716 protein-coding genes, 3 tRNA genes, 8 pseudogenes and 1 riboswitch are annotated in these 765,144 nt (G+C 68.5%); of the genes and pseudogenes, 330 read left to right on the forward strand and 397 right to left on the reverse strand.

The annotated features are described in order from the left end of the window. The 3 genes from ACYVKL_RS05165 to ACYVKL_RS05175 form a co-directional block, all read left to right on the forward strand. The coding region (locus ACYVKL_RS05165) for a beta strand repeat-containing protein (RefSeq protein WP_460771207.1) at window positions 1-2,271 on the forward strand (2,271 nt) is incomplete at its 5' end. A 378-nt stretch (window positions 2,272-2,649) separates the two neighbouring features. Beyond that, entirely contained in the window at window positions 2,650-3,672 is a 1,023-nt protein-coding gene (locus ACYVKL_RS05170) for a hypothetical protein (RefSeq protein ID WP_379166611.1), read from the forward strand. A gap of 121 nt (window positions 3,673-3,793) precedes the next feature. Then, window positions 3,794-3,988 (forward strand): hypothetical protein, encoded by a 195-nt coding sequence (locus ACYVKL_RS05175; protein ID WP_379166613.1) that lies wholly within the window; start codon window positions 3,794-3,796, stop codon window positions 3,986-3,988. Window positions 3,989-4,304: 316 nt separating this feature from the next. Here ACYVKL_RS05175 and ACYVKL_RS05180 read toward each other — a convergent pair whose 3' ends face one another. The 3 genes and pseudogenes from ACYVKL_RS05180 to ACYVKL_RS05190 all read right to left on the reverse strand — a co-directional run bounded on the left by ACYVKL_RS05180 (window position 4,305) and on the right by ACYVKL_RS05190 (window position 4,678). Beyond that, the gene (locus tag ACYVKL_RS05180) at window positions 4,305-4,439 is read right to left on the reverse strand and encodes a hypothetical protein (RefSeq protein ID WP_379166740.1); all 135 of its coding nucleotides are present in this window, start codon (window positions 4,437-4,439) and stop codon (window positions 4,305-4,307) included. Window positions 4,440-4,468: 29 nt separating this feature from the next. After that, a pseudogene (locus tag ACYVKL_RS05185) lies at window positions 4,469-4,537 on the reverse strand (helix-turn-helix domain-containing protein); the annotation flags it as partial. Window positions 4,538-4,540: 3 nt separating this feature from the next. Further along, entirely contained in the window at window positions 4,541-4,678 is a 138-nt protein-coding gene (locus tag ACYVKL_RS05190; RefSeq protein WP_379166616.1) for a hypothetical protein, read from the reverse strand. Between the two features lie 440 nt (window positions 4,679-5,118). Here ACYVKL_RS05190 and ACYVKL_RS05195 point away from each other — a divergent pair, with 440 nt between their 5' ends. Beyond that, window positions 5,119-5,358: a helix-turn-helix domain-containing protein gene (locus tag ACYVKL_RS05195; protein WP_379166618.1), complete on the forward strand. Its 240-nt coding sequence runs from the start codon at window positions 5,119-5,121 to the stop codon at window positions 5,356-5,358. Window positions 5,359-5,716: 358 nt separating this feature from the next. Continuing rightward, entirely contained in the window at window positions 5,717-7,132 is a 1,416-nt protein-coding gene (locus ACYVKL_RS05200) for a tyrosine-type recombinase/integrase (protein ID WP_379166619.1), read from the forward strand. Between the two features lie 201 nt (window positions 7,133-7,333). Here the strand turns inward: ACYVKL_RS05200 and ACYVKL_RS05205 are convergent, their stop codons facing one another. From ACYVKL_RS05205 to ACYVKL_RS05215, 3 genes are read right to left on the reverse strand one after another with little or no spacing between them, the layout of a single operon-like run. Then, window positions 7,334-8,086 (reverse strand): hypothetical protein, encoded by a 753-nt coding sequence (locus ACYVKL_RS05205; RefSeq protein WP_379166621.1) that lies wholly within the window; start codon window positions 8,084-8,086, stop codon window positions 7,334-7,336. Further along, a complete protein-coding gene (locus ACYVKL_RS05210; RefSeq protein WP_379166622.1) occupies window positions 8,083-8,910 on the reverse strand; it encodes an ABC transporter ATP-binding protein in 828 nt (275 codons plus the stop codon). The genes ACYVKL_RS05205 and ACYVKL_RS05210 overlap by 4 nt, the downstream gene beginning before the upstream one ends. Continuing rightward, a complete protein-coding gene (locus tag ACYVKL_RS05215; protein ID WP_379166625.1) occupies window positions 8,903-9,106 on the reverse strand; it encodes a hypothetical protein in 204 nt (67 codons plus the stop codon). Before ACYVKL_RS05215 ends, ACYVKL_RS05210 begins: the two co-directional genes overlap by 8 nt. 239 nt (window positions 9,107-9,345) lie before the next feature. Here ACYVKL_RS05215 and ACYVKL_RS05220 point away from each other — a divergent pair, with 239 nt between their 5' ends. Further along, window positions 9,346-10,122: an O-methyltransferase gene (locus ACYVKL_RS05220; RefSeq protein ID WP_379166627.1), complete on the forward strand. Its 777-nt coding sequence runs from the start codon at window positions 9,346-9,348 to the stop codon at window positions 10,120-10,122. Window positions 10,123-10,161: 39 nt separating this feature from the next. Here ACYVKL_RS05220 and ACYVKL_RS05225 read toward each other — a convergent pair whose 3' ends face one another. After that, complete coding sequence (locus ACYVKL_RS05225; RefSeq protein ID WP_379166629.1) at window positions 10,162-10,950, reverse strand: thioesterase II family protein; 789 nt, start codon at window positions 10,948-10,950, stop codon at window positions 10,162-10,164. Window positions 10,951-11,015: 65 nt separating this feature from the next. Here ACYVKL_RS05225 and ACYVKL_RS05230 point away from each other — a divergent pair, with 65 nt between their 5' ends. After that, the gene (locus ACYVKL_RS05230) at window positions 11,016-12,386 is read left to right on the forward strand and encodes a CoA transferase (RefSeq protein WP_379166631.1); all 1,371 of its coding nucleotides are present in this window, start codon (window positions 11,016-11,018) and stop codon (window positions 12,384-12,386) included. A 156-nt stretch (window positions 12,387-12,542) separates the two neighbouring features. Then, window positions 12,543-14,123, forward strand: coding sequence for an MFS transporter (locus ACYVKL_RS05235; protein WP_379166633.1), 1,581 nt, complete (start codon window positions 12,543-12,545; stop codon window positions 14,121-14,123). Between the two features lie 2 nt (window positions 14,124-14,125). Here ACYVKL_RS05235 and ACYVKL_RS05240 read toward each other — a convergent pair whose 3' ends face one another. Beyond that, the gene (locus ACYVKL_RS05240) at window positions 14,126-14,698 is read right to left on the reverse strand and encodes a TetR/AcrR family transcriptional regulator (RefSeq protein WP_379166635.1); all 573 of its coding nucleotides are present in this window, start codon (window positions 14,696-14,698) and stop codon (window positions 14,126-14,128) included. A gap of 103 nt (window positions 14,699-14,801) precedes the next feature. Here ACYVKL_RS05240 and ACYVKL_RS05245 point away from each other — a divergent pair, with 103 nt between their 5' ends. The 4 genes from ACYVKL_RS05245 to ACYVKL_RS05260 all read left to right on the forward strand — a co-directional run bounded on the left by ACYVKL_RS05245 (window position 14,802) and on the right by ACYVKL_RS05260 (window position 18,425). Further along, window positions 14,802-16,013 carry an FAD-dependent monooxygenase gene (locus ACYVKL_RS05245; protein WP_379166637.1) on the forward strand — a complete coding sequence of 404 codons (1,212 nt, stop codon included), beginning with the start codon at window positions 14,802-14,804 and terminating at the stop codon, window positions 16,011-16,013. A gap of 94 nt (window positions 16,014-16,107) precedes the next feature. Next, the gene (locus ACYVKL_RS05250) at window positions 16,108-17,139 is read left to right on the forward strand and encodes a nucleoside hydrolase (RefSeq protein WP_379166734.1); all 1,032 of its coding nucleotides are present in this window, start codon (window positions 16,108-16,110) and stop codon (window positions 17,137-17,139) included. Beyond that, on the forward strand, window positions 17,136-18,023 hold the full coding sequence (locus tag ACYVKL_RS05255) for an amidohydrolase family protein (protein WP_379166640.1): 888 nt from the start codon (window positions 17,136-17,138) through the stop codon (window positions 18,021-18,023). Before ACYVKL_RS05250 ends, ACYVKL_RS05255 begins: the two co-directional genes overlap by 4 nt. 39 nt (window positions 18,024-18,062) lie before the next feature. After that, window positions 18,063-18,425 carry a DUF1304 domain-containing protein gene (locus ACYVKL_RS05260; protein WP_379166642.1) on the forward strand — a complete coding sequence of 121 codons (363 nt, stop codon included), beginning with the start codon at window positions 18,063-18,065 and terminating at the stop codon, window positions 18,423-18,425. On the opposite strand, the gene ACYVKL_RS05265 is transcribed toward ACYVKL_RS05260, so the two are convergent. Both ACYVKL_RS05265 and ACYVKL_RS05270 read right to left on the reverse strand, forming a co-directional pair. Continuing rightward, window positions 18,411-19,418, reverse strand: a complete 1,008-nt coding sequence (locus ACYVKL_RS05265) for a zinc-binding dehydrogenase (RefSeq protein ID WP_379166644.1) — start codon at window positions 19,416-19,418, stop codon at window positions 18,411-18,413. The genes ACYVKL_RS05260 and ACYVKL_RS05265 overlap by 15 nt on opposite strands. Then, a complete protein-coding gene (locus tag ACYVKL_RS05270) occupies window positions 19,418-19,870 on the reverse strand; it encodes a MarR family winged helix-turn-helix transcriptional regulator (protein WP_357200060.1) in 453 nt (150 codons plus the stop codon). Before ACYVKL_RS05270 ends, ACYVKL_RS05265 begins: the two co-directional genes overlap by 1 nt. 189 nt (window positions 19,871-20,059) lie before the next feature. Here ACYVKL_RS05270 and ACYVKL_RS05275 point away from each other — a divergent pair, with 189 nt between their 5' ends. The 4 genes from ACYVKL_RS05275 to ACYVKL_RS05290 all read left to right on the forward strand — a co-directional run bounded on the left by ACYVKL_RS05275 (window position 20,060) and on the right by ACYVKL_RS05290 (window position 25,449). Then, a complete protein-coding gene (locus tag ACYVKL_RS05275; RefSeq protein ID WP_213555873.1) occupies window positions 20,060-21,244 on the forward strand; it encodes an acyl-CoA dehydrogenase family protein in 1,185 nt (394 codons plus the stop codon). A 174-nt stretch (window positions 21,245-21,418) separates the two neighbouring features. Next, window positions 21,419-22,366 carry an alpha/beta hydrolase gene (locus tag ACYVKL_RS05280; RefSeq protein WP_379166647.1) on the forward strand — a complete coding sequence of 316 codons (948 nt, stop codon included), beginning with the start codon at window positions 21,419-21,421 and terminating at the stop codon, window positions 22,364-22,366. Window positions 22,367-22,464: 98 nt separating this feature from the next. Then, entirely contained in the window at window positions 22,465-23,937 is a 1,473-nt protein-coding gene (locus ACYVKL_RS05285; RefSeq protein WP_460771218.1) for an HNH endonuclease signature motif containing protein, read from the forward strand. Between the two features lie 375 nt (window positions 23,938-24,312). Continuing rightward, window positions 24,313-25,449: an NAD(P)/FAD-dependent oxidoreductase gene (locus ACYVKL_RS05290; protein WP_379174366.1), complete on the forward strand. Its 1,137-nt coding sequence runs from the start codon at window positions 24,313-24,315 to the stop codon at window positions 25,447-25,449. A 32-nt stretch (window positions 25,450-25,481) separates the two neighbouring features. On the opposite strand, the gene ACYVKL_RS05295 is transcribed toward ACYVKL_RS05290, so the two are convergent. The 4 genes from ACYVKL_RS05295 to ACYVKL_RS05310 form a co-directional block, all read right to left on the reverse strand. Further along, window positions 25,482-25,979, reverse strand: coding sequence for a GNAT family N-acetyltransferase (locus ACYVKL_RS05295; RefSeq protein ID WP_379174364.1), 498 nt, complete (start codon window positions 25,977-25,979; stop codon window positions 25,482-25,484). 5 nt (window positions 25,980-25,984) lie between these two features. Beyond that, entirely contained in the window at window positions 25,985-26,983 is a 999-nt protein-coding gene (gene meaB, locus ACYVKL_RS05300) for a methylmalonyl Co-A mutase-associated GTPase MeaB (RefSeq protein WP_379174368.1), read from the reverse strand. A 107-nt stretch (window positions 26,984-27,090) separates the two neighbouring features. Next, window positions 27,091-29,349 (reverse strand): methylmalonyl-CoA mutase, encoded by a 2,259-nt coding sequence (gene scpA / locus ACYVKL_RS05305; protein ID WP_379174362.1) that lies wholly within the window; start codon window positions 29,347-29,349, stop codon window positions 27,091-27,093. Window positions 29,350-29,351: 2 nt separating this feature from the next. Next, window positions 29,352-31,184 (reverse strand): methylmalonyl-CoA mutase family protein, encoded by a 1,833-nt coding sequence (locus ACYVKL_RS05310; protein ID WP_379174361.1) that lies wholly within the window; start codon window positions 31,182-31,184, stop codon window positions 29,352-29,354. A 168-nt stretch (window positions 31,185-31,352) separates the two neighbouring features. Between ACYVKL_RS05310 and ACYVKL_RS05315 the strand changes: the two genes are divergently transcribed. Beyond that, window positions 31,353-32,048, forward strand: a complete 696-nt coding sequence (locus ACYVKL_RS05315) for a TVP38/TMEM64 family protein (protein ID WP_379174360.1) — start codon at window positions 31,353-31,355, stop codon at window positions 32,046-32,048. Between the two features lie 32 nt (window positions 32,049-32,080). Here the strand turns inward: ACYVKL_RS05315 and ACYVKL_RS05320 are convergent, their stop codons facing one another. Then, window positions 32,081-32,716, reverse strand: coding sequence for a TetR/AcrR family transcriptional regulator (locus ACYVKL_RS05320; RefSeq protein WP_379174359.1), 636 nt, complete (start codon window positions 32,714-32,716; stop codon window positions 32,081-32,083). 148 nt (window positions 32,717-32,864) lie between these two features. Here ACYVKL_RS05320 and ACYVKL_RS05325 point away from each other — a divergent pair, with 148 nt between their 5' ends. Together ACYVKL_RS05325 and ACYVKL_RS05330 are read left to right on the forward strand one after the other, a co-directional pair. Continuing rightward, entirely contained in the window at window positions 32,865-33,170 is a 306-nt protein-coding gene (locus ACYVKL_RS05325) for a hypothetical protein (protein WP_379174358.1), read from the forward strand. After that, window positions 33,167-33,964, forward strand: coding sequence for an ABC transporter ATP-binding protein (locus ACYVKL_RS05330; RefSeq protein ID WP_379174357.1), 798 nt, complete (start codon window positions 33,167-33,169; stop codon window positions 33,962-33,964). Before ACYVKL_RS05325 ends, ACYVKL_RS05330 begins: the two co-directional genes overlap by 4 nt. Before the next feature lie 79 nt (window positions 33,965-34,043). Here the strand turns inward: ACYVKL_RS05330 and ACYVKL_RS05335 are convergent, their stop codons facing one another. Continuing rightward, window positions 34,044-34,385, reverse strand: a complete 342-nt coding sequence (locus ACYVKL_RS05335) for a transglycosylase family protein (protein ID WP_379174356.1) — start codon at window positions 34,383-34,385, stop codon at window positions 34,044-34,046. 467 nt (window positions 34,386-34,852) lie between these two features. On the opposite strand from ACYVKL_RS05335, the gene ACYVKL_RS05340 reads away from it, so the two are divergent. The 6 genes from ACYVKL_RS05340 to ACYVKL_RS05365 all read left to right on the forward strand — a co-directional run bounded on the left by ACYVKL_RS05340 (window position 34,853) and on the right by ACYVKL_RS05365 (window position 40,882). Further along, window positions 34,853-35,599: an IclR family transcriptional regulator gene (locus ACYVKL_RS05340; protein ID WP_379174355.1), complete on the forward strand. Its 747-nt coding sequence runs from the start codon at window positions 34,853-34,855 to the stop codon at window positions 35,597-35,599. Window positions 35,600-35,764: 165 nt separating this feature from the next. Further along, window positions 35,765-36,844, forward strand: a complete 1,080-nt coding sequence (locus ACYVKL_RS05345) for an ABC transporter substrate-binding protein (RefSeq protein WP_379174354.1) — start codon at window positions 35,765-35,767, stop codon at window positions 36,842-36,844. Continuing rightward, window positions 36,841-37,677: an ABC transporter ATP-binding protein gene (locus ACYVKL_RS05350; RefSeq protein ID WP_213555884.1), complete on the forward strand. Its 837-nt coding sequence runs from the start codon at window positions 36,841-36,843 to the stop codon at window positions 37,675-37,677. Before ACYVKL_RS05345 ends, ACYVKL_RS05350 begins: the two co-directional genes overlap by 4 nt. Then, entirely contained in the window at window positions 37,670-38,536 is an 867-nt protein-coding gene (locus tag ACYVKL_RS05355; RefSeq protein ID WP_379174353.1) for an ABC transporter permease, read from the forward strand. The genes ACYVKL_RS05350 and ACYVKL_RS05355 overlap by 8 nt, the downstream gene beginning before the upstream one ends. 41 nt (window positions 38,537-38,577) lie before the next feature. After that, complete coding sequence (locus tag ACYVKL_RS05360; protein ID WP_379174352.1) at window positions 38,578-39,924, forward strand: LLM class flavin-dependent oxidoreductase; 1,347 nt, start codon at window positions 38,578-38,580, stop codon at window positions 39,922-39,924. Between the two features lie 19 nt (window positions 39,925-39,943). Next, entirely contained in the window at window positions 39,944-40,882 is a 939-nt protein-coding gene (locus ACYVKL_RS05365; protein WP_379174351.1) for a TauD/TfdA dioxygenase family protein, read from the forward strand. Between the two features lie 120 nt (window positions 40,883-41,002). On the opposite strand, the gene ACYVKL_RS05370 is transcribed toward ACYVKL_RS05365, so the two are convergent. Together ACYVKL_RS05370 and ACYVKL_RS05375 are read right to left on the reverse strand one after the other, a co-directional pair. After that, window positions 41,003-42,232 (reverse strand): SPFH domain-containing protein, encoded by a 1,230-nt coding sequence (locus ACYVKL_RS05370; RefSeq protein WP_379174350.1) that lies wholly within the window; start codon window positions 42,230-42,232, stop codon window positions 41,003-41,005. Beyond that, the gene (locus ACYVKL_RS05375) at window positions 42,232-42,663 is read right to left on the reverse strand and encodes an NfeD family protein (RefSeq protein WP_379174348.1); all 432 of its coding nucleotides are present in this window, start codon (window positions 42,661-42,663) and stop codon (window positions 42,232-42,234) included. The genes ACYVKL_RS05370 and ACYVKL_RS05375 overlap by 1 nt, the downstream gene beginning before the upstream one ends. 183 nt (window positions 42,664-42,846) lie before the next feature. On the opposite strand from ACYVKL_RS05375, the gene ACYVKL_RS05380 reads away from it, so the two are divergent. The 3 genes from ACYVKL_RS05380 to ACYVKL_RS05390 are packed head-to-tail and all read left to right on the forward strand — an operon-like array spanning window position 42,847 to window position 44,947. After that, complete coding sequence (locus tag ACYVKL_RS05380) at window positions 42,847-43,671, forward strand: DUF3097 domain-containing protein (protein WP_379174347.1); 825 nt, start codon at window positions 42,847-42,849, stop codon at window positions 43,669-43,671. A 22-nt stretch (window positions 43,672-43,693) separates the two neighbouring features. Next, on the forward strand, window positions 43,694-44,503 hold the full coding sequence (locus tag ACYVKL_RS05385) for a hypothetical protein (RefSeq protein WP_379174346.1): 810 nt from the start codon (window positions 43,694-43,696) through the stop codon (window positions 44,501-44,503). 51 nt (window positions 44,504-44,554) lie between these two features. Next, window positions 44,555-44,947: a VOC family protein gene (locus tag ACYVKL_RS05390; protein WP_379174345.1), complete on the forward strand. Its 393-nt coding sequence runs from the start codon at window positions 44,555-44,557 to the stop codon at window positions 44,945-44,947. Window positions 44,948-45,345: 398 nt separating this feature from the next. On the opposite strand, the gene ACYVKL_RS05395 is transcribed toward ACYVKL_RS05390, so the two are convergent. From ACYVKL_RS05395 to ACYVKL_RS05405, 3 genes are all read right to left on the reverse strand, one after another. Continuing rightward, window positions 45,346-46,797, reverse strand: a complete 1,452-nt coding sequence (locus ACYVKL_RS05395) for an HNH endonuclease signature motif containing protein (RefSeq protein WP_379173962.1) — start codon at window positions 46,795-46,797, stop codon at window positions 45,346-45,348. An 85-nt stretch (window positions 46,798-46,882) separates the two neighbouring features. Continuing rightward, window positions 46,883-47,590: a helix-turn-helix transcriptional regulator gene (locus tag ACYVKL_RS05400; protein WP_379173964.1), complete on the reverse strand. Its 708-nt coding sequence runs from the start codon at window positions 47,588-47,590 to the stop codon at window positions 46,883-46,885. Window positions 47,591-47,704: 114 nt separating this feature from the next. Next, window positions 47,705-48,220 (reverse strand): pyridoxamine 5'-phosphate oxidase family protein, encoded by a 516-nt coding sequence (locus tag ACYVKL_RS05405; RefSeq protein WP_379173965.1) that lies wholly within the window; start codon window positions 48,218-48,220, stop codon window positions 47,705-47,707. Window positions 48,221-48,292: 72 nt separating this feature from the next. Here ACYVKL_RS05405 and ACYVKL_RS05410 point away from each other — a divergent pair, with 72 nt between their 5' ends. The 4 genes from ACYVKL_RS05410 to ACYVKL_RS05425 all read left to right on the forward strand — a co-directional run bounded on the left by ACYVKL_RS05410 (window position 48,293) and on the right by ACYVKL_RS05425 (window position 53,051). After that, window positions 48,293-49,039, forward strand: coding sequence for a serine protease (locus ACYVKL_RS05410; RefSeq protein WP_379173966.1), 747 nt, complete (start codon window positions 48,293-48,295; stop codon window positions 49,037-49,039). Window positions 49,040-49,393: 354 nt separating this feature from the next. Then, window positions 49,394-51,607 carry a hypothetical protein gene (locus ACYVKL_RS05415; protein ID WP_379173967.1) on the forward strand — a complete coding sequence of 738 codons (2,214 nt, stop codon included), beginning with the start codon at window positions 49,394-49,396 and terminating at the stop codon, window positions 51,605-51,607. A 171-nt stretch (window positions 51,608-51,778) separates the two neighbouring features. Further along, window positions 51,779-52,204 (forward strand): hypothetical protein, encoded by a 426-nt coding sequence (locus tag ACYVKL_RS05420; RefSeq protein WP_379173968.1) that lies wholly within the window; start codon window positions 51,779-51,781, stop codon window positions 52,202-52,204. Next, entirely contained in the window at window positions 52,167-53,051 is an 885-nt protein-coding gene (locus tag ACYVKL_RS05425) for an alpha/beta hydrolase (RefSeq protein WP_379173969.1), read from the forward strand. Before ACYVKL_RS05420 ends, ACYVKL_RS05425 begins: the two co-directional genes overlap by 38 nt. A gap of 3 nt (window positions 53,052-53,054) precedes the next feature. Here ACYVKL_RS05425 and ACYVKL_RS05430 read toward each other — a convergent pair whose 3' ends face one another. Together ACYVKL_RS05430 and ACYVKL_RS05435 are read right to left on the reverse strand one after the other, a co-directional pair. Beyond that, on the reverse strand, window positions 53,055-54,542 hold the full coding sequence (locus ACYVKL_RS05430) for an FAD-binding oxidoreductase (RefSeq protein ID WP_379173970.1): 1,488 nt from the start codon (window positions 54,540-54,542) through the stop codon (window positions 53,055-53,057). A 91-nt stretch (window positions 54,543-54,633) separates the two neighbouring features. Continuing rightward, a complete protein-coding gene (locus tag ACYVKL_RS05435) occupies window positions 54,634-55,230 on the reverse strand; it encodes a TetR/AcrR family transcriptional regulator (protein WP_379173971.1) in 597 nt (198 codons plus the stop codon). A 74-nt stretch (window positions 55,231-55,304) separates the two neighbouring features. On the opposite strand from ACYVKL_RS05435, the gene ACYVKL_RS05440 reads away from it, so the two are divergent. Continuing rightward, complete coding sequence (locus ACYVKL_RS05440) at window positions 55,305-56,447, forward strand: acyl-CoA dehydrogenase family protein (protein WP_379173972.1); 1,143 nt, start codon at window positions 55,305-55,307, stop codon at window positions 56,445-56,447. 69 nt (window positions 56,448-56,516) lie between these two features. Here the strand turns inward: ACYVKL_RS05440 and ACYVKL_RS05445 are convergent, their stop codons facing one another. The 3 genes from ACYVKL_RS05445 to msrB form a co-directional block, all read right to left on the reverse strand. Then, window positions 56,517-56,888: a hypothetical protein gene (locus ACYVKL_RS05445; protein WP_379173973.1), complete on the reverse strand. Its 372-nt coding sequence runs from the start codon at window positions 56,886-56,888 to the stop codon at window positions 56,517-56,519. 249 nt (window positions 56,889-57,137) lie between these two features. Continuing rightward, the gene (gene msrA / locus ACYVKL_RS05450) at window positions 57,138-57,602 is read right to left on the reverse strand and encodes a peptide-methionine (S)-S-oxide reductase MsrA (RefSeq protein ID WP_379174052.1); all 465 of its coding nucleotides are present in this window, start codon (window positions 57,600-57,602) and stop codon (window positions 57,138-57,140) included. Window positions 57,603-57,646: 44 nt separating this feature from the next. Next, window positions 57,647-58,102, reverse strand: coding sequence for a peptide-methionine (R)-S-oxide reductase MsrB (gene msrB, locus ACYVKL_RS05455; RefSeq protein ID WP_379173974.1), 456 nt, complete (start codon window positions 58,100-58,102; stop codon window positions 57,647-57,649). 110 nt (window positions 58,103-58,212) lie between these two features. Between msrB and ACYVKL_RS05460 the strand changes: the two genes are divergently transcribed. Beyond that, window positions 58,213-58,905, forward strand: coding sequence for a hypothetical protein (locus ACYVKL_RS05460; RefSeq protein ID WP_379173975.1), 693 nt, complete (start codon window positions 58,213-58,215; stop codon window positions 58,903-58,905). 12 nt (window positions 58,906-58,917) lie between these two features. Here ACYVKL_RS05460 and ACYVKL_RS05465 read toward each other — a convergent pair whose 3' ends face one another. The 8 genes from ACYVKL_RS05465 to ACYVKL_RS05500 form a co-directional block, all read right to left on the reverse strand. Then, entirely contained in the window at window positions 58,918-59,154 is a 237-nt protein-coding gene (locus ACYVKL_RS05465) for a hypothetical protein (protein ID WP_213555904.1), read from the reverse strand. 10 nt (window positions 59,155-59,164) lie between these two features. Next, the gene (locus ACYVKL_RS05470) at window positions 59,165-60,253 is read right to left on the reverse strand and encodes a ferrochelatase (protein WP_379173977.1); all 1,089 of its coding nucleotides are present in this window, start codon (window positions 60,251-60,253) and stop codon (window positions 59,165-59,167) included. A gap of 34 nt (window positions 60,254-60,287) precedes the next feature. Continuing rightward, entirely contained in the window at window positions 60,288-61,127 is an 840-nt protein-coding gene (gene inhA, locus ACYVKL_RS05475) for an NADH-dependent enoyl-ACP reductase InhA (protein WP_379173978.1), read from the reverse strand. A gap of 67 nt (window positions 61,128-61,194) precedes the next feature. Then, the gene (gene fabG1 / locus ACYVKL_RS05480; RefSeq protein ID WP_379173980.1) at window positions 61,195-61,914 is read right to left on the reverse strand and encodes a 3-oxoacyl-ACP reductase FabG1; all 720 of its coding nucleotides are present in this window, start codon (window positions 61,912-61,914) and stop codon (window positions 61,195-61,197) included. A 49-nt stretch (window positions 61,915-61,963) separates the two neighbouring features. Continuing rightward, window positions 61,964-62,989 carry a VWA domain-containing protein gene (locus ACYVKL_RS05485; RefSeq protein WP_357199944.1) on the reverse strand — a complete coding sequence of 342 codons (1,026 nt, stop codon included), beginning with the start codon at window positions 62,987-62,989 and terminating at the stop codon, window positions 61,964-61,966. Continuing rightward, entirely contained in the window at window positions 62,986-63,960 is a 975-nt protein-coding gene (locus ACYVKL_RS05490; protein WP_357199941.1) for a DUF58 domain-containing protein, read from the reverse strand. The genes ACYVKL_RS05485 and ACYVKL_RS05490 overlap by 4 nt, the downstream gene beginning before the upstream one ends. Before the next feature lie 24 nt (window positions 63,961-63,984). Then, entirely contained in the window at window positions 63,985-65,193 is a 1,209-nt protein-coding gene (locus ACYVKL_RS05495) for an AAA family ATPase (protein WP_379173982.1), read from the reverse strand. A gap of 116 nt (window positions 65,194-65,309) precedes the next feature. Further along, window positions 65,310-65,981: an NAD(P)H-binding protein gene (locus ACYVKL_RS05500; RefSeq protein ID WP_379173983.1), complete on the reverse strand. Its 672-nt coding sequence runs from the start codon at window positions 65,979-65,981 to the stop codon at window positions 65,310-65,312. A gap of 232 nt (window positions 65,982-66,213) precedes the next feature. Between ACYVKL_RS05500 and ACYVKL_RS05505 the strand changes: the two genes are divergently transcribed. Further along, window positions 66,214-66,678: an NUDIX hydrolase gene (locus tag ACYVKL_RS05505; protein ID WP_379173984.1), complete on the forward strand. Its 465-nt coding sequence runs from the start codon at window positions 66,214-66,216 to the stop codon at window positions 66,676-66,678. Here ACYVKL_RS05505 and ACYVKL_RS05510 read toward each other — a convergent pair. Then, window positions 66,669-67,589, reverse strand: coding sequence for a LysR family transcriptional regulator (locus ACYVKL_RS05510; protein WP_379173986.1), 921 nt, complete (start codon window positions 67,587-67,589; stop codon window positions 66,669-66,671). The two genes, ACYVKL_RS05505 and ACYVKL_RS05510, sit on opposite strands and share 10 nt — an antisense overlap. 93 nt (window positions 67,590-67,682) lie before the next feature. Between ACYVKL_RS05510 and mqo the strand changes: the two genes are divergently transcribed. Beyond that, on the forward strand, window positions 67,683-69,155 hold the full coding sequence (gene mqo / locus ACYVKL_RS05515) for a malate dehydrogenase (quinone) (protein ID WP_379173987.1): 1,473 nt from the start codon (window positions 67,683-67,685) through the stop codon (window positions 69,153-69,155). Here the strand turns inward: mqo and ACYVKL_RS05520 are convergent. Further along, window positions 69,092-70,096: a YncE family protein gene (locus ACYVKL_RS05520; RefSeq protein WP_379173988.1), complete on the reverse strand. Its 1,005-nt coding sequence runs from the start codon at window positions 70,094-70,096 to the stop codon at window positions 69,092-69,094. The two genes, mqo and ACYVKL_RS05520, sit on opposite strands and share 64 nt — an antisense overlap. Before the next feature lie 10 nt (window positions 70,097-70,106). Continuing rightward, window positions 70,107-70,985: an alpha/beta hydrolase gene (locus ACYVKL_RS05525; protein ID WP_379173989.1), complete on the reverse strand. Its 879-nt coding sequence runs from the start codon at window positions 70,983-70,985 to the stop codon at window positions 70,107-70,109. Window positions 70,986-71,095: 110 nt separating this feature from the next. On the opposite strand from ACYVKL_RS05525, the gene ACYVKL_RS05530 reads away from it, so the two are divergent. Further along, window positions 71,096-71,422, forward strand: coding sequence for a winged helix-turn-helix transcriptional regulator (locus ACYVKL_RS05530; RefSeq protein WP_379173990.1), 327 nt, complete (start codon window positions 71,096-71,098; stop codon window positions 71,420-71,422). A gap of 731 nt (window positions 71,423-72,153) precedes the next feature. Continuing rightward, a complete protein-coding gene (locus ACYVKL_RS05535) occupies window positions 72,154-90,300 on the forward strand; it encodes an amino acid adenylation domain-containing protein (RefSeq protein ID WP_379173991.1) in 18,147 nt (6,048 codons plus the stop codon). Between the two features lie 9 nt (window positions 90,301-90,309). Here the strand turns inward: ACYVKL_RS05535 and ACYVKL_RS05540 are convergent, their stop codons facing one another. Next, window positions 90,310-90,876 (reverse strand): hypothetical protein, encoded by a 567-nt coding sequence (locus ACYVKL_RS05540; protein WP_379173992.1) that lies wholly within the window; start codon window positions 90,874-90,876, stop codon window positions 90,310-90,312. 454 nt (window positions 90,877-91,330) lie between these two features. Here ACYVKL_RS05540 and ACYVKL_RS05545 point away from each other — a divergent pair, with 454 nt between their 5' ends. Next, entirely contained in the window at window positions 91,331-92,149 is an 819-nt protein-coding gene (locus tag ACYVKL_RS05545; protein ID WP_379173993.1) for an alpha/beta fold hydrolase, read from the forward strand. Here ACYVKL_RS05545 and ACYVKL_RS05550 read toward each other — a convergent pair. The 3 genes from ACYVKL_RS05550 to ACYVKL_RS05560 are packed head-to-tail and all read right to left on the reverse strand — an operon-like array spanning window position 92,107 to window position 95,501. Then, window positions 92,107-93,078, reverse strand: coding sequence for a Gfo/Idh/MocA family protein (locus ACYVKL_RS05550; RefSeq protein WP_379173994.1), 972 nt, complete (start codon window positions 93,076-93,078; stop codon window positions 92,107-92,109). The two genes, ACYVKL_RS05545 and ACYVKL_RS05550, sit on opposite strands and share 43 nt — an antisense overlap. Continuing rightward, window positions 93,075-93,974 (reverse strand): IclR family transcriptional regulator, encoded by a 900-nt coding sequence (locus tag ACYVKL_RS05555; RefSeq protein WP_379173995.1) that lies wholly within the window; start codon window positions 93,972-93,974, stop codon window positions 93,075-93,077. The genes ACYVKL_RS05550 and ACYVKL_RS05555 overlap by 4 nt, the downstream gene beginning before the upstream one ends. Window positions 93,975-94,010: 36 nt before the next feature. Continuing rightward, complete coding sequence (locus tag ACYVKL_RS05560) at window positions 94,011-95,501, reverse strand: SDR family oxidoreductase (RefSeq protein ID WP_379173996.1); 1,491 nt, start codon at window positions 95,499-95,501, stop codon at window positions 94,011-94,013. Here ACYVKL_RS05560 and ACYVKL_RS05565 point away from each other — a divergent pair, their 5' ends adjacent. The 7 genes from ACYVKL_RS05565 (at window position 95,502) to ACYVKL_RS05595 (ending at window position 103,448) form a co-directional block, all read left to right on the forward strand. Further along, the gene (locus tag ACYVKL_RS05565; protein ID WP_379173997.1) at window positions 95,502-96,386 is read left to right on the forward strand and encodes a lipocalin family protein; all 885 of its coding nucleotides are present in this window, start codon (window positions 95,502-95,504) and stop codon (window positions 96,384-96,386) included. It abuts the gene before it with no gap. An 81-nt stretch (window positions 96,387-96,467) separates the two neighbouring features. Next, window positions 96,468-96,962 (forward strand): phage holin family protein, encoded by a 495-nt coding sequence (locus tag ACYVKL_RS05570; protein WP_379173998.1) that lies wholly within the window; start codon window positions 96,468-96,470, stop codon window positions 96,960-96,962. Between the two features lie 142 nt (window positions 96,963-97,104). Next, entirely contained in the window at window positions 97,105-97,986 is an 882-nt protein-coding gene (locus ACYVKL_RS05575; RefSeq protein WP_379173999.1) for a patatin-like phospholipase family protein, read from the forward strand. 190 nt (window positions 97,987-98,176) lie between these two features. Beyond that, window positions 98,177-99,181, forward strand: coding sequence for an AraC family transcriptional regulator ligand-binding domain-containing protein (locus tag ACYVKL_RS05580; protein WP_379174000.1), 1,005 nt, complete (start codon window positions 98,177-98,179; stop codon window positions 99,179-99,181). Between the two features lie 138 nt (window positions 99,182-99,319). Beyond that, complete coding sequence (locus ACYVKL_RS05585) at window positions 99,320-102,583, forward strand: protein kinase domain-containing protein (RefSeq protein ID WP_379174001.1); 3,264 nt, start codon at window positions 99,320-99,322, stop codon at window positions 102,581-102,583. Window positions 102,584-102,714: 131 nt separating this feature from the next. After that, window positions 102,715-103,128, forward strand: coding sequence for a Zn-ribbon domain-containing OB-fold protein (locus ACYVKL_RS05590; protein WP_379174003.1), 414 nt, complete (start codon window positions 102,715-102,717; stop codon window positions 103,126-103,128). Then, a complete protein-coding gene (locus ACYVKL_RS05595; RefSeq protein ID WP_379174005.1) occupies window positions 103,125-103,448 on the forward strand; it encodes a hypothetical protein in 324 nt (107 codons plus the stop codon). Before ACYVKL_RS05590 ends, ACYVKL_RS05595 begins: the two co-directional genes overlap by 4 nt. Before the next feature lie 102 nt (window positions 103,449-103,550). Here ACYVKL_RS05595 and ACYVKL_RS05600 read toward each other — a convergent pair whose 3' ends face one another. Continuing rightward, window positions 103,551-103,979 carry a response regulator transcription factor gene (locus ACYVKL_RS05600; RefSeq protein WP_379174006.1) on the reverse strand — a complete coding sequence of 143 codons (429 nt, stop codon included), beginning with the start codon at window positions 103,977-103,979 and terminating at the stop codon, window positions 103,551-103,553. Between the two features lie 278 nt (window positions 103,980-104,257). Then, window positions 104,258-104,740 carry an adenosine-specific kinase gene (locus ACYVKL_RS05605; protein ID WP_379174007.1) on the reverse strand — a complete coding sequence of 161 codons (483 nt, stop codon included), beginning with the start codon at window positions 104,738-104,740 and terminating at the stop codon, window positions 104,258-104,260. A 208-nt stretch (window positions 104,741-104,948) separates the two neighbouring features. Here ACYVKL_RS05605 and ACYVKL_RS05610 point away from each other — a divergent pair, with 208 nt between their 5' ends. Continuing rightward, window positions 104,949-105,353 carry a DUF4190 domain-containing protein gene (locus ACYVKL_RS05610; protein ID WP_379174008.1) on the forward strand — a complete coding sequence of 135 codons (405 nt, stop codon included), beginning with the start codon at window positions 104,949-104,951 and terminating at the stop codon, window positions 105,351-105,353. A 35-nt stretch (window positions 105,354-105,388) separates the two neighbouring features. Here the strand turns inward: ACYVKL_RS05610 and ACYVKL_RS05615 are convergent, their stop codons facing one another. Next, window positions 105,389-105,724, reverse strand: a complete 336-nt coding sequence (locus ACYVKL_RS05615) for a winged helix-turn-helix transcriptional regulator (protein ID WP_379174009.1) — start codon at window positions 105,722-105,724, stop codon at window positions 105,389-105,391. Between the two features lie 2 nt (window positions 105,725-105,726). Then, the gene (locus ACYVKL_RS05620; protein ID WP_379174010.1) at window positions 105,727-106,110 is read right to left on the reverse strand and encodes a nuclear transport factor 2 family protein; all 384 of its coding nucleotides are present in this window, start codon (window positions 106,108-106,110) and stop codon (window positions 105,727-105,729) included. Between the two features lie 57 nt (window positions 106,111-106,167). Between ACYVKL_RS05620 and ACYVKL_RS05625 the strand changes: the two genes are divergently transcribed. Continuing rightward, window positions 106,168-107,049, forward strand: coding sequence for a class I SAM-dependent methyltransferase (locus ACYVKL_RS05625; RefSeq protein ID WP_379174011.1), 882 nt, complete (start codon window positions 106,168-106,170; stop codon window positions 107,047-107,049). A 13-nt stretch (window positions 107,050-107,062) separates the two neighbouring features. On the opposite strand, the gene ACYVKL_RS05630 is transcribed toward ACYVKL_RS05625, so the two are convergent. Next, window positions 107,063-107,608, reverse strand: a complete 546-nt coding sequence (locus ACYVKL_RS05630) for a hypothetical protein (RefSeq protein ID WP_379174012.1) — start codon at window positions 107,606-107,608, stop codon at window positions 107,063-107,065. Between the two features lie 264 nt (window positions 107,609-107,872). On the opposite strand from ACYVKL_RS05630, the gene ACYVKL_RS05635 reads away from it, so the two are divergent. Both ACYVKL_RS05635 and ACYVKL_RS05640 read left to right on the forward strand, forming a co-directional pair. Beyond that, window positions 107,873-108,535 carry a TetR/AcrR family transcriptional regulator gene (locus tag ACYVKL_RS05635; protein ID WP_379174013.1) on the forward strand — a complete coding sequence of 221 codons (663 nt, stop codon included), beginning with the start codon at window positions 107,873-107,875 and terminating at the stop codon, window positions 108,533-108,535. A gap of 219 nt (window positions 108,536-108,754) precedes the next feature. Then, a complete protein-coding gene (locus tag ACYVKL_RS05640) occupies window positions 108,755-109,087 on the forward strand; it encodes a hypothetical protein (protein WP_379174014.1) in 333 nt (110 codons plus the stop codon). A 1-nt stretch (window position 109,088) separates the two neighbouring features. On the opposite strand, the gene ACYVKL_RS05645 is transcribed toward ACYVKL_RS05640, so the two are convergent. Next, a complete protein-coding gene (locus ACYVKL_RS05645; protein WP_379174015.1) occupies window positions 109,089-109,688 on the reverse strand; it encodes a hypothetical protein in 600 nt (199 codons plus the stop codon). A 114-nt stretch (window positions 109,689-109,802) separates the two neighbouring features. On the opposite strand from ACYVKL_RS05645, the gene ACYVKL_RS05650 reads away from it, so the two are divergent. The 3 genes from ACYVKL_RS05650 (at window position 109,803) to ACYVKL_RS05660 (ending at window position 113,873) form a co-directional block, all read left to right on the forward strand. Continuing rightward, on the forward strand, window positions 109,803-110,219 hold the full coding sequence (locus tag ACYVKL_RS05650) for a hypothetical protein (RefSeq protein ID WP_460771257.1): 417 nt from the start codon (window positions 109,803-109,805) through the stop codon (window positions 110,217-110,219). A gap of 685 nt (window positions 110,220-110,904) precedes the next feature. Then, a complete protein-coding gene (locus tag ACYVKL_RS05655; protein WP_379174017.1) occupies window positions 110,905-111,675 on the forward strand; it encodes a hypothetical protein in 771 nt (256 codons plus the stop codon). A gap of 1,262 nt (window positions 111,676-112,937) precedes the next feature. Further along, on the forward strand, window positions 112,938-113,873 hold the full coding sequence (locus ACYVKL_RS05660; RefSeq protein ID WP_379174018.1) for a hypothetical protein: 936 nt from the start codon (window positions 112,938-112,940) through the stop codon (window positions 113,871-113,873). A gap of 120 nt (window positions 113,874-113,993) precedes the next feature. On the opposite strand, the gene ACYVKL_RS05665 is transcribed toward ACYVKL_RS05660, so the two are convergent. Continuing rightward, a complete protein-coding gene (locus ACYVKL_RS05665) occupies window positions 113,994-114,278 on the reverse strand; it encodes a hypothetical protein (protein WP_379174019.1) in 285 nt (94 codons plus the stop codon). 428 nt (window positions 114,279-114,706) lie between these two features. Here ACYVKL_RS05665 and ACYVKL_RS05670 point away from each other — a divergent pair, with 428 nt between their 5' ends. The 5 genes from ACYVKL_RS05670 (at window position 114,707) to ACYVKL_RS05690 (ending at window position 118,390) form a co-directional block, all read left to right on the forward strand. After that, window positions 114,707-114,931 carry a hypothetical protein gene (locus ACYVKL_RS05670; protein WP_379174020.1) on the forward strand — a complete coding sequence of 75 codons (225 nt, stop codon included), beginning with the start codon at window positions 114,707-114,709 and terminating at the stop codon, window positions 114,929-114,931. Window positions 114,932-115,205: 274 nt separating this feature from the next. Beyond that, window positions 115,206-115,484 (forward strand): hypothetical protein, encoded by a 279-nt coding sequence (locus tag ACYVKL_RS05675; RefSeq protein WP_379174021.1) that lies wholly within the window; start codon window positions 115,206-115,208, stop codon window positions 115,482-115,484. Between the two features lie 52 nt (window positions 115,485-115,536). Next, complete coding sequence (locus ACYVKL_RS05680) at window positions 115,537-115,875, forward strand: hypothetical protein (RefSeq protein WP_460771261.1); 339 nt, start codon at window positions 115,537-115,539, stop codon at window positions 115,873-115,875. A 404-nt stretch (window positions 115,876-116,279) separates the two neighbouring features. Further along, entirely contained in the window at window positions 116,280-117,938 is a 1,659-nt protein-coding gene (locus ACYVKL_RS05685; protein ID WP_379174023.1) for an MFS transporter, read from the forward strand. Then, entirely contained in the window at window positions 117,935-118,390 is a 456-nt protein-coding gene (locus ACYVKL_RS05690) for a DUF2871 domain-containing protein (protein WP_379174024.1), read from the forward strand. Before ACYVKL_RS05685 ends, ACYVKL_RS05690 begins: the two co-directional genes overlap by 4 nt. A gap of 105 nt (window positions 118,391-118,495) precedes the next feature. On the opposite strand, the gene ACYVKL_RS05695 is transcribed toward ACYVKL_RS05690, so the two are convergent. The 4 genes from ACYVKL_RS05695 to ACYVKL_RS05710 all read right to left on the reverse strand — a co-directional run bounded on the left by ACYVKL_RS05695 (window position 118,496) and on the right by ACYVKL_RS05710 (window position 121,199). Beyond that, window positions 118,496-118,990: a nitroreductase/quinone reductase family protein gene (locus ACYVKL_RS05695; protein ID WP_460771265.1), complete on the reverse strand. Its 495-nt coding sequence runs from the start codon at window positions 118,988-118,990 to the stop codon at window positions 118,496-118,498. A 590-nt stretch (window positions 118,991-119,580) separates the two neighbouring features. Then, window positions 119,581-120,414 carry a hypothetical protein gene (locus ACYVKL_RS05700; RefSeq protein ID WP_379174026.1) on the reverse strand — a complete coding sequence of 278 codons (834 nt, stop codon included), beginning with the start codon at window positions 120,412-120,414 and terminating at the stop codon, window positions 119,581-119,583. A 175-nt stretch (window positions 120,415-120,589) separates the two neighbouring features. Continuing rightward, window positions 120,590-120,787 carry an AMP-binding enzyme gene (locus ACYVKL_RS05705; RefSeq protein WP_379174054.1) on the reverse strand — a complete coding sequence of 66 codons (198 nt, stop codon included), beginning with the start codon at window positions 120,785-120,787 and terminating at the stop codon, window positions 120,590-120,592. A 169-nt stretch (window positions 120,788-120,956) separates the two neighbouring features. Further along, a complete protein-coding gene (locus tag ACYVKL_RS05710; protein ID WP_379174027.1) occupies window positions 120,957-121,199 on the reverse strand; it encodes a hypothetical protein in 243 nt (80 codons plus the stop codon). A 969-nt stretch (window positions 121,200-122,168) separates the two neighbouring features. Between ACYVKL_RS05710 and ACYVKL_RS05715 the strand changes: the two genes are divergently transcribed. The 6 genes and pseudogenes from ACYVKL_RS05715 to ACYVKL_RS05740 form a co-directional block, all read left to right on the forward strand. Continuing rightward, complete coding sequence (locus ACYVKL_RS05715) at window positions 122,169-123,155, forward strand: lysophospholipid acyltransferase family protein (RefSeq protein ID WP_417629438.1); 987 nt, start codon at window positions 122,169-122,171, stop codon at window positions 123,153-123,155. Between the two features lie 504 nt (window positions 123,156-123,659). Continuing rightward, complete coding sequence (locus ACYVKL_RS05720; protein ID WP_379174028.1) at window positions 123,660-124,031, forward strand: CU044_2847 family protein; 372 nt, start codon at window positions 123,660-123,662, stop codon at window positions 124,029-124,031. Window positions 124,032-124,074: 43 nt separating this feature from the next. Further along, window positions 124,075-125,619, forward strand: coding sequence for a CHAT domain-containing protein (locus ACYVKL_RS05725; protein ID WP_379174029.1), 1,545 nt, complete (start codon window positions 124,075-124,077; stop codon window positions 125,617-125,619). 96 nt (window positions 125,620-125,715) lie between these two features. Continuing rightward, window positions 125,716-125,895, forward strand: a pseudogene (locus tag ACYVKL_RS05730) (IS481 family transposase); the annotation flags it as partial. Between the two features lie 94 nt (window positions 125,896-125,989). Further along, complete coding sequence (locus tag ACYVKL_RS05735) at window positions 125,990-126,796, forward strand: hypothetical protein (protein ID WP_379174030.1); 807 nt, start codon at window positions 125,990-125,992, stop codon at window positions 126,794-126,796. Window positions 126,797-126,889: 93 nt separating this feature from the next. Continuing rightward, a pseudogene (locus ACYVKL_RS05740) lies at window positions 126,890-127,291 on the forward strand (alcohol dehydrogenase catalytic domain-containing protein); the annotation flags it as partial. 27 nt (window positions 127,292-127,318) lie between these two features. Here the strand turns inward: ACYVKL_RS05740 and ACYVKL_RS05745 are convergent. After that, window positions 127,319-128,725: a wax ester/triacylglycerol synthase domain-containing protein gene (locus tag ACYVKL_RS05745; protein WP_379174031.1), complete on the reverse strand. Its 1,407-nt coding sequence runs from the start codon at window positions 128,723-128,725 to the stop codon at window positions 127,319-127,321. A 290-nt stretch (window positions 128,726-129,015) separates the two neighbouring features. Here ACYVKL_RS05745 and ACYVKL_RS05750 point away from each other — a divergent pair, with 290 nt between their 5' ends. From ACYVKL_RS05750 to ACYVKL_RS05760, 3 genes are all read left to right on the forward strand, one after another. Then, complete coding sequence (locus tag ACYVKL_RS05750; RefSeq protein ID WP_379174032.1) at window positions 129,016-129,336, forward strand: hypothetical protein; 321 nt, start codon at window positions 129,016-129,018, stop codon at window positions 129,334-129,336. An 80-nt stretch (window positions 129,337-129,416) separates the two neighbouring features. After that, complete coding sequence (locus tag ACYVKL_RS05755) at window positions 129,417-129,539, forward strand: hypothetical protein (protein ID WP_379174033.1); 123 nt, start codon at window positions 129,417-129,419, stop codon at window positions 129,537-129,539. 137 nt (window positions 129,540-129,676) lie between these two features. Then, window positions 129,677-130,678 carry an Acg family FMN-binding oxidoreductase gene (locus tag ACYVKL_RS05760; RefSeq protein ID WP_379174034.1) on the forward strand — a complete coding sequence of 334 codons (1,002 nt, stop codon included), beginning with the start codon at window positions 129,677-129,679 and terminating at the stop codon, window positions 130,676-130,678. 43 nt (window positions 130,679-130,721) lie between these two features. Here the strand turns inward: ACYVKL_RS05760 and ACYVKL_RS05765 are convergent. Beyond that, window positions 130,722-130,823 (reverse strand): annotated as a pseudogene (locus tag ACYVKL_RS05765) (universal stress protein); the annotation flags it as partial. A gap of 232 nt (window positions 130,824-131,055) precedes the next feature. Between ACYVKL_RS05765 and ACYVKL_RS05770 the strand changes: the two are divergent. The 7 genes and pseudogenes from ACYVKL_RS05770 (at window position 131,056) to ACYVKL_RS05800 (ending at window position 137,292) form a co-directional block, all read left to right on the forward strand. Next, window positions 131,056-131,934, forward strand: a complete 879-nt coding sequence (locus ACYVKL_RS05770; RefSeq protein ID WP_379174035.1) for a DUF302 domain-containing protein — start codon at window positions 131,056-131,058, stop codon at window positions 131,932-131,934. An 83-nt stretch (window positions 131,935-132,017) separates the two neighbouring features. After that, complete coding sequence (locus tag ACYVKL_RS05775; protein WP_379174036.1) at window positions 132,018-132,572, forward strand: flavodoxin domain-containing protein; 555 nt, start codon at window positions 132,018-132,020, stop codon at window positions 132,570-132,572. Window positions 132,573-132,599: 27 nt separating this feature from the next. Further along, window positions 132,600-133,079 (forward strand): DUF2267 domain-containing protein, encoded by a 480-nt coding sequence (locus ACYVKL_RS05780; RefSeq protein ID WP_379174037.1) that lies wholly within the window; start codon window positions 132,600-132,602, stop codon window positions 133,077-133,079. Then, entirely contained in the window at window positions 133,076-133,252 is a 177-nt protein-coding gene (locus tag ACYVKL_RS05785) for a hypothetical protein (protein WP_379174039.1), read from the forward strand. The genes ACYVKL_RS05780 and ACYVKL_RS05785 overlap by 4 nt, the downstream gene beginning before the upstream one ends. Next, window positions 133,245-135,554: a phosphoenolpyruvate synthase gene (ppsA, locus tag ACYVKL_RS05790; RefSeq protein WP_379174040.1), complete on the forward strand. Its 2,310-nt coding sequence runs from the start codon at window positions 133,245-133,247 to the stop codon at window positions 135,552-135,554. The genes ACYVKL_RS05785 and ppsA overlap by 8 nt, the downstream gene beginning before the upstream one ends. 592 nt (window positions 135,555-136,146) lie before the next feature. After that, a pseudogene (locus tag ACYVKL_RS05795) lies at window positions 136,147-136,889 on the forward strand (sensor histidine kinase); the annotation flags it as partial. Between the two features lie 139 nt (window positions 136,890-137,028). Then, the gene (locus tag ACYVKL_RS05800; RefSeq protein WP_379174045.1) at window positions 137,029-137,292 is read left to right on the forward strand and encodes a hypothetical protein; all 264 of its coding nucleotides are present in this window, start codon (window positions 137,029-137,031) and stop codon (window positions 137,290-137,292) included. Window positions 137,293-137,501: 209 nt separating this feature from the next. Here ACYVKL_RS05800 and ACYVKL_RS05805 read toward each other — a convergent pair whose 3' ends face one another. Then, entirely contained in the window at window positions 137,502-138,425 is a 924-nt protein-coding gene (locus ACYVKL_RS05805) for a universal stress protein (protein WP_379174047.1), read from the reverse strand. Between the two features lie 565 nt (window positions 138,426-138,990). On the opposite strand from ACYVKL_RS05805, the gene ACYVKL_RS05810 reads away from it, so the two are divergent. The 3 genes from ACYVKL_RS05810 (at window position 138,991) to ACYVKL_RS05820 (ending at window position 141,217) form a co-directional block, all read left to right on the forward strand. Continuing rightward, on the forward strand, window positions 138,991-139,116 hold the full coding sequence (locus tag ACYVKL_RS05810; protein ID WP_379174048.1) for a hypothetical protein: 126 nt from the start codon (window positions 138,991-138,993) through the stop codon (window positions 139,114-139,116). 12 nt (window positions 139,117-139,128) lie between these two features. Further along, on the forward strand, window positions 139,129-140,334 hold the full coding sequence (locus ACYVKL_RS05815; RefSeq protein WP_379174049.1) for a site-2 protease family protein: 1,206 nt from the start codon (window positions 139,129-139,131) through the stop codon (window positions 140,332-140,334). A gap of 151 nt (window positions 140,335-140,485) precedes the next feature. Then, entirely contained in the window at window positions 140,486-141,217 is a 732-nt protein-coding gene (locus ACYVKL_RS05820) for a phosphatase PAP2 family protein (RefSeq protein WP_379174051.1), read from the forward strand. A gap of 837 nt (window positions 141,218-142,054) precedes the next feature. On the opposite strand, the gene hsaC is transcribed toward ACYVKL_RS05820, so the two are convergent. Next, window positions 142,055-142,951: an iron-dependent extradiol dioxygenase HsaC gene (gene hsaC / locus ACYVKL_RS05825; RefSeq protein ID WP_460771278.1), complete on the reverse strand. Its 897-nt coding sequence runs from the start codon at window positions 142,949-142,951 to the stop codon at window positions 142,055-142,057. Window positions 142,952-142,995: 44 nt separating this feature from the next. Further along, the gene (hsaA, locus tag ACYVKL_RS05830) at window positions 142,996-144,159 is read right to left on the reverse strand and encodes a 3-hydroxy-9,10-secoandrosta-1,3,5(10)-triene-9,17-dione monooxygenase oxygenase subunit (protein WP_379168919.1); all 1,164 of its coding nucleotides are present in this window, start codon (window positions 144,157-144,159) and stop codon (window positions 142,996-142,998) included. Window positions 144,160-144,368: 209 nt separating this feature from the next. Between hsaA (ACYVKL_RS05830) and ACYVKL_RS05835 the strand changes: the two genes are divergently transcribed. Further along, complete coding sequence (locus tag ACYVKL_RS05835; protein WP_379168921.1) at window positions 144,369-145,571, forward strand: 3-ketosteroid-9-alpha-monooxygenase, oxygenase component; 1,203 nt, start codon at window positions 144,369-144,371, stop codon at window positions 145,569-145,571. A 100-nt stretch (window positions 145,572-145,671) separates the two neighbouring features. Here ACYVKL_RS05835 and ACYVKL_RS05840 read toward each other — a convergent pair whose 3' ends face one another. Continuing rightward, on the reverse strand, window positions 145,672-146,388 hold the full coding sequence (locus ACYVKL_RS05840) for a VIT1/CCC1 transporter family protein (RefSeq protein WP_379169840.1): 717 nt from the start codon (window positions 146,386-146,388) through the stop codon (window positions 145,672-145,674). A 467-nt stretch (window positions 146,389-146,855) separates the two neighbouring features. Next, window positions 146,856-147,027, forward strand: a riboswitch (M-box (ykoK) riboswitch). 323 nt (window positions 147,028-147,350) lie between these two features. On the opposite strand from ACYVKL_RS05840, the gene ACYVKL_RS05845 reads away from it, so the two are divergent. Then, the gene (locus tag ACYVKL_RS05845; RefSeq protein WP_213561482.1) at window positions 147,351-147,536 is read left to right on the forward strand and encodes a hypothetical protein; all 186 of its coding nucleotides are present in this window, start codon (window positions 147,351-147,353) and stop codon (window positions 147,534-147,536) included. A gap of 170 nt (window positions 147,537-147,706) precedes the next feature. Here the strand turns inward: ACYVKL_RS05845 and ACYVKL_RS05850 are convergent, their stop codons facing one another. Together ACYVKL_RS05850 and ACYVKL_RS05855 are read right to left on the reverse strand one after the other, a co-directional pair. Next, window positions 147,707-148,030, reverse strand: coding sequence for a DUF2871 family protein (locus ACYVKL_RS05850; RefSeq protein WP_379168923.1), 324 nt, complete (start codon window positions 148,028-148,030; stop codon window positions 147,707-147,709). A gap of 6 nt (window positions 148,031-148,036) precedes the next feature. Next, window positions 148,037-148,579: a flavodoxin domain-containing protein gene (locus ACYVKL_RS05855; protein WP_379168925.1), complete on the reverse strand. Its 543-nt coding sequence runs from the start codon at window positions 148,577-148,579 to the stop codon at window positions 148,037-148,039. Between the two features lie 253 nt (window positions 148,580-148,832). Between ACYVKL_RS05855 and ctaD the strand changes: the two genes are divergently transcribed. Then, window positions 148,833-150,572 carry an aa3-type cytochrome oxidase subunit I gene (gene ctaD / locus ACYVKL_RS05860; RefSeq protein WP_379168927.1) on the forward strand — a complete coding sequence of 580 codons (1,740 nt, stop codon included), beginning with the start codon at window positions 148,833-148,835 and terminating at the stop codon, window positions 150,570-150,572. 472 nt (window positions 150,573-151,044) lie between these two features. Here the strand turns inward: ctaD and ACYVKL_RS05865 are convergent, their stop codons facing one another. Continuing rightward, window positions 151,045-152,001: an acyl-ACP desaturase gene (locus ACYVKL_RS05865; RefSeq protein WP_379168928.1), complete on the reverse strand. Its 957-nt coding sequence runs from the start codon at window positions 151,999-152,001 to the stop codon at window positions 151,045-151,047. Between the two features lie 169 nt (window positions 152,002-152,170). Continuing rightward, complete coding sequence (locus tag ACYVKL_RS05870; protein WP_379168930.1) at window positions 152,171-152,335, reverse strand: hypothetical protein; 165 nt, start codon at window positions 152,333-152,335, stop codon at window positions 152,171-152,173. Between the two features lie 543 nt (window positions 152,336-152,878). Here ACYVKL_RS05870 and ACYVKL_RS05875 point away from each other — a divergent pair. The 7 genes from ACYVKL_RS05875 (at window position 152,879) to ACYVKL_RS05905 (ending at window position 158,287) form a co-directional block, all read left to right on the forward strand. Continuing rightward, the gene (locus tag ACYVKL_RS05875; RefSeq protein WP_379168932.1) at window positions 152,879-153,172 is read left to right on the forward strand and encodes a DUF1918 domain-containing protein; all 294 of its coding nucleotides are present in this window, start codon (window positions 152,879-152,881) and stop codon (window positions 153,170-153,172) included. 109 nt (window positions 153,173-153,281) lie between these two features. Further along, window positions 153,282-154,427 carry a 4Fe-4S dicluster domain-containing protein gene (locus tag ACYVKL_RS05880; RefSeq protein ID WP_379168934.1) on the forward strand — a complete coding sequence of 382 codons (1,146 nt, stop codon included), beginning with the start codon at window positions 153,282-153,284 and terminating at the stop codon, window positions 154,425-154,427. Further along, on the forward strand, window positions 154,414-154,923 hold the full coding sequence (locus ACYVKL_RS05885; protein WP_379168936.1) for a cyclic nucleotide-binding domain-containing protein: 510 nt from the start codon (window positions 154,414-154,416) through the stop codon (window positions 154,921-154,923). The genes ACYVKL_RS05880 and ACYVKL_RS05885 overlap by 14 nt, the downstream gene beginning before the upstream one ends. Continuing rightward, window positions 154,920-155,768: an FAD/NAD(P)-binding protein gene (locus ACYVKL_RS05890; RefSeq protein ID WP_379168938.1), complete on the forward strand. Its 849-nt coding sequence runs from the start codon at window positions 154,920-154,922 to the stop codon at window positions 155,766-155,768. The genes ACYVKL_RS05885 and ACYVKL_RS05890 overlap by 4 nt, the downstream gene beginning before the upstream one ends. Beyond that, a complete protein-coding gene (locus ACYVKL_RS05895) occupies window positions 155,768-156,541 on the forward strand; it encodes an NADH-quinone oxidoreductase subunit B family protein (protein ID WP_379168940.1) in 774 nt (257 codons plus the stop codon). The genes ACYVKL_RS05890 and ACYVKL_RS05895 overlap by 1 nt, the downstream gene beginning before the upstream one ends. Beyond that, window positions 156,525-157,817, forward strand: coding sequence for a Ni/Fe hydrogenase subunit alpha (locus tag ACYVKL_RS05900; RefSeq protein ID WP_379168942.1), 1,293 nt, complete (start codon window positions 156,525-156,527; stop codon window positions 157,815-157,817). The genes ACYVKL_RS05895 and ACYVKL_RS05900 overlap by 17 nt, the downstream gene beginning before the upstream one ends. Next, on the forward strand, window positions 157,814-158,287 hold the full coding sequence (locus ACYVKL_RS05905; RefSeq protein ID WP_379168944.1) for a hydrogenase maturation protease: 474 nt from the start codon (window positions 157,814-157,816) through the stop codon (window positions 158,285-158,287). Before ACYVKL_RS05900 ends, ACYVKL_RS05905 begins: the two co-directional genes overlap by 4 nt. Before the next feature lie 151 nt (window positions 158,288-158,438). On the opposite strand, the gene ACYVKL_RS05910 is transcribed toward ACYVKL_RS05905, so the two are convergent. Beyond that, complete coding sequence (locus ACYVKL_RS05910) at window positions 158,439-159,887, reverse strand: NlpC/P60 family protein (RefSeq protein ID WP_379168946.1); 1,449 nt, start codon at window positions 159,885-159,887, stop codon at window positions 158,439-158,441. Window positions 159,888-160,198: 311 nt separating this feature from the next. After that, window positions 160,199-160,741, reverse strand: a complete 543-nt coding sequence (locus ACYVKL_RS05915; protein ID WP_379168948.1) for an Rv1476 family membrane protein — start codon at window positions 160,739-160,741, stop codon at window positions 160,199-160,201. Between the two features lie 182 nt (window positions 160,742-160,923). Between ACYVKL_RS05915 and acnA the strand changes: the two genes are divergently transcribed. Together acnA and ACYVKL_RS05925 are read left to right on the forward strand one after the other, a co-directional pair. Next, window positions 160,924-163,716, forward strand: a complete 2,793-nt coding sequence (gene acnA, locus ACYVKL_RS05920; RefSeq protein ID WP_379168950.1) for an aconitate hydratase AcnA — start codon at window positions 160,924-160,926, stop codon at window positions 163,714-163,716. Between the two features lie 202 nt (window positions 163,717-163,918). After that, complete coding sequence (locus ACYVKL_RS05925) at window positions 163,919-164,485, forward strand: TetR/AcrR family transcriptional regulator (protein WP_213555955.1); 567 nt, start codon at window positions 163,919-163,921, stop codon at window positions 164,483-164,485. Window positions 164,486-164,499: 14 nt separating this feature from the next. Here ACYVKL_RS05925 and ACYVKL_RS05930 read toward each other — a convergent pair whose 3' ends face one another. Further along, complete coding sequence (locus tag ACYVKL_RS05930; RefSeq protein WP_379168952.1) at window positions 164,500-165,006, reverse strand: MarR family winged helix-turn-helix transcriptional regulator; 507 nt, start codon at window positions 165,004-165,006, stop codon at window positions 164,500-164,502. Window positions 165,007-165,077: 71 nt separating this feature from the next. Between ACYVKL_RS05930 and ACYVKL_RS05935 the strand changes: the two genes are divergently transcribed. From ACYVKL_RS05935 to ACYVKL_RS05955, 5 genes are all read left to right on the forward strand, one after another. Further along, complete coding sequence (locus ACYVKL_RS05935) at window positions 165,078-165,578, forward strand: cupin domain-containing protein (protein ID WP_379168954.1); 501 nt, start codon at window positions 165,078-165,080, stop codon at window positions 165,576-165,578. Between the two features lie 198 nt (window positions 165,579-165,776). Then, window positions 165,777-166,304, forward strand: a complete 528-nt coding sequence (locus ACYVKL_RS05940) for a multicopper oxidase family protein (protein ID WP_460771291.1) — start codon at window positions 165,777-165,779, stop codon at window positions 166,302-166,304. A gap of 143 nt (window positions 166,305-166,447) precedes the next feature. Continuing rightward, window positions 166,448-166,864 (forward strand): acyl-CoA thioesterase, encoded by a 417-nt coding sequence (locus ACYVKL_RS05945; protein ID WP_379168958.1) that lies wholly within the window; start codon window positions 166,448-166,450, stop codon window positions 166,862-166,864. A 192-nt stretch (window positions 166,865-167,056) separates the two neighbouring features. Then, complete coding sequence (locus ACYVKL_RS05950) at window positions 167,057-167,518, forward strand: hypothetical protein (protein WP_379168960.1); 462 nt, start codon at window positions 167,057-167,059, stop codon at window positions 167,516-167,518. A 25-nt stretch (window positions 167,519-167,543) separates the two neighbouring features. Beyond that, window positions 167,544-168,488, forward strand: a complete 945-nt coding sequence (locus ACYVKL_RS05955; protein WP_379168962.1) for an MvdC/MvdD family ATP grasp protein — start codon at window positions 167,544-167,546, stop codon at window positions 168,486-168,488. 100 nt (window positions 168,489-168,588) lie between these two features. Here ACYVKL_RS05955 and ACYVKL_RS05960 read toward each other — a convergent pair whose 3' ends face one another. Then, the gene (locus tag ACYVKL_RS05960) at window positions 168,589-168,837 is read right to left on the reverse strand and encodes a helix-turn-helix domain-containing protein (RefSeq protein WP_213555962.1); all 249 of its coding nucleotides are present in this window, start codon (window positions 168,835-168,837) and stop codon (window positions 168,589-168,591) included. A gap of 173 nt (window positions 168,838-169,010) precedes the next feature. Then, entirely contained in the window at window positions 169,011-170,642 is a 1,632-nt protein-coding gene (locus tag ACYVKL_RS05965; RefSeq protein WP_357199750.1) for an ABC-F family ATP-binding cassette domain-containing protein, read from the reverse strand. An 825-nt stretch (window positions 170,643-171,467) separates the two neighbouring features. Between ACYVKL_RS05965 and ACYVKL_RS05970 the strand changes: the two genes are divergently transcribed. The 3 genes from ACYVKL_RS05970 to ACYVKL_RS05980 all read left to right on the forward strand — a co-directional run bounded on the left by ACYVKL_RS05970 (window position 171,468) and on the right by ACYVKL_RS05980 (window position 174,533). Beyond that, entirely contained in the window at window positions 171,468-171,767 is a 300-nt protein-coding gene (locus tag ACYVKL_RS05970; protein WP_357199728.1) for a hypothetical protein, read from the forward strand. Window positions 171,768-172,371: 604 nt separating this feature from the next. Beyond that, window positions 172,372-172,998, forward strand: coding sequence for a hypothetical protein (locus ACYVKL_RS05975; RefSeq protein ID WP_213555971.1), 627 nt, complete (start codon window positions 172,372-172,374; stop codon window positions 172,996-172,998). Continuing rightward, a complete protein-coding gene (locus tag ACYVKL_RS05980; protein WP_379168964.1) occupies window positions 172,998-174,533 on the forward strand; it encodes a hypothetical protein in 1,536 nt (511 codons plus the stop codon). Before ACYVKL_RS05975 ends, ACYVKL_RS05980 begins: the two co-directional genes overlap by 1 nt. 22 nt (window positions 174,534-174,555) lie before the next feature. On the opposite strand, the gene ACYVKL_RS05985 is transcribed toward ACYVKL_RS05980, so the two are convergent. Further along, entirely contained in the window at window positions 174,556-175,860 is a 1,305-nt protein-coding gene (locus tag ACYVKL_RS05985; RefSeq protein WP_379168966.1) for a carotenoid oxygenase family protein, read from the reverse strand. Window positions 175,861-175,978: 118 nt separating this feature from the next. Between ACYVKL_RS05985 and ACYVKL_RS05990 the strand changes: the two genes are divergently transcribed. Then, entirely contained in the window at window positions 175,979-176,503 is a 525-nt protein-coding gene (locus ACYVKL_RS05990) for a PadR family transcriptional regulator (protein ID WP_379168967.1), read from the forward strand. A 10-nt stretch (window positions 176,504-176,513) separates the two neighbouring features. Here ACYVKL_RS05990 and ACYVKL_RS05995 read toward each other — a convergent pair whose 3' ends face one another. The 5 genes from ACYVKL_RS05995 to ACYVKL_RS06015 form a co-directional block, all read right to left on the reverse strand. After that, window positions 176,514-177,551, reverse strand: a complete 1,038-nt coding sequence (locus ACYVKL_RS05995) for an alpha/beta hydrolase (RefSeq protein WP_379169842.1) — start codon at window positions 177,549-177,551, stop codon at window positions 176,514-176,516. A 201-nt stretch (window positions 177,552-177,752) separates the two neighbouring features. Further along, the gene (locus ACYVKL_RS06000; protein WP_379168969.1) at window positions 177,753-178,166 is read right to left on the reverse strand and encodes a hypothetical protein; all 414 of its coding nucleotides are present in this window, start codon (window positions 178,164-178,166) and stop codon (window positions 177,753-177,755) included. Between the two features lie 176 nt (window positions 178,167-178,342). Next, window positions 178,343-179,572: a cytochrome P450 family protein gene (locus tag ACYVKL_RS06005; protein ID WP_379168971.1), complete on the reverse strand. Its 1,230-nt coding sequence runs from the start codon at window positions 179,570-179,572 to the stop codon at window positions 178,343-178,345. Between the two features lie 10 nt (window positions 179,573-179,582). Then, window positions 179,583-180,797: a cytochrome P450 family protein gene (locus ACYVKL_RS06010; RefSeq protein ID WP_379168972.1), complete on the reverse strand. Its 1,215-nt coding sequence runs from the start codon at window positions 180,795-180,797 to the stop codon at window positions 179,583-179,585. 222 nt (window positions 180,798-181,019) lie between these two features. After that, window positions 181,020-182,534 carry a serine/threonine-protein kinase gene (locus tag ACYVKL_RS06015; RefSeq protein WP_379168974.1) on the reverse strand — a complete coding sequence of 505 codons (1,515 nt, stop codon included), beginning with the start codon at window positions 182,532-182,534 and terminating at the stop codon, window positions 181,020-181,022. A gap of 158 nt (window positions 182,535-182,692) precedes the next feature. On the opposite strand from ACYVKL_RS06015, the gene ACYVKL_RS06020 reads away from it, so the two are divergent. From ACYVKL_RS06020 to ACYVKL_RS06045, 6 genes are all read left to right on the forward strand, one after another. Continuing rightward, window positions 182,693-183,229, forward strand: a complete 537-nt coding sequence (locus ACYVKL_RS06020) for a gluconokinase (RefSeq protein WP_379168976.1) — start codon at window positions 182,693-182,695, stop codon at window positions 183,227-183,229. A gap of 47 nt (window positions 183,230-183,276) precedes the next feature. Next, window positions 183,277-184,221 (forward strand): extracellular catalytic domain type 1 short-chain-length polyhydroxyalkanoate depolymerase, encoded by a 945-nt coding sequence (locus ACYVKL_RS06025; protein ID WP_379168978.1) that lies wholly within the window; start codon window positions 183,277-183,279, stop codon window positions 184,219-184,221. Between the two features lie 141 nt (window positions 184,222-184,362). Beyond that, window positions 184,363-188,271 (forward strand): Pls/PosA family non-ribosomal peptide synthetase, encoded by a 3,909-nt coding sequence (locus ACYVKL_RS06030; RefSeq protein WP_379169844.1) that lies wholly within the window; start codon window positions 184,363-184,365, stop codon window positions 188,269-188,271. Further along, complete coding sequence (locus ACYVKL_RS06035) at window positions 188,271-189,626, forward strand: M1 family metallopeptidase (protein ID WP_379168979.1); 1,356 nt, start codon at window positions 188,271-188,273, stop codon at window positions 189,624-189,626. Before ACYVKL_RS06030 ends, ACYVKL_RS06035 begins: the two co-directional genes overlap by 1 nt. Before the next feature lie 234 nt (window positions 189,627-189,860). Then, window positions 189,861-191,507 (forward strand): DEAD/DEAH box helicase, encoded by a 1,647-nt coding sequence (locus ACYVKL_RS06040; protein WP_379168981.1) that lies wholly within the window; start codon window positions 189,861-189,863, stop codon window positions 191,505-191,507. A gap of 183 nt (window positions 191,508-191,690) precedes the next feature. Beyond that, the gene (locus tag ACYVKL_RS06045) at window positions 191,691-191,873 is read left to right on the forward strand and encodes a hypothetical protein (RefSeq protein WP_357199686.1); all 183 of its coding nucleotides are present in this window, start codon (window positions 191,691-191,693) and stop codon (window positions 191,871-191,873) included. Here the strand turns inward: ACYVKL_RS06045 and ACYVKL_RS06050 are convergent. Further along, entirely contained in the window at window positions 191,861-192,718 is an 858-nt protein-coding gene (locus tag ACYVKL_RS06050; RefSeq protein WP_379168983.1) for a phytanoyl-CoA dioxygenase family protein, read from the reverse strand. The two genes, ACYVKL_RS06045 and ACYVKL_RS06050, sit on opposite strands and share 13 nt — an antisense overlap. A gap of 42 nt (window positions 192,719-192,760) precedes the next feature. On the opposite strand from ACYVKL_RS06050, the gene ACYVKL_RS06055 reads away from it, so the two are divergent. Beyond that, complete coding sequence (locus ACYVKL_RS06055; RefSeq protein WP_379168985.1) at window positions 192,761-193,336, forward strand: TetR/AcrR family transcriptional regulator; 576 nt, start codon at window positions 192,761-192,763, stop codon at window positions 193,334-193,336. A gap of 21 nt (window positions 193,337-193,357) precedes the next feature. On the opposite strand, the gene ACYVKL_RS06060 is transcribed toward ACYVKL_RS06055, so the two are convergent. From ACYVKL_RS06060 to ACYVKL_RS06080, 5 genes are all read right to left on the reverse strand, one after another. After that, window positions 193,358-194,014: an arsenate reductase ArsC gene (locus ACYVKL_RS06060; RefSeq protein WP_379168987.1), complete on the reverse strand. Its 657-nt coding sequence runs from the start codon at window positions 194,012-194,014 to the stop codon at window positions 193,358-193,360. 303 nt (window positions 194,015-194,317) lie between these two features. Then, window positions 194,318-195,298, reverse strand: coding sequence for an AraC-like ligand-binding domain-containing protein (locus ACYVKL_RS06065; protein ID WP_379168989.1), 981 nt, complete (start codon window positions 195,296-195,298; stop codon window positions 194,318-194,320). A 300-nt stretch (window positions 195,299-195,598) separates the two neighbouring features. Continuing rightward, the gene (locus tag ACYVKL_RS06070; protein WP_379168991.1) at window positions 195,599-195,955 is read right to left on the reverse strand and encodes a hypothetical protein; all 357 of its coding nucleotides are present in this window, start codon (window positions 195,953-195,955) and stop codon (window positions 195,599-195,601) included. A 21-nt stretch (window positions 195,956-195,976) separates the two neighbouring features. Beyond that, window positions 195,977-196,732 (reverse strand): response regulator transcription factor, encoded by a 756-nt coding sequence (locus ACYVKL_RS06075; RefSeq protein ID WP_379169846.1) that lies wholly within the window; start codon window positions 196,730-196,732, stop codon window positions 195,977-195,979. Window positions 196,733-196,765: 33 nt separating this feature from the next. Continuing rightward, a complete protein-coding gene (locus ACYVKL_RS06080) occupies window positions 196,766-198,331 on the reverse strand; it encodes a sensor histidine kinase (RefSeq protein WP_379168993.1) in 1,566 nt (521 codons plus the stop codon). Between the two features lie 325 nt (window positions 198,332-198,656). Between ACYVKL_RS06080 and ACYVKL_RS06085 the strand changes: the two genes are divergently transcribed. Further along, on the forward strand, window positions 198,657-200,714 hold the full coding sequence (locus tag ACYVKL_RS06085; RefSeq protein WP_379168995.1) for an ArnT family glycosyltransferase: 2,058 nt from the start codon (window positions 198,657-198,659) through the stop codon (window positions 200,712-200,714). A 44-nt stretch (window positions 200,715-200,758) separates the two neighbouring features. Here the strand turns inward: ACYVKL_RS06085 and ACYVKL_RS06090 are convergent, their stop codons facing one another. After that, on the reverse strand, window positions 200,759-201,661 hold the full coding sequence (locus ACYVKL_RS06090; RefSeq protein WP_379168997.1) for an oxygenase MpaB family protein: 903 nt from the start codon (window positions 201,659-201,661) through the stop codon (window positions 200,759-200,761). 285 nt (window positions 201,662-201,946) lie between these two features. On the opposite strand from ACYVKL_RS06090, the gene ACYVKL_RS06095 reads away from it, so the two are divergent. Genes ACYVKL_RS06095 through ACYVKL_RS06150 form a run of 12 tightly spaced genes read left to right on the forward strand, consistent with a single transcriptional unit; the run spans window position 201,947 to window position 213,003 of the window. Continuing rightward, window positions 201,947-202,171 carry a hypothetical protein gene (locus ACYVKL_RS06095; protein WP_357199661.1) on the forward strand — a complete coding sequence of 75 codons (225 nt, stop codon included), beginning with the start codon at window positions 201,947-201,949 and terminating at the stop codon, window positions 202,169-202,171. Beyond that, on the forward strand, window positions 202,171-202,359 hold the full coding sequence (locus tag ACYVKL_RS06100; RefSeq protein ID WP_379169848.1) for a hypothetical protein: 189 nt from the start codon (window positions 202,171-202,173) through the stop codon (window positions 202,357-202,359). Before ACYVKL_RS06095 ends, ACYVKL_RS06100 begins: the two co-directional genes overlap by 1 nt. Beyond that, complete coding sequence (locus ACYVKL_RS06105; RefSeq protein ID WP_379168999.1) at window positions 202,359-203,222, forward strand: MlaE family ABC transporter permease; 864 nt, start codon at window positions 202,359-202,361, stop codon at window positions 203,220-203,222. Before ACYVKL_RS06100 ends, ACYVKL_RS06105 begins: the two co-directional genes overlap by 1 nt. A 1-nt stretch (window position 203,223) precedes the next feature. Continuing rightward, complete coding sequence (locus tag ACYVKL_RS06110) at window positions 203,224-204,087, forward strand: ABC transporter permease (protein WP_379169001.1); 864 nt, start codon at window positions 203,224-203,226, stop codon at window positions 204,085-204,087. An 8-nt stretch (window positions 204,088-204,095) separates the two neighbouring features. Further along, a complete protein-coding gene (locus ACYVKL_RS06115; protein WP_379169003.1) occupies window positions 204,096-205,508 on the forward strand; it encodes an MlaD family protein in 1,413 nt (470 codons plus the stop codon). Beyond that, window positions 205,505-206,527 (forward strand): MCE family protein, encoded by a 1,023-nt coding sequence (locus ACYVKL_RS06120; RefSeq protein WP_379169005.1) that lies wholly within the window; start codon window positions 205,505-205,507, stop codon window positions 206,525-206,527. Before ACYVKL_RS06115 ends, ACYVKL_RS06120 begins: the two co-directional genes overlap by 4 nt. Beyond that, the gene (locus tag ACYVKL_RS06125) at window positions 206,524-207,534 is read left to right on the forward strand and encodes an MlaD family protein (protein WP_379169007.1); all 1,011 of its coding nucleotides are present in this window, start codon (window positions 206,524-206,526) and stop codon (window positions 207,532-207,534) included. Before ACYVKL_RS06120 ends, ACYVKL_RS06125 begins: the two co-directional genes overlap by 4 nt. Beyond that, complete coding sequence (locus ACYVKL_RS06130; protein ID WP_379169009.1) at window positions 207,534-208,640, forward strand: MCE family protein; 1,107 nt, start codon at window positions 207,534-207,536, stop codon at window positions 208,638-208,640. The genes ACYVKL_RS06125 and ACYVKL_RS06130 overlap by 1 nt, the downstream gene beginning before the upstream one ends. Then, complete coding sequence (locus tag ACYVKL_RS06135) at window positions 208,637-209,767, forward strand: MCE family protein (RefSeq protein ID WP_379169011.1); 1,131 nt, start codon at window positions 208,637-208,639, stop codon at window positions 209,765-209,767. The genes ACYVKL_RS06130 and ACYVKL_RS06135 overlap by 4 nt, the downstream gene beginning before the upstream one ends. After that, entirely contained in the window at window positions 209,764-210,939 is a 1,176-nt protein-coding gene (locus ACYVKL_RS06140) for an MCE family protein (RefSeq protein WP_379169013.1), read from the forward strand. The genes ACYVKL_RS06135 and ACYVKL_RS06140 overlap by 4 nt, the downstream gene beginning before the upstream one ends. Window positions 210,940-210,967: 28 nt before the next feature. Beyond that, window positions 210,968-211,762, forward strand: coding sequence for a hypothetical protein (locus ACYVKL_RS06145; protein WP_379169015.1), 795 nt, complete (start codon window positions 210,968-210,970; stop codon window positions 211,760-211,762). Beyond that, complete coding sequence (locus ACYVKL_RS06150; RefSeq protein ID WP_379169017.1) at window positions 211,759-213,003, forward strand: TetR/AcrR family transcriptional regulator; 1,245 nt, start codon at window positions 211,759-211,761, stop codon at window positions 213,001-213,003. The genes ACYVKL_RS06145 and ACYVKL_RS06150 overlap by 4 nt, the downstream gene beginning before the upstream one ends. On the opposite strand, the gene ACYVKL_RS06155 is transcribed toward ACYVKL_RS06150, so the two are convergent. Then, window positions 212,990-213,376, reverse strand: a complete 387-nt coding sequence (locus tag ACYVKL_RS06155; RefSeq protein WP_213555996.1) for a VOC family protein — start codon at window positions 213,374-213,376, stop codon at window positions 212,990-212,992. The genes ACYVKL_RS06150 and ACYVKL_RS06155 overlap by 14 nt on opposite strands. A gap of 45 nt (window positions 213,377-213,421) precedes the next feature. Further along, window positions 213,422-213,547, reverse strand: coding sequence for a hypothetical protein (locus ACYVKL_RS06160; protein WP_379169019.1), 126 nt, complete (start codon window positions 213,545-213,547; stop codon window positions 213,422-213,424). Window positions 213,548-213,773: 226 nt separating this feature from the next. Here ACYVKL_RS06160 and ACYVKL_RS06165 point away from each other — a divergent pair, with 226 nt between their 5' ends. The 3 genes from ACYVKL_RS06165 to ACYVKL_RS06175 all read left to right on the forward strand — a co-directional run bounded on the left by ACYVKL_RS06165 (window position 213,774) and on the right by ACYVKL_RS06175 (window position 215,216). Beyond that, window positions 213,774-214,520, forward strand: a complete 747-nt coding sequence (locus tag ACYVKL_RS06165) for a hypothetical protein (protein WP_379169021.1) — start codon at window positions 213,774-213,776, stop codon at window positions 214,518-214,520. Between the two features lie 117 nt (window positions 214,521-214,637). Next, window positions 214,638-215,033, forward strand: a complete 396-nt coding sequence (locus ACYVKL_RS06170) for a carboxymuconolactone decarboxylase family protein (RefSeq protein ID WP_379169023.1) — start codon at window positions 214,638-214,640, stop codon at window positions 215,031-215,033. Window positions 215,034-215,054: 21 nt separating this feature from the next. Next, window positions 215,055-215,216: a hypothetical protein gene (locus tag ACYVKL_RS06175; protein ID WP_379169024.1), complete on the forward strand. Its 162-nt coding sequence runs from the start codon at window positions 215,055-215,057 to the stop codon at window positions 215,214-215,216. Window positions 215,217-215,279: 63 nt separating this feature from the next. Here ACYVKL_RS06175 and ACYVKL_RS06180 read toward each other — a convergent pair whose 3' ends face one another. Beyond that, on the reverse strand, window positions 215,280-215,915 hold the full coding sequence (locus tag ACYVKL_RS06180) for a maleylpyruvate isomerase family mycothiol-dependent enzyme (protein WP_379169026.1): 636 nt from the start codon (window positions 215,913-215,915) through the stop codon (window positions 215,280-215,282). Between the two features lie 77 nt (window positions 215,916-215,992). Here ACYVKL_RS06180 and ACYVKL_RS06185 point away from each other — a divergent pair, with 77 nt between their 5' ends. Then, a complete protein-coding gene (locus tag ACYVKL_RS06185; RefSeq protein ID WP_379169028.1) occupies window positions 215,993-216,430 on the forward strand; it encodes a MarR family winged helix-turn-helix transcriptional regulator in 438 nt (145 codons plus the stop codon). Here ACYVKL_RS06185 and ACYVKL_RS06190 read toward each other — a convergent pair. Further along, a complete protein-coding gene (locus ACYVKL_RS06190; RefSeq protein WP_379169030.1) occupies window positions 216,421-217,215 on the reverse strand; it encodes a helix-turn-helix domain-containing protein in 795 nt (264 codons plus the stop codon). The two genes, ACYVKL_RS06185 and ACYVKL_RS06190, sit on opposite strands and share 10 nt — an antisense overlap. 191 nt (window positions 217,216-217,406) lie before the next feature. Between ACYVKL_RS06190 and ACYVKL_RS06195 the strand changes: the two genes are divergently transcribed. Next, window positions 217,407-218,402, forward strand: coding sequence for a terpene synthase family protein (locus ACYVKL_RS06195; RefSeq protein ID WP_379169032.1), 996 nt, complete (start codon window positions 217,407-217,409; stop codon window positions 218,400-218,402). Here ACYVKL_RS06195 and ACYVKL_RS06200 read toward each other — a convergent pair. Next, a complete protein-coding gene (locus ACYVKL_RS06200; RefSeq protein WP_379169034.1) occupies window positions 218,399-219,406 on the reverse strand; it encodes an AraC family transcriptional regulator in 1,008 nt (335 codons plus the stop codon). The genes ACYVKL_RS06195 and ACYVKL_RS06200 overlap by 4 nt on opposite strands. 239 nt (window positions 219,407-219,645) lie before the next feature. Here ACYVKL_RS06200 and ACYVKL_RS06205 point away from each other — a divergent pair, with 239 nt between their 5' ends. Both ACYVKL_RS06205 and ACYVKL_RS06210 read left to right on the forward strand, forming a co-directional pair. After that, entirely contained in the window at window positions 219,646-220,176 is a 531-nt protein-coding gene (locus ACYVKL_RS06205; RefSeq protein ID WP_379169036.1) for a DUF4442 domain-containing protein, read from the forward strand. A gap of 15 nt (window positions 220,177-220,191) precedes the next feature. Further along, window positions 220,192-221,109 (forward strand): alpha/beta hydrolase family protein, encoded by a 918-nt coding sequence (locus ACYVKL_RS06210; protein WP_379169038.1) that lies wholly within the window; start codon window positions 220,192-220,194, stop codon window positions 221,107-221,109. 81 nt (window positions 221,110-221,190) lie between these two features. Here the strand turns inward: ACYVKL_RS06210 and ACYVKL_RS06215 are convergent, their stop codons facing one another. From ACYVKL_RS06215 to ACYVKL_RS06290, 16 genes are all read right to left on the reverse strand, one after another. Continuing rightward, on the reverse strand, window positions 221,191-222,540 hold the full coding sequence (locus tag ACYVKL_RS06215) for an acetyl-CoA carboxylase biotin carboxylase subunit (RefSeq protein ID WP_379169040.1): 1,350 nt from the start codon (window positions 222,538-222,540) through the stop codon (window positions 221,191-221,193). After that, window positions 222,537-223,070: an acetyl-CoA carboxylase biotin carboxyl carrier protein gene (locus tag ACYVKL_RS06220; protein WP_379169042.1), complete on the reverse strand. Its 534-nt coding sequence runs from the start codon at window positions 223,068-223,070 to the stop codon at window positions 222,537-222,539. Before ACYVKL_RS06220 ends, ACYVKL_RS06215 begins: the two co-directional genes overlap by 4 nt. Continuing rightward, complete coding sequence (accD, locus tag ACYVKL_RS06225) at window positions 223,070-224,794, reverse strand: acetyl-CoA carboxylase, carboxyltransferase subunit beta (protein ID WP_379169044.1); 1,725 nt, start codon at window positions 224,792-224,794, stop codon at window positions 223,070-223,072. The genes ACYVKL_RS06220 and accD overlap by 1 nt, the downstream gene beginning before the upstream one ends. A 2-nt stretch (window positions 224,795-224,796) precedes the next feature. Then, window positions 224,797-226,359, reverse strand: coding sequence for a PfaD family polyunsaturated fatty acid/polyketide biosynthesis protein (locus ACYVKL_RS06230; RefSeq protein ID WP_379169046.1), 1,563 nt, complete (start codon window positions 226,357-226,359; stop codon window positions 224,797-224,799). Next, window positions 226,353-228,434 carry a hotdog family protein gene (locus ACYVKL_RS06235; protein ID WP_379169048.1) on the reverse strand — a complete coding sequence of 694 codons (2,082 nt, stop codon included), beginning with the start codon at window positions 228,432-228,434 and terminating at the stop codon, window positions 226,353-226,355. Before ACYVKL_RS06235 ends, ACYVKL_RS06230 begins: the two co-directional genes overlap by 7 nt. Beyond that, entirely contained in the window at window positions 228,431-234,577 is a 6,147-nt protein-coding gene (locus tag ACYVKL_RS06240) for an SDR family NAD(P)-dependent oxidoreductase (RefSeq protein ID WP_379169050.1), read from the reverse strand. The genes ACYVKL_RS06235 and ACYVKL_RS06240 overlap by 4 nt, the downstream gene beginning before the upstream one ends. A gap of 48 nt (window positions 234,578-234,625) precedes the next feature. Further along, window positions 234,626-235,234: an SGNH/GDSL hydrolase family protein gene (locus tag ACYVKL_RS06245; RefSeq protein WP_357199543.1), complete on the reverse strand. Its 609-nt coding sequence runs from the start codon at window positions 235,232-235,234 to the stop codon at window positions 234,626-234,628. 28 nt (window positions 235,235-235,262) lie between these two features. Beyond that, window positions 235,263-236,501 (reverse strand): NAD(P)/FAD-dependent oxidoreductase, encoded by a 1,239-nt coding sequence (locus tag ACYVKL_RS06250; RefSeq protein ID WP_379169052.1) that lies wholly within the window; start codon window positions 236,499-236,501, stop codon window positions 235,263-235,265. 135 nt (window positions 236,502-236,636) lie between these two features. Further along, entirely contained in the window at window positions 236,637-238,433 is a 1,797-nt protein-coding gene (locus tag ACYVKL_RS06255; protein WP_379169054.1) for an AMP-dependent synthetase/ligase, read from the reverse strand. 45 nt (window positions 238,434-238,478) lie between these two features. Beyond that, entirely contained in the window at window positions 238,479-239,117 is a 639-nt protein-coding gene (locus ACYVKL_RS06260; RefSeq protein ID WP_379169056.1) for an HAD-IA family hydrolase, read from the reverse strand. Window positions 239,118-239,184: 67 nt separating this feature from the next. Then, window positions 239,185-240,117, reverse strand: a complete 933-nt coding sequence (locus ACYVKL_RS06265; protein WP_379169058.1) for a LysR family transcriptional regulator — start codon at window positions 240,115-240,117, stop codon at window positions 239,185-239,187. A gap of 116 nt (window positions 240,118-240,233) precedes the next feature. After that, on the reverse strand, window positions 240,234-241,058 hold the full coding sequence (locus ACYVKL_RS06270) for an MBL fold metallo-hydrolase (RefSeq protein WP_379169059.1): 825 nt from the start codon (window positions 241,056-241,058) through the stop codon (window positions 240,234-240,236). Window positions 241,059-241,151: 93 nt separating this feature from the next. After that, window positions 241,152-241,964 carry a carbohydrate ABC transporter permease gene (locus tag ACYVKL_RS06275; RefSeq protein WP_379169061.1) on the reverse strand — a complete coding sequence of 271 codons (813 nt, stop codon included), beginning with the start codon at window positions 241,962-241,964 and terminating at the stop codon, window positions 241,152-241,154. After that, entirely contained in the window at window positions 241,954-242,901 is a 948-nt protein-coding gene (locus tag ACYVKL_RS06280) for a carbohydrate ABC transporter permease (protein WP_379169850.1), read from the reverse strand. The genes ACYVKL_RS06275 and ACYVKL_RS06280 overlap by 11 nt, the downstream gene beginning before the upstream one ends. After that, the gene (locus ACYVKL_RS06285; protein WP_379169063.1) at window positions 242,901-244,268 is read right to left on the reverse strand and encodes an ABC transporter substrate-binding protein; all 1,368 of its coding nucleotides are present in this window, start codon (window positions 244,266-244,268) and stop codon (window positions 242,901-242,903) included. The genes ACYVKL_RS06280 and ACYVKL_RS06285 overlap by 1 nt, the downstream gene beginning before the upstream one ends. Before the next feature lie 28 nt (window positions 244,269-244,296). Then, on the reverse strand, window positions 244,297-245,463 hold the full coding sequence (locus tag ACYVKL_RS06290) for an ABC transporter ATP-binding protein (RefSeq protein ID WP_379169064.1): 1,167 nt from the start codon (window positions 245,461-245,463) through the stop codon (window positions 244,297-244,299). A gap of 202 nt (window positions 245,464-245,665) precedes the next feature. Here ACYVKL_RS06290 and ACYVKL_RS06295 point away from each other — a divergent pair, with 202 nt between their 5' ends. From ACYVKL_RS06295 to ACYVKL_RS06340, 10 genes are all read left to right on the forward strand, one after another. After that, entirely contained in the window at window positions 245,666-246,601 is a 936-nt protein-coding gene (locus ACYVKL_RS06295) for a PDR/VanB family oxidoreductase (RefSeq protein ID WP_379169066.1), read from the forward strand. Window positions 246,602-246,644: 43 nt separating this feature from the next. Beyond that, entirely contained in the window at window positions 246,645-247,325 is a 681-nt protein-coding gene (locus ACYVKL_RS06300) for a DUF8020 domain-containing protein (RefSeq protein ID WP_379169068.1), read from the forward strand. Between the two features lie 32 nt (window positions 247,326-247,357). Then, window positions 247,358-248,305 carry an acyl-CoA desaturase gene (locus ACYVKL_RS06305; RefSeq protein ID WP_379169070.1) on the forward strand — a complete coding sequence of 316 codons (948 nt, stop codon included), beginning with the start codon at window positions 247,358-247,360 and terminating at the stop codon, window positions 248,303-248,305. Between the two features lie 12 nt (window positions 248,306-248,317). Continuing rightward, window positions 248,318-248,584 carry an acyl carrier protein gene (locus ACYVKL_RS06310; protein WP_379169071.1) on the forward strand — a complete coding sequence of 89 codons (267 nt, stop codon included), beginning with the start codon at window positions 248,318-248,320 and terminating at the stop codon, window positions 248,582-248,584. 30 nt (window positions 248,585-248,614) lie between these two features. Next, window positions 248,615-249,499, forward strand: coding sequence for a class I SAM-dependent methyltransferase (locus ACYVKL_RS06315; RefSeq protein WP_379169073.1), 885 nt, complete (start codon window positions 248,615-248,617; stop codon window positions 249,497-249,499). Continuing rightward, entirely contained in the window at window positions 249,496-250,731 is a 1,236-nt protein-coding gene (locus ACYVKL_RS06320; RefSeq protein ID WP_379169075.1) for a cytochrome P450, read from the forward strand. The genes ACYVKL_RS06315 and ACYVKL_RS06320 overlap by 4 nt, the downstream gene beginning before the upstream one ends. A gap of 9 nt (window positions 250,732-250,740) precedes the next feature. Further along, entirely contained in the window at window positions 250,741-252,447 is a 1,707-nt protein-coding gene (locus tag ACYVKL_RS06325; protein ID WP_379169076.1) for a fatty acyl-AMP ligase, read from the forward strand. A 1-nt stretch (window position 252,448) separates the two neighbouring features. Then, complete coding sequence (locus tag ACYVKL_RS06330; protein ID WP_379169077.1) at window positions 252,449-252,889, forward strand: PaaI family thioesterase; 441 nt, start codon at window positions 252,449-252,451, stop codon at window positions 252,887-252,889. A gap of 146 nt (window positions 252,890-253,035) precedes the next feature. Then, on the forward strand, window positions 253,036-254,037 hold the full coding sequence (locus ACYVKL_RS06335; RefSeq protein WP_379169852.1) for a zinc-binding alcohol dehydrogenase family protein: 1,002 nt from the start codon (window positions 253,036-253,038) through the stop codon (window positions 254,035-254,037). 48 nt (window positions 254,038-254,085) lie between these two features. Then, the gene (locus tag ACYVKL_RS06340) at window positions 254,086-254,517 is read left to right on the forward strand and encodes a hypothetical protein (protein ID WP_379169078.1); all 432 of its coding nucleotides are present in this window, start codon (window positions 254,086-254,088) and stop codon (window positions 254,515-254,517) included. Between the two features lie 25 nt (window positions 254,518-254,542). On the opposite strand, the gene ACYVKL_RS06345 is transcribed toward ACYVKL_RS06340, so the two are convergent. Further along, window positions 254,543-257,779, reverse strand: a complete 3,237-nt coding sequence (locus ACYVKL_RS06345; protein ID WP_379169080.1) for a protein kinase domain-containing protein — start codon at window positions 257,777-257,779, stop codon at window positions 254,543-254,545. Window positions 257,780-257,956: 177 nt separating this feature from the next. On the opposite strand from ACYVKL_RS06345, the gene ACYVKL_RS06350 reads away from it, so the two are divergent. From ACYVKL_RS06350 to ACYVKL_RS06360, 3 genes are all read left to right on the forward strand, one after another. Further along, window positions 257,957-258,463, forward strand: a complete 507-nt coding sequence (locus ACYVKL_RS06350) for a transglycosylase SLT domain-containing protein (RefSeq protein WP_213556042.1) — start codon at window positions 257,957-257,959, stop codon at window positions 258,461-258,463. Window positions 258,464-258,617: 154 nt separating this feature from the next. Continuing rightward, window positions 258,618-258,851, forward strand: coding sequence for a hypothetical protein (locus ACYVKL_RS06355; RefSeq protein ID WP_379169082.1), 234 nt, complete (start codon window positions 258,618-258,620; stop codon window positions 258,849-258,851). 21 nt (window positions 258,852-258,872) lie between these two features. Then, complete coding sequence (locus tag ACYVKL_RS06360; protein ID WP_379169084.1) at window positions 258,873-260,000, forward strand: glutamate--cysteine ligase 2; 1,128 nt, start codon at window positions 258,873-258,875, stop codon at window positions 259,998-260,000. Between the two features lie 35 nt (window positions 260,001-260,035). Here ACYVKL_RS06360 and ACYVKL_RS06365 read toward each other — a convergent pair whose 3' ends face one another. From ACYVKL_RS06365 to hsaA (ACYVKL_RS06380), 4 genes and pseudogenes are all read right to left on the reverse strand, one after another. After that, complete coding sequence (locus tag ACYVKL_RS06365) at window positions 260,036-261,133, reverse strand: alanine racemase (protein ID WP_379169085.1); 1,098 nt, start codon at window positions 261,131-261,133, stop codon at window positions 260,036-260,038. Between the two features lie 149 nt (window positions 261,134-261,282). Next, the gene (locus ACYVKL_RS06370) at window positions 261,283-262,143 is read right to left on the reverse strand and encodes an alpha/beta hydrolase family protein (protein ID WP_379169087.1); all 861 of its coding nucleotides are present in this window, start codon (window positions 262,141-262,143) and stop codon (window positions 261,283-261,285) included. A 201-nt stretch (window positions 262,144-262,344) separates the two neighbouring features. Next, on the reverse strand, window positions 262,345-263,541 hold the full coding sequence (locus tag ACYVKL_RS06375; protein WP_379169089.1) for a PucR family transcriptional regulator: 1,197 nt from the start codon (window positions 263,539-263,541) through the stop codon (window positions 262,345-262,347). Window positions 263,542-263,713: 172 nt separating this feature from the next. After that, a pseudogene (hsaA, locus tag ACYVKL_RS06380) lies at window positions 263,714-264,507 on the reverse strand (3-hydroxy-9,10-secoandrosta-1,3,5(10)-triene-9,17-dione monooxygenase oxygenase subunit); the annotation flags it as partial. A 277-nt stretch (window positions 264,508-264,784) separates the two neighbouring features. On the opposite strand from hsaA (ACYVKL_RS06380), the gene ACYVKL_RS06385 reads away from it, so the two are divergent. The 3 genes from ACYVKL_RS06385 to ACYVKL_RS06395 all read left to right on the forward strand — a co-directional run bounded on the left by ACYVKL_RS06385 (window position 264,785) and on the right by ACYVKL_RS06395 (window position 267,723). Then, complete coding sequence (locus tag ACYVKL_RS06385) at window positions 264,785-266,023, forward strand: 3-ketosteroid-9-alpha-monooxygenase, oxygenase component (protein ID WP_379169091.1); 1,239 nt, start codon at window positions 264,785-264,787, stop codon at window positions 266,021-266,023. Continuing rightward, window positions 266,020-267,003 (forward strand): acyl-ACP desaturase, encoded by a 984-nt coding sequence (locus tag ACYVKL_RS06390; protein WP_379169092.1) that lies wholly within the window; start codon window positions 266,020-266,022, stop codon window positions 267,001-267,003. Before ACYVKL_RS06385 ends, ACYVKL_RS06390 begins: the two co-directional genes overlap by 4 nt. Window positions 267,004-267,324: 321 nt before the next feature. Further along, window positions 267,325-267,723 (forward strand): hypothetical protein, encoded by a 399-nt coding sequence (locus ACYVKL_RS06395; protein WP_379169093.1) that lies wholly within the window; start codon window positions 267,325-267,327, stop codon window positions 267,721-267,723. 202 nt (window positions 267,724-267,925) lie between these two features. Here ACYVKL_RS06395 and ACYVKL_RS06400 read toward each other — a convergent pair whose 3' ends face one another. Then, entirely contained in the window at window positions 267,926-269,167 is a 1,242-nt protein-coding gene (locus tag ACYVKL_RS06400; RefSeq protein ID WP_379169854.1) for a COG4705 family protein, read from the reverse strand. Window positions 269,168-269,365: 198 nt separating this feature from the next. Here ACYVKL_RS06400 and ACYVKL_RS06405 point away from each other — a divergent pair, with 198 nt between their 5' ends. From ACYVKL_RS06405 to ACYVKL_RS06415, 3 genes and pseudogenes are all read left to right on the forward strand, one after another. Continuing rightward, window positions 269,366-269,779 (forward strand): MTB12 C-terminal domain-containing protein, encoded by a 414-nt coding sequence (locus ACYVKL_RS06405; protein WP_379169095.1) that lies wholly within the window; start codon window positions 269,366-269,368, stop codon window positions 269,777-269,779. A gap of 184 nt (window positions 269,780-269,963) precedes the next feature. Then, entirely contained in the window at window positions 269,964-271,493 is a 1,530-nt protein-coding gene (locus ACYVKL_RS06410; protein WP_379169097.1) for a hypothetical protein, read from the forward strand. Window positions 271,494-271,549: 56 nt separating this feature from the next. After that, window positions 271,550-271,639: pseudogene (locus tag ACYVKL_RS06415) on the forward strand (3-oxoacyl-ACP reductase); the annotation flags it as partial. A 391-nt stretch (window positions 271,640-272,030) separates the two neighbouring features. Here ACYVKL_RS06415 and ACYVKL_RS06420 read toward each other — a convergent pair. The 3 genes from ACYVKL_RS06420 to ACYVKL_RS06430 form a co-directional block, all read right to left on the reverse strand. After that, a complete protein-coding gene (locus ACYVKL_RS06420; RefSeq protein ID WP_379169099.1) occupies window positions 272,031-275,327 on the reverse strand; it encodes a protein kinase domain-containing protein in 3,297 nt (1,098 codons plus the stop codon). A 358-nt stretch (window positions 275,328-275,685) separates the two neighbouring features. Beyond that, on the reverse strand, window positions 275,686-275,916 hold the full coding sequence (locus tag ACYVKL_RS06425; protein ID WP_379169101.1) for a hypothetical protein: 231 nt from the start codon (window positions 275,914-275,916) through the stop codon (window positions 275,686-275,688). Further along, window positions 275,913-276,347 (reverse strand): hypothetical protein, encoded by a 435-nt coding sequence (locus tag ACYVKL_RS06430; protein WP_379169102.1) that lies wholly within the window; start codon window positions 276,345-276,347, stop codon window positions 275,913-275,915. Before ACYVKL_RS06430 ends, ACYVKL_RS06425 begins: the two co-directional genes overlap by 4 nt. Window positions 276,348-276,628: 281 nt before the next feature. Between ACYVKL_RS06430 and ACYVKL_RS06435 the strand changes: the two genes are divergently transcribed. Then, the gene (locus tag ACYVKL_RS06435; protein ID WP_379169104.1) at window positions 276,629-279,916 is read left to right on the forward strand and encodes a protein kinase domain-containing protein; all 3,288 of its coding nucleotides are present in this window, start codon (window positions 276,629-276,631) and stop codon (window positions 279,914-279,916) included. Between the two features lie 56 nt (window positions 279,917-279,972). Here the strand turns inward: ACYVKL_RS06435 and ACYVKL_RS06440 are convergent, their stop codons facing one another. After that, window positions 279,973-281,079 (reverse strand): LysR family transcriptional regulator, encoded by a 1,107-nt coding sequence (locus ACYVKL_RS06440; RefSeq protein ID WP_379169106.1) that lies wholly within the window; start codon window positions 281,077-281,079, stop codon window positions 279,973-279,975. Window positions 281,080-281,270: 191 nt separating this feature from the next. Between ACYVKL_RS06440 and ACYVKL_RS06445 the strand changes: the two genes are divergently transcribed. Then, window positions 281,271-282,035 carry an SDR family oxidoreductase gene (locus ACYVKL_RS06445; RefSeq protein WP_379169108.1) on the forward strand — a complete coding sequence of 255 codons (765 nt, stop codon included), beginning with the start codon at window positions 281,271-281,273 and terminating at the stop codon, window positions 282,033-282,035. A 59-nt stretch (window positions 282,036-282,094) separates the two neighbouring features. Here the strand turns inward: ACYVKL_RS06445 and ACYVKL_RS06450 are convergent, their stop codons facing one another. Further along, complete coding sequence (locus ACYVKL_RS06450) at window positions 282,095-283,120, reverse strand: hypothetical protein (RefSeq protein WP_379169110.1); 1,026 nt, start codon at window positions 283,118-283,120, stop codon at window positions 282,095-282,097. A gap of 89 nt (window positions 283,121-283,209) precedes the next feature. Between ACYVKL_RS06450 and ACYVKL_RS06455 the strand changes: the two genes are divergently transcribed. The 3 genes from ACYVKL_RS06455 (at window position 283,210) to ACYVKL_RS06465 (ending at window position 285,567) form a co-directional block, all read left to right on the forward strand. Continuing rightward, the gene (locus tag ACYVKL_RS06455) at window positions 283,210-284,343 is read left to right on the forward strand and encodes a lycopene cyclase family protein (protein WP_379169112.1); all 1,134 of its coding nucleotides are present in this window, start codon (window positions 283,210-283,212) and stop codon (window positions 284,341-284,343) included. 67 nt (window positions 284,344-284,410) lie between these two features. After that, on the forward strand, window positions 284,411-285,181 hold the full coding sequence (locus tag ACYVKL_RS06460) for an SDR family NAD(P)-dependent oxidoreductase (RefSeq protein ID WP_379169113.1): 771 nt from the start codon (window positions 284,411-284,413) through the stop codon (window positions 285,179-285,181). Between the two features lie 173 nt (window positions 285,182-285,354). Then, the gene (locus ACYVKL_RS06465) at window positions 285,355-285,567 is read left to right on the forward strand and encodes a hypothetical protein (protein ID WP_357199395.1); all 213 of its coding nucleotides are present in this window, start codon (window positions 285,355-285,357) and stop codon (window positions 285,565-285,567) included. A gap of 11 nt (window positions 285,568-285,578) precedes the next feature. On the opposite strand, the gene ACYVKL_RS06470 is transcribed toward ACYVKL_RS06465, so the two are convergent. The 12 genes from ACYVKL_RS06470 to uraD all read right to left on the reverse strand — a co-directional run bounded on the left by ACYVKL_RS06470 (window position 285,579) and on the right by uraD (window position 297,823). Beyond that, window positions 285,579-285,788 (reverse strand): DUF397 domain-containing protein, encoded by a 210-nt coding sequence (locus ACYVKL_RS06470; RefSeq protein ID WP_379169115.1) that lies wholly within the window; start codon window positions 285,786-285,788, stop codon window positions 285,579-285,581. Continuing rightward, window positions 285,785-286,675 (reverse strand): helix-turn-helix domain-containing protein, encoded by an 891-nt coding sequence (locus ACYVKL_RS06475; protein WP_379169117.1) that lies wholly within the window; start codon window positions 286,673-286,675, stop codon window positions 285,785-285,787. Before ACYVKL_RS06475 ends, ACYVKL_RS06470 begins: the two co-directional genes overlap by 4 nt. 440 nt (window positions 286,676-287,115) lie before the next feature. Further along, window positions 287,116-288,138 (reverse strand): allantoicase, encoded by a 1,023-nt coding sequence (alc, locus tag ACYVKL_RS06480; RefSeq protein ID WP_379169119.1) that lies wholly within the window; start codon window positions 288,136-288,138, stop codon window positions 287,116-287,118. 154 nt (window positions 288,139-288,292) lie between these two features. Next, entirely contained in the window at window positions 288,293-289,090 is a 798-nt protein-coding gene (locus tag ACYVKL_RS06485; RefSeq protein ID WP_379169121.1) for a hydroxypyruvate isomerase family protein, read from the reverse strand. Next, on the reverse strand, window positions 289,087-289,470 hold the full coding sequence (locus tag ACYVKL_RS06490; protein WP_379169123.1) for an allophanate hydrolase-related protein: 384 nt from the start codon (window positions 289,468-289,470) through the stop codon (window positions 289,087-289,089). The genes ACYVKL_RS06485 and ACYVKL_RS06490 overlap by 4 nt, the downstream gene beginning before the upstream one ends. Window positions 289,471-289,505: 35 nt before the next feature. Beyond that, complete coding sequence (locus tag ACYVKL_RS06495; protein WP_379169125.1) at window positions 289,506-290,621, reverse strand: XdhC family protein; 1,116 nt, start codon at window positions 290,619-290,621, stop codon at window positions 289,506-289,508. Between the two features lie 2 nt (window positions 290,622-290,623). Beyond that, window positions 290,624-292,060, reverse strand: coding sequence for an NCS2 family permease (locus ACYVKL_RS06500; RefSeq protein WP_379169127.1), 1,437 nt, complete (start codon window positions 292,058-292,060; stop codon window positions 290,624-290,626). 129 nt (window positions 292,061-292,189) lie between these two features. After that, on the reverse strand, window positions 292,190-294,523 hold the full coding sequence (locus tag ACYVKL_RS06505) for a xanthine dehydrogenase family protein molybdopterin-binding subunit (RefSeq protein WP_379169129.1): 2,334 nt from the start codon (window positions 294,521-294,523) through the stop codon (window positions 292,190-292,192). Next, entirely contained in the window at window positions 294,520-295,872 is a 1,353-nt protein-coding gene (locus ACYVKL_RS06510) for an 8-oxoguanine deaminase (protein WP_379169131.1), read from the reverse strand. Before ACYVKL_RS06510 ends, ACYVKL_RS06505 begins: the two co-directional genes overlap by 4 nt. Beyond that, window positions 295,869-296,342 carry a (2Fe-2S)-binding protein gene (locus ACYVKL_RS06515; protein ID WP_357199366.1) on the reverse strand — a complete coding sequence of 158 codons (474 nt, stop codon included), beginning with the start codon at window positions 296,340-296,342 and terminating at the stop codon, window positions 295,869-295,871. The genes ACYVKL_RS06510 and ACYVKL_RS06515 overlap by 4 nt, the downstream gene beginning before the upstream one ends. Next, window positions 296,342-297,214: an FAD binding domain-containing protein gene (locus tag ACYVKL_RS06520; RefSeq protein ID WP_379169133.1), complete on the reverse strand. Its 873-nt coding sequence runs from the start codon at window positions 297,212-297,214 to the stop codon at window positions 296,342-296,344. Before ACYVKL_RS06520 ends, ACYVKL_RS06515 begins: the two co-directional genes overlap by 1 nt. Window positions 297,215-297,307: 93 nt before the next feature. Then, a complete protein-coding gene (gene uraD, locus ACYVKL_RS06525) occupies window positions 297,308-297,823 on the reverse strand; it encodes a 2-oxo-4-hydroxy-4-carboxy-5-ureidoimidazoline decarboxylase (protein WP_379169135.1) in 516 nt (171 codons plus the stop codon). Window positions 297,824-297,987: 164 nt separating this feature from the next. Between uraD and ACYVKL_RS06530 the strand changes: the two genes are divergently transcribed. Next, window positions 297,988-299,496, forward strand: coding sequence for a PucR family transcriptional regulator (locus ACYVKL_RS06530; RefSeq protein ID WP_379169137.1), 1,509 nt, complete (start codon window positions 297,988-297,990; stop codon window positions 299,494-299,496). Window positions 299,497-299,502: 6 nt separating this feature from the next. Here ACYVKL_RS06530 and ACYVKL_RS06535 read toward each other — a convergent pair whose 3' ends face one another. The 3 genes from ACYVKL_RS06535 to ACYVKL_RS06545 all read right to left on the reverse strand — a co-directional run bounded on the left by ACYVKL_RS06535 (window position 299,503) and on the right by ACYVKL_RS06545 (window position 302,011). Further along, window positions 299,503-299,859, reverse strand: coding sequence for a 4Fe-4S dicluster domain-containing protein (locus ACYVKL_RS06535; RefSeq protein WP_379169139.1), 357 nt, complete (start codon window positions 299,857-299,859; stop codon window positions 299,503-299,505). Then, window positions 299,856-301,436, reverse strand: a complete 1,581-nt coding sequence (locus ACYVKL_RS06540; protein WP_379169141.1) for an FAD-binding protein — start codon at window positions 301,434-301,436, stop codon at window positions 299,856-299,858. The genes ACYVKL_RS06535 and ACYVKL_RS06540 overlap by 4 nt, the downstream gene beginning before the upstream one ends. Window positions 301,437-301,579: 143 nt before the next feature. After that, window positions 301,580-302,011: a MarR family winged helix-turn-helix transcriptional regulator gene (locus tag ACYVKL_RS06545; protein ID WP_357199348.1), complete on the reverse strand. Its 432-nt coding sequence runs from the start codon at window positions 302,009-302,011 to the stop codon at window positions 301,580-301,582. Window positions 302,012-302,101: 90 nt separating this feature from the next. On the opposite strand from ACYVKL_RS06545, the gene ACYVKL_RS06550 reads away from it, so the two are divergent. Together ACYVKL_RS06550 and ACYVKL_RS06555 are read left to right on the forward strand one after the other, a co-directional pair. Then, entirely contained in the window at window positions 302,102-303,676 is a 1,575-nt protein-coding gene (locus tag ACYVKL_RS06550; RefSeq protein WP_379169143.1) for an MFS transporter, read from the forward strand. Window positions 303,677-303,786: 110 nt separating this feature from the next. Next, window positions 303,787-304,776: an AurF N-oxygenase family protein gene (locus ACYVKL_RS06555; protein ID WP_379169145.1), complete on the forward strand. Its 990-nt coding sequence runs from the start codon at window positions 303,787-303,789 to the stop codon at window positions 304,774-304,776. Window positions 304,777-304,801: 25 nt separating this feature from the next. On the opposite strand, the gene ACYVKL_RS06560 is transcribed toward ACYVKL_RS06555, so the two are convergent. Further along, window positions 304,802-304,993 (reverse strand): hypothetical protein, encoded by a 192-nt coding sequence (locus ACYVKL_RS06560; protein WP_379169147.1) that lies wholly within the window; start codon window positions 304,991-304,993, stop codon window positions 304,802-304,804. Between the two features lie 85 nt (window positions 304,994-305,078). Between ACYVKL_RS06560 and ACYVKL_RS06565 the strand changes: the two genes are divergently transcribed. Then, on the forward strand, window positions 305,079-305,654 hold the full coding sequence (locus ACYVKL_RS06565; RefSeq protein ID WP_379169149.1) for a helix-turn-helix domain-containing protein: 576 nt from the start codon (window positions 305,079-305,081) through the stop codon (window positions 305,652-305,654). A 22-nt stretch (window positions 305,655-305,676) separates the two neighbouring features. Here ACYVKL_RS06565 and ACYVKL_RS06570 read toward each other — a convergent pair whose 3' ends face one another. After that, the gene (locus ACYVKL_RS06570; protein WP_379169151.1) at window positions 305,677-305,916 is read right to left on the reverse strand and encodes a hypothetical protein; all 240 of its coding nucleotides are present in this window, start codon (window positions 305,914-305,916) and stop codon (window positions 305,677-305,679) included. A gap of 570 nt (window positions 305,917-306,486) precedes the next feature. On the opposite strand from ACYVKL_RS06570, the gene ACYVKL_RS06575 reads away from it, so the two are divergent. Further along, window positions 306,487-306,963 (forward strand): hypothetical protein, encoded by a 477-nt coding sequence (locus ACYVKL_RS06575; protein WP_379169153.1) that lies wholly within the window; start codon window positions 306,487-306,489, stop codon window positions 306,961-306,963. A 291-nt stretch (window positions 306,964-307,254) separates the two neighbouring features. On the opposite strand, the gene ACYVKL_RS06580 is transcribed toward ACYVKL_RS06575, so the two are convergent. Beyond that, on the reverse strand, window positions 307,255-308,379 hold the full coding sequence (locus tag ACYVKL_RS06580; protein WP_379169155.1) for a molybdopterin-dependent oxidoreductase: 1,125 nt from the start codon (window positions 308,377-308,379) through the stop codon (window positions 307,255-307,257). A gap of 188 nt (window positions 308,380-308,567) precedes the next feature. On the opposite strand from ACYVKL_RS06580, the gene ACYVKL_RS06585 reads away from it, so the two are divergent. From ACYVKL_RS06585 to ACYVKL_RS06605, 5 genes are all read left to right on the forward strand, one after another. Beyond that, the gene (locus ACYVKL_RS06585; RefSeq protein WP_379169157.1) at window positions 308,568-308,747 is read left to right on the forward strand and encodes a hypothetical protein; all 180 of its coding nucleotides are present in this window, start codon (window positions 308,568-308,570) and stop codon (window positions 308,745-308,747) included. A gap of 100 nt (window positions 308,748-308,847) precedes the next feature. Continuing rightward, window positions 308,848-309,744, forward strand: coding sequence for a non-homologous end joining protein Ku (gene ku, locus ACYVKL_RS06590; RefSeq protein WP_379169159.1), 897 nt, complete (start codon window positions 308,848-308,850; stop codon window positions 309,742-309,744). 32 nt (window positions 309,745-309,776) lie between these two features. Further along, window positions 309,777-310,355 (forward strand): GNAT family N-acetyltransferase, encoded by a 579-nt coding sequence (locus tag ACYVKL_RS06595; protein WP_246597860.1) that lies wholly within the window; start codon window positions 309,777-309,779, stop codon window positions 310,353-310,355. A 30-nt stretch (window positions 310,356-310,385) separates the two neighbouring features. Beyond that, window positions 310,386-310,877, forward strand: coding sequence for a hypothetical protein (locus ACYVKL_RS06600; protein ID WP_213556111.1), 492 nt, complete (start codon window positions 310,386-310,388; stop codon window positions 310,875-310,877). Window positions 310,878-310,984: 107 nt separating this feature from the next. Continuing rightward, window positions 310,985-311,989, forward strand: a complete 1,005-nt coding sequence (locus ACYVKL_RS06605; protein ID WP_379169161.1) for an NHL repeat-containing protein — start codon at window positions 310,985-310,987, stop codon at window positions 311,987-311,989. Between the two features lie 2 nt (window positions 311,990-311,991). On the opposite strand, the gene ACYVKL_RS06610 is transcribed toward ACYVKL_RS06605, so the two are convergent. The 4 genes from ACYVKL_RS06610 to ACYVKL_RS06625 all read right to left on the reverse strand — a co-directional run bounded on the left by ACYVKL_RS06610 (window position 311,992) and on the right by ACYVKL_RS06625 (window position 314,305). Next, window positions 311,992-312,615, reverse strand: a complete 624-nt coding sequence (locus ACYVKL_RS06610) for a hypothetical protein (RefSeq protein ID WP_379169163.1) — start codon at window positions 312,613-312,615, stop codon at window positions 311,992-311,994. A gap of 114 nt (window positions 312,616-312,729) precedes the next feature. After that, entirely contained in the window at window positions 312,730-313,188 is a 459-nt protein-coding gene (locus ACYVKL_RS06615; protein ID WP_213556117.1) for a DUF4189 domain-containing protein, read from the reverse strand. Between the two features lie 52 nt (window positions 313,189-313,240). Further along, window positions 313,241-313,903, reverse strand: a complete 663-nt coding sequence (gene lexA, locus ACYVKL_RS06620; protein WP_379169165.1) for a transcriptional repressor LexA — start codon at window positions 313,901-313,903, stop codon at window positions 313,241-313,243. 60 nt (window positions 313,904-313,963) lie between these two features. After that, complete coding sequence (locus tag ACYVKL_RS06625) at window positions 313,964-314,305, reverse strand: cupin domain-containing protein (protein ID WP_379169167.1); 342 nt, start codon at window positions 314,303-314,305, stop codon at window positions 313,964-313,966. Window positions 314,306-314,350: 45 nt separating this feature from the next. On the opposite strand from ACYVKL_RS06625, the gene ACYVKL_RS06630 reads away from it, so the two are divergent. After that, on the forward strand, window positions 314,351-314,947 hold the full coding sequence (locus ACYVKL_RS06630; RefSeq protein WP_379169169.1) for a TetR/AcrR family transcriptional regulator: 597 nt from the start codon (window positions 314,351-314,353) through the stop codon (window positions 314,945-314,947). Between the two features lie 61 nt (window positions 314,948-315,008). On the opposite strand, the gene ACYVKL_RS06635 is transcribed toward ACYVKL_RS06630, so the two are convergent. From ACYVKL_RS06635 to ACYVKL_RS06665, 7 genes are read right to left on the reverse strand one after another with little or no spacing between them, the layout of a single operon-like run. Further along, window positions 315,009-315,365, reverse strand: coding sequence for a metal-sulfur cluster assembly factor (locus ACYVKL_RS06635; protein WP_213556124.1), 357 nt, complete (start codon window positions 315,363-315,365; stop codon window positions 315,009-315,011). 3 nt (window positions 315,366-315,368) lie between these two features. Further along, on the reverse strand, window positions 315,369-315,842 hold the full coding sequence (sufU, locus tag ACYVKL_RS06640) for a Fe-S cluster assembly sulfur transfer protein SufU (RefSeq protein ID WP_379169171.1): 474 nt from the start codon (window positions 315,840-315,842) through the stop codon (window positions 315,369-315,371). A gap of 3 nt (window positions 315,843-315,845) precedes the next feature. Beyond that, entirely contained in the window at window positions 315,846-317,099 is a 1,254-nt protein-coding gene (locus tag ACYVKL_RS06645) for a cysteine desulfurase (RefSeq protein ID WP_379169173.1), read from the reverse strand. Between the two features lie 10 nt (window positions 317,100-317,109). Then, window positions 317,110-317,877: a Fe-S cluster assembly ATPase SufC gene (gene sufC, locus ACYVKL_RS06650; RefSeq protein ID WP_379169175.1), complete on the reverse strand. Its 768-nt coding sequence runs from the start codon at window positions 317,875-317,877 to the stop codon at window positions 317,110-317,112. 37 nt (window positions 317,878-317,914) lie between these two features. Beyond that, window positions 317,915-319,093 carry a Fe-S cluster assembly protein SufD gene (gene sufD / locus ACYVKL_RS06655; protein ID WP_379169177.1) on the reverse strand — a complete coding sequence of 393 codons (1,179 nt, stop codon included), beginning with the start codon at window positions 319,091-319,093 and terminating at the stop codon, window positions 317,915-317,917. Further along, entirely contained in the window at window positions 319,093-320,529 is a 1,437-nt protein-coding gene (gene sufB, locus ACYVKL_RS06660; RefSeq protein WP_379169179.1) for a Fe-S cluster assembly protein SufB, read from the reverse strand. The genes sufD and sufB overlap by 1 nt, the downstream gene beginning before the upstream one ends. Beyond that, entirely contained in the window at window positions 320,526-321,368 is an 843-nt protein-coding gene (locus ACYVKL_RS06665) for a helix-turn-helix transcriptional regulator (protein ID WP_379169181.1), read from the reverse strand. Before ACYVKL_RS06665 ends, sufB begins: the two co-directional genes overlap by 4 nt. 149 nt (window positions 321,369-321,517) lie before the next feature. Here ACYVKL_RS06665 and ACYVKL_RS06670 point away from each other — a divergent pair, with 149 nt between their 5' ends. Together ACYVKL_RS06670 and ACYVKL_RS06675 are read left to right on the forward strand one after the other, a co-directional pair. After that, the gene (locus tag ACYVKL_RS06670) at window positions 321,518-322,342 is read left to right on the forward strand and encodes an NAD(P)H-binding protein (protein ID WP_379169183.1); all 825 of its coding nucleotides are present in this window, start codon (window positions 321,518-321,520) and stop codon (window positions 322,340-322,342) included. Window positions 322,343-322,479: 137 nt separating this feature from the next. Continuing rightward, a complete protein-coding gene (locus ACYVKL_RS06675) occupies window positions 322,480-323,493 on the forward strand; it encodes an LLM class flavin-dependent oxidoreductase (protein WP_379169185.1) in 1,014 nt (337 codons plus the stop codon). 16 nt (window positions 323,494-323,509) lie between these two features. Here ACYVKL_RS06675 and ACYVKL_RS06680 read toward each other — a convergent pair whose 3' ends face one another. Both ACYVKL_RS06680 and ACYVKL_RS06685 read right to left on the reverse strand, forming a co-directional pair. Further along, window positions 323,510-325,252, reverse strand: coding sequence for a pyruvate dehydrogenase (locus ACYVKL_RS06680; protein WP_379169187.1), 1,743 nt, complete (start codon window positions 325,250-325,252; stop codon window positions 323,510-323,512). Between the two features lie 73 nt (window positions 325,253-325,325). Continuing rightward, window positions 325,326-325,763, reverse strand: coding sequence for a DoxX family protein (locus ACYVKL_RS06685; RefSeq protein ID WP_379169189.1), 438 nt, complete (start codon window positions 325,761-325,763; stop codon window positions 325,326-325,328). 29 nt (window positions 325,764-325,792) lie between these two features. Here ACYVKL_RS06685 and ACYVKL_RS06690 point away from each other — a divergent pair, with 29 nt between their 5' ends. Both ACYVKL_RS06690 and ACYVKL_RS06695 read left to right on the forward strand, forming a co-directional pair. Continuing rightward, window positions 325,793-326,092, forward strand: coding sequence for a sigma factor (locus ACYVKL_RS06690; RefSeq protein WP_379169191.1), 300 nt, complete (start codon window positions 325,793-325,795; stop codon window positions 326,090-326,092). Beyond that, window positions 326,076-326,372: a hypothetical protein gene (locus ACYVKL_RS06695; protein WP_379169193.1), complete on the forward strand. Its 297-nt coding sequence runs from the start codon at window positions 326,076-326,078 to the stop codon at window positions 326,370-326,372. The genes ACYVKL_RS06690 and ACYVKL_RS06695 overlap by 17 nt, the downstream gene beginning before the upstream one ends. Here the strand turns inward: ACYVKL_RS06695 and ACYVKL_RS06700 are convergent. The 5 genes from ACYVKL_RS06700 to ACYVKL_RS06720 all read right to left on the reverse strand — a co-directional run bounded on the left by ACYVKL_RS06700 (window position 326,364) and on the right by ACYVKL_RS06720 (window position 330,240). Further along, a complete protein-coding gene (locus ACYVKL_RS06700; RefSeq protein WP_379169195.1) occupies window positions 326,364-326,957 on the reverse strand; it encodes a TetR/AcrR family transcriptional regulator in 594 nt (197 codons plus the stop codon). The two genes, ACYVKL_RS06695 and ACYVKL_RS06700, sit on opposite strands and share 9 nt — an antisense overlap. An 85-nt stretch (window positions 326,958-327,042) precedes the next feature. Beyond that, entirely contained in the window at window positions 327,043-327,438 is a 396-nt protein-coding gene (locus ACYVKL_RS06705) for a DUF302 domain-containing protein (protein ID WP_379169197.1), read from the reverse strand. Then, window positions 327,435-327,674 carry a YgaP family membrane protein gene (locus ACYVKL_RS06710; RefSeq protein ID WP_379169198.1) on the reverse strand — a complete coding sequence of 80 codons (240 nt, stop codon included), beginning with the start codon at window positions 327,672-327,674 and terminating at the stop codon, window positions 327,435-327,437. The genes ACYVKL_RS06705 and ACYVKL_RS06710 overlap by 4 nt, the downstream gene beginning before the upstream one ends. Before the next feature lie 24 nt (window positions 327,675-327,698). Next, window positions 327,699-327,968: a metal-sensitive transcriptional regulator gene (locus ACYVKL_RS06715; protein WP_213556139.1), complete on the reverse strand. Its 270-nt coding sequence runs from the start codon at window positions 327,966-327,968 to the stop codon at window positions 327,699-327,701. Between the two features lie 118 nt (window positions 327,969-328,086). After that, window positions 328,087-330,240 carry an MMPL family transporter gene (locus ACYVKL_RS06720; RefSeq protein WP_379169200.1) on the reverse strand — a complete coding sequence of 718 codons (2,154 nt, stop codon included), beginning with the start codon at window positions 330,238-330,240 and terminating at the stop codon, window positions 328,087-328,089. Between the two features lie 164 nt (window positions 330,241-330,404). On the opposite strand from ACYVKL_RS06720, the gene mptB reads away from it, so the two are divergent. The 4 genes from mptB to ACYVKL_RS06740 all read left to right on the forward strand — a co-directional run bounded on the left by mptB (window position 330,405) and on the right by ACYVKL_RS06740 (window position 334,847). After that, entirely contained in the window at window positions 330,405-332,087 is a 1,683-nt protein-coding gene (gene mptB / locus ACYVKL_RS06725) for a polyprenol phosphomannose-dependent alpha 1,6 mannosyltransferase MptB (RefSeq protein ID WP_379169202.1), read from the forward strand. Beyond that, window positions 332,084-333,016, forward strand: a complete 933-nt coding sequence (locus ACYVKL_RS06730; RefSeq protein WP_379169204.1) for an ABC transporter ATP-binding protein — start codon at window positions 332,084-332,086, stop codon at window positions 333,014-333,016. The genes mptB and ACYVKL_RS06730 overlap by 4 nt, the downstream gene beginning before the upstream one ends. Continuing rightward, window positions 333,013-333,795, forward strand: a complete 783-nt coding sequence (locus ACYVKL_RS06735) for an ABC transporter permease (protein ID WP_379169206.1) — start codon at window positions 333,013-333,015, stop codon at window positions 333,793-333,795. Before ACYVKL_RS06730 ends, ACYVKL_RS06735 begins: the two co-directional genes overlap by 4 nt. Window positions 333,796-333,869: 74 nt before the next feature. After that, entirely contained in the window at window positions 333,870-334,847 is a 978-nt protein-coding gene (locus tag ACYVKL_RS06740; protein WP_379169208.1) for a COX15/CtaA family protein, read from the forward strand. Between the two features lie 13 nt (window positions 334,848-334,860). Here ACYVKL_RS06740 and ACYVKL_RS06745 read toward each other — a convergent pair whose 3' ends face one another. Then, on the reverse strand, window positions 334,861-335,925 hold the full coding sequence (locus tag ACYVKL_RS06745) for a lipocalin-like domain-containing protein (protein WP_379169210.1): 1,065 nt from the start codon (window positions 335,923-335,925) through the stop codon (window positions 334,861-334,863). Window positions 335,926-335,976: 51 nt separating this feature from the next. Then, the gene (locus ACYVKL_RS06750) at window positions 335,977-337,263 is read right to left on the reverse strand and encodes an oxygenase MpaB family protein (RefSeq protein ID WP_379169212.1); all 1,287 of its coding nucleotides are present in this window, start codon (window positions 337,261-337,263) and stop codon (window positions 335,977-335,979) included. 125 nt (window positions 337,264-337,388) lie between these two features. Between ACYVKL_RS06750 and ACYVKL_RS06755 the strand changes: the two genes are divergently transcribed. The 9 genes from ACYVKL_RS06755 (at window position 337,389) to ACYVKL_RS06795 (ending at window position 343,439) form a co-directional block, all read left to right on the forward strand. Beyond that, window positions 337,389-338,030 carry a TetR/AcrR family transcriptional regulator gene (locus ACYVKL_RS06755; RefSeq protein ID WP_379169214.1) on the forward strand — a complete coding sequence of 214 codons (642 nt, stop codon included), beginning with the start codon at window positions 337,389-337,391 and terminating at the stop codon, window positions 338,028-338,030. Between the two features lie 17 nt (window positions 338,031-338,047). Next, window positions 338,048-338,764 (forward strand): class I SAM-dependent methyltransferase, encoded by a 717-nt coding sequence (locus tag ACYVKL_RS06760; protein ID WP_379169215.1) that lies wholly within the window; start codon window positions 338,048-338,050, stop codon window positions 338,762-338,764. 86 nt (window positions 338,765-338,850) lie between these two features. Further along, window positions 338,851-340,017, forward strand: a complete 1,167-nt coding sequence (locus tag ACYVKL_RS06765; protein WP_379169217.1) for a helix-turn-helix domain-containing protein — start codon at window positions 338,851-338,853, stop codon at window positions 340,015-340,017. A 176-nt stretch (window positions 340,018-340,193) separates the two neighbouring features. Next, window positions 340,194-340,352: a hypothetical protein gene (locus tag ACYVKL_RS06770; RefSeq protein WP_213556151.1), complete on the forward strand. Its 159-nt coding sequence runs from the start codon at window positions 340,194-340,196 to the stop codon at window positions 340,350-340,352. Window positions 340,353-340,354: 2 nt separating this feature from the next. Further along, window positions 340,355-340,678, forward strand: a complete 324-nt coding sequence (locus ACYVKL_RS06775; RefSeq protein WP_379169219.1) for a hypothetical protein — start codon at window positions 340,355-340,357, stop codon at window positions 340,676-340,678. A gap of 333 nt (window positions 340,679-341,011) precedes the next feature. Continuing rightward, a complete protein-coding gene (locus tag ACYVKL_RS06780) occupies window positions 341,012-341,461 on the forward strand; it encodes a hypothetical protein (protein ID WP_379169221.1) in 450 nt (149 codons plus the stop codon). Window positions 341,462-341,468: 7 nt separating this feature from the next. Beyond that, the gene (locus ACYVKL_RS06785; RefSeq protein ID WP_379169223.1) at window positions 341,469-341,762 is read left to right on the forward strand and encodes a hypothetical protein; all 294 of its coding nucleotides are present in this window, start codon (window positions 341,469-341,471) and stop codon (window positions 341,760-341,762) included. A gap of 31 nt (window positions 341,763-341,793) precedes the next feature. Then, window positions 341,794-342,264 carry a GNAT family N-acetyltransferase gene (locus ACYVKL_RS06790; RefSeq protein ID WP_379169225.1) on the forward strand — a complete coding sequence of 157 codons (471 nt, stop codon included), beginning with the start codon at window positions 341,794-341,796 and terminating at the stop codon, window positions 342,262-342,264. A 92-nt stretch (window positions 342,265-342,356) separates the two neighbouring features. Further along, on the forward strand, window positions 342,357-343,439 hold the full coding sequence (locus tag ACYVKL_RS06795; RefSeq protein WP_379169227.1) for a hypothetical protein: 1,083 nt from the start codon (window positions 342,357-342,359) through the stop codon (window positions 343,437-343,439). 4 nt (window positions 343,440-343,443) lie between these two features. On the opposite strand, the gene ACYVKL_RS06800 is transcribed toward ACYVKL_RS06795, so the two are convergent. The 4 genes from ACYVKL_RS06800 to ACYVKL_RS06815 all read right to left on the reverse strand — a co-directional run bounded on the left by ACYVKL_RS06800 (window position 343,444) and on the right by ACYVKL_RS06815 (window position 346,244). Then, complete coding sequence (locus tag ACYVKL_RS06800; protein ID WP_379169229.1) at window positions 343,444-343,791, reverse strand: hypothetical protein; 348 nt, start codon at window positions 343,789-343,791, stop codon at window positions 343,444-343,446. 3 nt (window positions 343,792-343,794) lie between these two features. Next, window positions 343,795-344,448 (reverse strand): hypothetical protein, encoded by a 654-nt coding sequence (locus ACYVKL_RS06805; RefSeq protein ID WP_379169231.1) that lies wholly within the window; start codon window positions 344,446-344,448, stop codon window positions 343,795-343,797. A 10-nt stretch (window positions 344,449-344,458) separates the two neighbouring features. After that, complete coding sequence (locus ACYVKL_RS06810; protein ID WP_379169233.1) at window positions 344,459-345,334, reverse strand: class I SAM-dependent methyltransferase; 876 nt, start codon at window positions 345,332-345,334, stop codon at window positions 344,459-344,461. 85 nt (window positions 345,335-345,419) lie between these two features. Beyond that, a complete protein-coding gene (locus ACYVKL_RS06815) occupies window positions 345,420-346,244 on the reverse strand; it encodes a class I SAM-dependent methyltransferase (RefSeq protein WP_379169235.1) in 825 nt (274 codons plus the stop codon). Between the two features lie 72 nt (window positions 346,245-346,316). On the opposite strand from ACYVKL_RS06815, the gene ACYVKL_RS06820 reads away from it, so the two are divergent. Further along, window positions 346,317-346,907, forward strand: coding sequence for a TetR/AcrR family transcriptional regulator (locus tag ACYVKL_RS06820; RefSeq protein ID WP_379169237.1), 591 nt, complete (start codon window positions 346,317-346,319; stop codon window positions 346,905-346,907). A 139-nt stretch (window positions 346,908-347,046) separates the two neighbouring features. Continuing rightward, window positions 347,047-347,418, forward strand: a complete 372-nt coding sequence (locus ACYVKL_RS06825; RefSeq protein WP_379169855.1) for a limonene-1,2-epoxide hydrolase family protein — start codon at window positions 347,047-347,049, stop codon at window positions 347,416-347,418. 3 nt (window positions 347,419-347,421) lie between these two features. On the opposite strand, the gene nagB is transcribed toward ACYVKL_RS06825, so the two are convergent. Genes nagB through ACYVKL_RS06850 form a run of 5 tightly spaced genes read right to left on the reverse strand, consistent with a single transcriptional unit; the run spans window position 347,422 to window position 352,549 of the window. Beyond that, on the reverse strand, window positions 347,422-348,204 hold the full coding sequence (gene nagB / locus ACYVKL_RS06830; protein ID WP_379169239.1) for a glucosamine-6-phosphate deaminase: 783 nt from the start codon (window positions 348,202-348,204) through the stop codon (window positions 347,422-347,424). Beyond that, entirely contained in the window at window positions 348,192-349,358 is a 1,167-nt protein-coding gene (locus ACYVKL_RS06835; protein ID WP_379169241.1) for an N-acetylglucosamine-6-phosphate deacetylase, read from the reverse strand. The genes nagB and ACYVKL_RS06835 overlap by 13 nt, the downstream gene beginning before the upstream one ends. Then, on the reverse strand, window positions 349,355-351,010 hold the full coding sequence (gene ptsP / locus ACYVKL_RS06840) for a phosphoenolpyruvate--protein phosphotransferase (RefSeq protein WP_379169243.1): 1,656 nt from the start codon (window positions 351,008-351,010) through the stop codon (window positions 349,355-349,357). The genes ACYVKL_RS06835 and ptsP overlap by 4 nt, the downstream gene beginning before the upstream one ends. Beyond that, window positions 351,000-351,263, reverse strand: coding sequence for an HPr family phosphocarrier protein (locus ACYVKL_RS06845; protein ID WP_379169245.1), 264 nt, complete (start codon window positions 351,261-351,263; stop codon window positions 351,000-351,002). The genes ptsP and ACYVKL_RS06845 overlap by 11 nt, the downstream gene beginning before the upstream one ends. Then, entirely contained in the window at window positions 351,260-352,549 is a 1,290-nt protein-coding gene (locus ACYVKL_RS06850; protein ID WP_379169247.1) for a PTS transporter subunit EIIC, read from the reverse strand. Before ACYVKL_RS06850 ends, ACYVKL_RS06845 begins: the two co-directional genes overlap by 4 nt. A gap of 92 nt (window positions 352,550-352,641) precedes the next feature. On the opposite strand from ACYVKL_RS06850, the gene ACYVKL_RS06855 reads away from it, so the two are divergent. Both ACYVKL_RS06855 and ACYVKL_RS06860 read left to right on the forward strand, forming a co-directional pair. After that, a complete protein-coding gene (locus ACYVKL_RS06855; RefSeq protein WP_379169249.1) occupies window positions 352,642-352,872 on the forward strand; it encodes a PTS sugar transporter subunit IIB in 231 nt (76 codons plus the stop codon). Between the two features lie 5 nt (window positions 352,873-352,877). Beyond that, complete coding sequence (locus ACYVKL_RS06860) at window positions 352,878-353,327, forward strand: PTS sugar transporter subunit IIA (RefSeq protein ID WP_379169251.1); 450 nt, start codon at window positions 352,878-352,880, stop codon at window positions 353,325-353,327. Between the two features lie 83 nt (window positions 353,328-353,410). Here the strand turns inward: ACYVKL_RS06860 and ACYVKL_RS06865 are convergent, their stop codons facing one another. Continuing rightward, the gene (locus ACYVKL_RS06865) at window positions 353,411-354,121 is read right to left on the reverse strand and encodes a GntR family transcriptional regulator (RefSeq protein WP_246597869.1); all 711 of its coding nucleotides are present in this window, start codon (window positions 354,119-354,121) and stop codon (window positions 353,411-353,413) included. A 41-nt stretch (window positions 354,122-354,162) separates the two neighbouring features. Further along, a complete protein-coding gene (locus ACYVKL_RS06870; RefSeq protein WP_379169253.1) occupies window positions 354,163-354,513 on the reverse strand; it encodes a hypothetical protein in 351 nt (116 codons plus the stop codon). Window positions 354,514-354,621: 108 nt separating this feature from the next. On the opposite strand from ACYVKL_RS06870, the gene ACYVKL_RS06875 reads away from it, so the two are divergent. Beyond that, window positions 354,622-355,587, forward strand: coding sequence for a quinone oxidoreductase family protein (locus ACYVKL_RS06875; protein WP_379169255.1), 966 nt, complete (start codon window positions 354,622-354,624; stop codon window positions 355,585-355,587). An 8-nt stretch (window positions 355,588-355,595) separates the two neighbouring features. On the opposite strand, the gene ACYVKL_RS06880 is transcribed toward ACYVKL_RS06875, so the two are convergent. Further along, window positions 355,596-356,204 (reverse strand): TetR/AcrR family transcriptional regulator, encoded by a 609-nt coding sequence (locus ACYVKL_RS06880; protein ID WP_379169257.1) that lies wholly within the window; start codon window positions 356,202-356,204, stop codon window positions 355,596-355,598. A gap of 80 nt (window positions 356,205-356,284) precedes the next feature. On the opposite strand from ACYVKL_RS06880, the gene ACYVKL_RS06885 reads away from it, so the two are divergent. Both ACYVKL_RS06885 and ACYVKL_RS06890 read left to right on the forward strand, forming a co-directional pair. Continuing rightward, complete coding sequence (locus ACYVKL_RS06885; RefSeq protein WP_379169259.1) at window positions 356,285-357,793, forward strand: FAD-dependent monooxygenase; 1,509 nt, start codon at window positions 356,285-356,287, stop codon at window positions 357,791-357,793. A gap of 213 nt (window positions 357,794-358,006) precedes the next feature. After that, the gene (locus ACYVKL_RS06890) at window positions 358,007-359,437 is read left to right on the forward strand and encodes a hypothetical protein (RefSeq protein WP_379169261.1); all 1,431 of its coding nucleotides are present in this window, start codon (window positions 358,007-358,009) and stop codon (window positions 359,435-359,437) included. 146 nt (window positions 359,438-359,583) lie between these two features. On the opposite strand, the gene ACYVKL_RS06895 is transcribed toward ACYVKL_RS06890, so the two are convergent. Further along, window positions 359,584-360,594, reverse strand: a complete 1,011-nt coding sequence (locus ACYVKL_RS06895; RefSeq protein WP_379169263.1) for an AraC family transcriptional regulator — start codon at window positions 360,592-360,594, stop codon at window positions 359,584-359,586. Between the two features lie 117 nt (window positions 360,595-360,711). Between ACYVKL_RS06895 and ACYVKL_RS06900 the strand changes: the two genes are divergently transcribed. The 12 genes from ACYVKL_RS06900 to ACYVKL_RS06955 all read left to right on the forward strand — a co-directional run bounded on the left by ACYVKL_RS06900 (window position 360,712) and on the right by ACYVKL_RS06955 (window position 371,858). Next, complete coding sequence (locus ACYVKL_RS06900) at window positions 360,712-361,686, forward strand: quinone oxidoreductase family protein (RefSeq protein WP_379169265.1); 975 nt, start codon at window positions 360,712-360,714, stop codon at window positions 361,684-361,686. A gap of 37 nt (window positions 361,687-361,723) precedes the next feature. Continuing rightward, the gene (locus tag ACYVKL_RS06905; protein WP_379169267.1) at window positions 361,724-362,617 is read left to right on the forward strand and encodes a TauD/TfdA dioxygenase family protein; all 894 of its coding nucleotides are present in this window, start codon (window positions 361,724-361,726) and stop codon (window positions 362,615-362,617) included. Between the two features lie 47 nt (window positions 362,618-362,664). Next, a complete protein-coding gene (locus tag ACYVKL_RS06910; RefSeq protein WP_379098123.1) occupies window positions 362,665-363,717 on the forward strand; it encodes a beta-keto acid cleavage family enzyme in 1,053 nt (350 codons plus the stop codon). 139 nt (window positions 363,718-363,856) lie between these two features. Further along, window positions 363,857-365,194 carry an MFS transporter gene (locus ACYVKL_RS06915; RefSeq protein ID WP_379169269.1) on the forward strand — a complete coding sequence of 446 codons (1,338 nt, stop codon included), beginning with the start codon at window positions 363,857-363,859 and terminating at the stop codon, window positions 365,192-365,194. Window positions 365,195-365,218: 24 nt separating this feature from the next. Further along, entirely contained in the window at window positions 365,219-365,821 is a 603-nt protein-coding gene (locus tag ACYVKL_RS06920; RefSeq protein WP_379169271.1) for an RBBP9/YdeN family alpha/beta hydrolase, read from the forward strand. After that, a complete protein-coding gene (locus tag ACYVKL_RS06925; protein WP_379169273.1) occupies window positions 365,818-366,582 on the forward strand; it encodes a CoA transferase subunit A in 765 nt (254 codons plus the stop codon). The genes ACYVKL_RS06920 and ACYVKL_RS06925 overlap by 4 nt, the downstream gene beginning before the upstream one ends. A gap of 1 nt (window position 366,583) precedes the next feature. Next, window positions 366,584-367,240 carry a 3-oxoacid CoA-transferase subunit B gene (locus tag ACYVKL_RS06930; protein WP_379169275.1) on the forward strand — a complete coding sequence of 219 codons (657 nt, stop codon included), beginning with the start codon at window positions 366,584-366,586 and terminating at the stop codon, window positions 367,238-367,240. Between the two features lie 19 nt (window positions 367,241-367,259). Continuing rightward, on the forward strand, window positions 367,260-368,840 hold the full coding sequence (locus ACYVKL_RS06935; RefSeq protein ID WP_379169277.1) for a long-chain-fatty-acid--CoA ligase: 1,581 nt from the start codon (window positions 367,260-367,262) through the stop codon (window positions 368,838-368,840). Window positions 368,841-368,882: 42 nt separating this feature from the next. Further along, window positions 368,883-369,641: a DUF8020 domain-containing protein gene (locus ACYVKL_RS06940; RefSeq protein ID WP_379169279.1), complete on the forward strand. Its 759-nt coding sequence runs from the start codon at window positions 368,883-368,885 to the stop codon at window positions 369,639-369,641. A 27-nt stretch (window positions 369,642-369,668) separates the two neighbouring features. Beyond that, complete coding sequence (locus ACYVKL_RS06945) at window positions 369,669-370,127, forward strand: COG4315 family predicted lipoprotein (RefSeq protein WP_379169281.1); 459 nt, start codon at window positions 369,669-369,671, stop codon at window positions 370,125-370,127. A gap of 112 nt (window positions 370,128-370,239) precedes the next feature. Then, complete coding sequence (locus tag ACYVKL_RS06950; protein ID WP_379169283.1) at window positions 370,240-371,106, forward strand: alpha/beta fold hydrolase; 867 nt, start codon at window positions 370,240-370,242, stop codon at window positions 371,104-371,106. An 8-nt stretch (window positions 371,107-371,114) separates the two neighbouring features. Then, complete coding sequence (locus ACYVKL_RS06955; protein ID WP_379169285.1) at window positions 371,115-371,858, forward strand: CAP domain-containing protein; 744 nt, start codon at window positions 371,115-371,117, stop codon at window positions 371,856-371,858. A gap of 26 nt (window positions 371,859-371,884) precedes the next feature. Here ACYVKL_RS06955 and ACYVKL_RS06960 read toward each other — a convergent pair whose 3' ends face one another. The 3 genes from ACYVKL_RS06960 to ACYVKL_RS06970 all read right to left on the reverse strand — a co-directional run bounded on the left by ACYVKL_RS06960 (window position 371,885) and on the right by ACYVKL_RS06970 (window position 374,608). Then, complete coding sequence (locus ACYVKL_RS06960; RefSeq protein WP_379169287.1) at window positions 371,885-372,526, reverse strand: dihydrofolate reductase family protein; 642 nt, start codon at window positions 372,524-372,526, stop codon at window positions 371,885-371,887. Window positions 372,527-372,620: 94 nt separating this feature from the next. Further along, entirely contained in the window at window positions 372,621-373,493 is an 873-nt protein-coding gene (locus tag ACYVKL_RS06965) for an alpha/beta fold hydrolase (RefSeq protein ID WP_379169289.1), read from the reverse strand. 104 nt (window positions 373,494-373,597) lie between these two features. Continuing rightward, the gene (locus tag ACYVKL_RS06970; RefSeq protein WP_379169291.1) at window positions 373,598-374,608 is read right to left on the reverse strand and encodes a heme o synthase; all 1,011 of its coding nucleotides are present in this window, start codon (window positions 374,606-374,608) and stop codon (window positions 373,598-373,600) included. Between the two features lie 371 nt (window positions 374,609-374,979). Between ACYVKL_RS06970 and tkt the strand changes: the two genes are divergently transcribed. The 9 genes from tkt to ACYVKL_RS07015 all read left to right on the forward strand — a co-directional run bounded on the left by tkt (window position 374,980) and on the right by ACYVKL_RS07015 (window position 388,314). Beyond that, the gene (tkt, locus tag ACYVKL_RS06975; protein ID WP_379169293.1) at window positions 374,980-377,121 is read left to right on the forward strand and encodes a transketolase; all 2,142 of its coding nucleotides are present in this window, start codon (window positions 374,980-374,982) and stop codon (window positions 377,119-377,121) included. Window positions 377,122-377,126: 5 nt separating this feature from the next. Further along, a complete protein-coding gene (gene tal / locus ACYVKL_RS06980; protein ID WP_379169295.1) occupies window positions 377,127-378,257 on the forward strand; it encodes a transaldolase in 1,131 nt (376 codons plus the stop codon). A 29-nt stretch (window positions 378,258-378,286) separates the two neighbouring features. Next, window positions 378,287-379,822, forward strand: coding sequence for a glucose-6-phosphate dehydrogenase (zwf, locus tag ACYVKL_RS06985; RefSeq protein ID WP_379169857.1), 1,536 nt, complete (start codon window positions 378,287-378,289; stop codon window positions 379,820-379,822). Beyond that, window positions 379,819-380,727, forward strand: coding sequence for a glucose-6-phosphate dehydrogenase assembly protein OpcA (gene opcA / locus ACYVKL_RS06990; RefSeq protein ID WP_213561231.1), 909 nt, complete (start codon window positions 379,819-379,821; stop codon window positions 380,725-380,727). The genes zwf and opcA overlap by 4 nt, the downstream gene beginning before the upstream one ends. Next, a complete protein-coding gene (pgl, locus tag ACYVKL_RS06995; protein WP_357199205.1) occupies window positions 380,720-381,457 on the forward strand; it encodes a 6-phosphogluconolactonase in 738 nt (245 codons plus the stop codon). Before opcA ends, pgl begins: the two co-directional genes overlap by 8 nt. A gap of 181 nt (window positions 381,458-381,638) precedes the next feature. Next, window positions 381,639-382,433 (forward strand): hypothetical protein, encoded by a 795-nt coding sequence (locus tag ACYVKL_RS07000; protein WP_379169297.1) that lies wholly within the window; start codon window positions 381,639-381,641, stop codon window positions 382,431-382,433. A 160-nt stretch (window positions 382,434-382,593) separates the two neighbouring features. Further along, complete coding sequence (locus tag ACYVKL_RS07005; RefSeq protein ID WP_379169299.1) at window positions 382,594-385,500, forward strand: AfsR/SARP family transcriptional regulator; 2,907 nt, start codon at window positions 382,594-382,596, stop codon at window positions 385,498-385,500. Between the two features lie 53 nt (window positions 385,501-385,553). After that, a complete protein-coding gene (locus tag ACYVKL_RS07010) occupies window positions 385,554-386,978 on the forward strand; it encodes an FAD-binding oxidoreductase (protein WP_379169301.1) in 1,425 nt (474 codons plus the stop codon). 172 nt (window positions 386,979-387,150) lie between these two features. Next, on the forward strand, window positions 387,151-388,314 hold the full coding sequence (locus ACYVKL_RS07015) for a lactate 2-monooxygenase (protein WP_379169303.1): 1,164 nt from the start codon (window positions 387,151-387,153) through the stop codon (window positions 388,312-388,314). 91 nt (window positions 388,315-388,405) lie between these two features. Here ACYVKL_RS07015 and ACYVKL_RS07020 read toward each other — a convergent pair whose 3' ends face one another. The 3 genes from ACYVKL_RS07020 to ACYVKL_RS07030 form a co-directional block, all read right to left on the reverse strand. Beyond that, window positions 388,406-389,803, reverse strand: coding sequence for an amidase (locus ACYVKL_RS07020; protein WP_379169305.1), 1,398 nt, complete (start codon window positions 389,801-389,803; stop codon window positions 388,406-388,408). A 149-nt stretch (window positions 389,804-389,952) separates the two neighbouring features. Beyond that, window positions 389,953-390,345, reverse strand: coding sequence for a PaaI family thioesterase (locus ACYVKL_RS07025; RefSeq protein WP_379169306.1), 393 nt, complete (start codon window positions 390,343-390,345; stop codon window positions 389,953-389,955). A gap of 67 nt (window positions 390,346-390,412) precedes the next feature. Next, window positions 390,413-391,384, reverse strand: a complete 972-nt coding sequence (locus ACYVKL_RS07030; protein ID WP_379169308.1) for an alpha/beta fold hydrolase — start codon at window positions 391,382-391,384, stop codon at window positions 390,413-390,415. 53 nt (window positions 391,385-391,437) lie between these two features. On the opposite strand from ACYVKL_RS07030, the gene ACYVKL_RS07035 reads away from it, so the two are divergent. From ACYVKL_RS07035 to fadD8, 3 genes are read left to right on the forward strand one after another with little or no spacing between them, the layout of a single operon-like run. Beyond that, window positions 391,438-392,286: an SDR family NAD(P)-dependent oxidoreductase gene (locus ACYVKL_RS07035; RefSeq protein WP_379169310.1), complete on the forward strand. Its 849-nt coding sequence runs from the start codon at window positions 391,438-391,440 to the stop codon at window positions 392,284-392,286. A gap of 43 nt (window positions 392,287-392,329) precedes the next feature. Then, entirely contained in the window at window positions 392,330-393,523 is a 1,194-nt protein-coding gene (locus ACYVKL_RS07040) for a thiolase C-terminal domain-containing protein (RefSeq protein WP_379169312.1), read from the forward strand. 23 nt (window positions 393,524-393,546) lie between these two features. Next, complete coding sequence (gene fadD8 / locus ACYVKL_RS07045) at window positions 393,547-395,154, forward strand: fatty-acid--CoA ligase FadD8 (protein WP_379169314.1); 1,608 nt, start codon at window positions 393,547-393,549, stop codon at window positions 395,152-395,154. Between the two features lie 19 nt (window positions 395,155-395,173). On the opposite strand, the gene ACYVKL_RS07050 is transcribed toward fadD8, so the two are convergent. Together ACYVKL_RS07050 and ACYVKL_RS07055 are read right to left on the reverse strand one after the other, a co-directional pair. Beyond that, window positions 395,174-395,839 carry a DUF1361 domain-containing protein gene (locus ACYVKL_RS07050; RefSeq protein ID WP_379169316.1) on the reverse strand — a complete coding sequence of 222 codons (666 nt, stop codon included), beginning with the start codon at window positions 395,837-395,839 and terminating at the stop codon, window positions 395,174-395,176. 72 nt (window positions 395,840-395,911) lie between these two features. Beyond that, window positions 395,912-396,703: a hypothetical protein gene (locus ACYVKL_RS07055; protein ID WP_379169318.1), complete on the reverse strand. Its 792-nt coding sequence runs from the start codon at window positions 396,701-396,703 to the stop codon at window positions 395,912-395,914. Between the two features lie 194 nt (window positions 396,704-396,897). Between ACYVKL_RS07055 and ACYVKL_RS07060 the strand changes: the two genes are divergently transcribed. After that, window positions 396,898-397,185, forward strand: a complete 288-nt coding sequence (locus ACYVKL_RS07060; protein WP_379169320.1) for a hypothetical protein — start codon at window positions 396,898-396,900, stop codon at window positions 397,183-397,185. After that, window positions 397,178-397,519, forward strand: a complete 342-nt coding sequence (locus tag ACYVKL_RS07065) for a hypothetical protein (protein ID WP_379169322.1) — start codon at window positions 397,178-397,180, stop codon at window positions 397,517-397,519. The genes ACYVKL_RS07060 and ACYVKL_RS07065 overlap by 8 nt, the downstream gene beginning before the upstream one ends. 56 nt (window positions 397,520-397,575) lie before the next feature. On the opposite strand, the gene secG is transcribed toward ACYVKL_RS07065, so the two are convergent. From secG to ACYVKL_RS07100, 7 genes are all read right to left on the reverse strand, one after another. Beyond that, window positions 397,576-397,809, reverse strand: coding sequence for a preprotein translocase subunit SecG (secG, locus tag ACYVKL_RS07070; RefSeq protein WP_154789531.1), 234 nt, complete (start codon window positions 397,807-397,809; stop codon window positions 397,576-397,578). A 577-nt stretch (window positions 397,810-398,386) separates the two neighbouring features. Then, window positions 398,387-399,100: a cutinase family protein gene (locus ACYVKL_RS07075; protein ID WP_379169324.1), complete on the reverse strand. Its 714-nt coding sequence runs from the start codon at window positions 399,098-399,100 to the stop codon at window positions 398,387-398,389. A 172-nt stretch (window positions 399,101-399,272) separates the two neighbouring features. Further along, entirely contained in the window at window positions 399,273-399,938 is a 666-nt protein-coding gene (locus ACYVKL_RS07080) for a hypothetical protein (protein WP_379169326.1), read from the reverse strand. Between the two features lie 184 nt (window positions 399,939-400,122). Further along, window positions 400,123-401,490 (reverse strand): flavin monoamine oxidase family protein, encoded by a 1,368-nt coding sequence (locus ACYVKL_RS07085; protein WP_379169328.1) that lies wholly within the window; start codon window positions 401,488-401,490, stop codon window positions 400,123-400,125. Between the two features lie 558 nt (window positions 401,491-402,048). After that, window positions 402,049-402,597 (reverse strand): DUF6817 domain-containing protein, encoded by a 549-nt coding sequence (locus ACYVKL_RS07090; RefSeq protein WP_379169330.1) that lies wholly within the window; start codon window positions 402,595-402,597, stop codon window positions 402,049-402,051. 331 nt (window positions 402,598-402,928) lie between these two features. Then, a complete protein-coding gene (locus tag ACYVKL_RS07095; protein ID WP_379169331.1) occupies window positions 402,929-403,486 on the reverse strand; it encodes a hypothetical protein in 558 nt (185 codons plus the stop codon). A gap of 24 nt (window positions 403,487-403,510) precedes the next feature. Further along, window positions 403,511-404,062 carry a hypothetical protein gene (locus ACYVKL_RS07100; RefSeq protein ID WP_379169333.1) on the reverse strand — a complete coding sequence of 184 codons (552 nt, stop codon included), beginning with the start codon at window positions 404,060-404,062 and terminating at the stop codon, window positions 403,511-403,513. A 627-nt stretch (window positions 404,063-404,689) separates the two neighbouring features. On the opposite strand from ACYVKL_RS07100, the gene ACYVKL_RS07105 reads away from it, so the two are divergent. Both ACYVKL_RS07105 and ACYVKL_RS07110 read left to right on the forward strand, forming a co-directional pair. Further along, entirely contained in the window at window positions 404,690-405,526 is an 837-nt protein-coding gene (locus ACYVKL_RS07105) for a hypothetical protein (RefSeq protein WP_379169335.1), read from the forward strand. Window positions 405,527-405,886: 360 nt separating this feature from the next. Then, window positions 405,887-406,132 carry a hypothetical protein gene (locus tag ACYVKL_RS07110; protein ID WP_379169337.1) on the forward strand — a complete coding sequence of 82 codons (246 nt, stop codon included), beginning with the start codon at window positions 405,887-405,889 and terminating at the stop codon, window positions 406,130-406,132. Between the two features lie 312 nt (window positions 406,133-406,444). Here the strand turns inward: ACYVKL_RS07110 and ACYVKL_RS07115 are convergent, their stop codons facing one another. After that, window positions 406,445-406,816, reverse strand: a complete 372-nt coding sequence (locus ACYVKL_RS07115) for a DUF6221 family protein (RefSeq protein ID WP_379169339.1) — start codon at window positions 406,814-406,816, stop codon at window positions 406,445-406,447. After that, window positions 406,813-406,947 (reverse strand): hypothetical protein, encoded by a 135-nt coding sequence (locus ACYVKL_RS07120; protein ID WP_357199130.1) that lies wholly within the window; start codon window positions 406,945-406,947, stop codon window positions 406,813-406,815. The genes ACYVKL_RS07115 and ACYVKL_RS07120 overlap by 4 nt, the downstream gene beginning before the upstream one ends. Before the next feature lie 263 nt (window positions 406,948-407,210). Here ACYVKL_RS07120 and ACYVKL_RS07125 point away from each other — a divergent pair, with 263 nt between their 5' ends. Next, window positions 407,211-407,576 carry an excalibur calcium-binding domain-containing protein gene (locus tag ACYVKL_RS07125; protein WP_460771395.1) on the forward strand — a complete coding sequence of 122 codons (366 nt, stop codon included), beginning with the start codon at window positions 407,211-407,213 and terminating at the stop codon, window positions 407,574-407,576. Window positions 407,577-407,603: 27 nt separating this feature from the next. On the opposite strand, the gene ACYVKL_RS07130 is transcribed toward ACYVKL_RS07125, so the two are convergent. From ACYVKL_RS07130 to ACYVKL_RS07150, 5 genes are all read right to left on the reverse strand, one after another. Then, a tRNA-Glu gene (locus tag ACYVKL_RS07130) sits at window positions 407,604-407,679 on the reverse strand. Between the two features lie 85 nt (window positions 407,680-407,764). Beyond that, window positions 407,765-407,841, reverse strand: a tRNA-Met gene (locus tag ACYVKL_RS07135). A 340-nt stretch (window positions 407,842-408,181) separates the two neighbouring features. Continuing rightward, on the reverse strand, window positions 408,182-408,955 hold the full coding sequence (locus ACYVKL_RS07140) for a MerR family transcriptional regulator (protein WP_379169343.1): 774 nt from the start codon (window positions 408,953-408,955) through the stop codon (window positions 408,182-408,184). Between the two features lie 12 nt (window positions 408,956-408,967). Then, window positions 408,968-409,423, reverse strand: a complete 456-nt coding sequence (locus tag ACYVKL_RS07145; protein WP_379169345.1) for a VOC family protein — start codon at window positions 409,421-409,423, stop codon at window positions 408,968-408,970. A 51-nt stretch (window positions 409,424-409,474) separates the two neighbouring features. Beyond that, window positions 409,475-410,101: a TetR/AcrR family transcriptional regulator gene (locus ACYVKL_RS07150; protein ID WP_379169347.1), complete on the reverse strand. Its 627-nt coding sequence runs from the start codon at window positions 410,099-410,101 to the stop codon at window positions 409,475-409,477. A 167-nt stretch (window positions 410,102-410,268) separates the two neighbouring features. Between ACYVKL_RS07150 and ACYVKL_RS07155 the strand changes: the two genes are divergently transcribed. The 6 genes from ACYVKL_RS07155 to ACYVKL_RS07180 all read left to right on the forward strand — a co-directional run bounded on the left by ACYVKL_RS07155 (window position 410,269) and on the right by ACYVKL_RS07180 (window position 418,385). Further along, window positions 410,269-411,666 carry a lipase family protein gene (locus ACYVKL_RS07155; RefSeq protein WP_379169349.1) on the forward strand — a complete coding sequence of 466 codons (1,398 nt, stop codon included), beginning with the start codon at window positions 410,269-410,271 and terminating at the stop codon, window positions 411,664-411,666. A gap of 19 nt (window positions 411,667-411,685) precedes the next feature. Further along, window positions 411,686-412,465: an META domain-containing protein gene (locus ACYVKL_RS07160; protein WP_379169351.1), complete on the forward strand. Its 780-nt coding sequence runs from the start codon at window positions 411,686-411,688 to the stop codon at window positions 412,463-412,465. 80 nt (window positions 412,466-412,545) lie between these two features. Beyond that, a complete protein-coding gene (locus tag ACYVKL_RS07165) occupies window positions 412,546-413,100 on the forward strand; it encodes a 3'-5' exonuclease (RefSeq protein WP_379169352.1) in 555 nt (184 codons plus the stop codon). 181 nt (window positions 413,101-413,281) lie between these two features. Beyond that, window positions 413,282-414,766, forward strand: a complete 1,485-nt coding sequence (locus ACYVKL_RS07170) for an Ig-like domain-containing protein (RefSeq protein ID WP_379169354.1) — start codon at window positions 413,282-413,284, stop codon at window positions 414,764-414,766. 183 nt (window positions 414,767-414,949) lie between these two features. Beyond that, window positions 414,950-417,148, forward strand: coding sequence for a thiamine pyrophosphate-dependent enzyme (locus tag ACYVKL_RS07175; protein WP_379169859.1), 2,199 nt, complete (start codon window positions 414,950-414,952; stop codon window positions 417,146-417,148). Window positions 417,149-417,443: 295 nt separating this feature from the next. After that, on the forward strand, window positions 417,444-418,385 hold the full coding sequence (locus ACYVKL_RS07180) for a M56 family metallopeptidase (RefSeq protein ID WP_379169356.1): 942 nt from the start codon (window positions 417,444-417,446) through the stop codon (window positions 418,383-418,385). A gap of 28 nt (window positions 418,386-418,413) precedes the next feature. Here ACYVKL_RS07180 and ACYVKL_RS07185 read toward each other — a convergent pair whose 3' ends face one another. The 5 genes from ACYVKL_RS07185 to ACYVKL_RS07205 all read right to left on the reverse strand — a co-directional run bounded on the left by ACYVKL_RS07185 (window position 418,414) and on the right by ACYVKL_RS07205 (window position 422,470). Continuing rightward, a complete protein-coding gene (locus tag ACYVKL_RS07185; RefSeq protein ID WP_379169861.1) occupies window positions 418,414-419,685 on the reverse strand; it encodes an MFS transporter in 1,272 nt (423 codons plus the stop codon). A 47-nt stretch (window positions 419,686-419,732) separates the two neighbouring features. After that, window positions 419,733-420,863, reverse strand: coding sequence for a PLP-dependent cysteine synthase family protein (locus ACYVKL_RS07190; RefSeq protein WP_379169358.1), 1,131 nt, complete (start codon window positions 420,861-420,863; stop codon window positions 419,733-419,735). 100 nt (window positions 420,864-420,963) lie between these two features. After that, the gene (gene lpqS, locus ACYVKL_RS07195) at window positions 420,964-421,350 is read right to left on the reverse strand and encodes a putative copper homeostasis (lipo)protein LpqS (protein WP_379169360.1); all 387 of its coding nucleotides are present in this window, start codon (window positions 421,348-421,350) and stop codon (window positions 420,964-420,966) included. A gap of 291 nt (window positions 421,351-421,641) precedes the next feature. Continuing rightward, window positions 421,642-422,013: a BlaI/MecI/CopY family transcriptional regulator gene (locus ACYVKL_RS07200; protein ID WP_357199094.1), complete on the reverse strand. Its 372-nt coding sequence runs from the start codon at window positions 422,011-422,013 to the stop codon at window positions 421,642-421,644. Between the two features lie 94 nt (window positions 422,014-422,107). Continuing rightward, window positions 422,108-422,470, reverse strand: coding sequence for an ACT domain-containing protein (locus tag ACYVKL_RS07205; RefSeq protein WP_213556235.1), 363 nt, complete (start codon window positions 422,468-422,470; stop codon window positions 422,108-422,110). Between the two features lie 118 nt (window positions 422,471-422,588). Here ACYVKL_RS07205 and ACYVKL_RS07210 point away from each other — a divergent pair, with 118 nt between their 5' ends. Next, the gene (locus ACYVKL_RS07210; protein WP_379169362.1) at window positions 422,589-423,410 is read left to right on the forward strand and encodes a TIGR02452 family protein; all 822 of its coding nucleotides are present in this window, start codon (window positions 422,589-422,591) and stop codon (window positions 423,408-423,410) included. 276 nt (window positions 423,411-423,686) lie between these two features. Here ACYVKL_RS07210 and ACYVKL_RS07215 read toward each other — a convergent pair whose 3' ends face one another. Together ACYVKL_RS07215 and ACYVKL_RS07220 are read right to left on the reverse strand one after the other, a co-directional pair. Then, complete coding sequence (locus tag ACYVKL_RS07215; protein WP_379169363.1) at window positions 423,687-424,463, reverse strand: enoyl-CoA hydratase-related protein; 777 nt, start codon at window positions 424,461-424,463, stop codon at window positions 423,687-423,689. 59 nt (window positions 424,464-424,522) lie between these two features. Beyond that, on the reverse strand, window positions 424,523-426,877 hold the full coding sequence (locus ACYVKL_RS07220; RefSeq protein ID WP_379169365.1) for a galactose oxidase-like domain-containing protein: 2,355 nt from the start codon (window positions 426,875-426,877) through the stop codon (window positions 424,523-424,525). Window positions 426,878-427,031: 154 nt separating this feature from the next. Here ACYVKL_RS07220 and ACYVKL_RS07225 point away from each other — a divergent pair, with 154 nt between their 5' ends. Then, window positions 427,032-427,442, forward strand: a complete 411-nt coding sequence (locus ACYVKL_RS07225) for a hypothetical protein (protein WP_213556238.1) — start codon at window positions 427,032-427,034, stop codon at window positions 427,440-427,442. A gap of 66 nt (window positions 427,443-427,508) precedes the next feature. Here the strand turns inward: ACYVKL_RS07225 and ACYVKL_RS07230 are convergent, their stop codons facing one another. Both ACYVKL_RS07230 and ACYVKL_RS07235 read right to left on the reverse strand, forming a co-directional pair. Next, the gene (locus ACYVKL_RS07230) at window positions 427,509-428,606 is read right to left on the reverse strand and encodes a DUF5685 family protein (RefSeq protein ID WP_379169367.1); all 1,098 of its coding nucleotides are present in this window, start codon (window positions 428,604-428,606) and stop codon (window positions 427,509-427,511) included. A 134-nt stretch (window positions 428,607-428,740) separates the two neighbouring features. Then, window positions 428,741-429,595, reverse strand: coding sequence for a LysR family transcriptional regulator (locus ACYVKL_RS07235; RefSeq protein WP_379169369.1), 855 nt, complete (start codon window positions 429,593-429,595; stop codon window positions 428,741-428,743). 107 nt (window positions 429,596-429,702) lie between these two features. Here ACYVKL_RS07235 and ACYVKL_RS07240 point away from each other — a divergent pair, with 107 nt between their 5' ends. Then, window positions 429,703-430,419, forward strand: coding sequence for an SDR family oxidoreductase (locus ACYVKL_RS07240; RefSeq protein WP_379169371.1), 717 nt, complete (start codon window positions 429,703-429,705; stop codon window positions 430,417-430,419). 4 nt (window positions 430,420-430,423) lie between these two features. Here the strand turns inward: ACYVKL_RS07240 and kstD are convergent, their stop codons facing one another. The 10 genes from kstD to uvrC all read right to left on the reverse strand — a co-directional run bounded on the left by kstD (window position 430,424) and on the right by uvrC (window position 441,949). Further along, window positions 430,424-432,103 carry a 3-oxosteroid 1-dehydrogenase gene (kstD, locus tag ACYVKL_RS07245; protein ID WP_379169373.1) on the reverse strand — a complete coding sequence of 560 codons (1,680 nt, stop codon included), beginning with the start codon at window positions 432,101-432,103 and terminating at the stop codon, window positions 430,424-430,426. 54 nt (window positions 432,104-432,157) lie between these two features. Continuing rightward, the gene (locus ACYVKL_RS07250; RefSeq protein WP_379169375.1) at window positions 432,158-432,751 is read right to left on the reverse strand and encodes a TetR/AcrR family transcriptional regulator; all 594 of its coding nucleotides are present in this window, start codon (window positions 432,749-432,751) and stop codon (window positions 432,158-432,160) included. A 182-nt stretch (window positions 432,752-432,933) separates the two neighbouring features. After that, window positions 432,934-433,362, reverse strand: a complete 429-nt coding sequence (locus tag ACYVKL_RS07255) for a nitroreductase/quinone reductase family protein (protein ID WP_213556242.1) — start codon at window positions 433,360-433,362, stop codon at window positions 432,934-432,936. Between the two features lie 110 nt (window positions 433,363-433,472). Next, window positions 433,473-434,258 carry a triose-phosphate isomerase gene (gene tpiA / locus ACYVKL_RS07260; protein ID WP_379169377.1) on the reverse strand — a complete coding sequence of 262 codons (786 nt, stop codon included), beginning with the start codon at window positions 434,256-434,258 and terminating at the stop codon, window positions 433,473-433,475. 3 nt (window positions 434,259-434,261) lie between these two features. Next, a complete protein-coding gene (locus ACYVKL_RS07265) occupies window positions 434,262-435,488 on the reverse strand; it encodes a phosphoglycerate kinase (protein WP_379169379.1) in 1,227 nt (408 codons plus the stop codon). Between the two features lie 6 nt (window positions 435,489-435,494). After that, window positions 435,495-436,514, reverse strand: coding sequence for a type I glyceraldehyde-3-phosphate dehydrogenase (gene gap / locus ACYVKL_RS07270; protein ID WP_213556243.1), 1,020 nt, complete (start codon window positions 436,512-436,514; stop codon window positions 435,495-435,497). A 213-nt stretch (window positions 436,515-436,727) separates the two neighbouring features. Further along, window positions 436,728-437,711 (reverse strand): DNA-binding protein WhiA, encoded by a 984-nt coding sequence (whiA, locus tag ACYVKL_RS07275; RefSeq protein ID WP_120736392.1) that lies wholly within the window; start codon window positions 437,709-437,711, stop codon window positions 436,728-436,730. Next, window positions 437,702-438,760 (reverse strand): gluconeogenesis factor YvcK family protein, encoded by a 1,059-nt coding sequence (locus tag ACYVKL_RS07280; protein WP_379169381.1) that lies wholly within the window; start codon window positions 438,758-438,760, stop codon window positions 437,702-437,704. The genes whiA and ACYVKL_RS07280 overlap by 10 nt, the downstream gene beginning before the upstream one ends. Continuing rightward, a complete protein-coding gene (rapZ, locus tag ACYVKL_RS07285) occupies window positions 438,757-439,749 on the reverse strand; it encodes an RNase adapter RapZ (RefSeq protein WP_379169383.1) in 993 nt (330 codons plus the stop codon). Before rapZ ends, ACYVKL_RS07280 begins: the two co-directional genes overlap by 4 nt. 202 nt (window positions 439,750-439,951) lie before the next feature. Beyond that, complete coding sequence (gene uvrC / locus ACYVKL_RS07290; RefSeq protein WP_379169385.1) at window positions 439,952-441,949, reverse strand: excinuclease ABC subunit UvrC; 1,998 nt, start codon at window positions 441,947-441,949, stop codon at window positions 439,952-439,954. 119 nt (window positions 441,950-442,068) lie between these two features. On the opposite strand from uvrC, the gene ACYVKL_RS07295 reads away from it, so the two are divergent. Together ACYVKL_RS07295 and ACYVKL_RS07300 are read left to right on the forward strand one after the other, a co-directional pair. Beyond that, complete coding sequence (locus ACYVKL_RS07295) at window positions 442,069-442,281, forward strand: hypothetical protein (RefSeq protein ID WP_379169386.1); 213 nt, start codon at window positions 442,069-442,071, stop codon at window positions 442,279-442,281. A 121-nt stretch (window positions 442,282-442,402) separates the two neighbouring features. Further along, the gene (locus ACYVKL_RS07300) at window positions 442,403-442,750 is read left to right on the forward strand and encodes a hypothetical protein (protein ID WP_379169388.1); all 348 of its coding nucleotides are present in this window, start codon (window positions 442,403-442,405) and stop codon (window positions 442,748-442,750) included. Between the two features lie 28 nt (window positions 442,751-442,778). On the opposite strand, the gene ACYVKL_RS07305 is transcribed toward ACYVKL_RS07300, so the two are convergent. Beyond that, window positions 442,779-444,014, reverse strand: coding sequence for a winged helix-turn-helix domain-containing protein (locus tag ACYVKL_RS07305; RefSeq protein WP_379169390.1), 1,236 nt, complete (start codon window positions 444,012-444,014; stop codon window positions 442,779-442,781). 122 nt (window positions 444,015-444,136) lie between these two features. On the opposite strand from ACYVKL_RS07305, the gene ACYVKL_RS07310 reads away from it, so the two are divergent. Further along, window positions 444,137-445,801 carry an FAD-binding dehydrogenase gene (locus tag ACYVKL_RS07310; protein ID WP_379169392.1) on the forward strand — a complete coding sequence of 555 codons (1,665 nt, stop codon included), beginning with the start codon at window positions 444,137-444,139 and terminating at the stop codon, window positions 445,799-445,801. A 60-nt stretch (window positions 445,802-445,861) separates the two neighbouring features. On the opposite strand, the gene ACYVKL_RS07315 is transcribed toward ACYVKL_RS07310, so the two are convergent. Further along, entirely contained in the window at window positions 445,862-446,359 is a 498-nt protein-coding gene (locus ACYVKL_RS07315; RefSeq protein WP_213556250.1) for a hypothetical protein, read from the reverse strand. 242 nt (window positions 446,360-446,601) lie between these two features. Beyond that, entirely contained in the window at window positions 446,602-448,071 is a 1,470-nt protein-coding gene (locus tag ACYVKL_RS07320; RefSeq protein WP_379169394.1) for an amino acid permease, read from the reverse strand. 229 nt (window positions 448,072-448,300) lie between these two features. Between ACYVKL_RS07320 and ACYVKL_RS07325 the strand changes: the two genes are divergently transcribed. After that, window positions 448,301-450,256: a gamma-glutamyltransferase family protein gene (locus ACYVKL_RS07325; protein ID WP_379169396.1), complete on the forward strand. Its 1,956-nt coding sequence runs from the start codon at window positions 448,301-448,303 to the stop codon at window positions 450,254-450,256. 136 nt (window positions 450,257-450,392) lie between these two features. On the opposite strand, the gene ACYVKL_RS07330 is transcribed toward ACYVKL_RS07325, so the two are convergent. The 4 genes from ACYVKL_RS07330 to ACYVKL_RS07345 form a co-directional block, all read right to left on the reverse strand. After that, complete coding sequence (locus tag ACYVKL_RS07330; RefSeq protein ID WP_379169398.1) at window positions 450,393-451,058, reverse strand: PH domain-containing protein; 666 nt, start codon at window positions 451,056-451,058, stop codon at window positions 450,393-450,395. A 2-nt stretch (window positions 451,059-451,060) separates the two neighbouring features. Next, window positions 451,061-451,534, reverse strand: a complete 474-nt coding sequence (ribH, locus tag ACYVKL_RS07335) for a 6,7-dimethyl-8-ribityllumazine synthase (protein ID WP_213556253.1) — start codon at window positions 451,532-451,534, stop codon at window positions 451,061-451,063. A 28-nt stretch (window positions 451,535-451,562) separates the two neighbouring features. Beyond that, window positions 451,563-452,807, reverse strand: coding sequence for a bifunctional 3,4-dihydroxy-2-butanone-4-phosphate synthase/GTP cyclohydrolase II (locus ACYVKL_RS07340; RefSeq protein WP_379169401.1), 1,245 nt, complete (start codon window positions 452,805-452,807; stop codon window positions 451,563-451,565). Window positions 452,808-452,896: 89 nt separating this feature from the next. Then, the gene (locus ACYVKL_RS07345; protein ID WP_357199034.1) at window positions 452,897-453,523 is read right to left on the reverse strand and encodes a riboflavin synthase; all 627 of its coding nucleotides are present in this window, start codon (window positions 453,521-453,523) and stop codon (window positions 452,897-452,899) included. 525 nt (window positions 453,524-454,048) lie between these two features. On the opposite strand from ACYVKL_RS07345, the gene ACYVKL_RS07350 reads away from it, so the two are divergent. Beyond that, complete coding sequence (locus ACYVKL_RS07350; RefSeq protein WP_379169403.1) at window positions 454,049-454,495, forward strand: hypothetical protein; 447 nt, start codon at window positions 454,049-454,051, stop codon at window positions 454,493-454,495. A gap of 40 nt (window positions 454,496-454,535) precedes the next feature. Here ACYVKL_RS07350 and rpe read toward each other — a convergent pair whose 3' ends face one another. Further along, window positions 454,536-455,201, reverse strand: coding sequence for a ribulose-phosphate 3-epimerase (gene rpe / locus ACYVKL_RS07355; protein WP_379169405.1), 666 nt, complete (start codon window positions 455,199-455,201; stop codon window positions 454,536-454,538). Between the two features lie 126 nt (window positions 455,202-455,327). Here rpe and ACYVKL_RS07360 point away from each other — a divergent pair, with 126 nt between their 5' ends. Next, entirely contained in the window at window positions 455,328-455,750 is a 423-nt protein-coding gene (locus ACYVKL_RS07360; protein ID WP_213556258.1) for an ATP-binding protein, read from the forward strand. Beyond that, complete coding sequence (locus ACYVKL_RS07365) at window positions 455,750-456,661, forward strand: SigB/SigF/SigG family RNA polymerase sigma factor (protein ID WP_379169407.1); 912 nt, start codon at window positions 455,750-455,752, stop codon at window positions 456,659-456,661. The genes ACYVKL_RS07360 and ACYVKL_RS07365 overlap by 1 nt, the downstream gene beginning before the upstream one ends. 105 nt (window positions 456,662-456,766) lie before the next feature. On the opposite strand, the gene ACYVKL_RS07370 is transcribed toward ACYVKL_RS07365, so the two are convergent. The 6 genes from ACYVKL_RS07370 to ACYVKL_RS07395 all read right to left on the reverse strand — a co-directional run bounded on the left by ACYVKL_RS07370 (window position 456,767) and on the right by ACYVKL_RS07395 (window position 463,123). After that, window positions 456,767-458,083, reverse strand: a complete 1,317-nt coding sequence (locus ACYVKL_RS07370) for an RsmB/NOP family class I SAM-dependent RNA methyltransferase (protein WP_379169863.1) — start codon at window positions 458,081-458,083, stop codon at window positions 456,767-456,769. An 881-nt stretch (window positions 458,084-458,964) separates the two neighbouring features. Further along, window positions 458,965-459,888 carry a methionyl-tRNA formyltransferase gene (gene fmt / locus ACYVKL_RS07375; protein ID WP_379169409.1) on the reverse strand — a complete coding sequence of 308 codons (924 nt, stop codon included), beginning with the start codon at window positions 459,886-459,888 and terminating at the stop codon, window positions 458,965-458,967. Between the two features lies 1 nt (window position 459,889). After that, window positions 459,890-460,462 (reverse strand): peptide deformylase, encoded by a 573-nt coding sequence (gene def, locus ACYVKL_RS07380; RefSeq protein WP_213556261.1) that lies wholly within the window; start codon window positions 460,460-460,462, stop codon window positions 459,890-459,892. A gap of 64 nt (window positions 460,463-460,526) precedes the next feature. After that, window positions 460,527-461,552 (reverse strand): esterase/lipase family protein, encoded by a 1,026-nt coding sequence (locus ACYVKL_RS07385; protein WP_379169411.1) that lies wholly within the window; start codon window positions 461,550-461,552, stop codon window positions 460,527-460,529. A 93-nt stretch (window positions 461,553-461,645) separates the two neighbouring features. Then, window positions 461,646-462,326: a PadR family transcriptional regulator gene (locus ACYVKL_RS07390; protein ID WP_357199022.1), complete on the reverse strand. Its 681-nt coding sequence runs from the start codon at window positions 462,324-462,326 to the stop codon at window positions 461,646-461,648. Window positions 462,327-462,433: 107 nt separating this feature from the next. Further along, a complete protein-coding gene (locus ACYVKL_RS07395; protein WP_379169413.1) occupies window positions 462,434-463,123 on the reverse strand; it encodes an HAD family hydrolase in 690 nt (229 codons plus the stop codon). Between the two features lie 86 nt (window positions 463,124-463,209). Here ACYVKL_RS07395 and ACYVKL_RS07400 point away from each other — a divergent pair, with 86 nt between their 5' ends. Then, entirely contained in the window at window positions 463,210-464,007 is a 798-nt protein-coding gene (locus tag ACYVKL_RS07400; RefSeq protein WP_379169415.1) for an ABC transporter ATP-binding protein, read from the forward strand. Between the two features lie 94 nt (window positions 464,008-464,101). Here the strand turns inward: ACYVKL_RS07400 and ACYVKL_RS07405 are convergent, their stop codons facing one another. Then, window positions 464,102-464,683: a TetR/AcrR family transcriptional regulator gene (locus tag ACYVKL_RS07405; protein ID WP_379169417.1), complete on the reverse strand. Its 582-nt coding sequence runs from the start codon at window positions 464,681-464,683 to the stop codon at window positions 464,102-464,104. Between the two features lie 77 nt (window positions 464,684-464,760). Here ACYVKL_RS07405 and ACYVKL_RS07410 point away from each other — a divergent pair, with 77 nt between their 5' ends. Genes ACYVKL_RS07410 through ACYVKL_RS07420 form a run of 3 tightly spaced genes read left to right on the forward strand, consistent with a single transcriptional unit; the run spans window position 464,761 to window position 466,524 of the window. Then, entirely contained in the window at window positions 464,761-465,606 is an 846-nt protein-coding gene (locus ACYVKL_RS07410) for an SDR family oxidoreductase (protein WP_379169419.1), read from the forward strand. Window positions 465,607-465,650: 44 nt separating this feature from the next. Beyond that, window positions 465,651-466,076, forward strand: a complete 426-nt coding sequence (locus ACYVKL_RS07415; protein ID WP_379169421.1) for a hypothetical protein — start codon at window positions 465,651-465,653, stop codon at window positions 466,074-466,076. Between the two features lie 10 nt (window positions 466,077-466,086). Continuing rightward, entirely contained in the window at window positions 466,087-466,524 is a 438-nt protein-coding gene (locus ACYVKL_RS07420) for a MarR family winged helix-turn-helix transcriptional regulator (protein WP_379169423.1), read from the forward strand. A gap of 56 nt (window positions 466,525-466,580) precedes the next feature. Here ACYVKL_RS07420 and ACYVKL_RS07425 read toward each other — a convergent pair whose 3' ends face one another. The 15 genes from ACYVKL_RS07425 to pyrR form a co-directional block, all read right to left on the reverse strand. Continuing rightward, a complete protein-coding gene (locus ACYVKL_RS07425; RefSeq protein WP_379169865.1) occupies window positions 466,581-469,172 on the reverse strand; it encodes a primosomal protein N' in 2,592 nt (863 codons plus the stop codon). 93 nt (window positions 469,173-469,265) lie between these two features. Next, window positions 469,266-470,480 (reverse strand): methionine adenosyltransferase, encoded by a 1,215-nt coding sequence (gene metK / locus ACYVKL_RS07430; protein ID WP_357199001.1) that lies wholly within the window; start codon window positions 470,478-470,480, stop codon window positions 469,266-469,268. Between the two features lie 197 nt (window positions 470,481-470,677). After that, window positions 470,678-471,898, reverse strand: coding sequence for a bifunctional phosphopantothenoylcysteine decarboxylase/phosphopantothenate--cysteine ligase CoaBC (gene coaBC / locus ACYVKL_RS07435; protein ID WP_379169425.1), 1,221 nt, complete (start codon window positions 471,896-471,898; stop codon window positions 470,678-470,680). A 7-nt stretch (window positions 471,899-471,905) separates the two neighbouring features. Then, window positions 471,906-472,184, reverse strand: coding sequence for a DNA-directed RNA polymerase subunit omega (gene rpoZ / locus ACYVKL_RS07440; RefSeq protein WP_213556271.1), 279 nt, complete (start codon window positions 472,182-472,184; stop codon window positions 471,906-471,908). 97 nt (window positions 472,185-472,281) lie between these two features. After that, window positions 472,282-472,866, reverse strand: a complete 585-nt coding sequence (gene gmk, locus ACYVKL_RS07445; RefSeq protein ID WP_379169427.1) for a guanylate kinase — start codon at window positions 472,864-472,866, stop codon at window positions 472,282-472,284. Between the two features lie 7 nt (window positions 472,867-472,873). Then, a complete protein-coding gene (mihF, locus tag ACYVKL_RS07450; protein WP_033086940.1) occupies window positions 472,874-473,197 on the reverse strand; it encodes an integration host factor, actinobacterial type in 324 nt (107 codons plus the stop codon). A 637-nt stretch (window positions 473,198-473,834) separates the two neighbouring features. Further along, complete coding sequence (locus ACYVKL_RS07455) at window positions 473,835-474,263, reverse strand: VOC family protein (protein WP_379169429.1); 429 nt, start codon at window positions 474,261-474,263, stop codon at window positions 473,835-473,837. Between the two features lie 52 nt (window positions 474,264-474,315). Beyond that, window positions 474,316-475,167 (reverse strand): patatin-like phospholipase family protein, encoded by an 852-nt coding sequence (locus tag ACYVKL_RS07460; RefSeq protein ID WP_379169431.1) that lies wholly within the window; start codon window positions 475,165-475,167, stop codon window positions 474,316-474,318. Between the two features lie 104 nt (window positions 475,168-475,271). Next, entirely contained in the window at window positions 475,272-476,096 is an 825-nt protein-coding gene (gene pyrF, locus ACYVKL_RS07465) for an orotidine-5'-phosphate decarboxylase (RefSeq protein WP_379169867.1), read from the reverse strand. Window positions 476,097-476,116: 20 nt separating this feature from the next. After that, window positions 476,117-479,422, reverse strand: a complete 3,306-nt coding sequence (carB, locus tag ACYVKL_RS07470) for a carbamoyl-phosphate synthase large subunit (RefSeq protein WP_379169433.1) — start codon at window positions 479,420-479,422, stop codon at window positions 476,117-476,119. After that, window positions 479,422-480,540 (reverse strand): glutamine-hydrolyzing carbamoyl-phosphate synthase small subunit, encoded by a 1,119-nt coding sequence (gene carA / locus ACYVKL_RS07475; protein ID WP_213556276.1) that lies wholly within the window; start codon window positions 480,538-480,540, stop codon window positions 479,422-479,424. Before carA ends, carB begins: the two co-directional genes overlap by 1 nt. After that, window positions 480,537-481,034, reverse strand: coding sequence for a PH-like domain-containing protein (locus ACYVKL_RS07480; RefSeq protein WP_213556277.1), 498 nt, complete (start codon window positions 481,032-481,034; stop codon window positions 480,537-480,539). Before ACYVKL_RS07480 ends, carA begins: the two co-directional genes overlap by 4 nt. Window positions 481,035-481,063: 29 nt before the next feature. Continuing rightward, window positions 481,064-482,356 carry a dihydroorotase gene (locus tag ACYVKL_RS07485; RefSeq protein WP_379169436.1) on the reverse strand — a complete coding sequence of 431 codons (1,293 nt, stop codon included), beginning with the start codon at window positions 482,354-482,356 and terminating at the stop codon, window positions 481,064-481,066. Further along, window positions 482,353-483,318 (reverse strand): aspartate carbamoyltransferase catalytic subunit, encoded by a 966-nt coding sequence (locus ACYVKL_RS07490; protein ID WP_357198978.1) that lies wholly within the window; start codon window positions 483,316-483,318, stop codon window positions 482,353-482,355. Before ACYVKL_RS07490 ends, ACYVKL_RS07485 begins: the two co-directional genes overlap by 4 nt. After that, entirely contained in the window at window positions 483,315-483,953 is a 639-nt protein-coding gene (gene pyrR, locus ACYVKL_RS07495) for a bifunctional pyr operon transcriptional regulator/uracil phosphoribosyltransferase PyrR (protein ID WP_213556280.1), read from the reverse strand. The genes ACYVKL_RS07490 and pyrR overlap by 4 nt, the downstream gene beginning before the upstream one ends. A 298-nt stretch (window positions 483,954-484,251) precedes the next feature. On the opposite strand from pyrR, the gene ACYVKL_RS07500 reads away from it, so the two are divergent. After that, window positions 484,252-485,142 carry an alpha/beta fold hydrolase gene (locus ACYVKL_RS07500; RefSeq protein WP_379169438.1) on the forward strand — a complete coding sequence of 297 codons (891 nt, stop codon included), beginning with the start codon at window positions 484,252-484,254 and terminating at the stop codon, window positions 485,140-485,142. Between the two features lie 9 nt (window positions 485,143-485,151). On the opposite strand, the gene ACYVKL_RS07505 is transcribed toward ACYVKL_RS07500, so the two are convergent. Beyond that, window positions 485,152-485,745: a TetR/AcrR family transcriptional regulator gene (locus ACYVKL_RS07505; protein ID WP_379169440.1), complete on the reverse strand. Its 594-nt coding sequence runs from the start codon at window positions 485,743-485,745 to the stop codon at window positions 485,152-485,154. 90 nt (window positions 485,746-485,835) lie between these two features. Between ACYVKL_RS07505 and ACYVKL_RS07510 the strand changes: the two genes are divergently transcribed. Next, window positions 485,836-486,738: an alpha/beta fold hydrolase gene (locus ACYVKL_RS07510; protein WP_379169442.1), complete on the forward strand. Its 903-nt coding sequence runs from the start codon at window positions 485,836-485,838 to the stop codon at window positions 486,736-486,738. Here the strand turns inward: ACYVKL_RS07510 and ACYVKL_RS07515 are convergent, their stop codons facing one another. From ACYVKL_RS07515 to ACYVKL_RS07525, 3 genes are read right to left on the reverse strand one after another with little or no spacing between them, the layout of a single operon-like run. Further along, complete coding sequence (locus ACYVKL_RS07515) at window positions 486,739-487,533, reverse strand: HTTM domain-containing protein (RefSeq protein ID WP_379169444.1); 795 nt, start codon at window positions 487,531-487,533, stop codon at window positions 486,739-486,741. Window positions 487,534-487,539: 6 nt separating this feature from the next. Next, on the reverse strand, window positions 487,540-488,109 hold the full coding sequence (locus tag ACYVKL_RS07520; RefSeq protein WP_379169446.1) for a hypothetical protein: 570 nt from the start codon (window positions 488,107-488,109) through the stop codon (window positions 487,540-487,542). 1 nt (window position 488,110) lies between these two features. Next, complete coding sequence (locus tag ACYVKL_RS07525; RefSeq protein ID WP_379169448.1) at window positions 488,111-488,884, reverse strand: hypothetical protein; 774 nt, start codon at window positions 488,882-488,884, stop codon at window positions 488,111-488,113. Window positions 488,885-488,978: 94 nt separating this feature from the next. Here ACYVKL_RS07525 and ACYVKL_RS07530 point away from each other — a divergent pair, with 94 nt between their 5' ends. Further along, window positions 488,979-489,605, forward strand: coding sequence for an alpha-ketoglutarate-dependent dioxygenase AlkB (locus ACYVKL_RS07530; protein ID WP_379169450.1), 627 nt, complete (start codon window positions 488,979-488,981; stop codon window positions 489,603-489,605). A gap of 59 nt (window positions 489,606-489,664) precedes the next feature. Here the strand turns inward: ACYVKL_RS07530 and ACYVKL_RS07535 are convergent, their stop codons facing one another. From ACYVKL_RS07535 to ACYVKL_RS07555, 5 genes are all read right to left on the reverse strand, one after another. After that, window positions 489,665-490,897, reverse strand: a complete 1,233-nt coding sequence (locus ACYVKL_RS07535) for an FAD-dependent oxidoreductase (RefSeq protein ID WP_379169452.1) — start codon at window positions 490,895-490,897, stop codon at window positions 489,665-489,667. A 76-nt stretch (window positions 490,898-490,973) separates the two neighbouring features. Then, window positions 490,974-491,486, reverse strand: coding sequence for a DUF4334 domain-containing protein (locus ACYVKL_RS07540; RefSeq protein WP_379169869.1), 513 nt, complete (start codon window positions 491,484-491,486; stop codon window positions 490,974-490,976). A gap of 201 nt (window positions 491,487-491,687) precedes the next feature. Beyond that, entirely contained in the window at window positions 491,688-492,665 is a 978-nt protein-coding gene (locus ACYVKL_RS07545) for a TolB family protein (RefSeq protein ID WP_379169454.1), read from the reverse strand. Beyond that, the gene (locus ACYVKL_RS07550) at window positions 492,662-493,945 is read right to left on the reverse strand and encodes an MFS transporter (RefSeq protein ID WP_379169456.1); all 1,284 of its coding nucleotides are present in this window, start codon (window positions 493,943-493,945) and stop codon (window positions 492,662-492,664) included. Before ACYVKL_RS07550 ends, ACYVKL_RS07545 begins: the two co-directional genes overlap by 4 nt. Window positions 493,946-494,057: 112 nt before the next feature. After that, window positions 494,058-494,909: an alkaline phosphatase family protein gene (locus ACYVKL_RS07555; protein ID WP_379169458.1), complete on the reverse strand. Its 852-nt coding sequence runs from the start codon at window positions 494,907-494,909 to the stop codon at window positions 494,058-494,060. Window positions 494,910-495,188: 279 nt separating this feature from the next. Between ACYVKL_RS07555 and ACYVKL_RS07560 the strand changes: the two genes are divergently transcribed. The 4 genes from ACYVKL_RS07560 to ACYVKL_RS07575 are packed head-to-tail and all read left to right on the forward strand — an operon-like array spanning window position 495,189 to window position 499,111. Beyond that, window positions 495,189-496,208, forward strand: coding sequence for a protein kinase family protein (locus tag ACYVKL_RS07560; protein WP_379169460.1), 1,020 nt, complete (start codon window positions 495,189-495,191; stop codon window positions 496,206-496,208). Between the two features lie 5 nt (window positions 496,209-496,213). Beyond that, the gene (locus ACYVKL_RS07565) at window positions 496,214-497,194 is read left to right on the forward strand and encodes a hypothetical protein (RefSeq protein ID WP_379169462.1); all 981 of its coding nucleotides are present in this window, start codon (window positions 496,214-496,216) and stop codon (window positions 497,192-497,194) included. Window positions 497,195-497,223: 29 nt separating this feature from the next. Further along, window positions 497,224-498,477, forward strand: a complete 1,254-nt coding sequence (locus ACYVKL_RS07570) for an adenylosuccinate synthetase (RefSeq protein WP_379169464.1) — start codon at window positions 497,224-497,226, stop codon at window positions 498,475-498,477. Window positions 498,478-498,487: 10 nt separating this feature from the next. Then, a complete protein-coding gene (locus tag ACYVKL_RS07575; RefSeq protein ID WP_379169466.1) occupies window positions 498,488-499,111 on the forward strand; it encodes an NUDIX hydrolase in 624 nt (207 codons plus the stop codon). A 28-nt stretch (window positions 499,112-499,139) separates the two neighbouring features. On the opposite strand, the gene ACYVKL_RS07580 is transcribed toward ACYVKL_RS07575, so the two are convergent. Then, the gene (locus ACYVKL_RS07580; protein WP_379169468.1) at window positions 499,140-499,712 is read right to left on the reverse strand and encodes a TetR/AcrR family transcriptional regulator; all 573 of its coding nucleotides are present in this window, start codon (window positions 499,710-499,712) and stop codon (window positions 499,140-499,142) included. Window positions 499,713-499,796: 84 nt separating this feature from the next. Between ACYVKL_RS07580 and ACYVKL_RS07585 the strand changes: the two genes are divergently transcribed. After that, the gene (locus ACYVKL_RS07585) at window positions 499,797-500,768 is read left to right on the forward strand and encodes a quinone oxidoreductase family protein (protein ID WP_379169470.1); all 972 of its coding nucleotides are present in this window, start codon (window positions 499,797-499,799) and stop codon (window positions 500,766-500,768) included. Between the two features lie 2 nt (window positions 500,769-500,770). Here ACYVKL_RS07585 and ACYVKL_RS07590 read toward each other — a convergent pair whose 3' ends face one another. Next, a complete protein-coding gene (locus ACYVKL_RS07590) occupies window positions 500,771-501,313 on the reverse strand; it encodes an LppU/SCO3897 family protein (RefSeq protein WP_357200359.1) in 543 nt (180 codons plus the stop codon). A gap of 163 nt (window positions 501,314-501,476) precedes the next feature. Between ACYVKL_RS07590 and ACYVKL_RS07595 the strand changes: the two genes are divergently transcribed. Next, complete coding sequence (locus ACYVKL_RS07595) at window positions 501,477-504,653, forward strand: helix-turn-helix transcriptional regulator (protein WP_379169472.1); 3,177 nt, start codon at window positions 501,477-501,479, stop codon at window positions 504,651-504,653. A gap of 31 nt (window positions 504,654-504,684) precedes the next feature. Here the strand turns inward: ACYVKL_RS07595 and ACYVKL_RS07600 are convergent, their stop codons facing one another. From ACYVKL_RS07600 to ACYVKL_RS07615, 4 genes are read right to left on the reverse strand one after another with little or no spacing between them, the layout of a single operon-like run. Further along, on the reverse strand, window positions 504,685-504,942 hold the full coding sequence (locus ACYVKL_RS07600) for a YciI family protein (protein ID WP_357198916.1): 258 nt from the start codon (window positions 504,940-504,942) through the stop codon (window positions 504,685-504,687). Window positions 504,943-504,975: 33 nt separating this feature from the next. After that, complete coding sequence (gene nusB / locus ACYVKL_RS07605) at window positions 504,976-505,482, reverse strand: transcription antitermination factor NusB (protein ID WP_213556293.1); 507 nt, start codon at window positions 505,480-505,482, stop codon at window positions 504,976-504,978. A gap of 20 nt (window positions 505,483-505,502) precedes the next feature. Then, window positions 505,503-506,066: an elongation factor P gene (gene efp, locus ACYVKL_RS07610; RefSeq protein ID WP_213556294.1), complete on the reverse strand. Its 564-nt coding sequence runs from the start codon at window positions 506,064-506,066 to the stop codon at window positions 505,503-505,505. Window positions 506,067-506,103: 37 nt separating this feature from the next. Continuing rightward, a complete protein-coding gene (locus tag ACYVKL_RS07615; RefSeq protein WP_379169474.1) occupies window positions 506,104-507,228 on the reverse strand; it encodes a M24 family metallopeptidase in 1,125 nt (374 codons plus the stop codon). A gap of 150 nt (window positions 507,229-507,378) precedes the next feature. On the opposite strand from ACYVKL_RS07615, the gene ACYVKL_RS07620 reads away from it, so the two are divergent. From ACYVKL_RS07620 to aroB, 4 genes and pseudogenes are all read left to right on the forward strand, one after another. Further along, the gene (locus tag ACYVKL_RS07620; protein ID WP_379169476.1) at window positions 507,379-507,987 is read left to right on the forward strand and encodes a prepilin peptidase; all 609 of its coding nucleotides are present in this window, start codon (window positions 507,379-507,381) and stop codon (window positions 507,985-507,987) included. Between the two features lie 62 nt (window positions 507,988-508,049). Then, window positions 508,050-509,255 (forward strand): chorismate synthase, encoded by a 1,206-nt coding sequence (gene aroC, locus ACYVKL_RS07625; protein ID WP_379169871.1) that lies wholly within the window; start codon window positions 508,050-508,052, stop codon window positions 509,253-509,255. 203 nt (window positions 509,256-509,458) lie between these two features. Then, window positions 509,459-509,941 (forward strand): annotated as a pseudogene (locus ACYVKL_RS07630) (shikimate kinase); the annotation flags it as partial. Window positions 509,942-510,797: 856 nt separating this feature from the next. Further along, complete coding sequence (gene aroB, locus ACYVKL_RS07635; protein WP_357198903.1) at window positions 510,798-511,916, forward strand: 3-dehydroquinate synthase; 1,119 nt, start codon at window positions 510,798-510,800, stop codon at window positions 511,914-511,916. 69 nt (window positions 511,917-511,985) lie between these two features. Here aroB and ACYVKL_RS07640 read toward each other — a convergent pair whose 3' ends face one another. From ACYVKL_RS07640 to alaS, 6 genes are all read right to left on the reverse strand, one after another. Continuing rightward, the gene (locus ACYVKL_RS07640; RefSeq protein WP_379169478.1) at window positions 511,986-512,219 is read right to left on the reverse strand and encodes a hypothetical protein; all 234 of its coding nucleotides are present in this window, start codon (window positions 512,217-512,219) and stop codon (window positions 511,986-511,988) included. Between the two features lie 70 nt (window positions 512,220-512,289). Continuing rightward, window positions 512,290-512,760, reverse strand: coding sequence for a B-4DMT family transporter (locus tag ACYVKL_RS07645; RefSeq protein WP_379169480.1), 471 nt, complete (start codon window positions 512,758-512,760; stop codon window positions 512,290-512,292). A 235-nt stretch (window positions 512,761-512,995) separates the two neighbouring features. After that, complete coding sequence (locus ACYVKL_RS07650) at window positions 512,996-513,820, reverse strand: shikimate dehydrogenase (protein ID WP_357198895.1); 825 nt, start codon at window positions 513,818-513,820, stop codon at window positions 512,996-512,998. Next, window positions 513,795-515,291 carry an endolytic transglycosylase MltG gene (locus tag ACYVKL_RS07655; protein WP_379169482.1) on the reverse strand — a complete coding sequence of 499 codons (1,497 nt, stop codon included), beginning with the start codon at window positions 515,289-515,291 and terminating at the stop codon, window positions 513,795-513,797. The genes ACYVKL_RS07650 and ACYVKL_RS07655 overlap by 26 nt, the downstream gene beginning before the upstream one ends. Further along, on the reverse strand, window positions 515,288-515,812 hold the full coding sequence (ruvX, locus tag ACYVKL_RS07660; RefSeq protein ID WP_379169484.1) for a Holliday junction resolvase RuvX: 525 nt from the start codon (window positions 515,810-515,812) through the stop codon (window positions 515,288-515,290). Before ruvX ends, ACYVKL_RS07655 begins: the two co-directional genes overlap by 4 nt. 78 nt (window positions 515,813-515,890) lie before the next feature. Further along, window positions 515,891-518,557 carry an alanine--tRNA ligase gene (gene alaS / locus ACYVKL_RS07665; protein WP_379169486.1) on the reverse strand — a complete coding sequence of 889 codons (2,667 nt, stop codon included), beginning with the start codon at window positions 518,555-518,557 and terminating at the stop codon, window positions 515,891-515,893. Between the two features lie 71 nt (window positions 518,558-518,628). On the opposite strand from alaS, the gene ACYVKL_RS07670 reads away from it, so the two are divergent. Continuing rightward, window positions 518,629-519,288 (forward strand): CatB-related O-acetyltransferase, encoded by a 660-nt coding sequence (locus tag ACYVKL_RS07670; RefSeq protein WP_379169488.1) that lies wholly within the window; start codon window positions 518,629-518,631, stop codon window positions 519,286-519,288. An 89-nt stretch (window positions 519,289-519,377) separates the two neighbouring features. Here ACYVKL_RS07670 and ACYVKL_RS07675 read toward each other — a convergent pair whose 3' ends face one another. Both ACYVKL_RS07675 and ACYVKL_RS07680 read right to left on the reverse strand, forming a co-directional pair. Then, window positions 519,378-520,736: a replication-associated recombination protein A gene (locus ACYVKL_RS07675; RefSeq protein WP_379169490.1), complete on the reverse strand. Its 1,359-nt coding sequence runs from the start codon at window positions 520,734-520,736 to the stop codon at window positions 519,378-519,380. Window positions 520,737-520,978: 242 nt separating this feature from the next. Next, entirely contained in the window at window positions 520,979-522,148 is a 1,170-nt protein-coding gene (locus tag ACYVKL_RS07680; protein WP_379169492.1) for a phosphotransferase family protein, read from the reverse strand. A 322-nt stretch (window positions 522,149-522,470) separates the two neighbouring features. On the opposite strand from ACYVKL_RS07680, the gene ACYVKL_RS07685 reads away from it, so the two are divergent. Then, window positions 522,471-523,400, forward strand: a complete 930-nt coding sequence (locus ACYVKL_RS07685) for a DUF2189 domain-containing protein (RefSeq protein ID WP_379169494.1) — start codon at window positions 522,471-522,473, stop codon at window positions 523,398-523,400. 81 nt (window positions 523,401-523,481) lie between these two features. On the opposite strand, the gene aspS is transcribed toward ACYVKL_RS07685, so the two are convergent. Then, window positions 523,482-525,275, reverse strand: a complete 1,794-nt coding sequence (gene aspS, locus ACYVKL_RS07690) for an aspartate--tRNA ligase (protein ID WP_379169873.1) — start codon at window positions 525,273-525,275, stop codon at window positions 523,482-523,484. Between the two features lie 120 nt (window positions 525,276-525,395). Between aspS and ypfJ the strand changes: the two genes are divergently transcribed. Further along, window positions 525,396-526,316: a KPN_02809 family neutral zinc metallopeptidase gene (gene ypfJ, locus ACYVKL_RS07695; protein WP_379169496.1), complete on the forward strand. Its 921-nt coding sequence runs from the start codon at window positions 525,396-525,398 to the stop codon at window positions 526,314-526,316. A 494-nt stretch (window positions 526,317-526,810) separates the two neighbouring features. Then, a complete protein-coding gene (locus ACYVKL_RS07700; RefSeq protein WP_379169498.1) occupies window positions 526,811-527,353 on the forward strand; it encodes a hypothetical protein in 543 nt (180 codons plus the stop codon). Between the two features lie 9 nt (window positions 527,354-527,362). On the opposite strand, the gene ACYVKL_RS07705 is transcribed toward ACYVKL_RS07700, so the two are convergent. The 4 genes from ACYVKL_RS07705 to ACYVKL_RS07720 all read right to left on the reverse strand — a co-directional run bounded on the left by ACYVKL_RS07705 (window position 527,363) and on the right by ACYVKL_RS07720 (window position 532,562). Further along, window positions 527,363-528,442 (reverse strand): 2-oxoacid:ferredoxin oxidoreductase subunit beta, encoded by a 1,080-nt coding sequence (locus ACYVKL_RS07705; RefSeq protein ID WP_379169500.1) that lies wholly within the window; start codon window positions 528,440-528,442, stop codon window positions 527,363-527,365. Next, entirely contained in the window at window positions 528,442-530,397 is a 1,956-nt protein-coding gene (locus ACYVKL_RS07710; protein ID WP_379169502.1) for a 2-oxoacid:acceptor oxidoreductase subunit alpha, read from the reverse strand. Before ACYVKL_RS07710 ends, ACYVKL_RS07705 begins: the two co-directional genes overlap by 1 nt. Before the next feature lie 130 nt (window positions 530,398-530,527). Continuing rightward, complete coding sequence (locus ACYVKL_RS07715; protein WP_213556301.1) at window positions 530,528-531,544, reverse strand: Rv2578c family radical SAM protein; 1,017 nt, start codon at window positions 531,542-531,544, stop codon at window positions 530,528-530,530. Window positions 531,545-531,575: 31 nt separating this feature from the next. After that, entirely contained in the window at window positions 531,576-532,562 is a 987-nt protein-coding gene (locus tag ACYVKL_RS07720) for an NAD-dependent epimerase/dehydratase family protein (protein WP_357198864.1), read from the reverse strand. Between the two features lie 183 nt (window positions 532,563-532,745). Here ACYVKL_RS07720 and ACYVKL_RS07725 point away from each other — a divergent pair, with 183 nt between their 5' ends. Together ACYVKL_RS07725 and ACYVKL_RS07730 are read left to right on the forward strand one after the other, a co-directional pair. Further along, window positions 532,746-533,075: a type VII secretion target gene (locus tag ACYVKL_RS07725; RefSeq protein ID WP_379169505.1), complete on the forward strand. Its 330-nt coding sequence runs from the start codon at window positions 532,746-532,748 to the stop codon at window positions 533,073-533,075. Next, window positions 533,072-534,280, forward strand: a complete 1,209-nt coding sequence (locus ACYVKL_RS07730) for a hypothetical protein (protein WP_379169507.1) — start codon at window positions 533,072-533,074, stop codon at window positions 534,278-534,280. The genes ACYVKL_RS07725 and ACYVKL_RS07730 overlap by 4 nt, the downstream gene beginning before the upstream one ends. 176 nt (window positions 534,281-534,456) lie before the next feature. Here the strand turns inward: ACYVKL_RS07730 and ACYVKL_RS07735 are convergent, their stop codons facing one another. Beyond that, complete coding sequence (locus ACYVKL_RS07735; protein ID WP_379169509.1) at window positions 534,457-535,206, reverse strand: SDR family oxidoreductase; 750 nt, start codon at window positions 535,204-535,206, stop codon at window positions 534,457-534,459. 131 nt (window positions 535,207-535,337) lie between these two features. Here ACYVKL_RS07735 and ACYVKL_RS07740 point away from each other — a divergent pair, with 131 nt between their 5' ends. After that, window positions 535,338-536,285, forward strand: a complete 948-nt coding sequence (locus tag ACYVKL_RS07740; RefSeq protein ID WP_357198852.1) for a TIGR03619 family F420-dependent LLM class oxidoreductase — start codon at window positions 535,338-535,340, stop codon at window positions 536,283-536,285. A gap of 64 nt (window positions 536,286-536,349) precedes the next feature. Here ACYVKL_RS07740 and ACYVKL_RS07745 read toward each other — a convergent pair whose 3' ends face one another. The 5 genes from ACYVKL_RS07745 to hisS all read right to left on the reverse strand — a co-directional run bounded on the left by ACYVKL_RS07745 (window position 536,350) and on the right by hisS (window position 541,802). Then, the gene (locus tag ACYVKL_RS07745; protein ID WP_379169511.1) at window positions 536,350-537,918 is read right to left on the reverse strand and encodes a TROVE domain-containing protein; all 1,569 of its coding nucleotides are present in this window, start codon (window positions 537,916-537,918) and stop codon (window positions 536,350-536,352) included. A gap of 269 nt (window positions 537,919-538,187) precedes the next feature. Then, a tRNA-Trp gene (locus tag ACYVKL_RS07750) sits at window positions 538,188-538,254 on the reverse strand. A gap of 177 nt (window positions 538,255-538,431) precedes the next feature. Then, entirely contained in the window at window positions 538,432-539,433 is a 1,002-nt protein-coding gene (locus tag ACYVKL_RS07755; protein WP_379169513.1) for a malate dehydrogenase, read from the reverse strand. 221 nt (window positions 539,434-539,654) lie between these two features. Beyond that, on the reverse strand, window positions 539,655-540,299 hold the full coding sequence (locus ACYVKL_RS07760; protein ID WP_379169515.1) for a hypothetical protein: 645 nt from the start codon (window positions 540,297-540,299) through the stop codon (window positions 539,655-539,657). A 222-nt stretch (window positions 540,300-540,521) separates the two neighbouring features. Continuing rightward, window positions 540,522-541,802 (reverse strand): histidine--tRNA ligase, encoded by a 1,281-nt coding sequence (gene hisS, locus ACYVKL_RS07765; RefSeq protein WP_379169875.1) that lies wholly within the window; start codon window positions 541,800-541,802, stop codon window positions 540,522-540,524. 192 nt (window positions 541,803-541,994) lie between these two features. Here hisS and ACYVKL_RS07770 point away from each other — a divergent pair, with 192 nt between their 5' ends. Both ACYVKL_RS07770 and ACYVKL_RS07775 read left to right on the forward strand, forming a co-directional pair. Continuing rightward, complete coding sequence (locus ACYVKL_RS07770; protein WP_213556311.1) at window positions 541,995-542,852, forward strand: peptidylprolyl isomerase; 858 nt, start codon at window positions 541,995-541,997, stop codon at window positions 542,850-542,852. A 403-nt stretch (window positions 542,853-543,255) separates the two neighbouring features. After that, a complete protein-coding gene (locus ACYVKL_RS07775) occupies window positions 543,256-543,819 on the forward strand; it encodes a hypothetical protein (RefSeq protein ID WP_213556312.1) in 564 nt (187 codons plus the stop codon). A gap of 99 nt (window positions 543,820-543,918) precedes the next feature. On the opposite strand, the gene ACYVKL_RS07780 is transcribed toward ACYVKL_RS07775, so the two are convergent. From ACYVKL_RS07780 to ACYVKL_RS07840, 13 genes are all read right to left on the reverse strand, one after another. Further along, complete coding sequence (locus ACYVKL_RS07780; RefSeq protein ID WP_246597890.1) at window positions 543,919-544,356, reverse strand: DUF4913 domain-containing protein; 438 nt, start codon at window positions 544,354-544,356, stop codon at window positions 543,919-543,921. After that, the gene (locus tag ACYVKL_RS07785) at window positions 544,353-546,254 is read right to left on the reverse strand and encodes a type IV secretory system conjugative DNA transfer family protein (protein WP_379169518.1); all 1,902 of its coding nucleotides are present in this window, start codon (window positions 546,252-546,254) and stop codon (window positions 544,353-544,355) included. Before ACYVKL_RS07785 ends, ACYVKL_RS07780 begins: the two co-directional genes overlap by 4 nt. Before the next feature lie 37 nt (window positions 546,255-546,291). Next, window positions 546,292-546,828 carry a hypothetical protein gene (locus ACYVKL_RS07790; protein WP_379169877.1) on the reverse strand — a complete coding sequence of 179 codons (537 nt, stop codon included), beginning with the start codon at window positions 546,826-546,828 and terminating at the stop codon, window positions 546,292-546,294. 167 nt (window positions 546,829-546,995) lie between these two features. Continuing rightward, complete coding sequence (locus tag ACYVKL_RS07795; RefSeq protein WP_357195713.1) at window positions 546,996-547,277, reverse strand: transposase; 282 nt, start codon at window positions 547,275-547,277, stop codon at window positions 546,996-546,998. A gap of 23 nt (window positions 547,278-547,300) precedes the next feature. Next, window positions 547,301-550,759: a hypothetical protein gene (locus ACYVKL_RS07800; RefSeq protein WP_379169520.1), complete on the reverse strand. Its 3,459-nt coding sequence runs from the start codon at window positions 550,757-550,759 to the stop codon at window positions 547,301-547,303. Window positions 550,760-550,765: 6 nt separating this feature from the next. Then, on the reverse strand, window positions 550,766-552,256 hold the full coding sequence (locus ACYVKL_RS07805) for an SCO6880 family protein (protein ID WP_213556315.1): 1,491 nt from the start codon (window positions 552,254-552,256) through the stop codon (window positions 550,766-550,768). Beyond that, window positions 552,253-553,680, reverse strand: a complete 1,428-nt coding sequence (locus ACYVKL_RS07810) for a hypothetical protein (protein WP_460771455.1) — start codon at window positions 553,678-553,680, stop codon at window positions 552,253-552,255. Before ACYVKL_RS07810 ends, ACYVKL_RS07805 begins: the two co-directional genes overlap by 4 nt. Window positions 553,681-553,768: 88 nt before the next feature. Further along, window positions 553,769-554,596, reverse strand: coding sequence for a DUF8175 domain-containg protein (locus ACYVKL_RS07815; protein WP_379169524.1), 828 nt, complete (start codon window positions 554,594-554,596; stop codon window positions 553,769-553,771). A gap of 67 nt (window positions 554,597-554,663) precedes the next feature. Then, on the reverse strand, window positions 554,664-554,975 hold the full coding sequence (locus ACYVKL_RS07820; RefSeq protein ID WP_246597893.1) for a hypothetical protein: 312 nt from the start codon (window positions 554,973-554,975) through the stop codon (window positions 554,664-554,666). Further along, a complete protein-coding gene (locus ACYVKL_RS07825) occupies window positions 554,975-555,265 on the reverse strand; it encodes a hypothetical protein (protein ID WP_213556317.1) in 291 nt (96 codons plus the stop codon). The genes ACYVKL_RS07820 and ACYVKL_RS07825 overlap by 1 nt, the downstream gene beginning before the upstream one ends. Window positions 555,266-555,392: 127 nt before the next feature. After that, window positions 555,393-556,058, reverse strand: coding sequence for a hypothetical protein (locus ACYVKL_RS07830; RefSeq protein WP_379169526.1), 666 nt, complete (start codon window positions 556,056-556,058; stop codon window positions 555,393-555,395). Next, window positions 556,055-556,930, reverse strand: a complete 876-nt coding sequence (locus ACYVKL_RS07835; RefSeq protein WP_213556318.1) for a MinD/ParA family ATP-binding protein — start codon at window positions 556,928-556,930, stop codon at window positions 556,055-556,057. Before ACYVKL_RS07835 ends, ACYVKL_RS07830 begins: the two co-directional genes overlap by 4 nt. Window positions 556,931-556,946: 16 nt before the next feature. Then, a complete protein-coding gene (locus tag ACYVKL_RS07840; protein WP_379169528.1) occupies window positions 556,947-557,615 on the reverse strand; it encodes a hypothetical protein in 669 nt (222 codons plus the stop codon). 303 nt (window positions 557,616-557,918) lie between these two features. Between ACYVKL_RS07840 and ACYVKL_RS07845 the strand changes: the two genes are divergently transcribed. Then, a complete protein-coding gene (locus ACYVKL_RS07845; RefSeq protein ID WP_213556320.1) occupies window positions 557,919-558,680 on the forward strand; it encodes a 3-hydroxyacyl-CoA dehydrogenase in 762 nt (253 codons plus the stop codon). A gap of 88 nt (window positions 558,681-558,768) precedes the next feature. Here ACYVKL_RS07845 and ACYVKL_RS07850 read toward each other — a convergent pair whose 3' ends face one another. Then, window positions 558,769-559,545 carry an ArsR/SmtB family transcription factor gene (locus tag ACYVKL_RS07850; protein WP_379169878.1) on the reverse strand — a complete coding sequence of 259 codons (777 nt, stop codon included), beginning with the start codon at window positions 559,543-559,545 and terminating at the stop codon, window positions 558,769-558,771. 228 nt (window positions 559,546-559,773) lie between these two features. On the opposite strand from ACYVKL_RS07850, the gene ACYVKL_RS07855 reads away from it, so the two are divergent. Together ACYVKL_RS07855 and ACYVKL_RS07860 are read left to right on the forward strand one after the other, a co-directional pair. After that, on the forward strand, window positions 559,774-560,829 hold the full coding sequence (locus tag ACYVKL_RS07855; RefSeq protein WP_379169531.1) for an alpha/beta hydrolase: 1,056 nt from the start codon (window positions 559,774-559,776) through the stop codon (window positions 560,827-560,829). 89 nt (window positions 560,830-560,918) lie between these two features. Continuing rightward, window positions 560,919-561,728, forward strand: coding sequence for an SDR family oxidoreductase (locus ACYVKL_RS07860; RefSeq protein ID WP_379169533.1), 810 nt, complete (start codon window positions 560,919-560,921; stop codon window positions 561,726-561,728). A 6-nt stretch (window positions 561,729-561,734) separates the two neighbouring features. On the opposite strand, the gene ACYVKL_RS07865 is transcribed toward ACYVKL_RS07860, so the two are convergent. The 4 genes from ACYVKL_RS07865 to ACYVKL_RS07880 all read right to left on the reverse strand — a co-directional run bounded on the left by ACYVKL_RS07865 (window position 561,735) and on the right by ACYVKL_RS07880 (window position 566,872). Then, window positions 561,735-562,142 carry a hypothetical protein gene (locus tag ACYVKL_RS07865; RefSeq protein ID WP_379169535.1) on the reverse strand — a complete coding sequence of 136 codons (408 nt, stop codon included), beginning with the start codon at window positions 562,140-562,142 and terminating at the stop codon, window positions 561,735-561,737. Window positions 562,143-562,390: 248 nt separating this feature from the next. Then, on the reverse strand, window positions 562,391-564,259 hold the full coding sequence (locus tag ACYVKL_RS07870; RefSeq protein WP_460771463.1) for a LuxR C-terminal-related transcriptional regulator: 1,869 nt from the start codon (window positions 564,257-564,259) through the stop codon (window positions 562,391-562,393). Between the two features lie 611 nt (window positions 564,260-564,870). Further along, on the reverse strand, window positions 564,871-565,824 hold the full coding sequence (locus ACYVKL_RS07875; RefSeq protein ID WP_379169539.1) for a hypothetical protein: 954 nt from the start codon (window positions 565,822-565,824) through the stop codon (window positions 564,871-564,873). Between the two features lies 1 nt (window position 565,825). Further along, a complete protein-coding gene (locus ACYVKL_RS07880; RefSeq protein ID WP_357195686.1) occupies window positions 565,826-566,872 on the reverse strand; it encodes a 3-oxoacyl-ACP synthase III family protein in 1,047 nt (348 codons plus the stop codon). A gap of 318 nt (window positions 566,873-567,190) precedes the next feature. Here ACYVKL_RS07880 and ACYVKL_RS07885 point away from each other — a divergent pair, with 318 nt between their 5' ends. The 3 genes from ACYVKL_RS07885 to ACYVKL_RS07895 all read left to right on the forward strand — a co-directional run bounded on the left by ACYVKL_RS07885 (window position 567,191) and on the right by ACYVKL_RS07895 (window position 570,869). Then, on the forward strand, window positions 567,191-568,861 hold the full coding sequence (locus tag ACYVKL_RS07885) for a fatty acid CoA ligase family protein (RefSeq protein ID WP_379169541.1): 1,671 nt from the start codon (window positions 567,191-567,193) through the stop codon (window positions 568,859-568,861). Next, window positions 568,858-569,892, forward strand: a complete 1,035-nt coding sequence (locus tag ACYVKL_RS07890; RefSeq protein ID WP_379169543.1) for an NAD-dependent epimerase/dehydratase family protein — start codon at window positions 568,858-568,860, stop codon at window positions 569,890-569,892. The genes ACYVKL_RS07885 and ACYVKL_RS07890 overlap by 4 nt, the downstream gene beginning before the upstream one ends. Before the next feature lie 146 nt (window positions 569,893-570,038). Then, window positions 570,039-570,869: an alpha/beta fold hydrolase gene (locus ACYVKL_RS07895; protein WP_379169545.1), complete on the forward strand. Its 831-nt coding sequence runs from the start codon at window positions 570,039-570,041 to the stop codon at window positions 570,867-570,869. A gap of 24 nt (window positions 570,870-570,893) precedes the next feature. Here ACYVKL_RS07895 and ACYVKL_RS07900 read toward each other — a convergent pair whose 3' ends face one another. After that, window positions 570,894-571,838, reverse strand: a complete 945-nt coding sequence (locus tag ACYVKL_RS07900) for a helix-turn-helix transcriptional regulator (protein WP_379169547.1) — start codon at window positions 571,836-571,838, stop codon at window positions 570,894-570,896. Between the two features lie 63 nt (window positions 571,839-571,901). Between ACYVKL_RS07900 and ACYVKL_RS07905 the strand changes: the two genes are divergently transcribed. Continuing rightward, window positions 571,902-573,050, forward strand: coding sequence for an epoxide hydrolase family protein (locus ACYVKL_RS07905; RefSeq protein WP_213556331.1), 1,149 nt, complete (start codon window positions 571,902-571,904; stop codon window positions 573,048-573,050). 37 nt (window positions 573,051-573,087) lie between these two features. Here the strand turns inward: ACYVKL_RS07905 and ACYVKL_RS07910 are convergent, their stop codons facing one another. The 4 genes from ACYVKL_RS07910 to ACYVKL_RS07925 form a co-directional block, all read right to left on the reverse strand. Continuing rightward, window positions 573,088-573,960 carry an LLM class flavin-dependent oxidoreductase gene (locus ACYVKL_RS07910; protein WP_379169549.1) on the reverse strand — a complete coding sequence of 291 codons (873 nt, stop codon included), beginning with the start codon at window positions 573,958-573,960 and terminating at the stop codon, window positions 573,088-573,090. A gap of 83 nt (window positions 573,961-574,043) precedes the next feature. Then, on the reverse strand, window positions 574,044-574,352 hold the full coding sequence (gene ppnP, locus ACYVKL_RS07915) for a pyrimidine/purine nucleoside phosphorylase (protein WP_357195668.1): 309 nt from the start codon (window positions 574,350-574,352) through the stop codon (window positions 574,044-574,046). A 91-nt stretch (window positions 574,353-574,443) separates the two neighbouring features. Then, on the reverse strand, window positions 574,444-575,361 hold the full coding sequence (locus ACYVKL_RS07920) for a patatin-like phospholipase family protein (protein WP_379169551.1): 918 nt from the start codon (window positions 575,359-575,361) through the stop codon (window positions 574,444-574,446). A 65-nt stretch (window positions 575,362-575,426) separates the two neighbouring features. Then, entirely contained in the window at window positions 575,427-576,725 is a 1,299-nt protein-coding gene (locus tag ACYVKL_RS07925) for a hypothetical protein (protein ID WP_379169553.1), read from the reverse strand. 87 nt (window positions 576,726-576,812) lie between these two features. On the opposite strand from ACYVKL_RS07925, the gene ACYVKL_RS07930 reads away from it, so the two are divergent. Next, the gene (locus ACYVKL_RS07930) at window positions 576,813-577,787 is read left to right on the forward strand and encodes a dimethylarginine dimethylaminohydrolase family protein (RefSeq protein ID WP_379169555.1); all 975 of its coding nucleotides are present in this window, start codon (window positions 576,813-576,815) and stop codon (window positions 577,785-577,787) included. A gap of 34 nt (window positions 577,788-577,821) precedes the next feature. Here the strand turns inward: ACYVKL_RS07930 and ACYVKL_RS07935 are convergent, their stop codons facing one another. The 5 genes from ACYVKL_RS07935 to ACYVKL_RS07955 form a co-directional block, all read right to left on the reverse strand. Then, window positions 577,822-580,197 carry a RelA/SpoT family protein gene (locus ACYVKL_RS07935; RefSeq protein ID WP_379169557.1) on the reverse strand — a complete coding sequence of 792 codons (2,376 nt, stop codon included), beginning with the start codon at window positions 580,195-580,197 and terminating at the stop codon, window positions 577,822-577,824. A gap of 151 nt (window positions 580,198-580,348) precedes the next feature. After that, complete coding sequence (locus ACYVKL_RS07940) at window positions 580,349-581,947, reverse strand: ABC-F family ATP-binding cassette domain-containing protein (RefSeq protein ID WP_379169558.1); 1,599 nt, start codon at window positions 581,945-581,947, stop codon at window positions 580,349-580,351. Between the two features lie 176 nt (window positions 581,948-582,123). Further along, the gene (locus tag ACYVKL_RS07945) at window positions 582,124-583,371 is read right to left on the reverse strand and encodes an MFS transporter (RefSeq protein ID WP_379169559.1); all 1,248 of its coding nucleotides are present in this window, start codon (window positions 583,369-583,371) and stop codon (window positions 582,124-582,126) included. 159 nt (window positions 583,372-583,530) lie between these two features. Continuing rightward, a complete protein-coding gene (locus ACYVKL_RS07950) occupies window positions 583,531-584,010 on the reverse strand; it encodes an RrF2 family transcriptional regulator (protein ID WP_379169561.1) in 480 nt (159 codons plus the stop codon). Window positions 584,011-584,053: 43 nt separating this feature from the next. Next, window positions 584,054-586,033, reverse strand: coding sequence for a peptidoglycan DD-metalloendopeptidase family protein (locus ACYVKL_RS07955; protein WP_379169563.1), 1,980 nt, complete (start codon window positions 586,031-586,033; stop codon window positions 584,054-584,056). A gap of 169 nt (window positions 586,034-586,202) precedes the next feature. On the opposite strand from ACYVKL_RS07955, the gene ACYVKL_RS07960 reads away from it, so the two are divergent. After that, window positions 586,203-586,481: a hypothetical protein gene (locus ACYVKL_RS07960; RefSeq protein WP_379169565.1), complete on the forward strand. Its 279-nt coding sequence runs from the start codon at window positions 586,203-586,205 to the stop codon at window positions 586,479-586,481. 27 nt (window positions 586,482-586,508) lie between these two features. Here ACYVKL_RS07960 and ACYVKL_RS07965 read toward each other — a convergent pair whose 3' ends face one another. The 6 genes from ACYVKL_RS07965 to ACYVKL_RS07990 all read right to left on the reverse strand — a co-directional run bounded on the left by ACYVKL_RS07965 (window position 586,509) and on the right by ACYVKL_RS07990 (window position 593,855). Then, the gene (locus ACYVKL_RS07965) at window positions 586,509-587,081 is read right to left on the reverse strand and encodes an adenine phosphoribosyltransferase (protein ID WP_379169567.1); all 573 of its coding nucleotides are present in this window, start codon (window positions 587,079-587,081) and stop codon (window positions 586,509-586,511) included. Window positions 587,082-587,119: 38 nt separating this feature from the next. Then, window positions 587,120-588,790, reverse strand: coding sequence for an ABC transporter substrate-binding protein (locus ACYVKL_RS07970; protein WP_379169880.1), 1,671 nt, complete (start codon window positions 588,788-588,790; stop codon window positions 587,120-587,122). A gap of 67 nt (window positions 588,791-588,857) precedes the next feature. After that, window positions 588,858-590,057 (reverse strand): protein translocase subunit SecF, encoded by a 1,200-nt coding sequence (gene secF / locus ACYVKL_RS07975; protein ID WP_379169568.1) that lies wholly within the window; start codon window positions 590,055-590,057, stop codon window positions 588,858-588,860. Window positions 590,058-590,059: 2 nt separating this feature from the next. Further along, a complete protein-coding gene (gene secD / locus ACYVKL_RS07980) occupies window positions 590,060-591,733 on the reverse strand; it encodes a protein translocase subunit SecD (RefSeq protein ID WP_213556342.1) in 1,674 nt (557 codons plus the stop codon). Between the two features lie 102 nt (window positions 591,734-591,835). Continuing rightward, window positions 591,836-592,195, reverse strand: coding sequence for a preprotein translocase subunit YajC (gene yajC / locus ACYVKL_RS07985; RefSeq protein WP_379169570.1), 360 nt, complete (start codon window positions 592,193-592,195; stop codon window positions 591,836-591,838). Window positions 592,196-592,364: 169 nt separating this feature from the next. Continuing rightward, window positions 592,365-593,855 carry a flavin-containing monooxygenase gene (locus tag ACYVKL_RS07990; protein WP_379169572.1) on the reverse strand — a complete coding sequence of 497 codons (1,491 nt, stop codon included), beginning with the start codon at window positions 593,853-593,855 and terminating at the stop codon, window positions 592,365-592,367. Window positions 593,856-593,911: 56 nt separating this feature from the next. On the opposite strand from ACYVKL_RS07990, the gene ACYVKL_RS07995 reads away from it, so the two are divergent. Next, window positions 593,912-594,577 (forward strand): TetR/AcrR family transcriptional regulator, encoded by a 666-nt coding sequence (locus ACYVKL_RS07995; protein WP_379169574.1) that lies wholly within the window; start codon window positions 593,912-593,914, stop codon window positions 594,575-594,577. A 96-nt stretch (window positions 594,578-594,673) separates the two neighbouring features. Next, window positions 594,674-595,261, forward strand: coding sequence for a DivIVA domain-containing protein (locus tag ACYVKL_RS08000; RefSeq protein ID WP_379169575.1), 588 nt, complete (start codon window positions 594,674-594,676; stop codon window positions 595,259-595,261). Here the strand turns inward: ACYVKL_RS08000 and ACYVKL_RS08005 are convergent. The 7 genes from ACYVKL_RS08005 to ACYVKL_RS08035 all read right to left on the reverse strand — a co-directional run bounded on the left by ACYVKL_RS08005 (window position 595,240) and on the right by ACYVKL_RS08035 (window position 603,593). Continuing rightward, the gene (locus ACYVKL_RS08005; protein ID WP_379169577.1) at window positions 595,240-596,739 is read right to left on the reverse strand and encodes an amidase; all 1,500 of its coding nucleotides are present in this window, start codon (window positions 596,737-596,739) and stop codon (window positions 595,240-595,242) included. The two genes, ACYVKL_RS08000 and ACYVKL_RS08005, sit on opposite strands and share 22 nt — an antisense overlap. A gap of 9 nt (window positions 596,740-596,748) precedes the next feature. Further along, window positions 596,749-598,035, reverse strand: a complete 1,287-nt coding sequence (locus ACYVKL_RS08010) for a cytosine permease (protein ID WP_379169579.1) — start codon at window positions 598,033-598,035, stop codon at window positions 596,749-596,751. Window positions 598,036-598,049: 14 nt separating this feature from the next. Next, window positions 598,050-599,183: an ABC transporter substrate-binding protein gene (locus ACYVKL_RS08015; RefSeq protein WP_357195627.1), complete on the reverse strand. Its 1,134-nt coding sequence runs from the start codon at window positions 599,181-599,183 to the stop codon at window positions 598,050-598,052. A 92-nt stretch (window positions 599,184-599,275) separates the two neighbouring features. Further along, window positions 599,276-600,307, reverse strand: coding sequence for an ABC transporter permease (locus tag ACYVKL_RS08020; protein ID WP_379169581.1), 1,032 nt, complete (start codon window positions 600,305-600,307; stop codon window positions 599,276-599,278). Continuing rightward, complete coding sequence (locus tag ACYVKL_RS08025) at window positions 600,304-601,149, reverse strand: ABC transporter ATP-binding protein (protein ID WP_379169583.1); 846 nt, start codon at window positions 601,147-601,149, stop codon at window positions 600,304-600,306. Before ACYVKL_RS08025 ends, ACYVKL_RS08020 begins: the two co-directional genes overlap by 4 nt. A 426-nt stretch (window positions 601,150-601,575) precedes the next feature. Further along, entirely contained in the window at window positions 601,576-602,775 is a 1,200-nt protein-coding gene (locus tag ACYVKL_RS08030; protein WP_379169585.1) for an amidohydrolase, read from the reverse strand. A 74-nt stretch (window positions 602,776-602,849) separates the two neighbouring features. Continuing rightward, entirely contained in the window at window positions 602,850-603,593 is a 744-nt protein-coding gene (locus ACYVKL_RS08035) for a sulfite exporter TauE/SafE family protein (protein WP_379169587.1), read from the reverse strand. 209 nt (window positions 603,594-603,802) lie between these two features. Between ACYVKL_RS08035 and ACYVKL_RS08040 the strand changes: the two genes are divergently transcribed. Together ACYVKL_RS08040 and ACYVKL_RS08045 are read left to right on the forward strand one after the other, a co-directional pair. After that, the gene (locus ACYVKL_RS08040) at window positions 603,803-604,489 is read left to right on the forward strand and encodes a GntR family transcriptional regulator (protein WP_379169589.1); all 687 of its coding nucleotides are present in this window, start codon (window positions 603,803-603,805) and stop codon (window positions 604,487-604,489) included. Window positions 604,490-604,571: 82 nt separating this feature from the next. Next, window positions 604,572-605,855, forward strand: a complete 1,284-nt coding sequence (locus ACYVKL_RS08045) for an amidohydrolase family protein (protein WP_379169591.1) — start codon at window positions 604,572-604,574, stop codon at window positions 605,853-605,855. A 384-nt stretch (window positions 605,856-606,239) separates the two neighbouring features. Here the strand turns inward: ACYVKL_RS08045 and ACYVKL_RS08050 are convergent, their stop codons facing one another. Genes ACYVKL_RS08050 through ACYVKL_RS08060 form a run of 3 tightly spaced genes read right to left on the reverse strand, consistent with a single transcriptional unit; the run spans window position 606,240 to window position 610,047 of the window. Further along, a complete protein-coding gene (locus ACYVKL_RS08050) occupies window positions 606,240-607,676 on the reverse strand; it encodes an HNH endonuclease signature motif containing protein (protein ID WP_379169593.1) in 1,437 nt (478 codons plus the stop codon). Window positions 607,677-607,714: 38 nt separating this feature from the next. Continuing rightward, a complete protein-coding gene (locus ACYVKL_RS08055; protein WP_379169595.1) occupies window positions 607,715-608,842 on the reverse strand; it encodes an amidase family protein in 1,128 nt (375 codons plus the stop codon). 59 nt (window positions 608,843-608,901) lie between these two features. Next, window positions 608,902-610,047, reverse strand: a complete 1,146-nt coding sequence (locus ACYVKL_RS08060; protein WP_379169597.1) for an acetamidase/formamidase family protein — start codon at window positions 610,045-610,047, stop codon at window positions 608,902-608,904. A gap of 157 nt (window positions 610,048-610,204) precedes the next feature. On the opposite strand from ACYVKL_RS08060, the gene ACYVKL_RS08065 reads away from it, so the two are divergent. Continuing rightward, window positions 610,205-610,900: a FadR/GntR family transcriptional regulator gene (locus tag ACYVKL_RS08065; RefSeq protein ID WP_379169598.1), complete on the forward strand. Its 696-nt coding sequence runs from the start codon at window positions 610,205-610,207 to the stop codon at window positions 610,898-610,900. Here ACYVKL_RS08065 and ACYVKL_RS08070 read toward each other — a convergent pair. Then, window positions 610,881-611,864, reverse strand: a complete 984-nt coding sequence (locus ACYVKL_RS08070) for a GlxA family transcriptional regulator (protein ID WP_379169600.1) — start codon at window positions 611,862-611,864, stop codon at window positions 610,881-610,883. The genes ACYVKL_RS08065 and ACYVKL_RS08070 overlap by 20 nt on opposite strands. Before the next feature lie 70 nt (window positions 611,865-611,934). Here ACYVKL_RS08070 and ACYVKL_RS08075 point away from each other — a divergent pair, with 70 nt between their 5' ends. Beyond that, window positions 611,935-612,903 carry an NADP-dependent oxidoreductase gene (locus ACYVKL_RS08075; protein ID WP_379169602.1) on the forward strand — a complete coding sequence of 323 codons (969 nt, stop codon included), beginning with the start codon at window positions 611,935-611,937 and terminating at the stop codon, window positions 612,901-612,903. Between the two features lie 58 nt (window positions 612,904-612,961). Here ACYVKL_RS08075 and ruvB read toward each other — a convergent pair whose 3' ends face one another. The 5 genes from ruvB to pdxT all read right to left on the reverse strand — a co-directional run bounded on the left by ruvB (window position 612,962) and on the right by pdxT (window position 616,892). Beyond that, window positions 612,962-614,065 (reverse strand): Holliday junction branch migration DNA helicase RuvB, encoded by a 1,104-nt coding sequence (gene ruvB / locus ACYVKL_RS08080; protein WP_379169604.1) that lies wholly within the window; start codon window positions 614,063-614,065, stop codon window positions 612,962-612,964. Window positions 614,066-614,071: 6 nt separating this feature from the next. Then, window positions 614,072-614,677 carry a Holliday junction branch migration protein RuvA gene (gene ruvA, locus ACYVKL_RS08085; RefSeq protein WP_213556357.1) on the reverse strand — a complete coding sequence of 202 codons (606 nt, stop codon included), beginning with the start codon at window positions 614,675-614,677 and terminating at the stop codon, window positions 614,072-614,074. Further along, entirely contained in the window at window positions 614,674-615,291 is a 618-nt protein-coding gene (gene ruvC, locus ACYVKL_RS08090) for a crossover junction endodeoxyribonuclease RuvC (RefSeq protein ID WP_379169607.1), read from the reverse strand. Before ruvC ends, ruvA begins: the two co-directional genes overlap by 4 nt. 168 nt (window positions 615,292-615,459) lie before the next feature. Continuing rightward, window positions 615,460-616,215 (reverse strand): YebC/PmpR family DNA-binding transcriptional regulator, encoded by a 756-nt coding sequence (locus ACYVKL_RS08095; RefSeq protein ID WP_379169609.1) that lies wholly within the window; start codon window positions 616,213-616,215, stop codon window positions 615,460-615,462. A gap of 53 nt (window positions 616,216-616,268) precedes the next feature. Then, window positions 616,269-616,892 carry a pyridoxal 5'-phosphate synthase glutaminase subunit PdxT gene (gene pdxT, locus ACYVKL_RS08100; protein ID WP_213561261.1) on the reverse strand — a complete coding sequence of 208 codons (624 nt, stop codon included), beginning with the start codon at window positions 616,890-616,892 and terminating at the stop codon, window positions 616,269-616,271. Window positions 616,893-617,216: 324 nt separating this feature from the next. On the opposite strand from pdxT, the gene ACYVKL_RS08105 reads away from it, so the two are divergent. Continuing rightward, entirely contained in the window at window positions 617,217-618,908 is a 1,692-nt protein-coding gene (locus ACYVKL_RS08105; RefSeq protein ID WP_417629434.1) for an APC family permease, read from the forward strand. A gap of 61 nt (window positions 618,909-618,969) precedes the next feature. Here ACYVKL_RS08105 and ACYVKL_RS08110 read toward each other — a convergent pair whose 3' ends face one another. After that, window positions 618,970-619,821: an acyl-CoA thioesterase gene (locus ACYVKL_RS08110; RefSeq protein ID WP_357195586.1), complete on the reverse strand. Its 852-nt coding sequence runs from the start codon at window positions 619,819-619,821 to the stop codon at window positions 618,970-618,972. 89 nt (window positions 619,822-619,910) lie between these two features. On the opposite strand from ACYVKL_RS08110, the gene ACYVKL_RS08115 reads away from it, so the two are divergent. The 4 genes from ACYVKL_RS08115 (at window position 619,911) to ACYVKL_RS08130 (ending at window position 623,847) form a co-directional block, all read left to right on the forward strand. After that, window positions 619,911-620,933 carry an alpha/beta hydrolase family protein gene (locus ACYVKL_RS08115; RefSeq protein ID WP_379169613.1) on the forward strand — a complete coding sequence of 341 codons (1,023 nt, stop codon included), beginning with the start codon at window positions 619,911-619,913 and terminating at the stop codon, window positions 620,931-620,933. 21 nt (window positions 620,934-620,954) lie between these two features. Beyond that, on the forward strand, window positions 620,955-622,154 hold the full coding sequence (locus ACYVKL_RS08120) for a saccharopine dehydrogenase family protein (RefSeq protein WP_379169615.1): 1,200 nt from the start codon (window positions 620,955-620,957) through the stop codon (window positions 622,152-622,154). Between the two features lie 72 nt (window positions 622,155-622,226). Next, on the forward strand, window positions 622,227-623,039 hold the full coding sequence (locus tag ACYVKL_RS08125) for a PaaX family transcriptional regulator C-terminal domain-containing protein (RefSeq protein WP_379169882.1): 813 nt from the start codon (window positions 622,227-622,229) through the stop codon (window positions 623,037-623,039). Between the two features lie 196 nt (window positions 623,040-623,235). Then, window positions 623,236-623,847, forward strand: a complete 612-nt coding sequence (locus ACYVKL_RS08130; protein WP_379169617.1) for a nucleoside/nucleotide kinase family protein — start codon at window positions 623,236-623,238, stop codon at window positions 623,845-623,847. Between the two features lie 102 nt (window positions 623,848-623,949). Here ACYVKL_RS08130 and ACYVKL_RS08135 read toward each other — a convergent pair whose 3' ends face one another. From ACYVKL_RS08135 to ACYVKL_RS08145, 3 genes are all read right to left on the reverse strand, one after another. Next, a complete protein-coding gene (locus ACYVKL_RS08135; RefSeq protein ID WP_379169619.1) occupies window positions 623,950-624,975 on the reverse strand; it encodes a ParB/Srx family N-terminal domain-containing protein in 1,026 nt (341 codons plus the stop codon). Window positions 624,976-625,113: 138 nt separating this feature from the next. Then, window positions 625,114-625,551 carry an SRPBCC family protein gene (locus tag ACYVKL_RS08140; RefSeq protein ID WP_379169620.1) on the reverse strand — a complete coding sequence of 146 codons (438 nt, stop codon included), beginning with the start codon at window positions 625,549-625,551 and terminating at the stop codon, window positions 625,114-625,116. Between the two features lie 98 nt (window positions 625,552-625,649). After that, complete coding sequence (locus ACYVKL_RS08145; RefSeq protein ID WP_379169622.1) at window positions 625,650-626,489, reverse strand: MHYT domain-containing protein; 840 nt, start codon at window positions 626,487-626,489, stop codon at window positions 625,650-625,652. 430 nt (window positions 626,490-626,919) lie between these two features. Between ACYVKL_RS08145 and ACYVKL_RS08150 the strand changes: the two genes are divergently transcribed. Then, window positions 626,920-627,369 (forward strand): MmpS family transport accessory protein, encoded by a 450-nt coding sequence (locus tag ACYVKL_RS08150; protein WP_379169624.1) that lies wholly within the window; start codon window positions 626,920-626,922, stop codon window positions 627,367-627,369. 86 nt (window positions 627,370-627,455) lie between these two features. Here the strand turns inward: ACYVKL_RS08150 and pdxS are convergent, their stop codons facing one another. The 11 genes from pdxS to ACYVKL_RS08205 all read right to left on the reverse strand — a co-directional run bounded on the left by pdxS (window position 627,456) and on the right by ACYVKL_RS08205 (window position 641,976). Further along, the gene (gene pdxS, locus ACYVKL_RS08155) at window positions 627,456-628,358 is read right to left on the reverse strand and encodes a pyridoxal 5'-phosphate synthase lyase subunit PdxS (RefSeq protein ID WP_357195569.1); all 903 of its coding nucleotides are present in this window, start codon (window positions 628,356-628,358) and stop codon (window positions 627,456-627,458) included. 187 nt (window positions 628,359-628,545) lie between these two features. Beyond that, a complete protein-coding gene (locus tag ACYVKL_RS08160; protein ID WP_379169626.1) occupies window positions 628,546-629,214 on the reverse strand; it encodes a hypothetical protein in 669 nt (222 codons plus the stop codon). A gap of 109 nt (window positions 629,215-629,323) precedes the next feature. Continuing rightward, the gene (locus ACYVKL_RS08165; RefSeq protein WP_379169884.1) at window positions 629,324-630,364 is read right to left on the reverse strand and encodes an NUDIX hydrolase; all 1,041 of its coding nucleotides are present in this window, start codon (window positions 630,362-630,364) and stop codon (window positions 629,324-629,326) included. Beyond that, window positions 630,364-631,488 carry a glycosyltransferase family 4 protein gene (locus ACYVKL_RS08170; protein WP_213556370.1) on the reverse strand — a complete coding sequence of 375 codons (1,125 nt, stop codon included), beginning with the start codon at window positions 631,486-631,488 and terminating at the stop codon, window positions 630,364-630,366. The genes ACYVKL_RS08165 and ACYVKL_RS08170 overlap by 1 nt, the downstream gene beginning before the upstream one ends. Continuing rightward, on the reverse strand, window positions 631,485-632,441 hold the full coding sequence (locus ACYVKL_RS08175) for a phosphatidylinositol mannoside acyltransferase (RefSeq protein ID WP_379169886.1): 957 nt from the start codon (window positions 632,439-632,441) through the stop codon (window positions 631,485-631,487). Before ACYVKL_RS08175 ends, ACYVKL_RS08170 begins: the two co-directional genes overlap by 4 nt. A gap of 20 nt (window positions 632,442-632,461) precedes the next feature. Continuing rightward, window positions 632,462-633,133: a phosphatidylinositol phosphate synthase gene (gene pgsA / locus ACYVKL_RS08180; RefSeq protein ID WP_379169628.1), complete on the reverse strand. Its 672-nt coding sequence runs from the start codon at window positions 633,131-633,133 to the stop codon at window positions 632,462-632,464. Window positions 633,134-633,233: 100 nt separating this feature from the next. After that, window positions 633,234-633,845 (reverse strand): ATP adenylyltransferase, encoded by a 612-nt coding sequence (locus ACYVKL_RS08185; protein ID WP_379169630.1) that lies wholly within the window; start codon window positions 633,843-633,845, stop codon window positions 633,234-633,236. Continuing rightward, window positions 633,842-635,899: a threonine--tRNA ligase gene (gene thrS, locus ACYVKL_RS08190; protein ID WP_379169632.1), complete on the reverse strand. Its 2,058-nt coding sequence runs from the start codon at window positions 635,897-635,899 to the stop codon at window positions 633,842-633,844. Before thrS ends, ACYVKL_RS08185 begins: the two co-directional genes overlap by 4 nt. A gap of 409 nt (window positions 635,900-636,308) precedes the next feature. Then, window positions 636,309-636,992, reverse strand: coding sequence for a (2Fe-2S)-binding protein (locus ACYVKL_RS08195; protein WP_379169634.1), 684 nt, complete (start codon window positions 636,990-636,992; stop codon window positions 636,309-636,311). A 348-nt stretch (window positions 636,993-637,340) separates the two neighbouring features. Next, window positions 637,341-639,548: a SulP family inorganic anion transporter gene (locus ACYVKL_RS08200; RefSeq protein WP_379169636.1), complete on the reverse strand. Its 2,208-nt coding sequence runs from the start codon at window positions 639,546-639,548 to the stop codon at window positions 637,341-637,343. 184 nt (window positions 639,549-639,732) lie between these two features. After that, window positions 639,733-641,976: a SulP family inorganic anion transporter gene (locus tag ACYVKL_RS08205; RefSeq protein ID WP_379169638.1), complete on the reverse strand. Its 2,244-nt coding sequence runs from the start codon at window positions 641,974-641,976 to the stop codon at window positions 639,733-639,735. Between the two features lie 361 nt (window positions 641,977-642,337). Here ACYVKL_RS08205 and ACYVKL_RS08210 point away from each other — a divergent pair, with 361 nt between their 5' ends. Further along, window positions 642,338-643,384 (forward strand): extracellular solute-binding protein, encoded by a 1,047-nt coding sequence (locus ACYVKL_RS08210; protein ID WP_379169640.1) that lies wholly within the window; start codon window positions 642,338-642,340, stop codon window positions 643,382-643,384. 9 nt (window positions 643,385-643,393) lie between these two features. On the opposite strand, the gene ACYVKL_RS08215 is transcribed toward ACYVKL_RS08210, so the two are convergent. The 4 genes from ACYVKL_RS08215 to ACYVKL_RS08230 all read right to left on the reverse strand — a co-directional run bounded on the left by ACYVKL_RS08215 (window position 643,394) and on the right by ACYVKL_RS08230 (window position 647,674). Continuing rightward, on the reverse strand, window positions 643,394-643,774 hold the full coding sequence (locus ACYVKL_RS08215; RefSeq protein ID WP_213556378.1) for a DUF5313 family protein: 381 nt from the start codon (window positions 643,772-643,774) through the stop codon (window positions 643,394-643,396). Continuing rightward, window positions 643,774-645,414: a SulP family inorganic anion transporter gene (locus ACYVKL_RS08220; RefSeq protein ID WP_379169642.1), complete on the reverse strand. Its 1,641-nt coding sequence runs from the start codon at window positions 645,412-645,414 to the stop codon at window positions 643,774-643,776. The genes ACYVKL_RS08215 and ACYVKL_RS08220 overlap by 1 nt, the downstream gene beginning before the upstream one ends. Before the next feature lie 2 nt (window positions 645,415-645,416). Next, the gene (locus ACYVKL_RS08225) at window positions 645,417-647,249 is read right to left on the reverse strand and encodes a phosphoenolpyruvate carboxykinase (GTP) (protein ID WP_379169644.1); all 1,833 of its coding nucleotides are present in this window, start codon (window positions 647,247-647,249) and stop codon (window positions 645,417-645,419) included. A gap of 95 nt (window positions 647,250-647,344) precedes the next feature. After that, window positions 647,345-647,674: an ArsR/SmtB family transcription factor gene (locus ACYVKL_RS08230; RefSeq protein ID WP_379169646.1), complete on the reverse strand. Its 330-nt coding sequence runs from the start codon at window positions 647,672-647,674 to the stop codon at window positions 647,345-647,347. A gap of 130 nt (window positions 647,675-647,804) precedes the next feature. Here ACYVKL_RS08230 and ACYVKL_RS08235 point away from each other — a divergent pair, with 130 nt between their 5' ends. Then, window positions 647,805-648,617, forward strand: coding sequence for an alpha/beta fold hydrolase (locus ACYVKL_RS08235; protein WP_379169647.1), 813 nt, complete (start codon window positions 647,805-647,807; stop codon window positions 648,615-648,617). Between the two features lie 44 nt (window positions 648,618-648,661). After that, entirely contained in the window at window positions 648,662-649,006 is a 345-nt protein-coding gene (locus ACYVKL_RS08240; protein ID WP_379169649.1) for a zinc ribbon domain-containing protein YjdM, read from the forward strand. Between the two features lie 8 nt (window positions 649,007-649,014). On the opposite strand, the gene ACYVKL_RS08245 is transcribed toward ACYVKL_RS08240, so the two are convergent. Next, window positions 649,015-650,145 carry an agmatine deiminase family protein gene (locus tag ACYVKL_RS08245; protein ID WP_379169651.1) on the reverse strand — a complete coding sequence of 377 codons (1,131 nt, stop codon included), beginning with the start codon at window positions 650,143-650,145 and terminating at the stop codon, window positions 649,015-649,017. A 159-nt stretch (window positions 650,146-650,304) separates the two neighbouring features. Between ACYVKL_RS08245 and ACYVKL_RS08250 the strand changes: the two genes are divergently transcribed. Then, window positions 650,305-650,775 carry a hypothetical protein gene (locus ACYVKL_RS08250; protein WP_379169653.1) on the forward strand — a complete coding sequence of 157 codons (471 nt, stop codon included), beginning with the start codon at window positions 650,305-650,307 and terminating at the stop codon, window positions 650,773-650,775. Window positions 650,776-650,790: 15 nt separating this feature from the next. Here ACYVKL_RS08250 and ACYVKL_RS08255 read toward each other — a convergent pair whose 3' ends face one another. Further along, window positions 650,791-650,964, reverse strand: coding sequence for a DUF6374 family protein (locus tag ACYVKL_RS08255; RefSeq protein ID WP_213556385.1), 174 nt, complete (start codon window positions 650,962-650,964; stop codon window positions 650,791-650,793). A gap of 158 nt (window positions 650,965-651,122) precedes the next feature. Between ACYVKL_RS08255 and ACYVKL_RS08260 the strand changes: the two genes are divergently transcribed. Next, window positions 651,123-651,572: a GtrA family protein gene (locus tag ACYVKL_RS08260; RefSeq protein WP_379169888.1), complete on the forward strand. Its 450-nt coding sequence runs from the start codon at window positions 651,123-651,125 to the stop codon at window positions 651,570-651,572. A gap of 12 nt (window positions 651,573-651,584) precedes the next feature. Here the strand turns inward: ACYVKL_RS08260 and ACYVKL_RS08265 are convergent, their stop codons facing one another. After that, window positions 651,585-652,091: a nuclear transport factor 2 family protein gene (locus ACYVKL_RS08265; protein ID WP_379169655.1), complete on the reverse strand. Its 507-nt coding sequence runs from the start codon at window positions 652,089-652,091 to the stop codon at window positions 651,585-651,587. Between the two features lie 259 nt (window positions 652,092-652,350). Between ACYVKL_RS08265 and ACYVKL_RS08270 the strand changes: the two genes are divergently transcribed. After that, window positions 652,351-653,238 (forward strand): RNA polymerase sigma-70 factor, encoded by an 888-nt coding sequence (locus tag ACYVKL_RS08270; protein ID WP_379169656.1) that lies wholly within the window; start codon window positions 652,351-652,353, stop codon window positions 653,236-653,238. Between the two features lie 27 nt (window positions 653,239-653,265). Here the strand turns inward: ACYVKL_RS08270 and ACYVKL_RS08275 are convergent, their stop codons facing one another. Beyond that, window positions 653,266-654,018 carry an SDR family oxidoreductase gene (locus ACYVKL_RS08275; RefSeq protein WP_379169658.1) on the reverse strand — a complete coding sequence of 251 codons (753 nt, stop codon included), beginning with the start codon at window positions 654,016-654,018 and terminating at the stop codon, window positions 653,266-653,268. Between the two features lie 18 nt (window positions 654,019-654,036). Continuing rightward, window positions 654,037-654,648, reverse strand: a complete 612-nt coding sequence (locus tag ACYVKL_RS08280) for a TetR/AcrR family transcriptional regulator (RefSeq protein WP_379169660.1) — start codon at window positions 654,646-654,648, stop codon at window positions 654,037-654,039. 66 nt (window positions 654,649-654,714) lie between these two features. On the opposite strand from ACYVKL_RS08280, the gene ACYVKL_RS08285 reads away from it, so the two are divergent. The 6 genes from ACYVKL_RS08285 (at window position 654,715) to glxA (ending at window position 663,826) form a co-directional block, all read left to right on the forward strand. After that, entirely contained in the window at window positions 654,715-656,025 is a 1,311-nt protein-coding gene (locus ACYVKL_RS08285; protein WP_379169662.1) for a DUF2236 domain-containing protein, read from the forward strand. 64 nt (window positions 656,026-656,089) lie between these two features. Continuing rightward, window positions 656,090-657,475, forward strand: coding sequence for an allophanate hydrolase (locus ACYVKL_RS08290; protein ID WP_379169664.1), 1,386 nt, complete (start codon window positions 656,090-656,092; stop codon window positions 657,473-657,475). Further along, entirely contained in the window at window positions 657,472-658,170 is a 699-nt protein-coding gene (locus ACYVKL_RS08295) for a cysteine hydrolase family protein (RefSeq protein WP_379169665.1), read from the forward strand. The genes ACYVKL_RS08290 and ACYVKL_RS08295 overlap by 4 nt, the downstream gene beginning before the upstream one ends. Before the next feature lie 12 nt (window positions 658,171-658,182). After that, window positions 658,183-659,790 carry a regulator gene (locus tag ACYVKL_RS08300; RefSeq protein ID WP_379169667.1) on the forward strand — a complete coding sequence of 536 codons (1,608 nt, stop codon included), beginning with the start codon at window positions 658,183-658,185 and terminating at the stop codon, window positions 659,788-659,790. Window positions 659,791-660,017: 227 nt separating this feature from the next. Beyond that, window positions 660,018-661,874 (forward strand): glycosyltransferase family 2 protein, encoded by a 1,857-nt coding sequence (locus ACYVKL_RS08305; RefSeq protein WP_379169669.1) that lies wholly within the window; start codon window positions 660,018-660,020, stop codon window positions 661,872-661,874. Then, window positions 661,868-663,826 (forward strand): radical copper oxidase GlxA, encoded by a 1,959-nt coding sequence (gene glxA / locus ACYVKL_RS08310; RefSeq protein WP_379169671.1) that lies wholly within the window; start codon window positions 661,868-661,870, stop codon window positions 663,824-663,826. Before ACYVKL_RS08305 ends, glxA begins: the two co-directional genes overlap by 7 nt. A 7-nt stretch (window positions 663,827-663,833) precedes the next feature. Here the strand turns inward: glxA and ACYVKL_RS08315 are convergent, their stop codons facing one another. Beyond that, complete coding sequence (locus tag ACYVKL_RS08315; protein ID WP_379169673.1) at window positions 663,834-664,853, reverse strand: glycoside hydrolase family 6 protein; 1,020 nt, start codon at window positions 664,851-664,853, stop codon at window positions 663,834-663,836. A 118-nt stretch (window positions 664,854-664,971) separates the two neighbouring features. Further along, the gene (locus ACYVKL_RS08320; protein ID WP_379169675.1) at window positions 664,972-665,670 is read right to left on the reverse strand and encodes a TioE family transcriptional regulator; all 699 of its coding nucleotides are present in this window, start codon (window positions 665,668-665,670) and stop codon (window positions 664,972-664,974) included. Window positions 665,671-665,778: 108 nt separating this feature from the next. Here ACYVKL_RS08320 and ACYVKL_RS08325 point away from each other — a divergent pair, with 108 nt between their 5' ends. Both ACYVKL_RS08325 and ACYVKL_RS08330 read left to right on the forward strand, forming a co-directional pair. Next, the gene (locus tag ACYVKL_RS08325; RefSeq protein ID WP_379169677.1) at window positions 665,779-666,993 is read left to right on the forward strand and encodes an erythromycin esterase family protein; all 1,215 of its coding nucleotides are present in this window, start codon (window positions 665,779-665,781) and stop codon (window positions 666,991-666,993) included. Window positions 666,994-667,194: 201 nt separating this feature from the next. Next, window positions 667,195-668,859: a bifunctional 3'-5' exonuclease/DNA polymerase gene (locus ACYVKL_RS08330; protein ID WP_379169678.1), complete on the forward strand. Its 1,665-nt coding sequence runs from the start codon at window positions 667,195-667,197 to the stop codon at window positions 668,857-668,859. Window positions 668,860-668,869: 10 nt separating this feature from the next. On the opposite strand, the gene ACYVKL_RS08335 is transcribed toward ACYVKL_RS08330, so the two are convergent. Continuing rightward, the gene (locus ACYVKL_RS08335; RefSeq protein ID WP_379169680.1) at window positions 668,870-669,694 is read right to left on the reverse strand and encodes an SDR family oxidoreductase; all 825 of its coding nucleotides are present in this window, start codon (window positions 669,692-669,694) and stop codon (window positions 668,870-668,872) included. Between the two features lie 150 nt (window positions 669,695-669,844). Between ACYVKL_RS08335 and ACYVKL_RS08340 the strand changes: the two genes are divergently transcribed. Further along, complete coding sequence (locus tag ACYVKL_RS08340) at window positions 669,845-670,777, forward strand: alpha/beta fold hydrolase (RefSeq protein ID WP_379169682.1); 933 nt, start codon at window positions 669,845-669,847, stop codon at window positions 670,775-670,777. 9 nt (window positions 670,778-670,786) lie between these two features. On the opposite strand, the gene ACYVKL_RS08345 is transcribed toward ACYVKL_RS08340, so the two are convergent. Next, window positions 670,787-671,413 carry a TetR/AcrR family transcriptional regulator gene (locus ACYVKL_RS08345; RefSeq protein WP_213556399.1) on the reverse strand — a complete coding sequence of 209 codons (627 nt, stop codon included), beginning with the start codon at window positions 671,411-671,413 and terminating at the stop codon, window positions 670,787-670,789. Between the two features lie 198 nt (window positions 671,414-671,611). Here ACYVKL_RS08345 and ACYVKL_RS08350 point away from each other — a divergent pair, with 198 nt between their 5' ends. From ACYVKL_RS08350 to ACYVKL_RS08395, 10 genes are all read left to right on the forward strand, one after another. Beyond that, a complete protein-coding gene (locus ACYVKL_RS08350) occupies window positions 671,612-672,067 on the forward strand; it encodes a hypothetical protein (protein WP_379169684.1) in 456 nt (151 codons plus the stop codon). A 106-nt stretch (window positions 672,068-672,173) separates the two neighbouring features. Then, entirely contained in the window at window positions 672,174-673,610 is a 1,437-nt protein-coding gene (locus ACYVKL_RS08355; RefSeq protein WP_379169686.1) for a hypothetical protein, read from the forward strand. After that, on the forward strand, window positions 673,607-674,011 hold the full coding sequence (locus ACYVKL_RS08360; protein ID WP_379169688.1) for a FixH family protein: 405 nt from the start codon (window positions 673,607-673,609) through the stop codon (window positions 674,009-674,011). Before ACYVKL_RS08355 ends, ACYVKL_RS08360 begins: the two co-directional genes overlap by 4 nt. 29 nt (window positions 674,012-674,040) lie before the next feature. Then, window positions 674,041-675,201 carry a hypothetical protein gene (locus tag ACYVKL_RS08365; RefSeq protein ID WP_379169690.1) on the forward strand — a complete coding sequence of 387 codons (1,161 nt, stop codon included), beginning with the start codon at window positions 674,041-674,043 and terminating at the stop codon, window positions 675,199-675,201. Continuing rightward, window positions 675,198-675,746: a hypothetical protein gene (locus ACYVKL_RS08370; RefSeq protein WP_379169692.1), complete on the forward strand. Its 549-nt coding sequence runs from the start codon at window positions 675,198-675,200 to the stop codon at window positions 675,744-675,746. The genes ACYVKL_RS08365 and ACYVKL_RS08370 overlap by 4 nt, the downstream gene beginning before the upstream one ends. Before the next feature lie 115 nt (window positions 675,747-675,861). Further along, on the forward strand, window positions 675,862-677,334 hold the full coding sequence (locus ACYVKL_RS08375; protein WP_379169694.1) for an HNH endonuclease signature motif containing protein: 1,473 nt from the start codon (window positions 675,862-675,864) through the stop codon (window positions 677,332-677,334). A 497-nt stretch (window positions 677,335-677,831) separates the two neighbouring features. Beyond that, window positions 677,832-679,187 carry a glutamine synthetase family protein gene (locus tag ACYVKL_RS08380; RefSeq protein WP_379169696.1) on the forward strand — a complete coding sequence of 452 codons (1,356 nt, stop codon included), beginning with the start codon at window positions 677,832-677,834 and terminating at the stop codon, window positions 679,185-679,187. Continuing rightward, window positions 679,168-679,911: a gamma-glutamyl-gamma-aminobutyrate hydrolase family protein gene (locus ACYVKL_RS08385; RefSeq protein ID WP_379169698.1), complete on the forward strand. Its 744-nt coding sequence runs from the start codon at window positions 679,168-679,170 to the stop codon at window positions 679,909-679,911. Before ACYVKL_RS08380 ends, ACYVKL_RS08385 begins: the two co-directional genes overlap by 20 nt. Then, window positions 679,908-681,269, forward strand: coding sequence for an aldehyde dehydrogenase family protein (locus tag ACYVKL_RS08390; RefSeq protein WP_379169700.1), 1,362 nt, complete (start codon window positions 679,908-679,910; stop codon window positions 681,267-681,269). The genes ACYVKL_RS08385 and ACYVKL_RS08390 overlap by 4 nt, the downstream gene beginning before the upstream one ends. A 24-nt stretch (window positions 681,270-681,293) precedes the next feature. Beyond that, window positions 681,294-682,061, forward strand: a complete 768-nt coding sequence (locus ACYVKL_RS08395; protein WP_357195461.1) for a 3-oxoacyl-ACP reductase — start codon at window positions 681,294-681,296, stop codon at window positions 682,059-682,061. On the opposite strand, the gene ACYVKL_RS08400 is transcribed toward ACYVKL_RS08395, so the two are convergent. After that, a complete protein-coding gene (locus tag ACYVKL_RS08400; RefSeq protein WP_379169702.1) occupies window positions 682,062-683,618 on the reverse strand; it encodes an amino acid permease in 1,557 nt (518 codons plus the stop codon). A gap of 196 nt (window positions 683,619-683,814) precedes the next feature. Between ACYVKL_RS08400 and ACYVKL_RS08405 the strand changes: the two genes are divergently transcribed. Then, complete coding sequence (locus ACYVKL_RS08405; protein ID WP_379169704.1) at window positions 683,815-684,435, forward strand: class I SAM-dependent methyltransferase; 621 nt, start codon at window positions 683,815-683,817, stop codon at window positions 684,433-684,435. An 11-nt stretch (window positions 684,436-684,446) separates the two neighbouring features. Here ACYVKL_RS08405 and ACYVKL_RS08410 read toward each other — a convergent pair whose 3' ends face one another. From ACYVKL_RS08410 to ACYVKL_RS08425, 4 genes are all read right to left on the reverse strand, one after another. Beyond that, window positions 684,447-685,094: a response regulator gene (locus tag ACYVKL_RS08410; protein ID WP_379169706.1), complete on the reverse strand. Its 648-nt coding sequence runs from the start codon at window positions 685,092-685,094 to the stop codon at window positions 684,447-684,449. 90 nt (window positions 685,095-685,184) lie between these two features. Continuing rightward, window positions 685,185-686,324 (reverse strand): sensor histidine kinase, encoded by a 1,140-nt coding sequence (locus tag ACYVKL_RS08415; RefSeq protein WP_379169708.1) that lies wholly within the window; start codon window positions 686,322-686,324, stop codon window positions 685,185-685,187. Between the two features lie 28 nt (window positions 686,325-686,352). Next, window positions 686,353-687,144 (reverse strand): ABC transporter permease, encoded by a 792-nt coding sequence (locus ACYVKL_RS08420; RefSeq protein ID WP_379169710.1) that lies wholly within the window; start codon window positions 687,142-687,144, stop codon window positions 686,353-686,355. A 26-nt stretch (window positions 687,145-687,170) separates the two neighbouring features. Beyond that, window positions 687,171-688,076, reverse strand: coding sequence for an ATP-binding cassette domain-containing protein (locus ACYVKL_RS08425; protein WP_379169712.1), 906 nt, complete (start codon window positions 688,074-688,076; stop codon window positions 687,171-687,173). A 285-nt stretch (window positions 688,077-688,361) separates the two neighbouring features. Here ACYVKL_RS08425 and ACYVKL_RS08430 point away from each other — a divergent pair, with 285 nt between their 5' ends. After that, window positions 688,362-688,850, forward strand: coding sequence for a hypothetical protein (locus ACYVKL_RS08430; protein ID WP_379169714.1), 489 nt, complete (start codon window positions 688,362-688,364; stop codon window positions 688,848-688,850). A 28-nt stretch (window positions 688,851-688,878) separates the two neighbouring features. Here the strand turns inward: ACYVKL_RS08430 and ACYVKL_RS08435 are convergent, their stop codons facing one another. From ACYVKL_RS08435 to ACYVKL_RS08450, 4 genes are all read right to left on the reverse strand, one after another. Further along, window positions 688,879-689,493: a cutinase family protein gene (locus ACYVKL_RS08435; protein WP_379169716.1), complete on the reverse strand. Its 615-nt coding sequence runs from the start codon at window positions 689,491-689,493 to the stop codon at window positions 688,879-688,881. Window positions 689,494-689,654: 161 nt separating this feature from the next. Beyond that, entirely contained in the window at window positions 689,655-690,524 is an 870-nt protein-coding gene (locus tag ACYVKL_RS08440; RefSeq protein WP_379169718.1) for a universal stress protein, read from the reverse strand. Between the two features lie 47 nt (window positions 690,525-690,571). Next, window positions 690,572-691,534, reverse strand: coding sequence for a helix-turn-helix domain-containing protein (locus ACYVKL_RS08445; RefSeq protein WP_379169720.1), 963 nt, complete (start codon window positions 691,532-691,534; stop codon window positions 690,572-690,574). A gap of 411 nt (window positions 691,535-691,945) precedes the next feature. After that, window positions 691,946-694,303 carry an ATP-binding protein gene (locus tag ACYVKL_RS08450; protein WP_379169722.1) on the reverse strand — a complete coding sequence of 786 codons (2,358 nt, stop codon included), beginning with the start codon at window positions 694,301-694,303 and terminating at the stop codon, window positions 691,946-691,948. A 200-nt stretch (window positions 694,304-694,503) separates the two neighbouring features. Here ACYVKL_RS08450 and ACYVKL_RS08455 point away from each other — a divergent pair, with 200 nt between their 5' ends. Continuing rightward, window positions 694,504-694,989 (forward strand): DUF4232 domain-containing protein, encoded by a 486-nt coding sequence (locus tag ACYVKL_RS08455; RefSeq protein WP_213556421.1) that lies wholly within the window; start codon window positions 694,504-694,506, stop codon window positions 694,987-694,989. Between the two features lie 113 nt (window positions 694,990-695,102). Then, window positions 695,103-696,296, forward strand: a complete 1,194-nt coding sequence (locus ACYVKL_RS08460) for a L,D-transpeptidase (protein ID WP_379169724.1) — start codon at window positions 695,103-695,105, stop codon at window positions 696,294-696,296. 25 nt (window positions 696,297-696,321) lie between these two features. Here the strand turns inward: ACYVKL_RS08460 and ACYVKL_RS08465 are convergent, their stop codons facing one another. From ACYVKL_RS08465 to ACYVKL_RS08475, 3 genes are read right to left on the reverse strand one after another with little or no spacing between them, the layout of a single operon-like run. Then, window positions 696,322-696,921 carry a TetR/AcrR family transcriptional regulator gene (locus ACYVKL_RS08465; protein WP_357195425.1) on the reverse strand — a complete coding sequence of 200 codons (600 nt, stop codon included), beginning with the start codon at window positions 696,919-696,921 and terminating at the stop codon, window positions 696,322-696,324. 55 nt (window positions 696,922-696,976) lie between these two features. Then, the gene (locus ACYVKL_RS08470; RefSeq protein ID WP_379169726.1) at window positions 696,977-697,978 is read right to left on the reverse strand and encodes an NADP-dependent oxidoreductase; all 1,002 of its coding nucleotides are present in this window, start codon (window positions 697,976-697,978) and stop codon (window positions 696,977-696,979) included. A gap of 58 nt (window positions 697,979-698,036) precedes the next feature. Further along, on the reverse strand, window positions 698,037-699,266 hold the full coding sequence (locus ACYVKL_RS08475) for an acyl-CoA dehydrogenase family protein (RefSeq protein ID WP_379169728.1): 1,230 nt from the start codon (window positions 699,264-699,266) through the stop codon (window positions 698,037-698,039). A 206-nt stretch (window positions 699,267-699,472) separates the two neighbouring features. Between ACYVKL_RS08475 and ACYVKL_RS08480 the strand changes: the two genes are divergently transcribed. Next, complete coding sequence (locus tag ACYVKL_RS08480) at window positions 699,473-700,627, forward strand: serine hydrolase domain-containing protein (protein WP_379169730.1); 1,155 nt, start codon at window positions 699,473-699,475, stop codon at window positions 700,625-700,627. Window positions 700,628-700,962: 335 nt separating this feature from the next. Here the strand turns inward: ACYVKL_RS08480 and ACYVKL_RS08485 are convergent, their stop codons facing one another. From ACYVKL_RS08485 to ACYVKL_RS08520, 8 genes are all read right to left on the reverse strand, one after another. Next, entirely contained in the window at window positions 700,963-702,006 is a 1,044-nt protein-coding gene (locus tag ACYVKL_RS08485; protein WP_379169732.1) for a phosphotransferase family protein, read from the reverse strand. Further along, on the reverse strand, window positions 702,006-702,458 hold the full coding sequence (locus tag ACYVKL_RS08490; protein WP_379169734.1) for a MaoC family dehydratase: 453 nt from the start codon (window positions 702,456-702,458) through the stop codon (window positions 702,006-702,008). Before ACYVKL_RS08490 ends, ACYVKL_RS08485 begins: the two co-directional genes overlap by 1 nt. 32 nt (window positions 702,459-702,490) lie before the next feature. Beyond that, on the reverse strand, window positions 702,491-703,489 hold the full coding sequence (locus ACYVKL_RS08495) for an NADPH:quinone oxidoreductase family protein (protein ID WP_379169890.1): 999 nt from the start codon (window positions 703,487-703,489) through the stop codon (window positions 702,491-702,493). 9 nt (window positions 703,490-703,498) lie between these two features. Continuing rightward, window positions 703,499-704,251 (reverse strand): SDR family oxidoreductase, encoded by a 753-nt coding sequence (locus tag ACYVKL_RS08500; protein ID WP_379169736.1) that lies wholly within the window; start codon window positions 704,249-704,251, stop codon window positions 703,499-703,501. A 234-nt stretch (window positions 704,252-704,485) separates the two neighbouring features. Continuing rightward, window positions 704,486-705,526, reverse strand: a complete 1,041-nt coding sequence (locus ACYVKL_RS08505; RefSeq protein ID WP_379169738.1) for an AraC family transcriptional regulator ligand-binding domain-containing protein — start codon at window positions 705,524-705,526, stop codon at window positions 704,486-704,488. Window positions 705,527-705,872: 346 nt separating this feature from the next. Next, on the reverse strand, window positions 705,873-707,408 hold the full coding sequence (locus ACYVKL_RS08510) for a multicopper oxidase family protein (RefSeq protein WP_379169740.1): 1,536 nt from the start codon (window positions 707,406-707,408) through the stop codon (window positions 705,873-705,875). A gap of 101 nt (window positions 707,409-707,509) precedes the next feature. Then, the gene (locus ACYVKL_RS08515) at window positions 707,510-707,908 is read right to left on the reverse strand and encodes a DUF6153 family protein (protein WP_379169742.1); all 399 of its coding nucleotides are present in this window, start codon (window positions 707,906-707,908) and stop codon (window positions 707,510-707,512) included. Window positions 707,909-708,030: 122 nt separating this feature from the next. Beyond that, window positions 708,031-709,470, reverse strand: a complete 1,440-nt coding sequence (locus ACYVKL_RS08520) for an MFS transporter (RefSeq protein WP_379169744.1) — start codon at window positions 709,468-709,470, stop codon at window positions 708,031-708,033. Window positions 709,471-709,598: 128 nt separating this feature from the next. On the opposite strand from ACYVKL_RS08520, the gene ACYVKL_RS08525 reads away from it, so the two are divergent. Then, window positions 709,599-710,180, forward strand: a complete 582-nt coding sequence (locus tag ACYVKL_RS08525; RefSeq protein ID WP_379169746.1) for a TetR/AcrR family transcriptional regulator — start codon at window positions 709,599-709,601, stop codon at window positions 710,178-710,180. Between the two features lie 67 nt (window positions 710,181-710,247). Here ACYVKL_RS08525 and ACYVKL_RS08530 read toward each other — a convergent pair whose 3' ends face one another. Then, window positions 710,248-710,871 carry a TetR family transcriptional regulator gene (locus ACYVKL_RS08530; protein ID WP_379169748.1) on the reverse strand — a complete coding sequence of 208 codons (624 nt, stop codon included), beginning with the start codon at window positions 710,869-710,871 and terminating at the stop codon, window positions 710,248-710,250. Between the two features lie 116 nt (window positions 710,872-710,987). Here ACYVKL_RS08530 and ACYVKL_RS08535 point away from each other — a divergent pair, with 116 nt between their 5' ends. Continuing rightward, window positions 710,988-711,770: an SDR family NAD(P)-dependent oxidoreductase gene (locus ACYVKL_RS08535; RefSeq protein ID WP_213556433.1), complete on the forward strand. Its 783-nt coding sequence runs from the start codon at window positions 710,988-710,990 to the stop codon at window positions 711,768-711,770. Between the two features lie 50 nt (window positions 711,771-711,820). On the opposite strand, the gene ACYVKL_RS08540 is transcribed toward ACYVKL_RS08535, so the two are convergent. Next, window positions 711,821-712,198, reverse strand: a complete 378-nt coding sequence (locus tag ACYVKL_RS08540) for a helix-turn-helix domain-containing protein (protein ID WP_379169751.1) — start codon at window positions 712,196-712,198, stop codon at window positions 711,821-711,823. A gap of 318 nt (window positions 712,199-712,516) precedes the next feature. On the opposite strand from ACYVKL_RS08540, the gene ACYVKL_RS08545 reads away from it, so the two are divergent. From ACYVKL_RS08545 to ACYVKL_RS08555, 3 genes are all read left to right on the forward strand, one after another. Next, entirely contained in the window at window positions 712,517-713,911 is a 1,395-nt protein-coding gene (locus ACYVKL_RS08545) for an MFS transporter (RefSeq protein WP_379169753.1), read from the forward strand. Between the two features lie 122 nt (window positions 713,912-714,033). Further along, complete coding sequence (locus ACYVKL_RS08550; RefSeq protein WP_379169754.1) at window positions 714,034-714,342, forward strand: hypothetical protein; 309 nt, start codon at window positions 714,034-714,036, stop codon at window positions 714,340-714,342. Window positions 714,343-714,550: 208 nt separating this feature from the next. Next, the gene (locus tag ACYVKL_RS08555; RefSeq protein WP_379169756.1) at window positions 714,551-715,261 is read left to right on the forward strand and encodes a S1 family peptidase; all 711 of its coding nucleotides are present in this window, start codon (window positions 714,551-714,553) and stop codon (window positions 715,259-715,261) included. A 6-nt stretch (window positions 715,262-715,267) separates the two neighbouring features. On the opposite strand, the gene ACYVKL_RS08560 is transcribed toward ACYVKL_RS08555, so the two are convergent. Further along, window positions 715,268-715,825: an NUDIX domain-containing protein gene (locus ACYVKL_RS08560; protein WP_379169758.1), complete on the reverse strand. Its 558-nt coding sequence runs from the start codon at window positions 715,823-715,825 to the stop codon at window positions 715,268-715,270. A gap of 116 nt (window positions 715,826-715,941) precedes the next feature. Beyond that, window positions 715,942-716,460, reverse strand: a complete 519-nt coding sequence (locus ACYVKL_RS08565; protein WP_379169760.1) for an STM3941 family protein — start codon at window positions 716,458-716,460, stop codon at window positions 715,942-715,944. A gap of 714 nt (window positions 716,461-717,174) precedes the next feature. Between ACYVKL_RS08565 and ACYVKL_RS08570 the strand changes: the two genes are divergently transcribed. Then, window positions 717,175-718,353 carry a cytochrome P450 family protein gene (locus tag ACYVKL_RS08570; protein WP_379169762.1) on the forward strand — a complete coding sequence of 393 codons (1,179 nt, stop codon included), beginning with the start codon at window positions 717,175-717,177 and terminating at the stop codon, window positions 718,351-718,353. A gap of 37 nt (window positions 718,354-718,390) precedes the next feature. Here ACYVKL_RS08570 and ACYVKL_RS08575 read toward each other — a convergent pair whose 3' ends face one another. Then, a complete protein-coding gene (locus ACYVKL_RS08575; protein ID WP_379169764.1) occupies window positions 718,391-718,519 on the reverse strand; it encodes a hypothetical protein in 129 nt (42 codons plus the stop codon). On the opposite strand from ACYVKL_RS08575, the gene ACYVKL_RS08580 reads away from it, so the two are divergent. The 3 genes from ACYVKL_RS08580 (at window position 718,514) to ACYVKL_RS08590 (ending at window position 721,478) form a co-directional block, all read left to right on the forward strand. Beyond that, a complete protein-coding gene (locus ACYVKL_RS08580; RefSeq protein WP_379169766.1) occupies window positions 718,514-719,644 on the forward strand; it encodes an agmatine deiminase family protein in 1,131 nt (376 codons plus the stop codon). The two genes, ACYVKL_RS08575 and ACYVKL_RS08580, sit on opposite strands and share 6 nt — an antisense overlap. A gap of 130 nt (window positions 719,645-719,774) precedes the next feature. Then, window positions 719,775-720,833, forward strand: coding sequence for an agmatine deiminase family protein (locus ACYVKL_RS08585; RefSeq protein ID WP_379169891.1), 1,059 nt, complete (start codon window positions 719,775-719,777; stop codon window positions 720,831-720,833). A 72-nt stretch (window positions 720,834-720,905) separates the two neighbouring features. Further along, entirely contained in the window at window positions 720,906-721,478 is a 573-nt protein-coding gene (locus ACYVKL_RS08590) for a TetR/AcrR family transcriptional regulator (RefSeq protein ID WP_379169768.1), read from the forward strand. Between the two features lie 12 nt (window positions 721,479-721,490). Here ACYVKL_RS08590 and ACYVKL_RS08595 read toward each other — a convergent pair whose 3' ends face one another. After that, window positions 721,491-722,069: a TetR/AcrR family transcriptional regulator gene (locus tag ACYVKL_RS08595; RefSeq protein ID WP_379169770.1), complete on the reverse strand. Its 579-nt coding sequence runs from the start codon at window positions 722,067-722,069 to the stop codon at window positions 721,491-721,493. 5 nt (window positions 722,070-722,074) lie between these two features. Next, window positions 722,075-723,208: an agmatine deiminase family protein gene (locus ACYVKL_RS08600; RefSeq protein WP_379169772.1), complete on the reverse strand. Its 1,134-nt coding sequence runs from the start codon at window positions 723,206-723,208 to the stop codon at window positions 722,075-722,077. Between the two features lie 265 nt (window positions 723,209-723,473). On the opposite strand from ACYVKL_RS08600, the gene ACYVKL_RS08605 reads away from it, so the two are divergent. The 8 genes from ACYVKL_RS08605 to ACYVKL_RS08640 all read left to right on the forward strand — a co-directional run bounded on the left by ACYVKL_RS08605 (window position 723,474) and on the right by ACYVKL_RS08640 (window position 731,719). Next, window positions 723,474-724,184, forward strand: a complete 711-nt coding sequence (locus ACYVKL_RS08605; RefSeq protein ID WP_379169774.1) for a DUF8020 domain-containing protein — start codon at window positions 723,474-723,476, stop codon at window positions 724,182-724,184. A 124-nt stretch (window positions 724,185-724,308) separates the two neighbouring features. After that, complete coding sequence (locus ACYVKL_RS08610; protein ID WP_379169776.1) at window positions 724,309-725,346, forward strand: agmatine deiminase family protein; 1,038 nt, start codon at window positions 724,309-724,311, stop codon at window positions 725,344-725,346. Next, a complete protein-coding gene (locus ACYVKL_RS08615; RefSeq protein WP_379169778.1) occupies window positions 725,343-726,320 on the forward strand; it encodes a nitrilase-related carbon-nitrogen hydrolase in 978 nt (325 codons plus the stop codon). Before ACYVKL_RS08610 ends, ACYVKL_RS08615 begins: the two co-directional genes overlap by 4 nt. Window positions 726,321-726,393: 73 nt before the next feature. Beyond that, window positions 726,394-728,031, forward strand: coding sequence for an ABC transporter substrate-binding protein (locus ACYVKL_RS08620; RefSeq protein ID WP_379169780.1), 1,638 nt, complete (start codon window positions 726,394-726,396; stop codon window positions 728,029-728,031). Between the two features lie 4 nt (window positions 728,032-728,035). Then, window positions 728,036-728,983 (forward strand): ABC transporter permease, encoded by a 948-nt coding sequence (locus ACYVKL_RS08625; protein ID WP_379169782.1) that lies wholly within the window; start codon window positions 728,036-728,038, stop codon window positions 728,981-728,983. Further along, window positions 728,980-729,867, forward strand: coding sequence for an ABC transporter permease (locus tag ACYVKL_RS08630; RefSeq protein ID WP_379169784.1), 888 nt, complete (start codon window positions 728,980-728,982; stop codon window positions 729,865-729,867). Before ACYVKL_RS08625 ends, ACYVKL_RS08630 begins: the two co-directional genes overlap by 4 nt. After that, window positions 729,864-730,913 carry an ABC transporter ATP-binding protein gene (locus ACYVKL_RS08635; RefSeq protein ID WP_379169786.1) on the forward strand — a complete coding sequence of 350 codons (1,050 nt, stop codon included), beginning with the start codon at window positions 729,864-729,866 and terminating at the stop codon, window positions 730,911-730,913. The genes ACYVKL_RS08630 and ACYVKL_RS08635 overlap by 4 nt, the downstream gene beginning before the upstream one ends. Then, complete coding sequence (locus tag ACYVKL_RS08640) at window positions 730,910-731,719, forward strand: ABC transporter ATP-binding protein (protein ID WP_379169788.1); 810 nt, start codon at window positions 730,910-730,912, stop codon at window positions 731,717-731,719. Before ACYVKL_RS08635 ends, ACYVKL_RS08640 begins: the two co-directional genes overlap by 4 nt. A gap of 7 nt (window positions 731,720-731,726) precedes the next feature. Here ACYVKL_RS08640 and ACYVKL_RS08645 read toward each other — a convergent pair whose 3' ends face one another. The 3 genes from ACYVKL_RS08645 to ahpC all read right to left on the reverse strand — a co-directional run bounded on the left by ACYVKL_RS08645 (window position 731,727) and on the right by ahpC (window position 734,535). Further along, the gene (locus ACYVKL_RS08645) at window positions 731,727-732,098 is read right to left on the reverse strand and encodes a DoxX family protein (protein ID WP_379169790.1); all 372 of its coding nucleotides are present in this window, start codon (window positions 732,096-732,098) and stop codon (window positions 731,727-731,729) included. A 245-nt stretch (window positions 732,099-732,343) separates the two neighbouring features. After that, window positions 732,344-733,918, reverse strand: a complete 1,575-nt coding sequence (ahpF, locus tag ACYVKL_RS08650) for an alkyl hydroperoxide reductase subunit F (RefSeq protein ID WP_379169792.1) — start codon at window positions 733,916-733,918, stop codon at window positions 732,344-732,346. Window positions 733,919-733,971: 53 nt separating this feature from the next. Continuing rightward, entirely contained in the window at window positions 733,972-734,535 is a 564-nt protein-coding gene (gene ahpC / locus ACYVKL_RS08655) for an alkyl hydroperoxide reductase subunit C (protein ID WP_379169794.1), read from the reverse strand. Window positions 734,536-734,690: 155 nt separating this feature from the next. Here ahpC and ACYVKL_RS08660 point away from each other — a divergent pair, with 155 nt between their 5' ends. Beyond that, on the forward strand, window positions 734,691-735,566 hold the full coding sequence (locus tag ACYVKL_RS08660) for an amidohydrolase (RefSeq protein WP_379169796.1): 876 nt from the start codon (window positions 734,691-734,693) through the stop codon (window positions 735,564-735,566). A gap of 159 nt (window positions 735,567-735,725) precedes the next feature. Here ACYVKL_RS08660 and ACYVKL_RS08665 read toward each other — a convergent pair whose 3' ends face one another. The 8 genes from ACYVKL_RS08665 to ACYVKL_RS08700 form a co-directional block, all read right to left on the reverse strand. Beyond that, window positions 735,726-736,844 carry a serine/threonine-protein kinase gene (locus ACYVKL_RS08665; RefSeq protein ID WP_379169798.1) on the reverse strand — a complete coding sequence of 373 codons (1,119 nt, stop codon included), beginning with the start codon at window positions 736,842-736,844 and terminating at the stop codon, window positions 735,726-735,728. 113 nt (window positions 736,845-736,957) lie between these two features. Then, window positions 736,958-738,322 carry a flavin monoamine oxidase family protein gene (locus tag ACYVKL_RS08670; RefSeq protein ID WP_379169800.1) on the reverse strand — a complete coding sequence of 455 codons (1,365 nt, stop codon included), beginning with the start codon at window positions 738,320-738,322 and terminating at the stop codon, window positions 736,958-736,960. Between the two features lie 155 nt (window positions 738,323-738,477). After that, window positions 738,478-739,512 (reverse strand): agmatine deiminase family protein, encoded by a 1,035-nt coding sequence (locus ACYVKL_RS08675; RefSeq protein ID WP_379169802.1) that lies wholly within the window; start codon window positions 739,510-739,512, stop codon window positions 738,478-738,480. Further along, window positions 739,512-740,477 carry a nitrilase-related carbon-nitrogen hydrolase gene (locus ACYVKL_RS08680; protein ID WP_379169804.1) on the reverse strand — a complete coding sequence of 322 codons (966 nt, stop codon included), beginning with the start codon at window positions 740,475-740,477 and terminating at the stop codon, window positions 739,512-739,514. The genes ACYVKL_RS08675 and ACYVKL_RS08680 overlap by 1 nt, the downstream gene beginning before the upstream one ends. Window positions 740,478-740,507: 30 nt before the next feature. Beyond that, window positions 740,508-742,085, reverse strand: a complete 1,578-nt coding sequence (locus ACYVKL_RS08685; protein ID WP_379169806.1) for an APC family permease — start codon at window positions 742,083-742,085, stop codon at window positions 740,508-740,510. 149 nt (window positions 742,086-742,234) lie between these two features. Then, window positions 742,235-743,692 carry an NAD-dependent succinate-semialdehyde dehydrogenase gene (locus ACYVKL_RS08690; protein ID WP_379169808.1) on the reverse strand — a complete coding sequence of 486 codons (1,458 nt, stop codon included), beginning with the start codon at window positions 743,690-743,692 and terminating at the stop codon, window positions 742,235-742,237. Window positions 743,693-743,710: 18 nt separating this feature from the next. Beyond that, complete coding sequence (gene gabT / locus ACYVKL_RS08695; RefSeq protein WP_379169810.1) at window positions 743,711-745,051, reverse strand: 4-aminobutyrate--2-oxoglutarate transaminase; 1,341 nt, start codon at window positions 745,049-745,051, stop codon at window positions 743,711-743,713. Between the two features lie 49 nt (window positions 745,052-745,100). Further along, window positions 745,101-746,531 (reverse strand): aminobutyraldehyde dehydrogenase, encoded by a 1,431-nt coding sequence (locus tag ACYVKL_RS08700; protein ID WP_379169812.1) that lies wholly within the window; start codon window positions 746,529-746,531, stop codon window positions 745,101-745,103. 143 nt (window positions 746,532-746,674) lie between these two features. On the opposite strand from ACYVKL_RS08700, the gene ACYVKL_RS08705 reads away from it, so the two are divergent. Beyond that, a complete protein-coding gene (locus ACYVKL_RS08705) occupies window positions 746,675-748,201 on the forward strand; it encodes a PucR family transcriptional regulator (protein WP_379169814.1) in 1,527 nt (508 codons plus the stop codon). Between the two features lie 16 nt (window positions 748,202-748,217). On the opposite strand, the gene ACYVKL_RS08710 is transcribed toward ACYVKL_RS08705, so the two are convergent. The 3 genes from ACYVKL_RS08710 to ACYVKL_RS08720 all read right to left on the reverse strand — a co-directional run bounded on the left by ACYVKL_RS08710 (window position 748,218) and on the right by ACYVKL_RS08720 (window position 752,644). After that, complete coding sequence (locus ACYVKL_RS08710; RefSeq protein WP_379169816.1) at window positions 748,218-751,304, reverse strand: NAD-glutamate dehydrogenase domain-containing protein; 3,087 nt, start codon at window positions 751,302-751,304, stop codon at window positions 748,218-748,220. A gap of 277 nt (window positions 751,305-751,581) precedes the next feature. Further along, a complete protein-coding gene (locus ACYVKL_RS08715) occupies window positions 751,582-752,193 on the reverse strand; it encodes a malonic semialdehyde reductase (RefSeq protein ID WP_379169818.1) in 612 nt (203 codons plus the stop codon). 31 nt (window positions 752,194-752,224) lie between these two features. Further along, the gene (locus ACYVKL_RS08720; protein ID WP_213556485.1) at window positions 752,225-752,644 is read right to left on the reverse strand and encodes a nuclear transport factor 2 family protein; all 420 of its coding nucleotides are present in this window, start codon (window positions 752,642-752,644) and stop codon (window positions 752,225-752,227) included. A 177-nt stretch (window positions 752,645-752,821) separates the two neighbouring features. On the opposite strand from ACYVKL_RS08720, the gene ACYVKL_RS08725 reads away from it, so the two are divergent. After that, entirely contained in the window at window positions 752,822-753,604 is a 783-nt protein-coding gene (locus tag ACYVKL_RS08725) for an SDR family NAD(P)-dependent oxidoreductase (protein ID WP_379169820.1), read from the forward strand. Between the two features lie 93 nt (window positions 753,605-753,697). Here the strand turns inward: ACYVKL_RS08725 and ACYVKL_RS08730 are convergent, their stop codons facing one another. Both ACYVKL_RS08730 and ACYVKL_RS08735 read right to left on the reverse strand, forming a co-directional pair. Beyond that, window positions 753,698-754,081 carry a lipocalin-like domain-containing protein gene (locus ACYVKL_RS08730; protein WP_379169822.1) on the reverse strand — a complete coding sequence of 128 codons (384 nt, stop codon included), beginning with the start codon at window positions 754,079-754,081 and terminating at the stop codon, window positions 753,698-753,700. Between the two features lie 49 nt (window positions 754,082-754,130). Continuing rightward, entirely contained in the window at window positions 754,131-754,622 is a 492-nt protein-coding gene (locus ACYVKL_RS08735; RefSeq protein ID WP_379169824.1) for a luciferase domain-containing protein, read from the reverse strand. A 100-nt stretch (window positions 754,623-754,722) separates the two neighbouring features. On the opposite strand from ACYVKL_RS08735, the gene ACYVKL_RS08740 reads away from it, so the two are divergent. Further along, window positions 754,723-755,091, forward strand: coding sequence for a winged helix-turn-helix transcriptional regulator (locus ACYVKL_RS08740; RefSeq protein WP_379169826.1), 369 nt, complete (start codon window positions 754,723-754,725; stop codon window positions 755,089-755,091). A 1-nt stretch (window position 755,092) separates the two neighbouring features. Here ACYVKL_RS08740 and ACYVKL_RS08745 read toward each other — a convergent pair whose 3' ends face one another. From ACYVKL_RS08745 to ACYVKL_RS08780, 8 genes are all read right to left on the reverse strand, one after another. Further along, entirely contained in the window at window positions 755,093-755,854 is a 762-nt protein-coding gene (locus ACYVKL_RS08745) for an alpha/beta fold hydrolase (protein WP_379169828.1), read from the reverse strand. Beyond that, window positions 755,854-757,098, reverse strand: a complete 1,245-nt coding sequence (locus tag ACYVKL_RS08750; protein ID WP_379169830.1) for an FAD-dependent oxidoreductase — start codon at window positions 757,096-757,098, stop codon at window positions 755,854-755,856. Before ACYVKL_RS08750 ends, ACYVKL_RS08745 begins: the two co-directional genes overlap by 1 nt. Then, window positions 757,095-758,027, reverse strand: a complete 933-nt coding sequence (locus ACYVKL_RS08755; protein WP_379169832.1) for an MBL fold metallo-hydrolase — start codon at window positions 758,025-758,027, stop codon at window positions 757,095-757,097. The genes ACYVKL_RS08750 and ACYVKL_RS08755 overlap by 4 nt, the downstream gene beginning before the upstream one ends. Beyond that, a complete protein-coding gene (locus ACYVKL_RS08760; RefSeq protein WP_379169834.1) occupies window positions 758,024-758,962 on the reverse strand; it encodes an aromatase/cyclase in 939 nt (312 codons plus the stop codon). Before ACYVKL_RS08760 ends, ACYVKL_RS08755 begins: the two co-directional genes overlap by 4 nt. Window positions 758,963-758,973: 11 nt before the next feature. Further along, the gene (locus ACYVKL_RS08765) at window positions 758,974-759,231 is read right to left on the reverse strand and encodes an acyl carrier protein (RefSeq protein WP_213556494.1); all 258 of its coding nucleotides are present in this window, start codon (window positions 759,229-759,231) and stop codon (window positions 758,974-758,976) included. A 51-nt stretch (window positions 759,232-759,282) separates the two neighbouring features. Continuing rightward, complete coding sequence (locus tag ACYVKL_RS08770) at window positions 759,283-760,497, reverse strand: ketosynthase chain-length factor (protein ID WP_379169836.1); 1,215 nt, start codon at window positions 760,495-760,497, stop codon at window positions 759,283-759,285. Next, window positions 760,494-761,762 carry a beta-ketoacyl-[acyl-carrier-protein] synthase family protein gene (locus ACYVKL_RS08775; protein ID WP_281423426.1) on the reverse strand — a complete coding sequence of 423 codons (1,269 nt, stop codon included), beginning with the start codon at window positions 761,760-761,762 and terminating at the stop codon, window positions 760,494-760,496. Before ACYVKL_RS08775 ends, ACYVKL_RS08770 begins: the two co-directional genes overlap by 4 nt. 314 nt (window positions 761,763-762,076) lie before the next feature. Then, window positions 762,077-762,802 carry an AfsR/SARP family transcriptional regulator gene (locus ACYVKL_RS08780; protein WP_379169893.1) on the reverse strand — a complete coding sequence of 242 codons (726 nt, stop codon included), beginning with the start codon at window positions 762,800-762,802 and terminating at the stop codon, window positions 762,077-762,079. 487 nt (window positions 762,803-763,289) lie between these two features. On the opposite strand from ACYVKL_RS08780, the gene ACYVKL_RS08785 reads away from it, so the two are divergent. The 3 genes from ACYVKL_RS08785 to ACYVKL_RS08795 all read left to right on the forward strand — a co-directional run. Beyond that, complete coding sequence (locus ACYVKL_RS08785; protein ID WP_379169838.1) at window positions 763,290-764,834, forward strand: acyl-CoA carboxylase subunit beta; 1,545 nt, start codon at window positions 763,290-763,292, stop codon at window positions 764,832-764,834. A gap of 16 nt (window positions 764,835-764,850) precedes the next feature. After that, on the forward strand, window positions 764,851-765,042 hold the full coding sequence (locus tag ACYVKL_RS08790) for an acyl-CoA carboxylase epsilon subunit (protein WP_364623689.1): 192 nt from the start codon (window positions 764,851-764,853) through the stop codon (window positions 765,040-765,042). Next, window positions 765,039-765,144: biotin carboxylase N-terminal domain-containing protein (locus tag ACYVKL_RS08795; protein WP_460771567.1), on the forward strand; the 106-nt coding region annotated here is incomplete at its 3' end. The genes ACYVKL_RS08790 and ACYVKL_RS08795, both read left to right, overlap by 4 nt.

Consider the following 765,144-nt stretch of genomic DNA (forward strand, 5'->3'; position numbering starts at 1 on the left):
ACCAGCAACGGTGTCGCCTACACCTACGTCGCGGTACCCACGTTGACCACGGTGGTGCCGAGTGCCGGTTCGGTGACGGGCGGAACCACGGTTGTGCTCACCGGCACCGCTCTGACCGGCGCGACGGCGGTGAGTTTCGGTGGCACACCAGCGACTTCGTTCACCGTTGATTCCGCCACCCAGATCACCGCAGTCGCCCCCGCGGGTTCGGTCGGGACGGTGCAGGTGACGGTCACGACCGCGGGCGGTACCAGTAACGGTGTCGCCTACACCTACGTCGCGGTACCCACGCTGACCACGGTGGTGCCGAGTGCCGGTTCGGTGACGGGCGGAACCACGGTTGTGCTCACCGGCACCGCTCTGACCGGCGCCACCTCGGTGAGTTTCGGTGGCACACCAGCGACTTCGTTCACCGTTGATTCCGCTACCCAGATCACCGCGGTCGCCCCCGCCCACGCGGCGGGGACGGTGCAGGTCACCGTCACCACCGTCGGCGGAACCAGCAACGGTGTCGCCTACACCTACGTCGCGGTACCCACGTTGACCACGGTGGTGCCGACCGCGGGACCGGTGGCCGGCGGAACCACCGTCGTGCTGACCGGGACGAACCTGACCGGTGCGACGGCGGTGAGTTTCGGTGGGACACCAGCGACTTCGTTCACCGTTGATTCCGCTACCCAGATCACCGCGGCCGCCCCCGCCCACGCGGTCGGGACGGTGCAGGTCACCGTCACCACCGTCGGCGGAACCAGCAACGGTGTCGCCTACACCTACGTCGCGGTACCCACATTGACCACGGTGGTGCCGAATACCGGTTCGGTGGCAGGCGGAACCACGGTCGTGCTCACCGGTACCGCTCTGACCGGTGCGACGGCGGTGAGTTTCGGTGGCACACCGGCGACCTCGTTCACCGTCAACTCCGCCACCCAGATCACCGCCGTCGCGCCCGCGGGTTCGGCCGGGACGGTGCAGGTTACCGTCACCACCGTCGGCGGTACGAGCAACGGCGTCTCCTACACCTATGTCGCGGTACCCACGTTGACCACGGTGGTGCCGACCGTGGGACCGGTGGCGGGCGGGACGACGGTCGTGCTGACCGGTACCGCTCTGACCGGTGCGACGGCGGTGAGTTTCGGTGGGACACCGGCGACTTCGTTCACGGTCGATTCCGCTACCCAGATCACCGTGGTCGCCCCGGCGGAGGCAGCCGGGACGGTCCTGGTGACCGTCACCACCGCGGGCGGTACGAGCAACGGCGTCTCCTACACCTATATCGCCGTGCCAGCCCTGACCGCCATCGTTCCCAGTTCAGGGCCGGTCGCAGGTGGGACGACCGTCGTGCTCACCGGCACCGCCCTCACCGGCGCCACCGCAGTGGATTTCGGTGGGACACCGGCGACCTCGTTCACGGTCGACTCCGCCACCCAGATCACGGCAGTGACCCCTGCCGAATCGGCGGGGACCGTGCTCGTCACCGTCACCACCGCAGGAGGAACGGTCGACGGTGTCTCCTTCACCTACGCAGCAGTGCCGACACTGACGACGGTGGTGCCCAACGTCGGGCCGGTGACCGGCGGATCCACCGTCACCCTGACCGGAACGGGCCTGGCAGGAGCCACCGGGGTCAGTTTCGGAGGTGTGCCGGCCTCGTTCGCTGTCGACTCCGCGACTCAGATCACCGCAGTTGTCCCACCCGAGACGGCGGGAACCGTGCTGGTCACCGCCACCACCGCCGGCGGAACCAGCAACGGTGTCGCCTACACCTACATCGCGGTACCCACGCTGACCACGGTGGTGCCGAACCTCGGTTCGGTGACGGGCGGAACCACCGTCGTGCTCACCGGGACGAACCTGACCGGCGCGACGGCGGTGAGTTTCGGTGGGACACCGGCGACCTCGTTCACGGTCGACTCCGCCACCCAGATCACGGCAGTGACCCCTGCCGAATCGGCGGGGACCGTGCTCGTCACCGTCACCACCGCAGGAGGAACGGTCGACGGTGTCTCCTTCACCTATGTCGCGGTTCCTACCCTGATCACGTCGGTGCCGAACGTAGGACCGATCACCGGCGGGACGACGGTCGTGCTCGCCGGGACGGACCTGACCGGTACCACGGCCGTGAGTTTCGGTGGGACACCGGCGACCTCGTTCACGGTTGATTCCGCAATCCAGATCACCGCTGTCGCCCCGGCAGAGGCAGCCGGAACAGTACAGATCACCGCCACGACCGGGGGTGGTACCAGCAACGGCATCGCCTTCACCTACATCTGAGAGCGAGTGCGGCTGGACCGTCGGTGGGCCATGGCCCACCGACGGTCCAGCCGCGTCGCGATAAATAGGCCTTCGCTACCCATCAGCACCTGCGGCGCTGGAGACAGCCGACATCTGCCGCGATACACGCGAAATTCCACCGTGTCGGTGCCCCGTGGCACTATTGCCGCGCTGATCCTCGTTCCCGAACTGCGTGTATGTCGGCGGATCAGCGTCGATCGCGCCCACCCTTGGGTTCGACGGCAATGCAGCTTCTCAGGTAACCGCTTTGCCCGGCAGACCGCCCGCGATCGCTGCTTGGCAAATCACTGGCACAGCGGATGTTCACAGCGGACCATGTACGAGGCGATACTCCACGAGACCAGGGAGTTCAGTTCAATGGATGAACCGAATCGCAAGCAGCGCAGGGCGATGGCGGCTGCCGAGCGCAGGGGCACTCGATCGAAGCCGAGCCAGACCCCGCCACAGGGGAAGGTAGCTATTCCTCGTCGGGGCGACATCATGACCTTCGAGTGGGAAGGGATGGCGCTTGGCCTGCGGTGCACCGACGTCGCACCGGATTGGTCCGAAGGCGTCGTCGATGTCCAGTTCACGCCGCTGGAGGACACGATCCATCCTGTGCCGCTCGCCTTCCCTGCACCGCTGACCGAGTTCGCGACCGACGGGGGTCGGGCGATCAGCCATCACTGGGAGAAGTTGACCTACATGTTCGCTCTGCTGGATCCCGCCGATTTTCCGGTTCTCCCTCTTGTGGCCGAGGACCGCGAATCGATGGAGTACTTCATCCGAACTTGCCGCGAGCTGGCCGGCTATTCGGTGATCAACGACGACCACGGGTTGCTGGTGTCCCTCGACGGCGCTGACTGGAAGGTGGAGGCGCAACTTCCGACCAAGGAGACCTTCGCTGGCACCGCTGTCGCCTTTCGCCAGCTGCACTCCGGTCAGGAAGAGGCGTCCTTCGACAAGGTCAAAGGCCGTCTGTTCCAAGCAATCAAGCGCCTGCCAGAGGAAAGCCAGGCCGCGGCACACGAGGTTGTCACACAGTGGGCGCGTGCCCGTGCCGAGCTGATGAATCAGACCCTCAGCACATTGGTCAGCCGCAAAGTCTCCAACGCGTCCCAGGACAACCCGGTGAGCTTCCATGGAGTTCGCCCCGACGAGTTGATCGCCACCTACAACTACGGCGGCACAATCCATTTCGGCAAACAACGCCAGGCCCTGGTCGACCTGACCAAGGATCCGACGCTCTCGGCGTACTACTCGTACGCGTGCATCGCGTCGATCGCCGGCTTGAGCTACCTGTACTTCGGTTTCGCGACATTGCTCGAGGCCGCCCTCGGCATGCAAATCCGGACACAGCTCACAGATGGTCGGAGCATAACGGGAACCCTCGACCGCTGAATACGCGACTCACCACTCCATCGATGCCAATTCGCCAGGTCACCGCACTGAGCCGCTTCTCTGGTGGCCTGGACGGTGAGATTCTAATCTTGGAGGGCGAGTAACAGTAGGAGGTAGTGCGATGTCGAAGTCCAGCGGCAAGAGCGGCGGTAGCCACGCCGGCGGCGGCAAGATGAGCGCCAGCAGGGCCTCCGCGATCCAGAGCGCCGGCGCCCGCAACCCGGTCAGCCGCACAGCCGCAACAGGGTTCGCTAGCCGAGCCCAGTCCGCAGGCGCGACCAACGCCAATGGTGGCAGCGGATCCGGCAAGAAATAGCAACAGCCGCAACCGATCTCGTGATGCCCTGGGTTTACGCCCAGGGCATCATTGCGTTAGAGCCTGATTCCGGTCGGTTGCGCCACTAACCCCTTCCAGCAGCAGGCAGTCGTCTGGCGTAGATGCCGCGGCCCATGCCGGGGCGGCCGAGGAAGCGCTGCTGGATTTCGTGGGTGGGCTCGGCGCGGACCTCATCGGCGGCAGCCTGCCGAAGTTCCTGCCCGATCACGGCCAGCTCGTCGGCCAGATCGGCGGCGCTATTTGGTGGTCTTCTTGCTCATCGAGGTAGTTCTCCTGCTCGTTCTGGGCTGGTCGATCAGCGGTCGAGGTGGTAGGTCAGTAGCCCGGTCAGGGCTTCGTCCACGGTCCTCCACGGCCCGGTGCGCAGGACCGTGTTGTGGGGGTCGAGGGCCTGCCAGCGCCGATCTTCGCCGGCCTGCCCCCGTTCCATTTTGGGTCCAGCGCCGGGAACCCTTTCTCGTTGAAATCGTGGATCACTTGGCGCACATAGCTTTCCGACACCCGCAGCAACCGGCAGATCAACGCCACTGGCTAGCCCTGCGCCGAGGTCAGGACCACGATCGCGCGCCGCACCCGCACCGGTTGCTTGCTGGTGCGGGTGATCTGCTGCAATTTCCGGCCTTCCTCCGGGGTCACCGGCCGGACGAACACACCTGGCTTACGAGCCACGAAACCACCTCCACCGGCAGCATCACCGGCCCGAGCGCCACGATCAACCCGCCACCCCGATTACCGCCTCAACCTTTCCGGACACGGCACTAGTTGCCGAAAGGCAGCTGTAACCGCCCGGGAAGCCGGCCGATTCTCCCTGTCGCGCTGCTGATTCGAACCAGTTCGAACTCGTGAGCGCCCTGACTCGGTGCTGCGACTCCGTTGAGAAGGGTGAAGGGCGCCGGGTGAACTACATGGGGCCGGTGTCGCGAACGGGCATGATGTGATCGCCGCGTGGCAACGCAGGGTGGCTTCGCGAATTCTGCCGAGCGACAACCTTTCCCATCGGCAGCGCAGCAGGTCATACGCCACCGAGGAACCGGACGGTATCCTGAAGGTCGCGAGGGACTGACCGGCAACAAGCCTGTCAGGAGGCTATTATGTCCAAACAACCTCGTATGCAACGCGATACCACCGACACGGGTGTGAGAGAAGCGTTGCGACGTCTGCTGGGCGAGCCGACGATATCGATACCTGACGCGGCCAGACTCCTCGGGATCGGGCGTTCCACCGTCTATGCCGCGGTCAAATCGGGTGAGCTACCCGCGATTCGGGTCGGCCACCGAGTGCGCATTCCGTCCAGATGGATTCGCGTGGCACTACGTTTCGAGGACGAACCGGACATCGGCACACGGTAAGGCTTCCTTGACTGGCCGACGCAGCATTCCACCATCCGCCGCCGCGCTCGTTCACCACGCAGTGCAGATCCCGCGTCTCGATAACGGGAGGGTCTCACTTCCGCTCGGTCGAACGATAGTCCCGCGTACTCATATCTGTCCTCACGGACGGACTGCGAGGCGAAACAACCGCACGCGACCTTGCGTGTTCGGTGCACTCACACTACTACCCCTTCTACGCGTCGTCGATGCCTTCGGGCTCCGAAATGCTTGCAGCCAACCGCAGTTCGCCGATTCCGGATGGTCGTCGCATGGTCGCCAGCCTGAGTCGACACCGCCGATCTATCCCCGCAATCCGCCCGCACAGAGGAGGCCCAGTATGCCCGGCACACAACGGCCGACCAGAAGGAAACGCCGGGCCGAGCCGATCAACAAGCACATCGCGAAGAACGGCACGGTGACCTATCGGTTCCAGGTCGACATCGGAACAAAGCCTGATGGTACTCGCAACCGACAGCAGTCCACCTATCGGACCCTGGCCGAGGCACGGCGCGAATATCGTCGGATCACAACAGAAGTCGCACGCGGAACCTACGCCAAGCTCGTGGACATCACCGTCGACGAAGCGTGCGACCAGTGGCTGGCCGATCGTCGTAGGATCCGGCGGAACTCACTGGAGCGTTGCCGCCAAGACCTGAAGGCCGTACGCCGCCGACTCGGCAGTAAGAAGCTGGCGCAACTCACCAAGAAGGACGGGGACGCCCTCGTGGAGTGGATGCTGACCGAGGGAAGGCGCTCCCCCAGGCAACCTCGGCCCGACAGCCTGGTGTCACAGGTCGCAGCGGTGATCGCACGCCACCCGAATGGCATCTCGACCGCGGAACTCAAGGCCGAGTTCGGCAGGGACGTACATCACTGCCTAGCCGGCCTCGTCCGGGCGGGCCGGGTGACCCGCCCTCGACGGGCTGTCTATGTCCTGGCACCTCCGCCGGTCACCACCGCGGCGCATCGGGGCGTCAAGCCGGTCACGGTCAGGTCGACGCTGACCATCTTCAGCATGATGGTTCAGTCCTATGTCGATCAGGGTGCCCTGCCGCGCAACGTCATTGCGCTGGTGGACCGGCCACTTGACGACATCACCGACAACGATGACGACGAAACGAACGCGAAGTCTTGGACCATAGGCGAGGTCGAAGTCTTCCGAGCCGCGATCGCCGGCGAGCGCCTGGCCGCGTGCTGGCTGATGTCGTGTTACGGGATGCGCCGCTCGGAAGTGCTGGGTGTGCGGTGGCACCGGTTCGATGCCACTGCGTTGCGGGTGCGCCGGGGGCGAGTCGCCATCGGCAGAGAGACCGAGGAGAACTTGCCCAAGTCTCGCCGGAGCCGTCGCGATCTTCCGCCGCCCGCAGATCTAGAGGCCGCGCTGCGCGCGTTGAAGACCCGGCAGAAGGCGGAGTGCCTGGCAATGGGTGCATCCTGGTCCGACGATCGGCTGATCGCGGTGCACGAGAACGGGCACCCGGTGCGGCCCGACTGGTACTCCGCCGAGTTTCAGCGAATTCGCAAGCGCGCCGGACTGCGCCGAATCCCGTTGAAGGGGCTGCGGAACACGTCGGTGTCCCTGATGCTCGCCTCGGGTATCCCGGTACACATCGTCGCAGCGTGGCACGGCCACGATCCAGCCATGTCGTTGAGCATCTACTCCGACGTCCATCCTCGCGATTTGGAGGCGGCCGGAGCCGCTCTCTTCGGACCAGAAGGTGGACCCAGAGCACGGCCGTTTGGCAAGCTCTAGGCAAGCCGGAGCCACAGAGCCCTCCCTCAGAAGCCGAAAGTCACTTCCGACCAGGCGAGATCGACTGGAACAAGGTCATCGATCACTACATCACCGGCGTGCTCTACCCGCGCAGTGCGCTGACCGAGGTGCGGGTGCTCGTGGTGATCTGTGTCGTCGTGTCCTGGGTAGGTCTGTATCTGCTGTCTCGGCGGCGGGCCGTCACGCCGGGGTCTTGATTGCGCGGATCGGCGTCGTCAATGCGGCGGCGAGCGCCAGCCCGGTCGCGATCACCAGGGCCAGTAACGATTTCGCAGCCTCGACCCCGGACCAGCCCGCGGCGTCGATGGCCGGTTGCAGGGCGGTGGTGGGCAGATACGGCTGGATCCTGGGGACAGTCGACAGCAGCAGGCAGAGCACGTACAGCCCGGCGGTGATCGCGGCCGCCATGCCCGCCGACCCGAGCCGGGCCGCCAGCGCCGCCGTGAACATCGCGAACAGCACGATGGCAACGGCCTGCACCGCAAGCGAACCCAACGCCGGGGCCATCGGATAGGACCCGAACAACGCCCAGCACTCGTACAGCGCGACTGCGGCCCCGATCGCCGCGGCCGCCGCGATCACGCCGGCGGCGACCATGATCCGTGGCAAGTACAGCCGGACCGGGGACACCTCACGGCTGAGGTAGAAAATCCCCACCGGGTCCGTGTCGCGGATCGCGCACGCCTGCGCCGCCAGGATCATGGCCACCGCCGCGACGAGCAGTCCGGTGTTCTTGATGTACTGCTGCAACCCGTCCCGCCAGTCCGGCACCCGCAGCAGTTTGATGTCGGCCGAGTTCCCGATCAGGTCGGGCAGATACTTCGCCCCGAACAGTGACACGCAGCCGAAGAGCACGAAGGCCGCGGCCAGCGCCACCAGTCGCCGGGTCCGCACCCAGCGGAACCACTCCACCCGGAGGACGGTGCCGTTCATGGCTTCTCCCCTATCGCGGCGAAGAACGCGTCGGTCAGGGTGGGCCGCGTGATCCGGATGTCGTCGAGTTCGGCGCTACGCGTGGCCGCGTCTGAAAGGGCGGTCGCCCACTGCGCGTGCTCAGCCTCGATGACGCTGCCGCCACGTAGCGCGATGCGTAATGTCGGTGGGGCCGTGTGCTGCTGCAGGAACTCCTCCGTCTCCCCTGTGAAGACGACCAGGCCGCGATGCAGGACCAGCAGCCTGTCGGCCAGATCCTCGACATCGGCGAGCAGGTGGCTGGAGAACACGACGGTCATCCGCTTCCCGAGGTCGCGCATGAGCGCCAGGACGGCCGCGCGGCCTTCCGGATCGAGAGCGCTGGTGGGTTCGTCGAGGATGAGGACCTCCGGTTCGCGAACCAGGGCCGCGGCGATCCCCAACCGCTGCAACATCCCTCGGGAGAATCCGCCCGCTCGCCGGTGGGCGTGCCGTTCCAGATCCACGGCCGCGAGCGCCGCGTCGGCGGACCAGGCGCCGGTGTCGCGGGCCGCGCCGATGGCTCGGGATTGGGCGAGCACTTCCCGCGCGGTCAGCCACGGTTCGAAACCCGGTGTGTCCGGGCAGTATCCGAGCGCGCCGAGCCCGATCGGCACGCGCACCGCGCCCGCGCTGACCTTTTGCAGGCCGAGCACGCTGCGGATGAGGGTGGTCTTGCCGGCCCCGTTGAGCCCGATCAGTCCGATGACGCCGGGACCGTCGACGGTCCAGTCGACGCCGTCCAGTGCCTGGAAGTCTCCGAAGCGCACCGAAACTTCGGTGACCTCGAGCGACGGTTCAGCCACGGGCCGTTGCGCTGTCGCGGCCCACCACCAGGTAGATGATTCCGCCGATCGGAATGCTGATCAGGCAGATGATCGCCCAGGCCCATTTCGGCAGGTACCGCACGCGCGAGCGGGACAGGTCGTACCAGCAGAAGCCGACGAATCCGATCGCGATCACGATCAGCGGCACGAGTGCGGCTACCGGAATCTGGGACACCGTGGTTCCTCTCCCCGAGTGACCCCGCCATTTTTACCAGATCCGAGGCCGGCATCGCCGGAGCCAGGCCGACGTCGACCGGAACAGCGGCTCATGCCTGGCCAACGGCCTCGAATCGGGCCGCGCACGGCGCTCGCCGCACACCGTGGTCATGCCCCACGACCCGGCCGCCCGAAGCGAAAACGCTTCGGGGCGTGCATAATCGCGCTGGTTATCAGTGTGTGAACGAAGGGGTTGTGATGGCTGGCTCATCGATCGGAGCGGCGCTCCGGCAGCGGGTGGTGTATCCGGTGCGCACGGCGATCAGCACCGTGCGGGGTCTCGGGAACTTCACGCGCACCGGTCAATTCGGTGACGGCCGCGAGACCGCGGTGCGCGACCATGTGCTCGCCACCGCCGAACAGGGCAATCCCGAGAGCGTCATGGCCGCCATCGACACCTTCGCCCGCACCCGCAGCAATCTGGTGAACGTGGGCGACGAGAAGGGTCTGCTGCTCGATGCCGCCGTGCGCAAGGCGGATCCGACGCTGCTGCTCGAGCTGGGCACCTATATCGGCTACAGCGCGGTGCGCACGGGGCGCACCATGCCCGAGGGCGCGCGGCTGGTGTCGGTGGAGTTCAGTGCCGCGAACGCCGAGGTGGCGCGTGACATCATCGCCCACGCCGGGCTGGCCGATCGGGTGACGGTCGTGGTGGGCACCATCGGCGACGGCGGCGAGACGCTCCGGCTGCTCGCCGAGGAGCACGGGATCACCGAGGGCACGGTCGATTTCGTCTTCGTCGATCACGACAAGTCCGCGTACCTGGCCGACCTGAAGCACATCCTGGACGCGGGCTGGCTGCACCCGGGCACCATCGTGGTCGCCGACAACATGCGCATCCCGGGCGCGCCGGACTATCTGAGCTACATGCGTGAGGCCGAGGGCAAGTCCTGGCGCACCGTGGAACACGACACCCACATCGAGTACCAGTCCTTCCTCAAGGACCGGGTACTCGAGTCGGAATACCTCGGCTGAGACGCCCCCGATCGGGCCGGGGGCGCTCGGCCCGCTGTCTCAGTTCGAGCGGCCCTGCACCGCCGCCGCCAGCGCGCGGGTGATCACATCGCCTACTGCCGGGACATTTTCGGGCAGGTCGAGGTAGAAGTGACCGCCGCTGAAGGTGGCGAGATCGAATCCGGTGGCGGTGTAGTCGCGCCAGTGCCCGGCCTGCTCGGTGGTGGTGGTCGGATCGGCGTCGCTCACCAGGGCGGTGATCGGCGCGCGCAGCGGTGCGCCGGGCTGGTGGCGGTAGGTCTCGACCGCGCGGTAGTCGGTGCGCACCGCCGGGAGCACCAGTTCGGCCAGGCCCGGCTCGTCGCGCAGGATGCGCACCGACGCCGGATCATTGGACAGCCGTTCGAGTTCGGCGATGAGGTCCTCGTCGGGTCCTTCGTGGATGTGGTCGGTCACCTCGAAGGCCGGTGCGGGACGGCCGGACACGAACAGGTGTGCCACCTCGCGGCCGCCCGCCTCGACCCGCCGGGCGGCCTCGTAGGCGACGGTCGCGCCCATGCTGTGTCCGAAGATGGCCAGCGGCACGTCTTTCGGCCACGCCAGTAGGTCGGTGGCGGCACGTTCGGCGAGTTCGGTGAGTACGGGGACCGGGGTGTCGCCGATGCGGTCCTGCCGTCCCGGGTACTGCACGCCGAATACCGCGGTGCCCTGCCCGAAGCGCTGGGCGAGGACCCGGTAGGCGGTGACGGAGCCACCGCCGGGCGGGAAGCACACCAGCACGGTCGCGGGTGCGGGATCGGACTTCAGCTCACGCAGCCAGGCGGTCCCGGCCAGTCGATGGGCGCTCATCCGGTCGAGTATGCCCCGAGATGTGCGGGCGGGCTCGACCGCGGTGCCGGCGTTAGAGTCGGCTCGTGGCTTCCTATGACGCACTGGTCCGCGATTACGAGACCGGAATCGGGGTCACCGGCACCCCGTTGCCGAAACTCGATCCGGGCGCGAATCTGGCTGCGACACTGCCGGTCTGGGCATTGTCGGGCGGTGCGGTCGCGACCTTCGCGGGTGCTGCCGACCGGTGGCGTGCCACGTGCGGGGTGGCACCGGTGCGCGGTGTCGTCGATCCCGGCCGGGTCGCGGCGGCATTCTCGAGCGACCGCGTGTTGCGGATCGACGGGCAGCAGCCGGAGATGTTCGCGGAGCTGTCAGGCTTCTTCCGGACGGTGGACGGCTGGGTGCGCACGCACGCCAACTATCCGCACCACCGCGCACGCCTGCTGGCGGCACTTGAACTGCCCGACGGGACCGGGCGCGCGGAGTTCGTCGAGCGGGTGGCGACACTGACGGCCGCCGACATCGAACAGCGCGCCGCCGAGGGCGCGGCGATCGCGTTCCGGGTGCGGTCGGAGCAGGAATGGTCGGACAGCCCGCAGGGCAAGGCCGCCGCCTCGGGCCCCTTGGTGGCGATCGAGGCGCGCGGTGACGCGGGCGGTGTCGACTCCCCTACCGCCGCAACGCGTTTGCTGCCATTGCGCGGGGTCCGGGTGCTGGATCTGACCCGGGTGATCGCCGGTCCGGTGGCGACACGGGCATTGGCCCTGCTGGGAGCCGAGGTGTTGCGGATCGACCCGCCGGGGTTGCCGGAGATCGGCTGGCAGTTCCTGGACACATGTCAGGGGAAGTATTCCACTGTAGTCGATTTGCGCACTGAGCTTCCAGTTTTTCGCGAATTGATCAGCAATGCAGACATAATCATCTCGGGTTACCGACCGGGCAGCTTGGAACGACTCGGACTGCGGCCCGGCGATATTCGTCCCGGAATTGTGCACGGCCGAGTTTCGGCATGGGGCGAACACGGGCCGTGGGGAGAACGTCGCGGTTTCGACAGCATCGTGCAGGCCGCATCCGGAATTTCTCTGATCGAAGGCACACGGGATAATTCGCGGGCCGAACCAGTCATGGGCACGCTGCCCGCCCAGGCCCTGGACCACGCGAGCGGCTACTTGCTCGCGGCGGGTGTCCTGGACGCGCTGGGCGCGCGCCGCGCCGACGGTCGCGGACGCGATGTCCGGGTCGCTCTGGCACGCACGGCATCCTGGCTGATCACCGCGCCGGGCCGGACGCCGGATCACGGATCTGCGCAGGCCCCCGATGCGCGCTACGCCGTCACGCACGGCACGGTGACCACCGCGGCCCCGGCATTGAGCGAGTATCCCGACCATCCCTGGCCTGCGCCGGCGTACGGTTCGAGCCCTGCCGAGTGGAAAGCCCGACCGGACGGTTCGTAACTTCGGAGAATGTATACAAGCTGCTGCACGTACACCCGCAAGCACATCCGAAAATTAGCCGAATTGCCTTGCAATGCAGCGTTTTCAACACGCCGCACTTATCCCCCGTACAGCGTTAATAAATGAGACCCTGAAACCGACATCAAAATTGTCGACGTGTGTGTCGACATTCGGATGGAGGACGTCATCGTGGACACACCTGCTCCCTTGCTCACCGCCGGCGGCGACGTCGGCGCTACCTCGGTAGGGAGACGGGAATGGGCCGGACTGGCGGTGCTCGCCCTCGCGTGCCTGGTCTACTCGATGGACCTCACGGTCCTGCACCTGGCGGTGCCGCAGATCAGCGAGGTGTTGCGGCCCACCAGTTCCCAATTGTTGTGGATCATCGACGTCTACGGCTTTCTGGTCGCCGGGTTGCTGCTCACCATGGGCACCATCGGCGATCGGATCGGACGGCGGCGGTTGCTGATAATCGGCGCGGCGGCCTTCGCGGCGATCTCGGTGATCGCGGCCTTCGCGCCGTCGGCGCCGGTGCTGATCGGCTGCCGGGCGCTGCTGGGCGTCGCCGGGGCCACCCTGGCGCCCTCCACACTCTCGTTGATCTTCACCATGTTTCGTGATCCAGGACAGCGGTCGGTCGCGGTCGGGGTCTGGGTGGGGTCGTACTCGGTGGGTGGATCCATCGGCCCGCTGGCCGGCGGGCTGATGCTCGAACACTTCTGGTGGGGTTCGGTGTTCCTGCTAGCGGTGCCGGTGATGCTGCTGCTGATCGTGCTCGCACCCAGAGTGCTGCCCGAATTCCGGGATCCGGACGCGGGACGGCTCGATCCGCTCAGCGCGGCGCTGTGCACGGCGGCGGTGCTGCTGGTGGTGTTCGGCATGAAGAAGGCCGCGCAGGACGGACCCGGCCCGGCCGCGCTCACCGCGCTGAGCGTGGGTGTCGCGATCGGCGTGGTCTTCGTTCGGCGGCAACTCAATACGGCCGATCCGATGCTGGATCTGCGCCTGTTCCGGCTGGGCAGCTTCCGGACCGCCCTGACCATCAATATGGTCGCGATCTTCGTGGCCTTCGGCTACGCGCTGTTCGTGGGCCAGTACTTCCAGCTGGTGCTGGGTATGTCGCCACTGCGCGCGGGGATCGCCACCATCCCGGCGGGCCTGGGATTCATGGTCGGCTCGCAGCTGGGGCCGCGGATCATGAAGGTGGTGCGGCCCGCCTACATGATCGGCGCGGGCATGGCCATGGCCGCGGTCGGACTGCTGCTGCTCACCCGGATCACCGCGACCGGCGGCGTCGAGCTCACCATCGCGGCGTCACTGCTGGTGTCCTTCGGTCTGGCGCCGGTTTTCGGGGTCACCACCGAACTCATCGTCGGCACCGCGCCGCCGGAGCAGGCGGGCGCGGCCTCCGGGCTGTCGGAGACGGGGGCGGAATTCGGCGGTGCGCTGGGCATTTCCATTCTGGGCAGCATCAGCATCGCCATCTACCGCAGTCAGCTCGCCGTCGGACTGCCCTATGGGCTGCCGGAACCCGATGCCCGCGCGGCTCGCGACACACTGGGCGCCGCACTGGAAGTCGCCCGGTCCGTGCCGGGAAAGATGGGCAGCACGGTCGCGGACGCGGCCAAGCACGCGTTTCTGACCGGCATGCACTTGACCGCGGCCATCGCGGCGGGGGCCGCACTGCTGCTGGCCGTCATCGCCGTGACCCGACTACGGAACGTGCCGCCGGGCTGACCTCACTTGTCCCGCATGGCCGCGACCGCCGTCACGAGCGAATCGCCGTCGAGCCAGTCCGCGCCCGGCGCGATCAACATCTGAATGGCCATTCCCTGGAACAGCACGAACAGCAGTTTCGCGACCGCGGCGGCCTGTTCCGGGCTCAGGTTCGGGTGAGCGGAGGCGATGATCTCGGCGATGTCACGATGCGCCGTCGCACTGGCCTCGGCCATGAATACCTGTTGTGCCGGATCGCGGGCGATCTGCAAGCCGTTCTCGGTGCTCAGCAGCAGTCCGTCGTGGTTGCTCTGGATGACGTCGACGAACCCGTTCCAGGTCGCCGCCAACGACTCCCACAGTGTGTGACCCTCCCCCGCATCGCGGATGGCCGCCTCCATGCCGTCACCGAGTTCGGTGCCGATGCCCATGGTGATGGCCTCGGTGACCAACTGGTCTTTGGAGCCGAAGTGGTAGCCGATGGCGGCCAGGCTGACTCCCGCGGCGGCGGCGATGTCGCGCGCGGTCACCTTGGCGAGGCCCCGTTCCAGGACGGCCTTGCGCGCGCCCATCAGCAGGTCTTCTCGATTTCCCATGACCCCACCCTAGCAGCGTCTTAGACATTCGTTCTAGACACCCGTATCAAAGTCTGTTAGACATATGTCTTAGACAGACTTTCAACGAGTTTCGGGAGTTCCGATGAACACCACCTCCACCCCCAAGATCCTGGTCATCGGCGGCGGCATCGCCGGCAATGCCGTTGCCCTGCAACTGCTTCGCGCGGGCATCGCCACCACCGTCGTCGAGCGCGCCACCACTCCCCGACCCGGCGGCCAAGCCGTCGACCTGCGCACCGCCAGCAAGGAGGCCGCCGAGCGCATGGGCCTGCTGCCCGGCATCGGCAAGCTGCGGGTGCACGAACAGGGCTGGGCCTACGTCACCGAGGAGGGCAAGACCTACGCCCGCATCGACGTCGACATGTTCGACGGCGAGGGACCGGCCGCCGAGATCGAGATCGCCCGCGGCGACCTCAACCAGGTGCTGCTGGACCTCATCGCCGAGGTGAACGGCCCGCTCGACTACCGCTACGGCGACTGGATCGAACACCTCACCCAGGACGCCACCGGCGCCGAGGTCACCTTCGCCTCCGGCCGCACCGAACGCTACGACCTGGTCATCGCCGCCGACGGCGTGCACTCGGCCACCCGCCGCCTGGTCTTCGGACCCGACGAGCAGTTCGTCACCCACCTCGGCGGCTACATGGCGTTCTTCACCATGCCCACCCCCGCCGACACCGAAGACGGCTGGCTGACCGGATGCTCGATTCCCAGCGCCTCCTTCGCAATTCGCCCCGACCGCGACCCGGCCACGTCCAAGGCGATCATCACGCTGCGCCAGGACTACGACCCGGCCCTGCGGCGCGACCCCGCCGCACAGCAGGCCCGCATCCGCGAGATGCTCGACGGCGCGGGCTGGAAGGCCCCGCTCATCCTCGACGCCATGGTCGGCAGCGACGACTTCTACTTCGACCAGCTCGCCCGCATCGACGTCCCGCAACTGTCCGCGGGACGGGTCACGCTGCTCGGCGACGCCGGATACTGCGGCTCCCCGCTCACCGGCATGGGCACCGCCATGGCCATCGTCGGGGCGTACCTGCTCGCCGGTGAAATCGCCGCCACCCCGGGCGATCTCGGCGGCGCGCAGGCCCGCTACCAGGAACTCGTCACCCCGTTCCTGGACAAGGCCAAGGAGCTGCCCGGCGGCGGCATCAAGATGATGCTGCCCACCACACGGTTCGGCGCTGCGATGGCCCGGGTCAACTGGCGGCTGATGACCTCCAAGGCCATGCTGCCGCTGACCAAGAAGCTGTTCGCCCCGGGCACCGCCGACTATGTCCTGCCCACCTACTGACACCCGGCTGCCGGCGGCCACGCTCCCCCACGGGCCATCGACGCTCGGCGGCATCCGTCCCGCTACCCTCGAACCCGTGCGGCAGAAGATCCTCATGGACAACGACACCGGCATCGATGACGCCCTGGGCCTGCTCTACCTACTCGCCTCCCCCGAGGCCGAGATCGTCGGAATCGCCTCTACCGCGGGCAATGTGCCCGCGCCACAGGTGGCCGCCAACAATCTCGCGCTGCTGGATCTGGTGCGGGCCCCGGAACTGGAAGTGGCGCAGGGTGCGCTGGCGCCGCTGGCGATTCCGCTACGCACCACCGAGGACACCCACGGGCCGCAGGGCGTGGGGTATGCCGAACTCCCGCCCAGCACCCGGACCGTCTCGAAGCGGTCGGCCGCGCAGATGTGGGTGGATCTGGCCCGCGAACATCCCGGCGAGATCATCGGTTTGTGCACCGGGCCGCTCACCAATCTCGCTCTCGCCCTGCGCATGGAACCGCAACTGCCGCAGCTGCTCCGGCGACTGGTCATCATGGGCGGCGCGTTCAACCATCCCGGCAACACCACCCCCACCAACGAGTGGAACGTGCACGTGGATCCGGAGGCGGCCAAGGAGGTCTTCGACGCCTTCTCCGCCGCACCGACCGACCGCCGCCCGATCGTGTGCGCCCTCGACATCACCGAGACCATCGAGATGAAGCCGCCACACCTGGCGTTGCTGGCCGAACGGGCGGGCAGCACGCCGGTGGAGCTGGTCACCGAAGACGATCCGCCGCACGCCCGCTCGGTGGCGAGCAATCCGCTGGTGCGGTTCCTGACCGACGCGGTCCGCTTCTACTTCGACTTCCACAAGCTCTACGACCAGGGCTATCTGGCGCACATGCACGATCCGTTCGCGGCGGCCGTGGCGCTGGACCCGGACCTGGCCGTCACCAAACCCGCCACGGTCGACGTGGAGCTGACCGGCACCCTCACCCGCGCCACCACCGTGGCCGACTGGGCGGGCATGTGGGGGCGTGAACCGAATGCCGACATCGTGGTGGCCACCAGTCCCGAGCAGTTCTTCGAGCGGCTGATCGGACGCCTCGGCGACTACGCGCTGACAGTGTTCGAGGAAGGAGATGCGGGCCGGTGACCGACACGCACGACATCGACTATGTGACCGGATTCCGCGACCGCCTCGGGCTGCCCGGAATCGTCGACGTCCATACGCATTTCATGCCCGAGCAGGTGCTGCGCAAGGTGTGGGGCTACTTCGACACCGCCGGGCCGCTGGTCGGCAATCGCGAGTGGCCCATCACCTACCGCGACGAGGAGCAGGTGCGGCTGAAGACGCTGCGCGGGTTCGGGGTTCGCGCGTTCACCTCGATGATCTACCCACACAAACCGGACATGGCGGAGTGGCTCAACGGCTGGTCCGCCGATTTCGCCGCGCGGACGCCGGACTGCCTGCACACCTCCACCTTCTATCCGGAGCCGGGCGCGCCCGCGTACGTGCGCGCCGCGCTCGAAAGCGGCACCCGGATCTTCAAGCTGCACATCCAGGTCGGCGACTACGACCCGGGCGATCCGCGGCTCGACGAGGTGTGGGGCCTGGTTCAGGACGCGGGCGTCCCGGTGGTGACACACTGCGGATCCGGGCCCGCCGCAGGGGCATTCACCGGTCCCGGGCCCATCGAGGCACTGCTGCGCCGCTTCCCGCGACTACGGCTGATCATCGCGCACATGGGCATGCCCGAATACAGCGAATTCCTCGATCTCGCCGAGACCTACGACGGCCTGCTGTTCGACACCACGATGAACTTCACCGATTTCACGGAGGCCGGCGAACCGTTCCCCGTCGCGGAGCTGCCCCGGGTGCGCGATCTCGGCGACCGCATCCTGCTCGGCAGCGACTTCCCGAACATCCCCTACCCGTACGGTCACGCCCTGTTCGCGCTCGAGCGTCTGGACCTCGGCGACGACTGGCTGCGCGCGGTCTGTCACGATAACGCGGCACGCGTCTTCGCTCTCGGTTGACACCTCACCCACGGTTGCACCCAGAAAGGCGGGCCGGTCATGCGGTTGGTCGCGGAGATCCTCGTCGGATTGCTCGCCGCGTTGCACGTCTACATCCTGGTCATGGAGATGTTCCTGTGGACCACGCCCCGGGTCCGGGCGAACTTCGGCACCACGGCCGAGTTCGCCGAGGAGACCAAGGTGCTGGCCGGGAATCAGGGCCTCTACAACGGCTTCCTGGCCGCGGGCTTGATCTGGGGTCTGATCGCGTCCGACCCGGTGGGGCAGGCCGCGAAGATCTTCTTCGCGGCCTGCGTCGTGGTGGCCGGACTCTACGGGACGGCCACCGCCAGCCGGCGGATCCTGTTCGCCCAGGCGGTGCCGGGCGCGATCACCCTGGCCGCGGTACTACTGGCCGGATAGCGCCGACGCGCTGAGCGCGATCTTGGCGTTGCGGCCCGGGCGTTCGCTGGCCGCGGCGGCCTCGGCGGCCTCCTCGAGCGGGTAGGCGGTCTCGACGGTCAGGTCCAGCACGCCCCGGGCGGCCAGGGTGACCAGCTCGGTGATGAGACGACGGCGTTCCTCGCCGCCGATCTCCTCGGCCCGCTTGGAGCCCCAGAAGCCCTTCACCACGGCCTGTTTGAAGATGATCGGGCCGGGGTTGAGCAGCATCGGCTGACCCGACAGGGCGCCGAAGGTGACCAGTTCACCGCGCGGGCCCAGCAGGGAGAGCAGATCGTTGGCCGCGGGACCGCTGACCTGGTCGACGGCGCGCACGATGGGCTCGCCGCCGGTGAGCTCGGCGGCGCGCTGCTGCCAGTCGTCGGATTCGGTGTCGAGGACCGGCTCGAAACCCAGTTCCCGCAAGGACTTCGCGGCGGCGGCGCTGCGCACCAGGTTGAGGACGTGCACGCCGCGGGCCCGGGCCAGCAGGTTCAGCAGCCGGCCGACCGCGCCGTTGGCGGCGTTGATCGTGATCCATTGCCCGGCTTCGACATTCAGGTCCTCGAGCAGCATGAGCGCGCTGAGCGGCATGGCCAGCAGCTGGCTCGCGGTCGCGTCGGACACCGAATCCGGGACCGGCACCACGCCGCCCGCCTTGGCGACGAAGTACTCCGCCCACGCGCCCTGCACGCCCGAGACCGTCACGCGCTGACCGACTTCCAGGCCGGTGACGCCGGTTCCGAGGGCGTCGATGCGGCCGACGGCCTCGGTGCCGGGGACGGCGGGCAGCTCGGGCCGATAGCCGTAGATGCCGCGAATGATGGCCAGGTCGTGGTTGTGGATCGGGGCCAGCGTCGTCGCGATGCGCACCTCGCCCGGACCGGGCTCGGGTACCGGCCGTTCCGCGACGGTGAGCACGTCCTTCGGCTCGCCGAACTGTTCGATGACCACCGCACGCATGGGCACGTTCATCAGAGGTTCTCCTTCGATCGGGTATGGGCGGTCAGGGCCGCGGTGAGCCGGCGCAGGGTTTCCCGCAGGTCGGCCAGTTCCTCGGTGGACATGCCGCTGATCTCTTCGGACCGCCCGGGGATGTGGCAGGCCGCGGCGCGCAGTTCGCGCCCGCGGTCGGTGAGGGTGATCTCGACCCGGCGTTCGTCGGACGCCGAGCGAGCGCGGGTCACGAAACCCGCCGATTCGAGTCGCTTGAGCAGTGGCGAGAGCGTGCCCGAATCCAGTTCGAGGGCCGAGCACAGGTCGCCGACGGTGCGTCCGTCCCGCTGCCAGAGCGCGAGCAGGACCAGGTACTGCGGATAGGTGATGCCGAGCGCGTCGAGCTTGGACCGGTACATGCCGGTCATCGCCCGCGACGCCGCGTACAGCGCGAAGCACAGCTGGTTCTCCAGCGCCTGTTCTTCGGTCACGTCCAACAAGGTAGCCAACAATTAGATTGTGCACAATCTATCTCGCCGTCTACTCCATCACACCGCCGGAGTCAAACGGACTGATCGGTACCTACTGGCGCGAAATCCCTTCCCGCACAGGCTTCGTGGCACTAAGTTCTGACTAGAACGCGTTCCACAAGGGGGCACGCCGATGCAGCGGGAGTTGCAATGACGCACGAGGTACTGAGCCGGGTCCAGGAAATGTCTGGGCAGTTCGCGGCGGCCGCCGACGAGACCGAACGACTGGGGAAGCTCTCCGACGAGAGCGTGAAACTGCTCCGCCAGACCGGCGTGATGCGGATGCTGCTGCCGACCGAATACGGCGGCTACGCCGCGCACCCGCGCGACTACGCCGAAACGGTCATGGAGGTAGCCAAGAACTGCGGATCCACCGGCTGGGTGACCGGCGTCGTCGGCGCGCACCCGTGGGAGATGGCGCTGATGGACCGGCGCCTGCAGGACGAGGTGTGGGGCGAGAACCCCGACACCTGGATCGCCTCGCCCTACGCCGTCATGGGCGTCGCGACGGCCGTCGACGGCGGCTTCAAGCTGAGCGGCCGCTGGAGCTTCTCCTCCGGCACCGACCACTGCGAGTGGATCTTCCTGGGCGCCTTGCTCGGTGACGCCACGGGCGCGCCGGTGATGCCGCCGACCGTGATGCACGTGGTGCTGCCGCGCAAGGACTACACCATCGTCGACGACTCCTGGGACGTCATCGGGCTGCAGGGCACCGGGTCCAAGGACATCATCGTCGACGGGGCCTTCATTCCGGCGTACCGCACCATCGAGATGGATGCCGTCGCCGCCGGTGAGCTGGCCGCCGAGCGCGCGGGCCGCACCGAGACCGTCTACAAGCTGCCGTTCTGGTCGATGTTCCCGCTCGGCATCACCGCCGCGGTGATCGGGATCGCCGAGGGTGCGCTCGCGGCCCACCTCGACTACCAGCGCGACCGCGTCACCGCCATGGGCACCCTCATCAAGGACGACCCGATCGTGCTGTCGGCCATCTCCGAGGCCGCCGCCGACATCGCCGCCTCGCGCACCCAGCTGCTCGACGGCATCAGCCGCCTCTACGACCTCGCCGACGCGGGCAAGCCCATCTCCTTCGAGGACCGTTCGATCGTGCGCCGCAACCAGATTCGCTGTGCGTGGCGGGCAGTGGAGGCGGTCGACCAGATCTTCGCGCGTTCCGGCGGCAATGCTGCTCGGCGGCACAACGTCATGCAGCGCTTCTGGCGCGACGCGCACGTGGGCTTGCAGCACGCCATCCACACGCCCGGGTCGCTGTACCACTCAACCGCATTGACCACCATGGGCATCGAACCCGAGGGACCGCTGCGCATGATGATCTGATGGTCCCCGCGCGGTCCGATAGCTGAGAAGATGCGGCTGTCGGACCGCGGGGCTCGTCCCCGGTCTGCGCGGCGGGCACATTCTGGCGATAAACACGCGCGCTGATGCCCGAAGTTGGACGTTGCCAGCGGGATACTCGCTGTCATGCATCGGCTATCACGCACCCTCATTGCCATGATCGCCACATTTGCCGCACTGGTGCCCATGTTGGCAGCCGCCGACCCCGGACCGGATTCCGCCATCCTCGACGTGCGCCCGCTCGGTGGCCGCCAATACGAGGTCACCGTCTATTCGGCGGCGATGAACCGGTCCATCCCGGTCTGGGTGTCGCACCCGGACGAGCCCGCGCCCGCGCTCTACCTGCTCAACGCGGTCGACGGCGGCGAGTCCGGCGGGCCGTGGAGCAACCGCACCGACGTCGCGCAGTTCTTCGCCGACAAGCAGGTCAACGTCATCACCCCGATCGGTGGCCGGGCCAGCTTCTACACCGACTGGATCTCCGACGATCCGACGCTGGGCCGGAACAAGTGGTCCACCTTCCTGATTCACGAACTGCCGCCGCTGCTCGAATCCCGCTTCCAGATGACCGGACGCAACGCCGTCGCCGGCGCGTCGATGTCCGCTACGTCGGCGCTGAACCTTGCGATCGAAGCGCCCGGCATGTACCAGGCCGTCGGGTCCTTCAGCGGCTGCCCGCGCACCACCGACGCGGCCGCGCGCAACTACGTGAGATCCGAGCTCGGCGTGTTCCACGCGAATGCCACCAATATGTGGGGCACGGACGACAATCCGGCATGGGACGCGCACGACCCGGTCATCAACGCGGAGCGGCTGCGCGGGGTGGCGCTGTATATCTCGGCGGGGAACGGCGCGCCGGGGGTGCACGACACCCTCGGCGATCCGACTGTGGCCGGGAATGTGGGCGTGCTGGCGGATCGGATGGCGGTCGGCGGGATCATGGAGACGGTGGTCAAGAACTGCACTGACGCACTGGTCGGTCGGTTGGGGTCGTTGGGGATTCCCGCAGAGGTGGCTTATCGCAACGGGACTCATGCGTGGCCGTATTGGGAGGACGACGTGCATGACTCTTGGCCGCTTATCGCGGGGGCGCTGGGAGTTTAGGAAGAATAGCGAATTGACTGCGGCGGAATGGAGTGAAAATCCTTCTGCCGCAGTTTATTTCGGCCGCGGGGTGGGAGTTGTTGCGGTAGAATTGGTGTATGAATTGGGGCGGTGAGATTCTCGAGCTCGATACCCCGGTGGCTGTTGCCGCCGAGCGGGTGTTCGATGCCGTGGATATCCTGCTCAACAACAGTCTCGATCCGATTTCCGATGACGGTGTCGTGGAATTGATGCGGGATTGGGAAGTCGCGCGGCGGAAGATGGCGGCGTTCGAGCACAAGCTCGTTCGCGAAGCCGAGAACCGGAACCTGCCCGACAAGGCGGGGGTGAAGACGACCGCGAAGTTCCTCGCGCAGACCTTGCGGCTCGGGCACGGGGAAGCTTGTGCGCGGGCGCGTGCCGCGGAGGTGTTGGGGCTGCGGCAGGAAGCCGGGCAGGCGTTGGAGCCGGTGCTGCCGTGGACGGCGACCTATCAGGCGATGGGGTTGGTGTCGGTGGATTCGGCGCGGCGGATCGCGAAGATCATGGACCGGGTGCCGGGCAAGGTCGACCCGGAGTTGCGGGAGCTCGCCGAATTCCAGCTGGCCAGCTTCGCCGCCCAGCCCAGCCCGGACGATCTGCCGAAGGTCGGGGACCGGTTGCTGGGTTACCTCGACCCCGACGGACGGTTGACCGACGACGGTGACCGGCAGCGGCGGCGTGGGCTCACCTTGAGCAAGCAGGGTGTGGACGGCATGTCGACCATGACCGCGGAGCTGACGCCGGCTGCGCGGGCGTTGTTCGATCCGATCTTCGCCAGCCTGGCCCAGCCGGGCATGTGCAACCCTGATGACGCGGAAAGCCCGTGGACGACTGACGGACTCGATGAGGAAGCGCTCGCCGGTTTGGAGCGGGCGGCGCGTCGCGACACCCGCACCGCAGCCCAGCGTAACCACGACGCCATGGTGGCATTCCTGCGCCCCGAGATGGGTCCCGCGAACCTGGGTCAGCACCGTGGGCTGCCCGTGTCGACCATCATCACCATGTCGCTGGCCGAGGTTGAAGCCGCTGCCGGTGTGGCCACCACCGCTTCGGGTGGGACGGTGCCGTTGGAGCAGGCGTTGCAGCTGGCTCAGAAGTCCAAGCCGTTCCTGGCTATCTTCGACCACGCCGGACGACCCCTGCACCTGGGTCGCACCAAGCGCCTGGCGAACTCCGCGCAGCGGCTGGCGTTGATCGCGACCGAGCGTGGCTGCACCCGCCCCGGCTGCAGCGCTCCCGCCACTCTCACTCAGGTGCATCATGTGACCGAGTGGGCCAAGGGTGGGGCCACCGACATCGAAAACCTGACCTTGGCCTGCGACGCCTGCCACGCGCTCATCCATGACGGGCCGGGTGGTTGGAAAACCGTTGCCATGCCAGCGGATTCGGAACACGCGGGCCGGACCGGGTGGATAGCACCACGCCACATCGATCCGACCGGTATGCCCCAAGTCAACGACCGTCACCACGCGGGCGAACTGATGGCCGCGTCACTGGCGCGACTGCGTGATCGCACGCGTCCACCGGTCAAATGGTGGTCACGTCCCTAATACGAGCCCGAGCCTCACCCAAGGTGGGGCCCTTCGGGCTGCGTGCCCCACGAATGCCCATGCCGCAAGCGCGTCCGCAAAACTACACAGAGCGTGGTCGCCTCGCCTGCCCTACCGGACCTGCGCTGACGCCAGGTCGGGAGCCGAATCCGCCGATCCCAGCCCACGGACTGCACGGATCACCTTCTACAGAAAGAACCCAAACCCATCCCCTCGTTTTCCCCGGGATGCTGCGCGGCCGAACCGTGAGTGGGGCTGGTAGGTGAGGGGGCCTCGCAAGCTCGGCCACCCTCTCCCTTATCCAGGCGTCTTTGTCTTTAGTCTTCTTTTTCTTTTGGTCTCTTGGTTCTTAGCCTTCAGGCGCATACTCGAACAATGCACACCGTGCTGATCCTGGGTGCTGGATTCGGGGGGCTCGAACTCGCCTCCTGTCTATCCCGGTCCGTGCCCGACGAAGTCCGGGTGACACTCCTCGACCACGGCGACGGATTCATATTCGGCTTCGCGAAAATGGACGTATTGTTCCGGGGCCAAACGGTGGATGACGTCCGAACTCCATACGACACACTCAACCTTCCGTCCGTCGAGTTCCGACGCGAAACGGTTACCGCGATCGACCCATCCGCCCGAACGGTCACCACCGACCGAGGCAGCTACACACCGGACACACTCGTCGTCGCACTGGGTGCGGATTACGACTGCGACGCCACCCCAGGCTTCGTCGAGGACGGTTACGAGTACTACTCGATCCACGGCGTCCACCGCCTACGTGAACGCCTAGACGCCTTCACCGGCGGCACCATCCTGCTGTCGATCCTCAGCGTCCCGTTCAAGTGCCCACCGGCCCCGTACGAAGGCGCGCTACTGCTCCACGAGGAACTCGTACGACGTAACCTGCGCAGTCGGACCCAGATGCACATGATCACCCCGATGGACTCCCCTATCCCGGTGTCCCCCAGCGCCAACACCGCGATCGTCGACGCCCTCGCGGACCGCGACATCGAGTACACGCCCGGGAAGCGGGTACGAGCTCTGAACCCGGCCACCCACACCGCGTCGACCCGTGACGGCGACCTCCCCTATGACCTGTTCGTGGGCATCCCCCGTCACCGAGTCCCGGATGTCGTGCAGGCCTCCGGACTGACGGAGAACGGGATAGACGGCTGGATCCACGTCGACGCCGCCACCCTTGCGACCCCCTACCTGAGGGTCTACGCGCTGGGCGACTGCGCGGACGCCCCGGTGCCTCGGGCCGGCGTCTTCGCCGAGACGGCGGCACGGACCGTCGCAGCGGACATCATCGCCCACCTGCACGACAGCCCGCACGACGGCAGGTACCTGGGACAAGGCACATGCCACATCGAGTTCGGCGGTGGCCTCGTCGGCAAGGTGGAAGCAGACTTTCTGTCCGGCCCGGCCCCGGTGGCCCCGTTCGTCGGACCGTCCGTCGAATTCGCCAGGGAGAAGGCGGAGTTCGCAGCAGAACGCCGGCGGCGCTGGTTCGGGTCCTGAGACGAACGACCAGCGCGCGGCGACGGTCACCGTCACCAGGTGATTTCCAGCTCCTGAACGTCGAAGCCCTGAGGGAAGTGGGCTGTTCGAGGCGCGCTCGCGAGCCCGCCGTACCGCTCATAGAAGGCGATGGCCGCGGTATTCGCTTCCAGCACTTCCAGATAGACGGGATGCTGCGGGAACTCCGCAGCGGCCCAATCGAAGCCGTGGTGCAGCAGCAGCGTCCCGATGCCGCCTCGTTTGAGAGTCGGGCTGACATGCAGATTGTCGATCAGCACCCGGCCGTCGGGCTGCAGCGCCAGGTAGATGAATCCGCACAGCTCCGAACCGGATTCGGCGACGAACAGGGTCCCGGGCGCGTCCTCCGCGGTGAGCCGGTCGTGCCACATCGTCTTGTGGTCGTCGACCAATGCCCCATCCAGATACGCCGCGGGCACGATCCCCACGTACGCGGTCCGCCAGCTGGCCGTGTGTAGGGCGGCGACCGCGTCCGCGTCGGAATCAGCGCCCGGGCGGATCAGGATGGTCATGGCATTCAGGTCCGTTCGTCGAAGGCCCGCAGAATCTCCTCGGCCGCCAGCGCCGGGGTCATGGTGCCGTCGTGGATCTGTTGCTCCACCGTGGCGCGCAGGGCCTTCACGTTCGGGTTGTCCGAGAGTCGGCGAAGCAGGCTGTCGTGAACCATAGTCCAGGTCCAGTCGACCTGCTGGCGACGACGCTTCTCGGCGAACTCCCCGGCCTCGGTCAGCACGCGGCGGTGGGTGAGGACCGTGTCCCAGAACGTGTCCAGGCCGGTGCCGTTGAGGCCCGACATGGTGAGAACCGGTGGACGCCACAGGGACTCGCGCGGATGCACGAGCCGCATCGCCCCTTGGAGTTCGCGGGCCGCGGCCTTGGCTTCCAGCTCGTAGCGTCCGTCGGCCTTGTTCACGGCCACCAGATCGGCGAGTTCGAGCACGCCCTTCTTGATGCCTTGCAGCTGGTCGCCGGTGCGGGCCAGGGTGAGGAAGCAGAAGGCGTCGACCATGTTGGCGACGGTGACCTCGGACTGGCCGACGCCGACCGTCTCCACGAGGATGACGTCGTATCCGGCGGCTTCCAGCAACACGATGGTCTCGCGGGTCGCCTTCGCCACGCCGCCGAGCGTTCCCGCGGTCGGCGACGGCCGGATGAACGCGTCACGCTGCACCGACAGCCGTTCCATGCGGGTCTTGTCGCCCAGGATCGAGCCGCCGGTCAAAGTCGAGGAAGGGTCCACGGCCAGTACCGCCACCCGATGACCCTGGCCGATCAGGTACATGCCGAGCGCGTCGATGAACGTCGACTTGCCGACGCCCGGAACACCGGTGATGCCCACGCGGTTCGACACCACCACGCCCGGATCGGGTGACACCTTCAGCAGCAGCTGTTGTGCCAGTGCCCGATGGTCGCTGCGAGTCGATTCGACGAGGGTGATGGCGCGGGCCAGTCCGGCCCGCTCCCCCGCCCGCACCTGCGCGGCCAGCTGATCGACGTCGATCACCCGGCGCGCCACCGGAGTGGCGGGCCGGACGCCGGGGCCGGGTCCGGGGACACCGACGCCGGCGGTGGTGCCGAGCCGAGGGTGGTCGCCGCCACCCTCGGTCGCGCGTGCGGCGTCGCTCATTCCGTTGCGCCGGAGCCGATCTCGTGGCCCAGCTGCGCGGCCAGCTTGTTGATCAGGTCGATCGCGGCGTCGGCGATGATGGTGCCGGGGCCGAAGATGCCCGCCGCGCCCGCCGCGTACAGCTCGTCGTAGTCACCGGGCGGGATGACGCCGCCGACGGTGACCATGATGTCGGGACGGCCGACATCGGCCAGTGCCTGCCGCAGAGCGGGCACCAGCGTAAGGTGGCCTGCGGCCAGCGACGAGACACCGACGACGTGCACGTCGTTGTCTGCCGCCTGCTGCGCCACCTCTTCGGGGGTCTGGAAAAGCGGGCCCACATCCACGTCCATGCCGAGGTCGGCGAACGCGGTGGCGATCACCTTCTGGCCGCGGTCGTGGCCGTCCTGACCCATCTTGGCGATCAGGATGCGGGGGCGACGGCCCTCGGCCTCGGCGAACGCCTCGACCAGTTCGATGGCCTTGCTGATGTTGGTCACCTTGCCGGCCTCCTCGCGGTAGACACCGGAGAGCGTGCGGATTTCGGCCTGGTGGCGGCCGTAGACCTTCTCCAACGCATCGGAGATCTCACCGACGGTGGCCTTGGCGCGGGCCGCCGCGATGGCCAGGGCCATCAGGTTGTTCTCCATGCCGCCCTCGGACGAGGCCGCCGCGCGGGTCAGCTCGGCCAGGGCCTGCTCGACCGCAACCGAATCACGTTCGGCGCGCAGCTTTTCCAGTTTGGCGTTCTGCTCGGCGCGCACGCGCGAGTTCTCGACCTTGAGGACCTCGATCGGGGTGTCTTCCTCGACCAGGTACTTGTTGACGCCGATCACCGGCTGCTGGCCGGTGTCGATGCGCGCCTGGGTGCGGGCAGCGGCCTCTTCGATGCGCAGCTTCGGAATTCCTTCCGAAATCGCCTGCGCCATACCGCCGTGCGCCTCGATCTCGGCGATGTGGGCGCGGGCGCGCTCGGCCAGCTGGTGGGTCAGCCATTCCACGTAGTACGAGCCACCCCACGGGTCCGCCGGACGGGTGGTGTTGGACTCCTGCTGGATCAGCAGCTGGGTGTTGCGGGCGATGCGAGCCGAGAAGTCGGTCGGCAGCGCCAGCGCCTCGTCGAGTGCGTTGGTGTGCAGCGACTGGGTGTGGCCCTGGGTGGCGGCCATGGCCTCGACACAGGTGCGCGCGACGTTGTTGAACACGTCCTGCGCGGTCAGCGACCAGCCCGAGGTCTGCGAGTGGGTGCGCAGCGCAAGGGACTTGGAGTTCTTCGGCTCGAACTTGGCGACCAGCTCGTTCCAGAGCAGACGCCCGGCGCGCAGCTTGGCGACCTCCATGAAGAAGTTCATGCCGATGGCCCAGAAGAACGACAGGCGCGGCGCGAACTTGTCGACCTCCATGCCCGCGGCCAGACCGGCCTTGATGTACTCCACGCCGTCGGCGAGGGTGTAGGCCAGCTCCAGGTCGGCGGTCGCGCCGGCTTCCTGGATGTGGTAGCCGGAGATGGAGATCGAGTTGAACTTCGGCATCTTCGCGGAGGTGAAGGCGAAGATGTCGGAGATGATCCGCATCGAGGGCTCGGGCGGGTAGATGTAGGTGTTGCGGACCATGAACTCTTTCAGAATGTCGTTCTGAATGGTTCCGGCCAGCTGCTCGGGCCCGACGCCCTGCTCTTCGGCGGCGACGACGTAGAGCGCCAGGATCGGCAGCACCGCGCCGTTCATGGTCATCGACACCGACACCTGGTCCAGCGGAATCTGATCGAACAGTTCCCGCATGTCGAGGATGGAGTCGATGGCGACACCGGCCATGCCCACGTCGCCGGTGACGCGCGGGTGGTCGGAGTCGTAGCCACGGTGCGTGGCCAGGTCGAAGGCGACCGACAGGCCCTTCTGACCCGACTGCAGGTTGCGGCGGTAGAAGGCGTTGGAGTCCGCGGCGGTGGAGAAGCCCGCGTACTGGCGGATCGTCCACGGCTGGTTCACGTACATGGTCGGGTAGGGACCGCGCAGGAACGGCGCGATGCCCGGGACGCTGTCGAGGGGGTAGCCCTCGGCCACGATGGCGTCACGATCAGCCTTGGTGAACACCGGCGGCACGTCGATGCCTTCGGGGGTCGACCAGGTGAGCTGTTCGGGCGCATAGTGATTGGCGGTCGCGGCTTCCTTGACGAAGTCCTCGACCTGCGCGGCGCCGACCTCGGCGGGGGCGGTGTCGCCCTCGGTCAGCGGTACTTCGGCGAAATTGCCGATCCGGTGCTTGATATCGCTCATCTCTACGCTCCCAGCTTCTCCAGCAGACCGGACAGAGCCGCCACCGCATCCATGCGCGCCGTCACGAAACCGTCCGGACGCTGCGCACCGGTCAGGTCCGCGACGGCCTTCTCCGGTCCGGCCAGCAGCACGGTGGTCACACCGGCCGCCCGCAATTCCTCCACCGCCGCGGCGGCGTCGGTGCCGTAACGCTTGTCGGAGCCACACAGCACGGCGATCGACGGGCCGGCCTCGGTGACCGCCTCGATACCGCCGGAGGCCAGCAGGTTGGTGGAGAAGGTGACACGAACATTGTTCTCCGACACCGGGCCCAGCGGAACCAGTCGCACCTGCGGGCGCGCGCCGTTGGCGGCCAGGTAGGCGTCGGAGCGGTTGCGCAGCGCCTCGAAGGCGGCGCCGTAGCGGGAGGCCCGGTCGGCGCGCGCGGCCTCCGACAGCGGCTTCTCGCCCAGGTTCGGGAATTCGTTGACACCGGTGACGGCCGTCTTGCGGTGCGCCACATCGGAATCGCGCTGCGCCTTGGTCGCGCCGATGCGCTCGGCCAGCAGACCGGACTGCAGGGCTTCCAGGTAGCCGCCGGCGGCCTCGATCTCCTGCATGAACTCCCACGCCTTGGCGGCGAGTTCATCGGTGAGCGACTCCACGTACCAGGAGCCGGCGCCCGGGTCCTGCACGTGGCCGAGGCGGGATTCCTCGAGCAGCAGCAGCTGGGTGTTGCGGGCCATGCGCTCGGAGAACGCCTGCGACACCTCGAGTTCCCCGGCGGGCAGGGCGGCGTCGAAGGGCAGCACGGTGACGATGTCGGCGCCGCCGACGCCCGCGCCGAACGCGGCGAGCGTGGTGCGCAGCATGTTCACCCACGGGTCACGCTGGCTCATCATGGCCGCGGAGGTGACGGCCTGCTGCGGGGCGTTGCCCGCGGCGGGGGCGCCGCACACGTGCGCGACGCGCGCCCAGAGGCGGCGGGCGGCACGGAACTTGGCGACCGTCTCGAACTGGTCGTCGGTGGCGGCGAAGCGGAACTCCAGCTGCCCCAGCGCATCCACGATGTCGGCGCCGGCGTCGGTGAGCGAGCGCAGGTACTCCAGGCCCGCGGCGACGGCCGCACCCAGCTCCTGCGCGTCGGAGGCGCCGGCGTTGTGGAAGGCGATGCCGCACACGGTGATCGCGCGAACCGTCTCCGGCCGGGCCACCGCCTGCTGGGCGAGGGCGACCGCCCCGTCCAGGTCGATCGCCGACGTGCCGGCGAACAGGCTGGTCAGCGGGGTCGCGCCGAGGGAGACGCGAATGTCCTCGCGGTTGGCGAGGGTCTTGGTGTTCGCGGCCGCGTAGGCGTCGAGCACCGAGAACAGCTGGGCGGCGGCCTCATTGGCGGCCGGACCGGCGTCCAGGGTGAGCGGGGCCAGCTCGAACAGCAGACCCTTCAGCGCGGTGGCGAGGCCCTCGACCGGGACGCCGCGCTCGGCGACACCCAGCTGGACGGCGCTGACGCCGTTGTCGAGCGCGAAGAGGATGTCGGCGTTGACGGCCTTGGCGTCGGCGCCGGCGAACTTCTGGCTCACGAACCAGCCGCGGTGCACGTCGCGGGTGGCGTCGCCGCCACGCACGTAGGGGAACTGCCCGGGCAGCGGCTGCTCGGGCAGTTCGTCGCGGCGCGTGTAGAGCGGGTTGACGGTCAGGCCGTCATAGGTCGTGACCGCGAGCAGCTTCTCCGGCTCGTCCGGCAGTTCGCTCGCATCCACCCTGCGGGCCTTCGCCAGCACCCCGGCGACACCCTTGCGCCAGGCGGCATACTCGGGCACCGGATCGGTGTCCGAGTCGGAAGCAATCGGCATAGCTGCGTGTCCTTCTTCCACTCCCTGACCGAATGACCGCTGGACTGGCATTCGCGCAGATCAACGGTCACTTTGGTTAACGAGCATTCCTCGTCTTTCCCCTGATGCTAGCGGCACCCCCGGGATTGCCGTCTCCGGAGTCTCGCTACCAGCGGGTAACCTGGCGCGGTGCCAACAACCGTGCGCTCGCCGCTGGAGCGCGTATCCGGGCTGCTCAGCCGCCTTCGCCAACCCCGCACCCTGGCCTTGCTGATCGGCTGCGGGCTGCTGTTCGCGCTGGCGGCGTTCGCACCGCACCCGGCGCCGCAACAGATCCGGCAGTGGGCCGACTCGGTCGGCCCGACGCTGCCGCTGGTGTTCTTCGCGGTGCACACCCTGGTGTGCGTGGCCCCGTTCCCGCGCACCATATTCACGCTCAGCGCGGGCATGTTGTTCGGCTCCGCGGAGGGTCTGACGCTGGCCGTCACGGCCACGACTCTGTCTGCGGTACTGGCGTTGTGGCTGGTGCGCGCGCTCGATCACGAGCGGGTCCGGGCCCGGCTCACCCACCCCACGGTGCAGGCGGTGGACGCCCGGCTGGAACGGCGCGGCTGGCTGGCGATCGGCTCGCTACGGCTAATCGCGTTCGCGCCGTTCTCGATCGTGAACTATTGCGCCGCACTGTCGTCCATCCGGTTCACACCGTATCTGGCGGCCACTTTCCTCGGCATCATCCCGGGCACGGTGGGGACCGTGCTACTCGGCGACGCACTGACCAACCGCACCTCCCCCGCCCAGGTGATCCTCACCATCGCCTGCCTCGCGGTGGGCGTGATCGGGCTGATGGTGGACGCGCGCATGACGGTCGACCCGGCCCGCGACTGACAACTATTGCTCGACCGCATCCGCGCTGCGGCTCAGTCGTTTACCAGGTGCGCCTTCAAATACATCCGCACCATCTCGGTCATCGCTTCCAGCCGCAACGCGTCGAGCTCCGGCTGCGGGAACGTGCCGGTGTGGATCGCGAAACCGTCGAAGCAGAAGATCACGATCGACCCCAGGGCCACGCTCTGAGCCGGTGGCAGTCCACGGGTTGCGGCCAAGCCGCCGTCGGCCATCATGGCGGCGGCGTATTCGTCGCGCACGACCGAGAGACGCTCGCGCAGTTGCGCATCGGTGCGGGCCGCGATCGTCAGCTCCAGCCACACCGTATTGATCGGATCCCGCGCCGCGTCGAGCCAGATGGCCAGCACCGCATCGATGTCACGCCGGTCGGGCAGCGCCGCCACCTTCGCGACGAAGCCGTCGATCTGGCGGCGGCCGACCTCCGCGGCCGCGGCCGCCACCAGATCGAACAGCGAGTCGAACCGGCCGAACAAGCCGCCGTGCGAGACACCCGCCCGGCGGCACACCTCGTTGACCGTCACCCCGGCGTGGCCCTTCTCGACGATCGCCTGAATCGTGGCCTCGATCAGCGCCTCTCGCGTTTCGGCCCGACGCTGGGCCTGAGTACGCCGTCCGGCCGTCACCACACTGTCCTCCAGGCTGCGCACATCCGATCACCCGATCGTTTTTCTGCGACCACGCTACCAACCTGTCACGACCGAACCACAGACCACCGGCGAACCGGGTCCGGGCGGGACCTACGATCTGGCCGGCGCGCGCACCGAGTTCGTCACGGCCAACCCGCGTTTCCTCGAGGTGTGGACCGCGGCGCAGAACTGGGCCGTCAACCTGATCAACACCGCACCCGACACCGCGGCCACCCACATCGCCGCACAGCTGGGCGTCCCGGTCGCCGATATCCGCAAGCAGCTGGGCGAATACGGCTACCTCGATGCGGCCACCCAGGCCGGACCCGCCTATCTGGGCAAGCAACTGGGCGCGGACCTGAAGTCCTCGGCCGATTTCCTGTTGAGCCAGGGCGAGATCCAGGGCCTGGCGACGCCGGAGGCGTATGCCGCGGCGGTCTACGCGGGGGCGGCCGCCAAGGTCAGCGCGAAATGACCGCGGCGCTCGAGCTGCGCGACCGCGTGGTGCTGACCGGGGTGTCCAAGACCTACGACACCCCGACCGGCAGCACCGTCGCGCTCTCCCCCACCGATCTGGTCATCGAACCCGGTGCGTTCGTGAGCATCGTCGGTCCATCCGGCTGCGGCAAAACCACGCTGCTGCAACTACTCGGCGGCTTCCTCACGCCCAGCGCCGGCACCCTGCTCGTCGGCCACGATCCCATCGACGGGCCGAGCCCCGAACGCGGCGTGGTCTTCCAGGCCCCCACTCTGTACCCGTGGCTCACTGTCCGCGGCAATGTCGAGTTCGGTCCGAAATGTCGTGGTGTGGACAGGAAGACGCGGCGCGCGGCCGCCGAGCGCATGCTCGACCTGGTGGGGCTCGCCGACTTCGGCGGCAAACGGCCCTACGAGTTGTCCGGCGGCATGCAACAGCGGGCGCAGATCGCGCGGGTGCTGGTCAACGATCCGCGCATCATCCTGATGGACGAGCCGTTCGGCGCGCTCGATCAGCTGACCCGGGAGCGCTTGCAGGTCGAGCTGCTGCGACTGTGGCGCGAGGCCGGGAAAACCATTGTGTTCGTGACGCATTCGGTGGAGGAAGCGGTATTCCTGTCCACCCGGGTACTGGTCATGAGCGCCCGCCCGGGACGGATCATCGTGGACCGCGACATCGTCCTGCCGAACGACGACCCCACCGGTGTCCGAGAGTTAGCCGTAACGGCCACACCCGAATTCCAGGCCCTCAAAACAGAATTGGCGAAAGCCATATACGAGGCCCACACGTAACTCCCTGAACAGAACAATGGCCCGTACCGCGTCGTTGCGGTACGGGCCATTGCGCATTCCGACGGTGCCGGAACCTGTCTTACAGGTAGGCGCCACACACGGGCCACGCGCCGCGGCCCTGGCCGGCGAGCACGTTCTCCGCAACGGCGATCTGCTCCTCGCGGCTGGCGTTCGCGGCATTGCCGGCGCCACCGTAGGCGTTCCAGGTGCTCTGGGTGAACTGCAGGCCGCCGTAGAAGCCGTTGCCGGTGTTGGCGGCCCAGTTGCCGCTGCTCTCGCAGTTGGCGACGGCATCCCAGTTGCCCGAGGCGGCCGAGGCGGTCGCCGTCGACAGCGCGAACGGGACGGACACGAGCGCGCCGATGGCCGCGGCGGCGGCAGCGATACGGGTGCGGGTGGTGAGCTTCCGGTTGCGATGCATAAGTTTGTTTCCTCGCCCTGCGCCCGCCGGCCCGCGCTTCACGCTGCGGGTCCCCGTCCCCAGGGGTATCGGTTGCTCTCGAATCGTGGGACGGACTTGCCGGTGTTCGTCGATTCGAGCTGGAGCCCGGGTGAATCCGAGCCGCTAGCGACGGTAACGGAAAGATCACCGCAAATCACGTACCGATCACGATCAGTTGTCGAAACGATTGCGGACGTAGTTTATGCGTTTACGCAGTTCGTCGCGGAGTGTCGCGTAATGACAATTCTGGTATTCACCGCCCGATTTGTGATCGAGGTCACGGGTAAATAGTGACCCCAATCGCGTAATACAAAGCGCAGACAAGACGATCGCGAGCCGCTATTGCCCTCCGACCGGCTCGGATCGCGCTGCGCGCAACCGTTGCCCCAGGTCAGGCCCCTGGCGATAGTTCCTGAAACATCGTTTCGGGTCCCGCAGGAGGAACCATGGCCACCATCGACGAACCCCGATCCGGGGCGCGCGCCGTCGACCGTGCGATAGAGGTGCTGAACTGCTTCGAAGGCGACGATCCGGAACTCTCGGTGAGCGAACTGGCCCAGCGCGCCGGATTACCGATCAGCACCACCCACCGGCTCGCCCGCGCCCTGGTGCGCGGCGGACTGCTGGAACAGGACCCTGGAACCGACCGCTATCGCATCGGCCACGGGCTGGCCGCGCTGGCCCGGCCCGCCCTCGACCGGCTCGGTCTCGACGAGGTCGCGCCCCACCTGTACGCGCTGGCGGCGGGCATCCGCATCACGGTCAGCGTCAGCCTGATCGACGACCACGACGCCGTCACCGTGTTCCAGGCCCGCCCGCCCGTCGCGTTCTGCCACCACCAGGTGCCGCGGGCGCGCCAGTCCCTGCACGCCAGCGCCGCCGGCCACGCCCTGCTGGCCTATGCGCCCACCCGCGCGGCCGCCGACCTCGACCTCGACCGCGTCCGGCGCACCGGGTTCGCCTCCGAGCTGATCGAGACCGAGGATCCGATCCGCGCGCTCGCGGTGCCCATCGTCGGCCCGCACCGGCAGGTGCGGGGCGCGCTCGCGGTGCAGGCCCGCGCGGCCCGGCTCGACAGCGAACTCGTCCGCGCCGTCGTCCCCGCCATGCGCATCGCCGCGGGGCGGATCGCACCGCTGTTCCAAACCACCGGCGGCACAGCGCTTTCCGCCGCCGAATTGCGCTCACGCTGATTTCCACATCGTGAAAAGACGGTTGCCGGGCCCCCGGCGCCGTCGCAGCATGTGAGCACTCCCGATCACCCAGCCCCTCCGGAAAGGGACCCACCATGCGGCTCTGTTGTCGTCCTCGCCTCGAACCCTCCCGTGCGACAGACACATTCACCGAAAGACTCCCCCATGGCATTCCCTCTCCGCCCCGCGCGGCTGCGGCGCACGCTCGCCGCCGCGATCGCCGTCACCAGCGCGGTGGTCCTGCTCACCGGCTGCGCCAAGACCGATGCGGGCACCACCGCCGACGGTAAGACCGTCCTGCGCTATCAAGGCAGCACCGGCCAGGTCTCGGCCTTCGAACTCGCGGCCGACCTCGGCTACTTCACCAAGATCGACCTGCACTGGGAGGGCGACACCACCAGCGGCCCGGCCAATATCCAGGCCGCCGCCACCAAGCAGGTGGAGTTCGGCAGCGCCTTCAACGGCGCGGTCATCAAACTCATCGCGGGCGGCGCACCCGTCACCTCCGTCCTCAGCTCCTACGGCGCCGACGAACTGAACTTCACCGGCTACTTCGTCCGCGACGACGCGCACATCGCCTCGGCCCGCGATCTGATCGGCAAGAAGGTCGGCGTCAACACCCTGGGCGCACACCACGAATTCATCACCCGCCAGTGGCTGCACGATCAAGGGCTCAGTGACGCCGAGATCAAGCAGGTGCAGCTGGTCGTGCTGCCGCCCGCGAACACCGAGGAGGCGCTGCGCAACGGGCAGATCGACGTGGCCGCGCTGGGCGGGGTCTTCCGTGACACCGCCATCGGGCGGGGCGGGGTGCATCCGCTCTACACGGACAAGGACCTGTTCGGCCAGTTCGACTACGGCACCTACGTTTTCCGCAACGACTACCTGAAGTCGCACGCCGACGCGGTGGCCGACTTCGTGCAGGGCACCGCCCGCGCCACCCGCTGGCTGCAGGTCACGCCTCGCGACGAGGTGGTGGCCAGGTTCGCCGACATCATCCACAAGCGCGGGCGCAACGAGAACACCTCGCTGCTGCAGTACTACAAGAGCTCCGGCATCCCGGTCCCCGGCGGCGTGGTCGCCGAACGGGAGTTGCAGATCTGGATCGACTGGCTGGTCCGCAATGGCGAACTGCCCGCGGGCAAGCTCGCCGCCAAGGATCTCTACACCAACAAGGACAATCCCTACGCCAACGGGAAGTACCCGGCGACCGGCGGGCCGAGCGGCGAGGCGGTGGCGAAATGAGTGCCACCGCAGTCAAACTCGCACTGTCGGGGGTCCGCAAGGAGTTCCCCGTCCGCGGCGAGGCGGAGCCCCTCACCGCGCTCTCCGACATCTCCGTCGATGTCCGGGACGGCGAATTCCTGGTCCTGGTCGGGCCCAGCGGTTCGGGCAAGTCCACCCTGCTCGATCTGCTCGGCGGTCTGGACAAGCCGACCGCCGGCCAGATCCTGCTCGACGGTGCACCCGTCACCGGGCCGGGCCTGGATCGCGGCATCGTGTTCCAGCAGTACGCGCTGCTGCCCTGGCGCACGGCCCGGGCCAATATCGAATTCGGCCTGGAGGCCAAGGGCATTCCCCGCCGCGCCCGCCGCGACCTCGCCGAACAGTATCTGGAACTGGTCGGGCTGGCCGGGTTCGGCAACCGCTATCCGCACGAACTGTCCGGCGGCATGAAGCAGCGGGTGGCGATCGCCCGCAGCCTCGCCTTCGATCCGGAGGTGCTGCTGATGGACGAGCCGTTCGCCGCGCTCGACGCCCAGACCCGGGAATCGTTGCAGGACGAGCTGTTACGGATCTGGCGGGCCACCGGCAAGACGGTGCTGTTCATCACCCACGGCATCGACGAAGCCGTCTACCTCGGGCAGCGGGTCGCGGTGCTGACCTCGCGGCCCGGACGGATCAAGGCCGTGGTCGACATCGACCTCGACCGGGCCGCGGACCCGGATGTCCGGTCCAGCGAACGGTTCCGCGAACTGCGCCACCACGTGTGGTCGCTGCTGCACGACGAGGTCGCGCGGGCCCAGGACCTGGAGCAGGCCGCGCTCACCGCCGATCGGAGGAGTTCCCATGTCTAGCGCCGTACAACTGGCCGACGCAGCCATCGACATCCCGTCGCGCACCGCCCAACCCGCGGTGCCGCGAGCACAGCGGCAACCATCGGTGGTGCTTCCCGCGATCGGCAGGCTCGGCTGGCGGATCGGGAAACCGGCACTGGTCATCGCAGCCTTCCTCGCGTTGTGGGAGGCCGCGCCCCGGCTGGGGTTCGTGGACGAGGTCTTCCTGCCGCCGTTCTCCACGGTCGTCCAGGCCGGACTCGAACTCGTGCGCAACGGACAGCTGTGGGAGCACACCTCCACCAGCGTGACCCGCTCGCTCATCGGATTCACCATCGCACTGCTCACCGCGATCCCGGTCGGTGTGGCGATCGCCTGGTACCGGCCGGTCGCGGAGTTTCTGAACCCGGTGCTGGAACTGTTTCGCAATACCGCCGCCCTCGCGCTGCTGCCGGTGTTCATCCTGATCCTCGGCATCGGCGAGACCTCCAAGATCGCGCTGGTGGTGTACGCCGGGTTCTTCCCGATCCTGCTCAACACCATCAGCGGCGTGCGCACAGTGGACCCGCTGCTCATCAAATCGGCTGTCTCACTGGGCTTCTCACCTTTGCGGCTGTTCCAGAAGGTGATCCTGCCCGCCGCGGTGCCGTCCATCTTCACCGGTATCCGGATGGCGGCCTCGGGCTCGATCCTGGTGCTCATCGCCGCGGAGATGTTCGGGGCGCGCGCCGGGCTCGGGTACCTGATCACCGCCGCCCAGCAGAACTTCCAGATTCCGGACATGTACGCGGGGATCGTCGCCATCGCCCTGGTCGGGCTCGCCTACAACGGCGTGCTCGTGGCCATCGAGCGCCGACTGTCCCGCTGGCGCGCGCACTGAGTCGCCGCCGCTTCCGAAAACCGTCGAAGGATCACTCCCCTATGTCCAACCCCCGCAAGACCTTCCACCTCAACGCCTTCCTGATGGGCGTCGGCCACCACGAAGCCGCCTGGCGGCACCCGCGCACCCGCGAACACCAGGTACTCGAAGTCGGGCACTTCCAGGAACTGGGCCGCATTGCCGAACGCGGCAAGCTCGACTCGGTGTTCTTCGCCGACGGGCTCGCGGTGGGACCGCGCATCAAACGCAATGCGCTCACGGTGTTCGAGCCGATCACCCTGCTCGCGGCCATCGCCACCGCCACCGAACACGTGGGCCTCATCGCCACCGCCTCCACCAGCTACAACGAACCGTTCAATCTGGCCCGCAAATTCGCGTCCCTCGACCACATCAGCGGCGGCCGGGCCGGCTGGAACATCGTCACCTCGGGCAGCGAGGACGAGGCGTTCAACTTCGGCTTCGACGCCATCCCCGAACACGCCCGCCGCTACGAGCGGGCCGAGGAGTTCGTCGATCTGGCCGTACAGCTGTGGGACAGCTGGGAATCCGACGCGGTGGTGCTCGACCCGGAGACCGGCGTCTTCGCCGACCCGGACCGGGTGCACACCATCGACTATCGCGGCGAACGATTCCGGGTGCGCGGCCCCCTGAACTCCCCGCGCAGCCCGCAGGGGCGGCCGCTGCTCGTGCAGGCCGGATCCTCGGAGAGCGGAAAGGAATTCGCGGCCCGCCACGCCGAGGCCGTCTTCACCGCCCAGCGCACCCTCGCCGAAGGGCAGGCGTTCTACCGGGAACTGAAGGCGCGGCTGCCCAAGTACGGACGGTCGGCCGACGAGCTGAAAGTGCTGCCGGGCCTGGTGCCGTTCATCGCCGGCACCGAGGCCGAAGCCCGGGCCCTGGAACAGGAATTCACCGACCTCATCTCCCCCGACTACGCATTGCGGCAACTGTCGGGACTGCTCGGCGTCGACCTCACCGAGCACGCCCTCGACGCACCGCTCCCGCCGCTGCCGCCGGAAAGCGAGATCGAAGGCGGCAAGAGCAGATTCACCCTCGTCAAGGAGCTCGCCGAGAAGGAGGAGCTGACCGTGCGCCAGCTCATCGGCAAGCTCGGCGGCGGCCGCGGCCACCGCACCCTCGCTGGGACGCCCGAACAGATCGCCGACGACCTGCAGACCTGGTTCGAGCAGGGCGCGGCCGACGGCTTCAACATCATGCCGCCCTACCTGCCCGGCGGGCTCGAGGACTTCGTCGACCAGGTGGTGCCGATCCTGCAGCAGCGCGGCCTGTTCCGCACCGATTACACCGCCACCACATTGCGCGGCCACTACGGCCTCGCCCCGGTGGAAAGCCAGTTCGCTCCCGTCCGCACCCAGGCCACCGCCTGACCTCAGAAAGGAACCACTCATGACCACCGTCACCGAGAACCCGGTCGCCACCTTCCAGATCACCCCCGTCGCCGGGCACATCGGCGCCGAGATCAGCGGCATCGACCTGCGCGACGACTTCACCTATGAGCAGATCGCGGTCCTCACCGCGGCACTGCACGAATACAAGGTGCTGTTCTTCCGTGAGCAGCGGACCGGGCATGCCGAACAGATCGCCTTCTCGCGGCGCTTCGGCGCGGTCACACCCTCGCACCCGTACGACGACGACGCGCCGACCGAGCACCCCGAGATCCTCGCCGTCGACAGCCGGCTCTACGAAAAGCGTTTCGGGAAGAAGAAATTCAGCTACACCAACCAGTGGCACACCGACATCTCGCCGCTGATCAACCCGCCGGCCGCCTCCCTGCTGCGGGCCGAGATCGCCCCCGAGCGCGGCGGCGACACCCAGTGGACCAATCTCGCGGCCGCCTATGCGGGACTGCCGGATTCGCTGAAGTCGCTGCTCGACGGTCTGCGCGCCGAACACCGGTTCGGCGGCAAGCTGCCCGCATGGGACTCCGACAGCGACTACGCCAAGCGCGTCGCGGCCGCACCACTGGTCACCGAGCATCCGGTGGTCCGGGTGCACCCGGTGACCGGGGAACGCGTGCTGTTCGTGAACCCCGGTTTCACCACCCGCATCGTCGGCCTCAGCCCGCGCCAGAGCGACGCGCTGCTCGAACTGCTCTACGCGGAGCTCGCCGACCCCGCCTATACGGTCCGATTCCGGTGGGAGAAGGACAGTGTCGCGTTCTGGGACAACCGCGCCACCGCACACCTCGCGCCCAGCGACCTCGACCATCTGGATGTGACCCGGGTGCTGTACCGCACCACCCTCGAAGGTGAGGTGCCCGTGGGCGTCGACGGGGCGCCGTCGCGGTCGATCTCCGGGGAACGCTTCGACGGATCGGCGAACTGATCTCGAGCGACGACGCGGCCCTCCCGACAGTGTCGGGAGGGCCGCGTTCTGTCTATGTGGCAACCGGGCTATGTCGCAACCGGGCTTTCCATGCCGCAGCCGGGCTCGGACGGATCTCCGTCACTGACCCAGCGGCCGCGGCGGATTCTGCCAGCGCTGGTCCGGCGGCTCCTGCCGGTACTGCGGCTGCACGGGCGGGGTCGGCCGCTGAGTATGCGGCAACTGCTGCGGTGGGATCGCCGGCGGCAATCCCACCGGATCGACCGGAGCGCGGGCATCAGCCTCCGCCGCGCGCACCGCCTGCTGGGTGGCCGGGTCGGTGGCGGTGTCGAACCAGTCGGCGACCTCGTCCGAATCGTCCTCGGCCGACTCCGACGCGCTGTCCGGCGCCGGTTCGTAGCGGAACACACCGTCCTCGCCCTGCTTGCCGAAGCCGCGCGCGAAGCCCTCCAGGGCCTTGCCGAAATCGCTCGGCACCAGCCACACCTTGTTGGCATCGCCCTTCGCGACCTGCGGCAGGGTCTGCATGTACTGGTAGGCCAGCAGCTCGGGGGTGGGCTTGCCGTTCTTGATCGCCGCGAACACCTTCTCGATGGCCTTCGCCTGACCTTGCGCCTGCAGGTAGGCGGCGGCCCGTTCACCCTGAGCGCGCAGGATGCGGGACTGCCGTTCACCCTCGGCCGACAGGATCATCGACTGCTTGGCGCCCTCGGCGCCCAGGATCTGCGCCTGCTTCTGGCCCTCGGCGGTCTTGATCGAGGCTTCCCGCTGGCCTTCGGCGGTGAGGATGATGGCGCGCTTCTCACGGTCGGCCTTCATCTGCTTCTCCATCGACTCCTGAATCGACGGCGGCGGATCGATGGCCTTCAGTTCCACGCGCGCCACGCGCAGGCCCCAGCGGCCGGTGGCCTCGTCGAGGACGCCGCGCAGTTCACCGTTGATCTGGTCGCGGGAGGTCAGCGTTTCCTCGAGGGTCATGCCGCCGACCACGTTGCGCAGCGTGGTGATCGTCAACTGCTCCACGGCGGCAATGTAATTGGAGATCTCGTAGACCGCGGCCTGCGGACTGGTGACCTGGAAGTAGACCACCGAGTCGATCTGAACGGTCAGGTTGTCCTTGGTGATGACCGGCTGCGGGGGGAACGACACCACCCGCTCGCGTAGGTCCACCTTGGCGCGCACCCGGTCCGCGAACGGCACGAGGAAGGTGAGCTGTCCGGAAACCGTGCGCGAATAGCGGCCCAGCCGCTCGATCACGGCGGCCTCGGCCTGCGGCACCAGCGCCACCGACTTGAAGACCACCACCACGACCAGAAGAATGAGTACGACGGCGACTATCAGTACAGCCATCACGGCCCTTTCATGACGACGGCGTGGGCGCCGTCGATCTTCACGACGTATACGGTCGAACCGACGGGGTAGGACTCCTCCGGGGCATCCGGACGCGCACTCCACACCTCTCCGCCGATTTTCACGCGACCGCCGTGCTCGTCGACCGTTTCGAGCACCTTCGCGGTCCTGCCGGGCAACGCGTCCACCCCGGTCTGATGCGGCGGCGGAATCGCGTAGCGTCGCAACAGGAATGGGCGCACCAACACCAGCAGGGCGATCGAGGTGGCAGCGAACACGACCGCGTCCACCAGCACCGACGAGCCGGTGAGACCATTCACACCCGCGGTGATGAGCGCGGCGACACCCAGCATGATCAGCACGAGACTGCCCGTGAGCATCTCGGCGGCCGCGAGCAAGATCCCCGCGACCAGCCAAACAATTGCGGCCACGCCACAACAGTAACTGTATTTACCGGGCGGGGCTGATATTCGTGATCACTCCGAGCCCGGCGACCGGGCACATCGGACACCCGTTCCCGGAAACCGTGCACAACCTGCCCAGCAAGGGCCCGTACCGCCGGAATGGGCGCGGCGCGAGCGGGATTCCCGCCCGTCGCCGGTAACCTCGACGCGGTGAGCGGGCACCAAAAGTACGGCGACATCCTTTCCGGGCACACACGGAAACAGAAGCGGGAGGTGCCCCGCGTGGTCGCCGAACGCGACCTCGTCGCAGAGGACGCGGCCACCGGATTCTGCGGTGCCGTAGTGGGTTTCGACCGCAGCTATGACGGGGAATTCGTCAAACTCGAGGACCGCAGCGGGCGTGTACGCCTGTTCGCGATGCGGGAAGCAGCGTTCCTCATCGACGGCAACCCGGTGACGCTGGTGAAGCCGACAGCGACCGCACCCGTCCAGCCCACCCGATCCGCCTCCGGCTCCACCCGCGTCGAAGGCCTCAAAGCACGGGTCGCGCGCGCCAGCCGCATCTGGGTGGAAGGCATCCACGACGCGGCGCTCGTCGAACGCGTATGGGGACACGACCTCCGGGTCGAGGGCGTCGTCGTCGAACAACTCGAGGGCCTCGACCACCTCGGCGGGAAACTGGCCGAGTTCCGGCCCGGACCGAACCACCGCGTCGGCGTCCTGGTCGACCACCTGGTCACCGGGTCCAAGGAAACCGGCCTCACCCAGGGCCTCGGCCCGCACGTGCTCGTCACCGGCCACCCCTACATCGACGTGTGGCAGGCCGTCCGGCCCAAGGCGGTCGGCATCGACGCCTGGCCCGACGTGCCGCGCGGCGAGGACTGGAAGACCGGGATCTGCCGGCGACTCGGCTGGGGCACACCGCAGGACGGCTGGCGGCGCGTCTACAACGCCGTCAACTCCTACCGCGACCTGGAGACCCCCCTCATCGGGGCGGTCGAACGACTGATCGATTTCGTCACCGAGCAGGAGTAGCCCGCCAGTTATCCTCGAATACATGAGTTCCCCAAGTGCCTCGCTCACGGTCTGGGCCGGTTCCTGGCTGGCAGGTCGTAGCGCTCCCGACGACGTGCTGGACGAACTGCGCGTGTGGGCAGCGCAGCAGACGGTGGCCGCCGGGGACCCTGTCACCGGCGGGCACACCGGCTTGCCGTGGGCGTCCGACGAGGATCCCGCCGCGGTCACGGGGGCCGGAATCATGGTGCTGCTCAAGCTCATCCGCGAGGCGTACGCCGGGCCGGAAGCACAGGTTCGGCTGGTGCTGCCGATTCCCGGGGACGTGCGCGGCATGCCAGTCGGCACCGAATTCGCGGCGGCCGCAACCGAAGCCGAGGAAGGCATCCTGATCGGGGCCCCGGGAACCATCGGAACCGGGCTGGTTCCGGTGTGGACCGACGACGACGCGTTGCAGTGGCGGGTGTACTCCACGCCTATTCCACTGACCCTCGCGCCGGAGATGCCGTTGGGTGAGGCCGAGTTCACGATGCGGGAAGCCGTGCGGGATGCGGCGGACGCGTTGCAGCAGATGCAGACCACGCGACTGGGGTCCGGCGGCGTGGCGCCCCGGGATCTGGTGGAAGCCGAGCTGGCCGGGCATACCCGGCACAAGTATCCGGATTCGATGCCGTTACGGGCTCGGCGGATTCTCGATACCGCGGATCAGGTGGCGGCGATTCTGACTGTCGCCGAGCGGGAGCCGGCCTCCGCGCCTACCTCGGCTACGGCTGTGGCTGCTCAGGAGGCGTTGTTGCGGCCGTTGTGGAATGCGATTCGTGCGGCTCGGCTGGCGGCCGTCCACGCTCGGTGAGTGTCCGATTCGTTCAAGAGTTCCGGTCGGGTGGGCGCTTAGGGTTCGGTCATGGGTATTCGACTGAATGTGATCGGGATCGTGGTGGCGGATATGGGGGCTTCGCTGGCGTTCTATCGGCGGCTCGGGGTGGAGTTCGCGGAGGGGGCCGAGATGGCGCCGCATGTCGACGCGGAGTTGGGTGGGGGTGTGAAGTTGATGCTCGATACCGAGGAGACTGTGCGATCGTTCCGGCCGGATTGGGTCGCGGTGCCGGGGGCTGGGCGGATCGGGCTGGCTTGTGATTGTGGGGATCCGGGTGGGGTGGATGCCAAGTTCTCGGAGTTGGTCGAGGCTGGGTATCGGGCGGAGTTGAAGCCGTTCGATGCGTTCTGGGGGCAGCGGTATGCGACTGTTTTGGATCCTGATGGGCATGGGGTGGATCTGTACGCGGCTTCTGCGTGAAGGGCGTACGAGCCAAAAGGACCAAGAACAAAGAGGACTAAAAGATAAAAGACGCCTGGAGAAGGGAGAGGGGCTGGCTGGGTCGGGAGGCTCGCTCACCTTCCAGCCCCATTGCGGCTCGGCCGTGGATCGGCCCGGTGTGGGGTACAAGCACTCTGAAGTTGTCGAGGTACACGCACTGTGAGGTGTGCTGGGAGGGAAGGGTTGGGGTCGTCCCGAGCCTTTGAGGCTTTGAGTCTTTGGGCTTGTGTCTCGAGAAGGTGATCCGTGCAGTCCGTGAGCCGGGATCGGCGGGTCACGGCTCCCGGCTCGGCGTCAGCCCAGGTCCGGTAGGCAGGCGAGGCGACCACACTCTATGTAGTTTTGCGCACGCCAGCAGCACACGAGCAGCACTGGTTTCACGCAGCCCGTGAGCGCCACTTTCGGCAACTGGAATCGATGGCAGCGGCGATCGACTGCCCGACATGATGGCGATCGTTCACCCGAGGAGTTCCGGTCGAGTCAACACTCTTCGGAGCAATCCACCCTGTTCGACCCCGATGGGGTGAGTCCTTGCCCATCACAACGGTTTTCCACCCATCAGGCCCGTCATTGATCAACGCGTGGCAGTGATCGCACGCGAGAGTCAGGTTGTTGATGTCGGTGGGTCCGCCTTTTGCCCAATCGTTCACGTGGTGTGCGGCGCACATCGAGGCGGGTTGTTCACAACCCGGGCGGGTACATCCCCTGTCTCGGGCAATCAGTGCCAGGCGTTGGGCGCGGTTCGCGGTGCGGCGCGACCGCTGCAGGTACAGCGGCATCCCGTCGCCGTCGAGGACCGCGATCACCGGGTGGGTGCCTTCGGCCATCTTCAGCGCTTCGTTGATGGAGATCTGAGTACCAGTGTTGGTGGTCGCGACCCCGGTGCCGTTCTCCAGGTCGGTGAGGCTCATGGTGAGCACGACCTCGACGGGCAGGCCCCGGTGCATGCCGAGTGCGCGCATGTTCACGCCCGGCTGCACGAGAGCCATCAGCGCGTCGTGGGTGCGCTGCCCGGCGTCACGCCGATCCCGGCCCGCGGCAGCATCGAGGACGCTGTCGGCGATGAACCCACCACTGGCGGTGGGGCTTTCAGGGTCTTCGAGGTTGCACATGCCGGGCCGCGCGAGTTTGGCGAACACCGCATCCAAGCATGCCCGCAGTTCGGGGGTGATCCAGCCTTCGATGCGGGACATGCCGTCTACGCCGGGGCGGCACAGGGTGATCCCGCGGCGACGGCGACGGTCGGCATCGGAGACAACCTTCCCGTCCGGATCCAGCCGCGCCAGAATGTCCCGGCCGATCTTCGGCAGATCATCCGGCCAGCCCTCACGCGAGTACACGACGAGGATCTCCTCGGCCTCTGCGCGTGCTTCGGTGGGGATGTCGGTGGGGAGGTGGTCCATCACGTCCATGATGTTGCGGACGTGATCCCGGGAAATGTTTCCGGCGGCAAACGCTTCGGCCATTACGGGAAGCACTGCGGGACGCAGGTGTCCGCTCGGTTCGAAGAATTCTCCGCAGTGGTGGGTCACCTTCACCCGCAATGCCGCGTCGTAGCGCGACAGGCCGAGGGTGCGCCGCAGAAAAGGCACCATCTTCCCCGCACCCGAACGCGCATGCAGCGACCGCTCACCAGCTTCGATGATCAGGCGCGTATCCAGTGCGGCCAGTTGCCTTTTGCAGGCTTCCAACTGCTGCATCAACGCCACGACGTCTTCGTCGGAGAACTGCGTCATCGCCGAGTTCTGGATGGTTTCGCTCAGGGTCGAGACCGCGGCCGCCAGTTCAGCGATACCGCAGTCGTCGAGTGTCACCCCATTCGAATCCATGTGCTAATTCTACCGCCGAATCAGAACTATCATGCACGAATTATGAAGTGATATAAGGATATTCAGAACAAAGCGAGTTCCAGACCTACCCAAGCAGCTTCATCGGCGACATCCCTGAATATTCTCGAATATCTCGGCTCATATGCGCTTGGTCCGAATATCCGGCAGCGACCGCCGCATCAGCCAGCCCCATCCCGCCCCGCGCCAATGCCAGCGCCCGCTGCATCCGAAACACCCGCGCCAGAGTCTTGGGCCCATACCCGAACGCCGCTAGGGATATTCGATGCAGCCGGCGCGGCCCCGTCTGCAGTTCCTCGGCCGTCGCCGCGACAGAACTCCCCGACCGGAGCGACTTCACGATAAAGCTGACCACCGGGTCCACTGCATCGACTTCGGCCGCGCGCCACCGCGCGATCGACTCCAGTCCGGCAGCCGGGCTCGATGCCGAACCGATCAGATCGGAAGCGGAACGCAAGTCCGCGGGCGACCATAGGTCGGCGAGATCGACCCTGGCGTCACGGAGTTCGTGTGCGGGCACCCCGAGGAGAGCTGGAGCGGTGCCCGGGTAGAACCGGATCCCGGCGATGCGGTCGGCGAAGCCGGGTTCCGGACGATAGGCGCGAGTGTCCGGACCCGCGACCGACAGTCGGCCGTCGATCCACAACAGGTCCATGCTGCCGTCCGGAAGCACCGGCAGATCGGAGTCCGACACGCCGTCGCGGCACCAGATCACTGCGCCGCCGATACTCGACGGCCGTTCCCGATAGCCTCGTGGCGCATGGATTTCCGTCATCGCACCCGCACCCCAGTACGTCGTGACCTCGAAATTCGTTGAATTACACCGTTGTTCGGCACCTCGTGCACATCAGCACATCGTGCAATCTTGCACTCACTGCAAGATTGCACGTTATGCCGTCGCGGGGTCCGGGCTGTCGGAGACCTCGACGACGTGCTCCTTCTGCCCCGGCTTCCAGACCGTCACTTCCATGCGGCCGTCGACGATCTCCACCGACGACGCCCCCGTCAACTCGACCGCGTAGAACGGCTCGAACTTGCGGCCGCGTAGGTCGAACCCGCTCTCCGCGAACAGGTCCTCCGCCCAGCGGCGCTGTAGCTCCGGGTCCTGCACATCACGGACCGTGCCGAACAGTTTGACGTCGCCGTCGCTGACCTGCGTGTCCACCGTGGCCGTGTGCAGGCAGAAGCGCGGGTCGCGGGCCAGGTCGGCGAACTTCGTGGTGCCCGGCATGCCCACGAGCCACAGTTCGCCCTCGAAAACGCGCGGTTCGAGGGGGCTGATGCGCGGCGACCCGTCCTTGCGCAGTGTGGCGAGCATGCACAGGTTGCCGGTGGCGGCGTGACGACGGGTGAAGATGGTCGCAATACGCGGTGCGGCAGCGGCGAACTCATTCCAAGACGTCATGACCGCGACCGTACGCCGGGGGTCCGACATCTCCGGCCACCGAAACCCGCCCGCTTCTGTTTGAATGGCCCGATGTCGCTCTCCCGCCGGCTGACCGTGCTCGCGACCGCGCTCATCGGCTGCACCCTGCCCGCCGCCGCCCCGGCTCACGCCGTGGTCGGTGGGACCGAAGCCAAGGCCTCCGACCATCCGTGGCTGGCTGCGGTCGGCACCCCGCTGTTCTTCCCCCGCGCCTCCGGCGAGTTCTGCGGTGGCGCGCTCATCGCGGCGGACCGGGTGCTCACCTCCGCGCATTGCGTGCAACTCGCGCAACTGCTGCCGCAGGCGCTCACCGTCACGTTCGATCGCAGCGACCTGACCTCGCACGACGGAACCACGGTCGCCGTCACCGACGTACACCTGCACCCGGACTTCCGCACCGACACCGTCGACGGAGTCGATGTCTACCACCACGATCTGGCCATCCTGACCCTCGCGCACCCGCAGACCCGAGCGACCGTCCCGATCGCCGCACCCCAAGGCGACACCGCCACCGTGCTCGGCTGGGGCGGCACCGCCGACGGTGACCTCTTCAACACCGTGCTGCGGCAGGCCACCGTCCCGATGGTCTCCGACCCCGACTGCGCCTCCGCCTATCCAGGCGCCTTCGACGCCACCGAGATGGTCTGCGCGGGCTCCACCACAGCCGACACCGGCGAATTCGACAGCGGCGGACCACTGCTCATCAACGGCAAGCTGGTCGCCATCACCTCGTGGGCACGTGGCACCGCACTGGCCGGGTATCCAACCGTCTACGCGCGGATACCCGCATCCTTCTGAGCCCTGCGTCCCCGGCCACCGAGCGCGGATACACGGCGGTGGCGTCGTGTCTCGCGATCCGTGCGGGCAGACGCACCTGGCGTCTGGATGCCCTCGCAGAGGCAGCCGTCCGATGGCGATCCCGGCCCGGCGCAGCAGCCACCCAGCGCGCGGCGATCATGCCACGGGCGCCGCGCGGCCGCCGGCCGTCGCCACTGAGTTCGTCGCGCAGCCGTGGACCTCAGCGTCGATCAGGCCGCTCGTGCCTCTGTTGCCGAGCAGGACGTCGGCGGTGGCGTGTCGCGGGGCGGCATTCGCCGTGCATCCACGGCCGCGCGAGAATTCTGTGAGCCGCGTTCCACAACAAGGAGACCCATGAACAGCGCGCACCGGAACACTCGGGTCGCCGAAATCGACTGGCCGGCGCTGGAGCACGCTTACGGCGATGCGAGCGATGTGCCCGGCTGGATCGAGGGGCTGGGCGACGCCGAGAGGGTTGAGGAGTCGCTGTACGAGTTGTGGGGTGCGGTGTTGCATCAAGGCACCCTTTACGACTCGACCGCGCCCGCGATGACATCGATCGCGGCCGCGCTCGGCGGGCGGCAGACCGCGGATGCGGAGAACACGGCTTGGTTGCTGCTGATGTTCGCCGACACGGTACGTGACTACGAACAGGTCGGCCTGGAGGACCCCGAGACGGTCGCCCTTGTCCGGTCGGCTCGCGAATCGTTGATCGGAATAGCGCAACTGGTGCGGCCACTGATCTCCGGCGACGGACCTGAGGCGGCGGCCGCGGCACTGCTGCAAGCCGCTGCATACCCGGCCGATTCCGGCTCGAACACGCCCGATTCCGTTGCGCGTCCGGTCGATGCCGACGCGCTCGACGCCCTCTCGACACGGGCCGGTTCACGGCCTGCGGGGCAAGTAGAGCAGGCCTGTGTCGCCGCGCTCATCACGCTCGGGGCCGATGTCTCACCGGCACTCGCCGACGGGGATCCCGGCCTGGCGATGGCGGCGACGCTGGCGCGGATCGCGGTCGGGGGCAACCAGACCCGCGACCTCGATGCGCTGGTCACAGGGTGGGAGCTCGCGGTCGAGGTCGTGCCGAACATCGCGTTCGGTGTCGGCACACTCCCGGAGTGGTTGAGCGCGGTCAACTCCGGCGCGGCGGCTCACGTACTCGCGGCGTTGCCGGTGCCGGACGCAGCGGCGATCTCCGGGCTCGTCGACGTCGTGATCGGGTCGCGGAGCAATGCGGCAGCGGCGGTTCGCCGTTTGCCGGCTCTCGCGGCGCTGCCGGGCACCGAGCCGGAAACGATGATCGCGGCACTGCGCCAATGCCCGCCGACACCCGAAGTGTGCGACGCGCTCGTCGCCCTCGCCGAGCAGGTGACCGACGGTGGCACCGCAACCATCGGATCGAGCGCCTTCGATACCGATGCTCGCGCGGACGCAGCTTTCGCGCTGCTACGCGCCGGCGACGGACGATGGTCTCGCCCGATGGCTCAGGCCCTGCTCACCAACCCCGCCGCACGCGGCCTCATGGTGGCTACCTCGATGTCGGGGCGATCCGCGCTCGGCCATGCGCTCATCCGTGAGCATGCACCCTCCGCAACCATGCTCGTCGCTGCAATCCTGCAGGCGGTGCGGCGGGATCCGCCCGCCGATCCGTCGCGCGACGGCGCCGGCCATCTCGTCACGCTGCTCGCCTCCTGGCCCGCGGAGGCCGTCGCCGGTGCGCTGCCCGAGGTCCGGGAGCTACTGGAGGTCGCGCCGAAGGCGGTGGCCGACGCGCTCGCGACCTGGGATGACACCGCGAGCATCGACCGCATCCGCGAGGCGAGCAGCAGCGGCGACGCCACCGTGTTGCTCGCGCTCGCACGGTTGACGCAGGACCGCAACGACTTCCATCGCGTCCTGGACGCCGACCTCCGGTACACGGAATCGGCGGTGCTCGAGCACTGGGCCGACCACGCTGATCCCCGCTTCCTCGACTGGTGTCGCACCCTCGTCGGCACCGAACCCGCGACCAGCGTCTACCAGCGAGGCGACCAGCTCACCGCGCTGCGTATCCTCGCCGAGGTCGACTCGGGTACCACCGTGACCGGCTGGCCGGTGCTGCGCAGCCTCATCGACGCCGGAACCGAGCCGATCGAGGACGCCATCCGACTCGCACTCGATTGGCGGGCGCAGCGGATACTTCCGCCCGAAGCGTGCACCGACTTCGAGGCGCTGCTCGCCGACCTGGTCGTCACCGACCGGACGAACTACAGCGGCCCGCTCGTCAAGACCGGCGTTGCCGCCGCGATCGCCCTCCTCGACCTCGGTCTGCCCTTACCGGGCACGCCCGCACGGGTCGCGAAGCTCGTGGCACGTGCCGTCACTGACGAGTGGGCGCGCGACCTCGGCCTCCGGCTCGCCGAACGACTCACGGTCGCACCGGCACCGGTCCGTCGCGCCGTCGCGAAGAAGCTTCGCTCTCTTGTCGACCGCGACGAGCGCTTCGACTCCACCGGCGACATCGCCGTCGAGGATGAACGGGCACTCGCCCGACTGCGCCCGATCCTGCACGACCTGGAGGTCGGCTGAGTCGATCGGCCGTCCGACAGGCAGTGCGGAAATTGGTCGGCACCGCTGTGGGCCCGTTTAGATTGGTGACTTCGATTGCGACGAAACGACCATCACCGAGGCAGGTGCGAGATCACAGCCACATCGGAGGAATCGGCGATACCGGCGACCACACGCCGTCGGCGGCGGGTCGTGCTGGGTGTGGCGGTCATCGTGGTCGGGATCGTGGTGGCGATCGTCCTCGGAGTGCTCGCGACTGGCGCGGTGGCGTACCTCGTGGCCGACCCGGCGCTCTTCCTCGGCGCCGGCCTGGTGGTCGCGGTCGGTGTGTGCTTTTTGCTGAGCAGGTGGGGATTCGGCTTGTCAGGGGTGCGGCGTGCGACGTCGAGTGCGGCCGGGCTGGCCGCCGCGGTCGGCGTGGCGATCGTCGCGCTGGCGGCCATGACGATCCTCGATCCCTTCCCCGTCCAGCCGAAAGCCGATGCGCCGAAGGACGTCCAGTACTGGGAGCTGCCCACCGGGTCCCGCATCGCCTACGTCCATGCGGCCGCCGCAACGGGCCCGGGTGCGGAAGCCGCCGGTGATCTTCGTCCACGGCGGCCCGGGGACCCCGGGTGAGGGAATCCCGACCGGCGGCGCCGAACTCGCGGCCCGCGGATTCGACGTCTACGCCTACGACCAGGTGGGTGCGGGCCGCTCGACCCGGCTCAGCGATGTCACCGAGTACACCGTGCAACGCCAGGTCGAGGATCTCGAAGCCATCCGGAACCAGCTCGGCGCAGAGCAGCTAGTCCTCATCGGACGGTCCTGGGGCGGCTCGCTGACCGCGCAGTACATCGCGGCCCACCCGGATCACGTCGCGAAGGCCGTGTTCGTCGCGCCCGGCGCGATCTGGCCGGAGGCCTTTCCCGACGGGGTCGGTGAGCCGTGGAATGCGATGAATCCGGCGCAGCAGGCCCGCTACGACGAACTGATGGACAACTCGCGCATCCTGGCCCTGTCGTTGCTGATGGGCGTGAACCCCGAAGCCGCGCACGCGTTCGTCCCCGACGCCGAGGCCGACTCGTGGATGCACGAGGTGGCTCTGACCGGCCGCGACGGGGCCTCGTGCTCGCACGACATCACCACGCCGCCGCACGACAACCTCCAGGGCTTCTACGTGAACCAGATGACGACAAAGGATTTCGCGTCCATCACCGATCCCCGGCCTGCGCTGCGGAACGCGCGGGTTCCGGCCCTGGTGATGGCGGCGCAATGCGACTTCCTGCACTGGCCGGTCAGCCGCGAATACCGTGACACCCTGCCCAACGCGACGCTCATCGACATTCAGGGTGCGGGCCATGCGGTCTCGACCGACCAGCCTCAGCTGTTCACGCGCCTCCTCGAGACCTTCCTCGACGATCAGCCGCTTCCCCTGCCCGCCTACACCTCCATGGACCCGCCGCCCGGGCGCTGGACCAACTGAGCCTCAGACCTTCGACGCCGATTGGTCGAAGGTGAAGACGCCCGACGGGTCGTAGTGTTTCGCGATACCGCGCAGACGGGACGCATTGTCGCCGTAATAGGCGCTCGCCCAATCGGACAGGCCGGGATCGATGTAGTTCACGAAGGCCGTATTCCCCGTCAGCTCGCCCAGGCCGTCGCGCATGTCGTTCACCGCCGCCCGCGCTTCCGGAGTCGTGGCGCCGACATAAATCTGCGCGGTGGCCAATGCCCCTCGATACGGGAAGGCCGTGTCTTTCGGGCCGATTCGCGCCGGAGCGCCGGACAGGCTGTCCAGCAGGATATCCATACCGGTTCGCCCCGAGAGCAATGCGGTCAGGCGACTCGGGTCCGACAAAGGCTTCGTCAGTATGCGCGAGGACGCGGTGAACGACTCCCGGCCGAGCACTCCCCCGCCATTCCAATCCGGCCGGCACTGCTCCACCGCATAATTCGCGCAGCCACCGAAATACATCATCGCCGACAGGTAATCCTTGGATAGCGAATACCGGTTGGCCGGTTGCGTCCCGGTGGCCGCGACCAGCTTGTCGACCAGAGCATTCATATTGCTTTCGGATCCGACATAGCAGCCGTTGATCCGGCACGTCGGCGGGCTCCCGGCGGAAATGCCAAGGGTGGACCAGAATTCGTCCGGTGCGGAAGCGGTGAACGACTGCCAGGCGCCGAGCACCTCGGTCAGCGACCCGGCCGGGAAGCGCACCTGGAACACGGCCAGCTGGGGCGCCGCGACAGTCTTGAAGGTGAAGGAGGTGACGATGCCGAAGTTGCCTCCGCCACCACCGCGCAACGCCCAGAACAGGTCGGGCTCGGAGGTCTCCGAGGCCGTGCGCACCGTCCCGTCTGCGGTGACGACCTGCGCCGAAATCAGGTTGTCGCACGTCAATCCGTACTTGCCGGTCAGCACGCCGATGCCGCCGCCGAGGGTCAGGCCGGCGATCCCCACCGTCGGGCAGGAACCCGCGGGCAGGCAGCGACCGGCCTTCGCCAAGGCGGAGTACACATCCATCAGCCGGGCGCCCGCACCGATGATCGCGGTCCCGTCGGGTTTCACCTCGATACCGTTCATCGTCCCGAGGTCGACGACCAGGCCGTTGTCGGGTGTCGAATACCCGCCGTAGCTGTGCCCGCCGCTGCGCGCGGCGACCGGGATCCGCGCGCTCGCCGCCGCATTCACGCAGGCCTGCACATCGGAGGCCTTCGCGGCCTGCACGACAGCGGCGGGCGTGCGGGTGTCGAAGACGGGGTTGTAGGCCAGTTTGGCTGTCCCGTAGCCGGAATCGGCCGGCAGATGCAGCGGCCCCGCGAGCCGTTGCCGTAGCCCTACCCAATCCACCTGCCCCGCGGGTGTTTCAGCGCGAGGCTCGGCCGGCACACAACCGGTGACCGGTCCCAGCGCGGCCAGCCCGAGACCGAGCCCGGTCGCGCGCAACAGATTCCGCCTATCGATCGCCATGACGGCGCACCTCCCCCGAGGTCGCGCCCGACACAGCCGGGCGCACACGAACCACTCAACGGTTCGTTATCGCGCTCCGGAACGGAAGCGTTTACGTCAGCATGCCGTCGGCGAGTCGCGCCCAGTCCGACAGAACCTGCTTGCGACGCAAACGATCTCGACCCACCATCTCGTCGAGAGTCGCGCCGCGGACCAAATTGATGGTGAGCCAGAAGGCGGCTTCGAGACGGTCGCGGGACACGTCGAGGCGGCGGCCGCACGCGGCGAGGAGTTCGGCGGTCAGGTCGTGCTGCACGCGCAGCATGTAGCGGCGCAGTTCCTTGTCGTTGGCGATGCCAACGTACAACTCCACCGCCGCCTTGCCGAGCTTGCCCGCGAACGGCGCGGTCACCAACTCGACCAGGACCGCCCCCGGCGACGACTCCCCCGGCAGCGTCCGCTCCCGCCGCTGCAGCGCCTCGGCCTGCCGCTGCGTCAGGTGTTCGATGGTCTGGGCGAACAATTCCTGCCGGGTGTGGAAGTGGTGCAGTTGCGCGCCGCGGGTCACCCCGGCCCGGGCGGTGATATCGGCGATGGAGGCGCTCGCGTACCCGACCTCGGCCAGGCTGTCGATGGCGGCGTCGAGCAGCAGGGCTCGGGTGCGGAGACTCTTCTCCTGATGCTTGTTCGGGGGTAGACCGGATACCACCTGGTCAGTCTAGCCGCCTGCCGAAATTGCGTGCTGCCTTGCACGCAATTGGGTGTCGGTCGTACTGTGACCTCATGCCCGTCGATCGCCTGCTGCCCACGTCCGAAGCCCGCGACCTCATCGAGCTCACCCGCGACATCGCGGACAAGGTGCTCGAGCCGATCGTCGCCGAGTACGAGAAGCAGGAGCGCTATCCCGACGAAGCGTTCCGGGCGCTCGGCGCGGCGGGGCTGCTGAGCCTGCCGTATCCCGAGGAGTTCGGCGGCGGCGGTCAGCCCTACGAGGTGTACCTCCAGGTGCTCGAGGAACTGGGCGCGCGATGGGCGGCGGTCGCGGTGGCGGTGAGTGTGCACAGCCTGTCGTGCCATCCGCTGTTCGCCTACGGCACCGACGAGCAGAAGCAGCGGTGGCTGCCGGACATGCTGTCGGGCAACCTCATCGGCGCCTACAGCCTCTCGGAATCGCATGCCGGATCCGATGCGGCCGCACTGCGCTGCCGGGCCACCGAGACCGAGGGCGGCTACCGGATCACCGGCACCAAGGCGTGGATCACCAACGGCGGCAAGGCCGACTACTACACGCTGTTCGCCCGCACCGGTGAAGGCTCGCGCGGCATCTCCAGCTTCCTGGTGCCCGCCGACACCGAGGGCCTGACCTTCGGCAAGCCCGAGGAGAAGATGGGCCTGCGCGCGGTCCCCACCACGACCGCCGCCTACGACGACGCGTTCCTGCCCGCCGAACGCCTGATCGGCGCACCGGGCCAGGGCCTTTCGATCGCCTTCAGCGCCCTGGACTCCGGCCGGCTCGGCATCGCGGCCGTGGCCACCGGCATCGCCCAGCGCGCCCTCGACGACGCCGTCGCCTACGCCAAGCAGCGAGAAGCCTTCGGCCGCGCCATCATCGACCATCAGGGCCTGGGCTTCGTCCTCGCCGACATGGCCGCCGCCGTGGACTCCGCCCGCGCCACCTACCTCGACGCCGCCCGCCGCCGCGACGCCGGCCTCCCCTACTCCCGCCAGGCCAGCGTGGCCAAGCTGGTGGCCACCGACGCCGCCATGAAGGTCACCACCGACGCCGTACAGGTCTTCGGCGGCTACGGCTACACCCAGGACTTCCCCGTCGAGCGCTACATGCGCGAAGCCAAGATCACCCAGATCTTCGAGGGCACCAACCAGATTCAGCGGCTGGTCATCGCGCGGTCGCTGGCCACCGACTGACCGTCGCGGGAGCGGCAGACGTCAGCCGTCCCGCGCGGCGAGTGCTGCGTGGGACGGCTGACGAGGTGCTCAGCAACTACCGAATTGACACCACCAGGGCGTCTGTTGACGGTTCTGGTTTCCGTTCCAGTTGTTGTTGTTCCAATTGTTGTTGTTCCAGTTGTTGTCGTAATCGCGATGCCAGCGCCAGTCGTTGTCGCGCCACTCCCAGTGTCCGCCATTGTTGTCGCAGTCGCTGTTCTGCCAGCGGCCCCGCTCCTGCTGCCAGCTCGACCGGCCGGTGTGATCGCAGTCCCGGTACCAGCCGTTGTCGTTGTCCGCCAACGTCAGCGGCTCGGCCAGGGCGGGCCCGGCGAAGCCGATCGGCAGGACGACGAGCGCGCCGAGGACGAACGCCCGGGCCAGCCGGTGTCGTGTGGATGTGTGCTCGGAGATTGTCATGGCCAAACCTCAGTTCGGCACGGCCATAAAGGCGTCAGGAAGGTGCATCCTCGACCGACGTGGCAACCACGCACACTGCGCTCTACTGGCGGATTCGTGACCGTGGCAGAGGATCCGGGGGCGCTGTTCGTGGCCCACGGAAGATCGATGCTCGGTCCGACCTCAGTGCAAACCCGCCGTCCGGCCCGAAAAAGGGCTCGGACAGAGGGTCTCACCGGGACGTATGCCCGATGAGACCCTCCACCGTTCTTACGCCGTGGCCTCGCGCTTGGGCAGCTTCCAGCCCGGGCGCGGGAAGTGGCAGGTGTAACCGGTCGGGTAGCGGACCAGGTAGTCCTGGTGCTCGGGCTCGGCGTCCCAGAACGCGCTCGCCGGGGTCACCTCGGTGACCACCTTGCCCGGCCACAGGCGCGAGGCGTCCACGTCGGCGATGGTGTCCTCGGCGACCCGCTTCTGCTCGTCATCGAGGTAGAAGATGGCGGAGCGGTAGCTCGAGCCGATGTCGTTGCCCTGCCGATCCTTGGTGCTCGGATCGTGGATCTGGAAGAAGAACTCCAGCAGCGCACGGTAATCGGTCTGCGCCGGGTCGTAGACGATCTCGACGGCCTCGGCGTGCCCGGGGTGATTGCGGTAAGTCGGGTTGTCGTTGCGCCCGCCCGTGTAGCCCACCCGGGTGTCGAGCACGCCCGGCTGCCGCCGGATCAGGTCCTGCATGCCCCAGAAACACCCGCCGGCCAGGATTGCCTTCTGCGAGTCGGTCACGCTTCCTCCTTCGTGAACAGTGCCTTGTACTGTCCGTAGCCTTCGGATTCCAGATCGTCGAGGTGCACGAACCGCAGCGACGCCGAGTTGATGCAGTAGCGCAGCCCGCCCGCATCGCGCGGCCCATCGGGAAACACGTGCCCCAGATGGCTGTTGCCGTGCACCGACCGCACCTCGGTGCGAATCATGAAATGGCTGATATCGCGCTTCTCGGCCACATTCGCCGCGTCCAGCGGCTTGGTGAAACTCGGCCACCCCGATCCGCTGTCGAACTTGTCCGTCGACGCGAACAACGGCTCCCCGGACACCACATCCACATAGATACCCGGCTCGTGGTTGTCCCAGTACTCGCCGGTGAACGCGCGCTCGGTGCCGTTCTCCTGGGTGACCGAATACTGCTCGGGCGACAGTGCCGCCACCGCCGCCGGATTCCGGTTGTACTCCCGTGCCACATGACCTCCTTGGTAGGCCTCAGCTACAACCCACCCTGCCTGACGGAAAGTCCGTTCGCGAGCCCGCGTCATACTTCTGTCACCTTTACCCGCCGGGCATACTCACCACCGTGAGCGCACCCGAGAGCGATGCCGATGACGATCAGGTGCCCGCGTGGGCGCGGCGCACGGCCGGGGAATCGCGCTGGGCTGCCACCGCGGCCGTCATCGGGATCTTGCTGGTGCAGTACCTCCTGCCGCCCGAATACTCGGCCGGGCCCAACTGGGTCGTGCCGATCGTCGGGTTCGCACTGCTGATCATCCTGGTGATCGCCAACCCGGTCCGACTCGACCGCGAGGACGAGCGGCTGCGGCGATTCAGCCTGATGTTGATGGCATTGCTCGGCTTCGGCATGGTGTGGTCGGTGTCGCACCTGGTGAAATCGCTGATCAACGGCACGGCCGCGAACGATGCCGCCGGTCTGCTCGGCTCGGGCGCCGCGGTCTGGCTGTCCAACGTGCTCGTGTTCGCGCTCTGGTACTGGGATTTCGACCGGGGCGGTCCCGCGGCGCGCGCCCACGCCCGCAAGCCGTATCCGGATTTCCTGTGGGTCCAGATGCAGAATCCGGCACTCGCCGATCCCGATTGGGAACCGCAATTTCCGGATTATCTGTATCTGTCGTTCACCAACGCGACCGCCTTCAGTCCCACCGACGTGATGCCCATGACCCGCTGGGCCAAGCTCCTCATGATGGTGCAGTCCGGGATCTCGCTCGTCACCGTGAGCCTGGTCGTCGCCCGCGCGGTGAACGTCCTGCACTGACCGGTGAACCGGTCAGCGGTTGAAGAACATGTCGGCGACCAGCATGATCACCGCGATCGCGACGAACGCCGCGGCGAACATGATGGACTGGCCGATGGTGCCGACGATGCCGGCGGCCAGGAAGAGGGTCAGGACGGGGGCCCAGACGAACAGGTCCGGCGGGCCGAAGATGCGCTGCGGCTTGCGGGTGGCGGTGCCGCCGGAGGCGGGCTGACGGCGTTGCGGGGTTCCGCGTCCGGGTGTAGTCACCTGGGGGAGACTACAATTCGGCGGCCGACGGTGCCACCGCGGGGCGACGCGGGGGCAGGGCGCAGCAGCCCACGACGCAGGGCGCGCCGTCGACGGTGCAGCCCAGGCCGGTGATGTCGCTCAGGCGGGCCGGGGCCGCCGCGGACAGGTACTCCTGCACCAGGTCGGCGACCATGCGCGCGAAACGCGGGTCCGGGCCGGGGGTGGCGGCGCGGGCGAAGGCCATACCCAGTTCGGCGGCACGGTCTTTCGCCTCGTTGTCCAGGTCCCAGATGACCTCGAGGTGGTCGGAGACGAAACCGACGGGGCACACCACCACCGAGTCCACGCCCTGCTCGGCGAGCGCGTCGAGGTGGTCGACGATGTCGGGGTCCAGCCACGGCACCTGCGGCGGGCCCGAACGCGACTGCCAGACCAGGTCGTAGGCGTCGAATCCGGTTGCGGCGGCGCACAAGCGGGCCGCCTCGGCGACCTGACGGCTGTACAGGCGCTGCTCGGCGGGCGGGCCGGACGCGATATCGGCCGACACCGGCACCGAATGGGCGGTGAAGACCAGGCGGGCCGAATCACGCTTGTCCTGCGGCAGTTCCGCGACCGCCGCGCGGATCGCGTCCGCGAACGCCGCGATGAACAGCGGATGATCGAAATACTGGCGCAGCTTCACCAATTCGGGGGCATCGGCGACCGCGGCGCGGGCGCGCGTGATGTCCTCCTGGTATTGCAGGCAGCCCGAATATCCGCCCCACGCCGAGGTCGGGAACACCAGCGCCGAGCGAATACCGTCCGCGCGCATCCCCTCGACGGTCGCCTCGACCATGGGATGCCAGTTGCGGTTGCCGAAATACACCGGCAGATCGATTCCGCGCGAAGCGAATTCGGCCTCGATCGCCTTGATGATGTCGAGGTTCAGCGCGTTGATCGGTGAGACCCCGCCGAAGTGCAGGTAATGCTGCGCGACTTCGGCGAGGCGCTCCGGCGGCACGCCCCGGCCCCGAGTGACGTTCTCCAGGAACGGCATCACGTCCTCGGGGCGCTCGGGACCGCCGAAGGACAGCAGTAGCAGGGCGTCCACTTCACGAGCGGTGGGCTCCGCCGACACTGCTCTCCTCCTCAGAAACTCGAACCGCGGGTGATCAGTTGGAGCCGAAACCGGCTTCCGGGAACCAGGTGTTGTGGCTGGCGCCGCCGTCGACGTAGATGATCGAACCGGTGGTACCGGGCAGCCAATCCGAGAGCAGCGCCACGACCGACTTGGCGACCACCGACGGGTCGTCGACGTTCCAGCCGATCGGAGACGCGCCGTCCCAGTACTCGTTGAGCATGTTCAGCTGCTTGGCGTCATCGGTGGCGGTGCCCGCGATGGCCTTGGCCGCGAGGGTCTTGATCGGACCCGCCGCGATCAGGTTGGAGCGGATCTTCTTGGCGGTGCCGACTTCCCGCGCCACATAGCGGTTCACCGACTCCAGCGCCGCCTTGGCGACACCCATCCAGTTGTAGTACGGCATCGCGGTGCGCGGATCGAAGTCCATGCCCACGATCGAGCCGCCCTCGTTCATGGCGGGGAGCACGGCGCGCGCCAGCGAGGCGTAGGACCAGGCCGAGATCTCGAAGGCCTTGGCGGCGTCCGGACCCGGCGCGTCCAGGAAGTTCACCGCGTCCGGACCCATCAGGGTCTTGGGCGCGAACGCGATCGAGTGCAGCACGCCGTCGATGCCCTCCGGCGCCAGCTCACGCAGCTTGGCGGGCAGCTCGGCCAGGTTCTCTTCGCTGGTGACGTCCAGACCGATGGCCGGCGACACCTCCTGCGGCAGCCGCTTGGCGATGCGGTCGATGAGGCGCAGCCGCTCCGGGATACCGGTGATGATCACCTTCGCGCCCTGCTCCTGCGCGACCGCGGCCGCGTGGAAGGCGATCGACGAGTCGGTGATGATGCCGGTGATGAGTACGGTCTTGCCTGCGAGCAATCCAGCCATGGGGTGGTCGGTTCTCCTCGTTAGAAATGCTGGGGGTGAGGGTTGGGGCGGGGTCCGAGCGGAAAGCTCAGTGGCCCATGCCCATGCCGCCGTCGACGGGGATGATCGCGCCGGAGATGTAGGAGGCGTCGTCGGAGACGAGGAAGCTGATCGCCGCGGCGACATCCTCGACCTGCCCCATCCGGCCCGCGGGGATGATCTCGAGGACGTTCTTGCGCATCTCCTCGGTCATATCCTCACGGGTCATGTCGGTGTCGATCAGGCCGGGCGCGACCACGTTCGCGGTGATGTTGCGCTTGCCCACCTCGCGGGTGATGGCGCGAGCCATACCGATCAGACCGGACTTGGACGCCGCGTAGCTGACCTGCGCCGGCGAACCCATCTGGCCGACCACCGAGCCGAGGAAGACGATGCGGCCGAAGCGGTTCTTGAGCATGTTGCGGTTGGCGCGCTGGGCGACTCGCCAGGCACCGGTCAGGTTGGCGTCGATGACCTTGGTGAACGAGTCCTCGCTCATGCGCATGAACAGCGTGTTGTCCACGATGCCGGCGTTGGCGACGACGACCTCGACGGGACCTTGGTGCGCCTCCACCTCGGAGAACGCCCGATCGACCGATTCACCATCGGTCACATCGCATTTCACGCCGAAGAGACCCTCCGGCACACCGGACCCGCGATGGGTGACGGCGACCTTGTGTCCGTCGGCGAGCAGGCGCTGGGCGACCGCGAGCCCGATGCCGCGATTACCGCCGGTCACCAAGACCGACCGGGATGTGATGTTCGACATAGACGCAAACCTATCTGTTCGTGTTCGGGACTCGGCGCGCGGTACCGATTTACGGCAGACGCTGACGATAGAGCAACGCGGCCACCAACCCGGCGGCAGTCACCACCAAACCCAGCAGCAACCACGGGCGGCTGGCGTCGGCGACGGTCATCTCGTACCCGATCTGCTCTTCCAAGTGCGCGTAGACGTTCTTGAGTTCTTCCAGCGTGGAGGCGGTGAAGAATTCGCCGCCGGACAGCTTCGCGATCTCGCGCAGCGAGTCGTCGTCGACGGGCACGCGTACCCGCTGCGAACCCTTGCCGTCCTGGTCGGGGATCTCCACGGTGCCCCACGTGGTGCCGAACGAAATCGTCGACACCGGAATGCCTTTCTCCTTCGCCAGACGCGCGGCGGTGAAGCCGTGGCGAGGATTCTCGACATCCTTGTCGTCCGGGACGGTCTGCTTACCGTCGGACATCAGCACGACCTGCGCCGGCGGCGGCTTCTCCGCTCCCGGCAGCACCGAGGCCAGGGTGTCGATGGACTGCAACGCGGTCAGGATGCCCTCACCGGTCGCGGTGCGCTCGGCCAGTTTCATGGTGTCGATGGCGGCCTTGACCGCCTCCCGATTCGTGGTCGGCGACACCTGCACCGACGCGGTGCCCGCGAACGTCACCAGCCCCAGGTTGATGCCCGGGGTCAGATTGTCGGCGAATTCCTTGGCGGCCTTCTTGGCCACCTGAATTCGGCTGGGCGGCACGTCGGTCGCCTCCATCGACAGCGACACGTCGATCACCAGGATCACCGTGGCGCGGTTGCGGGGCACCTTCTTCGCCGCGGTCGGACCGGCCGCCGCGAACGTGAGGAACATCAGGCCGACCAGCGTCACCGCGACGGGGATATGCCGCCACGGCTTGGGCTGGCGGGGCGCGACCTTCTCCAGCATCTCCATATTGGAGAAGCGCAGCATCTGCTTGCGCCGACGCTGCTGCATCAGGATGTAGATCAACGCCGCCAGCGCGATCACGGCCAGGAAGGCCAGCCAATACTGGTAGGCGAAATGCGAAAGGCTGAAAGTCAGCTCGCCGATAGTCACTGCCGCGGCACCCGTCCGGCATTCGGGGCGCCAAAGGTATGGCGCCGGGTGGACACGAATCTCACCACGTCCGCGATCCAGTCGCCGTCGGTGCGCAGGGTCATCACCGGCGCACCGCAACTGCGCAACGCCTGCTCGACCTGATCCCGATGGCCTTGCGCGGCACGCGCGAAATCGGCGCGGAGCGTGGGGGTCACACTGAATTCCCGGGTCCGTCCGGTCTCCGGGTCGTGCAGGACCACATCGCCCAGATCCGGAAGCTCCAGATCGCGCGGGTCCAGCACCTCGACACCGAGCAGATCGTGGCGGCCGGAAATGGCGCGCAGCGCATGCTGCCAGTCGATATCGCCGAGGAAGTCGGAAATGACCACGGCCAGACCGCGTTTGCGCTGCGGGCGGCGCAGCGCCTCGATGGCCCCGAGCAGATCGCCGCGCACACCGTCGGGCGCGTGCGGAGTGGTCGCGATCTTGCGCAGCATCGCCTGCTCGTGCACCCGGCCGCTGCGGGCCGGAATGCGGATCAGCTCCTGGCCGTTGGCCACCACCGCGCCGATCCGGTTGCCGCCGCCGCTGGTCAGATGCGTGACCGCGGCCGCCGCGGCGACCACCAGATCCCGCTTCTCACACAGCGCGGTACCGAAGTCGAGGCTGGCCGACAGGTCGACCACCAGCCACGTCTCCAGCTCACGGTCGGCAATCATCTGCCGCACGTGCGGATGGGTGGTGCGGGCGGTGACCGACCAATCCATCTGCCGCACATCGTCGCCCGGCTGATACATGCGGGCATCGCCGGGCTCGGAGCCGGGACCGGGGATCAAGCCCAGGTGGTCACCGTGCAGCACACCGTCCAGGCGGCGGCGCACGGTGAGTTCGAGGGTGCGCAGCGCCGCCTTCAACCGCGGGTCGGTCAGCTGCCCCCGCTGGAACGAGGGCGGGGCGTGCGTGGCACCGCTGGGGGATGAGATCGTCACGGGCGCAATCGATTCCGTGGCCGCCTACTTCTGCGGCTGACCGGGGACGGCGGGCATCTGACCGTTCGGGGGCTGCGGAATGCCCTGCTGCTGCGGCGGCTGCGGGATGCCCGGGGCGGGCACACCGGGCTGCGGGATGCCCGGCTGCGGCACGGCGGCGGGCATCGGCGCGGGCGCCCCCGCCGGAGCGTTGGCCTGGGCGGCGACCTGCGGCAGGCCGACGGTCTGCAGCACGCGCTTGATCACGTCGTCGGGGCTGACCTCGTCGGCCATCGCGTCGTAGGACAGCACCAGGCGGTGGCGCAGCACGTCCGGGATCACCTCGACCACGTCCTGCGGGACCACGTAGTCGCGGCCGCGGATCAGGGCCACCGCGCGGGCGGCGGCGATGATGCCCAGCGAAGCACGCGGGGAGGCGCCGTAGGAGATCCAGCCGGCCACGTCCTGCATGCCGAAGTCGGCGGGCTTACGGGTCGCGGCGATCACGCGGACCACGTAGTCGACCAGTGCGTGGTGCACGAAGGTGTTGGCGGCGACGTTCTGCAGCCGCACCAGCTCGGCGGGGTCGAGCACCCGCTTGGCCTCCGGCGGGGTGACACCCATCCGGTAGATGATCTCGCGCTCCTCCTCCACGGAGGGGTAGTCGACGACGACCTTGAACAGGAAGCGGTCGCGCTGCGCCTCGGGCAGCGCGTACACGCCCTCCGATTCGATCGGGTTCTGAGTCGCCATGACCAGGAACGGGTTCGGCATCGGGTAGGTCTTGCCGCCGATGGTCACGTGCCGCTCGGCCATCACCTCGAGCAGCGCCGACTGCACCTTGGCCGGCGCGCGGTTGATCTCGTCGGCGAGCACGAAGTTCGCGACCACCGGGCCCAGCTCGGTGTCGAACTCCTCGCGGCCCTGCCGGTAGATGCGGGTACCGACGAGGTCGGTGGGCACCAGGTCCGGGGTGAACTGCACGCGCGAGAAGCTGCCGCCCACCACCGTCGCGAAGGTCTCCACGGCCAGCGTCTTGGCGATACCGGGCACACCCTCCAGCAGCACGTGGCCCTTGGCGAGGACACCGACCAACAGCCGCTCGACCAGCCGATCCTGGCCGACGATCACGCGTTTGACTTCGTAGATCGCCTTTTCCAGGGTCTGGACATCGCGCTCGAGGGTGCTCGGAGCCGAAGGCACATCCTTCACCGTGCTTACCCCGCTCACACCGTCAGTCGAAGTCACCAACATCCCCGCTTTCGCCTTGGTCCTGTGCGTTCCGCCCCAACTATTCCAGGTATCTCGCGCGATTGCCGCACCCGGATGCGATCGGGGCGCGAATTTCGGCCGCGAAATGTGCCTTTCGGCTATTTCCGGGCCGTCGTGGCCCGCTCCAGGACCAGTTCGACCGCGTCGGCGACCGGGGTGTGACCGCCGGTGAGTTCGATGATCACCCGGTCGAGCGCGGGGCGGTGCAGGGCGACATCGATGAAGGCGGCCACGTCGTCGCGGCAGACATCGCCGTACTCGATCGCGAGTCCGGCTGTGACCAGGCCCTTTCCGGGTTCGTCGCGCAGCGTGCCGGGACGCACGATCAGCCAGTCCAGGTCGGTGGCGACCAGGTACGCGTCGGCGGCCTTCTTCACCCGCATGTAGTGCTCGAAGCCCGGGGTGGTTTCGCGATCGCGGCCCGCGTCGGGAAAGACGGAAACCAGGATCAACCGGGCAACTCCGGCGAAGCGAGCGGCATCTGCGGCCTTCTCCAGTCCCCTGCCGTCGATGAGGGAGGTCTGCTCGAGGCCGGTCCCGTGCGCGCCCGCGGAGAAGACGACCGCGTCGTGACCGTGGAACTTGGCCGCGAGGTCATCGACCGAATCCGTGATCAGATCACCGGACACGGGCGTCGCGCCCGTCGCGGCGATGATCCGCGCCTGATCGGGACCGCGATGCATGCCGGTCACCTCGTCACCGCGGGCGGTCAGCAGCGCCGACAAGCGGCGACCGATGCCTCCGGCCGCACCGATCTGGAACACCTTCACGATCGCTCCTCTCGTTGGCGGGACGGTTCCAGCTTCCCACCCGCGCGGGGCTGTCCGCGGCAGCGGTGGCACGCGGGCATTTCCGGCCAGTGTCGAGAAAGTTTCCGGACCCTGGATCACTACGGTGAAAAGGCGTCTAATCTTGCGAATGTCTCTGCCGCCGACCGTTTCTCCGCCGGTAGCGTTATCCGTATCGGTCGACGGTGTCCGGTGATACGGGATGTGGTGTGCAGTGTGGGATTTCGAGGTTTCGCCCGAGCAATCCATCGGCGGAACGGTGCTGGAAGAACTCCGGGAGCGAGCGATCGCGGACGGGGTCGCGCTACGGGTGGGAGTGGTGGTCGAACACAATGACGCGGTGTTGATGCTCGAGCACGAGGAGCACGTCGAAGGGCGCAGTCCGCTGCACCTGCCCGGAACCGTGGTCCGCCCGGGTGAGTCGCTGGCCGGCGCCGTGGTGCGCGCGGTGCGGGAGGAGACCGGTCTCGTGGTGACCGATATCCTGCGGCACCTCGGCAGCTTCGACTACCTGTCCAGCGCCGGGAAACCGGTGCGCAGAGAGCATTTCGCCGCCGTCGTGGCGAGTGCCGGACCGGTGCGGGTGACCAACTACGCCGAGTACCGATGGGTGCCGCTGACCGGCGACCTGCCGGTAACCTCGTCGATCCGCCGGATCCTGTCGACCTATCAGGAGTAGTCGCGCGCCTGCCCGAGGTAGGCCGGGGCGTGCGCGGCGACGTGATCACGCAGCCGCGCGACGGCCGGGGTCGGGCGGTGCCCGCCCGAGACGAGGCCGATGCTGCGGTCGCGGGCGCCGGTCAGGGTGACGCGGGTGAGGCCCGGGTGTGGTAGCTCCGGGGCCGGGAGCACCGCGATGCCCAGATTCTGGGCGACCAGGGCGCGCAGGGTCTCGAACTCGGTGATCTCGAAGCCCACCCGCGGGGTGAATCCGGCCTCGGCGCACCAGGAGTCGAACAGGCCGCGCAGGTGGTAGGTCGGCGGGTTGGCGATGAACGGCTCGCCCGCCAGATCTGCGAGGTCGACCTCGGTGCGGGATGCGAGCGGGTGGGCGTCGGCGACGTAGAGGTGCAGGCGCTGCACTCCCAGGATGATCGTGGGCAGGTCGTCGGGAGCTGGGATGGTGACGGCCAGATCCAGGCGGCCGTCGCGCACCATCTCCACCAGGGCGCTGCCGTGCGCCTGCACCAGGTGCAGGCGGATGCGGGGCGCGTGCCCGTGGAAGTCGGCCAGCAGCGACGGGACGCTGACCGGGCCGAGGGTGAACGGGAAGCCGAAGCGGACCAGACCACTGTCGGGGTCGGCATCGCTGCGGACCACGTCGACGGCGTCGCCCAGGGCTTGAACCAGCCCGCGCGTGCGGTCGAACAGTTCCTGACCGGCCGCGGTCAGCGCGATTCGACGACCGACCGGTTGGAAGAGTTTCACCCCGACCGCCTGCTCGACCGCCCGCAACCGGCGGCTCAGCGATGACTGCGGCACACCCAGCCGCTGCGCCGCGCGCGTGACATGCCCCTCCGCCGCCACCGCGTCGAACGCCGCCAGCAGCGGAATGAGGGCCTCGACCTGCGGGGACAGCGATTCATCCATATTCGGATCATAAATGCGTGAAATGAACATTGGACGGATCGATGGGCGCGGCGTGACGATGACCGGGTACCCGCAGCCCAGGAGGTCGGCCCCATGGACAAGCACTCCGCACATCCCGAATCCGGCACGGACACAGAGGTTCTCGATGTCGCCCTGATCGGCGGCGGCATCATGTCCGCCACCCTCGGCGCGATGATCGCCGCCCTGCAACCCGAGTGGTCGATGACGCTGCTCGAACGACTCGATCGGGTCGCGGCGGAGAGCTCCGATCCCTGGAACAACGCGGGCACCGGGCATTCCGGGCTGTGCGAGCTCAACTACATGCCCGATCCCGGCGATCCGGACAAGGCAGCGGAGATCGCGGCCATGTTCGCGGTGTCCCGGCAGTTCTGGGCCGGGCTCGCCGACCGGGGCGACCTGACCGGCACCGGATTCCTCACCGCGACACCGCACATGGACGTGGTGTTCGGCGAACGCGACGTCGCCTACCTGCGCCACAGATTCGAGACCCTGCGCGCACTGCCGGCGTTCGCGGCCATGGAGTACAGCGAGGACCACGCCACCATCGCGAGCTGGGCGCCCCTGGTCATGGCCGGCCGCGCCCCGGACCAGCCGGTCGCCGCGACCCGCTACGAGGCAGGCACCGATGTCGACTTCGGCGCGCTCACCGGGCAGTTGGTGGAGGCCATGACGAACGCGGGCACGCAACTGCGGCTGGGTCACGAGGTCACCGGGTTGCGGCGCGCGGCCGACGGCATCTGGACGGTCACCGGACGGGACCGGAACACGAAGCGGCGCTTTGCCATCCGCGCCCGGTTCGTCTTCGTCGGGGCGGGCGGCCACGCGCTCGGGCTCCTGCAGAAGTCCCGCATCCCCGAAGTCCGCGGCTACGGCGTCTTCCCGGTCGGCGCGCAATTCCTGCGCACCGACAACCCGGAGGTCGTCGCCCGGCACGAGGCGAAGGTCTACAGCCAGGCCGCGCTGGGCGCTCCCCCGATGTCCGTGCCACACTTGGACAAACGCAACGTCGAGGGCCGATCGTCACTGCTGTTCGGCCCCTACGCCACCTTCAGCACCCGACTGCTGAAACACGGCAGGCTCACCGACCTGTTCACCACGCTGCGCCTGACGAACATCGTCGTGCTGGTGGCGGCCGGCCTCCGGAATCTGCCCTTGGTGCGCTACCTGATCACCGAGCTGCTCTCCACACGGCGACGCAAGTTCGCACAGCTGCAACGCTTCTACCCCGAAGCCGACCCCGCCGACTGGTATCTGGTGCAGGCCGGTCAGCGCGCCCAGCTCGTCACCCCCGACCTCGATCGGGTGGGCGCACTGAGGATGGGCATCGAACTCGTCACGGGCGCCGACGGCACCATCGCGGGACTGCTGGGCGCGTCCCCCGGCGCTTCGACCGCGCCCGCCATCATGGCCGACCTGTTGGATCGTTGCTTCCCCCAGCACCGTTCGCGGTGGGAACCCACCCTGCGACAGCTGATGCCGGGTCACGCCGTCGGCTCGAACTCCCACAGCACAGGCCCGAACGTGCCCGCCGCGATCGGGAAGTAGCTGTGATGATCGGCTGAATCGACCACCACGATGTGCGCGCCGTCGGCCAGGTGCTCGGCCCCAACGGGTGTGGTGTGCCCGGCGCGGCGTTCGAGCACGCTCACCCAGCCGATCTCGGTCGCCACGTAGACGCGCTGCGCACCCGGATCCCAGGCGAGCACGTCCGGGGTCTCGCCGACTCTGTTGTGGTCGGTGACAGCGCGTTTCGTGAGATCGACGGTGACGAGGGTGGCGTTGTCCTCGCAGCCGGCGTACATGATCTGCGCCGATGCATCGAGCGCCAGTCCGTGCGGGCCCGAGCAGCCGGGCGTCGGAATGCGGTCGGTGACGGTCAAGGTGTCCGGTGCGATCACCGCGAGTTCGTCGTGCCCCTGCACGGCCACGATGATCCGATCGAGGCCGGGGTCGTAGACGACATTGCCGACCTCGCCGCCCAGAGTCACGGTGCCGCGGACGTTTCCGGTGTCGGCGTCGACAACCGTTTCACTGCCCGCGTGTTCGTCGGTGGTCCAGACCGCGTCGCGGATCGGGTCGTAGGCGAGTCCGTCCGGGTATCTCCCGGTGGGCGCGCGGAACAGCACCGACCCGCTGTCCTCGTCGAGGGCGACGACCTGATCGCGCCCGGTCACGGTCGCGTAGACCCGGTGCTTGTCCGGAACGACCAGCACGCCGTGCACGTCCGGCGTGTCGGCGATGGTGCGCACGACGGTGCGCGCGCGGGCATCGACCTCCACGATCTCCCCCGCCCCCATATGCGCCAGGAACAGCAGTCCCCGGCCGGAATCCAGACTCGCGTAATCGAATCGGGACGACCCGCCCGGCAGGGCCACCGCGGCGACCTTGCGCAGCGGCAGCGGACCGCCGGTGGTGGCCGGACCCGATGAGCAGGCCGCGACCAGTGCGGTCCCGGCCAGCGCCCATCCGATGCGTCGCCACCACATCCGGTTCACCTCATGCGATTGCGCAGACGCCACGGAAGAGTTCGGCGGCCGCGTCGGCGGCGGGCTCGATCAGGCGGGGGTCGTCGTAGAAGTCGATCTGGCCGACCGAGTCCAGCCACAGCTCCGATTTCGGGGATGCGACTCCAGCGTAGAACTTGTGCGCCCACGGCGGGACCAGGGCGTTCTCCGAGTGGACCAGCAGGAACGGCACCGACAGGCGGGCCGCAGCCTCCTGTGCGTCGAAACCGGCGGTGTGCTCGAAGGATTCGACGGCGAAACCGTTGGTGTAGTTGGGGACCACGCCGCGCGGGGTGCCGTAGTACTCGAACGCCTCGGTCAGCGGCATGGCCACATCGCCGTTGTCGGCGGCGACGGCGGGGATGGTCTCCACCGCGCCGGTCGCCAGGCGACGCTCGCGGGCCAGGCGGCCGCGCTCGACGACCGCCGGATCGGCCGGGTTGGCGGCGGCGTCGGCGTAGACCCCGGCGACGCCCGCGAAGGCCCGGAGCCGCGGGTCGTCGGCGACGGCGCGAGCCATGTAACCGCCGCCGGCGCAGACGCCGAGCGCGACCACGGGCTTGCCGGTGAAGCGCTCGTCGGCTTCCAGCGCGGATACCGCGGCGCTGATGTCGGCGGCCTTGCCCAGCGGATCCTCCAATTGGCGTGGCTCACCGGCGCTTTCACCGAAGGTGCGGTGGTCGAAGGCCAGGGCCGCGAATCCGCGCCGGGCCAGCGCCTCGGCGTAGACGCCGGCGGCCTGCTCCTTGACCGAGGTCAGCGGGCCGGTGGTGACCACCACGCCGGTGGGTTCGCCCGCCGGCAGGTACAGAGTGCCGACCAGTCGGTCTCCGGACCGGGTGAAGGTGAACGGAACTGTGTTGACAGTCATCTGGTGCTCTCGTCCTCGAAGTCGTCGCATTACGGTGAAACAAGACGGTAGGCGCGGACCACGGCCACCGATAGAAGGCACTTCGAAGTGCCCTTCCGAACGGAGGCGCAATGGAACTGGTGATCCCCGACGTACTCGAGGAATCCTGCACCACCCGCCAGGCCCTCGAACGCCTCGCCGCCAAGTGGCGCATCCTGCTGATCTACGCGCTCCTCGACGGCGCGCAACGCCCGGCCGCCCTGCGCCGCCGCCTGCCCGGCATCACCCAGAAGGTGCTCACGGAAACGTTGCGCGGCATGGAATCCGACGGTCTGGTCGAACGCCACGTCTACAAACAGACTGCCCCGCAACACATCGAGTACTCACTCACCGAACTCGGCAAGTCCCTGCAAACGCCGCTCGCCGCCATTTGCGCCTGGGCCACTGACCATTCGTGACCGATCACCCGAATCCACCTGCGCCCCACAGAAATTGATATCGGCTGCGAAGAACGCGGGCGGGTGAACGACTCGATTCCCACCCCGCGCCCAGATGCTTCCCGATCAGGCGCAAGACTTGGGTTGCACATTATTCGCCAAGTACCATAGAAGTTGCCGGTAGACACCGTCGACAAGGGCGGCTTCCGGCAACCCGGGGGTTCCATCATCGGTCAAATGACCCCAGACATCATCAACAGTGCAGGTCAGATGTGGTGGAAGTTGATCAACCATGCGGACATGCATGACTGATACAGAGATGTTTCCAAATTTTTGTCGGATAAACCAACCGTTTGCGGCGATAGCGAGCAGAATCAACCTGGACAGTCGCTTTTCGAGTAGGGAAGATCGACATGACCTCAGTCGACACTGCGATCGTTGACATATCGGACGGTTTTCCAGCACACCGAGGGGTGATACGGGGGTCGGGGGTTTCTTCATCGGGTAGCGGGCGACCGCGTCCCGATCGGGGGACCGGACGTCGGCATCGATGTCACCCATACCCGATCAGCCTGCACCGGCTGTAATGATCTCGGCGGCCGACCCGACGTACTGAGCAACTGTGCGGGTGTTGGAATCGTCCACACCCTGGCCGCCATTCATGGTCCCCGGATCGGACACCTATGCGTATTCAAGGCCGGTCCCCGGGCGTTTTGAGTTCCTGAAAATGAACGTTGTTTGCGGAGGTCGAAATGCGCCAGTCGAACAGTGGCATCGAAAGCAATCCTGACCGCTCGAGTTCGTCGCCTACCGGCACATTTCAACCACAATTAGATATCTTCCCCTTGACATCCGCGCAGCGGGGTATATGGTTCGCCCAGCATCTCGCGGAATCCACGCCGATATCCGTTGCCCAATACGTCGAAATCGTCGGCGAGTTGGACGCGGAATTACTCGCCGAAGCGTGCAGAACCGCCGGTCGCGAGTTCGGTTCCGGGCATATGCGCCTGATCGAAGTCGACGGCGAGCCGTGCCAGTACATCGACCCCGACAACGGGGCCCCGGTGACGGTCATCGACCTGCGTGAGCATGCCGATCCGGTCGCGACCGCGCACGCCATGATGACCGAGGACTACTCCGCTCCCCTGGATCTGCGCAACGACGCCCTGGTGACGGCCATCGTGTTCCAGGTCGGCGTCGACCATTACCTGTGGTACCAGCGCGCACACCACATCGCGCTCGACGGCTTCGCCGCGGTGACCATGCTGCACCGCATGACCGCGCTGTACAACGCCTGGGTGCGAGCCGAGGACCCGGAGCCGTGCGCGGCCCAGGACCTGCGGCTGGTCGCCGAACAAGATCTCGCGTATCGGGATTCGACGCGCCTGGAGAACGATCGCCAGCACTGGCTCGAACACCTCGCGGGCGCGCCGCCCGTGGTCAGCCTGGCCGCGCGCGTCAGCAAGCCCACCATTCATCCGGCACTGGTCAGCACCGAGCTCGAGGACGATACCGCCCGCCTGCTCGACACCGTCGCGCTCGACCACGACAAGAGCGTCACACCCATCATCGTCGCGGCATTCGCGGCGTATCTGGCGCGGATGACGGGCAGCGACGAAGTATTGCTGAGTCTGCCCGTCTCGGGCCGGCATTCGGCCGTGCTGCGCCGATCCGGCGGCATGGTCGCCAATGTCGTGCCGCTGCGAGTACAGGTCGCCGATCGCAGTGTCGGCGAACTGATCGCCGCGGTGAAAGGCGAATTGACGAGCGCTCTCCGGCGGCAGCGCTACCGCCAGGAAGACATATTCCACGATATGGGAATCGCGCGTGACGAGACGGCGTCCTTCGGGCCGGCCGTCAATCTCATGATGGTGGAGAACGAAGTCGTCCTGGGCAACACGACCGGCCGTCTGCACGTCCTCACCTCGGGACCGACCGCCGACCTTTTCGTCAACATCTACCCGGGTGCGGGCAAAGAGAGCACCCATATCGACTTCCAGGGAAATCCGAATTCCTACAGCCACGACGAACTCGCCGGACACCATCGCCGGTTTCGCATGTTCTTCCACGAATTCCTCGCCGGCGGGCCCGAAGCCGCGGTCGGCACACTGCCGCTGCTCGATGTCCAGGAACGGTCGGCGCTGCTGCCCGTACGCGGGCCCAGCGCGGTCGAAACCCGGCTGCTGCCCGAGATCCTGACCGAGAGCGCGCGCCGTAACCGGCACGGGTGCGCGATCGTCTCCGACGGCCGGACCATGACCTACAGCGAGCTGGACGCCAGATCCTCGCAGCTCGCGCGGCAGCTGATCGCGCTGGGCTGCGGTCCCGACACCGCGGTGGCGATCATGCTGCGGCGTTCGGTCGAATCGGTGGTGGCGACCTGGGCGGTCGCCAAGAGCGGGGCCGCGTTCGTCCAGATGGCCCCCGATTACCCGGCCAACCGGATCGAGCACATGGTCGCCGACAGTGGCGCGACCGTGGCGATCACGGTCGAGGCCCTGCGCGGGCGGCTCCCGGAAGGGATGCGCACGGTCGTCCTCGACGATCCCGCGCCGCGGGCGCAGTTCGACAGCGGGCCGATCTCCGATGCGGACCGCACCCATCCCCTGCGGCCTTCCAACATCGCCTACATGACCTACACCTCGGGATCCACCGGGACTCCGAAGGGCGTGCAGGTCACCCACACCGGCCTCGCGAATCTCGTCGCCGACCGCGCGGCCACCTTCGGCATCGACGCCAATTCGCGGGTGTCCTATGCCCTCTCCCCCAGTTTCGACGCCTCCCTCGAACAGTTCCTCACCTGCTTCGCGAACGGCTCCACGTTGGTGATCGTGCCGCCCGAGGTGACCGGTGGCGACCCGCTCACGCAACTGCTGGCCGAGGAGCACGTCACTCACCTGACGCTGACGCCCACGATGCTGGCGACCGTGGACCCGGCGCTGTCGCCCGACGTGCAGGTGGTCGTGGTCGGCGGTGACGTCTGCCCGCCGCACCTGGTCGAGAGGTGGACCTCGTCGGCGGCCATGTACAACGAGTACGGCCCGACCGAATCCACCGTCACCGCGGCCGGTGCCGTGCTTACGCCCGGTCACGCCACCACGGTCGGCGGCCCGATCCGGGGCGTCGAGGCCATGGTGCTGGACCGGACGTTGCAGCCGGTGCCACGCGGCACCGCGGGCGAGTTGTACCTCGCCGGACCGGGATTGGCCCGGGGATACAGCCACTTGTTCGTGGAGACCGCCGCCCGGTTCGTCGCCGACCCGTACGGCGGCATCGGGGCGCGCATGTACCGCACCGGCGATATCGCGCGCTGGACCGGTGAGAACGGCGACACGGCGCTGGAGCTGATGGGCCGCAGCGACTTCCAGATCAAGATCCGCGGCTACCGGATCGAACCCGGCGAGGTCGATGCCGCGCTCACCACCCACGAGGACGTCGATCAGAGCGTCACGGTGCCGGTGCGCAACAACGTCGGCACGACGGTGCTGGCTTCCTATCTGGTGCCGGTCAGCGGCCGCCGGATCGACACGGCCGAGATCCTGCGTTTCGCCCACGACTCGCTGCCGCCGCATCTGGTGCCGGCGGTGTTACTCACGCTGGACAGCCTGCCGGTGAACGCATTCGGCAAGCTCGATCGGCGCGCGCTGCCCAAGCCCGAATTCGGGACCGCGCCGGCCGGGCGGGCGCCGGCCACCGCCCGGGAGAAGACGATCGCCGGGTTGTTCGCCGAGGTGCTCGGTGTGCCTCAGGTCGGGGCCGAGGACAGCTTCTTCGTGCTCGGCGGCGACAGCATTCTGTCGATCCGGCTGGTGGCGCGGGCCAAGGCCGAGGGCCTGAGCTTCTCCACCCAGGACGTGTTCGTGCACAAGACCGTCGCGGGCCTGGCGGCCATCGCGACCGAAGCGAGCGAGGCGCCCGGTCTGGCCGAGCTGCCCGGTGGCGGTACCGGCCCGATGCCGTTGTCGCCGATCATGCACGCCATGCTCGATCGCGGTCACTACGGCCGCTTCGCGCAGGCCGCGCTGGTGCAACTGCCCGCGGAGGTCGATCGCGCGGGCTTGGTGCGCGCACTGGGTTCCCTGCTGGACCGCCACGACATGCTGCGCGCGGTGCTGCGCGAGAGCGATGCGGCGGATCGGTATGTCGAGGTGCTCGCTCGCGGAGCGGTCGACGCCGAGGCCGCACTGACCGAGGTTCGGCTCGATCGACGCGACGCCGCCGAGATCGACAAACATCTCGAGGATGCCGCGGACCGCTTGGATCCCGGCAACGGTGTTCTCGTACAAGCGGTCTGGATTCAGGACCGCACCGGCTTCGGACCCGACCTGCTATGGCTGGTGATCCACCATCTCGCGGTCGACGCGGTGTCGTGGCGCATCCTGCTCGGCGACCTCGCGCTGGCCTGGACGCAGGGCGCGCACGGCGGTCAGCCGCACTTCGGCCCGGCCACCACCTCGTTCCGGCGGTGGGTGCACGGTCTGGCCGACCACGCGCCGGACCTGCGCGCAGCCGAGCTCGACCGGTGGAAAGACGTTCTCGGGCGCGAGGATCAGCTGCTCGGATCGCGTCGCCTGATCCCCGATCGTGACACCGTGGCCACGGCCGGCCGGATCAGTGAGCGGATTCCGGCGGCGGTGACCGAGGCGGTGCTGACCACCATTCCCGAGCGATTCCACTGCAGCGCCAACGATCCGCTGATGGCGGCGCTGGTGCTCGCGCTCGGTGAGTGGCGGCGTCGGCGCGGGATGGCATCGACCGGAGAGTCGATCCTGCTGGAAGGCCACGGCCGCGAGGAGCAGGCCGTGCCGGGCGCCGATCTGAGCGCCACCGCCGGCTGGTTTACCAGCCGCTTCCCGGTCCGGATCGACTGGGACGACATCGATCTCGACGACGCCCTGACCGGCGGCGCGGGTGCGGGACTGGCGATCCAGCAGGTCAAGGAGCAGCTGCGCGCGGTGCCCGGCAACGGCATCGGCTATCAGGTGTTGCGGTATCTGGATCCGCAGGGCCGCGCCGAGCTCGCGAATCTGCCCGAACCGCAGATCAGTTTCAACTACCTCGGGCGGGTGGGCCTGGGCGAACGCTCCGGACCGTGGACTCCGACAACCGAATTCACCTCGCTCACCGCGACGACCGATCCGGCGATGGCGTTGCCCGCCGTGCTCGATGTGAACGCGATCGCCGAAGCCGGGCACGACGGCCTCGAACTCGCGGTCACCTGGGAGTTCGCCTCGGGCGTACTGGGCGCCGAGGAGGTCGAAGAGCTGGCCGGGCTGTGGGTTCGGGCCCTCGAGTCGCTCGCCGATCACGTCCGGTCCCGGACCGCGTCGAGCTTCACGCCCTCCGACTTCCCGCTCACCGCGGTCTCCCAGCCCGATGTCGATCGCTGGCTGCGCGAGTACCCGTCGATGACCGATGTGTGGCCGCTGACCGACCTGCAGTCCGGGCTGCTGTTCCATACGATCTACGACCGCGAGGGCGCCGACGGCTACATCGTCCAGGCGGCGCTGACCTTCGCCGGGCAGGTGGACGGGGACCGGATGCGGCGGGCCGCGCAGGTGCTCATCGACCGGCACGACAGCCTGCGGACCGCGTTCGTCACCGGTGCGGACGGTCCGCGTCAGATAGTCCTGCGCGACGCCACGGTCGATTGGGCCGACTCCGACGTCAGCGGCGACGACCGGCAGGCGGAAGCGTTGCGGCAGATCGCGGCCGCGGCCGCGGCGCCGTTCGATCCGGCGTGCCCGCCGCTGGTGCGTTTCCACCTGGTGCGCACCGGCGTCGACCGGTACCGGTTGCTGGTCACCAACCACCACCTGGTGCTGGACGGCTGGTCGATGCCGCTGCTGATCCACGAGCTGCTCGCCCTGTATCTGTCCGACGGCGATACCGCCGAACTCGCGCCCCCACGTTCCTACCGCGAGTACCTGCGGTGGCTGCAGGATCAGGATCGTGATGCCGCGACCGCCGCCTGGCGGGAGATGCTGGCCGGGATCGAGGGTCCGACGCGGGTGACGAACGGGCCGCAGCGGGCCGTCACCGCCGACGCCGGCGAGGTCGGCCTGAATCTGGATGCGGCGACCACCGCCGCGCTGCAGGGCCTCGGCCGCTCCCATGGCGTCACCCCCAATACGGCGCTGCATGTCGGTTGGGCGCTGCTGGTGTCGGTGCTGGCCGGTCGGTCGGACGTGGTGTTCGCCAATACGGTGTCGAGCCGTCCGCCGCGGATCCCGGATGTCGAGCGCATGGTCGGGCTGATGATCAACACGCTGCCCGTCCGCGTCCGGCTCGAACCCGGCGAGTCCGTCGGCGACCTGCTGATCCGGGTGCAGTCCGAGCAGGCCGCGATGCTGGATCACCAGCACCTCGGTTTGGCGGAGCTGCAGCGGGCGGCCGGTGTCACCGACCTGTTCGACACCGCGACGGTGCTGGAGTCCTATCCGTTCGATCGGGAACTGCTGGCGCAGGATCTGTCCGCGGCCGGTTTGCGGCTGCTCGAGATCGACGCGCACGATGCCACACCGTATCCGCTGAGTCTGCAGGTGACCCCGCCGCGGCCGAGTCGCGACGGCGGACCCGAGGACGGCGAGCCCGGAACCTACACGGTGACATTGAAATTCGCGACCGACCGCTTCGATGCGGCCGAGGCCCGCACCCTGCTCGAACGATTCGAGTTGCTGCTCACGCAGATCGTCGGCGATCCGGCCCGCACGGTCGGCTCGATCTCCACCTCCGGCGATGCCGAACGCACACAGCTGCTTTCGATCGACGGCGGGCAGCCGGCCGCGGACCTCATGCTCGGCGACATCCTGTCCGAGACCGTGCGCAGATATCCCGACGCCGTGGCCGTCCGGTCCGGCGAGATGACGTGGACCTATGGTGAGCTGGAGCGTCGCGCCGACAGGTTCGCTCGCCTGCTGATCGGCCACGGCGCTCGTCCCGAATCGATCGTCGCCCTGGTTCTGCCCCGTTCGGCCGAACTGGTTGTCGCGATCTGGGCGGTGGCGAAGACGGGCGCCGCCTTCCTGCCCGTGGATCCCGGTAATCCGGCCGCGCGGATCGGGGAGTTGCTGGCCGACTCGCGGGCCACCGTGGGTGTGACGACACGTGCTATGGCGCAACGGCTTCCGGACACCGTCGACTGGTTCGTGCCGGACGCCTGCTCGTCGGAGGCCGACGAGGAACTCCCCCTCCTGCCGGCCGTGCCTACCGGTCTGTCGGCCGACAATGCGGCCTACGTGATCTACACCTCGGGATCGACCGGCATTCCGAAGGCGGTTCACGTCAGCCATCGCGGTCTGGCCGATCTGGTCGCGGCGCAAGCCGACGCGTTCGGGCCCACCCCGGATTCGATGGTGTTGCAGGTCGCGTCGCCGGGCTTCGACGCCTGCGTATCGGAATTGCTGCTGGCGCACAGCAGCGGCGCCTGCCTGGTGGTGGCGCCGCCGGAGGTGTACGCGGGCATCGATCTCGAGGAATTGCTTCGGTCGCAGCGGGTTTCGCACGCGATCATCACTCCGTCGGTGCTCAACACCATGGATCCGTCGGGACTGCCGGCGTTGACCACGCTGGCGGTCGTCGGCGAGGCGGTCGGGCCGGACACCGTGAACCGGTGGGCGCCCGGCCGCCGACTGATGAATCACTACGGTCCGACCGAATGCACCATCTGGGCAACGGGATCCGATGCCCTCGCACCCGGCGACCCGGTGACGATCGGCGGCCCGGTCCGGGGCGCGACCGCGATGGTGCTCGACCCGTGGCTGCGTCCGGTGCCGGTCGGCGTCGCGGGCGAGCTCTATATCGGCGGGCCCGGCCTGGCCCGCGGCTACGCCGATCGGCAGGCGGTGACCGCGTCGCGCTTCGTCGCCGATCCGCGCTCCGCCCGGGGCGAACGGATCTACCGCACCGGTGATTCCGTGCGCTGGGTGCCCGGCGCGACCGGCCCGGTGCTGGAATACCTGGGCCGCTGCGATCAGCAGGTGAAGATTCACGGTCTGCGGATCGAGCCCGGGGAAATCGACGCGCACGTGGCGCGGCGCCCGGACGTGGCGAGCGTCGCCACCGTGGCGGTGCAAGGCCCCGCGGGCGAACCGGTGCTGGTGTCCTACGTGGTCGCCGCGCCGGGCACCGCCATCGACGTGACGGCCATCGACGACGATCTGTCCGAGAGCATGCCGCGCTACATGAATCCGGCGGCGATCGTGCAGCTCGACGACATGCCGCGCACGCCCACCGGCAAGATCGATCGGAAGAACCTGCAGCAGCGCGCCTTCGAGGTGAGTGCCACCGGCGGGAGACCGCCGTCGACACCGGCCGAGCAGACCGTGGCGGAATTGTTCGCCGAGGTGCTCCATCTCGACACGGTGTCGGCCGAGAGCAATTTCTTCGCGCTCGGCGGGGACAGCATCGTCTCGATGCGGCTGGTGGCGCTGGCCCGGGCGGCCGGGCTCACGTTCACGCCGCGAGATGTGTTCGAAGGCAAGACGGTTGCCGCCCTCGCCGCGCTGGCGGACGGCGCGACGGCGGCGGCGCCGGTCGAGGAAACCCCGCGGCGCTCCGCTCTGGACCGGGCGTATCGCGCCTCGGATTTCCCGCTCGTCGAGCTCACCGAGCAGGACGTCGACCGGCTGGTGGAGCGCTACCCGGGCCTGTCCGACATCTGGCCGTTGTCGCCCATGCAGTCCGGGATGCATTTCCATTCGACGTTCGACCCGGAGGCGGCCGACGACTACACCGTCCAGACCATGATCGGATTCTCCGGCGCGGTCGACGGTGAACGCTTGCGACGGGCCGCGCAGGCCGTGGTGGACCGCCACGACATCCTGCGGGCCGCGTTCGCCGAGACGTCGGCCGGACCGTGCCAAATCGTCCTGGACCACGCCGAGATCGCATTCCGGGAAATCGATCTCGCCGCCGGCGGCGATGAGCATGGCCCGGCCGACCCCGAATCGATCGCCGCGGCGGACGCGGCGGCCGGATTCGACCTGTCGGCCCCTCCCCTGTTGCGTCTGACCCTGATCCGGCTGGGCGCGGACTCGGCCCGGCTGCTGGTCACCAATCACCACGTGATCCTCGACGGCTGGTCGATGCCGCTGCTGATGCGAGAACTGCTCGACTACTACGGTTCTCCCGCGCACATCGACGCCGCCGGACCGGCATCGTCGTACCGCGACTATCTGGCCTGGCTGGGTCGGCAGGACGTCACCGCGTCCAAAGCGGCCTGGGCGCAGGCCTTCGCGGATGTCGACGCACCCACCCGGGTGTCGCGCGACGCCGACGCGGTCGGCGCGGTGTCGGCCGGTGAGGTCGGGGCCGAGCTGACCGAGGACCGTTTCGCGGCGCTGCGGCGCGTGGCGGCGCAGGCTGCCGTCACCGTCAATACCGCCGTCGGCGCGGCCTGGGCCCTGAATCTGCGGGTGCTCACCGGCGAGACCGACATGATCTTCGGCTCCTCGGTGTCGGGGCGGCCGCCGGAGTTGCCGGGGGTCGATCAGACGCTGGGCATGTTCCTGAATACGGTTCCCGTGCGTGTCCCGCTCGATCCCGCGATGACAGTGCGCGAGTTGCTGATCGACGTCCAGGCGCGGCAGGCCGGCCTGCTCGACCACCACCATGTCGGGCTGCCCGAGATCCACCGCAGCGTCGGCCTGCCCGAACTCTTCGACACCGCCATCACCTACCAGTCGTTCCCCGTCGACCGGAACACGCTGCAGCAGCTCGTCGACGCCGCGGGCCTGCGGGTGACCGAACTGAGCGGAGTGGACTCGACGCCGTTCCCGCTGAGCCTGGTCGTGGAGCCGCGGCAATCCGAGCACGGTGCGCCGCAAGGCTTGCGGATCACCCTGCGATTCCACGATCACGCCTTCGACACCGCGGCGGCCCAGCGCATCCTCGACCGCTTCGTCGAGTTGCTGGGCAGCATCGGCGCCCACGCCGAGACCCGGCTGGGCGAACTGCCGCTCGACGAGCGACCGCGGCCGTGGTGGCCGGACACACCGGGGAAGGCCGCGATCCCGCACACGCTGGACCGCATTCTCGCCGCCTCCGTCGCCGCCGCACCCGACGCGGTCGCCGTGCGCTACGGCGCGGACGCCCTGACCTACCGGCAGCTCGACGAGCGCTCCACCCGTCTGGCCCGAGTCCTGTTGCGGCACGGCGCCCGCCGGGGTCAGGTCGTGGCCTCGGTGCTGCCGCGCTCGCCGGCGGCGACGGTCACCCTGTGGGCCGTCGCGAAGACCGGCGCGGCGTTGCTGCCGATCGATCCGACCCTGCCCGGGGAGCGGATCGAATTCCTGCTGTCGGACTCGGGCACCGTGCTCGGGGTGACCGACTCCTCCGCCGGGCGGCGCGCCCCCGACGGGGTCCGCTGGCTGGTCCTCGACGAAGAGCCGACGGTGGGCGCGTTGGACACCGTTCCCGCGGTGCCGATCATCGATGCCGAACGCGGCGGACCGATCCGGCGCGATCAGCTCGCGTACGTGAGCTACACCTCCGGGTCCACTGGAACCCCGAAGGGCGTGCTGGTGAGCCATCGCGGCCTGGCCGATATCGTGGCGGCGCAGCGACGGCTGTTCGGCGTGGACCCGATGTCGGTGGTGCTGCAGGTCGCCTCGCCCAGCTTCGACGCCTCGGTGTTCGAATTGCTGATGGCGCACGGTTCGGGCGGCCGGCTGGTCGTCTCCCCCGCCGAGGTGTACGCGGGCCCCGAACTGGCGGATCTGCTTTCGCGGGAACATATTTCGCACGCGGTGGTGACGCCGTCGGCGCTGGCGACGGTCCCGAGCGAGGGCCTGGACGGGCTGCGGCTGCTGGCCACCGCCGGTGAGCCGGTCGGGCCCGAACTGGTCGATCGGTGGGCGCCGCAGCGCACCATGGTGAATCTGTACGGGCCGAGCGAGAGCACGATCTGGGCCACCGCCAGCGATCCGCTGACACCCGGTGGTGCGATCACGATCGGCAGGCCGGTCGGTCCGGTCGCCGCGGTGGTCCTCGATACCTGGTTGCGGCCGGTGCCGCACGGTGTCGCGGGTGAGCTGTACCTGTTCGGCGCCGGCTTGGCCGACGGCTATGTCGCCCGCAGCGCGTTGACCGCGGCGCGGTTCGTCGCCTGCCCGTTCGGGGAACCGGGCCGGCCCATGTACCGGACCGGTGACGTGGTGCGCAGCAGCGCGGACGGCGACCTGGAGTTCCTGGGGCGCAACGACTTCCAGGTGAAGCTGCACGGCACCCGAATCGAACTGGGCGAAATCGACGCCGCGCTGGGCGCATTGGCGGAGGTCGCCTACGCGGTCACCGTGCCGCGCCACGATGCCGGGCGGCCGGTGCAGCTGGTGTCCTATGTGGTGCCCGCGGCCGGGTCCGGCGTATCGGGAGCGCAACTGCGGGCGGCGCTGGCCGAGACCTTGCCTCGGATCATGGTGCCGTCGGCGGTGATCGTGCTGGACGAGGTACCGCTGACCGCGAACGGGAAGCTCGATCGCGAGCGGTTGCCCGAGCCGGTCGCGGTCGCCCGCGAGTTCCGCGCGCCCGCACCCGGAATGGAGCAGCTGGTCGCGCGCGCCTTCGAGCAGGTCCTCGACGTGGACGGCGTGGGCGCCGACGACGACTTCTTCGCACTCGGCGGCGATTCGCTGAGCGCCTCGCTGGTGGTGGGACGCCTGGGTGCGGCCCTCAACGTGCGCGTACCGGTGCGGGCGGTGTTCGAGGCGCCCACCGTCGGCGCATTGGCCGCGCGGGCCGGGACACTCACCGGCGGCGAGCGGTTGCCGCTGCGGGCCGGAGTGCGGCCCGATCCGGTGCCGCTGTCGCTGGCACAGCAGCGGATGTGGTTCCTCAACCGGTTCGAACCCGATTCACCGGCCTACAACATTCCGGTGATGCTGCGGTTGTCCGGAAGTCTGGACACCGGCGCGCTGGGCGCGGCGCTCGCGGATGTGGTTGCGCGCCACGACGTCCTGCGGACGGTCTACCCGGAAATCTCCGGTGAGCCCCAGCAGGTGGTGCTCGTCGAGCCCGCGGTGCCGGTGGAGCCGGTGCGGGTGCCCGCCGATTCGGTGGCGGCCGTGGTGGGCGAGTTCGTGCGCCGCGGATTCGATGTGACCGCGGCGGTTCCGATGCGGGTGGGCTTGTTCGAACTCGATCCCGAACCCGGCAGTGACACCGGGGAATTCCTGCTGGTGCTGGTGGTCCACCACATCGCCGGCGACGGTCAGTCCATGGGCCCGCTGGCCCACGACGTGATGATGGCCTATGCCGCGCGACTGGACGGGCACGCTCCCGACTGGAAACCGCTCGGCGTGCAGTACGCGGACTTCGCGTGGTGGCAGCGGCAGATGCTGGGGGCCGCCGACGATCCGGCGTCGCTGATGTCGGCTCAGCTGGAGTTCTGGCGCACCACCCTCGACGGCGCACCGGACCGGCTGGAACTGCCGACGGATCGGCCCCGTCCGGCGGTCGCGTCGCTGGCGGGCGGCCGGGTGCCGGTGGAGATCGATGCGGGTCTGCACCAGCGCCTCGTCACGCTGGCACGGTCGCGCGGCACGTCACTGTTCATGGTGATGCACGCCGCGCTGGCCACGGTGCTGGGACGGCTCAGCGGCACCGACGACGTCGTGATCGGCACCCCGATCGCGGGGCGCAGCGAACCCGGACTGGACGCACTGGTCGGAATGTTCGTCAATACCCTGACCTTGCGGACCCGGGTCGACGCCGGCGAGCGGTTCGCCGAATTGCTGATGCGCACCCGCGACACGGATCTGCTGGCCTTCGAGCACGCGGACGTACCGTTCGAGCGCGTGGTCGAGGAGCTGAAGCCGGAACGGTCCGCGGCACGGCATCCACTGTTCCAGGTGGCCCTGGCCTTCGAGAATCTGTCGGCCGTCGAGGTGGCACTGCCCGGCGTCCGGATCGGCCGGGCCGAGGTGGACACCGGGGCGACCCAGTTCGATCTGCAACTCGTGCTGTCCGAAGCGGCCGCCGATGCCGGTGTCGCGCAGGGCATCTCGGGCATGATGAGCTTCGCGCGGGATCTGTTCGACGAGTCGACCGTGGCGGCCATGGTCCGGCGCCTGGTGCGGGTGCTCGAAGCCGTCGCCGACGATCCGACCATCCTGGTCGGCGATATCGACTGGCTCGCCGTCGGCGAGCGCGCGGAACTCACCTCCCGTGTCGGTGCGCGCACCGCGGCCGCGCCGGAACCGTCCGGACTGCTGCCGGAGGTGTTCGCCTCCGCCGTCCGCGACAACCGTGACGGCGTCGCCCTGGTCGCCGACGGCGAAACACTGTCCTACGCACAGCTGGACGAGCGGTCGAACCGCCTGGCCAGGTACCTGATCGGCCGTGGCGCCGGACCGGAGAATCCGGTGCTGGTGGCGGCGGCCCGGTCGATGGAGTTCGTCGTCGCGTGGTGGGCGGTCGTGAAATCGGGTGCGGCCTTCGTGCCGGTGGACCCCGCCTATCCGGCGAGCCGGATCGCGCAGATGGTGTCGGATTCGCATGCGACGCTGGGCGTCACGGTGGCGTCGGTGTCGGCGCAGCTGCCCGACGCGGTGGACTGGATCGTGGTCGACGATCCGGCCGTGGCGACGGCGATCGACGGGTCGGACGACGGCCCGGTCGGCGACGACGAGCGACTGCGGCCGCTGCGGGACTCGAACGTGGCCTACGTGGTCTTCACCTCCGGATCCACCGGCGTCCCCAAGGGCGTCGCGGTCACCCACACCGGCGTCGCCGACTTCGTCTCGTCGTACCGCTCGGACTTCGGGCTCGACAAGTCGTCGCGAGTACTGCAGTTCGCGTCGCCCTCGTTCGACGCCACGCTGCTGGAGATCCTGATGGCGGTCTGCCGGGCCGGCGCGCTGATCGTGGCGCCGACCGGGATCTACGGCGGCGACGAGATGGCCGAATTCCTGCGCACGCAGCGGGTCACCCACGCCTTCATGACGCCCGCCGCGCTCGCCTCGGTCGATCCGGCCGGACTCGACGACGTGCGAGTCGTGATGTCCGGCGGTGACGCGGTCTCGGCGGATCTGGTGAACCGTTGGGCCGGAACCGATCTCGCCGGCATCCGGACGTTCCGGGAACTATACGGGCCGACCGAGGCCACGATGGTCACCACGGCCACCGGGGAACTGCATGCCGGTGACCGGCCGACGATCGGCGCACCGCTGCACGGCGTGCACGCGCTGGTCCTCGACTCCCGGCTGCGGCCGGTGCCGGTCGGGGTCGCCGGAGAGCTGTATCTGGCGGGGCCTTCCCTGGCCCGCGGGTACCTGGACAAGGCGGCCGCGAGCGCGGCCCGGTTCGTGGCCCACCCGTTCGCTAAACCTGGGCACCGCATGTACCGCACCGGTGACGTGGTCCGCTGGAACAGCGCCGGCGACCTGGAGTTCCTGGGACGCAACGACTTCCAGGTCAAGATCCGCGGCTTCCGGGTCGAGCTGGGCGAGATCGACGCGGTGCTGAGCGCGCGGCCGGACGTGGCCTACGCGATCACCACGCCGTGGCGCAGCGACACCGGCCCGACCCAGTTGGTGTCCTATGCGGTCCCCGAGACCGGGGCGAACCTCACCGGTGAGGAGCTGCGGGCGGCATTGGCCGAGGCGCTGCCGTCGTATCTGGTGCCCGCCGCGGTGATGATCCTCGACGCCATCCCGCTCTCCCCCAACGGCAAGCTCGACCGCGGGGCGTTGCCCGCACCCGTCGTGCAGGCCAAGCGATTCCGGGCCCCGGCATCGCAGGCGGAGGAGATCGTGGCCGCCGTCTTCGCCGACGTGCTCGGCGTCGAGACGCCGATCGGCGCCGACGACGACTTCTTCGACCTCGGTGGCAACAGCCTGGTGGCGACCCGCGTCGCCGCCCGGATCGGCGCCGCGCTCGACGAGACCGTCCCGGTATCGATGATCTTCGAGGCTCCGACGGTCGCGCGGCTGGCCGCGCGCGCCGAATCCGAGGCCCACACCGGCCGCGTGGCATTGACGGCACAGGTACGGCCGCAACGGATTCCGCTGTCGTACGCCCAGCAGCGGATGTGGTTCCTCAACCGGCTCGAGCCCGGCTCGGCCGCCTACAGCATCCCGATCGTGCTGCGCATGTCCGGGCAACTCGATCTCGACGCGCTGCGCGCGGCCGTCGCCGATGTGCTCGAGCGGCACGAAGCCCTGCGGACCATCTACCCCTATGCCGAGGGCGAGCCGGTACAGGTCGTCCTGCCCGCGGCGCAGGCGATCCCGCCGATCACCGCGCTCCCGGTCACGGAATCCGAACTGGACGAGGCGCTCTCGGCGTTCACCGCCACGACGTTCGACGTGACCGTCGACGCGCCGCTACGGATCCGGTTGTTCGAACTCGGGCAGCACGAGTGGGTGCTGGCCGCGGTGGCGCACCACATCTGCTGCGACGGCTCGTCGCTGGGCCCGCTGGCCCGGGACATGATGACCAGCTACGCCGCGCACCTGGCCGGGGAGACACCGAACCTGCCCGACCTGCCGGTGCAGTACGCCGACTACGCGATCTGGGAGCGGGCGGTGCTCGGTCGCGAGGACGATCCCGACTCGGTGCTGCGCGGCCAGATCGACTACTGGACCCTCGAATTGGCGGAACTCCCGGCACTGCTGGAGCTCCCCACCGACCGGCCGCGACCGCCCGTGCAGACTTACGCGGGCGCGACCGTGCCACTCACCGTCGACGCCGAACTGCACGCGGCCCTGCAGCAGGTGGCGCGCGAGCACCACACCACGCTGTTCATGGTGTTCCACGCCGCGCTGGCCGCCACGCTGGCCCGGCTGGCCGACATGGACGACATCGCGATCGGCACCCCGTACGCGGGACGCGGCGAACCCGAACTCGACGATCTGGTCGGCATGTTCGTCAACACCCTGGTGTTGCGGACCCGGTTGACCCCCGCCATGACGCTCACCCAACTACTCGAGCATGTGCGCGGGACCGACCTGGCCGCATTCGGGCACGCCGACGTGCCGTTCGAACGACTGGTGCAGGAACTCAACCCGGCCCGCTCGCACGCCCACCATCCGCTGTTCCAGGTGATGCTGGCCTTCCAGAACATCGGCAAGGCGGACTTCGAGCTGCCCGGTCTGGAGGTGGCGGGCGAGACGCCCGAGACCGACACCGCACTGTTCGATCTGCTGCTCACGGTGTCGGAATCCTATGACGCCACCGGCGACCCGGCCGGCATCAGCGGCGCGGTCACCTATGCCAGCGACCTGTTCGACGCGGCCACGGTGAGCACGATCGCCGCTCGCCTGCTGCGCCTGCTCGACGCACTGGCCACCGACTCGACGCGGCAGGTCTACGAGGTGGATCTGCTCGGCGCCGAAGAACGGGACACCGTTCTGACGCAGTGGAATTCGACCGCACGCGAGCTCCCCGCCGGCGAGACGCTCGCCTCGCTCTTCGCCGACTCGGCGCGGGCGCACCCGGACCGGCCCGCGGTGACCTACGGCGAACAGACGCTCAGCTACGCCGAATTCGCCGCTCGCGTCCACCGGCTGGCGCGCTGGCTGATCGGGCGCGGCGTCGGACCGGAGTCGCTGGTGGCGCTGCGGATGCGGCGTTCCCTGGACCAGGTGATCGCCATGTACGCGGTGCACACCGCCGGCGGCGGGTACGTGCCGGTCGATCCGGATCTTCCGGCCGACCGCATCGAGTACATGCTCTCGACCGCCGCGCCCGTGCTGGAGTTGACGTCCCTCGACGGGCTGGAACTGTCCGGACTGTCGGACGCGCCGATCACCGATGACGATCGGCTCGCGCCGCTGCGACCGCACAATCTCGCCTACGTGCTGTTCACCTCCGGGTCCACGGGTCGACCCAAAGGTGTTGCGATAACCCATGGTTCGGTGGTGAACCAGGTGCGCTGGCTCGGCACGCACTACGCCTGGACGCCCGACGACGTGGTGCTGCACAAGTCCCCCGCCACCTTCGACATGTCGGTGTGGGAACTGTTCGCGACCCTGGCGATGGGTGCACGCATGGTCATCGCCCGCGCCGACGGGCACACCGATCTGCCCTATCTCGCCGAAACCATTGCCGCCCAGCGGGTCACGATCACCGCACTGGTGCCGTCGATGCTGGCGGTGTTCGCCGACGCGGTCCCGGCGCGGCAGCTGGAGTCGGTGCGGACGCTGCTGGTCGGTGGTGAAGCGTTCGGACCCGATGTGGTCGCCGAAGCGCGGCGCACCATGCCGGGGGTCGAGCTGCACAATCTGTACGGGCCCACCGAATTCACCGTGTGCGCGACCTCCCACCGCGTGACCGATACCGACAGCGGCAACATGCCGATCGGCGCACCCGCCTGGAACACTCGCGCCTACATCCTCGACGACCGGTTGCAGCCGGTGCCGCCCGGAGTCTCCGGTGAGCTGTACCTGGCCGGCGATCAGCTCGCCCGCGGCTACCGGTCGCGTCCGGGCCTGACCTCCGAACGGTTCGTACCCGACCCGTTCGGCACCGGCGGGCGTCTGTACCGCACCGGCGACCTGGTGCGCTGGAACCAGGCCGGTGAGGTGGAATACCTGGGCCGCACCGACTTCCAGGTGAAACTGCGCGGTCTGCGCATCGAACTCGGGGAGATCGAGGCGGTGCTCGCCGAGCACCCGAGCGTCGCCCGGGCGATCGCGCTGGTGCACTCCACCGGGGCGGCCGAACATCTCGTCGGCTACGTGCTGCCCGCCGCGGGCGCCACCATCGACACCGCGGCCTTGCTCGAACACGCGGCCAACGCACTGGCCGACTACATGGTGCCAACCACCGTGATGGCGCTCGACGAGGTGCCGCTCACCGTGTCGGGCAAGCTGGACCGCGCGCGGCTCCCGGAGCCGATGCTCGCGGTCGGCGAGTTCCGGGAACCCTCCTCGTGGCTGGAAGAGGAGATCGCGCGCGCCTTCGGCGCGGTCCTGGGCGTGGAGCGGGTCGGCGCCGACGACGACTTCTATGCCCTGGGCGGCAACTCGTTGAAGTCGGTGCAGGTGGTGAGCGAACTGCGCAAGGAGATCGACTACGAGGTGCCGATCCGGTGGATGCTGTCCGATCCCTGCCCGGCCGATCTGGCCAAGCGGATCGAATCCGGCATGCAATCCCACTCCACGGTCGAGCAGACCGGCCTCGGGTTCGACGTGCTGCTGCCCATCCGCACCGGAGGCGAACAACCGCCGCTGTTCTGCATCCACCCGGCCGTGGGCCTGGCGTGGTGCTACCACAGCTTCGACCGGTACCTCACCGCCGATCGGCCGATCTACGGCCTGCAAGCGCCGCAGATCGGCGGCGAGGACCCCGGGCCGACCTCGATCGAAGACCTGGCGAAGCGCTACTTCGCCGAGATTCGCACGGTGCAGCCGCACGGCCCGTACCATCTGCTCGGCTGGTCGCTGGGTGGCATGCTCGCCCACGCGATCGCCGGGGAGATGCGGGCCGCCGGTGAAGAGGTCGCGCTGCTGGCGCTGCTGGATGCCGAGACGAGTGGGGTGGACCCCTCGACCCTGCGCAGCGTCACCGCCGGTGAACTGATCAGCAATCTGGGTCCGGTGATGGGCGTCGATTTCGTCAGCCCCGACGCGACCGCCGCGGAGGCCGCCGACCTGATCGAACGCCACCTCGGAGCGAGCCTGGGCATCGACGCCGCCCGGATCGAACGGCTGACCGACGCCTACAACCTGGCGGTCCGCGCGGCCGGCGCCTGGGAGCCCACCGTCGTGGACAGCGACATGCTGTATTTCACGGCGACCCGGGACCGGCGATCCGACGCCGAAGGCCACGAGGGGTGGGCGCATCTGGTCGGCGGCCGGATTGCGGCCTTCGATATCGATGCTGCCCACCTCGCGATGACCGAGCCGGACGCGGTTGCCCAGATCGCCCGGATTCTCAACACACGCTTGGAGCGATGATCATGTCCACTAGGGCGACAGGGCGGGCTCGCCCGGTGCATCGACCTCCGCCGCCGGCAGCGGTGAGGTGAGGCCGACGATGGCCCCCACCGACGCCCCCAGCGCCCCACCGAGCAGGGCCGCGGGTCCCGCGATGATGGCGACACCGACCGCCGCGCCCAGCAGCGGGCCGACCACCAGACCGGTCGGCAGGAACGGGATCCCGGCGACGAGCCCGACGGCAGCGCCGACCACTCCGGCCGCTATCGCTACCGGGGCGGACACGCCCGCACCGATGCCGGCGCCGATAGCAGCCCCGACGCCCGCGTCGACGACGGTGGTACTGCACCGCTGGGGATCAGCCGGGATGCCCACACAGAAATTCTGGACCAGATTCGGATCGAACAGCGGCTCGTCCACCCGGTCGGCCAAGGCCTGGGTCGCGGTGGCGACCACGTCCTGGCCCGGGAATTGGCCCGTCGATAGCCAGTCCGGTGGCGCCGGTAGCGCGGCCGGCGGCGGCGCGTTGTCGCCCGGAGCTGCCGAGGCGATTCCGGTTCCGAAGACGACGGCGACCGGCAAAATGCCAGTAATCAACAGTAATCTCGATCGGCTTCGGCAACTGGATTCCCGCATTGCGCACCTCCTGGAGGAAAAACTGCTCTACGTCGAGCAATTGCGACGTAGTGAGTTTAAACAGAAGGCCGTGTCGGATCGGACATTTTACCGATATAAGTCGGTACCCGGCAAATATGCTGATGCACTACATGTTCCGCGCTCTCCGCCGCCCTTCGGGCGCGTCGCGCGCACCCTCCACGCGACTGTGCCCGCCATTAGCTGTGCCTGGACAACGCCGTCCCGCAGCGGCGGGATGCCCGGCCCCCTCCTGAGGGCCGGACAGTTCCGCGATCCCGGCCAACCGGATCAGGTCTCCGTGCAACGGCGCGCGGTGGTCATGGTGGGCCGGGGTCGCGAACCACACGCGACTATCGAGCGCCCACCGCAGCTTTCGAACAAGAGCGGCTTAAGACCAGGCTGTCAGGATCGCGGAATGGCGCAATCCACGGAGCAGGTCGAGTCGGCGGACGGGACACCCATCGTGTTTCACACGCGAGGGGACGGGCCGCCGCTGATGATCGTGCACGGCGCGCTGGTCACCCTCCATACGTATCTGGATCTGGCCGAGCGGCTGGCGTCGGAGTATCGGGTCGTCGTGGTCGAACGGCGGGGTTACCCGCCGAGCGGAAGCGGGCCGGGGCCGGCCGAATTCGCCTCGCAGGCCGACGATCTCGCGGCGGTGCTGGCCGCGGTCGGTGAGCCCGCGTTCGTTTTCGGCCATTCCGCGGGTGGTCTGGTCGCGCTGCATGCCGTGCAGCGGGATGCGTCGATGGTGCGGCGGCTCGCGTTGTACGAGCCGCCGGTCGTGTACGCCGGTCCCCCGTTGCGGCCGACGCTGGAGACGATCCGGCAGCAGATGGCCGAGGGCCGGCCCGCGGACGCGATCGTCGAATTCTTCTCCGCCATCGTCGAACCCAAGCCTCCGCGCTCGGTGCTGCGTTCGCTCGGTGACGCGCTCGCCTTCCGGGCGACCGGCCTGGTCGCGGACCTCGAATGCCTCACCGCCATGGATCCCGACCTCACGGCCTGGTCGGGCATCGACATCCCCACGTTGCTGCTCACCGGCGAGATCACCGACCCGTACGGTACGAAAAGCACCGAGCTGCTCGGCGCCACGCTTCCCGATACCCGGACCATCACCTTGGCCGGGCAGCGGCATCACCCCGAGGACACCGCGGCGGTGGCCGCGGCGCTTCGCGAGTTCTTCGGTCAGGAGACGGAGCCGCGGGGTTCGAGTCCGGCGGCACGGTAGACCTCGTCGATCAGTTCCATATTGATCACCGAATCCGAGGGCGGGGTGAGGTTGGTGTCGGCACCGGCTACCGCGCTCGCGAAGGCGCGCAGCTGGCGGACATAGGTGGCTTCACCGGGGATCCGTTCGCGGCGGGTGACACCGTCGACGGTCACGGTCAGCCGGTGAAAGGCCTGCGGGAGTACATGGTTGAAGACCTTCATGGTTCCGCGTTCACCTTCGACCCGCAGGCCGATCCGCAGCAGCGAACGCGACCACATCGACGCGGTGATGCGGCCTTCCGCGCCGGAGGGAAACCGGAAGTCGGCGGTCATCGCGCGATCCACGCCGGGACTGCGCAGCAAGGCGCGGGCTCCGGTCACCACCGGACGGCCCGGATCGAACAGTCGCATGCTGTGGATGGCGTAGCAGCCCGCGTCCATGGTCGCGCCGCCCGCCAGATCGAGCCGGTAGCGGATGTCGCCGAACTTGGGCAGCGGAAAGCACATCGAGCTTTCCACCCGCCGGATCTCGCCCAGCTCGGTCGCGGCGATCTCCCGCATGCGCTCGGCCAGCGGGTGATACCGGTAATGGAACGCCTCCATGACGGTGAGCCCGGTTCGCCGCGCCTCGTCGGCGACCTGCACGGCTTCGGCGGCATTGGCGGTGAGTGGCTTCTCGCACAAGACATGTCGTCCGGCGGCGAGCGCCTGCAGCGTCCACCGGGCGTGCAGCGAATTCGGCAGGGGGATGTAGACGGCGTCCACCGCCGTCAGCAGATCCGCGTACGAGTCGTGGACCTGCGCGATCCCATGCTTGCGGGCGAAGGCCTCGGCGCGGGTGCGGTCCCGTGCCGCGATCGCGGTGACCTCGACCTCCGGGACCGCCGCGGCGGGACCGATCAATGCGGTGGGTGCGATCGTCGCGGCACCCAGTATCCCTATTCTCAAGACGCTCTTCCCTTTTCGATCGAACTCGACACGGCGGTCCGCGCGGCCGCACTCGACAGCAGGTCCACCGCCGCCGCGATCTGCGCACCCGACATCTCCCGGCCCGGATGCAGCCACAGGTGCGCGTCGACATGACCGTCGACGCCGCGGACAGGCACACCCAGCACGGTCACCTCGGTGGTCTCGTCGCCCTCGGGCGCGACGGGAAAATGCGCCGCGGGCCCAAGCCGGGCAAGCAGCGACAGCACCGCGTCCTGCAGCGGGCCGTCGGCGCTCGACGGTGAGCCGGCGATATCGGCGAGCACATCGCGCAGTTTGGTGGCGGCGGGCGTGAACCGTTCGATCACGTACCCGCGCCGCGAGATCAGATCCAGCGCCCTCCGCAGCTCGTCCCGATCACCGATTCGCCCGTCACCTGTGCCGGGCAGACGATTCAGCCAGTCGTCGCACCCGGCAGGGTCGAACGCGGCGAAGACGATCCCGATCGGCGGCACGTACGGAACACGGCCACCGATCAACTCCGCGGCACCGGCCCCCACGGCGTCGACCAACACGACCGACTCCCCGTCGAGGACCGACACCCCGGCAGTGAATCCCGTAGCGGCGGCAAGGCCGGCCAGCTCCGAGGCGGCCGCCCGGGCCATCGAATACCCCGCCGCGGCGGCCCGCCCGATCGCCAGCATCGCCAGTCCCAGCCTGTAGGTCAGGTCGGTCCTGGTGACCCACCCGGCCTCGACCAGGCTGACCAGGATGGCGTGGCAGGTGGCCGTGGTGATCTCGGCGGCGCGCGCCAGCTCGCTCAGCGAGAACGATCGATCGGGGTGGGCGGCCAGAAAGGACACCATCCGAACCACTCGCCCCGTGGGCGGAGACCCTGTGACAGCAGCAGCGACCACACCGAAATCCTTTCGAATATTCGAAAGCAACAATCGCTATTTCGAATGTCCGATCAGGCTACCCGGCGTGGTTGCAGTTCGCTCGGCAGCGGTGGTGATGTTGCGGACCATGCCTCCGAAGATGGCGGCGTGAAACGGGGCGATGGCGTGCCAATAGAGGTGCCCGGCCAGGCCGTGCGGGTCGAACAGGGCACGCTGGCGGTAGCGTGCTCCGCCGTCCGTGAGCGGGGTGACCGTCAGTTCCAGCCACGCTCGCCCGGGAACCCGCATTTCCGCACGCAACAGGATGCGGTGGCCGCGTTCGAGTCGTTCGACCCGCCACCAGTCCAGGGCTTCACCTTCGCGCAGTCGGTTCGGGTGTCGGCGTCCCCGGTGCAGGCCGGCGCCGCCGAGCAGACGATCGAGCCATCCGCGCAGCGCCCAGGCCAACGGGAACGAATACCAGCCGTTCGTGCCGCCGATCGACTCCAGCACCGACCAGAGGATCGCGGGATCGGCGCCGGTATTCCGTTCCCGCACATCGGAATACGCCGAACCGCCGGACCATTCCGGATCGGTGGGCAGCGGATCGGACGGGGCGTCGGACGGACTGGCATCCGACCATCGGGTCGGGACGTCCAATGCCCGGACACGCTGCAGGGCCAAGCCCACCGCGCGCCGATACGGTGTGAGCCCGCCCGGCGGGTCGGGAATGTGGTCGGCTACCCGACGGTCAGCACACACCACATCGTTGACCAGCGACTCCATCAGCGGAACCGCGATCGCCCGGGGCACCGGGGTCACCAGGTTCACCCACTGGGCCGACAACCACGGCGTGAGCACGGGAACCGGCACGATCAGGCGGTGCGGCAGCTCGGCCACCTCGGCGTACCCGCGCATCATGCCCCGATAGGTAAGTACCTCGGGCCCGCCGATGTCGAAGGCCGCATTGACGCTGTCGGGTAGTCCGGCGGCACCGGTCAAGTAGTGGACGACATCGCGGACCGCGATGGGCTGGATGCGGTTACGCACCCACCGCGGTGTAACCATGACCGGCAGCCGTTCGGTCAGATAGCGCAGCATCTCGAAACTCGCCGAGCCCGAACCGATGATGACCGCCGCGCGCAGCACCACGGTCGGGGTCGCCGAGCGCAACAGGATCTCACCGACCTCGGCACGCGAGGCCAGGTGTCGAGAGAGCGTCTGCCCGGAGGGGGTGATGCCGCCCAGGTAGACGATCCGCGCCAGTCCCGCACGGCCGGCTTCGGCGGCGACCACTTCGGCGGCGTCGCGATCGATTCGCGTGAAATCGGCGCGGGTCAGCGAATGGACGAGGTAGTAGAGCACCTCTCGGCCCGCCAGCGCGGCCCGCACGTCCGCTGCGCACGTGACGTCCCCCCGCAGCACTTCGACGCTGTCGCGCCATGGCACGTCGTCGAGTTTGCCCGGGTCCCTGGCCAGCACCGCGACCGAATGACCGGCTGCCAGCAACTCCGGCACCAGCCTGCCACCGATGTAACCGGTGGCACCGAACACCACACATCGCACGTGATCACCTCCTCCGTCGACGAACAAGCACAAAGAGCGGCTGTCCCGTTCGCGACTTCGACGTTATCATTTAATCGATGCATAATCGATGCACCAGTGGACATGGATTCGGCGACCGCAGAGGGATGCGCGCGCCCGTCGCTCTACGCCTCCCGATTCCGCTGGACGACGATGGACACAATTCGATTCGCTATCGATGCAAACGAGGGTGCATGCGTCCCGGATCGGCACAGCACAGTATCGCCAGGAAGGACACCCATCATGAATCCGAATCCGAACCGACCGCGCCGACTTTCACCGACGATCGTGGTTGCCGCGGCCTTCGCGATCGCGGTCGCCGGGATCGGCGCCGGCGGCCCGGGGCCTGCGCACGCCGACCCGCCGGCGCCGGTCGCCGCACTCGACCTGGGCCGGTATCTCGGCACCTGGTACCAATTGGCCGCGGTACCACAGTATTTCAACCTCGTCTGCGCCAGGGACACGCGCGCGGACTATGTGCTGGACGAACTCGGGGATGTGTCGGTGCACAACTCGTGCACGACGTGGCAGGGCAGCGTGAACGAGATTCGCGGCACGGCCACGGTTACCGATCCGGCGACGAACGCGCAGCTACATGTCAGCTTCCCCGGCGTGCCAACCCAGGACGCGCGCTACGGTCCACCGAACTACATCGTCACAGCACTCGGTGACGACTACACATGGGCTCTGGTCACCGACCCGAACCGCCTGTCGGGATTCGTCCTGTCCCGCACCACCACGCTCGACGACACCCAGTGGCACGATGTCACCGCCGCGATCACCGCGGCGGACGAAAACACCTGCTGGTACCTGACAACTCCGGTCACCGGCGGACTCGACCGGATCGAACCGCTCTGCGCGAGATGACAAACCGACAGTGCCGGCGTTTCATCGGGCCCGAATTGCGAATTCCCGATGCATGATGGCCGCTCGAAGCTACCGTGGATCATGTTCCTACGCTTCATAATCCAGATTCTCATCAATACCTTGGGGCTCACACTCGCGGCGCTGATGGTGAATATCGAAATCATCAGCCCCGCCTCGCAGGGATTCGGCGGCAAGATGATTGCGGCGCTGCTGATTTCGGCGATTTTCGGGCTGGTCACCGGCATTGTCAGGCTCGGGGGCGTGGCACCCCTGATCTTCTACGGGCTCATGCTCTGGCTGGCGGCATGGGTCACTGAAAGTTCCGAATACGGTGCGCGCATCCACGGGTTCTGGAGTGTGTTGTTGGCGGCAATCGTGATGACCGTTGTCCATTGGGCGCTCAGTCGCGATATCAAGGTCACCGTCGGCACTGCCTCCGGCGTCGTTCCGTTTACCGGAGACGGGGACGCCTCCATCGGCGACCTGCTGTCGAAGGAATCCGAGGGGGTTGTCGTCAGGCGGTACGTGAGGTTCTCGCTGGGCGGCAAACGTGGGCGACGCCGCACTGACATCTGATGGGTGGTCGCGTGGAATATGTTGTGCTGCGCCATATTCGATGAACGAAGTCGCACGGGCGACCCAACACCCGGAAGTCAGTCGCCGCCTGCGCAATTACTGATGCTCGCCGCGCTGGGCCGAGGATCGTTAGGATCACGGGATGGGGAGTGACATTGTCGATCGGACATCCGTTGAGGCCGTTCGGCGTTCGGTTGTGCTGGGTGCGGGTGGCGTCGTCGGGGCCGCATGGGAAGCGGGATTGGCCGCTGAATTGCGCCGCCGGGGAATTGATTTGGGTGCGGCCGACTCGATAGTCGGGACGTCCGCGGGCGCGGTTGTCGGGGCCGCGCTGGTAGCGGGGCGGGACCTGGATTCGTTCGCCGACGATCCACGTCCGCCCGGCAGTACGGAACCGCCGCCGGTGGTGAAGCGCGAGTTGGTGGCAGCCGTTTTCTCCGTGTTGTTCGACCGGACGTTGGAGCGCGGTGAGGCGCGGCGCCGGGTGGGGCGCATGGCGATGGCCGAGGAGCCTGCGAAACCGGCGCATATCGAACCGATCGAGTGGCTGGTCGGTGGCAACGACTGGCCGGATCACCGGCTGCGGGTCGCCGTCGTCGACGCGGCCAGTGGTGAACGTCAGGTGTGGGACAAGGGCAGCGGCGTACCGCTGGCTACCGCTGTCGCCGCGAGCCATTCGTTTCCGGGACTCCGCCCGCCCGTCGTCGTCGAAGACCGCTACTACATCGATGGCGGGGTGTGGTCGCCCACCAATGCCGACCTCGTCGCCGACTCGGACGTGCTGCTGGTCGTCGAACCGTTGGCGCACATGTTCCCGCCCGAGCAGAATCGGGCCGAACTAGCGACGACAACGCCTGACACCGTCGTGCGGTTCCGCCCCGACGCAGCCGCGATCGAGGTGTTCAACGCAGCCGCGACCGACGCACTCGGGAGTTGGCCGCGAGCATTCCAGGCGGGCATTCGCCAAGCAGACGACCTGGCACAGCAGTTGATCGACGCGGGCTGGTTGCCGCCGCAGCGTTGATCCCGACTGCCGCACAACCCCGAATACCGCCCTAACGCAGCCACGGTCTCCACCGATAGTCGGTGTGGTCGCCCGTCGACGCGGACCTCACCACACCCGGATCGCGGGCGCCACCCGGTGCAGGTTCTGGATCGCATCGACGTTTACGATCCACCCATCGACCGGGGGACGACGATGCGTAGGAGGGGCATTGCGCACTGATCTGACTCTGCTGCACCGGTTCGTGCTCTCCCAACTGAACTCCATGGGATTGGACCGCTCACGCCTGATCCTGGAATCCGGTGTGCCGGAATGGACATTGACCGGCAATGGCGTGCACGTTCCCAGCGAGACCTTCTGGCGCCTGTGGGAGACCGGCGCGCGGATGCTCGACGATCCTGACGTGGCGTTGCGGGTCGCGAGCCGGTACACACTCAAAGCGACCGGGCTGTACGACTATCTGTTCACCAGCGCACCGACCCTGGGCGAGGGACTGGCGACCTGCGGCCCGTATGTCAGCGCGGTCACCACCAACCACAATTTCAACCTCGTCGACGACGACGCCGGACCGACACTGCGGCTGGATATGGTCGACGGCGCCGACGCCACCCGTGACCACACCCAACTGTGGGGTTTGGCCGCCGTGCTGACCCGAGCTCGCCGCGTCGTCGACGCCCCCTTGGACCCGGTCCGAGTCACCGTGCGCCGCAACGCACCTCGCCGCCTAGACGCCTACCGGGAGGTATTCGGCGACGCCACAATCGAATTCGGCGCCGACACCGATGCGATGACCTTCCGCGTATCCGACCTGGCCCTGCCGCTCACCACCGCCGACCCGGTCCTCGCCGCGGTGCTGCAACCCCTGGCGGACGCGCTCCCCCCGCCCCCGCCCCTGACATCCGCGTGGCCCGAACGGGTCGCGGTGGCAGCGGCCGCCGCCCTCGACGAGGGAGAGGCGTCCTTGGAACGGGTCGCGCGGCGACTCACCACCAGCCCGCGCACCCTGCAGCGCAGGCTCGCGGAGGCCGGCACGACGTGGCGGCGCGAGCTGGACAGAGCGCGCTCGGCTCGTCTCGGCGCGGCGCAGTCGACCGGTCCGCTGAGCCGGGCCAAACAGGCGCAGCTACTGGGGTACGCCGACGAGTCCTCCATGCGCCGGGCCGCGCTGCGCTGGGCGGTCGCCAACAACGCGCACCGCTCGCCGATGCAGCGGTGATCGCTCGGCGGTCGAGGTCGGCCCATCCGGTCGAATAGCTGTCTGTCTGCTCGCAACGGGAGATAGGCTGGACACCGTCGAAAGTGAGTCGGTCATGTTCGGTATTCGCAGCCATACCGTGAGGATTGCGCGCGGCCGATGATCGACGACGCTGCAAGCCGTACCCCCCGTGACCTGGACCTGACGGTAGCGGATGAGTTGCGTGAGCTCGGTTTCGAGAACGCCGAAGAGATCGGTCGCGGCGGCTTCGGTGTGATCTACCGGTGTCGGCAAGCAGGGTTGAATCGCACCGTCTCGGTCAAGGTGCTGACCGGAGACCTGGACGAGGAGAGCCGGGCGCGGTTCGTGTGGGAGCAGCAGGCCATGGGCCGGCTGACCGGGCATCCCAATCTCGTCACCGTGCTGGCCGCCGGAGTCACCGGCGGCGGGCGGCCGTATCTGGCCGTACCGGATTACCCCGTGGACTCGCTGGATGCGCGGATCCGGCAGCGGGGTCCGCTTCCTGTCGATGAGGTGCTGAAGGTCGGGGCCGGGATCGCCCGGGCGCTCGAGAGCGCGCATCAGCTGGGCATCGTGCACGGCGATGTGAAGCCGGGCAATGTTCTCTTCCCGGAATACGGCGTACCCGCCCTGACCGACTTCGGAATCGCGCACATCCGCGGCGGTTTCGAAACGGCTGCCGACACCCTGATGGCGTCACCGGTTTTCACCGCGCCGGAAGTCCTCGAGGGCCACGCTCCCACTCCCGCCGCCGATGTCTACGGGCTCGGCGCCACCTTGTTCTACGCGTTGACCGAGCATGCCGACTCCGAGTCGCGCAGCAGCGAGCGAGGTGCCGCCGAGTTCGCGCACGTCGGCCGAGGGCAGGCGCCGGACCTGCGCGATCGCGGCTTTCCCGCCGACGTGTGCGCCGTCATCGACGCGGCGATGCACCCCGATCCCGAGCAACGGCCTTCCGCAGTGGAACTCGGCGCGACCATCCGGCAGCTACCGCAACGCGGCCGCCACCCGGGTGGCGTAATGGCAGCCCACAGCGATCCCGTCGCCGTCTTCGACCACCTGCCGCAGAACCGTCCGCCGGCCTCGTCGCGAGCCTCAGGGCACGCCCGAAATCTGCTGCCCGAGATGACCAGCTTCATCAACAGGCGCGCCGAGCTGACCGCGCTCAAGCACCAGCTGACCGTATCGAGGCTGGTGACACTGGCCGGGATGGGCGGCGTGGGCAAGACCCGGCTGGCGCTGCGGGCGGCCTCGGCGGCTCAACGCGATTTCGCCGACGGGGTGTGGGCGATCGACCTGGCCGACGTGCGGGACCCCTCACTGGTGGCTCCGATCGTCGCGGCCACGCTGGGAGTGCGGGCGGATTCGGCTCGGCCGGTGCACGACACGCTGATCGAGTATCTGCGATCCAGGGAAGCCCTGCTCGTCGTCGACAACTGCGAACAGGTCGCCGAGCCGATGGCCAGGCTGGCCGAGCGGTTGTTGTCGGCGTGCCCGGGATTGCGGATGCTGGTCACCAGCCGCGAACCGCTCGATATCGGCGGTGAAGTGGTGCAGCGGCTACCGCCGCTGAGCGTTCCCGCCGCCGGCCGCGAGCCGACGCTGCGACAGCTGCGCAAATACGATGCGGTGACGTTGTTCGCTGACCGCGCCGGCGCGGTCGTGCCCGGCTTCGAGTTGACCGAGGAGAACAAGGCCGCGGTGGCCGGGATCTGCGCCCGGTTGGACGGTCTGCCCCTGGCGATCGAACTCGCGGCGGCTCGGATGCGCACGATGTCGCCGGATCAGATTCTGCAGCGGCTCACCGACCGGTTCGCCCTGCTCACCCGGGGCCACCGCACCGCGCCGACCCGGCAGCAGGCCCTGCGGTGGTGTATCGACTGGAGCTATGAGCTGTGCACCCCGGCCGAGCAGCGGCTGTGGGCCCGGTTGTCGGTGTTCACCGGTGGTTTCGAACTCGAAGCCGTCGAGGCGGTGTGCGGCGCCGACGCCGAGGCGGCAGAGCTGCTCGACGTGCTGTCCTGGCTCGTCGACAAATCGGTGGTGATCAGAGAGGAACCCAACGGCGCGGTCCGCTTCCGGATGCTCGACACCGTCCGGGAGTACGGGCAGGACAAGCTGCGGGAGGCCGGTGCGGACCAGGAGCTGCGGTGCCGGCACCGGGACTGGTACCGGCGGCTGGTACTCGACGCCGAGGCGGACTGGATCAGCGACCGGCAATGCGACTGGATGGCCCGGCTCGACCGCGAGCAGGGCAATGTCCGTGCGGCGCTCGAATTCGGCCTGTCCGACCCGACCGAGCAGTCGGCCGAAGCGGCACTGCGCATCAGCGCCGCCTCCCTCACCTTCTGGAGCTTCCGCGGCTTGTTCGGTGAAGGCCGACGCTGGCTCCACCGCGCCCTGGCCCATCCGTGCGCACATTCGACAACCGACCGGGTCCGGGCACTGCACGCCAGCGTCTTCATGGCCACGCGGCAGTGGGACCTCGAGACGGCAGCCGACCTGCTCGCGCAGGGGCGGGTGCTCGCCGAGCGCGAACCCACCCCCATGAATCAAGCCTTGATCGCCTACGCGGAGGGAGATCTGGCCCTCTATCGTGACGAACCCCCACACGCGGTGTCGTGTATCAATCGAGCCATCGAGGTACTGAGCTCCGAACCGCGCTCATGTCTGCACGTCTCCGCGCTGCTGCTGCTCGGCGTGGCATACGCGCAGCAGGGCGACGCCGGACGGGCCGCCGAATGCCATCAGCGGATCCTGTCCATCACCGAGGAGTGCGGCGAATCGCTGTTCCGGTCCACTGCGCTGGGGATGACCGCGATCGCGGCATACGGGCAGGGTGAGAGCTCCCGGGCACAGGAACTGCTGCGGGAATCGCTGCGGCTCAACCGGCGCGCACGCAGCCTGCTCGTCGCGGCGCTCGACCTCGAAGTGCTGGCCTGGGTCGCGGCCGGCACCGACGGCCAGCGAGCCGCCGTGCTGATGGGCGCGGCGGCGAACATGATGCGGACCGCCCCCGGCGTGGCCATCTACTTCCCCCAGATGGTCGAAGCCCACCTCGACTGCGAGCGGGTGGTGCGGGGCGCGCTCGGCGCCGCACGCTTCGACGCGGCATGGCGACGCGGGCGGGAGATGCGCGTCAACGCCGCGGTCGCCTACGCCCTCGACGAAGAACAGCCGGGCGACGCACCCCGCGACGGCGCGGCGACGTTGACCAAACGGGAACGCCAAGTGGCCGACCTCGTCGCCGAAGGGCTCACCAACAAGCAGATCGCGACCCAGCTGGTGATCGCCCTGCGCACGGTGGACGCGCACGTCGAACACATCCTGGCCAAGCTCGGGTTCAACTCTCGCGCCCAGATCGCGGCGTGGATCGTGGATGCGGCCCAGCCCGGACGCTGATCGCGTGCCTCCGCGTTCCGGAGCAAAAATAGGTATGCCCAGTGGCCATTCCACCGTCGTGTAAGTAGTCCGTGCAGACGATGCTGAAAACCGAGAAATCCACCAGCACCGGTCCACGGAGGTTCGGTTCCATGTCCCTATCGACTGCCACGCTCGCAGCGGATGTCAGCGACGACAGCGCACAGTGTGCCGACGACATGTTCGCAATCCGGCGATGCGCCGCCTGCGACAAGTTGTTCGGGCCGTTGATCGCCGCCTGTTCGGCCTGCGCGTCCGACGATCTCGAGTGGGTGCCCTCGTCCGGCGCCGGTTCGATCGTGTCGTCGCGGCGGGTGCACCGCGCGGGTGATCCGCATGGCTTGTCGACGCCGTTGATCATCGCCATCGTCGAACTCGACGAGGGGCCCTGGGTCTACACCTGCCTCGAAGGTGAGGTGCCGCTGATCGGCATCGGGCCGGTGCGGGTGCGCTTCCAGCCGAGTCCCCGTCGGGACGGATTTCCGGTCTTCGAAGTCGCCGATCGTGGGAACCGGATGTTTCGATGACCGCTTTGATGCCGCTCGCGTACGGATACGTGCGCGACGATCTGTTGAGCAACCGCGACCCGCGTGGCTGCGACAAGCTACTGCGAGCAGCCGCCAAATCACTCGGGTACGCGCTCGGCACGGTATTCCACGAGCGGGGAGCGGAGGGCACGACACTGCCCCCGGTGTTCGTCGACCTGGTCCAGGAATGCCGGCGGGCCAGAGCCTGCACCGTGCTGACGCTCCCCGGACACCTGTCGGGCGCGTCCGTGTGCCATCGAGTCCTGCTCGCGATCCTCGAGGCCCGAGCCGAAGCCGCAATCCAGGAGGTCCGCCCATGAGCACCGTCTCCACGCCGTCGATGCCGGTGGCGCTGCTGTTGATCGCCGGGTATCGAGTCCTGCAGATCAGCGAAGCGGCCTACTACCGGTCGCGCACCCGGATCAGAAGCCGAGACCGGTATGGATTCGATCGAGCAGTTCGACGGTCCGGAAGGGTTTAGGCAGATACCCTGACGCGCCCGCGTCGATCGCGAGGCCCACGAGGTCGGGATCGGTTTCGGTGGACACGATCAGGATCGGCACCGACGAGGTCGCCCGCAGACGCAGGCAGAACTCGGGTCCGGAGAGGTCCGGCAGTATCAGATCCATCAGCACCAGATCGGGTTTCCAGCTGCCGATGGTGGTGAGCGCCTGGGTGGCCGTCGAGACATGCAGGGCGTCGTAACCGGCCGCGGCCAAGACCAACTGTTCCATCTCGGCGGTCGCGGCATGTTGTTCGACGACCAGCACTCGCGCTGCCGGATGAGCCGAATCCCGTACACCGATCAGCGGTCGGCCGGCTCTGATTGTCGAGAGTTGATGAAGATTCATGGGCGTTTCCCTTGCTGACCGGATTCCCCGACCCGGTGTGACCCGCCCTACAGTGCCGGACGGAACTCGACGCTAAGCCGAACAGCAACCGATCAGCAATACCTACAAGCTATGCAATGTCTGATTCATCACGATCGTCACGTTCCCGTGATCTCAGGGCTCGAAGCCCGGTCACACCGTGACCATATCGTGAGCAAACAGCCACATGGAGTTCACCGGGGCAACGATCGCACCCCGTCATAGCGCCGGTGACCTGCGGCAACCGCCCGTTACCAAGCTCAGAGCTTGTAGCCGATGGCACGCAGCAGTTGGTGCCGGTCGGCCCGGTCGGTCTCGGTTTCGATCCCGAGGGGTGGCGCACCGTCGACCACGCCGACGATGCCGCGCCCGAGCGAAGTCTCGGCAATGAGGACTTCGACGGGGTTGGCGGTGGCGCAGAAAATGGTGCAGAGCTCGGGGACGTGGCGGATCGCGTTGAGAACGTTGACGGGGTAGCCGTCGCGGAGGAAGACGATGAACGAGTGGCCCGCGGCGACGGCTGTCGCGTTCTTCGTAGCGAGGTCGACCAGGCTGTCGTCGTTTCCCGACCAGCGGATCAGGCGAGGGCCGGAGGCTTCGCAGAAGGCCAGCCCGAAGCGGAGTTGCGGGCCGGTGCCGACGAGGGCCTCGTGCAGGTCCTCGACGGTCTTGATGAAGTGGGATTGCCCGATGATGACATTGAGCTCATCGGGATTCTCGATGGGCACCGCTGTCAGTTCCATGGGGCTATCGTCCCTCGCCACGCTGCCGGGGAACAGCCCGGGGAGCTATCGGCGCGGCTTTTCGGTGCGCCCCGTCACGACGTGCCCGCCCTCATCGATCGGTGGGATGCTCCCGCGCAGCCCCGGAAAGTGAGGGCTCCCGCCCGCCGACGCGCAGGCCGTCCACGACGTAATGTTCGAAAACACTTACAGCGGAACGGATCACGTCATGGACACCCCACCACCGCAGCCCACCGATGATGACTACTGGAAGCCGCAGGCGCCCGGCGCGATTCCCCCGCCGCCACCTGAATACCTCCAGGGCAGTGGCGAATACATCCCGCAATTCGACTATCCCGAGCAGCCGGTGCGGCCACCGGCGCCACGGTACCAGCCCTATACCCACATTCCGGCGAACCCGCCACCGGAGGGCAAAGGGCTGGCGATCACGGCCCTGATCTTCGCTGTGCTGTCACTCGGGGTGCCGTGCCTGTTCGGTTGGACCGGAATTTTCCTCGGGCTCACGGCCGCGGAAAAGGGACATCCGCTCGGCAAGGTGGCGATCTGGACGTCCATCGTCTGCATGTTCATCGGGTTCGTACTGGCAGCCCTGTTGACCAAGTACTGGCTGTAGCGAAGGCGTTTCCGGGCTGGGCGAGACCGATGCGTTCATCCACCATCGTTTTGCCACTCCCCCGCCCACTGCGTCAGCGGTGCGAGCCGCTCGACGAGCGTGCGCCCGGCGGGGGTCAGCCGGTACCCCTCCGCATGTTCGACCAGGCGTGCCTCGGTGAGCTCGGACAGCCGGCGGGTCAGCACGCTCGAGGAGAGGTCGCCGCACGCGGTGCGCAGTTCGCGGAAGGTGAGCGGGCCCGGGGCCCGATCGAGTTCCCAGATCACCCGAAGCACCCAGCGCCGCCCGAGCAGATCGAACAGGGCCATGATCGGGCGCCCGGTGGTCGATCCGCGCACCGGGCGTCCCGGCCGTGGCGGTTCGGCGGCCACGCTCACACCTCTTGCGGCGGGGGTGAATCTTCCAGTCGCCGTGCCATTTCCGCGATGGCCGCGCGCAGCGCCCGATATGGCCGGAGGAACAAAGTTACGTGGGTCAAGCCGCCGGTCTCGGAGAGCTCTTCCCGCAGCACCCCCTCGAGGTCATTGTCGGCGAAACGCGCGGTGAAGGCGAACACCCCCTGCTGCCCGTCGGTCCACTGCCGGGTCTGCTGCACCGAGTCGAGCACTGTCGCGATCGTGGCCAGCAAGTGTGCCGCGCGAGCCCGGCCGTGATAGTCGGCGACCGGGCTCGAGAAGGTCGCCTCCTCGGCGAGCAAGGCCGGCAGTTGTGTGGCGTCTTTCGACTGCCACACCTGCAGTACGCGACTTTCGATCATGCCTCTATTTTAGAGGCAGACTGGGGTCCGGACCAGTCCCCGCGTAGCTTCTCGAGTATGGAAAACGAGGGACCCAGCCGGACAGCGCTCGTGACCGCCTACGCCCGGGCCTATCATCAAATTGCTGACCGGCCAAGGATTCTCACCGATCCGCTGGCGGCGCGCCTGCTGGGTGTCACGGTGGATGAGCTGGCCGAATTCGGCCGGCCCGCGGAGGACAGCGGTGCCGACCTGGGAATCCTGCGACTGGGTGTCAGTGATCGGCCGCGCCGCCTGTTCTTCGCCGCGCGTGCCCGTTTCGCCGAGGATCGTGTGGCCGAGGCCGTCGCCGCCGGCGTGCGGCAGGTCGTGATCCTCGGCGCGGGCCTGGATACCTTCGCCTACCGCAACCCGCATCCTGACCTGCGTGTGTTCGAGGTCGACCATCCCGCCACCCAAGCGTGGAAACACCAACGCCTCGCCGCATCCGGCATCGACCAGCCCGAGCGGTTGACCTTCGTCCCGGTCGACTTCGAAACCGACACGCTGGCACAACGATTGGCGGCCGCCGGATTCAGCCGCACCGATCCGGCCGTATTCGTATGGCTCGGTGTCGTCTTCTATCTGACCCCGGACGCCGCCCGCACCACCCTCGAATACATTGCCGGTCAATCCGAACCGGTCGAGGTGATCTTCGACTACCTGCGGTCGGCGGACACCGACGAGGATCGTGCACAACTGCAGGCGCGCGCACATCGAGCGGCAGCCGTCGGCGAACCCTGGTTCAGCTACTTCACTCCCGACGACATCGCCGCACAGCTGCACGCTCTCGGCTTCACCGACGTCGAGGACCACTCCGCAGCAGACCTCATCGCCGGATACCTCGATGGCTCCACGGAATTCGATGGCGAACCACCGCAGGCACTGCACCCGGTCCGCATCCTACGGGCGAGCCGCTGAAGGGGGCCGACTCCTACGGTGAAGGGCTGGTCTCGTGGTCGCCGGCCCCTGGCTGGGTCTGCCGGATGCCTCGCCAGCCGAGCGGAAGTTGGACGCGCCCTGCCCGGATATCGCTGATGAGGTGCGCGTAGCCATCACGAACTTCGCCGAGGTGAACCCATGCCGAGTGTCGAAGGTCCTCGCAGTCACTGTGCAGCACCGTCCACCACGCTTCGGCGTAGGTCTTGGCCACGTGACTGATCACCTCGCCGAAGGTGTGGGTGTGGCGGCGGGCGCACCGGCTGTGGCGCACCGAGGACGCGGCCCAAGAATTGATCTTGTCGATGACCTTCGCGATATCGGCGCACAAAGCCGCCTCGGTGACCTCCGGAGCGTGCCGCAGCGGATTCAGAACCGCCGAAATCAACGCGGCGTGCAGATCGCCGAGCTCTCTCGCCCACGTGATCAGCGGGAACGGTTCGGCGAGCCGCCCGGCGATCGCAGCCAAGAGTTGCTCGGGTGACAACAGAGATTCGGAATCTGTCGCCGGATCCTCGAATGCCGCTACACCCGCATTCATAGGTGCCCACCGGTGGGGCTATCGGAAGCGCCGGTCATGCGATGCATTCGAACGCTCGACGCTCATTGAGGGCTTCGATGAGATAGGCGTACTGATACATGGGCGAAAGGTCAACTTTTCGAGATGAATGGTTGATGTCGAGAACGCGCCGCTGCGACTCGGGGCATAATGCTAATACTGACTGCGCACTCAGTCAACGACAGTTCGCGCGGTCGATCGGTTCTCAGGGGTGTCGGAGCAGTTGGACGAAGAGGGGCGGGATCGATGAATGGACGTGTGGCGGGACCGGGCAAGTCGGCCGCGATTCTCGATATTTTCACGCGCCATGTCGCCGAAAAAGGCTACGACGGAACCAGTTTCAGCGATGTAGCACGCGAGCTCGGTATCTCACAGGGCTTGATCGTGCACCATTACGGCACCAAGGCGCGGCTACTGGAAGCCCTGCATGTTTCCTATATGCGACGCCGTGTCGACGAGGCGGAACGAATCGTTGCGGCCTTCTCGACACCACCCGAGCAGCTGGCCGGGCTGTTGCACGCAGCCATGCTGTACCAGGTACACGACCGGAACCGGACCGTCGCATTCCAGCGAGAGGTCGCCCGACTCGGACAGGAAGAGGAGGATTCCGAGGGGCGCAAGCTGCGTAGGTATTACATCGGAATCCTGCGCGGCGTGCTCGAGGCGGGCATCGCATCCGGCGACTTCCATCCCGTCGACACCAGCATCCGGAGCCTGCTCATCTTCGGCGCCGCGCAGTGGGCGTGGACGTGGTTCGAACCGGGCGGCCGCAATTCCGCCGAACAGGTCGGTGCCGAACTGGTAGATCTCACTCTCGGATCGCTATTGCAGAGCAGGGCGTCCTTACCGCGCCTGCGCGATCCCGAAGGCCACCTCATCGCAACGGTAATCAACATCATCACCGCATAGGAGTGCCATTTCATCTGAAGCTGAACTGGCAAGCCAATTGTCGAGGGCCGGAAAGCATTGTGCGCCCGCGTGATTGGTTGAGAGAGGACACTGGGCGACCGCTACACGTGTTCGACGAACTCTTCTGGCGGAGAGTCCATGTCGGCCAGGGGGATGCGCTCGATCGGCGACCGTGCCGGCGATCTCGCACCCATCCCCTCGGGCAGATACGGTGCTGCCATGGAATCGAAGCTGGGCACTGGTGACGAATGCGAACTGCCCGCCACCGCATCCGTATGGCTCACCGACGACCCGCAACCCGGGTTGGTTCTGGTCGAGTTGACCGATGCCAACGGCCGACCTCACCAACTGGTCGATAAGAGCGCCATCTTCGGCAGCGATCTGCTGCCGACCTCGACCTACCCACGCCCCACTGCCATCCGGTGCACGATCGAAGACATCAAGGGCGAAATCGCAACGGTCAGCGTGCACTGGGTGTTCAGCCGCGTCACCGACATGCCGTTCACCTTCGACGTTCGGCTGGATACGCTCGGTCCGGTTGCCGCCGGCTGAGTCATTGCCCAGCGGCATACCAGTCCGGTGCCGGTTTGACCGACTGCAGCAGACCCCAATCGACATGGGCGAAATAGGCACAGCTGCAACGAGAGTCGGGATCGACTGCCGTGAAGGCCAGCACGTCGCCAACTGAACCAAACCCGTCGACGAAGTCAACCGGACCCAGACCGGAGTCCCGCAACTCCTCGGACGTGCACGACCAGGGAGTCAGGTCTGCGACCGAGTCCAGCCGAGGCCGAGGCGACTCGGATCTGCGATGCAACCGCCTGAAGACCTGGCGACGGTCCCGACCTACCTCCACGAACTCGATCTGCAGACCCGGCCAGAACGATAGATCCCACCGGGCGTGTCGCAAATTGGATTCGGACTGGGGTTCCTCCGAAGCTGGTGCACCCCAAGCCGATACATACTCCTCGATCGAGGTGAAGTTGTTCGTAGCATCGGCATACCACCACCTTTTCTCGGCGATCGCAGCGTCGTCGAGAGTCGCGCCGACTCGCTCCAGCAGATCCGCAGCTTGAGCAGGAGCGCTCTTGCACATCGCGTGCAGCATCGACAATTGATAGTCATACAACGTCGTCACAGGTCCGCCGCTCATCGTCCCTCCCCGTCGGCACAATCCGCCTCGAACGTACCAGGAGCCGAAACACACTGTCTGCCCTGCATATTGCGCTGAGCCGTACCAGCACCACTCGCGTGATGAGATGGACCGGTGGTACAGGAAAACTCCGATCGCCCGACCTCCGGCGAACGGCAATTGACAGAGACAGGTCACATGGTGGCCGATCCGAACGATCTCACCGAGCGTGAGTTCATCGCACTCTTCGCTAGGCGCAGTGGCATGTACGTCGGCCGCCCCGACGTGCGTGGCGTCACTAGCTTCCTGACCGGCTACGACACAGCCGCCCACCGGTACGGTAGACCGATTCTCGACGGCTTCCGAGAGTGGTTGATAACCAACTACATTGGTCAGCACAGCAGCTTCGGCTGGCCTTCGTTGATCGAGTCTATCGCGTTACCGGAGCGGGATTTCGCAGCTGCCCTTACGCCGGAGCAAGAAGCGCGTGTTCTCGAGATCCTGTTCGACCTCCTCGACAAGTTCATGGCAGAGCGCGAAACCATCACGTAGAACATCGGAAGACGCTCTGACCCACAGGACCAGCGTCGCACCTACTTTCGGTTCACCGCCCAGGGCTTTGAAGCCGCAGTGCGAGTTGTTGATTCGAACCCCTGACCGTGCATACGCCAAGCGTGCTCGAGCGGATGTGGACGCGAACGGTCGCTGCCAATCTCGGGTTGGCTGGTTCCCCTTGGGCAGCATCGACTACCGCAGACACAGGTGTGATGGCACGCACGGACAGCCCATCGTAAGGGCGCCGCTGTACAGCGGTATCAGTACCGGGCAGGCGGAGACAGTCACGTCCGCCTAAGGCCGCGACCATCTGGTTCTGAACCGTTGCCGCTTCCAGCGCATCAAGCAGCGCCTGGCCGCGTGCCGTTGGCCGCTGTGGCGTTGGGCTGAGATACCTGATGAACAGTGGCCCGCCCACCTGCTGCTCGAGTAGCTCGAGCTGACGGTTCAGTAAGCAACTCGCGACACCGAGATAGGTGGATACAGACTTCAGCATCGTGAACTGCATCGCAATCCAAAAGCGCCGCAATCGTTCCCAGCCATTGTGCGTTCCTTCCACCGCTGCGCGCACATCGCGGGGAAGACGTCCGGGGCGACGCCGGGGCGAAAGCGCCCTGCGCCAGCGGTTCTCGCAGCAATGCTGGAGAGATGGTCACCGGCGCAGCCACTTTAGACTGGCGACGTGTTTCGGCTGATCTTGTTGGTGCCGTTGGCCTGCTGGCTGCTCGCGGCGCGAGCGCCCCGCACCCGGTGGCGCGTGGGTGCGATGTTGGCGGTGCTGACCGTGGCCGAGCTGGGTGTGGCGTTCGGGGGCTGGCGAGTGCGCCACTATCAGCACAGTCTCGAGGTGCTGATGATCGCCGCCGGTGTCGTGGTGCTGCTGGCGGGGCTGATCTGGGACTGGGCCGATACCGACGGTGGTGGGGTGCGGCAGTGGATCGCCCGGGTGCTCGGCGGGCTGTATGGCGTACTGGCCCTGTTCGTGCTGCTGTTCTTCGTGGTGAACGACCTCGGCACCTTCGCGACCGCCCCAGCCTACGGAGGCAAGGCCGTCGCGATCCCCGATGCCGCACTGCTGCTACCCCTGCCCGCCGGCCTGACAGTCGTCGACGAGACGACCAGCTGCAGGGACTCCAACGCGGGGGGCTTCTGCGATCGCACCTTCGCCATCGCCGCCGCTGACGGCACGCCCGATGATCGGGTGGCCGGCCGCTTGCTCGCTCATCTGGGTGATTCCGGCGGCTGGACATTCGGTTCTGCGGGCGAGGAAAGGCTCGCCGACCTGAGCGGTACCCGGTGGCGCGCCTGCCGCACCGCGGGCTGGTGGCTGGATCGCCAGAGCGAGCACGTCTCGGTCTTCGCCTTCACCCCCGGCATACCGCACAACCGATTCGCCCCGGCACAGGCGGCCGTCACCGTTGAATTCGGGTTCTCCCACCAGGTCTGCGAATAGGGGTTCCGGTAGTAACGGCGCAGAGAACAACGAAGTTCGTGTAGCTGCTGGCCAGGCGGTGTCGTGCGTTTCGTGGTGCGGGGCAAGGTGATTGATGCTCGGCTGCTGGCGAGGGTTGATCAACACCCGTGTCGCCACGAACCCCAGCACGCCGACCGACAACATCCACGGCGCCTTCGCCATCCCCGGCTGCACCTTCTCCTTCAGCACCGTCACATCCCGGGCTCCGACACTGCGCCAGGTACACATTCCAGCATGCGTGATTGCGGCGATCCTTCCACTGCCGTTCCAACGGCCCTGCGATGACCACATGGGTCGCGCAACCGATGCTGGCATCCGTTGCCTGGCACCAGCTTTCTGCCACACCGAATAGAGGCCGTTGGCCTGCCTGCTGCGACCTCGCGGACCGGCTGGGCGTGGGGGTGAGTTGTCCCGACCCCGTCGCCTCGAATCACCGGGTCGAAACCGGGCGAAACCGGGGGTAACGAACTGTGGATCCGTTGCCGAAGTGCCGCCGCCGGTGAGTTACTGGGGATGCAGTGGTTGCCCCAGCAAGAGCGGCATCCGTTGCAAGGTAACCCTTTTCATTCTATTTCGGCTTGGAGTCGGACCATGGCACCTGTTCTCATCTTCCTGCCATCCCCTTCCGGCCCTGCGACGGTTTTCAGCCCTTCACCTTTGTCTGATGGCGGGTGTGGCCGGGCAGCCGGAGGGCAACTGCCTGCCGACGGCCCAATCACGTTGCGGTCGCGGGCAGGGGCAGTAGAGGTGCCGATAAGGATGGCGTCACCCGGGGCATACAGCGAGAGAAGATCTGGGTAACACGGCCATTCCGCCGCGAGTTGCGAATCCAGCCCGCCCGGTGAGACCGGGCGCCGGGCCAGAGATTCGGAGGTGCGCCATGACAGCAACCCCACGCGAACCACGCCGTGACACGTTCGTTCGCCGACCGGGAAAGCGGCATACGACCCCACCCGCCGTCACCAGCGGTTCCGAGGATGATGTGCCAGTGGTGCGTTGGCCGGAGCCGAGTCGGCTCGAATCGTGGTGGCACGCCGACATGCACCCCGCCGCCGAGCCACCAACACCCACATGACCCGAACTGACTCGATCGGCACACAACGGTAGTCCCCGCGTTGGCGGTGGCGCACGAGATCGAGATCCCGTGCGCTCTATGGCACGCAGGCCCGGATGAAGGCCAAGTCGGTCGCGGTCGGGGTGGGACTCCGGCAATGCTGGTGACTTATGCCACAGTAATGCGTGTGAGCTATCAATACTCCAGCCTGACCGGGGCGATCGACGACAACGCCAGCCCGTTGCGTCAGTACCTCGACCAGCGGTACCCGAATCTCGAACCCGTGCAGGCCGACTACCGAGCCCGCGCCGGCACACTGCTCGTCGGCGGCACCGGCGCCAGCCCGGGAACCTTGGGCGCGGCCTTCGACTACCTACTCCGATTCACCTGCAACGCCGAGTATCTACCCGAGACCGCGGTGTTCGCCGAACCGATCTTCGATCGCCCCGACCACATCGCCGTCGTCTGGGAGCTGGCCACACTGGCAGGTCACGCGTTTATGCGGCCGCTGTCGGAGAACACCTTGGAGATCGTTTCACGGGCGAGCTGGGCGTTAGCGCTGTGCACGGAGCTGTACCGCAACCCGTTGGTCCTCCCCAATTCGCCACTGGCCGAACCAATTCGCAGCGACCGGTTCACCACCGAGGCTTTGCTCGCGCTGGCTCCCGACGACGCTCTCACCGAGATGCGGTCGCTGTATCTACTCGCTCTCACCGAACTGGCCGAATTCCTGCCCGACCCATCGGCGGCGGTGGCCCCGGGACCGACGTTCGCCGCCTCGCAACTCTGCTCGGCGGATGCCGACCTCATCGTGGACGGCGTCCTGATCAAGGTCAAGACCCACCTGGGCACAGCCAACCGTAAGACAGGGCAACGATCGGACTCGCTGTCGCTGACCGACATCTACCAGATCATCGGCTACACGCTGTTCGACACCACCGACACCTTCTCAGTCCATACCGCGGCCCTCTACTCCGCCCGCTACGGCGCATTGCACACATGGCCGCTGCAGCAGCTGCTCGACACCCTCGCCGACGCGCCGATCGACCTCGCGGCCGAACGCGCCCACGTATGGAAACTTCTCGGCGGCCAGCAGATTCCGGCGATCCCCGTGCTCCGATGAGCCACTGGCGCGCCAGTCTTTCCCAAGGTGTGCAGGTACCCCCGACCCGAGGCCGTCATCGTCCTCGCCGGCGACCAGGCCACCGCTCGGGAGGTTATCGACGCCGAATTCGTATCTCGGCTACCGATTCCGGGGTTCGTATACCGCGGGCCCGATCGCGACTTGAGCGAGCAGGCCCGGCAGGTCGATGCCCAGATGCCGGGTGACCTCACCCAGCGCGTTATCCAGTGCCACCCGCACGGACCCCGGCCGCGGGTGCAGCCGCACAACGGTGCCCGCCCAGCGGATTTCGACGCGGCAGACCTGCTCACCGCGGGCGGACCCGGTGACCGGGCGCGGTGCACCGATGACGACGTGGGCCTCACTACCGCAGCGGCTGACCCGGCCGCTGATGAACATCTGCACGCGAGCACTTCCCCTTCGAGCGACGATTTCTGCCGTGACGGTCCACATTGCTGCTCGGGCCAGGTGGATAGGGAGGAGCCCGCGGGCTGATCCACCCGGCCCGAGCACGATGCGCCGCTCGAGCTGGTGAAGCGGGGCATCGATTCCGGAGTCGTCCACGGTTGACCCCGGCCGGGGTGATCCGACGTGAGAATGCGGCGCGATAACCGTGCCTGGATTCCCGCCGCGCTCCACGATCGGCTCACCCGCACCGCACCGTATCGAGATCCTGGGCTGGAGCGGCCCGAATGCCGCGTTGATGGCACGAATCGAGAGTGTCCAGGCACGGGTGGTCACCGATATCTCGGAATTAGCTAAATGATCGAGATTGTCGTGCAGAATGCCGGTCAGAACCGGCCCGACCGGTCGGTGAACCTTAATGGGGTGAAATGACCGATCTGATGGGATCGACCGTGCACGAACTGCTCGCGCAGGTTCTCGCGCGCTACGGCAGCATCGACGTCTTCATCGCCCGCCTGCACGTTCTGCTGGACACACCCACCGTCGAGCCTCCCGTCGCGGTGGCGCCCGCTGCCGGTGGCCGGCACCGGCTCGCCGAGCCCACGCGCAGAAGGCCGATGACTACCGGAGCCCCACCTCGCCCAAGTGGTTGAAATCTGAGGGTCGGGCTACCGAGAGGCAGGCGCAGGCGGGGCAAACCGTATGCGTCGCTTGTGGCTTGGAGATCGGGGCGAAAGTAAGAATCGCGTCAGGTGGTACATGAAGCCGCTGAAATGCCTTGCGGCAAAACGCCGCTGCGCTTTCATTGCGTCGGGCGTGCAGCGGTTTCAGTAGGTTCCGGGCTGGCCGGCCGGGCAAATCGGGCGTCTTCGTCGCGCCTGGTCGCGCCTCTGCCGGGGAGGGCGTGGGTGGCGCTACGGTTCCGCCATGATGCTGCTGCAGCCGCCCACGATCGCGTCAGCGCAGGAGAAGGGGATGATCCTCGATGTGGCCGCTCTCGGCCGCCACGATCCCCTCGGTGCCGACATCCCGTACGTGCGCGCCACCGACGGCTGGATGTTCGAGCTGCCCGAAGAGTTGCGGGAGTGGGCGAGGTTCGTCATCGGAGGCAATCCGCACAACCCCCAGCCCGGATACCCCTCGGAGTTCCCGTGTCGGATCGAATTCGGGGTGCGCGACGGCCGCATGTACGCCGAGATGCTGTAGCTCGCATAGGGGCCGAAGACCGAGAGATACGTGGTGTGCAGGTGCGTGGCCGGTGCCGGTCCTGATCACCGTAGGCTCGCACTCCGTGACCTCGTCGCCGCCGGATCGTCCAGTACTCGTTTCTCGCTCGACGCTGACATCCGACGACAGAGCCGAAGCGGACCGATGGCTCGATCAGCCATCGGTCCGGAAGGGGCTCGGTATGCTGCCCGCGTCGAGCCCGATCGCCTGCGGCGAGTCGAGGATCAGCCGGGCCAGGTGCGGCTTCTTCAGCGGTGCAAACGAATCGGCCGAGGCGGGGCCGCGGGAGCGTCCAGGGAGCGACTCGCTCGAAGGCGGTAGCGAGCCGCAACACGATCACCTCGCCAAGGTGGCGGCCGACGACCTGTAACCCGACCGGCAGCCGAACCCGATGTCGCCCACTGTCGGCGCGATCCACACCGAAGCACAGAACGTCATTCTGTGCCGCATCCCGCGCTGACCGAACCGGCCGGCGCCGGGCGCCGGCGGTCGGAACTGTCGATGCCGCGCCAGCGTACCGGCACAAAACGTACCCTCGATGGCCGGAAAGTTGTTCCCCACCTCTGTCTTTCGAAGGTCCCGTGCCACGACCACAGGCGGTCACATCGGAGGGTGGGACCGAGCCACGCTGGCCGAACGTGGTGCGCGGAGTCGGCGTTCGCCTTCGTCGACCGGTTGATTGCCGATCGGATGATCTGGACTCCATCGAAGGTTGGTCCGGCAGGGACCGATCGGATCTATCGGCGGCCGGTCCGAGCTCGCAGAATCGCAACAATGCAGATCGATCCAACTACTGTGGCCGACTCGGTGCCGCGGGCCGACCGAAGCGCGTGGATCGGGCTCGGTGTCCTCGCAGCTGGGCTCTCGTTGATCGTCGTGGACGGCACCATCGTCGGCGTCGCGCTACCAGTGATCGTCACCGATCTCGGACTCGATCTGACCGATGCCCAGTGGGTCAACAGCGCCTATTCGGTCGTCTTCGCCGCACTGTTGCTGACTGCGGGCCGTCTCGGCGACCGGCTGGGCCGACGCCGGATGTTCGCGCTCGGCGTTCTCGTGTTCCTGGCGGGCAGCCTGATGGCCGCCGTCGCGTCGAGCGTTGCGGCGCTGATCCTTTCGCGTGTGGTGCAGGGTGTCGGCGGAGCATTCGTATTGCCCGCCACCTTGTCGAGCGTGAACGCCACCTTCCGTGGCAAGGATCGGGTCATCGCGTTCGCGGTGTGGGGCGCAGTCATCTCCGGCATGGCCGCCGTGGGACCGCTCCTCGGCGGCAGCCTGACCACCTACTTCAGCTGGCGATGGATTTTCATCGTCAATATCCCGATCGGGGCGGCGGTACTGATCGGTACATTGCTCGCGGTGCGCGAAACCAAGGCCGCGATCAGCGAACCCGGGCTCGACGTCGACGGACTTCTGCTCAGCGCGATCGGGTTCGGCGGGGTCGTCTTCGCACTCATCGAAGGTCAGAGCCTCGGCTGGTGGCGCCCGCACTCCGCGTTCAGCGTCCTCGGAATCGAGTGGCCGCGAAGCGCTCCGGTCTCGGCGGTTCCGGTCATCGGGCTGATCGGCGTGGTCGCGTTGGTGCTGTTCGTAGTCTGGGAACGACACCGGGCACGGGTGGGCCGGTCCGCGATCCTGGACGTGAGCCTGTTCTCCATCCCGACCTTCAGCTGGGGCAATCTGACCGCGCTGACCGTGGCGATCGGAGAGTTCGGCCTGCTGCTCGTGCTGCCGCTGTTCCTGGTGAACGGGCTCGGCTTGTCGACGCTGGGCGCCGGCCTGGTACTGGCCGCAATGGCCTTGGGCGCCTTCGGATCCGGAGCCGCCGCCCGGCACATCGCCACCCTGCTCGGCACCTCGAGAACGGTCATGTTGGGCCTGGTCCTCGAGGCAGTGGGCGTCGCCGTGGTCGCGCTGCTCCTTTCCTCGACGGTCTCGCCCTGGCTGCTCGCCGTGCTGCTGGCCGGGTACGGCGCGGGACTCGGTCTCGCCTCGGCGCAGCTGACCGGCACCGTGCTGGCCGACATCCCGCCGGAGCGGTCGGGCCAAGGTTCGGCGACGCAGAGTACGGTCCGGCAACTCGGCGCGGCACTCGGCTCCGCCATTCTCGGCGCGGTGCTGTCGATCGGATTGGCCCACAACCTGACCGACCGATTGGAATCGGTTCCCCAGTTGCCACCGCCAACGGCACAGCACCTGGTCACCGCAACCAGAGATTCGGCCGGAGGAGCGATCGCAGCACTGCGCGCACAAGGCGACGCCGGACAACTCGGACCCGCAGGACCACAGGTGACCACCGCGCTGTCCGAAGGATTCGGCGACGCAACCAGGACCGCATTGGGCGTGGCCGCCGCCTTCCTCGCGCTCGGCTTGGTGAGCGCGACCGTCCTGAATTCCCGCACCCGCCGAACTTCCACCATGGAGAGCCGATGAGAAAGTCGTTCTACGCTGCCGCCTGCTACACACTCCTGGGGCTAGTCCTAGGGTTCTTCTACCGCGAATTCACCAAGGCCCACGACTTTTCCGGAAGCTCACAACTCACCGCCACCCACACCCACGTCCTCGCACTCGGAACGCTGTTCTTCCTCATCGTCATCGTGCTGGACAAGCAATTCGCGCTGACCTCCGGCCGCTGGTTCAACGCCTTCTTCTGGACCTACAACGCCGGACTGGTCATGACTGTGGCCATGATGGTCGCGCACGGCATCCTCACGGTCCTGAACCACGATGTCAGTCCCGCCATCTCGGGCATAGCCGGACTCGGCCACATCCTGCTGTCCATCGGTTCAGCCATGTTCTTCCTGTGCCTGCGCGGCCCGATCACGACCGCGGCCCGTGAGTCCGACGCTACGAAGCAAAACGCGGAACACACGGTCGAGCGCTGAAGGGTTGCCGAGCCGCGGATCCCTCGCCTTCGCGAGGACAAATCGACGTCGATACCCTTCACCTTTCGAATACTCGAGCGCCCGCGCCGACAACCGACTCAGAACTTATTGGTGGGGGTGCAAAGTGTCGGTTTCGGGGTCGACTCGGAACACCGGATATTCAGCGGCGATCGTGTCGAACTCAGTCAGTGCGGCGTGGCGGTCGACTGGGATGTGCGGGCGAGCGCCGGGCACCGCGTCGAGGTAGCGTCGCAGGATCGCGGCGCGTTCGGGCACGGGCACCTCGACCAGACGGACACGGCGTCGACGCCCGTGATGTAGCACGACCTGTCCTCGTGCGGCTCGGACGTTGCGGACCCAATCACAATGCTCGCCGAGCATGGAGACCAGATACCACTGGTGGTGCCAGTCGGCCATGCCCAGCGGGAAGCTGCGCACCTTCCCGGACCGACGTCCGGCGACCTCCAATGTCACCCATCGCTGGGGCTGGAGGCCCACGGCAAACACCACCGACCACAGCCGGGCGAACCAGCGCGCGGTCGCATCGCCGCGCCCACCTGTATACATGGCCCGCAACCGTGCCGCAGAATACGGCCACATAGGTCGCCTCCTCGCGATTCCGGCTTCTGTCAACCAGCACTCTGCCGGGATCTGGCGATCGAGAGATAGAGGCCAAGGTCCCGCATCACTGGCGGCCCCGAAACTCGAGCACCCACGCCGACAACCGACTTAGGACTCACGGCCGGACCACACGGGAGCTGAACCGCAACTGGATGGCCGCGGTCTTCGAGTGGCGCAAACGTGTGTTGCTCGGCAACGACCACGAGGACCAGGAATGGCGGCTGGCCTACCTGCGCGAGGCTCGCATCCGGATGAACTGAGCGCTACTTCTCCGCGCCGCTGCGAGTGCGATTTCCCCGAGGCATGTCGGTGCGGGTGAGCACCATGAAAGGTGCACCGATCCTGGTGCATCGCAGGGGAATTCAATAAGGGGGCCTCCCATGGGCCGTGATACCCCCGTCACCACGCCTACGAGCTGTGGACCGATGACCGCTACGTCGAGCTGTCCGATACCTCGGCCCCTTCGACTTGTCGCAAATCGACAGGCCAAAGGGGCCGCGTGCAGCAGCCGATATATCTACGGTGCATTTCAGGCGGTATCGCGACCAGTTCGACAAAGTAAAACTCTGTCAATCGGTCGCGGGTTCGTCGGTGGCGGCCTCAGCTGGGCCGAGGGCTCGCGGGGGTGCGGTGAGGGCCTGCGCCGCGCCGAGAGTCGCGCCGATTCCCGCGCCGATGGCGGCGAGCGGTGCCGCCATGAGGGCCGCGCCGTACGCGGCGCCGATGGGCGCCGCGGCGAGACCGATCGGTGCGAACGGCAAGCCGATCGCCAGACCGAGTGCGCCGCCGACACCTGCGCCGATCAGTGCGAACGGGCTCGCTATCGCTGCGCCTGCGGCAGCACCGAGCGCCGCGGAGCCGACGGTCTGACTCGCAACACGATCGGAGCGAGTGCGTTCCATACCGACCGAGTCGAAGAACGTTGCGAGATCGGCCTCGGTGACCGCCGCGGCGTCGTTGAGTTGGATGGCGGGCTCCCGTGGCAGCCAATCCGGCACCTCGACCTGCACGTTGCCGAAGCGCAACATGCCCGGCGGCGGCGCGATCGGCGGCACCGGCGCGACCGGGACCGGGCCGTGCAGGAACTCGACCGGCGACAGATACTCGCTTTTCGGTACCGGCCGCGCCCACTGCAGCGAACTGCGCGTGTCGTCCGGGATTCGCGTTCCCTGGTACGGGCGCACATTCGGCACTTGCGCTGCGGGCCAGTTCGGGGACTGCTTCGTCTGCTCTGCCTGCACGGCGGGGGTCGCCTCGCCTGAATCCGGGTCGTCGGCCACGAAGGCAACGTGGCTGCCGTGCTCGGTCGGGCTCACCGGAACGTAGCGGCCGGGCTCGGCGTTCGCGGTACCGCTGCTACCCACCAGAGTGAGAACAACGGGAACCGCTCCCGCCACTACCATCGACCCCACCTTCTGTTGACGCGGACTGAGCTTTCTGTGCTTGCCTGTGCCCATGTATCACCTTCCACATTCCAGAGACCTTGTCGATTCGCATTCGGATCACAGGGGCGTCTCGGATGGTCGAGCGTGCCGTGAAAGGTTCGAACAAGGCCATCACCAGGACTTTCCGGGCTGTTCAGCACCCTGGATCGTGGGTGAACATGTCCACCATCAACCCCCGGGATCCAGCTCCGAACCCCATGGCGACATCGGCATCCCATGTCGGATCCGGGACTGCGATCACCGCGGCCTCGCGCACCGCGGGGTGTTCGACAAGGTGGTTCTCCAGGGTGCCGGTCTCACGAAAGACCTCGACGGTCAGGTTGGTTGCCAGGCTTCCCGGAGTCCACCACGGGTCGTTCGAGTGTTATCAGGTCAGGACCTTGGAAGAGGGTGACCATCGAACGCGCGACCGCGTCCGCGTCCGGATCCGAGTTCGTGTCATCATCGCCGTGATCGCGGGTGCGGGCATCGGGATAGTGGCCGCCCTGAGTCGGTCTGGGCTACCAGGCCTGAGGCTGAGGTAGCGCGGGCCCGATCGCGACGTGCGCGAGCAACCCTGGCAGGTTGATCCCCAGATGCCGGGTGACCTCACCCAGCGCGTTATCCAGTGCCACCCGCACGGACCCCGGCTGGGGGCGCAGCCGGACAACGGTGTCCTTCCAGCGGATTTCGACGCGGCAGACCTGGTCACCGCGGGCGGACCCGGTGGCACACAACACGAGCAGGTCGGCGAGTCGGTACATGCCTTCACCACCACCTGAGCCCGGCGGCCTTGCCGCGGGGCGCGCATCCATACCTGCTCATGACACGACCATTTCCACCGTGACGATCCGATTGCTGCTCAGGCCGGGTGGATCGAAGAGATCTGCGGGAGGATCCACCCGGCCGCCGAGCACGGATACACCGCTCGTAGTCAGCGAAGCGGGGCACCGATTCCGGAGTCGTCCACTATTGACCCCGGCCAGATGATCCGACGTGAGAATGCGGCGCGATAACCCGCCGGATTCCCGCCGCGCTCCACGATCGGCTCACCCGCACCGCACAGTATCGAGATCCTGGGCTGGAGCGGCCCGAATGCCGCGTTGATGGCACGAATCGAGAGTGTCCAGGCACGGAAGGTCACCGATATCCCCGAATTAGCTACACGATCGAGGTCGTCATGCAGGATGCGGGACAGAATCGGGCCCGCTCGCAGGTGGGTGTTCGCACTCGGAAGACGATCGATTCTCCGAACGCCCCCAGAACGGGAAACGTTGACTCGGAGACGGGGTTCAAAGACCGATCGGTCCAGCGAAGCTGGCTGCCGCACAACGGATCTTGATTGCGATCGTTTTAGAGACAATGAGAAGGCGTCGGGGGACTGACCGCGTTGGCACCCAAACGTTCGGAAGTCTGTTCGTCGAATGGGCTACCTGTGCCGGCGCGGTCGGTTCGGGCTGAGCGTCGGCGCTCGTCGGCTCATCGCTTCGAACACTGGCAAGGCTAGCGGGCCTGGGGCGTGCACCCCGGCCATGGCATCGGGCCAGCGATGAACTCCAGTGCCGATCCTGCGGGCACGCGCTGCATCCGGTCTCGCGACTGATACCGAAATACCTTGGCCGGCAAGGATTTACGTTCGACCGGCACCTAGCGAGACGAACCTGTGGGGTCAACCCGGTCGAGACCCTCGACGCAGCCACCCGCGCCGGTGGGCGAGGCAGGGCCGGGATAGGATCGAACCGCTCGTCCCGTTTCCACGTGCTCCACGCTCCACGATTGCAGTTCCTCAGAACGAATCGAATGGTGGTTCACCTCATGTGTATCGGGAAACTCGCCGTCGCCGCGGTCGCCGGGTGAGTCTCGGCGGTCTGGTGACAGGTCATCTCGCCGCGGGCGTGCGCGGTGCGGTCGATTTCGCGCGTCGCCGCCTCACCGGGGACTACCCGCTCGACGAGTTCGGCCTCGACGAGCACCTGCTGGAGTCGCTGATCCTGCCGGCCCTGCGGCCGCTGTCGCGGCTGTGGTTCCGAGTGCAGGTCGCCGGCATCGAGAATCTCCCCGAGTCCGGGGGCGCGCTGATCGTGGCCAACCACGCCGGCGTGCTGCCGCTGGACGGACTGATGCTGCAGGTGGCAGTGCACGATCACCATCCCGGGCATCGGGCGCTGCGCCTGCTGGCCGCCGACCTCGTCTTCGAGCTGCCGATCGTGAGCGCGCTGGCCCGCAGGGCCGGGCACACGCGGGCCTGCCCCACCGGCGCCGAGCGGTTGTTGCGCACCGGCGAGCTGGCGGGGGTGTTCCCCGAGGGCTTCAAGGGCGTCGGCAAGCCCTACCGCGCGCGGTACAAACTGCAGCGGTTCGGGCGCGGCGGCTTCGCCTCGGTGGCGCTGAAGACCGGTGTGCCGCTCATCCCGTGCTCGATCGTCGGCTCGGAGGAGATCTACCCGAAGCTGGCCGACCTCACCCCGCTGGCCCGGCTGCTCGGGCTGCCGTACTTCCCGGTGACGCCGCTGTTCCCGCACCTGGGCGTGCTGGGCGCGATCCCGCTGCCGTCGAAGTGGCACATCGAGTTCGGTGAGCCCATCCCCACCGCCACCTATGGGCCGCAGGCCGCCGACGATCCGATAACCATGTTCGAGGTCAGCGATCAGGTCCGCGAAACGATCCAGCACGCGCTGTACAAGCGGCTGACCCAGCGCCGCAATCCGTTCGCGGGCTAGCGATATCCGACCCGGGGTGTTCGTGCACCGCCGGGGGTATCGAACGAGGCCGCGACCGGCGATCGTTCGCTTCCGGACACCGGCCGGTCGGCGCACTTACTCGCAGCAGCAACCGATGCGAACGAGGCGTGGTCGCTGTCCAGCCCTGATGAGGCGACGTGCGTAGTCCCCTACCCACACTGCTGCGAACCACCCACAAAGAGAAGCAGGAGCTGGGCATTACACGCTGCAGGGCAACCAACCCCATTACCGCTATGCCGGGACGACGACAGACCAGGGCACCGACCGGACCGCTTGACACAAGACTCCTCACAGAGATGACAGGACGTGTTGCAGACCGCCGCTACGCCTTCACAACTCGAGCCGGAGAGTCGAGTAGTCGGCTACGGATGTGAGGTCGGTGGGTGGAAACGACGATGTTGACATGGCCTTTTGGCCTGACCACAGAGTGTGGATACCTCTGATGGCAGTGGCAGGAAGGGAACTTAGGGAAGGGAGCGATCAGTGCCGACGGTAAGTTTTCCGCTCAACGGTGGCGGCGAGGTCCTGGTGCGTGTGCAGCCGGAGGAACAGTTGGGCACAGTGGTGACTCGGGGCGGGTCAACCTTGACCGACGAGGTTGTGGAGAAGGCTGAACGATCCTTCGATTCGGCACTGAGTGCGATTCACGTGGTGGCGGAACGGGTCGTCGAACAGCTGCGGGGGCTGGCCGCGCCACCGGCGGAGGCTCGAGTGCAGTTCAGTTTGGAGTTCGACGCGAAAGCCGGTGCGATCGTGGCGTCGGCAGGTGCCACCGCACAGTTGCAGGTGGATTTGACGTGGCATCCGTCCGGCGGTGCCCGCGATCCCGGCGTCCCGGAAGACATGAGGCGTTGAAGGCTGGAGCAAGATCTGCGGTCAGTAGGGAGGGGTGGCAGCGATGGTGAGCACGATTCGGCTGGAGATCGAAGCGGGTTTGGGTGACGGGGAGTTCACAACTCGTGTGGTGGATTCGCCGGTCGGTGTCGCGTTTTCGGCGTCCATGCATCTGGATGCGGCCCCGCTTTTGGGCCAGCGGAACGATCTGGAGATGGCGGTCCTGGCCTCAGCAGTGACCGGGCGCGGAATCTCTGACCTCAACGAGGAGAAGCTGCGGGCTGTCGGCGCGGCTCTGTTCGATGCACTGCTCACTGACAAGGTGCTGGATGCGTTCCGCGCGAGCATTGTGGCCGCGCAGGGCAAAGGAGAGCCCTTACGCGTCGAGCTGCGTATGAGTGCTCCCGGACTGGCTGCCCTGCCCTGGGAAGCATTGTGGGACAAAGACACCCAGGGGTATGTATGCCTGACCGAGTCGATGGTGCGGCACGTCTCGGCCCCGTACATTGTCGAACCGCAGGCGGTCACTTCCCCGTTACGTGTGCTGGGTTTGGTGGCCTCCCCGCGGGGGATGCCGCCGCTGAATGTCTCTGCTGAACAAGAAGGCCTGGAGAATGCGTTGAACGCGTTGACCTCCGGCGGCTGGCTGGAGCTGGAGTGGCTGACGCAGGCGAGTTGGGATGCGGTCCACGAAAAGCTGCTCTCCGATCAATGGCATGTGGTGCATTTCATCGGTCACGGCGACTTCGACGTCGCCAGTAATCAGGGAAGTATCGCCTTGATCGGTGCCGGCGGCCGGGCGGACATGGTCGCGGCCAATAAGTTGGCGATTCTGCTGCGCCAGGCCGAGCCGATGCCTCGGCTGGTGGTGCTCAACTCCTGCGCATCCGGTGAGCAAAGCGCCACGGATTTGTTCTCCGGCACCGCCGCCGTCCTGGTCCATCACGGAATCAACGCGGTGGCCGCCATGCAGTTCACCATCAGCGATCCAGCAGCGATCTCCTTCGCGAGAGGGTTCTACACGGCGATCGCGCACGGTCACAACGTCGATGACGCCGTCCGCAGCGGCCGCATCGCGATTCTCGGCGGCGCATCCCGCACCCTGGAATGGGTCACTCCGGTGCTGTATCTGCGAAGTGGCAATACCCAGCTTTTCACCCTGACACCCAAACCGTTGCAGCCCAGTGAAACGAACCCCACCAGAGTCCATGATCTAGCCCGCCTTATTGCGGCGCTCTGGCGGAGACATGCTCGGATTATCGGTATGGGCATCGTCCTCGTACTCGCCACGATTGTGGTTGCGTTTTGCGTCGCAAAACTAGTAGGCGACCATGACTCGGCTCTGGCGTTACCACCGGGGGCTCATTCCTGCCCACAGAAATACGATGAGAAAAATGGCTACGCTCATAGCGCCTACGCTGGTAGCCACACTTCTTGCGAGTTTGCGGAGGAGGTGCGTATAGCCTATGCGGAGGGCCGCCGTTTTCAAGAACGCACAATTGATGTCTACTCACCGATAACAGGCCAAAATTACCAGATGTCGCGCATTCCCGAGGGCGAGTTCGTCAGGTGTACGAACACGAGCAATGCTGTGGTTTACATTTATTGAGACAAACTTGTGCGTCTGGCTGACCTCGATGCGCCGACCGGCGCCACGCCGCGGAAGGTCGTGCGCTACGAGCACACCGAGCCTGGCAGCCTGATCCACGTCGATATCAAGAAGCACGGGCGCATCCCGACCGGCGGCGGCTGGTGGGCCCACGGCCGCGGCAGCCCGAATGCCCTGGCCTCCAAACGCGTCGGCGCGGGCACCGGCCGCGTCGGCTACACCTATCTACACACCGCTCTTGACGATCACTCTCGCTTGGCCCACACCGAGGCCCTGGCTCGGCGATGCCGGCCGAGGCAACCGATCGGTCGGTCTTAACGGGCCTTTGGACCCTCCTGCGGGGCCAGCCCGGGCCGACATGATTCGAAGCATGATCGTCGACACCTCGAGCGCTACCGCGCACACACCATCGGCCACCACGACCGAACCCGCGCCGCCGACCGCGGCCACCGCGCGCCGGTGGTTCGAAATCGCCTTCGATTCCACCTATCTCGTCACCATCTGGACCCTGGTGATCGCCATGACGCGACAGCGCGGGCGAGTCCGCCAATCCGACCGCCGCACCGCGGGTTTGCTCCGCCGCGCGTTCCTCATGCTCGCGATCGGCGATACCGCGCATGTCGGATTCCGGGTCCTGGCGCTGACCCGCGGCGACGACCGAGCGACCGTCACCTGGCTGGGCAGGCGGACCAGCCTGCTCGGAATCGGCGAGATGGCCTCCTCGATCACCATGACCTTCTTCTACGTGCTGACCTTGGACGCCTGGCGGGTCCGGTTCGGCAAGGCCTGGACCCGATTCACCAAGCTGCTGCTCGGGGCCGGCGCAGTGCGCGTCGTCGCTTTGGCGGCTCCGCAGAACGAATGGGATCAGCCGACACCGCCGCAGAAGTGGTCGGTCTACCGCAATGTTCCGCTACTGGTCCTGGGCTTGGGGCAGGCGTTCCTGATCAAACGCGATGCCCGCCGCACCGGGGACCGCACCCTCGCCCGCGTGGGTGACGCGATGCTGGCGTCGTTCACGTTCTATACGCCGGTGATCCTGTTCGCCCGCCGCGTGCCCGCCCTCGGCGCGTTGATGATCCCGAAGACGATCGCCTACGTGGCGATGGCGATCCAGGTCTATCGCGGCTTCTACCGGCCTGCGCGGGTAGGCCACGACAAGCAGCATGGGGACTGAGCGATTGCGTGCGGCGCTGCGCGGCGGGGATTACAGATTCTGATCGCAAGGAGCTTCCGGCGGATGTCGAAGGGAGTGTCTCCGATGGGGTCGATGCGGGCGTGGCGGGTGACGAAACCGGGGCCGATCGATGACCGGCCGCTGACCATGAAGCAAGTCCGAGTGCCTGAACCCGGTCCGGGCGAGCTGTTGGTGCGGGTACTCGCATGCGGGGTGTGCCGGACGGATCTGCACGTCACGGAAGGCGACCTGCCGGTACATCGCTCCGACGTGGTGCCCGGTCACGAAGTGGTCGGGTTGGTGACCGCGCTGGGCCCCGACACCGGAACCGAGTTCGTCCCCGGTGATCGGGTGGGAATCGCATGGTTGCGCCACACCTGCGGAGAATGCCGATTCTGCCTCCGCGGAGCCGAGAATCTCTGTCCATGTTCGCAATACACCGGATGGGACGCCGACGGCAGATACGCCGAGCGTCGACAGGTGAACCCAGCGGCGACCACCTCTCACCGTGTGGCCGAGAATCTACGAGGGCGGCACGGTTCCCGGCGGCGCGGGGTGTCCGGCGGGCCCCGGCTGAGCGGGTTCAGCCGTGCCGAAGGCGGCGACCGCGCCGAAACCCTCGGCGAGACAGTCGGTCAGCGTCTCCGGATCGGGTACCGCGGCGGTGTCGGAGTTGATTCCGATGCAACAGGTTCCGACGTGCGAGATCAGAGTGATGTTGAAGGCGGTGCCGGTGGTGGGGCCGAAGGGGTAGATCCGTTCGATCTTCGCGCCGGCGATGTAGAGCGCGACCGGGGATCCCGGGACGTCGGAGGCGATGAAGTCGACGTGTTTGAACATGCTGGTGAGCAGGCCGACCGGCAACCGGTTGAAGGTCGCCGCGACGGCATTCGACAGCGGGATCGCCGGTTCGTGCCGCCATCGCTCGACCGTGGCATCGAGTGCGCGCATGAGATCGACCGTGTCGCCGACTGCGACGGGGACGGCGAAGCGAGTGAGCGTGATGCGGTTGCCCCCGACTGGATCGCCGGTGCGCCGCAGGCTGATCGGCATCGCTACCCGCAGCTGTTCGACTTTCTTCCCGTGTCGGCTGTGGTAGATGCGCAAGCCGATCAGAACCGAGGCCAGGAAGGCGTCGTTGACCGTGCAGCCGGCCAGGCGCGCACCACGGTGCAACGTCTCGAGCGGCACCTCGAGCACCGTCAGCCGTCGCCCGAGGCTCCGCTCGGTCATCAGCGGCGACAGTGTCCTGGTGATCGGGCGGGCCAGCCGGAACAGGGATTCGGCCATCACGGCGCCGTCGCGGACCGCACCGACGGGGTTGGTGACGGCGTGCCAGGCGATGGGCGGAATCGCTGCCATCCCGGCGCGTACCAGGTCCGCCCCCGCCGACCAGTTCCACGTGACGATGTCGCCGAGCACGCCGTCTCCCGGCCGCGCCGGGTCGGGGACCGGTTCGTGCGTGGTGCCCGCACGGGTGACATCCAGGATCTCACCCGCTATCTGCATGCCCCCTACGCCGTCGGTGAGGCTGTGGTGCACCTTGAGCACGAGTGCGCTCCGCCCCCCGTCCAGACCGCCGAGCACGGTGAACCGCCACAGCGGCCGGGCCGGATCGAATGCGGACATGACCTCGGTGCGCGCGAACTCGATCACCGACGACAGGTCCGCGGGGGCCGGCAGGGCGAGATGACGAACATGCCAGCACAGGTCGAAATCGGGATCGGGGAGCCACCGCGGCGGCGTGAGCCCCCACGGTACGGCGACCAACCGGTGCCGGAATCTCGGCACCGCCCGCGTCCCCCGATCGAGCATGCGCAGCAACCGATCCCAGTCCGGTTCGGTGTCCAGGATCAGCACCGTCACGATCGTCGAACGCAGACTCGGATCCTGCTCCATGCTCCATGCGAAGAGGTCCGACTGTGTCATGTGAGTGTCATGTGCGGCCATTGTCCCTACCATCCCGGAACGCGCGAACCCTGTACCCGCCGGGCGATTTCACTGTCTTCACTGTGACCGGGAAGAACCCATGATCGGCAGAGGCGAAGGTCACCCGGTACGAGCCTTCGGGCACCGCGCCCTCGGCTCCGCGAGAGGACCGAGCGACGATCGGATGGGGACCATCGGCCCTACACCACGCCGCGTCCACGCGCCCATGCTGATGCACGGTGCCGATGCCCTCGGCAGCCGTTCCACTGTTTTCACGTCAGGAGCAACTCATGGCCACACCCACTCAGCAGCAGTCCACGCAGACCCCGCAGGCGGAGCGGCTCTCCAACGAAGTTCTCGAATCGGCCAAGGCCGGGCAGCAGGCCGCCAGCGCGGCCGTGCACACGTTCATCAGCACCGTCGACCAGGCGATTCGCGAGCGGCGAGAGGCGATTCGCGAAGACTCGGCGCTGCACGCGCTGCGCACGACACTCGTCGACGCCGGGCTGGAATTGTCCGACAAGCTCATCACGGCCCAGTACGAGTTCCTGCGCAGCATCGTGCGCGACGCGAGCGCAGCACACGACAAGGCCGGCGCGGACAAGCAGTGAACGACGCCGTCCCCACCGACCGATGACCGACCGAACCGGTCACCCTCATCGGCCACTCGTTCGGTGGCGCCGTCGCCATCATGACCGCCCACGACTCGCTGGACCTGGTGGGCCGGCACTGCCGGCTGATCGCCGATCCAACCCGCTTCGGCGAAGTGATCAGTGAGGCACTGACTTTCACGCCGGCCACCGGCGCGGCCTGACCAATCCGCGACGCTGTTCGGGCCGCAGCGGGTCGAAGGCGGATGCACGCCGCCACCGGCCCGTGGTGACCAAATACCCTGCGGCACAAGAACAACAGCCGTATCCACCGCTCGCGGACTGCCGGGACACTGATGGCATGAGCGTCAACGATGATGATGTACGCGGCGGTCCGGCGCCTGATCCGGGGACGGTTTCGGCGGCGATCGAGCTGGCGGCGCGGGCGCCGTCGGTGCACAACACCCAGCCCTGGCGTTGGCGATTCGACGGCTACCGCCTGGATCTGTTCGCCGACGCCGAACGCCTGCTCTCCGCCGCGGATCCGCTCGGCCGGCAACTGGTGATCAGCTGCGGTGCGATGCTGCACCAGGTCCGAGCGGCCTTCGCGGACCGTGGTTGGCGCACCGACACGACGCGGGTGCCCCAAGAGAAGCGCCCGGATCACCTCGCGTCCATCGGATTCCGGCCGTGGGCGGATCCCCCGGTCGATATCCGCGCGCAGGCGCACGCCATCGCGCACCGCCGGACCGACCGGCTGGCCCTGCTGGACCCCAGCGGCTGGGACGACCTGGTTCCGGTACTGGGCGAGTTGGCGGCCACGCAGGACGTCCGGCTCGACGTGCTCGCCGAATCCGCCCGGCCTCAGCTCGCCGCCCTGTCCCGCGAGTACGCCACCCTGCGCGGTCACGACATGTTCTATGACCTCGAGCTGCATTCGTGGGCAGGGGATTCCGATATTCACGACGGTGTTCCGCGTACGGCCCTGGCCTCGGACACCGAGTTCGCGCTGGTCGGGGTCGGCCGCAGCTTTCCGCCGGGGCCGCGCTCCACTCGCCGGAGTCACCTCTCCGATCATGCCCGGCTCGTGGTTCTCAGCGCGGTGCGGGACTCGGTGGCACAGTGGCTGCGCATCGGCGAGGCACTCTCGGCGGTGCTGCTCGAGTGCACCGCCGCCGGCCTCGCCACCTGTCCCCTGACCAACATCACCGAATTGCCCGCCGGGCGCGAACTTCTCGCGAGCCTGATCGGCTGTCCCGGCATTCCGCACGCGGTGATCCGAATCGGCTCCGCCCCGCCCGATGAGATTCCCGCCCCGCTCACCCCCCGCCGCCCGGTCGCGGACATCCTCACCTTCGGGTGAGGTCGCCCGGCCGGGCCGGGTAGTGCTGCCGGATGAAAGCCGGTCAGCAGTGGCTCGACGGCACCACGATCATCGGGCATTCCACAGTGTGCAACAGCGCGTCGCTGGTCGAGCCGAGCAGCATCCCAGCGAAGCCGCCGCGGCCGACGACCAGCACAGTGGGCGTTCCCACCGGGCGACCTCAACCGGCGAGACGCGCATCGACTCCAGCAGTTCCGCCCGCGCTCGCGGGGTCAGCGGATCCAGAGCGCCCTGGGCGCGCAGGAGCATCCACACCGGCATCATCGACTTGTTCCCGCCCCGCCGGGACCTTCTCCTCTGGAGTCACGCCCGGCCCGTGCGCAGGCTGGTGACACCACTATCGAAGGAGGCGTGCGATGGAATACCGGGTCAACGTGTGCGAGACACCACCCCAGGCGGTCCTGCGCATACCGTTGGAGGTCCGCCCGGACCTGTTGAGCGAGGGCATTGTCAGCGGCATGGGCAGGCTCAGCGAGGTCGCCGAGAAGGCGGGGCTCACCGCGAACGGCGCGCCGATGATCACCTTTCACCGGGAGCTGCCCGCCGAGGACGCCATCGTCATCGACTTCGGGCTGCCGATCGAGGCGGCCCCGGCACTGGGACCGAGCTCCGGCGCCGAGCTGGTCATCCAGTCCCCGACGCTGGTGGCCCGCACCAGCCACCGGGGCGGCTACGGCGACATCGATGCCGCCTATCGCGCGCTGCGGGAGTGGTTGCAGCGGGCCGGTTATCGCCCTGTCGGGCCGCCGACCGAGGCCTACCTCATCGGGCCGGACGAAGTGAGCGACCCCAGGCTGCTCATCACCGAGATCCGGATCCCGGTGTCCCCGGCCCCGGCGATCGCGGTCCATCTACCCACCGCCTTCCCGGATGCCGTCGAACGAACTCGAACAGTGTTGCGGGAGAGGGGTTTCGGTGTCGTCACCGAGTTCGATGTGCAGGCGGCGCTGCGGGAGCGGACCGGTCAGCACATCGAGGAGTACCTGATCCTCGGCATCTGCAATCCGCAGCTCGCGGGCATCGCGTTGGCGACCGATCGAGAAGCCGGGCTGCTGATGCCATGCAACGTGGTCGTCCGCGCGGACGACACCGGTGTCCTGGTCGAGGCCGTCGATCCCACCCTGCTCGTCCAGGTCCTGGCCCGGCCCGAGTTGGCCACCACGGCCGAGGAGATCCGCCGGATGCTCGCCGGGGCGCTGGCGAGCCTGGCCCGTCCGGCCGCCGCGGCGGGCTGACGGCGATGCCGGGGACCATGGTCCCGGCCCACGCGGGTACGAGTCCTCTCACCGAATTTCTACGGTGCGAGCAGGCTCGACACATGGAAACCAAAACCACCCGCATCGCCGTCGTCTACTCCACCGCCCAAGGGTCCACGCGCGAGATCGCCGACTTCATCGGCGCCTCGCTCACCGCCCGCGGTGCGACCGTCGAGGTCGCCGACGCCGAACACGCCCCCGATCCGACCCGCTTCGACGCCGTCATCCTCGGCAGCGCCGTCCACGACCGGGCCCTGCTGCCCGAGCTGGACAACTACGTCCGCTCCCACCGCCACGAACTGCGCGCGCGTCCGGTGTGGCTGTTCAGCGTCGGCCTCGGTCCCGCCCTCGTCGGTCCGATCGGCCGCCTGATAGGCCGCATGGTCCCGAAGAATATCGCCGCCATGCGGGACGCGGTCACCCCGCGCGACTACCGTGCGTTCGCCGGTCACTACGAACGCGCGGGCGTCTCGCTGTCGGCGCGCACCCTCTACCGCCTCATCGGCGGTCCGCGCTACGGCGACCTGCGCGACTGGACCGCCATCACGGCCTGGACCGACACCATCGCCCAGGAGCTGAAACTGCCCAGCGCGCAGGCCATCCCGACCCACCCCTGACCTGAGTCCGCGAGAAGGACCACGCCGATGAGCCATCACACCGACCCGTTCGGTCCCGCGATCCACACCGGCAACATCTGGCTGCGCACCGTCGCCGACCGACTGGGCACCGACGACCGGATGACCGCGCACCAAGCCTTGCGCGCCTGGCTGCACACGGTGCGCGACCGCCTCGACATCGGCACCGCCGCACATCTGGGCGCGCAACTGCCCACCCTGCTGCGCGGTGTCTACTACGAGGGCTGGACGCCGGGACGCGTTCCGGTGCCGCACGATCCGCACTCGTTCCTGCACCAATTCGCCCGCTCGGCGGACGTGTCGGTGGAGGAGGCGACACGGTCGGCCGCCGCGGTCACCGACGCGCTGACGCAACTGTTCTCCCCCGGCCGGCTCGACCACGTCCTGGCCCAGTTTCCCGCCCCGCTGCGACGCGTGCTACTCGGTGCCGATTTCAGCGACATCCTCACCGCAGCAGGAATTTTCGAGACCCCTGAGGACCGGCTGTGACCATTCGCCACGCTCCCCTGTTCGTCATCGCACTGCCCTTCGTCGTCACCGGACTCGAACTCGCCGGCGCGACGCCGACGGTGCTGCTGTGCGCCCTGCTCGTCCTTTCCGTCTCGATCCTGTTGTTGCTGCTGATGCCGGGGTCCGACAACACCTGGAGTCGTCATGGGTGACTATGTCGCCACCTTCGAGGAACTACGACTGACCGACGCCGACCGCGCCGGCGGCAAGGGCGCCAATCTCGGCGAACTGGTCGCCGCGAAGCTGCCCGTCCCACCGGGCTTCGTCATCCTGGCCGCCGCCTACGAGGAAGTGATCCAGGAGGGCGCGCACGGCCCCGAACTCGACGAGCTGCACACCCGCGGCCTCGCCGCGGCGGCGAGCGCCACACCCGCCGACGGGCAGCGGCTCGACGAGATGTGCCGCCGCATGCGCGAACTCGTCCACGACACCCCGATCCCACCGTCGGTCCGCGAGGCCATTCTGTCGGCGTACCACCGGCTCGGTGACGGCGTCTTGGTGGCCGTGCGATCCTCGGCGGTCGGCGAGGACAGCGCGAACGCGTCGTTCGCGGGAATGAACGTGTCGCGCACCAATATTCGCGGGGACGACGCGTTGATCACCGCGCTCGCCGACTGCTGGGCGTCGTTGTTCACGCCGCGGGTGCTGACCTATCGGGCGCGGCGCGGCATGCACGACCGGCCCGAGATGGCCGTGGTGGTGCAGCGCATGGTCACCGCCCGCTCGGCGGGGGTCGCATTCACCGCCGACCCGGCCACCGGTGCGCTCGACCGCATCGTCATCGACGCCGCGCGCGGCCAGGGCGAGGTGGTGGTGTCCGGAGCCGTCACCCCCGACACCTATGTGCTCGACGCCGCGGGGCCGACGCTGCTCACCACCCAGATCGGCCGCCAGAGTTTCGTCATCGTGGCCGGCCCCCAGGGCGATCGGCGGATCCAGCTCTCCGAATCCGAAGCCCAGGCGCCCGCGCTCACCGACGAGCAGGCCGTCGCTGTGGCCCGTCTCGCGCTCGCGGTGCAGGCCCATCACGACGGCCGTCCGCAGGACGTCGAATGGGCCTTCGACGACGAACACCTCTGGCTGGTGCAGGCCCGGCCGATCACCGTGCTTCCCGGCGATGCCGACGCGAAACCCACCATGGCGCACACGGTCGAGGGCCGGGTCCTGGTGCGTGGCCTTGCCGCCGCGCCCGGCCGCGCGACCGGACCGGTTCGGGTACTGCGTTCGCCCGCAGAAGGATCGGCCCTGGGGGCCGGTGAGATCCTGGTCGCGCTGATGACCAATCCCGACTGGCTGCCCACGCTGACCCGGGCCGCGGCGGTCGTCACCGACAGCGGCGGCATGACCTGCCACGCCGCCATCGTGGCCCGCGAACTCGGCATCCCGTGCATCGTCGGCGCACGCACCGCGACCGCTCAGCTGACCACCGGCGAGCCGGTCACCGTCGACGGCTCCACGGGCGAGGTGTACGCGGGAATCCCGCTGCCGGCCTCGATCACGGCCGTCCCGCGCCCGGTTCCCGCGGCCGCCGAACCTGAGGCCACCGCCACCCGCGTCTACGTGAACCTCGGGCTGCCCGAAACCGCCGAACGCGTCGCCGCCACCGATGCCGACGGGGTCGGCCTGCTGCGCGCGGAGGTCCTGCTGACCCAGGCGCTCGGCGGGCGGCACCCGCGCGACCTCATCGCCCGCGGCGAGGACGAGAAGTTCATCCAGAGCGTGACCGACTCGATCCACCGGATCAGCTCCGCGTTCGCACCCAGACCGGTCATCTATCGCGCGAGTGATATGCGCAGCAACGAATTCCGCGCGCTCGAGGGCGGCAGCCGCTACGAGCCCGACGAGCACAACCCGATGATCGGCTTCCGGGGCTGCTATCGCTACGTTCGCCAACCCGAGATGTTCCGGCTGGAACTGGCCGCCCTCGCGCGCGTGCGCGAGCGGACCCCGAACGTGCACTTGATGATTCCGTTCGTGCGCACTCGCTGGGAGCTGGAAGAATGCCTCGAGCTCGTCGACGCCAGTCCGCTGGGCCGCCAGCGCGGCCTGCATCGCTGGGTCATGGCCGAGGTGCCCTCGGTGGTGTACCGCCTGCCGGAGTACGTGGGCCTGGGAATCGACGGAATCTCCATCGGCAGTAACGATCTGACCCAGCTGATGCTCGGGGTGGATCGTGATTCCGAGGAGTGCGCCGAACTGTTCGACGAGTCCGACGAGGCCGTGCTCGACGCCATCCAACAGATCGTCACCAGCGCGCGGCTGCTCGGTATCACGTCTTCACTGTGCGGTCAGGCGCCCTCCACCAATCCGGACTTCGTGGAGCATCTGGTGCGCGCGGGCATCACCTCGGTCTCGGTCTCCCCGGACGCCATCGGGCGCACCCGGCGCGCGGTCGCCGCGGCCGAGCGGCGCGTGTTGCTGGACCACGCAACGTCCGTGCGGGCCGCGAGGTGATCGCACACTCTGGTGGAGCCCCGCAGCATGCCGGTGAAGCCACCGCGGCCGTGGCTGCCGCGTGTGCTCGGCTTCGTCGAGTTCGGACCGAACAGCCCTGTCCTTCACCAGGATGCGCCGCTCCAACTCGAGCCCGGCGACATCCTCTGCACTGAGTGCCGCAGTCGGCGGCGGACTGACAGGCGCGCAGATCGTCGGCGGCGGTGCGCACCACCGATATCCGGGATGCCCCGTCGGTGTCGCGGACGACCGCCTCGGGCAGGCGCGGGTCGCCGAAGGGCCGCGCCTGCGGGGCAGGCGCCGCCCGGAATTCGCGTGCTGCCGGCTTCGGCATGGCCCGCACGGGGGCTGCGGGTGACGGCCGGCCGGCCGCTATGGACCTCGGACCGAAGAACACGCAGGTCCGCAGCCATCCTCGAGGCCGATGTGACACCGATGCAACGACTTTCGGCCCTGCCGACAGGGCTGCCCGGCAGTTGACACTTGCAACTGTGACTTCCGAGTCCTGTGACAGCTCCTATTCGGTACGCGAGACGCTGTCCCAGTTGCGGCTGCGAGAGCTCCTCGGCGAGGTCAAGGACCGAGTCGAGCAGAGTCCGGTGGCCAGCCCTTCACCGAAGACGACGAAGTCCTGGTCCAAGCCTTGGCGGCCGCAGTCGGCACCGCCATCGACAACGCCCATCTCTACGAGTCCTCGCGCACCCGCCAGGCCTGGATCGAGGCCACTCGCGACATCGCCACCGAATTCCTCGCCGGCACCGACCCCGACCGAGTGCTGGCGAACGTCGTCACACACGCCCGCACACTCACCCAGTCAGAACGAGCCTTGCTCGCGGTCACCGATCACCGATCACCCCGAACCCGACCCGAGGAAGTCACCGAACTACGGATCGCCCGCTGGTCGAGCCCCGAAGACGGACCGACCACCACCGTCGTCAAGACCGTGGATACCGCGATCGGCCGAGCTTTCGCCGAACGCACTCCACTACGTTTCGACGCATCCAGCGGCTCTTCGCCGCCGGTCTCAGTCTCCAGGGCACGGTCGCCAGGGCACACTCTCCCGAAGTCCGGCAACGTCTCTCGGATGTGATCAACGAACTGCAGGATGTGGTCCAGGAGATCCGCACCTCGATCTTCGACCTGCACGGCGGCAACGGCAACACCACCCGGCTGCGCCAACAGCTCGAACTGCTGATCGAACAGCACACCGCCGACACCGGTATCCGCGCGTCACTCCGCGTCTCCGGACCATCGTCTGTCGTCGAACCAGCGCTGGCGGACCACGCCGAAGCCGTGGTGCGCGAAGCCATTTCCAGCGCCGTCCGCGACACCGGCGTGCAGGAGACTTCCCTATCCGATCGACGTGTTGATACTGGTCGATCAAAGGCGAGCGAGTAGTGAAGCCCTCACCCTAGTCGCCCTGGCGTTGGAAACGGATGTTCCGAGAAATGCTCTGACACAACGACATACGGATTTGACGAACGAATTCTACGCTCGTGCCGCCGAACGCGGTGCGCCCTCCGAGTTGGAGGCGCAGCTGCGGGCTACGATCGCGAAGCTGAAGAAGACGATCGAGAACAAGAACACCGAGCTCGCCCAGCTCCGCCGAGATGTTCCCGCCCTGGTGCGGGTCGTCAACCATCTCACTCTCGAAAATCAGCAGCTGCGCGACACATTGACCAACCCCAGAGCGACGGTCGTCCCGTTCCCACACCGGCGGCCCGGTCCGGCCCACTGACCAATGCGGTCGGCTCGCCGGACTCTCCCCGGCTTGAGATACGTATCAGCGGTGCACTACGGCCGGTCAGGAGACGATGCGGACGGCGTAGGACATGATGCCGTCTTCTCGGACGCCGGAGACGCGGACCACTTGGGGGGCCTCGACCATTGCGTTGGCAGGCCGTAGCTGAAGCCGAGCGGGGTGGATGTCCGCTCGGCCTCGACTGCTCATTCGTGCGCGTGCACGACCATGACCGGGGAGTGTGCGTGCTGGACCAGCGAGTGCGCGGTGGAGCCGAGCAGCAGGCCCAGGAAGCCGCCGCGACCGCGGTTGCCGATCACGACCAGTTGTGCTCGCTCGGACCACTGTTGGAGTTGGGCGGCCGGGGAGGTTACGTAGACGCGGCGGATCACGTTCACGTCGGGGAATTTCTCCTGCCAGCCGGCCAGGCGCTCGGCGAGCATCGACTCCTCGACGGCCTCGATGTCGCCGAGCGACGGGGTCAGGTCCTCGCCGGCGAACAGGCCTGCGCGCCAGTCGCTCCAGACATGCACTGCCACCAGGTCCGCGCCGCGCTCGGACGCCTCGGCGAAGGCGGCCGCGATGGCGGGTTCGCTGACCGGGCCGCAGTCGATGCCGACCACTACCGGTCCGGTGCTGTGGACCGTGTCGTCCGCCTCGGGATCCGGGCGCACCACGATCACGGTGCCGGCGGCGTGGGCGGTTACCGCCAGCAGTGTCGAGCCCAGATGCCCTAGGGTTCCGGTGTTTCCGGTCGCGCCCAGGACCACGGCGTAGGCCCGCTCGCTGAGGTCGGTCAGCGCTCCCGCGGCGGAATCGTTGACCAGGTATCCGGCCACCGGCAGGTCCGGGTATTCGGCGTGCACGAGGTCGCGGGCACCGCGGAGCGTGGTCTGCCCCTTCGCCCGCAGGGCCTCGATCGCGTCCGGTGTCACGACCGCGTACGGTCCCGCCACCGCGACGGTGCGCGCCAGGTCCAGGCCGTGGATCAGATGGAGCCGACGGCCACGGGTCGCGGCCAGGGCGGCCGCCCAGCGCACGGCGATCTCCGATCCCGGCGAACCGTCCACGCCGACCACCACGCCCGCCGAGACCAGTCGGTGCGGTTCGTCGAATTCCTGCTCAGTCATTGCCATCTCCCGGCGGTGTGGTTTCGATGCGGCCGATCGCCGCTTGATCTCACCGTATGGATTTCGGGGTGCGGTGTACTGCGGCCGATCGTCACCGGCCCGCGGGCCCAAAGGCTGCGCCCGAACGGGCCCATCGCCGCCATCCCCACACCGGCCGCGCCGATCCCCACGAGCGACAGACAGCCCCAACGCAGAACCGTGCGGGCGCGCGCGAGACAGCGAACACCGGGAACAGAGGGACAGCGTCATGCTGCACAGGTCGATCTCGAGAAATCTTGTTTCGCTCGTGAATTCGCCGATCTCAACGAGTTTGCGCAACGATTCCGGATAGCAGTCCAGCAGCTGCTGCACCCTGGCGCGGGAGGAGGCCCACGCGATCGGGTTCATGGCTGACGACTTCGCGCACCTCCCGTAGGTTGCGACGCGCGCGCAGGGCGTAATGACCATCGCCATGGTGACTTCCGTCGCCCGTGCCGTGGCAGGAGTCCTCTGCCCCGCATTCGGCGGCCAGGAGCAAGCTCGAGCCGGTACCGAGTGCTCACTCACCTCCCGAAAGGCGTGTCCAATGAGCCATCACACCGATGCGTACGCGCCCAGCGTGGCCGACGCCATCGACACCGACGATCGCGTCGTCGCCCACCGCGCCCACCGCATTCTGCTCGCCGAGGGCCTCACCGGGCCCGTGCACTGATCCGAGGACATCATGCCGATCCGATCCACCATCTCGCTGGGCCGCGTCGCCGGTATCCGCATCGCCGCGCACTGGTCGGCGGGGATCACCGTGGGACTGTTCACCTGGATACTCGCCTCCTACCTGCGCGGCACGGCGAGCACTACCGTTGTGCTGGTGGCCGCGATCCTGGGCGCGCTCGCGCTGATCGCGTGTCTGTTTGCCCACGAACTGGCGCATTCGATCATTGCCACCCGTCACGGGGTGCGCGTCGAACGCATCGTGCTGTGGCTGCTGGGCGGGGCTTCCGAACTCGCCGACGAACCGCGCGACGCCCGCACCGATCTGCGGGTCGCACTGGTCGGCCCGGGCACCAGTCTGCTGCTGGGCGTCGTGGCCTACGCCGCGGCGGCGGTGTCGGCCGTGTTCTCCCCCGGCGGGCCGGTGACCGCCACCCTGGTCTGGCTGGCGACGGTCAATGTCGTTCTCGCCGTGTTCAATATGCTGCCCGGCGCGCCCCTCGACGGCGGGCGCGTGGTGCGGGCCCTGCTGTGGCGCCGCAGCGGAGACCGGCTGCGCGCGGAGACCACCGCCGCCCGCATCGGCCAATACCTGGGTATGGGCCTGGCCGGCATCGGGATCGCCGAGATCATCGCGCTCGGCGATTTCGGCGGCTTGTGGCTGATGCTGCTCGGCTGGTTCCTCTACACCGCCGCCAATACCGAACTGACCGTCGCCGGCCTGCGACACCAACTGGCCGACACCACGATCGGCGACATCATGACCCCGACGCCGGTCGCGGCCGCCGGCGCCTGGACCGTCGACGAGCTGCTGCGTTCGAGCCTGGTCTACACCCGCCACCGCGTGTTCCCCGTCATCGACGCCGACGGCCGCCCCTACGCCGTACTGGCCTGGGCCGACCTGCTGCACCCTCGCACCCCTACGCGCCCCGGCCTGCGTGTGGCCGATCTGGCCCGCCCGCTCGCGCCCGCCGCGATCGCCCGCCCCCAAGACCTGATCGGCGACATCGTCGCGCGCATCGTGCTGCGCCCCGACCTCGACGTCGTCGCCGTCGTGGATCCGAGTGGACGCCTCACGGGTCTGGTCACGGCCACCGACCTCGCCCTCGCGTGCAACCGCTCGGCGCTGGGCCTGCCCATCGACGCCGCGACGCGATTCGCGGCCGCCGGCGGCGACAGTCCCGCACCCGGCGGCATGCCGGCCTCTGCCGAGATGTAACTCGGGTCCAGGCGAGGGCCCGCCCGCGGCATCGCGCGTGCGAGGCCATGGGGCCGAAAGGCTGTGACATTCTGGGACTGCGGCCCTGGCGGCCGCAGGCTCGCGGCAGTGAACTGCTCGATAACGCGCTCGGAGAGGAAGGGTCAGCGCCATGACGTCCACGCAAGAGACTCACAGCCGCTGGCTCGGACTCACCGCATTGCGCGCCGCCGTGGTGATCACGGCGGCGGGATCGGCTGCCGTGTGTGCGCTGGCCGTGCTGTTCGCCAAAATTCTCGACAACGTCCTCGACGGCGACGGCGTCACCGTATGGGATCGGCCGGTGTCGAGTTGGCTTGCCGCGCATCGCGAACCGGGTTTGACCTCGGTGATGCGTGCGCTGACCGAGGTGGGGAACCCGCCGGTGCTGGCCGCGGTGATGGCGGCCGTCGCGATGGTCACCGCGGCGCGCACGCGCACCCTGCTGCCGATCGCGCTCGGCGCGGCCGCCTATGGCGGCTTCCTGTTGATGGTCGTGACCGTGAAACTGGCGGTGGGCCGGCCTCGCCCGCCGCTGCCCGAGCGCGTTGTCGCCATCGACGGGTCATCGTTTCCGTCTGGACACGCGGCCGGGATCGCGGTCGTCACGCTGGTGTCGGCGTGGATGGTCACCCTCGGGAGTGGACGGCCGCGGTGGATCGGCGTCACCGCTTGGGCGACCGCTGTCCCGCTCGTCGTGGCTGTGGGGTTTTCCCGCGTCTATCTCGGCGTCCACTATCCCAGCGACATCGCCGCCGGCTGGGCATTGGGTGCGGCCTGGGGCGGAGTACTGATCCTTGCAGGCTCCACCGTCACGCCACTGTGGCGGGGACACCCGCTCGGACGACGCCGTTGTCGCCCTTGAACTTCCGGTCCTCCGGGTTCGACCCGATACAACGATTCTGCCCACGGTGACCCGCGTCACCCAGCGCTGAAGGTCTCCGCCGAGGTGTTCCTGAGACTCGTTGAGCCATACCACAGTGCGCGGTCGCACTCGCCCGAGATTCTCGCGCAGCGCGGTGCGCCGGTCGGGGCTGGTCGGATGCCACAGCCGCCACCCACCGCGCTCCCGCAGCGGGGTCAGAGCCTCCCACAAAGCCCGGGTCTTGCCTGTGGGGGAATCCCCCAGTAGCAGCACGAACCTGCTGTGATCACACCGCAGGTCGGTCATACGCGCGTGTGCGCGAGTCGGCCCGGCGCGTGGGAAGTTCGGAACCGACCAAGGGACTAAGGCGTTGAGTCTGTCGACCTCGTGACTTCCTACCGGATAACTCATCCCTTCCCTCCGCTAACCACGCCCACCGACCCCAGTAGATTCGGGTTCCCATGAAATCTCGACACGTTGACTTGACAGGGAAGACCATCACCGTCGAGGTCAACGTCGCCGACGACCTCGACATCCTGGTCTCCGACGACGGCCGTGGCATGCCGGATCACCTGACACCCAGCGGATAAGCCGACCTCGCCCACCGTGCAGAACAATCCGGCGGCACCTTCGCCGCAACACCGACGACACCGAAACCCGGCTACGCTGGTCCGCCCCCCTGCATTGAATCCGGCCGACGGTGCCGGGCACGACGCACACCGTGCGCGCCGACGCCACATCGACTGGGGGCCAAGATCGACCACGGGTCCGGACCGGACGAGAACCGGCTGCGCCCCGCTGAGAACTCCATTTCTGCCGGGCGCAGCCCGTCTGTCGCTAGTAGCCGACGGTGAAGTCGTGGCCCCACAGGCTGACCGCGGTGGATTCGCGCGCGATCCACGAGTGGTCGTCGACTTCGAGTCCCTCACAGCCGAATTCGATGTCGAATCCGCCCGGCGTCTTCATGTAGAAGGAGAGCATCTTGTCGTTGATGTGGCGACCCAGGGTGGCCGACATCTTGACCTTCTTGCGGTTCGCGCGGTCCAGGCAGAGGCCGACGTCGTCGGAGTTCTCCACCTCGACCATGAGGTGCACGATCCCGGTCGGGTTGGGCAGCGGCAGGAACGCCAGTGCGTGGTGGCGCGGGTTGCAGCCGTAGAAGCGCAGCCAGGCCGGGTCGCCGTCGGCGGGACGGCCCACCATCTGCGGGGGCAGACGCATGGAGTCACGCAGCCGGAAGCCCAGCACGTCCTGGTAGAACGCCTGCGCCGCAGCGTCGTCGGTGCAGGTGAGGACCACGTGGCCCAGACCCTGCTCGGCGGTCACGAACTTGTGGCCGTACGGGCTGACGAACCGGCGGCCCAGGTACTGGGCACCGTAGAACGCCTCCAGCGTGTTGCCGGACGGATCCAGGAATCGGATCATGCCCTCGACGCGACGCTCACCGAGTTCTTCCTTGGTGCCCTCGGTGTAGGAGACCCCGGCCTTGTCCAGGCTCTCGCGCAGCTCCTGCAGGCCCTTGGCGTCAGTGACCTCCCAGCCGGAGACCAGCAGCCGGTCCTGCTCGCCGGGCACGATGATCAGGCGGGCGGCGAAGTCGTCCATGCGCAGGTAGAGCGCGTCGGGGTTGAGCCCGCTGCCCTCCATCATGCCGAGCACCTCGAGGCCGTACTCGCGCCAGGCCGCCATGTCGGTGGCCTCGATACGCACGTAGCCCAGTGCCTTGATACTCATGGCCATTCCTCTCGTTCGACATCGAATCGGACCGTGGTCACGCGCTACACCATCGTGTCGCCGGTGGGCAGCCCGAAGGCGTGGTTGCCGTACATGACGTAGGCGCGCTCGGCGTCGTTGGCGGCATGCACGCGCCCGGCGTGCGCGTCACGCCAGAACCGCTGCAGCACTGTGCCATTCTCCAGCGCGGTCGCGCCCGCCGCCTCGAAGAGCCGATCGATGGAGGCAACGGCGCGACCGGTGGCGCGCACCTGATCGCGACGAGCGCGGGCCCTCAGGGCGAACGGAATCTCCCGCCCCGCGACCAGGCACGCGTACTCGTCGGCCACGTTTCCCGACAGCTGCCGCCACGCGGCGTCGATGTCGCTGGCCGCTTCGGCGATCCGGACCTTGCCGAACGGATCGTCCTTGGCCTGCTCCCCCGCGTAGGCGGCGCGCACCCGCTTGCCCTGATGCTCGATATGCGCCTCCAGCGCCCCGTATGCCATACCGACGATCGGGCTGGAGATGGTGGTGGGATGGACCGTGCCCCACGGCATCCGGTACACCGGGTCGGTATTGTGCTCCAGGCCGGGCGCTTTCGCCTCGCCCATGGTCTTGAAGCTGAGGAAGCGGTGTGCGGGAACGAAGACGTTCTCGACCACGACCGTGTTGGACCCGGTGCCACGCAGGCCGACCACATTCCACACATCGTCGATGCGGTAGTCACTGCGGGGAATGAGGAAGCTGCCGAAGTCGACGGGCTTGCCGTCCTTGATGACCGGGCCACCGACGAAAACCCAGTCGGCGTGATCACAACCCGACGACCAAGCCCACGAACCGTTCACGAGGTAGCCGCCCTCGACTACCGTGCCCGCCCCCATGGGCGCGTAAGAGGACGCCACCCGGACATTGGGGTCCTCGCCCCACACATCCTGCTGTGCACGCTGGTCGAACAAGGCCAGATGCCAATTGTGAATGCCGAGGATGCCGGCCACCCAACCGGTGGAGCCGCACGCACCGGAGATCCTGCGGACGGTGTCGTAGAAGACGACCGGATCCGCTGCCCGGCCGCCCCATTGACGCGGCTGCACGAGGGTGAAGAACCCGGTCTCCTGCAGGTCCTTGATCGATTCGTCGGGGATGCGCCGCAAGTCCTCGGTCTGCTGGGCGCGTTCACGCAGGCTCGGCAGCAAGGCCTCGACGCGGCCGATGATTTCCTGGGTCATCTCGCGGGATGCTCCTGACTATCGGGTGACGGGCGACCCCGACCACCGCATAACTAGAACTGGTTCTAGTGAATATTGAGCATGGGCCGCCATGGCGGTAGTGGATTAAACGCCCTAAAGAATGGACTTTTGACCATTGCTCAGCCGTCGCGACATACCTCAAGCTGTCACCGTTCTGAAACAAGTTCCACCGTGTGGAGGAGTGAGTGATGGTGACAATCCCCCAGGGCCGCGGCAGGAAAGTCCGCGAGATCGACGTGGGCTCGATGCCGAACCGGTACGCCCGAGGCTGGCACTGTCTCGGCCTCGCCGAGACCTTCCGCGACGGTGAACCGCACGCGGTCAACGCATTCGGCAGCAAGCTGGTCGTCTGGGCCGACAGCACGGGTGAGCTGAAGGTACTCGACGCCTACTGCCGGCACCTCGGAGGGGACCTCTCCATGGGAAAGGTCAAGGGCGACAATGTCGCCTGCCCCTTCCACGACTGGAGCTGGGGTGGCGACGGCAAGTGCAAGGACATCCCGTACGCGCGGCGGATACCCCCGCTGGCCCGCACTCGGTCGTGGCTCACCATGGAACGCAACGGGCAGCTGTTCGTCTGGCATGACCATGAGGGCAACCCGCCCGCGCCCGGAGTGACCATCCCGCACGCGCCGGGGGCCTACATCGACGCCGACGGCCGCGCCCTCGCCGAGCTGAATCCCACGTGGACGCCGTGGATCTGGAACTCGATCCTGATCGAGGGCTCCAACTGCCGTGAGATCATCGACAACATCGTGGACATGGCCCACTTCTTCTACATCCACTACGCCTTCCCGACCTTCTTCAAGAACATCTTCGAAGGCGAGGTCGCCACGCAGTATCTGGAGACCAAGGGCCGCCCCGATGTCGCGGCTGGGGCCAAGTACGGAGGCGAGACGCTGCTGACCTCGCAGGCCTCGTATTACGGTCCGTCCTACATGATCAATCCGCTGCTCAACAGCTACGGCGGCTTCGAGGTGAGCAGTGTCCTGATCAACTGCCACTACCCGGTCACCCAGGACTCGTTCGTCCTGCAGTACGGCATCAGCATCGAAAAGCCCAGCGGCCTCCCGGACGAGGCCGCTGGGCAGCTCGCCGCCAAGATGACCGAGGGCATAGCCGCCGGCTTCCTGCAGGACGTGGAGATCTGGAAGCACAAGTCCAAGATCGAGAACCCGCTGCTGTGCGACGAGGACGGCCCGGTCTACCAGCTGCGCCGCTGGTACGAGCAGTTCTACGTGGACGTCGCCGACATCGACCCGAAGTCGGTGCAGCGCTTCGAATTCGAAGTCGACACTACCAGGGCCAATGAGGTCTGGGAGGCCGAGGTCGCCGAGAATCTGCGCATGACGCGGGAATCCGTTCCCGCCGGCCCGTCAACGGAAGCGTGAGGAGCTCCCGGGCACGCTCCATGTCGCGGCCGCGCAGGTTTCTGCGGGTCGAGCCGCTGCCCGTGCCGCGACTTCGGTTGCCGGATACGGGCTCCCGCGATCAGATTCCCGCGACCCCGGCGAGGTGACCGATGCCGTAGGTGACGGCCATGGCCAGGGCGCCACCGATGACAATTCGGGCGACCGTGCGAGCATGGCCGGCCCCGCTCAGGTACGCGCTGAGGTTCCCGGTCAGCGCGAGTGCGAGCAGGACCGCGCCGAACGTGACAGGGATTCGCACCGACGCCGGTGTCAGCATGACCGCGAGCAGCGGAAGCAGAGCACCCATGGTGAATGCGACTGCGGACGCCAGCGCCGCATGCCGAGGGTTGGTCAGCTCGTCCGGATCGATCCCCAATTCGGCGTCGACATGGGCGGCGAAGGCATCATGCGCGGTCAGCTCCTCGGCGACGGTCTGCGCAGTGGCCGGAGACAGGCCCTTATTGCGATAGATGGCGGCAAGCTCGGCCAGTTCTTCCTCCGGGCTCTCGAGTAATTCACGACGCTCTTTGGCCAGCAGCGCCTGCTCACTGTCACGCTGCGAACTGACCGAAACGTACTCACCGAGAGCCATCGCCACTGCGCCCGCGGCCAGACCCGCGATACCAGCGGTGACGACAGGTCCGGTCTCGGTGGTCGCCGCCGCTACGCCGACAACGATGCCGGATACCGACACAATGCCGTCGTTGGCGCCGAGCACCGCGGCCCGCAGCCAATTCAACCGGGACGATAACCCCGCACTGTGCGGCTCCCGCTCGTGCAAACCGCTATTGCCCAATGCAGCTTTCTCTGAATCCGTACGCACATCGCAGAGAATAGGGGCCCGGCGGACCCGTCCGCCAGCAATGGCAGCCTCACCAATCTCAGGGCACCCTTGGCATCAATTACCCAGTATGGCAAGGCTTTCCGAACCACTCTGAACGGCTCGGCATCCACTCGGCCGCCAGCTCCTCACCGGTCTCGGCGCTGCGAATGGCGGCGGAGGATGAGGTCGGGCGACCGGCTCGATCATGCTGTTCCAGCGCTGTTGTCGCCGGGGGTGCGCCAGCATCGTGTGCACGCCGTGGTGTTCGGCGGCCCAGTTCACCGCCATGTCCGGCATGGCTCCCGGTATGCCCGTATCGCACTTCCGCGCGAATACACCTGCGCGAAAACGCGTGCACGGAATCTGATTTCCAGCAATGACATCCGTCACAGCCGCGCCCGGATTTGACTCGAGGCGTTTCGGGGTTCAATATTGGTCTGTCTGCACCTCGCTAGGCGAGGCTCCTGTACGAATACAGGCCACTGATCCGACGACGTCGAGAGACGCCCAGGGTTAGGACAGATCTCCCCGGATTAAGGGGTGATCCGAAGTGGCTTCCCGCACAATGGGATACGTCGTGCAGTGCCGAAGCTCTGACGAGAGGGGTGCCCACAACGTCGCTGGTCGCGATGTTGTTCCCCTTCGCTTGGTGCGGCACCGGTTGGTGTGGTCGACGCGCGCGTGCGTCCTGGCGGCAAGGAGGTGAGGGGCGAATTGAGTTCCGGCGATAGTCCGTATCCGAGTCCGGTTCGAAAACCATTGTCGTTCCCGGCTTGCCGCGTACTGAGCGCTTCCTGATTTCTCTTATCGTTCGTCGGCCGATTCGGCGACCGTTTGATTTCGCGTGCCCTGAATGAGGGGCCGACGGGTATTCGAGAAGTCTGGTGGCATTCGGAGATTCCGTGGTGGGCCGATTCTCCGAAAAGAGTTTCATCATGGCCGTCATCGCATTCCCCCGTACCCGTACCCCGCTGACCGTGCTGTCTGTGCTCGGGGACTCGGCGCGCCGAGTTCGCGCCCGCCACACCCTGACCGAGTCCGAGCGGGCCAACCTGCGTATCGCTCGCCCCCCGGTCGCGGCCTACACCGCTTCCCTGGGCGGTCACCCCTACCACGCGTAGGCCCCTCGCGGTCGCGGGCCCGCGCTGCGCGGCTACCTGCGGCTCGCCGTGGTCCTGATCGGCGTCAAGACCTTCCAGTCCATCACCGGATGGCCCGGCCCCGTGCTCGTCCGCGGTGTCGGCATGCTCTGCCGCGAGTGTGCCCACACCGCGGCCGGGATGAGACCGAATCAGCCTCGGCTGAGCGGAATAGCCCTGACCACCAGCAGGATTCGAAACCATGGCAGGAGAACAACCTTTACAGCTCGGGTCGGCTTCAAGGTGGTGGTCAGGATCGCGTCACTGTAGTGTCCCAGGCCGGCAACGCCCGAGATCGTGGGGCCGGCAGCGTGTCCCAGGACCGTGAGTGAGCCGTGGACCACCATCATGGCCACCGTGAGAACAAGTCCGAGGGTGGTGTTCCAGAACCCGATCCGCAGAGCATCGCTGAGACGAGGTGCCTGCTCGGTTATCTCGTCCAGGCCGGAAGCCGCCGCATCGCACAACAGCGGCACCGCGCGTCAGACGTTCACGGCCCGGCGCGCGGAATCCGCGGCGATCTCCGCGGCCCACGAGGAGATGGCGTTCCAGTCCCGCAAGTCGCCGTAGCGCCGTCCGCCCAACAGGAAGTAGCGCAGCCTGGCGCGCATCGGGAGCCCGGCGCGCTCGTAGCGTCCCGCGAATGCCCGGTAGCCGCGTACCGCCAGCGCATCCCGCACGATCGCAATCTCTTTCGGCACCGCACGCGCGACTCGCCGACCGACCGGACCCGTCAGCGCCGGAGCCATACCGATACTGAAAAGCCACACATCCGGTTTCGCCAGCTGTTCCAGCCGCTGGCAGGCGAAGACGACGAAGGACTTCAGCAACGCCTCGTGATACACCGGACTGCCCAGCACCACCGTATCGAACCCGCTCAGGTCCGGCACCCGGTGACCGATCGCCACCACCTCCACCACCGTGTCGGAGGATTCGAGTCCCTTGCCGATGACTTCGGCGACTTCCTTCGTCGTCCCCTGCCCCGTCGCATAGACCACGGCCAACCGCCGCACCCTCATACCCATGCCCGCCAGCCTGCGGACCGTGCGCCGACTCTCGGCAGAGGAATGATGCCCCTGCCCGTGGGACCACGGTAATCCGTTGTCCCGTCGATAGCGGAGGCGGATGGGAAGGGTCCCGGGCCGATCGCCGTCACCGCTCGGGACGAAAGTCCCCGATCCACTGGCGAAGGTCAGGAGGCGAATTCCGGCCCTATCTCCGACAGCGCGTAGTTGATTACTTTGCGGTAGCCATAAGACGTATGCGAGGAGGATGCTGGTGACCGCGGTATCACCGAAACCTGAACTACCCGTGGCGGTTACACGCCCATACCCAGCCCGACGCGGACAGCGTGGCTCGTTCGCCTACAAGCTGATCACGACCACCGACCCCAAGGTGCTCGGCACCATGTATCTGGTGACCTCGATGGCGTTCTTCATGATCGCGGGCCTGATGGCCTTGCTGATGCGCGCCGAACTGGCGCGGCCCGGAATGCAGTTCCTGTCACCCGAGCAGTTCAACCAGCTGTTCACCATGCACGGCACCATCATGCTGCTGTTCTACGCGACCGCCATCATCTTCGGATTCGCGAACATCCTGCTGCCCTTGCAGATCGGCGCACCGGACGTCGCCTTCCCGCGATTGAACGCCCTGAGCTACTGGCTCTATGTATTCGGCGCGACCATGGCGACCGCCGGATTCATCACGCCCGGCGGCGCGGCCGACTTCGGCTGGACCGCCTATGTGCCCTTGTCCGACATCATCCACTCCCCCGGCGTCGGCGCGGATCTATGGATCCTCGGGGTAGGCGTCTCGGGCCTGGGCACGATTCTCGGTGCGGTCAACATGCTCACCACGGTGGTCTGCCTGCGCTGCCCCGGCATGACCATGTTCCGGCTCCCCATCTTCACCTGGAACGTGGTAGTGGCGAGTTTCCTTATCCTGCTGGTGTTCCCGCTGCTTACCGCCGCGGCGCTGGCACTGTTCTACGACCGGCATCTGGGCGGGCACATCTACGATCCCGCCAGCGGCGGTGTGATGCTGTTCCAGCACTTGTTCTGGTACTTCGGCCACCCCGAGGTGTATGTCATCGCCTTGCCGTTCTTCGGCATCGTCTCCGAGATCCTCCCGGTCTTCAGCCGCAAACCGATCTTCGGATACACCGGCATGGTCTACGCGACACTCGGCATCGCCGCACTGTCGATCGCGGTGTGGGCACACCACATGTACGCCACCGGCGCGGTGCTGCTGCCGTACTTCTCGTTCATGACCTTCCTCATCGCGGTCCCGACCGGTGTGAAGTTCTTCAACTGGATCGGCACCCTCTGGAAGGGACAGCTGACCTTCGAATCGCCCATGCTGTTCTCGCTCGGCTTCCTGGTGACCTTCCTCTTCGGCGGCTTGACCGGTGTCCTACTGGCCAGCCCGCCACTGGACTTCCACATCTCCGATACCTACTTCGTGGTCGCGCACTTCCACTACACACTGTTCGGCACAGTCGTGTTCGCCACCTTCGCCGGCATCTACTTCTGGTTCCCCAAGATCACCGGCCGCATGATGAACGAGCGACTTGCCAAGTGGCACTTCTGGACCACGTTCCTCGGCTTCCACCTGACCTTCCTGGCCCAGCACTGGCTCGGCAACATGGGCATGCCCCGCCGCTACGCCGACTACCTGCCCAGCGACGGATTCACCACGCTCAACACCATTTCCACCATCGGATCGTTCCTCCTGGGCGCGTCGATGCTGCCGTTCATCTGGAACGTCTTCAAGTCCTACCGCTACGGCGAGGTCGTGACCGTGGACGACCCGTGGGGTTACGGCAACTCCCTGGAGTGGGCGACCTCCTGCCCGCCGCCGCGGCACAACTTCCATGAGCTACCCCGAATCCGTTCGGAGCGACCGGCTTTCGAGCTGCACTACCCGCACATGGTCGATCGCATGCGCGCCGAAGCCCACGTGGGCTGGGGCGCCAAGGCGCACGAGGTCGCCGAAACCGGACTGGTGGCAACGAAATGACCCGCCGACAACAGACGCAGACCTTCCATGTACCACACCTTCCCCACGGGCTGATTGTCGTACTGACGGCGATCGTACTGATCGCCGGAATGATCTGCTTGTCCCACCTCGCGGACTTCGACACGGCCGGCAAGCCGAATACACCCTCCGAATCGACTGTGACACATATTTGTCCGGGCACGCGGTGCACTGCCGAGGAGCAACGCTGACCCGGATGCCGAACGTGCGGATCGGCTGTCCCCCCGGCCATCCGCACCCCGGTGCGGCAGGCAGCTTCCGCGCCGTGCGGGTGGGACTTTGCCCCGAGGCCGACGTACACGAAGCCGGGTCCGGTTGTCGCCGGACCCGGCTTTCGGCTATTCCGTGCGTTTTCGCCTGGCACCGCTCCCTCGGTGTGGAAACCGACCACCAACGCGCGGATTACGGGTACGCACTGGGCGCGGGCGCACACCCGCCACCCAGTGCGATTCGATCAGACCCGCGCCCGCTCGCGCGCCAGGGCTCGGTCGCGCTGTTCTTCGAAACGCGGAATCTGGACCTTTTCGAGGTTCTCGAGGAACACCACGAGCCGATCCCGGGCTTGTTCACCGAGCGGACCGAAGTCGTTGCGCTCGAAGAGATTCCATTGCCGTAGCACGGGCTGAAGGACTTCTTCGAGATGGATTCGCAGGTCGTAGACGCCGTGTTTGGCCATCAGCACGCCGTTGCGGCGGAAGTTGGGCATGCCCATGCCCGGCATGCGGAAGTTCTCGATGATCAGGTCGATGGCCTGCACAGCCTGATCGGGCACCAGATCCAGGGCCGCGCCGCACAGCGTGCGGTAGAAGATCATGTGCAGGTTCTCGTCGAGGGCGAGCCGGTGCATGATGCGGTCGGCCACCGGATCATCACAGAATTGGGCCGTATTGCGGTGACTGATGCGGGTGGCGAGCTCCTGAAACGAGACGTAAGCGACCGAATGCAGGAACCCGGTGTCGTCGAGGATGCGCGCCTCGACCGGTGCCGCGAATCCGTTCGTCATGTGAACCATCCGGTCGTTCTCGAGGGCGACCGGATCGACGCCGCGAGTGACGACCAAATAGTCGCGCAGCACAATGCTGTGGCGCGCCTCCTCTGCGGTCCACCGCCCGACCCAGGTGCCCCACGCGCCGTCGCGGGAGAAGTTCTCGGCGATCTCGCGATGGTAGGAGGGCAGGTTGTCCTCGGTGAGCAGGTTGGTCACCAAGGCTGCCTTCGCGACCTCGGACAGCTGAGATTGTTCTGGCTCCCAATCGATTCCGCCCAAGAGCGGGAAGTTACGCCCCTCGTCCCAAGGCACATAGTCGTGGGGATGCCAGTCCTTCGCCATCGACAGGTGCCGATCCAAGGCTTGCCCCGCGACGGGCTCGAGTTCCGTGAGGATCTCGAGCTGTGTCAATACGCGCGCCAACGTGTAGTCCGCCTTTCTATTTCGAAATGTGAAGAGAAACGAACGCGCATGAGGAACGCCCCTTCGGGACGACCTCACGCATATGTGGAGCGGAGAGTGCCGCCGCTGACCGCGGCCTGAGTAAACCGTTGCTCAGGCCCGGTCGTCAGCCGGCGTGACGAGAGTCAGGTCAACGGCGTCGCACCCGCGCCCGATCGGTGATCCGACACCGATCGAGCAGCCGGCCCGCCGCTCCCGCCACGCGTTCACCCTCGAGTACCGGCACCTTGCCGCCGGCGAACAGCACGACGTCGGGGTAGTCCACCGACGACCAAGCCTCCAAGACCCGCAACATCGGCCGCGCCCTCCTGCGCTCTCGACACACATCACCAATGACTAGAACAGGATCGACGGCGCCCCTGCCGGGAAATAGGGCCGAAAGGCCCCCTGAGGAGGGCCTTCGAACTCGCGCCCGCCGCGCACCCTGAAGGAGCCTGATCCTCACGCCACTTACTCAGGGGGCCAACTGTTCTCGATGATCCTCGTCCGGACCTGCACCGTCCATGGCGCGTGCTGCTGGACCACGTACTGTCCGTGCAGGCCGCGATCAGTCTGGTCGATGCCCGGTCCGGTGCGTGCTCGGCGTCGGCGACCTCGACGGTCCCGCCCCGGGCGGCGAGATCGTCGTCCTCGGTGAACGGCCCAGGCTCTGAAACTGCACGCACCGCACACCATTCCGATTCATCCCTGACGGCCGCGCGGACCCGGGATTCGACATCGTGATCGTGCGGGTCAGGTCCTGCGCAGGGACTTCCGGCCCTACCCGGGGATCGCATGGGCTGACCACGATAGAGATTCGAGACACGAGTTTCCGGCCGACAGGCGAGGAGGTCGTTCGATGCGAGCACAACCAGGGGATTGGCTGATCGTCGAAGGACGCGCGGTCGGGGGCGTAGTCCGTCGCGGTCTCATCGAAGAGGTACACGGCCAGGACGGCGCACCGCCGTATCTCGTGCACTGGACCGACACCGGGCATCGGGCCTTGACCTTCCCAGGCCCCGATGCGTACGTGCGGACCAGCGCGGAGCTGCGCGCCCAGGAGGAGATCGCCGCGGCCCGGTACTCGTCGATGCAGCATGTACCCGCCTCCGCTCCGACAGGGACGGCCGGGGCTGACCGATCTCGTCACTGACCTGCAGACCCGGGCACTCCGGTCCCGTACCGAGGACCTTCGGCGCTGTTCGCGGCCGCGCCAGACCGACCAGACTGGAATCGAACGGAGCGCGAGAACGGAGGCTCCCGTGACCATCGGCGACACCGTGACGATCGACCGCGACGGGTTGGACCGGCTCGTCGTGGTGTTACAGGAGAACTCGTATCGGGTCATCGGCCCGACGATGCGTGACAACGCGATCATCCTCGACGAACTCGACACGCCGGCCGCGCTGCCCGCCGGGTGGGGCGTGCACACCGAGCCGGGCCGGTATCGGGTGAATCGCCGCTCCGACCAGGCGGTCTTCGCGCATTCGGCCGGGCCGGGATCGTGGAAGCAGTTCCTGCATCCACCGCACCGCCTGATCGCACGACTCGACGCCGACCTGAATCTCGAAGCGTCCGGAGACAGCCCGACGCCGCAACCGGATCGCCCCACTGCATTCCTCGGTGTGCGTGGCTGCGATATGGCTGCCATCCGCATTCTGGAGCGGGTGCTCGGCGCAGATGCGTACCCGGACTCGGCTTTCGCGGCCCGCTGCGCCGGTCTGTTCATCATCGCCGTGAACTGCACCGAGCCAGGCGGGGTGTGTTTCTGCGCGTCGATGGGCACCGGGCCGGGCGTCACCGCGGGATACGATCTCGCGCTCACCGAACGCATCGACGACACCGGGCATCGGTTCCTGGTCGAGGTGGGCAGTGCGGCGGGCGAACGCATACTCGCCGAGCTCCGCTCACACCCGGCGACCCAGGCCGAGATCGCGGACGCCCGCGCCGAGGTGGCTGCCGCGGCGGGTCGCATGGGCCGCAGCATGCCGGATGCGGACCTGCGTGCGGTGATTCGCGAATCCCGCGAGTCACCGCAGTGGGAAGACGTCGCGAGCCGCTGCCTGACCTGCGGCAACTGCACCATGGTGTGCCCCACCTGCTTCTGCACCACTACCGAGGACGTCACCGATCTCACCGGCGACCACGCCGAACGCTGGGAGCGCTGGGCGTCGTGCTTCGAATTGGATTTCTCCCATGTGCACGGCGGCAGCGTGCGGCAGTCGGGCGAGAGCCGGTATCGGCAGTGGCTCAGCCACAAACTCGGCACGTGGTACGACCAGTTCGGCAGCTCCGGGTGCGTGGGCTGCGGACGCTGCATCGCATGGTGCCCGGCCGGTATCGATCTGACCGTTGAGATGGGCCGGCTCGTCGAACTGCGCGAGGAGGCCGACGATGGTCACCGCTGAGGAACTGTCCGCGTTCGCATCGCTGGCAGCACTCGACCGCGCGAAGCTGGAAACGCTCGCCCGGGCCGGGCATGCGGTGCACTATCCGGCCGGGGAGCGCCTGATCGTGGAAGGCCAACGGGCCGACCGCTGCTGGCTCATCAGCGAAGGACGGGTAGTGCTGGACGCGGCGGTGCCGGGGCGTGGCGATGTCGTGGTGCAGACCCTCGGTTCTGGCGATCTGCTCGGCTGGTCGTGGCTGGTGCCGCCGTATCGATGGCATTTCGGTGCGATCACCGGCGAACCGGTACAAGCGATCGAATTCGATTCGACCAGGCTGACCGAATTCGCCGACGCCGACCCGAGTTTCGGCCACGCACTGACGCTGCTGCTGTTCGAGGCGCTCCTGGAGCGACTGCAGGCCACCCGCGCCCGGTTGCTGGATCTCTACCGCAATCCCGGCGAAACCTGCACCGCTACATCGATACGCCTGGGCACGTCAGGTGACGGGCGATGATCGCCGAGGCCCGCGCCGGCGCGTCCGCGGACACCACGCTCCCGTATCGGGTGGCCCGCCGCATCCCGCAGACCAGCGACACCGCGACCCTGGTGCTTGCCCCGGTCGACGCTGCCGCGCAACGGTTCCGGTCCGGGCAGTTCATGATGCTCTATCGCTTCGGTGTGGGCGAGGTCGCCATCTCTGTCAGTGGAAATCCCTGTGCCGCGGTCGATTTCCTGGAGCACACCATCCGCGCGGTCGGGGCGGTGAGCGCGGCCCTGCACGACGCTCCGGTCGGCGCGGCGATCGGAGTCCGCGGACCGTTCGGCACCGGCTGGGATCTCGGCTCCGCCGCCGGACGGGACCTGGTGATCGTCGGCGGCGGAGTCGGGCTGGCACCGCTGCGCCCGGTCGTGCTGGAGGCGCTCGCACGGCGCACCGAATTCCGGAGGATCGTCCTGATCACCGGTGCTCGCAATCCCGATGACATCCTCTTCCGGGACGACCAGCAGGTCTGGGCCCGCGACGGCCTGCTCGAACTGCATCAGACCGTCGACCATCCGGCTCCCGGCTGGACGGGACCGATCGGCTTCGTCACCGAACCACTCGCGAAACTGGTCGTCGATCCGGGCAACACGACGGCATTTCTGTGCGGTCCCGAACCGATGATGCGGTTCTGCGCGAACACCCTGCTGCGCAAGGGCGTCCCGCCCACCGATATCCAGGTCACGCTGGAACGCAATATGCAATGCGGTGTCGCCCGCTGTGGCCATTGCCAGCTCGGTCCGCTGCTGCTGTGCCGCGACGGCCCGGTCGTGGACTACGCGGTGGCCGAACCCCTGCTTTCGGTGCGGGAGCTCTGATGACGACACCCACTCTCGCGGTCTGGAAGTTCACCTCCTGCGACGGCTGCCAGCTCACCCTGCTCGATTGCGAGGACGACCTGCTCACGCTGGCGGGCCGGGTCCGCATCGCTCATTTCGTCGAGGCGAGCAGCGTGATCGAGTCCGGGCCCTATGACGTGTCGCTGGTCGAGGGTTCGGTCAGCACGCCCGACGAGCAGCGCCGGATCCTCGAGATCCGCGCGCAGTCACGGATTCTCGTGACGATCGGCGCCTGTGCCAGTCACGGCGGCATCCAGGCGCTGCGCAACTTCGCCGACATGACCGAATTCGCGTCGGTGGTATACGCCAGCCCGCAATACATTTCGACGCTGGACACCGTGACGCCGATCGCGGCGCATGTGCCGGTCGACTACGAGCTGCGCGGCTGCCCGATCGACCGCCGCCAACTGCTGGAAACCCTGTGCGCGCTGCTGGCCGGGCGCGAACCCGACCTGCCGAACACCAGCGTCTGCACCGAATGCAAGCGCCGCGGCAATACCTGTGTCATGGTCGCCGACGGCATTCCCTGTCTCGGCCCGGTCACCCAGGCGGGATGTGGTGCCCTGTGCCCGTCCTACCATCGCGGCTGCTACGGCTGCTTCGGCCCGATGGAACGGCCCAATATCGGTGCGCTGCTGCCGATCCTGCGGATCAACGGCATGGATACCGTCGCTATCGACCGAGTGTTCAGCACAGTCGCGGTCGCCGCACCGGACTTCGCCAACAGGAGCCGGGATGAGCCATCGCAGTAGGCAATTGCGGGTCAGCTCGCTGGCGCGTGTGGAGGGCGAGGGCGCGCTGCGGGTGGTCGTCGACGACGGCCGGGTGGAGCGGGCAGAGCTCGATATCTACGAACCGCCGCGCTTCTTCGAGGCCTTTCTGCGCGGCCGGGCGTACACCGAGCCACCCGATATCACCGCCCGGATCTGCGGTATCTGCCCGGTGGCGTATCAAACCAGCGCCTGCAACGCGCTGGAGCAGATATGCGGCGTCGCTCTGGATCCGCCACTGACCGCGCTGCGTCGACTGCTGTACTGCGGCGAGTGGATCTCGAGTCATTCGCTGCACATTCACCTGCTGCACCTGCCCGACTTTCTCGGTTACCCCGACGCCATCACCCTGGCCGCCGACCATCGCGAACTGGTCGAGCACGGGCTCGCCATCAAGAAGGCGGGCAATACACTGCTCGAACTGATCGGTGGCCGTCCCATCCACCCGATCAATGTCCGGGTCGGCGGTTTCTACTCGGTGCCCGGCCGCGCCGATCTGGCACCGGTCGCCGAACAGCTGCGCCGAGCCCAGGACTACGCGATCGACACCGCCTGCCGGGTAGCACAGTTCGACTTCCCGGACCTGGAGCTCGACCACGATCTACTCGCAGCCACCACACCGGACCGTTACGCCATCGAGAACGGCACCGTGTCGACCAGCACCGGACTCGACTTCCCCGCAAGTGAATTCGGCGAGCACGTGGTCGAGGAACAGGTTCCGCATTCCACCGCGCTGCACGCGCGATTGGACGGGCGACGCTACCTGACCGGTCCCCTGGCTCGATACAGCCTCAACTCCCGGCGACTCTCCCCACTCGCCCGCCAGGTCGCAGCCTCGGCCGGACTCGGCCCGGAGTGCCGTAATCCGTTTCGCAGCATCGTGGTTCGCGCCGTCGAGGTGGTGTACGCCATCGATGAGGCGCTACGTCTCATTGCCGACTACGTGCCGCCCGCCCACCCCGCGGTGCCCTGCGCCCCACAGCCTGGCGCCGGCCACGGCATCAGCGAGGCCCCGCGCGGATTGCTCTATCACCGTTACGAAATCGACGACGCGGGCTCCATCCGGGCGGCCACCATCATTCCGCCGACCTCCCAGAACCAGGCCGCCATCGAGGACGATCTACGCCAGGTGGTGTCCGAGCACCTCGACCTGGACGATGCGGCGCTGACCACCCTGTGCGAACGCACCATCCGCAACTACGATCCGTGCATCTCCTGCTCGGCCCACTTCCTCGAGCTCGACGTGGTGCGCCGATGAGCGGCCCGCGAGCCGTCGTCATCGGCGTCGGCAACGAGTACCGGCACGACGACGGCATCGGACCCGCCGTGGCCGCGGAACTCGAAAGGCTGTGCTTGCCAGACGTTCTCGTGGCCGTGAGCGACGGCGAGCCGACGGGTCTGCTGGATCTCTGGGCCGACGCGGAGCTGGCGATCGTGGTCGATGCCGTCCTCTGTGAACCTTCCACCCCCGGCCGGGTCTGGCGTACCACCGTCGATGCCCTGCGCGGCCTCACTCACGCGGCCAGCTCCCACGCCATGGGCATCCCCGACGCCCTCCCCTTGGGCCGCGCCCTCGGTAAGGTCCCCGCCGAACTCGTCGTCCTCGCCGTCGAAGCTCACCGCCTCGACCTCGGCGCCGGCCTCTCCGCCCCGGTCGCCGCCGCCCTCCCCGACGTCATCGCCGCCGTCCGGGCGGAACTCGCCCGCTGCGGAATCCCCGGCGGATGAATGAACGCTCAGCCGGGCCGATTCCAGTCGGGCCGAGCGGCGCCATGGTCGCACCGGGGTGTCACTGCGAGGGCCGCGACACAGACTTCCGCGGTCGATACGGATCCAGCCGTCGGTGAGGAGCCATCGCTGCGGAGCAGCAGCGGCCGGGTCAGGAGATGATGCGGACGGCGTAAGGCATGATGCCGTCTTCTCGGACCGTGGAGACCTTGACGACCTCGCCGGATTGTGGCGCCTCGATCATTTTGTTGTTGCCGATGTAGAGGGCTACGTGTTGGCTGCCGCCGGGGCCCCAGAACAGCATGTCGCCGCGGGCGCGATCGCCGACGGGAACCCTTGTGCCCATGGTGTATTGGTAGCCGGAGTAGTGGGGTAGGGAGACGCCGACGCCGGCGAAGGCGTAGATCATGAGGCCGGAGCAGTCGAAGCCGGTTTTGTTGTAGTCGCCGTAGCTGTCGGCGGTGCCGCCGTCGCGGATGCCGAGGGTGGGGCCGTCCTCGTCGCCGCCGCCCCAGGCGTAGACGACGCCGAGTTGGGACATGGCTCGGTCGACGACCGTTTCGATCAGTTCGGAGCGGGAGCCGCTGGGGCGGGTCGTCGAGGTGTCGGGGCGGTTGGGCTGGGTGGGGCGGCGCGGGGGTGGGGAGGAGTCCTGGACCTTGTGCGGGCGGTGGCTCTGGCCGACCTGGTTGGCGCGGTCGGCGGCGGCGCGGTCGGCGGCGACGCGGGCTGCGGCGGCGACGGCGGCTGCGTGGGCCGCGGCTTGGGCGGCCGCCTCTTCGGTTTTGCGCTGCTGGTCCCAGGCGAGGAAGGCGTCGCGCTGGCTCTGCAGGCCGGCCACGTTGGCGCGGGCGGCGTCGAGGCGCTGCTGGGCCGAGTCGCGCTGGGAGACAAGGCCGTTGCGGACGGAGTTCTGCTGGTTGAAATCGGCCTGGGCGGTGGTGACGGCGTTCTGCGCTTCGGCCTTCTTGGCGTCGGCCGCGGCCGCGGCGGCATCGGCGGCCTGCTGGGCCTGTTTCGCGGCGGAGGTTTTGTTGGCCTGGTCGATCTGGGCGTGGCGCAGGCCGTCGACGACCTGCCGCTGGTTCTTGGAGGCGATGGTCAGCACCTGGGCGCGGTTGAGCGCGATCTCGGGGCTGGGGGCGGCCATGTAGTTGATCAGCGAGGTGGAGCCGGGGCGCATGTAGACCTGCGCGACGTACTTGTCGAAATTGCCGTGCGCGGTATCGACTTTCGTGCCGGCGTCGGTCAGGTCGGCCTGGCATTGGGTGACGGTGCGCGCGGCGGTGTCGGCGGCGTCGCGGGCCATCTGCAGATCCACCAGGGCCTTGTTGACAGCTTCGCGGCGGACGGCGATCGCGTCGTCGAGCTGCTGGAGCTGTTGTTCGGCCGAGGCGACCTGGTTGATGAGGGTGCCGACCTCACCGACACCGGCGTCGACCTGGGCGCCGGCGGCGTTGAGGTCGCCGTCGCTGGGGTTGGCGGGTGGGGGTGGAACCGCGTGGCCGGAGGCCATGCCACAGGCCAGCACGACGGCCGCTACGAGCAACTCCGTAGCGACTCGTGCTGGACGTCCGCGTCGCTTCGCCGGTCGTCGCATCGCACCTCCCTGGAGTCCCATCCGGCACAACTTCCCCAGCCGTGCCATCGCGAAACGGTACGACATGGCATGAACCGCTCAGAACAGCCACGCCACAATCACACATATGTAATTCGTCAGTAGCCACATATTTGCAGGTAGACCACACGATCACCATGCGTCACATGACACGACACGAGTTACGTTCCCGGCGTGTCGCATACGAACCGGGCGGTTTTCCGCGCGGCGGAACCACACCCGGGCAAGAAGAAAGGGGCCCGGGAAGAACCCGAACCCCCACACGGCGACACCGTCGCCGGACGACACCGCCCCTAGGCCACCGGAGCCGATGGCCGCGACTCGTCGCCCGCCCGCCGCACCTTCACCAGGTACAACCCGCCGATCCCGGTGATCAGCACGCCCAGCAGCACCAGGGTGATCACGGTCCACGACACCGCCTCCGGCTGCTGCAGCCGATCCACGAAAACCTGTGCGGCGTCGGCGGTGTGCTCGGGTCCGCGGTACTTGGCCCCGTCCTCGGCGCGCTCGAGCCGCCCGCGGGTGAACTGGTCGCTGAAGGTGCCGACCCAGTCGTCGCTGAAGACGACCACGGTGCCGTGCTCGATCTTGCCGACCTCGTTGGCCAGGTCGCGCAGATTCGCCTCGATCCCCGGATTGCCCGGCACCACAACGATATCGAGCTTGACGCCCTGATCGCGCGCGTCGGCGGCGATGGCCGCGAGGGCCTCCTGGTCGCGTCCCTCGGGGGCGGCGACATGGTTGTCGTCGAGATCGGCGATGATCTTATTCAAGTCGGTGTTCGGCGGTAGTTCCGCCTTCACAGGCGTGAAAACCGAGAGGTGCGAGACGGTCACGAACGCAGGGTACGGGACGGCCTGTCAGATCGCCTCACCGCGCCACGGACTTCCCGCCCCCGATGTGCTCACAGGACAAGCGTACTGTTAATGTCGCAAAACGGACGAGGCCCGCGCCTCGACGAGGCCATCGGCACAGCCCCGCCGCTGGCCCTCCCATTCACAGACGAGTGGAGCTGAACGTGACGAGTATCGATACCTTCGGCGCCAAGGGCACCCTCGAGGTCGGAAGCAACTCGTATGAGATCTTCCGTCTCTCGGCCGTGCCCGGCACCGAGAAGCTGCCTTACGCCCTGAAGGTCCTCGCGGAGAATCTGCTTCGCACCGAGGACGGCGCGAACATCACCGCGGACCACGTCCGCGCGATCGCCAACTGGGATCCGTCCGCCGAGCCGGACACCGAGATCCAGTTCACCCCCGCCCGCGTGATCATGCAGGACTTCACCGGCGTGCCCTGCATCGTCGACCTCGCCACCATGCGTGAGGCCGTCACCACCCTCGGCGGCGACCCGAGCAAGGTCAACCCGCTGTCCCCCGCCGACATGGTCATCGACCACTCGGTCATCCTCGACGTGTTCGGCACCGCCGACGCCCTCGAGCGCAACGTCGACCTGGAGTACGAGCGCAACGGCGAGCGTTACCAGTTCCTGCGCTGGGGCCAGGGCGCGTTCGACGACTTCAAGGTCGTCCCGCCGGGCGTCGGCATCGTGCACCAGGTCAACATCGAGTACCTGGCCCCCACCGTCATGGTCCGCAACGGCCAGGCCTACCCCGACACCTGTGTCGGCACCGACTCGCACACCACCATGGTCAACGGCCTGGGCGTGCTGGGCTGGGGCGTCGGCGGCATCGAGGCCGAGGCCGCGATGCTGGGCCAGCCGGTCTCCATGCTGATCCCGCGCGTGGTCGGCTTCAAGCTGACCGGTGAGATCAAGCCGGGCGTCACCGCCACCGACGTGGTGCTCACCGTCACCGACATGCTGCGCAAGCACGGTGTGGTCGGCAAGTTCGTCGAGTTCTACGGCAAGGGCGTCGCCGAGGTGCCGCTGGCCAACCGCGCCACCCTGGGCAACATGAGCCCCGAGTTCGGTTCCACCGCCGCGATCTTCCCGATCGACGGCGAGACCATCAACTACCTGCGCCTGACCGGCCGCAGCGACGAGCAGCTCGCGCTCGTCGAGGCGTACGCCAAGGAGCAGGGCCTGTGGCACGACGCGGACAACGAGCCCGCGTACTCGGAGTACCTGGAGCTGGACTTGGGCACCGTGGTGCCGTCCATCGCCGGCCCGAAGCGCCCGCAGGACCGGATTCTGCTGTCGGACAGCAAGAACGCGTTCCGCAAGGACATCCGCACCTACACCAACGACCCGGTGCCGCACACCGCGCTGGACGAGGCCATCGAGGAGTCCTTCCCGGCCAGCGATCCGGTCGCCTCGGGCACCGCCACCGACGAGACCGCCGTCCCGAATGCCGCCAACGGCAACGCGGGCCGTCCGTCCAAGCCGGTCAAGGTCTCGGACCCGGAGCGTGGTGACTTCGTCCTGGATCACGGCGCCGTCGTGGTCGCGGGCATCACCTCCTGCACCAACACCTCGAACCCGTCGGTCATGCTGGGCGCGGCCCTGCTGGCTCGCAACGCGGTCGAGAAGGGCCTGTCCTCCAAGCCGTGGGTGAAGACCAACATGGCCCCGGGCTCGCAGGTCGTCGCCGACTACTACGAGAAGGCCGGCCTGTGGCCGTACCTGGAGAAGCTGGGCTTCTACGTGGGTGGCTTCGGTTGCACCACCTGCATCGGCAACACCGGTCCGCTGCCGGAGGAGATCTCCAAGGCGATCAACGACAACGACCTCTCGGTCACCGCGGTGCTCTCGGGTAACCGTAACTTCGAGGGTCGCATCTCCCCCGACGTGAAGATGAATTACCTGGCTTCCCCGCCGCTGGTCATCGCCTACGCGCTCGCGGGCACCATGGACTTCGACTTCGAGGTCGACGCCCTGGGTCAGGACACCAACGGCAACGACGTGTTCCTGAAGGACATCTGGCCGTCGCCGCAGGAGATCGACGACACCATCAAGTCGGCGATCAGCCGGGACATGTTCACCAAGTCCTACGCGACCGTCTTCGAGGGCGACCAGCGCTGGCAGGGTCTGAACACCCCCGAGGGTGACACCTTCGCGTGGGACGAGGCCTCCACCTACGTCCGCAAGGCCCCGTACTTCGACGGCATGTCGATGGACCCGGCTCCGGTCGAGGACATCAAGGGCGCGCGCGTGCTGGCGCTGCTGGGCGACTCGGTCACCACCGACCACATCTCCCCCGCCGGTCCGATCAAGCCGGGCACCCCGGCCGCGCAGTACCTGGACGCCAATGGCGTTGCGCGCAAGGACTACAACTCGCTGGGCTCGCGTCGTGGTAACCACGAGGTGATGATCCGCGGCACCTTCGCCAACATCCGTCTGCGCAACCAGCTGCTGGACGACGTCTCGGGTGGCTACACCCGCGACTTCACCCAGCCGGGTGGCCCGCAGGCCTTCATCTACGACGCCTCGCAGAACTACCAGGCCGCGGGCATCCCGCTGGTCGTGCTGGGCGGCAAGGAGTACGGCTCGGGTTCCTCGCGTGACTGGGCCGCCAAGGGCACCAGCCTGCTGGGCGTCAAGGCCGTCATCACCGAGTCGTTCGAGCGCATCCACCGCTCGAACCTGATCGGCATGGGCGTTGTGCCGCTGCAGTTCCCGGCCGGCCAGTCGGCCGCGTCGCTGGGCCTGGACGGCACCGAGACCTTCGACATCGAGGGCATCACCAAGCTGAACGAGGGTGTGACTCCGAAGACCATGCAGGTCACCGCCACCAAGGAGAACGGCGAAAAGGTCGTCTTCGACGCGGTCGTTCGCATCGACACCCCCGGTGAGGCGGACTACTACCGCAACGGCGGCATCCTGCAGTTCGTGCTGCGCAACATGATTCGCGGCTAGTCACCGCGATGTAGCTCGGTTCTCGAAGGGCTGTTTCGAAACCGAGTCGTGGTGGTGGGCATCGTGGTTGTGCGAAAGCGCAGCTCCGGTGCCCACCGCGCGACCCGCTCGCGGGTCGCTTCGCTCGTCGCTCGTGCGGGTTTTCCGATTTGGTCGCAAGATCGAGAAGGAGAACCCGCACAACACGTTTCGGAGGAGTCCAGTGCCCAAGGTCTCAGACGACCACCTCGCCGCCCGGCGCAGCCAGATCCTGGACGGGGCGCGCAGCTGCTTCGCCGAGTTCGGCTACGAGGGCGCCACCGTGCGTCGTCTCGAAGAAGCGACCGGTCTGTCGCGGGGCGCCATCTTCCACCACTTCCGCGACAAGGACGCACTGTTCCTGGCCTTGGCGCAGGAGGACGCGGGCCGCATGGCCGAGGTCGCCGCCAACCAGGGTCTGATCCAGGTCATGCGTGACATGCTCGCCCGCCCTGAGGATTTCGACTGGCTGGGCACCCGCCTCGAAATCGCCCGCCGACTGCGCAACGATCCCGAGTTCCGCGCCAACTGGGAAGAGCGCTCCACCGAGCTGACCGCCGCGACGGTGGCACGCCTGGAACGCCGCAAGGCCGCCGGCGCGCTGCGCGACGACGTGCCCACCGAGGTGCTGCTCGGCTACCTCGATCTGGTCCTCGACGGCCTGATCGCCCGTATCGCCTCCGGGCACGCGGGCAACAACCTCGAAGCGGTCCTGGACCTGGTCGAGGCTTCCATCCGCCGCAAGGCCTAGCCGCCGAACGGCTTTCAGCGCTCGCGTTCGAGATCGGCGAGCAGTAGCCGCGAGATGCGGTCCAGTTCCTTGCGGTCCTTGGCGGGCAGCACCGACAGGATCCGCGTCTCGTTCTCGAAGTGGTCGGTGACCACGACGTCGATCAGGTGCAGGCCGCGGTCGGTGAGCGCCACCTTGATCGCCCGGCGGTCCCCCGCGTCGGCGATGCGGCGCACCAGCCCGGCCTGTTCCAGGCGGTCCAGGCGGCCGGTCATGCCCGCGCGCGACAGCATCAGGGTATCGGCCAGCCCGGAGGGGTTGAGCTCGTAGGGCTCCCCCGAACGCCGTAGCGCCGCAAGCACATCGAACTCGCCGCGCTGCAATCCGTGTGCGGTGAACACCGATTCGACCTTGGCGCCCACCACCGTGGCGAGCAGGCCGAGGCGGCCGAGGATGGCCATGGACTCGCCGTCCAGATCCGGCCGCTCGCGCCGCCATTGCGCGGCGATCGCATCCACTGCGTCGATCTTCTTCTCACCCATGGACAAGATTCTATTCGATGCCATATAGTTCGGTAGCGAATTATCAAGCACCGAATGACTTGGAGCCGATCATGACCACCGCTTCCCGCCCCGCCGCCATCCGCCGCCCCGAGGACTCCGAGATCATCGGCGCCGGTCAGCCCGCCTCCGTGCGGCTGCTCATCGACTCCGAGGAGGCCGGCGGCTCGGTCAGCACCGTCGAGGTGACCCTGGCCGCGGGCGCTGACGGCGCGGCCCCGCACTACCACACCCTCTCCGACGAGCTGTTCTTCGTCGCCGACGGCGAACTCCAGGTCCTGGCCGGCGACAAGATCGTCACCGTCGGCGCGGGCGGCGCCCTCGTCGTCCCCAAGTTCATGCCGCACGCCTTCGGCGCTGCCCCCGGCAGCTCGGCCCGCCTGTTCATCGCCCTCATGCCCGGCGTCGAACGCCACGGCTACTTCCGCTTCCTCGAGCAGCTGGCCCTGGGCCAGACCACCCCCGCCGACTTCGAGGCCGCCCAGAAGGATTACGACAACTACTTCACCGACGCCCCGCAGTGGTGGGCCGAACGCAACGCCAACCGCGCCTGAACTCGGAAACACGGGGGGACGATGATGAAAACCGCACCGGCGGAGCAGCATCCGCCACGCCTGGGCCTGGCGTGACCCACGTGCCGCGGACTGCTCGACCGCCCGCGCCATCTCGACGCGATCGATATCGCGCCAGGTGAACGTTTCGACACGATCGTCGATTTGACGGGGTACCGGCCCGGGGATTCGGTGACAATCGTGAACGAACTCGGTGAGGGTCGCACGATCAATGTCCTGCGCCTGTGTGTCGACCGCACCGAGTCCGATTCATCCAGAATTCCGGATCGGCCGGCGGAGCTCGAGCGGCTGGATCCCGCCACGGCCGTACGCCGCCGGGACCTGCATTTCCGCACGGGTGACATGCCGTCGATGCCGGGCCATGACGGCGGTGCGGACATGAAGGGCCGGCTGATCGACGGCCGGGCCTTCGATCCGTCCCGCCCCGACCTCACCGCGCGGTTGGGCGAGGTGGAGATCTGGCGGCTGACCACCAATTTCAATCATCCGATTCATCTGCACCTGAATCCATTCCAGGTGCTGACCCGTAATGGCCGCGCCCCGTCGGCCACCGATGGCGGCTGGAAGGACACCATCCACCTACCCGCCAGTCAGGAGGCGGAGATCGCGGCGCGGTTCACCGGCTACACCGGACGGTTCCTGCTGCATTGCCACAATCTCGAGCACGAGGACCGGGGCATGATGGCCAATGTGGCGGTGACGCACTGATCCCCGAGTCGATGCGGCAACCGGTCGCGGTCGCCGCGGCGGGGCCCGGCGCCGCGGGTAGCCCGTTGGTCGCCGGACCGGAGTGTGCCGCAGACCACGCGACACGCGGAATGATCATCGGGGCGCGGTGGGTTGGAAGTTGCATGGTCTTCTCTGTTCCGATCACCGTGCGCGGCTATGAGCTCGACATCAACGGGCATCTCAATCAGGCCGTCTATCTGCAGTACGCCGAGCACGCGCGCTGGGAGCTGTTGCAGGCGGCGGGGCTGCCCGGCGACAAGATGGTGGCCGCCGGGATCGGTCCGGTGGTGCTGGAACAGACCATCAAGTACCAGCGCGAATTGCATCTCGGCGACGAGGTCACGGTGAGCTGCGAGTTCGAGTTCACCGGCGGCAAGATCTTCCGGATGCACCAGCGCATCGTGAAACTCGACGGGACCGTGTCGGCGCAGATCGACGCCGTGTCCGGTCTGCTCGATCTGACCGCCCGCAAACTGATTGCGGATCCCGGTGCGGCACTGCGGGCCGCGGCCGACTCGCCCGACGTGCTGGGCCTGTGACTCGACGGCACGTGTCCGCGTCCATTCCCGTTATTCAGCGAAAATCTTTCGGCGGGAGCGGTTTCCGAAACCCCGGCGGAGTTTGCCGAGGTAGCTGAAATCTTTCGTTGCGGACCGAATTCGACCCGTCGCGGGATATGATTCAGATCACGCTCGGCCCCGCAGCAAATCCCGAGCAGATCGGAGTTCCGCATGACCGGCGCCCTGCACCGAACGGGATCGGCGACCCTCGCCTGCACTTCGCCCCCACTACCCGGCTACCTTGTCGCAGCCACCGAGCGAAGTATCAGCGTGCGGGTCGGCGACGGTACCTGGACTCTGGATCGCACGGATGTCCTGGATATCGCCCGGTGGGATGCTGCGAGCGCGCAGAGTGGCTGCGAGGGCCGTCCGGTGCTGGTGCGGGTACGGTCCGGCGCCACTGCCGATTTCACGCAGCGCCGCCGGGTGGAGGTCACCGATCGGCCGTTGACGCTGGCGCCGGAGCAGAGTCCCGCGCGCGGTGACGACGAGCTGGCGCGGCAGACCGAAAGCTGGGCCCGCGGACTGGAACTGACCGCGGGTCCCGGGGTCGGCGGGGCCACCATGACCTGCTGCCAGACCCGGTCGCAACACGGCAGCGACGACGGCATCGCCTGCGACAGCCTCGACTGACGGGCCGCGTATGGCCGCCCGCACCATGGGTTCTGTCCTCATCGTCACCGAGGCCGAGGACCTGCACGGCGATGCCCTCGCCGCTACGCTGCGTAAATTTCACGGGCACAACCCGCTTCGTCTCGACATGCGTGACTTCCCGCGCGAGAACGGCACTTTCCGGCTCGGCGCGGACGGCTCCTACCGCAGCCTGTCACACATCTTCGGGCTCGACGACGTCACCTCGGTGTGGTGGCGGCGACCGCACCCGACCGCGGTGCCGGGCGGGCTGAGCACCGAGGACGACACCTACCGCCGCGCCGAATGCGACGGGTTCCTGCAAGGTCTGCTGTGGTCGATCCCGGCCCTGTGGGTCAACGACCCCGGGGCCGATCGCACGGCCGGCCGCAAGATCGTGCAGCTGGAGACGGCCGCGCGCGCCGGGTTCGCGATTCCGGAAACCCTGATCACCAATGATCCCGACGAGGCGCGCGCCTTCATCGAATCCCGGCCCGGGCCAGTGGTCTACAAGCGCACCGGGACCGGGCGCGGGGCGTTCACCGAGACGCGGCTGTTCACCCCAGCCGATTTCGACAAGCTGTCCACGATCCGCAACTCCCCCACCATCTTCCAGGACTACATCCACGCCGAGAGCGACCTGCGCATCGTGTGGGTGGACGGCATCGAGTGGGTGGTGCGCATCGACTCGCAATCCGGTGTGGGGCGGGTGGATTCGCGTCTGGACACGTCGGTGGCGTTCACCGCCGATCGCCTGCCCGCTTCGGTGAGCAAGTCGCTGACCACGCTGATGGGCGCGCTCGGTCTGGCTTTCGGCGTGCTGGATCTGCGGGTGGGTCTCGATGGCGAGTTCTACTTCCTGGAGGTGAATCCCCAGGGGCAGTTCGCCTATCTCGAGATCAAGACCGGTCTGCCGATTTTCCGCAGCCTCGCGAATCTGCTGGTGCTCGGCGACGGGACCGTGACCCCGTAGCGGACGCACGCCATCGCGAGATCGCCGATCCACGGTGCAGCGAGATAGCAAGTCCCCGACCGGCTTTCACCGGTCGAGTTCTTTTTCCCGGACCGGGACGCTACTTGCTGACGGCCTTGCCGGCTTTACGGCGGTTGGCACCGCCTCGGCTGCGGAGTTGCACATGCGACTCCACGAGCACGTTGTGAATGAAGCCGTACGACCGCCCGGTCTCCCGGGCTAGTGACCGGATACTGGCTCCGGCCTCGTACTGCTTCTTGAGCTGGGATTGCAAGCGATCGCGGGATTTCCCGGTGACGCGCGTGCCTTTACCCAATACGGCTTTACCCTGTGCGGGCCTGTCACTCATGGCTTCCTCCGAGTCGCCGTGGGCGCCTCATTCCAGGGTAGAGACTCGGATGCCTGTGATCAACGAAACGGTGTGATGTGAATCACCGAGTTTTGCCGAACCCGCGTTTTTCGGTGCGGGAAGCGAGTTTCCGGGCCCCGACGGTGGTTTTTCCGGGCCCGGAACGCGCACGCTCAGGCGAGCTGGATGAGCTCCAGGTAGTCCTGCGACCAATGGTCCTCGGTGCCGTCGGGCAGCATGATGACCCGCTCGGGGTTGAGCGCCTCGGCCGCGCCCGGATCGTGGGTCACCAGCACCACCGCGCCGGCGTAACTGCGCAGCGCGTCGAGCACCTGCTCGCGCGAGACCGGGTCGAGGTTGTTCGTAGGCTCGTCCAGCAGAAGGACATTCGCAGCCGAGGAGACCAGACCGGCCAGTGCGAGACGCGTCTTCTCACCACCGGAGAGCGTGCCGGCGGGCTGCTCGAGCTGCGGACCGGAGAACATGAACGCACCCAGCAGACCGCGCAGATCCTGCTCGCCCGCGTCGGGGGCGGCGTGGCGGATGTTCTCCCACACGGTCGCCTGGTCGTCGAGGGTGTCGTGCTCCTGGGCGAAATATCCGATCTTGAGGCCGCGACCGGGGTCGATCTGCCCCGCGGTCAGCGTCTCCACGCCCGCGAGCAGCCGCAGCATGGTGGTCTTACCGGCGCCGTTGAGGCCCAGGATGACGACCCGGCTGCCCTTGTCGATGGCCAGGTTCACGCCGGTGAAGATCTCGAGCGACCCGTAGAGCTTGGTCAGGTTGGTGGCCATCAGCGGCGTCTTGCCGCAGGGGGCGGGCTCGGGGAACTTGATCCGCGCCACCTTGTCGGCCACGCGGATGTCGTCGACCTCGTTGAGCATGCGCTCGGCGCGCTTGACCATCTGGTGTGCCGCAGCGGCTTTCGTCGCCTTGGCGCCGAGCTTGGCGGCCTGCTGCTTGAGCGCGGACGCCTTCTTCTCGGCATTGGCGCGCTCGCGCACGCGGCGCTGCTCGTCGGTGGCGCGGGCGTCGAGGTACTTCTTCCAGCCCATGTTGTAGATGTCGGCCTCACCGCGCACGGCGTCGAGGAACCACACCTTGTTCACCACGTCACCGAGCAGTTCGACATCGTGGGAGATGACGATCAGGCCGCCGTCGTGGCTCTGCAGGAAGCTGCGCAGCCAGTTGATCGAGTCGGCGTCGAGGTGGTTGGTGGGCTCGTCGAGCAGCAGCACCGTGTCGGACTTGCCGCCGCTGCCGTCCGAGGCGCTGAACAGGATGCGCGCCAACTCGATTCGACGACGCTGACCACCGGAGAGGGTGCGCAGTTCCTGGTTCAGCACCCGGTCGGGCAGGGCCAGGCTGTGGCAGATGCGGGCGGCTTCGCTCTCGGCGACGTAGCCGCCCAGGGCGGAGAACCGCTCCTCGAGCCGCCCGTACTTGCGGATCGCCTTGTCGCGTTCCTTCTCGTCGGCGACCTCGGCCATCAGCGCCTGCTGCTTCTCCATCTCGCGCAGCAGGGTGTCGAGCCCGCGCGCGGAGAGCACCCGGTCCTTGGCGAGGATGTCGAGGTTGCCCTCGCGCGGGTCCTGCGGCAGATAGCCGATTTCGCCCGAACGAATGACCTTGCCCGCGTAGGGTTCTCCCTCACCGGCGAGAATGCGCAGCGTGGTGGTCTTGCCGGCGCCGTTGCGGCCGACCAGCCCGATGCGGTCACCGGCCTGCACCCGCAGCCCCGAGCCCGGGGCCGTCAGCAGGGTGCGGACTCCGGCCCGGACCTCCAGGTCGGTCGCGGTGATCACAAGCGTCTCCTCGGGTATGGCGGGTACCGGCAAACCGATGCCGGAAGTTAACTGAAGAATTGTGCGCCGCCTCGACGCACAAGAACTACCGATTTTACCGCCGCCACCTCCCCCTCACCGAATCGAGCACACCGCCCGCAACCGCGATGCGGCGTCGGGGTAGCCACGATCACACCGCCCGGCGCGCTCACCTGCGCGAACCAGCGGGCCGGCGAGCGGCCCGGCCAGCGTGGCCGCCGGGCTTCCCCACCGGTCAGAGCCTGGATCCGACCCCTCCGCACCGAGTAACACGGCTGCCGCGAGCACGCCAGCGGCCGTGGCTCCGGAGTGCGGTTTGCCCTCGGTGGTGATCCGCGGCACACCCGTGGTTCGATCGCCAGGACGGCGTCGACAGCCCGTCAGCCTGGGCCGTCACCATCCCCCGATCGACCCTCGCCCGTGTCGACCAGCAGCCTCTTCAGCACCTTGCCGGTCTCGCCCCGAGGCAGATCCTCGACGAACGCCACATCGCGCGGCACCGACACTCGACCCAGCCGCATGCGGATGCACCGGCGCACTGCGTCCGGATTCCAGCCCCGACCCGTCGCGCTGCACCACGAAGGCCGCGAGCCGCTGTCCGAGTGTCCACCGGGACGCGCAAGTACCTCGACGTGGGGCTATTGGCAACAGGACCTGCACGACTCCTGGCCGCTGTTCGAGCGCGCACTGCGCGGCTGAAGCGCTTCATCCGACCGTCTCGTGATTCTCCAGCAATCAACAAACAGATGCGCGAGTGCTAATGTTTCAGCAGGTGGGGAACCCGGGTCGACGAGGGAGCGGAGTCGAATGTCTGCAGCAGCTCATACCCAGCACACCGATCACGAGCACGTCCACGGCCCGGACTGCGGCCATGTCGCGGTCCCGCACGGCGACCATGTCGACTACGTGCACGACGGCCACCTGCATCGCGCACACGAGGGCCATTACGACGAGTGCGAAGCGCCGGCCCACAGCGAACACGCCGAGCACACCCATGTGCACGGCGAGGGCTGCGGCCACGTCGCGGTCCCGCACGGCGACCACGTCGACTACATCCACGACGGCCACCGGCACGCGGCACACGACGGTCATTACGACGACCACTGACCGGACGGGCCCCATGCGTTTCCAGGCGATCCGCCGCTGACACTGTACGAATTCGACGGCGCGCGTGACCAATTCGGTGGCCGGCCGGTGTCGGCGATGTTCGGGCCGGACGTAGACGTGGAACAGCTGGGCGGTGGTGTGGCCGGGATAGCGAGCGGCCTGCCACCGCGCCCCCCAGGGCGACCAGACGCCCGACTCGGTCCGCCGCGCCCTGCGCGAGCTGCGCGCGCCGTCGGCAATATCGACGGCGCGGCAGCATCGGCCACAGCGTGTGCCGCGCGATGCCGGTATCCGTAGCCACATCGAAGACATCGAAAAACGACGGCGCGCGCCACTCCTTGCGAACCTGGGGGGAGATCCGAACTCGACATTCCAGCGGTTCTACCGATCCTGCCGTGTGAAACCCCCCGATCCGGCGTGTTCTCTCGGCGGAGTCCTCAGCCGCACCGCGAGCGGACTATGCGCGGGCACAACCACTCTCACCGCGCGGCGGGCGCGGGCGCGGGCGCCTGATCAGCGCTCACCCGCCGCCTTACAGGTTGACATCTGCCGGTGATTTGTAACACACTCGCGAGGCTCAACGGTGATGAGGAAGGGGTCGGGGATGACCGATCACGCGCGGGCGGCGCTCGAACTGCTGCGGGACAGTGGCCAATTCAAGTGGTACGTGATTCCGCTGCTGCTGGTCGTGGTCTACGTGTACGCCACCGAGGTCGAGCGGCGGAACTGGAATGTGCTGTTCGCGGGGCTCGCGCTGTGGGGCATGGACTGGTTCAACGAGATCTGGAACTCGCTGGTCTTCCACGCCACCGGGCGGGCGCCGGTGTGGGGCGCGACCGGGCCGACCGCATATCAGATCCTGATCGGGTTGAACATCGAGATCTGCTTCATGTTCGCCATCATGGGCGTGGCCGCCGCGAAGATGCTGCCGCCCAAGGAGGTTCGCATCCTCGGGCTGCCCAACCGGCCGGTGCTGATCGCGCTCAACTCCGCGGCCGCGGTCGGGGTGGAGGTGCTGCTGAACAAGGCGGGCGTGCTGACCTGGGATTGGTCCTGGTGGCACGCGGGCTTCCCGTACCTGATCTGGCTGATCGGTTACGTGCCGTTCTTCGTGGCCTGCTTCTTCGTTCATGACCTGCCGACCGTGCGCGCGAAGGCGATCGCCGTGGGCGCGATCCTCGGCGTCGACGCCCTGGCACTGGCCGTGTTCGGCGCTCTCGGTTGGCTGTGATGACCGATGTGACACTGCGTCGCGGCGTGCTCGCCGCGGCCACCGGACTCGTCTTCGCCCTGGCGACACCGCAGCAGGCCGCCGCCGAGGCGCCCGCATGCACGCTGGTCGGCACCGTCGGCACGCCGGAACCAGGCGCGGACGAGACCACCGCCGGGCTCGAGGCGTTCCCCGCCGCCGAGATCGCGCTGCCGGATCGGGTGCTGTTCCGCACCACCGCGGAAACTTTCAACCGCCGCTGGGCCTTCGCCGCCCGCGACGGGGCGATCTACGTCAAACCCCTCACCGCCCAGGGCGGTTGGCGGTCGCTGCCGCTGCCGGGCTGTCTGGCGGGCCGGGTCGCCGGCGTCTCGGCCGACGACGACGAGCTCATGGCCATCGACGTCGACGGCCGCTTCTTCACCATGGACCGCATCCTCAGCGCGCCCAAGGACTGGAACTGGAGCAGCCGCTACGGCACCCCGCTGTGGACCGGCCCCGGCAACACCCTGCCGGCGGGCACGGTCGCATGGACGTGGTCGGTGCTGTCCCCCAACGAGGATCATGTCTGGCGCGACACCGCCGGCAACGACCATTCGGTCGGCGGGGCCAAGGTGTCGCACGTGTACGCGCTCACCGACGACGGGCACCGCATCCACTATGTGGACCCGTGGCTGCCGCTGGACCACAGCTACGAGATGTCCACCCCCGCGCAGGGCCGCTTCCGCGCGGTCGCGCTGTCCACCAGCGGCTCGACCACCCTGGTGGTGAACCGCTTCGGCGACCTTTACACCCGCCTCTACGATTTCGACATCTCCGGCGCGGACAAGGTCTTCTTCCGCTACTCCTACGAGGATCAGCGCGGACGCCCCGAAGCCCCCGACATGCTCACCGAACGCGTCGACGACCATTACGCCGCGATCCAGCTGCCCGCCCCCGACTGGAACCGCCAGCCCAAGATCCCCGGTCGGATCACCGACCGGGTCTCGGTGCACAAGACCGGAATCGGTTCGGCCGCACGCGAACTGCGCGTGGAGGGCGTCGCCGACGGCCACACCGGGTACTGGGTGAAAGACCTGTCGGCCGACCGCTGGGACTTCGTCCCCACCGACGAGCCCCTCGTGGGCCGCATCCTCGACAACACCCCCACCGACCATTCGGTGGACGAGACCGTGGCGGTCTCCCCGTACTCCTACGCGGGCCGCACCGCCGCGGGCGTCGGCGTGCGGATCGAGTCCTTCGATCTCGCCGTCTCCCCCACCCCGCTACACCTGGAGTTCGCCGACGGCAGCCGCCTCGACCTGCCCCTGCACACCGTCGACGCACTCCGCCAGACCGTCCAGCCCGCCGGAATCACCGACCAGCCACGCGGTTTCGACGGCAGCATCGAAATCCCGGCGGACACCCTGACGACACTCGCCACACAGCCCGAGGAGGTCCGCCAGTTCGTCCAGACCGTCCTCGACGGCCGGCGCTTCACCGAGACCGCGGTCCGGGTCACCGCGAACGATTTCGCCATCGACGCTCTCGGCGTGACGCTGCCTCGCACGCACTGACCCGGACCCCGGGCGTGGGGAATCAGAGGTCGGGCAGCCAGTTTCCATGGAAGCCGTGCGGCACGCGGCGGGGCAGGTGGATGGTGGCGACGGGGGCGGCGGCCAGGTCGTCGGCGTCGAGAATGACCAGGTCGCTGCGGTTTTCGGCGGCGTCGTAAACGTAGGTCATGAGATAGCCCGCGCCGCCGGGTGTTTCGTCGGCCGCGGCGAAGGCGGCCTCGGCGGGCACGCGGCCGGGCCCGAAGTCGTGGACGCTGCTGGAGCCGGTGTGCAGGTCGTAGCGCAGCAGCGCGCCCCGCTCGCCCTCGGAAATCGAGGCGTGGCCGAAACGAGCGTCCAGGCCCGCCAATCGGTCGTCGATGCGCGGGAATTCGGCGATCCGGTCGTCGATTCGCTCCTCGCGGACCGCGCCGGTGGCGAGGTCCAGGGTCCAGCGCCACAGCGTCGCGCCGGTGTCGAAACCCTGTGAGGTATCGCGCCACATGCTCGGATACCGCATGGCGTAGAGCACGATCCGGCCCGGTTCGTCGTGGGCGTTGAGGGTGTGGAAGACGTAGCAGGGCTCGATGTCGAACCAGCGCACCGCGCCGTGCGGGTCGTCGCGGCGCAGCACGCCCAGGCGGGCGCGATAATCGTCGCTCCACCGGAACGGCATGCCGCCGCCGGCCATCGCGGTCGGCATGTCGAAGACCACCGGCAGATCCATGAACAGGACATGGTTCGCGGTGAGCGCGAAGTCGTGGTGCATGGTGGCCGCGGGCACGTCGATGATGCGGCTGAGTTCGAGATTGCCCGCCGCGTCGGCCCGGTGATACGTCAGGTACGGCTCGACGAAGTTGTAGCCGAAGAAGTGCAGTTCCCCGGTGACCGGGCAGGTCTTGGGGTGCGCGGTCATGGCGGTGGTGAGCTTGCCGTCGAAGTCGTAGGGGCCGACGGTGTCCAGCTCACGGGTCAATTCGTAGGGGAACGAGGATTCGACCAGCGCGAAGGTGCGCCCGGCGTGCCGCACCACGTGGGTGTTCGCCGCCCCGGCGGTGTAGTCCCGATTGCCCTGGGCGTCGATGCCCTGCGCGCCGTCGGTGAACCGGGTGGTGCGCACCCACCGATTGCGATAGGACACCGCGCGTCCGCCCTCGAGCCGAACGCCGTGCACCATGCCGTCGCCGAAGAACCAGTGCGGGGAGCCCGCGTCGTGCGGGTTGGGCCCGTTGCGGACGAACCAGCCGTTCAGATCCTCGGGAATCGTTCCGGTGCAAGCCAACTCGAAGGCGGTGATCTCGTCGGTGACGGGTGCGTAGTTGCCGCTGAGATGGGGAGGTGTGGTCATGATCGATACCTTCTGCCCGAGCAGCACACTGCCCGCGGCTGCGACATTCCAGTTCTGACATGTCCAAGATTGAGCCTCCTGTCTCGACATGTCAAGAGTGGAATGTAAGCTGATTCCTATGAGTCTCCGGTTCGCCCTCCTCGGATTGCTGTCGGACGGTCCCGCCAGCGGCTACGACCTGCTGCGGACCTTCAAGCTCTCGCTGGCCAATGTCTGGCCCGCGACACAGAGCCAGATGTACACCGAGCTCACCAAGCTCGCCGACGCGGAACTCATCGCCGTCACCGATGAGGGACCGCGCGGCCGCAAGGAATACACCATCACCGACACCGGCCTCGACGAGCTGCGCACCTGGCTGACCGACACCACCCCGAAAGAGGTCCACCGCAACGAGGCGCTGCTGCGGGTGTTCTTCCTGGGCGTCATCGCACCCGCTCAGGCCCGCGCCTATCTGACCGACATCGCCGAGAGCGCCGACCGCGAGCACGCGCAGCTGCGTGAGCTGGAGAAGGGCATCGACTGGAACGAACGCGACCTGTCCCGCTACGGCCATCTGGCGCTGGAGTACGGGGCACGCGCCACCGAATTGAAACGGGATTGGGCCCGCTGGGCGCTGGAAAACCTACCGCCGGAACAGGATTGAGCCGAACGCCCTACAGCCCGAGACCGTGCGCCAGCACCGGCCAGGACGCGGGCAGCTCGTCGTCCCAGTAGCCCCAGGAGTGGGTGCCGTAGGGGTGCAGTTTCACGGTGGCCGGGATGTCGAGCTCCGCGAGCCGGTCGCGCATCGAGCGCGTGCACTGGTCGGTGGCCGCCTCGAGCAGGCCGCCCACCAGGATCTGGTTCGCGAGATTGTCGCCGGCCCCGGCGAAGTGATGGTCGAGGACCTTGTCGTGCGGACCGGGCATGCCGTTGCCGCTCGACAGGTACAGATCCAGGCCGCGCAGTCCCTCGGCGTGCAGGTAGGGGTCGTTGGCCGCCCACTGCGGATCGCCGGACGGGCCGTACATGTTGATCGCGTCGCCGCCGCCGAAGGCGACCGTGATCCGCACGAACGCCTCACCGACCGGGTCGGCGATGCGGGCGCACCCGCTGTAGGCCGCCACCGCGCGGTACAGCCCCGGCTTCACGATCGGCAACTGCAGCACCGAGGTGCCCGACATCGATACGCCCACCAGGCCGTTCACGCCGTTGGCGCCGAGCGCGGCGTCGATCAGCGGGGGCAGTTCCTCGGTGAGGTAGGTCGTCCATTTCATGACGCCCAGCCGCGGGTCCGGATGCCGCCAGTCCGTGTAATAGGACGCCGCGCCGCCGATCGGCTGCACCACGTTGACGTTCTTGTCGGCCAGGAAGTCGAAGGCGTTGGTGCGCTGATCCCAGGAGGCCGCGCCCTTGCCGCCGCTGCCGCCGCTGAGCATGTACAGCACCGGGCGCGGCACCGAGGTGTCGGCGGCGCGTTGCACATCGACGGGGAAGTCGAGGTTCATGGCCGCGGAGTGCACGGTGAGTTGCAGATGCCGCTCGTCGATGACGCGGGTGGCCACGATCGCCGAACCGTCCGGGGCCGCCGCCCCCGCCGAACTGCCCGTCGGAAATGGCAGCAGATCCGGTTCGGCGTTGGCCGCGAGATCGAAGGGCGTCGAGGTCAGAGCGATGAGCATCGCCGCTGCCGTGACTGCCGCGCTGCACATGATCGAGCGGTATCGCACTCCGGTGTCCTGGTTCTCGCGTGCCACCGCGGGTTGGGACACCGGGCGACTGTTCCTCCGACGGCCGCAGCCGCCCAACGCCCGATGAAAAGCCCATCGGGCGCGGCGGCGATTCTTACAGCCGCTCTCTAACGGCAGGTTTCCGGATGCTTGCGTACAGAAAACGCCTTGCGCACCGAATCCTCAGCCGAGGGTGAGCAGCTTAGCGGTGCCCGAAACGACGGTTTGCTCCTGGTTGACCAAAGCCGCCCGAACCTGCACGGCCGCGCCCGCCGCCAGCGGAGATTCCCCCACGGCGGGGGTGAGCGGAATGGTGGCTGTGTGCTGCGAGCCGTCGCAGTCGAAGGTCATCTGGGCACCGCTGGCGGCGGGCCGATCGGCATTGGGATCGCCGACCATGACCTGGATGCTGGACACGCCCGCGGACGCCTCGCAGGCGTACTCGACCCCGACCGAGGCGGGCGCGGCCCCGGCGACGGAGATGCTGTTGGCGGCCAGGGCGGGTGCGGCGGTGTACACCAGGCTCACGCCCAGCGCCGCGAAAGCGGTGACGGACAGGGCGGAGCGGTACCGATTCCGGATGGTGACCGTGGACATTCATGCCTCCTGTGTGACGGGATGTGAATCGCTGAACACACTCGGAAAGACGCAACGGCCAGTATGGCCGGGAGTCCTCATGGTCCGGTTCCCGGGTCCCCTGACACAGCAGAACCGCACCGCCCGTCGATTCGTCATCGGGGCGGTGCGGTTCGGGAGAAATCAGGGCGCGGGAGTTACTCGCCCGCGGTCAGCACCACCGGCAGGCTGGTGTGCCCGTTGGAGATGAAGCTCCCGATCGGGGTCAATTCCGTTGCGGGCGTGGCCAATCGGAGGTTCGGGAAGCGCTCGAACAGGGCGGGCAGCGCGATGGCGGCCTCCATGCGGGCCAGCGGCGCACCCAGGCAGTGGTGGGCGCCGTGCCCGAAGGCGACGTGCTGGTCCTTGGTGTCGCGGTGGACGTCGAACCGGTCGGCGGTCTCGCCGTGAATCTTCGGGTCGCGGCTGGCACCGGCGTAGGAGGCGAGGATGGCCTCGCCCTTGGGGATCAGGATGCCCTCGACGTCGATGTCCTCGACCGCGTAGCGCAGCGGCAGGTGCGCGACCGGCGCCTGGTAGCGCAGGGTCTCCTCGATGACGTCGTTCCAGGTGGCCTTCTCGGCGCGGACGTCGGCCAGCTGCTCGGGGTGCGCGAGCAGCGCGACGATGGCCTGGCCGATCAGGTTGACCGTGGTCTCGTGGCCGGCGTTGATGACCAGCATCAGCGTCTCGACGAGTTCCTTGTCGGTCAGCTGCGAGCCGTCCTCGTCGCGGGAGGCGATCATGGCGGTGGTGATGTCGTCGCCCGGGTGCTCGCGGCGGTAGGCGACCAGTTCGCCGACCCGCGCGTACATGTCCATGAAGTTGGCCATGGCCTCTTCGGCGGTCAGCGATCCGTCGAAGAAGCCGTCCACGCACTTGTGGATGGCGGCGTCGAGGTGCTCGGGCACGCCCATCAGCCCGCTGATCACGCGGATCGGGACCGGGTAGGCGTAGAGCGAGCGCAGGTCCGCGGTCGACCCGGCCGGCAGCTCGGCCAGCTCGTCGAGCAGTTCGGCGACGATGGCCTCGATGCGCTCCCGCATGGCGGTGGTGCGGCGGTGGGTGAAGGCCGGGGACACCAGCTTCCGCAGCCGGCGGTGGTCGGAGCCGTAGGCGGTGAACATGTTCTCCGCCGCGATCCAGGGCATCAGCGGCCAGGCCTCGGTGATCTCACCGTTCTGGAAGGCCGACCAGTGCTGGCGGGGGTCCTTCGAGACGCGGGCGTCGGCCAGCAGGCTCTTGAGCACGGTCTGGTCGGTCACCGACCACGCGTGCACGCCGCCCGGCAGCTCCACCAGCGCGACGGGGCCCTGCTCGCGAATCCGCGCGGACTCGCCCTGGATGTCGGCGCCGGTGACGTCCAGCACGATCGGGCTCTGGGACATGAAAAGCTCCTTACACCGCGCGGAGCGCGGGACTGATCGGGAATTCGACCGGCAGTGCCACCATGGCGCGGTGGAACGGGCCGGGACGCCAGGAGATCTCGTCTTTGCCGACGGCCAGCGCGATATCGGGCAGCGCGTCGAGCAGCTGGTCGATCGCGGTTTGCGCGACCAAGTAGGCCACCGAGCGGGCGGGGCAGGCGTGCGGGCCCGCGCTCCACGCCAGGTGCGAACGGTTGCCGGTGCGGTCGCCGCCCGCGATCTCGGGATCGTTGTTGCAGGCCGCGAGGCTGATCAGGACCGGCTGATGGGCGGGCAGCCAGGTGGTGTCGATGAGCACGGGCTGGCGCGGATAGCTGATGGAGAAGTTGGCCATCGGCGGGTCGTTGAAGAGGACCTCGTCGATCGCGTCGCGGGTGGACAGGCTGCCGCCCAGCATGTCTCCGCCGAAGCGCTCGTCGGTGAGCATCAGCAGCAGGGTGTTGGCGATCAGGTTCTGCATTGGCTCGAGGCCCGCACCGTAGAAGCTGACCAGCTGGTACAGCATTTCCTCGTCGTTGAGCGCGGCCGAGTGGTGGGCCATGCGGGAGGTGACGTCGTCACCGGGTTCGGCGCGGCGCAGCGCGATGAGCTCCATCAGCGCCTCGGCCAGGGTCTGCATGCCCCACGCGGCGTTGACGGTGTCGAACAGCGCGGCCATGCCGGTGGCCACCCGCTGCCCGATATCCGCTGAGCAGCCCACCAATTGGTTGAGCACCTCGAACACCAGCGGCAGCGCATAGCCCGAGACCACGTCGGCCCCGCCCTGGGCGGCGATGCTCGCGATGAGCGGGCCCGCGATCTTCTCGACGGTGGAATGCACGGCGTGCAGATCGATTCCGTCGATACTGGCGGTGTAGGCCTGCCGGTAGCGCAGGTGCTCGGCGCCGGAGTTGCGCAGCGCGTTGGGATACCACTGCATCATCGGCCGGATCGGCGAGTCCTCGGGGATGGTTTCCTGCCAGACCCGCGGGTCGGCGGGAAAGTGCTCGGGGTCGTTGAGGATTCGCAGCGCGGTCCGATAGTTCACGACCAGCGTGGCCGGGACGCCGGGCGCCAGTTCGATGGGCACCATGGAGCCGTAGCGGCGCCGCATGTCACGGTAGGCGGCGTGCGGGTCGGCCGCGAATTCCGGTGTCCCCAGCAGGATTCTGAGCTCCTCGGTTCCCAGCGCCGAACCGCCGCGCATCGGGCACCCTCCCGCCCCCACGAACCCGCCCCGTGACCCTGTGGTGTCCACGACCGAAACTCCCTACCGACGAACAGCTTTCACCGTGCTCCACCGGGCCTTCCCGATCGAGCCACCTTTTCGCACCCTAGCAGTCCCCCCGCACGGCTACCGATTTTGCGAAACACCAACGGGCCCTGCCGCTCCTCGAACCGGGGGCTGGTAAGCCGCGGCGCGAGGCCGTTATTCCTCGACGATGGAGGTGATCAGGGTGCGGCCACCGACCGTGCGGGTGGTCACGGTCTGGGTGAACGCGTCCTGCAGTTCCCCGGGGCGCTGCTGGATGACTTTCACCGCCCAGTGCTCGTCGTCGCCGGGGGTGATGCGCCCGATCTGCACGCAGTAGCGGGTGCCCACCGGCAACGAGTCGATGCCGCTCTGGATGGTGGCCGGGTTGGCCACGTTGGAGGCGTCGCCCGCGACGAATTGGCTTGCCACCGAGCCGGAGCGCAGCACGTAGTAGGCGTATTGGAAGGCGAGGATGGCATCGGGACCGGTGGCGATGCCGCCGGGGTCGGTGCCGGTGACGCCGTCGGGGGTGCGCCGGGTCTGGCAGCCGTCGGCGGCCGCGGCCACCGACGCGTTGATCGAGGTGGTGGCGGCCGGGGTCACCGCGGACGTCCGGCTCGATGTCGCCGCCGGACGGCTGGTGGTGGCCGCTGCCGATCCGCGCGGGCTCGGCTCCAGCAGGGTCGACAACAGCCCGACGGCGGCGGCCGCGGCCCCGGCGGCCACCGCGACCGCGAGCACCACCAGCAGGGTGCGCGACCGGGTCCACGGCCGCGACTCGGTGACCACGGCGTGCCGGTTCTGCCCGCGCGCAGGCTCCGCGAGCGGCGGAACCGGGGCGGCGGCAGGTGATTCGGTGAGCACGCCGCTCACCGCCGCCGACAGTTCGGCGCAGGTGGCGTAGCGGTGCCGGGGGTTCTTGGCCATGGCGCGCGCCAGGATCGGGTCCAGCGCGGCGGGCAGAGCCGGGTTCAGCGCGTGCGGGGACGGCACCGGGGCCTTGACGTGCCGGTAGATCAGGCGGGGCAGGTCGGTGTCGGCGTAGGGCGGTGTCCCGGTGAGCATTTCGAACAGCGTGCAGCCCAGGCTGTACACGTCGGCCCGGCGGTCGACGCGGGCCTCGTCGTGGAAGCGTTCGGGAGCGCTGTACTGGAAGCTGGCCACCACTTCGCCGCGGCCGGTGATGCCCCGGACCTCGTGGTTCGACTCGGCGATGCCGAAGTCGGTGAGCAGCGCCCATTCTCGCGGCTGCGCGGTCAGCAGGATGTTGGCGGGTTTGACGTCGCGGTGCAGCACGCCGGCGTCGTGGGCGTAGTCGAGGGCGCGGGCCACGTCGGCGGTGATGGCGGCGGCGCGGCTGGGATCCAGCGGCCCGGTGACCAGTTCTGCCTCCAGGTCCGAGCCGTCGACGTAGGCCATGGCCAGCCACAGCCGGCCCTGTTCCTCGCCGCGCGCGTAGATGGTGACGATGTTCGGATGCGTGAGCCGGGCAATGATATTGGCCTCGCGCAGGAAGCGCTGCCGGGTCTCGTCGTTCTCCCCGGCCACCCCGTTGAGCAGTTTGAGGGCGACGAATCGGGGCAGGTCCCGGTCGTGAGCGAGGTACACCTCACCCATTCCGCCGACGCCGATCAGCCGCTCGATCCGATACCCGGCGAAGGACACTCCCGGCCGGAGCTGCTCAGCCAAACAATCCTCCCGATTCACCTGCAACCGCAGACAATACCGGGACCCGCCGACGGCGGGAGGAACGGTGTGGATCGGATGCGGCGGGCCGTCGGTTCGCCGGCGTTCTCGCTGGTTATCCTCGGTGCGACCACCCGCTCCGCACCGATCCAGGAGACTTGATGACCGCCGCCGCCCGGCCGCACATCGCGGTCGTCACGGGCGTCTCGGGGTCCGGAAAGTCCACCCTCGCCGCGACACTCGCCCGGAGCCTGGGCTGGGATCTCCTCGAAGGCGACGACCTGCATCCGCCCGCCAATATCGCGAAGATGGCGGCCGGGCACGCGCTCACCGACGCCGATCGCGCCCCGTGGCTGGCCGCCATCGCGGCCTGGATGTCGGCGGAGTTCGCGGCGGGCCGCTCGGCGGTGGTCACCTGCTCGGCGCTCAGACGCTCCTATCGGGACGTCCTGCGCCGCAGCCTCGTCGGTCACCCGGACGCGATCCTCACCATCCTGCAGCTGACCGGTTCGCGGCAACAGCTCGCGGCCCGCCTCGCCGCCCGCACCGGCCATTTCATGCCCGCGGCCCTGCTGGATTCGCAATTGGACACCCTGGAGCCGCCGGGCCCCGACGAGCCCGTCGTGCGGCTCGAAATCGGTCCTCCGCCAGCGGAAATGGCAGTCGCCGCGCTGGCCGCCCTGCGCGCTCACAGCTGATCCGAAGCTTCAGCTCAGCTTCAGGCCACGTCTCTACGATCGACGGCGTGTACGCACCGAGAATCGCCGCCGCGGTCCTGCTCTCCACCGTTCTGATGGCCGCCGGGTGCGGGCACCCGCAGGCCCGCGCGGCCGGGGACACGACCGTCACCCTCGAATTCGGCGGATTGCAGCGGCAATACATCGTCCATTTCCCCGCCAACCACCCCCAGGGGCTCATGCCCGCGGTCCTCGCCTTCCACGGTGGCGGGGGCACCGCCCGCAATATGGCCGAGACCTCGGGCTTCAACCGGCTCTCCGATTCCGAAGGTTTCCTCGCCGTCTACCCCGACGGATACCAGAGGTCCTGGAACGACGGCCGGGGCGGAGACACCAACGCCGGGGCCGCCGCCATCGACGACGTGGGTTTCGTTGCGGCGGTGATCGACCGGATCATCGGCGGCGACTCGGTCGACCCGGCCCGGGTCTACGCCACCGGCATGTCCAACGGCGGCATGTTCACCGAGCAACTGGGCTGCCGGCTGTCGGGCAAGCTGGCCGCTATCGCCCCCGTGGCCGGGCCGCTGCCGCAGGCCGACGAATCCGGCTGCACCCCAGCCCATCCCCTGCCGGTGCTCGAGATCCACGGCACCACCGACCCGATCGTGCCCTTCGACGGCGGTGTCGTGCGGGTCACCTCCAGCCGGCACGGCGCGGGCACCAGCCCGGTGCTGTCGGTCGCGGCCACCCAGCAGGCGTGGCGGGAACGCGACGCCTGCGACGCGGTCACCACCACCGCGCTCCCCCAGCGCACCGACGACGGCACCTCGGTCACCGTCGCGTCCTCCGACTGCGCGGGCGGCTCCTCGGTACAGCTCTATACCGTCACCGACGGTGGCCACACCTGGCCCGGCGGGCCGCAATACCTGCCCAAGGCCATTGTCGGGAACGTCACTCACCAGTTCGACGCCGCGGAGGTGATCTGGCGGTTCTGCGCACGTTTCCACGCATAACCGCCGGTCGAACACCGGACAACCAGGACTTACCGGTACCGTGGGCCAATGGCCGCCCCACAGTTTGCCTGCCGGTAACTCTCATATGAAACAACCAACGCAGCAGTGTCGGATGGTTCCATGAGAGGTGGGCAGCACGTCATGCCGCGACCGCAGGCCGAGATCGAGACCGAGACGAACCCGATGATGCGGGCCGCCCTCGCGCCGCAGGCCCGCACCCTGGTGGACATTCTCGCCGCGACCGCCGCGGCGTACCCCGACGCACCCGCCATCGACGACGGCGAGGTCGAACTCGGGTACGCGGAACTGCTGGCCGAGATCGCGGTCGAGGTCGATCGGCTGACCGCGGCGGGCGTGCGCGCCGGGGATCGGGTCGGCGTCCGGATGCCCTCGGGCACCCGCGGGCTGTACATCACCATCCTGGCCGTCCTGCACGCCGGCGCGGCCTATGTGCCGGTCGACGCCGACGACCCGGACGAGCGCGCCCGGCTGGTGTTCGGCGAGGCCCGGGTCTCGGCCATCGTCACCGCGGCGGGCATCGAGACCACCGGCGTCACAAGGGAAGACAGCGGTGCCGCACCGGCATCGCCCGCGACCGGCGCGCCCGCCCCCGGCGACGACGCCTGGATCATCTTCACCTCCGGTTCCACCGGAACCCCCAAAGGCGTTGCGGTCACCCATCGCAATGCCGCCGCGTTCGTCGACGCCGAGGCGCGGCTGTTCCTGCGGCACGAGCCGATCGGGCCCGGCGACCGGGTGCTGGCCGGTCTGTCGGTCGCCTTCGACGCCTCCTGCGAGGAGATGTGGCTGGCCTGGCGGCACGGGGCCTGCCTGGTCCCCGCCCCGCGCGCGCTGGTGCGCACCGGCGCGGATCTGGGTCCGTGGCTGGTGCGCCGCGAGATCAGCATCGTTTCCACGGTGCCGACACTGGCCGCCACCTGGCCCGTCGAGGCCCTGGAACCGGTGCGGCTGCTCATCTTCGGCGGTGAGGCCGTCCCGCCGGAGCTCGCCGAACGACTTGCCGGGAACCAGGATTCCGAGCGCGAGGTGTGGAACACCTACGGCCCCACCGAGGCCACCGTGGTGGCGTGCGCGGCGCTGCTGGACGGCGGTTTCCCGATCCGCATCGGGCTGCCGCTGGACGGCTGGGATCTGACCGTCGTCGACGCGGCCGGAAACCCCGTGGGCGAGGGCGAATCCGGAGAACTCGTGATCGGCGGCGTCGGCCTGGCCCGCTATCTCGACCCGGCCAAGGACGCCGAGAAGTACGCCCCGTTGGAGTCGGTGGGCTGGGAACGCGCCTACCGCAGCGGCGATCTGGTCCGCAACGACCGCGAGGGCCTGGTGTTCCTGGGCCGCGCCGACGACCAGATCAAACTGGGCGGCCGCCGCATCGAGCTCGGCGAGATCGACAACGCCCTGCAGCATCTGCCCGGCGTCACCGGCGCGGCCGCCGCCATCCGGACCACCAAGGCGGGCAACAAGATCCTCGTCGGCTACCTCACCGGACCCGACGCGAACTACGACCTGGCCGCGGCCAGAAGCATTCTCGGCGAGCAGCTCCCCGCGCCGCTGGTGCCGCGCCTGGCCGTGGTCGGCGAGCTGCCCACCCGCACCTCCGGCAAGGTCGACCGCGACGCGCTGCCCTGGCCGCTGCCCAAACCCATCGCCGCCACCCCCGAGGCCGGTCTCACCGAGACCCAGCAGTGGGTCGCGGGACTGTGGGATTCGATCCTGGGCGCCGAGGTCACCGATCCCGACGCCGACTTCTTCGACCTGGGCGGCGGTTCGCTGGCCGCGGCCCAGCTGGTGGCCGCGCTGCGCGAACGCCATCCCACCATCGCGGTGGCCGATCTCTACGACCATCCCCGCCTCGGCGCGCTGGCCGCACTGCTGGACGGTTTCGCACCGACCGTCGCGGTCGAGGAACGCGTGGTCCGTCCGGTGCCACGGGCCGCGCAGCTGTACCAGGTGCTGGCGACGATTCCGCTCACCACGCTGACCGGTCTGCAATGGCTGACCTGGCTGGCCATCGTCGGCAATATCGCGGCCTGGTCGGGCTCGCTGCCGTGGCTGCCGCATCTGTCGTGGTGGTGGACGCTCGTGGCGTTCGTCCTGTTCATCTCCCCGCCCGGCCGGATGGCCCTGTGCATCGCCGGGTCCCGGCTGCTGCTGCGCGGCGTCGAGCCGGGCACCTATCCGCGCGGCGGGCCGGTGCACCTGCGGCTGTGGACGGCCGTGCGGCTGTCGGAGGCCAGCGGCGCCGAGAATCTGTCGGGCGCACCGTGGATGGTGCCGTTCGCGCGGGCGCTCGGCGCGACCGTCGGCAAGGGCGTCGACCTGCACACGCTGCCGCCGGTGACCGGCATGCTGCGACTCGGCGACGGGTGCAGCGTGGAACCCGAGGTGGACCTGTCGGGGTATTGGATCGACGGCGACCTGGTGCACATCGGGCCCATCGAGATCGGTCCGGGCGCGGTGATCGGCGCGCGGTCGATCCTGCTGCCGGGCACCAAGATCGGCCGCAATGCCGAGATCGCGCCCGGCTCGTCGGTGGCGGGCAAGGTCAAGGCCGAGCAGGAGTGGGCGGGCTCGCCCGCGGTGAAAGTCGGCCGGGCCCAGCACCGCTGGCCCGACGCCACCCCGGCGCGGGCCGCGCACTGGGTGGGGATCTTCGGTGTCACGTCCATGCTGCTGGCCTCGGTTCCGATCTTCGCGCTGGGCACCGGCGGCCTGCTGCTCGCCTGGTGGATCCGCGACACCCCGACGCTGACAGCCGGTTTCGGGCGCGCCTTCGCGATGCTGCCGGTGGCCATGCTGCTGGTGCTGGCGGTGTACGCCGCGGTCACCATCGTCTCGGTGCGGCTGCTGGCGATCGGACTGGCCGAAGGCCACCATCCGGTGCGCAGCCGGCAGGGCTGGCAGGCCTGGTCCACCGAGCGACTGCTGGATTCCGCGCGCACCTTCCTGTTCCCGCTCTACGCGAGCCTGCTGACCCCGGTGTGGCTGCGCCTGCTGGGCGCGAAGGTCGGCAAGCGCGTGGAGGTTTCGACCGTGCTGCTGCTGCCGAAGTTCACCGTGGTGGCCGACGGCGCGTTCCTGGCCGACGACACCATGGTCGCCAGTTACGAATTGGGCGGCGGCTGGCTGCGCATCGGCGAGGCCAAGGTCGGCAAGCGCGCCTTCCTCGGCAACTCCGGCATGACCGCGCCGGGCCGCCGCGTGCCCAAGAACGGCCTGGTCGCGGTGCTCTCCGCGGCCCCGTCCAAGGCCAAGGCGGGTTCGTCGTGGCTGGGCAGCCCGCCCACCCGCTTGCGTCGCGCCGCCGAATCCTCCGACACCGCACGCACCTTCGACCCGCCACCGCGGCTGCAGGTGGCGCGCGCGGTGGTGGAGACCTGCCGATTGATCCCGGTGCTGGTGACCTTCGCGATCGGCCTCGGGGTGCTGTTCGCCCTGGCCTCGTTGGCCCACACCGTGGGCCATCTGCCCACCGCGCTGCTCAGCGGCCTGGTGCTGTTGAGTGCGGGCGCGGTCGCGGGCGCCTCGTCGGTGATCGCGAAATGGCTGCTGGTGGGCCGGATCGGCGCCGAGGAGCATCCGCTGTGGAGCTCGTTCGTGTGGCGCAACGAGGTCGCCGACACCTTCGTCGAGCATGTGGCCGCGCCGTGGTTCGCGCGCGCCGCGACCGGAACACCTGTCCTGAATGTCTGGTTGCGTGGTCTCGGCGCGACCATCGGCCGCGGGGTATGGTGCGAATCCTATTGGCTTCCGGAGGCTGACCTGGTGACACTCGGTGACGGCGCGACCGTGGAACGCGGCTGTGTGGTGCAGACCCATCTGTTCCACGACCGCATCATGGCCATGGACACCGTCACCCTGGGCGCGGGCGCCACGCTGGGACCGCACTGTGTCGCCCTGCCCGCCAGCGTGATCGGCGCGGGCGCGACCATCGGACCGGCCTCGCTGGTGATGCGCGGCGACAGCGTGCCGCCGTCCTCGCGCTGGTGGGGCAACCCCATCGCGCCCTGGCCGGAGCGGAGCCGCTGATGGTCAATCCGTTCGACGAGCCCATCGACGATTACCTGCCGCAGAACGGAAATCGCGGCTACCGCGTCTCGCGCTACGAGCTGGACCTGGTCTACAAGGTGGCCACCAATCGGCTCGCCGGGCGCGCCGACATCACCGCGGTGACCACCGGCGCGCGAGATCGGTTCGCGCTGGACCTGTCTCAGGCGCTGGCGGTGTCCAAGGTGCTGGTGAACGGCGCCAAGCCGGCCAAATACCTGCACCAGCGTGGCAAATTGGTGATCACCCCGCGCCAGCGCGTTCCGGCGGGCGGCGCACTGGTGCTCACCGTGCAGTACGCGGGCCCGCCCACACCGGTGCGCGGCCCGTGGGGCGAGGTCGGCTGGGAGGAGCTCACCGAGGGCGCGCTGGTGGCCAGTCAGCCCAATGGCGCGGCCTCCTGGTTCCCGTGCGACGACCACCCCAGTTCCAAGGCCAGCTACCGGATTTCGATCACCACCGACTCCCCCTACTACGCGCAGGCCAACGGAACCCTGGTCCGCAAGCAGACCAAGGCCAGCCAGACCACCTGGGTGTACGAGCAGCCCGAACCCATGGCCACCTATCTGGCGACCATTCAGATCGGCCCGTATCGCAAGCAGCGAGTCGAGGCGCCGCGCGGCGCGATCCCCATGCAGGCGGTGCTGCCGCAGCGACTGCGCGTCCCCTTCGAACACGACTTCGCCCGCCAGCCGCGCATGATGGAGGTCTTCACCGAGCGCTTCGGGCCTTACCCGTTCGAGGCGTACACGGTGGTGGTGACCGACGACGAGCTCGAGATTCCCATCGAGGCCCAGGGCATTTCGGTGTTCGGCGCGAATCACTGTGACGGACAGCGCGGTTCGGAGCGCCTGGTCGCCCACGAGCTGGCGCACCAGTGGTTCGGCAACAGCCTCACCATCCGGCAGTGGCGCGATATCTGGCTACACGAGGGTTTCGCCTGTTACGCCGAATGGATCTGGTCCGAGGCCGCGGGCGGTCCATCGGCCGATCAGCTGGCGCGCACGGCGCACCGCAACCTGTCGCGACTGCCCCAGGACCTGGTGCTCACCGACCCCACCCCCGAGTTCATGTTCGACGACCGGGTCTACAAGCGCGGCGCGCTCACCCTGCACTCGCTGCGCCTGCACCTGGGCGACATCGCCTTCTTCGACCTGCTGCGGGCCTGGACCGCGCGCTACCGGCACGCCTCGGTGAGCACCGACGAATTCACCGATCTGGCGGCGCATTACAGCGCGAGCTCACTGCGTCCATTCTGGGAGGCCTGGCTGTATGCCCGGTCACTGCCCGGGTTGCCCGCCCGCCCCCCGTTCGAGGCCGATTACGAGACCGGGTAGACTTCCAGCGAACACGTTGTTGATCATCGATGTGCCGGGCCCGACAAGCGCACGGTCACATCAGCGTCGTAGATCGCTACAACTTCCAAGCAGCCCCCACTGCGCGGCTTAGCTTTCCTTACGGCGATCGATTTTGCCCACTGGCAATCTCGCCACCTTGTGCCCCCGGCGCGGACCGATGTCCGCAGCACGGCTCGGGCACGTATTCGATGCCCGAAAGGCACTGCAGCACCGATGACTTCTGCCCCGACCTCCTTCGCCGCGCTCGGAGTCCGCGAACCGCTGGTTCGCGCCCTCACCAACGCCGGTATCACCGAACCCTTCCCGATCCAGGCCGACACCCTGCCCGATTCGCTGGCGGGCCGGGACGTGCTGGGCCGCGGCCGCACCGGCAGCGGCAAGACCCTCGCCTTCTCCATCCCCATGGTCGATCGGCTCGGCGGTGAGCTGGCCGGCAAGCGGGTGCCCAATCACCCGACCGGTCTGGTGCTGGCGCCGACCCGCGAACTGGCCACCCAGATCGCGGCCACCCTCGAGCCCCTCGCGTCCGCGTACCGCATGACGGTGACCACCATCTTCGGTGGCGTCTCCCAGCATCGGCAGGTGCAGGCGCTCAAGCGGGGCGTCGATATCGTCATCGCCTGCCCGGGCCGCCTCGAGGACCTGATGCGGCAGGGCCTGATCAGCCTCGACGCCGTCGAGGTCACCATCATCGACGAGGCCGACCACATGGCCGACCTGGGCTTCCTGCCCGGCGTCACCCGTATTCTCGCCGCCACCCCGGCAACCGGCCAGCGCCTGCTGTTCTCGGCGACCCTGGACAACGGGGTCAACAAGCTGGTGCAGCGCTTCCTGCCGAACGCGGTGAAACACTCTGTCGACGAGGCGAATTCGCCCGTCGCCGCGATGACCCATCACGTGTTCGAGGTGTCGACCAACGATGCCAAGCGTGAGGTCGTGCACCGTCTCGCCTCCGGCGCCGAACGCCGAATCCTGTTCACCCGCACCAAGCATCAGGCGCGCAAGCTGGCCCGTCAGCTCACCACCGCGGGCATCCCGGCCGTGGATCTGCACGGCAACCTGACCCAACCGGCGCGCGACCGCAACCTGGCGGCCTTCGCCGCCGGTTCGGCCAAGGTGCTGGTCGCCACGGACGTGGCGGCGCGCGGTGTGCACGTCGACGGCGTCGAATTGGTCGTCCACGTCGACCCGCCCGCCGAGCACAAGGCCTACCTGCACCGTTCGGGCCGCACCGCCCGCGCCGGCAATGACGGCGATGTCGTCACCCTGGTCCTGCCCGACCAGCGCGGCGATCTCGCCACCCTGATGCGCAAGGCCAAGATCGACGTCACCCCGCAGCGGGTGACCCAGGACTCGGCGCAGGTGACGCAGCTGATCGGCGAGGTCGCGCCGCTGGTTCCGGTCTCCGCCGGCGATGCCGGTGCGGCCCGCGGCGAGACGTCCGGTGGCGCACCCGCGCGCGGGCAGCGTCAGCCCCGTCAGCGGTCCCGGCCCGCGAACGACGCCACCTCGGCGGCGCCGCGCAACCGGCGCAAGCCCGGTGGGCGTGGCGAGGACACGCGCACCACCGACCGCCCGGCCGATCGCAAGCCCGAGCTCGCCAAGGACGGCCGCCCCGGCGGCCGGACCGGAGGCCGCTCGACCGGCAAGCCCCGTACCGGCACGGGAGCGACCGGCGGCCGGAACGGCCGCGCGGGTGAAGCCAGCGGCGGCAATCCGTCCGCTCGCACCCGTTCCGAGGGCCGCGGAGCCGGCGTGTCCCGTCAGCGCGACCACGGCGGCGCGGCCGGCGACAACGGTGGCGGCCGCGTGGGTTCGCCGCGCTCGGGCGGCGCCCCGCGCCGTCGCCGCAACGGCTGACACGCTCGACGGACCGGGGTTGTCCCTTCAACCCCGGTCCATTTGCGCCGGAAATGTGACAATTGCCGGTATCTACCCGACCGGTAAGTTTCTACAGTTAATGAGAAGCAAGCAGCCGCCGCTTTCACACCGTGCATTTGTATCTGCCGTCTCCGACGCTCATACAAGCCAGGAGGGGAAGCCATGAACGCTCACGTACCACTCAACGAGCGCGTCACGGTGAAATACGAGCGGGTCGACGAACACCGGTACAAGGTGTCGGTCACTCCGATCGACAGGCTGCAATGGCGGGTCGGGTACGCGCCGGATATGAAGGCGGCCGTGAAATTGGCCCAGGAACTGGCGATCGAGGACTACAGGGGCTGAGCGCCGGGTTCCAGCAACCGTTTCGGGTGCATGCCGTCGACCTGCCCGATGAAGGGCGGATGAATGCTGTAGCCCAGCATCCGGCGAATGTCCTCCGACACCGCGCGCACCGTGTCGCGGGTCATCGAGAGCGTGAATGCCTCCTGCGGACGCAGCCACGGTTCGCAGTATTGCGCGGTCAGCGCCAGTCGCGAATTCGCCGAACGATTCGCCCCGCCGCCGTGCCACAGTGTGCCGCCGAAGAATACACAGCTACCGGCCCGCATTACGACCGGTTCGCGGGGCGTGGATTCGTCGGGAAGCTCATCGCCCCACAATTGACTGCCCGGCACCACATCGGTCGCGCCGTTGTCGGCGGTGAAATCGTCGATGGCCCAGATGGTGGCCGCACCCAAGGGCTTTCGCGGCCGCGGCAGCGGGTAGAAGCCGTCGTCGGTGTGCAGCATCTGCGCGTTCTCGCCGGGCTGGATATTGATCACCTGCAGCATGGACAGCAGATAGTTCGGCATGAACAGCCGATCCAGCAGGGCCAGCACGCGCGGGTGGTCGGCGATGCGGTCACAGGAGCGGGTCTTGTTCAGCACGCTGTAGACGCGCTGCGTGGCATGGCCTTCGAAGTTGTTGCGCCCGCTCCGATCCAGCAGTGGCGCAACGGCTTCCCGGATCTCGTCGAGTTCGGCCGGCGAGAGCAGGTCGGGCAGGATCACGTACCCGTCGCGTTCGAGGGCGGCCAGATCGGCGTCGACCACGGCCGGGTCGATGCTCGCGCCGCTGCTGCCGGTACGCCGATAGGTTCCGGCCAGATCACCGTCGAGATCCCGTAGCGAGGTCACCTTCGTGCTCATCGGGCCATCCTTTACATAACTGAGTTCTGTTATTCTCCGAGGGTGGCACGCGCACCGATCGGACGTCAACAACTTCTCGATGCCGCTCGCGACGAACTGGTCCACGCCAACGGTCTGCTGGAGTTGAGCGCGCTGACCCGCCGCACCGGCCTGAGCACCGGCGCGCTGTATCACCACTTCGGCTCGAAAGTCGGTCTGCTGGCAGCGATCTGGGACGACTTCTACGAAGGCCTGAGCCGGGCCATCGCCGACGATCAGCTGCCCGACGGCGACTGGGCGACCCGCGAGCGCGCCCGCACGCACTGCTTCGTGGCCTACCACTTCGACCATCCGCTGGCGGCCCTGCTGCTCAATCAGGCGGCCCCCGATCCCGGGCTGACGGAGATCCAGGCGGTCTACATCCGCAATCTCGGCGACGCCGCGGCCACCAATATCCGCCGCGGGCAGGCCACCGGCGAGATTCCCGCCGATCTCGACCCCGACAGCGCGGGCGCGTTCGTCATCGGCGGTTTGCGGCACGGGATCGGACAGCAGCTCCGAGTGCTCCCCCGCCCCGAGGTGGACCTGGTCGCCGAACGCCTGTGGCGGTTGACGGCGGCCTCGCTCGAATTGTCCTGACCCGGGACGGTCGGGCGCGAGTCAGGCGGCCAGCCCCAGATTGGCGACCAGGCGGCGGACCCGCTGTTCGATGTCGTCCCGGATGGCGCGAATCTCCTCGATCCCGCCCCCGGCGGGATCGGGCAGCGGCCATTGTTCGAAGCGGTGTCCGCCGATGATCGGGTTGTCGTCGCCGCAGCCCATGTCGATCACCACGTCGGCGGCGCGCATCAGTTCGTCGGACCATGGTTTCGGGAACTCGTCGGCGATATCCACGCCCCGTTCGGCCATGGCCTCGATCACGAGCGGGTGGATCGCCGCGCTCGGCGCGGAGCCGCACGACCACGCGGCGGCCTGCTGCCCCGCCATGCTGACGAAGAAGCCGAGCGCCATCTGCGAGCGTCCGGCGTTCTGGGTGCACACGAACAGGACGGTCGGCCCGGACAGTGCGCCGCGACCCGCGGTGCGGGCCATGGCCGTCAGCCGCTCCCGGGCGAAGCGCTCGGCGAGCGCGGGCAGCCGGTCGGTGGGCAGGCCGATCGCGGTGAGGTGGGCCAGTGAGCCGTCGAGGATGCGGTCGACGGTGGCGGCGTCGACCGCCGGACCGAATTCCGCGTTCAGCCGTGTCGCCGCGTCGCTCAGCACGGCCGGATCCGCCTCGGTGCCGGAAGGCACGGCGGCGCCGGGATTCTCGTTCACGCTCGCTCCCTCCGCTCGGATTCCAGCCTATCTCGCTGCCGTGCACTCTGCGCTGAGCTGTGACCTGCGAACACAAGCGGCGATAGGTGAACGCTATCGCCATTGTGCGTGGTAGGGCCAGCGGAGCAAGGGTCGCCGACCGGATGCACCGTGAGCGAATTCCCACATCGCACACCCCGATGTGACCACGGCCACATCCAGCCCCCGCGCGCCGCGGCGGCCACACCGACGGCCCGGCGCGAGCTCGACCCGCCGGTCGGATCGCAGCATCAAGGTGGGATCAGGCCCGAAATCCGTTGTGGTCTAGGGGTTCCCGCCACCCCGGCCGAGCTGGTCGCGGAACTGACCGGGGGTGAGTCCGGTTTCCTCCCGGAAGGCACGGTAGAAGTGGCGGTCGGTGGAGAAGCCGCTCGCGGCCGCGACCGAGGCCAGGGAGCGGGTGGGGTCGGCGCGAATGAGGCGGCGGGCGTGGGCGATCCGGGTGCGGCGGACCAGGGCGCCGGGTTCGCCGAAGCCTTCGCACACCCGGTACAGGGTGCGGCGCGACAGCAGGCAGGCGTGCGCGATCTCGTCGACCGTCAGGTCCGGGTTGGTGAAGTTCTTGCGGATGAAGGCCAGCACCTGCTGGCGGGTGTAGAGGGAATCGGTGGGGGCGGGCGCGGATTCACCGGTGGACAGCAGCAGCGCCGAGGCCATCATGCCGGCGGCGTCGCTGCCGAAGACGGTGACCGCGCGAGCGATGTCGTCCGCGGGTAGTTCGGCCAGGTTCCGGAAGAACGCGGTCACCACACCCAGCGCGCCGGTGGCGGGGACGGCGGTGGCGGTGGGCAGCTGCGCGCGGGTGAGACCGGAGTGCTCGAGCACCAGTTGCATCGGGGCGCGCACCAGTGTCGACAGGCAATTGTCGGTGGTGCGGCTCTCGAGCGGCAGACCGCTGTCGAAGAAGGCGACGGTGCCGGGTGTGGTCTCGGCGGTCCGGCCACCCTGCTCGGTCCAATTCGTCCCCTTCAGGACGATATTCACCAGCAGGAAGTCTCCGGTCGTCCGCGCCACCATCCTTGAAGTTCGCATGGCCCGCTGTGCGCTGGCCTGCATGCGCGAGACCGCGAATCCGTCGAATAGCGTGGACGCCACTTGGCCGTGCCAGTGCCCGGTGCGCAAGGGCTCGATGGCGGTCGGCGCGACCGCATCCGACATCAGGGCTTCCCACTGCTCGAATGCCTGACGTGGGGAAAGGGTCGAGGACGAGGAAATCTCGACGGCGCCGAAAACGGCATGGTCCACGAACGCCATCGTCTCACCAAAATTCGTCCGGTAACCAGCTTTTCGGCCGAGTTCCGGCGATTGTCGCGCCCGGCGCCTCACTGCACGGGTGCACCGCTCAGCAGGAGCGCAGTCAACGTCGCGAGGCGTTCGAGGCGAGGCGGCGATCCAAGATCTTCGTAGTGCCACAACGGGGTTCGCACCGCATCGGTGTCGCTCGCGTCGTAGCTGCCGGCCAGAAAGTGGTGGGCCCTGCGCAATGCCGCCGCCACGACGGCAGATCGGGCGGGGAGCGGCGATCGGCGGCATCGTTCCAACAGTTCAGCGCGAAGACCGCCAGCGCCCCCGCAGCGCGCACACCACCGCAAGCGTCGGCACCACCCGATATTCATTCGGCGCGTGCGGATTCCCCCAACTCCCGTCGCCGTTGCGGCTGCGCGCCAACGCGGTGAGACCCAGCCGGACCAGGGTCGCCGACCATGGCCGGGCGATGCGCGCGAGCCGGTCGACCACGCCCGCGGTGGCGTAGGCCGAGCCGCTGAGCAGGCCGTCGTCGTCCTCGTCGACGAGTCTGATCAACTGCCACAACGACATCAGGGCGTGTTTGCGGACCGCGGCGGTCGACTTCTGGTTCACGATGACTCGCAAGGGGTTGCGGCTCAGACGGAACCTCTTCACGGTACGCCCCGGGTAGGCCCGCTAGGCGTTGTCCCGCAAGGTGTATCCGACGCCGCGCACGGTGTGGATGAGTGGCGGGTGATCGGTGTCGATCTTGCGCCGCAGTTGACTGACGAATGTTTCGACCACCCGGTCGGCACGGCCTGCCTCGGCCTGCCACACCCGATCGAGGATCTGCCGCTTGCTCACCACCTTGCCCGCGTTGAGCATCAGGTACTGCAGCAGTTTGAATTCGGTGGCCGAGAGCCAGATCTGCTCGCCGCCGCGGAAGACCCGGTGGGTGCCGGCGTCGAGTTCGAGGTCAGCGAAGCGCAGCCGGTCGGGTCCGTCGTCGTCGGCGGGTTTGGTGCGGCGCAGGATGGCGTGCAGCCGCAGCACCACTTCCTCGAGGCTGAACGGTTTGCTCACATAGTCGTCACCGCCGGCGCTGAGTCCGGCGATGCGGTCCTCGACGGCGTCGCGCGCGGTGAGAAACAGCACCGGCACCTCGCTGCCCGCCGCCCGCAGTCGCCGGGCCACGGTGAATCCGTCGAGGTCGGGCAGCATGACGTCGAGGATCATGACGTCGGGTGGCCGCCGGGTCGCGGCTTCCAGGGCGCCCCGGCCGCTGTCGGCGGAGTAGACGTCGAACCCGCTCAGCCGCAGTGCGGAGCACAGCAGGTCGAGGATGTAGGGCTCGTCGTCGACCACCAGCACGCTGGCCGCGGCGGCCGCGGCGCGATCGCTCACGGTCGTCACCCTATGCGCACCCGCACCGACGAATTCCATACCGGTCATGGTGGTCGTGGCGACCACCGGGCAAGCTCGGTGTCAGCTGGGCGTTTCCTGTGAACGAGCCGGGCCGGGTCCGGGCGTGTCCGATATCGGGAACACGATCCGGAAGCGGGCGCCGGTCCCGGATTCGGTGAGCAGTTCGATCCGCGCCCCGTGCGCGGCCAGGACAGCGGCCACGATGGCCAGGCCGAGACCTGAACCACCTGCGCGCGAACGTGATTCGTCGATTCGATAGAAGCGGTCGAAGACCTTCCCGGCCTGCTCGAACGGAATGCCGGGACCCGTGTCGGACACCTCCGCGATCACCGCCGGGCCACCCACCGGCAGCTCGGCCCCGGCCGCCGCGACCACCCTGGCCTGGGTCGGCACGGTGCCCGCGCCGACCCGGACGTCGATCTCGGCGGTGGCGGGAGTGTGCAGCAGGCCGTTGCCGACCAGGTTGGTCAGCACCTGCCGCAGCCGATGCTCATCGGCCACCACGCGCACGGGCGCATCCGAAATGTGCAGCCGGACAATTCTTTCCGGTTGCCGAGCCAGCGCGTCCCGCACCACATCGCCCGCGAGGGCGGACAGGTCCACCTCGGTCAGATCCAGGGGCCGCTGTTCGTCGAGCCGGGCCAGCAACAGCAGATCGTCGACGAGCAGCCCCATGCGCGCGGCCTCGCCCTCGATCCGGCCCATCATGGTGGCGACCTCGGAGGGATTCTTGGCGCCGCCCATCCGATACAGCTCGGCGTAGCCGCGGATCGAGGTCAGCGGTGTGCGAAGTTCGTGCGAAGCGTCGGCCACGAAGAGCCGCATCCGCGACTCGGACTCCCCGAGCCGCCCCATGGTCGTCGACAGCCGCTCGAGCATCACGTTGAACGCGCTGCCCAGCCGCCCGACCTCGGTGTGGTCATCGGTGTAGTCGACGCGGCGATCGAGGTCTCCCGCGGCGATGGCCTCGGCGGTGTACTCGATCCGCGACAGCGGCCGCAGCCCGACCCGCACCAGCCAGGCCGCCACCCCGGCCAGCACCAGCACCAGTCCGGCGCCCGCGACCAATTCGATGGTCCGCAGTTCCCGCGCGGTCGCGTAGTAGCCGTCCAGCGGCATGACGACGGCCGCGGTCGCACCCTGCGGCTGCATCGGGCTGGGCGGCTGCGCCACGGTGCGGACCCGCCAGGCGGACCCGTGCGCGTCGTCGACCTCGAAGATCCGCGTGCCACGCGCCACCACCGCGGCCCGATCCATCGCGGGTAACGACAACTCGACACCGCCGACGCCGCCGAGCTGCCCCGACGGCACGCCCGCGCTGTCGAAGAACAGGATCTGGAATGTCGAGGGCAGTCCCTTCACCGGTTCGTCGGGCCGCGGCGGCGGGGGCGGACGGCTCTCGACGGCCAGGTCCTGCGCGACCCCGTTCAACTGTCCGTCGATCCGCGCCAGTTCGGAGCGGCTCAGCATGGCGAGGCTGAGCACCCCGAACGCGGTCAGCCCCGCGATGGCGATCACCAGCACCGACACCAGCAGCCGGGTCCGCAGCGTCCACCGCCGCAGCCGCGGGAATCGAGGACCCGCGCCGGCTCCGGCGGGCGGTGCGGCGACCGATCTATCACGCACGCACCCACCTCCGCACAGTTCGTCGCCGGCCCACGCCGATCTCCTTTCCGTCGCGTCGCCACGCGAACCGCACCGACGGTAACCGCCGAACCTCTGGTGAACTCGAGAATCCGGGTCCGGCCGCGCGCCGAACCAGCAGGTCCGCTCACTTCATCCGCGGACACGACGGCGTCACCGTCGCCCGGGCGCGAAGGGCCGCGGGTCCACCCCGCGTTGCCAGCGGACTCCCAGGTTCGCACGCCATTCGCCCCGAGCCGCGGCCGACAGGATCGGCTGTGATGACCGCGCCGCGATCCTGGTGCCGCGGTGAGCGAAGGGACGGACTATGACATCGACTGTGCGGACGCCGGAGGTGGCCTCGGCGGAGCCGCTGGCCGGGGAGGACGTCGGGCAGGGTGAAACACGCTTGGCGCGAATGGTTTTCGGTCCGAGCGGACAGCCGCGCTGGGCGCGGCCGGGGCTGCTCGCGCTGCTGGCGGTGACCGCGGTGCTCTACCTGTGGGATCTGACGAATTCCGGCTGGGCCAACGAGTACTACTCGGCGGCGGCGCAGGCGGGGTCGCAGAGTTGGAAGGCGTTGCTGTTCGGGTCCTTCGACGCCGGGAACGCCATCACGGTGGACAAGCCACCGGCGGCGCTGTGGGTGATGGGGCTGTCCGGGAAGCTGCTCGGGTTCAGTCAGTGGTCGGTGTTGTTGCCGCAGGCGCTCATGGGTGTCGCGTCGGTCGGTCTGCTCGCGGCGACCGTGCGGCGGCTGAGTGGGCCGGGTGCCGGGCTGCTCGCCGGCGCGATCGCGGCACTGACGCCGGTGGCGGTGCTGATCTTCCGTTTCGACAATCCGGACGCGCTGCTGGTGCTGCTGCTCGTCGCGGCCGCCTACTGCACGGTCCGCGCCATCGAGGCCACCGGTGGCCGGGTGTGGTCCGCGCCGACCGGTTGGCTGATGCTGGCGGGTGTGGCGGTCGGCTTCGGCTTCCTGACCAAGATGATGCAGGCGTTCCTGATCCTGCCCGGACTGGGGCCGGCTTTCCTGATCGCCGCGAACAGCCCACTGCGGCAGCGGATCTGGGCACTGATTCTGGCCTGTGTCGCCGTCGTGGCGTCGGCCGGGTGGTATATCGCTCTGGTCGAGTTGTGGCCCGCGGATTCACGCCCGTTCATCGGCGGCTCCACCGATAACAGCCTCTGGCAGCTGGCGATCGGCTACAACGGGCTGGGCCGGATCCTCGGCGGCAGCGGCAACATGGGCCCCGGTGGCCCGGGCGGCGGCGACGCTCCCGAGGGCATGAGTGGATTCGCGGGGTTCAGCGGATCATCCGGCCTCACAAGGCTTTTCAACACGCAGATGGGCGCGGAGATCTCATGGCTGCTCCCCGCCGCACTGATCGGGCTGGCCGCCGGGCTCTGGCTCACTCGCCGTGCACCGCGCACCGACCGGACCCGGGCGGCGTTCGTACTGTGGGGCGGCTGGCTGCTGGTCACCGCGGTGACGTTCTCGTACATGGGCGGCATCGTGCACCCGTACTACACCGTGGCCCTGGCTCCGGCGATCGGCGCGCTGGTCGCGCTGTCGGTGCGTGAATTGTGGTCGCGCACCGCCCATCCCGCGGCGCGACTGACGCTGGCCGTCATGGCCGCCGGCACCGGCACGTGGGCCTTCGTGCTGCTGAACCGCACCCCGGACTGGCTGCCGTGGCTGCGCTGGACGGTGCTGATCGGCTCGATCCTGGTGGCACTGGCCGTCATCGCCGGTACCCGCGGCTCCCGCCGCTACGCCGTCGTGCTGGCCATGGCGGGCGTGCTGTTCGGCCTGGGCGGCGCGAGCGCCTGGGCGGTCGCGACCGCGACCCAGCCGCACAGCGGCGGCAATCCGCTCTCCGGACCTTCCAGTAGCCAGAGTTTCGGCCCGGGCGGCATGCCCGGCGGCGCTCCCGGCGGGGCGGACGATGAGCATCCCGCGCCCCCGGGCGCCACGACCGGCTCAGCGCCCGAAGGGATTCCGGCCGCTCCGAGCGCCGAGCACGGCCCGACGTTCACGTCCGGAACCAATACCGAGCTCGTGGCCCTGCTCGAGCAGAGCGATGCCCGCTGGGCGGGCGCGACCCTCGGATCGGGTTCCGCCGCGGGCCTGGCCCTGAACTCCGGCAAGTCGGTCATGGCGATCGGCGGCTTCACCGGTGGCGACGACTCCCCCACCCTCGCGCAGTTCCAGACCTACGTCTCCACCGGTCAGGTCGGCTACTTCATCGAGGGCGGAATGGCCATGGGCGGGAACGGCGATTCGAGCGGCTCTCGGATCGGCGCCTGGGTGAAGTCCCACTTCACCGCGACCACCGTGGGCGGCAGCACCGTCTACGACCTGTCCCGGCCGGTCACCGCATGATCGGCGACCGGAGCCGGGTCCAGGGTTCGGCGTGAGCCCGCCGGTCAGATCAATGCCTTGTGCACCCGCAGTCGGCGACGCACGTTCGCCATCATGCTGCGGGTGCCCATGGTGCGAATGAACTTGGGAATGAAGCGGTTCACGAAGCCGACGAACAGGAACAGATGCTCGAAGCGGCGTTGGTCTGCGGCCGTCCATTCCACGCCCAACTGCTCGCGAAAGTACGGGGGCAGGTAGCCGACGGTGAGGAAGCGCAGCAGGCCGCCGAAGACGACCCGCAGGTACCAGTGGATCATCCGCAGGTGCAGCAGGTCGTCGATGAAGGCGCGGATCTTCTCGTCGGCGGCCACCTGTTCACAGGCCCGCACCCAGTACTCGTCGAATTCGGCGCGGGTGGCGGGCCACATCTCCTCGGTGACCTGCAGGGTGGTGCCCAGGGGTGCGGAGGTGGAGTAGAACGCCTCGGCCTGTTCGGCGTTCATCTTGCCGTTGAGCAGCTGATAGGAGTCCTCGAAGCCGATGTAGAGGCAGGCGGCGACCCACATCTGCAGGTGGCGGTCGAAGGCGTTGTAGCGCACCGCAGCGCCGGGCTCCGACTTCACCTGCCGGTGCGCCACATCGACCGCCTCCCGGAAGGCGACCTTCTCCTCGGGTGTGCCGAGGATTGCCACCGCGAGGTAGGAGGCGGTGGTGCGCAGCCGCTTCCACGGATGCACCATGAGCGCCCCGGATTCCACCTTGCTGTCGGCCACGCCATGGCCGACGCCCGGTCGCGCCATCTGCATGGCGACGTTCGCCGCGGCGCCGGAGAACTGCCAGAAGTCCAGTGCGTCCTCGAGTTTCGGCGGCCGTTTGGTGTCGGCCCGGTGCACGCCGGGTATGTGGATGCGGGTCTGTTCGAGGGTGAGGGTGGCGCCGCCGGTCGGCTGCGCTGCCGCGATGGTCATGGATTACCTCCGATAGTCCCGGCGATCCCCTTCCGCCGCCGGGGCGCTGGCTATGTTACTGAGGATTCCGCACCGCACCGGCAAATTCAAGAGATGAATTATAAGTAACTTAGATGGCCGGTGGTTATCGCGTTCGCACCGCGTGAGACGGTGCACCTCCGCAATCTCACCACAGAGAAAGATCAGCCGATCCACTTCCCTTCGCGAGAATCGTGAGTAACATACGTCGCTGCGGCAGCTCGTGCACAGAGGCGCGGGGCGGGGACGTGAGAGGACGTTCGCAACATGCTGAAACGCTTGGATCGATTGCTCGGCTACGAGATGAAGGTGTCCGAATTCCTCGGAACGCTCATTATTCTCGGCATTCCCTACGGGCTGATCGGGGTGGTGTGGACCCTCACCCACACCTCGCATCTGAAGCAGATGCACGGGCTCGATGTGATCATCTCGTTCCTCGGATCCATCGTGTGCTGGCCGGTGCTCACCTTCTCGAATGTGTGCATGACCTAATGATGGTGCTGGTCTGGCTCATCGACATCCTGGTAATCGGGATCAAGATTCTCGGTGGGCGAACGAAAGTCAATCCCGTTCTGCGCGTGGGCCTCTGGACGGCCGTGCTGTGCACCGCGGCGGCCGGTGTCACGGTGGCCGGGTACCTGCTGGTGCTGTTGCAGCGCTACCTCGAGGACATGGCCTGATGACGACACTCGAAAAGCCCGCCACCGCGGCGGAACCGACGGAGCTGGAGCGGATCGGCCGCAGCGTGCGGACCCTGTGGCGCGAGCATCCGCAGCGGTCCCTGGAAACCCTGGGGCGGCAGGTCGATCTGGGTCGCGACGCCCTGCGTCAGCTGGTGGTGTCGATCCTGCGGCGGCGGTTCCCGTACCGCGAGTTCATCAAGCAGTGCGCCTTCATGACCAGCGTGTCGGCCGCGCCCACGGTGCTGGTGGCGATCCCGATCGCGGTGGTGGTGTCGATTCAGGTGGGCGCGCTGGTGAATCAGGTCGGCGCGACCACGTTCATCGGCGCGGTGGCCGGGCTCGGCATCATCCGCCAGGGCGCTCCGCTGGTCACCTCGCTGATGATCGCGGGCGCGGTCGGGTCGGCCATCACCGCCGATCTGGGCTCACGCACCATTCGCGAGGAGATCGACGCCATGATGGTGATGGGCGTGGATCCGGTGCGGCGGCTGGTCGCGCCGCGGCTGGCGGCGGCGGTGCTGGTGAGCATGCTGCTGTGCGGGTTCATCGTGTTCGTGGGCTTCGCAACGGCTTACATGTTCAATGTCTACGCCCAGCAGGGGACGCCGGGCTCGTTCATCGGCTCGTTCGCGTCGTTCGCGGTGGCCGACGATCTGGTGATCGCGGTGCTCAAGGCGGCCATCTTCGGACTGCTGACCGCGATCATCGCCTGCGATATCGGCTTGCACGCGCACGGCGGTCCCGGCGGGGTCGCGAACGCGGTGAATTCGGCGGTGGTGAGTTCGGCGCTCATGCTCTTCGCCACCAATATCGCGCTCACCCAGCTCTACAACACGCTGCTGCCATCGAAGGTGGTGTGAGATGGGCAGTTCCTACACTCCCCCGGCGCTCCGACCGGTGCGGATGGCCGCGAACGCGGTGGCGGTGCCGGTGCAGGCGAATCAGCGCCTGGGCCATCAGGTCATCACCTTCTTCCAGGCTCTGATCGCGATTCCGTTCGTGCTCGAGCACTATCGGCAGGAGGTGCTGCGCCTGACCGCTGATGTGGGCTGGGGCAACGGCTCGCTGGTGGTGGGCGGCGGCACCATCGGCGTGGTGGTGGCGCTGTGCGGGTTCGGCGGCATCACCGTCGGCATGGAGTCGTTCACCGCGTTGAACCTGCTCACCATGAGCCCGCTCACCGGCGCGATCTCGGGTTTCGCCACCACGCGCGAGCTGGCGCCGATCATCGCGACCCTGGCCTTCGCCATTCAGGCCGGGTGCCGGTTCACCGCGCAACTGGGGGCCATGCGCATCTCCGAGGAGATCGACGCCCTGGAATCCATTGCCATCCGGCCGCTTCCGTACCTGATCAGCACCCGCATGATCGCGTCCACGCTGACCATCATCCCGCTCTACAGCGTGGGTCTGGCGGTGGCGTATCTGGCGACCAAACTGTCGGTGCTGATCCTGGGCGGCACCACCGCCGGCACCTACGACCACTATTTCTTCCAGTTCCTGCTGGGGCCGGACGTGTTCTGGTCACTGCTCAAGGTCATGGTCTTCGTGATGATCTCGACGTTCATCCAGTGCTATTACGGCTCCGTCGCCACCGGCGGGCCCGAAGGCGTCGGGGTGGCGGCCGGGCGGGCCATCAAGATGGTCATCGTCGTCATGGTCTTCGTCAATCTCTTTCTGACCCTTGCGATCTGGGGCATCGACCCCGGCTTCCGCATCTCGGGATAGGTGTTTCGATGATTCTCGATCCCAGCGGGCGGGGCCCCACGGCCCGGCAGCTCACGCTGGCCGGACTCGCCCTGCTCGCCACCGTGGCGCTGCTGCTGTATCTGCTGGCGCTGCGCTACAACGGCCGCTTCGAGGAGAAGGTGGCGGTGACCGCGGTGCTCACCAGCACCGGCGACGGATTGCCCGGCCACGCCGACGTGAAGTTCCGGGGCATGATCGTCGGTCGCGTCGAGGACGTGACCGTGGTGGCCAAGGGTGAGCGGCAGCGGGCCGCCATCGCCCTGAAACCGGTGTTGGCGAACACGATTCCGGCGAATGTCGCCGCACGGGTGATCCCGAACAATATCTTCGGGGTCACCGCGGTCGAACTGGTCGACACCGCGCCGACCAAGGACACGTTGCGTGCGGGCGCGACCATCCCGGAGGACACCAGCGCCGCGACCGTCCAGTTGCAGAGCACCCTCAATGTGCTGCGCACGGTACTCAACAACATTCAGCCCGAGAAGCTGGGCCGGGTGCTGTCCACGCTGTCGGCGGCGCTGGATCCGTCCGCGCGGGTGCCCGGGTCCACGATCGAGCGGCTCGATCGCTGGGTCACCGAGGTGCGCGGCATCGAGGGCGTCGGGGACCTGCTCGGCAATCTGGGCCGTGCGGCTTCCGCGTTGAGCCAGTCCGCGCCGGATCTGGTGGGAACCCTGGCCAAGTCGGTGACCACCGCGCGCACACTCACCGAGCAGCGGGCGGCGCTGATGAACCTGCTGAGCACCGGCGGCAGCGCGGTGGACACGGTGAACGGGCTCTTCGCGCGCAACCCCGACTCCGGCAAGTTCCTGGTGTCGGGCCTGAATCAGCTCTTCGGCAGTCTGGCCCAGGACCCGCAGGCCATCCCGTTCGCCATCGCCAACCTGAACACCGCCTTGCAGCGGTTGCAGTCCACGTTCACATTCGGCCCCAAGAAGCAGATGGTGTGGCGGATGGACGTGACGTTCACGCCGTTCCAGCAGTACACGGCGGCCGACTGCCCGCGCTACGGGGAGCTCGCCGGACCGCGTTGTGGCGGCTCGTCGGTGCCGGACAGCGCTCCGGCGCAACAGTTTCCGCAGCAGCAGATCCCGCAGTGGCTCGGCGCCGCCGGACCCGCTCCGGTCACGACGACCACACCGGCCGTGCCCGGGCTGCCGAGTCTGCCCGCCATTCCCGGGCTTCCGGCAATTCCGGGGATGCCGGCGATTCCCGGGTTCACCGCACCGGCCGCGGCGACCGACCCGGCTCCGGCCGCGGTACAGCCCGCCGGACTGCGCGGTTCCGACGCCATCGCGGCCTTGGTCGGTCACCGGCCGGACGCGGCGCAAATACTGCTGCTCACGCCGCTGCTGGCGGGCGGTTCCCTGGTGCCGGCCGAGGCGGGAGGTGCGTCGTGAAATCCGGAAAGTCCTTGGCGGGCTTCAGTCTTTTCGCCGCCGTCGCCGTGCTGCTGACCTACACGATGTGGTCGACCCTGCAGCGCACGGTGCCCGGCTCCACGCACAACTATTCGGCCGTGTTCTCCGACGTGCTGGGTCTGCGGATCGGTGACGACGTCCGCATGGCGGGGGTGCGGGTCGGCCGGGTCGACAAGATCGAGTTCGCCGACGGCTACCGCGCCCGGGTCGAGTTCCGCATCCAGGCCGATCAGCATCCCACCACCTCCACCAAGGCGCTGGTGCGTTACCAGAACCTGATCGGCCAGCGCTACATCGCGCTCATGCCGGGCAAGGACGCCGGTGCGCCGATGCCGGTGGGCGGGCAGATCCCGATCGAGCGCACCGAGCCGTCCTTCGACGTCTCGTCGCTGCTGTCGGGTTTCGAGCCGCTGTTCAGCGTGCTGCAACCCGACCAAGTGAATTCGCTGTCGGAGACGCTGATTCAGGCCTTGCAGGGCAATGGCGTCTCGCTGAGCGCCCTGGTGACCCAGGCCGCGCAGCTGGCCGGCACCTTCGGGCAGCGCGACGAAATCCTGGGCCAGGTGGTCGGCAATCTCAGCAGTGTCGTCTCCGGCCTGGCCCACCGCAGCAACGAGCTCGAAACGCTGATCACGCAGGCGCGGGCGCTGACCGATGCCCTGTACGCGCAGGGCAGCACGCTGAAGTCGTCGGTGGAACGCGTGGCGACGGCGACGGATTCGCTGGTCGGTGTGCTCGCCCAGGTGAAGCCCGGGGCGGCGCGCGCGCAGACCGACGCCTCCGCCGGTGTCGCGCTGCTGCTGCTCAATGGCGCGTCACTGGACAAGGCGGCCGTGGAACTGCCCGACGTCCTCAATGGCATCGCGCGGTTCAGCAGCTACGGCGCGTACGGCAATGCCTACCTGTGCAGCCTGGACGTCTCGCTGTGGGGCGTGCTGCTCCCGCCCGGTCTGTTCAATCAGGTCGGCGGCCAATCACATTCGGAGGTGTGCCGATGAGGCGGCTTCGCTACCCGGGGTTCCTGGCCAACCGGCCGCTGCGGCTGGGACTGTTCGCGTCCGGGTTCGTGGTGGCGCTGCTCGCCGGATCCACGCTGATCGAGCAGGCGCACGTCGGCGACCGGACGATTCACGCCGAGTTCGCGCAAGCCGCCGGGCTGCGGCCGGGCGCGACGGTGGACGTGTCGGGCATCGAGGTCGGCCAGGTCGGTGCGGTCAAGCTAAACAACGGCCACGTGCTGGTGGACATGAAGGTGCAGCGCGAGATCGAGCTCGGCGACGATGCGCGCGCGGCGATCAAGATGTCCACGATCCTGGGCCGCCTGCACGTGGAGCTGACTCCCGGCAGCGGAAAGCCGTTGTCCGGGAACCGGATCAAGCTCGACCATACCTCGGTCCCCTACAACCTGGGCAAGGTCATCCAGGATCCGCAGTACAAGAACTCCTTCGAACGCGTCGAGAAGCTCGACCCGCAGAAGCTGCGCAACGCACTGGATCTGGTCGATCGGCAGATGGGCTCCTCACCGGAACTCACCGTGCAGGCCCTCGACAGTGTGGGCGCGCTGGCCAAGGTGATCAACGACCGCCGCGACGAGGTGGACACCCTGCTGAAGGGCATGGACACCGTCTCGCAGCTGGCCTCGGACAACCAGAACAGCGTGCTGATGCTGCTGACCCGCGGGGAGGCCATCGGCAGCGCGGTGCAGCAGCGGCAGTCGCTGCTGAAGCAGCTGCTCGACAACGTGGCGTCGCTGTCGAAGCTGTTGCAGCAGATGGGCCTGGAGAACAACAACCAACTCGGCCCGCTCATCACCGACCTGAACACCATGTCGGAGGGGCTGGACAAGAACAAGAACAACCTGGCCGCGCTGTATCAGATCATGCCGGTGACCTTGCGGCAGTTCAACAATGTGCTCGGCGACGGACCGTACGGAAACGTGTACGCGCCGTGGCTGTTCCCGGACAACTGGCTGTGCTTCGCGCAGGCCGTGCAGGGGTGCAAGTGATGACACGTCGGAGACGACTGCGGCTGGCCGCGGTATGCGGGGCGCTGCTGCTCACCTCGGCATGCGGGCTGCTGCCCGATTCGATCGGGTCGCTGCCCAAGGAGTATCTCGGGGCACGAATGAAGATCACCGCGGATTTCGAGAGCGTGGCCGGGTTGTACGCGGGCAACGAGGTGGCGGTGCTCGGCGTGCCGATCGGCACCGTCGAAACCGTCACGCCCAAGGGCAGTTACGTGCAGGTCACCATGTCGCTGGACCAGGACGTAAAGATTCCCGCCGATGCCGTTGCGGCACTGGTGAATCCACAACTGATCACGAATCGTCACGTGGAGCTGGCTCCGGCGTACACCGGCGACGGCCCCACCCTGACCGACGGCGCCTATATTCCGTTGCAGCGCACCAGGGTTCCGGTGGAGCTGGATCGGATCCTGGCCACCTTCTCGCAGCTCGGCGATGCGCTCAAAGGCGACAACACCACCGGGCCGATGGCCAGCCGGGTGCTGTTCCCACTGCTCAACGGCAATGGCGACAAGCTGCGCCAAACCCTCGACTCACTCTCGGCCGCGTTCGAGGTGACCTTCGCCAACAAGGACCAGATCTCCAACACCATCATCAAACTCAATGACATCACCCAGGTCATCGCCACCAACGACCAGACGGTGCGCGACTTCAGCGGCCGGCTCACCGAACTGGTGAACCTCATGAGCGAGCAGGCCCCCGGCATCGAGGCGGTGCTCGGCCAGCTCGACGACTTCGTCACCAATACCGCGACCCTGGTGGGGCAGAACAAGGATCAGCTGGCCGGGGCGCTGACCCGCTTCGTGGCGATCACCCAACAGATGCGCGCCAATGCCCGCGGCCTCACCGAGATCGTGGACGTCGGGCCGCTCATGTTCCAGAACCTCGCCAATGCCACCAGCACCGAGCATCAGGCGCTGCGACTGCACGGCCTGCTGGACAAGTCGCTGCTCGACGGGGAGATCCTCTCCACGTTCTGCGAGCGCGTCCAGATGCGGCTGGACGGTTGCCGCACCGGCAAGGTGCAGGACTTCGGCCCCGACTTCGGCCTCACCGCCGCCCTCCTGGGAATCACGAACCTGAAATGAGACTGCGCACAACGACTCTCGGCGGAGTCCTGACCGCCGCCACGCTGCTGACCGCCACCGGGTGCGCGGTCACCGTGGACACCCTGCCCATGCCCAAACCCGGCCTGGGCGCGCCCGGCTACACCGTGCACGCCGCCTTCGCCGACGCGCTGAACCTGCCCGACCACGCGCACGTCAAGATCGGCGGCACCGATATCGGCGTGGTCACCGAGATCGCGACCACGAACTTCGTGGCCGACGTGAGAATGCTGATCCGCGAGGACATCCGGCTGCCTCGCGGCACCACTGTCGAACTTCGCCAGGCCACCCCGCTCGGCGACATGTTCGTGGCCATGACGCTGCCCGCGGCCGCCGAGGCCGGGGAGCCGCTGCGCGACGGGGACACCATCGGCACCGACCACACCGCGGCGGGCGCCTCGGTGGAACAGCTCATGATGTCGGTGTCGCTGCTGCTCAACGGCGGCGGCATCAATCAGGCCGCCAAGATCACCGGCGAGCTGAACTCGATGTTCGCCGGCCGCGCACCCGAACTGTCGCATCTGATCACCGAGCTGACCGCCGCCATCGCGGCGCTCAACGCCCGCACCGGCGACATCGACTCGGTGCTGGGCGGGCTGAACAATCTTTCGGGCGAATTGGCCCGGCGCAAGGCCCAACTCGGGGCGGCCGCCGACACCTTCCCGGCGTTGATCGGCCTGCTGACCGAGAACAATCAGCAGATCGTGGAGCTGCTGGCCAAGGTCGCCACCACCACCGACGCGCTCGGCGACTTCGCCACCACCACCGGCGGGGATTTCGTGGGGTTGTTCAACAGCATTCAGGCCCTCATGTCCGGATTCGCGCAGAGCGATCAGCTGACCGGGGCGCTGGACGGGCTGCACACCATCTACCCGTCGCTGACGGCCAGTCTGCGGGGTCCGGCGCTGGCGGTGGCCGCGACGGTGTCGTATCTGAGCGTCGGCGCGCTCACCGATCCGCACGGCAGCCGGTGGCCCGAACTCGGCGACGCCGGGCAGTTCATCGGCAGCCTGGAACAGGTGCTGGCCAAGGTGTTCGGGCGGCTCACCAGCCCGCCACGGCTCCCCGACGCCCAGCCGGAGCCGCAGCAGCAGGGAGCGGATCGATGAATCCGCCACTGTGGCAGTGGGTGGTGCGGCGTCGCATCGCCATCGCCAATCTCGGGTTGATCGTGGTGCTGGTGCTCGGGTCCGGCTATATCGGCGCCTACGTGCTGCGGTTCAACCCGATTCCGCACACCTACTCGGTGACCGTCGAGCTGACGTCCTCGGGCGGGCTGCTGCCCGGCAATGACGTCACCTTCCGCGGCAGCCGGATCGGCAAGGTCAGCGACGTGCACGTGGCCGGGGACGGGGTGGCGGCGGTCGCCGAGATCGACGACAGCGCCCGGATTCCGATCGGCGGGACCGTGGCCATCGGGCGGCTGTCCGCGGCCGGGGAACAGTATCTGGACTTCCGGCCCGACTCCGATACCGGACCGTACCTGCACGACGGGTCACTGGTGGAGCGGGCGCGGACCAGCGTCCCCGTGCAGATCCAGTCGGTGTTCAGCAATCTCGGCGATCTGGTCGGGGGCATGAACCCCGACCGGCTCAATGTGATCGTGGACGAACTGGACAAGGCCCTCGCGGGTGGCCCGGATCGACTGCGCAACATGATCTCCGGGCTGAGCCGGGCCATGTCCGGACTCACCGATCTGCTGCCGCAGACCCGGCAGCTCATCGAGAATCTCGAGGTCATCGCCGACACCACCCAGCACGCGCAGCCCGATCTGGGCACGCTGACCAAGGCCGGGAGCGTGCTGTTCGACCAGTTCGCCTCCGCCGACCAGGAATTGCGCAAGCTGCTCCAGCAGGGGCCCGGTCAACTGGCGGCGCTGAACGGGTTCATCACCGAAACCCAGGACCCCATCACCAATCTGGTGACCAATTTCGTGGCGGTCACCAAGGCGGCCAAGCTGCGCGCGCCCGCCATCGCCGCGCTCTTCCCCGCCCTGCGCGCCGGGTCCCAGGCGCTCGGCGTGCCCGCGCACGACGGCGCCTACAACACGCTGGTCGATCCGTGGCCGCGGCCCAGCTGCGACTACCAGACCATCCCGGTCGTGCCGACCGACGTGCAGGCCGACTCCCGGGTGCGGCTCTACAACTACTGCGTCACCTCGAATCCGGCCCTGCAGGTCCGTGGTTCGGCCAACGCGCCCCGACCCGACGTGCCCGACAACGGGGCCACCGCACCGCCGGGGGTCTCCGGCAACGAGATGTCCCAGCCGGTCCCCCGCTAGATCACCCACGCAAGCCAGGAGACTTCCCATGAGCGACAACACCATCGAGCAGACCCCGGCCGAGATGCCGGACACCACGGCCGATATCGCTGCCGGCGCGGATGTGATCGGCGACCGCGCCACCGACGCCGACGCCACCACCGGCACCGGCACCGACCACACCACAGACACCGCGCTCACCGCCGCCGACCTCACCGCCGACCTCACCGCCGACCGTGATGCCGAACTCGCGGCCGCCGAAACCAGCCCGGCCAAGCCGGAAACGGTTGGGCGCGGGTGGAAGTCGCGCCTGCGCGCTCCGGCGCTGCCCGCCCTGGGCGCGCGGGCCCGGATCGCGGTCGGGGCCGCCGCGGTGCTCGCGCTCGCCGCCTCCCTCGGCTCGAGCATCTACCTCTACCGCCACGACGGGCACGATCGGGATCTGCTCGCCGCCCAGGAGCAGGCCCGCGCCGCCGCCTGCGCCTATGCCCCGCTGCTGGCCACCTATGACGCCAAGAACCTCGACGCCTACTTCACCGCCGTCGAGAAGGACGCGACCGGCGACTGGCGCAAGCAGTTCGACGCCACCAGCAAGGAATTGCGGGATGTGCTGACCCAGGGCCAGGTGGTGTCCAAGGCCACCGACGTGCAGTGCGCGGTCCGCAATGCCGACCGCGACTCCGCCGAGGCGATCGTGGTGATCGGGCAGACCATCACCAGTCTCGGCACCCAGGGCAAGCCGGCGCCCGGCCAGCTGTCGATGGTGATGCGGCTGGAACGATCCGGCGACCGGTGGCTGGTGAACAAGGTGAATTCGCCGCTGGCGCAGCAGCCGCAGTCGTGAACCCGGCGAGGACGCCCGCCCCCGAACCGGGTGCGCGGGCGGTCCGGCGACGGCCCAAGAACCGGCGGGCCCAGATCGCGGCGGTGTCGGCGGCCGAATTCGCCTCGCTCGGCTACCACCGGGTCAGCATGGAGGACATCGCGGCCCGGCTCGGCATCACCTCCACCGCGCTCTACCGGCACTACCCGAGCAAGTACGCGCTGTTCGCGGGTGAGCTGCTACGGCTCGGGGAGGTGACCGTGGCGGCGGTGAGCCTGCCCGAGGTGGCCGCCGGCTGGCCGGCGCGGCGGCGGCTCGGGTACGCCATCGACGGCATCATCGCCGAGACCATCGCCAATCGGACCACCGTGGGGCTGGCCCGCTGGGAGCACCGCTACCTCGACGCGCCCGACAAGCGCACGGTGGACCAGCATTTCGCGACGGCGCTGTCCGAGCTCAGCGCGTTGATCGGTGCGGTGCGGCCCGGCCTGTCCGCGCGCGAGCGGGCCGTGCGGGCCGTCGGCGTCTTCAGCACCGTGAGCTGCCTCGGCGATCACCGGGTCCCGCTCGCCTCGAAATCCCTTGCCGTCCTGCTGAATACGGCCTGCTGGGCGCTGATAGGGGCGGATCTGCCCGAGCCGGCGCAGCCGCCGCCCGCCCCGCGCGCGGTGGAGACGCCGCCCACGCTCAAACACGAACTGCTCTTGCAGCGGGCGGTACGACTGTTCTACGAACGCGGCTACCCGAATGTCAGTGTCGAGGACATCGCGGTCGCCGCGGGCCTGCCCTCGACCTCGGCGGTGTACCGCTACTACCGCGGCAAGGGAGATCTGCTCAATGCCGCGTTCCGCCGGGCCGCCGACCGTATGTCGGCCGTGATCGGCCCCACCCTGGCCGAATCCGCCGGTCCCACCGAGGCTTTGGCCAAACTGGTCGACATGTACGTGGCGGGGGCCTTCGACGAACGTGAGCTGATCTTCGTCTACTTCGCCGAGTTCGGCCACGTCCCCGACGACGAGCGCGCGACCCTGCGGGTGGTGCAGCGCATGGTCGTCACCGAATGGGCGGCGCTGCTCACTCGGGTCCGCCCCGGCCTCACCCCCGCCGCGGCGGCCGTTCTCGTGCACGCCGCCCTCGGCCTGGTGGTGGACTACGCCCGCGTCTTCGGCGACGACGAGCGAATCCATCCCCGCCAGTGGGTGATCGGCCTGATGGAGGCCGTCCTGTTCGGCGAACCCGCGGTCGGCGCTATGCCGGGGTGACGAGCTGGATCAGGTTCCCGCAGGTGTCGTCGAAGACCGCGGTGGTCACCGGCCCCGCCTCCATCGGCTGCTGGGTGAACCGCACGCCGAGCCCACGCAGCCGCTCGTACTCGCCGTACACGTCCGCCACCTGGAACGAGGCCGCCGGAATCCCGTCGCCCACCAGTGCGTCCTTGTACGGCTTGACCGCCGGATGCCCGTCCGGTTCGAGCAGCAGCTCCGCGCCCGCGGGATCCTCGGGCGACACCACCGTCAGCCAGCGCGCCGCGCCCAGATCGACATCGTGCTTCGTGGTGAACCCGAGCACCCCGGTATAGAAGTCGAGCGCCTTCTGCTGGTCGTCGACGAACACACTCGTGATGTAGATCCGCACGCTCTCACCTTCCTGTTCGGAGGCCGGACCGCCCGCGCGGCCGGACTAGTTGGTGTGCTCGCCGTCGCACCACTGGTCGGCCGGGACCACGGCCTTGACCTGGTCGATGTGGTCGCCGCAGCCGGCCCAGGTGGTCTTGCCGCAGGTCTGGCAGGGGGTCGGTTGACACATGATTGCTCCTCGGGCTGATCGGGTGATCGGGCATGCCGTCGGCTGCGGGGGGCGTCAGCGGAACAGCGACGATGTCCGCAGCGGGGCTCGGGTGGATGGTAGCGGGTCCATCGCCGCCATCGCGTCGTCGACCCCGCAGCGGAGTGGCGTGGACCGAAATGCCGGTATGGGGGTTCCGGGGCGGTGATCTCTGCTATGACCTGTGGATCGTCGGTGAAAGGTGAACATGTTCTCTCGCTCCATGATTCGAGTCCGGGCCGTTCGATTGGCGGTGGTGGCGGTGACCGCCGCGGCCGTGGCGATGGTGTCGCCGGGGGCGTCCGCGCTGCCCACCGGATCCTCGGATCTGCCCACCGGAACCTCGCAGACCTCGGCCGGGACGCCGCCGACCGCCACGACCAGCGTGTCGACGCCCTACGGGTCGATCGGCGTGTGGATGCTGCGGTCGGACGGGAACGTGGCGAACTGGCTCGGGCAGCAGTATCAGGGGAAGTCGCTCTACGAGCCGGTCAACGTGGTGTTCGTCGATCGGACCTCGGCGACCGCCGATGCCGCCACCACGGCATTGACGAATCGACTCTCCGCGGCGGGGTTTCCGGTGCAGTGGCTGCACAGCACCGGCTATCAGGGCCGGATCAACGGGCAGCTTTACGCGCAGCAGCCGCCGGACGGCAGCGATTCGGCGTTCTCCGACGCCACCGCGGTCGAAACCAACGACCACGGACGGGTTTTCGGTCCGGCTCCACTGACGGGCGGCGGATTCGTGTGGTCGGCGGCGTTCAGCCGGGAGAAGTTCGAGGTGATCACCCACGGCTACGTGTCGTTCGCGCAGGCGCGCGGCAATCTGCGCGCGGCGCTGCTGAGCAAGGGCGCGACCGATCTCGGAGTGTTGACGCTGGGCAACACCTACAACACCGACACCGCCTCGACCGGTGATCACGACGGCAACGCGGTGGTCCTCGGACTGAACTGATCAACCCCGTGTCCGGGTTTCGGCAGGTGACGACGCCCATATAGATACCCCTGGGGGTATGCTACCGTGGTGGATATACCCCAAGGGGTATCCGCGAAGTAGCCCGAAGGAGTAGCCATGTCCGCACTGACCGACACCACCCAGGCCTCGCCGCACGGCAAGGCGGTCCTGAACGAGCTGTCCCCGCTGCACCGCGAGCTGCGGCGCGCGATTCCCGAGGTGTACAAGGGTTTCGGCGAACTCAGCAAGGCAGCCTTCGCGCCGGGCGCACTGGACCGCAAGACCAAGGAGCTCATCGCGCTGGCCATCGGCGTGGTCGAGGGCTGCGACGGCTGCATCGCCTCGCACGGTCAGGCCGCAGCGCGTGCGGGAGCCACCAGGCAGGAGGCGGCGGAGGCCATCGGCGTCACGTTCCTCATGCACGGTGGCCCGGCCACCATTCACGGCGCCCGCGCCTACGAGGCGTTCTGCGAGTTCGCCGACGCCATCGAATCCGGCGAAGCCCCCGCCTGACACCACGGAGGAACCGAAACCATGTGCCGACCCACCCGATGCCGGACCTGCGGCAAGACCACCTGGTCGGGCTGCGGCGCCCACGTCGCGCAGGTGCGGGCGTCCGTCCCGGCCGATCAGTGGTGCCCGGGCCACCAGGACACCAACGGCGGCGGTTGGATTCGCCGACTGCTCACCCGCTAGCCGCAGGCCCGTCGTACCGGCCCGCAGTCCCCTCCGCGCCGGGCCGGTACGACGGCCGATCGGTCAGGCCAGCTGCCGAGCGAGTCGCGGAATGCCCTCTCCGGCAACCCGATCCAGCGCCGCGGTGCGGCCGGTGACCAGGAGCAGCAGGGCGAGGATCGGTCCGCGGATCTCGCTGCCGCTGCCGTGCGTCCAGTCGATGTCGGTGGCGCTGAGCCGAATTCCGTCCAGCCGGTGGCGATCCCACACCGGCCAGCCCGATGCCGCGGCCGTATCGGCGCCCGCCGCCGCGGCTCGGGGATCGACCTCGATGATCCGGCCGAGCGGGATCGCGATGTCCTGGCCGTGAACGATGGTGTCGAACAGGATGTTTCGATAGTTCGTCAGTTTCGGCAGCCGCCGCGAGGCGGCATTGTCGCGGATCTGCCGCACCAGTTCCGCCGGCGGCCGCCGCGCGTGCCGCACGGTCAGATCGTCGATCATGCGGTTGTAGTCGCCGCGGGCGCGCACCATCGTGCGCAGCAGGTCGCCGGGCGAGGGCGGATCGGGCGTCACCGCGATGTGCGCGGCGACCTCGTGGACTCGCCAGCCGGCGCACAGCGACGGCGTTTCCCATTCGGTGGGTGTCAGATCAGCGAGCAGTCCGGCGATGGCGCGACGCTGCTGTTCGATGATCCGCCAACTGTTCTCACGGTCCATGGCAATCCCCGGGGACTATGATTAGTCAGATACACTGACTATTATCGTCAGCTTCTCTTACCAAGTCAAGGAGTGGGATGTCCGGTCCGGAGCTGAATGCCGGCCTGCTCATGTTCATCGCCTACCGGGCCATGGAGGAGCGCATCTTCGCCGCGCTCGCCGAGGCCGGGTACGGCGACATCAGCGTGGCGCAGGGCAGGCTCGCGGCGCGGATCGCCCCGGCGGGCTCCCGGATCACCGAGCTGGCCCAGCAAGCGCAGGTCACGAAGCAGACGGCCGGATTCCTGGTCGATCAGCTCGAACGTGCGGGTTACGTCGAGCGCACCCCCGACCCGCGCGACGGCCGCGCCCGCCTGGTCCGGCTGACCCGCCGCGGCCGCGCACTCGCCGACCACTCCAACGAGGTCGCCGCCGCCGTCGAGCGGGAGTGGGCCGACCACCTCGGAGAACGCCGCATGCGCAACCTCCGCGAAGCCCTCGCGCAGCTGCGCGACATCACCGATCCCTACGCCTGACCGTTGGTCCGCAGGCCGATGAAGATCTGCATACGCCCCGGATACGCGGTGCTGTTGACGTTGAACAGCTGCCCGATGATCTGGGTCTTACGCCCCGCGTCGTCGCACAGCTGAATGACCGGCCGGGTGCGCTCGTAGCGGGCGGTGGTGTCCGACCAGATCTCCAGGAACAGCGGAAACCGGCTCAGGTCCTGCAGCAGATCCCCGAACCAGCTGGTGTCGCCGTGCTGGGCGATGTATCCGTGCAGCCACTGGATGGAGATCCGCAGCTCCCGCTCCCACTCGACCATGGCGACCCGCGCGCGCGGATCCCCGAGCATCCAGTGCAAAAGGTTGCCGTCCTCGGGGAGGCCGGGGAAGCCCGCGGCGAAGCTGTCGTTCCACATCAGGATGTTGAGCCGGGTGTCGACGTAGGCGGCCAGGTGCGGTTCGTACAGCGCCAGCGCCTTGGGGATGCCGCGGCCCAGATCGGCGCGCAGATCGACGGTCGTCGGCTGTTTCACCGGATCGATTCCGGCCAGATCTGACAGTTGCCGGAATTCCTCCGGGGCCAGCGGGGACAGCCGGTCCAGATACCGCATCAGGGCCGTCACCACCTCCCGGGTGGGCCGTTCCCGCTCGCCCTTCTCGAGGTGGTTCACATAGCTGGCACTGACCCCCGAGTTGAATGCGAGCCGCTCCCGCGACACTCCCCGAGCGTCTCGAATCCGCCGCAATACCGAGCCGAAGGTGGGCGCATTGAGCAGCCCCTCCCCCGGTACCCCGCCGGTAACGAACTCCTCCATCGCCGCCTCTCCCACGCGCGAACTTGCTCGTTCAACTGATTCTTCCAGTGCGCCGAATTCGCGCGTGTCCCAGGTCGAGTTGGGAGATACTGGACTAATCGGGCGTGAACGGATGGCGGGGAGCCGGCTCGACCCCGAGGGCCGGCGGATGAGGCCAGGCGAATTCACGCTCGCCGAAGGAGCTGTGCCCCATGGTTTCCGAGCGAATCATTCTTCCCGATTTCTACATGCCGTACCCGCCGGAAGGAACCAATCCCCGAGCCGGAGCGGCCGAATCCAAGATGTGGGAATGGCTGGTGAGCCAGGACCTCGTCCCCGAGGAGTTGTCCAGACGCCGGGTCGCGGGTTCGCGCCCGGTCGAGATGTACTCGATGTGGTGCCCGCGCGCCGATGTCGAATCACTGGCGCTGCTCTCGGAATTCACGGCGTGGGCCTTCATAGTGGACGACCAGTTCGATATCGAGATGCCGGATCCGCGGCGCTGCCTGAGCACCATTCAGCGCCTGGAAACCGGATTTCAGCTCGACGAAACGCCGTCCGGCGTGCTGGCCACCGCATTTCAGGATCTGTGGCGCCGACTCTGCCTCGGCCGCTCACTGCCCTGGCAGCGCATGGTCCGCGCCGAGATCCAGGAATGGTGGTGGAGCTATTACACCGAAAGCGTGCGCACCATCACGCGGGACCTGCCGAAACTGGACGAGTATCGCACCCATCGGCAGATCTCGGTCGCGATCTACATGCTGCTCGATCTGAGCGAAATCACGTACGGCATAGATCTACCCGACGCGGTGCGGCAGCTGCCCGCGTTGAAGACGTTGCGCGCGGCGGTGACCGAGCACATGGGACTGATCAACGACGTCCATTCGCTGCCCGCCGACGAGGCCGTCGGCTACGCCTACAACGCGGTCCTGTTGGCCGAGTATCACTTCGGCTGCACCCGGGCGCACGCGCTGCGGGTGGTGAACGAGTTGCTGACCGACTGCATCGTGCGCATCGGTCATCTGGAGGAGGCGCTGGCCGAAGAGCTCGACGTGCTCGGCATCGCCGGGCAGACCCGCGCCGACATCATGCACACCCTGGAGGATTATCGCCGCTACGTGCGCGCCAACTTCGACTTCCACTATCGCGCACCGCGCTACACCAGTCCGCCCCTCGAGGCGCTCGAGCACGGTCAGCTGTTGTCCTAGCCGGGTAGTTGCCGGGTCACGCGGCGGGCGCCGGAGGCAGCGACGGCGAACTGGGAGCGGAATTCGCCCGGGGTCATGCCGGTTTCGAGCTGGAAGGCGCGATAGAAGTGGCGATCGGAGGCGAACCCCGACGCGGCCGCGATCGAGTTGAGCGATCGTGTCGGCTCCGACCGCAGTTGGCGCCGTGCGTGTTCGATGCGCATGCGCCGGATCAGTGCGCCCGGGCCGCCGAGCCCCTCGCACATGCGGAACAGGGTGCGCCGCGAGACCAGGCAGGCGCGGGCGATCTCGTCGACGGTGAGATCCGGGTCGGTGAACCGTTTTCGTAGGTAGGCCATCATCTGCTGGCGGGTGTAGAGCGAATCGGCCGGGGCGGGTGAGGCTTTCCCGACGGCGAGCAGCAAGGCCGAGGCCAGCATTCCGGTGGTCTGCCCGTCGAATGCGACATTCGCGCGCTCGGCTTCCTCGTTGGAGAGATCGGCCATATCGCGGAAGAACCGGGTGACCACCCCCATCGCGCCGTCGGCCGGAATGGGGACGGCGAACGGCAATTCGTCGCGGGCCAGCCCCGCGTAGTCGAGCACCGGCTGCAGCGGCGCGCGCAGCAGGGTCGACATGGCGTTGTCGGTGGTGCGGCTCAACAGCGGCTGCGCGCTGTCGTAGAAGGCGATCGACCCGGCGACGGACTCCGCGGTCCGCCCCTGCTGCTCTGTCCAGTTCGTCCCTTCCAGCACGATATTGGCGAGCAGGTACTCCCCTTGCGACCGCGACACCATCCGTTGAGTCCGATTCACCTGTTGTGCGCTGGCGCGCATGAGCGCCACCGACACGCGATCGAACTGGGTGCTGGTGATCTTGCCGTTCCAGCACCCGTCGTGTAGCGGCGATATCGCTGAGGGAACGATGGCATCTGCCATCAGGGCTTCCCACTGCTCGAAGGCATCACGCGGCGAAAGCGTCGAGGACGATCGCACCTCGACTGTCACGGAGGCGGTTTGCTCCACGTCCGCATCTTCCCACCGCCTGCGCCCGGGCGGGACTGGATTCTGAGGAATAGCGAGAGACGGCCGGGCCGACACTGATACTACCGGCGGATAACCTGCCCGAACAGCAATGTTCCACACTTCTGCCGGTGGCGATAGGACCTCACAATTAGGCCGTGTCCCGGCCTCCGCACCCCGACATACTGCGAATTGCAAGCTGATGCCAGACCCCTCGATTCGACGCAGTTGGGACAGGAAACATGACCGAGACGTCGTTCTTCGACCGCGCCTTCGCGCCGTTCGTGCCATTCGCCACCAAGGACCCCGATTACGCCGAGCTCGCCGAGATCGCCAATGCGGCGGTGCCGTTCGGTGTCTTCGCCGGCGTCCAGGTCACCGAGCTCGACGCCGACCACGCGCTGGCCGTCGTGCCCGACAACGCGGACCTGCGCAACCACGTGAAGACCGTGCACGCGGCCGCGCTGTACCTGGCCGCCGACATCGCCTGCGCGGTGGCCTTCGTCGGCGCGGCCGCCCCCGACCTCGGTGAGGTCGAGTGGATGGTGGTGCGCGACTCGCACGCCGCGTTCTTCAAGCCCGCCGTGGGCCGCATCCGCGCCATCGGCACCGTGGATCCGCGCGACATCCGCGCCATCGCCGAGCGCACCGAACCGGGCAAGTTCGACGTGGACACCCGGGCGATGCTCTACGACGACAAGGACGTGCTCGTGGGCAAGGTCTCGTTCCAGTACGTCACCAAGCTCGCCACCCGCGAGACCGCGTCCGCCTGATCCAGGAGCACAGACATGTCCACTCCCAGCCAGACCCCGGTCTCCGGCGAGAAGCGCCCCTCCGAGTTCTCCACCCTCGAAGCGGTCTCGGTGACGGTGCCGAAATCCGATGTCTCCGAGTCTGTCTCGTTCGTGCTGCGGGTACTGCCGGCGGCCGACCCCACCGCGCCGGTGCTGCTGGTGCTGCCCGCGATCGCCATGAAGGCGAAGTTCTACCTCCCCCTCGCCAAGTCGCTGCACGCGGCCGGATTGTCCGCGGCGACAGTCGATCTGCGCGCGCAGGGTGAGAGCACCCCGCCGCTGGGCGAGGCCGCCAACCACGGCTACCGCCAGCTGCTCGAGGCGGATCTGCCCGCGATTCTCGATGCGCTGCAGGAGCGTTTCCCGGAGGCCCCGATCTATCTCGTGGGCCACAGTCTGGGCGGGCAGCTGTCGCTGCTGTACGGCGCGGCGCACCCGGACCGGCTGGCGGGCGTGATCACCATCGCCACCGGCGTCGTGTTCTGGCGGGCGTTCGAGCTGAGGCGCTGGGCCTCGGTGCTCTACGGCAGCCAGTACGTCGGCGTGGTGTCGCGGCTGCGCGGCGTCTGGCCGGGCGGCAAGGTGATGGGCGGCCCGATGGCGGGCGGCGTCATGGCCGACTGGTCCTGGCACGCCCTGACCGGCCGTTACCAGCCTGCGGGGTCGAAGCTCAATTACGATCGTCTGCTGGGTGTTTCGCCGCTGCGCACGCTCATGGTGTCTTTCGAATCCGATCCGCTGGGCCCCAAGTCGACGGTGGATCACCTGGCCCGGCGGCTGAAGCGGGCCGAGCTCACCCGGTGGCACCTGGAGCCGGGCTCGGGCATCGAGAACCTGGATCACTTCGCCTGGATCAAGGACAGCCCGGCCCTCGGGGCGCGCTTCGCCGAGTGGGTGCGGGACAGCCGGTAGGTCTCCCTCTACCTGCCGGCACACAAATGTCCGGCTCGCCTCGATGTCGAGGCGAGCCGGACGTTTTCGTCGAGGCGGACGCTAGGAACCGAGCGAAGCGACCATGGCGGTGTCGTGGCGGACCTCCCGGAACCGCTCGTGATCGATGAGACCGTCCACGAAGTCGGCGGTCGTCGAGACCGCGGGTCCGCCCATCCGGAGTTCGGCCAGCGCCCGGCGCATGCGCGCGATGGCCGTGACCCGATCCGGCGCCCACACGATCACCTTCGCCAGCAGCGAATCGTAGAGCGCGGGAACGCGATAGCCGAGGCGGGCGTGACTGTCGACCCGCACGAACGGGCCGCCGGGCAGGTCGCATTCGGTCAGTTCACCGGGGGTGGGCGCGAAGTCGCGGGCCGGATCCTCGGCATTGATCCGGCATTCCAGCGCGACGCCTTGCGGCGCGACGTCGTCCTGGCCGTAGCCGAGCTCCTCGCCCGCGGCAATGCGAATCTGCTCGTGCACCAGATCGATGCCGGTCACCATCTCGGTGACCGGATGCTCCACCTGCAGACGGCAATTCACTTCCATGAAGTAGAAGCGGTGATCGGCGGGATCGAGCAGGAATTCGAAGGTGCCCGCACCGACATAGCCGGAGGCGAGCGCACCGCGCACCGCCATCGCGCCCATATTCTCGAGCACCTCGGCGGGAATACCGGGCGCGGGCGATTCCTCCACCAGTTTCTGATGGCGGCGTTGCAGCGAACAGTCCCGCGCGCCGAGGTGCACGACGGTCCCGTGCGTGTCGGCCAGTACCTGGATCTCCACGTGCCGAGCCGATTCCAGGTAGCGCTCGACGTAGAGCCGGCCGTCACCGAAGACCGCGAGCGCGGTGGCGCGGGTGCGGGCGAAGGCCTCGGGGAACTCGGCCGGATCGCGCACCACCGCCATGCCACGCCCGCCGCCGCCTGCGACCGCCTTGACGATCACCGGGTAGCCGATCTCGGTGGCGAACGCGGCGGCCGCGTCCGGGTCGGTGATCGGGTCGCGGCTGCCGGGCAGCAGCGGCAGGCCGGCGTCCAGCATGGTGGCCCGGGCGCGGGCCTTGTCGCCGAGTTCGGTCATCACCTTGGCCGGGCAGCCGATGAAGGTGAGCCCTTCGGCCGCACACACTTCCGCGAAATCCGGGTCCTCGGAGAGGAAGCCGTAGCCCGGGTGGACGGCGTCCGCGCCGGACATGCGGGCGGCCTCGATCAGCGCGGGAATGTGCAGATAGCTGGACTTGGCCGGTCCGGCCCCGATCCGGATCGCCTGGTCGGCGAAGCGCACCACGGCGCTGTCGGCGTCGGCGGTGGTGTAGACCGCGATCGAGCGCAGGCCCAGTTCGCGGCAGGTGCGGGCGACCCGCAACGCGATCTCGCCGCGGTTGGCGATGAGAACCGAGGTGATCATCGTCCGGCCTCGCGCACCAGCAGCAGCGGCTGGCCGAATTCGACCGCGGTGGCGTCGGGCACCAGGATCTGCTCCACCACGCCGGCCCGCTCCGCCTGGATCGGGACCATCAGCTTCATCGCCTCGATGATGCCGATCTGCTGCCCGCGCACGACGGTCGCGCCGACGGTGACGAAGGGATCGGCGCCCGGTTCGGACGCGTGGTAGAAGACGCCGACCATCGAGGCGGTCAGCGGGAAGGTGTCGGAATCACTGTCCGCAGCGCCGGATTCGGTCCGAGCGATGGCGGAGTCCGCGGTCATACCGGAATTCAGGGCGGCGTTGACGACGTGGCCGTTCGAGGTGGCGATCGGTTCCCGGGCCACGCCATCCGACGCGTCGGGGAGCCCAGCCCAGGTCACCTCGATCTGGAACTCGCCCGCCGCCACCCGGATCGACAGTGGTGGGCGGTCCGCCCGCGCGGCCACCGCGAGCACGCTGTCGGCCAGCACGGTGACGGTAGCGGCGGTGTCGAGGATCGGCGGGGTCATCACACATCCCTTTCCAGGAAACGGGGCTGCTCGGCCGAGAGGTCGGCGAGCACGGCGCTGTCGGCGCCGAAGCGGCGGAATCGCGCGTGGCGCGCGGTGATCAGGCTCATCTGGTCCTGCGGGAGCAGGTCGTCGAGGCATTCGACGACCGCCGAGCGCAGCTGTTCGGCCGCGGCGAGCAGGTCGGTCTCCGCGCCCGCGCCGGGCTCCTCGATCACGCCGTCGATGACACCGAGTTCCAGCAGCGAGCGGGCGTCGACGCGGAGCGCGGCGGCGGCCCGGGGCGCTTCGGCCGGGGTCTTCCACAGGATCGAGGCGCAGCCTTCGGCGCTGATCACCGAGTACACGGCGTTGGCGGACATGAGCACTCGGTCGGCGACGGCCAGGGCGAGCGCGCCGCCGCTGCCGCCCTCGCCGGTGATCACCGCGACCACCGGTATCGGCAGGCTCGCCATCAGGCGCAGGTTCTCGGCGATCGCGACCGCCTGCGCCTGCTCCTCGGCCTCGATGCCCGGGTAGGCGCCCGCGGTGTCGATCAGGGTGAGTACGGGCAGCCCGAGTTTGGCGGCCAGCCGCATGACGCGGGCGGCCTTGCGATAGCCGGACGGGTTGGGCATCCCGAAGTTGCGTTTGGCCAGTTCGGTTGTGCTGCGGCCCTTCTGGGTGCCGATGACGACGAGCGGAATCCCGGCCAGGCGGCCCAGTCCGGCCACGATCGCCGGGCAGTCGGCCGCGGCTCTGTCACCGTGCAGTTCGACGAAGTCGTCGACGACCAGCCCGACATAGTCGAGGGTGGTGGGGCGGCCGAAGCGGCGCGCGGCGCGCACGCATTCCCAGGCGTCGCGCTCGGGCAGGCGAGCGACCTCGGCGACCAGCGTCCGGGACGCGGGGCGCGGCTGCGGATCCGGGCGGCGCGCGGCCGCCGACAGCAGCCGGGTCAGGGTGGCCGGAAGCTCGGCGCGGGGCGTGATCATGTCCACGACACCGTGTTCGAGCAGGAATTCCGCGGTCTGGAATTCCGGCGGCAGGCTCTGGCCGATGGTCTGCTCGATCACCCGGCGACCGGCGAAGCCCAGTCGCGCACCCGGTTCGGCGATGATGACGTCGGGCAGGGTGGCGAAGGACGCCGCGACGCCGCCGAAGGTGGGGTCGGTGATCAGGCCGACGGTGAGGATGCCCGCCTCGTCCAATTGCCCGAGGGCCTGGCTGGTCTTGGCCATCTGCATGAGCGCGAGGATGCCCTCCTGCATGCGGGCCCCGCCCGAGGCGGTGACCAGGATCAGCGGAGTGCGTTCGGCCAGGGCGATTTCGGCGGCCCGGGTGATGGCCTCACCGACCGCGGTGCCCAGACTGCCGCCGAGGAAACGGAAGTCCATGACCGCCAGCACCACGGCGAAGCCACTGATCTCGCCGCGGGCGCAGACGACCGCCTCCGCCGATCCGGTGTGCGCCTGGGCCGCGCGCAACCGCTGCGCGTACGGCTTGGTATCAGTGAAGCCCAAGGGATCGGTGCCGGTGACGGCGAGCTCCAGCACCCGCACCGAGCCCGCGTCGCACAGTGCGCCGAGGCGTTCGGTCGCGGTCAGCGGAGCGTGGAAGCCGCAGGCCGGGCACACCTGGCCGGCGAGCTCGAAGCGCTTGCGGTACAGCATCTGTCCGCAGCCGCCGCACAGCACCCAGTCGTGGTGCGCGGTGGGCGGCCGATCGGACTGGACGACGGTCATGATCATCCCTCCAGCGGAGTGGGCAGATAGGTGCAGGCCGCGGCCGGCAGGCGCGCGCCCGCCTGCCGCAGCGCCGCCACCCGCGCGGTGACCGCGGTGCCGCGCATGATCTGCGCGGCCAACTCCGCCACCTGACGATTGCGCGCCGGGGCCAGATACGACCCGGCCGCCCAGGCGTTGAACGCGCCCATGGCCGGGCCGCACCACACCTGGTAGTCGGTGGCGCGCTCGGGTTCCCCGGTGATGCTCCACGCCGAGGACAAGCCCAGGTACCAGCGGAAGATCAACGCCATCTTGCGTTTCGGATCCCGCTCGGCGCGGAGGAGCTGCTCGGGATCGCGCTCGGTGAAGTACCCGACGCAGCCCGCCCACACGTCGTCGAGCGACCGCTTGAAGGTGCGCTGCTCGAGCAGCAGGCGTTCGGCGGCGGGAATGGCCTCGATCGACTCGTAGGCCCGGTAGATCTCGTAGAGCTGTTTGGCCCGCGCCGCGAACATGGTGCCGCGTTTGAGGACCTGCACCTCGACGCCCATCTCGAACATGTCCGCCGAGGGTGCCATGGCGCAGTCGGCGCTGCCCGCGGTGACCAGCAGCTGCTTGGTCGATTCCGACTGTCCGGCTTCGACACTGGCCTGGTTGATCGAGCCGGTCACCACGTAGGAGGCGCCCAGGGACAGGGCGGCGAACGCGGCGGTGGGGGTGCCGATGCCGCCGGCCGCGCCGATTCGGACCGGTTCGGGATACCCGAGCTCGGCCTGGACGCGGTCGCGCAGCGCGATCAGTTCAGGCACCAGCACGGTCAGTGGCCGGCGGTCGGTGTGCCCGCCGGAATCGGCCTCGGCGGTGATGTCGTCGGCCATCGGCACCCGCCGGGCCAGCTCGGCCTGTTCGGCGGTGATCAGACCGGCCGCGACCAGGTCCCGGACCATCGGTTCGGGCGCGGGCCGCAGGAACAGTTCGGCGACCTCGAGCCGCGACACCTTGGCGATCACCTTGTTCTCGGCGACCACCCGGCCGGCCCGCAGCGTCAGACCCGCGAGCCGATAGTGCACCACCTGCGGGGTCAGGCTCATGAATGCCGATGCCTCGATGCACCGAACCTGATGGCGCAGGCACAGATCCACCGTGGCGCGTTCCATGGCGAGCTCGCTGGGACTGTGAATCAGGTTGCAGGCGAAGGGCATACCGGGCGCTTCGCGGCGAATCTCGGCCAGCGCGTTGTCGACGCGCGCCGGCAGCACGCCCGCCGCGCCGAAGGAGGCCAGGATGCCTTCGCGGGCCAGAGCGATCACCATGCGCGCCGAGGCGATGCCGTTGGCCATCGCGCCGGCCATGTAGGCCTGGCGGACGCCGTGGGCGCGGCGGAAGGCCTCGTCCCCCAGCACTTCCGGTCGCCCGGCCGGGACGGCCGCGAGCACCTGCGCGGTGCGCGCCGCCGCCGGATCGTTGGTCGCCGCGAGCCCGGATTCGGTGCGCACCAGGAAGAACGGGTCCTCCAGGCGCAGTAGCGCGGCCTGCACGCCCGCCACGTCGGCGGCCATTCGGGTGGGTGTGGCGCTCACCATGGCAGCGCTCCTTCCGCACGCAGTTCGACTGCGATATCGCTGAGTTCGTAGATGCGCAGGCCGGGTTTCCACATGCTGGCCTCGCCGACCACGCGGACCCGGCCGGGCCGCTGCTCGACGCGCTTCACATGCACCTCGAGGGTGTACTGCCCGTCGGTGGGCAGGAATTGGCCGCGGTATTTCCAGGTGAACGGCAGCCCGGCGGGCAGCACGAACCCCGGATTGTCGACGCCGTCGGCGAAACCGCTGTCCAGCATCCATTCCTGCATGGCCTGCACGCAGGACTCGATGCCGAAGGAACCCGGGATCACCGGGTCGTAGCGGAAGTGCCGCGCGAAGACCCAGTGCGACGGGTCGATCGGCTGCACGGCGTGCAGATAGCCCTGCCCGTACCGACCGCCGCCGTCCACCACCCGCACCTGATCGAGCAGGGCCAGGTGGCCGCGCGAGACCAGGCGGGCGGCCGGGTCGGCGCGGCGGGCGGCGACGTCGATGACCCGGGTCGCGGGCGCGCCGTCCTGACTGTCGAGCCAGGTCGGGACGTGGCGGCCGGCGTCCAGGCCGGTCTGGTTGGCCATGGCGGCATCGCTGAAGTAGCCGAAAAGCGTGTCGCCCGAATAGAAGGGCTCGCCGTCGACGGTCATCGTGTAGGCGAAGTTCTGCAGCGTCGAACCCGGCACCGGCGAGGTGGACAACAGCTGCGAGTGCTCGACGATGGTCTTGTCGCGCAGATCCACCTCCCGCAACACCGTGGCCGTCCCGCCCAGATTGCGCAGGCTGACCGTGGCGTCGGGATCGTCGAGGGTGGGTCCGAGATAATAGCCCAGCAGCAGCGCGGCCTGCAGGGAGGTCTCCATGTAGACGCAGTTCGGCATGGAGGCGTTGGCCGTGTCGAGGTAGTACCAGGAATCGGCCGGCGAATCGTATTCGGTGCGGTGCGAACCACTGTCGAGCTTGCCGCGGGTGCCGGTCATCTCCATGAACCGGTCCACCAGCAGCAGTCCGCCGTCCGGCGGGCGGGTGGCCTTGCGGTCGCTGTTGCCGCTGAACTCCGGGCCCATGCCGATGCCCTGATCGCCGCGGCACATGTGCGCGAGATGGAATTCGCTCAGCAGCGCGCGCTCGCCGAAGCGGCCGACGCGGCCCAGCCAGCGGGCGGGGACGCCGCCGAGCTCGGGACCGATCGGGACGCCCGGCTTCTCGACCACCGCGACGGTCACGCCGCGCACCCAGCCGAGCACGGCGCCCGCCGCCGAAACCTGCGCGTCCACCCGCAGATACGGCCGGGGCACCAGGTCGATCTCGGTGACCTCCACGACGAGGTCGATCTCACCGGATGCCAGGGGCTCGCAATCGAGCACGACGGGCTGCTCCGGCAGTCCCGGCGCGCTCCGCTCGAAGGTGGCATCGACGAGGCACAGGTGCAGGCCCGCATGCAGGGCCAGGATCTGCGCGGCCTCGACGACGGCTTCGACCACCGCATCGTGGTCGAGCGTCGTGTCATCGGAGGCGGACGGGCGCAGCAGCGCGGTCAATCCGCCTCTGCCCCGAGCCCCGCCGTACACATCCAAGCCGTGCACGGCCGCGAGCGAGGTCCCGCCGACGCGAATTTCGGGATTCGCACCGTCCTGGGCGTAGCGGTCGCCGAACACCGCAGCGATGTCACCGGCGGCGAGGTTCGCCAGTCCGGTGTGGTCGAGGTCGGTGACGGTGGTGCGGGCCAGCGGTTTGAACCGTGCCTCGGTGTCCACCCGGGTGCCCGTGGTGTCCGCACGCGGGGTCGGCGCGCTCGCGGGCGGGCCCGTCACCAGTGCGCCCGGTGCATGAAATGCCCTGAGCTGCATGGCAGTTTGTGCCCGCAGCACCTGCTCGTGCGCCCGGACCATGGCGAACCGCAGGTCGCGCACCAGGCTCGCGACGCCCTCCGGCGCGGGCGCAACCGGTCGGACCGCGTCAGCCGCAGTGGGCAGAGTAGCGGTGGCAGCGCGCACCGGTGCGGGCGGCGGCGTTGCTTGGGTTGTCAGGGCGAGCGCGTCGAAGGGCTCGCCGACGAAATCGAGTTCGGCGGTGTTCACTGCGCAGTCTCCGTCCGCCAGTTCGCCACCGATTCGGCGAATTTGGCTGCCATGGCCGGTGTCGCCACGAACACCAGCTCGTCGAATCGCATCAGCACCCGGCCGTCTGTGCCGGTGGCCGTGGCGGTTGCGGTGATGCCGTTGGCGTTTCGGCGAATCCCGTCCACGGTCAGGAGGAAGTCGGTGTCGCCGGGCAGCGGCGCGTAGTACTCGGCCGTGCCGATGGCCAGGGGCAGGCAGGCCTGCCCGAGCAGCCGGCCACCGAGCACCGACGGGCCCTGCAACAGCAGGTCCGCCAACACGGGGCTGTGCAGACTGCCCGCGAAAGCCCCGTGCGCCACCGGGGTATCGGTCAGGCGGCAGCGCACGACCAGACGCTCATCGGTGAATTCGAGGACCTGCCGCAGACCTTGGAGTCGAGGACCGTGGAACTGGGTGGCGCTGGTGTAGATGGACTCGCCGTCCTGCGCGCCGATACCGGACGGGTGCGGCGGCCGCACGGGTGCGGTGCGCGGCGCGGCTGCCAATTCCAGGGTGGCCGTGTAGTGCGAGATGGGCAGGGTCCGGCCGCTGTCGCCACGGGCGGCGGCGTCCACGATGACGCTGTCGCCGTCGACTCGGGAGTCCGAAAGTTCCACCCAGCGTGGAATATCCGGTCCGTCGTCGAACACGATCCCCTTGTTGACCTGGAAGCCCCTGACCCGCGCCACGCGCAGCCCGGGGTGTGCCCGCTCCGCGACATCGATCAGCCAGCCCAGACCGAAAGTCGCCGGCAGCACCGCCTGCGCGCCGATCCGGTGATCGGCGATGACCTGATCGTGGCGCAACGCAGCCAGTTCCCGGCGGGCGATCCGGCCCGGCGCGGGTACCAGCTCGGATCCGCCCAGGGCGGTGGCCGCCCCGATCAGAATCCGGGTGTCGTCGCGGTGGGCCGCGGCGAACTCGTTGGCGAATGCCCGTGCGCCCGTGGCCGGATCGAGCAGCGGCACGCCGCGCTCGGTGAACAGGGCGCGCAGTTCGGCGGTCACCATGCCGCCGTCCCAGGCCGCCCAGTCGATCGCGATGCCGTGCCGTTCGGGGTGCCGGTGCCGCCAGCTCGCGACGAACCGGGCCAGGGCCTCGTTGGCGGCGGCATAGTCGGCTTGCCCCGGGTTGCCGAGCAGACCGGCGACGGAGGTGAACACCACCAGGTGCCGCAGCCGCTCGGCGTCCACGGCGTCGAGCACCGCGGCCAGGCCGCGCAGTTTCGGCGCGAAGACCCGATCGATCTGCTCGATCGTCTTGTCCGGCAACAGCGCGTCGGCGAGCACGCCCGCCCCGTGCACGATGCCGGTCACCGGGCGATCGGCCAGGGCGGCCCGCACCGCGGCGGCGTCGGTCACGTCCACGGCGAGGTAGGTGGCCCGGGCTCCGGCCGCGTGCAGCCGGTCGAGGGTGCCGCGAATCTCGCGGGCCGCGACCAATTCGCCGTGCAGGCGGGCGATCTCGCGCGGTGCGGGTCGCTCTCCCCCGGCGCGCAGCCGCTCGATCACCGCGGCGCGCAGTTCGGCGTCGACCACGCCGGCCGCCCATTCCGGCTCCTCGTTGAGCTCGGTGCGGCCCAGTAGCAGGAACTCCGCCGGACAGGTTTCGGCCAGCGCCGCCACACAGAGGGCGGTGACGCCGCGCGCACCGCCGGTCACCACGAACACGTCATCGAATTCGAGGGTGGGGTCAGCGTTCGTCTCGGGTCCGATCGCCACCGCGTCCACCGGGTGGGGGTAGCGGCCCGGGACGACGGTGCGCCGGGTCCCGTCGAGGTCGACGCCGACCTCGAGGGTATCCACGGCCGCGTCGTCGAGTTCGGCCAGGACGGCGGCGACGAGCTGCGCGTCGTCCACGTCCGGGTGCACGTCCACGGCCCGGCAGAACAGCCGCGGGGCCTCGGCGGCAAGGGTTTTGACCACGCCGCCGACTCCCGCGACCAGCCCGGCGGCCGGAGCCGCCGTACCGAGGTGACCCAGCCCGCCGTCGAGCCGGGTCAGGGTGAGGAACGCCGCGCGGCCCTCGGCGCCGGTCAGTGCCGGCCGCGCATGTTTGGCGAGCAGGATCGTCGCGGTCAGCGCGGCTTCCGCACCGGCCCACGTCGGCTCGCCGTCGGCCATGGCCAGGACGAGATCGACCGGAGCAGCCAGGACAGCGCTGATCGACTGCTCCGCCGACGCCGCGTCGGCGGCATCGGAGAGATCGACGCGTCGCACGGTCCAGCCTCGTTGTTCCATGCCCGCAACGATTTTCGTGGCATCGACGCCACCGTGGTCCGCGACGACCGCGACGGGTGCGGCACGGAACGGTGCGTCCATGACGTCGATGGCGGGCAGGTCGACGAGCGCGACCCGGTGCCGCAGCGTGGGTGCCGGTCCGACCTCCGAGCTCGGCTCAGTGGTCGGCGACGGTGCTTTTGGGTCGACACCACCCGCCTCTCCGACCAGCACGTCCACCATCTGATCGAGAGTTCGCAATTCACCGAGTACTTCGGGGCCGATGACCGGCAGGTCGGGGAAGCGCTCCTGCACCACGCCGAGCACCTGGACCCGCTTGATGGAGTCGACGCCGAGGTCGGCCTCCAGGTCCATGGCCGGGTCGATCAGGTCGGTCGGGTAGCCGGTCTTGTCGGCGACCACCTCGACCAGCGCGGCGCGCACCGCCGCGGCGTCGAGGGCGTGACCGTTCGCGGCGGGCTCGGCCGCGGCAGCCGGAGTCGGCTGCACGACAACCGGTTCCGGCGCGACGACCGGGGCAGGAGCGGCGGCGGGCACGGGAGCCGGTGCGACGGGAGCCACCGCGGCGACCGTGGCCGGGGCGGGAGTGATGGCGGCGGCTGCGGTCAGCTGCCGGGGTGCCAGGGGCGCAGGAGCCACCGGCGCGGGCCGGTACTCGACGGGCTCGCTCCAGAGGGCCGGGGCGACACCGGATTCCAGCTCGGCCAGTCGCGCCAGCACCTCGGCGGCCCGCTCGTGCGCGTGTCCGATGGCGACGCTCTGATCGCGCACCGACGCGATGACGTGCGGCAGGTTCGGGTCGTCGAGCCCGTGCTGGGCGATCAGGCCGACCAGGGTCTCGGCCACGTTCAGCTGGCTGTCCAGGTAGCGCGAGTGCAGCGCCAGGTGCTGGGCGGCCGGGTCGTCCTCGGATCGGTTCCGGGCCTGCGGGTGGACGGTCATCGGGTTCTCCTCCTGAATGTGGTGTGCCACAGCCCCATTGCTGTAGGCCGGGGCCGGTGCGGCCTCGGGAGCGGATGCGGACGGGGTGGCGAGCGCCGAGACGCGGAAGCCGTCGGTGAGTCCGTCCCGGTAGGCGGCGCGCCGGGCGGGAGAGATGTGTTCGGGAGCCGACAGGCTCACGGTCATGCCCTTGCGGTCCGGTTCCGGCAGTGCCGGGGCGTCGTAGCGGTTGATGCCGTCGAGCTCGACACCGAGCACCGCCAGCTGCACCGCCGCCTGCTTCAGCGCGAGGTCGGAGTCGCCGAGCGGGCCGCTGTCGGTGGGCACGGCGATGATGTCGGTGTCGGCCAGGATGGTCCGAACCAGGCCGGTGAGCACCTGTTTGGGGCCGAACTCCACGAACACGGTGACCCCGTCGGCGTGCATGGCGCGCACCGCCTCGACGAATTCCACCGGGCGCAGCAGCTGCTGGGCCAGGGTGTCGGCATTGGCCGCGGCGTCCGCCGCGTACACCGCGCCCGGGCTGTTCGCGTAGACCGGCACCGCGGGCGCGCCGATCTGCACCGTGTCCAGCGCGGCACGGAAGTGCTCGACAGCGTGCCCGACGTAGGGGGTGTGGAAGGCCGCGGAGACCGGCAGCCGGCGCGCGGTGATCCCCTGGCTCGCGCACTCGGTGAGCAGTGCCTCGACGACCTCGGTGCCACCGCCCACGACCACCTGTTCGGGCGCGTTGTGGTTGCACACCAGCACATCCGGCGTCTCGGCGAGCAGCTTCTCGACCACGTCGCGGGTGGCCGCGACGGCGGCCATGGCCCCGGCGTCGGCACTGCCGGCCACCGGCGCCATCGCCGCACCGCGCGCGGCGGCCAGCCGGAAGTACTCGGCGGCGGTCAGGGCGTCGGCGGCCCACAGCGCGGTCAGCTCGCCGAAGCTGTGGCCGAGCAGGCCGTCACAGCGCAGGCCCAGTTCGCGCAGGAAGCGGAACTGCCCGGCCGCCAGCGCGCCGATGGCGGGCTGGGCGTATTCGGTGCGGCGCAGCGTGGACTCCTGACGCTGCCGCAGTTCCGGATCGAAGATCGGCGGCGGGAACACCGCCGCGGCCAGACCCGGATCCGCCCCGGGGAAGGCGGCATTGGCGGCGTCGAAGGCGTCGGCCACCATGGGGACGTTGACCACGGCTTCCAGGCCCATGTCCAGGTACTGGCTGCCCTGCCCGGCGAACAGCGCGCCGATCTTCACGCCGTCGGGCGCCTGCCGGCGGAAGTAGACGCCCTGCGGCAGCGACCACTGCTCGGCGTCGAGGTCGGCGGACAGTCGCTCGACCACCACCGCGCGCAGGCGCGCCTCGGTATTGTCATCGGCCGCAACGAATCCCACGCGGGCGTGCGAGGCGGGGACGGGGCCGCCGTCGAGAGCGGGCGCACCCGAGTTCAGAAGTTCCAGCAGCGCGGCCGGATCCGGCGCGTGCCACAGGTGGGCCCGCGCGGTGCGGTGCAGATTGCGCACCACCGACCGGTCGCCGTCGTACTCCTCGAGCACCATGTGGAAGTTGGTGCCGCCGAAGCCCATCGCCGAGGCGGCCGCCCGGCGCACCGCTCGGCGCGGATCGCGGATCCACGGGCGCAGTTTGGTGTTCACGTAGAACGGCGCGGAGTCGAAGTCGATTCCGCTGTTGGGCCGGTCCACATTGATGGTCGGCGGAAACACCTTGTGGTACAGCGCCAGTGACAGCTTCATGACGCTGGCGGTGCCCGCGGCGCCCTTGGTGTGCCCGATCTGGGACTTCACACTACCCAGGGCCGCGCCGTGCAGCGGGGCGGCATTGTCGGCCAACAGCTCCCGCAGAGCGGTCAGTTCGGTGCGGTCGCCGACGGCGGTGCCGGTGGCGTGCGCCTCGAACAGTTCCACCGACGCCGGGGAGCAGTCGGCGTCCTCGTAGGCGCGGTCGAGCGCGATGCGCTGGCCCTCGGCACGCGGGGCGTAGATGCTGTTGGCACGTCCGTCGCTGGAGGAGCCCAGTCCGCGGATCACCGCGTAGATCCGGTTGCCGTCGCGTTCGGCGTCGGCCAGCCGGCGCAGCGCCAGCATGCCGATGCCCTCGCCGAGCAGCGTCCCGTCGGCGTTGTCGGCGAACGGGCTGATCCGATCGGACTTGGACAGCGCGCCGACCTTGCCGAAGGACATGTACACGAAAATGGTGTTCTCGGTGTCGACTCCGCCGGTGATCATCATGTCGGCGCGGCCGTCGACCAGCTCCGCGATGGCCACGCGCATGGCCGACAGCGAGGCGGCGCACGCGGCGTCCACGGTGCAGTTCAGGCCACCGAGGTCGAGCCGGTTGGCGATGCGCCCGGCCACTACATTGGCCAGGAACCCGGGGAAGGAGTTCTCCTCCCACGGCGCGAAGGCGCGCACGTAGCGGTCGGCGATCTCGTCGGCGTCGGCGGCGGTCAGGCCCGCGGCCTGCACGACCTCCTTGAGCACGGGGGTCGACAGTCGCGCGGCCAGCGGGTGCATGAGCGGCACCGGGCCGGTGGTGCCGAGCACCACGCCGGTGCGGGCGGGCCGATACCACTCGGCGGCGTCGGCGCCGGTGTCGCGCAACAGGTCTCGCGCGACCATCAGGCTCAGCGTCTGCATGGTGCTGGTGACGTCGAGCTGGTTGGGCGGCACACCGAATTCCAGCGGATCGAAGTCGACGTCCGGCAGGAACGCGCCGCGCCGGGAGTAGGTCTTGTCGGGGGCGTCGGGGTTCGGGTCGTAGTAGTCGGAGACCTTCCACCGGGATTCGGGGACCTCGGTGGTGCAGTCCAGGCCGTCGACGATGTTCTGCCAGTAGTCCCGGTGATTGCGGGCCATCGGGAACAGGCTCGACATGCCGACAATCGCGATCGGATTGTCGGCCAGTCGCCGACCGATCCGCGTCGTTTCCTCGCTCACTGCTTTCCTCTCTGAGTGGCCGAAGCCAAAGCCTCTGAATGACCGGGGTCAGGCCGCGGCCAGCGCCATCCCGGTCGTGTGCGCCAGCAGCTCGGCGACCGAGCGGGCGAAGTACTCGTGTCCACGCGGGCTGGGATGCAGGCCGTCCGGCGACCACATGGCCGGGTCGGCCCATTCGGGCACGGTGGTGACGTCCAGGCACAGGGCCCCGGTGCGGGCGGTGGTCTCGCGCAGGGCGTCGTTGGCCCGGGCGAAGCGGTCCCGCAGCAGGGCCCGGAAGGTTTCGGGCACCGGCAGATTGGCCGGGATGTCGGCGTAGGTGGTGGTGAACACCACGGTGTCCATGCCGGTGGTCTGGTCGAAGATGGCGGTGAGATTGCGCCGGAAGCGGTCGGGGTCGTAATCCCCGACCAGGTCGTTGACGCCGACCACGACGCCGATCACCGGCGCCTTGTTGGCCAGGGCGCGGGTCAGCTGGTGATCGACCACATCCTGGGTGGTGGCCTGGTAGGCGCCCAGGTTGCGCACGGAATCCGCGGGCAGCCAGAGCATGTCGGCGAGGCGGGGCACCCAGCCGTGCCAGCCGCCGCCGGGTGCGGCGTCGCCGCGGCCCTCCACGAAGCTGTCCCCGAGCGTGGTGAGTCTGATGGTCGCCATGGTGGTGTCTCCGATTCGGCTGGGGCGATCAGGATTCGTCGGCCGTGTACATCCGCTCCCCCGCCGGGGTGCCCGCGGCGGTGTAGAGGGTGTCGAGGTGCTCGGGGGCGAAGAACTCCTTGCCGTGCAACCCGCCGCCGATCAGGCGGAAGAACTGGGTCAGGCCCAGCTCGCTCGCGCCGGCGGCCCGGAACGCGGTCTCGTAGAAGGGCGGAGCCTTCAGCTCGGAGATCATGCAGGTGAAGTTGAAGGTGTCCAGGCTGCGCTCGTCGCGGATGCTCTCGTACTCGGCCGCGGCCTCGTCGATGGGCCGCTCACCGGACAGGCCCGCGTGCAGCTGCTCGGCCAGCACCTCGGTGTAGACCAGGGCGTCGGAGATGCCCCAGCCGGTGAAGGGATCCTTGTGGTAACCGGCGTCGCCGACCAGCGCCCAGCCCGGTCCGGTCGAGCGGCGGTAGTAGTTGTCCGGGTAGCGCATGGACCGCAGTCGTTCGGCCCGTTTGCCGTTGTCGCGCAGCTGCGCACCGAATTCCGGCAGGATCTGGTCGAAGACCTGCTGGAAGTTGGCGTCCACATCGGTGCGGAATTCGGCGAAGCGGTCCAGCGGGCGCATCACGGTGACCAGGTGCTGGTCGTCGTTGGTCGGCCAGGCGCCGAACTGCTGCTTGTCCATGCCGGTCCAGTGGTGGAATTCCCAGTCCAGGCCGTCGTAGTAGCTGTAGTAGACGAAGCAGGAAGCCGGTCGCACCGTGTGGAATTCGGCCTCGACCAGATCGCCGACGGTCGAATTGCGGCCGTCCGCGCCGACCACGAACGCGGCCCGGAATTCCTGCTCGGGTCCCTCGGCCAGGTTGCCCTTGACGCCGCACACACGGCCGTCCTCGCGCACCAGGCCGGTGACGGTGAAGCCCTCGATCACCTCCGCGCCCGCCTCGCGGGCGGCATCGACCAGAAGGGTGTCGAGCACGGTGCGCCGCGGCGCGTACACCTCGTCGATGCCCTCGACCTCGGCGAAGCCCCGCAGGGTGATGCCGGTGTAGGAGAAGTTCAACCGGCGGATGGGGGTGACGCCGGAGGCGACCAGCTTGTCCAGCAGGCCCCAGGCCTTCAGCCGCGCCACGCCGACCTGGTGCATGTAGTGGGTCGACACCGTGTCACTGGGGAAGGTCGATCGGTCGACCACCAGCACGCGATGACCCTTGCGGGCGAGCAGCATGGCCAGGGGCGAGCCCGCGCAGCGCGCGCCGACCACGATCACGTCGTACATGGAAAATTCTCCCTAACTGCCGTGAATTCGACATGTTGATTCTCGAAGCCCCACCGGGAGGCTCTCAAGGTCCGAGACTCGAATCGCATTGTGCGATTGCGGATTTCGATTAGAAGAGTGAGTCGTGCGCCACTGTCATGCGGAGGGGCGCGGCGCATAGAGCGCGGCGATATCCGCGGCGTAGGCTTGTTCGATGACCGCCCGGCGCAGCTTGAGCGAGGGCGTGAGCTGACCGTTGTCGACCGTGAAATCGCCGGACACCACACGGAACTCACGAATCGACTCCGCCTGCGACACCAGGCCGTTCGCCTCCTCGATCGCGGTCGCGACCGCGGCCACCACCTCGGGATGGCGCGTCCACTCCTGCGGCGGCACCGCCGGTTCGCGGTCACGAGCCCAGCTCTCCAGCGCCACCGGATCCAGCGTGACCAGTGCGGTGACGTAGGAGCGCGCCTCCCCCAGCACGATGCAGTTGCTCACCAAGGGATGCAGGCGCACCCGGTCCTCGAGCGGGGTGGGCGCGACGTTCTTGCCGCCGTTGGTGACCAGGATCTCCTTGCGACGGCCGGTGATGTAGAGGTATCCGTCCTCATCCAGTCTGCCGAGATCGCCGGTGCGCAAGACGGTTTCGGCCACCGTGGCATCGGTGGGCCAGTAGCCGGGCGAGGTGTTCGCCCCGGCGACGAGCACCTCGCCGTCGGCGGCGATGGCCACGGTGGTGCCCGGCACCGGGCGGCCCACGCTGCCGTGCCGATTGGCGTGCACCTGGTTGATCGTCACCGCGGTCGCCGACTCGGTCAGCCCGTACGCGCCGAGGATCTGGATCCCGACCCCGGCGTAGTAGGCGTCGGTGGTGGCGTCCAGGGACGCGCCGCCGCTGATCACATAGCGGCACCGGCCGCCGAAGATCTCACGGACGGCGGCGAATTCGAAGTCGTGGTGGGCGCGGTGCGCCGACGCCAGCTCCGGATCCACGGCGTCGGCCTCGAACAGCGCGCGGCCGTACTCGACGGCCACCCGGTCGGCCTCGGCGCCGATGGCGACGCGGCAGCGCTTGCGAATCTTCTCCAGCGCGTAGGGCACCAGGGCCAGGAAGGTCGGCCGGAACTCCGGCAGCGCGTCCAGCAGATCCGGGATGCCGGCCAGCAGCCGGGTCCGGGTGCCGCCGTGCAGGCAGGCCAGCAGCACGGTACGTCCGAAGATGTGTGAGAGCGGCAGCGCCAGCAGGGTCGCCGCGTCCTCGGCGCGGAACAGTTCGGGCAGGTGCCGCACCGTGTTCCCGGAGGAGGCGAACATATTGCGATGGGTGAGCACGCAGCCCTTCGGCATTCCTGTGGTGCCGCTGGTGTACACGATGGTCGCGATGTCGTCGGCGCGGACCGCGGCGCTGCGCTCGGCGAAGGACTGCGACCGCGCGGTGTCGGGGCGGACCGGCGGGTCGGTGAGCAGCCGGACCGGCATCCGCCACCGCGGGGAACCCAGCCGGGTCAGCAGCTCACGCTGTTCGGCGGTCTCGGCGAAACCGTAGACCGCGCCGGAATCGGCCAGCAGGTGGTCGATCTGCTGCTCGGAGGCGGTGGGATAGACCGGCACCACGATCGCGCCGATGCTCAGCGCGGCGTAGTCGAGTACGACCCACTCGTAGCTGTTGCGCCCCAGCACCGCCACCCGGTCCCCGTGCTCGACCCCGGCGGCGAGCAGGAATTCGGCGAATTCGACTACGTCGCTGTGGAATCCGGCGAAGTCGACGTCGACCCATCGGGTCCCGGTGTGGCGGCACAGCACCGCGCGGGCGGGGCGCAGCCGCGCGCCCTCGGCGACCACGTGGAACAGTCCGGCCCCGTCGGGCAGGGCGTCGGCTTCGATATCGCCTCGAGAGATCGCCGACAGACCGTGATCGTCGACGGATGTGGACAGCAACAAGGTAACCACCTGAAGATTCGATGATTCGACGCTCGGTGCCCGCGGCGCCGGTCGCTACCTCGCGGCCAGGACCCGGTCGAGCTGTTCGAGAGTTTCGGTATTGCCGAAGTGCTGAATCGCCTGCCAGCCCGCCGTTTCGGCGGCACGGCAGTTGCGCGCGCTGTCGTCGATGAGCAGGCAGCGCGCGGCGGGGACGCCGAGGGTCTGCTCGGCGATGCGGAAGATGCGCGGATCGGGTTTGCGGACGCCGTGTTCGTGGGATCGCACGATCGCCTCGAACCCGGCGGATTCGGGAATCAGCCTGGCGCGGTAGGGTTCCCATTCGCGCACGCTGTTGGTGAGCATTGCCAGCCGGCACTCCGCGTCGAGGCGGCCGCTGAGGGCGTCGTAGAGTTCACCGTTGAAACTGCGTTCGCCGTACCATAATTCGCTGAATCGGCCGAGATCGGCGGCCGGTGGCCAGGCCGGTGTCAGCTGTGCGGTCACCCGCCGGCCCCACTCGGCCTCGCCGAGCGCTCCGAGCTCCAGGGGCGCGAGCTCATCGCCGCCGAATTCGGCCGCGACCGCCGAGCAGGCCCGCAGCAGGATGCCGGCGGGCACCGCACACTGCGCGGCCACCCGCTCGAGCACCTCCGCCACGGGGTCGGTGAGCACGCCACCGAAGTCACACCAGATGACCAGTTCGCCGATCACGAATCCAGTCTCACGGCGTACGGACCGGTCGGCAACGCCGATAATCCACACGCACGGTTGGCGATTCCTATTGCGCCAGACGGGATTCCAGCTTGATTGCGGAATCCAATGGCCGCGCCGATTCGATGCATCCCAGGAACGAGCGCACGATCGGGCGGGTATCATCGGCGCGCCAGACCACGCACAGTTCCACCGTCGGAACCGGATCGTGCAGCGCCACCGTGACGGTCTGGCTGTGGCCCACGGTGGGCGCGGCGCCCGCCCGCACCGAGGACGCGAACCCCACCATCGGCTTCACCGACACCATGATCGCGGTGGCATTGGGATCATCGAGCTGGTGCTCGATATTGAGCTTGATCCCGCTGCGCTCGGCGGCATGGTGAATGGCGTCGTACATGGCCGGGCACTGCTGGCGTTCGAACAGGATGCAGGACTGCGAGGCCAGCTCGGCGAACGAGGTGCTCGACCGCCGCGCCCAGCTGTGCCCGCGGCCCACCACCGCCACCAGCGGCACCTGCAGCAGGGGCCGGCTGTGGAACTCGGTGGCCGCGGGACGGCCGTACACCAGCCCCACGTCCAGCGCCCCGGACGACAGCGCGGCCAGCTGCGGTCCGGTGCGCTGCTCGATCATATTGATGGTGACGTTGGGCAGGATGGCGTTCATCCGCGCCAGCGCGCTGGGCAGGATGCGCTGCCCGGCCGCGAAGTTGTAGCCGATCCGCAGGGTGCCGGCCCGGCCGAGCGCCACCTCGCGCACGGTGGATCGGGCCTCTTCGGTCTGGCTGAGGATATTGCGGGCGAGATCGCGCAGTACCTCGCCCGCCGGGGTGAGGTTGACCTGGTGTGAGCTGCGCTCCACCAGTTGGACTCCCACACTGCGTTCCAGTCGCTGGATCTGCTGACTGAGTGAGGGCTGGGCCAAATGTAGTCGGGCTGCCGCGCGGCCGAAATGTAGTTCTTCCGCGACGGCAACAAAGGACGCCAGGAGTCTGAGCTCCATGTTCACCTCCCCTTCGGGATGCAGCTCAGCGTATCCGGCCCGAATAACCACGGGTGAACCCGCCGAACGGCGAAATGAACTATGGGCGATACAACCGCGGCGCCCACCCCGCTCGACTAGGCGCCGATCTCACGCACCATCCCCGGGTGCGCCAGCTCCACCGGGCCCGGAAACAGTTGCACCGCTTCGTCCAATCGCGCCTTGCGCCACACCTCGTCACCGGTCGGCAGGTGCGTGAGCAGCAGTTCGCGCGCTCCGGCCGCCGCGGCGGCACGGGCGGCGTCTGCGGCGCACAGGTGGCCGTGGGCGCTGCGATCGGTCTGCTCGAGGCTGGCCTCGGCCAGGAAGAGGTCCACTCCGGCGGCGAGCCGTTCGAGCGCGTCGGAGACCCCGGTGTCGCCGGTGTAGGCGAGCGAGCCGTCCGGACCGCAGATCCGCAGTCCGCAATTGGGTTTGGCGTGCGGCAGGGCGATGAACTCACAGGTGCTCTCGCCGATGGTCACGATGTCGTCGGGCTGGTATTCGCGAATGTCGAAGGCGGCCTCGAAGACTCGATCCAGGATCGGCAGCGACTCGGTGGTCAGCGCGGAGGCCAGGGTCTCCAGTACCGGGCGCGCGCCGGCGGGAACATACAGCGGTATCAACGGCATCCGGTCCGGCAGGTCGGCGTACCAGGACTCGAAGCCGGGGTACTTGGCGAGCGCGTAGGGGGCCAGCAGGATCTTGCCCAGCGGCAGCAGGTCGTAGCAGTGATCGATGTGCAGGTGGCTGATGATCACCGCGTCCAGCGCAGCCGGATTCCGGTCGGCGGTGAGCGCGGTCGCGATGCCGGGACCGCAGTCCAACAGCACCCGGCTGCCGCCGGTATCTACCAGGTAGCCGGAACTGGGCTGGCCGTCCGCCGGCATTCCGGCACGGCAGCCGAGCACGGTGAGTTGCATAGTCTTCTCCATTCCACGGGTGCGCCGAATCCAGCGCGCACGAATCAACAGGGGGGCGACCGGATCACACGGTCGAAAGGAATTGCCGGGGAGTTACTTCAGTCCCGAGCGCACGAAGGCGTTGACGATCTGGCGCTGCAACAGCAGATACAGCACGAGCACCGGTAGGCAGGCCAGGCTGGCGACCGCCATCATCGGCCCCCACTGCTCGCCCTCGGTGCCCATGAAGCTGCGCAACCCCAACTGCAGCACGCTGTTCGAGCGGCGCAACAGCACCGCGGGCCAGAAGTACTCGTTCCAGGCATTGATGAACAGCACGATGGTCAGCGCGGCCAGGGCGGGCCGCAGGTTCGGCACCACCACCGTCCACAGGATCGACCACGAGGAGCGGCCGTCGATCTTGGCGGCGGCCACCAGCTCCTTCGGGAACGCCGACATGTGCTGGCGCAGCAACAGCAGCGCCAGCGCCGAGCACAACGTCGGGAACACCACGCCCACCAGTGAATCCACCAGGCCCAGCCGGTTCAGCAGGATGTAGTTGGGCAGCATGGTGACCTGGAACGGCACCAGCCAGGTGCCGACGAACGCCAGATACAGCACCCGCTGCAGCGGGAAGGTGTACATGGCGAACGCGTAGGACGCGAGCAGCGCGACCAGCAGCTGCCCGGCCGTCGACAGGGCCGCCACGAAGAAGGTGTTGGCGACCAGGCCGGCGATGTCCACCTTGTGCGCGGCGTCGCCGTAGTTGGCCAGCGACATCGGCCACGGCACCGGCGACAGCGAGGTCACGTCCTCGGGGCGGCGCAGCGCGGTGGCGAACAGCCAATAGATCGGGAAGACGCACACCACCGCGGTGACGATCAGCAGGACGTGGCTGCCCAGGACGCGCAGACGGTCAATCATCATGGAACGCCACCTTTTCCGAGATCCACACCAGTGCGCCCGCGACGACGCCGAAGCCGACGAACAGCAAGACCCCCGCCGCGGCGCTGAGCCCGGCGTCGAAGCTGTGGAACGCGTAGTCCCAGAGCAGGTAATAGATATTGGTGGTGGCCTGCGCCGGACCGCCCTGGGTCATCGAGTCGATGAGCGGGAACGTGAGCGTGGGACTGAGCAGGACCGTGGTGAGCACCAGGAACAACAGGGTCGGCGAGAGCAACGGCAGCGTGATCCAGCGGCAGATCTGCCGCGGACCGGCGCCGTCGACCCGGGCCGCCTCGTCGTAATCGGTGCTGATGCCGGCCAATCCGGCCCACACCACCAGCATGGCGAAGCCGAGCAGATGCCATCCGGTGATGGCGATGATCACCCACGGCGCCGCTTTCGCGTCGTACGCCCAGTTCCGGTCGGTGCCCAGCACCCGGTCCACCGCACCCGAGCCCGGATGCAGCAGCCAGCGCCACACCGCCGCGGCCGCCACCGGGGCCACCAGGAACGGCGCGAACGCGAACGCCTGGTAGGCGGTCCGGGCCCGGGCCGACACCCGCCGGCTGGCGAGTGCGATCAGCACCGGCAGCAGCACCGTGAACGGCAGCAACCCGACGATCAGCACCACCGTCCGCCAGATCGAACCGCTGAACGACGGCAGCTCCAGCAGCCGTTGGTAATTCGCCGCGCCGACCGACCGCATCGGTGAGGTCGGCAACAGGTTCCACGACAGCGTGGACAGTTCGAAGGCCTGCGCCAGCGGACGATAGGTCCACAGCACCAGCAGACTCAGCGCGGGGGCCAGGTACAGGTAGGGCACGGCGCGCCGCAGGAGGCGGCGACGCCCGGGGCGGCGCGCCGGAACCTGTTCGGGGACAGCGGTACCGCTCTCCTGCGGCGCTTCCAGGACGAACATCACGGAAGCAGTTTCGCGCCGGCTTCACGGGCCGCGGTGAGCGTGGACTGCGGATCCTTGCCCTGGAACACGATGGACTCGACCGCCTCCATCATGCCGTCGCGGATCTGCAGATAGCTGTTGCCCGGCATCGAGATCCACGGCTCCATGCGGTCGAGCTGGGCCACGTTCGGGGTCAGCAGCGGGTTCGCCTTCGACCAGGCGGCCAGGCCGTTGGCGTCCTCGAGCAGGCCGGTGCGCAGCGGCAGGTAGCCGATGCCCTGGGAGATCTTGGTGTACGCGGCCTCGCTGGTGAGGAAGGTGATCAGCTCCCAGGCGGCGCGCTGCTTGGCCGGATCGTTGGACAGGATGTGCAGTCCCGCACCGGAATTGGTGGGAATGGTGGACTTGCCGTCGAAGCTGGGCATGGCCGCCGACCGCAGGTCCCACTTGCCCTTCGCGCCGGTCATGAAGGTGCCCTGGATGGCGCTGGACTCCAGGATCATGCCGATCTCACCGCGGGCGAAGGCCTCGTAGCCCTGCTTCTGGTCCAGCTTGGGCATGGCGCCGGTGGCGACCAGCTGCTGCCCCATCTTGGCCACCTCGACCACGGGCTGATCGGCGTAGGCCAGCTTGGCGCGATCCTCGGAGATCACGCGGCCGCCGTTGGAGCGCACCATCGACTGGAAGCACCAGTCCTTGGCGGACTTGGTGAGGCAGTCGATGTAGACCCCGCCCTTGCCGGTGTGCTCGGCGATCGCCTTGCCGGCCTCGGCGACCTGCGCCCAGGTGGTCGGCGGCGTGGCCGGATTCAGGCCCGCCTGCTCGAACAGCGAAGCGTTGTAATAGAGAACGGGCGTGGACAGCACGAACGGGACGCCGTAGGTGTGGCCGTCCCAATCGCTGAGGGTGCGGGCCTTGGGCGCGAAGGGGTAGCGCGCGCCGTCGAAATTGCGCTGCACCTCCTGCTTACCCACCAGGGTGTCCAGCGGCTTGGCGCCGAGCTGGTGGATGGTGAAATCCAGGTCGCTGAAACCGAGCTGGGCGACATCGGGCGGGCTGCCCGCCACGATCTGGCTCTGAATGCTGGAGATGGTGTCCGTGGTCGGGTTGGGGCTGTTGCCCTGCGGCTTCTGCGCGGTCACCTTGATGTTCGGGTGTTCGGCGCCGAACTGGGCGATCAGGGCGTTGAAGGTGTCGGTCCAGGCGCCGGCCAGGCCGTAGTTGTAGGACTCGAAGACGATCGAGACCTGCTGGCCCGGAGCCAGATCGGGGATCTTCGCGGCGGTGGTGGTGGACTCGGTCTCGCCGGTGGCGCCGAGGCCGCAGGCGGTGAGCGCGACCAGGGCGGTGGTCACCAGGCCCAGCAGGGGCACGGTGCGTTTCACGGTGTTTCTCCTCATCAGGGGGTGAAAATCAGGGGACGGGAACGGCGGTGGCGGCATCCGCGGCGAGCGGGGCGTCCGAGCTCGGCTGCTGCCAGGTCAGGCGCAGGCCGGTGGCCGGGTCGAAGAGGTGGATGTCGGCCGGGTCGACCGCGAAACCGATGGCTTCGCCGACCCGGACCCCGGCCGGGCGCGGGGCCCGGGCGACCACGGGACGATTCGCCTCGCCCGGCACGGTGTCGCCGACCTGGACGTGGATCAGCTCCTCGCTGCCCAGGTTCTCCACCATCGTCACCTGGCCGCGAATCGCGCTGATATCGCGGGTGATTCGCAGCCGTTCGGGGCGGATGCCGACGATGACGCGGGTGGAGATGGCGCTGTCGATCGCCTCCTCGGCATCGATGCCGAGCGCCGCGTCGATGCCCTCGGCGGTGACCCGCAGCCCGTCGATGTGCGGGCGCACCTCGGCGTCGATCAGGTTCATCGGCGGGGAGCCCAGGAACCCGGCCACGAAGGTGGAGCGGGGGCGGTCGTAGAGCTCCTCGGGCGTGCCGACCTGTTCGATCCGGCCGCCGTTGAGCAGCGCGATCCGGGTCGCCATGGTCATCGCCTCGACCTGGTCGTGGGTGACGTAGACGAACGTCGCGCCCAGCCGCCGGTGCAGGGCGATCAGTTCAGCGCGGGTGGCGCTGCGCAGTTTGGCGTCCAGATTCGACAGCGGCTCGTCCATCAGGAAGGCCCCCGGGTCGCGAACCATGGCGCGGGCCAAGGCGACTCGCTGCCGCTGGCCGCCCGACAGCGCGGCCGGGCGCCGATCCAGCAGCTCCCGCAGACCCAGCACGCCCGCGACCTCGGCGACCCGCGCGGCGATGGTGCGCTGCGGCTGCCGCCGCGAACGCAGCGGGAATCCGATGTTCTTCTCCACCGTCAGATGCGGGTAGAGCGCATAGCTCTGGAACACCATCGCCAGGTCGCGGCGCTGCGGCGGCTCATCGGAGATGTCGGTGCCGTCCAGCAGGATTCGGCCCTCGGTAGGCTCCTCCAGGCCGGCGATCAACCGCAACAGCGTCGACTTCCCGCATCCGCTCGGCCCGAGCAGGACCAGGAACTCCCCGTCGGCGATATCCAGCGTCACCGCCCGCACCGCATCGGTCCCCGCGAATCGCTTGGAGATCGCATCCAGGTATAACCGCGCCACCACTGCTCCTTCAGGCCTGGTCGACCACTGTCGGCATACAAGTCACGGGGTCAGTCTGGGACAGATCCGGGCCGCGGAACCGTGGCGATAGTGAACGCCAATCGGACGAATCGAGTCGACGTAGCAACCCTGCGCGGCGGCCGAACCTCGGTGAGGGTTGTGGCGACGACGACCGGGTTTCGATATTCGACAGGGGCCGGACATGACCGAATTTCCCGTGCGAGTGGTCCGCCGCCGTGACGAGGCCGACGATGTCTTCTCGCTGGAACTCGCGACTACCGACGACAGCCCGCTCCCGGCGTGGTCGCCGGGTGCGCACATCGATGTGCGCGCCGGTGACGCCGGAGTGCGGCAGTACTCGTTGTGCGGCGATCCCGGCGACGACCGACACTGGCGGATCGCGATCCTGCACGAGCGGGACGGACGCGGCGGTTCGGATCACCTGCACCGCACCGCGTTGCCGGGGACGGAACTCCGGGTTTCGCTGCCCCGCAACAACTTCGAGCTGACGCCACAACCCTCGTATGTGTTCATCGCCGGCGGGATCGGTATCACCCCGATCCTGCCCATGATCGCGGCCGCTGCAGCCGCCGGCGCTGCGTGGCGGCTGTACTACGGCGCTCGCAGCCGGGCCCACATGGCCTTCGCCGATGAGCTCGCCGCACGCCACCCGGAAGTCACGCTCGTGCCGCAGGACGTCGACGGGCTGCTGCCGCTGCCCCGCATCCTCGACGAGGCCGCGCAGGCCGAAATCTATTGCTGCGGCCCCGAACCCATGCTGGCCGCGATCGAACAGCAGGCCGCCGCCCGCGAAATGACCATCCGCACCGAGCGTTTCGCCGCCCGCCCGGCCGCCGCCGACACGGTGAACCGGCCCTTCGAGGTGCGTCTGGACAGCACCGGCGCCACCTATCGCATCGAGGCCCGGCGTTCGATCGCCGATGTCCTCGAAGCGGCCGGGGTGGACATCGTCACCTCCTGCCGCGAAGGCACCTGCGGCAGTTGCGAAACCACCGTCCTCAGCGGCGAGATCGACCACCGCGACGAGATCCTCACCGCCGCGGAACGCGCGCGCGGCAACACCATGATGCTCTGCGTCTCCCGTGCCCGATCCGAGGTCCTGGTCCTGGACCTCTGACCGCCTCAGACCCCCCGTCACCACCCGAGAAGAAAGAAAACCGATGAGGAAAACCGCTGCGACGACCGTGCTCGCCGCCGCATTGGCCGTCTCCGCCGCCCCCACCGCGCACGCGGAGGAGGCCGCCGTCAACTACGCCGCCACCACCACCGACAAGTCGATGACCATCCGGACCGACGCCGGTTCGCTGGCCGTCGAGGACGGCGTCTTCAAGATCAAGGACGTGGCCGGCAAGCTGATCGGCGGCGCCGAATTGTCCTTCCGGGTCGACGATTACGTCTTCCCGATCGCCGCCGAGATCACCGACCGCACCGCGGTCCTGACCCCCCAGTTCGACGCCGAGCACGCCACGTACCAGCCGGTCGCCCTCCCGTACGAGGACCAGGCTCCGTGGAAGAGCCAGTACGAGCGCGAGCAGGCCGCCTGGAACCGCATGGTCACCACCATCAGCACCGGCGCCACCATCGGCACCCTGGTGGGCGGCATGGCCGGCGCGGGCGTGGGCTGCCTGCTCGGCGGCGCGGGCGGCGCGGTCCTCACCGGCGCGCTGTCGGCCATGTTCGGCGCGGTGCCCGGCGCCATCGCCGGCTGCATCGCCGGGATGAGCGTCGTCGGCTTCCTGGGCACCCTCGCCGGTCAGCTGCTGGTCACCGCGCCGGTCGCGATTCTCGCGGCGGGCCAGTACTTCACCACCATCAACTCGCCGTTCGCGGCCGCCAAGTAGTTTCCACCGCGATAGGAAGAACGGATCGGCTCATGGCCACCACCTCGAGCGCCGCGACCGGGACACCCGAGCCGCGCAAGAAGACGATCAGCAATCCCTACATCCATCGCCTCCAGCGTCGGCATTTCCTGCTGTTCGACGTTCTTCCTATCGCCGGAACCGCGGCGGCCGTGGCATTCCTGTGGATCCGGCCCTTCGGCCTGCTGGAATTCGCCCTGCTGTTCTCGATGTGGCTGCTCACCGGCCTCGGGATCACCGTCGGCTACCACCGGCTGTTCACCCACCGCACCTTCACCGCGGCCCCCGCGGTCGCCGTGACGCTCGCCGTGCTGGGGTCGATGGCCGGTCAGGGCGGAGTGATCTCGTGGGTGGCGCTGCACCGCCGCCACCACGAATGCAGTGACCGTGAGGGAGATCCACACTCCCCCAACCTGTCCGGCAGCGGATTCACCGGAGCGGTACGCGGACTGGCGCATTCGCACTTCCTGTGGATGCGCCGCCACGAATACCCCAACATCGTGCATTACGCCCCCGATCTCATCAAGGATCGCCGGTTGGTGCGCGTGGCCCGGCTGTACTACTGGTGGGTCGCGCTCGGGCTGCTAATCCCCACCGTGATCGGCGGGCTGGTCACCATGAGCTGGACCGGCGCGGTCAGCGGACTGCTGTGGGGCGGGCTGGCCCGCATCTTCATCCTCGAACACATTGTGTGGGCGATCAATTCGTTCCTGCACATGTTCGGCACCAAGCCCTACGAATCCCGCGAGAACAGCCACAACGGCGGCATCTTCGCGCTGGTGACGCTGGGCGAATCGTGGCACAACAATCACCACGCCTTCCCGGAATCGCCGTCCTTCGGGCTGGACTGGTATCGGCTCGACCCCGGCTACTGGCTGATCCGCGCGCTCGCCGCGACGGGCCTGGCCTGGGACCTCAAAGTGCCTTCGCGGGCACGCATCTCCGCCAAACGCATTGCCTGAGAGGGGCATACGATGGATACCCGCCCGACGAGCATCGCCGACATCGTCACCTGGTGCCAGGAGTACCTGGCCGGTCAGCTGGAAGTGCCGGCCGACGCGATCGACCCCGCCGCCGATTTCGACCGGCTCGGCGTCGACTCCGCGCTCGCGGTCGCACTGCTGATCGAGGTCGAGGAACGCTACGGGGTCGACATCTCCCCGGAAGATCTGTTCCGGCATCCGACCCTCGAGGCGGTCGCCGCCTACCTGCACCAGCAGGTCAGCGCGGACGTGGCCTGACCGATGGCCACGCTCGACAGTCGTCGGACCGTGACCGAACGGTCCGACGCCGCGGCCGCCGCCATTCGCCACCACTACGACGTCGGCAACGACTTCTATCGGCTCTGGCTCGACTCGTCGCTCAGCTACTCCTGTGCGCTACGGGAGACGCCGGGCGACACCTTGGAAGTCGCGCAGGCCAACAAGCTTCGCCATCACCTCGACGCCGTCGACGCCCGCACCGCCGGCGCCGTCCTCGACATCGGGTGCGGGTGGGGCGCGATCCTGCGCGAGCTCTCGCAGTCGCGGGGCGTGAGCCGATCGGTCGGCCTGACCTTGAGCGACGAGCAGGCCGACTACGTTCGCGCACAGGAGTATCCCGGTGTCGAGGTACGGGTCGAGGACTGGCTGAACTACCGGCCGGACACGACCTTCGACGGGATCATCAGCATCGGTGCGTTCGAGCACTTCGCCCGGCCCGACGACCCGGCCGAACAGAAGATCCGGGTGTACCGCGAGTTCTTCACCCGCTGCCGGCAATGGCTGAATCCGACCGGCGCGCTCTCGCTGCAGACCATCGCCTACGCGAACATGACCGCCGCCCAGGCCGATCCCTTCATGCAGCAGAACATCTTCCCCGACGCCGAGCTGCCCACCCTCGCCGAGATCGCGGCGGCCGCGGAGGGTCTGTTCGAGATCACCGCGGTCACCACCGGCCGTCTCGACTACGCGTGGACCTGCGCCGAATGGGCGCGGCGACTGCGCACCGAACGGGCGGCGGCCACCGAGCTCGTCGGCCCCGAAGTCGTGGCCCGCTACCTGCGTTATCTGACACTGTCGGCCATGGGATTCCGGATGGGGAAGCTCACCCTGCTGCGGCTGGTGATGCGACCGTATCCGGACGGATTCTTCGGCGAGGGAGGGGAATCCGCATGACCGGGCAGGCCTCGGGGGCCCGTACCCGATTCAACCCGTTCAGCGCCGAATTCCGGCGCGACCCCTACCCGATGTACCGCGCGCTGCGCGAGCAGCGGCCGGTGCACAAGACACTCGGCATGTGGGTGCTGACCCGGCACGAGGATGTGCGGGCGGTGCTCACCGACCGCAGCTTCAGCGCCGGACTGATCCCGCAGCTGGTCGCCGAACAGGCGCAGCGGCTCGGGCAGACCGACGTGGATCGTATTGCTCGGCTGGGTCGGAAATCGCTGGTGTTCACCGATAATCCCGACCATGCGCGCCTGCGCGGACTGGTGAATCGAGTCTTCACCGCGGCGGCCGTGGAGGAGCTGCGGCCGGTGGCGCGCGAGTTCACCGCGCGCCGGCTCGGCCTCGCTGTGTCGCGGGGCGAGCTGGATGTGGTCACCGATCTCGCCGCTCCCCTGCCGGTGTCGGTGCTGTGCGAATGGATGGCGCTGCCCGCGGACCTGCGCGAGCAAGTCGGGCCCTGGACCCACGACATTCGATTCCTGCTGGAGCCGGGCCTGATGCAGGAGGCCGACTTCATTCGCGTGCGCGACGTCGTGGAGGAGTTCGCGCACGCGCTCGGCGAGGTGCTGGAGCAGCGGCGGCGCGAGCCCGGCGACGACCTGATCAGCCGGCTGCTCGCCACCCGCACCGCCGGTGGCGACGCGCTCAGCGACGAGGAACTGATCTTCGTGGGCATCATGTCCTTCGTCGCGGGCAACGAGACCACCAAATCGTTGATCGGCAACGGCACGCTGGCGCTCATCCGGCATCCGGACCAGGCGCGGCTGCTGCGCGACGGCACCGCGACGGTGAAAACCGCCGTGACCGAAGCGCTTCGCTACGACAGCCCGCTGCAACTCACCAAGCGGCTGGCCACCAAGGACGTCGAGGTGGGCGGGGAGATCATCCGGGCGGGCGATCAGGTGATGGTGTGCCTGGGTGCGGCGAACCGGGATCCCGAGGTGTTCGAGCGGCCCGACGACTTCGATCTGATCCGCGGCGGGAGTGGCCATCTGGCCTTCGGGCACGGATTGCACGGCTGCCTGGGCGGGCAGCTCGCCGAACTGCTGGCGGAGGAAGCCTTCACGGGATTGCGTGAACTCGACCTGACACCGCTAGGCGACGAATTTGCTTGGCAGGAACACAGTTTCATCGTCCGAGGACTCGCACACCTGCCGGTGGCGGTCCAGGGTGCACGGTAGGGAATCGAAATGCCGCAACCGACACTGCTGCCCGAGATCCTGCAGCGGCGGGCCGCCACCGAACCGGACCGCACCGCCTACATCTTCCTCGACGACCGCGGCGCGGAATCCGCGGTCATCACCTATGGCGAGCTGCACGCCCGGTCGCTCGCGGTGGCCGCGGAACTCGCCGAGCGCGGCGCGCCGGGTGATCGCGCGCTGCTGATCTTCCCCCAATGCCCGGAGTTCATCGTCGCCTATTTCGGCTGCCTGTACGCGGGTGTTCTCGCGGTGCCGTTGAATCCGCCGCGGCGCGACCGGATCCAGGACGCGACCCTGTCCATCGTGCGGGACTGCGAGCCCGCCGCGGTGCTGACCCTCGACCTGTTCCTGGAGCCGTTGCAGGCCGCGCTGGAACCGCTGTGCCCCGGCGCGCACTGGCTCGCCGCCGACCGGATCACCACGGCGGCAACCGGATTCGAACCGGTGCTCCGATCCGGCGCCGATGTGGCGTTCCTGCAGTACACCTCCGGTTCCACCGCGGCCCCCAAGGGCGTGATGGTCACCCACGGGAATCTGGTCGCCAACGAGGAGATGATCCGGCGCGGCTTCGGCCACGATCGCGACTGCACCGTGGTCGGGTGGGCGCCGTTCTTCCACGACCAGGGCCTGATCGGCAATGTCCTGCAACCCCTCTACATCGGCACGACCAGCGTCCTCATGTCGCCGTCGGCGTTCATCCGCCGGCCGCTGCTGTGGCTCTCGGTCATCTCCCGATACCGGGCGCACACCAGCGGCGGACCCAATTTCGCCTTCGACGCCTGCGTCGCCCGGGCCGCGGGGGCGGCCGAACTCGATCTGGACCTGAGCAGCTGGCGGGTCGCCTTCAACGGCGCCGAGCCGCTGCGCGCAGACACGCTGCAACGCTTCGAGAAAGCCTTCGCCCCCTACGGCTTCGACCGCGGCGCATGGTACCCGTGCTACGGGCTGGCTGAAGCGACACTCCTGGTCACGGGCAGCGTCCCCGGCAGCGGGCCACGATTCCTCGACGCGGACTCGACGGCCCTCGAGGAGCGCCGCTTCGTCCCGTCCACCGGTGGGCGGACCAGGACCCTGGTGAGTTCCGGCCGCGTCTTGGCCGACGAAGACGTCCGGATCATCGACCCTGGTACCGGTGAGCCCTGCGCACCGGACCGTATCGGCGAGATCCGGGTATCGGGCGGCCACGTCGCCGCGGGCTATTGGCGCAATCCCGAAGCCACCGCCCGGACCTTCGGCGTCGACGACGGTTTCCTGCGGACCGGCGACCTGGGCCTGCTGGTGGACGGTGAACTCTATGTGGTCGGCCGCTCCAAGGACATCATCATCATTCGCGGCCGCAACTACTACCCTCAGGACCTCGAACAGGCCGTCCGATCCGCCCACCCGATCCTGGCCTCCGGCGTCTGCGCCGCGTTCTCCGTCCCCGGATGCGACGGCGAGCAGCTGGTGATCGTCCACGAGATCCGCCACCCCGACCCCGCGGACCCCGCAGACTTGATCGCCGCCGTCAAAGCCGCCATCCTCACCGAACACGGCATAGCCCCCGCCGCGGTCGTCCTCACCGCCCCCGGCCAGGTCCAGCGCACCAGCAGCGGCAAGATCCGCCGTTCCGCCGCCCGAACCCGCTACCTGGCGAACGAATTCACCCCGTGGTCGCCCCCGACCGCGAACCTCACCGAACCCCACAGGAGCTGACATGCAGAACTGGGAAGCCCCCAACCCCGACTACGCGACCCTCGTCCCCGCCGTGGTCCTCAGCATGCCCGCCGCGAAACACCTCGGCTTCGAATTCGCCCGGGTAGCCCCCGGCGAAGCCGACCTCCACCAGCTCCACCGCCCCGAACTCACCCAGCACAACGGCTACTTCCAGGGCGGCGTCCTCGGCTCCCTCGCCGACTTCGCCGCAGGCTCGGCCGCCGGCACCCTCCTCCACCCCGGCTGGATCAACATGACCATCGACTACACGGTCAAAATCCTCGCCCCCGCCAAGGGCACCCACGTCATCGCCCGAGGCCGAGTCCTGAAGCCGGGAGCCCTCATCACCACCGCCGCCGCCGACCTCTACGCCGTCGAGAACGACACCGAAACCCACTGCGCCACCGCCTTGGTCACCATGCGCAACGTGAAAGCGGGCTAGTCCGCAATCGAGCCGTTTCCGGTCCGGCTGTCCGAACGATCCACGGGCCGCTGGACCAGCCGGGGGCGACCGGAAGGCGCTCCCGGCGCAACGTTCACAATGGATGTGCTTCCAGGCGACGGCGAAGGGAGTGTTCGATGGGTTCGATGCGTGCGTGGCGGGTGACGAAGCCGGGGCCGATCGACAACCGGCCGCTGGCCATGGAGCGCGTCGAGGTGCCGCAACCCGGCCCCGGCGAGCTGCTGGTGCGGGTACTCGCATGCGGGGTGTGCCGGACGGACCTGCACGTCGCCGAGGGCGACCTGCCGGTACATCGCCCCGGCGTAGTGCCCGGACACGAAGTGGTCGGCGTGGTGACCGCGCTGGGCCCCGACACCGGAACCGAGTTCGCCACCGGTGACCGTGTGGGGATCGCATGGTTGCGCCACACCTGCGGAGAATGCCGATTCTGTCTACGCGGAGCCGAGAATCTCTGTCCACGTTCGCAATACACCGGCTGGGACGCCGACGGCGGATACGCCGAGTTCGCGGTGGTCCCGGCCGCCTACGCGCTGCCGTTGCCCGCGAACTACGACGACACCGAGCTGGCTCCCCTGCTGTGCGCCGGGATCATCGGCTATCGGGCACTACGCCGTGCCGCGCTCCCCCCGGGCGGCCGGCTGGGGATCTACGGCTTCGGCGGCAGCGCGCACCTCGCGGCGCAGGTTGCCCTCGCCGAGGGCGCGGAAGTCCACGTGATGACCCGCGACGTCGAAGCCCAGCGCCTCGCCCTCGAACTCGGCGCGTCCTCCGCCCAAGGCGCAGCGGAACCGCCTCCGGTACAGCTGGATTCAGCGATCCTCTTCGCCCCGGTCGGCGACCTGGTGCTACCCGCCATGGCGGCGCTGGACCGCGGCGGCGTGCTCTCCATCGCAGGCATCCACCTCTCCGACATCCCACCCCTGAACTACCAGCGACATCTGTTCCAGGAACGCGAGATCCGCTCGGTCACCGCAAACACCCGCCACGATTCCCGCGAATTCCTCACCTTCGCAACCACGCATCGTCTGCATGTCACGGTGCACCCGTACCCGCTCGCGGAAGCAGACTGCGCCCTACGGGATCTGGCACACGGACAATTCGCAGGTGCGGCCGTCCTGGTGCCCTGATCCTGGCGTGATCGCTCCATCCTGGGGATGCTGGAAGCGACACCGTCCATGATCTCGACCGGCACGAAGGACACCATGAGCCAGACCGACCAGAGCGATGCGACCGTGCTGTCGATCGGACTGCATCCCAGCGAAGTCGATTACAGCAACTATCCGCAGCTCGATGAGGCAACGTTGACCGCGCGCATCGACGCGGGGGAAGCCGCGTTGCGGACTGCGGGGTTCGATCTGGTCGCTTGTCGGCTGCCCGCGGATCCCGATGCCGCTGAGGAAGAGCTGCGCGGCCGCCTCGAGGGGCGCACCTTTCGGGTTGCCATGATCGGGGCGGGTGTCCGGATGGCCGCTGAACATACCCTGCTGTTCGAGCGTCTGGTCAATCTGCTCATCGAGCAAGCGCCCGGAATCCGGTTGTGCTTCAACACCTCACCGGAAACCACGATCGACGCCCTGCGGCGCTGGGTGGTACCCATCGACAACTGACGTCGAGCGGGGACTGACCCGCCTGTCAGCCAGAGCTTTCGGTGGAATGTTCTGTGACCCAGGCCGCTATCTGGGCACGGGAGGTGAAGCCGAGCTTGACCAGGATGTGTTCGACGTGGCCTTGAGCGGTGCGTTGGGAGATGACCAGGCGGGTGGCGATCGCTCTGTTGGTCAGGCCTTCCGCTACCAGGTCGGCGACCTGCCGTTCGCGTTTCGTCAAGATCGGGGGCGCGGATTCGGTTGCGGGGGCGGGTTCGTCGAGGGCTAGGCGCACGGCGGAGTCGAGGCTCATCGCGGCGCCCTCCTGGCGGGCTCGGTCGAAGGCTCGGGGGCCGAGGGCGTCGCGGCTGGTGCGCATGCAGTCGGAGCGGTAGGTCAGCAGGTCGCGGACCATGAGGGTGGCGGTGCCGGCGAGGCGGCCCAGCTTGTCCGCGGCGCCCATGAGGACGGCGGCGCGGCGGGGTTCGTTGCGGTCGGAGGCGATCCAGGCCAGGGTCTCCAGGCAGCCGGCGGCGACCAGGGGCTCGGCTATCAGGGCGGACAATCGGACGCCGTCCTCCAGCAGGCGCTTAGCTCGTTCCGCGTCGCCGGCTCGCCAGACGGCGAAGCCCGCGGCGAACAGAGCCCATGAGCGATAGATCGATTCGCCGGAGGTGGCCGTCATGGCGAGCGTCTTCTCGTGGCAGGCGACGGCCCGGGGGAAATCGCCCCCGAGGGCGTAGGCCCAGCCGAGGGAGAGCTGGGCATCCAACTGCATGCCGATGTCACCGTACGCCTCGTAGGTGCGGACCGCGTCGGTCAGCAGGGCGGCCGCGTCGGACTCGCCGACTTTGCCGAGGGCTATCAACGCATTCGCGTCGACGTGCTTGACCAAGGCCCCGACCAGCGGCTCCTCCGTCTGCTCGGCGAGTGCGCGGAGCTCCGCGAACCGGTTGTTCGCGGTTGCCAGGTCGCCGGTCAAACCCACGATCGTGCCGGCCGCGAAGAGCGCCCTGGCGCGATCGGTGGTCCGGCTGGCGGGCGAATGGCCCAGCGCGCGTTCATACCAGCGATAGCCCTCATGCAGTCGGCCGCGCAAACCCCAGAACAGGTACAGGTTGGTAGCCATCCCGAGCGCGCTCTCATCGTCCTCGGACAGGCTGAACTCCAACGCCTTTCGAAGATTCGGCAGTTCCCGCTCCAGCCGCGATACCCAATCCAGTTGATGCGGACCGATCATCTCCGAGTCGGCCCCGCGGATCAATCGTGCACACCAGTCCCGATGCCGCCGATCCAGATCCGCGCGCCGCCCGGACTCCTCGGCCTTCTCCCGGCCGAATTCCTGCACCGTCTCGAGCATCCGGAACCGCACCGCCCCATCGGTCCCCTGCCGGACCAGGATCGATTTGTCCACCAGCGCCGACAACGTATCCAGGACCAGGGACTCGGGCACGTCACCAGCGCACACCTGCTCGACCGCGTCGAGTTCGAAGCCACCGGTGAACACGGAAAGGTCGGCCCACAGCCGCTTCTCGTCGGGCGTGCACAGGTCATAGCTCCAGCTGATCGAATACCGCAGCGTCTGCTGCCGCTTCGGCGTGCCCCGGCCACCCCGGGTCAACAGGGCATACCGGTCGCTGAGCCGGGTCTGGATCTGCTCGACCGACATCGTGCGCAGGCGCGCCGCGGCCAGTTCGATCGCCAACGGCAAACCGTCCAGCCTGGAACAGATCTCGGCGATGGCGCGCTGATTCGCGTCGGTCATCTCGAAGCCCGGCACCGCCGCGGCGGCCCGTTCGACGAACAGCGCGACCGCATGCGAATGGCCCGACCCCCGGTCATTGCTCGAATCGGGAATCCCCAACGGCTGCAACGGATACACGGTTTCCCCGCCGATCCCCAGCGCCTCCCGGCTGGTGGCCAGAATCCGTACATTCGGGCAGGCCCGCAGCAGCGCCTCCGACAGCTTCGCGGCCGCGTCGATCACGTGCTCACAATTGTCGAGCACCAGCAGCAGATCGTAGGGCGCCAGCGCCTCCACCAACGTGTCGAGCACGGAAATGACGCCCTGGCTCCGTAGCCCGAGCACCGCGGCCACCACGTCGGGCAGCAACGCGTCGTCGCGCAACTCCCCCAGCTCGACCAGCCACGCCCCGTTCGGGAATTTCGACCGCGCCTTGTGCGCGACTCGCTGTGCGAGCCTGGACTTTCCGACCCCGCCGATCCCGGTCAGCGTCACCAGACGCGACCCCGGCAGCAGATTGCCGACCTCCGACAACTGGGTCCGTCGATCGACGAAGGTGGACAGCTCGAGCGGCAGATTCCCGGTCCCCTCGTGCAAGGCTTCGCTGTGGATGCGCGGAACTCCTTGTGGCACCGGCCGTTCGGAAACCGCGAACAATTCGGATTCCGAGCCCGGTTCCTCGCGCACCGCCATGTCGTCGACCACGAAACCACGCTCGAGCTGTATTCGGCGCAGTCGCTCGCCCAGGACCGCCGCGGTGGGACGGTCGCGCGGGTCGTGAGACATCGCCGCGTCGATCACCGCACGGATATCCCAGGGGATACCGATCTCACAGGCATCGGGATGCTCGGGGGTGGTGATGCGCACGAGCTGCGTCACCGGCTGCCGACCGATGCGGCCCTCGAACGCGACATCGCGGGTGAGGGCGCACAGCAGGGTGGCCCCGAGCCCATAGACGTCCGAACCGCGGCTGGGGGCCTGTCCGTCGAGCACCTCGGGCGCGGTGACGGCCGGCGAGCTGGACACGTCGGCGATACCGAAGTCGGTCAACGCCGGCTCGTCGTAATCGGTGAGCAGGATGTTCGCGGGCCGGATATCGCGGTGCACGACACCCGCGCGATGCGCGGATTCCAGCGCCCCCGCGATCCGCACCCCGATGTGCAGGGTGTCCGACAACGACAGCGGACCGTCGGCCTGCAGCCGCTCCCCCAGCGAGCCACGCGGAAAATACGGCATAACCAGGTAGGGACGACCGCCGGCGGTCTCGCCGACCTCGAGCATGCTCACGATGTTCGGATGCCCGGTGAGGCGCCCCATCGCCCGCTGCTCGCGAAAGAACTGGTCACGGACCTCTTCCACGTCACCGGTGAGGACCTTCACCGCCACATCGCGGTCCGCGGCGACCTGCGTACATCGGTAGACGATCCCGAGACCGCCCCGGCCGATCTCCTGCGCGCCTTCGAAACCGGCAGCGCTCAATTCCGTGACGACGTCGAAACCGGCATCACGCTGCGCTTCGAATGAATCAGCTTCGACCATCGGTAACTCGCAAATCGCCGGCAGCACGCTCTAGCCACAGAATATCCCTCCCACGCGTGGACGGCGGAAATAGGTATGTCCCGGGTAGATCGGCCGTCGTGCGCAGGTATGCCCCGGCCCGAAGCTGGTTTCACCGCCGAGCGAACGCCGGCACCGAAAATCCTTAGGAGAAGCTCCATGGCTACCGGATCTCGCCCCCAGTCCCGGACCGCCCGCCGTCTCGCCGCCTGCGCCCTGGCCGCCGCATCACTGTCGATCGTGGCGACCGCTCAGGCATCGGCCCTCGTCCCGGACTCGTCGGCAAAGACCCTGCCTGCGGCCGTCAGCGTTGCGGCCACGAAGATCGCGCCGACCGCGGCCGCCGGTTCGGACCTCGACGGCTGGATCCGCGAGGCGATGGCCGTGATGGCCGCGCACGGCATTCCGGGCAGCTATGACGGCATCCACCGCAACATCATGCGGGAATCGGGCGGCGACCCCGGCGCGATCAACCTCTACGACTCCAACGCCGCCGCCGGCATCCCGTCCAAGGGTCTGCTCCAGGTCATCGACCCGACCTTCCAGGCCTACCACGTCGACGGCACCTCCTGGGACATCTGGGATCCGGTCGCCAACATCACCGCCGCCTGCAACTACGCGGCCTCGCGCTACGGCTCGATGGACAACGTCGACTCGGCGTACTGACACGGAGTAACGACCATTCCGAAGAACCCGGCCCCAATGAGGGGGGCCGGGTTCTTCTATGTCGCCTGCGGCGCGAAATGGAGACGGTGTGACAAGCTGGGAAGGGGGCAATTCGCCAGCGCTGGTCCGATCAACATTCGTTCAGGAGGCTGCCATGGTCGATGACGGTGTTTACCGAGTGCAATTCCGCGAGTCGTATCCCGCAACCGGCGACGAGGCCACGAATTTTCAGCAGTGGCTCAAGGCGCTGGGCGGGATGGTCGTCTACGGCGCCTATCCCGGCCCGCTCGTGATCGACATCGCAGCGGATGCCGCAGGCCATGTCGCATCGTTCCCGTTCGTCGAATCGGTGGTGTCGGTCAGCGACAACTCGGTCGTGAGCGGATAGCCCGCGAGTAGGCTCATGGCAATGGACGCGGCCCAGTCGACTGTCGGAGTCGAGGAGGAGTTCCTCCTCGTGGACGGCGCCACCGGTGCACCCGCCGCGAAGAACGCCGAGGTGGCCCGAACCGCTGCCGAATGCGGGATCAGCCTGAAACTGGAACTCACCCGATGCCAGGTGGAGACGAATACCCGCGTGCATTCCAGCACCGCCGAGTTGATTCAGGAATTGCGGGATCTGCGCGTCGGTGTGGCGGCCTGCGCCGAGCAACACGACACCAGGCTGCTCGCGGTGGCGATTCCACCGACGGTGCCGCACGAATTCCCGGTGACCGACACGCCACGCTATCGCCGCATCGCCGCCGACTTCGGCTTGCTCGCGCACGAGCAAGGGCTGTGCGGCTGCCACGTGCACGTCGCGATTCCGGACAAGGAAACCGCCGTCCAGGTCAGCAATCATGTAAGGCCCTGGCTGCCGTTGTTCCTCGCACTGACCGCGAATTCCGCGATCTACCGCGGCGTCGACAGCGGGTTCGCCAGTTGGCGGAACATCCTGTGGCAACGCTGGCCCAGCGCGGGACCGCCACCCTATTTCGCGTCGACCGCGGAGTACGACGCCATGGTCTCCATGCTGGTTTCCAGCGGCAGCATTCTCGACGAAACGATGGTGTATTGGGACATCCGTCCGTCCATGAAATATCCGACCGTCGAGATCCGGGTCAGTGACATCCCCGCCACGGTCGAGGAGACCGCCCTGCTCGCCACCCTGCTGCGCGCCACGGTCATGACCGCGCGAATGTCCTTGGAGCAAGGGATCACCGGACCGCCGGTCCAGCCCGAGCTGCTGCGCGCGGCGTATTGGAAGGCCGCGCGCACCGGTATCAACGGCAACGCCGTCCACCCCGTGAACGGCAGCGTCGTCCCGGCTCGAGCGCTACTCGCGGAACTCGTCGATCACATCGGGCCGGCACTCGAGGAGTTGGGCGACCGCGACTTCGTCATCAGCGGCATCCGAGCGGTGCTCAGCCGCGGCAACGGCGCGTGTCGCCAACTCGAGGCCTTCCGCCCGCGTCGAGACGTCGGCGATGTCGTCACCGAATTGGCGAATGCCACCTTGGAGGGCTGCGACCGGCATCCTGTCAGCCTGCATTCCTGAGCGGCCTCACCGCTCGTTCGACACGTCGTCCGAGATCAGTTGTTCTTGCCCCGGGCGGCGACCTTCCAGCGGTCGACCACCGTGCCGTTGTCCACGACCGTGACGTCGTCGACGAGGTTCATGGTGATGCAGACATGATTGGGAATCACGCGCAGGCGTTCCCCGATTCTCGGCAGCGGCGCGTCGCCGGGCCACACCACGGTGGCGTGGTGTTCGGACAATGCGGTGATGTCCGCGTCGAGGTGATCGATCAGTCGGCCGAACCCTCGTGTCCAGGCCGGTCGGTCACTGCCCAGGATCTTGCTCCCCGAATCGAGGACGATCCGGCGCGGGCCGTGCGCGGTGTGCTGCCGGCTGACCACCGTGGCGGCGATTGTCAAAGCGATGTCCTCGACCGCGCAACGCTCGAGTTCGAGCTGCTGAGCGTCGCCGAACACGTACACGCCGGGACGCAGTTCGGTCGCCGCGCCGGCGGCGGTAAGCAGTGCGGAAGGCGTCGACCCTCCGCTGCGACGGGTGATCGGAAACCCGTCGGCGATCAGGATGTTTGCGGCGTCGGTGAGGGCCCGCTGCTCCTGCGCGGCAGCCTCGGCGGCCTGACCCGGCAGGTAGCTGTGACCGGGGAAAGTGAACACCCCGGTCACGCACAATCCGCCGGCCCGGGCGGCACGGGCGATCTCGACCACCTGCCCGGCGTCGACGCCACTGCGGTGATGTCCGCTGTCGAGTTCGACCAGCGCCTCGATCGCGCCTGCGGCGGGCCCGAGCTGGGCGGCGGCGTTCGCGGCCGCCTCCGGGGAGTCGACACCGATCGAAATGCGGGTGTGTGTCGTCAACCGGCGCAGGCGATCGGCGTGGCGAGGCCCGATCCACAGCGGGTAGGCGATGAAGATGTCGTCGACGCCGTGCTCGGCGAACACCTCGGCCTCACCGATGGTGGCGACGGTGAGACCGCTTGCGCCGGCCCGCAATTGCCGGTCGGCGATCTCGGGGATCTTGTGCGTCTTCGCGTGCGGACGCAAAGCGATCCCCTTGGCGGTGACGGCGGAACTCATCCGGGCGATATTGCGGTCGAGGACGCCGCGGTCGATGACAACGGCGGGCGTATCGATCTCACCGGGGATGAACACCACGTCGGACTCCTTCGGGACTGCATTGCGTCGGGCGGTGTACCACGATGCCACCCCGCCCTCCACCGACGGACGACCCGGCCCTCGATGCGAGAGCCGGGTCATCGGTCGGTGCCCGATCGCCCGTCGAAAGTGGTTGTGCTGCTGGAGCTTCAGCCCGGGATCTGGGTGGCCAACGCGTTGCGGCGGAAGTCGGAGAACTGTTGGGAGTCGGTGCAGAAGCCGCAGTTCGGGCCGAAGAATTCGGCGCGGGCGTTCGGGTCGTCCATCAGCCAGTAGCGGAGCCAGGCCGTGGACGGGCCGCGCATGTCCCCGCCGGTGATGCCGGTGCCGAAGTGGGTGGCGCCGCGCAGTTCGGCGTACTCGGCCGGGACCTGGTCGGCGGCGTTGTACATGGCTTTCACCAGGACCGGCCACACGATGGCGTCGAACTGGCCGGCCAGGAACAGCGCCGGCTTGTGGAGCTGGGCGGGGTCGTTGAGGGGTCCCGGCTGGATCGCGACGACGGTATCCACCCGGGGGTCGACGGCGGCGTTGATCGCGCCCGACCCGCCCTGGGAGTGTCCCGCGGATCCGATCCGGTCCAGGTTGACCTTGCCGTAGAAGACGCTGGAGGGATCGGCGTTGAGCTTCTCGATGAGGTCGATCCCGCTGCGCATGGTGATCGCGAAGTTGCTGACGGGCGTGTTGGCGGCCACCACGATGAAGCCGTGGCTGGCGTAGTGCCGCAGCAGCAGGGTGTAGGCCCCGGGCAGCACACCGGTGCCGTTGCCCCAGATGATCACCGGGTGCTTCTCTCCGTGCGCGCCCATGGTCTGCGGGTAGTACAGCGTGTGCACCACGCCGATACTGACCTCCGGCGTATAGGGGCCCGACTCGGCCCAGTTCCGGCCGACGCTCGGAATGCCGTCGGCCCGAGCGGGTGCGGCGACGCCGGTGAGAGTCAGCGCGGTGACCGCCGCGGTGACGACAGCCGCCATGGCGGTGCGGAGGATGGAAGTGCGAAGGCGCATGCGCTTCCCTTTCGAATGAAGCCCGGAGGCGGATTACGCACCGGCGCAGCGTGACTGCGATCCGGCGACTCGGCCGTATGCCTGGCGGGAAAGCTATTGCGCGTTCCTGCGGCGTGCGGCCGAAATCCTTTTCCCGGCGAAAGTCTTGTGCACGAGCACAGACCAGCGGGCGCGAGACTGTCTCGCCTGCCCAGACCGGGGTTATCGGCGGGCCGCCTCGACCGCCAGGGCGAGCTCGATCATCGCGCGGGGTTCGGCGATGGACCGGCCGGTGAGTTCCTCGATCCGCCGCAACCGATTCAGCACGGTGTTGCGGTGGCAGTACAACACCGCCGCCGCGCCTGCCGCCGAGCCGTCCGCGTCGAGCCATGCGGTCACGGTGGCGAGCAGCATGTCGCGTTCGGCCGCGGGCAATGCGAGCACCGGGCCGAGCACCACGGTCCGGAGTCGCTCGGCGAGGTCGGACTGCGCGGCGACCAGCGCGGCGGGCAGGCGCCGATCGAGCACCACCACCTCGCCGGCCCCGGGTGCGCAGGTCTGCAAGGCGATCTCGGCCAGCCAACGGGCCCTGGCCAATTCGGCCAGCGAACCCACCACCGGACTGATCCCGGCCGCCACGCCATGTTCCTGAAGCAGCCGGGCGGGCTCGGTCAGTGGATCGGCGCCGAGCGAGATCAGCCCCACCTCGTGGTCGGCGCGGATCCGCCACAGGATGTGAAAACCGTTGGTGGCCGGGTGCCCCCGATCGCGCGGCAGGCCCGCGATCGGGGTCACCGACCGCACCACCGCCACCGCGTAGCGGGCCCGCTCGGGCAGGCCGAGAAACGCCGACGCCTCCGCGACCAGGCCCGCACCCCCGCCCGCGGGGAAGACCGCCCCCGGACCGCCGAGCAGCACATCGAGCACCGCGTTGCGCCGCTCGCCGTCCCGCGCCAGCCGCTCCGATTCCACCGCCTGATACGCCTCGGTGACAGCCCCGATCAGCAGATCGACGATGTCCCACAGGTCGCCCACACACGGCAGCAGATCCGGCAGTGAGGCCGGATCCTTCTCCGCCACCGTCTCGATCATCGCCTCCCACAGCAGCCGGCAACCACGCCGGTACGCGTCCTGCAGCGAGGCCAATGGCAGCCCTTGCCCGGCCCGCGTCCGTCCGGTCCAGGTCGCGTCGGACAGATCGATCGGCTGGTCCCGGGAACGGTCCAGCATCGAGGCCACGGTCTGGCGCAGGTTGCGCAGGATCGTGTCCCGCAACTCCGCGGGCGCGATCAGCGCCGCGTACGCGGCGTCTTCGGTGCGGATCCGCTCGGACAGGCCGGTGGCGATGGCGGGCAACCGATCCGAGAGCGGCTCGGCCACGGCGGTCAGGATGTGCGATGTCGTGTCCCGGTCCAGCACCTGGCCGCCGCCCTTCCTCCAGCAACGATCCCGCGGCCACGCAACGCTGCGGGACCCGCATGGTAGCCCCGACCGCGTCGTCGGCGGGTCGGTTCAGGCGCCCGCGAACAGCGGCGAGGACACCTTGTTCACAGCGCCCGAATGCCCCTCGGCGGCAACTCCGATGACGTCGCTACACCATCGTGTCGCCGACGGGCAGCCCGAAAGCGTGCGTTCCGTACATGACGTATGCCCGTTCGGGATCGTTGGCCGCGTGTACCCGGCCGGCGTGCGCGTCGCGCCAGAATCGTTGCAGCGCGGCACCGTCGGTCAGCGCGGTGGCGCCGGACGCCTCGAACAGCCGGTCGATGGAGGCGACAGCCCGCCCGGTGGCACGCACCTGGTCACGACGGGCGCGGGCGCGCAAGTCGAACGGGATCTCCGTGCCCGCGACGAGATGTGCGTACTCGTCGGCGACATTCCCCGGACAGCTGCCGCCAGGCGGCGTCGATGTCGCCGGCGGCCTCGGCGATGCGGACCTTGCCGAAGGGATCGTCCTTGGCCTGCTCGCCCGCGTAGGCGGCACGCACGCGTTTGCCCTGGTGTTCCACATGTGCCGCGTACGCGCCGTAGGCCATCCCGACGATGGGAGTCGAGATCGTGGTGGGGTGAATGGTGCCCCACGGCATCTTGTAGACAGGGTCGGTGTTCTGTTCCAGGCCAGGGGATTTCAACTCACCCATGGTTTTGAAGCCGAGGAAGCGGTGCGGGCACGAACACGTCCTCGACCACGATGGTGTTCGACCCCGTGCCGCGCAGCCCGACCACTCGCCACACGTCGTCGATGCGGTAGTCGCTGCGAGGGATCAGGAACGAGCCGAAATCGACCGGCTTGCCGTCCTTGACGACCGGGCCGCCCACCACCACCCAGTCGGCGTGATCACAGCCCGAGGACCAGGCCCAGGCGCCGCGCACGAGATATCCGCCTCGGTCTGCTGCGCACGATCACGCAGTATCGGCAACAAGGCCTCGACACGTTCGGTGATTTCGTGGGTCATCTCGCCGCGCACTCCTTGAATCGGTCAGCGGGCAATCCTTCAGCCCGCCGCATAACTAGAACCTGTTCTAGCTACTATCCGACTACGGACGGCAATCTGACACCGTGTCGATTTGCCTTTCTTTTAAGGACTTTGGTCCATTGCACCTGAATGAACTCTCCTCAATCCTGACATGATCTGCAACATGCTTCAGAGGAGGGTTCCGGGTGCCGACAAACCCGCCGCAACACGGCAAGAAGGTCCGCGAGATCGATGTGGGCGACCTGCCGACCCGCTATGCCCGAGGCTGGCACTGCCTCGGCCTCGCCGAGACCTTCCGCGACGGTAAGCCGCACTCGGTCAAGGCCTTCGGGACGAAGCTCGTCGTCTGGGCTGACGGCGCCGGCGAATTGAAGGTACTGGACGCCTACTGCCGCCACCTCGGCGGGGACCTGTCCATGGGTGAGATCAAGAACGGCGATATCGCCTGCCCGTTCCATGACTGGCGCTGGAACGGAAACGGAAAATGCACCGAAATCCCGTACGCGCGACGCGTTCCGCCGTTGGCCCGCACCCGGCCCTGGCTCACCCTCGAACGCAACGGCCAACTGTTCGTTTGGTATGACCACGAGGGCAACCGGCCCGCACCCGAGGTGACCATTCCCCATATCCAGGGGCCCTACTCCGATGGAAAGGGTGGCTTCACCGAGACGCTCCATGCGAATTGGACGCCGTGGACGTGGAACTCCATCCTCATCGAGGGCTCCAACTGCCGCGAGATCATCGACAACATCGTGGACATGGCCCACTTCTTCTACATCCACTACGCCTTCCCGACCTACTTCAAGAACGTGTTCGAAGGTCATGTCGCCACCCAGTTTCTGCAGACCAAGGGACGTCCCGACATCGGCATGGCCACCAAATACGGCGGTGACACGCTACTGAGGTCGGAGGCCAGCTATTTCGGGCCGTCCTACATGATCAACCCGCTGTTGAACAGCTACAGCGGCTTCGAGGTTCGCAGCATCCTGGTCAACTGCCACTACCCCGTCACGCATGATTCGTTCGTCCTGCAGTACGGGATCACGCTGGAGAAGCCGCAGGGCCTGACCGACGAACACGCTCAGGGGCTGGCCTCGAAGATGACCGCCGGCATCGCCGAAGGCTTCCTGCAGGACGTGGAGATCTGGAAGTACAAGTCCAAGATCGAGAATCCGCTGCTGTGCGAGGAGGACGGGCCGGTCTACCAACTGCGCCGCTGGTACGACCAGTTCTATGTCGACGTCGCCGACATAGACCCGAAATCGCTGCAGCGCTTCGAATTCGAGGTCGACACGACCAAGGCCAACGAGGCCTGGGAGGTGGAGGTCGCCGAGAACCTGCGGATGATGCGCGCCACCGTTCCCACCCATGCCCGGCACTCATCGATCAATTCCTCGAAAGAGAAAGGCGGACAAGACCGTTGACACGTGATCTGACCCAGCTGGAGATCCTCACCGAGCTCGAGGACACCGCCGCCCAAGCCCTGGACCGACACCTGTCGGTAGCCAAGGATTGGCACCCGCACGACTACGTGCCCTGGGACGAGGGCCGCAATTTCGCCGCGCTGGGCGGTACCGACTGGGACCCCGAGCAATCCCAGCTCTCCGAGGTCGCCAAGGCCGCACTGGTCACCAACCTGCTCACCGAGGACAATCTGCCCTCCTATCACCGGGAGATCGCCGAGAACTTCTCCCGCGACGGCGCCTGGGGCAGCTGGGTAGGCCGCTGGACCGCCGAGGAAGCCCGCCACAGCATCGTCCTGCGCGACTACCTGGTGGTCACCCGCGGCGTCGACCCGGTCGCCCTCGAGAACGACCGAATGGTCCACATGACCAACGGATTCGCACCACCGGTCGGCACAGACACCCTCGCCGACAGCGGATTCCTCTTCTCGGTCGCCTACGTCACCTTCCAGGAATTGGCAACCCGCATCAGCCATCGCAATACCGCCAAGATCTGCGACGACCCGATCGCCGAACGCATGCTGGCGCGCGTCGCACTCGACGAGAACTTGCACATGATCTTCTACCGCACCCTGTGCGGCGCGGCCCTGGACCTCGTCCCCGACCAGGCGATGGAGGCGATCGACCTGATCCTGGAGAACTTCCGCATGCCCGGTACCGGCATGCCCAACTTCCGCCGAAACGGCGTGCTCATGGCAAAATACGGCGTGTACGACCTGCGCCAGCACCTCGAGGAAGTGGTCCAACCGGTGCTGCGGCAATGGGATATTTTCGGCCGCAACGACTTCGGCGCACGTGGCGAACAAGCCCGCGAACGGCTGGCGGGTTACCTGGAAAGTCTCGAGACGGTGCAGATCCCTCGTTTCGAAGAACAACGTGATCGGGCACTGGCACGGGAACGGGTGCGCAACGCCGCGGGACCAGCAGTCAGCGCGGTGTGACCCACACTTTGTTGCAGCCCTACCGCAATACAGTGCAGGCTGGTATTCACCACCTCGGACAACGCATCACCGTCTCGAGATCGTCGTAACCGAGAGAGAAGGATTGCCACTTCGGCGGGGCCTTCGGCGTCACCACCGTCGCCGATGTCGAGGCCGGGCAGCTGCCGCTCATCGCACCGGAGGGTTTCGCCGAGCGCGATCGTCTGGACCAAAGTCACCCGGGAACCCCGCGCCCGAATCATGATGGGACGGAGCAGGTTCGCAGTCGGCGGCAGCCGGCAGCCACGCGGGCCGACGACGCGACGCAGGGGATCACACATCATGTCGGTGAAAGCCATCGCAGCGAGCGCGGCAGCAGCAGTCGCCGCGCTCGCCCTGATCGGGTGCAGCTCCAGCAGCACGCCCGACCAGCCGAGCACCACGATCGCGGCCGCTACCACCCGACCCGTGTCGGCGGCGCCAGGGTCGTCTCCGGCCGCGGCGGGCGCACGACGATCGGCGTGCGTCGGCCTGGTCGCAGTGCTCGGCCTGGCCGCCAGAAGCCATGCAGGGGACCCGCAGTGGTCGTTGCAGCAAGCCGCCGACGAGCTCATGACCGAATGGCTTTCCAGCCCTGACGCCGCGACCGCGACGCCCGACGAAAACGCCGGTTTCACCGCCGGCGCGCGCGACGCCGTCGCCCTGGTATCGCGCGGCCAGGGCGACGATCAGTGCCGGTAGGTTTCGCCGAACCTCCCCAACAGCCAACAGTTTCCGTCACGGTAGACGTTATGGATAGCGCGAAACCGTTGTATCGCCGCGATCCCGAAGCATGGAACCGCCACCTTGCCGAGGGCATCGCTTCCCAGCCCCGCAAACGCGTCGACGCCGATGCCCTGGTCCTCGAAACCGAACGTCGAATCCTGCTGGTAGGAACGTGGTTTCAGCCGAGGGCGGTGAGCAGGGCGGTGAGCGTCCGGGCTTCGGCGGTCGAGTCCGGGTGGCTCGCGCGGATCGCGTGCAGGACGTCGTCGATCTGCCCGTCGAGAACCTTCCAGCCGGAGCCGTCGAGGGGCTTCAGCGTCGATTCGTCTTGATCCCAGGCGGTTTCGAGATCCTTGATCCGGGTCTTGGCCTCACTCTGCTTCCCGGCCTGGACCAAGGCCAGCGTGTCCGAGGCGATGGTGTGGAACTTGGCGATCTCGGTCGGCGGGAAATGCGATGTCGCCTGCCCGGGGATGGCCGCGGTGGTGACCGACGTGCTGGAGCCTTCGTCGTCGCCGGCCGCCGCGTCGTGGGGCTGCGCGGACGCCCACGCCAGCAGTGCACCTGCGAGGATCGCGACGATCGCGTAGTACCCGAGCATGATTCGCTCCCGTGCGGGTCCAGCGACAGGAGCCGCGGCCGGATTCGGCCGGCCATTGTCGATGATGTCGGCGCGAGTGCGGGTGAGGTACAGGACCGTCGCCAGAATGGCGGCCAGGAAGATGACGCTGGTGAGGGCGGTGCCCAGACCGAGGCCGTGATCGGCGCGGGGGGAGGCGAGCCAGTCGCCCAGGTTGGCGCCCAGCGGGCGGGTCAGTATGTAGGCCAACCAGAACGACAGCACAGCATTGGCGCCGAGTCGCCGGCCCAGGGCGACGGCCGCGATCAGTCCGGCAGGCAGCAGCACCGAGACGCCGGGGGCCCAGCCGGTCAGATCCAATACCCAGTCGCCGACGGCGGTGCCGAGGGCGAAAGTGACCAGAACGGCCAGCCAGTAGAACAGCTCGCGTGGGGTGGTGACGATGCTGTGGATCGACAGGGTGCGCTCGCGCGCGAACCAGATTCCGAACACGACCGCGAGGCAGGCGGCGAAAACGGTGGTGCTCACCGCTAATGGAACGCCGAGATTGTCGGTGAGGATGTCGGTGTAGAGGGTGCCGGTCACACTGAGCACGACCACGGTCAGCCAGTACACGAACGGCACGTATCGGTCCAGCCGCAACTGCCGGATCAGCACCGCGGCGAGCAGCACGGTGAACAGCAGCGCCGTCAGGCTCAACCCGACACCGAGGGTCATGTTGATCCAGTCGGCGAAGCTTTCACCGACGGTGGTGCACAGGATCTTGATGATCCAGAACCACACCGTGACCTCGGGAACCTTGCTCAACATCCGGTTACCCCGGTCGGTCCGCGCCGTCATCTCCGTCACGGGAGGCGACGGTAGCGACCGGCCGCTGTGACGACGCTGAGAAGGAGGCGTCGACCACGGTGCCCTGCCGGTCCGGCAATGAACCGGCGAATCCCGTTCAGGCAACTCGCGTTTCCGACGAAGGTCTGGACAGAGCACCTTCGGCCATGGACTATGGTTAGCCTAACCTAGTCCGAAGGAGATCTGTTCATGATTCGCAAGCTCGTCGTGGCCTCGATGCTGTCCGCCACCATGCTGATGCCGGCTGCCGCGGCCGTCGTCGTCACCGCCCCGGCGGCAGTGGCCGCACCGGCCACACCGTCCGCGGGTGAGCTGCAGGGCAAGCTGCAGGCGGCGCTGTCGGGGTCGGCCGCCGAGTTGGAGTCCGGCGATGCGAGCCAGATCATCAACGTGGGTCAGGTGATTCAGCGGATTCCGGGATACAGCTGGGACGTGTCGGGGCCGATCTCCGTCGACGGCGATGTCCTCTCCGCCACTCTGAACAGCCGACTGGGTTCCTACGCCTTCCCGTTCTCGGTGACCTGGAAGAACGTCGGCGGCACCTGGAAGCTGTCGCGCGAGAGCGAGGACATGCTCGCCGGCTACGCGAACATGGCCTGGTGATCGTGCACAGCCTCGGCTGAAGAAAGACACGTACCCGCTTGCGGGTGGTCTCCGACCGTTGTGCTCGGAGCCACCCCAAGTCGGCCCGACGTGCAGGCTCCCTCGAAATTCGATCCGAGCTTGCTAGCCTGACCCCGATCTTGCTCGCATGTAGTTCGTTCCCGGTTCTTCCACAGACACATGGATGGATTGCGAGGTTCTGTTGCGAGTCGTTCCCGTCACGCTGACCACGGCGTTGGCCGCCTTGACCGCGGTGGTCACCACCGTCTCCGCGCATGCCGCGCCGGTCCCAGTGGACACACCGGGTCCGCAGGGCACATCGATGCCGGACGTGCCCGGCTCGGATCAGGCGCTGCTCAGCTGCCCGCCGCTGCCCGATGCCGACAACCCGCTGGGCCCCATCCCGCCGCGCGACCCTCTGTGCGGAGAGAACGACTTGGAGTTGGCCGGCGATATCTACCTGCGCAGCAATGCCTATCGGCGGCTCTCCACGATCTACGGGCCGGATGTCGCCGTGAGTCTCATCGGCAACAACCACTACCAGTTGCGTGACCACGCCGGGAACCTGATCCTCGGCGAGGACCGCAGCACGCTGCACCACGTGCCGTTCGGCAACGAGATACCGGCGCCGCAGGGCAACGCGTCCGACCTGACGCCGCACGAGCAGGCGATCCGTGCGGGCATGTCGCGAGTGACGGTCGGCGTCATGCAGGGCGTCGTCTATACCGGCGATCTCACCGATATGTCGGCCTATCTGACCACGCCGATCGGATCCCTCGTCGTGCAGGCACCGGACACCGGGCCCGATCCACTCCAACCGGGCCCCGGCGGTGAGCGACAGTTGCAGCTGCTCAACAACTTTCAAGTGCTCGACACTCAGGGCCGGTACGTGATGGGCAATACGCTGACCCTCGGCTCGCCAATGGCGTTGTGGCCCAATGCCGCGGTGCCGTGCCCGCAGGGCACCGTGCCCATCTCCCAACTGCCCACCCGCTCCCAGCCCGGCAGCGCGCCGCTCACCGTGGCGGATCTGCCGGATCCGGTGTGCAAATCGCCTGCCGGCGTGCCGATCACGGGATTCATCGATGACCAGCCGGGCCAGGCCGCACCCGGAACCACCCAGCCCGATCCGGTACAGCGACAGAAGGACATCAACGACGCCTACAGTGCCGTCGGCACCCAGTTCGGGCTGGCGGTCGGCGTCGGCGGGCTGATCGGCAGCATGACCGGCCTCGTCATCGGCTGCCCGGCCGGCGGCATCGGCGCGGGCACCGCGGGCACCTTCTCCGCCGCCCTCGCCGGCACCGCCACCGGATTCGCGGGCGGCTGCCTCACCGGTGCGGCGATCCTCGGCGCCATGGGCGGCACGATCGGCAGCCTGGCGATCGGCGTCCCGGTCGGCGTCGTATCCGGTGTCAACGCCTACAACACCCTGCGTCTACAGGGCGACGTGGCACGACAACCCATCAGCGCGCCATGGGATTTCGAGCCGACCGCCCGAGCGCTGCCGGCCGTCGATGCGAGGACCCGGCTCGTCACCGCCGGTGTATCACCCGAAATCGCCACCGCTGTACCAGCCGAACTCGCCGCGGTCGTACCGGATGAGCTGGTCGCAACCGTTCCAGCGGAACTCGCCGCAGCCGTGTCGCCGATGCTCACCCGACTGCTGCCCGATCTGGGTGAGCGACCCACGCAGGAGACAGCGACGGCATGATCCCCGAACCCCCGCAAGTTCGCCCGAATAAAGGGACTGAAGTAGCGAGCCATCACATGAGTTGGAACTTGGCGGGTAAGAGTGCACTGGTCACCGGGGCGAGCCGTGGCATCGGGTTCGCGGTGGCGGCGGAACTGCTGGCTCGGGAGCCGATATAGGCCGCGGTGGGTCGATCGGCCGGTCCCTGCAGATTCGACGGGCCCCACTCCATGATGGGCATGACCGGGCAGCCCTCTGGAATGCTCGACTCCCAGGCGCGTGGATCGGCCGGAAAGTGTTCGGGGTCACCGAGAATCCGGAGCGCTTCGCAGCATCCGAGGATCAAAATGGCAGGGATACCGCTGGCCAGCTCGATTGGCACCATGCGCGGATCCGGCCGTCGGGCCCGCTGCCATGCTACTGGCGCAACAGAGCGACCGCGATAAGCCCGCATACATGGCGATGCATTAAACATGCTCCGCTGTAACAGGTTTCGTTCACCTGCCGAAACCCGTAGGTACCATCGCGCGCACCTTCGCCTGCTCTGGAACGCTCCGCTCAACCATGTTCCCGTTGGCTCTGCTGGGCCACCCACGCGGCGATCTGGGCGCGTGAGGTCGATTCGAGTTTGGTCAGGATGTGTTCAACGTGTCCGTTCGCGGTCCGCAAAGAAAGGCTCAGCCGGTCAGCGATGGCCCTGTTCGTCAGGCCGGAGGCGACGAGGTCGGCAACCTCCCGCTCGCGAATGGTCAACGTCGGCCGACCAGCGGCAGTGGCCCTCGGTTGCTCCTCCAGCGCATAGTCGATCGCGGCGTCGAGATCCAGTGCGGCGCCTTCGCGGTAGGCGGTGTCGAAGGATTCCTGGCCCAGACTGTGGTGAGCGGCTTGCTTGCAGCCCTGGTGCTGGTCCGCGAAGTCCGGATACAGCACAGCGGAACCGCCGATCGTCCGAGAAAGGGCTCGCGCGGCACCCAGCAACACTGCTGCGCGCCGCGCGCTGCCCTGCGCTCCTGCAATCCAGGCCAGTGTTTCCAGGGCTATCGCGGCCATGAACGGGTCTTTCTGCTGCCCGATCAGCCGCAGTCCCTCCCGCAGCAGCCGCAGAGCCCGGTCGCGATCACCCTGGCGCCACACGGCAACCGCTGTGTCGCACAAGGCATAGGACCGATGTACAGCATCGCCGTGGGACTCCGTGACCGCGAGAGCCTTCTCGTGGTACGAGAGGGCCGCAGCGCTGTCCTTCCGGAATTCGTGCACCCAGCCGAGTCCGAGCAGAGCCCAGATCTGGCCGTAGACGTCGCCCTGCGCGGTGAATGATTCCAGGGCGGCCTCCAGGGGGACGCGTGCTCGCGAAGGATCGTCGCCGCTGCGGACCGCGTGGAGACCTTTGGCGAGATCCGCGAACGCGTGCACGATCGGATGCTCGGTCCGGTCGGCCAGGGCCTGCGCCTGCATGACCAGTGCGGCCGCTGCCGCCAGATCGTTCTGGGACACGGTCACGATGGTGGCGCGCCACAGGGCCTTGGCGTGTAGCGCCGTCGCAGTAGTGGGTCCGCCTGCGAGGGCACGCTCGAGCCAGTACCGTGCCTCAGCCAGCTGACCGTGGGAGAACCAAAATAGTTGCAGGGCTGCCGCGAGCGACAACGCAGCCTCGGATTCCGCCTCAGCACCGGTGAGACAGAACTCCAGCGCCTCGCGCAGGTTCGGTTGTTCGCGGTCGAGACAGGCGATCCAGTCGAACTGGCGCGGGCTGATCCAGTCGGCCTCGGCGCGCTCGGCGAGCTGTCGATACCAATCCAGATGTCGGTGCCGCAACTCCGTGTGATCGCCGGCCTCTTCGAGCTTCGCGCGGCCGTATTCGAGCACCGTCTCGAGCAACCGGAATCGCACCGAGGAACCCGGCCCCTCCCGGATCAGAATGGACTTGTCGACCAGGGCGGCAAGCACATCCGGCATATCCTCCGCCGCCGGGTTGTCTCGGCACACATGTTCGACGGCGTCGAGTTCGAAGCTGCCGGCGAACACCGACATCCGTGCCCAGAGCCTTTGTTCGGCCGGGGTGCACAGCGAATAGCTCCAGTCGATGCACCATCTGAGGGTTTGCTGGCGGGTGGGGGCGCTGCGGCTGCCGCGCGTGAGGAGCACATACCGGTCGGTGAGCCGCTGCATGATCTGCTCAGGAGACAGCGTCCGCAACCGAGCCGCCGCCAACTCGATCGCCAACGGCAGCCCGTCGAGGCGGCGACAGATCTCGGCGACGGCGGCCACGTTGCCGTCGGTGAGCGCAAATCCGGGTACGACGGCGGCGGCCCGTTCGACGAACAGCGTGACGGCGTCACAGTGGGCCACGTCCCGCAGTGACAGTTCTCGATCCGGGGCAGGCAAGGCTAGTGGCTGCACCCGCAGCACCGCTTCCCCGTCGATGTCCAGAGGCTCGCGGCTGGTGGTGAGAATTCGCAGTTCGGGGCACGCGCACAGCAAGGTCTCGGCAATCTTCGCCACCGTGTCGATGATGTGCTCGCAGTTGTCGAGTACCAGCAGCAACTGCTTCGGAGCCAGGTATCCGATCAGCACATCGAGTACCGGCTTCCGTTGTGGCCGCAACCCGACGGCGGCGGCGATCACGCCGGGCAGCAGCGCACCGTCCTGCAGCTCCGCGAGCTGGACCAGCGACACAGCGTGCGGACCCTTACGTTGTGCACCCGCCGTGATCCGCAAGGCCAGCCGCGTCTTGCCCACCCCGCCGATCCCGGTCAACGTCAGCAGCCGCGAGCTCGTCAACAGACTCTTGGCCTCGGTCAGTTCGGCGCGCCGGCCGACAAAGCTTGTCAGCTCCAGCGGAAGAGCAGCCTCTGCGCCGGCCAACGAACCGGACGACTCGGGTCGTACTCGTGAGTGGTCGATCGACGGCGGAGTCGAGGGAACCGGGGCGCTTTCCTTCCGCTCAGCATCCGCTGCGGGCCGCGCTGCCATGCCATCGACCGGCCACCCGTGCTCGGCCTGCAGTCGCTGCAGCTGCTCGCCCAACGTCGCCATGGAAGGCCGCTGCTCAGGGTCGCGGGCCATGGCACATTCGATGGCGGTCGAGATGTCCGCATCGATGCCGTGCACACGCAGGTTCGGCGTCGGTTGCCGGGTAATTCGCGCGAGTTGGGCGACCAGCTGCTCGCCGCTGTGCCGCTCGAACGCCGCATGTCCGGTCAGCAACGCGAAGCAGGTAGCGCCGAGACTGTAGACGTCCGCCGCCGCGGTCGGCTCCTCACCGGCCAGTACCTCCGGTGCGGTGAAAGCCGGCGAACCCGTTACCGTTCCGGTAATGGTGCGAAATCCGTCGCCAATGCGCGCTATCCCGAAATCGGTCAGTGCCGATTCGCCGTAATCGCTGATCAGGATATTGCTGGGCTTTACGTCCCGGTGGAGGATGCCGAGCCGGTGCACGGTCTCCAACGCCCCGGCAATCTGCACACCCACACGCGACGTCCCCTCCACCGATAACGGACCATGACGAGCAACTCTGGCGGCGAGAGAACCCTGCGGGTAGTACGGCATCACCAAATAGGGCAGACCGGACGCGGTGGTGCCCACCTCCAATACCTCGACGATGTGCGGATGTCCGGTCAGCCGGCCCATCGCGCGCTGCTCCCGGACGAACCGCTTCCGGTTGTCTTCCTCGAGGTCTGCGGTCAGAACCTTTACCGCCACGATTCGATCCAACGCCGCCTGGGTGCAGCGATACACGGCGCCGAAGCCGCCGCTCCCGACATCCTGGGCATTCACGAATCCGGCAGCAGCCAGTTCCGCCGTGATCTCCGGGGCCACGGCGCGCTGAGTTCTCGAAGGGTCGGTTTCGCGCATACGCTGGTCCTGCCTCGTGACGTAGCCAGAATATCGCGCTGCCGAGCATGTTGGCCTGGTTATGTGGTGACGGCACACCGCAGGACCAACTCATTTGATCTCAGCCATTACCGAAACCAGCCCATGGCGTCCGTGATGTGTATGATTCGCCCAGAAGCCATTTGACCAATTCTGTTGTGTGACATGCCGATAGCAGAGAAATTCTCTGCGGTTGGGCATACTTCGGGTATCGAGGCTCGTCACGAACGTCGTGGTAGGCGCGGCGGAATCCTTACCAGGGATGAGTCTTCGCCCAGCTGCGTAGCCGGGATCGTAGTGGGTACTGCGGTGCTGCCCAGTCACCAAGCAGGCGAACCGCTCACAGGTCCTCGACATTCTTCGCGTCGTAGCTTTTCAGTCCGCCTGACTGGTTGCGCCGGCGGTTGTAGGCCCCGTCGGTGACCTGCAGGATCCGGTACGCGGAAACCAGGATCATCACGACCGCCATCAGCGCGGCGTCGAATATCGCGACCGGAGTCCGGGCGATGCGCTTGAAGTTGCGGCGCAGCATGATCGACGAATCGGCCAGTGACGTGGAAGTAGTGTTCATCCTGCGACAGCCTCCATGGTGGCGTGCCTGTTCAGGGCAACTTCCTGTACTGCGGCTTCGGCTCGTACGTCGAGAATCGCGAGCAGGACCATGCGGCACACGGACATGCCCGACAGGTGTCCGGGGAGCGTCAGCACGGTATGCGCCTCGGCTCGCCGGCATTCCCGGACGAGATCGACGAACGCCGGGGGCAATGTCGCGTTCTGTGGTGTCGGCTCGTGGAAAACGGTGCCCAGCGCATATCCGAGTGATCGGGCGGCGGCCCGCAGTATCTTGTCGCTGAAACTCGGGTCACGGTCGCTCAACAGATCGTCGCGTACGTATCCGTAGGCAAGGGGTGGTAAAGCAGTCATCGAAGCATCCGGTTTCCGGTCGGCCGGCGAGCTGTCGTCGCTGACACCCTCCGGTTGCCGGCCATTCGGCGGGAACATGAAAACCTCCGCGATCGGTCTGGTGGATTTCGCTTCAGCATCGTCCGTGCGGAGTACTCCCACACCGGTTGAATGGCCGGGGGGACATACCTGTTTTCGGCCGAGCGGCGAAGCAGGTCAGCACTGCGCGTAGTGCCGGCGGGCGCACGACGGGCATATGTTCGTTCTCGCCCAGCTCCTTCGGCCCCGAGGCCGGTAGGGATACGCTGTGCGTTAACAACGAGTTCACACGGTGATGCTCCGCGCCGTATCGCGCCTAACCGGCGGGTGGTATGTAGCTGATGAGTGAGGATGCTCAGTTCTGGACGGTCCGTGACGTGTTCGATTCGGTGACGGAGGAATTGGCCGCGGCCGGGTTCGAGGATGCGGAGGAGATCGGGCGGGGCGGTTTCGGTGTGGTGTACCACTGCACGCAGCAGGAGCTCGATCGGACGGTGGCGGTGAAGGTCCTGACCTCCGATCTGGATACCGGAAGTCGGGCGCGTTTCTTCCGGGAGCAGCGGGCGATGGGCCGGTTGACGGGGCATCCGAATATCGTCACGATGCTGCAGGCGGGGGAAACGGCTAACGGGCACCCGTTCCTGGTGATGCCGTATCACCCGTTGGGTTCGCTGGATGCCCGGATCCGCGAGCAGGGTCCGCTGCAGGTGGAGACGGTGTTGTGGATCGGGGTGAAGATCGCCGGGGCGTTGGAGAGCGCGCACCGGTTGGGCATCCTGCATCGGGATGTGAAGCCGGGCAATATCTTATTGACCGATTTCGGTGAGCCCGCGTTGACGGATTTCGGTATCGCGCGTATCGCGGGCGGGTTCCGGACCGAGACGGGCACCGTGACCGGGTCGCCGGCGTTCACGGCTCCGGAGGTGCTCGAGGGCCAGGCTCCGACTCCCGCAGCGGATGTCTACGGGTTGGGCGCGACTCTGTTCTGTGCGTTGACCGGACATGCGGCGTTCGAACGGCGCAGTGGGGAGAACGTGGTAACCCAGTTTCTGCGGATCACCACCAAGCCGGTGCTGGATCTGCGTGAGCAGGGGATTGCGGAGGACATCGCCGCGCTGATTGCGGCGGCGATGAGCCGTGATCCTGCTGAGCGGCCGTCTGCGCAGGCGTTGGGGGAGGCGATCCGGCAGACACAGCGCCACCATGGGTACGCCGTGGAGGAGATGGCGTTGACGTCGCAGGCAGAACCGGCACACGAGCACGGGAACCGCGGACCGGTCACGTCAGGGTGGAGTGCGCCGACGTCGGTGCCTTCGCGGGGTGCGGGCGATCTGCCGCCGGAGTTGACCAGTTTCGTCGACCGCCGCAACGAGATGACGGAGGTGAAGAATCTGCTGGCTTCGGCGCGGTTGGTGACATTGACCGGGATCGGCGGGGTCGGCAAGACGCGGCTGGCGCTGCATTCCGCGGCGACTGTGCGCCAGGAGTTCGGCGACGGGTTGTGGCTGGTCGAGCTGGCCGATGTGTCCGACCCCGCCCTGCTGGTCGACGTGGTGGCGGCTGCCCTGGGCTTGCGTGATGACTTGACACGGCCGTTGCCGCAGGTGGTGGAGGAGTTCCTGGCCGATCGCGAGGCGCTATTGGTACTGGACAACTGCGAGCACTTGGCGGAAGCGGTCTCGCGGTTGGCCGACACGTGGTTGCGGTCGTGTGCGAACCTGCGGATCCTGGCCACCAGCCGCGAACCGCTCGATATCGGCGGAGAGGTGGTGCTGCGGGTGCCGCCGCTGCCGGTCCCGGATCCGGAGCGGGAGCCATCGTTGCGAGAACTGCACCGCTACGACGCGGTGACCTTGTTCGCCGACCGCGCGGCCGCGGCGGTGCCGGGCTTGCGGCTCTCCGCCGGCGACAAGGCAACGGTGGCCCGGATCTGCGCGCGGCTGGACGGGTTGCCGCTGGCGATCGAACTGGCCGCCGCGCGGGTCCGTACGATGTCGCCCGAGCAGATCCTGGGGCGGCTCGACGACCGGTATGCGTTGTTGACCCGCGCCAGTCGCAGCGCGCCGACGCGGCAGCAGACGCTGCGGTGGTGTGTCGATTGGAGCTACCGGCTGTGCAGCCCGGTCGAGCAGCGGCTGTGGGCGCGGCTGTCGGTGTTCGCCGGTGGTTTCGAGCTCGACGCTGTCGAAGCGATCTGCGGCCCCGACCTGGATACCGACAGTGTGCTGGATGTGGTGTCCTCGCTGGTGGACAAGTCGATCCTGATCCGGGTCGAGTCGCAGGGTGTGGTGCGGCTCCGGATGCTGGAGACGGTGCGCGACTACGGGTGGCACAAGCTCGAGGAAATCGGCGAGTACGCCGATCTGTGCGGACGGCACCGTGAGTGGTACCGGGATTTGGCGCTGGCCGCAGACGACCAGTGGATCAGCGACCGGCAGCCCTACTGGGTAGCCCGGCTCGACCGCGAACTGCCGAATCTGCGCGGCGCGCTCGAGTACTGCCTGGCCGAGGACACCGATCAGGCGTCCGCAACCGGACTGCGGACCACCGCCGCACTGGCGGGGTTCTGGACTTTCCGGGGCCTGTACACCGAAGGCCGCCGCTGGATCGAGCGTGCCCTCGCACACCCCGCCCGGCAGTCCATCCCCGACCGGATCAAAGCGCTCCATGCCTGTTGCGCAATGGTGGTGATGCGAGGTGATGTGCCGGCGGCGGCCGCGCTCGTCGAGGAGGGGCGTCTCCTCACCCAGCAAGATCCCACCCCGATGAACCAGGCGCTGATGGACAGCTCCGACGGTGGGGTGGCGGTTTATCGTTGGGACCTCGACCTCGCGACCTCGCGCCTCGAACGCGCCGTCGAGGCGCTCGATTCCTATCGGCCCGGATTCGCGTACTTCGCCTCTCTGCTCGCGCTCGGTTTGGTGCACGGACTTGCCGGTGACACCCAACGGGCGGCCGAGTCCTACCGGCGACTGATCTCCATCGCCGAAGCGCGCGGCGAAACCCTCTTCCGTTCGACCGCGTTCTACGGCTTGGGCACTATCGCCTGGCAGGAAGGCGACCGGTCCCAGGCCATCGAGCTGCTCGAGAAGGCACTGAGAGTCCATCGGCGAATACGCAGCCCGCTCATCGCCGCGGTGAGTCTCGAGGCGTTGGGATGGGCTGCGTGCGCCGACGGTGATACCGAGCGCGCGGCCGTGCTGATGGGAGCCGCGCAGGAGCTCGACCGGTCCCTCGGTACCGTCGCGAGTATCGTCCCGCTGGTGCCGCAGTATCACGACGAATGTCTCCGGCTGACCCGGTCGGCCCTCGGCGCGCGCAGGTTCGATGCGGCCGTCCGCAGCGGCCGGGCGATGGGGATGGACGCGGCCGTCGGGTACGCGCTCGGCGAACAACCCGCCGTCGCTTCGCCGACATCGGGTCCGGGCGTGGCTCTGACCAAGCGTGAAAGCCAGGTCGCAGACCTCGTCGCCCGAGGCCTGACCAACAAACAGATTGCCGCCGAACTGGTGATCTCCCAACGCACCGCTCAAGGCCACGTCGAGCACATCCTCACCAAACTCGGATTCTCCGCCCGCACCCAGATCGCGGCATGGATCGTAGCAGGTGCGAAACGACAGAATCCGTGATCGACCGGGAATCGAGAGGATCGGCCACTTCGCTGCGCGACTGAGTTCTCTTTCGGTCAGCCGGATATCGTGGCCGACGCACGTGTGTGTTGCCGGTCCCTGCGGCGGGGTGTCTCGAGCCGGGCGAGCAGGGCGGGATTCGCGTCGCGGACCCGGCGTGCGATGTCGACGAAGGAGCGCACCAGAGTGTTCTCGTGCCCGGCGCGCCAGCTCACTGCGACCTCGTTCGGGGCCGCGTCGGTCACCGGGACCAGCCGGACGCCGGGAAATTTGATCCAGGCGGCGCACGGCACAGTCATCGCGATGGCGGTTCCGGTGGCCACCTGTTGCAATTGCTCCAGCAGCGTCTTCGTGCGGCAGGCTACCGGCGCCCGGCGGCCGGCGCGATGGGAGTCCAACTGCCAGAAGGCGTTCCAGATCGGGTCGGTGGCCGCCGAGGAGAGGATCGGCTCATCGAGTAGTTCCGCCACCACGACCTCATCGCGGTCCGCCAGGCGGTGGTTGGTGGGCAGCATGACCATCAGCGGCTGCCGGAACAACGGCTCGAACCGCAGCCCGGTGTCGTTGAACGGCCGCCGCACGAACGCGACATCCGACTGTCCGTTTGCCAAGCCCGCCGACGGGGTCTCGTAGGTGAAGTGGTTCAACTCGAGGCTGATCCCGGGATGGTGCTTCCGGAATGCGGCCAGAATCGGCTCGGTCAAGGTCAGGGCAGCCCCCTCGAGGCAGCCCAGCACGAGCCGGCCGTGCTCACCGCGATGGATCGCTCGGGCCTCTTCGAGCCCGGAACCCAAGCTGGTCATTGCGTCCCGGACATGTCGCAGAAACGCCGCACCAGCCGCCGTGAGCTCCACCTGCCGGGTTGTCCGCGAGAACAGCGTCACGTCCGTTTCGTGCTCGAGCTGCTTGATCTGTGTGCTGAGGCCCTGCTGCGAAACGTGCAGCCGCTCGGCTGCCCGAGTAAAACTCAACTCTTCCGCGACCGCGATGAAATACTGAAGTTGTCGACAGCGAACTTCCACGCGGGGCCATCCAGACCGATCAGACGTCTTGAACGGGATGTGTACCGAACTCTCACGTGAATGGCCGGCAATTTCGCAGCGATCGAGGTCGGCCTTGTCGTCGCTGACACCGTCTGGGTTCTGGGCATTCGGTGGGAACATGGAACCTCCGCGGAACGGCGCTGGTGAATTTCGCTTCAGCATCCTCTGTCCGGAGTAGTTCCACGACCGTCGAATGACCCGGGGGGCATACCTACTTTGCCCCTATTTTGCCCGAGCGGGCCTTCGTCGGCGCGCACCCAGGTCGACGTCGTGTGCGCTCATCCGAAGGGACTGAAGTAACGTGCCCTCACATGAGTGAGAACTTGTCGGGCAAGAGTGCACTGGTCACCGGGGCGAGCCGGGGAATCGGGTTCGCGGTGGCGGCGGAGCTGTTGGCACGGGGGGCCAATGTGGTGATTTCCGCCCGGAAGCCGGAGCCGCTCGAGGAGGCGGCGGAGCGGCTGCGGGGGTTGGGGCATGCGGGCAAGGTGGTCGCGGTCGCGGGGAACTCCGGGGATGCGGCGGCTCGGGCCGCGCAGGTCGCTACGGCGGTGGCGCAGTTCGGGTCGCTCGATGTGCTGATCAACAACACCGGGATCAATCCGGTGTACGGATCGCTGATGGAGGCCGATCTCGAGGCCGTGCGGAAGATCTTCGATGTGAATGTCGTTGCGGCGCTGGGGTATGTGCAGGAGGCGTACAAGGCGTGGATGGGTGAGCACGGGGGTGCGGTGGTGAACGTGGCCAGCGTGGCCGGGCTGCGCTCGACCGGGGTCATCGCGGCGTATGGGGCGTCCAAGGCCGCGTTGATTCGGCTCACCGAGGAGCTGGCGTGGCAGTTGGGGCCGAAGATTCGGGTGAACGCGGTGGCGCCGGGCGTGATCAAGACGAAGTTCGCGGATGCGCTCTATTCGGCGGATGAGGAGGCGGCCGCGGGTGTGTACCCGATGAAGCGGCTGGGGTCGCCGGAGGATGTGGCCTCGCTGATCGGATTCCTCGCTTCGAGCGAGTCGTCGTGGATCACGGGGACGACCGTGCGGGTCGACGGCGGCCTGCTCGCGACCGGCGGCATCTGAGGACTGAAAACACGTGCCCGGCACCGAGATTCGGTGCCGGGCACGGTCGTGTCATGGGCTCAGCGGAAGGCGAGAGCGCCGATGGTGTCGCTATTGCGGTACTTCAGGTACTTGCTGCTGGTGGCGTCGTCGACGGACGCGGTGGTGGTGGCGACGGTGATGACCAGGAACTTGCCCTGGTTGCCGTCGCGCCACTTGCCGGTTTCGAAGTCGGCGATGTAGCTGCCGTCGGGCAGGATCACGTCCTTGTCGTCGAACTTGCCGTCCGCGGCGGCCGCCTTGTCCGCATCGGCCATGGTCAGCACCAGCTGAGTCAGCATGAGTTCGCCGTTCTCGGCCTTCCACGCCATCGAGGAGGCCCGCTGGCAGCCCAGGGCGGTCAGCTTGCCGGCGTCCTCGATCGGGGCGCAGGAGTCGAAGTCCTTGCCCGTCACGTAGGTGGCCTGCAACGCGACGTCACCCAGTTTGAAGTGCCAGTCCTGGCCGTACTCGGTGTAGCTGAAGGCCTTTCCGCCGGGCGCGGACTTGGAGGTGGTCGGCGCGGTGCGGGTGGGAGCCGAGGTGGCGGGGACCAGCGTCGGGCTGTTGGTCGTCGAGGTGGCGTCGGCCACCGTGGAATCGCCGCTGTTGGACACCAGCACGATCGCACCGATCCCGACCGCCAGCAGCACCACCGCGCCCAGCACCACACCGATGATCAGCCCGGTCTTCGACTTCGGCTGCTGCGGCGGATAACCCGGCTGCTGCGGAAATCCGGGGGCCGGCGGGAACCCCGGCGGCTGCGCGACTCCCGGCTGCTGCCCGTAGCTCACGCTCTGCGCGAACCCGGGCGGCTGCGCGTACCCGCCGCCCTGCGGCTGACCGGCCTGCGGATACCCCTGCTGCCCAATCCAATTCGTCTGCGTCGGCTGCCAACCCTGCGGGTCGACCGGCTGCTGCCCCTGCCAGCCCGGCTGCTGCACCTGGTGCTGGCCGCCGGTGGACTGGGAGGGCTGGTCCCACCAGGCCGCGTCCGGCTCCTGCGGTGGCTGTTGCTGCCTGTGGACAGTGGGATCGCCCCCGGATCCGGCGGGTGGATACGTCATCTGATCACCTTTCGCGGCCTGCCCGAGCCCTCCCCGGCCCGGCATTGGTTCCCGAAGCGTATGCGGGCGTCCGCACATGATCCAATCACGTGGTGACCGACGATCTGCTCATCTGCGGCGCGGGCCCCGCGGGCCGGGCCCTCGCCCACCGCGCGCTCGCGCACGGATTGGCGGTCACCGTCGTCGACCCACACCCGGACCGCCGCTGGACCGCCACCTACGCGGCCTGGGTGGACGAACTGCCCGGCTGGGTCGCGCCCGAAGCTATCGCCGCCCGGGTGGAACGCCCCGTCGCGTGGACCAGCCATCGCATCGAACTGGACCGGCCCTACCTGGTCTTCGACACTGCGGCACTGCAGGATTCACTCGATATCTCCGGCGCGCGACTGATCCAGGACAGCGTGACCGCCATCGACGCCGCGGCCCGCACCCGATACGACGGCCTGGACCTCCCCTCGGTCCGCCTGGCCTCCGGGCGAACGCTGCCCGCCGGCCGGGTGATCGACGCTCGCGGCATCCCGCGCTCCCCCACCCTGGCCGAGCAGACGGCCTACGGCGTGATCGTCGACCGCGCCCACTACCCCGACCCGGACATCCTGTTCATGGACTGGCGCGACGACAACGGCGCCGACCCCGCCGCGCTCCCCTCATTTCTGTACGCCGTCCCCCTCGGCGAGGACCGCATGCTTCTGGAGGAGACCTGTCTGGCCGGTCTCCCCGCACTCGACCAACGCACCCTGCACGAGCGCCTCACCCACCGACTGCGTTCCCGCGGAATCGTTCTCACCGGCGCCGAACCCACCGAACGAGTCCGTTTCCCAGTGCACGGCGGCACCCGCCACGCCACGGCATTCGGCGCGGCGGGTGGCTTCACCCACCCCGCCACCGGTTACAGCGTGGCGACCTCCCTGCGCCTGGCGGACACGGTCATAGCCGGCGAGTCGGCGTGGCCCGCGTCGGCCCGTGCCGTACACCTGTTGCGCCAGTCCGGATTACGCGCCCTGCTGGCCCTCCCGCCCACCGAGTTGCCGCTGTTCTTCGACACCTTCTTCCAGTTGCCGATCGCCGCGCAGTCCGCCTACCTGTCGGGCCGCGATGATCTGCGCGGCACCGCCGCGGCCATGTCCGCCCTGTTCGCCGCACTTCCTTGGCGGGTGCGCCGCAAGCTGGCTGCCGCGGTAGTCCTCCCGCCGCGGCTGCTACAGCATTCTTCGTCCCACTAAACAATCAAGCACTTGCTTGGTTCCGATCCGTTCGCTATGAACTGGTAAAGGCAATCGAGGAGGAACCGTGAGCGACTTCGGCCACCGAGCAGGTGCGGCACTGGTACTGGGCGCGAGCGGTGGACTGGGCGGGGCGTGCGCGCGGATGCTCCTCGAACGTGGCAGTGACGTCGCGCTGACCTACTTCCGATCGCCGAGTTCCCTCGACGGACTCCTCACCGCCGCCGCGGAGACCGGCCGCCGGGCCCGGACCTGGCAGCTCGATCTCTCCGACGCCGACCAAACCGGTAAGGTCGTCGCCCAGGCAGCCGCAAAATTCGGCGGCCTCCACACCCTCGTCTATGCCGCGGGACCGCATGTGCCGATGCGGCATCTGAGCAAGGTCGCGCCGGCCGACTTCCGCGGTCAGATACTCGACGACGTCTCCGGATTCTTCAACGCCGTGCACGCCGTCCTGCCGCACCTGCGGGAGAGCAAGGGCAGCATCGTCGCGATCACGACCGCCGGAACCGCGCGGTTCCCGGTCAGGGACGGCTTGTCCATCGCACCCAAGGGCGCCGTCGAAGCGCTGGTGCGCGGAATCGCCGCCGAGGAAGGCAGATTCGGCGTTCGCGCCAACAGCGTGGGCCCCGGGATGACGACCGATGGCATGGCCGACCGGCTGATCAAGTCAGGCGATCTGGACAGCCAGGCCCTGGAGGTCACCAAGAACAACATTCCGCTGCGCCGGTTCGGCGATGCGCAGGACATCGCCGAAGCGGTCTGCTTCCTCGCCTCGGACCGCGCCGATTTCATCAGCGGACAGAAGCTCGATGTCGACGGCGGCTACGGCGTCTAGCGACACCACCCCCAGCCCGCAGCCGGCCTGACACCCGCGAGTGTCCACACCGACCAGAGGGCCAGAAACTTTTCAGCTATCACTCTCTCGATGTTAACGTTGCTTCTCACAGCCTGTTTCTAACCAGCTTCCACTGGTTTTCTCGGAACCCGCTAACTCGAGGAGTCGGTCAGATGCTCAAGGGAATCGCCCGTTCGGCAGTCGTCACAGCGATCGCCGTCCCACTCGTCGCCCTCGCCGCACCCTCGGCATCCGCAGACCAACCCGTGGCATCGACCGTCGACCAACCCGTACTGACCAATGTGGACGCGCCCTACATTTCGATCAACATCTGCCTGCACATCCCGACACCCGGATCCGCCACCCTGGACTGGTGCTGGCCGTAACCGGAAGTCGGCTAGCAGTCCCACCTGTCGACGCGCAGGGCAGCGATGAAGGTGGTCCACTCGGCGGCGCTGAACGCGAGGACCGGGCCGGCAGGGTTCTTGGAGTCGCGGACGGCGACCTCACCGCCGAGGAGGAACGCCACTTCGACGCACTCGGTTTGGCCGCTGCTGTAGCTGCTCTTGAACCAGCGAACCGGCGATGGTTCGGGGGCGGTGCTCACTGTGCATAGCTCCTTGCTGCGCGCCTGAGGATATCGCGGGTCCGGGTCTCGTCGAGTGTCGAACGTCTTATGGCAGCGGCGATTTCATGATAGCGCCGCACATCGTCGGCATCTTCCATGTAGAGATCGGGTTTGCCGGAGCCTTCGAGATACACCAGCGGTGGCGCGATCGGGCGACGCCTGCCGTCCGTACCGAAGTCCAATATCACGAACGCGCCGTGGAAAAGACCCCAAGCACAACCTGCCGAATAGGGATGCAGTCGAACCGACACGTTCGACAGTTTGCTCAGCTCCGCCAGGTGCCGAAACTGTGTCGCCATCACACGCGGGCCGCCCACGACGCGGTGTAGTGCCGACTCGTGAAGCAGCACCTCGAGTTTCACCGGATCGGTCCCCCGCGTCAGGATCGATTGTCTTTTCATACGCAGCTCGACCCGGCGTTCGATTTCCTCCGCGCTGCTGTCCCGATAGAACCCGCCGATCAACGCTCGCGCGTAGTCCGGTGTCTGTGTGAGACCGATGACGATCTCGTTGTAGGCGGCTATTTCGCGGGCCGACGCCGCGAGACCGACATACATCGTGAAGGTCGAATCTCCGTAGAGCCCACCGAAGGTGGTGTACCAGGACGATGCCTGGGCTTGTTTGGCCAGCTCCACGGTGCGATCCGTATCGGCGTTGCCGACGTCGTAGAGATCGCACAATGCCTGCACATCTCGAATGCGGAGCTTCTTGACACCGCCGGTCTCGATCCGGTGCAACGCGGTCTTGCTGAGCTCCACGAGCTGCGCAGCCCTCTCCATCGAGAATCCTCGGCCTTCACGCGCCTCGCGAAGGAAGCGACCGAGTTGCCTACGGGGCAGCGTTGTCGGTTGGTCGTCGTTGGTCATAGCGGCACTCGCATCCCCCGGTATTTCGGAACGAAGCACACTCCACTGCGGACCGAAGATTACGCCGGAATCGGAACACGTCCAGGCCGTTTGAACCAGATACATCCGAAACGTCCGAATCCCCTGTTCCATCGAATCGCCCGTGGTGTGCTGGACCTTGACCAGCACCCGAATGACGGGAGGTTCCAACAATGTTCGGGCTTCCAGCGACCGGCCACACCGCCCTAGCGGTGATGAGTGAAGATGCGGCGAATCAGGCTCTACGGGAACATGCGGAGTGTCCGATCACCGTGTGCCCGGCCAAGTTACAGGCCAAGACCTATCTGGTGCGGATCGGCAAGCGCCCGATGCGTCCGCCTCGGGGGAGCTGAGATGGACGTCTGTCGAGCCGGGAGCCGCCGACCCCTCATCGGTCAGCGGCCCCCGGCTCGGGCGGGTGGTCAGGACCAGCGGGTATTCAGGGTGTTTTCGCCTGCGGCGGTGAGGGATCCGAGGATGCGCAGGCGGGCGATGCCGCCGTCAGGGTAGATGTCTACGCGCGCGTGCGTTGCGGGACGGCGGGATTCGGCGCCGAGGCGGATGCGGTGCGGGGTGTCGGGCTGGACCGCGGTGGTGGGGAGCAGGTCGAACCAGGCGGGGTCGTCGGCGGGCGGGACGGGCGCGCCGTCGGGGAGGTCGATGGCGCGCAGCCGGACTTCGGCCGGGGCGTTGAACACCAGGTTGGTGGTGTCGATCTCGATCAGCTCGGGGACGCCCTGGGCGGCCAGGGCGAGCACGGCCCAGTCGTTGCCGTCGTCGCGGCGGCGGCCGGTTTCCCAGCCTTCGGACTGGTTGCGGGCCAGGCCGGGGGCCAGCATGTTGTCGGGGGCCGAATAGAACATGTTGGAGCAGCCCAGGGTTCGGGCGCCGTTCTCCAGAGCGGCCAGGTCGACGGTGAGGCCGATCAGCAGCGCCGGGTCGGGGACCACGTCGCCGTGGACGCGGATGCGGGCGATGCCGCCGTCGGGGAACATGGTCAGGCGCACGTGGGTGAAGACGCCGTCGGAATCGACCGGGAACTCGTGCTTGGCGTCACCGGTGAGCGGACTCTTCTCCACGACCTCCACCCACTCCGCCGAATCCAGTTCGGCCACCGTGGGATAACCGCTCACCCGGCAGGCCTGCACCGAGGCGAAGGGCGGGTAGTTGCCCTTGAACCAGGCGGTGTCGATGACGACGCCGCGGATGCGGCCGGGCATGCCCAGGCGGATGATGGCCCAGTCGTTGCCGGGTTCGTTACGGCGCCGGCGGGTTTCCCAGCCGTCGTATTCCTGCCCCTTGGTGCCGAAGGTCTCCGGGGAGAACTTGGGTTCCCAAGGGTGGATGAGGTTTTCGCGCTCCTCGAAGGATTCGTCGCTCGCGGCGACGACGGCGGCGCGGTTGCTGCGCACGGCCAGGTCGGGCAGGGCGGTGAAATCTGACATATGTTCTCTCACTTCCTATTTCGTGAAGGAGAGTCGGATCGCGGGTCCAGCACCGACAGCTGCACGGTGAACCGCTCCACCACCCATCCGTCGGGTAGCGCGGATCCGCAGTGTCCGTGCGATGTCCACGTCATCGGCCCGGCCGGCGCGCTGCTCACGCGATCCAACTCCAATCATTGTCGGGATCCAGGTATTCCAGCCCGATCCAGCCGTCGTATCCGGCGGTGTCGAGGGCGGCGAAGAGGGCCTCGAAGTCGAGGGTGCCGGTGCCGGGGCGGCTGCGCGCGGGCGCGTCGGCGATCTGCACGTGGCCGATCCGATCGGCGTAGGTGGCGATCACGTCGAACAGGTCCTCCCCCATGCGGGCGAGATGGTAGAGGTCGCACAGGAATCGGAGGTTGGGCTCGCCGACCTCCTCGATCACCCGCACCGCGTGCGCGGCCGAGACGATCGGGTAGTCCGGCGACTCGGTCGAATTGAGCGCTTCCAGGACCACCTGCGCGTCGATCCGCGCGGCGGCCCGCGCCGCCAGCCGCAGGTTCTCCAGCGCCAGCTCGTCCTGGACCCGCGGGTCGACCCCGGCGATCCGGTTGCCGTACAGGGCATTCAACGACCGGCAGCCCAGCCGTTCGGCGATCCCCGCGGTGACGTCGATATTGTTGCGGAACTCGGCCTCGCGGCCGGGCACCGACACCAGCCCGCGGGCGGCGGGCACCAGGTCGATGAAGTTCAGCCCGATCAGTTGCACCCCGGCGTCGGAGACCGCGGTGACGAACTCGTCGACCTCCTTGTCACCGGGCACCGGGTTCTCGCCGAAGGGCCACCAGAATTCCACGGCCTCGAATCCCGCCGCCTTCGCCGCCGCCGGACGTTGCAGCAGCGGCAGGTCGGTGAACAGGATCGAGCAGTGCACGTCGAATTTCCGCAGGTCACCGTCGGCGGTGTACTTCATCGGGTCGATTCCTCCCTGTAGGTGTGCCAGCTGCCGTAATCGGTGATGTCGATCAGCTGCGGGTCGGAAATGACCGGTCGCCGCAACAACATGGACAGCACCGAGCGGTTGTCGTCCAAGGCAATCACACCGAGTTCCAGCTCCGGCGGCTCGGCCGGGAGCAGCCGATTGCGCAGCACCTCCATGGGCACGTCGAACAGCTCGCCGGTGATGGGCGCGCCGCCGTAGGCGACGGGGTGCAGGGCGGGGAAGCGGTCGCCGACCGAATAGAACCGGTACTGCGCCGCGGTGGTGACCTCCCCGGCGCAGGGCGCGCCATCGAGCAGGTAGTTCAGGGGTTCGCCGCGCATGGCACCCCCGTTCAGGAAGATCAAAGGCATAGCCGTGGGCTCCTCAGCAGTCGGTCGGGGCAGGGTCAGACGGAGATCCGCAGGCCGTCCGGGGAATCCGGCACGGTCACCTCCGGCACCGCGACCGCGTCGCGATGGATCGGTCCGCCGTGGGAGCCGAGAGGCACTCCGGTACCCCCACGGCGGACCGCCACGATCTCGGCGGCGATGGAGACGGCCGTCTCCTCCGGGGTACGCCCGCCGAGATCCAGTCCGATGGGCGACTTCAGCCGCGCCAGTTCGGCATTCGTCATCCCGACCGCACGAAGCCGCTGGAGACGGTCCTCATGCGTGCGCCGGGATCCCATCGCACCCACGAACGCCACCGGCAGGCGAAGCGCCACCTCCAGTAGCGGCACATCGAACTTGGCGTCGTGAGTGAGTACACAGACCACGGTCCGGGCATCCACCCGGGTCCGCGCCAAATACTTGTTCGGCCATTCCACGACCACCTCGTCGGCGTCGGGGAAGCGCGCGGGAGTCGCGAAGACCTCCCGCGCGTCACACACGGTGACGTGGTAGCCGAGGAACTTGCCGATCCGGGCCACCGCGGCCGCGAAGTCGATCGCCCCGAAGACGATCATCCGCGGCGGCGGCACATGCGATTCCACGAAAACGGACACTTCGTCGTCGCCGCAGCCGATGGTTCGCACCGCGGTCGCGCCGGCGTCGAGCATGGCCTGGGCCTCGGCCACCACGCGTTCGTCGAACTCGTGGCCGGAACTCCACCAGGTGCCCAGCGCCATCACGGCGCCGCTGTCGAGGTCGCGGACCATGGCCACGGCCTCCCCCTCAGCTCGCAGGACCTGCTCCACCGCGTCACGGTTGGATTCGGTCACCGACTGGACGAACACCTGAATCGTTCCGCCACAGGTCAATCCGACCGCGAAGGCGTCGGTATCGCTGTAGCCGAAGGTCTCCCGGATGGTGGATCCGGTAGCCAGCGACTCGCGGCACAACTCGTAGACCGCACCCTCGACACAGCCGCCGGAAATGCTTCCGATGACGGTGCCGTCGGCATCCACGGCCAGGGCCGCGCCGACCGGCCGGGGCGCTGAGCCGCCGATCCCGATGATGGAGGCCACGGCGTAATCCTTGCCCGCCGCATGCCATTCCAAGAGTTGTGCCGCGATGTCGCGCATGACTAGCCTCCCAGGGCCAATTCGATGCCGTTGATACCGAAGTAAGCGACGAACACGACGCTGACCACGGCCACCAGCCAATGGATTTCGCGGTACTTCCCGCGAGCGAGCTTGATCACGGTGTAAGCGATCAGGCCCGCGCCGACACCGTTGGTGATCGAGTAGGTGAACGGCATGAGCACAATCGTGATGAAGGCCGGCACCGCGACCTCGAGATCGTTCCAGTCGATCTTGCGGGCCTGCGTCATCATCAGCGCGCCGACCAGCACCAGGGCGGGAGCGGCGGCCTGAATCGGCACCACGGCCGCGATCGGGGTGAAGAAGATGGCGGCACAGAACAATCCGCCGGTGATCACGCTGGCCAGACCGGTACGGGCGCCCTCACCGACACCCGTCGCGGACTCGACGTACACCGTGGATCCCGCGCCGCCGGACAGACCGCCGACGATCTGGGCCACACCGTCGGTGGTGAGGATCTTGCCCATGTCGGGCACCTCACCCTTCTCGTCGGTCAGACCGGCTTCGTCGCAGACGCCGAAAACGGTTCCCATGGCGTCGAAGAAGCCCGTCAGCACCAGCGTGAACAGCACCACGGTGGCGGTCACCGCACCCGCGGTGGCGAAGCCGCCGAACAGGTCGATGTGGCCGATCAGCCCGAAATCCGGGCTGGCGAACAGCGATTTCGGCTTCTCGGGGACCACGGTCCCCCACGCCTTCGGGTCGATCCGGGCCATGGCGTTGACCGCGATGGCCAGCAGCGTCGAGAGGGCGATGCTGATCAGGATCGCGCCGGGCACCTTGCGGATGAACAGCGCGAGCATCAGCAACAGGCCGATCGCGAAGATCACCGTGGGCCAGCCGGCCAGATGCCCGTCCACGCCGAGCGTGACCGGTGGGCCGCCCGGTGCGCCGTGACCGACGACGCCGGAGGACACCAGCCCGATCATGGCGATGAACATGCCGATGCCGACGCCGATGGCGTTCTTCATGGCCAGCGGAATGGCGTTGATGATCATCGTCCGCAGGCCGGTCGCGGCCAGGATGACGATGACGATGCCCATCAGCACCACCAGACCCATGGCCTGGGGCCAGGTCATGTGCGGCGCGGCCTGATAGGCGACGACGGGGACCAGTCCGAGACCGGCGGCCAATGCGAGGGGCACATTGCCGACCAGGCCCATCAGGACGGTGGTCAGACCGGCGGAGAAAGCGGTCGTGGTGGTCAGCTGAGCGATGCTCAACTTGTCCCCGTGCGCGTCCGCGACGCCGCCGAGAATTAGCGGGACCAGCAATATGACATACGCCATAGCGACGAATGTGGTGATGCCGCCACGGATTTCGCGGGTTATGGTGGTCTTGCGCTCCGATAGCCTGAAGAACTTCTCGAGCGCGGACCCCCCGGTTTCCGGGGTGGTGATCGGTGATTGAGTCTGGGTCATGGCTGCCCTCCTATGGGCGTAGCCGACCAACGGCCCGGGGGTGCTGGGGTATCCCCGGGCCGCGGATTCGGTGTTGTGGGGTCCCTACCGCGCGCCACCCTCTGGTGAGGCGCGGTCTGCCCCTGTTAGTCAACTGTTCCGGATGATGTCTTCCGGACGCACGGGCACGCGGTTGATGTTTCCGGTGCCACCCCGCTTGCGGCAGGCATCGCGAATCGCTGCGGCGATCGCCGGTGTGGAGGAGAGAGTGGGCGGTTCACCCGCGCCGCGCAACCCGTAGGGGGCGTGCGGGTCCGGGTTCTCCAGGATCTCCAGCTTCTGCGGGGGTGTATCGAGAATGGTGGGAATCAGATAGTCCGTGAAGGACGGGTTCCGCACCTTGCCGTTGGTGACCTGAATTTCCTCCATAACCGCCAGACCCAGGCCCTGAATGGAGCCGCCGTGGATCTGGCCTTCCAGCGAAAGCCTGTTCATGATCTTGCCGACGTCCTGAACAGCGTCCAGGGCAACGACTTTCACAAGTCCTAGTTCGGTGTCGACGTCCACCACGGCCCGGTGCACGCAGACCGCGAGCTGGGTGTGGCTGGAGCCCTGACCGGTGACCTTGTCCATGCCGGTGGTCGGCTGGTGGTGGTATTCGCGGGTCAGATCGATGACGTCCTCGCCGAGCACGTCCGCGATCGCCGCGACCACTTCACCGTTGTTCTTGACGACCTTGCCGCCCTCCAGGTGCATGAAGCCGACCACGTCGAACTTCTTGCGCGCCAGCACGAACAGCTCCTCGGCCACCGCCCGGCAGGCCGTCATCACCGCGCCGCCGGTCATGTACGACTGACGCGAGGCCGACGACGAGCCGGAGCTGCCGACATTGTTGTCCGACGGATGGCTGACCACCCGATCGACGGTGAGCTCGGTGCGCGCGATCTGCGCCTCGAGGGTGATCAGACCCTGACCGACCTCGGCGCCGGCGGTGTGCACCAGCGCGACCGGCTCGCCGCCGATCACTTCCAGGCGGACCCGGGCGGTCGAGTAGTCGTCGAAACCCTCGGAGAAGCAGATGTTCTTGATGCCGACGCCGTAGCCGACACCGCGGTACACGCCCTCACCGTGGGTGGTCTGCGACGCACCGCCGGGCAGGTTGCGGATATCCGAAGTATCGATCGACTCCGGCATTTCCATGTCGCGCAGGCTGTCGAGCATCTCCACCAACGGAGTCGGCGCGTGCACGATCTGACCGGTGGCCAGCTTGGAACCCTGCGACACCACGTTGACCTGGCGGACCGTGACCGGGTCCATGTCCAGGGCCTCGGCGAGCTTGTCCATCATCGACTCGTGGGCGAAACACGCCTGCACGACGCCGAATCCGCGCATCGCGCCGCACACCGGGTTGTTGGTGTAGACGCCGTAGGCGTCGATCTCCAGGTGCGGGACCTCGTAGGGGCCCAGCGCCAGCGAGGCGGCGTTGCCGATCACGTTCTGGGTGGCCGAGGTGTACGCGCCGCCGTCGAGGACGATGAGAACCTTGGCGTAGGTGAGCTTTCCGGTCGCGGTCGCGCCGTACTCGTAGCGCATGCGGGCCGGGTGGCGGTGCACATGCCCGAAGAACGACTCCTGGCGGTTGTACATCATCTTCACCGGCTTGCCGGTGCGCATGGCCAGCATGCCGGCGTGGATCTGCATGGACAGGTCCTCGCGGCCACCGAACGCGCCGCCCACACCGGACATGGTCATCCGGATCCGGTCCTCGGCCAGCCCCAGGCAGGGGCCGATCTGGGTGAGATCCCAATGCAGCCACTGGGTCGCGACGTAGAAGTCGAGGGAGCCGTCCTCGTTGGGGATGACCATGCCGGACTCCGGGCCCAGGAAGGCCTGGTCCTGCATGCCGACCTCGAACTCCTCGCTCACCACGACGGTGGCCAGGGTCTTGCCGATCTCGATGTCGCCGGCGCGCACCGGCTGGTAGCGGGCGATGCCGCCGCGCTCCTGCACGGCCAGTCCGACCGGGTCCGCGATCACCGCCATCGGGTCGGTGATCGGGTCCAGCACTTCGTATTCCACCTCGATGGCGGCCACGGCGCGGCGGGCGATCTCCGGGTGATCGGCGGCGACCAGGGCGATGGCCTCGCCGTGGTGGCGCACCTCGCCGAAGGCCAGCACCGGCTGATCCCAGGTGTGGTCGAGGCCGTAGACCTTGCGGCCGGGCACGTCCTCGTGGGTCAGCACGGCGTGCACGCCGGGCATGGCCAACGCCTTGCTGGTGTCGATGCCGATCAGCTTGGCGCGGGCGTGCGGGCTGCGCAGGGTCGCGCCCCACAGCATGCCGTCGATCCACAGGTCCGAGGAGTAGGCGAACTCGCCCTTCACCTTGAGGGTGCCGTCGGGGCGCAGCGGGCTCTCACCGATGCCGCCGTTGCCCGGGATCGCGACGTCCGCAGGGAACCGAGTGGTGCGTGCGATGGTCATCGGTTCTCCTGCTTCATGATTCGCTGCCGCGCGGCGACGCCGTTCTGCCCGACCTGATCGTGCGGCATGGTCTTGAGCTCGTCGTTCTCCACGACGGTGTTGCCGCCCACGAGCAGGCGCGCCAGCGGCGGCTGCGGGCCGAACACCAGCGAGCACACCGGGTCCTCGATGGCGGCGCGGAAGCCGTCCACCTTCCAGACCGCGATATCGGCGAGCTTGCCGACCTCGAGCGAACCGATCTCGTGCTGGCGGCCCAGGTTCCGGGCGCCACCCAGGGTGCCGACCTCGAGGGCCTGGCGCGCGGTCATGGCGCGGGGGCCGTGCACGGCGCGCTGGAACAGCATGGCCTGCCGCATCTCCCCCGCCATGGAGGTGAGCTCGGAGGAGGCCGCGCCGTCCACGCCCAGGCCGACCGGGGCACCGGCGGCGAGCAGGTCCATCACTCGCGCGATACCCGCGCCGAGGCGGGCATTGGAGGTCGGGCAGTGCGCCGAACCGGTGCCGGTCTTGGAGAACGCGGCGATGTCCTTGTCGTGCAGGTGCACCGCGTGCGCGAACCACACGTCGTCGCCGAGCCAGCCCAGCTTCTCCATGTATTCGACCGGGGTGCAACCCATCTGCTCGATGCAGTGTTCTTCCTCGTCGAGGGTCTCGGCGAGGTGGGTGTGCAGACGGACGCCGTGCTGCCGGGCCAGAGCCGCGGATTCCACCATCAGGCCCTCAGACACCGAGAACGGCGAGCAGGGGGCGACGGCCACGCGCAGCATCGAGTCGAACGACGCGTCGTGGTACTTGTTGATGATCTCCTCGGTGTTGAGGAGGATCTCCTCGCGGTTCTCCACCACCTCGTCCGGCGGCAGACCGCCGTGGGACTGGCCACGGTCCATGGAACCGCGGCACGGGTGGAAGCGGATGCCCAGTTCACGGGCGGCACGCACCTCGGCGTCGAACAGATCGCCACGGCCCTTGGGGAACACGTAATGGTGATCGGTGGAGGTGGTGGTGCCGGTCAGCGCGAGCCAGCCCAGGCCGGCCGAGGCCGCGCCGTAGACGATCTCGGCGTCCATGGTGGCCCACAGGCGGTACAGCCCGGTCAGCCACTCGAACAGGGTGGCGTCCTGGAACAGGCCCTGGGTGGCCCACTGGTAGAGGTGGTGGTGGGTATTCACCAGGCCCGGGGTCACCAGGCAGCCGGTGCCGGAGAGGCGTTCAGCACCCACCACCATCGGCGCGGGTCCCGCGCCGAGAGCTTCGATCCGGCCGTCGTCGCCGACGATCAGATAGCCATTCGGGATTTCGGCACCGACAACCGGTGCGATATAGGCGTTCTCGATGACGAGCTTGCTCATTTCGCCGCCGCCTTCCGCTCGGCCGCCATCCGCACGGCATCCAGAATCTTCTCGTAACCCGTACAGCGGCAAAGGTTTCCGGCCAGCGCCTCACGGATCTCGACATCCGAGGGGTTCGGTACCCGCTCGATCAGGTCGTGCGCCTGCACGATCAGACCCGGGGTGCAGAAACCACACTGCACCGCGCCCGCCTCGACGAACGCCTGCTGCATCGGGTCCAGCTTGTCGCCGTCGGCGAGGCCCTCGACGGTGCGGACCGAACGGCCCTGCACCTGACCGGCGGCCACCAGGCACGAGCACACCGGGGTGCCGTCCAGATAGACGGTGCAGGAACCACATTCGCCCTGCTCGCACGCGTTCTTCGCGCCGGGGAGGCCGACCCGCTCACGCAGCAGGTACAGCAGGCTCTCGCCTTCCCAGACGTCGTCGGCGGTTTCCTGGGATCCGTTGACGGTGAAGTCGATACGCATCAGGCCGCCCTCCTCTCCGCGGTGTAGTCGTTCCACGCCCAGCCGAGGGTCCGGCGGGCCATCACCGACAGCGCGTGCCGGCGGTAGTCGGCGGTGCCGCGCACATCGTCGATGGGCTTGGCGGCCGCACCGACCAGGCGGCCGAATTCATGGGCCAGCTCGTCGTTCAACGCGCCGCCGTTGTCCCAGTCCAGGTTCGCGGCCAGGAAGTCCTGCGCCTCGGTCGGACGGATCGGGGTGGGACCGGCCGAGCCGATGCCCGCACCGGCGGTCCGCGAATCCGCGTGCAGCGCGACGGAGAACGAACAGACCGCGATCACCATCGCGTTGCGGGTGCCGACCTTCGAGAAGTACTGCGGGCCGGAAGCGGGCTGCAGCCACACCGCGCGGATCAGTTCGTCGGGCTCGAGGGAGTTCTTCTTGACCCAGACGTAGAAGTCGTCGATGTCGATCATGCGGGTGCCGCGGGCAGCCGACTCGACCTCGACCACGGCATTGGTGGCCAGCAACGCCGGGTGCGCGTCACCAGCGGGGGAAGCGCCACCCAGGTTGCCGCCGACGGTGCCGCGGTTGCGGATCTGCGGGGAACCCACGGTGCGCGAGGCCTGCGCCAGGCCGGGCAGGCGATCCTGATACCGGTTGATGATCTTCACGAACGGGACACCGGAGCCCAGGCGGATACGGCCGTCGGCCTGCTCCTGCACCTGGAACAGCTCCCGGCACGGGTTCAGATCCAGGATGGCATCCGGACGGTGCACGTCGAAGTTCATTTCGACCATCACATCCGTGCCGCCCTGAATCGGAACGGCCTCGGGCCGTTCCGCTTTCAGCTGGAGCGCCTCGGCCCAGCTTCCCGGTTGTAGGAAATCCATTGCGTTCCTCTAGATATCGGTTCGACGCAGGTACGACAGCCGTGGCTGCCCCGGTACGTAGAGAAGGAGTAGGGACTCAGTTGCGGGGGTGGATCATTGCTCCGCCAGGAGCTTGCGGACCCGGCGGCCGGTGATGTCGGCCAGCTCGCGGCGCACCACGAGGCGTTCCTCGGCCACCGAGTTGCCCAGGCGGTGCCGCAGCTCCGCGAGCATCTCGGCGGCGCTGCGGTCCGCCGCCCGGATCAGGAAGACGTGGCCGAACTGCTCCTCGTAGGCGAGGTTCCCGGCGGCCAGCTCGGCCAGCACCCGGGCATCGGCCGCGGAGGCTCCGGACTGCTCGTCGGCCGACCACTGCGCTTCCCGCTCGGACTGGTGCCGGGCCGCGGTGCGCTCGCCGATGCGCGGGTGCGCCGAGAGCGCCTCCTCGACATCGAACCAACTCAGCTCCGCGACCCCGGCCACCGCGGCGGCGATCAGACTCGACTCGTCGGCGTAGGGGCGGTTCGCGACCATCTTGCGCGCCCAGTTCCGTGACGCGTTGCAGGTCAGCAGGTGCGTCTCGGCTTCTTCCAGGGGCAGCGAACCGAGCCATTCCAGGCGACTCGACATCCGACCTCCATCCGTGTTCGGGGTGTGTCAACCACTAAACCCGGCGGGCGGTCATGCTCGATAGGACGAGACCTCCGAACCTGTGGCCTGCTTCACAGGGGCGCGTTCGTAGTTACATCCAAGTTCGGTAACCGTGGCGTCACTCACTGTTAGCCTCGAGAATCATGCGGTTACGTTCCCTGCTGACCATGCACGATCTGGGCTTGCGGCTCGTCACCGGAGAGGACGAGCTGGACCGCTTCGTACGCTGGGTCGTAACCACCGACATGCTCGACCCGGGCCGATACCTCTCCGGCGGCGAATTCGTGCTCACCGGGCTGCAATGGCGGCACAGCCCCGAGGACAGCGACACCTTCGTCAGCGCGCTCGCCCGCGCCCGCGTCTCCGCCCTCGCCGCCGGCGACGCCCTCTACGGCGAAGCGCCCGAGGATCTGGTCGCGGCTTGTAAGAAACACCGAATTCCACTGTTCCGGGTCGAGGAACAGATCGCCTTCGCGACCGTCACCGAGACGATCAACCGGAAACTGTCCTCCGGCCGGGCCGCCGACCTGAGCGCGATCCTGGACCGGCACCGGCAACTGGTGTCCGGCGGCGGCCTGGACTCGGTGCTCGACCTGGTCCACCGCACCCTCGGCACCCGCTGCTGGGTGGTGTCCGCGCTCGGGCGCGTGGTCGCCGGACCCAGCCGCGACCTGCCCGACCAGGTGCGCTCGGCGTTCCTGAGCGCCCGGCGGCTGCCACACGTGCTGTCGCACAATCAGATCCGGTACACGCTGTTCGCCGTCGACGCCGACGCCACCTCCCGCATCGCCGACTGGTTCCTGGTCTTCGAGAGCGACTTCAAGGACTGGCCCGAGGAACGGCGAGCGCTGATCGGCGAACTCGCGGCCGTGGTGTCCCTGGAACGCGCCCGCCACGACGACCGGCACAGCGCCGAAGGGCGGCTCGCCCAGGAACTGATCGAACTCATCCTGTCCGAGGCCAAACCCGCCGACATCGTCTCCCGCCTGGAACTGACCGGACTGAGACTGTCCGACCGCTACCTCGCGGTCGCCGCGACCGCCGACTCCGGAGCCGTGCGCCCCGGCGAACTCCGCGCCGTCCTGCGCGAAATCCTTTACGGCAGAAGCCCCGCCATCGGCGTCGTCGACGGGGAAGTCATCCTGCTGGTCGCACTCGGCGACGAACAGTCCCTCGACGACCGCATCCACCGGGCCATCGAAGCCCTCGAACCCGGCCTGCAACTGAGCCGCCTCTCGGTCGGCATCAGCGGCGCGGTCGACGGCGAAGGCCTGCGCGGCGCGGTCGAGGAGGCCCGCTACGCCCGCCGCATGGCCGCCGAACGCCAGCAGCCCACCAGCGTCGTCCGCCACGACGAACTGGCCACCCACATGCTGCTGCTCGCCAGCGTCCCCGACGAGGTCCGCCGCATGTTCCGCGTCCGGCTCCTGGACCCCCTCCGCGTCTACGACCAGGACAATCGCGCCGACCTGGTCCACACCCTGGAAACCTTCCTCGAAGTCTCCGGATCCTGGACCAAATGCGCCGACCTCCTCCACGTGCACGTGAACACGCTGCGCTACCGCATCCAGCGCATCGAGGAACTCACCAACCGCGACCTGTCCCGCCTCGAGGACCGCGTCGACTTCTTCCTGGCCCTGGCATTGCGCTGAGGGCTCTCAGCCCGCGATGCGGCCCGGCGGGAGCAGCCGGGGCGGCAACGCGCCGTGCGGGAGTTCCGGGCCGATCGCGAGCAGGCTGCCGGGCGTGCGGCCCTTGCCCCAGCCGAGCTGCTCACGGTAGCGGCCGATGTGGGCCTCGGCGAGCGGGGTGCCGTCGGCTAGTGGAACCGATTCCGGAGCGACGTAGAGGGCGTCCGTCGGGCAGTATGCCTCGCACATGAAGCAGGTCTGGCAGTCGGATTGCCTTGCGATGAGCGGGATTCCGCCGTCGGTGCGGTCGAAGACGTCGGTCGGGCAGACGTCGACGCATTTGTCGCAGGCGATGCAGTCGTCGGCGCGGACCAGCTCGATCATGACGCCACCGCCACGCGAGCCTCGGAGGTCCACACTTCGTCCAAGCCGCCGGACAGTATGTGATGGTGCTGCGCCGGATCCAGATCCGGGTGGTCGGCGCGCTTGCTCATGCCGCGAGTCTCCGTGCGCGCCAACGTGGATCGGTACATCAGGCGGCCGACCGCGGTGATCGCGGCGGCCTGCCGGGCCTGAACCCGCTCCGCCCCGGTCGTGCCACCGAGCCCCCGCGCGGCTCGCTCCCAGAGGTCGTCGAGTTCCGCCAGCGCAGGACGGATACGGTCCCCGTGACGCAGATAGTTCTTCTCGAACGGGATCAGCTCGCGCTGCGCGGCCGCCACGACCTCGGCCGAAGATACCGATTCGGTTGTCTCGGGCTGTAATCCGACCCGGCCCGCGCCGCGCACCGCGGCCGGGTCGACGCGCCCGGAACCTCGGGCGAAGGCCGCAGCGCCACGACCCGCCCAGCTGCCCGAGGACATGGCCCAGGCGGCATTGTGGCTGCCGCCGCCGGTGAACCCGCCGCAGATCCGTTCCCGGGTCGCGGCGTCGCCCGCCGCGTACAGGCCGGGAACCGTTGTCGCGCAGTCATCGTCGACGACATCGATGCCGCCGGTGCCGCGCACCGTGCCCTCGGCGAGCAGGTCCACTTCGAAACGGTCGGTGAACGGGTCGATCCCGCGCCGGTCGAACTGGAGGAAGAAGTTGGGCTGACCCAGCCGCATCCGCGCCTGCACCCCGGCGTCAGCACGGTCCAACTGCGCGAAGACGGGTTCCGACAACAGGGTTCGCGCGATCACCGACCGCCCCGCAGCCGAGCCCGCGCCCTCCAGCACCCGGCCGTCGGCGTGGAAGAAGGTGGCGTAGCTGTAGTAGGCGGTCTTGGTGATGGTCGAACCCTTGGGAACGATGCCGTAGGCGTTCGAGAACTCCATGCCCGAGAAGCGAGCCCCGGCCTCGGCGGCCATCAACGCGCCGTCGCCGGTGTCAACGTTGGTGCCCAATGCCCGGGACAGGAACGCACAACCGCCGGTGGCCAGCACCACCGCACCGGCCACGACGCGGTAGTCCTGATCGGCGTGCCGCTGGTAGCCGGCCGCGCCGCGCACGACACCGTCGGCGTCGACCAGAAGTTCGAGCGCCGGAGCGTGATCGAGGATCCGGACGCCGAGCCGCTGCACCCACGCGCGCATGCGCCGCATGTATTCGGGGCCTTGCACGCCCGTGCGCAGGGGCGCGCCGGTTTCCGGATCCGCCGGGAACGGGTAGCGGCCCTCGACCGCGAGACGGTTCATGTTCGTGTAGGTCTGGCCGAGGACCCGATCCATCCAATAGTGGTCGGCCAGATGCCCACCCAGGGCCTCACGACTGGCCTTGGCCTTCGAACGGGCGGCGGCCTCGGGCGCGACATACCAGACGCCGGTGCCGGAAGGCGCTGTGGCGCCACTGGTTCCGCAGTAACCCTTGTCCACCAGCACCACCTCCGCGCCCGCTTCCCGGGCGTGCACGGCCGCCCAGCACGCGGCGGGTCCGCCGCCGATCACCAGTACATCGGTACTGATCTGCCATGGTTCGCTCATCGGCACGGTCCTCCGGGAAGAGTAGGTGCCCGGAACGGTAAGGCGGCCCGGCGCGCTCGCCGAAGGGTTCGAATCACGGCGATCGTTTGGCCGCCGGATTTCCCACATGGTGGCAAGCGGCTTGCGGTGGGCCGGATACGTGGTCAGCGGCAGGCTTCGGTCATTCCGGTCAACCACTCTCGGACGGCGGTGCGCTGCTCGGGGGTGAAGGCGGCTTCCAGTTCGGCCTCGCGACGCTCGACCGCGGCGTGGGCACGCTCGTAGAGGGACCGGCCCGCGTCGGTGACGAAGATCTGGTGCGTGCGGCGGTCGGTGGGGTGGGGGCGGCGTTCGATCAGGTCGGCCTTCTCGAGGCCGGCCAGCATTTCGTTGGCGGCCTGCCGGGTGCTGCCGACGTCGCGGGCGATGTCGCTCACCGACTTGCCCGGCTGCCGCTGGGTCATCATCAGGGTCGCGTATTGCGAGGTCGTGAGCCCGAAATCCTCGAGTTCCTCGCCGATCGCCGAGCGCATGCTCAGCCAGACCGTGCGGACCATGAAGGTCAGGGATCCACCCTGTGATCCGGAACAGCTCACCGGGACAACCTTTCCGCGAGATTGACAGGTTCCTGACAATAACGCACACTGGCGATTGTCAGGTTCCTGCCAATCTTATCGAAGGTTTCCATGACCACGCCCGCGACGCCGCCGAAATCCCGGCAACGGCTCATCCTCGCCGTACTCCTGCTGTCCTCCCTGCTGATCTGGCTCGACAACACCATCCTCGCCACCGCACTCGAGACGCTCGCCGACCCGATCCGCGGGCTCGGCGCGAATCCCGCACAGCTGCAATGGGCTTCGGGGTCCTACACCCTCGTCTTCGCCGCCCTCATGTTCACCGCCGGAGCCCTGGGCGACCGGTACGGGCACCGGCGGGTCCTCGCCACCGGACTCGTCATCTTCGCGGCCGCCTCGATCTGGGCCGCCTACGCCGGGAATCCGGGGCACCTCATCGCCGCCCGCGCGGTCATGGGCGTGGGCAGCGCGATGATCATGCCCGCCACCATGGCGACGGTCACCTGGACCTTCACCGGGCCCGCCCGCGCCGCCGCGATCGGGTTGTTCTCGACCTCCGCCGGCGTCGGGCTGGCGGCCGGGCCGTTGCTGGCCGGAGTGTTGCTCGACCACTTCTGGTGGGGCTCGGTGTTTCTGGTGAACGTGCCCGTCGTCGCGATCGCGTTGATCGGGATCGCGGCGCTGGTTCCCGACTTCCGGAGCCCGACGCCACGGCCGCTGGACCTTGCCGGACTCGCGTTGTCGATCAGCGGCTTGGCCGCGCTCGCCTACGGATTGATCCAGGCCGGTCAGGTCGCGAGCTGGACTCCGATCAAGGTGTGGGGACCCACGGCCGCCGGGCTGGCGCTGCTCGCGGTGTTCGTCGTCTTCGAATTGCGCTCCGCACAGCCGAGTTTCGACCCGCGACTGCTCGCCGAGCGGGTCTTCGGCGGCGGCAACGCGGCTTTGGGCCTGCTGTTCCTGGCCATGACCGCGGCGGGCTTCTACGGCGCGTTCTACCTCCAAGGCGCACGCGGGTTCTCGCCGCTGGCCGCCGGATTGATCAACTCACCCGCCGCGGTCGGCGTCATCATCGGCGGGCCGCTCGGCGTGCGACTGGTGCGCCGGTGGTCACTGCGCGCGGTCACCGCGACCGCCCTCACCGTGGGCGCGCTGTGCATGGGCAGCATGGTGTTCTTCGGCCTGCACACCCCGATCATGTGGAACATCGTCCTGTCGGCGGTCCAGGGCTTCTCGATCGGCATGGTGATCGGGTCGGTCACCAGCGCACTCATGAGCACGCTGCCGCTCGACCGCGCCGGCGCGGGATCAGCGGTCACCAATACGGTCCGGCAAACGGGCAGCGTCCTGGGGATCGCGGTCGGCGGGACCATCATGGCCATCACCTACCGCACCGGCATCGAGGGCGCGACGGCCACGCTGCCGGAGGCCGCACGCGAGCCCGCCCGGGTCTCGGCCGAACAAGCCCGCCACGTCGCCGCGAGTCTCGACCGCCCTGACCTGGCCGGGGCCGCCGATCACGCCTTCATCCACGCCATGCACGTCGGTTCTGTCTGGACGATGCTGTTCGCGCTGGCCGGAGCCGCGGTCCTGGCCTTCACCCTGCGTCCCGCGACGCCGAACCAGGCCGATTCGGCGGAACAAGTGCCTGTCCGCGAAGAAATTTCGCCACGCCCGACCCGCTAGGGGCTTGTGTGTAACTTGGATTAGCACTTACCTTGGAGTGTGTCGCACCGCACAGGCCCGGCCCCCGGTCCGGCGCCCGCGCGGCGCGGCACACAGACGAGGAGGCAATGATGGCTCTGACGACGAAGTCGGGCACCGGCACGGAGGCACGCGAGTACGCGGACGTGCTGCACACCCTTTCGGAGGGATCGGTGTACCGCCGATTCGATCCGTATCTCGATATCCCCTGGGACTCCCCCGAATTCGCGATCGACCCGCACGATCCGCGCTGGGTGCTGCAACCCGATATCGACCCGCTGGGCGCCACCCAGTGGTACCGGGACCAGCCCATCGAACGCCAGATCGAGATCGGCAAGTGGCGAATCACCAACGCCATCAAGGTCGGCGCGGCCTTCGAGAGCATTCTGATCCGCGGAATGATGCAGTACATCATGAAGCTGCCCAACGGGTCGCCGGAATTCCGCTACTGCCTCCACGAGATGACCGAGGAGTGCAACCACATCCAGATGTTCCAGGAGCTGGTGAACCGGATCGGCGTCGACGTTCCCGGAATGCGGCCGTTCTTCCGGAAACTGTCGCCGCTCATCGGCGTCGCCGGCGGGTACGCCTGGCCGATTCTGTTCATCGGCATTCTCGGCGGCGAGGAACCGATCGACCACTATCAGAAGGCGGTCATCCGCAACGGCGCGAATCTGCCGCCCGCGGTGGTGCGCTGCATGGAAATCCATATCGCCGAAGAGGCGCGGCACATCTCCTTCGCCAATGAATTCCTGAAGCGGCACATCCCCCGCCGCAGTCCGATGTACCAGAATCTCTGCGGCATCGCATTCCCGCTCGCCATGCGCTGGCTGGCCGGCGAGATCATGGCTCCCCCGCCGGAATTCGGCCGCACCTTCGACATTCCGCGCGAGGTCATCAAGGAGGCGTTCTGGCAGTCCCCGACCGCGTCCAAGATCCTGTCCGGCTATTTCGGCGACATGCGTTCCCTCGCCGACGAACTGGGCCTGATGAACCCGGTCACCAAGCGACTGTGGAAGACCCTCGGCATCGACGGCGACCACTCCCGCTACCGCAGCGAACCCGACCGCCGAGTCGCCTGACCCCGAGGGCGACCGCGGCGCGGTCCTACCAGCTCATCGGGACCGACTGGTTGAGTCCGATGAGGTTGCCGTCGGCCGCACGCAGCACGGCCAGCCGGCCGCCGGGCATGTTCACGATGCCGGTGGCCGGATCGCCGTGGGTGATCCGCGCGGCGCCGATCTCGGCGAGGGATCCGTCGGCGATCTCCCCGAGCGCCGTAGCCCCGGCGGCGACCAACGCAGCGTACGACGCGGCTCGCGGCGAACACCGCCGTCCTCTGCGACACCGGCCGGCCCTACGAGACCTCCGATTCGACTCCGCGATGAGCGAACTGGTGCTCCAGGTTCCGCGCGCGCGACTGCGACTGCGTGATTCGGTCATCCGCGACTCGGCCGCACGACCGATCGACCCCGACGCCGCGTCGCTGACTGCCCTGCGGCACATCCTGACCGGAATCACGAAGGAAGGCTGTCCGCCCGCGGCCGCCGACCAACTCACCGGAACCATCCTCGAGCTGCTCTCCGCCGCCGTGTACTCGCACGCGGACGGCCGCCGCACGCCACCGCTGAGCGGCGAGGCGTTACTGCATGCCACGCGCGCGTTCATGCGCCGTCACCTCGCCGACCCCGAACTCGACATCGAGGCGGTGGCCAAGGCCCACTTCATCTCTCGGCGATATCTGGAAGTGCTGTTCGCGCGTGCGGGCGACAGCCCCGCGGCCCACCTGCGCGGACTTCGCCTCGACGAGGCGCGGCGGCGCCTGTGCGAAACCTCCGCCACGATCACCGACGTCGCCTTCGGCGTCGAATTCAACGACGTCGACACCTTCACCCGAGCCTTCCGCCGCGCCCACAGGCTCACCCCTCGCGAGTGGCGGCACGGTCACACGGCGACCTGATCGCCGAGGCCGCAGCGCGCAATCAGTCGCCGGGTTCCAGGCACAACACCGGGACCCGCTGGACCAGGTTGACCGCGAAGCCGTCCCGGTTCCAGGGGCTGATCCACAAATGGTCGCCGGGCCGCCTGCTGGAAACCGGTGAACGGGGTAGCGGACACAGGGACTTCACGCGGCCGAATCCGGCGGAGAATGTCTCCCCCATCCCCATGGAGAGGATCTTGATCGGCCAGAACAGCGCGGTGATCTCGGGGACTTTACTCACTATCGATCGATTGGGCGAAACATCAACTGTCACAAGGTTTATCACGCCGACGGCCTGCCGCCCACCCGCTGATGAATCGCTGCGAACCGCACGCCGGCAGCGGCGTCGGCGGAGACCTCGGGCAATGAGACTCCTCCCGGCAACATGCCGAAGTATCCCGTCTGGATAGATGACAGTCGGTGATTCACTGCTGCGACAGGGAAAGCGGTCGCGTGTGGGAAGCAATTCTCGACCATTCGCCCGGCACCGCCGATGGTGGCTAGGCCCCGCTCGCAACCGGGAGAAGTCGGATCCGGGGAACGGTGAACACTCGAACGACCCACGCGGACCGGAGACCTGAATATCGGACGACGTTCTCCCGGCCGCCTATGTCGCCCAGCCGCCCGCAAACCTAGACCGGACCGGGGCAGCCGAAAAGCGCTGCAAAGCCGCCTGTTTCGCCACAGCTGATTCTCACGGGCGACATGCGCAAGCCTGCTCTGATTGCTTCGACCCCCCGCGTTCAAATCCACAGTCTCAACCCGGCACGGAGCCCCGGCAGCCATCAGCAGGCTCTGAGATGATAGCCGCATGATTGGGTGGGGGGCGGAGGCCGCCAGCGGCGGCTCCAGCGGGTTGACAATTGCTCTTGCTCTCGCGGCTCCCGCAGCTGCCATTATTGGGGCCTTCATCGCTGCGCGTGCTTCACGAGCGGGCGCTCAGAAGTCTCTGAGTGAGCAGCTGGCCACGCTAGCTACCCTGCGCCAGACTCTTGACGGGCTTCCGAAAGGCACCGCCGCAAGGGAAAATCTCGAGGAGTCGATAACGACGCTGGAAGCCGATATCGCCAAGCGCAAAGCTGCTGCCGCGACGCGGCAGCGCAAACTCGACGAGCTAGTCAGCATGTTCTACGGCGCCGGACTTGGCGCTGCGGCTGTGTTTTTGTGGTTGAAGTTCTTCAGTCATACGAGCGACCAGGACTCCCAGTACTGGGCCGACGTTGCCATGGGCGGGGCCATCGGCATGGGAGTAGGGCTTGTCCTTCCGCTGAGGCGGTGGCTGGAGTAGTCGTGACGAACTGGACCACGGATGCCGCCAGCAGCGGCTCCTTCCGCCACTTGTGCTGCGCAAGGGTTCTGGGCGATGTTCTACACGACTCGGCCAGCGTCTGAGGCCACAAGCGCAGCGACCCAACAGAACCCGACGTCGGACCCGACCTGTCTACTTCGCCGAGAGGTGCCCGCTGGGTCCGGGCACCCGGTTGCACAGGCGAATCAGCTGCGGTTTTGAGCGTTCCCTCAGATGGAACTCTGTAACGCCGCCGCACCGACACCGGGTGGCCTGACCCCGGGGTCCCGGTCAGTCATCGACCTCCAGGCACAGCACCGGGACCCGCTGGACCAGGTTGACCGCGAAACCGCCGCGGTTCCAGGGCTGCTCCAGCGGCTGGGTGTGGCCGTCGGCATCGGTCGCTCGGGCGCTGAGAACATGCTCGCCCGGTGTCGCCATCCAATCGAAATGCCATCGGCGCCACACCCATCGGCGGCCCTGATCCGAGTCCAACTCCGCCTCGTGCCAGCTGTGCCCGTCATCGGTGCTGACCTCGACCCGAACGATTCGAGCCTGCCCCGACCAGGCGCGGCCCTCGAGCGGCACCGGGCCCGGCCGCACCACCCGGGCCCGCGACATGTAGTCCGGGAAGCCGGGCGGGACCAGTAGCGCGCGCGGCAGAATCCGCGTGACCGGTTCACCGGTCTCACCGGGGTCCTGCCGGATCCGATACGCCACCGCCTGCTGAAACCCTGTGAACGGCGTGGCGGTCACAGTGACTTCACGCAGCCACTTCACATGCGCCATGCCGTACCAGCCCGGCACGATCAGCCGGATCGGAAACCCGTGCTGCGGCGGCAACGGCGCCCCGTTCATCTCGTAGGCGACCAGCACCTCCGACTCCGAGCCCATCGCCACCTCGATCGGCAGCGACCGCTGGTAGTCCTGCTCGACACCGCGCTCGACCCCGTGATCCGCCCCGGTGGAGACCACCTCGACCGCGTCGGCCTCGACCTCGGCCGCGGCTAGCAGCAGCCGCAGCGGCACGCCCGTCCACTCGGCGGTGGCGACCGCCTCCACGAGCCAGGGCCGACTCACCGGCCGCGGGGTGAGCAACGCCCGCCCATTGCCTGCACACTCCAGCGTCACCCGTGTGGTGACCTGCGCAAACGCCTTCAAAGCAGCCACATCCAGCCGCAACCGGCGCCGCACCCGGCCCGCGATGGTCAGCTTCCAGGGCGCGTCCACCGCGACATACGGAATGTCGTAATGCGACTGCACGTAATGCAGCCCCGGCGGCGTGACGTCGTAGCGCAGCGCCTCGAGCGGCAGCCCGTGATTACGGGTGGCCAGCCCAAGTTCATCCAGACCGATGCCCTCACCAGGGGCGGCGAGTCGCGCCCGGGTGCTCCAATCGGCGAGTCGATGACCCATGTACTGATTATCGCGCCGTGGACACGATCCGGACGGGCCGGACGATCCGGACGCCCCATATCGATCCGGGCGAGCAGTGCGCGGTATCGACGCAGCACGTCGGCCGTTAATAAGCCGTCACGATGGATGACAGCGACCGATTTCCGGCCCACCATTAGCGATGGGAGACGATGTGCGTAGGAGGAACGATGTCGATGATCATGGCGTCCGGCCCGGCCGCAATGGCCGCGACAATTGCCGATGGAGTGCCCGCCTATACGAGCACGGGTGTCTGGACCGGAAGCGCCATCATGGTTCTGGTGCTGGCGGCATTGGCGATCTGGGTTCTCATCGCCGGCCACCCCCGGCCGCCGAGTCACCGGCGATGAGCCGCCCGCGACCGGCTGACGGCGTCATTCTCCCGACGCGAACCCGGTAGTCGACCGAACAAGGACTCGTTCAGATGGGCGCGGAGGCTACGATCGGGAAATGCGGTCCATTTGGAAGGGCTCCATCGCGTTCGGATTGGTCAATGTCCCCGTGAAGGTGTACACCGCCACGGAGGACCACGACATCAAGTTCCACCAGGTGCACGCCGCCGACGGCGGGCGCATTCGCTACGAGCGGCTGTGCACGGTCGACGGGCAGCCGGTGCAGTATTCCGATATCGACCGGGCCTACGAATCACCCGACGGGGACCGGGTGATTCTCACCGACGAGGACTTCGCGAAACTGCCCGCGGCGGAGAAGCACGAAATTCCGGTGCTGCAATTCGTGCCCTCGGAGCAGATCGATCCGATTCTGTTCGACAAGAGCTACTATCTGGAACCCGATTCCACCACGCCCAAAGCCTATGTGCTGCTGGCCAAGACGCTCGAACACGTGGATCGGGTGGCGCTGGTGCATTTCACGCTGCGGCAGAAGACGCGGCTGGCCGCGCTGCGGGTGCGTGACGGGGTGATGGTGTTGCAGACCCTGCTGTGGCCCGACGAGGTGCGGTCGGTGGCGTTCGACAAGCTCGACGGGGTGGCGGAGCCCAAGGCGCAGGAATTGAAGATGGCCGAGACGCTGGTCGACACGCTGTCGGACGACTTCGATCCCGGCCTGTACGTGGACGAGTACCAGATCGAGTTGAAGAAGCTGCTCGACGAGGCGATCGCCAGCGGATCCAGCAAGGTCACCCGGGCGCCCGAGACCGCCGCGCCGGAGATAGACGCCGAGGTCGTCGACCTGGTCGCGGCCCTGCAGCGCAGCCTCGAAGCCTCCGGGCGCAAGACCGGGTCGGCGCCCGCCGCCAAGGCCGCGCCCGCCAAGGCCGCCGAGAAGAAGCCCGCCAAGAAGGCTGCGAAGAAGGCTCCGGCCAAACAGGCCCGCAAGGGCGCGTGAGGCAGCAGCATCCACCTGGCAAACTAGCGGGCATGGATTCCGACTTATCCATCCATCCGGATATCGCCATCGTGCCCATGGGCCTCGGGCACCTGCGTCAGGTCATCGACCTCGGCTACCAGGTGTTCGACACCCACGCCAAGCCCTACACCTCGTGGTCGCTGACCTCGGTGGCCGAGCACCTCGACAGTGCCGGCAAATCCTGCTGGGTGGCGGTGGATTCGGATCGAGTGGTCGGATTCGTGCTGGCCTCCATGGAATTCGAGCTTCGTGAGGACTGGGCCTACCTGGAGTGGATCGCGGTCTCGCCCGACGTGCAGGGGCACGGCATCGCCAGCAAGCTCATGACCGCCTGCTGCGATCTGCTGTTCCGCCACGGCGCTGCCCGCATCGTCACCGACGTGGAGAACCACAACACCGCCTCCGCGACCATGATGCGCCGCAACGGGTTCACCGAGGGCACCACCGTGACCCTGTTCGTGCGACCCAATCCGGACGAGACCATCGCCGGGGACGACGAGCAGGTCACCCTCGGACCCGGCACCAAACGCGATCTCATCCGGCGCGGGCGGATCACCGGCGACGGCCGCCACGGCCGCCTCCCCCGGTAGTTGTCGGACCCCGCCGCTACGGTCACGGTCATGACCGTCGCCGACCAGACCATGTCCGCCATCAACGATGCCGTAGTCCTCGGCCGCCAAGGCGATCCAGCGGCCGCACGGCAACAGCTGAACGCGTTGTGGGACAGCATCGGCGCGGGCGGCGACCCACTGCACCGGGTATCGCTGGCGCACTTCCTCGCCGATCTGCAGGATCACGCGGCCGACGCGCTCACCTGGGACATCCGCGCCCTCGACGCCGCCGACTCGCTCACCGACGAACGCGCTCAGGCCCATCACGCGGATCTGAGCGTGCGCGGCTTCTACCCGTCGCTGCACCTCAACCTGGCCGACAACTACCGCCGCCTGGGCGCTTTCGACACCGCGCGCCGGCACCTGGACGCGGCCCACGCACGCCTGGACGCCCTCGACGAGGACGGCTACGGGCTGGGCGTGCGGACGGGTCTCGCCAATGTCGAAGCGGCACTGTCCGAGCGCTCCACCGACCGGCTGCCCAGCCACCCCACCCCGTAGCCACACCGCGCACGAAGGTACCGGTGACACGGGCCCCGCGAGCATTGCTGCCCCAAACCGGGCGGTATACGCTGGCCGCGATCATCACCCAGCGAAGGGACGCTTCCATGCCGGATCCGCGACCGAGAGCAGTTGCGCCCCAATCGGATCCCCGGGGCCGCCGCCTGGTCGCGGGCGCCGCCGCGCTGCTGGCGGTGACGGCCGCCGCGAGCGGTCCGATCGCGCCGGGCGGTCGCGCCACCGCAGAGGCACCCGAAACACCGGTTGCCCTGGCGGTTTCCTGCGCCCCCGCGCAGGCGCGGGTGGCACTGCCCACCCGGGCGCCGCTGCTCGACTGGTCGGAGAACATCGGGTTCGACGCGGCCGGGGACGTGTGGATCGCCCGCAGCCTGCGCAGTGTGGTGGAGAAGTACGACCGGGACGGGAACGTCGTCGCCAGTGTGGCGGTGTCGAGCCCGGGCGCGGTCCGGCGCGGCCCTGACGGGCTGATGTACGCGACCTTCGGAAATTCACCGGCCTCCGGTCTGTCCGGGGGCGGCGGAGTGCTGCGGTTCGATCCTTCGGCTGCCACACCGACCCCCGAGGTCTTCGTGTCCGGGTTGGGACAGCCCAACGGCGCGGCCTTCGCCGCGGACGGCACCCTGTACGTGGCCGATACCGGCTCGAACACGGTGGTGCGCATCCGACCTGACGGCACCGTCGACACCGACTGGACCGCCCACGCCCGTACGGCACTGGCAGCCCAGGGCTCCGGCGCGGACGGCATCGTCGTAGCCGACGACATTCTCTATGTCACGCTGCTGGAGAGCCCCAACGCACGCGTCGTCGCCATGCCCATCCAGGACCCCGCGCGCACGACCGTCGCCGTGGATCTGGCGGCGGCTCCCCTGTCCGGCCCCCTGCTGCCCGACGATCTGGCCATCGGACGCGACGGGCTGCTCTACATCGCCACCGGCACAGGGCAATTGGTGCGCGCCGATCCGGTGACGCACACCAGTTGCACCCTGCTGTCGAGCCAGCCGCTGACTTCGGTGGCGATCAGCCCCACCGACGACCGGACACTGCTCCTCGGCACCGAAGGCGGCGACGTCCTGAAGGCGCACTACAGCTAGCGTCAGTTGTCCTGCGCCGCATGGGCTCTGCCCTCGCGGAAGAACTCCATGAGGCTCTGTACCGTGGCCACCTCGCCGCGCGGCCGCACGGCCCCGAAGGGCGCGTTCCAGAACTCGCCCTTGCGGCGGGTCCACGGGCCGACGTAGGCATACGGCGTCGGGTTGTCCCAGTCGCCCGGGGAGACACCGTAATTCACCTCGTCGACGGCCACCGACAGGTCGAAGTGCTCGGGCCACAGCACCGGCTGTTCGGCGGCGAAGCGCCGTAACGCGGTGTCCCCCACCGCGAACCAGTCGTGCACGGCGGTGGCGGCGCCGGAGTCGACACGGAACGGCTCGTCCGGATCCATCCGGGTGCCGTCGGAATAGAGGCCTTCCGGCGGTCCGTCGGCCTCGAAGCCGGCGGTCGAGGCGAGGTCACTGTAGGTGCCGTGCAGGCGGATACGGCCCTGCGGCCACACCAGATCGGTGCCCGTCACCGACACCGGCCACTTCATGCCGGTGAAGCCGCCCAGCACGATACGCATGCGGATACTGCCGAAACGACGATACTGCGGACCGGCGATCAGCAGTTCGGCTGCCGCGTGCAAGGCGAACCGGGTGTCCTCGTAGGTGATGTCGTCCACCGGGAAATCATCGCCGTCGAACCGGGCGTGTTGCTGGAAAATGGACTGCGGCAAACAAAACAGCGCCACCCCGGACGAATCCGGTGTGGCGCTGCCATGTTTCAGCGCTATCGGTCAGCTGGCGTTGTCGGTGCAAGCCGACAGGATGACCTTGCCCTGACGCGGCGAGGACGAGCCGGTGTCCGGGAAACCCGGCGCGCTCTTGCCGAGCACATTGATGGCGGCCGACTCGGCCTCCACCTTGGTCGGCGCCCACGCCCAGCCGAAGCGGGTGTCGGCGCCCTGGGCGACCGCGCCACAGGCATTGGCGAAGTGCACGACGACCGCGCAGTCACCGCCGCCGCACTGACTCACGGCCGAGTTGTCGGCGGCGTCCCAGCTGCCGTAGTTCACGGCATAGGCGACGTTTCCGGTGCTCTTGGACAGCGCCAGCGCGCCGTACAGGTCACCGGAGGTCGCGATGAAGACCGGTTCGCCGCTCTCCGCCGCGGAGGCGGTGCCGGTGGCCACGGTGCCCATCGCGGCCATCGACGTAACGGCGAGGCCCAAACTGGCCTTGCGCAGCAACGACATTCGATACTCCCCGGGGATGGAAGGTGATAACGGCGGTCATCATGCCAGACGCTCAGACCCGGCGCATGACCGAGACGACCTTACCCAGTACCTGGGCATTGTCACCATCGATCACCGGGTACGCGGAATTGCGGGGATCGAGGTAGACGTGGCCGTTGGCGCGGCGATACACCTTGACGGTGGCCTCGCCGTCGATCATGGCCGCCACGATCTCGCCGGTGTGCGCCTCCTGCTGCTGACGCACCACCACGATGTCGCCGTCGCAGATGGCGGCGTCGATCATGGAGTCACCGCGCACCCGCAGGCCGAACACGGTTCCACGACCGACCAGTTCTCGCGGCAGCGACAGCACGTCGTCGGCGTGCTGCTCCGCCAGGATGGGTGTACCGGCCGCGATATCGCCGACCACGGGCACCGGCACCGAGTTCTCGTCCTGCTGCCGTGCCGGCGCGGACGCTCGCAGGAACAGCCGCACATCCATGGGCCGCGTCACCGACTCGCTGCGCTTGAGGAACCCGCGCTCCTCCAGCTCGCGCAAATGCCGCGACACCGACGACGCCGACTTCAATCCGACCGCGTCCCCGATCTCCCGAGTGCTCGGCGAATAGCCGTGCCGCTGCACCCAATCCCGAATACTGCACAGGATCCGCTGCTGGCGTTCGGGCAGCGTGGAGGTGTCGAGATGCTCGAATCCGTCGAAGTCGTCATAGGTCACCGGTAAATCCTACGGCGCGTCGCGGCCCATTCCCCGGCACGACCGGCCGTGACATGCGCGTCAGCCCTCCGAAGGCCCCAGCATCGACTCCCCGCGCCCGGGCGCGGGCTCCTTGAGTTCGATGAACAGCGCGTGGGTCTCGCCGTCCCCGATGTTCTCCCCCGAATGCTCCTGTGCCCCCAGCCAACGCACCTGCCCCGCGGTCAGCGCGACCTCGACCTGCTCGCTGTTCGCGGTGATCCGCCGACGAAACGAGTTCAGCGGGTACAGCACGCTGTCGGGATGATGGTGCGGCGCGGTTCGGTCGCCGGGGCGATCGCGATACTCCAGGACTCGAACGCGGTCGTTCTCGAAGATGACCCGGTACAGATCCGGATTCACGACGGCGGGATCGGTGCTCATAGCGGCCTCCGAAGCTCGATATGGGATCAGAGTACCATGATGGGCATGGCCGTACCATATGAGGAAACCGGGCGTACCAACCAGAAGTCCCGCACCCGAACGGCCCTGATCGCCGCGACCCGGAATCTGTTGGCGCAGGGCGAGATCCCCACCGTCGAGGATGCCGCCCGCGCCGCCGACATCTCCCGCACCACCGCCTACCGCTACTTCCCCAACCAACGGGCCCTGCTCGCGGCCGTACGCCCCGAAATGGACCAAGCCACACTCCTGCCCGACCCCGCCCCCGACGACCCCCGCGAACGCCTCGACCTCGTGATGCGCGAATGCGTCCGCATCACCCTCGACTGGGAGCCCGAACTACGCGCCTCCCTGCGCCTCTCCCTCGAACCGGGCGCGGGCAATCCCTCCCCGCTGCGCCGCGGCCGCGCCATCGGCTGGATCGAGCACGCCCTCGAACCCCTCCGGAACACCCACCCGGCCATCGACATTCACCGCCTGGCCATCGCCATCCGCGCGGCCACCGGCATCGAGTCCTTCATCTGGCTGGTGGACATCGCGGCCCTCCCCCGTCCCGAGGCCGCCGAAATCCTGTGCGGCACAGCCCGGGCCCTGCTCAACGAAGCGCTCACCACACGCCCCTGACAACGACGAAGCGGACCGATCCACCAGGGATCGGTCCGCTTCTCGTCAGGGCGCGGGCGCGCTACACCGTGAAGCCGAGGGCGCGCAGCTGCTCGCGGCCGTCGTCGGTGATCTTGTCGGGGCCCCACGGGGGCATCCAGACCCAGTTGATCTGCAGGTCCTCGGCCAGGCCGGAACGCACCAGGGCGTTGCGGGTCTGGTCCTCGATCACATCGGTGAGGGGGCAGGCCGGCGACGTCAGCGTCATGTCGAGCTTGGCGACACCGTCCTCGAGGGCCATGCCGTAGACCAGGCCCAGGTCGACGACGTTGATGCCGAGTTCGGGGTCGACGACGTCGCGCATCGCCTCTTCCATGTCGTCGAGGTGCGCGAGCTCCTCGGGCGTCAATTCCTTGGCCTGCTGCTCGGTTTCGCTCATCTCTTACTCCCCGTTGCCCATCGTCTTCTTGGCTTCCTCGGCCGAGGCGATCCGCACCACGGCGTCCTTGAACGCCATCCAGCCCAGCAGCGCGCACTTCACGCGGGCGGGGTACTTGGCGACGCCGACGAACGCGACGCCGTCACCGATCACCTCTTCGTCACCCTCGACCGTGCCGCGGCTGGTGATCATCTCGTCGAACGACTCGACCACCTTCAGCGCCTGCTGCACCGGCAGGCCGATGACCTGGTCGGTGAGCACCGAGGTGGACGCCTGGCTGATCGAGCAACCCTGGCCGTCGTAGGACACGTCCTTGACGTCGCCGTTGTCGTCGATGTGCACGCGCAACGTCACCTCGTCACCACAGGTCGGGTTGACGTGATGCACCTCCGCACCGAAAGGCTCACGCAGGCCCCGGTGGTGCGGGTGCTTGTAATGGTCCAGGATGACTTCCTGGTACATCTGCTCCATGCGCATGATCTATGCAACTCCGAAGAAGCTCTGGGCCTTCCGCACCGCGTCCACCAGCTGATCGACCTCTTCGAGCGTGTTGTACAGCGCGAAGGAGGCACGGGCGGTGGCGGCGATACCGAAATGACGGTGCAGCGGCCACGCGCAGTGGTGACCGACACGGATGGCGACACCCTGGTCGTCGAGGATCTGGCCGACATCGTGGGCGTGGATACCGTCGACCAGGAACGACACCGCGCCACCGCGGTTCACGTTCTCGGTCGGGCCGATGATCCGGACACCGTCGATCGCGCCCAGGCCGTCGAGCGCCGCGGACACGAGCGTGTGCTCATGCGCCGCAACGGCATCCATGCCGACCGCGCCGAGATACTCGACCGCCGCGCCCAATCCGACGACCTGCGAAATCATCTGCGAGCCCGCCTCGAACCGCTGCGGCGGCGGGGCGAAGGTCGAATGATCCATGAACACGGTCTCGATCATGGAACCGCCGGTGATGAACGGCGGGGTGTCCTCCAGCAGCTCCCGGCGGCCGTACAGGATGCCGACACCCGAGGGGCCCAGCATCTTGTGGCCGGAGAAGGCGGCGAAGTCGACGCCCAGCTCCTTGAGGTTCACGCCCATGTGCGGCACCGACTGGCAGGCGTCGAGCACCACGATGGCGCCGACTTCCTTTGCCCGGCGCACCAATTCGGCGACATCGGCCACCGCACCGGTCACGTTCGACTGGTGGGTGAACGCGACCACCTTGGTGGCCGGCGACAGTTCCAGCGAATCCAGGTCGATGCGGCCGTCGTCGGTGATGCCGTACCACTTCAGCGTCGCACCCGTGCGCCGCGCGAGCTCCTGCCACGGAACGAGATTCGCGTGATGCTCGAGCTCGGTGATGACGATCTCGTCACCGGGGCCGACCCGGTACGGGAAGCGGTCGTCGGAGAAGGCGTAGGCCACCACGTTCAGCGACTCGGTCGCGTTCTTGGTGTACACGATCTCGTCCGCGCCGGCGCCGACGAACGCCGCGATCGCCGCGCGCGCCGCCTCGTAGGCCTCGTTGGCCTCCTCGGCGAGCTGATGCGCGCTGCGATGCACGGCCGCGTTGTGCTCGAGCAGGAATTCCCGCTCGGCGTCGAGCACCTGCAGCGGACGTTGCGACGTCGCACCGGAATCCAAGTACGCCAACGGTTTCCCGTCACGCACGGTCCGGCTCAGGATCGGGAAATCGGCCCGGATCCTGGCGACGTCGAGAGTCCCCACGGTGCTGGTCATATTCAGGCTCCTATACGGCTGCGGAGGTGAAACGCACGTACCCGTTCGCGTCGAGTTCCTCGGCCAGCTCGGCACCGCCCTCGGCGACGATCTTGCCGTTCACGAACACGTGCACGAAGTCCGGCTGGATGTAGCGCAGGATGCGGGTGTAGTGGGTGATCAGCAGGATGCCGCCGGTCTCCCGCTCCTTGTAACGATTCACGCCCTCGGAAACAATCCGCAGCGCGTCCACGTCCAGACCCGAGTCGGTCTCGTCGAGGATGGCGATCTTCGGCTTGAGCAGGCTCAGCTGCAGGATCTCCTGGCGCTTCTTCTCACCACCGGAGAAGCCCTCGTTCACCGAGCGCTCGACGAAGGCCGGATCGATCTCCAGCTCCGACATCGACTCCTTGACTTCCTTGACCCAGGTGCGCAGCTTGGGGGCCTCGCCACGGATCGCGGTGGCGGCGGTGCGCAGGAAGTTCGAGACCGAGACACCCGGCACCTCGACGGGGTACTGCATGGCCAGGAACAGGCCGGCACGCGCGCGCTCGTCGACCGACATCTCCAGCACGTTCTCACCATCGAGGGTGATGGAACCCGAGGTGACGGTGTACTTGGGGTGCCCGGCGATGGCGTAGGACAGGGTCGACTTGCCGGAACCGTTGGGGCCCATGATCGCGTGGGTCTCACCCGAGCGCACGGTCAGGTTCACGCCCTTGAGGATCTGGATGGGCTCGGCGTTCTCGTCCGGGTTGGCGACCTCGACGTGCAGGTCCTTGATTTCCAGGGTGGTCATCGAATTCGAATTCCTTTGCGGGGAGGGAAAGTTGGTGTCAGGCGCCGACAGCGGCGAGCTCGGCCTCGATGGCCGCCTCGAGCCGCTCCCGGACCTCGGGAACCGTGATCTTCTGAATGATCTCGAAGAAGAAGCCACGCACGACCAGACGTCGCGCCGCCTCCTCGCTGATACCGCGCGAACGCAGGTAGAACAGCTGCTCGTCATCGAAACGGCCGGTGGCCGAGGCGTGTCCGGCCCCGACGATCTCGCCGGTCTCGATCTCCAGGTTCGGCACCGAGTCGGCGCGGGCGCCATCGGTGAGCACCAGGTTGCGGTTGGCCTCGTAGGTCTCGGTGCCCTCGGCCGCCGCGCGAATGAGCACATCGCCCACCCACACGGTCCGCGCGTCGGGCTTCGACGACGTCGGATCGCCCTGCAGCGCACCCTTGTACAGCACGTTCGACTTGCAGTTGGGCACCGCGTGATCGATCAGCAGGCGCTGCTCGAAGTGCTGGCCGTCGTCGGCGAAGTACACGCCGAGCATTTCCACGTCGCCGCCCGGACCGTCGTAGCGGACGTTCGCGGTCAGGCGCACCAGATCGCCGCCGAGGGTGACATTGGTGTGCCGCAGGGTGGCGTCGCGACCCAGCTTGCCGTGGTGCGCGGTGGCGTGCACGGCGTCGTCGGCCCAGTCCTGGATCACGATGACGTTCAGCTTGGCGCTGTCGCCGAGCACGAATTCCACGTTCTCCGCATAGGTTCCGCTGCCCCGCTGGTCGAGGACCACGTTCGCGTGGGCGAAGTTACCCAGACGGATCTGGGTGTGCCCGAAGGCGGTCTTGCCCTCACCCGGACCGGTGATGGTCACGACAACCGCTTCGGCCACTTCGGTTTCCGCGGCGATCGACACGATGGTCGCCTGCTCGAAACCCGAGTACGCCTGCGCGGCAACGCGATCGGTGGGGATACCCGCGACACCGAGACGCGCGTCGTCACGGCCGACGGTCTCCACCGTCACACCCGCGATGCTGTTCACCTCGACGACGGGCTGACCGTCACGCACGGCGGTGCCGTCGTGCAGACCACGCAGCCGGCGCAACGGGGTAAAGCGCCACGCCTCGTCGTGCGCGGACGGCACCTCGAAAGCGTTCACGTCATACGACGCGAAGACCTCACCCTTGTTGATCGCCGGAACGCGAGCCTCAGCGGCAACGGCAACATTATCGACCGTCATCAGCCGACGGCTCCTTCCATCTGCAGTTCGATCAGGCGGTTCAGCTCCAGGGCGTACTCCATCGGGAGCTCCTTGGCGATCGGCTCGACGAAGCCGCGCACGATCATGGCCATCGCCTCGTCCTCGGTGAGACCACGGCTCATCAGGTAGAACAGCTGGTCCTCGGACACCTTCGAGACCGTGGCCTCGTGGCCCATGGTCACGTCGTCCTCGCGGATGTCGACGTAGGGGTAGGTGTCGGAGCGGGAGATGTTGTCCACCAGCAGCGCATCGCACTTCACGGTCGACTTCGAGCCGTGCGCACCCTTGTTCACCTGAACCAGGCCACGGTAGGAGGCACGGCCGCCGCCGCGCGCCACCGACTTGGAGATGATGGTCGAGGAGGTGTGCGGCGCCAGGTGCAGCATCTTCGCACCGGTGTCCTGGTGCTGTTCGGGACCGGCGAACGCGATCGAGAGCACCTCGCCCTTGGCGTACTCACCGGTCATCCACACGGCCGGGTACTTCATGGTGACCTTGGAACCGATATTGCCGTCGACCCACTCCATGGTCGCGCCGGCCTCGGCCTTGGCGCGCTTGGTCACCAGGTTGTAGACGTTGTTCGACCAGTTCTGGATCGTGGTGTAGCGGCAGCGGCCGCCCTTCTTCACGATGATCTCCACGACCGCGGAGTGCAGCGAATCCGAGCTGTAGATCGGCGCGGTGCAACCCTCGACGTAGTGGACGTAGGCGTCCTCGTCGACGATGATCAGCGTCCGCTCGAACTGACCCATGTTCTCGGTGTTGATGCGGAAGTACGCCTGCAGCGGGATGTCCACGTGCACGCCCGGCGGCACGTAGATGAACGAGCCACCCGACCAGGTAGCCGAGTTCAGCGCGGAGAACTTGTTGTCACCCGACGGGATGACCGAGCCGAAGTACTTCTGGAACAGCTCCGGGTGCTCCTTGAGCGCCGTATCGGTGTCCAGGAAGACGACGCCCTGCTTCTCGAGGTCCTCACGGATCGAGTGGTAGACGACCTCGGACTCGTACTGGGCCGCCACACCGGACACCAGACGCTGCTTCTCCGCCTCCGGGATGCCCAGCTTGTCGTAGGTGTTCTTGATGTCCTCGGGCAGTTCTTCCCAGGTCGCGGCCTGCTTCTCGGACGAGCGCACGAAGTACTTGATGTTGTCGAAGTCGATGCCGTCGAGCTTCGAACCCCAGCTCGGCATGGGCTTCTTGTCGAAGATGCGCAGGGCCTTCAAGCGGAAGTCGAGCATCCATTCGGGCTCGTTCTTCTTGGCCGAGATGTCGCGCACGACGTCCTCGGACAGTCCGCGCTTGGCAGCGGCACCGGCGACATCCTTGTCGGCCCAGCCGTACTCGTACGTGCCCAGGGAAGCGATGGTCTCTTCCTGGGACAGCGGCTGCGACTGTTCGGTGGTCGTCGTCATTCGGCACTCCTTCCGGAGTCATGTGTAGAAGTCGTTGCGGGCTGCGCAACGGGGGGCTGTACGGAACTTTCGGGGGCGGTATCGGGCATAGCGGGCGAAGCAATGAGGGGTACGTGCGTGGTGCACGCGCAGTCACCGTTGGCGATCGTCGCCAGGCGCTGCACGTGCGTGCCGAGAATCGCGCGGAAGGCTTCCAGCTCGGCCGCGCACAACTCCGGGAACTCCTCGGCGACGTGCGAGACCGGGCAGTGGTGCTGGCAGATCTGCACGCCCGCACCGACTTTCCGGGTCGAAGCCGCGAAACCGGCATCGGTGAACGCTTCCGCGATCTCCTCCGCCTTCGCCTCGGTCTCAGCCGGGGCGTGCACGGCGAGATCGCCGACCCCGGCCACGATGGCCGCCACCCGCTTGCGCGCGAAATCGGTGATGGCCTGATCGCCGCCGATCTCCCGCAGCTGCCGCATGGCCGCTCCGGCGAGGTCATCGTAGGCGTGGGCCAGACGACCACGGCCGGTGGCCGTGAGCTGGTACTGCTTGGCGGGACGGCCGCGGCCCTTCTGCTGCCACGGCGCGGAGCGCGTCGCCTGCGCCTCACCCGCGTCGATCAGCGCGTCCAGATGCCGACGCACGCCCGCCGGACTCAGACCCAGCCGCTCGCCGATGGCGGTCGCGGTGATCGGGCCCTCCTCCAACAGCAGCTTGACGACGGCTTCGCGCGTGTGTCCCTCACCCGCCGGCCCGGACACGACAACGGACCGGGCACCGTCATGCTGGTGTCCGGCCTGTTCCGCGTTCCGCAAACCCACGGTTTTCACAACACAAGTGTGACGGAATTCCATTCCTCGATCCAGTAAGGGTCCCCTGACCGAAAAAGCGCGACCTGGGAATATGCCGCCGCGTGTGAGCTGGCACACCATACACATCCCGGCAATCAGGAAATTAGGCCCGGTCATGTGGGGTTCCGGACGATGTGAACAGTGTCCTCGTAGTGGGTGCGACGGGAAATGTCGGCCGGCAGGTGGTTGCCCGACTGACCGCGGCGGGAGTCGAGACGCGGGCGCTGGCCCGCGATCCGGCAGCCGCCGGGCTTCCGGACCGAGTGGAGGTCGTGCGCGGAGATCTGACCGAGCCCGCGTCGCTGGCCGCGGCGGCGGACGGGGTCGATTCAGTATTACTGGTGTGGCCGTTCCCCGGCAGCGAGAACGCCGAACAGGTCGTGCGGGTGCTCGGCGCGCAAGCGCGGCGGGTGGTGTACCTGTCCTCCACGAGCGTCAACGGCCAAGGGCCGCAATCGGATCCGATTCCGCTGCTGCACGCGGAGATGGAAGGGCTGATCCGGACATATATATCGGAATGGACGGTATTGAGGGCGGACACGCTCGCATCCAACGCACTGGGCTGGGCGGGACAGATTCGCGCGGGTGACATCGTGCGCGGGACCGAGGTCGCGCCGTCGGCGGTGGTACACGAGGGCGATATCGCGGCGGTGGCGGCACGGCTGCTCACCGAATCCGGCCATGACGGGCGGATCTACCGCGTTACCGGGCCGCGGGTGGTCGGCCGGGCGGAGCAGGTCGAGGCGATCGGGGCGGCACTGGGCCGGGCGTTGCGCTTCGAGGCGCTGCCCGTGGCGGTGGCGCGAGAGTCGATGACGGCGGCCGGACTGCCCGCGCGCCTGATCGAGACGTTGTTGTCGATGGCCGAGTTCCGGCCGCGCTCGGAGCTGGTCACCACCACGGTCGCGGACCTCACGGGCCGTCCGGCCCGTGATATTCGGGAGTGGGCCGCCGAGCATGCGGAGGACTTCCGGTAGCCGACCGGTCGCTCGTGACCGGCCAGATTCGGGAGTCCGGGCATAAGTTCGACGCCGATCGAATTACATCCAAGGGCGGGTTTCACCCAGCGCCCGCCGCTCCCCCGCACAGCCGATCCACGAAAGCCGGTGCCAGCATGCCCCTCGCCGTATCGCTACTCGACCTCGCGGTCATCTCGCCCGGCCAGACCGCCCGCGACAGTTTCGGGCACAGTGTGGCGCTGGCGCAGGCGGCGGAACGCAGTGGATACCAGCGGGTCTGGTACGCGGAGCACCACAACATGAAGTCGATCGCGTCCAGCGCGACCAGCGTGCTCATCGGATACGTGGCCGCCCACACCGACAGCATCCGGCTCGGCGCGGGCGGGGTCATGCTGCCCAACCATTCGCCGCTGGTGATCGCAGAGCAGTTCGGGACGCTCGAATCGCTGTTCCCGGGACGCATCGACCTCGGGCTGGGGCGCGCGCCCGGCAGTGACCAGGAGACCATGCGGGCGCTGCGGCGCAATCCGTCCTCGGCCGACACCTTCCCCCAGGACGTCCTCGAATTGCAGGGGTTCCTCAACGGGAACACCCGGATTCCGGGGGTGCAGGCGGTGCCGCGCGCGGAAGGCGTTGTGCCGCTCTACATTCTGGGCTCCTCGCTGTTCGGCGCGCAGCTGGCCGCGCACCTGGGGCTGCCATACGCCTTCGCCTCGCACTTCGCGCCCGACGCCCTGCACCAGGCCGTCTCCGAATACCGCGACCGGTTCCGGCCCTCGGAGCAACTGGCCGAGCCGTACGTGATGGCCGGGGTCAACGTGTTCGCGGCCGAGGATCGGGAACTGGCCGAGCAGCAGAAGACCATCTCCTATCGCGCGCGCACGCGAGCCTTCATCAAGCGGGGCGCGGCCGGCGCGGACTTCTCCGACGAGGAGATCGACGCGTTCCTGGCCTCGCCCAACGGCCGGCACCTGGCCGCCATGACCACCTACACCGCGGTCGGCAGACCCGCCGACGTCGTGGACTACCTCGAGGATTTCGCGGCCGGGATCCAGGCCGACGAACTCATCCTCGCCCACCACGCGCAGGACATCGAGGATCGGGTGCGGTCGGTGGAACTCACCGGCGCGGCCGTCGCCGCGGGCGAAACCGTGTCGGGCCGAGGCTGATTGCTACTTCGCTCCGCTACGGGCGGGGGATGTTGCGCAGGTTGGAGCGGGCCATGTCGATCATCCGGCCGACGCCGCCGGCCAGCACGATCTTGCCCGCGGCCAGGGCGAAGCCCTTCACCTGCGCGGCATCGATCTTCGGCGGCAGCGACAGGGCGTTGGGGTCGGTGACCACGTCGATCAGGACCGGGCCGGGCTCGGCGAACGCCTTGGTCAGCGCGCCCCGAACCTCGCCCGGGTCGGTCACCCGGATCGCGGGAATGCCCACGGCCGCGGCGATATCGGCGTAGTTCACCGGTTCCTGATCGGTGCCGAAGTCGGGCAGGCCGTCGACGAGCATCTCGAGCTTCACCATGCCGAGGGTCGAGTTGTTGAACACCACGATCTTCACCGGCAACCGGTGCCGCCAGACGGTCAGCAACTCGCCCATCAGCATCGCCAGGCCGCCGTCACCCGACAGCGAGATCACCTGTCGCCCAGGGAACGCCGACTGCGCGCCGATCGCGTGCGGCAGCGCGTTGGCCATCGTGCCGTGCCGCCACGAGCCGATGATCCGGCGTCGGCCGTTGGGGCTCAGGTAGCGGGCCGCCCAGACGTTGCACATGCCGGTGTCGACGGTGAAAACCGCGTCGTCGTCGGCGATTTCGTCGATCGTGGCGGCGACGTACTCGGGGTGGATCGGCGTGTGGTGATCGATGTCGTGGGTGTAGGCGTCCACCACGTTCTCCAGGGCGGAGGCGTGGCGGCGCAGCATGTCGTCGAGGAAGGCACGGCTCGGCTTCTGGTGCAGCAGGGGCAGCACCGCGTCGATGGTCGCCGCCACGTCACCGTGGACGGCGATGTCGACGATCGCGCGGCGGCCGATGCGCGCGGGGTCGCGGTCGATCTGGGCGATGCGGCCGTCCTGGGGCAGGAAGGTGTCGTAGGGAAAGTCGGTGCCGAGCAGGATCAACAGATCCGCTTCGTGGGTGGCCTCGTAGGCCGCGCCGTAGCCGAGCAGGCCGCTCATGCCGACGTCGTAGGGGTTGTCGAACTGGATCCACTCCTTGCCGCCGAGGGCGTGCCCGATCGGGGCGTGCAGGCGGTCGGCCAGGCTCATCACCCGGTCGTGCGCGCCGCGCACGCCGGCACCCGCGAACAGGGCCACGGTGTCGGCGTCATTGATGGCCTCGGCGAGCCGGTCCACCTGTTCGGCCGGCGGGACCACGGTGGCCGCGGCGGTCACCAGATCCGAGGGGCGGCCGCGATTCTCGGCATCGGCGCTGAGCACATCGCCGGGGACGACGAGAACCGAGACGCCGTGGCGGCCGAGGGCGGTCTGCATGGCGATGGTGGCCAGGCGCGGCAGCTGCGCGGGTATGCCGGCCATTTCGCAGAAGTGGCTGCACTCCACGAAGAGTCGTTCGGGGTGGGTCTCCTGGAAGAAACCGGTGCCGATCTCGCGGCCGGGAATGTGCGAGGCGATAGCCAGCACCGACGCGCCATTGCGGTGGGCGTCATAGAGGCCCTGGATCAGGTGGGTGTTGCCGGGTCCGCAGCTGGCCGCGCAGACGGCGAGGCGGCCGGTCAGCAGCGATTCCGCACCGGCGGCGAAGGCTGCGCTCTCCTCGTTGTGGCAGTGCACCCACTCGATGCCCTCGGTACGGCGCAGGGCGTCGACGAAGGGGTTCAAACTGTCCCCTACCAGTCCATATACCCGCTGGACACCGGCGGCTACGAGTGCGTCGACCAACTGGGTGGCGACCGAATTCCGACCCATCATCGCTCCGTTCGCAGTGTCGAGACCGAGCATGATCGAAGGTCACTGTATCGGACATCGGACCGTGCAGTTGCTAAGTAATTGCCGAATTGTCCGATCTCCCGGGCCTGCCGGACCCGATCCTGCGATCGGCGGGACGACTCGCCCACGAGATCACGGTCAGCGCCGCCATGACGGTCAGGATCGGCACCTCGATGAGCTTGTATCCGGTGGTCAAATGGGAGGCGACAGCTCCCGTGTAGACGAAAAGCGCGCCCGCGTAGGCCCATTCCTTCACCAGCGGAAACCTCGGGAGCAGCAGTGCCGCCGCGCCCAGCAGCTTCCAGACGCCCAGGATGACCAGAAAATAGGTCGGGTAACCCAGATGAACGATGACATCGCGGACGTTCGAGGTGCGGGCGATGTCCCACCAGCCGCCGACCACCAGCTCGGCGGCCACCAGGACGGTCGCCGACCAGTAGAGCAGGGCGCTGTCGGGCACGATTCGTGTGACGATGGTGTGTGTAGTCATGACACGGGGACGTTCGGCGAGCACGAAATATGTCGGTCAGAGACTCAGGATCCACCGCAGCGCGATTCGAGCAGCGGCGCTCCCGCCTGACCTGCCAGGCCTTCCGAATGCTCGGCGCCTCCGGCGAGGCCGAGGACGCGGTGCAGGACACCTGGATGCGGTTGAGCCGCACCGAGATCGACTCGATCCGCAATCTCGACGGCTGGCTGACCACGACCCTGTCACGGATCTGCCTGGATGTGCTGCGCGCCCGCCGGATCGATGACCGCCATCCGCTCGGTCCCGGCGCACCGGACCCGTTTCCGCGCGGATGTGACCGTTTCCGCTGATCAGGTGGCGGCGCCGGGCGCGGTGCCGGTCACTGCCCAGGGTGCGCGCGTCGTGGGCCGGCTCGCAGCCGGATTCGCCGCCCGCGCCCGGTTCTCGGCGGTGGTGCTGGTGGACGGGCACGCGGGGGCGGTGGTGGCCGCGGCCGGCGAGTCGCCCGCGGTGATGGCCTTCACCGTCGACGGCGAGCGCATCACCCGGATCGAGGTGATCGCCGAGCCCGAGGCGCTGGCTCGGATGCGGCTCACCGTGTCCGACCTGAGCGCCCAACCCTCAGGGTGAATGCGCTTCGACGGCAACGGCTTCCGCGAGACCCAGGCGCAGCAGCCGCGCCATGGACGCCGAGACCGTGTACAGGGGTTCATCACTACGGCGGACGCGGGCCAGAATGGTCGCGCCCTCGTAGGCCGCGACCACCGTGGTGGCCAGGCCGCGGGCCTCCCTCGGTTCCAGACCCAGTTCGGTGAGGATGCCGGTGAAGCCGTCGGTCATGGCATCGAACGCCGAAACGCAAGCGGCGCGTACGGATTCGACATCGCTGCCGCCGTCGAGGGCGGGCGTGCCGACGGGACAGCCCACGATCCAGTCCGACTCGTCGAGCTTGGCGGCCATGAAGTCGAACAGCGTTGCCGCCGTGCCGAACACATCACCGGGAGCCTGGCGGATCATGCGACCGAACAGCACCCCCGTGCCGGTGATGGCCGCGACCGCGATCTCCTCCTTGCCGCCCGGAAAGTGGTGGTAGATCGACCCATACGGCAGTCCCGCCGCCTCGCTCAACTTCTTCAGCCCGAATCCGTGGTAGCCGTGGCGGGCGAGCAACCCGGCCGCGGCCACCTCGATTCGCCGTTTCGAATCGGACACCATTCATCCAGAGTATGAGCGGGGTCCGACAGTGGCACTGCGAATCGTGTTCGGGCAGTGGCACAACCAGGCCGGACGAGCGGCCGATTCAGCCCAGGGCCGCGATGGCGGCGCCCAGTTTGGCGGCGGCGGTGTCGGCCACCTCTTTCAAGGCGGGATCGCCCACGACCTGCACCATCAGCTGCGGATTCATGGCCTCGACGATCACGGTCGCGGCATCCGAAGGGTCTTTGCGCACAATCACATTGCACGGCAACAGCAGCCCGATCTGGCGGTCCACACCGAGGGCGGCGTGCGCCAGCGGCGGGTTGCAGGCGCCGAGGATGAGGTAGTCCTCCATGTCGGCGTCGAGCTTCTGCTTCATCGTCGCCGTCACGTCGATCTCGGTGAGCACCCCGAAACCCTGTTCGGACAGGGCCTTCCGGGTGCGCTCCACCGCGTCGGCGAAACCGGTGTTCAGGGTGGTCGACAGGGCGAGCGTCATCGATCGGTCCTTTCCGTTGCGGGGTAGCCGGTCCGGGGGACGCCCAGACGCTGCAGCAGCAGCGTCATCGGGCACCAGCCCACGATCCCGTAGAGCATCAGGTTGGCCGCCACGAATGCGGTCAGCAGCAGCCACCACGTCGAGAACGCGAGTACCAGCGCGATGCTGAGCAGCACCATGGTTGCGGCCAGGACCGGCACGAGGCGGTCGATGGGCCAGCGGCGGTTCGCGGTCATCGTGACTTCCTTTCGATCCCGGCGCTAGGCGAGCGCCAGGAAGAGTTTCTCCAGTTCCTCCACCGTCATCGGCTCGGATCCCTCGGCCTGTTCGCCGGTCAGGCAGTCGCGCAGACCGGTGGCGACGATCTTGAAGCCGGCCCGGTCCAGGGCGCGCGACACCGCCGCGAGCTGGGTGACCACGTCCTTGCAGTCGCGGCCCTGCTCGATCATGGAGATGACGCCCGCGAGCTGGCCGTGTGCGCGGCGCAGCCGGTTGAGGACCAGTGCAATGCTGTCTTCGTCGCCGATCATGAGGGTTCCTTCCCTGGGTCCGATGACTTCATCATACCCCTGGGGGTATGTGAGGGCCGTGAGAGAGGGCTCACCATTTCCCACGGCCCCCACCGTCCGGTCGTCGATCCGACCGATATCAGTGCGCGAAGCTGATGTCCGGCAGCACCTTGCGCAGCCAGCGCGGCGACCACCAGGCGGCGTGCCCGGTCAGGCGCAGCAGCACCGGCAGCAGGATCAGGCGGATCAGCACGGCGTCCAGCAGCACCGCGACACCGAGGATGATGCCCATCTCCTTCGGCGGCAACGGGTCGGCCAGGGCGAAGGTGAAGAACACCGCCACCATGACCGCCGCCGCGGCCGCGATCACCCGGCCCGAATGCGCGATGCCGTCGATGTGGGCCACCGCCGGATCACCGGAGCGCTCGTAGTGTTCCTTCGCCGTGGCCAGCAGGAAGACCGTGTAGTCCATGGCGATCGCGAAGATCATCGCGAAGAAGAACACCGGGCCCCAGCCGTCCAGGAAACCCTGCGGCGTGAAGCCGAGCAGGCCCGCGCCGTGGCCGTCCTGGAACACCAGCTTCGCGACACCGAAGGCGGCCGCGGTGGACAGCAGACTGACGCCCGCACCGAGCAGTGCGATCAGCGGGGCGCGCAAGGCGACCAGCAGGAGCAGGAAGCCGAGCACCAGGATGATGCCGACCACCAGGGGCAGGTAGTCGTTCAATGCCTGCTGCAGGTCCAGGTTCTCCGCGACGGCGCCGCCGACCAGCGCGTCATCCGGGAGCGCGGTCCGCAGGGAATCGACGATGTCGCCCATCGCCGGATCCGAGGGATCGACGGTCGGGGTCGCCTGGATCATCACCAGTCCGCTGCCGTCGGCGGCGGGCTGCGGCGGGGTGACCATGCCGATCCGGGTGTCGGAGCCGGTGATTCGCACGACCTCGGAGGCGGCGGATTCGGGGGCCACGATCTGCAGCATCCCCGGTGCGCCCATGCCGAATTCGCGCTGCACCAGTTCGTAGCCCTGCCGCACGGACGAATCCGCGGGCACCACCTGAATGGACGGCATGGCCACCTTCAGACTCGTCGCCGGAATCGCGAGCGCGATCAACACCAGCAGCGAACCGATGGCGAACGGCCACGGACGGCGATGCAGCAGTTCACCCCACTTCGCGAAGGCGGGCGAACGATGCTGCTGGCGAGCCACATACGGCAGCGAGCCCGCGTTCACCCGCTTGCCCAGCGCGCCGAGCACCGCGGGCAGCAGGGTCAGCGTCGCCAGCAGCACGAACGAGACCGCGAACATGATGCCGACCGCCATGGTCCGCACCGCGGGCGCGGGCACCACCAGCACCGCCGACAGGCTCACCAGCACGGTCAGGCCCGAGAGCAGGACCGCTTTGCCGGCGGTGGCCATGGTGACGGCGACCGCGGTACGCGCCGGAGTGTCTCCGCGCACGGCGTCGCGGAAGCGCGAGACCAGGAACAACGCGTAGTCGATGCCCAGGGCGAGGGCGAACATCATGGCGAAGTTCATGGCCCACACCGAGATCGGCGTGAAGTGGTTGAGCAGCACCAGCCCGCCCGCCGACGCGATCAGTCCGGTGAGGGTCAGCAGCAGTGGCAGCCCGGCGGCCACCAGGGAGCCGAAGGCCAGCACCATGATTGCCAGCGTGACCGGCCAGGAGAACATCTCGGCCTTCAGCATGGCGTCGTGGTTGGCCTTGTTGAAGTCGCTCCACAGGGCCGAGGCGCCGGTGGGGTAGATCTCGAAGCCGTCGGTGGCGAGGTCCTTCAATTGCGGGCCGAGGTCGGTGACCGCGGTGACCATGTCGTCGGTGCTCGCGTTCGCGCCCGCCAGCAGGATGCCGGTGTGCCCGTCGCGGCTGACCGATTGGCCGGGCACGGGTGCGACGATCGCGCCGAAACGGCTGTCGGCGTGCAGGATCGTGGTGATATCTCCCACCAGCGTTTGCGCCTGCGGGCTGTCCATGGTCGCGGTGTCGGAGTGGATCACCACCTGCACCGCCGCGGCGGAGTTGCCGCCGAAGTGTTCCTGCGCGAGGTCACGGACCTGCACGGATTCGGATCCGTCGGCCTGCCAGCCCGCTCCGGCGAGGGAGTCGAACACCGAGGGCGCGGCCGCGCCGAGGGCCACGGACAGGATCAGCCAGAAGCCGAACACCCAGCGGGCGCGGTCGGCCATGACCGCGCCGAGGCGGCCCAGGAGACCGCCGGGGGCGGTCGTGCTCGCAGAAGCGCCGGCGTCGCCGACTGTCGTACTTCGCATGTGAGTCTCCTTCCATACCCCCTGGGGTATGTCACGACTATACCCCCGGGGGTATCAAAGGCAAACGGGGGTGCTGCGCGGCAATCGCCGGGCACACCCCTCGACCCCCGCTACGGCCATGCGATCGGCGTCGGACCCGCACCGCCGGACTAGGCTTCGAACCTGTGGCGGTAGCGGAAGGCGCGGGGCGCAGAGTCATCGAGATCGGACGGCGGGCCCTCGGCCTGGACGTCCCTGCCGCCGATCACACCGTCGCCGTGCTGCACAGCGTCGACGCCGAACGGCCCGGCCTGGACCGGCGCGAAACCCTGCAACTGCTGCGGATCCGGCTGCTCGGCGCGACCGGGGCCGTGATCATGGCGGTCTCGGCGCTCGGCGTCGGAGCGCAACCGGTGCACCAGAATCCGATCTCCGGCATGCGGGTGCTCGGATTCTTCGCGCGCGCCGGCACCTCGACCCTGGCCATGTGCATGACCGGCACCGTGCTGGTGATCATGGCTTGGCTGCTGCTGGGGCGTTTCGCCGTCGGCGGGTGGGGCGGGGATCCACGCCACCGGCTCAGCCGCTCGCAGATGGATCGGACGCTGCTGCTGTGGATCCTTCCGCTCAGCGTCGCGCCGCCCATGTTCAGCAACGACGTGTATTCGTATCTGGCACAGAGCGAGATCGCGAACCGGGGCATGGACCCGTATTCGGTCGGACCGGTCGACGGGCTCGGACTCGACAACGTGCTCACCAACAATGTGCCGAACATCTGGCGCTCCACCTCCGCGCCGTACGGGCCGCTGTTCCTGTGGATGGGACGCGGAATCGCGCAGATCGCCGGCGACAACATCATTCTCGGGGTCTGGCTGCACCGGTTGCTCGCGCTGGCGGGGGTGGCGTTGATCGTGTGGGCGCTGCCGCGGCTGTCACGCCGGTGCGGCATCGCGGGGGTGAGCGCGCTGTGGCTCGGCGCGGCCAACCCGCTGGTGCTGTTCCATCTGGTGGGTGGCGTGCACAATGACGCGCTCATGCTCGGGCTGATGCTGGCGGGCCTGGAATTCTGCTTGCGCGCCATCGACGATCGCCCGCAGTTCGATCAACGAGCCTGGGCACTGCTGGTCTTCGGCTCGGTGCTGATCACCCTGTCCTCGGCGGTGAAGATCGTCTCGCTGGTCAGCCTCGGGTTCGTCGGCATGGCACTGGCGCGGCGGTGGGGACGCGGGCTCAAACCGATGCTCATCGCGGGCGGCGTGCTCGGTGTCATAGCAGTGGTCACGACACTGTCGGTGAGCTATGCCAGCGGCCTCGGATTCGGCTGGGTCAATACCGTCGGCACCGCTACCTCCGTGCGCAGTTACCTGTCGCTGCCGACGGCCGTCGGGATAATCACCGGATTCGGCGGCGTGCTGCTCGGGCTCGGCGATCACACCACCGCCCTGCTCGACATCACCCGGCCGATCGCCTCGCTGGTGACGGTCTTCGTGATCCTGCGCATGCTCATCGCCGCCTGGACCGGGCGGTTGAATCCGATCGGCGCGCTGGGTGTTTCACTCGGCGCGATCGTGCTGCTGTTCCCGGTGGTGCAGCCCTGGTACCTGCTGTGGGCGATCGTGCCGCTGGCAGCTTGGGCGAACCGGCCCGCGTTCCGGGTACCCGCGGTGGTGCTCTCGGTGATCGTGTCGGTGATGGTGATGCCGCGCGGCGCGGACTTCTATGTCTTCCAGATCGTCGAATCGGCCGTCGCCACCCTGATCGTGGGCGGTTCCCTGATCTTCCTCACGCGAAATGTGCTGCCGTGGCGCAATCAGCCGGGGGTGTCGGCTCGGTCACAGCAGCCCACGCCTTACGGTGTCTCATCGTGACCGCAGCTTCCGGACCCGCCGTACGCGTCGACGGCGTGGTGAAACGCTACGGCGAGACCACCGCGGTCGACGGCATCAGCTTCGACATCGAACGCGCACAGGTGCTGGCCCTGCTCGGACCCAACGGGGCCGGCAAGACCACCACCACCGAAATGTGCGAGGGCTTCGTCTCCCCCGACGCCGGCGCCGTGCGCGTGCTGGGACTGGATCCGATCGCCGACTCCGATCAACTGCGGCCGCGCATCGGCGTGATGCTCCAAGGCGGCGGCGCGTATCCGGGATCCAAGGCCGGGGAGATGCTCGACCTGGTCGCCTCCTATTCGGCGAACCCCCTCGATCCCGCGTGGCTGCTGGACACGCTCGGGCTGAAAGACGCCCGGCGGACACCGTATCGGCGGCTCTCGGGCGGGCAGCAGCAGCGGCTCGCGCTGGCGTGCGCGCTGGTCGGGCGGCCCGAGATCGTGTTCCTCGACGAACCGACCGCCGGATTGGACGCCCAGGCGCGGCACCTGGTGTGGGAGCTCATCGACGCGCTGCGCCGCGACGGAGTCAGCGTGCTGCTCACCACCCACATGATGGACGAGGCCGAACAGCTCGCCGACCGGCTGGTCATCATCGACCACGGGCGGGTCGTCGCCCAGGGCACGCCCGCCGAGGTCACCTCGCACGGCGCCGAAGGCCGGCTGGCCTTCACCGCGCCACCCAAACTCGACCTGTCGCTGCTGCAGGCCGCGCTGCCGGAAGGGTTCAGCCCGCGCGAGACCACGCCCGGCTCCTACCTGCTGCAAGGCGACATCACCCCGCAGGTGCTGGCCACCATGACGGCGTGGTGCGCGCGAATCGACGTGCTGCCCAGCGACATTCGCATCGACCAGCGCCGGCTGGAAGACGTGTTCCTCGAACTGACCGGGCGGGAGCTGCGCGGGTGACCGAAACCGAGAACCGATTCGCGGCGGGCACCTTCGCCCCCGCGCCGCAGCCGACCACGCGCGCCAAGATGCTGGCGGCGCAGACCCGCATGGAACTGATCCTGTTGCTGCGCAACGGGGAACAGCTGCTACTCACCATGTTCATTCCGATCACGCTGCTGATCGGGTTGACGCTGCTGCCGGTCAGCGGGCTGGGCGAGCATCGGGTGGATCGGGTCGTGCCGGCGGTGATGATGGTGGCGATCATGTCGACCGCGTTCACCGGGCAGGCCATCGCGGTCGGATTCGATCGGCGCTACGGGGCGTTGAAGCGGCTCGGCGCGACGCCGCTGCCGCGGTGGGGCATCGTCGCGGGCAAATGCTCGGCGGTGCTGATCGTGGTGGTGTTGCAGTCGATTCTGCTGGGCGGCATCGGCTTCGCGCTGGGCTGGCGGCCCTCGCTGAGCGGGCTGCTGCTGGGCGCGGTGGTGATCGGACTCGGGACCGCGACCTTCGCGGCGCTCGGGCTGCTGCTGGGCGGGACGCTCAAGGCCGAAGTGGTGCTGGCGCTCGCCAACATCCTGTGGTTCGTCATGCTCGGGACCGCGAGCCTGGTGTTCATGTCCGACGATCTGCCGCACGCGGTGAGCGTGATCGCACGGATCATTCCCTCCGGGGCGCTCTCCGAATGCCTGGATCGGGCGATGCGCACCAGCGTCGACTGGTACGGGCTGGCCGTGCTGGCCGGCTGGGGTGGCCTGGCGGGGTGGCTGGCCACCCGGTTCTTCAAGTTCGATTGAGTCCGAGCGTGTTTAACGACACGCTGTAGTAGGGCCGGTGACGGGGCGATATAGGGCCCCGCTACGATCGGTGCGTGCTGTCTCGCGCCTTCCAGCGACTTGCCGACCTGCTCCCGATGCCTTCCCTGCGGGTGCAGCGACTCATCGCCTTCCTGGTCATCCTGTCCCAGGCCGGAATCTCGGTGACCGGCGCGGTCGTCCGTGTCACCGCCTCGGGCCTGGGCTGCCCCACCTGGCCGCAGTGCTTCCCCGGCAGCTTCGTGCCGACCGCGGTAGCCGAAGTGCCGGTGGTGCATCAGGTCGTCGAATTCAGCAATCGCATGCTGACTTTCGTGGTGACGCTCGCCGCCGCGGCGATCGTGCTCGCGGTCACCCGGGCGCGGCGCCGGCGAGAGGTGCTGATCTTCGCCTGGCTGATGCCCGGCGGCACCGTGCTCCAGGCCGTGATCGGCGGTATCACCGTGCGCACCGGACTGCTGTGGTGGACCGTCGCGGTGCATCTGCTGGCGTCGATGCTGATGGTGTGCCTGGCGACGCTGCTGTGGGCCAAGGTCGGCGAACCCGACGACGGCGTCGACACCGTGCAGGTCCCCCGACCGTTGCGACTGCTCACCGGGTTGAGTGGGCTCGCGCTCACGGCGACCCTCATCGCCGGCACCCTGGTCACGGGTGCGGGTCCGCACGCCGGTGACAAGAGTGTGGAGAAGCCGGTCGAGCGGCTCCAGGTCGAGATCGTCACCCTCGTGCATCTGCACGGTGAGCTTCTGGTCGCCTACCTGGCTCTGCTGGTCGGGTTGGCCTGCGGTCTGGCCGCGGTCGGTATGAACAAGACGATCCGCAACCGTCTGATCCTGGTCATCGCGCTGGTCTGCGCGCAGGCGCTGGTCGGCATCGTCCAGTACTTCACCCATGTGCCCGCCGCGCTGGTCGCCTTCCATGTCGGTGGCGCAGCCGCGTGCACCGCGGCCACCGCCGCCTTGTGGGCCGCGCTGCGCACCCGCGAACCGATCCCCACCTCGACTCCGGCGGCCGTGGACACAGCCGCCGCGTAGACCGTTCCGCTGTTCAGCGCAGCGCGACGAGTTCGTGCAGGGTCGTGCCTGAGCGGTGCACGGCCTCACCATCGGTGTGCACGGTCAGCTCGAACGTGGACCGGAACCGGAAGTAGGCGGGGTGGCCGATCAGTTTGTGCAGCACGGGCCGGAACAGGCGTGATCGGACGAGCGGTACATCGTCGAGCAGGTCGTGCGCGTGGATGACCGAATCGACGGTGAGGCGTAGTTCCACTCGGTCGGGTACGCGCAGTTCGATCCATTCCGGGAAGTCGCGGCCGGCGATCGCGTCATAGCGACGCGGCCCCTCGGTGAGGATCGTTTCGCCTGTGGACAGCACCACTTCGTCCTTGTGGGCGAGCATCAGTGGCGCGATCGAGTGCGAGCCCTGCCGGGGCTGGGTGAGGACCTGGGCGTAGAGCAGCGAATAGTCGTCGGTGTAGAGACGGCCCCAATGCCAGCGGTCGATGATGCGCCGCATATCGCCGACGCCCCAATTGTGGTCGGCGTAGCCGCGACCGGTGACCGCACGCTTGTGCCCGTCGATTTCGAGCGTTCCGCTCACCCGGGCGCGGGGAGCTCCGACCACCCATCCGAAGCTGTCCTCCGCGCCGAAGCGCGTTTCGCCCTTTCCCGGCATCCAGCTGGGTGTTTCGTTCTCGAAGGTCAACTCGAAAGCCAGCCCGTTCTCGGCCAGCCGCACATGATGCCGAGGTAGGCCGTTCTCGGGAAACTCCGACCAGGCCCGGTTGTCGCCGATGCGCACATCGCAGGCATCGGCCGAAAAGCTGGTCGCCGCAGCCGAATACCGCTTGGCCGCCTGCAGGCGGCCGCCTTCGGGGGTGTAGACGATCAGCTCGACCCAGGGCCGCGCCCACGGCAGGTCCTCGGGGCGGCGCTTGATGAGGAAGCCGACCACGACGTGGCCGCTGTCGAGCAGGGCATCGAAATACCAGTGCTCGAAGGCCGTCTTGCTCGACGACGGATGCAGTCCATTGTGGTGCGGCGCGACGGTCGTGAGGACACCGTCACGACGACCCGGTCCATTCCAGACCTCGGTGATCTCAGTGCTGGTCACAGCTCGATACCCCTCGAAGAGATGATGTTTCGATGACGCGGCTGCGGGCGTTCAGCGCCGCAGCGCTCCGGTGGCGTCGAATTTCGCTTCCCGCCCGAGCATCTGGGCGCGGAACCAGTTCTCGCGATGACGCACCATGACTCGCTCGTAGAGCCGCGCGAACGGCGGGCAGCCGCGCCGGGCCACCTCCATCGCGGTGATCAGTGGGAACCGGGCCACAGGCAGGAGAATCCACGGGAACACCGGCGGCATCCGGTACTTGCGGCGAGTGCCGGGAGCCATGTACATCGCCGCGTACACCGCGTTGATCCGGTAGTTGTAGGCCGCGCGCAGCCGTTGCATGCCACGCTGCTCGGGCCGCGGAGCGAAGGCGGCGGGATACGATTCGATCAGTTCGGCGCCATGGATTCCGGCGTCATAGGATCTCGCGACGATCGTCATCGCCAGCACCCGCAGCGCGTCGGCGATGGTCTCCGGATACCAGGCGACCCGCACTCCGAGCAGGTGGCCCAGGTAACGCTGAAAGTGCAGCAGCGCACGGATTTCCGAAGGCGTGGTCTGATAGCCGAGCGCCCACAGGCCCAGGGCCGGCGTGACGCTGCCGCCGAGCAGGGTCAGCAGCTGATAGGTCTGGCTGATGGGCAGTCCCCACCGCCGCGTGTCCCATTCCGGATGCCCGGCGACGCGCGCCCGCACCGCCACGTGCATCACCCGCACCTTCATGGCGGTGGCGCGGCCGTCCGAGCCCGGCGTCAGCAGCGCGCCCGGCTGGGAGACGTCGATCCAGAAGCGGCAGGTTTCCAGGAAGCGGCGCAGCGCGCTGTCCCCGGCGTAACCGCCGGCCAGCGAGAGCGGGGTCGCGACGGCGGCCTCGGTGTACATCTCCAGCGTCTCGGCCCCGGCGAAGCTGAACAGCATGGTGCCCCAGCGCCGCCAGATCGCCGCACCCTGTTCCACCAGCTCCGGGCGCACCCAATCGGGGCGAGTCTCGAACTCCGCGAACAGTTCTCGCATCGCGGCCGGGGCATCGGGCACGGCGTCCAGGCCCGACGCGAGTGCGGTGTCGAGCAGGGCGCGGCCGGCGCGCGGCCCGGCCTCGCCGTGCATCACCTCGGCCACGAATCGCTCGGCGACCGGGTCGCCGGTGAACAGGTCCGCGCACAGCGCGCTCGCCTGCGCGTCGGTGGGGAACGGGCCGCTCCCGGCGATCGCGGTGACGAGGCGTTCGAAACGCTTGGCGGCGCGCGTGTTCCGGCCCTCCCAGTAGCGGAAGGCGGTGGGGCAGGCCGTTGCGGGCGGGGGCTCGGCGGCGGGTGTCAACGACATGTCCAGTGACATGGGGGCTCCTTCGGATCCTCGACGCCACACACCATACTCTGAAGTATGGAATAGGTACTCGAAAGTATGGAAATGCCCGCGTTCTACGATCGAGGGGTGCAGACGATGAACTGGCGCAGGTCCCGATGACCGCCGAGCTCCCACGCCCGGCCACCACGCCCCGCAGGTCCAGGAAAGCCGAAGCACAACAACGCGATTCGACGTCCGGCACCGGACGCCGCGCCCCGCGCCTCTCCTACGAGGACTGGGTGGACGGCGCGCTGGCCCTGCTGGCCCGCGAAGGCGCCGGCGCACTGCGGATACCCAGCCTGTGCGCGGCGCTCGGCGTCACCAAGGGCAGCTTCTACTGGCATTTCGACGACATCGGCCAGCTCGAGGAGGCCATGGCTGCCCACTGGAGCGCCACCCAGGGCCAAATCATCGCCGGGCTCGCCGCGGTCGATTCCATTCCGGTCGAGGACCGCATCGAAGCGATGGCCACCATGCTCGTCGAACGCAACTGGCTGGTCGAGGCCACCGTCCGCGAATGGTCGCGCACCCGCCCCCACGTCGCCGACGCCGTCCGCGAACTGGACCAGCGCATCTTCCAGGTCATCCAATCAGCCCTGGCCGAACTCGGTTTCGACGCCGAGGCCGCCCGCCTCCGCGCGGGTGCACTGGTCTACCTCGGCATCGGCTTCATCCACGGTCGCGACAGCCTCCCGACACCGTCAACCGACCAGATCAACACCATCGTCGCCCTGCTCATCGCACCCGAACCGGACTGACCCGGCAGGATGGGTAGGTGCCCGACCTGATCGACGACGCCCACCTGGAACAGACTGCGGTAGTGGCGAACTCCGCCATGAACCGCGACCGCCGCCTGCCCGCCTACCGCCGCGAACTCGGCTTCGACCCCATCGCCTGGCTGGCCGCCCGACCCGGGCCGCAACGCTGGCTCGATGTCGGATGCGGCAGCGCCCTCGCCCTTTTCGAGGCCGCAGAGCATCTTCCCGGCAACACCCGGATCACGGGCCTGGATCTGGTCGGCTACTTCCGCGGCACACCGAGGCCCGGCGTCGAGCTCGCGACCGGCTCGGTCCTGTCCTGGTCCCCGGACTCCCCCATCGACCTCATCACCAGCGTCCACGCCATCCACTACGTCGGCGACAAACTCGCGGCCCTGACCCGCATGTCGTCCTGGCTGGCGCCTGACGGCCGGCTGGCCCTGAACTTCGACGCCACCTCACTTCGCGACGCGAACGGCGGACCCCTGGGCCGCAGGTTCTCAACGGCCTTGCGCCGCAACGGCTTCACCTACACGTCGCGAACGCACCGCCTGACCCGAACCGGCCATGCAATTCCGGCGTGGAGCTTCCGCTACCTGGGTGCGGACCCCCTCGCGGGCCCGAACTACACCGGCCAAGAAGCCGTAGCCTCCCACTACGCATCAGAAGGTTGGGAGATCGAGTCTCTCCGGGCGCACTTCGAAAGGCCCCCATCAGCGAATTCGCGAGATTAGGGAGCCTCTCTCGTTGTCGCGCCAGCTGTAGCTTACCGATCGCCCGCGCTCTGTACGGGATCACGGAACCGCCGTAGCCTCGGAACATGAGCTTGGACCGTGGGGAACGGTTGAAGAATGCCCGCAAGCGTGCAGGGCTGACCCAACTCGAATTGGCAGAGCGATGCCCCGATGTATCGCTGTCCCAGCTGCGCCGGATCGAACGCGGGGAATACGAGCCGCGGCTATACGCACTGCGGCAACTCGCGGTAGCGCTGCGGGTCCGCACGGCTGATCTCGCCGAGGGGCAAGACGCCGAATACGCCGACGCCGAAACCGAAGCGCTCTGGGAGCCCGTGCGCCGCGCGCTCGTCGGCCATGCCGAGGCGGCCGATAGCACCGTGTCGGGCGCGGACGTCCGGACCGATCTGGAGAACCTGCGCGGGATGCTCGGGACCCACCGCTACGGCGAGGTGGCCGCGCTGCTGCCGATGGTTCTGCGCGACGCCGACGACGTGGAGGAACAGGGGCGAACGGTCCGGTCCCGCGTTCTCAACCTCACGGGTTGGATGCTCACGCAGTGCCGGCAATTCGACACAGCGGAAGCGACGCTGAATAGGGCGATCGACGCGGCCGAGGACCGCATAGATGCGGCGGCCGCCGCGAACACCCTGGCGTGGGTCATGCTGCGGCAAGGTCGGATTGCCGATGCGCGGGAATTTGCGATCCGATGGGCCGACGAGATAGAGCCGCCCCGTTTCTCCCGGGCCACCACCGCGGAGCTGTCGACGTGGGGCCGCATGTGGCTGTACGTCGCGAACATCAGCGTCCGGAACAACGAGGACGGGGAGGCCGAAGACGCGATGAATCTGGCGCGCGCTGCGGCGGCGCGGATCGGTCGCGAGGTCTACACCGACGCATCGACTGTGAGAACCTTCGGACCGATCACGGTGGCGCACATCGCCGCCGAGGGTCACGCGATTGCGGGCCGCCCCGAAATGACGCTCTCGATTGCCGAGCGCACACCGCCGGCCACGCTGCAGCCGGTTGCGTCGAGCCGGCTGAGGCATCGCCTCGACGTGGCCCACGCCCACGCTCAGCTCGGCCAGTTTCCCGAGGCCATCGCGGAAATGCAGACTGTGCGGAACGTTGCACCGGAATGGCTTGTGCAACAGCAGTATGGGCGGGACATCCTGACCAAGGTCATCATCAAGCGGCGCACCTTGACGCCGGAAACGCGCGAGTTGGCGAACCAGATTCGCCTGGAGCTGTAGCCACAGATTCGTCCCACGATTGACACTTTCGGTCCACTGGATCCGAAAGTGTCATTTTCTTTGTGCCGCAATGGGTTGACGCTGCTCTTAGTGCCCGGCGCCAGGAGGAATGTCCCCCGATCCCTGGTGTCGGGTGCACTCCAAACCTCGTTCCAGGGAGCAGGAGAACACCCGACATGCTCATCATCCTCACCGCAACTCTGTTTGCGCCACTGCTGTTCGCCGTCGTCACGGTCGCCACGCGCACGAAACCCGAACTCACCGTCGCCGATATCCAGGCCAGACTGGCCGCCGAACCGCCGCGGACCTACGTCCCGATCAGCCGGGGGTGGTGACCATGAATCTGATGCCGTCCGCCGTGGGGTTCCTGCGGAGCGACGTCTCCGGACTGAACCATGTCCGTGACGAGTTGCGGATCCGCGACGCAGCAAAGCGAACCGGATACGACCTGCGCAAAATCGTCGTGTTCAACGACCGCACCGAGGACCGTCAGCATCGCCTGCGCGTCGTGGTCGACCGCCTCCGCGTAGACGCCGTGATCGTGCCGAGCATCAAGCACTTCGACGACCACGCGATTCCCGTCGAGCTGCTCGCGATGGCGGCCGTGATCACGGTATCGCCTGGGAGCACGACGCCCCGCACCCGCTCCACCACCGCCTAGGCCATCCGATGTTCATCGAGGACGTCCTAGCCCTGCTGGATGAAGACCGGCCCGCCGGGTGGGTCAGCTACGAGGACGGATCCTGGTCCCCGATCTCGCCCGGCGGCCGGGTGGAGCCGCCCATCACGGCGGGCGACCTGATCGAGGCGGCGCGCCGCGACCTCGCCGCGCTCGAGGCGGCGGGCCTGATCGCCACCGTGATCGACACCGAGCCGCTCTCGGTCGTCGCAATCGAGTACGGCCCGCGGGGAGGTCGAGGCAGTAGGCCCGCGCTGGATTGCGGACCCGCGAACCGCCTGTTGCGACGGAACCAATCTGAATGGAGGAAAACGCATGTTGTACAAGTTGATTCGCTCGCTCGCCCTGGTCGCCACCGTGCTCATGGCGTTCCTCCTGACCACGACCGGGCAGGCGGGTGGTGCCGTCGAGCTGGCCGAAGACAAGTCGTGCGGACTCACGTGGCAGCCCCAACCCGATAGCCACCCCAAGGTGTCGGGGCCGATCATCTATATCGAGGTGCTGGTCGACTGCATCGTTCCGCCCGCCCGTCATGACCTGACGCTACAACTGCAACGCCGCGACACGGATGGCAGCTGGATCACCCAGAGGGCGCGAACCTCGAAGGAAATCCCCTCCCCGCGCCTGACGGTCCGCGCGGCGGCCGAATGCCGCGCCGGAGTCTTCCGCGGCCTGGTCCACGTGGAGGGTAGCCTGCAGTCGTCGGACTTCACGTTCACCGATTTCAGCCAGCTCCCGGCGATCAGCGCCCAGGACTGCAAGTGAGGACGGAATGAAGCGATACGGCGAAATAGATCACATCCCGGCTGGTGCCCAAGTAGCCGCGGGCGGAAGGCGACTCGGCGACCGTGTGGCCGCGGCGACCGTCTCCGCGCGACTCCTGATTCCCGGCACGGCGAAGGGGCACGGATTGAAGTGGGAGCCGAAGCGCGGCTGGGTGATCCGGCCCGCGTCCGGCCCGCGGAGGCTGACCTGGCTGCCGCCGGTGGCATCCACGAAGGCATACGGCCCCGAGGATTCCGACGGGGCTGCTGGATGGTCCGTCGAGATCCTCGGCATCGCCTGACGGCCACATCGGAAGATGCCAGCATCACCGAGTGACCGAATCTCGAGAACCGCACGAATCGATCGGCCCCGCGACTATGCGGCACCTGCGCGAAGTACTCGATGACCACGCCCGCTTCTGGGGCACCCGTGACCTACGTGCCTTCCACCTGCCCACCCTCATCCACGAATTCCCCCAAACCTGCCTGGTCGCCACCACCGGCAACGAAATCCACGGCTACATAATCGGTTTCGTCACCCCCGATCACGTCGCCTACGCCCATCTCATCGCCACGCGCGACGACACTCGGGGCACCGGCCTGGGCCGCCGCCTGTACTCCGCTTTCGCCACCGCCGCACGCCCGTTGGGCGCCACCGACCTCAAAGCCATCACGACGCCCACCAACCACACGTCGATCAACTTCCACAAAGCCCTCGGCTTCGTCACCCGGCTCGTCGAGGACTACAACGGCCCGGGTCAGCCCCGAATCGTCTTCACCCGCAACCTGAACCCGCCGTTCTGATCGGTCAGTCGCGCTGGAACTCCACCCTTACGCTGCCCGAATCCTCCGATAACCACTGGCCACCGCCCACCTCCGACCTCTAGGTTCCCGTCGTGCCGGAATCCGCGAACGCAGACCCAACCCCGATCATGGAACCGACTTGGGCGGAACCCGATTCACTTCTCGGCCTGATCCAGCGGGGGCGGGGAGCAGCGCGCGCAGCTGCGGCGGCAGCGCCTGAGGCGGCCGCGGAGTGCGTGATCGACTGCATCGTTCACGATCCGCGATGGGACCACCAGGTCGAACACCGTGCGTGGCTGTACTCGGCGTTGGTGGCCGATCTCGGAATCGATCTGCGACACTTGCGTGCCGCGTACACAGGTCCCGTCGATCCGTCGGACGATGCGGATGCGGGGCTGCTCGTCGACGTGCTCGAGCGGCTGGTCCGCCGGGGTATCGAGGACCAGCGCGCCTTCCATGTCGAACCACCGTCGCGGACCGGTCTTGGCGGGCGTGCGGTATGTGATGCGGCCGACCGCGAGCGAATCCTTCACGTTGCCACGGAATCCGGACTCATTCATCGCGACGCTACTGCCGATTTCGACGATGAGGTTTGGGAGACAGTGCTTTTCGAGGTCGCTGAAACGATACTGACGGACGAGTCGCTTCCACTGGCGACCCGGATCGCTGTACGGCGGCAGCTGTCGCGGCTCCGGTCGCCTCGGGCGCTGGCGTGGGCTCGGGCGAATGCCGGGCTGCATCACGAGGTCGGTGGCCTCGCGCTGAGTATGCTCACCGATCTGGCCGAACAGTCGGATGCGGTGAGGCTGTTGGAGTTCCTCGTGGCGACCGGAGCCGAAGGGCCTCGGTTCATCTATCAGCAGTGCGACCTGGTCGCCGCACTCGAGCGGTTGGATCACCGGCCGGCCGTTCCAGCTGTCGAGGCGATCGCCGACAGCACCGTCTACTCCTATCTGCGTAAACGATGCGCGCGGGCATTGAGCCGGCTCTCCGCCGACTTCCCCCGTGGGCGGGCGATCGAATATCTCGACGATTGCGAGGACGAGACTCGTGGGATCGCGATCGTGCACGTGGACCTGTCGGTCCCCGGAGTGCGCGAAAGGCTTGCCCGAACCGCCGCCGACACGAGCGAAGATCCGGACAACCGAGAGGCTGCCCGCGGTCGAATTTCCTAGGGGCTCAGGTGTGGTCGACGATCTCGGGCTTCCGCCTGGTTCGGAGTGTTGCGGCCAGGAGCACAACGGCTGTGATGATCACGATGTGGGCGGTGAGCATGACCAGCATGGGGAGGGCGAAGCCCTCGTTGGTCAGGGTGCCGTGGTCGCCTACGCAGTAGAGGGTGTAGTTGGTGGAGGTGCCTTCGGAGTCGTGGAAGGTGTCGGAGACGACCAGGGGTTGGGTGGCCGGGGGTGAGCAGAACAGGGGGGCGGTCAGTTTCGCTTCGCCGGGCCAGATGGCGACGGGGAGGATGATGCTGAAGGCGCCGACGATCAGGCCGGTCGAGAGGGCTGGAATGACACGGGGCATGGGTTAGACCTGCTGGGCTCGGAGGAAGGCGCCGGTGCGGTCGAACTCTGCGACCACCTCCGAGCGGGCGGAGACGACGTTGGCGACTATGCGGATGTCGCGGCCGAAACGGGTCACGATGATGGCGGTGACCTGGCCGCCGGGGATTTCGGCGCGGGTGCGGGCGGTGTCGACTATGTCTTCGATGTGCGAGAGGCCGGGGACCTCGCTGATCGTGAAGTTCTCGCCGTCCAGGTCGTCGGCGGCGGAGACGCGGGCGGGGTGCGGGGCGCTCAGGTCGTCGAGGGTGAAGGAGTAGTCGTCGAGCACGCGGGGCTGGCCTGGTGGCCGGACACGCAGGCGGACAGTCGGTTCGCGGGCGGTGAAATCGCGGTCCGCGAAGAATCTGGTCACCTGGGCGGGCTGGTTGTTGAGGACGAAGCGGAACTCTGTGGAGTTCGGCGCCGTAAGAAGGATGACGTTCACGTCCGGGTCAGCGGCGCCGATGCGCTGGGTCAGTGCGGCGATCGCGGCCTGCGGCAGGGCACTGACCAATCCGCCTCCGCGGGTTCGGATCTGGTCCTCGAAATCCGCGCGGTCCACCGCGCCGATACATCCGCTGGTACTGCCCAGCACGGCCAGGACCACCAGGACACGAAAACAGTTGCCACGGCGCATGTCCTGAATGCTAAGCGGTGCGGTCGGCGATGAGGAGGTGACCGTCGGCACGGAGGGAGCGGTGGGCCGGTTCGATATCGGCTGCGTCGGCCAGGGAGTGAAGGGTGCGGTCGGCGGTGACGGTGAAGGCGTGATCGGCGAGGAGCGCGGCCAGAGCGTCAGGGGTCCAGCTGGAGCGCTGGGGTTCTCGGGCCATCGGGTTGGGACGGCCGGAGACGGTGAGCAGGAGTTGCATGGCTTTGCGGCCGTAGTTGTAGGTGCGGTTGGGGGTGGGATAAGTGAGGACCAGGCGGCGGGCGGGAGCGCTGCGGGTGACGAGGGCCGACAGGGTTTCGGCTACCTCAGCAGGAGTCAGGTAAGGGACGACGCCCTCCCAGATCCAGGTGGTGGGGCGGGAGTCGTCGTGGCCGGCCGCGGCGAGGGTTGCGGTCACGGAGTCTTCGGCGAAATCGACCGGGACGAAGTGGATGTCGGCCACAGGTCGGCGGTCGCCCAGGCGGTCGCGTTTCTCGGCCTGCGAGGCCGGGTGATCGACTTCGAAGACGGTGGTGGCCGACAGCTCGGGCATGCGCCAGGCTCGGGCGTCGAGGCCCGCGCCGAGGATGACCAGCTGAGGGTTGGCGGCGGCGCGGATCGCGTCGTCGATGGCGATGGTGCGGACCGCGAGGACTTCGGCGGTGGCGGAGAGCAATTCGTATTCCATGCGGAGGCCGAAGGACTTCGGGACCGCACCCGATCGAACGAGGTCGACCATTTCGCGCTCGCTGTCGCTGAGCAGGGCGACCGCCACGGGGTCCGAGAATCGCCCGATTCCCAATCTTCCGTCCGCGACTGCCCGGCCCTGACAGACCAGGACGGCGGTGCGGCTCGCTGCGCGCTCGGTCACGGGTTCATTATCGGCGCGCAGGGCGTGGTTCGCCCGCCGACGCAGCGGGCACCGAAGCGGGGTGTCGACGACACCGGCCGCCCCGTCAACCGACCGACCGGGACGCCGTCACGGCCATGGTGGCGTAATCGATGGTGAAGGCGCCACCCAGCTCGTCGATGGCCGCGCCGATACCGTCGGTGACGGCCGCGAGGACCTTCGGCGACGCCTGGGTGAGCGAGCCATGGGTGGGGATCTGGTCGAGCCATTCCGCGCGGGAATAGGTGCGCCGCCAATCGAATCGCCACTGCTCCGGTTCGGTGAAGCTGCCTGCGGCACGAATTCCGTCGGCGACTGTGGTCATGATCGCCTGGTACAGCTCCAGGGCCGGGCGGTCGGCTACCAGTGCGGTCGGCGAGTCCGGCAGAAACTTCCGGAACACGGCGGCAAACGGGGCGACCACCTCTGGGGGCATCTGCGGGACATGCCAGAACGCGGCCAGGCGGCCATGGGGCCGCAACACCCGCGCCGCCTGTGCCGCGCCCGCGACGGGATCGATCCAGTGCCACGCGGTTCCGGAGATGACCGCGTCGAAGCTGCGCCCGGCTGGATCCCACTGCTCGAAAGTGCCTGTTTCGACATCGATTCCGGTGTCACGGGCGAAGGCCGCCATGCGCGGGTCCGGCTCCACCCCGAGCACCACGCAGCCGGCGTCGCGGAATTGGCGGGCCTCGATACCGGTCCCGCAGCCGACGTCGAGCACCTGATTTCCCGGGCTCGCGGCAAGGACGGCCTCGATCAGGGCGACGGGATAGGGCGGGCGGGTGCGATCGTAGCGGGCGGTGTCGACACCGAAGGATTCGGCGACCTGCCGGTGTCGATGGGGACTCTGATCGGCGGATTCCGACCCTGCGGACGGTAGAGTGACCATGCGCCCACTTTAAGTGGGCACTCGCCCACTCGGCAAGGGCCCGTGGGTGGATCGACATGAAGGAGAGCACAGGTGCCCACCGGGGTCGCCATTCGAGACGCACGCGAGCAGCTGTTCGACGCGGCCGAGCGAATTCTGTTGCGGGACGGGCCCAGCGGGCTGACGAGCCGCTCGGTGACCGCCGAGGCGGGGTGCGCGAAAGGGGTGCTGCACCGGCATTTCGCCGACTTCGACGGATTCCTCGCCGAACTGGTCGAGGATCGCGTCGTCCGGGTCGAGCGGCTGGGCGCGGACTTGCGAGACAAGGCCGGGAGCGGGACCGTCGCGGACAATCTCGGCGAAGCGTTGGCCGGGGTGTTCGAGACCGTCGCGGTGGCCGTCGTCAGCCTGGTCATCTACCGGGACGCGCTGCGGGCCCGCCTGCGCGAGCGTCGCCCGAACGGGATTCCACTCTTGACCGAGGCGACGGAATCCATCGCCATATACCTCGCCGAGGAGGCGCGGATCGGGCGCATCACCGCCGGTGCCGACACCGCGCTGCTGGCTCGCACGCTGATCGGCTCGGGGCACCTGATCTTCGCGGACCGCGCTGCGCCGCGGCCGACGCCCGACGCGGTGCACAGCATGGTGACGGCCGTTCTGGGCGCGACCGTGGCGGACTGACCGCCGAGACGGCCAAGGACGAAAGTCTCACAGCGAGACCACTCTTGACACCCTCCCGGCGTCCCGGAAGTTTTGCTCCTGTCCTTCAGGTCACCCGCAGGAAAGGTCTCCCACCGCTGTGAGCAACGAGTACGCCACCCTGTCCCCCGCCGAGGTCGTCACCGCGCTGTGCGCCGAATGGCTCACCGGCACACCGGAATCGATTGCCGAGTTCTTCACCGAGGACGCCGTCTACCACAACATTCCGATGCAGCCCTTCGTCGGCAAGGCCGCCATTCTGGAGTTCCTGCGCGGGTTCATCGGGGCCTTCGGCGGCATCGAGTTCACCGTGCACCACCAGGCCGTGACCGGCAATGTCGTGCTGAACGAGCGCACCGACCGATTCAGCCTGGGCGACAACAAGATCGAGCTGCCCGTGACGGGGGTGTTCGAGGTGCGCGACGGGCGGATCGCGGCGTGGCGCGACTACTTCGACATGGCTCCGTTCGCCGCGCTCCACCAGGGTGCGTAGCGGTCAGAAGCTCTGCCAGGCGGGCTTGTTCGCGACCGCGAAGCGGTAGTAGTCGACCGCTTTCAGGTTCGCGGCGGCCGCCGGGTCGACGATCACGGTGACGTGCGGATGCATCTGCAGGATCGACGCCGGGCAGAACGCCGACACCGGGCCTTCCACGGCGGCGGCGACCGCCTCGGCCTTGCCCTCGCCGGTCGCGACCATCAGCAGATGCCCGGCGTCGCTGATGGTTCCGAGGCCCTGCGTCAGCACGTGCGTGGGCACCTGGGTGAGATCGTCGTCGAAGAAACGGGCATTGTCCTCACGGGTCTTCGGGGTCAGCGTCTTCACGCGGGTGCGCGAGCGCAACGACGAGCCCGGCTCGTTGAAGCCGAGGTGACCGTTGGCGCCGATCCCCAGGATCTGCACCGCGATGGGTCCGCTCTCGGCGATGGCGCGCTCGTAGACGGCCGCGGCGGCCGGGATGTCGGCGGCATTGCCGTCGGGGCAATGCACGTCGGCATCGGCGAAGTCGACGTGCGCGGTGAACTCGTCGCGGATGAACTGCCGGTAGGACTGAGGGTGTCCCGGAGGCAGGCCGATGTACTCGTCGAGCAGGAACGCCTGCACCCCGGCGAAACTCAGGCCTTCCTCCCGGTGCTGCCGGATGAGCTCCCGGTACGCGCCCAGCGGTGAGGACCCCGTGGCCAGTCCGATGGCGCGAGCTCCCCGGCGCACGTGGTCGGCCATGATGCGGCCCGCCAGTACTCCGGCCTCGGCCGCGTTGTCGGTGATCACGAGTTCCATGGGGCTCCGTCCTTGTACACGGTCACGGGGGTGAGATGGTGGTCGGCGATCAGGATGTCGGCGCGCATCCCCGTGGACAGCGCGCCGATCTCGCCGGACCGACCGAGGAGCCTGGCCGGAGTGGCGCAGGCGGCGGTCGCGGCCGCGGTCAGATCGACCCCGGCCTGGAAAACAGTGCGGCGCAGGACTTCCGACGCGGTGGCGGTGCCGCCCGCGATGGCGCCCTCGCCGTCCGGGTCGTAGATGCGCGAGACGCCGTCGTGCACGACGACGTCGAGGCTGCCGAGCTGGTAGCGGCCGTCCGGCTGCCCGGCGGCGGCCATCGAGTCGGTGATGAGGGCCAGGTTGGCGGGACCGATGGTGTCGAAGACCATGCGGACGGTGCCGTCGGCCAGGTGCACGCCGTCGCCGATGACCTCCGCGATCACGTCGCCGCGGCCGGCGGCTGCCATGGCGGCGGTCAGGAAGTTGGCGTCGCGGTGCGCCAGCTCGGGCATGGCATTGAACAGGTGGGTGATCGATACCCGCCAGCCGCGGCGCATGGCGTGCACGGACCGTTCGTAGTCGGCGACGGTGTGTCCCAGGGAGAGAATCACATTCGCGTCGGCGAGCACGTCGGCGAGGGCATCGAAGTTCGCGGTTTCCGGGGCCACGGTCACCGACACGATGCGTCCGCCCGCGTAGTCGATGAGACGTTCCAGCAGTGCGGGGTCGCCGGGCAGGATCCGCTGCGGGTCGTGGGCCCCGCAGCGGTGCTCGCTGATGAACGGGCCCTCCAGGTGGATGCCCGCCAGCAGTCCCTCGTCGACGGCAGCGCCGAGCACCTTGATGCGGTCGCGCAGTTCGGCTTCGGTGGCCGAGACCAGCGAGGCGATCAGGGTGGTGGTGCCGCGGCGGCGGTGGTAGTTCGCGGCGGCGGCCACGCCTTCGGCATCGGTTTCGGGGAACCCGAATCCGCCGCCGCCGTGGCAGTGCACGTCGATGAGACCGGGCAGAATGATCGGCGGCTCAGCGGCCGGCGGCGGCAGTTCGCCGTCGAATCCCGCTGCCGGGCCGACATAGTCGAGCCGCGGTCCGTCGAACGACACCACTCCGTCGGCGAGGTCGCCCACCTCGGTGAGGGTGACGACCCGGCCGCGCAGGGTGGTCCTCACGTATCCGCCCCCAGGGCGGCGCGGGCGGCCCGGAGGGCGTCCTCGGCGGTCCGCGCCGAAACGACCGCCGCCGCAGCGGCTTCACACTGCGCTCTGCTGACCTCTGTCAGCTTGGCGCGCACCCCGGCGATCGAGCGTGGCGCCATCGACAGCGTCTCGACCCCGAGACCCACCAGCACACACGCGAATTCGGGATTGGACGCGGATTCACCGCACACACCGACCTTGACGCCCTGCTTCGCGGCCCCGGTCACAGCCGTGGCGATGGTCGCGGCCAGCGCCGGTTGCCACGGATCGTGCAGTGCCGCGACCGCCGAGGACATGCGGTCCGCGCCGAACAGGTACTGCGAGAGGTCATTGGTGCCGATCGAGAAGAATTCGACCTCGGCGCCCAGATACTCCGAGCGCAGCGCGGCAGCGGGGATCTCGATCATGATGCCGGGCGTCGAGAGCCCGGCGGCGCGGGCGCGGGCGGCGAAGTAGGCCGCCTCCTCCACTGTCGCGACCATCGGAGCCATGACCTTGACCGGGGTCCCGGTCTCCTTGACCGCGGCCTCGACGGCCGTCAGCTGATCGAGCAGTGTCCCCTCATCGACGCTGCTCAATCGAAGTCCACGCACACCCAGCGCCGGGTTCTCCTCGTCCGGCAGGGCGAGGTAGGGCAGCGGCTTGTCGGATCCGGCGTCGAGGGTGCGGACGATGACCGGCCGGTCGCCCATGATGCGGAAGATCTCGGCGTATCGCTCGGTCTGCTCGGCCACGGTTGGCGCCGATTTCCGGTCCAGGAACAGGAATTCGGTCCGGAACAGGCCGACGCCTTCGGCGCCCAGTTCGACCGCCAGCCGCGCGTCGGCGGCCGAGCCGATATTGGCCAGCAGCGGCACGGCGTGGCCGTCGGAGGTGCGGCCCGGCCCGGTCGGCGCTGCCGCCTGCCGGGCGCGCAGCGCCAGGACTTCCTCGCGCCGGGCGGCGGTGGGTTCGAGTTCGATCACCCCGGAGGTGCCGTCGAGCACGATCTCGGTCCCCTCGGCGATCGTGACCGCCTCAGGTGCCGCGACCACGGCCGGAATGCCCAGCGCCTTGGCCAGAATCGCGGTGTGCGAGGTGGGTCCGCCCGCCACGGTGAGCAGGCCGATCACCCGCTCCGGCTCCAGCGAGGCGGTGTCGGCGGGAGCGAGGTCGTGCGCGGCCAGCACGAAAGGCGTTGCGCTGTCCGGGATTCCCGGCGGATCGACGCCCAGCAGTTCGGCCACCACGCGCTGGCCCACGTCCCGCAGGTCCGAGGCGCGTTCGGCCATCAGGCCGCCGAGCGCGGTCAGCTGCTCGCCGAAGTGCGTGACGGCCCGGGTGACCGCGTGCGCGGTGGGCGTCCCGCCGCGGATCTCGGCGCGCACCTGATCCAGCAGCGCCGGATCGGCGGCCAGCGCCGAGGTCATGAACAGGATGTCGGCCGCGGGCCCGGTGGCATCGAGCGCCTGCGCCGAGTACCGCCCGGCGACGGTCTCGAATGCGGTCTCCGCGCGGGCGATTTCGGCCTCGACGTCACTCCCGGGTACGTCGTCCGGGCTGGTGACGGGCGCGGCGGCCAGCCACTTCACCGATCCGACCGCGATCCCGGGAGCGGCGGCGACGCCGCGCACCTCATGCGTCAAGATCTGTCTCCAGCATCGAGACCAGTCTATCGAGGGCGGCCTCGGCCCCGTCCTCGGCGTGCAGGGTGACGGTGTCGCCCTGTTCGGCGCCCAGGGTCATGATCTGCAGCAGCGAGTTGGCGGCGACGGGATCCTTGCCGGCCTTCGAGATCTGCACGGGCACACCGGCTTCCCCGGCGGCTTTGGCGAACAGGGCAGCGGGCCGCGCATGCAGTCCGGTCTTCGAGGCGACTACTGCGGTTCGGGTGATCATGCTGCGATGTTCTCCTTCTCGATCTCGGACTCGTCGGGTTCCCGGCCGGGTGTCGCCAGGTTCCAGCGTTTGATGATGAAGCTGAAGGTGACGTAGTACAGCGCCGCGTAACCGAGTCCGATCGGGATCAGCAGCAGCGGATGGGTGGCCTTGCCGAAGTTCAACAGGTAGTCGATGGCGCCGGCCGAGAAGGTGAATCCGTCGTGGATGCCCAGCGCGTTGGTCAGCGCCAGCGAGGAGCCGGTGAAGATGGCGTGGATCAGCAGCAGCGGCCACGCCACGAAGATGAACGAGAACTCCAGCGGCTCGGTGATTCCGGTGAGGAACGCGGTCAGACCGGTGGACAGCATGATGCCGCCGATCATCTTGCGGTGCTCCGGGCGGGCGTGGCGCCAGATGGCGATGGCCGCGGCGGGCAGGCCGAACATCATGATCGGGAAGAAGCCGGTCATGAAGGTGCCGGCCGAGGGGTCGCCGGCCAGGAAGCGCGGGATGTCGCCGTGCGTGCCGTGGTAGTCGCCGATCACGAACCACACCACCGAGTTGATGATGTGGTGCAGGCCCAGCGGCAGCAGCATGCGGTTGGCGAACCCGAACACGCCGCCACCCACGACCGAGTTGTCGGCGACGGTGGTGCCCAGCCACGTGAGCGCGGCATTGAAGGCGGGGTAGATGAACGACATCAGCACGCCGATGACCACCGCGGCGCACGCGGTCAGGATCGGCACCAGGCGGCGGCCGGAGAAGAAGCCCAGGTAGTCGGGCAGCTGGGTGCGATGGAAGCGCGACCACAGCGAGGCCGCGGTCAGGCCCATCACGATGCCGCCCAGCACACCGAAGTTCACCAACTGCGACGCCTTGGCGGTGGCGATGTCGGCCACGACCGGGCAATCCCAGTGCGCCGCACGGAACAACCAGCCGAGCACCGGACCACAGCTACCATCCAGCACCACCGGCGACATGGCCTTGAGGACACCGGTGAAAGCGAGGTAGCCGACCACCGCGGCGAGCGCGGTGGAACCGTCGGACTTCTTCGCCCAGCCGATCGCGATACCGACCGCGAACAGCAGTGGAAGGTTGTCGATCAGGGTGCCGCCCGCGCCCGCGAGGACCGCGGCGAACGAATGCAGGGGCGAGAAACGGCCGAGCATATCGTCTTGTCCGAGCCGCAACAGCAGGCCTGCGGCGGGTAGCGTGGCAATCGGCAGCATCAAGCTACGGCCGAGCTTCTGCAGTCCGGATAAATCGAGCTTCTTGCGGGAGCTCTCGGCGGCGGCTTCGGCCATGGCGAGTCCTCAGTTCAACTAGCGTCACTGGTTATAACCAGAGATATACTGGTTATAACCAGCTTTGTCTACTCGACACGCACGGAGGAAATATGTCGAAAGCGAATCAGATCGTCGCGGGCCTGGGCGGCGCGGACAATATCGTCGAGGTCGAAGGCTGCATCACGCGCCTGCGCGTCGAGGTCAAGGACCCCGGCAAGGTCGACGACAAGGCGCTCAAGGCCGCCGGCGCGCACGGCGTGGTGAAGATGGGCGACGCGGTGCAGGTCGTCGTCGGCCCGACCGCCGACGCGCTCGCCGAAGACATCAACGACATGATCTGACCGCCATGAGCACAGTGATTCTCGCGCCGCTCGACGGCAACGCCATCCCCCTGTCCGAGGTCCCCGATCCGGTCTTCTCCGCCGAGATGGTCGGCGCGGGCGCGGCCATCGAACCACCCGACACCGATGCCGCCGTCACGGTGGTCGCCCCGGTCGCCGGCTCGATCGTGAAACTGCACCCGCACGCCGCGGTCATCGTCACCGCCGACGGCGCCGGCGTACTGCTGCACGTCGGCATCGACACCGTCGGCAAGGCGGACCTGTTCGAGCTGAAGGCCGCCGAGGGCGATCAGATCGAGGCGGGTGATCCACTGATCACCTTCTCCCCCAACGCGATTCGCCGCCTGGGGCTGAGCGCCGCGGTGCCGGTGGTGGTCATGGACTCCACCCCCGGCTCGACGCATTCGACGGCCACCGGACCGATCGCCACGGGTGCGGTCCTGTTCACCATGTGACCGCGGAAATCACCATGTGATCGCGGAAACGACACGAGCCGCCGTCCCGAATGGGGCGGCGGCTCAATCGTTTTCGGGAGCGGTCAGACGTCCTCGGCCGACACGGTCATGTACACCTGGTACCGATCCGCGCGATACCACGACTGCGCGTGCTCCACGGCCCGGTCACGCGAGTAGGAGATCCGATCGAAAGCCAGGAGCGGCGAACCGGTTTCGGTGCCCAGCCAGCCCGCGTGCCGCTCGTCGGCGGCCACCGCGCGCACGCTCTGCTCGGCGCGGTCGATGGGGCAGTCGTACTCGCGCGACAGCAGCGCGTACAGCGACTGCGTCAGTTCGTGATCCAGCAGATCCGGCAGCAGATCGACCCGGTACCAGCCGTCGTCGATCGACATGGGCAAACCGTCGGCCAGGCGCAGCCGAACCAGGTGATAGGCCTTCACATTCGGGGCCAGACCCAGCGCGCTCGCCGAGGCCGCGGGCGGCACCGCGTAATCGGTGCGCAGCACCACGGTGCCGGGGGTGCGGCCCAGCCGGCGCATGTCGTCGGTGAACGAGGCCATGTGCAGCCGGGAGCGGGCGACCCGCTCGGCCACGAAGGTGCCCTTGCCGGGGACGCGGGTGATGACGCCCTCGGATTCGAGCTGGCCCAGCACTTCGCGCACCGTCATGCGGCTGACGCGGTAGTCGTCGCAGAGCTGACGCTCGCTGGGCAACATCTCACCGGGACGCAGAGTGGCGCACAGGGTGGTGAGGGCCGAACGCAACTGCGCCTGCTTGGTCACCCGCCCAGACACGTCGTTCCGGTCCTTTCCGCCCCCGCCTGCTGCGGGCGCGGTCATTTCTCGTTGCGCGCCTTGGGGAATCGCTTCTGACGCGCGACCCAGCCTGCCATCTTGGCCCAGTGGCCCTTCGCGGGGGTCACCTTGGAGATCAGCTCGCGGTCCCACTCGTCGGCCTCGGTCAGGCCGTCGACGGTGTCCACCAGAGACTTGGCGGACTCCAGGGAACCGACGACGCGGTCGCCCAGGACGCCGTCGGCGCCGACCAGGGTGACACGGACGCCGATGCGGCCGATGGGCTGCAGCACCGCGGTGGCGGAACCGCCGTGCTCGGCGACGAATCCCTTGACGGAATCCACGACGGACGGCGACAGCTTCTCGGATGCCGGGGCGGCGGTAGCGCTCATGTGTCGCAGTTTACCCACCGGTAATTCACCGTCCATGGACCGCCGCGTATCTCACACTCGGTGAGGCGCGGCGCACCCCGGTTCGGGGGCGGTGTCAGACTGGTCGGCATGCGCGCCATCCAGGTTTCCGAGCACGGCGGTCCCGAGGTCCTGCGGTATGTGGAGGTGCCGGACCCGCAGGTGGGGGCCGGGCAGCTGCTGGTGCGGACGCAGGCCATCGGAATCAACTTCATCGACACCTACATTCGGACCGGCCGGTACCCGCAGGCGGTGCCCTACATTCCGGGCGCCGAGGGCAGCGGTGTGATCACCGCGGTCGGGGACGGGGTGAGCGGCTTCCGGGTCGGGGACCGGGTGGCGTGGGCGGCCGCGCCGGGCAGTTACGCCGAGCAGGTGGTCGTGCCTGCGGCCGTGGCGATTCCGGTGCCCGACGGGGTGGACGCGCCGGTGGCGGCGTCCGCGCTGCTGCAGGGCATGACGGCGCACTATCTGATCGAGTCGATCTACAAGCCGCTGCCGGGCGAGACGGTGCTGGTGCACGCCGGCGCGGGCGGGGTGGGGCTGATCCTGACGCAGCTGCTCAGCGCGCGCGGAGTGCGGGTGATCACCACGGTGTCCACCGACGACAAGGAGAAGCTCTCGCGCGAGGCCGGGGCCGCGGAGGTGCTGCGCTACGACGACGACATCGCGGCGCGGGCCCGCGAACTCACCGGCGGCGCGGGCGTCGCCGCGGCCTATGACGGGGTCGGCGCGTCCACCTTCGAAGCCAGCCTGGCCGCCACCCGGGTACGGGGCATGGTGGCGCTGTTCGGCGGGGCGAGCGGGCCGGTGCCGCCGTTCGATCTGCAGCGGCTCAATCCACTGGGTTCGCTGTTCGTGACCCGGCCGACATTGGTGCACTACACCCGCGATCGGGACGAATTGCTGTGGCGCGCAGGCGATATCATGAACGCCATCGCCGACGGAGCACTGCGCGTGCGGGTCGGGGGCAGCTATGCGCTGGCCGACGCCGAACAGGCGCACCAGGATCTGGAAGGCCGCCGCACGACGGGTTCGATCGTGTTGGTGCCCTGAGGTTTTCCTCAGTCCACGTCGCGGCCGGTGAGGCCGCGGTAGACGAATCGGGTGAGGGCGTCCACGGCCTGCTCGTCGGTGAGCTCCAGGCTGCCGTCCTCGACCGCCTGCAGCAGGCCCGTCGCCGCCAGGAACATCATCGCGAGGCTGGCGTCGACCGGGCCGGGTAGGCGCAGGCCCGCGGGGGCGAAAGTATCGAAGTGGTCGGCCAGCGCGTCGCGCTGCTCGGTCGCGAAACGTGCTGCGATAGCGGCGAATTCCTCGTTGACCAGGGCGGCCTGCTGCATCGCGCGCAGCACCGGCCAGTGCTTGCGCGCCGCGGACCAGTAGCTCGCGATATGGAAGCGCACCGAGGCCGGGTCGGTGAAGTCGGCGGTGTGCGCGGGGTCCGCGGCGTCGATGTCGCTCTCGTCGGCGAGGTCTTTCAACAGCGCCTGGAGCAGTTCTTCCTTGCTCGCGAAGTGGTTGTAGAACGAGCCCGCCGCCCGGCCCGCGGCGGCGGTGATGTCGACGATCTTGGTGTTCAGGTAGCCGCGCTCGGCGAAGACCTGCCGGGCTGCGGCCTTGAGCGCCTGCTCGGTCTCGGCCGACCTCTCACTGCGACGTGCTGCCACCATCCACCTCCTTGACAGCGGAACGTACCACCCAGAATACTGAATCTCAGTTCAGTGAATATTGATTCAGTATTGGAGTTGACATGAATCCGCAGGTCATCGTTGTGGGAGCCGGTCCGACCGGGCTGACACTCGCCATCGACCTGGCGCGTCGCGGTATCGGGGTGCGCATCGTCGATCAGGCCGGGCAGTTCTTCGCGGGGTCACGCGGGGACGGTCTGCAGCCGCGCACGCTCGAGGTCTTCGACGACCTCGGGGTGCTCGACGCCGTGCTCGCCCAGGGCGCGCCGCAGGCGCCGTTGCTCGTGCATCTGGACGGGGAGTTCGTGATGGAGCGGCGGATGAGCGCCTGGCGCGAACCCACCTCCGATGTGCCGCACCCGAATCCATGGGTGCTGGCCCAGGCCGACACCGAGCGGGTGCTGCGCGAACGACTCGCGGAATTCGGCGTCCGGGTCGAATCCGGTACGGCGCTGGTCGATTTCAGCGCGGACCCGGACGGGGTGAGCGTGACGCTGCACCGCGACGGTGCGACCGAGCGGGTGCGGGCCGACTATCTGGTGGGCGCGGACGGTGGACGCAGCACGGTACGCAAGGCGCTCGGGATCGCGTTCGAGGGCAGCACCGACGAGTCGATCCGCCTGCTGCTCGGGGATGTGTGCGCGGATGTCCTCGACCACTCGGTCGGGTACTGGTTCGCCGACTCGGCCGCGCCCATGGACGGGATCGCGCTGATGCCGCTGCCCGGTGGTCGAAAGTTCCAGTTCGCCACGGGACTCGGCACCGACTCCGGGACCGGGCTCGACGTGCTGCAGGAGCACATCACGCGCCGTTCGCGCCGCGACGACATCCGGCTCAGCGACCTGACGTGGTCGACGGTGTGGCGGCCGAATGTCCGACTCGCGCACCGGTATCGGGACGGGCGGGTGTTCCTCGCCGGGGACGCCGCGCACGTGCATCCGCCGACCGGCGGGCAAGGGCTCAATACCGGCGTCCAGGACGCCTACAACCTCGGCTGGAAACTCGAAGCCGCACTGCGCGATCCGGGCGCCGCGAGCGAGGCGCTGCTCGACAGCTACGAGAGCGAGCGGCGGGCCGTGGCCGCGCGGATCCTCGGCCTCAGTTCGGATCTGCTCGACAAAACGGTCAAGGGCGACCCCGATGCCATGGATCGTGAAGGCACGCATCAGCTCGACATCAGCTATCGCGAACCCGGCGACGATTCGGAAGGGCTGCGAACCGGGGATCGCGCACCGGACGCACCGCTGCGCGACGCGAACGGCAAGAGCGTCGGGTTGTTCGACCTGTTCCGCGGTCCGCACGCCACCTTGCTGCTGTTCGGTCCGGACACGACCGCGGATCCGGGCCGCTCCCCCGCGACCGACCTCAGAACCGTACGAATCGTCCACCCCGACACCGGCTCCGGCCAGGCCGTTCTCACTTCCGAAGGGGGCGGAACCACGCTGAACGATGTCGTGTTCACCGACGTCGACGGTCACGCGCACCGCTCCTATCATGCGGCCGAGGGCACCTGGGTGATCGTCCGCCCCGACGGGCATCTGGGAGCCGTCGGCTCTGCTACCGCGCGGTAGCTCACGCGCCCTCGGTTCCAGGGGTTGACCGGTGCAACCCCTGGCAACCCGCAAGTCGGGCGGACCGTGCAGAATGATCATGCTGCCGCGCAAGACGATTCGCCCGGACCGAACATTTTCGGCCACGCGAGGGTGTCGCGACCCCGTAAGGTGGTCGCGGCGAGAGTTCGGGCGGCCGGCAGGTAGAGGCGCATCGGTCAGAGGTGGTCTGGGATGTTGGTGAAGGTCCGAAACGACGACCCGTCGCGGCTGTCGAGCACCGAACGCACCGTTGTGAACTGGCTCAAATCCTGGAGCGGGCCACATGCCGTGCCCGGGATCGCGGTCGTGCAGTGTCAGGACGCCGACGTGGTGGTGTGGACCCCGCAGACCTGCGTCGTGGTCGGCGTGCACGGATTCACCGAACGGGTTACCGGGACACTGGAATGCGCCCAGGATCAGCCGTGGACCGTGGACGAGCGGCCCGCGCCGCTGGACGGGGACGCCGACCCGCTCGACCGGGTGCGCCGCCAGACCATGGACCTCGCCGGGCAATTGCGTTCCGCGCCCGGACGGGAGCGGGTTCCGGTCAGCGGGCTGGTGCTGCTGGTGCCGCAGCTGGGCAGTCGGGTGAAGCTGGAGAAGGGCGAGCTGCCCACCGGCATCGATGTGCTGATCGGCGACGGACCGTCCTCGCTGCGCGCCTACTTCACCACGCTCGCCGAAGGGGCGCCCGCGTCCTGGGATGCCGCGCAGGTCGGGCAGGCGCTGGGCGCGCTCGGATTCGCCGCTGCCGCAACCTATTCCGATCTGGTATCCGAGGGGTTCCCGGTGCCGGACTCGGCTCGGGACGCACCGCTGCCGTTCGCGAACCGGCCCACCGAGGTCATGGTGCCGTCGGTACCGCCCGCGTCCCCGGAACCCGAGGAGCCCAGGCCGAGCCTGTCGAAGCGGGAACCGGGCGCGACCGGGCACGGCAGCGAATCCCGCAGTGGCGGACGGGGTCCGGGCGATCGGTCTGCGGCGCAACAGGAATCGGGCCGCGGGCCCGGTGTCGGCGCGGCCATCGCGGGCGCGACCTCCGCTACCGCGGCCGAGCGGGCATATCGGGCGCTGGCCGGCACCTCGGAACCGCAGCAGACGCCGGGCCGCACACCGCCGCCTCCGACACCGATCCCGGGCGCGGCGTCAGTCGGCCGGCCATCGGGCCCGGGGCCGGGCCAGCCACCGCTGCCGCCGCAGGGGCCCCGGCCGCCGGGCATCGGAGCCGGACCCCAATCCCAATCCCAGGCAGGCCCTTCCGGCCCTCCGCCGGGACGCGGTCCGGCCGGTCCGCCGCCCGGATCCGGTCAGCCTCAGGGGCCCGGCCTTTCCGCTCCGCAGCAGGACCGGTTCCCATTGTGGAACGAGCAGCAGTCCAGCGGAGGCGGGCGCAAGCGCCGCCGCGATATGCCGATCATCGGCGGGCTGATCCTGGCGGCGATCATCCTGGTGATCGCCATCGCCTGCACCGCCCGGAACACGCCGACACCGTCACCGAACAAGCAACAGCAGCCGACACATTCGACCGTCGTCGATGCACCCACGTCTGCGCACTCGACCGATCCAACACTGCCGCGCACGACCGTTCCACCGGCCTGCTTCCCGTTGCAGCCTTGCCACTGAGCCGGATGCCGGTGCGGGGCTAGGGCAGACGGAAGAACCTCGGACCGAACGTCGTACCGATGACCAGCGCGCCGTTCGCCACCGCGGGGGTGGCGAAGTGGCGGACCGGTCGTGGGGTCGAGGGCATCACCGGGGCCGGACCGGGATCACTCGGCGCGGCGAGCGGCGGCGGCCCGCCACTGGCTGGGAGTGCAGCCGTGGCGTCGCCGGAACCAGCGGGTGAAGTTGCCGGGAGTGGAGAAGGCGAGCAGTTCGGCGACCTCGGTGAGGGTGTGGCGGCGGTTGGCGACCAGGTGCTGTGCGAGTTCGGCGCGGGTGACGTCGACCAGGGTGGTGAAGGTTTCGCCTTCGGCGGCGAGGTGGCGGTAGATGGTGCGGCGATCGACGCCGAGGCTGCGCGCGACCTGATCCACCGAGCAGCGGCCCGTGGGAAGCAGCAGTTCGATGAGTGAGCGGACCCGATCGAGGGTGGTCGTGGTGAGGGCGTTCGCAGTCACGTCGAGCAGTGGCTGGGCGTACGCCCGCAGCTGCGGGTCGGACATGGCGTTCGCCGCATCGAGATCGGTGGTGTAGGTGAGGATTCCGTTGAAGTCGGAGTCGAAGGCCAGGTGCGTCCCGAGCACGCGGTGATGGGTGCGGCGGTCGCGGGGCGCGGGATGGCTGAATCGGACTTCCAGCGGCTGCCACTTGGGTCCCAGGAATCCGCGCAGTAGTCCGTGCAGCACCCCCACCGCGAATTCGATCGCCTGGCGGGTGCCGCCGGGCCCGCCCAGGTCGAGGGCCAGGCGGATGGTGGCGATGCCGTTGTCTTCGGTGAGCCGGGTGTGCAGTGCCTCGTTGTACATGTTCTCGTGCCGTGACAGGACCCGCAGTGCGCTACGGACGTCAGGTTCGTCGCGGATCACCAAGCTCAGGGGACCGAGATTGGCGAATCGGCGGCGTTCGACCAGGCGCAGCCCGAAATCCTCGTGCCCGCAGGCGATGGCGGAGCGTTCGAGGAGATCGGCGATCGCGGCGGCGGGGACCCAGCGGTCCTGCAGGCTCAGGCTCGCCGGATCCAGGCCGGCCGCGCGGATCAGCGCGACCGGGTCCAGACCCAGCGACTGACCGAGTTCGACGTAGCTATGCAGCGCGGCGTATCGGGCCAGCGGCCTCAACGCACCCTCCCATCATGTCCCGAGATGCTCATTTTTCTGTCCCGACAGGATAAGCATCCGGTCACGGTCCAGCTTACTGTGGGTTCCATCACAGTTACCGCGAAGAGGAGATCTGTTGTGGCACAAGCTGTTCGCTTCCATGAGACCGGCGGCCCGGAGGTGCTGCGCTGGGAAGAGGTCGCGGTGGGCGAACCCGGTCCCGGCGAGGTGCGCATCCGCCACGGGGCGGTTGGACTGAACTTCGCCGACACCTATTTCCGCAGCGGCTTGTATCCGGCCGCCTTGCCGGCGGGCATGGGTGTCGAGGCGGCCGGCGTGATCGAATCCGTCGGCCCCGGCGTCGACGGGTTCACACCCGGCGATCGGGTCACATACACCGGCAGCCCACTGGGCGCCTACAGCACCGAGCGGGTGATTGCCGCCGAGCATCTGATCGCGCTGCCGGACGAGATCGGCTTCGACGTGGCCGCGGCGATGACTATGCGCGGGCTGACCACGGCCTACCTGCTGCGCCGCATCCACGCGCTGCGCGCCGGGGACACCGTGCTGTTGCACGCCGCCGCCGGCGGGGTCGGGTTGATCTTCACGCAGTGGGCGAAGTTGTTGGGGCTCACCGTGATCGGGACGGTTTCCAGCGAGGAGAAGGCCGAGATCGCCCGGGCACACGGCTGCGATCACGTGGTGCTCTACACCCGCGAGGACGTCGCCGCCCGCGTCCGGGAGATCACCGGCGGCGCGGGCGTGCCGGTGGTGTACGACAGCATCGGCAAGACCACTTTCGACGCGTCGCTGGATTCGCTGGCGCGGCGCGGGCTGCTGGTGTGCTTCGGCACCGCTTCGGGCCCGACGCCGCCGATCGAGGCCATGCGTTTGGCGGTCAAGGGCTCATTGTTCGTGACCCGTCCGGCCCTGGCCGACTACATCGCCGATCCCGCCGAGCGCGCCGAACTGGCCGGGGAGCTGTTCTCCCACGTCGCGGCCGGACGCATCCGCATCGAGATCAATCAGCGCTACGAGTTGCCCGACGCGGTGCGCGCGCACCGCGACCTGGAGACCGGACGCAGCATCGGCTCCTCGGTCTTCACGCTCTGATCATCCCGGCCCCAGGATTCACCGTTTGGAGGAACTCATGACAACCATTGCCCCACTACCGGATTCGACAATGCGCGGCGCGATCGGCGTGCAGCCGCTGGCCTGTTCGATCGGCGCCGAACTGTTCGGTGTCGACCTCGCTCGGGCGGCGCACGACGACGCGCTGTTCGCCGAGCTGCGCGCCCTGCTGCTGGAATACAAGGTGCTGTTCGTCCGTGATCAGGACATCAGCCGCGCCGATCATGTCGCTCTCGCTCAGCGTTTCGGCCCGCTCGAGGACCATCCCGTGGTGGGCAGCGATCCCGACCACCCGGGACTGGTCCGCATCTACAAGGACCTCGACAGCCCGCCCGAGCACTACGAGAACGCCTACCACTGCGACGCCACCTGGCGGGTGAACCCGCCTATGGGCGCGATCCTGCGCTGCGTGGAAACGCCGCCGGTGGGCGGCGACACCATCTGGGTGAACATGGTCGAGGCCTATCGGCGACTGCCCGAGGACGTGCGGGACCGCATTCGAGGGCTGCGCGCTCGCCACAGCATCGAGGCCAGCTTCGGCGCACGGATGCCGATGGATCAGCGCCACGAACTTGCGCAGCGCTTCCCCGACGCCGAACACCCCGTGGTGCGTACCCATCCCGAGACCGGTGAGCAGATCCTGTTCGTCAACTCCTTCACCACCCACCTGGTGAACTACCACACCTCCGAGCATGTGCGGTTCGGCGCGGACTACGCGCCCGGTGCCGCCGAGCTGCTGCACTACTTGATGCGGCAGGCCACCATTCCCGAATACCAGGTGCGGTGGCGGTGGACGAAGAACAGCTTCGCCATCTGGGACAACCGCTCCACCCAGCATTACGCGGTCCAGGATTACTGGCCCGCCGTCCGAAAGATGGAGCGCGCCGGGATCATCGGCAACGCCACGTTCTGAGATCCACTCACTCCCACCATTGTTCGATTCTCGATCGGAGTATTTCCATGCATTTCCACGATGATTCGCTGTTCCCGGAGAACCAGGAGAAACTGGTCATCACGGTGGCCCCCTACGGTCCCGAATGGGAACTCGACGACTTCCGCGAGGACCTGCCGCTGACCATGGACGAGCATGTGCAGGCCGCGGTGGACTGCTACGAGGCCGGGGCCACCGTGCTGCACATCCACGTGCGCGAACTCGACGGCAAGGGCTCCAAGCGGCTCTCGAAGTTCAACGAACTGCTGGGCCGGTTGCGTGAGGCGGTACCGGAGATGATCCTGCAGGTCGGCGGCTCCATCTCGTTCGCGCCGGAAGGTGAAGGCGCGGACGCGAAATGGCTGTCCGACGACGCCCGCCACCTGCTCGCCGAACTGGATCCGGCGCCGGATCAGGTGACCATCGCCATCAACACCAGCCAGATGAACATCGTCGAGCTGATGACCGACGACGACATCGCGGGCACCTCCTTCACCCGCCCCGAGGTGTACGACGCCTACCGGGAGATGGTCGTCCCGGCCGGTCCCGCGTGGGTCGAGGAGCATCTGAAGCGGTTGCAGGCCAAGGGTATTCAGCCGCACTTCCAGCTCTCCAGCATTCCGCAGCTGGAGACGGTGGAACGGTTGATCCGCCGGGGCGTCTACACCGGCCCGCTCATGCTGACCTGGGTCGCCATCGGCGGCGGCTTCGACGGACCCAACCCCTACAACATGATGGAGTTCGTCCGCCGCGTCCCCGACGGCGCCGTGCTGACCCTCGAGACACTGATGCGCAGCTGCCTGCCGGTCAACACCATGGCCATCGCCATGGGCCTGCACGCCCGCTGCGGCAACGAGGACACCCTATGGGGCCGCAAGGGCGAGAAGATGACCTCGGTGCAGCAGGTGCAACAGCTGGTCCGCATCGCCGGGGAACTGGGCCGCGAGGTCGCCACCGGCAAGGAAGCTCGCCAGATCTACAAGCTCGACGAGCGCTACGGCAGTGCCGAGGAGACCCTCGCCAAGCTCGGGTACGCCCCCAACCGCAAGCCCGGCCAGGTCGGATTCACCCAGCACGCCTGACCTTTCCGGCCTCGGGCGGGCACCACGCCCCGCCCGCCCGAGCCGGGGCGCACTCCGCCGTGCGCGCCGCCCTCGTACGTCCCTCAGCTCTCCGGCCCGCCGCACCCCGTCTCGGCGCGCCGGATTCGTAGGAGCACCAATGGAGTTGCACACCACCGCCGCCCCGGCGCCCGGCCTCGCCGCCGCCCCGGTCGCGGCTCACGCCCCCACGCCCGCGGCCCGCCGCCGCTATCCGTGGCTGGTGTTCGCGCTGGCCTTCGGGCTGCTGCTCGCCGACTACATGTCCCGGCAGGTCCTCAGCGCGGACTTTCCGTTCCTGAAAACCGAATGGGCACTGTCGGATTCCCGGCTGGCATCACTGACCAGCGTCGTAGCCCTGATGGTCGGGATCCTCACCCTGCCGCTGTCGATCCTGGCCGATCGCTGGGGACGGGTGCGCAGCCTGGTCCTGATGGCCGTGCTGTGGAGCGCGGCGACCCTGCTGTGCGCGCTCGCCACCGGGTACGGGCAGATGCTCGGAGCTCGCTTCCTGGTCGGTGTCGGCGAGGCCGCGTACGGCAGCGTCGGCATCGCCGTGGTGCTCAGTGTGTTCGCCCCTCGGGGGCACGCCGCCCTCAGCGGTGCGTTCATGGCCGGCGGTTCGTTCGGATCGGTGCTCGGCGTCGGGCTGGGCGGCGTCATCGCCGTGCACCTGGGCTGGCGGTGGTCCTTCGCCGCCATGGCCATCGCGGGCCTGATCCTGGCGGCGGCGTTCCGCGCCCTGGTCACCGAGGCGAAGCTGGCCCAGCACGCCGCCGACCAGGATCACCGGCCCGGGCAACCCGGCCACGGCTACCGGGCGCCGGTATCGACGCTGTTCACCAATCCGGCGGTGCTGTGCGCGTATGTGGGCAGCGCGCTGCAGATCTTCACCGCGGCGATCCTGCTGGCGTGGATGCCGAGTTTCATCAACCGCTCCTACGGTCTGCCGCCGGACCGGGCGGGCGCGGTCGCCGCGGTGTTCTCGCTGCTCGTCGGAACCGGCATGATCGTCTGCGGCGTGATCACCGACCGTGTCGGCCGCCGCGACCTGACGCGGAAGTGGAGCGCCGCCATGGTGTTCTGCGTCATCTCGCTGCTGTGCCTGTGCGTCGGTTTCGGGATCGGCACCGGGCCGGCGCAATTGGCGCTGATCGGGATCGGCGCCTTCTTCTCCGGCGGCTCCTCCGGTCCCACCGCGGCCATGGTCGCCAACCTCACCCATCCTTCGGTGCGGGCCTCGGCGCTGGGCACCCTGACCCTCGCCAACAGCCTGCTCGGACTGGCGCTGGGCCCCTTCGTCGTCGGCGTCCTGGCCGACCACCTGGGGCTGGCGGAGGCTCTGCGGCTGGCCCCGCTCACCTATCTGGGCGCCCTCGCCGCCCTGATGCTGGGCAAACGCGCCTATCCGGCGGGGCTGCGCCGACTGGCCGCGCTCGAGCCCTCGCCCTCGCTCTGATCTCGAAAGGAACTGCCACACACCATGAATGACGCCAACGAACCCACCGTCGTGATCGTGCCCGGTCTGCGCGACCATGTGCCCGACCACTGGCAGACCCGCCTCGCCGAACGCCTGACGCGGGTGCGCACGGTCCCGCCGCTCGAACACGCCAAACTCTCGCGCGCCGCCCGGGTCGCCGCACTCGACGCGGTGATCGCCGAGATCGACGGCCCGGTGGTGCTGGTCGCCCACAGCGCCGGCGTGATGATCGCCGTGCACTGGGCGCAACAGGCCACCCGACCCGTGCGCGGCGCGCTGCTGGCCGCACCACCCGATTTCGAAACGCCACTCCCGCAGGGATATCCGGACACCGGCGAACTCGACGCCGCCGGTTGGAATCCGATTCCATGGCGACGGCTGCCATTCCCCAGCATCGTGGCCGCCTCCACCACCGACCCGCTCGCGTCCTTCCGGCGGGTCGCGGGAATGGCCGAAGCGTGGGGCAGCCGGCTGGTGGATCTCGGGGACGTGGGTCATCTCAACCCCGCCTCCGGCTACGGCTACTGGCCACGGGCGGAAGAACTCCTGCGGGAACTGATCGACGCCACCTCGGTCCCGACCCCGGGTGCGGGGGTCGCGCGGTGAGCAAGATCGTCGCCTCCGCGGCCGCGGCAGTCGCCGACATCGCGTCCGGATCGTGTCTGGCGGTTGGCGGATTCGGGTTGTGCGGGATCCCTGACGTGCTGATCGAGGCGCTGGCCGCGACCGCGGTCACCGAACTGGAGATCATCTCCAACAACTGCGGCACCGACCGATACGGGCTGGGAATTCTGCTGGCCGACAGGAAGATCCGCCGCATCACCGCCTCCTATGTGGGCGAGAACGGCGAGTTCGCCCGCCAATACCTGTCCGGCGAGCTCGAGGTCGAGCTGACCCCGCAGGGCACGCTGGCCGAGAAGTTGCGGGCCGGAGGTGCCGGAATCCCGGCGTTCTTCACCCCGGCCGGGGTCGGCACCCCGATCTCCGAAGGCGGTCTGCCGTGGCGGTACGCCGCCGACGGATCAGTGCGCGTGGCCTCGCCGCCCAAGGAGGTCAGGGCCTTCAGCGGACACCGGGGCCGGCGGCGCTACGTGCTCGAGGAAGCCCTCACCGCCGACTACGCGCTGATCCACGCGCGCATCGGCGATACCGCCGGCAACCTGGTGTTCGACAAGGCCGCCCGCAACTTCAACCCGCTGGCGGCCGCGGCCGGTCGCGTCTGCATCGCCCAGGTCGAAAAGCTGATTCCCGCAGGCGAACTCGACCCGGACCGGATCCACCTGCCCGGGATCTTCGTCGACCGCATCGTGCACACCGGACCGCAAACCAAGCGCATCGAGAAGCGCACCGTCGCCCAGGAGCATTGACATGAGTACTGCCACCACGGTCCTCGGCTGGTCCCGCACCGCCATGGCCGCCCGCGCCGCGCAGGAACTGCGGGCCGGCGAATACGTCAACCTCGGCATCGGACTGCCGACCCTGATCCCCAACCACATGCCCGACGGAGTGCGCGTCACCCTGCACTCGGAGAACGGCATCCTCGGCACCGGCCCCTACCCGCACGAGACAGCGGTCGACGCCGACCTGATCAATGCCGGAAAAGAGACCGTGACCGTCGTCACGGGGGCGTCGTTCTTCGATTCGGCGACCAGCTTCGGCATGATCCGCGGCGGCCACATCGACACCGCCGTGCTGGGCGGCATGCAGGTCTCGGCCACCGGCGATCTGGCGAACTGGATGGTGCCCGGCCACCTGGTCAAAGGCATGGGCGGCGCGATGGACCTGGTCCACGGCGCCCGCCGGGTCATCGTGCTCATGGAGCACACCGACAAGACCGGCGCACCGAAGATCGTGCGCCGCTGCACCCTTCCGCTCACCGGCGCGGCGGTCGTGCACCGCGTCATCACCGATCTGGCCGTCATCGACGTGACCGACACCGGGCTGGTCCTGCGCGAATGCGCACCCGGCGTGACCGAATCCGATGTCCGCGCGGCCACGGCCGCCCCGCTGACCACCGCGGCCTGACCGCTCCGAGAGGTGCCCTGTGCTCAATCTCGCTGTACTGCTGGAGGATTCGGCACGCCGGTCTCCCGGCATCGATGCCGTCGTGTGTGACCTCGAGCGACTGACCTATGCCGAACTCGACGCACGCGCCAACCAGGTCGCCCACCTGCTGACCGCCCGCGGAATCGAGCCGGGCGACAAGGTCGCGCTCTCGTGCCCGAATCTGCCCGAGTTCGTGATCTGCTATTACGGGATCGTCAAAGCGGGCGCGGTCGTGGTGCCGCTCAATATCCTGCTGCGTCCCCGCGAAATCGCCTACCACCTCGACGATGCCGAAGCGGCGCTGTATCTCTGCTTCGAAGGCACGACCGAACTGCCGATGGGCGAATACGGCTGGGAGGGATTCCAGCAGGCGCCGGACTGCAGGGACATGGTCCTGATCACCGCCGATCCGCGGGCTCGATCGCCGTATCCGGGTGTCGAGGCCTTCGCGCGGGCCGTCGCGGAACTACCGGGGAGGTTCGATACCGTCGCCCGCCGTCCCGAGGACACCGCGGTCATCCTCTACACCAGCGGAACCACCGGCCGGCCCAAAGGCGCAGAGCTCACCCACGCCAATATGGTGATGAACGCCCTGACCGCGGACCGGCTCTTCGACAATCGGCCCGACCGGCACGACACCCATCTGGTCGCCCTGCCGCTGTTCCATTCCTTCGGCCAGACCATCCACATGAACGCCGGGCTGTCGGTCGGGTCCACGCTGGTACTCATGCCGCGATTCGACGCGGTCGCGGCGCTGCGGGCGCTGGCCGACGAACGCGTCACCTTCTTCGCCGGTGTGCCCACGATGTACTGGGGGCTGCTGCGGGCGCTGGACGACACCGTCGATGTCGGCCGGATCGCCGCCACCCTACGCAAGGCCGTCTCCGGCGGCGCGGCGCTGCCGGTCGAGACAATGACGCGCTTCGCACAGCGATTCGGCGTGCCCATTCTCGAGGGGTACGGACTGTCCGAGACCTCACCGCTGGCGTTGTTCGCCGATCCGGAGCGCGATTCCCGGCCCGGGTCGATCGGAATTCCCGTGTGGGGCATCGAAGTGCGGCTCATCGACCCGGAATGGAAAACTGTCGCCGGCACCGGTGAGATCGGCGAGATCGCGGTGCGCGGCCACAATGTCATGAAGGGCTACCACCGCAGGCCCGACGCCACCGCGGAGGTGATGCGGGAGGGCTGGTTCCGCACCGGCGACCTCGCCCGCCGCGACGCCGACGGCTACTACTACATCGTCGACCGCGCCAAGGACATGATCGTGCGGGGCGGATTCAACGTCTATCCCCGCGAGATCGAAGAAGTCCTGCACACCCATCCCGCCGTCGCACTGGCCGCCGTCATCGGCGTCCCCGACGAGCATTACGGCGAGGAGATCAAGGCCTGCGTCGTCCCCGAACCCGGGGCCGAGGTCACCGCGCACGAGCTGATCGACTGGTGCCGGGAACAGTTGGCCGCCTACAAGTATCCGCGCGTCGTCGAATTCACCGGCACGCTGCCGATGACCGCCAGCGGCAAGATCCTCAAACGCGAACTCGCCCAAGCCCACAACCGGATCATCGCCTCTCGGTGAGACCGGAAATCCCGTACCGATGATGAGGAAACAGGAATGAAGATGAGGAACACTGCCGTGACAGCGGCGCTCGCGACCTCTGCGCTGATGGCCACAGCCGTCACCGCCCACGCGGCACCGGCGGGCGAGACTCCCTCCGCCGCAGTGCATTACGAGGTGAGCCGCGCGGGAGACTCCGCCGTCCTGACCGTCGCGGGCGGCACCGTGCGGCAGCTCGACCAGCAGCTCGCCGTACTCGACCGCGACAATCAGCTGGTCGCCGCCATCCCCTTGACCTATCGGGTCGACGACACCGCCTACCCGATCACCGCCCGCATCGACGGCGCCACCGCGACACTGACCCCGTCGAAGGACAATCCCCAGCACGTCACGCCGGTGGCCGCCAACGACGTCGTGACCGTCGATCGCGCGGCGGCACAGATCGCCGAATCCTTCACTCCCCGTGACTCGCAAGCGCTGGGCGCGTTCGCTCAGCGCGCCGCCATCGGCGCGGCGGTCAGTGCCGTGCTCGGCGCTGTCGTCGGCGCGGGCGTGGGCTGCCTGGTCGGCGCGGCCGCCGGAGCCGTACTGAGCAGCCCCGTGATCGCATTGCTGGTGCCGTTCGTCGGCGCGACCATCGCCGGGTGCGTACTCGGCATGGCCACCCTCGGCGCTGTCGGCTCGATGGGCGGCATCGTGGTGGCGGGCGGCCCCATCACCCTGTTCTCCGCCATCCAGTACTTCTCGACCATCCTCGCTCCGTGTCCGCCCGAACTGCCCTACTGCAAGGACCCCGCGCAGCCCGCGCCGCCGGCCAAATAGTCCGCGCCACAACTCAGGAGCTCCCCGATGACAATCCGGCATGCGACGCCCACCCTCGTCCTCGCCTGTCTCGCCACGGCCACCGCCTGCTCATCCGGCGACACCTCGCCCCCGCTCGTGTCCGGCCCCCCGGTATCCGCCGCGCCGGCCTCGATCGGCGTGACGTCGGCGGCGGGTCGAGACATGTTGACAGACAAGGCGGGTAGATCCCTCTATGTCTTCACGAAGGACACCCCCGGCACCTCGGCGTGTGTAGGCGAGTGCCTCACCAAATGGCCCGCACTACCGGGACCGGTCATCGCGGACCCGGGTGTCACCGCGGACCTGATCACCACGATCACCCGCCCGGACGGGACAACCCAAGCCGCCTACGCGGGCAAGCCTCTCTATTATTTCGCCGCCGACTCCGCTCCCGGCGACACCCGCGGCCAGGGCCTGATGGGCGCCTGGCACCTGATCGCACCCGACGGCCAACCGGTGCCCTGACCACCCACCGTCGGTATTCGGCGCGGTCGACCGGGGCCGCAGTCCTCCGCGACGGGACACACCGTCGCGGAGCCACCGATGAATTCGGACGCGCGGTACCGTCCATGCTCATATGACCGAACACATCCTCGAACTGCCCGATGCCGACCTCGCCTACGACCTGCGCGGACCCGCGCCGGCCGCGAGCGCGCACCGGCCGCTGCTGATGATCGGCCAGCCCATGACCGCCGACGGTTTCGGCGCACTGGCCTCCTACTTCCCGGAACGCACCGTGATCACCTACGACCCGCGCGGTCTCGGGCGCAGTGTCCGCAGAGACGGGCGTCGCGACAACTCGCCTACCGTGCAGGCCGAGGACGTGCACGCGCTGATCACCGCGCTCGGGGTGGGTGCGGTGGACCTGTTCGCCAGCAGCGGCGGCGCGGTCACCGCGCTCGCGCTGATCACCGCCCACCCGGGCGATGTCGCAACCCTCGTCGCGCACGAGCCGCCGATCCTCGGCGTCCTGCCCGATGCCGAGGCCGCTGAGCGCGCGCAGGCTCAGGTCCGGGACGCCTACCAGGCCAAAGGGTCGTTCGCGGGCATGGCCGCCTTCATTGCCCTCACCTCCTGGCAAGGCGAATACACCGACGACTACTTCGCGCAGCCTCCGGCCGATCCGGCGCTGTTCGGGATGCCCACCGAGGACGACGGCACCCGCGACGACCCGCTGCTGTCGGACGTCTCGTGGGCGGTCACGGTCTACTCCCCTGACGCCGCGGCCCTGAAGGCAGCTCCCACCCGGGTATTGATCGCGGTCGGTGCGGAGTCCGCGGGCACCCTCACCGCCCGGACCGCCGAGGCGACCGCCGCCCTGCTCGATTCGGCTGCCGTCGTGTTCCCCAGCCACCACGGCGGCTTCACCGGTGCCGACTCCGGCTACCCCGGCCAGCCCGAACCGTTCGCGCACCGGCTGCGCGAACTCCTCGACAAGGAGTAGTCACCGGAATGATCCGCGAGCGCGCGTTCGTCGAGATTTCATTGGTGGAGCGTCCGTCTCGAACTCCCGTGCGCCGCACGGTCATCGGCGGCGTCGTCCTGGCACTGGCCCTCGCCGCCGTCACCGGTCTCCCGCACTCCGCCGCACCGGCCGCCGCGGATCCGGTGTGCGAGAACGCCGACGACCCGGTGCACAGCCTCGGGTTCGTCGCGAACCTGGACCCCGGCAACGACTTGGCTGCCGCGTTGGCCCTGGCCGGTCAATTCGACAGGATCGAGCGGGCGGTCTTCTGCCTCACCAATATCGAACGCGCCAAGGCCGGTGTCCCCGCGCTGAAGTGGAATGAAGGGCTACGTAACAGCGCGGCCGACTTCGCCGGTCACGCCCAGAGTCGCCAGTGGTGGACCGACGGCGCCGACTTCCATAACGACCCCAACCTGCCCGGCATTCCGGTGACCATCCAGCTACTGCGCCGCGTGAAGTCCTACAACCCGTGCAACAGTTTCATATTCGACCCGCTCGGCGTAAACCGGTGGTCCGAGAACGCCTATGCGGGATGGGGTTCCAGTGACTCCACCACCGCACGGGCCGCCGTCACCTGGTGGATGAACAGTCCCGGCCATCAGGCCAATCTCCTCGACCGCCAGGTCACCGAACTCGGGGTCGGCGTCCGTTCCGGCGCGGCCCGCCCCGGCCTCGACAACGTCGACCCCGCAGGCATTTTCGTCCAGCAGTTCGTCGCCTGCCGCTGACCACCTCGACGCGGCCAGGGCAGTTCCTAGTGCTTGGTGAGCCAGACGTGGGTGACGGACTTGGTGCTGAGCATGTCCGTGACACGGTAGCCGGGGAGGCTGCCGAGGTTGTCGAAGAGTCGCTCACCGGAGCCGAGCAGCGTCGGGACGATGGCCAGGTGCAGGTCGTCGACCAAACCCGCGGCGAGGAACTGGCGGATGGTGGCGGCCCCGCCGCCGAGGCGGACGTCCTGGCCCTGTGCCGCTTCGAAGGCCTGGGCGAGGACCGCTTCCGGGGTGTCGGAGACGAAGTGGAAGGTGGTGCCGCCTTTCATGGGGAGCGCGGGGCGGGCGTAATGGGTCATGACGAAAGTGTCGTGGTGGTAGGGCGGGGTATCGCCCCACCAGCCGGTCCACGAATAGTCGGGCCAGTCGCCGCGGACCGGGCCGAACATGTTGCGGCCCATGATGGTGGCGCCGACGTTATGGTCGCCGGCCGCGAGGATGTCGTCGTCGGGACCGGGATCGCCGCCGGGCTCGCCGATCATGGTGAGCCCGTAGCGAGTGCGGAAAACCCAGTCGTGGAGGCGTTCCCCGCCGACGCCCAGCGGGGCGTCGGGGCCCTGATCGAGTCCGGCGGCGAAGCCGTCGAGGGAGACGGCGAAGTTGTGGACGCGGAGCTTCGGCATGACGCTGGCCTCTCGGGTGGCGGGGCGGCGTGTTCCGCCCTCACCATCTCATCGATCGGCGCACGGCCGAATCGACACGCGCGTCAGCCGGCGCCTATCCCTGGTCTTCGTCGAGAATCTGACGAAGACGCTGTGCGAAGGGTTCCGGCTGGCCGGGGTAGCCGGAGTCGGAACCGGTGAAACCGCCGTGGTGACTGGGGAACACGACGGCAGTCGAATAGAGCAGCGCCGCGGTCGCTTCCGCGGTGCGCCCGGTGAGGACCCCGGCCGATTCCTCGCCGACACCGATGACCACGCGGGTCGGTGCGGCCCGCAGCGCGTCGATGTCGGGCGTGTACCCGGTGATGGCCCAGGAGAGGTCGGAGAGCAGCGGGTCGTCCCGGGTGCCGTCGTCCTCGGTGGGCATACCGAACAACGCCGGATCGGCCGGGGGCTGCGCGAAGAAGGCGTCGGTGAACTCGCCCTGCCAAGAGGTGTACGCGATGAAGGCGGCCATCCCCGCGAACGAGCCCTTGGCCTGGTAGGCGTCACGAACCTGGGCCTGGCCGCGGGCCGCGGCGGCGGCGTCCGGGAGGACCGACAGGATCGGGGGTTCGTGGGCCACGAGGGTAGCGACATCGCCGGGGTGGGCGGTGACCAGCGCGAGCGCGGTGACCGCGCCGCCACTGCTGGCGAACAGATCCACCGGACCGAGGCTCAGCGCGGAGATCAGCGCGTGCACGTCCTCGGCCTGGACGGTCGGGGAATTGTCGCTGCGCCCGTCCTTGCGGACGCTGCGCCCTAGACCGCGCGGGTCGTAGGTGATCACCGTGCGTTCCGGGAAATACGACGCCAATGCCGCGAAACCCTCGGCGGTCATGGGCTGGCCGATCATCAGCAGCGGCCGGTGCGAGCTCTCGGCCGGTGCGGGTCCCCGCAGGTCGTAGGCGAGGTCGACGTCGGGCAAAGCTAGAACGTGGTCGGTCATGAGGCAGCTGTTCCTCTCGGATGAGGGGGGCGGCGGGTCCGCCCTACCTCCTCATCGAACAGCGACGCGCCGAATCGACACGCATGCCCACCGAAATGTCGGGATCAGCCGAAGAGGGTGTGCCCGAGGGTGTTCAAGCCGAGGACCGAGTCGACGGCCAGGCCGCAGAAGACGACGGCGAGGTAGTTGTTGGACTGCAGGAACAGGCGCAGCGGCTTGACCGATTCACCCTTGCGGACGCCGGAGTACAGCTGGTGGGCCATGAGCAGGAACCAGGCGCCGGCGACGAGGGCGGTGGCGGCGTAGATCACACCGGCGGCGGGGACCAGGGCGAAGGTCGCCAGCACGGTCAGCCAGGTGTAGATGACGATCTGCTTGGTGACGACCTGCTCGGTGGCCACGACCGGGAGCATCGGGACGCCCGCGGCCTTGTAGTCCTCCTTGTAGCGCATCGCCAGCGCCCAGGTGTGCGGCGGCGTCCAGAAGAAGATGACCAGGAACAGCACGATCGAGGGCCAGCCGATGGTGCCGGTGGCCGCGGACCAGCCGACCAGGGCGGGCATGCAGCCGGCCGCGCCGCCCCACACCACGTTCTGGGAGGTGCGGCGCTTGAGGCCGAGGGTGTAGACGAAGACGTAGAACAGGATGGTCGCCACGACCAGCGCGCCGGAGAGCAGATTGGCCTGCCACCACAGCCAGGCGAAGGACGCCAGTCCGAGGGTGACGCCGAAGACGAAGGCGTTGCGGGTGGGCACGGCCTCGCGGGCGAGCGGACGCTTGGAGGTCCGCTTCATCACCTTGTCGATGTCGGCGTCGGCGACACAGTTGAGGGTGTTGGCGCTGGCCGCACCCATCCAACCACCGAACAGGGTGACCAGGATGAGCCGGATCTCGACCTCGCCGCGGCTGGCCAGCAGCATGGTGGGAATCGTTGCGACGAGCAGCAATTCGATGACCCGGGGCTTGGTGAGCGCGATGTAGGCGAGGACCCGCCTGGTCGCCGCCGCCAACGGGCCACTGCCCGTGACACGGTCGGCGAGCACCGCCCCGGAGGAGCCGTGAGCGCCACCCGGCTGTTGCCCAATCCCCACTGTTTCTCCTCGCACGCCGTGCATTATCCGATCCGGTCTGGAATCCGCGGCGCGCGATCCAAACCCGATCCGGTGCGATATCCGGACACGGTGCGGCGCGGCCACTACTACACAGCATGGTAGACCCACGCCGACCATGCTCCCGACCAGGTCCACCTCGACGCGCACCGAGACCGGTTCGCGACGTGTACATCGGCCAGTCACGAACAGGTCCGCGAAACGCCACGAAGCAACGACACGGCGGACGGTGATTGTGGGTTCGGGTATGAGCACGAAACGCCGCCCTTTAGGGTGGTTGTAGATCGGTGCGGCCGCGTCGCACCCGGATCGAACGCAGCGACTCCCCCGCAGCCCACAACCGCATCATTGACGAGAACGTCAGGAGAACCTCGGTCGTGTCAGTCACAGACGACATCCGCGCGCTCACTCAGCCGAACCACCCCACCGACTGGACCGATCTGGACACCAGGGCCGTCGACACGGCCCGGATCCTCGCCGCCGATGCGGTCCAGAACACCGGCAACGGCCACCCGGGCACCGCGATGAGCCTGGCCCCGTTGGCGTACACCCTGTTCCAGCGCGTGATGCGGCTGGATCCGGCCGATCCGGCGTGGGTGGGTCGCGACCGTTTCGTGCTGTCCTGCGGCCACTCCAGCCTGACCCTGTACGTACAGCTGTACCTGGCGGGCATGGGCCTCGAGCTGACCGACCTCGAGCACCTGCGCAAGTGGGGTTCGCTGACTCCGGGCCACCCGGAGTACCGCCACACCGACCACGTCGAGATCACCACCGGCCCGCTGGGTCAGGGCCTGGCCTCCGCGGTCGGCATGTCGATGGCGTCGCGGCGTGAGCGCGGCCTGTTCGATCCCGAAGCGGCACAGGGCAAGAGTGCGTTCGATCACTTCATCTATGTCATCGCCTCCGACGGTGACATGGAGGAGGGCGTCACCTCCGAGGCGTCCTCGCTGGCGGGCACCCAGCAGCTGGGCAACCTGATCGTCTTCTACGACGACAACAAGATCTCCATCGAGGACGACACCCGCATCGCCTTCACCGAGGACACCGCGGCGCGCTACGAGGCCTACGGCTGGCACGTGCAGACCGTCGAGGGCGGCGAGGACGTCACCGGCATCGAGGCCGCCGTCGCCGCCGCGCAGGCCGTGACCGACAAGCCGTCGATCATCCTGCTGCGCACCATCATCGGCTACCCGGCCCCCACCAAGATGAACACCGGCTCCTCGCACGGCGCCGCGCTGGGCGTCGACGAGGTCGCGGCCACCAAGAAGATCCTGGGCTTCGACCCGGACAAGAGCTTCGACGTGGACGCCGCCGTGATCGCGCACTCGCGCGCCAATGTCGCCGACCGCGCCAAGGCCACCCGGGCCGCCTGGCAGGAGCAGTTCGAGGCGTGGGCCACGGCCAACCCGGAGAACAAGGCGCTGTTCGACCGGCTGCAGGAGCGCGCGCTGCCCGCCGGCTGGACCGAGACCCTGCCGATCCACGAGGCCGGCAAGGCGATGGCGACCCGCAAGGCGTCCGGTGCGGTGCTGGCCGCGCTGGCCCCGGTGCTGCCGGAGCTGTGGGGCGGTTCGGCCGACCTCGCGGAGTCGAACAACACCACCATGCCGGGTGCGGCGTCCTTCGGCCCGGAGTCCATCTCCACCGGCGCTTGGAAGGCCAACCCCTACGGCCGGACCCTCCACTTCGGTGTGCGTGAGCACGCGATGGGCTCGATCCTCAACGGCATCGCGCTGCACGGCCCGACCCGCCCCTACGGCGGCACCTTCCTGGTGTTCTCCGACTACATGCGTCCCGCGGTGCGCCTGGGCGCGCTGATGCGCACCCCGGTCACCTACGTGTGGACCCACGACTCCATCGGTCTGGGCGAGGACGGCCCCACCCACCAGCCGATCGAGCATCTGGCCGCGCTGCGCGCGATCCCGGGCCTGAACGTGGTCCGCCCCGGTGACGCCAACGAGACCACCTACGCCTGGCGCACCATCCTGGAACGGGACAGCGCCGAACGGCATTCGCACTTCCTGGTCTCCGACGCCCCGCACCAGGACGGCCCGTCCGCGCTGGCGCTGACCCGTCAGGATCTGCCGATCCAGGAGGGCACCAGCTACGAGGGCGTCCGCAAGGGCGGTTACATCCTGGCCGAATCCTCCACCGGCACACCGCAGGTAATCCTGATCGCCACCGGTTCGGAACTGCAGCTCGCGGTCGACGCGCGCGCTACGCTCGAGGCACAGGGCATCGGCACCCGCGTGGTGTCCATGCCGTGTGTGGAGTGGTTCGACGCGCAGGAACAGTCCTACCGCGACAAGGTGCTGCCGCCGTCGGTGCGGGCCCGCGTCACGGTCGAGGCCGGCATCGCGATGCCGTGGCACCGTTTCACCGGTGACGCCGGTGAGAACGTGTCCATCGAGCACTTCGGTGCCTCGGCCGATTTCAAGACGCTGTTCCGCGAGTTCGGCATCACCACCGACGCCGTCGTCGCCGCTGCCACCCGCTCGCTTGCCAAGGTGAAGGGATAGTTGTCATGACCCAGAACACGAACACCGCGGCCCTGTCGGCCGCCGGGGTTTCGGTGTGGCTGGACGATCTGTCGCGTGACCGCATCAAGTCCGGAAACCTCCAGGGCCTGATCGACTCCCGCAATGTCGTCGGCGTCACCACCAACCCGACCATCTTCCAGGGCGCGCTGTCCTCGGGCCACGCCTACGACGAGCAGGTCGACGAGCTCGCCGCGCGCGGCGCGGACGTCGACTCGGCCATCCGCACCATCACCACCGATGACGTGCGCGCGGCCTGCGACATCTTCGCCGACGTCTTCGCCGCCTCGAAGGGCGTCGACGGCCGGGTCTCCATCGAGGTCGACCCGCGCCTGGCCTTCGACACCGACGGCACGGTGGCCCAGGCCATCGAGCTGTGGAAGATCGTGGACCGCCCGAACCTGCTGATCAAGATCCCGGCGACCGAGGCGGGCCTGCCCGCCATCACCCGGGTGATCTCCGAGGGCATCAGCGTGAACGTGACGCTGATCTTCTCGGTGCAGCGCTACATCGCGGTGATGGGCGCCTACCTCGACGGTTTGCGCAACGCCAACACCGCCGGGCACGACCTCGCCAAGATCCATTCCGTCGCTTCGTTCTTCGTGTCCCGCGTGGACTCCGAGATCGACAAGCGGCTCGAGGCCATCGGAACCGACGCGGCGCTCGCGCTGCGCGGCAAGGCCGGAATCGCCAACGCGCGCTTGGCCTATGCCGCCTACCGCGACGTGTTCGACGGCGGCGCCCACACCGACGTCTACGCCAAGCTGTCCTCGGCGGGCGGCAACAAGCAGCGCGCGCTGTGGGCCTCGACCGGTGTGAAGAACCCGGAATACCCCGACACCATGTACATCACGCAGCTGGTGGGCCCGGACACGGTCAACACGCTGCCGGAGAAGACCCTCGAGGCCTTCGCCGATCACGGTGTGCTGGAAGGTAATCGCCTCGACGGCCTGGCCGCCGACGCGCAGCAGGTGTTCGACCAGCTGGTCGCTGTCGGGATCGACCTCGACGAGGTCTTCGGGGTGCTCGAGACCGAGGGCGTCGACAAGTTCGTCACCTCCTGGCAGGACCTGCTCGTCGCCACCACCGAAAAGCTGCAGGTCGCAGGGGGCAACTGACCGTGACTCGCGCGGCGACGACGGTCGCGATGCCGAACCCGCTGCGCGATGATCGCGACAGCCGGGTGCCCCGCATCGCCGGACCGTGCAACGTGGTGATATTCGGCGTTACCGGTGATCTGTCGCGGCGCAAGGTGCTGCCGGCCATCTACGATCTGGCGAACCGGGGGCTGCTGCCCCCGGGCTTCTCGCTGATCGGCTTCGCGCGCCGGGACTGGACTGATGAGGACTTCGCGAACCTGGTTCACGAGTCGGTGTCCTCCTCGGCGCGCACTCCCTTCCGGGAGGAGGTGTGGCAGCAGCTGAAGGAGGGTCTGCGTTTCGTTCGCGGCACGTTCGAGGACGACGCGGCCTTCCACAAGCTGGCCACCACCCTCAAGGATCTGGACCGGGATCGCGGGACGGGCGGCAATACCGCCTTCTACCTGTCGATTCCGCCCAGCGACTTCCCCATCGTGCTGGAGCAGCTGTCCAAGAACGGGCTCGCCAAGCCGACCGATTCCCCTGCGGGGCAACCGGATCCGTGGCGGCGAGTGGTGATCGAGAAGCCGTTCGGGCACGACCTGAACAGCGCGCAGGAACTCAACGCGCTGGTCAACACGGTGTTCCCGGAGCGGTCGGTGTTCCGCATCGACCACTACCTGGGCAAGGAGACGGTGCAGAACATTCTGGCGCTGCGCTTCGCCAACCAGCTGTGGGATCCCATCTGGAACGCCAACTATGTCGACCACGTGCAGATCACCATGGCCGAGGACATCGGATTGGGCGGGCGCGCGGGCTATTACGACGGGATCGGCGCAGCCCGCGACGTCATCCAGAACCACCTGTTGCAGCTGCTGGCGTTGACCGCCATGGAAGAGCCGGTGAGCTTCCAGCCCAAGCAGTTGCAGATCGAGAAGATCAAGGTGCTCTCGGCGACCAAACTCGTTGCGCCCCTGGACGAGACGACCGCGCGCGGGCAGTACACGGCGGGCTGGCAGGGCAGTGAGCCGGTGGTGGGCCTGTTGCAGGAGGAGGGTTTCGACCCCAACTCCCGCACCGAGACCTACGCCGCCATCACCCTGTCGGTCGCGACCCGCCGCTGGGCGGGCGTGCCGTTCTACCTGCGCACCGGAAAACGCCTGGGCCGCCGCGTCACCGAGATCGCGGTGGTGTTCAAGCGGGCCCCGCACCTGCCGTTCGACCAGACCATGACCGAGGAACTCGGGCAGAACGCGCTGGTCATCCGGGTGCAGCCGGACGAGGGCATCACCATGCGATTCGGGTCCAAGGTGCCCGGGTCGTCGATGGAGGTGCGCGACGTGAACATGGACTTCAGCTACGGCGAGGCCTTCACCGAGGACTCCCCCGAGGCCTACGAGCGGCTCATCCTGGATGTGCTGCTCGGGGTGCCGTCGCTGTTCCCGGTCAACGAGGAGGTCGAATTGTCTTGGCGCATCCTCGATCCCGCGCTGGCGCACTGGGCCGAGACCGGTAAGCCCGATCCGTACGAGGCCGGCGGCTGGGGTCCGGAATCCGCCGACGAGATGCTCGCGCGCAGCGGGCGGGAATGGCGGCGACCGTGATCATCGACATGCCCGACACCGACACCCGCGAGGTGTCGAAACGTCTTGTGCAGCTGCGGGAATCCAATGGCGTGGTCACCATGGGCCGGGTGCTCACCCTGGTGGTGTGCACGCTCGACAGCTCCGAGGCCGAGGACGCCATCGACGCCGCCAACGACGCCAGCCGCGAGCACCCCTGCCGGGTGATCGTGCTGGCGCGCGGTGACCGCATGGCCGAGACCCGGCTGGACGCCCAGATCCGCGTCGGCGGCGACGCGGGGGCGGCCGAGGTGATCGTGCTGCGGTTGCAGGGCGATCTGGTGCCGCACGAGGCCAGCGTGGTGATCCCGTTCCTGCTGCCCGACACCCCCGTGGTGGCGTGGTGGCCGCGGGGCGCGCCGGAGTTCCCGTCGAAGGATTCGGTGGGCCGGCTGGCCACGCGCCGCATCACCGACGCCACCTTCGCGGCCGATCCGCAGGCCACCATCAAGGGCCGTCGCCACTCGTATGCGACCGGTGACACCGATCTGGCGTGGAGCCGGGTCACCTACTGGCGGGCGCTGCTGGCGGCGGCGCTCGATGAGGCCCCGTTCGAAACCGTTGAGTCGGTGACGATTTCGGGTCTGAAGGAAGAACCGGCGCTGGACATGCTGGCCGGGTGGCTGGCCGCGCGCCTGGACTGCCCGGTGGTGCGGCGCACCGGCGAGCTGAAGGTGGAGATGCACCGTCCGACGGTGTCGATCGCCATCTCCCGCCCGCAGCACGGCCGCACCGCGACCCTGTCCCGCACCGGCGAACCCGACCAGCGTTTCGCGCTGGCGCGGCGCGAGACCAAGGACTGCCTGGCCGAGGAGCTGCGTCATCTCGACGCCGACGACATCTACGCCGAGGCCCTCACCGGAATCGAAAGGGTGACCTATGAGTAAGCCCGCCGTCACGGAAACCTTCAGCACCGTCGATGATCTGGTGGCCGCCGCGGCCGCCCGTTTCGTCGCCGAGGTGGTGGAGGCCCAGCGCCTGCGCGGCTCCGCCTCGGTGGTCCTGACCGGCGGCGGCACCGGCATCGCCCTGCTGGAACTGGTGCGCAAGGCGCCCGGCGACATCGACTGGGGCAAGCTCGACGTCTTCTGGGGCGACGAGCGTTTCGTGCCCACCGGCGACCCGGAGCGCAACGAACTGCAGGCCCGCCACGCCCTGCTCGACCACGTCCCGGTCGACCCGGCCCGCGTGCACCCGACCGAGACCTCCAGCGGCGACTACCCGGACCCGCTGGAAGCCGCCGGCGAGTACGCGGCCACCGTGCACGCCCACCTGGCCGAGCACGGCGCGTTCGATCTGCACCTGCTCGGCATGGGCGGGGAAGGCCACATCAACTCGCTGTTCCCGCACACCGACGCCACCCGCGAGGAACACGAACTGGTTGTCGCCGAAACCAATTCGCCCAAGCCGCCCGCGGTCCGGGTCACCCTGACGCTGCCCGCGATCCGCAAGTCGCGCCACGTCATGCTGATCGTCTCCGGCGAGGCCAAGGCCGCCGCGGTGGCCGCCGCCCTCAACGGCGCGTCCCCGCTCGACATTCCGGCGGCCGGTGCGATCGGCACCGAGTCCACCACCTGGCTGCTGGACGAGTCGGCCGCGGCGGACCTGCCGCGCTAGCTCACCGCCGAACGGCGGGCCGGATCGCGCGATCCGGCCCGCCGTTCGGCGTTCCCGGACCCGGGCACCGAACTGTGTCCCCTCCCCGCGTAAACGCGTAGTCGACTACTCGCGATTAGCTGGTAGGACGCGCTTAGCGTCGACCACACGTCGAAGGGTTCGGCGCACGGAGGGGAAGACCATGATCGACATCATCACCTTGCGCGGCACCGGGGAGCAGCGCAATTCGGATGGGACACCGGCGGGGATGCTGCACGATGTTGCCAAACTGCTGGACACCGACAAATTCAGCACCTTCGAGCCGGATTGGCCGGCGTCGATCGGGCCGGTCCCGAGCGAGTGGGGCCCGTCGCTGAACACCTCGGTGCGGCTGGGCGTCGCCGCCGGCGTCAAGGCGATCCAGGATTCACCGAATGTGTGCGGTCTGCTCAGCTATTCGCTGGGCGGGATCGTGGCGAGCACGATTCTGCAGGGCGTGCGAGCGGGCATCTACACCAATGTCGACGGCTCCCCGCTGGAGATCGCGTTCGTGGTGAACATCGCGAACCCCATGCGGCGGGCCGGACAATCGGTCGAAAACCTCTGCCCGGCAACGACATACGGCCTGCACGGCCAGCGCGGCGCCTGGCCCGCGGGAATCCACGTCCGGGAATACGCCAATCCCGGCGACATCATCACCTCCTCCCCCGGCGACTCGCCGCTGCGCGGCATCGACACCGCGATCTCACCGTTCTCCCTGGTCGAGGGCGCCCGGATCGGAAACCTGACCCAGTTCGTCTTCAACGAGCTGCTGGATTTCCTGATGCAGAACCCGGTGGCGAACCTGGACCGGTACGAGGCCGCGGTGCGCGGGATGATCGGCTACCTGACGCCGTGGCCCGACGGCCAGCACGTGCTGTACTCCGGCCACAACATGCCGGGCACCAACGTGTTGTGGACGACCCACGCGGCGGACTACCTCAACGCGAATTTCTGAACCGGCGACGCGCTGAGGCGCGTCCCGGATACCCGCGCAGGGCGGATTCGGACAGCCGGGTCCGCCCTGTGCATGCGACCGCACGGACATCCCCGCCGATGCACCGTGCCGTTCGCTGGCCACGATAGATTGCTGGATGAGAGCTGTAGTGAGGTGACTTGTGCGTGAAACCGGGAACGACGGTGCGCGACCGCAGGTGCGATTGAAGGTGCTGGGCGGGCTCGCGGCCACCGTCGAGGGACGGCCGGTCGATCTGGGCGGATTGCGGCAGCGGAGTTTGCTGGCTGCACTGGTGGCGGCCTTCCCGCGCGAGGTGTCGGCGGATCGGCTGCTCGAACAGGTGTGGCACGACGCCGCGGAACCATCGGTGAGCTCACTGCAATTCGGGGTCTCGAAGCTGCGCGACCGGCTCGAGCCCGACCGCCGGCGCGGCGCGGCGAGCGTGATCGTCCGTAAGGGCGCTCGCTACCAGCTGGATCTGCCCGCGAACGCGATCGACGCGCACCGCTTCGCCGCACAGCTCGAGATCGCCGAATCCGCCTGCGCGGCGGGCGATTCCGAGGCCGGACTGAGCGCTTACGAGGCGGCGCTGGCCGAATGGCGGGGCGCGCCGTACGCGGATGTGGCCGACGCCGATTTCGTACGGCCGGAGATCGCACGGCTCACCGCGCTCGAACTGCGGGCGCGGAAAGCGCTGGTGGAGTTGCGACTCGGCGCGGGCTGCGTCGAGGCCGCCCTCGCCGACGCCGACGCCCTGATATCGGCGCATCCACTCGACGAACGGGTGTGGGAGCTGGCGGCATTGGCCCGCTACCGCGCCGGGCAGCAGTCCGAGGCCCTCGCCGCGCTGCGCGACATCCGCCGCCTGCTCGACACCGAACTCGGCCTCGAACCGGGCGTCCGGTTGCGAGAACTGGAAACCGCGATCCTGCGCCACGACGAGAGTCTGCTGCGCGGACCCGCCACCCTCGCCGCCGTCATCGCCCCCGCGAGCGCACCCGTCTGCCCGATGCCGGTACCCCGCACCCAATTCATCGGCCGCGCAACCGAACTCGACGATGTCGCGGACGCCCTGCACACCGCCCGCCTGGTGACCCTGGTCGGCACCGGCGGAGTCGGCAAGACCAGGCTGGCCGTCGAAGCCTGCCGCCGACTGCCCCGAGCGCGCACGGAAGCGGAGCCGGGGCAGTGGTGGGTGGATCTGGCGCCGGTCGAATCCGATGCTCTGGTCGCCGCCACGGTGGCCGCCGCCCTGCAGGTCCGGGGCGCGAGCACACCGGATCGGCTCGCCGACATCGTCGCCACGCGGGAATGCCTACTGCTGCTCGACAATTGCGAGCACGTCCTGGACGGGGTGGCCGATGTCGCACACACCCTGCTGGCTCGCTGCCCCGGGGTCCGCATTCTCGCGACCAGCCGTGAGCCGCTCGCCGTCGACGGCGAACGAGTCCTCGAGATCCCGCCCCTGGACGAGGCCACTGCCATCGACCTGTTCGCGGCGCGCGCCGCGGGTGTGATCGAGGGATGGGCGCTCGACGACCGGGTGCGGGAACCGGTGCGGCGGATCTGCGCCGATCTCGACGGCATTCCGCTCGCGGTGGAGTTGGCCGCCGCGCAATTGCGGATGCTGTCCGAACAGCAGATCGCCGACGGCTTGGCGGACCGGTTCACCCTGCTCGCCGGAGGTGCGCGCACCGCGCCGCCCAGGCAGCGCCGCCTGGCCGACACCATCGACTGGAGTTACCGCCTGCTCGACCCCGACGAGGCGCGGCTGCTGCGCGATATCGCGGTCTTCGCCGGCAGTTTCGACATCGACGCCGCGGCCGCGGTGCATGGGGCGGCCACGCCGATGGCGGTCCTGCAACCGTTGACCGGACTGGTTCGGCGCTCACTGCTGCGGGTGCAACCCGCCTCGTCGCCGCGTCGCTATCGGATGTTGCAGAGCATTCGCGAATTCGCGCTCGCCCATTGTGAATCCGACGAGCTGGAGCGGGTGCGGGCGGCCCACCGGCGCTGTGTGCTGGAGCGGTCGCGGGCCGTGGCGGACCAGCTGCGCGATGCCCGGTCGGCACAGCTGATGGACGCGCTCAGCGCCGATGTCGCCGAGCACCGCAGTGCCATCGTGTCCGCCTTCGGGGCCGGTGAGCCCGAATATGTGCTGCGGCTGGCGGCGGCCCTGCACTGGTTCTGGTACCGGCGCGGGCTCATCGAGGAGGGCATCGCGGCCATCACCGGTGCGCTCGCGGTGACCGAACCACCCTGGCACGGCGTCGACGCCGCGACGTTGTCGCACGCCCTGGGCGGGCTCGGCGGCCTGCACTACCTCTCCGGCGATCCTCGGCGGGGCGCGGCGGCGACCGGGCGGGCGACGCAGGTGGCCGGCGAGGCCGGCGATCTGGACACGGCCGCGTGGATGCGGTCGTGGACCACCTATATGGGCGCGATGGTCGACCCCGCGCCCGAGGCGGTCGCCGCCGCCGCGTCCGCGGTCGCCGGGGCCCGCCTCGACGGGCGTCCGTGGCAGCTGGCCGAGGCGCTGATGATCGAGGGCATGATCCTGCGTTTCGCGAACCGGCCCGACGCGGCACGGGCCGCGCTGCGTGAGGCGGTCGCGGTCGCCGAACGCTGCGGGCACCGCTGGTCGGGTGCGTCCGCGTCGTGGACGTTGGCCCGCTGTGCCCTGGAGGCCGGCGAGGACGCCGAGGCTCGGACGGCGTTGCGCACCATGCAGACCGCGCTGGAGCGGGACGGGGACGTCACCTCGTGGCTGGTGATGGTGCAGTCGGCTGCGGCGCTCGCCGCCCACAGCGGCCGGGCCGCCGACGGCGCCCGCCTGCTCGGGGCGGTGCGGGCATTGGGTGGCCGGATCGGGTTCCTGCCGGAGGTGATGGATCCGGTGGACGCGGCCCGCGAGGCCGCGGCGGTCCGGTCGGCGCTGCCCGCAACGGAATTCGAGGCCGGTCTCACCGCCGGGGCGAGTATGACGCGCGCCGAGGTCAACGACCTGGTGAGCGCGATCGGCGCCGAGCCCGCGAGCGGTGCTGGGCGCGAGCTAAGTTCGCGCTAAGCGCGCCACGGTTTGCTCGACGGCGAACAGCACCACCAACTGTCAGGAGCCACATGTCCAGCGTCTTCGATCCGACCGCACCGGCCGACGTCGACCCGCACCCCCTACCGGCCGCCGACGTCGCCGAGCGGCTGCGCGCGGCGGTCGCCGGGGCCGTCCACACACCGGGCGAGGACGGGTATCGGCGCTCAGCAGCCGGATTCAATGCCGCGACCGAGCATCGGGCCGCGGCCATCGTGGCGGCCAGCAGCGCCGCCGACGTCGCGGCCGCGGTGCGCGCCGCCGTCCAGTCCGGCTACACCGTTGCCGTGCAGGCCACCGGGCACGGGGCGGCCGACTCGCCCAGCGACAGCATTCTCATCGACACCTCGGGGCTCGACGAGGTCTCGATCGACCATGAGCACCGGACGGCCACGGTTGGCGCGGGCACCCGCTGGCAGCAGGTGCTGGACGCGGCCGCCCCCTTCGGGCTGGCGGGACTGGCCGGATCCGCGCCGGCGGTCGGGGTCATCGGATACACCCTGGGCGGTGGGCTCGGCCCCATCGCGCGCACTCACGGTTTCGCCGCCGACCACGTGACCGCGATGGAGGTGGTCACCGCCGACGCCACGCTGCGGCGGGTCACCCCCGACAGCGAACCCGAGCTGTTCCGGGCCCTGCTCGGCGGCGGCGCGGCCCTCGGCATCGTCACGCAGATGACGTTCCGGCTCTTCCCGATCGCCACCCTGTACGCCGGTGGGCTCACCTACCGCATCGAGGACGCGCCGAGCGTGCTGCGGGCCTGGCGGAACTGGGTGGCGACCGCGCCGGAGAGCGTCTCGAGTTCGGTGGCGATCCTGAATCTGCCGCCGCTGCCCGAGATTCCGGAACCGCTGCGCGGCGCCACGGTACTGCACCTGCGCTACGCCCATGTCGGCGATCCCGCCGACGGCGCGGCACTGCTCGCGCCGCTGCGGCCGTTGGCGGTTCCGCTGCTGGATACCGTCGCCGAAATGCCGTACGCGGCACTGGCTTCCATCCACAACGATCCGGTCGATCCGATGCCGGCGCGCGATCGCGGGACGCTGCTGCGCGAACTGCCGGACGCGGCCATCGACGCGCTGATCGCGGCCGCGGCCCGGCAGCCGATCGGTATGGCCGAGATCCGGGCGCTGGGCGGCGCGCTCGCGCGAGAACCACTGTCCCTCAACACGATCGCCGGACGCCACGCGCCGTTCCAGCTCTTCGCGGTCGGCGTGCTGGCCCCGCCGATCGCCGCGGTGGTCCCCGCTGTCCTCGATGGCGTGGCCGCGGCTCTGGCCCCCTGGAGCCTCAACGCTGCCACGCCGAACTTCGGCCTGTACGCGCACGACGGGTCCGCCGACACCCTGGCCGCCTGGACCGAGCCGCAGCGCGAACGGCTGGTCGCCGCCCGCCGACGCTACGACCCGACCGGCGTGTTCGCCCCGGCCGCGCGCTGGAACATGCCCGAAAACTGATCTCCGGTTCCGCATCGCCGCCATCGGGACCTGCCACCGGTCGAGAGACCACGCGGGGTGCGACAGGTCCCCATGCGAACAGCCCGGCTTCCGATACTTACCGATCGGTAAGGTCTGCTGGCAGAATGACGGGGCGCTCCAGCAGCGGGTGCGGGAACAAGGAGGTTGGCGCGTGGCATTCGGTGATTTTCAGAACGAGATCTACTTCAACGGGTTGCGCGGGGTGGTGCCGACGCTGCCGGTGAGCTTCGCGGAGCTGGCCGAGCGGGCCCAGGCCGCGCTGCCGCCGTCGGTGTGGTCATATGTGGCGGGCGGGGCGGGCGATGAGCGCACGCAGAACGCGAATGTGGCGGCGTTCGATGGGTGGGGGCTGATTCCGCGCATGTTCGTCGGCGCCAAGGAGCGCGACCTGTCGGTGGAGCTCTTCGGAAGCACCTGGAACGCACCGATCTTCATGGCTCCGGTAGGCGTCATCGGACTGTGCGCGCAGGACGGGCACGGCGATCTGGCGACCGCGAAGGCCGCGGCGCGCACCGGCGTGCCGATGGTGGCCTCCACCCTGACTGTCGATCCGATGGAGGACGTCGCCGCCGAATTCGGCGACACCCCGGGCTTTTTCCAGCTCTACACCCCGACCGACCGTGATCTGGCGGCCAGCCTCGTCGAGCGCGCCGAGCGGGCCGGGTTCAAGGGCATCGTGGTCACCCTCGACACCTGGGTCACCGGCTGGCGGCCGCGGGATCTGTCCACCGGGAACTTCCCGCAGCTGCGCGGGCACTGCCTGGCCAACTACTTCACCGATCCGGTGTTCCGGGCGAGTCTGGCCAAGTCCCCCGAGGAGGATCCGCAGACGGCGATCCTGCGCTGGATCCAGGTCTTCGGCAACCCGCTCACCTGGGCCGACCTGCCGTGGCTGCGGTCGCTGACCAAGCTGCCGCTGATCGTGAAGGGCATCGGCCACCCCGACGACGCGCGACGCGCCAAGGATCTGGGCGTGGACGGCATCTACTGCTCGAATCACGGTGGCCGCCAGGCCAACGGCGGGCTGCCGGCGCTGGACATGCTGCCGGACGTAGTGGCCGCCGCGGACGGGCTGCCCGTGCTGTTCGACTCCGGGGTGCGCTCGGGCGCGGACATCATCAAGGCGCTCGCCCTGGGCGCGTCCGCCGTCGGGATCGGCCGCCCCTACGCCTACGGCCTGTCCCTGGGCGGTGCGGACGGCATCGTGCACGTGCTGCGCACCCTGCTCGCGGAAGCCGATCTGATCATGGCGGTGGACGGCTACCCGACGCTGAAGGATCTGACCCCCGACGCGCTGCGGCGCGTCTCGGTCTAGAACGCTGCCGAACGGGCGGCGGTCCGTGGCCACCACCGTTCGGCGGTGGCCGCACCGGCTCAGCCGAAGAACATCTCCTGAACCCGCCGCCTCACTGCTGGATGCGACGGAAGGGCCGGGCCGCCTCGAGGGTGTAGGCGAGTTCGAGCAGGGTGCGTTCGTCGCCGTGCGCGGCGGAGAACATCATGCCGATCGGGAGGCCGTCGGCGGACGCGCCCATGGGGAGCGAAAGGGCCGGTGCGCCGGTCACATTCGCCAGCGGGGTGTAGGTGACGTAGTTCAGCAGGCGATCGAAGACCTCGTCGAAGGGCTGGTCGGGGCTGAGGTAGCCGAGGGGCGGGGTGAGGCTCGCCAGGACCGGGGACACCACCAGCTCGATGTCGCGGAAGGACGCCGCGTAGGCGTGGCGGAGACGGGAGAGCCGGTACAGGACCGCCGGTGAGCGCAGGGCGGTGCCGCGGAACCGATCGGCCAGGCCACGGGTGAACGGGTCCAGACGGGCGGGGTCGAAAGTGCGGTCGAGGGTGAATTTGCCGGTGCGGCCCAGCAGGTACGCCAGCATCGCCCAGTAGGTGGCGAAGTCGTCGGCGAAGCCGCGGTCCACCGGGTATGCGATGGGGCGCACCTCGTGGCCGAGACTCTCCAGCAGTGCGACGGTGTCGTCGTGGACGGCCCGGACCTGCGGGTCGAGGGGGGCTCCGGTGATGGGCTCGGTGAGCACGCCGATCCGCAGGCGGCGTTGCGCGGGCCCCTCGACCAGGCCGACCGGCGGCAGCGCCGGGTTGCGCCAGAAGCGTTCGGCGGCAGCGAAATACGTGGCGCTGTCGCGGACCGTGCGGGTGAGCACGCCCTCCGAGACCAGGTTGATGGGCATGGAGCGGGCCTGCGGGCCGTCGATGTGGCGGCCGCGGGTCGGCTTCAACCCGACCAGTCCGCAACAGGCGGCGGGGATGCGGATCGAGCCGCCGCCGTCGTTGCCGTGCGCGATCGGGACCACGCCCGCGGCGACCATGGCGGCGGAACCGCCCGAGGAGGCTCCCGAGGAAAACCCGGTGGACCACGGGTTGTGCGTCGGTGCGGCATCGGCGAATTCGGTGGTGGCGTTGAGCCCGAACTCCGGCAGTGTGGTCTTGCCGAGCACGGTCATACCGGTGCTGAGGAACTGTTTCGTGAAGGGGCCGTGCGCTTTCGCGGCCTGAGCCCGCCACGCGGCGCTGCCGTGCTGGGTGGGCAGCCCGGCCACATCGGTGTTGTCCTTGACGTAGGTGGGCACGCCGTAGAGCAGCGCATCGCGGTCGGCCGACACCAGCGGCGTATCCATGTCCACCACGAGCGCGTTCAGCTCCGGATTCACCCGTGTCGCCCGCTCGCGGGCCGCCTTGGCGACCTCCGCGGCGCTGAGTTCACCGCGCCGGATCAGCTCGGCGATCGCGACCCCGTCGTGCTCGCCGAGCGCGTCGTCGGTGAAGGCGTGAACTCGCACTGCCATGAACGGGCCTCCTCGTCGATACTCGCGCACCCGACCGTACCCCGTAACTGGACGCACGAACAGAAGGATGGGTGACTCGGCCAGAACTGCCGGGCCACCAACCGAATTCGATGACGGGGCCCTCGCCTCATCATCGCGCCGGCCCGCCGCTATGCGTCAGTTCTGGCCGGGAAGACCGCGAAGGTGCCGAGCGCCTTGGCGACGAGCCGGCCCTCGTTCCGGATTTCCGACTCGAGGGCGATGACGCGCTTGCCCCGGTTGATCACCCGGGACTCGCACTCGACCACGCCGCCGCGCACCGCGGCGAGGTAGACGATCTTCACCTCGATGGTGGCACAGGATTCGCCTGCGCCGAGAACGCAGTAGACCGCCGCACCCATGCCCTGGTCTGCCATCGAATACATCGCCCCGCCGTGCATCACCCGATGGGGATTGAGGTGTTGGGGCGCGACCGTGAGCCGGCACACGCTGCGCGCACCGTCGCGGTCGAACTCGACCATGTCCAGACCGATGAGCGCGCCGAAGCCACCATCGAGATTCACCGAAGATTCCACAAGGCGGACAGCTTAACGACACCCGGGCGAGCCCCGCTGGTCGGCCAACGCGCGGCTACCGGGCGAGGTCGAGGCTCTTCAACGCCTCGATCAGGAATCCGTTGACGGCGTCGGGGCGTTCGAGCTGGACGAGGTGGCCCGCGCCCGGGACGTCGACGACCTCGCGGAGGTCAGTGACGTTGGCGCGCAGGGTGGCCAGGGGGTCGCGCCCGCTGAAGCCCTCCATGTCGGGGTCGTTCTCGCCGTAGAGGAAGTAGGTGGGGACCTCCACCTTGGCGTCGGCGTAGGCCTCGGTCAGTTCCCAGTTGCGGTCGAGGTTGCGGTACCAGTTGAGGCCGCCGGTGAAGCCGGTGCGCTCGAAATCGGCGACCAGGGTGTCGAATTCGGCTTGGGTGAGCCACGGCCAGGGCAGGGCGGGGGCCTGCGGGAGGACGTCGAGGTAGCCGAGACCGGGCGGGTTCTTCCACGTGTCGAGGTAGTGATAGTCGCCGGAGAGGGAGTAGTAGACGCGGGCCAGGAAGGAGCGGGGGTCGGCGGCGAGTTCGGCGTCGGCGACGCCGGGGGTCTGGAAGTAGGACAGGTGCAGGAAGTGGCGTTCGGCCGCCTTGGTCCAGAACGCCGACGGCGGGCGCGGGGGCCGGGGGGCGAACGGGTTGTTCAGGACCACGACGCCGGCGACCCGTTCGGGGGCGCGCAGGCTCAGTTCCCACACCAGCTGGGCGCCGAAGTCGAGGCCGACGAAGACGGCGCGCTCGGCGCCGATGTCGTCGAGCAGGGCCAGCAGGTCGCCGATGACGGCGGCGTTGGTGTAGGCCTCCGGGTCGGCGGGCGCCTCGGTGCGGCCGTATCCGCGCAGGTCGGGTGCCAGGGCCCGGTAGCCCGCCGCGGCGACCGCGTCGAGCTGGTGGTGCCACATGTACCAGGTGTGCGGGAACCCGTGACAGAAGACAACCGGGAAGCCCTCGCCCTGGTCCGCGACGTGCATCCGGACCTCTCCGGTGTCGATCGTCCGATGCGTCAGTTCCACTCCGCCTCCAATTTCTAGAACACGTTCCTATTTCAAGGTAATGTCCAGAGGTCGTGAGCGAAATACCCAAGATTCTCGCCGGAAAGGTCGCGGTCGTGACCGGGGCCAGCCGGGGCATCGGCAAGGGCATCGCCCTGGAGCTGGGCGCGGCCGGGGCGACCGTGTACGTCACCGGGCGCACCGTCACGCCCGGGCACCTACCGGGCACCGTGGCCGGCACCGCCGCCGAGATCGACGCCCTGGGCGGAACCGGGGTGCCGGTGGTCTGCGATCACCGCGACGACGCCGCCGTGGAGAAACTCTTCACGCAGATCCGCGACGAACAGGGCCGGCTGGACGTGCTGGTCAACAACGTCTACAACTCCCCCGGCTCCGCACGCTGGATCGGACGCAAGTTCTGGGAGGTGCCGCCGAAAGCCTGGGACGAGGGCTTCGACATCGGCGTCCGATCCCATTACGTGGCCAGCGTTTTCGCCGCGCCCCTGCTCATCGAATCGCGCGGCCTGATCGTGAGCGTCTCCTCCCCCGGCGCGGTCCGCCACATGCACAACGCGGTCTACGGCGTCGGCAAGACCGCCGTTGACCGGCTCACCGCCGACATGGCCCACGACCTCGAGGGCACCGGCACGACTGCCGTCTCGATCTGGCCCGGCATCGTCAATACCGAACTGCTGCAAATGGTTCCGGCCGACGCCCAGGGCCGCCGCCTGGTCACCCTGCCCGGTGAGGGCACCTTCGACCTGGATCAGGCCGAGACCCCGCACTTCGCCGGCCGCGCCGTCACCGCGCTGGCCGCCGACCCGGATCGCCTGGCGCGCACCGGAAAAGCCTGGAAGGTCGCCGACCTCGCCGAGGCGTACGGCTTCACCGACCTCGACGGCCGCATCCCGCGCGCCGACTAGAACTCTCGAATTACGTTCCCGAAGAACAGGAGTGGACAATCCAATGCGACGCGTTTTCGTCGTCGGCGTGAACATGACGCCGTTCGTCAAGATCGGTTCCCGCGAGTGGACCTACCCGCAGATGGTCGCCGAGGCCGTGAACGGCGCGCTGAAGGACGCGGGCGTCACCTATGACCAGGTGCAGCGCGCCGCGGTCGGTTACGTCTTCCAGCCCTCGGCCGCCGGCCAGCGGGCGCTCTACGACATCGGCCTGACCGGCATCCCGGTCGTCAACGTGAACAACAACTGCGCGACCGGCTCCACCGCGCTGATGTTCGCCCGCGAGTGGGTCGCGGCCGGCATCACCGATGTCGCCCTGGCCGTCGGCTTCGAGCAGATGACCAAGGAGGCCATGGCGGGCCCGGCCACCAAGCCGAAGGTCACCACGGTCGACCACCACCTGAAGGTGAACAAGGAGCACTTCGAGTTCTCCGCCGCGCCGATCACCACCCAGTTCTTCGGCAATGCCGCCATCGAGCACATGAAGCGCTACGGCACCACCCCCGAGCAGCTGGCCGCGGTCGCGGTGAAGAACCACCAGCACTCGACCAACAACCCGCTCGCGCAGTTCCAGGACGCGTACACCCTCGAGCAGGTGCTCGGTGACAAGCCGGTGCACGGCCCGCTGACCCGTTCGCAGTGCTCGCCGATGTCCGACGGCGCTGCCGCCGCGGTCGTGGTGAGCGAGGAGTTCGTCAAGGCCAACGGTCTCGAGGACCAGGCCATCGAGATCCTGGCCCAGGAGCTGGCCACCGACGACGGCACCTCCTTCTCCACCGGGTCGATGATCGACGTGGTCGGCGCGCCCATGACCCGCGCCGCGTCCTCGAAGGTGTTCTCGCGCGCCGGGATCACCGTCGACGACGTCGACGTGATCGAGCTGCACGACTGCTTCTCCATCAACGAGCTCATCACCTACGAGGCGCTGGGCCTGTGCGGCGAGGGCGAGTCCGGAGCCCTCGTCGAGTCCGGTGCGACCACCTATGGTGGCCAGTGGGTCGTCAACCCGTCCGGTGGCCTGATCTCCAAGGGCCACCCGCTCGGCGCGACCGGTCTGGCGCAGTGCACCGAATTGAGCTGGCAGCTGCGCGGACTCGCGGGCGACCGTCAGGTCGCGGGCGCGCGCACCGCGCTGGCGCACAATCTGGGCTTGGGCGGCGCGGTCGTCGTCACCCTGTACTCGGCCTACACCGCGTGACCATCGGATGAATTGAGAACCCCATGAGTGCAATCGATCCCGACACCATGCTGCGGCTGCCCGTGCACAACGGGCACGCCCTGGTGGCCGGGCTGAAGCGGCATCGCAACCGTCCGGTGCTCACCCTCGGCGACCACATCCTCACCGGCGGTGAGGTGCTCGACGGTATGAGCCGCTACATCGACGCCTTCGCCGAGCACGGCGTCACCACCGGCACCCCGGTCGGTGTACTCGCCCTGAACCGGCCCGAGGTGCTGTTCACCATCGGCGCGGGTCAGATCGTGGGTTCGCGGCGCACCGCGCTGCACCCCATCGGCGGCCTGGACGATCACGCGTATGTGCTTGCCGACGCGGGCATCTCGACGCTGATCCTGGACCCGGTCCCGGCGTTCGTGCAGCGCGCCCGCGAACTGGTCGACATGGTGCCGACGCTGACCAAGATCCTGGTGCTGGGCCCGGTGCCCGAGCAGCTGGCCGACGTCGGCGTGGACATCCTGGCCGCCGCGGACAAGTACGAGCCGCGTGCGGTCGAGGCGACCGAACTGCTGCCCTCGGACGTGATCTCGATCAGCTACACCGGCGGCACCACCGGCAAGCCCAAGGGTGTCATCGGCACGGCGCTGACGATGAACACCATGACGCAGATCCAGCTCTCCGAGTGGGAATGGCCCAAGCAGCCGAAATTCCTGATCTGCACCCCGCTCTCGCACGCGGGCGCGGCGTTCTTCCTGCCGGTCGTGCTGCTGGGCGGGCAGTGCGTGGTGCTGCCGCGTTTCGACGCGGGCGAGGTGCTGCGCGCGATCGAGGAGCACAAGATCTCGGCGACCATGCTGGTGCCGTCGATGCTCTACGCGCTGCTCGATCACCCCGACTCCAAGACCCGGGACCTGTCCTCGCTCGAGACCGTGTACTACGGGGCTTCGGCGATCGACCCGAATCGGTTGCAGGAGGCCATCGATCGGTTCGGGCCGATCTTCGCCCAGTACTTCGGGCAGTCCGAAGCGCCGATGGCGATCAGCTACCTGGGCAAGGAAGAGCACGACAAGGCGCGGCTCACCTCGTGCGGCCGGCCCTCCACCGCGGTGCGCGTGGCGCTGCTCGACGGTGAGGACAAGCAGGTTCCGCAGGGCGAGGTCGGCGAGATCTGTGTCTCCGGGCCGCTGCTCGCGGGCGGGTACCTGAACCTGCCCGAGGTCACCGCGGACACCTTCAAGAACGGGTGGCTGCGCACCGGTGACCTGGCGCGTCAGGACGAGGACGGGTTCCTGTTCATCGTCGGGCGTTCCAAGGACATGGTGGTCACCGGCGGGTTCAACGTGTTCCCCCGCGAGGTGGAAGACGTTGTCTCCGAACACCCGCTGGTGCACGAGGTCGCGGTTGTCGGTGTGGCGGATGCGCAGTGGGGCGAGGCGGTGACCGCGGTGCTGGTGCTCGATCCCGCCACCGCCGCCGATCCTGCCGCCGTCGAGACCGTCACCGCCGAGATCCAGGCCGCGGTCAAGCAGCGCAAGGGTTCGGTGCAGGTGCCCAAGCACGTGCTGGTGATCGAGAAGCTGCCGCTGACCGGTCTCGGCAAGCCCGACAAGAAGGCCATCCGGGTCCTCGCGGCGGAGCGCCTCGGAATCTCCTGATCACCCCGTGGGCGCTCGGCTACGCGAACTTGCGGGTTCGCAACAGCCGGGCGCCCCGGCGGGCGCTGTCCACGCCCGCCTCCACCACGGCGCGGGTCACGAAGTGGCCCAGGGCCGTTGCCACGAACACCGCCGCGATGAGCACCGGCGCCCAGTTCCAGCTCAAAGCCAGCATCATGCGGTCGAAGGTGCCGCGCGGTTGCACCACCGGCTCCCACGAGTTCAACCGCACCCAGCGGCCCAGGAAAACGCCTACAGCGCACAGCAAATGGACCGCGAGGGTCACCGGGGTCCGCCACGCCGCCAGTCCCCGCGCCTCCAGGAAGCGGCCGAGTTCGGCCAGCACCAGGTAGTAGGCGACGAATCCGGACACGATGAACACCCCGTACACCGGCAGGATCGTGGTCACCACAGGGCCGTTGCCCGCGGCGCGGATGTCATCGCGCAGATGCACCAGATCCGTCACCACATAGGGCGCGTTGGGCAGAAACAGCAGCAACAGGACCACACCACCCCACCAGACCGGTGAAATCGGTAGTCGCCGTTCGTCTTCGCGCGCATTGCGGAACACCAGCAGCGCCAACGCCACCGGGATCCACGCCAGCACGGAGTTCCACACCATCCAGAACAGATTGCGGTCCAGCACCCCCGCGAGGCTCGGCGCGACCGTTTTCACCGGGTCCATTTGTTCATGATGCCCTTTGCGGCGCGCCACGTCCCGCGTGTCGACGACACCGGTTCGGCAACACGGCGGCCATCACCGGACTTTGATCGCGATCTCCTCGAGGTATTTGATGATGAGCTTCGTCATCGGGCGCCACGAGTCTTCGGCGACCTCGCGCAGCGCGGACGACTCGAAGGCCTTCAGCCCGGTCGAGCCCACCTCACGCTCGATCGCGTTCCACAGCGGAAGGCATTCGGAGGCATCCACGAGTTCGGGGGCGGCGTCGAGGAAGGACGCTGGGCGGCTGCGGTCACCCAATTGGTCGAAGATGCCGGCCGTGCCCCGCGCGCAGCCCTGGACTTGTGAGAATCGATTGACGAATCCCATACCGATTCTCTTCATGCCGGTCTTCACCAGTGCGTCGGCCAGCACGGTCATGCTGCTGCTCGAATAGTCCACGGCTATCTTCACACTCGCCCCGCCCGTGACATGAACATAGCCGTGGGGAGCTACCAGAACCGAGCCGTCGAGATCGGGTGCGGTGCTCACGAGATGGGCTGTCAGGCCGGTGATCCCGTCGGGACCTGTGATCGCAGGCGAAAACGCTTGCAGCGCAGGACTCCCGACGGCTGGTGAAATTCGCAGTACGCCTTCGGAAATGTTCGCGATGACCGAGGTGCGCCGCGCGGGATTCACGGTCGGGTCGCCGCCGCAGATCTGGTAGTAGTCCTCCCATCCGGGATCGACCTTGATCACCCGCGTCCACGGGCACGGCACACCTTCCTCGCCGGGCAGAGGACCCGCGCGCGCGGTCACCGGTACGAGTGTCACGGCACCGAACGCGGCGATGCCGATCATGACAGCGGAGGCGGATCTGCGCACCATCGGAAGCTCCTTATGCGGCCTGTAGATGATCATCGCCGTGCAGGAGGACGCGGTAACGAGTAGCCGACTACCCGCCCCGGGTCGGGCTCGATACGCAGGTCCGGCAACACGCCCGCGATCGACGCGCCCGGGTTCGGCTCGAAACTTTTGTCGACAGGTGGCGACCAGCTGTTTTACGATCGTATTATGCGGCCGTGGGATATGAGATTCCCGAGTGGGCGCTCGACGTCGCGGCCCGGTTCGGTATCGCGCCGGAGGAGGTCCTGCGGGTTCTGACCGGACCCGGGCGGCGCTGGCCGCGACCGGTGCGCGGGACGGGCGGACTACCCGCCCTCATGATCATCGGCCGCACCGGCGCCGGGCAGCCGCTCGCGGTGGTGGTGCGTCCGCTGTCGCAGTGGGACCAGCAGGTCGTCGGCGTCCGGCCGGTGACCGGACGGCTTCTCGCCCAGTTCGAACAATGGGAGGCGGACCATGAGTGACCATCCGGACCAGGGGTACCCGAACACAGCCGCCGAGGCGCGCGATTTCCTCGACAGCCTCACCTTCGACGAGGACGCCCCCGAACCCGACCTGCCCGGCCCCGACACCCCCGTCACGGTGCTGCGCACGGTCCGGCTCCCCTACGCCATGGATCAACGCATCCGCGCCGAAGCCGACCACCGCGGCGTGAGCATGTCCGACCTCATCCGCGACTTCCTCACCATCGAACTGTCCGCTCTCGACGACGACACCCCCATCAGCCGCGCCGACGCCCGCCGCGCCCTCTCCGCCGCCCTCGCGAATCTCTCACCGGCGCACCACCCGCCACGGTGACGACAAATCGCCCGGGCACCTGATGGGTGCCCGGGCGACTACGGAAGCTTATGGACCTAGGAGAACTTGATTTCGAGGCCGATCCCGAGGATGGAGATCAGCCAGATGACGCCGAGGAAGATGGTGATGCGGTCGAGATTCTTCTCGACGACAGTGGAGCCCGACAGGCTCGACTGCACTCCACCACCGAAGAGGCTGGACAGACCTCCGCCCTTGGCGCGGTGCAACAGCACCAGCAGCACCAGCAGCACGCTGGTGATAACTAGGAGGATATCCAGGAACATCCGCATTCCACGGAGTATAGGGGGTCACCAGGGGTGCTCTTACCAACCCCCCTGGTGAGGGGCACGCTCTTCGAGTGCGCCGCAGCCCGTCTCGGACTGCCCCACGATGTCCCGCAACGAAGTGGCACGAAATCTGACACTGCCTGCCTCGCAATGTCCGCGCTCTCCCGATGCAGAACAAGATCATTTACTGCGCCGACAGGTCGACACCGACCAGATCCACACCGCCATCCAGCAACTACACAGCAATGCAGCCCCAGCCTCGAAGGCGCGAAGTCCATCCCCACCCCAGTGACCATCGACCTCGGCACCGCCATCCCCACCGACGGCGCGAAACTCGGCGCCAACGACTCCCCCCCTGCGAACGCGCCGGCGGCCTGGAACTCAGCGGAAGAGTCTCCGGACTCCTCCACGCCGGGGCCCGCAGCCGTTCTCTGCACTTGGCAAGCAGCTCCACCAGATCGGTCGCAGCGCCCCCCGACGCAAAGGACGACCCCATGCCCGATGCGGCATCCACCCATCACATACTCACGACCCATGGACGGCCCTCGGCAGCCGCCGGGCCGGACTGCAGAAGGGGACGTTACGAGTGGAGCTGCTCGCGGACGAATGCCGCCGCCTGGTCCCGGTAGTCGTTGACGAAGTATGCGAAATGCCCCGGACTCAAGGCATTTCCGAACCCGGCGGCCGGATCGCCTCCCTGACAGACGCGGTCGGCGGCATCGCAGTATGAGCGCACACGGTCGGTGAATTCGCCGAGGGCGCTGACGGGCAGCGCGGCGAAGCCCGACAAGGCGGGATTGTAGTTGCCGCGGTCGAAGGGGTCGGCGCCGTTGAACAGCGGACTGCCGAACACGGCGATCGCGTCGATCTGCGCGGCGGCCTGGTCGGTCAACGCGGTTCGCGTGCGAAGCGTGTTGCCGATGACGCGGCTGCCCTGTGAGTAGCCGAGGAGGACGAGCTGCTGATTCGGGCATCCGGCCGCGGCCTCGTTCACCAGTGCCGTCAGGTTCTCCACTCCACGCCCGGGGCTGTCCGGGGCCGTCGAGGCGGGATACTCGAGTTCGGTCACTGTGGTACTGCGGCCGGATTCCTGGGCGATCCGCTTCGCCAGCGGGGTCAGCAGCAGGCTGCCGGTCTGCGGTTCCAGCGTGCCACGCACGGTGACGACGCGGACCTCCGCGCAGCCGCTGGTACTGGGAGAGGGCTCAGCGGACGCGATCGGGAGAACCGGCAACGCGAGTGCCGCGGCGACGGTCGCGGTCGAGCACAGCAGGATTCGAGATCGCTCACGCATGCGCCCAATGTATTGGGGCCAGCGGCTACAGCGCCAGCTATTGCGCGCCAGTTGGGAAAACGGCCCGACTGTCACCCGCTGACCGGCGAGATCCGCCGCTCCGGCCGCGGCGCCCGGCTGGCTCTAGAGAACTCGAGTGCACGCTCATGCCGATGAGCGGCCAGTGCGGTCACTACGTACCAATATTGCGCTGCAACCGGCAGATTGGACCTCCAGCTCCGGTATCGAATTGCTCGGCCCGGGCGGATGCCAACGCAGCTACCTTCACGTGCAGATCCGGTGATTCTGACGTGACGCCTAGATCCTCCCTGAGGACTTGACGGAGCAACCACACCGCTTCTAGGACAGGGCCATCCAACCATCGATGCAACTTGTCCAGGCGCTCGGCTTCTGTTCGATCAACCGTGTTGTGAATGACCCGATATGTATTGGCCAGACACCTGTCAAGCTCGGCGGAAACCTCAAGCACTCGGTCCGGGATGACCATTTGCGCTTGGGCATAGATCTCGCGGTAGCTTTCGCGGGCGGCTTCGAGCCCGTCACGATCAGGTTGCCCACCGCGCTCCAGCTCTATCACACAGTGGTGCAGGTACATTCGATAATTCCGGGCCGCGGTGTTGAAGGCTGAGTACGCAGATTGCTTCTGCTCGTGCTGCTGCTCCATCCTTGACTGAAGCCGTTGTTCAGCGTGCTGATCTCGTTGAATCTCAGCATCAAGGCGTTTGCCACGAAACCCCGCCCACTGCGCGGCCACTGTCGCACCCAGCGTCCCAACAACTCCAACGCCTGCTACTGCCAAACCAATCAGCTCCGCTCCCACAGACTGATTATCAGTCATCACAGCTTCCAGTTGGTGACACACGTACGACTGGGAGCATCCGCTCATGCCGCTGACCGCGCTGACCGAACCGGCCAGCCCGGAGCATCGGAAGATCAACGGGCAGAGCGCCGTACGACCGCCGGCAGCGCGCGCTATTGCCGAAGAGCGTGCGCTACGGCTCTGGCCTTACGGGCGCTGAAATCTACCTCGCCACAACGCCTTCGGCGGCCATTACCTCTGCGGCGGCACGTTCCCCCGACCGCACCGCACCGTCGATCCAGCCGCACATGATCGCCGAGCTCTCGCTCCCGGCCCAGTGGATCCGCCTGCAGGGGGTGCGTAGCGCGTGACCGAACTCGGTGAGCACACCCGGTGGCGCATGACTGATCATTCCGCCGCCGGAGTAGCGCTCGACCGTCCAGTTCTGCTCGTGGTAGCTGACCGGGGACGAGGCCTTCGCCCCGAACCGGTCGACCAGTTCGTTGATCACCACAGCTTTGCGTTCCGCTGGATCGAGTAGCCCAAGCTTGCGAGCCGCGGGACCTTCGGTGATCACGCACATGATGCCGGGAGTGCCGGTGTCCGTGCAGGCGTCGATGGTCAGAGTGGCCGGGCTGCCGGGCGCGGCCGACTGTCCACACAGGCCGTCAGCGCGCCAGAACGCGGTGTTGTAGACGACCGAGATCTTGTAGACGGCACCACTGGGCATACGCCGGTGCAGGAAGGTGCGGTCGACGGGAAGCATTGGCTCGTAGGCGATTTGCATGGCGACGGCCAACGGCACGGCGACGATCGCGTGCCGAGCGCGGACGGTGAGCCGCTCGGAGTGGACGCTGACGCCGTCCTCGTCCTGCGCAATGAGGTCCACCGGTCTCGAAAGATGCAGCGCGTCACCGAGTTCGGCGGCCATCGGCCCATAGATCGCACCCATACCGCCGTGCACCCTGGCGTCCTGGGCGCCGTCCTTGTTGGAGATGACGAACACCGGCCCGCCGCCCGAGCCCATCTGGTGCAGCGCCCACAACAACGACACCTCCGAGGCGGCCGAAGTGTAAATGCCGGCCAAGGCCATGTCGAGCATCTCACGCGCCTGGTGGGAGTGAATATTTCGACTCAGCCACTCCCCCAGGGAGATTCGGTCCCACTCGCCGGCCTTCTTGGCCTCCCACGGAGCGTCGAACGGGATCGACTTGCACATCTGCTCGACCTCGAACAGACCGGCTCCGAGGTTGGCGATCGCCCAAGGGCTCATCGCCCAGGGAATGGTGCCGGAGTAACGGTGCTTCTTGCCGTCGACGATCATCATCGCGTCGCCGTCGACATACTCCTTGTATTCGGTCACACCGAATTCAGCCATCAGGGCCTTGATACGGTCCTGCCCGGGGCCGACCCACGCGCCGCCGCGATCGATCCAGGTCCCGTCGGGCAGGAACTCGGTGAAGGTGCGCCCTCCGACCCGGTCACGCGCCTCCAGCAGAGCGACCGAGCGGCCGGCCTGCTTCAGCCGCAGCGCGGCGGTCAATCCCGCAAAACCCGCCCCCACGACACAAAAATCGACATCGCCTGCCATGAGTCGCCCCTTCGTCCAGAAGTTCCGCACTCGCGCCACGTGTCCCCGCCATCACGTGAGGTGACTCGCCCAGCTCGTCGATCGCAGGGTCTGGCATAGCCAAAGTACGCCGCGCGCCAGTCTCAGTATCGGGATTCGCAGGAAATCTACGCATGTGAGGACGTGCCCCGCGTGTTCGAAGCCTTCACCGCCTGGTCGAGCACGTTCACGGTGAAGCTTCCAGTGGCCGGTTGGGTGAGGGCGGCTGACCAGCCGGCTGGCGTCGTCGCGTTTGCGGCGAAGGAAGGTCAGGGTAAGGTCGATGCCTTCGATCTCACCGAGCCATCCTTCGTCGTATGCGCGGTGGCGGAGTTGTCGAAGGTCGGTTTCAATGTCGTTGAGCCTGTGAATAATCATTCGTGGTTCGACGTGGAGCATGGGACATGCGGATACAGGCGTGTTCGTGGCTGCACGGTGTGGCGTAGGGCTCGCCGGTTCCTTATCACGGTGCCCACGCAGCGATGCCGCGTACTGAACGCTTCCGATGATTGGCCAGGTCGCGGGAACGGGCCGGGGCAATCAGGGAAGTCCCCGAAGCAGGGGAATGTCGGGCCGCGCTGCGGCGGCAAGCCAGTGGTCCGCGGCTGTCGCGAGATCGTGTAGCGCCGTGCCGTGCCGATCCGCGAGTTCCGCATTATGCGTCATCACGTCGATCTCGTTGGCGAAGGTGAGTGCGACGAACGCCCGAGTGTCAGCGTCGTCGAGGTGGACGGCGGAGCCGGTGAAACGGTCGGTGAGGGTGAACGGCTCGGAGCCTGCGAACTGCGGGTACGCGAGATCGCGCACGCAGGCGCCGTAGCAGTAGACGAGTTCTTCGGCACGTCCGCCGATTATGTGCACCAGCTCGCCACGCCGGCCAGGGGTGATCAGGTGGTCGGCGAATCCTGCGGTGCCGTATGCGGCATGGGCGAGTCCCGCCAGTGCGATCTCGGCTGGCTGTCCCCAGGACTGGAGCCGCCGCGCGACCCGGTTCAGATGATCGAGCAGGGTGCCGCCGGGATGTGCCATCGTGACGGCCCCGTGGCTCCTCAGCCAGTCACGAGCTGCATCGAATCGGTCGTCGGTCATGGACACCTCCGGACGTCAGTGGTCGGTGGCCGCTGCGGCTCACCGCCTCTCGCGTCCAAATCTACCCAGCACAACAACCGGATTCAGCCTGTCGGCCAACCGCGGCTTTCTCGCGGACCAGCGCCGCGGTGGGTTGGGCTGACGCGGCGATGCAGTTTGTTCGGTCGGCTGAAAGCGGCTTTCCCTGGATCGAGAACCCCGCGCGGTGCACGCGGCTTTCGCGGGCCCCATCGATCGCCTGACGAGCCCGGCCGGATAGGGCGGGGCGGGCCGACAGCTCAGGTTCCGATCGTGCCGATATCGCACACGTGATACCGGCACTACACCGGTATCAGAGGGAGGCGAGCTGGCAGGGCTTCGCCGCGGCGCTGCCGGCGGCGGCTGCGCCGCTGCTGCCAGTGGCCGCGGCATTGGCCGGGCCGCCGTTGGCCACGCCGGTGTCGAAACTCTGCGTGCCGGCGCCGACGCTGCCCGTGACGAGATCACGCACCATCGTGCTCGGCGCGGAGACCGCCGGGCTGTAATCGGCCCCGGCGTTGCTGGTGACGACCCCGTTGCTGTCCATCTCGACGGCCTCGATGTGGAATGAGGTGTAGGCGCAGTCGAGGTTGAATTCGCTGTAGTAGCCGAGACTGTCCTGGAAGGGGTTGAATCGTCCGTTGCTGTAGCCGAGCGGGCTTCCGTTGACGGTGATCCAGATCGGACCGGGATCTGTCACCCGGACGAACACGTGCGGTTGGGTGCACGCGCCGCCGGTCGCCGGGGCCGGGCAGGCCACGCTGATGAAGTTGATGGCGGCCGACGCGGGTGTCGCGGCCACCGCGAGACTGGCCGTCGCGGTGAGGGCCAGAGCTCCGAATCCCTTGCCCATCAGTGCTTTCCAGTGCATTCTGAAGTATCTCCTAGCTCGGTCTTACCCGACGACGTGGCAACCGTTCATGGCGGAACTGCCGGTGGCTACCGCATCGCTGCTGCCGGCGCGGGCGAGTCCGGGCGCGACGCCATTGGAACTGCCGTTGTAGAAACCTTGGACCCCGGCACCGAGACTGCCTGTCGTGAGGTCGCCGAGGATCACGCTCTGCCAGTTGTACTTCGGTGTGAAGTCGGCTGAGCCCTGGCTGATCGTGGCGCCGTTCGCGTCCTTCTGGGTGGCGACCACATGGAACGGCGTGTAGATGCAATCGAGCCACAGTTGTACGTAGTATCCGCCGGTACTGTTCGCCACCGGGGTGAAGGCGCCATTCCCGAGCGCGTTTCCGTTGAGCGTGATCCATACCGGATTCGAATCCGTCACTGTCACGAACACATACGATTCGGTGCACGGCCCGTCGACTCCGCCGGCCGGACAGTACGCTCCGACGGCGGTGATGGCGGCCGAAGCCGGTGCTGCCGGTATGGCGAGGCCCGCGGCCACGCCCATCGCGAGCATCCCGATTCCCCTGCTGCCCAGTGCTTTCCAATTCATTACTGTGGAGTCTCCTTGCTTGATCCAGGCATGATCGCCCGGACGAGCGCAGCGTAGCCGCCGGTGGAACCGCTTTGAATCAGATTCGTTTCACAAATATTGGGGCGTTGACAGCACCGGCTTGACAATGCCTACGGCAACCGCGCCGTCTACGGCGTGTGCATCGATGAAGTCCGAAAGCTCTGAGGCAGGCCGTATCGCGCGGAGACTTCTCCAGACACACTCGCGACATCGTGACATGCCGCATACCGCGCTGACCGAACCGGCCAGCGCGGCGCGGCGGAAGATCAACTGGCCGTGCCGATCCGAGGCAGGCGGAACGTCCGCAACTGCCGAGTTGAGTGTGATGGGCCTATTCATGCACCGATCGCTTCTGGAAGGCAGTCTTCGCCAATTCGGCTGCCTTAGTGCACGTTTAGGCCCATGATCACTTCGAGCTGGCAAGTTGCGGCTAGACACGCTCATGCCGCTACCCGCGCGCTCTGCGCTGCTGCAGGGCAGTAGATCCTCGGTCGATCCGGGCGGCGCCGGCGGCTGGATCGTCGTTGCGGCCCGCTTCGGTCGGCCAATCATTGACCGCGGCTTCTTCCGGGGCGGGTGGCGGGTGGGCCCGTAGGCTAAGGCGGTATGACGCTCGACCAGGTCGTGGCCGAACTCTACGGGCTCTCGCCCGCCGAGTTCGTGGCCGTCCGCACCGAGCGGGTGCGGCAGGCCCGCGACGCCGGGGACAAGGCCCTGGCCGACGCCATCGGCAAGCTCCGGCGGCCGACGGTCGCCGCGTGGGCGCTGAATCTGCTGTCTCGTGAGGCGAGCGATCAGGTCCGTGCGCTGCTGGAGGTGGGCGACGCTTTGCGCGATGCTCAGCGCCGCCTGTCGGCCGAACAGCTGCGTACCCTCACCACACAGCGGCAAAAAGTGGTCAACGTCGTCACCCGCAAGGCCGCCGAGCTGGCCGCGGGCCGGGGCCGGCACCTGACCGAACCCGTCCTGCGCGATATCGGCGCGAGCCTGCAGGCGGCCCTGGCTGATCAGTCGGTCGCCGACGGGCTCCGCACCGGAACACTCACCGCCGCAGCCACTTACGAGGGATTCGGCCCCGCCTCGCTGATCGCGATTCCCAGCGAGGCGCACCGCAGCTTCCGAACGCGCTCGGCGACAGCCCATCCCGCCGAGGACCGCCCTGAGAGATCGGCCACGCGGACTCCTCGGCGCGCTGATCCCACCGCTGCCGACGGGCCCGCCCGCGCCGCCGTGACTTCCGCCCGATCCGCCCACGACACCGCGGCCGCCGATCTCGCTGATCTCGACGACCGCATCGAAGCCCTGCGTGCCGAGCTGACCGAAGCCGAACACCGCCACCGATTCACCGCCGCCACCGAGCGTTCGGCTCGCGAAGCCCTGCAACGTGCCCAGAAACACCTGGACGGTGTCGAACGCCGCGTCGAACGTGCCCGGAAGCAATGACTCCCGGCGCCTGAGCGGACCCAGGCCATATCGAACGCGCAGCGATCAACGTGCGGGGCAGGGTCGAATGCGGTGTCACGCCACTCGAACATCACGTCACCTTGTTTCTGACGTTCCGGCCGTTGAGGTCCCCGAACTGGGAGACGACGGGGCTCGGTGGCACCGACTCCAAGATTCCTGCACCGTGGGCGAACTACGGCGGGTCGACCACCTACTGCGCGGGCACGTGGCATGCTCTGGTTTCCATCCTCGGTAAGTCGGGAGGAAGCGGCAGCTTCGACTGCTCCGACGTGTCCGGGAATATCGATGTGCACGAGAGTGAATGCGATCGCAGGACGTAGCCGACCGAGGAAGGGAACGATGCCCGACAACCACACCCGGCCCGACACAGTGGTGATGGCACCAGAATTGCTCGCCAACTACCGAGAGCAGCTGGACTCGCTCCGTCACCAGCTGGGCGTAATCCTCGGCAGCCAGCACCCGAGTGTTGGTCTGTTGCGTGAGGCAACGGAGAAGCTGAGCGAACCGGGCATACTGCTGAGGCGTCGCCCCGATCATCCCGCCGGTTACAGCCCTTCCGTTGTCGGCCCCGGCAAACAGGTCTGATCAACGCGGAGATCCTCGTGTCCGCGCACCTTCAACCGCGGCTGCGATGGCGGCCGTGACCAACACGATCCGATGTGCCCGGACCCGGCTGTTCTGGTGGCGCTACCACCTGACTCGCGTGCTCACACCGCAGCGGCACGGGATCCGCCGCCACCGCTGGGCCCTGCCGCTGGCGTACACCCGCAGCCTCCAGGCGGGCGACAACGGCGCGGCGATCGGCGTGGACCAGAGCCAAGGGCTACCGACTCGACGTCATGTACAGGCGGCGGGACGTACGGCCGGCCACCTCCTGCGTCGACTATCGGGAGCCAGTCAATGCCGATCGAGCGCCCACTCGGAGCGGTAGTCACGGTGATCGGACCAAATGGCAGCGATCGAACGTACGGTCGGGCAGGGCCAGGCCACCGAATCGTGGGTGCATCGGCGGTCTGCGTCCGGGGTGTGCTCGTGGAAGATCAGCCGCAGCACTGCCAGTTGTCGCAGAGTCTCGTGCGGGGTCAATGCGCCCGGGATGAAGACCTCCGATGGGGCGCTGCGGACGCCTTTGGGGCGTACTAGGCGCACCCACTGGTATTTGATTTCGCGGCCGCTGTCGCGGAAGTCGTGTTCGAGATTCTGCGCGAATTCTGCGGCTGCCTGCTGCCGGTTGATGCGGCGTGCGATGAATTCCTCGATGGTCATCATCGCCGGACCAGCCAGACCGTGGTCGCGGCCACCACCAGAGCCGCCCACAGCACCCAGTAGATCGAGGTCGCGTGTGTGGCGACCAGCACCGCGGCGGCGACGGCGAGCACAACGACCGTGGAAGTGCGCATGATCAATTGTCTCTCATCGCGCCCGGTATGCCACGAAGGCCCGGGTACTGGGGACATATAGTGCCAAGCGGTTGCTGAAAGGTGTACAGCCGCAGCGATTCAGCGCAGGGTCTCCGACCATGAACAGCCACATTTTGCGATTGCTACCTCGCAGCATCCCGGTAATCGCCGCCGCCACGGTCGGCACGGCACTGATGGCGGGCTGCGGACCGGCGTCATCGTCTCCCGCAGGTGTCACCACCTGGCCGGCGACTACGGTCCGAGTGACCACGACCACCGCACCTCCCAGCAGCACGACACCGACGCCGACGACCACGGTCACCTCGGAGCTTCCGACGTTGAGCACGGCGGCCGACCCCGTGCTGCCGCCCGCTCCCGTGCCGTTCGTTGCCCCCGCCCCGACGACGCCGGCCGCGCAGCCGTCCGTCGCCCCCGAACCGGTTCCCGCACCCGCACCCGCACCGCCGCCCGCTGCTGCCCCAGCGCCCCAGACCACCAGCGCGCCCTCGGTGTACTACGGCAGTTGCGCCGAGGCCAAGCGGGCGGGTGCGGCGCCGATTCGACGCGGGGAACCCGGCTACCGATCCGGGCTCGATCGCGATGGCGACGGAATCGCCTGCGAGAAATAGGTTCTCGCACGCGAAAGCTGACTCGAGTGACGTAGGTCGGAGTCGAACCGACGTGGTTCCTGAGTGAAAATCAGGCTGCCCATCCCGACAGAGCAACTACGCCATGAGTCCGGCCGGATGGAATCGAACCACCTGTGCCCGAAGGCGGGAGGTTTACAGCCTCCGTGCACACCATGTGCTCGACCGGTTGGTGGCGGTGGCCGGATGCGAACCGACGACCTGTGGATTATGAGCCCACCGCGCTCCCTGACTGCGCCACACCGCTCCAACGGTCCGCCATATGGCGGACCTTGCGGAAGACAGAGAACTCGAATCCCAAGCCCGGAGGCTCAACACCGCTAGCAACGGGTTCCGGCCGGCCCGACCGGTTTATCTTCCATCGCGGAAAGCTGAGGAGTCGAACCCCCGGGACACAATGCCCGCCTCCGGTTTTCAAGACCGGCTGGCCCCCACAGGCCGGAACCTTCCATCTTCACCGCCGCTCGGTCGAGCGTGCGGTGTAACCACATTCGCAGGATCACCGACGCTATACAACCGATTTTCCGGCCGCCCGTTTCTGGAAGCTCCATTCGGCGAGGGCGACGCGGTCCTGTCCGTCGTGGGCGTCACAAGGAGCGGCGTACGTATTCCTTGAGCGAATCTCGTACGAAGGCAGCGCAATTCGGGTTGCCGTAGGCGGCGGCGTAGCGGGGATCGTCGGCGTACAGGTCGGCCATGGCGGTGACCATGGCGATGGAGCGGTCTCGGTCGCCGTTGGCCAAGGGGGTGCCGGGGATGGTGCGGAACCAGGCGATGTGGCGGGCGGCTTGGGATTGGGCGGGGGTGGAGTCGGGGGTGTGGCCGGATTTCCAGGTGGTGATCCAGGTGGCGATCATGTCGTCGAGGTCGCGTTTCCATTCGCGTTGTTGTTGTAGGGATTTGGCGTGCCACCACTGGTTGCTTGCCTCGAACGCGGCTTCGCCCCAGCGGGCGATGACTTCGTCGCGGTAGGGGTCGTTGAAGCCTTCGAGCATCATTTGGAGGGAGCCTTCGGCGCCTGCGCGAGTATCAATAGTGTGGCGTAGGGCCCGGATTCGGTCGTCGATCCGGGCGCGTTCGGCTTCCAGGAATCGGAGGTGGGCCAGGAGCGCGGTGTCCTCAGCGTCGGTCGGGTCCTCCTCGGACGGGCGGTCGAGGATTTCGGCGATGGCGGGGAGGCTCAGGCCGAGTTCGCGCAGCAGGAGGATGCGCTGGAGGCGGGCGACGGAGTCGGTGTCGTAGTAGCGGTAGCCGTTGTGGCCTACTCGGGCGGGTGGGAGGAGGCCGATCTCGTCGTAGTGGCGCAGGGTGCGGCTGGTTACGCCGGCGCTGTCGGCCAGTTGCTGGATCGTCCACTCCACGAAGGTCTCCCGTTACTGCTTGCCGGCCCAGTCGCCCTCGAATGTGGCCGCCCACTGCTTGGCCTCGTCGAGTTCGGCCAGGCGGGGTGCGGTGAGGATGACGCGGTTGCCGTCGGGGTCGGTGATGGTGACATCGCTGGTGTACCACGCGGTGTCGGCGGGGCCGGTGATCGTCACGCCGGGGAAGGCGCGCAGGGTGGATGCGAGGGTCGCGAGGTCTTCGCCGCCCGCGGAGAAACTGATTGTGGTGCTGCCGGCAATGGGCTCTCCGGGGACGAGCAGCAGGTCCTGGTACTTCATGCGGCGCAGGTGCACCACCGCCGGGCCGTTCTCGCCGGGAATGGTTGCCAGCGCGACGAATCCGGCGGCCTCGTAGAACGCCGTCGTGGCGGCGATGTCGCGCACCTGGAAGGTGGCGAACATGGGCATGGGGTAGATGGTGCGGTCGATGGCGGGGTGTTCGCTCATGGGGTCGACGGTAGGAGTTGACGTAGCGGCAAGGTCAACTCCGGCGCACCGTCAGTTCGGGGCGGCGGTGTGGGCGGCGTAGACCGCGAGCATGTCCTCGACCAGGCGCAGCACGGTGACGTCGAGGTCGGGGCGTTGGTAGACGCCGCGGACCACGGCTTCGCCGGAGAACAGGTGCAGCATCATGAAGAAGATGGGTTCGCGGAGGTCGGCGGGGAAATCGGCGAGGACACCGCTGGCCTCGAGCGCGGCGACGATCTCGCGGTAGTAGTTCTCGGCGATGGGGGCGATGCGGTCGCGGAGTTCGGTGTCGGAGCGGGCGGCCAGAAAGATCTCGCGCAGCGAGTGGGTGTGGGTGGACTGCTGGGCCTGGCGCAGGAAGCGGAGGGCGACGTCGAGCGGATTGTCCTGGGCGCCGAGCTGTTCCATGGTGACGCGGTAGCCGACGAGCTGGCGGGCGAAGATCTCCTCGGCGGTGCGCACGATGAGGTCCAGGCGGGTGTCGAACTGGCGGAACATGGCGCCGGCGGATAGTCCGGCGCGGCCACAGATCTCCTGCACGGTGGTGCGCTGATAGCCGACCTCACCGATGGCCGCGATGGTGGCGTCCACCAGCTTGGCCACCGTGGCTGCCCGGCGCTCCTGTTGGGTGCGCCGCGGGCGGGAAACTTCGCTCACGACACCCCATCCTGCCCCGTGAACACGCGCAGCAAACATCCGGCCCGGGGTGACCGTTGACACATTCGCCACGGCCGACGTAGGGTCGCCGCGCAACTTAGGAAATATCCACTCTCTTTCTTGAGCGGTGGGTACGCGGCCGCCGCAGCGGCGTGGAGGAGTTCGATATGACAGCGGGGACCAGGACGATCGTCCGGGCGTGTGTGGCGGTCGCGGCGGGGATGACCGTGGCGATCTGCCCGGCGGTGACAGCGGCGGCCGACCCGGTTCCGGTGCAGCCGGGCCTGCCGTTTCCGATCCCGCCCGCACCGCCGTATCTGGATCCGGGCTTCTACCAACCGGATCCGGCGCGGGTGGCGGCCGCGCAACCCGGCGAGATCCTGGCGGCGCGGCAGGTGACGCCGGCCAACCTGTGGGTGCTGCCGCTCAATGCCGACGCCTGGCAGCTGTCCTTCCGCAGCACCGACACCCGCGGCGGCCCGATCGCGGCGGTGGCCACGGTCGTGGTGCCGCATCGGGCGGCGCCGAGCGGACAGCGCGGGCTGGTCTCGTTCCAGATGGCCGAGGATTCCCTGTCGGTGAACTGCGCACCCTCCTACACCTTGCGCACGGGGTCGCTGCCCAATCCGCTGAATCCGGTGATGGAAGCCGAATTCGTCGAGGTGCAGGCCATGTTGCAGCTCGGGCACGCGGTGGTGATCCCCGATCACGAGGGCCCGAACGCGGCCTACGCGGTGGGACCGCTGGGCGGGCGCATCACCCTCGACGGGATTCGCGCGGCCGAACGCTTCGACCCTGCGGGACTGCCCGGCACCGACACCCGCGTCACCATGTGGGGCTATTCGGGCGGCGCGATCCCGACCGCGCACGCCGCCGAACTGCAGCCGACCTACGCATCGGAGATCGATCTGGCCGGGGCGGCCGCGGGCGGTCTGATGGCCGATATCCGCGCCGCCATCGACTACAACAACGGCACCTCGAGCTTCGGCGGCGCGGTGCTGGGCGGGCTGTTCGGGGTGGCCCGGGAGTATCCGCAGGTGGATCGGTTCATCGCCGACCACATGAACCCGCTGGGCAAGGCGGCGCGGATGGTGCACGAGAACCAGTGCGTGGCCCTGCAATTCGCGGCGTTCCCGTTCGTGAACATCAAGGGCCTGTTCGACTATCCCGGCGATCCGATGCTGGCGCCGGAGATGCAGCCGGTGCTCGACGAGCTCAGCCTCGGGCATCGCGGGACGCCGACCGCACCGCTCTACATCTACGAGGGCACCTTCGACGAGGTGATGCCGCTCAACGCGGTCGACAACACTTATGACATTTACTGCCACGACCCGCGCGCCCGCGTGCAGTACACGCGGGACCTGTTCAGCGAGCACGGCATCGCGGCGGTGTCGAATACCGCGAGCGCGGCGCTGTGGCTCAACGATCGCCTCAACGGTGTTCCGGCGCCGGAGGGCTGCCACAACCGCGACGTCTATTCCGGCATTCTGGACCCGGGTGCGATCACGGCGTTCGTGAACACGATCGGGCAGACCCTCGCGTCGGCGCTCGGGATGCCAGTGTAACGGCCGTACGATCGGGCGCATGCCGGCAACTCGTATTCCGATTCTGCTCGCACTGACCGTCGTTGCCGCCGCGGGCTGCTCGTCCAGCAGCGGCACCGAGAACCCGCCCGCCTCGCTCACCGGCCGCACATTCGTCTCGACCGCGGTGTCGGGCACCCCGATTCCGGGTGGCGGGCCGCTGACGCTGACCTTCGTCGAGGGCGGCCGGATCTCGGCGACCTCGGGCTGCAACACCGCCAACGGGCACGTCGACCTGCAAGGCAACACCTTGCAGGTCGGCGAACTGGCCTCGACGATGACGGCGTGCCCGGGTGATGTGATGGGCGCCGACGAATGGCAGGCCGGGCTGCTGCACTCGCAGCCGACCTGGACCCTGTCCGGTGACACCCTGACGTTGAAAGGCAACGGCGCGACGGTGACCATGCTCGACCGCAAGGCCGCTCACCCCGACAAGCCACTGGTCGGCACCACCTGGGTCGTGAACACGTTGCTGCGCACCGACGCCGAGGTGCGTTCGGTGACCCTGGACGAGGTTCGCCCCACCCTCACCATCACCCCCGACGGCAAGGTGTCGGGCACCGCGGGCTGTAACACCATGACCGGCTCGGCCGTGATCGATGGCGACGACGTCACCTTCACCATCGCGACCACCCGCATGATGTGCGCTCCGGAGGTGATGGAGGTCGAGCAGCAGGTGCTGGGCGCGCTGGACGGAAAAACCAAGGCCACCATCGATTCCGACGTCCTGACCTTGCGCAATGCGGGCAACAACACGGGGTTGAAGCTGCGCGCGGAGTGAGTCCGGTTCCGCCCGACCCCCGCTGAGGCCCCTGAAAATCGTTGTCGCCGGACGGTATCGGCGCGCTAGCGTCCGGTCGCATGAATACGAGATTCCTGAATGTGGTGGATGTGGAGGCCACCTGCTGGGAGGGCCCCAATCCGCCGGGGCAGCCCAGCGAGATCATCGAGATCGGGCTGTGCGTGCTCGATACCGTGACGCGGGAGCGGGTGAGCCGGCACAGCATTCTGGTGCGGCCCGAGCATTCCTCGGTGAGCGAATTCTGCACGCAGCTGACCACCCTTACTCCGGAGCAAGTGGGTGCGGGCATCACCTTCGCCGAGGCGTGTGCGCTGCTGCGCACCGAATTCCATGCGGATTCGCGGCCGTGGGCCAGTTGGGGCGATTACGACCGCAAGCAGTTCCTCGCGCAATGTGAGGGGACGGGGGTGCGCTATCCGTTCGGCAGTGTGCACACCAATGCCAAATTGGCATTTTCCGCCGCCCGCGAGACTCGGCGCCGGTACGGGATGGCGGGTGCGCTGCGGCTGGCGGGGTTGCCGCTGGAGGGGACCCATCATCGCGGCGGGGACGACGCCTGGAATATCGCGGCATTGATCGCCGACCTGATGGGAAAGGGTGCGTGGCCGCTCTGACGCTTTGTGCCATTGCCTGAAAACACTGCGCGAGAGTGCGTTTTATGTATGGCCGACTGACAACAGAATATTGTGAAATAGCCACATTTTAGTGTTTCTGATGGACGCCCCGGCGACCCTAATGTTCACTCACGCCGAGGACCAGCTCCGCGTGCGTAGCCCATCGAACACTAGGAAATCCATGGCACACAGAGTAATTGCACGCGGCGTGGCCGCCTGCGCCGCGACCACCACCGCGGCGGGCGCGCTGGCACTGTTCGGCGCCGGCGTGGCCCAGGCGGACGCGGGGACGATCACCTGGAGCGACGGCTCCTCGCAGTTCACCCGCACGGTCAGCAACACCACTCCCGCCGAGGGCGACACCGTCACGGTCAGCACCAAGTTCGAACGCACCAGCTGGACCGACGAATTCATCTACAACATCAAGGACCGGCACGCCGCGTGCCTGACCTACGTCACGGGCTCGGCCAAGATGACCGGCAACGACGGCGACTACCCGTATGCCGATCCCGAGGTCAAGGCCGATGAGGGCAACGGGTACGGGTATGTGCGGGTGTCGTTCGGCGTCACCGACTGGTCGGTTCAGAACCGCCCCGGATTCCACCGCTCCCCCATCTTCACCGTCCAGTACAAGGTCGGCCACGACTGCGCCCGCGGCGCGGCCCTGACCAGCGGCATGGACTACGGCGGGTCGCTGGGGTCGGGCAACTACGGCACCAAGGGTCCCTCCATCACGGTCGGCAAGAACGCCACCACCACCACGCTGGCCGCGGTCAGCAATGCCCGGGTCGGGGTGGCGACCACGTTGAGCGCGACCGTCACCGGCGGCTCGGCCGGCGACCCGGTCGACTTCTACGACGGCACAACCAAGATCGGCTCAGGCACGCTGGACGCGGCCGGTACGGCAACCTTCCAGTGGACCCCCGCGGTGAAGGGCGACCACACCCTCTCCGCCCAGTACGTCGGCACCGCGGCCGCCGGCGGCTCCAAGTCCGCGAACGTCACCGCGCAGGTCTCCGAGCAGAACGCGACCTCGACGGTGAGCCTGGCCGCCGGTTCCGGCGCGCAGGTCGGCAAGGCGACCACGCTGACCGCCACCGTGAACCCGGCCGCGGCGGGCGGCACCGTCGAGATCAAGGACGGCGACACCTCCCTGGCCATCGTCCCGGTCGGCAACGACGGCACCGCCGCCTACCAGTGGACCCCCGCCGCGGCGGGCGCGCACACCCTGACGGCCGCCTTCTCCGGACGCGACGGCGTCACCGGATCCTCGACCACCACGCAGGTCAGCGTCGCCGAGGCGCCGGTCCAGAACACCGCCTCGACCACCACGCTGGCCCCCGTGTCGGGTGCGCAGGTCGGCAAGGCGGTCGCGGTGAGCGCGACGGTCAAGCCCGGAACCGCCGGTGGCAGTGTCACTTTCAAGGACGGCAACACCGTCGTGGGCACCGCCCAGGTCTCCGGTGACGGCACCGCCACCATCCAGTGGACCCCGGCCACCGCGGGCCAGCGCACCCTGACCGCCGAGTACTCGGGCGCGGGCACGGTGAACGCCTCCTCCGACCGGGCCTCCGTGGTGGTCTCCGCCGCGCCGGGCGCGGTCGACACCGGCAGCGGGACGGGCAGCCTCGGCTCGCTGCTCGGCGGCACCGGCTCGAGCAAGTAGCACGGCGTCGCCGGACGGTTCACTCCCGGCCGTCCGGCGACATCGTGAAAACCGCCTCCGGCCGGGCTGATTCGCGGCAGTCCGGCCGGACTGGCCGACGGATCCGATATTGCCGCAGGCGACGCCGCTCGAGATCTACGCTGAGTTCCCTGCGGAAACGACACGGGCATTCGGGAGGGTGTCATCGACGACGGTGCAGCGGCTCTGGATCAGTGGTTTCGCGCGGAAACCGCCGCGACGACGCCGGGACCGGCGCGCGCCCCGCAGGACACGATCGACACCGCCTCCGGACTCACCGGCGAGCGCTGTCTGGAACTGTTCGACAGCCAAGCCACCTCCCGCCACCTGGACCTGGCCGCGCGGCGACTGGGCCGGGAAGGGCGCGGGTACTACAGCATCGGATCGTCGGGCCACGAGGGCAATGCGGCGGTCGCGGCGGCATTGCGGGTCACCGATCCGGCGCTGCTGCACTATCGGTCGGGCGCGTTCTTCGTGGAGCGGGCCCGGCGGGTGCCCGGCCTGGATCCGATCCGCGATGTGCTGCTCGGCGTGACCGCCGCGGCGGCGGACCCGATTTCCGGTGGGCGGCACAAGGTTTTCGGCAGCAAACCCGCGCACATCATTCCGCAGACCTCCACCATCGCCTCGCACCTGCCGCGCGCGGTCGGGCTGGCTTTCGCCCTCGATCGGGCCGCCCAGCTGCATCTGCGCACCGAATGGCCGGCGGACGCGGTGGTGGTGTGCAGTTTCGGTGACGCCTCGGCCAATCATTCGACCGCGGCGGGGGCGATCAATACCGCGATCCACACCGCGCATCAGGGTGTGCCCATGCCGATCCTGTTCGTGTGCGAGGACAACGGCTTGGGTATCAGCGTGCCCACCCCGCGCACCTGGATCGAACAGGCCTACGGGACCCGCCCCGGATTGAAGTACTTCGACGCCGACGGCACGGACCTGCCCGCAGCGCTGGCGGCGGCGACCGCGGCCGCCGATCACGTTCGCGCCCACCGCACACCGGCCTTCCTGCGGCTGCGCACCGTGCGCCTGCTCGGACACGCGGGCTCGGATGTCGAATCGGCCTACCGCCGCGCCACCGATATCGCCGCCGACCTGCGGCGCGACCCGGTGACCGCCACCGCGCGACTGCTTGTCACCGCGGGGGTCGCGACGGCCGACGAGGTCATCCGACGCTACGACGAGATCGGCGCTCATGTCGCCGAGGCGGCCGAAAAGGTCAGCCTGGAACCGAAATTGAGCACGGCGGCCGAGGTCACCGCGCCGCTCGCGCCGGCCCGACCGGCACTCGTACGCACCGACGCCTTGCGCACGGCGAACTCAAACGTCTCGGAGACACCCCCGGATTCAGGCGAGGCTCTCACCCTGGCGCAGGCGATCAACCAGACCCTCGCGCAGTTGCTCGCGCGGGATCCGGATGTGCTGGTGTTCGGGGAGGACGTGGGCCGCAAGGGTGGGGTGTACGGGGTCACGAAAGGCTTGCAGCAGAGTTTCGGCGGGCGAAGGGTTTTCGACACCCTGCTCGATGAGCAGAGCGTGCTCGGCACCGCGCTCGGGGCGGGCCTGGCCGGGTTCGTGCCGATTCCGGAGATCCAGTATCTGGCGTACGTGCACAATGCCGAGGATCAGTTGCGCGGGGAGGCGGCGACGCTGTCGTTCTTCTCCGGCGGGCGCTACCGCAATCCGGTGGTGGTGCGGATCGCGGGGCTGGCCTATCAGAAGGGGTTCGGCGGCCACTTCCACAATGAGAATTCCCTTGCCGCGCTGCGGGATATCCCCGGTCTGGTGCTCGCGGTGCCCTCCCGCGCCGATGACGCCGCGGCCATGCTGCGCACGTGTGTAGCAGCGGCGCGGGTGGACGGCCGGGTGTGCGTGTTCGTGGAGCCGATCGCGCTGTATCACACGCGGGACCTGTATCGCGGCGGCGACGGCGGCTGGCTGGCGCCGATTTCCGGTGTGCGCCATGCCGAGATCGGGCGGGCCCGGGTGTATGGCGCGGGCGCGGATCTGACGATCGCGACCTTCGGCAATGGCGTGCCGATGAGTCTGCGGGTGGCGCGGCGGCTGGCCGAGCGCGGCATGCATGCCCGGGTGCTGGATCTGCGTTGGCTGGCGCCGCTGCCGGTGGCGGATCTCCTCGACCATGCGCGTGCCACCGGGCGGGTGCTGATCGCCGACGAAACCCGCCGCAGCGGAGGCGTTTCCGAGGCGGTGTGCACGGCGCTGCTGGATGCCGGATTCGAGGGCCGGATGGCGCGGGTCACCAGTGCGGACAGTTTCGTGCCGCTGGGTCCGGCCGCGAACACGGTGCTGCTGGACGAGGCGGCGATCGAGGCGGCGGCGCTGGCGTTGGGCCGCGACCGGTGACCGCGGGTGAGGCCGGGCCTGCTCGCTGTGCTGCCCCGCCTCACCCGTGGTCGACGCCGGTTCCGGTCGGCGTCCCGGTGCCGTCGATGAGTGCGACACCCGGCTTATCTACGTATCAACTACGTAGATACGTAATACCGTAGATCCGGGGCCGCCCGCAAGTGCGTGGTGGCAACGCCCACACCCACACCCCGTTCGAACGCGGCAGTAAGGCTGTCCTCAGTTTTGCCCCCTACACTCGGGCGGATTCCACGGGAGGAGATCGAATGCGGGCCGCGCGATGGCGGGTGGGCCGATGAGCGTTGCCGTCTGCCTGCTGCTCTACGGATTCGCCGTGACGGTGCTCGCGCCGCGCGTACTGCGCCGCATCAGCGCCTCGGGCACCACGCCACGATTAGCGGTAGCGGCCTGGCTGGCAGTGATGGCATCCACGGTGCTGGCCTGGACGGTGACGGTGGCCATCATCGTCATCGACATCGGCACCCACAAGATCACCCTGCTCCCGGCCCGTTTCCTCGACAGCTGCCTGCTGCACCTGCACGACGCGGCCGTCGGCCATTACGGACGGCACCTGCAGACCGGACTGCTGATCCTGTCCGGATTCGCCACACTGGCGGGCCTGGCCGTGGCGCTGCGGCTGTGCGCCACGCTGCTGCGGGCGCGCCGCACCAGCATCGAGCACGCGCGCATGGCCCGCCTGGCCGGTCGCCACCACCCCGACTTGGATGCCGTCGTGCTCGATGTGGACCATCCCGCCGCGTATTGCGTTGCGGGCAAACCTCATACGATCGTCGTCAGTCGCGGCGTGCTCACCGCCCTCGACGACCGCCACCTCGACGCGGTCCTCTCCCACGAGCGCGCCCACCTGACCGGACGCCACCACCTGCTGCTCACCCTCACCCGGGGACTGGCCACGGTGCTGCCGCGGATCGAACTGTTCACCGTCGGCGCGGCCGAGATCGCGCGGCTGCTGGAGATGCTCGCCGACGACGCGGCCGCGCGCATCCACGGCCGCGAGACCGTGCTGCAGGCGCTGCTGACACTGTCGGAGCTGCCCGAGCCGCCCGCCACCACGCAGGCGGCGCTGCTCCCCCGCGTACGCCGCCTGTCCGAACCGGCGCAGGCGGTCCGAGCGCACACCCGCGCCGTGGCCGTGGCGGCGACGCTCACGGCCATGTTCATTCCGGTGGCCGCGCTGATCGCCACCGCCATCGGGATCCAGGTCTGCGTGGTCTGAGCTCCCTGGACGGCGGCGATCGGCGAGGTCAGCGCCGCGTGGGCAGCGGCTGCGTGGGGTAGTCGATCAGGCGGCCGGTCGGCACGGGCCGATGCCCGGCTTGCTTTCGATGGCGGCCACCTTGCGTAGGCACGCGATCGGAACGGTCCAAGGCGGCCAGGGCGAGGGCGGCGATCGCGCCGATCACCACCAAACCGAGCCAGACCGCCCAGTCCGCACCCACGGCGTGGGCCGCACCCAGCAGCGCGCCCGTCGCCAGGTTCCCGATCAGAATCCCGATACCGACGATCGTGTTGTAGAAGCCGTAATGCGTGGCCACCAGCCGATTGCCCGACAACGACACCACGGTGTCCATCTCGAACGGGAACACCGCCGCCGTGCCCACCGCCAGCACCGCCGCCGCCAGCAGCAGCGCACCCAGGGCGAGCGCACCGCCGAATGGCTTGGCGGAGGGCAGGATCGCCAGCGGCAGGAACGACACCGCCAGCAGTGACACCCCCACCACCAGGCCGCGCCCGGTACCCCAGCGACTGCGGAACCAGGCGGTGATGCGCAGCTGGCCCGCCACCGCGACGACGCCGGAGATCACGAACAACGCAGAGGTGACCGTCTGCGCCCGGGCTCCCGCCAGGTATTCGGCCTGCAACGGCAGCGCCAGATACACCTGGAACGACAGCACGTACGAGCCGACCATGGCCACCGCGAACGCCACGAACCGGCGATTGGCCACCACCGTGCGCCAATCCTCGAGCACCGAGGTCCGCACCGCCGGTTCGGCCGAGCGCCGCGCGGGCAGCGCGAACAACTGCGCCACGGTGAGTGCCGCGAACACCACCGCCGCAGCGGCGGCCGTCACCCGGAAATCCAAGGCCAGCAACGCCAATCCGACCAGCGGGCCCCCCAGGGTGCCCGCCTGGTAGAAGACGTTGAAGACCGCGAACGCCTCGACCCGCCGTTCGCCGGCCTCCGCGGCGAGGTAGGCGCGCACCGCCGGATTGAAGAGCGCCCCCGCGAATCCGGTCGCCGCCGAGGCGATGATCAGACTCGGCAGGTCCGACGCGAACGCCAGCAGTGCGAACCCGGCTGTGCGCAGCAGGCATCCGGCCACGATCAGCGGTTTGTAGCCGAGCCGATCGGCCAGCGTGCCGCCCACCAGGAACATGCCCTGCTGCGAGAAGTTGCGCACGCCCAGCACCAGCCCGACCGCCCACGCCGCCAAACCCAGTGGCCCCGAAAGGTATCCGGCCAGATAGGGCATGAGCATGTAGAAGCCGAGGTTGATGCCGAACTGGTTGACCATGAGCAGCTGCGCGGCCCGGTCGAACCCGCGAAACTTCGTCAGGACACTCACGACAGCGACCCCGGGGCGGTGTCGGACTGCGGTATCCGGGGGTCGACAACCGTGGTGCAGCGAGTCCAGCGCTCGACCTGCCGCTCGCCCGGGTGGGCGATCTCGTCGGGACCCACGGGTTGCGTCGCGCCGAGCAGTCCGTGTGCGGCGCAATAGGAGTCGTTGTACACGGTGTCGAAGTAGCGGTGCGGCCCGTCGGGGAAGACGGCGGCGATCCGGGCGCCCACAGGCCGGGTGCGGGCGGCCCACCCGGCCACCAGCGCGACCGCGCCGACACTCCAGCCGCCGCTGGACAGGTAGCCCGAGGCCAGGGTCCGGCAGGCCCAGACCGCTTCGGCCGGTGCCACCCAATGGATTTCGGTGAAGGCCGGGTAGTCGACATTGTGCGGGTGGATGCTGGAGCCCAGGCCGCGCATGAGGCGGGGGCCGGCCTGCTGGCCGAAGATGGTGGAGGCCACCGTGTCCACGCCGATCAGCGCCAGGGACGGATTGGTGCGGCGCAGGGCGCGCGCGATGCCCGCGGAATGACCGCCGGTGCCGACCGCGCAGACCAGAACGTCCACGCCGCCGAGCTGTTCGATCAGTTCCCGGGCGAGAGATTCGTAGGCATCCACATTGTCGGGATTGCTGTACTGGTCCGGGCACCACGCGCCGGGTTCGGCGGCCAGTAGTTCGCGCACACGGTCGCGGCGTGCCTGCTGCCAGCCGCCGACCGGATGCGGATCGGCCACCAGCTCCACCCGCGCGCCGTAGGCCGCGAGCAGCTGCGCGACCATCGGTTCCAGGCCCGGATCGGTCACCACCGTCACCGGGTGCCCGTATACCAGACCCGCCAGGGCCAATCCCAGTCCCAGTGTGCCGCTGGAGGATTCGATGATCCGGGCGCCCGGCGCGAGCGCTCCCCGTTCGCGGGCGCGTCGCACCATGTGCAGGGCGGGCCGGTCCTTCATGCCGCCCGGATTGCGGCCCTCGAGTTTGGCCCAGAAGCCGCGGCCTTCTGGCGCGAAGGGCTCCCCCACCCACAGCACCGGCGTATTGCCCACCAGGGCGCGGGGTTCCCGGGCCAGGAGGGGCAGCCCGGAGCTGGTGGTGAGCGTGTCGAATTCGTCGAGCAGACCTCGGTCCATTGCTGTCGCTTTCGGTATCGGACCGCCGCGATCGGCGGCATGACGTGCACGGCAACGGGCTCCGGCACGGGGCGAAGGGCCCCGGCCTGCCGCTGACCGGTCAGCGTCGGGCGATACACAAGCGCGTCAACAGCATTCGGCCGCCGACGACACCGCCGGGCGGTCCGCGTTCACCGTGGAGTGCGGTGATGAGGTCCGAGGCAGCGATGCCGGGCGTCGGCATCACCCGATCCGGGGTGGTCTCGGGGGCGTGTTCGCCGCCGGGTTCGGCCGTCCGGATGGCGTGCTCGACATGCGGGTCACAGTGCGCGGATTCGCCTTGCGGCGCGTGCCGATCACCGGCTGGGCCCACGACGGGCGCCGGGCCGAGGGCGGGGGTGTGGTCGGCGCCCGCACCGGCCGCGCAATCGGTCACCGCGGCGACCAGCACCAGCATCGAGAACAGCAGTGCCCACAGCAACCGGCCCGACCCGCCGCCACGGAACACCGCCGCACCTCCTGTCCGAATCCGGCTGTCCGGCCGTCGCTTTCGCCGTGCCGGGTGATGTTCCCGGAATGGCGTTGACACGTTCCCGAAACAATCTACTATCTACGTACGTACTGCGTAGACACCTGGTGATCGGGTTCACGTCCGTGCGGGGCGAATTCAGGGCAAAAGGACAGGACACGCATGGGGTTCACGCCATCGGCCACACCGACACGCCGAACCCGCGCGCTCACCGTCGACAGCCGGCAGCGGGGTGGCACACCGAAACCGCGGGGCCGATACCCCGGACGATCAGCGCTTGCCGCGCGTGAGTTTGCGCAAGGCCGCACGCAGGCCCTCGGACTCCTCGGCGCTCATCTGCTCGACGAAATGCGCGAGCACCAGATCCGAGCGGCCGCCACTGCCCAGCGCCTCGCGCATGAGCCGGGCGCTGTACTCCTCGCGGCTGAGACTGGCCCAATAGCGGTAGGCCTTGCCGACTCGCTCGCGCTCCAGCCAGCCCTTGCGGTGCAGGTTGTCCATGGTGGACATGACGGTGGTGTACGCGATGTCGCGCTCGGCGGCCAGTTCGTCGAACAACTCGCGGACCGTCGTCTTGCCGGGACGGTCCCAGATGCGTTCGATGATGACCGTTTCCAGATCTCCGAAGCCTCGTGCACTCACGTCCGACGTCTCCTCACCTCGGCGCGGCATTCATACGTTCTACGTACGTAGACAGTAATATGGGCGGCTCACGGCCACAACATTTGGCGCATGCTCAGTCCGCCAGGCGATGCCCCGCGTCCCGCAGCACCGCGGACGCCTCCTCCAGCCGATGCGCCGGAACCAGCACCAGGTCCGCATGGAACGTGGAGGCGACGAACACCGGGATCGAGGATTCCGCGAGCGGGCCGATCAACGCCAGCAAGGTGCCCGGCGCATTGAGGCTTCCGGCGTCCACACCGTAGAAGCCCTTCCAGGTCTCCCCCTCGGCCCACGCCGGCGCCTCGCGAATCACGGTGAGGCCCTCCGGCGCTCGCACCAGGGCGATCCACTCGTCGTCTTCCGGGAACGCGGTATTCGGCAGATGATCCACCGCGAACTGCGACGGGACGATCCGCAAACGCTGGGAGCCGCTCATGGCCACATCGTAGGCGGCGAGCCCGACAATCCCATGCCTCCCATTACGCCGACCAGTATTGGTGTCTGCGACTAAAAATCGGATGCCGGATGCCGGGACGATCCGTAAGGTCACTGAAATGAGTACCAGCCCAAAGCAAATCGCCACCGAGAACGAGCAGATCGCAGCCCTCGGCACCTACCGGACTGCCGACGGAACCCTGGTCGACATCAGCGACGCGCTCGCCGAAGCCCGCTCCTGGACCGTCTGCCACGAACCCGGCGACAACATCTACACACCGGTCACCGGACCGTTCACCGGACGCCTCGAGGTCACCGGCGAGGGCAGCGTCCAAGCCGCGCGCCGCCTGCACCGCGAGGGCGGAAATCGCCTCGCCGTCCTCAATTTCGCCTCCGCCCGCAACCCCGGCGGCGGGTACCTGCGCGGCGCCCGCGCCCAGGAGGAAGACCTGTGCCGCAGCGCCCTGCTCTACCGCTGCCTGCTCGAAACACCCCGCTACTACGAGGCCCACCGCGCCTCCGACGATCTGCGCTACAGCCACCGCGTCATCTTCTCCCCCGAGGTGCCCGTCATCCGCGACGACGCCGGCGCGCTCGACGCCCATCCCTTCACCACCTCGTTCCTGACCTCGCCCGCCCCGAATGCCGGTGCGCTCGCCGATCGTTCGGGCCACCCGGTCGAGGTCCGCGACATCCTCGTCGAACGCGCCGCACGCGTGCTGGCCGTCGCCGCCCACCACGAGGTCCGCGAACTGATCCTCGGCGCGTGGGGGTGCGGCGTGTTCCGCAATGACCCGAACGAGGTCGCCGAGGCCTTCGACCTCGGGTTGCGCGCGCACGGCGCCACATTCGAACGAGTGGTGTTCGCCGTCTGGGACCGCTCCCCCGTCTCGGCCAATCGCGCCGCCTTCGAATCCCGCTTCGGGTCCGTCTCGTCCTAGCGGTTTTTGCCGTCGTGCCCGTCGTTCGGGTGTCGCGGCAGCCGCATCACACCCGGCAACCCATGTTCAGATTGCAATATCCGCAAACCCGGATATTTGTGCGATACCGGGCGACTCGGACTCTCCTCAGCCAGCCCAGCCCCAGCCGAAGCGGTGGGCGTAGGCCAAGGGCTGTCCGCGATCATGTACCCCGAGCTCGGCGAACACCGAATTGCGCGTCTTCACCGTGCTGACACCGAATCCACTCCCCCGCCCCGCAGCGCCCACTGTCGCGGGTCAGTCGGTCCAGGTCGGCGGGCGTTTGTCGAGGAAGGCCGCCATTCCCTCACGGGCGCCGGGCAATTGGGCGGCGGCGGCCATGACCTCGCGGGCGAGGGTGTAGGCGTCGGCTTCGGGGCGGTCGAGCTGGGCGTAGAGGGTGCGTTTGCCGAGGGCCTTGCTCGCGCGGCTGCCGCGGGTGGCGCGGGCGAGCAGGTCGGCGACGGCGGTGTCGAGGTCGGCGGCGGGGACGGCGTAGTTGACCAAGCCCCAGTCGACGGCCGTGCGGGCGTCGATCACGTCGCCGGTCAGGGCCATTTCCATCAGGCGTTTGCGGCCGATCGAGCGGGCGACGGGGACGGCCGGGGTGTGGCAGAACCAGCCGCCCTTGCCGCCGGGCAGGGCGAAGCCCGCGGTGTCGGCGGCGACGGCCAGATCGCAGGAGGCGACGAGCTGGCAGCCGGCCGCGGTGGCCAGGCCGTGCACGCGGGCGATCACCACCTGCGGGACCGATTCCAGCGTGGTCATGACCTCCTGGCACAGGGTGAGCAGCTCCCGCACGCCGAGCAGGTCGCGCGCCGCGACGTCGGCGAAATCGTGGCCCGCGCTGAACACCGGGCCCGCCGCGGCCAGCACGATGCCGGTGGCGTCGGTGTCCCCCGCCGCGCGGAATGCGGCCAGCAGTTCGGTCAGGTGATCGGCGGACAGCGCGTTGCGCCGATCAGGCCGGTTCATGGTGATGGTGACGGTGTCGCCCTCACGTTTGACGAGCAGGTGCCGATATTCCTCGGTCATGACTCCACGGTAGTGCCGGAGACGTGCCATCAGCAGAGATTGGCGACCATTCGCAGCAGCTACACCGGTGCGGGCGCGCCCGGCCCCAATCGCAGCCACTGTCCGACCGACGGGACACCGCCGGTGTCCACCACGACCACGAGATACCAGCCGGGTGGGGCCAGCGCGGGATTCGAGGGCATGGCCACCGAGATCGTGCCCGGGTTGGTAGCGGTGATCGGCAGGTCGATCAAGCGTTGGTTGTTGTCGCAGGAGTGGGTGCACGACGTGGGGTGCAGCAGCGACACCTCGCGCAGCGCGGCGGTCGTGGCGAGGGTCAGGGTCGCACCGTATTCCACGGGGCCCGAAGACATCTCGAACTCCGGGCGCGCGCCTTTGAAAAGGTAAGGCGGCCAGAAGACTTCGATGCGCAGTTCCTCGGTCTTGCGTTGCGGGTTCGACCCGGCGGTCACCACGGTGCCTGCGGGGGTCAGCAGTGCGACGGAGTGGTAGAGCCGCGCCACCCGCTGCGGGGCGGTGGGCGTCCAGGTTCCGGCGACCGGGTCGTAGATTTCGCCGGTGGGCGGTACCGCGTCGGCCATTTCCTCCATTGCCGAACCGCCCGTGGCCAGCACCGTGCGGTCGGGCAGGACCACCGCGCACACGTGCATGCGCGGGTAGGTCATGGGCGGTCCCGCCTGGTACGCGGGCGCGGCGGTGCTCAGATCCGCGATGCGGGTGTCCGCCAAGGCCATTCCCGGGCCGTGCGGGTCGACAGTGCCGCCGCCGAGAATCATGACGCGCTGCGCTTGCGCGGGCGGCAGCAGCACGCTGGTGGATTGGCTGCGCGATTCGGGATCGTAGAGTCCGGGAACCTCGGTGACCGCGCCGGTCGCGGTGTCCCAGATCGACGGGCGCATACCGTTGTTGGTGCCGTACTGGCCGCCGGTGTAGAAGACGCGGCCGTCGGCTAGCAGCATCAGATGGGCGTACATCGGAATCGGGCCGGGTATCGGCAGTTTCGACCAGGTCAAGGTCTGCGGGTCGAACAGTTCCGGTGTCTCCGATAGGAATCCGTCGGCACCGAGTCCCGACAGTGCCACCACCGCACCGGTTTCCAATGCCGCGAGCGTGGGATACCAACGCCCGTAGTCCATGTCGGGCTGAGTGGTCCAGGTCAGCGTCGCCGGGTCGAACAGCAGGGTGTCGCGCAGGCCGAAGAACGGGTCGTACTGACCGGTGCCGCCTGCGGCCAGCACGCGGCCGTCCGGCAGGAACGCCTGCCCCGAACAGAACAGGTCGATGGGTGTCGTGGGTGCGTCCAAGCCCGGGTCCGGGTAGTGCCAGACGCGGGTGCGGAAGTCGTGGGCGCCGAGCCGGTCCGGGTCGTTGCCGGAGCCGGCGAAGAACAGAATGTCGCCGGTGTGCAGCAGCGCCGCGTGCACCGGATTCACCTCGGTGTCGAAATCCAGTATGCGCCAAGCGCCTTCGGTCGCGGAGGTGGCCAGATCGGTGTCGAGGTCGAGCACGCGCAGGTATCCGGTGTTGCCGCCCGCGGGATGGTCGATGGTGGAAACCACCAGCCGCGGCAGCGCGCCCGCACCGGGCAGCAGGGCGATGGCGGCGCCCTGATTCGCGTCGAATCCCCAGTCGGGCACCCGGGACCAGCGGCTCCAGCCGTCCACGCAGTGCCCGGTTCCGTCCAGGCCCCAGCCGACGGTGTACAGCCCGCCGTTGCCGTTGCGCGGATGGTCGACGGTGAAGACGATGAGCTCGGGGCGGCCGTCGCCCTCGAGATCGGCGACGGTGAGGCCCGCGCCCTGGTTCTCCCACCCCCACCAGTCGGGCACCGACAGCCAGGGTGTCCACTGCGCGACCGAGCCGTCCGCGGCCAGGCCTTTGGCCAGCCGGAATCGGCCGCTGTTCTGACCGTCGGGATTGTCGACGGCCAGGACCACCAGGACCGGTTCGCCGTCGAGGTGGGTCAGGCAGATGTTGGCGCCTTGGTTCTCCCAGCCCCACCAGTCCGGGATCTGCTGCCACGGAGTCCAGCCGCCGGTGACGGTGCCGTCGGGGGCGAGGTCGCGGCCGATGCGGAAGTAGCCCTGGTTCTGTCCGGCGGGATTGTCGACGAGGAGGACGACCAGGTCGGGGCGGCCGTTGCCGTTGAGGTCGCCGATGGCGATACCCACGCCTTGGTTCTCCCAGCCCCACCAGTCGGGCACCGGCAGCCAGGGTCCCCAGCTGCCGACCGTGCCGTCCGCCGCGAGCGCGTGGCCGACCCGGTAGTTGCCGCTGTTCTGACCGGCGGGGTCGTCAACTTTCAGAACCACGATGTCCAGGACGCCCTGCCCGGTCAGGTCGGCGACAGCGATGCCGCAGTCCTGATCATTCCGCGAGAACCAATCGGGAATGGGAACGAATTGTCCTGCCACACAGCACATCATGGTCGGTGCGCGCCCGGGCCGACAGTCGATGGCCGGAATCTGCCGATGGCCGTTCACGCCAGGTTACGGAAAACCCTCCCGGCCGACCGGAAACCCATTACCCTGCGAAACGCTTTCGTTTCACATACCTGAGGATTTCACCATGAACAAGGCACTCTGGGCCAACGGCCTGGCCCTCACGGCCGCCGCCCTGCTGGCCTCGGCCGGCACGGCCAACGCCTCGCTGGCCACCGTCATCGGCTCCGACTCCACCTTCAAGGTCGGCATCGACATTCAGCCCGGCGTCTATAAGACCACGACCGCGACCCAGCTGTGCGCCTGGGCGCGCCTGTCCTCCCTCTCGGGCGGCACCGGCGGCACCATCGAGGCCGGCGGCGCGGTCGGCGGCAACGCCACCGTCACCATCAAGAGCACCGACGTCGCCTTCTTCACCAGCGGCTGCGGCACCTGGACCCTGGACACCACCACCACCGTGTCCGGCTCCTCCAACTTCAGCACCGGAAGCATCGGCGGCTTCCTGCCGACCGGCTCCGCCTCGGGCTCGTCGCACTGACCCGTGAACGGTGAGCCGTCCACCCGGTGAGGGCGGCTCACCGCAGGCGAGAAACGAAGCGCGACCTCAGCAGTCGCAGCAGGATTCCTCGCAGCAGCAACAGGATTCCTCGCAACAACAGCAGCCTTCGCCGCAGCAGATACAGCCTTCACAGCACGGAAGGCAACAGCCACTGCGGCGGCGGGGCGCGCGCCCGTAATAGCCGGGCGCGGAACCGTAACCGCCGTAACCGGGCGGCGGACCCCACGGGTCCGGGCCGCGCCGACGCCAGCGCGACTGCGGCGCGGCGACCGAACCGTGAGCGGCGCAGGTGGAGCCGCCGAAGGTCCGGGTCACGGAGCGGCCCAGCTCGTGCTTCAGCAGTTTGTGAATCAGCCGCGAATCGGTGAATTCCACTTCGGCCAAAGCCAATTCGATGCCCAGCAGGGCGTCCGCGCACAGCCGGTGCGCCTCGGCAACGTCGGTTCCCGTGGCCACCAGCGGATTCCACTTCCCGTGGGCCTGATCCTCGGCGAGATCCTCCACCGCGTCCACGAGATGCGCTATGCGGCCGAACAATCGGCCCACCTCGGTGAGCGCGGCGACATTGCCGGGCCGGCCCGCCAGGATCGCGGTGTGGCCGAACGCTGCCGCCGTCGCGGTCTCGGTGGGTTCGGTGACCGTCAGCAGCGGGGTGCCGAGCCCCGCCGCGGCCTCGATCTCGCCCTGCCGGTCCACGGCCGTGACCAGCACCCCGGTGTCGAAACCCAGCCCGGTACCGGCGGATTCACCTTGTCGCGCCCAGCGCTGGGCAAGGCGTCGGGCCGCGGGGCGGAAGCCGGCCGTGCCCGCCACTCCGTCATGGTCATCGACGTGATCGCGCACCTTGGCGGCGGCCAGGACCAGGGACACCGTGGCCGCCAGCCGGACACAGTCACCGGTGGCGACATCGGCGCGTTTCATGCCGCGCAGCGGGCAGGGCCCGGCCGTGCGGCGGGTGGGCGACGCGGTCGATTGCGCCTCCACCAGGGCCGAGACGATCAGCCCGTCGTAATTGGTTGCCATGCGGGCGCTCTGGCCGTGGTCGTCCCGCAGTGCCAGGCACAGCCCGCACAATTGCGCCAGCCAGGCCCGCCCGAGTTCCTCGCCCAGCCGATGACGGCAGGGCCGGATGATGCCGAACACCCTATCGACGGTAACCCGTCGCGCTCGATTCGTCGTGCGGATTCCCGATCGGCACCGCGTGTTTCCAGCGACACACGGTAGACGAGGAAGATCGAATACCGTTGAGCGGCAATATCTCCGCGGCTACACCGCCCTCAACCGGCGACGAGCGTCGCGAACTCCTCGGCCAGCAGGACCGGACGTGCCGCCGACCAAGCCAGGCTCACCCGGTTGGGTGCGAGGTCGATGACCGGGACGTGGCAGAGGTCCGGGCGCGTGTAGAACGTCATGACCGACAGCGGCAGGAAGATGATGCCGTGGCCCGCGGCGACATGCTCGAGCTTCTCCTCCACGCTGCGGAAGGCTGGGATCGCGGGTCGGCCGGTGCGCAATTCGGTTGCCACCGTGGCCCATTCGGGTGCGAGGGCTGGGTCCTGGAGGAGGTGTTCGTCGGCCAGGTCGGCGACGGTGACCGAATCCTTGCCCGCGAGCCGGTGATCGATGGAGAACACGACGACGCGGGGCTCGGTGTAGAGCGGGCGCAGGACGAGGCCGTGCGGGTCCACGGGCAGTCGCACCACGCTGACGTCCACGCGACCGTCGTGCACCATCTCGACCTGGTCGTCCCAGCTGGTGCGCACCAGATCCACGGTGAGGCCGGGATGGCGGCCGGTCAGGGCGCGGACGGCGGCGGTCACGATGAGGCCGGGCATGAAGCCGACGGTGAAGGTTCGCGCGTCCTCGGCGGCGCGAATCACTCTGCGCTGCAAGGCTTCAGCACCGGCCAGCAGCGGCCGGGCATCGACCAGTAGCTGCTCCCCCGCCGAGGTCAGAGCCGTTCCTCGGCGATCCCGTGCGAAGAGTTGGGCGCCGAGCTCCTCCTCGAGGGCGCGGATCTGGCGCGACAGCACCGGTTGCGCGATGAACAGCTGCTCGGCGGCGCGGCCGAAGTGCAGGTGTTCGGCCACCGCCACGAAATAGCGCAGCTTGCGCAGGTCGACATCGCTCATGATGCCCTCAGGGTATTACAGGCGGCGGAACAGGTCTTGGACGACGGGCGGTCCCGAAACCCAAGGTGGAGAGGCAATCGCGAACAGTGAACCTCGAAAGGAATCCGATGTCTCTCGACGGACAGCATGTCGTCATCCTGGGCGGCACCTCCGGAATCGGCTACGCCGTGGCCGCCGCGACCAGCGCACTGGGTGCGAAGGTCACCGTCGTCTCCAGCCGGCGGGACAACGTGGACCGGGCGGTGGACCGGCTCCCAGCCGGAACCACCGGGGTGGTCGCGGACCTGAACGACGCCAACCGAATCCGGTCCGTGTTCGCCGACCTCGGCGCACTCGACCACCTCGTCTACACCGCCGGTGAGCCCCTGCTGCTCTCCCCCATCACCGATATCGATCTCGATGCGGCCCGGAAGTTCTTCGAGCTGCGTTATTTCAGCGTGCTCGCCGCCGTCCAGGCGGCGGCGCCGGGGTTGCGGGCCGATGGGTCGATCACCCTCACCACCGGTACCGCCGGTCCGCGACCGGTGCCCGGCTCCGCTGTCACCTCCAGCGTCTGCGGCGCGGTCGAGGCGTTGACCCGGGCGCTGGCGGTGGAGCTCGCCCCGATCCGGGTCAACGCGGTCATGCCCGGCGTGGTCCGCTCACCGCTCTGGAACTTCCCCGACGACCTGCGCGAACAGTTCTACTCCGACACCGCGGCCGCCACACCCCTGCGCCGCATCGCCGAAGTCGATGACATCGCAGCGGCTTTCGTCTTCTTCCTGACCCAACCCCACGCCACCGCCGGCGTTCTGCCCCTGGACGGCGGCGCGGTCCTGGCCTGACCGGCTACCGGGTGGCGGCGTGCAGTGCGGCCAGGTAGCCGTAGACGATGGCGGGGCCGATCGTCGCGCCGGGGCCGGCGTAGGTGTGGCCCATGACCGGGGCGCTCGCATTGCCCGCCGCGTAGAGGCCCTCGATCACCGAGCCGTCGGCGCGCAGTACGCGGCCGTCGGTGTCGGCGCTGAGGCCGCCCTTGGTGCCGAGGTCGCCGGGGACCAGCTTCGCGGCGTAGTACGGGCCGGTCTCCAGCGCACCCAGATTCGGATTCGGGCGGTTGCGCGGGTCGCCGTAGTAGTTGTCGTAGGCACTGTCGCCGCGGCCGAAGTCGGGATCTGTTCCGGCGGCGGCGAATTCGTTGAAGCGGGTCACGGTGGCGCGCAGGTTCTCGACCGGGATACCGATCTTCTCGGCGAGTTCGGGGAGCGAGTCGGCTCGAGTCAGCGCGCCCGACTTGAACCAGCGGCCGGGCAGCGGCTGCCGGGGCGGGACGCCCGCGAACTGGTAGCGGTTGCGATAGCGCTGGTCGAAAATCAGCCAGGCGGGCAGGTTTTCGCCGGGGCCCGCACCCTGGCCGTGCTCGCCGCCGTACATCTCGTGGGTGGCCTCGACATAGGGCAGGCATTCGTTCATGAACCGCTCGCCGCGCTCGTTGACCACGATGCTGCCGGGCAGATTGCGCTCGGCCAGGCAGAACCAGGGCAACCGGGGCAGCGGAATGGACGGGCCCCACCAGGCGTCGGCCATGAATTCCACGGCGCCACCGGCATTCTCGCCCGCACGGATGCCGTCACCGGTGTTGGCCTTCGCGCCGACGGTCCAGTCGGTGCCGATGGGTTCGCGCTGATACTGCTTGCGCATCACCGCGTTGTGCTCGAAGCCGCCGGCCGCGATGATCACGCCGCGGCGGGCGGTGAGCACCTGCTCGCGCCCGTCGCGCAGCACCACCGCACCGGTGACCCGGCCGTCCTCGGTGCGCAGATCGACGAGCGGGGTGTCCAGCCACAGCGGCACCTTCGCCTCCAGCAGGCCCGCGCGCAGCATGGCGCTCAACGCCTGGCCACGGGCGAGGACGCGGCGGCGCAGCACGGTCGCCGCGAGCCACCGGCCCGCGACGCGGGCGCCGGTCAGCGGGCTGCGCGGGTTGCGCAGGCCCAGATGCAGCTGCCGGAATTCGGCCTGGGTGATCACGACGTTCTTGGGTGCGCGCACGTAATCGGGTTCCAGCGTGCGCAATTCGGCGCCGAGGCCAGTGGCGTTGTAGGGCACGGGCTCGACCGAGCGACCGTGGGAACGTCCGCCGGGCGCCTCCGGGTAGTAGTCGGAGTAGCCCGGCACCCAGCGCATGCGCAGCGGTGAATGTGCGGCCAGGAAGTCGAAGGCTTCCGATCCCCGATCGAGGAGCGTGTCGATGCGCTCGGGCGGCACGCCCGGTCCGATGATGTGCTTCAGATAGGTCCGCGCGGCCTCGAGGTCATCGGCGGGCGCCTTGCGCCGGAGCTCCTTGTTGCCCGGAATCCACACGCCACCACCGGATCTCGCGGTGGAGCCGCCCCAATTCGCGGCCTTCTCGACGATGACCGTCGACAGCCCGTGGTGTGCCGCGGTCAGCGCCGCGGCCATGCCCGCCGCTCCGGAACCCACCACGATCACATCGAAGGTCTCGCCGGTTGCCTTGTCGTCCTGCATTGTTCCTCACCCTTGTCGATCTGTTGAATCTCTTCGCCTGCACGCCAGCGCTTTTCAGCCCTGAGCGCGCCAGCGTTCCCCGGTCACAGCGTCGAGCGCGCCCTCGACGCACACCGCCAGCGACATCTCCGGCTGCGTCGTATTGCGCAGCCATTGCAGATATCCGAATTCGGCCGCCGCCAGCAGCAGATGCACCAGCAGCCCGGGCGTGCTGTCCTGCCCCTCGTCACGCCCCATACGCTGCGCGACCAGCTCGACCAGCCGCGTCCGATGTTCGGGAGTAATCAGAGCCACCCGCTCGAGCAGATGCGGCGCGGTCTGGAACGCGGCCCGCCACTGCTCCAGCTCCTGCGGGGCCAGTGTCGTCGAGCGCGTCAGAATCGCCTGCGCCAGAGCGATATCGGCGGGCTCGCCCTCCGTGCGCTCCTCGAGCAACGCCACGATCTTGGACCCGCCTTCACGCACCGGATCCAGCAGCAGATCCTCCTTGCTACGCACATGCCGGAAGTACGTGCTCGCCGAAACCCCCGCAGCCGCCGCGATCTGCTCGGTCGTCACCTCCCCGAACCCCTGCGCCGCGAACAGCTCATACGCCGCCCGCTGAATCTCCCCCCGGATCTGCCGCCGCTGCCGCTCCCGTAGTGACATCCGTAGCCCTCCTTCGCTTGACGACAGCATCTCCCTATGTGACAGTCACTGTCAAGAGTGGATTCACAGTCAGGTCCGGGAGACGAGGCACGAATCGAACCGTCATCAGGGGCAGCACAAGCGAAAGGGCGCGACCGACATCAAGTCGGCCACGCCCGTAGGGTGAGTTTCTTGCGAATGGATTACGCGCGGCGCAAGGCGAGTACGGGAATGGTGCGGATGCCTGCGGTCTTTTCCGCGTACTCCGCGAAGCCCGGGTAGCGGCGCGCCTGCTCGGCGTAGATGCGGTCACGGTCCGCGCCGGTGACCTCGGTGACGACGACCGGGAAGGTCTCGGTGCCGATCTCGGCCTCGGCATTTCCGGCGGCGGTCAGGTTGAAGTACCAGTCCGGGTTGGTGGGCGCTCCCGCCTTGGACGCGAAGACGTAGACGACGGCCGGATCCTGCTCGTCGGCCATGTACATGGTGGGTGTGACCAGGTCACGGCCGGTCTTGCGGCCGCGATGGTGCACCAGGATCATCGGCGCGCCCTCGAACGGTCCGCCCACCCGGCCCTCGTTGGCCCGAAACTCGTTGATGATGTTCGTGTTCCAGTCACTCATGGCGGTCATTCTTCTGCATGAGGACCGCGGCCGATGGGAATGGCGCGGCGTCACATGTCCCGGAAACGGCGAAGGCCGGGCATCCCGTGGGATGCCCGGCCTCCGGCAACGGAAACCGCTTACGGCAGCGGGCCGCCGGCGGCGATGGCCGAGAGGGTGGCGAACTCGTCACCCTTCAGCGACGCGCCGCCCACCAGGGCGCCGTCGATGTCGGTCTGGCCGACCAGTTCGCCGACGTTCTTGGCGTTCACCGAGCCGCCGTAGAGGACCCGGACACCTGCCGCCACTTCGGGATTCGCCAGTTCGGCGAGCTCCTTGCGGATGGCGCCGCAGACTTCCTGCGCGTCGGCGGGGGTGGCGACCTTGCCGGTGCCGATGGCCCAGACCGGCTCGTAGGCGATGACGACCTTGGAGATCTCCTCCGCCGTCAGGCCCTTGAGCGAGCCGCGCAGCTGCTCGAGGTTGTACTCCACGTGGGTCTTGGACTCGCGGACGCCCAGGCCCTCACCGATGCAGACGATCGGGGTGATGCCGTACTTCAGCGCCTGCTTGGCCTTGGCCAGCACGGTGGCGTCGTCCTCGAGGTGGTACTGACGCCGCTCCGAGTGGCCGACCACGACGAACGAGCAGCCCAGCTTCGCGAGCATGGAACCACTGATCTCGCCGGTGTAGGCGCCCTCGTCGTGGGTGGACACGTCCTGGGCACCGTAGGTGATCAGGAGACGGTCACCCTCGACCAGCGTCTGCACACTGCGCAGGTCCACGAACGGCGGAACCACCGTGACGTCGACCTTGTCGAAGTACTTCTCCGGCAACGCGAAGGCGATCTTCTGCACCAGAGCGATGGCCTCGAGGTGATTGAGGTTCATCTTCCAGTTGCCGGCAATCAAAGGCTTACGTGCCATGGTTCAGTCCTCCGCTGTGTTTACTTCAAGCACGGCGAGGCCGGGGAGTTCCTTGCCCTCCAGGTATTCCAGCGACGCACCGCCGCCGGTGGAGATGTGTGAGAAACCCTCGTCGGGCAGACCCAGGGTGCGCACGGCCGCGGCCGAGTCGCCGCCACCGACGACGGTGAACGCGCCCTTCGAAGTGGCCGTGGCGATCGCCTCGGCGACACCGCGGGTGCCCGCGGCGAACTTCTCGAACTCGAACACGCCCATCGGGCCGTTCCAGAACACCGTCTTGGCCTCGGTCAGCAGCGCCGCGAAGCGGGCGGCCGAGTCGGGACCGATGTCCAGACCCATCCAGCCGTCCGGAATCTCGTTGGCCGCCACCGTCTTCGACTCCGCGTCGGCCGCGAACTTGTCGGCCACCACGATGTCCACCGGCAGGTGGATGACGTCGGCGTACTTGTCCAGCAGGCCCTTGCAGGTCTCGATCATCTCGTCCTGCAGCAGCGAGGTGCCCACCGAAAGTCCCTGCGCCGCAAGGAAGGTGAAACACATGCCGCCACCGATGACCAGCGTGTCGACCTTCGGCGCGAGCGCCTCGATGACCGCCAGCTTGTCGGAGACCTTCGAGCCGCCGAGCACGACCGCGTACGGACGCGCGGGCTCCTCGGTCAGCTTCTTCAGCACCTCGGTCTCGGCCGCGACCAGGTTGCCCGCGTAGTGCGGCAGCAACTTGGCCACGTCGTAGACCGACGCCTGCTTGCGGTGCACGACACCGAAACCGTCGGACACGAAAGCGCCGTCGTCGCCGACGAGTTCGACCAGGGCCTTGGCCAGCTTGGTCCGCTCGGCCTCGTCCTTGCTGGTCTCGCGCGGATCGAAACGCACGTTCTCGAGCAACATCACGTCGCCGTCGGTGAGGCCCTCCGAGCGCGAGAGCGCGTCGTAGCCCACCACGTCACCGGCGAGCTGGACATTGCGGCCCAGTTCCTCGGCGAGACGCGCGGCGACCGGGGCGAGCGAGAACTTCGGATCCGGCTCGCCCTTGGGGCGGCCCAGGTGGGCGGTCACCACGACCTTGGCGCCGGCCTCGGCCAGCGCCTTGATGGTCGGCGCGGACGCGATGATGCGGCCCGGGTCGGTGATGACGCCGTTGTCGAGCGGCACATTGAGGTCCGAGCGCACCAGCACGCCGCGGCCCTCGACGCCGTCGTTCAGCAGATCCTGGAGAGTCTTGATCGTCATCGCGGCTTAGAGGGACTTGCCGACGAGGCCGATGAGGTCAACGAGGCGGTTGGAGTAACCCCACTCGTTGTCGTACCAGGAGGCGATCTTGACCTGGTTGTCGATGACCTGGGTCAGCGGCGCGTCGAAAATCGAGGAGTGCGGGTCGGTCACGATGTCGGAGGAGACGATCGGGTCGACGTTGTACTTGAGGATGCCCTTCATCGGGCCCTCGGCGGCGGCCTTCATGGCGGCGTTGACCTCGTCGACGGACGCGGCCTTGGCCAGGTCCACGGTCAGGTCGGTGAGCGACCCGGTCGGGACCGGCACGCGCAGCGCGTAACCGTTCAGCTTGCCGAGCAGCTCGGGCAGCACCAGGCCGATGGCCTTGGCGGCGCCGGTGCCGGTGGGCACGATGTTGAGGGCGGCGGCGCGGGCGCGACGCAGATCCGAGTGCGGGCCGTCCTGCAGGTTCTGGTCCTGGGTGTAGGCGTGCACGGTGGTCATCAGACCACGCTCGATGCCGAAGGAATCGTTGAGCACCTTGGCAATCGGGCCCAGGCAGTTGGTGGTGCAGGACGCGTTCGAGATGATGTTCTGCGAACCGTCGTACTTGTCGTCGTTGACGCCCATCACGATGGTGATGTCCTCGCCCTTGGCGGGCGCGGAGATGATGACCTTCTTGGCGCCGGCGGCCAGGTGGCCCTTCGCCTTGGTGGCGTCGGTGAAGATGCCGGTGGACTCGACGACCACGTCGACACCGAGGTCACCCCACGGCAGGGCGGCGGGGCCCTCCTTGATGGCCAGCGCGGTGATGCGCTGGTCGCCGACGACGATGGTCTCGTCGCCGTCGAGGGAAACGTCCTGCGGCAGGCGACCGAGGATCGAGTCGTACTTCAGCAGCGTCGCCAGCGACTTGTTGTCGGTCAGATCGTTGACCGCAACGATCTCGATGTCGGTGGTGCCGAGGGCCTTCTGCGCCTCGACGGCTCGGAAGAAGTTTCGCCCGATGCGGCCGAAGCCGTTGATCCCTACCCGGACAGTCACGTTTTCGCTCCTCAGCTTTGCGGATCGTTTCCGTTGCGGTGCTAACCCTAGCCCTGTAACAGAAACATCACGGACACACCCCCGCCACGGTGAACATACGAAAACGATCATTTTCGCCACAGACGACCGGAAGCGCCGCAACCACGGGGTTGCGACGCTTCCGGACGGAATCACCGTGCGGTTCCGCTCAGTGTAAGCGGCACCGCTGCCGTTTCAGGCCTCTTCGAGCAGCTCTGCGGTGACAGCACTTTCGGTGTCGGGCACGCCGAGTTCCTTGGCGCGCCGGTCCGCCATCGAGAGCAGTCGCCGGATCCGGCCCGCGACAGCGTCTTTCGTCATGGGCGGATCGGCCAGCTGGCCCAGCTCCTCCAGGGAGGCCTGGCGGTGCAGCACGCGCAGCTTGCCCGCGGCGGCCAGGTGGTCGGGAACATCGTCGCTCAGTATTTCGAGCGCCCGCTCCACCCGGGCCGCGGCGGCCACCGCCGCGCGGGCCGAACGACGCAGGTTCGCGTCGTCGAAGTTGGCCAGCCGGTTCGCGGTAGCCCGGACCTCGCGGCGCATGCGCCGCTCCTCCCAGGTGAGCCGGGTGTCCTGCGCACCCATGCGGGTGAGCAGGGCGCCGATGGCCTCACCGTCGCGCACCACCACGCGATCGGTGCCGCGGACCTCGCGGGCCTTGGCCGAGATGCCCATGCGCCGGGCCGCGCCGACGAGCGCGAGCGCCGCCTCCGGCCCGGGGCAGCTCACCTCGAGCGCTGAGGACCGGCCCGGCTCGGTGAGCGAGCCGTGCGCGAGAAACGCCCCGCGCCAAGCCGCTTCGGCGTCGCCGATGCTGCCGCCCACGACCTGCGCGGGCAGGCCCCGGACCGGCCGGCCGCGCACGTCGAGCAAACCGGTCTGGCGCGCCAGCGCCTCGCCTTCCTTGGAAACTCGCACTACATACCGGGAGGTTTTCCGGAGCCCTCCGGCGCCGAGAACATGCACATCCGAGCCATATCCGTACAGCTCGAAGATCTCTCGACGCAGCCGACGCGCAATGGAACCCATGTCCACTTCGGCTTCGACGATCACGCGACCGCCGACGATGTGCAATCCACCGGCGAACCGCAGTAGCGCGGACAGTTCCGCCTTGCGCGAACTCACCTGTGATACAGAGAGTCGGCTCAGCTCGTCCTTCACTTCCGCTGTCATCGCCACGAGACGCGCTCCTTTCCACCCAACCCGGACCGCACACGTTGGCCCATATGCCGTCCTTCGACTCGAAGCCCTGCTGATTCCGGCCGAGGTTGCCGGATCACCTGATCCAGTGCGGCGGCAAGCTTTCCGGGGTGGTGCCGGTCCGTCCCCGCCTCGGCGACATCAGCGAAGGTTACTCGCGCACGCAGCTGTTCGGCAGCTCTTGCCAGATGTTCGCGTTCCCTACCCTCGGGTACGGAACCGGAGTCCACCAGAACATGGTCGACTGTGAAATCCGGTGCGTGCTGGGACAATACATGCAGGTGCCGTTCCGCGGAGAATCCGGCCGTTTCGCCCGGTTCCGCAGCGAGGTTGAGCACCAGCACTTTCCGGGCCCGCGTGTGCAGCAGCGCTTCGTGCAAATCGGGCACCAGCACATGCGGGATGACACTGGTGAACCAGCTGCCCGGGCCCAGCACCACCACGTCGGCGTGCTCGATGGCCGAGGTCGCCTCGGGGCAGGCCGGTGGATCCGAGGGGATCAGCCGCACCCGCCTGACCTTGCCCGGCGTGGTCGCCACCGCCACCTGACCGCGAATGCAGCGGCTCACCCGCGGATCGCCTTCCAGCCCCGACACATCCGCTTCGATGGTCAGCGCGATCGGCGACATGGGTAGCACCCGGCCGGTGACCCGCAGAATCTTTCCGGCCTCCTCGAGGGCGGCGACGGGGTCGCCCAGCTCCTCGGTCAGCCCGGCCAGGATCAGGTTGCCGACCGAATGCCCGGCCAGCGCTCCGGTGCCGCCGAAGCGGTGCTGCAGCGAGCGCGCCCAGATGCCGTCGGCCTCTTCGGCCAAGGCCACCAACGCCATTCGCAGATCGCCCGGGGGCAGCATGCCCAGTTCGGCACGCAGCCGGCCCGAGGAGCCGCCGTCGTCGGCGACGGTGACCACCGCGGTGATCTTGCGGGTGAGCCGCCGGATGGCGGTCAGCGTCGAATACAGCCCGTGCCCACCGCCGAGCGCCACGATGGCGGGATTGACGGTACGGCCGGAATCGTTCTCGCTCATTCCCGCCCCAGATCCCGGTGGACGACTCGCACCACGTCTCCCGAATCGTCGTCGGCCGCGGGGCTCGCGAGCGCGTCGCCCAGCGCCTCCGCTATCGCCACACTGCGGTGTTTACCGCCGGTGCAGCCCACTGCCACGGTCATGTATCGCTTCCCCTCTTGGCGGTAGCCCTCGGTCGTCAGGTCGACGAGATGGCGCGCGGTGCCCAGGTAATCCTGTGCACCCGGGCGCGACAACACATACTCGCTGACCGGGGCGTCCTGTCCGGTTTTGTCGCGGAGTTCGGGAATCCAATGCGGATTCGGCAGGAAACGCAAATCGAACACCATGTCGGCGTCGAGCGGGACTCCGTACTTGAACCCGAACGATTGCACGGTCAACTGCAATACGGTGGCTGCGTCGCCCCCGTAGACCTCCTCGAGCTTGCGGTGCAACTGGTGAATGGAGAGCGCGGTGGTGTCGATGACGACGTCGGCGGCGGTTTTCACCGGGTCCAGCCGGCGGCGTTCGGCGGCGATGCCGGCGGTCAGCGTGCCGTCGGCGCTCTCGCTCTGCAGCGGGTGGCGGCGGCGGGCGAAGCCGAAGCGGCGGATCAGCACGTCATCGGAGGCTTCGAGGAACAGGATGCGGGTGCGCACGCCCGCGCCGCGTAGCTGTTCCACCACCGCCACGAGATTGCCGGTGAAGAAGCGGTTGCGCACGTCCATGACCAGCGCGAGTTTGCGGATGGGCGGTTCGGCGGCGCGACCGAGATCGACCATGCGGCCGATCAATTCGGGCGGGAGGTTGTCGGCGACGTAGTAACCGAGGTCCTCGAGCACCTTGCCCGCGGTGCCGCGGCCGGCCCCGGACAGGCCGGTCACGACGACCACCTCGACCGGTGCGGATTCGGAGCCGGGACGACCCTTTCGGGGGTTCACCTGGGTCTCACCTGATTCGGTTGCCGTGCTGTTTTCGGCAGTAGCTGTGCTGGCTTCGACGCGCGTCATGTCCTACCGGTTCGTGTCTGAGGTTCCTCGATCATCCTGCACCGATGCCCGCAAACCCTGCAGGCGAGCGACGGGAGCGCAACACAGCTGTGATTTCCGCTCGCCACCAGCACACACGGCGTGTCGCAAATTTCCCGTTCGGCGTGTCGCACTCTACCCGGCAGGCCCCCTCCGACGCGCCGCGAAACGCACGCCGGCGACCCTACGGCTGCTGCAACGCCTGCAGCACCGCCTTGGCCGTCGCCACCCCGATCCCCGGGACCTCGGTGATCTGCTCCACCGTAGCCTGCTTGAGCTTGGCCACCGATCCGAAATGAGTGACCAGCGCCGTCTTGCGCGCGGCCCCCAATCCGGGCACCGCGTCCAGCGCCGACGCGGTCATCCGCCGCGACCGCTTGGAGCGGTGGAAGGTGATCGCGAACCGGTGCGCCTCGTCGCGCACCCGCTGCAGCAGATACAGCGCCTCACTGGTGCGCGGCATGATCACCGCGTCCGGCTCGTTGGGCACCCACACCTCTTCCAGGCGCTTGGCCAGGCCGATCACCGCGACGTCGGTGATGCCCAGCTCGTCGAGCACCTCGGCGGCCGCGTTCACCTGCGGCGCACCGCCGTCGACCACGTACAGGTTGGGCGGATAGGAGAACCGGCGCGGCTTGCCGGTCTTGGGATCGATGCCCGGCAGACCGGGTTCGGTTGTCTCCGAATCGGATTCGAGCTCGGCGGCCTCGGCGGCGTCGAGCTCGCGGCGGAGCTTGCCGAACCGGCGCCGGGTGACCTCGGCGATGCTGCCGACATCGTCGGAGCGGCCCTCGCCCGCGGCCTCCTTGATGGTGTAGTGCCGGTACTCGGGCTTGCGGGCCAGGCCGTCCTCGAAGACGACCAGCGAGGCCACCACGTCGGTGCCCTGCACGTGGGAGATGTCCACGCATTCGATCCGCAGCGGCGCGCTGTCCAGATCGAGCGCGTCCTGCAGTTCCTGCAACGCCGCCGACCGCGCGGTCAGATCACCGGCCCGCTTCAGCTTGTGCTGCGCGAGCGCCTCCTGCGCATTGCGCTGCACGGTCTCGGCCAGGGCCTTCTTGTCCCCGCGCTGCGGCACCCGCAACTGCACCGCCGACCCGCGCAGTTCCGAGAGCCACTGCTGCACTTGCTCGTGATCCTCGGGCAGCGCCGGGACCAGCACCTCACGCGGGACCACCGCGCCGGGCTGGTCGTCACCGCTCTGCGCGGCCACCGAGGTCTGCTCGCCGTAGAACTGGGTGAGGAACTGCTCGACCAGCGCCGGCAGCTCGCCTCCGGCCCCCACCGCGTCGATGGCCTCGCCGGACTTGTCGACCACCCAGCCGCGCTGGCCGCGCACCCGCCCGTCGCGGACATGGAAGATCTGGACCGCGGCCTCGAGCTCGTCCACCGCGAAGTCGATGACATCGGCGTCGGTGCCGGTGCCCAGCACCACGGCCTGCTTCTCCAGGGCTCGTTTGAGCGCCTGCACGTCGTCGCGCAGCCGGGCCGCGTTCTCGAAGTCGAGCTCGTCGGCGGCCTCGTGCATGCGGCGTTCCAGCTGCTTGACCAGGCGGTCGGTCTTGCCGGAGAGGAAGTCGCAGAAGTCGTCCACGATGTCGCGGTGCTCGGCCGCACTCACCCGCCCGATGCACGGCGCGGAGCACTTGTCGATGTAGCCGAGCAGACACGGCCGCCCGATCTGACTGTGCCGCTTGAAGACTCCGGCCGAGCAGGTGCGCACCGGGAACACCCGCAGCAGCAGGTCCAGGGTCTCGCGAATGGCCCAGGCGTGGGCGTAGGGACCGAAGTACCGCACGCCCTTCTTGCGCGCGCCGCGGTAGACGAAGACCCGCGGGTACTCCTCGTTCAAGCTGACCGCCAGCACCGGATACGACTTGTCGTCGCGGTAGCGGACATTGAAGCGCGGATCGAATTCCTTGATCCAGTTGTATTCCAGCTGCAGCGCTTCCACCTCGGTGGACACCACGGTCCACTCGACCCCGGCCGCGGTCGTCACCATCTGCCGGGTGCGCGGGTGCAGCCCGGCCACGTCGGCGAAGTACGAGTTCAGCCGCTGGCGCAGGCTTTTCGCCTTGCCGACATAGATGACCTGCCCGAAGGTGTCCCGGAATTTGTAGACACCCGGTTCGACGGGAATGGTGCCCGGGGCGGGCCGGTAGGTCGCGGGATCTGCCACGCGTCCAGGTTAGTCATGGGCTCCGACAGGGCCGCGGGCCATCCACGGGAAATCCCGGCCCATCCGCGGCGCGCGCGGCTCCGAAGTATCGACAAGATCATTCACCAGGAGGGAACGCCTTGATCGGACTGCGCACGCGCCGCCGCTCGCTCGCCATCGTGGGGGCCGTCTGTCTGGCCGCCGCCGCGCTGGTCGCGGTCACCATGCCCGCCACGGCCGAGTCCGATGACGTCGCCATCCTCGTGTCCGGGCAGTTCACCCAGCCCCTGGCGCCCTCGCTGTTCTGCGGTGCGGCCGTGCTGAATTCTTCGGGCGAGCGCCTCGCCGCCTGAGCGGACGGCGCGCCACGCCGGAACAGCGATCTCCGCGAGTCTCGACGGTGCGGCGGGTCTCGCGAGTCAGTATGGATGCACTGTTTCGCTTGCCCTGTCCGTATACGAGGGAGCTTGTTCGATGACGAACCATCACCATCTCCACCCGCGCCTCCGGTCACTCGCGATCGGTTCCGCACTCGGCATCGGCGCGGCCGGCCTGATCGCGGTGGCGGCCCCGGCCGCCCACGCCGACTCGCCCTGTCGAATCGACCGGACGCTCGACACCGCCACCTTCACCTGCCCCGCGGACACCTGGTACGCCGCGGTGGTGCAGTGCCTGGGCACCCGAGTGGTGGGCAGCGGATATCAGGCCCCCACCTACATCGTGGGTGATTCACCGCGACCGTTGATCCCCATGACCATCGAGTGCAAGGGCGAGGGCAAGAACGGCATCGTGCTCAACGCCTGGACCGACGGGCCGTTCTGACCCCGGGCTCTACCGCGCGCTCCCGGAACTAGGCGATCTCGCGCCGCAAAACCGGTGCGAGATCGCCCTTTTCGCCCACCTCGACGGTCTCCAGCTCCAGCCAGTCCGCCATTTCCCGCAGCGCCCCGGCCAGCGCGCGAGCCACGAGCACCGCGTCGCGCCCGGGCTCGGCGAACGCGCCCGGCACCAGCAGCCGCCCGCTCGCGCGATCGGCGCGCAGGTCCACCCGCGCGACCAGTTCGCCGTCGAGCAGGAACGGGAAGACGTAATAGCCGTGCACGCGTTTGTGTTCGGGCGTGTAGATCTCGATGCGGTAGTGGAAATCGAACAGCCGCTCGGTGCGGTCGCGGAAGAAGATCAGCGGATCGAAGGGGCACAGCAGTGCCGCACCCGTGACCCGGCGTGGCGTGCGCGCCTCGGTGTGCAGGTAGGCGGGCTTGTCCCAGCCCGCGACACCGACCTGCTCCAACTCCCCCGCGTCGAGGAGATCGGCGATGGCGGGCTCGGTTTGACGGCGGCTGAGCCGGTAGTAGTCCCGCAGATCGGTCTCGGTGCCGACCCCGTGCGCCCGCGCCGCCCGCCGCACCAGCTCGCGGACCGCGTCGGCCTCCTCCGGTTCGCGGGTCACCACGTCCGCGGGCAGCACCGCGGCCGCCAGGTCGTAATGCCGCTGGAAGCCGACCCGCCGCGGCACCGTCAACTCCCCCGCCGCGAACAGCGCCTCGCACACCACCTTGGTGTCGCTGTAGTTCCAGCCCCAATTGTCCTTGGCCCGGGGCCGATCCAGCTCCAGGTGCCGTTCGATCTCCCCCGCCGTGCTCGGCCCGTACTCCTTGACCACGCCCAGCACATCGTCGGCCAGCGCCGGATTGCGTTCCAGCACTTGCCGCATCCCGTTCCAGCGGCCGTGCCGGTACTGCACCATGCGCCAGCGCATGAGCGGCCAGTCCGCCACCGGGAGCAGGGCCGCCTCGTGGGCCCAGTACTCGATCAGCTGTCGCGGCCGGCGGGCGCTGTGGCCCCAGGCGGCCTCGTCGAGCAGAGCCCGGTCGTAGGGTCCGATCCGGCTGAACACCGGCGCGTAGTGCGCCCGCACCACCGCCGACACCGAGTCCAGCTGCAGCAGGCGGGTGCTGTCGAGGACCTTCAGGACCGTGCGCCGGGTGGGCGGTGCACTGGGCCGTGCGGCCCCGAACCCCTGGGCCGCGAGTGCGATGCGGCGCGCCGCCGCGAGTGACAGGGATCCGGTGGGCGATGTCGGCACACTCGAACCATGCCATGTCCCACCGACAACCCCTTTCGATACATCCATGTATCGAACGCCTGTACAGCAGCGACCTCGTTCGATACATTCGTGTATCGAACTTCGACACCAAGGAAATGGGCATGATCGAGAACCCCGATGTCATCGTGGTCGGCGCCGGTCTGGCCGGTCTCGTCGCCACGCACGAGCTGGTCAAGGCGGGTCGCCGCGTGCTCGTGCTGGATCAGGAGAACCGCGCCAACCTGGGCGGGCAGGCGTTCTGGTCGCTGGGCGGACTGTTCTTCGTGGACAGCCCCGAACAGCGCCGGCTCGGCGTCAAGGACAGCCTCGAACTGGCCATGCAGGACTGGCTCGGGTCGGCCGGCTTCGACCGTGAGGACGAGGACCACTGGGCGCGGCAGTGGGCGCGCGCGTACGTACAGTTCGCCGCCACCGAGAAGCGCCAGTACCTGCACGATCTCGGGCTGCGGGTGACCCCGCTGGTCGGCTGGGCCGAGCGCGGCGGCGAATCCGCCGACGGGCACGGCAATTCGGTGCCGCGCTTCCACCTCACCTGGGGCACCGGGCCCGAAGTGGTGCGCGTGTTCCTGGAGCCGGTGCTCGCCGCCGAACAGCGCGGACAGGTCGGTTTCGCGTTCCGGCACCGGGTGGACGAGCTCATCGTCGAGAACGACGCCGTGGTCGGCGTGCGCGGCAGCGTGCTCGAAGCGTCGTCCGAGGAGCGCGGCGTCGCGTCGTCACGGAATATCGAGGGCGAGTTCGAGTTCCGCGCCGAAGCGGTGATCGTCTCCTCCGGCGGCATCGGCCACAATCACGACCTGGTACGCCGCAACTGGCCCACCGACCGCCTCGGGCCCTGCCCCGAGCACATGATCTCCGGCGTGCCCGCCTACGTGGACGGCCGCATGCTCGGCATCACCGAGGCCGCGGGCGGGCGGATCGTGAACCGGGACCGCATGTGGCACTACACCGAGGGCATCCACAACTGGGATCCGGTGTGGCCCGATCACGCCATCCGCATCATTCCCGGGCCGTCGTCGCTGTGGTTCGACGCCAATGGAAAGCGCATGACCGCACCGGCTTTCCCCGGCTTCGACACCAACGCCACCATGAAGCAGATCCTGGCGACCGGCTACGACTACTCGTGGTTCATCCTGACGCAGTCGATCATCGAGAAGGAATTCGCGCTCTCGGGCTCGGAACAGAATCCCGATATCACCGGCAAGGATCTGAAACTCACCCTCAAGAGCCGGGTGGCCAAGGGCGCTCCCGGTCCGGTCGAGGCGTTCAAGCAGCACGGCGTGGACTTCGTGGTCGCCGACACCCTGCCGGAGCTGATCGCGGGCATGAACAAGATCTCGCGCGGTCCGCAGCTGGATCCGGCCGACATCGAACGCCAGATCGTGGCCCGCGACCGGGACGTCGAGCACAAGTTCAGCAAGGACGCCCAGCTGATGGCCGTCAACAACGCGCGGCGCTACCTGGGCGACAAGCTGGGCCGGGTGGCGACGCCGCACAAGATCCTCGATCCCGCGCACGGCCCGCTGATCGGGGTGCGGCTCAATATCCTGACCCGCAAGACGCTGGGCGGTCTGCAGACCAACCTCGACTCCCAGGTCATCCGCCCCGACGGCACCCCGTTCCCGGGGTTGTACGCCGCGGGTGAGGTCGCCGGGTTCGGCGGTGGCGGCGTGCACGGCTACAACGCGCTGGAAGGCACGTTCCTGGGCGGGTGCATCTTCTCGGGACGCGCCGCCGGGCGCGCACTGGGGCGCACGCTGAAGTAACCCCGGCGTCTCGACGAGATCGGTTGCCGCCCAGGGCATTGCCGTGGGCGGCGGCCGGTGTCAGTCGAGAGCGAACCAGGTGTAGCAGTCGCGGCGCAGCAGCAGCGCCAGCACGATGCCGGACGCCATGATGCCGGCCAGCACGGTGAACGGTCCCACGCCCGTGGGCATTTCGGCCGACACCAGGGTGAAGACTCCCAGGAAAGTCTGGAGGCTGGCCAATCCCAGCGCGGTCACCCAGATCCAGCGCGAGCGCAGGCCGAAGAGCATGGCGACACCGCCGGTGACCCAAGCGGCGAAGAAGTGACCGACGCTGCCGATCGCGCTGTCGAGGCCGACGGTGGCCGACAACAGTCCGTGCAGCATCGCCAATCCCGTGGCGCCGAGCGCCGCGAACTGGGTTTCGCGCACCTTGGCGGGTACTTCCGCCTCGGCGCTCGCCCGGCGCAGCCCCCGCACGCCGTCGATCACCCGCTCGAAAATTGTGGCTGGAACGCCGTTTTCCGTGCCCACCGGTGTCATTTCCACCTCGTCGGCAACAGCCGAGTACGAACTCACAGCACTCCTCGTCGAGTAACCCCTGGTGGCGTGCCCCCTGCGAACCCGCCGAACCAGACGCTAACCAAATGTTCAGAGTCCGGACAATCTCGTCGCCGAAGTTATGACCATGACCACAGCGGATAGGTGGCCCATGCACACAGTGATCTCGAACACATAACGGCCGCACGCAATTTCGCGTGCGGCCGTTGAAAAGACCAGGTCCGGAGGTAGTTTACGAGTGTACCTCCGGACGCGGAAAACTACTTGTCGTCCATCGGGATCGGCGGAATGACGGGGAATTCACCGGTGTAACCCTCGCGCAGCTTGGCGATGGCCAGCACCCGCGGGCTGGCGATCCGCCACCCGATCGCGAGCGCGGGCACGATGATCACCAGGCTGGCCACCGTCCACGTACCGACCGGCCGGTCGAAAGCCATCAGGACCAGCACCAGTCCCAGGAACGCCAGCGTCGCGATACCGGTGTACGGAGCGCCGAACATCCGGAACGCCGGCCGCTCGGCCTGCCCCTGCTTCCACAGGTAGAACAGCTTCAACTGGCACAGCACGATGGTCGCCCAGGACGCCAGAATGCCCAGCGAGGCAACGTTCAGCACGATTTCGAACGCCTCGGACGGCACGATGTAATTCAGCCAGATACCGAACAACGCGATCGCACTGGTGAGCAGAATGCCGCCGTAGGGCACACCGGCCTTCGACATCCGCGAGGTGAATTTCGGCGCGCTGCCGTTCATCGACATCGAGCGCAGAATACGGCCGGTCGAATACAGGCCCGCGTTCAAACTCGACAGCGCCGCGGTGAGCACCACGAAATTCATGATCGAGCCCATGTGCGCGACACCGAGTTTGGCGAAGAACGTGACGAACGGGCTCTCCCCCGCCTTGTAGGCGGTGTAGGGCAGCAGCAGCGCCAGCAGAATCACCGAGCCGCAATAGAACAACGCGATACGCATGATCACCGAATTGATCGCGCGCGGCATGATCTTCGCCGGGTTCTCGGTCTCGCCGGCCGCGATGCCGACCATCTCCACGGCCGCGTAGGCGAACACCACACCGGAGGTGACGGTGACCAGCGGCAGCACGCCGGTCGGGAACCAGCCGCCGGAGCCGGACACCATGCTCAGGCCGGTGACCTGGCCGTCCACTTCGAATCGCCCGGCCAGGAAGACCGTGCCGACCACCAGGAAGGTGAGCAGCGCGACCACCTTGATCATGGCGGCCCAGAATTCCATCTCGCCGAACCACTTCACCGAGGCCAGGTTGATGCCCAGCACGATGACCAGCGCACCCAGCGCCAGAATCCATTGCGCGATCGGCTCGAAGGGTCCCCAGTAGTGCAGATAGGTGGCGACCGCGGTGGTATCCACGATGCCGGTCATGGACCAGTTCAGGAAGTACATCCACCCGGCGACGAAAGCGGCCTTCTCACCATAGAATTCGCGCGCGTACGAGACGAACGAGCCCGAGGACGGGCGGTGCAGCACCAGTTCGCCGAGCGCGCGCAGGATGAAGAACACGAAGACGCCACAGATCAGATAGACCACGAACAGCGACGGCCCGGCATTGGCGAGGCGTCCGCCCGCGCCCAGGAACAGGCCGGTGCCGATGGCGCCACCGATGGCGATCATCTGCAATTGCCGGGGTTTCAGGGCTTTGTGATAGCCGCTGTCCTCGGCATTGAGGCTGGTGGCTGTTGTCCGGATCTCGGTCATACGCCGGGTTAACCCTCCGCAATCGTGAAGTGAGGCCGTCCGAGGGTACCCTGTCGTTTGCTGAGATTCTCGTCGGCACTCCGGATGGGAGTCCCGACGCCAGAACATGCTGGTCGATCGTCCGATCATCGATATTCATCGGCGATTGCCATGAAAGTGCTGATGATTCATAGGCGATCGCGACCCGCAAAGCGCTGCCCGCGTCGTCCCGCGGCGCTAGAGTCCGGTCATGAGGCGCTTGCGACGAACCGGGAGCGGCGCTGCCGCCCTGCTGCTGTCGATCGGAATGCTCACCGCCTGTTCGTCTTCGACGGACCAGAGCGCGTCGTGCACGGTGTCCCGCAACGGAACTCCGGTCACCGCCGGGGCGCCCACCGGGCCCGATGCCACGAATCTGGCCCTGCACCCCGAGGTCGCCACCGGCTACCGGACCGGCATGACGCCGGTGCGCACGGGCGGATTCGCGGTGTCCACCGCCAATCCCGTCGCCACCGAGGCCGCGTGCCGGGTGCTGCGTGACGGCGGCACCGCCGCGGACGCGCTCATCGTGGCGCAGACAGTGCTGAACCTGGTCGAGCCCCAGGCCACCGGCATCGGCGGCGGCGCGTTCCTGATGTACTACGACGCCGCCACGAAAACCGTCGACGCCTACGACGGCCGCGAGACCGCGCCGCGGGCCGCCACCGAGGACTACCTGCGCTACATCAGCACCACCGATCACACTGTGCCGCAACCCAATGCGCGTGCCAGCGGGCGCTCCATCGGCGTGCCCGGGGTGCTGCGAATGCTGGAGGTCGCGCACGACGAGCACGGGAAGCAGCCGTGGCGTGACCTGTTCACCCCGGCGGTGAATCTCGCCGATCAGGGATTCAAGATCTCCCCGCGGATGGCCACCCAGATCGCGGCCTCCAAGGCCGATCTGGCCCGCGACGACGGCGCTCGCGCGTATTTCCTGGAATCCGACGGCAGTCCGAAGACCACGGGCACCACGCTGGTCAATCCCGCCTTCGCCAAGACGCTCTCGGCCATCGCCGCCGACGGCGCGAACGCCTTCTACACCGGGGCGATCGCCGCCGACATCGTCGACACCACCGCCACCACCTCCGGCGGCCGCACGCCCGGGCAGCTGGCGCTCGCGGATCTGCAGTCCTACCAGGCCAAGAAGCGCACGGCGGTGTGCTCGCCGTACCGCAACCACGAGATCTGCGGCATGCCCAATCCGTCCTCGGGCGGGATCACCGTCGAGGCGGCGCTGGGCATTCTCGCCAATTTCGATCTGGCGGCGATGAAACCGAGCGACGTCTCCGGCGACGGCGCCACCGCGCGCGACGGCGGCAAGCCCACCGCGGCGGCGGTGCACCTGATCGCAGAGGCCGAACGCCTGGCCTACGCCGACCGCGACAAATACATCGCGGACTCCGATTTCGTTCCGCTGCCGGGCAATTCACCACAGACCCTGCTGGACCCGAACTATCTGAAGCAGCGCGCGGCGCTCATCGACCCCGGCAAGAGCCTGGGCACGGCCAAGCCCGGCGACTTCGGGCCGGTGCCGCTCGGCAACGCGGCACAGCAGCCCGAGCACGGCACCAGCCACATCTCGATCGTCGACAAGTACGGCAATGCCGCGTCCATGACCACCACGGTCGAATCCGCTTTCGGCTCATTCCATTTCGTGGACGGGTTCATTCTCAACAACCAGCTCACCGACTTCTCCGCCGAACCCGCCGACAAGGACGGCGTACCGGTCGCCAACCGGCTCGACCCCGGCAAGCGCCCGCGCAGTTCCATGGCCCCGACCCTGGTATTCGACCGTAATCCCGACGGGACCCGCGGTGCGCTCAGCCACGTCACCGGGTCGCCGGGCGGAGCGGTCATCATCCAGTTCGTGGTGAAAACGCTGGTGGCCATGCTGGATTGGGGACTGAATCCGCAGCAGGCGGTGTCGATGATCGACTTCGGGGCGGCCAACACACCCGTCACGAATGTGGGCGGTGAGCATCCGGCGGTGAACGCCACCGACAACGGCGACCACGATCCGCTGGTGCAGCAACTGCGGCAGGACGGCAATCAGGTGTCGGTGGCGGCGCAGTCCAGTGGCCTGTCGGCGCTGGTGCGTGACGGCGACGGCTGGATCGGCGGAGCGGATCCTCGCCGCGAGGGCGCGGTACTGGGCGGGCCGCGCTAGCCGAACCCGCATGCGCGCGAGCCCGGCCTCGGCCGGGGCCACGGCGCGGCCGCGGGTGGAGCGACAACCGCCCTACTCCGTCCGGGCGAGCACCCAACCTGGTTGGTTCGGGCGACGGCCCTCGGATCGGGGGAAGTCAGTCCTGCTGCTGGGAGGTGTATTTCGCGCCGAGTTCGCGGAAGCGGTCCATGGCCTCGGCGGCGCGCATCTTGTCGTTGGAGCGGATGGCCATCATGGGCACGTACTCGTCGTGCACCAGTTCCAGTCGGGCCCAGGACTTCTTGTCCGGGAAGGAGATCCCGCGGATGTCCTGCCACCCGAACTCGGCGTCGCCCACGATATTGCGGACCATGACCCCGCGCTTGCCGACCCGCACCCGGGGCCGGGTCAGGGTCAGCACGCCGGCGGCCAGGACCAGGCCGAACGCCATCAGGCCGAGCTGATCGGAGACGCGGAAGTTGACGCCGGTGGAGCCGTGGCGCAGCACGAACCCGCCGAAGATGAAGATCGCCGCCAGCACCGCCGCCACGATCCGCACGGTGAAGATGGCGTGCTGGGGGCGCACCTCGAGGTCCCATTCGCCGTCCCCGGATTCGGTGGGCGCCGACCGGCGCCCCTCGTCGGTGTGCGGGTTCGCCACGTCGGGCTCGGGCGTCGTCTCGGCCATCGGTTCCTCGGACTCCGGCTTCTGCTGCTCGCTACCGGCCCGCTCGGGTTGCCCGGCAGGCGTTTCCGTCGTCCCGGTCCGGCGCGCCGGCTCCTCCTCGGAGCCGCCGCGCTTCCAGATCCGGACGACGGGCATGGCTACGCGTTGAGTTCGCGCAGGGTGAGGGCGGCGTCGAGGGCGGCCGCGGCCGCCTGCTCGCCCTTGTTCTCCGCCGAGCCCGGCAGGCCCGCGCGGTCGAGGGCCTGCTCCTCGGTGTTCACCGTGAGCACGCCATTGGCGACCGGGGTGCCCTCGTCGAGCGAGACCCGGGTCAGGCCCGCGGTCACCGAATCACACACGTACTCGAAATGCGGTGTGCCGCCGCGGATCACGACGCCGAGCGCGACCACCGCGTCATGGCTGCGAGCCAGCGCCTGCGCCACCACCGGCAGCTCCATGGCGCCGGCGACCCGGACCACGGTGATGTCGGCGACGCCCGCGTCCCGGGCGGTCTTCTCCGCGTTCGCGACCAGCGCGTCGCAGATGGTGGTGTGCCAGCGCGAAGCCACGATCCCCAGCTTGAGATCCTTGGCATCGGCCAGCTCGAAAGCAGGTACGCCGGTACCGCTCATCGTTGTTCCGCCCTCTCGGTTGTCTGCGTCAGTTCGCGGTCTCGCCCAGGTCCAGGTCTTCCAGGCCGACCAGGTCGTGGCCCATCCGATCCCGCTTGGTGCGTAGGTACCGCAGATTGTGCTTGTTGGCGCGCACCGGCATGGCGACGCGCTCGCTGATGCTCAGGCCGTAGCCCTCGATCCCGGCGCGCTTGTCCGGGTTGTTGGTGAGCAGCCGCATCGAGGTGATGCCCAGATCGACCAGGATCTGCGCGCCGATGCCGTAGTCGCGGGCATCCGCGGGCAAGCCCAGGTCCAGGTTGGCGTCGACGGTGTCGGCGCCGCCGTCCTGCAGCTGGTAGGCCTGCAGCTTGTGCAACAGGCCGATGCCGCGGCCCTCGTGGCCGCGCATGTAGAGCAGCACGCCGCGGCCCTGCTCGGCGATCAGCTGCATGGCGGCGTCGAGCTGCGGGCCGCAGTCGCAGCGCAGCGAGCCGAAGGCGTCGCCGGTGAGGCATTCGGAGTGCACGCGCACCAGCACGTCGCGGCCGTCGCCGATCTCGCCCATCACCAGGGCGACATGCTCGGCGTCGTCGTATTCGCTCTCGTAGCCGATGGCCAGGAAGTCGCCGAACTCGGTGGGCAGCTTGGCCTCGGCGACCTGCTTGACGTGCTTCTCGTTGCGGCGACGCCAGGAGATCATGTCGGCGATGGAGATGAGCGCCAGATCGTGTTCGTCGGCGAAGACGCGCAGCTCGTCGGTGCGCGCCATATCACCTTCGTTCTTCTGGCTCACGATCTCGCAGATGACTCCGGCGGGGCTGAGTCCGGCCATCCGGGCCAGATCCACGGCGGCCTCGGTGTGGCCGGGACGGCGCAGCACACCACCGTCCTTGGCGCGCAACGGAACCACATGCCCCGGACGAGTCAGATCATCGGATTTGGCGGTGGGGTCGGCCAGCACGCGCATGGTGGTGGCGCGGTCGGCTGCCGAGATCCCGGTGCTGATGCCTTCCCGGGCATCGACGGCGACGGTGTAGGCGGTGCCGTGCCGGTCCTGATTGACCGCGTACATGGGCGGCAGGCCCAGGCGATCGCAGTCCGCCCCGGTGAGCGGCACACAGATGTAACCGGAGGTGTAGCGGATCATGAAGGCCACCAGTTCGGGGGTCGCCTTCTCCGCCGCGAAGATGAGGTCGCCCTCGTTCTCCCGGCCCTCGTCGTCGACGACGACAACCGCCTTACCGGCGGCGATGTCGGCGACTGCGCGCTCTACGGTGTCGAACCTGGTCACGTCTGTTGTGCTCCATCTCGAATTAGGTGCCTCATTACAGTAAGCCAGCGGCGATGCCCGATTTGCGCCGCCTCCGGCCTCACGGCCGTTCAGCCGCGCTGCACGAGCCGTTCGACGTACTTGGCGATGATGTCGACTTCGAGATTCACGACGGTGCCGACCGGCGCGGTGCCCAGGGTGGTGAGCTCGCGGGTGGTGGGGATCAGGGAGACCTCGAACCAGTCCTTGCTGCCGTCGGCGAAGGCGTCCTCGGCGAGGCCGATGCTCGACACGGTCAGCGAGATGCCGTCGACGGTGATCGAGCCCTTCTCGACGACGTAGCGGGCGATGCTGTCGGGCAGCGAGATTCGCACCACCTCCCAGTTCTCGTGGGGGGTGCGGGAGACGATGGTGCCGGTGCCGTCGACGTGGCCCTGCACGATGTGGCCGCCCAGGCGGCTGTTCACGGCCGCGGCGCGCTCCAGGTTCACGCGCGAGCCGGTGGCCAGGCCGCCGATGCTGGAGCGGTCCAGGGTCTCGGCCATGACGTCGACGGTGAAGGTGTCGCCCACCACCTCGCGGTCCACCACGGTGAGGCAGACGCCGTTGACGGCGATCGAATCACCGTGTCCCGCATCGGAGGTCACCAGGGGGCCGCGAATGGTCAGCCGCGCCGAATCGTCCAGCTGCTCGGTGGCGACGATCTCGCCCAGCTCTTCGACGATGCCTGTGAACATGCGTACCTCTCCCTGATCGCCAACTGCGTGCTCCGCTCGAGCCAACAGCGCGCACCGCATCCGGTATTCCCGCGCCGAGGCCGTCCCCCTCAGCCTAACGACGCGCAGTCGTAGGCGACATGCGGCCTCGTTCACTGGAGCGTTGGATACCGGTGGCTGGACGAAATCGGGCATAAGCCAACTTGCGATCGGCAAATTGTCCGAATTCCTCGGAATCGCCTATCGTATAACCAGAATTAACCGGTCTAATGCATAGCCTGATCAGGCCCAACGCCGGGAAGTACCCAATCAGCGACTCGCTTACACCTGAATCTTGCGTAACGACGAAAACGGTCGCAAGATTGTTATGCGGCTGACTCCAGCAGTTCAACTTCCACGAGCAGTTCAGCGCAGAACGGTCAATGCGTCCACGGCCGATCCAGGCCGGCGACGATCCTCCCGAGCAAGCGAACCGAAGGAAGGTTGGACCCGCGCGGGTCGGATCCAGGTGGTAGACAACATAATCGGCACAGTCAGGGGTGCGGCGTGACAACGCTTCTCGATTCGACACTCGAAGTTCGCTGCGTGCAGTACCGGCGCGAATTTCACCTGCCGGCATCGATCGATCCGACCTCACGGCACATCCTGCTCGAGATAGGCAGCCGATACGGCGCTGTCACCATGCCCGCCGACCTCGGCGAACGCGTGCGCCAGCGGCTCACCCAAGCCGATCTGGCCGGGCCCGTCGTACACCATCCGCGGGCCAGGCGCTGGACCTTCATCACCGGTCCCGCCCGGCCCGACACCCTCAGCACCTCCGTGACCGCGGCCCTGTTCCGCCTCTACGCCACCGTCGCGTGCCCGGGAGCGCAGGTCGTGCTGCCCTCCGCCCACGACGAGCGCACCGGCTACCGCACCTGGATCCAGTCGCCCGGGACCACCGACACCGTGCCGCCACTGGATTCGGTGCTCGACGCACTGCTCGGGAACTGAACCGCGCGAACGGCCCCGGCAGCCGGGGCCGGCACCGCGACTACTGGGCCGACGCGGCCTCGACCGCGATCACCTTCTGGCGCAACGCTTCCACGGTCGCCGCCGGATCCGGGGTGCCGTACACCGCCGAACCCGCCACGAAACAGTCGATGCCGGCCTCCGCGGCCTGCTCGATGGTGTCCATATTGATGCCGCCGTCGATCTCCACCACCAGGCGCAGCTCACCGGCGTCCACCAGACGCCGCACCTGACGGGCCTTGTCCAGCACGTGTGCGATGAAAGACTGTCCGCCGAAACCGGGTTCGACGCTCATCACCAGCAGCGTGTCGAAATCACGCAGGATCTCGAGGTACGGCTCGATCGGGGTGTTCGGCTTCACCGAGAGCCCCGCCTTGGCGCCCGCCGCGCGGATGTCGCGCGCCACCGCGATCGGATTGTCGGTGGCCTCGGCGTGGAAGGTGACGTTGTAGGCGCCCGCCTCCGCGTACCACGGGGCCCAGCGCTCCGGGTTCTCGATCATCAGATGGCAGTCCATCGGAATGTCGGTGACCTTCAACAGGCTCTCCACGATCGGCGGGCCCATCGTCAGGTTCGGCACGAAGTGGTTGTCCATCACATCCACGTGCACCCAGTCCGCGCCCTCGATCGCACGCAGCTCGGCCGCGAGGTTCGCGAAATCGGCGGACAGGATGGAGGGGGCGATCATCGGGGCAGGCCGCTGGAAAGGGGAGGAAGAGGTGCACACACGCGGCAGTCTATCGGCACCGACGGATGCGTCCCGCGTCACGGGAATGGCTGATTGCCGCGCACCGGAATGGGTAGCCTCTACAGGGTGATCAACATTTCGGCGGAACAAGGGTTGCGCGCCACACCGGTCGAAATCGGTGTCGCCGCCTCCGTATCCCAGTTGCCCATCGTGCGCGGACTCGCCGAAACCCTGGTGCTGCTCAGCGATTTCACCCTCGACGAGGTGGCCGACATCCGGCTCGCCGTCGACGAGGCCGCCTCCACCCTGATCGCCATCGCCGCCCCGGGTTCGACGCTGCGGTGCCGGTTCACCGTCGGCGACACGGACCTCATCGTGCGAGTCAGCGGGACCGCCGCCACCGAGGGACTACCGGACCAGCGCAGCTTCGGCTGGCACGTGCTGCGGACCCTCTCCGACGAGGTCACCGCCACCCAGGAACCCTTCGATCCGGCGATCTCCGGATACCCGACGGCGGTGGAGTTCCGGCGGGTCCGGGGGAAGGCGTAGTGATCGACAGAGAAGACGTGATCCCCACCCCCGACGCGGACGGCCCCGAAGATCCGGCCGCGGACACCGAGAACACCGGAGTCGACGAGACCGAAGAGCCCGCCGAGGCCGAGGAGACCGTCGACGCCGAGGAAGCCGAAGAGGTCGCGCGCACCGTCTCCGGATACGACGACGTCGCGCTGCTGTTCGAGGAACTGGCCGCCACGGTGCCCGGATCGGCGCGCCGAGCGGCGCTGCGCTCGCAGCTGATCAACCGCTGCATTCCGCTGGCCGACCACATCGCCCGCAAATTCAGCGGCCGCGGTGAGCCTTTCGACGACCTCACCCAGGTCGCGCGGGTCGGCCTGGTGCACGCGGTGGACCGCTTCGACATCACCCGCGGCTCCAACTTCCTGTCCTTCGCGGTGCCCACCATCATGGGCGAGGTCCGCCGCTACTTCCGCGACAACACCTGGGCCATGCGGGTTCCCCGGCGCGTCAAGGAAACCCACCTGCGCATCGGCTCGGCCATCGACGCGCTCTCCCAGCAGCTGGGGCGCTCCCCCACCGCCAAGGAGATCGCCGCCGCCCTCGACATCGACGCCGACGAGGTCACCCAGGCGGTCATCGCCGGAAACGCCTACCAGCCCAGCAGCATCGACGCCGTCTCCGTCGGCCGCGACACCGAGGCTTCCCTGCTCGACACCCTCGGCGAGGAAGAATCCCAATTCGACCGCGTCGAGGAGTACGTCGCGATCCGCCCCCTGCTGGCCGGCCTCCCCGAACGCGAACGCCGCATCCTCACCATGCGCTTCTTCGAATCCATGACCCAAACCCAGATCGCCCAGCAGATGGGCATCTCCCAGATGCACGTCTCCCGCATCCTGTCCAAGACCCTCGCCCGCCTCCGGGAGCAGTCCGCTCGCGAATGACCTTGCCGCGCAGAGCGCGGATACCGCAGCAGTGGGACGGTGACATGCGGAAGCCCCTGTGGCGGTGAGTAGTTCACCGCCACAGGGGCTTCTGTATCCGAGCTGCTACGCGTCCAGGGGCTTGCGCAGGGCGGCGACGAACATGGCGTCGGTGCCGTGGCGGTGGGGCCACAGCTGGGCGCCGGGGCCGTCGCCGAGTTCCGGGACGCCCGGGAGCAAGTCGCGGGTGTCGAGCTGTTCCGCGGGGGTGCGGCGGACCAGGTCGGCGACCACGGAGACCGTTTCCGGGAGGTGCGGGGAGCAGGTCGAGTAGACCACCACGCCGCCGGGGCGGACCAGATCCCATGCGGCGGTGAGGAGTTCGCGCTGCAAGGTGACCAGCTCACGGACGTCGGAGGGGTGGCGGCGCCAGCGGGCCTCCGGGCGGCGGCGCAGTGCGCCCAAGCCGGTGCACGGGGCGTCGACCAGGATGCGGTCGAAGCCCGGGGTCAGTCCGCTGTCACGGCCGTCGGCCACGTGGACGTCGACCGGCATGCCGCGGGTGGTCTTGCGGACCAGTTCCGCGCGGTGCTCGGCGGGTTCGACCGCGTCGACCCGGAAGCCGTCGATCTCGGCGATCGAGGCCAGCAGCGCGGTCTTACCGCCGGGGCCGGCACACAGATCGAGCCAGCGACCGCCGTCCGGACCCTCCAGGGGTGCGCGGGTGAGCGCCAGGGCCACCAACTGACTGCCTTCGTCCTGCACGGCGGCCATGCCCTCGCGGACCGGTTCCAGCTTCGCCGGATCACCACCCTCGAGGTACACCGCGTACGGCGACCAGCGGCCTTCCTCGCCACCGGTGATCAGCGCCAGTTCCTCGGCGGTCATATCGCCGGGCCGGGCCACCAGATGCACCAGCGGGCGCGCGTCGTCGGCTTCGAGGACCTCGCGCAGCTCGCCCGCCCGCGCGCCCAGCGCATCGGCGAACGCCTGCGCGATCCACACCGGATGCGCGAACTCGAAAGCCAGGTGCGCCAGCGGATCCGAGGGCGCGAGTCGCTCCACCCACTCCTCCGGAGTGCGCTCGGCCACCCGCCGCAGCACCGCGTTCACGAACCCGGCCCGCCCCTGCCCGTACTCGGCCCGCACCAGCGCCACCGACGTGTCGACGGCCGCGTGCGCCCCGATCCGGGTCCGCAGCAGCTGATAGGTCCCCAGCCGCAACGCATCCAGCAGCGGCCCGTCGATCTCGTCGACACCGCGCCCGGCGCAGTCCGCGATCACCGCGTCCAGCAGCCCCAGCGACCGCGAAGCGCCATAGGCCAATTCGGTGGCCAGCGCCGCATCGCGGCCACTGATCTTCCGCTCCCGCAACAACCCCGGCAGCACCAGATTGGCGTAGGCATCCCGCTCGCGCACGGCCCGCAGCACATCGCGCGCCACGATCCGCACCGGATCGGCCCCCGCCTTCTCGGCGCGCCGCGCGGCAGCGGCCCCCGGATCGCCACCACGCGTCTCGGCCCCGCGCGCATCGGAACCGGCGCGCTTCGAGCCCCGATCCCCTTGCCCCGCAGTCCGTTCGGCGGGCTTACCCCGTCCACCGCCGCGATTGCCACCGAAGGAACGACCACCGGAGGACTCGCCTCGGTCCCGTCCGGCACCACGCCGATCACCACCGGCCGGCCGATCCGAACCCGAATCACGCCCGCCCGCAGCGAATCCGCCGCGATCATCGTTGGTGCGGCGGGCGCCGCCGGAGCGGTCGTCCCCGCCCGAACGGCCACGACCACCGGCGTCCCGAGCACTGTCGCCGAAGGAGCGGCCGCGCGGGCCATCGCCGGATCGGCTCGAACCGGAACCACGTGCGCCGCCGGAGTATCCGCCGCGACCGTCGTCGTTGCGGCGGCCGCCGCCCGAACGGTCCCAGCCGCCGTTGCGGTCGTCCCGGCGTCCCGCGGACTCTCGACTGTCGTTGCCGAAAGAGCGTCCGCCGGAGGCCGCGTCGCGGCTGCCGCCCGATCGGGCCGACCCAGCATTGCGGTCTCCCCCGGCGTATCCGCCGCGCCTGTCGTCACCGCGGCCGCGGTCCGCGCCCGCGTCGCCGCGATCGCGCGGGGTGTAGCCCTCGCGGCCGCGCAGGCCGCCGGAAGAGCGGTTCGAGCCCGAATCACGGTCTCGCGCAGGGCGTTCGCCACGGCCGAATCCGGCGCGGCGGTCGCCGCCCTCGGAATTGCCGGGCGTCGCGGACGGGCTGCCCGAGCTGTCGGGGGCCGCGGCCGCGGAGCGGCGGAAGGGGCGACGGGGGGCGTTCTCGTCAGGATGGGTCATTCGGTCACCGTTCCCGGTTCGAGGCGGGCGCCACGGGCCCAGTCCAGGGCGGGCATCATGCGTTTGCCCTGCGGCTGGACCTGGGTGAGGCGGACCGCGGTGGTGGCGGTGCCGATGAAGACGCCGCTCTTGCGGACGTCGATGGTGCGCGGCGGGATGGTTTCCTCGACCAGTTCGACGGGGCCGAGTTTCAGGCGTTTGCCGTCGATCTCGGTCCAAGCGCCGGGGGCGGGGGTCACCGCGCGGATACGGCGGGAGATGGCCAGGGCGGGCTGATCCCAGCGGATGCGGCCGGCCTCGGGTTCCACCTTGGGGGCGTAGGAGATGCCGTCGAGCGGCTGCGGAACCGCTTGCACGGTGCCGTCCTCCAGCCCGTCGAGAGTGGATTCCAGCAGGTGCGAGCCGCTTTCGGCGAGCCGCTCCAGCAGAGTGCCGGCGGTGTCGGTGACCGCGACCTTCTCGGTCATGGTGCCGAAGACCGGCCCGGTGTCGAGACCCTTCTCGATGAGGAAGGTCGACGCACCCGTGTATTCGTCACCCGCCAGCAGCGCCGACTGCACCGGCGCCGCGCCACGCCAGGCGGGCAGCAGCGAGAAGTGCAGGTTGATCCAGCCGTGCCGGGGAATGGCGAGCACCGTTTCCGGCAGCAGCGCGCCGTAGGCGACCACCGGGCAGCAGTCCGGCGCGAGCTCGGTGAGCTGGGCGATGAATTCCGGCTCGGACGGCTTGCGCGGCGTGAACACCGGAATGCCGTGCTCGTCGGCCAATTGACCGATCGGCGAACGGGTGATCTTGCGGCCGCGTCCGGCCACCGCGTCCGGCCTGGTCACCACCCCGACCACTTCGTGCCGCTCGGATTCGATGAGTCGCCGCAGCGACGGCACCGCCGGTTCGGGGGTTCCCGCGAAGACCAGACGCATATCAGCGGCTCCGTTCCCGGCCACCGGCCGAGGCGCGGCGTCCGCCGCCGATCTCGGAAGCCGGCAGCACCGTGATTCCCTGTGTGAACCAGGATGATTCGCGAATCGTGCGCATGGCCTCCTTGCGGAAGGCCGATTCCAGGCGCTGCAGGAACAGCACGCCGTCGAGGTGGTCGGTCTCGTGCTGGACGCAGCGCGCCAGCAGCCCCTCGGCCCGGAACTCCACCGGCTTGCCGGTCATGTCGACGCCGCGCGCGAGCACCGTCAGCGGACGGGTCACGTCGAAGCGGACGCCGGGGATCGACAGGCAGCCCTCGGGCCCGGTCTGGGTCTCCTCGCCGACCACCTCGAAGACAGGGTTGATCAGATGCCCCTGTGCGTCGCCGGTGTCGTAGACGAACACCCGTAGCCCGACCCCGATCTGCGGGGCCGCCATGCCAACGCCTCCGCTCTCGTACATGGTGTCGATGAGGTCGGTCACCAGCTGGCGCACCTCCCGGTCGAACGTCTCGACCTCCGCCGCGCGGGCGCGCAGGATCGGATCGCCGAACAGGCGGACAGGCTGGATGGTCACGGGCAGCTCCCGATAGCGAACGAATACGGTCGTCTCATTTTACGGACGCCCGTGACCACCCTGATCAGGAATGCGCCGCCAACACGACATCGGCGATTCCGGTGCCGAACGCGACCGGCACACAGGCCGGTGCCACGGCGTGTCCGGGATCGAGCAGATTGACCACCAGCCGCTGCGCGAACGCGTCGTAGACCAGGTGGAAATGCCCGGTCAGGTCAGCCTCGCACTGCTCTTGCAGCACGATGTTGGTGGCGCCCGCACCGCGCAGGGCGATATTGGAATTGGGCTGGATCATCTCATCCACCCGGCTGCCGATGGTCGTGTATTTCACACCCGGCACCGTGTCGCCGCCCGCGTTCAGGTCCTTGATGAACGGCGATCCCGCGGCCTGCTGCACGGCGGCGAGCGAGGATCCGAACTCGACGAGCTTGTAGATCCCGGGCACGGCGTCGGCGATCGGGACCAGTCCGTACATGATTCCGCCGTAGCTGGGCGACGCCATGCCGATCCACTGGCCGACCTTGGGCGCGCCACCGAGCTTGTTGATCCAGTAGCGGGTCACGCTGGCGCCCTGGGAGAAACCGACCAGATCCACCTGGGTGGCGCCGGTGGCGGCGAGCACCTGATCGACGAAGACGCCGATCTGCGCGGAACTGGCCCACACGTCCTCGGTGCCGAAGGTGTCCTTGCCGGGCTTGCCGCCGTAGTCGAGGGCGAAGACGCAGATCCCGGCCTGCGCGAGCAGCGGGCTCAGGCCCGCCCAGTCGGAGTAGGCCGAGGAGTCGGTGCCGTGCGCGAGGACCACCGGGCGGGGGTGTTCGGCGGTCGGCTTGCAGCCGAAGTCGTTGGCGCCCTGGGGCGCCGCGCCCGGATGGTCCTTCAGATATTTGGCCGCCGCCAGGTGCCCGGTCTGCGGCGGACCCTGCTGGTCCGGAATGTGCAGGACCGGCGCGGCCGCGGGTGCAGCCTGCGCGTAGGTCCCCGTCGGTGTGGCGGCCGTACCGAGCACGGCGGCCGCCAGCGCCACTACCCCCACCGGCGCGACGCGGCGCAGGAAAGCTCCGCGTGTCCGGTTCCTCTGTTGTCCCATGTCACAAGATCGCATGGGGCGCTTTTGTCCCATGTCACGATCTTGACCGGTTTCGGTCCGAAAGTCCCGGCGGTTTCCGGTGATTCGGAGCCGTCACTTTTCGGGTGTGTCGTCCTCGGCCAGGATCCGGTACAGCGAGCGGCGGGCCTCGGTAAGCACCTCGGCCGCCTTGGCCGCCTGATCAGCGGTGCCGACAGAAGCCACCTGAGCCACCGCACCCAACAGCTGACCGACCAGTCCGCGCAGGTCCAGGGCCTGATCGCCGACGTTGTCCTTCACGTCCTGCCAGGGATCACCCAGGTCGGCGCGGTTGGCCTCGACGAATTCGACACCGGATTCGGTGAGCTTGGCCGTCTTTCGACCCGACACCTTCTCGATGAGGACCAGGCCCTCGTCCTCGAGCTGCGCCAGAGCGGGGTAGATGGACCCCGGGCTGGGACGCCAGACATCCTCGCTACGTTCGCGAATCTGCTGGATCAGCTCGTAGCCGTGCATGGGCCGCTCCTGCAGCAGCAGGAGGATGGCGGCGCGGACGTCACCACGCCGGCCACGCCCGCCGCGACCGCGACCGCGACCGAAGTGCGGGCCGGGACCGAAGCCGGGACCGAAGTCCGGGCCGAATCCACGGCCGTGGCCGTGGCGGTGCGGGCCGAATTCACCGCGCGGGCCGCGGGGCCCGCCTCTGCGCATCCGCGGATGTTCGGGGCCCTGCTGCTCGTCGCCGCGTCGCCGCCAGGGGCCGCGGCCCCGTTCGATGTGGTCCATGTGTTCCATGGTCGTGCCTCCTTCAAGGCTTGTCGTTCTACTTGCTGCTATCGACGATATATCGTCAATCTATCCACAACAAGGTGAACTGGCGCACAAACCGTCCGGTCTGGACTTTAAGGAGTCAGGAGCCCGTGCGCACGGACCGCGTCCCACAGCCCGGTTGCGCGATCCTCGGTCGGCAATGGATCGACCAGGGCAAATGTGCAGCCCAGAGCCTTCGCGCCACCGTCGGCCTCGAGGCTGTCGCCAACCATGAGCGCGCGATCGGGCGTGACGCCCAAGCCGTCCAGGGCGGCTTCGAAGATGCGGGTGTCCGGCTTCATCGCGCCGACTTCGTACGACAAGGCGAATTCACCGATATATCGATGCCATCCGCGATCGGCGAAGGCCGGGCGGATGTCGAAGGCGATATTGCTGACCACACCCACTCGCACCCCGGACTCGTGCAGCGCGCGCAGCACTCCACCGGTATCCGGATAGGGCGTCCATTCGCCCGCGTCGCGCATCAGTCCGTAGAGCCGCGCCGCCTGATCCGCGGGGACACCGGACTGCTCGAGCACGTCGAGGTAGGCGCGGCGATGCAGAGCGGGATCGAGATCCCGGTTCTCCCAAGCGTATTGGCCCTCGGCGTCGAATTCGACGAATTGGCCGACCGGCGCGGTCATGCGCCGCATGATCTCGGCGATCTCGTGGGTGTCGAGCAGGCGACCGTCCGCGTCGGTCAGGCGCGCATCGTGGAATGCCGCGTCGTCGAACCGGAAGAGCGTGCCGGAGAAGTCGAACAGCACCGCGTCGATCGCCATGTCGTCACCCTACACAGCGAATGCTCAGCAAACCGTCAAGCGCGGACACCCCTCCACTTGTCTGAGGAGTTTGTTAGGCTGGGACCATGACGGAACCGGTGCTGAATGTCGACGACGTGACGGTGGTGCGGAGCGGAAACCCCATCCTGCAAGGGGTTTCGCTCACCGTCGCGGCCGGTGAGCACTGGGCCCTGCTCGGCCCGAACGGCGCGGGCAAGACCACGCTGCTGCGGATGCTCGGCGCGTTCGAGCATCCGACCCGGGGAACTGTGGAAGTGCTCGGACGGCGACTGGGCCGCGTCGACATGCGCGCACTGCGGGCGGGGATCGGCCATGTCGACCCGCGCCACGTCCCCAGCGGCGACCTCACGGTCCGCGAGGTCGTGCTCACCGGCGCGACCAACACCGCGGCCCTGATCCCCCGCCGGCAGCCCTCCCCCGCCGAGCTGGCCGAGGCGGACCGCCTGATCGATCTGCTGGGCCTGTCGCACCGCCGCGACGCCGACTGGCAGATCCTGTCCCAGGGGCAGCGCGGCCGCACCCTCATCGCCCGCGCCCTGATGCCCAGCCCGCGCCTGCTGCTGCTCGACGAACCGGCGACGGGCCTGGATCTGGCCGGGCGAGAACAACTTCTGGAGCGTGTGGACCTGCTCCAGCGCAGCCACCCCGAGCTGGCGTCGGTCCTGGTCACCCATCATCTGGAGGAACTGCCGCCCGGCACCACCCACGCCATGCTGCTGAGCAACGGTCGCACCGTCGCGGCCGGGCCGGTCGAACACGTGCTCACCACCGACCACATCAGCGCCTGCTTCGATCACCCCGTGCGCATTCTGCGCGACGAGGGACGGTGGAGCGTGCGGCCCGCCCAATCCCAGCCCGCCTGAATCGAATCCGGTGCGTGCGGCGACGCCACACGATTCTTCCGGCGGCCCGGCACGCGTCGAACTCCCCCGAACCGGTTGACGCGTTCGACCCCGGCTACGTCGCCGGAACCAGTGAGTCGATCCACCGTTCCAGGCGCGCACCCTCGGCTGCCATCATCGCCGGGTCGCGGAAAGTGTTGGTGAGCAGGGAGATTCCCTGATACGCCGCCAGCAGCGCAACGGCGAGTTCGCGGGAGTCGGTGCGCCCCAGGGCGGCGAACTGCGCTTCGATCCAGTCGAGCAATCCGCGCATGACATCGGCGAGTTCGCGGTCGAGGCCGTCGGCGCGCTTGTCGAGCTCGGTGGCGAGAGTGCCCGAGGGGCAACCGAATCGGGCCGCCAGCTCGCGCTGCTCGACCCAGCCGCGCACCAGCGCCTTCAAACGCTCGGCGGGCGCGTCGAATTGCTCCAGCGCGGTGATGATCTCCCGCGCGGTGCGCGCATGGGCGCCGATCGCGGCCTGGACCAGCTGATCCTTGGTCTTGAAGTAGTAGTACACATTGCCGACCGGCACCTGTGCTGCACGCGCGATGTCGGCGATGGTCGTCTTCTCCACGCCCTGTTCGTGGAAGACCTTGGCGGCGGCATCGGAGAGCCGCTCCCGCTTCCCCGCCGGCCGAACCACTGAGTCAGTCATACGACTAACTATAGACAACGCCCGGTCATGTGGCCTATGTTCGATTTAGTCAGCCAACTAACTCAGGAGTGAGACAGATGATCGTGGTAACTGGAGCAACCGGAAATGTCGGCAGCGCCCTCGTGCGGGAACTCGCCGCGGCCGGCGAGAAAGTGGTCGCGGTGTCGCGCGGCGAGAAGCCGATCGACCTGCCCGAGGGTGCGGAGCACCGCCGCGCCGACATCGGAGATCTCGACAACCTCGCCGAGGTGGTAGCAGGTGCGCGGGCATTGTTCCTGCTCATCACCGGACCGCAGCTGGTCGAGGGCCCCGCACCCGCCGAGGTACTGAAAACCGTTGCGGCAGCCGGTGTCCAGCGTGTGGTGTTCCTGTCCTCGCAGGGCGCGGTGACCCGCCCCGGCAGCGACGGGTACGCACGCAGCATCGCCTTCGAGCAGGCGCTCGCCGCCTCCGACCTGGAGTGGACGGTGCTGCGGCCCGGCGGCTTCTTCAGCAACACCTTCGCCTGGATCGAGCCGGTCCGGGCCCAGCGGATGATTCCCGCGCCGTTCGGGAACGTCGGTCTGCCGCAGGTGGATCCGGGCGATATCGCGGCCATGGCGGCGGCCGCACTCCGGGAGGACGTCCACACCGGGCAGATCTACACGGTCACCGGGCCGGAACTGGTCACTCCGCGCCGGCAAGCGGACGCCCTGGCGGAAGCACTCGGGGAATCGCTGCAGTTCGTGGAGCTCACCCGGGAACAGGCACGGGAGAACATGCTGCGCTTCATGCCGGCATCGGTCGCCGATCACACGCTCGACATCATCGGTGAGCCGACGCCGGAGGAACAGCTCGTCAGCGGCGACGTCGAGAAGGTCCTGGGGCGGCCCGCGACCTCGTACGCGGAATGGGCGGCCCGGGTCGCCCCCGCCTTCCGCTGACGTCGCCATTGATTATTTCGTACGCATCCGCTTATCGTCTACACATGCATACGAAATCATTCTCCGATGGCACCGTGCTCTTGCCCTGGAATCCCGGCCCGAACGATCAGCGTCCGGGTCCGGTATTCATCAGCGTGACCGACTTTCTCGCGGGCTCCGAGGCCGAGGCGCGCGACATCTATACGGCCGGGCTGGAATTGGGCAGGACCTGGCCGGTCATGCAGGGTGCGGTCGGGCTGTGGCTGTGGGGCCGGCCGGCCGAGTTCCGGGGCGGCTCGATCTCGGTGTGGGAGTCCGAACGGGACATGCGCCGCTTCGTGCGCTGGCCCGTCCACACCGAGATCACGCGGGCCTGGCGGGGCCGCGTCGGAATCGGACTGGATTCCTGGCGGGCCGAACACTTCGACGCGGACGACATCCTGACCCGCGCGGGCGACACGATCGACAGGCCGCACCGGCACGCCGCATAGTCTGGACCGCATGACAGACCGTCCGGACCTGGCAGCGATGATCGTCCCCCTGGGGCGCGCCCTGATGGCGGCCGAGCAACCGGTGCTGGCCGCGCACGGGATCACCATGTGGGCGTATGTCGTACTGCTGCATCTGGACGAGGGCCCGGCGCGAGGCCAGGGGGTGCTGGCTCAGGAGATCGGGGCGGACAAGACGCGGATCATCGCGGTGCTCGACGATCTGCAGGAGCGGGGGCTGATCGAACGTCGCCCCGATCCCGCCGATCGCCGTGCACGGCTGCTCGCGCTGACCGCCGAGGGCCGCCGCCTCCGCGATGCGGCTCAGGCCGAGATCCAGGCCCGGGAGGACAGTCTGCTCGCCAAACTCCCCGCCGCGGATCGGCGCGGTTTCCTCAATGCACTGACCGCACTCGCCGCGCTCCCCCGCGACGAAATAGCCGGACTCTGAACAAGATCCGGGGACCAACCGACGCGGCGATCCGGGGAACGACCCCTCGATCAGGGCTAGCCGATGTCGATGGGGTCGATCTGGACTCGCAGGGGGGCGTCGGAGCGGTGGGTGCTGCGGACGGCCTGGGCGGCGGTGAGGGCTCGGGAGAGAGCGGCGGCGCCGGAGCGGTCGGCGCGCAGGATCATGCGTTCGACCTCGGCGGGAGAATCGCCGGAGGAGAAGGGCTTTCGCGCACCGGGCGGCAGCGGGACCGGGCCCAGCACTTCCACGTTGCCGGGAAGCTTTGCCTCGCCGAGCAATTCGGCGATCGAGTCCGACGTGCCGTCGATGGCGGCGAAGCGGACCGCCGGCGGGAAACGGACCTCGGTGCGCTGCTCGAGCTCGAAACGGGCGTGCCACACCGGATCCCAGCGCACCAGCGCCTGCACGGTGGGCAGCGCGGCGTCGGCCATGACGATGACGCGGCCGCCGGGGCGGACCAGGGCGGCGGCCGACATCCAGCGGCGCAGGGCGTCCTCGGCGGCGCGCAGGTCGGCACGACCGAGCAGGGCCCAGCCGTCGAGAAGCATGGCGACGGCGTAGCCGCCGGGCACCGGAGGTTCGGCGCCGATGGTGGAGACCACCACCTGCGCACCCGCCGGCACGGTGTTCAGGATGGTGGAACCGCCCGAACCTCGAACGGGGACACCGGGAAACGCCCGACCCAGCTCCTCTGCGGTACGTGACGCGCCGATGACGACGGCCCGCAGCGCTCGGGACCCGCACGCACCGCAGCGGAATGCCGCCTCGGTGATTCCGCACCAGCGGCAGGCCGGGCTCTGCGCCTCGGCGACACCTTCACGCCCACTGCGCAATGCGCCACGTGACGCGGGCGCGCTGTCGGGCAGCGCCAGCGGTCCATTGCAGTGGCGGCAGCGGGCCGGGATCCGGCATTTGGCGCAGGACAACGCCGGAATGTATCCGCGACGCGGCACCTGAACCAGCACCGCCCCACCGTCTTTGAGCGCTTTGCGCGCCTCCGTGAACGCCACCGCCGGGATGCGGATCGCCTGCGCGATGGGATCGCGTTCCAGCGCCGCGTCGGTGTCGCCGGGCGCGGTGATGCGCGGCATGGCCTGCCGCAGCACCGACCGATCCGCGAGCAGGTCATGCGCCCACCCGGATTCGACGATCGCCTGCACCTCGGCCGTCCGCGCGAACCCGGCCGCCACGAACGCCGCCCCGGTCTCGTGCGCCCGCAGCATGGCCACTTCCCGCGCATGCGGATACGGCGACCGCGGTTCGGCGAACGTATCGTCCCCGTCGTCCCACATCGCGATCAACCCGAGATCCCGCACCGGCGAGAACACCGCACTGCGCGTCCCCACCACTACTTTCGCCTGCCCCCGCAACACCGACAGCCATCGCCGATACCGCGCCGACGGCCCCAACCCGGCCGCCAACCCCACCGCCGACTCCCCCAACAGCGCAACACATTCCGCCAGCACCCGATCCAGATCCCGCTGATCCGGCACCATGATCACCGCCCCGCGCCCACCCCGCACGGTCACCGCCGCCAACTCCGCCAGCCGCCGCGCCCAATCCTCCCCCGGCAACGCCTGCCACCCCGCCCGCGGCCCCCGCCCCGCCACGAGCGCACCCAGGAACGAATGGCCGTGCACATAGCGGCCCCAACCGGGGAACTCGGCCGCCAATGACCGCGACGGTGCAGCACTCGGTTCTTGCGGCCCCGGCTCACCTTCCGGCGGCGTCGCGGCGCTCTGCGCTACCGACGAGGTGTCGACTGCTCCCGCAGTGGGGGCCTGATCACGCTGCGCAGCAAGACCTTCCGCTGCCGCAACGGCATCGACCGCTGCTTCGGTCTCCGCCGACTCGACCGCCGCCGGCGTCGTCACGGGCTCCACGCCTGCGCCGTCGGCCGCCGCGCCTCCGATGAATTCTCCGCCATCACGGGCTGGACCTGCGGTCGAGCCGATCTCCGTAGTGTTCCCCACGGCCACGGCATCGGCGAGCTCGACCGGCACGGGGACCGCGTTGTGGCCGAACGCAGCGCCCTCAGTGGCACTACCGCTCTCGGCGAGACCGCGCCCAGACTCCGTCGCGGGCTCGTGGCCATGCGAATCTGCCTGTGCGGCAGCTATGTCCGTACTCCCCGGCGCAGCGAAGGCCGAGGCGGCGGTCGCATCGCCCGGCTGCTCCGCGACCGAGGATTCCTCAGCGTCGAGGTCGACCACGCCGTCCATGGCCACGACCGGATCGGCGGCGCCGTTCTTCTTCGAAGTGCGCTTGGGCTTTTCGGGCTTTTCGGTGCCTTCGGTTTCGACCTTGGCGTGGCGGGGTGGGATGGCGAGGCGGAGGACGTCGGCTCGGGTGCCGGCGTAGCGGGCGGCTACGGCGGTGACGAGTTTCAGGATTTCGGGGGTGAGGACTCGTTCGCCGGAGACGACGCGTTCGAGGCGGACGAGTTTGCCTGTGTGGTCGGAGCGTTCGAGGCGTTCGAGGAGGTAGCCGTCGATGAGGCGGCCGGAGAAGCGGACTCGGACTCGAACACCGGGTTGGGCGAGCTCGTCGAGCTCCGGGGGCACTACATAGTCGAAATCGCGGTCCAGGTGGGCGGGTTCGAGCAGGGGCAGGACCCGGGCGATGGGGCGCGGTACGCCAACGACGGCGGGAGCGTCGGGCTCGGAGGTGGTCTCCGTGCCCGACGCTCCCGTCGAGAACTGTTGGGTGCCGGTCAATTACAGCCCGGCGGCCGCGCGCAGCTTCTCCGCGCGGTCGGTGCGCTCCCACGGCAGATCGACATCCGTGCGGCCGAAGTGGCCGTAGGCGGCGGTCGGCGCGTAGATCGGGCGCAGCAGGTCCAGATCGCGGATGATCGCGCCGGGACGCAGGTCGAAGACCTCACCGATGGCGTCCGAGATCTTGATCGGGTCGACCAGCTCGGTGCCGAAGGTCTCGACGAACAGACCGACGGGGGCGGCCTTGCCGATGGCGTAGGCGACCTGAACCTCGACGCGCTCGGCCAGGCCGGCGGCGACGACGTTCTTGGCGACCCAGCGCATGGCGTAGGCGGCCGAGCGGTCCACCTTCGACGGGTCCTTGCCGGAGAAGGCGCCGCCACCGTGGCGGGCCATGCCGCCGTAGGTGTCGACGATGATCTTGCGGCCGGTCAGGCCCGCGTCACCCATCGGGCCACCGAGCACGAACTTGCCGGTCGGGTTGACCAGCAGGCGCACGTCGGAGGTGTCGAGCGGGTTGGGCAGCTGCAGCTCGGACAGGACCGCGTCGACGACCTTCTCGCGGATGTCGGGGGCCAGCAGGTTGTCCAGGTCGATGTCGGCCGCGTGCTGGGTCGAGATGACCACGGTGTCGAGACGCTTCGGGATGGCGCCGTCGTACTCGATGGTGACCTGGGTCTTGCCGTCGGGCCGCAGGTACGGCAGCACGCCGGTCTTGCGGACCTCGGTCAGACGCCGGGACAGCTTGTGCGCCAGCGAGATCGGCAGCGGCATCAGCTCGGGGGTCTCGACGGTGGCGTAACCGAACATCAGGCCCTGGTCGCCCGCGCCCTGGCGTGCGATCTCGTCGTCCTCGCCGCCCACGCGGGCCTCGTGCGAGGTGTCCACGCCCTGGGCGATATCGGGCGACTGCGCGCCGATCGCGACGTTCACGCCACAGGACGCGCCGTCGAAACCCTTTGCGGAGGAGTCGTATCCGATCTCCAGGACCTTCTCGCGAACGATGGTCGGGATGTCGGCATAGGCCGTGGTGGTGACCTCACCGGCCACGTGCACCTGGCCGGTGGTCACCAGGGTCTCCACCGCGACCCGGCTGCGCGGATCGGCCGCGAGCAACGCGTCGAGGATGGAATCGCTGATGGCATCACAGATTTTGTCGGGGTGACCTTCGGTCACCGACTCACTGGTGAATAGGCGGCTGCCAGACGTGCGCACAGTTGTTCCCTCTCCCTCAACGGGTTTCTCGTTTCGGGTGGCGACAGTAGCGTCTCCGCGCCATCGCACAACCCTTTGTCTCAGGTTATTCCAATATGCGCGTCACAGGGGCGAGCGCCACCGTGACGAGCACATTGTGACTCAGACACCCGCCGCGACCTGCGCGGCAGCCGTCCGAACCCTGCGGTGCCGAGGCTTCAGCGGAGCAGAGGACCGAGTGCGTCGAGCACTCGGCTAGCCAGTAGGGCCTTGGACCCGTGGTCCAGGGCGATCTCGGTGCCGTCGGCGCCGAGCAACCAGCCGTCGTTGGTGTCGACCTCGAAGGCCTTCCCCTCCCCGACGGCGTTCACGACCAACAGGTCGCAGCCTTTACGGGCCAGTTTGGCCCGGGCGTGGGTGAGCACGTCGGCGTGCTCGTCCCCGGTCTCGGCGGCGAAGCCGACGATCGCGGTGCCCGGTAGGTGCCCGTCGCGACGGGACTGAACCAACCCGGCAAGGATATCCGGTGTCTTGGCCAACTCGATCGAATTCGGTTCGCCCGCACCCTTTTTGATTTTGGAGGCGGCCACGTTGACCGGGCGGAAGTCCGCGACGGCGGCGGCCATGATGACGGCGTCCGCACCGAGCGAATGCTTGTCGACGGCCACCTTCAACTGCTCGGCGGAGGTCACGTGCACGACCTCGACGGCGGCCGGAGCCTCCAGGCCGATGGTGTTGCCCGCGATCAGCGTCACCTGCGCGCCGCGTTGGGCGGCCAGGCGCGCGATCGCGTAGCCCTGCTTGCCCGAACTCCGGTTACCCAGGAAACGCACCGGATCCAGCGCTTCGCGAGTGCCGCCGGCCGAGACCACCACGCGGCGGCCCTCCAGGTCGCGGGGCAGCGCGTCGGCGCGTTCGAGCAGCAGCCGGGCCAGACCGAAGATCTCCTCCGGCTCGGGCAGCCGGCCCGGACCGGTGTCGGTGCCGGTCAGGCGACCCGAAGCGGGTTCCATGACCACGGCGCCGTGCGCGCGCAGCGTCGCCACGTTCGCCTTGGTGGCCGGGTGCTCCCACATCTCGGTGTGCATGGCCGGGGCGAACAGGACCGGACAACGCGCGGTCAGCAGCGTCGCGGTGAGCAGGTCGTCGGCGCGGCCCTGGGCGGCGCGGGCCATCAGGTCCGCGGTCGCCGGGGCGATGACGACCAGATCGGCCTCCTGGCCGAGGCGCACGTGCGGCACTTCCGGCACGTCGGCGAAGACGCCGGTGTGCACGGGGTGCCCGGATAGCGCCTCGAAGGTGGCCTTGCCGACGAACTGCAACGCCGACTCGGTGGGAATGACACGAACCTCGTGCCCGGTTTCGGTGAACCGGCGCACGAGGTTGCAGCTCTTGTAGGCGGCGATACCGCCGCCGACGCCGACGACGACTCGGGTCACCGCGTTTTTACTCGCCTTCGGAGTGCTCGAGCAGGTCGGCGTGGATCTCGCGCATGGCCACCGACAGCGGCTTCTCCTGCAGACCCGGCTCGACCAGCGGACCGACGTATTCGAGAATGCCGTCGCCGAGCTGGTTGTAGTAATCGTTGATCTGCCGCGCGCGCTTGGCCGCGTAGATGACCAGCGCGTACTTGGACGAAGTCCGCTCCAGCAGTTCGTCGATCGGCGGGTTGGTGAGGCCGACCGGAGTGTCGTAGGCGGGAACGGTCTTGAGGTCCGTACTCACTAGGAAGGCTCCTGCGGGGTTGTTCGGAAGGATGGCTTTTCCGGCTCACTGCCCTGCTTGATCGATCAAAACAGAGGGGTGAGCCGGAGTTCCGGGGTCAGGACCCCGAATTTGTGCTAACGAACAACGATACCAACTGCTCGCAGGCGCTGGTCACGTGGTCGTTCACGATGACGGTGTCGAACTCGTCACAGGCGGCCAATTCGGTGCGCGCGGTCTGCAGCCGACGCTCGATGACCTCGGGCGATTCGGTCCCGCGCGAGGTCAGGCGGGACACCAGCTCGTCCCAGCTGGGTGGGGCCAGGAAGACCAGCAGGCCTTCGGGCATGGTCTTGCGGATCGAGCGCGCGCCTTCGAGGTCGACCTCGATCAGGACGTGGTGTCCGGAGGCGAGCGCTTCCCGCACGGGTGCGGCCGGGGTGCCCGACCGCTGCAGTCCACCGTGGATATCGGCCCATTCGAGCATTTCGCCGCCATCGATCATGGCGTCGAACTTGTCGCGGGTGACGAAGTGGTAGTCCTGACCGTCGACCTCCCCGGGCCGCGGAGCCCGGGTGGTGGCCGACACACTGAATACCAATTCGGGCAGTCGTTCGCGTACGCAGCGCACGACGGTGGACTTGCCGACGGCCGAGGGGCCGACCAGTACTACCAGTCGACCCTTCCGAGTGTGTTCGACCACCCTCGGATTATTCGGCGCTGAAGTCGAACCGGGCCAGCAGCGCCTTACGCTGCCGGTCGCCCAGTCCGCGCAGGCGGCGGGTGGGAGCGATCTCGAGCTCGCTCATGATCTCGGCCGCCTTGACCTTGCCAACCTTCGGCAGGGCCTCGAGCAGCGCCGAAACCTTCATCTTGCCGAGGACTTCGTCCTTCTCGGCGTCCGCAAGGACCGTCTTCAGATCGGTGCCACCACGCTTCAAGCGCTCCTTGAGCTCCGCCCGAGCGCGGCGAGCGGCAGCCGCCTTCTCCAAAGCAGCGGCGCGCTGCTCGTCAGTCAGCTGGGGAAGGGCCACGGTTCCTCCGTCTCATCGTTCATTGCTTGATCTACCTCCGGTAACCCGGTGGTCTCAGCGACCGTACCCACGACGCTTGCCGATTGCGAACCCACCCCCCAGGTCAGCGCGTGATTCGGCGCGCGACCGGGCCGGATGCACACCGCCGTGGGCGGCGGCGCACCGGGCGCGGCCGGCGGCTCGGAGCGGGGGCGAATAGCCTTGCGGCCAGGGCTTTTTGGGGTTCTCGACCGGGCGTTCGAGGGCGCGGACTGGCCTCGGATGAAACCGTGACCGAGCTGTAATCACGCGACCTGGATTTTTCTTGGATTTCTCGGCGTGTCGTTCGAATCGGTACCGCGTGTCGCGCATCACCGAGACCGTTCCCGGCGGTGCAGAAGTACGCAATTCGGACACCTTTCAGTGCAGGTAGGGCCCGGTGCGGGTATCGGGTTCACCGCAGGGGCGGCCCGCTTGCGGCCCTCACACGGCCGCTGACGCGCGAAACACGGCCGACACGTACGCGGACACCCGCCGCGCCCCAGCGAGGGCGAGCGGGGCAATCCGGACAAACGTTCGATTGGCCACACGGGCCGGCGCCACCCCGGCCGGGTTCGCCTACAGCGAACAGGGCGGCGACGACGGCGATCCGGGACGCTCAGCCCTCGTACTGGCACAGCTCCACGAGCGTGCCTTCGGGCGCGCGGACATGGCCCACACGCATGCCCCACGCGGGCTGATCGGCGGGCTCACCGACGATCGAGGCCCCGCGCTCACGCAGCACCGCCACCGCCTTGTCGACATCGGCGACGCGCAAAACCACCACGGCCGTGTCGATTTCGGGCCGCGGCCGGTGCTCCGTGCCGATCGCGGCGTCCATGTAGGCGCGGGTGAACAGCGCCAGATCCTGCCCGCCGACGGTGAAGCAGGCGTAGGGCCCGTCCTCGGTCTCGGGGACGTCGCCCTCCACCTCGCTCTTCAGCGGCAGTTCGAGCACATCGCGGTAGAACCGGAAGCTGGACGCGAAATCGTCCACCAGGATCCGGGTTTGGGCGTAGGAGAGCAGGCCGAGGACGGCGCCGGACATGAGAAATCCCACCTTTCTGCGGAGCGGTGGACTCAGCGTAATGCGGCCCGGTTCAGGCGTTGGGCCAGAAGTCCTTCAAGCCCGGGGCCGCCTCCGCACCCTGCCGCACACCGGCTTCGTAGGCGGGCTCCAGCGCGGCGGCGCTGAACAGGTCGGGGCCGAAGGCGGCGATCGCCCCGGCGTCGGGAGCGATGAAACTCGTTGCCGCGCCGCCCAGGTCGCGGTCGGAGGCGGCATGCGGGAACAGGTGTGCCAGCGGTTCGATCACCAGGATGCGTTCGGCGCCGGCGGCCAGGTCGGCGTTGATGGGCGAGCGCATGCCGCCATCGAAGTAATGGTCGTCGCCGATCGGGATGGGCGGGAAGACACCGGGGACCGCGGTGCTCGACGCCAGCGCCTCGGGCAGGGTGGCCCGGCCGGCCGGGGTCCACACCTGGAGTGCACCGGTGGCCACGCTGATGGCGGTGATCCGCAGATCCCGCTGCGGCCAGTCGGTATGGCCGACGAACGCCCCGATGCGAGCGATATGCGCCGCCGGATCGCCGAGATTCATCTCGAGGGCGCGGACTCCGGCGCGGCGGCGGGCCTCGGCGGGATCCAGGCCCGGGGTGTTCAACAGGCCGAAGGTCTCGCCGAAGCGAGCCGGGTCGAAGGTGATCGGCGTGAACTCGGGGTTGTCCATGGCGGGCCGCCGCAGCAGCAGACTCAGGTCGACCTGCGCGGCCAGCGCCGCGCCGACGACCGATCCGGCGGAGGTGCCCACGATGCGGTCGGCCGCGGCCAGGTCGAGACCGGCGTCACGCAGCGCGATGACCACGCCCGCCATCCAGCTCAGGCCGACCGCGCCACCCCCGCCGAGCACGAGCGCACGATGAATTCCCTTGGGCGGCACTGCGGCAGGCATACCGCCACTCTATCCGGCCGAGGCGAAGAAGCGGAGGACCTTCCTCCGAACGACTCGCGGCACCGGATCGAATCCGGTGCCGCGAGCGACTCTACGAGCGGAGATCAGCGCTGCAGGAAGGCGAACTCCTCCGACAGCTCGGCCACCTTGTCCTTCAGCGCGGCCACCGTCGGGCCGGCCTTCAGCACCTCGCGCGAGACATTGGGCAGTACGGCACCCAGATCCCGTTCGGGCACCAGGGCGCGAATGGAGTCCGCTCCCCCGCCCTGCGCGCCCACACCGGGCATCAGGATCGGCCCGTTGAGGGCGCTCAGGTCCGGGGCCTCGGTCAGGGTCGCGCCGACAACCACGCCGACGGAACCGAATTCGGCTCCGACATTGGCCGCGGCGGCGGCGTCGACCATGCGCTGGGCGATGGTGCGGCCGTCGGCGCCGGTGATGCGTTGCAGCTCCGCCCCTTCCGGATTGGAGGTGGCGGCCAGCACGAACACGCCGCGACCGTTGGCCGCGGCCAGCTCCAGAGCCGGTGTGAGCGAACCGAATCCCAGGTACGGCGACACCGTCACCGCGTCGCTGCCCAGCGGCCCGTCACCGAGCCAGGCGTGGGCGTAGGCGTCCATGGTGGAGCCGATGTCGCCACGCTTGGCGTCGGCCAGCACCAGGGTGCCGGCCTCGCGCAGGGCGGCGATCGTCTCCTCCAGCACCAGGATTCCGGCCGAACCGTAGGTCTCGAAGAACGCGACCTGCGGTTTGACCAGTGCCACCCGGCCCGCGAAGGCTCGCACGCAGGCGTCGGCGAATTTCGCCACGCCCGCGGCGTCCTCGGACAGACCCCAGGCCCGCAGCAGCGGCGGATGCGGGTCGATGCCGACGCACAGCGGACCGTGCTCGCGCATCGACTCCCGCAGCCGGACCCCGAAACTCGTCATCCGCGCAGCGCCGGAGGCACTCATCCGCGCAGCACCGCGTGCAGTTCCTGCAGGGAGCGCACGCCGATGCCGCCGCGAATGGTGGCCTCGATGCCCTGCACGGCCGCGGCCGCGCCCTGCACGGTGGTGATGCACGGGATGTTCGCGCCCACCGCGGCGGTGCGGATCTCGTAGCCGTCCACGCGCGGGCCGTTGTTGCCGTAGGGGGTGTTGAACACGATGTCGACGTCGCCGTCCTTGATCATGTCCACGATGCTGGCCTGATCATTCGCCTCGTCGGAGTGCTTGCGCACCCGATCGCAGGGAATGCCGTTGCGGCGCAGCATCTCCGCGGTGCCCTCGGTGGCGAGGATGCGGAAGCCCAGGTCGTGCAGGCGCTTGACCGGGAACACCATGGCGCGCTTGTCGCGGTTGGCGATGGACACGAACGCGGTGCCCTCGGTCGGCAGCGAACCGTAGGCGGCGGACTGCGATTTGGCGAAGGCGGTGCCGAAGTCGGCGTCGATGCCCATGACCTCACCGGTGGACTTCATCTCCGGCGACAGCAGCGAGTCGATACCCGAACCATCCGGGCGGCGGAAGCGATGGAACGGCAGCACCGCTTCCTTCACCGCGACCGGGGCGTCGAACGGCACGGTGCCGCCGTCGCCCTCGGCCGGGAGCAGGCCCTCCTTGCGGAGGTCGGCGATGGTGGCGCCCAGCGCGATCCGCGCCGCGGCCTTGGCCAGCGGCACCGCGGTCGCCTTGGACACGAACGGCACCGTACGGCTGGCGCGCGGGTTGGCCTCGAGGACGTAGAGCACGTCGTCCTTGAGCGCGTACTGCACGTTCAGCAGGCCCTTCACGCCGATGCCCTTGGCCAGGGCGGCCGTCGAACGGCGCACGGCCTCGATATCGCTGCGGCCCAGGGTGATCGGGGGCAGGGCGCACGCCGAGTCACCGGAGTGGATACCGGCCTCCTCGATGTGCTCCATGACGCCGCCCAGGTAGACCTCCTCGCCGTCGCACAGGGCGTCGACGTCGATCTCGATGGCGTCCTCCAGGAACCGGTCGACCAGCACCGGGTGGTCCGGGGTGATCTCGGTGGCGCGGGAGATGTAGTCCTCGAGGGTGGCCTCGTCGTAGACGATCTCCATGCCGCGGCCGCCCAGCACGTAGGACGGGCGCACCAGCACCGGGTAACCGATCTCCGCAGCGATCTTCTTGGCCTGCGGGAACGTGGTGGCGGTGCCGTACTTGGGGGCCGGAAGACCCGCCGCGACCAGCACGTCACCGAACTCGCCACGGTCCTCGGCCAGGTCGATGGCCGCCGCCGAGGTGCCGACCACGGGCACGCCCGCGTCGGTGAGGCGCTGCGCCAGGCTCAGCGGGGTCTGCCCGCCCAGCTGGCAGATGACGCCCGCGACGGTGCCGGACTCGGTTTCGGCGTGGTACACCTCGAGCACGTCCTCGAAGGTGAGCGGCTCGAAGTAGAGGCGGTCGGCGGTGTCGTAGTCGGTCGAGACCGTCTCCGGGTTGCAGTTGACCATGATGGTCTCGTAGCCCGCGGCCGACAGCGTCTGCGCGGCGTGCACACACGAGTAGTCGAACTCGATGCCCTGACCGATGCGGTTGGGACCCGAGCCCAGGATGATGACCTTCTCGCGCTCACGCTGCGGCGCGACCTCGGACTCCGCGGCGGGATCGAGCTCGTAGGCCGAGTAGTGGTACGGGGTCTTGGCCTCGAACTCGGCGGCGCAGGTGTCGACGGTCTTGAACACCGGGCGGATCTGCAGGCGGTGGCGCAGCTCGCGCACGCCGCCCTCACCGGCGAGTTCCGGTCGCAGCGCGGCGATCTGGCGATCGGAGAGGCCGTAGTGCTTGGCCGTGCGCAGCAGCGGCTCGTCCAGCACGGGGGCGTCGATGATCTCCTGACGCAGCTCCACCAGGGCGGCGACCTCGGCGACGAACCAGGGGTCGATGCCGGAGGCGGCGGCGGTGTCCTCGATGCTCGCGCCCAGGCGCAGCGCACGCTCCACCTGGTAGATGCGGCCCTCGGTGGGGACCTTGAGGTCGTCGAGAATGGCAGCCGCGTCGGTCCATTCACCGTCGGGCAGGGTCCAGAAGCCGGTGGCCTTGGTCTCGAGCGAGCGCAGCACCTTGCCCAGCGCCTCGGAGAAGTTGCGGCCCATGGACATCGCCTCGCCGACCGACTTCATGGTCGTGGTCAGCGTGGTGTCGGCGCCGGGGAACTTCTCGAAGGCGAAGCGCGGAGCCTTCACGACCACGTAGTCGAGCGTGGGCTCGAAACAGGCCGGGGTCTCCTTGGTGATGTCGTTGACGATCTCGTCGAGGGTGTAGCCGATGGCCAGCTTGGCGGCGATCTTGGCGATCGGGAAGCCGGTGGCCTTCGACGCCAGCGCCGACGAGCGCGACACGCGCGGGTTCATCTCGATGACGATCAGGCGGCCGTCGCGCGGGTCCACCGCGAACTGGATGTTGCAGCCGCCGGTGTCGACGCCGACCTCGCGCAGGATGGCGATGCCCAGATCGCGCATCTTCTGGTACTCGCGGTCGGTGAGGGTCATGGCCGGGGCGACGGTCACCGAGTCACCGGTGTGCACGCCCATTGGGTCCACGTTCTCGATCGAGCAGACGATGACCACATTGTCGTTGCGGTCGCGCATGAGCTCGAGCTCGAATTCCTTCCAGCCCAGGATGGATTCCTCGATGAGCACGTTCGCGGTCGGCGAGGCGGCCAGGCCGCCGCCGGCGATGCGGTCGAGATCCTCGTGGTTGTAGGCCATGCCCGAGCCCAGGCCGCCCATGGTGAACGACGGGCGCACGACCACCGGAAAACCGAGTTCCTCGACGGTCTCGCGGACCTCGCCCATGGTGTAGCAGACCTTGGAGCGCGCGGACTCGCCACCGACCTTGGCGACGATGTCCTTGAACTTCTGGCGGTCCTCACCACGCTGGATGGCCTCGAAGTCGGCGCCGATCAGCTCGACGTTGTACTTCTCGAGAATGCCGTTCTCGTGCAGGGCGACAGCGCAATTGAGCGCGGTCTGACCGCCCAGGGTCGCGAGGATGGCGTCGGGGCGCTCCTTGGCGATGACCTTTTCGACGAATTCCCAGGTGATCGGTTCGACATAGGTCGAGTCCGCGAACTCCGGGTCGGTCATGATGGTCGCCGGGTTGGAGTTGACCAGCGACACGCGCAGGCCCTCCGACCGCAGGACGCGACACGCCTGGGTTCCCGAATAGTCGAACTCACAGGCCTGGCCGATGACGATCGGGCCCGAGCCGATCACCAGGATGTGGTTGAGGTCGGTGCGGCGTGGCATCAGGCTCCTTCCATCAGCATGGCGAAACGGTCGAACAGGTAGGCGGCGTCGTGGGGTCCGGCCGCGGCCTCGGGGTGGTACTGCACGGAGAAGGCCTTGCCGTTCACCAGCTGCACGCCTTCGACGACACCGTCGTTGGCGCACACGTGGCTGACCTCGGCCTTGCCGAACGGGGTGTCGAAGACCTCGCCGCGCTCGCCCTCGAGGGCGAAGCCGTGGTTCTGCGCGGTGATCGAGATCCGGCCCGAATGATGTTCGATGACCGGCACATTGATGCCGCGGTGGCCGAACTTCATCTTGTAGGTGTTGCGGCCCAGCGCCCGGCCCAGGATCTGGTTGCCGAAGCAGATGCCGAACAGCGGGATGCCCTCGCCCAGGACGCCCTGGGTGAGCGCGACCTGCGCGTCGGCGGTGGCCGGGTCGCCCGGACCGTTGGACAGGAACACGCCGTTGGGGTTGAGTTCCTTGATCTGGTCCAGGGTCACGTTGGAGGGCACCACGTGCACCCGCATGCCGCGCTGGGCGAACATGCGCGGGGTGTTGGATTTGATGCCGAGATCGACCGCCACCACGGTGAACCGGTGCTCGCCGACCGGGTCGATGGTGTACATCGTGTCGGTGGAGACCTCACCGGCCAGGTCCGCGCCCAGCATGGACTGCTGGCCGTTGACCCGTGCGACGAGCTCCTCGTAGTCGGCGAGCTGATCGCCGGAGAAGATGCCCGCCTTCATCGAACCGCGGGTGCGCAGGTGGCGCACCACCGCGCGGGTGTCGATGCCCGCGATGCCGACGACGTTCTGGTTCTCCAGCTCGGCCTGCAGGGTGCGGTTGGCGCGCCAGTTGGAGGCGCGGCGCGCGGGGTCGCGCACGGCGTACCCGGCGACCCAGATCTTCGAGGACTCGTCGTCCTCGTCGTTCCAGCCCGTGTTGCCGATCTGCGGCGCGGTGGCCACCACGATCTGGCGGTCGTAGCTGGGGTCGGTGAGGGTCTCCTGGTAGCCCGTCATGGCGGTACAGAACACCGCCTCACCCAAGGTCTGCCCGACGGCGCCGAAGGTCGTCCCGCGGAACACGCGGCCGTCCTCGAGCACCATCACGGCAGTATTTCCGCTGCTCATGCCTCGTCTCCCGTCTTCGTAGCTGTTGCGGTCCATGCCGGGTACACCGCTTTGTCGTCACCGCGGAAACCGGTATCCACCTCGGTTCCGGTCGGCAATGTCCAGCGAATCACCAGCACACCGTCTTCTGTCATCACTTTGCCCGCGTGCCCGCGCTCGGCGCGCACGGCGGTGATGGATTCCTGCGGAATCCAGATCGTCCCCGCGCCGTCCCGCTCCAGCAGGATGCCGCGTTCGAATCGGGTCAGCTCCGCGGTGGCGCGGAAACCCAGGTCGCCCACCGTGATTCGCTGAATCCAGCTGGGGGCGAGGGTGCTGCCGAGGTAGAGCCCCGTGGTGGGCTCCAGCAGCTGCGCACCGCAGTCCGCGGGCACCGCGGGCAGGTCGCCGATAGCGCCCGCCTGCTTCTTGGCCCGGCCGGTCCACGCCCAGTACATGAGTCCCAGGCACAGCACGAAAAAGGCCAGCAGAATCAGCACTTGCAGCAATCGCATGACGGTTCTCCTCGGTTCCCCACCCGCCGCTAACCGGCGACGATCTTGCCGTCCCGGGCGGTGAGCCGGCCGCGCAGGAAGGTGGCGGTCACCTTCGCGGGCAGGGTCATCGCCTGGAAGGGCGTGTTGCGGGCGATCGAGGCGAGGTTGTTCGCCTCCACCGTCCATTCGGTGGCCGGGTCGATCAGCGCCAGGTTGGCGGGTTCGCCGACCGCGAGCGGCCGGCCCTGATCGTCCAGGCCCACGATCCGCGCCGGGTTCTCGCTCATGACCCGCGCGACCCCGCGCCAGTCGAGCAGTCCCGGGTTGACCATGGTCTCCACGATGATCGACAGCGCCGTCTCCAGGCCCAGCATGCCGGGACGCGCGGCCGCGAACTCGCAGCACTTGTCCTGTTCGGCGTGCGGGGCGTGGTCGGTGGCGACGCAGTCGATGACGCCCTCGGACAGGGCCTGCCGCAGGGCGGCCACGTCGGAGGATTCGCGCAGCGGCGGGTTCACCCGGTTCACCGCGTCGTAGGTCTCCAGCCGCGAGTCGTCGAGCAGCAGGTGGTGCGGGGTCACCTCGGCGGTGATCGAAATACCCTGGGACTTGGCCCATTTCAGCAGTTCGACGGTGCCGGCGGTGGAGGCGTGGCAGATGTGCACGCGGGCCCCGGCGTCGCGGGCCAGCAGCGCGTCACGCGCCACGATCGACTCCTCGGCCGCGCGCGGCCAGCCGGCCAGGCCCAGACGCGAGGCGTTCGGGCCCTCGTGCGCGACCGCGCCCTTGGTCAGGCGCGGCTCCTCCGCGTGCTGGGCGATGAGCACGCCCAGCGAGTTCGCGTATTCCAGAGCGCGGCGCATGATCAGCGGGTCGTAGACGCAGTGGCCGTCGTCGGAGAACATGCGCACCGCGCCGACTCCGGCGGCCATGGTGCCCATCTCGGCGAGCTGCTTGCCCTCGAGCCCGACGGTGACCGCGCCCACCGGGTGCACGTCGACCAGGCCGACCTCCTGGCCGCGCTTCCACACGTGGTCGGTGATGACCGAGGTGTCGGCGACCGGGCTGGTGTTGGCCATCGCGAACACCGCGGTGTAACCGCCCAGAGCGGCTGCGGCGGAACCGGATTCGATGGTCTCGGTGTCCTCGCGGCCCGGCTCGCGCAGGTGGGTGTGCAGGTCGATGAAGCCGGGCAGCAGGTACTGGCCCTTGCCGTCGACGACCTCGGCGTCGGGAGCGTTCAGCCCCGCGCCGATCTCGCGGATCTCACCGTCGGCGAGCAGCACGTCGACCGCTTCACCTTCACCGTAGAGAAAGACGTTCTTGATCAGGATGCTCATGCCACCACCTCGTCGGTTCCGACCAGCAGGCGGAACAGCACCGCCATGCGCATATGGACTCCGTTGTTGACCTGTTGCAGCACAGCCGCTTTCGGGGAATCGGCGACGGAGAAACCGATTTCCATGCCACGCAGCATGGGGCCGGGATGCAGCACCACCGCGTGGTCGTCGAGCATCTTCATGCGGCGCTCGTTGAGGCCGTAGCGGATCGAATACTCGCGCGCCGACGGGAAGAAGCCGCCGTTCATGCGCTCGGCCTGCACACGCAGCATCATGACCGCGTCCGCGCCGGGCAGCTCGGCGTCGAGGGAGTCCGAGACCCGCACCGGCCAGGCCTCCACGCCCACCGGCAGCAGCGTGCGCGGCGAGACCAGCACGACCTCCGCGCCGAGGGTGCTGAGCAGGAAGGCGTTCGAGCGGGCCACCCGGCTGTGCAGGATGTCGCCGACCAGTACGACCCGCTTGCCCTCCAGGTCGCCGAGGCGCTGACGCAGAGTCAGCGCGTCCAGCAGCGCCTGGGTGGGGTGCTCGTGGGTGCCGTCACCGGCGTTGATGATGGCGGGTCCGGGACCGGCGTAACCGCTGGAGGCCTCGTCCATCTCGTTGAACCAGCGCGCGATCTGATGCGCCGCGCCCGAGGCGGGGTGGCGCACGATGAGCGCGTCCGCGCCCGCCGCGTGCAGGGTCAGCGCGGTGTCGCGCAGCGATTCACCCTTGGAGACAGAGGAACTCGACGCGCTGACATTGATGACGTCGGCGCTCATCCACTTGCCGGCGACCTCGAAGGAGACCCGGGTGCGGGTGGAGTTCTCGAAGAACACGGTCATCACCGTGCGCCCGCGCAGCGTCGGCAGCTTCTTGACCTCGCGGCCCAGCAGCGCCTGTTCGAACCGCTCGGCCTCGTCGAGCAGGCCGTTGGCGGTCTCGCGGTCCAGGTCGGTGACCGAGAGCAGGTGCTTCACTGGGTGTCACCCTCCTGACGCAGGTACACGCCGTCGCGGCCGTCGTGCTCGCGCAGCAGCACCGAGATGTCCTCGGTGCGCGCGGTCGGGACGTTCTTGCCGACGTAGTCGGCGCGGATGGGAAGTTCGCGGTGGCCGCGATCGATGAGTACGGCGAGCTGCACCGCGCGGGGGCGGCCCAGGTCGCGCAGGCCGTCCAGGGCCGAGCGCACGGTGCGGCCGGAGAACAGCACGTCGTCGACCAGCACCACCAGCGCGTCCTCGACGCCGCCTTCGGGCACCGAGGTGCGCTCGAGCGGTCGATGCGGCTTGGAGCGCAGGTCGTCGCGGTAGAGGGTGATGTCCAGGGAGCCGATCGCGGGGCGGACGCCGGAGAATTCCTCGATCCGGCCGGCCAGGCGATGGGCCAGAGTGGTTCCGCGAGTGGGGATTCCGATCAGCACCACGCGGGCAACCTGCGGATCACCGGAGTCCAGCGCGGTCTTCTCGATGATCTGATGCGCCATGCGGGCGATCGTCCGGCCGACGTCGGAATCGGACAGCAGCTCGCGTCCGGTCTCGACCTGGTCCGGGTCGTGCCGCTGCGAGAACTCGGCAGCGCTCGACTTGGCCGCCCGGTCTTCGGGCACAGCCATGCCGACCTCCTTCCCCGCCTCACGGGACGGTCCGTTAAAGGATGTCTTTCGGGCAGTGACCCTACCAGCGCGGGAATGGCTCGCCGACCCCGCACCCCCTGTGTGTCAGCGGTCGGCGCACCTCCACGGCAACCGCTCCGACCTGCCGGAACTCACCGCACCCGGGTTCACCAGCAAGTCCGTGGCAATACGCAGGTCCGGCCACTGTGGCAGGGTTCACGCCCGCCCGGCGATCCGCCGGTCCTGGCTACCGGCCGGTTGTCATACACCGTATATCGACGTGTGCGATGCTCGGAGGGTGAGCAATGACGCTGAATTCACCGAACCCGCCCGGGTCAACTTCCGCGGGTACGGCGGCATCACCATCGCCGGAGACAGCTGGGGACCCCAGGACGGCCCATTGGTGGTATTCCTGCACGGCGGCGGGCAGACCCGCGGATCGTGGAAGGACTCCGGACTGGCCCTGGCCAAGGCCGGCATGCACGCGGTCCTCCTGGACGCGCGCGGCCACGGCGACAGCGACTGGGATCCGGACGGCAACTACCGCCGCGACGCCATGGTCGAAGACCTCATGGCGGTACTCGAGCAGCTCGGCAAGCCGGCGTTCATCGTCGGCGCGTCCATGGGCGGGCTCACCGGCCTGATGGCCACCACCCACCCCGAGGCCGCGCGCATCACCGGCCTGGTCCTCGTCGACGTCGTGCCCCGCCCCGAACGCAAGGGCGTCGAGCGCGTCATCAACTTCCTGTCCAGCAATCCCGAGGGCTTCGCCAGCCTCGAGGAGGCCGCCGACGCCGTCGCCGCCTACCTCCCCCACCGCCGTCGGCCCCGCAATCCCGAAGGCCTGCAACGCAATCTGCGCAAGCGTGCGGACGGCCGCTGGTACTGGCACTGGGACCCGGCCATGATGGGCGGCCCGCGCGACGGGCGCGGCGAGGAGATCGACGTCCACACCGAGGCCCTCGAGAACGCGGCGAAGCAGCTGAGCATCCCGACCCTGCTGGTGCGTGGCGCGCTCTCCGACGTCGTCAGCGAGGAGGGCGTCACGGCCTTCCGCGCCCTGACCCCGCACGCCGAGTACATCGAGATCGGCACCGCCGCCCACACCGCGGCCAGCGACGCCAACGACGAATTCACCGACGCCGTAGTCGATTTCGTTCGCGCCCACATCGGCGACCAGCACGGCTGATCGCCCCGCCTAGAGCAGCATCGTGTCGAGCAGGCGGTCGAGCAGTTCGACCGCCCGCTCCCGGGTGGCGCCACCCGCCAGCACGAACTGGGTGATGCTGCTGACGCCGCCGACGATCAGCTCGGCGTCCAATTCCGCGGCGTGCGCATCGGATTCAGCCCCCCGAGCGCGCAGCAGCTGCTCGGTGATCACCGTGACCAGATAGCGCGGCGCCCCCATCATCTCCTCGGAGGTGACGGTGTTCCCGGTCAGATTGGCCGCATGAAAGGCCGCGAACACCAGATTGTCCTGCCGCCGTCGCTCATCGAGCGGAAGCAGACCCACCGCGAAGGTCCGAATGATCTCCCGCGGCGTCGCCTCGGGCCCCAACGCCGTGAACTGTTCGGTGAACCCCACCCCGAAATCCGCCACCACCGCCGTATGGGTAGCGAGCATCAAATCCCGCTTCGTCCCGAAGTAGTACTGGATCAGCCGCACCGAGATCCCCGCCTCCGCCGCCACCGCCTGAAAGGTGGCGGCATCGAGCCCACCGGTAGCGATGACCGTGCGTGCGGCAGTGGTGATCTCCCGCCTCCGCTGCTCGTGATCAACCAAACGAGGCATCTGACCAGCTCTCTTACGACTTCCCAGCGATTGAAGATTTTGATGGTACGCCCATATCATTTTTATGATACGTTCGTATCATCAACGAAGATGATCACGGGGAGGCACACGATGGCCAAGATCGGGCGATTCAAGAACGAGCAGGCGAAGAGCGACTACCTGCGGGCCTACGACGAGCTGGCCGCGCAGTGGCCGGTGCCGGCGACCGACCTCGATATCGAAACCTCGTTCGGCACAACACGATTGCGCAAGTCCGGGAACGGCGAGGGTGCGCCGATCGTATTGTTGCCCGGGATGCCGGGGATGGGGTTGTTCTGGATGCCGTTCATCGAGGAGATGGCGCGCGAGCATGTCGTTTTCACGGTGGATCCGATGGGGTGGGCGGGGCGCAGTGAGCAGACGGCGCTGTTGAAGGGGCAGGACGACATTGTCCGGTGGCTGGTCGAGGTGTTCGACGGGATCGGGGCCGAGCGGGTGCATTTGGCCGGGTATTCGGGGGGATCGTGGCTGTCGCTGCTGTTCGCGTCGCAGCGGTCGGATCGGCTGGCCAGTATCACCATGCTCGAGCCCGATGCGGCTTCGTTCCTGAAGCCGAAGTGGGGGCTGCTGTTCAAGTTCCTGCTCGGCGGGATCCGGCCGACGCGGGAGAAGATGGAGAAGTTCCTGGAGTGGATGACTCCGGGGGTGAAGCTCTCCGAGGAGATGTGGACTCTGACGTTGGCCGCGTTGAAGTTCCGCATCGCGATGCCGTGGTCGCGGCTACTGCCCGACGAGCAGTTGGCCAGGGTCACCGCGCCGATGCTGGTGCTGTTCGGGGAGACGACGATCGCCAATGATGCGCATGCGGCCGCGGCGCGGGCGCGGGAGTGCATTCCGGCGGCCGATATCGAGATCATCCCCGGGGTCGGGCACGAAATGCTTTGGGCGATACCGGAAACGGTGATTCCGCGCTTCCTCGGGTTCGTCGAGCAGCACGATCAGGTGCGGGCCTGATCAGGTCGTCGCGCAGAAGATGACCGCCGGGTAGGTGGCGAGGAACGCCCACAGGAAGGTGTTGAGGCGCATGAGGATCGCGGTGCTGACGTGCAGGAGAGCGCCGCTGATCACCAGTAGGTAGGTGAGCGGTCCGATACCGAGCAGGACCAGCGGAAAACTGCACTCCAGCAGGATCACCGACCAGCACATCGCCGCCGCGGTGGTTCGATGGCGTGCAAGGATCTTGGCGACCGGGCGATGCCCGTAGGCCCGGGTCGCCAGGATCTCCGGTAGCGCCGCTCCGCTCCGCCACACGGGGCTGACCAGCTTCGCCACGCCCGCGGTGAAATACGCGAGGCACACCTGGGCCGTGATGAACCAGAGGACGATCACCTCGGCTCGCTCCTGCCCGATGGCGAAGGCCAGGGCCAGGGACACGAAGAGGATGATCGTCATCTGGTCCGCGCCGTCGCCACCGAAGCGGGAGCGCATGCTCAGCAGTATGTAGGTCGCGGCGATCATGGTGGCCGCCAAGGCGTTCAGAGCGGACGACGGGTGCAGTAGCAGGTGCACCGCGCAGGCCAGACAAGCGGCGATGAGGCCGAGCACTCTCGGGTATTCCAGCAGCCGTCCGGCAGTTCCTTGGAAGGACCTCCTGGTCAGCAGCGGGATGCTGGTGGCCGAGACCGGCCATCCGGCGAGGGCGCCGTCGGCGAGCAGCCGCGGCGCCGCCAGCCGTTCCAACGAGCCGATGATGACGGCGACCGAGCCGATGGCCGCCGACAGGTACAGAGCGTCCGAGGTGGCGAGCATCGGCGGCTACGCGTCGCTGTGCGCGGGTTCGGAGCAATGCATGGTCGACAGGAAGATCACGTGGTGATCCGCATCGTCGTCGAGTCCTTTCGATCGCATGATGAGAAACTGGGTGCCGTCGGCGCGCTGGTCACGCGGCAGACTGCACACGAAGTTGAGCGTCGCGATATACGGCAGCGACAGCTGTACGGCGGCGGCGTCACCGTCCAGCGCCAGGCCTGCTTTCGCCAGTTCGACCGAGATGTCGATCAGCGCCTTGTTCTGCCGCCGACGCGGATTCCACACCGGCCCCAGCCATTTCGGCGAGGTGCCGGCGGGAACCTCACACCACCGGGTGACGTGGCCGTCCGGCAATCGATCGCGGTACAGCAGATGCAGATCGTCGGTGGCGGGCAGTGGCGCGAAGAAATGCCAGCGCGGCACGAATCCGCAGACGTCGTGCACGCGAACCCATCTCTCCAGCCTGGTGGACTCCCATTTCCCGATGTCGCGGGGTATCTGGCACAGCACCGAGATCGAAAACCACGACACCAGAAAGATCGCGAGCGCGGTGCAGATCAGGTCGTCGAGGACCATGTCAGTGCAGGCGCCCGAGGGCTTCTCGCCGGAGGTCGAGCAGTTCCCGAGCTGTCGCCGACGGGCCGAGGCGCTGGATCTGGTCGTCCGAGAGGTGCTGCTGCTGTTCCTCGTCGGCCATCACGGCGGCCGTGCAGATGACGGCGACGGTGACCGCCAGGGCGGCCCACACGACGAAAGTGCCGTTGTGGGCGCAGCGCGCCTCGACCGTGATGTTCCCCTCCAGCTGATCCTCCGGCACCTGCGCCAAGGCGGCCCGTTCGGCCGGGGTCAGCGGCGGCGCGCATTTGAGGGCCACGGCCTCCAGGCCACCCTCGGCATCGTCGCGCCGGTGTTCGACGAGAGTCAGCGTGGCCGGGTTCAACTGCCCGCCGTTGTACGGATTGTCGAGAACGACCATGCCGAGGTCGTCGGGCGGGAAGACGTTCGTCGCGAGAGTGCGGCCGCCGTAGCGGATACTCGCGAAGATGGGTGAGCGTTGCAGCAACCGCCACACTTGATAGGGCGAAAGGCTTGTGCGCCCTTCGAATCGGGGCCTGATCACGTTCTCGACCAGGTCGATATCCGCGCCCCCGCTGTTGGCGGCCGCGTCCCGTACCTGTCGCAGCAGCGGATCACCCTCGGCGGTGACGAAGACACGCACCGAACCCGCGGGGCAGAGCAGCACGCGATCGGGCTGCGAGGGGATGTAGTCGAGAATCTCGATCTCGCGATACCGGAGCGCTCGCGTCGCGAGCTCGTCGGCGGCGAGTTGCAGCATCGTGTCTTGATCCATAACTCGACCTCCAGTACTGGTGGTGAATCCCTTGGACCTGCGAAGAGACATTACCTTGCGAACATATGTTCGATCTCGTGGTAGCGTCGTGCGCATGTCGACGCCACTGCAGGGATCGCTGTTCGATGGGTTCGGGGAGGTCGAGCTGGGCGGGCTGAACGGCCTGCGGCGCACCGAGCTCGGCGACGGCGCGTGGGTGGATGTGCTGCCCGGGTGGTTGAGCGGGGCGGATGAGCTGTTCGAGCGGCTGGCGGGCGGGGTGCCGTGGCGGGCGGATCGGCGGGCCATGTACGACCGGGTGGTGGATGTGCCGCGGCTGCTGTCGTTCTACGACGAGGGCCGCGAGCTACCGGACCCGATCCTCACCGAGGCGCGAAATGCCCTGAGCGCGTATTACTTCCAGGAGCTCGGGGAGTCGTTCGCGACGGCGGGCCTGTGCTACTACCGCGACGGGAACGACAGCGTCGCCTGGCACGGCGACACCATCGGGCGCGGCGCGACCGACGACACCATGGTCGCGATCGTGTCGGTGGGTGCGGCGCGCGCGTTGCTGCTACGCCCGCGCGGGGGTGGCGCGAGCGTGCGATATCCGCTCGGACACGGGGATCTGATCGTGATGGGTGGATCGTGCCAGCGCACCTGGGAGCACGCAATACCCAAGACCCGGCGGCCGGTGGGGCCACGCATCAGCATTCAGTTCCGCCCGCGCGGCGTCCGATGAGGCCGGGTGGGCATCGAAAGGCGATGCGGCGGTAACGATCAGGGGTCGTGCGCCGGCAATCAGGGGCGGCGGGCGAAGTCCGGAGTGGGCTCGGGCCGGACGCCGCGAGCCACCAGGTAGATCGGAAGGCTGCGCAGTACCGGGATGCGCCGGAAGATCCGCACCGACAACGGGGTTCGCGGCGCATTGGAGACGCTCAGCCGGCCTGCCACCGCGGGGCGCACCACCCGGGCGTGGGCGATGCGCTGCATGCCCTGGACCACGACGGTCGGTAGCAGGCGGCGGCGCTGGACATGGGCCAGATCGGCGGTGGTGACGCTGCGCGACAACAGTTTCGGGGCGAGGATGCGGGCCGCCGCCACAGCGTCCTGGACGGCCAGGTTGATGCCGACCCCACCGATCGGGGACATGGCGTGGGCGGCGTCGCCGAGGCACAGCAGCCCGTCGGTGTACCAGCGGTCGAGCCGGTCCAGTTTCACGTCGAGGAGTTTCACCTCGTCCCAGTCGTGGAGGGCGTCGGTGCGGTCGGCCAGCCACGGCACCACCTCGGCCAGGCTGCGCGTGATCTCGCCGACCGGGTGGCGGGCACGCTGGTCGGCGTCGCTGCCCTTGGCGATGAGGGTCGCGCTCTGCCAGTAGTCCCCGCGATCGAACATGACCACCACCCGGCGGGCGGTGACCACCGGAATCAGTCCGGACGGATCGGTGCCGGTGCGCGGAATCCGGAACCACCAGGTGTCGAACGGCGTGGGCCAGGCGCGGACGCCGAGTCCGGCGGCCGCGCGCAGTACCGAGGAGCGGCCGTCGCAGGCCACGGTCAGATCGGCGTGAATCTCCCCGGTCACCCCCTCCGCGGTGCGATAGCGAACCCCGGAGACCACGCCGTCGGTGCGCAGCAGGTCCACCGCCTCGGTGTTCATCCGCAACCGGAAACTCGGTTCGACCTCACCGGCACGCGCCAGCAGATCCAGCAGATCCCACTGCGGCACCATGGCCACGTACTTGTGACGGCCCGGAATATGGGCGAAGGAACCCAGCGTCACCATCCGGCCACCGATCGGGATCTGCACCGTATTCAGCCGTCGCTGCGGCAGTTTCGCGAAGTCCTCGCCCAGGCCCAGGGCGTCGAGGAGGTCGAGGGTCGTCGGGTGCACGGTGTCGCCGCGGAAGTCGCGCAGGAAGTCGCCGTGTTTCTCCAGCACGGTGACCTCGACGCCGGCGCGGGCCAGCATCAACCCCAGGAACATGCCCGCCGGTCCCCCACCGGCGATGAGACAGGTCGTGCGTTCCATCGGGACCTCCCGGGTCGAAGACCGCTCTCACCGTCGATGGTAGGACGCCGACTCCGGGACAGTCGCTTCGCGCCGGCTAGCTGTCGCGGTGCAGGACGAAGAAGTACGGCTCGTCCAGCCCGCGCATGTCCATGACCCCCAGCAGGGTGTCCGCGTCGACGCGGCGGAAGATGTCGATGATCGGCAGGTGGTCGTAGACCATTGCGGCACTGGACTTTCCCCGGAATTCCAGGTCGCGCAGCCGGGCCCGCGAGGTGGTCGTCCGCAGCATCGGCCGCAGCACCCCGAGCGAGCGGCGCACCGGCGACAGCGCCGTCACCGGCACCTTGCCCGCCAGGAACAGCGGCACCCGACGCGGGTCGACCGGGAAGATCTCGCCGTCCGGCGCGGCGAACAGCAGCGGCTGCACATGCTCGGCGCTGTCGAATTGCTTACCGTACCAACCTGTTTCGATCAGCATGCCGTCCCAGGGGTGACCGGTCCCCACCTCCGCGCCGCGCCAGCGACCGGTGGTGATGTCCTCGACGCGCACCCCCGGCAGGCTGTCGAACAACTCCCACGCCTGGGTGGCGCTGGCCGCGCTATCCATCAGGGCGCGCAAGCGGGCGCCATCCGTCGCCGAGCCGGCAACCATCATGATCTCCTCGGTGAGAGTCGACGACATTGTCTCTCTCACCCTAGGCCGGGGACCGGTAGATCCGATGGGGCGTGCGCGGCCACGATGACCACCGGTTTGGCCGAATATGCCGATCCCGTGGACCCGCTCGCCGCGCGGTCCCCGGCCGGTCGATCAGCCCAGGGCCGCCGGGGATTCGGCGTGCGGAACGAGCAGCCGCGGACTGCCCGAGCCGTCCGCCGGAACCGCCCAGATATCGGCGTCGCCGCCGCCGCGCGAGACCGCGTAGCCGACGGTGTTCGGGTCCAGCCACGCCGATTGGTCGTCCACACTGCGGGTTTCGGCCAGCGGGGTGCGCACGCCCGAGGCCAGGTCCAGCACCGAGAGCCGCCAGCCCTGCGCGGGGTCGCCGTCGACGGCCGACTTGAACGCGATCCGCTTGCCGTCCGCCGACAGCGACGGGCACTCCACGTTCTGGGCGATGGTGCGGACGGTCTTCGCCGCGATATCGCCCCGCACGAGGTAGCGGCGGCCGTCGGTGGACATGGTGGCGTAGAAGGTGTTGTCGTCCGCGGCGAAGGTGATGCCCCAGAAGTTGAGATCGGCCGCGGCGTAGGGGCGGCCGTCCACCACGACCGACAGGAACTCCAGGGAATCGATCATGTCGCCGGTCGTGAGGTCGACCAGTCCGGCGCGGGTGGAGAAGCGGCCGTTGTTGTAGGAGTCGCCCGCCACGAACACCGTCCAGGCCGCCAGCCGCCCGTCGCCGGACAATCGGGCGCGGTTCGGCACGCCGACCAGCGGGATCTCCCGCGTCACGGTCAGATCGGCGTCCAGGATGGCGGCCTGGAAGGTGGCCAGCGGGCCGTCGGGCCGCAGGCAGATGCCGCTACCGGCCGCCGCGGCCACCCGCAGGCATTCGAGCTCGGACACCGCGCGCGCCGCGCCCGGATCGGCGGCGGACACCATCGCCACATGGCCCTTGCTCTCGGCCGCGGTGCTGCGGAACAAGATTCGGGGCCCGGGCGCGATGTTCAGCGCCTCGTAAGCGACGGCGGGCTGCGCGCGCGTCCCGGTGAACACGCCGTAGCCGATGGCGATCGCGGCCAGGATCAGCGCCCCGAGCAGGGCCGACACCGTGCGCCGGTTCACGCGTGCTCCTCCGCGGCCTCGGCGACGTCCTCGGCGGTCCCGGCGGCCTGGACGCCGCGCAGCAGCACGGCGATCACGACCACGGCCACCGCCACCAGACCGGCGGCGACCCGGCTCGCGTTCGCCGGTCCCCACAGGGTCCAGGCCAGGCCGAACAGCACCGAAGACACCAGGTAGGACAGCGCCTGCCCGGTCTGGATCAGCGCGATTGCGGTGGTGCGCAACGCTTTCGGCAGCACCGGACCGGCCAGCGCCATCAGCACGCCGTCGGTCGCGGCGTAGAACAGGCCGTAGAGCGCGAGCACCACCAGCAGCGCGGTACCGCCGAACGGGCCGAACAGCAGCAGGTACACCAGCACCAGCGCGGAGTAGCCGCCGAGCACCACGGTCAGGCGGCCGATCTTGTCGGCGAGCAGGCCGAGCGGGGTGGCCAGAACCAGATACGACAGGTTGGTGCCGACGGCCAGCAGCGGAAACCAGCTGACACTCAGGTGTTCTCGCTGCTGCAGCAGCAGGTAGACGAAACCGTCGCCGATGGTCACCAGCCCGGCCAGGCAGGCCGCGGCGACCAGCCGGCGCACCGGCGTGAGCCGGATCAGCCCGCCCAGCGCGCGCGGCGACACCGCCCCCTTGACCGGTTGCTCGTCGCGGTGGTCGCGCACGAACAGCACCAGGATCAGGACGCCGAACGCGGCGATGCAGAAGCTGGCCACGAACACCGCGTCGTAGGCCTGCGCGGTGGCGGCGAGGATGCCGATCGCGACCAGGGGCCCGACGAACGCGCCGATGGTGTCCATCGTCCGGTGCACGCCGAACGCGCGGCCGTAGAGCCGCGGCGGGGTGGACAGGGTGATCAGGGCATCGCGTGGGGCGGTGCGCAGGCCCTTGCCGGTGCGGTCGACGGCAATGACCGCACCGATCGCGCCGACGGCGCTGCCGGCGGCCGGCATGCCGAGTTTCGCGACCGCCGACAGGCCGTAGCCCAGTCCGGCGATGAACTTGCGGCGGCGGGTGAGGTCGGCGACGTAGCCGCCGATCAGCCGCAGCAGGGCGGTCGCGCCGGTGTAGGTGCCGTCGACGACACCGTAGGCGGCGGGGCTCAGATGCAGTCCGACGACCAGGTACACCGGCAGCACGGCGGTCATCATCTCCGAGGAGATGTCGGTGACCAGGCTGACGGCGCCGAGCGCGAACACATTGCCGCTCAACAGGAAGAACGCCTTGCGGCGCGACGGTGTCGCGTCGTCGCCCCCGGAGTGCGGGCGGTCGATCGTGGACATGTACATGGGTGTACTACCTCAGGGGGTCGCGGGGAAGCCGCTCGGGACACATCGTCGGGTCCGCGAGCGGGGTCATTTCAGCTGCCGATCGATCCGGTTGCCCGGTGAACGGTCAGTTCCACACGTTGGTGATCTCCGCCGCGGGGTTCAGGTGGGCCAGACCGTAGGCGCTCTCGATGGTGCTGAGCACGTTGTAGTGGTTGATCTGGTTGGAGAAGCTGCCGACCTGGGTGTGCGCGCCGACGAAGGTGGTGAAGATGTGGTTGGACGAGCCGCCGTTGTCCTCGTCGAAGGTGACGATCAGCAGGCTGTTGTGGGTCTTGGCCCACTGCGCGTAGGCGTCCATGTTGTTCTTCAGCCAGTTGTCGCCCGTTTTGATCGAGCAGTCGTGCATGTCGTTGCACAGGTCGGGCGCCACGTAGGAGACCGTGGGCAGGCTCGCGTAGTTCGCCGAGGTCGGGAAGGTGCTGAAGCGGACGTTGCTGGTCGCGGGCACGTTGCTGAAGAACGGCGCGGCATTGTGCTTGCGCGCGTAAGTGCCGCTGGTACAACCGGTGTAGCCGTCCGACGGCATGGCCTCCGAGTAGCTCTTGAAGGTCTTGCTCGCGGTGATCAGCTGGTTGCCGATGTTGTTGCCGCTGAAGGTGTGCGGGCAGCTGTCGTCGGTGATGCCCTGGGTGGATCCGGAGAACATCGCCAGGTAGTTCGGCTCGCTCGGGTGGGTGACGCCGAACGACTGGGTGAACTTCGCGCCCTGACCGGCCAGGCTGTTGAAGTAGGGGGCGCTGGAGCTGCCGTTGATCTGCGAGTAGGCATGGTTCTCGAACATCACGACCACGATGTGGTCGAACGCCGGAACGGCCGCCGCCGCCTGCGCGTGGGACGAGACCGCCACCGCGGACGTCGCCATACCGATGAACGCTGCGGCCGCCATGATGACGGGAGCGATGCGCTTCCTGAACACGAATCCTCCTGAAGGAGTTGAACCTGACCCCGGCAGCACCGCCAGGGCCGCGCAATCGTAAGAACCGCCATCGGCCGGAACGCCAAATATCTTGCGGCCACATGATGTGGGGAAAGTGAACAGATTGCATGGCCACTTTCCGCCGCCCCGGACCGAGTCTCGCTGCCGCAGCGTGAGTTTCATTCCAGCAACCCCAACCCGACCGCACGTTTTCGTCAGATCTACAAAAAGTTGCCCGAATCCCTGGCGCCCTACGTTTTAGTCAGCTAGCCTAAAACCATGACCACAGCGCGAGAGACCGCGGAGACCATCCGGGCGGCGCGGCGGCCCGAGGATCTCTTCGGTTCCGCCGCAACCGATTCCGCCGGCCGGCAGGCCGCCCGGCGCCGATACCACCGAATGGCCGCCATCATCCATCCCGACCGGGTCGAGGCCGTCGACGCGGCCGTCGCGAGCGCGGCATTCGCCCGGCTGTCGGAGCTGTACCAGCGCTGGCTGGATCTGGACGAGGCCGCCTTCGAGGTGACCGGCACCCTCGGGCGGTACCCCGTCGGGGCGCTGCACGCGGCCGGATCCATCGCCGACGTGTACCGCTCCGGTTCCGATCGGGTGGTGAAGATCCCGCGCCGCGCGGCCGCCAACCGGCTGCTCGCCGGAGAGCGAAACGCCTTGCGGGACATCGCGACCGTGGCCACCGAGCACGAGTGGCTACGCCCCTATTTCCCCGAACTCGTCGACACCGTCGACCATCTCGACTCGGGCACCGGGGAACACCGCACGGTCAATGTGCTGACCGGCCTGATCGACGGATTCGTGACACTGGACCAGGTCCGCGCCGCCTACCCCGACGGGCTCGACCCGCGCGACTACGCGTGGATGCACCGGCGGCTGCTGCGCTGCCTCGCCGGAGCGCAACTGGCCGGCTGGGTGCACACCGCGATCAACCCCGCCAACGTGCTCGTACATCCGCGACTACACGGAATCGTGCTGGTGGGCTGGTCTTTCGCGACCCGCCCGGGCAACCCGGCGGCGGCGACACTGAAGTCGCTGGACTATCCGCCCGAGATCCGCGACGCCGTCTCCCCCGCCACCGACATCCACCTCGCGCATCGCCTCATGCTCACCATGCTCGGCGACCGCGCACCCGCCCCGATGCGCGCCTACGCCACCGGGTGCCTGCAAACCGATCCCGGACTGCGGCCCGACGCCGCGGACCTGCTCGGCGAATTCGACGATCTGCTCGACCGGCTCTACGGGAAGCGCCGCTTCCGGCCCTTCGAGCTCACGAAAGGTAAGTGATCACCATGGGTTACGGAAGCTGGGACGACAGCGCCTACGACGCGGCGCGGACCTTCCGCGCGGCCAAGGGACTCGACGACTTCGGCTACACCGCCGACATGCGCTCCACGCCGTGGGAGCAGTGGAAGGCGCACCCCACCCTGGATCCGTTCGGGGTCGGCATGCGGGAGTCGCGCGACTCCGACGAGCACGGCAACTCGCTGCCCATCGCGGTGCTCTTCGACGTCACCGGATCCATGGGCCGGGTGCCGCGGGTGATGCAGGAGAAGCTGGCCAAACTGCACGGACTGTTGCAGCGCAAGGGATATGCCGACGACCCGCAGATCCTGTTCGGGGCCATCGGCGACGCCGACAGCGACCGGGTGCCGCTGCAGGTCGGGCAGTTCGAGTCCGACAACCGCATGGACGAACAGCTGCGGCTGATCCTGCTCGAAGGCGGCGGTGGCGGGCAGAAGTCCGAAAGCTATGAACTGGCCGCGTATTTCATCGCCCGACACACCGCCACCGACGCGTGGGACAAGCGCGGCCGCAAGGGCTACCTGTTCATCGTCGGCGACGAGCTGAACAAGAAGCGCCTGCCCGCGCGGCACATCCAGTCCGTCATCGGCGACGACGTGCGCAGCGACATCGCGGTCGACTCGATCTACCGGGAGCTGGCCGACCGCTGGCACGTGCACTACATCCTGCCCAATCAGTCCAGCTACTACCGGGATCCGGAGATCGCCGAACACTGGCAGGCGCTGCTGGGCGAGCGGTTCCTGCGGCTCGACGATCCGGCCGCGGTGTGCGAGCTCATCGCGCTGACCATCGGCATCGGTGAGGACCGCGTCGATCTCGGGGCCGGATTGGCCGACCTGCGCGACATCGGATCGGCGGGCGAGGCCGACGCGGTGGGCAAGGCCCTCGCTCCCCTGGGCGCGACGCGCCGCGGCGCCAGCGCCGGGGCGCTGCCCGCCACCACCGGCATCGACGACGTCGACCTCTGAACCGGGATCGACACAGGAAGGGACACAACATGTTCGGCGACCGTCACCTGATCGTGGTGGACCTCGGCTTCGGCGACGCCGGCAAGGGGGCCACCGTGGACTGGCTGTGCTCACCGCGCGCCGGGCTCGACGTGGCCGCGGTGGTGCGGTTCAACGGCGGCGCCCAGGCCGCCCACAATGTGCTCGCCGACGGCCGCCACCACACCTTCCGGCAGTTCGGGTCCGGCACCCTGTCCGGGGTGCCGACCCTGCTGTCGCGGCACATGCTGGTCGAACCGCTGGCCCTGGCCGCCGAGGCCCGCGAACTCGCGGCCCTCGGCGTCGCCGACCCGCTGTCGCTGCTGTACGTCGACGAGCGGGCACTGCTCACCACGCCGATCCACGGGGCCGCCAACCGGTGCCGGGAGGATACGAGGGGTACCGCCCGGCACGGATCGTGCGGCATCGGCATCGGCGAGACCGCGAGCTACGCCCTCGACCACGACGCGCCCCGGGTCGCCGACTGCCGGCGGCCGGAGGTGTTGCGGCGCAAGCTGATCGCATTGGAGGAGCACTACGCGCCGCTGCTCGCGGACGGGCGGCACCGCTACGACCCGATCGACGACCTGGTCGGGGCGTACACCGCGTTCGCGGGTGCGGTGGCGATACTGCCGGGCGAGCAGCTCGCGGGGTTCGCGCGCACCGGCCGGCTCGTCTTCGAGGGCGCGCAGGGCGTGCTGCTCGACGAATGGCGCGGCACCCACCCCTACACCACCTGGTCCACCGTCGAACCCCGGCACGCGCGAGACATGCTGGCGCGCATCGGGACTCCCGGTTACGTGCTCGGCGTGACCCGGGCCTACCTGACCCGGCACGGGGCCGGGCCGTTCCCGACCGAGGACCCCGCGCTCTCGATTCCCGAGCCGCACAACGGAACCGGCGTCTACCAAGGGGCATTCCGGCGCGGACACCTCGATCCGCTGCTGCTGCGGTACGCGATCGAAGCCTGCGGCGGGATCGACGGGCTGGCCGTCAACCACCTCGACGCGCTCGGCGACATCCGCACCGCCACCGGCTATCTCACCGCCGACGGCTGCGTGGACCGGCTGGACTGCGGGGTCTGGCAGGACCTCGGCCACCAGCAGCGGCTCACCGACCTGCTGGAGGCCGCCACCCCGGCGTACGCGGACCTGCCCGCCGACGTCCCCGGCTATCTGGAAGCCGAACTCGGCGCGCCGGTGGTGCTGACCGCCTGCGGACCCGACCGAGCCGATCGCACACTCCGGATCACCGCTCAGGCATGATTGTCCCCTTGTGGAGCAACAATCGGCGGTATCCATCGACGTGATCGCCCTGCGCTACGGGCCCGACGACCCCACCGCCACCCTCGGCATCGCCGCACGTCGGTGGGAACCGTTCGCCGGCGCCCTGGCGCTGCCCGGCGTGCTGCTGGGTCTGGGTGAACGGCTCGCCGAGGCCGCCACCCGCGCGGTCCACACCAAACTCGGGGTGCCCGCCGACGCCATCCTCGCCGTCGGCCAGGTCGCCACCTTCGACGAACCCAACCGCGACCCGCGCGGGCCGACCCTGTCCATCGCCATGTGGGCGGTCGTCGGACCACACGAGAGCGACACCGCGACCTGGGTGCCCTTCGACGCGGTCCCGCACCTGGCCTTCGACCACAACCAGATCGTCTCCACCGCCCGCGACCGGCTGGCCGACATGCTGTGGAAGGACCTGACCTTCACCCGCGCCCTCACCGGCGACGAGTTCACCGCCACCCGTGCGGTCGGTCTCACCACCGCCCTGCACGGCACGAAACCCGATGCGGGCAACCTGAATCGGACCCTGGCCGCGCTGCCCGGCCTGTCCCGCACCGGCGAACGCGTCCGGGTGAAGGCCACCGGGCGGCCCGCCGCCGTCTGGTCGTTCGCGTGACCCGGCGGTAGCCGGAAGTCGCCGAGACTCAGGCGGGTTGCCTGATCACCGACTCCACGAGCTGACGCACGGCCTCCCGGAGACGGTCCTTCTGACCAGTCCGGACCAGGTACGGCACCAGCTCCCCGCCCAAGGGAGCCAGCAACAGACCGCCGACGACCTCGGCATCCAGGTCGGGGCGGACCTCGTGCAGCAGGCTGCTGATATGGGTGGCCCAGAAGGCGTGGAACTCCTCGCGGTGCGGGTGCGGCGGGAGGGCCTGGTAGGCGACGTTCAGTTCGATGTCGTCGGCGATCAGGCAGGTCATGGCGTCGAAGTAGGCCAGTAGCCGATCCGCTGCGGGCGCACCCGGACCCAGCGGGGGCGGGCCCGATCGCACCGCCTCCATCAGGCCGGTCGCGCCGGCGGCGATGAGCTCGTAGAGCAGGCCGGCCCGGTTTCCGAAGCGGTGGAACAGGGTCCCTTTGGCGACCCCGGCCGCAGCGGCGATGCGGTCCATGGTGGCCGCCTCCGCGCCCTCCTCGGCGAACAGCCGGCGCGCCGCTTCGAGGATTGCCTGCCGGTTGCGGGCGGCATCGGCACGTTCCTTGGGCGGGTTCATATCACCACTTCCATTGACAACTTGACCGACGGTCAATATCTTCGCAGACATATCTTGACCGTCAGTCAACTTATGAGGTTTTCAATGCAAGCAATCCTATTGACCGGCACCGGCGGACCCGAGGTCCTGGTCGCGAGCGAGGTGCCCGCGCCGCGCCCGCAAGCCGGGCAGATCCTGCTGCACGCCCAGGCGATCCCGGTGCTGTTCCCCGAGACCATGCTGCGCTCGGGCGCGTTCCCGCTGCCGGTGCAGTTCCCGATCGTCTTCGGCACCCAGGCCGCGGGCGAGATCGCCGAAGTCGGCGCGGGCGTGGATCCGTCGCTCATCGGGCGACGAGTGGTGGTGAGCAGCAACAGTTTCGGCACCTACGCCGAACAGGTGTGCGTTCCGGCCGAGGCCGCCACCCTGATCCCCGACGGACTGGGCACCGACGCGGCCGCGGCCGTCGCCATGAGCGGTTCGGTGGCCATCCCCCTGCTGGAGACCGCGCTGCTCACCGGCACCGAGACCATCCTCGTCGAGGCTGCCGCGACCGGCGTCGGCGCTTACCTCACCCAACTCGCCAAGGAATACGGTGCGGCACGGGTGATCGCCACCGCGGGCGGGGCCGAAAAAGCCGCGCAGGCCCGCGAATTCGGTGCGGACGCCGTCCTCGACCACCACGTCCCGGGATGGACCGAACAGCTGCGCGAAATCCTCGGCGGCGCAACGCTGGACGTGGTCTTCGACTCCCTCGGCGGCGAATCCGCGCTCGCACTACTGGATCTCATGACCCCGCTGCGCGGCCACATGCTCAGCTACGGCTTCCTGTCCGGCGCGCCCGCGCAGGTCGGCGCCATGGATCTGATCATGCGCGGGCTCACCCTCACCGGCTGCTCCGGACCGGCCTGGCTGGCCGGGGTCGCGGCCGCGACCGGAACCGCCCTGCACCGGGCCGCGACCGGGTCGCTCACCCCGCTGGTCGACCGTGTGCTGCCGCTGCACCAGGCCGCACACGCCCACCGGCTGCTGGAGGATCGCGCCGCCAAGGGCACGATCATCCTGCGCGCCGGCTGAGCTCAGAGGTCCTTCAGGCAGAAGGTGGTCGGCTGCTCGGTGAGCGTGATGACCTTGTCGGCTTCCTCGCCGCACAGGTTCTCGTCCGACTGGCCGTCGATCCGGGTCAGCACCTGGAAACTCGCGTTGCTGGTACCGCATTCGGCGTACTGATAGCCGGTCATCATGCTCTCGTGATAGCAGGCGCCCGGCTGGAAATTCGGCGCCAGACACAGGTACGCCATCGAGGCGCCGTTGAGCGTCTCCTCGTAGGAGGTGTAGTCGGCGGCGCACTCGGCCTTGGCGCTGGAGTGCTTGGCCACCTTGTACACCGCCTTCGGGGAGGCGCAGTCCACCGGCTCGGTCTTGGAATTGATCATCGACCCCTCGATAACGTTGATGCAATCACCGACCTTCGAGCGTCCGGTATCGGACTTTCCCGCGTCCTTGAGGCTGTCCGCACCCTTCTGGACTGCCGAGCAACCCGCCAGCGCCAGTGCGAAAATCGCCACGGCCACCGGGATCAGCCGCCACCACCGCCGGGAACCCGCCGAACTCACCTGCATCGTTGCCACGAACCTCTCTTCACCGGTTGTCATTCGAACCTCGACAACCCAACCCGGACGGCGACCGGCGAGCATCCGTGGAACCACGGGATCGGCCCGGCATCGGCGCGAACCCGGCGCCGAGTTAGGCTCCGCTCGGGGCCGTTCGCTCGGAAAGGAGTGCGTGATCGAGCCATTCGTCGGCCGCGTTCACGAACTCTCGACGCTGGACGCGACCTACTGCACGCCCGGCCGGCACCGCATGTTCCTGGTCGAAGGTCCGGCGGGAATCGGAAAGTCCAGACTGCTGGCCGAATCCGTCCGGCATGCCCGCGCGGCGGGTCTGCGCGCGATCACGGTCGCGGCCACCGAATACGAGCGGTCCACGCCCCTCCAGGTGCTGCTGGATCTCGCCGACCAATTCGACCACGACGCCGACGGCTATCGCTATGGCGACGGCAATGGCAGTGGCGATAGCGGCACCGATGGCGATGGCCACCTGGTCGATCCCGGCGGCCGCACACCGGAGCACGGGATCGCGACGGCCGATACCCGCGAGTCGGCGCGGTGGCTGCGGCACCGGCTCACAGGCACTCCCACGGTCCTGATCATCGATGACGCGCATTGGGCCGACCCGGCGTCACTGCAGGTACTGGCGCTGCTGATCCGGCAGTCGCCGATGCCCGCGACCGTGGTCCTGGCCTACCGGACCGGTCAGTTTCCCACCGAACTCGGTGCCGCACTACGGACCCCACGCGCCGACGTGACCCACCTCAGCGTGCCGCCGCTGTCCACGGACGAAGCGACCGCGCTGCTTCCGGACCTGACGCCCGCACACCGCGCCCGGCTCGTCGCCGCGGCCCACGGCAATCCGCTGTACCTGCAGGTCCTGGCCGAACTCACGCCCGCGGAACTGGATCAAGCGCTGCGCGACGATCCCGTCGACACCGAGTTCGGCCATGCCGCACTGGACCGCACCCTGCGCGCCGAACTCGCGCACCTGCCGCCCCGCGAACAACTCGTCGCCCAGGCGGCCGCGGTGTGCGGCGCGACCGCCGACACCGAACTGCTCAGCGCCACCGCCGAAGTCACCCGCACCGACCTCGACGCCGCGGTCGACGACCTGGCCCGGCGCGGCTGGCTCACCGTCACCGGCGGCACCGTCGCCTTCCGCCACCCCCTCATGCGCACCGCCGCCTACCGCCTCGCCGGCCCCGCCTGGCGCGCCGCCGCCCACGACCGCGCCGCCCGCTTCCTGCGCACCGTCGACGCCCCGGTCCTGATCCGCGCCCGCCACCTCGAACACGCCTTCGGCAGCCGCGACGACCTCGCCGCCAACGAACTGATCCGCGCTGCCGAACAAGCCCTCGCCACCGCCCCCGCCACCAGCGCCCGCTGGATCGAAGCCGCCATCCGCCTCACCCCCGACTGCCCCGCCGACCCACGCCCATCCGGTAACCCGGACACGGTCGCCGACTCGGGCTCGACCGCCGACCGGGACGCCGCCACGCACCCGAGCTCGACCAACGTCACCGGTGCGATCACTTCCCCGGACACCGAAGCGGACGCGACGCGACTGCTGCTCGGGCGGGCACTGCTGTTGTCCGGGTCCGCCGAGCGGGCGCGGGATGTACTCGAACCGCTCCTGCCGGCGAGCAATGAGGCGGTGTTGCTGTACGCGCGATGTGAGCGGATTCTCGGCCGGATCGACAGTGCGCGGCGACTGCTGGCGGGAGCGGTCGAGCGGCTGAACCCGGGCGAGAGTGGTTCGGTACAGCTGGAACTGGCGATTCTGGAGTCCCAGGACAATCGCGATCGGGAGGCGGAGGTCCGGATTCGGGCGCTGTTCGCGTCGGGGGCCGTACGGGATCCGGCGATTCGAGCGGCGGCATGCACGTTGCGCAGCATGGGGCAGCTCAACAGTCTGGATCTGAGCGCGGCGCGGGACGAGTACCGCATCGCCGAACGAGAATTCGCGCAGCTCAACGACACTCGGCTGCTCGACGGCGTGCACGCGGTGGCGGCGCTGGGCTGGATGGCGTACTTCCTCGACGATCAACGCACCGGCCTCACCCACATCGAACGCGCCATCACCGTCTGCCACCGGCACGGCCGCAGCTTCGTACTGCCGGAGCTGCACACCGTCCACGCCTACTCCCTCGCCAAGATCGGCCGCTACGACGACGCGCTCGCCGCCGCCGAGGACGCCCTGGAAACCGCACGGCTGTACGGATATCCGGGCATCGCGCCACTGGCCGGCGCGGCGAAGCTCCGCATCCTCCAGGACACCTCACCCGCCGCGGAGGTCCTGCGCTGGTGGCGCACCCTCGACGCACTCCCCCGGCCCGCCATGCGGTGGTGGCGCGCCACCGTCGACGCGGCCCTCGCCGAAATCGCCGCGCGCCTACCGCATCCGGCCCGCCCCCAGCCCACCGGCGCCACATCCGCCGCGCTGCCCACCGCCGCCACAGCCACACTTCCCGATGACACCACATCGGCCATGCTGCCCACCGCAGCTGAATCGGCAATGCAGCCCACCGACATCAGGTCGGCAACGCAACCCACCGACAGCGAAACCGCAACGCTGCCCATCGACGCGACGTCATCCGGTGTGCCGACCGGCGCTACGCCGACCACCCTCGCTGGAGTCACTACCTCGGTGTCGATGCCGAACGCCGCCGGGCCGGTCGCCGATACGTCCGTGCAGCCGGAGGCCATGGACGCACAGTCGCGGGAACATCCGATGCGGGCCGCGGAGCTCGCGGTCGGAGCGCTGGCGTGCCTCGCCCACGGCGACCTCGAGACGGCAGGGGCACTGGTGGAGCGGGCGGGCGAAGTGGCCGAACGGCTGGACCTGCCCGGGCAGCGGGCCACCGCGGCGCGGGCGCGGGCCGGATATCTGTGCGCGCGAGGCGATCTCGAAGCGGCCGCCCAGGCGGCGGCAGCGGCGATCGCGCACTACGGTCAGGCCGGGATGCCCGTCTTTCGCGCCCAGGCCATGCTGGTGGCCGCCGAAATCGACGGGAAGCGGGGCGATTTCGCCACCGCGACGGCGCGAATCGCCGCCGCCCGAGAGGAATTCGCGGCGGCCGGTGCGCACGAGCTGCTCATCGCCGCCACCACCGCGCAGCGCAAGCTGGCGGGTCATCGCAGTGTGAGTGGTGCGACCATGTTGAGCGAGCGCGAACGCGAGGTCGCCGAGCTGGCGGCGCGGGGACTCACCAACAAGGACATCGCCGAAAAGCTGTTCCTGAGCCCGCGCACCGTGGAGGACCACCTGGGTCGCATCCTGCGCAAACTGGGACTCACCGGTCGCGGCGGGATCGCGCACAAGCTCGCGGAATTGGACCGATCGGACTGAACGCGGGGGTCCGGCCCGCGGCGAACCGAGTTCAGCCGGTGATATCCCACTCGTACACGGTCAGTTCCGATGCGCCCGTGGTGTGAATCGGGTCGGTACTGATCAATTCCTGTGCGGCAGCCAGATTCTCGGCGGTGATCACATACGCGCCGCCGCTGCCGTCGGTGAATTTGCCGGTCTCCACCAGCTGTCCGCGCTCGCGGACCACCGCCAGCCATTCCTGATGCGGAACGGCGACGGAAGCGTCGAAGCGCGGGGTGCGCATGGCCATGACCAGATATTTGCGCACCCTGCGCTTCTCCTTCGAACTACTTCTCGCGAACTACTTCTCGTCGTCGGCGACGGTCGACCGGGTCGCGGCCGCGGCGGCCCGCACCTGCGGGGCCACCTGGACCACCTGGCCGAGCACACCGTTGATGAACGACGGGGAATCGTCGGTGGACAGCTCCTTGGCCAGCTCCACCGCCTCGTCCACCGCCACCACCGGGGGAACGTCGTTGGCGTGGAACAACTCCCACACCGCCACCCGCAGAATGGCGCGGTCCACGGCGGGCAGCCTGGGCAGCGTCCAATCCTGCGACAGATACGACTCGATGGTGCCGTCCACCCGATCCAGATCGTCGGCGACGCCTTCGACCAGGACCCGGGTGTAGGGGCTCACCGGAGCCACCGATTCCTCACGCACCGACAGCGACACCCGCTCCGAGAGCAGATCCGCGGGATCGATATCGCGCGCCTCCGCCTCGAAGAGCAGGTCCACCGCACGCCGGCGCGCCTTGTGCCGTGCGCCGAGCTTCTTGAAAGACTTCTTGTCCGACTGATCGGCCACGGAAGACATTATCCGCCGCGTCAGGAGTTGACGCGGCTGATGTAGCTGCCGTCGCGGGTGTCGATGCGCAGCTTGTCACCCTGGTTGATGAACAGCGGCACCTGCACCTCGGCGCCGGTCTCCACGATGGCGGGCTTGGTGCCGGCCGAGGAGCGGTCGCCCTGCAGGCCCGGCTCGGTGTGGGTGACGATGACGTCGATCGCGACGGGGAGCTCGACGAACAGCGCCTCACCCTCGTGCATGGCGATCTGCACGGCCATGTTCTCCAGCAGGAAGCCGGCGTTGCGGCCCAGCAGCGCCTCGCTCAGGTGGATCTGGTCGTAGGTGTCGCCGTCCATGAAGATGTAGTCCTCACCATCGTGGTAGAGGAAGGTCATGTCGCGACGGTCGACGGTCGCGGTCTCCACCTTGACGCCGGCGTTGAAGGTCTTGTCGACGACCTTGCCCGAGACCACGTTCTTCAGCTTGGTGCGCACGAAGGCGGGACCCTTACCCGGCTTGACATGCTGGAACTCGACAATCTGCTGCAGATTGTTGTCGATCTTCAGCACGAGGCCGTTCTTGAAGTCGCTGGTGTCCGCCACTGTCCTCGGATCTCCTACTAGTCGTTGCAACCGTGCGTCAGTCGACGACGGTCAGGTCTTTGCTGGTGTGGGTGAGCAGCTCCGGGCCCCCCTGGCGAACCACGAGCGTGTCCTCGATCCGAACGCCACCGCGGCCGGGGAAGTACACACCTGGCTCGACGGTCACCGCCACGCCATCCAGCAGTGTACCCGTGCCGGTTTTGGCGATTCCGGGCGCTTCGTGAATCTGCAGGCCGACGCCGTGTCCGAGACCGTGCACGAACAGGTCGCCGTGACCGGCCGCTTCGATCACCTTGCGGGACGCGGCGTCCACGGCCGCGGTCGAGATGCCGGGGGCCAGGGCCTCACGGCCGGCCCGCTGCGCCGCGTTGACCAGGTCGTACACCTCGCGATGCCAGTCGGTGGCCGCGCCCAGGACGAAGGTGCGGGTCATGTCGGAGTGGTAGCCGTGCGACACCGCCCCGAAGTCGAGTTTCACGAAATCGCCGGTGGCCAGCACCGCGTCGGTCGGACGGTGATGCGGGACAGCCGAATTCGCGCCCGCGGCCACGATGGTCTCGAAGGCCACCGCTTCCGCGCCGTGCTCGAACATCAGCCACTCCAGGTCGCGGGCCACCTGGCGTTCGGTGCGGCCCGCGCGCAGACCGCCACGCTCGAGCAGGGCTGCCAGCGCTGCGTCGGCGGCCGCGCAGGCCGCGCGCAGGCAGTCCACTTCGTAGTCGTCCTTGACCATGCGCAGCTGCTCGACCAGGCCCGAGACCGGGACCAGGTCCAGGCCGGTGCCCAGCGCGGCCAGGCCGCGATGCTGGTCGACGGTGACGATGTGGCTCTCGAACGCGACCCGGCCGGTCTGCCATTCCCCCGCGATCTCGATCACCCGGCGCGCGCAGGCCCGGTTGATCTCGGCGCGCAGATCGGGCACCTGCACGCCGACCTGGGTGAGGTAGCGGCCGTCGGTGCTGATGAGGGTGCGGTCCTCGCTGGAATCCCAGGCGTAGACCAGCAGCGCGGCATTGGAACCGGTGAAACCGGTCAGGTACCGGATATTGATCAGGTCCGTGACCAGCAGGGCGTCGACACGGTTCTCCACCAGCAGGTTCCGCAGGCTGGCCCGGCGCAGCGCGTAGTCGGGTCGCCGGGCCGGATCGTGATCAGCAGACATGCGTCAAAGCTACCGCCGACACGCCGCGACACGGGCCCGCAACACGTGAATGGGGTGGTTACGGAAACCCCGGTGTTCACATCCGAAGAGGTTGTCCACATTTCGCGATCGCGCGGCCCACGCGGGCCGCGGGTGCGGGAACCTCGAAGGATGAATTCGACGGCGATGCTGGTGCTCACGGTGTGGTGCGCGGTGCTGAGCGCTTTCGACGTGCGGTGGCGGCGGCTGCCCGATGCGCTCACCCTGCCGGGCGCGGTGATCGTCCTCGGCTACGGATTCGCCGTGGGCACACCCGGATTGGCGGTGCTGGGGGCATTGCTGCTGGCCGTCCCGTATCTACTCCTGCACCTCTGCTGTCCCGCCGCTCTGGGCGCGGGCGATGTGAAGCTCGCGCTGGGGCTCGGCGCGGCGACCGCCCTCGGCGGAGCGCAGAGCTGGTCGTGGGCCGCGATCGCCGCACCCCTGCTGACGGCCTGCGCCGGGGTGGGAACCCTCCTTGTCACGACCTACCGCACGGGGTGGCCCGGCTACCAGGCGCGGTTGCCGGTCGGCGCACAGTCGCACCGGCATCCGGGCTCGCGGTGGCTAGCATTGCCGGTGATTCGCATCATGATCTTGATGTGGCGTCCGGCGTGGGCGTCCGGCGCCCGCACCCCGGCTGTTCGGGGCGGCGGCGCGGTGGTCGGCGAGGTCGCGACGCTCCCGCACGGGCCCGCCATGTGCGCGGCGAGCGTGCTGGCGTTGCTGGCCGGGCGCTGACATCGGGCTTACGTGCGGACCACGTGTCCGGGCACCCCTGTTCTCATGAAAGGATGTCACTCGTGTTGCGCTGGATAACTGCCGGAGAATCCCATGGTCCTGCTCTCGTCACCATCCTCGAGGGGATGGTGGCCGGTGTCGAGGTGACCTCCGCCGATATCGGCGCGCAGCTGGCCCGGCGACGACTCGGGTACGGGCGGGGCGCGCGGATGAAGTTCGAGGCCGACGTGGTGACCATGGTCGGCGGCGTGCGGCACGGCCGCACCATGGGCGGACCGGTCGCCATCGAGGTGGCGAACTCGGAGTGGCCCAAGTGGACCCAGGTCATGTCCTCGGATCCGGTGGACGAGACCGAGCTGGCGGACATGGCCCGCAACGCGCCGCTGACCCGCCCGCGCCCGGGCCACGCCGACTACTCGGGCATGCTCAAGTACGGCTTCGACGACGCCCGCAACGTGCTCGAGCGCGCGAGCGCCCGCGAGACCGCCGCCCGCGTCGCCGCGGGCACCGTGGCCAAGAACTTCCTGCGCCAGGCCCTCGGGGTCGAGGTGATCTCGCACGTGGTGTCGATCGGCACGGCCGCCGACACCACCGGCGTGGTGCCGACCGCCGCGGATCTGGACGCCATCGACGAATCGCCGGTGCGCGCGTTCGACAAGACCGCCGAGGCGGCCATGATCGCCGAGATCGAGGCGGCCAAGAAGGACGGCGACACCCTCGGCGGTGTGGTCGAGGTCGTGATCGAGGGCCTGCCCGTGGGTCTGGGCTCGTTCACCTCCGGTGAGGCGCGCCTGGATTCGCGACTGGCCGCGGCGCTCATGGGCATTCAGGCCATCAAGGGCGTCGAGGTCGGCGACGGTTTCGAGACCGCGCGCCGCCGTGGCAGCCAGGCCCACGACGAGATGCGGCCCGGCCCCGACGGCGTGCTGCGCTCCACCAACCGGGCCGGCGGTCTCGAAGGCGGCATGACCAATGGCGAGGCGCTGCGGGTGCGTGCGGCCATGAAGCCCATCTCGACGGTGCCGCGCGCGCTGGCCACCGTGGACATGTCCTCCGGCGAGGAGGCCGTGGCCATCCACCAGCGCTCGGACGTGTGCGCGGTCCCGGCCGCCGGCGTGGTCGCCGAGGCCATGGTGGCGCTGGTCGTGGCGCAGGCGGTGCTGGAGAAGTTCGGCGGCGACTCGCTGCCCGAGACCACCGACAACATCCACGCCTACCTGAAGCGGATCAACGCCCGCCCGCACCTCCCGGGCAACGCCGGGCAGTGACCGCTGAGCACAGTGCGGCGCCCGGCGAGAACGAACCGGCCGTCACGGTCGTAGACCCGGCCGCCACGCCCGGCGCCGCCGAGAACACCGGTGGCGTCGAGGCGACCAGCACCGGTGAGCAGAACGGCGCCGAGGAAACGACCGGTGCCGACGCCGGTGACACCGAGGGTTCGGGCGAAACCGGCCGTGCCGCACACAGTGTCGTGCTGGTCGGCCCGCCGGGTGCGGGTAAGTCGACCATCGGGCGCAAGCTGGCCCGCGAACTGGGCGTGGAGCTCTACGACACCGACGCCGGCATCGAGGAGCGCACGGGGCGCACGATTCCGGAGATCTTCGCCGAGGACGGCGAACCGGAGTTCCGGCGCATCGAGGAAGAGGTCGTCCGCGACGCGGTGCTCGCCGGGCACGGTGTGGTCTCCCTCGGCGGCGGCTCGGTGCTGTCGGCCGCGACCCGCGAACTGCTGCGCGGCCGCACCGTCATCTACCTGGAAATCAGTGTGGGCGAGGGCCTGCGCCGCACCGGCGCGAGCACCAACCGCCCGCTGCTCAACGGCGATGACCCCGCCAAGAAGTACCGCGAGCTGATGAAGACCCGCCGCCCCCTCTACCGCGAGGTGGCGACCATCCGGGTCCGCACCGACGGCCGCAGCCCCGGCCGCGTCGTCCGCATGATCCTGGCCAAACTCGGCGTCGAACCGACCGAGCGTCCCGAGGATCCGGCCACCGAGCCCACCCCCGCCGAGCCGGCCACGACCAGTCGCTCCCGAGCCCGCCGCAAACGCCGCCGCGGCCGCGGGCGCAGCGAGAACGCGGCCACCGCGACGCCCGAATCAACCACCGCCACGGCGGATTCCAGCGATCCCGAGCGCAACGGCCGAGGTTCCGGCGACCGGTCCAACGAGACCGCGGACGGTGCCGACGGCACGAAACGCGGTCGCCGCAACCGCCGTTCGCGCCGCCGTGGTGGCCGGACCGCCGAAACCGGTTCGGCCACCACGGCTTCGGCAACAACCCCCGCCTCCACGCGCACACCGGTGTCGATGACGACCACCGCGACGGATGCGTCGGACAAGCGCGGCGGACGACGACGACGCGCCGCTCGCGCGGCCGGCGCGCCCGGGCAATCCGCCGGCGGCACCCACGATTCGTCGTCGGCCACGCCCGCGCGCGGGTCCGAGATCGCCGCGGCATCGACGGCTCGGCCGGATACGCCCGCCGCGCAACCGGATTCGAACGGTGGCCCCGGCGCCGCCGCCGCGCCCGGCAACGGCAGGTCCCGCCGCGCGCGGGCCCGCCGCGCCCGCGCGCGAGCCCGCGAGCACGACGATGCCGGTCACGGTGCGCCCAACGGCAGCGATCCGAGTACCACTCCCCCTGCGCCGGAGGGAGTTTCGTGATCGGCACGACGCCCGGCGCGCGGCGCACCGCACCGAGCGGCTTCGGTGGCGAGGCCACCCGGGACCGCCCCACCCGACAATCTCCCCGGAATCCGGGGACCCGCTGTTCCCCGCCGTCGTGCGGGACCATTCACGGAGGAGTCTGATGAGCGAGCCGACTCGCATCGAGGTCCGCACCGCCGACCCGTACCCGGTGATCATCGGGCGGGGGCTGCTGGGCGACCTGGTCGACGAGGTGACCGGACGGTCCGGTGTGCGGACCGTGGCGATCTTCTATCAGCCGCCGCTGGCCGAGACCGCCGAGGTGGTGCGCAAGGCGCTCACCGACAAGGGGATCGACGCGCACCGGGTCGAGATCCCCGATGCCGAGGCCGGTAAGGATCTGCAGGTCGCCGGGTTCTGCTGGGAGGTGCTGGGCCGGATCGGGCTGACCCGCAAGGACGTCATCGTGAGCCTGGGCGGTGGCGCGGCCACCGACCTGGCCGGGTTCGTGGCCGCCACCTGGATGCGCGGGGTGGACATCGTGCACGTGCCGACCACCCTGCTGGCCATGGTGGACGCCGCGGTCGGCGGCAAGACCGGCATCAACACCGAGGCGGGCAAGAACCTGGTCGGCTGCTTCCACGAGCCGGCCGCGGTGATGGTCGACCTGGCCACCCTGGAGACGGTGCCGCGCAACGAGATCGTGGCGGGCATGGCCGAGATCATCAAGGCCGGTTTCATCGCCGACCCGGTGATCCTGGAGCTGGTCGAGCGCGACCCGCAGGCCGCCCTGGATCCGACCGGCGAGGTGCTGCCCGAGCTGGTCCGCCGCGCCATCCAGGTCAAGGCCAATGTGGTGGCCGCCGACCTGAAGGAATCGGATCTGCGCGAGATCCTCAACTACGGCCACACCCTGGGCCACGCCATCGAGCGCCGCGAGCGCTACCGCTGGCGTCACGGCGCGGCGGTCTCGGTCGGCCTGGTCTTCGCCGCCGAGCTGGGTCGCCTGGCCGGCCGTCTCGACGACGAGACCGCCGACCGCCACAAGGCGATCCTGGAGAGCATCGGCCTGCCCACCAGCTACGACGCCGATGCGCTGGGCCAGCTGATGGACGCCATGCAGACCGACAAGAAGACCCGTTCGGGTGTGCTGCGTTTCGTGGTGCTCGACGGCCTGGCCAAGCCGGGCCGCCTCGAGGGCCCGGACCCGAGCCTGCTGGCCGCCGCCTATTCGGCCATCGCCCGCGAGGGCGGCCCGACCGGTGGAGCCATCCTGCTGTAGGACTCAGCGGTAGTCACGACCACGCCCGTCGCCGGGATTCGGCGGCGGGCGTCGTCGTATCCGGACCGGTCAGCCGCCTTGCAGCCGAATCTCCGACTCCAGCAGCGCCGCGTATTCGATCAGCGCGTATTCCTCCGGATCCGAGCCCAGCCGAGCCAGCACCTGGGAGCGGTCGATCAGCCTCAGGCCCGGTACGTCGGCGCCCGTGGCTACCTGCGTGCGGCCTTCGGCCAGCACCAGACATGCATCAGTGTCGTCTGCGGCTAACAGTCTCCGCAGGTCAATGGCGGTGACAGTATCCATAGCCCTATTCTGCCCACGAAAAACCCCGCGCCACAAGGTCTGTGGCGCGGGGTGAAGTTCAGCGGGAGCGTCAGGCGTTGACCGGCTGCGGGGTCTGTGCGGCGGGGGCCGACTTCTTGCCTTCCCGGCCGACCAGCCAGCGGCCGAGGACCACGCCGAGCATGGCCGGGATGAAGATCAGCAGCACGATGAACGCGGCGGCCGAGGTGATGTTGAAGACCAGACCCTGATCACCCAGGTCGAAGCCGGGGATGAAGTCGAGGATCCAGGCCGCCAGCCCGGAGCCGATGCCCGCGGCGAGCCCGGCCTTGAGCCAGCGCATGGTCAGATCGGCCCCGTGCTCGGGGTCGGAGTTGGCGCGCCGGTCGGCACGGCCGTCTACCAGACCCCACAGCACCACCGCGCCGACCAGGACGATCAGGCACAGGATCCGCATCCACACGCCCGCGGTCGGCCAGTACCGCATGCCCACGCCGAGCAGGGTCTCCAGCACAACGGTCAGCGCCCCCAAGCCCACGGCGCGCAACACCCACGCATTCATGTCGACCACCTTAACCCGCGCGGCCGTCCGGCCGAACCGAAAGAATTGAAACTTGTTACAGAACCATAGCCCGACCGGGGCCGCGAACCGTATTCGGCCCCGACACGCGGCCGCGCAGCCACCCGCACCGCGGCCGGTGAACACGTCATACGAGCATCCCGCCGCCTGGGAAGCACCGGAACCGAAACGGCCGCAGAGTGTCTCCGCGGCCGTTCTGGTTTCGATGGATTGGGGGTCAGTCCTGCAGTGCCGCGGCCATTTCCGCGCGCGGCGCGGACTTGCCGGTGAACTGCTCGACCTGACCGTAGGCCTGGTTCAGGAGCATCTCCAGGCCGCTGACCACGGTGTGGCCCGCCCGCTCGACCGCTGCCGCCAACGGCGTGGGCCACGGGTTGTAGATGGCGTCGAGCACCACCGGGGCCGCCGCCACCGCGTCCGCCACGGCCGCGGCCGCCTCGGCGGGCACGGTGCTGACGACGGCGTCCACATCGGAGCAGACGAAGAGCAGGCCCTCGGGGTCGAAGCCGAGGACCTCGGCCGACATGCCCAGCTGCTCGGCCAGTTCCAGCGTCTCCGCGGCCCGGCCGCGATCACGGGCCACGATGGTCACCGTGTGCGCGCCCAAGTCGGCCAGCGCCAGCAGGGCGGGACGGGCGGTGCCGCCCGCGCCCAGCACCACCGCGCGCGAGATCTCCTGCACGCCCGCGCCTTCCAGCGCGCCGCGCACGCCGTCCACGTCGGTGCAGTCCGCGCGCCAGCCGGATGCGGTGCGCACCAAGGTGTTCGCCGAGCCGACCAGTACCGCGCGATCGGTGCGCTCGTCGGCGTAGGCCAGGGCGGCGACCTTGCCCGGCATGGTCACCGACAGGCCGACCCATTCGGGGCCGAGTCCGTCGACGAGACCGGGCAATTGCTCGCCGGTGCACTCGATGCGCTCGTAGCTCCAGTCCAGGCCCAAGGCCCGGTAGGCGGCCAGATGCAGCTGGGGCGAACGGGAGTGGGCGATCGGGCTGCCGAGCACGGCGGCCCTGCGCTTACCGTCCACTGTCGAGAATTCCACTCTGCCTGGCCTTTTCGATATTGCGCAGGTGCTCGTTGTAGTTCTCGGTGAACAACGTGGTGCCCTGCTTGTCGACGGTGACGAAGTACAGCCACGGGCCGGGCGCGGGATTCTCCATGGCGCGCATGGCTTCCAGCGACGGCGCCGAGATCGGCGTCGCGGGCAGGCCGGGCATGGCGTAGGTGTTCCACGGGGTCTTGTGCGCGCGATCGGAGTCGGTGGTGGCGACCTCGGTCTTGTCCAGCGCGTAGTTGACGGTGGAGTCGAACTGCAACGGCTGCTGCACGGCGAGCCGGTTCACGATGACCCGCGCCACCTTCGACATGTCCTGGGGCAGCGCCTCACGCTCCACCAGCGACGCCGCGATCAGCGTGTCGTAGGCGCTCAGGCCGTTCGCCGCACCGGACTGCGCGAGCCCGGACGCCTCGTAGCTGCGCGCGCTCGCGGTCACCAACTGCTTGAGAATGTCCTGCGCGCCGGCGGTGGGATCGAAATCCAGGGTGCCGCCCGCGATCAGACCCTCGAGCTGGCGGGAGCGGTCCGGGACCGTCTTGACCCGTTCGAGCGCCCAGGTCGGAACCCCCAGCGCCATCGGATCACCGGTGGAGCCGGCCTGGTCGAGCTGCTCGTAGGTGACGCATTTGGCGGCGCTGCCGGCGCCGACGCAGCTGGCCTCGGCGATCTTGCGGTAGATGCCGTCCTTGCGGGCGCCGGTGTTGACGTCGCTGGAGTCGTGCAGCTGGCGGCCCTCGGAGATGACCACGTTGCCGACCCGGGCATCCTTGCTGAACAGCGCGGTCACCGCTTCGGCGCCCTTGCTGTGGCTCGGGATGGCGTAGTAGCCGGGCTGGATGGAGTTCATGTTGGTGTTGCGCACGGCCGCTTCGTAGAACGCGCCGCTGCTGGCCACCACACCCTTGTCTGCCATGGTGTCCGCGATCTGGGTCGCGGTGTCGCCGGGCTTGATCTGGATGATCGCCAGCGGACCCTGCGGGCCCGAGAAGTCGGCGGGACCGCTCAGCTTGCCCATGAACTTCCAGCCGGCGAAGCCGAGCGCGCCGACGAACAGGACCGCGAACACGCCCGCGATGACGAACAGGTTGCGGCGGCGACGCTTACGCTCGGCGGCTTTGCGGGACGCCATGCGGGATCGCTTGGGCCGCTGGCCCCGGCTTCCGCCCCGCGCACCCGCACGGCCGGGCCGCTCGGTGCGACGGCCGCGTTCGGCCCGTCCGCGCTCGGGACGCTGGGGAGCGCCGCGGCGCGGGGGTTCCGGCTCGAGCGGCGGGTTGTCGGCGAACTCCTCGCCCGCGTAGGGCTCGTTCTCGTAGAGCTCGTCCTCGTAGCGCGGGATGACGGTGGTGTCGTCCTCGTAATCGTCCGCCTCGGACCATTCGAGATCGTCGCGGCGATAACGTCGTTCGGCGTTCTGCCGGTAGCGTTCCTCGGCCCGCGTCCAGCGGTCGGTCATGCGTCCTCACCACGCGGCTTCAATAGGGCACTCCGTTCGTCCAACCATCCTTGCAGGATCGACACGGCGGCGGCCTGATCGATGACCTGCCGCTGCCCGCGTGCGCGAACTCCACTGTCTCGCAACGCACGTGCAGCAGACACCGTAGTCAACCGTTCGTCGGATAGCCGCACCGGCACGGGTGCGATGAGGTTCCGCAAACGTCCCGCGAAGGTGGCCGCCAGCTTAGCCGACGAGCCACTCTCCCCACGTAATGTGCGCGGCAAGCCGACGATCACTTCGACGGCTTCATACTCCCGCACAATCTCGGCAATCCTGGACAGATCGGAGGCCAGCGTGCCGGGCGCGACCTTCTTCGCGCGCGGCACGGTTTCCACCGGAGTGGCGAGCAGACCGTCCGGATCGCTGGAGGCGACGCCGATCCGGACCGAACCGACATCGATGCCGATGCGCCGCCCGCGCCCCGGGTCCGCCGCGGCGCTGGGCCGCTCGGCCGCGAAGCCGCGCCCGTCGCCGGACACCCCGGACGCCTCGGTCGGCGTCCGGGCAAATCCGGAGGAATCTCCCGAACCTGTCCGCGCTGTGTCGGAGTCGCCCATCTACCCGGCGAGCTCGGCGACCCGCGCCCGCAGCGCGGCCAGACCCGCCTCGATACCCGAGGGGTCCGAGCCGGCGCCCTGCGCCATCTCCGGCTTGCCGCCACCGCGACCCGAGATCGACGGACCGAACGCGGACACCAGGTCCCCGGCCTTGATCCCCAGATCCTGGGCGGCCTTGGTGACCGCGGCCACGAACGGCACCTTGCCGTCGGCATTGCCGAGCAGCACCACGATGGCGGGCTCGGAACCGAAGCGGCCCTTGATGTCCTGCACCAGGGTGCGCAGATCGCCCGCGCCCACCCCGGCCGGGGCGGCGGCCGCGACCAGCAGCACCTTGCCGACCCGCTGCGCCTGCTCCACGAAGGTGCCCGCGCTCGACAGCACGGCCGCCATCTTGGTGCGCTCGAGTTCCTTCTCGGCGACCTTGAGCCGCTCCACCAGCTGCTCGACGCGTCCGGGCACCTCTTCGGAGGGCACCTTCAGCGAGGAGGCGATACCGGCCAGCAGCGCGCGCTCCTTGGCCAGGTACTTGTAGGAGTCCAGGCCGACGAAGGCCTCCACGCGGCGGACACCGGAACCGACCGACGACTCGCCGAGCACGGTGATCGGGCCGATCTGCGAGGAGTGCGCCACATGGGTGCCACCGCAGAGTTCCATGGAGAACGGTCCGCCGATCTCCACCACGCGCACCTCGTCGCCGTAGTTCTCGCCGAACAGGGCCATCGCGCCCATCTTCTTGGCGGAGGTCAGGTCGGTGACGAAGGTGTTGACCGGGAAGTCGTCGGCGACCGCGCTGTTGGAGACGGCCTCGATCTCGGCCTTCTGGCCCTCGGTCAGCGCGCCCTGCCAGTTGAAGTCGAAGCGCAGGTAGCCGGGCTTGTTGAGCGAACCGGCCTGAACGGCGTTGGGGCCCAGCACCTGTCGCAGCGCGGCGTGCACCATGTGGGTGCCCGAGTGGCCCTGGGTGGCGCCGTGCCGCCAGGACGGGTCGACCTGCGCGAGCACGGTGTCACCCTCGGTGAGCTGACCGGCCGCGACGGTGGACTTGTGCACCCACACCTTCTTGGCGATCTTCTGCACGTCGTTGACGGTCACCTTGACCCCGTGCGAGGAGCTGAGCGAGCCGCGGTCGGCGATCTGGCCGCCGGACTCAGCGTAGAGCGGGCTGCGGTCCAGGATGACCTCGACGTCCTGCCCGGCCTCGGCGACCGGCACCCGGACGCCGTCCTTGATCAGGGCGAGCACGGTGGCCTCGGTGGCCAGCTCGTCGAAGCCGGTGAACTCGGTCGCGCCGCGGTCCACGAACTCCTTGTAGATGGTGAGGTCGGCGTGCGCGTGCTTACGTGAGAGCGCGTCCTCCTTGGCCCGCTTGCGCTGCTCGGCCATGAGCGAGCGGAAGCCCTCCTCGTCGACCTGCAGGCCGGCCTCGGCGGCCATCTCCAGGGTCAGGTCGATCGGGAAGCCGTAGGTGTCGTGCAGGGTGAAGGCGTCGGTGCCGCTGATCTTCTTGCTGCCCTGGGTCTTCACCTCGTCGACGGTCTCGTCGAACAGCTTGGTGCCGGTGCTCAGGGTCTTGAGGAACGCGGCCTCCTCACCGACGGCGACGGTCTCGATGCGCTGGAAGTCGGTGAGCAGCTCGGGGTAGGACGGCGACATCAGGTCGGCGACGACCTTGATGAACGCACCCATCACCGGCTGGTCGGCGCCCAGCAGGCGGGCCGAGCGGACGATGCGGCGCAGCAGGCGGCGCAGCACGTAGCCGCGGCCGTCGTTACCGGGGTTGACGCCGTCGCCGATCAGCATGGCGGCGGTGCGGGCGTGGTCGGCGATGACGCGGAAGCGGACGTCGTCGGCGTGCTCGACGCCGTAGGAGCGGCCGGTCAGTTCCTCGGCCTTGTTGATGATCGGACGCAGCAGGTCGGTCTCGTAGACGTTGTCGACGCCCTGCAGCAGGAACGCGACACGCTCGACGCCCATGCCGGTGTCGATGTTCTTCTTGGGCAGCGGGCCCAGGATCTCGAAGTCGTCCTTGCCGCGCCCGGCGCCGCGCTCGTTCTGCATGAACACGAGGTTCCAGATTTCGAGGTAGCGGTCCTCGTCGGCCTCGGGGCCGCCTTCGATGCCGTATTCGGGGCCGCGGTCGAAGTAGATCTCCGAGCACGGGCCGCACGGGCCGGGGATGCCCATGGACCAGTAGTTGTCGGCCATGCCGCGACGCTGGATGCGCTCGTCCGGCACGCCCAGCTCACGCCAGATCTGCTCGGCCTCGTCGTCGTCGAGATAGACGGTGACCCACAGCTTCTCGGGGTCGAAACCGTAGCCGCCGTCCTCGACGGGGTTGGTCAGCAGCGACCAGGCCAGTTCCATGGCCCCGCGCTTGAAGTAGTCGCCGAAGGAGAAGTTGCCCGCCATCTGGAAGAAGGTGTTGTGGCGGGTGGTGACGCCGACGTTCTCGATGTCGCCGGTGCGCACGCACTTCTGCACGCTGGTCGCGGTGTCGAAGGGCGGGGTCTGCTGACCGAGGAAGAACGGCACGAACTGGACCATGCCCGCGTTCACGAACAGCAGGTTGGGGTCGGCCAGGATCAGCGAGGCACTCGGTACCTCGGTGTGTCCGGCCTTTACGAAATGCTCCAGGAAGCGCCGTCGAATCTCGTGGGTCTGCACAGGTATCCAGCCTACCGTTCCCAGTCCAGGGAGTTTCCACCCACCACCGGGCGATAGCTACCATCGCCTGGGTGACTGTGATCCCCGACCCATCCCAGCGCTTCCCGCTTCCGCACGCGCCCCGGACCGTCTTCCTGAAACCGCACGTCACCTCGCCGAATATCGAGGTCGGCGACTACAGCTACTTCGACGATCCGGTCGCGGCGACCGCCTTCGAGACCGACAACGTGCTCTACGCGTTCGGTCCCGAGAAACTGATCATCGGCAAATACTGCGCCATCGCGAGCAACACCCGCTTCATCATGGCCGGCGCGAACCACCCCACCGCGGGCGTGTCGACGTTCCCGTTCACCATCTTCGGCGGCGCCTGGGCCGAGCAGACGATGGACATCATCACCTCGATTCCGTCCAAGGGCGACACCGTGGTCGGCAACGACGTGTGGTTCGGCTACAACAGCCTGATCATGCCGGGCGTGCGGATCGGCGACGGCGCGATCATCGCGACCGGCGCGGTCGTCACCGCGGATGTGCCGCCGTACGCGATCGTGGGCGGCAATCCGGCGCAGGTGGTGAAGCAGCGCTTCAGCGACGCCGAGGTGGCGCAGCTGCTGCGAGCGGCCTGGTGGAACTGGCCGGTCGAGCTGATCACCGAGAACGTGCGCATCATCATGGGCGGTACGCCCGCCGAGATCGAGCGGATCGCCCTGCACAACGGGCTGATGGCGGACTGACCTGCGGCGCAGACATATTCGGGGCGTGCCGGTCGACTGTTTTTGGCAGTCGGTGCAATTCGGCGCGCCGCGCATATCCGCGCGCGGCGCTACTTGCCCCGGACGATGCGGCGGAGTTTGGTCACGCGCGGGCCGACTTCGCGTTCGTAGCCGTGATCGGTCGGGTGGTAGTAGTCGGTGCCGACCAGTTCGTCCGGCGGATATTGCTGGCCGAGAACGCCATCCGGGTGATCATGGGGGTACTTGTAGCCCTGGGCGTTGCCGAGGGAGGCCGCGCCCGCGTAGTGACCGTCGCGCAGGTGCGGGGGCACCGCGCCCGCCTTGCCCGCGCGGACATCGGCCATGGCCGCGCCGATGCCCTTGACCACCGAACCCGATTTCGGGGCGGTGGCGATGTGAATCGTGGCCTGAGTCAAGGCCAATTGCGCCTCGGGCATACCGACCAGTTGAACCACTTGAGCTGCGGCGACCGCGGTCTGCAACGCGGAGGGATCGGCCATGCCGACCTCCTCGCTGGCCTGAATCATCAGGCGGCGGGCGATGAATCGCGGATCCTCACCGGCACTGATCATCCGGGCCAGGTAATGCAGTGCGGCATCGACATCGGAACCGCGCAGCGATTTGATGAAGGCGCTGATCACGTCGTAATGCTGGTCTCCGGCACGGTCGTAGCGGACCGCCGCCTTGTCGACGCTGGCCTCCACCAGCTCCACGCCGACGGTGCCGTCCAGCGAGGACTCCGCCGAGGCTTCCAGCGCCGTCAAGGAGCGTCGTGCGTCGCCGCCCGCGATCCGCACGATATGGTCCAGCGCCGCGTCGGTGACCGTGTACTCCCCCGCCAGTCCGCGCGGGTCCTCGATGGCTCGCCGCAGCACCTGGCGAATCTCGGTCTCGGACAACGACTGCAGTTGCAGCACCAGCGACCGCGACAGCAGCGGCGACACCACGGAGAACGACGGGTTCTCGGTGGTCGCGGCGACCAGCAGCACGATCCGGTTCTCGACCGCGGCCAACAACGCGTCCTGCTGGGTCTTCGAGAAACGGTGCACCTCATCGATGAACAGCACGGTCTGTTCGCCGGCGGTGAGCCGCCGCCGCGCCAGATCGATGACCGCGCGCACCTCCTTCACCCCCGCCGACAGTGCGGACAACGCCTCGAATCGGCGGCCGGTGGCCTGCGACAGCAGTGACGCGAGCGTGGTCTTGCCGGTTCCCGGCGGGCCGTAGAGCAGGACCGAGGCGGCCCCGGACCCCTCGATCAGCCGGCGTAGCGGCGAGCCGGGGCCCAGCAGATGCTGCTGACCCACCACCTCGTCGAGGGTGCGCGGCCGCATCCGCACGGCCAGCGGCGCGAAGCGGTCGTCCCCACTCGGGATGCGCGCGGCGCGCGCGTCGTAGTCGTCGGCTACGGCCTGCGTGCCCGGCGCATCGAACAGCCCATCACTCACGCGCACGACCCTACCGACCGGCTCCGACACGATCCCCGGCCTCCAGCACCATCGCGGACAGCGGGCGGCGAAACGGGCGCGGCAACCGGCCGCTCCCGGCCGCGCGGGACCTCATGCTCGGGCGCTACACCGTCAGCCGGGCGCGCCGCCGAGCCTGGCCGTACACAGGGACGCGGGCCGGAATCTCACCCTCGGATTCCGGCCCGCACCTCGGAGGACGAGCCTCCCATGCTGGTCGAGGACTACTCCTCCCAGCGCTCCTCGAGCGTGGCCGACACGTGTTCGGCGAAGTCGCCGAGGGTGTCGTCGCCGGTGCAGCGGGCATCCTCGGCGAGGGCGGCCCAGCGGTTGATCAAGGCGGCCGAGCGCGGGATCGACAGCCCGTGTTCGCGGGCGGCGGCGATGCGGGCGTGGTCGGCGGGCAGGAACCAGTAGGTGGACAACCACACCCAGATCAGCCGGGCCTCGAGGATGCGTTCGGCGAGCACGGCGTCGTCGGCGAGGGCCGGCCAGACGGCGACCACCTCCGAACGCCACGCCTCCACCATCTGCCGGGCGCGTTCGCGCGACAGCTCGAAATCGCACAGGCAGCCGGGGAACGAGACCAGGGCGTAGGCGATGTCGAGGGTGGCGTCGCGGAACCCACCCCACTCGTAGTCGAGGAACCGCGCGCCCTCGTCATTGAGAATGACGTTGTCGGGACACAGGTCCGAGGGGCTGAAGGCGCGGTAGCGGCCAGCCGAGAACAGGCGGTTGCCGCGCACGATGCGTTCGGCGATCTCGCCGGGCACCTCGATGCCGAGTTCGCGCTGCAGCATGTCGGGCAGCTCGGCGACCGCGGATTCGGACTGCTGGGCGATGCCGTCGACCCGGTGCACCACGTCGACTCGGCGCAGCAGGGCCACGAAGTCGGCCTCGCGTCCGACGGTCGCGGCGTGCATGCGGCCCAGGGCCTGCGCGAACGCCATGAGCGCGTTGCGCTTGTTGGGCTCGACGCCGGACTTCAGGACCGCGGTGAGGGAGAGGTTCTCGCCGAGGTCGCTGAGAATGAGCAGACGGCCGGGCAGACTGTAGCCCAATAAGTAGGCGCCGGGGCGGTGGTCGCGTCCGAGGGCGGTGGTGAATTGGTACGAGACCGCCTCGCGGAGGAATGCGGAATCGATGCTGGCGACCCCGGGCGCCATGCCACCGGTACGTCGCTGCGACGCCGGACCCGCCACCTGCTTCACAATGAGTGTGCGAGGGAGCGAGAAGGCGTTCTCCGCAACGCGGACACGTAGGACCGTCGTCCTACCACTGCCGCTGAGCTCCATGGGATCACTCAGCTTCACCGCAGCACCCATTCGCTTTGTAAGCAACTGTTGTGCCGCGGACACGACTTCGGCGGCGCGTTCGGCCAATAGTGCGGTCATCGGATCCCAAGGTACTCCCGCCAGGTCACTTTCAGCGAGCGGTTGCACAACCTTTCGCGCGTCGGGCGGCGTGTCTTTGTGAAGGGTTTGCCCACGCGGCGCTGGTTGCTTGACACAACCAGCGGGGTCTAGTTGTCTCTTGGATCAACTGCTGTGCGCCACACCGTAAACCGGGAAATGTGAAAGGCTTGCGACCATGACTGGCACGCCGCCCTCAGCACCGTACGATCCCTCCGGCGACCGTCCCGTCGCCCGAGGCGGCGAACAGTACCCACCGCACACCGGTCAGCACCAAAACCCCGAGCCCGCAGCGGTTTCCGGCGTGCCTGAGCCGGTTCCGGCGCCCAGTCGCCACCAGCTCCCCGGGCTCGCCGGGTACCCGCAGTTCGACGGACCCGGCGCCGCGCAGTACGGCAGCGAGCCCGTGGAACCTCCGCCGGCACTGACTCCGCAATCGGGCGTGCCACAAACGCCACCGGGTTTCGGCGGTGGCGTACCGCCGCAGTTGCCGCCGGGCGCGATGCCGGCGGGCAATCCGCCTCCGCCTGGCGGCTTCCCGCCCGGTTCCATGCCGCCACCGGCCGCCGGCCCGGCCACCGAACCCGTCCCGCAACAGTCCTACGCGCCGCCGCGCGAGAAGCTCGATGTCGGCGGGGCCCTCACCTACGGCTGGGATCGGTTCCGGCTCAATCCCGTTCCGTGGGTCGGAATGGTACTGATCGGTCTCATCGCCTGGCTGCTGGTCACCCTGCTGGTGAGAATCGTTGACATCCAGTCGCTGTCGGCGGTCGTGCTGCTGTTCGCGGTGGCGTCGCTGGTGGTGTGGCTGCTGCAGGCCGCGATGATCCGCGGCGCGCTCTACGAGACCGACGGCACCCCACCCGATTTCCCGGCCTTCTTCGGATTCGTGAACGCCGGCAATGTGCTCATCACCGCGCTCATCGTGTTCGCGGCGTGCTTCCTGGCCTCGATCGCGTGCCTCTTCCCGGCGGTCATCGTGGGCGTTTTGTGCATGTTCGCGCTGCATTTCGTGATCGATCAGGACCAGAACCCGATCGCCGCTATCCAATCCAGCGCGCGCTTGGTGATCGCCAATGCCCTCCAGGTGTCACTGCTGGCGCTGGCGGTGCTGCTGATGACGGTGGTCGGCACGCTGTTCTGCGGCCTGGGTCTGCTGATCGCGGGACCGGTGACCGCGATCGCCACCACCTACGCCTACCGCAATCTCACCGGCCGGCTCGTCGTGTACTGAGTTCCCGACCACACCCACTACATAACCAGCGACGCCGCCCTGCATCAGCAGGGCGGCGTCGCTGTCGGAAGGCGGTCGAGGCTACTTGGCCTCTTCCTTCACCGGGTTGCCGTTCGCGTCGAGCTTGGCGTTGAGGCCCGCTTCCTGACGCTGCTGCAGGGTGATCGGGGTGGGCGCGTCGGTCAGCGGGTCGACGCCGCCGCCCGACTTCGGGAACGCGATGACCTCACGGATGGAGTCCATCCCGGCCAGCAGCGCGGTGATGCGGTCCCAGCCGAAGGCGATGCCGCCCATAGGGGGAGCGCCGAAGGAGAACGCGTCGAGCAGGAAGCCGAACTTGTCCTGCGCCTCCTCCTCGCCGATGCCCATCACCTGGAACACCCGCTCCTGCACGTCGCGGCGGTGGATACGGATCGAGCCGCCGCCGATCTCGTTGCCGTTGCAGACGATGTCGTAGGCGTAGGCCAGCGCCGACGCCGGGTCGGTGTCGAAGGTGGCCATATGCTCGGGCTTGGGCGAGGTGAACGCGTGGTGCACCGCGGTCCAGGCCGAATAGCCCAGGGCCACATCGCCGCTGGCGGTGGCGTCGGCGGTGGGCTCGAACATCGGGGCGTCGACGATCCAGACGAAGGCCCAGGCGTTCTCGTCGATGAGGCCGCACTTGCGGGCGATCTCACCGCGGGCCGCGCCCAGCAGCGCCCGGCTCGACTTCTGGTCGCCGGCCGCGAAGAACACACAGTCGCCGGGCTCGGCGCCGACCTGCTTGGCCAGGCCGTCGCGCTCGGCGTCGGTCAGGTTCTTGGCGACCGGGCCGCCGAGGGTGCCGTCCTCGTTGAAGGTGATGTAGGCCAGGCCCTTGGCGCCGCGCTGCTTGGCCCACTCCTGCCAGGCGTCGAACTGGCGACGCGGCTGCGAGGCGCCGCCGGGCATGACGACCGCACCAACGTAGGGAGCCTGGAACACACGGAAGGACGTGTCCGCGAAGTACTCCATCATCTCGGTGATCTCGACCTCGAACCGCAGGTCCGGCTTGTCGGAACCGTAGCGGCGCATGGCGTCGGCGTAGGTCATGTGCGGGATCGGGGTCGGGATCTCGTAGCCGACCAGCTTCCACAGCGCGGACAGGATGTCCTCGGCCAGCAGGATCACGTCCTCCTGCTCGACGAAGCTCATCTCGATGTCGAGCTGGGTGAACTCCGGCTGGCGGTCGGCGCGGAAGTCCTCGTCGCGGTAGCAGCGCGCGATCTGGAAGTAGCGCTCGATGCCGCCGACCATGAGCAGCTGCTTGAACAGCTGCGGGGACTGCGGCAGGGCATAGAACTTGCCGGGCGCCAGGCGGGCCGGGACCAGGAAGTCGCGCGCACCCTCGGGGGTGGAGCGCGTCATGGTCGGCGTCTCGACCTCGATGAAGGCATGCTTGGCCAGCACCTCGCGGGCGGCCGAGTTCACCTTGGAGCGCAGCCGGATCGCGTGCGCCGGGCCTTCGCGGCGCAGGTCCAGGTAGCGGTACTTGAGGCGGGCTTCCTCGCCGGGCTCGTCGTCGAGCTGGAACGGCAGCGGCGCGGCCTCGTTGAGCACCTCGAGCGCGGTCACGTTGACCTCGATGGCGCCGGTCGGCAGGTTCGGGTTCGCGCTGCCCTCGGGGCGGTTCTCGACCACGCCGGTGACCTTCACGACGAACTCGTTGCGCAGCTTGTGGGCGGCCTCCGCGGGCTCACCTTCACGGAAGACGGCCTGGGACACACCCGAAGCATCACGCAGATCGATGAAGATCACGCCACCGTGGTCTCGCCGCCGGGCCACCCAGCCGGTGAGGGTGACGGTCTGACCGGCGTGCTCGCTTCGCAGCGAACCAGCCAAGTGGGTGCGCAGCACGGGATTCCTTTCGACGGGACTCGAAGCACCGGTGCGGGTGACCAGGTGCAGACCCATCGTAGAGAGACACGTGCGGCGAGTGGAAACCGATATCCGCTCGCCCGTGTCAGAGTGATACGCATGACCTTCAACGAGGGCCTGCAAATCGACCCGAACCGGGTGAGTGGCGGCGGTGGACCCGGACTGGGCGGCGGCTTGGCTCTCGGCGGCGGCGCGCTGGGCATCATCGCACTGATCGCGTCCCTACTACTCGGCGGCGATCCGGGCAGCATCCTGGGCCAGTTCACCGGTGCGGACTCCAACGCCAAGTCGGGTGCGGCCACCACCCCCGACCATTGCAAGACCGGCGCGGACGCCAACAAGTACGCGGACTGCCGCGTGATCGCCACCGTCCAGAGCCTGGACAACGTGTGGGGCACCGAGCTGCCCAAGCAGACCGGCCGCAAATACGTGGCCCCGAAGGTCACCCTGTTCTCCGGCGCGGTGAACACCGGATGCGGGCGCGCGTCCTCGGCGGTGGGCCCGTTCTACTGCCCCGCCGATCAGACCGCCTACTTCGACACCAGCTTCTTCCAGGAACTGGTCGACCGCTTCGGCTCCAGCGGCGGTCCCCTGGCCCAGGAGTACGTGGTGGCCCACGAGTTCGGCCACCACATCCAGAACCAGCTCGGCGACATCAACAAGGCCCAGCGTGACCCCAAGGGCCCGACCTCCGGCGCGGTCCGCACCGAGCTGCAGGCCGACTGCTACGCCGGCGTCTGGGCCGCCTACGCCGACAAGCTCCCCGCCCCCGGCGGCGGCCAGCCCTTCCTGAAGCCGTTGACCGACAACGACATCCGCGACGCGCTCTCCGCCGCCTCCGCCGTCGGCGACGACCGCATCCAGAAGGCCTCCACCGGCCGGGTCAACCCCGAAGCCTGGACCCACGGCTCCTCCGAGGAACGCCAGAAGTGGTTCCTGACCGGATACAAGACCGGGCAGGTCAAGGCGTGCGACACCTACTCGGCACCGGACCTGGGCAACCCGCCCGGCCTGCGCTGACCCGCCCCACCCAGAGGTCCCCGTCCGATCACCGGCCGGGGACCTCGCCATTTCCCGGCTCTCGAACTGACTACCCGCGCACCGATCCCGGCCCTGCGTCGTCCGCTCTTGCGCCGCTTCCCGTCCACGCCTTGCCTGCCCACATGCCGATCGGTGGCCCTGCGTTGTCCGCGCTGACACCGAACCGCGGCCCCGCGTCGTCTGTCCCGACGCGATTGCGGCTGGTGGGTCGTCGTCCTCACGCCGATTCGCGGCTCTGCGTTGTCTGTCCTCACGCAGGTTTCAGCCGTGCGTCGTCCGGCCCCACTCAGATTCCAGCCCGCGCGTCGTGTGCCTTACGCAAAGCGGCCTACGCCACGGGCGAATTCGGGCGAATGCCGCGAGCCGCGCCCGTTGCCGGAGCGGCGTCGGCGTGGCACTCGGCGGTGAGCTGGGCGCGGGGGAACAATCTGCGGGCGGCGGGCGGACGCCCGCAAGGGATTCGGAGGGATGCGATGGGAACGGCAGGGGTAGCAGGACATTTCGGCAGGACGGCGCTCGGCAGCGCGGTCCGGAGGCACGGGCGGCGAGCCGCGCTGGCCGCGATGTGTGCGGTGCTGCTCACGGGGGCAGGCGGATTCGCGGGGGCGGACCCCACTCCCCCGCCTTCGGTGCCGTTGTTCACTCTCACGGCCATGCCCGCGGACTGGCAGTCGCGCACCGATCTGCGGCCCGTCCTCCAGGTGCAGCCGGACGGGCGCGCGGTGAAGCGGGCCGACGCCGGCGCGCAGCCGGTGAACGGGAAGGTGCCCGCCGATGTGCTGGCCGCCGCGGCGACCGAGGTGAAGGCGCTGGTCACCGTCGACATGGGCACCCCGGATGCCACCGACAAGGGGACCTCGATCATCGATTACATGCCCGAAGCCCGCGACCAGGATCTGCATCTGATCGTGTACGCGCCCGAACTCACCGACGGGCTCACCGACGAACAGAAGGCGTCCCGCAAGCGCTTCGACGATCTGTTCGCCCGCTTGCTGAACGCCTTCGTTCCGTCCTGACGGCGAAACCTATCCGACCGTCCAGGTTTCGCGGCCGGTGAGCAACTCCTGCAGGGAGTCCGGGCTCACCGGTTTGCGTTCGGCGGCGGTACCCAGCTGCGCTCGGACCCCGTCGTCGTAGGTGGGCCGGGCGACACTGCGGAAGACGCCGGTGACAACGTGGGTGAGGTCCTGGTCGGACAGTCGCGACAGGGCGTAGGCGTATTCGGGGTGGTCGGTGTAGGCGTCGTGCACGACGATGTCGGACTCGGCGACGCTGTCGGCCTTGGCCACCCGCAACCCGAAACCGTCACGGACCACCGCGAATTCGCTGTCCGCGCCGAAGCGGATGGGCTGCCCGTGCCGCAGGCGGACCAGGTGTGATTCGGCGTTCTCGCGGCGCAGGGCGTCGAAGGAGCCGTCGTTGAAGATCGGGCAGTCCTGCAGGATCTCCACGAACGAGGTGCCGCGGTGCTCGGCGGCGGCGCGCAGCACCTCGGTGAGCCCGGCGCGGTCGGAGTCCAGGGCCCGGGCGGCGAAGGTGGCTTCGGCGCCGAGCGCCACCGACAGCGTGTTGAACGGGTGGTCGATCGAGCCCATCGGGGTGGATTTGGTGACCTTGCCGGTTTCCGAGGTCGGCGAGTACTGGCCCTTGGTGAGACCGTAGATCCGGTTGTTGAACAGCAGGATCGTCATGTTCACATTGCGGCGCAGCGCGTGGATGAGGTGATTGCCGCCGATGGACAACGCGTCGCCGTCCCCGGTCACCACCCAGACCGACAGGTCGGGCCGGGTGACGGCCATGCCGGTGGCGATGGCCGGGGCGCGCCCGTGGATGGAGTGGATCCCGTACGCCTCCAGGTAGTACGGGAACCGGCTCGAGCAGCCGATCCCGGAGACGAACATCAGGTTCTCGCGCTTCAGCCCCAGATCGGCGAGGAAGCCGCGCACGGTGGCGAGAATGACGTAGTCACCGCAGCCGGGGCACCAGCGCACCTCCTGATCGGAGGTGTAGTCCTTGGCCTTCTGCGGGCCCGCCGCCGCCGGGACGCCGGACAGGCCGGTGAGCCCCAGATCGGCGCCCACGAACGGGTTTTCGAGAATGGTCATCACTTGCCCCCTGGGGTGCGGTAGGTCGCGCGGGCTCGGGCGGCGAAGGCCTTGGCCTGTTCCATCTCGGCGATGGAGCCGTCGAGGGCCGCGTCGATGACGCCGACCAGTTCCTGTGCTTGGAATGCGGTGCCCGCCACCTTGGTCCACGGCTGCACGTCGACGAGGTAGCGGGCGCGCAGCAGCATGGCCAGCTGACCGCCGTTCATCTCCGGGCATACCACGGTGCGGTAGCGCCGCAGGATCTCGCCGAGGTTGGGTGGGAAGGGATTCAGATGCCGCAGGTGCGCCTGCGCCACCGGCACCCCGCGCCGCCGGGCCCGCCGGCACGCCTCGCCGATCGGCCCGTAGGAGCTCCCCCAGCCGATGAGCAGCAGTTCGGCGTGTTCGCCTGGATCGTCCACCACCAGGTCGGGCACCGCGATGCCGTCGATCTTGGCCTGCCGCAGCCGGACCATGAGCTCGTGGTTGGCCGGCTCGTAGGAGATATTGCCGCTGCCGTCGGCCTTTTCGAGCCCGCCGATGCGGTGGGCGCGGCCCGCGGTGCCGGGCACCGCGAGCGGGCGGGCCAGGGTTTCCGGGTCGCGCGCGTAGGGCTGGAACGCATCGTCCTCGGCGGCCTCGGGTTCGAAGGCCGGATCGATCGGGGCGAGCTGTTCGACCCGCGGAATCGCCCACGGCTCGGATCCATTGGCGATGGCGCCGTCGGAGAGCAGCAGGACCGGTGTGCGGTAGGTGAGGGCGATGCGGGCGGCCTCCACGGCCGCGTCGAAACAGTCCGCGGGCGAGCGCGGCGCGACCACGGGCACCGGGGATTCGCCGTTGCGCCCGTAGAGCGCCTGCAGCAGATCGGCCTGTTCGGTCTTGGTGGGCAGACCGGTGGACGGGCCGCCGCGCTGCACGTCGATGATCACCAGCGGCAGCTCGGTCATGACGGCCAGGCCGATGGTCTCGCTCTTGAGCGCGAGCCCGGGACCCGACGTACTGGTCACCCCGAGCGCGCCGCCGAGCGCGGCCCCCAACGCCGCCCCGATGCCCGCGATCTCGTCCTCGGCCTGGAAGGTGGTGACGCCGAAGTTCTTGTGCTTGCTCAGTTCGTGCAGGATGTCCGAGGCCGGGGTGATCGGGTAGGTGCCCAGGAACACCGGCAGCCCGGACAGCTGCCCGGCGGTGACGATGCCGTAGGCGAGGGCGGTGTTCCCGGTGATCTGCCGGTAGGTGCCGTCGGGCAGCGTCGCCGGAGCAATTTCGTAGGTGGTGGCGAAGGCTTCGGTGGTTTCGCCGTAATTCCACCCTGCCCGGAATGCGAGGATATTCGCTTGGGCGATATCGGGTGTGGCGGCGAATTTCTCCCGCATGAACTGTTCGGTGCCGCCGATCGGCCGCCCGTACATCCAGGACAGCAAGCCGAGCGCGAACATGTTCTTCGCGCGCTGCCCATCCTTTTTACCCACACCGGTCGGTTCGGTTGCACCGAGGGTCAGCGACGTCATCGGGACCCGGTGCACCACGAAATCGGTCAACGTGTCATCGGTGAGCGGGTCACCGGCATACCCGACCTTGGCCAGCGCCCGTTTGGTGAATTCGTCCGTATTGACGATCACCGTCGCCCCGCGCGCCAAATCCTCCAGATTCGCCTTCAGCGCAGCGGGATTCATCGCGACCAACACATCGGGCTGATCCCCGGCGGTCAGGATGTCGTAGTCCGCGATCTGGATCTGAAACGACGACACACCGGGCAGCGTGCCCTGGGGTGCGCGGATCTCGGCGGGGAAATTCGGTTGGGTGGCAAGATCATTGCCGAATGCGGCCGCCTCGTGCGTGAACCGGTCACCGGTGAGCTGCATGCCGTCACCGGAGTCGCCCGCGAAGCGGATGACGACCCGTTCCAGTTTCTCGACCGCCAATTTCCCTGTGCCGTCCCCGTTTCCGGCCGCCACAGAGTTGTCATGCATCACGGTGTCCTTCGACTGAGCCATGCGCGTGCATCACTTCCTCGTCAGATGTGAGGTACCAACGCCAAACTACTCCGCAATATTCGCGACACACCCGTGAAGCGCAATGGTTTCGATCAAAGAACCGCCGTCAGGCGAACAACGCCAACTGCGGGTCGGGCGTGTGCGATTCGACGGCGCGAACCTCGGGCTCGGCCGGCCGATCACGGTTCAAACGGTGTTTCTCCAGCAACGGCTCGATTCGGCCGCGTAGCCACGCAGAATACTCCGGTGTCACCGAAGTTCCCCGACCATACAGTTGCCGGTAGCGCCGCAACAGCGCCGGGTGGGCCTGGGCCAGCCATTGCAGGAACCAGCCGCGGGTGGACCCGCGTAGATGCATGGGGAATGCCGTGACCCGGTCGGCGCCGGCGTCGGCGATGGCGGCGAAAAGCGCGTCCAGATGCGCTTGCGAGTCGGTGAGGTACGGAATGACCGGGGCCACCATGACATTAACGGCGAATCCGGCATCGGCGAGGGCGCGCACCAGTTCCAGCCGGGCCCGCGGCGACGGCGTGCCGGGCTCGAGCCCGTGGTGCAGTTCCTCGTCCAGGATGGCGATCGACACCGCCAGGTCCACGGGCACCTGCCCGGCCGCTTCGACCAGCAGCGGCAGATCCCGGCGCAGCAGGGTGCCCTTGGTGAGGATGGAGAATCCGGTGCCGGACTCGGCGAGCGCGGTGATGATGCCCGGCATCAGCCGGTAGCGGCCCTCGGCGCGCTGGTAGGGATCGGTGTTCGTGCCCAGCGCCACCGTTTCCCGCCGCCACGACCGCTTGTGCAGTTCGCGTCGCAGGATCGGGACCACATTGGTCTTGACCACGATCTGGGAGTCGAAATCAGCGCCGGCGTCCAGGTCGAGGTACTCGTGGGTGCCGCGGGCGAAGCAGTAGCGGCAGGCGTGCGAGCACCCGCGCATGGGGTTGATGGTCCAGCCGAAGGGCAGCGTGCCGCTGTCGGGCACCCGGTTCAGAGCGCTCTTGCAGAGCACTTCATGAAACGTGATGCCCTCGAATTCGGGTGTCTGCACGCTGCGGACGAAGCCCGCACGTTCGAGCCCGGGGAGTGCGCCGTCATCGGCGCCGAGGGTCTGCCTTTGCCACCGCACTACCCCAGTCGAACATGCGTTCTAACTACTGTCAAGCAATCTTCTGCGTGTCGGCCTCGATCGGCTGGCCGTTGTAGAAGGCGACCAGGTCCCGGATGGTCTGCTCGGCGGGCCGCGGACGGTAGCCGAGTTCCTCGGTGGCCTTGGTGTGCTCGACGATCGGGGCGGCCAGCAGCGCGCCCATGGCCGCCTTGGAGATGCGGTCGCTGCCGAAGGCCTTGGCGACCGGCTCCATGACCGGCATGCAGGCGTTGATCACCTTGGCCGGAATGGCGAAGGCGGGCTTCATCTTCCCGTTGACCTCGGCGGCGGTGCGGGTGGCCTGGAACATGTCGGTGAAGTGGCCACCGAGCAGGTAGTTCTCGCCGGTGCGGCCGCGCTCGCCGGCCAGCACCAGGCCCGAGGCGACGTCGCGCACGTCGACCAGGTCGAAGCCGCCGCTGATCATGACCGGCACGCGGCCGCGGGCGGCGTCCCACAGCGTGGTGTTGATGCGCGAGTTGGTGTTGTCGATCGGGCCGTACACACCGGTCGGGTTGCAGATGACCGCGTCCAGACCCTTGTCGATGACCGAGCGCAGCTCGATCTCGCCCTGCCACTTGGACCGGTCGTACACCGGCAGATCCGGGTCGATCGAACGCGGCGAGCGCTCGTTGATGACGCCGCCGCAGGAGTACTGGTTGAACGCGTGGATGGAGCTGGTGTGCACCATGCGGCGCACGCCGACCTCGAGCGCGGCCTCGGCGACCACGCGGACGCCCTCGGTGTTGACGCGCCAGGCGACGTCGTTCTTGTGAGCCAGGGTGATCAGCGCGACCAGGTGGTAGACCACCTCGGCGCCGTCGAGCGCGGCACGCATCGAGACCGGGTCCAGCACATCACCATTGACCCAGGTGACCCCGGGCGCGGCGGCACCGGCCACCCGGTCGATGGCGGTGATCTCGTGACCGCGATCGGTGAGCTGGCGAAGCAAGTTGGTGCCAAGGAACCCGGCAGCGCCGGTGACTGCGACCTTCATGGTCAGAAGAATATAGAACTTGTTCTAATTTGCAAGAACGGTCACATTACGGACCGGATGCGGAGGGGGTCACACCCCGACGCGGGCGACGGGCCGGAGTGGCCGCGCACGCCACGCCGGGCTGGACGCTCGAAGGGTTATATTCGGCATCCGCATGTCCATGACGATAGGGGGGCGCTGACAATGGCCGATCTCTCGGTCGACACCGGTGCGGTCCGCACCTTCGCCGCGACGCAGGACGGCGTCGCCGCCGACATCGCCGCCCAGGGCGGCCTCGACACGGTATCCCACGTCGCCGCCATGACCCCCGTCTTCGGGCTCGTCGGCGCGGACTTCCTGGCCAGCTTCGCCGTCGCCGAACTACTCCACGATCGCGACATCAACGCCCTCTCCGGCCGCTTCGCCAAGCTCGGGCAGGCCGCCTTCGGCTCGGCCGCCACCTACGACGCCACCGACGCCGAGTTCGCCGGCGGGTTGCACGCGGCCGCCGGGGAGATCGGCGAACAGGCATGAGGCCCAGCGACTCCGGCGTGATCGGAGTCGGCCCGGCCGGACCGGACGCCAGCGCACCGCGAGCGGAATCGGTCGAAGTCGGCTCGCCGGGCCCGGACCTGCCGCCGTTGCCCGCCGATCCGGTCGGCGATCTCATGAAGGGCCTCGCGGTGCCCGCGATCCCCGGACTGGACGCGCTGTTCGCGCCCGTCCTGCAATTGCTCCAGAGTTTCGGCACCGGCGTGCCGGGTCAGCTGAATCCGGCCACGCTCCTCAGCGCCGGTTCGACGGTGATCGAGGCCGCCGTGCAGGTTGGCTGCGGCGCACTCGATACCGTCGAATCCCTGTGGCAGGGAAAGGCTTCCCAGAGCGCGCAGGAATCGGGCAAGCAGGCCGGGGCACACGGGCAGGAGACCGCTCAGCGCGGTTTCGACCTGTCGGCGATCACCGATCAGGCCGCGTCCGTGGTGGAGCGGGGCAATATCCAGCTCACCGCCATCGCCCAGGCTTTCGCCGCGGAGGCTACCGCGCTGGCCCCGCTGATCGTCACCCCGCTCGGGCAGACCACCCTGATCGCCTCGGCGACCCGCCATCTCGGCGAAGCCGTCACGGTCGTGAACGCCACGCGCGGCGAGCTGTCGGTCTACACCGCGCAGGTGCAGGGCTTGATCGGACAGCTGGTCGGCCAGGGCGGCGGCCCGAATCCGGCGGAGGTCGCCGAGGCGCTGGCACAGAATGTGGGCCGGCCGATTCTGGAGCAGGCGAGGGGGCTGCTCGAAAGCGGTTTGCAGGCTATGACGACCGCCGATACCGCGAACAACGATCCCACCGGCAGGCTCCCCGATACCTCGGCGGCCGGGCTCGGCGGGGGTGGTGGCCACGGAAGTGGCGGCGGCCCGGGCGGTCTCGGCGGCGGCCCGCCGTCGACGCCGGGCGGCCCGGGCTCCTCGATCCCCGGTGGCAAGCTCGCCGCGCCCGCCAATCCGTTCGGCGCGGGCGCAGCGGGCATCCAGGGTCTGGGCGGACCGGCCGGTTCGGGTTTCCTGGGCTCCCCCGCCGCGGCGGGCAGGGGCGGCGCGAGCGAGTCCCAGCACGGTCGCACGGTGCAGCCGCACCAGAGCCCCACGGCCGAAAGCGAACTCACGGGCAATCTTGGGACCTTCGCCCCCGATGTCATCGGTGATATCGAGGAGCCCGGCGCCACGGGCGAGGCCGATCACGTCTGATCCCGCTGCGGCGCAACGTCTTCAGCGCGGGCCCACCAGCCCTCGGACACAAGAATGCCGCGGCGATCCGGACGGGTACCCGGATCACCGCGGCATCGGTGGAGACCGATATGCGGATGTACACCCCGCGGGCTCGGCCACCGTTTCAGGGCGCGCGGTGGGCACGCCGCGGTGGATTACACCGCGGTCGGCCGCGCCTGCGCGTCGACTCCGCCGTCGATGACGAACTGGGCGCCGTGGATGAACCCGGCCTGCGGACCGACCAGGTAGACGATGAGGGAGGCGATTTCCTCGGGCTCACCGTTGCGGCCGATGGGCGCGGTGAAGTTGCGGATGGCGTCGCCGTAGCGCGGATCGTCCAGGCCGGCCTGCAGCAGCGGGGTGTCGACGCTGCCGGGGGCGACGGTGTTGAGGCGCACGCCGGCGGCGCCCCACTCCACGGCGCGCTCGCGCACCGCGACGGTGACGGCGTTCTTGGAGGCGGCGTAGGCGTAGCTGCCCGCGTAGTCGCCGGCCTGGGCGAAGGCCTCGGCCTCGGCGCCCTTGGCGATCGGGTTGTCCTCCCACTTCAGGTGGGTGGAGGCGACCGACGAAACCACCACGGCCGCAGGGTTTTCGCCCTTGCTCAGGGCGGGCAGCAGCGCGTCGAGCAGGGCCACGGTGGCCCGGTAGTTGATCTCCACGACCAGGTTGGGGTCGGGCACCTGGGGGCCGACGCCGGCGCAGAGGATCAGTCCGTCGAGGGTGCCGCCGGAGCGTTCCAGGACGGCTTCGACGGCTGCGGCGCGGGCGGCGGCGTCGGTGAGGTCGACGGTGATGTCGGCGTTGCGCAGGTCGATCCCGATGATGTCGTGTCCGGCGGCGCGCAGGGCGGCGGCGGTGGCCGCGCCGATGCCGGACCCGGAGCCGGTGATGGCGATCGTCATGACGCGATTAGAACAAGCGGCAGAACAATCGGGCAAGACCTACTCACCGGTCATCTCGGCTACCGGGATCATCGCGGTTCGAGCGACGGCCGGATGGACCGACTGTCCGAATCTAGTGCCTTTCCGCGAGCTTGCGGCTAGCATCAGCTACAAAACTAGAATCGGTTCTAGTTTTTGGCACTTGCTCACTGTCGAGAGGACGATCGATGCGCTTCACCTACGCGGAGGCGATGACCAACCCGGATTACTACATTCCGCTGGCACAGGCCGCCGAGGCCGCCGGGTTCCACAGCATCACCGTGGCCGACAGCATCGCGTACCCGGCCGAGTCGGATTCGAAGTATCCCTACACCGCGGACGGCAATCGCGAGTTCCTCGACGGTAAGCCGTTCATCGAGACCTTCGTGCTGTCGGCGGCCATCGCCGCGGCCACCACCACCCTGCGCCTGACCCCGTTCGTGCTCAAGCTGCCGATCCGCCCGCCGGTGCTGGTGGCCAAGCAGGCCAGTTCGCTGGCGCGGCTGAGCAACAACCGTTTCGCCCTCGGCGTCGGCATCAGCCCGTGGCCGGAGGACTTCGAGATCATGGGTGTCCCGTTCGAGAAGCGCGGCAAGCGCATCGACGAGTGCATCGAGATCGTGCGCGGCCTGTCCACCGGCGAGTACTTCGAGTACCACGGCGAGTTCTACGACATCCCGAAGATCAAGCTCACCCCCGCCCCGACCGAGCCGCTGCCGATCCTGCTCGGCGGCCACAGCGATGCCGCGCTGCGCCGCGCGGTGCGCCTGTGCGACGGCTGGATGCACGCCGGCGGCAACGCCGAGGAGCTCGACAAGTACCTGGCCCGGATCAACGAACTGCGCGCCGAGCGCGACCACAAGGGCGACTTCGAGATTCACGCCGTCTCCTACGACGGCTACACCCCCGACGGTGTGAAGCGCTGCGAGGAGAAGGGCATCACCGACCTGATCGTCGGCTTCCGCAACTCCTACGCCAAGGAGCACGACACCGAAACCCTGGAAGAGAAGATCACCAAGATCAAGTGGTACGGCGACAACGTGATCGCCAAGCTGGCCTGATGATCCGGCCGCCCCGGCCGTGATGGCCGGGGCGGCCGTCGCCTGCGCAGCTGTCGCAGCCGAACTAGAAGGGCCAGTCGCAGTTCTCACCGCGTTCCAGCAGCGGGATCATCGCGAACGCACGGTCCGAGAGGCCCCCGAAGGTGTGCCGATTCGGTCCGCCCGCGGCATGGCCGTGCCGGTAGCCGGCGAGATTCCAGGTGTACAACGGGACCTGTTGCGGCATAGCGGATCCGGGATCGCCGCCCCAGCCGTTCTGCTCGTCGGTGAGGATGACCACCCGGTCGTGCCGGTCGAATGTCGCCCGCACGGTACCGGCGGTATTCGTACCGCCACCGATGAAGAATCCGCCGGACTTCCACCGCTCCAACGACTTCAGCAGTGACTCCCCGCTCCGCAGCGGGAACGGCAGCCCGCTGTTCGAGTACGAGATCACGTCGGCGTGTGAACACCGGCGCGCCAGCGCGAGACCGAAGATCGTCGCCGCGTCCCATCGCATCAGAGTGCCGTCCTTGCTGAATCCCGCGTGCATCGAACCGGAGGTGTCGATCAGGATCAGGGTGCGCCCGGGCAGCGCCGGAATGTTGGACACCGCCGCGTCGAGCGCCTTTTCCAGCGCGTACGCCCAGCGCAGCGAAGGCGCGGCCCGATACGCGGACAGATACCGCATCGGCAGCTGACGCGACTTGGCCACCTGCTCCGGATCCATCAGGCGCGCAGCGACCTTCGCGGCGACCTCATCGGATACGCCTGCCTGGTCGAAGTTGCGCAGGTTCCGCAAAAGAGCCATGTAGCCCATCGACGGGATGATCGACTCCCACAGCTCCCTGATCCACGGACCGTTCACCAGCGACGGCACGGCTTCCCATGTCATCCCGGCGAACCCGAGCTTGTCCGCGAGCAGACCTTCCCGCGCCCACCGGTTGATCGTCGCGACGTCGGCGCCGCGCAGATCCGCGTTCGCGCACAGCGTCGCCAGGCGCGCGGGCAGCTCGAGGCCGTCCACGCCGAGCCGTGCCTCGATCGCGTACTTGAACAGCGTGGACTGCCACTCACCGCGCGGGTCGACGTGCGCGAGCTGGATGACGTCGGCGAAGCGGACGCCGCGAGAATCGCTGTCCCACTTCAGGTAGGACTTCTCGTTGTACAGGCGCGCAGCGGCGTCGGCGACACCGCGCTTGACCGGCTTCGGAATCTTCTTGCCGTAGTGGCCGATCCAGTAGGACAGCATCTCGCCCGGCTCATCGGCACGTTGCAGGACGGCGTTGACGATCGCGCGGCTACCGGTCTGCCCGGCGTCCACGCTGGCCTTGGCCGCTTCGGCCGCCAGCACCAGCGCTGCGGAACGCATGTTCGCTTCGCCGCGAAGCCAGGTCGCGAACCTGGTGAGCCATTCGAGGTCGGTCAACGCCACCTGGCGGACCAGGGCCGAGAATCGCGAATCCCGCCGGCCGGCGGTCTCGTAGAAGGTGTTCTCGCCGACCATGTTCGCGACGGCCAGCAAGAAGAGTTCAGCCTTCGGTTCACGGGCGAAACCCGGGCCGCCCTCGTGGGTGGCGCCGGTCGGTGTGGAATCGGTTCGGATGGGCCCCTGCGCGACAGCGCGTGACGCGCCGGTGTTGAACTTCGCCACGTCTATCCCCCTTCAAGAGTATTGGGGGCACGGCGTTCAGAGGTGTGCGTGCAGGGCCTGAGAAAGAAGCGGCGAAGGACTTGCCGAATGCTCTACCGGACTGAGCTACGGGAGCATGCTCCCGGCGGGATTCGAACCCGCGACACCTCGATCCAGTGAAGTAACCCTCACCTACGCACCAGGCCCTCACGCGAGGTGCGAATCGCCCGAGAAATAGACGGCGGAAGCAACGTTGGTGTCCTGGGCCGCTAGACGACGAGAGGCGAGCCTCCCGGCGGGATTCGAACCCGCGTTACCCCTGTTGGAGAGGAAAGTAGCTCCCACCTACGCACCGGGCGATCATCACGTTCTGAAGTTTGTGCTCCCGAGAAATCATCGTCCGGCCTACGGATCTCATACCGAATGTGAAGTAAGGCCGGACTTCCGCACCGGAAGTACGCCCACCGTATGCGAGGGCCGGCAGCGGGGCCAACCCATTTATGGCCGTGCCGATCACCGATCGTGTCGAGTGGATCACGACCGCTTGGCGAAGCCCAGGTCGATCACGGCGTCGCGCTCGCTCACGAGTTCGGCGACGCTGTGATCGATTCGGGTGCGGGCGAATTCGCTGATGTCGAGGTCGGGGACGATGCGGTACTCGCCGTTGGCGCAGGTGACCGGGAACGAGCTGATGAGGCCCTCGGGGACGCCGTAGGAGCCGTCCGAGGGGACGGCCATCGAGGTCCAGTCGCCGGGTGCGGTGCCCAGCACCCAGTCGTGGACGTGGTCGATGGCGGCGCTGGCCGCGCTCGCGGCCGAGGAGGCGCCGCGGGCCTTGATGATGGCGGTGCCGCGCTGCTGGACGGTCGGGACGAAGTCGTCGGTGACCCAGGCCGGATCGTCGATGACGGTGAGTGCGTCGCGGCCGGCGACGGTGGCGTGCGCCAGGTCGGGGTATTGCGTCGCGGAGTGGTTGCCCCACACGGTGATCCGACCGATGTCGGCGGCCGCGGCCCCGGTCTTCTTCGCCACCTGCGCGATGGCGCGGTTGTGGTCGAGCCGGGTGAGGGCGGTGAACCGGTGCGCGGGCACGTCGGGCGCGTTGCTCATCGCGATGTAGGCGTTGGTGTTGGCCGGGTTACCGACCACCAGCACCCGGACGTCCGGGGCCGCATTGGCATTGATGGCCGCGCCCTGGTCGGTGAAGATGGGCCCGTTGGCGGCGAGCAGGTCGGCGCGTTCCATGCCCGCGGTTCGCGGCCGCGAACCCACCAGGATGGCGATATTGGCCCCGTCGAATCCGATCCACGGGTCGTCGGCGATGTCGATGCCCGACAGCAGCGGGAAGGCCCCGTCCTCGAGTTCCATGGCCACACCCTCGAGCGAGGCGACGGCGGCGGGGATCTCGAGCAGCCGCAGCCGCACCGGCGTGTGTTCACCGAGCAGCGCACCGGACGCGATACGGAACAGCAAACCGTAGGCGATCTGCCCGGCGGCTCCGGTCACGGTGACGGTCACTGGCGCAACATTGCTCACGGCGATCTCCTCGCGATAGCGGCTGATCTCACCCCAACCCTATCGATGCTCACACCCCGCCCGGCGAAGCCGTGAGCAAGGGAACACGGCCCGCGCCGCCGCATCACCCACCGGCCCGCAGAGCTGCACGGCACGTCAGGGAGGGTTTCCGCCCAAGCACCGACCGTCGGGCGCTGGTAGTCGGCACGCGCCGGAATGGAAGTGCGGAATCGGTCCGGTCGTCAGCGGGCCAGGTCGGCGATGTCGGAGTCGGCGAGGACGATGGGTCCCGCCGCGTCGCGGGCGCGGACGAGTTGGACGGCCCGGTAGAGGGGTCGTTCCTCGGCGATGGCGTCGCGGGCTTCGGCGCGCAGCTGCTGGACGAGCATGCCGGAGATGGCCAGGGCGGCGGCGAGGGGGCAGCCGGCCAGGGCGTCGGCGAGTTTGCGCAGGCCCAGGATGTGGAGCTCGCGGCCGCTGCCGGAGTCGCTGTAGATGGCCAGGGGGACCGACTGGGTGTCGGGCCCGGCGGTGGCGCGCAGCAGGATGCGGCTGATCCGGCCGGGGTGGACCACGATCTCCACGGCGGTGGCGGTGGCCAGGTCCAGGTGGCGTTCGCCGCGCCAGGTGCGGGCGTGGATAACGGTGCCGGACACGGTGATTCGGCGGCGCTGCACGGCCATGGCGTAGAGGGCGGTGGGCGCGCCGAGCACCAGCCCGGTGGCCACGGCGACCGGCCAGTGCACGAACAGTGCCAGAAGCAGCCCTAGGCCGACCCCGATGCCGATTGCGGCGAGGGTGAGTTTCCGCAGGGCGGGGGCCAGCAGCTCGGGCGCGATCAGGTCGAGGCCGACCGGTCCGGACTCCGGTGTCGATTCATCAGTCACAGCAGCGCATTCGTCCAAGAGTTCAGTGCGGCGCACGTACCGGCGGCACGTGCCGCCCGCGTGCGACGGGGCACGGTGTCAGCGGGCCCTTACCCCATACCCCGATTGTCCCCGCTCATACGCGGATTCACCCGGGGCTTCCCGAGGCGTAACACAGGGCGCGGGCACCGGATCGGTGTGACTCCGGGCGACGGTTCGCCGCCCGGAGTCACACCGTCTGCGTCAGACCTGGTCGCCCGCAAGCGCGGCCCCGACCTGGGCGACGGCCTCGTCCAGCGGGATCTGGCGCTGCTCGCCGGTACTCAGGTTCTTGAGCCCGATCTCACCGTCGGCGACCTCGCGGTCGCCCAGCACCAGGGCCAGCTGCGCACCGGACTTGTCGGCCGCCTTCATCGCGCCCTTCATGCCGCGTCCGCCGTAGGCGAGGTCGGTACGGATCCCGGCCTTGCGCAGGTCGGCGGCCAGCACCACCAGGCGCTGCTTGGCGACGTCGCCGAGCGGGATGCCGAAGACCTGCACGCGGGGTCCGTCGACGGCGGTCTTGCCCTCGGCCTCGAGCGCGAGCACGGTGCGGTCGACGCCGATGCCGAAGCCGATGCCGGAGAGCGCCTGCCCGCCGAGTTCGGCCATCAGCCCGTCATAGCGGCCGCCGCCGCCGATGCCGGATTGCGCGCCGAGCCCGTCGTGCACGAATTCGAAGGTGGTCTTGGTGTAGTAGTCGAGCCCGCGCACCATGCGCGGGTTGACCACGTACGGCACACCGAGCGCGTCGAGGTGGCCGAGCACCTGCTCGAAGTGCGCCTTGGCGGACTCCGACAGGTGGTCGATCATGAGCGGCGCGTTGGCCGTCATCTCCTGGACCTCGGGCCGCTTGTCGTCGAGCACGCGTAGCGGGTTGATCAGCGCGCGGCGGCGGGTGTCCTCGTCGAGCGGGAGCTTCATCAGGAAGTCCTGCAGCAGTTCGCGGTACTGCGGGCGGCAGGTCTCGTCGCCGAGCGAGGTGATCTCGAGCCGGAAGCCGTCGAGGCCGAGGCCGCGGAATCCGGCGTCGGCGATGGCGATGACCTCGGCGTCCAGGGCCGGGTCGTCGACGCCGATGGCTTCCACGCCGACCTGCTGCAACTGCCGGTAGCGGCCCTTCTGCGGGCGTTCGTAGCGGAAGAAGGGCCCGGCGTAGCAGAGCTTGACCGGCAGCGGCCCGCGGTCGAGGCCGTTCTGGATGACCGCGCGCATGACGCCGGCGGTGCCTTCGGGGCGCAGGGTGAAGCTCTCACCGTTGCGGTCGGCGAAGGTCCACATCTCCTTGGAGACGACGTCGGTCGACTCCCCCACACCGCGCGCGAACAGGGCGGTCTCTTCGAAAACCGGCAGCTCGACATGCCCGTATCCGGCCAGGCGCGCGGTCGCTACGAGGCCGTCGCGGACGGCGACGAACTCCGCGGAGGTGGGGGGCAGATAGTCGGGGACCCCCCTCGGGGCACTGAAGCTGCTGGTCTTGGTCACGATGGTCAAGTTTCCACCACGGCCGTCGGGCAAGTCCAACCGGTTACCGCCCGATGCCCGCGTCGCGGGGCGGGGCGGTGGCCATATGTAGGTTTTTCTCAGCGTTTAGAGGTAATGTCTGCCGCGGCCGCTGGGCTGACGGCCGCAGTCTGTACAGACATCAGATACCGACCGTTCACGGAGGGACAGTTAGTGCCGAGCAATGAACAGCGACGCGCTGCGGCTAAGCGGAAGCTGGAGCGCCAACTCGAGAACCGGGCCCAGCGGGCGCGCAAGCGCAAGCAGCTCACCATCGCGGCGTCGGCGCTGGGCGTCGTGGTCGCCGTGGCGGCCGGTGTCGGCATCTACTTCCTGACCAAGGGCGATGACAACAGCACGAGCGCGAAGTCGTCCGAGACTCCCGACGCCTCGCTGACCGCCGCTCCCCCGCCGGCGGCGAAGGCCAAGCCGGCCTCGGTGAGCTGTGAGTACCGTCCGTCGCAGAAGCCCGCCGACAAGGCGGTGAGCGCGCCGGGTACGGCGAACATCACCACCGCCGGTCAGGTGAAGGCGACGATGGACACCAATCAGGGCCCGATCTCGATGACCCTGAATCCGGGCGAATCCCCCTGCACGGTTAATAGTTTCGAGAGTCTGGCCAAGCAGAAGTACTTCGACGCCACCAGTTGCCACCGCATGACCACCGGTAAGGGTCTGCAGGTGCTGCAGTGCGGCGATCCGAGCGGTACCGGAATGGGCGGTCCCGGTTACGAATTCGACAACGAGTACCCGACTGACCAGTACGCGCCCACCGATCAGGCGGCGCAGTTCCCGGTCGAGTACAAGCGCGGCGTGCTGGCCATGGCCAATGCCGGCCCGGGCACCAACGGCAGCCAGTTCTTCCTGGTCTACGGCGATTCCCAGTTGCCGCCCCAGTACACGATTTTCGGCACGGTCGACGAGGCCGGGCTGGCCACCCTCGACAAGATCGCCAAGGGCGGCGTCGCGGGTGGCGGTCAGGACGGTAAGCCGGCCTCGGATGTGAACATCCAGTCGGTCCAAATCAACTGACCAGCACGGTATTTCGGGCCCGGCGCGGATTGCGCCGGGCCCGTTTCTTTTCCGTTAAAAGTCTCGGGAAGGTCCCGTTGAACCTTCCGCCTAAGGCTTCCCTAACCAAAGAAAATCCTGAGTTTTCCCGCACCTGCCGGAATTGTGCGATATATGCTGGATCGCGACGCGCGCGTACGGCGGTATCGGAGTTTTCGCTGGTAATCTCGTAGAACGGAGTACCAAGGCGGAGTAAAGCCCCCGGGCGATCCCCGATCGGGCCGCTGCCTCGCCCCACGTTCTCCCGGTGTCCGCGTTTGCAGGCGGGGCAAGGCTATGCGCAACCACCGTTCGCGTGGCGAGGTCCGTGACGAAGCACCACCACCATCCATAGTGATCCAACTGCAGCATCGGGGAGCAGGCAATGGCCGAGGAACTCGACGACATCGGCCGCGAAACAGCGGCGATGATGAGGCAAATGTTGCAGCTCGCGACACTTGTCGCGCTGCGCACCCGGGAACGTGGCCAGAAGGAAGCGGAAGCACGCGTCAGGGTCACCGAGGCCCGGCAGAAGGAAGGCCGTGAGCGCCGACTGCGTGAAGCAGCCGATGCCAAGGCCCGCGATCCGCGCAACCGCGAACTGTCGCGAATCCTGGAGCGCCCCACCATGGAACGTGGCGGCGTATCCCTCGAGAAGGACCGCTTCTCCGCGCAGGCGGAAGCCTCCCGCATGGCCGCGCAGCAGGCCAACCGCGGCGGGGTCCGCTACGACTCGGTGGAACGGCGAACCGCTCTGGCCCAGCACCTTTCGCGGATGGGCATCTCGCCCGAACTGCAATCGGTGCGCATGCTGATGGAAGTCGGACAGGCGCAGTCGGCGCAGGACGCCGTGCGGGCCCGGGAGCAGGAGGCGGCTCAGCGTCGCGTGCGCGAGCAGGAAGCCCATGAGCGGGAACGCGAACGCGCTCGCTCGCGCGAACGGGTCTGAGTACCAGTCGTTTCGGTCGTAGCAGAGTTCGAACCGTGGCGGATCGCGAAGCGATCCGCCACATTCCGTTTCCGGGCCCGGTGACCACACCGGACCCGGCTACAGCGGAAAGTCCCCGAGCGTGGGGTTGCTGAACAAGCCGTGCTGGGGTGACTTCAACGGCAACGGCGTGAGCATGTCCTTGTGGCCGTTGCGCACACTGCAGTACTTGAACGGGCCCTTGGGGTCGAACAGTTTCGCCATGTGCGGGTCGGCGTGGTCGAGGAACCAGACGCTGAGCCCGGTCTTGCCGTCGTGGCGGAAGTGTTCCCACGCCCGCCACATCGCCTCGAGCCGCGCGAGTGCCTCGGCGTGGCGCCACCATTCGGGACACCACACGGTGTCACTGATGTCGGTCACCTGCCGCCGGTACACCAGACTCAGGTAGTTCTCGACGAACTCGACCACGCTCTCGTAGACCATGGGCTTGGGTTCGTCCGGACGGCGCCCGCGGGCGTCGTCGAAGGGGAAATTCTCGGGGTGCTGCTCGTCGCTCACAGCGGTCGGACCTCCTTGGGCGCCGCGACATCCGGGATTGTCTCTTTGATCAGGGCCGGACTGGTGAGATCCCCGATCGTGGTCTTCTTGGTCGGTGACGGGTCGTGCGCCTCGATGGACCGCTCGACCGCCGCGGCATCGGCGCCCTCCCACCAGGGCACCGTGCGCAACAGCACCGCCGGCGTACCCGAGGAGAAGAGGATGGCGCGTCCGCGCGGCAGCGTCGCCAACGCGTGCGCGTTGAAGGTCCGTGAGGAGCTCAGCGAGCGCGAATAGCTCTTGCCGCCCTTGGATTCCGACACCGACTGCGCGATCGAGTCGTAGTCGCCGATGGCCTCGGACCGCTGCTGCAGGAAGGCCATGTCGTCGATGCCGCTGCCGATGACCTTGATATTGGCCGCGCCCCACAGCGCTTCCATACCGTCGGGTCCCCAGCAGCGCGCACCCTGGGCCCAGGACTGCAGCACCGTCATCACCACGATGCCGCGAGAACCGAAGTGGCTGTACTGCTTCGGCAGATCCTTCCAGCGCACCACGTTCGCGGCCTCGTCGAGGGCGGCCAGCAGCGGCACCGGCAGGCGACCGCCCGGCGAACGGGACGCCTTGTGGGTGGCGACCTCGATGACCGCCGCGGTCAGCGCGCTCACCAGCGGCGCGGCCGAACCGCGGCCTTCGAGCGACAGGCAGTACAGGGTGCCGTTGCCCTCGAGGAAGGCCAGTTCGTCGAAGGGTTCGCGGCCGCCGTTGGGGATGATCCAGGGCTGGATGTGCGGCAGCTTCAGGCAGCGGATCATGGCCTTCGCGCCACCGAAAATGCCGTCGCGCGTACGGACGTCGAGGTTGTACTGCCCGGCCAGACCTTCGGCCATGTAGTGCTTGGCGTGGCTGCGCAGGATTTCCACGGGCGTGGTGTCGAGCGGGTTGTTCACCCATTCCCACGCGCGCAGGATGTTGCTGCCCTCGAGTCCGGCGGCCAGGAACAGCGCCGCCAGCAGGTCCTCGGCTTCGGGGTCGAAGTAGGAGTCGGCGCCTCCGCCGGCGGAGGGACTGCCCTCCGCGTCGGAGAAGTGACCGGCCAGGCTGACCGCCCGCACCTCGGCGCCGGCCCGGTGCACGTCCACCCACGCCAGCGGGTCCCAGTACCAGGCGGGTTCCTGCTGGGCCTGCCAGTCGTGCGAATCCGGCGCCACGCCTTGCGGATCGAAGACGAAGATGGGACTGCCCTTGCCCGCGCGCACATCCCGGGTGGCGTCGACGACGTCCCGCTTGTTGGAGGTGACGACGACCGGGCCGATGGCGGCCAGCACCGCGGGGATCACCCGGGAGGTGGTCTTGCCCTGGCGCGGACCCCAGATGTCGACCTGCAGGTCTTCGTAGGAGCCGTACATCATTTCGCCGTCGGCCACCGACATGCCGATCGGAATGCCCGGCACCAGTGCGTCTCCGGGCCGCATCAGCGAGCCCGGGATGACCTTGTCGCCGGTGAGGTGGGTGTGCAGCGGCACGCCCATCTGCCCGGCCTTCTCACGCACGCCGGCCAGCGTGAGCGCCTTGATCGCGCCGCCCGAGCCCATGTGGTCGGCCTTGTCGTCGATCGCGAGGCGGCCCTTCTTCGCGGCTTCGGCGCTGCGGCGCTTGAACAGCACATAGCCGGCCGTGCCCAGCACGACCAGCAGCACGATGACGGTGGCCGCGGTCGGCCAGTGCAGCTCGCCCTTGATCAGGTTGACCACGATCGCGATCGGGTTGATCGGCAGGTTCTGCCGCGGGGAGCTCAGCAGGTTGCCCACTTGCACTGCCAGCCACAGGGTTCCGAAGATGTAGAAACCCGCGTACACGAGGTGCAGGGTGCGGTCGGGACCGGGATCGGCCGGGTCCGCCACCGGTGTCTTCGCCATCTCTATCCTCCTGGGATGACCTGTGAGTCGTTGCCGCTCAACGGAATTCGTCCAGCAACCAGCTGCCGCGGGCGCCGCGCACCACGGTGGCGACCACGGTGACCGGGGGTAGCGATTCCCGCTTGCCGTCCGGGTAGACGACCGTCTGCTCGATGCCGATCTTGTACTGCTGCCGGTTCGGGTCGGCGCCCGCGGGAGCCTTCTCGCCGGATGCGAACGCGAACGCCTCGACGTGCGCGTTCGCCTTGCCCCATTCGGCCCACCGCAGTGTCGGTCTGGGTGTGTCCACGGCGGTGGACGGGCTGTCCAGGGTTCGGATCAGGCTGGGGCCCAGCCATTTCCGGGCGCGACGCAAGGCGTCGCCCTCGGATTCGGTGGCCGGGTTCCAGGTGTAGATCTGTTGCAACGCCGTCACCGCGACGCCGTCGGCGGTGGTCGGGTCGGGCGCGGGCGCGACCTCGAGCAGCCGGGTGGTGGACGTGGGCGGTTGCCCGCCGGTCGGATTCGAGCCGCTGCGGGTCGAGGTGCCACCGGCGCAGGCGGTGGCCAGCATCGCGACGCTCACCACCAGCATCACCACCCCAATCGGACCACTCTTCCAGGCTAGTCGCCCGGTCGCGCGACCGCGCCATACCGGCCGGTTTCCCGGGTCGGCGTGTTCGTCGAATATGCCACGGCCAACCCCGTTGCGGCCGTTGGCAAGATCGTCGCGGCGGTGCCCCTGATCGATACGGCAGCGGCTCATGTGCCGCGCTTGGCGTCGTGGAGGGTTTCCACCAGCGACCGGTTCATCTCGGCGGCGGCCGCCAGTTGCTGCTGCAGCAGAGCCACTTTGCGGCGCAACGCGACCGCGTCCATGCGCTCGAGGCCGGGAGTCTCCGCGGCGCGCACCCAGTTGCGCACCGAATTGGTGTGCACGCCGATCTGTTCGGCCACCACCCGGCAGGCCTCCGACTCCGAACGCAGCTTGCCGGTCAGCGCGATGACCTGTGCGACGGCGGCCTGCCGGACCTCCGGCGACACTCTTCGATACGACCGGTGCGGCATCATGCGGCGTCCCCCTCGTCCGAACCGGTACCGGAGCCGCGGGTCGCCGTCGTCTCGGTGAATTCGCTGAAACGCTGGTTGGTGTCGTGGATTCCGCTCTCCCGCTCGGAGGGCGTGAACTCCATCTGGAACGGGATGCCGGGCCGGCGGTCCTCACCGATCTTGAGCAGGAACTTACCGGTGCCGGGCGCGGGCGGGCGCTGCTGGCCGGGTTTGAGCGCCTCACCGGTGAGCGCCTGCGGCGCCGACCAGCCGGTCACCATGTCCTCCTCGGCGGCGGTGAAGGGCACGGTGGAATCCAGGCGCGCGATCTCCTCGGCCGGGAGCGCGCCGAAGATCTTGGCGCGCGCGCGTTCCAGGAAGCCGAGCGCCTTGGCGATGGCGGCCTCCGAACCCAGTGCCTGCAGGTCCTTGATGGTGTGGCTGATCATGATCAGCGAGGTGGCGATGCCGCGCTGCAGACGGGTGAGCTCGTCGACGCGGTCGACCATGAAGTCGCCCAGGCCCAGCACCTGCCACAGCTCGTCCATCACCACCTGGAAGTAGCGCTGCGGGCCCAGATCCGCGTCGGCCAGTACGTGCGCGGCCTCGACCGAGGCGAAACCGTCGGCCCAGCAGGCCAGCATGACGGCGGCCTTGAGCTTCTTGTCGCCGGTGGGGATGTGCGAGACGTCGATGCAGACGGCGGTCGCGGTGGTGTCGATGGGAGTCGTGGTGCGGCCGTTGAAGATCGCGCCGAACGGGCCCTGGGTGAGGGCGCGCAGCGAGCGGCGCAGTTCCTTGATGGCCTCGGCGTACTCCTCGGTGTCGTCGGCGCCGGCGTCGAGCCGCAGCTCGTCACCGCCGGCGACCACCACGTCGAGGAGATCCTCCATGATCGGCGGATTCTCGGGAGTGAACAGACTGCCGTCGCGGTAGAGAATGCGCAGACTGGTGGAGATCAGGGTCTCCTCGAAGTCGCGCACGCGCTCGCCGCGCACCAGTTCCACCAGACCCGCGACCAGGGTGACCTGACGGGCCCGCATCTCCTGCATCACCTGGGTCTGCAGTTCCGGGAAGTCGTCGAGCAGCGGCACGATCGAGCCCAGCACACCGGCGGCCAGCGGATTCAGTTTGCCGTGGCCGTAGCCCAGATCGATGACCTGGCCGCCGACCAGCTCCACCAACTTGCGGTAGTCCGGCTTGACGTCGGCCAGGATCAGCGGCGTGATGCCCTGCGCAACACCGCCCAGCACGATCCGGCGCACCAGCGAGGACTTGCCGAAACCATTGAGGCCCAGCACGAACAGGCTGGGCGCGGTGATGAAGCTGCCGCGCATGAACCAGTTCATCGGGTCGAAGCAGACCGGCGCGCCGGTGTGCAGGTGCGACCCCAGCGGCGTGCCGATCAGCGGCGCGCCCGCGCCGACCGACCACGGCCACAGCCCCGCGACCTGCGCGGTGGTGGCCCGGTACTCGACCGGCCGGCCGATCACGTTCATCCGCCCGCCGCCCGCGCCGATGTAGCCACGATCGGTGAGTTGGGCGGTGGTGCGGTCGAATTCGTCGAAGCTGCCGTACTCGATCCGCTCGGCGCGCGCCGCGAAGTTGCGGCGGCGCAGGTCATCGGTGTGCAACCGGAAGGTGGCCCAGGCCGCCTTGATCCCGTTGCCCTCCCGGGCGGTCACCTCGAGCTTGGCCCGCATGGTGTCGTCGAGCAGCCGGGGTCCGGACTGCTTCTTCTTCGCCGCCGCCTTGCGCGCCGCGGCCCGCTTGGCCGCCGCCTCCCGCTCGGCCTGCTCGGCGGCCTTGTCCCACTTGTCCTTACGCGCGCCACCGCGGCCACGCTCCTCGGCTCCGACCCGCTCGGGCCGGGCGCCGCGCGCGGGACGGTTCCGCACCGGCCGCTCCCCCGCCTCGCCGTCGGGTCGCGGGCGGGCGCGGCCGGGAGTCCCGGCGCGTCCACCCAGGTGCACCCGATCCGCGTCGGTGGACCGGCCGCGGCCCTCGGATCCCTTGCCGCGGCGAGCATCCCGTTCCGTGTCGCCGCGTCGTCCGGGGTCGCCCTCGGCACGCCGCCGTTCACGCCCGGCGTCACCCTCGGCGCCACGCCGGTCACGCCGCGCCTCGCCCTCGGCGCCACGCCGGTCACGTCCCGCCGCACCCTCCGGACCACGGCGGTCACGTCCCGCCACACCATCCGCACCACGGCGGTCACGTCCCGCCACACCATCCGCACCACGGCGGTCACGTCCCGCCACACCATCCGCACCACGGCGGTCACGACCCGCGACACCTTCCGCACCGGGCCGGTCACGTTCCGCCACACCGTCGGTAGCGCGGCGGGCAGCTTCGGCGTCGGCAGCCCGGCGCTCGCGGCCGGCCTCGGTTCCCCGGAGGTCACGCCGCGCGTCACTGCCCCCATCGCGACGGTCACGCTTTGAATCGACACCGCCGGAGCGCCGCTCGGGCTGGATGTCGCCTTCGGCGCGCCGTTCACCGCGTGGACGCTCGGCTCGGGCCGTGTCCCCGTCGACGGCCGTCTCGCGACCTCGTTTGCGGTCCATGCGATCCCCCTCGGTCGGTTCGGTTCCGCGCGTCGCCGCGCTTCGACCGGATCGCTTGTCGAGCACCCGTTCCGAGCGCTCGGTACCGCTCACGCCCGCGGCCGTGGCGGCCGCGGACTTCTCGAGCGGCCCCGCGGTGGCGCGCAGCGCGTCACCCGGGGTGGCCTCGCCCCGCACCGCGAGCTCCCGGCCGGTCGAGCCGCCGCCGTCCGACATCTCGGAAGGGGAACCGAGGACCACACCGGTCGAACCGTGCTCGCCGACACCGGGTTCGAGTGCGGGCAGCGCCGGAAGCCGTCGTTTCGACCCGCTGCCGACCTGATCCGGGCCGCTCCGCCCCCGACGATCAGGACCGGTCGGTTCCGATTCGGCGGGCTCCCGACCTGACGCATCACTGCCCGACGCGGAAACCGACGGGCCGGAATCACTTACGCGCGCACCGGGGTCGGCCCACTCCGAGACGCTCTCACGCAGACCGGCCGCCGCAGTCTCGACCGGCGAGAAAGCACCGTCACCACCGCGGCCGGACACGCCCCGTCCGATGGGCTCCGCGCCACCGATCCCGCTGTCCACGTGATCGATCGGGGTCCCCGACCCCGAATCATCCCGTGACGCGGCGATACTCGCCTCGTCCACCGCGCCCGGCTGCCGCTCGGGCCCCGCCGACGCCCCGGTCGCCTCGGAGAACTCCGCCGAGTAGTCGATCGGGGTGTCGCGCCGTAGCATCCGGCGGTCCGGGAGGGTGCCGCGGCGCGGCCGGTGTTCGTCGCGCATGACGCGGGAACCGCTGGGCGGGAACGGGTCCGCGTCGTCGTACGGGTCGACGGGGGCCGGGTCGCGCCGGGAGCCGCGCCGCGTGGCGGGCGGCACGGCGTCGCGTTCGCGGACGGGTGGGTCGAAGTCACGTGACATGGTGGGTTACCCCGCGAGTGCTTTCGGGATGGTGGCGTGTTCGGGGAGGATCACCCCGCAGCCGAGCGAGGCCGCGAAGGCCGCGGCCTGATAGCGGTAGCAGCGCCGGATCTTCAGGCGCGCCTGGGTGGAGAGGTCACGGGTGATCGATTCGATGCGGGGCAGGTCGCCGCGCAGCGGTTCGGTGATGGTGACCAGCGCGCCGAAGCGGGTGACGCCGTGGCCGCGGGCCTGCTCCTCGCGAGCCTGCTGGGTGGCGCCGACGCGCAGGGTGGCGGCGGCGGAGACGACGCCGCGCTCGGATTGCTGTGCCACCAGCGCGTTCTTGTAGTCGTCGTCCACGATCTGGGCGGCGTCGCCGGCCGAGTGCGGACGGTAGACGATGGTGATCCGCTTGCGCGGCACCTCCGGGTTCGGGGCGAGCAGCCGCTGCAGCACGCGTTCGTCGACCGCGCCCTCGGGAGCGGTGTCCATCTCCCAGGTGACCGAGCGGCCGCCGTCGTGAATGAAGTGGTCCCAGCGTTCCTCGTGCGAGACCGGTCCGGCGTCGGCCCAATCCAGGCCGTGCCCACCGGGTTCGCCCGCCGCCACCTCGAGGTCGGCCTGGGCGGCCGGGTCGTAGCTGCGGCGGATGAAGGAGATGATGTCGTCGGCGGACATGGGCTGGCAGCGCACGCCCGCCTCGGCCAGCGCCGCGCAGATGCCGGGCAGCCGGCGGCCGATCTCGACCGCCTCCTCCGCCGGATTCTTGCGCCGCTCGGCGGTAGTCGCCTTGAAGGTGATGGCGACCCGCGGCAGCAGCTGCACCCGTTCCTGCGGCAGTTCGGTGGCCAGCTCGTACATGACCTGCTGGGCCAGATCCGGGGCCTCGGGCCGGGTGATCGCCGAAACCTCGGTGAGCAAACGGTTTCCGGTCTCGGGCACGGTGTCGATGACCGGCACCACCGCGACGATGTCGGAGGTCTGTCCCAGCGAGGCCAGGAAGGTGCCCCAGGCCCCGACCCAGCGGTCGATGACCGGCTGGTCGACGGCCTCGTGGCCCTGCGGCCAGGCCCGCAGCACGACCGTGTACTGGGCGAATTGCGGTAGGTGGATCATCCCGAAGCTGTAGCCGCCGGCGTCGATGCCCTCGTAGAGGCGCGACGGGGCCATCAGTCCGGGCAGCCGGGTCACCCCGCCGGGGATGCGGGAGAAGCGCCCGCCCCGGTACACGTGCTCGCCCTTGGAACGGCCACGCAGCCAATGGAACATCATCAATCCGTTCTCGTAGCCGGAGCGGCCCCCGGTCCGCCACACCAGTGGAACCATCACGATCGTGCCCAGACCCGCCACCACGGCGGCCGGCTGGGGGCCGGCCACCAGCGCCGTGAGCAGCGCGGTGATGACGACGGCGAACCCGACCACGGTCTCGCCCCAGCGCAGGCCGAAAAGGCCGGCGCTGCGGGGCTTCTGCCACAGTCCGTACGAGCGGCGCTCGTAGGTGTCGGTCATCGTCATCGCGGGATGGTGCTCCTGCCGAGGTCGGGTGAACGGTTGGCCCAGCGATCACCGGCGAGATCACCCGCGGTCGACTCGGCCTTGTTCAGCGACGCGGTCGCCGCCCGGGCCTGCGCGACCCGGTTCGCGACCGCGGACGCGCCTGACGGTACTGCGCCGCCGCCACCTTGGGCCGCAGGACTCGCGGCCGCTCCGCCACCGGCGGGACGCGGCGGCGGGGTCGGGCGCGGCGGGCCGCCACCCGCACCTCCACCGGCGCCGGGCCGGGGCCGTCCGCCCCGGCCGCCGCCGCCGACGTATCCGGCCGCGCCCGGACCGGCCACCCCGCGCGGGGCGACCGCACGGGAACCGACCGCGCCGAGCGCCGCGATGCCGACCAGGGTGCCGGTGGTCGCGGCCAGACCCGAACCGCCACTGCCCACGATGGCCACCTCGCTCGCGCTCGCCAGACGCATGAGCGCGGGCAGCACGAAGGCCACCGTGCCCAACAGCACGACGGCGACCAGCATGCGCTGGGCCTCGTCGGCATCGGGCAGGTTCACGGTGCCGGTGCGGTCGTCGGTGACGCCCGCGGTGGTGAAGGCGATCATGTAGACGATCGCGGCCACCGGCTTGTAGAGCATGAAGGCGATGATCCAGCGAATCAGCTTGTTATAGGACGTGTTTCCGATGCCGGTGCCCGAGCCCGCCGCGGCCAGCGGCAGCACGCCCGCCGCGACCACGAGCATGCCCTGGCGCACGATGGCGAGCACGATCTGCGCCAGCGCGCCGAGCAGGCCGACGATGGCGATGATCAGCACCAGACCCGGCGAGAACGCCTGCAGCTTGGAGGTTTTCACCATCAGCTCGGCCATGTTCTTGGCGTTGCCGTCGGTGGCGTCGTTGATCACCCACTCGGAGAACTTGTCCGAGGCCTGGGTGGCGGCCACGATCACCGCGCCCAGCATCCAGGAGCTGAACACCACGCGGGCGAACATCCAGAACGAGTCGGTGGCCTGTTCGACCGCGGCCCCGCGTCTGGCTCGCGCCAGTTTGAGACCGGTCAGGATCACCGACACCATCAGGAACAGGATCTGCACTTGATAGGTGTAGTCGTTGATCTTGGTGAATAGTGTTCCGGCGTCGCTGACTCTCTCGTTCGGGATCTTCATCCAGAACGTGAGCGCCAGGATCAGCGCTTCGCCGAGACCGCTCATCAGCGAGTCGACGACCTTGCCGAAAGTGGAGTCCCACGCCTTGTCGCGCACCGCGGTGGCGGCGTCGCTCGGGTGGGTGGCGACGTTGCCCGCCTTGCACGCCGCCGAGGCCGCGTCGCCGAGCGAGATGCCCGGCACGCCGAGCCCGTCGAGGGAGTCGTGTAATTCGTTGCAGGCCTGGTCGAAACCGTAGGTCTGGCCGTAGGCCACCGTCGGGGTCGCGATCATGACGGTGAATACAACCGCAAGAATCGTGACTAGCCGCCTCAGCATGTGGTCCACCTCTCGATGGGTCGCGATGCCATATCTGTTGTCGTCACCAACGGGTCCACCCCGCCAGCGAATCCACGTACTCGGTCTGTGAAGTCCGTGAGGTGGAGGGCTTGAGCCGCCAGTCGCCGGCGTCCCAAACCATGATCAGTCGTACCGCCGCCCACAGCTGCCGGCTGTCGACCACCGGCCCGCGCGCGGCCAGCCGCACGATGGCCATGTCGTCGGCGTAGTTCTCGACCTGGAAGCCGTCGGGGGCGACCAGGTAGCGGGTCACCTTCTCGGGCTGCTGTTTCGGCAGCCGCTGGTCGGCCAGCGCCTGGTCGTAGGCGGTGAGTTGTTCGGCGGGCACGCGTACCTGCCGGACGTACAGCTCGCGGTCCGCGGGGCGGGCGTTGAGCCGGTAGGTGATCTGCGCCGCCGCCAGGGCCGCGCCCTGCGGGGTGTGCGAATACCCCACGGCCAGCCCGTTTTCCAGGCGTGCCGGACCGTCGGACGTGGAGAAGGGCACCGACGCGCCGAACACCCGCTGCCAGCCGTGCGGATCGGTGGTGCCCTGGGGCACCGCGGTCAGCCAGTCGGTGTCGGTGGCCTTGCGCTGCTTTCCGGGTTCCTGCGGCAGCGGCTGGCCGGCGGTGTTGTTGGGGACGTCGACGCGCCGGCCGAACAGATCCACCTCGGGCGAGGCGAATCCGGTGGCGCCGGTCTCCGTGGTCGCCGCCGGCGTGCCCGGGTCGGTCTTCGCGCTCGGCTTGGAATCGCCGTGCCCGAAGTAGACCACCAGGCCGGCGACCAGGATGACCGCCACCAGGGCGGCCGAGGCGATGACGCCGAACGAGACGCCGTCGCGCTCGGACGGCTCCTTCTCGCTCATCGCAGTGCCTCCACGGTGTCGTTTACAAGTGCGTGTGTGCCAGTGGACAAATCAGCTGCCCGGCCCGTCAGGTCGGCAGCAGGGCCAGTGCGATGCCACTGGCCGAGGTCGCCATGATCGCGCCCACCAGGCTCATCACCACCCCGTGCGTCGCGTCGTTGGCGGCCAGGTCGTCACGGAACGCGTACCAGAGCCGGCCCGCGGCCAGGATCATCCAGGCCAGGCAGAACAGCAGCACGCACCACAGCAGCCAGTCGATGAGTTGCATCATCGGCCGGAGCACATCCGACGGCATCTGTTTGTAGGCCAGTACGGCCACCGCGTCCGCGCGGTTGGAAAGCGCGGCGTGCAGGGCCTGCGGCACCAGCGCGGCCGGCATTACGTGATCACTGCGTTCATGATCGTGCCCGCACTCGTCGCGACGATCCCTCCGATCATCGCGCCGGCCACCATCTTCGGCGACTCCAAACCGCCTCCTGTCCATTTCTCCCAGGCGAACCGGCCACCGGCGTAGGTGATGCCCAGGATTCCCGACAACAGCACGAACCAGGTGAAGTACCGAACCAGTTTCAGCAATTTGTCCGACGCGGGCGGAGCCTCCGGGGTCGGATTGCCGACCTGGGCGAGGATCTGGCCGTACGCGTCGTGTACGGCGAGGAGCATGCTCATTGTCTTTCCTTCTCCAAAAGCGAACTGCTAGTAACAATCTCGCCGATCACCGGCCCTGCCGTCCAACCGGCGCCGGCGACTACTTCGGAAAATCTTCCCGCACAAGGCAATCCACAAGTGTTCATGATCACTCCTCCGTGTCCGTGAAGTCGGGGCGGGGAGAGTCCAGCGCGTCCTGGGCCGCGGCCACGATGTCGGCGCCGAGCTCGCGCACATCATCGGTAATCTCTTCCAGCGGATCGGGTTTGCGCTTGCGCTGGGCCGGGATCGGGTCGCCGGGCGACCAGACCGGGAGCTGGTCGGCCTCGACCAGGAGCCACTCCTCGTGCCACGGCAGCTGCCACACCTGACCCGCCAGCGAACCGACCACGTCGCGGTAGCGGCGGATCTCGGCCGGCATCCGGCCCGGGCGCGCGGCCACCGTGATCAGGCCCAGCACCTCACACGCACCGGCCAGCCCGGCGTGATGCTGACGCAGCAGGTCGTGGGCGCGGGTGAGGCCGCTGATGGTCTCGCGCGCCACCAGCACCACGAACGGGGACTCCCGCTCGAAGACGCCGGGCCAGCGCCGATACGAATCCGCCGCCGGCGCAAGCACATGCGAGAGGGTGCTCGCGCCCGCGCCGCCGTGCACGCCGAGCAACCACACCAGGGGTGCGCGTCCGCCGCCGGGTACGGGCCGGTCCCAAATGGGTGCGCGGCGGGCTTCCGGTGGTGGCACCACACCGGTCAGGGTGGGTCCTGGACCGGTGCTCTGAGCGGAGGATCGGCGTTCCTTCATGGCTGCGGTCATGATGCCACTCCAGCAAGCAGGCGGCGATACGCACGGCGTGTCTCGGCGGCCAGCTCGCTGTGCCGCACCAGCTCTCCCCGCGCGAGGTGTGCGTCATAGGGTATCTCGACGATTTCGTTCACCCAACCGTCGAGATGCTCGCGCAAATGTTCAGCGATTCGAGAGTCGCTGCCCGGCAACTGATGTGACACGACGATCGTGGTGTCGCCGACAATTCCGTCGCCGGGACCCTCGCCTTGACCGCCGAACTGATCGTCGAGCCACTCCAGGGTGACGCGCAAGCGGTTGGCGGCGTCCACGCGCGCCGGAATCGCCAGTACCAGTGCGATATCGGCGTCCTCGAGCAGCGGGCGCAGGTGCCGGCTGGCGATCGGGTTGCCGCCGTCGTAAACCGGGGTGTACCCGGTCTCGCCGAGGGCGCGGGCGACGGTCAGGTAGGTGGCGCGGCGACGCAGCGGCGCCGGATCGCGCCACAGCAGTCCGATGCCGGAGGTGGCGCGCGAGAGGCAGTCCTTGAGCGGCGCGGGTTCGTCGTCGCCGCGGCCGTAGAGCCAGGCCTGCAGGCTGATCGGGCTCAGGTGCTCGTCAGCGCCGCGCAGCGCTAGGTCGCTCCCCGCGAAAGTGCCGTCCACGGCCACGGTTCGGTCACCGGCCGCGCCCAGCTCCCCCGCGATGCCGAGCGCGGTGGTCGTCGTCCCGGCACCGCCGCAGCCACCCACCACCAGAATCGGGCGCGGCGCCGGACCGGCCTCGCCGGAATCGTCGCGGCGTTTGCGCAAGCGCACCACCGGAGTCTTGGAACGCGCGGCACGACCCGACGATTCACCCACTTCGGGCACCTCGTCGAGCCAGCGGCTCCAGTCCTGATCCATTGTCTCCGCTCTCTTCTTATCCGGCCGGAACGCCCGCGGTAGGTCCATGGTCGCCGATGATCGCGGGGGCCGTCATCTCGTTGTACGCCGCCGCGACGGCGATCGGGCCGGAACCGGCTCCCGCACCGGGGACGCCGAGCGATTGCGGTGCCCCGCCATGGGAATTCAGCACATACAGGGCAACCCCGCCGACGATGGCCAGCAAAACGATGGCAACGATCAGCAGGGTGAGGGCTGAGACCCGCCGGCTCGCGATGCGCGTGATGTGTTCGGCGAGTGTGGGTTCGGGCTCGGCGAGCGTGTCCGTCCACTCGGTGGCGTGGCGACCGGGGCCGGTGCCGGGTTCGCCACTGCCCGAGGGGAATTCGACGACGGTGTTGCCGCGGTAGCGCGGCGGCGGCGTGTACGTGCCGGTCGTTTCGCGTTCGGTCATCCAGTCCGACCAGGACCCGTCGAAGTGGTTGCGCCGCACCGACTCGGGCACCGGCGGCAACTCGACCTCGGGCTCGGCGTCGTGAATGTAGTGCGGGAAGCGGGCGGGGCCGGCGCTCTCGTCGAAGGCGGGCTGCGCGGGGGCATGCTCCGGACCGGGCGGTTCGGGCGCGGCCGGGTCGAGGGCGGGGTACCAGCGCGACACTTTTTTGTACGACTTCAACATTCCCGCTGCGGGCACGTCGCTCGGCATCGTCTGACCCTCTCGGCGGTCGGTCGTGGCTGACGGTGTGTTGTCGTCGGTGATCGGTGGTCCTGGATGGCCCGCCGTTTCCGCATCGCCACCGGCGCCGCGTCGCAACGGTCCCGATCGGAAATTCTCTCGCATGAACAGGATTCCAACGACTCGACGCGCCGGACGACACTCCGTTCAATACGCGCGCGTGCGCGAGTAGCAGGGTTCGTACTGTCCCGTGAACGCCACGCCGACGGGGCGGTCTTCCCTGCGATCCGAGCGGAATCTACATTAACAAGACCAAGAATATTCGGAGGTTTTGTGAAGACAGCAGATATCGTCGCGGTTGTGACCGGCGGCGCCTCGGGACTGGGTATGGCCACCGTGCGGGAACTGCACGCGGCCGGCGCGAAGGTCGTCATCCTCGACCTTCCCTCGTCCGACGGCAAGGCTTTCGCCGAGGAACTCGGTGAGCGCGCGGTGTTCTCCCCCGGCGACGTCACCAGCGAGGCGGACGTGACCGCGGCGCTGGACGCGGCCCAGGAGCTCGGCACCCTGCGAATCGCGGTGAACTGCGCGGGAATCGGCAACGCCGTCAAGACCGTCGGCAAGCAGGGCGCGTTCCCGCTGGAGGCCTTCTCCAAGATCATCAACGTCAACCTGATCGGCACGTTCAACGTGATCCGCCTGGCCGCCGAGCGCATCGCCGCGGTCGAGGAGGCCGACGGCGAGCGCGGCGTCATCGTCAACACCGCCTCGGTCGCCGCCTACGACGGCCAGATCGGGCAGGCCGCCTACTCCGCCTCCAAGGGCGGCATCGTGGGCCTGACCCTGCCGGTCGCCCGCGACCTGGCCTCGTTCAAGATCCGCGTCATGACCATCGCGCCGGGCCTGTTCCACACCCCGCTCTTCGCGACCCTGCCGCAGCAGGCCATCGACGCGCTCGGCGCGCAGGTGCCGCACCCCTCGCGCCTGGGCGACCCGGCCGAGTACGCGGCCCTGGTCCGCCACATCGTCGAGAACCCGATGCTCAACGGTGAGGTCATCCGCCTCGACGGCGCGATCCGCATGGCCCCGCGCTAAGCAGCGCGCAGCGGCGCCCCGGGCGCCGCGCACACGCCAACGGCACCGGCGCGAGCACACGCTCGCCCGGTGCCGTTCGCGTTGCGGATCAGGAGCAGGCCGCCGGCTCCATCTCCCAGGGCGCCTGCGGGAGCACCGCGCCGGTCTCCAGCAGCGACTTGAGGTTGGCCAGCACCGCGGGCCAGCCGCTCGAAATGCCTTGCAGCATTTCCTCGTTCGGCAGGTTCTCGTGGGTGACGGTGAGCCGCACGATGTCCTGGTGCGGCTCGATCCGGAAGGTCACCACCGACGGCGAGCGCTCCTCCTGCGGGGAATCCTCGAAGGTGACGACCAGGCGGTTGGGCTGGTCGGCCTCGAGCACCTTGCCGACGACGTCGAGCTTGTCCGAGCCGTCGACGCGGCGGTGTTCCCAGCGCGAACCCTCCTGCCAGTCGGACACATTCGCGTGCCCCCAGTACTGGGCGGTCAGGTCGGCGTCGGTCAGGGCCTTCCACACCTGGTCGGCGCTGGCGCGAATGTAGGTGACGTAGACGTAGTTCGGCACCGTGGTGGTCATGGCGTACTCCTCTGCCTGGTCTTTGATGGCGCGCAGGACGTCCAGCCGGGGGCGGTCGAAAACGGAGATCCAACGCTGTTCGATGTCGTGAATCGGGGTCGGATTGATGTAGTGCACCCGTTCCCGGCCCCGGCGCAGCACCGTGACGAGCCCGGCCCGCTCGAGAATGTCGAGATGCTGGGTCACCGATTGCCGGGCCATCTCGACCCGTTCGCACAGTTCGCGCAGCGTCTGACCGTTGTTCTCCCGGAGCCGGTCCAGCAGCTGCCGCCGGGTGGCGTCGGCCAGGGCCTTGAAGACCGCGTCCATGTCGGGTTCGGGTTGCACGGCTCAAATTATGCAGGCATTTACCTGCATAAGGCAACGGGGGCGCCACGCAGGGCCCGCAACGCCGGTCCGCGACCCCGATTTACGTGGGAATTTCCTTCTCGTGCATGACAATCCGCGCTCCGGCGGTCAAGATGGTCAACGGCCCTCGGCCGAAATGACATCGATGTCTCATCAGCGCCCCCTGTCGCGGCGCGGACAGGAGCGCCCGTGGCGACGTCGCCGCAGCCCTCACACGTGCCCGCGGGCACCGGCACCCGGTCCTCGGTGATCGTGGAAACGATCCCGCCCGCCCGCATCGGCACCCGGCTCGTGCACCCTGTCTTGCGCACCACCCTGCAGCAGTTCCTGCGCGCCGGCGCCTGGGTCGCCGACCGCGGACCCGGCCCGGCCCACCTGATCTTCCGGGCCACCCGGCTCTCCGAGCAGCCCGCCCGGATCCTGGGCACCCCGCGCGGCACCCGCCGCGAGTCGCTGCGCTTCGAGCACTGCGACGCCGAATGGCTGTGGAGCGCACCGGTTCCCGACCCGCGCGTGGACCGCGACGCCGCCATCCTCTACCTGCACGGCGGCGCGTTCATCGCGGGCGGCCTGCACAGCTACCGCCGCCACACCGCGCGCCTGGCCGCGCTCAGCGAACTGCCGGTGCTCACCGTCGACTACCGGCAGCTGCCCGACGCCCACCCCAACGAGAGCCTCGCCGACGCCCTCACCGCCTACCGGCATCTGCTCGACGAGGGCTTCCCGCCCGAGAAGATCATCGTGGCCGGGGATTCCGCGGGCGGCGGGCTGGCGCTGCGGCTGGCACTGACCCTGCGTGAGCAGGAACTGCCGCTGCCCGTGGCGCTCTCGGTCACCTCGCCCTGGGCCGATTTCGACTCCACCGCCCGCCTCGCGCACCCCAACAGCCGCTATGACGCCGTGCTGCCCGCGCTCGGGCCCGACATGGTGGTGCGCCGCGGCATCGCGGTCGAAGGCGAACTGGACCCGGCCTGGTCGGTGGTGAACCACGACTTCACCGGTCTGCCACCGATTCTGCTGCAGGTCGGCTCCCGCGAGATGCTGCTGGCCGACGCGCTCGCGGTGGCGAAACGGGCCGAGGCGGCCGGGGTCGCGTTGCGCCTGCAGGTGCGGCCCAGCGCGCCGCACACCCTCATCCACCTGGGCGCCGACCTGCTCGCCGACGGGCGCGACGCCGCTCGCGACGCGGCGGAGTTCCATCGTGCGATGATCGATCCCGGTCGCGTGGGCCGCAGCGCCGCATGAGTGCGGCGACCGTGTCCCCCGCGGAGAGAGGCGGCAGCTCGCCGAGCGGGACCACCCCTGTTCCCGACTCCGCGACCCGAGCGGCCCCGATGTCCCAGCCCGACAAGGCTTCCCGCCCCGCCGTCCTGATCACCGGGGCGGCCGCCGGTATCGGCCGCGCCATCGCGGCGCGGTTCGCCCGCGCGGAGTGGACGGTCGGGCTCTACGACATCGACGCGGACGCGGTGGCCGAGACCGCCGGGCAGATCGGCGGGCGCACCGTCACCGGCGCGTTCGACGTCACCGATCCGGCGGGCTGGGATCGGGCGCTGCATGAATTCACCAATGCCACAGGACGTCTCGACCTGCTGGTCAACAATGCCGGCATTCTCGTGTCGGGGGCCTTCGGGGATATCGGGCTCGAACGCCAGCACCGGGTGGTGGACGTCAACATCAAGGGCGTCCTCAACGGCTGCCACGCCGCGCTCCCCTACCTGCGCCGGACGCCGGGCAGCCGGGTGATCAACCTGGCCTCGGCGTCGGCGCTCTACGGGCAGCCCGGACTCGCGGCGTACGGCGCGAGCAAGGCCGCGGTCCGCAGCCTCACCGAGGCGCTCGACCTGGAGTGGCGGCACTACGGCATCACGGTCAGCGATCTGCTGCCGCTGTTCGTGGCGACCGACATGATGACCGAGGTGAACGCCGGCTCGAAGTCGGCGAGCACCCTGGGCGTGCGGCTGACGCCCGAGGATGTGGCGGAAGCGGTGTGGCACACCGCGACCGGCCGCCGGACATTGCGCGGTCCGCACGTGTTGGTCGGACTGCAAACCAAGCTCACCGGTCTGGCGCAGCGGTTGTCACCGCCGTTCGTAACCCGCGCGATCGTCGGCTGGATCAGCAAGGCCGATTCGCTGCACTAGCCCGATTCAGACCGCGGCCAGATCCCCCACGATGAAGATTATCAGGCCCACCGTCAGGGCCACCGCGCCCGCCACACCGAGCGGCGCGGTCCGCGCCTTCTCCGTGAACTCGTCCTCGACGCCGGTCAGCCAATTGATGGTGTCCTTGGCCGCGATGAGGGCACCGGACGCGACCACCAGCCAGGCGGCCGTGATGTTCCAGCCGCTCGACAGGTCCGACAGCCGGGCCGCCCACACCAGACCCAACACCAGGGCGCCCTGCAGAATCGCCCCGACATGCGCGACGTTCAGATAACGCGGCGCGGGCGGATTCCCCGCACGCTGCCGCAATGCGACCAGGGGATACCCCAGCAACGCCCCGTAAGTGAGAGTCGACAACCCACCGATGATCAGGATCTTGTCCGTTGCCGTCATGACGACCCCTTCCCGATGCGTTCACGATAGGAGTGCCGATATCCGGTCGCAGGTGTTCGCCCGAATCGATGCCCGACCTTGATCCGGGCCCGGATCCCGACCGGCCGGGACGCGGATTCGACTGTGCCCCGGCCGGTCGGGCCCTGCTCCGAACCGGTCGAGCACAGCCACGGACCATAGGACCCGGTCGGCAGCGAGCACGGCACCGGCTCCCACTATCGCGGCCGGGGAGCTGGGCCACGGGCACGTCAGCCGACGGCGGTGCGGTCGCGCGCTTCGGTGTGGGCGGCCAGGGCGAAGCGCAGTTCGCTGCGGCGGGCGACGGCGAGTTTGCGGTATACGCGGGTCAGGTGCTGTTCCACGGTGCTGGTGGTGATGTCGAGGTGCTCGGCGATGTCGCGGTTGCGGTTGCCGTTGGCGGCCAGTTCCGCCACCCGCCGTTCGGCGGGGCTCAGCGCCTCGAACCCGGTGCCGCCCACCGTGTCTCGCGCACCCGGGCCCGGATCCACCTGTAATCGGGCCAGCAGGGGTTCCGCACCGCAGACCTCGGCCAGTCGTGCGGCTTCCCGCAGCGGCGGCCGCGCCCGATCCACCTCTCCGAGTGCCCGGTAGGCGGACCCGAGATCGGCCAGCACCGTGGCCAATTCGAGTTCGTCACCGCCGGAGCGGGCCAGTGCGGCCGAACGCCGCAGCAGGGTCACCCGCCGCAGCGGGTCCGCGGTGACGGCCAGCAGGCGCAGTGACACCCCGCCGGTGTGGTGTCCCTCGGCCCCGCCGATCGCCTCCAGGTGCCGGATGGCGAGCTCCCGGGCCGGACGGGGCTGCCCGGCCGCCAGGCTCACCGCGGCCAGGTCGTTGCGCCATGGCGCGAGCCACGCGAAATCCAGGGCCCACTCGTTCATCAGCCGCCCGCACCGGCGGAAGTGCCGCTCCGCCTCCTCGATTCGCCCGGTCGCCAGACAGTGCTCGCCGCGGGCACGCAGATAGCCCAGCGCGAAACGGGATTCGAACATCGCGCGCGGCACCGGCCGCTCCAGCTGCGCGGCCGCCTCGGCGTGCCGGCCCTGCGCGGTCAGCGCCCGCACCAGCACGGACACCGCCCGGCCCAGCCACACCCCGAGCTGCTCGGCGGGCAATAGATTCAGCGCGACCAGCGCATGCCCGGCAGCCTCCACCGGATTGCCCTTGCGCAGCAGCGTTTCCGCGCGCGCCGAGGCGAACAACGCCTGCCAGGTCGGGGCACGCCGCGCAGTCGCTTCCGCCAGCAGCGACTGGCACCAGGCATCCGCCGCGTCCAGCCGATCGGTGTGCAACAGGCAGTCCACCGCCGCCACCAGCACTTCGACCGTCTCGGTCGTCAGCCGATGCTGTGCGAGAATGCGTTGCGCGGCAGCCGCCGTCTCCTCCGGCGCTCGCTGTTCCCACAGCCCCGCGAGCAGCGCGGCCGCTTGCCTGTGTGGTGAATCCCGTTCCGGTGGGGCCGATTCCGCCGCTGGTGCGGCGGGCAGCCACGGGTGCCGCTGGACCTGCACCGGATGGGTGTAGCGCAGCCACGCGCCGAGGAATTCGAGCCGGTCGCCGAGCGTCGCCGGGTCCGCTTCCTGACGCAGGCGCAGCAGCGCGTGATCGGCCAGCAGGACGTGACCGTGCCACAGCATGCGCAGCACGGTCGTGGGTAGCTCGGGACACGGCACTCGCCCGGTGCGCAGGGCCGCCCGGAGCCGCCCGAAATTGCGGGTGCGACCCGACGGATTGATCCGCCACTCCACCGCCACCAGCCGCGTCGCGATCGCGGCCCGCTCGTCGGCCCGGCGACTGGCCCGGTAGGCCAGCTCCAGATACGCCCCCGCACTGTCCAATTCGTCGGCGGCGAAGGCGTGGTCGGCAACTTCCAGCAGAACCTGTGCCGCCCACGATCCACGCGCGTCCCCTGCCGCGACCAGGTGCGCGGCGACCGCGGCCGCCGGCAGTCCATCCCGGCACAACACGTCCGCCGCCGCCGCGTGCAGCCCCCGCCGCTCGTCGGCGGGCAGCTCCCGCAACACCATGGCCGCCATGTCCGGATGCGGCCGGCACCCGTCGACGATCAACCCCGCCCGCGTCAATTCCGCTGTCACCGATCGAATCTCGTCGACCTCACGATCGAGGAGCGCCGCCACCCGGGCAACCCCGGCATGCTCCCCCAGCACAGCCGCCGCCCGCGCGACGCTCAGCCGTTCTGCCTCGGCCGCGCTCGACCGACCACTCGAGCGGACCGTTGGCGTATTCGGCAGCCCTGCCACCGCATCGGGCCGCGCCACGCCGGACGTCAGCCGGGCACCACCCGACCCCGGCCGAGCCGTCGGCGTATTCGACGAGCCTGCCGCCGTATTCGGCCGGGCCACGCCCGCGCTCACTCGGACACCGACCGACCCCGGCCGGGCCGTCGGCACATGCGGCGTGCCCACCACCGCATCCGGCCGGGCCCTGCCCGCACCCGTGCGGGTCGCGGGCGCGCCGCTCGTCGCGCTGCCGGCCCCCACCGGCGTACCCCCTCGGTCCCCTGCGACCGACCGCGCCATCTGCTGTCCCTTCACCGAATCGGCATGCGTCCGGCTGACGGACATGGCACGGCGAGCTTCGGTGTGCGGGAGCGGCATCATTGCAGCGAGGGCGTGTGGACGCCCAGGATCAGCCGGGGCACATCGGGTTTCGAAATGATCTGTCGAACAGTGTATTTCACATTCGCCTAGGACGCGGTGACGAGCGCCTGCGGGCGGTAGACCAGGGCCGCGGCGGAATCGGCGTCGGCGGCGAGGAAGACCACGGCGCGCGCGTCGTCCAGCAGGCCCTGGGTGGCGGCGCTCAGGTAGGCGTGGACCGGTCCGGCGGAGTACGGGTCGCCGACGAACGGGTCGATGCCGGCCACCGCCGCCGACGGCACCCCGAGCCGATAGGCGACGCGCTCACGGAATCCGGGGGCGGGCGCCGGGACCAGCAATACCGCTGCGCCGGTGGCGAAGTCGCCGGACGCGAGGCCCTCGCCGGCCAGGCATTCCCGCAGCACCGAGTCGGCCAGGTCGAGCGGGTCGGAGCCTTCGGCGCGGACGGTCAGCGCGTTGCGGCCGTCCGTCCCCGCGGCGTCCAGGTCGGCCCATGCACTCGGTCCGCCCGCCACCCCCGTGCTGTAGATGCGGCCGAAGCCGCCCGCGGTGTCCGAGGCGTGCAGCAGGATCGCCGCGCCGCCGGCCGCGTACGGGAAGTCCGCGCGCCCGCGTTCGGTGGAGGGGTGGGTGTCGCCGGCGACGATGAGCGCGTACTCGACATCGCCGAGCCCGGTGAAGCATTGGGCGGCCATGAGCGCGTGCAGGACGCCGGTGCCGCCGTTGAGCAGGTCGAAGGAGAAGGCGGGCAACCGTCCGGTCGCGTATTCCAGGCCGACTTCGAGGCGCTTCTGGATCAGCGCCGCCACCGCGGGTTCGGCGATATTGCTGTCGCGGAACACTCCGGCGTTGATGACGAGTCCGACGCGGTCGGCCGGAATCCGGGCGGCGGCCAGGGCTTGGCGTCCGGCGCGGGCGGCCAGTTCGAAGTAGCTGCCGGTGTCGGCATCGGTGCACACGGCCGCGGAAACGATGGCGGTGTGCCCACCCGTCGCCCCACCGCCACCCCTCACCGAATCGCTTCGCGATGCTTTGTCCATGTCAGGCCTCCAGCCGGGAGATGGTTGCGGCGAGGTGGCCGGAGACCACGCCGGACGCCTCGGGGATCAGCAGCACCTTGGAGCCGCGCGGGATCCGCCCCTGGGCCAGGTGTTCGCGCAGCACCAGGAAGTGGGAGGTGGACGCGGTGTTGCCGTAGTCGGCGTAGATGTTGAGCGCCTGCGGCATCGGGGTGTCGAAGTGGCGTTCGGTCAGCGAGCTGATGTAGTCGATGGCCGGGCCGCTGAACTGGTGGTGGATCCAGTAGTCGTATTTCTCGCTCTCCCAGGCGCGGCCGGTCTCGAGCAGGAAGTCGGCCATCCGGGAAATGCCTTGCAGGAAGCGGGATTCGCTGGCCAGGGCGCGGTTGTCGGTGTACATGGCGATGCCGGTGGTCTTGTCGCTGGGCATGCCGATGCAGTGCTCGGCGCCCGCGGAGGTGGTCATGAGTTCGATGTAGTGGATCTCGTCGTCATCGTCGCCGCGGTCGTCGACCACCACCGCCACGGCCGCGTCACCGACGGTGAGCGCCGCGAACTGCGGGTCGTAGGGCTGGGAGATCTCGCGGGTCGCGGTCTCGGCGATGGGCGTGATCTGCTCGCCGCTGACCACCAGGCCGCGGCGCACCACCCCGGCCTTGATCATGCGGTCCAGCACCAGGACTCCGGTGATCATGCCGGCGCAGGCATTGGACAGGTCGAAGTGCAGCGCCTTCCCCGCCCCGATGGCCGCGCCGAGCTGGGCGGCGAACGACGGCGCGAAGCAGTACTGCCCGGGCGCGGTGAAGCGCGTGATCGACACCGAGATGATCACGTCCAGGTCCGCGGCCGCGTAGCCGGAGGACTCGAGGCAGTTCTCGATGGCGCGCTGCGCCAGCACGAACGACGATTCGTAATTCTCCGGATCGCTATTGTGCACGCGCCGGTTCTTGATGCCGGTAATTCTTTCCAGATCCAATGCCCGGGGTACCGACAGGGCATTGATCACATCCTCGGTGGAACGGATGGTGCTGGGCGTGTACGCACCTATCGATTCGAAGCGTGTACGCATGTGGCCCCCTGCTTTCTCGGCTCTCGCGCTGATATTCGTAGGCCTCGATGCCGAGTGAAAAGCTACCGTACCGATGGGTAGACCAGAGCTGGTCCAGCCCTGCCGATCCGCATGTAGTGCCAGGTATTTCGATTACCCGTAGGGGTGGGATAGGGGGTCGCGAAGAACCCGTGTCGGTACCGCGAGACACACTAAAAACGTTGTATATCAATCGAATTCGAACCGCCACTGCTAGCGGTCCCGCAACGCCCCGTGTAGCCTCACCGACATATTCCTCGCATTCCTCGACAATTCCCTGGGGGAAGTGTGTCGCATTCCTTGCCCATTGTTTATTGGCGCGCTCTCGATCGATTTCGCGATATCGTCGCCGCGCATCCCGGCCGGGCGGCGGTGATTCACGCCGACGGCCGGACCCGCGCCGGCCTGCCCGACTATCGGCAGCTCACCTACGCCGAACTCGACGCCTGGTCGGACACCGTCGCCGAACGCTTCCTCACCGCAGGTGTGGGCCGCGGGGTGCGCACCATCGTGCTGGTGCGGCCGGGGCCGGAGCTGTACGCGGTCTTGTACGGACTGTTCAAGATCGGTGCGGTGCCGGTGGTGATCGACCCCGGCATGGGCCTGTTCAAGATGCTGCGCTGCCTGCGCGCCGCCGACGCCGAGGCGTTCGTCGGGGTCACCGAGGCGCAGGCGCTGCGCATCGTGTTCCGCGCCTACTTCCGCCGGGTGCGGGTGGCGGTCACCGTCGGACGCTCCTGGTGGCAGGGCCCGACCCTCGAAAGCTGGGGCCGCACACCGACATCCGCCCTACCCGAGCGCGCGGCCGCGCCCGACGACGAACCGCTGCTGCTCGCCTACACGACCGGCAGCACCGGGCCCGCCAAGGCGGTGGTGCTCACCCACGGCAATCTCGCGGCCATGATCGATCAGGTCGACGCCGCGCGCGAGCACGTCGCCCCGGAGACCTCGCTGATCACCGCGCCGGTGGCGGGCATCCTGGAGCTGCTGCTCGGATCCCGTTGCGTGCTACCGCCGTTGGTCCCCTCGCAGGTCGGTGCGACCGATCCCGCGCACGTGGTGGACGCGGTCGAACGGTTCGAGGTGAAGACCATGTTCGCCTCCCCCGCCGTCCTGATTCCCCTGCTGGCCCACGTCCGGCAGACCGGGGTAGCGCTGCCGAGCATCCGCAGCATCTACTCCGGTGGCGCGCCGGTGCCCGACAGCTGCATCGTCGGCTTGCGGGAGGTGCTGCCCGCCGAGGCCAAGGTGTACTCCGGTTACGGGGCGACCGAGGCACTGCCCATGGCCACCATCGAATCGCGGGAACTGCTGGGAGATCTCGTGGAGCAGGCGCACACCGGACACGGGGTGTGCGTGGGCGCGCCCGCCCTGCACGTGCGGGCGCGGATCATCCCCATCACCGACGATCCGCTGCCCGACTGGTCGGACGTGGAGGGGCGGGCGGGCGAACAGTCAGGGCCGCACGGTATCGGGGAGCTGGTGGTGTCCGGGCCGAATGTCAGCACCCACTACTTCTGGCCGCCGACCGCCGACCGGACCGGCAAGATCACCGAGGGTGAGGTGGTCTGGCATCGCACCGGGGATCTGGCCTGGATCGACGACGCGGGTCGAATCCGGTTCTGCGGGCGCAAGACTCAGCGGCTGGAGACGGCGCAGGGGCCGATGTTCACCGTGCAGGTCGAGCAGGTGTTCAACACCGTCGACGGCGTCGCCCGCACGGCGTTGGTCGGGGTGGGCCCGCGCGGCGAGCAGCAGCCGGTGCTGTGCGTGGAGCTCGAAGCCGGGGCCGACCGCGCGGTCGTCGAGGGCGGATTGCGCGGGCGGCGTGACGAATTCGAGGTCACCAAGCCGGTGACGGAGTTCCTGTTCCATCCGGGGTTCCCGGTGGACATCCGCCACAACGCGAAGATCGGCCGGGAACGGCTGGCGGTGTGGGCGGCCAAACAGCTCGGCCGGGAGGCGTCGTGAAGGTGCTGGTGACGGGAGCCTCCGGCTTCCTGGGCGGGGCGCTGACGCGCCGGCTGGTGGGCGACGGGCGACACGAGGTGTCGATTCTGGTGCGGCCCAGCAGTAATCTGCGCGATCTGGCCCCGGTCATGGACCGGGTCGAGCGAGTGGTCGGCGATCTCGGCGATCCCGCTTCCCTGAAGCGCGCGGTCTCCGGGGTCGACATCGTGTTCCACAGCGCGGCCCGGGTGGACGAGCGCGGCACCCGCGACCGTTTCTGGGCGGAGAACACCGCGGCCACCGCGCGCCTGCTGGCGGCGGCCGCGGCGGGTGGCGCGCGGCGGTTCGTGTTCGTCTCGAGTCCGAGCGCGCTGATGGATCGTGACGGCGGCGACCAGATCGATATCGACGAGTCGGTACCGTATCCGTCCCGCTACCTGAACCACTACTGCGAGACCAAGGCCGCCGCCGAACGGCTGGTGCTGGCCGCGAATACGGCGGACTTCACCACATGCGCGCTGCGGCCACGAGCCATCTGGGGCGCAGGTGACCGGTCCGGGCCGATCGTGCGGCTGCTCGATCGGGCCGCCGCGGGAACCCTGCCGGATCTGTCGGGCGGGCGCGGGGTGCACGCCTCGCTGTGCCACGTGGACAATATCGTCGACGCCATGATCAAGGCCGCGGCGAGCGAGAAGGTCGGCGGCAGAGCGTATTTCATCGCCGACGCCGAACGGACCGAGGTGTGGGGATTCCTGGCCGAGGTCGCCGCCGACCTCGGCTATCCGCCGCCGAGCCGGACGCTGGATCCGCGACTGGTCTCGCTCGTGGTGTCGATGATCGAAACCCTCAGGCGGATACCGTATCTCGCCGAGCACTGGACTCCGCCACTGTCGCGCTACTCGGTCGCGGTGCTCACCCGCACCGGCACCTACGACACCTCGGCCGCCACCCGCGATTTCGGATACCGGCCCGTAATGGACCGCGACACCGGCGTGGCCGAATTGAAATCCTGGATCCGCGGGACGGGGGTGATCGCCGGATCCAGCCGCTGACCAGCGCTCGGGCGCTCCCCTCAAACCTTGTGTTACGCGCGGTACCGGCTAGCATGGCTTGATACCGCGCGAGGGTGAGTCGGTGCTGACGACCCTCGAGGCCGCAGCCGCAGTGCAGCACCGCTACTCAATGAGGAGAGCGCCCGATGCCGGAGTTCGACTATCACGGCGTATCCGTGGCCTACGACCACGCCGGATCCGGTGATCCGATCCTGTTCCTGCACAATATCGGCGGCGACCGCCACATCTGGACCAATCAGACCCGCGAGCTGGCCGCCACCAACAGCGTCTACGCACTGGATCTGTTCGGCTACGGCGACTCCGATTCCCCCACCGAGGGCTATACGGTCGCCAACTACGTGCGGCTGATCTCGGAGTTCATCGAGGCGCACAACCTCACCAACCTCACCCTGGTCGGCAACTGCTTCGGCAGCGCGCTCTCGCTGCTGTACACCCGCGCCAACCCGCAGAACGTGCGCGCCCTGGTCCTGTGCAGCCCGCTGACGGCCGCCACTCTGCGACCCACACCGACCGGTTGGACCGCCCGCACGGCATCCCGCCTCCCCCTCGACGCCGTCGCGTCCGCCATCCGCCTGCCCGGCGTCGCCGCGAACCTCGTCGTCCGCGAACAACTCGGCCCCCGCGGCCGCTCCATGACTTCCCCGTCCTTCACGGCCCTGCGTCACCGCTGGTCGGAGCCCCGCCGCCTGTACCCGCCGGCCGCCATCGCCCGCGACCTCCCCACCCTGGCCACCCTCGACTCCTTCCACCCCTCCCCCTCCTTCCCGCCCATCACCACCATCTGGGGCGCGAAGAACCGCATCCTCTCCGCCGCCGCGGGCGCCCGCCTCAACGAAACCCTCCGCCCCACCGAGGCCATCGAGCTCGCCGACTGCGGTCACCTGATCATGCTCGAGCAGCCCGAAACCGTCACCACCGCAATCCGTTCCGCCACCCGGACCGCCTTGGCGGGTTGACACACCCCGCCACGCGCCCGCCGATCACTCCGCCGCGCGCTGCAGGCGGGCGGCCATCTCCCGGATGTGGTCGGCCAGCTCCGGCGGTTCGATGACGCGGAATTCGAAGCCGAACGTCGCGACGTAGACGGCGATGGCATCGAGGGTGTCGCCACCGGTGTGCAGGATGCAGGTGTTCGCGTCGATCGCTTCGAGGACACCGACTGTCGGAGAGATGACCTCGGCGGCCTGCTCGGCGGCGGCCAGCAGGGTGAGGCGGGCATGATGGCGGTACGGCGCGGTGGTGACGCCACGGGAGACCTGGGACGCGGGATCCGGGGCCTCGCGCGGGGTGAAACGCGGGCCGGTGGGGGTACGCGGGGTGAGGCGGTCGACCCGGTAGGTGCGCCAGTCCTCGCGGTCGACGTCCCAGGCGGTCAGATACCAGCGGCGGCCGTGGTGAACCAGGCGGTGGGGTTCGGTTGTACGGAGCGAGGTTTCACCGCTGTGGGTTCGGTAGTCGAAGCGGAGGCGGTGCTGGTCCCGGATGGCGGCGGCGATGGCGGTGAGGGTGTCGGGTTCGACGCGGGGGCCGCCGTCGGGGACCGCGACGGTCGCCTGCTGCAGGGCGTTCAGGCGGTGACGCAGGCGGGACGGGAGGACCCGCTCGAGCTTGGTGAGGGCGCGCAGCGAGCTCTCCTCGATGCCGGCGATGGTGCCGCCCGCCGCAGTGCGCAGGCCCATGGCCACGGCGACCGCCTCTTCGTCGTCGAGCAGGAGCGGTGGCAGGTTCGCGCCGGCGCCCAGACGGTAACCGGCGGAACCGACGGTGGCGTCGACGGGATAGCCGAGAGCGCGCAGCTTTCCGATATCGCGGCGCACGGTGCGCACATCCACCTCGAGGTGGGCGGCCAGTTCCGCGCCGCTCCACTCGCGCGGAGTCTGCAGCAACGACAGCAGCCGCAGCAATCTGGCCGAAGTTTCCAACATGATTTCAACTCTGCCAGACAGTTAGGACCGAAACTGTCCTAACTACCTCGTAGCGTAGATCTCATGAGCGAACAGATCACCCCCTTCCGGATCGACATCCCCCAGACCCAGCTCGATGATCTGCGCCAGCGGCTCGACGCCGCACGCCTGCCCGCCCCGCTGCCCGGCGACGACTGGGATACCGGCGTCCCGGTGCACTGGCTGCGTGAACTGGTCGACCACTGGCGCACCGGATACGACTGGCGCGCGGCCGAAGCCGAACTCAACCGGTACCCGCAGTTCCTAACCGAGATCGAGGGCCAGCGGGTGCACTTCCTGCACATCCGCTCGGCCGAGCCCGATGCGGTGCCGCTGCTGCTCACCCACGGCTGGCCCGGATCAGTGGCGGAATTCCTCGACATCATCGGCCCGCTCACCGATCCGCGCGCCCACGGCGGCGACCCCGCCGACGCGTTCCACCTGGTCATTCCTTCCCTGCCCGGGTTCGGATTCTCCGGTCCGGTCGCCGACACCGGATGGACGCGCGCGCGGATCGGCCGCGTGTGGGCCGAACTCATGAACCGCCTCGGATACGAGCGATACGGCGTGCAGGGCGGCGATATCGGCGGCTCGGTGAGCCCCGAGGTCGCACGATCGGCCCCGGACAAGGTGTTCGGCGTGCATGTCAACGGCGGAACCAACCTGCCGCCACAGTCGGCGGTGAACGACCTGGACGAACTCACCGATCTCGAGCGCGACAAGATGGCCCGGATCCAGGCGTTCATGCGGGAAGAGTTCGGCTACATCGCGATTCAGTCCACCCGGCCGCAGGCCCTGGCCTACGGGCTGGTGGATTCGCCGGTGGGACAGCTTGCCTGGATCATGGACAAGTTCCGGGAGTGGACGCATCCGCGGAACGTGGTGCCGGACAAGATCATCGACCGGGATCGGCTGCTCACCAATGTGATGCTGTACTGGCTGACCGGCACCGCCGGGTCCGCGGCCTACGTCGGGTACGCGCAGACCGGTGAATGGGGCGCGCCCGCCGCGAATTCCGGGGTCCCGACCGGTGTCATCGCCTTCGCGCACGACGTCTGCATCCGCCGCTACTGCGAGGAGTCCAACACCATCACCCGCTGGGTGGACGTCGATCGCGGCGGGCACTTCGCGGCCATGGAAGAACCGGAAATCCTGGTCGGCGACATTCGCGAGTTCTTCCGCGACCTGCGCTGATCCTAGGGGGCCGGAATCCGGTGCGGTGCTGCCGGATTCAGGGCAGCAGCGGCCTGACCTTTTCGGTAGCGAAGCGGACGAAGCCGGACGGGTCGGGCTCGTCGCCGGTGGGTTGGAGTACGACGCTGGTGGCCCCGGCCTCGGTCCAGGCGATCACCGCGTCGGCGATCGCCCGGGCGTCACCGGCGACGCCGATCCCGGGGATGGTGTCGCGGCGCTCGGCCCGCAGCTCCGCCGCCACCCGGTCGGCGGCGCCCGCGCCCGTAGCGGACAGCAGGTAGACGACGATCGGATACGGTTGCGCCGCAGCGGCTTCGGGGCGCGCGGCACGCACGATCTCGGCGGCCGAGCGGATCCCGTCGGCGGGTGTGGAGCTGGTCAGGATCACCCCGTCGGCGGCGGCGCCGACCAGGGCCAGGGTGCGGGGGCCGGTCGCGGCGGCCAGGATCGGCGGCGCGGTCACGGGCGGCCAGTCCAGGGCGACCTCGTCGAGCCGAACGTACCTGCCTTGCACCGTGATTCGCTGCCCGGCCAGCAGCGCCCGCAGCGCCTCGAGGTATTCGCGCAACAGGGTGATCGGCGAGGCGACGCGCTCCCCCACCTGCCCCATCCAGTCCTGCACGCCGTGGCCCACACCCCAGATCCCGCGCCCGGGGAACATCCGCTCGAGGGTGGCCAGCTCCATCGCGGTGATCGCGACATTGCGCAGCGGCACCGGCAGCACGCCGACCCCGACGCGCAGCCGTTCACTCCAGGCCAGCGCGGCCGCCGCGGTGGCGATCCCGCCTTCGAGGAAGCAGTCCTCCCACAGCCACAGCTCCTGGAGCCCGCAGTCCTCAGCCGCCCGCACCACCTCCCGCAGCCGCTCGGGCGGTTGCTGCGGCCGGAACACCACTCCCAGCGTCGTCATCCCCCATACCTACCACGCGCCGGTGGAAAACGACTGCGGCCCGGCCTCATTCGAGAGACCGGGCCGCGGACCGCGTGGACGGCTCAGCCGAAGTGGCAGACGTAGTGGACCGGCTCGACGACCTCGATCACGAAGCTGGAGTTGCCCGGCACGGAGAAGGACTCGCCGCCGGCGTAGGCGACGGCCTCGGTCTCGCCGGCCAGGGTGACATTGCACTTGCCCTCGAGCAGCTCCATGATCTCCGGCGCGCCCGTGTTGAAGGTCAGGGTGGCGGGGAGGATGACACCGACCGACTTGCTGGTGCCGTCGGCCAGCTCGATGTTATGGCTCACGCACTTGCCATCGAAGTAGACGTTGGCGCGCTTGGTGACGGTGACATTCTCGAACTTCATGCTGCTTGTGAGTCCTTCGCTCGGGTGAGGACCTGCCCTGACGAGCCGGTCCGGTTCGCGCCGATCGTACCCGCGACCTCCGGGCAATCGATCAGTCGGGCACGCGGGCGGAGTCGCCGACGGCCAGCCCGTCCAGGGCCGCGGCGGCCAGCGCCCGGCCCTGCTCGATGATCGGGGCGGCACGATGGAAATCCATGGTGCCGCAGATGTTCTGCGGGACCGAGATCACCAGGTCGGGCGGGTGGGCGGCCAGCTGCTGGCGGGTGATGGAGGCCAGCATCAGATCGATGGCCCGCTGCGCCACATCGGTGGCGCGAATGCTGCTCAACGCGGGCGGCTGCTCGACGGTGGGCTCCTCCGGCGCGCGGGCCGCGCCGAGCCGCTGCGCCGAGGCCCGCCACCACTGGGTGAACCAGTTGGCCCGCGGCTGCGCACGGTCGTAGACCGGATCGGGCGGACCGGACAGGTCGACCCCGATGAGCAGATCCGCGGACCCCAGCGCCATGGTCGCGACCACCGGCAGCGGATCCAGCACGCCGCCGTCCACCAGCACGTGACCGTCACGCAGCACCGGGGTGATGAACCCGGGGATGGCGATCGAGGCGCGGATGGCGGCATCGAGCTCGCCGTCACGGAACCAGGTCGAGCGGCCGGTGGTGATGTCGGTGGCGACCGCGATGTACGGGATCGGCAGCTGCTCGATGCACAGCTCGCCCAGCATCTCCCGGATCCGGTCCAGAATCCGTCCCGCCCGGATCACGCCCGGCTCGCTGAACGCTGGATCCAGCAGCCGCGCCACCTCGAACTGCCCCAGAGTCGTTGCCCAGGACGTGAATTCGTCCAGCTTGCCCGCCGCGAACAGACCGCCGACCAGCGCCCCCATCGACGACCCCGCCACCCCGGTGATCTCGTAACCGCGCTCGCGCAGCTCGTCGATCACCCCGATGTGGGCATACCCGCGCGCCCCGCCGCTGCCGAGCGCCAGCGCCACGCGTTTACCGTTCGCCATGGCGGTGTCCCGTCCGTTCGTTTCGTGCCCGATCGGGCATCAGCGCTCCCGTCGCATCGTTCACATCAGACCCGGGGCTCGATCGCCGCCCGCTCGGCGACACGCACCTCGACCGGCCGCCAGCGCCGCAGCAGATAGATCCCCGCCGCGCAGCCCGCCGTGATGACCAGCGCCGTGTACGCCGGCACCGGTTCGTGCGGCACCTGCGCGAGTCGATACCAGTGCGGCGAATACCCGATCCGCCCGAACGGCCTGCCGCGCAACGCGATTCCCGCCGACGGCACGAACAGCACCGCCAGGCCGACCACCGCGCTCGTCGCCCGCCTGGGCAGCGCCGAACCGACACTGCCGCCGCCGATCAGCCCGATGGCCGCCACCCCGAGCACCGCCCAGTACACCGTCGAGACCCCGGTGACCGCGAGCAGCGCCGCCATCGCCGCCAACACCATCGAACCCGCCACCGCCAGGTACGGGCGCGGCCACAGCCACGCCACCAGCAGCCCGGCCGCCACCGTGACATCGACCAGCGCGTCCGCCCACCCCGGGCGCGGCACCGTGACCACCGCGCTGGCCGCGGCGGAGAAGCCGACCAGCAACAGCAGCAGGGTGCCGTCACGGCCGGGCAGGATCAGCGCGGCCACGAACGCCCCGAGGAGCACCAGCGCCACCGCCGTCACCACGACCGGCCACCGGTCACCGCTCTCGGCGAGCCACCGGGACGTGCGGGCCAGCACGAACACCGCCACCACCCCCGACACGATCGGAGCCAGCGAGAAGTCCGGTCCGTCGCCGGGAATCGCCTCGCGGCGATCGCGCGCCACCAGATGCGTCACGAGCAGCATCAGCGCGACCAGGATCAGCCACACCGGCGGCGCACCGCCGAAGAGCCGCTCCATCGAGCGCGGCCCGCCCGCGTCGGGCGGCGGCTGGGCCAGGTCCCCGAACACCGCCGAGCTCACGCAGCCGAACAGATACGCGCCGCCCGCGAGGGAGGGCGTCCAGACCAGCGGAGCCAGGCAACCCAGAACGACCCCGGCCCACAGGGCGTCGACGAAGTTCAGGGTGGTCAGCGATTCGATCTGGATCCACGGCAGGCCGATGTGATTGACCAGGATCCCGGTCAGCGCGAGGGCGGCCGCGTACCAGGCGGCCCGGGCGCTGCCGACACTCACCACCGCGGCCGCGGCGATCACCGCGGTGATGGCCCCCGACTCCATGGCCAGCGGCACGCTGCGGACCATCAGGTCCACCTTCTGCGGCTCCGAGGAGAACCAGCCGTAGCTGACGGGCATCATGATCGCCAGTCCGGCGGTCGCGGTGGCCGCGTAGACCGCCGCGATCCGCACCAGCGCGCGCCACTCCATGCCCCTGACGGTACGGGGATCAGCGAACTACCCGCAATCTTGACTCGCGGACGACCGGACAGGATCGAGGGCGATATCGTTCATGCCATGTCTGCTGCAACTCAGAAGGTTCGCGTGGATAGCGAGTTCGCCCGGTTGCGGACCGTGGTGGTTTCCCAAAGCGAATTCCGCGCCCCGGACAATATCGAGCTACTCGGCCATCGGCTGCCGGTGGAACCGAATGCGGTGGCGATCCTGGACGCGGTCTGGGGCAAAACCTTCGGCGAGGTGTACCCGGACAAACAGCGCGCCTGGGAGGCCGAGCGCGACGAACTCGCCGACGTGCTGCGCCGCCACGGGGTGGAGGTGCTGCGGCCGCGCCTGTTCACCGCGGACGAGAAGGCCGCGGCGGGTCCGGTCGGTTACGCCAACTTCTTCGTCCGCGATCCCTGGTTCACGGTGGGCGAGAACGTGATCGAGGGCGTACTCCAGTTCCCGCACCGCCGCCACGAAGTGCAGACCAGCCGCGATCTGCTGCTGCAGCGCGTGATGCCCGCTGCGGCGCACTATGTTTCGCTGCCCCAGCCGGGCATCGGCAATCCCGGGCCGGGCCCCTTCCTGGAGGGCGGCGATGTCCTGGTGCTCGGCACGCACGTGTTCGTCGGCCTGTCCGGTATGGCCAGCAATGCGCTCGGCTATCACTGGCTGGCGAAATTCCTGCAGCCGCAAGGTTTCACCGTCACCCCGGTCCGCCTGCCCGAGCATGTGCTGCACCTGGATTGCGCGATGAGCCTGGTCCGCGAGGGCTTGGTCGTCGTCTGCCCGGACCGGCTCCCCGACGGCCTGCCCGCACCGGTGCGGGACTGGGAGCAGATCGAGGTCAGCGAGGACGAGGCGGCCGCCATGGCCACCAACGGCCTGCCCATCGACAGCGAAACCTACATCACCGACCCGCAATTCGAGCGGGTCGGCAAGCAGCTCCAGTCCCGCGGCATCGCCGTGGAGTACATCGACTTCTCGGTGTCACGGCTGTTCGGTGGCGCGTTCCGGTGCACCACCCAGCCGCTGCTGCGCATCGAATGACCTCGGCCCCACCTGCTTCCGAAGCAGGTGGGGGTCAGGCCGCCGAGGTCACGCGGTAGACGTCGTAGACGCCTTCCACATTGCGGACCACATTGAGCAGATGCCCGAGGTGCTTCGGGTCGCCCATCTCGAAGGTGAACTTGGAGATGGCGACCCGGTCACCGGAGGTGGTGACCGCCGCGGACAGGATGTTGACCTTCTCGTCGGCCAGCACCTTGGTGACATCGGAGAGCAGCCGCGTGCGGTCGAGCGCCTCGATCTGGATCGCGACCAGGAACACCGACGACGGCGACGGCGCCCACTTCACCTCGATGATGCGTTCGGGTTCCGAGCGCAGCGAGTCGGCGTTGGTGCAGTCGGTTCGGTGCACGCTGACCGCGCCGCCGCGGGTCACGAAGCCCATGATCTCGTCGCCGGGCACCGGGGTGCAGCACTTGGCCAGCTTGGAGACGGTGCCGGGCGCGCCCGGGATCTCCACGCCGGCGTCCCCGGTGGTGCGCTGGCGGGCGGGCACCGTGGACGGCGTGGACCGCTCGGCCAGTTCGTTCTCGACGTCGCTGACGCCGCCGAGCTGGGCCATGAGCCGCTGCACGACGTGGTGCGCGGACACCTGGTTCTCGCCGACCGCGGCGTAGAGCGCCGAGATGTCGGTGTAGTGCAGCTCGTGCGCGAGGGCGCTCATGGCGTCGACGCTCATCAGACGCTGCAGCGGCAGGCCCGAGCGACGGACCTCCTTGCTGATCGCGTCCTTGCCCGCTTCCAGGGCCTCCTCGCGGCGTTCCTTGGCGAACCACTGCCGGATCTTGGCCTTGGCGCGCGGGGACACCACGAAGTTCGACCAGTCCCGCGAGGGTCCGGCGTTCTGCGCCTTGGAGGTGAAGATCTCGACGACCTCGCCGTTCTCCAACTGCCGTTCCAGCGCGACCAGGCGGCCGTTGACGCGGGCGCCGATGCAGCGGTGCCCGACCTCGGTGTGCACGGCGTAGGCGAAGTCGACCGGGGTGGACTTCTGCGGCAGCGTGATCACGTCGCCCTTGGGGGTGAACACGAAGATCTCCGGCGACTTCAGGTCGAAGCGCAGCGACTCCAGGAATTCGGCCGGGTCGGCCGCTTCCCGCTGCCAGTCGAGCAGCTGACGCATCCACGCCATGTCGTCGACTTCGGTGGAGTCGTTGGAGTGCTTGCCCTTGGTCTCCTTGTACCGCCAGTGCGCGGCGATGCCGAACTCGGCGGTCCGGTGCATGTCCTGGGTGCGGATCTGCACTTCCAGGGGCTTGCCGTCGGGGCCGACCACGGTGGTGTGCAGCGACTGGTACACGCCGTAGCGCGGCTGGGCGATGTAGTCCTTGAACCGCCCGGCCATGGGCTGCCACAGCGAGTGCACGACGCCGACCGCGGCGTAGCAGTCGCGCACCTCGTCGCAGAGGATGCGGATGCCGACCAGGTCGTGGATGTCGTCGAAGTCCTTCCCCTTGACGATCATCTTCTGGTAGATCGACCAGTAGTGCTTGGGCCGGCCCTCGACCACCGCGTTGATGCGGCTCGAGGCGAGGGTGTTGACGATCTCGGCCCGCACCTTGGCCAGGTAGGTGTCGCGCGAGGGCGCGCGGTCGGCGACCAGCCGCACGATCTCGTCGTACTTCTTGGGGTGCAGGATCGCGAACGCGAGGTCCTCGAGCTCCCACTTGACCGTGGCCATACCGAGGCGGTGGGCCAGCGGCGCGATCACCTCGAGGGTTTCGCGCGCCTTCTTGGCCTGCTTCTCCGGCGGCAGGAAACGCATGGTGCGCATGTTGTGCAACCGGTCGGCGACCTTGATCACCAGCACGCGGGGGTCGCGGGCCATGGCGATGATCATCTTGCGGATGGTCTCGGCCTCGGCCGCGGCGCCCAGGTTGACCTTGTCCAGCTTGGTGACACCGTCGACCAGGTGGGCGACCTCGGTGCCGAATTCGGCGGTCAGGTCGTCGAGCGCGTACCCGGTGTCCTCGACGGTGTCGTGCAGCAGCGCGGCCACCAGCGTGGTGGTGTCCATGCCCAGCTCGGCCAGGATGTTCGCGACGGCCAGCGGGTGCGTGATGTACGGGTCACCGGACTTGCGGAACTGGTGGGCGTGCTTTTCGTCGGCGACGTCGAAAGCCCGTTGCAGCAGCGCCAGATTCGCCTTCGGGTACAGCTCGCGGTGCACGCTGGCGAGCGGTTCCAGCACCGGCTTGACGGCGGCGATACCGCGCTGCCCGGTCATCCGCCGGGCCAGGCGCGCGCGGACGCGACGGGAAGCGGAGGTGGGGACTGCGGTGGTGTTGCGGGCAGCGGCCGCCGGCTGAGCGGATGGAGCGTTGGCCGCTGGGGTGGCGGACCCTTCGTCGGGCGATTGCCCCGAGTTCGCCTTCTCCAGATGCTGTGTCATGCCACCTCCGTTCGCGGCCTCGATCGGAAAACCATATCGGACCGTTCAACCACCCAGATCATCCACTTTAGTCCTGGAATCGGATCCCGACCGGGGCGCCGATCACCGCCGGTGCGAACCGCTCCGGAGCGATGAACGATACCCGTCCTGCTCACTGTTCGCTCGGACTCTCCTCCAGCCCGTCGCGGGTCAGTTCCAGCCGTCGTGTCACCCCGATCCCGGCCAGGAAACGCGGATCGTGACTGACCACCACGAGCGCGCCCTGGAAGCTCGCCAGCGCCTCGGTGAGATGGGCGAGGCTGGGCAGATCCAGGTTGTTGGTCGGCTCGTCGAGCAGCAGCAGTTTGGGCGCGGGCTCGGCCAGCAACAGCATGGCCAGCGCCGCCCGCAACCGTTCGCCGCCCGACAGGGCCGCGGCCACCACGTCGGCGTCGGTGCCGCGGAACAGGAACCGGGCCAGCTGGGCGCGGATCCGCTCAGGTGCGGCGTGCGGCGCGGCGGCCGCGACGTTCTCGAAGACGGTCATCGATTCGTCGAAGACGTCCAGGCGTTGCGGCAGCATGCGCCACGGCACGGCCGGTCCTTCCTCCCGGATGCGGTGCAGCAGCGTGGTTTTGCCGATGCCGTTGCGCCCGGTGAGCGCGATGCGTTCGGGCCCGGACACTTTCAGGGTCACCGTGGGACCGCACGGCAGCCGCGCCTGGGTCAGCTCGATCACGTCCTGCCCCGGATACAGGCGGGTGCCAGGCAGGTCGACGCGGATCTCCCGGTCGTCGCGCAGCCGGTCCTGCATGTCGGTCAGATGGTCCTTGGCTTCGTCGACCTTGCCGAGATGGTTGTTGCGCAGCTTGCCCGCCGACACCTCGGCCGCGCGCTTGCGCGCCCCCATGACGATCTTGGGTTCGCGTTTCTGGTCCCACATCTTCTGCCCGTAGCGCTGGCGACGGTCGAGTTTGATGCGGGCTTCGACGAGTTCGCGTGACTGCTTGCGAACGTCGCTGCGCGCCTCGCGGATCGCGGCCCGGGCCGCCTCCTGCTCGGCGTCGATGATCCGCTCGTAGTCGGTGTAGTTGCCGCCGAAGACCCGCACCGCGCCGTGCCGCAGCTCGGCGATGGTGGTGACCCGGTCGAGCAGTTCCCGGTCGTGGCTGACGGTCAGCACGGTGCCGGGGAACTGGCCCACGACCTCGTAGAGGCGTTCGCGCGCCACCTGATCGAGATTGTTGGTGGGTTCGTCGAGCAGCAACACGTCGGGCTCGCGCAGCAGTTCGGCGACCAGGCCGAGCAGCACCGTCTCACCACCGGACAGCGTGTCCAGGCGGCGATCGAGCTGCGCGACATCACCTGCGACGTAATGCAATCCGAGTCGGCCGAGCAGCGCCACGGCGCGTTCCTCGATATCCCAGGCGGCGCCGACGGTCTCGAAGTCGGTCTCGGTGCCGGTCCCGGATTCGATGCGGTGCAATGCCTTCCGAATCCCGGCCAGCCCGAGCACCTCATCGACCCGCTGCCCCGCGGCCAGCCCCAGATCCTGGCGCAGGTACCCGAACCGTCCCGGCACGGTCACCGAACCGCGCGCAGCGCGCAATTCCCCGGTGATCAGCCGGAACAGGGTCGATTTCCCCGCGCCGTTGGTGCCCACCAGGCCGACGTGACCGGGCCCGAACTGGGCGTCGAGTCCATCGAACACGGGGGTGCCGTCGGGCCACGCGAAGGTGAGATCGGAAACAGAAATAACAGGCATGGACATGCGGGCCTCCAGAGCATGAGCGAATGCGGCGCGCGATTGCGGGCCACTCGGCGATCAGCTCAGAAGAGCAACGGCATGTCTCCGATCAGACGGGAATGAGAACCGAACTACGGTAACCGTGATCAACGGGGCAGGGCAAGAACATATTTCCGTGAGCCGAGTCTCAGCGCCGCTCATCACACGGTGAGGCGCAGATATCCGAGCGTCACCACCGCGAACGCGGCCGCCACACCGAACATGGCAGTCGCGCCGTGCGCCAGGGTCGACCCGCCCAGCAGCGTCCCCGCGCCGATCCCGAAATAGATACACGAGGCGTTCAAGGCCACCACCAGCCCGGGCTCCTGTGGCGCGGCCGCGATGAGGCGATGCTGCTGCGCCGGCGTCTGGCACCAACTCGCCGCACCCCAGCCCACCGCCAGCACCCCGACCAGGGCGGGCAGGTGCGTCCCGGTCGCGGCCAGCACGCCCATGATTCCCAGCGCGACGGCCATCGCCGCGTATCCCGCGGTCAACACCCGGGCGGCGCCGAACCGGTCGGTGGCGTAACCCGAGGACAGGTTGCCCGCGACCGCGCCCAGCCCGTAGAGCATCAGCACCCACGCCGTGGCGCCCACCCCGATTCCCAAGGCCCCCAAGGCCGGAACCGCGTACGCGTACACGACATACGCGGCGCACATCCCCAGCACGGTCACCGGCAGCACCGCCACGACCGACCGGTTACGCAGCACCGCGAGCCGGGCCGCCAGTGGCACAACCGGATTCCCCGGCAGCGCGGGCACCCACGCCGCCACACCGGCCGCGGCCACCAGGCACACCACCGCGACCCCGATCAGCGCCGACCGCCAGCCCAACCAGCGCCCCAGCATTTCCCCCAGCGGCACACCGAGCGCGGTGGCGATGGTCAGACCGCCGACAACCACCGCGAGGGCTCGTGCCCGCGCCTCGGGCGGCACCAACGCGGCAGCCACCGCGCCCGCGTTCGGCGTGAACGCCGCCGCCCCGAGCGCGGCGGCGATCCGAGTCGCCAGCAGCACCCAGAACACCGGGGCCAGCGCCGAGCCGAGATTCGACAGCGCCAGCAGCAGCAACGCCGACACCAGCAGCGTCCGCCGCGGCAACCGCGCGGTCAGCGTCGCCAGCACCGGCGACCCGACCGCGTACGCGGCGGCGAACACCGTCACCGCCAGTCCCGCCGTTGCCGTCGAAACCTCCAGCGTCCCGGCCAGATCCGGCAGGAATCCCGCGAGGATGAACGAATCGGTGCCGACCGCGAAGGTCCCCAGCGCCAGAATTCCCGTGCGACGCAACCCATCCCACGCGCTCACACTCCCGGCCTGCGCCGCGCCCGCGCCACCGGCTCGCGCGGCACTGCTGCCGACATGGGCCGCCGCGCTGTATTCGCCCTGAGTGACAGAGCACTTCACCCCTACAGCCGCGCTATCGGCCTGCCCTCCGGGCACGACCCCCGCGGCGGCGGGTCGGGCCGAGATGGCCCCCGAAACAACCGGGATATTTGACATCCCGAATCTCCTTCCGAAAAAACCCGGCGCGAGCCGGGTCGGTTCCCTGACGCCACGACCGGGTCAGCCGGTCACGCTTTCATAGAAGCGCCGCGTGTATTTCGAGGCGCTGGCCGGGGTTGCGGCCATCAGGTCGGCCACGGTCTGAGCCGACAGCTCGCGCCGCCAGGCGAGTTCGGCGCGCCCCATGGCCGCGGCGATGCCGCAGGGCTTGTCGAATTCCGTACTCGCGCGGGCGGCCCCGGCGCCGCGGCGGCGAATCTCGGTGCACCGGAAGGCTTCCGTGCGACCCTCGACGGCGGCGACCACGTCCATCAGGGTGAGGCGTTCGGGTGCCCGCGCGAGCCGGTATCCCCCGCGCGCGCCGGGCGTGGAGTCGAGAATCCCTTCCCGCACCAGGGGCTGCAGCCGCTTCTTCAGGTACTCGGGCGGCAGTTCGAAGATCTCCGCCAACCGCGCGGTGGCGATCGGCGCGTGATCGTCGAGCCAGGCCAGCGCCACGCAGCAGTGCAGCCCCCATTCGACGCCTTCACCCATCAACATGAATAGGGATGGTACATGTCCCGAATGGTCGGGCCAACCCCGTTCAGCGGCCGATGCGGCGGGCCTTCATCCCCGTGCTGAGCGGCACCTCGACGACCTTGCCGCCGGATTCGGCGTGCAGCATGTGGCCGCCACCGGTGTAGATCCCGACATCGGAGGGCCCGCGCGGCCCGAAGGAACCGAACACCAGGTCACCGGGCTTGGCCGACAGCAACGACACCTCGATGCCCTGTTCCCACTGCTGTTCGGCGGTACGCGGCAGCGTGATCGTGCTGCCGCTGCCCGCGAACACCGCCGCCGCGGTGAACCCGGCCTGGTCGAATCCGCCGTCGCTGGGGCCGCCCGGCCCGCCGCCGCCGAACACATACGGCGTCCCGAGCCATTGCTCGCCCGCGGCCACGATCTGCGGGCCCAGGTCGGCGTGCTGGTCGGCCTGGAAGCGCCCCTCGCTGCCGAGGCTGCGGAAGCCGGGTTCGGCGGCCAGGATCCGCGCCACGTAGGGCCGGGTCTCGGTGTAGTGCCGCGAGATCTGGTTGGGCATGCCGCCCGAGGCCAGCACCGCGCCCTCGCCCGCGTTGTAGGCGGCGATGGTGAGCGCGGTCAGGTCACCGGACACCTTGCCCGCGGCCATCCAGCCCTCGATGGTCTTGGCGATGGCGCACATGTAGCGGCCCTGCCCGATGATGGCGTCGGCCGGATCCAGCACGCTGGCGTAGCCCTTGCCGTCGGCGTCGATGACGTAGGGCTGTCCGTCGGGTGCGAGGGCCCGGGCGGTGCCGGGCATGAACTGGGCGATGCCCTGCGCGCCGTCCGGGGAGACCGCGTCGGTGCGGAACCCGGACTCGGCCTGGCCCTGGGCGGCGAGCAGGGACGCCCCGATCTCCGGGCACAGCGAGCCCGCGCGGCGGTACCAGACCTCGAGTTCTGCGGGCACCTTCCCGGCGGCGAGATTGCCGCCAGCGGTGCCGAATCCGTTCTCGCAGTAGGGTCCTCCGGGCGCGGGGATGCTGCCGCCGGCCAGCCACGGCATCGGGTCGACCTGACGCCCGCCGGTCAGTCGTCCGCCCGGCACCAGCTCGAAATGCAGGTGCGGGCCCGAGGATTCGCCATTGCTGCCGACATCGGCGATGTGGCGGCCCATCTGCACGATGTCGCCGGTGCGCACGAAGATGCCGTTCTCGTACATGTGGCCGTACACGGTGGAGTAGCGGCGGCCGCCGGCGTCGAGGGAGTCGATGACCACCCAGTCGCCGAATCCGGAGGCCGCGCCCGAAGCCACCACCAAGCCATCGGCGGCCGCGTAGATCGGGGTGCCCGCGGCAGCGGCCAGGTCGACTCCCAGGTGCGTGCCGCCGCGCGCACCGAAGACGTCACTGACGGTGAATGTGCCTGCGGCGAGCGGGTATTGGTGACGTCCCGCGCCGGTGAGGCTGCCCGCCTCGTTCACGGTCCCGGGTGCGGCGGCCATGGCGGCGTTGGCGGGCGCGAGCACGGTGGAGGTGGGGGCCGCGTCCTTGACGGTGACCTGCACGCGGTCCAGGCGGTTGCGGGCGGCGTCGCCGCGATCGCCCAGCGGGGACCACTGGATGCCGGCGGCCGCGCCGGGAGTCCAGCTGCGCTGCTTCCAGATCAGGTAGTCGATGTGGAAGGCGGCGGCGTTCTCCTGCAGGAACGACACGATGGCGTCGCCCTTGCCGGAATCGCCGCCGACGATGAATTCGACGGCGCGACCGGCCTTCAGGTCCGGCGTCGAGTCGTCGTCCACCAGCCCGCGCATGTCCATCATCCCGAAGCGGGCGACCGTGCAGCGCAGCACGCGCAGCGCGCCCTCGGCCAGACCGGCTTCGACGGGCGAGCCGGTGGACGGGCAGCTGGGTTCGGTCCGCGCGGAGGTGAGGGCGGGCAGCGCCGGTGCGCCGGGACCGCAACTGGTCTCACTGGCGGGCAGAATGATGACCAACAGCAGCGTCATCACACCCAGCACCAGGCAGATCGCCCCACCCACGAGGAATTTGGGCTTCACGCCCGAACGCTCCCGGCCACCGCGCTCATCACCGGGACATCATGCCATGGCGGACACGCGGTTTCACGGACCCGCGCAACTCCCGCCCCGCACCTGCGTGTTTTTCCGAAGCGGACCTCGTGTCGGTTTCAACGGGCATCCGGCGGGCATCCCTGTAGGTATGCCGTACGTGGCCCGCAATGAAGTCCACGCCGCTCGCATCATCAGCGGCGTCGGCGCGCTGTTCGCCCTCATCGAGGGCGTCTACATCCTGATGCTGGTCCTCGATGCCGACCAGTCGAACAAGTTCTTCGTCTTCATCAAGGGGCTGGCCGAACCACTGGCACTGTTCTTCCCGGGGCTGTTCCACACCGGCAGCGTCGACTTCGACATCATCCTGGATTACGGTCTGGCAGCGATCTTCTGGCTGATCGTCAGCGGCTTCGTCGCCCGCGTCGTCGCCCGCTGAACGGCGGGCGACGACACCGGGTGCGAGTCAGAGCTTGACGATCGAGGTCACCGGGTAATCCCCCTGGCGCTCACGGCCATTGAGGAAACCGAGCTCGAGCACCACCGCGGCCGCGGTCACTTCGGCCCCGGCTGCGATGAACAGCTCGGCCGCCGCGGCGAGGGTGCCGCCGGTGGCGAGCACGTCGTCGAGCAACAGCACCTTGCGACCCTTCAGGTCGATGCCGTCGGCGGGGATCTCCAGTGCGGCCGAACCGTATTCGAGGGTGTACTCCCGGGAGATGACCGGCGGCGGCAGCTTGCCGGCCTTGCGGACCGCGACCACGCCGGTGCCGAGGATGGCGGCCACGCCCGCGCCCAGCAGGAAGCCGCGCGCGTCGACACCGGCGACCAGGTCGGCGTCGGGCGCGCAGGTGGCGAAGCAATCGAGCACCGCACGGAAACCGGCGGAGTCGGCGAACACCGGGGTCAGGTCGGCGAAACGCACTCCCGGCGTCGGGAAGTCATCGTGCCAGCGGGTCAGCCGCTGTACGGCTTCCTCGGCGCGGGCGGCCCGCTCCCCCACCAGTTCGGCCGTCTCCAGCATTTCGTGCTTGCTCATTTACACCCACTCCTCATCACCACGCCGGTCCGGCACATTTACCGTTTCAGTACCCAGCGATCCATATTCCAGCCCGCGCCCGCTTTCGTGGCGCCGGCGATGCCGTTCTCCATGCCGTTGCCGAACCCGATGGTGCGGGGGGAGGCGAACAGCGGAACCGACGGCATCTCGCTCCAGAGCAGGTTCTCCTGCTCGTTCAGCAGGTTCAGCACGACTGTCGAGTTGTCCTCCGCCGCAAGCTGATCCGCGATGGCATCGTAGCGGCCGTTGCCGAATCGCCCGAAATTCAGGCCCGCGCCGGTGCGCAGCGCGGCGATGGCGTCGGTCGCGCCCAGGGTTCCGGAGGGTCCCGGTATGGCCGCGGTGCCGCCCAGGATCGCGTCCACCTTGCCCTCGGTGAGCTGCGAGGCGGTTAAATCCGGTGCGCCCGCGTCGATCACGTTCACGCCGGCGGCCTTGCAGGCGTCGGCGATGGCGGCGACCATGGCCGCGCGGCGCTCGTCGGGCTTGACGTAGCCGATGCGCACCGTCTGGTTGGCCAGGCTCGAGGACGCGGCGGCCTGCGCGGCGGTGCCGTCGCCCTTGTACTTGTCGCCCGCACCCGAGATCGACTGGTAGTACACCGAATCCTGTTGCACGGTCCGCGAATTGAGCGGCCCGGAGCCCAGGCCGATCTTGACGGTGTAGTCCGGATGCCCGAACTTCTCGAACAGCGCCTGCCGCGGCACGCACGAGGCGAAGGCCCGGCGCGCGTCCGCGCCGCCGAACACGCCGCCGGTGGCGAGCACCAGCTGTTCGACGCCGCGACCCGGCAGGTTCTCCTTGTGGAACCCGCCCAGACTCACGTCACCGAGCGAGCCCGCGCCGACGTCCAGGACGCCGACGGAGTTGTCGGAAACCTTGGCCTTCAGGTCGGAGTGCCGGTCCCACACCACGATCCGCGGCGTCTTGGGCTGATTGCCCCACCACTTCTCGTTCTTGACCAGGACCAGACCGTCCTTGTCACCGAAGGAGTCGATCCGGTACGGCCCCGAGGACGGCAGCACCGTCAGATCCAGCTTGCCGGGGGCCAGCTTCCAGCCGTTGTTCCAGAAGTCGGCGACCCGCTCGAGGGTGGGCTGATCGCCGGTCTGCACCGGCGTCACCACGTTCGGGACCTTCACCTGGGTGGCGACCACGTGCGCGGGCATCAGCTCCGCGGCGTTGAACAGCGTCTTCCACGCCGCGTAATGCTTGCCCGGCCGGAACAGGACGGTGGCGTCCTTGGATCCGGGCTGGCAGTCCACGCGTTCGATGTCGCGGTACCCGTCGGTGCTCGCGGCGTCGAAGAGCGGAACGGGCCCGCCCGGTGCGGGTTTGGTGAATCGCCCGCTGCGGGCGGCCCAGGTCAGCACCAGGTCGTCGCACGAGGTGGGGATGCCGTCGGAGTAGACGCCCTCCGGGTTGAGCCGGTACTGGATGGTCTGCGCCTCGCCCGGTACCTCCTTGGCGGTGCCGGTGTCGGTGTCGGCCACCGGCTGCCCATCGGGTCCGGTGTAGAAGAACCCGGTCAGCACCCGCGAGAACACCGCGGCCGCACCGCTGTTCGCGCCGAGCGCGCTGCCGCCGTTGTAGGAGGCGACGACCGCGTCCACGCCGTACCCGATGGAGGGCACCTGGTTCTTGCCTGCGCAGCCCGCCAGCGCGCCGGCGGCGAGCGTGCCCGCCATCAGCGCGACGGCGGTCCGGCGCACGACAACCCTCTGGTCTTGTTTCACCCGCGAACCCCCTGCGCGCTCAGTGCCGTCGATTCTGTCGTTTCCCGCTCGGCCGGGCGCCGGGACGCGGCGCCCCGGAGCTCTGACGCGGTCCGCGCTCACGCGCGATGCCATCGGGCGAGGCGACCGCCGCCGCGCCGACCCGCACCTGAGCGCCACCCGAGCGGCGGTTGAGCACCTTCTTGGTGTGCGCGGCCACCGGACCCCAGGTCTCCTTGATGGAGACCAGGATCGGCACGGCGAAGAAGATCGACGAGTAGCCACCCACGATCATGCCGACCAGCTGCACCAGCGCCAGGTCCTTCAGGGTGCCGACGCCGAGCAGCCACACCGCGACCACCAGCATGCCGATGATCGGCAGGATGCCGATGACGGTGGTGTTGATCGACCGCATCAGCGTCTGGTTGGCCGCCAGGTTCGCCTTCTCCCCGTAGGTGTGCTTGCTCAGGTGCAGCACGCCCTTGGTGTTCTCCTCGACCTTGTCGAAGACGACGACATTGTCGTAGAGCACGTAGCCCAGAATCGTGAGCAGACCGATGACCGCGGCCGGCGTCACCTCGAAACCGACCAGCGAGTAGACGCCGGCCGTCACGATCAGGTTGAAGAACAGCGAGGCGATGGCCGCGAAGGACATGTCCCGTTCGAAGCGAATCGCGATGTACAGCATGGTCAATGCGACGAACACGACCAGGGCGAGCAGCGCCTTCTGGGTGACCTGGCCACCCCAGGTCTCGCTGATCTCCGCGACGCTGATGGCGCTGCGGCTGGGCTGATCGTTGCGATCCTTCGGCTGGAAGGCATCGAACAGCGCGTTCTGCAGTTTGTCGGCCTGCTCGGCATTCAGCGTGTCCGAACGGACCTGGATGGTGGCCGAGGAGCCCGAGCCCACCTTCTGCACGGTCACCGGGTCGTGGCCGAGCGCGGTCCGGTACACGTCCTCCACCTTGGAGGTGGTGACGTTGTCGGCGGCGGGCAGCTGAATCCGCGAACCGCCCGCGAAGTCGATGCCCAGGGTGAAGCCCTTGAACACCATGCTGGCCATCGCGATGGCGATCAGCGCCGCCGCGATGCCGTAGTAGATCTTGCGCTTGCCGACGATCTCGAAGCCACCGGTACCGGTGTAGAGCCGTTCGAACAGGCTGTGCCGCTTGTCCATCGGCGCGGACTCATAATCGAGTTCCGAATCGGAATCCACCATGATGGGTGAGGACTTGGCCATGATCACGCCTCCTTCACCAGGACGCGGGCCGTGGCCTTGCGTTCCTGTGCCAGATCTGTAATTGCGCCCAGGCCGTTCACCGACGGCTTGGCCCAGAACGGCGACCGCGAGACCAGCATCATCAGCGGCGCGGTCACCAGGTACAGGACGATGACGTCGAGCACGGTGGTGACACCGAGGGTGAAGGCGAAACCCTTCACCTGGCCCGCGGCCAGCACGTACAGCACCGCGGAAGCGATCAGCGAGACCGTCTTACCCGAGAGGTTGGTGCGCTGCGCGCGCTGCCAGCCGCGCGGCACCGCGGAACGGAAACTGCGGCCTTCACGCATCTGGTCCTTGATGCGTTCGAAGAAGACGACGAACGAGTCCGCTGTCATACCGATACCGATGATCAGACCCGCGATACCGGCGAGGTCGAGGGTGAACCCGATCCAGCGGCCCAGCAGCACGATCAGCGCGTACACCGCCACACCCGCCGCGAGCAGCGAGAAGCCGGCCAGGAAGCCGAGCATGCGGTAGTAGAGCAGGCAGTACAGCAGCACCGCCACCAAGCCGATCGCGCCGGCGATCAGGCCCGCGCGCAGCGAGGACATGCCCAGCGTCGCCGAGACCGTCTCGGCCTCGGAGGTGGTGAACGACAGCGGCAGCGAGCCGTACTTCAGGGAGTTCGCGAGCTCCTTGGAGGTCGTCGCGTTGAAGTTGCCGCTGATCTGCGTGCTACCGCCGAACTGGTTACCGGACTCGACCCGCGGCGCACTGACCACCTTGGTGTCGAGCGCGAAGGCCAGCTGCTTGCCGACGTACTCGTTGGTCAGCTTGCCCCAGGTATCGGAACCGCTCGACTTGAACTCGACGTCCACCACCCAGCGGCCCTGACGCGAATCCAGTGTGCCGGAAGCGTTCTTGATCTCCTGGCCGTCCAGCTTGGACTTGTCGAGCAGGTAGACCTCGGTGCCGTCGCTGCTGCAGGCCACCAGCGGCAGGTTCGGGTCGTCATTGCCCTGCAGCGGATCGGGCTTCGAGCAGTCCATGGTGGCCATGGCCTGCAACTGCACCGTCTGATCGGTGCTCTGCCGCAACGCCTTCGCGGCCGCGATCTCCTGCTGCAACTGCTGCGGGCTCGGCGCCGGAGCGGGAGAAGGAGTGGTCGGGGCCTGCTCCGGGAACACCCGGTTCTGCGGGGCCGGCGCCTCGGCCGAGGTGGTCGGCGCGGAGGCGGTGGTGCTGGGCGCGGCCGGAGCGGTGCTCGGCGTGGCCGCCGGAGTCGGCTGCGGCTGGGCCTGCTTGCCGACCTGCGGCGCGGTGACGTTGAGCACCGGGCGCACGTACAGCTTGGCGGTGGTGGCCAGCGACTTCGCCTGCCCGCCGTCCTCGCCGGGCACCGTGATCACCAGGTTGTCACCCTCGATGACGACTTCGGACCCGGCGACGCCGAGTCCGTTGACGCGCTTCTCGATGATGTCCTGGGCCTTCTTCAGGCTGTCCTGGCTGGGCTTACCGCCGTCCGGGGTGCGGGCGGTCAGGGTGACCCGGGTACCGCCCTGCAGATCGATGCCGAGCTTCGGCGTGTGGTGCTTGTCGCCGGTGAAGAAGATGAGGCCGAACATCAAAGCCACCAGCGCGGCGTATACACCGAGCAAACGCAGCGGATGCGCCGTTCCCTGAGAAGGTGGCACAGTACTTTTCTCCTAGGCGGGATGGAAGGTGGAACGTGCGGGTACACGCCGCAGCGCCACCGGCCGCCGGTCTCCCGGAGCGGCCGATGGCGCTGGATGTGTTCAGTCCTTGGTCAGCCGCGGCGCGTCGTCGGCGGCTTCGGCGGGGGTGGCGGTGTCCGCGGGGACGGCGTCCTCGGCCTCGACGGCCTCGGTGTCGGTGGCCTCGTCCTCGTTGCGAACCTCGAGCACCGACTTGCGCAGCCAGGTGGTGACGACCTCTTCGGCGATCTCCAGATCGACGGTGCTGTCATCGAGTTCGACCACGGTGCCGAACAGACCCGACGTGGTGACCACCCGGTCGCCGACCTTCAGGGCGTCCTGCATGTCGGTGACCTTCGCCATCTCCCGTTTCTGGCGGCGTACACCGAGGAACATGGGGATGAGCAGGGCAACCAACAGCAGTGGCAGCAGAAGATCCATCGTCGAAGTCAGCTCCTGGTCAGTGGTAAGTCAGTACGTTTCCCGACAGTCTGCCAGTAATCCCTGAGAGAACGCGCGCCGACCTGTCCCAGTGCCTCCAGGTTTTCGCCCAGGGCTGATTCGCCGGCTACCCGGGGTTGCACCGATATTTCCGACCGCACAGTCCGACTCAGGCGGTCTGCTGCCCGTAGCTGTAGTCGTCGAGCGGGAAACTCGACGCCTCGCGGTGGGCGTTCAGGGTGCTTGTCGGGCGCAGCAGCGCGGCCTCACCGTGCTGATTGAAGTAGTAGCTGCGCGCGGTCGAGCACTCGCCGCCGTAGAACACCGACGAGCCGAGCTTGTCGGTGACACGGTCCAGGAATTCGGCGTTGGCGCGCTCGGTGACCTCGAAGACCTGCTCGCCGCGGCGGAACATCTCCCCGAACAGGCGCGCCATGTGCTTCATCTGCGCCTCGATGGTGGTGAAGTAGGACAGACCGCTGTAGGAGTAGGGGCTGTTGAGGCTGACGAAGTTGGGGAACTTCGGCACGGTGATGCCCTCGTAGGCCTGGAAACGGTTGTCGCGCCAGAACTTTCCGAGGTTGCGCCCCTCGCGGCCGATGATCTCGATGGCCGGGAAGTTGACGTCCCACAGGTTGAATCCGGTGGCCAGGATGAGGGTGTCGACCTCGGTCTTGTGGCCGTCGGCGGTGACGATGCCGTCGGGTTCGATGCGCTCGATGGAGTTGGTCTCGAGCCGTACGTGCGGCTCGTTGAAGGTCTTGAAGTACAGGTTCGAGAAGGTGGGCCGCTTGCAGCCGAAATCGTAGTCGGGGGTGAGCTTCTCGCGGGTCTGCTTGTCACGGACCTGGGTGCGCAGGTGCGCCTTGGCCAGCAGTCCGGCGGCCTTGTTGAGCGGCTTGGCCTGCTTGAAGTGCAGCACGCCGACCACCATGAGCGCCTCCAGCATGGAGGTGTTGATCAGGCGAGCGGCCTTCTGCGTCACCGGAACTCGCTCGAACAGCTTCTGCACGCTCGGCGGGATGGGGGCGTCGACCTTGGGGACGACCCAGATCGGGGTGCGCTGGAAGACGGTGAGCGCCTGCGCCTTCTTGGCGACCTCGGGGATCAGCTGCACGGCGGTGGCGCCGGTCCCGATGATGGCGGCCTTGGTGCCGGTGAGGTCGAAACCGTCCTCCCACGCGGTGGTGTGGATGATCTTGCCCGCGAAGCTGTCGATGCCCGGGAACGGCGGGGTGTAGGGCTGGGACAGGAAGCCGGTGGCGGCCATCAGGTAACGCGCGGTGAGGGATTCACCGTTCTCGACCGCGACCACCCAGTGCTGTTCCTCGTCCCAGCGCGCGCCGCCGACGGTGGTGCCGAAGCGCATGCGCCGGCGCAGGTCGTATTTGTCGGCGACGTGTTCGGCGTACTTCTTGAGCTCCGAACCCGGGGCGAACAATCGCGACCAGTGCGGGTTGGGCTCGAAGGAGTACGAGTAGGTGACCGAGGCGATGTCGACGGCCAGGCCCGGGTAGTGGTTGACGTGCCAGGTGCCGCCGAGGTCGTCCTCGCGTTCGAGGATCAGGAAGTTGCCCAGGCCGAGCCGATCGAGCTCGATGCCCGCACCCATGCCGCCGAAACCCGCCCCGACCACGATGGCGTCGTACTGAGGTGCCACGCCGAACCTCCCGCTGAAGCTGTGTTGATGCCATGAACTGATTCACATGTCACGGAATGACATCTCATTCCGTTTGTGATCACCGTATCATCGGGCTCGTGACGAAGCCATCCTCGAGAATCGAACGACGCAAGGCCGAACTCCGCCGGGAGATCATCGACACCGCGTTCGCGTGTTTCGCCGAGAAGGGCTATCACGCCACCGGCATCGCCGACATCGCCGCCGAGCTGGGCATCGGGCACGGCACCTTCTACCGGTACTTCGAGAACAAGCGCGACATCATCGACCACGTCATCGACGACCTGGCCGCGCGGATCATCGAATCGCTGGGCACCGACAACGCCCCCGACGCCGCGGACAGTCTCGAGGAGTACCGGGCGCAGGTGGACCGCATCGGCGACGCGCTCAACCGGATCTTCCTCGAGGATCGGCGGGTGGCGCAGCTGCTGCTGTTCCAGGCCACCGGCATCGACTCCGAACTCACCGCACGGCTCTACGGCCTGCTCGACACCGCCGACTCACTGACCGCCGGCTACCTCGAGCACGGGGTCGAACGCGGTTATCTGCGTGCGGATCTCGACACCGTCAATACCGCGCGCGCGGTCACCGGCATGCTGCTGGCCGCCATCGTGCACGGCATCCGCACCCCCGACGAAAAGGCGGTCGACAATCTCAGCCACGCCATCCGGCATCTGCTCATCGACGGCGTGCGCAAGCACTGACCGCGGCGTGACCACCGTGCACAAACGGACCCGTTTGTCCGGTGCGGCCGGATTCGCAAGGGGCGGAAGTAATTCGGACACCACCCTCTTGGCACAATGACCCGGGTGACCCCCGAGGACGTCCGCCGCCGCCGGTTCGGCCCCGCCCCGTTCGGGCCCCACGGCTACCACCCCGCCCAGGTGGACGCCTTCTGCGCGCGCATCGCCGACACCATGGCCGGACTCGACCGCCTCACCGTCGCCGACATCCGGCTCGTCGAATTCGACGGGCCCCCACCCGGACACCGCGGCTACGACATCGAACAGGTCGACGACTTCCTCGACCAACTGTGCATGGAACTGGAGTACTTACGCCTCGGCCGCAGCCGCCTACCCGCGGGCCGCACCCACGACCCGTTGACCCACGATGACGTGCTGCACATCCAATTCTCCACTCCCCCATACGGTTTCCCCGGCTACATGGCCGACGAGGTCGCCGTCTTCCTGGACCGCTTGGCCGCCACCCTGGCCCACCGCGGCCCCAACGGCCTCACCCCCGAGGACGTTCGGGCCATCACCTTCCACCTCGCCCCCGACGGTGTCCCCGCCTACCACCGCGACGAGGTCGACGCCTTCCTCGACCTCGTCGTCCGGCAACTGTCCACGGCCTGCGCGGAACCCCATCAGCCCCGCGCCCACTCCTGACGACTGCCCGGAGTAATGAGCTCCGGGCGGCGATGCGCCCACGGCGCAACGCTCTCGATGGCGGCGGCCAGCCGCAGGACCGTCTCGTCGGCGAGGTGGCGGCCGATGATCTGTAGCCCCACCGGCAGTCCGGTGTCGGTCCAGCCCGCCGGAATACTCACCGCGGGCTGGCCGGTCAGGTTGGCCGGATAGTTGAAGCCGATCCAGGTGGAGTCGGAAACCGCGGTGCCGTCGATCATTCCGGGGCCGGGTATGCCGACCGGGAAGGCCGGGACGGCGGTGGTGGGGGTGATGAGGACGTCGTAGCCGCGCATGAGCCGGGCCATCGCGTTGACCAGGGCCTTGCGCGCGATATTGGCGTCACTGAAATCCTGTGCGGTCCACGGCCCGCGCAGCCAGGCGACCAGGTGCGGGGACATGCGGCCGGCGTGCTCGTCGGCCATCGCTCGCATGCCGCTCAGGTCGGTCTCGGCCATGATGAGGGCGGAGAAGGCCGCGGCGGGGTCGGACCAGCCGGGCCGCACCGGTTCGACGCGGCAGCCGAGCCGCCCTTCCACCACCTCGCGCACCGCGTGTTCGACCACCGCACGCACGGCGGGATCGACCGGAAGATAGCCGAGGTCGGGGCTGAATCCGACGCGCAACCCGGCCACCGTGTCCGGGCGATCGCCGCCGTCGCGCGCCGCGGCGATCCAGTCCACGTCCCCGCACGGAATCGAATGCCGATCGCGCGGGTCGGGTCCCGCGAGGACCGACAGCAGCAGGGCGGCGTCGGCGACGGTGCGGGTGAGCGGGCCGATGTGTTCGATGCTCTCCCAACCGGATACGCCGGGCAGCCGTTCGTCACGGCAGCCCGGATACACCGGTACCCGGCCCATGGACGGTTTGACGCCGACCAGCCCACACAGTGCGGCGGGTGCGCGCACCGAGCAGCCGCCGTCGCTGCCCAACGCAACAGGCCCGAGCCCGGCCGCGACCGCGGCCGCCGATCCGGCGCTGGAACCGCCCGGGCTCAGCGCGGTGTCCCAGGGATTGCGGGTGGACGGGAACAGCGGGTTGAGTCCGGTCGCGCTGTACCCGAATTCGGAGGTATTGGTCTTGCCCAGGCAGACCGCACCCGCCGCCAGTACCCGCTCGACGACGATGTCGTCCTCGTCGGGGATGTGGTCCCGATACACCCAGGACCCGGAGGTGGTGCGAATCCCCTTGGTGGACAACAGATCCTTGATGCCCAGGGGAACTCCCGCGAGCGGTCCCGGATCCAGGCCACGAACCAGATCGTCGGCGACCCGCGCGGCCTGCTGCCGCGCCAGCTCCGGGGTGGGGGTGCAGAAGGCGTGCACCAGCGGATCCACCTCCTGCATGCGGCCGAGAACCGCGTCGGTGATCTCCACCGGCGACAACTCCCGCGACCGGACCCGCGCCACCAGCTCGGTCGCGGGGAGGAAGCACAGTTCTTCGCGCTCAGCGGAATTCACCGCGCCTCCTCAGGCAGCAACCGACGAGGTGGCGACCGTGGGCCGCAGCTCGGCCGCCGGCCGGAACGCGCTGACTCCGGCCTGCACCGCGGCGGCCGTGACGAAACCGATCACCGCGTCCACCGAACCCGGCAGGTGATAGTGCGCGAGACCGGCGGCCACCGCCCCGATCCCCCACGCCGCGAACGCGATCGGCCGCACCGTGGCCGGCGCCGCCTCGCGGCGACGCGCCAGCACATAGTCGACGATCAGCACCGCGCCGATGGGCGGCACCACCACGCCCAGCAGTACCAGCCAGTTGACGATGTGCGCCCAGACTCCGGTCAGCGCCACCACGGTGCCGATCAGGCCCAGCGCCACCGCCAGCGGCCGCATCCGCAGCGGCGTGATCCCGGCCCAGCCCACAGCGCCGTTGTAGAGACAGTGCGCCGCAACAGATCCCAGGTTCGCGAAGACGAACAGCACCGATAGTCCGGTGACGAGCGCCCCGTGCCCGGCCAGCAGGCCCAGGAACGCTCCGCCGTTGTTCGCCGGGTCGGCGGCCCCGCCGATCGCCACCACCAGACCGCCGATGAGGAAGGCGATGGAGTTGGCGAAGGGGAAAGCCGAGGCCGCCGCCACCAGCCCCGCCCGGCCGTCGCGGGCCCAGCGGGTGAAATCGGCGGTCATGGTGCCCGAGTCGGCGAAGCCGCCGACCACGATGCTCACGCACGCCCAGAAGCCCAGCGGGCCATCGCCGCCCGCGTAGCCGAACGCGCCGGACAGCGAATGCCCGTGCCCGAGACCGTAATACACCGCGAGACCGGCCATGAGCAGGAACAGTGGCGTCCCGATCAGGCCGATCAACGAGAGCGCGCGGATGCCGGCGAGGGTGAGCAGGACGAAGAACACTCCGCCCAGCAGCCCACCCCACATCGGACTCCACCCGTACATCCCTTCGAGGGTGGTGCCGGTCAAGCCGACCTGATAGGAGAACCAGCCGATCACGACGGTGGCCAGGAACCCGACCACCACCGCGCGCCCGCGGTCGCCGAAGGCGCGCCGCGCCTGCAGCGAGAAGTTGCGGCCGGTCTGCCCGCCGATCCAGCTCAACGTGCCGATGTAACCGAACAGCAGTAGGTTGCCGAGCAGGATAGCCAGCAGGCCACGACCCATGCCCTGGCTGTAGACGATCAGTCCGCCGAAGACCGCGTTGCCCAGGCACATCGGGAATCCGGCCCAGACCGCGGCCACCGAGAGGAGGCTGCGGCGGGCCGCGGCCGGGACCGGTTCGTGCTCGTACTCGTGGTTCGACATGGTTCTCCCCGACCTCAGCCCTGCTGCTTCAGACCCTTTGCGGGGTCGATGAATTCGTTGGTGACCAGATCCTTGGCGGTCAGGTTGTCCGGTACTTCCCGGCCCTTGGCGCGCAGGAGCGGGGTGACCTGGGCGATGGAGCGGGTGACACGGTCGAGGTCGAAGTTGCCGAGGGTATTGCCGGGGCCGTTGGCGATGATTTTCTCCTTCAGCTGCACCTTGACCGAGTCGGCGTTGCCGCCGGCGGTGATGGGCGGGCCGTCCGGGATGCCCTGGGCGATCTTCAGCAGGGCCTGATTGGTGGGTTCGGGGTTGGTGGCGTAGTCGATCTGGGCCTGCTGCAGCATGGGGACGAGCTTCTGCAGGCAGGGGCGCAGCTTGTCGAGTTCACCGGATCGGACCGACCAGGCGTGCGGGTAGGCCTCGTAGCCGGCGTCGGCGACCAGCAGGTGACCGGTCGGCTTGAGCCAGCCCTTGACGTCGTGCTCCCAGCGGTAGGGCTCGTTGGAGACGTAACCCTGCTGCATGACCCGCCCGTGTTCGGCGACGAACCGGCTCGGCGTGCCGTCGTAGGAGGCGTCGGCCTGTTCCTTCTTCACGTCGCCGTTGGCGATCAGGTAGTCCATGTAGATCTTGCCCTCGGAGTACAGGATCGGGGCGCCGGTGGCGGCCACGTCCTTCCACGAGTTGACCGTGTAGGTGGCGGGATCCCACATGACGATCTGCGGGTTCTTCTGCAGGGACGCGAAGACGCCGGTGAGCGGGAACTTGGCCCGCGCCCGCACCTGCTCGTCGGTGGGCACCAGGCCCAGGGTGATGGAGTTATCCTGGTACATCTGCGCCGCCACCGGCTGGCCGCCCAGGAACGGACCACCCAGCCGCACTTCGACATTCACCCCGGTGTCACCCAGCGGGCCGGAGTAGGCGCCCTTCTTGGCGTCGACGGTGCCGTTCGGCCCGACCAGCTGATAGGCGGCCGCGCGTTCCGGTGTGGCGAACCAGTCGGTCTGGATGACGACGGTGGCCGGACAGACACCGGCCAGCGCACCCTGTCCGGTGGGTTTCGGGGTGGACGCCCCTCCCCCGCAGGCGGCGGTGAGCAGGACGCTCCCGGCGAGAGCGGCAGCGGCGAGGACACGATTCTTCACGAGCATTCCTTGGGGTTGAGACACAGTGGTTGAGACACGGTGGGGTTCAGACACAGCGGGGTTGAGATGACCTGCGGGAGCAGCGGTTCCGGCTACCGGCCGGCGCGCTTGCCGTGCGCGCGATCCACGCGCCCGGCCAGGAAGTCGAAGATCCAGAACAGGATCAGCCCGACCAGAGAGGACAGCAGCAGCGAGGTGAGCAGTTCCTCGGTGGCCAGCCGCTGCCGGTACACGTCGATCATGCGGCCGATGCCCGGGTCGCCCTGCCGGAAGAAGAAGTCGGCGACGATCGAACCGATCACGGCCATGCCCGCCGAGATCTTGAAGCCGGAGATCATGGCCGGAAGCGCTGCCGGGAGTTGCAGTTTCAGCAGCCGCTGCCAGCGATTGGCACCGTGCAGAGTGAACAGGTCGTGCTCGGAGGCCTGCACCGACTTCAGGCCGAACAGCGTGTTGGTGATGACCGGGAACAGCGACACCATGACGCACACGATGACCCGGCTGCCGAACTCGTAGCCGAACCAGAACCCGAACAGCGGCACCACGGCCAGCACCGGAATCGTCTGCAGGATCACGGCATACGGGTAGAGCGAGTACTCCGCCCAGCGGGCCTGGCTCATGATCACCGCGAACGCCACGCCCAGCACGATCGCGATCACCAGCCCGACCAGCGCGATCTGCACGGTCGCGCCCAGCGCCTGCAGGATCTCGGCGCGAGTCGCGGCGTCGAGCAGCCCCTTGGACACCACCGCTTCCGGCGGCGGCAGCAGGAATCGGGATTCCGGGGCGATCAGTAGATGACTCGCGATCGACCATGCGGACATGACCAGCACGAACACGAAGACCGGCGCGAACACCCGGACCGGCGCGATCGCGAAGGGCCAGCGCACCTTCAGGGCCGGACGCCGGGGCTCGCCGCCTTCCTCGGGCGCGGTGGCCGCGCCGCCGACCTCGGGCACAGTAGTCATCTCGCGAACCTCCGGCACAGTAGTCACATCGCCGACCTCCGGCGCGGTAGTCACATCGCCGACCTCGGGCACTGCGGTCTCGCCGTCTGTCTCGGGCACTGCGGTCGCGTCGTCTGTCTCAAACACGGCGATCTCGCTCTCAGTGGCGGCGGTCATGCTGCCCTCCCCAGCGGCTGGGCAGTACCCCGTTCGGCGTCGTGCAACGCCGCCGACACCTCCGCCGCGACGGCCGCGAACTCGGCCGAGTACCGCAGCTCCGGTGATCGCGGAAAGTCCAGCGGCACAGTGATATCGGCCGCCACGCGTCCGGGCCGCCCGGTCAGCACGACGACCCGGGTCGACATGAACACTGCTTCGGCGACCGAATGGGTCACGAACACGCCGGTGAATCCGGAACGCCGATACAGCCCGCTCACCTCCTCGTTCAGCCGTTGCCGGGTGATCTCGTCGAGGGCGCCGAAGGGTTCGTCGAACAGGAACAGTTCCGGCTCGCCGGTGAGGGCGCGCGCGATCGACGTGCGCATCCGCATGCCGCCGGAGAGCTGCGCCGGCTTGTGGTTCTCGAATCCGGTGAGCCCGACCAACTCCAGGGCCGCCTTGGCTGCGGCCCGGCGGGTCGCCTTGTCCACTCCGGCGAGTTCGGCGGGCAGTTCCACATTCCGCAGCACCGACCGCCACGGCAGCAGGGTCGCCTCCTGGAAGACGTATCCCAGCTTGCCGGTAGCGACGGAAATCGTTCCGGCGGTCGGCTTCTCGAATCCGGCCGCCAGTCGCAGCAGCGTGGACTTGCCGCAACCGGAGGGCCCGACGAGGGAGACGAATTCCCCCGGCCGGATGGCGATATCGATGCCGTCGAGCGCGTGGGTGCCGTTCTCGAAGGTCAGGCCGACATGATGAAAAGCCAAGGCGGGATCGGTGTATACGTTACCGCCCGCTGCGGTGTCCGTATCCCCGTCCGGGCCTTGACCTTTGACGGTGTTTGAGGCGGTGGTGCGCATGTCCACAGTTCTATCGGCCCCTCATTGCCGAACGCGGTCCACCCGATTACACGCTTGTTTCGTATACAATATTGTTGAGGGAGAGGGAGGTTCGTGCCGGCGGCCGGCGGAACGCCAGCACCGGCCCGGCCGCACGAACACGTGCGGCGCCGGCGGACGAGCCGGTCGATCATCGGGGGTGTGGATCAACTGCCGATCAGCACCGACCCAGCCCAGCGAACACCTGCGGTGCAGGCGGCGCGACCAGCACCGACCCGGCCTGCGGCGCAGCCGGTACGACAAGCCGCCGACCGCGCAACGTGATCAGCCGCCGACCTCGGGACCGGACCCGATCACCACCTCATGTGGAACACCTGTCACCCCCGCACCGCGCGGGCGGTGAGCACCGGGCACACGACGCGATCAGCAGCGCAGCGGTTCTGAACGTCAGTCGCCGACCAGCGAGCCGTGCCGTGCAACCACGCGTCCACGCTTTACCACCAGCGCACGCGGGGGCACGGAAACCACCGCTGCCGCAGGCGTTTCGGCGTCCACCGTGAACAGATCGGCAGCCGCTCCCACGCGCAACCCGTAGTCCTCGATTCCGAGCAACGCCGCGCCGCCGTAGGTACCCGCGGCCAGCGCCAGCTCGATCTCCTCATCGGCGACCAGCCGATCCCGGAACGCGACCTGCATGATCCGGCGCAGCATGTCGCCGTCTCCGTAGGGCGTCCACAGGTCCCGGATGCCGTCGTTCCCGAGCGCCAGCCCGGCCCCGGCCGCGGCCATCACCCGGACCGGTACCACCGGTGAACTGCCGACCGCGCAGGTCACCATGGAAACCCCGGCGTCGGCGAGGCTTTCCGCGATCCGGCGCTGTTCACCGGGCTCGATCTCGCCCATCGCGTAGGCGTGGCTGATGGTCACCCGCCCCGCCAGCCCCGTCGCCTTGGTGCGGGCCGCGATCAGGTCGTACTGCCAGGCGCCCAGCGCGCCGCGATCGTGCAGATGGATATCGATGCCCGCGCCGTACTTCTCGGCGAGGTCGAACAGCACATCGAGCTGCCCGTTCGGATTCCCGTCGTAGCCGGCGGGGTCCAGCCCGCCGATCACCTCCACCCCGTCGGCCAGCGCCGCTTCCAGCAGTTCGGCGGTCCCGGGCCGGGACAGCAGTCCGCCCTGCGGAAACGCCACGAGCTGCACGTCGACGCGATCCGCGTGCCGGGCCGCGGCCGCACGCACGGCTTCCACCCCGCGCAACCCCACCTCCGGATCGATGTCGATGTGGCTGCGCACGTGCGCGGTTCCCCCGGACACCATGGCTCCGAGCAGGTTCGACGCGTAGTCGGCGCTGGGCAGCCCCAGTTCGTCGCGGCGGCCCTCACCGTTGGCGATTCGCCCGGCCAGGGTGCGGCCTCCGGTGTTGGGCACCCATGGTCCGCCGTACATCGTCTTGTCGAGATGGCAGTGTGCGTCGACCAGTCCCGGAAGCACCAGTGCACCGGCCAGATCCACGGCTTCGATGCCGTCCGCGCTGAGCGCGGGTCCGATCGCGGCGATCCGCCCGTCGCGTATCAGGATGTCGGCCACGGTGAGTGGGGCGCCGGGAGTCCAGGGCCGTCCGCCGTGCAGTAGGAGATCGTTCATGGGATTCGCCACCTCTGTCGTAGGGAGAGCTGTTTCGTGGAGAGCTGTTTCGTAGAGAGCTGAGCCGTAGCGCGTCAGGACAGCAGCATGGCCGTGCCCGCGCCGACGCCGAACACGATCACCACCGCCCGGAAAGCGCCCGGCCGCAGCCGATCCGCGATCCGCGCGCCGACGACCCCGCCCAGCAGACAGGCCGGAGCCAGTACCGCAACCGCCGACCACTGCACCGGCCCGAACAGCGCGACCGCGATCACGGCCGTACTCGAAACCGTCAGTGTGAGCAGGCTTTTCAGACCGTTGAGCCGGGTGATCGAGGCGTCGATGCCCAGGGCCAGCGCGGTCAGCAGCACGATTCCCATGCCGCCATTGAAGTACGCGCCGTAGGCCGCACCGAGAAACACGCCCGCGAACAGCCGAATCCGTGATTCCGCGCCGTGCTCGGAGAGCTTGCGCGACACCAGCGGCTGCGCCGCGAACAACGCGGTGGCGGCCAGGATCAGATAGGGCACCAGCGCCGCGAACACTTTCGGCGGCGCCGCCAGCAGGGCGATCACACCGCCGCTGGCGCCCGCGACGCCGGTGAGGATCAGTCCCGGTACCAGGGTGCGATGTTCGTCGAGCCGCTTGCGCAGCGCCGCGGCCCCGCCGAGGTAGCCGGGCCACACCGAGACCGAGTTGGTGACGGTCGCGGTGACCGGTGGCAGCCCGGTGGCCAGCAGCGCGGGGAACGACAGCAGGCTGCCTCCCCCGGCGATAGCGTTGCAGATGCCGGCCCCCACGCCGGCGGCGAACAGGAGCACGAGATGCGCGGTATCCATGAATTCCTTCCGGACAAGATGGCCGCATCGTATACAAAGTGGCGGGCAGGGGCGACCCGAAACCGCTGTGACGCAGCCGGACCCACGAATGCCACACGGCTGTTCAGTAGATTTCATGACCGTGCAGTAGATTTGCGGCATCCCGTCGGCCCAGGCCACGATGGATCGTATGCAAACCTCTGTTCCACCGACTTCCTGATGAGGCCGTAGTGACCAGTACCGCCGGGCGCATGACACCGCACCAGCTGTGTCGCGCCATCCGCGACGACATCATCCGCGGCGCATACGCCCCCGGCCAGCGACTCACAGAGGATGCGCTGGCCGAGCACTACGGGGTATCGCGCGTTCCCGTCCGGGAAGCGTTGCGCACGCTCGAAGCCGAGGGTTTCGCCTCGTCACGCCCTTATGCGGGGGTCTTCGTGGCGGCTCTCACCGAGGACGAGGCCGCCGACCTGCTGGAGATCCGCGCCCGCCTGGAACCCCTGTGCGCCTCCCGTGCCGCTGTCCGCCGCACCCCCGAGCAGCTCGGCCGGCTCAAGGAACTCACCGCTCTCGGCCAGGACGCGGTCCGGGCGGGCCGCCTCGACGAGCTGGCTCGCCTCAACAGTCGTTTCCACGAGGTGCTCGCCGAGGCGTCCGGCAGTACCTTGCTCGCGCAGCTGATCATGCAGCTGAGCTGGAAGATCGCCTGGGTCTACTCGGTCGAACTCCCCCGTCGCGCCAACGATTCCTGGCACGAGCACGAACAGATCTGCGCGGCCCTGGAAGCGGGAGACCCCGAGCGCGCGGGTGCCGTCGTCACCGCCCATATCGCGCACGCCGCCTCCGCGTACCGCTTCCGGCAGCGCGCCGAAGACGCTGCGCCGCAGAACGGTTCGGCGTCGCGCGCTTCGTAACATCGGGGAAGCAAATACCGCCCCCGCACGAAACACGGCCCTCGTATACAAAACTGAGTCACTTCGTCTCAGGGAGGTAGCCGTGACGGATTCGTTTCCGCCGAGCGTGGATCTGGTCTTGCGGGCCGCCCGCATCGCCGACGACACGGACCTGGTCGATATCGCGATCGCCGGGGGCGTGATCGTCGCGATCGGCCACCGGCTACCCGAGCACGGCGCCGACGAGATCGACTGCGCCGGGCGCGTGGTCATCCCCGGCCTCGTCGAAGCCCATCTCCACCTGGACAAGGCGCTGCTGGACTCCGAGAAGTCCAACCCCGACGGCACGCTCGCCGGGGCGATCAGCGTGACCGCCGAACTCAAGCGCGGCTTCACCGTCCCCGCCATCCGAGACCGCGCCCGCCGCGTGCTCGACATGGCGATCACCAACGGCACCACCGCCATCCGCGCCCACCCCGACGTCGACCCGATCGTCGGACTCCGCGGTGTCACCGCCCTGCTCGACCTCCGCGAGGAGTACCGCGACCGCCTCGATCTCCAGATCGTCGCCTTCCCTCAGGAAGGAATCCTCCGAGCCCCCGGCACCCTCGATCTGCTGCGTGAAAGCCTCTACGCGGGTGCCGACGTCCTCGGCGGGTGCGCCTACAACGAGAGCACCGTCGACGACTCCCGTCGCCATGTCGACCTCATCTTCGACCTGGCTGCCGAATTCGATGTTCCGCTCGACATTCACGCCGACTTCGCCGACGACGCGTCCGATCCCCGCTACGCGATGGCCGACTACATCGCGGAACTCACCGAGCTCACCGGACGTCATGGGCGAGTCACGCTGGGGCACATGACGTCTCTGGCCGGCCGTTCGCCCGTTGACCGGGCTCGCACCCTGGAACGTCTGGCATCGGCGGGGATTTCGGTCGTTCCGCTGCCTGCCACCGATATGCATCTTGGTGGGCGATCTGATCCCGTCAATGTGCGGCGGGGTATCGCGCCCGTTCGTGAGCTTTGGGAAGCGGGGGTCACTACCGCGTACTCGTCCAATAACGTTCGGAATGCCTTCACTCCGTTTGGGAATGCGGACATGCTCGATATCGGGTTGTTTCTGGCTCAGACCGGGCATCTGTCGGGGCCGGAGGATTTGACTCGTGTTCTTGCGATGGCTACGACCGAAGCTGCGCAGACTATCGGGATCGCCGACAGGTACGGGGTGAAGGTGGGGGCGGTTGCGGATCTGGTTGTGTTATCCAGCTATCGGCTCGGCGATGCATTGCTTGATCGGCCTGACAGGAACTATGTCTTCAAAGGCGGTCGGGTGACAGCTCGGACTACCCGTACGCAGGAACTGATTGGGCCTGGGGCCAAGGGCTAAAAGAAGGACTAAAGATAAAGATGCCTGGAGAAGGGAGAGGGGCTGGCTGGGTTGGGGAGGCTCGCTCACCTTCCAGCCCCATTACGGCTCGGCCGTGGATCGTCCCGGTGTGGGGGTACAAGCACTCTGAAGTTGTCGAGGTACACGCACTGTGAAGTGTGCTGGGGGGAAGGGCTGGGGTCGTCTCGTGCCCCCGCGTCCCCGAGTCTTTGGGTCTTTGGGTCTTTGGGTCTTTGTCTCGAGAAGGTGATCCGTGCAGTCCGTGGGCCGGGATCGGCGGGTCACGGCTCCCGGCTCGGCGTCAGCCCAGGTCCGGTAGGGCAGGCGAGGCGACCACACTCTATGTAGTTTTGCGCACGCCAGTGCGACACGAGCAGCTCGGTTTCACGCAGCCCGTGAGCGCCACTTTCGACAACTGAAATCGACCGCAGCCGCGATCGACTGCCCCACGTGATGGCGATCGTTCACCCGGGGAGTTCCGGTGGGGTCAACACTTTTCGGAGCAATCCATCCCGTTCGGCCTCGATGGGGTGAGTCTTTGCCCATGACAACGGTTTTCCACCCATCGGGCCCGTCACTGATCAACGCGTGGCAGTGATCGCACGCCAAAGTCAGGTTGTTGATGTCGGTAGGTCTGCCTTTGGCCCAATCGGTGACGTGGTGTGCGGCGCACATCGAGGCGGGTTGTTCACAACCCGGGCGGGTACAGCCCTTGTCACGGGCGATCAGTGCCAGGCGTTGGGCCCGGTTCGCGGTGCGGCGGGACCGCTGCAGGTACAGCGGCATCCCGTCTCCGTCGAGGACCGCGATCACCGGGTGGGTTCCCTCAGCCATCTTCAGTGCCTCGTTGATGGAGATCTGAGTGCCGGTGTTGGTGGTCACGACCCCGGTCCCGTTCTCCAGATCAGTGAGGCTCATGGTGAGCACGACCTCGACCGGCAGACCCCGGTGCATACCCAGCGCACGCATGTTCACGCCCGGCTGAACCAGCGCCATCAGCGCGTCGTGGGTCCGCTGCCCCACATCACGCCCGTCCCGGCGCGCGGCAGCATCGAGAACACTGTCAGCGATGAACCCACCAGAGGCAGAAGGGCTTTCCGGGTCTTCAACGTTGCACATGCCGGGCCGGGCGAGCTTGGCGAATACCGCATCCAGGCATGCCCGCAGCTCGGGAGTGATCCATCCTTCGATGCGGGACATGCCATCCACGCCGGGGCGGCACAGGGTGATCCCGCGTCGACGGCGACGGTCGGCATCGGAGACAACCTTCCCGTCCGGATCCAGGCGGGCGAGGATGTCGCGCCCGATCTTGGGCAGGTCATCGGGCCAGCCTTCACGCGAGTACGAGACGAGAATCTCCTCGGCTTCCACGCGGGCTTCGGTGGGGATGTCGGTCGGGAGGTGGTCCATGACGTCCATGATGTTGCGGACGTGATCGCGGGAAATGTCTCCGGCGGCAAAAGCTTCGGCCATGACAGGGAGCACCGCGGGCCGCAGGTGTCCGCTCGGTTCGAAGAATTCCCCGCAATGGTGGGTGACCTTCACCCGCAACGCCGCGTCATACCGCGACAGCCCCAGGGTATGCCGCAGAAACGGCACCATCTTCCCCGCACCCGAACGCGCATGCAGCGACCGCTCGCCAGCTTCGATGATCAGCCGCGTATCCAACGCCGCCAATTGCCGCTTGCAGGCTTCCAGCTCCCGCATCAAGGTGACGACATCCTCATCGGAGAACTGAGTCATCGCCGAGTTCTGAACGGATTCAGCCAGGGTCGCAACCGCGGCCGCCAGTTCAGCGATACCGCAGTCGTCGAGTGTCACCCCATTCGAATCCATGTGCTAATTCTACGCCCACACGATCACCCTGGGAACCCGAAATGTCCAGTATCGCAACCCTTTTCAGCAATTGTTGAGAGCAAACTCCGATCCATACCGGCCGCCCCAACTAAACACAAACCACTCGGAATTCCCCGCACCCCAGGCAATGGAAAACTAACCGCCGGCCCCCCAACAATCGAAGCCAAACACGTCAAATGCAAAGTCCGCGCCCGCCCAGATTCCAACGCCCCCGCCAAAGCCGTCCGAGGCGGCGCCAGCGTAGCGGTGGTCGGCAACACAAGGATCCGCCCGCTCAATGCGGCCCGAAGCGCATCCGCCGCTTCCCGCAGCACCCCCCGCGCATCATTCGCTTGTTCTGTCGTTACCGCCGAGGCCACCTCGAAGCGCTGCGCCACTTCGGATTCCAGCGCAGCGGGATGCCGCATGATCCACTCACCATGGTTTCTCCAAGCCTCGAAGGCCTGGACCACACGGAACGCACTGAACCAGCCGTCGAGGTCGGCGTTCATGTCGTGGTCGACAGCTCCGAGCCGAGCCGCCGCGTCGAGGCTCGCGGCCGCAACCTCGTCGTCGGCCACCGCGCACAGGCTGCGATCGACCACGAGCTCGGCCGGAGCCGCATCCTGCTCGGGCAGCAGGCATTCGGCGACAGCCTGCAGCGTCTCCAGGTCACGGGTGATCCATCCCACGGTGTCGAAGGATTCCGCCAGCGGCAGCATACCGGCGGTGGAGATACACCCGTGCGAGGTCCGAATACCCCACAGCCCTTGATAGGCGGCCGGTACTCGAATGGATCCCGCTGTGTCGGTTCCCAACCCGATCGTGGCTTCACCACGTGCGACCGCCACAGCCGATCCACTGGATGATCCACCCGGAATCCGTTGCGGAGCCGCCGGATTGATCGGCATCCCGTAGCGCCCGTTGCCGCCCGTGATGCTGTACGCGAATTCATCGGTGTGCGCGATCCCGGCGACATCAGCTCCCGAAGCCAGCAGCTGAGAGACGACCGCGGCATGCGCATGCTCCAGCTCCCCCAAGAACTCCGGAACCCCGCCTCCCAGGGGATATCCGGCGACCGCGTAGAGGTCCTTCACCGCCACGGTATGACCGGAAAGCGGACCGTCACCCGTGGCGGGAACGAGCGGCATGCCCCGCTCTCGCCATACCCGGGTGTCAGTCTCCGGGTCCGGGATCGCCCGTGCCGCCGTCATCGCGCCCGCTCGAGCACGCGCTTGGCCAGCTCGGTGGCGGCATGTCCGGCGAAGTCCGAAACCCGCACTTCCCCGTGCACCCCCCGAACCTGGTCCACGGCCTGCGAGATATTGAAATCCGCTGCGGCACTGAGATACAGGTACGCCTGCTGCGGGTCGGCATCGAACAACGAGACCACCAGTTCGATGGCATTGCGCACACACAGTTCGAGCGCTTTGTTCAGGTCTTCGCTCAAGCCCGTGGGAATCAGCAGCCCATGGGAGGCCGCGAATGGCCCGATACCCCGCCCGAGTCCGGCCGCGACCTGCGCGGCCGGAATGATGTCGACCGTCAAAGTGGCCCGCAGCGGCGCTTCCAATGCCGTGAGCGCCACTTCCCCATTCCCCTGGGCGAAGTGGGGATCACCGATATAGAAGAGCGCGTCCGGCACCTGCACCGGCAGGAACAGTGTCGCCCCGGCCGTCAACCGGCGGATATCGATATTGCCCCCATGCAGTCCCGGCGGCACCGAGGACACCCGGCTGTCCGTGTCCGTCGCGACACCGATGATGCCCAGGAACGGATTCAGCGGAAAGCTGGCCTGCCGCATCCGATCCGGATGCATCGGCATCGACCCGTACCATGCCCCGTCCCGCTCTTCGACGGCACAGAACTGTCCGTAGTTGCCGTCGAATCCAACCTTGTTCGCCAGTACGCCGCGTGAGTGCCGGGTGGATACGACGCCGTAGGGCGCGCGCATGGACAACGCGTCGATGCGGATGGCGAGCAGGTCGCCGGGTTGAGCCCCGGTCACCGCGACCGGGCCGGTGATGATGTGCGGGCCGGCCAGCGAGTCGCGGCGGCGAGTGCCCGCCACGTCGATGGCGTCGGCGAGGACCTGGTCACGGTCGACGCCGTGCCGCCCGAAGTACGCCACCGGGTCCGAGCCCTGGTCGTCGAGAATGCCTTCGTGACTTACGGTGTCGATCACGATGGTCGCTCCCGGCGCGATAGTCGCGACGGGGCGGTCGCCGGTGCGGGGCAGACGGCCCCACAGCACCGCCGACGGGTCGACCGGCAGATAGTCGGCGCCGACGCCGATTCCTTCGCCCTGTTGCAGTACCGGAAACGCCGGGGCGAACCCCCGCACGATCGACGTCACGTCGCTACCTTCCCTCCCCGACCAGAAATTGGTCGGACCATCCGATGTGCCGACCATAAGTCAGCCGAACGATCGAGGTCGGGCCGCGAAACCTAACGTAACTCGTGTTTTACCTCCACGAAATGGCGTGCCCGGGAAGGGATTTAGACTCGGGCTCGTGACGGCATCGATTCCGCCGCTCCGTCGGCGCGCACGCAGTGTCAGCGCGGAGGTGGCGGCGCACCTGGAGGGTTTGATCACCAGCGGTGAGCTTCGCGCGGGCGATCGGCTGCCGCCCGAGCGGGAACTGGCGGCGAGTATGAGCGTGTCTCGATCCTCCTTGCGCCAAGCCATGTTCGAGCTGGAATCCAAGAAGCTCATCGAACGCCGGCAGGGGCGGGGCAGCACCGTCATCGACATGCCGCGCCGCGCGGGCGATCTCGCGGGTGGGCTGGCGGAGCTCGATATCGAGCTCGGTTACGCCACCGAGTTGCGTGATCTGGTGGAGCCTCGCATCGCCGAACTGGCCGCGCTGCGGGCCGTCGACTCCAACCTGCTGTCCCTCGACGACGTGCTGACCCGATCCAGCGACACCCTCTCCCCCGCCGAATCCCTGCGCCTCGACATCGAATTCCACACCCTGCTCGCGCATGCCGCGCAGAACCCGCTGCTGGTCACGCTCTGCACGATGACCACCGACTGGACCCGCCGCACCCGCACCCTGTCCCATCGCACCCGCCACGCCCGTCGCCTGTCCTTGGAAGGACACCACCGCATCTACGCGGCCGTCGCGGCCCACGACGGCACGGCCGCGGCGGCGGCGATGGAACTACACCTGCGCGAGGTCCGTGAGATCAGCGGTCCGCCGCGGTGACCGCCGACCCGCTCCGGAAGGTGCGGCGGTAGGCGAGCGGTGCGACACCGATGGCCTCGTGCAGGTGCTGACGTAGCGAGGCCCCCGTCGCGAAGCCGACCTCGCCGGCGATCCGATCCACGGAAAGCTCGGTGGTTTCCAGCAATTCGCGTGCCCGGAACACGCGTTGCCGGATCAGCCACCGGCCCGGGCTCATGCCCACCTCGTCGCGAAAGCGGCGGGCGAAGGTGCGGCCGCTCATCCGCGCACGGTCCGCGAGATCGGCCATGGTCAGCGGCCGGTGCAGGTTTTCCAGGGCCCACTGGCGCGCGGCGGCAGTGCCCGCGGCCGACGGCGGCGGCACCGGCTGCTCGATGAACTGGGCCTGACCGCCCTCACGCCATGGCGGCACCACGCAGCGGCGGGCGACCATATTGGCGACCTCGCTGCCGTGGTCGCGGCGAATCAGGTGCAGGCACAGGTCGACTCCGGCGGTGGCGCCGGCGGAAGTCAGGATGTCGCCGTCGTCGACGTAGAGCACGTTCGGGTCGACGGCGATTCTCGGGAACGTCCGCTGGAACCGGTCGGCGAAGTTCCAGTGCGTAGTGGCGGGACGGTCGTCGAGCAGCCCGGCCGCGGCGACCACGATCGCGCCCGTACAGATCGACACGATCCGCACCCCGGGCCGGATCGACGCCAGCGCCGACGAAACAGCCTGCGGCAGGCCGTGTTCCAGGATCGGGACGACATCGCACGGCGGAATGACCACGGTGTCCGCGGTTTCCAGCGCCCGCGCGTCATGCGCCACCGCGATGTCGAAGTCCGAGTTGCTGCGCACCGGCCGCCCGTCGAGCGAGCAGGTGATCACCTCGTAGCGCCCGTCCGCCGTCCCGAACACCCGGTTCGGGATGCCGAGCTCGAACGGATACACCCCGTCGAGAGCCAGCACGACGACGCGATGCGGCTGCATGCCCTCCGATTGCATGGCGTAATCCTATCGAATAATGGCGATCGTGCCATTTCCCCGGGCGCCGTCCGGCGGCAGGCTGAGAGGCATGAGCGAGAAGGACATCACCGTTCCCACCACGATGAAGGCGATCAGCCAGGACATGCTCGGCGGTCCCGAAGTGCTGCACGAGGTGGAACTGCCGGTGCCGCAACCCGGTCCCAGCGAGATCCTGGTCCGGGTCCGCGCCACCGCCCTGAACCCGACCGACTGGAAGCATCGCGCGAACCAAGGCATGTTCCTCCCCGCGCCGCCCTTCGTGCTCGGCTGGGACGTCTCCGGCGAGGTCGTGGCCGGCGGCTTCGGCGTCACTCTCTTCCAACCGGGTGACGAGGTGTTCGGCATGCTCCCCTACCCGCACGGCCACGGTGCGGCCGCCCAGTACGTGACCGCCACCGCGCGCGCCTTCGCCCGCAAGCCCGCCAACCTCGACCACATCCAGGCCGCCGCCCTCCCGCTGACGGCGTCGACCGCCTACCAGGCCATCGTCGACACGGCGAATGTGCAACCCGGGCAACGGGTTCTGATCCATGCCGCCGCCGGTGGCGTCGGCCATGTCGCGGTCCAGATCGCCAAGGCCCGCGGTGCGTACGTGATCGGCACCGCCAGCGCCGCCAATCACGACTTCCTGCGCGGCATCGGAGCCGACGAGGTGCTGGACTACCGGACCACCGATTTCGCCGAGGCCATCCGCGATATCGACATGGTGCTCGATCCGATCGACTCCGAGCACGCCCTCCGCTCACTGCGCACGCTGCGGCCCGGCGGCATCGTGGTCCTCATCCGCCCGACCACGACCGACCAGCTCCACGCCGAGGCCGAAAGACTCCGCGTCCGAGCCGTTTCCCTACTGGTCGAGGCAGACCACCAGGGGATGAACGTGATCCGGGAACTCGCTGAATCCGGCGCGCTCCGGCCCACGATCGCGGGCGCCTTCCCCCTCGCCGACGCCGCGAAGGCACACGCCCTGGGCGACACCGGCCGCACGGTCGGCAAGCTGGTCCTCACCGTCGACTGACGCCGCGAACACACAACGGCCGTACCCGATACGGGTACGGCCGATGCGGCACAGTCGCTTACGACTCGAACAGGTCCATTTGCGGTTCGCGGGGCCGCACCTCGATCGAACCGAAGACCAGGTCCGGCGGCGGCACCAGGCCCAGGTGCTCCCAGGCCGCGGAGGTGGCGACGCGGCCGCGGGGGGTGCGGGCCACCAAACCCGCTCGCACCAGGAAAGGTTCGCAGACCTCCTCGACGGTGGACGCTTCCTCGCCGACCGCGACGGCGAGGGTGGACACACCGACCGGGCCGCCGTTGAAGCTGCGGATCAGGGCGCTCAGCACCGCGCGGTCGAGGCGGTCCAGGCCGAGCACGTCGACGTCGTAGACGGCCAGCGCGGCATGCGCGATCTCGACCGTGACCAGACCGTCGGCCTTGACCTCCGCGTAGTCGCGCACGCGGCGCAAGAGCCGGTTCGCGATGCGCGGCGTGCCCCGGGAACGTCCGGCGATCTCGGCGGCGGCGTCGGATTCCAAACGCACGCCCAGGATCCGGGCCGAGCGTTCCAGGATCTGCTGCAATTCGAGGGGCTCGTAGAAGTCCATGTGCCCGGTGAAGCCGAAGCGGTCACGCAGCGGACCGGTCAGCGCGCCGGAACGAGTCGTCGCGCCCACCAAGGTGAACGGCGCGATGTCGAGGGGAATCGAGGTCGCGCCGGGGCCTTTGCCGACGACCACGTCGACGCGGAAGTCCTCCATCGCCAGGTACAGCATTTCCTCGGCGGGCCGGGCCATCCGGTGAATCTCATCGATGAACAGGACGTCGCCCTCGACCAGGTTGCTGAGCATGGCGGCCAGGTCGCCGGCGCGTTCCAGGGCGGGGCCGGAGGTGAGGCGCAGGGCGGTGCCCAGTTCGCCGGCGATGATCATGGCCATCGACGTCTTGCCCAGACCCGGTGGGCCCGACAGCAACACGTGGTCGGGGGTGCCGCCGCGCATCTTCGCGCCGCGCAGCACCAGGGCCAGCTGTTCACGCACGCGCGGCTGGCCGATGAAGTCGTCGAGCGACTTCGGGCGCAGGCTGGCCTCGATCTCGCCGTCGGACTGCAGATAGCTTGCGGTGACGCTGGATTCGTCCGCGTCGAACCCGGCCTCGTCGAAGTCGTCGAAATCCTCGCTCATCAGCGGCTATCGATTCTTGCCCAGCAGGCCGAGCGCGGTGCGCAGCGCCTGCGAGGTGCCGATGCCGGGCTCGTCGGCGAGCACGGCGTCCACCGCGCCCTCGGCCTGACGCGCCGGGAAGCCCAGCCCGATGAGCGCGTCCACCACCTGATCGCGCACCGGCGTGACCATGGGCGCGGGCCCCGATCCGGGCGGACCCGACTGCACCGGAACCAGATTCACCTTGTCGCGCAGCTCCACCACCATGCGCTCGGCGCCCCGCTTGCCGACGCCGGGCACCCGGGTCAGCGCGGCCACGTTCGACTCCGCGAGCGCCTTGCGCAGCGCCTCGGGTTCGAGCACCGCCAGCACCGCCATGGCCAGTTTCGGGCCCACCCCGGACACGGTCTGCAACAGCCCGAACAGTTCTCGCGCCTCGGTGTCGGCGAAGCCGAACAGGGTCATCGAGTCCTCGCGCACGATCATGGTCGTGTAGAGGCGGGAATCCTCGCCGCGGGTCAGTCCGGCCAGGGTCGCCGGGGTGGCGTTGAGCCGATAGCCGACTCCCGCCGCCTCGATGACCACATGGTCGAGCCCGATCTCGAGCACTTCGCCGCGTACCGACGCGATCACCGCGTTACCGCCTTCCGAATCGGAGAATCACCACGCTGGGAACCAGCGGCACGGCCGTTACCGCGTTGCTGGGCAAGCTTTTCCTCGTACAGTCGCCGTTGCCGTTCGGCCATCTCCTCCGCCTTGGCCATGCGGTCCAGCATGGGGGCGCGCCAGCAATGGCAGATGGCCAGGGCGAGCGCGTCGGCGGCGTCGGCGGGTTTGGGTGCGACGGCCAGCCCGAGGATACGGGTCACCATCGCGGTCACTTGCGCCTTGTCCGCCGTACCGTTGCCGGTGACTGCCGCCTTCACCTGAGACGGGGTGTGGAAGTGGACCGGGATCTTGCGCCGCGCGGCCGCGAGTGCGATCACGCCGCCCGCCTGCGCGGTGGCCATGGCGGTGCGCACATTGTTCTGGGAGAAGACGCGTTCGATGGCGACGACTTCGGGCTGGTGGTTGTCCATCCAGGCTTCGGCGGCGTCGGAGACCAATAGAAGTCGTTGCGCCAGATCCATTTCCGGCGGCGTGCGCACCACGCCGACCTCCAGCATGGACACCTGCCGGCCCAGACTGCCGACCACCATGGACAGACCGCACCGGGTGAGCCCGGGGTCGACGCCCATCACCCGCACCGAAACCCCTCTCACCGTGAACGAACAACTGTTCGAGAGTCTAACGGACTCCCGCCGCGACATTGTCCATCGACACGGCCGGTCGGGAGCCGATTCCGGCCACGCGGCCCCACCGACAACGCGGGCCGCCTCCCCGAGGGGAAGGCGGCCCGGCGTCATCGGCTCGGCTCAGTCGTTTTCGAGCTCGGCCCCGACCTCGTCGGAGATGTCGACGTTGGTGAAGACGTTCTGCACGTCGTCACTGTCCTCGAGGGCGTCGACCAGCTTGAACACCTTGCGCGCGGTGTCGGCGTCGACCGGGACCGACATCGACGGCTGGAAGCCGGACTCGGCGGACTCGTAGTCCATGCCCGCGGCCTGCAGGGCGGAACGCACCGCAATCAGGTCGGTCGGCTCGGAGATGATCTCGAACGAGTCACCCAGGTCGTTGACCTCTTCGGCGCCGGCGTCGAGCACCGCCATCAGCACGTCGTCCTCGGAGAGACCGTTCTTCTCCAGATTGACGATGCCCTTGCGGTGGAACAGGTACGACACCGAACCCGGGTCGGCCATGCTGCCGCCGTTGCGGGTCATGGCGACACGCACCTCGCCCGCGGCGCGGTTGCGGTTGTCGGTGAGGCACTCGATCAGGACGGCGACACCGTTGGGGCCGTAGCCCTCGTACATGATGGTCTGCCAGTCCGCGCCGCCCGCTTCTTCACCGCCGCCGCGCTTGCGCGCGCGCTCGATGTTGTCGTTGGGCACCGACGACTTCTTCGCCTTCTGGATGGCGTCGTACAGGGTCGGGTTGCCGTCCGGGTCACTACCACCGGTGCGGGCCGCCACCTCGATGTTCTTGATCAACTTCGCGAAGAGCTTGCCGCGCTTCGCGTCGATCCCGGCCTTCTTGTGCTTGGTGGTGGCCCATTTGGAGTGGCCGCTCATTCCCTACTTCCTCGTTTCAGGGGGCTGAATGGTTTCCGACATTCGAGCGTACGTCAGACACCGGCGCGCGGGCGCACCGCGGTGTCGACGAACAGCTTGTGGACCCGCAGATCCCCGGTTACCTCCGGATGGAAGGAGGTGGCGATGACATTGCCCTGCCGCACCGCGACGATCTGCCCCGCGGCCGGACCCGACGGCACCCGGGCCAGCACCTCGACGCCGTCACCGGCGCGTTCCACCCACGGCGCGCGGATGAACACCGCGCGCACCGGGCCGTCGGTGATCCCGGCGAAGTCCAGATCGGTCTCGAACGAATCGACCTGCCGGCCGAAGGCATTGCGCCGCACCGTCATATCGATGCCGTGCAGGGCCTGCATGTCCGGGCGGGTGTCGAGCACCTCCGACGCCAGCAGGATCATGCCCGCGCAGGAACCGTAGGCGGGCAGGCCGTCACGCAAGCGCTGCCGCAGCGGCTCCAGCAGTTCGAAGACTTCCAGGAGTTTGCTGATGGTGGTGGATTCGCCACCGGGGATGACCAGTCCGTCGACGGCGGCGAGCTCGGATTCCCGGCGCACCGGGACCGCCTGCGCACCACAGGCCTCGAGAGCGTGCAGGTGTTCGCGCACATCGCCCTGCAGGGCCAGCACACCAATCGTCGGTTTCACGCCGTCGAGCATACGTTTGCCAGGGTGTGTGGCCCTGCTCACCCAGGGCGTCAGGGTTCCGTTAGGACGAGTGTCCGCTTCGCCTTTCGGGTGAACACTCGCGACGTGACCGATGTGCTTCCGCAAACCTCGCCCGAGCCGCGCGGCGGAGTCGACGCTCCCCCGACGCGGCCCGGGCTGCCTCGATCCCGATCCGGACGGACACCGTCCGGGCCGGCCGGGTCCCGCTTCGGGCGGAAACTGTCCCGCCGTGGACCGATCCGCGCGCCCGGTGACCCGCAGCCGCCGCACGGCCTCACCGTCGCGACCGGACTGGCCGGACTGTCGCTGGACGCCATGGCCTCGGTCGCCTACGGCCCGGAGGCCATCGTGCTGGTGCTGGCCGCCGCAGGCGCGGCCGGACTGGGCTTCACGCTGCCGGTGACGCTGGCGATCGTGGTGCTGCTGGCCGTTCTGATCGCGTCCTACCGGCAGGTCATCGCCGCCTTCCCGAACGGCGGCGGGGCGTACGCGGTGGCCAAGGCCCGGCTCGGGCGGCGGACCAGTCTGGTGGCGGCGGCCTCGCTGATCGTGGACTACGTCCTCAATGTCGCCGTCTCCATCGCCGCGGGCGTGGCGGCGCTGACCTCCGCGTTCCCGCAACTGTTCCCGTACACGATGTGGATCTGCCTGGCGGTGCTGGCCGGGATCACCGTGCTCAATCTCTACGGCATCCGCGAGAGCGCCCGCGCCTTCATGGCGCCGACCATCGTGTTCGTGCTCGGCATTCTCACCGTGATCGTCGCGGGTCTGCTGCGGTCGGAACCGGCCACCGTGGCCACCGGCGCGGCCGTCGCCGAGAACGCGCGCACCATCGGAATCCTGTTACTGCTCAAGGCCTTCTCCAGCGGATGCGCGGCGCTGACCGGGGTCGAGGCGATCGCCAACGCGGTGCCCAGCTTCGCGCAGCCGAAGGTCAAGCGGGCGCAGCGGGCCGAGGTGGCGCTGGGTGTGCTGCTGGGCGTCATGCTGATCGGATTGGCCACTCTGATCGGCAAATTCGCCATCCACCCGATCGAGGGCACCACGGTCCTGTCACAGCTGACCGAGGCCGCGCTCGGCCACGGCATCGCCTATTACATCGTCCAGTTCGCGACGGTCATCCTGCTGGCCCTGGCCGCCAACACCTCTTACGGCGGCCTGCCCACCCTGACCAAGATCCTCGCCGACGACAACTGCCTGCCGCACCGGTTCGCGGTGAGCTCGCAGCGGCAGGTGTACCGCTTCGGCGTGGTCACGCTGGGGATCTCGGCGGCGGTACTGCTCGCCGCGTCCGGCGGCGACATGAACGCCCTGGTGCCGCTGTTCGCGATCGGCGTGTTCGTGGGCTTCACCATCGCCCAGGTCGGCATGGTCCGGCACTGGCTGATCGAGCGCACCCGTGGCTGGCGATGGCGGGCGGCCCTGAACGGATTCGGCGCGATGCTCACCTTCGTGGCGCTGATCGTCACCACCGCAATGAAATTCACCGAGGGCGCCTGGCTGATCGTGGTGGTGCTGCCGCTGCTGGTCGCGGCGATGGAACGGATCCGCACCGTCTACACCCGCATCGACGGCTGCCGGGGCGCGGGCTGCGTGCCCGCCGTACCCCGAGCCACCGAGACCGCCATCGTGGTCCCGATGTCGGAGGTGTCCGAACTCAGCCGCGAGGCGCTCTCGGCGGCGATGTCACTGGGCCGCGACGTGATCGCGGTGCACGTGTGCCTGCCGGGTGAGAACATCACGGTCTTCGCCAAGGAATGGGAGACCTGGCATCCGGACGTGCGCCTGGTCCTGCTCGAGGACGGCGACGCGACCGTGGGCGGGCCGGTGGCGCGCTATGTCGCCGACAACTTCCCCGGCCGCCGCAAGGTGGTGGTGATCGCCGAGATCGAGCCGCCCGCCGGCTGGAATCACGTGCTGCCCAGCCATCGCAGTGACGAGCTGGAACGGGTGCTGCGCAAGATGAACGACACCGTGGTGTGTCACCTGCGGGTGCAGACCGCCTGACCCTCGAAACCACGAGCGCGCCGCCGGAATCCACCGGCGGCGCGCTCAATTCGTTTGCGGCTCAGGCGGTTCCGGGCGGGTACGACCCCGCCTCGGGGTCGCGCAGGGTACGGATCAGGCCCTCCTGCATGACCACCGCCACCAGTTCCCCGGCCTGATTCCAGATCCGCCCGCCGGTCAGCGCGCGGCCCGCGCCCGCCGAGGGCGACTGCTGGTCGTAGAGCAGCCAGTCGTCGGCGCGGAATGGGCGCAGGAACCACATGGCGTGGTCGAGAGAGGCGTTCTGGGTGGGCTCGTCGGCGTGAATGACCTTGGAGGAGCCGAGGAGGGTCATATCGCTCATGTAGGCGAGCGTGCAGACGTGGAACAGCGGGTCGTCGGGCAGCGCGTGCCGGTACCGGAACCACACCTGCTGCTGGGCGGCCAGGCCGCCACGGCGGTCCACCTCGTCCTGCGGGATGGTGCGAATGTCCCAGTGCTCCCATTCCCGCATGGCCCACAGCCGTTCCGGGCTCATGGATTCCTTGGCGTCGGGCAGTTCCAGCGGCGGCCGCACGGTCGGCATCTCGTCCTGATGCTCCGGCCCGTCGTCACCGACATGGAAGGAGGCCGACATGGTGAAGATGGCCTCGCCGTTCTGCACCCCCGTCACCCGGCGGGTGCAGAAGGACCGGCCCTCCCGGATGCGTTCCACCATGTAGACCGTGGGCCGCTCCGGATTGCCCGGCCGCAGGAAGTACCCGTGCAGCGAATGCACCTGATAGTGCGGATCCACCGTGCGCACCGCCGCCACCAGCGCCTGCCCGGCCACCTGCCCGCCGAATGTGCGGGGCAGCTGCGTCTTGGTGGACGCGCCGCGGAAGATATCGCGTTCGAGTTGCTCGATTTCGAGCGCCTCTTCGATCGTCGCCATGCACCCGTCCCTTCACGTGTGTCCCGCTCAGGCTAACAACCAGGCTAATCTATCGACTGCATCACGATCGTTTTGTGTATGATAGTTTCATGTTCTGGAAACGACGGCTCCTGATCGCCGCGGGTTGCGTTGCCGCCCTGGTCGTGTCGGCGGGCGGATGGGTGATCACGCAGCACGATTTCGACATTCGTGAGCAGCGCGTCACCATCACCGGGGGCGCGCAACCCCTGCAGGGCACCCTGGCGCTGCCGAAGCGGGGCGGCGGCCCCTTCGGGCTGGTCGTCTTCATCCACGGGGACGGGGCGGCGACCGCCGACCGCGACGAGTTCTACCGGCCGATCTGGGAGAGCTTCGCCACCGCCGGGTACGCGTCACTGTCCTGGGACAAACCGGGAGTCGCCGGGGCACAAGGCAACTGGCTGGACCAGACCATGCACGATCGAGCCGTCGAGACCGAGGCGGCGATCGCCTGGGCACGCGGACGATCCGAGATCGACGCCGGCCGGATCGGCCTGTGGGGCATCAGCCAGGCCGGGTGGGTGATGCCCGAGGTGGCGGTCCGGCATCCGGAGCTGCGGTTCATGATCGCGGTCGGCACGGCGGTCAACTGGATCCGGCAGGGCGAGTACAACCTGCGCGCCGAACTGCGCGAGCGGCACGCCACCGACGACGAACTGTCCGCGCAACTGCGGCGGCGCGAAGCCGGGCTGGCGCTGTTGCGCGAGGGCGCGAGCTACGACCGATACCGCACGACCACCACCGATTCCCCGCCCATGTCGGAGGATCGCTGGCGGTTCGTGAGCAAGAACTACCAGTCCGATATCACTGAAATCCTTCCGCAACTCGAGGTTCCGACCTTGCTGCTGCTCGGCGAGCGTGACCTCAATGTCGATGTCGCCGAAACCGCGCGCGTATACCGCCAATCGGTGCCCGCGAATCTGCTGACCGTCAAGACCTTCCCCGACGCCTCGCACAACATCGTGAAGTTCGACCTCGACAAACCCGACGGCCTGCGGCCACTGCTCGTCGCGCTGTTCGCACCCCGATCCCTCTACGCCCCGGGCTATCTCGACGCACTGCGCGAGTACGTCGCTCATCCCCCGAACCACTGATTCGCACCACAGGAGAACCCCATGAAAGTCCTCGCATTGGGCGCCGCGGGCGCGATGGGCGCGGCCGCCGTCGAGACCGCCACTCACCTGCTGGGCGTCGAGGGCATCGTGATCGCCGACCGCGACGGCCGGGCCGCCGAGACGGTGGCTCGCCGCTTCGCCGCCGCGCCGATACCGGTGACCGCGCGCCCGCTCGACGTCACCGACGCCTCCGCACTGCGCGACGCGCTCACGAGCGTCGACCTGGTGCTCAACACCGTCGGCCCCTACTACCGATTCGGCCGCACCGTGCTGGAGGCCGCCATCGACACCGGCACGCACTATCTCGACATCTGCGACGACTGGGAGCCGACGCTCGACATGCTCGGCCTCGATGACGCGGCGCGGGCGGCCGGGGTGTGCGCGATCGTGGGGATGGGCGCCAGTCCCGGGATCAGCAATCTGCTGGCGGCGCTCGCGGCCGCCGAGCTCGACACCGTCCACGACGCGTATACCGCGTGGCCGGTGGATGTTCCGGGCGCGGGCGAAGACGAGTCTCTGCTCACCGACGGGCAGCCGACCGCCGCGGCCGTGCATTGGATGCAGCAGAGCAGCGGCACCATCTCGGCGGTCGCGGCGGGCCGGCTGGTCTCCCAGCGCCCGCTGCGCCCGGTCGAGCTCACTCTGCCCGGCGGCCGGCACGGCACCGCCTACACCGTCGGCCATCCCGAGCCGATCACCTTGCAGCGCAGCCTGAAACCGATCGGCGACGCCGCCAATCTGATGGTGGTGACGCCGACGACACTGGCCTATCTGGAAGTGCTGCGCCGCGATATCGACGCGGGCGCCCTCACCAACGAGGCCGCCGCGCGGGAGCTGACACGCCCGACCTTGGGACGGATCGCCCGCTCGGTGCCGACGGCGCTGCGCACCCGCGGGCCGGGGAATCTGCCGCCGTTCTTCGCCGCGCTGTCGGGTCGGCGCGCGGGTCGCAACCATCGGGTGCTGGCGCACCTGGACCCGTCGATCGCCGGTGGCATCGATAAACTGTTCGGCGATATGGCGCGGGCGACCGGGATTCCCTTGGCACTGGGCATGTCCCAGGTCATCGACGGCCGCGCCCGCCGGCCGGGGGTGCATCCACCGGAGGCCGTCATCGACGCGCCGAGCTTCTTCACGGATCTGGGCCGCGAGTTCGGCGGCGGCTCACCGGTCGTCATCGAGCAGGAACCGGTCGGGTAGCGCAGTGAGGAGTACACCGTGGACGATCTGATTCCGGCCACCGAGATTCCGACCCGGACGCTGGTGGAGAGCATGATCCGCGAGGACGCCACCATCGACGCCGGCGAGCTCTACGACGTCGCGGCCGCCCTCGGCATGACCGACCAGCAGGTGCGGCTGTGCATCAAAAGGGTCGTCGCCGAAGGGCTGTTCACGCACGAGGGCCGCGGCCGCAAGGCGGTCCTGCACGCCACCGAGGGCACCCGCGCGGCGCTCGCCCCCGAACTCGACTACCTGCGGTTGATGTACGCCCAGGATCGTCGGCAGGTGAGCTGGGACGGGACCTGGCATCTGGCGGCGTTCGCGGTGCCCGAAACCGACCGGACCGCACGGGATGCCATGCGGAACACCCTGGTCGAACTCGGCGGCGCACCCATCCAGGGCGGGCTGTACGTGTCGGCGCACCCGTGGGAGGAGCGAATCCGCGCGGCGGCAAGCGAATTCGGGATCGCCGGGAACCTCACCACACTCCGCACCGGCGATCTGGCCGTCGGAGGTTTCACCGAGGCACGGGAACTCGCGGCGCACCTGTGGCCGCTGGACCGGCTCGCAGCCGGGCACGAACGCTTGCTCGGGATCGCCGAGCACGTGCGGTCGGCACTACCGGCGGCGGATGCGACGGAACGGATCACGCTCGCCATCACCCTGGTGGCCGAATTCGACCGCGCCCACGACCCGGACCCGCTGCTGCCGCCCGAGCTGCTGCCCCAGCCGTGGGCCGGCGCCGCCGCACGCGCGGTGGTCGCCGAATGCTGGGCGGCGCTGGACGCCACTCCCCTGCCGCCGATCCGGCTGTTCCGCTGGTACGCAAAAGCGGTCGCCGAAATCACTGGCACCCCGGCCTAGACGACAGTCCGAGTCGCCGACGGTCGGCAGGCCTGCAAGCGCGCGAGACACGGTCGCCGCCACTGCGGTCGAGTCGCAACTGTTCTGCAGAGTCCGACTGCCTCGACCGTGCCCACTGCCGCCTTCGGCCGGGGCGGTAGGCGGGGTTTCACTGCCCCCGAGTCAGCCGGCGGGGACGCTCCAGCAAGATGGTGTCGTGCCCGAATTCACCGCCCTCAGCCCCGGCGCGCTGCTCGAACTGATCGCCGAGCGCGCCGCGGCGCTGCCGGGATACGCGGTGGTCGGGTTGGACGGCGCGGACGCGGCCGAACCGCTGACCGTGGCGCGCGGCGCCGCCGAACTGCTGCGCGCGGGCGGACGCCCGGCCGAAGTGGTGTCCTTGCACGATTTCGTGCGGCCCGCCTCCGTGCGCCTGGAATACGATCGCGACAGCGAATTCACCTATCGCACAGCCTGGTTCGACTTCGAGGCGGTGAACCGTGAAGTCGTCGAACCCCTCCGGGACCGCGGGCGATTCCTGCCCGCGCTGTGGAACGAGCAGACCGACCGCTCCGCGCGGGCCCGCATTCGCACCGCGGCCACCGGCACGGTGCTGTTTCTCGCGGGTCCGATGCTGCTGGGCCGCGGGCTGGACTTCGATCTGACCGTGGCCCTGCGCATGTCGGAGGGGGCGCTGCGGCGGCGGACCGACCCGGCGCAGGGGTTCACCGTTGACGGACTCCTCGAATTCGAGCGGGACCGAACGGAATCGGCCGACATCCTGGTCGCCTGGGACCACCCCGACCGCCCGGCCGTGCAAGGCCGTTGAGCGCGGCGCTCGCCTCGAGCCCGGCCGCGGCGACCGCGGCCCGGGTGGCGTCGTCGCTGACGCCACCCGGGCCGGTCGGTCACCCGATGTGGCGAGCCGCGCTCAGTGCGCGGCCTTGTAGGCCAGCATGTAGGCGAGCTTGCCGGGCTTGGCGTCGGAGTACGGCTTGGACAGCTTCGCGAACTCCTTGTCGCTGAACGCCGGGAGCGCGCCCAGCTGACCGGCGGTGAAGCCGCCGCTGACCTGGGTGTTCTGGCCCAGCGCCACCATGGCCTGGGAGACGTTCTTGGTCAGCGTCAGGTATGAGGCCAGGTCGCCCATGTGGCCGGCCAGGGTCAGGTTCGGGTCGTTCTGGTGGGCGCGCAGCCAACGGCCCCAATAGAACTCGTCGAATCCGGGAGCGTGGTCGGTGGCGTAGCCGACATCCTTGGCGAAGTAGAGCATGCCGCGGAACTGGTCGTTCTTCATGTCCTTCAGCGAGAACGTGGAGGGCAGCTGGTGCGGCTTGATCGGCTGATCGTTGTTGTCGTACAGCCACGCCCAGTTCTTCTGCACCATCGTGTCCCAGAAGCCCGACGGGTTCAGGTTCGACAGGTTGCCGACGACCTTCAGCCGGATGTGCATGCCCGGGCCACCGTCGGCGGTCTCCCAGAACGAGGTCAGCGCGTGGTGCCCGTCGGCCATGTACAGCTTGCCGTGCGGGCCGACGACGACGGTCTTCATGTCGTTGCGCGACGCGTCGGTCTCGGCGCCGGGGGCCAGCTGGCAGGTGAACGTCGAGGCGTCCTGCAGGGTCGCGTTCGGCTGGGCCGAGGCGACTGCGACCAGACCGCTGTCGGCGCACCAGTCGTCGAACTTCTTGTTGATGGCGTCCTTGCCGAGGGTGTACCGGCCGAGCTTGTAATCGATCTCGTCGTAACCGACGGAGGGCTGGGTGGGCGCGACGTCGCCGATCGCGACATCGACGATGTCACCGACCTTGGCGTTGCAGTAGGCCACGTCCTTACCGGACGGGTTGCAGGGGAAATTGCCATTGTCGTTGTCGGCGGCCGCAACTCCGGCACTGCCGGCGACGATCGCCGCGATCGCCAACGCGGATCCGATGATCCGTTTCACGGGGTGGTTCATGACCCTCCGAGGTGTCCGACGCCGAATACCTGGCGTCACATCCGGATCATCCGGATGCCGGGCGGACGGTACGAGCCTCGGATTACCAACGGGCCACCTGACATCGGTGTCCGCATGAACGTCGCGCTACGAGACGCTCTAGGCCGCCCCGGTCTCGAGCAGCGTCCTGGCGCGGTCCAGACCCGAAACCTCTGCGGTCATGGTCTTTTGGACCGGCCCGTTCATCAGCAGCTTCTTCAATCCGGAAAGATCGGCGGCCAAGGAAAAGGTCACCTCGGTGCCTTCGGGCACGGCGGCGAAAGTGTAGGTGACCGTGGGGCGCAGCGGTCCCGCGATGCCGTTCAGGACCACCTTCTCGTTCGGCACGTATTCGGTGATCCGGACGTCGGCGGGGATGCCGCGCCCGCCCGGACCGGAGACCGTCTGCCGGTAGACGGTGCCCACCGCGGGAACGCCTTCGGCGGTGATCGCCTTGACGCCGGTGCGCCAGCGCGCGCTGTTGGCGGCGTCGGCGAAGAACGCGAAGACCTCGTCGAGGGGGCGGGCGATGATCACCGTGCGGGAGGCGGCGGGCATGACGATCCTTTCACCGGGGTGTGCGGAGCGATGCTGGCGTTCATGACACCAGCATCGCGACCGTCAGGCCACCACCGCCGCGGTGTGTCCGCTCACCACTACTGCCGATGCCGGGCCTCGAAGGTGTCGGTGGGGTAGTCGTCGGTGCCCGGGCCGCTGCCGGCGCGGCGGGCGGGCCAGAACCGGCTGGCGTACTGGCCGCGGATGCGACTCAGATCCGGCTCGTCGATCTCGGTGATGCCGACCTGGAACAGCAGGATCATCGTCGCCATACTGACCGCGATGATCAGCGGCGTGAGTAGTTGCGCCGGCTGCGCCCCCGACGGCGAATGCACGTGCGCGGCCATGTGGGCGTGCATGGCGAACATGCCCGTGTAATGCATGCCGCACACCGCGACTCCCATGATGAGCGCGGCGGCGATGGTCGAGAGAATGCCGCTCACGTGCAGCGTGAACCACAACGCCGCGGTGGCCGCGACGACGGCGATCACCAAGGACAACAACACGACCCACGGGTCGTACTGCACCATGGCATCGGTCTTCATGGCATACATGCCCGAATAGTGCATGGCCCCCACCCCGAGCCCGGTGATGGTGCCACCGGTGATCAACGCGAACGCCTCACCGTGCTGATGCACCACGATGTAGAGCCCCAGCCACACCACACCCATGGCGATGGCCGCGCTCAACAGGGTGATCGGCACGTTGTACCGAATGGTGCTGTCCTGCACCGAGAACCCGAGCATCGCGATGAAATGCATCACCCAGATCCCGGTCCCGCCCAACGCGATGGCCCCGGTGACGATCCAGCCCCCGTGCCCCTGCTGATTGCGCGCCCGCACCATGCACCGCAGCGCCAGCAACGAGCCGGTGACGGACATGACATAGGCCAGAACGGGGGTCAGCCAGCCATAGGTGAAATGGTCGATCGCCAGCATGCGGGCTCCTTGCCAGATACGCGATTCTTGACTGTTCACCGGTGACTGAGCCGAACAGTAGCGAGGAAACACCAGGTAGTAAATTTGCCGCAGCCCAGCGCAAGAAAAGTAGCTGGAGTTTGCTGAACGGTATGCACGCAGGTAGCCACCGGTATGGCCCGCCGCAGCGCCCCACACACCTGACGTCTCCAGCCCTTGACAGCTAGCACCCACCCCGCAAACCCAATAGGGCCGAAAGTCCTTCGCGCACGATGCATCCAATGCCCCATGACACCAACGGATTCGACGACGGATATGACGACCCATCCGGCCTCGTTATCAGGGCGGTTCACGGGCCCGATACCCCTGATACGGTTCCGCTCCGTTCCACAGGAAAAGAAGATCAGAGGGATTCATGACGTACCAAGGTGTTCCGGCTCAGGGATATCCGATGCAGCCGCCACCGCCCAAGAAGCGCAAGATCTGGCCGTGGATCGTGGGGGCACTACTGCTGTTCATCGTGCTGCCGTTCGCCGCGTGCACGGCACTGGTCGGCAAGGCCGCCAACGATGTGAACAAGGAAGCCAAGCGCACCGTGGATGTGCGCTACGAGGTGACCGGCACCGGAGGCGGCGAGTACGTCAAGCCCTCGATCACCTACAGTTCGGGAGACCTGGGCTCGGGGAACAGCACCTCGGCGCAACTGCCGTGGAGCAAGGACGTCACCCTGACCGGCATCGTCAAAGTCGCCACGCTGACCGCGCAGACCGGTGACGACGACAACGCGACCATCACCTGCCGAATCGTCCAGGGCGACAAGGTACTTGCGGAGAACACGGCCACCGGGTCGATGGCACTGGCCACCTGCACCACGGATCTGACCAAGCTCTTCGGCAACTGACACACGAACGCCGGGTGGTCTCGGAGACCACCCGGCGTTGTCGGATTATCGTGTCGCGGAACCGATTTCCGGCCGCCTCCGGCCGATTACCAGCCGCGCTCGGCGAGGCGGTGTGGCTGGGGGATGTCTTCGACGTTGATGCCGACCATGGCCTCGCCCAGGCCGCGGGAGACCTTGGCCAGGACGTCGGGGTCGTCGTGGAAGGTGGTGGCCTTGACGATGGCGGCGGCGCGCTGTTCGGGGTTGCCGGACTTGAAGATGCCGGAGCCGACGAAGACGCCCTCGGCGCCGAGCTGCATCATCATGGCGGCGTCGGCGGGGGTGGCGATGCCGCCGGCGGTGAACATCACGACGGGGAGCTTGCCGGTCGCCGCGACCTCGACGACCAGGTCGTAGGGCGCCTGCAGTTCCTTGGCGGCCACGTAGAGCTCGTCCTTGGACAGCGAGGTCAGGCGACGGATCTCGGCACGGATGGTGCGCATGTGGGTGGTGGCGTTGGAGACGTCGCCGGTGCCGGCCTCACCCTTGGAACGAATCATGGCCGCGCCCTCGGTGATCCGGCGCAGCGCCTCACCCAGGTTGGTCGCGCCACACACGAACGGCACGGTGAAGTCGAACTTGTCGATGTGGTTGGCGTAGTCGGCGGGGGTCAGCACCTCGGACTCGTCGATGTAGTCGACACCGAGCGACTGCAGGATCTGCGCCTCGACGAAGTGGCCGATGCGGGCCTTGGCCATCACCGGGATGGAGACGGCATTGATGATGCTGTCGATCATGTCCGGGTCCGACATGCGGGACACGCCACCCTGGGCGCGGATGTCGGCCGGAACCCGCTCGAGCGCCATGACGGCCACCGCGCCGGCGTCCTCGGCGATCTTGGCCTGCTCCGCCGTGACGACATCCATGATCACACCGCCCTTCAGCATCTCGGCCATGCCGCGCTTGACGCGGGCGGTACCGATGGTGGGGTTGGTGTCGGGCGTGGTCACGGCAAACTCCTGGGTCATGTGGGCCAATCGGATCGTTTGAATCGAACACCGAGCTCGGAATCGAACATGACGATTCTAGGCTGCGCGTTCAGGCCACTTCATAGCCAGTCCGACACGACTGGACTGCCCGCCTCCGACAGGATGACGGGCGTCACAGACCCCGGGGTTACCGTCTCGCTACGGCGGGTCAGCCCAGCGTGAAGAAGTAGCGGCTCGTCGGCACCAGATCCAGGTTCAGGTGGGCGCCGAAACGAATCACGCTCTCCATCATCGCCGTGACCCGTCGCTGCAGCTCAGCGTCGTCGCCGCCGCTGCCGTAGAAGGCGTGGGCACTGGTCATCGCCGCCATCGGGAAGAGTTCCTCGACGAGCGCGTCGACGGGCTTGCCGTCGGTGATCGCCGCGGTGACCGTGTTCTGGACATAGCCGAACGTGTCCTGCGTCTCGATGGCCACCGGGGTGTGCAGGACATGCCAGCGATGCAGCCACTCCTCCCGGGTGAGGTCCTCGGGAATCCGCAGGATCGCGAAATTGGCCAGCGCCTCGGTCCGCTCGCCGTCGGCGACCACGGGCGGCTCGATGGGCCGGCGTTCGTCGACGATCCAGCCGTTCACCTCGTCGGCCACCGACCGCAGGGCCGCGGTCACGGCCTCGTGCTCACCGTCGGTCCACACGCTCACGATCGCGTCGATCGGCGCGTCATAGGTGGTGTGCCGGACCTGCGCGGCCTCGACGTCGGCGTCGCGGAGGTTCACCTGGAAGGCGCTCACCCCCAGCCCGGTCAGCTCTTTGCGCAGCTCCTCGCCCCGCAGCCGCTCCCCCAGCCCAGCACCCCACAACGCGTACATCAGCTTCATGCCGTAAGTCCTTGCCACCGATCACCATTGATCGGCCCACCGTAACGGCGCGGCGGCCGCCGCGGACAGGGTTTGCGCAGTCGATCCCACCCACCGGACGACCGCGGGGTCAGCGAATGGAGCGGACTTCCGGATCGATGTCGGAGTCCGCGGCGGTGATCGCCTCGGCGAGCAGATGATCCAGGTGGTACGGGTACACCGTCTCGCCCGAGTGATCCAGGTGCGCGATGTCGGTCGGGGTGCACCACTTGTTGCCGGTGATCGAACGGCGTTCGACGAAATCCAGATTGGTGGCGACCGGGTCGAAACTCTTGGCCCGCAGGGCGAAGAAGAGCTCCTCGGACCGGATCAGCTCCCCGTTGAACGGGAAGACCGCCACCCGCCGCCACAGCGGCCCGCGCAGCGCGGAGGAGTCCGCGCTGTGACCGGTCTCCTCGTAGAGTTCGCGGATCGCGGCCTCGCGCAACGTCTCTCCCGGATTGACGCCACCGCCGATGGTGAACCAGAAGGGGACGTCGGGAACCTGGGGATCCACGCCCTGCAACAGCAGAACGCGATCGTGCTCGTCGACCAGGACCACACGCGCCGAAGTGCGCACGGTGTCGACGTCCAGACCGGTCGAGGCGGCCGCGGTGACGCGTTCGGCGATCTCGAAGTACACCGGCAGCGGCGCGGTACCACCGAGGTGCAGCCACCGGACCAGACGACGGTTGCGCAGCGCCAGGGTGTCGCGGACCGCGTCGTTGTGGAAGCGGCGGGCGATCAGCACCCGCGCCTCGGCGTCGGCCAGCTCGGCCACCAGCTGCGGCGGCAGCAGCCCGATGTCCACCGCGGACAGCGCTGCGGCGAGCTGGTTCTCGACGGTCTCGCGGTCACGCCAGTTGGAGCGTTCGGCGCGGTCGGCCAGCGCGGTCAACCGGCGGGCCTGCTCGACCAGCGCCGGATCGTAGAGTCCGGCCAGGATGGTGGCCACCGAGCGCGCGACGACCGCGCGGCGAGCCAGCGCCGCGTCCAGCGCGTGCCGCGCCTGGTCGGTGCGCACGTGCAACCGGTCGAGGCGGTTGGCGGTGGTGTAGGCCCAGACCGCGGCGGTGATGACCGCCGCCGCGATGAGCGCGAGAACCAGGATCGTCGTTGCGGAGAATGTGATCATCCGGCGGTCCTGACGCGCACGTCGCCGACCGTGACGGTCTCGTAGACCCGCAGGATCTGCTCGGCCACCACCGGCCAGTCGTATTCGCCGACAACCTGATTGGCGGTGCGGATGTAGTCCTCGCGCCGGCCGTCGTCGGTGAGCATCGCGCTGATCGCCTCCGACAGCAGCGCCGAGTCGCCGACCGGCACCAGCATGCCCGCGGTTCCGTCGCGCAGCACCCGCCGGAAGGCGTCCAGATCGCTGGCCACCACGGCGGTTCCGGCGGCCATCGCCTCCACCAGCACGATGCCGAAGCTCTCCCCGCCCAGGTTCGGCGCCACGTAGACGTCAGCGCTGCGCATGGCCGAGGCCTTCTCGGCGTCGGTCACCTGCCCCAGGAAGCGCAGATGCCCGGCGTTCTCCCCGGCCTCGCGGCGCAGCCGGTCCTCGTCACCGCGCCCGACGATCAGCACTTCGAGATCCGGGTGCTTGCGCACCAATTCGGGCAGCGCGCCCAGCAGCACGTCCATACCCTTGCGCGGTTCGTCGAACCGGCCCAGGAACAGCACCGACTTGCCGGGCTTCGGATAGCCGTCCAGCAGCGGAGCGTGCGCGAACGCGGGCACGTCGACCCCGTTCGGGATTTCGACCGCGTCCCCGCCGAGCGCCTCCACCTGCCAGCGACGCGCCAGTTCGCTCACCGCGATCCGGCCGCTGATCTTCTCGTGATACGGCCGCAGCACGCCCTGAAAAGTACTGAGCACCAACGACTTCGTGGTCGAGGTGTGGAAGGTGGCCACGATCGGCCCCTCCGCGATCTTCAGCGCCAGCATGGACAGGCTGGGCGCGTTGGGTTCGTGGATGTGCAGGACGTCGAAGTCGTTGTCGGCGATCCAGCGCCGGATGCGGGTGTAGGCGGTGGGCCCGAACGACAGGCGCGCGACCGACCCGTTGTAGGGGATCGCGACGGCCTTGCCCGCGGAGACCACGAAATCGGGCAGCGGGGTGTCGTCGGCGGCGGGCGCGAGCACGCTCACCTTGTGGCCGCGTTCGATGAGCACCTGCGCCAGTTCCACGACATGCGACTGCACCCCGCCCGGCACGTCGAACGAGTACGGGCAGACCATGCCGATCCTCATAGCGCCCCTGTTCCCGGCTCCCGATACCCCAGAGCTGCCTGCGCGGCCGCGATGCGTTCCAGCCGGGCCTGCGATAGATCACTCTTCCACAGCGGCTGCAACATGTGCCAGTCGGCGGGATGGGCGGCGATATTGGCGGCGAACACGTCGGCCAGCGCCTGGGTGGCGGGAACGACGCCGCCGGAGAGATCCAGCGCCTCGAAGATCTCCATGCCCCAGTCCTCCTCACCGTCGGCGTCGGTGGTGAACCACAGGTGCGTCGGCAGCAGCGCCGCTCCGGTCTCCGCGGCCAGCTTCGCCGCGCCCGCGGGCAGCCAGCTGGGTTCGCCGAAGAAGGTGACCGGCACCCCCTTGCCGGTGATGTCCCGCTCGCCCATCAGGCAGACCACCTGATTGCGCCGCAAGCGATCCGCCAGCTGCGGGAACGGCGGCTGTTCACCGCCGGTGAGCGGGAAGACCTCGAAGCCGAGGCTCTCCCGGTACTCGACGAACCGCTCGAACAGCTTCTCCGGATTCAAACGTTCCGCGACCGTGGCGAACTGACCGTAGTTCTGCGCCAACCAGACTCCGGCCATATCCCAATTGCCCGAATGCGGCAGCACGCAGACCACGCCCTTGCCCTGCGCCAGCGCGGCATCGAGGTGCTCGAATCCGGCCACCCGCAGCGACTTGCCCAACGCCACATGGTCCATCGACGGCAGCCGGAACGCCTCGCGCCAATACCGCGCGTAGGAGCGCATGCTGTCGCGAATCAGGCTGTCGGGCACCAGGTCCGGCGTGGTGCCCAGCACCCGTGCCAGGTTCTTGCGCAACTGGTTCGGATGTCCGCGCCGCGCGGCCTTGTTCGCCTTGCGGGCGGCCAGATCCGCGCCGCGGTCGAACAGCCGCCGGGCCGTGCCCTCGGGCAGTGCCCGCACCAGCCGCCAGCCGGCCGCGTATGCCTTGTCGGTCATCGCGGACGTGAAATCGGTTGTCACCGCTGCGGATCCTCCGGAGCCTTCACCGTGGGGGCGATAATGTCGCGGGCGCCGGGCGAATTACGGACCGCCAGCACCCGCTGGAAAACGGTGATGATGCTGAGCACGGCCAGCACGTACATGGCGGCGTACACCGCGTACGACAGCCACTCGATGTCGAAATGCCCGCCGATGCCCGACAATCCGGCGCCGACCAGCACGATGACCAGCCGGTCCGGCCGCTCGATCAGACCGCCGTCCGCCGACAGGCCACTCGCCTCGGCGCGCGCCTTGGCGTAGGAGATGACCTGCGAGGTCACCAGCACCACCAGCGTCGCCACGAACAGGTGCTCGGAGTGCGCGTGGTACACCGACCACCAGGCCAGGCCCGCGAAGATCGCGCCGTCGGCCACCCGGTCACAGGTGGCGTCGAGCACCGCACCGTATTTCGTGCCGCCGCCGCGGGCGCGGGCCATGGCCCCGTCGAGCATGTCGAACATGACGAACAGCCAGATCACCATGGTTCCCCAGAACAGGTGACCGGCCGGGAACAGCGTCACCGCCGCGGCGATCGAGGCGGTGGTGCCGATGAGCGTCATCGCATCGGGGGTGAGCCCGGTGTTCACCAGCGCTTTGCCCAGGGGCGCGGTCGCTTTGGCGAACGTCTCGCGACCGAAGAAGCTCAGCACGCTACAAACTCCCGGCCACTACCGCTCATGCGGGGCCCTCCGGGCATGAGCGGGGGCCCTCCATGGTCACGCTTCGCTACCGCTTCCGGGCCTGACCCGCTCATGCCGTATCCGCTTCCTTCCACGCCTGTGCCAGCAGCGCCCGGGTCTCCCGGAGCAGCTGCGGCATCACCTTCACTCCGCCGACGACGGTAATGAAGTTCGCGTCCCCACTCCAGCGCGGCACGATATGTTGATGCAGATGATCGGCGAGTGAACCTCCGGCAACACCACCGAGATTCAGCCCGACATTGAAGCCCTCGGGCCGCGACACCTGCTTCATCACCCGGATCGCCTGCTGGGTGAACGCCATCAGTTCGGCGCTCTCCGCGGGAGTCAGGTCCTCCAGGTTGGCGACGCGACGGTAGGGCACCACCATCATGTGACCCGGGTTGTACGGGTACAGGTTCAGCACCGCGTACACCGTCTCGCCGCGCGCGATGATCAGGCCGTCCTCGTCCGACATCTGCGGGATATCGGTGAAGGGATGCCCGGTCTTCTTGGGTGCGTCCGAAACCGCTTCGACCGGTTCGATTTTCCGGTCCCCGGTCTCACCGGTGATGTAGGACATGCGGTAGGGGGTCCAGAGCCGCTGCAAGCGGTCCGGGTCCCCCGCGCCAGTATCGACGATCTGATGGTCGCTGGTCAGGCCCTGCACGGTCCGATCGCTCATTGGACACCCGTGCGGATCTCGAAACCCTCCGCGGTCGGCGAGGTGTTCTCACGCCGCTGCACCCAGTCCACGATGGTGGCGACCGCGTCGGCCACCGGCACACCGTTGACCTGGGTGCCGTCGCGGAAGCGGAAGCTGACCGCGTCACCCTCCACGTCGCGGGCGCCGGCCAGCAGCATGAACGGCACCTTCTGCGCGGTCTGGTTGAAGATCTTCTTCTGCATGCGGTCGTCGCTGCGGTCGAGCTCGGCGCGAATCCCGTTGTCCTGCAACCGCTCGATCACGCCGTCCAGGTGCTCGGCGAAGGCCTCGGCGACCGGGATGCCGACCACCTGCACCGGCGACAGCCACGCCGGGAACGCGCCCGCGTAGTGCTCGGTGAGCACACCGAAGAAGCGCTCGATGGAACCGAACAGCGCGCGATGGATCATGACCGGGCGGTGCTTGGCGCCGTCGGAACCGGTGTACTCGAGCTCGAAGCGCTCGGGCAGGTTGAAGTCGAGCTGGATGGTCGACATCTGCCAGGTGCGGCCCAGGGCATCCTTGGCCTGCACCGAGATCTTGGGGCCGTAGAACGCGGCGCCGCCCGGATCCGGGACCAGCTCCAGACCGGAGTCGGTGGCCACCTTGCGCAGGGTCTCGGTGGCCTCCTCCCACAGCTCGTCGGAACCCACGAACTTCTTCGGGTCCTTGGTCGAGAGCTCCAGGTAGAAGTCGTCGAGGCCGTAGTCGCGCAGCAGCGAGAGCACGAACTGCAGCGTGGAGGTGAGCTCCGCGTGCATCTGCTCCTTGGTGCAGTAGATGTGCGCGTCGTCCTGGGTCATGCCGCGCACCCGGGTAAGGCCGTGTACGACGCCGGACTTCTCGTAGCGGTAGACCGAGCCGAACTCGAACATGCGCAGCGGCAGTTCACGGTAGGAGCGCCCGCGCGACCGGAAGATCAGGTTGTGCATCGGGCAGTTCATCGGCTTGACGTAGTAGTCCTGGCCGGGCTTGCGCACGGTGCCGTCCTCATTGAGTTCGGCGTCCAGGTGCATGGCGGGGAACATGCCGTCGCGGTACCAGTCCAGGTGGCCGGAGACCTCGAAGAGGTGGCCCTTGGTGATGTGCGGGGTGTTGACGAACTCGTAGCCGGCGGCGGTGTGGCGGCGGCGCGAGTAGTCCTCGAGCTCCTTGCGGATGATGCCGCCCTTGGGGTGGAACACCGGCAGGCCCGAGCCCAGCTCGTCGGGGAAGGAGAACAGGTCCAGTTCCAGGCCGAGCTTGCGGTGGTCGCGCTTCTCGGCCTCTTCCAGCAGGCGCAGGTGCTCGTCCTGGGCCTCGGTGGACTCCCAGGCGGTGCCGTAGATGCGCTGCAGGTCCTCACGGGACTGGTCACCGCGCCAGTAGGCGGCCGAGGAGCGGGTCAGCTTGAACGCCGGAATGTACTTGGTGGTCGGCAGGTGCGGGCCGCGGCACAGATCGGCCCAGATCAGCTCGCCGGTGCGCGGGTCCAGGTTGTCGTAGATGGTCAGCTCTTTGCCGCCGACCTCCATGACCTCCGGATCGTCGATGCCCGACTTGTCGGAGATCAGCTCCAGCTTGAACGGCTCCTTGGCCAGTTCGACCCGGGCCTCGTCGATCTCGACCACCCGGCGCGAAAACCGCTGCGCGCCTTTGATGATCTTCTTCATCCGGGACTCCAGCTTGGCCAGATCCTCCGGGGTGAAGGGACGTTCGACCTGGAAGTCGTAGTAGAAGCCGTCCTTGATGTACGGGCCGATGCCCAGCTTGGCCTCGGGGAACTCCTGCTGCACGGCTTGCGCCAGCACGTGCGCGGCCGAGTGCCGGATCACATTGCGGCCGTCGGGCGAATCGGCGGTGACGACCTCCACCTCGGTGTCGAACTCGGGCACCCAGGTCAGATCCTTGAGCGCACCCTCGTCGTCGCGCACCACGAGCACCGCGTTCGCGCCCTTGCTCGGCAGGTCCGCCTCACGCACCGCGGCCCCGGCGGTAGTCCCAGCCGGAACCCGGACGCGGGCGGCTGGGGTCTGCTGGGGTGAGGTGCTCACGGCTGGACACTCCTAGGCGTTTCACGGCGGTGATCCATCCGCCGTACTGGTTGGACATGACGACCGGGCACCCCCCTGTTGAAGGGCAGAGCCCCGGCGGCCACCACTCTATCGGCACGGTTGTCACCGCGCGCCGATGGACCAGCCCCGCCGCGCCGCCCCGCACCCATCGCTCCCCGACTCGGCCAGACCGCACGACGGTGACCAGGTCGAATGCCCGGTCAGTTCGACGATTCGGCCGCTGGACCAAGATCGGCCCGAAGCGTGCGACGCCGGGACCGGGGCAGGTCGTCCGTACGATTCTCCGAGCGACCGCCCCGCCACGGCAACCGAATTCGCAGCGCCCGCACGGGCGAGGTGGCGGTTCGGCTGCGCAACAGGGAGTTCAGCACACCTGCGCGCCCCGTACTCAGCCGCGCGCGGCGACCTCGGCGAGCAGCACTTCACGCTCGGCCGCGGGGCGTTTGGGGCAGCTGGTGCACATGGTGCAGCCGGGGACCTCGAACACCAGGCAGCAGGAGATGCGGCGGACGAAGGTGCGGCCGCCGACATCCTGGAAGCGGGGCACCGGCAGCCGGCCGGCGACGTCACGGGCCAGTAGAGCGCCCGCCTCCTCGGCTCCGATATCGAGGGCCCGGTTGCCGATGGCGTCGGCCACGATCGCCCATAGCGAGGCGACTCCCGCCCCGGATACCTCGGCAACCACCGGAATCACCCGGGACAGTGTGTGCCGCAACGCGTGCCCGACCGGGGCTGTCTCGCAACAACTTCGGGTATCGGTGTCGGCATCGTCGGAGGCCATCGCCGCTGTGACGTCCAAATGGTGCGCCGCGATCCGGTAGTGGTGCGGTTCGGGCAGGACCCGTTCCACGCCGCCGTCGGGCCGCATCTCGAGGGTGATGTGTTCCAGGGCCGGGTCGAACGCGGGCTCGTCGGCCGCGATGGCGGCGACGAGCGGGTCCACCAGGGAGGACGCCGCCATGCACCACCACAGGGTGCCCGACACCCGCGAGTCGGCAGTCCCCCAGGAGATGCCCATGTCGGCGATCCGTTCGGCCAGCCACTGCGGGCGTAGCAGCTCGGTGCCCGGCACGAGAACCTGTGAAACGGGGGGCTGCGCAACCATTTCCATTCGACTCCGATCCGGCCGGTTCACGGTGATTACTACCCACGATGTCACGTTTCCGCGCCGAAGTGGACGGCTCCCCCGTGGCCTCCGGCGCACCCGATCAACTCGCGGATTCCGCGAGGCGGGCTCAGCGTATGCCGCGCACCCTCCCCCGCCCCCGCCGACGCGCCCGGCGGGCACATGCGCTCCCGGGGTTTCGCCCCGTCGCGCCTCCGGGCCGGCCGGTCCGGTCGGCCTGCCCGCATCGAAAACCGTGACTGGGCGGGCATTCCCGGCAGGGATGCCCGCCCCGTCACGCGTCGTATGGGTCGATCAGTGGGTGTGCGCCAAGGCCGATAGCTCGGGGGCGTCGATTTCCCGGATGCCCGCCGAGGTCACCTCCAGCACCCGGGCGGTGCCGATGTCGAAGAACAGGCCCGAGACTCGCAGGCCGTGTTCGAGCATCGCGCGCCGGACCACAGGATGGGAGCGCAGGGTGTCCACCTGAACGGCCACGTTCACGATGGACAGCTGGTCGTGGACGCCGTATCCGGCTGCCGCGGCCGCCGCGGCGACCGGGTCGTCTGGGTGGAAGCGGTCCAGACTGGCTCGGCCGTGGACCAGCCAGTTGCCCAGGCCGGGACCGGTGGGTCCGCCCGCGACCAGGGCTTTCATCGCCCCGCAGGCGGAGTGGCCGCAGACCACGACATTGTCGACGCGCAGTTCGTCGATAGCGAAGGCCAGGGCCGCCTCGATGGAGGTGTCGCGACCGCCGGGGACCACGAAGTTGCCGACATTGCGGATGGTGAACAGGTCACCGGGCCCGGTATTGGTGATGACGTTGGGTACGATCCGCGAATCCGCGCAGGTCAGGAATAGCGAGTGCGGGTTCTGGACGTCGCGCAGCTCGTCGAGGTGCGGGCGCACCACGTGGGCGTTGCGGCGGTGGAAGGCGGCCACGCCCTGCGTGATCTGGTTGCCCTCGTCCTCCCGCCAGGGGCGCAGCACGTCGTCGAGCAGGGTGCGGGCGCGGCCGCGGACCGGCGGGCCGGTCAGGGCGTGCGCCATGCGTGCGGTGCCCAGTTCCACGTATTCGACTGTGCCGCCGGTGTTCTCGTGCTGGTTCGCCCAGTCGTGGATGGCCTCGTAGGCGGCGTGGTCGAGGAAGTCGACGCTCAGCTCGATCAGGACGTCGGCGCGCGCGGGCACCTTGGCCAGCTCCGAGGACAGTTTCGGCAAGGCCAGGAAGGTGCAGGTGCCGTCGATGCTGACCAGCCAGCGATCGGTCCCGGCCACCTCGCCGGCGGTCACCGACACCCGCACGACCCGCCACAACAGCAGGCCGAAGGCCAGGGCCAGGCCGATGATGACGCCTTCGAGCAGGTTCAGGAACACCACGCCGAGCACGGTCACCAGGTAGACCAGCAGGTCTCCGGTGCGCCGGGCCATTTTGATGTGCGCGAGCTTGACCAGCTGGATGCCGACCACGATGAGCAGACCGGCCAGCGCCGATTTCGGAATCTGCTGCACCACCCCGACCAGCGCGACCGAGAACACCAGGATCCAGATGCCGTGCAGCAGGGCCGAGGCGCGCGAGCGGGCGCCGGCCTGCACATTGGTGGCGCTGCGCACGATCACGCCGGTGACGGGCAGGCCGCCCAGGCCGCCGGAGATCATGTTGGCCGCACCCTGCCCGATCAGTTCCCGATCGAAGTTGGTGCGCGGACCGGTGTGCATCTTGTCGACAGCGACCGCCGAGAGCAGGCTTTCCACGCTGGCGATCAGGGCGATGGTCAGGGCGGCGAGCACCACCGCGCCCCAGTCGCCGGACGGCAGCCCGGGCAGCCCGATGGCGTCGAACAGCGAGCCGCTCAACACGATTCGCTCCGGAGCGCCGGGCAGCACCAGCGACAGCCCGGTGCCGACGACCACGGCGACCAGCGGGCCGGGCAGCACCTTCAGCTTCCCGGGCACGTACTTCCAGCCGAACATGATGGCCATCACGACGACGCCGACCAGGAAGTCGGCACCGTGGATGCTGGACAGCTCACCGGGTAGCTGAATCAGGTTCTGCCAGGCCGAACTGTGCGATGACCCGCCCAGCAGCACGTGCAGTTGTTGCAGCGCGATGGTGATGCCGATGCCGGCGAGCATGGCGTGCACCACGACCGGTGCGATGGCCAGCGCGGCGCGGGCGATGCGGCTGAGTCCGAACAGAATCTGGAGCAGACCGGCCAGCACGGTGATGAAACATGCCGTCTTCCAACCGAATTGGTTGATGGTTTCGGCGACGACGACGGTCAGTCCGGCCGCGGGACCACTGACCTGGAGTGGGGAGCCTCCGAGGAGGCCGACCACGATGCCGCCGACGACGGCGGCGATGAGTCCGGCCGCGATGGGCGCGCCGGAGGCGACCGCAATGCCGAGCGAGAGCGGCAATGCGACGAGAAAGACAACGAGGGATGCAGGTAGATCGTGGCGCAGCAGGCTGTCGAGCCGGCCGACGGTTCTACCTGGCGGTGAATCGGTGTCGCGAGACATATCGCTCCTCAGCGAGCATGTGCAGGGGCATCGAATAAAAGCTGCGGACGGCATTGGCCGCGCACTCACCGGACGAGCAGAATCAAGGCTAAAGGTAAAGCCTTAGCAAAGTCTGAGAAAAATTGGCCCGCAACGTTAAAGGGGCGTGAATCCTGCCGGATCCACGCCCCGAATGCCCGAAATGTCACGCCAACTGCGCCACCCGCCCGACTCCGTCGATCTCGGCGATCCCGTCGACGGTGACCTCCACGACCCGCGCGGTGGCGATGTCGAAGAACAGTCCGGAGAGCACCACGCCACGCTCCTGCACACCGCGCCGCACCACCGGATGCGCGTACAGCGTCTCCAGCTGCACCGCCACATTCACCATGCCGAGCTGATCGACCGGCCCGAATCCGGCTGCGGCAGCGGCGATTCCGACCGGATGCCCGAGCCGGAACCGGTCCAGGCTGGGCCGGGCGTGGGCGAGCCAGTCGTCGAGCTGGGAGCCGGTGACCAGTTCGCTGTGCAGCGCGCCCATCGCGCCACACCCGGAGTGCCCGCACACCACCACCGAGCGCACATCCAGCTTGTCGAGCGCGTAGATGAGCGCGGCCTCCATCGACGAGTCCTGGGCGTCGCGCGGAATCAGGTTGCCCACATTGCGGACGGTAAAGAGATCACCCGGTCCACTGTTGGTGATCACGTTCGGCACGACGCGTGAGTCAGCGCACGTGACGAAAAGCGAATCCGGTTCCTGCCCGTCACGCAGTACACCCAGGTGTGGCCGCACCACGTGCGCGTGACTGCGGTGGTAGGCGGCCACGCCCGCGACGATGGGGTCGACATCGGTGGCCGTGCGCCGCCAGGGCCCGAGCACGTCGTCGAGCAGGTGCCGGGAGTGGCCGCGCGCCGAGGGGCCGGCGGCGGCGTCGGCCATGCGGACCGCGCCGACTTCCACGAATTCGACGGCGCCACCCTCCTCGCGGTGGTGGTCAGCCCATTCCCGCAGCGCGTCGTAGGCGGCGTGGTCCATGAAGTCGACGGTCATCTCGACCACGACGTCCGCGTCGGCGGGCACCTTGGCGAGCTCACCGGTCAGCTTGGGCAGGGCCAGAAAGGTGAAGCTGCCGTCCACGGTCACCCGCCAGCGTGCGCGGTTCGACGGCCCCGCACCGGACTCCTCGGCCACCACCGACACCCGCACCACCCGCCACAGCAGCAGCGCGAACACCAGGGCGAGCCCGACCAGCATGCCCAGCAACAGATTCCAGAACACCACCACCAGCACGGTGGCCGCGTACACCACCAGGTCGCCGGTGCGCTGGGCGCGCCGGATGTGGGCGAGCTTGATCAGCTGGATGCCGACCACGATGAGCAGTCCGGCCAGCGCCGCCTTGGGAATCGAGCGCACCACGTCGACCAGCGCCACCGAGAACAACAGGATCCACAGGCCGTGCAGCATGGTGGAGGCCTTGGTGCGGGCCCCGGCTTTGACATTGGTGATGCTGCGCACTATCACCGCCGCCACCGGCAGGCCTCCGACCAGACCGGAGACCATGTTGGCCGCACCCTGGCCTAGTAACTCGCGATCCAAATCCGTTCGGCGCGCGGCGTTCTGGCGCATCCGGTCGACCGCCACGGCCGATAGTAGAGTCTCCACGCTGGCGATGAGCGCGATGGTCAGCGCCATCAGCGCCACCGTCGCCCAACTCCCGTGCGGTACCTGCGGCAGCCGAAGTTCGTTCAGCAGTGAGCCGTTGAGGGTGATGCGTTCGACCCGCACCGGCAGCACGCGCGCCAGCAGGGTGGCCACCACCACGGCCACCAGCGGTGCGGGCACCTGGCGCGCGGGCTCGGGCAGTCGTCGCCAGCCGGCCAGGATGGCGATCACGACCAGCCCGATGCACAGATCTCCCGGGTGCACCGAGGCCAGCTGGTGCGGCAGCGCGGTGATGCTGCCCCAGGACGAGCTCAGCGAGTTGCCGCCCAGCATCACGTGGACCTGCTGCAGCGCGATGACGATGCCGATCCCGGCGAGCATGGCGTGCACCACGACCGGTGCGATGGCCAGCACGCCGCGCGCGATCCGGCTGAGCCCGAACAGAATTTGCAGCCCGCCCGCCAGAACGGTGATGAAACAGGTGGCCGCCCAGCCGAATTGGCTGATGGATTCGGCGACGACGACGGTGAGCGAGGCGGTCGGCCCGCTCACCTGGAGGGTGGAGCCGCCGAGTAGCCCGGCGACCACCCCGCCCACCACCGCGGCGATGAGCCCCGCGGCGACCGGGGCGCCGACGGCCACGGCGATGCCGATGGACAGCGGCAGGGAGACCAGGAAGACGACGAGTGACGCCGGTAGATCGTGGCGCACCAGGGTGGCCCAGGGATCCCGGCGCGCAGGGCCGGGAAGCGACGTCCGTGGAGGCTGATCGGTGTCGGTGGACATATCTCTCCTTCGCCGGCACGGCTCGGCCGCCCGGTTCATCGGTCAACATGTACTGGCATCGAGAGGCAGCGGCGGGCGAGGCTGGAGAACCACGACGCTTGGCAGATCGCGGGTAAGCGTAAAGACAAGGCAAAGGAAACGAAAAGCGTTTGCGACCATTGATGCGAACCGCTACCAAACTGTGACACAGCTCACTTTGCAGGGCGCGTGAGACAAGACGGCTCCGACCTAGTCGAAACCGCGTGAAATCGCCAGCTGTTCACCGAAAAGACCCTCCCGGTTCGCCGACACTGCCTATTCTGCGCGCGAGATAGGTGTGGAACCCGGTCGAGACGGGGTCCTTCGGAAAGGATCCCGCGGAATGTCACTACCCCGCCGCGTCTTCATCGCGGCCGTCGTCTCGGCGCCCCTCGCCGCCACCGCCTGCGGCCGGCACGCCACCCCGAATACCGTTCCGGCGGTGACCAGTTCGTGGACCCCGCCGCCCGGGCTGCACGGCGAACTGACGCTGTACTCGGCCAATCCCGCGGACCTCACCGACGAACTGGTCGCCGCGTTCACCAAGGCGTCCGGGGTGAAGGTCACCGTCTTCAGCGCCGAGACCGGCAAGATCACCGCCAAACTCGACAAGGAGGGTCCGCGCCCCGTCGCCGACGTGGTGTACCTGGCCTCCTGGACGCCCGCCGCGCAATTCGACCTGGACGGCCGGACCCTGCCCTACTCCCCGCGCGGCATCGATCGCGTGCACGCCGGCTGGATCGCCAAGAATCACGGCTTCCTCGGCCGGGACGGCTCGGCGCTGACCATGGTGGTCAACACCAGGGTCTGCCCGCGCCTGCCCAATGACTGGGCCGACCTGGCCGCACCGGAGTTCCGCGGCAAGGTGATCATGCCGGACCCGCGCGAATCCGGCACCGCCCGTGACCTGCTGGCCGCCATGGTCAGCGCCTGGGGCAAGGACGACGCGTGGGCCGTGTTCGACTCGCTGTTCGCCAACGGCATGGCGGTCCGCGGCGGCAACGGGCCCGCCCTGGACGAGGTCACCGCGGGCACGTCCGCGGTGATCCTCGGCGGCGTCGACTACGCGGCCTACGACGCGGCCGCCAAAGGCGTTCCGCTGCGGGTCATCTCCCCCGCCTCGGGCACCATCATCACCCCGCGCCCGGTGTTCATCCTCAACACCACCAAGAATCCGGCCGCCGCGAAAGCCCTGGTGGACTACATGTTCACGCCCGAGGCCCAGCAGATCTCCGCGGCCCACAAGATGATTCCCGCCCGCACCGACATCCCCGTGGCGCCCGGCACCCGCACCTACGACGAGGTCAAGCAGCTGCCCTTCTCCTGGGACCAGATCAAGGGCAACGGCGCGGCGATCCTCACCGAATTCACCCAGCGCTACCTGCACTGAGCTTCGGGCTCAGCCGCGGCCGTGCGCCCGCTCGTAGGCTTCACGCGCGGCGGCGGCGCGGTCGCGTTCCCGCTGATCCGCCAGCGCCGGATCGAGACCGTGCTTGGCCAGGCGTGCCCGTCGGAACACATACATGAGCGCCGCCGTGAAGTAGATGAGCGGCAGATACAGCAGCGCCATCATGGCCAGGCCCATCCACAGCGGACCGGGGATCAGCAGGAACAGGCACAGCGGCGGAATGATCGGAATCAGGATGCGCAGCATGTACCGCCGCGCCGCGCCCGGCCCGGTCAGATCGTCGAGGATCCACTGGTTCATCGACGCCGGCAGGGTGCCGCCCGCGATATAGCGCAGGCGCTGCCAGGGATTCGGGGTGGTCGGCTCGCTCATCAGTGACTGCTTTCGGCGGGACGGGATACGAGTTCGCGGGCGACCGCGATGGCGTCGGGGGTCTGATCGAACAGGTGGCCAGGCCCGCTGCCGGGCAACGCGCCGACGGCCGCCAGCGTGCGCAGGTGGTCCTCGCGCAGGCCCGACATCAGCACGGTGATGCCGCGGTGCTCGAGTTTACCGATGGCGTCGCGCAGGGTGAGCGCACCAGTGGTGTCGAGCGCGGTGAGATGAGACATACGCAGGATGACTACCCGTACCTGCGATACCTCGGCCAGTTCCAGCAGGAAGCGGTGCGCGGCGGCGAAGAACAGCGGCCCGTCGAGACGGTAGGCCACGATGTGGTCGTGCAGCAGCTGGTGTTCCTCGTCCAGATGGTCGGCGTCGTCGAGCGGAATCTGGTGCAGCCGCGCCTCTTTGGCGACCGAGCGCAGGGCCAGCAGCACCGCGATTCCCACGCCCACCGCGACCGCGCTGACCAGGTCCATGGCGACGGTGACCCCGAAGGTGATCGTCATGATCGCGGCATCACCGCGGGAGGCGCGGGCGATGGCGGCCAGCGAGGCGGTCTCGACCATGCGCACGGTGGTGGCCAGCAGCACCCCGGCCAGGGCGGCCACGGGAATCGCGGCGACCAAACCGGTGGCGAGGAACACGATGGCGGCCAGCACGACCGCGTGGATGAGCGCTGCGAGCCGGGTGCGTGCACCGGAGCGCACATTGACCGCGGTGCGCGCGATGGCGCCGGTAGCGGGCACCCCGCCGAACAGGGGCGCGGCGATATTGGCCAGCCCCTGGCCGAACAGCTCGCGGTCGGGATCGTGGCGGCCGCCCACGGCCATCGAATCGGCCGCGGTCGCCGACAGCAGCGATTCCAGCGCCGCCAGCGCGGCCACCGCCAGCGCCGGTGCGATCAGCGAGCCCATCTGGTCCACGTGCAGGAAATCCAGTGTGGGCGCCTGCAGTCCGGACGGGATGGTCCCGATCAGGGTCAGGTCCAGGTGGAAGACTTTGGCCGCCACCGTCGCCAGCACCACGGTGAGCAGCGCGAACGGCAGCCGCGGCAGGTAGCGGCCACCGATCAGGACCACCGCCGCCACCAGCAGCGCCGTCGCGAGCGAGACCCAGTTCGGCCCGGAGGCGAACTGCCGCACCGCATCCCACGCCGACTGCCACACCTTGTCCCCGTGCGCGTGGGCCACCCCCAGCGCGGACGGGAACTGCTGCAACGCGATGACCACGGCAATCCCCGCGGTGAAACCCTCGATCACCGGGGCGGGCATGTAGCGCACGGCGCGCCCGACCCCGGCGATCGCGAGCACCACCAGCACGAGCCCGGCCAGCAGCCCCACGGCCAGCACCCCGCTCGCTCCGTGCCGATGGAAGATCGGAACCAGCACCACGGTCATCGCGCCCGTGGGCCCGGTGACCTGGAACCGGGAGCCGCCGAACACCGCGGCGATCGCGCCCGCCACCACCGCGGTCGCGAGGCCGGCGGCCGCGCCGAGCCCGGAGCTGATGCCGAAGCCCAGCGCCAGCGGCAGCGCGACCAGCGCGACGACCAGTCCGGCCAGCAGGTCCGCGCCCGGGGCGCGCACGGCGGGGAGCCAGTCCGCACGGTTCGGCAGCAGGCCGGCCACGGTCAGAGTGCCTCGGCCAGACGCAATTTCAGCGCGGCCAGCTCGGCACGCAAGGTGTCGGGCAGCCGGTTGCCGCCGATGGTGGAGTACCACTCGTCAATGGACTCCAGCTCGCGCACCCATTCCTCCACGTCCACGGTCAGCGCCGCGTCGATCAGGCCCCGGTAGCCCGCACCCAGGCCCTCGAGGTCGAGGTCGGCGGCGGCAGGGACGTAACCGATAGGGGTGCGCTGCGCCTCGGCGGTGCCGTCGAGGCGTTCGAGGGCCCACTTCAGCACGCGCACGTTGTCGCCGAAGCCGGGCCACAGGAACTTGCCGTCGGCGCTGCGGCGGAACCAGTTGACCTGGAAGATCTTCGGTAGTTGCGCGCCCTCGCGCGCGCCCATGGCCAGCCAGTGCGCGAAGTAGTCGCCCACGTGGTAGCCGAGGAACGGCAGCATCGCCATGGGATCGCGGCGGACCACGCCGACCGCGCCGGCGGCGGCCGCGGTGGTCTCCGAGGACAGCACCGAGGCGGTGAACACGCCGTGCGCCCAGTCGAAGGACTCGGCGACCAGCGGGACGGTGGTGGCGCGGCGGCCGCCGAAGAAGATGGCCGAGATCGGCACCCCGCGCGGGTCGTTCCATTCCGGGGCCACCGACGGGCACTGCTCGATGGGCGTGCAGTAGCGCGAGTTCGGGTGCGCGGCAGGCGTTCCCGAGGCGGGGGTCCAGTCGTTGCCGCGCCAGTCGATCAGGTGGGCCGGGGGCTGCTCGGTGAGGCCCTCCCACCAGGCGTCGCCGCCGTCGGTGCGGGCGGTGTTGGTGAAGATGGAGTTGCCGGCCTCGATGGTGGCGATGGCATTCGGGTTGGTCTTGGCGCCGGTTCCCGGTGCGACGCCGAAGAATCCGGCTTCCGGGTTCACCGCGTAGAGCCGCCCGTCGGCGCCGAAGCGCATCCAGGCGATGTCGTCGCCCACGGTCTCGGCCTGCCAGCCGGGCAGGGTGGGCTCGAGCATGGCGAGGTTGGTCTTGCCGCACGAGGACGGGAACGCCGCGGCGATGTAGTGCGTCTTCCCCTGCGGCGAGGTGAGTTTCAGGATGAGCATGTGCTCGGCCAGCCAGCCCTCGTCGCGACCGATGACCGAGGCGATGCGCAGCGCGAAGCACTTCTTGCCCAGCAGCGCGTTGCCGCCGTAACCGGAGCCGTAGCTCCAGATGGTGCGGGTCTCGGGGAAGTGCGCGATGTACTTGGTCTTGTCGCACGGCCATGGCACATCGGCCTGACCCGGCGACAGCGGCGCGCCCACCGAGTGCAGGCACTGCACGAATTCGGTTCCGGCGGTGAGCTGTTCCCAGACCTGGGCGCCGGAGCGGGTCATGATCTGCATGGAGGCCGCGACGTAGGCCGAATCGGTGATCTGCACACCGTATTTCGGCTCGCCCGCGTCGAGTGGGCCCATGCAGAAGGCGATCACATACATGGTGCGACCGGTCATCGCGCCGCGGAAGTGCTCGGTCAGCACGGTGCGCATGTCGACCGGGTCCACCCAGTTGTTGGTGGGCCCGGCGTCGCTCTCGTGCTCGGAGCAGATGAAGGTCCGGTCCTCCACGCGCGCCACATCGTCGGGATCGGAGGCGCACCAGAAGGAGTTGGGCTTGGCCGACAGCGCGACGAACGTGCCCTTGGCGACCAGTTCGCCGGTGAGCCGATCCCACTCGTCGCGGGACCCGTCGCAGTAGACGATCCGCTCGGGCGCGGTCAGCTCGGCGACCTCGGCGACCCAGGCCGCGATGTCGGGGTGCGCGGTCGGCGCCGCGGTGGTTGCGAGGGTGGCGGTAGGACGTTCGGGCACGGCGAACCTCTCTTCACGAAACAACTAGGTTTATATTTTAGAAAACACGCAATCAGTTGGTGCACGGACCCCCGGAATAGGGCGATCCGGTTCCGCTACGCGGAGTGTTCGAGCGCTTCCGCCTGACCAGTGACGACGCCGGTGAGAATCGCGCGCGCGACCGCGAGCAGTTCCGCGACCTGCGGAGAGGTGAGCTGGTAAGTGACCGAGAGCCCTTCGCGGCGAGCCGCGACCAGCCCGGCGCGACGCAGAATCGACAGCTGCTGCGACAGGTTCGCGGCCTCGACACCGATCTCGGTGAGCATCTCCGACACCGCGTACTCGCGCTGACTGAGCAGTTCCAGCACCCGGATCCGTACGGGATGGCCGAGCGTCTTGAAGAAATCCGCCTTCATTTGATAGAGCGGCCGTTGCTGTCCTGGCATGTGCGAGCCGCTCCTTCCGAGGGCGGGTGGGCATCCGGCACGCGGCCGACCCGGTGATTGCAGAGTTTAGCAAACAGGATAACCATGCTAGGTTCGGTCGTTCCCCGGACCGCCCACAGGAAGACCGAACGTGCCCATCGCCACCCTCAACGGGATTCGCCTCAACTACGACGTCACCGGCACCGGACCTCTGGTCGTCCTGGTCATGGGCACCGGCAGCCCCGGCCGGGTCTGGCGCACGTATCAGGTTCCGGCCCTGGTGAAAGCGGGCTTCCGGGTCGCGACCTTCGACAATCGCGGCATCGCGCCCTCGGAGGAGAGCGCGCACGGCATGCGCATCGAGGACCTGGTCGCCGACACCGCGGCGCTGATCGAACTGCTCGGCGGGCCCGCGCACGTGGTCGGCACCTCGCTGGGCGCGCGCGTCACGCAGGAACTCGCGCTGGCCCGGCCGGATCTGGTGAGCCGGGCCGTCATGCTGGCCACCACCGGCCGGCCGCATCCGCTGGCGAGCAGCCTGAGCAAGGGCGAGCAGGCGTTGCAGCAGCAGGGCGTGAAGCTGCCGCCGGAGTACGCGGCGGCCATCAAGGCCATGCTGAACCTGTCCCCCGCCACCATGGAATCGGACGAGTCCGCGCAACAGTGGCTCGACATCTTCGAGTACTCGGCCAGTGTCACGCCCGGCCCGGGCGTACTGGCCCAGATGCGCATGGACCGTTCCCGCAACCGGCTCGCCGACTACGCCCGCATCACCGTGCCCAGCCTGGTGGTCGGGTTCGCCGACGACCGGATGCTGCCGCCGGTGTTCGGCCGCGAGGTCGCCGAGGCAATTCCCGGGGCCCGGTTCGTGGAACTCGAGAAATGCGGCCACTACGGCTATCTGGAGCAGCCCGAGGCGGTCAACCGCACCATCATCGACTTCCTCACCAGTGTGAACGCCTGAGCCCCAGCACCTCTCACCACCCTCACCCAGACAAGGAGCCGACCGTGACCGACGCGCTGCCGCCGTGCCCCGCCTGCGCAAGCGAATACACCTACGAGGTGGGCGGTTTGCTGACCTGCCCGGAGTGCGCGCACGAATGGACGACCGAGGCGGAGGCGGCCGCCGAGGACGGCGTCATCCGTGACGCGGTCGGCAATGTGCTCGCCGACGGCGACACCGTCACGGTCATCAAGTCCCTGAAGGTGAAGGGCAGCCCGACCGGCATCAAGGCGGGCACCAAAGTGCGCAATATCCGCCTCGTGCCCGGCGTCGGAGATCACGACATCGACTGCAAGGTCGACGGCATCGGCGCGATGCAGCTGAAATCCAGTGTGGTGAAGAAGGTCTGACGCGCCGGTCAGTCGACGGGCTCCTGTTGGGTGGTGCAGTGGATGCCGCCGCCGCCCGCGGCGATGGCGTCGATATTGATCTGCACCACGCGCCGGTCCGGGAACAGGCGTTGCAGGGTGGACTGGGCGGCGGAATCGGTTTCGGGGTCACCGAATTCGGGGGCGATGACGCCGCCGTTGCAGACATAGAAGTTGATGTACCCGGCGGCGAAGTCGTCGCCGGCGCCGCGGTAGCGCAATTCCGAAGGCGCTTCGAGAGTTTCGATCTCCAGCGGCCGGCCCTGCACGTCCGTGGCGCTGTGCAGGATGTCGAGGTGGCGGCGGGTGACGTCGTAGTCGAAGGATTCCTCGTTGTTGTCGAGCGCCGCGACCACCACGCCGGGGCGGGCGAAGCGGGCGTAGAAGTCGGTGTGGCCGTCGGTGATGTCGTGCCCGGCGATGCCCGGCAGCCAGATCACCTTCTTGATTCCCAGCAGGTGGTCGAGCTCGGCTTCGACGTCGGACTTCTTCCAGCCCCGGTTCCGGTTGTTGTTCAGCACACAGGATTCGGTGATGAGCGCGGTGCCCTCGCCGTCGACCTCGATTCCGCCGCCCTCGAGCACCAGATCGGTGTGCCCGGTCTGCACCCCGGCGCGGCCGTCGACGAAGGTGGCGACCTTGCTGTCCCGCTTGTGCTGCTGTTTGCCGCCCCAGCCGTTGAAGTTGAAGTCGACACCGGCCTTGCCGTGATTGCCGCGCACGAACACCGGGCCGGTGTCGCGCATCCACAGATCGTCGAGGTCGGCGACGATGAGATCGACGTCCGCGCCGCCGAGCAGGTTGCGGGCCAGGCCCAGTTCGTCCTGGCGCACCAGCATGGACACCGGTTCGAAGCGGGAGATGGTGGCGGCGATGGTGGCCAGGTTCTCGCGCACCTGCGGCAGCAGCTGACGGCCCCAGATGGCTTCGCTCGCCCCGAAAGCCATCCAGGTGCGCTTGTGGGGCGCGCCCTCGTCGGGCATGACGCCGGAGTGGCCCTCGGCGGAACCGGTCGTGGGGTCGCCGTTGAACCACGAGGAGATGGATCCGTCGCAGCCGGCGAGCAGTAGCCCGCCCATGGTCAATAGCCCGGATCGCATGAACCGGCGTCGTGGTTGCATCTCGCAGTCTCCTTGTGTGAGGAAACGGCGCGGGGTTCCCTACTCCGGCGCGCTGAATCCGATGAACCCGCTGGTGAAACGGCCGTCCGCACATGACGACCCGAGCCGGGCACCAGCGACTCTAATCTCTGACTGAATTTTCAGTCAAGGACAGGTCGTGTGATCCAGCTCCCGTCGGATCGGGCGAGCGACGGCATCGCCTGGTCCGCCGACACCGGCATCAGCTACGAGCGCTCCCGCCAGTTCCAGCTCGGCTGCACCGATTACAAGAACCCGTGCTCGGTCGCCGACGACCTGCGTGTGCGCTACGGCCAGGGATCGGCACTGACCTTCGAATACCTCCCCGGCCAGGACGAGCGCGCCGACGGCTTCACCGTCACGGTCACCGGCCTCGACCGCATCCGATTCCATGACGCCCTGGCCGCCGACCCCGCGGTGGCCGAGCGCCTGGGCGGCGGCTCCTTCACCGAATCCGGAGACCTGATCCTGGTCGCCGACCGCACCGACGAGACCCTCATCCGCAACTTCGTGACAGCTCTGGGTGGAACCTGGGACGCCGGCCAATTCCGTTACGGCGACCGCGAATTCGTGCGCTCGACCGGAACCGACGCCCTGCCCTGCTCGGTGTGACACCCCCGCCGCCCGCTAGTCGGCCCGATCCTCCTCCAGAAAGATCCGCAACCCCTCCCCGATCTTCCCCGCAGCATTCTCCAACTGCTCCGGCGACAACACCTTCCCGAACGACGCCGCCTTCAGCAGCTGCCGCTGCACCTCTTTGAGGTTCATCGTCGCCCAGTCGCGTCGTGAGAGTTCCGGCATGGCCCGGAACACTACCTCGAGTAGAACGTTTGTTCGAGTGGTTGCGTGACAGCGCCGCGTCAGGTCGGTGTCAGGTCCGTGTAAGCGGGGTTGGCGACTGTAGTGGCGTGAACATTGCGATTGCTGATTCCGGGCTGCGGACGGTGTACGGGGACCCGATGGGCCTCGGCGGCTTCGCGGACGCCGTGGATCGCGGGGTTGCGGCGGTGGGGCGGTTCCTGCGGGGCGACCACGTGGCCGCGCAGCTGGTGCGGTTCGCGTTGGTGGGCGGGCTCAGCAATGTCGCTTACGTTCTCGTGTTCATGGCGATGAACGGGAGCGGGACCCTGGTGGCCAATGTGGCGGGGTCGATTCTCAGCACGGTTATCGCCAATGAACTGCATCGGCAGTTGACGTTTCGGGCGGCCGGGCGGGTGGGCTGGTTCACCGCGCAGTGGGAAGGCGGCGGGCTGGCCGCGGCCGGACTGGTGGTCAGTACGGCCGCGTTGGCGGGGCTCGATTTCTGGGCGCCCGGGCTCGGGGAGATCGCTCAGGCGGGTGCGGTGCTCGCGGTGATGGCGGCGGTCGGCGGGCTGCGGTTCCTGGCCTTGCGCGGGTTCGTGTTCTGAGGCCCGGCGGGGTCAGCCGCCGAAGATGGCGGTGGGATCGCCGGTGTACCAGGTGTTGTCGATGCGCATGCGGTCGATGAGCCAGCGGTCGCCGTCACGGCGCAGTTCGAGTTCGTAGGGGTTCTTCAGCAGGGCGTGCACGGTGGGGTCGGCGTCCAGCAGGTGCTGGGCTTCGACGAGGGCGGTCATGGTGGCGGTGTCGCCGTCGATGGTGATGCGGGGGTTGGTGACCTGGTGGGTGGTGTGTACGCGGCCGGTGAACATGGCCAGGATGGCGTCGACGATGGTGTCGCGGCCGACCATGACCGGCGGTGCGCCACCCCAGCGGGCTGCGGCGGGCCGGAAGTCGAGTTCGGCATCAGGGGTGAACGCGGAGGCGAACAGGTCGCGGTCCTTGGTGTCCTGGCCGAGGGCGAAACGGTAGAGGGCATCGGCGATTTCGGCGCGGTCGCGCAGTTCCGCGACGACCGCCGGGAGGTCGGCGGCAGGTGCGGAGAGGGCTCGAAGGCCGGCGTTCATGGGAACTCCTCGGGTAGATCGAACGGTCGGTTTCACTGTGCTGTCAGGGCAATTGGTGAACAAGGCCGGTTTCGGCAACGATCGTTTAGCGTGAGTTAACGTCGGGCGGGCGGTGATCGAGCGGTACGAGGTCGAGATGCCACCGAGCACGCCACCACCGGGCCCGCGTGACCCGGTTCACGATCGAATCGGGTCCCCGGTGTCACAGAACGGCCGGGTGCGGTGTCTTGTGGGTGATACGACAGAACGGGAGCCACCCATGACCGGGACCACCGAAGCCACCGAAGCCTTCGTCACGCATCGGAATCTGCTGTTCACCGTCGCCTACGAGATGCTCGGGTCGGCGGCCGACGCCGAGGATGTGCTGCAGGAGACGTGGCTGCGCTGGACCGGCGTCGACCTGGAGACGGTGCACGACGAGCGGGCGTATCTGGTGCGCATCACCACCCGCCAGGCGCTGAGCCGGTTGCGGACGCTGGGGCGGCGCAAGGAGTCCTATGTCGGGCAGTGGCTGCCCGAGCCGCTGCTGACCGCGCCGGACGTGGCCGAGGATGTCGAACTGGCGGAAAGCGTTTCGATGGCCATGCTGCTGGTGCTCGAGACGCTCACCCCGACCGAGCGCGCGGTGTTCGTGCTGCGCGAGGTGTTCGATCTGCCCTACGACGAGATCGCCGAGGCCGTCGACAAGACCGCGGCCGCGGTCCGCCAGATCGCGCATCGCGCCCGCTCGCACGTGGCTGCCCGCCGCCCGCGCGGCGTCGTGTCCCCGGCCGAGTCCCGCGAGGTGCTCGAAGCGTTCCATCGTGCGGTCGACACCGGCGACCTGCAGGGCTTGCTCGATCTGCTGGCCCCGGACGTGGTCGCGCTCGGCGACGGCGGCGGCGTCCGATCCGCGCTGCCGCGCCCGATCGTGGGCGCGGAGAAGGTGGCCCGCGTGTTCACCAAGGGCTGGCACCGGGTCGGCGCCGGCGCGACCTTCCACACCACGATGGTCAACGGCCATCCGGCGCTGGTGGTCCGGCGCGACGGCGAGGTCGACACGGTGCTGGCCCTGCGGATCGACGACGGTCTGATCACCGGCCTGTACGCGGTGCGCAATCCGGAGAAGCACTCCCACATGGAGCAGGTGACGGCGCTGAGCCGGTGATCCGGTCCGGGCGTCGGCGGAGCGAGGTCAGCCGCGCCCGATGTACGGCATGCCGGTGGCCATCACGGTCAGGAACGGCACGTTCACCTCGAGGGGCAGGTCGACGGTCTGCGCGACGAGTCGCGCGACGTGCGCCGCGTCGATGGTCGGCTCGGGGCGGACGCTGCCGTCGGCCTGCAGGGATCCCGCCGCGATGCCCGCGGTGAGTTCGGTTGCGGCATTGCCGATGTCGATCTGCCCGACCGCGATGCCGTGCGCGCGCCCTTCCAGGTTGAGGGCCTTGGTGAGTCCGGTGATGCCGTGCTTGCTGGCGGCGTAGGCCACCGTGTTCGGTCGCGGCGTGTGCGCGGAGATGGACCCGTTGTTGATGATCCGCCCGCCCGGCGGCGTCTGGGTCTTCATGAGCCGGAACGCGGCCTGCCCGCACAGGAACGAACCGGTCAGGTTGATGTCGACGACCTGCTTCCACTCCGCCACCGACAGTTCGTCGATCGGCTTGGCGGGTCCGAAGATCCCGGCATTGTTGATCAGCGCGTCCAGCCGTCCCCAGCGCTGCACGATCTGCGCGAAGACCGCGTCGACGGTCGCGGGGTCGGTGACGTCGGCCCGGATGGCCTGCGCGCTGCCCGGTCCGGGCGCGGTCGCCACCGTCTCGTCGAGCGTGGCCTCGGTGCGTCCCACCGCGACGACCAGATGTCCGGCAGCGGTCAGCGCGTGGGTGATGGCGCGGCCGACTCCGGCGCCCGCGCCGGTGACGAGAACGATCTTGGATGTGCTCACGAGGTCGAGCGTATTCGCTCACCGGGCGGGCCGGTTCGGCGGAAGCACGTTGGTCCGCAGGTGCCGGACCACTGCGACGAGCCGTTCGAGGGTGGCGTGTTCGGGATCGGTGAGCCGCAGTTGCAGCAGTTCGCGGCCCGAGGCGTGCAGGATGCGCGCGTTGTATTCGGGGTCGGGTAGATCGGGAAAGGCTTGCCGCAGTTCCTGTTCCAGGAATCCGCGGACCGCCGTCTGGGAGCGGGCGAGCCGCTGATGCAGTTCGGGTGGCGCTCCTGCGGGCGGGAACAGGAACAGCCGCCAGGTCTCGGGGTTGGCGTCGATGGCGCGGACCGCGCCTTCGAAGGCGCTCACGAACGGGTCGGCGTCCGGGGCTTGCTGCAGCTGTGCGACGGCCTCGAGGAATTGACTCGCCGCCCGCGCGCTCTCCCGGTCGATGAGGGCGACGAAAAGTCCGGCCAGATCACCGAACTGCTGGTAGAGGACGGGCCGCGTGACGCCGGCCGCCTCGGCGATCCGGCCGGGGGTGGCCGTGTGGAATCCTTCGGAGGCCACGATCGCGTGGGCGACGTCGAGGATCTGCTCGCGGCGGTTCTCGGCGCTCATCCGCCGCCGCGCGTGGGGAGCGGTCATCACCCTTGACACTCTAACTTACAACCTGTCAGTCTCTAACTAACAGGTTGAAAGTTGAGGTGTCCGATGTCGCATTACCCCGAACTCGCCGACCGCGTGCGCAGCCAGCGCGCCCTGCAGCCGGACCTGTACGGCTCGATCGATTTCGACGAATCCCCCTTCCGTTTCACCGTCGATCCGGGCGACAAGTCGTCGCTGCCCGGCTGGGTCGCCGACCGGGAGCCCTTGCTCGCCGACGCCCGGGTCGTCGAATTGATGCGCACCGCAACGATGCTCGGCGATGTGGTCGCCGACCCGTACGCGGCACTGGCGCCGCGCTACGGGGTGCAGGGTCTGATCGGCATGCTGCGCCAGGCCTGTCACGCCGGCGTCGACTCCGTCCCCGACGCTCCCGCCGAGTTGCGACAGTTCCTGGCGGCCATGGAGGCGACACCCGAGTGGCTGGACATGGAGCTGGTCGAGGAGGGCGCGCGGCACTCGCGGGTCGGCGCGGCCTTCCTGTCGCCGTTCCTGATTCGGGGCGCGTTCCTGGCCACCTTCCTCAATACCTATGCCGCACTGCCGATGACGCTGACCGGCGCGCTCTCGGGCCGGCGCGCCGCGCGGCGGGTCAACGAGACCGCCTCGTTCTTCGCGATCACCACGTTGCCGGGCGCGCTGGAACGCCACGGTGCGGGTTTCGAGGCCGCCGCCATGGTGCGCCTGATGCATTCGATGGTGCGCTACAACGCTTTGGCGCGTTCGGACCGGTGGGATGCCGATGTGTTCGGCGTCCCGCTGCCGCAGGTCGATCAGATGCCGGCCGGTCTGATCAACATGTATCTGCTCGCCACGCTGGCGACCCGCCGCGGCCGCACCGAATTCTCTTCCCGTGAGCGCGCGATCCTGGAGTTCAGTCGCTACCGCTGCTTCCTGCTGGGCCTGCCGGAGGAATTGCTGCCCACCACCGCCGAAGGCATCCTCGAGGTCTTCCACGCCCGGGCCGCCGTGCTGCGCGACGATTTCGACGACGCCACCTGCGGCGCGCTGGTCCGTTCCACCATGGCCGCCTACCTGCGCCCGGGCCGCTCCCGCTTCGACCGGGCCGCCGACGCGGTCGAAAAGAGCTGGAGCCGGGTGTTCTTCCTCGGTTTCTGCGGCGGCAACCGCGAGGCGGCCGCGGCGATGAGCGTCACCCTGACCTTCCCGGACCTGGCCCGGGTGGCCGTGACCGTGCCGTTCGTCATCCTGCGTTTCCTCCTGGCGACCGTGGCCTCGCAGCGCCCGGCGCTGCGCCGGGCCGCCGACACCTATGCGATCCGCCGGGTGCGCCGCCAACTCGCGGTCTACGGCGACGCCGAATACACCACCGACTCGCGCACCTATCCGGGGTCCTGACCAGCTAACACAGCGGATACATTGCGACACCGCTGATTTCACACATGCTGCCGACAATCGACGGATGCGCAGCCCCGGTCCCACGGTCACGGAGATTCTGGCTTCCCACGAGAGCGGCAGCGGCTCACCCACGCGGACCGCCGCCCGGGTCGCCGACGCCATCGCCGCCCGCGGCGCGGACGGCACCTGGATCACGCCGGTGCCGCGCGAGCAGCTGCTGGCGGCCGCGGCGGAGATCGAGCGGCGTCCCGGGGCGCGCACGCTGCCGCTGTACGGCGTGCCGTTCGGGGTGAAGGATTCCATCGATGTCGCGGGGTGGCCCACCACGCTGGCCTGTCCCGACTTCGCCTACACCGCCACCGAAACCGCGCCCGCCGTCGAGCGACTACTGGACGCGGGTGCGTTGTTCGTCGGCAAGACGAACCTCGATCAGTTCGCCACCGGGCTCAACGGCACGCGCACGCCCCACCCGATTCCGCGCAGCGTCTTCGGCGGCGAATTGATCTGTGGCGGATCCAGTTCCGGCTCGGCGCGCGCGGTGGCGCTGGGCCAGGTGCCGTTCTGCGTGGCGACCGATACGGCCGGTTCGGGCCGGGTTCCGGCCGCGCTCAACGGGATTCTCGGCTGGAAGCCGTCGCGCGGGCTGATCAGCGCGGTCGGACTGGTCCCGGCGTGCAAGTCGCTGGATTGCATGACGTTGATGGCGTCCACGGTGGAGGACCTGGACCGGGTATTCGACGTGATCGCGGGCGTGGACCCCGACGATCCGTGGAGCCGGGCGCGCGGACCGCGCCACGCCGGCGGAGCGCTGCGGGTGGGGCTGCCCGATGCCGCGGAACTGGACTTCTTCGGCGACGACGCCTTCCGGGCCACGCACCTCGCCGCACGGGATCGGCTGGGGCGGATCGGATTCGACTGCGTGCCGACCACCCTGGAGCCGTTCCTGGCGGCCGGCGAGCTGCTCTATCAGGGACCCTGGGTGGCCGAGCGGCTGGTCGAGTTCGAGACCTTCCTGACCGCGCAGCCCGATTCGATCCTGCCGGTGATTCGCGAGATCCTCACCGGGGGCCTGCGATTCAGCGCGGTCGACGTGTTCCGCGCCCAGCACCGGCTGCAGGAGCTACGGGCCACGGTGGCCCGCATGTGGGCCGACCTGGACGTGATCGTGGTGCCCACCATCGGCACCACTTTCACCGTGGCACAGGTGCTGGCCGATCCCATCGCCACCAACACCACGCTGGGCCATTACACGCACTTCGGGAACCTGCTGGACCTCACGGCGGTGTCGGTGCCAGTGGGCACGACCGCGGACGGGCGGCCCGCGGCGGTCATGGTGTTCGGTCCGGCCCTGTCCGACGACACCGTGCTCGCGGCGGCCGCGCGCATCCTCGACGAACCGCGCCCGGCCGCGGCGGCGGAACTCCGGCTCGCACAGAGAGAACGACAATGACGGCAGCTCACCATATTCCGGCGCAGCCTTCGGACTTCCGGTTCGACCCGGGCACACTCGCGCTGCTCGTCATCGACATGCAACGCGACTTCCTGCTACCTGGTGGTTTCGGCGAGAGCCTCGGCAACGACGTGGCCTTGCTGCGCACCGTCATCGAGCCGCTGGCGGCACTGCTGGACACCGCCCGCGCCGCCGGGATTCCGGTCATCCACACCCGCGAGGGCCACCTGCCCGATCTCTCGGACTGCCCACCGGCGAAGCTGTTGCGGGGCAGCCCATCCCAGCGGATCGGTGATCCCGGCCGGTTCGGCCGGATCCTGATCCGCGGTGAGTACGGCCACGACATCATCGACGAGCTCGCACCCCGCGCCGATGAGGTGGTGATCGACAAGCCGGGCAAAGGCGCGTTCTTTGCCACCGAACTGGCGGAGGTGCTGGCCGACAGCAGAATCCGGACCCTGCTGGTCACCGGGGTCACCACCGAGGTCTGTGTGCACACCACGGTGCGCGAGGCCAATGACCGCGGCTACGACTGCCTGGTCGTCTCCGATTGCGTCGGTTCGTATTTCCCGGAGTTCCAGCGCGTCGGCCTGGCCATGATCGCCGCCCAGGGCGGCATCTTCGGCTGGGTCGCCGATTCGGCCGCGGTGCGCGCCGCGCTCGACTCCACCGTCTCCCCCACCCCGGCCCAGTGAACAGGAACACCCATGTCCGTCGAGACCCGACTGCCCGGTGACACCGGCGCCACCGCACCGTTCGCGCTGCCGTGGTGGACCCGCGGCGACACCAATGCCTTCTTCGGCCTGTCGTTCAACATCCTCGTCAATGTCTTGACCCTGACCACCTTGTCGGTCGCGGTGGTGAAGATTCCCAGCGCCGATGTACTGGGCACGGTCCTGCCCGCGCTGGGCATCGCCTTGGTGCTGGGCAACCTCTACTACATGACGCTGGCGCGCCGGCTGGCCCGCAGGGAAGGGCGCGCCACGGTCACGGCGTTGCCGTACGGACCCAGCGTGCCGCACATGTTCATCGTGGTGTTCGTGGTCATGCTGCCGATCTATTTGAAGACCGGTGACCCGATGCGGGCGTGGTCGGCGGGATTGGCCTGGGCGTTCATGATCGGCGTGATCGTCATGATCGGCGCGTTCGTCGGCCCGTTCATCCGTCGCATCACACCGCGCGCGGCCATGCTCGGCACCCTGGCCGGTATCTCCATCACCTTCATCGCCATGCGGCCCGCCGCGCAGATGTGGGAGGCCGCCTGGATCGGATTACCCGTGCTGGCCATCATTCTCATCGGGTTCTTCACCGATGTGCGGCTGCCCGGCAATGTGCCGATCGGACTGGTGGCATTGCTGACGGGCACGGCCATCGGCTGGATCGGCGGCTACATGTCGGCCCCGGACGTGTCGAAGGCCGCGCACGATATCGCGCTCGGACTGCCGGATCTGCGGCTGCACCTGCTCTTCGACGGACTCGGTCATCTGGCGCCGCTGCTGGCCACCGCGATCCCGCTGGGCGTCTACAACTTCACCGAGGCGATGAGCAATGTGGAGAGCGCCGCGGCCGCCGGCGACAACTACAACCTGCGCAGCGTGCTGCTGGCAGACGGGTTCGGGGCGATCATCGGATCCGGGTTCGGGTCGCCGTTCCCGCCCGCGGTGTACATCGGCCACCCCGGCTGGAAGGACGCCGGCGGCCGCACCGGGTACTCGCTGGCCAGTGGCGCGATCATCGGATTGATGTGCCTGCTGGGTCTTTTCGGGCTGCTGGCCACCGTGCTGCCGATTCCGGCGATCGTGCCGATCCTGCTCTACATCGGCTTGCTGATCGGGGCGCAGGCGTTCCAGGCGGTACCGCGGCCGCACGCGGTGGCGGTGGTGGCCGCGCTGCTGCCGAACCTGGCCGAGTGGGGCGTGGGGCAGATCGACAATGCGCTCAGCGCGGCGGGCACCACCGCCGACAAGGTCGGCATGGGCGCGCTGGGGCAGGCCGGGGTGGTCTACGACGGGCTGAAGACGCTCGGCGCGGGTGCGGTGCTGGCCGGGCTGGTGCTGGGCACCATGGTCACCTTCGTGCTGGACAAGCGTTTTCGGGCGGCGGCGCTCGCGTCGGCGGCCGGTGCGGCGCTCAGTTTCGTCGGGTTGATCCACGCCGCCGAGGTGGGCTGGGCGGCCGCGCCGAAGGTCGCGCTCGGCTATCTGTTCTTCGGGGTGGTGTGCGTGGCGTGTTCGCTGTTGCGTACCCAGCGCGGCACGCCGGATCCCGCACCCGCCGAATCGGTTTCGGAGCAGCCTGGAACGACCGGTTCGTAGGTATCGGGTGGTGAAACACAACGGGCCCCGGTGCCGAATACCCATCGTGTGGACCGGGGCAGGAGACGGCCACACGGCAAGGCGTTCGATAGCACTGGAAACCTTTGTGGCCCAAGCTGATCGATCCGCGCACGGCGTCGCGCTCTGCTAATCTCTGGCGTGAGCGTTCGGTGTTGAACGGAAGTTCATGAGGGGCCCGCTTCAGCTTGGGGGATAACTTGCTGTCCGTGGTTTTTCCGGGGGTGTACGGCGCGCGCCGTACCACGGCGCACGATACCGAAAGCTCTTACACCGCACAGTCTTCGATCGATGCCCGACTCGAGAAGGCCACCGTCAGCGGAGACCTGCTCGACGGGGTCGGCGATACCGTGACCTTCCGCCCCCTGGAGAGCGGGCGGCGGCGGATGTCAACCATCGCGCTGTCGCTGGTGTCGACCGGCCTGGGCGGGGGCTATGTGCTCTGGCTGGTCGACAACGGACTGGGCGCGCGGGAGAAGTACGAGCAGTTCGGAGCGATCGCCATCATCATGGTGACGCTGGTGGTCACGGTCGAGGTGATCCGCTTCGCGCTGGTGATGGCCATGTCGCTGACCACGGCGCTGGCGCGCAAGCCGATTCCGCTGCACGCCCGGCCGGGCATGAACGTCGCCTTGCTGATCACCTTCGTGCCCAAGAGCGAGGACGTCGCCGTCCTGGAGCGAACCTTGGTGGCGGCCACCGGGATCCGGCATCGCGGCCCCGGCGTGTTCGACGTGTACGTCCTCGACGAGGGTGATCCGGAGCAGCCGGACCGGGTCCGCAAACTGGCCGCCACGGTGGATGCCCGGTCCGGCAATCGGGTGCGCTATCTGAGCCGCGGCGGCCGGCCCGAATACCACCAGAAGAAAGGGCCTTTCGAGACCCGCACCAAGTTCGGCAATATCAACGCCGGCCTCGACATGATCCGCGCGGACCCCGATCTCCCCCGCTACGACGTGGTCATGGGCATCGATCCCGACCACGAGCCGATGGCCGAGTTCGGGGAGCGGATGCTGGGCTACTTCAACGATCCCGACGTCGCGTACGTGGCGGGCCCGCAGGCCTACGCCAATGCCGTCGACAATGTGGTGGCGAAGCTGGCCGAGAGCCAGCAGTTCGTATTCCACAGCCTGATCCAGACTGCCGCCAACGCACACGGCGCGCCGATGCTGGTGGGCACCAGTTACGCGCTGCGAATGGGTGTACTGACAGATATCGGCGGCATCCAGCCCTCCATCACCGAGGACATGGCGACCAGTTTCGCAATTCTGCCGCAACGCAATCCGGCGACCGGGCGCAGCTGGAAGGGCGTGTACACCCCGGATCTGCTGGCCCATGGCGAGGGCCCGGCGTCCTGGGGCGACTTCTACAAGCAGCAGAATCGCTGGGCGCGGGGGGCCATCGAGCACATGCTGTTCGGTCCGTTCTGGCGGCAGCTGCTGGGCATGTGGCGGACCCCGGCACGGATCGTGCACTACCTGCTGCTGATGGCCTTCTACCCGGTGATGGGGGCGGTGTGGCTGCTGGGCGCGGCCAATGTGGCGGTGTTCGCCTGGTTCGGGGTGAGCGGCGCGGTGGTGTCGCCCGACAGCTGGTTCCTGTTCTACGGGTGGTCCTCGGTGAGCCAGATGGCGTTGTACACCTGGGTGCGGCGGCACAATGTCAGTCCCTACGAGACGACCAACTCCTGGGGCGTCTACGGCATGTTCATGAGTGTGGTCACCGCGCCGGTGTACGCCAACGCGCTGATCAAATGCCTGCTTCGGCGGCCCGTCGGTTTCGATGTGACGCCGAAGGGGTCCAAGAGCCGCGGCGACAGCTGGTTCACCTTCCGGCTCAATCTGATGTGGCTGGTCTTCTACATCGGGGTCGGCGCGCTCACCACGGCGCGCGGGTACGCGGCGCCGGCGACCCTGGCGTGGCCGGTGTTCGGTGCGCTGATCTCGGCCGCGCCCATGCTGGTGTGGCGGTTGAATCCGATCTGGATGGCCTGGTCCGCGCGCCGGAAACCGGTGCGGTCCACCGTGGTCGAGGTGATCGAGCGGGCGGAGGAGCGGGCGTGCTGAAGAAGACGCCGACCCGGTTCGTGCGCTGGGTGGTGACGGTGGTGGTGGTCGGCACGCTCGCCATCGCGACCACCGCCACGGTGGCGGCCCTCTATCACCGCTTCCAGCACAATCGGCTGATCAATTCCGACACCTACAAGGCGCAGTACGGCAAGTGGGAGGTCGTGTCGCTGCCGAAGGACATCGACGCCAACATCATTCACTCGATCGTATTGCCGACGGGCAAAGTGCTGCTCATCGCGGGCAGCGGCAACGACCACCACAATTCCGACAAGGCCGTCTACAACTCGCTGATCTTCGACCCGGAGACCCGCACCGCCAAACGCATCGACACCCCCGTCGATCTGTTCTGCTCCGATCACGCCTATCTGGCCGACGGCACCGTACTGATCGCGGGCGGGACCGGCAGTTACGAGGTGCTGCCGGACAATCTCACCCACGCGGGCGGCTATCTGACGATCCGCAACGAGGACCCCGACCATCCCGGCTTCGTGCCCAAAGGAACGACGTTCACGGGCAAGGACAGTGGCAAGGTGTATCGCTCCGACCGCGACATCACCGTGCCCGCCGCCGTCAAGGATCCGGTCACCTACAAGGTGTCGGCCACCGACCGCAATGTGTACGTCGCCGCCGAGGCCACCGGGTCCGACGGCGTGTGGGATCGCAACGACCACTACCTGATCGGCGGGCTCAGCTTCGCCCAGCAGCAGAACCTGTATGGCTTCGCGCCGGAGATGGCGTTGAAGAAGAAGGAATATCAGGGCATCGACGCGGCCTACACGTTCAACCCGTGGACCGAAACCTATACGGCCGTCGGGAGTATGGGCTACGCCCGCTGGTATCCGACGCTGACCCGGCTGCCGGACGGCAAGGTGATGGTGCTGTCCGGGCTCGACGGTGCGGGCCGGATCCTGGACGGGCAGACCGAGATCTACGATCCCGCGACCGGCGCCTGGACCGAGCGCGACGACCTGCGCCGCATCTTCCCCACCTATCCGGCCGTCTTCCAGACCGCCACACCCGGCCGGTTGTTCTTCAGCGGGCCCAGCACCGGCTGGGGTCCGGCCGAGGAGCACCGCGATCCGGGAATCTGGAATCTCACCGACAATTCGTTCCAGCTGGTGCCGGGCCTGCGCGATCCGAACATGCTCGAGACCGGCTCCTCGACCTGGCTGGGCCCGGTGCAGGAGCAGCGGCTGCTGGTGGTCGGCGGGGGCGGTGTCGGTGATTCGGAGCTGTCGACCGGGCGCATCGACCTCGTCGATCTGAAGGCCGCGCAGCCGGTGTTCACGCCGCTGGCGATGTTGCCGAAGGGCACCCGCTATCCGAATCTGGTGCCGCTGCCGAGCGGGGACGTGTTCATCACCAACGGGGCCAATGACTATCGCGGCCGCGGCGACAGCAATATCCTGGCCGCCTACGTGCTCGATCAGCAGGGTGCGCTGCACCCGATGGCCGATCCGACCGTGGGCCGCGACTATCACTCGACCGCGGTGCTGCTGCCGTCCGGCCAGATCATGACCGACGGGTCGAACCCGCTGTTCGCGGACAAGAAGAACACCTTGCCGGGCAAGTTCGAGCGGCGCATCGAAATCTATACGCCGCCTTACCTGTTCAAGCCGGACGGCTCCACGATGGCCCGGCCGGTGGTCACCGGCGGGCCCGACCAGATCCGGCGCGGCGACACCGTCACCTACACCGTCGGCACCAGCATGGCCGCGTTTCCGGACGCGGCGGAGGTGAAGTCGGTGCGGCTGCTCACCCCGGCGGCGGTCACCCATGTCACCGACACCAATGCGCGGGTGGTGGATCTGCCGATGACGCGTACGGATTCCGGTGTGTCGGTGACGGTTCCGGACAATCCGGCCATCGCACCGTCGGGGTATTACATGCTGTTCGCGGTGAACTCCGCCGGTGTGCCCAGCGTCGCGAAGTGGGTGCACCTGGGCTGAGCGGCGGTCAGGACAGCTGATCGAGCAGCAGCTGCCGGTCGAACTCACCGGCCGGTTCGGCGCTGGTACCGCAGCGGCCGTCGGACTGCCCCGGGGTCTTGATGAAGGCGTGCTCGACCATGATGTCGCGGTCGAAGCGCGTGCTGGGCAGCGTCCCGACCCTCTGGCCCTGGGGATTACACCAGTCGAGCAGGTCGGCGGTATTGGGTGCGCCGTTCACCGAACTGTCGATCATGACGAACAGCTGGTGGCCGTACGCCTGCTCGATCCGGGTGGCATAGGACCGGATCTCGTCGTCGGGCCGCCGGTTGGCGACGTTCAACGAGATTCCGGCGACCGGCTTGCCCGGGCTGACGGTGCGCAGCATGTCCGCGACCCGCGCGGGATCGACCCACGTGCTGTTGCCGACGTCGAGATACACCGCGGTCTGCGGATTGTTCTGCAGCAGTCGCGCATACGCGAAGCCGAGCAGCGACAGCCGAGCGGCCCGATCGGCGTCGCTCATCTCGGTGGCGTGCGCGAGCGCGTCCGGTTCCAGGACGACGATCGCCGGGCTACCGCCGATCTCGTCGCTGACGCCCGCGATCCACTGCCGGTAGGCGTCCCCGCCCGCCTGTCCCCCGCCGGATTCGCCGTGCAGGTCCCGGCCCGGAATGCCGTAGGCGACGAACATCGGAATCGAGCCGGCGGCCTGCGCCCGCGCGATGTCCTGGCGGACGGTCCCCGCGGTGATGTCCAGATCGCGGGGTAACCACTCGGCCACCGGGGTGCGAATCAGCCGTTCGAGATTCGCGCGGACGCGCGGATCGGTCACGCTCGGCAGGGTGGCGCGCAGGTCCGCGTAGTACTTGTCGCTGGAGGCCAGCAGGTATTCGCCGCTGGCGGGCGCGTTTCGCTCGGGCCGCTCCACCGGCGCGACCGCGCCGCGCCCGCATCCGGACAGGGTCAGGCCCACCACCGCCGCGCACACCGTCCCCACCCGGAGGACTCGTGACCGATCCCACCCCGACCGTCCTCGACGTCGCATGCGAACAGTATGCCGTCCACTCTCCGCGAGGAGAACCCGGCAGCCGCGGCGAGTCCGATCCGGCTGTCGCGCAACCTTTTCCGGATGTACACCCTGTTCCGCGATGCGGTGCGCGACATTATCGTGGCGGCTCGCAGATGGTGAGGTAGTGGTCCAGTTGCGCCGCGCCCGCGAGCAGGGCGCGGCTGCGGGTGGTCAGACGGTCCTGCCAGGCGTCGAGGAAGGCGGCCAGCGGTTCGGCTCCGCCCGCTTCGTGCAGGGCGAGGAGGAACTTCGCAACCTGGGGCAGCGGGTATCCGCCGCGGCGCAGTTGCCGGGCGATCTCGGCGTCGCGCACGGTATCCGGTCCGTACTGCCGGTAGCCGGTGGCGCGGTCGCGGCCGGGGCGCAGGATGCCTTCGGTCTCCCAGGTGCGCAGGGTGGCGGGGTGCACGCCGAGGCGGTGCGCGAGTTCGCCGACCGTCAGCGGACGATCGGGAACCGGGGTGGCGTCGACGACGGAGAGGCTGCCCAGGGCGGTCGCCACGTCGGTGCGGGTGGCGCGTTCGGCTTGCAGCGCAGCGTGGGTGGCGTCGATGAGGCGGTAGGCGGATTCGATGTCGCCGCGATGGGTGGCGCGCATGATCTCGGTGGCCCGCTCGTGGCCGTGGCCGCCGCGCAGAGCGAGGAAGGCGCGCAGGGCTTGGGCGTGCAGGGGTGTGTAGCGGCGGTAGCCGGTGTCGCTGCGGTCGGCCGGCGGGAGAATGCCGGCGGCGTCGTAATTGCGGATCGCCTGCGCCGACAAGCCGTGCTCCCGGGCGAGGTCGATCGGTCGCAAATCGCCTCCATTTGAGGGTTATGGCCAATTGAACTGGTGAAATCCGAGAAAAGATTCACACGAACCTTCAACGATACTGTCGAAGGCAGTCCTTCGGAAAGGGGTGCCATGACCATCGCCACTGCCACCGCACTGCGCGCGATCAGCCGCCGGATCGACGACCCGACCAGCACGGGACGCGTCCTGGACGAGCTGCTCGCCGCGCGCACCACACCGCCCGCCCTGCTCGCACTCGGCGAGCCGACGCATGGGATCGCCGCGTTTCCCTTGCTGCGCAACGACATCCTCGCCCAACTGGTCGAGCTCGGATACCGGTCGATCGCGCTGGAGGTCGACTTCTTCGCCGCGAGCGTGGCCGACGACTATGTGAACGGATCGGCGACGGATCTCGACACCGTCCTCGCCACCGGGCTCAGCCATGGTTTCGGGGGCATACCCGGCAATCGTGAACTCCTCGAATGGCTGCGCGAATACAACGCCGGCCGTGCACCGGCGGACCGCGTGCGCTTCTACGGATTCGATGCGCCGGTGGAGTATTCGGGTGCGCCCAGCCCCCGCCACGCCCTGTCCTCGCTGGCCGACTTCCTGCCCGAGGCCCTGCTGCCCGCATCGGTGCACGACCTGGACGGGCTGCTGGGCGAGGATGCCGACTGGACGAACGAGGCGGCCATGTTCGATCCGTCCGCCTCGATCGGCGACTCCGATCGCGCCCGCACGCTGCGCCTGATCGCCGGGGACCTCGCCGATGCGCTGCATCGCGCGGCACCGGCGCTGCGCGCGGCCGATCCGAGCGGCTACGCGGAGGCCGTCACCCACGCACGCACCGCCCGAGGGCTGCTGCGCTATCACGCCGCCATGGCCTCCCCCGGTCCCGACCGCATGGGCGACCTGAGCAGTGCACGCGCCGACATGATGGCGCAGCACCTCCTCGCGATCGCCGCCCAGGAGCAGGACCGCGGGCCGACTCTCGTCTTCGCGCACAACGCGCACCTCAACCCCCGGGTGGCGGTCGACCCGGAGGAGCCGGGGTGGAGCAATGCCGGTGCACTCGTCGCCTTCTCCCTCGGCGAGCGCTACCTGTTCGTGGCATCCGACGCGAGCCCGCGCAGCACCCCCGGCACCCTGCAGGGCCTGCTGTCCGAGGCGACCACCGGCCGGGCCCTGTTCCCCGCGGACGCCCTGCGCGCCGCGCTGCCCACCACGATCGGTGCGTCCGAACCGATTGTGCGCGGCCATTTCCCGCTCTCCCGCGCCGACCTGGACGGCGCCGACGCGGTCATCTTCATCGCCGACACGGACGGCGTGCAGCATCAGTATTGGTAGCGGTCCGCACGATCAGGGCTCGCCGGCCGCTCTCGGCGGCCCACACCCGGCCGCATCGGACTCAATACCCGCGATCGGGGCGCTACGGTCGCCCACACCGGCGGCGAGCAGGATCGGTCCCCGGTGGCCGCCCGGCGGCGAGGACACCCCGTCCCGGTCGGCTGCACGGAATTGTCTGTGCCCACTGACAGACTCGCTGGTATGCGGTGGGCGGTGGCGGAGACTGGTGACGGCGGGGCACGGTTGTGCCCGCTGGACGAGGGTGGCCGGGCCGCGGGGCCGGTGGTGGAGGAGGCCTCGCTGGCGGAGGCGGTGCGGGCGCGGCCGGAGGTCGAGCGATGGGTGTGGCGGTCGACGGCCGGCATCTACAAGCGGTTGCTCGATGCGGGTGTGCGCGTGGACCGCTGCTATGACGTGGAGGCGGCGGAGTCGCTGCTGATCGGGCACGAGCAGGGGCAGTCCGGGCAGGCCCGGTCCCTGGCCGCGGCGTGGGCGCGGCTGCGCGGGCTGCCGGTGCCGCAGGACGCGCCGGCGCGGGCCGCCGACACCGAGCCGACCCTGTTCGAATCGGGTCCGGTGCCGCTGCCCAACGGAATCGACGAGTTCACGGCGCTGCTCGAGGTGTACGCGGGGCAGGTGGCGCGCACGGCGGCGGCCGAGTATCCGGCGCGGATGCGGATGCTGCTCGCGGGTGAGTCGGCGGGGCTGCTGGTGGCCACCGAGATGTCGCGCGCGGGGATTCCGTGGCGCGCCGACCTGCATCGCGAATTGCTCGATTCGATGCTGGGCGAACGGATCTCGAGTGAATCGGAGCCGCGGCGACTGGCGGAGCTGGCCGACGAGGTGTCGCGGGCCTTCGGCACGGGAACCCGCGTGCGGCCGGATCTGCCGCAGGACATCATCCGCGCGTTCGCGCGCGCCGGAATCCTGTTGTCCTCCACCCGGAAATGGGAGTTGCAGGAGATCGACCATCCGGCGGTGGCGCCGCTGCTGGCCTACAAATCGCTCTACCGGCTCTACACCGCGCACGGCTGGTCCTGGATCGACCAGTGGGTGCGCGACGGGCGTTTCCGGCCCGAGTATCTGCCCGGCGGCACGGTGACGGGCCGCTGGACCACCAATGGTGGTGGCGCGCTGCAGATTCCGAAGATCGTGCGCCGGGCGATCCGCGCGGACCCCGGGTGGCGGCTGGTGGTCGCCGACGCCGACCAGATGGAGCCGCGGGTGCTCGCGGCGATCTCGCGCGACCCGGGATTGATGGAAGTGGCGGGCCGCGGCGAGGACCTGTACGCCGACCTGGCGGCCCGCGCCTTCGGCGGGGACCGGGCGCAGGCCAAGATCGCCATGCTGGGCGCGATCTACGGGCAGACCTCCGGGGACGCGCTCACCCACATGGCCGAACTGCGGCGGCGGTATCCGGCCGCGGTGGCCTTCGTCGACGACGCCGCCACCGCCGGCGAGCAGGGCCGCCTGGTCCGCACCTGGTTCGGCCGCACCTGCCCGCCCGCCGCGGACTTCGACCAGAACGACGATCCGGGCGGGTCACCAGGATTCGGCAGCACGCCGCGAGCGCGAGCCCGAGGCCGGTTCACCCGCAACTTCGTCGTACAGGGCAGTGCCGCCGACTGGACACTGCTGGTCCTCGCGGGGCTGCGCCAGGCCCTGCACACCGCCGGGCTGCGCGCGGAACTGGTGTTCTTCCAGCACGACGAGGTCATCGTGCACTGCCCCGAAGAGGAAGCCGAGACGGTCGCCGCGGCGATCGCCACGGCCGCCGACACCGCCGGGCGACTCGCGTTCGGGCCGACCCCGGTCCGCTTCCCCTTCACCACCGCGATCGTGGAGTGCTACGCGGACGCGAAATGAGCGGACCGGCTCAGTGACCGTCGGCGTTGTCCAACAGGCGGGCCTGGTAGTGCCGCATACCCGCCAGCCAGCGGTCGTAGTCCGCGCCCTTGCGGCGGTACATGTCGAGCACCTCGGGGTGCGGCAGGATCAGGAACCGCTCGTCGTCGATCGCGGCCATGACCAGCTCGGCGCACTCGTCCGGGGTCAGCACCGCGCCCGCGGTCGTAACCGCGCGGGTGGCGGCGACGCCGAGGGCGTCCCCGGAGTTCTCACCGGCGCGCAGCAGCGGGGTCTCCACGCCCATCGGGCACAGGCAGCTGACCCGGATGCCCGCGTCGCCGTAGGTGACCGACAGCCATTCGGCGAATCCGACGGCGGCGTGCTTGGTGACCGAGTACGCGGCCGAACCGATCTGGGTGAGCAGACCCGCCGCCGACGCCGTGCTGACGAAGTACCCTTCGCCGCGCTCGACCCAGCCGGGCACCAACAGCCGTGCCGCACGGATGTGCGCGTTGAGGTTCACGTCGAGCGTGACGCCCCAATCCTTCTCGTCGCCGAGCCCGACCGGCCCGATCACCCCGGCATTGGCGAAATACATGTCCACCGGCCCGAATTCGGCCTCGACGCGAGCGATCAACTCCTCGATGCGATCGGTGTCGGTCACATCCGCCCCGACCGCCACGGCCGCACCCGGTAACTCCGCGGCCAGCCCCGCCGCGACCGCCGCGGCGGCCTCGCCGTTCAGGTCCGCGACCAGCACCCGCGCCCCGGCCCGCACCAGCCGCGCGGCGATCGCGCCGCCGATCCCGCCGCCACCGCCGGTGACGATGGCGTTCCTACCCGCGACCTGCACGAGTTCTCCCTCCGGCCCGTGCCGGGCTCCGATCCGCGCCGTCTCGGGCTGGATCGGATGCGCCGGCTCATGGAATATGAAACCTACGTCGGATTCAAGTTGATGACATCTCCGGCGTCAACCGGCCCGGTCTCGAGAGGTGAAGAACCGATGCGGACAGCACATCTGGTGGACGAATGGCAGCGGCTGGGCAGCACGCAGGTCGCGACCAATGGGATCGAGCTGCGGGTGGTCGAGCACGGGGCGGGTGCGCCGGTGGTGTTCTGCCACGGCTTTCCGGAGCTCGGATTCTCGTGGCGGCATCAGGTTTTCGCGCTGGCCGAGGCGGGTTTCCGGACGCTGACGCCGGATATGCGCGGCTACGGCGGCAGCTCCCGCCCGGCCGAGGTCGAGGCCTACGACCTGCTCACGGTGTGCCGGGACCTGGTGGGACTGCTCGACGCCTACGAGCTGGAGGACGCGATCTTCGTCGGCCACGACTGGGGTGCGTCGGTGGTGTGGCATCTGGCCCGCGAGTATCCCGAGCGGGTGCGTGCGGTGGCGGGATTGAGCGTGCCCGCCACCCCGCGCTCGTCGGGGCCGCCGCTGCCGATCATGCGCAAACGGCTGGGTCCGGACTTCTACATGGTGTGGTTCCAGGAGCCCGGGGTCGCCGACGCCGTGCTGGCCGCCGATGTGCGGCGCGCGCTGTTGCGCGACGACATCGTCACGGCGGGCACCTTCATCGATACCACCACACCGGAACCACCGCTGCCCGACTGGCTCAGCGAGCCCGAATTCGATTATTACATAGAGACTTTCACACGCACCGGGTTCACCGGTGGCTTGAACTACTACCGCACCCTGGACCTCACCTGGGAGCTGACCGCCCATCTCGAGGGCGTGAAGATCGACTGTCCGTCGCTGTTCATCGCCGGATCCGCAGATCCCGTCATCCACTTCACGCCGATGCACAAGATGTCGGCGCTGCTCGGCGATCTGCGCGGCTCGATCATCCTCGAGGGCGCGGGCCACTGGATTCAGCAGCAGCGGCCCGAAGAGGTCAATGCCGCGCTGCTCGAGTTCGCGCGCGGCCTGGGCTGATCGGGTCGCTCACTCCGATTTCAGCTGGAGCGCGTTCACCCACAGCTGGGTCAGGGTCGTCACCAGTTTCTCGAACGGAATGCGTTGCTTCTGAACGAAAACCATCGACGCCATCCGGCTCACCATCGACGAGAGCGCGTGCGCGGTGATCATCGGATCCAGGTCGGCGCTGGCCTGCCCGGACTCCTGGAGTTCGCGGATCATCCGGGCATTGCGCTGCGCGAACGCCTTCCCGCGCTCCAGCCGCATCCGCCGGAAGTTCTCGTCGATCTGCGCGACCTGCTCGAACAAGGCCATCAACCGGGCATTGCGCTTGTAGGACAACAGGTAGTCCCGGTTGGCCGCCTCGATCAGTGCCCGCGGGTCGGTGATCCCGCTGCGCTCACGCACATGCGGATGCAGCATCTCCTCCGACACCTGCTCGACCAGCGCGGCGAAGATCTCTTCCTTGCTGTCGAAGTAGGTGTAGAACGACCCCGCCGCCATGCCCGCGGTCTTGGAGATGTCCGCGATCTTGGCGTCAAGGTATCCGTCCCGCTCGAACACCTCGCGCGCGGCCGCGATCAGCGCACCCCGGGTCCGCTGTCCACGCCGGGTCGGCGGCGCGGCCCGCCGCGACGCACTCTCGCCTGCCATAGATTCGGACGCCAAAACTGATCACTGCCTGTCGTTTCGCGGATGATTCTCCAGGCCGCAACCGTATCAATACGGGCGGCCCGGACAGCAAAGGACTGCGGAGGCACGGCGTGTGCGGCCGGGCCGCGACCGGCTGGTCGCGCATCCGGGCGGGGTGTCCCATGCCGCAGATCCGGGCGTCCGGTGGAGACTGGGCGGGTGGAGGATGCCGAACGGGTGATCGTGGTGGACGCGGCCAATGTGGTCGGGTCGCGGCCCGACGGGTGGTGGCGCGACCGGGCCGGGGCGGCTCGGCGGCTGCTCACCGAGCTGGACGGGCTGCGGGCGCGGTTGCCTGCGTCGACACGGATCATCGTGGTCCTCGAGGGCGCGGCCAAAGCCGCTGCTGATCATCGCGGCGGCAGGTCCCAGGACGCCGCTGAATACGAGAGCGCCGGCGACGGGACACCGGACGGGTCGGCGACGTTGCATGTGGTGCGGGCCGACGGGTCCGGCGACGACAAGATCGTCGACGTGGTGGCCGCCGAGGTGACCGGTTCGGACGAGACGCGAACGGTGATGGTGGTGACCGCGGATCGCGGATTGCGTTCGCGGGTCGAATCTCTCGGAGCGACAACGGTCGGCCCGACCTGGCTGCGAAACCACCTGCCGTAGGCCGCCTTCCACGTCGTTTGCGAGGTATCTACCCTGATACTCCCCTGAGGGGATATCCCCCGCGGGTGGGATTTCCCGGCCAGGTGTTTTCGGTAGGTTCGGAACAGTGCAGCCGCCGTTGATCGTTCGCCTGCGCGGGGTGTGCCTGGTGATCGGCGTGCTCTGCGTTGCCCTGCTGGGTTCCTGGTTCGCGCCGCAAGCGCGGGCCGATGGCGCGGCCGCCGGTGGCGATCTGACCGTGGCGCAATCGCTGGGAGCCCGGGAACTGACCGTCGTGGTGCGGCGGGCCGAGGCCGGGCCGTTGCGGGTCGAGGTCGTGACGCATGTAGGAACCGCGGCGGGGACGCTGGCGGTGAGTGCCGTACCGGTCGATCTCGGGGGTGAGACCTCGACGGGGACCGTGGAACTCGGCGATCGGCCGGGGATCTACGCGGCGACGCTGCGGGTCGATCACGCCGGGCCGTGGGAGTTGACCGTCTCGGATGGAGAGCGGACAGCGCGAATTCCCTTCCTGGTGGCCGCGCGCGTGGTGACGCCGTGGGAGCGGGCCGCGTACGGCGGATTCTTCGCGGCGGGAGCGCTGCTGCTGGTGGCGCTGGGGACCGCGCTGCTCTCCAAGCGGGGGTGGCCGACCTTGATTCCGGTCGCGGCATTGATCGCGGCGGTGACCGTCGGCACGACGGGGGCGGTGTTGTCGGGGCATGCGCCGCAGCCGCGCCCGGCGGGCAGTCTGCTGGATCCGACATCGGGCAATATCGGTGATCCGTACCCGGAGCGGGGCTTGCCGCTGACCACGAACTACTCACGGCCGCCGGTGAATCTGACCGTGCGCGGACAGACCGAGGCCGGGAAGCCGCCCGAGGTCGCACTGTCGCTGACCGATTCGGCGACCGGGCGGCCGGTGGACGATCTGCTGGTCAACGATGACGCACTGCTGCATCTCATGGTGGTGAGTCCATCCGGGCGGCTGTGGCATCGGCATCCGGTTCGGGTCTCGCCCGGGGAGTATCGGGTCAGTCTGGGGCTCGGCGAATCCGGTGACTACGCGGTGGCCGCCGAGATCGCGCGGCGCGGTGGGGGCGTGCAATTGCTGCGATCCGCGCTGCGGATCACCGCGCGAACCGATTCCGGCGCGGCCGATCCCACGGGTTCCGCGCCGGGCGGCGCCACGGTGACAGTCACCGAGGCGGTGTCGGGCGAACCCACCACGCTCACCGCGACATTCGGCGGAGCGGCGGATCTACAGCCCTGGCTGGGGATGGTCGGTCACCTCATCGCGGTCGGACCGCTCCCCGAGGGTGCGCCCGCCGGGACGGCCGCGGCCACGGTACCCATCTGGGCGCACGCGCACGCCATGGCCCCGCTGCCCGCCCTCGGCGCCCAACCGCCTGACGAGTCGGTGGCCGCTTTCGGCCCGAATGTGGCTTTCACCTTCACTTTTCCGCTGCCCGGCCGGTATCTGGTGTGGGCGCAGGCCGAGCGCGGCTATTCGGTGATGACCGTTCCGGCCACCGTCGACGTTCGAGCGGGGGTTCCGCAATGACCAAACGCACGGGAGTGATCGTGACCGTCGTCGCCGTGGTGGCGGCGGTGGCGGTGTGGCTGCTGTGGCCGGCCGACGACACCCCGTCGGTGTCGCGCAGTGCCGCCGGGCCCTACCAGGTGCAGCTGCGGGTATCCGGCTCCGTGCACACCGGCGACAACACCGTCGATCTCACTGTCACCGACGCTCGAGGCAATTCCGCGACGCCGGACAAGGTGTCGGTGGAACCCGCCATGCCGCAGATGGGTCACGCGCTCCCGCCGAGTTCGACTTCCGTGGTCACGCCGGGCCACTACCGGGCGACGGTGCATCTGCCGATGCCCGGACAGTGGGAGATCGCCGTGAAGCTGTCCGGCGCACCGGGTTCCGGGAGCGCCGTCTTCTCCGTCCAGGCCAACTGAATCGAAGGAAAGAGGATCAGGAGCAGCACATGGACCTCACCGCCAATGGTCGCGGCGTCACCGCCGAGGCGACCGCACCGATCACCATCCGACCCTGGCTACCCGCCGTCATCCTGTTCGCGGCCAGCATCACCTTCTCCATCGGCTCCACCTGGGATATCCAGTGGCACTCCGATGTCGGGCCCGACACCTTCTTCACGCTGCCGCACCTGTTCATCTACGCCAGCGCCGCGGTCGCCGGATTCACCGGTCTGACCGTCATTCTCGTCACCTCCGCGGCCGGCCGGGCCGGGCGGCGGGTGGACGGCGAACTCGGCGGACCCGGCATCGGCGTGTTCGGGCGCACCTTCACCGCACCGCTCGGGTACATGGTCGCGGCGCTCGGCGCCGCCTCGTTCCTGCTGTACGGACTGTGGGACCTGTGGTGGCACAGCCTCTACGGGTTCGACGCCATCATCGACTCGCCGCCGCACATCGGCTTGTTCCTGTCCAGCACGGTGATCTCGGTGGGCACGGTGATCGTGTTCGCGGCGGCGCGCGCGCATTCGTGGGGGCGGCTCGGGGCGCTGTTCGCGCTGGCGCATCTGGTCACCAACAGCACGGTGACCGCGCTCGCGGTGCAGCGACTGAGCACCGGGAGCGTGCGCTGGACGGTGGCCGTCACCGCGTTCATGGTGATTCTGATGCTGATCGCGGGCGCGGGATTCACGCGCTGGGGCGCGACCGTCACCGCTGTCTTCGGCTCTGCGACCCAGGCCGTGTTCTGGTGGTTCGCGCCGTGGGCGGCACGTACCTACGCCGATTTCGTGGATTTGCCCATGCGCGAACACATTCGGGGTATCCCTTCCACGCCGGCGTTGATTCCGTTCGTCCTGATCCCGGTCGGGATCGTGATCGACCTGCTCGTGCGCCGGAGCGGCAGCGGTGGCACGACTCGCTGGTTGCCCGCCTTGGCGGGCGCTGTCGGCGGCGCGATCATCGCGGGCGCCAATCCCGTGCAGGGCGTCCTCATCTACGAGGCCCGCTTCCACTTGTCGGCGCTCTTCCACAACTCCCATTTCGGCACCGCCTCGGTCATCATCGCCACTACCATTGCCGCCGCCTTGTTCGGCGCGCTCGCCGGATTCCTCGGCTGGCGCTTCGGTGAGATGCTGCGCCTGACCGCCCCGAGCCAGGAGGCTCTCGCATGATCAAGCGACTATTCGCGGTCGCCGCAACGATTCTCGCGGTGCTGACATTGTCCATGACCGCCGCGGGCACTGCCTCGGCGTATCAGCCGGTCAATATCGTGCATACCGAGCATGTTCAGGCGGGACCGTATTCACTGACCGTCGGATTCAGCCAATGGCCTTTGCGCGCAATGCAATCGCTGGACTTCATCTTCATTCCCGAGGGCGGCATCGAGGACAAGTCGGGGTCGCTCAGCGAAATCCTGCCCAACGGCAAGGCCCGGCACCAGGAGCCGCTGTCCCGACACCCTCGCAAGCGCGAGGATTGGGGCCTGGACGTGCGGTCCCTCGACCAGCAGGGCGCGTGGACCTTCCGCTTCGTCATCGACGGACCGCAGGGCCGCGGCGAAGGCAGCCTCACCAACCTCGAGGTCCTCGAACAGCCCGGTCCCCCGCTGGGTATCAGCTGGGCGATCAGCGCTCTGCCCTTGTTCGGCCTGATCGCGTTTCTCGCTTATGCCTGGCGAAGGAACCGCCGCCCGGACCAAATCCTGCAACCCGCCTGAATGCCAGAGCGACCGAGAATTCAGTGATCCGAAGACGCCGTATGTGTCACCAATTATGTTGGTAGACTGGATAATTCGGGTTCCTTTGAGGTGTTGAAATTGATAGAATAGAGGCATGAATTGGGGCGGGCAGGTTCTCAGCGACGAAGTCACGGTGGCAGATGCCGCCGGGCTGGTGTCGGATGCTGTGAGCGTGCTCGTCCACGATTCGCTCGACTCGCTTTCCGATGAAGATCTGGTGGATGTGCTGCGCGATTGGGAATCAACGCGGCGGCGGATGGCGAGTTTCGAGCACAAGCTGATTCGTGCGGTCGAGAATCGGGGGCTGCCGGAAAAGGCCGGGGTGAAGAGGACTTCGAAGTACCTGGAGCAGACGTTGCGGCTCGGGCATGCGGAGGCTTGTGCGCGGGTTCGGGCGGCGGAGTTGTTGGGGCTGCGGCAAGAGGCCGGACGGGTGGTGGAGCCGTGGCTGTCGTGGACGGCCGCCTTTCAGGAAATGGGTTTAGTGTCAGCGCATTCCGCGCGGGTGATCGCGAAGATCATGGATCGGATCCCGGGCAAGATCGACGCTGATACCCGTGATCGGGCCGAGTTCCAGCTGGCCACCTTTGCCGCCAAGTCCACGCCCGATGATCTGCCGAAGGTCGGGGACCGGCTGTTGGCACACCTCGATCCCGACGGCACGCTCACCAACGATGTCGATCGGCAGCGGCGGCGGGGTGTCAGCCTCGGCAAGCAGGGGGTGGACGGCATGTCCACCATGACGGCCGAGCTGACCCCGGCTTTGCGGGCATTGTTCGACCCGATCTTCGCCAGCCTGGCGCGGCCCGGCATGTGCAATCCCGACGACGCTGAAAGCCCTTGGGCTGCTGACGGGCTCGATGACGAAGCCCTCGCGGGGCTGGAGCGTGCAGCCCGTCGTGATACCCGCACCGCTGCGCAGCGTAACCATGATGCGTTGGTGGCGTTCCTGCGTCCTGAGATGGGTCCGGCGCACACGGGCCAGCACCGCGGGCTGCCGGTGTCGACGATCATCACCATGTCGCTGGCCGAGGTTGAGGCCGCCGCCGGTGTGGCCACCACCGCTTCGGGTGGGACGGTGCCGCTGGAGCAGGCGTTGCAGCTGGCACAGAAGTCCAAGCCGTTCCTGGCGATCTTCGACCACGCCGGACGGCCCCTGCACCTGGGCCGCACCAAGCGCCTCGCGAACTCCGCGCAGCGGCTGGCTTTGATCGCCGCCGAACGTGGCTGCACCCGCCCCGGCTGCAGCGCTCCCGCCACCCTCACCCAGGTCCACCATGTGACCGAGTACGGCAAGGGCGGGGCCACCGACATCGAGAACTTGACCTTGGCTTGCGATGCTTGCCACGCGATGATCCATGACGGTCCGGGTGGTTGGAAAACCGTTGCCATGCCAGCGGATTCGGAACATGCTGGCCGCTCTGGGTGGATAGCGCCACGCCACATCGATCCGACCGGTAGGCCCCAAGTCAACGACCGCCACCACGCGGGCGAACTGATGGCCGCGTCACTGGCGCGACTGCGCGATCGCACGCGCCCACCGGTCAAATGGTGGTCACGCCCCTAATACGAGCCCGAGCCTCACCCAAGGTGGGGCCCTTCGGGCTGCGTGCGTCACGAATGCTCGTGCCGCAAGCGCGTACGCAAAACTACACAGAGTGTGGTCGCCTCGACTGCCCTACCGGACCTGGGCTGACGCCAGGTCGGGAGCCGTATCCCGCCGATCCCGGCCCACGGACTGCACGGACTGCACGGACTGCACGGACTGCACGGACTGCACGGACTGCACGGATCACCGTCTACAGAAAGAACCCAACCCCAACCCCAACCCCAACCCCCATCCCTTCGTTTTCCCCGGGATGCTGCGCGGCCGAACCGTGAGTGGGGCTGGTACGTGAGGGGGCCTCGCAAGCTCGGCCACCCTCTCCCTTATCCAGGCGTCTTTTATCTTTTGGTCTCTTGGTTCTTGTCTTGATCATCTCTGCGTGTATCGACTGCAGCCAGCCCCCGGTTCGCCTAGCGTGAGCACGTTGGCGTCGAGAGGGGTCGAGGATGCGGACCGGGATGTTGAACGTGACGGAGCTGATCGCCAGGGTCGAGGCGGGCACCCTCGATACCGTGCTGGTGGCGATGACAGACATGCAGGGCAGACTGCAGGGAAAACGTTGCTCGGCACAGTTTTTCGTCGACGAAATACTCGACCATGCCACCGAAGCCTGCAACTACCTACTCGCCGTCGACGTCGAGATGACCACCGTCGACGGCTACGAGATGTCCTCCTGGGATACCGGCTACGGCGACTTCGTCCTGCGCCCGGACCTCACCACCCTCCGCCTGCTCCCCTGGTTGCCCGGCACCGCCCTGGTCCTGTGCGACGTCGAACAAGTCGACACCCACGGCAACCACGGCCAACCGGTAGCCGCCTCCCCCAGGCAGGTCCTGCGCGCCCAACTCGATCGCCTGGCCGAGCACGGCCTCTACGCCTACGTCGGCACCGAACTCGAATTCCTCATCTTCGACGACACCTACGAGTCCGCCTTCCGCACCGGCTACCGCGACCTCACCCCGGCCAATCAGTACAACGTCGACTACTCCATGCTCGGCACCGCCCGCATCGAACCCCTGCTCCGCCGCATCCGCACCGAAATGTCCGGCGCGGGAATGTATGTCGAGTCCGCCAAGGGAGAATGCAACCCCGGCCAGCACGAGATCGCCTTCCGCTACGACGAGGCCCTGGTCACCTGCGACAACCACAGCATCTACAAGACCGGCGCGAAGGAGATCGCCGCTCAGGACGGCCGCAGCATCACCTTCATGGCGAAATACAATGAGCGGGAAGGCAATTCCTGCCACATCCATATCAGCCTGCGTGACGCGTCAGGGCAGCCGGTCTTCGCCGACGGCGACGGTCCGGGAGCGCTCATGCGGCACTTCATCGCCGGCCAACTCGACAGCCTGCGCGAACTCACCTACATGCTGGCACCGAATATCAACTCCTACAAACGGTTCCAGGCCGGAAGCTTCGCACCGACCGCCCTCGCGTGGGGCCGCGACAACCGCACCTGCGCGCTGCGCGTCGTCGGCCACGGCCCGTCGTTGCGCTTGGAGAACCGCATCCCCGGAGGCGACGTGAACCCGTACCTGGCCGTGGCCGCGGTCATCGCCGCGGGCCTGCACGGTATCGACCATCAGCTGCCGCTCGAACCGGAGTTCCACGGCAACGCCTACCGCTCCAACCGACCGCGCGTCCCGCACACCCTGCGTGAGGCGGCGCATCTGTTCGGCGAGAGCAAGGTCGCGCAGCAGGCGTTCGGCGCGGACGTGGTCCGGCACTACCGCAATGCCGCACAGGTCGAGCTGGACGCTTACGATGCGGCGGTGACCGACTGGGAGCGGATCCGTGGCTTCGAACGACTCTGACACCGTCCGGCGGCCGATCATCGGCCTGCCCACCTACTCCGAGCGCGCCCGCTTCGGGCACTGGGACGTGGATGCCGCCGTGCTGGCGCGCACCTATGTCGATCTGACCGAGCGGGCGGGCGGCATCCCGGTTCTGTTGCCACCGATCGGAGCGGCGCGGCCCGAACTGGTCGAGCGGCTCGACGGGCTGGTGCTCACCGGCGGCGCGGACCTGGACCCCGCCCGGTACGGCGCGTCCGCGCATGCCGCGACCCGGGGGCTGCGGCCGGACCGCGACGAATCCGAGTTCGGGCTGTTCACGCTCGCGCGGGAGGCGGGGCTGCCGGTGCTGGCGATCTGCCGCGGACTGCAATTGGTGAACGTCGCGCTCGGCGGCACTCTGGTGCAGCACATCCCGGACGTGGTCGGGCATACCGATCATTCCCGGACGCCCGGCGTCTTCACGGTCACGACCGTCAGCACCGTGCCGGGCAGCCAGGTGGCCGCCATCGCCGGCCCGGAGGTGAAGGCGCACTGCCACCACCATCAAGCGATCGACATCCTCGCCCCGGAGCTCATAGCCTCCGCGCACGCCCCGGACGGCATCATCGAGGCGGCAGAGAGCCGCGAGGGACCGTTTCTACTGGGCGTGCAATGGCATCCGGAGGAGAACGCGACCGAGACCCGTCTCATGCGGGCCCTGGTCGATCAGGCCGCACAGTATGCGAAGGAGCGCAACCGGTGACAACGACCGACGTCGTCAATCCCGCCACCGAGACAGTGGTGGCCACCATCGAATCGGCCGACGCGGCCGCCACCGACGCCGCCATCGAACGCGCCCACCGCGCGTCGGCGGGCTGGCGGGCCGTCGCCCCCGGCGACCGGGCGCGGCTGTTGCGGCGCTTCGCCGAGGCGGTCGACGCCGAGATCGAACAGCTGGCGCGGCTGGAAGTGAGCAATGCGGGCCACACCATCGGCAACGCCCGCTGGGAGGCGGGCAATGTCCGCGACGTGCTGCACTTCAGCGCGGGTATGCCGGAACGGTTGTCGGGCAGTCAGATTCCGGTCGCGGGCGGGGTGAACATCACCTTCTGCGAGCCGCTCGGGGTGGTCGGGATCATCGTGCCGTGGAACTTCCCGATGCCGATCGCGGCCTGGGGTTTCGGTCCGGCTCTCGCGGCCGGGAACACCGTCGTGCTCAAGCCGGCCGAACTGACCCCGTTGACCGCGATCCGGCTCGGGGAGCTCGCGCTGGAAGCGGGCTTGCCGGAGAACGTCTTCCAGGTGATCCCGGGCCGCGGTTCGGTGGTCGGGGCGCGGTTCGTCACGCATCCGGCGGTGCGCAAGGTGGTGTTCACCGGCTCCACCGAGGTGGGCAAGCAGATCATGGCCGGGTGCGCCGACCAGGTGAAGCGGGTGACCCTCGAATTGGGCGGCAAGAGCGCCAATATCGTGTTCGCCGACGCGGATCTGGAGCGGGCCGCCGCGACCGCGCCCTACGGCGTATTCGACAATGCCGGGCAGGATTGTTGCGCGCGGTCCCGGATCCTGGTGCAGCGCAGTGTGTTCGACCGCTTCCTCGAACTGCTGGAACCCGCGGTGCAGGGGGTGCGGGTGGGCGACCCGGGAGACGAGGCGACCGAGATGGGGCCGCTGATCTCCGCCGCCCATCGGGACCGTGTCGCCGGTTTCCTGGAGCCGTCGACCAAGATCGCCTTCACCGGCGCCCGGGTCGAGGGACCCGGATTCTGGTTCCCGCCAACGGTTGTCCTGCCGACCGGCCCCGGCGACCGGGTGCTGACCGAAGAAGTGTTCGGCCCGGTCGTCGCCGTGCTCCCGTTCGACGACGAGGCCGACGCCCTGCGGATCGCCAATGACACCGAGTACGGGCTGTCCGGCTCCATCTGGACCTCCGACGTCGGTCGCGCCCTGCGGGTGGCGCGGGGCGTCGAGGCGGGGAATCTGTCGGTGAATTCCCATTCCTCCGTGCGGTATTGGACGCCGTTCGGCGGGTTCAAGCAGTCCGGGTTGGGCCGTGAGCTCGGCCCCGACGCGGCGCGCGCCTTCACCGAGACCAAGAACGTCTTCCTCGCCACCGAGTAGCCCCCACCACCATTCGAAGGAGATATGTTGCAGCGCTTACAAGATCGTGTCGCGGTGGTCACCGGCGGCGGCAGCGGTATCGGGCTGGCCACCGTCCGGCGTTTCGCCCAGGAAGGTGCGAAAGTGGTGGTCGCCGATATCGACGCCGCCAGTGGTGAGGCCGCCGCGGCCGAGGTCGGCGGGCTCTACGTGAAGGTCGACGTCACCGACGAGGACCAGGTGCGGGCCATGTTCCAGACCGCCGTGGACACCTACGGCGGCCTCGACATCGCCTTCAACAACGCGGGTATCTCACCACCGGACGACGATTCGATCCTCACCACCGGCATCGACGCCTGGCGCCGCGTCCAGGAGGTCAATCTGACCTCGGTGTACCTGTGCAGCAAGTACGCCATCGAGCACATGCTCGAGCGCGGCAAGGGCTCGGTCATCAATACCGCGTCGTTCGTGGCCGTGATGGGCGCGGCCACCTCGCAGATCTCCTACACCGCCTCCAAGGGCGGCGTGCTGGCGATGAGCCGGGAGCTGGGAGTGCAGTTCGCGCGCCAGGGTATTCGCGTGAACGCGCTGTGCCCTGGACCGGTCAATACGCCCCTGCTGCAGGAGCTGTTCGCCAAGGACCCGGAGCGGGCCGCGCGCCGGCTGGTGCACATTCCCACCGGCCGGTTCGCCGAGCCGGAGGAGATCGCCGCCGCCGTGGCGTTCCTCGCCAGCGACGATTCCTCCTTCATCACCGCCTCGCAGTTCCTGGTCGACGGCGGCATCTCCGGGGCGTACGTGACCCCGCTGTAGTCAGGCGCTGACGGGGGCCTCCTCTGCCCCCGGCGGCTCCTCAACTGTCCGCTTGGGCCCGGTGAACCAGCGCCGGGCCGAGACGAACCACCAGATCGCGATCGCGCCCACCACCCCGACCAGGGTGATGGGCGCGTAATTCACCGAGTTCCAGGTGAATCCGTCCACCCACGGATACCCGTGGTCGTCGGTCGGCAGGATGAACAGGACGCTGATCAGCACGATCCAGATCAACGCGATGATCCCGATCGGCCGGTACCAGCGTCCGAGCTGCCACGGCCCGGCCTGGAATCGATCCCCGCGCAGCAGCCGCAGCAGTACCGGAATCCCGTAGGCGATGTACAGGCCGATGGTGGCCACCGAGGTCGCGGCGGCATAGGCGGTCGGGGCGTTGGCGGCGGGCACCAGCATGGACGGGATCAGCAGGATGAACGCGAACACCGAGACGAACACGACCGCGTTCACCGGCACCCGCCGCGCCGACAGGGTCGCCCACAGCTTGGAGCCGGGCACCGCGCCGTCGCGGGCGAAGGCGAACAGCATCCGAGAGGCCGCGGTCACCGAGGCGTAGCCGCAGAACAATTGGGCGATGGCGGCGATGATCAGCAGCAGCCCCGACCAGAACGAGTTCAGCGAATTCTGCAGGATGTAGATGACCGGATAGCCGCTGTTCTTGGTCGGGTCCAGGGCGTCGTCGAGGTTCGGGATCGCGAAGGTCACCGCCATGATGAGCAGATACCCCGCGACCGCCGACACCACGATGGTGTTGATGATCCCCTTGGCCGCCATCCGCGAGGCGTCGCGGGTCTCCTCCGACATGTGCGCCGAGGCGTCGTATCCGGTGAACGTGTACTGCGCGTGTAGCAGGCCGAGCAGGAAGCTGAAGGCCACCCCGCCGAATCCGACGGCACTGTTGTCCACGGTCTTGGTGAACACGAATCCGATGCTCTGATGGTGTCGCGCACCGAATCCCAGCACCACCACGAACAGGGCGACACCGCCCACATGCCACCACGCGGACACATTGTTGATCACCGCCGACAGGTGCGGGCCGATCACGTTCAGCACCGCGTGCAGCACCAGGATGCCGGAGAACACCAGGAAGATGGCGGTGCGGTCGGTGCCGATGTCGACCCCGATGACATTGAGCACGGCGGTGGTGAAGATGGCCGCGCCGTAATCGATGGCGGCGGTCACCGCGATCTGCCCGATCAGGTTGAACCAGCCGGTGAACCAGCCCCACACCGGCCCGCCCAGTTCCGACGCCCACCAGTACAGGCCGCCGGAAGTCGGGTAGGCCGAGGCCAGTTCGGCCATGGCCAGACCGACGAACAGCACCATCACCGAGACCAGGGGCCAGCCCCAGGCCATGGTGATCGGCCCGCCGTTGGCCAGGCCGATCCCGTAGCTGGCCAGGCCGCCGGTGAGAATCGAGACAATGGTGAAGCTGATCGCGAAATTCGAGAATCCGGACCAGGATCGCGCCAATTCCTGTTTGTAGCCGAGTTCGGCGAGCCGCCGTTCGTCATCATCGGATCGAGACTGGGTTGCGGTCATGCTTGCTCCCATGTGAAAACACCGCCCTCACACGGCGTTTGCCAGGAGCCCAGTGTGCGGCAATCGCGCGACGGGCGCAGGGCCAACGCCGAAACCGGTCGCCCGGTACACGCCGACAGCGACGCTCGACCCTGGCCACAAGGTCTCGATAAGTTCGAGGTACCCGCCACGACCACCCTTCCGGCAGGAGTAACCGATGCTCCCTCCCCCGCCCGACCCCCACCCCGAGTACCACGACCCCGCCGCGCCCGACACCCTCTACGCAACGAAACCGCCGTGGGACATCGACCGCCCCCAGCCCGCGTTCACCGCCCTCGCCGAGCACGGTGAACTACACGGCCGGGTCCTCGACCTGGGTTGCGGCACCGGCGAACACGCCCTGCTGGCCGCGAGCCTCGGCCTGGACGCCACCGGCATCGACCTGTCCGCGCAGGCGCTGGAGCTGGCCCGGGCCAAAGCGGCCGACCGCGGGTTGGAAGCCCGGTTCGTGCGTCACAGCGCTCTCGACCTCGCGACCCTCGGCGAAACCTTCGACACCGTCCTGGACTGCGGCCTGTTCCACCTCTTCGACGGCGCGGAACGCACCGCCCTGGTGACCGGCCTGGCCACCATCGTCCGGCCCGGCGGCCGCTACTTCCTGCTCGGCTTCAGCGACCGCCAGCCCGGCATCTGGGGCCCACATCGCCTGAGCCGCAGCGATATCGAGACCGCTTTCACCGACGGCTGGCGGCTCGATTCCCTGGAACCGGCCACCCTCGACATCCTGCTCGACGCCACACCGGTGGCCGCCTGGCTCGCGGCGCTGACCCGGATCTGATCGGCGGTCGCTCAGGCCAATCCGGCCCGGAGCACGAGAATCGCTATCTGCGTGCGGTTCTCGAGCCCGAGCTTGGCGATGATGCGGCTGATGTGCACCTTGACGGTGGACTCGCTCATGTGGAGGGTGCGGGCGATCTCGGCGTTGCCGGCGCCGGTGGCGACCGCCTGCGCGACCTCGCGCTCGCGATCGGTGAGGGGCGCGAGCTGGGCGAGAGCATCGGGCTGCTGGGCTCCCGGGCCCTGGGTGAAGGCGGTGAGCATGCGTTTGGTGATCGCGGGGGCCAGGATGGCGTCGCCGGCGGCGACCACCTCGACGGCGCGGGCCAGTTCCCGTGGCGGGGTGTCCTTGAGGAGGAATCCGGCGGCACCGGATTCCAGTGCGGCATAGACGTATTCGTCGAGACCGAAGGTGGTCAGCACGAGCACCGCGGGCGGATCGGGCAGGGCGCGTACACGGCGGGTCACCTCCAAGCCGTCGACGTGCGGCATGCGGATGTCGGTGACGACCACGTCGGGCCGGTGCCGGTGGACCAGTTCCACGATCGCGCGGCCGTCACCGTCCTGCGCCACCACCTCGATCCCACCGCCCGCCTCCAGGATCATGGAGATGCCGGAGCGCACCAGTTCCTCGTCGTCGAGCAGCACCACCCGGATCACGAAACCTCCCTCGCTACACCATTATTCGGACACCCTGCCACGATGTGCGCACCTCCGGACCGATGGTCACCATCGCCCTCGTCCACCGCGTCATTCCTCCTCGAGCGAGCCCGCGAGCGGGAATACAGCATGCACCTGGTAGCCGCCGCCGGCCAGCGGGCCGGAATGCACCGTGCCCCCGGCGAGTTCGACACGCTCCCGCATGCCGAGCAGGCCGAAGCCGGAACCCTGCGCGGCCAGCGCGGTCCGTTCGCCGCGGCCGTTGCGGACATCGACGTCGAGGTGGCCGTCGTCCACGGTGAGCGCCACCCGCACCTCGGCGCCGGCCGCGTGTTTGGCGGCATTGGTCAACGCCTCCAGGACGATTCGGTGCGCCGCGCGGCCTACCGGTCCCGGCACCGGCGGCAGTTGCGGCGGCAGCGACAACTCCACCCGCTGCCCGGCCTCGGTGGCCTGCGCGACGAGTTCGGCGATGGCGGCCAGGTCCGGGGCGGGCCGCAACGGCACCGGTTCGTCGCCGCCGTCGCGGGCGCGCAGCACCCCGAGCAGCTCGCGCATCTCGGTGAGGGCGTGCGCGCCGGTGGTTCGAATGGTGCCCGCGATTTCGGCGGGCTTGCCTTCGGCCGAGACCTCGAGCGCCCCCGCGAGCACGGTGATCTGCGAGATCCGGTGCGCGACGATGTCGTGCAGCTCCCCGGCGATGCGCAGGCGTTCGGCTTCGACCGCCGCCTGGGCGCGCAGATCCTGTTCCCGTTCGGCTTGTTCGGCGCGTTCCCGCAGGGCCGCAAGGGTTTCGGCGCGCTGGTTGGCCCACAGTCCCCACAGCAGCGGGACCGCGAGCAGCACGGCCATGATGGCGAAGCGGGCGAAGAACAGGTTCCACCACGCGCCCGCACCCCAGCCCACCACCGACACCACCAGCGCGGCGACGGCCGCCAGCCAGGTCGGGCGGCGGTTGCCGTAGCGGCGGGCGACGGTGAACAGGGCGGGCATCGTCGGCGCGAACGCCCCGACCAGCACCTGCGCGAGCAGCACCGCGCCCAGCACCGGCAACGGCCGGTAGCGCCGGAACAGCAGGGCGACACCGGCCGCGACCGCCACCGGCGGGCCCGCGACCGCGGGCAGCACCCCGATGGCGGAGGTCTGAACCTCGGAGAAGCCGACCGCCCCGAAGCCGACGGCGAGCACGACATCGAGGATCAGCAGGCCGATCCGTCGTGTCGTGCTCATGCCGGCAACCCTAGTCGGCGACCGATCCTCACACGTCACGGCGCGCGAGCAGGACCACACCGGCAGCCAGCAAACCCGCGGCCAGCAGCGTCAGCGGCAGCGCGAGCAGGATCGGATTGCCGTTGCCGGGCGAGACCAGTTGCCCGGCGGACAGGAACGGCATCAGCTTCGGGCTCGCACCCGCCACCACGGCGCCGGTCTCGGCGACGGTCGGGATGCCGATGGCGGCGACCATGGCGATGGTCGCGTTGCGGGTCACGGCCGCGATGCCCATCCCGGCCAGCGCGAACAGGGTGATGTACACCGGCGCGGCGGCGAATGCCCGTGCGATCTGCGAGGTTTCGGCGGGCAGCTCCGAGGTGAGCAGCTGGACGACCACGGTCACGCCGATCAGCGCGAAGCCGTACACCGCGGCGAGCACACCGGTGGTCATCGCCTTGGCCGCCAGCACCCGGCCCGGGCGACGCAGCGTCAGCATGGTGGTGGTAATGGTGCCGTAGCGGTATTCGTGCCCGAAAGCGTTGACGGCCACGGCCGTCGCGAACAGCCCCGCCATCATCAGCGGCAGACCCGAGACCGAGGCGGTGAATTGTTCACTCGCGGTGGCGTGGTCGCGCGCCGCGGACATGTACGCGATGAGTCCCTGCACGGCCAGCCCGGCGGCGAGCAACACCCAGGTCGATCTGACGGTGGCCAGCCTGGTCAGTTCGTAGCGGATGGCATTCACCATCGCGTTGGGTGCGGAACTCCCCACGGTCATGGAGTTCGAGATGGTGTCGGGCATGCGGTGCGACAGGGCGTCGGGGGCGGCGTTGCTCATGAGAGTTGTTCCCTTCGGGGTCGGCGTCAGGCGGCGTGGCCGCGATACTGGGCAGCGTCGGCGGTGGCGTGGAAGTAGGCGTCCTCGAGGCTGGTTCGCGCCTGGGTCAGTTCGGTGATGAGCAGTCCGGCCCGCATGGCGAGGGCCGCGACGGCCTGGCGATCCTCACCTTCCACCACCACGGCGCCGTCGGGTTCGACGTGCACGCGGAATCCGCTGCCGCTCAGGATGTTCGCCAGGTCGCGGGGCCGGTCGGTGCGGGCGACGATGCGCGGTGCGGAGTTGCGGGCGACGAACTCGGGCGCCGATTCCGCGGCCAGCAGCCGTCCGCCGCCGATGACGACCAGCGAATCCGCCAGGTGCGCCATCTCGTTGAGCAGATGCGAGGAGACGAACACGGTGCGTCCTTGGCGCGCCAGGCCTTTGAGCAGATCGCGCAGCCAGCGCACGCCCTCCGGGTCGAGTCCGTTGGCGGGCTCGTCGAGGATGATGGTCGCCGGATCGCCCAGCAGCGCCACCGCGAGCCCGAGCCGCTGCTGCATGCCGAGGCTGAAGCCGCCGGCGCGCTTGCCGGCCACGTCGGCCAGGCCCACCCGACCCAGGACTTCCTCGACCCGCGCACGGCTGATGCCCGCGCCGGACGCGACCATCTGCAGATGCCCGATGGCGGTGCGCTTGGGGTGCACGGCGCGGGCGTCGAGCATGACGCCCACCGAGCGCAGCGGATCGGTGAGTTCGGCGTAGGTCTGCCCGTCGAACAGGGTGCGCCCGCTGCCGTGGTCGAGCCCCAGCATGAGCCGCATGGTCGTGGATTTGCCCGCGCCGTTGGGGCCCAGGAACCCGGTCACCACGCCCGGCGGCACGTCGAAGGACAGATCGTGCACGGCCGCCGTGTCGCCGTAGCGCTTGCCCAGCCCGCGTGCCTGAATCATCCGGTCCACCTCGCCTCGAAGCGCGGCGCCCGGTGCGCCGCTGTCTACTTCGACCATTCCGGACGGGGACGGGGTAGCCATCAGACGACCGCACACGGCCGTGTACCACTTTCGGTTTACCCGGACGGCCCCGCAGTTTGCAGGGATGCGAAAGGCAGGGCGCAATTTGTGTTAGCCCCCTCGACAGAACTTCGGGCCCGTGGCCTGGAGTGATACCTTTTCTCTATGGTCGATTCGACCCATTAACTCGTTTTTGCGCATCAGGGAGATGGCGTGTCCAGAACTGTGAAGGTTTCCGCCGCATGGGTTTGCGGGGGCATTCTCGGGATTGTTGCCGGTTTGTCGGGCGCCGGGGGCGCGTCCGCCGATGCGGCGGGCGGTCCGGTTCAGGTAGGCGACGCTCAATATTTCAGCCTGGGCGGGTGGAACTGCTCCATCGCCGCGGACGGCGCGGTGGGATGCGATCTGGCGGCGCCGGCCGCCGTCATGAATGTGCTGTACCTCGGGGCTCAGGTGCCGCTGCCGAATGTGTCGGTCATCGTCATCGATTCGACCGCGGCGCCGGCGCATCCGGAGTGGAACTCCAACGGCAGTCACACACTGCCGGGCGGTAATCCGGCGCTGGCGCCCATCGCGCAGGTGAGCGGGCACGATCCGCAATTCTCGGTGTCCTATGCCGGGGCGACGTGTCAGATCACCTATTCCGGTGCGGCCGTGTGCACTTCGATGGGGCACGGGTTCAGCCAAAGGGGACCAGAGCCTTTCGGCTACTGATCCCCTTCGAATCATTCGATTGCCCGTATCACCGGTACCAGACGCCGGAATCCCAGTCGCCGTAGTCCCAGACGTTGAAATCGTAACGACCATGTGCTCCCCCGAAGAGGTAACCCCACCAGCCTGCGGAGGTATCGCAGATCTGGTCGTCGTGGTTGCACACCGTCAGGACGGGTACGCCGCCGAACCAATCGTCGACACCCGCGAGCGGGTAGCCGATGATGCCGCTGCCGGGCGTCGAGGACAAACCGCCCCATCCCGGTCCCGGAGCCCGCTTGGGATCCGACAGCAGAATGGCATTGGCATTGTCGACGTCCTGGTGTGCGGTGACCCAGGCGTGTACGAGACCCGCACCTTCACTGTGCCCGATCAACCGGATGTGGTCGCCGGGACATTCGTTGCGGTGCTGCCAGAACAGCCGGTTGAGTTCGTTCAACCCCGACATCGGGTCGGCGGAGTTGTAACCCACCGGTTGATTGACATACGGAGCGAAGATCGACGAGGTGTTGTCGCCGAGTCCGCCGATGCCGATGGCCCAATCACCGGTGCAGTCATCGGCATGGGCCCGCGGAGCCGTCAGGTGTGTGATGGAAAAAAGGATGGCCAACAGTAATGCGGCGAAGAGCGCCGTTGCTCTACGCATGGTCGTAACTCTCTGAATTGTCTTGCCTCCGGGGCTAGCCCGGCTTCAGCAGGATGTACCCAGAAATTGCTGAGGTGTTCGATTCCACGCGAAACAGTTACATCCGCCGCGGTTTTGTAGGCCGTACCGCGATGTCGCCACGAAATCGCCGGGCCCCTGGATCAATTGCGCAGCCGGACAAGCGCGATGGGGCATTCACTGCCGTGCAGCAGCGCGTGACCGGTCGATCCGAGCGCCATCCCGGGATATCCGCGGGTGCCGTGACTTCCGACCACCAGCAATTGCGCGTCGGCGGCGGCGTCGAGCAGGACCCGCGCCGGATGACCCTCCGTGACAAGAGTTTTCACATCCACGCCCGGATAGGACGCGGTATTGCGCTCCAGCATCCCGGCCAGCAGGGTGACGGAGTCGGCGTGGATTCGGGTGTCGCTGTCGCTGTCGCCCGAGGCTTCCCACGCCTGGACCGCGATCAGCGGCACTCCGCGGCGCGAGGCTTCGTCGAAGGCGATCTCCAGCGCGCGGACGCTGTGCGCCGACCCGTCGACGCCGACCACCACCGGTCGATCCGAAAGCGCCTGCGCCCCACCGGGAACCACGACCACCGGTCCCTGCGCGTGCCGTGCCACGCCGGTGCTGACCGACCCGAGCAGACTGCGATGGTAGGCGCTCATGCCGCGCACGCCGACGACCACGTAGTAGGCGGTCTCGGCCAGACCCGACAGCACGGTCACGGCGGGTTCGTCGACGAGGAAGGTGCGGATCTCGGGAGCCGGGCGATCGATCACCGCCTCCCGCGCGATCTGCGCGGCGCTGTCCAGCGCGGCCTGGGCGGTGGCGCGCAGCCGATCGTGCAGCAGCCGCACCGGGGTCTCGTCCAGCGGCGCGTCGGCGACCGCGGGCACCGCGAACACCAGGTGCAGGGCCGCGCCGCGCAGCGCGGCATCCACCGCGCCCCAGCGCACGGCGTGCAGAGCGGATTCGGAGGCGTCGACGCCCACCACGATCGGCCGGTCGAGACTGTTGGCAGGCACCGGTTTTCCGCCTCCTCAGCAGTGGGACTGGAACGCTGTGGGCGATCCTACGGACCGACCGACCGGTCCTCGGGTTGGCTCGCCGTGGGCAGTCCCACGATGAACACCGGCTGCCCCGGGCTCATCGACGCCGTCTGATCCCGCAGGATCTGCCACAGCAGCGTGTAGGGCACACCGGACACCGCGTCCCGCAGCCGCATCCGCGTCGGCGCGCCCGTGAGCGTGCGGTGTTCGCCGGTCCAGATCCGCCGGAACGGTTCGAACCGGCCGAACTCGGTCAGCAGCCGGGTGTCGTCCGCGGTCTCCCCGCCGTCCATGGCCAGCAGCCCGCGCAGCGTCGCGACCGCACGCCGCAATTCGTGTGCCCAGTCGACGAGCACGTGGCGCGCGAGGTCGTCGATGAGGATCCAGCGCAAGAAGTTGCCCTGTTCGGAGAGCCCGGGGAAGGTGTGCAGATGAGCGGCGTTGGCGGCCAGCACATTCAGCTGCCGGTCGAGATAGGCCGCGGGATGCGGGAGATGGATCTCGAGATTGGCGGCCATGGCGTCGGTGAATGTCGGGTCACCGTGCGGCGGCCCGTGCTGCCCGAGCGCGGCCAGATCGTGCAGATGCCGGAACTCGTCCGCGGTCAGGGTGGCGACCCGGTCCAGATAGCGGACGACCGCGCTGAGCACCTGCTCGGTCGGCCGAACCCGATCTCCGCGCTCCATGCGCGTGATGTAGCTGGCGCTGACGCCCGCCCCGAAGGCCAGCCGCTCCCGCGAGATGCCGCGCCGCTCCCGCAACCGCCGCAGGGTGCTCCCGAAGGCCGGGGGCGCGGGCGGCCCGTGCGCGGGGTCCATGCCGCCGAACCGGTGGTCGGCGGTCACGTGGTCCCGGTCGAGACCGCCGTGCGCCGGATCGGCACCGCCAAGATCGTGATCGCCCGCGACGCGGGTGTACTGGGCGCTGCCGCGCGCATGGCCGACGCCGCGCTCGTGATCAGCGCCGCCGATGGTCGGCTCGGTCATCGTCCCGCCCCCGGGTTGAGCCCGCCCACTGCGGACGGGCTTCGAGCATATGGCTATTTCTGGAACAAGTGGCTACTTCCTAGCAGCCTGCTACACGGTCGGCAACTCGGGAACCCACCGGAAATCGGGGCCGAGCAGCGGATACCTGGATTCGGCCACGAACTCCCCCACGGCGGTGAATACTGCCGAGGTATCCACCGATCGCCCGGCCCCGGCGACCGGTCGGTCGTGTAGGTATGGGCCGGTAGGCATTAATACCGATCGTCAGGCCCCGGCTCGGTACCGCAAGATTTCAGGGTGGCCTGCAACCACCGAGGCGTGGTTTCCCGGAACCGCCCAAACGGGACACCACATGAGCCGTCACCGGCGCCCTGACAGAGTTGTCGCGAACCGGTGACGGCGCTACTCGCGCTATCGGGCCTCGGCCGCGAACCGCGAGTCGTGGGTGAACCCGTTCCCGGCGATGTACGCGGCGACCTGTGCCCGGCTGGCGAATCCGAGCTTGCTCAGGATGTGTTCGATGTGAGCGTCCACCGTGCGCTTGGAAACCCCCAGGCGCGTGGAGATCTCGCGGTTGGTCAGCCCCTCGGTGATGAGCGCCGCCACTTCGGTCTCGCGCGGGGTGAGCGAGGGCCCGAGCGAGATGACCGCGTCGAGCGGCTCGTCGCCGGCGGTGCCGGCCAGCCCGGCGATCCGGTCCGCGTCCAGGGTCGCGCCCTTGGCGAATTCGGCGGTGTAGTCGGCCTTTCCGAGCTCCCTACGAGCCCGTTCGACGGTCGCGTCGTAGCTCTCGCGGAACCACGGCACGGTGTGCAGCGCGAGTCCGCCGAAGAGCCCGTCCCGCTCACCGTCCCACAGCGAGTTGGCCGCGCCCGACAGCTGGGCGGCGCGGTGGAATCGGCCCTGCTCGGCGGTCAGCCAGGCCAGGGTGTCGACCGCGGCCGCCAGCCCGTGTCGCAGGCCGAGCTCGTGCATGAGCGCCACGGCGGTGCGGGCGCAGTCCGGCGCCTGCTCGCGCTGCCCGATCACCCAGAGCACGGCCGCCTTCATCAGCAGCACATTGGCCCGCTGCCAGCATTCGCCGTCGATGCCGTCGAGGACGGCCAGCGCCTCCTCGAGCCGGGTCAGACAGGCATCGTAGGCGCCCGATACGAACAGCCCCGAAGCCCAGTATTTGAGCGCGATGGCGACTTCCCCGCGAAAACCCAGCGCGTCCAACCGATTCCGGCCCGCCTCGAACTGCGTGTCGGCGGCCGCGACGTCACCGGTCATCAGGTGGTGCACGCCGGTGAAGATGTGGAGGTAGACGCCCATGATCGGCGCCAGCGCGAGGTCACCGGAATCCGAGGTCCCTGCATCGAGGCACCAGCGCATCTCCTCGAGCAGTGCGGGCACGCGCTCGGGCCGGGTCGCGAACGACCACTGCACCGTCAGTGCGAGCGCCAGCGCGCGTTCGGGGCACGGTTCGGGCACCGCGACCAGACCCCGATCGAGCCAGTACTCGGCCTCGCTACGGCCCGAGAAGCCCAGCAGCAGGATGGAATACGCGCTCAGGGCGAGACCGTCGCGATAGCGCGCGGGCCGCGACATCGCGAAGTCCAGTGCGGCGCGGATATTGTCGCGGTCGGCGTCGACCTGCCCGATCAGCCGGCGCTGCCCCGAGGCGACCCGGTGCGTCCAGACCTCGCGGCCCAGCGCCAGGAAATGGTCCAGGTGACGCTGCCGGATCGCCTCCTCCACACCGGATCCCGCCAGCCGGTCCGCGCCGAACTGCCGCAACGTGTCCAGAATGCGGTAGCGGCCGCCGTCCTCGGTCATGGTCAGCACCGATTTGTCGGCCAGCCCGAAGAGGTGTTCGTGGACCTCGGCCGCGGGTAGCAGCTCGTCGGCGCACACCTCGCGGGCCGCGTCCGGATCGAAACTGCCCGCGAACACCGAAAGCCGCTGCCACAGCAGCCGTTCGGCGTCCGAGCAGAGGTCGTAGCTCCATTCGATGGCGGCGTGCAGGGTGCGGTGGCGGACATTCGCGCCGTGCCGGCGTCCCACCGCCACCACCCCGAAGCGATTGCCGACGTCACCGGCCAGCGTGCGCAGCGAGGTGACCCGCAATCGCACCGCGGCCAGCTCCACCGCCAGCGGGATCCCGTCGAGACGGCGGCACACCTCGGCCACCTGCGCGCGACTGGAACCGTCGAGCCGGAATCCGGGCGCGACCGCGGCGGCCCGCTGCGCGAACAGTTCGATCGCCCCGCCGTTCTCGGAGCCCACGCCCAGCGGGCCGATCGGGAACAGATGCTCGCCCGGAATGCCGAGGGGCTGCCGGGAAGTCAGCAGCAGCTGCACGTCGGCGGTCTCCTGCAGCAACGCCTCGGCGAGTTCGGCGCACGCGTCCAGCAGATGCTCGCAGGTGTCGAGGATGACCAGGATCTCGCGGTCGGCCAGGTAGTCGATGAGCAGATCCAGCACCGGGCGGCCCTCGGACTCGGGTACGCCCAGGGCGTGCAACACGGTCTGCGACAGCAGCGCCGGGTCGGTCAGTCCGGCCAGCCCGGCCAGTTCGACCAGCACCGTTCCGTCCCGGTAATGATCGTGGTGCGCGCGTGCGTATTCCAGCGCCAGCCGGGTCTTGCCCACCCCGCCCGGCCCCACCAGGCTGACCAGCCGTGCCCGGCCCAGCAGTTCCCCGACGTCGCGCAGCTCGATCTCGCGCCCCACGAAACTGGCCGCGGGAGCCGGTATTCCGCGTAGACGTGGGCTCAGGGTGAGCATCGTCGCCGCCTTTCCTGCTGTGCCGAACCGAAAACCACCCGCCGTGCAGAGACGGGACAGCTTCGATTCTCTCCGACCCGCCGGATCGGGGGTGAGCGAACCCCCGGCATTGGTGGCTCATTGGTCGTTCGTTGGTGGGGGCCGCGAGTCTCGTGTCGTACCGAACGACCGCCGGTACCGAACGATCAAGGGACGACATCATGCGATACCGGATTCTGACTCTCACCCTCGCCGCCGCGGCCCTGGCGGGCTCGACCGCCGCGTTCACCGGCGCCGCCGGCGCGAATGTGCCCTGGTGCAACACTTCCCGCATCCAGGCCTCGGTGACCGCCGGCGAGCAGCTCGGCTCCAACCTGCGCACCGCCCAGATCACGCTGCGCAACATCTCCTCGGAAACCTGCCGGACGCAGGGCTATCCGGGGGTTGACCTGGCGGTGTGGGGTCAGCCCGGGCAGCACGCGGTGCGCAACGGCGCGACCAGCCACCTGATCGAGCTCGACCCCGGCCAGTCCGCGGCGGCCACGCTGACCTACAAGTTCGGCGCCACCGACTGGATCGCGAACGAACTCGTCGTCACCCCGCCCGACAACACCCGCCCGCTGCGCCTGTACTGGGATTGGCGCAAGCTCGGCTCGGTCACCTTCGACCAGCCCGGCGCGGTCACCATCAGCCCCTTGCGCGCCTGACCAGCGCCGCGGCGGGTCGAGGAATGGTGTCGGTCCGGCGTGGCGACACCACCGCGCCGACAAATCCTGATCCACTGATCAAGATCGTCGGCACCCGGTGAAGGAGGCACGTGATGGCATTGCGACGCCGTCAACTACTGCTGGGGTTCGCGGGCGCGAGCGGACTCGCGCTGGCGGGCTGTGGCGACCAGCGCGCCTCGACGCCGCCCGTGCCCGCCAAGATCCGCTTCGATCCGGTGGCCGGGCCGCAGCCCGCCCCGGCTCGCACGCCCGGCACGGTGACCGTCACCGACGGCACCTTGTCCTCGGTCGAATGGATCGACGAGACCGGCCGCCCGCTGCCCGGCACGCCGGCGCCGGACCACAAGAGCTGGGTCAGCGCCGAACCGCTCGGCTACAGCCACACCTACACGGTGAAGGCGGTGGCGAAGGGCGAGACCGGCGACATCACCGCGACCGCGAATTACACGACGCCCCGGCCCGATCGGATCGTCGACGTCGCGCTGGGCTCGGCCAATCAGGAGGACCTCGCCGAGAACGACACCTACGGTGTGGGTTTCGTGCTCGTAGCGCATTTCACCGAGGCCGTCGACCCCGCCGCCGCCGAAGCCGCGCTGAAGGTGGAGACCACGCCCGCCGTGCCCGGAGCCTGGTACTGGCTCGACGACCGCAACGCGCACTGGCGACCGGAGTTCTACTACGCGCCCGGCAGCCGGATCACCGTGACGGCCAACCTTTTCGGCGTCCCGCTCGGCGACGGCGCGTACGGCCGGCGCGACCAGCGGGTGTCGGTGACCATCGGCGCCGCCCACGTCGCCATCGCCGACGACAACACCAAGATGATCGACGTCTTCGACAACGGCACCCTGGTGCGTTCGATGCCGACCTCGATGGGCAAGGGCGGCAGCGCGGTGATCGGCGGCCGCCGGCTGTCGTTCTGGACCCGGCCGGGCATCTACACGGTGCTCGACCGCACGGATCCGGTGATCATGGATTCCGCGAGCTACGGCCTGCCCACCAACACCAGCCTCGGCTACCGCACCACCATCCATCACGCGGTGCGGATCAGCCACGACGGCATCTACGTGCACGAACTGGCCGGAAGCATGTGGGCCCAGGGCAATACCAACGTCTCGCACGGCTGCCTCAACATCTCCCCCGACGACGCCACCTGGTTCTTCGACTTCGTGATACCCGGAGACGTGGTCGAGGTGCGCAATACCGGTGGCGAGCCCCTCGACATCTGGCAGAACGGCGACTGGTCGATTCCGTGGCCGGAGTGGCAGCAGGGCCGCGCCCACACCTGAGACCCGCGGCCGCCACGGGCGGGCGCTATCGGCGCGCGCCGACGATGCGCAACGCCAGATCGACGTAGTAGTCGCCGATCTCCTCGGGCGACAGCGGCCCCTCGTCGCGGTACCAGCGCGCCAGATCGATGCCCAGCGACAGCAGCGCGACCGCGGCCATGCGCGGATTCGGATTGTCGAACACGCCCGCGGCGACACCGCGTTCGATCAACTGCCGCATCTCGGTGTCGATGACGCGGCGGATCTCCTTGATCTCGTGCTGATGTTCGGGACTCAGCGCGGCGAGTTCGTAGTTGATGACCCGGGCGCCGGTGTGCCCGCGAGCGTGGTCGATGGCGAATTCCCGCATGACCGTGACCAACTGCTCGACCGGGTCGTCGGAGGCGGCCAGCGCGGCCTGGAAGCGGGCCAGGGTGTTGGTGTGCCCGGTGCGCGAGACCTGGTAGAGCAGTTCCTCTTTCGACCGGTGGTGCACGTAGATGGCCGCGGTGCTCAATCCCGCGATCGAGGTGATGTCGCGGGTGGTGGAGCCGTGGAAGCCACGCTCGGCGAACGCGACGACGGCCGCGTCCAACAGCCGTGCCCGCGTCTCGTCGGCGCGCGAGCGATCCTCTGATCCGGTCACCGGTACAGTCTCGCATCCGGTGACCGGAAAACTTCCGGCGCGCCGAGCGCGGGCATCAGAGCGCGAGCACCAGCTTGCCGGTATTGCCGCCGCTGAACAGCAGGTTCAGTGTCTCGCCGAAGCCGGCGACCCCGCCTTCGACGATGTGCTCGCGGCTCTTGAGCGTGCCGTCCGCGAGCCAGGTCGAGATGTCGTCGATCGCCTCGCCGTAGCGGTCGGCGTAGTCGAACACCACGAAACCGGTCATCGACGCCCGGAACACCAGCAGCGACATGTAGCGCGAGGGCCCGGGTCGCAGCTGCTCGTCGTTGTAGGCCGCGACCGCACCGCACAGCACGATGCGGGCCCCGCGGCGCAGGTTGGCGAGCGCGGCGTCGAGGATGTCGCCGCCGACATTGTCGAAGTAGATGTCGATGCCCTTGGGCGCGAGCTCGCGCAGCCGCCGCAGCACATCCTCGCCGCGGTAGTCGATGGCCGCGTCGAATCCGAGCTCCTCGGTGAGCATGCGGCATTTCCGCGCACCGCCGGCGATCCCGATGACGGTGGCGCCCTTGGCCTTCGCGATCTGGCCGACCACGCTGCCCACGGCTCCGGCGGCCGCCGAGACCACCACGGTCTCCCCGGCTTTCAGCTTCCCGACCTCGAGCAGGCCGAAATAGGCTGTCATGCCCGGCATTCCGAGCGCGCCCAGCCAGGTCGGGCCGGGTGCGACGTCCAGGTCGACCTGCTGCACGCCACGACCGTCGCTGATCGCGTACTCGGTCACCCCGAACACGCCGCTCACGGCGTCGCCGACCGCGAAGTCCGGGTGGCGGGATTCGATGACGGTCGCGATGTCGAGCGACCGCATCACCTCGCCCAAACCGACCGGCGGCAGATAGGAGCGGACGTCGTTGAGCCAGCCACGCATGGCCGGATCCAGGGAGATGAAATGGACCTGCACCAGCAGCTGCCCGTCCTCGAGCGCGGGCAGTTCCTCGGTGGTCAGGTCCCAGGTCTCGGCGTCGGGCAGCCCGAGAGGGCGGCGCGCCAGCCGCACCTGCTGAGTCTTGGTCATCGGTTCCTCCTCGGAGCCCGGAATGTCTCGACAGTCGAATGCTATTCCTCGCGGGCCGCTACCCGCGCTTGCCCCAGTTCGGGTCGCGGCGGCGCAATTCCCACTGCGCGATGGACCGTTTGTGCACCTCGTCGGGCCCGTCGGCCAGGCGCAGCGTGCGCATGTGGGCGTACATGCTCGCGAGCGGGAAATCGTCGGAGACACCGGCGCCGCCGTGCACCTGGATCGCACGGTCGATCACCTTGAGCGCCACATTCGGGGCCGCGACCTTGATGGCGGCGATCTCGGTGCGCGCGGCCTTGTTGCCGACGGTGTCCATCAGGTACGCGGCCTTGAGCGTCAGCAACCGGGCCATGTCGATCTCGATGCGGGACTCGGCGATCCAGTCCTGGATATTGGCCCGGTTCGCGATCGGCTCGCCGAAGGTGACGCGGGCCTGCGCGCGGTCGATCATCAGGTCCAGCGCCCGCTCGGCCATACCGATGGCCCGCATGCAGTGGTGGATGCGGCCGGGACCCAGGCGCGCCTGGCTGATCATGAACCCGTCGCCCTCGCCGGCGAGCAGCGCGGTCGCGGGCACACGGACGTTCTCGAACAGCACCTCCGCGTGGCCCTCCCGGTCCTGGTAACCGAAGACCGGCAGGCCGCGCTGGATGGTCACGCCGGGGGTGTCGATGGGCACGACCATCATCGACTGCTGTCGGTGCACCGGCCCGGTCGGATCGGTCTTGCCCATCACGATCATGACCTTGCAGTTCTTGTGCAAGGCGTTGGAGGTCCACCACTTGCGGCCGTTGAGGACGTAGTCGTCGCTGTCGCGGTCCATGCGCAGCTGGATATTGGTGGCGTCGGAGCTGGCGACCGCGGGCTCGGTCATGGCGAACGCGGAGCGGATCTCGCCGTCGAGCAACGGCCGCAGCCACTGCTCCTGATGCTCGGGTGTGCCGAACAGGGTCAGCACCTCCATGTTCCCGGTGTCGGGGGCGCTGCAGTTGGTGGCCTCGGGCGCGAGATGCATGCTGCGGCCCATGATCTCGGCCAGCTGCGCGTACTCCAGGTTGGTCAGGCCCGGACCCCACTGCGGGTGGGGGTGGAACAGATTCCACAGCCCCTGCTTGCGGGCCTCGGCCTTGAGTTCCTCGAGCACGGGCGGCTGGAAGTGCGGGTCCCCGGACTCGGTCATCTGCGCCTCGTACACCGGCTCGGCCGGGTAGACGTGCTCGTCCATGAAGACGAGCAGATCGTCCCGGTATCGCCGGCCCCGCTCGGACAGCTCGAACATCGACACTCCTGATCGTGGATCGCGCACGGTGGTGCAGCGCAGTGGTTTCACCGTCTCGACCAGGAACGTTATCCGAACTTGATTCCGGATTCAAGTACCGGCCTTCCGCATGTTGATTACACTGCGCTCCAATCGATTTCACCGTTTCCGAATGCGGCGTCAAGTTTGAGATACAGTGCTTCCAACGACGTCGACGCCACAGGAGATCAACGATGCCGGAACCGACGACCTCAGCGCCGACGGCGGGCGCGTGCGACGAACGCTTCGCACGGCTGCAGGAACTGCTGAACGGATATCTCGACTCGGGCGAGGAACTCGGCGCGGCCATCGCCGTGACCGTCGATGGGGAACCGGTGGTCGACATCTGGGGCGGCTGGGCCGACACCGAGCGGACCGCGCCCTGGCAGCGCGACACCATCACCAATGTCTGGTCGTGCACGAAAACCGTGACGGCGCTGGCCGCATTGGTCCTCGTCGAGCGCGGCCTGCTCGATGTCGACGCCCCGGTAGCGCGGTACTGGCCGGAATTCGCCGCGGCCGGCAAGGAGCGGGTCCTGGTCCGGCACCTGCTCTCGCACACCTCCGGCGTCGCCGCCTGGAATCCGCCGATGACGGTGCCGGACATGTACGACGCACCGGCCGCGGCCGCGCGGCTGGCCGCCCAGGAGCCGTGGTGGGAACCCGGGACCGCGTCGGGCTACCACCTGATCAACTACGGGCACCTGGTGGGCGAGCTGATCCGCCGCATCGACGGCCGCTCCCTGGGGCGATTCGTCGCCGAGGAGATCGCCGAACCACTGGGTGCCGACTTCCACATCGGGCTGCCGGACTCGGAATTCGACCGGGTCAGCAATGTGGTTCCGCCGCCACAGGTTCCACTCGATCCCGCGATCGTCGCCGCCGCGCCCCTGCTGCTGCGCGCGTTCGCCGGCCCGGCCGGACTCGCCGAGGAATGCACGACACCCGAGTGGCGGCGCGCGGAGATCGGCGGGGCGAACGGCCACGGCAATGCCCGCGCGCTGGCCCGGATCCAATCGGTGGTCGCCTGCGGCGGAGCGGTCGACGGCGTGCGGCTGCTGTCACCGCAGACCATCGACCTGATCTTCGACACCCAGTCCTCCGGTCCGGACCTGGTCCTCGGCGCGCCGCTGCGCTTCGGCATCGGCTACGGACTCCCCTCGCCCGCCGCCGTGCACATTCCCGATCGCCGCGTCTGCTTCTGGGGCGGGTGGGGCGGTTCGCTGATCGCGGTGGACACCGAGCGCCGGGCCACCATCTCGTACGTGATGAACAAGATGGGCACCGGCCTGCTCGGCAACGAACGCACCTACGCCTACGCGAACGCGGCCTTCGCCGCACTCGGCTGACGATTCCCCGCTCATGCCCAATACCCCGCCCTCGCCCCGGCGTCGTTCACCATCGCGCCATGAACCATCGGAAGGCGTCGGACTACCGGTGACCCCGAGCACGAGAACGGCGCCGTGACACACAGTGTCACGGCGCCGTTCGGGCGAGGCGACCGGAATACGGATGCTCCACCGGATTCCGTGCCCCGCCATCGGAAGATCGACCAGGGTGGCCGGCGTCGCGCGGTGACGCCAGGCACTGCCCGGGCCGATCCGGGTCGGCTTCAGCGCACTCGAGCTATAAGTGCGCCGCAACCTCCCAGGTCATGCCGATATCCCGCCGCGGATGGCGGCGGTCATCGGTTCGTCTCCCGCACAGCGTCGATTCCGGCGCGCAACAGAGGCTCCACGGCGTCCCCGATGCTGTCGAAACCGGAGCCCACGGTCTGGCCGTGCAGGTAGCGGTAGTGGATGCCTTCGAGGATGGCGGCCAGTTTGAAGGCCGCCAGCCCGAGGTAGAAGCCGAGGTTGCCGAGATCGCGGCCGCTGCGGTCGGCGTAGCGGTCGAGGGTCTCGGATTCGGTGAGATAGCCGGGCACGCTCGACATGTCGCCGGGCACCCCGAGATCGCCGAGGCGCTGGTACAACACCAGCAGCGCCACATCGGTGAGCGGGTCGCCGATGGTCGCCATCTCCCAGTCGACGACGGCGGCGACCCGGTCGTCAGCGTCGACGAGGACATTGTCGAGCCGGTAGTCGCCGTGCACGATGCCGTCGGGCGACTGCTCGGGCTGGTGTGCGGCGAGCAGCGCGTGCAACTCCTCCGCGGCGGGCAGATCACGGGTGTAGGAGGCGTCGAGCTGCTTCTTCCAGCGGCGGACCTGCCGCTCGAGGAAGCCCTTCGCCCGCCCGAAGTCGCCGAGCCCCACCGCTTCCGGGTCCACGCGGTGCAGCTCGGCGAGCGCGTCGACCATGCCTTCCGCGATCACCCGGGTCCGTTCGGGTCCCACGGCCTCGAGTTCGGCCGGCGCCCGATAGGGCACGCCCGCAACGTTTTCCATGAGATAGAACGGCGCGCCCAGGATCTCGGCGTCGGTGCACAGCAGGTGGGTGCGCGGGACCGGGACCGCGGTGTCGGCGAGGGCGCTCATCACCCGGAATTCGCGGCCCATGTCGTGCGCGGTGGCCAGCACGTGCCCCAGCGGCGGGCGGCGCAGAATCCATTCGGAGACACCGTCACCCACCACATAGGTGAGGTTGGATCGGCCGCCCGCGATGAGGCGGCCGCTCAGCGCTCCGGCCGCGAAGCCGGGGCGGGTGGTCGCGAGCCAGTCGGCGAGCCGGGTCAGATCCAGTCCGGGCAGGTCACCGGCCGGCGCGGCCGGGTTCGAGCCGCCCATCACGGCACCAACAGGGCGACGTGCTCGGCGACGCAAGCCGGCTTGGGCGCGCCGTCGATCTCCACGGTGACCCGGGTGACCAACTGGAATCCGGTGCTCGCCGGGGTCAGCGACACCAGCTCCACCCCGGCCCGGACCCGCGAGTCCACCGGCACCGGTGCGGGGAAGCGGACCTTGTTGGCCCCGTAGTTGATTCCCATCGACAGCCCGGTCACGGTGTAGACGCCCGCGGCGAGCATCGGCAACAGCGACAAGGTCAGGAAGCCGTGCGCGACCGTCGCCCCGAACGGGCCCGCAGCGGCGCGGACGGGGTCCACGTGGATCCACTGATGGTCGCCGGTGGCGTCGGCGAAATTGTCGATCTGCTGCTGGGTCACCGTGTGCCAGTCGCTGTAGCCCAGATGGGTGCCGACGGCTTTCTCCAGTTCGGGTAAACCCTCGAATACCTGCATCGCGTTCCTTCCCTTCCGATTGCGGTGCGCCGCTAGCCCGTCGGCTCGCCGGCCACGTAGACGACGCGGCCCACGGTCTTGCCGTCGGCCAGGCGCTGGACGCCATCGGCGACGTCGGCCAGGGCCAGTCGCTCGCTGACCAGCGGGCGGATCGCGCCGTCGTCGGCCAGCCGGGTCAGTTCCCGGTGGCATTCGGCGACCGCCGCCCGGTCGTGGGTGTTGTAGAGACCCCAGTGCAATCCGACGATCGAGTAATTCTTCACCAGCGCGTGGTTGAGGGCGGCGCTTTGGATGTCACCGCCCGCGAAGCCGACGACCAGGATGCGGCCCTCGAAGGCGACGCACTTGGTCGAGCGCGTGTAGGTGTCGCCGCCGACCGGGTCGTACACCACGTCCGCGCCGCGATTGTCGGTGGCGGCCTTCACGATCTCGACGAAATCCTGTGTCCTGCGGTCGATCACGATGTCCGCGCCGAGTTCGCGGGCGTAGTCGGCCTTCTCGGGACCACCGACCACGCCGATGACGCGGGCGCCGGCGGCCTTGCCGAGCTGGACGGCGGCGCTGCCGACGCCGCCGGCGGCCGCGTGCACCAGCAGGGTCTCCCCCGGCTGCAGCGCGGCGCGACGATGCAGCCCGAACCATCCGGTCTGGTAGCCGATGTAGAGCGCCGCGGCCTCGGCATCGTCGAGTGCCGGTGGCGCGGGGAAGGTCTGGTTCGCGTCGAGCACCGCGTACTCGGCGAAACCGCCGTGCGGCAGCGCGACCCCGCCGATCACGCGATCACCCACGCCGAACCCGGTCACGCCCGCACCCAGCGCCACGACCTCGCCGCACACCTCGACACCCGGGGTGAACGGCAGGTCCGGCCGCACCTGATACAGGCCGCGGCACATCAGGACATCGGGGAAATTGGCGGCCGCGCCGGTGACCCGCACGACCAGACGCCCGGGCCCGGGGTCGGGGCGAGGCACCGTCTCGAGCCGCATCACCGTCGCGGGCTCACCCAATTCGTGGACCCGCCACGCCGCCATCTCGGTCACCTAGACACCGCCGGTGAGGGTGATACCGCCGTCGACGACGAGCAGCTGCCCGGTGAGCCAGGCCGCGTCCGCCGACAGCAGGAAGGCGACCACGCTCGCGATGTCCTCGGGCACGCCCAGCCGCTTGAGCGGATAGGCCGCCGCGATCGCCTCCTCGCGGCCTTCGTAGAGCGCGGTCGCGAACTTGGTCTTCACCACCGCGGGCGCGACGGCGTTCACCCGGATGTCCGGGCCGAGTTCGACCGCGAGCTCCTGGGTGATGTGGGTCAGCATGGCCTTGCTCGCTCCGTAGAAGCCGATCCCCGGCGCGGGCTTGAGCCCGGCCACCGAGGACACGTTCACCACCGCGCCGCCGTGATCGCGCATCCACGCCTGATACGCGTGCTGCACCCACGACAGTGCGGCCAGGCAGTTGACCTCGACGATCTTGCGGGCGGCGTCGAGGGACAGTTCCATCATCGTCCCGTAGACGGGGTTGATGCCGGTGTTGTTGACCAGCAGGTCGGCGCTGCCGAAGGTTTCGACTGCCCGCTTCAGGACCTCGGCCTGGTGGTCGGCGTCGTCGGCGCGACCGGCCACGGCCAGCGCCTTGGCCGGTCCGCCCAGCGTCGTCACCGCCTCGTCGAGGGCCTCCTGTTTGCGGGCGGTGATGACCACCCGCGCGCCTTCGTCCACCAGACGCTGTGCGATGCCGAGACCGATTCCGCGGCTGGCACCGGTGACGATGGCGGTCTTGCCCTCGAATCTGTTCATGCGGAAGTCCTTCCGATTGTCGGCACGAGCCCACCCCCGGGCACGGAACTTACTAAGCGCTTATTTCTTCGGACACCTTGCTGGACGGGCCCCGCCCCGGTCAAGACCGGAAAGCGGGAACCCTTCCTGTGATCTGTCGCACATGCGGTGTGAAAGTGCAGTTCACGCACCGGATATCAGGACAATATTGAAACCTGATTCAGTTTTCGGAGCAGTCGCCGCGACTACCCGCCGCTACCTGCGCAGCCGCCGGCTCGGTGGCGTGGACTCCGAACGCGCGAACTGGCCGGGGGTCTGCCCCTTCCAATCCCGGAAGGCCGTCGCGAACGCCGACACGCTGGTGTACCCGAGCCGGGTGGCCACGGTGTCCACGGTAAAACCGGTGGCCAGCAGCTCCTCGGCCAGCAGGCCCGTGGTCTCGCACGCCAGTTCGCGGAAGGTGGTCCCCTCGTCGGCCAGCCGCCGGCGCAGGGTGCGCACGCTCATGTGCAGATCGGCCGCGATGGCCGCCTGATCGATGGCCCGGCCGTGGCGCATGAGCAGGGCGCGGACCTGCCCGGCCAGCCCCACCCGGGCGCGGCGGCGTTCCACGGTCTCGGCGCACAGCTGCTCGTACTGGCGGCGCAGCATCGAATTCGCCTGCGGCATAGGGCGTCGCAGGTCGGCGGCGTCGAGGATCAGGACGTCGGCGGGCCGGTCGTAGGCGATGTCGCCGATGCCGAGCAGCACGCCGACCGCCTCGTAGACCGAGGCGTAGGGCAGCGTCAGCTCCAGGCGGCGGACCTGGATATCCCAGCTCAGCAGCTCACGCTGGATGATGCGCAGCGCCGCCAGGTCGCGTTCGATGGCGAAGCGGCGCAGGCGCGGCGGGACGGGATCGGTGTCGAGAGTGACCAGCACCCGGTCCCGATCGTCGGCGATGCCGAATCGGCAGTAGGCGAACGACAACTCGGCGTGCCGGGCCCACAGTTCGGCCATCTCCCGCACGGTGCAGCAGCTGCTCAGGGCGATGCCCAGGCTGCCCAGCATGCTCAGATGCACCGAAAAACCGGCCAGCAGGCCCAAACCCGGCTCGTCGCCGGTGGCGTCCAGGATATTCTCGATGAGCCGGAACTCCTGGGCGATATCGATCTCGATGTCCGGGTCGTCCAGATCGCCCTCACCGAGACCGGTCTCGGCCAGGGCGGCGGCTCTGGGCATCGCGCGGCTAGCGGCGAACTCGACCAGCACGGCAGCGCTGTGTATCGAACGGACACACCAGGAGTCGTCGAGCATGTCGCAGATGATCTCCCATCCGTTCAGCCCGCCTGGCCCAATTGAGCAATTATTCAGCTAATTTCGAGCGGACTCGGGCGTGTCGCCCGCGCGCCCTCCTTCGCGGCCCCGCACGCCGCCGTATCCCGCGCCGCCGCGGTGGCCCAATTCCGAAGAGGCGTGGCCCCGCACTACGCCCCGGGTAGCGCCGGACCCGCCCTAGCCTTGACCGCGTTGGCCGCTCGCCCTTGGCGGTCCGCACGGTTCCCCTGCGGGACCGGACGCTGTACCCGGCAAGTCCCCCTCGGCGGGCGAGGTACCCAACAGCCCATCCTGCCCGCCCGCCGAGGACCCGCGGCACCGATGCTCAGCTCACGTACGACAGGATGCTCATCATGCCCGCCTCGCCGTGATAGGCGTTGTGGCAGTGCAGCATCCACTGACCGGGGTTGTCCGCGTCGAAGTCGACCTCGACGGTCTGCATGGGCGTCACGATGGAGGTGTCCTTGCGCGGGCCGGTGCCGTCACGGCTGACGACCTGGTAGGTGTGGCCGTGCAGGTGCATGGGGTGGAACATCATCGACCGGTTGCGGAAGCGCAGCCGAATCCGTTGGCCCTGGGAGACATTCAGCATGGCGTGGTCGGGGTAGGCCTTGCCGTTGATGGTCCAGAGGTAGTTCTTCATGTCCGAACCGAGGGTGACGTCCAGGATCTGGTCGGGTGTTCTGGGCGGTAGGCGCACCGGATCGGCGGAGCTCAGGCGGTCGGCGGTCAGCGGAGCGACCGCCAGTTCGGCCGGTTGCGCGTCGGCGGCGGGCGCGACGCCGCCACCGGTGCGCACCAGGGCGAAGGCGCGGCCGTTCTTGCCTTCCGCCGCGGCGACCAGCGGGAAGGCGCCGTCGGCCAGGTCGACGATGGCGTCGTAGCGTTCACCCATGCCGATCAGCAGGCTCGCGGTGGTGATCGGCCGCACCGGGAAGCCGTCGGTATGGGTGACCCGCAGCTGATGCCCGCCCAGCGCCACCCGGAACGCGGTGTCGGCAGCTGCGTTGATGATCCGCAGCCGCATGCGCTGACCCGGCCGGGCCGAGAACACCGTCGGGTCGGTGCCGAGTCGGCCGTTGATCAGGAAGTACGGGTAGGTGACATCACCGGTGTCGGAGCCGAGCGGCTGGTTCGGATCGGCGGACATGGACATGCCGCCGTGATTCATGCCGGACCCGCCCATGTTCATCCCGGCCATGCCCTTGTCCCGCAACCGCCGCAGCTCTTGATCAGGATCGCGGCCGTTGACGCCGTCGAGCCAATCGTCAAGTACCACAACGGCTTCCACGTCGTAGTCACGGCCGTCGGCGGGGTCCTCGACGATGAGCGGCGCGTACAGGCCGCGATCGAGCTGCACCCCGACGTGCGGGTGGAAGAAGTAGGTACCCGGGTCCGGGGCGGTGAACTCGTAGCGGAAAGCGCCGCCGGGCGCGATCTGCGGCTGGGTGACGTCGGGGACGCCGTCCATGTCGTTGCGCAGGGCGATGCCGTGCCAGTGGACGGTGGTCGGAGCGGGCAGCGCGTTGGTGAAGTCGGCGCGCAGCACCTCACCCTTGGCGACACGGATCTCCGGGCCCGGCAGCTTCCCGCCGAAAGTCCAGGTCGACGCCTGCACACCGCCCAGGTCGACGGTGGCCGGTTCGGCCCGCAACGCCACCTCACGTACGGTCGCGCCCGCGGTGCGGCGGGCGGCTTCCGCGGCGCGGACCGCTTCGGAGCCGGGTGTCACCGGGCCGCGCGCCGGCGTCGGATTCTTCGAGCACGCCGCCAGCGTCGCGGCGGCCGCCGCGCCCGCGCCGACGGCGAACAGTCCGCGCCGGGTCAGTGGGCGTGCGAGCGGAGAAGGGTTGGAGGACATGATTTCTCCCTGAATGGTCGAGTTCTGGGCGCGCGGGAATCGGCGCGCAGCGAGGATCGGACGGTCGGCCACGCACGAATTCGGGCGCGGCGAGAGACCTGTCAGATCCGCAGAATCGACAGTTCGGCCAGGGAGGGTGCGGTCCAGGGCGGCGGACGTTCCCGATGGATGCGCCAGGACGGGAGCCTGGGCGGGAGGTCGTCGCGCGAGCGATCGGCGATCCAGTGCAGCAGGACCAAGCCGATCCCGAGCGCCACGGCCGTCAGGATCAGGTAGTCGCAGCCGTGCGAATTCGTATGCCCGCCGGTGTGATCGCCGTGCGGCGCGTGACCCGAGGCGGAGGGGTCGGCCATCACCATGGTCGGTGCCGCGGCGGCGTGGGTGTCGTGGCCGAGGGAGAACCCGCCCGCGTGCATGGCGGCGATCCCCAGCAGCAGCGCCAGCACGCCGAGCAGCCGGACGTATCCGGTCGCTCTCGGCGCAAGGCGCTGATCAGCCACGTCAGCCATGGTAGCCCCCGATGACCGGCAACCCCCCAGGGGTATCGAAGAGTGCGTGCAGCATCACGCTGCGACCGGATCGTGGCGGTGGCCGCCGGGCGCGGCGGCCACCGGTGCACAGATCAGGTCGCGGGACGGGGGTTGCGGAAGGTCAGAGCGACGGCGAAGGTCAGCGCCGCGATGGCCGCGGCCGCGGCGAACGCGGTGGTCATGCCACTCACCAAGGCATGCTGGGCCGACCCGCCCGCACTACGCGAGACCGTGCCGAAGACGGTGACCAGGGCGGCCAGACCGAGCGAGGCGCCGGTCTGCTGCAGGGTCTGCAGCGCACCGCCCGCCGCACCCGCGTCGTCGGGCTCGACATTCGACATGATGATGACGTTCAGCGGCGAAACCGCCAGGCCGATACCGCATCCCATCAGGAGCATGGCCACGAACAGCAGCGGGAAGTAGCCGCTGTCCGCTGTCAGCCGGGTCAGTAGAAGCAGTCCGGCGACCATGGCGCCCGCACCGGTCATGGCCAGGGGCTTCGGGCCGAAGCGCGGTAGCAGGCGCGGAATCAGCCGGATCATGGTGAACATCAGCACCGCGGTCGGCAGAAACGCGAAACCGGTGGCGAGCGCGCTCAATCCGAGCACATCCTGCAGGAATTGGGTGAGGAAGAAGAACATGGACATGCCCGCCATCGGCGTCAGGAACATGTTCGCGTAGGCGGTGGCGCGATTGCGATCGGCGAACAGTCGCAAGGGCAGCAGGGGCTGGGTCGTCCGCGACTCGATGATGAGGAACACCGCGACCAGGACGATTCCGGCGACTAGGGAGATCTCGGTGGTCGCAGCACCCCAGCCGTGCGAGGCGGCGCTGATGAATCCGTAGACCAGCGCGGCCACACCGAAGGTGGCGGTGACCGCGCCGGGCAGGTCGAGGTGGGCCGGTTTGCGGTGCGCGGCAGGCAGATAGCGCACCGCCAGCGCCACCACGACCAGCCCGAAGGGCACATTGATGAACAGCACCGAGCGCCAGCTCAGCCATTCGGTCAGCAGCCCGCCGACGATGAGCCCGATGGCGAATCCCGCGCTGGACATGCCGGAGAACAGCGCGAGCACCCGCATGCGGGCCTTCGGTTCATCGAAGATGGTGGTCAGCAGAGCGAGCGTGCTGGGTCCGGCCATCGCACCGCCGATGCCCTGCACGACCCGGGCGGCGATGAGCCAGCCCGCCGCGGGCGCGAACCCGCCCGCGAGCGAGGCCAGCGTGAACAACGTTGCGCCCGTGATGAACAGCGTGCGGCGGCCGAACAGATCCCCGGCGCGGCCGCCGAGCAGCAGCAGCCCGCCGAAGACCAGGCTGTAGGAGCTCATCACCCAGGACAGTCCGGTGGCGCTGAAGTGCAGGTCGGTCTGGATGCGCGGCAGTGCCACATTCATCACGGTGATATCGAGGACGATCATCAATTGGCAGGTCAGGAGGGTGGTCAGCACGATGCCGTGGCGTGACCGGACCGATCGTTGGCGGACGCGGGCACGGGTGCCGGCATCAGGGGAAGAAATGGTGGTCGACAAGGAATGCTCCGGATCGAGGGAGAGTCAAACGGAGGATGCCTCCGTTTCCGATGGAGCTATCATATGGAGGATTCCTCCGGTTACGCAAGACTATCCGGAGGGTCCATCCGTTTTCTAGTGGAGGGTTCGTGGGAGCACCGTCGACGGACAAGCCGATGCGCGCCGACGCGCGCCGCAATTACGAGCGGATCGTCACGACCGCCCAGGAGGCCTTTGCCGAACTGGGCCCCGACGCGGCGCTCGAGGAGATCGCGCGCCGGGCGGGCGTCGGCATCGGCACGCTGTACCGGCACTTCCCCACCCGCGAGGCGCTGATCGAGGTGGTCTACCGCTCCAATATCGAGCAGTTGAGCGCACGCGCCCACGAGCTACTCGAACAAGAGCCCGCCTCCATGGCTTTCGAGACCTGGCTGCGCGAACAGGTGCTGTGGGTGATGGCGAATCGCAGCCTCGCCACCACCCTCAAGGCCGGTATGGACCACGAATCCCCCACCTTCCAGCTGTGCCGGACCGCGATCCTCGAAGCCACGACCGCGCTGGTGCGGGCCGCACAGGACGCGGGCGCAATCCGCGCCGACATAGAACCCCGCGACCTGGTACGGCTCGGTCACGGGATCGGCGTCGCCTGCGAGACCACCCCCGACGCGGCCGAACGCCTGCTGGCGGTGGCCGTCGACGGCCTGCGCGTCACGCCCGATCAGCGGTTGTAGGGCTGCTCCTCAGGAATCGAACCCTATGAAAACCATGCGGTCCGCTTGATGGTGGACCGCAGCGCGGCTACCGCAGGATGTCGGTGGCGAGGCGGGCCAGGCAGGTGTCGAGAACGTCGGCGGCGGAACCGGTTTCCTCGCCGGCGGCCCACAGTTCGGTGGCCAGGCGCACCGCGGTATTGGCCATGGCGGCGGCCAGTGCGACATCGAGGTCGTCGGCGGAGCGGCCGGTGCGGGCGGCGATGATGGGGATCAGCTGGGTTTCGCAGTCGTATTGGACGCGCAGCCAGGTCGCACGCAGGGCGGGGAGCTGGGTGGCGGCTCGCACCACCGGCCGCAGCCGGTCTTCCACGATTCCCTCGGCCGCGAGTGTGCCCAGGGTGGCGACCCGGTAGGACCGGCTCAGCGCCTCGCGCAGCGGCAGATCGGGCGGGCAGGCGGCCAGTTCGTCGGCCCAGGCCTGGGTGCCGATGGCCAGCAGGGGGGCCACGACGTCCTCCTTGCCCGCGAAGTAGCGGTAGAAGGTGCGCAGTCCCATGCCGGAGGCGGCGGCGATCTCTTCGACAGTCGTTGCGGCGTAACCGTTCTCGATGAAGAGGTGCGCCGCCACCAGCGCCACTTCGCGGCGGGTGGCCGCGCGGCGGGTCTCGCTGAGGGCCGGCCGGCCGGTCCGATTTCGCTCGCTGGTCACGCGGGGAACTGTACCGAGGCCGAAAACGTTTCCTGGCGTCATGTGCCATTTTCGGCATATCGTGTCAGAAACTAGTTCCACCGACGAAGCTAGTTCCCTCGATCAGGAAGTGATCCATGAACCGTCTCGAGCAGCGCCGCATCCTGGTGACCGGCGCCGGATCCGGTATCGGCCAGGCCACTGTTCTCCGACTGCTGTCCGAAGGCGCGGTCGTCGCCGGGGCCGACGTCAATGCCGAGGGCCTGGAACTGACCCGCAAGCAGGCCGCCGAGGCCGGCGCCGACGCGCGCCTGACCATCGTCGAGATGAACATCGGCCAGGAGTCCGAGGTCATCGCCGGGGTGCGCACCGCCATCGAGGCGCTCGGCGGGCTGGACGCGGTCGTCAACGCGGCGGGCATCCTGCGCGCGGCGCACACCCACGAGACCTCGCTGGATCTGTGGAACCAGATCATCAACGTCAACCTCACCGGCACCTTCCTGGTCATCCGGGAGGCGCTGCCCGCACTGCTGGCGAACCCGCGCAGCACGGTCGTCAACTTCAGCTCCACCTCGGCCAACTTCGCGCACCCGTACATGGCCGCGTATTCGGCGAGCAAGGGCGGCATCCAGACGCTGACCCACGTGCTGGCGCTGGAATACGGCAAGCAAGGTCTGCGCGCGGTGAGCGTCGCGCCCGGCGGCATCAAGTCCGGCATCACCGACGCCACCCCCGGCTACCTGCCGCAGGATGCCGACTGGTCGCTGTTCGGTCGCCTGATCGCCGTTCTGCCGCAGGACAATCCGGAGGAACTGGCCGGTCCCGAGAACGTGGCGGGCGTCATCGCCATGCTGGTCTCCGACGACGGCCGCTTCATCAGTGGCACCGAGATCCGTATCGACGGCGCGGCGCACACGTAATCACACACGGCTAGGCCCCGATCGGCGATCCGATCGGGGCCTGACGCCATTTAACCGGCGGCGACCAGGCCGCGCACGATGCTGTCCGCCGTCCCCGACGGCCATTCCAGCGCCGTATCGAGCTTGGCCAGCAGATCCGGCGCGGGCTCCTCGATCAGGCACCGCTCGATCTGGCTGATCGAGCCGGCCGACGGCCCGCCCTTCTTGGCCACATCGGCCTGCGTCCAGCTGTTCTCCCGCCGGCGCGCCTTCACCCGCTCCGCGAGCGCCTGGATATCCGGCTGCCCGGCGGCAACGGTCTCCGTGACGACCTGTTCGACGACAGGTTCGGGCGCGACAGCTTCGCGCGCCACCGGCTTCGCGGCGACTTCCGCGACGACGGCCTCATCCCGCACCACGGCCTGCGGCCGCGCCTTCCCGGAAGTCATCAGTCCCTGCGTAATGAGCCGAGACCGCTTCCGCCTACCCAACTTCCCCATACACCGCTCCTCGATCCGCATCCCAGCCTTCGGCTGAAGCACCGGATAGGTTGCCACAAGTTCGCGAGAATCCCCTGTCAACCGCCGAATGTCGGCGTGGCATCACCCGAGCGCGTGGGGCACATCACCCGAACCGGACTTGCATATACCCCCCTGGGGTATTAATGTCCGTGCTGCCGAACTCCACGAAAGGGAGCACGAAATGTGCGAATGCCACTGTCTCCGACCCCGTGACTCGCCCCGGCCCTTTCCCAGGAAGTGATTCCCATGCGTTCCACACCAGCGTTCAGCTCCCTCTTCCGCAACCACGACTATCTGCGACTGTTCACCGCCCAGGTCTCCGGCCTCTTCGGTACCGGATTGACCACCGTCGCACTGGGTTTGCTGGCCTATGACCTCGCCGGCGGCGCGGCCGCCGCGGTGCTGGGCACCGCGCTCACCATCAAGATGCTGATGTACGTGACCGTCGCGCCGGTGGTCGCGGCCTACGCCCACCGGCTGCCCCGCCGCGGCTTCCTGACCGCGCTGCACCTGGTGCGCGCCGCGGTCGTGCTGGCACTGCCGTTCATCGATCAGATCTGGCAGATCTACGTGCTGATCGCGATCCTGCAGACCGCGTCGGCCGCATACACGCCCACCTACCAGGCGGTCATCCCCGACATCCTGCCCGACGAGCGCGAGTACACCCGCGCACTGTCCGCGGCGCAATTGGCCGCCACCATGGAGACGCTGCTGAGCCCCATGCTCGCCGCCGCCGCGCTGACCGTCATGAGCTTCCACTGGCTGTTCGTCGGCACCGCCATCGGATTCGCCGTCTCCGCCGTCCTGGTGCTGGCCACCCGAATTCCGAATTCCACCGCCGCGGGCGGAGATTCGTTCCGGGAGCGGATCACGGCCGGGGTGCGCATCTTCGCCGCGACGCCGCGGCTGCGCGGACTGCTCGGCCTGAACCTGGTGGTCGCGGCCGCCGGTTCGGTGATCATGGTCAATACCGTCAACTACGTGCGCGACACCCTCGGCGGCACCCAGTCCGGAGTGGCGATGCTGCTGGCCGCCAACGGTTTCGGCACCATGCTGGTGGCGCTGTCGCTGCCGCGGGTGCTCGACCGGCTCGGGGCGCGCCCGGTGATGCTGACCGGCGCGGCCACCCTGATCACCGGCCTCGCCGGGGCCATCGCACTGTCGACGGCCGGCGCGGGCGACTGGCGATGGGTTGCCGCACTGGCGATCTGGGCCACCATCGGCGCGGGCACCGCGGCCATCCTGACCCCCACCGGTCAGGTGCTGCGCCGCTCGTCGCAACCGGCTGATCGCCCGGCCCTGTTCGCGGCCCAGTTCTCGCTCTCGCATCTGGCGTGGCTGGTGACCTACCCGATCACCGGATGGCTCACCACGACAGCGGGATTCACCGTCACCTGGGTGACGCTGGCAGTGCTGGCCGCGGCGGGAATCGCTGTGGCGCTGCGGATGTGGCCGCGACGCGACCCCGAGGTGATCACCCACCTGCACGCGCCGGGCACCCTCACCGCCGACCGACTGGGTGACGCCGAGCTGCTGAGCAGCGGCTACTACCGCCACACCCACCCGTACGTGATCGACGCCGACCACCGCCGCTGGCCAACCCCGACGCCACGCGGGCTCGAGGTTCTCACCACGGCTTGACCCCGCCCAGACGGCCGGAAACCGCCAGGCATACCAACTCTCCGGCAGCGGATACCAGTGTTCGCCGACACATCAGGCAGACTCGAACCCGCAAACCGAACCTTGCTCCGAGGAGTTCATCTATGCGTAAGATCCTCCCGTCCGCTCTGCTGGCCGCCAGCGCCGTCGGCGCCCTGCTGGTGCTGCCCGCCGGCACCGCGAGCGCCCTCTCCCCCGCCTGCCAGACCGCCGGCGACATCTACAACAGCTACGGCTCGCTGGGCCCGAGCCCGCAGCAGCGTCGCGAGGTCGCCGACCGCCTCCGCGCCATCGAGGCCTCCGGCGACGAGCGCACCGCGATCGACAACTTCGCCAACGCCCTCGCCAACGGCGACGTCGCCATGATCAGCAGCACCGGCGTCCTGCTCAACGGCATCTGCGGCCGGGGCTAGTCGCCCCCTGCTCTCCGCAGCACGCTCCGGGCCGGGTCACCCACGGGTGACCCGGCCCGCAGTGTGTCAGCGGCGAGGGCACAGGTGAACCGCTGACCAGTTCGAACGCGGTCGCGGCGGGTACGGATCTGTGTGCGCACCGACCAGTGTCTGTGACGGGCGTCACATTCCCTTTCCCGATGGGTGTGCGATCACGAATTGTCGAATCATGTCGATTGCTTCGGGTTCGCTGACGACGGGGTTGATCACCGCCGCTATCGCCGCCGCCACGCTCAGCGGCGCCGGCGCGGCCACCGCCGACGTGATGGTGCCACTGGGCGGCGGCTCCGGGATCGTGCTCAGCAACAGGGCGATCTGTTCGCTCACCACGATCGGATACGACAACGCGGGCAGACTGGTCGGATTGACTGCGGGCCATTGCGCGCCCGAGGGCACGCAGGTGGCGGCCGAGATCAACCGCGGCGCCGGCGCCATCGGCACGGTCGCCTATTCCGACAACGGCCGGGACCTCGACTACGCCGTCATCGAATTCGACCCCGCCCGTGTCGTTCCCACGCGCACGGTCGGCGGCACCACCATCGCCGGCACCGCTCCCGCGCCGGGCGTGGGCAGCCAGGTCTGCGTCAACGGCCGCAGCACCGGCTACAACTGCAGCATCAACTGGGGCCCGTTCGAGGATGTCACCCTCAGCCAAGTCTGTTCCAACCACGGCGATTCCGGCGGCCCCGTCACCGCCGGCGACCGCCTGATCGGCATGCTCCAGGGCGGCATCGTCGGCTACGACAACATCCCCTTCGACTTCCCCTGCACCACCCCCGCCAACCCCCTGCACTCCCCCACCTTCTACCGCCCGATCGACGACATCCTCACCGACATCAATGTCGCGGGCCGCACCGGCGCCGGCTACCACCCGGCCTGATCCCATTCAAAGCGTGCCGCAGAGTTTGCGGATGAATCGTGGAAGGTGAGGGTCGGTCGGGGGCAGGTTGCCGGGGTCGAGATCCCACCATCGGCTGCCGTCGAACTCCTCTGGGGCGAGCCGATACTGGCGTGTTCGGTCACCGCGAACTACGAACCACAGCGAGACATCGACGTGGCGAGCCACCTGGCCGACCGTTGTCGTTCGGGTGAGGAACAGGGGGTGTTCGCCGACCACGTCGAAGGTGGGGGTGATGCCCAGTTCCTCGGCGGCTTCGCGGCGGGCTGCGGTCAGGGGGTGTTCGCCTGGTTCGATGTGTCCCCCCATCGGGAGGTGTAAGCCTGCGAGGCGGTGGCGGCCCAGGAATATGGCTTTCGCGTGGGGGTCGATCAGGACTACGTAGGAGACCAGGTGTGGGGATGGGGTTGCGGGCTTGACTCGACGGAAGATGTCGTCGGTTGATTCGAGCCACGCCAATGTTGTTGCGATATGTCGCATTTCGAGGTCATCGTGCGGGTGGATGCCGGCGACGAGTTCCGCGATGACAGCGGTTGCGGGCTGCATGACGGCGAAGAGTACGCCGGACGTCCGACAGATCGGGGGATTGGCTGTGCCGGGCCAACTGACACCGGCCGTGGACGGACGCGGGCCCCGGGCGCATACCCGGGGCTCGCTTCGTTTCAGGACCGGTGCTCGGGGAGGTGGTTGCGCATGACCGCGACGACGTCCTGCGAGGAGACGGGGAAAGTCTGGGTGGAGAAAACGGCGGGGCTGTAACCGAGGCCTTGGTTCACTCGGCCCAGCACTCGGGTCCGAAGCGAGGAGCGCTCGAGGTAGGCGGCCGGGTCTCGGAGCGCGACGTCGACGAATGGTTGTCCGGCGATCCGGGAGATGGCCACACCGTCGACATCGGTCCAGTCGATCGGGCCCAGGCGCCGGTGGGTGAACCCCCGATCAGTGATGATCAGCGCGGGCGACCGCCGGAACAGCTGCGTCACCATGAGCACCAGGCACGCCCCGAAGAACAGGATCGACAGCGCGCCGACGAACGCCGCACTCGCCTCGGTGGTCAGCACCAGCACATAGCCCAGGAAGACCGACAGGGCCGCCCCAAGGGCCAGCAGTGCCGCGCGCAGCTTCGACGCGGTGTAGACCGTTGCCTGTTCCGGGTTTCCGACCCGCTTCTCGGATTCGGTCACTGCCTTCCCCCTGCCACCAATCGCTCGCTCACCGAGTCAGTATGCGTCATCCCGAGTCAGCGCAAGCCGCAGGTCGATGAGCTACGGCTTGCACCGTGGACCGTGACACGGCCACGGCGGTCGAGGCCTGTGACCTGGCAAGCCCGCGACTACTAGAGGGTTATGTTGGCGCACTTGGCTTCTCGGCCAAATCCAGCTGGATTCACCCGAGTTCGCGGCCGACCTGGACACCTGCCGCGCCCCGACCAGTGAGAGGTTCGGTTCCCTTGCCCTGGTGAAACTTTCGCCCGGCGTCACCGCTACCCTGGTGATCGGCTATCGCACCGTAACATCCGCCACGCCGAGGAGTGACTTCACGCGGGCATGCCTACTCCCCGAACCCGAGCCGGGATGCGCACACCCCGTAGCTACGGGTAGCATCCGACGAGTGATCCAAACCTGTTACAGCGGAACGCGTTCAACGTGTCGTCCGGTACGCAGGTGCGTCACGGTTACCCAGTTACGCCGGTAGCGTCGCCGCCGGCCGGTTAGCCGGAGCCGCGCACGTGCTGGAATATCGATGCGGTACAGCGTCGTTCGCATCCGGGCAGCAATCACCGACGTAATGTCGTTTGTTCGAGCTCTTCTCACCGCTCATGTTCCACCCGCTCATGGGAGTTGCACGTTGAAGATGTTCGCTTTGCCGATGCCGGATCGCCGTGCGGGAGTATCCGAGTGAAGCTGCACTCGCCGGAGTTCGCCGCCGACCCGCACCGCGCCTACGACGACCTGCGCCGCCGGTACGGCCCCGTCGCGCCGATCGAACTGGCCGACGGGATCCCGGCCACCCTGATCCTCGGCTACCGCGAAGCGCTGCGGATTCTCGCTGACCCCGAACACTTTCCGGCTGATCCGCGCAGCTGGCAGCACACCATTCCGGAGAGCTGCCCGGTGATGCCGATCATGGAGTGGGGTCCGGCCGAACCGGGCGACAGGGGCCGATCGCCCTACCGCGCCGCGTATCTGGCCGCCATGGCCGACATCGACCAGTATCGGCTGCGCGGGACCGTCGAATCCGCCGCCATGCCACTGATCAACAGCTTCTGCGGCGCCGGGCAAGCCGATCTGCTCGCCGACTACGCCCGCCCCCTGACCCTCCGGGTCCTCGACGACCTGATCGGCCTGCCACCGCAACTGGGCGCCGAAGCCGGCGCCGCGCTGCTGGATCTGATCGAGGCCACCGACACGGATGCCTCCAGCCGCGCCGACCACCGCTTCCGCGCGGTCCTGGCCGAACTGGTAACCGCCCGACGCCGCTGCCCCGCTCGCGACGTCACCTCGACCCTGATCGGCCACGCCGCCGCCTTCGACGACGCCGAAATCGTCGAGCAACTGGCCAAGCTCTACGTCATGGGCGCCGAACCGACCTGGAATCTCATCGTCAACGCCCTGGTCCTGATGGCCGATGACGCCGGTTTCCATGACGACCTGCTAGCCGGCTCGCTGCAATTGCGAGACGCCATCGACAAGGTCCTCTTCGCCGATCCCCCGCTGGCCAACGCCTGTCCCCGTTACCCCCAGCAACCCCAGGTGATCGGCAACTCCTGGCTCCCGGTGAACCAACCGGTCTTGATCAGCATCACCGCGTGCAACAACGACCCCGCCGTCTCCGGCGATCACACCGGCAACCGCTCCCACCTGGCCTGGGGCATCGGCGCCCACACCTGCCCCGCCCAGCCGATCGCCTCGATCATCGCCCGCGAGGCCCTCGACCAACTCCTCGACGCCCTCCCGGACATCAAACTCGCGATCCCCCTGCCCGAACTCCCCTGGCGCCCCAGCACTTTCCACCGCGCACCGCTCACGGTCCCGGTGACCTTCCCACCCTCCCCACCCCTGGGCCTTCGGTCGTAGGAACCGTCGTCGATATTGACTGACTTTTCAGTCAGCGTTACCGTTGCAGGCCTCTGGCGCCCGGCCCGATGCCTGTCGAGCGGCCGGTCATCACCATCGCGGTGCGCTTCGAGATCCACACGACATGGTCGGCCTTGGCGACCGGATTGGGAGTGATGCTGTGCATCGACGTCGTTTCGTACAAACAGGATTGAGCGTGGTCGGCGGGTTGCTGCTGGCGGGTAAGACCGCCGCGGCCATGCCCGCTCTCGGCAGCGGAAGTAGCGAGGGAGGCAATGCCGAGCACGACGACCGGCAGTGGTTGATGCCGGACGAGGGCGACCCGCACAAGCGCACGTGGATGGCGTTCGGCGCGGCAGCGCATTACGGCGACGTGCTGCCGGAAGCCAGGCGTAATCTCGCGGCGATCGCGCAGGCCATCGCACGATTCGAACCGGTCTCAATGCTGGTCCGCCCCGAGGAGATGGACGTGGCACGGGGGCTGATCGGCGGGGCGAACGTCGAATTGGTTCCGGCGGCGCTCGATGATCTGTGGATGCGCGATACCGGTCCGGTGTTCGTCAAGGGCAGCGGCGGCAAGGCCGGAGTCGACTTCAACTTCAACGGCTGGGGCAACAAGCAGGCTCATGGTCAGGACGCCGCGGTGGCCAAGATCGTCACCGGACGGGCGGGCACCCAGACCTTGTCGACCCAGCTCGTGCTCGAGGGCGGCGGGATCGAGGTCGACGGCCAGGGCACCGCCATCATCACCGAAAGCTGCGTGCTCAATCCCAATCGCAATCCGGGCTGGAGCAAGCAGGACGTCGAAGCCGAGCTCGGCTATCTGCTGGGGCTGAAGAAGATCATCTGGCTGCCCGGCATCGCCGGCCAGGACATCACCGACGGGCACACCGACTTCTATGCCCGCTTCGCCAGTCCCGGCGTGGTCGTGGCCGGGCTGGACACCGACCCGAAGTCCTACGACCACGACGTCACCATGCGTCATCTCGACATCCTGAAGTCCGCGACCGATGCGCGCGGACGCCAGGTTCGGGTCGAGGTCATCAAGGCGCCCACCCAGATCCGGCCCGAATACAAGGACAAGGATTTCGCGGCCGGCTACATCAACTTCTATGTCTGCAACGGCGCGGTCATCGCGCCGGAATTCGGCGACCGTGAGGCGGATTCGGCCGCCAAGGCGACGCTCGCGCGCCTGTTCCCGAACCGGCAGATCGTGCAGGTGAACATCGACGGCATCGCCTGGGCCGGCGGCGGCATCCACTGCACCACGCAGCAAGAACCGGTGGACTAGACCACCGACACTGTGACCGAGAACGCCCCGTGCACCACATTGACTAAATATTCAGTCAGTTCTAGAGTTCGATGTGCGGGGCGTCCGGACATCAGGAGAAGAAGACATGAGCAAGGGTCGATTCGCGCAGATGAGCGGCGCGCTGAGCCGCCTGCTGGGAGATTCCGCCGCATTCGAGGATGACGGGCGGCGCTGGTCCATGCCCGAGGAAGGCGATCCGCACCGGCGGACCTGGATGGCCTTCGGCGCGAGCGAGAACGTCTGGGGCCGACATCTGCTGCCGCAGGTACAGCACGATCTGGCGCGGATCGCCCAGACGATCGCCCGATTCGAGCCCGTCACCGTCCTCGTCCGCCCCGAGGACTTCGACCTGGCCTGCCGCCTGTTCACAGCCGCGAATATTCAGTTGGTCGTCGCGCCGCTCGACGATATCTGGATGAGAGACACCGGCCCCGTTTTCGTGCACGGCGACAAGAACATGGCCGCGGTCGACTTCAACTTCAACGGCTGGGGCGGCAAACAGAAGGCCCGCCAGGATCGCAAGGTGGCCGACTTCGTCACCCGCTCGGCCACGGTCGAGGCACTGCCGGCCGAATTGGTCCTCGAGGGCGGCGCGATCGAGGTCGACGGCCGCGGCACCGCCATCATCACCGAAAGCTGTGTGCTCAACAACAATCGGAACCCGGGCTGGAAGAAGAAGGACGTCGAGGACGAGCTGCGCTACCTGCTCGGGCTCGAGAAGATCATCTGGCTACCCGGCATCGCGGGCTACGACATCACCGACGGGCACACCGACTTCTATGCCCGCTTCGCCCGGCCCGGTGTGGTCGTGGCCGGACTGGACAACGATCCCGACTCGTTCGACTACGAGGTCACCCGCGCCCATCTCGATATCCTGCGCTCGGCCACCGACGCGTCGGGCCGCCCCCTCCAGGTCGAGGTGATCGAAGGGCCGTCGCAGGTCCGCCCGCGGTACGACTGCGAGGACTTCGCGGCCGGCTACATCAACTTCTATGTCTGTAACCAGGCGGTGATCGCACCGGAATTCGGTGATCCCCGAACGGATTCGGCGGCGCACGCGACACTGCAGCGGCTGTTCCCCGACCGCTACATCGCCCAGATCAGTATCGACGGCATCGCCGCCGGCGGTGGTGGCATCCACTGCACCACACAGCAAGAACCCGTGTAACTCGAAGCTCCGCGATTCACCTCCGGGCCCGTATCCGTCAGATCGTTCGGCATATCCGTAAAGTGAGGTTCCGTGTCCGATCGTCAGACTCAAATCCTGGAAGCAGCCATCCGGGTCATCGCCCAGGACGGCGTACGCGGGCTGCGCATCGAGAAGCTCGCGGCCGAAGCGGGGGTCTCCACCGCGCTGATCTACTACCACTTCAAGGATCGGGCGGGCGTACTGCACAGCGCGCTGGGATTCATCAACGACCAGGCACAGCGCTACACCGACGACGCGTTCGCACATACGAATCCGCGGGCCGCGCTCGAGCAGATGCTGCTGCTCGAACTGCAGAACGTCCCCGATGTCCGTAACAACAGCATCGCCTGGGGCGAATTGCGCGCCAGCGCTGTCTTCTCCGATGATCTGCGCGACCAGCTGCGCGCCACCACCCAGGAATGGGTCGACGAGACGGCGACGCTGATCGATCGCGCCCGCGAGGCCGGGTTCGCGGTCCGCGACGTCAACCCCACCGCCGCGGCCGAACGCCTCACCGCTCTGGTCGAGGGGTTGAGTGAGCGCTGGCTCAGCGGATCGCTCTCCTTGGAGCGCGCCCGCGAGCTGCTGTCCGGCGCGGTCGTCGCCGAACTGGGCCGGAGCTGATCGCCCTCCCCGTCAGTCGCGGAGTGCACCGAGCTCGGTAGCGATTGCGCCCGACAGCAATTCACGTGTTCGCTCGACCGTCGTCGACCCGCTCAGCCACCGTGCGGTCAACGCCTCGACCAGGGTGGTGAGGCGTTCGGCCGCACCGGAGAGATCCGGCGCCGGATCGCCCGGCCCGGTGTCGGCCACCTCGCGCAGGACATCCTCGACGTGGTCGATCCATTCCCCGGTGGTGGCCCGCAACGGCTCCCGTAGATCGGCCTCGAACACGGCGCTGGCGCGAAACTCACCCCAGGCGATGCATTCTCGGCGGACCTCGACCGCGCTCTGCAATTCGACGAGCAACATCTCCTCGAGGGCCGCGCGCGGACTGCTGCCGCGCGGCGCGGCCTCGATGTGCGCCGCAGCGCGATGGTCGAGGTGCTCGAGCGCGCGGCGGAGCACGCCCGCGCGATCGTCGAAGTAGTAGTAGATCAGCGCGGCGGAGACGCCGGCTTCGGCCGCGACCCTGCCGATGCGCAATCCCCGTACCCCGTCCTCGGCGAGCACACGAACTGTCGCTTCGAGAATCTGTGCCTGGCGATCGGTCACGACCGCTATCCCACCGGCTGCTGTTGCGTGGTGCAGTGGATCCCGCCACCACCCGCGGCGATACCGTCGATGTCGATCTGCACGACCTCGCGGCCGGGGAACAAGCGCTCCAGGGTGTCCCGCGCGGCCGAATCTCCGTCCTGGTCACCGAATTGCGGTGCGATGACGCCACCGTTGCAGACATAGAAGTTGATGTACCCGGCCGCGAAGTCCTTCTGATCCCGGTATTGCGGGCGCACCTGCGCCGGACCCTCGATCACTTCCACCTGGAGTGCATTGCCGTGCACATCCGTTGCGCCCCTCAGGATTTCGAGGTGGCGCTGGGTGACATCGTGGTCGTAGGAATCCGGGTCGGTGTCCAATCCGGCCACCACCACCCCCGGGCGAGCGAAGCGGGCATAGAAGTCGGTGTGCCCGTCGGTGATGTCCTCACCCTTGATACCGGGCAGCCAGATGATCTTCTCGAGTCCGAGCAGGTACTTCAGCTCGGACTCCACGTCGGCTTTGCTCCAGCCCGGGTTCCGATTGTCGTTCAGCACACAGCTTTCGGTGATGATGCCCGTGCCCTGACCGTCGACCTCGATCCCGCCGCCCTCGAGCACCAGTCCGGTATGCAGCGTTTCGACCCCGGCCCGGCCGGTGACGATCTCGGCGACCTTCGCGTCCTGCGCGTGCTTCTGCTTGCCTCCCCAGCCGTTGAAGTTGAAGTCGACCCCGGCCATCCCCGTTGCGCCCTTGACGAATACCGGACCGGTATCGCGCATCCACAGATCGTCGAGCGCCGCCGGAACCAACTCGACATTCGCACCACCGATGAGCCCGCGCGCCAGATCCATCTCTTCAGCGCGCACCAGCATCGACACCGGCTCGAAACGCGCGATGGCCGGCGCAACAGCAGCCAGGTTGTCCCGCACCACCGGAAGCAGCTCCGCACCCCACACGCGTTCGCCGGCGCCGAAGGCCATCCAGGTCCGAACGTGGGGGTCGCCCTCCTCGGGCATCAGCCAGGCGCGATCGTCGTGCGGAACCCGGCTGGGCGGGGCGCCGGCGGTGTCCTGCGAGCCCGACTCGTCGCACCCGGCCAGAACCAGGCCGCCCGCCACCGCCGCGCTCAGTCGGAAGAACCGCCGGCGTCGCATCGCACCACTCCTCGTGTTCGGTCCGTCCTCGGCGGCCGGATCGCGCGTGCGATCGCATGGCTAACGCGATCGTAACGCTGACTAAATAGTCAAACAACTAGCGCCGGATAGCGTGTCAATCCAGACACCCGCGGTAGTCCACCAGCACATCGTGGACATTGCGGCGAAATCTGACTGAATTTTTAGACAACATGGCCGGGTGACTCAGGACACGATCCGTCACAAACTATTCGACACGTCACACCGCCCACCCAGAGAGACCAGGATGAAGCTTCGCTCGATCGGCACGACGGCCGCCATCACCGTCGCCGCGCTCACCGCCACTTCGGTAACCGCCGGTTTGGCTGCCGCACAGACAGATTCACCCGAGGCGCAGCCCGGCATCCATTACCGGGCCCGCCTCGTCGACCACTCGGTCGTGGTCACCACCGATGCCGGATCGCTGGCAGCGGAAGGCGATCGGTTCCACATCCTCGACGGGAGCGGCCGACTCGCCGCGGTCCTGCCGCTGAGCTACCAGCGCGATGACAAGGTCTGGCCGATCGCGACCCGAATCGACGGCAACACCGCGATCCTGACGCCGAGCACCGATCCGGCGACGGCCGTGCCCGCCCCCGCGGGGACGCCGATGTTGAACTCGATCGACGCGACCGCGAACCCCAACTACAACCAGGCCCTGGCCAATCTGTCCAGCGCCGCCACCATCGGCGCGGCGGTCGGCACGCTGATCGGTACCGCGATCGGCGCCGCCGTCGGATGCGTCGCGGGCGGCGCGCTGCTGGGCGCGGGCGCGGGCATTCCCACCCTCGGCACCCTGGCGATTCCCGGCGCCATCGGCGGCTGCCTGGTCACGGCGGCAGCGGCGGCGCCGCTCGGCGCGGCCATCGGTTTGATCGCCATCGGCGGCCCGATCACGGTCGTCGCCCTACTGCAGTTCTTCGCCGACCTGGCCACCCCGCCGGCTCCGGCGAACTGATCGCCGCGGCGATCCCCCGGCATCGGATCGCAGCTGGTCCGGGCCACTGACCATCATTGACTAAATTTTCAGTCAATGTGACGATGCTCATACGATTTCGACGACGAAGGATCGGAAACAACCCATGAACCCCAGTACGACGACCTGGCGCATGCCGGCCGAGTGGGCGCCCCACGAGCGATGCCTCATGGCATGGCCGACCCGCGAAAGCCTGTGGGGCCCTTACTTCGAGGAAGCGAAGGCCGAGTACGCCGCGACCGCGAACGCCATCGGCGAATTCGAACCGGTCCTGATGATCGCCAACCCGGGGCAGGCCGACGAGGTCCGCAAGGCGTGCGGCAAGGCGGTCGATGTCATCGAGTTGCCGATCGACGACTCCTGGATCCGGGATTCGGGGCCGATCATCGTGAACGATCGGCAGGGCGGGCGCGCGGGCGTGGACTTCCGCTTCAACTCGTGGGGTGAGCGATTCCTGCCCTACGACAAGGACGACGCACTCACCGGCCGCGTCCTCGAGCACCTCGGCCTGGAGCGCCGGCCGTCGGACATGGTGCTCGAAGGCGGCTCGATCACCGTCGACGGCGAGGGCACGCTCATCACCACCGAACAGTGCCTGCTCGATCCGAACCGCAACCCGTCGATGTCGCGCGAGCAGATCGAGGACGAACTGCGGCGGCGACTGGGCGTCACCACCGTGATCTGGCTTCCCTACGGGCATTTCGACGACGCCCACACCGATGGCCATGTCGACGGCGTCTGCACGTTCGTCCGTCCGGGCGCCGTCGTCGCCCAGACCTGCACGGATCCGGCGCTGCCCGACTTCGAGCGGATGGCCGCGAACCTCGAGGTCCTGCGCTCGTCGACAGACGCCGCGGGTCGACCCATCGAGATCTACGAATTGCCGGAATTCCCGGTCACGACCCTCCCCGACGGCACCGAGACGATGGTCGCCTACGCCAACTTCTATGTCGCCAACGGCGCGGTGATCACCCCGATCGCCGGGCACGAACTCGACGAGCCGGCCTTGGCGACCCTGCGGAAAGCCTTCCCCGATCGCGAAGTCGTCGGTGTCCCCGGCAATATCGTCGCCTTCGGCGGCGGCGGCGTGCATTGCATCACCCAGCAGATTCCGAGCGAGATCACCGAAGGGACCGTCCGATGAGCGACCTGGGCACCCGAGGCCAGACCGTCGCCGATGACGGCAACTTCGTCATCGTCACCGCCATCGACACGCCACTCCCCTCCCCCGCCCGGGTGGCGCCGCCGACCAGGACGCCGATCCGGATCGGTGCGGTGCAGACCCGCTGGCACGCGGATCCCGACGAGCATCGCGCCGTGCTGTCGGCGGGCGTCGCGCGCGCGGCGCTGCTCGGCGCGCAGGTCGTGTGCCTGCAGGAACTGACCCTGAGCCCGTACTTCGCGACCGTGCCGGACAACCCGGACGCCCCGAAACACCGGGAACACATCCCCGACGGGCCGACCACCACGTTCGCGCGTGAACTCGCGGCCCGGCACGACATCCTGGTGCACGCCTCGCTCTACGAGCACAGCGACACCGGACTCGGGTACAACACGGCGATCCTGGTGTCCCCCACCGGCGAGGTGCTCGCCCGCACCCGCAAGCTGCACATTCCCGAGTTCCCGGGCTACCACGAGGATCGCTACTTCGATTCCGACGACAGCGGATTCCCGGTGATCGACGCGGCCGGCAGCCGATTCGGCTTCCCCACCTGCTGGGATCAGTGGTTCCCCGAGCTGGCCCGGGTGTATTCGCTGCGCGGCGCCGAAATCCTGGTCTATCCGACCGCGATCGGCAGTGACCCCGAGCTGCACGAGTTCGACACCCTGCCGATGTGGCACCAGATGATCGCGGCCAACGGCCTGGCCAACGCCACCTTCATGGTCGCCGTGAATCGGACCGGACACGAGGACGGGATCACCTTCTACGGGTCCTCGTTCATCTCCGACCCGTATGGGCGCACCATGGTGCAGGCTCCCCGGGACCGCGACAGCGTCCTGGTCGCCGACCTGGATCTGGATCAGCGCCGCGACTGGCTCACCTTCGGGATGTTCGACACGCGTCGCCCGGCCAGCTACGGCGCTCTGACCGCCGAACCGATCAGCTCCGAGGCATAGCACGCCACCTGCCCGTGCCCGGCGGCTCGCTGACGGCACACCGAGATAGGCCCGACACTTCCCGAGGGACGAAATGCGCATCACCACAATGAAACTCGTGGCCCTGGCCACCTGCACGACAGCTCTGCTGGCCGGGTGCGGCGGGCGGCCGGAGACCACCGCCACCGCCATCTCCGACGCGAAGTTCCTGGGTCTACCCTCGGTGACGTCCGCGGCCGCCGGGCCCGTGGACAGCGCCACCTGGGCGCTGTACCGCGACCCCACCACCATCGATCCGGCCCAGGCGTTCGACTACCCGGAGAACACCGTCGTCTCGACGCTGTGCGATTCATTGCTGCGTCAGCAACCGGACGGGTCGATCACCCCCGGGCTGGCGAGCGAGTACCGTTTCGACACGCCGACCTCCCTGGTCCTCAAATTGCGCGCCGGCGTGCGCTTCTGGGACGGGCAGCCGGTGACGCCCGCCGATGTCGTGTTCAGTCTGCAGCGCCACTTGGATCCGCAGACCAGCAGTTTTTACAGCACGGTGCTCAACCGTGTCTCCTCGATCGCCGCCGATGGTCCCGACGGTGTCCGGCTCACGCTGAGCGGCCCGGACTACTGGCTGCCGGGCGAGCTCTCGTCGATGGCGGGCGTCGTCGTCGAGGAGCGGTACGCCCGTGCCCAGGGGCAGCGTTTCGGCACCCCGGACGGCGGCACGATGTGTACCGGGCCCTACAAGCTCGCGGAGTGGACGGCCGGCAAGTCGCTGAAAGTCACCGCCAATCCGGATTATTGGGATCCGTCGCTGAAGCCGATGACCCACCAGCTCGACTTCCGGGGCGTCTCCAACGCGGCCACGCTGACCACCGCGCTGTCGACCGGCGAGATCAGCGGGACGTACCTGACCGACACCTCCACCTTCCGGGAACTCGAGCAGATCAAGAACACCCGGATCCACATGGGGACCTCCGGCGAGACGGAGTTCTTGATTCCGGCGGATCTCACCGGCGTCCTCGGGGACGTGCGGGTGCGCAAGGCGCTGTCGCTGGCGTTCGACCGGAACAGTTTCAGCAACGCCGTCTACGGCGGCAACGCGGTCGGGCCGCGGATGTCCACCAATCCGGGCACGTGGGGTTACGCGAAGGACGCCTTCACCGCGGCGTGGAACGCCGCGCCGGAACCCACCTTCGATCTCGAGCAGGCCAAACAGCTTATCCGTGACGCCGGTGCCGAAGGCAAGCCGATGGTCATCGGCACCTCCACCGGACTGTCGACGGTCAACACCGCGGCCAACGCCTGGCTGGAGGCCGCCAACGCGATCGGCCTGAAGGCCAGTCTGCACAATGTCTCCCCGCAGAACTACATCAACTTCTTCACCGACCCCAAGGCGCGCGAGGGTGTCGACGCGTTCAGCACCACGACCTACGGTGACTACGCCGATCCCGCGGCCCTGATCGCCAGCTACACCGAACCCAAAGGCGTGCAGAACTATTCGGGATACGACAATCCGCAGGTGCACGCGGCGCTGGAGCGGGCCCGGGCGGCGGCGGATCCGGAGCAGCGGGCGGCGGCGACGATCGAGGCCGACCGGCTGGTGATGGCCGACCTGCCGTGGATTCCGATGGTGCATCCGCCGCTGTTCCTGATCATGGACCAGAAGCTCACCGGCGCCCCGTCGTCGTTCGCCTACATGCAGGCGCCGTGGCTGGCCAAGCTCGGACAGGGGTAACCGCATGCGACGCTTCCTGCTTCGACGCGGCGCCCTGCTGCTCGCGACACTGTTCATCGCCAGCATCGCCATCTACGCCGCGATGTATCTGGCCCCCGGCGACCCCATCGCGGTGCTGACCGGTGGACGGCAGGTCACTCCGGAGGCCCGCGCGATCCTGACCGAGCGGTATCACCTCAACGATCCACTGCCGGTGCGCTATTGGTACTGGCTGACGTCGGCGCTGCACGGCGATCTCGGCTACTCCGTCGGCGCCCGGGAGAACGTGTCGACCCTGATCGCGCAACGCGCGCCGACCACGATGATGCTGGTGGTCTACACCTCGTTGATCATCATCGTGGCAGGCATCGGGATCGGTATTCTCAGCGCCCTCAAGCCCGGTTGGCTCGACACCGCCGCACTGCTGACCACCACCTTGCTTGCCGCGCTCCCCTCGTTCGTCGCCGCGCTGGCGCTGATCAGCGTGTTCGCCGTGAAGCTGGGCTGGTTTCCGGCCTTGGGTGACGGCGTCGGGTTCACCGATCAGGTCAAACATCTGACACTGCCCGCCATCGCGCTGGCCTGCTCGTCGCTGGCCCTCGTCGCCCGCATCACCCGGACGTCGGTGCGTGCCGAATCCAAACGCGAGCACGTCCAGACCGCGATCAGCCGCGGCGTGCCCGCGCGGCAGATTCTGCGCAAGCACATCCTGCGCAATGCCGCCATTCCCATCACCACCGTCACCGGCCTGGCTCTCGCCTCGCTGATCGTGCTGGTCTCGATCGTGGAGCAGGCGTTCAACCTCAACGGCCTGGGCTCGAGCTTGGTCACGGCCGCACAGAACAAGGATTTCGCAGTGGTCCAAGCCATTTCGCTACTCATGGTGGTGGCGTTCGTGATCGTCAACAGCATCGTCGACTTCCTCTACGCACTGCTCGACCCGCGCGTCAGCCTCGGAACGGCGGCGGTATGACCATCACCTCCGGGCAGCTGCCTGTCCCCGCAACCGTTATCGCGCCGGCTCGCCGGTGGAAACTGCCACGTCTGCACGGCGTGGGCTGGATCGGCTACGTGAGCGCGGCGATCATCGTGCTGGCGATCCTGATCGCCGTGTTCGGACCACTGCTGGCGCCGTTCCCGCCGAACCAGAGCGACCTGTCACGCGCGTTCGTCGGCAGCACCGGCTCGCATCCACTGGGATTCGACTCCCAGGGCCGAGACCTGCTGTCCCGGCTGCTCGTCGGCGCGCGCTCGTCCATGCTCGGCGCGTTCATCGTCATCGTGATCTCGATCGCCGGCGGCACCGCGCTCGCGGTGATCGCCGCCTGGCGGCGCGGCTGGACCGACAGCGTCATCTCCTCGGGTTCGGATCTCGTCTTCGCGTTCCCGGGTCTGCTGCTCGCGGTCCTCGGCGCGGCGGTCTTCGGCCCCAGCCAGTGGTCGGCCGCACTCGCGCTGGCCGTCGCGTACACACCCTACGTCGCCCGGATCGTGCGCGGGGCGGCGTTGCGCGAACGATCGCTGCCCTATATCGAGGCGCTCGAAGTGCAGGGCAGCAGCGCCTGGTCCATCGCGATCCGGCATCTCATCCCCAATATCGCGCCGTTGCTGGTCGCCCAGGCCACCATCCTTTTCGGTTGGGCCGCACTCGATCTCGCGGCGGTCTCCTTCCTCGGGCTCGGCGTCCAGCCGCCGCAAGCGGATTGGGGTGTCATGGTGTCCGAGGGTGAAACCGGTGTGCTGCAAGGCTTTCCCGCCGAGTCGATGATCGCGGGCACCGCCCTCGTGCTGGTCATCGTCTCCTTCAACATCCTCGGTGAACGCCTCAACGACAAACAGGGCAAGGACCACTCATGACCGCCGCCACCCCCCACGCCGTATCCGGGTCGCGCAGTCCCGCGTTCACGGCCCCGGAAACTCCGCTGGTCGAAATCGAGGGCCTGAACCTGACCCTCGACGTCAACGGCCAGAAACGCCAAGTCCTGCGCGATGTCTCACTGACCATCCAGCGCGGCGAAGCACTCGGGCTGGTCGGCGAATCCGGCGCCGGCAAATCCATGACGCTGCGGACGCTCGCCCGGCTGCTGCCCGAGCGGGCGCAGACCACCGGCAGCATCCGGTTCGACGGTCAGGACCTGCTGGGTCTGCGCGGTGAGGCCCTGCGTCGCAAGCGCGGCGACATGGCGGTCATCTTCCAGGACCCTCGGGCCTACATCAATCCGGTCCGGCGCATCGGCGACTTCCTCACCGAGCAGATGTGCGCGGTCGACCGGGTCGACCGGCACGAGGCGACCCGGCGCGCGCAGCGCATGCTGTCGGAGGTCGGCATCACCGACACCGCCCGCCGGATGCGGCAGTACCCCGGCGACCTGTCCGGCGGCATGCTGCAACGCGTCATGATCGCCGCCGCGCTGCTCGGCGACCCCAAGCTCATTCTCGCCGACGAGCCCACCACCGCACTCGACGTCACCACCCAGTCGGAGGTGATGGCGATCCTGGACGAGCTGCGCTACAACGCCGGCGTCTCGCTGCTGTTCATCACCCACGACCTGGATCTCGCCGCCGCCGTCTGTGACCGGACCGCGGTGATGTACGCGGGCCAGATCGTCGAGTCGCAGGAATCCGAAGCGCTGCACCACAATCCGCGGCACCCGTATACCGCGGCGCTGGCGGGGGCGCGTCCCGACCTCGAGCGACCCCGGGCCCGCTTGGCCGCGATACCCGGTCGGCCGATCGGCGCCTGGGAGGCCGAGCCGACCTGTGCGTTCGCCGAACGCTGCCCGTTCCGCCTGCCGAACTGCACCGAATCGGGCCCGGTGCCATTGACCTACGAATCCGGCGGCGCCGTGCGGTGCCTGCGTGCCGCCGAGCTCGGACCGCAGCTGCGAGGAGACTCCGAATGACCGAACACGCACTGCGAGTCTCCGGACTGTGCAAGAACTTCGGCTCCTTCGCCGCGGTCACCGACGTGTCCTTCGAGGTGGAGTCCGGTTCCTCGATCGGCATCGTCGGAGAGTCGGGCTCGGGCAAGACAACGGTCGCCCGAATGATCATCGGGCTCGAACAGCCGAGTTCGGGCAGCATCGTCTGCTGTGGCAGCGATCGCTCCCACCCGTCCCGTTCCACCCGCGCCCGGCGCGAACGGGCCCGCCAGGCGCAGATGGTGTTCCAGGACCCCTACACCAGCCTCGACCCACAGCGAACGGTCCGGCAGACCCTCACCGAGGCCGTGCAGCTGCACAAAGCCCCGGCCACCTCCACCGCCGACCGGGTTCAGCAGCTCGCCGACATGGTCGCCCTGGACGCACGGCTGCTCGCCTCGCTGCCCGCGCATCTCTCCGGCGGCCAGCGCCAGCGCGTCGCCATCGCTCGCGCGCTCGCCGCCGACCCCAGGGTGCTGGTCCTCGACGAAGCCGTTGCGGCCCTGGATGTTTCGATCCAGGCGCAGATCCTCAACCTGCTCGACGACATCCGGGAGTCCACCGGCATCTCCTACGTCTTCATCACCCACGACCTGGCGGTCGTCCGCCAGGTCACCGAACAGAGCATCGTCATGCAGGCCGGCCGCATAGTCGAGGCCGGACCCACCGACGACCTGCTCCGTCGTCCCGAGCACCCCTACACCCGGGCACTGCTCGACAGCGTCCCCCGGCCCGGCTGGCGGCCGCGCCGCCGCCCCACCTCACCTGACGACTCGCCGAACCCCTGACGCCTGATCACCAGCCGTACGGGCCGAAACGGCCCCATGCGATGACGGCGGCGATCCCGAACAAGATCATGACTACCAGCACACCGCGGCCTTCCTTGCGGCGGATGTGCAGGATCGCCGCCAGCAGCGCGAATACCCCCAGGCCGGCCGCGGCGATCGGGGTCAGGATGGGGGCGATTCCGGTTGCGGCCGGAGCGATCAGCCCGATCGCACCGACGATCTCCACCACACCGATGAGCCACACCGTCGTCCGCGAGAAGTCGTGCGCCCACGGATACTGTTCGGCCAGCTCGTCTTTCGATCGAACCAGCTTTCCGACACCGGACATGCCGATCACGGCGGCCAGGATCGCCTGCAGGATCCACAAGAAAATACCCATCGGTGTGCCTTCTTCCATGCTCGAGGACCTACGACTTCCGACGACACAGCCGTCGGGAATGTCAGGTCACCTCTGAGCCCTGCCCGGCATGCAGGTGTCGGCCCCGGCACGGTCGGCTCGACCAACGCCATCCACGTCCACCGGATCGGCGAGCGAGACTACTGATCCGCCCCGCCAACCGAATCCTTGCCGCCGGCAGCCGGGCCGAGACCGGCGACGCCGGATGCTCGGCCTGGCTGCCCGGCTCAGACGGCGTCGACGACGAGGCTGGTGCGGATCAGGTGGTCGAACGCGCCGAGCGCTGCCGTCGCCCCGGATCCGGCGGCGACGATGATCTGCTTGAACGGGGTCGCGGTGCAGTCGCCGGCGGCGAATACCCCGGGCAGGGACGCCCGGCCGTGGTCGTCGACGATGATCTCGCCGCGGGGGGTGAGATCGACTGTGCCGGCAAGCCATTCAGTGTTGGGTAGCAGGCCGATCTGGACGAAGACGCCGTCCAGGTCGATCGAGTGCCACGTTTCCGACTCGCGATCGATGTAGGTCAGGCCGGTGACCTTGACACCGTCACCGACGACCTCGGTCGTGGCCGTGCCGAGCAGGATCTCGACGTTGGGCAGGCTGCGCAGCTTGCGCTGCAGCACCTCGTCGGCGCGCAGCTCGACGTCGAACTCGACGAGCGTCACGTGCGAGACGATTCCGGCGAGGTCGATGGCCGCTTCGACGCCGGAATTGCCGCCGCCGATCACCGCGACGCGCTTCCCCTTGAACAGGGGGCCATCGCAGTGCGGGCAGTACGTGACGCCCTTGTTCCGGTATTCGGTCTCGCCCGGGACGTTCATCGACCGCCACCGCGCCCCGGTGGAGATGATCACGCTGCGCGACAGCAGCCGCGCGCCACTGGCCAGTTCGACCTCCACCAGGCCCTGTTCCGTGGGCGCGGGCGTCAGCTTCGTGGCGTGCTGGGCGTTCATGATGTCGACGTCGTACTGGCGGACGTGATTCTCCAACTCGGCGGCGAACTTCGGGCCTTCGGTGTAGGGCACCGAGGCGAAGTTCTCGATGCCCATCGTGTCGAGCACCTGGCCGCCGAGGCGCTCCGACACGACTCCGGTGCGAATTCCCTTGCGCGCCGCGTAGATCGCCGCCGTCGCACCGGCCGGTCCGCCGCCGACCACGAGTACGTCGAAGGGATCCTTCTCCGAGATCGCGGCGGCGGTCCGCTCGGCCGCCCCGGTGTCGAGCCGGCCGACGATCTGTTCGAGGGTCATGCGACCCGACCCGAACGGTTCACCGTTGAGGAATACCGTCGGCACCGCCATCACCTGGCGGTTGTCGACCTCGTCCTGGAACAGGGCGCCGTCGATCGCGACGTGCTGGATGTTCGGGTTCAGCACGCACATCAGGTTCAGGGCCTGCACGACGTCCGGGCAGTTCTGGCAGGACAGGGAGAAATAGGTCTCGAAGGTGAACTCCCCCTCGAGGTCGCGCACCTGGTCGAGCAGGTCCGCCGCCTCCTTCGAGGGGTGGCCGCCGACCTGCAGCAGCGCCAAGACCAGGGACGAGAACTCGTGTCCCAGAGGGATTCCGGCGAACCCCACCTCGATGTCGGTGCCCGCGCGCCGGATCACGAACGACGGCCGGCGCGGGTCGTCGCCGGTGCGCGAATGAGTGACGAGATCCGACATCGCGGCGATCTCGTCGAGCAGTCCGGCGAGCTCCGCGGACTTCGGGCGGTCATCGAGGGTGGACACCAGCTCGATCGGCTGAGTCACCTTCTCGAGCAACGTCTTCAGTTGGCTTGCGAGCGAATTGTCGAGCATGAGGGTCTACTCCGAAGGTTGGAAGAGCTGGGAGCTGGAGAACCGCCGGCGACTCAGATCTTGCCGACGAGCTCCAGCGACGGAGCCAGAGTGTCGTCGCCCTCTTCCCACTTCGCCGGGCAGACCTCGCCCGGGTGGGACCGGACGTACTGCGCGGCCTTGACCTTGCGGACCAGCTCGGAAGCGTTGCGGCCGATACCTTCCGCGGTGACCTCGGTGAACTGGATGACGCCGTCCGGGTCGACCAGGAACGTGCCGCGGTCGGCCAGACCCTCGTCCGCGCGCAGCACCTCGAAGTCGGTGCTGATCCGCAGGGCCGGGTCGCCGATCATCGCGTACTCGATCTTGCCGATGGTGTCCGACGACGCGTGCCACGCCTTGTGTGTGAAGTGGGTGTCGGTGGAGACGGAGAAGACCTCCACGCCGAGACGCTGCAGCTCCGCGTAGTGATCGGCGAGATCACCGAGTTCGGTCGGGCACACGAAGGTGAAGTCGGCGGGATAGAAGAAGAAGATCGCCCACTTGCCCCGGATGTCCTCGTCGGACACGGTGACGAACGCACCGTTCTTGAACGCCTCCGCGGAGAAGGGCTTGATCTTCTTGTTGATCAGCGACATGAATGGCCTCATTCCGAAACGGTTGGAATTTCCGTTTTCGACACTAATGACCGCCGATTGATCGAACTAATAAAATAATGTTCTTCGAGCGATAGTGCGAGACAATAAGAGCTGGATAGCGTTTCTTGAACCGTTCCAGTTCCGTCCGAAATGTGATGGATGCCTCACAAGCGGCATCCAAGCAGCCAAATACACATTCTTCCCGGGTACAAGAAATGCCATTCGAAGCCAATGTACATTTCGGCACTACCCCTTTATCAAGATTCGCCAGTACGGCTGGTTGCCGAATCTCGAATTCGACGCATACTGACTCCACCCCGAGTGACCTGTCTCACACAGCCGATGCCGCCGTCGCGGTCGACGCCGCCGGGTTCCAGCTGCACATCCACGCGATCGGCGACGCGGCGGTCCGCTCGGCGCTCGACGCGGTCGCGGCATGCACCGATCGCAATGGGCCGCAGGACCGCCGACCGGTGATCGCTCACGCCCAGTTGGTCAGCCCGCGGGACATTCCCCGGTTCACCGAACTCGGTGTGGTAGCCAACGTGCAGCCGCTGTGGGCTCAACTCGACCGCGTCATGGTCGAGTTGACGATGCCCCGGCTCGGCGGCCGTCGCTCCGACCGCCAGTACCCCTTCCGGAGCCTGATCGACAGTGGCGCCCATGTCGCCTTCGGCTCCGATTGGCCGGTGTCGTCGGAGATTCCGCTGGACGGTATCGCGACCGCGGTGACGCGCCGCAACGCCGCCGGCGAACCGAGCGGCGGCTGGATTCCCGCCGAGCTCGTCGACGTCACCACCGCCCTGGACGCCTACACCGCCGGCGTCGCGCACCAGGCGTTCGCGGATCGCCGCGCCGCCCCCTGGGGAACCCTCGCCCCGGGTTCCGCCGCCGACCTGGTGTGGCTCAGCTCCGATCCGAGATACACCGCACCGCAATCGATCCCAGGGATCCAGGTGCTCGAGACATGGCTTTCCGGCCGAACGACCTTCCGCCACGACGCGGCAGGGGAAAACCACAATCGAATGTGAGAACGACAATGCCCTTCCTCTAAGCCCGGAACGCACCCCGGGCCGAGACCGACCTCCACACCGGCCACGCCCAACTGCGGCGCGTACTGGGGCTCCTGTTCTCGATGGGCCGCGAAGGAGTGCTCCCGCGAAAGGTGTTCGGCCGCATCTCGAGTCTCACTACTCGCCGGGAAGCGGGGACACTCCTTCGGACGAGTACTCGGTCGTCCGGACCGAATTCCCGTCCTGATACTCCGGTTCTTCGCCCGCAGGCACCAGCAGGTAGACGATGATGCCGATCAGTGCGGCGAAGAGCGCCACGCTCGAGACGATCGCGGCCGCTCGGCGACGGCGTCGCGGCTGCCGGTGCGCGGCCGGCCCGGGTGGCGTCGCGGGACCGGGGACGCGCGGGGGTGGGGGCGGGATGATTCTGGCGGCCGGCATATTCGCTCCGACAGCGGGCAGGGTATCGGCCCTGGCCCAACCGTCGGATTCGGCCGCCCGCTTCGCGGCCGCGGCGAGCGCACCGGCGGTGGGATACCGATCGAGGGGGTTCTTGGCGAGCCCGCGGGCAATCACTTCGTCGAATGCGCGTGGAATGCCCTGGCGCGCAAGGCTGGGTCGCGGCGGTGGCGCGTTCAGATGCCCGGCCAGCTGCTGTTCCAGTTGGTTGCCCGGATACGGGCGAAGGCCGGTCAGGCACTCGTGGAGTACACACGCCAGGGCGTAGACGTCGGAGCGCGCATCGGCACGGCCGGTGGTGAACCGTTCGGGCGCCATGTAGGTGAAGGTGCCGATCGCGTTGCCGACGCCGGTGAGCCCCACCGCTCCGGAGTGGGCGATGCCGAAGTCGATCAGGTACACGAATTCACGGCCGCTGATCAGCAGATTGGACGGCTTCACGTCGCGGTGCACCAATCCGTCGGCATGCGCGGCGTCGAGCGCGGCGGCGGCTTGGTCGATGATGGACGCGGCCAGCGCGGGCGGCATCGCGCCCCGTTGCGACAGCAGGGTGTGCAGATCGGTGCCGTCGATCAGACGCATGTCGAGGTAGAGCCGGCCCTCGATCTCGCCGAAGTGGTGGATCGGCACGATGTGGGGCTCGCGGAGCCGGGCGGTGGAATGCGCTTCGCGCCGGAACCGTTCACGAAATTCCGGATCCGTCGCGAAGTGCTCGTGCAACACCTTCACCGCCACCACCCGGTCGGTCTCGGTGTCGTAGGCGCGGTACACCCGCCCCATGCCGCCCTCACCCAAGAGCGACTGCAGGTTGTAACGCCCGAAGGCCGCCATATCCATGCGTCCTCCTCCTTCGACACCGAGCCATGCTACTGACTGACTTTTCAGTCAGAACCGAGTGTAGCGGCATGCCCGGTCGCCGATCGCAGCGACCGGGCTGTGCTCGGCTGCCCTCAGACCAGACTGCGTTGCGCCACGATGGCGGCGGCGACCGCCTGTCCCATCCGGATCGCACCGTCGACATGCTGGAAGCCGTGGCCCGCGAGGTCCGAGCAGGCGAAGTGCATGGGGCCGATCGGGTCGCGGTGATCGTGGCCGTAGCGGGTCATGCCGCCGAGGTCGAAGCTGACGCCGTAGGCGCCGCGGGTCCACTCCTCCGAGCCCCAATCGGATTCGTAGAAGACGACCGGATCGGCGGCCTCCGGACCCAGGTAGCGCACCAGACAGTCCACCGCGGCCCGCTTGCGCTCGGCGGGACCCATCGCGAAGTAGGCGTCCGCCTGTTCGTGCGCGATGAAACCCACCATGGCGCCGTTGTCGGCACCGTGGTTGGTGTTGTCGTACACCTCGGACACGATGTCGGTGTCGCTGAAACCGGTTCCGGACAAACCCTTCTCACGCCAGAACGGCGTCTCGTACACCGCGTGCACCTTGACTACGAATCCGAAGGACATGTGCTGGTACATCTGATGCCGGCGACGCGGCAGCGGCGGGTCGAAGCTGATCGCGGAGTACAGGTTGGGCGGCACGGCCAGCACCACCCGGTCCGCGCGCACCTCGAGATCGCCGTCGGCGAAGACCGTGACACCTGCGTCGGACCACTGCACCCGGCGCACCGGCGCGCCCAGGTGCACGTCCGCGCCCAGCGAGGCGGCCAGACGCTGCGAAACCTGTTGCATCCCACCGATTACCCGCTTGTCGAGCATGAAGGTGTCGGTGGCCAGCGCGGTGTAGGAGCCCTGGGCGGCGGCCATGTGCAGCGCCTGCAGGGCGGAGAAGGTGTGCGCGGGCTTGGTCAGCATGGCGCCGGCCACGAAGAACGACACGGTCTCCCGGGCGTACTCGTTGTCGGACTGGCGCTCCAGCCAGATGCTGAACGGCACCGAATCCAGTTCCGCCGCGCGCGGATGCGCCCACGGGGCCTCCGCGCCCACCTCGGCCGCGAGGTCGTCCAGCAGCTCGATGAGGCGATTGATCTCGGCAGCGGTCTCGGCGGGCGCGGGGAACCCCTCGCCGACGAACTGCTGCCGGGTGCCGTCCGCGGCCAGGTAGACCGACTCGCCGTCGCGATAGCGGGAGAAGGTCTCCAGTCCCAGCTCGCGCACCAGGGCCAGCGCGGCGGTGTGGTGCGGAGACAGCCACTGGCCGCCGATCTCGATCATGGCGTTGTCGATGTCGCCGGTCCAGGTCCGGCCGCCGACCCGGTCCCGGGCCTCGAGGACCGCGACCGTCAGGCCGGACTTCCGCAATTCTGTCGCGGCGGTCAGGCCGGACGGTCCGGCACCCACGATCACGACGTCTCGACTGATGACAGCCACGAGAGCTCCTTAACCAGTTCTTTCCCTTCGGATAGCCCGAAGGTTGCTATTTCAGTATGTGTGCGCGGTCACGATCATGCCCGCGCCGTTTCGGCGCGCCGACCCGCCCCTCATTCGCCAGAGTGGCGTGACAGGTCGGCGCGGTGAACGGGCCGCTAGCGGCCGGCGGCGACGGGCAGCGGTTCGTTCTGGGTGATGCAGTGGATGCCGCCGCCGCGGGCGAAGATCGGCCGCGCGTCGACGGTGACGATGGCGCGGCCGGGATAGACCTCGGCCAGGACGGCGGCCGCCGCCGCGTCGTTCGGGTCGTCGAACCCGCACAGGATGACCGCGCCGTTGCACACGTAGTGGTTGATGTAGCTGTAGTCGACGAACCCCTCCTCGTCGCGCAGCGTGCGCGGCGCGGGCACCGGGACGACCTCGAAAGGTTGTCCGGTGGAGGCTGTTTCGGCAGACAGCTGTTTCATGAGCTCGACGCTGAGGTCATGATCGGGATGTTCGCGGTCGCGCTGGTCGTGCACCAGCACCACGCCCGGCGCGGGCAGCGCCGCCACGATGTCGGAGTGCCCTCGGGTGCCGAAGCGCTGCGAATCCCGCCACAGCCCGCGCGGCAGCCAGATCGCGGTGTCGACGCCGATGGTGCGGCGCAGTTCGGCCTCGACCTCGGCCTTGGTCAGTCCGGGATTGCGGAACGGATCCAGTTGCACGGTGTCGGTGAGAATGACGGTCCCGGCGCCGTCGACCTGGATGCCACCGCCCTCGTTCACCAGCGGCGAATCGATGACCGGGACCCCGGCGGCCGCGGCGACCGCCTTGCCGATCTCGCGGTCGTGGTCCCAGCGTGCCCAATCCTGTTGGCCCCAGCCGTTGAACACCCAGTCCACGGCCGCCACGGAACCGTCCGCGGCGTGCACGAAGGTCGGCCCGATATCGCGCATCCAGGCGTCGTCGAGCGGGGCTTCGACGATGTCGATCGCGGCGGAGAGGGTCCGCCGCGCCTCGCCGACGTCGGCCGGATCGACGATCATGGTCACCGGTTCGAACTCGGCCACCGCGTGCGCGACGGCCGTCCACGCGGCGCGCGCCTCGTCGACCGCCTCCGGGGTCGCCGTGATCTCCGAACCCGCGGGCGGGAAGGCCATCCAGGTTCGGCGGTGCGGCCCGTGTTCGGCGGGCATGCGCCAGCTCATCACGGCCGCCCGAAGGGGTGCTCGGTGTCCACCGGCGCGGTCAGCCGGTCGTACGTATCGGGGCGGCGGGTGTCCAGGAACGGGAACAGCGCCAGCCAGTCCTTGCGCTGATCCAGATCCAGATCGGCCACCAGCACCGCGGACTCGTCGCGCGGGGCCTGTACCAGCACGCGGCCGTACGGGTCGGAGATGAAAGACGAACCGTAGAAGGTGATTTCGCCCTCGTCGCCGTAGCGATTGGGGACCACCATGAAAGTGCCGGCGGTGATGCCGTTTCCGACGATCACGTGCTGCCACAGCGGCTGCGTGTCGAAGGCCGGGAAAGTGGGCTCGGATCCGATGGCGGTCGGGTACACCACGATGTCGGCGCCGGCGAGGGAATACATGCGGGCGACCTCCGGGAACCATTCGTCCCAGCAGGTCGGCATGCCGATGCGCGCCGGGCCGAGGTCGGGGTGGCTGTGCGGCCGGTACGCCTCGTCGGTGGCCGGGCCCGCGCGGAAGTAGGTGTCCTCGTAGTAGCCCGCCGACACCGGAATGTGCAGTTTGCGGGTGCGGCCGACCAATTCCCCGGTCGGGGCGACCAGGATGGCGGTGTTGAAACCGAGCCCGTCGCCCTGTTCGGCCTTCTCGTACAGCGAGGCGTGCACGAACACGCGGTGCTCGATCGCCGCCTTCGCGGCGAAGGTGAAGGTGGGGCCGGTGGCCAGATCCTCGGCGGCGGCGCCCGGGTTCTCGCCGCCGCGTTCGAAGGCCGGGTATTTGCTGAGCGTCAGCTCCGGCAGGAAGACCGCCTTCGCGCCCAGTTCGGCCGCGCGGGCGATGCCTTCGTTCAACTCGGCGCGCACCGCATCGCCATCGGCCTGCCAGCGGTGCTGGACCAGTGCGACCCGCAGCGGTTCACGGACCGGATCCTGTACTCGCGCATGCGAGACCGGCGGTTCGAGACAGGTGATGATGTTCATGACTACTCCTGATTACCGAAATTCAGAGGACTACAGAGCGTGCGAGTGCGGTTCGGCGGGCGCCGGCATGGGGTCGCCGGACACCGCGCGCGGCAGGGTCTCGCCGCGGAAGTACTCCGGCTCGCGCCAGCGCTGGATCAGCATCAGCACCGCGCCCAGCGCGAGAATCCCGAAGCCGAGGTAGAAGACCAGCCCGATACCGAAAATCGATGCACCGCTGCCGATTTCCGGCTTCAAGCTCTCCCGGACCGAGATGCCGAACACCACCAGCAGCATGGTTCCGCCCGCCAGCGGGAAGATCAGCTTGAACACCGCGTCACGCGCCGAGGCGAACCAGCGCTTGCGGAAGTACCAGACCGAGGCGAAGGCGGTGATGCCGTAGTACCAGCAGATCATGATGCCGAGCGCGGCGATGGTGTCGAGCAGCACGTGCTCGGACAGCAGTGCGGTGATCGCGTAGAGGCCACCCGCCACCAGCGCGGCGACCGCGGTGGCGAAACGCGGCACCTGGCACACCGGGTCCACCGACGCGAAACGCTGTGGGAGCGCTTTGAAAGCGCCCATGGCGAGCATGGCGCGGGCCGCGGGCAGGAAGGTGGCCTGCAGGCTCGCGATGGTCGAGACGAGCACGGCCAGGAACAGCAGCAACTCCCCCGAACCGCCCATCACCGGCTCCGCGAGCGTGCCGAACACATTGTTGCGGGCGTCCGTGCCGCCCAGGCCGATACCGGTGTCGCCGACACCGGCGTACCACATCAGCGCGACGCCGAGCAGCAGATAGGTGCCCAGCACGGTCAGGATCGACAGCAGCCCGGCCCGGCCCGGTGTGCGCTTGGGGTCCGTGCACTCCTCGCCCAGGGTGAGCGCGGTGTCCCAGCCCCAGTACATGAACACCGAGCCGACCAATCCGATCGCGAAGGCGCCGAGGGTGAGACCGGTCAGCGGGTTGAACCAGTCGAGGCTGAAGCTCAGCCCGGACGGCGCGTCGCCGTTCATGGCCTTGGCCAAGGCGATTCCGGCGAACGCCAGCAACACGATCAGCTGAAATCCGACCAGCACATACTGCGCGCGTTCGCTCGAGCTGATGCCGCGACTGGCCGCCCAGCCCGCCGCTGCCAGGAACGCCAGCGTCGTCACGATATTGATCAGCTTGTTGTCACCCAGCGTGGCGATCGTTGCCGAATGGGTCAGCCGGCCGATGAACAGATACAGGAACGTCGCCCCCACCGCGGCGATATTGGCGAGCACGATCACCACCGCGATCACCGCGCCCCAGCCCGCCATCCAGCCGGCGTACGGCCCGAGCGAGCGGGCCGACCAGGTGAAAGATGCTCCGCAGTCCGGGGTTTCGGCGCTGAATTCGCGGTACGCGTAGGCCGCCAGGAACATGGGAACGAATCCGGCGATCAGCAGGGCGGGCATCTTCAGCCCGACCGCGGCGACGATCAGACCCATACTCGCGGTGGTGGTGTAGGCGGGCGCGATGGACGCGATGGACAGGATGGCGCCCGCGAAGGTACCGACTTTGCCGGTGGCCAAGCCTTTCCCGCTGGGGATCGTGTCATCCTGATCGGGCACTGCCGCCTCGGAAGCGTTGTTTACGAGCATTCAAGCTCCTGGTACTGGGTTCGGTGGAGTGGCGGCCGAAGGCCACGACCCCACCGCACCGCGGTGGGAAGCCGTGCACCGGCGTCGTTGCCGGTAGCCCGGTGTGACACCCGAATTCGGCGCAGGGGCCGGGGTGCCGGACTATGACGTCAGCGGGTCAGCGCGACGTATTTGGTGTCGAGGTACTCGTGGATCCCCTCGGATCCGCCCTCGCTGCCCAGACCGGACTGCTTCACCCCGCCGAACGGGGCCGCCGGATCGGAGATGATGCCGCGGTTGACGCCGACCATGCCGGCGTCCAGGGCGTTCGACACGCGGAGTGCCCGGTCCAGGTCGCGGGTGTAGAAGTAGGCGGCCAAGCCGTATTCGGTGTCGTTGGCCAGGGCCACGACCTCGTCCTCGGTGTCGAAGCCGTAGATCGCGGCGACGGGGCCGAAGATCTCCTCGCGGTGTATGCGAGCGGTGCGGGGCACCTCGTCGAGGACAGTGGGCTGGAAGAAGTAGCCCGGCCCGTCGATGGCCTTGCCACCGGTGCGGACCACGGCTCCGGCCGCGACGGCCTCGTCGACCAGTGCGGCGACGCTCGAACGCTGCCGCTCGTTGATGAGCGGTCCGGTGTCGACGCCCGGTTCGTGGCCGGGTCCCACGCGCAGCGCGCCGATCTTCTCGGCGAGCCGGGAGGCGAATTCCGCGCGAATCGAATTGTGCACGTAGATGCGGTTTGCCGCGGTGCACGCTTCGCCGCCGTTGCGCATCTTCGCCGCCATCGCGCCCGTGAGCGCCTGATCCAAGTCGGCGTCCTCGAAGACGATGAACGGGGCATTGCCACCCAATTCCATCGAGGTGCGCAGCACGTTGTCGGCGGCCTGGCGCAGGAGCAGTTTGCCCACGCGGGTCGAGCCGGTGAAGGTCACCTTGCGCAGCCGCGGGTCCGCCAGCAGGGGTGCGGTGATGGCCGCCGCGTCGCTGCCGGGCAGGACCGACAGCACGCCCGCCGGCAGACCGGCCTCGGCGAAGATCTGTGCGAGGGCCAGCATGGTGAGCGGGGTGTCCTCGGCGGGCTTCACGATGACGGTGCAGCCCGCCGCGAGCGCCGGGCCGATCTTGCGAGACCCCATGGCCAGCGGGAAGTTCCACGGCGTGATCGCCAGGCACGGGCCGACCGGTTGCTGGGTGACCAGAATGCGTCCGGTCCCGCCCGGGGCCTCGGCGTAGCGGCCGCCGATGCGCACGGCTTCCTCGCTGAACCAGCGCAGGAATTCGCCGCCGTAGGCGACCTCGCCGCGGGCTTCGGCGAGGGTCTTGCCCATTTCGAGGGTCATGAGGAGCGCGATCTCCTCGGTGCGCTCCACCAGGATTTCCCAGGCGCGCCGCAGGATCACCGCGCGTTCACGCGGAGCCGTTGCGGCCCAATCGGATTGGACGCGACAAGCCGAGTCCAGGGCGCGCAGGGCGTCAGCTCCGGTCGCGTCGGCCACCTCGGTGAGGATGTCACCGGTGGCCGGGTTGTGCACCGCGAAGGTGCCCGCGCCGGCGGCGGGGACGGAGGTGCCGTCGATCCAGACGCCGGTTGGGATCAGTGCACTGATGCGGTCGTATTCCAACATTGTTCTCCCTGACCGTCTTCAGTTCGCGAGGTCGCCGATTGCGGTGCAGAGCACCGTGAGCGCCTCGTCGAGGAGCTCGTCGCTGATCACCAGCGGCGGCAGCAGTCGAATGACGTTGCCGAAGGTGCCGCAGGTCAGGGTGATGACGCCCTGTTCCAGGCAGCGCTTGGCGATGGCCGCGGTCAGCGCGGCGTCGGGCTCGGTGGTGCCGGGGCGGACGAACTCGAGCGCCAGCATCGCGCCGCGGCCGCGTACGTCGCCGATCGCCGGAATCTCTTGCGCCAGTGCGGTGAAACGCGCCGTCGCCACCTCACCGATGTGCTTGGCGCGGGCGGGCAGGTCGTGGTCGCGGATGGCTTCGATGGCGGCGAGCGCGGCGGCGCAGGCGACGGGGTTGCCGCCGTAGGTGCCGCCCAGTCCCCCGGCGTGCACGGCGTCGAGCAGATCCGCGCGGCCGGTGATCGCCGACAGCGGCATGCCGCCCGCGATGCCCTTGGCCATGGTGATGATGTCGGGCACCACGCCCTCGTGATCACAGGCGAACCATTCGCCGGTGCGGGCGAAACCGGTCTGCACCTCGTCGGCGATGAACACCACGCCGTTGGCGCGCGCCCATTCCACCAGCGTCGGCAGGAAGCCCGCCGCGGGAACGATGAATCCGCCCTCGCCCTGGATCGGCTCGATGATGATCGCCGCCACCGAATCCGCGCCGATCTGCTTCTCGATCCGGGAGATCGCCTCGCGGGCGGCGGCCACGCCGTCCAGTCCGCCGTCGCGGAACGGGTACGACATCGGCATGCGGTACACCTCGGGCGCGAACGGGCCGAAATGCGACTTGTACGGCATGGATTTCGCGGTCAGCGCCATGGTCAGGTTGGTGCGGCCGTGATAGGCGTGATCGAAGGCGACCACGGCGGTGCGGCCGGTGGCCAAGCGCGCCACCTTGATCGCGTTCTCGACCGCTTCCGCGCCGGAGTTGAACAGCACGCTGCGCTTCTCGTGATCGCCGGGGGTGAGCGCCGACAGTTCCTCGCAGACCTGGATGTAGGCCTCGTAGGGGGTCACCATGAAGCAGGTGTGGGCGAAGCGCTCGATCTGATCCCGTACCGCCGCAACCACTTTGGGGTGCGAGGCGCCGACGTTGGTGACGGCGATGCCGGCGGCCAGGTCGATGAGCGAATTGCCGTCCACGTCCACGATGACGCCGCCATCGGCGTCGGCGGCGTACACCGGTGCGGTGGAACCCACGCCCGCGGCGACGGCGGCCTTGCGGCGGGCGGCGAGCTCCTGCGAGCGCGGACCCGGTAGCGCGGTGGACAGCACCCGCTGCTGCGGGAGCCGGTAGGTGATCTCGGTCATTGGAAGTCTTTCTGCGGAAAGGAGTTACGGAAGAGGGGGCGGCGGCGAATCAGTCGTGCGCGCTCATCACGTGCTTGATGCGGGTGTAGTCCTCCACGCCGTACGCGGAGAGGTCCTTGCCGTACCCGGAGCGCTTGAACCCGCCGTGGGGCATCTCCGCCACCAGCGGGATGTGGCAGTTCACCCACACCGCACCGAAGTCCAGGGCCGCCGAAACACGCTGCACCACACCGTGATCGCGAGTCCACACGCTCGATGCCAGGCCGTAGACCACGTCGTTCGCGAGCTGGACGGCGGTCGCCTCGTCGGCGAAGGCCTGCACGGTGACGATCGGGCCGAAGGACTCTTCCTGCACGATCGGATCGTCCTGGCGGACCCCGGTGATCACGGTCGGGGCGAGGTAGAAGCCGCGCTCGCCGACGCGGTTGCCGCCGGTCACCACGGTGGCGTGCGCGGGCAGTTCGGCGATCTTGCGGGTGACCGACTCGAAATGGCGGATGTTGTTGAGCGGGCCGTAGGTGGCGTCCGGATCGTCGGGCAGGCCCGGCTTCACCGTCGCCGCCTTCTTGACCAGCGCCTGGACGAAATCGTCGTGCACCGACTCGTGCACCAGGACGCGGGTGGCGGCGGTGCAGTCCTGACCGGCGTTGAAGAACGCCGCGTCACCGATGCGGTCGGCGGCGAGCTCCAGATCGGCGTCGCCGAAGATCACGACCGGGGCGTTGCCGCCGAGTTCCAGGTGTGCGCGCTTGACCTGTGCCGCAGCGGCTTCCGCCACCGCGACGCCCGCCCGCACCGAACCGGTGATGGCGACCATGTCCAGCCCGGGATGGCTGACCAGGGCGGCGCCGGTGCTCGCGGTGCCCAGCACCACGTTCAGCACGCCGTCGGGCAGGATGCCCTGCGACAGCTCGGCCAGCAGCAGGGTGCTGCGCGGCGTGGTGTCGCTCGGCTTGAGCACCACCGTGTTTCCGGTCGCCAGCGCGGGGCCGATCTTCCAGATGGCCATCATCAGCGGGTAGTTCCACGGGGTCACCTGACCGATCACGCCGATCGGCTCGCGGCGCACGTACGAGGTGAATCCGGACATGTATTCGCCCGCGGACTTGCCCTCCAGCATGCGGGCGGCGCCCGCGAAGAAGCGCAGGTGATCGGCTCCGGCGGCGACCTCCTCGGAGGCGACCAGGTGCTTGGGCTGGCCGGTGTCGCGGCACTGCGCCTCGACCAGCGCGGCGGAATTGGCCTCGATGGCGGCGGCCAGCTTCAGCAGGGCCGCCTGACGTTGACTCGGGGTGGTCGCCTTCCACGCGGGGAACGCGCTGGTGGCGGCCTCGACGGCGGCGTCGATGTCGTCCTGGCCGGAGATCGGGCTGCGCCCGGTCACCGATTCGTCCACGGGGCTGATCAGTTCGAACGACTCCGACGCGGTCGCGGCGACCGACCGGCCGGCGATGTAGTTGCGGAGAAGCTCAGTCGTCATGTGTGTGCCCGATCTCGTTCGAATATGCGTGCTAGGTGGTTGCCAGCTAGTGTGCTGCGCAACACACCCCCGCGTCACCCTCCACACCGGCGTGTGGCCACAATCAACTTTCGACAATTTGTCCAGATTGCTGATGGAGCGCTGTGAACACAGGAATTCCGGTCCGATGGGTACTGTCGCAGCCTGAGCTGGGCCTGGTGCTCAAAGGCGGCGCCGACGGCCTCGGACGCGTTATCAACCTGGTCCTGACCTCGGAGCTGGCCGAACCCCAGCAGTGGCTGTCCGGGGGCGAACTGGTGCTGACCACCGGCATGGGTTTGCCACTGAGTCGCGCCGATCGTCTGCGGTACTTCGAGGACCTCGGTTCGGCCGGCGTCGCCGGGGTCGGATTCGGCGTCGGGCTCTCGCACGAGACGGTGCCCGCGGATCTGGTGGACGCCGCCGACCGGATCGGGTTGCCCTTGTTCGAGGTGCCGCTGCCGACACCGTTCGGGGCCATCACCAAGAAGGTCATGCAGCGGCTGGCCGAGCAAGAGTACGAGAAGGTGCTGCGCGCGTCCCGGGCGCAGCCGCGCATGACCCGGGCGGCCATCCAGGGGGCCCGGGCGGTCGTCAAGGAGCTGTCTGCGGCCTTGTCGGCCACCGTCGCCATCATCGGCGTGGACCACACCGTCACCGAGGCGCACCCGCAGCGGCCCGACGCCGAGATCTCGAGCCGCATCGACGAGTTCCTCAGGACCCACGGCGAGGGCGCGGGCAGCGGCGCCATCCAGGTCGACACCGGGCAGTACATCGTGGTGCAGACCATCAGTGCCGGGCACACGGTGCACGGTCACCTCGCGGTGGTCAGCGCCACCGCGCTCGGTCCGGTCGATCAGGTGCTGCTCGGTCACGCCAGTTCACTGCTCGCCCTCGACTTCGAGAAGCCTGCCCGCCTGCGAATCGCCCAGAACCACTTGAACTCCCAAGCGATCTCGATGCTGCTGCAGCAACCGGGCGACCCCGAGAACATGTGGCAGCACCTGGCCCCCGCCGCCGACCGCACCGGGCGCGTCCGCGCCCTCGTCCTGCGCTGCTCCGGGCCCGACGCCGTGCCCGAGACGCTCGAATCCGTCGACGCTCGGCTGCGTCCGCTCAACCAGCAGCTCTTCGCGCACACTAAGGGCGACCGCGTCGCCGTCCTGCTCCCCGGCTCCGAGACCGAGGACACCGCGGAACAACTCCTCGCCGGCATTCCGCCGCAGATCCGCGCCGCGATGCGGGCCGGCCTGAGCTCCCCGCACCCCCTGCGCCGCTTCCCCGCCGCGGTCGAACACGCCGAGTTGGCCGCGTCGGCGGCCATGCCCGGCGCTCGCCCTTTGGAGCTGGCGGCCCTCGCGGGACATGCCCTGCTGGCCTTCCCGGAAGCCCAGCGCGTGCTGAGCTCGGTCTCCGAGGCGATGCTGCAGCCCCTCGTCGACTACGACGACCGCCACGGCACCGACCTCATCGTGTCGCTGCGCGCCTACCTGGAGGCGCACGGCCAATGGGAAACCGCCGCAACGGCTCTCGGCGTGCACCGGCACACCCTGCGCAGCCGGGTGGCCAGGATCGAATCGATCCTGGGCTGCAGCCTCGACCAAGCCCTGGTGCGCGCCGAACTGCTGCTGGCGGTCGTCGCCCGCGGCTGATCCGACCGCCGCGCCGCTACTCGATGCCGGCGACGGCCGTGGCCGCCAGTTCCGCGTTGACCACGCACAGTCGCGCGATATCGGCTGTGCCGGAACGGCGTAGACGTGCCACCAACGCGATCAGGCGCTCGGCAGCAGGGGTCGACTTCCAGGTGCCGACATGGTCGCGGGCCGAATCCGCAGGCCCGGCCGCGGACAGCACCGCGGCCGCCAGGGCATGCCATCGGGAGTGGAGTTCGTCGGCCAGGACCGCCGCGGCCAGTGCCTCCCAGTGGTCGGATGTGCGAGTCGTGGCGAAAGTCGTTGCCAGCCAATCGAGTCCGATCACCTCGCCGAGTTCCCGATAGGTCTGGGTCACCAGAGCCACCGGAAGCCGCATGCGGTGGGCGGTGTCGCTCAGCGGGAGCGCCTGGGCCAGCAAGCGCAGGTTGGCCAGGTCGCGGCCCAGGTGTCCGCCCGGGCGCGGCAGCACGGTCATCAGCTCGGCGATGAACGGTGCGTGGCGGTCGCTTTCGGCGGCCCAGGTGTCGGCGGCTCGATGGGTGAGCAGCCATGCGGTGGACTCTTCCACGGCGTCTTGGATGCCGATGAGGATGCCCATCCGGACCTGCGGGGATACCCCGGGCACGGTGAGGGCCTCGCGCCACCAGCGGTCCACATCGAGCAGCGTGTCGACGACGGTGCAGGCCAGCACGATCTGCGGGGTGCCCGCGCCCAGACGCTCCTCGAGGCGGTGGATCATGCCGGGGCCGACCCGGTTGATCACCTGGTTGGCCGCGGCGACCGCCACGATCTCCCGGGCCACCGGATGCTCTTGCAGGAGACGATCACCGAGCAGGGTGCGAATCCGGTCGGGGAAGTAGCCCGCCAGTGTTCCGGCCACGACGGGATCGGTCAGGGCGTCCGACGCGAGCAGTTCATCGCGGACGAGGTTCTTGGCCGTGGCCAGCAGCACCGCGATCTCCGGCCGCACCAGGCCGGTGCCCGCGCGGCGGCGGTCCGCGAGATCCGCTGCGGCGGGCAGGAACTCGGCGGCGCGGTCGAGATCGGTGGCCTGCTCCAGATTCTCGATGAGGCGGCCGTGCCGGTCGATGAGGAAGGGGGCGTGCGCCTCGGCGAGACTGATCGCGAGGGCCTGCCGATCGCAGTCGGCGAGCACCGCCGCCGCCACCGCCTCCGCGTTGGCCGCCAGCAGCTCGTTGCGTTCGGCGACGGTCGACAGGCCCTCGGCCACCGCGGAATCCAGCGCGATCTTGAGGTTCACCTCGCGGTCCGAGGTGGCCACACCGGCCGCGTTGTCGATGAAGTCGGCGTTCACCTTGCCGCCCGCGACCGCGAATTCGATCCGCGCCTGCTGGGTGAGGCCCAGATTGCCGCCCTCGCCGATCACCCGGCAGCGCAATCGATCCGCGGTCACCCGCACCTCGTCATTGGACGGGTCCGCGACCTCGGCGTCCTGCTCCCCCCGCGCCCGCACATAGGTGCCGATGCCGCCGTTGAACAGCAGGTCCACGTCCGCGGCGAGCACCGCCCGGATCAATTCGGGCGCGGGCAGCTCCGTCGCGGTGATGCCGAGCCGCCGGCGGACTTCCGGGGACAGCGGCACCGACTTCGCGGTGCGCGGCCACACGCCGCCGCCCTGGGAGATGAGCGTGCGGTCGTAGTCCGCCCAGCTGCTGCGTTCCAATCCGGCGAGGCGGTGACGTTCCTGGTACGAGAGCATCGGATCCGGGTCGGGGTCGAGGAAGATGTGCCGGTGGTCGAAGGCGGCGACCAAGCGAATCTGGTCGGTTTCGAGCATTCCGTTGCCGAACACGTCGCCCGACATGTCGCCGATGCCGGTCACGGTGAAGGGCTGGGTCTCCGGGTCGATGCCGAGTTCGGCGAAATGCTGCCGAATCGAGCGCCACGCGCCACGCGCGGTGATGCCCATGACCTTGTGGTCGTACCCGGTCGATCCACCCGAGGCGAACGCGTCGCCGAGCCAGAAACCGCGCTGCACGGCAATGGAATTGGCCAGGTCCGAGAAGCGCGCGGTGCCCTTGTCCGCCGCGACGACGAGGTACGAATCCGGGTCGTCGTAGACGACGGTGTGCGCGGGCCCGACGCTGACACCGTCCACGATATTGTCGGTGACATCGAGCAGACCGCCGATGAAGTCGGCGTACGCGGACTCGACCGACACGGGATCGGTCCTGGGTCCGCGAACCACGAACGCACCCTTGGCGCCCATCGGCACGATCACCGAGTTCTTCACCGTCTGGGTCTTCATCAGGCCCAGCACCTCGGTGCGGAAGTCATCGACCCGATCGGACCAGCGCAGGCCGCCGCGGGCGATCGCACCGCCGCGCACGTGACTGCCCTCCACCCGCGTGGAGTGCACGAAGATCTCACGATAGGGGGTGATCTGAGCCGGCAGCGACAATCGGGACGGATCGAGCTTGAAGGCCGCCACCGCACGACCCGGCTGAAACCAGTTGGTGCGCAATACCGCTGTGCAGAACGTGGCCATCCCACGGAGCAGCTGATCTTCGGTCAGCGTCGTCGCAGCTTCCAGCAGACGCTTGGTCTCCCCCGCGGCGGCCTCCACGATTTCGGAATGGCCGGCCAGTGCGGGATCGAACCGGGCCTGGAACAGAGTCACGAAAGCGCGCACGAAACTCGGATGCACGGCAAGGATTTCAGCGATCCGCGGCTCACCCAGTCGCAATCCGGCCTGCCGCAGATAGCGGCACGCGGCCCGCACCAGGATCGCGTCCTGCCAATCCAGCCCCGCAGTGGCGATGAGGCCGGTGAACCCGTCGACTTCCAGCGCACCCGCTGTCGCGGCACCGAACGCCTCGGCAAGCTGCCCGGCGGTCCGCTCGTTCATCTCGAAAGCCGTGGGCCGGAACGTGAATCGATGCTCCCCCACCATCACCTGATGCGTGACGACATGCAGGCCCAAAGCAGAAAAAATCTCGATCAACTCGGTCAACGACGCCGGTGCCCCCTGCCAGACCAGCCTGGCACTGGGCGGCTGGGAGTCAGGATCGAATTCGAGCCGGGGCGCGGCCTCCAATTCATCCTCGTCCACGATGCCGACGACGGCTCCGAGATGCATCTGCCTCAACTCCCTGCTCGTGACCTCACTGATCGCAGTTAATCTGCCGCAAAGCGACGCAGGACACAGTCGACAAATCGGAGCGTCCGAGCAGGGGGCGGCACTCCTATCTGTCCAGTAGCAGTCGGCAAGCTGGAGGCGTTCGGCCTGTGCACGTGTATTGCACGAGAACGGCCGGTCACCGCAAACCTGCGATGACCGGCCGTTCTCGGCGGTTGCTCGGCCTCCCGGTATCGAAGGCCGTTCGCGCCCCATACTTTCGGGTGGTTCGCCGGGATCAGACCACGGTGACGACCTGGTCGTAGGTGAGGCGGGGAGAACGGGGGAACCAGGCATCGGGGCCCGGCTTGCCGATATTGACCACGACCAGGGATGCGAGATCACCCGCGGGGAAGAAGTCGCGGTCGACGCCGGCCGCGTCGAAGCCATTCATCGGTCCGGCGGCCAGGCCCGCGGAACGGATGCCGAGGATGAAGTAGCCGACCTGGATGAGGGCGTTGAAGCGGGCCGAGTGGGCGCGCACCTCCGGATCGGCGAAGTAGTCCTTCGCGTCGGGGGCGTGGGGGAAGACCGTCGGCAGATGGTCGTGGAAGTTCAGATCGGCAGCCAGGATCGCGGTCAGCGGGGCGGTGGCCGTCTTGGGTTTGTTGTTGTCGAGCATGTGGGTGACCAGGCGCGCCCGAGCCTCGGGCGTGCGGACCAGGACGATGCGCAGCGGCTGCTGGTTCATCGAGGTCGGGGCGAACTTGGCCAGCTCGTAGATCTCACGGAACTGCTCGTTGGTGACCGGTTCGTCGGTGAAGGTGTTAGCGGTGCGGGCCTCGCGGAAGAGCAGATCCTGCGCTTCCGCGGCGAGGGCGAGCCGGGTGTCCGATTGGGCGGTGCTCATGTGATTCTCCTTGGGACAGGCTGATTTCGGGTCAGTCGTGGGAAACTCGGCGGGAGCGGGTGAGGAGAGCGCCGTCGAGGCGCACCAGCACGTCGTGCACCACGCAGCTGGGGTTGATCTCGGGCGCCCGGCCGGGGCGGATCTTCACCACCAGGCAGTAGGAGGTGGCGATGATGCTGCCGTCGTCCTGCGGCCGCAGATCGGTCATGCCGAACCAGTGCCGCCGCTGCATGGGATCGGCTTCGAAGCGCTTGTGGAACGCGACGAGGTCGGCAATGATCCCAGCCCGGGTACGCGCCGGCGGCCGACCCGGGGTGTGCTCGAATTCCGCTTCCTCGGTGAAGGTTTGCGCATAACCCGGGATGTCCCGGTTGTCGAGCCGCTGCATCTGGTCGGCATAGAACTGCTGGACCTCGGCATACAGCTCGGCGCGGCTGGCGACGGTGGTCATGCTGGCTCCTCGAATGCTGTTGTGCCTGCCTCGATTCGGCGGGCCGCGACTGCGGTCCACCGTGTCCGACCCCGCTCGAGCCTTGGTCGAGCCGGTTTGACCGGAGCTATAGGTCTGGCGGCCAGGCTGATTCCGCAACAGCCCCGCCGAACCGGACACCCCATCGATGGAGGAGAAATGACCGCAGCTCAACGCGTCGCGCTGGTTACCGGCGCGACCAGTGGAATGGGCCTCGCCATCACCGAGAGCTTTGCCGCCCAGGGCATCTCGGTTTTCATCTGCGCGCGCGATCAGCAGCGCCTGCTCGACACCACCAAACGATTGCAGGACGAGGGACACGCGGTGGACGGCATCACCTGCGATGTCCGCGACGCCACCCAGGTCCGCGAATACGTCGACGCCGCCGTCGACCGCTTCGGGCCCGTCGACATCCTGGTCAACAATGCCGGCCGCAGCGGCGGCGGCGAAACGGCACAGATCGCCGACGAGTTGTGGCTGGACGTGATCAACACCAACCTGCACAGCGTCTTCTTCGCCACCAAGGCCGCGCTCACCGCCGGAGGCATGCTCGAACGCGGCAGCGGCCGCATCGTCAACATCGCCTCCACCGGCGGCAAACAGGGCGTGGTGCACGGCGCGCCCTATTCGGCCTCCAAACACGGCGTCGTCGGCTTCACCAAGGCGCTGGGCCTGGAGTTGGCCAAGACCGGCATCACGGTCAACGCCGTCTGCCCCGGATTCGTGGAAACGCCCATGGCCGAACGGGTTCGGGAGGTGTACTCGGACATCTGGGGTGTCGACACCGACGAGGTACACGCCCGGGTGAGCGCCCGCGTCCCCATCGGGCGCTACGTCGAGCCCACCGAGGTGGCGGCCATGGTCGACTATCTGATCGGCCCGGGAGCCGCCGCCGTCACCGCCCAGGCGATGAATGTCTGTGGCGGACTGGGCAACTACTGATCCATGTGCGTGCCGGTGCACGTCGGCGATCCCCCGTTCTCGTTCGCGCCGTTGCGGCCGCGACCGGCTGGTCGACGGGCCTGGCCCGGATGGTCAGCAAGGATGAATGGTGCGGCGCCAGGACAGAATTCGGCGCTGGGTCCGGCCGTCGACCTGAGCGGCGCCGATGAGTGTGAGCTCATCGCCGCTCAGCGTCAGCTGCCGGACCTGTTCGGTGCCTGCCCAGGCCGGATTCGAGCACACTCTGATGGCATGCACGACCTCGTCGCCGCGCAGCCGCCAGGTGCCGGCGTAGCCCATGAACCGGACGGCCGCGGCGGCGGCGTCGGTGCGCATCATGCTCACCGACATATGGCCGCAGGATTCGTAGATCAGCAGGCCCCTCGGCGAATCACCGAGTGGGCCTTCGCTTTTGGCATCATTGTCGTCGATGTCGTAGTAGGAGCGCAGTTCCCAGGTGCCGATTAGGTCAGTCATGGACCCCACGATGGTTGCGCGCCCTACAGTCACGCTCGAGGCACCGCGATCACGTGCGCGGGATACCGCAGGCGAAGTCGTAGGCGTTCCGGATCAATCGCCACACCACGGCCATCTCGTCGGTATCGCGCGGCCCGTACACCAGCAGCAGCGTCGGCGGCAGATATCCCCGCCGCGCCATCGGATGCTGTTCGGCCCAGCCCTGTTCGATGGCCTCGACCGCGACCGCCGCGGGCAGGCACAGGTGCAGGCTGCCGTCGCCATGCCCGTGCAGATGCGCGAACTCGGTTCCGGACACGAAGGCATGCTCGGGCCCGTGGGCGAGCTCGGGCAGCAGATACAGCGCGCGAGTGTCGGGCAGCGAGACCCGGCTGCGGCCGATCTGCGTACCGGGCAGGGTGATCATCCGCGCCCACAGCGCTTCCTGCAGATCCGGGGGCGCGATATCGGAGAGCTGTTGATGGGGATTGTGCGGCCGGGTCCGGGGCCGCTCGCCACTGCGTCGCGGGAGGCCGAGCCGGTCGGTTGCTGTCACGGTCATCACTGTGCTCCTTTCGGTTTCGAACTTCATCGAACCGCCTGGTCACACAGTAGTTTCTAAAGTATAGTAGTTACCAAATGGAAAGCATGCAGGAGTTGCTATGACGGACGTCACATTTACCGCGGTGGACCCCTGCCCCATCACGCCGGTGGTGGATCTCTTCTTCGGCCGCTGGTCGACGCAGGTGCTGTGGGTGCTCACCCACCACGGCCGGATGCGTTTCAATGAAGTGCTGCAACGCATTCCGGGCCTCACCCCGAAAGTGCTGACCCAGCGGCTGCGCCAGCTCGAACGCGACGGACTGCTGGTGCGCACCTATTACGCGGAGATGCCGCCGCGGGTGGAGTACGAGGCCACCGCGCTGGCCGAGACCCTCTCGCCGGTGTTCACCAGCCTCAGCCAATGGTCCGAGCAGCATCTGGCGGCGGTGCTCGACGCGCGGGCGGCCTACGACGCCGCCGAGGGCTGACCTACGACGCCGCCGAGGGCTGTGCCGCCAATTCCAGCAGATGGCCGGCCAATTCGCGCGGCATGGTGATCATGCAGTCGTGCCCGGTCGGCAGCAGCTTCAGCCGCTCGGCGGGCAGATCCGCCGGCGGCAGGGTGCGCGGCATGGCCGCGCGCATGGCCTGGAACTCGGCCCCGCCCCCGGTGCAGTGGACATGGGTCACCGGAATCTCCCGCAGCGCATCGGGATTGCGCAGCACCATGGGCTCGGTGAACGTCTCGAGCGACTGCGGGGTGAGCATCGAGACCAGCCAGCTCAGATCCGATTCGTCGGTGACCCCGTAGAGCCCGCCGTCGCCCATCGGCTCGGTCTGCGGCGGAACACACCAGCCGTCACCGAATTCGGCCGCCAGCGCGGCGAAGGCGTCGACCATGGGGGCCATGATGTCCGCGACCGCCTCACCGTCCCGGGGGACGAAGGTGTCGACATAGACCAGCTCGGCCACCCGATCGGGCAGCGCGTCGGCGAGCGCGGTGATGACGATCCCGGCGTAGCTGTGACCGACCAGCACGAGATCGCGCAACTCGGCCGCGCGCACCAGCTCGACCAGATCCTGGACGTGGGTGCCGAGCCCGACCTCCGGGCCGAGCGACTCGGCGCGTTCGCCGAGGCCGACCAGCGAGGGGGTGAGCACCCGGTGGCCGGCGGCGCTCAGCAGCGGCGCCACCCGCTGCCAGACCCAACCGCCGTGGAACGCACCGGGAACGAGCAGATACGTGGCCATCACTTCTCCTGTGTCATCGCTTCGAGGCGGGGTGCGTGGGGTTTCGAGGGCACGTGTTCGGGCCGGACACCGAGTCCGATGACCCGCGCGACCACGTGCGCCAGCCCGGGGAACCGGCGCAGCAGCCGCGCCAGCAGCGGCTTGTCGGTACCGGGTCGTTCGGCGCTCGGATAGAGATCGGTGAGCAGTCGTAGTTGCGCGAATTGCACGACGCGCATGGGCAATTCGCGGCGCCGCTGCACCGCGCGCAACTGGGTGGTGGTGGGTGTGCGGCCGTCCCGCAGGGTCGGTGCGAGCAGCCGGGCGGCGGCGATGGCGTCCTGAACGGCGAGGTTGATCCCGACCCCGCCGGCCGGGGACATCGCATGGGCGGCATCACCGATGGCCAGCAGGCCAGGCCGGTACCAGTTCCGCAGCCGGTCGACCCGGACATCGAGCGGTTTGATCGCGTCCCAGTCGTCGATCTCGACCGTCAGCGCCGCGGTCAACGACGGGTAGATGGCGGCGATCGCGGCCCGGAACGCGTCGAGCCCCCGCGCGCGCACCGCCTCGAAGCCGCCCTTGGGAATCATGTAGGCGACCTGTAGGTATTCGTCGCGATCGATGCAGACGATGAAGAAGTCCCGCCCGCTGCGCACCGCCGGCAGACGTTCGCCCGCCGGCTTGCTCACCCGGAACCACAGCACATCCATGGGCGCGCGGCTGGCCGCGACCTGGAGCAAATCATGGTGTCGCACCAGCGAATTGCGCCCGTCGGCGGCGACGACGAGTCGGCTGCGCACCTCGAACACCGCCTCGGGGGTACGCGCGCGCAGCCCGGTCACCGTTCCGTCGTGCGCGATCAGCTCGGTCACCTCCGCCTGTTGGATCAGCCGGAAATTGGGGTAGCGGCGGGCGGATTCGGCCAGGAAGTTGAGCACATCCCACTGCGGCATGAAGGCCACGAACGGGAATCGGCCCGGCAACCGGCGGAAGTCGGCGAAGGTGACCGGTCCCATCGCCGTCGCCATCGGCAACTGCGGCAGTTCGACGTGCGGGAGCTTCAGGAACTCCTCCGCCAGCCCGAGCTCGTCGAGCGCCATCAGCGTCGACGGATGCACCGTGTCGCCGCGGAAGTCGCGCAGAAAATCCGGATGCTTCTCCAGCACCAGCACATTCGCGCCGGCGCGGGCGAACAGCAGCCCGGCCGTCAACCCGGCCGGGCCGCCACCGGCCACGCACACGTCGACGACTTCGGTGCTCACGCCCAGCATTGCGGCACCTGCCCGCCGTTGTAGGTGACCATCTCGTCGAAAATGGCCAGGACATCCAGTGGCACACCGATTTCCGGGCTGTCCAGCTCGGCGTAGGCGACGTGCAGGTTACCCACCACCCGCTCGGCGTCGATCAACTCCCCGAACTCGCCCAGCTCCACCTGCGACGCCAGCTCGAGCGGGGCCAGGCCCAGCGACTTGCCCTCCGCCGCAAGGTTTTCGATCCAGTGCAGGTAGCGGATGGTCTGGGTGAGGATCTCCGGACCCGCCACCGGACCGTGCCCGGCCACCACGGTCCGCGCACCGAGAGCGGTGAGCTTGCGCATCGCGTCGAGAGTGCCGCGGACCGAACCGAACAGGCAGAACGGCGCGGCCCCGGACATCACGACATCACCGGCGAAGAGCACCTTCTCCTCGGGCAGCCAGGCCACCACATCGTTGGTGGTGTGCGCGGCCGGCCCGACATGGATGAGTTCGACGCGCCGCTCCCCCACCCAGACGGTCACCCGATCACTGAAGGTGATGGTGGGCAGGGTGACTCGGACATCGCCCCAGTCCACCTGCGGCCACAGCTGGGTCAACGCCAGCCCGGTCTCGATCATCGCCTGGCGGATCCGATCGTGGGCGACGACGATCGCCGCGCCGCCGAACTGGTGATTGCCGAAATTGTGGTCCCCGTGGTGATGGGTGTTGAGGATGGTGCGGCCCGGCCCGCCCGCATGCCGGTCGACGAACTCGGCCAGTGCGCGGGTGCGTCCCTCGGTGGCGAGCGTGTCGATCACCAGCGCGCCGTCGCGCCCGGCGACCACCCCGGCATTGCTGACACACCACCCGCCGCGATCGTGGGTGTAGGCGAAGACGTCCTCGGCCACCTCGCGCACCACCGGTCGCGCGAGGGGCCGGGCTCCGGTGGCGGTCATCGCGGTGACTTCGTGGTCTCGGCCCGGCGGTCGGCGACCTCCCGGACCCCGCACAGCAGGGTGTTGCGGCTGTTGGTGCCCAGCGCCTCGGCCAGATAGGCGCGCGCGTCCACGAGAGTGGAGTGCGCGCCGAGGGTTTCGCGCGCCACCTCGGGGTTGATCGCGACCAGGTGCCGGGCGGTGACCACGGCGCCCGCGCCGCTGTCGGCGAATTCCCAACTGCCACTGTGGCCGAACAGCATGGCGGGCGGCACCAGCTGTTTGTAGTCGATGCGCTCGGCGGGCACGCAGATGCGGATCGAACGGGTGGTGTGCGGGACGCTGCCTGCGGTGACGGTGTCCATCTCCATGAGCTGCACGCCGGGCTCGTCCTCGGTCAGCTCCACCCGGCCGACGTGCGGGACGTGGTCGGGCCAGCGGTCGCTGCGATAGACGAAGTCGTAGAGTTCCGCGGCCGGCGCATCCAGGACCACCTTGTCCTCGAAGGTGTGCAGCACCTGCGACACCGGGTATCCCAGTTCCGCGATGCGGGCCAGAGTGGCCAGTTCGGTGACGCTGTTACGGTCCACCGCATCCGCGATCGCCGCTTGATCACCACCCGGGATCACCGAGAAGTGATGGTCCAGCGTGATTTTCGTGCTGCGCGCCCCCACCTCCTCGAAGGTCCACTGGCCGCCCATGGAGGCGATCGGCGCCGCGCTGCGCTCCTGTTCGAAGGTGATCCGATGCTGCCGGGCCACGAACTCCCGGCGGGAGGTCCAGTTCTTCACCTCGCCGTTGACCGTCGCCCACAACCGGAACCGCTCCTCGGTGGGCGAGCGATCCAGGTGCCGCACCAGCACACTGGGCTCGAAGATGACCGGCCAGTAGGTGACGTCGGCGACCAGGCGATAGACGTCGGGGAGCGCCGCCTCCACGACCCGGTGATGACTCATCCGGAAGATGCTCATACCGCACCCGCCAACTGCCCGTTGACGATGCCGATCAGCTCGGCCGGGGTCTTCACCTCGACGAGCCGGTCTTCAGGGACCTTCACCCCGAAATCGCGCTCGATGCGCGAGGCCGTCTCGATCAAGGCCAGCGAGTCGTAGCCGAGTTCCTCGAACTCGACCTCGGCGATATCGCCGGCCAGCTCCGGTGCGGTCTCGTCACCGCCGGCGCACTCCACCAGAATTCGCCGCAGTTCGTCGATGGTCATGGACATGATTGGCTCCTCGATTGTGCTGTTGCTCGGGTATTGCGTTGGTTCGACAGCTCATTGGTCGACGCTGCGGACCACCACAGCGGAGTTGAAACCCCAGCGGCCGCGGGCCAGCACCAGGGCGGTTTCGATGGTGGCGGGCCGCGCGTCCCCGCGGACCAGGTCGATCCGGTACTCCGGCGCCGGGGTGAGGGTGCCGGCCGTGGGCGGGATCACCGAATCCCGCATGGCCAGAACGGCGGTGACGATGTCGAGCGGCCCCGCGCCCGAGAACAGCCGTCCCGTCAAGGGTTTCGTCGCCGTGACCGGCACGCCGGCAGCGCCGAACACCGCTTCCAGGGCGGCCGCCTCCGCCCGATCCTGCTCGGGTAGGCCCGCGGCGTCGGCGAACACCACATCGACGTCGGCGGGGGTCACACCCGCGTCGGTCAGGGCCAGCTCGATCGCGCGCCGCTGACCCGACGGCCGACCGGAGTCCGACGGCGGATCGAATGTCTGTGCGTACCCGGCGATTTCACCGTAGACATGCGGCACGCCCCGGGCCCGTGCCGCCTCTGGATCCTCGAGCACGAGCATCGCCCCGCCCTCCCCCGGCACATTGCCGGTGGCCTCGGCGTCGAAAGGCAGATAGGCCCGCGCCGGATCGGTCGCGGTGCTGAGGCTGCCGCCCGCGACGTGGGAGGCCCAGCCCCACGGGTCCAGTGCGGAATCCACGCCCCCGGTGACCACCAGGGGCGTCCCGCGCCGCACCGTGCGCCGGGCGTGCCCGACCGCGTCCAGGCCGCCGGCCTGTTCGGCGACCAGGGCGCTGCTGGGTCCGCGCATGCCGTGCCGGATGGAGATCTGCCCAGTGTTGACCGCGTAGAACCAGGCGAACGACTCGTAGACGCTGACATGCTCGGAGCCCATCGACCACAGCTTGTTGAACTCGCGATGGGTGAATTCGAAACCGCCCGAAGCGTTTCCGGTCACCACACCCATGTCGTAATCGGTCAGTTCGGCGGTGTCGACCTTCGCGTCGTCCAGCGCCCACTGCGCCGCCACCAGAGCGAGTCGGGTGGAGATGTCGGTCTGCGGCAGCAGCCGACTCGGAAGATGTTGCGCGGCCTGGAAATCCGCGATCTGCCCGGCCAGGCACGCGCCCGACCCGGTGGTGTCGAACCGGGTGAGCGGCCCGATGCCGCCTCTACCGGCCAGAACCGCCTCCCAGAAGGGTTCGGCACCGAGCCCGTTCGGCGCGATCACGCCGACTCCCGTCACGACGCTCATGCCGCGACCTCCGACGTGCGGCGCAGCACCATGGCGCTCTGGAATCCGCCGAACCCGCTGCCGACCGTCAGTACGGTGTCCATGCGGTGATCGCGGGCCGTCAGCGGCACATAGTCGAGATCGCATTCCGGATCGCGCTCGTGCAGGTTGGCCGTGGGCGGCACCACCTGGTAGTCCAGTGCCAGCAGACAGGCGGCGATCTCCACCGAACCGATCGCGCCCAGCGAATGACCGACCATGGACTTGATCGAGCTCATCGGCGTCCGATACGCGTGCTCGCCGAGACTGCGCTTGACCGCGGCGGTCTCGTGCCGATCGTTCTGCCGGGTGCCGGAGCCGTGCGCGTTGACGTAGCCGACCGCGGTGGGATCGACCCGGGATTCGTCCAGGGCCACCCGGATCGCCTCGGCCATCTCCCGGCCGTCGGCCTTGAGACCGGTCATGTGGTAGGCGTTGCAGCGCGTCGCGTAGCCAGTGACCTCCGCGTAGATGCGGGCGCCCCGGCGGCGGGCGCTCTCGAACTCCTCGAGCACGAACATGGCCGCGCCCTCGGCGAGCACGAAACCGTTGCGGGAGTTGTCGAACGGGCGCGAGGCGTGCTCCGGATCGTCGTTGCGCGGGGTGGTCGCGCGAATCGCGTCGAAGCAGGCCACCACGATCGGGGTGATCGGGGTGTCGGCGGCGCCGGCGATCATCACATCGGCCGACCCCTCGCGGATCAGCTGCACCGCGTGCCCGACCGAATCCAGGCCGGAGGTGCAGCCGTTGGAGACCATGGCGACCGGGCCCTCCGCCCCGACGCTCCAGGCCACCTCCGCGGGCATGACGCTGGGCACCATGTAGTCGAACATGTAGGGCGACAGATGCTTTTCGTCGAGCACCCAGCTGCGGCCGGAGTCCGACAACACCAGGTACTCCTGTTCGAGGCTGGTCGCTGCGGCGACCGCGCTGCCCAGGCTCACCCCGAGGCGGAACGGATTCACCGACTCGATCGCCAGGCCGCTGTCGGCGACCGCCTCGCGGGCGCACACCACCGCGAACTGCGCCGCGCGGTCCATGCGCCGAATCTCGCGAGGCGACAACCCTTCCGCGAGCGCGTCGAAATCGACCTCGCCCGCTACCCGGGACCGATACGGTGCGGCGTCGAAGAAGCTGATGGCCCGGGTCGCGGTGCGGCCTTCGGACAACAGCTTCCAGAATTCGTCCTTGCCGGATCCACCGGGTGCCCGCACACCCAGTCCGGTGACGACCACACGCCGGCTCACCGCATGCCCCCGAATGTGTTGGCGTACATAGCAATTCTCCTTCGCGCCGAATGCTTGTCGAAGCTCCGATGTCTGCTTCAGCGTCTCGCCTCCGGCTCGAGGGCCGCTCTAGCTCCCGGCTCGAGCGGTCCTCGAGCCGGGACTGCGACCGTCGCTGACAGGATCGTCACTGAAAGGCACACGCGGCCAACAGGATCAGGGGAGGAACACAGCAGCGTAGCCCCGTCCGAGGGCGGGGCTACGGTGGAATCGCCGGTCGACGCCACCGGCAAGCGCTAGGTCATAGAGGTGAATCGAAGAATGAGAACAAGTGATCAGGCAGGGCGGGCGGACCTGTCGAGCCTCGGGGTCGCGTTCCAGCCGATCAAATAGCCCGCATGCCGTGTCTCCAATACATCAGCCACCGACTCGTCGGAGGCATTGAGAACATCCAGGTGCAATTGTCGAAGTCGCCAGCACGGGTCGAGCCCGAGTTCGCGCTGCATCAGTTCGGCGAAATTGTGATAGACCTCGAGCGCTCTATACCGTTGCCCCGATCGACACAGCGCGTACATGTAATACGCCTGCATCCGCTCGTGCAGCGGCTGCTCGGCGGTCAATCTCGCCAGATCGGGGCAGGCCTCACGATGACCGCCCAATCGCAACAGGGCCTCGATCCGCCGCTCCTGATTCACCAAGCGCAATTGCTCGAGATGCGTCAATTCCGCGGTGAGCGGATTCCCGGCCTCCACATCCAGCAGCGGCGGGCCGGTCCACAGGGCCTCCGAGGCGGTGTACAGCTCGACCGCCCGCCGATCGTCACCCACCGCGGCCGCGCAGCGCGCGGCCTCGGCCATGACCTGGTAATCCCTGACATCCAGCACACAGTCGCGGGCGTCGAACAGATACCCCTTGCTCCAGGTGCGCAGGTATCGGTCCGCCACCTCACCGTGCTCGACGTCCAGGAACTCGGCCATGCGCTTCCTGATCCCGAGCACATACGTCTGCACCACCGTCACGGCACTGCGTGGCGGATCCTCGTTCCATAATTCCTCGATCATCGCGGACACCGGCACGACAGTCGAATGCCGGACGAGCAGCAGCGCGAGCAATTGCCGCTGTTTCTGAGCCGTCGGTGTGGCATTCCGGTTCTGCAGCGCTAGCGTTAGCGGTCCTAGCACACGGGCATAGATTTGCTGTGTCACGGGCGCTCCCTACTACCTTTTCCCGGCAAAGCGCGGGAAATCAATACCCACGGCACTGGAGGCCACTCCAGCCTAACGGTCGGCAGGTATCAGCTTCGTGAACAAACCGTAATTTGATGGTTAAAGCCCAAATGTTCCCAAACCATCGACTACCCGCTATGCCAACGCATCGAGAATGAATGACAAATCAAATACGCATCACGTATACACCATAAAGCCGTCGGGACCTCTGCATTTGAGCGACGCTCTAGGACCCGTGGGTCAGACTCGGAGGCAGTGGAGTCCGGAAGTGGTTGGTCGCCAACCGATTCCGGACCACTCCCGATCACCACCGAGGACAGGCATGCGTGAACACGTCGAGGAGCTCGACAAACTCAAACAATCGGTACTGGCCGGGCCCGATGCGGCCGCGACGCAACGTCAGTACGACAAGGGGAAGCTAACCGCCTACGAGCGGATCGACCTGCTGCTGGACCCTGGGTCGTTCCAGGAGATCGAGGCGTTACGACGCCATCGGGCAACAGGATTCGGGCTCGAGCACCGGCGTCACCACACCGACGGCGTGGTCACCGGCTGGGGGACCGTCGAGGGGCGGACGGTGTTCGTGTTCGCGCAGGACTTCCGGATTCTGGGTGGCGCGCTGGGCGAGGCGCACGCGCAGAAGATTCACAAGGTCATGGATTTGGCGCTGGCCGCGGGCGCACCGCTGGTCGGGCTCTATGACGGTGCGGGGGCCCGCATCCAGGAAGGGGTCACCGCGCTGGCCGGTTTCGGTGGGATATTCGCGCGAAACACCAAGGCCTCCGGCGTGATTCCGCAGATCAGCGTCATCCTCGGACCTTGCGCCGGTGGCGCCGCCTACAGTCCCGCGCTCACCGATTTCGTCTTCATGATCCGGGAGACGGCCCAGATATTCATCACCGGACCCGACGTGGTGGCGGCGGTGACCGGCGAGCGGGTCACCATGAACGAGCTGGGCGGGGCCGACATCCATTCGCGCACATCGGGTGTCACCCATCTCACCTACGACGACGAACCCTCCTGCCTGCACGATGTCCGGCATCTGCTGTCGATGCTGCCGGCCAACAATCGTCAGCATCCGCCGACGGTGGTGTGCACCGATCCCCCGGATCGGCGCAACGAGTCGCTCTACGATCTGGTCCCCCTCGACGGGAACCGACCCTACGACGTGCGCGCGGTCATCGAGGAGATCGTCGACGACCACGAGATCTTCGAGGTGCACGAACAGTGGGCGGCGAATGTGGTGTGCGCCTTCGCCCGCCTCGACGGGCACGTGGTGGGCGTGGTCGCCAATCAGCCGAACATGCTCGCGGGGGTGCTCGACATCGCCGCCTCGGAGAAAGCCGCCCGGTTCGTGCAGCTCTGCGACGCGTTCAATATTCCGCTCGTCACGCTGATCGACGTGCCGGGTTTTCTGCCCGGTGTCGCGCAGGAGCACGGCGGGATCATCCGCCACGGCGCCAAACTGCTCTACGCCTACTGCAACGCCACGGTCCCCCGGGTCTCGGTGGTCCTGCGCAAGTCCTACGGCGGCGCGTACATCGTCATGGATTCCCGGTCGATCGGCGCGGACCTGGCGCTGGCCTGGCCCAGCAACGAGATCGCCGTCATGGGCGCCGAGGCCGCCGCGAACGTGATCTTCCGCCGTGAGATCAATGCCGCGAAGGATCCGGAGGCGATGCGGCAGAACAAGATTGCCGAGTATCGCTCGGAACTGGTGCACCCCTACTATGCCGCCGAGCGGGGTCTGGTCGACGACGTGATCGATCCCGCCGACACCCGCTCGGTGCTCATCCGCAGCCTCGCCATGCTGCGGACCAAACACGCCGACCTGCCGATTCGCAAGCATGGCAACCCACCCCAGTGAGCAGAGCGAGAAGCACATGACAGCACCCCTGGTCCGCGTCGAACGCGGCAATCCCGACGACATCGAAACCGCCGCCCTGCTCATCGCATTGGTGAGCGCGCTCGCGAATTCCGTGGAGAGTGCCCCGCCCGCGGTGGCTCCCGTGCGCTGGATCGGGCCGCCGCGCGCGAGCGCCTTCGTCCCGCCGCGCAGCTGGGCCGCGGCATGAGCGCCGAATCGGTTTCCGTGGAAGGGAGTTACGGCCTGCGCAAGGTCCTCGTAGCCAACCGAGGCGAGATCGCCGTGCGCGTGATCCGGGCCGCCAAGGACG

This window comes from Nocardia tengchongensis, assembly GCF_054781395.1.

What these genes read in the sequence shown, in the direction of transcription:
- ACYVKL_RS07400 (WP_379169415.1), top strand. Translation starts at nt 463,210, where the DNA reads ATGACGGAACCGGTGCTGAATGTCGACGACGTGACGGTGGTGCGGAGC.
- ACYVKL_RS07155 (WP_379169349.1), top strand. Translation starts at nt 410,269, where the DNA reads ATGACAGCGGGGACCAGGACGATCGTCCGGGCGTGTGTGGCGGTCGCG.
- ACYVKL_RS06250 (WP_379169052.1), bottom strand. Translation starts at nt 236,501, where the DNA reads ATGTACGACGTGATCGTGGTCGGCGCGCGCTGCGCGGGCTCGCCCCTG.
- ACYVKL_RS06045 (WP_357199686.1), top strand. Translation starts at nt 191,691, where the DNA reads ATGAACGCTCACGTACCACTCAACGAGCGCGTCACGGTGAAATACGAG.
- ACYVKL_RS06030 (WP_379169844.1), top strand. Translation starts at nt 184,363, where the DNA reads ATGCCGCGACCGCAGGCCGAGATCGAGACCGAGACGAACCCGATGATG.
- ACYVKL_RS05525 (WP_379173989.1), bottom strand. Translation starts at nt 70,985, where the DNA reads ATGACTGTCAACACAGTTCCGTTCACCTTCACCCGGTCCGGAGACCGA.
- ACYVKL_RS05640 (WP_379174014.1), top strand. Translation starts at nt 108,755, where the DNA reads ATGGAATCGAAGCTGGGCACTGGTGACGAATGCGAACTGCCCGCCACC.
- ACYVKL_RS06105 (WP_379168999.1), top strand. Translation starts at nt 202,359, where the DNA reads ATGACGACACTCGAAAAGCCCGCCACCGCGGCGGAACCGACGGAGCTG.
- mqo (WP_379173987.1), top strand. Translation starts at nt 67,683, where the DNA reads ATGGACAAGCACTCCGCACATCCCGAATCCGGCACGGACACAGAGGTT.
- ACYVKL_RS08540 (WP_379169751.1), bottom strand. Translation starts at nt 712,198, where the DNA reads ATGACTTCCGGGAAGGCGCGGCCGCAGGCCGTGGTGCGGGATGAGGCC.
- ACYVKL_RS07345 (WP_357199034.1), bottom strand. Translation starts at nt 453,523, where the DNA reads ATGTTCACAGGCATCGTCGAAGAGCTGGGCGAGATCGTCGCCACCGAG.
- ACYVKL_RS06915 (WP_379169269.1), top strand. Translation starts at nt 363,857, where the DNA reads ATGGAGTTGCACACCACCGCCGCCCCGGCGCCCGGCCTCGCCGCCGCC.
- ACYVKL_RS08115 (WP_379169613.1), top strand. Translation starts at nt 619,911, where the DNA reads ATGTTCTGGAAACGACGGCTCCTGATCGCCGCGGGTTGCGTTGCCGCC.
- ACYVKL_RS07110 (WP_379169337.1), top strand. Translation starts at nt 405,887, where the DNA reads ATGCCCGACAACCACACCCGGCCCGACACAGTGGTGATGGCACCAGAA.
- ACYVKL_RS08380 (WP_379169696.1), top strand. Translation starts at nt 677,832, where the DNA reads ATGTTGAACGTGACGGAGCTGATCGCCAGGGTCGAGGCGGGCACCCTC.
- ACYVKL_RS06690 (WP_379169191.1), top strand. Translation starts at nt 325,793, where the DNA reads ATGTCGGTCAGAGACTCAGGATCCACCGCAGCGCGATTCGAGCAGCGG.
- ribH (WP_213556253.1), bottom strand. Translation starts at nt 451,534, where the DNA reads ATGAGCGGTACCGGCGTACCTGCTTTCGAGCTGGCCGATGCCAAGGAT.
- ACYVKL_RS05415 (WP_379173967.1), top strand. Translation starts at nt 49,394, where the DNA reads ATGAACAGCGCGCACCGGAACACTCGGGTCGCCGAAATCGACTGGCCG.
- ACYVKL_RS08690 (WP_379169808.1), bottom strand. Translation starts at nt 743,692, where the DNA reads ATGTTGGAATACGACCGCATCAGTGCACTGATCCCAACCGGCGTCTGG.
- ACYVKL_RS08715 (WP_379169818.1), bottom strand. Translation starts at nt 752,193, where the DNA reads ATGAGCACCGCCCAATCGGACACCCGGCTCGCCCTCGCCGCGGAAGCG.
- ACYVKL_RS06400 (WP_379169854.1), bottom strand. Translation starts at nt 269,167, where the DNA reads ATGACGGCGCGGACCGACCGGGGTAACCGGATGTTGAGCAAGGTTCCC.
- ACYVKL_RS08505 (WP_379169738.1), bottom strand. Translation starts at nt 705,526, where the DNA reads ATGCTCGACGACTCCTGGTGTGTCCGTTCGATACACAGCGCTGCCGTG.
- ACYVKL_RS05605 (WP_379174007.1), bottom strand. Translation starts at nt 104,740, where the DNA reads ATGGAACTGACAGCGGTGCCCATCGAGAATCCCGATGAGCTCAATGTC.
- ACYVKL_RS06295 (WP_379169066.1), top strand. Translation starts at nt 245,666, where the DNA reads ATGACCGAATTTCCCGTGCGAGTGGTCCGCCGCCGTGACGAGGCCGAC.
- ACYVKL_RS07790 (WP_379169877.1), bottom strand. Translation starts at nt 546,828, where the DNA reads ATGCTGGTGGTGAGCGTCGCGATGCTGGCCACCGCCTGCGCCGGTGGC.
- ACYVKL_RS05755 (WP_379174033.1), top strand. Translation starts at nt 129,417, where the DNA reads ATGACCGCCCACGACTCGCTGGACCTGGTGGGCCGGCACTGCCGGCTG.
- ACYVKL_RS08170 (WP_213556370.1), bottom strand. Translation starts at nt 631,488, where the DNA reads ATGAGGATCGGCATGGTCTGCCCGTACTCGTTCGACGTGCCGGGCGGG.
- ACYVKL_RS06490 (WP_379169123.1), bottom strand. Translation starts at nt 289,470, where the DNA reads ATGCCTTTGATCTTCCTGAACGGGGGTGCCATGCGCGGCGAACCCCTG.
- ACYVKL_RS08485 (WP_379169732.1), bottom strand. Translation starts at nt 702,006, where the DNA reads ATGGGCGGCTCGAACCCGGCCGCGCCGGCCGGTGACCTGCCCGGACTG.
- ACYVKL_RS05805 (WP_379174047.1), bottom strand. Translation starts at nt 138,425, where the DNA reads ATGACTGAGCAGGAATTCGACGAACCGCACCGACTGGTCTCGGCGGGC.
- ACYVKL_RS07950 (WP_379169561.1), bottom strand. Translation starts at nt 584,010, where the DNA reads ATGTTGATGGGTGAAGGCGTCGAATGGGGGCTGCACTGCTGCGTGGCG.
- ACYVKL_RS06905 (WP_379169267.1), top strand. Translation starts at nt 361,724, where the DNA reads ATGACAACCATTGCCCCACTACCGGATTCGACAATGCGCGGCGCGATC.
- ahpC (WP_379169794.1), bottom strand. Translation starts at nt 734,535, where the DNA reads ATGTCGCTGATCAACAAGAAGATCAAGCCCTTCTCCGCGGAGGCGTTC.
- ACYVKL_RS05310 (WP_379174361.1), bottom strand. Translation starts at nt 31,184, where the DNA reads ATGCCGATTGCTTCCGACTCGGACACCGATCCGGTGCCCGAGTATGCC.
- ACYVKL_RS06845 (WP_379169245.1), bottom strand. Translation starts at nt 351,263, where the DNA reads ATGATCACCCGAACCGCAGTAGTCGCCTCGAAGACCGGACTGCATGCG.
- ACYVKL_RS08360 (WP_379169688.1), top strand. Translation starts at nt 673,607, where the DNA reads ATGACCAAACGCACGGGAGTGATCGTGACCGTCGTCGCCGTGGTGGCG.
- ACYVKL_RS07065 (WP_379169322.1), top strand. Translation starts at nt 397,178, where the DNA reads ATGAGTGACCATCCGGACCAGGGGTACCCGAACACAGCCGCCGAGGCG.
- ACYVKL_RS06270 (WP_379169059.1), bottom strand. Translation starts at nt 241,058, where the DNA reads ATGCAACTCACCGTGCTCGGCTGCCGTGCCGGAATGCCGGCGGACGGC.
- ACYVKL_RS08205 (WP_379169638.1), bottom strand. Translation starts at nt 641,976, where the DNA reads ATGTCCACCGACACCGATCAGCCTCCACGGACGTCGCTTCCCGGCCCT.
- ACYVKL_RS07835 (WP_213556318.1), bottom strand. Translation starts at nt 556,930, where the DNA reads ATGGATCAGGACTGGAGCCGCTGGCTCGACGAGGTGCCCGAAGTGGGT.
- ACYVKL_RS06510 (WP_379169131.1), bottom strand. Translation starts at nt 295,872, where the DNA reads ATGAGCAAGCTCGTCATCGAGAACGCCTATATCGCACCGGTTGTCGGT.
- ACYVKL_RS06585 (WP_379169157.1), top strand. Translation starts at nt 308,568, where the DNA reads ATGTCGATGATCATGGCGTCCGGCCCGGCCGCAATGGCCGCGACAATT.
- ACYVKL_RS06245 (WP_357199543.1), bottom strand. Translation starts at nt 235,234, where the DNA reads ATGGCGACCATCAGACTCACCACGCTCGGGGACAGCTTCGTGGAGGGC.
- ACYVKL_RS05760 (WP_379174034.1), top strand. Translation starts at nt 129,677, where the DNA reads ATGAGCGTCAACGATGATGATGTACGCGGCGGTCCGGCGCCTGATCCG.
- ACYVKL_RS06955 (WP_379169285.1), top strand. Translation starts at nt 371,115, where the DNA reads ATGATCCGCGAGCGCGCGTTCGTCGAGATTTCATTGGTGGAGCGTCCG.
- ACYVKL_RS07185 (WP_379169861.1), bottom strand. Translation starts at nt 419,685, where the DNA reads ATGGTCAACCAGTTCGGCATCAACCTCGGCTTCTACATGCTCATGCCC.
- ACYVKL_RS07820 (WP_246597893.1), bottom strand. Translation starts at nt 554,975, where the DNA reads ATGCCGGCCGCGCTGGTGCCGCAGGCCCTGCACGCCGCGCTTTCCAAC.
- ACYVKL_RS06075 (WP_379169846.1), bottom strand. Translation starts at nt 196,732, where the DNA reads ATGACCGGTATGGAATTCGTCGGTGCGGGTGCGCATAGGGTGACGACC.
- ACYVKL_RS07970 (WP_379169880.1), bottom strand. Translation starts at nt 588,790, where the DNA reads ATGGCGGGCACGCTCGCCGCCGGCGCGCTGGCGGGCTGCGCAGGCAAG.
- ACYVKL_RS08680 (WP_379169804.1), bottom strand. Translation starts at nt 740,477, where the DNA reads ATGAACATCATCACCTGTCTCGAACCGCCGGTCTCGCATGCGCGAGTA.
- ACYVKL_RS06450 (WP_379169110.1), bottom strand. Translation starts at nt 283,120, where the DNA reads ATGACGTATCCACCCGCCGGATCCGGGGGCGATCCCACTGTCCACAGG.
- ACYVKL_RS08620 (WP_379169780.1), top strand. Translation starts at nt 726,394, where the DNA reads ATGCGCATCACCACAATGAAACTCGTGGCCCTGGCCACCTGCACGACA.
- ACYVKL_RS07100 (WP_379169333.1), bottom strand. Translation starts at nt 404,062, where the DNA reads ATGAATTGGAAAGCACTGGGCAGCAGGGGAATCGGGATGCTCGCGATG.
- ACYVKL_RS08025 (WP_379169583.1), bottom strand. Translation starts at nt 601,149, where the DNA reads ATGCGCACCACCGCCTCAAACACCGTCAAAGGTCAAGGCCCGGACGGG.
- ACYVKL_RS06440 (WP_379169106.1), bottom strand. Translation starts at nt 281,079, where the DNA reads ATGTTCCCACCGAATGCCCAGAACCCAGACGGTGTCAGCGACGACAAG.
- ACYVKL_RS07505 (WP_379169440.1), bottom strand. Translation starts at nt 485,745, where the DNA reads ATGCCTCGTTTGGTTGATCACGAGCAGCGGAGGCGGGAGATCACCACT.
- ACYVKL_RS06680 (WP_379169187.1), bottom strand. Translation starts at nt 325,252, where the DNA reads ATGGGTCGGAATTCGGTCGCCACCCAGTTGGTCGACGCACTCGTAGCC.
- ACYVKL_RS06300 (WP_379169068.1), top strand. Translation starts at nt 246,645, where the DNA reads ATGAGGAAAACCGCTGCGACGACCGTGCTCGCCGCCGCATTGGCCGTC.
- ACYVKL_RS06265 (WP_379169058.1), bottom strand. Translation starts at nt 240,117, where the DNA reads ATGGAGCTCAGACTCCTGGCGTCCTTTGTTGCCGTCGCGGAAGAACTA.
- ACYVKL_RS06035 (WP_379168979.1), top strand. Translation starts at nt 188,271, where the DNA reads ATGGTCAATCCGTTCGACGAGCCCATCGACGATTACCTGCCGCAGAAC.
- ACYVKL_RS07730 (WP_379169507.1), top strand. Translation starts at nt 533,072, where the DNA reads ATGAGGCCCAGCGACTCCGGCGTGATCGGAGTCGGCCCGGCCGGACCG.
- ACYVKL_RS08545 (WP_379169753.1), top strand. Translation starts at nt 712,517, where the DNA reads ATGCGTTCCACACCAGCGTTCAGCTCCCTCTTCCGCAACCACGACTAT.
- ACYVKL_RS06340 (WP_379169078.1), top strand. Translation starts at nt 254,086, where the DNA reads ATGATCTCGACCGGCACGAAGGACACCATGAGCCAGACCGACCAGAGC.
- ACYVKL_RS06575 (WP_379169153.1), top strand. Translation starts at nt 306,487, where the DNA reads ATGATTGGGTGGGGGGCGGAGGCCGCCAGCGGCGGCTCCAGCGGGTTG.
- ACYVKL_RS06405 (WP_379169095.1), top strand. Translation starts at nt 269,366, where the DNA reads ATGATTCGCAAGCTCGTCGTGGCCTCGATGCTGTCCGCCACCATGCTG.
- ACYVKL_RS08120 (WP_379169615.1), top strand. Translation starts at nt 620,955, where the DNA reads ATGAAAGTCCTCGCATTGGGCGCCGCGGGCGCGATGGGCGCGGCCGCC.
- ACYVKL_RS07460 (WP_379169431.1), bottom strand. Translation starts at nt 475,167, where the DNA reads ATGCCTGCCGCAGTGCCGCCCAAGGGAATTCATCGTGCGCTCGTGCTC.
- ACYVKL_RS05175 (WP_379166613.1), top strand. Translation starts at nt 3,794, where the DNA reads ATGTCGAAGTCCAGCGGCAAGAGCGGCGGTAGCCACGCCGGCGGCGGC.
- ACYVKL_RS06755 (WP_379169214.1), top strand. Translation starts at nt 337,389, where the DNA reads ATGACCGCCGAGCTCCCACGCCCGGCCACCACGCCCCGCAGGTCCAGG.
- ACYVKL_RS08630 (WP_379169784.1), top strand. Translation starts at nt 728,980, where the DNA reads ATGACCATCACCTCCGGGCAGCTGCCTGTCCCCGCAACCGTTATCGCG.
- ACYVKL_RS05645 (WP_379174015.1), bottom strand. Translation starts at nt 109,688, where the DNA reads ATGAGCGGCGGACCTGTGACGACGTTGTATGACTATCAATTGTCGATG.
- ACYVKL_RS06540 (WP_379169141.1), bottom strand. Translation starts at nt 301,436, where the DNA reads ATGAGCGAACCATGGCAGATCAGTACCGATGTACTGGTGATCGGCGGC.
- ACYVKL_RS08290 (WP_379169664.1), top strand. Translation starts at nt 656,090, where the DNA reads ATGCGCAGCCCCGGTCCCACGGTCACGGAGATTCTGGCTTCCCACGAG.
- ACYVKL_RS06310 (WP_379169071.1), top strand. Translation starts at nt 248,318, where the DNA reads ATGGATACCCGCCCGACGAGCATCGCCGACATCGTCACCTGGTGCCAG.
- ACYVKL_RS05895 (WP_379168940.1), top strand. Translation starts at nt 155,768, where the DNA reads ATGACGACACCCACTCTCGCGGTCTGGAAGTTCACCTCCTGCGACGGC.
- ACYVKL_RS06020 (WP_379168976.1), top strand. Translation starts at nt 182,693, where the DNA reads ATGACCGCCGCCGCCCGGCCGCACATCGCGGTCGTCACGGGCGTCTCG.
- ACYVKL_RS08720 (WP_213556485.1), bottom strand. Translation starts at nt 752,644, where the DNA reads ATGACCACCGTCGCCAGCCGCGCCGAGCTGTATGCCGAGGTCCAGCAG.
- ACYVKL_RS06530 (WP_379169137.1), top strand. Translation starts at nt 297,988, where the DNA reads ATGCGGTTACGTTCCCTGCTGACCATGCACGATCTGGGCTTGCGGCTC.
- ACYVKL_RS05355 (WP_379174353.1), top strand. Translation starts at nt 37,670, where the DNA reads ATGTCTAGCGCCGTACAACTGGCCGACGCAGCCATCGACATCCCGTCG.
- ACYVKL_RS07020 (WP_379169305.1), bottom strand. Translation starts at nt 389,803, where the DNA reads ATGGCAGTGCGAGTTCACGCCTTCACCGACGACGCGCTCGGCGAGCAC.
- ACYVKL_RS05390 (WP_379174345.1), top strand. Translation starts at nt 44,555, where the DNA reads ATGGGTATTCGACTGAATGTGATCGGGATCGTGGTGGCGGATATGGGG.
- ACYVKL_RS06580 (WP_379169155.1), bottom strand. Translation starts at nt 308,379, where the DNA reads ATGGGTCATCGACTCGCCGATTGGAGCACCCGGGCGCGACTCGCCGCC.
- ACYVKL_RS08675 (WP_379169802.1), bottom strand. Translation starts at nt 739,512, where the DNA reads ATGAGCTGGCGCATGCCCGCCGAACACGGGCCGCACCGCCGAACCTGG.
- ACYVKL_RS08055 (WP_379169595.1), bottom strand. Translation starts at nt 608,842, where the DNA reads ATGCCGCTCGTTCCCGCCACGGGTGACGGTCCGCTTTCCGGTCATACC.
- ACYVKL_RS05345 (WP_379174354.1), top strand. Translation starts at nt 35,765, where the DNA reads ATGGCATTCCCTCTCCGCCCCGCGCGGCTGCGGCGCACGCTCGCCGCC.
- ACYVKL_RS05180 (WP_379166740.1), bottom strand. Translation starts at nt 4,439, where the DNA reads ATGGAACGGGGGCAGGCCGGCGAAGATCGGCGCTGGCAGGCCCTCGAC.
- ACYVKL_RS08625 (WP_379169782.1), top strand. Translation starts at nt 728,036, where the DNA reads ATGCGACGCTTCCTGCTTCGACGCGGCGCCCTGCTGCTCGCGACACTG.
- ACYVKL_RS08010 (WP_379169579.1), bottom strand. Translation starts at nt 598,035, where the DNA reads ATGTCGAACCACGAGTACGAGCACGAACCGGTCCCGGCCGCGGCCCGC.
- ACYVKL_RS08365 (WP_379169690.1), top strand. Translation starts at nt 674,041, where the DNA reads ATGGACCTCACCGCCAATGGTCGCGGCGTCACCGCCGAGGCGACCGCA.
- ACYVKL_RS08200 (WP_379169636.1), bottom strand. Translation starts at nt 639,548, where the DNA reads ATGTCTCGCGACACCGATTCACCGCCAGGTAGAACCGTCGGCCGGCTC.
- ACYVKL_RS07325 (WP_379169396.1), top strand. Translation starts at nt 448,301, where the DNA reads ATGAGGCGCTTGCGACGAACCGGGAGCGGCGCTGCCGCCCTGCTGCTG.
- ACYVKL_RS05950 (WP_379168960.1), top strand. Translation starts at nt 167,057, where the DNA reads ATGACCGGCGCCCTGCACCGAACGGGATCGGCGACCCTCGCCTGCACT.
- ACYVKL_RS07085 (WP_379169328.1), bottom strand. Translation starts at nt 401,490, where the DNA reads ATGGCAGGCGATGTCGATTTTTGTGTCGTGGGGGCGGGTTTTGCGGGA.
- ACYVKL_RS05725 (WP_379174029.1), top strand. Translation starts at nt 124,075, where the DNA reads ATGGTGAGCACGATTCGGCTGGAGATCGAAGCGGGTTTGGGTGACGGG.
- ACYVKL_RS06870 (WP_379169253.1), bottom strand. Translation starts at nt 354,513, where the DNA reads ATGAGCGCTACCGCCGCCCCGGCATCCGAGAAGCTGTCGCCGTCCGTC.
- uraD (WP_379169135.1), bottom strand. Translation starts at nt 297,823, where the DNA reads ATGTCGAGTCGCCTGGAATGGCTCGGTTCGCTGCCCCTGGAAGAAGCC.
- ACYVKL_RS06520 (WP_379169133.1), bottom strand. Translation starts at nt 297,214, where the DNA reads ATGGATTTCCTACAACCGGGAAGCTGGGCCGAGGCGCTCCAGCTGAAA.
- ACYVKL_RS07775 (WP_213556312.1), top strand. Translation starts at nt 543,256, where the DNA reads ATGGCCGAGGAACTCGACGACATCGGCCGCGAAACAGCGGCGATGATG.
- ACYVKL_RS05835 (WP_379168921.1), top strand. Translation starts at nt 144,369, where the DNA reads ATGGTGACAATCCCCCAGGGCCGCGGCAGGAAAGTCCGCGAGATCGAC.
- ACYVKL_RS07095 (WP_379169331.1), bottom strand. Translation starts at nt 403,486, where the DNA reads ATGCACTGGAAAGCACTGATGGGCAAGGGATTCGGAGCTCTGGCCCTC.
- ACYVKL_RS08535 (WP_213556433.1), top strand. Translation starts at nt 710,988, where the DNA reads ATGAACCGTCTCGAGCAGCGCCGCATCCTGGTGACCGGCGCCGGATCC.
- secF (WP_379169568.1), bottom strand. Translation starts at nt 590,057, where the DNA reads ATGGCCAAGTCCTCACCCATCATGGTGGATTCCGATTCGGAACTCGAT.
- ACYVKL_RS08560 (WP_379169758.1), bottom strand. Translation starts at nt 715,825, where the DNA reads ATGCAGCCCGCAACCGCTGTCATCGCGGAACTCGTCGCCGGCATCCAC.
- ACYVKL_RS08730 (WP_379169822.1), bottom strand. Translation starts at nt 754,081, where the DNA reads ATGACTGACCTAATCGGCACCTGGGAACTGCGCTCCTACTACGACATC.
- ACYVKL_RS08345 (WP_213556399.1), bottom strand. Translation starts at nt 671,413, where the DNA reads ATGGCAGGCGAGAGTGCGTCGCGGCGGGCCGCGCCGCCGACCCGGCGT.
- ACYVKL_RS07480 (WP_213556277.1), bottom strand. Translation starts at nt 481,034, where the DNA reads ATGCGATTGCTGCAAGTGCTGATTCTGCTGGCCTTTTTCGTGCTGTGC.
- ACYVKL_RS06475 (WP_379169117.1), bottom strand. Translation starts at nt 286,675, where the DNA reads ATGACCAACGACGACCAACCGACAACGCTGCCCCGTAGGCAACTCGGT.
- ACYVKL_RS07615 (WP_379169474.1), bottom strand. Translation starts at nt 507,228, where the DNA reads ATGTCTGCTGATCACGATCCGGCCCGGCGACCCGACTACGCGCTGCGC.
- ACYVKL_RS06140 (WP_379169013.1), top strand. Translation starts at nt 209,764, where the DNA reads ATGAATCCGCCACTGTGGCAGTGGGTGGTGCGGCGTCGCATCGCCATC.
- ACYVKL_RS05385 (WP_379174346.1), top strand. Translation starts at nt 43,694, where the DNA reads ATGAGTTCCCCAAGTGCCTCGCTCACGGTCTGGGCCGGTTCCTGGCTG.
- ACYVKL_RS07210 (WP_379169362.1), top strand. Translation starts at nt 422,589, where the DNA reads ATGAGTACCAGCCCAAAGCAAATCGCCACCGAGAACGAGCAGATCGCA.
- ACYVKL_RS08575 (WP_379169764.1), bottom strand. Translation starts at nt 718,519, where the DNA reads ATGCACAGCATCACTCCCAATCCGGTCGCCAAGGCCGACCATGTCGTG.
- ACYVKL_RS08490 (WP_379169734.1), bottom strand. Translation starts at nt 702,458, where the DNA reads ATGCAGGTATTCGAGGGTTTACCCGAACTGGAGAAAGCCGTCGGCACC.
- ACYVKL_RS08740 (WP_379169826.1), top strand. Translation starts at nt 754,723, where the DNA reads ATGACGGACGTCACATTTACCGCGGTGGACCCCTGCCCCATCACGCCG.
- ACYVKL_RS07420 (WP_379169423.1), top strand. Translation starts at nt 466,087, where the DNA reads ATGACAGACCGTCCGGACCTGGCAGCGATGATCGTCCCCCTGGGGCGC.
- ACYVKL_RS05280 (WP_379166647.1), top strand. Translation starts at nt 21,419, where the DNA reads ATGATCGCCACATTTGCCGCACTGGTGCCCATGTTGGCAGCCGCCGAC.
- ACYVKL_RS05820 (WP_379174051.1), top strand. Translation starts at nt 140,486, where the DNA reads ATGACGTCCACGCAAGAGACTCACAGCCGCTGGCTCGGACTCACCGCA.
- ACYVKL_RS06630 (WP_379169169.1), top strand. Translation starts at nt 314,351, where the DNA reads ATGGCCGTACCATATGAGGAAACCGGGCGTACCAACCAGAAGTCCCGC.
- ACYVKL_RS08070 (WP_379169600.1), bottom strand. Translation starts at nt 611,864, where the DNA reads ATGCAATCGGAGGGCATGCAGCCGCATCGCGTCGTCGTGCTGGCTCTC.
- ACYVKL_RS06600 (WP_213556111.1), top strand. Translation starts at nt 310,386, where the DNA reads ATGACCGTCGCCGACCAGACCATGTCCGCCATCAACGATGCCGTAGTC.
- ACYVKL_RS06135 (WP_379169011.1), top strand. Translation starts at nt 208,637, where the DNA reads ATGAGACTGCGCACAACGACTCTCGGCGGAGTCCTGACCGCCGCCACG.
- ACYVKL_RS08615 (WP_379169778.1), top strand. Translation starts at nt 725,343, where the DNA reads ATGAGCGACCTGGGCACCCGAGGCCAGACCGTCGCCGATGACGGCAAC.
- ACYVKL_RS08395 (WP_357195461.1), top strand. Translation starts at nt 681,294, where the DNA reads ATGTTGCAGCGCTTACAAGATCGTGTCGCGGTGGTCACCGGCGGCGGC.
- ACYVKL_RS06940 (WP_379169279.1), top strand. Translation starts at nt 368,883, where the DNA reads ATGAGGAACACTGCCGTGACAGCGGCGCTCGCGACCTCTGCGCTGATG.
- ACYVKL_RS05900 (WP_379168942.1), top strand. Translation starts at nt 156,525, where the DNA reads ATGAGCCATCGCAGTAGGCAATTGCGGGTCAGCTCGCTGGCGCGTGTG.
- ACYVKL_RS05910 (WP_379168946.1), bottom strand. Translation starts at nt 159,887, where the DNA reads ATGCGACGACCGGCGAAGCGACGCGGACGTCCAGCACGAGTCGCTACG.
- ACYVKL_RS05285 (WP_460771218.1), top strand. Translation starts at nt 22,465, where the DNA reads ATGAATTGGGGCGGTGAGATTCTCGAGCTCGATACCCCGGTGGCTGTT.
- ACYVKL_RS05955 (WP_379168962.1), top strand. Translation starts at nt 167,544, where the DNA reads ATGGGTTCTGTCCTCATCGTCACCGAGGCCGAGGACCTGCACGGCGAT.
- ACYVKL_RS05400 (WP_379173964.1), bottom strand. Translation starts at nt 47,590, where the DNA reads ATGACGGAAATCCATGCGCCACGAGGCTATCGGGAACGGCCGTCGAGT.
- ACYVKL_RS05240 (WP_379166635.1), bottom strand. Translation starts at nt 14,698, where the DNA reads ATGGGAAATCGAGAAGACCTGCTGATGGGCGCGCGCAAGGCCGTCCTG.
- ACYVKL_RS07160 (WP_379169351.1), top strand. Translation starts at nt 411,686, where the DNA reads ATGCCGGCAACTCGTATTCCGATTCTGCTCGCACTGACCGTCGTTGCC.
- ACYVKL_RS08745 (WP_379169828.1), bottom strand. Translation starts at nt 755,854, where the DNA reads ATGGCCACGTATCTGCTCGTTCCCGGTGCGTTCCACGGCGGTTGGGTC.
- ACYVKL_RS07570 (WP_379169464.1), top strand. Translation starts at nt 497,224, where the DNA reads ATGTTCGGCGACCGTCACCTGATCGTGGTGGACCTCGGCTTCGGCGAC.
- ACYVKL_RS06920 (WP_379169271.1), top strand. Translation starts at nt 365,219, where the DNA reads ATGAATGACGCCAACGAACCCACCGTCGTGATCGTGCCCGGTCTGCGC.
- ACYVKL_RS05945 (WP_379168958.1), top strand. Translation starts at nt 166,448, where the DNA reads ATGGTCTTCTCTGTTCCGATCACCGTGCGCGGCTATGAGCTCGACATC.
- sufB (WP_379169179.1), bottom strand. Translation starts at nt 320,529, where the DNA reads ATGACGACGACCACCGAACAGTCGCAGCCGCTGTCCCAGGAAGAGACC.
- ACYVKL_RS06880 (WP_379169257.1), bottom strand. Translation starts at nt 356,204, where the DNA reads ATGGTGGCAGCACGTCGCAGTGAGAGGTCGGCCGAGACCGAGCAGGCG.
- inhA (WP_379173978.1), bottom strand. Translation starts at nt 61,127, where the DNA reads ATGGCTGGATTGCTCGCAGGCAAGACCGTACTCATCACCGGCATCATC.
- ACYVKL_RS05545 (WP_379173993.1), top strand. Translation starts at nt 91,331, where the DNA reads ATGGCGCAATCCACGGAGCAGGTCGAGTCGGCGGACGGGACACCCATC.
- ACYVKL_RS08660 (WP_379169796.1), top strand. Translation starts at nt 734,691, where the DNA reads ATGGATGCCTCACAAGCGGCATCCAAGCAGCCAAATACACATTCTTCC.
- ACYVKL_RS06635 (WP_213556124.1), bottom strand. Translation starts at nt 315,365, where the DNA reads ATGAGCGAAACCGAGCAGCAGGCCAAGGAATTGACGCCCGAGGAGCTC.
- ACYVKL_RS06930 (WP_379169275.1), top strand. Translation starts at nt 366,584, where the DNA reads ATGAGTACTGCCACCACGGTCCTCGGCTGGTCCCGCACCGCCATGGCC.
- ACYVKL_RS07205 (WP_213556235.1), bottom strand. Translation starts at nt 422,470, where the DNA reads ATGAGCGGCTCCCAGCGTTTGCGGATCGTCCCGTCGCAGTTCGCGGTG.
- ACYVKL_RS06950 (WP_379169283.1), top strand. Translation starts at nt 370,240, where the DNA reads ATGACCGAACACATCCTCGAACTGCCCGATGCCGACCTCGCCTACGAC.
- ACYVKL_RS07910 (WP_379169549.1), bottom strand. Translation starts at nt 573,960, where the DNA reads ATGACGACGCTGGGAGTGGTGTTCCGGCCGCAGCAACCGCCCGAGCGG.
- ACYVKL_RS08400 (WP_379169702.1), bottom strand. Translation starts at nt 683,618, where the DNA reads ATGACCGCAACCCAGTCTCGATCCGATGATGACGAACGGCGGCTCGCC.
- ACYVKL_RS08460 (WP_379169724.1), top strand. Translation starts at nt 695,103, where the DNA reads ATGGCATTGCGACGCCGTCAACTACTGCTGGGGTTCGCGGGCGCGAGC.
- ACYVKL_RS08605 (WP_379169774.1), top strand. Translation starts at nt 723,474, where the DNA reads ATGAAGCTTCGCTCGATCGGCACGACGGCCGCCATCACCGTCGCCGCG.
- ACYVKL_RS06360 (WP_379169084.1), top strand. Translation starts at nt 258,873, where the DNA reads ATGGACGCGGCCCAGTCGACTGTCGGAGTCGAGGAGGAGTTCCTCCTC.
- ACYVKL_RS07385 (WP_379169411.1), bottom strand. Translation starts at nt 461,552, where the DNA reads ATGGGACAACAGAGGAACCGGACACGCGGAGCTTTCCTGCGCCGCGTC.
- ACYVKL_RS07805 (WP_213556315.1), bottom strand. Translation starts at nt 552,256, where the DNA reads ATGACGATGACCGACACCTACGAGCGCCGCTCGTACGGACTGTGGCAG.
- ACYVKL_RS06715 (WP_213556139.1), bottom strand. Translation starts at nt 327,968, where the DNA reads ATGATCGGCGACGAAGACAGCATTGCACTGGTCCTCAACCGGCTGCGC.
- ACYVKL_RS05735 (WP_379174030.1), top strand. Translation starts at nt 125,990, where the DNA reads ATGATCGTCGACACCTCGAGCGCTACCGCGCACACACCATCGGCCACC.
- ACYVKL_RS08245 (WP_379169651.1), bottom strand. Translation starts at nt 650,145, where the DNA reads ATGCAACCACGACGCCGGTTCATGCGATCCGGGCTATTGACCATGGGC.
- ACYVKL_RS06550 (WP_379169143.1), top strand. Translation starts at nt 302,102, where the DNA reads ATGACCACGCCCGCGACGCCGCCGAAATCCCGGCAACGGCTCATCCTC.
- pyrF (WP_379169867.1), bottom strand. Translation starts at nt 476,096, where the DNA reads ATGACGAGTTTCGGGGTCCGGCTGCGGGAGTCGATGCGCGAGCACGGT.
- ACYVKL_RS06780 (WP_379169221.1), top strand. Translation starts at nt 341,012, where the DNA reads ATGTTGTACAAGTTGATTCGCTCGCTCGCCCTGGTCGCCACCGTGCTC.
- ACYVKL_RS05870 (WP_379168930.1), bottom strand. Translation starts at nt 152,335, where the DNA reads ATGTTGCGGGTCTTGGAGGCTTGGTCGTCGGTGGACTACCCCGACGTC.
- gabT (WP_379169810.1), bottom strand. Translation starts at nt 745,051, where the DNA reads ATGACCGAGATCACCTACCGGCTCCCGCAGCAGCGGGTGCTGTCCACC.
- ACYVKL_RS08450 (WP_379169722.1), bottom strand. Translation starts at nt 694,303, where the DNA reads ATGCTCACCCTGAGCCCACGTCTACGCGGAATACCGGCTCCCGCGGCC.
- ku (WP_379169159.1), top strand. Translation starts at nt 308,848, where the DNA reads ATGCGGTCCATTTGGAAGGGCTCCATCGCGTTCGGATTGGTCAATGTC.
- ACYVKL_RS06275 (WP_379169061.1), bottom strand. Translation starts at nt 241,964, where the DNA reads ATGATGATTGACCGTCTGCGCGTCCTGGGCAGCCACGTCCTGCTGATC.
- tal (WP_379169295.1), top strand. Translation starts at nt 377,127, where the DNA reads ATGACCCAGAACACGAACACCGCGGCCCTGTCGGCCGCCGGGGTTTCG.
- ACYVKL_RS05675 (WP_379174021.1), top strand. Translation starts at nt 115,206, where the DNA reads ATGATGCTGCTGCAGCCGCCCACGATCGCGTCAGCGCAGGAGAAGGGG.
- ACYVKL_RS07705 (WP_379169500.1), bottom strand. Translation starts at nt 528,442, where the DNA reads ATGACCATTCTCGAAAACCCGTTCGTGGGCGCCGATCTGGGGCTCACC.
- ACYVKL_RS08435 (WP_379169716.1), bottom strand. Translation starts at nt 689,493, where the DNA reads ATGCGTAGAGCAACGGCGCTCTTCGCCGCATTACTGTTGGCCATCCTT.
- ACYVKL_RS07725 (WP_379169505.1), top strand. Translation starts at nt 532,746, where the DNA reads ATGGCCGATCTCTCGGTCGACACCGGTGCGGTCCGCACCTTCGCCGCG.
- ACYVKL_RS07225 (WP_213556238.1), top strand. Translation starts at nt 427,032, where the DNA reads ATGAACAAGGCACTCTGGGCCAACGGCCTGGCCCTCACGGCCGCCGCC.
- ACYVKL_RS08640 (WP_379169788.1), top strand. Translation starts at nt 730,910, where the DNA reads ATGACCGAACACGCACTGCGAGTCTCCGGACTGTGCAAGAACTTCGGC.
- ypfJ (WP_379169496.1), top strand. Translation starts at nt 525,396, where the DNA reads ATGACCTTCAACGAGGGCCTGCAAATCGACCCGAACCGGGTGAGTGGC.
- ACYVKL_RS06410 (WP_379169097.1), top strand. Translation starts at nt 269,964, where the DNA reads ATGGATTGCGAGGTTCTGTTGCGAGTCGTTCCCGTCACGCTGACCACG.
- ACYVKL_RS06700 (WP_379169195.1), bottom strand. Translation starts at nt 326,957, where the DNA reads ATGGTGTCCGATTCGAAACGGCGAATCGAGGTGGCCGCGGCCGGGTTG.
- ACYVKL_RS08265 (WP_379169655.1), bottom strand. Translation starts at nt 652,091, where the DNA reads ATGAACGCCGGCCTTCGAGCCCTCTCCGCACCTGCCGCCGACCTCCCG.
- ACYVKL_RS07050 (WP_379169316.1), bottom strand. Translation starts at nt 395,839, where the DNA reads ATGGACCCGGTGAAAACGGTCGCGCCGAGCCTCGCGGGGGTGCTGGAC.
- ACYVKL_RS08210 (WP_379169640.1), top strand. Translation starts at nt 642,338, where the DNA reads ATGTCACTACCCCGCCGCGTCTTCATCGCGGCCGTCGTCTCGGCGCCC.
- ACYVKL_RS08340 (WP_379169682.1), top strand. Translation starts at nt 669,845, where the DNA reads ATGCGGACAGCACATCTGGTGGACGAATGGCAGCGGCTGGGCAGCACG.
- ACYVKL_RS06195 (WP_379169032.1), top strand. Translation starts at nt 217,407, where the DNA reads ATGGTTTCCGAGCGAATCATTCTTCCCGATTTCTACATGCCGTACCCG.
- ACYVKL_RS06965 (WP_379169289.1), bottom strand. Translation starts at nt 373,493, where the DNA reads ATGACCGACCACGTTCTAGCTTTGCCCGACGTCGACCTCGCCTACGAC.
- msrA (WP_379174052.1), bottom strand. Translation starts at nt 57,602, where the DNA reads ATGCAGGACCTGATCCGGCGGCAGCCGGGCGTGCTCGACACCCGGGTG.
- alc (WP_379169119.1), bottom strand. Translation starts at nt 288,138, where the DNA reads ATGTCAGATTTCACCGCCCTGCCCGACCTGGCCGTGCGCAGCAACCGC.
- ACYVKL_RS06485 (WP_379169121.1), bottom strand. Translation starts at nt 289,090, where the DNA reads ATGAAGTACACCGCCGACGGTGACCTGCGGAAATTCGACGTGCACTGC.
- ACYVKL_RS07905 (WP_213556331.1), top strand. Translation starts at nt 571,902, where the DNA reads ATGAGCGAACAGATCACCCCCTTCCGGATCGACATCCCCCAGACCCAG.
- carA (WP_213556276.1), bottom strand. Translation starts at nt 480,540, where the DNA reads ATGAGCAGCGGAAATACTGCCGTGATGGTGCTCGAGGACGGCCGCGTG.
- ACYVKL_RS06685 (WP_379169189.1), bottom strand. Translation starts at nt 325,763, where the DNA reads ATGACTACACACACCATCGTCACACGAATCGTGCCCGACAGCGCCCTG.
- ACYVKL_RS08725 (WP_379169820.1), top strand. Translation starts at nt 752,822, where the DNA reads ATGACCGCAGCTCAACGCGTCGCGCTGGTTACCGGCGCGACCAGTGGA.
- ACYVKL_RS06465 (WP_357199395.1), top strand. Translation starts at nt 285,355, where the DNA reads ATGCTCAAGGGAATCGCCCGTTCGGCAGTCGTCACAGCGATCGCCGTC.
- rpe (WP_379169405.1), bottom strand. Translation starts at nt 455,201, where the DNA reads ATGATCGCCCCCTCCATCCTGTCCGCCGATTTCGCGAACCTCGCGGCC.
- ACYVKL_RS06720 (WP_379169200.1), bottom strand. Translation starts at nt 330,240, where the DNA reads ATGCGAAGTACGACAGTCGGCGACGCCGGCGCTTCTGCGAGCACGACC.
- ACYVKL_RS08710 (WP_379169816.1), bottom strand. Translation starts at nt 751,304, where the DNA reads ATGCATCTCGGAGCCGTCGTCGGCATCGTGGACGAGGATGAATTGGAG.
- ACYVKL_RS05370 (WP_379174350.1), bottom strand. Translation starts at nt 42,232, where the DNA reads ATGGCTGTACTGATAGTCGCCGTCGTACTCATTCTTCTGGTCGTGGTG.
- ACYVKL_RS06970 (WP_379169291.1), bottom strand. Translation starts at nt 374,608, where the DNA reads ATGCACGGCGTGCGAGGAGAAACAGTGGGGATTGGGCAACAGCCGGGT.
- ACYVKL_RS07515 (WP_379169444.1), bottom strand. Translation starts at nt 487,533, where the DNA reads ATGCTCGCCACCTCGGACGCTCTGTACCTGTCGGCGGCCATCGGCTCG.
- ACYVKL_RS06125 (WP_379169007.1), top strand. Translation starts at nt 206,524, where the DNA reads ATGAGGCGGCTTCGCTACCCGGGGTTCCTGGCCAACCGGCCGCTGCGG.
- ACYVKL_RS08765 (WP_213556494.1), bottom strand. Translation starts at nt 759,231, where the DNA reads ATGTCCATGACCATCGACGAACTGCGGCGAATTCTGGTGGAGTGCGCC.
- ACYVKL_RS05985 (WP_379168966.1), bottom strand. Translation starts at nt 175,860, where the DNA reads ATGACCACACCTCCCCATCTCAGCGGCAACTACGCACCCGTCACCGAC.
- ACYVKL_RS06675 (WP_379169185.1), top strand. Translation starts at nt 322,480, where the DNA reads ATGCCCCTCGCCGTATCGCTACTCGACCTCGCGGTCATCTCGCCCGGC.
- ACYVKL_RS07190 (WP_379169358.1), bottom strand. Translation starts at nt 420,863, where the DNA reads ATGGACCGAGGTCTGCTCGACGAATTCGACACGCTCACCACCAGCTCC.
- ACYVKL_RS06305 (WP_379169070.1), top strand. Translation starts at nt 247,358, where the DNA reads ATGGCCACCACCTCGAGCGCCGCGACCGGGACACCCGAGCCGCGCAAG.
- ACYVKL_RS05290 (WP_379174366.1), top strand. Translation starts at nt 24,313, where the DNA reads ATGCACACCGTGCTGATCCTGGGTGCTGGATTCGGGGGGCTCGAACTC.
- ACYVKL_RS06425 (WP_379169101.1), bottom strand. Translation starts at nt 275,916, where the DNA reads ATGAACACTACTTCCACGTCACTGGCCGATTCGTCGATCATGCTGCGC.
- ACYVKL_RS05780 (WP_379174037.1), top strand. Translation starts at nt 132,600, where the DNA reads ATGAGCCATCACACCGACCCGTTCGGTCCCGCGATCCACACCGGCAAC.
- ACYVKL_RS08140 (WP_379169620.1), bottom strand. Translation starts at nt 625,551, where the DNA reads ATGCCCGCCGCCTCCCGCACGGTGATCATCGCCCGCCCCCTCGACGAG.
- ACYVKL_RS08020 (WP_379169581.1), bottom strand. Translation starts at nt 600,307, where the DNA reads ATGACCGCCGCCACTGAGAGCGAGATCGCCGTGTTTGAGACAGACGAC.
- ACYVKL_RS05905 (WP_379168944.1), top strand. Translation starts at nt 157,814, where the DNA reads ATGAGCGGCCCGCGAGCCGTCGTCATCGGCGTCGGCAACGAGTACCGG.
- ACYVKL_RS06800 (WP_379169229.1), bottom strand. Translation starts at nt 343,791, where the DNA reads ATGCCCCGTGTCATTCCAGCCCTCTCGACCGGCCTGATCGTCGGCGCC.
- ACYVKL_RS06050 (WP_379168983.1), bottom strand. Translation starts at nt 192,718, where the DNA reads ATGAGCACGAAGGTGACCTCGCTACGGGATCTCGACGGTGATCTGGCC.
- ACYVKL_RS08075 (WP_379169602.1), top strand. Translation starts at nt 611,935, where the DNA reads ATGAGCGAGAAGGACATCACCGTTCCCACCACGATGAAGGCGATCAGC.
- ACYVKL_RS07645 (WP_379169480.1), bottom strand. Translation starts at nt 512,760, where the DNA reads ATGAATGCGTGGGTGTTGCGCGCCGTGGGCTTGGGGGCGCTGACCGTT.
- ACYVKL_RS08455 (WP_213556421.1), top strand. Translation starts at nt 694,504, where the DNA reads ATGCGATACCGGATTCTGACTCTCACCCTCGCCGCCGCGGCCCTGGCG.
- ACYVKL_RS07280 (WP_379169381.1), bottom strand. Translation starts at nt 438,760, where the DNA reads ATGAGCGAGAACGATTCCGGCCGTACCGTCAATCCCGCCATCGTGGCG.
- ACYVKL_RS07000 (WP_379169297.1), top strand. Translation starts at nt 381,639, where the DNA reads ATGATCGACATCATCACCTTGCGCGGCACCGGGGAGCAGCGCAATTCG.
- ACYVKL_RS07825 (WP_213556317.1), bottom strand. Translation starts at nt 555,265, where the DNA reads ATGAGCATGCTCCTCGCCGTACACGACGCGTACGGCCAGATCCTCGCC.
- ACYVKL_RS07250 (WP_379169375.1), bottom strand. Translation starts at nt 432,751, where the DNA reads ATGTCACTACGGGAGCGGCAGCGGCGGCAGATCCGGGGGGAGATTCAG.
- ACYVKL_RS06325 (WP_379169076.1), top strand. Translation starts at nt 250,741, where the DNA reads ATGCCGCAACCGACACTGCTGCCCGAGATCCTGCAGCGGCGGGCCGCC.
- ACYVKL_RS05875 (WP_379168932.1), top strand. Translation starts at nt 152,879, where the DNA reads ATGCGAGCACAACCAGGGGATTGGCTGATCGTCGAAGGACGCGCGGTC.
- ACYVKL_RS06000 (WP_379168969.1), bottom strand. Translation starts at nt 178,166, where the DNA reads ATGTCCACGGTCACCATCCGGAATCGGTACCGCTCCGCCCTGTCCGTC.
- ACYVKL_RS07815 (WP_379169524.1), bottom strand. Translation starts at nt 554,596, where the DNA reads ATGAGCGAGAAGGAGCCGTCCGAGCGCGACGGCGTCTCGTTCGGCGTC.
- ACYVKL_RS06665 (WP_379169181.1), bottom strand. Translation starts at nt 321,368, where the DNA reads ATGGAATTCCGTCACACTTGTGTTGTGAAAACCGTGGGTTTGCGGAAC.
- ACYVKL_RS06565 (WP_379169149.1), top strand. Translation starts at nt 305,079, where the DNA reads ATGAGCGAACTGGTGCTCCAGGTTCCGCGCGCGCGACTGCGACTGCGT.
- ACYVKL_RS05960 (WP_213555962.1), bottom strand. Translation starts at nt 168,837, where the DNA reads ATGAGTGACAGGCCCGCACAGGGTAAAGCCGTATTGGGTAAAGGCACG.
- ACYVKL_RS06605 (WP_379169161.1), top strand. Translation starts at nt 310,985, where the DNA reads ATGCCGGATCCGCGACCGAGAGCAGTTGCGCCCCAATCGGATCCCCGG.
- aroB (WP_357198903.1), top strand. Translation starts at nt 510,798, where the DNA reads ATGAGCGAGCCGACTCGCATCGAGGTCCGCACCGCCGACCCGTACCCG.
- ACYVKL_RS07925 (WP_379169553.1), bottom strand. Translation starts at nt 576,725, where the DNA reads ATGGAGTGGCGCGCGCTGGTGCGGATCGCGGCGGTCTACGCGGCCACC.
- ACYVKL_RS05670 (WP_379174020.1), top strand. Translation starts at nt 114,707, where the DNA reads ATGACCGATCTGATGGGATCGACCGTGCACGAACTGCTCGCGCAGGTT.
- ACYVKL_RS08370 (WP_379169692.1), top strand. Translation starts at nt 675,198, where the DNA reads ATGATCAAGCGACTATTCGCGGTCGCCGCAACGATTCTCGCGGTGCTG.
- ACYVKL_RS07090 (WP_379169330.1), bottom strand. Translation starts at nt 402,597, where the DNA reads ATGACCGACGACCGATTCGATGCAGCTCGTGACTGGCTGAGGAGCCAC.
- ACYVKL_RS06370 (WP_379169087.1), bottom strand. Translation starts at nt 262,143, where the DNA reads ATGCGCCTTCGCACTTCCATCCTCCGCACCGCCATGGCGGCTGTCGTC.
- ACYVKL_RS05430 (WP_379173970.1), bottom strand. Translation starts at nt 54,542, where the DNA reads ATGGCGATCGATAGGCGGAATCTGTTGCGCGCGACCGGGCTCGGTCTC.
- ACYVKL_RS06615 (WP_213556117.1), bottom strand. Translation starts at nt 313,188, where the DNA reads ATGTCGTTGCTGCGCAAGGCCAGTTTGGGCCTCGCCGTTACGTCGATG.
- kstD (WP_379169373.1), bottom strand. Translation starts at nt 432,103, where the DNA reads ATGCAGGACGACAAGGCAACCGGCGAGACCTTCGATGTGATCGTGGTG.
- ACYVKL_RS07415 (WP_379169421.1), top strand. Translation starts at nt 465,651, where the DNA reads ATGCATACGAAATCATTCTCCGATGGCACCGTGCTCTTGCCCTGGAAT.
- ACYVKL_RS08480 (WP_379169730.1), top strand. Translation starts at nt 699,473, where the DNA reads ATGCCGGAACCGACGACCTCAGCGCCGACGGCGGGCGCGTGCGACGAA.
- ACYVKL_RS07170 (WP_379169354.1), top strand. Translation starts at nt 413,282, where the DNA reads ATGGCACACAGAGTAATTGCACGCGGCGTGGCCGCCTGCGCCGCGACC.
- ACYVKL_RS08665 (WP_379169798.1), bottom strand. Translation starts at nt 736,844, where the DNA reads ATGGATATGGCGGCCTTCGGGCGTTACAACCTGCAGTCGCTCTTGGGT.
- ACYVKL_RS06960 (WP_379169287.1), bottom strand. Translation starts at nt 372,526, where the DNA reads ATGCCGAAGCTCCGCGTCCACAACTTCGCCGTCTCCCTCGACGGCTTC.
- ACYVKL_RS05610 (WP_379174008.1), top strand. Translation starts at nt 104,949, where the DNA reads ATGGACACCCCACCACCGCAGCCCACCGATGATGACTACTGGAAGCCG.
- ACYVKL_RS07520 (WP_379169446.1), bottom strand. Translation starts at nt 488,109, where the DNA reads ATGGTCCTCGACGACCTGATCTGCACCGCGCTCGCGATCTTTCTGGTG.
- fabG1 (WP_379173980.1), bottom strand. Translation starts at nt 61,914, where the DNA reads ATGTCGAACATCACATCCCGGTCGGTCTTGGTGACCGGCGGTAATCGC.
- ACYVKL_RS07995 (WP_379169574.1), top strand. Translation starts at nt 593,912, where the DNA reads ATGACATCTCATTCCGTTTGTGATCACCGTATCATCGGGCTCGTGACG.
- ACYVKL_RS07310 (WP_379169392.1), top strand. Translation starts at nt 444,137, where the DNA reads ATGATCGAGAACCCCGATGTCATCGTGGTCGGCGCCGGTCTGGCCGGT.
- ACYVKL_RS08280 (WP_379169660.1), bottom strand. Translation starts at nt 654,648, where the DNA reads ATGACCGCTCCCCACGCGCGGCGGCGGATGAGCGCCGAGAACCGCCGC.
- ACYVKL_RS07510 (WP_379169442.1), top strand. Translation starts at nt 485,836, where the DNA reads ATGATCACGGGGAGGCACACGATGGCCAAGATCGGGCGATTCAAGAAC.
- yajC (WP_379169570.1), bottom strand. Translation starts at nt 592,195, where the DNA reads ATGGATCTTCTGCTGCCACTGCTGTTGGTTGCCCTGCTCATCCCCATG.
- ACYVKL_RS08175 (WP_379169886.1), bottom strand. Translation starts at nt 632,441, where the DNA reads ATGACCGACAAGGCATACGCGGCCGGCTGGCGGCTGGTGCGGGCACTG.
- ACYVKL_RS05855 (WP_379168925.1), bottom strand. Translation starts at nt 148,579, where the DNA reads ATGGGTATGAGGGTGCGGCGGTTGGCCGTGGTCTATGCGACGGGGCAG.
- ACYVKL_RS06395 (WP_379169093.1), top strand. Translation starts at nt 267,325, where the DNA reads ATGTCGGTGAAAGCCATCGCAGCGAGCGCGGCAGCAGCAGTCGCCGCG.
- ACYVKL_RS08215 (WP_213556378.1), bottom strand. Translation starts at nt 643,774, where the DNA reads ATGAGCGAGCCGACCACCCCGAATCCCTGGCAGCGCCTGCGCTATATC.
- ACYVKL_RS07390 (WP_357199022.1), bottom strand. Translation starts at nt 462,326, where the DNA reads ATGGAACACATGGACCACATCGAACGGGGCCGCGGCCCCTGGCGGCGA.
- ACYVKL_RS06040 (WP_379168981.1), top strand. Translation starts at nt 189,861, where the DNA reads ATGACTTCTGCCCCGACCTCCTTCGCCGCGCTCGGAGTCCGCGAACCG.
- fadD8 (WP_379169314.1), top strand. Translation starts at nt 393,547, where the DNA reads ATGAGTGCAATCGATCCCGACACCATGCTGCGGCTGCCCGTGCACAAC.
- ACYVKL_RS08255 (WP_213556385.1), bottom strand. Translation starts at nt 650,964, where the DNA reads ATGCCGGAACTCTCACGACGCGACTGGGCGACGATGAACCTCAAAGAG.
- ACYVKL_RS06875 (WP_379169255.1), top strand. Translation starts at nt 354,622, where the DNA reads ATGCGCGCCATCCAGGTTTCCGAGCACGGCGGTCCCGAGGTCCTGCGG.
- ACYVKL_RS06910 (WP_379098123.1), top strand. Translation starts at nt 362,665, where the DNA reads ATGCATTTCCACGATGATTCGCTGTTCCCGGAGAACCAGGAGAAACTG.
- ACYVKL_RS07255 (WP_213556242.1), bottom strand. Translation starts at nt 433,362, where the DNA reads ATGACCGCCATGAGTGACTGGAACACGAACATCATCAACGAGTTTCGG.
- ACYVKL_RS08495 (WP_379169890.1), bottom strand. Translation starts at nt 703,489, where the DNA reads ATGGCGGCGTGGCGGGTCCACGAATTGGGTGAGCCCGCGACGGTGATG.
- ACYVKL_RS06420 (WP_379169099.1), bottom strand. Translation starts at nt 275,327, where the DNA reads ATGCGCGAAACCGACCCTTCGAGAACTCAGCGCGCCGTGGCCCCGGAG.
- ACYVKL_RS07145 (WP_379169345.1), bottom strand. Translation starts at nt 409,423, where the DNA reads ATGAGCGAACACCCCGCCATCGACCGCACCATCTACCCCATGCCCATG.
- ACYVKL_RS08185 (WP_379169630.1), bottom strand. Translation starts at nt 633,845, where the DNA reads ATGAGCGATCGGACCGTGCAGGGCCTGACCAGCGACCATCAGATCGTC.
- ACYVKL_RS06535 (WP_379169139.1), bottom strand. Translation starts at nt 299,859, where the DNA reads ATGATCGAGCTGGTCCGCGCCGACGACTGCATCGCCTGCGACAAATGC.
- ACYVKL_RS07080 (WP_379169326.1), bottom strand. Translation starts at nt 399,938, where the DNA reads ATGACTGATAATCAGTCTGTGGGAGCGGAGCTGATTGGTTTGGCAGTA.
- ACYVKL_RS06885 (WP_379169259.1), top strand. Translation starts at nt 356,285, where the DNA reads ATGAATCCGCAGGTCATCGTTGTGGGAGCCGGTCCGACCGGGCTGACA.
- ACYVKL_RS08425 (WP_379169712.1), bottom strand. Translation starts at nt 688,076, where the DNA reads ATGATTCAGGCACGCGGGCTGGGCAAGCGCTACGGCGACACGGCGGCC.
- ACYVKL_RS06210 (WP_379169038.1), top strand. Translation starts at nt 220,192, where the DNA reads ATGTCCACTCCCAGCCAGACCCCGGTCTCCGGCGAGAAGCGCCCCTCC.
- ACYVKL_RS08790 (WP_364623689.1), top strand. Translation starts at nt 764,851, where the DNA reads ATGACAGCACCCCTGGTCCGCGTCGAACGCGGCAATCCCGACGACATC.
- ACYVKL_RS05570 (WP_379173998.1), top strand. Translation starts at nt 96,468, where the DNA reads ATGTTCCTACGCTTCATAATCCAGATTCTCATCAATACCTTGGGGCTC.
- ACYVKL_RS06005 (WP_379168971.1), bottom strand. Translation starts at nt 179,572, where the DNA reads ATGTCCCAGAGCCCGATCGTGCTGGACGTCACCGGCGCCGACATCCAG.
- ACYVKL_RS06205 (WP_379169036.1), top strand. Translation starts at nt 219,646, where the DNA reads ATGACCGAGACGTCGTTCTTCGACCGCGCCTTCGCGCCGTTCGTGCCA.
- pdxT (WP_213561261.1), bottom strand. Translation starts at nt 616,892, where the DNA reads ATGCTCGACGGCGTGAAACCGACGATTGGTGTGCTGGCCCTGCAGGGC.
- ACYVKL_RS06190 (WP_379169030.1), bottom strand. Translation starts at nt 217,215, where the DNA reads ATGGAGGAGTTCGTTACCGGCGGGGTACCGGGGGAGGGGCTGCTCAAT.
- ACYVKL_RS07405 (WP_379169417.1), bottom strand. Translation starts at nt 464,683, where the DNA reads ATGACTGACTCAGTGGTTCGGCCGGCGGGGAAGCGGGAGCGGCTCTCC.
- ACYVKL_RS07680 (WP_379169492.1), bottom strand. Translation starts at nt 522,148, where the DNA reads ATGACCGCACTATTGGCCGAACGCGCCGCCGAAGTCGTGTCCGCGGCA.
- ACYVKL_RS05685 (WP_379174023.1), top strand. Translation starts at nt 116,280, where the DNA reads ATGCAGATCGATCCAACTACTGTGGCCGACTCGGTGCCGCGGGCCGAC.
- ACYVKL_RS08230 (WP_379169646.1), bottom strand. Translation starts at nt 647,674, where the DNA reads ATGCCAGGACAGCAACGGCCGCTCTATCAAATGAAGGCGGATTTCTTC.
- ACYVKL_RS05410 (WP_379173966.1), top strand. Translation starts at nt 48,293, where the DNA reads ATGTCGCTCTCCCGCCGGCTGACCGTGCTCGCGACCGCGCTCATCGGC.
- ACYVKL_RS08110 (WP_357195586.1), bottom strand. Translation starts at nt 619,821, where the DNA reads ATGGCGACGATCGAAGAGGCGCTCGAAATCGAGCAACTCGAACGCGAT.
- ACYVKL_RS07105 (WP_379169335.1), top strand. Translation starts at nt 404,690, where the DNA reads ATGACGCTCGACCAGGTCGTGGCCGAACTCTACGGGCTCTCGCCCGCC.
- ACYVKL_RS08760 (WP_379169834.1), bottom strand. Translation starts at nt 758,962, where the DNA reads ATGAGTCATCACCGGGTCGTGGAGGCGGCGCTCCCCGACGTCTATCGC.
- ACYVKL_RS08420 (WP_379169710.1), bottom strand. Translation starts at nt 687,144, where the DNA reads ATGAGCAACGCCGCCCCCGACGCCCTGTCGCACCGCATGCCCGACACC.
- ACYVKL_RS08405 (WP_379169704.1), top strand. Translation starts at nt 683,815, where the DNA reads ATGCTCCCTCCCCCGCCCGACCCCCACCCCGAGTACCACGACCCCGCC.
- ACYVKL_RS05990 (WP_379168967.1), top strand. Translation starts at nt 175,979, where the DNA reads ATGAGTCTCCGGTTCGCCCTCCTCGGATTGCTGTCGGACGGTCCCGCC.
- ACYVKL_RS06595 (WP_246597860.1), top strand. Translation starts at nt 309,777, where the DNA reads ATGGATTCCGACTTATCCATCCATCCGGATATCGCCATCGTGCCCATG.
- ACYVKL_RS08685 (WP_379169806.1), bottom strand. Translation starts at nt 742,085, where the DNA reads ATGCTCGTAAACAACGCTTCCGAGGCGGCAGTGCCCGATCAGGATGAC.
- ACYVKL_RS05250 (WP_379166734.1), top strand. Translation starts at nt 16,108, where the DNA reads ATGGACAACGACACCGGCATCGATGACGCCCTGGGCCTGCTCTACCTA.
- ACYVKL_RS06230 (WP_379169046.1), bottom strand. Translation starts at nt 226,359, where the DNA reads ATGGTGAGCGCCACACCCACCCGAATGGCCGCCGACGTGGCGGGCGTG.
- ACYVKL_RS05770 (WP_379174035.1), top strand. Translation starts at nt 131,056, where the DNA reads ATGGAATACCGGGTCAACGTGTGCGAGACACCACCCCAGGCGGTCCTG.
- ACYVKL_RS08635 (WP_379169786.1), top strand. Translation starts at nt 729,864, where the DNA reads ATGACCGCCGCCACCCCCCACGCCGTATCCGGGTCGCGCAGTCCCGCG.
- ACYVKL_RS08470 (WP_379169726.1), bottom strand. Translation starts at nt 697,978, where the DNA reads ATGACCAAGACTCAGCAGGTGCGGCTGGCGCGCCGCCCTCTCGGGCTG.
- ACYVKL_RS05845 (WP_213561482.1), top strand. Translation starts at nt 147,351, where the DNA reads ATGGCCGTCATCGCATTCCCCCGTACCCGTACCCCGCTGACCGTGCTG.
- ACYVKL_RS07590 (WP_357200359.1), bottom strand. Translation starts at nt 501,313, where the DNA reads ATGCAGGTGAGTTCGGCGGGTTCCCGGCGGTGGTGGCGGCTGATCCCG.
- ACYVKL_RS07560 (WP_379169460.1), top strand. Translation starts at nt 495,189, where the DNA reads ATGACCACAGCGCGAGAGACCGCGGAGACCATCCGGGCGGCGCGGCGG.
- ACYVKL_RS07850 (WP_379169878.1), bottom strand. Translation starts at nt 559,545, where the DNA reads ATGGACGCGGTCTTCAAGGCCCTGGCCGACGCCACCCGGCGGCAGCTG.
- ACYVKL_RS06175 (WP_379169024.1), top strand. Translation starts at nt 215,055, where the DNA reads ATGTGCCGACCCACCCGATGCCGGACCTGCGGCAAGACCACCTGGTCG.
- ACYVKL_RS05335 (WP_379174356.1), bottom strand. Translation starts at nt 34,385, where the DNA reads ATGCATCGCAACCGGAAGCTCACCACCCGCACCCGTATCGCTGCCGCC.
- ppnP (WP_357195668.1), bottom strand. Translation starts at nt 574,352, where the DNA reads ATGAAGTTCGAGAATGTCACCGTCACCAAGCGCGCCAACGTCTACTTC.
- ACYVKL_RS07785 (WP_379169518.1), bottom strand. Translation starts at nt 546,254, where the DNA reads ATGGCGAAGACACCGGTGGCGGACCCGGCCGATCCCGGTCCCGACCGC.
- ACYVKL_RS06850 (WP_379169247.1), bottom strand. Translation starts at nt 352,549, where the DNA reads ATGGCCGAAGCCGCCGCCGAGAGCTCCCGCAAGAAGCTCGATTTATCC.
- ACYVKL_RS05700 (WP_379174026.1), bottom strand. Translation starts at nt 120,414, where the DNA reads ATGGTAGTGGCGGGAGCGGTTCCCGTTGTTCTCACTCTGGTGGGTAGC.
- ACYVKL_RS05695 (WP_460771265.1), bottom strand. Translation starts at nt 118,990, where the DNA reads ATGTGGCCGTATTCTGCGGCACGGTTGCGGGCCATGTATACAGGTGGG.
- ACYVKL_RS05590 (WP_379174003.1), top strand. Translation starts at nt 102,715, where the DNA reads ATGTCCCTATCGACTGCCACGCTCGCAGCGGATGTCAGCGACGACAGC.
- ACYVKL_RS05775 (WP_379174036.1), top strand. Translation starts at nt 132,018, where the DNA reads ATGGAAACCAAAACCACCCGCATCGCCGTCGTCTACTCCACCGCCCAA.
- ACYVKL_RS05220 (WP_379166627.1), top strand. Translation starts at nt 9,346, where the DNA reads ATGGCTGGCTCATCGATCGGAGCGGCGCTCCGGCAGCGGGTGGTGTAT.
- ACYVKL_RS06090 (WP_379168997.1), bottom strand. Translation starts at nt 201,661, where the DNA reads ATGACCATCGCGGCAGCGCAGCCGACCGGCGGCGCCACCCTCACCCTC.
- ACYVKL_RS05975 (WP_213555971.1), top strand. Translation starts at nt 172,372, where the DNA reads ATGACCGATCACGCGCGGGCGGCGCTCGAACTGCTGCGGGACAGTGGC.
- ACYVKL_RS06500 (WP_379169127.1), bottom strand. Translation starts at nt 292,060, where the DNA reads ATGACCCAGACTCAATCACCGATCACCACCCCGGAAACCGGGGGGTCC.
- ACYVKL_RS05970 (WP_357199728.1), top strand. Translation starts at nt 171,468, where the DNA reads ATGTCTGCAGCAGCTCATACCCAGCACACCGATCACGAGCACGTCCAC.
- ACYVKL_RS05365 (WP_379174351.1), top strand. Translation starts at nt 39,944, where the DNA reads ATGACCACCGTCACCGAGAACCCGGTCGCCACCTTCCAGATCACCCCC.
- ACYVKL_RS06625 (WP_379169167.1), bottom strand. Translation starts at nt 314,305, where the DNA reads ATGAGCACCGATCCCGCCGTCGTGAATCCGGATCTGTACCGGGTCATC.
- ACYVKL_RS08300 (WP_379169667.1), top strand. Translation starts at nt 658,183, where the DNA reads ATGTCCGTCGAGACCCGACTGCCCGGTGACACCGGCGCCACCGCACCG.
- ACYVKL_RS07120 (WP_357199130.1), bottom strand. Translation starts at nt 406,947, where the DNA reads ATGCGCACTTCCACGGTCGTTGTGCTCGCCGTCGCCGCCGCGGTGCTG.
- ACYVKL_RS08160 (WP_379169626.1), bottom strand. Translation starts at nt 629,214, where the DNA reads ATGAAGCTGATGTACGCGTTGTGGGGTGCTGGGCTGGGGGAGCGGCTG.
- ACYVKL_RS05205 (WP_379166621.1), bottom strand. Translation starts at nt 8,086, where the DNA reads ATGAACGGCACCGTCCTCCGGGTGGAGTGGTTCCGCTGGGTGCGGACC.
- ACYVKL_RS05405 (WP_379173965.1), bottom strand. Translation starts at nt 48,220, where the DNA reads ATGACGTCTTGGAATGAGTTCGCCGCTGCCGCACCGCGTATTGCGACC.
- ACYVKL_RS07940 (WP_379169558.1), bottom strand. Translation starts at nt 581,947, where the DNA reads ATGTCCATGCCTGTTATTTCTGTTTCCGATCTCACCTTCGCGTGGCCC.
- hsaA (WP_379168919.1), bottom strand. Translation starts at nt 144,159, where the DNA reads ATGACCCAGGAAATCATCGGCCGCGTCGAGGCCTTGCTGCCGAGCCTG.
- ACYVKL_RS05510 (WP_379173986.1), bottom strand. Translation starts at nt 67,589, where the DNA reads ATGGATGAATCGCTGTCCCCGCAGGTCGAGGCCCTCATTCCGCTGCTG.
- ACYVKL_RS05495 (WP_379173982.1), bottom strand. Translation starts at nt 65,193, where the DNA reads ATGTTGGTGACTTCGACTGACGGTGTGAGCGGGGTAAGCACGGTGAAG.
- ACYVKL_RS06765 (WP_379169217.1), top strand. Translation starts at nt 338,851, where the DNA reads ATGAGCTTGGACCGTGGGGAACGGTTGAAGAATGCCCGCAAGCGTGCA.
- ACYVKL_RS05530 (WP_379173990.1), top strand. Translation starts at nt 71,096, where the DNA reads ATGGAACTGGTGATCCCCGACGTACTCGAGGAATCCTGCACCACCCGC.
- ACYVKL_RS07900 (WP_379169547.1), bottom strand. Translation starts at nt 571,838, where the DNA reads ATGTTGGAAACTTCGGCCAGATTGCTGCGGCTGCTGTCGTTGCTGCAG.
- ruvB (WP_379169604.1), bottom strand. Translation starts at nt 614,065, where the DNA reads ATGAGCGAGGATTTCGACGACTTCGACGAGGCCGGGTTCGACGCGGAC.
- ACYVKL_RS08135 (WP_379169619.1), bottom strand. Translation starts at nt 624,975, where the DNA reads ATGAACCACCCCGTGAAACGGATCATCGGATCCGCGTTGGCGATCGCG.
- ACYVKL_RS06330 (WP_379169077.1), top strand. Translation starts at nt 252,449, where the DNA reads ATGCAGAACTGGGAAGCCCCCAACCCCGACTACGCGACCCTCGTCCCC.
- ACYVKL_RS08105 (WP_417629434.1), top strand. Translation starts at nt 617,217, where the DNA reads ATGGCCTCGGTCGCCTACGGCCCGGAGGCCATCGTGCTGGTGCTGGCC.
- ACYVKL_RS05710 (WP_379174027.1), bottom strand. Translation starts at nt 121,199, where the DNA reads ATGTACCGACTCGCCGACCTGCTCGTGTTGTGTGCCACCGGGTCCGCC.
- ACYVKL_RS07115 (WP_379169339.1), bottom strand. Translation starts at nt 406,816, where the DNA reads ATGATGACCATCGAGGAATTCATCGCACGCCGCATCAACCGGCAGCAG.
- ACYVKL_RS08585 (WP_379169891.1), top strand. Translation starts at nt 719,775, where the DNA reads ATGAGCGGCGCGCTGAGCCGCCTGCTGGGAGATTCCGCCGCATTCGAG.
- ACYVKL_RS06165 (WP_379169021.1), top strand. Translation starts at nt 213,774, where the DNA reads ATGTTCTCTCGCTCCATGATTCGAGTCCGGGCCGTTCGATTGGCGGTG.
- ACYVKL_RS07920 (WP_379169551.1), bottom strand. Translation starts at nt 575,361, where the DNA reads ATGGCGAACGGTAAACGCGTGGCGCTGGCGCTCGGCAGCGGCGGGGCG.
- ACYVKL_RS06505 (WP_379169129.1), bottom strand. Translation starts at nt 294,523, where the DNA reads ATGACCATCGCACGCACCACTCGGTTCCCTGCGGACGTCGCGATCCCG.
- ACYVKL_RS06805 (WP_379169231.1), bottom strand. Translation starts at nt 344,448, where the DNA reads ATGCGCCGTGGCAACTGTTTTCGTGTCCTGGTGGTCCTGGCCGTGCTG.
- sufC (WP_379169175.1), bottom strand. Translation starts at nt 317,877, where the DNA reads ATGACCACCCTGGAAATCAAGGACCTGCACGTCGAGGTCGCCAACCCG.
- tpiA (WP_379169377.1), bottom strand. Translation starts at nt 434,258, where the DNA reads ATGGCACGTAAGCCTTTGATTGCCGGCAACTGGAAGATGAACCTCAAT.
- nagB (WP_379169239.1), bottom strand. Translation starts at nt 348,204, where the DNA reads ATGGAACTCGTGATCACCGACAACGCGGCCGAGGCCGGAGTACTGGCG.
- ACYVKL_RS06710 (WP_379169198.1), bottom strand. Translation starts at nt 327,674, where the DNA reads ATGACCGCGAACCGCCGCTGGCCCATCGACCGCCTCGTGCCGGTCCTG.
- ACYVKL_RS07580 (WP_379169468.1), bottom strand. Translation starts at nt 499,712, where the DNA reads ATGAACCCGCCCAAGGAACGTGCCGATGCCGCCCGCAACCGGCAGGCA.
- ACYVKL_RS05265 (WP_379166644.1), bottom strand. Translation starts at nt 19,418, where the DNA reads ATGAACGTGCCCATGCGTGCGGTGGTCATCGAACAGTTCGGCGAGCCG.
- ACYVKL_RS08270 (WP_379169656.1), top strand. Translation starts at nt 652,351, where the DNA reads ATGACCGGGACCACCGAAGCCACCGAAGCCTTCGTCACGCATCGGAAT.
- ACYVKL_RS06095 (WP_357199661.1), top strand. Translation starts at nt 201,947, where the DNA reads ATGCTGAAACGCTTGGATCGATTGCTCGGCTACGAGATGAAGGTGTCC.
- ACYVKL_RS06170 (WP_379169023.1), top strand. Translation starts at nt 214,638, where the DNA reads ATGTCCGCACTGACCGACACCACCCAGGCCTCGCCGCACGGCAAGGCG.
- ACYVKL_RS06345 (WP_379169080.1), bottom strand. Translation starts at nt 257,779, where the DNA reads ATGGTCGAAGCTGATTCATTCGAAGCGCAGCGTGATGCCGGTTTCGAC.
- ACYVKL_RS07655 (WP_379169482.1), bottom strand. Translation starts at nt 515,291, where the DNA reads ATGACCGACCGCTGGACGCGGGCCGAGGAACGCTACCGGCAGAACGCC.
- ACYVKL_RS08375 (WP_379169694.1), top strand. Translation starts at nt 675,862, where the DNA reads ATGAATTGGGGCGGGCAGGTTCTCAGCGACGAAGTCACGGTGGCAGAT.
- ACYVKL_RS06220 (WP_379169042.1), bottom strand. Translation starts at nt 223,070, where the DNA reads ATGACCCCGCCGATCCTCGACACCGCCGCTACCGTCACCGTGCTGGCC.
- fmt (WP_379169409.1), bottom strand. Translation starts at nt 459,888, where the DNA reads ATGCGTCTGGTCTTCGCGGGAACCCCCGAACCGGCGGTGCCGTCGCTG.
- ACYVKL_RS08150 (WP_379169624.1), top strand. Translation starts at nt 626,920, where the DNA reads ATGCAGCCGCCACCGCCCAAGAAGCGCAAGATCTGGCCGTGGATCGTG.
- ACYVKL_RS07840 (WP_379169528.1), bottom strand. Translation starts at nt 557,615, where the DNA reads ATGCCGAGCGACGTGCCCGCAGCGGGAATGTTGAAGTCGTACAAAAAA.
- ACYVKL_RS06750 (WP_379169212.1), bottom strand. Translation starts at nt 337,263, where the DNA reads ATGTCACTGGACATGTCGTTGACACCCGCCGCCGAGCCCCCGCCCGCA.
- ACYVKL_RS05930 (WP_379168952.1), bottom strand. Translation starts at nt 165,006, where the DNA reads ATGGGTGAGAAGAAGATCGACGCAGTGGATGCGATCGCCGCGCAATGG.
- ACYVKL_RS07055 (WP_379169318.1), bottom strand. Translation starts at nt 396,703, where the DNA reads ATGGTGCGCAGATCCGCCTCCGCTGTCATGATCGGCATCGCCGCGTTC.
- ACYVKL_RS07330 (WP_379169398.1), bottom strand. Translation starts at nt 451,058, where the DNA reads ATGCCCGTCGTCCGGATCTGGAAGCGCGGCGGCTCCGAGGAGGAGCCG.
- ACYVKL_RS06515 (WP_357199366.1), bottom strand. Translation starts at nt 296,342, where the DNA reads ATGCGTATCGACTTCACCGTCAACGGATCCCAGGAAACCGCCGACGAC.
- ACYVKL_RS07265 (WP_379169379.1), bottom strand. Translation starts at nt 435,488, where the DNA reads ATGACGATCAAGACTCTCCAGGATCTGCTGAACGACGGCGTCGAGGGC.
- ACYVKL_RS06775 (WP_379169219.1), top strand. Translation starts at nt 340,355, where the DNA reads ATGAATCTGATGCCGTCCGCCGTGGGGTTCCTGCGGAGCGACGTCTCC.
- ACYVKL_RS05690 (WP_379174024.1), top strand. Translation starts at nt 117,935, where the DNA reads ATGAGAAAGTCGTTCTACGCTGCCGCCTGCTACACACTCCTGGGGCTA.
- scpA (WP_379174362.1), bottom strand. Translation starts at nt 29,349, where the DNA reads ATGAGCGATATCAAGCACCGGATCGGCAATTTCGCCGAAGTACCGCTG.
- ACYVKL_RS08700 (WP_379169812.1), bottom strand. Translation starts at nt 746,531, where the DNA reads ATGACGACTGAGCTTCTCCGCAACTACATCGCCGGCCGGTCGGTCGCC.
- ACYVKL_RS08610 (WP_379169776.1), top strand. Translation starts at nt 724,309, where the DNA reads ATGAACCCCAGTACGACGACCTGGCGCATGCCGGCCGAGTGGGCGCCC.
- carB (WP_379169433.1), bottom strand. Translation starts at nt 479,422, where the DNA reads ATGCCACGCCGCACCGACCTCAACCACATCCTGGTGATCGGCTCGGGC.
- ACYVKL_RS05225 (WP_379166629.1), bottom strand. Translation starts at nt 10,950, where the DNA reads ATGAGCGCCCATCGACTGGCCGGGACCGCCTGGCTGCGTGAGCTGAAG.
- ACYVKL_RS05200 (WP_379166619.1), top strand. Translation starts at nt 5,717, where the DNA reads ATGCCCGGCACACAACGGCCGACCAGAAGGAAACGCCGGGCCGAGCCG.
- ACYVKL_RS05980 (WP_379168964.1), top strand. Translation starts at nt 172,998, where the DNA reads ATGACCGATGTGACACTGCGTCGCGGCGTGCTCGCCGCGGCCACCGGA.
- ppsA (WP_379174040.1), top strand. Translation starts at nt 133,245, where the DNA reads ATGGGTGACTATGTCGCCACCTTCGAGGAACTACGACTGACCGACGCC.
- ACYVKL_RS08035 (WP_379169587.1), bottom strand. Translation starts at nt 603,593, where the DNA reads ATGGATACCGCGCATCTCGTGCTCCTGTTCGCCGCCGGCGTGGGGGCC.
- ACYVKL_RS05535 (WP_379173991.1), top strand. Translation starts at nt 72,154, where the DNA reads ATGCGCCAGTCGAACAGTGGCATCGAAAGCAATCCTGACCGCTCGAGT.
- ACYVKL_RS06100 (WP_379169848.1), top strand. Translation starts at nt 202,171, where the DNA reads ATGATGGTGCTGGTCTGGCTCATCGACATCCTGGTAATCGGGATCAAG.
- ACYVKL_RS07530 (WP_379169450.1), top strand. Translation starts at nt 488,979, where the DNA reads ATGTCGACGCCACTGCAGGGATCGCTGTTCGATGGGTTCGGGGAGGTC.
- ACYVKL_RS06110 (WP_379169001.1), top strand. Translation starts at nt 203,224, where the DNA reads ATGGGCAGTTCCTACACTCCCCCGGCGCTCCGACCGGTGCGGATGGCC.
- ACYVKL_RS08095 (WP_379169609.1), bottom strand. Translation starts at nt 616,215, where the DNA reads ATGAGCGGCCACTCCAAATGGGCCACCACCAAGCACAAGAAGGCCGGG.
- ACYVKL_RS07875 (WP_379169539.1), bottom strand. Translation starts at nt 565,824, where the DNA reads ATGGACAAAGCATCGCGAAGCGATTCGGTGAGGGGTGGCGGTGGGGCG.
- ACYVKL_RS07930 (WP_379169555.1), top strand. Translation starts at nt 576,813, where the DNA reads ATGTCTGCTGCAACTCAGAAGGTTCGCGTGGATAGCGAGTTCGCCCGG.
- sufU (WP_379169171.1), bottom strand. Translation starts at nt 315,842, where the DNA reads ATGCGCATGGAGCAGATGTACCAGGAAGTCATCCTGGACCATTACAAG.
- ACYVKL_RS07860 (WP_379169533.1), top strand. Translation starts at nt 560,919, where the DNA reads ATGTCCCAGCCCGACAAGGCTTCCCGCCCCGCCGTCCTGATCACCGGG.
- ACYVKL_RS08550 (WP_379169754.1), top strand. Translation starts at nt 714,034, where the DNA reads ATGCGTAAGATCCTCCCGTCCGCTCTGCTGGCCGCCAGCGCCGTCGGC.
- ACYVKL_RS06085 (WP_379168995.1), top strand. Translation starts at nt 198,657, where the DNA reads ATGACATCGACTGTGCGGACGCCGGAGGTGGCCTCGGCGGAGCCGCTG.
- ACYVKL_RS05620 (WP_379174010.1), bottom strand. Translation starts at nt 106,110, where the DNA reads ATGATCGAAAGTCGCGTACTGCAGGTGTGGCAGTCGAAAGACGCCACA.
- ACYVKL_RS08315 (WP_379169673.1), bottom strand. Translation starts at nt 664,853, where the DNA reads ATGCGACGTCGAGGACGGTCGGGGTGGGATCGGTCACGAGTCCTCCGG.
- ACYVKL_RS08330 (WP_379169678.1), top strand. Translation starts at nt 667,195, where the DNA reads ATGCGGTGGGCGGTGGCGGAGACTGGTGACGGCGGGGCACGGTTGTGC.
- ACYVKL_RS05585 (WP_379174001.1), top strand. Translation starts at nt 99,320, where the DNA reads ATGATCGACGACGCTGCAAGCCGTACCCCCCGTGACCTGGACCTGACG.
- ACYVKL_RS08555 (WP_379169756.1), top strand. Translation starts at nt 714,551, where the DNA reads ATGTCGATTGCTTCGGGTTCGCTGACGACGGGGTTGATCACCGCCGCT.
- ACYVKL_RS05395 (WP_379173962.1), bottom strand. Translation starts at nt 46,797, where the DNA reads ATGGATTCGAATGGGGTGACACTCGACGACTGCGGTATCGCTGAACTG.
- ACYVKL_RS05445 (WP_379173973.1), bottom strand. Translation starts at nt 56,888, where the DNA reads ATGACAATCTCCGAGCACACATCCACACGACACCGGCTGGCCCGGGCG.
- ACYVKL_RS05350 (WP_213555884.1), top strand. Translation starts at nt 36,841, where the DNA reads ATGAGTGCCACCGCAGTCAAACTCGCACTGTCGGGGGTCCGCAAGGAG.
- ACYVKL_RS08645 (WP_379169790.1), bottom strand. Translation starts at nt 732,098, where the DNA reads ATGGGTATTTTCTTGTGGATCCTGCAGGCGATCCTGGCCGCCGTGATC.
- ACYVKL_RS06115 (WP_379169003.1), top strand. Translation starts at nt 204,096, where the DNA reads ATGATTCTCGATCCCAGCGGGCGGGGCCCCACGGCCCGGCAGCTCACG.
- ACYVKL_RS07410 (WP_379169419.1), top strand. Translation starts at nt 464,761, where the DNA reads ATGATCGTGGTAACTGGAGCAACCGGAAATGTCGGCAGCGCCCTCGTG.
- ACYVKL_RS07895 (WP_379169545.1), top strand. Translation starts at nt 570,039, where the DNA reads ATGCCGGAGTTCGACTATCACGGCGTATCCGTGGCCTACGACCACGCC.
- ACYVKL_RS07935 (WP_379169557.1), bottom strand. Translation starts at nt 580,197, where the DNA reads ATGACACAGCATCTGGAGAAGGCGAACTCGGGGCAATCGCCCGACGAA.
- ACYVKL_RS08735 (WP_379169824.1), bottom strand. Translation starts at nt 754,622, where the DNA reads ATGACCGTGACAGCAACCGACCGGCTCGGCCTCCCGCGACGCAGTGGC.
- ACYVKL_RS06815 (WP_379169235.1), bottom strand. Translation starts at nt 346,244, where the DNA reads ATGGTCACTCTACCGTCCGCAGGGTCGGAATCCGCCGATCAGAGTCCC.
- pyrR (WP_213556280.1), bottom strand. Translation starts at nt 483,953, where the DNA reads ATGGCTGTGCCCGAAGACCGGGCGGCCAAGTCGAGCGCTGCCGAGTTC.
- ACYVKL_RS08000 (WP_379169575.1), top strand. Translation starts at nt 594,674, where the DNA reads ATGACCCGGGTGACCCCCGAGGACGTCCGCCGCCGCCGGTTCGGCCCC.
- ACYVKL_RS05245 (WP_379166637.1), top strand. Translation starts at nt 14,802, where the DNA reads ATGAACACCACCTCCACCCCCAAGATCCTGGTCATCGGCGGCGGCATC.
- ACYVKL_RS06145 (WP_379169015.1), top strand. Translation starts at nt 210,968, where the DNA reads ATGAGCGACAACACCATCGAGCAGACCCCGGCCGAGATGCCGGACACC.
- ACYVKL_RS05995 (WP_379169842.1), bottom strand. Translation starts at nt 177,551, where the DNA reads ATGTGCAGCGCGGCAGTCACGGCAGCGGCGATGCTCATCGCTCTGACC.
- ACYVKL_RS08285 (WP_379169662.1), top strand. Translation starts at nt 654,715, where the DNA reads ATGTCGCATTACCCCGAACTCGCCGACCGCGTGCGCAGCCAGCGCGCC.
- ACYVKL_RS06855 (WP_379169249.1), top strand. Translation starts at nt 352,642, where the DNA reads ATGTCGAAAGCGAATCAGATCGTCGCGGGCCTGGGCGGCGCGGACAAT.
- ACYVKL_RS07455 (WP_379169429.1), bottom strand. Translation starts at nt 474,263, where the DNA reads ATGTCCGGCGCCGTCCTCGGCCTGCTCTCCTACGCCCAAACCCGGATC.
- hsaC (WP_460771278.1), bottom strand. Translation starts at nt 142,951, where the DNA reads ATGAGTATCAAGGCACTGGGCTACGTGCGTATCGAGGCCACCGACATG.
- ACYVKL_RS07040 (WP_379169312.1), top strand. Translation starts at nt 392,330, where the DNA reads ATGCGACGCGTTTTCGTCGTCGGCGTGAACATGACGCCGTTCGTCAAG.
- ACYVKL_RS07620 (WP_379169476.1), top strand. Translation starts at nt 507,379, where the DNA reads ATGAATTCGACGGCGATGCTGGTGCTCACGGTGTGGTGCGCGGTGCTG.
- ACYVKL_RS08510 (WP_379169740.1), bottom strand. Translation starts at nt 707,408, where the DNA reads ATGTCCTCCAACCCTTCTCCGCTCGCACGCCCACTGACCCGGCGCGGA.
- ACYVKL_RS07735 (WP_379169509.1), bottom strand. Translation starts at nt 535,206, where the DNA reads ATGACGATCGCCATCACCGGCTCCGGGTCCGGCATCGGCGCGGCCACC.
- ACYVKL_RS05625 (WP_379174011.1), top strand. Translation starts at nt 106,168, where the DNA reads ATGGAAAACGAGGGACCCAGCCGGACAGCGCTCGTGACCGCCTACGCC.
- ACYVKL_RS07540 (WP_379169869.1), bottom strand. Translation starts at nt 491,486, where the DNA reads ATGGATAGCGCGGCCAGCGCCACCCAGGCGTGGGAGTTGTTCGACAGC.
- ACYVKL_RS05330 (WP_379174357.1), top strand. Translation starts at nt 33,167, where the DNA reads ATGACCGCGGCGCTCGAGCTGCGCGACCGCGTGGTGCTGACCGGGGTG.
- ACYVKL_RS08500 (WP_379169736.1), bottom strand. Translation starts at nt 704,251, where the DNA reads ATGAACAGATTCGAGGGCAAGACCGCCATCGTCACCGGTGCCAGCCGC.
- ACYVKL_RS07810 (WP_460771455.1), bottom strand. Translation starts at nt 553,680, where the DNA reads ATGATCGCGACCCCGACGGTGGCCTACGGCCAGACCTACGGTTTCGAC.
- zwf (WP_379169857.1), top strand. Translation starts at nt 378,287, where the DNA reads ATGCCGAACCCGCTGCGCGATGATCGCGACAGCCGGGTGCCCCGCATC.
- ACYVKL_RS08415 (WP_379169708.1), bottom strand. Translation starts at nt 686,324, where the DNA reads ATGAGCACGACACGACGGATCGGCCTGCTGATCCTCGATGTCGTGCTC.
- ACYVKL_RS07240 (WP_379169371.1), top strand. Translation starts at nt 429,703, where the DNA reads ATGTCTCTCGACGGACAGCATGTCGTCATCCTGGGCGGCACCTCCGGA.
- ACYVKL_RS06215 (WP_379169040.1), bottom strand. Translation starts at nt 222,540, where the DNA reads ATGATCACCTCGGTTCTCATCGCCAACCGCGGCGAGATCGCGTTGCGG.
- ACYVKL_RS06280 (WP_379169850.1), bottom strand. Translation starts at nt 242,901, where the DNA reads ATGTTCGTCCTGGAAGCGCCGCAGGAGAGCGGTACCGCTGTCCCCGAA.
- ACYVKL_RS07485 (WP_379169436.1), bottom strand. Translation starts at nt 482,356, where the DNA reads ATGAGCATCCTGATCAAGAACGTCTTTCTCTACGGTGAAGGTGAAGCG.
- ACYVKL_RS05635 (WP_379174013.1), top strand. Translation starts at nt 107,873, where the DNA reads ATGAATGGACGTGTGGCGGGACCGGGCAAGTCGGCCGCGATTCTCGAT.
- ACYVKL_RS08295 (WP_379169665.1), top strand. Translation starts at nt 657,472, where the DNA reads ATGACGGCAGCTCACCATATTCCGGCGCAGCCTTCGGACTTCCGGTTC.
- ACYVKL_RS06435 (WP_379169104.1), top strand. Translation starts at nt 276,629, where the DNA reads ATGAGTGAGGATGCTCAGTTCTGGACGGTCCGTGACGTGTTCGATTCG.
- ACYVKL_RS08260 (WP_379169888.1), top strand. Translation starts at nt 651,123, where the DNA reads ATGGGCCTCGGCGGCTTCGCGGACGCCGTGGATCGCGGGGTTGCGGCG.
- ACYVKL_RS06445 (WP_379169108.1), top strand. Translation starts at nt 281,271, where the DNA reads ATGAGTGAGAACTTGTCGGGCAAGAGTGCACTGGTCACCGGGGCGAGC.
- ACYVKL_RS08755 (WP_379169832.1), bottom strand. Translation starts at nt 758,027, where the DNA reads ATGACCGCCACCGGAGCCCGGCCCCTCGCGCGACCGGTGGTGCGCGAG.
- ACYVKL_RS08145 (WP_379169622.1), bottom strand. Translation starts at nt 626,489, where the DNA reads ATGCTGGCGATCGACCATTTCACCTATGGCTGGCTGACCCCCGTTCTG.
- ACYVKL_RS08780 (WP_379169893.1), bottom strand. Translation starts at nt 762,802, where the DNA reads ATGATCGAGGAATTATGGAACGAGGATCCGCCACGCAGTGCCGTGACG.
- ACYVKL_RS06320 (WP_379169075.1), top strand. Translation starts at nt 249,496, where the DNA reads ATGACCGGGCAGGCCTCGGGGGCCCGTACCCGATTCAACCCGTTCAGC.
- ACYVKL_RS05600 (WP_379174006.1), bottom strand. Translation starts at nt 103,979, where the DNA reads ATGAATCTTCATCAACTCTCGACAATCAGAGCCGGCCGACCGCTGATC.
- ACYVKL_RS07235 (WP_379169369.1), bottom strand. Translation starts at nt 429,595, where the DNA reads ATGAGCGATGTCGACCTGCGCAAGCTGCGCTATTTCGTGGCGGTGGCC.
- ACYVKL_RS06945 (WP_379169281.1), top strand. Translation starts at nt 369,669, where the DNA reads ATGACAATCCGGCATGCGACGCCCACCCTCGTCCTCGCCTGTCTCGCC.
- ACYVKL_RS06495 (WP_379169125.1), bottom strand. Translation starts at nt 290,621, where the DNA reads ATGCGCGACATCGCGGCACAACTCTTGGAATGGCATGCGGCGGGCAAG.
- ACYVKL_RS06770 (WP_213556151.1), top strand. Translation starts at nt 340,194, where the DNA reads ATGCTCATCATCCTCACCGCAACTCTGTTTGCGCCACTGCTGTTCGCC.
- ACYVKL_RS06185 (WP_379169028.1), top strand. Translation starts at nt 215,993, where the DNA reads ATGTCCGGTCCGGAGCTGAATGCCGGCCTGCTCATGTTCATCGCCTAC.
- ACYVKL_RS06130 (WP_379169009.1), top strand. Translation starts at nt 207,534, where the DNA reads ATGACACGTCGGAGACGACTGCGGCTGGCCGCGGTATGCGGGGCGCTG.
- ACYVKL_RS05195 (WP_379166618.1), top strand. Translation starts at nt 5,119, where the DNA reads ATGCAACGCGATACCACCGACACGGGTGTGAGAGAAGCGTTGCGACGT.
- ACYVKL_RS06860 (WP_379169251.1), top strand. Translation starts at nt 352,878, where the DNA reads ATGAGCACAGTGATTCTCGCGCCGCTCGACGGCAACGCCATCCCCCTG.
- ACYVKL_RS07395 (WP_379169413.1), bottom strand. Translation starts at nt 463,123, where the DNA reads ATGGCGATCGACGCGGTGCTGTTCGACTTCTCCGGCACGCTCTTCCGG.
- ACYVKL_RS07865 (WP_379169535.1), bottom strand. Translation starts at nt 562,142, where the DNA reads ATGACGGCAACGGACAAGATCCTGATCATCGGTGGGTTGTCGACTCTC.
- ACYVKL_RS07165 (WP_379169352.1), top strand. Translation starts at nt 412,546, where the DNA reads ATGAATACGAGATTCCTGAATGTGGTGGATGTGGAGGCCACCTGCTGG.
- ACYVKL_RS06160 (WP_379169019.1), bottom strand. Translation starts at nt 213,547, where the DNA reads ATGTGTCAACCGACCCCCTGCCAGACCTGCGGCAAGACCACCTGGGCC.
- ACYVKL_RS06555 (WP_379169145.1), top strand. Translation starts at nt 303,787, where the DNA reads ATGGCTCTGACGACGAAGTCGGGCACCGGCACGGAGGCACGCGAGTAC.
- ACYVKL_RS05815 (WP_379174049.1), top strand. Translation starts at nt 139,129, where the DNA reads ATGCCGATCCGATCCACCATCTCGCTGGGCCGCGTCGCCGGTATCCGC.
- ACYVKL_RS07010 (WP_379169301.1), top strand. Translation starts at nt 385,554, where the DNA reads ATGTCCAGCGTCTTCGATCCGACCGCACCGGCCGACGTCGACCCGCAC.
- ACYVKL_RS07640 (WP_379169478.1), bottom strand. Translation starts at nt 512,219, where the DNA reads ATGGATACTGTCACCGCCATTGACCTGCGGAGACTGTTAGCCGCAGAC.
- ACYVKL_RS07300 (WP_379169388.1), top strand. Translation starts at nt 442,403, where the DNA reads ATGACGAACCATCACCATCTCCACCCGCGCCTCCGGTCACTCGCGATC.
- ACYVKL_RS06890 (WP_379169261.1), top strand. Translation starts at nt 358,007, where the DNA reads ATGTTGGTGAAGGTCCGAAACGACGACCCGTCGCGGCTGTCGAGCACC.
- ACYVKL_RS05340 (WP_379174355.1), top strand. Translation starts at nt 34,853, where the DNA reads ATGGCCACCATCGACGAACCCCGATCCGGGGCGCGCGCCGTCGACCGT.
- ACYVKL_RS06335 (WP_379169852.1), top strand. Translation starts at nt 253,036, where the DNA reads ATGCGTGCGTGGCGGGTGACGAAGCCGGGGCCGATCGACAACCGGCCG.
- accD (WP_379169044.1), bottom strand. Translation starts at nt 224,794, where the DNA reads ATGACCGTCGTCCAGTCCGATCGGCCGCCCACCGCGCACCACGACTGG.
- ACYVKL_RS07585 (WP_379169470.1), top strand. Translation starts at nt 499,797, where the DNA reads ATGCAAGCAATCCTATTGACCGGCACCGGCGGACCCGAGGTCCTGGTC.
- ACYVKL_RS08445 (WP_379169720.1), bottom strand. Translation starts at nt 691,534, where the DNA reads ATGACCGAGCCGACCATCGGCGGCGCTGATCACGAGCGCGGCGTCGGC.
- ACYVKL_RS07075 (WP_379169324.1), bottom strand. Translation starts at nt 399,100, where the DNA reads ATGCGTGAGCGATCTCGAATCCTGCTGTGCTCGACCGCGACCGTCGCC.
- ACYVKL_RS05575 (WP_379173999.1), top strand. Translation starts at nt 97,105, where the DNA reads ATGGGGAGTGACATTGTCGATCGGACATCCGTTGAGGCCGTTCGGCGT.
- ACYVKL_RS07710 (WP_379169502.1), bottom strand. Translation starts at nt 530,397, where the DNA reads ATGCATGACAACTCTGTGGCGGCCGGAAACGGGGACGGCACAGGGAAA.
- ACYVKL_RS08785 (WP_379169838.1), top strand. Translation starts at nt 763,290, where the DNA reads ATGCGTGAACACGTCGAGGAGCTCGACAAACTCAAACAATCGGTACTG.
- rapZ (WP_379169383.1), bottom strand. Translation starts at nt 439,749, where the DNA reads ATGACGCGCGTCGAAGCCAGCACAGCTACTGCCGAAAACAGCACGGCA.
- ACYVKL_RS05170 (WP_379166611.1), top strand. Translation starts at nt 2,650, where the DNA reads ATGGATGAACCGAATCGCAAGCAGCGCAGGGCGATGGCGGCTGCCGAG.
- ACYVKL_RS08770 (WP_379169836.1), bottom strand. Translation starts at nt 760,497, where the DNA reads ATGAGCGTCGTGACGGGAGTCGGCGTGATCGCGCCGAACGGGCTCGGT.
- ACYVKL_RS05810 (WP_379174048.1), top strand. Translation starts at nt 138,991, where the DNA reads ATGAGCCATCACACCGATGCGTACGCGCCCAGCGTGGCCGACGCCATC.
- ACYVKL_RS06705 (WP_379169197.1), bottom strand. Translation starts at nt 327,438, where the DNA reads ATGACGCTCGCCCTGTCGACCACCCTGAACACCGGTTTCGCCGACGCG.
- ACYVKL_RS06785 (WP_379169223.1), top strand. Translation starts at nt 341,469, where the DNA reads ATGAAGCGATACGGCGAAATAGATCACATCCCGGCTGGTGCCCAAGTA.
- ACYVKL_RS05520 (WP_379173988.1), bottom strand. Translation starts at nt 70,096, where the DNA reads ATGTGGTGGCGACGCATCGGATGGGCGCTGGCCGGGACCGCACTGGTC.
- ACYVKL_RS07880 (WP_357195686.1), bottom strand. Translation starts at nt 566,872, where the DNA reads ATGCGTACACGCTTCGAATCGATAGGTGCGTACACGCCCAGCACCATC.
- ahpF (WP_379169792.1), bottom strand. Translation starts at nt 733,918, where the DNA reads ATGCTCGACAATTCGCTCGCAAGCCAACTGAAGACGTTGCTCGAGAAG.
- ACYVKL_RS05885 (WP_379168936.1), top strand. Translation starts at nt 154,414, where the DNA reads ATGGTCACCGCTGAGGAACTGTCCGCGTTCGCATCGCTGGCAGCACTC.
- ACYVKL_RS06350 (WP_213556042.1), top strand. Translation starts at nt 257,957, where the DNA reads ATGGCTACCGGATCTCGCCCCCAGTCCCGGACCGCCCGCCGTCTCGCC.
- ACYVKL_RS08125 (WP_379169882.1), top strand. Translation starts at nt 622,227, where the DNA reads ATGATCCGCGAGGACGCCACCATCGACGCCGGCGAGCTCTACGACGTC.
- ACYVKL_RS05360 (WP_379174352.1), top strand. Translation starts at nt 38,578, where the DNA reads ATGTCCAACCCCCGCAAGACCTTCCACCTCAACGCCTTCCTGATGGGC.
- ACYVKL_RS05745 (WP_379174031.1), bottom strand. Translation starts at nt 128,725, where the DNA reads ATGACACAGTCGGACCTCTTCGCATGGAGCATGGAGCAGGATCCGAGT.
- secG (WP_154789531.1), bottom strand. Translation starts at nt 397,809, where the DNA reads ATGCGGATGTTCCTGGATATCCTCCTAGTTATCACCAGCGTGCTGCTG.
- ACYVKL_RS07180 (WP_379169356.1), top strand. Translation starts at nt 417,444, where the DNA reads ATGAGCGTTGCCGTCTGCCTGCTGCTCTACGGATTCGCCGTGACGGTG.
- ACYVKL_RS07215 (WP_379169363.1), bottom strand. Translation starts at nt 424,463, where the DNA reads ATGACCGAGGAATATCGGCACCTGCTCGTCAAACGTGAGGGCGACACC.
- ACYVKL_RS07525 (WP_379169448.1), bottom strand. Translation starts at nt 488,884, where the DNA reads ATGGATCAAGACACGATGCTGCAACTCGCCGCCGACGAGCTCGCGACG.
- ACYVKL_RS06355 (WP_379169082.1), top strand. Translation starts at nt 258,618, where the DNA reads ATGGTCGATGACGGTGTTTACCGAGTGCAATTCCGCGAGTCGTATCCC.
- ACYVKL_RS06645 (WP_379169173.1), bottom strand. Translation starts at nt 317,099, where the DNA reads ATGACCAGCACCGTGGGGACTCTCGACGTCGCCAGGATCCGGGCCGAT.
- ACYVKL_RS08600 (WP_379169772.1), bottom strand. Translation starts at nt 723,208, where the DNA reads ATGCGACGCCGGCGGTTCTTCCGACTGAGCGCGGCGGTGGCGGGCGGC.
- ACYVKL_RS07965 (WP_379169567.1), bottom strand. Translation starts at nt 587,081, where the DNA reads ATGAGCAAGCACGAAATGCTGGAGACGGCCGAACTGGTGGGGGAGCGG.
- ACYVKL_RS05630 (WP_379174012.1), bottom strand. Translation starts at nt 107,608, where the DNA reads ATGAATGCGGGTGTAGCGGCATTCGAGGATCCGGCGACAGATTCCGAA.
- ACYVKL_RS05260 (WP_379166642.1), top strand. Translation starts at nt 18,063, where the DNA reads ATGCGGTTGGTCGCGGAGATCCTCGTCGGATTGCTCGCCGCGTTGCAC.
- ACYVKL_RS05440 (WP_379173972.1), top strand. Translation starts at nt 55,305, where the DNA reads ATGCCCGTCGATCGCCTGCTGCCCACGTCCGAAGCCCGCGACCTCATC.
- ACYVKL_RS05595 (WP_379174005.1), top strand. Translation starts at nt 103,125, where the DNA reads ATGACCGCTTTGATGCCGCTCGCGTACGGATACGTGCGCGACGATCTG.
- ACYVKL_RS06430 (WP_379169102.1), bottom strand. Translation starts at nt 276,347, where the DNA reads ATGTTCCCGCCGAATGGCCGGCAACCGGAGGGTGTCAGCGACGACAGC.
- ACYVKL_RS07550 (WP_379169456.1), bottom strand. Translation starts at nt 493,945, where the DNA reads ATGTCCACGATCGACCGCCCGCACTCCGGGGGCGACGACGCGACACCG.
- pgl (WP_357199205.1), top strand. Translation starts at nt 380,720, where the DNA reads ATGAGTAAGCCCGCCGTCACGGAAACCTTCAGCACCGTCGATGATCTG.
- ACYVKL_RS07565 (WP_379169462.1), top strand. Translation starts at nt 496,214, where the DNA reads ATGGGTTACGGAAGCTGGGACGACAGCGCCTACGACGCGGCGCGGACC.
- ACYVKL_RS06010 (WP_379168972.1), bottom strand. Translation starts at nt 180,797, where the DNA reads ATGCGCGGCGGTTCGGCGCTGGGAACCGAGGAGCTCAGAATCCTGCTG.
- sufD (WP_379169177.1), bottom strand. Translation starts at nt 319,093, where the DNA reads ATGACGGTCGATAATGTTGCCGTTGCCGCTGAGGCTCGCGTTCCGGCG.
- ACYVKL_RS07830 (WP_379169526.1), bottom strand. Translation starts at nt 556,058, where the DNA reads ATGACCGCAGCCATGAAGGAACGCCGATCCTCCGCTCAGAGCACCGGT.
- ACYVKL_RS07700 (WP_379169498.1), top strand. Translation starts at nt 526,811, where the DNA reads ATGGGAACGGCAGGGGTAGCAGGACATTTCGGCAGGACGGCGCTCGGC.
- ACYVKL_RS07320 (WP_379169394.1), bottom strand. Translation starts at nt 448,071, where the DNA reads ATGACCGAGATCCGGACAACAGCCACCAGCCTCAATGCCGAGGACAGC.
- ACYVKL_RS06180 (WP_379169026.1), bottom strand. Translation starts at nt 215,915, where the DNA reads ATGGACCGTGAGAACAGTTGGCGGATCATCGAACAGCAGCGTCGCGCC.
- ACYVKL_RS05935 (WP_379168954.1), top strand. Translation starts at nt 165,078, where the DNA reads ATGACCACCGCTTCCCGCCCCGCCGCCATCCGCCGCCCCGAGGACTCC.
- ACYVKL_RS08325 (WP_379169677.1), top strand. Translation starts at nt 665,779, where the DNA reads ATGACCATCGCCACTGCCACCGCACTGCGCGCGATCAGCCGCCGGATC.
- ACYVKL_RS07535 (WP_379169452.1), bottom strand. Translation starts at nt 490,897, where the DNA reads ATGGAACGCACGACCTGTCTCATCGCCGGTGGGGGACCGGCGGGCATG.
- ACYVKL_RS05750 (WP_379174032.1), top strand. Translation starts at nt 129,016, where the DNA reads ATGGCCACACCCACTCAGCAGCAGTCCACGCAGACCCCGCAGGCGGAG.
- ACYVKL_RS05275 (WP_213555873.1), top strand. Translation starts at nt 20,060, where the DNA reads ATGACGCACGAGGTACTGAGCCGGGTCCAGGAAATGTCTGGGCAGTTC.
- ACYVKL_RS05890 (WP_379168938.1), top strand. Translation starts at nt 154,920, where the DNA reads ATGATCGCCGAGGCCCGCGCCGGCGCGTCCGCGGACACCACGCTCCCG.
- ACYVKL_RS07720 (WP_357198864.1), bottom strand. Translation starts at nt 532,562, where the DNA reads ATGAAGGTCGCAGTCACCGGCGCTGCCGGGTTCCTTGGCACCAACTTG.
- ACYVKL_RS05295 (WP_379174364.1), bottom strand. Translation starts at nt 25,979, where the DNA reads ATGACCATCCTGATCCGCCCGGGCGCTGATTCCGACGCGGACGCGGTC.
- ACYVKL_RS07800 (WP_379169520.1), bottom strand. Translation starts at nt 550,759, where the DNA reads ATGTCACGTGACTTCGACCCACCCGTCCGCGAACGCGACGCCGTGCCG.
- ACYVKL_RS08030 (WP_379169585.1), bottom strand. Translation starts at nt 602,775, where the DNA reads ATGAACGATCTCCTACTGCACGGCGGACGGCCCTGGACTCCCGGCGCC.